Origin of the sequence: Rhizobium sp. T1470 (genome assembly GCF_042140505.1) — a bacterium.
GTDB lineage: Bacteria > Pseudomonadota > Alphaproteobacteria > Rhizobiales > Rhizobiaceae > Rhizobium > Rhizobium favelukesii.
The window spans coordinates 515,861-1,438,606 of the sequence record NZ_CP148092.1 but is presented as its reverse complement, the minus strand read 5'-3'; the positions used below and the strand labels follow the sequence as shown (position 1 = coordinate 1,438,606).

General features: G+C 59.0%; 811 protein-coding genes, 1 tRNA gene, 102 pseudogenes and 1 riboswitch (2 of these 915 only partly in view). Of the genes and pseudogenes, 439 read left to right on the top strand and 475 right to left on the bottom strand.

The features are described from left to right. The 3 genes from WGT02_RS28160 to irrA all read right to left on the bottom strand — a co-directional run. Positions 1–290: the start of a hypothetical protein gene (locus WGT02_RS28160; protein WP_208247728.1), read on the bottom strand. Its footprint begins 385 nt before the window's first position; 290 of the gene's 675 nt are visible here — the first part of the coding sequence; it begins with the start codon at positions 288–290; its stop codon lies off the left edge, out of view. 65 nt (positions 291–355) lie between these two features. Continuing rightward, positions 356–1,516, bottom strand: a complete 1,161-nt coding sequence (locus WGT02_RS28155; protein WP_208247726.1) for an arabinose transporter — start codon at positions 1,514–1,516, stop codon at positions 356–358. A 60-nt stretch (positions 1,517–1,576) separates the two neighbouring features. Next, positions 1,577–1,990, bottom strand: coding sequence for an iron response transcriptional regulator IrrA (gene irrA / locus WGT02_RS28150; protein ID WP_024318293.1), 414 nt, complete (start codon positions 1,988–1,990; stop codon positions 1,577–1,579). Positions 1,991–2,353: 363 nt separating this feature from the next. On the opposite strand from irrA, the gene WGT02_RS28145 reads away from it, so the two are divergent. Next, positions 2,354–3,676: an MFS transporter gene (locus WGT02_RS28145; RefSeq protein WP_024318294.1), complete on the top strand. Its 1,323-nt coding sequence runs from the start codon at positions 2,354–2,356 to the stop codon at positions 3,674–3,676. Between the two features lie 400 nt (positions 3,677–4,076). On the opposite strand, the gene ltrA is transcribed toward WGT02_RS28145, so the two are convergent. Then, a complete protein-coding gene (gene ltrA / locus WGT02_RS28140; RefSeq protein WP_341353377.1) occupies positions 4,077–5,426 on the bottom strand; it encodes a group II intron reverse transcriptase/maturase in 1,350 nt (449 codons plus the stop codon). 532 nt (positions 5,427–5,958) lie between these two features. Here ltrA and WGT02_RS28135 point away from each other — a divergent pair. After that, entirely contained in the window at positions 5,959–7,047 is a 1,089-nt protein-coding gene (locus WGT02_RS28135) for an alpha/beta hydrolase (RefSeq protein WP_208247724.1), read from the top strand. Positions 7,048–7,197: 150 nt separating this feature from the next. Continuing rightward, positions 7,198–7,428: a hypothetical protein gene (locus WGT02_RS28130; protein ID WP_208247722.1), complete on the top strand. Its 231-nt coding sequence runs from the start codon at positions 7,198–7,200 to the stop codon at positions 7,426–7,428. A 208-nt stretch (positions 7,429–7,636) separates the two neighbouring features. Here WGT02_RS28130 and WGT02_RS28125 read toward each other — a convergent pair whose 3' ends face one another. After that, entirely contained in the window at positions 7,637–8,755 is a 1,119-nt protein-coding gene (locus WGT02_RS28125) for a Gfo/Idh/MocA family protein (RefSeq protein ID WP_024318297.1), read from the bottom strand. Between WGT02_RS28125 and WGT02_RS28120 the strand changes: the two genes are divergently transcribed. Further along, complete coding sequence (locus WGT02_RS28120) at positions 8,754–9,731, top strand: LysR family transcriptional regulator (protein ID WP_225040073.1); 978 nt, start codon at positions 8,754–8,756, stop codon at positions 9,729–9,731. The two genes, WGT02_RS28125 and WGT02_RS28120, sit on opposite strands and share 2 nt — an antisense overlap. 528 nt (positions 9,732–10,259) lie before the next feature. On the opposite strand, the gene istB (WGT02_RS28115) is transcribed toward WGT02_RS28120, so the two are convergent. The 3 genes and pseudogenes from istB (WGT02_RS28115) to WGT02_RS28105 form a co-directional block, all read right to left on the bottom strand. Then, entirely contained in the window at positions 10,260–10,997 is a 738-nt protein-coding gene (gene istB, locus WGT02_RS28115; protein ID WP_208247721.1) for an IS21-like element helper ATPase IstB, read from the bottom strand. Positions 10,998–11,008: 11 nt separating this feature from the next. Continuing rightward, positions 11,009–12,539: pseudogene (gene istA / locus WGT02_RS28110) on the bottom strand (IS21 family transposase). A 293-nt stretch (positions 12,540–12,832) separates the two neighbouring features. Next, positions 12,833–13,009, bottom strand: coding sequence for a hypothetical protein (locus tag WGT02_RS28105; RefSeq protein ID WP_176703636.1), 177 nt, complete (start codon positions 13,007–13,009; stop codon positions 12,833–12,835). An 833-nt stretch (positions 13,010–13,842) separates the two neighbouring features. Between WGT02_RS28105 and WGT02_RS28100 the strand changes: the two genes are divergently transcribed. The 5 genes from WGT02_RS28100 (at position 13,843) to WGT02_RS28080 (ending at position 16,537) form a co-directional block, all read left to right on the top strand. After that, positions 13,843–14,903 (top strand): IS630 family transposase gene (locus tag WGT02_RS28100; RefSeq protein ID WP_112334090.1). Its coding sequence is split into 2 segments (ribosomal slippage): positions 13,843–14,335 and positions 14,335–14,903, totalling 1,062 coding nucleotides; the frame shifts between segments, so codons are not numbered across the junction. Between the two features lie 550 nt (positions 14,904–15,453). Continuing rightward, the gene (locus WGT02_RS28095; protein ID WP_225040075.1) at positions 15,454–15,816 is read left to right on the top strand and encodes a hypothetical protein; all 363 of its coding nucleotides are present in this window, start codon (positions 15,454–15,456) and stop codon (positions 15,814–15,816) included. After that, positions 15,806–16,027, top strand: a complete 222-nt coding sequence (locus WGT02_RS28090; protein WP_208247718.1) for a hypothetical protein — start codon at positions 15,806–15,808, stop codon at positions 16,025–16,027. Before WGT02_RS28095 ends, WGT02_RS28090 begins: the two co-directional genes overlap by 11 nt. Beyond that, positions 16,011–16,328, top strand: a complete 318-nt coding sequence (locus WGT02_RS28085) for a hypothetical protein (RefSeq protein ID WP_208247716.1) — start codon at positions 16,011–16,013, stop codon at positions 16,326–16,328. The genes WGT02_RS28090 and WGT02_RS28085 overlap by 17 nt, the downstream gene beginning before the upstream one ends. Then, positions 16,325–16,537 carry a hypothetical protein gene (locus WGT02_RS28080; protein ID WP_024317649.1) on the top strand — a complete coding sequence of 71 codons (213 nt, stop codon included), beginning with the start codon at positions 16,325–16,327 and terminating at the stop codon, positions 16,535–16,537. Before WGT02_RS28085 ends, WGT02_RS28080 begins: the two co-directional genes overlap by 4 nt. Positions 16,538–16,540: 3 nt before the next feature. Here the strand turns inward: WGT02_RS28080 and WGT02_RS28075 are convergent, their stop codons facing one another. Together WGT02_RS28075 and WGT02_RS28070 are read right to left on the bottom strand one after the other, a co-directional pair. Beyond that, the gene (locus WGT02_RS28075; protein ID WP_208247714.1) at positions 16,541–17,653 is read right to left on the bottom strand and encodes a hypothetical protein; all 1,113 of its coding nucleotides are present in this window, start codon (positions 17,651–17,653) and stop codon (positions 16,541–16,543) included. A 143-nt stretch (positions 17,654–17,796) separates the two neighbouring features. Beyond that, entirely contained in the window at positions 17,797–18,561 is a 765-nt protein-coding gene (locus tag WGT02_RS28070) for a metallophosphoesterase (RefSeq protein ID WP_024317646.1), read from the bottom strand. Positions 18,562–18,878: 317 nt separating this feature from the next. Between WGT02_RS28070 and WGT02_RS28065 the strand changes: the two are divergent. Continuing rightward, a pseudogene (locus WGT02_RS28065) lies at positions 18,879–19,064 on the top strand (transposase domain-containing protein); the annotation flags it as partial. A gap of 401 nt (positions 19,065–19,465) precedes the next feature. On the opposite strand, the gene WGT02_RS28060 reads toward WGT02_RS28065, so the two are convergent. Next, complete coding sequence (locus tag WGT02_RS28060; RefSeq protein ID WP_225040077.1) at positions 19,466–19,984, bottom strand: c-type cytochrome; 519 nt, start codon at positions 19,982–19,984, stop codon at positions 19,466–19,468. Between the two features lie 118 nt (positions 19,985–20,102). Here WGT02_RS28060 and WGT02_RS28055 point away from each other — a divergent pair, with 118 nt between their 5' ends. From WGT02_RS28055 to WGT02_RS28045, 3 genes are all read left to right on the top strand, one after another. Next, positions 20,103–20,270, top strand: a complete 168-nt coding sequence (locus tag WGT02_RS28055; protein WP_208247712.1) for a hypothetical protein — start codon at positions 20,103–20,105, stop codon at positions 20,268–20,270. Between the two features lie 191 nt (positions 20,271–20,461). Continuing rightward, positions 20,462–20,974, top strand: a complete 513-nt coding sequence (locus tag WGT02_RS28050) for a hypothetical protein (RefSeq protein WP_024317642.1) — start codon at positions 20,462–20,464, stop codon at positions 20,972–20,974. A gap of 187 nt (positions 20,975–21,161) precedes the next feature. Further along, positions 21,162–21,581, top strand: coding sequence for a GNAT family N-acetyltransferase (locus WGT02_RS28045; protein WP_024317641.1), 420 nt, complete (start codon positions 21,162–21,164; stop codon positions 21,579–21,581). Between the two features lie 24 nt (positions 21,582–21,605). Here the strand turns inward: WGT02_RS28045 and WGT02_RS28040 are convergent. Further along, a pseudogene (locus WGT02_RS28040) lies at positions 21,606–21,807 on the bottom strand (transposase domain-containing protein); the annotation flags it as partial. Between WGT02_RS28040 and WGT02_RS28035 the strand changes: the two are divergent. The 5 genes and pseudogenes from WGT02_RS28035 to WGT02_RS28015 all read left to right on the top strand — a co-directional run. Continuing rightward, positions 21,799–22,036: pseudogene (locus tag WGT02_RS28035) on the top strand (transposase); the annotation flags it as partial. The pseudogenes WGT02_RS28040 and WGT02_RS28035 sit on opposite strands and share 9 nt — an antisense overlap. Positions 22,037–22,056: 20 nt before the next feature. Continuing rightward, the gene (locus WGT02_RS28030) at positions 22,057–22,425 is read left to right on the top strand and encodes a DUF2442 domain-containing protein (RefSeq protein ID WP_024317639.1); all 369 of its coding nucleotides are present in this window, start codon (positions 22,057–22,059) and stop codon (positions 22,423–22,425) included. A gap of 68 nt (positions 22,426–22,493) precedes the next feature. Next, positions 22,494–22,912 (top strand): annotated as a pseudogene (locus WGT02_RS28025) (Ku protein); the annotation flags it as partial. Between the two features lie 161 nt (positions 22,913–23,073). Then, positions 23,074–23,307, top strand: a complete 234-nt coding sequence (locus WGT02_RS28020) for a hypothetical protein (RefSeq protein WP_024317637.1) — start codon at positions 23,074–23,076, stop codon at positions 23,305–23,307. Between the two features lie 123 nt (positions 23,308–23,430). Continuing rightward, positions 23,431–23,965 (top strand): annotated as a pseudogene (locus WGT02_RS28015) (HAD hydrolase-like protein). Between the two features lie 63 nt (positions 23,966–24,028). Here WGT02_RS28015 and WGT02_RS28010 read toward each other — a convergent pair. From WGT02_RS28010 to WGT02_RS28000, 3 genes are all read right to left on the bottom strand, one after another. Beyond that, positions 24,029–24,433: a GNAT family N-acetyltransferase gene (locus tag WGT02_RS28010; protein WP_208247710.1), complete on the bottom strand. Its 405-nt coding sequence runs from the start codon at positions 24,431–24,433 to the stop codon at positions 24,029–24,031. Positions 24,434–24,986: 553 nt separating this feature from the next. After that, the gene (locus tag WGT02_RS28005; RefSeq protein ID WP_024317634.1) at positions 24,987–25,382 is read right to left on the bottom strand and encodes a DUF1236 domain-containing protein; all 396 of its coding nucleotides are present in this window, start codon (positions 25,380–25,382) and stop codon (positions 24,987–24,989) included. 129 nt (positions 25,383–25,511) lie between these two features. Beyond that, positions 25,512–25,784: a BON domain-containing protein gene (locus tag WGT02_RS28000; protein ID WP_208247709.1), complete on the bottom strand. Its 273-nt coding sequence runs from the start codon at positions 25,782–25,784 to the stop codon at positions 25,512–25,514. Between the two features lie 288 nt (positions 25,785–26,072). On the opposite strand from WGT02_RS28000, the gene WGT02_RS27995 reads away from it, so the two are divergent. Together WGT02_RS27995 and WGT02_RS27990 are read left to right on the top strand one after the other, a co-directional pair. After that, a complete protein-coding gene (locus WGT02_RS27995) occupies positions 26,073–26,354 on the top strand; it encodes a DUF982 domain-containing protein (protein ID WP_024317632.1) in 282 nt (93 codons plus the stop codon). A gap of 362 nt (positions 26,355–26,716) precedes the next feature. Next, on the top strand, positions 26,717–26,983 hold the full coding sequence (locus WGT02_RS27990; protein ID WP_024317631.1) for a hypothetical protein: 267 nt from the start codon (positions 26,717–26,719) through the stop codon (positions 26,981–26,983). Between the two features lie 418 nt (positions 26,984–27,401). Here WGT02_RS27990 and WGT02_RS27985 read toward each other — a convergent pair. From WGT02_RS27985 to WGT02_RS27960, 6 genes and pseudogenes are all read right to left on the bottom strand, one after another. After that, a pseudogene (locus WGT02_RS27985) lies at positions 27,402–28,429 on the bottom strand (tetratricopeptide repeat protein); the annotation flags it as partial. Between the two features lie 507 nt (positions 28,430–28,936). Then, positions 28,937–28,999, bottom strand: a pseudogene (locus WGT02_RS27980) (hypothetical protein); the annotation flags it as partial. Positions 29,000–29,869: 870 nt separating this feature from the next. Further along, the gene (locus WGT02_RS27975) at positions 29,870–30,286 is read right to left on the bottom strand and encodes a nuclear transport factor 2 family protein (RefSeq protein ID WP_208247707.1); all 417 of its coding nucleotides are present in this window, start codon (positions 30,284–30,286) and stop codon (positions 29,870–29,872) included. A gap of 88 nt (positions 30,287–30,374) precedes the next feature. Continuing rightward, positions 30,375–30,995, bottom strand: a complete 621-nt coding sequence (locus WGT02_RS27970; RefSeq protein ID WP_208247704.1) for an NADPH-dependent F420 reductase — start codon at positions 30,993–30,995, stop codon at positions 30,375–30,377. 106 nt (positions 30,996–31,101) lie between these two features. Beyond that, the gene (locus WGT02_RS27965; protein WP_024317625.1) at positions 31,102–32,043 is read right to left on the bottom strand and encodes an SDR family oxidoreductase; all 942 of its coding nucleotides are present in this window, start codon (positions 32,041–32,043) and stop codon (positions 31,102–31,104) included. Between the two features lie 50 nt (positions 32,044–32,093). After that, positions 32,094–32,729, bottom strand: a complete 636-nt coding sequence (locus WGT02_RS27960) for an NADPH-dependent F420 reductase (protein ID WP_208247702.1) — start codon at positions 32,727–32,729, stop codon at positions 32,094–32,096. Positions 32,730–32,870: 141 nt separating this feature from the next. Between WGT02_RS27960 and WGT02_RS27955 the strand changes: the two genes are divergently transcribed. Beyond that, complete coding sequence (locus WGT02_RS27955) at positions 32,871–33,449, top strand: TetR/AcrR family transcriptional regulator (protein ID WP_208247700.1); 579 nt, start codon at positions 32,871–32,873, stop codon at positions 33,447–33,449. 425 nt (positions 33,450–33,874) lie between these two features. Here the strand turns inward: WGT02_RS27955 and WGT02_RS27950 are convergent, their stop codons facing one another. Beyond that, positions 33,875–34,354, bottom strand: a complete 480-nt coding sequence (locus tag WGT02_RS27950; protein WP_208247698.1) for a BA14K family protein — start codon at positions 34,352–34,354, stop codon at positions 33,875–33,877. A gap of 516 nt (positions 34,355–34,870) precedes the next feature. Here WGT02_RS27950 and WGT02_RS27945 point away from each other — a divergent pair. Then, positions 34,871–35,113 carry a hypothetical protein gene (locus tag WGT02_RS27945; RefSeq protein WP_024317622.1) on the top strand — a complete coding sequence of 81 codons (243 nt, stop codon included), beginning with the start codon at positions 34,871–34,873 and terminating at the stop codon, positions 35,111–35,113. Between the two features lie 181 nt (positions 35,114–35,294). On the opposite strand, the gene WGT02_RS27940 is transcribed toward WGT02_RS27945, so the two are convergent. From WGT02_RS27940 to WGT02_RS27910, 7 genes are all read right to left on the bottom strand, one after another. Then, complete coding sequence (locus tag WGT02_RS27940; protein WP_024317621.1) at positions 35,295–36,188, bottom strand: sugar phosphate isomerase/epimerase; 894 nt, start codon at positions 36,186–36,188, stop codon at positions 35,295–35,297. A 101-nt stretch (positions 36,189–36,289) separates the two neighbouring features. Continuing rightward, positions 36,290–36,937: a nucleoside/nucleotide kinase family protein gene (locus WGT02_RS27935; RefSeq protein WP_208247696.1), complete on the bottom strand. Its 648-nt coding sequence runs from the start codon at positions 36,935–36,937 to the stop codon at positions 36,290–36,292. Positions 36,938–36,997: 60 nt separating this feature from the next. Next, a complete protein-coding gene (locus tag WGT02_RS27930; RefSeq protein WP_208247958.1) occupies positions 36,998–37,846 on the bottom strand; it encodes a sugar phosphate isomerase/epimerase in 849 nt (282 codons plus the stop codon). 2 nt (positions 37,847–37,848) lie between these two features. Then, entirely contained in the window at positions 37,849–38,844 is a 996-nt protein-coding gene (locus tag WGT02_RS27925; protein ID WP_208247694.1) for an ABC transporter permease, read from the bottom strand. Continuing rightward, a complete protein-coding gene (locus WGT02_RS27920) occupies positions 38,841–39,857 on the bottom strand; it encodes an ABC transporter permease (protein ID WP_024317617.1) in 1,017 nt (338 codons plus the stop codon). Before WGT02_RS27920 ends, WGT02_RS27925 begins: the two co-directional genes overlap by 4 nt. After that, positions 39,850–41,340 (bottom strand): sugar ABC transporter ATP-binding protein, encoded by a 1,491-nt coding sequence (locus tag WGT02_RS27915; protein WP_208247691.1) that lies wholly within the window; start codon positions 41,338–41,340, stop codon positions 39,850–39,852. The genes WGT02_RS27920 and WGT02_RS27915 overlap by 8 nt, the downstream gene beginning before the upstream one ends. Before the next feature lie 103 nt (positions 41,341–41,443). Further along, positions 41,444–42,418 carry an autoinducer 2 ABC transporter substrate-binding protein gene (locus tag WGT02_RS27910; protein WP_024317615.1) on the bottom strand — a complete coding sequence of 325 codons (975 nt, stop codon included), beginning with the start codon at positions 42,416–42,418 and terminating at the stop codon, positions 41,444–41,446. 245 nt (positions 42,419–42,663) lie between these two features. Between WGT02_RS27910 and WGT02_RS27905 the strand changes: the two genes are divergently transcribed. Both WGT02_RS27905 and WGT02_RS27900 read left to right on the top strand, forming a co-directional pair. Next, positions 42,664–43,731, top strand: a complete 1,068-nt coding sequence (locus WGT02_RS27905) for a LacI family DNA-binding transcriptional regulator (protein WP_208247689.1) — start codon at positions 42,664–42,666, stop codon at positions 43,729–43,731. Between the two features lie 983 nt (positions 43,732–44,714). Further along, on the top strand, positions 44,715–45,869 hold the full coding sequence (locus WGT02_RS27900) for an MFS transporter (RefSeq protein ID WP_208247687.1): 1,155 nt from the start codon (positions 44,715–44,717) through the stop codon (positions 45,867–45,869). Between the two features lie 399 nt (positions 45,870–46,268). Here WGT02_RS27900 and WGT02_RS27895 read toward each other — a convergent pair. Then, positions 46,269–46,506: pseudogene (locus tag WGT02_RS27895) on the bottom strand (DUF3175 domain-containing protein). A 110-nt stretch (positions 46,507–46,616) separates the two neighbouring features. On the opposite strand from WGT02_RS27895, the gene WGT02_RS27890 reads away from it, so the two are divergent. From WGT02_RS27890 to WGT02_RS27880, 3 genes are read left to right on the top strand one after another with little or no spacing between them, the layout of a single operon-like run. Continuing rightward, positions 46,617–47,075, top strand: a complete 459-nt coding sequence (locus WGT02_RS27890; RefSeq protein WP_208245161.1) for a transposase — start codon at positions 46,617–46,619, stop codon at positions 47,073–47,075. Continuing rightward, positions 47,056–47,409 carry an IS66 family insertion sequence element accessory protein TnpB gene (tnpB, locus tag WGT02_RS27885; protein ID WP_208245162.1) on the top strand — a complete coding sequence of 118 codons (354 nt, stop codon included), beginning with the start codon at positions 47,056–47,058 and terminating at the stop codon, positions 47,407–47,409. Before WGT02_RS27890 ends, tnpB (WGT02_RS27885) begins: the two co-directional genes overlap by 20 nt. 54 nt (positions 47,410–47,463) lie before the next feature. After that, the gene (locus tag WGT02_RS27880; protein WP_208245164.1) at positions 47,464–49,035 is read left to right on the top strand and encodes an IS66 family transposase; all 1,572 of its coding nucleotides are present in this window, start codon (positions 47,464–47,466) and stop codon (positions 49,033–49,035) included. Between the two features lie 192 nt (positions 49,036–49,227). On the opposite strand, the gene WGT02_RS27875 is transcribed toward WGT02_RS27880, so the two are convergent. Together WGT02_RS27875 and WGT02_RS27870 are read right to left on the bottom strand one after the other, a co-directional pair. Continuing rightward, entirely contained in the window at positions 49,228–49,959 is a 732-nt protein-coding gene (locus WGT02_RS27875; protein WP_208247685.1) for an MgtC/SapB family protein, read from the bottom strand. A gap of 585 nt (positions 49,960–50,544) precedes the next feature. Further along, the gene (locus tag WGT02_RS27870) at positions 50,545–51,183 is read right to left on the bottom strand and encodes a UdgX family uracil-DNA binding protein (RefSeq protein WP_208247683.1); all 639 of its coding nucleotides are present in this window, start codon (positions 51,181–51,183) and stop codon (positions 50,545–50,547) included. Between the two features lie 248 nt (positions 51,184–51,431). Here WGT02_RS27870 and WGT02_RS27865 point away from each other — a divergent pair, with 248 nt between their 5' ends. Next, positions 51,432–51,686 carry a BON domain-containing protein gene (locus tag WGT02_RS27865; protein WP_208247681.1) on the top strand — a complete coding sequence of 85 codons (255 nt, stop codon included), beginning with the start codon at positions 51,432–51,434 and terminating at the stop codon, positions 51,684–51,686. Positions 51,687–52,172: 486 nt separating this feature from the next. Here WGT02_RS27865 and WGT02_RS27860 read toward each other — a convergent pair. Continuing rightward, a pseudogene (locus WGT02_RS27860) lies at positions 52,173–52,489 on the bottom strand (ATP-dependent DNA ligase); the annotation flags it as partial. Positions 52,490–53,081: 592 nt separating this feature from the next. Between WGT02_RS27860 and WGT02_RS27855 the strand changes: the two are divergent. Then, positions 53,082–53,342, top strand: a complete 261-nt coding sequence (locus WGT02_RS27855) for a hypothetical protein (protein WP_208247679.1) — start codon at positions 53,082–53,084, stop codon at positions 53,340–53,342. A gap of 364 nt (positions 53,343–53,706) precedes the next feature. Here the strand turns inward: WGT02_RS27855 and WGT02_RS27850 are convergent. Next, positions 53,707–54,039 (bottom strand): annotated as a pseudogene (locus tag WGT02_RS27850) (DUF1515 family protein). 422 nt (positions 54,040–54,461) lie between these two features. On the opposite strand from WGT02_RS27850, the gene WGT02_RS27845 reads away from it, so the two are divergent. Next, positions 54,462–54,692: a hypothetical protein gene (locus WGT02_RS27845; RefSeq protein WP_208247677.1), complete on the top strand. Its 231-nt coding sequence runs from the start codon at positions 54,462–54,464 to the stop codon at positions 54,690–54,692. A gap of 184 nt (positions 54,693–54,876) precedes the next feature. Next, on the top strand, positions 54,877–55,743 hold the full coding sequence (locus WGT02_RS27840; RefSeq protein WP_208247675.1) for a Hint domain-containing protein: 867 nt from the start codon (positions 54,877–54,879) through the stop codon (positions 55,741–55,743). A gap of 72 nt (positions 55,744–55,815) precedes the next feature. Here the strand turns inward: WGT02_RS27840 and WGT02_RS27835 are convergent, their stop codons facing one another. The 5 genes from WGT02_RS27835 to WGT02_RS27815 all read right to left on the bottom strand — a co-directional run bounded on the left by WGT02_RS27835 (position 55,816) and on the right by WGT02_RS27815 (position 59,886). Next, positions 55,816–56,007 (bottom strand): hypothetical protein, encoded by a 192-nt coding sequence (locus WGT02_RS27835; RefSeq protein ID WP_024318515.1) that lies wholly within the window; start codon positions 56,005–56,007, stop codon positions 55,816–55,818. A gap of 680 nt (positions 56,008–56,687) precedes the next feature. Continuing rightward, a complete protein-coding gene (locus tag WGT02_RS27830; protein WP_225040190.1) occupies positions 56,688–57,980 on the bottom strand; it encodes a GGDEF domain-containing protein in 1,293 nt (430 codons plus the stop codon). Positions 57,981–58,055: 75 nt separating this feature from the next. Next, complete coding sequence (locus WGT02_RS27825) at positions 58,056–58,808, bottom strand: transporter substrate-binding domain-containing protein (protein WP_024318517.1); 753 nt, start codon at positions 58,806–58,808, stop codon at positions 58,056–58,058. 354 nt (positions 58,809–59,162) lie between these two features. Then, on the bottom strand, positions 59,163–59,486 hold the full coding sequence (locus WGT02_RS27820) for a DUF6665 family protein (RefSeq protein ID WP_024318518.1): 324 nt from the start codon (positions 59,484–59,486) through the stop codon (positions 59,163–59,165). 88 nt (positions 59,487–59,574) lie between these two features. Beyond that, positions 59,575–59,886, bottom strand: a complete 312-nt coding sequence (locus WGT02_RS27815; protein WP_339151229.1) for an MliC family protein — start codon at positions 59,884–59,886, stop codon at positions 59,575–59,577. Between the two features lie 176 nt (positions 59,887–60,062). Here WGT02_RS27815 and WGT02_RS27810 point away from each other — a divergent pair. The 3 genes and pseudogenes from WGT02_RS27810 to WGT02_RS27800 all read left to right on the top strand — a co-directional run. Beyond that, positions 60,063–60,373, top strand: a pseudogene (locus WGT02_RS27810) (helix-turn-helix domain-containing protein); the annotation flags it as partial. A 486-nt stretch (positions 60,374–60,859) separates the two neighbouring features. After that, positions 60,860–61,081 (top strand): iron chelate uptake ABC transporter family permease subunit, encoded by a 222-nt coding sequence (locus tag WGT02_RS27805; RefSeq protein WP_318246571.1) that lies wholly within the window; start codon positions 60,860–60,862, stop codon positions 61,079–61,081. Between the two features lie 71 nt (positions 61,082–61,152). Next, entirely contained in the window at positions 61,153–61,641 is a 489-nt protein-coding gene (locus tag WGT02_RS27800) for an iron chelate uptake ABC transporter family permease subunit (RefSeq protein ID WP_309475137.1), read from the top strand. 131 nt (positions 61,642–61,772) lie between these two features. Here the strand turns inward: WGT02_RS27800 and WGT02_RS27795 are convergent, their stop codons facing one another. From WGT02_RS27795 to WGT02_RS27785, 3 genes are all read right to left on the bottom strand, one after another. After that, on the bottom strand, positions 61,773–62,057 hold the full coding sequence (locus WGT02_RS27795) for a DUF1236 domain-containing protein (RefSeq protein WP_024318523.1): 285 nt from the start codon (positions 62,055–62,057) through the stop codon (positions 61,773–61,775). A gap of 85 nt (positions 62,058–62,142) precedes the next feature. After that, positions 62,143–63,453, bottom strand: coding sequence for a hemolysin family protein (locus WGT02_RS27790; RefSeq protein ID WP_024318524.1), 1,311 nt, complete (start codon positions 63,451–63,453; stop codon positions 62,143–62,145). A 436-nt stretch (positions 63,454–63,889) separates the two neighbouring features. Then, positions 63,890–64,477: a DedA family protein gene (locus WGT02_RS27785; protein ID WP_208247671.1), complete on the bottom strand. Its 588-nt coding sequence runs from the start codon at positions 64,475–64,477 to the stop codon at positions 63,890–63,892. A 216-nt stretch (positions 64,478–64,693) separates the two neighbouring features. Between WGT02_RS27785 and WGT02_RS27780 the strand changes: the two genes are divergently transcribed. From WGT02_RS27780 to WGT02_RS27740, 9 genes and pseudogenes are all read left to right on the top strand, one after another. Beyond that, positions 64,694–67,768, top strand: coding sequence for an AAA family ATPase (locus WGT02_RS27780; RefSeq protein ID WP_208247669.1), 3,075 nt, complete (start codon positions 64,694–64,696; stop codon positions 67,766–67,768). After that, positions 67,752–68,966, top strand: coding sequence for a YcaO-like family protein (locus WGT02_RS27775; protein ID WP_208247667.1), 1,215 nt, complete (start codon positions 67,752–67,754; stop codon positions 68,964–68,966). Before WGT02_RS27780 ends, WGT02_RS27775 begins: the two co-directional genes overlap by 17 nt. Positions 68,967–68,975: 9 nt before the next feature. Next, positions 68,976–69,431 (top strand): annotated as a pseudogene (locus WGT02_RS27770) (TfuA-like protein); the annotation flags it as partial. A gap of 228 nt (positions 69,432–69,659) precedes the next feature. Then, a complete protein-coding gene (gene istA / locus WGT02_RS27765; RefSeq protein ID WP_208245170.1) occupies positions 69,660–71,132 on the top strand; it encodes an IS21 family transposase in 1,473 nt (490 codons plus the stop codon). Next, positions 71,129–72,025: an IS21-like element helper ATPase IstB gene (gene istB / locus WGT02_RS27760; RefSeq protein WP_208245168.1), complete on the top strand. Its 897-nt coding sequence runs from the start codon at positions 71,129–71,131 to the stop codon at positions 72,023–72,025. Before istA (WGT02_RS27765) ends, istB (WGT02_RS27760) begins: the two co-directional genes overlap by 4 nt. A 175-nt stretch (positions 72,026–72,200) precedes the next feature. Continuing rightward, the gene (locus WGT02_RS27755; RefSeq protein WP_225040081.1) at positions 72,201–72,380 is read left to right on the top strand and encodes a hypothetical protein; all 180 of its coding nucleotides are present in this window, start codon (positions 72,201–72,203) and stop codon (positions 72,378–72,380) included. 40 nt (positions 72,381–72,420) lie between these two features. Further along, positions 72,421–73,611, top strand: coding sequence for a hypothetical protein (locus tag WGT02_RS27750; RefSeq protein WP_208247666.1), 1,191 nt, complete (start codon positions 72,421–72,423; stop codon positions 73,609–73,611). A gap of 12 nt (positions 73,612–73,623) precedes the next feature. After that, complete coding sequence (locus WGT02_RS27745; protein WP_024318530.1) at positions 73,624–74,280, top strand: hypothetical protein; 657 nt, start codon at positions 73,624–73,626, stop codon at positions 74,278–74,280. A 122-nt stretch (positions 74,281–74,402) separates the two neighbouring features. Beyond that, on the top strand, positions 74,403–75,191 hold the full coding sequence (locus WGT02_RS27740) for a pyrroline-5-carboxylate reductase (RefSeq protein ID WP_208247664.1): 789 nt from the start codon (positions 74,403–74,405) through the stop codon (positions 75,189–75,191). Here the strand turns inward: WGT02_RS27740 and WGT02_RS27735 are convergent. Next, positions 75,188–75,736 carry a cupin domain-containing protein gene (locus WGT02_RS27735; protein ID WP_208247662.1) on the bottom strand — a complete coding sequence of 183 codons (549 nt, stop codon included), beginning with the start codon at positions 75,734–75,736 and terminating at the stop codon, positions 75,188–75,190. The two genes, WGT02_RS27740 and WGT02_RS27735, sit on opposite strands and share 4 nt — an antisense overlap. Positions 75,737–75,877: 141 nt before the next feature. Here WGT02_RS27735 and WGT02_RS27730 point away from each other — a divergent pair, with 141 nt between their 5' ends. From WGT02_RS27730 to WGT02_RS27715, 4 genes are all read left to right on the top strand, one after another. Beyond that, a complete protein-coding gene (locus WGT02_RS27730) occupies positions 75,878–77,212 on the top strand; it encodes an aspartate aminotransferase family protein (RefSeq protein WP_208247661.1) in 1,335 nt (444 codons plus the stop codon). 329 nt (positions 77,213–77,541) lie between these two features. Next, positions 77,542–78,114, top strand: a complete 573-nt coding sequence (locus WGT02_RS27725) for a dimethylsulfonioproprionate lyase family protein (RefSeq protein WP_225040083.1) — start codon at positions 77,542–77,544, stop codon at positions 78,112–78,114. A gap of 121 nt (positions 78,115–78,235) precedes the next feature. Then, a complete protein-coding gene (locus WGT02_RS27720; RefSeq protein ID WP_208247659.1) occupies positions 78,236–80,038 on the top strand; it encodes a PAS domain S-box protein in 1,803 nt (600 codons plus the stop codon). Positions 80,039–80,440: 402 nt separating this feature from the next. After that, complete coding sequence (locus WGT02_RS27715; protein WP_208247657.1) at positions 80,441–82,012, top strand: carboxylesterase/lipase family protein; 1,572 nt, start codon at positions 80,441–80,443, stop codon at positions 82,010–82,012. Positions 82,013–82,270: 258 nt separating this feature from the next. Here the strand turns inward: WGT02_RS27715 and WGT02_RS27710 are convergent, their stop codons facing one another. The 3 genes from WGT02_RS27710 to WGT02_RS27700 form a co-directional block, all read right to left on the bottom strand. Further along, a complete protein-coding gene (locus WGT02_RS27710) occupies positions 82,271–83,950 on the bottom strand; it encodes a glycoside hydrolase family 3 protein (protein WP_208247655.1) in 1,680 nt (559 codons plus the stop codon). A 280-nt stretch (positions 83,951–84,230) separates the two neighbouring features. Further along, positions 84,231–85,046, bottom strand: a complete 816-nt coding sequence (locus WGT02_RS27705) for a PHB depolymerase family esterase (RefSeq protein ID WP_339151230.1) — start codon at positions 85,044–85,046, stop codon at positions 84,231–84,233. 49 nt (positions 85,047–85,095) lie between these two features. Beyond that, positions 85,096–85,269, bottom strand: a complete 174-nt coding sequence (locus tag WGT02_RS27700) for a hypothetical protein (RefSeq protein WP_225040088.1) — start codon at positions 85,267–85,269, stop codon at positions 85,096–85,098. A gap of 256 nt (positions 85,270–85,525) precedes the next feature. Between WGT02_RS27700 and WGT02_RS27695 the strand changes: the two genes are divergently transcribed. After that, on the top strand, positions 85,526–86,140 hold the full coding sequence (locus WGT02_RS27695; RefSeq protein ID WP_208247651.1) for a hypothetical protein: 615 nt from the start codon (positions 85,526–85,528) through the stop codon (positions 86,138–86,140). 236 nt (positions 86,141–86,376) lie between these two features. Here WGT02_RS27695 and WGT02_RS27690 read toward each other — a convergent pair whose 3' ends face one another. The 4 genes and pseudogenes from WGT02_RS27690 to WGT02_RS27675 form a co-directional block, all read right to left on the bottom strand. Further along, positions 86,377–89,826 (bottom strand): YhaN family protein, encoded by a 3,450-nt coding sequence (locus WGT02_RS27690; protein ID WP_208247648.1) that lies wholly within the window; start codon positions 89,824–89,826, stop codon positions 86,377–86,379. Beyond that, positions 89,827–91,068 (bottom strand): DNA repair exonuclease, encoded by a 1,242-nt coding sequence (locus WGT02_RS27685; protein WP_040680980.1) that lies wholly within the window; start codon positions 91,066–91,068, stop codon positions 89,827–89,829. 596 nt (positions 91,069–91,664) lie between these two features. Beyond that, positions 91,665–91,799, bottom strand: a complete 135-nt coding sequence (locus WGT02_RS27680; protein WP_225040090.1) for a type II toxin-antitoxin system RelE/ParE family toxin — start codon at positions 91,797–91,799, stop codon at positions 91,665–91,667. 188 nt (positions 91,800–91,987) lie between these two features. After that, positions 91,988–92,273, bottom strand: a pseudogene (locus WGT02_RS27675) (acylphosphatase). 575 nt (positions 92,274–92,848) lie between these two features. Here WGT02_RS27675 and WGT02_RS27670 point away from each other — a divergent pair. Further along, on the top strand, positions 92,849–93,520 hold the full coding sequence (locus tag WGT02_RS27670; protein ID WP_024317593.1) for a spermidine synthase: 672 nt from the start codon (positions 92,849–92,851) through the stop codon (positions 93,518–93,520). A gap of 1 nt (position 93,521) precedes the next feature. Here the strand turns inward: WGT02_RS27670 and WGT02_RS27665 are convergent, their stop codons facing one another. Genes WGT02_RS27665 through WGT02_RS27655 form a run of 3 tightly spaced genes read right to left on the bottom strand, consistent with a single transcriptional unit; the run spans position 93,522 to position 96,601 of the window. Continuing rightward, entirely contained in the window at positions 93,522–94,316 is a 795-nt protein-coding gene (locus WGT02_RS27665) for an HpcH/HpaI aldolase/citrate lyase family protein (RefSeq protein WP_208247646.1), read from the bottom strand. Positions 94,317–94,335: 19 nt separating this feature from the next. Continuing rightward, on the bottom strand, positions 94,336–95,199 hold the full coding sequence (locus WGT02_RS27660; protein WP_024317591.1) for a sugar phosphate isomerase/epimerase: 864 nt from the start codon (positions 95,197–95,199) through the stop codon (positions 94,336–94,338). 31 nt (positions 95,200–95,230) lie between these two features. Beyond that, complete coding sequence (locus tag WGT02_RS27655) at positions 95,231–96,601, bottom strand: amidase (RefSeq protein ID WP_208247644.1); 1,371 nt, start codon at positions 96,599–96,601, stop codon at positions 95,231–95,233. A 227-nt stretch (positions 96,602–96,828) separates the two neighbouring features. On the opposite strand from WGT02_RS27655, the gene WGT02_RS27650 reads away from it, so the two are divergent. Beyond that, on the top strand, positions 96,829–97,137 hold the full coding sequence (locus tag WGT02_RS27650) for a hypothetical protein (protein WP_029710325.1): 309 nt from the start codon (positions 96,829–96,831) through the stop codon (positions 97,135–97,137). A 70-nt stretch (positions 97,138–97,207) separates the two neighbouring features. Then, positions 97,208–97,645: a DUF1810 domain-containing protein gene (locus WGT02_RS27645; protein WP_208247642.1), complete on the top strand. Its 438-nt coding sequence runs from the start codon at positions 97,208–97,210 to the stop codon at positions 97,643–97,645. Here the strand turns inward: WGT02_RS27645 and WGT02_RS27640 are convergent. Beyond that, complete coding sequence (locus tag WGT02_RS27640; protein ID WP_024317587.1) at positions 97,642–97,830, bottom strand: hypothetical protein; 189 nt, start codon at positions 97,828–97,830, stop codon at positions 97,642–97,644. The genes WGT02_RS27645 and WGT02_RS27640 overlap by 4 nt on opposite strands. A 68-nt stretch (positions 97,831–97,898) precedes the next feature. Next, the gene (locus WGT02_RS27635; RefSeq protein ID WP_208247640.1) at positions 97,899–98,522 is read right to left on the bottom strand and encodes a TetR/AcrR family transcriptional regulator; all 624 of its coding nucleotides are present in this window, start codon (positions 98,520–98,522) and stop codon (positions 97,899–97,901) included. A gap of 127 nt (positions 98,523–98,649) precedes the next feature. Here WGT02_RS27635 and WGT02_RS27630 point away from each other — a divergent pair, with 127 nt between their 5' ends. Beyond that, positions 98,650–98,859: a hypothetical protein gene (locus tag WGT02_RS27630; protein WP_208247639.1), complete on the top strand. Its 210-nt coding sequence runs from the start codon at positions 98,650–98,652 to the stop codon at positions 98,857–98,859. 62 nt (positions 98,860–98,921) lie between these two features. Here WGT02_RS27630 and WGT02_RS27625 read toward each other — a convergent pair whose 3' ends face one another. After that, positions 98,922–99,815 carry a sigma-70 family RNA polymerase sigma factor gene (locus WGT02_RS27625; RefSeq protein WP_208247637.1) on the bottom strand — a complete coding sequence of 298 codons (894 nt, stop codon included), beginning with the start codon at positions 99,813–99,815 and terminating at the stop codon, positions 98,922–98,924. A gap of 110 nt (positions 99,816–99,925) precedes the next feature. Between WGT02_RS27625 and WGT02_RS27620 the strand changes: the two genes are divergently transcribed. After that, positions 99,926–100,384: a carboxymuconolactone decarboxylase family protein gene (locus WGT02_RS27620; protein WP_024317583.1), complete on the top strand. Its 459-nt coding sequence runs from the start codon at positions 99,926–99,928 to the stop codon at positions 100,382–100,384. A gap of 64 nt (positions 100,385–100,448) precedes the next feature. Here WGT02_RS27620 and rhaI read toward each other — a convergent pair whose 3' ends face one another. Together rhaI and WGT02_RS27610 are read right to left on the bottom strand one after the other, a co-directional pair. Next, a complete protein-coding gene (rhaI, locus tag WGT02_RS27615) occupies positions 100,449–101,741 on the bottom strand; it encodes an L-rhamnose catabolism isomerase (protein WP_024317582.1) in 1,293 nt (430 codons plus the stop codon). Positions 101,742–101,803: 62 nt separating this feature from the next. Next, positions 101,804–103,900, bottom strand: a complete 2,097-nt coding sequence (locus WGT02_RS27610) for a bifunctional rhamnulose-1-phosphate aldolase/short-chain dehydrogenase (protein ID WP_208247635.1) — start codon at positions 103,898–103,900, stop codon at positions 101,804–101,806. A 200-nt stretch (positions 103,901–104,100) separates the two neighbouring features. Here WGT02_RS27610 and WGT02_RS27605 point away from each other — a divergent pair, with 200 nt between their 5' ends. From WGT02_RS27605 to WGT02_RS27565, 9 genes and pseudogenes are all read left to right on the top strand, one after another. Beyond that, positions 104,101–104,913, top strand: a complete 813-nt coding sequence (locus WGT02_RS27605) for a DeoR/GlpR family DNA-binding transcription regulator (RefSeq protein ID WP_208247633.1) — start codon at positions 104,101–104,103, stop codon at positions 104,911–104,913. 52 nt (positions 104,914–104,965) lie between these two features. After that, positions 104,966–105,961, top strand: coding sequence for a rhamnose ABC transporter substrate-binding protein (rhaS, locus tag WGT02_RS27600; RefSeq protein ID WP_024317579.1), 996 nt, complete (start codon positions 104,966–104,968; stop codon positions 105,959–105,961). Positions 105,962–106,037: 76 nt separating this feature from the next. Next, positions 106,038–107,573, top strand: a complete 1,536-nt coding sequence (locus WGT02_RS27595) for a sugar ABC transporter ATP-binding protein (protein WP_208247631.1) — start codon at positions 106,038–106,040, stop codon at positions 107,571–107,573. A 10-nt stretch (positions 107,574–107,583) separates the two neighbouring features. Then, positions 107,584–108,585 carry an ABC transporter permease gene (locus tag WGT02_RS27590; protein WP_208247629.1) on the top strand — a complete coding sequence of 334 codons (1,002 nt, stop codon included), beginning with the start codon at positions 107,584–107,586 and terminating at the stop codon, positions 108,583–108,585. Continuing rightward, positions 108,582–109,595: an ABC transporter permease gene (locus WGT02_RS27585; protein WP_024317576.1), complete on the top strand. Its 1,014-nt coding sequence runs from the start codon at positions 108,582–108,584 to the stop codon at positions 109,593–109,595. Before WGT02_RS27590 ends, WGT02_RS27585 begins: the two co-directional genes overlap by 4 nt. Positions 109,596–109,606: 11 nt before the next feature. Beyond that, on the top strand, positions 109,607–109,927 hold the full coding sequence (gene rhaM, locus WGT02_RS27580; protein ID WP_024317575.1) for an L-rhamnose mutarotase: 321 nt from the start codon (positions 109,607–109,609) through the stop codon (positions 109,925–109,927). Beyond that, positions 109,924–111,300, top strand: a complete 1,377-nt coding sequence (locus WGT02_RS27575) for an FGGY-family carbohydrate kinase (protein WP_024317574.1) — start codon at positions 109,924–109,926, stop codon at positions 111,298–111,300. The genes rhaM and WGT02_RS27575 overlap by 4 nt, the downstream gene beginning before the upstream one ends. An 80-nt stretch (positions 111,301–111,380) precedes the next feature. After that, positions 111,381–112,143, top strand: a pseudogene (locus WGT02_RS27570) (fumarylacetoacetate hydrolase family protein). Between the two features lie 659 nt (positions 112,144–112,802). Beyond that, positions 112,803–113,096: a hypothetical protein gene (locus tag WGT02_RS27565; RefSeq protein ID WP_208247627.1), complete on the top strand. Its 294-nt coding sequence runs from the start codon at positions 112,803–112,805 to the stop codon at positions 113,094–113,096. Here the strand turns inward: WGT02_RS27565 and WGT02_RS27560 are convergent. Then, entirely contained in the window at positions 113,093–113,893 is an 801-nt protein-coding gene (locus WGT02_RS27560) for a hypothetical protein (RefSeq protein ID WP_208247625.1), read from the bottom strand. The genes WGT02_RS27565 and WGT02_RS27560 overlap by 4 nt on opposite strands. A gap of 296 nt (positions 113,894–114,189) precedes the next feature. On the opposite strand from WGT02_RS27560, the pseudogene WGT02_RS27555 reads away from it, so the two are divergent. Together WGT02_RS27555 and WGT02_RS27550 are read left to right on the top strand one after the other, a co-directional pair. Next, a pseudogene (locus WGT02_RS27555) lies at positions 114,190–115,155 on the top strand (IS630 family transposase). 50 nt (positions 115,156–115,205) lie between these two features. Beyond that, positions 115,206–115,388: a hypothetical protein gene (locus WGT02_RS27550; protein WP_024318548.1), complete on the top strand. Its 183-nt coding sequence runs from the start codon at positions 115,206–115,208 to the stop codon at positions 115,386–115,388. Between the two features lie 348 nt (positions 115,389–115,736). On the opposite strand, the gene WGT02_RS27545 is transcribed toward WGT02_RS27550, so the two are convergent. The 10 genes from WGT02_RS27545 to WGT02_RS27500 all read right to left on the bottom strand — a co-directional run bounded on the left by WGT02_RS27545 (position 115,737) and on the right by WGT02_RS27500 (position 123,761). Beyond that, on the bottom strand, positions 115,737–116,768 hold the full coding sequence (locus WGT02_RS27545; RefSeq protein WP_208247623.1) for an L-idonate 5-dehydrogenase: 1,032 nt from the start codon (positions 116,766–116,768) through the stop codon (positions 115,737–115,739). Between the two features lie 9 nt (positions 116,769–116,777). Next, the gene (locus WGT02_RS27540) at positions 116,778–117,725 is read right to left on the bottom strand and encodes a 2-hydroxyacid dehydrogenase (protein ID WP_208247957.1); all 948 of its coding nucleotides are present in this window, start codon (positions 117,723–117,725) and stop codon (positions 116,778–116,780) included. 11 nt (positions 117,726–117,736) lie between these two features. Then, positions 117,737–118,234 carry a gluconokinase gene (locus tag WGT02_RS27535; RefSeq protein ID WP_263623084.1) on the bottom strand — a complete coding sequence of 166 codons (498 nt, stop codon included), beginning with the start codon at positions 118,232–118,234 and terminating at the stop codon, positions 117,737–117,739. A gap of 31 nt (positions 118,235–118,265) precedes the next feature. Then, entirely contained in the window at positions 118,266–119,033 is a 768-nt protein-coding gene (locus WGT02_RS27530) for an SDR family oxidoreductase (protein ID WP_208247619.1), read from the bottom strand. Positions 119,034–119,091: 58 nt separating this feature from the next. Further along, positions 119,092–119,766 (bottom strand): 4-carboxy-4-hydroxy-2-oxoadipate aldolase/oxaloacetate decarboxylase, encoded by a 675-nt coding sequence (locus WGT02_RS27525; protein ID WP_208247617.1) that lies wholly within the window; start codon positions 119,764–119,766, stop codon positions 119,092–119,094. A gap of 139 nt (positions 119,767–119,905) precedes the next feature. Then, complete coding sequence (locus WGT02_RS27520; RefSeq protein WP_024318554.1) at positions 119,906–120,742, bottom strand: ABC transporter substrate-binding protein; 837 nt, start codon at positions 120,740–120,742, stop codon at positions 119,906–119,908. Between the two features lie 32 nt (positions 120,743–120,774). Next, positions 120,775–121,539 (bottom strand): amino acid ABC transporter ATP-binding protein, encoded by a 765-nt coding sequence (locus WGT02_RS27515; protein ID WP_047517698.1) that lies wholly within the window; start codon positions 121,537–121,539, stop codon positions 120,775–120,777. After that, positions 121,536–122,294 (bottom strand): amino acid ABC transporter permease, encoded by a 759-nt coding sequence (locus tag WGT02_RS27510; protein ID WP_040680978.1) that lies wholly within the window; start codon positions 122,292–122,294, stop codon positions 121,536–121,538. Before WGT02_RS27510 ends, WGT02_RS27515 begins: the two co-directional genes overlap by 4 nt. Continuing rightward, on the bottom strand, positions 122,291–122,998 hold the full coding sequence (locus WGT02_RS27505) for an amino acid ABC transporter permease (protein WP_024318555.1): 708 nt from the start codon (positions 122,996–122,998) through the stop codon (positions 122,291–122,293). The genes WGT02_RS27510 and WGT02_RS27505 overlap by 4 nt, the downstream gene beginning before the upstream one ends. Further along, positions 122,991–123,761: an SDR family oxidoreductase gene (locus WGT02_RS27500; protein ID WP_024318556.1), complete on the bottom strand. Its 771-nt coding sequence runs from the start codon at positions 123,759–123,761 to the stop codon at positions 122,991–122,993. The genes WGT02_RS27505 and WGT02_RS27500 overlap by 8 nt, the downstream gene beginning before the upstream one ends. 315 nt (positions 123,762–124,076) lie before the next feature. Here WGT02_RS27500 and WGT02_RS27495 point away from each other — a divergent pair, with 315 nt between their 5' ends. After that, complete coding sequence (locus WGT02_RS27495; protein WP_208247615.1) at positions 124,077–125,000, top strand: LysR substrate-binding domain-containing protein; 924 nt, start codon at positions 124,077–124,079, stop codon at positions 124,998–125,000. A gap of 59 nt (positions 125,001–125,059) precedes the next feature. Here the strand turns inward: WGT02_RS27495 and WGT02_RS27490 are convergent, their stop codons facing one another. The 7 genes from WGT02_RS27490 to WGT02_RS27460 all read right to left on the bottom strand — a co-directional run bounded on the left by WGT02_RS27490 (position 125,060) and on the right by WGT02_RS27460 (position 131,310). Further along, positions 125,060–126,262 carry a pyridoxal phosphate-dependent aminotransferase gene (locus WGT02_RS27490; RefSeq protein WP_208247613.1) on the bottom strand — a complete coding sequence of 401 codons (1,203 nt, stop codon included), beginning with the start codon at positions 126,260–126,262 and terminating at the stop codon, positions 125,060–125,062. Between the two features lie 285 nt (positions 126,263–126,547). Further along, positions 126,548–127,315: a LamB/YcsF family protein gene (locus tag WGT02_RS27485; RefSeq protein WP_208247611.1), complete on the bottom strand. Its 768-nt coding sequence runs from the start codon at positions 127,313–127,315 to the stop codon at positions 126,548–126,550. Between the two features lie 26 nt (positions 127,316–127,341). Continuing rightward, positions 127,342–128,340 (bottom strand): biotin-dependent carboxyltransferase family protein, encoded by a 999-nt coding sequence (locus tag WGT02_RS27480; protein WP_208247609.1) that lies wholly within the window; start codon positions 128,338–128,340, stop codon positions 127,342–127,344. Continuing rightward, a complete protein-coding gene (gene pxpB / locus WGT02_RS27475) occupies positions 128,337–129,041 on the bottom strand; it encodes a 5-oxoprolinase subunit PxpB (RefSeq protein ID WP_208247607.1) in 705 nt (234 codons plus the stop codon). The genes WGT02_RS27480 and pxpB overlap by 4 nt, the downstream gene beginning before the upstream one ends. A gap of 1 nt (position 129,042) precedes the next feature. After that, complete coding sequence (locus WGT02_RS27470; RefSeq protein WP_208247599.1) at positions 129,043–129,489, bottom strand: hypothetical protein; 447 nt, start codon at positions 129,487–129,489, stop codon at positions 129,043–129,045. After that, positions 129,486–130,871, bottom strand: a complete 1,386-nt coding sequence (gene accC / locus WGT02_RS27465; protein ID WP_024318563.1) for an acetyl-CoA carboxylase biotin carboxylase subunit — start codon at positions 130,869–130,871, stop codon at positions 129,486–129,488. Before accC ends, WGT02_RS27470 begins: the two co-directional genes overlap by 4 nt. A gap of 1 nt (position 130,872) precedes the next feature. After that, positions 130,873–131,310: a biotin/lipoyl-containing protein gene (locus WGT02_RS27460; protein ID WP_208247597.1), complete on the bottom strand. Its 438-nt coding sequence runs from the start codon at positions 131,308–131,310 to the stop codon at positions 130,873–130,875. A gap of 338 nt (positions 131,311–131,648) precedes the next feature. Between WGT02_RS27460 and WGT02_RS27455 the strand changes: the two genes are divergently transcribed. The 5 genes from WGT02_RS27455 (at position 131,649) to WGT02_RS27435 (ending at position 136,816) form a co-directional block, all read left to right on the top strand. Continuing rightward, positions 131,649–133,175 carry an ABC transporter substrate-binding protein gene (locus WGT02_RS27455; RefSeq protein ID WP_208247595.1) on the top strand — a complete coding sequence of 509 codons (1,527 nt, stop codon included), beginning with the start codon at positions 131,649–131,651 and terminating at the stop codon, positions 133,173–133,175. 79 nt (positions 133,176–133,254) lie between these two features. After that, complete coding sequence (locus WGT02_RS27450) at positions 133,255–134,196, top strand: ABC transporter permease (RefSeq protein ID WP_208247593.1); 942 nt, start codon at positions 133,255–133,257, stop codon at positions 134,194–134,196. Next, positions 134,196–135,074: an ABC transporter permease gene (locus WGT02_RS27445; protein WP_024317179.1), complete on the top strand. Its 879-nt coding sequence runs from the start codon at positions 134,196–134,198 to the stop codon at positions 135,072–135,074. The genes WGT02_RS27450 and WGT02_RS27445 overlap by 1 nt, the downstream gene beginning before the upstream one ends. 1 nt (position 135,075) lies before the next feature. Next, a complete protein-coding gene (locus WGT02_RS27440) occupies positions 135,076–136,284 on the top strand; it encodes an amidohydrolase/deacetylase family metallohydrolase (RefSeq protein WP_024317180.1) in 1,209 nt (402 codons plus the stop codon). 19 nt (positions 136,285–136,303) lie between these two features. Then, complete coding sequence (locus tag WGT02_RS27435; protein ID WP_029710285.1) at positions 136,304–136,816, top strand: RidA family protein; 513 nt, start codon at positions 136,304–136,306, stop codon at positions 136,814–136,816. Positions 136,817–136,827: 11 nt separating this feature from the next. Here the strand turns inward: WGT02_RS27435 and WGT02_RS27430 are convergent, their stop codons facing one another. Further along, entirely contained in the window at positions 136,828–137,661 is an 834-nt protein-coding gene (locus tag WGT02_RS27430) for an IclR family transcriptional regulator (protein WP_024317182.1), read from the bottom strand. 96 nt (positions 137,662–137,757) lie between these two features. Here WGT02_RS27430 and WGT02_RS27425 point away from each other — a divergent pair, with 96 nt between their 5' ends. From WGT02_RS27425 to WGT02_RS27400, 6 genes are all read left to right on the top strand, one after another. After that, positions 137,758–138,954: an aminotransferase class V-fold PLP-dependent enzyme gene (locus tag WGT02_RS27425; RefSeq protein ID WP_024317183.1), complete on the top strand. Its 1,197-nt coding sequence runs from the start codon at positions 137,758–137,760 to the stop codon at positions 138,952–138,954. A 40-nt stretch (positions 138,955–138,994) separates the two neighbouring features. Then, entirely contained in the window at positions 138,995–140,827 is a 1,833-nt protein-coding gene (locus WGT02_RS27420; RefSeq protein WP_029710286.1) for an ABC transporter ATP-binding protein, read from the top strand. 266 nt (positions 140,828–141,093) lie between these two features. Further along, entirely contained in the window at positions 141,094–141,600 is a 507-nt protein-coding gene (locus tag WGT02_RS27415) for a hypothetical protein (protein ID WP_208247591.1), read from the top strand. Between the two features lie 99 nt (positions 141,601–141,699). Next, entirely contained in the window at positions 141,700–142,614 is a 915-nt protein-coding gene (locus WGT02_RS27410; RefSeq protein ID WP_024317185.1) for a DnaJ C-terminal domain-containing protein, read from the top strand. Positions 142,615–142,616: 2 nt separating this feature from the next. Then, the gene (locus tag WGT02_RS27405) at positions 142,617–142,949 is read left to right on the top strand and encodes a chaperone modulator CbpM (protein ID WP_024317186.1); all 333 of its coding nucleotides are present in this window, start codon (positions 142,617–142,619) and stop codon (positions 142,947–142,949) included. 76 nt (positions 142,950–143,025) lie between these two features. Beyond that, entirely contained in the window at positions 143,026–143,499 is a 474-nt protein-coding gene (locus WGT02_RS27400; protein WP_208247589.1) for a cupin domain-containing protein, read from the top strand. A 9-nt stretch (positions 143,500–143,508) separates the two neighbouring features. Here WGT02_RS27400 and WGT02_RS27395 read toward each other — a convergent pair whose 3' ends face one another. Beyond that, the gene (locus tag WGT02_RS27395; RefSeq protein WP_024317188.1) at positions 143,509–144,714 is read right to left on the bottom strand and encodes an ROK family transcriptional regulator; all 1,206 of its coding nucleotides are present in this window, start codon (positions 144,712–144,714) and stop codon (positions 143,509–143,511) included. Positions 144,715–144,934: 220 nt separating this feature from the next. Between WGT02_RS27395 and WGT02_RS27390 the strand changes: the two genes are divergently transcribed. The 6 genes from WGT02_RS27390 to WGT02_RS27365 all read left to right on the top strand — a co-directional run bounded on the left by WGT02_RS27390 (position 144,935) and on the right by WGT02_RS27365 (position 150,991). Next, positions 144,935–146,173, top strand: coding sequence for an extracellular solute-binding protein (locus tag WGT02_RS27390; RefSeq protein ID WP_024317189.1), 1,239 nt, complete (start codon positions 144,935–144,937; stop codon positions 146,171–146,173). A 73-nt stretch (positions 146,174–146,246) separates the two neighbouring features. Further along, a complete protein-coding gene (locus WGT02_RS27385) occupies positions 146,247–147,131 on the top strand; it encodes a carbohydrate ABC transporter permease (protein ID WP_024317190.1) in 885 nt (294 codons plus the stop codon). Beyond that, entirely contained in the window at positions 147,131–147,976 is an 846-nt protein-coding gene (locus WGT02_RS27380) for a carbohydrate ABC transporter permease (RefSeq protein ID WP_208247587.1), read from the top strand. The genes WGT02_RS27385 and WGT02_RS27380 overlap by 1 nt, the downstream gene beginning before the upstream one ends. 8 nt (positions 147,977–147,984) lie before the next feature. Next, a complete protein-coding gene (locus WGT02_RS27375) occupies positions 147,985–148,995 on the top strand; it encodes an SIS domain-containing protein (protein ID WP_375679397.1) in 1,011 nt (336 codons plus the stop codon). Further along, positions 148,995–149,924 carry a PfkB family carbohydrate kinase gene (locus tag WGT02_RS27370; protein WP_024317193.1) on the top strand — a complete coding sequence of 310 codons (930 nt, stop codon included), beginning with the start codon at positions 148,995–148,997 and terminating at the stop codon, positions 149,922–149,924. Before WGT02_RS27375 ends, WGT02_RS27370 begins: the two co-directional genes overlap by 1 nt. Further along, positions 149,921–150,991 carry an ABC transporter ATP-binding protein gene (locus tag WGT02_RS27365; RefSeq protein ID WP_208247583.1) on the top strand — a complete coding sequence of 357 codons (1,071 nt, stop codon included), beginning with the start codon at positions 149,921–149,923 and terminating at the stop codon, positions 150,989–150,991. Before WGT02_RS27370 ends, WGT02_RS27365 begins: the two co-directional genes overlap by 4 nt. 7 nt (positions 150,992–150,998) lie before the next feature. On the opposite strand, the gene solA is transcribed toward WGT02_RS27365, so the two are convergent. The 6 genes and pseudogenes from solA to WGT02_RS27335 form a co-directional block, all read right to left on the bottom strand. Next, complete coding sequence (gene solA, locus WGT02_RS27360) at positions 150,999–152,159, bottom strand: N-methyl-L-tryptophan oxidase (protein WP_208247581.1); 1,161 nt, start codon at positions 152,157–152,159, stop codon at positions 150,999–151,001. Between the two features lie 10 nt (positions 152,160–152,169). After that, a complete protein-coding gene (gene hutH, locus WGT02_RS27355; protein ID WP_208247579.1) occupies positions 152,170–153,663 on the bottom strand; it encodes a histidine ammonia-lyase in 1,494 nt (497 codons plus the stop codon). Continuing rightward, positions 153,660–154,437 (bottom strand): annotated as a pseudogene (locus WGT02_RS27350) (ABC transporter ATP-binding protein). The gene hutH and the pseudogene WGT02_RS27350 overlap by 4 nt, the downstream one beginning before the upstream one ends. 28 nt (positions 154,438–154,465) lie before the next feature. Further along, positions 154,466–155,170: an ABC transporter permease gene (locus tag WGT02_RS27345; protein WP_024317198.1), complete on the bottom strand. Its 705-nt coding sequence runs from the start codon at positions 155,168–155,170 to the stop codon at positions 154,466–154,468. 9 nt (positions 155,171–155,179) lie between these two features. Beyond that, positions 155,180–155,905 (bottom strand): ABC transporter permease, encoded by a 726-nt coding sequence (locus tag WGT02_RS27340; RefSeq protein ID WP_024317199.1) that lies wholly within the window; start codon positions 155,903–155,905, stop codon positions 155,180–155,182. A 100-nt stretch (positions 155,906–156,005) separates the two neighbouring features. Further along, complete coding sequence (locus WGT02_RS27335; protein ID WP_024317200.1) at positions 156,006–156,848, bottom strand: transporter substrate-binding domain-containing protein; 843 nt, start codon at positions 156,846–156,848, stop codon at positions 156,006–156,008. Between the two features lie 191 nt (positions 156,849–157,039). Between WGT02_RS27335 and hutC the strand changes: the two genes are divergently transcribed. Then, on the top strand, positions 157,040–157,786 hold the full coding sequence (gene hutC, locus WGT02_RS27330; RefSeq protein WP_024317201.1) for a histidine utilization repressor: 747 nt from the start codon (positions 157,040–157,042) through the stop codon (positions 157,784–157,786). Positions 157,787–158,603: 817 nt separating this feature from the next. Here the strand turns inward: hutC and nadC are convergent. From nadC to WGT02_RS27290, 8 genes and pseudogenes are all read right to left on the bottom strand, one after another. Continuing rightward, positions 158,604–159,455 carry a carboxylating nicotinate-nucleotide diphosphorylase gene (gene nadC / locus WGT02_RS27325; protein ID WP_208247577.1) on the bottom strand — a complete coding sequence of 284 codons (852 nt, stop codon included), beginning with the start codon at positions 159,453–159,455 and terminating at the stop codon, positions 158,604–158,606. A 1-nt stretch (position 159,456) separates the two neighbouring features. Next, complete coding sequence (locus WGT02_RS27320) at positions 159,457–160,995, bottom strand: L-aspartate oxidase (protein WP_024317203.1); 1,539 nt, start codon at positions 160,993–160,995, stop codon at positions 159,457–159,459. Further along, positions 160,992–161,963 (bottom strand): quinolinate synthase NadA, encoded by a 972-nt coding sequence (gene nadA / locus WGT02_RS27315; RefSeq protein ID WP_024317204.1) that lies wholly within the window; start codon positions 161,961–161,963, stop codon positions 160,992–160,994. The genes WGT02_RS27320 and nadA overlap by 4 nt, the downstream gene beginning before the upstream one ends. A 69-nt stretch (positions 161,964–162,032) precedes the next feature. Further along, positions 162,033–162,935: a hypothetical protein gene (locus WGT02_RS27310; RefSeq protein WP_208247575.1), complete on the bottom strand. Its 903-nt coding sequence runs from the start codon at positions 162,933–162,935 to the stop codon at positions 162,033–162,035. Between the two features lie 216 nt (positions 162,936–163,151). Further along, a pseudogene (locus WGT02_RS27305) lies at positions 163,152–163,429 on the bottom strand (ABC transporter ATP-binding protein/permease); the annotation flags it as partial. 278 nt (positions 163,430–163,707) lie between these two features. Further along, positions 163,708–164,862 carry a sulfite oxidase gene (locus WGT02_RS27300; protein WP_208247571.1) on the bottom strand — a complete coding sequence of 385 codons (1,155 nt, stop codon included), beginning with the start codon at positions 164,860–164,862 and terminating at the stop codon, positions 163,708–163,710. A 229-nt stretch (positions 164,863–165,091) separates the two neighbouring features. Continuing rightward, positions 165,092–165,561: pseudogene (locus WGT02_RS27295) on the bottom strand (ABC transporter ATP-binding protein/permease); the annotation flags it as partial. A 155-nt stretch (positions 165,562–165,716) separates the two neighbouring features. Further along, positions 165,717–166,039, bottom strand: a pseudogene (locus WGT02_RS27290) (biotin/lipoyl-binding protein); the annotation flags it as partial. A 256-nt stretch (positions 166,040–166,295) separates the two neighbouring features. On the opposite strand from WGT02_RS27290, the gene WGT02_RS27285 reads away from it, so the two are divergent. Next, complete coding sequence (locus WGT02_RS27285) at positions 166,296–166,685, top strand: helix-turn-helix domain-containing protein (protein WP_024317211.1); 390 nt, start codon at positions 166,296–166,298, stop codon at positions 166,683–166,685. Positions 166,686–166,715: 30 nt separating this feature from the next. On the opposite strand, the gene WGT02_RS27280 is transcribed toward WGT02_RS27285, so the two are convergent. From WGT02_RS27280 to WGT02_RS27260, 5 genes are all read right to left on the bottom strand, one after another. Then, the gene (locus WGT02_RS27280) at positions 166,716–166,985 is read right to left on the bottom strand and encodes a hypothetical protein (protein WP_024317212.1); all 270 of its coding nucleotides are present in this window, start codon (positions 166,983–166,985) and stop codon (positions 166,716–166,718) included. A 77-nt stretch (positions 166,986–167,062) separates the two neighbouring features. Then, on the bottom strand, positions 167,063–167,797 hold the full coding sequence (locus tag WGT02_RS27275) for a TfuA-like protein (RefSeq protein ID WP_208247569.1): 735 nt from the start codon (positions 167,795–167,797) through the stop codon (positions 167,063–167,065). Further along, positions 167,794–169,053, bottom strand: a complete 1,260-nt coding sequence (locus WGT02_RS27270; RefSeq protein ID WP_024317213.1) for a YcaO-like family protein — start codon at positions 169,051–169,053, stop codon at positions 167,794–167,796. The genes WGT02_RS27275 and WGT02_RS27270 overlap by 4 nt, the downstream gene beginning before the upstream one ends. Positions 169,054–169,065: 12 nt before the next feature. Continuing rightward, positions 169,066–169,197: a hypothetical protein gene (locus WGT02_RS27265; protein WP_258579725.1), complete on the bottom strand. Its 132-nt coding sequence runs from the start codon at positions 169,195–169,197 to the stop codon at positions 169,066–169,068. 125 nt (positions 169,198–169,322) lie between these two features. Next, positions 169,323–171,269 carry a BTAD domain-containing putative transcriptional regulator gene (locus WGT02_RS27260; protein WP_208247567.1) on the bottom strand — a complete coding sequence of 649 codons (1,947 nt, stop codon included), beginning with the start codon at positions 171,267–171,269 and terminating at the stop codon, positions 169,323–169,325. Between the two features lie 46 nt (positions 171,270–171,315). On the opposite strand from WGT02_RS27260, the gene WGT02_RS27255 reads away from it, so the two are divergent. Beyond that, a complete protein-coding gene (locus WGT02_RS27255; protein ID WP_157997407.1) occupies positions 171,316–171,471 on the top strand; it encodes a hypothetical protein in 156 nt (51 codons plus the stop codon). 38 nt (positions 171,472–171,509) lie between these two features. On the opposite strand, the gene WGT02_RS27250 is transcribed toward WGT02_RS27255, so the two are convergent. Continuing rightward, the gene (locus tag WGT02_RS27250; RefSeq protein ID WP_024317215.1) at positions 171,510–172,550 is read right to left on the bottom strand and encodes a glutamine synthetase beta-grasp domain-containing protein; all 1,041 of its coding nucleotides are present in this window, start codon (positions 172,548–172,550) and stop codon (positions 171,510–171,512) included. Between the two features lie 484 nt (positions 172,551–173,034). Here WGT02_RS27250 and WGT02_RS27245 point away from each other — a divergent pair, with 484 nt between their 5' ends. Beyond that, positions 173,035–173,235, top strand: a complete 201-nt coding sequence (locus WGT02_RS27245) for a DUF2735 domain-containing protein (protein ID WP_024317216.1) — start codon at positions 173,035–173,037, stop codon at positions 173,233–173,235. Between the two features lie 209 nt (positions 173,236–173,444). Beyond that, on the top strand, positions 173,445–174,656 hold the full coding sequence (locus WGT02_RS27240; protein ID WP_024317217.1) for a TIGR03862 family flavoprotein: 1,212 nt from the start codon (positions 173,445–173,447) through the stop codon (positions 174,654–174,656). A 270-nt stretch (positions 174,657–174,926) separates the two neighbouring features. Here the strand turns inward: WGT02_RS27240 and panB are convergent, their stop codons facing one another. Further along, positions 174,927–175,748: a 3-methyl-2-oxobutanoate hydroxymethyltransferase gene (gene panB / locus WGT02_RS27235; RefSeq protein ID WP_024317218.1), complete on the bottom strand. Its 822-nt coding sequence runs from the start codon at positions 175,746–175,748 to the stop codon at positions 174,927–174,929. Beyond that, the gene (panC, locus tag WGT02_RS27230) at positions 175,748–176,623 is read right to left on the bottom strand and encodes a pantoate--beta-alanine ligase (RefSeq protein ID WP_024317219.1); all 876 of its coding nucleotides are present in this window, start codon (positions 176,621–176,623) and stop codon (positions 175,748–175,750) included. Before panC ends, panB begins: the two co-directional genes overlap by 1 nt. A gap of 507 nt (positions 176,624–177,130) precedes the next feature. Here panC and WGT02_RS27225 point away from each other — a divergent pair. Then, positions 177,131–177,796: a J domain-containing protein gene (locus WGT02_RS27225; RefSeq protein ID WP_024317381.1), complete on the top strand. Its 666-nt coding sequence runs from the start codon at positions 177,131–177,133 to the stop codon at positions 177,794–177,796. Between the two features lie 20 nt (positions 177,797–177,816). On the opposite strand, the gene WGT02_RS27220 is transcribed toward WGT02_RS27225, so the two are convergent. From WGT02_RS27220 to WGT02_RS27210, 3 genes are all read right to left on the bottom strand, one after another. Beyond that, positions 177,817–178,812 (bottom strand): Tim44 domain-containing protein, encoded by a 996-nt coding sequence (locus tag WGT02_RS27220; protein ID WP_024317382.1) that lies wholly within the window; start codon positions 178,810–178,812, stop codon positions 177,817–177,819. Between the two features lie 88 nt (positions 178,813–178,900). Next, positions 178,901–179,359, bottom strand: coding sequence for a YbaK/EbsC family protein (locus tag WGT02_RS27215; RefSeq protein WP_024317383.1), 459 nt, complete (start codon positions 179,357–179,359; stop codon positions 178,901–178,903). 52 nt (positions 179,360–179,411) lie between these two features. Then, positions 179,412–180,185 (bottom strand): DeoR/GlpR family DNA-binding transcription regulator, encoded by a 774-nt coding sequence (locus WGT02_RS27210; RefSeq protein ID WP_208247955.1) that lies wholly within the window; start codon positions 180,183–180,185, stop codon positions 179,412–179,414. 497 nt (positions 180,186–180,682) lie between these two features. Here WGT02_RS27210 and WGT02_RS27205 point away from each other — a divergent pair, with 497 nt between their 5' ends. From WGT02_RS27205 to WGT02_RS27185, 5 genes are read left to right on the top strand one after another with little or no spacing between them, the layout of a single operon-like run. Beyond that, complete coding sequence (locus tag WGT02_RS27205) at positions 180,683–181,462, top strand: glycosyltransferase family 25 protein (protein ID WP_051166725.1); 780 nt, start codon at positions 180,683–180,685, stop codon at positions 181,460–181,462. Then, a complete protein-coding gene (locus WGT02_RS27200; RefSeq protein ID WP_208247565.1) occupies positions 181,459–182,829 on the top strand; it encodes an O-antigen ligase in 1,371 nt (456 codons plus the stop codon). Before WGT02_RS27205 ends, WGT02_RS27200 begins: the two co-directional genes overlap by 4 nt. A gap of 5 nt (positions 182,830–182,834) precedes the next feature. After that, positions 182,835–184,760, top strand: a complete 1,926-nt coding sequence (locus WGT02_RS27195; RefSeq protein WP_208247564.1) for a nucleoside-diphosphate sugar epimerase/dehydratase — start codon at positions 182,835–182,837, stop codon at positions 184,758–184,760. A 46-nt stretch (positions 184,761–184,806) separates the two neighbouring features. Next, positions 184,807–185,718: an NAD-dependent epimerase/dehydratase family protein gene (locus WGT02_RS27190; protein ID WP_208247562.1), complete on the top strand. Its 912-nt coding sequence runs from the start codon at positions 184,807–184,809 to the stop codon at positions 185,716–185,718. Positions 185,719–185,763: 45 nt separating this feature from the next. Next, a complete protein-coding gene (locus WGT02_RS27185; protein WP_024317390.1) occupies positions 185,764–186,342 on the top strand; it encodes a sugar transferase in 579 nt (192 codons plus the stop codon). Positions 186,343–186,933: 591 nt separating this feature from the next. Here WGT02_RS27185 and WGT02_RS27180 read toward each other — a convergent pair. Continuing rightward, positions 186,934–187,986: an adenylate/guanylate cyclase domain-containing protein gene (locus WGT02_RS27180; protein WP_208247954.1), complete on the bottom strand. Its 1,053-nt coding sequence runs from the start codon at positions 187,984–187,986 to the stop codon at positions 186,934–186,936. A gap of 96 nt (positions 187,987–188,082) precedes the next feature. On the opposite strand from WGT02_RS27180, the gene WGT02_RS27175 reads away from it, so the two are divergent. The 5 genes from WGT02_RS27175 to WGT02_RS27155 are packed head-to-tail and all read left to right on the top strand — an operon-like array spanning position 188,083 to position 193,122. Continuing rightward, entirely contained in the window at positions 188,083–188,910 is an 828-nt protein-coding gene (locus tag WGT02_RS27175; protein ID WP_208247559.1) for a metallophosphoesterase, read from the top strand. After that, positions 188,907–190,079: an ABC transporter ATP-binding protein gene (locus WGT02_RS27170; RefSeq protein ID WP_029710304.1), complete on the top strand. Its 1,173-nt coding sequence runs from the start codon at positions 188,907–188,909 to the stop codon at positions 190,077–190,079. Before WGT02_RS27175 ends, WGT02_RS27170 begins: the two co-directional genes overlap by 4 nt. Next, positions 190,069–190,998: a carbohydrate ABC transporter permease gene (locus WGT02_RS27165; protein WP_024317397.1), complete on the top strand. Its 930-nt coding sequence runs from the start codon at positions 190,069–190,071 to the stop codon at positions 190,996–190,998. Before WGT02_RS27170 ends, WGT02_RS27165 begins: the two co-directional genes overlap by 11 nt. Then, the gene (locus WGT02_RS27160) at positions 190,995–191,831 is read left to right on the top strand and encodes a carbohydrate ABC transporter permease (protein WP_024317398.1); all 837 of its coding nucleotides are present in this window, start codon (positions 190,995–190,997) and stop codon (positions 191,829–191,831) included. Before WGT02_RS27165 ends, WGT02_RS27160 begins: the two co-directional genes overlap by 4 nt. Positions 191,832–191,856: 25 nt before the next feature. Beyond that, the gene (locus WGT02_RS27155) at positions 191,857–193,122 is read left to right on the top strand and encodes an ABC transporter substrate-binding protein (RefSeq protein WP_208247557.1); all 1,266 of its coding nucleotides are present in this window, start codon (positions 191,857–191,859) and stop codon (positions 193,120–193,122) included. 57 nt (positions 193,123–193,179) lie between these two features. On the opposite strand, the pseudogene WGT02_RS27150 reads toward WGT02_RS27155, so the two are convergent. Continuing rightward, positions 193,180–194,158, bottom strand: a pseudogene (locus WGT02_RS27150) (substrate-binding domain-containing protein). 216 nt (positions 194,159–194,374) lie between these two features. On the opposite strand from WGT02_RS27150, the gene WGT02_RS27145 reads away from it, so the two are divergent. Continuing rightward, positions 194,375–195,505 (top strand): calcium:proton antiporter, encoded by a 1,131-nt coding sequence (locus WGT02_RS27145; RefSeq protein WP_208247554.1) that lies wholly within the window; start codon positions 194,375–194,377, stop codon positions 195,503–195,505. Positions 195,506–195,684: 179 nt separating this feature from the next. Here the strand turns inward: WGT02_RS27145 and WGT02_RS27140 are convergent, their stop codons facing one another. The 4 genes from WGT02_RS27140 to WGT02_RS27125 form a co-directional block, all read right to left on the bottom strand. Continuing rightward, positions 195,685–196,044, bottom strand: coding sequence for an SPW repeat protein (locus WGT02_RS27140; protein WP_024317400.1), 360 nt, complete (start codon positions 196,042–196,044; stop codon positions 195,685–195,687). 349 nt (positions 196,045–196,393) lie between these two features. Further along, positions 196,394–198,187, bottom strand: a complete 1,794-nt coding sequence (locus WGT02_RS27135) for an alpha/beta hydrolase (RefSeq protein WP_208247552.1) — start codon at positions 198,185–198,187, stop codon at positions 196,394–196,396. A 148-nt stretch (positions 198,188–198,335) separates the two neighbouring features. After that, positions 198,336–199,754, bottom strand: coding sequence for a lipopolysaccharide biosynthesis protein (locus WGT02_RS27130; RefSeq protein WP_208247551.1), 1,419 nt, complete (start codon positions 199,752–199,754; stop codon positions 198,336–198,338). Then, positions 199,751–200,833: an endo-1,4-beta-xylanase gene (locus WGT02_RS27125; protein ID WP_208247549.1), complete on the bottom strand. Its 1,083-nt coding sequence runs from the start codon at positions 200,831–200,833 to the stop codon at positions 199,751–199,753. Before WGT02_RS27125 ends, WGT02_RS27130 begins: the two co-directional genes overlap by 4 nt. Before the next feature lie 200 nt (positions 200,834–201,033). Here WGT02_RS27125 and WGT02_RS27120 point away from each other — a divergent pair, with 200 nt between their 5' ends. The 3 genes from WGT02_RS27120 to WGT02_RS27110 all read left to right on the top strand — a co-directional run bounded on the left by WGT02_RS27120 (position 201,034) and on the right by WGT02_RS27110 (position 204,964). Then, positions 201,034–202,515 carry a GumC family protein gene (locus tag WGT02_RS27120; RefSeq protein WP_208247547.1) on the top strand — a complete coding sequence of 494 codons (1,482 nt, stop codon included), beginning with the start codon at positions 201,034–201,036 and terminating at the stop codon, positions 202,513–202,515. Beyond that, complete coding sequence (locus tag WGT02_RS27115) at positions 202,508–203,872, top strand: O-antigen ligase (RefSeq protein WP_208247545.1); 1,365 nt, start codon at positions 202,508–202,510, stop codon at positions 203,870–203,872. The genes WGT02_RS27120 and WGT02_RS27115 overlap by 8 nt, the downstream gene beginning before the upstream one ends. A gap of 123 nt (positions 203,873–203,995) precedes the next feature. Further along, entirely contained in the window at positions 203,996–204,964 is a 969-nt protein-coding gene (locus WGT02_RS27110) for a glycosyltransferase family 2 protein (protein WP_208247952.1), read from the top strand. Here the strand turns inward: WGT02_RS27110 and WGT02_RS27105 are convergent. Then, positions 204,939–205,799 carry a DUF6492 family protein gene (locus WGT02_RS27105; protein ID WP_024317407.1) on the bottom strand — a complete coding sequence of 287 codons (861 nt, stop codon included), beginning with the start codon at positions 205,797–205,799 and terminating at the stop codon, positions 204,939–204,941. The genes WGT02_RS27110 and WGT02_RS27105 overlap by 26 nt on opposite strands. Positions 205,800–205,816: 17 nt before the next feature. Beyond that, on the bottom strand, positions 205,817–206,596 hold the full coding sequence (locus WGT02_RS27100; RefSeq protein WP_024317408.1) for a WecB/TagA/CpsF family glycosyltransferase: 780 nt from the start codon (positions 206,594–206,596) through the stop codon (positions 205,817–205,819). Between the two features lie 265 nt (positions 206,597–206,861). Between WGT02_RS27100 and WGT02_RS27095 the strand changes: the two genes are divergently transcribed. Both WGT02_RS27095 and WGT02_RS27090 read left to right on the top strand, forming a co-directional pair. Next, a complete protein-coding gene (locus tag WGT02_RS27095; RefSeq protein WP_024317409.1) occupies positions 206,862–207,992 on the top strand; it encodes a glycosyltransferase in 1,131 nt (376 codons plus the stop codon). A 57-nt stretch (positions 207,993–208,049) separates the two neighbouring features. Next, on the top strand, positions 208,050–208,262 hold the full coding sequence (locus WGT02_RS27090; RefSeq protein WP_024317410.1) for a hypothetical protein: 213 nt from the start codon (positions 208,050–208,052) through the stop codon (positions 208,260–208,262). Positions 208,263–208,401: 139 nt separating this feature from the next. Here WGT02_RS27090 and kduD read toward each other — a convergent pair whose 3' ends face one another. Genes kduD through kduI form a run of 3 tightly spaced genes read right to left on the bottom strand, consistent with a single transcriptional unit; the run spans position 208,402 to position 210,352 of the window. After that, positions 208,402–209,154 carry a 2-dehydro-3-deoxy-D-gluconate 5-dehydrogenase KduD gene (kduD, locus tag WGT02_RS27085; protein ID WP_024317411.1) on the bottom strand — a complete coding sequence of 251 codons (753 nt, stop codon included), beginning with the start codon at positions 209,152–209,154 and terminating at the stop codon, positions 208,402–208,404. Positions 209,155–209,161: 7 nt separating this feature from the next. Next, a complete protein-coding gene (locus WGT02_RS27080) occupies positions 209,162–209,500 on the bottom strand; it encodes a cupin domain-containing protein (RefSeq protein WP_024317412.1) in 339 nt (112 codons plus the stop codon). 9 nt (positions 209,501–209,509) lie between these two features. Beyond that, entirely contained in the window at positions 209,510–210,352 is an 843-nt protein-coding gene (gene kduI, locus WGT02_RS27075) for a 5-dehydro-4-deoxy-D-glucuronate isomerase (protein WP_024317413.1), read from the bottom strand. A gap of 246 nt (positions 210,353–210,598) precedes the next feature. Between kduI and WGT02_RS27070 the strand changes: the two genes are divergently transcribed. After that, positions 210,599–211,366, top strand: a complete 768-nt coding sequence (locus WGT02_RS27070; RefSeq protein ID WP_024317414.1) for a FadR/GntR family transcriptional regulator — start codon at positions 210,599–210,601, stop codon at positions 211,364–211,366. 67 nt (positions 211,367–211,433) lie between these two features. Here WGT02_RS27070 and WGT02_RS27065 read toward each other — a convergent pair whose 3' ends face one another. The 3 genes from WGT02_RS27065 to WGT02_RS27055 are packed head-to-tail and all read right to left on the bottom strand — an operon-like array spanning position 211,434 to position 215,984. Continuing rightward, the gene (locus WGT02_RS27065) at positions 211,434–212,870 is read right to left on the bottom strand and encodes a family 16 glycosylhydrolase (RefSeq protein ID WP_208247543.1); all 1,437 of its coding nucleotides are present in this window, start codon (positions 212,868–212,870) and stop codon (positions 211,434–211,436) included. Positions 212,871–212,928: 58 nt separating this feature from the next. Then, positions 212,929–214,236 carry an HlyD family type I secretion periplasmic adaptor subunit gene (locus tag WGT02_RS27060; protein ID WP_024317416.1) on the bottom strand — a complete coding sequence of 436 codons (1,308 nt, stop codon included), beginning with the start codon at positions 214,234–214,236 and terminating at the stop codon, positions 212,929–212,931. Beyond that, positions 214,233–215,984 (bottom strand): type I secretion system permease/ATPase, encoded by a 1,752-nt coding sequence (locus WGT02_RS27055; RefSeq protein WP_024317417.1) that lies wholly within the window; start codon positions 215,982–215,984, stop codon positions 214,233–214,235. The genes WGT02_RS27060 and WGT02_RS27055 overlap by 4 nt, the downstream gene beginning before the upstream one ends. Positions 215,985–216,669: 685 nt before the next feature. Between WGT02_RS27055 and WGT02_RS27050 the strand changes: the two genes are divergently transcribed. Continuing rightward, positions 216,670–217,251: a L,D-transpeptidase gene (locus tag WGT02_RS27050; protein ID WP_208247541.1), complete on the top strand. Its 582-nt coding sequence runs from the start codon at positions 216,670–216,672 to the stop codon at positions 217,249–217,251. A gap of 175 nt (positions 217,252–217,426) precedes the next feature. Here the strand turns inward: WGT02_RS27050 and WGT02_RS27045 are convergent, their stop codons facing one another. The 8 genes from WGT02_RS27045 to WGT02_RS27010 all read right to left on the bottom strand — a co-directional run bounded on the left by WGT02_RS27045 (position 217,427) and on the right by WGT02_RS27010 (position 224,226). Further along, positions 217,427–218,278: a glycerophosphodiester phosphodiesterase family protein gene (locus WGT02_RS27045; RefSeq protein WP_040680971.1), complete on the bottom strand. Its 852-nt coding sequence runs from the start codon at positions 218,276–218,278 to the stop codon at positions 217,427–217,429. Next, positions 218,271–218,807, bottom strand: a complete 537-nt coding sequence (locus tag WGT02_RS27040) for a TOBE domain-containing protein (RefSeq protein ID WP_024318581.1) — start codon at positions 218,805–218,807, stop codon at positions 218,271–218,273. The genes WGT02_RS27045 and WGT02_RS27040 overlap by 8 nt, the downstream gene beginning before the upstream one ends. After that, positions 218,794–219,135 carry a helix-turn-helix transcriptional regulator gene (locus WGT02_RS27035; protein ID WP_208247539.1) on the bottom strand — a complete coding sequence of 114 codons (342 nt, stop codon included), beginning with the start codon at positions 219,133–219,135 and terminating at the stop codon, positions 218,794–218,796. The genes WGT02_RS27040 and WGT02_RS27035 overlap by 14 nt, the downstream gene beginning before the upstream one ends. A gap of 338 nt (positions 219,136–219,473) precedes the next feature. After that, positions 219,474–219,977 (bottom strand): GNAT family N-acetyltransferase, encoded by a 504-nt coding sequence (locus WGT02_RS27030; RefSeq protein ID WP_024318579.1) that lies wholly within the window; start codon positions 219,975–219,977, stop codon positions 219,474–219,476. Positions 219,978–219,997: 20 nt separating this feature from the next. Next, positions 219,998–220,876, bottom strand: coding sequence for a carbohydrate ABC transporter permease (locus WGT02_RS27025; protein WP_024318578.1), 879 nt, complete (start codon positions 220,874–220,876; stop codon positions 219,998–220,000). 2 nt (positions 220,877–220,878) lie between these two features. Further along, positions 220,879–221,769, bottom strand: a complete 891-nt coding sequence (locus tag WGT02_RS27020) for a carbohydrate ABC transporter permease (protein WP_024318577.1) — start codon at positions 221,767–221,769, stop codon at positions 220,879–220,881. Continuing rightward, complete coding sequence (locus WGT02_RS27015) at positions 221,766–222,875, bottom strand: ABC transporter ATP-binding protein (RefSeq protein WP_208247537.1); 1,110 nt, start codon at positions 222,873–222,875, stop codon at positions 221,766–221,768. Before WGT02_RS27015 ends, WGT02_RS27020 begins: the two co-directional genes overlap by 4 nt. 94 nt (positions 222,876–222,969) lie before the next feature. Further along, entirely contained in the window at positions 222,970–224,226 is a 1,257-nt protein-coding gene (locus WGT02_RS27010; protein ID WP_208247535.1) for an ABC transporter substrate-binding protein, read from the bottom strand. A 159-nt stretch (positions 224,227–224,385) separates the two neighbouring features. Between WGT02_RS27010 and WGT02_RS27005 the strand changes: the two genes are divergently transcribed. After that, a complete protein-coding gene (locus tag WGT02_RS27005) occupies positions 224,386–225,180 on the top strand; it encodes a GntR family transcriptional regulator (RefSeq protein WP_225040094.1) in 795 nt (264 codons plus the stop codon). Positions 225,181–225,804: 624 nt separating this feature from the next. Further along, positions 225,805–226,296, top strand: coding sequence for an HD domain-containing protein (locus tag WGT02_RS27000; protein ID WP_208247532.1), 492 nt, complete (start codon positions 225,805–225,807; stop codon positions 226,294–226,296). 354 nt (positions 226,297–226,650) lie between these two features. Here the strand turns inward: WGT02_RS27000 and WGT02_RS26995 are convergent. Further along, positions 226,651–227,817 (bottom strand): annotated as a pseudogene (locus tag WGT02_RS26995) (MFS transporter); the annotation flags it as partial. A gap of 216 nt (positions 227,818–228,033) precedes the next feature. Between WGT02_RS26995 and istA (WGT02_RS26990) the strand changes: the two are divergent. Then, positions 228,034–229,506, top strand: a complete 1,473-nt coding sequence (istA, locus tag WGT02_RS26990; protein ID WP_208245170.1) for an IS21 family transposase — start codon at positions 228,034–228,036, stop codon at positions 229,504–229,506. After that, on the top strand, positions 229,503–230,399 hold the full coding sequence (gene istB / locus WGT02_RS26985; protein WP_208245168.1) for an IS21-like element helper ATPase IstB: 897 nt from the start codon (positions 229,503–229,505) through the stop codon (positions 230,397–230,399). Before istA (WGT02_RS26990) ends, istB (WGT02_RS26985) begins: the two co-directional genes overlap by 4 nt. Positions 230,400–230,450: 51 nt before the next feature. Here istB (WGT02_RS26985) and WGT02_RS26980 read toward each other — a convergent pair. Both WGT02_RS26980 and WGT02_RS26975 read right to left on the bottom strand, forming a co-directional pair. Next, positions 230,451–230,597, bottom strand: a pseudogene (locus tag WGT02_RS26980) (MFS transporter); the annotation flags it as partial. 347 nt (positions 230,598–230,944) lie between these two features. Continuing rightward, the gene (locus WGT02_RS26975) at positions 230,945–231,580 is read right to left on the bottom strand and encodes a GntR family transcriptional regulator (RefSeq protein WP_024318571.1); all 636 of its coding nucleotides are present in this window, start codon (positions 231,578–231,580) and stop codon (positions 230,945–230,947) included. 175 nt (positions 231,581–231,755) lie between these two features. Between WGT02_RS26975 and WGT02_RS26970 the strand changes: the two genes are divergently transcribed. The 6 genes and pseudogenes from WGT02_RS26970 (at position 231,756) to WGT02_RS26945 (ending at position 236,634) form a co-directional block, all read left to right on the top strand. Next, on the top strand, positions 231,756–233,180 hold the full coding sequence (locus WGT02_RS26970; RefSeq protein ID WP_208247528.1) for a M20 family metallopeptidase: 1,425 nt from the start codon (positions 231,756–231,758) through the stop codon (positions 233,178–233,180). Beyond that, a pseudogene (locus WGT02_RS26965) lies at positions 233,177–233,895 on the top strand (ABC transporter permease). The gene WGT02_RS26970 and the pseudogene WGT02_RS26965 overlap by 4 nt, the downstream one beginning before the upstream one ends. Next, entirely contained in the window at positions 233,895–234,635 is a 741-nt protein-coding gene (locus WGT02_RS26960; RefSeq protein ID WP_208247526.1) for an ABC transporter permease, read from the top strand. Before WGT02_RS26965 ends, WGT02_RS26960 begins: the two are co-directional and overlap by 1 nt. Next, positions 234,632–235,414, top strand: coding sequence for an ABC transporter ATP-binding protein (locus WGT02_RS26955; RefSeq protein WP_208247524.1), 783 nt, complete (start codon positions 234,632–234,634; stop codon positions 235,412–235,414). Before WGT02_RS26960 ends, WGT02_RS26955 begins: the two co-directional genes overlap by 4 nt. Before the next feature lie 32 nt (positions 235,415–235,446). Next, a complete protein-coding gene (locus WGT02_RS26950; protein WP_208247522.1) occupies positions 235,447–236,301 on the top strand; it encodes a transporter substrate-binding domain-containing protein in 855 nt (284 codons plus the stop codon). Between the two features lie 168 nt (positions 236,302–236,469). Beyond that, a complete protein-coding gene (locus WGT02_RS26945; RefSeq protein ID WP_157997406.1) occupies positions 236,470–236,634 on the top strand; it encodes a hypothetical protein in 165 nt (54 codons plus the stop codon). 136 nt (positions 236,635–236,770) lie between these two features. On the opposite strand, the pseudogene WGT02_RS26940 reads toward WGT02_RS26945, so the two are convergent. The 4 genes and pseudogenes from WGT02_RS26940 to WGT02_RS26925 all read right to left on the bottom strand — a co-directional run. Continuing rightward, positions 236,771–237,418 (bottom strand): annotated as a pseudogene (locus WGT02_RS26940) (IS256 family transposase); the annotation flags it as partial. A gap of 349 nt (positions 237,419–237,767) precedes the next feature. Next, on the bottom strand, positions 237,768–240,062 hold the full coding sequence (locus tag WGT02_RS26935) for a xanthine dehydrogenase family protein molybdopterin-binding subunit (protein ID WP_024316791.1): 2,295 nt from the start codon (positions 240,060–240,062) through the stop codon (positions 237,768–237,770). Beyond that, positions 240,059–241,041, bottom strand: a pseudogene (locus WGT02_RS26930) (FAD binding domain-containing protein). Before WGT02_RS26930 ends, WGT02_RS26935 begins: the two are co-directional and overlap by 4 nt. Continuing rightward, on the bottom strand, positions 241,041–241,514 hold the full coding sequence (locus tag WGT02_RS26925) for a (2Fe-2S)-binding protein (RefSeq protein WP_208247520.1): 474 nt from the start codon (positions 241,512–241,514) through the stop codon (positions 241,041–241,043). The pseudogene WGT02_RS26930 and the gene WGT02_RS26925 overlap by 1 nt, the downstream one beginning before the upstream one ends. Before the next feature lie 239 nt (positions 241,515–241,753). On the opposite strand from WGT02_RS26925, the gene WGT02_RS26920 reads away from it, so the two are divergent. Next, positions 241,754–242,347 carry a TetR/AcrR family transcriptional regulator gene (locus tag WGT02_RS26920; RefSeq protein ID WP_024316788.1) on the top strand — a complete coding sequence of 198 codons (594 nt, stop codon included), beginning with the start codon at positions 241,754–241,756 and terminating at the stop codon, positions 242,345–242,347. 94 nt (positions 242,348–242,441) lie between these two features. On the opposite strand, the gene minE is transcribed toward WGT02_RS26920, so the two are convergent. From minE to WGT02_RS26900, 4 genes are all read right to left on the bottom strand, one after another. Continuing rightward, positions 242,442–242,702 (bottom strand): cell division topological specificity factor MinE, encoded by a 261-nt coding sequence (gene minE, locus WGT02_RS26915; RefSeq protein ID WP_024316787.1) that lies wholly within the window; start codon positions 242,700–242,702, stop codon positions 242,442–242,444. Continuing rightward, positions 242,699–243,517, bottom strand: coding sequence for a septum site-determining protein MinD (minD, locus tag WGT02_RS26910; protein WP_024316786.1), 819 nt, complete (start codon positions 243,515–243,517; stop codon positions 242,699–242,701). The genes minE and minD overlap by 4 nt, the downstream gene beginning before the upstream one ends. A gap of 32 nt (positions 243,518–243,549) precedes the next feature. Beyond that, positions 243,550–244,272, bottom strand: a complete 723-nt coding sequence (gene minC, locus WGT02_RS26905) for a septum site-determining protein MinC (protein ID WP_024316785.1) — start codon at positions 244,270–244,272, stop codon at positions 243,550–243,552. A 385-nt stretch (positions 244,273–244,657) separates the two neighbouring features. Next, on the bottom strand, positions 244,658–244,795 hold the full coding sequence (locus tag WGT02_RS26900; protein WP_082321366.1) for a DUF1127 domain-containing protein: 138 nt from the start codon (positions 244,793–244,795) through the stop codon (positions 244,658–244,660). A 373-nt stretch (positions 244,796–245,168) separates the two neighbouring features. Here WGT02_RS26900 and WGT02_RS26895 point away from each other — a divergent pair, with 373 nt between their 5' ends. Continuing rightward, complete coding sequence (locus WGT02_RS26895) at positions 245,169–247,250, top strand: transketolase C-terminal domain-containing protein (protein ID WP_208247518.1); 2,082 nt, start codon at positions 245,169–245,171, stop codon at positions 247,248–247,250. Between the two features lie 3 nt (positions 247,251–247,253). Beyond that, on the top strand, positions 247,254–248,480 hold the full coding sequence (locus WGT02_RS26890) for a dihydrolipoamide acetyltransferase family protein (RefSeq protein ID WP_208247516.1): 1,227 nt from the start codon (positions 247,254–247,256) through the stop codon (positions 248,478–248,480). 285 nt (positions 248,481–248,765) lie between these two features. On the opposite strand, the gene WGT02_RS26885 is transcribed toward WGT02_RS26890, so the two are convergent. Next, positions 248,766–248,978 (bottom strand): DUF1127 domain-containing protein, encoded by a 213-nt coding sequence (locus tag WGT02_RS26885; RefSeq protein ID WP_024316782.1) that lies wholly within the window; start codon positions 248,976–248,978, stop codon positions 248,766–248,768. Positions 248,979–249,099: 121 nt separating this feature from the next. On the opposite strand from WGT02_RS26885, the gene WGT02_RS26880 reads away from it, so the two are divergent. From WGT02_RS26880 to WGT02_RS26825, 12 genes are all read left to right on the top strand, one after another. Then, positions 249,100–249,999: a LysR family transcriptional regulator gene (locus WGT02_RS26880; RefSeq protein WP_208247514.1), complete on the top strand. Its 900-nt coding sequence runs from the start codon at positions 249,100–249,102 to the stop codon at positions 249,997–249,999. Between the two features lie 289 nt (positions 250,000–250,288). Then, positions 250,289–252,031 carry a bifunctional diguanylate cyclase/phosphodiesterase gene (locus tag WGT02_RS26875; RefSeq protein ID WP_024316780.1) on the top strand — a complete coding sequence of 581 codons (1,743 nt, stop codon included), beginning with the start codon at positions 250,289–250,291 and terminating at the stop codon, positions 252,029–252,031. After that, positions 252,028–252,543, top strand: a complete 516-nt coding sequence (locus WGT02_RS26870) for a ubiquinone biosynthesis methyltransferase UbiE (protein WP_210363165.1) — start codon at positions 252,028–252,030, stop codon at positions 252,541–252,543. Before WGT02_RS26875 ends, WGT02_RS26870 begins: the two co-directional genes overlap by 4 nt. Beyond that, on the top strand, positions 252,540–253,718 hold the full coding sequence (locus tag WGT02_RS26865; protein WP_208247512.1) for a class I SAM-dependent methyltransferase: 1,179 nt from the start codon (positions 252,540–252,542) through the stop codon (positions 253,716–253,718). Before WGT02_RS26870 ends, WGT02_RS26865 begins: the two co-directional genes overlap by 4 nt. After that, positions 253,715–256,072, top strand: a complete 2,358-nt coding sequence (locus WGT02_RS26860) for a SpoIIE family protein phosphatase (protein ID WP_208247510.1) — start codon at positions 253,715–253,717, stop codon at positions 256,070–256,072. The genes WGT02_RS26865 and WGT02_RS26860 overlap by 4 nt, the downstream gene beginning before the upstream one ends. A 4-nt stretch (positions 256,073–256,076) precedes the next feature. Next, complete coding sequence (locus tag WGT02_RS26855; RefSeq protein WP_024316776.1) at positions 256,077–256,631, top strand: ATP-binding protein; 555 nt, start codon at positions 256,077–256,079, stop codon at positions 256,629–256,631. Positions 256,632–256,649: 18 nt separating this feature from the next. Beyond that, the gene (locus tag WGT02_RS26850) at positions 256,650–256,988 is read left to right on the top strand and encodes a hypothetical protein (protein WP_024316775.1); all 339 of its coding nucleotides are present in this window, start codon (positions 256,650–256,652) and stop codon (positions 256,986–256,988) included. 46 nt (positions 256,989–257,034) lie between these two features. Beyond that, complete coding sequence (locus WGT02_RS26845) at positions 257,035–258,225, top strand: helix-turn-helix domain-containing protein (protein WP_024316774.1); 1,191 nt, start codon at positions 257,035–257,037, stop codon at positions 258,223–258,225. A 313-nt stretch (positions 258,226–258,538) separates the two neighbouring features. Beyond that, on the top strand, positions 258,539–258,760 hold the full coding sequence (locus WGT02_RS26840; protein WP_024316773.1) for a hypothetical protein: 222 nt from the start codon (positions 258,539–258,541) through the stop codon (positions 258,758–258,760). A gap of 354 nt (positions 258,761–259,114) precedes the next feature. Next, positions 259,115–259,492: a VOC family protein gene (locus WGT02_RS26835; RefSeq protein WP_024316772.1), complete on the top strand. Its 378-nt coding sequence runs from the start codon at positions 259,115–259,117 to the stop codon at positions 259,490–259,492. Between the two features lie 49 nt (positions 259,493–259,541). Further along, positions 259,542–261,089, top strand: coding sequence for a DHA2 family efflux MFS transporter permease subunit (locus WGT02_RS26830; protein ID WP_208247508.1), 1,548 nt, complete (start codon positions 259,542–259,544; stop codon positions 261,087–261,089). A 254-nt stretch (positions 261,090–261,343) separates the two neighbouring features. Continuing rightward, positions 261,344–262,366: an LLM class flavin-dependent oxidoreductase gene (locus tag WGT02_RS26825; protein WP_208247506.1), complete on the top strand. Its 1,023-nt coding sequence runs from the start codon at positions 261,344–261,346 to the stop codon at positions 262,364–262,366. Positions 262,367–262,456: 90 nt separating this feature from the next. Here the strand turns inward: WGT02_RS26825 and WGT02_RS26820 are convergent, their stop codons facing one another. The 4 genes from WGT02_RS26820 to WGT02_RS26805 all read right to left on the bottom strand — a co-directional run bounded on the left by WGT02_RS26820 (position 262,457) and on the right by WGT02_RS26805 (position 264,795). Beyond that, on the bottom strand, positions 262,457–263,044 hold the full coding sequence (locus WGT02_RS26820; protein ID WP_024316769.1) for a YigZ family protein: 588 nt from the start codon (positions 263,042–263,044) through the stop codon (positions 262,457–262,459). A 116-nt stretch (positions 263,045–263,160) separates the two neighbouring features. Continuing rightward, entirely contained in the window at positions 263,161–263,478 is a 318-nt protein-coding gene (locus WGT02_RS26815) for a cupredoxin domain-containing protein (protein WP_208247504.1), read from the bottom strand. Between the two features lie 11 nt (positions 263,479–263,489). Continuing rightward, positions 263,490–264,014 carry a DUF4142 domain-containing protein gene (locus WGT02_RS26810; RefSeq protein WP_024316767.1) on the bottom strand — a complete coding sequence of 175 codons (525 nt, stop codon included), beginning with the start codon at positions 264,012–264,014 and terminating at the stop codon, positions 263,490–263,492. 88 nt (positions 264,015–264,102) lie between these two features. Next, positions 264,103–264,795: an RNA polymerase sigma factor gene (locus WGT02_RS26805; RefSeq protein WP_208247502.1), complete on the bottom strand. Its 693-nt coding sequence runs from the start codon at positions 264,793–264,795 to the stop codon at positions 264,103–264,105. Between the two features lie 251 nt (positions 264,796–265,046). Here WGT02_RS26805 and gabD point away from each other — a divergent pair, with 251 nt between their 5' ends. The 4 genes from gabD to WGT02_RS26785 all read left to right on the top strand — a co-directional run bounded on the left by gabD (position 265,047) and on the right by WGT02_RS26785 (position 271,749). After that, entirely contained in the window at positions 265,047–266,501 is a 1,455-nt protein-coding gene (gene gabD, locus WGT02_RS26800) for an NADP-dependent succinate-semialdehyde dehydrogenase (RefSeq protein WP_208247501.1), read from the top strand. A 403-nt stretch (positions 266,502–266,904) separates the two neighbouring features. Next, on the top strand, positions 266,905–268,854 hold the full coding sequence (locus WGT02_RS26795) for a PrkA family serine protein kinase (RefSeq protein WP_024316764.1): 1,950 nt from the start codon (positions 266,905–266,907) through the stop codon (positions 268,852–268,854). Between the two features lie 25 nt (positions 268,855–268,879). Then, entirely contained in the window at positions 268,880–270,196 is a 1,317-nt protein-coding gene (locus tag WGT02_RS26790) for a YeaH/YhbH family protein (RefSeq protein WP_024316763.1), read from the top strand. An 11-nt stretch (positions 270,197–270,207) separates the two neighbouring features. Beyond that, complete coding sequence (locus WGT02_RS26785) at positions 270,208–271,749, top strand: SpoVR family protein (RefSeq protein ID WP_024316762.1); 1,542 nt, start codon at positions 270,208–270,210, stop codon at positions 271,747–271,749. Between the two features lie 66 nt (positions 271,750–271,815). Here the strand turns inward: WGT02_RS26785 and WGT02_RS26780 are convergent, their stop codons facing one another. Beyond that, positions 271,816–273,093, bottom strand: a complete 1,278-nt coding sequence (locus tag WGT02_RS26780; RefSeq protein WP_024316761.1) for a DUF3422 family protein — start codon at positions 273,091–273,093, stop codon at positions 271,816–271,818. Between the two features lie 654 nt (positions 273,094–273,747). On the opposite strand from WGT02_RS26780, the gene WGT02_RS26775 reads away from it, so the two are divergent. Both WGT02_RS26775 and WGT02_RS26770 read left to right on the top strand, forming a co-directional pair. Beyond that, the gene (locus tag WGT02_RS26775) at positions 273,748–274,095 is read left to right on the top strand and encodes a hypothetical protein (protein ID WP_024316760.1); all 348 of its coding nucleotides are present in this window, start codon (positions 273,748–273,750) and stop codon (positions 274,093–274,095) included. 644 nt (positions 274,096–274,739) lie between these two features. Next, positions 274,740–275,540: an adenylate/guanylate cyclase domain-containing protein gene (locus tag WGT02_RS26770; protein WP_225040198.1), complete on the top strand. Its 801-nt coding sequence runs from the start codon at positions 274,740–274,742 to the stop codon at positions 275,538–275,540. Between the two features lie 290 nt (positions 275,541–275,830). Here WGT02_RS26770 and WGT02_RS26765 read toward each other — a convergent pair. Further along, positions 275,831–276,278: pseudogene (locus WGT02_RS26765) on the bottom strand (cupin domain-containing protein). A 64-nt stretch (positions 276,279–276,342) separates the two neighbouring features. On the opposite strand from WGT02_RS26765, the pseudogene WGT02_RS26760 reads away from it, so the two are divergent. Together WGT02_RS26760 and WGT02_RS26755 are read left to right on the top strand one after the other, a co-directional pair. Next, positions 276,343–277,293: pseudogene (locus WGT02_RS26760) on the top strand (IS630 family transposase). 494 nt (positions 277,294–277,787) lie between these two features. Then, positions 277,788–278,420 (top strand): hypothetical protein, encoded by a 633-nt coding sequence (locus WGT02_RS26755; RefSeq protein WP_024316758.1) that lies wholly within the window; start codon positions 277,788–277,790, stop codon positions 278,418–278,420. Between the two features lie 83 nt (positions 278,421–278,503). Here the strand turns inward: WGT02_RS26755 and WGT02_RS26750 are convergent, their stop codons facing one another. Further along, positions 278,504–278,941 carry a hypothetical protein gene (locus WGT02_RS26750; RefSeq protein ID WP_208247499.1) on the bottom strand — a complete coding sequence of 146 codons (438 nt, stop codon included), beginning with the start codon at positions 278,939–278,941 and terminating at the stop codon, positions 278,504–278,506. A 434-nt stretch (positions 278,942–279,375) separates the two neighbouring features. On the opposite strand from WGT02_RS26750, the pseudogene WGT02_RS26745 reads away from it, so the two are divergent. The 3 genes and pseudogenes from WGT02_RS26745 (at position 279,376) to WGT02_RS26735 (ending at position 281,727) form a co-directional block, all read left to right on the top strand. Next, positions 279,376–280,155, top strand: a pseudogene (locus WGT02_RS26745) (ABC transporter ATP-binding protein). 770 nt (positions 280,156–280,925) lie between these two features. Then, positions 280,926–281,105: a hypothetical protein gene (locus tag WGT02_RS26740; RefSeq protein WP_024316756.1), complete on the top strand. Its 180-nt coding sequence runs from the start codon at positions 280,926–280,928 to the stop codon at positions 281,103–281,105. 343 nt (positions 281,106–281,448) lie between these two features. After that, complete coding sequence (locus WGT02_RS26735) at positions 281,449–281,727, top strand: HU family DNA-binding protein (protein WP_024316755.1); 279 nt, start codon at positions 281,449–281,451, stop codon at positions 281,725–281,727. Between the two features lie 220 nt (positions 281,728–281,947). Here WGT02_RS26735 and WGT02_RS26730 read toward each other — a convergent pair whose 3' ends face one another. The 3 genes from WGT02_RS26730 to WGT02_RS26720 all read right to left on the bottom strand — a co-directional run bounded on the left by WGT02_RS26730 (position 281,948) and on the right by WGT02_RS26720 (position 290,406). Continuing rightward, on the bottom strand, positions 281,948–282,139 hold the full coding sequence (locus WGT02_RS26730) for a hypothetical protein (protein WP_082321390.1): 192 nt from the start codon (positions 282,137–282,139) through the stop codon (positions 281,948–281,950). Positions 282,140–282,491: 352 nt separating this feature from the next. Then, positions 282,492–284,168 carry a response regulator gene (locus WGT02_RS26725; RefSeq protein ID WP_208247497.1) on the bottom strand — a complete coding sequence of 559 codons (1,677 nt, stop codon included), beginning with the start codon at positions 284,166–284,168 and terminating at the stop codon, positions 282,492–282,494. 10 nt (positions 284,169–284,178) lie between these two features. Continuing rightward, positions 284,179–290,406: a HAMP domain-containing protein gene (locus WGT02_RS26720; protein ID WP_339151233.1), complete on the bottom strand. Its 6,228-nt coding sequence runs from the start codon at positions 290,404–290,406 to the stop codon at positions 284,179–284,181. Positions 290,407–291,812: 1,406 nt separating this feature from the next. Between WGT02_RS26720 and WGT02_RS26715 the strand changes: the two genes are divergently transcribed. From WGT02_RS26715 to WGT02_RS26680, 8 genes and pseudogenes are all read left to right on the top strand, one after another. Continuing rightward, positions 291,813–292,511 carry an N-formylglutamate amidohydrolase gene (locus WGT02_RS26715; RefSeq protein WP_024316752.1) on the top strand — a complete coding sequence of 233 codons (699 nt, stop codon included), beginning with the start codon at positions 291,813–291,815 and terminating at the stop codon, positions 292,509–292,511. After that, positions 292,508–294,394: a flavohemoglobin expression-modulating QEGLA motif protein gene (locus WGT02_RS26710; RefSeq protein WP_024316751.1), complete on the top strand. Its 1,887-nt coding sequence runs from the start codon at positions 292,508–292,510 to the stop codon at positions 294,392–294,394. The genes WGT02_RS26715 and WGT02_RS26710 overlap by 4 nt, the downstream gene beginning before the upstream one ends. Next, entirely contained in the window at positions 294,395–295,438 is a 1,044-nt protein-coding gene (locus tag WGT02_RS26705) for a glutathione synthase (RefSeq protein ID WP_024316750.1), read from the top strand. It begins immediately after the preceding gene. Positions 295,439–296,015: 577 nt separating this feature from the next. Then, a complete protein-coding gene (locus tag WGT02_RS26700) occupies positions 296,016–296,999 on the top strand; it encodes a L,D-transpeptidase (protein WP_024316749.1) in 984 nt (327 codons plus the stop codon). 44 nt (positions 297,000–297,043) lie between these two features. After that, positions 297,044–297,196 (top strand): type II toxin-antitoxin system Phd/YefM family antitoxin, encoded by a 153-nt coding sequence (locus tag WGT02_RS26695; protein ID WP_225040101.1) that lies wholly within the window; start codon positions 297,044–297,046, stop codon positions 297,194–297,196. Positions 297,197–297,707: 511 nt separating this feature from the next. Continuing rightward, positions 297,708–297,988: pseudogene (locus WGT02_RS26690) on the top strand (transposase); the annotation flags it as partial. Between the two features lie 468 nt (positions 297,989–298,456). After that, positions 298,457–298,768, top strand: a complete 312-nt coding sequence (locus WGT02_RS26685; protein WP_024316747.1) for a helix-turn-helix transcriptional regulator — start codon at positions 298,457–298,459, stop codon at positions 298,766–298,768. A gap of 95 nt (positions 298,769–298,863) precedes the next feature. Next, positions 298,864–299,268, top strand: a complete 405-nt coding sequence (locus WGT02_RS26680) for a PAS domain-containing protein (RefSeq protein WP_024316746.1) — start codon at positions 298,864–298,866, stop codon at positions 299,266–299,268. A 555-nt stretch (positions 299,269–299,823) separates the two neighbouring features. Here the strand turns inward: WGT02_RS26680 and WGT02_RS26675 are convergent. After that, positions 299,824–300,699, bottom strand: coding sequence for a Hint domain-containing protein (locus WGT02_RS26675; protein ID WP_037070053.1), 876 nt, complete (start codon positions 300,697–300,699; stop codon positions 299,824–299,826). 187 nt (positions 300,700–300,886) lie between these two features. Between WGT02_RS26675 and WGT02_RS26670 the strand changes: the two genes are divergently transcribed. From WGT02_RS26670 to WGT02_RS26625, 10 genes are all read left to right on the top strand, one after another. Next, complete coding sequence (locus WGT02_RS26670; protein ID WP_263623096.1) at positions 300,887–301,021, top strand: hypothetical protein; 135 nt, start codon at positions 300,887–300,889, stop codon at positions 301,019–301,021. A 213-nt stretch (positions 301,022–301,234) separates the two neighbouring features. After that, a complete protein-coding gene (locus WGT02_RS26665; protein ID WP_225040103.1) occupies positions 301,235–301,492 on the top strand; it encodes a hypothetical protein in 258 nt (85 codons plus the stop codon). 261 nt (positions 301,493–301,753) lie between these two features. Continuing rightward, positions 301,754–301,948, top strand: a complete 195-nt coding sequence (locus WGT02_RS26660; RefSeq protein WP_024317535.1) for a periplasmic nitrate reductase, NapE protein — start codon at positions 301,754–301,756, stop codon at positions 301,946–301,948. Between the two features lie 7 nt (positions 301,949–301,955). Further along, entirely contained in the window at positions 301,956–302,459 is a 504-nt protein-coding gene (locus WGT02_RS26655; RefSeq protein ID WP_208247495.1) for a ferredoxin-type protein NapF, read from the top strand. Continuing rightward, positions 302,452–302,736 carry a chaperone NapD gene (locus WGT02_RS26650; protein WP_024317534.1) on the top strand — a complete coding sequence of 95 codons (285 nt, stop codon included), beginning with the start codon at positions 302,452–302,454 and terminating at the stop codon, positions 302,734–302,736. The genes WGT02_RS26655 and WGT02_RS26650 overlap by 8 nt, the downstream gene beginning before the upstream one ends. Next, the gene (gene napA, locus WGT02_RS26645; protein WP_040680965.1) at positions 302,711–305,218 is read left to right on the top strand and encodes a periplasmic nitrate reductase subunit alpha; all 2,508 of its coding nucleotides are present in this window, start codon (positions 302,711–302,713) and stop codon (positions 305,216–305,218) included. The genes WGT02_RS26650 and napA overlap by 26 nt, the downstream gene beginning before the upstream one ends. Continuing rightward, complete coding sequence (locus WGT02_RS26640; RefSeq protein ID WP_037071157.1) at positions 305,185–305,688, top strand: nitrate reductase cytochrome c-type subunit; 504 nt, start codon at positions 305,185–305,187, stop codon at positions 305,686–305,688. Before napA ends, WGT02_RS26640 begins: the two co-directional genes overlap by 34 nt. An 8-nt stretch (positions 305,689–305,696) precedes the next feature. Continuing rightward, positions 305,697–306,404, top strand: coding sequence for a NapC/NirT family cytochrome c (locus tag WGT02_RS26635; protein ID WP_024317531.1), 708 nt, complete (start codon positions 305,697–305,699; stop codon positions 306,402–306,404). 432 nt (positions 306,405–306,836) lie between these two features. Next, positions 306,837–307,523: a GntR family transcriptional regulator gene (locus tag WGT02_RS26630; RefSeq protein ID WP_024317529.1), complete on the top strand. Its 687-nt coding sequence runs from the start codon at positions 306,837–306,839 to the stop codon at positions 307,521–307,523. Positions 307,524–307,569: 46 nt separating this feature from the next. Beyond that, complete coding sequence (locus tag WGT02_RS26625; protein ID WP_208247493.1) at positions 307,570–308,244, top strand: GntR family transcriptional regulator; 675 nt, start codon at positions 307,570–307,572, stop codon at positions 308,242–308,244. Positions 308,245–308,255: 11 nt separating this feature from the next. Here the strand turns inward: WGT02_RS26625 and WGT02_RS26620 are convergent, their stop codons facing one another. Continuing rightward, positions 308,256–310,148 (bottom strand): bifunctional sugar phosphate isomerase/epimerase/4-hydroxyphenylpyruvate dioxygenase family protein, encoded by a 1,893-nt coding sequence (locus tag WGT02_RS26620; RefSeq protein ID WP_208247491.1) that lies wholly within the window; start codon positions 310,146–310,148, stop codon positions 308,256–308,258. Positions 310,149–310,394: 246 nt separating this feature from the next. Here WGT02_RS26620 and WGT02_RS26615 point away from each other — a divergent pair, with 246 nt between their 5' ends. From WGT02_RS26615 to WGT02_RS26580, 8 genes are all read left to right on the top strand, one after another. Then, entirely contained in the window at positions 310,395–311,225 is an 831-nt protein-coding gene (locus WGT02_RS26615) for a transporter substrate-binding domain-containing protein (protein WP_208247490.1), read from the top strand. Positions 311,226–311,334: 109 nt separating this feature from the next. Next, positions 311,335–311,778: a type II 3-dehydroquinate dehydratase gene (locus tag WGT02_RS26610; protein WP_208247487.1), complete on the top strand. Its 444-nt coding sequence runs from the start codon at positions 311,335–311,337 to the stop codon at positions 311,776–311,778. Between the two features lie 31 nt (positions 311,779–311,809). Continuing rightward, complete coding sequence (locus WGT02_RS26605) at positions 311,810–312,478, top strand: amino acid ABC transporter permease (RefSeq protein WP_024317524.1); 669 nt, start codon at positions 311,810–311,812, stop codon at positions 312,476–312,478. Between the two features lie 10 nt (positions 312,479–312,488). Beyond that, positions 312,489–313,130 carry an amino acid ABC transporter permease gene (locus tag WGT02_RS26600; RefSeq protein ID WP_208247486.1) on the top strand — a complete coding sequence of 214 codons (642 nt, stop codon included), beginning with the start codon at positions 312,489–312,491 and terminating at the stop codon, positions 313,128–313,130. Between the two features lie 43 nt (positions 313,131–313,173). Next, positions 313,174–313,935, top strand: coding sequence for an amino acid ABC transporter ATP-binding protein (locus tag WGT02_RS26595; protein WP_210363164.1), 762 nt, complete (start codon positions 313,174–313,176; stop codon positions 313,933–313,935). Between the two features lie 17 nt (positions 313,936–313,952). Continuing rightward, positions 313,953–315,029: a Gfo/Idh/MocA family protein gene (locus tag WGT02_RS26590; protein ID WP_208247484.1), complete on the top strand. Its 1,077-nt coding sequence runs from the start codon at positions 313,953–313,955 to the stop codon at positions 315,027–315,029. Position 315,030: 1 nt separating this feature from the next. Beyond that, on the top strand, positions 315,031–315,861 hold the full coding sequence (locus WGT02_RS26585; RefSeq protein ID WP_024317520.1) for a shikimate dehydrogenase: 831 nt from the start codon (positions 315,031–315,033) through the stop codon (positions 315,859–315,861). A 546-nt stretch (positions 315,862–316,407) separates the two neighbouring features. Further along, positions 316,408–317,076 (top strand): VOC family protein, encoded by a 669-nt coding sequence (locus tag WGT02_RS26580; RefSeq protein ID WP_208247482.1) that lies wholly within the window; start codon positions 316,408–316,410, stop codon positions 317,074–317,076. Between the two features lie 330 nt (positions 317,077–317,406). Here WGT02_RS26580 and WGT02_RS26575 read toward each other — a convergent pair whose 3' ends face one another. Further along, a complete protein-coding gene (locus WGT02_RS26575; protein ID WP_208247480.1) occupies positions 317,407–317,676 on the bottom strand; it encodes a hypothetical protein in 270 nt (89 codons plus the stop codon). Further along, complete coding sequence (locus tag WGT02_RS26570; protein ID WP_331000924.1) at positions 317,673–317,909, bottom strand: PIN domain-containing protein; 237 nt, start codon at positions 317,907–317,909, stop codon at positions 317,673–317,675. Before WGT02_RS26570 ends, WGT02_RS26575 begins: the two co-directional genes overlap by 4 nt. 380 nt (positions 317,910–318,289) lie before the next feature. Here WGT02_RS26570 and WGT02_RS26565 point away from each other — a divergent pair, with 380 nt between their 5' ends. Together WGT02_RS26565 and WGT02_RS26560 are read left to right on the top strand one after the other, a co-directional pair. Further along, positions 318,290–318,670 (top strand): cupin domain-containing protein, encoded by a 381-nt coding sequence (locus WGT02_RS26565; RefSeq protein WP_374046210.1) that lies wholly within the window; start codon positions 318,290–318,292, stop codon positions 318,668–318,670. Between the two features lie 492 nt (positions 318,671–319,162). Further along, entirely contained in the window at positions 319,163–319,402 is a 240-nt protein-coding gene (locus WGT02_RS26560) for a hypothetical protein (protein ID WP_225040105.1), read from the top strand. Positions 319,403–319,489: 87 nt separating this feature from the next. Here the strand turns inward: WGT02_RS26560 and WGT02_RS26555 are convergent, their stop codons facing one another. Further along, positions 319,490–319,774 (bottom strand): LexA family transcriptional regulator, encoded by a 285-nt coding sequence (locus WGT02_RS26555; protein ID WP_225039569.1) that lies wholly within the window; start codon positions 319,772–319,774, stop codon positions 319,490–319,492. Positions 319,775–319,802: 28 nt separating this feature from the next. On the opposite strand from WGT02_RS26555, the gene WGT02_RS26550 reads away from it, so the two are divergent. Further along, complete coding sequence (locus WGT02_RS26550) at positions 319,803–320,918, top strand: IS630 family transposase (RefSeq protein ID WP_208245192.1); 1,116 nt, start codon at positions 319,803–319,805, stop codon at positions 320,916–320,918. A gap of 1,152 nt (positions 320,919–322,070) precedes the next feature. Here the strand turns inward: WGT02_RS26550 and doeB are convergent. The 10 genes from doeB to WGT02_RS26500 form a co-directional block, all read right to left on the bottom strand. Then, a complete protein-coding gene (gene doeB / locus WGT02_RS26545; protein WP_208247478.1) occupies positions 322,071–323,069 on the bottom strand; it encodes a N(2)-acetyl-L-2,4-diaminobutanoate deacetylase DoeB in 999 nt (332 codons plus the stop codon). Between the two features lie 6 nt (positions 323,070–323,075). Then, the gene (gene doeA, locus WGT02_RS26540; protein WP_208247476.1) at positions 323,076–324,257 is read right to left on the bottom strand and encodes an ectoine hydrolase DoeA; all 1,182 of its coding nucleotides are present in this window, start codon (positions 324,255–324,257) and stop codon (positions 323,076–323,078) included. A gap of 34 nt (positions 324,258–324,291) precedes the next feature. Then, positions 324,292–325,284 carry an ectoine utilization protein EutC gene (gene eutC / locus WGT02_RS26535; RefSeq protein ID WP_208247475.1) on the bottom strand — a complete coding sequence of 331 codons (993 nt, stop codon included), beginning with the start codon at positions 325,282–325,284 and terminating at the stop codon, positions 324,292–324,294. Then, on the bottom strand, positions 325,281–326,282 hold the full coding sequence (gene eutB, locus WGT02_RS26530) for a hydroxyectoine utilization dehydratase EutB (RefSeq protein WP_208247473.1): 1,002 nt from the start codon (positions 326,280–326,282) through the stop codon (positions 325,281–325,283). The genes eutC and eutB overlap by 4 nt, the downstream gene beginning before the upstream one ends. 4 nt (positions 326,283–326,286) lie before the next feature. Beyond that, positions 326,287–327,066, bottom strand: a complete 780-nt coding sequence (gene eutA / locus WGT02_RS26525; RefSeq protein WP_024317511.1) for an ectoine utilization protein EutA — start codon at positions 327,064–327,066, stop codon at positions 326,287–326,289. Then, positions 327,066–327,725: an ectoine/hydroxyectoine ABC transporter permease subunit EhuD gene (ehuD, locus tag WGT02_RS26520; RefSeq protein ID WP_024317510.1), complete on the bottom strand. Its 660-nt coding sequence runs from the start codon at positions 327,723–327,725 to the stop codon at positions 327,066–327,068. The genes eutA and ehuD overlap by 1 nt, the downstream gene beginning before the upstream one ends. Before the next feature lie 3 nt (positions 327,726–327,728). After that, positions 327,729–328,388, bottom strand: a complete 660-nt coding sequence (gene ehuC / locus WGT02_RS26515; RefSeq protein ID WP_208247471.1) for an ectoine/hydroxyectoine ABC transporter permease subunit EhuC — start codon at positions 328,386–328,388, stop codon at positions 327,729–327,731. Positions 328,389–328,459: 71 nt separating this feature from the next. Beyond that, a complete protein-coding gene (gene ehuB / locus WGT02_RS26510; protein ID WP_024317508.1) occupies positions 328,460–329,299 on the bottom strand; it encodes an ectoine/hydroxyectoine ABC transporter substrate-binding protein EhuB in 840 nt (279 codons plus the stop codon). A 52-nt stretch (positions 329,300–329,351) separates the two neighbouring features. Next, positions 329,352–330,137, bottom strand: coding sequence for an ectoine/hydroxyectoine ABC transporter ATP-binding protein EhuA (gene ehuA / locus WGT02_RS26505; protein WP_208247468.1), 786 nt, complete (start codon positions 330,135–330,137; stop codon positions 329,352–329,354). A gap of 123 nt (positions 330,138–330,260) precedes the next feature. Beyond that, the gene (locus tag WGT02_RS26500) at positions 330,261–331,646 is read right to left on the bottom strand and encodes a PLP-dependent aminotransferase family protein (RefSeq protein ID WP_024317506.1); all 1,386 of its coding nucleotides are present in this window, start codon (positions 331,644–331,646) and stop codon (positions 330,261–330,263) included. Between the two features lie 100 nt (positions 331,647–331,746). On the opposite strand from WGT02_RS26500, the gene WGT02_RS26495 reads away from it, so the two are divergent. The 4 genes from WGT02_RS26495 to WGT02_RS26480 all read left to right on the top strand — a co-directional run bounded on the left by WGT02_RS26495 (position 331,747) and on the right by WGT02_RS26480 (position 336,373). Beyond that, positions 331,747–332,244: an Lrp/AsnC family transcriptional regulator gene (locus WGT02_RS26495; RefSeq protein ID WP_024317505.1), complete on the top strand. Its 498-nt coding sequence runs from the start codon at positions 331,747–331,749 to the stop codon at positions 332,242–332,244. A 119-nt stretch (positions 332,245–332,363) separates the two neighbouring features. Beyond that, entirely contained in the window at positions 332,364–333,860 is a 1,497-nt protein-coding gene (locus WGT02_RS26490) for an NAD-dependent succinate-semialdehyde dehydrogenase (RefSeq protein ID WP_024317504.1), read from the top strand. Between the two features lie 36 nt (positions 333,861–333,896). Next, positions 333,897–335,276 carry an aspartate aminotransferase family protein gene (locus WGT02_RS26485; protein ID WP_208247466.1) on the top strand — a complete coding sequence of 460 codons (1,380 nt, stop codon included), beginning with the start codon at positions 333,897–333,899 and terminating at the stop codon, positions 335,274–335,276. A gap of 11 nt (positions 335,277–335,287) precedes the next feature. After that, positions 335,288–336,373, top strand: a complete 1,086-nt coding sequence (locus WGT02_RS26480; RefSeq protein WP_024317503.1) for an alcohol dehydrogenase family protein — start codon at positions 335,288–335,290, stop codon at positions 336,371–336,373. Positions 336,374–336,739: 366 nt separating this feature from the next. Here the strand turns inward: WGT02_RS26480 and WGT02_RS26475 are convergent, their stop codons facing one another. After that, a complete protein-coding gene (locus WGT02_RS26475) occupies positions 336,740–337,627 on the bottom strand; it encodes a LysR substrate-binding domain-containing protein (RefSeq protein WP_208247464.1) in 888 nt (295 codons plus the stop codon). 101 nt (positions 337,628–337,728) lie between these two features. Here WGT02_RS26475 and WGT02_RS26470 point away from each other — a divergent pair, with 101 nt between their 5' ends. The 4 genes and pseudogenes from WGT02_RS26470 to WGT02_RS26455 form a co-directional block, all read left to right on the top strand. Beyond that, positions 337,729–338,982, top strand: coding sequence for an SRPBCC family protein (locus tag WGT02_RS26470; RefSeq protein ID WP_024317501.1), 1,254 nt, complete (start codon positions 337,729–337,731; stop codon positions 338,980–338,982). Then, positions 338,972–340,054 (top strand): FAD-binding oxidoreductase, encoded by a 1,083-nt coding sequence (locus WGT02_RS26465; protein ID WP_208247462.1) that lies wholly within the window; start codon positions 338,972–338,974, stop codon positions 340,052–340,054. Before WGT02_RS26470 ends, WGT02_RS26465 begins: the two co-directional genes overlap by 11 nt. 45 nt (positions 340,055–340,099) lie before the next feature. Continuing rightward, positions 340,100–341,380 carry a Xaa-Pro peptidase family protein gene (locus WGT02_RS26460; protein WP_208247460.1) on the top strand — a complete coding sequence of 427 codons (1,281 nt, stop codon included), beginning with the start codon at positions 340,100–340,102 and terminating at the stop codon, positions 341,378–341,380. 7 nt (positions 341,381–341,387) lie between these two features. Next, a pseudogene (locus WGT02_RS26455) lies at positions 341,388–341,664 on the top strand (dihydrodipicolinate synthase family protein); the annotation flags it as partial. A gap of 316 nt (positions 341,665–341,980) precedes the next feature. Here the strand turns inward: WGT02_RS26455 and WGT02_RS26450 are convergent. From WGT02_RS26450 to WGT02_RS26435, 4 genes are read right to left on the bottom strand one after another with little or no spacing between them, the layout of a single operon-like run. Beyond that, positions 341,981–342,922 (bottom strand): electron transfer flavoprotein subunit alpha/FixB family protein, encoded by a 942-nt coding sequence (locus WGT02_RS26450; RefSeq protein ID WP_208247456.1) that lies wholly within the window; start codon positions 342,920–342,922, stop codon positions 341,981–341,983. A 24-nt stretch (positions 342,923–342,946) separates the two neighbouring features. Further along, entirely contained in the window at positions 342,947–343,708 is a 762-nt protein-coding gene (locus tag WGT02_RS26445) for an electron transfer flavoprotein subunit beta/FixA family protein (RefSeq protein ID WP_208247453.1), read from the bottom strand. 42 nt (positions 343,709–343,750) lie between these two features. After that, entirely contained in the window at positions 343,751–344,341 is a 591-nt protein-coding gene (locus WGT02_RS26440; protein WP_208247451.1) for a dimethylsulfoniopropionate lyase, read from the bottom strand. A gap of 54 nt (positions 344,342–344,395) precedes the next feature. After that, the gene (locus WGT02_RS26435; RefSeq protein ID WP_024315972.1) at positions 344,396–346,432 is read right to left on the bottom strand and encodes an NADH:flavin oxidoreductase; all 2,037 of its coding nucleotides are present in this window, start codon (positions 346,430–346,432) and stop codon (positions 344,396–344,398) included. A gap of 146 nt (positions 346,433–346,578) precedes the next feature. On the opposite strand from WGT02_RS26435, the gene WGT02_RS26430 reads away from it, so the two are divergent. From WGT02_RS26430 to WGT02_RS26395, 8 genes and pseudogenes are all read left to right on the top strand, one after another. Then, positions 346,579–347,208: a TetR/AcrR family transcriptional regulator gene (locus WGT02_RS26430; RefSeq protein ID WP_024315971.1), complete on the top strand. Its 630-nt coding sequence runs from the start codon at positions 346,579–346,581 to the stop codon at positions 347,206–347,208. A gap of 11 nt (positions 347,209–347,219) precedes the next feature. Then, on the top strand, positions 347,220–348,014 hold the full coding sequence (locus tag WGT02_RS26425; RefSeq protein ID WP_024315970.1) for a pyrroline-5-carboxylate reductase: 795 nt from the start codon (positions 347,220–347,222) through the stop codon (positions 348,012–348,014). Positions 348,015–348,085: 71 nt separating this feature from the next. After that, positions 348,086–349,087 (top strand): ABC transporter substrate-binding protein, encoded by a 1,002-nt coding sequence (locus tag WGT02_RS26420; RefSeq protein ID WP_024315969.1) that lies wholly within the window; start codon positions 348,086–348,088, stop codon positions 349,085–349,087. A gap of 95 nt (positions 349,088–349,182) precedes the next feature. After that, positions 349,183–350,070, top strand: a complete 888-nt coding sequence (locus WGT02_RS26415) for a proline/glycine betaine ABC transporter permease (protein WP_024315968.1) — start codon at positions 349,183–349,185, stop codon at positions 350,068–350,070. Next, entirely contained in the window at positions 350,063–351,142 is a 1,080-nt protein-coding gene (locus WGT02_RS26410) for a glycine betaine/L-proline ABC transporter ATP-binding protein (RefSeq protein WP_208247449.1), read from the top strand. The genes WGT02_RS26415 and WGT02_RS26410 overlap by 8 nt, the downstream gene beginning before the upstream one ends. A gap of 22 nt (positions 351,143–351,164) precedes the next feature. Further along, positions 351,165–351,302: pseudogene (locus WGT02_RS26405) on the top strand (DUF3422 domain-containing protein); the annotation flags it as partial. Between the two features lie 36 nt (positions 351,303–351,338). After that, positions 351,339–353,324 carry an FAD-dependent oxidoreductase gene (locus WGT02_RS26400; RefSeq protein ID WP_208247448.1) on the top strand — a complete coding sequence of 662 codons (1,986 nt, stop codon included), beginning with the start codon at positions 351,339–351,341 and terminating at the stop codon, positions 353,322–353,324. A gap of 11 nt (positions 353,325–353,335) precedes the next feature. Beyond that, positions 353,336–354,328, top strand: coding sequence for an Ldh family oxidoreductase (locus WGT02_RS26395; RefSeq protein ID WP_225040108.1), 993 nt, complete (start codon positions 353,336–353,338; stop codon positions 354,326–354,328). Positions 354,329–354,654: 326 nt separating this feature from the next. On the opposite strand, the pseudogene WGT02_RS26390 reads toward WGT02_RS26395, so the two are convergent. After that, positions 354,655–355,089 (bottom strand): annotated as a pseudogene (locus tag WGT02_RS26390) (TOBE domain-containing protein); the annotation flags it as partial. Between the two features lie 320 nt (positions 355,090–355,409). Between WGT02_RS26390 and WGT02_RS26385 the strand changes: the two are divergent. Then, the gene (locus tag WGT02_RS26385; RefSeq protein WP_024315936.1) at positions 355,410–355,784 is read left to right on the top strand and encodes a response regulator; all 375 of its coding nucleotides are present in this window, start codon (positions 355,410–355,412) and stop codon (positions 355,782–355,784) included. Positions 355,785–355,837: 53 nt separating this feature from the next. On the opposite strand, the gene WGT02_RS26380 is transcribed toward WGT02_RS26385, so the two are convergent. The 4 genes and pseudogenes from WGT02_RS26380 to WGT02_RS26365 all read right to left on the bottom strand — a co-directional run bounded on the left by WGT02_RS26380 (position 355,838) and on the right by WGT02_RS26365 (position 359,070). Beyond that, a complete protein-coding gene (locus WGT02_RS26380) occupies positions 355,838–356,314 on the bottom strand; it encodes an adenylate/guanylate cyclase domain-containing protein (protein WP_082321389.1) in 477 nt (158 codons plus the stop codon). A 213-nt stretch (positions 356,315–356,527) separates the two neighbouring features. Then, positions 356,528–356,653: pseudogene (locus WGT02_RS26375) on the bottom strand (glyoxalase); the annotation flags it as partial. A 15-nt stretch (positions 356,654–356,668) separates the two neighbouring features. After that, positions 356,669–357,265, bottom strand: coding sequence for a peroxiredoxin (locus tag WGT02_RS26370; RefSeq protein WP_024315934.1), 597 nt, complete (start codon positions 357,263–357,265; stop codon positions 356,669–356,671). Between the two features lie 44 nt (positions 357,266–357,309). Continuing rightward, entirely contained in the window at positions 357,310–359,070 is a 1,761-nt protein-coding gene (locus WGT02_RS26365; RefSeq protein WP_208247446.1) for an MOSC and FAD-binding oxidoreductase domain-containing protein, read from the bottom strand. A 603-nt stretch (positions 359,071–359,673) separates the two neighbouring features. On the opposite strand from WGT02_RS26365, the gene WGT02_RS26360 reads away from it, so the two are divergent. The 4 genes from WGT02_RS26360 (at position 359,674) to WGT02_RS26345 (ending at position 364,251) form a co-directional block, all read left to right on the top strand. After that, positions 359,674–360,852, top strand: coding sequence for an HlyD family secretion protein (locus WGT02_RS26360; RefSeq protein ID WP_029710150.1), 1,179 nt, complete (start codon positions 359,674–359,676; stop codon positions 360,850–360,852). Further along, a complete protein-coding gene (locus WGT02_RS26355; protein WP_208247444.1) occupies positions 360,845–362,398 on the top strand; it encodes an MFS transporter in 1,554 nt (517 codons plus the stop codon). The genes WGT02_RS26360 and WGT02_RS26355 overlap by 8 nt, the downstream gene beginning before the upstream one ends. Before the next feature lie 157 nt (positions 362,399–362,555). Then, positions 362,556–363,500, top strand: coding sequence for an aldo/keto reductase (locus tag WGT02_RS26350; RefSeq protein ID WP_029710149.1), 945 nt, complete (start codon positions 362,556–362,558; stop codon positions 363,498–363,500). Positions 363,501–363,636: 136 nt separating this feature from the next. Beyond that, positions 363,637–364,251 carry a TetR/AcrR family transcriptional regulator gene (locus WGT02_RS26345; protein ID WP_024315929.1) on the top strand — a complete coding sequence of 205 codons (615 nt, stop codon included), beginning with the start codon at positions 363,637–363,639 and terminating at the stop codon, positions 364,249–364,251. Positions 364,252–364,453: 202 nt separating this feature from the next. On the opposite strand, the gene WGT02_RS26340 is transcribed toward WGT02_RS26345, so the two are convergent. Next, a complete protein-coding gene (locus tag WGT02_RS26340; RefSeq protein WP_339151238.1) occupies positions 364,454–364,615 on the bottom strand; it encodes a hypothetical protein in 162 nt (53 codons plus the stop codon). On the opposite strand from WGT02_RS26340, the pseudogene WGT02_RS26335 reads away from it, so the two are divergent. From WGT02_RS26335 to WGT02_RS26315, 5 genes and pseudogenes are all read left to right on the top strand, one after another. Further along, a pseudogene (locus WGT02_RS26335) lies at positions 364,544–366,233 on the top strand (acetolactate synthase 3 large subunit). The gene WGT02_RS26340 and the pseudogene WGT02_RS26335 overlap by 72 nt on opposite strands. A gap of 26 nt (positions 366,234–366,259) precedes the next feature. Beyond that, on the top strand, positions 366,260–366,856 hold the full coding sequence (mug, locus tag WGT02_RS26330; RefSeq protein WP_024315928.1) for a G/U mismatch-specific DNA glycosylase: 597 nt from the start codon (positions 366,260–366,262) through the stop codon (positions 366,854–366,856). A gap of 93 nt (positions 366,857–366,949) precedes the next feature. After that, positions 366,950–367,501: a GlxA family transcriptional regulator gene (locus tag WGT02_RS26325; RefSeq protein ID WP_208247442.1), complete on the top strand. Its 552-nt coding sequence runs from the start codon at positions 366,950–366,952 to the stop codon at positions 367,499–367,501. Beyond that, on the top strand, positions 367,441–367,923 hold the full coding sequence (locus tag WGT02_RS26320) for a GlxA family transcriptional regulator (RefSeq protein WP_208247440.1): 483 nt from the start codon (positions 367,441–367,443) through the stop codon (positions 367,921–367,923). The genes WGT02_RS26325 and WGT02_RS26320 overlap by 61 nt, the downstream gene beginning before the upstream one ends. Before the next feature lie 59 nt (positions 367,924–367,982). Beyond that, on the top strand, positions 367,983–368,981 hold the full coding sequence (locus WGT02_RS26315) for an MDR family oxidoreductase (protein ID WP_208247438.1): 999 nt from the start codon (positions 367,983–367,985) through the stop codon (positions 368,979–368,981). 38 nt (positions 368,982–369,019) lie between these two features. On the opposite strand, the pseudogene WGT02_RS26310 reads toward WGT02_RS26315, so the two are convergent. The 17 genes and pseudogenes from WGT02_RS26310 to WGT02_RS26230 all read right to left on the bottom strand — a co-directional run. Beyond that, positions 369,020–369,241 (bottom strand): annotated as a pseudogene (locus tag WGT02_RS26310) (ArsR/SmtB family transcription factor); the annotation flags it as partial. Positions 369,242–369,243: 2 nt separating this feature from the next. After that, positions 369,244–372,023: pseudogene (locus WGT02_RS26305) on the bottom strand (2-oxoglutarate dehydrogenase E1 component); the annotation flags it as partial. Between the two features lie 908 nt (positions 372,024–372,931). Continuing rightward, a complete protein-coding gene (locus tag WGT02_RS26300; protein ID WP_208247437.1) occupies positions 372,932–373,162 on the bottom strand; it encodes a hypothetical protein in 231 nt (76 codons plus the stop codon). 68 nt (positions 373,163–373,230) lie between these two features. Then, complete coding sequence (locus WGT02_RS26295) at positions 373,231–374,307, bottom strand: alginate lyase family protein (protein ID WP_024315923.1); 1,077 nt, start codon at positions 374,305–374,307, stop codon at positions 373,231–373,233. Beyond that, on the bottom strand, positions 374,308–377,043 hold the full coding sequence (locus WGT02_RS26290) for a tetratricopeptide repeat protein (protein ID WP_339151207.1): 2,736 nt from the start codon (positions 377,041–377,043) through the stop codon (positions 374,308–374,310). A 6-nt stretch (positions 377,044–377,049) separates the two neighbouring features. Next, positions 377,050–377,685, bottom strand: a complete 636-nt coding sequence (locus WGT02_RS26285; protein WP_208247433.1) for an alginate O-acetyltransferase AlgF — start codon at positions 377,683–377,685, stop codon at positions 377,050–377,052. A gap of 5 nt (positions 377,686–377,690) precedes the next feature. Continuing rightward, positions 377,691–379,034, bottom strand: a complete 1,344-nt coding sequence (locus WGT02_RS26280; RefSeq protein WP_208247432.1) for an alginate biosynthesis protein — start codon at positions 379,032–379,034, stop codon at positions 377,691–377,693. Next, positions 379,031–379,792, bottom strand: a complete 762-nt coding sequence (locus WGT02_RS26275; protein ID WP_208247430.1) for a hypothetical protein — start codon at positions 379,790–379,792, stop codon at positions 379,031–379,033. Before WGT02_RS26275 ends, WGT02_RS26280 begins: the two co-directional genes overlap by 4 nt. A 4-nt stretch (positions 379,793–379,796) precedes the next feature. Next, positions 379,797–380,894, bottom strand: coding sequence for a hypothetical protein (locus WGT02_RS26270; RefSeq protein ID WP_208247428.1), 1,098 nt, complete (start codon positions 380,892–380,894; stop codon positions 379,797–379,799). Positions 380,895–380,901: 7 nt separating this feature from the next. Continuing rightward, on the bottom strand, positions 380,902–382,332 hold the full coding sequence (locus WGT02_RS26265) for an MBOAT family protein (protein ID WP_208247426.1): 1,431 nt from the start codon (positions 382,330–382,332) through the stop codon (positions 380,902–380,904). 4 nt (positions 382,333–382,336) lie between these two features. Beyond that, entirely contained in the window at positions 382,337–383,860 is a 1,524-nt protein-coding gene (locus WGT02_RS26260) for a right-handed parallel beta-helix repeat-containing protein (RefSeq protein ID WP_208247424.1), read from the bottom strand. Further along, on the bottom strand, positions 383,853–385,295 hold the full coding sequence (locus WGT02_RS26255; RefSeq protein ID WP_024315915.1) for a sugar phosphate nucleotidyltransferase: 1,443 nt from the start codon (positions 385,293–385,295) through the stop codon (positions 383,853–383,855). The genes WGT02_RS26260 and WGT02_RS26255 overlap by 8 nt, the downstream gene beginning before the upstream one ends. Further along, complete coding sequence (locus tag WGT02_RS26250) at positions 385,292–386,395, bottom strand: hypothetical protein (protein WP_208247422.1); 1,104 nt, start codon at positions 386,393–386,395, stop codon at positions 385,292–385,294. The genes WGT02_RS26255 and WGT02_RS26250 overlap by 4 nt, the downstream gene beginning before the upstream one ends. Before the next feature lie 16 nt (positions 386,396–386,411). Beyond that, positions 386,412–387,878: a glycosyltransferase gene (locus WGT02_RS26245; protein ID WP_225040110.1), complete on the bottom strand. Its 1,467-nt coding sequence runs from the start codon at positions 387,876–387,878 to the stop codon at positions 386,412–386,414. Positions 387,879–387,887: 9 nt separating this feature from the next. Further along, entirely contained in the window at positions 387,888–388,985 is a 1,098-nt protein-coding gene (locus WGT02_RS26240; protein ID WP_341353405.1) for a nucleotide sugar dehydrogenase, read from the bottom strand. A 52-nt stretch (positions 388,986–389,037) separates the two neighbouring features. Then, complete coding sequence (locus tag WGT02_RS26235) at positions 389,038–389,208, bottom strand: hypothetical protein (RefSeq protein ID WP_263623101.1); 171 nt, start codon at positions 389,206–389,208, stop codon at positions 389,038–389,040. A 246-nt stretch (positions 389,209–389,454) separates the two neighbouring features. Continuing rightward, entirely contained in the window at positions 389,455–390,153 is a 699-nt protein-coding gene (locus tag WGT02_RS26230) for a response regulator transcription factor (RefSeq protein ID WP_112334155.1), read from the bottom strand. 879 nt (positions 390,154–391,032) lie between these two features. Here WGT02_RS26230 and xth point away from each other — a divergent pair. Further along, a complete protein-coding gene (gene xth / locus WGT02_RS26225) occupies positions 391,033–391,824 on the top strand; it encodes an exodeoxyribonuclease III (RefSeq protein WP_024315910.1) in 792 nt (263 codons plus the stop codon). A gap of 127 nt (positions 391,825–391,951) precedes the next feature. On the opposite strand, the gene WGT02_RS26220 is transcribed toward xth, so the two are convergent. Both WGT02_RS26220 and WGT02_RS26215 read right to left on the bottom strand, forming a co-directional pair. Then, complete coding sequence (locus tag WGT02_RS26220) at positions 391,952–392,833, bottom strand: hypothetical protein (protein WP_024315909.1); 882 nt, start codon at positions 392,831–392,833, stop codon at positions 391,952–391,954. A gap of 28 nt (positions 392,834–392,861) precedes the next feature. Then, positions 392,862–393,922, bottom strand: a protein-coding gene (locus WGT02_RS26215; protein WP_112334090.1) for an IS630 family transposase whose coding sequence is annotated in 2 segments (ribosomal slippage) — positions 392,862–393,430 and positions 393,430–393,922 — 1,062 coding nt in all. Because the reading frame shifts where the segments join, the coding sequence is not laid out codon by codon here. Positions 393,923–394,393: 471 nt separating this feature from the next. Here WGT02_RS26215 and WGT02_RS26210 point away from each other — a divergent pair. After that, on the top strand, positions 394,394–395,227 hold the full coding sequence (locus tag WGT02_RS26210; protein WP_029710140.1) for a class I SAM-dependent methyltransferase: 834 nt from the start codon (positions 394,394–394,396) through the stop codon (positions 395,225–395,227). A gap of 190 nt (positions 395,228–395,417) precedes the next feature. Here WGT02_RS26210 and WGT02_RS26205 read toward each other — a convergent pair whose 3' ends face one another. Next, complete coding sequence (locus tag WGT02_RS26205) at positions 395,418–396,059, bottom strand: DUF1062 domain-containing protein (RefSeq protein ID WP_024315907.1); 642 nt, start codon at positions 396,057–396,059, stop codon at positions 395,418–395,420. Between the two features lie 617 nt (positions 396,060–396,676). Here WGT02_RS26205 and hflK (WGT02_RS26200) point away from each other — a divergent pair. Genes hflK (WGT02_RS26200) through WGT02_RS26185 form a run of 4 tightly spaced genes read left to right on the top strand, consistent with a single transcriptional unit; the run spans position 396,677 to position 402,691 of the window. Continuing rightward, entirely contained in the window at positions 396,677–398,713 is a 2,037-nt protein-coding gene (gene hflK / locus WGT02_RS26200) for a protease modulator HflK (RefSeq protein ID WP_208247420.1), read from the top strand. After that, the gene (gene hflC, locus WGT02_RS26195) at positions 398,710–399,705 is read left to right on the top strand and encodes a protease modulator HflC (RefSeq protein ID WP_208247418.1); all 996 of its coding nucleotides are present in this window, start codon (positions 398,710–398,712) and stop codon (positions 399,703–399,705) included. Before hflK (WGT02_RS26200) ends, hflC begins: the two co-directional genes overlap by 4 nt. Positions 399,706–399,707: 2 nt before the next feature. Next, complete coding sequence (gene hflK, locus WGT02_RS26190) at positions 399,708–400,748, top strand: protease modulator HflK (RefSeq protein WP_208247416.1); 1,041 nt, start codon at positions 399,708–399,710, stop codon at positions 400,746–400,748. Then, a complete protein-coding gene (locus WGT02_RS26185; RefSeq protein WP_208247414.1) occupies positions 400,745–402,691 on the top strand; it encodes a heavy metal translocating P-type ATPase in 1,947 nt (648 codons plus the stop codon). Before hflK (WGT02_RS26190) ends, WGT02_RS26185 begins: the two co-directional genes overlap by 4 nt. A 320-nt stretch (positions 402,692–403,011) precedes the next feature. Here WGT02_RS26185 and WGT02_RS26180 read toward each other — a convergent pair whose 3' ends face one another. The 5 genes from WGT02_RS26180 to WGT02_RS26160 are packed head-to-tail and all read right to left on the bottom strand — an operon-like array spanning position 403,012 to position 408,971. Continuing rightward, on the bottom strand, positions 403,012–404,526 hold the full coding sequence (locus WGT02_RS26180; RefSeq protein ID WP_208247412.1) for an ABC transporter substrate-binding protein: 1,515 nt from the start codon (positions 404,524–404,526) through the stop codon (positions 403,012–403,014). A gap of 19 nt (positions 404,527–404,545) precedes the next feature. Further along, positions 404,546–406,246, bottom strand: coding sequence for an ABC transporter ATP-binding protein (locus tag WGT02_RS26175; protein WP_208247410.1), 1,701 nt, complete (start codon positions 406,244–406,246; stop codon positions 404,546–404,548). Next, the gene (locus WGT02_RS26170; protein ID WP_024318334.1) at positions 406,243–407,094 is read right to left on the bottom strand and encodes an ABC transporter permease; all 852 of its coding nucleotides are present in this window, start codon (positions 407,092–407,094) and stop codon (positions 406,243–406,245) included. The genes WGT02_RS26175 and WGT02_RS26170 overlap by 4 nt, the downstream gene beginning before the upstream one ends. Next, the gene (locus WGT02_RS26165; protein WP_024318333.1) at positions 407,091–408,029 is read right to left on the bottom strand and encodes an ABC transporter permease; all 939 of its coding nucleotides are present in this window, start codon (positions 408,027–408,029) and stop codon (positions 407,091–407,093) included. Before WGT02_RS26165 ends, WGT02_RS26170 begins: the two co-directional genes overlap by 4 nt. A 51-nt stretch (positions 408,030–408,080) precedes the next feature. After that, complete coding sequence (locus WGT02_RS26160) at positions 408,081–408,971, bottom strand: proline iminopeptidase-family hydrolase (RefSeq protein WP_024318332.1); 891 nt, start codon at positions 408,969–408,971, stop codon at positions 408,081–408,083. A 122-nt stretch (positions 408,972–409,093) separates the two neighbouring features. Here WGT02_RS26160 and WGT02_RS26155 point away from each other — a divergent pair. Continuing rightward, a pseudogene (locus tag WGT02_RS26155) lies at positions 409,094–409,492 on the top strand (autoinducer binding domain-containing protein); the annotation flags it as partial. On the opposite strand, the gene WGT02_RS26150 reads toward WGT02_RS26155, so the two are convergent. Beyond that, positions 409,475–410,308: an IS5 family transposase gene (locus WGT02_RS26150; protein ID WP_037070297.1), complete on the bottom strand. Its 834-nt coding sequence runs from the start codon at positions 410,306–410,308 to the stop codon at positions 409,475–409,477. The pseudogene WGT02_RS26155 and the gene WGT02_RS26150 sit on opposite strands and share 18 nt — an antisense overlap. A gap of 78 nt (positions 410,309–410,386) precedes the next feature. On the opposite strand from WGT02_RS26150, the pseudogene WGT02_RS26145 reads away from it, so the two are divergent. Continuing rightward, positions 410,387–410,812 (top strand): annotated as a pseudogene (locus WGT02_RS26145) (LuxR C-terminal-related transcriptional regulator); the annotation flags it as partial. Positions 410,813–410,865: 53 nt separating this feature from the next. Further along, on the top strand, positions 410,866–411,780 hold the full coding sequence (locus WGT02_RS26140) for a proline iminopeptidase-family hydrolase (RefSeq protein WP_208247408.1): 915 nt from the start codon (positions 410,866–410,868) through the stop codon (positions 411,778–411,780). A 213-nt stretch (positions 411,781–411,993) separates the two neighbouring features. Here WGT02_RS26140 and WGT02_RS26135 read toward each other — a convergent pair whose 3' ends face one another. After that, on the bottom strand, positions 411,994–413,538 hold the full coding sequence (locus WGT02_RS26135; protein ID WP_208247406.1) for a Fic family protein: 1,545 nt from the start codon (positions 413,536–413,538) through the stop codon (positions 411,994–411,996). Positions 413,539–414,538: 1,000 nt separating this feature from the next. On the opposite strand from WGT02_RS26135, the gene WGT02_RS26130 reads away from it, so the two are divergent. Then, positions 414,539–414,988, top strand: coding sequence for a hypothetical protein (locus tag WGT02_RS26130; RefSeq protein WP_208247404.1), 450 nt, complete (start codon positions 414,539–414,541; stop codon positions 414,986–414,988). A gap of 143 nt (positions 414,989–415,131) precedes the next feature. Here WGT02_RS26130 and WGT02_RS26125 read toward each other — a convergent pair whose 3' ends face one another. The 5 genes from WGT02_RS26125 to WGT02_RS26105 all read right to left on the bottom strand — a co-directional run bounded on the left by WGT02_RS26125 (position 415,132) and on the right by WGT02_RS26105 (position 422,151). Continuing rightward, positions 415,132–416,430: a cytochrome c gene (locus WGT02_RS26125; protein WP_024318327.1), complete on the bottom strand. Its 1,299-nt coding sequence runs from the start codon at positions 416,428–416,430 to the stop codon at positions 415,132–415,134. After that, positions 416,427–418,568: a molybdopterin cofactor-binding domain-containing protein gene (locus tag WGT02_RS26120; protein ID WP_375679396.1), complete on the bottom strand. Its 2,142-nt coding sequence runs from the start codon at positions 418,566–418,568 to the stop codon at positions 416,427–416,429. The genes WGT02_RS26125 and WGT02_RS26120 overlap by 4 nt, the downstream gene beginning before the upstream one ends. Positions 418,569–418,657: 89 nt before the next feature. Then, positions 418,658–419,101, bottom strand: coding sequence for a (2Fe-2S)-binding protein (locus WGT02_RS26115; RefSeq protein WP_208247400.1), 444 nt, complete (start codon positions 419,099–419,101; stop codon positions 418,658–418,660). 395 nt (positions 419,102–419,496) lie between these two features. After that, positions 419,497–421,068: a Na+/H+ antiporter gene (locus WGT02_RS26110; protein ID WP_208247398.1), complete on the bottom strand. Its 1,572-nt coding sequence runs from the start codon at positions 421,066–421,068 to the stop codon at positions 419,497–419,499. Between the two features lie 222 nt (positions 421,069–421,290). Then, a complete protein-coding gene (locus WGT02_RS26105) occupies positions 421,291–422,151 on the bottom strand; it encodes an alpha/beta fold hydrolase (RefSeq protein WP_208247396.1) in 861 nt (286 codons plus the stop codon). A gap of 469 nt (positions 422,152–422,620) precedes the next feature. Here WGT02_RS26105 and WGT02_RS26100 point away from each other — a divergent pair, with 469 nt between their 5' ends. From WGT02_RS26100 to WGT02_RS26075, 6 genes are all read left to right on the top strand, one after another. Beyond that, positions 422,621–423,247: a hydrolase gene (locus WGT02_RS26100; protein WP_024315179.1), complete on the top strand. Its 627-nt coding sequence runs from the start codon at positions 422,621–422,623 to the stop codon at positions 423,245–423,247. A gap of 10 nt (positions 423,248–423,257) precedes the next feature. After that, complete coding sequence (locus tag WGT02_RS26095) at positions 423,258–423,731, top strand: MaoC family dehydratase (protein ID WP_024315178.1); 474 nt, start codon at positions 423,258–423,260, stop codon at positions 423,729–423,731. 1 nt (position 423,732) lies between these two features. Beyond that, positions 423,733–425,241 (top strand): MFS transporter, encoded by a 1,509-nt coding sequence (locus WGT02_RS26090; RefSeq protein ID WP_208247394.1) that lies wholly within the window; start codon positions 423,733–423,735, stop codon positions 425,239–425,241. Positions 425,242–425,255: 14 nt separating this feature from the next. Beyond that, positions 425,256–425,675, top strand: a complete 420-nt coding sequence (locus tag WGT02_RS26085) for a hypothetical protein (protein ID WP_024315176.1) — start codon at positions 425,256–425,258, stop codon at positions 425,673–425,675. A 419-nt stretch (positions 425,676–426,094) separates the two neighbouring features. Beyond that, the gene (locus WGT02_RS26080) at positions 426,095–430,168 is read left to right on the top strand and encodes an ATP-binding protein (protein WP_208247392.1); all 4,074 of its coding nucleotides are present in this window, start codon (positions 426,095–426,097) and stop codon (positions 430,166–430,168) included. Between the two features lie 534 nt (positions 430,169–430,702). Further along, positions 430,703–431,149 (top strand): response regulator, encoded by a 447-nt coding sequence (locus tag WGT02_RS26075; protein ID WP_208247390.1) that lies wholly within the window; start codon positions 430,703–430,705, stop codon positions 431,147–431,149. Here the strand turns inward: WGT02_RS26075 and WGT02_RS26070 are convergent. Further along, positions 431,128–432,243, bottom strand: a complete 1,116-nt coding sequence (locus WGT02_RS26070) for an IS630 family transposase (RefSeq protein WP_208245192.1) — start codon at positions 432,241–432,243, stop codon at positions 431,128–431,130. The genes WGT02_RS26075 and WGT02_RS26070 overlap by 22 nt on opposite strands. A gap of 28 nt (positions 432,244–432,271) precedes the next feature. Between WGT02_RS26070 and WGT02_RS26065 the strand changes: the two genes are divergently transcribed. After that, on the top strand, positions 432,272–432,556 hold the full coding sequence (locus tag WGT02_RS26065; protein WP_225039569.1) for a LexA family transcriptional regulator: 285 nt from the start codon (positions 432,272–432,274) through the stop codon (positions 432,554–432,556). Positions 432,557–432,590: 34 nt separating this feature from the next. Further along, positions 432,591–432,821: pseudogene (locus tag WGT02_RS26060) on the top strand (response regulator transcription factor); the annotation flags it as partial. On the opposite strand, the gene WGT02_RS26055 reads toward WGT02_RS26060, so the two are convergent. From WGT02_RS26055 to WGT02_RS26030, 6 genes are all read right to left on the bottom strand, one after another. After that, entirely contained in the window at positions 432,812–433,210 is a 399-nt protein-coding gene (locus tag WGT02_RS26055; RefSeq protein ID WP_024315173.1) for a response regulator transcription factor, read from the bottom strand. The pseudogene WGT02_RS26060 and the gene WGT02_RS26055 overlap by 10 nt on opposite strands. A 74-nt stretch (positions 433,211–433,284) precedes the next feature. Beyond that, a complete protein-coding gene (locus WGT02_RS26050) occupies positions 433,285–433,527 on the bottom strand; it encodes a DUF2188 domain-containing protein (RefSeq protein ID WP_024315172.1) in 243 nt (80 codons plus the stop codon). A gap of 34 nt (positions 433,528–433,561) precedes the next feature. Beyond that, on the bottom strand, positions 433,562–435,826 hold the full coding sequence (locus WGT02_RS26045) for a CDC48 family AAA ATPase (protein WP_208247386.1): 2,265 nt from the start codon (positions 435,824–435,826) through the stop codon (positions 433,562–433,564). 889 nt (positions 435,827–436,715) lie between these two features. Further along, entirely contained in the window at positions 436,716–437,921 is a 1,206-nt protein-coding gene (locus WGT02_RS26040; RefSeq protein ID WP_208247385.1) for an MFS transporter, read from the bottom strand. A 207-nt stretch (positions 437,922–438,128) separates the two neighbouring features. Continuing rightward, positions 438,129–439,340, bottom strand: coding sequence for an MFS transporter (locus tag WGT02_RS26035; protein ID WP_024315170.1), 1,212 nt, complete (start codon positions 439,338–439,340; stop codon positions 438,129–438,131). Further along, positions 439,337–440,197 (bottom strand): MBL fold metallo-hydrolase, encoded by an 861-nt coding sequence (locus WGT02_RS26030; protein WP_024315169.1) that lies wholly within the window; start codon positions 440,195–440,197, stop codon positions 439,337–439,339. The genes WGT02_RS26035 and WGT02_RS26030 overlap by 4 nt, the downstream gene beginning before the upstream one ends. A 183-nt stretch (positions 440,198–440,380) precedes the next feature. On the opposite strand from WGT02_RS26030, the gene WGT02_RS26025 reads away from it, so the two are divergent. Continuing rightward, a complete protein-coding gene (locus WGT02_RS26025) occupies positions 440,381–441,877 on the top strand; it encodes a mechanosensitive ion channel domain-containing protein (RefSeq protein ID WP_208247382.1) in 1,497 nt (498 codons plus the stop codon). Between the two features lie 11 nt (positions 441,878–441,888). Here the strand turns inward: WGT02_RS26025 and WGT02_RS26020 are convergent, their stop codons facing one another. Further along, positions 441,889–442,740 carry a LysR family transcriptional regulator gene (locus WGT02_RS26020; protein WP_208247380.1) on the bottom strand — a complete coding sequence of 284 codons (852 nt, stop codon included), beginning with the start codon at positions 442,738–442,740 and terminating at the stop codon, positions 441,889–441,891. Between the two features lie 13 nt (positions 442,741–442,753). Beyond that, positions 442,754–443,332, bottom strand: coding sequence for an AraC family transcriptional regulator (locus tag WGT02_RS26015; RefSeq protein WP_024315166.1), 579 nt, complete (start codon positions 443,330–443,332; stop codon positions 442,754–442,756). Positions 443,333–443,545: 213 nt separating this feature from the next. Here WGT02_RS26015 and WGT02_RS26010 point away from each other — a divergent pair, with 213 nt between their 5' ends. The 3 genes from WGT02_RS26010 to WGT02_RS26000 all read left to right on the top strand — a co-directional run bounded on the left by WGT02_RS26010 (position 443,546) and on the right by WGT02_RS26000 (position 444,969). Further along, the gene (locus WGT02_RS26010; protein ID WP_208247378.1) at positions 443,546–444,169 is read left to right on the top strand and encodes a response regulator transcription factor; all 624 of its coding nucleotides are present in this window, start codon (positions 443,546–443,548) and stop codon (positions 444,167–444,169) included. A gap of 109 nt (positions 444,170–444,278) precedes the next feature. Next, entirely contained in the window at positions 444,279–444,653 is a 375-nt protein-coding gene (locus tag WGT02_RS26005) for a response regulator transcription factor (protein WP_210363162.1), read from the top strand. Between the two features lie 10 nt (positions 444,654–444,663). Next, positions 444,664–444,969 (top strand): UBP-type zinc finger domain-containing protein, encoded by a 306-nt coding sequence (locus tag WGT02_RS26000; RefSeq protein ID WP_208247376.1) that lies wholly within the window; start codon positions 444,664–444,666, stop codon positions 444,967–444,969. 110 nt (positions 444,970–445,079) lie between these two features. Here the strand turns inward: WGT02_RS26000 and WGT02_RS25995 are convergent, their stop codons facing one another. Beyond that, entirely contained in the window at positions 445,080–445,913 is an 834-nt protein-coding gene (locus WGT02_RS25995; protein ID WP_208246385.1) for an IS5 family transposase, read from the bottom strand. A gap of 99 nt (positions 445,914–446,012) precedes the next feature. On the opposite strand from WGT02_RS25995, the gene poxB reads away from it, so the two are divergent. Then, on the top strand, positions 446,013–447,749 hold the full coding sequence (gene poxB, locus WGT02_RS25990) for a ubiquinone-dependent pyruvate dehydrogenase (RefSeq protein WP_024315162.1): 1,737 nt from the start codon (positions 446,013–446,015) through the stop codon (positions 447,747–447,749). 125 nt (positions 447,750–447,874) lie between these two features. Next, the gene (locus WGT02_RS25985) at positions 447,875–448,762 is read left to right on the top strand and encodes an AraC family transcriptional regulator (RefSeq protein ID WP_024315161.1); all 888 of its coding nucleotides are present in this window, start codon (positions 447,875–447,877) and stop codon (positions 448,760–448,762) included. A gap of 8 nt (positions 448,763–448,770) precedes the next feature. On the opposite strand, the gene WGT02_RS25980 is transcribed toward WGT02_RS25985, so the two are convergent. The 15 genes and pseudogenes from WGT02_RS25980 to WGT02_RS25910 form a co-directional block, all read right to left on the bottom strand. Continuing rightward, complete coding sequence (locus WGT02_RS25980) at positions 448,771–450,426, bottom strand: cyclic nucleotide-binding domain-containing thioredoxin-disulfide reductase (RefSeq protein ID WP_208247374.1); 1,656 nt, start codon at positions 450,424–450,426, stop codon at positions 448,771–448,773. A gap of 84 nt (positions 450,427–450,510) precedes the next feature. Beyond that, positions 450,511–451,029, bottom strand: coding sequence for a Dps family protein (locus tag WGT02_RS25975; RefSeq protein ID WP_024315159.1), 519 nt, complete (start codon positions 451,027–451,029; stop codon positions 450,511–450,513). A gap of 29 nt (positions 451,030–451,058) precedes the next feature. After that, positions 451,059–451,364, bottom strand: coding sequence for a hypothetical protein (locus WGT02_RS25970; protein WP_225040113.1), 306 nt, complete (start codon positions 451,362–451,364; stop codon positions 451,059–451,061). Beyond that, positions 451,361–452,461 (bottom strand): MBL fold metallo-hydrolase, encoded by a 1,101-nt coding sequence (locus WGT02_RS25965; protein ID WP_208247372.1) that lies wholly within the window; start codon positions 452,459–452,461, stop codon positions 451,361–451,363. Before WGT02_RS25965 ends, WGT02_RS25970 begins: the two co-directional genes overlap by 4 nt. Before the next feature lie 31 nt (positions 452,462–452,492). Beyond that, entirely contained in the window at positions 452,493–453,173 is a 681-nt protein-coding gene (locus WGT02_RS25960; RefSeq protein ID WP_208247370.1) for a YoaK family protein, read from the bottom strand. Between the two features lie 102 nt (positions 453,174–453,275). Next, a complete protein-coding gene (locus WGT02_RS25955) occupies positions 453,276–454,118 on the bottom strand; it encodes an alpha/beta fold hydrolase (RefSeq protein WP_208247368.1) in 843 nt (280 codons plus the stop codon). A 45-nt stretch (positions 454,119–454,163) separates the two neighbouring features. Then, positions 454,164–455,501, bottom strand: coding sequence for an IS4 family transposase (locus tag WGT02_RS25950; protein WP_197901934.1), 1,338 nt, complete (start codon positions 455,499–455,501; stop codon positions 454,164–454,166). A gap of 292 nt (positions 455,502–455,793) precedes the next feature. Beyond that, positions 455,794–457,194: an alginate export family protein gene (locus tag WGT02_RS25945; RefSeq protein WP_208247367.1), complete on the bottom strand. Its 1,401-nt coding sequence runs from the start codon at positions 457,192–457,194 to the stop codon at positions 455,794–455,796. 67 nt (positions 457,195–457,261) lie between these two features. Further along, entirely contained in the window at positions 457,262–458,167 is a 906-nt protein-coding gene (locus WGT02_RS25940) for a VOC family protein (protein ID WP_208247365.1), read from the bottom strand. A 4-nt stretch (positions 458,168–458,171) separates the two neighbouring features. After that, positions 458,172–458,585 carry a DoxX family protein gene (locus tag WGT02_RS25935; RefSeq protein ID WP_245272545.1) on the bottom strand — a complete coding sequence of 138 codons (414 nt, stop codon included), beginning with the start codon at positions 458,583–458,585 and terminating at the stop codon, positions 458,172–458,174. Positions 458,586–458,634: 49 nt separating this feature from the next. Continuing rightward, positions 458,635–460,512: an amidohydrolase gene (locus WGT02_RS25930; RefSeq protein ID WP_208247363.1), complete on the bottom strand. Its 1,878-nt coding sequence runs from the start codon at positions 460,510–460,512 to the stop codon at positions 458,635–458,637. A 90-nt stretch (positions 460,513–460,602) separates the two neighbouring features. Next, complete coding sequence (locus WGT02_RS25925) at positions 460,603–460,890, bottom strand: XapX domain-containing protein (protein WP_024315150.1); 288 nt, start codon at positions 460,888–460,890, stop codon at positions 460,603–460,605. Between the two features lie 126 nt (positions 460,891–461,016). Beyond that, a pseudogene (locus WGT02_RS25920) lies at positions 461,017–461,259 on the bottom strand (hypothetical protein); the annotation flags it as partial. A 313-nt stretch (positions 461,260–461,572) separates the two neighbouring features. Then, the gene (locus WGT02_RS25915; RefSeq protein WP_024315148.1) at positions 461,573–462,445 is read right to left on the bottom strand and encodes an AraC family transcriptional regulator; all 873 of its coding nucleotides are present in this window, start codon (positions 462,443–462,445) and stop codon (positions 461,573–461,575) included. Positions 462,446–462,532: 87 nt separating this feature from the next. Further along, positions 462,533–463,489 (bottom strand): helix-turn-helix domain-containing protein, encoded by a 957-nt coding sequence (locus tag WGT02_RS25910; protein WP_208247361.1) that lies wholly within the window; start codon positions 463,487–463,489, stop codon positions 462,533–462,535. Between the two features lie 265 nt (positions 463,490–463,754). On the opposite strand from WGT02_RS25910, the gene WGT02_RS25905 reads away from it, so the two are divergent. Then, positions 463,755–465,413, top strand: a complete 1,659-nt coding sequence (locus tag WGT02_RS25905; RefSeq protein ID WP_024315146.1) for an ATP-binding protein — start codon at positions 463,755–463,757, stop codon at positions 465,411–465,413. 186 nt (positions 465,414–465,599) lie between these two features. On the opposite strand, the gene WGT02_RS25900 is transcribed toward WGT02_RS25905, so the two are convergent. Next, the gene (locus tag WGT02_RS25900; RefSeq protein ID WP_208247359.1) at positions 465,600–466,475 is read right to left on the bottom strand and encodes an SDR family NAD(P)-dependent oxidoreductase; all 876 of its coding nucleotides are present in this window, start codon (positions 466,473–466,475) and stop codon (positions 465,600–465,602) included. 85 nt (positions 466,476–466,560) lie between these two features. Between WGT02_RS25900 and WGT02_RS25895 the strand changes: the two genes are divergently transcribed. Next, positions 466,561–467,046 (top strand): MarR family winged helix-turn-helix transcriptional regulator, encoded by a 486-nt coding sequence (locus WGT02_RS25895; RefSeq protein ID WP_157997402.1) that lies wholly within the window; start codon positions 466,561–466,563, stop codon positions 467,044–467,046. Between the two features lie 149 nt (positions 467,047–467,195). Here WGT02_RS25895 and WGT02_RS25890 read toward each other — a convergent pair whose 3' ends face one another. Next, positions 467,196–468,227, bottom strand: a complete 1,032-nt coding sequence (locus tag WGT02_RS25890) for an LLM class flavin-dependent oxidoreductase (RefSeq protein WP_024315143.1) — start codon at positions 468,225–468,227, stop codon at positions 467,196–467,198. A 360-nt stretch (positions 468,228–468,587) separates the two neighbouring features. Between WGT02_RS25890 and WGT02_RS25885 the strand changes: the two genes are divergently transcribed. The 3 genes and pseudogenes from WGT02_RS25885 to WGT02_RS25875 all read left to right on the top strand — a co-directional run. Next, a complete protein-coding gene (locus tag WGT02_RS25885) occupies positions 468,588–468,875 on the top strand; it encodes a hypothetical protein (protein ID WP_024315142.1) in 288 nt (95 codons plus the stop codon). Further along, positions 468,875–469,312 (top strand): DoxX family protein, encoded by a 438-nt coding sequence (locus WGT02_RS25880; protein ID WP_024315141.1) that lies wholly within the window; start codon positions 468,875–468,877, stop codon positions 469,310–469,312. The genes WGT02_RS25885 and WGT02_RS25880 overlap by 1 nt, the downstream gene beginning before the upstream one ends. 530 nt (positions 469,313–469,842) lie before the next feature. Next, positions 469,843–470,069: pseudogene (locus WGT02_RS25875) on the top strand (integrase core domain-containing protein); the annotation flags it as partial. A 223-nt stretch (positions 470,070–470,292) separates the two neighbouring features. Here the strand turns inward: WGT02_RS25875 and WGT02_RS25870 are convergent. Next, a complete protein-coding gene (locus tag WGT02_RS25870) occupies positions 470,293–470,568 on the bottom strand; it encodes a XapX domain-containing protein (RefSeq protein ID WP_208247357.1) in 276 nt (91 codons plus the stop codon). Positions 470,569–470,637: 69 nt separating this feature from the next. Then, positions 470,638–471,321 carry a hydrolase gene (locus tag WGT02_RS25865; RefSeq protein ID WP_024315139.1) on the bottom strand — a complete coding sequence of 228 codons (684 nt, stop codon included), beginning with the start codon at positions 471,319–471,321 and terminating at the stop codon, positions 470,638–470,640. Positions 471,322–472,021: 700 nt separating this feature from the next. Between WGT02_RS25865 and WGT02_RS25860 the strand changes: the two genes are divergently transcribed. Then, a complete protein-coding gene (locus WGT02_RS25860; protein WP_208247355.1) occupies positions 472,022–472,249 on the top strand; it encodes a hypothetical protein in 228 nt (75 codons plus the stop codon). Between the two features lie 69 nt (positions 472,250–472,318). On the opposite strand, the gene WGT02_RS25855 is transcribed toward WGT02_RS25860, so the two are convergent. The 8 genes and pseudogenes from WGT02_RS25855 to WGT02_RS25820 form a co-directional block, all read right to left on the bottom strand. After that, positions 472,319–472,843, bottom strand: coding sequence for a GNAT family N-acetyltransferase (locus tag WGT02_RS25855; protein ID WP_024315137.1), 525 nt, complete (start codon positions 472,841–472,843; stop codon positions 472,319–472,321). Positions 472,844–472,846: 3 nt separating this feature from the next. Next, entirely contained in the window at positions 472,847–473,146 is a 300-nt protein-coding gene (locus tag WGT02_RS25850; RefSeq protein WP_024315136.1) for a DUF1778 domain-containing protein, read from the bottom strand. A gap of 518 nt (positions 473,147–473,664) precedes the next feature. Continuing rightward, a complete protein-coding gene (locus WGT02_RS25845) occupies positions 473,665–474,600 on the bottom strand; it encodes a pirin family protein (RefSeq protein WP_024315134.1) in 936 nt (311 codons plus the stop codon). Between the two features lie 164 nt (positions 474,601–474,764). After that, the gene (locus tag WGT02_RS25840; RefSeq protein ID WP_029710045.1) at positions 474,765–475,640 is read right to left on the bottom strand and encodes a LysR family transcriptional regulator; all 876 of its coding nucleotides are present in this window, start codon (positions 475,638–475,640) and stop codon (positions 474,765–474,767) included. 40 nt (positions 475,641–475,680) lie between these two features. Continuing rightward, on the bottom strand, positions 475,681–476,712 hold the full coding sequence (locus WGT02_RS25835) for an LLM class flavin-dependent oxidoreductase (RefSeq protein ID WP_208247353.1): 1,032 nt from the start codon (positions 476,710–476,712) through the stop codon (positions 475,681–475,683). 123 nt (positions 476,713–476,835) lie between these two features. Continuing rightward, positions 476,836–477,330, bottom strand: a complete 495-nt coding sequence (locus WGT02_RS25830; protein WP_225040115.1) for a nuclear transport factor 2 family protein — start codon at positions 477,328–477,330, stop codon at positions 476,836–476,838. A gap of 21 nt (positions 477,331–477,351) precedes the next feature. Beyond that, positions 477,352–477,446 (bottom strand): annotated as a pseudogene (locus WGT02_RS25825) (hypothetical protein); the annotation flags it as partial. Positions 477,447–477,795: 349 nt separating this feature from the next. Continuing rightward, positions 477,796–478,449, bottom strand: a complete 654-nt coding sequence (locus WGT02_RS25820) for a hydrolase (RefSeq protein WP_024315131.1) — start codon at positions 478,447–478,449, stop codon at positions 477,796–477,798. Between the two features lie 150 nt (positions 478,450–478,599). On the opposite strand from WGT02_RS25820, the gene WGT02_RS25815 reads away from it, so the two are divergent. Beyond that, positions 478,600–479,496, top strand: a complete 897-nt coding sequence (locus WGT02_RS25815) for a LysR family transcriptional regulator (protein WP_024315130.1) — start codon at positions 478,600–478,602, stop codon at positions 479,494–479,496. A gap of 86 nt (positions 479,497–479,582) precedes the next feature. Here the strand turns inward: WGT02_RS25815 and WGT02_RS25810 are convergent, their stop codons facing one another. From WGT02_RS25810 to WGT02_RS25800, 3 genes are all read right to left on the bottom strand, one after another. Next, entirely contained in the window at positions 479,583–480,539 is a 957-nt protein-coding gene (locus tag WGT02_RS25810) for a zinc-binding dehydrogenase (RefSeq protein WP_040680954.1), read from the bottom strand. Between the two features lie 318 nt (positions 480,540–480,857). Beyond that, positions 480,858–482,621: a monovalent cation:proton antiporter-2 (CPA2) family protein gene (locus WGT02_RS25805; RefSeq protein WP_208247350.1), complete on the bottom strand. Its 1,764-nt coding sequence runs from the start codon at positions 482,619–482,621 to the stop codon at positions 480,858–480,860. A 329-nt stretch (positions 482,622–482,950) separates the two neighbouring features. Then, on the bottom strand, positions 482,951–483,691 hold the full coding sequence (locus tag WGT02_RS25800; RefSeq protein ID WP_024315127.1) for an SDR family NAD(P)-dependent oxidoreductase: 741 nt from the start codon (positions 483,689–483,691) through the stop codon (positions 482,951–482,953). Positions 483,692–483,862: 171 nt separating this feature from the next. Between WGT02_RS25800 and WGT02_RS25795 the strand changes: the two genes are divergently transcribed. The 5 genes and pseudogenes from WGT02_RS25795 to WGT02_RS25775 form a co-directional block, all read left to right on the top strand. Beyond that, positions 483,863–484,756: an AraC family transcriptional regulator gene (locus WGT02_RS25795; RefSeq protein ID WP_225040117.1), complete on the top strand. Its 894-nt coding sequence runs from the start codon at positions 483,863–483,865 to the stop codon at positions 484,754–484,756. A gap of 605 nt (positions 484,757–485,361) precedes the next feature. Then, complete coding sequence (locus WGT02_RS25790; protein WP_208247347.1) at positions 485,362–486,198, top strand: alpha/beta fold hydrolase; 837 nt, start codon at positions 485,362–485,364, stop codon at positions 486,196–486,198. Positions 486,199–486,330: 132 nt separating this feature from the next. After that, positions 486,331–486,681 (top strand): ethanolamine utilization protein, encoded by a 351-nt coding sequence (locus WGT02_RS25785; protein WP_024315124.1) that lies wholly within the window; start codon positions 486,331–486,333, stop codon positions 486,679–486,681. Between the two features lie 33 nt (positions 486,682–486,714). Continuing rightward, positions 486,715–487,708 (top strand): annotated as a pseudogene (locus WGT02_RS25780) (alpha/beta hydrolase). A gap of 285 nt (positions 487,709–487,993) precedes the next feature. Beyond that, positions 487,994–488,263, top strand: a pseudogene (locus tag WGT02_RS25775) (class I tRNA ligase family protein); the annotation flags it as partial. A gap of 76 nt (positions 488,264–488,339) precedes the next feature. Here the strand turns inward: WGT02_RS25775 and WGT02_RS25770 are convergent. The 3 genes from WGT02_RS25770 to WGT02_RS25760 are packed head-to-tail and all read right to left on the bottom strand — an operon-like array spanning position 488,340 to position 490,737. After that, positions 488,340–489,929: an IS66 family transposase gene (locus WGT02_RS25770; protein WP_037069545.1), complete on the bottom strand. Its 1,590-nt coding sequence runs from the start codon at positions 489,927–489,929 to the stop codon at positions 488,340–488,342. Between the two features lie 54 nt (positions 489,930–489,983). Continuing rightward, the gene (gene tnpB / locus WGT02_RS25765; RefSeq protein ID WP_037069548.1) at positions 489,984–490,337 is read right to left on the bottom strand and encodes an IS66 family insertion sequence element accessory protein TnpB; all 354 of its coding nucleotides are present in this window, start codon (positions 490,335–490,337) and stop codon (positions 489,984–489,986) included. Continuing rightward, positions 490,318–490,737, bottom strand: coding sequence for a transposase (locus WGT02_RS25760; RefSeq protein WP_037069550.1), 420 nt, complete (start codon positions 490,735–490,737; stop codon positions 490,318–490,320). The genes tnpB (WGT02_RS25765) and WGT02_RS25760 overlap by 20 nt, the downstream gene beginning before the upstream one ends. A gap of 83 nt (positions 490,738–490,820) precedes the next feature. On the opposite strand from WGT02_RS25760, the pseudogene WGT02_RS25755 reads away from it, so the two are divergent. Beyond that, a pseudogene (locus WGT02_RS25755) lies at positions 490,821–492,125 on the top strand (methionine--tRNA ligase); the annotation flags it as partial. Positions 492,126–492,239: 114 nt separating this feature from the next. Here the strand turns inward: WGT02_RS25755 and WGT02_RS25750 are convergent. Further along, a complete protein-coding gene (locus WGT02_RS25750; RefSeq protein ID WP_208247345.1) occupies positions 492,240–493,073 on the bottom strand; it encodes an enoyl-CoA hydratase/isomerase family protein in 834 nt (277 codons plus the stop codon). A 126-nt stretch (positions 493,074–493,199) separates the two neighbouring features. Between WGT02_RS25750 and WGT02_RS25745 the strand changes: the two genes are divergently transcribed. Further along, the gene (locus tag WGT02_RS25745; RefSeq protein ID WP_024315121.1) at positions 493,200–493,586 is read left to right on the top strand and encodes a helix-turn-helix domain-containing protein; all 387 of its coding nucleotides are present in this window, start codon (positions 493,200–493,202) and stop codon (positions 493,584–493,586) included. A 536-nt stretch (positions 493,587–494,122) separates the two neighbouring features. Here the strand turns inward: WGT02_RS25745 and WGT02_RS25740 are convergent. Further along, positions 494,123–494,698: a TetR/AcrR family transcriptional regulator gene (locus tag WGT02_RS25740; RefSeq protein ID WP_208247343.1), complete on the bottom strand. Its 576-nt coding sequence runs from the start codon at positions 494,696–494,698 to the stop codon at positions 494,123–494,125. A 103-nt stretch (positions 494,699–494,801) separates the two neighbouring features. On the opposite strand from WGT02_RS25740, the gene WGT02_RS25735 reads away from it, so the two are divergent. Both WGT02_RS25735 and WGT02_RS25730 read left to right on the top strand, forming a co-directional pair. Then, positions 494,802–495,488, top strand: a complete 687-nt coding sequence (locus tag WGT02_RS25735; protein ID WP_208247340.1) for a glutathione S-transferase family protein — start codon at positions 494,802–494,804, stop codon at positions 495,486–495,488. Positions 495,489–495,581: 93 nt separating this feature from the next. Further along, positions 495,582–496,553, top strand: coding sequence for an alpha/beta fold hydrolase (locus WGT02_RS25730; RefSeq protein ID WP_208247338.1), 972 nt, complete (start codon positions 495,582–495,584; stop codon positions 496,551–496,553). Positions 496,554–496,764: 211 nt separating this feature from the next. On the opposite strand, the gene WGT02_RS25725 is transcribed toward WGT02_RS25730, so the two are convergent. Next, a complete protein-coding gene (locus WGT02_RS25725; RefSeq protein WP_024315117.1) occupies positions 496,765–497,169 on the bottom strand; it encodes a hypothetical protein in 405 nt (134 codons plus the stop codon). A gap of 199 nt (positions 497,170–497,368) precedes the next feature. Between WGT02_RS25725 and WGT02_RS25720 the strand changes: the two genes are divergently transcribed. The 3 genes and pseudogenes from WGT02_RS25720 to WGT02_RS25710 form a co-directional block, all read left to right on the top strand. After that, positions 497,369–497,794 carry a MarR family winged helix-turn-helix transcriptional regulator gene (locus WGT02_RS25720; RefSeq protein ID WP_024315116.1) on the top strand — a complete coding sequence of 142 codons (426 nt, stop codon included), beginning with the start codon at positions 497,369–497,371 and terminating at the stop codon, positions 497,792–497,794. 68 nt (positions 497,795–497,862) lie between these two features. After that, positions 497,863–498,756, top strand: coding sequence for an NmrA family NAD(P)-binding protein (locus WGT02_RS25715; protein WP_208247336.1), 894 nt, complete (start codon positions 497,863–497,865; stop codon positions 498,754–498,756). Between the two features lie 207 nt (positions 498,757–498,963). Continuing rightward, a pseudogene (locus WGT02_RS25710) lies at positions 498,964–499,227 on the top strand (SDR family NAD(P)-dependent oxidoreductase); the annotation flags it as partial. A 271-nt stretch (positions 499,228–499,498) separates the two neighbouring features. On the opposite strand, the gene WGT02_RS25705 reads toward WGT02_RS25710, so the two are convergent. The 5 genes and pseudogenes from WGT02_RS25705 to WGT02_RS25685 form a co-directional block, all read right to left on the bottom strand. Beyond that, complete coding sequence (locus WGT02_RS25705) at positions 499,499–500,524, bottom strand: ABC transporter permease (protein WP_024315113.1); 1,026 nt, start codon at positions 500,522–500,524, stop codon at positions 499,499–499,501. 42 nt (positions 500,525–500,566) lie between these two features. Further along, the gene (locus WGT02_RS25700) at positions 500,567–502,108 is read right to left on the bottom strand and encodes a sugar ABC transporter ATP-binding protein (RefSeq protein ID WP_024315112.1); all 1,542 of its coding nucleotides are present in this window, start codon (positions 502,106–502,108) and stop codon (positions 500,567–500,569) included. Between the two features lie 76 nt (positions 502,109–502,184). Next, complete coding sequence (locus tag WGT02_RS25695) at positions 502,185–503,150, bottom strand: sugar-binding protein (protein WP_024315111.1); 966 nt, start codon at positions 503,148–503,150, stop codon at positions 502,185–502,187. Positions 503,151–503,347: 197 nt separating this feature from the next. Further along, a pseudogene (locus WGT02_RS25690) lies at positions 503,348–504,111 on the bottom strand (IS5 family transposase). Between the two features lie 229 nt (positions 504,112–504,340). Beyond that, entirely contained in the window at positions 504,341–505,555 is a 1,215-nt protein-coding gene (locus WGT02_RS25685) for an IS701 family transposase (protein WP_208244986.1), read from the bottom strand. Between the two features lie 71 nt (positions 505,556–505,626). On the opposite strand from WGT02_RS25685, the pseudogene WGT02_RS25680 reads away from it, so the two are divergent. Further along, positions 505,627–505,857 (top strand): annotated as a pseudogene (locus WGT02_RS25680) (integrase core domain-containing protein); the annotation flags it as partial. 36 nt (positions 505,858–505,893) lie between these two features. Here the strand turns inward: WGT02_RS25680 and WGT02_RS25675 are convergent. The 6 genes and pseudogenes from WGT02_RS25675 to WGT02_RS25650 all read right to left on the bottom strand — a co-directional run. Beyond that, a pseudogene (locus tag WGT02_RS25675) lies at positions 505,894–506,199 on the bottom strand (transposase); the annotation flags it as partial. 264 nt (positions 506,200–506,463) lie between these two features. Continuing rightward, positions 506,464–506,736 carry a hypothetical protein gene (locus WGT02_RS25670; RefSeq protein ID WP_208247332.1) on the bottom strand — a complete coding sequence of 91 codons (273 nt, stop codon included), beginning with the start codon at positions 506,734–506,736 and terminating at the stop codon, positions 506,464–506,466. A gap of 103 nt (positions 506,737–506,839) precedes the next feature. Next, positions 506,840–507,181: a hypothetical protein gene (locus WGT02_RS25665; protein WP_225040121.1), complete on the bottom strand. Its 342-nt coding sequence runs from the start codon at positions 507,179–507,181 to the stop codon at positions 506,840–506,842. 758 nt (positions 507,182–507,939) lie between these two features. After that, positions 507,940–508,752: a transglutaminase family protein gene (locus WGT02_RS25660; RefSeq protein WP_024315107.1), complete on the bottom strand. Its 813-nt coding sequence runs from the start codon at positions 508,750–508,752 to the stop codon at positions 507,940–507,942. A gap of 96 nt (positions 508,753–508,848) precedes the next feature. Next, positions 508,849–509,721, bottom strand: coding sequence for a transglutaminase family protein (locus tag WGT02_RS25655; RefSeq protein WP_208247330.1), 873 nt, complete (start codon positions 509,719–509,721; stop codon positions 508,849–508,851). Positions 509,722–509,729: 8 nt separating this feature from the next. Beyond that, entirely contained in the window at positions 509,730–510,041 is a 312-nt protein-coding gene (locus tag WGT02_RS25650; protein ID WP_024315105.1) for a hypothetical protein, read from the bottom strand. A gap of 1,158 nt (positions 510,042–511,199) precedes the next feature. On the opposite strand from WGT02_RS25650, the gene WGT02_RS25645 reads away from it, so the two are divergent. Continuing rightward, positions 511,200–511,475 (top strand): hypothetical protein, encoded by a 276-nt coding sequence (locus tag WGT02_RS25645; RefSeq protein ID WP_208247328.1) that lies wholly within the window; start codon positions 511,200–511,202, stop codon positions 511,473–511,475. 582 nt (positions 511,476–512,057) lie between these two features. Next, positions 512,058–513,362, top strand: a complete 1,305-nt coding sequence (locus tag WGT02_RS25640; RefSeq protein ID WP_208247326.1) for a mechanosensitive ion channel family protein — start codon at positions 512,058–512,060, stop codon at positions 513,360–513,362. A gap of 343 nt (positions 513,363–513,705) precedes the next feature. Here WGT02_RS25640 and WGT02_RS25635 read toward each other — a convergent pair whose 3' ends face one another. The 4 genes from WGT02_RS25635 to WGT02_RS25620 form a co-directional block, all read right to left on the bottom strand. Next, the gene (locus WGT02_RS25635) at positions 513,706–514,539 is read right to left on the bottom strand and encodes an FkbM family methyltransferase (RefSeq protein ID WP_208247324.1); all 834 of its coding nucleotides are present in this window, start codon (positions 514,537–514,539) and stop codon (positions 513,706–513,708) included. 521 nt (positions 514,540–515,060) lie between these two features. After that, positions 515,061–515,963, bottom strand: a complete 903-nt coding sequence (locus tag WGT02_RS25630) for a hypothetical protein (protein ID WP_024315101.1) — start codon at positions 515,961–515,963, stop codon at positions 515,061–515,063. Between the two features lie 471 nt (positions 515,964–516,434). Further along, the gene (locus WGT02_RS25625) at positions 516,435–517,523 is read right to left on the bottom strand and encodes a glycosyltransferase family 4 protein (protein WP_208247322.1); all 1,089 of its coding nucleotides are present in this window, start codon (positions 517,521–517,523) and stop codon (positions 516,435–516,437) included. A 73-nt stretch (positions 517,524–517,596) separates the two neighbouring features. After that, complete coding sequence (locus tag WGT02_RS25620) at positions 517,597–518,940, bottom strand: NAD(P)-binding protein (protein WP_024315099.1); 1,344 nt, start codon at positions 518,938–518,940, stop codon at positions 517,597–517,599. Between the two features lie 294 nt (positions 518,941–519,234). On the opposite strand from WGT02_RS25620, the gene WGT02_RS25615 reads away from it, so the two are divergent. Both WGT02_RS25615 and WGT02_RS25610 read left to right on the top strand, forming a co-directional pair. Next, positions 519,235–521,202 carry a hydrolase gene (locus WGT02_RS25615; protein ID WP_024315098.1) on the top strand — a complete coding sequence of 656 codons (1,968 nt, stop codon included), beginning with the start codon at positions 519,235–519,237 and terminating at the stop codon, positions 521,200–521,202. A 133-nt stretch (positions 521,203–521,335) separates the two neighbouring features. Next, positions 521,336–522,775, top strand: a complete 1,440-nt coding sequence (locus WGT02_RS25610; protein WP_208247320.1) for an oligosaccharide flippase family protein — start codon at positions 521,336–521,338, stop codon at positions 522,773–522,775. Positions 522,776–522,787: 12 nt separating this feature from the next. On the opposite strand, the gene WGT02_RS25605 is transcribed toward WGT02_RS25610, so the two are convergent. From WGT02_RS25605 to WGT02_RS25590, 4 genes are all read right to left on the bottom strand, one after another. Continuing rightward, complete coding sequence (locus WGT02_RS25605; protein WP_051166661.1) at positions 522,788–523,822, bottom strand: glycosyltransferase family 2 protein; 1,035 nt, start codon at positions 523,820–523,822, stop codon at positions 522,788–522,790. Next, the gene (locus tag WGT02_RS25600; protein WP_040680953.1) at positions 523,819–525,483 is read right to left on the bottom strand and encodes a Wzz/FepE/Etk N-terminal domain-containing protein; all 1,665 of its coding nucleotides are present in this window, start codon (positions 525,481–525,483) and stop codon (positions 523,819–523,821) included. Before WGT02_RS25600 ends, WGT02_RS25605 begins: the two co-directional genes overlap by 4 nt. 5 nt (positions 525,484–525,488) lie before the next feature. Continuing rightward, complete coding sequence (locus WGT02_RS25595; RefSeq protein ID WP_208247318.1) at positions 525,489–527,507, bottom strand: glycosyltransferase; 2,019 nt, start codon at positions 527,505–527,507, stop codon at positions 525,489–525,491. Between the two features lie 191 nt (positions 527,508–527,698). Further along, a complete protein-coding gene (locus tag WGT02_RS25590) occupies positions 527,699–528,412 on the bottom strand; it encodes a sugar transferase (RefSeq protein WP_208247316.1) in 714 nt (237 codons plus the stop codon). 326 nt (positions 528,413–528,738) lie between these two features. Here WGT02_RS25590 and WGT02_RS25585 point away from each other — a divergent pair, with 326 nt between their 5' ends. The 3 genes from WGT02_RS25585 (at position 528,739) to WGT02_RS25575 (ending at position 531,597) form a co-directional block, all read left to right on the top strand. Continuing rightward, entirely contained in the window at positions 528,739–529,809 is a 1,071-nt protein-coding gene (locus WGT02_RS25585; RefSeq protein WP_037070674.1) for a glycosyltransferase, read from the top strand. A 153-nt stretch (positions 529,810–529,962) separates the two neighbouring features. Next, positions 529,963–531,225, top strand: coding sequence for a polysaccharide biosynthesis/export family protein (locus WGT02_RS25580; protein WP_225040123.1), 1,263 nt, complete (start codon positions 529,963–529,965; stop codon positions 531,223–531,225). 84 nt (positions 531,226–531,309) lie between these two features. Continuing rightward, the gene (locus WGT02_RS25575; RefSeq protein ID WP_024315090.1) at positions 531,310–531,597 is read left to right on the top strand and encodes a hypothetical protein; all 288 of its coding nucleotides are present in this window, start codon (positions 531,310–531,312) and stop codon (positions 531,595–531,597) included. On the opposite strand, the gene WGT02_RS25570 is transcribed toward WGT02_RS25575, so the two are convergent. Together WGT02_RS25570 and WGT02_RS25565 are read right to left on the bottom strand one after the other, a co-directional pair. After that, positions 531,594–532,607: an NAD(P)-dependent oxidoreductase gene (locus WGT02_RS25570; protein WP_024315089.1), complete on the bottom strand. Its 1,014-nt coding sequence runs from the start codon at positions 532,605–532,607 to the stop codon at positions 531,594–531,596. The genes WGT02_RS25575 and WGT02_RS25570 overlap by 4 nt on opposite strands. Continuing rightward, on the bottom strand, positions 532,597–534,138 hold the full coding sequence (locus WGT02_RS25565; protein WP_231052093.1) for a GMC oxidoreductase: 1,542 nt from the start codon (positions 534,136–534,138) through the stop codon (positions 532,597–532,599). Before WGT02_RS25565 ends, WGT02_RS25570 begins: the two co-directional genes overlap by 11 nt. A 287-nt stretch (positions 534,139–534,425) precedes the next feature. Here WGT02_RS25565 and WGT02_RS25560 point away from each other — a divergent pair, with 287 nt between their 5' ends. The 3 genes from WGT02_RS25560 (at position 534,426) to WGT02_RS25550 (ending at position 537,902) form a co-directional block, all read left to right on the top strand. Beyond that, entirely contained in the window at positions 534,426–535,571 is a 1,146-nt protein-coding gene (locus WGT02_RS25560; RefSeq protein WP_208247312.1) for a glycosyltransferase, read from the top strand. Positions 535,572–535,670: 99 nt separating this feature from the next. Beyond that, positions 535,671–536,534 (top strand): family 16 glycosylhydrolase, encoded by an 864-nt coding sequence (locus tag WGT02_RS25555; protein WP_225040210.1) that lies wholly within the window; start codon positions 535,671–535,673, stop codon positions 536,532–536,534. Positions 536,535–536,585: 51 nt separating this feature from the next. Further along, positions 536,586–537,902, top strand: a complete 1,317-nt coding sequence (locus tag WGT02_RS25550; RefSeq protein WP_208247311.1) for a UDP-glucose/GDP-mannose dehydrogenase family protein — start codon at positions 536,586–536,588, stop codon at positions 537,900–537,902. Positions 537,903–537,980: 78 nt separating this feature from the next. On the opposite strand, the gene WGT02_RS25545 is transcribed toward WGT02_RS25550, so the two are convergent. After that, positions 537,981–539,486: a hypothetical protein gene (locus tag WGT02_RS25545; protein WP_024315084.1), complete on the bottom strand. Its 1,506-nt coding sequence runs from the start codon at positions 539,484–539,486 to the stop codon at positions 537,981–537,983. Between the two features lie 402 nt (positions 539,487–539,888). Here WGT02_RS25545 and WGT02_RS25540 point away from each other — a divergent pair, with 402 nt between their 5' ends. Together WGT02_RS25540 and WGT02_RS25535 are read left to right on the top strand one after the other, a co-directional pair. Next, a complete protein-coding gene (locus WGT02_RS25540) occupies positions 539,889–540,182 on the top strand; it encodes an exopolysaccharide production repressor protein (RefSeq protein ID WP_225040125.1) in 294 nt (97 codons plus the stop codon). Between the two features lie 504 nt (positions 540,183–540,686). Then, entirely contained in the window at positions 540,687–542,114 is a 1,428-nt protein-coding gene (locus WGT02_RS25535) for a mannose-1-phosphate guanylyltransferase/mannose-6-phosphate isomerase (protein ID WP_208247309.1), read from the top strand. A 313-nt stretch (positions 542,115–542,427) separates the two neighbouring features. Here WGT02_RS25535 and WGT02_RS25530 read toward each other — a convergent pair whose 3' ends face one another. Both WGT02_RS25530 and WGT02_RS25525 read right to left on the bottom strand, forming a co-directional pair. Further along, positions 542,428–544,413 (bottom strand): CHASE2 domain-containing protein, encoded by a 1,986-nt coding sequence (locus WGT02_RS25530; RefSeq protein ID WP_024318895.1) that lies wholly within the window; start codon positions 544,411–544,413, stop codon positions 542,428–542,430. Beyond that, positions 544,413–548,183 carry a FecR domain-containing protein gene (locus WGT02_RS25525; protein ID WP_024318894.1) on the bottom strand — a complete coding sequence of 1,257 codons (3,771 nt, stop codon included), beginning with the start codon at positions 548,181–548,183 and terminating at the stop codon, positions 544,413–544,415. Before WGT02_RS25525 ends, WGT02_RS25530 begins: the two co-directional genes overlap by 1 nt. A 112-nt stretch (positions 548,184–548,295) precedes the next feature. Between WGT02_RS25525 and WGT02_RS25520 the strand changes: the two genes are divergently transcribed. From WGT02_RS25520 to istB (WGT02_RS25510), 3 genes are all read left to right on the top strand, one after another. Further along, complete coding sequence (locus WGT02_RS25520) at positions 548,296–548,835, top strand: Pycsar system effector family protein (RefSeq protein ID WP_024318893.1); 540 nt, start codon at positions 548,296–548,298, stop codon at positions 548,833–548,835. A 690-nt stretch (positions 548,836–549,525) separates the two neighbouring features. After that, a complete protein-coding gene (gene istA, locus WGT02_RS25515) occupies positions 549,526–550,998 on the top strand; it encodes an IS21 family transposase (protein ID WP_208245170.1) in 1,473 nt (490 codons plus the stop codon). Next, positions 550,995–551,891, top strand: a complete 897-nt coding sequence (istB, locus tag WGT02_RS25510) for an IS21-like element helper ATPase IstB (protein ID WP_208245168.1) — start codon at positions 550,995–550,997, stop codon at positions 551,889–551,891. Before istA (WGT02_RS25515) ends, istB (WGT02_RS25510) begins: the two co-directional genes overlap by 4 nt. A gap of 106 nt (positions 551,892–551,997) precedes the next feature. On the opposite strand, the pseudogene WGT02_RS25505 reads toward istB (WGT02_RS25510), so the two are convergent. Beyond that, positions 551,998–552,934, bottom strand: a pseudogene (locus tag WGT02_RS25505) (HEPN domain-containing protein). 232 nt (positions 552,935–553,166) lie between these two features. On the opposite strand from WGT02_RS25505, the gene WGT02_RS25500 reads away from it, so the two are divergent. Together WGT02_RS25500 and WGT02_RS25495 are read left to right on the top strand one after the other, a co-directional pair. Beyond that, positions 553,167–553,316, top strand: a complete 150-nt coding sequence (locus tag WGT02_RS25500; RefSeq protein ID WP_024318892.1) for a hypothetical protein — start codon at positions 553,167–553,169, stop codon at positions 553,314–553,316. A 187-nt stretch (positions 553,317–553,503) separates the two neighbouring features. Continuing rightward, positions 553,504–554,564 (top strand): IS630 family transposase gene (locus WGT02_RS25495; RefSeq protein ID WP_208247307.1). Its coding sequence is split into 2 segments (ribosomal slippage): positions 553,504–553,996 and positions 553,996–554,564, totalling 1,062 coding nucleotides; the frame shifts between segments, so codons are not numbered across the junction. A gap of 266 nt (positions 554,565–554,830) precedes the next feature. Here WGT02_RS25495 and WGT02_RS25490 read toward each other — a convergent pair. Continuing rightward, a pseudogene (locus tag WGT02_RS25490) lies at positions 554,831–555,140 on the bottom strand (YecA family protein); the annotation flags it as partial. Between the two features lie 82 nt (positions 555,141–555,222). Between WGT02_RS25490 and WGT02_RS25485 the strand changes: the two are divergent. Then, positions 555,223–556,295, top strand: a protein-coding gene (locus WGT02_RS25485; protein ID WP_208246028.1) for an IS630 family transposase whose coding sequence is annotated in 2 segments (ribosomal slippage) — positions 555,223–555,709 and positions 555,709–556,295 — 1,074 coding nt in all. Because the reading frame shifts where the segments join, the coding sequence is not laid out codon by codon here. A 15-nt stretch (positions 556,296–556,310) separates the two neighbouring features. On the opposite strand, the pseudogene WGT02_RS25480 reads toward WGT02_RS25485, so the two are convergent. From WGT02_RS25480 to WGT02_RS25470, 3 genes and pseudogenes are all read right to left on the bottom strand, one after another. Continuing rightward, positions 556,311–556,574: pseudogene (locus tag WGT02_RS25480) on the bottom strand (UPF0149 family protein); the annotation flags it as partial. After that, positions 556,571–556,738, bottom strand: coding sequence for a hypothetical protein (locus WGT02_RS25475; RefSeq protein WP_176703657.1), 168 nt, complete (start codon positions 556,736–556,738; stop codon positions 556,571–556,573). The gene WGT02_RS25475 and the pseudogene WGT02_RS25480, both read right to left, overlap by 4 nt. Continuing rightward, on the bottom strand, positions 556,735–557,010 hold the full coding sequence (locus WGT02_RS25470) for a hypothetical protein (RefSeq protein ID WP_318246573.1): 276 nt from the start codon (positions 557,008–557,010) through the stop codon (positions 556,735–556,737). The genes WGT02_RS25475 and WGT02_RS25470 overlap by 4 nt, the downstream gene beginning before the upstream one ends. Positions 557,011–557,282: 272 nt before the next feature. Here WGT02_RS25470 and WGT02_RS25465 point away from each other — a divergent pair. After that, a pseudogene (locus WGT02_RS25465) lies at positions 557,283–557,447 on the top strand (transposase domain-containing protein); the annotation flags it as partial. Beyond that, the gene (locus tag WGT02_RS25460; RefSeq protein WP_024318993.1) at positions 557,447–558,031 is read left to right on the top strand and encodes a plasmid pRiA4b ORF-3 family protein; all 585 of its coding nucleotides are present in this window, start codon (positions 557,447–557,449) and stop codon (positions 558,029–558,031) included. The pseudogene WGT02_RS25465 and the gene WGT02_RS25460, both read left to right, overlap by 1 nt. A 231-nt stretch (positions 558,032–558,262) precedes the next feature. On the opposite strand, the gene WGT02_RS25455 is transcribed toward WGT02_RS25460, so the two are convergent. From WGT02_RS25455 to WGT02_RS25445, 3 genes are read right to left on the bottom strand one after another with little or no spacing between them, the layout of a single operon-like run. Next, positions 558,263–558,991 (bottom strand): ABC transporter ATP-binding protein, encoded by a 729-nt coding sequence (locus tag WGT02_RS25455; protein ID WP_208247305.1) that lies wholly within the window; start codon positions 558,989–558,991, stop codon positions 558,263–558,265. Position 558,992: 1 nt separating this feature from the next. Continuing rightward, positions 558,993–559,817 (bottom strand): ABC transporter permease, encoded by an 825-nt coding sequence (locus WGT02_RS25450; protein WP_037071579.1) that lies wholly within the window; start codon positions 559,815–559,817, stop codon positions 558,993–558,995. Beyond that, the gene (locus WGT02_RS25445; RefSeq protein WP_208247303.1) at positions 559,817–561,067 is read right to left on the bottom strand and encodes a glycosyltransferase; all 1,251 of its coding nucleotides are present in this window, start codon (positions 561,065–561,067) and stop codon (positions 559,817–559,819) included. Before WGT02_RS25445 ends, WGT02_RS25450 begins: the two co-directional genes overlap by 1 nt. A 322-nt stretch (positions 561,068–561,389) precedes the next feature. On the opposite strand from WGT02_RS25445, the gene WGT02_RS25440 reads away from it, so the two are divergent. Next, entirely contained in the window at positions 561,390–561,881 is a 492-nt protein-coding gene (locus WGT02_RS25440) for an ISAs1 family transposase (protein WP_024318989.1), read from the top strand. A gap of 3 nt (positions 561,882–561,884) precedes the next feature. Here the strand turns inward: WGT02_RS25440 and WGT02_RS25435 are convergent. Continuing rightward, positions 561,885–562,649, bottom strand: a pseudogene (locus tag WGT02_RS25435) (transposase); the annotation flags it as partial. A gap of 214 nt (positions 562,650–562,863) precedes the next feature. Here WGT02_RS25435 and WGT02_RS25430 point away from each other — a divergent pair. Next, positions 562,864–564,030 carry an FkbM family methyltransferase gene (locus WGT02_RS25430; RefSeq protein WP_024318986.1) on the top strand — a complete coding sequence of 389 codons (1,167 nt, stop codon included), beginning with the start codon at positions 562,864–562,866 and terminating at the stop codon, positions 564,028–564,030. Between the two features lie 190 nt (positions 564,031–564,220). Here WGT02_RS25430 and WGT02_RS25425 read toward each other — a convergent pair. The 5 genes and pseudogenes from WGT02_RS25425 to WGT02_RS25405 all read right to left on the bottom strand — a co-directional run. Further along, positions 564,221–564,623 (bottom strand): annotated as a pseudogene (locus WGT02_RS25425) (transposase); the annotation flags it as partial. Between the two features lie 55 nt (positions 564,624–564,678). Then, positions 564,679–564,998, bottom strand: a pseudogene (tnpB, locus tag WGT02_RS25420) (IS66 family insertion sequence element accessory protein TnpB); the annotation flags it as partial. Between the two features lie 255 nt (positions 564,999–565,253). Further along, positions 565,254–566,314, bottom strand: a protein-coding gene (locus WGT02_RS25415; RefSeq protein ID WP_208245220.1) for an IS630 family transposase whose coding sequence is annotated in 2 segments (ribosomal slippage) — positions 565,254–565,822 and positions 565,822–566,314 — 1,062 coding nt in all. Because the reading frame shifts where the segments join, the coding sequence is not laid out codon by codon here. 62 nt (positions 566,315–566,376) lie between these two features. Further along, on the bottom strand, positions 566,377–566,541 hold the full coding sequence (locus tag WGT02_RS25410) for a transposase (RefSeq protein ID WP_208247300.1): 165 nt from the start codon (positions 566,539–566,541) through the stop codon (positions 566,377–566,379). Positions 566,542–566,715: 174 nt separating this feature from the next. Then, a complete protein-coding gene (locus WGT02_RS25405) occupies positions 566,716–567,828 on the bottom strand; it encodes a glycosyltransferase family 4 protein (RefSeq protein WP_024319231.1) in 1,113 nt (370 codons plus the stop codon). A 249-nt stretch (positions 567,829–568,077) separates the two neighbouring features. Here WGT02_RS25405 and WGT02_RS25400 point away from each other — a divergent pair, with 249 nt between their 5' ends. Then, a complete protein-coding gene (locus tag WGT02_RS25400) occupies positions 568,078–568,446 on the top strand; it encodes a phosphomannose isomerase type II C-terminal cupin domain (protein WP_082321348.1) in 369 nt (122 codons plus the stop codon). A 625-nt stretch (positions 568,447–569,071) separates the two neighbouring features. Here WGT02_RS25400 and WGT02_RS25395 read toward each other — a convergent pair. Next, positions 569,072–569,835, bottom strand: a pseudogene (locus WGT02_RS25395) (IS5 family transposase). Positions 569,836–570,356: 521 nt separating this feature from the next. On the opposite strand from WGT02_RS25395, the gene WGT02_RS25390 reads away from it, so the two are divergent. The 5 genes from WGT02_RS25390 to WGT02_RS25370 all read left to right on the top strand — a co-directional run bounded on the left by WGT02_RS25390 (position 570,357) and on the right by WGT02_RS25370 (position 574,219). Then, positions 570,357–571,130: a thioredoxin family protein gene (locus WGT02_RS25390; RefSeq protein ID WP_024318995.1), complete on the top strand. Its 774-nt coding sequence runs from the start codon at positions 570,357–570,359 to the stop codon at positions 571,128–571,130. Between the two features lie 387 nt (positions 571,131–571,517). Next, entirely contained in the window at positions 571,518–571,667 is a 150-nt protein-coding gene (locus WGT02_RS25385) for a hypothetical protein (protein WP_208247297.1), read from the top strand. Positions 571,668–572,045: 378 nt separating this feature from the next. Then, positions 572,046–572,213 (top strand): Thivi_2564 family membrane protein, encoded by a 168-nt coding sequence (locus tag WGT02_RS25380; protein ID WP_112334153.1) that lies wholly within the window; start codon positions 572,046–572,048, stop codon positions 572,211–572,213. Positions 572,214–572,566: 353 nt separating this feature from the next. After that, on the top strand, positions 572,567–572,812 hold the full coding sequence (locus tag WGT02_RS25375; protein WP_024318997.1) for a hypothetical protein: 246 nt from the start codon (positions 572,567–572,569) through the stop codon (positions 572,810–572,812). 471 nt (positions 572,813–573,283) lie between these two features. Next, positions 573,284–574,219 (top strand): HEPN domain-containing protein, encoded by a 936-nt coding sequence (locus WGT02_RS25370; RefSeq protein ID WP_024318999.1) that lies wholly within the window; start codon positions 573,284–573,286, stop codon positions 574,217–574,219. 503 nt (positions 574,220–574,722) lie between these two features. Here the strand turns inward: WGT02_RS25370 and WGT02_RS25365 are convergent. Then, a pseudogene (locus WGT02_RS25365) lies at positions 574,723–574,827 on the bottom strand (integrase core domain-containing protein); the annotation flags it as partial. Positions 574,828–575,411: 584 nt separating this feature from the next. Continuing rightward, complete coding sequence (locus tag WGT02_RS25360) at positions 575,412–577,340, bottom strand: adenylate/guanylate cyclase domain-containing protein (protein WP_024319000.1); 1,929 nt, start codon at positions 577,338–577,340, stop codon at positions 575,412–575,414. A gap of 228 nt (positions 577,341–577,568) precedes the next feature. Here WGT02_RS25360 and WGT02_RS25355 point away from each other — a divergent pair. The 3 genes and pseudogenes from WGT02_RS25355 (at position 577,569) to WGT02_RS25345 (ending at position 580,310) form a co-directional block, all read left to right on the top strand. Then, positions 577,569–578,473: pseudogene (locus WGT02_RS25355) on the top strand (tyrosine-type recombinase/integrase). Positions 578,474–578,476: 3 nt separating this feature from the next. Next, a pseudogene (locus WGT02_RS25350) lies at positions 578,477–579,052 on the top strand (transposase zinc-binding domain-containing protein); the annotation flags it as partial. 43 nt (positions 579,053–579,095) lie between these two features. Then, on the top strand, positions 579,096–580,310 hold the full coding sequence (locus WGT02_RS25345) for an IS701 family transposase (protein ID WP_208244986.1): 1,215 nt from the start codon (positions 579,096–579,098) through the stop codon (positions 580,308–580,310). Positions 580,311–580,476: 166 nt separating this feature from the next. Here WGT02_RS25345 and WGT02_RS25340 read toward each other — a convergent pair. Beyond that, positions 580,477–581,240, bottom strand: a pseudogene (locus tag WGT02_RS25340) (IS5 family transposase). A 120-nt stretch (positions 581,241–581,360) separates the two neighbouring features. On the opposite strand from WGT02_RS25340, the gene WGT02_RS25335 reads away from it, so the two are divergent. The 5 genes and pseudogenes from WGT02_RS25335 (at position 581,361) to istB (WGT02_RS25315) (ending at position 587,788) form a co-directional block, all read left to right on the top strand. Then, positions 581,361–582,575, top strand: coding sequence for an IS701 family transposase (locus WGT02_RS25335; protein ID WP_208244986.1), 1,215 nt, complete (start codon positions 581,361–581,363; stop codon positions 582,573–582,575). Positions 582,576–582,854: 279 nt separating this feature from the next. Further along, on the top strand, positions 582,855–584,351 hold the full coding sequence (locus WGT02_RS25330) for a DDE-type integrase/transposase/recombinase (RefSeq protein WP_208245018.1): 1,497 nt from the start codon (positions 582,855–582,857) through the stop codon (positions 584,349–584,351). Between the two features lie 105 nt (positions 584,352–584,456). Next, positions 584,457–584,962: pseudogene (locus WGT02_RS25325) on the top strand (transposase); the annotation flags it as partial. Between the two features lie 521 nt (positions 584,963–585,483). Continuing rightward, positions 585,484–587,004 carry an IS21 family transposase gene (istA, locus tag WGT02_RS25320; RefSeq protein WP_208180357.1) on the top strand — a complete coding sequence of 507 codons (1,521 nt, stop codon included), beginning with the start codon at positions 585,484–585,486 and terminating at the stop codon, positions 587,002–587,004. Further along, positions 586,994–587,788 carry an IS21-like element helper ATPase IstB gene (gene istB, locus WGT02_RS25315; RefSeq protein WP_208245060.1) on the top strand — a complete coding sequence of 265 codons (795 nt, stop codon included), beginning with the start codon at positions 586,994–586,996 and terminating at the stop codon, positions 587,786–587,788. The genes istA (WGT02_RS25320) and istB (WGT02_RS25315) overlap by 11 nt, the downstream gene beginning before the upstream one ends. 69 nt (positions 587,789–587,857) lie before the next feature. Here the strand turns inward: istB (WGT02_RS25315) and WGT02_RS25310 are convergent. Continuing rightward, positions 587,858–588,313: pseudogene (locus tag WGT02_RS25310) on the bottom strand (helix-turn-helix domain-containing protein); the annotation flags it as partial. Positions 588,314–588,341: 28 nt separating this feature from the next. Between WGT02_RS25310 and WGT02_RS25305 the strand changes: the two are divergent. From WGT02_RS25305 to WGT02_RS25295, 3 genes are all read left to right on the top strand, one after another. Further along, a complete protein-coding gene (locus tag WGT02_RS25305) occupies positions 588,342–588,626 on the top strand; it encodes a LexA family transcriptional regulator (RefSeq protein WP_225039569.1) in 285 nt (94 codons plus the stop codon). 105 nt (positions 588,627–588,731) lie between these two features. Beyond that, a complete protein-coding gene (locus WGT02_RS25300; RefSeq protein ID WP_225040130.1) occupies positions 588,732–588,914 on the top strand; it encodes a hypothetical protein in 183 nt (60 codons plus the stop codon). Positions 588,915–588,941: 27 nt separating this feature from the next. Beyond that, positions 588,942–589,157: a DapH/DapD/GlmU-related protein gene (locus tag WGT02_RS25295; RefSeq protein WP_225040132.1), complete on the top strand. Its 216-nt coding sequence runs from the start codon at positions 588,942–588,944 to the stop codon at positions 589,155–589,157. Here WGT02_RS25295 and WGT02_RS25290 read toward each other — a convergent pair. The 3 genes from WGT02_RS25290 to WGT02_RS25280 form a co-directional block, all read right to left on the bottom strand. Continuing rightward, positions 589,064–589,852, bottom strand: a complete 789-nt coding sequence (locus WGT02_RS25290) for a membrane-anchored protein (protein ID WP_208247295.1) — start codon at positions 589,850–589,852, stop codon at positions 589,064–589,066. The two genes, WGT02_RS25295 and WGT02_RS25290, sit on opposite strands and share 94 nt — an antisense overlap. Before the next feature lie 684 nt (positions 589,853–590,536). Beyond that, positions 590,537–590,785, bottom strand: coding sequence for a hypothetical protein (locus tag WGT02_RS25285; protein ID WP_024316302.1), 249 nt, complete (start codon positions 590,783–590,785; stop codon positions 590,537–590,539). Between the two features lie 68 nt (positions 590,786–590,853). Then, positions 590,854–591,267: a hypothetical protein gene (locus WGT02_RS25280; protein WP_208247293.1), complete on the bottom strand. Its 414-nt coding sequence runs from the start codon at positions 591,265–591,267 to the stop codon at positions 590,854–590,856. On the opposite strand from WGT02_RS25280, the gene WGT02_RS25275 reads away from it, so the two are divergent. The 6 genes from WGT02_RS25275 to WGT02_RS25250 all read left to right on the top strand — a co-directional run bounded on the left by WGT02_RS25275 (position 591,266) and on the right by WGT02_RS25250 (position 595,192). After that, positions 591,266–591,505 carry a hypothetical protein gene (locus WGT02_RS25275; protein WP_208247292.1) on the top strand — a complete coding sequence of 80 codons (240 nt, stop codon included), beginning with the start codon at positions 591,266–591,268 and terminating at the stop codon, positions 591,503–591,505. The two genes, WGT02_RS25280 and WGT02_RS25275, sit on opposite strands and share 2 nt — an antisense overlap. 177 nt (positions 591,506–591,682) lie before the next feature. Continuing rightward, positions 591,683–591,910, top strand: a complete 228-nt coding sequence (locus tag WGT02_RS25270) for a hypothetical protein (RefSeq protein WP_208247289.1) — start codon at positions 591,683–591,685, stop codon at positions 591,908–591,910. 502 nt (positions 591,911–592,412) lie between these two features. After that, positions 592,413–593,516, top strand: a complete 1,104-nt coding sequence (locus tag WGT02_RS25265; protein ID WP_208247287.1) for a flavodoxin family protein — start codon at positions 592,413–592,415, stop codon at positions 593,514–593,516. A gap of 9 nt (positions 593,517–593,525) precedes the next feature. Further along, a complete protein-coding gene (locus tag WGT02_RS25260; RefSeq protein ID WP_318246574.1) occupies positions 593,526–594,536 on the top strand; it encodes a cation:proton antiporter in 1,011 nt (336 codons plus the stop codon). Then, positions 594,524–594,814 carry a hypothetical protein gene (locus tag WGT02_RS25255; protein WP_318246575.1) on the top strand — a complete coding sequence of 97 codons (291 nt, stop codon included), beginning with the start codon at positions 594,524–594,526 and terminating at the stop codon, positions 594,812–594,814. Before WGT02_RS25260 ends, WGT02_RS25255 begins: the two co-directional genes overlap by 13 nt. A 132-nt stretch (positions 594,815–594,946) precedes the next feature. Then, complete coding sequence (locus WGT02_RS25250) at positions 594,947–595,192, top strand: hypothetical protein (protein WP_208247285.1); 246 nt, start codon at positions 594,947–594,949, stop codon at positions 595,190–595,192. A 36-nt stretch (positions 595,193–595,228) separates the two neighbouring features. Here WGT02_RS25250 and WGT02_RS25245 read toward each other — a convergent pair whose 3' ends face one another. From WGT02_RS25245 to WGT02_RS25235, 3 genes are all read right to left on the bottom strand, one after another. Next, on the bottom strand, positions 595,229–596,101 hold the full coding sequence (locus WGT02_RS25245) for an alpha/beta fold hydrolase (protein WP_208247283.1): 873 nt from the start codon (positions 596,099–596,101) through the stop codon (positions 595,229–595,231). 9 nt (positions 596,102–596,110) lie between these two features. Beyond that, on the bottom strand, positions 596,111–598,750 hold the full coding sequence (gene ligD, locus WGT02_RS25240; RefSeq protein WP_208247282.1) for a DNA ligase D: 2,640 nt from the start codon (positions 598,748–598,750) through the stop codon (positions 596,111–596,113). Between the two features lie 77 nt (positions 598,751–598,827). Beyond that, positions 598,828–599,913, bottom strand: coding sequence for a YihY/virulence factor BrkB family protein (locus tag WGT02_RS25235; RefSeq protein ID WP_208247280.1), 1,086 nt, complete (start codon positions 599,911–599,913; stop codon positions 598,828–598,830). Positions 599,914–600,546: 633 nt separating this feature from the next. On the opposite strand from WGT02_RS25235, the gene WGT02_RS25230 reads away from it, so the two are divergent. Beyond that, the gene (locus WGT02_RS25230; RefSeq protein WP_024316312.1) at positions 600,547–600,777 is read left to right on the top strand and encodes a hypothetical protein; all 231 of its coding nucleotides are present in this window, start codon (positions 600,547–600,549) and stop codon (positions 600,775–600,777) included. Between the two features lie 105 nt (positions 600,778–600,882). Here WGT02_RS25230 and WGT02_RS25225 read toward each other — a convergent pair whose 3' ends face one another. After that, positions 600,883–602,118 carry a DUF763 domain-containing protein gene (locus tag WGT02_RS25225; protein WP_208247278.1) on the bottom strand — a complete coding sequence of 412 codons (1,236 nt, stop codon included), beginning with the start codon at positions 602,116–602,118 and terminating at the stop codon, positions 600,883–600,885. 501 nt (positions 602,119–602,619) lie between these two features. Here WGT02_RS25225 and WGT02_RS25220 point away from each other — a divergent pair. Beyond that, entirely contained in the window at positions 602,620–604,305 is a 1,686-nt protein-coding gene (locus tag WGT02_RS25220) for an arylsulfatase (RefSeq protein ID WP_208247276.1), read from the top strand. Positions 604,306–604,564: 259 nt separating this feature from the next. Continuing rightward, positions 604,565–605,056 carry a ferritin-like domain-containing protein gene (locus tag WGT02_RS25215; protein WP_208247274.1) on the top strand — a complete coding sequence of 164 codons (492 nt, stop codon included), beginning with the start codon at positions 604,565–604,567 and terminating at the stop codon, positions 605,054–605,056. A 200-nt stretch (positions 605,057–605,256) separates the two neighbouring features. Here WGT02_RS25215 and WGT02_RS25210 read toward each other — a convergent pair whose 3' ends face one another. The 4 genes from WGT02_RS25210 to WGT02_RS25195 all read right to left on the bottom strand — a co-directional run bounded on the left by WGT02_RS25210 (position 605,257) and on the right by WGT02_RS25195 (position 608,247). Beyond that, complete coding sequence (locus tag WGT02_RS25210; protein WP_024316316.1) at positions 605,257–605,418, bottom strand: DUF1328 domain-containing protein; 162 nt, start codon at positions 605,416–605,418, stop codon at positions 605,257–605,259. Between the two features lie 170 nt (positions 605,419–605,588). Then, positions 605,589–606,875, bottom strand: a complete 1,287-nt coding sequence (locus tag WGT02_RS25205; protein WP_208247272.1) for a type II toxin-antitoxin system HipA family toxin — start codon at positions 606,873–606,875, stop codon at positions 605,589–605,591. Beyond that, positions 606,875–607,225 (bottom strand): helix-turn-helix transcriptional regulator, encoded by a 351-nt coding sequence (locus tag WGT02_RS25200; protein ID WP_208247270.1) that lies wholly within the window; start codon positions 607,223–607,225, stop codon positions 606,875–606,877. The genes WGT02_RS25205 and WGT02_RS25200 overlap by 1 nt, the downstream gene beginning before the upstream one ends. A gap of 341 nt (positions 607,226–607,566) precedes the next feature. Then, complete coding sequence (locus WGT02_RS25195) at positions 607,567–608,247, bottom strand: hypothetical protein (protein WP_339151209.1); 681 nt, start codon at positions 608,245–608,247, stop codon at positions 607,567–607,569. Between the two features lie 129 nt (positions 608,248–608,376). Here WGT02_RS25195 and WGT02_RS25190 point away from each other — a divergent pair, with 129 nt between their 5' ends. From WGT02_RS25190 to WGT02_RS25160, 7 genes and pseudogenes are all read left to right on the top strand, one after another. Then, on the top strand, positions 608,377–608,535 hold the full coding sequence (locus WGT02_RS25190; protein WP_167546231.1) for a hypothetical protein: 159 nt from the start codon (positions 608,377–608,379) through the stop codon (positions 608,533–608,535). A gap of 211 nt (positions 608,536–608,746) precedes the next feature. Then, positions 608,747–610,506 (top strand): annotated as a pseudogene (locus tag WGT02_RS25185) (glycogen debranching protein). 83 nt (positions 610,507–610,589) lie between these two features. Next, positions 610,590–611,104, top strand: a pseudogene (locus WGT02_RS25180) (metallophosphoesterase); the annotation flags it as partial. A 440-nt stretch (positions 611,105–611,544) separates the two neighbouring features. Then, on the top strand, positions 611,545–611,676 hold the full coding sequence (locus WGT02_RS25175; RefSeq protein ID WP_258579344.1) for a hypothetical protein: 132 nt from the start codon (positions 611,545–611,547) through the stop codon (positions 611,674–611,676). After that, positions 611,673–611,810 (top strand): BON domain-containing protein, encoded by a 138-nt coding sequence (locus tag WGT02_RS25170; RefSeq protein ID WP_082321346.1) that lies wholly within the window; start codon positions 611,673–611,675, stop codon positions 611,808–611,810. Before WGT02_RS25175 ends, WGT02_RS25170 begins: the two co-directional genes overlap by 4 nt. Before the next feature lie 37 nt (positions 611,811–611,847). Beyond that, a complete protein-coding gene (locus WGT02_RS25165; RefSeq protein ID WP_208247268.1) occupies positions 611,848–612,312 on the top strand; it encodes a YbhB/YbcL family Raf kinase inhibitor-like protein in 465 nt (154 codons plus the stop codon). A 307-nt stretch (positions 612,313–612,619) separates the two neighbouring features. Further along, on the top strand, positions 612,620–612,883 hold the full coding sequence (locus WGT02_RS25160; RefSeq protein ID WP_339151210.1) for a hypothetical protein: 264 nt from the start codon (positions 612,620–612,622) through the stop codon (positions 612,881–612,883). A 37-nt stretch (positions 612,884–612,920) separates the two neighbouring features. Here WGT02_RS25160 and WGT02_RS25155 read toward each other — a convergent pair whose 3' ends face one another. Beyond that, positions 612,921–613,127 (bottom strand): KTSC domain-containing protein, encoded by a 207-nt coding sequence (locus tag WGT02_RS25155; protein WP_082321345.1) that lies wholly within the window; start codon positions 613,125–613,127, stop codon positions 612,921–612,923. Positions 613,128–613,800: 673 nt separating this feature from the next. Here WGT02_RS25155 and WGT02_RS25150 point away from each other — a divergent pair. Both WGT02_RS25150 and WGT02_RS25145 read left to right on the top strand, forming a co-directional pair. Then, positions 613,801–615,780, top strand: coding sequence for a protein-L-isoaspartate(D-aspartate) O-methyltransferase (locus WGT02_RS25150; protein WP_208247263.1), 1,980 nt, complete (start codon positions 613,801–613,803; stop codon positions 615,778–615,780). A gap of 413 nt (positions 615,781–616,193) precedes the next feature. After that, positions 616,194–617,720: a phospholipase D-like domain-containing protein gene (locus WGT02_RS25145; RefSeq protein WP_208247261.1), complete on the top strand. Its 1,527-nt coding sequence runs from the start codon at positions 616,194–616,196 to the stop codon at positions 617,718–617,720. On the opposite strand, the gene WGT02_RS25140 is transcribed toward WGT02_RS25145, so the two are convergent. Beyond that, positions 617,670–618,641, bottom strand: a complete 972-nt coding sequence (locus WGT02_RS25140) for a lysylphosphatidylglycerol synthase domain-containing protein (RefSeq protein WP_208247259.1) — start codon at positions 618,639–618,641, stop codon at positions 617,670–617,672. The two genes, WGT02_RS25145 and WGT02_RS25140, sit on opposite strands and share 51 nt — an antisense overlap. Positions 618,642–618,710: 69 nt before the next feature. On the opposite strand from WGT02_RS25140, the gene WGT02_RS25135 reads away from it, so the two are divergent. Further along, a complete protein-coding gene (locus WGT02_RS25135) occupies positions 618,711–619,520 on the top strand; it encodes an endonuclease/exonuclease/phosphatase family protein (protein WP_208247257.1) in 810 nt (269 codons plus the stop codon). A 555-nt stretch (positions 619,521–620,075) separates the two neighbouring features. Here the strand turns inward: WGT02_RS25135 and WGT02_RS25130 are convergent. From WGT02_RS25130 to WGT02_RS25120, 3 genes are all read right to left on the bottom strand, one after another. Continuing rightward, entirely contained in the window at positions 620,076–620,438 is a 363-nt protein-coding gene (locus tag WGT02_RS25130) for a hypothetical protein (RefSeq protein WP_208247255.1), read from the bottom strand. A 161-nt stretch (positions 620,439–620,599) separates the two neighbouring features. Beyond that, a complete protein-coding gene (locus WGT02_RS25125) occupies positions 620,600–621,022 on the bottom strand; it encodes a DUF4174 domain-containing protein (RefSeq protein WP_208247253.1) in 423 nt (140 codons plus the stop codon). 130 nt (positions 621,023–621,152) lie between these two features. Continuing rightward, positions 621,153–621,338, bottom strand: coding sequence for a DUF3008 family protein (locus WGT02_RS25120; protein WP_024316330.1), 186 nt, complete (start codon positions 621,336–621,338; stop codon positions 621,153–621,155). Positions 621,339–621,808: 470 nt separating this feature from the next. On the opposite strand from WGT02_RS25120, the pseudogene WGT02_RS25115 reads away from it, so the two are divergent. The 4 genes and pseudogenes from WGT02_RS25115 (at position 621,809) to treY (ending at position 626,329) form a co-directional block, all read left to right on the top strand. Beyond that, a pseudogene (locus WGT02_RS25115) lies at positions 621,809–622,617 on the top strand (mechanosensitive ion channel family protein). Between the two features lie 398 nt (positions 622,618–623,015). Continuing rightward, positions 623,016–623,273 (top strand): YMGG-like glycine zipper-containing protein, encoded by a 258-nt coding sequence (locus WGT02_RS25110; RefSeq protein ID WP_024316332.1) that lies wholly within the window; start codon positions 623,016–623,018, stop codon positions 623,271–623,273. Positions 623,274–623,291: 18 nt separating this feature from the next. Further along, complete coding sequence (locus WGT02_RS25105; RefSeq protein ID WP_225040134.1) at positions 623,292–623,621, top strand: helix-turn-helix transcriptional regulator; 330 nt, start codon at positions 623,292–623,294, stop codon at positions 623,619–623,621. A gap of 206 nt (positions 623,622–623,827) precedes the next feature. After that, complete coding sequence (gene treY, locus WGT02_RS25100; RefSeq protein ID WP_208247928.1) at positions 623,828–626,329, top strand: malto-oligosyltrehalose synthase; 2,502 nt, start codon at positions 623,828–623,830, stop codon at positions 626,327–626,329. 15 nt (positions 626,330–626,344) lie between these two features. Here treY and treZ read toward each other — a convergent pair whose 3' ends face one another. From treZ to WGT02_RS25010, 18 genes and pseudogenes are all read right to left on the bottom strand, one after another. Further along, positions 626,345–628,147 (bottom strand): malto-oligosyltrehalose trehalohydrolase, encoded by a 1,803-nt coding sequence (gene treZ, locus WGT02_RS25095; RefSeq protein WP_208247251.1) that lies wholly within the window; start codon positions 628,145–628,147, stop codon positions 626,345–626,347. A 300-nt stretch (positions 628,148–628,447) separates the two neighbouring features. Then, on the bottom strand, positions 628,448–629,155 hold the full coding sequence (locus tag WGT02_RS25090) for a YafY family protein (protein ID WP_208247249.1): 708 nt from the start codon (positions 629,153–629,155) through the stop codon (positions 628,448–628,450). Between the two features lie 61 nt (positions 629,156–629,216). After that, positions 629,217–629,768 (bottom strand): annotated as a pseudogene (locus WGT02_RS25085) (zinc-binding dehydrogenase); the annotation flags it as partial. Next, entirely contained in the window at positions 629,720–629,941 is a 222-nt protein-coding gene (locus tag WGT02_RS25080) for a hypothetical protein (protein WP_245272556.1), read from the bottom strand. The gene WGT02_RS25080 and the pseudogene WGT02_RS25085, both read right to left, overlap by 49 nt. A gap of 94 nt (positions 629,942–630,035) precedes the next feature. After that, positions 630,036–630,419, bottom strand: coding sequence for a nuclear transport factor 2 family protein (locus WGT02_RS25075; RefSeq protein ID WP_029710189.1), 384 nt, complete (start codon positions 630,417–630,419; stop codon positions 630,036–630,038). Positions 630,420–630,895: 476 nt separating this feature from the next. Then, the gene (locus WGT02_RS25070; protein ID WP_208247247.1) at positions 630,896–631,036 is read right to left on the bottom strand and encodes a hypothetical protein; all 141 of its coding nucleotides are present in this window, start codon (positions 631,034–631,036) and stop codon (positions 630,896–630,898) included. Positions 631,037–631,270: 234 nt separating this feature from the next. Then, positions 631,271–632,227, bottom strand: a complete 957-nt coding sequence (locus WGT02_RS25065; protein WP_024316339.1) for an SDR family oxidoreductase — start codon at positions 632,225–632,227, stop codon at positions 631,271–631,273. Positions 632,228–632,597: 370 nt separating this feature from the next. Beyond that, the gene (locus WGT02_RS25060; RefSeq protein WP_024316340.1) at positions 632,598–633,206 is read right to left on the bottom strand and encodes a cysteine hydrolase family protein; all 609 of its coding nucleotides are present in this window, start codon (positions 633,204–633,206) and stop codon (positions 632,598–632,600) included. Continuing rightward, entirely contained in the window at positions 633,206–634,285 is a 1,080-nt protein-coding gene (locus tag WGT02_RS25055) for a DNA topoisomerase IB (protein ID WP_208247246.1), read from the bottom strand. Before WGT02_RS25055 ends, WGT02_RS25060 begins: the two co-directional genes overlap by 1 nt. Positions 634,286–634,478: 193 nt before the next feature. Beyond that, positions 634,479–634,604: a hypothetical protein gene (locus WGT02_RS25050; protein ID WP_258579343.1), complete on the bottom strand. Its 126-nt coding sequence runs from the start codon at positions 634,602–634,604 to the stop codon at positions 634,479–634,481. A gap of 212 nt (positions 634,605–634,816) precedes the next feature. Then, on the bottom strand, positions 634,817–635,158 hold the full coding sequence (locus tag WGT02_RS25045; RefSeq protein WP_024316342.1) for a DUF2147 domain-containing protein: 342 nt from the start codon (positions 635,156–635,158) through the stop codon (positions 634,817–634,819). A 12-nt stretch (positions 635,159–635,170) separates the two neighbouring features. Continuing rightward, a complete protein-coding gene (locus WGT02_RS25040) occupies positions 635,171–635,650 on the bottom strand; it encodes a hypothetical protein (protein ID WP_225040138.1) in 480 nt (159 codons plus the stop codon). Further along, a complete protein-coding gene (locus tag WGT02_RS25035) occupies positions 635,617–636,306 on the bottom strand; it encodes an MFS transporter (RefSeq protein WP_225040140.1) in 690 nt (229 codons plus the stop codon). Before WGT02_RS25035 ends, WGT02_RS25040 begins: the two co-directional genes overlap by 34 nt. A 249-nt stretch (positions 636,307–636,555) precedes the next feature. Beyond that, positions 636,556–637,281: a universal stress protein gene (locus WGT02_RS25030; RefSeq protein ID WP_225040142.1), complete on the bottom strand. Its 726-nt coding sequence runs from the start codon at positions 637,279–637,281 to the stop codon at positions 636,556–636,558. 213 nt (positions 637,282–637,494) lie between these two features. Next, positions 637,495–637,817 (bottom strand): annotated as a pseudogene (locus WGT02_RS25025) (hypothetical protein). A 62-nt stretch (positions 637,818–637,879) separates the two neighbouring features. Continuing rightward, positions 637,880–638,884: a murein L,D-transpeptidase family protein gene (locus WGT02_RS25020; protein WP_225040144.1), complete on the bottom strand. Its 1,005-nt coding sequence runs from the start codon at positions 638,882–638,884 to the stop codon at positions 637,880–637,882. A gap of 108 nt (positions 638,885–638,992) precedes the next feature. Then, a complete protein-coding gene (locus tag WGT02_RS25015) occupies positions 638,993–639,334 on the bottom strand; it encodes a hypothetical protein (RefSeq protein ID WP_208247240.1) in 342 nt (113 codons plus the stop codon). Between the two features lie 103 nt (positions 639,335–639,437). Then, positions 639,438–639,611: a hypothetical protein gene (locus WGT02_RS25010; RefSeq protein WP_208247238.1), complete on the bottom strand. Its 174-nt coding sequence runs from the start codon at positions 639,609–639,611 to the stop codon at positions 639,438–639,440. 178 nt (positions 639,612–639,789) lie between these two features. On the opposite strand from WGT02_RS25010, the gene WGT02_RS25005 reads away from it, so the two are divergent. Next, entirely contained in the window at positions 639,790–640,521 is a 732-nt protein-coding gene (locus WGT02_RS25005) for a Crp/Fnr family transcriptional regulator (protein WP_051166699.1), read from the top strand. A 354-nt stretch (positions 640,522–640,875) separates the two neighbouring features. On the opposite strand, the gene WGT02_RS25000 is transcribed toward WGT02_RS25005, so the two are convergent. Together WGT02_RS25000 and WGT02_RS24995 are read right to left on the bottom strand one after the other, a co-directional pair. Beyond that, entirely contained in the window at positions 640,876–641,535 is a 660-nt protein-coding gene (locus WGT02_RS25000; RefSeq protein ID WP_225040146.1) for an alpha/beta fold hydrolase, read from the bottom strand. Between the two features lie 218 nt (positions 641,536–641,753). Further along, positions 641,754–642,425, bottom strand: coding sequence for an alpha/beta hydrolase (locus WGT02_RS24995; protein WP_339151211.1), 672 nt, complete (start codon positions 642,423–642,425; stop codon positions 641,754–641,756). 1,223 nt (positions 642,426–643,648) lie between these two features. Between WGT02_RS24995 and WGT02_RS24990 the strand changes: the two genes are divergently transcribed. Further along, positions 643,649–644,308, top strand: a complete 660-nt coding sequence (locus WGT02_RS24990) for a glutathione S-transferase family protein (RefSeq protein ID WP_208247235.1) — start codon at positions 643,649–643,651, stop codon at positions 644,306–644,308. Positions 644,309–644,553: 245 nt separating this feature from the next. Here the strand turns inward: WGT02_RS24990 and WGT02_RS24985 are convergent, their stop codons facing one another. After that, positions 644,554–645,174 (bottom strand): isoprenylcysteine carboxylmethyltransferase family protein, encoded by a 621-nt coding sequence (locus WGT02_RS24985; RefSeq protein ID WP_024316349.1) that lies wholly within the window; start codon positions 645,172–645,174, stop codon positions 644,554–644,556. Positions 645,175–645,627: 453 nt separating this feature from the next. On the opposite strand from WGT02_RS24985, the gene WGT02_RS24980 reads away from it, so the two are divergent. Then, positions 645,628–645,966, top strand: a complete 339-nt coding sequence (locus WGT02_RS24980; protein WP_208247233.1) for a hypothetical protein — start codon at positions 645,628–645,630, stop codon at positions 645,964–645,966. Positions 645,967–646,299: 333 nt separating this feature from the next. Further along, entirely contained in the window at positions 646,300–647,043 is a 744-nt protein-coding gene (locus tag WGT02_RS24975) for an outer membrane protein (protein ID WP_024316352.1), read from the top strand. A 302-nt stretch (positions 647,044–647,345) separates the two neighbouring features. Here the strand turns inward: WGT02_RS24975 and WGT02_RS24970 are convergent, their stop codons facing one another. Both WGT02_RS24970 and WGT02_RS24965 read right to left on the bottom strand, forming a co-directional pair. After that, positions 647,346–647,591, bottom strand: a complete 246-nt coding sequence (locus tag WGT02_RS24970) for a hypothetical protein (protein ID WP_339151212.1) — start codon at positions 647,589–647,591, stop codon at positions 647,346–647,348. A 1,052-nt stretch (positions 647,592–648,643) separates the two neighbouring features. Further along, the gene (locus WGT02_RS24965) at positions 648,644–649,393 is read right to left on the bottom strand and encodes an SDR family oxidoreductase (RefSeq protein WP_208247231.1); all 750 of its coding nucleotides are present in this window, start codon (positions 649,391–649,393) and stop codon (positions 648,644–648,646) included. Positions 649,394–649,491: 98 nt separating this feature from the next. On the opposite strand from WGT02_RS24965, the gene WGT02_RS24960 reads away from it, so the two are divergent. Then, a complete protein-coding gene (locus WGT02_RS24960) occupies positions 649,492–650,397 on the top strand; it encodes an AraC family transcriptional regulator (RefSeq protein ID WP_208247229.1) in 906 nt (301 codons plus the stop codon). Between the two features lie 112 nt (positions 650,398–650,509). On the opposite strand, the gene WGT02_RS24955 is transcribed toward WGT02_RS24960, so the two are convergent. Further along, positions 650,510–651,103: a TetR/AcrR family transcriptional regulator gene (locus WGT02_RS24955; protein WP_024317895.1), complete on the bottom strand. Its 594-nt coding sequence runs from the start codon at positions 651,101–651,103 to the stop codon at positions 650,510–650,512. A 152-nt stretch (positions 651,104–651,255) separates the two neighbouring features. On the opposite strand from WGT02_RS24955, the gene WGT02_RS24950 reads away from it, so the two are divergent. Continuing rightward, complete coding sequence (locus WGT02_RS24950) at positions 651,256–651,654, top strand: RidA family protein (protein ID WP_208247227.1); 399 nt, start codon at positions 651,256–651,258, stop codon at positions 651,652–651,654. A 403-nt stretch (positions 651,655–652,057) separates the two neighbouring features. Further along, positions 652,058–652,498: pseudogene (locus WGT02_RS24945) on the top strand (DUF433 domain-containing protein); the annotation flags it as partial. 441 nt (positions 652,499–652,939) lie between these two features. Here the strand turns inward: WGT02_RS24945 and WGT02_RS24940 are convergent. Further along, positions 652,940–653,191, bottom strand: a complete 252-nt coding sequence (locus WGT02_RS24940) for a hypothetical protein (protein ID WP_208247225.1) — start codon at positions 653,189–653,191, stop codon at positions 652,940–652,942. Between the two features lie 782 nt (positions 653,192–653,973). Between WGT02_RS24940 and WGT02_RS24935 the strand changes: the two genes are divergently transcribed. After that, positions 653,974–654,150, top strand: a complete 177-nt coding sequence (locus WGT02_RS24935; RefSeq protein WP_341353397.1) for a hypothetical protein — start codon at positions 653,974–653,976, stop codon at positions 654,148–654,150. 131 nt (positions 654,151–654,281) lie between these two features. Then, positions 654,282–654,506 carry a hypothetical protein gene (locus WGT02_RS24930; RefSeq protein WP_024317892.1) on the top strand — a complete coding sequence of 75 codons (225 nt, stop codon included), beginning with the start codon at positions 654,282–654,284 and terminating at the stop codon, positions 654,504–654,506. 66 nt (positions 654,507–654,572) lie between these two features. On the opposite strand, the gene WGT02_RS24925 is transcribed toward WGT02_RS24930, so the two are convergent. Then, the gene (locus tag WGT02_RS24925) at positions 654,573–654,821 is read right to left on the bottom strand and encodes a hypothetical protein (RefSeq protein WP_208247923.1); all 249 of its coding nucleotides are present in this window, start codon (positions 654,819–654,821) and stop codon (positions 654,573–654,575) included. 716 nt (positions 654,822–655,537) lie between these two features. Further along, a complete protein-coding gene (locus WGT02_RS24920) occupies positions 655,538–655,930 on the bottom strand; it encodes a hypothetical protein (protein WP_375679572.1) in 393 nt (130 codons plus the stop codon). A gap of 81 nt (positions 655,931–656,011) precedes the next feature. On the opposite strand from WGT02_RS24920, the gene WGT02_RS24915 reads away from it, so the two are divergent. Next, positions 656,012–656,775, top strand: a protein-coding gene (locus WGT02_RS24915; RefSeq protein ID WP_112334169.1) for an IS5 family transposase whose coding sequence is annotated in 2 segments (ribosomal slippage) — positions 656,012–656,327 and positions 656,327–656,775 — 765 coding nt in all. Because the reading frame shifts where the segments join, the coding sequence is not laid out codon by codon here. On the opposite strand, the gene WGT02_RS24910 is transcribed toward WGT02_RS24915, so the two are convergent. From WGT02_RS24910 to WGT02_RS24880, 7 genes and pseudogenes are all read right to left on the bottom strand, one after another. Beyond that, positions 656,735–657,292 carry a TetR/AcrR family transcriptional regulator gene (locus WGT02_RS24910; RefSeq protein ID WP_225040148.1) on the bottom strand — a complete coding sequence of 186 codons (558 nt, stop codon included), beginning with the start codon at positions 657,290–657,292 and terminating at the stop codon, positions 656,735–656,737. The genes WGT02_RS24915 and WGT02_RS24910 overlap by 41 nt on opposite strands. A gap of 63 nt (positions 657,293–657,355) precedes the next feature. Further along, positions 657,356–658,644: pseudogene (locus WGT02_RS24905) on the bottom strand (alpha/beta hydrolase). Between the two features lies 1 nt (position 658,645). Next, the gene (locus WGT02_RS24900) at positions 658,646–661,699 is read right to left on the bottom strand and encodes an efflux RND transporter permease subunit (protein WP_208247221.1); all 3,054 of its coding nucleotides are present in this window, start codon (positions 661,697–661,699) and stop codon (positions 658,646–658,648) included. Beyond that, positions 661,696–662,793 (bottom strand): efflux RND transporter periplasmic adaptor subunit, encoded by a 1,098-nt coding sequence (locus tag WGT02_RS24895; protein WP_208247218.1) that lies wholly within the window; start codon positions 662,791–662,793, stop codon positions 661,696–661,698. Before WGT02_RS24895 ends, WGT02_RS24900 begins: the two co-directional genes overlap by 4 nt. 1 nt (position 662,794) lies before the next feature. Beyond that, positions 662,795–663,859, bottom strand: coding sequence for an efflux RND transporter periplasmic adaptor subunit (locus WGT02_RS24890; RefSeq protein ID WP_208247216.1), 1,065 nt, complete (start codon positions 663,857–663,859; stop codon positions 662,795–662,797). 658 nt (positions 663,860–664,517) lie between these two features. Then, positions 664,518–664,742, bottom strand: coding sequence for a hypothetical protein (locus WGT02_RS24885; protein WP_208247214.1), 225 nt, complete (start codon positions 664,740–664,742; stop codon positions 664,518–664,520). 523 nt (positions 664,743–665,265) lie between these two features. Next, positions 665,266–665,661: a response regulator transcription factor gene (locus WGT02_RS24880; protein ID WP_024317884.1), complete on the bottom strand. Its 396-nt coding sequence runs from the start codon at positions 665,659–665,661 to the stop codon at positions 665,266–665,268. A 387-nt stretch (positions 665,662–666,048) separates the two neighbouring features. Here WGT02_RS24880 and WGT02_RS24875 point away from each other — a divergent pair, with 387 nt between their 5' ends. Both WGT02_RS24875 and WGT02_RS24870 read left to right on the top strand, forming a co-directional pair. Next, entirely contained in the window at positions 666,049–666,687 is a 639-nt protein-coding gene (locus WGT02_RS24875; RefSeq protein WP_208247213.1) for a response regulator transcription factor, read from the top strand. Between the two features lie 566 nt (positions 666,688–667,253). Then, positions 667,254–672,713 carry a trifunctional serine/threonine-protein kinase/ATP-binding protein/sensor histidine kinase gene (locus WGT02_RS24870; protein ID WP_208247211.1) on the top strand — a complete coding sequence of 1,820 codons (5,460 nt, stop codon included), beginning with the start codon at positions 667,254–667,256 and terminating at the stop codon, positions 672,711–672,713. Here WGT02_RS24870 and WGT02_RS24865 read toward each other — a convergent pair. Continuing rightward, positions 672,708–673,823, bottom strand: a complete 1,116-nt coding sequence (locus WGT02_RS24865) for an IS630 family transposase (protein WP_208245192.1) — start codon at positions 673,821–673,823, stop codon at positions 672,708–672,710. The genes WGT02_RS24870 and WGT02_RS24865 overlap by 6 nt on opposite strands. A 28-nt stretch (positions 673,824–673,851) precedes the next feature. Here WGT02_RS24865 and WGT02_RS24860 point away from each other — a divergent pair, with 28 nt between their 5' ends. Then, positions 673,852–674,136, top strand: coding sequence for a LexA family transcriptional regulator (locus tag WGT02_RS24860; protein WP_225039569.1), 285 nt, complete (start codon positions 673,852–673,854; stop codon positions 674,134–674,136). A 51-nt stretch (positions 674,137–674,187) separates the two neighbouring features. Here the strand turns inward: WGT02_RS24860 and WGT02_RS24855 are convergent, their stop codons facing one another. After that, on the bottom strand, positions 674,188–675,303 hold the full coding sequence (locus tag WGT02_RS24855; RefSeq protein WP_208245192.1) for an IS630 family transposase: 1,116 nt from the start codon (positions 675,301–675,303) through the stop codon (positions 674,188–674,190). 28 nt (positions 675,304–675,331) lie between these two features. Here WGT02_RS24855 and WGT02_RS24850 point away from each other — a divergent pair, with 28 nt between their 5' ends. The 6 genes and pseudogenes from WGT02_RS24850 to WGT02_RS24825 all read left to right on the top strand — a co-directional run. After that, entirely contained in the window at positions 675,332–675,616 is a 285-nt protein-coding gene (locus WGT02_RS24850; protein WP_225039569.1) for a LexA family transcriptional regulator, read from the top strand. Positions 675,617–675,714: 98 nt separating this feature from the next. After that, entirely contained in the window at positions 675,715–676,860 is a 1,146-nt protein-coding gene (gene rnd / locus WGT02_RS24845) for a ribonuclease D (RefSeq protein ID WP_208247209.1), read from the top strand. 147 nt (positions 676,861–677,007) lie between these two features. After that, positions 677,008–678,075 (top strand): adenylate/guanylate cyclase domain-containing protein, encoded by a 1,068-nt coding sequence (locus tag WGT02_RS24840; protein WP_024316625.1) that lies wholly within the window; start codon positions 677,008–677,010, stop codon positions 678,073–678,075. Positions 678,076–678,120: 45 nt separating this feature from the next. After that, a complete protein-coding gene (locus WGT02_RS24835; protein ID WP_208247207.1) occupies positions 678,121–679,434 on the top strand; it encodes an esterase-like activity of phytase family protein in 1,314 nt (437 codons plus the stop codon). A 292-nt stretch (positions 679,435–679,726) separates the two neighbouring features. Next, positions 679,727–680,164: a VOC family protein gene (locus WGT02_RS24830; protein ID WP_024316627.1), complete on the top strand. Its 438-nt coding sequence runs from the start codon at positions 679,727–679,729 to the stop codon at positions 680,162–680,164. Between the two features lie 391 nt (positions 680,165–680,555). After that, positions 680,556–680,781: pseudogene (locus WGT02_RS24825) on the top strand (IS5/IS1182 family transposase); the annotation flags it as partial. A gap of 5 nt (positions 680,782–680,786) precedes the next feature. Here the strand turns inward: WGT02_RS24825 and WGT02_RS24820 are convergent. The 5 genes from WGT02_RS24820 to WGT02_RS24800 all read right to left on the bottom strand — a co-directional run bounded on the left by WGT02_RS24820 (position 680,787) and on the right by WGT02_RS24800 (position 687,481). Then, entirely contained in the window at positions 680,787–681,770 is a 984-nt protein-coding gene (locus tag WGT02_RS24820) for a DMT family transporter (protein WP_024316628.1), read from the bottom strand. A 74-nt stretch (positions 681,771–681,844) separates the two neighbouring features. Continuing rightward, complete coding sequence (gene ppx / locus WGT02_RS24815; protein WP_024318594.1) at positions 681,845–683,368, bottom strand: exopolyphosphatase; 1,524 nt, start codon at positions 683,366–683,368, stop codon at positions 681,845–681,847. Positions 683,369–683,380: 12 nt separating this feature from the next. Further along, entirely contained in the window at positions 683,381–685,585 is a 2,205-nt protein-coding gene (locus WGT02_RS24810) for an RNA degradosome polyphosphate kinase (protein WP_024318595.1), read from the bottom strand. A 64-nt stretch (positions 685,586–685,649) separates the two neighbouring features. Next, positions 685,650–686,363 (bottom strand): DnaA regulatory inactivator HdaA, encoded by a 714-nt coding sequence (gene hdaA / locus WGT02_RS24805; protein ID WP_024318596.1) that lies wholly within the window; start codon positions 686,361–686,363, stop codon positions 685,650–685,652. Further along, on the bottom strand, positions 686,360–687,481 hold the full coding sequence (locus WGT02_RS24800) for an AI-2E family transporter (RefSeq protein ID WP_208247204.1): 1,122 nt from the start codon (positions 687,479–687,481) through the stop codon (positions 686,360–686,362). Before WGT02_RS24800 ends, hdaA begins: the two co-directional genes overlap by 4 nt. A 245-nt stretch (positions 687,482–687,726) precedes the next feature. Between WGT02_RS24800 and purM the strand changes: the two genes are divergently transcribed. Next, positions 687,727–688,800, top strand: coding sequence for a phosphoribosylformylglycinamidine cyclo-ligase (gene purM / locus WGT02_RS24795; protein ID WP_208247202.1), 1,074 nt, complete (start codon positions 687,727–687,729; stop codon positions 688,798–688,800). Continuing rightward, positions 688,797–689,471 (top strand): phosphoribosylglycinamide formyltransferase, encoded by a 675-nt coding sequence (gene purN / locus WGT02_RS24790; RefSeq protein WP_208247200.1) that lies wholly within the window; start codon positions 688,797–688,799, stop codon positions 689,469–689,471. The genes purM and purN overlap by 4 nt, the downstream gene beginning before the upstream one ends. Positions 689,472–689,474: 3 nt before the next feature. On the opposite strand, the gene WGT02_RS24785 is transcribed toward purN, so the two are convergent. Continuing rightward, complete coding sequence (locus WGT02_RS24785) at positions 689,475–690,638, bottom strand: alpha-D-ribose 1-methylphosphonate 5-triphosphate diphosphatase (protein WP_208247198.1); 1,164 nt, start codon at positions 690,636–690,638, stop codon at positions 689,475–689,477. A gap of 380 nt (positions 690,639–691,018) precedes the next feature. On the opposite strand from WGT02_RS24785, the gene WGT02_RS24780 reads away from it, so the two are divergent. Beyond that, positions 691,019–691,420, top strand: coding sequence for a type II toxin-antitoxin system VapC family toxin (locus WGT02_RS24780; RefSeq protein ID WP_024318601.1), 402 nt, complete (start codon positions 691,019–691,021; stop codon positions 691,418–691,420). Here WGT02_RS24780 and WGT02_RS24775 read toward each other — a convergent pair. Both WGT02_RS24775 and WGT02_RS24770 read right to left on the bottom strand, forming a co-directional pair. Beyond that, positions 691,417–692,010, bottom strand: a complete 594-nt coding sequence (locus WGT02_RS24775; RefSeq protein WP_024318602.1) for an NUDIX domain-containing protein — start codon at positions 692,008–692,010, stop codon at positions 691,417–691,419. The two genes, WGT02_RS24780 and WGT02_RS24775, sit on opposite strands and share 4 nt — an antisense overlap. Then, the gene (locus WGT02_RS24770; RefSeq protein ID WP_208247195.1) at positions 692,007–694,145 is read right to left on the bottom strand and encodes a molybdopterin-dependent oxidoreductase; all 2,139 of its coding nucleotides are present in this window, start codon (positions 694,143–694,145) and stop codon (positions 692,007–692,009) included. The genes WGT02_RS24775 and WGT02_RS24770 overlap by 4 nt, the downstream gene beginning before the upstream one ends. A gap of 83 nt (positions 694,146–694,228) precedes the next feature. On the opposite strand from WGT02_RS24770, the gene WGT02_RS24765 reads away from it, so the two are divergent. Both WGT02_RS24765 and WGT02_RS24760 read left to right on the top strand, forming a co-directional pair. Continuing rightward, the gene (locus tag WGT02_RS24765) at positions 694,229–695,098 is read left to right on the top strand and encodes a 23S rRNA (adenine(2030)-N(6))-methyltransferase RlmJ (protein WP_024318604.1); all 870 of its coding nucleotides are present in this window, start codon (positions 694,229–694,231) and stop codon (positions 695,096–695,098) included. Between the two features lie 58 nt (positions 695,099–695,156). Further along, positions 695,157–695,753, top strand: a complete 597-nt coding sequence (locus WGT02_RS24760) for a glutathione S-transferase (RefSeq protein ID WP_024318605.1) — start codon at positions 695,157–695,159, stop codon at positions 695,751–695,753. Here the strand turns inward: WGT02_RS24760 and WGT02_RS24755 are convergent. Next, a complete protein-coding gene (locus WGT02_RS24755; protein WP_208247194.1) occupies positions 695,744–696,649 on the bottom strand; it encodes a LysR family transcriptional regulator in 906 nt (301 codons plus the stop codon). The two genes, WGT02_RS24760 and WGT02_RS24755, sit on opposite strands and share 10 nt — an antisense overlap. A 113-nt stretch (positions 696,650–696,762) precedes the next feature. Here WGT02_RS24755 and WGT02_RS24750 point away from each other — a divergent pair. Then, a pseudogene (locus tag WGT02_RS24750) lies at positions 696,763–697,227 on the top strand (SDR family NAD(P)-dependent oxidoreductase); the annotation flags it as partial. Between the two features lie 103 nt (positions 697,228–697,330). Here the strand turns inward: WGT02_RS24750 and WGT02_RS24745 are convergent. From WGT02_RS24745 to WGT02_RS24730, 4 genes are all read right to left on the bottom strand, one after another. Continuing rightward, positions 697,331–698,467, bottom strand: a complete 1,137-nt coding sequence (locus WGT02_RS24745; protein ID WP_208247188.1) for an ABC transporter ATP-binding protein — start codon at positions 698,465–698,467, stop codon at positions 697,331–697,333. Positions 698,468–698,492: 25 nt separating this feature from the next. Then, positions 698,493–699,344: a carbohydrate ABC transporter permease gene (locus WGT02_RS24740; protein ID WP_208247186.1), complete on the bottom strand. Its 852-nt coding sequence runs from the start codon at positions 699,342–699,344 to the stop codon at positions 698,493–698,495. Then, positions 699,344–700,228, bottom strand: a complete 885-nt coding sequence (locus tag WGT02_RS24735) for a carbohydrate ABC transporter permease (RefSeq protein ID WP_208247184.1) — start codon at positions 700,226–700,228, stop codon at positions 699,344–699,346. The genes WGT02_RS24740 and WGT02_RS24735 overlap by 1 nt, the downstream gene beginning before the upstream one ends. A 137-nt stretch (positions 700,229–700,365) precedes the next feature. After that, the gene (locus tag WGT02_RS24730) at positions 700,366–701,646 is read right to left on the bottom strand and encodes an ABC transporter substrate-binding protein (RefSeq protein WP_208247182.1); all 1,281 of its coding nucleotides are present in this window, start codon (positions 701,644–701,646) and stop codon (positions 700,366–700,368) included. A 209-nt stretch (positions 701,647–701,855) separates the two neighbouring features. Between WGT02_RS24730 and WGT02_RS24725 the strand changes: the two genes are divergently transcribed. Then, positions 701,856–703,010 carry an ROK family protein gene (locus WGT02_RS24725; protein WP_208247180.1) on the top strand — a complete coding sequence of 385 codons (1,155 nt, stop codon included), beginning with the start codon at positions 701,856–701,858 and terminating at the stop codon, positions 703,008–703,010. A gap of 219 nt (positions 703,011–703,229) precedes the next feature. Here the strand turns inward: WGT02_RS24725 and WGT02_RS24720 are convergent, their stop codons facing one another. From WGT02_RS24720 to WGT02_RS24695, 6 genes are all read right to left on the bottom strand, one after another. After that, on the bottom strand, positions 703,230–703,997 hold the full coding sequence (locus WGT02_RS24720; protein WP_339151213.1) for an ABC transporter ATP-binding protein: 768 nt from the start codon (positions 703,995–703,997) through the stop codon (positions 703,230–703,232). 1 nt (position 703,998) lies between these two features. Beyond that, the gene (locus tag WGT02_RS24715) at positions 703,999–704,847 is read right to left on the bottom strand and encodes an ABC transporter ATP-binding protein (RefSeq protein WP_208247178.1); all 849 of its coding nucleotides are present in this window, start codon (positions 704,845–704,847) and stop codon (positions 703,999–704,001) included. Continuing rightward, positions 704,840–705,691: an ABC transporter permease gene (locus WGT02_RS24710; protein ID WP_339151235.1), complete on the bottom strand. Its 852-nt coding sequence runs from the start codon at positions 705,689–705,691 to the stop codon at positions 704,840–704,842. The genes WGT02_RS24715 and WGT02_RS24710 overlap by 8 nt, the downstream gene beginning before the upstream one ends. 64 nt (positions 705,692–705,755) lie before the next feature. Continuing rightward, on the bottom strand, positions 705,756–706,817 hold the full coding sequence (locus WGT02_RS24705; RefSeq protein WP_375679560.1) for an ABC transporter permease: 1,062 nt from the start codon (positions 706,815–706,817) through the stop codon (positions 705,756–705,758). 23 nt (positions 706,818–706,840) lie between these two features. Beyond that, positions 706,841–707,782, bottom strand: a complete 942-nt coding sequence (locus WGT02_RS24700) for an ABC transporter substrate-binding protein (protein ID WP_263623108.1) — start codon at positions 707,780–707,782, stop codon at positions 706,841–706,843. Next, a complete protein-coding gene (locus tag WGT02_RS24695) occupies positions 707,779–708,441 on the bottom strand; it encodes an ABC transporter substrate-binding protein (protein ID WP_263623109.1) in 663 nt (220 codons plus the stop codon). Before WGT02_RS24695 ends, WGT02_RS24700 begins: the two co-directional genes overlap by 4 nt. Before the next feature lie 122 nt (positions 708,442–708,563). Here WGT02_RS24695 and WGT02_RS24690 point away from each other — a divergent pair, with 122 nt between their 5' ends. Genes WGT02_RS24690 through WGT02_RS24680 form a run of 3 tightly spaced genes read left to right on the top strand, consistent with a single transcriptional unit; the run spans position 708,564 to position 711,348 of the window. Then, positions 708,564–709,274, top strand: coding sequence for a GntR family transcriptional regulator (locus WGT02_RS24690; RefSeq protein ID WP_210363239.1), 711 nt, complete (start codon positions 708,564–708,566; stop codon positions 709,272–709,274). Positions 709,275–709,287: 13 nt separating this feature from the next. After that, positions 709,288–710,196 (top strand): dihydrodipicolinate synthase family protein, encoded by a 909-nt coding sequence (locus WGT02_RS24685; RefSeq protein ID WP_208247916.1) that lies wholly within the window; start codon positions 709,288–709,290, stop codon positions 710,194–710,196. Between the two features lie 12 nt (positions 710,197–710,208). Then, on the top strand, positions 710,209–711,348 hold the full coding sequence (locus WGT02_RS24680; protein WP_208247174.1) for a mandelate racemase/muconate lactonizing enzyme family protein: 1,140 nt from the start codon (positions 710,209–710,211) through the stop codon (positions 711,346–711,348). Between the two features lie 244 nt (positions 711,349–711,592). Here the strand turns inward: WGT02_RS24680 and WGT02_RS24675 are convergent, their stop codons facing one another. From WGT02_RS24675 to WGT02_RS24655, 5 genes are all read right to left on the bottom strand, one after another. Beyond that, on the bottom strand, positions 711,593–712,501 hold the full coding sequence (locus WGT02_RS24675; RefSeq protein ID WP_208247172.1) for a homocysteine S-methyltransferase family protein: 909 nt from the start codon (positions 712,499–712,501) through the stop codon (positions 711,593–711,595). Between the two features lie 124 nt (positions 712,502–712,625). Further along, positions 712,626–713,315, bottom strand: coding sequence for an ABC transporter permease (locus tag WGT02_RS24670; RefSeq protein ID WP_024317342.1), 690 nt, complete (start codon positions 713,313–713,315; stop codon positions 712,626–712,628). Between the two features lie 10 nt (positions 713,316–713,325). Beyond that, the gene (locus tag WGT02_RS24665) at positions 713,326–714,051 is read right to left on the bottom strand and encodes an ABC transporter permease (RefSeq protein ID WP_024317341.1); all 726 of its coding nucleotides are present in this window, start codon (positions 714,049–714,051) and stop codon (positions 713,326–713,328) included. A 12-nt stretch (positions 714,052–714,063) separates the two neighbouring features. Further along, complete coding sequence (locus WGT02_RS24660; protein ID WP_040680921.1) at positions 714,064–714,837, bottom strand: transporter substrate-binding domain-containing protein; 774 nt, start codon at positions 714,835–714,837, stop codon at positions 714,064–714,066. Positions 714,838–714,887: 50 nt separating this feature from the next. Then, positions 714,888–715,667 (bottom strand): ABC transporter ATP-binding protein, encoded by a 780-nt coding sequence (locus WGT02_RS24655; protein WP_208247170.1) that lies wholly within the window; start codon positions 715,665–715,667, stop codon positions 714,888–714,890. Between the two features lie 164 nt (positions 715,668–715,831). On the opposite strand from WGT02_RS24655, the gene WGT02_RS24650 reads away from it, so the two are divergent. Continuing rightward, on the top strand, positions 715,832–716,323 hold the full coding sequence (locus tag WGT02_RS24650; protein ID WP_024318778.1) for an Lrp/AsnC family transcriptional regulator: 492 nt from the start codon (positions 715,832–715,834) through the stop codon (positions 716,321–716,323). A gap of 206 nt (positions 716,324–716,529) precedes the next feature. Here WGT02_RS24650 and WGT02_RS24645 read toward each other — a convergent pair whose 3' ends face one another. Together WGT02_RS24645 and WGT02_RS24640 are read right to left on the bottom strand one after the other, a co-directional pair. Further along, positions 716,530–717,645 carry an ABC transporter ATP-binding protein gene (locus WGT02_RS24645; protein ID WP_208247168.1) on the bottom strand — a complete coding sequence of 372 codons (1,116 nt, stop codon included), beginning with the start codon at positions 717,643–717,645 and terminating at the stop codon, positions 716,530–716,532. Between the two features lie 228 nt (positions 717,646–717,873). Continuing rightward, a complete protein-coding gene (locus WGT02_RS24640) occupies positions 717,874–719,076 on the bottom strand; it encodes an ROK family transcriptional regulator (RefSeq protein ID WP_208247166.1) in 1,203 nt (400 codons plus the stop codon). Positions 719,077–719,230: 154 nt separating this feature from the next. On the opposite strand from WGT02_RS24640, the gene WGT02_RS24635 reads away from it, so the two are divergent. Then, a complete protein-coding gene (locus WGT02_RS24635) occupies positions 719,231–720,235 on the top strand; it encodes an ROK family protein (RefSeq protein WP_024318775.1) in 1,005 nt (334 codons plus the stop codon). After that, complete coding sequence (locus tag WGT02_RS24630) at positions 720,232–721,974, top strand: amylo-alpha-1,6-glucosidase (RefSeq protein ID WP_024318774.1); 1,743 nt, start codon at positions 720,232–720,234, stop codon at positions 721,972–721,974. The genes WGT02_RS24635 and WGT02_RS24630 overlap by 4 nt, the downstream gene beginning before the upstream one ends. A gap of 114 nt (positions 721,975–722,088) precedes the next feature. On the opposite strand, the gene WGT02_RS24625 is transcribed toward WGT02_RS24630, so the two are convergent. The 3 genes from WGT02_RS24625 to WGT02_RS24615 all read right to left on the bottom strand — a co-directional run bounded on the left by WGT02_RS24625 (position 722,089) and on the right by WGT02_RS24615 (position 725,095). Then, on the bottom strand, positions 722,089–722,907 hold the full coding sequence (locus WGT02_RS24625) for a carbohydrate ABC transporter permease (protein WP_024318773.1): 819 nt from the start codon (positions 722,905–722,907) through the stop codon (positions 722,089–722,091). Further along, positions 722,904–723,752 carry a carbohydrate ABC transporter permease gene (locus WGT02_RS24620; RefSeq protein ID WP_225040152.1) on the bottom strand — a complete coding sequence of 283 codons (849 nt, stop codon included), beginning with the start codon at positions 723,750–723,752 and terminating at the stop codon, positions 722,904–722,906. Before WGT02_RS24620 ends, WGT02_RS24625 begins: the two co-directional genes overlap by 4 nt. A 101-nt stretch (positions 723,753–723,853) precedes the next feature. Further along, positions 723,854–725,095 carry an ABC transporter substrate-binding protein gene (locus WGT02_RS24615; protein ID WP_208247162.1) on the bottom strand — a complete coding sequence of 414 codons (1,242 nt, stop codon included), beginning with the start codon at positions 725,093–725,095 and terminating at the stop codon, positions 723,854–723,856. Between the two features lie 217 nt (positions 725,096–725,312). Between WGT02_RS24615 and WGT02_RS24610 the strand changes: the two genes are divergently transcribed. Then, positions 725,313–726,614 carry a glycoside hydrolase family 28 protein gene (locus tag WGT02_RS24610; RefSeq protein ID WP_208247160.1) on the top strand — a complete coding sequence of 434 codons (1,302 nt, stop codon included), beginning with the start codon at positions 725,313–725,315 and terminating at the stop codon, positions 726,612–726,614. 347 nt (positions 726,615–726,961) lie between these two features. Here the strand turns inward: WGT02_RS24610 and WGT02_RS24605 are convergent, their stop codons facing one another. The 9 genes and pseudogenes from WGT02_RS24605 to WGT02_RS24565 all read right to left on the bottom strand — a co-directional run bounded on the left by WGT02_RS24605 (position 726,962) and on the right by WGT02_RS24565 (position 732,593). After that, positions 726,962–727,576, bottom strand: coding sequence for a hypothetical protein (locus tag WGT02_RS24605; RefSeq protein ID WP_024315471.1), 615 nt, complete (start codon positions 727,574–727,576; stop codon positions 726,962–726,964). Positions 727,577–727,835: 259 nt separating this feature from the next. Beyond that, positions 727,836–728,306, bottom strand: coding sequence for a transposase (locus tag WGT02_RS24600; RefSeq protein WP_024315472.1), 471 nt, complete (start codon positions 728,304–728,306; stop codon positions 727,836–727,838). A 186-nt stretch (positions 728,307–728,492) separates the two neighbouring features. Continuing rightward, positions 728,493–729,101 carry a hypothetical protein gene (locus tag WGT02_RS24595; RefSeq protein ID WP_024315473.1) on the bottom strand — a complete coding sequence of 203 codons (609 nt, stop codon included), beginning with the start codon at positions 729,099–729,101 and terminating at the stop codon, positions 728,493–728,495. 165 nt (positions 729,102–729,266) lie between these two features. Next, positions 729,267–729,713: a hypothetical protein gene (locus WGT02_RS24590; RefSeq protein WP_024315474.1), complete on the bottom strand. Its 447-nt coding sequence runs from the start codon at positions 729,711–729,713 to the stop codon at positions 729,267–729,269. A 569-nt stretch (positions 729,714–730,282) separates the two neighbouring features. Beyond that, a complete protein-coding gene (locus WGT02_RS24585) occupies positions 730,283–730,699 on the bottom strand; it encodes a hypothetical protein (RefSeq protein ID WP_024315475.1) in 417 nt (138 codons plus the stop codon). Continuing rightward, positions 730,696–730,962 (bottom strand): type II toxin-antitoxin system prevent-host-death family antitoxin, encoded by a 267-nt coding sequence (locus WGT02_RS24580; protein ID WP_024315476.1) that lies wholly within the window; start codon positions 730,960–730,962, stop codon positions 730,696–730,698. Before WGT02_RS24580 ends, WGT02_RS24585 begins: the two co-directional genes overlap by 4 nt. A gap of 130 nt (positions 730,963–731,092) precedes the next feature. Then, positions 731,093–731,252, bottom strand: a pseudogene (locus WGT02_RS24575) (DUF736 family protein); the annotation flags it as partial. Positions 731,253–731,546: 294 nt separating this feature from the next. After that, a pseudogene (locus WGT02_RS24570) lies at positions 731,547–731,739 on the bottom strand (histidinol phosphatase); the annotation flags it as partial. Then, positions 731,736–732,593, bottom strand: a complete 858-nt coding sequence (locus WGT02_RS24565) for a GNAT family N-acetyltransferase (protein ID WP_208247915.1) — start codon at positions 732,591–732,593, stop codon at positions 731,736–731,738. The gene WGT02_RS24565 and the pseudogene WGT02_RS24570, both read right to left, overlap by 4 nt. A gap of 269 nt (positions 732,594–732,862) precedes the next feature. Here WGT02_RS24565 and WGT02_RS24560 point away from each other — a divergent pair, with 269 nt between their 5' ends. The 11 genes and pseudogenes from WGT02_RS24560 to WGT02_RS24510 all read left to right on the top strand — a co-directional run bounded on the left by WGT02_RS24560 (position 732,863) and on the right by WGT02_RS24510 (position 746,279). Further along, a complete protein-coding gene (locus WGT02_RS24560; RefSeq protein ID WP_024315479.1) occupies positions 732,863–734,191 on the top strand; it encodes an FAD-binding oxidoreductase in 1,329 nt (442 codons plus the stop codon). Between the two features lie 11 nt (positions 734,192–734,202). Continuing rightward, positions 734,203–735,326 (top strand): annotated as a pseudogene (gene argE / locus WGT02_RS24555) (acetylornithine deacetylase). A gap of 21 nt (positions 735,327–735,347) precedes the next feature. Continuing rightward, positions 735,348–736,271, top strand: a complete 924-nt coding sequence (locus WGT02_RS24550; RefSeq protein ID WP_024315481.1) for a glyoxylate/hydroxypyruvate reductase A — start codon at positions 735,348–735,350, stop codon at positions 736,269–736,271. Positions 736,272–736,299: 28 nt separating this feature from the next. Further along, positions 736,300–736,653, top strand: a complete 354-nt coding sequence (locus WGT02_RS24545; RefSeq protein WP_024315482.1) for a cupin domain-containing protein — start codon at positions 736,300–736,302, stop codon at positions 736,651–736,653. 5 nt (positions 736,654–736,658) lie between these two features. Next, positions 736,659–737,129 (top strand): GNAT family N-acetyltransferase, encoded by a 471-nt coding sequence (locus tag WGT02_RS24540; RefSeq protein ID WP_024315483.1) that lies wholly within the window; start codon positions 736,659–736,661, stop codon positions 737,127–737,129. 87 nt (positions 737,130–737,216) lie between these two features. Then, positions 737,217–739,259, top strand: a complete 2,043-nt coding sequence (locus tag WGT02_RS24535; protein WP_208247158.1) for a hydantoinase/oxoprolinase family protein — start codon at positions 737,217–737,219, stop codon at positions 739,257–739,259. 2 nt (positions 739,260–739,261) lie between these two features. Continuing rightward, positions 739,262–741,232 (top strand): hydantoinase B/oxoprolinase family protein, encoded by a 1,971-nt coding sequence (locus WGT02_RS24530; RefSeq protein WP_208247156.1) that lies wholly within the window; start codon positions 739,262–739,264, stop codon positions 741,230–741,232. 27 nt (positions 741,233–741,259) lie between these two features. Continuing rightward, positions 741,260–742,150 (top strand): LysR family transcriptional regulator, encoded by an 891-nt coding sequence (locus WGT02_RS24525; protein ID WP_040680918.1) that lies wholly within the window; start codon positions 741,260–741,262, stop codon positions 742,148–742,150. A gap of 169 nt (positions 742,151–742,319) precedes the next feature. Next, on the top strand, positions 742,320–743,747 hold the full coding sequence (locus WGT02_RS24520) for an aldehyde dehydrogenase (RefSeq protein WP_208247154.1): 1,428 nt from the start codon (positions 742,320–742,322) through the stop codon (positions 743,745–743,747). Positions 743,748–743,760: 13 nt separating this feature from the next. Then, a complete protein-coding gene (locus tag WGT02_RS24515; protein WP_024315487.1) occupies positions 743,761–744,804 on the top strand; it encodes a tartrate dehydrogenase in 1,044 nt (347 codons plus the stop codon). Between the two features lie 17 nt (positions 744,805–744,821). Continuing rightward, complete coding sequence (locus WGT02_RS24510) at positions 744,822–746,279, top strand: NAD-dependent succinate-semialdehyde dehydrogenase (RefSeq protein WP_024315488.1); 1,458 nt, start codon at positions 744,822–744,824, stop codon at positions 746,277–746,279. A gap of 178 nt (positions 746,280–746,457) precedes the next feature. Here WGT02_RS24510 and WGT02_RS24505 read toward each other — a convergent pair whose 3' ends face one another. From WGT02_RS24505 to WGT02_RS24490, 4 genes are all read right to left on the bottom strand, one after another. Beyond that, positions 746,458–746,865, bottom strand: coding sequence for a type II toxin-antitoxin system VapC family toxin (locus tag WGT02_RS24505; RefSeq protein WP_024315489.1), 408 nt, complete (start codon positions 746,863–746,865; stop codon positions 746,458–746,460). Continuing rightward, a complete protein-coding gene (locus WGT02_RS24500) occupies positions 746,865–747,119 on the bottom strand; it encodes a type II toxin-antitoxin system Phd/YefM family antitoxin (protein WP_024315490.1) in 255 nt (84 codons plus the stop codon). The genes WGT02_RS24505 and WGT02_RS24500 overlap by 1 nt, the downstream gene beginning before the upstream one ends. A 223-nt stretch (positions 747,120–747,342) precedes the next feature. After that, positions 747,343–748,617, bottom strand: a complete 1,275-nt coding sequence (locus tag WGT02_RS24495) for an FAD-binding oxidoreductase (RefSeq protein WP_024315491.1) — start codon at positions 748,615–748,617, stop codon at positions 747,343–747,345. A 13-nt stretch (positions 748,618–748,630) separates the two neighbouring features. Further along, positions 748,631–749,299 (bottom strand): haloacid dehalogenase type II, encoded by a 669-nt coding sequence (locus tag WGT02_RS24490; protein ID WP_208247152.1) that lies wholly within the window; start codon positions 749,297–749,299, stop codon positions 748,631–748,633. A 312-nt stretch (positions 749,300–749,611) separates the two neighbouring features. Here WGT02_RS24490 and WGT02_RS24485 point away from each other — a divergent pair, with 312 nt between their 5' ends. The 7 genes and pseudogenes from WGT02_RS24485 to WGT02_RS24455 all read left to right on the top strand — a co-directional run bounded on the left by WGT02_RS24485 (position 749,612) and on the right by WGT02_RS24455 (position 758,053). Next, positions 749,612–750,448, top strand: coding sequence for a GNAT family N-acetyltransferase (locus tag WGT02_RS24485; RefSeq protein WP_024315493.1), 837 nt, complete (start codon positions 749,612–749,614; stop codon positions 750,446–750,448). Between the two features lie 13 nt (positions 750,449–750,461). Then, entirely contained in the window at positions 750,462–751,841 is a 1,380-nt protein-coding gene (locus tag WGT02_RS24480) for an aspartate aminotransferase family protein (protein ID WP_208247150.1), read from the top strand. Positions 751,842–752,078: 237 nt separating this feature from the next. After that, on the top strand, positions 752,079–752,801 hold the full coding sequence (locus tag WGT02_RS24475; RefSeq protein WP_208247149.1) for an HAD-IA family hydrolase: 723 nt from the start codon (positions 752,079–752,081) through the stop codon (positions 752,799–752,801). A 78-nt stretch (positions 752,802–752,879) separates the two neighbouring features. Further along, positions 752,880–754,489: pseudogene (locus WGT02_RS24470) on the top strand (ABC transporter substrate-binding protein). Positions 754,490–754,584: 95 nt separating this feature from the next. Next, positions 754,585–755,535: an ABC transporter permease gene (locus WGT02_RS24465; RefSeq protein WP_024315497.1), complete on the top strand. Its 951-nt coding sequence runs from the start codon at positions 754,585–754,587 to the stop codon at positions 755,533–755,535. Further along, positions 755,532–756,398, top strand: a complete 867-nt coding sequence (locus WGT02_RS24460) for an ABC transporter permease (protein WP_208247146.1) — start codon at positions 755,532–755,534, stop codon at positions 756,396–756,398. The genes WGT02_RS24465 and WGT02_RS24460 overlap by 4 nt, the downstream gene beginning before the upstream one ends. Further along, on the top strand, positions 756,398–758,053 hold the full coding sequence (locus WGT02_RS24455; RefSeq protein ID WP_024315499.1) for an ABC transporter ATP-binding protein: 1,656 nt from the start codon (positions 756,398–756,400) through the stop codon (positions 758,051–758,053). The genes WGT02_RS24460 and WGT02_RS24455 overlap by 1 nt, the downstream gene beginning before the upstream one ends. A gap of 34 nt (positions 758,054–758,087) precedes the next feature. On the opposite strand, the gene WGT02_RS24450 is transcribed toward WGT02_RS24455, so the two are convergent. After that, positions 758,088–758,564 (bottom strand): Lrp/AsnC family transcriptional regulator, encoded by a 477-nt coding sequence (locus WGT02_RS24450; RefSeq protein ID WP_024315500.1) that lies wholly within the window; start codon positions 758,562–758,564, stop codon positions 758,088–758,090. A gap of 236 nt (positions 758,565–758,800) precedes the next feature. On the opposite strand from WGT02_RS24450, the gene WGT02_RS24445 reads away from it, so the two are divergent. Beyond that, on the top strand, positions 758,801–760,126 hold the full coding sequence (locus WGT02_RS24445; RefSeq protein ID WP_208247144.1) for an FAD-binding oxidoreductase: 1,326 nt from the start codon (positions 758,801–758,803) through the stop codon (positions 760,124–760,126). Between the two features lie 156 nt (positions 760,127–760,282). Next, positions 760,283–761,710 (top strand): aldehyde dehydrogenase family protein, encoded by a 1,428-nt coding sequence (locus tag WGT02_RS24440; protein ID WP_024315502.1) that lies wholly within the window; start codon positions 760,283–760,285, stop codon positions 761,708–761,710. Positions 761,711–761,997: 287 nt separating this feature from the next. Here the strand turns inward: WGT02_RS24440 and WGT02_RS24435 are convergent, their stop codons facing one another. From WGT02_RS24435 to WGT02_RS24420, 4 genes are all read right to left on the bottom strand, one after another. Continuing rightward, positions 761,998–762,435: a PIN domain-containing protein gene (locus WGT02_RS24435; protein WP_024315503.1), complete on the bottom strand. Its 438-nt coding sequence runs from the start codon at positions 762,433–762,435 to the stop codon at positions 761,998–762,000. Continuing rightward, on the bottom strand, positions 762,432–762,734 hold the full coding sequence (locus tag WGT02_RS24430; protein ID WP_024315504.1) for a hypothetical protein: 303 nt from the start codon (positions 762,732–762,734) through the stop codon (positions 762,432–762,434). Before WGT02_RS24430 ends, WGT02_RS24435 begins: the two co-directional genes overlap by 4 nt. A gap of 313 nt (positions 762,735–763,047) precedes the next feature. Continuing rightward, a complete protein-coding gene (locus WGT02_RS24425) occupies positions 763,048–766,194 on the bottom strand; it encodes an efflux RND transporter permease subunit (protein WP_024315505.1) in 3,147 nt (1,048 codons plus the stop codon). A gap of 9 nt (positions 766,195–766,203) precedes the next feature. Further along, positions 766,204–767,436 (bottom strand): efflux RND transporter periplasmic adaptor subunit, encoded by a 1,233-nt coding sequence (locus WGT02_RS24420; RefSeq protein WP_024315506.1) that lies wholly within the window; start codon positions 767,434–767,436, stop codon positions 766,204–766,206. Positions 767,437–767,860: 424 nt separating this feature from the next. Here WGT02_RS24420 and nuoH point away from each other — a divergent pair, with 424 nt between their 5' ends. The 3 genes from nuoH to WGT02_RS24405 are packed head-to-tail and all read left to right on the top strand — an operon-like array spanning position 767,861 to position 769,930. Further along, complete coding sequence (gene nuoH, locus WGT02_RS24415; RefSeq protein WP_024315507.1) at positions 767,861–768,847, top strand: NADH-quinone oxidoreductase subunit NuoH; 987 nt, start codon at positions 767,861–767,863, stop codon at positions 768,845–768,847. 30 nt (positions 768,848–768,877) lie between these two features. After that, on the top strand, positions 768,878–769,444 hold the full coding sequence (locus WGT02_RS24410; RefSeq protein ID WP_024315508.1) for an NADH-quinone oxidoreductase subunit I: 567 nt from the start codon (positions 768,878–768,880) through the stop codon (positions 769,442–769,444). A gap of 45 nt (positions 769,445–769,489) precedes the next feature. Further along, positions 769,490–769,930 carry a CBS domain-containing protein gene (locus WGT02_RS24405; protein WP_024315509.1) on the top strand — a complete coding sequence of 147 codons (441 nt, stop codon included), beginning with the start codon at positions 769,490–769,492 and terminating at the stop codon, positions 769,928–769,930. On the opposite strand, the gene nuoG is transcribed toward WGT02_RS24405, so the two are convergent. The 16 genes from nuoG to WGT02_RS24325 form a co-directional block, all read right to left on the bottom strand. Next, positions 769,924–772,560 carry an NADH-quinone oxidoreductase subunit NuoG gene (gene nuoG / locus WGT02_RS24400; RefSeq protein WP_208247142.1) on the bottom strand — a complete coding sequence of 879 codons (2,637 nt, stop codon included), beginning with the start codon at positions 772,558–772,560 and terminating at the stop codon, positions 769,924–769,926. The genes WGT02_RS24405 and nuoG overlap by 7 nt on opposite strands. A 30-nt stretch (positions 772,561–772,590) precedes the next feature. Further along, entirely contained in the window at positions 772,591–773,856 is a 1,266-nt protein-coding gene (gene nuoF / locus WGT02_RS24395) for an NADH-quinone oxidoreductase subunit NuoF (RefSeq protein ID WP_208247140.1), read from the bottom strand. 4 nt (positions 773,857–773,860) lie between these two features. After that, positions 773,861–774,376: an NADH-quinone oxidoreductase subunit NuoE gene (gene nuoE / locus WGT02_RS24390; RefSeq protein WP_208247137.1), complete on the bottom strand. Its 516-nt coding sequence runs from the start codon at positions 774,374–774,376 to the stop codon at positions 773,861–773,863. Between the two features lie 17 nt (positions 774,377–774,393). After that, positions 774,394–775,608, bottom strand: coding sequence for an NADH dehydrogenase (quinone) subunit D (gene nuoD, locus WGT02_RS24385; protein WP_024315513.1), 1,215 nt, complete (start codon positions 775,606–775,608; stop codon positions 774,394–774,396). 1 nt (position 775,609) lies between these two features. Next, positions 775,610–776,173, bottom strand: a complete 564-nt coding sequence (locus WGT02_RS24380) for an NADH-quinone oxidoreductase subunit C (RefSeq protein ID WP_024315514.1) — start codon at positions 776,171–776,173, stop codon at positions 775,610–775,612. Beyond that, positions 776,170–776,673 carry an NADH-quinone oxidoreductase subunit B family protein gene (locus tag WGT02_RS24375; RefSeq protein ID WP_024315515.1) on the bottom strand — a complete coding sequence of 168 codons (504 nt, stop codon included), beginning with the start codon at positions 776,671–776,673 and terminating at the stop codon, positions 776,170–776,172. Before WGT02_RS24375 ends, WGT02_RS24380 begins: the two co-directional genes overlap by 4 nt. Further along, on the bottom strand, positions 776,661–777,026 hold the full coding sequence (locus WGT02_RS24370; RefSeq protein ID WP_024315516.1) for an NADH-quinone oxidoreductase subunit A: 366 nt from the start codon (positions 777,024–777,026) through the stop codon (positions 776,661–776,663). The genes WGT02_RS24375 and WGT02_RS24370 overlap by 13 nt, the downstream gene beginning before the upstream one ends. Positions 777,027–777,186: 160 nt before the next feature. Next, positions 777,187–778,626, bottom strand: a complete 1,440-nt coding sequence (locus tag WGT02_RS24365; RefSeq protein WP_024315517.1) for an NADH-quinone oxidoreductase subunit N — start codon at positions 778,624–778,626, stop codon at positions 777,187–777,189. Then, positions 778,623–780,098: an NADH-quinone oxidoreductase subunit M gene (locus tag WGT02_RS24360; RefSeq protein ID WP_024315518.1), complete on the bottom strand. Its 1,476-nt coding sequence runs from the start codon at positions 780,096–780,098 to the stop codon at positions 778,623–778,625. The genes WGT02_RS24365 and WGT02_RS24360 overlap by 4 nt, the downstream gene beginning before the upstream one ends. 9 nt (positions 780,099–780,107) lie before the next feature. Continuing rightward, entirely contained in the window at positions 780,108–781,868 is a 1,761-nt protein-coding gene (locus WGT02_RS24355) for a Na(+)/H(+) antiporter subunit D (protein ID WP_208247135.1), read from the bottom strand. Next, positions 781,861–782,118: a hypothetical protein gene (locus WGT02_RS24350; RefSeq protein WP_208247133.1), complete on the bottom strand. Its 258-nt coding sequence runs from the start codon at positions 782,116–782,118 to the stop codon at positions 781,861–781,863. Before WGT02_RS24350 ends, WGT02_RS24355 begins: the two co-directional genes overlap by 8 nt. After that, complete coding sequence (locus tag WGT02_RS24345; protein ID WP_208247130.1) at positions 782,115–783,578, bottom strand: monovalent cation/H+ antiporter subunit D family protein; 1,464 nt, start codon at positions 783,576–783,578, stop codon at positions 782,115–782,117. The genes WGT02_RS24350 and WGT02_RS24345 overlap by 4 nt, the downstream gene beginning before the upstream one ends. 4 nt (positions 783,579–783,582) lie before the next feature. Next, positions 783,583–783,885, bottom strand: a complete 303-nt coding sequence (nuoK, locus tag WGT02_RS24340; protein WP_024315522.1) for an NADH-quinone oxidoreductase subunit NuoK — start codon at positions 783,883–783,885, stop codon at positions 783,583–783,585. Further along, on the bottom strand, positions 783,885–784,385 hold the full coding sequence (locus WGT02_RS24335; protein ID WP_208247129.1) for an NADH-quinone oxidoreductase subunit J: 501 nt from the start codon (positions 784,383–784,385) through the stop codon (positions 783,885–783,887). The genes nuoK and WGT02_RS24335 overlap by 1 nt, the downstream gene beginning before the upstream one ends. Positions 784,386–784,708: 323 nt before the next feature. Next, positions 784,709–785,953, bottom strand: coding sequence for an alginate export family protein (locus tag WGT02_RS24330; protein ID WP_225039963.1), 1,245 nt, complete (start codon positions 785,951–785,953; stop codon positions 784,709–784,711). A gap of 350 nt (positions 785,954–786,303) precedes the next feature. Then, on the bottom strand, positions 786,304–788,109 hold the full coding sequence (locus WGT02_RS24325) for an amidohydrolase (RefSeq protein ID WP_208247127.1): 1,806 nt from the start codon (positions 788,107–788,109) through the stop codon (positions 786,304–786,306). A 253-nt stretch (positions 788,110–788,362) separates the two neighbouring features. Between WGT02_RS24325 and WGT02_RS24320 the strand changes: the two are divergent. Further along, a pseudogene (locus WGT02_RS24320) lies at positions 788,363–789,233 on the top strand (LysR family transcriptional regulator). Here the strand turns inward: WGT02_RS24320 and WGT02_RS24315 are convergent. Beyond that, positions 789,234–789,404: pseudogene (locus WGT02_RS24315) on the bottom strand (transposase); the annotation flags it as partial. 248 nt (positions 789,405–789,652) lie between these two features. Here WGT02_RS24315 and WGT02_RS24310 point away from each other — a divergent pair. From WGT02_RS24310 to WGT02_RS24275, 8 genes and pseudogenes are all read left to right on the top strand, one after another. Next, positions 789,653–790,003 carry an MbcA/ParS/Xre antitoxin family protein gene (locus WGT02_RS24310; RefSeq protein ID WP_024315526.1) on the top strand — a complete coding sequence of 117 codons (351 nt, stop codon included), beginning with the start codon at positions 789,653–789,655 and terminating at the stop codon, positions 790,001–790,003. Positions 790,004–790,012: 9 nt separating this feature from the next. Further along, the gene (locus WGT02_RS24305) at positions 790,013–790,516 is read left to right on the top strand and encodes an RES family NAD+ phosphorylase (protein WP_024315527.1); all 504 of its coding nucleotides are present in this window, start codon (positions 790,013–790,015) and stop codon (positions 790,514–790,516) included. A gap of 275 nt (positions 790,517–790,791) precedes the next feature. Beyond that, a complete protein-coding gene (locus tag WGT02_RS24300; RefSeq protein WP_024315528.1) occupies positions 790,792–791,232 on the top strand; it encodes a hypothetical protein in 441 nt (146 codons plus the stop codon). Positions 791,233–791,289: 57 nt separating this feature from the next. Beyond that, positions 791,290–791,403, top strand: a pseudogene (locus WGT02_RS24295) (sarcosine oxidase subunit gamma); the annotation flags it as partial. A gap of 243 nt (positions 791,404–791,646) precedes the next feature. Further along, positions 791,647–791,856 carry a cold-shock protein gene (locus WGT02_RS24290; protein ID WP_024315529.1) on the top strand — a complete coding sequence of 70 codons (210 nt, stop codon included), beginning with the start codon at positions 791,647–791,649 and terminating at the stop codon, positions 791,854–791,856. A gap of 160 nt (positions 791,857–792,016) precedes the next feature. Beyond that, a complete protein-coding gene (locus WGT02_RS24285) occupies positions 792,017–792,397 on the top strand; it encodes a DUF6481 family protein (RefSeq protein WP_208247125.1) in 381 nt (126 codons plus the stop codon). A gap of 85 nt (positions 792,398–792,482) precedes the next feature. After that, positions 792,483–793,523, top strand: a complete 1,041-nt coding sequence (locus tag WGT02_RS24280; protein ID WP_208247123.1) for a fatty acid desaturase — start codon at positions 792,483–792,485, stop codon at positions 793,521–793,523. 87 nt (positions 793,524–793,610) lie between these two features. After that, positions 793,611–793,892: a hypothetical protein gene (locus tag WGT02_RS24275; RefSeq protein ID WP_029710094.1), complete on the top strand. Its 282-nt coding sequence runs from the start codon at positions 793,611–793,613 to the stop codon at positions 793,890–793,892. A 443-nt stretch (positions 793,893–794,335) separates the two neighbouring features. Here WGT02_RS24275 and WGT02_RS24270 read toward each other — a convergent pair whose 3' ends face one another. Further along, on the bottom strand, positions 794,336–794,941 hold the full coding sequence (locus WGT02_RS24270) for a general stress protein (RefSeq protein ID WP_024315533.1): 606 nt from the start codon (positions 794,939–794,941) through the stop codon (positions 794,336–794,338). Between the two features lie 27 nt (positions 794,942–794,968). Beyond that, positions 794,969–795,250, bottom strand: coding sequence for a PepSY domain-containing protein (locus WGT02_RS24265; protein WP_225040157.1), 282 nt, complete (start codon positions 795,248–795,250; stop codon positions 794,969–794,971). 909 nt (positions 795,251–796,159) lie between these two features. Between WGT02_RS24265 and WGT02_RS24260 the strand changes: the two genes are divergently transcribed. The 5 genes and pseudogenes from WGT02_RS24260 to WGT02_RS24240 form a co-directional block, all read left to right on the top strand. Continuing rightward, complete coding sequence (locus WGT02_RS24260) at positions 796,160–796,750, top strand: SOS response-associated peptidase (RefSeq protein ID WP_208247119.1); 591 nt, start codon at positions 796,160–796,162, stop codon at positions 796,748–796,750. 343 nt (positions 796,751–797,093) lie between these two features. Beyond that, entirely contained in the window at positions 797,094–797,552 is a 459-nt protein-coding gene (locus tag WGT02_RS24255; protein ID WP_208245161.1) for a transposase, read from the top strand. Continuing rightward, the gene (gene tnpB, locus WGT02_RS24250) at positions 797,533–797,886 is read left to right on the top strand and encodes an IS66 family insertion sequence element accessory protein TnpB (RefSeq protein WP_208245162.1); all 354 of its coding nucleotides are present in this window, start codon (positions 797,533–797,535) and stop codon (positions 797,884–797,886) included. Before WGT02_RS24255 ends, tnpB (WGT02_RS24250) begins: the two co-directional genes overlap by 20 nt. 54 nt (positions 797,887–797,940) lie before the next feature. After that, positions 797,941–799,512 (top strand): IS66 family transposase, encoded by a 1,572-nt coding sequence (locus WGT02_RS24245; protein ID WP_208245164.1) that lies wholly within the window; start codon positions 797,941–797,943, stop codon positions 799,510–799,512. 431 nt (positions 799,513–799,943) lie between these two features. Continuing rightward, positions 799,944–800,060 (top strand): annotated as a pseudogene (locus WGT02_RS24240) (UDP-galactopyranose mutase); the annotation flags it as partial. A 136-nt stretch (positions 800,061–800,196) separates the two neighbouring features. Here the strand turns inward: WGT02_RS24240 and WGT02_RS24235 are convergent. From WGT02_RS24235 to WGT02_RS24205, 7 genes and pseudogenes are all read right to left on the bottom strand, one after another. Beyond that, the gene (locus WGT02_RS24235; protein WP_375679599.1) at positions 800,197–800,547 is read right to left on the bottom strand and encodes a hypothetical protein; all 351 of its coding nucleotides are present in this window, start codon (positions 800,545–800,547) and stop codon (positions 800,197–800,199) included. Positions 800,548–800,593: 46 nt separating this feature from the next. Continuing rightward, a pseudogene (locus WGT02_RS24230) lies at positions 800,594–800,770 on the bottom strand (hypothetical protein); the annotation flags it as partial. Positions 800,771–800,857: 87 nt separating this feature from the next. Continuing rightward, the gene (locus tag WGT02_RS24225; RefSeq protein ID WP_225039964.1) at positions 800,858–801,850 is read right to left on the bottom strand and encodes a methyl-accepting chemotaxis protein; all 993 of its coding nucleotides are present in this window, start codon (positions 801,848–801,850) and stop codon (positions 800,858–800,860) included. A 138-nt stretch (positions 801,851–801,988) separates the two neighbouring features. Then, positions 801,989–802,789 carry an MCP four helix bundle domain-containing protein gene (locus WGT02_RS24220; RefSeq protein ID WP_225039966.1) on the bottom strand — a complete coding sequence of 267 codons (801 nt, stop codon included), beginning with the start codon at positions 802,787–802,789 and terminating at the stop codon, positions 801,989–801,991. Between the two features lie 790 nt (positions 802,790–803,579). Then, positions 803,580–804,476, bottom strand: coding sequence for an IS21-like element helper ATPase IstB (gene istB, locus WGT02_RS24215; RefSeq protein WP_208245168.1), 897 nt, complete (start codon positions 804,474–804,476; stop codon positions 803,580–803,582). Further along, entirely contained in the window at positions 804,473–805,945 is a 1,473-nt protein-coding gene (gene istA, locus WGT02_RS24210; protein WP_208245170.1) for an IS21 family transposase, read from the bottom strand. The genes istB (WGT02_RS24215) and istA (WGT02_RS24210) overlap by 4 nt, the downstream gene beginning before the upstream one ends. Before the next feature lie 869 nt (positions 805,946–806,814). After that, positions 806,815–807,252: a CBS domain-containing protein gene (locus tag WGT02_RS24205; RefSeq protein WP_208247115.1), complete on the bottom strand. Its 438-nt coding sequence runs from the start codon at positions 807,250–807,252 to the stop codon at positions 806,815–806,817. Between the two features lie 738 nt (positions 807,253–807,990). Between WGT02_RS24205 and WGT02_RS24200 the strand changes: the two genes are divergently transcribed. After that, a complete protein-coding gene (locus tag WGT02_RS24200) occupies positions 807,991–808,152 on the top strand; it encodes a hypothetical protein (RefSeq protein WP_157997394.1) in 162 nt (53 codons plus the stop codon). Positions 808,153–808,304: 152 nt separating this feature from the next. Here the strand turns inward: WGT02_RS24200 and WGT02_RS24195 are convergent. The 8 genes and pseudogenes from WGT02_RS24195 to fdnG form a co-directional block, all read right to left on the bottom strand. After that, positions 808,305–808,400 (bottom strand) — tRNA-Sec (locus tag WGT02_RS24195). A 129-nt stretch (positions 808,401–808,529) separates the two neighbouring features. Beyond that, positions 808,530–810,359: pseudogene (gene selB / locus WGT02_RS24190) on the bottom strand (selenocysteine-specific translation elongation factor); the annotation flags it as partial. 2 nt (positions 810,360–810,361) lie between these two features. After that, positions 810,362–811,120, bottom strand: a complete 759-nt coding sequence (locus tag WGT02_RS24185; RefSeq protein WP_063828723.1) for a tetratricopeptide repeat protein — start codon at positions 811,118–811,120, stop codon at positions 810,362–810,364. Between the two features lie 62 nt (positions 811,121–811,182). Beyond that, on the bottom strand, positions 811,183–812,589 hold the full coding sequence (gene selA / locus WGT02_RS24180) for an L-seryl-tRNA(Sec) selenium transferase (RefSeq protein WP_024315542.1): 1,407 nt from the start codon (positions 812,587–812,589) through the stop codon (positions 811,183–811,185). Between the two features lie 10 nt (positions 812,590–812,599). Then, entirely contained in the window at positions 812,600–813,517 is a 918-nt protein-coding gene (gene fdhE, locus WGT02_RS24175) for a formate dehydrogenase accessory protein FdhE (protein WP_024315543.1), read from the bottom strand. A gap of 52 nt (positions 813,518–813,569) precedes the next feature. Continuing rightward, positions 813,570–814,277: a formate dehydrogenase subunit gamma gene (locus WGT02_RS24170; RefSeq protein WP_024315544.1), complete on the bottom strand. Its 708-nt coding sequence runs from the start codon at positions 814,275–814,277 to the stop codon at positions 813,570–813,572. Then, positions 814,274–815,215: a formate dehydrogenase subunit beta gene (gene fdxH, locus WGT02_RS24165; RefSeq protein ID WP_208247113.1), complete on the bottom strand. Its 942-nt coding sequence runs from the start codon at positions 815,213–815,215 to the stop codon at positions 814,274–814,276. The genes WGT02_RS24170 and fdxH overlap by 4 nt, the downstream gene beginning before the upstream one ends. A 12-nt stretch (positions 815,216–815,227) precedes the next feature. After that, positions 815,228–818,314 (bottom strand): formate dehydrogenase-N subunit alpha, encoded by a 3,087-nt coding sequence (gene fdnG, locus WGT02_RS24160; RefSeq protein ID WP_208247111.1) that lies wholly within the window; start codon positions 818,312–818,314, stop codon positions 815,228–815,230. 507 nt (positions 818,315–818,821) lie between these two features. Between fdnG and WGT02_RS24155 the strand changes: the two genes are divergently transcribed. After that, complete coding sequence (locus WGT02_RS24155; RefSeq protein WP_208247911.1) at positions 818,822–819,919, top strand: transglutaminase-like domain-containing protein; 1,098 nt, start codon at positions 818,822–818,824, stop codon at positions 819,917–819,919. Between the two features lie 47 nt (positions 819,920–819,966). Then, complete coding sequence (selD, locus tag WGT02_RS24150; RefSeq protein ID WP_208247109.1) at positions 819,967–821,028, top strand: selenide, water dikinase SelD; 1,062 nt, start codon at positions 819,967–819,969, stop codon at positions 821,026–821,028. A gap of 348 nt (positions 821,029–821,376) precedes the next feature. Here selD and WGT02_RS24145 read toward each other — a convergent pair whose 3' ends face one another. From WGT02_RS24145 to WGT02_RS24095, 11 genes and pseudogenes are all read right to left on the bottom strand, one after another. Further along, positions 821,377–821,664 (bottom strand): hypothetical protein, encoded by a 288-nt coding sequence (locus WGT02_RS24145; RefSeq protein ID WP_208247107.1) that lies wholly within the window; start codon positions 821,662–821,664, stop codon positions 821,377–821,379. A 2,205-nt stretch (positions 821,665–823,869) separates the two neighbouring features. Further along, on the bottom strand, positions 823,870–824,181 hold the full coding sequence (locus tag WGT02_RS24140) for a potassium channel family protein (RefSeq protein WP_024318710.1): 312 nt from the start codon (positions 824,179–824,181) through the stop codon (positions 823,870–823,872). A 397-nt stretch (positions 824,182–824,578) separates the two neighbouring features. After that, positions 824,579–825,008, bottom strand: a pseudogene (locus WGT02_RS24135) (DUF2092 domain-containing protein); the annotation flags it as partial. Positions 825,009–825,830: 822 nt separating this feature from the next. Next, positions 825,831–827,165, bottom strand: a complete 1,335-nt coding sequence (locus tag WGT02_RS24130) for an ISNCY family transposase (protein ID WP_208246032.1) — start codon at positions 827,163–827,165, stop codon at positions 825,831–825,833. Between the two features lie 142 nt (positions 827,166–827,307). Next, positions 827,308–827,586, bottom strand: a complete 279-nt coding sequence (locus WGT02_RS24125) for a DUF982 domain-containing protein (protein ID WP_024318711.1) — start codon at positions 827,584–827,586, stop codon at positions 827,308–827,310. Positions 827,587–828,091: 505 nt separating this feature from the next. After that, positions 828,092–829,057, bottom strand: a pseudogene (locus tag WGT02_RS24120) (IS630 family transposase). Between the two features lie 80 nt (positions 829,058–829,137). Further along, positions 829,138–829,863, bottom strand: a complete 726-nt coding sequence (locus tag WGT02_RS24115; protein WP_024318712.1) for an amino acid ABC transporter ATP-binding protein — start codon at positions 829,861–829,863, stop codon at positions 829,138–829,140. Then, positions 829,841–830,500 (bottom strand): amino acid ABC transporter permease, encoded by a 660-nt coding sequence (locus WGT02_RS24110; RefSeq protein WP_024318713.1) that lies wholly within the window; start codon positions 830,498–830,500, stop codon positions 829,841–829,843. Before WGT02_RS24110 ends, WGT02_RS24115 begins: the two co-directional genes overlap by 23 nt. Further along, positions 830,497–831,168, bottom strand: a complete 672-nt coding sequence (locus tag WGT02_RS24105; RefSeq protein WP_208247105.1) for an amino acid ABC transporter permease — start codon at positions 831,166–831,168, stop codon at positions 830,497–830,499. Before WGT02_RS24105 ends, WGT02_RS24110 begins: the two co-directional genes overlap by 4 nt. 72 nt (positions 831,169–831,240) lie before the next feature. Next, a complete protein-coding gene (locus WGT02_RS24100; protein WP_024318715.1) occupies positions 831,241–832,026 on the bottom strand; it encodes a transporter substrate-binding domain-containing protein in 786 nt (261 codons plus the stop codon). A gap of 5 nt (positions 832,027–832,031) precedes the next feature. Then, positions 832,032–832,784, bottom strand: coding sequence for a GntR family transcriptional regulator (locus WGT02_RS24095; RefSeq protein WP_024318716.1), 753 nt, complete (start codon positions 832,782–832,784; stop codon positions 832,032–832,034). 230 nt (positions 832,785–833,014) lie between these two features. On the opposite strand from WGT02_RS24095, the pseudogene WGT02_RS24090 reads away from it, so the two are divergent. After that, positions 833,015–833,368 (top strand): annotated as a pseudogene (locus tag WGT02_RS24090) (tyrosine-type recombinase/integrase); the annotation flags it as partial. Between the two features lie 16 nt (positions 833,369–833,384). On the opposite strand, the gene WGT02_RS24085 reads toward WGT02_RS24090, so the two are convergent. Together WGT02_RS24085 and WGT02_RS24080 are read right to left on the bottom strand one after the other, a co-directional pair. Then, positions 833,385–833,798, bottom strand: coding sequence for a type II toxin-antitoxin system VapC family toxin (locus WGT02_RS24085; RefSeq protein WP_024318717.1), 414 nt, complete (start codon positions 833,796–833,798; stop codon positions 833,385–833,387). After that, a complete protein-coding gene (locus WGT02_RS24080; RefSeq protein ID WP_024318718.1) occupies positions 833,795–834,043 on the bottom strand; it encodes a type II toxin-antitoxin system VapB family antitoxin in 249 nt (82 codons plus the stop codon). The genes WGT02_RS24085 and WGT02_RS24080 overlap by 4 nt, the downstream gene beginning before the upstream one ends. 540 nt (positions 834,044–834,583) lie before the next feature. On the opposite strand from WGT02_RS24080, the gene WGT02_RS24075 reads away from it, so the two are divergent. Then, positions 834,584–834,835: a hypothetical protein gene (locus WGT02_RS24075; RefSeq protein ID WP_024318719.1), complete on the top strand. Its 252-nt coding sequence runs from the start codon at positions 834,584–834,586 to the stop codon at positions 834,833–834,835. Between the two features lie 316 nt (positions 834,836–835,151). Here WGT02_RS24075 and WGT02_RS24070 read toward each other — a convergent pair whose 3' ends face one another. The 3 genes from WGT02_RS24070 to WGT02_RS24060 all read right to left on the bottom strand — a co-directional run bounded on the left by WGT02_RS24070 (position 835,152) and on the right by WGT02_RS24060 (position 836,256). Beyond that, positions 835,152–835,508, bottom strand: coding sequence for a type II toxin-antitoxin system RelE/ParE family toxin (locus WGT02_RS24070; protein ID WP_208247103.1), 357 nt, complete (start codon positions 835,506–835,508; stop codon positions 835,152–835,154). Between the two features lies 1 nt (position 835,509). Further along, entirely contained in the window at positions 835,510–835,761 is a 252-nt protein-coding gene (locus tag WGT02_RS24065) for a transcriptional regulator (protein ID WP_024318721.1), read from the bottom strand. Positions 835,762–836,115: 354 nt separating this feature from the next. Continuing rightward, positions 836,116–836,256 (bottom strand): hypothetical protein, encoded by a 141-nt coding sequence (locus tag WGT02_RS24060; RefSeq protein WP_112334140.1) that lies wholly within the window; start codon positions 836,254–836,256, stop codon positions 836,116–836,118. Positions 836,257–836,532: 276 nt separating this feature from the next. Here WGT02_RS24060 and WGT02_RS24055 point away from each other — a divergent pair, with 276 nt between their 5' ends. Both WGT02_RS24055 and WGT02_RS24050 read left to right on the top strand, forming a co-directional pair. After that, complete coding sequence (locus tag WGT02_RS24055; protein ID WP_208246032.1) at positions 836,533–837,867, top strand: ISNCY family transposase; 1,335 nt, start codon at positions 836,533–836,535, stop codon at positions 837,865–837,867. Positions 837,868–838,204: 337 nt separating this feature from the next. Continuing rightward, positions 838,205–839,539 (top strand): ISNCY family transposase, encoded by a 1,335-nt coding sequence (locus WGT02_RS24050; protein WP_208246032.1) that lies wholly within the window; start codon positions 838,205–838,207, stop codon positions 839,537–839,539. A gap of 413 nt (positions 839,540–839,952) precedes the next feature. On the opposite strand, the gene WGT02_RS24045 is transcribed toward WGT02_RS24050, so the two are convergent. From WGT02_RS24045 to WGT02_RS24030, 4 genes are read right to left on the bottom strand one after another with little or no spacing between them, the layout of a single operon-like run. Next, a complete protein-coding gene (locus WGT02_RS24045; protein ID WP_208247101.1) occupies positions 839,953–841,476 on the bottom strand; it encodes an adenylate/guanylate cyclase domain-containing protein in 1,524 nt (507 codons plus the stop codon). Between the two features lie 35 nt (positions 841,477–841,511). Continuing rightward, complete coding sequence (locus WGT02_RS24040; protein WP_024319028.1) at positions 841,512–841,877, bottom strand: response regulator; 366 nt, start codon at positions 841,875–841,877, stop codon at positions 841,512–841,514. A 14-nt stretch (positions 841,878–841,891) separates the two neighbouring features. Beyond that, positions 841,892–844,606 (bottom strand): response regulator, encoded by a 2,715-nt coding sequence (locus tag WGT02_RS24035; protein ID WP_024319027.1) that lies wholly within the window; start codon positions 844,604–844,606, stop codon positions 841,892–841,894. After that, the gene (locus tag WGT02_RS24030; protein WP_024319026.1) at positions 844,603–845,349 is read right to left on the bottom strand and encodes a DUF3365 domain-containing protein; all 747 of its coding nucleotides are present in this window, start codon (positions 845,347–845,349) and stop codon (positions 844,603–844,605) included. Before WGT02_RS24030 ends, WGT02_RS24035 begins: the two co-directional genes overlap by 4 nt. A 161-nt stretch (positions 845,350–845,510) precedes the next feature. On the opposite strand from WGT02_RS24030, the pseudogene WGT02_RS24025 reads away from it, so the two are divergent. Further along, positions 845,511–845,631: pseudogene (locus tag WGT02_RS24025) on the top strand (IS6 family transposase); the annotation flags it as partial. 186 nt (positions 845,632–845,817) lie between these two features. On the opposite strand, the gene WGT02_RS24020 reads toward WGT02_RS24025, so the two are convergent. Next, positions 845,818–846,741 (bottom strand): ArdC family protein, encoded by a 924-nt coding sequence (locus WGT02_RS24020; RefSeq protein ID WP_208247099.1) that lies wholly within the window; start codon positions 846,739–846,741, stop codon positions 845,818–845,820. A 295-nt stretch (positions 846,742–847,036) separates the two neighbouring features. Between WGT02_RS24020 and WGT02_RS24015 the strand changes: the two are divergent. Further along, positions 847,037–847,497 (top strand): annotated as a pseudogene (locus WGT02_RS24015) (mobile mystery protein A). Beyond that, a pseudogene (locus tag WGT02_RS24010) lies at positions 847,494–847,690 on the top strand (cell filamentation protein Fic); the annotation flags it as partial. The pseudogenes WGT02_RS24015 and WGT02_RS24010, both read left to right, overlap by 4 nt. Before the next feature lie 714 nt (positions 847,691–848,404). Here the strand turns inward: WGT02_RS24010 and WGT02_RS24005 are convergent. Beyond that, positions 848,405–849,304: a LysR family transcriptional regulator gene (locus tag WGT02_RS24005; protein WP_024318481.1), complete on the bottom strand. Its 900-nt coding sequence runs from the start codon at positions 849,302–849,304 to the stop codon at positions 848,405–848,407. Positions 849,305–849,424: 120 nt separating this feature from the next. On the opposite strand from WGT02_RS24005, the gene WGT02_RS24000 reads away from it, so the two are divergent. The 7 genes and pseudogenes from WGT02_RS24000 to WGT02_RS23970 all read left to right on the top strand — a co-directional run. Continuing rightward, the gene (locus tag WGT02_RS24000) at positions 849,425–850,357 is read left to right on the top strand and encodes a VOC family protein (protein ID WP_208247097.1); all 933 of its coding nucleotides are present in this window, start codon (positions 849,425–849,427) and stop codon (positions 850,355–850,357) included. Between the two features lie 95 nt (positions 850,358–850,452). Then, positions 850,453–851,142, top strand: a complete 690-nt coding sequence (locus WGT02_RS23995) for a hydrolase (RefSeq protein WP_208247095.1) — start codon at positions 850,453–850,455, stop codon at positions 851,140–851,142. Between the two features lie 67 nt (positions 851,143–851,209). Beyond that, positions 851,210–851,500, top strand: coding sequence for a XapX domain-containing protein (locus tag WGT02_RS23990; protein WP_208247092.1), 291 nt, complete (start codon positions 851,210–851,212; stop codon positions 851,498–851,500). Then, positions 851,500–853,482: an amidohydrolase gene (locus tag WGT02_RS23985; protein WP_208247090.1), complete on the top strand. Its 1,983-nt coding sequence runs from the start codon at positions 851,500–851,502 to the stop codon at positions 853,480–853,482. The genes WGT02_RS23990 and WGT02_RS23985 overlap by 1 nt, the downstream gene beginning before the upstream one ends. 10 nt (positions 853,483–853,492) lie before the next feature. Next, positions 853,493–853,924, top strand: coding sequence for a DoxX family protein (locus tag WGT02_RS23980; RefSeq protein WP_024318486.1), 432 nt, complete (start codon positions 853,493–853,495; stop codon positions 853,922–853,924). Then, complete coding sequence (locus WGT02_RS23975; RefSeq protein ID WP_208247089.1) at positions 853,921–855,522, top strand: MFS transporter; 1,602 nt, start codon at positions 853,921–853,923, stop codon at positions 855,520–855,522. The genes WGT02_RS23980 and WGT02_RS23975 overlap by 4 nt, the downstream gene beginning before the upstream one ends. Positions 855,523–855,545: 23 nt before the next feature. Beyond that, positions 855,546–855,751, top strand: a pseudogene (locus WGT02_RS23970) (aldolase); the annotation flags it as partial. A 27-nt stretch (positions 855,752–855,778) separates the two neighbouring features. On the opposite strand, the gene WGT02_RS23965 reads toward WGT02_RS23970, so the two are convergent. The 8 genes from WGT02_RS23965 to WGT02_RS23930 form a co-directional block, all read right to left on the bottom strand. Continuing rightward, on the bottom strand, positions 855,779–856,678 hold the full coding sequence (locus WGT02_RS23965; RefSeq protein WP_024318489.1) for a carbohydrate ABC transporter permease: 900 nt from the start codon (positions 856,676–856,678) through the stop codon (positions 855,779–855,781). A 16-nt stretch (positions 856,679–856,694) separates the two neighbouring features. Then, positions 856,695–857,627, bottom strand: a complete 933-nt coding sequence (locus tag WGT02_RS23960; protein WP_208247087.1) for a carbohydrate ABC transporter permease — start codon at positions 857,625–857,627, stop codon at positions 856,695–856,697. A gap of 93 nt (positions 857,628–857,720) precedes the next feature. Continuing rightward, positions 857,721–859,037 (bottom strand): ABC transporter substrate-binding protein, encoded by a 1,317-nt coding sequence (locus tag WGT02_RS23955; protein ID WP_024318491.1) that lies wholly within the window; start codon positions 859,035–859,037, stop codon positions 857,721–857,723. 159 nt (positions 859,038–859,196) lie between these two features. Continuing rightward, positions 859,197–860,264 (bottom strand): ABC transporter ATP-binding protein, encoded by a 1,068-nt coding sequence (locus tag WGT02_RS23950; protein ID WP_024318492.1) that lies wholly within the window; start codon positions 860,262–860,264, stop codon positions 859,197–859,199. 99 nt (positions 860,265–860,363) lie between these two features. Beyond that, complete coding sequence (locus WGT02_RS23945) at positions 860,364–861,140, bottom strand: SDR family oxidoreductase (RefSeq protein ID WP_208247085.1); 777 nt, start codon at positions 861,138–861,140, stop codon at positions 860,364–860,366. Between the two features lies 1 nt (position 861,141). Then, positions 861,142–862,125: a D-erythronate dehydrogenase gene (gene denD, locus WGT02_RS23940; protein WP_208247083.1), complete on the bottom strand. Its 984-nt coding sequence runs from the start codon at positions 862,123–862,125 to the stop codon at positions 861,142–861,144. A gap of 40 nt (positions 862,126–862,165) precedes the next feature. Next, positions 862,166–862,942: a FadR/GntR family transcriptional regulator gene (locus WGT02_RS23935; protein ID WP_024318495.1), complete on the bottom strand. Its 777-nt coding sequence runs from the start codon at positions 862,940–862,942 to the stop codon at positions 862,166–862,168. 1,099 nt (positions 862,943–864,041) lie between these two features. Next, the gene (locus tag WGT02_RS23930; protein WP_208245192.1) at positions 864,042–865,157 is read right to left on the bottom strand and encodes an IS630 family transposase; all 1,116 of its coding nucleotides are present in this window, start codon (positions 865,155–865,157) and stop codon (positions 864,042–864,044) included. A 28-nt stretch (positions 865,158–865,185) separates the two neighbouring features. Here WGT02_RS23930 and WGT02_RS23925 point away from each other — a divergent pair, with 28 nt between their 5' ends. Beyond that, positions 865,186–865,470: a LexA family transcriptional regulator gene (locus WGT02_RS23925; RefSeq protein WP_225039569.1), complete on the top strand. Its 285-nt coding sequence runs from the start codon at positions 865,186–865,188 to the stop codon at positions 865,468–865,470. Positions 865,471–865,877: 407 nt separating this feature from the next. On the opposite strand, the gene WGT02_RS23920 is transcribed toward WGT02_RS23925, so the two are convergent. Then, complete coding sequence (locus WGT02_RS23920; RefSeq protein ID WP_003552150.1) at positions 865,878–866,024, bottom strand: DUF1127 domain-containing protein; 147 nt, start codon at positions 866,022–866,024, stop codon at positions 865,878–865,880. A 504-nt stretch (positions 866,025–866,528) separates the two neighbouring features. Between WGT02_RS23920 and WGT02_RS23915 the strand changes: the two are divergent. The 13 genes and pseudogenes from WGT02_RS23915 to WGT02_RS23855 all read left to right on the top strand — a co-directional run. Continuing rightward, positions 866,529–866,939, top strand: a pseudogene (locus WGT02_RS23915) (GSU2403 family nucleotidyltransferase fold protein); the annotation flags it as partial. Between the two features lie 14 nt (positions 866,940–866,953). Then, the gene (locus WGT02_RS23910; protein WP_112334139.1) at positions 866,954–867,316 is read left to right on the top strand and encodes a helix-turn-helix transcriptional regulator; all 363 of its coding nucleotides are present in this window, start codon (positions 866,954–866,956) and stop codon (positions 867,314–867,316) included. 246 nt (positions 867,317–867,562) lie between these two features. Beyond that, complete coding sequence (locus WGT02_RS23905; RefSeq protein ID WP_024316055.1) at positions 867,563–868,708, top strand: Xaa-Pro peptidase family protein; 1,146 nt, start codon at positions 867,563–867,565, stop codon at positions 868,706–868,708. A gap of 159 nt (positions 868,709–868,867) precedes the next feature. After that, on the top strand, positions 868,868–869,380 hold the full coding sequence (locus WGT02_RS23900; RefSeq protein ID WP_208247081.1) for a GrpB family protein: 513 nt from the start codon (positions 868,868–868,870) through the stop codon (positions 869,378–869,380). Positions 869,381–870,162: 782 nt separating this feature from the next. Then, positions 870,163–870,271: riboswitch (guanidine-I (ykkC/yxkD leader) on the top strand. A 76-nt stretch (positions 870,272–870,347) separates the two neighbouring features. Beyond that, complete coding sequence (locus WGT02_RS23895; protein ID WP_208247079.1) at positions 870,348–871,421, top strand: putative urea ABC transporter substrate-binding protein; 1,074 nt, start codon at positions 870,348–870,350, stop codon at positions 871,419–871,421. Between the two features lie 63 nt (positions 871,422–871,484). Further along, positions 871,485–872,303: an ABC transporter permease gene (locus tag WGT02_RS23890; RefSeq protein ID WP_208247077.1), complete on the top strand. Its 819-nt coding sequence runs from the start codon at positions 871,485–871,487 to the stop codon at positions 872,301–872,303. Beyond that, complete coding sequence (locus tag WGT02_RS23885) at positions 872,300–873,127, top strand: ABC transporter ATP-binding protein (protein WP_208247075.1); 828 nt, start codon at positions 872,300–872,302, stop codon at positions 873,125–873,127. The genes WGT02_RS23890 and WGT02_RS23885 overlap by 4 nt, the downstream gene beginning before the upstream one ends. Beyond that, on the top strand, positions 873,124–873,942 hold the full coding sequence (locus WGT02_RS23880; RefSeq protein WP_024316050.1) for an urea amidolyase associated protein UAAP1: 819 nt from the start codon (positions 873,124–873,126) through the stop codon (positions 873,940–873,942). The genes WGT02_RS23885 and WGT02_RS23880 overlap by 4 nt, the downstream gene beginning before the upstream one ends. Positions 873,943–873,955: 13 nt before the next feature. Beyond that, positions 873,956–874,606, top strand: a complete 651-nt coding sequence (locus tag WGT02_RS23875; protein ID WP_024316049.1) for an urea amidolyase associated protein UAAP2 — start codon at positions 873,956–873,958, stop codon at positions 874,604–874,606. A gap of 1 nt (position 874,607) precedes the next feature. Then, on the top strand, positions 874,608–878,147 hold the full coding sequence (gene uca / locus WGT02_RS23870) for an urea carboxylase (RefSeq protein ID WP_208247073.1): 3,540 nt from the start codon (positions 874,608–874,610) through the stop codon (positions 878,145–878,147). Then, positions 878,147–879,964, top strand: a complete 1,818-nt coding sequence (gene atzF / locus WGT02_RS23865) for an allophanate hydrolase (protein WP_208247071.1) — start codon at positions 878,147–878,149, stop codon at positions 879,962–879,964. The genes uca and atzF overlap by 1 nt, the downstream gene beginning before the upstream one ends. Positions 879,965–880,430: 466 nt before the next feature. Then, complete coding sequence (locus WGT02_RS23860; protein ID WP_024316046.1) at positions 880,431–881,963, top strand: FAD-dependent oxidoreductase; 1,533 nt, start codon at positions 880,431–880,433, stop codon at positions 881,961–881,963. Between the two features lie 367 nt (positions 881,964–882,330). After that, positions 882,331–882,573 (top strand): hypothetical protein, encoded by a 243-nt coding sequence (locus WGT02_RS23855; protein WP_162392088.1) that lies wholly within the window; start codon positions 882,331–882,333, stop codon positions 882,571–882,573. Positions 882,574–882,783: 210 nt separating this feature from the next. Here the strand turns inward: WGT02_RS23855 and WGT02_RS23850 are convergent, their stop codons facing one another. Then, positions 882,784–882,954 (bottom strand): hypothetical protein, encoded by a 171-nt coding sequence (locus WGT02_RS23850; RefSeq protein ID WP_176703589.1) that lies wholly within the window; start codon positions 882,952–882,954, stop codon positions 882,784–882,786. A gap of 34 nt (positions 882,955–882,988) precedes the next feature. Next, on the bottom strand, positions 882,989–884,317 hold the full coding sequence (locus WGT02_RS23845) for a PLP-dependent aminotransferase family protein (RefSeq protein WP_024316044.1): 1,329 nt from the start codon (positions 884,315–884,317) through the stop codon (positions 882,989–882,991). A gap of 100 nt (positions 884,318–884,417) precedes the next feature. Between WGT02_RS23845 and WGT02_RS23840 the strand changes: the two genes are divergently transcribed. From WGT02_RS23840 to WGT02_RS23815, 6 genes and pseudogenes are all read left to right on the top strand, one after another. After that, the gene (locus tag WGT02_RS23840; RefSeq protein WP_208247069.1) at positions 884,418–885,389 is read left to right on the top strand and encodes a nitrate ABC transporter substrate-binding protein; all 972 of its coding nucleotides are present in this window, start codon (positions 884,418–884,420) and stop codon (positions 885,387–885,389) included. A gap of 46 nt (positions 885,390–885,435) precedes the next feature. Further along, a complete protein-coding gene (locus WGT02_RS23835) occupies positions 885,436–886,326 on the top strand; it encodes an ABC transporter substrate-binding protein (RefSeq protein ID WP_208247067.1) in 891 nt (296 codons plus the stop codon). Next, complete coding sequence (locus WGT02_RS23830; RefSeq protein ID WP_024316042.1) at positions 886,323–887,264, top strand: amino acid ABC transporter permease; 942 nt, start codon at positions 886,323–886,325, stop codon at positions 887,262–887,264. Before WGT02_RS23835 ends, WGT02_RS23830 begins: the two co-directional genes overlap by 4 nt. Continuing rightward, the gene (locus WGT02_RS23825) at positions 887,261–888,040 is read left to right on the top strand and encodes an amino acid ABC transporter ATP-binding protein (RefSeq protein WP_024316041.1); all 780 of its coding nucleotides are present in this window, start codon (positions 887,261–887,263) and stop codon (positions 888,038–888,040) included. The genes WGT02_RS23830 and WGT02_RS23825 overlap by 4 nt, the downstream gene beginning before the upstream one ends. Positions 888,041–888,126: 86 nt before the next feature. Beyond that, on the top strand, positions 888,127–889,308 hold the full coding sequence (locus tag WGT02_RS23820; RefSeq protein WP_208247065.1) for a M20 aminoacylase family protein: 1,182 nt from the start codon (positions 888,127–888,129) through the stop codon (positions 889,306–889,308). A gap of 130 nt (positions 889,309–889,438) precedes the next feature. Then, positions 889,439–889,599, top strand: a pseudogene (locus WGT02_RS23815) (hypothetical protein); the annotation flags it as partial. On the opposite strand, the gene WGT02_RS23810 reads toward WGT02_RS23815, so the two are convergent. Next, complete coding sequence (locus WGT02_RS23810) at positions 889,595–889,801, bottom strand: type II toxin-antitoxin system ParD family antitoxin (protein ID WP_208247063.1); 207 nt, start codon at positions 889,799–889,801, stop codon at positions 889,595–889,597. The pseudogene WGT02_RS23815 and the gene WGT02_RS23810 overlap by 5 nt on opposite strands. Before the next feature lie 309 nt (positions 889,802–890,110). Between WGT02_RS23810 and WGT02_RS23805 the strand changes: the two are divergent. From WGT02_RS23805 to WGT02_RS23780, 6 genes and pseudogenes are all read left to right on the top strand, one after another. Next, positions 890,111–890,919 (top strand): annotated as a pseudogene (locus tag WGT02_RS23805) (MmgE/PrpD family protein); the annotation flags it as partial. Between the two features lie 72 nt (positions 890,920–890,991). Then, positions 890,992–891,570, top strand: a pseudogene (locus WGT02_RS23800) (nitrilotriacetate monooxygenase); the annotation flags it as partial. A gap of 629 nt (positions 891,571–892,199) precedes the next feature. Next, entirely contained in the window at positions 892,200–892,454 is a 255-nt protein-coding gene (locus tag WGT02_RS23795; protein ID WP_024316035.1) for an AbrB/MazE/SpoVT family DNA-binding domain-containing protein, read from the top strand. Continuing rightward, a pseudogene (locus tag WGT02_RS23790) lies at positions 892,448–892,769 on the top strand (type II toxin-antitoxin system PemK/MazF family toxin). Before WGT02_RS23795 ends, WGT02_RS23790 begins: the two are co-directional and overlap by 7 nt. Before the next feature lie 71 nt (positions 892,770–892,840). Then, positions 892,841–893,037 (top strand): annotated as a pseudogene (locus tag WGT02_RS23785) (IS6 family transposase); the annotation flags it as partial. A 57-nt stretch (positions 893,038–893,094) separates the two neighbouring features. Next, positions 893,095–893,269, top strand: a pseudogene (locus WGT02_RS23780) (chemotaxis protein CheD); the annotation flags it as partial. A gap of 663 nt (positions 893,270–893,932) precedes the next feature. On the opposite strand, the gene WGT02_RS23775 reads toward WGT02_RS23780, so the two are convergent. From WGT02_RS23775 to WGT02_RS23760, 4 genes are all read right to left on the bottom strand, one after another. Continuing rightward, entirely contained in the window at positions 893,933–894,208 is a 276-nt protein-coding gene (locus WGT02_RS23775) for a hypothetical protein (RefSeq protein WP_024316032.1), read from the bottom strand. Positions 894,209–894,288: 80 nt separating this feature from the next. Continuing rightward, positions 894,289–894,666, bottom strand: coding sequence for a DUF6481 family protein (locus tag WGT02_RS23770; protein ID WP_208247061.1), 378 nt, complete (start codon positions 894,664–894,666; stop codon positions 894,289–894,291). Positions 894,667–894,700: 34 nt separating this feature from the next. Then, positions 894,701–894,925, bottom strand: a complete 225-nt coding sequence (locus tag WGT02_RS23765) for a hypothetical protein (RefSeq protein WP_208247058.1) — start codon at positions 894,923–894,925, stop codon at positions 894,701–894,703. A 126-nt stretch (positions 894,926–895,051) separates the two neighbouring features. Next, entirely contained in the window at positions 895,052–895,261 is a 210-nt protein-coding gene (locus tag WGT02_RS23760; protein ID WP_003567907.1) for a cold-shock protein, read from the bottom strand. Positions 895,262–895,765: 504 nt separating this feature from the next. Here WGT02_RS23760 and WGT02_RS23755 point away from each other — a divergent pair. The 3 genes and pseudogenes from WGT02_RS23755 to rsgA form a co-directional block, all read left to right on the top strand. Further along, a pseudogene (locus WGT02_RS23755) lies at positions 895,766–896,034 on the top strand (IS110 family transposase); the annotation flags it as partial. A gap of 424 nt (positions 896,035–896,458) precedes the next feature. Then, the gene (locus tag WGT02_RS23750; RefSeq protein WP_208247056.1) at positions 896,459–896,635 is read left to right on the top strand and encodes a hypothetical protein; all 177 of its coding nucleotides are present in this window, start codon (positions 896,459–896,461) and stop codon (positions 896,633–896,635) included. 67 nt (positions 896,636–896,702) lie between these two features. Next, positions 896,703–897,665 (top strand): annotated as a pseudogene (rsgA, locus tag WGT02_RS23745) (ribosome small subunit-dependent GTPase A); the annotation flags it as partial. A gap of 91 nt (positions 897,666–897,756) precedes the next feature. Here rsgA and WGT02_RS23740 read toward each other — a convergent pair. Next, positions 897,757–898,005, bottom strand: a complete 249-nt coding sequence (locus tag WGT02_RS23740) for a hypothetical protein (protein WP_024316027.1) — start codon at positions 898,003–898,005, stop codon at positions 897,757–897,759. A gap of 408 nt (positions 898,006–898,413) precedes the next feature. On the opposite strand from WGT02_RS23740, the gene WGT02_RS23735 reads away from it, so the two are divergent. From WGT02_RS23735 to WGT02_RS23725, 3 genes are all read left to right on the top strand, one after another. After that, the gene (locus WGT02_RS23735) at positions 898,414–898,722 is read left to right on the top strand and encodes a DUF1778 domain-containing protein (RefSeq protein WP_024316026.1); all 309 of its coding nucleotides are present in this window, start codon (positions 898,414–898,416) and stop codon (positions 898,720–898,722) included. Continuing rightward, positions 898,722–899,267: a GNAT family N-acetyltransferase gene (locus WGT02_RS23730; protein WP_024316025.1), complete on the top strand. Its 546-nt coding sequence runs from the start codon at positions 898,722–898,724 to the stop codon at positions 899,265–899,267. Before WGT02_RS23735 ends, WGT02_RS23730 begins: the two co-directional genes overlap by 1 nt. A gap of 232 nt (positions 899,268–899,499) precedes the next feature. Beyond that, positions 899,500–900,123: a plasmid pRiA4b ORF-3 family protein gene (locus WGT02_RS23725; RefSeq protein ID WP_024316024.1), complete on the top strand. Its 624-nt coding sequence runs from the start codon at positions 899,500–899,502 to the stop codon at positions 900,121–900,123. A gap of 132 nt (positions 900,124–900,255) precedes the next feature. On the opposite strand, the gene vapC is transcribed toward WGT02_RS23725, so the two are convergent. Next, entirely contained in the window at positions 900,256–900,666 is a 411-nt protein-coding gene (vapC, locus tag WGT02_RS23720; RefSeq protein WP_208247054.1) for a tRNA(fMet)-specific endonuclease VapC, read from the bottom strand. After that, complete coding sequence (gene vapB / locus WGT02_RS23715; protein WP_024316022.1) at positions 900,666–900,896, bottom strand: type II toxin-antitoxin system VapB family antitoxin; 231 nt, start codon at positions 900,894–900,896, stop codon at positions 900,666–900,668. The genes vapC and vapB overlap by 1 nt, the downstream gene beginning before the upstream one ends. A gap of 411 nt (positions 900,897–901,307) precedes the next feature. Between vapB and istA (WGT02_RS23710) the strand changes: the two genes are divergently transcribed. The 3 genes from istA (WGT02_RS23710) (at position 901,308) to WGT02_RS23700 (ending at position 904,376) form a co-directional block, all read left to right on the top strand. Beyond that, positions 901,308–902,780, top strand: coding sequence for an IS21 family transposase (gene istA, locus WGT02_RS23710; RefSeq protein WP_208245170.1), 1,473 nt, complete (start codon positions 901,308–901,310; stop codon positions 902,778–902,780). Further along, positions 902,777–903,673 (top strand): IS21-like element helper ATPase IstB, encoded by an 897-nt coding sequence (gene istB, locus WGT02_RS23705; RefSeq protein WP_208245168.1) that lies wholly within the window; start codon positions 902,777–902,779, stop codon positions 903,671–903,673. The genes istA (WGT02_RS23710) and istB (WGT02_RS23705) overlap by 4 nt, the downstream gene beginning before the upstream one ends. Positions 903,674–904,250: 577 nt before the next feature. After that, the gene (locus tag WGT02_RS23700; protein ID WP_082321328.1) at positions 904,251–904,376 is read left to right on the top strand and encodes an SDR family oxidoreductase; all 126 of its coding nucleotides are present in this window, start codon (positions 904,251–904,253) and stop codon (positions 904,374–904,376) included. Positions 904,377–904,634: 258 nt separating this feature from the next. Here the strand turns inward: WGT02_RS23700 and WGT02_RS23695 are convergent, their stop codons facing one another. Together WGT02_RS23695 and WGT02_RS23690 are read right to left on the bottom strand one after the other, a co-directional pair. Next, complete coding sequence (locus tag WGT02_RS23695; protein WP_208247052.1) at positions 904,635–906,752, bottom strand: carboxy terminal-processing peptidase; 2,118 nt, start codon at positions 906,750–906,752, stop codon at positions 904,635–904,637. Positions 906,753–907,280: 528 nt separating this feature from the next. Then, a complete protein-coding gene (locus tag WGT02_RS23690; RefSeq protein ID WP_208247050.1) occupies positions 907,281–907,610 on the bottom strand; it encodes a hypothetical protein in 330 nt (109 codons plus the stop codon). A gap of 312 nt (positions 907,611–907,922) precedes the next feature. Between WGT02_RS23690 and WGT02_RS23685 the strand changes: the two genes are divergently transcribed. After that, entirely contained in the window at positions 907,923–909,716 is a 1,794-nt protein-coding gene (locus WGT02_RS23685; protein ID WP_208247048.1) for an adenylate/guanylate cyclase domain-containing protein, read from the top strand. Between the two features lie 442 nt (positions 909,717–910,158). Here the strand turns inward: WGT02_RS23685 and WGT02_RS23680 are convergent, their stop codons facing one another. Further along, positions 910,159–910,485: a hypothetical protein gene (locus WGT02_RS23680; RefSeq protein ID WP_024316018.1), complete on the bottom strand. Its 327-nt coding sequence runs from the start codon at positions 910,483–910,485 to the stop codon at positions 910,159–910,161. 66 nt (positions 910,486–910,551) lie between these two features. Between WGT02_RS23680 and WGT02_RS23675 the strand changes: the two are divergent. The 3 genes and pseudogenes from WGT02_RS23675 to eco form a co-directional block, all read left to right on the top strand. Continuing rightward, positions 910,552–910,670 (top strand): annotated as a pseudogene (locus WGT02_RS23675) (aldo/keto reductase); the annotation flags it as partial. Between the two features lie 200 nt (positions 910,671–910,870). Then, positions 910,871–911,662: an SDR family NAD(P)-dependent oxidoreductase gene (locus WGT02_RS23670; RefSeq protein ID WP_208247045.1), complete on the top strand. Its 792-nt coding sequence runs from the start codon at positions 910,871–910,873 to the stop codon at positions 911,660–911,662. 244 nt (positions 911,663–911,906) lie between these two features. Then, the gene (gene eco, locus WGT02_RS23665; RefSeq protein WP_208247043.1) at positions 911,907–912,407 is read left to right on the top strand and encodes a serine protease inhibitor ecotin; all 501 of its coding nucleotides are present in this window, start codon (positions 911,907–911,909) and stop codon (positions 912,405–912,407) included. A 444-nt stretch (positions 912,408–912,851) separates the two neighbouring features. Here the strand turns inward: eco and WGT02_RS23660 are convergent, their stop codons facing one another. Beyond that, positions 912,852–914,741 carry an adenylate/guanylate cyclase domain-containing protein gene (locus WGT02_RS23660; RefSeq protein ID WP_208247041.1) on the bottom strand — a complete coding sequence of 630 codons (1,890 nt, stop codon included), beginning with the start codon at positions 914,739–914,741 and terminating at the stop codon, positions 912,852–912,854. Between the two features lie 350 nt (positions 914,742–915,091). On the opposite strand from WGT02_RS23660, the gene WGT02_RS23655 reads away from it, so the two are divergent. Continuing rightward, a complete protein-coding gene (locus tag WGT02_RS23655) occupies positions 915,092–915,682 on the top strand; it encodes an IS30 family transposase (RefSeq protein ID WP_208247039.1) in 591 nt (196 codons plus the stop codon). On the opposite strand, the gene WGT02_RS23650 is transcribed toward WGT02_RS23655, so the two are convergent. Further along, complete coding sequence (locus tag WGT02_RS23650; RefSeq protein WP_208247037.1) at positions 915,675–915,938, bottom strand: hypothetical protein; 264 nt, start codon at positions 915,936–915,938, stop codon at positions 915,675–915,677. The two genes, WGT02_RS23655 and WGT02_RS23650, sit on opposite strands and share 8 nt — an antisense overlap. 342 nt (positions 915,939–916,280) lie before the next feature. Between WGT02_RS23650 and WGT02_RS23645 the strand changes: the two genes are divergently transcribed. Then, positions 916,281–916,586 carry a hypothetical protein gene (locus tag WGT02_RS23645; protein ID WP_024316012.1) on the top strand — a complete coding sequence of 102 codons (306 nt, stop codon included), beginning with the start codon at positions 916,281–916,283 and terminating at the stop codon, positions 916,584–916,586. A gap of 129 nt (positions 916,587–916,715) precedes the next feature. Beyond that, positions 916,716–916,844 carry a hypothetical protein gene (locus WGT02_RS23640; RefSeq protein ID WP_258579700.1) on the top strand — a complete coding sequence of 43 codons (129 nt, stop codon included), beginning with the start codon at positions 916,716–916,718 and terminating at the stop codon, positions 916,842–916,844. Between the two features lie 12 nt (positions 916,845–916,856). Here WGT02_RS23640 and WGT02_RS23635 read toward each other — a convergent pair. Next, positions 916,857–917,201: pseudogene (locus WGT02_RS23635) on the bottom strand (DUF4143 domain-containing protein); the annotation flags it as partial. A 123-nt stretch (positions 917,202–917,324) separates the two neighbouring features. Between WGT02_RS23635 and WGT02_RS23630 the strand changes: the two are divergent. From WGT02_RS23630 to WGT02_RS23620, 3 genes are read left to right on the top strand one after another with little or no spacing between them, the layout of a single operon-like run. After that, positions 917,325–917,651 (top strand): hypothetical protein, encoded by a 327-nt coding sequence (locus WGT02_RS23630; protein ID WP_225039972.1) that lies wholly within the window; start codon positions 917,325–917,327, stop codon positions 917,649–917,651. Continuing rightward, on the top strand, positions 917,641–917,886 hold the full coding sequence (locus WGT02_RS23625; RefSeq protein ID WP_225039974.1) for a hypothetical protein: 246 nt from the start codon (positions 917,641–917,643) through the stop codon (positions 917,884–917,886). Before WGT02_RS23630 ends, WGT02_RS23625 begins: the two co-directional genes overlap by 11 nt. A gap of 20 nt (positions 917,887–917,906) precedes the next feature. Then, positions 917,907–918,374 (top strand): nucleotidyl transferase AbiEii/AbiGii toxin family protein, encoded by a 468-nt coding sequence (locus WGT02_RS23620; protein WP_318246576.1) that lies wholly within the window; start codon positions 917,907–917,909, stop codon positions 918,372–918,374. Here WGT02_RS23620 and WGT02_RS23615 read toward each other — a convergent pair. Continuing rightward, a pseudogene (locus WGT02_RS23615) lies at positions 918,265–918,569 on the bottom strand (tripartite tricarboxylate transporter substrate-binding protein); the annotation flags it as partial. The gene WGT02_RS23620 and the pseudogene WGT02_RS23615 sit on opposite strands and share 110 nt — an antisense overlap. Positions 918,570–918,794: 225 nt before the next feature. Here WGT02_RS23615 and WGT02_RS23610 point away from each other — a divergent pair. The 4 genes from WGT02_RS23610 to WGT02_RS23595 form a co-directional block, all read left to right on the top strand. Next, a complete protein-coding gene (locus WGT02_RS23610; protein WP_024316007.1) occupies positions 918,795–920,093 on the top strand; it encodes an ABC transporter substrate-binding protein in 1,299 nt (432 codons plus the stop codon). 112 nt (positions 920,094–920,205) lie between these two features. After that, positions 920,206–921,132 (top strand): carbohydrate ABC transporter permease, encoded by a 927-nt coding sequence (locus tag WGT02_RS23605; RefSeq protein ID WP_024316006.1) that lies wholly within the window; start codon positions 920,206–920,208, stop codon positions 921,130–921,132. Next, positions 921,125–921,988, top strand: coding sequence for a carbohydrate ABC transporter permease (locus WGT02_RS23600; protein WP_208247035.1), 864 nt, complete (start codon positions 921,125–921,127; stop codon positions 921,986–921,988). The genes WGT02_RS23605 and WGT02_RS23600 overlap by 8 nt, the downstream gene beginning before the upstream one ends. Before the next feature lie 35 nt (positions 921,989–922,023). Beyond that, positions 922,024–922,746, top strand: the 5' portion of a protein-coding gene (locus WGT02_RS23595) for an ABC transporter ATP-binding protein (RefSeq protein ID WP_024316004.1). The gene runs 378 nt beyond the window's last position; 723 of the gene's 1,101 nt are visible here — the first part of the coding sequence; its start codon is at positions 922,024–922,026; its stop codon lies off the right edge, out of view.

The following is a 922,746-nucleotide window of genomic DNA, read 5'->3' as shown; positions in this document are numbered from 1 at the left end:
AGTCGCTCGCTCACCGTCTGAAGTGCTGCGTGCGCCAACATGTGCGTGGCGCGTGTGAACTCGTTCAAGTCGTTGGCCGCGGCAACTTGCTGACTTTGTTGCTGATCAGCTGCCACGGCAAAGCCGGCCACAATCGCAGCTATTGCGCCAACAGCCTGGACCCAGCCTGACAACTCCGCTTTGTAGTACCATTCGAGCGCACGACCCAAAAGCACTGCAATGACCATAATGCCGATGAAGGCCCCCACGGCAAAGGAATAGGTTTTGAAACAACTTGGTTTAGAAGACATTTGTCCCTCGTTGTAGAGCAGTGTCACAAGGTTAAACGTCACCAGGCTTGCCCGAAGCCGATGAGCTAGGCTCGTCGAATAATTGACACGGCGACGAGAGTTGAGAGAGAAACCAGACCCGCCGACGCCACGAATATTGCCGGCAGCCCAGCAGCATCGCCAACCAGACCTAGTGCTGGGCCGCTGACTGCAAGCGCGACGTCGAGGCACGCCGAGTATAGCCCCATTGCCATTCCGCGGCTTTCAGGCGGAGCGGCTCGTACGACCGCTATGCCGAACCCCGGGAAGACCAGCGAATAGCCGAAGCCGACCAACGCAGCCCCCGCTAGCGCGATCGTCGAATAACTCGCCAAGCCCATGGTCAGCAAGCCAACTGCTTCCACGATCGCGAAAACCAGCGCTGTTATGGGTCCGCCGAGCCGATCGGGGACGTGACCAAGCAGAATCCGACTTGCGACCAACGCCGTGGCGAAACAGGTCACGGCCAGCCATCCGTCGGCCCACTGGCGATGAAGGAACAAGAGGCTGGAAAATGCCAAGATACTTCCGTAGCCGAGGCTAGCGAAGGCGGAACCAAGCCCGGGGAGCCAAACCGCCTTGATGACGCTGAGCCTCGATGCGGAGGCCGTCGACCGACCTGGTACGGGTGCAAGGGGTGCCACCAGCAATGCCATTACCAGCGGCAGTAGGATCGTCGCAGCGGCGATCGCCGCAAATCCCTCTAGGGCAAATAGGGCGCTGCCGACGGGCGCTCCCGCGGCCAAGGCTCCGAACATCGCAGTACCGATCCAAGCTATTACTTTCCCGGAGTGCTGAGGACCCACTGTGGCCAGTCCCCACGCCACCGATCCTGTGATGATCAGGCTTTCGCCTGCTCCGAGGACCCCTCGCCCCGCTACAAGGATCGACGCGGACAACGTGGGATTTCCAACCGCCAGCAACGATACAAAGTAGAACGCGCCCGCGATCGCGGCCAGAGCAAGCCCGACGGTCACCGCCTTCTTGGGGCCTTTGCGGTCGGCAAAATCACCAGCCCACAGCCTGGTTATCAGGGAGGAAAAGAACTGGCTGCCGGTAATCAGACCAATGACGAATGTGCCAAATCCGAGGTCTCTGCTCACGTGAATTGGCAGGACAGGCATCCCCATGCCTGCGATTAGAAATCCGACAAAAACAACCGCCATCTTGGGAGCAAGCGTGACGAAGACATTTACGCGAACTCTCAAGGTTCGGCTCCAAACAATCTAGGTGGTTGGTGAGTGAAAGAACCTCCTCGAGGCCAGCGATTAGCCGCCGATGGCGCGAAGCCTTATGACGACATCGACGTTCGCGATTTCGAAGCCGTCTGGAGGCACGGGGATATTGCAGAGGGATATGTTGTCGCTGTCGATGTCGTGGATCTCACCTTTGCCTTCGACGTAGAAGTGGTGATGGTCAGCGGCGTTGGTATCGAACCAGGTGCGTGTACCCTCCACCGCAAGAACCCGGATCAATCCAGCATCAGTGAAATCGTTCAGCGCATTGTAGACTGTGGCTACCGACAGGGTGACGCCACCCGCAACAGCCTCTGCGTGAAGGTCTTCCACAGTCACATGGCGATGTCCGTTCGCGAAAAGAAGCCTATACAGCGCGATCCGCTGTTCAGTCGGCCGCAAACCCGCGTCTCGCAGGTCTTTGGCTATCGATGATCTGCGTTCCATTATTATCTTCCAGAATCCACTCGGGAATCTTTCTAACAGAAATTCCGACCGCGAAACCTGGAACGAGGTGCCTCGACGACGCCCGGTATAACATAAAGCTATAGGTGAAGCCGCGTTTGCTCAGGTTCAGCACCCGCGCCTCATTGCTGCCGCACGTGCCACCCGAAGCGTTGAGTATATCGTCGCCACCATCAATGGGGCCAATATTCACTTATAGGCTGAGATTATATCCTCGATCGCCGCGGGGTTTGCCCAACTACCTAGGTTTCGTATGAAGACATGGATTCTCGTGCCAGCCATCCAGGCTGCACGGGATCGGTTGCAGTGGAGGCTGCACCCGTCTGGGCAAATTGGAGGAGATCAATGAGCCAGAATGAATCCAAGCGGCGGCTTGGTGCCGGTGCGATCGGCAATTTCGGGGAAATCTACGATTTCGCGGTATTCGGATTTTCCGTCCCCATTCTATCGCAGCACTTCTTCCCGAAAAGCGACCCTACTGCAGCCTTGTTGAGCACTTTCGCAGTGTATGCAGTCGCGTTTTTTGCTCGCCCAGTTGGCGGTCTGGTGTTCGGTTACCTAGCTGACCGCATCGGTCGCGTGAAGGTGCTCGCCATCACAATTTGGCTCATGGCGGCGGGCACCGCGGTAATCGGCTTGTTGCCGACATACGCTTCGGTCGGCGTCTTAGCGCCGGCACTCCTGGTCCTTTGCCGACTAGCTCAGGGGTTCGCACTCGGTGGAGAGACGACGGGGAGCACTAGCTACATCCTGGAGTCGGCTCCTGACAACCGCCGTGGATGGTGGGTCGGCATCGTTTGGTTCTTCGCGCATATCCCGAATGCCCTCGTCGCCTTGATGCTGGCCGGTCTTCAGTTCGTGGCGGGCGAGGATATGTATGGTGATTGGCTTTGGCGTATTCCCTTTATCATGGGCGGTCTGATCGGTGTGATCGGCTTCTGGTTGCGCCGTAGCCTGGACGATCCAGAGGAATACAAGGCAGCCCGCCGCGAGAAGAAGGACACGAACACCTTCCGCTCGATGGCCCGTACCGGCGGATACAAGCCGATTCTCTACGTCTTGATGGTTCAACCCGTACAAACCGTGGGGTCCTACCTTCTCCTCGGGTTCATGTATTCATTCCTGGTCAAGGAAGCTCACTTACACCCGACTGATGCCCTGATGACAAATGCGGCAGCGATCTTGGTGCTTTCGGCCATGATTCCAGCTTCAGGCCGCCTGAGCGATCGGATCGGACGCAAGAAGGTTTTCACGCTTGGAGCCCTATGGATTCTCATGGCCGCCTACCCCGCGGTCATGCTGGCTTCGACGGGCAATCTCGCAAACGCGTTCATCGGTCAGTTGCTGCTGGCTATCGGTATTGGGATCTACAACGGTGCAGCCTTTCCAGCGGCAGCCGAGTTTTTCCCGACCTCCTACCGTGCGACTGGCCATGCGATCGCCTACCAGCTGGCTGTCGCCATCTTCGGCGGCACCACGCCATTGATCGCCACCTGGTTGGTCAGCAGCACTGGCTCGGCGCTCGCACCCGGTCTTTACGTGACCGCAATCGCACTCGTCGGGTTGGTGCTAGTGCAGTTCGTTCCTGAAACTAAGGGCATTCGCCTCCGCACTGCTGCTGCATCAGAAGACGAGGCGTCGGGTCTCGTGCCGGCGGCCTCGCGATGACGGTCTAAAGGCGTCCCAGCGGACGCCGCGGCAATTCTCTTGCGGGCGACGATACTGTCGCCCGCAAGACCTTTCACTAACTGGGTGGAAGGTTTGGGTCCATGAAGTGCCGTTCTGAAGTGGCGGAACTGACCGGCTCCGATCGAGATTCGATACCTAGCAATGCGACCGACCCATTGCTCGCCTCGGGACGACTCCCTTGCGATCAGTCGCCGCGCGATCAGTTCGCACTTCTCATCTTCGATTGATGAAAATCTCTCATTATAACAAGCGAAACTCCGGGTCTAATCCGAGCAACCGACGTCCATTACATCTCACTGGGTCACCGGAGGCAGTCACCCGCCCCCGGTTCCCACAGAACGTAGCGTGCGGATTTCCCGCACTACGCTCTTCGGCAGCTTCACAGCACCGCGAGTGCTTGCAGCTTCCCGTAAGGAAGCCGCAGCTTGGGTCGCAGCAGCGGGTTCCGTTCTTTGATCTGGTTGAAAGTGTCCCATGTGAGGCGGCCACCATCTCGGCTGCGGCTGCGTAACATTCGGCACCAGTACCGTTCCGTGGCCCGATACACCTTGAGCAGCGACCGAAGGTTTCCGGCGATGCCATAATAGGCGTAGTGGCCACGAAGAGCAGCGTTGATTTCGCTGACCTGGTCCCTGATGACGTAATGTCGAACTTGCCGCATCAGCTCCTGCAGAGACGAGAGACTACGTCGAAGCCGAGACTTCTCCGTGCGCATCCCGACCTTGAAGTTACCCTTTTGGTTCCGCGAGCAGTACAGCGTCATGCCCAGAAAGTAGATCGTCTCCGGGCGATTTCTGCCGCGTTTGCTCGCATCTCTCTGAGCAAACCGACCAAACTCGACCAACTTGGTCTTGCTCGGCTCAAGAGTGAGGCCAAACTTCCCCAAACGATGACGGAGAGCGTCCTCGACGCGGAGCGCATCCGATTGATGTTGGAAACAGATCACGAAGTCGTCGATATAACGCACCAGCCGGGCTTCGCCCTTGAGCTGGACCTTCACCACGCGCTCGAACCAGAGGTCGAGCACATAATGGAGATAAACGTTGCTCAGCAAAACGCTGATCGACCCTCCTTGAGGAGTTCCTTCATCACTCGGGTGGACAGCCCCGTCCTCAAGGACGCCTGCTTTCAGCCAGCGCCTGATCAAGCTGATCACGCGCGGATCCCCGACTCGATGCTCGACAAACCGGAGCAGCCACTCATGCGACAGACTCCCAAAATAGTCCTTCAAGTCCGCCTCCAGCACCCAGCTCGTCCGGCCGCCGCAGATTGCCTCGTTGAGGGTCGACAGGGCATGATGAGCGCTAAGATGCGGCCTGCCGCCGAACGAGCAGGGCAAGAAGTCCTGCTCGTAGATCGCCGACAGCACCGCAGCTGTGCTGCGCTGAAGCGCCCGGTCCGAAACAGTTGGCACCCCGAGCGGGCGCTTCTCCGTCTTGCCGGGCTTGGGGATGTAAACGCGCCGCACTGCCGGCGCGCGATATCCCTGGCGGTGAATGGATTGGAGCATCGGCTCTATCCATTCTCCAAAGCTCTCCTTCGCCGCCTTCACCGTCTGACCATCCACCCCGGCGGCCGAGCGCTGCGGAATCCTCAACAGATTCCTCTGCACCCGTTCGCGCGTGATGTGATGGGCAAGCGACGTAAAGCGGAGTTTCGGCTCACACCGAGCTTTCGCTGCTATATGTTCAAGTCCCGTTTCCATGGTCAGCTGATCTTCCCTTTGCATGAAAGGCCGTGTCTCCCGTTGAATGGAGCCCATGTTGCCCAAAAACATTTCAACTACCGCTGACCGCTTCCCCATGTGGCCGGCTCTCCCGACCTCGGAGTACTATCAGTCAGTCTGACTTCCACCCGGTCATCAGCCCCTTCTCGCCTCATCGGCTTGGCAGGTCCTACAAGCTTGCGCTTGAACCGGTTGGATCTCCCTTGTTCACGTCAAATCCTTCGATTGCATGCTGGCGGTACGAACCCCGGGAGCACCTTGGACCACTCGCAAAGACGCGGCCTGCGATTCCGCCTTCCCCTTTGAGAGACAGGGTCGGCTACTCCGATCACGTTCGATTTCGGGGCTATCTATCCGTTCACGTATGTTCCGGCCTACAATCTCCTTGTCTACGCTTCGCAGCGGCCGTTACCGGACACCACGCAAGACTCAGTACACGGCTGCTCGCTAGGCTTTGCCGTGGCCGTCATCTCAGACGGCTGAATTCAACGCGCTTGCAAGGCGCAACTCCCGTTAAACCAAACTGGAGATCGAGATGAGCACCCCAAACGAAACCGTCAATCACGAAGAGCTAGACGAAGGTCGCCGCACCCTGCTGAAGCTGGCCGGTGTTGGAGTCGCAGCGCTCGGCGTCGCATCGGTTGCTGGTGCACCGGTGTTCGCCCAAGGTGAAGCTGAATGGGACAAGGTCTTCCCAAAGAGCGAAAAGGTTGACCACGAGAAGGTTAGCTTCAAGAACCGCTACGGCATCACCTTGTCGGCTGATCTCTATCTCCCCAATAACCGTCCCGACAGCCAACTTGCCGCAATCGTTGTAAGCGGCCCCTTCGGAGCCGTGAAGGAACAGTCTTCAGGCCTGTACGCACAGACTATGGCTGAGCGCGGTTTCGTGACGCTTGCTTTCGACCCCTCTTACACCGGAGAAAGCAGCGGTGAGCCGCGGAACGTTGCCTCTCCTGACATCAACACCGAAGACTTCAGCGCCGCCGTGGACTTCATCGGTCTTCGCCCGGAAGTCGATCGCGAGCGTATCGGCGTGATCGGCGTCTGCGGTTGGGGCGGAATGGCATTGAATGCCGTAGCCATCGACAAGCGCGTCAAGGCCGTGGTGGCCAGCACCATGTACAATATGACCCGCGTGATGTCCAAGGGCTACAACGACAGCGTGACGCTTGAACAGCGCACCAAGGCGCTGGAGCAGCTTAGCCTGCAGCGTTGGGCGGATGCCGAGAAAGGCGCACCTGCTTATCAGCCACCATACAACGTGCTGAAAGGTGGCGAAGCCCAGTTCTTGATCGACTACCATGATTACTACAGCACACCGCGCGGATATCATAAGCGCGCTGTGAACTCGGGCAACGCTTGGACGCAGACCACGCCACTGTCTTTCATGAACATGCCGATCCTGACCTATATCGCGGAGATTTCCCCGCGCCCAGTCCTGTTCATTCATGGTGAGAAGGCCCACTCTCGCTACTTCAGCGAAACTGCCTTTGCCGCTGCCGCCGAGCCCAAGGAACTGATGATCATCCCGGGAGCCAACCACACCGACCTCTACGATAAGGTCGACGTGATCCCGTTTGACAAGCTGCAGTCGTTCTTCGACCAGCATCTCAGCGTCTAACAGTGGGCGAATACGATCAACCTACCGGGTGGGTGTCCACTCTCATCCGGTAGGTGCTGATTGGCCGCGCCGCTTACAGGGGCCGGCTCAGTGACCGTCTGAAAGACATGAGTAAGTCTTGTTCAGATCGGCAACTATGGGACCATCGAGATGACGATAGTCCGCCGGCCCGGTATCTTCGCCGGAGAACGGCTGGTGCCACGAGCGATCCTTGCCAACATGGGCGTGACCATACGGGAAATCGCCGAACTGATCGCCGGTTATGTCGATCACCCAATCGCCCTGCTCAAGCCACACATGGGTATCATCGCCACGCTTGCCCGACATCCGTTGGAACGTCCCGTGGTCCCTCTCCCGGAGAAATCTGGCGAGCAGCAATGACGCGTCGTCGCAGGCACCTCGAGGGAAGTGTTGAAAGCTTACCATGAGCCTAGAACGGTCGGACCGAGCGATCATATCTCGAAAGAGCGCGCAATCAGCATAAAGATCATTCATTCGCAACCTCCATCCCCGGCTGTCGCAATGTATCCCTCAAGAACGGCCACATGCACGTCAGCTGTAGACGGCCGTCCGACAAAGCCTTCTTCGTTCAAGTTAGCACGACGCGATGTCCGCCTTCGGCTGCTCTCTCGATCGCGTCAATAACCCGATGCACTGCGACCGCATCCTCAAAGCTTGGCGCAGTATGAGTGCCTTCGCGCAAATCCTGGGCCATCTTGGCATAGAGGCGTGCGACATTCCCAGGCTCGGCATCCTCCGGCCAACCAGTCCGGTATGATGAGGGAATATCAATCGCATGGAATGCTGTGTCCCCGCCGCGCGCACCCATCAGTGAAAGATGCACCATTTGCACGTGGCCGGACGAGCCAGAGACCCGTATGTCGCCCTCGGTCCCGTGGATTTCCCAAAACAATCCATCGCCGTCCCGCGCCGCGCCGCCGCGGTAATGGATGGAAATGGGTGCGCCGCTGGACAAAACCCCGCTCACCAGCACCTGGTCAGGTGCCAATACAGGGAGCTTTTCACCGGTATCGTTTGCTGTCGCCGTGGGTCTACGTGTCGCTGTTATAGCAGAGACTTCCACGACCTCGCCTAATACATCCCTTAGCGCGGCCAGCGTATGCCCCACTGGGATTGTCAGCATAGTTGCACCATTGGCGCGGTCCAGCAAATATCCGTAGGTCTTCGCGTCAGGAATGGTGCCGCCGCCCAGTGCAGTCCCGCCTCGCGCGACCAAGGTCGTCGACAGCACCTCGCCGACAAAGCCGTCGAGGATCAGATGTCTCAGATACTCGATCTCTGGCGCGAAACGCGCTTGGGTTCCCACCACGCCCAGGACCCCTCTTGCCTTGACAAGCGCAGCCATTTCGCGGGCTTCCGCCAATCCATTGCCGAGCGGCCATTCGCAATAGACATGTTTGCCAGCTTCGATCGCGGCCTTCACGATTTCGAAGTGCGGGGGTACCTTCACCGCGACAGTGACAATGTCGACCTCGGGCGATGTGATCAACTCGGCAACGCCAGCGAAGGCTTTCGACACGCCCATCTCGGCTGCAGCTGCTTGGGCACTGGCCTTGCTGGTATTGGCGATCCCTACGATCTCGAATGAGTCGGCGAGAGTGCGCAATGCGGGAATATGGGCGCGCGCAGCCCAGCTCCTTCCAGGTTGCACGCCAACGATGCCGATCTTGAAGGGTTGTCCGGTCATGATGTTCACTTTCCATGCGATGAAACTTGACGTCCCGGAAAGTACATGGGCGCGTTCCATGCGAAAATTCGGTATGTGTGCCAGCCATCTTGGAGATTTTGCACCGATGATTGACTGGGAAGACGTTCGCCATTTCCTCGCCGTTGCTCAAAGCGGCACGCTGTCTGGCGCTGCCCGCAGCCTCAAGGTGGATCACGCGACTGTAAGCAGACGACTTGCTGCGTTAGAGGCTGAACTTGACGCGAAACTGGTAGATCGCCTGCCGCGCTCCTGTCGTCTCACCAGCTTGGGCAGGCAGGTGTTCGAGCGGGCCATCGAGATGGAGGCTTCAGCCTATGGCATCGTTCGCCTTGCGAAGGCAGATCACGCTCCGCTTGTCGGCCGGATCACGCTGAGCGCGCCGCCAGTGCTCGTAACCCATCTTCTAACCGAACGGTTGACACGGTTCAGGGAGAGCTATCCCGAGATCCGGCTGTCGCTCTCCGCGCAAGCGCAACGGGTTTCACTGAGCCGTCGGGAGGCTGATGTCGCTGTACGGTTCGTGAGGCCGGATGAAACCAGTAGCGTGACACGGAAGATCGGCACAATGGCCTTTGGCCTCTATGCGCACCGTTCCTATGCCCATCTGGCCGCACCCCAACGCTGGGAGTTCATAGGGTGGGACCAAACTTTTGCCGATACGCCGGCCCAATCGTGGCTGCTCGGAATTGCTGGCCGACGCCCAGTCGTTTGCGAACTGACTTACTCAAGCGAACACCTGATCGCGGTGCGGGCCGGAGTGGGCGTAGCAGGTTTGCCTTGTTTTATGGGTGAACGCGATCGTGATCTCGTTCGGATTGACGAGCGTGCACCATACTTCGCACGCGACATATGGCTCGTGGTTCACAGCGACTTGCATAAAACTCCTGCGGTCCGGGCAGTTATGGACTTCGTGGTGGACGTCGTCTCCGAATGTCCGAGCCTGGCTATCCAATAGGATTCCATTACGAGCGAACAAAGAGGCCGGTAAATGAACTGCAAGCGACAACGATCGGTCGTATGATGGCCGTGTCGGTACTAACCCTGTCCCATGATCGATGGGAGCCAGGGATGTCTCAAAAGCCCACTTCTCCTGGAAGGCCCAACCGCGGCGCAGTCCTTGACTATGGCGATGTCGGAGCGCTGACGGACTTCCATTGGATCAATCCCTAAGCGCAGAGCATCAGGAACGACATGAAGAGCTGCGACGCAACACAAACGCAGCTCCTCATTGTTACGTGTCTCTGGGCCCCAAGGTCCAAGAAACCCCTATCTCAAGCCGGAGCGCGCACCGAAGGAAGACGCAGTCGAACTTGGGGACTGGGTGGCGCGCACGATGCTTGGAAATTCGGTTGGGAGTGCCGATTCCGATGAAGCCGCCCCTTTGTTCCGAGATGATTGCGCCCCCGGATTCCGGGATGATCTCGCCCCCTTGAGGCTGGGGTCCTGCTGGCTGTGATTGTTGTCAGTTCATTCGTGTAACGAGTCAAGATTTCCGGCGCTGATTTCGCCGCAAGCTTTCGCCGGATAGGTCGATGCGGTGGGCGTTGTGAACGAGGCGATCGAGGATGGCATCGGCGTAGGTTGGGTTGCCGATGATCTCGTGCCAGGCTGATACCGGAAGCTGGCTGGTGATAATCGTCGAGCGGCGTCCGTAGCGATCTTCGAGGATCTCCAGGAGGTCGTGGCGTGCCTGCTCATTGAGCGGTTCCAGACCCCAGTCATCAAGGATCAAGAGCTGGACGTGGCCGAGGGTTCGCTGCAGCCTTGCATAGCGGCCGTCGCCGTGGGCAAGAGCGAGATTGGCAAACAAGCGTGGCACGCGTTGATAAAGAACTGAGCGATCGTCGCGGCAGGCCTTGTGCCCGAGTGCACAGGCTAACCAGCTTTTGCCAACGCCAGATGGCCCGCAAATCGCGAGGTTGTCGTGGGCATCAATCCAGTCGCCGCCGATCAGCTTCATGAACAGCGCACGATCGAGACCGCGGTCGCTGCGGTAATCGACATCCTCAGGCACAGCATGATGGCGAAGCTTGGCAAACCGCAGCCGGGCGGCAAGCTTGCGATCGTGGCGCGAACTCCATTCTCGCTCCAGCAGTAGCCCGAGCCATTCGGCATGGTAGAGTTGTTCGCTCTCACCGTTGGTCAGCAGTTCGTTGAACGCCTTGGCCATGCCAGTCAGGCCCATGGCATTCAATTTATCAAGGGTAGGATGTGCAAGCATATGTCGTCTCCTCAGTGGTAATAGCGGGGACCGCGGATGTTGGAGTGGTTGATCGGCTCGGGTGATGATGCGCCTGATGACGCCGACGGTCGGTCAAGGTGATTGTCGAGAATGGAACGCACCGAGCCATAGGTTCGAGCGCCGATTTCCAATGCCCGGCCGCAGGCTGCATTGACCCTCTCGCGCTCAAACGCTTTGACGAGGCGGATAATGCCCAGACAGGCTCTGTAGCCCTGTTCGGGATGCGGTCGATCGGCAAGAATACGCTCGCAGAGCAATGCAACGTCTGAGCCGATCGCGGAGGCTTCGCGGCGGATGCGTTCGATCGTCCAGTCGGCAAAGCGGCGATGCGATGACGGCATGTGCTCGGGCGTTGTCGTGTGCTTGCCATTGCCACTCGAACGCCTGTGGGCGGCAATCCGCTCACCTTTGTGGAAGATCTCGATGGTATTGGCGGTGATGCGGGCCTCGACCTGCTCACGCGCAAAGCGGTAGGGCACCGAGTAATAGTGCTTGTCGATATCGACATGATAATCGAGACCGGCCCTGCGTATCTTCCATTCCGCAAAGACGTATCGTTCCACAGTCAGCGGACGCAGGGCGGGATAATCCAGCTCTTCGAACAATTGCCGTCGCGTGCGCCCGACGCGACGCAGGACGCGCCTGTCGTTGAGATCAGCGAGCAATTCAGCAATCGCCGCATTCACGTCGGCAAGGCTGTAAAAGACGCGGTGGCGTAGTCGACCCAGCAGCCAGCGCTCGACAATGCGAACCGCGGCTTCGACCTTCGCCTTGTCCCGAGGCCGGCGCGGTCGTGCCGGAAGAACAGCGCTTCCGTAATGAGCCGCCATCCCGGCATAGGTGCGATTGACCTGCGGATCAAAATGGCAGGCCTTGATGACGGCGACCTTGGCGTTGTCGGGAACCAGCAACGCCGGTGCGCCACCGAACGCCTCAAGCGCAAGCAGGTGACATTCCGATCCAGTCGGGCAACGTTTCGCTCCAGCGAGCATGTGCAAATGAAAGGCTCGATGCGCCGAGCACTGCGACGAACAGGTGGGCTTGCCGCGTCTTTCCCGACAATCTGTCGACGACCACCGTGACCGTGTCGCCGGCATAATCGACGAACAGCTTTTCGCCGGCCGCATGGTTTTGGCGCATTGTCACCGGCAGCTTCAGCGCCCAGCCGCGATACAAATCACAGTAACGGCTGTAGCGATATCCCTCGGGATGAAGGCCGATATACTCGTCCCAGAGGATCTGCAGCGTCACATGCTTGCGCTTCAGTTCCCGGTGAACAAGAGCCCAATCCGGCTCAGCGCTGCGGCGATGACCGGTCTTCGTGCCGGCAGCCTTGTAGAGAGCCGCTTCCAACATCGCATCGCTGACGTCCTCGCCCAACGGCCAGGAAAGCCCAGCAATGTCCACACGGCGCAGCGTCTCACGCACCGTCGACGGCGCCGCACCAACGCGCACCGCAATCGACTTGTGGCCAAGGCCTTCCTCAAATCTGTATCTCAGTATCTCGCGGACACGCCGCATCTTCGGTCTCTCCGCTGGCATCGCGTTCCTTCCTCTCAGGCAACTGAAAGGACGAACGTCTCACCAGCAGAACACCCCGACAAACACCCCAATCAGAGGGCGGCATCATCTCGGAACAAGGGGGCGGTTAATTCTCGGAATTGGGGGGCGGCATTATTTCGGAATGCGGGGGCGGATTGCCTCGGAATCTGCAGTTGGGAGGCCGAAAACGCTAGTCGAGAGGGCAGCTTATCGAAGTTCATTCGGGAGCTAATGCAATCTCCCACTAGGTCGCTTGGAGCCTAAGTCTCGCCTTAGTGAATGACGGTCGCGACTTGGTCGTCCGGAGGGATCGGCGCTTTATGGGTTTCCGTCACCGACCAGGCCGTGACGGCAACAGCAACAGCCATGTACATGAAAGCTCCCTTGAACGGACGGGCCGTCAAGACGCAGTCCCTTGTCGCTTCCAACGAGTTCAGCTTCTTTGTCATGTTGTTCCTTCGTGTCTGAAGGGGGTGATATAGGCGATTAGCGTCCGCTAAAGAACGACGGGAATCGAGTACCTGCTCTGCGGCACACGAATACCCGCCGATCATCACTCTAGCGCTCCGGACTTGGAACCCAACCTCGTGTCAGGCCTTTGCTCATGCATTTCTGTGCGGTGTCGAGCTGATCTCTAAGGTGCTTGCAGTCGTCGATCAGCGTGGCAATGGCTGCCCTCATGTCACCCGAGTGCCAAGCAATCGCTTGTTCAACGGCATCGTACTGAAGGTCTAGCCTTTTCTCGGCGGCTGTCATCGCTTTTTCCCTCGCGGTTTCTGGCTTAGACAGGATCATTCGCAGTCGTCATGGTTCACGCCCAACATTGACGACCCGTTCCGGAATCAAGGGAACCGGCGAATGGTGGCAGAGCCCAGTGATTCCTTCAACCCGAACACTTGAGACTCTGGTTGGGAGTCGAAATCGTCCGATGACCGGTCTGTCGATAGGCGCGCGCAGAAGTTCTGCTGCGGACGACTGCAGCCTGGCTCTGAAAAGCCAACGACTATACACCGTTGAATGGACTCCTTTTCTCAGGATCGCACTCCAGATCATCGGCGGATGCGAACGGGCCGCATCCTATAGGAATAAGGCACATGCGCACTAGACGTGCCGCCTTTGCAATAGCTGTTAAGTACGTAATGCGTCTGCCAAGAACCGTTTGCCGGGTTTCTTTTGTGCGGCTCACTATCGGGGCCTAATACCAGCGAGCGCAGAGTGCGACTCACTTGGGATTCCCGAATCGGTGAAAATCTGAATCCATGGGGCAAACGGGAGGTTTGCAATGGGTTCGGCGATTGCATTGCGCGATGATTTTGATGGTCCTGCTCTGCGGCAGTTCGCGAAAGGGACCAAGGATGCCGCTCAAGCGCGGCGGCTTCTGGCGTTGGCGGAAATTTATGACGGCGGCTCGCGTACAGATGCGGCCCGGATCGGGGGCGTGACCTTGCAGATTGTTCGCGACTGGGTCGTTCGTTTCAATGAGCACGGGTCGGCCGGGCTCCTCAACGGCAAGGCTCCCGGCAATCGGCCCAAGCTGAATGATGATCAGCGCCAGGCCTTGGCCAAGATTGTAGAGCGTGGTCCGATCCCGGCTATCCACGGTGTCGTTCGGTGGCGGCGCAAGGATCTGGTCCAATGGATCTTCCAGGAATTCCGGATCTCGATGGACGAGACCACGGTTGGTCGCGAATTGAAGGCTCTCGGCTTTGCCAAGCTGTCTGCCCGGCCGCGCCACTACGCCCAGAATGAACCCGAAGTGGACGCTTTTAAAAAGAGTTCCCTGCCGCATTGGCAGCCATCAGAAGCAGCCTCCCGAAGAATACCGAGATCGAACTCTGGTGGGCCGACGAGGCGCGCATAGGTCAGAAAAACAAGATCACCCGCCGATGGGCTCGCCGTGGCACCCGACCTTCAGCGCCGCTGGATCAACGGACGATGTGGGCGTACATCTTCGGTGCCATCTGCCCCAAGAAAGGTAAGGGCGCGGGCCTCGTATTGCCCTATTGCGATACCGACGCCATGAATCAACATCTGCTGGAAATCAGCCAGGCAGTCGATGACGGCGCTCACGCGGTCCTCATCCTCGATCAAGCCGGATGGCACGTCACGCCGAAGCTCAGCGTCCCTGACAACATCACATTGCTGTTCTTGCCGCCGCGTTCGCCTGAATTGAACCCTGTCGAAAACGTCTGGCAGTTTATGAGGGACAACTGGCTGTCGAACCGCATCTTCACAGACTACGAGGACATCGTCGCTCACTGCTGTGCCGCCTGGAACAAACTCGTCGCGCAACCCTGGAAGATAATGTCCATTGGACTGCGCGAGTGGGCGCATCGGTTTTGATCAATGCATGTTGGTATAACGCGGTCGGACGCAGGCTCAGGAATGGTCGAAATTTACTCCCAGTACATCCACGATGACGGTCTTCGCTACGTCGTGTTACCGAAGGGAGACGAAGTCGAAGGCTGGGGGATTCCGGCGCGGAAAAAATAAAATCCCCAAGACGTTGGATCACGCCGAGGTCATCTAAGCAGGCCACGGCGAGGCGATAGGCATTTACAGATCCGTCACCCAGCGACTAACTGACTACCGGATGTGGCTCCGTGTGCGGCCCGAGGGGATTTCGAATATCAAGATCGAAACAAGCGACGGCACAATCGAGCATAAGAACATTTTCACGCTCTATGAGTCTGGTGATCTAGTGTCGCGGGCACATGCTCAAGAGTAATCACCAAGCGCAAGGACAAATCGCCTCCGGAGGAACTCCGAGCGATCGTCCTCGTTGAGCTGGCCCTCGCATGAGTTTTCCTTGTCTCGTCATATCCGAATGTTGACTCGGCCACAAAAGAGAACATAATAGGAACATCCAAAACTTTTGAGGAGGACGACGGCCATGCCACACATGCCGATCGAACAACTGCGTGGGGAAGACATCACGGGCACTTACTGGACACCACCCACAGAAGCTACGATGGCCGAAATCCATCCGCTCCTGATGGCAACCATGATCATGATGCCCAACTACCAGGGCTGGAGCCTCTATTCGGCCAACGTCTACGACATGGCTTCCGGGGGCCCGCTCGGCTATTTCGACATTGCGGTCGACCCCGCCACAAAAAGAGCCTGTGGCTACTTCAATGCCGTCGGTTCCAGCATCGTGATGCGCAAACCGGTCTGGTTCCAATGCGCCGGAGACGCGAGCGACGTCGTGCAGGCCTTCTATGACGTCGTTCGAGAAGCGGGCCATGTCGATTAAGCCCGCAAAGCAAATGGATGTCGCCTTTGAGGTTGAAGCCGCCCTCGCCTTCCACGACGAAGATGCCAAGGCGACCATCGCGACACTGCTCGGTGACATCAAGCATTTGCGCATGCAACTGGCATTGGCCAAGGCAGCAATGAGCCACGGAATGACGCGGGGATGGACGCCCACGTTTGATCGGGAGGTTGAACGTGCTGGACAGGACTAGCCGGACAGCAAAGCCGAATTTCGAGACCGCCTTTCGTAAATGGTGGCAGGCTCAGGGACCGAACTTCGAGAACAGGGTCAACATCAGCCTCGCAAAGAAGCTCTTCCGAGCGGGCTATGCTTCGGGGCGCAGAGCGGACACCGACCGATACATCTTCGCCGTCGGTCGTTTCCGCATAACGGTTTGGGCAGATGGTCTGCTGGAAGCGAAACGGAAAGCGACAGCCGAGGCTGATCTTAGAGCCGCCAAACGCGGGTGGAAAAGACCCAAGACGGGTTGGGTCCTCAAGGAGGTATTATGAACGACATCGATCGGCCGACACTGCAGCGTGCTCCCACACTCGTCGGCCGGAAATGCCATTGCGGGGACTGGGCTGGCTTCGGTTTTGTCAAGGGAGAACGCGACGACTGGTGGTGTTGGAAGCACTATCCATACAAGACGTCGGCTCGCTTGGGGGCTGCCCTGGAAGCCGCCGCGCTCGCACAATCCTTCGCTGCAAAAGTCGCATAACCGCTAAGAATACGAAACGTTTCGCACGCCCATCAGCGCACAAGCGTCCGTAAACAGCTTCGCGTTTTCGCCAGGAGCAGCTTCGACTTCGAAACCGCCATCCCACGTCAGTCCCGCGCGTGCGAGAACCCGTTGAATATCCAGGTCAGGCGCTGGCGGTTCGTCCTCCGGCAGAAGAAATCGCTGGACACGAAGTCCATCGATATAGGCTTCGTGGCAATAACGGCCGAGTTCCTCTCGCGCCTCCAGAAGCCGAAGCATCGCCTTAGGGCTGCCTTGGACTTCGCTAACCTGGAGGATACTCTGAAGGTTCTCGTCGATCTGGTCGACCAACTGGAAATACCAGGCCTTGAGATCGGATAGGCGCGAAAGCTTGATTTGGTCACCGCAGTTCTCGAGCACATATCTCCAGTCCGTGCACTCGATGGCCTGTTGGATCTCCGCTACTGGCAAGCCTTCACTGAGATGGCGATTTGCGGCTTCCGCAAAAGCTTCGTCGTCATCACGACGCGCTTGAACGCGGAAAGCGGCGACCCGAGACAGGCAAAGGACTGGTGCATCGACGCCTCCCTCGGAGATTACAGCCATCTGCTTTCTTGCTTTGTGTTCCGCTTGGGCGGCGCGAAGACGAGCTTCGTGCTCCTCGGACCAGACTTCATGGACTGTATCACCACCGTTCCATTGGAAACCCTGCTCCCTGAGGCAGTCGTCGATAGCTGTTTCGAGTGGCGGAGACAGTTCGCCAGCGCGCAAATGCCGATTGATCCTAATGCCGGCCAACTGGGTATTTTCCGCGATGCGGGCGACGGCAGTGCGCACCCTTACCTGCTCAAACTCCGCAGCGCGGCTAGGATCGTCCATGTCCTGCACACGTAGGCGTGCGGCTGCAGTTTTGAGGCCGCTGAGCGCCTGCGTCCACTCGGTCAAAAGCTCGTCTACGTTGGCGATCGACACGCCGCGCCCGGAATTAGTCAGCACAAACCTCCACACGAAATCGGCAGTTGCCGCCCTCAGCTCGGCCACCGGGCATCCGTCGGCGATAAGCAACTGAATTCCCTTGATGTCCTGTCGGTCCAGCAGCTCTTTCAGCAGCTTGACCCGATCTTCGTTTGCCATTTTATCTCCACTTCTGACTAAAAGTGTTCCGGCAATCCGAGAGACCGTCAATACGAAAAACGGGGACTCGCGCTTCATCCCGATGAGGTGTGTCGATTAAGCCCCGGTCTCAAGAGAGCTTAGGGTGACAGGCCCGCGAGGCATCAGACTTCTACAACGAGGCCGGGTTCAAATTGGGTTTGCTCTCTTGGATACCCTCTTGGGTTCGAGACAATTCTTGTGCTCCCGACATAGTAATCATTGCGATGATGGACGTGGCCATGCACCCAAAGAGCGGGTCGGGTCTCCAGGATAAGTTCTTCCAAATCCGAAGCGTAGCACGCCGACAACGGATCATGTCGAAACTCGGCGGCTACCGATCGGGGCGACGGCGCGTGATGGGTGACGAAGACGGCACTTCGGGCCGGCCGCTCGCGAAGTTCCGAGGCTATGAACTCTCTCGTCTCGACATGCTTTTTGTAAGAGTCGATGGGTCTGAATTTGGCGTACGGATTCTTTGAAAGCCTGATCTTGTTGTAGTCGTTCATGTCGTGCGCGGTGTATGACATCGCGACCTGGGGATTGTAGCCGAATAGTCGAAAATCCGACCACAGCGTGCCTCCTATAAACGACACTCCATCGATCTCAGCGACGGCGTTTTCGAGGAAGTGAACGCCCGAGTGGCCTTCAGCCATTTCAGCCTCCTTCAAGCTCTCTCGGAGTGCATCGCCATAGAATTCGTGATTACCCGCCGCGAAAACTACCGGGAGTTTTCCGGCGAGCTGCTTTGTTAGCCACCGTAAGCTGGGCACAATGCCCTTCGTCAGAACGTCACCGGCACAGACCACAACGTCTGCATCAGCTGGAGGTTCGAAATCGAACGGTTCGCCGAATTCTAAATGAAGGTCGGATATTACCCAGATTTTCATGGACGAGACCACCGGATGGGATGGAGGAATGGAGGTGAAAATGACCTGCCGCTATCAACACGGCGTCGGTAGACTTTTTGAATTGCGGGGGTGAGCAGGGTACGACCGATGAGGCACGTGACCTACCCTCCGTCCGCCCAAGCACCAATCATCGATCGCTGCGCCAGGAACGGCAGCTTGGATTTTGTCGACATTCTCGAGGTCGTCTGCGAGGCGTCGAAGCATGGTCACAAGGGTCGCACGGGGCGTGCCAAAGTACTTACTAGCCTCTGATTCGTCGCGTATCACAATCGGTGTCCACTTTTGATGCCCTAATCGACACTGCTGACGGAGCCAAGGCCAGTGCTGTGATTTACAGTCTGATGCTGACATGCCGCGCCTGTGGCGTCGACCCTCTGATCTGGCTGCGCCACGTACTCACCGAGTTGCCACAGCGCGAAGAGAATGCCGACATCGGCGACCTGCTCCCGTTCAACTTCTCCAAGACCTCCACGACCGAATAGAGCCGGATACCGCGACCGATGCTATCCGCCGTTCGGTGTGGAACAGGCGTCAATACGCATCGAAAATCGCGCTTACTCGCGTCCAGCCAAATAATCTCCGGGCGACCGATTGATTGGATTCGTCCAACCAAACCGTCGCCCTTTGAGATCCGAGGTCCTTCCGAGGACGGCAGCTCTTTCGACGTGCATCGCCGCCGTCCCTGCCATCCAGGCTGGCGCAGGCCGAGCATCTGCTTGTCGGCGCCGTATCGCGTTAGTTTCGCCGGAGAAGCCCGCAATCATCTATATGTTCGAGGATGCGATGGGCATTCAGCGCAAGGTCGAGATCACGCTCGCTGCCCATGGCCAGTATCTCGATGTTCGTGGGCAAAGAGGTGCCAATCGCCGTAACGCAGTGATCGCTATTTCGGCGGCCCTATTCGGTGCATCGCAGACCCCGAACTGATCGTCAGAGGCCGGCAAGATAGTGAGCCATGGCAGCGATGTCGTCGGCCGAAAAATTGCGCACCAAGGCCGTCATGCGGGGCATGTTCGTCGAGCGCTTGGAAGCGGGTAATGCTCGCTGCGTCGGCCGGCTCGCGGTAGGCGGGCCAGGGCAGTGCGGAGAAGTAAGCCGCAAGCGCCTTCATGTCGTCGCCGGAAAGATTCTTCGCGATCGGGCCCATGAGGTCGCTGGTGCGCGCTCCATTGCGATATTCCTGCAAAACTATCAGCAAATTGGACTCGTGCTGGCCGGCGATGATCGGCACCTTCTTAACAATCGGCAGACCATTCGCACCGTGACACATCTGGCAAAGCTTGACCTTGTGGGAGATCGCCGGCGGCGGTGGCGCAGCATTGTTCTGCGCTCCAGCCGGCAGCGGACCGAGGGCCACGAGAGCGGCGATGACGAACGGAGCGAGCGCGTTGCTGCAGGGCATTCGAGGCCTCCAGATCGGGGCTTAAGCTGAAGTGTGAAGCTGATCGTATGATCCTATCAGGAGATGCAACCATTGGCGAGCAAACGCCCGTCGCCTCCATCCGACTATGGCTGGGGCGTTGGGGGTTCTCGTTTCGAAGGACGGCGACTTCCTGCATCTGGACTGGTGCCTGATCGACGAAGTCTGGGAACACGACCCTGAGCTTGAGGCTCCCCTGGCGACCAGCAACTTGTTCGGCACCGTCCGGGAGAAGAAGATAGATGGGTACTATTTCGTCAATGGCTAGGCAAAAGCCGTCGGTATCCATCTGAATTTCAGTTCGAACATTGCGTCGGCCGACCGGCTTTTCAGAGCAAGTGATGCGATCACAAGCGCCATCCGCCCCGCTGGTCTGCGTCACCTGTCAATCGACCTTGACAAGCCCGTCCATGTCGAGACGCTATCGGGCTCGCAACGTCGTAGAAAAACGAGGATAGGATGAGGTTCAGCAGACCGGCAGTCGCAGGCGTGGTTGGCGTGGCAGCGTGTGTGTTTGGCGCGTGCCTTGCGGCATCGCCTGCGCTCACACAGGAAGTCGAGCCGCCCGCTCCATGGGTTAAGCTCACCGGTTCGCATGCCGGAGCGGTCGGAACATGCTCAATGGTTGATGCGACCGACATCGAGGCTTGTTACATGGTCCGGTGCGATGCCAAGAACGGTCTCATCTTCGAGATCGGCGATGCCACTGTTGGCGAGATGGGCCTGCGATCGGCGCGCTTCGAGATTGGGAGGTACAAAGAGACGATCCGCCTCGACGGAAACAGTCCCGATCGGCGAACGATTGTTCTTTCAAAGCATCCGAAGCTGCTAGCCGCCCTTACATCTGGCGCTGATTTCGCCACTATGTACGCCGTCGAGGCCGATGTGGTGGAATACAGCACCGGCTTTGAACTTACGGGGGCGCGAGACCAGATATCTCACCTGGCAAGTGGCTGCCCAACCAAGCCGTGACGACGGGCAAGGGTCCTGACCGACCATGACGCCCGATGTTAGCGCTGTTTGCCTCGCACCTTAACCATGCGCGTATTGCCGTTTCGAATAATACCGCTGTGACAGAGATGGCAAAAATGCGCCAATTGCAGTCATTGCGCCCCGATGGACCGCCCCTATAATCGTTCCACTGCGAGAGGCTGCTGATTTGAAGCTGGTACGGGTATCGAGCCAATCTGAATGGGAGGCGTATCATCAGATTCGACGGCATGTGCTGTTCGATCTGCGCGGATTGTCTGGATACGACGATCACCATCCTGACGACAGAGAGCCGGAGCATCTTCCGCTGATTTTTGTCGATGGCAATGAGTGCGTCGGTGCCGTCCGTCTTGATCTCACTGGGAACGGGAATGGGGTGGTTCGCGCGGTTGCAATCGTTGCGGAGCGCCAGCGGCAAGGTATCGGCCGAGCCATGATGAACGGCGTCGAGAGACTAGCCATGGCTCACGAGGCAGTGAGACTAGAAGCCCACGCAGCGCCCGACGCAGTGGGTTTCTATTACAAAATTGGCTGGGAAATTGTCGATGCACACCGGCCTAATCCTCTTATGGCAAAGCTTTTGAAATGACCGCTTATGGGCCGGCAGCGGACTTCAGCCGTGTGTTCGCTCCGGGTACTTCCACGGCATTAGCTCGTCGATCCAGCTCTGCTTATGGCCATTGACGAGGCGGGTGAGCGTGGCGGACAGGTACGCAAACGGATCGACGGCATTGAGCTTGCAGGTTTCTATCAGCGAGGCAATGGTCGCCCAACTCGGCCCCGGCGTCGTGACCGGCGAAGAGAGCGCTCCGCCTGGCGTCGCCTTTACCTATGCCCCCAGTCGAAGCGGCCAGCATGCCGAGCGGATATTACAAGGGTTCACGGGTGTCCTTCAGGTGGACGGCCATACCGGATATAATCGGCTGATCACACCGGATCGTGTCTGTCCCGACGTCCGACTAGCCTATTGTTGGGCGCATGCTCGGCGCAAGCTAACGGTTCGGCACCGATTGCCTAGAAGGCATGAAGCGGATCGGCGAACTGACGCAGCCAACATGAGCGGAATGAAGTCGCAGATGGGGCCATACGCCACGTCAGCCCGCTACGACGCTGATCATGATGCCATCGTTGTGGTGCTTAACAACGGTTCTTTCCTCGGTTTTCCCGTCGAGAAACTGCAAGGGTTGCAAGGTGCTAACGCTTCGCAATTGAACAACGTCGTTGTCGAGGCCAAGGGCCTTGGGCTTCACTGGCCGGATATCGATGCCGATCTCTGTGTTCCAGCTCTGATGGACGGAATATTGGGCTCCAGAAAGTGGATGGCGGCGCAATTGGGGTCTGCTGGTGGGAAGGCAAAGTCCGGCGCGAAGGCCACTTCATCGAGACTCAATGGCTTAAAGGGCGGTCGTCCCAAGAAGAATGCAGCCGCGTAGTCGCTCCTCAAGGCCACCTTTTCAGGCGGCCCAGCAGGTAGGCAATTTTTCGCTGGTGGCAGTTTACCATGGCGTCAGGACACCGTGCCCAGTGGAAGGGCGTTCTGAAAGTTGGAGAGGCCAGCCGCGGGAGTGGCCCTCTGCACGGCTGCCTCTACCTCTGAACGCATCACCTTCAACACTGTCAACAAAGCGACGGGCAACCGGGGAATCGCATTTTCGTCGACAGAGAGACCGAAGACCCGGTTCCGAAAGAAGAGCAGACAGAGAGGGGTTCGAGATCGACGTCGGTCGTTACATCATGATTGATCCGGAAGAGATCGCGGCTGCGATTCCCCAAAACAACAAGACGCTCGAGATTGAGGCCCGCCCTGAGATAGACGACGTCTATTTTGACACGCCTTACTACTTGACCCCGAGCGGATCGGACGCGTTCACACTTCTCCGGGACGGAATGAAGAAAGCGAAGGTCGGCGCCATTCGGCGGCCATCCTGCCCCTGGCAAATGAGAAAGAACGTCTTCCCATCCGTGACATCGCCGTGAACGCCGCTGACGGGATACTCAATGTCGCTAGATCGATACCGAACACATTAGGCGAGTCTAAGGTTCAACGTCTGCAAACACACTACGAATCGATTGGACTGAGCATGAGAGCCTCGGAGTACAAGGCTGCGGTTGCCGTCACAGGTTTGAGTACCGCAGATATTGAAAAGCTATTCGAAATCGATCAGGCAACGCATCAGGCGTTGGCCTCCGGCGATCTGGAGGTTCCCCCAGCCGTTGCGCTCGGCCTGTTGCTCATGTTGGTGACGAATACCAACGTCAAAAGCGCTCGCATTCTCGTGGCAGCCAATCCTCCATACAGGCCGAAAGCTGCCTAGCCGCGCCCTGAACGGAGAAGAAGTCTTCGGCTCCCCTAGCATCATGTCGCGATCGTCCTGTAGGAAATCAGCTCGCGGCCGCTAGGCTACGCCGTATTCATTGGCCCGGAGAGGACCTATACTGTGACCGCCCTCACCGCCCTTAGCGGTTCGACCATCGCATTCGACCTTGACGGAACCCTAGTTGAGTCAGCCCCTGACCTGATCCGGGCAGTGAATGTAATCCTCGTCGCAGAGGGCTTCCAACCCTTGGCCTACAATCAGGGTCGGCCCTTCATCAGCCGTGGTGCCCGTTGGTTGCTACAATGGGGCCTTGAGATTGCCGGCGAGCAAGACCCAGCCGCCCGCGCCGCTCACAGCGGCCAAGCCGAACGCCGCTCACCTAATCGAAGCTGTGAAGGCAATAGGCGGCGATCTGGCCCACACTATTATGGTTGGTGATGCGGACACCGACGCCGAGGCGCGTGCCGCTGGTACACCGCTAATCCTGGTTTTCTTCGGCTACACCGAAATTCCGGCTGTCGAACTCGCGCCCGACATCTTGCTGCGTCATTTCGATGACTTGGTGGACGCATGCGCCACCCTTCTCAATGGAAGCATAGCCGCCATTGGGGTGGGTGAGCGAGTTGCAATTAGCCATCCTCACCTCACAAGATAGCGCCTCTCAGTCGTTTCTTGATGAATTTGGAAGCCATGTCGCAGGTAGAAATCCAGCGCGGGATTAGTGGTCAGGACGCTCAAGCGAAGCGGAACTGCAAGAGTCGCAGCATCCGCTATGACACCCCACAGGACTCGAACCAATTCCTCGCCGCTGAGATTTCGGCTCGATAAACAGTTCGTCGAGCCATAGGTGATCACTATGCTTCTCAACGGTGACGCATCCGACATCATGACCGCCATCGATGATGATCTGGCAGCAGTCAATGGAATCCCGCACGCTCAAACCCGATGGCCACGAGCCCCAGAGCGCAACAGCGTATTCACGCATACAAGCCTCTTCGAGCCATACGAGAAAAGGCTTGTCAGCTTCGGTGGCCGGGCGTTTTGAAATCATCGACGTGACCTGCGGGTTCGCAAAAAATTCGATTTTAGCGAGGGGCACAATGGTCCCCTGATGGAAAAACATCGTCCATCGTCGGCACCCATTGCAACCTTCAAGAAGCTCGTCGCCCGTCGACCCAAGCGGTCATTGGACGTCCACCAGCGCTATGATGGCGGTCATTGGTCATTGCCTCAACTCCGCTCGTTAAGGGTTGCGACGTCAAGTCTAGATGGCGATCCAACCCAAGCTGTCGCACAAATCGGCTTCTCGAACTGAGAGAAGAGCGACCCATCAGTGATATGGCGGCAAACTGTTTCCGGATCGGCAACGTCAAAGGCGGTATCGACCTGCTCAGCCCGAATGACGGGGAATTCATAGGTCGCAAACCGATAATTTCGGCGGTTGTCTGCTGCATGGCCGAGACGGCGTCCGCGACGTGTAGGCCCTCCGTGTCACCGAACGATGACTTATGCACCCCGACCGAACCCGGCTCGGCGAGACGACTTGCGCCTCCCAGGAATGCGAGCGAGCATGCCGAAGCGCACTCAGCTTGCCTGACCTGGACCGTGGACAAGTCGAGGGATCGTACGCTTGTTGCCCTCATTGTTGGAAAGGGGCGGCTGGAGCCGCCCGTCCGTCACTGGACGACCTGGATGACCTTCCGGGAGGAAGGTTCGACGATCACACGCTGTTCGTTGACAATTGCGTACGCATACTTCGGTTCATAGGGAACTGGCGTCACGACCACGGTCGTCGGTAGCGGCTGTCCGACGACAATCTTTTCCTTCACCACGACGCGTTCGCTCGGAGTTGGAACCTGCTGAACATAGGTCACCACCTTTGGCGGCGGCGGCTCAAGGAGGCTGCCTGCAACGCCGCCGACGATGCCTCCGACAGCAGCACCAGCAGGGCCACCGACGATAGCACCGGTTGCCGCACCACCTGCTGCACCTGTTACGGTCGACGACTGCGCAAAGGCAGAGGTTGATGCCAGCAGGATACTTGCCGCGATTCCTATTGATTTGATATTCATTGGTTTTCCTCCATTTTGGCGCGGTTTGTCCGCTGCAGACAAACCGTCTGATGGAGCGACTGTTCCCAAGGCAGGACTTTAGTCCGCGGGCCGCAGGACCTTAGTCCTATCCCCCGCAACCAAGGTAGACTATTGGGTCGGAAAACGGCTCAACATCCGGTCCTGGACGTTCTCGAAGCCGACGATCATCGCGGCAATAGAGATCGCCTTGTCACGGTCAGCGGCGTTCGTGATATAGCCCTCGAGTAGGACGACTGGGCCAAGCATATGGATCGTAATGGCATTGCTATCGATGTCTGGGTCAGCTGAGACCGCGGATTGGATCGTCGCGATGGTCGATGCAGAACTGTGGCCTTGCGAACAGCACTGTTCGTGGCTGAAGTTGTCAGAACCGAACTTCATAGTTTCACTCCTCCCGTTCCGCCCTCCTCGGAACATCGTGGTTTCCATACTTCTAATATGAATAGCGCCCCAGAAGCTGCCAGTCAGACTTAGGTCCGACTTCCCCCCGTTGTCATCTGGCTTAAATCGACCTCCTCCTTATTCGAAAAGGACACAGGGAAGGCTTAGTCGTTGCGAGACCGCCGCCTAGACCTCCGTGATGAAGCCACCAATTTCCGACCCGCGTCGGGCGGCCGAGCGACGTTGCTGTCAGGAACGGTTCTTGCACGGTTAATGAATTACTTAGCCATGCAAAGGGTCGGTGTAATGAAACGGCACAGAAGCGAAGAGTTCGCTCCTCTGATGCTTGTTATGAGCGGACAGAAAGAGAACAGGCTCGTCAAATCGCTCCGCGATATGGCAGAGGCGCTGATCCTCGCCTGGCCCTCTGATGACGGTGAGGAATACATGATCGCCGTAAAGACTTGCCTGGATGCTCTTTACGGTGACGTTTCGGTCAAGGATGCGCGTGCTGCCCTCGTTCGAGCCGCGGAAGAGGCAGGCATACTCGTGATCGGTGTCATTCACTGAGAACTAAGCTCGCAGCAGTCGGTTCGTCCTTGATCCTGGCATGGACCCCCAGCTGCCAGTTGGGTCCGGCCTCGCGATCTTAGGCGCTGGATATAGCCCTCAAGCAACACCACACGACCCAGCATCGAGATATCGAGATCAGGCTCGGCGGACATCGCTGCGTCTAGTCTTCGTCCGCGGAAGAGTCTGTGCCGAAATGCATAGCGATCATCCTTTTACTTACCTTCGTGAAGAAATCTGCGAACGTTAAGAAAATTCTGGTTTGGGACTTAGGTCTGGGCAGCCCGCGACGAGGCGGTTCTTGCGGAACAATCGATTTTCGAAGGGGTTTCCTCGGAGAAACCCAGACCGCGGTGGGATTGATGGTTGAGGACAGGAGCATCTTCCGAAAGCGCAATTGGCTCGCTACCGTGCGAGGCATCGTTGCGCATAGCGTCAGCGGGCCCGAAGTTGAGACTGCTCCATGCAAGTTGCTGCTTGGCAACGCGATCCTGCACGTCGCGAGGCTCGATGCCTCCGTTTGTAGCACCGCAAGTGCGACAATAGAGTTGGAAGGTATAACGCTTGACTGCGACGAGTGTCGGCGGCTTGCCTTGAAATACGGCGACCGGCTTGAGGTTCGCGAGTAAGTCAGTAGAATCCTGGGCCTTTTGCGATCTTAGACACAATATACGGACCGAGGCCGAGCCCGTCGGATTTTTGGTCCCGCTGCTTGAACGAGATAGACATGGGCGAGTACCATGATCGATCAGGAAGAGGGTTCCGCCGTCATCCCGGATTCGGACAAACTGCTGCGGTGAGCTGAAGGCCCCATTCCTTGGCAGCCCCGTAACCTGACAGTTCCTCAAGACGATGTTCGCCGGTCTTTCTGGGAGGGGGCGGCTCGATGACCGGCTCTGGTCTGGCTTTAAGCTGTCGCGATGCAATCATCGCCGGCGACTTTCCGGCAAGATAGCAAAGACCATAAAATGCTGCATACCTCCGAAAAGCGCCTCCGCGGCCGACAGCGGACCTTGCTTATCCTTAATCAAAGTCTCTGAACTGCAGTCAGTGTTCGGGCAATCCTGCTTGCCGCAAGCCCTTGGCCGTCTGATCTGCCCATTGCGGTACCCCTTGAAACACGGGCCGCGACAGATAGCGCTCGATCGTAAAGCCTGGCTCGGCTGCCAATAGCTTCTTCGCGGCCCATTGAGCCGTCTTCAGGTCGCCACTCATTGCCGACCAGGCAGTCATCATTCGATAGGGCCAGGTCACCTCTGGATGTTTGTTGATTACCTCACGGGCGATGGCAACGGCCTCGGAAAGGGAGCCTGCCATGGCCAATGAAAGGGCGAATCCCATCCTCATGTTGAATGCAAGCGGGTCCGCCGGACTGAGCGTCAGCGCTCGCTCGAACCGCTCTGTAGCGCGATCAGTCTCACCTTTGTAGCTTGCAACCCAGCCAAACCTCGCCCATGCCCAGGCATTGTTTGGATCGAGCGCCAGCGCTCTTTCAAGGTAGGCCGCCGCACGCTCCTGATCGCCGCAGTGGCTCAACGCTCCACCGGCGGCGGTCAAGGCAGTCGGATCATCGTCGATGGAGCCCGCCGCAGCCTCGATGGCCCTCAATGCGCGTTCCAGGTCCCGCTGCGGTTCTTCGGTCCAGATGTAGCCGACGTTCTGGGCGTGGCACCATGCCAGAAATGCATGGGCTCGGCCGTAAGCAGAGTCGATTGCGATGGCATCCTGAAGTAGTGGTATTGCCCGCTTGATAGCATCCTTGTTGTGACCCCAGAGGTATGGGTAGGCGCGCATGACGAGGTCATAGGCCCGCAGACTGCTTGGCGGCTTACGCTTCGACAGCTCGATTTCCGCGCTGCGGATGGCTGGATGTATTGCGCCCGCGACCTGCGCTGCGATCCTGTCCGGAACTCGAAGATGTCCTGGGTCGCGCCCTCATAACGCTCGGACCAAAGCTGGGTCCGCATCTCGGCGTCGACCAGTTGCACAGAAATACGCAGCCGATCCCCTCCCCGGCGAACAGTGCCTTCGACCACGTAAGTGACTCCAAGTTCCCTCCCAACGTCACGCACGTCACGCACGTCTACATGCCGGCTCTGAAATCTGCCGAGGTTCTTGACGGCGTGCCACGGAATCGGCTCAGTGCTGAAACTCGGCAACCCAATGCCGTCGCCCGATACCGCAAGAGCAAGTTCCCTTGAGAAGAGCTTGAGCAACCCTGCTACACAGATCAATCCGAAAAATGCGCCGCCGAGCCACGAAACAACAATTCCCGGAAAGCGGCCTGCGCCTTCCGACATCCATATGTTCCCAACTATCAAAGCCGCAAAAACGAAGCTGCCGAGCACGGCTCTAAGCAATTTGCCTTCGTCCCACCGGTACGACGTCGATGGAACCAGCTTGGCCGCATCCGATCGCAGCTCTAGGGACTGTGGGTCAACTTGCCCGGATGCGTCTTTAGGGAATTCCGAACGCGTGGCCGATAATGACGTACCAGGAGTCACCTGCTCGTCGTCGCCATTTAGCTCCTGAATCTCCGAAGCTACTCGCCAGTTTGCAAAGCCTTCGTGCCACACCTTAGTTTCGCGCGCAAGTTGGCCTGCTTCGACTAAAATTCTGATTTCAAGAGCCGAAACCGGCCCCATTTGCTGGCCCCGATATTTGTAGTACCAGGCCGTCATGCGCGATGCCATTCAAAGAAGGAGAACATTTACGAAATCAAGTGGGAGTGCTGATAGGTAGGAGCTTTCGTCGCTACGGAATACAACCCAGATTGTCAATACTGTTTTCGATACACGCTAACGCAAGATTGTGCTTCCTCCTGTGTATAGGTAGCTTTTAAATCGCGTCGCAAAAGGGATCTTTGATGGACCAGTAGTCCTTCAAAAGATTGATCGAACGCTGCTGTGGGCGCGTCGATCTTCAGCGGCCCACAGTTGGTCCAACCGTGACCATTCGCTGCCATCAGTGTGGGATGGCACTTCGAGCGTCGCTTCGAGTTCAGGCAGGAACTCATCGTCCACCGATTTGCCTCCTTTGGGATGCGGTCGAAGTGTGGTGGCGGCCCGCCAGTGGAATCTTCGCAGCTAGTGAAAATTCCTGCTATACAACTTCAGTGAATCGATATGCAGGTCGGGAACTTATGCCGAGCCGGAGACTAGCCGAGCCCGTTTCCTAACGCCCGAGATTTCCGGTAATCCATGATCGAAAGCTCGGCATAGTCTCCAGCCTCCGCTGTTACGTCTTAGCGAGACGTTTTCGACACAACCCGCCAATAGGAGACATTGGCGATACGCAGCGTTGACCGATTTGGGCCGACTTCAGCCCAGCGGCTTTCGGACATTGAAAGGGGAAAAGCTGTCCTTCGTCGACGAGGAAAGCAAAGGGAACTCTGGCCACTTTGTCGTTCATCCTATCAACTCGACGTCCCGGAACCTGTCATTCGGGTCGGGCCCCAACGTCCACGTTCCATTGTCGCGCCGATGTGAGCGCTTTTTGTAGGCCGTGTCGATGGGTCAATACTTGACACGGGCGTCCAACTCGGATGCCCGTGCCAGCGCCTGTGTATCGACGTACTCCCGAATGTGCGTCAGTTTGCCGTTCCGGACAGTAATTGCAAAGACCCAGTTGTCCTCCCACGGTTTGTTCGTGGCTTTGACCTTCCCGGTGGCGACGCCGATGACCATAACCCTGTCTCCCTGCGCCACGAATTCTGGAGGCTTCGTAAACGAAGTTTCCATCGCCTCCGAAGCCTTCTGAAGCAAATCTTCCAGTCCGGGGTGCCCGCGGTGCATTCCAGCCAGCGGCCAGTTTTCGCCCGGAATGATCCACTCGATATCTTCCGCAGATAAAGCCAGCAGACGCTCCTTGTCACCGCGGCCCATCGCCGCGAAAAAGTCCCTCACCGTCTGGATATTCTTTTCGATGCTCATCGAAATCTCTCCATCGTTCTTTGATCACCGCGTGTCCGAGTTACCGAACACGCTGTGAATACGTCAGTGGGAACGTGGTCTCGGCGGCTCAACCAATGTCCACGTTCAGGGCAAAGTCCCAGGTGCCAGCCCCGTTTTTGGCCAGACCAATCATCATCAGGCCGAGCGACTCGAGCGTTTGGGCCATATGCAGACCGCCGATGTCGAGCGGACGCAGGTCGAGGCTTTCGAGAAAGGTCGAGACGCGTGTCTTGGCGTCCGCATCGTCGGCCGCGATGAATGCATCGAGACGTCCGCCTTTCGCAAGGACATGTCCGAAGATGGTGTTGAAGGCCTTCACGATATGGGCGTTGGCGGGGAGGCTCTTCGCTGTCTCCTGCGCGCCGGAACTGCCGTTGGGGGTGACGAGCCCCGAGAGATCGGGAGCGACGGGGTTGGTGATGTCGATGATCACCTTGCTGTCGAGCGCGTTCCCGTAGTCGGCCACGGCGGCTGCCGCATGCTCATAAGGCACGGCGAGGATGACGATCTCCCCGGTAGGGACGGAGCCGTATGTCCCTGTCGTGGCTCCGTGTGCGAGTTGGTCGGCCAGCGCGCGCGCCTTGGCAGGGTCGCGGCTCGCCACCTCGACGGTGTGTCCAGCTTTGGCGATACGGCCGCCTATCGCCGCGGCCATCTTTCCAGAGCCGATGATGCTGATAGCGCTCATGTGCAGTCTCCTATTGAGTCGTGGGTTGCTGTTGGCCTCGAAGCGGGACAGCCCGGACGATTGCCTCACGTGCGCCGAACCCATCGGCTCGGCGCACGTGAAAGTCTTAGCTGGCCGGAAAGTATTGGCCGTTGTCGATGTCCTCGAGGAGGCCCGCCTGCGTAGGCTGCCAACCGAGGGTCTGCCGGGTGATGTGGCTGGTCGCCGGAAGGTCAAGCGTGACCAGGTTCGCGAGGAACCCGAAGTATCCCGGCAACATCAGGACATCCGCGGGTATGCTCACGGCTGGCAGGCCGAGACGGCTGCCGATGGCCTCAGCAATCTTACGGAACGCAATACCTTCGTCGGCGATCCCGTGCCAGGATTTGCCCGCAGGTCCCTTCTCCAGTGCCAGGCGAAACAGGGAGGCAAGATCGCGGCTGTGAATGGCTGGCCACACGTTCGTCCCGTCTCCGGGATAACCGATGACGCCCTTCTCCTTCGCGAGCCCGCTCAGCAGCGGGAAAAAGCCGGCACCGTCGGTCGTGCTGTGCACGATGGTAGGAATCCGCACGACCGAAGAGCGTACGCCTCGCTTTGCAAGGTCGATGACCGTGGTTTCCACGATGTTGCGAACCCGGAGAGTGCCCTTGTACGCATCGCCACCAGGGAGGGCGGGGTCTTCCTCGGTTGCCGGACGGCCCAGTTTCTCCCAACCGGGCGAGCCGATGCTCCCGGATACGACCAGCGGCTTTCCGGTGCCCGCCAGCCCATCACCGTAGGCGAGCATGATCTGGACTTCTGCGGCGGCCACGGCGTCGATTCCACCGGAGGGCAGCAGGTCCTGTCGGTGCGCGACGTGGATGACACCGTCGGCCTCAGCCGCCGCCGCCCGAAGACCGTCGAGGTCCTCGAGGTCACCGCGACGCACCTTCGCGCCGAGTTCTAAGACTTCCGCCGCGGACTTGTCCGACCGGGCCAGCGCCGTGACCTCGTGTCCTGCAGCGATGAGATCACCTATGATGTACGGACCGATATGGCCGGTTCCACCAGTTACGAAAACGTGCATGTCATTGTTCCTTGTGATTGATGTGATGTGGCAGGGGGTTTACGTGCTGTTCAGCCGGGAAGGCTGACGCCGATTGCAAAGTTGGCGTGTTTGATGGAGTGAGCGATAAGGCCGAGCGACAGCAGGCAGGCGTGCTCTAGCGTTCGCGCCATCGCCAATGGCCCGGTATCCATCGGGCGCAGTCCGAGGCCCTCGACGAACGCCGAGACCCGAGCTTTCGCCTGCTCGTCGTCTCCGGCGATGAATAGGTCCAAGGGTCGGCCCTCGAGCGAACCGGCGGCCAGGACGTGGGAGAAGTGGGTGTTGAACGCCTTGACGACATGGGCATCGGCGGGGGCAGCCTTGGCGATCTCCTGCGCGCCGAAGCTGTCTTGCGGGGTCACGAAGCTCTTGAGGTCGGAGGCGACGGGGTTGGTGATGTCGATGATGAGCTTGCCTGCCAACCCCGCGCCGTAAAGCTTCACGACTTCGAGAACGACCGCGTAGGGGGCCGCCAGGATAACGATGTCCCCGGCGGGCGCGGCACCGAACGAGCCGGTCGTCGCGCTACCTCCGATCCGGCCCGCCAACGCCTGCCCCTTGACGGGATCGCGGCTCATCACCTCAACGGTGTGTCCGGCCTTGGCGGCTAGCCCGCCGATCGCTGCGGCCATGTCTCCCGATCCGATGATGCTTATTGTGCTCATGTTCATGTTCCTTGCAGGTTTGCCCGGCGGTTCTGTTGCCTTGCTCCCAGACACACTTTATATATGGATCACCGATCCGAATTATAATGTGGATCAGTGGTCCACATATATGGGTCACTGATCCCTTTAACAAGGTGTCACATGCGAGCCGACGCAAAAAAGAATTATGACCACATCCTCGAGGTCGCGCGTGGCGTCGTTACGGAGCATGGTTCCGATGCGTCCATGCGCGATATCGCCCGCCGGGCCGAGGTCGGGCTGGCCACACTGCTTCGCCATTTCCCGACGCGAGAGGCGTTGTTCGAGGCGCTGCTGTGCACGAACCTGGACGCACTGACGCAGAAGGCAGCCGAACTCGAAACGTCGAATTCGCCCGGTGAAGCGCTTGAGTCTTGGGTTCGCGGATGGGTCGGATTCGCTCAGACTTATCAGGGCGTTGTCGCTATGATGGCTGCAGCTCACACGAACCCGGCTTCCGCCCTTTATGCTTCTTGTGCGGCAATACACTCAGCGAGTGCTCGACTACTCCTTCGTGCTCAGGCCGACGGTAAGGCGCGCGCAGACATGAACGGGGACGACCTGTTCGCCCTAATGACGGCTCTCGGCTGGGCGGTCGACCAACCCTCTTTCGCGTCACGAGCGGATCATCTCGTTCACCTTATTACGAGCTCCATTTTGACAACTACGTCGAACAGCGATGCCAAGACCGTGACAGGTTGAAATATATTGGCAGGCGAAATTGGGACGGACCGCTACTGCTCGCTGGGAATCGAAAACCTTTCCGTAACCTTTGTCCCAGGCGAGCTCGTTGCCAACCTACTGCCGACCCCCATGGGGTAACGGCCGCGTTCAGGCTCATGACCAATGTCTTTGAGCGACGGCAATGAGGGCGCGAAGGCTCCGTTCAGACAATGTGTCTACGTCTCCCGCCTGCACGAACTGCTCCCGTGGACGTGGAAAAGGCTGCGTGAGGCCGAAAAGAACCAGGATCAGTACATCGCCTGAGCGACAGCCTCACCATACATCAGCAAGTGCGCCTGCGCGCGAGCCAATTCCGCGGCCTTCCGCGTATGGATACAGCTTTGCTCATTTATAAGAATATGCAGACTCTCGACCGCATCTTACGGGATTGATGCGCGAACCAATCAATAGGGGCCAACGCATTGGCGGCGGGGTCCATAATAAGGCTGGTAGGTATTGTCGAACGCTCTGTATGTCCGATAGCGCGCATAGCACCAGCTCACATGGCTGCCCCCTTCATAGGCGACCGAAGGTGCATACTGGCGATAGGGCCGGTAGTAGCCGTAAGGCCGGCCGTAGCCGTAGGGAGAGTCATAATACCCGTCATCGTACGGACCGTAGTACGGCTGTGCCAACGCGCCACCAATGATCGTACCGAGAGCTAAACCACCCAGGGCCAACCCCCAATCCGATCCGTGATGACGGTGGTAACCACCGTAGTGGCGGTCATTCCAGCGTCCGCCCCCTCCGTGACGCCATTGCACCGGTTCTACCCGCTTCTGCACTTCGATCCCGGGTGGGTTCACTGCCGGAAACGCCTGAGCTGGCGTGCTGGCCGGAGCACTTATGAACAAGCCCAACGCGACAACGACTAGCCATTTCATGACTGTTCTCCTCGTCTCCAATGGAGGAAGTATTATCCTCTCCGGCTGAACTAAAGGTGAACGTAGTGTGACGAAAGTCGGACCGCGGAGCCACGTTAAATGGGCTCATTCGGCTGGAACCGGAATCCGGAATCCGGCTCAGTGGATCGACCGTCACGGTAGACGGCGGCGGCACCATAGCCAGCTGAGTTGCGCCGTGCGCACCCAAACCGTTAGCTTATGTGGCACCCTCCCGACGGAAGTTGCTGCACAATGGCTTGGGCGAGCCGCAGGTCGATGCGGCTGGCAGACCGAATCTCGCGCTTACAGCTTCAGCCATGCAGGCCGGGTTTCGGCCCACCTCCGATGATGTTCGGCCTGGTCTGCGTGGTCCCGCGTTTCTGGGCCACGATCTGAAGCGGCGGGACATGAGGCTCATGACGGTACTTTTTTGTATTAAGCCATTGAATGTAGTGGAGGATATCTGTCGTGGGGCCCCGGATTTGTGCTGACGGTACTTTTCAGGGCGGCAGCAGGATGCTGACGGACGCCGCCCGCATCAGCCATATCGACGATAATGTCGAAATCGCCCTTTTCTTTAAGGTCGGCTCGTTTGACGAATCCTGGTCGGTCGATGTTTGTATTACAAACGGAGCTAAAAACGATGCCAGATCGAGAACTTTCAGACCCGATCACGATGCGTGTGCCCTTGGACATCTTGACCGAGAAATCGCAGGGATTTGCAACCGCAACGGAAGCTGGGTTTTGTGCGAGCCTTGAAAACCTATCTGGCGCCCGAGGGCAGAGAGATCATCGATAGCGAGAAAGCCCGACGGGATGTGACCTCGGGCTTCGACATGATGTTGATGAGGTGATCGATGACGTCGACACCATCGTCAACGGAGCCGCTACGTGAAGGTCACACTGTCGCGGGGGTCGAGCTTTGTATTCCGCGTCGCCCTTATGGCAGTCGGCTGCGCTCGGCCTGACGTTGCGCCTCCTGAGCAGACTTCAATTGAGCGCGCGTATACATGAGAGCGTGGGATGCCAGGTCATAACCATCCTCCCACAGATTACGCCAAATTCCGAGGATACCTTCCAACGGCTGACCGACGACGCGTGACGAGAAGCTCTCGAAGGTGATCGGTCCGGTATAGCCGGATGCGACGATGGCGCGGAAAACGCCTGCCAGATCGATCGTGCCGGAGCCCATGTAACCGCGGTGTGAATCACCCGTGTGGAAGTAACCGAGGTAGCTACCGGTATCTTTGATAGCGGAAGGAACGTCAGATTCCTCGATGTTCATATGATAAACATCGAGATGGACCTTCACATTGTCAGCACCGATCCGCTTGCAGAGTTCGACGCCCTGCGACGCTGTATTCAACAGGTTGGATTCGTAGCGGTTGACGACCTCGAGGCCGAGAACGATGTTGCTCTTGGCGGCCGTCTCCGCCACCTGAGCGAGAATGTCCACGGACATCGTGACGCCAGCAGCAGTCGTCGGAATGCTGTTCTTCTGGAAAGCCGAATGGAGAATGCCGCAGACATGCGTCGCGCCAAGGTCGCGGGCGACAGACAGTGCCTGTTCAAGCTTGGCCTTGCCACGCTTTGCCTTCTCGATATCACCGCTCGAAATGTCCGTGTCAGCGTCTAGACCCAGAGAAAAATTGATCCCGATCCCGTGCTTCTCAAGTACGCGACGGGTGTAGTCGACATCGATGGAGCTTGGATCGAGAGCGGGAGCCTCGATGAAGTCATAGCCCACCTCGGCGGTCTTTGCGATTGCATGTTCACATTCGTCGTGGCTCCAGCCCTTCTCCCAGACCAAAGCGTGTACACCTAGCTTGTTCATGTCGTGCTCCTAACGTTGTCAATGCATTTGAATCCCACCGCGGATGGCTTCTTTGGTCGGAATGACGGTGGCGGACCGCAATCGGCCCGCCGGGCGGATGATTAATTGTTGTCGACGCGGAGGTCGGGCTCGGCGCTGCCCGATATGATGGCAAGGCCGTTCCTCAGATCGTTCTCCTCAACCTTTCGGTTGATTTCCTTGGGATCGAGCCCGTAGCCCCGCCAGCGATCCTGCAGCCTCTGTCGCAACTGGTCTTCGCCGACGTCAACAAACACCGTGAAGTCGAAAATCTCTTTCAGCTTGTCCCATGGTGACTGTCGGGCAAGCAGATCGTTTCCTTCGCAGACGATGATCTCCGTTGACTGCGGAACCAGACTTCCACCAGCTCGAGCAATTTCGATCGAACGATCAAAGACCGGGACGGCAATGACGTCGTCGTCATTGGTTTTCAGGCGCTTGAGCATGTGGCGTAGGCCGTGGGCGTCGAACGTATCGATGGCGCCCTTGAATGCCAGACGTCCCATCTGCTCCAGCACAACGTCGTCGTAGTGGTAGCCATCCATAGGAAAAAGGGCTGCCCTGAGATGATGCTCACCGTTGATCAACTGGACAGCTCTTTCGGCGAGGGTCGATTTCCCAGACCCCGGGGCGCCCGCAATGGCAATCAGAACTCTGCGACCACACATGGCTGCAAAGCGCTGAACTGCGATCTTGGCGATCTCGCTCGAGTTTTCTTCAATGTTGCTCAAGGAGCTCCTCCCAATGATATGCGGCGGCCATAGCCGTTGACCCCGCCGCGCCGTTCGACGTCAGGCCAACGCGTATTGCGCGGCCTTGCCACGCAAGAATGAGAGACCATTGCCCATGACTTCCTCTTCATCGCGGGCAACCGGACGCCACGTCGATATGTCGCCGGCCATCTCTGGCGGCATGCTGACAAAGCTCTCCAGGGTCAAAGCTCCCTTGAAGCCGATTGCGGACAAGGCGGCAAAGATTGAGTCCCAAGGGACATTTCCCGCGCCGGGTGTTCCTCGGTCGCTTTCGGACAAGTGCATGTATTTCAGATGATCTCGGGCGGCGAGGATGCCGTTGGCCGACCCCTTCTCCTCGATGTTCATATGGAACGTATCCAAATGAACGAACACGTTTTCCATTCCGATACGCTCGACCAGCGCCACCGCTTGCTCGGCGGAATTGATCAGATGGCTCTCGTAGCGGTTGACGGCTTCGACGCCGAGTTGAATGCCTCGGGATTTTGCCTGCCTGGCAGCCACTTCAAGAGCCCGAGCGACGTTGTCGTATTCGGCTTGCGTTGGAGGAGCGCCGGTTCGCTCGTTGGTTCCGCCATAGATGACGCCCGTGAGAACCTCGCCACCCATGTCCGCGGCTTTGTCGATCGCCACCTTGAGGTGTTCGATTGCCGCGTTGGGACGCACCGACGCCCAAGCGGCCTCAGGCAGCACCAGGGAGCAGGCCGCCCGAAGCCCATGCTTCTCCAAGAGATCGCGGGTATGCTTCGCATCGACCGCTGGCGCGTCGAGCAAGGGAATCTCAATAAAGTCCACCTTGTATTTGCTTGCGCAGGCAATGGCCCGCTCCGGGCTAGCGCGGTCCCAGCTCATCGTCCACATACTTGCGTGAATCCCGAAACCTTGCACCTTCATCCCTTCTTTCTGCGTGAAGCGAGGTAAGCTGAAACGATGGTTCTCGCCGCCATGACGACGATCATCAGCACGCCCCAAAGCGCCGTTGCGAGGTGTTGATTTGCGCCCATCAAGTTGAGACCGGAGGACAGAAGCTGAAGCACGATGAGTGCGACGAAGACCGGCAGAACTCGCCCGAAGCCACCAAAGGGATCGATGCCGCCTAGGAATGCTGCGAGTACGGTAATTAGGAGGTAAGATTCTCCGTGTCCGACGCGCACCGAATTGAAGCGTGCGAGCATGATCACGCCGGCGACTGCGCACATCAGGCCAGACAACGTATAGACGAGGACCAGAATGCGGCGGGTATTCATGCCGGAGTACTGGGCTGCTTCGATATTGGAGCCGATCATCAGGAGGCCAAAGCCAAGCTTGAAGCGTGTCAGCAGGAGCTGCCACAGACCGACGCAGATGACGAAGATCAGCAGCGGGATCGGGAAACCGAATAGCTGTCCGTGTCCGATCGGCGCGATGAAGCTCGGAAAGCCGGATACGTCGCCGCCACGTGTGAGAAATTCACCAAGGCCACGCAGGAAGATCATCATGGACAACGTCACGAGGATCGGATGGGCGCGCGTGTAGGCGATCGCAGCACCCGTCATCAGCCCCGCGGCGCCTCCGGTGGCAAGAGCCGCCAGGACACCGAGCAGAAAGGCTGACGGGGACGCGTCGACACCACCGTAGATTTGCATCACCCAGGCTGCCGCCAGGCCGGACAGGTTTGCTGTGAAGGTAACAGAGAGATTGATGCCACCGGTCAGAAGCGGAAGCAGCATCGCGAGAGTGAGCAATCCCAGCTCCGGAAGCTGGAAGGCAACCGAGCCGAACGTCGCTGAAGAGATGAAGTTGTTTGCTGCGAGACCGAAGATGACCATCACGGCCAGGAAGGCGATGGCCGGACCCGTCATGTCGGCGCCAAAGGTGGCGTTGAACTTTTGAGCAATGGCTTTCATGAGTGTGTGCTCCCTCTTCTGGCGTTGCCCTTCGCGAGGAACGGCAGAAGCTTGTCGATGCGCGCGGAAGAGAGCGTGATGGCGACGAGAATGATCGCGCCGACGATCATCTTGAATGCGAAGGGCGAGACGCCCATGAGGTTCAACCCGTTCTGGGTGATCGAAACCATCAGGACGCCGAGGACGCATCCGATAACGGAACCCTTGCCCCCACCGAGGCGCGCGCCACCGAGAACCGTTGCTGCCAGAACGTCCAATTCGCGTCCGTAAAGAGCATTCGGGACGACTTCTTCGGCATAGTGTGCCTGCATCAATCCGGCGATACCGGCCATAAGCCCCATCCAGCCGAACGAGATGTAATGCATGGCTCCAATGTTGATGCCGAAGCGGCGTGCTCCCTCCGGGTTGTCGCCAAACGCGTAGAGCTGGCGGCCGATTGTCGTGCGGGAAATCATGAACCAGGTCGCGAGGCAGCAAAGGATCATGACGACGACCGGCAGAGTAAGCTCGATCCAGGAGCCGTCGGCCATCTCACGTTCAAAGAACACCACGCGTGTCGTGAGCCATTCGGGCAGGTCGTAGATGGAGACGCCCTTGGTGAAGAACATCAGGAGCCCGAAGAAGATGTTGAAAGTCGAGATCGTCGCGACAATCGAAATAATGTGCAGGCGGTAGACCAGAGCCGCGTTGATCAGGCCCAAACCGATCCCGACGGCTCCCGCAATGATGAAGCCTTCTGCCCAGTCGCCGCCACCCAACGCGCCAAGCGCGAGAGCGGTGACGTATTGCGCGACCGAGGCTGCGACGGCAAAGGAGATATCGATCCCGCCTGAAATCAGGACGACGAGAAGCCCTACGGCAAAGATGATGTTGACGGCCGAGACGTTCAGCACATCAAACGCGTTCGAGATCGTAAGAAACCGATCAGTCCCAAAAGACAGTCCGATGCAAAGCACGATCATGACCGCCAGAAGCGTGAATTCCGTTGTATGTCCAAGGATCAGCCTACGCATAGACGGCAGACTCCAGTTCGGTGAGCGACAAGCGTCGCGGGTCGTAGGTCGCGTGGATTTTGCCTTCCACCATGTGAATGATGCGGTCGGCGTTGAAGTAGACCTCCGGCGGTTCGTCGGAGATCAGGATGATCGCCATACCCTGGGCCGCAAGCTTGCGTACGATCTCGAAGATGCCGGCTCGCGCACCGACATCGACGCCAACGGTCGGAGCATCGAGGATGAGGATCTTGGGGCCAATGGCCAGCCATTTGGCGATCGCAACGCGCTGCTGGTTGCCGCCAGAAAGGGTCCGAATGGCGTCGACCGATCTGCCAATCTTGACGCCGAGCGTGGAAATCCAGTGATGAACGACATTTGCCTTCTTCCTGGGCGAGATCATCCCGCCGGACAGCAGCCTGTCGAGCGAAGCCATGACCAGGTTGTCAGCGATGGACTGAGGTAGGTTGAGACCGAGAGAGAGGCGATCTTCCGACAGATAAGCGACACCTGCACGAATGGCATCTCGGTTGGAACCGAACCTAACGCGCTCCCCTTCGATCGTGATCTCGCCCGCTTGCGGACGGTGCATACCGAAGAGTGTCAGCGCTAACTCTGTGCGCCCGGCTCCAAGTAGTCCGGTGATCCCCAATGTCTCGCCGCGACGCAGATCGAATGAGATGTCCCGGAACTCTTTGGCCCGGGTGAGGCCCCGCACCGATAGCACGACACGTTCGTGATCATGGTCGGTGGCGACGATAGCGTTGTCAAAGTTGCGGCCAGTCATCAGTTCAGTCACACGTGACTGTGTCATGCCTTCCACCGGAAACACGCCGACCAGCGCGCCATCTCGAAGCACAGTTATCCGGTCGGAGATCTGCAGCACTTCCGCAAGGCGATGTGAGACGAACACGACAGCGACACCGGATGCTGACAGGTTGCGGACGATATCGATGAGGTAGTCGGTCTCGGATTGCGTCAGCGACGCAGTCGGTTCATCCATGAAGACAAGACGGGCTTCACCGACCAGCGCACGTGCAATGGCGACGATCTGACGTTGCGCGATCGGCAACTCCTTCAACGGCCGGTGAAGATCGATACTGACGCCGAGGCGGGCCAGCGCCTTTTCGGCCGCGTCGTCAATCGCGCGCTTGTCGACGAGGCCGTACTTGCCATTGACCGCGTATTGAAAGCCGATGTTTTCGGCGACTGTCATCTCTGAGAAGAGCGCGAGGTCCTGCCAGATGACCTGAATGCCCAGTGATTGCGCGAGGGTGGGCGTCATCGCCGCGATGGGCTGACCGTCGAAGAAGAACTCCGCGCCATCCTGCGGCTTATAGACGCCAGTGATGACCTTGATCAGCGTGCTCTTGCCGCAGCCGTTTTCTCCTGCAAGGCAATGCACCTCGCCAGGATTGACTTCGAACGACACCCCTTTCAGGGCCCGCACGCCGCCAAACGTAACTTTGATATTCTTGAGTGAAAGGAGCGGTCCGGCGCTCATAGCGTATCTCCCTGATCAGCCGCCTGAGTTGGCGGACGGCGCAGGCTGCTAAGTCTCTACGGGGCCGCGTAGAGCGAACTCCGCGCGACCCCGGGCTTGGGGGTCAGAGGCCCATGCCGACAAGCTTGTCGATGCTTTCCTTGTTGATCGCTAGGAGCTGGTCGACGATGATCGTGTTGCCCTCAGGATTGATCTTACCGAGGCCCTCGATTTCATCGCCAGCCTTGACGCTCTCGCCCTTGGAGATTCGATCTGCGAGGGTTACAAAGACCTCACCCGCCTGCTTGGGATTCCACATGAACCCACCGGTGATCGCGCCCGACTTGATGAGTTTCGCGCCCTGCCCTGGCGAGAATGGCCCGATCACGAAGACCTTTCCGTCCTTGCGACGCTCTTCCACCGCACGGCCCGCACCAATCGGACCCTGCGAGCCGAATGCCAGGAAGCCCGTTAGGTCTGCATTGGCTGCCATGAGGTCGAGTGCAGTTGAGCGACTCTTGTCGACGTCTTCGGCAACGCCATAGCGATCGCCGACCAGCTTCATATCAGGATAGTTCGCCTTGATGTAGGCGATAGCTGCGTCTGCCCAGGCATTATGCAGCGGGACAGTGAGAGAGCCGACAAACACTGCATACGCGCCTTTGCCGCCCATCTTCTCGGCGAGAAGCTTAGCATGTGCTTCACCGAAACCCTTGGCAGAGGCAAGCTCGAAGTCCCAATCAGCACCGACCTGCTTAGGCGATTCATGAGTGATGACCTTGATGCCGGCTTCCTGGGCCTTCTTGAGGACTGGCTCCAGGACCTTGGCGTCGTTCGGAACGACACCGATGTAATCGACCTTCTGTGCGATCAGGTCTTCGATAGCACGAACCTGGAGAGCCGGATCGGCGCTGGTCGGACCGACCATGAAGCCTTCCACGCCGAGCTTAGTGCTCTGCTCCTTAATGCCAGCTTCCATGGCGTTGAACCACGGGATACCGCCAATCTTCACGACCACGCCGATCTTAGGCCCTGCGAAGGCAACGGATGCAAGAAGCGTCAGCGAGAGGCCGAGCGTGACTGCGAGCATTCTCTTCATGGATTTCTCTCCTCCAAACACAGCCGGCAAGAGAGAATCGCCACGCGAGCCCCATGCTCGTGTGCTGAGCGTTTTTTGGCTCCGATTTTCGGAACCCCTCCCTTACCGCTTCCTCTAAGCGACCACCTTTGCACAATCCTTCTTGCTTTCGTGCACAATCGATGGTGCAATAACCATAACACCAAAAGGACTTTCGTCAAGAGCCCCAGTATCCTAGACAGGGCGACCGTTGAGGAGATTTGCGGATGTCGGAAATAGAGCAGAAGAAAGCAACGATTTATGATCTGTCGGTGGTGTCCGGCGCGTCCGCCTCAACGGTTAGCGCGGTCTTGAACGGCACCTGGCGCAAGCGGCGGATTTCAGAGGAAACAGCCGAGAAAATCATGTCGTTGGCAAAAACGCATCGCTACACGGCAAATCTGCAGGCACGTGCGTTGAGAAGCTCGCGCTCTGGACTAACGGGTCTGCTCTTGCCGGTCTACGACAACCGATTCTTTTCTTCGATGGCTCAGACTTTCGAGGCGCAAGCACGAAAGCGCGGGCTCGTCCCAATGGTCGTGTCAGGACGACGCGATCCGGAGGAGGAACGGCGAACGGTCGAGTCGTTGATCGCCTACTCCATTGACTCACTCTTCGTCGCAGGCGCGACCGATCCCGACGGCGTGCACCAGGTCTGCGTGCGAGCAGGTTTGCCACACGTGAACATCGACCTGCCCGGCAAGTACGCGCCTTCCGTCATCGCGGATAACCGACAAGGCGCAGAAGCGCTGACGTCTGCGATCATACGCCACGCAGAACGTATAGGGCCGCTTGGCCCCGAGGATGTCTACCTGTTTGGCGGCCGCGACGATCACGCAAGCCGCGAGCGCATTGCGGGCTTTCATGCGGTCAAGCAATCAATCTTTGGTGTGGCGGCCACCACTGGCGATGTTGAAATCACCGGCTATTCGCCTGGAATGACCGAGCTTGCTTTCGAGCGTTTCTTCGACCGCCACAGCAGGCTGCCGCGCTGCTTCTTCATCAATTCGTCCATCAATTTTGAGGGTCTGTTGCGCTTCATGGCGCGTCACGATGGTGAGACGTTTGGAGATATTGTCGTGGGGTGTTTCGACTACGATCCTTTCGGATCGTTTCTGCCGTTTCCCGTGTACATGATCAGGCCGAACATTTCGGAGATGCTCGAGCGGGGCTTCGAACTGCTGGAAGACGAGAACGCCAAGCCCCAGATCGTGATGATCGAGCCGCAGTTGGTGCCACCACGCACCGCGCTGGAAGGGCCATTGGACGCTTTGAAAGATGGCCCTGCAGGTTAGATGCTGCGGGGACACCGGGACCACGAACCCGTTGGCGTACTGGCAGTGCCCGCAATGGTTCCGCTAGCCTATAGCCCAGGATATGCGATCTCAACATGGCGACACGCCCGAAAATCTTGCGGGAGACGTCCGATATCGAAGCCGTAGGCTGGCCTCTGCCTTACCGGGAATGCGCCATGAATCGGGCGATCAACGCCAGTGTTTCGCCCGGACAACTAAAGCAAACCTGCGTAATCAACCCGAGCCCCGCCCAGCGTTTCATGTTGACCGCCATATCATGTATGAAAGTTCTTCATACGGGTCGCCCGCAGATTCCCTCGTTCAGGGAACTGCACCTCTCCAACGGGCTACCCATCACTGGCTGCCCCCACTGCGCCGGGCGGCGGCGCCCGAATCAACACGACCATCCACAATCGCAGTAAATCCGTGATCAGGCTGCACTATCAAGTCCACGGCAAGGAATGGCAGAAATCTCGCACGATCGCGAACGCTTCCCCAATATCCGGCCGCCGACTTCCAGCTTCATCGTATCCCATTCCTTTTCCGAGCGCTCTTTACCCTTCGGATTATCGAACGAGTCACGTTTCGGCTCAATGTCGCGAGTTTCGGCGCGTTCGCTCGACACCCAGTTCGCCGGAGAATCTGGTCGCTGAAACAGGTACGCGCCAACGTGTTACCTGTTGTCAGGCGGCGCAGACTCGCGTATATCGTGTACAGCTGGTGCAACCCGCGGATGGCCTCCCAGCTCCGCGCAGCAGCTGTTCCCTCTGGAGGTGAAAACCTTCATACCTATGGGCCTCGGCTTCCGACGGCCCATTTTTCTAGCCTGCTCGAAGGCACCCTGCGGTGTAACCGCCCAGCGGCGAAGCTCGAACGACCGGTGCCAACATCTTCGAGCTTTGTCTCCAGCGCATTGCCGACCCTCGGGTTATTGTTCTAGAGACCTGCCATCTAACTAAACCGACGCGTCCCCGGAGTCCGAAATGCACATCGAACCGCAACAGCGAATATACGTCTGCTTTTTTCTCTTCGCGGTTTCCATGGGAGCCATGCTTTCGCGCCTTCCCGATTTGCAGGACGCTCTTCTGGTTAACAAATCCGAACTTGGCCTGACTCTGATCGGAGCAGCAATCGGCGCATTGATCTCTCTTACTTTGTCATCGCCGCTCGTGGCACGTCTCGGAGCACGCACCACTGCTTTCATCACTGTACTCGGAACGTCCGCACTGCTGGCGCTCGTCCCCTGGATGAACGCAGCACCCTTGGTGTTTGGCCTTCTGATATGCGAAGGGCTGCTGGCGGGGGCGCTGGAGATCAATCTCAATGTTGAAATCGACCGCATCGAGGCCCAACTTGGCAGGGGTGTGATGAACCGGGCCCATGGGTTCTGGAGCCTAGGTTTCTTCGTGACCGCGCTCGTCTCTTCGGCCGTTCGCCAAGCCGGTGTATCTATGCAGGTACACCTCGCGCTCACGTTCACCCTTGTCCTGATCATCGGAACCATTGCAATCGCGGGCATGAAGAACGCACCAGCCCGGGTCACTCGTGAACCCATAGAGGCAGGGCATATTGCGTTGCCCACACTCGGTTTACTACCGCTCTGCGTGATCGGTATCGCCGCGTTCCTCGTCGAAGGCGCGGGCATTGATTGGTCTGCCATCTACATGCGTGACGTCTTCCACGCAGAGCCGTTCGTCGGCGGGTTGGGGCTAACAATGTTCACATTCTTTATGGCGTTGACCCGACTATTCGCCGATCCTTTCGTTGACCGCTTTGGATCGCGCACGGTGGCTCTTGTCCTTCTCGTTCTTTCAGCGGCGGGGCTATTTTCGGTTTGGATGGCGCCACATCCTCTTGTCGCACTCTTCGGATTTGCGCTCATGGGGGGCGGATGCAGTGCGGTCTACCCCCTTGCGGTCTCTGCAGCAGCCCAGCGCACCGACAGGGCGGCGCACGTGAACGTGGCGGCGCTTGGACAGATGTCGTTCGTTGTGTTTTTCCTCGCTCCACCCATGCTTGGTGTCGTCGCAGAGCACGTCGGTATTCGCGTATCGTATTTGATATGCATCCCTGTCATCGTCACGGCGCTCTTTTGTTGCAACGCTCTTGCTCCACGCCTCAGGTTTTTTGCGGCTTGAAGGGTGTTCTTGGCCACACATACGGAAGCCGATAAAAAGATGTTCACTGTTGACCAACTTCCCATCTATCGGCGTGCGGCGGACCTAACGAGCATCCGCCTGGCTTTCATCACCCCAATGTATGACAACCCAGCTAGGCACCCCGCGGCCAGCTAGATTCACCGTTGTAAGAGCCCCGACCGCCTCGCTAAACGACTGACCGGGTGACAAGTCGAGCGCTGTGAGGCGTCACGCCGCCATCTTCCGTTGTAGCGACACTCTGGAACGGCCCCAGGAGTTGAGCATGGCGGCGGACTTCGCGCTGCTTCCCGAGAGAGGAAAGATCTACCTGGCCTAAGGATGATTTTTCCCAGCGGTCTATCGTCGCGCGTTCAACGCCATCCCATTGCGGTGCGTTTCTCACCCCCTGGGCTTCCGCCCGACAATCTTTGCGAAGTTCGTCCTTGGCTCTATCCAGCTTCGCTCGTTGCACCTTGGAGAGTTGCTGTCCTGCGCGGTTGATATAGAAGCTCAGCATGGACATGGCCGATTGGAAGGGACTTGCTTTTCGACGCCGGCTTCGTTCGGCCGACTGTTTCAACGAGTTGGCGATCTTCTTGGCACTCGGCTGCTTGAACACACCCTCCTCAAGATCCATCGCGTCGCTTTTATCAGTCACCTCTTGCGTAAGCGCTCATTTCCATGCGCCTTTTCGCGTTGAGTTCTCTGCCGCATGAAGTGTCCACTTGAAATAGGTGGACACCAAATATGAATGACGAAGAGCAGAAGCTGCGTGTGCGGTTGGTGGGGCGTGATGGTCGGCGGCGCTATGATCCAGGATCAAAGGCGCGGCTTGTTACGGCTTGCCTCCAGCCTGGTGTTTCTATATCAGGCCTTGCGCTTGGCCATGGGGTCAATGCCAACCTTCTACGCAAGTGGGTCAAGGAGGCCAGGGAGGCTGGCTTGTCGGCGGTATCTGCAAGCTCGCCGTTTATCCCGGTCGTCGCAGCAGACGGCAGCCTGCCTGTCGGGATGCGCTCGCTGGATATACCGGTCGCGTATGGTGAAGAACAACCGGCATCACTGGAGAAGACGGCCCATCTGTCAGGTTTTTCCAAAATCAGCGCGTTGCTGCCGAACGGCGTGAAGCTTTCGCTGGAATGCGGTGATGTGGATGCGTTGACGGCGATCATCGGAGCTCTGGGTCATGTTCAGACTGGGCGCTGATATCAAGGTTTACCTGCACCGCGAGCCGATCGACTTCCGGGCCGGTATCAACAGCCTTGCGGTCCTGGTGCAGGAGGTGATGGAGCTCGATCCGTTTGCGCCTGCGGTCTTTGCCTTTTGCAATCGCCGCCGTGACCGGATGAAGCTCCTGTTCTTCGATCGGTCCGGTTTTGTGATGGTGCTGAAGCGATTGTCGGAAGACCGGTTCCGATGGCCACGTCGGGAGATGATGGTGGTAACGCTGACGACCGAGCAATTACACTGGATTCTCGACGGCATTGATATCGACGCGATGGTCCGCCATCCGGTTCGGCAATACCAGATCGCCGGCTGACAGTTCTCGACGTCTGCGGTTGACGGGGCGAAACGGTTCAGATTCAAGAATCTGATGATCCGACCCGGCGAACCCACTGTTGAGGAGTTGATGGCGCGCATTGCGGCGCTGCAGGCGGAGAACCGTCAGCTCACGGAACGCGTGGTCAAGCTCGAGGAAGAACTGGTGTTGGCGCGGCTTCATCGTTTTGCGCCGAAAAGCGAAAAGCACGTGGACCGCCTCTTCGATGAAGCCGAGCAGGTTGCCGATGAAGACGACGCCGGCGGAGACAATGGGGAGGTCGTCGACCTGCCGGACACGGGCTTTGCGGCGATCGAGAAGCCAGAGGGCAAGAAACGTGGCCGCAAGCCCCTGCCGGAACATCTGCCGCGCGAGCGCGTCGAATATGACCTTGCCGACGACCAGAAGGCCTGTCCTTGCTGCCGTCACCAGATGCATCGCATGGGCGAGGCCGTCACCGAGCAGCTCCACATCGAGGTGAAGGCCAAGGTCCTGCAGAATGTGCGGCTCAAGTATGCCTGCCGCCATTGCGATCGCACCGGGATCAACACGCCTGTTGTCCTTGCGCCAATGCCCGCGCAGCCCTTGCCGGGCAGCATCGCCACGGCCTCGACGCTGGCATTTGCTCTTGTTCACAAATATGTCGATGGCACGCCGCTCTACCGCCTGGCCCAGGCCTTCGAGCGCGCCGGCGTTCCCGTCAGCCGCGGTGCTCTGGGCCATTGGGTGATCGGCTCGAGCGAGAGGCATCTCTCCCGCATCTATGACGCGCTGAAATCGCGGCTCAGGTCTCAAGCCATCATCCATGGCGACGAGACGACGGTCCAGGTGCTGAAGGAAAAGGACAGGGAGGCCACCAGCACATCATTCATGTGGGCGTATCGGAGTGGAGAGGACAGCGACGAGCCGATCGTGCTGCTCGATTATCAACCCGGCCGCGGCCAGATTTATCCGCAGGCCTTCCTCGGCGATTACCACGGCATCCTGATGAGCGATGGCTATTCCGCCTGGCGCACGCTGGCAGGGGCCACCCATCTGGGATGCATGGCGCATTCCAGGCGTCGCTTCGTCGATGCCCTCAAGGCAAGAAAGAAAGGCGGCGGTCCGCCGGAGCAGGCGCTGAAATTCTTCGAGCAGATCTACCGGATTGAAAGCCAGGCGCGCAACGCAAAGCCTGACAAGGGCGAAACGCAAGCCGATTGCATTCGCCGTTTCCGCCAGCAACACAGTGTCCCCATCCTGAATGCTCTCAAGGTATGGCTCAACGACATCGCCCCGAAGGTCTTGCCCGACAGCAAGATCGGCGATGCCGTGTCCTATACCCTAAATCAGTGGGACTACCTGACGCGCTACACAGAAGACGCCAGGATGCCGATCGACAACAACCTACTCGAGCGCGATATCAGAATTTTTGCCACTGGCAGAAAATCCTGGCTGTTCAGCGACACCGTGGACGGAGCGAGGGCCAGTGCCGTCGTCTACAGCCTAATGCTGACCTGCCGAGCTTGCGGCATCGAACCCTTGGCCTACTTGCGCCACGTGCTTACCGAACTGCCGCAGCGCGCAACAGATTCCGACATCACTGATTTGCTGCCCTTCAACTTCGCCAAAACTACCGCTGCCTGATCCGATAGGGCCGTCACAAAGCGACCCACGTCAAATGGGCCACGTCAACGCGCATGGAAATGAGCGCTTACCCTCTTGCGACCATTTCCTCTTCTTTTCCTTTGGCATTTCGACTGCTCCAATGCGGGCGGCTCACCGATGCTAACCGTGGAAACGTGCGAAGGTTCCATCTCAAGATCCGCGGGCTGGATGTCACACGGGATGTTCGTTAAGCGCAAAATGCTCCACCTTGAAATGCCGCTGAAGTTCACGATGAACGACTTCAGTGTTGGCGGCGGATGTCGTGGTTTTCCATCTGATGTCGAACACCAGCAACTGCTGGGCGTCGTGACGAGTGCGGCTTGAGACGAACCGAACCTCGCAATTATAGGCGCCGAGCACCTGTCTCAGTTCCGCAGCGCCAAGAGTTCCATCGCCAAGGATTTCAACCGTGGCCCGCTGCCGCCTTGCAAGCCACTGATCCAGGACCTGCATCGGGGAAAGAAAGAAAAAGGCGACTGCGGTACCGACAACACCGATGCCCAGTTGTCCGCCGCCAAAGCAAAGGCCGATTGTGGTCATGGCCCAGATGGTTGCAGCGGTTGTGACGCCAGTGACGAAGTTTCCTCGATGCAGAACCGCGCCACCGCCGATGAAACCCACGCCGGTTAGCACGCCAAGCGCAAAGCGCAGAACGTCCATACGTGCAAAGCCGGAATGTTCGTCATTTCCCTCCACCACCAGCAACGCGTTCGCCTGCAGCATGGCAAGGCAAGCCGCCAGGCCGACGAGGACAGTCGTTCTGAAGCCAGCGGCATGCCCGCCCTTTTCCCTGTTGATGCCGATGAGGGAAGCCGCGACAATGGTCAGCAGCACGCGCAGGAGAATGTCCGGCCAGGTGAGTTCCTCGGACATTCTGTTCAGCACAAGAACCCATGGATCCATTGTCATGCCTCCGGAAATGCTGCCTCAATGCAGGCGATGATCACCGGCCGGGCACCAGCGTCGATGGTAAATCACTCATCGCCAAGAGCGCTGTCATGCAAGCGGCCATTTGATTGGGTCCGTTTCCAGCCAGATAAGCCCGCCATCGTCGGAATGTTCCGTCCACCGCGCTTTGAGGCCGAGGAGACTGCGTGGCTCCGAGGGCTCAATCCTGTAGCGGGAACGAAAATGAACTGAGTTGCATTGTTTCGGTGGAAGGAGACACCATGTCCTTCGATCCGAATAGCGACTGGCATCACGATGAGGAACTAAGGAAGCGGAAGAATGAGCAACATCCACCATTGTTTTGGTGGTCGTGGCTTGCGATTGCCGCTGTCGGAATCTTCATCTTGATCCTGACCGTCTCGTTTCGCTGAAATCGTGCCACACCTCAGTTTGCCTGCAGCCGGTCCCACGGTCTCCGCCTTGTTGGCCCGTCCCGTCTCAACGCTGCTCCCGCAGACCGGACGCGGTCCGTTTCGAGAGCTTAACGGCCGACTGATAAGCTGACCTTGTTCCTTCGGCTTGACCGCGTGCTGGAGCGGACTATGCATGCTCAAGAAGCGTGGCGACAGCTTTCAGGTCATCGACGAAGCGCGCTCTGCTTTGCCGACCGGCCGGCTGGTCGAGCATTCGCAGTAGCGCCGAGGGATGTATCGTGACAAACACAGACAATCCGGCCGGCGAACGAAGGACGGAGCCTCGGTCGCGAGTGACCTTTGCTTGTGGCCCGAGCAAGGAATAGACCGCCGTCGCACCGAGCGCCACGACGAGTTTCGGCCGTATGAGGCGCAATTCTGCTGCCAGCCACCACGCGCAGATCTGAACCTCTCCCCTGGTCGGTTTGGCGTGGATGCGTCGTTTGCCGCGAGGTTCGAACTTGAAGTGCTTTACGGCATTGGTGACGTAGCAGGCATCGCGTTCGATACCCGCTTCCTCGAGACAGCGATCCAGCAGCTTTCCCGCGGGGCCAACGAACGGTTGCCCGGCAAGATCCTCCTTGTCTCCCGGCTGCTCGCCAACGAAGACAACTTTGGCACTGGTCGGACCTTCCCCAAACACCAACTGCGTTGCGTGTTTGTAGAGGTTGCATCGCCTGCAGGTCGTTGCTTCCCGATGAATCTCGCCCAGATTCGTACCCGATGCACCTGGTTGCGCCAATGTCGGGCCGAGCAGTTCTGCCATGCCTGTTCTCCTCCGTTGACACTCAAGGTCCGCGGATAGTGCCGAAATCGCGACCACCGCAGACCAGTGTGATCGCTGTGTGGCGCAGGCAAGGTTAAAACAATGGGCCGGCCGCTTCGTTCCAGGATTTCTGGGGCGTTGCCTCAATGTGCGCTGGTCTCGGTGACGTATCGCGTGGGCCGCAGGAGGTTTGATGAACGGCAGATGAACGAAACGGGCGCGGACGCGTTCCCTCACCAGGAGATGGAATGATGTTCATGCCCCAGTTTAATGGATCCGCCCTGATTGGAGAACGTGCCCCTTTCGCTTCTCTTGCTGACGAGATTTGGTCAGCAATTGCCTATTGCGGGGTTGCAGAAGATGTGGAGCTATCGGTCGTCGAGTCCGCCGGTGCCTTCTTTTTGGAGGGACAGGCTCCGAGCCAGGCAGTGGCGGATCAGTTCCTTCAGGTTGCCCGCCGCTGCGCGGGCTCGAATGTCTTTTCCTGGATGTCCGTGCGCTGATCGCGTTGCGCTCGATGGTGGTCTGAGAGCAGAGTAGCCCATAGGTGGAGTGTGCCGTGAGCGCAAAGATTAGTCTCGTAACCGGTGGGGGCGACCGCGATCGTTCTCGCCAGATGACGGATCGACGTCGCCACGATTGACCTCGATCGAACGCATGCGCGGAAACCGTCGCCGCGATCACCGACCGTGGTCGCGAAGCCGGACGCTCCCCTACTAAGAAACGGAGTCATGGACGGCCTCTTCGGGCCGCGGAGCGTCCTTCCAACCCGGTGGGTCATCATAGACCGAGTCCCTTTTTGAGGGCGGCGGCCTGCATCGTCTCGATCGGTGCGTGCGCCGCCAAAGACGAAAGCTCTGCCCGCAACCGGAACCATGTTCGCAATTATCCGTCAGGCTCTGTTCAAGGAAACAAGGGGGCGGTTTAATTCTCGCAACTGCGGGGCGGCATCATTTCGGAATGCGGGGGCGAATTGCCTCGGAATCTGCATAAGAGCTATCCTTGTATTTGGCGATGATGCCTTCCAAGTCGTGCTCGCAGGCAGCGGCGAAGATTCGCGGCCGTCGCCTTCAATCTCTTCGGAGAGGCGGATAGCACCCTGTTCATCCTTCAGAAGCGATTTGAGGAATAGAAGATCGAAAGCGAACATGATCAAGGCGCCGGAGTTGAGTTTTGCGCCCCCTCCCACCGAGCGATTGCTGAAGTCGGCCGAAGTCCGGACGGCGCCCTGCTCGTCGAGTACGACGGCCTCGCCGTCAAGGATAACGGAAGCCACTCCAAGGCGTTTGGCGTCAGCCTCGATCGCGGCCGCCAGGGACCTCTGCTCGATAAGGAGCGGGAACAAATTCCAGCGTCGAGCGTTGACCCCCGCTTTGAGAAATGAAACCCCTCAAGGCCAACTCTCGACTGTGGCCCTCGCAACCGCGACAGCGGGGGTACTTTTTTAAAGACGGCTCGAACTGACGGTGGCAGGATGGACGGACCAACCGCTCGAGAAACGGTTGCAATAACGCGGTACCAAGAAACTCGAACCGCCGTGATGGCGCTCCTCCCCAGGGTAAACGCCGTCCTCAATCTATACGACATCGGACAGCCATTGATCGCCCAGGGATTCACCGAAACCGAGATCCTAGATGTACTGATCAATCTGACACACCAGAGGTTCATCGAACTTCTTCCCGGCAATCAGTTGAGAGTTCTCAGAAGCCCGACGTGCGCGCGCTCAGAAGCGCGGAAGGATGATCAACTCGCGGGCCGACCATTTGGGCCTCGGAACTAATCCTGGATAGTGGCGTTTAACCGAGGATGTCGATACCCTCCGACATCACCTCAACTGGCAACTGCCCGAGGCTCTGCGTCCCCCCGGTCGCAGGGCCTCATCCGTGACGGCTTTGAACATGGAAGACCTACGTTTCGACAGCTTTCGCTATGGATTGGCGGCCCTTCTGATGCGCTGCCCACGTCTTCGTCCCTATGCCCATAGCGCCCACCGGTGGACCGTAGAAATCGAGGAATATGGCGACGCAGTCAGGCTCCGCGACAAGTTGCGTGCTGGGGGCGGCAATAAGATGCTCCTGGAGGAATACGAGCAAATCTGCATAGAGCTTGAGGAGGAGATGCAGTCCTATTTTGGCGCTTCCGCCCTCGACCTGCCGTGACGAATTCTCTCCCCATCCTACTGCCATGAGCGAATGATGACTCTTGTGCCAACGATACCCTTCCTTGGCATTCTTGGGACGACTTCAGGTAAACCTCCTCAAAGCTAGCCTGAAGTTTCAAGGGTGTCCTGCCGCAAGGCAGGATGGGCTGAGGGGCCAGGTTCATGACAGCGATCCCCAGCGCGTACGCCCAGCTGCTGAACCTTCCCCTCGCTTTTTCGCTAGGACCTTGGTCCGACTAGCGATTCCGGCAGATCGGCGTAATCTATGGTTGTTCTGTCTCTGGCGAGTGGGACAAGAAGGGAAGCCCTTGCCCCATCCCCAACCCGCAAGGGCTTCCCTCCAGTTCACGCTCGCCCACGCCTTACAGGCCTGCCGAGATCGTGCCTAAGTTTGTTCCTCTCCTACCCACGATGCGACAGATGACGTCGGCAAAAGTGACACCCAGCGCCATGCTCCCGATGCCAATAACCCCGATCGCCCCTGCCCATCAGCTTCCAACGCTTCAGGTCATCGGTGACTGGACGCATTTCCGAGATGTCTTCCTGAACGGCAGCTACATTTCCTTCCACCTTTCCGACGCGATCAACGAGTTGATCCATGCGCTGATGCATCGTTGCCCGGCTTGCGTCCGACTTCACTTCTGACGCGCGGAGGCGTCACGGAGGTTGCGCACTTCTGCCGGAACTTCACCCATTTGCTGGTGCGGATGGCAGTTGGCTTCAGGACCAGCACCAGCGTCGGGCGCGCTAAATGCTCGACGCGATCGTCGAAGCCGTTCATGCCGCCATTGGTCTTCGTAGTGATCGTCGCCCTGATCGGCGAAGCGATTGAGGTTGTGGCTGCCCCAATACCAGAGCGGCACCAGCCCTTCCCATGGGTCGTTATCGGCTAGATCCGGATTGGCGACGAAGTCGGCCGGGTTGAAGCCCTTTGCCTCGGACCAGTCGTAGAACGCCTGATCGTTGGCTTTGCCGGTGAGCTGCACGCCGGTGCGACCCATATATTTCCGTCGCCATCGAGCGCCGGCGTGTTGCCGAGATCCGCGCGCGTGTCGTAGCAGGCCCGCGCCGGCGTCGGTCCCCAGATCTCGCGATCGTATCGGAAGTCGCCGCTTTCATGCATAAGCTGCGCCAGGTACTGCACCACGCGGTGCACGCGGTCCATGCCGAAGTCCTCGCGATAGCGATCGAGCGACACCAGGACGGATTTCATGTTGGCTTCATTGACAGACTGGAGAGCGGTCGCGCGGATGTGCTGAGCCGTAACGAGTACGTTCATTTGTTTTCTCCACAGATTGTGATGATTGCCGTTTTTGTTAAGCATCAAAAGACGAGCGGCGCCGGTTAGGGCGGTTCCAGCAGATAAACAAATAGACCTAAAGTATAATACCTAAGTCCATCTGGCATAACCCCGAAGACAGTCTAAAATTAACCGCATCATGTCTCGGTGAATACAGCTGTAAGTCTTGTGTTCGGGATCTCATCCCGCGCGGTTATTCGGGATCCCGATTCCTTTTAAAAGGAGTGTCAGGATGTCTCACTTGAATGATCCCAATCTGCCTCGCAATACCGCGCGCCGGCGTTTTCTGGGGGTGGCCGCCGCTGCCGGTGCTCGTTTCGCGAGCGTGGCGGCCATTGCCATGGCGGCTTCGTCAGCGAGCGCGGCGGGCTTGCATTTGGGATGGCGTAACGGCGGCGGCCCCGGCAACTCCGGCGGCAACGGCAACTCCGGCGGAGGCGGGAGCAGCGGTGCGCAGTGCTTCCTGCGTGGTACGTCGATCCTCACGGATTGCGGTGAAAAGTATGTTGAGGATCTTCGGATTGGCGATCGCGTCGCTCTTCCGGGCGGAGACACCCGCGCGATCAAATGGGTTGGTCGCCAAGTGTTCAAGAAGGGCGGCGCGCATTGGTATGACGGCGTAGTGCCGATCCGAGTGGCGCGCCATGCGCTTGACAGTCGCACGCCACATTCGGATCTCTACCTGTCGCCTGGCCATGCACTATTCCTGAACGGCGTTTTGATCCGTGTGAAGGATCTCGTGAATGGCACGTCGATCGCGCCAATCGCACCCACTGACGACATGACGATCGAGTATTACGCCGTCCTGCTCGCGACCCACGAAGTGATCCTTGCGCAGGGCGCTGCGGCGGAGACCTTCAATCCCTCGGACAGCAATCGCGAAAATTTCTCAAACTTCGCGGAATACGAACGGCTATATGCCGGTGAGGCGCGCGTGGAAATGACCTCCTATGCGACAGTCCTTGGCGAGGAAGGCGGCTGGCAGCACCTAAAAGCTCTTCTTCTCCTCGGCGCTTCTCCTTTGGTGCCGATGTTCGATCCATTCGAGGACGCTTGCGACAAGATCGATGCCCGAGCCAAGGAGTTGTTTTTGCGTTAACTCGGAAACACCCTGCGGCCAGGATTACGCACGGCGCCGCCTCGAACCCCTGGGTTCTGTGTGTCGTTCTGTCTACGGCCAGGCCGCCGCTGCAGCGGCGGCCGCGGCCTCTTCGACCGTCCCCGTCGCCTCAATCGCAGCCTTGGTGCCGAGACGAACGGCCTCGATCGCTCCGCCGATGATCTGCCATCGAAGGAAGGCCTCGTTGACGATGGTGGCGACCTCCGCGAGCGTTGGCGCCGTGATACCCACCTCAGCAGACAAGAGCCGAAAGTCCGACGGCTCAGGTGTGCTTCCGGCATCAACGCGGCGATATAGCGCTTCGCCTCGTCAGACTTTACTGGTAGGTCATCGCCTGCCCAGCGCCGCCAGTGATGTACTTCAGGCGCTCTGTTTCGGCTGCCTTGTCAATTTCGGCCTTCAGATTGGCTTACGTGGTCGCGAGATCCAGTGCCGGTGATCTGAAAGCAATGACTTCCGGGATCGGCTTCTGGCAACTCCTCTTCAGCGTCTCGGGCTGCCAGACGGCATACAGCCCTTAATGGAGCCAGTTTCATCCCTCTCAATATAAGGCAATAGAGAATCCTCCCGCGCGGGTACACAAAAGCCGCCTCTCAGAGGCGGCTTGCGAAGAGCACGATCGGGGTTATCGGCAAGGTCGAGACGACGATTAGGCCGATCAAAGCCGGAATGATCGGTTGTGATTTTATGAACCGGACAGATGCGGCATCACACTATTGCGTCAGAGCCCGCCAGCATCTGGGCGGGCTCATTTTTTCCTCAAATTCTGAGGCCAAGTTACCGGGCTGGCATCGGCTTCGGCCTCTGAAAGCGTGGCTGCTGCTGCGATGGTCTGCTCCGGGGTAACGCCACCAGACAATGCTGCCTGAGATGTGGCAGATGATGGCGTCGCCGCGACAAGAGGCTTTGTCACTACGCAACGATTACAGAATTCGCTGAACGCGCCCTTCCCTGCTCCCCTTCGATAGCGACGAATCGACCTCGGCGCGATTGCGCCCGGATCGTTTGGCGTCGTACAACGCGCGATCAGCTTTCTCGAGGAGATTGCCGGGATCCTCCGAAGCCGAGGTGGTGAAGGAGACCCCGATGCTGCCAGTAAAGCGCAAATAGGTCCCATCCACGCTTTGGGTTTCAAGCTGCTCTATTTTCCTGCAGACGAACCGAGCATATTCAAGCGCGTGATCGGACGAAGGAGCATCGTACACGACCACGAATTCCTCACCTCCGAACCTGGCAGCCAAGGCATTCGAAAGATCCGGTATGTTTTCAAGGAGGCTAGCGAGCGATTTGAGACAGCGATCGCCGGTCGGATGTCCGAAGCGATCGTTGACCGATTTAAAGTGATCGATGTCAATGAGCAGAACGGCTGTGCCCGACTCCGGCGACGACCTCTGAATCGCCGCGGCCAGAAACTTCTCGAAAGTTCTGCGATTGGCCAGACCCGTCAGAGGGTCTTTCTCGGCGAGCGCCTGCAGAACGACATTCGTGCGGCGCAGTTCACTAGCCGCATTCCCATAAGAGATGATTGCGTCTCCAATCAACGCCAGCTCTTTTAACAGCGGCCTGTTCGTTTCGACAAGGAGAGGTTCGTCTTTCTCGATCCGTTTAAGGTTGCTGATTGCAGCAACGATTGGAACTGCAAAGTGCCGGCGGGCTAGTAAAAGCAAAAGAGGTACGGAGAGGGCGGGGATAATGAGAACAATGATCACGAGATTCCGCACTGCGACCGCGCTCTTTTGAATGCCTCCGGCGATTTCGTCCGCCACGAGAGCGGAGTTGCCACTGACCTCCTTGCCCATCATTTCAATGATGCGCATCGCCTCCTCATAGGCGACTAGATCCACTGTCGATTTGCCGGATCCTGGAGTACTCTGATCACGATCTACTTCGTCCCGGTTTTTCTGGTGCGCAGCTGCGATCGTCTTGGCGAGGCTGGCCACCTTGCGAGAGCCACCAGTCAGGGTGGCTGACCCATCAAAACCGAAGCCCTGAGCGAGAGCCTGGATTTGCAGCTGAAGCTGTCGTTCCAAACGGCGGTCGTTGGCGAGGAAAATCGCTCGAACGAGGGATGACATCCTTTCGATCTTAACCGCGTTGCGGGTCTGCGACAAAATCAGCGGGATCTGTCGCTCGCGCGTTACAATCGCCTCATTTTCGATACGAGTCAGTAAGAGCCCCGCGCCTGCCGCAGCAATCGCCGAGTAAATGACTACCACAAACAAGAGAATGCGCCCCACAGATCGGAGAGGCATGTCGCGAGACCTCGATAATCGGGTATCCAATTGGCCGCCCTAATAGATGCTGAAGGGAAAATAGTGATCGTTGATCTTGTCGTAGGTCCCATCAAGTTTGATTTGCTTGAGCGCATCGTTTACGCGAGCGATAAGCGGACTGTTTCCCTTTCTCGCGGTGATATGCGCTGAGCTTTGAAGAAATTCGCTGGAAATGGGATCTCCGACGTAGCCATACGCAGAACCTGTGGGCGTCTCCATGAAGCTCAAAAGTTCAATAGCATCGCCGATCAACAAATCGGCCTTCTTTTCTTCGAGCAGTTTTTGAGCTGACGGCTGATCCTTGGCCAAGACAGGAACGCTTTGTTTGTATGCTTGCTTTGCGTAGTCAGCCTGGATTGTTCCCTCGGCAGCGGCGATGCGCGCGCCAACCAAAGCTCCTGGAGAACTGTCGGTGAACTTTTCTGCGTCCCCGATCAAAACCGAATGCGAGCGATAGTATGGCGCTGAGAATTCGACGCGGGCGGCACGCTCCTTCGTGTATGCCATGCTCGCCACGATCAAATCATAGTCGTCGGATTCCAGTCCCTCGATTATCTTGGACCATTCGACGGTCTGGAGCGTGCAGTCAGCGTTAAGCTGCTTGCAGAGCGCCTTTGCGATATCGACATCGAAACCCTTAAGGGTACCGTTCTCATCGACAAAATTGAAAGGGGGATAGGCCCCTTCGGTAGCGATCCGGAGGTGCTCGGTAGAATGGGCGACAGAGGCGCCGAGTAGAAGACCTAAGGCGAGGACCACATTTCGCATCATCACGTTTCTCCTTCAGCGCAACTATGATGCGAAATGACTAAGGAAATCCTGAAATGACCGCTCGGAGTCGAGGAAATTTGCGACCTCCCATCGCGGTTTCAGCAAATTCAATGATCTACAGCACCTCCAGCGGCGCTTGCGCCAGGTGGCTGTCGCGGGCGGACCACAAGGAACCGGGCGGGACGATTTAAAAGTGTTCCGGATGACGGGCTGCTCCTGCGCGAAGACCATGGGATAGTAGCGGCCATTTCTTCGCCCTGGATGAGCGTCGCCTGTAATGGGCTCCTCCCCACTTCGAGACTTTCGACAAGCGGCCGCTATGTCTATCGTCTTGCTTACACGATCGTTTCGCCGTCACTTGCGTGTCGCGCCGAGCCTTGCCAGAACCTCACCTGGAATCTGATACCGCTTGATGACATCCTTATCATTGTGGAGCCCGCAGATCTCGCGCTGGATAAACAATGCCCAGACGGCGTCGGAGGCCTCATCGAGGAGGGTTTGCCGGTCAGTCTTGTGATTGTTTTCCGGCGACCACGATGCAAGCCTGGCCAACGCGGCTTCCATCTTGCGACCCTGGCGACCCAGGGCGTCCGCCCGCGCGGAGGCAAGCTCGTATTCCAAGGGATTTAACCCGGCGCTCGACTGCCCTGAGAGTGATCGTGGCGGCCTGAGACTCACGATTGCCTCCTTTCCTGGATTTTCGTTCAAATGACGTTGCTTGGTAAATTTGCGTTGTGAACGGACTTCCCAGCCCTACCCAACACGCTCAATTGGTATGACATGTTTCGCTCTTCCCGCCGACGGTCAGGGTGGCTTCATTGCCCTGGATCCAGAACTCCATATCGTTGTTGGCATAGCGGCCACCATCGGCTGAGGCGAGCTGCGGCAGTCTGATCTCGCCCGATGCGCCCCAAAAAGGCGAGCACGACACTGCCGGGCGAAGCGTCATGCGATGAAAGGCTGCATGAAGACGCGTGCCGGTTGCGCACTCGTATTGCGCCTCCGTAGAGAGTGCCTTGGCCGCCGAGATCGCGAGAGCAGCAAGCGCGAACATCATGGTCGTCTTCGCAGTCATCATGCCTCCCTCGCCCGACTCTCAATCAGCACCCTGCGTCCAGGTTACGGGTCGCTGCCACGGTCGGCACGCCAGTCTAACGCCGCAACGCTCGTCAAGAAAGGTATTCGCGTCGTCGGCGTTCGGCCCCGAGCGGGCCGTCGTGGCGCGGGGACGCATCAGGACTTGATAGCCAAGCGCAGTTGCGCCGCGCCAGCGAGTTCATGCAGGAGCACTGCGGGCGCAATATCCGTCTCCAGGAACTGGCCGAACTGACGGGGCTGTCCCAGTCGCATTTCAGCCACTCGGTCAAGGCCTCCACCGGCGTAACGCCACATGTTGGCAAATGAACGCCAGGCTTGAGCTTGCCAAACAGCTGCTGCGCGATAGCGATCAAGGCCTCACTGCCATCGCAGTGGAAACAGGCTTTCCGACCAGGCACTTCACGCGCGTCTTCCGCAAATATGTCGGAACGACACCGGCGCGCTGGAAACGGTCGAAGTGCGAGTGATGCATTTCACAAAGATTTGCCCACAAATTTTGGAATTGCCCAAAATCGTTCAATCGCCGCAGATCAGACCAAGCCCGACCATTAAATTTGACTTAATCGCTCACCTTATTCGAGTTGGCGCCTGGCAGGCGACCGGCGGGCCTATGAGCAGGGGTGGTGCCTGACGCAACTGTTGTCCCCGGCTTTTCCGACCTTGCGCCGACAGGAGCAGCCACCGCGCTCATTGGCGGCCCGCTCCTTTTGTTCCTGCTGCCACGCGTCCATGGCCCCTCGGCTATCACCGCAAAATCGCCTGGAGCTCTGCGACGCGTATCGCGACCATCGCTGGCACTCCTGCTTTTCTGCGCTCTCTTCTTGGCTATGCTCGCGGCCGTTCTTCCTGTCGGCCCGACCGATGGCGGCTGGTAAATTGCCGTTGGATCGCTGCGTTCAGATCTTCTGCCGTTCAGGCTGCCGCGAACTGTCATTGCAGCCGGAGCTGCTGCGATGCTGGGTGCTGCCGGCTTCATCATCCAACGGGTGACCGGCAATCCGCTGGCAAGCCCTGAAGTGCTCGGTGTCTCCTCTGGCGCCGGGACGACTGACAGTGACGGTATTCATTTTCGCCTTCCCTTCGCCGCCGATCATGATCGCCGGTATGGCCCTCGGAGCACTCGCCTCATTTCTGGCCATGATCGTCATTGCCCGGCGAGCCGGGATGTCGCCTGAGGCGCTCTTGCTTGCAGGCGTCGCCATCAGCTTCCTTGCAATCATAGGCATGGTGCTCGCGCAGGCCGACATTGCGCAGTTACATCCTGCTGACCTGGCTATCCGGTTCGACAAACCGCGCCGGCGCTTTGGAGGCCTGGACCGCGATCACTTCGCATTCTATTCTGACAGCGCCGCTCTTCCTGATGACGCACTGGTTGACCATCTTGCCACTTGGCGCCGGGGCGGCACGCAGTGTCGGAATGAGCGTTACCCCAACGCGTCCGCTGCTTGCCGTACTCGCGTCGCTCATGACGGCGATCTCTTCTTTCCTCATTGGGCCACTTAGCCTTACGGGATTGATCGCGCCCCAATTGTCCAGGCTGATCGGTTTTCACCGTAGCCGCGATCATTTGCTCGCAACCATGCTGATCGGCGCCTGCCTGCTTGTCCTAGCCGACGGGCTATCACGGATCATCATTTATCCGTATCAGGTTCCGGTCGGACTGTTCGCCGCCCTGATTGGAGGGCCATATCTTCTGTGGATTCTAAGCCGAAAGGAAACACGCGCCTCTGCATAGTGCCGGTGGCCAGAGGCGCGCATGCGATTTGCCCGTGCACACGGTCACATCGACCCTCCTCAGGTTCCGTAGCGTCAGGTCGATGTGTCCAAATGCAAGCACAACCTCAGCTGTCAAAGCAAACCGATTGATTAATTGATCACTTCGATTACGCGGTGCGTATGCGGATCGACGATTACGCGCTTCTTGTTCACCACCGTGTAACCGTATGCATCATTGCTGGGGATCGTGTGGATTTCGACTGAGGACGGCAGCTCACTTCCCACGACGATATCGCCATCGTAAACAACGGATGGGACCTGCTGTTCAGTTATATAGGTTCTCACCTCGCCAGGCACGGTCACAACCGTGGTCTGGGCCATAGCCGTACCGGTTAGCATAAGCGCTGCCGTTGCAGCTGTTACGAGAGCTTTCATAGCTACCTCCATATGTCTGAAAGGGTGAACTCCCTTTCCACGTGAAGGTTCCCCGGCAAACAGGACGGGCAGCTGCCCTCCAACCTCACTGCAGTGTTCGGCTTCCCCCCTCGTCAGGAGACACGTCAGCCGTCAAAAGAAGCTTGTCGATTCTGCGCCCATCAAGATCGACGACCTCGAATCGCCAACCGTTCATCGCAAAACTCTCGCCAACCTCCGGCAGGTGCTTCATTTCCTCCAGCACGAGACCCGCCACCGTCTGGTAGTCCCTGTCGTCATCAACCTGGAACCCCATGAAATCCGCAAACTCGTCGATCGGCGTCCAGCCGGACACAAGATAGCTGCCGTCGTGGCGGCGTACGATCGCCTTCTCTCCAATCGAGTCTTCCTGGACCGCGCCCATGATCGCCTCCAGGATGTCGCCGGAGGTGATCACGCCTTCGAAGTGGCCGTATTCGTCATAGACCAGCACCATGTGGCAGGGTGAACGACGAATGGCCTGAATGACGTCTAGGGCACCCGACAAGTCTGATACGATCGGTACCTCGCGGGCAAGGGTGGCAATGTCGACATGACCGGACGACGCAAGCGCATCGTAGAAGTCCTTGGTCAAGAGCACGCCGATGATCTCGTCGGAGCTGTTCTTGCGCACCGGCAACCGTGCCTGCGCGCTCCGACGGAGCTGGTCCCGGATCTCTGCAAAGCCATCCTCCACATCGATCACCTCTACATCGCGGCGCGGCGTCATCAAGGCTCTGGCACTTCGATCTGCCAGGCGCATGACACCAGAGATCATCGCCGACTCTTCCGTCTCGATCACGCCTGCGCTGTGCGCTTCGGCGAGCACAGTCTTGATTTCTTCATCGGTGACGACGTCACCGGACTTGCCCGACTGCCCGAGAAGTCGAAGGATGGTGCGACCGGACGTGTCAAGCAGCCAGACGAGCGGCGCGGCCAGGCGGGACAAAAACACCATCGCCGGGGCGACCCTGCTGGCAACGGCTTCCGGTGCGCGAAGAGCGATCTGCTTCGGCACCAGCTCGCCGACAATCAACGACAAGTATGTGATCGCAACGACGACCGAGCCGACCCCGAGCGCATCGGCGGCTGTCTGTGACAAGCCGTGTGTGCCTAGCCAGCCGGCCAGTCGCGCACCAAGCGTCGCGCCCGAGAATGCGCCGGACAAGACGCCAACGAGGGTAATGCCGATCTGAACGGTGGATAGAAAACGTCCGGGGTCCTCACCTAGCCGGATGGCCATAGCGGCCCCGCGGCTTCCCTGATCGGCGAGTACTTTGAGACGAGCCGGCCGCGAGGATACGACCGCGAGCTCGGACATGGCGAGAACGCCGTTCAAGATCGTGAGAATGGCAACGATTGAAATTTCGAGAAGCAAAAATGAGGACCTTATTATTTCAAACTATCCGAAACATAGGCATTCTCCCACAGAACGCCAGCTACCAGCTAGTCGCAATAGATGTTTCTTTGGGTTCTCAAGATTGCCATTACCGGTGTTTGGTTCGCCCGCCTGCGAACACATTCGAGGTTTGAGCTCGCTCCGCCCTTCACCTCGATCTCGGCTGCGGCCCAGTGCTGATAAGGGCGGCGGAAGGTCGGAACGTGTTCCTTGACCGCCGGTAGCGCCTTATACGGTTTGTGAGGTTGAGATCGGTACCGGAAAGCGGCCAAGGAAATAGAAAATCGATTTGCAAATCGATTCAATCGAATCCGAGCAAGCCGATCCGATCGATTCACGACCCTCGGCCACTCACCTGAAAAGTGACGCAGGTTCGCCTGTGTCCGCGATAGTTGCGTTGGCGTTGCCCATGCCATCATGCTGCTCGCCTGCCCAGGCGAGCGGTCCGTCTCGCCATTTCTCGCCTGAAAGCATAGGCACTGACCGGAACAAGGATGGCGACAAAGGCCAGCGCGGTCAGCAAATGCAGGTGAAGCTGCAGCCGCCCTAGCAATGCTTCAACCGCACATCCGGCAACGAAACCAATCGCGGTTATCAAGAAGCCCCAAATCAGCGCGGCAAACGCATTGAGTATGACAAACCTGCGCGCCGAGACACTGGAGATGCCGATCGCAACGGGGCTGATCGTTCGGATGCCGTAGATGAAGCGAAAGGCCAGAATGAAGCCCGTCGGATGCGCTTCGAGCAGTCGCGTCACCCGCGCAATCGGTTCCGATCCAAGCTGTTTCTGAACATAGGACCACTTCGTGGCATATCGACCCGATAGAAAAAAGAACTGGTCCGCAGCAAACGATCCGAGACATGCAGCCAGCGCGACCTGCCAGTATGGAATGAGCTGCCGATGGGCGAAGATCCCACCCAAAAATGCTGCCGTTTCGCCTTCAACAGCAGCGCCAAGAAAAACGGCCAGGAGGCCGTATTCACCGATCAGCTTTTCGAGCAATGGCTAGCCTCCGCGCGGGCGACGAGCACGCAACCTGCCTTGAATTGGGGTCTCGCAGCAACGCCTGCAAGAGAGGAGATCTGCCCTAGCGTGCGACACCGTAGCTCCCCTACCAAAGGCATGGGGCGTCAATACAACGATACCCTCGCAACGCGTTAAGAATGTGTTAGCCTTACGGGCATGGCAGCTTGGGGCTAGCGGCCTGGGGGAAGCGCGATGCAGGACGACGATCCGAATGGCGCCACGAAACCACCGGTTAAGAGCGGCCGGAGGAAAGCCCAAGTTGCAACCAGTGCGGTCGAGCGCCGGATCGTTACCGCACTTTGCTACGATCTGGTCGATTCAACCGAACTCTTCCACCGCATGGACCTGGAAGATTACCGCGAGCTGATATCGGCGTTTCAGGCAGCCGCGAACAAATCGATCGTAGAGCATTCAGGCGTGCTTCGGGTGGAGGCCGGTGACGGAGGCCTCGCCTTATTTCCGATCGATCTTGGAGCGCGGGATGCCGCTTCCCTCGCTATTCGTGCCGGCTTGCAAATCATCGAAACCTGCAGGCACGTTGGCCAGGCCGCCGGTCGTGCCGATCTGCAGGTGCGCGTCGGCATTGCCACGTCTGTTGCGCTTATTCAGGGACTTAAAGAACAAAGCTGGAGCCATGAGCCCGTTGTCGGCGTGGCGCTTGCTCTGGCCACGCGGCTTGAGACGGTCGCTGCTCCCAACACCGTCTTCGTGTCAGACGAAACCTGCAGGCTGGCGGGGCGCTCGCACGCGTTTTCGTTCGAGGGCATCTGGAATCTGAAGGGATTCGAGGGGCCTGAAAGAGCATGGCGCGCGCTTGGCCACAAAAATGAAGTGGACAGATTCTATGCGTTCGGAAGGCTCGGCAGCCCCTTTGTGGGTCGCGCAACCGAGCTGGACGCACTTTCGAAAGCGTGGAAAAGCGTCGTGGCCGGGAATGGGCAGACGGTCGTCGTCGAGGGAGAGGCTGGGATCGGAAAATCGCGTCTCCTGCATGAGTTCCGCAGACAAACGCGCGCGGAGCGATCGAAATCCTTCTTCTTCCAATGCGTGCCTGGTGGCTTCCATTCGACGCTCCACCCCTTGGTCAACAGCCTCACCGGCATGCCCGAAACGGGTGGAAAGTCGAAATTGAGGGCAGCCACAGTCGCTGCCCGCTTCCGGCGCCACGGCATACGGGAAGACGACATCATCGAGATCTTTGCCCATCTCCTCGGTGCCGAAGGGCGTAGTGAAAATCTCGCAGGCAGCAATCCCAAACTCATACGGGACAGAGCACGACAAGCAATTCCACGGGCCCTGCAGGCTTTATGCGAGAGTGGGCCGGTCCTTATGGTCGTCGAGGACATTCACTGGATTGACCCGACCTCGCGGGAGCTTCTGATGGAGGCGGCCCGCGTCATCTCGCGGCTTCGGCTTCTTCTCATCGCGACCACACGTCCGGAGCCGACGACGGAATGGCCTGAAGACGCCAATCCATCTCGATTGTCTCTGCAACCGCTCGATCCGGACGAAACGAGGCGGGCGATCGAGCGCAACTGGCCGCAGCACCGACAAGCCGAGTTTTCAGAGCTGGTTGAGGTAACGGAGCGAATATGTGGGGGCGTGCCGCTCTTTATCGAGCAGATATGCCAGTGGGTATCCGACACCAAGATCGCCGACAATGTCACGATGCCGGAGACGGCATCGACAACCCATATTTCGGCATTTGAAGAGATTCTCGAAGCGCGGCTCGGTCAACTTGGCCCGATCAGGGATGTAGCACGCGCCGGCGCCGTTGCCGGCTCCCGCTTCACCTTGCCGCTTCTTCAGAGGCTACTCCCGGACTATGGCAAGAAGGCGCTGGCGAACGCGGCGGATACGCTGTGCGATACGGGTTTCGTAACACATGTGCGAGCTGGCGGAACCACTACCTATGGTTTTCGCCACGCATTGATCCAGGAGACAATCTACAAGCTGTTGCTGCGACGGCAGAGCCAAGCCCTTCATCGGCGCCTCTTCGACGCTGTCAGCGAAGACGCCGCAATTGCACCGTGGATCGATGTCGGTTCCCGTGCCGAGCATGCGGAGCGTGCCGGTCTCAAGGAAACGGCCGCGCAACTGTTCATCAGGGCCGGCCAGGAGGCTGCGCGTCGCTCCGCTTTGGTCGAAGCCCGCCACCATCTCGAACATGCCCTCTCAATCTGCGACGGTCTGGAGGTCGTCGACCGGGTTGATCGACTTCGTCTGACAGCTGTAACCGCGCTGGGACCAGTGCTCACCGGGGCGGTCGGCCTGAATTTCCCGCCGGCGCGAAAGCTCTACGAAGACGGAGTGGAGATCGCCAATCGCCTGCCGCTGGAAGAGAAGTCGCGATGGTTTCCGATCTACTGGGGTTGGTGGCTGACGGGAGCCGATTTTCTGACGATGCATGAGCGCGCGATGGAAGTGCAGGTCATGTTGGCAGGGATACAGGACCCCGAAATACGCTTGCAGATGAAGCATTGCATCTGGGCTATCGACTTCAACCTTGGACGTCACCGAGAAACGCAGAATGCAATCCGGGAAGGGCTGGCTCTCTACGACACACCAAGGGCGACAGAAGCACGGACGATTTACGGTGGTCACGATGCACGTGTCTGTGGACTGGGCCAACTGGCTCTCTCGCTGTGGCTGACAGGCCAAACGCATGAATCGGACCATGCACTTCAGGATATGATCCGGTTCGTAAACGAGATTTCCCACCTGCCGAGCAAGGCACACTCTCTCGACACGGAAGCTGTCTCTGCCTTCTATCGCAATGATTACAAACGCTTGAGAAGCGTTGCGGAAGAGATGTCTGAATTTGCGAGACAACACGAAATGCAGTCTTTGGCTGGACTTTCGCTTCTTTTCGGCGGCTGGGCCGAGGCCCATCTTGGAAACCTTAAAGGGGGCTATGAAAGGTTCTGCAAGGGGTTTGATCTTCTAGCGGAACTCGGCGCGGTGATCGACCTGCCGATCTATCTATCGATGCAGGCCGCAATGCTGGGCCTTCTCGGCAAGGTCGATCGCGCCATCGAGGTCGCCAGCCAGGCGATCCTCAAAGCACGAGAAACGGGTCACGCCTATTGGCTGGCCGAGCTGTACCGGGTTCGCGCCATGCTGCGTGCCCGCACCGGCGCGATGCGAAATCTTGTCGTCGAGGATCTGCGGGTTGCCGCGGAGACTGCCCAGACGCAAGGAGCGGTCGCACTCCAGCAGAAAATCAACCAGTCGATCGAGGACCTTGGCCTTGTCGTCGAGCGGTGAGCCCACTTACGCCACGTCAGACAACGAACTCCTCGGCGCGTTTGCGGAAGAGGTCACCGTCCACCTCTGTTCACCGCTTGCCCAGGAGGCGCAGGACGATCCCGGCATATACCTGCGCGAGCTCCTGCCAATTTGTAGGCACGCGGGCATAACACGCATCGCCGACCTCACCGGCCTCGATCGATTGGCGCTTCCGGCGGTTCAAACGATCCGCCCAAGCGCCCTTTCAGAAGTGACCTCCCTTGGCCGAGGTCGTTCCATCCCACATGCCGCGATCGGAGCGATCATGGAGGCGCTTGAGCGCTACTACGCCGAGCTGCTTCCGGCCAAGAGCGCTGTTCTTGCAAGTGCGGATGAGCTCGCCATCCCAGAGGGACTGTTCGACACTAAGCTTATCAACAGCACAAACGCTGCTTGGCGGCGAACACCAACGCTTTGGATTGCAGCCTATGACCTTCACTCCGGATCGACGCAGATGGTTCCTCTCGAACTCGTGCATACACGCTACACCGATCCGCCACCGGACTTCGATGGGCTGTTCCTTCGTACCACCACCGGCCTCGCGTGCCATTCAACATCGCATCAAGCGGCAGCGCACGCGCTCTTCGAGTGCATAGAGCGCGATGCGATTGCCAGAGCGTTCGACACACACGGCTTCTTCGACAGACACCGACTTGCTCCCGGGAGCCTTGGCCCGGCTGTCAATCGCCGGATCGAACGTCTCGCAGAACGCGCTATATCGGCCGGGTTCTGGCTTGCCCCCTCCCCGACCGGAATTGCCGTCGTCTGGTGCCAGACGATCGAAATCGGCGCCAGGCATCCCATTCTTGCACTGCCGACAGAAGGTTATTGCGCCGGGCAAAACCTTCACCAGGCGGCGGAAAATGCCTTGCTTGAGGCGTTGGCGACGCGAGCAGGAGCCATATCAGGCGCCCGTGACGACCAGACGGCGGGGCACTATCACAAGCGTGTTGACCGCGTTATTGCAAAGGCGCGCCAACTCATTCTCAATCCGGCGTCTTTCTCGCCAGTCGCGGAAATCCGACCGGTTTCCACGCTCCAGGAGATGCTTGATTGCGTCATCGATGCCGCGCTTGGTCCTGTTCTTGCAGTTCCGCTGGGTTCGAATTGCGACGGTCCCGTTCGCTGCGCCAGGATCTTGATGCCTCGCGGCCGCCCATTTTCGATCGTGCGCTAGGAGACCAGGATGAGTGCCAGCGATCAAGCAGGTCCGATATTGGTTTTTCTAGGCCCGACGCTGCGACTGCCGGAAGCCCAAGCTGCGCTCGACGCAATCTACCTTCAGCCGGTCGCACAGGGCGACATACTGCTTGCCGCTCATGCATTTCGCCCCAAAGCGATGGTCATCATCGATGGACATTTCGAAGATCGTCCGTCTGTCCGGCATAAGGAAATCCTGTGGGCGCTGGCGCAGGGGATCGTGGTGATCGGAGCCGCAAGCATGGGAGCGCTTCGGGCAGCGGAACTGGGTCCATACGGTATGATCGGCGTGGGGCTGGTCTTTAGGTATTACAGGCGCTGGATACTGGCCCCGGACGATGCCGTCGCCGTCCAATCGGGACCGGCCGAACTTGGCTTCCCGCCCGTGACAGACGCCTTGATCGATCTTCAAAGGACGTTTTCCAATCTGAAGCGGCTCGGCCTGCGCGGCGACAAACAAGGTGAGACTCAGCGTCAATCAGGATGAGACTCGGCGGCGGGGGTGTGACGAAGGGAGGGCGTAGCCCGACTGGAGTTACACCCCCGCCGCGGCGCAATTTTTCGGCGTCTCATGATCGCGGTTGGCCCGGTAGCGTCGGTGATTTTCTGAGAATGGAGAATCACCTTTGTGCCGGGTCGCCATGTAACCGATCATCAGACGAGGCTTTTTATGAAGTACCGACAAAACAACCCCATTGAGGTCGCTGCCGCCAAGGCGTCGATCAGCCGGGCGACGGCTTACCGCATCGAGAAGGATGCGCGTCTTCCATCGCAGACCAAGCCGCCGCGCGACCGGCGTCGCCCCGATCCCCTTGAGCACATCTTCGACGCCGAGGTTGTTCCGCTCCTCAAGGCCGCGCCCGGCATCCGAGCGGTCGCCGTTTACAACGAGATGCTGCGGCGTCATCCAGAGCTGTCAGAAGGTGTTCGCCGTACGATTGAGCGTCGTATCCGATCATGGCGGGCTGTTCACGGTCAGGAGCAGGAAGTGATCTTCCGTCAGATGCACGAACCCGGTCGGTTAGGACTGTCGGATTTTACCGACATGGGCAGCCTCGGCGTGACGATCGCCGGCCAATCGCTCGATCATCTGCTTTATCACTTCCGGCTGGTCTGGTCGGGCTTCGAGCATGCCCATGTCATCCTGGGTGGAGAGAGCTTCGTCGCTCTGGCCGAGGGGCTGCAGAACGCCCTGTGGTCGGTTGGCGGTTCGCCGCTCTATCATCGCAGCGACAGCTTATCGGCCGCCTTCCGCAACCTCGATGCCGACGCCAAGGTCGATCTGACGCATCGCTACGACGAACTGTGCGCCCATTATCGCATGACGCCGACGCGCAACAACAAGGGCGTCGCGCACGAGAACGGCTCGATCGAAAGTTCCCACGGCCATCTCAAGAATGCGATCCGCGATGCTCTGCTGATGCGCGGAACCAGGGACTTTGGCGACCTCGGATCCTATCGCGCCTTCATCGATGAGATCGTCAGCCGCCGCAATGCCGCACATGGCAAGCGCATCGATGCCGAGCGCACGCATCTGCAAGCTCTTCCCGATCGTCGCACCACCGACTTCGAAGAGGTCATCGTCACCGTATCGAGCACCGGCGGCTTCGCCTTGCGCAAGGTCTTCTACACCGTGCCTTCCCGTCTGATTGGCCACCGGCTGCGGGTGCGTCTGTTCGACGATCGCCTCGACGTCTTCATCGGCGGCACGCATCTGCTGACATTACCCCGAGGCCGCGCCCATGCGAGTGGCAAGCACGATCAAGTCGTCAACTATCATCACGTCATTCATTCCCTGCGCAAAAAGCCGATGGCGCTTTTGGGGCTCGTCTATCGCGACAAGCTCTTCCCCAGGCCGGAATATCGCAGGACTTTCGACGCGCTCATCGAGCAACTGCCCGAGCGGCAGGCTTGCAAGATCACCGTGGAACTGCTTGCCTTGGCTCACGATCGCAGTTGCGAGCGTGAACTGGCCGAGGAGCTTGCCAAAACGCTCGACGCCCACAAACTGCCTGATCTGGCGGCTTTGAGAGCGGTCTTCAGCCCGGACCCGGATCAGTTGCCGATCGTTCATGTGCAACTCGCGTCGCTCAATGGTTATGAAGCCCTGATCGGCACGGCCTATGCGGGAGAGGTCGCATGAAGAGCAACATCCACACAGTCGATGAAGCCCGCCTCGGCATCATGCTCAACGAACTGAGGCTGCCGACGATCAAGACGTTCTGGCACCAATTTGCCGAGCAGGCCGATCGGGAAGGATGGCCTGCTGCCCGTTTCCTCTCGGCCATCGCCGAGCATGAATTGGCCGAACGCGCCCATCGCAGGATCGAAAGACACCTCGCCGAGGCCCACCTGCCACCCGGAAAGACGCTCGACAGCTTCGCCTTCGACGCTGTTCCCATGGTCTCCAAGGCCCAGGTCATGGCGATTGCAGCCGGCGATAGCTGGCTCGCCAAAGGCGCCAATATCCTGATGTTCGGTCCGCCCGGCGGCGGAAAGAGCCATCTCGCCGCAGCCGTCGGCCTCGCGCTAATCGAGAACGGCTGGCGCGTGCTCTTCACCCGCACGACCGATCTCGTCCAGAAGCTTCAGGTCGCGCGGAGGGAGCTTCAGCTCGAAGCCGCCATCGCAAAGCTCGACAAGTTCGATCTTCTCATCCTCGACGACCTGGCCTACGTCACCAAGGACCAGGCCGAAACGAGCGTGCTCTTCGAACTCATCTCCGCAAGATATGAGCGGCGTTCCATCATGATCACCGCCAATCAGCCCTTCGGAGAATGGAACCGCGTCTTTCCAGACCCGGCCATGACGCTTGCCGCGGTGGACCGACTTGTCCATCACGCAACAATCTTCGAGATGAATGTCGAAAGCTACCGGCGGCGTTCGGCCATGGAAGCCAAACGCCAGCGCGGCAGACCCGCCTCATTCGCGACAATCAAAAGCTCTTCCCAGCTTGTCGCGGAGCGGCAATCAGAACACGATGAAACTCTTGCCAGCGACAATCAACATGATAACTTCGCTCCAACCGCGACATAAGAATCTCATCCAGATTGTCGCTCGCGTCTCATCCTGATCGTCGCGCTATATCGGCCACATAAGCGCGGCTCAACGCGATAGTCTATCCACAACCGCGCGGCGAATGAATTTTCGAGACCGATCCTTTGATAGGATACTTCGCGCGGAAGGTTGGCGGCGCGAAGAAATCAGTAGATTGAGTCAGCAGCTTATTCGACAGAAGGGCCTTGACGCATCGCTGGCACTGAAACTTGCGCCCCGACTGGCGGCGGAATTTGGCGGTCGCCGCCCGATCAACACCTGGGTTGCAACGAATACTTTCATTCGCGATCTCGAAGCAGCCAATATTGACATACAATTAATTAATACATACTAATAAAACGTAAAGTTGTTTCGACCTATAGGGCGAGGCCAACATGGATTTGCACCCGGATGTTGCGCTGGCCCCTGCGGAGGCCGGCACAGGGACACGGTTCTGGATTTTTCCTCAGCCGCCCTTCATCCCGGGTTATGAGCAACCAGATCGCGTCTGGCTTTCAATTCTTCCCGATCAGATCAATGAAGGACCGAGCGATGCCCTGATGTATGTGGCTGATCCGCTCTACAGCAAGCAGCCCTACGGCATGTCGCGCCTGCCGCCCTTTGAGGGGATCCGCCGTCCGCCGGTCCAGGCAGGGCCCGACCGTCATTTCGACGGCCTCGACCCGCGATCGCGACCTTATCTCGGCGTGCACGCCTATGCCTGCATCCATCGTGTGCTCGACATCTGGCAGAGCTATATTGGCCACCCGATCCGCTGGTTCTTCGATGGCACGATTCCCAAACTGGAGATCGTTCCCTTCGTCGAATGGGACAATGCCCAGGCAGGCTATGGCTTTCTGGAGCTTGGTTGCTCGCATGCCGGCGGCTCACCAAGACCTTACGCTCTGAATTTCGACGCGATCGCCCACGAACTCGGCCATCTCATCATCTTCTCGGAGATGGGCGTTCCCCTTGGCGCGTCGCGCGAAAGCGACTTCTTTCCCTTCTCGGAAGGCTTTTCCGACTGCGTGTCGCTGATCTCTTTCCTCCATTTCGATTCCGCCATCGACCGCCTGTTGCGGCGGACAAGGGGAAATCTGCTGCTCTACAACGAACTCAACCGCTTCGCCGAAACCAGCCCCGAGACGCAGATACGCCTGGCGACCAACTTCAGGCGCATGTCGGAAGTCACGCGCGAGCCGCACGATCGGGCGCTACCCTTTGTAGGGGCAGTCTTCGATAGTATCATTGACCTTTATCATCGCAACCTTGTTGAACACGGTTGCGCTGACCGCCGCCTTCTCGACGTCGACCTGCGGGAACTAACGCTGGATGAATTCGACCGGTTTCGAGAACTCACCACACAATCATTCCTCGCCCGGCCGCTGTTCTTCAAACTGGCGCTGATGACTGCGCGCGACGAGATCGGGCGGGCACTCGCTGGATCGTTGAAGAAACTCGATTCAACCAACCTGACCTTCCATCGGGCCACACGAGTAATTCTCGATTCGGCCGAGGAGGAGACCGCCGCTCGGCTGGAAGAAAATTTTACGTGGCGTGGATTTATCGATCCAAGAGGATCTTAAAAGGAGAGGACAATGAGCGACTGCTGCGGAAATCCAGGCGTGGGCATCGGGCTAGTGTTGGGGGCCCCAGACTACGAGACCTACAATCCGGGCGAGGTGCGGCTGTATGGCCGCCCAGCACTAGGGAAGATTGTCGTGTCTATACCCGACGAAGCTCTAGTCCCAATGATCCAGAAGGAGCTTGAAGAGTCCAACCTGAGGGATCTTGATAACGGTGTCGAAGCGGTTAAGAAACTTCTGGGCAAATATGAAGAGTTGAAAAGTGGATACAAGAACGAGTTGATAGCGCTTTCAGCACCTGGCGGATCTGAACTCTACGTTGATGTCAACATCCTATCCCCCGGGGATAAGGCTTACATCAAAACTATCGGCGTGATTTATGGATATGCTTACGAGGGGCATTGTTATAAATTGCCGAAACCGCAGATCATGTATTTGCCAGCAGAGCCGAAAACAATCGTAGGTGGCGTTTGCGGCTGTGACTGCGGCTACACTCCGGAACTTGGTTACGCCGTTTGGCAGATCGATATGCGGAGGCGGATCATTGCCTTGGACATCCGTTCGGACGACGTCAAGACGCTCATACTGGATGAAAACATGCCCGGGAACCGTTCGCCACAGGCCTATTCGCAATCCATGTCGCTGGCACCTATGCGCTCTCGGGAGTAGCCGCTGCCTATACTGCAGCGACGGTAAGATCGCCTTGCAACCCGCATCACGGAGCGCTATCCACTATGCGAAGAACGAGCGCGGCCTAGGTCGCGCTTGACTGCTTAGCGAGGAGAAACGGGGTGCCCGTAGATAAGATCGGCTTCATCGGAACCGGCGCCATTGCCGATGCAATGGTCAGAGGCTTGCTAGCCAAACCTGCGTTCGTCCCGCAAGTGACGATCTCGCCTCGCAACGCAGAGATCGCGCAGCGCCTGGCGATCGACTTTGCCGAGGTCTCAATCGCCACCAACAATCAGGCTGTCGTCGATGCCAGCGACATGGTTGTCCTGGCGGTGCGCCCACAGATTGCGCAGGACGTCCTGAATGGACTGACGTTCCGAAAGGGGCAATCCGTTATCAGCGTCATTGCGGCAACGAGCCGCAAGACGCTTTTGGAGTGGATCGGCGCAGATGTTCACCTCGTGCAGGCCATTCCGCTGCCTTTCGTCGCGGATCACGAAGGGGTGACAGCGGTCTTCCCGCCGGACCCTGACGTCGCGGCGCTCTTTTCCGTTCTCGGCATGGCAGTCGAATGCGAGACCAAAGAGGAATACGACCTTTTGGCCGCAGCCAGCGCGCTGATGTCCACCGTCCTCGGGATCATGGACGTCTCGGCGGCGTGGCTGGAACAGCGCGGCCTCGCCAAAGGCAAGGGGCGCGCCTATATCGCGCCGCTATTTGCCAGCCTTTCACAGACGGCGCTGCGCTCCAGTACCATTCCGCTCGAAGAGCTCAGCGGCGAGTTCGCAACAAACGGCGGCCTGAACGAACAGGTGCAGTCCGACTTTGAGAAAAACGGAGGGCATGATGCCCTAATCCTGGCGCTTGATCGCGTTCTGGCGAGGATACAGGGCGACCCCAGCGCCTAGAACGTCGGGGGCGTACAGGCACTGATGACCTCGCATGCGACCGGTCCGACGCATCGGAACCGATGCGGTCTCCGGCTTTCGAAATAATAAGCGTCGCCCGGCCCAAGGATCCGGCGCTCGTCGTCGACCGTCACTTCAAGTCGCCCGGAGAGGACAATCCCGCCCTCTTCTCCCTCATGAACGAGGGGAACCTTGCCGGTGTCGGAGCCCGGCTGATAACACTCCTTCAGGATCTGCAGGCTGCGCCCGAACAGACTTTCGCCAATCTGCCGATAGGAGATTGCCCCCTTCCCGATCTCGACGAGCTCCTCGGCCGCATAGAACGCCTTTCGCGGTCGTTCCGGTTCGAAGGCGAAGAATTCCGCCAGGCCGATCGGAATGCCATCAAGGATGCGCTTCAACGCGCCGACGGAAGGATTGGAGGAATTCGATTCAATCAACGAGATCGTCGAATTCGTGACGCCGGCGCGCTTGGCGAGCTCGCGCTGCGAGAGACTATGCGTCATCCTTAAATGGCGGAGACGATTGCCGATATCGACGGACATAGGACGTGTTTCACCTGTTGCGAATATCGAACATATTCAGCTCACGCACAGAAATTTCAAGTGCTTATGCAGACGCAGAAAAGGACTTGTCCCTCGCTGTAAATCACTGAACATTCTTCAAAACTCAACGGAGAATAAGTGATGGACCAGATGAGCACGTCGAACCGGCCTTCCCTCGATAATTTCTGGATGCCGTTTACGGCCAACCGACAATTCAAGGCCGCTCCCCGGCTGCTCGCCTCAGCCGAAGGCATGTATTACACCGATATCGACGGCAACAAGGTGCTGGACGGCACGGCTGGCCTGTGGTGCGTTAATGCCGGCCACGGCCGCAAACGCGTCGCAGACGCTGTCGCACGCCAGTTGCAAACGATGGACTTTGCTCCAACGTTTCAGATGGGCCATCCTGTCGCATTCGACTTTGCCGAAAAGCTGTCAAAGATTTCGCCCGGCGGGCCGTCCGCGAAACTCGATCGTGTATTCTTCACCGGCTCGGGCTCGGAATCGGTCGATACGGCGTTGAAGATCGCGATCGCCTATCAGCGCGCGATCGGCCAGGGCACGCGCACCCGCATAATCGGTCGCGAGAAGGGCTATCATGGCGTCGGCTTCGGCGGCATCTCAGTCGGCGGGCTCGTCAACAACCGTCGTGTGTTCCCGCAGATTCCGGCCGACCACATGCGCCACACCCTCGATATCGAGAGAAACGCCTTCTCCAAGGGGCTTCCGCACCATGGTGTCGAGCTTGCGGACGATCTGGAACGTCTGGTTGCGCTGCACGGTGTGGAGACAATTGCCGCCGTCATTGTCGAGCCGATGTCGGGCTCGGCAGGCGTCATTCTGCCGCCGAAGGGATATCTCGAGAGCCTACGCGCCATTGCGGATAAATATGGCATTCTGCTGATCTTCGACGAAGTCATTACCGGTTTTGGCCGTCTGGGAACGCCCTTCGCCACCGACTATTTCGGCGTCGTACCAGACCTGGTCACTACCGCGAAGGGTCTGACGAACGGTGCCATTCCGATGGGCGCGGTCTTTGCTAGCCAAAAGGTGTATGACGCATTGATGGTCGGCCCTGAAAACCAGATCGAGTTCTTCCACGGTTACACCTATTCCGGCCACCCAGTTGCCAGTGCGGCAGGTATTGCTACTCTGGAAATCTACGAGGAGGAAGGTCTGCTCACGCGCGCCGCCTCCATCGCCGACACCTGGCAGGACGCCCTTCACTCCCTGAAGGGACTGCCCCATGTCACCGACATCCGCAACCTCGGTCTCGTCGGCGCTGTTGAGCTTGCGCCCCGGGATGGTGCGCCTGGGACCCGTGCCTATGACGTCTTCGTAGACTGCTTCCAGAAGGGCCTTTTGATCCGTGTCACGGGCGACATCGTCGCGCTCTCGCCGCCACTGATTATTGAGACAGACGAAATCGAGAAGATTGTTTCCATCTTGCGGGACGCCTTGAAACGCGTCTTGTAAGCTCAGTGTGGGCTTGTCGTCCGTTTGGCGGCCAACCGCCAAACGGAGGCAACGTCCAACCAACGGCCTCAAGGTTGGCGACGACAACCGGATTACGAATGCTCGCGCAGGCATGGCCCTCCAGGGTGCCAGCTATTCTCGGAAAAACGCGCTTCGAACAGTTTGCTTTTTGATCGCACCGGGATAAGGATCGCCCAGTGTGACCAAGGAGCTTTTCCGTATCGATGTCGAAACCGCGGTTGAGAAGGGAAGCAGATCTCCTGCTGCATCGTGGGACCAGGACTGCTAGCGGCGAATATTCCGTCAGCCGCGCTCGCAGACCTGTCGCCGTGCAACGCCTGATCGGTGCGTTGGGAAACATCATGCTGTCCGATGCGGCTCCCTTCATGGAGAAATTCGTCGCGGGTAAGGTGTTCCACCTGCTGCAGGAGCCGGGCGCCGTCGCGACGAAGCCGGCCACTCCTGTGCCCTTGGCTCCGCAGTTGCAGTTTGCGCTCCGCAATCTGACCTCCAAGGGCGAGCCCTTCGCCGAAGCTGCCGCGGCCATCAACGATGTCGCCAAGAGCCTGGAATGGGTTGCCAGCAAGACCGGCCCTTTTGCGAGCATCAACATTGAGCACACCCACGCACATGCGGTCGTGGCCGGCATATCGGGCGTCGAAGAACGAGCCGATGTGGCTCTTGGTTTGACCGTCATGGCGCCGTACAGCCGCTTCCCAGACCATATTCAGTATCGCTCTCGTGTTTTTCTGGCGCTTTCAGACTGCGAATTCTCCTGTAACGACAAGGGATGGCAGCGTGGTTCCATTGGCTCGATTTTCTTCAACGAAGCGGGACACACCGTCGCGATGCGGTGCACGGCGCGACCCCTTCTGGCCGCCTGGTGCCACGTCGAGCGGTAACGGATCGCCCCTCGCTAATTTCCCTCTTGACGTTTGCGCGCCAAACCTTTGAGTTACAAAGGGCATCCAGAGAGGACAAAACCCCCTGCGCAGCAGCGATACATATCCTGGATCAGGCGAGATGCCCGGTCGCATTTATGGCCACGACTGGGAGGCGAGCGGCCTCGGCCCGCCGTCCTCGTGGCCGCTCTGCTTGAAATCGGCCGTCGACATCATGCTGCCATCCAAAGCCCAGATCGTCATGTTCTGGGGCCAGGACTTCATCGCTCTTTATAACGACGCCTATGCGCCGACAATCGGCAGCAAACATCCTCAGGCCCTCGGCCGCCCGGCCCGCGAGCATTGGAGCGAATTGTGGAGCGATCTGGAACCGCTCCTGCGGCGCGTCCTTGACCACGGCGAGACAGTGGTCGCCAAGGACCGCCCGTTCTATATCGAGCGCCACGGCTATCCCGAGACTGTCCACTTCGACCTTTCCTATTCACCGGTCCGGGACGAGGAGGGCAAGGTCGGCGGCGTCTTTTGCATCGTCAGCGAGACCACCGAACGCGTTAAATTCGAAACTGCACTACGAGAGAGCGAGGAACGGTTTCGGGCAATTTTCTCGCAGACGGCGGCCGGCATCGGTCAGTCGGATCTCGCCGGGCGTTTCCTCCTGGTCAACAGCCGCTTCTGCGAAATCGTCGGCTACACGGAAGCCGAGCTTTTGAAGATGCGGGTGCAGGACATCACGTTTCCCAAGGATCTGGACGATTATGTCCGATCCTACAGGACAATGCTGGAAACCGGCCAGAGCTTTGACATCGAGAAGCGCTACGTGCGCAAGGACGGTAGCCTCGTTTGGGTGGCGAATTCCCTCTCACCTCTTCGCGACAAGAACGGAGCGATACGGCAATCAGTCGCCGTTGTCGTTGATATCACGGAACGCAAGCGCGCTCAGGAAGTGGAGCGTCGCCTTGCCGCGATCATTGCCTCGTCCGACGACGCCATTCTCGGCACCGACCTGAACATGAGGATCACGAGCTGGAACGTCGGAGCCGAGAAGCTCTATGGCTATTCGGCCGACGAAGCGATCGGCCACTCGGTCGTGCTTCTGGTTCCCGATGACAGGATTGAAGAAGAACCTGCAATCATCAGGCAGGTCAGCGCCGGTCTGAAGGTCGATCCTTATGAGACCAAGCGCCGCCGCAAGGATGGCGGGCTTGTCGACGTTCTACTCAGCGTTTCACCTATTTTTGACGCTTATGGCAGGATTGTCGGGGCTTCAAAAATAGCGCACGACATCAGCGCGCGAAAGGAAGCCGAGCGGCTCCAGACGGTTCTCGTTGGCGAACTGAACCATCGTGTGAAGAACGTGCTCGCGACCGTGATGGCCATCGCACGGCAGACGCTTGGGCGAGAGGAAGCAAACCGAGCCGGAGTGGACGCTTTCGAGGCAAGGCTCGCCTCGATGTCGAAGGCCCATGATCTCCTGACGCACGGCAACTGGGAGCAGGCAGAGCTCGAAGCAGTCGTCAAGCAGTCACTGTCTCCCTATCAAAAGGACAGCTTCTCGATTTCGGGCCCGAGCATCCATCTGGCGCCGCGGGCCGTCTTGTCGATTTCGCTGGCGCTGCACGAACTGGCAACGAATGCCGCCAAGTATGGAGCCCTGTCCGTACCAGAAGGCCGCGTTTCCATTGAATGGGCGCTTGAAGGCGACAAGCCTGCCAAGCTGAGACTGCGTTGGCAGGAAACGGGCGGGCCGAGCGTTACTCAGCCTGCGCGCAAGGGCTTCGGTTCACGCCTGATCGAAAGCCTGCTGGCGGCCGAGTTGAAGGGTAACGTAAAGATCACCTACGACCAGGCCGGCGTGATCTGCGAGGTCGACGCAGCTGTCGGCGGTGGATGGGATCATGATCATTCAGTCGAGTCACCGCAGTAACACCGAGTGCCGCGTTCTACTTCACGAGCATGCGTGGCCTTGTCCAACTGATACCTTTGTTGAAAACTGGTCGAGCGTATAGGCGGCGGACGCGCAATTTCCGACGGCGCTCGAAGTGCTGTCGTGCTTCCATTTTTGTGTTCCCTGCTTGCGCCGGCATTGAATGCGTTAGTGGTCGAAATGTTTCATGCAAATACGCGCTTCGACCCGTTGCGGTCGGCTTGGCGGATCAAGCGCAAAACGAACACGTCGTCCACCGCGCAACGATCACCAAGCGTAGCTGTGGGTCGAAATGCGCCGTCAACATCGGACATTGGTCGACGTCGGACGAACCCTTTTCGTTGCCGCTGTAGGGGAGTATTTTAGTCCCGGACTGTCTGAACCTAGCGGTTGGAGGGGGCCGTGTTTGTGGACCGCAGTCGCAAGTTTCTGCTCTTTTTGGCGGCCGCAACCTGGATGACTTTTGCATCACGATTACCTGCGGCAGACGACACCGTTCGAATCGACAGCGGAATGCTGAGGGGCGAGAGGTCAGGCACGGTCATCAGCTTCAAAGGCATACCTTACGCGGCACCACCTCTTGGCGATCTGAGATGGCGCAACCCCAGACCCGTGAACCAATGGAGCGGTGTCAAGGATGCGCGAAACTTCGGTCCATCGTGCATGCAGACCGACGACTTGCCGAAGTCCGAGGACTGTTTAACTCTCAATGTCTGGACACCGGCCAAGCATTTCAAGACACCCCTGCCGGTGATGGTTTGGATTTACGGCGGCGCTCTTGTCCATGGGAACACCCCTCAATATCCCGGTGGCCAGCTAGCCGCCCAGAGAGTTGTGTTCGTCAGTATGAACTACCGAATGGGACGGCTTGGTTACTTTGCCCATCCTGCGCTCATAGAGGAGTCCCCTGACGAACCCGTCGGCAACTATGGTTACATGGACCAGCTTGCAGCCCTGAAATGGGTTCAGCAAAACATCAAAGCCTTCGGCGGCGATCCGAACAAGGTGACCATCTTCGGAGAGTCAGCAGGCGGCGGCTCGGTGATGGCACACATGATATCGCCTTTGTCACGGGGGCTCTTCCGGGGAGTTATTCTACAATCACCGGGCATCCCTACCGCGCGAGCGCGCAGCACGCCTTTGTCATCGTTGGAAGAAGCAGAGAAAACCGCGTTAGATTATGCGGCTTCTCTTGGAATTGAAGGTAGCGGTGCCGACGCTCTCGCGGCGCTTCGGGCAGTGCCTGCCGAAACGCTAACCGAGGGTGCATCGGCACCAGAGGTGCTGGCGGGAATGTCGACAGGCAGGCCCGTCATCGGCATCTCAGGCTCGATCATTGACGGACGTTTTTTGCTCGAAACGCCGGAAGCGGCTTTCGCGGCAGGCCGCCAAGCTCCAGTTCCAGTCATTATCGGAACGAACAATCGTGATCGAGGTATCGGTCAGGCAGCGACGAAAGACGATCTCTTCCAGCTATTCGGGAAGTATGCAGCCCAGGCCCGCACCCTCTACGATCCCACCGGCCAAGAGCCACTTGATGAGCTCAAGCAGCAGGTCTTCGCCGACAAAACGCTTGTCGAACCATCTCGCCACCTAGCTGACGAGATGCTCCGCGCAGGTCAGCCGACGTGGTGGTATCGTTTCTCGTATGTTGCCGAGGCACTTCGCAACGATCCGAAATGGAAAGGCACTCCATCTGTCTTCGAAATTCTGTATACGCTCGACATTCCAGCGGCACTGGTGAAAGACAAGGTTTCCCCCGCCGACTGGGCCATGGCCGCTTTGGCGAGCGCTTACTGGGTCGAATTTGCAACGAAGGGTGACCCAAATGGGGGCTCGCGGCCAAAATGGCCTCAACACGACCCAGCCAGCGACAAGGTCATCGACTTCAGCAATGACGGCGCGACGGTAGGAGCCGATCCGCTGAAACCCAGGCTCGACCTCTGGCAAAGGTATTGGGAGGAACAGAAATGACGGAGCGATGCGCCTGTCGCTTGGTTGTGTTGTCCCGCCCGGAACGACAAGCCTTGAATTCGCCCCTCATAAACCGATCGTCAGACGGAAGCAAAATCCACCCCAACTCCACCTGAACATCGCGTTTGGGGTTGATCCTAAGGATGCTGCGAGGACTGCCCGCCGTCCGGATCCACGACTGCCTATCCTGTCGGCCAGATAACCGATCGTCTATCCACAACTCCTTTCGCCGATCACGTCGTTACGCGACAGAAAGCGTCAATAGCGTGCATCCTCGAGGCCACAGAACGGATCTACCGGGTTCGTGCCGAGGAAAGGCTTGCGACCGAGCATGCAATCAACAACGGCTTCCTGTACGCTGTCCATGGTTGAGTACGCGTTGATATAGGCCGGTACGCGTGGTGCATCGTAAAGGTGATAGGGATGCCCAAACGAGATCATCACTGAGGCAACATTCGTCCAGGGCCGGTACATGGCCTTGAAGAGCCCCCCACCGCCCATCCGGTGCCAGTCAACGAATATCCGGCCCCGCACAAGCAGCGACTCGTCGCCTAGCGCGTAAATCACGAGGTCGAAATTCTCCGGGGTCGGCACGATGTCCGGCCGGTCAATCGTGACTTCGAAACCTTCCTCCGCCAATAGGTCCGGCAGCACGAATTTCAGAGGCTGCGGGATGAGCGGATGAATGATGCCTCCATCGACGAGCAGGATGCGCTTCGTCTTCGCGGGGTCGAGCGGAAAGATGCTGTTGACATCCTTCACAAGAGTAGGAGAGCGGCCGATGTATTCCTTGGACGCGGCGACGCTATTTGGATGCGCAAGCAGATTGCGCGCTTCCGCCGCATCGGGGAGCACATCTGACGGCTGAAAAAGCCTGAGGTGCGCCTTGAGCGCCAGCACACGAAGAACCGCTTCCTCAAGTCGCTCCGGGGCAATTCGCCCGTCTTCGACGGCAGCCTTGACCGCAGCCATATCCTCCTCAGGCGCATTGCTGAAGAGGATCATGTCGCAGCCGTTCGCAATGATATCAGGCATGGTATCGAGGTGGTGGCCCCATGCCGATAGCCCGCCCATCGGTGTCGCGTCAGAGACGATGATGCCATTGAAACCGAGTTCGTCTCGGAGAAGGTCAACGTTCAACAACCGGGAGACCGAGGCCGGTCGGAAGGCTTCGAGCCCGGCATCTGGCATCTTCGACCGGATATAGGCAGGAAGCGAAATATGCGCACTCATGACTGCCAGCACACCTTCGCTGATCAGCTTTTTGTAGAGCCGACCGAAGGTTTCCTTCCACTCCTCCAGGGAAAGCGGATTGGTCGTCGTCACGAGGTGTTGATCGCGGTCGTCGTATCCCTCGCCCGGCCAGTGCTTGGCGGTGGCGGCAACTCCATTCCGCTGGAGACCGCGAACATGGGCGACCGCGTGCCGTTCGATCCTATCGACATCGGAGCCATATGAGCGCGTACCGACGATTGGCGATCGGAAGGCGGCATTTATGTCGATCACCGGCGTGAACGACCAACGAACACCCATCGCACGGCCCTCGCGTGCCAGGATCTCCGAACTTTTTTCGGTTGCCTCGATGTCGTCAACGGCTGCAAGGCCAAGTTGCCCCAGCACCGGAGTGCCGAAAGCGAAGGAATGACGGCTGCCTTCGAGGTCGGCGCTGATAATGGGTGGCACTTTGCTCTTAGCGACAAGGTTCGAAATGACGCGCCGCTCGAAGTCGAGGTCAGGCGTGAAAAATCGCGTGATACCCCCCGGTCTCAATGCGCCAACGCGCTTGAACTCCTCCTCATCCGCCCCGATCATGATCAAGGTGAAGAGTTGGCCAACCTTGTCGTCGAGATTGAGCGAGGCATAGACGTCGCGGACCCAGGCGATCGCAGCGTCATCGAGGTTGAACGGCGCTTTGCGAAGTTGCTCGTAGATCGTCATAAGTCCCTCCCTGATCAACGCTCTGCTTGCATATTTAGATGTGCATATACGCGCTACCCATCACAGGCTAGCGACGTTCAACTCCGTACCCAGGAAGAAGACCACCGCCGCTATCCGCCATCCCCTCGCCCAGACGTTATCGCAGATCCGACTAGGAACCAAATACCGCAGCGCATGTTTCGAGACCGTATCTCTTTCCAATTGCGAGCACCGCGACGTCTTCCGATATCGCCTCCGCCACGTCGGCAAAACGCCCGATCCGGCAATTACGCCCGGGTTTCTATAGCTTTAGTCCCCACGAACGCATGAGCTCCAGCGGACCGGAAAGTTCGGACTGCAACACGTAAGCATCAGCCGCCCTCTCCTTTTGACTCGAGAACCGCTGTGGCAGCCCATGGCCAAGGCCACGGACCGAATAGAACGACAGTTGCAGTCGATCTCTGCTCTTCCATTTCTTGAGCGTGCCCCAGGACATCTGCCTTGTTCGCCCGGCGGGTTCCTCCAGACCCGTTACCTCTAGCCATTGCGAGATCGAGGCCATCGCGTTGACCGGGTTGACGACGCCGTCGGCAGTTCCGTGCCATATCGAAATCGACGGCCAACCTGTTGCAGCAGGCGAGACACCGCGCACCAGATCGCCCCATTCACGAGGCTCTCGCCGTGAGACGCCGGACCTCATGCTGCGGATAGCCGCCATTGTGTCCCTTGCCGCGCCGAACGGCATCCCGGCAAAGATGGCAGCGCCAGCAAAAAGATCCGGATAGGTGGCGACAAGCGCCGAAGTCATCGCGCCGCCGGCAGAAAGGCCCGCAATATAGATCCGGGATCGACCAATTCGATGCCGAGCACATGCGTGTTCGATCATCTGGCGAATGGACATGAGTTCGCCCCGATCTCGCGCGATCGCGCTGGGCCGAAACCAGTTGAAGCACCGCTGCGAATTGTTGGCTTCTCTTTGTTCCGGATACAGGAGAACAAAACCACGCTGCGTCGCAAGTTTGGAAAAGCCGCTTCCGGTGTCGAAGCTTTCCGGCGTCTGTCTGCATCCATGCAGCACGACGACCAACGGCGGCTGCGCGGGCAATTTGCTGGGCACGAAGACCTTCATAGTCAGCCGTCCAGGGTTGCTACCGAAGCCAGTCACTTCACTGAGTGCAGGCTTCGTATCGGCCGGCCTTTTTGTTTGCCTGGATGCTGTGCGGGCTGGTGTGCGGAGCGCCTTTGCAACCAGCTTGCGATACGTCTTCTGCGATTTCAGCAGTCTTGAGAATGATCTCTGCAATTTGAATGTCATCGGCAACGTCCTTGATCGACGTCATCGATGCTCTCCCGCGGCAAGGACGCCGCCACCGATAGACAGGTTACGTTATTGGATCGGCGGCAAACGCGGAAGGCTAAAACGAACAACCCTCCCATGCGCGCAGCCAAGTCGTCCGCCGCGCTCAGGTGGGCCCTTGGGTCATGCCTATGCTCCTAAATCGATCATCAGGGCCATGGCGGAGGAACAGTTTTCGTTCGATGAGGTTTTCAACGCAGATGACGTGTCGCCGATCCCTAGTTCGCGGAGGAAAAAACATGACCAGCATTCACAATGAAGCATCAGGCAGTTTCGCCAGCAAAACTCTCGGCACCTTAAGCGCGTTCTTCGATGACCGCAGCAAGGCCGAGAGTGCGATCAGAAGATTGGAGGACATCGGCTTGTCGAACGAGCGCATTCGTTTCATGCCCGGATACGAAGCTGAAGGCGATATCGCCCGATCCGATCATAGCGGCTTTTGGGCCGGCCTCGCCGACTGGTATTTCCCGGACGAAGATCGCGCCGCTTATGCCGAAGGACTGCGCCGAGGTGGCTTCCTCGTCGCGGTTCAGGTCGACGATCAGTGCTATGAAAGCGCCCACGACATCCTTGATGACGAAGGCAGCATCGACATGGACGAGCGTGCAGACCTGTGGCGTCGTGAAGGCTGGGATGGCGGCAGAGGAGACCCTACCCTCTCGGAAGACGCCCTCGCCCCTGCTCCCGACACCGATCGCGAAACAACCGAGCTTGCCGAGAGTGCCGCTCGCAACCGCCGCGACCTGGAGAGGTCAACCCCTCGCGTTCGCTCCTACCGTAATCCATCGCTGATTGACGACGTCGACAGACCTGCCCCGTCCGGGGACGAGGTTGCACCTTCGCCATCGCACTGACGAAGAATCGTTCACCCGCTTCCGTCGTCTTCCCTCTGGCGCCCCGCGGTTTTGCGGGGCACAGAACAATGCGAACGTGTTCCAGCGCGCGGTGCCTCAGTGCAGATGTCTAGCCCTGGAACGCTGCGTAGCGACTAAGAAGAAGCTACCTGATCTGGCGCTGTCGAGCATGAGCGCCTGCCACGGCGTTTTCTATGTGGCGCTTATTCAAGTTGTAGGACGCCACGACGCTGCCCTCACATGGCGATGAGATCAAGACCCTCGCCCAATTCCCGCCGCGCAATTTCGACTACGCTGCGCTGGTGCGTGAACAATATCGTCTGAAATGTTTTGGAGGTAGACGCCAACGCCTTCAGTCCAGCCGCGGTGCGGTCATCGTCGAAGGTCTGGAAAATATCGTCAGCGATCAGCGGGATTGGCTCGTTCTTCAGGCAATAATCCTCAAGAAAAGCCAGGCGAAGCGCGAGATAGAGCTGATCACCGGTACCCTCGCTCAATCCACCTTTCACCGGCACCCTCTCTCCCGTCGGACGCTCCGCCATGAGATGAAGCACATCGTTTTCGCCATACTCCTGAACCAGCCGGCTGAATGCTCCACCGGTGAGCATCGAAAATGCGAGGCTTGCTCTGTTCATGACAGGATCGGTTTGCGTTTCACGAAAGGCCTCTATCGAACTTCCCAACACGCGTGCCGCGAGCTTCAGCACGACCCATTGGCGAGCAAGTTCCTTCGCCTCTTCTTCGGCCGAAAGGCGCTCGAACACGGCGTGCTCAGCGGTCTTTCCCGTTTCCAGCTCACGGCGCTGCCGCAGGTTTTCGGCCAGCCGCGCGGAGAGCTCACCGTACTCCTCGAAGTGGTTGGCATCGGCCTTCTGCAGACGTTCGATTTCCAATCCTGCTTTTGCGCGGTCGAAATCTGTCAACGACGCTCGAACAGCGTCTTCAGATTGCCCCTCCGCGTTTTCGGCGAAGCGCCTGCGGCTTGAAGAAAGCCTCTCTAGAGCTTCATTGCGTCGCTTTAGACGCCGGCGCGACTCGATGGGATTTTCAGCGTCAGGCAACCCTGAGGAAATGTCTTGAAGGTTTTCCTTCGCGTCTTGCAGGGCGGCGAAACACCGTTCGTAACGTGCGTTCGCCTGCGTGAGCTGTTCTTCTGTCGCACGTCGATGTCTATAGGAAGCCTCCGCGTCCTGCGCGCGCTCCTGCAATATGTCGGCGGCCGCATCGGCAGAAAGGCCTGAGAGGTCCGCAGCGGCACTCCTTACGAGCTTAGCCGCGGTTGCCTCGAATGCAGCGATGTCTCGCTTCATCCCGTCGACCCGCCGTTGGCGGTTGTTCCGCTGCGCAACGATTTCGGGAACCTCGCGCCAGACTTCCAAAGCGGCTTCAATCATTTCAATCGTCGCGTTAAACGGCACCTTTAACAAGGCGGCTGCGTCAGAGAGTGTGCTTTGCCATTGCTCGATCGAAAGCCTAGCTCTCCGCTTTTGCTCATCCAGGTCATTGATCTTGTCCATCGCCGCGGAGCGTCTGATCTCTGAAGTGCGCCCTTGCTGCCAAAGCTCCGCCAGCCTGCTGAGGTGCCGATCCAGCGCACGGCCCAAGGCAACGGCGGGGAGATTTCCTGCCCCTTCGAAACCAGCCTCATCGCTAATAGATACCAGCGCGGGCAAAATCCGCTGCTCCGCCAGTCGAAGCTTCGTGACGTCGTCTTGCAACTCCAGCACCGCATGGCGTTGCCTTTCCAGCTCCGCGAGGGAGCGACGCCACTCAATCATCTGCCCAGTCGTTGAGGGTGAGACGGGCACGCCGAGAAATAGCTGCGCGAGTTCGGATTGGGTTTGACGATGTGCCTCTTGTGCGACGGCTTCCGCCTGAACCGCATCATCCATGAGATGATCCTTCTCGGCCAGCTGTGCCTTAAGCTGACTGTGGCGAGCAACGCGCTCTGCTCCTGCAAACGCTAGATCGGCGAGCCTGTCGCTCTCGTTCATTGCAGCTTGCAATGCAAAGCCTGCGGCCGCAGTTGGAGCGTCCCGGTATTTGTCCCAGAGATTTTGCCTTGAACTTCGCGAATTGAGGATGTCGCTCCTCGTAACCAAGTACTCCGCTCGCTCCAGCCCGTCTATTTCGCGAATGATGTTTTGCCGCTCGTCCTGGACCGAATTCAAACGTGACATGGCATCGCGGATGCCTGTCGCAGCTTGATCCTCCAGCTTCCGCAATTCCGACAATGCATTCAGGTCAGGCAATGGGGCGGCTAATACCGCGTCGAGGTCGTCGACGCTGGGAACGAGCCGCGCCGTCGCCTCCGAAAGGTCCGCCGTCGTGCGGGCGAGCTTCACGGTCAGCAAATCGATCTTGTCGATCTCCGCAAAGGTGGGCTGAATTGCCACCAGGCGTTCAGTGAAGAATTTCGGGTCGATCGAGGAGCCGGGGCGTTGGTTTCTCTCCAACTCATTCAGATATTGGGTTTCTTCACTGAGCTGTTTGTCCAAGGCGGTGAGCGATCGGCTCAGTTCTCGACCTTCCATCGTGAGCGCTCTCAGTAGCGCGAGATTTGCGTCTGTGGGCTGCTGGTCAGCCAACGACTTATCGTTTGTGTCGATACCCAACCGCTTGCCCAACTGGCCAAGTCTAGCTTCGAATTCTTGAGCCTCAGCGATGACACGCGGCAAATCTTCCCTCGCCTTGAGGTAGATACCCTTATCCGCGTAAAGTTGCCGGATATGCGCGGCAGCTTCACGGATCTCGTCATTCACCGTGCTTGCCGCGAGCGTATCCACCAACCGTGACACTTGCTCCTGTAGAGACGAAACGGTTTGCTCAGCCTCCTGATGAGATGCGAGAGCAGCGTCCAGCTTCGGTTCCACGCTGGCTGGCACATGCTCCAGATCAGAAAAGCCTTCCAAGGCATTGACGTCGAGATCAATTTCTCGCAGCAGCGGCTCGAGCGAACGTCGCAGTGTCAGTGCGTGCAGATTCAGTTTGACTTGTGTCCGTCGAGCATGAATTTCGGCGAGCTCCCGTTCCAGGTGGGTCGCCTCTTCTATCAGCTTTTTCCAGTCGCCCGCGCGAAGCTCATGCAACTTCTCAAGTCTGCGAGCATCATCATGCCTGTCCAACGCCTGGTAGAACAGTCGTTCCTTGGACCGTCGCTGAGCGAAGATATTTTCGGCTTCAGCATCGAGAGACACTCTCAGACTGCTCAATCCGGTCAGCCCGGAAGCAGCCGAGAACAGTAAACTTCCGATCTCTCCGTCATGCTCGAGCATTTCCACACCACCGGCTCGGAGGCGATCCGAGTCCAAGCCGAATGCTCTTTCGAACACGGTTCTGTCCACGGCGCCCAGAAATGGCTGCAGTGCATCCTCGGAGAGCGAGCGCTCGTCATCGGAGTTGTCGAGAAGCGTGTTCTTTCGACCGCGTCGGCGACGGAAGGCGAGCTCGCTCCCGTTGCGAGACGAGAGCGAAGCCCCAACACGAAGGGTCGTCGCGTCATGAAGATGGTCGTCCCTCGCAACATGCGGGAAGCCGAAGAGCAAATCCGACATCGAGCGGAGCGCAGAGGACTTTCCCGCCTCGTTCGGTCCATAAATCAGATGCAGCCTCGCGTTTTGCCGAAAAGGAAGGACCTTGTTGGTCAGGGATCCATATCGGATGATGTCGAGCGTATCGAATCGCATTCACAGACCCATCTCAGTGCGGGCGAAAAGCAATTGCTTCGCCTCCTCGAGCAGTGCCTCGGCACTCACTTCCAACGGCGATTCATCTGCAGCGGCTCCCCCCGGCAGCTTTATTGCGATCGAGGATATCAGGGCTTGCGCCTCGAGCAGGAGTTCCTTCCGGTCGTCTGCAAGACTGACGAGCTGCCTGAGATCCAGTCCAGCATGTGCATCGCCGCTCGGTTTTTCTTGCAACCCTGTCGAAAGCCGGACTTCTAGTTTCTCAAGCCAGATATTTTCGTGCGCACGATGAAGCGAGGCCTGGATCTCGTCCCGCCACTGATGCCGATTGACGACGAAATTGCTCTGTAGCTCAGAATGACCACTCAATCGGACGCGAACTGCAAGCGGCCTTCCCTCGCCTTCGTCCGCGCAGGTTCTACCGGCTCGCTCCACCATCTGCAGGATATCAATCATGCTGTGGTGCGGTTCGAGCATTGCCTTCACTTCACAGAAGCGCGCACCATCCACGATGATCCGCTCGTACTCCACGTGACTATCTCCGACAGTCACGAGCACGGCGCCTTTCGCACCGACCTCTCGAACGCTGCGCCCCTGAAGATTTCCGGGAAAGATGACCGGCGGATCGGCAGAAACTTCCTCGAACTGATGAACGTGCCCGAGCGCCCAGTAATCGTAACCACGTGACCGGAGATCGTCGACAGAACAGGGAGCATAAGGGGCATGCGGCTCTCGTCCCGAAAGAGAGGTGTGGAGAACGCCTATATTGAACCACCCTTGTTCCCGCCGCGGGTATCCGATCGCGAGGTTCTCGGTCGCTGATCGCTCGACGAAGCCTTGTCCATGCAACGCGACCTTGAGGCTATCGATCCGGAATGTCCCTGGACGATTTGTCGGAAACTCAAAAACGTTGTCGGGAAGTGTGATCGTTTTCGTGACGACGCTTACCGCATCATGGTTTCCGCGCAGAAGATAAACGGGAATTCCCGCTCGTTGGAGCCGTGCCATTTCTCGGTTGAAGAACAAGCCTATTTTGTTGTCCTTCCAGTCGCCGTCGTAAATGTCGCCGGCGATGACGATGAAGTCGACGGCCAGGTCAATCGCCCTGCTGACGAGCGTAGAGAGAGCGTTCCTAGTCGCTTCAATGAACTGGGCAGCGACATCGGTATCCTTCGACGCCAACCCCAGCATGGGGCTCCCGAGGTGTAGATCGGCAGCATGGATAAAACGAAATGAGGACATGGCCACACTCTTCAGTTTTTAGAGACCTTCCTGAGTCTCCAGCAACAGAGTGTAGCAACGAATGTGCGGCCCGCGTCACGCGTCCACCCGTTCTCCACTGCCAATTGTTCGTGGACCGGTCGGCAAGGTAGGGCGCGCCGTTCGGTGGCAGATGGAAGGAAACGGCAAAGACCGCGGTCACATGGCGGGCATTTATGTTAAACAAGTCGACTTTATTTCTATCGCAGAACTTCCAGTCCCTTACGCTCAACGAGATCAAGAATCTTGATGGCGGTGCTGCTTGGTTTTTTATTACCTTGCTCCCATGCGGCAACAGTAACTTTCTTAACATTGAGAAAGCTGGCAAACACAGCCTGGCTAGCCTTTGTTTGAGGCTCCAATCCTCTTAATTTCCTCGGGAGAATAGTCACGTAAAAGAGGAAGGCAAAGTGCGTCGAACTCCCTCATCGTCACGTCGTCGACGAAGCCTGCCTCATGCAGGCTGGCCGCAGACTTATGTACGTTCTTCAGAATCCGGCTCATGACACGTAATCTCCAATATCGTCGTCTTTTTAATCATCTCAGAGAGCTCTTTGTCGTCGGCGAGCACGTAAACATCACACAGCTATTCGAAGGGCTTCCTTCTCCTTCTTTGTGATGTTGTCGGCCTCATTTTTCGCGAATCCGTGAACAAAAATAAGCCGATGGCCAACGGTAGTTCGAAAACTTCCCTGTTTACCAAAGATTTGCAATCTCAACGGCTCTTGGACGTGCAATTATGAAGCGTATGGGTCGACATTTCATCCACAATTCTCAATCCGTGCGTCCGTCGACCCGACGGGTTTTTCCGCCTGTCCTGCGCGCTGACCGCTTTCTTCGTTCATCACCGTGCACGTGGTGCCATCTGCAGGCACACCCTCTTCGCCTTCAGTTGGCGTAGCTACGCTGTGATCTGGAACCCGGAGGGTATCGCCTCAGGAGATGCCACTTCCACTTCGACAGCAACGACCGACGAGCCGGGCGGGTCCGTTCCAGAATTCCTTCAACATCGCCGATACGGCCGTCTCCGGGCCGGCAATGAGCGCTTTCACGGATCCATCACCTTCGTTGCGGACCCAGCCCACCAGACCGAGCTGTTCAGCCCGGGCGCGTGTCCAGACGCGAAAACTGACGCCCTGGACCCGACCGGATATCCGCACCAACGCTGCCTTCCGATCCTTCCCCATGCTCGCCTCCATTCGCGTGCCTTGTAGGCAATCTGGAACAGTGGGAGAGAATTCAAGCACGGTCTGTCCCGCAGCATACGACAATCGTTGGGCGTCACCCAGATATCGCGCGATTTCAACGCCATATCCCCCTCGAGCCGCTGGCGCAAATCAAACGGCGCGCTATACTCACAATTGCATCAACGTGAAGGATCTCGATCATGCGCAGGCTTATCGCAGTGACTTCAGTCCTCGTCCTCAGTTTCGCTGGTTCGGCCTTTGCGCAAGCGAATATGGGCATGGACAGCAGCGGCCGCTTCGACGGATCGCCGCCGCTCGGGACTTCCCGCGAAGACGAGGCACCGAGCGGTGGATTCGCGATACCGTTCGACACGTTCCAGACCGGCAGTACGACGGGGTCCGGTAATATACAATGGACGCAATGCCCGCCACAGCGCCGTGGGGTCCAAGGCAACAGCCAAGCTTGCCTTGAAAGGAACTGAAGCAAACCTTGCAGCCGCCGCGAGCCTGCTTCCAGGTTCGCGGGTCTGCCATTTCTGTGCTAGGGGAACCGCGCAACGCGAGGCACGACAGACATGCTCCCCTGGATTCAACTTGATTCCGCCCCCATTCCCGGAGAAAGCGGCGAATTGCGCCTCAAGCGGCGAGGCAGCGAATTCTCGATCATGCTGGGCTCGAACGAGCTGATGAACAACCGCCTGAGCGGCTCCGAGGAGGCGCTCGCGACGCTTTCCCATGAAAAGATCAAGGGGCGCGCGCGTCCGAATGTCCTGATCGGCGGTCTCGGAATGGGTTTCACGTTGCGTGCTGCCCTTTCCGTTTTGCCACAAGAATCATCGATCATCGTTGCCGAACTCGTACCGGCGGTGGTGCAATGGGCGCGTGGCCCGATGTCAGAAGTATTTCAGGGTTGCCTCGACGATCCACGCGTTGCCATTCACCAGGGCGACGTTGGCGAACTGGTGCGGCAAAGCAAGACGCAATTCGACGCCATCTTGCTTGACGTCGACAATGGGCCTGATGGCCTGACGCGACGCTCCAACGATCGTCTTTACGATTTTGCAGGCCTGCGGGCTGCACGCGATGCCCTGCGCCCCGGCGGCGTTCTCGCCGTCTGGTCATCAGGGCCGGATGCCGGTTTCACCCGGCGGCTTGGTGACTGCGGCTTGGACGTCGAGACGGTCAACACGCGCGCCAACGGCAAGCGCGGTGGCGCGCGTCACGTCATATGGCTCGCCGTCAAATAGTTCAGCTTGCCTGAACTCGACGCGCGGCTGCAATCGCGGTTGCGGCTCCAGAACGGAGCTGCTGCGTGTCGGCTCCGGCGATGACGAAATCGAAACCCATTTTCAACAGCTCGCCGGCCCGCTCGCCATTGCTGCCAAAGACGCAGGCGAATTTTCCGTGAGCCCGGCAACGGGCAATCAGATGCTTGAGAACGCCGTCGACCTGCGCCGTATCGGGTGCTACTTTCGCTCCATCTGACAGCGCTATCGACAAGTCGGACGGGCCGACGAAAATGCCGTCGATGCCGTCTACGCGCATGATTTCATCTGCGGCATCAAGGGCCGCGCGAGTCTCGATCATGGCAATCGCCACGGTCTGCTCGTTCGCGGTCGCAAGATATTCGGTGGCCGAAAGCCCCGTATGGTTCATCGCCAGGGTCGGCCCCCAGCTGCGCTCGCCGAGCGGTAGATACTTGGTGGCCTTCGCGAAGGCCTTCGCCTCCGACACCGAGTTGATCATCGGCGCAATGATGCCTGAGGCGCCCGCATCGAGAAGACGCGAGGCGGATGCGAAATCGCCGAGCGGAATGCGGGCGAGCACAGGCTTGCCGGCAAGCCTCCCCTGGCCAATTCCAACGGCAGCCGATCCGATATCCCAAACGCCATGCTGCATATCCAACACGACGGCATCAAACGCCTCCTGCGCCAGATGATTGACGAAGAGCGGATCGGGAATGCCGATCCAGGCGGATATCAATCCGCCTTCACCGCTTCTGATCCGCTTTGCGAAGCCGTCGATCGTCGTTGCGCCAGTCATCCCATGCTCCTTTCGCGGTTTAGCCAACCGCGCGCTGCTTTTGCTGATGAAATTCCTCGATGAAAGCCTTTTGAAGCAGGATGCCATCCCACTCATCGGTAAAAAATGGTGAATCGTAAATCAGCGTATAGGGTCCGCGGTAACCTGCCGCCCGACACGCTTCCAGAGATTTGCCATAATCTGCCCTGTCGAGCCCTGATCCATTGAAGTCAGCCTTGGCGTGGCAAAGTTCCGCGCGTCGCATGATATCGCAAAGCCCGTCATATTTTTCCGGCGCAGCCCAGTTGCCAAGATCGCCATTCAGACCGACGTCTCCCTGCAATGTATCGAGAAGCCAGTTCGTCTCCCTTGGAGAAGGCAAAAGAGCAAACCAGTTTTCGGTGACGACGCGAACGCCGCTATCTTTAACCTGCTTTGCAAGCCAGCCCAGATGCTGTGCCGCACGTTCGAGGTTTTCTGCCGTCGGCGCCTGCTTGCCTGCGATTACCCGCATGTGCTTGGCGCCAAGCGCCGCCGCAATCTCGATCCAGCCGGCGATCCATTGAATATCGCGCTCAGCCGTTTCTGGATGGCTTGGATCACCATCTTCGACGAGCAGCGTCTGGAGCAGGACGCCGGCGTCCTGAAGCGCGGCGCGCATTTCCGCCAGATGGGTGCGCTCCAGGCTCGAGAGGTGGAACGAGCAAAGTTCGAGCCGCCCAACTCCGCGCTCGGCGAGCTGCCCCGGGATGTCGAGGAGCGAGCAGCGCCCCGGCCCATAAGGTTCCTTACGCGTGGCACTTTTCTCCGGATCGGGGCTATGGGGGTAAACGGCACCAAGCAGCCGGTGCAGCGACCATGTCGAAACTGCAAATCGTCCGTTCTCCAAATTGCCTTCACTCATGTTCTCCTCCCGGGGAGCAATGCCCATTGGCTCAAATGAATTCGCCGCGGATAATCTCCTCTGCCGACAGCGCCGCGCTGAGGAGCGCTTCATCACGCTTGCCCACCGCGGAGAGCAGGAAGCCGACCGGCATATCGGCATCTCCCGTTCCACAGGGGATCGATACGCCGCACCAATCGAGGAAATTGCCGAGCATCGTATTGCGCAGCGTCATGCCGTTGGTTGAAAAAAACAGATCGTCGTTCGTTTCCAGCGGCGCGATGGCCGGCGCCACGTGCGCAACTGTCGGAAAGGCAACGAAGCTCTCGCACACGAGCCGCTCGACATCTGCTATCAACCTTTGTCGCGCGTCGAGAAGCGCAAGATAGTTCGCAAGCGTTGTCTTCTCACCAAGCCTTATGCGCATGGCGACGCGATGATCCATGTCGGCGGCTTGCGGCCCAGCCAACCGTTCGCGGTGAAGCGCGAAAGCCTCTGCGGTCACCAGGGCACCATATTTTGCCATCAGCCCCAGGATTTCATCGAAAGCAGGAATTGCGATCCGGCTGATCGATGCACCCTCTGCCGCAAGCCAATCGATGGCCGTCTCGAAGGCTGCAACGACACCGGCTTCGGCGCCATCGAACACCACGTTGTCGGGGATTATGATATCCAGCCCTTTGACAGGGCGGCTCACAATTGATGGAGACGCCGGGCCGCGCATTCCCGCGTCAATCCAGACGGCGTCCTGGACTGTCCTGCACAGCGGTCCGAGCGAATCCAGACTTTTTGCCAATGGGAAAACGCCCGCCATCGGGTAGCGGCCCCGTGTCGCCTTGTATCCGACGATGCCGTTGAAGGCAGCAGGGATGCGCACCGATCCCCCCGTGTCTGTTCCCATCGCCACCGGCACCAGGCCGGCTGCCACCGCGACGCCGGCGCCAGATGACGAACCGCCTGGGACGCGTGCCAGATCGCCACTGCGGGGATTTTGCGGCGTGCCGTAGTGCGGGTTGATGCCAAGGCCCGAGAAGGCGAACTCGCTCATGTTGGTGCAGCCGATCGAGACCATGCCGATCTGCTGCAGCGATGCCACGATCGGAGCGTCTGCGTGCGCAGCTGGACCGGTTGCGAGAACGGTCGATCCGGCCGTCGTTGTCCGACCCTTGAGGTCAAAGAGGTCCTTCCAGGCGATCGGAATGCCATCCAGCATTCCACGCGAGCGGCCCTCCTTCAGTCGTTTCGATGAGGCCCTTGCCTCTTCGAGTGCCCGATCCTTGAGGATTGCCGTGAAAACCGTGCGATCCGGATATGCATCGATGCCATCGAGCACGGCTTCCGTCACTTCGATCGGATCAACAGCTGCCGTTTGAATGAGCCCGGAAAGCTGCGCGACGGACATCGCGCCAAATGATTTCGTCATGGGGGTATCCGCAATCTGACTGACTGACCGAACTAATCCGAATTTCGTCGACGCGCCAAGTCCTTAAAGTCAAATCAAACCGATTGGTTCGATTTTATGAACACTGCGTTTGTGGATCCGCTCTTCAACCGGCGCCCTCGAAACCACACATCCCGCTTGCGTGCAAGTTTTTGCCGGCGAGAGGACGAGCGTATGCCGGTACGCGCACCAGTGTAGGAGTTAACAAAATGACAAACGGCGAGAGTTGGAACACGGCGCGCGGCGACGTGGTGCACCACCACGCAACAGATGACGAGTTGAACGGCATGGGTGAACACGAATACGCCGAACATGTAAATGCACACAGACCTTCAATATCAGAACGGGTCATTGTTCTTGCAGCGTTTGTGCTTCTGGGCATCGCCGGGCTGACGGTCCACTTTGGTGCCCCTATGGCCTCGGGCCTCGACACGGCAACAGTCGGATCAATCTCCGAATCGTTACCATCGGTCGATTATTGCCGCGAGCACAGCCCTTACCCGGACAGATCCTGCTGAGGGTCTCTCCACTCCGGACATGGACAACCTTCCCCCCGCGATATAGTTATGCGCACGGGGAGGATCGGCGATGCCCGGTGAGATCGACTACAATCTGAACCGCTTCATGGACGCACAAAATGGCGTCTATGAGCGGGCGCTTTCGGAGTTGAAGGCTGGCCGCAAACGGTCCCATTGGATGTGGTTCATCTTCCCCCAGATCGCGGGCCTCGGATCATCATTCATGGCAGAGAAATACGCCATCCGCTCGGCCGAGGAAGCCTCTGCCTATCTTGCCGACCCTATTCTCGGGAGCCGGCTGTTTCGCTGCGTCGATGCCGTACTTGGCATCGAAGGCAGGTCCGTGCACGAGATTTTCGGCTCTCCCGATGATCTAAAGCTACGGTCGTCCATGACCCTTTTTGCCGCGGTCAGCGAGCATGGATCGCCTTTTCACAAGGTAATCGATCTGTTCTATCGGGGGGAGTTCGATGAACGCACCATCCAACTCTTGGATGCGAGCAACTAGCCTGCACTCGCATGTTCCAGCGACTCGATCTCAGCTGATATTTCGTTAATCCGCTCTCGCAACTCTTGATCGGTGCCGTCATCGATCTCGTCATCGCCGAAGCAACTGCGCGCCTCATAGAGCTCAAGCTTCGCCTCGAGTTCGGCGCGCCTTGTATAGAGACGGTGAAGGTAACTGTAGTTCATGCCTTTGCTTCCCACCTCGTCCGAAACGAGTGCAAAGGCATATGGTTCCCGCTGATCGCCCGGGGCCGCTACGCAAAAGCGGTCATGGCAGCGTTGCAGGCCTTGGAGAAGTGACTGCAACATGTATCGTTGCCCATGGCTTGCCGCGTGACACGAGCGCCCTCGAGAAGGAGCGTCAGCGTGTCGGCCAGCAGGTTCGGTTCGCGCGCACCGGCTGCAAGACAGAGCGCCTCCAACCTGTCGCGTTGCTCGGCTTTGTGCCGTTCGATCACGTCATAGGCCGGATGCCCGTCGCCTTTAAGCTCGATGGCGGCGTTGGCGAGGTCACAGCCGACATGCTCGCCGCAAAGGCTCTGCGTTCGCGCTTCGACCCATGCCCGCAGCTGTGCCTTCGGATCGCTGGGATGAGCACTCTCGAGATCGCGCCAGATCGCCTCGGCCTTTTCTGAAGCGCGGCGCAACGTCTCGCAGACCAGCTCGTCCTTGGAGCCGAAATGGCGATAGAGCGTCATCTTGTTGGTCAGCGCCGCATCTACGATCGCATCCACGCCGATGCCGCGAATGCCGTGCTCGCGAAAGAGCTCGGCGGCGGTCGAGACGATGCGCTCCCGTGGCGGGATCTTCTCGTCAGTGTTTGCGGGAGACAGCACGTTCAATGATTCTGATTTTTTTGCGGACAACGTCCTTGACATCCATGTGACCGATCGGTAACAAATGCATTGTTACTTACCGGTAACACCACTCTTCGCGGAAGTCAACGTCGATCGGCGACGCGGCCGGAGTGGAACACGGGCTACCGCCCACGAAAGGAGGCAAACCATGAGCAAGACCAGAGAAGACCTGACCATTACCGAAGCCCTTCGCGACCCCCTGATCGCCATGGTGCTCCGCGCTGACGGCGTGAAAATTGACGATTTCAAGCGTCTCCTTGAGACGGCCGCCAAGAAGCGTGAGCAGCGCGCCTCTCCGGTGAGCAAGTTTATGAACGTGATCTCCGGCAACCCGGCTACCATGTGCAGCTTTTGCTGAAACCTTGGGCCCTTCCCTGCCCCCGTGAGAGCCGTCGCTGAGCCAAGCGACGGCTTTTCATTTCAGAGGCCGGGCTCCGTTGGTTCCAGCAGCTCATATTGCAGGTGGTCAAGATAGTCGCGATCGGCAACGGCATCGATCGCTGAGATTCTGTCTCCGTCGAAGGTTAGAAGCAGAACAACACGCAGGTCTCCTGCGACGGACACCACGAGCCCGAACTCCCCATCGATGAGCGCAGGCTTGGCAGCTTGGGCGCGACCCTTGAAGGTCTCTGCGACCGCTGATGCGCCGTGAAGCTCGCGAACGGAAGGATTATACCGCATTGCCATGGCGTCGGGGGTGAAGACCACCTGCGGATCGAGAACCGCAAGCAGCGCGTTGAGATCGCCGAGCCGCGAAGCCGCGAGGAACGCGTTGACGATCGTCCTCTTGTGTGCGGCATCCGCTTCCGGCACATCGGTCGCTCCCTGCACGCGGCGGCGAGCGCGGCTTGCAAGCTGGCGCGTTGCGGCCGATGAGCGATTGATGATGGGTGCGATATCGTCGAAGGGCAGATCGAACATGTCGTGCAGCACAAAGGCGACGCGCTCAGCCGGAGCCAATGTCTCGAGGACAATTAGCAGTGCCACGCCGACGGCGTCGGCAAAGGCCACCTCCCCCTCCGGATCAACAGCCTTTGACGGGTCTGCAAGCCGTTCATGCACGGGAAGGTCAAACGGTTCTTCCCGCCTCGTCTTTCTCGAGCGCAGCATGTCCAGGCAGATCCGCGCCACGACGGTCGTCAGCCAACCACCCATATTGTCGATTGAGTCCGCGTCGGAGCGGCCGAGCCGCAGCCAGGCCTCCTGAACGGCATCGTCTGCCTCCGTGCGGGAGCCAAGCATGCGATAAGCGACCGTGGCGAGATGCGCCCTGTTCGCTTCGAATTCTCCCGCCAGCCAATTTTTCTCATCCATTGTCACATTCCTCCAGTCTGTTCCGTCAAAGGCATGACGAACGAAACCTGGCCGGTGTGACACGACACCGCCGGCGGCGTCATTTCGACAACACATCAAGGAGACATATGATGCAAGCGAGAATGGGAAACCCAGCTGTCGTCATTCCCGAAGCGATGCAGGCACTGCACGCCCTCGGCACATTGCCGGCCAAATCAGGTCTTTCGCCAATCCTTTTAGAACTCGTCAATCTGCGCGCCAGCCAAATCAATGGCTGCAGCGTCTGCATCGACGGGCATCCACGCATCGCCAAGAAAGCAGGCGAGAGCGATGAGCGTCTGTTTGCCGTCAGCGCCTGGCGCGACACACCGTATTTCACGCCTGCCGAGCGGGCAGCCCTTGCGCTGACCGAGGCGGTCACGCGTGTCAGCGATCGTACCGACCCCGTACCGGACGACATCTGGGACGAGGCCACGCGGCATTTCGACGGCAAGAGCCTGGCAGCCCTCGTCATCGCCATCGCCAACATCAACGTCTGGAACAGGCTGAACATCGCCACCCGCCAGATTGCCGGCGAATGGAAGCCGTAAGACACGATTGGGCCGCTATCCCTTGGACAGCGGCCCGACAGAACAGCCTTGGGAGGCTTAAGGATCAGATAATGCCACCGCCGCCGGCGGCCGATACCGGGCGTTCGGCGGCGACCTTCCTGCGGTAGCCGCTGACACGATAGGTCGCGACGGGATCGATCGCGCCACCGGCACGGCGGCGGGCTTCGGCAAGGATCGGCTCAACGTCGGCACGGTAGGCGCGCTTCAGCGTCTCTGTCGCCATCAGCGCGTCATTCTCGTCCTGGTAGCCGGCAAGCGCCTTGCGGTCGACGAGGAGAGCCTGTGCGTAGGCACGACGGATCTCATTGGCGCTGTTGATCAGGCTCTCGATCGGGTCGGTGACGTTGTGCGACTGGTCGATCATGTGCGCCGGATTAAAATCGTTGACGCCGCGCTGCTCTGCATCGACAAGCTCGTTGAAGACGAGGAACAGGCGGTAGGGTTCGATCGCACCAGCGTCGAGATCGTCGTCACCATATTTGGAATCGTTGAAATGGAAGCCGCCGAGCTTTCCGAACTGAACGAGACGGGCGACGATCATCTCGATATTGGTATTGGGTGCATGATGGCCGAGGTCGACTAGGCACTGCGCCTTTGGTCCAAGCGTCTGGGCGATCAAGTAGTTGGTGCCCCAGTCCTGGACGACCGTGGAGTAGAAGGCGGGCTCGTACATCTTGTGCTCGGAAAACAGTTTCCAGTCATCCGGCAGCGCCTTGTAGATGTCGCCCATCGAGGCGAGATAGCGTTCGAACGCCTTGGTGAAGTTGCTCTGGCCGGGGAAATTCGAGCCATCGCCGACCCAGACTGTCAGCGCCTTGGAGCCGATCGCCTTGCCGATCTCGATGCATTCGAGATTGTGTTCGACGGCCTGCGCGCGCGTTGCCGCATCGGTATGGCTGAGCGAGCCATACTTGTAGGAATGCTTCTGGCCGGGTGCATCCGAGAAGGTATTGGAGTTCATCGCGTCGAAGCCGAGGCCGAGCGCATCGCCCTTCGCCCTGAGCTCCTTGGCGTCGGCCTTGTCCCAAGGAATGTGCAGCGACACGTTCGGTGTCGCACGCGTCAACTCGTTGATGACGGAGCAGTCGTCGAGCTTGTCGAAAATGCCGCGCGGTTCACCGGTGCCGGGAAAGCGGGCAAAGCGGGTGCCGCCCGTTCCAACACCCCACGAGGGTATGGCGACGAAGAATTCCGAGACCTTCCCCGTGATCGTCTCGATGTCGATGCCGCGGCGGGCCAGATGGGCGCCGAGCGCCTCATAGTCTGATTTCAGCGCGTCAGCGCGCTTGTCGTTTTCCTGCGCAATGACATCCTGCGCGATCTTGGACTCGGCCATGAATTCCTCCCGAGAATGTGGATGGGGTACGGCGGGCAAGGCGCCCGCCGCCTTAACTCAACTTAGCGCGGGAAGCTCTGCGCGTTACCGGCATCGACGTTGATGATGTTGCCGGTGGACTTGGCCGAAAGATCGGACGCCAGGAAGTAGATCGCCTCTGCAATATCTTCCGGGAAGACGTTGAGCTTCAGCATCGAGCGCTTGCGGTAGTGCTCCTCCAGCTCGTTGATTTCGATCTTCGACGACGCTGCACGTTGTTCGCGCCACTCACCGCTCCAGATCTTCGAACCGCGCAAAACGGCATCTGGGTTGACGGTGTTGACGCGAATGCCTGCTTCTGCGCCCTCGAGCGCCAGGCAACGGGCCAGATGGATTTCCGCAGCCTTTGCCGTGCAATAGGCTGCCGCGTTCGGCGAAGAGGCGAGACCGTTCTTGGAGGCGACGAACACGACGTTGCCGCCGAGGTCCTGCTTGCGGAACAGACGGAAGGCTTCACGCGATACCAGGAAATATCCGGTGGCCAGAATGTCGATGTTCTTGTTCCACATCGAAAGCTCGGTGCTTTCGATCGGCGCGGACGACGCGATACCCGCGTTGGAAACGAGGATGTCCACACCGCCGAACTCGACACAGGCTCCGGCGAAGGACGCGATCACCGCGTCTTCCTTGGTGACGTCAAGCTTGACGCCGCGAACGGCATCGGTGCCGAACTGCTTGGCAAAATCGGCCTGCGTGCCGTCGAGAGCCGCCTGGTCGATATCAGCCAGAACCACGCAGGCGCCCTCGCCGATCAAACGGGCCGCTGTTGCGCGGCCGATGCCGCCGGCGCCACCGGTGACGAAGGCAACGCGACCAGCAAGGCTCTTCGGCTTCGGCATGCGCTGCAGCTTGGCCTCCTCGAGCAACCAGTACTCGATATCGAAGGCTTCCTGTTCAGGCAGACCCTGATATTCGGAAACGGTCGACGCGCCGCGCATCACATTGATGGCATTGACGTAGAACTCGCTTGCGATGCGCGCCGTGGCCTTATCGCGTGCAAACGAAAGCATGCCAACGCCCGGGACAAGGAAGACGACCGGATTGGCATCGCGCATGGCCGGCGAGTTGTCGTGCTTGCAGTCGTTGTAGTAACGCGCGTAATCAGCGCGGTAGTCCTCAAGTGCCTTGTCGAGCGATGCAATGACAGCATCGACATCCGGCTTTGCCGGATCGAAATTGACGATCAGCGGGCGGATCTTGGTGCGCAGGAAGTGGTCCGGGCAACTCGTGCCAAGCGCACCGAGCGGACGCAGGTTCTTGGAGTTGACGAATTCTAGCACGGCATCCTGATCGTCGAAATGACCGAGCTTGCGCTCCCCCTTGCCGATACGCCCGCGGATCGCAGGCATCAGGCGTGCGGCGATGGCGCGACGCTCTTCCAACGGCAGGCTCTGCGTGGCGACGCCGCCGAAGATTGTCTTGCCTTCGGTCTGTTCTGCAAACCAGGTAATTGCCTTGTTGATAACAGCAAGCGTCAGCTCATAGCAGGTCTTGGCATCGTCTGCCCAGGTGAAGAGACCGTGGCTTTCGAGGACGACGCCCTTGGCATTCGGGTTTGCCTTGACGAAGGCTTCAAGGTCGAGGCCGAGCTGGAAGCCTGGGCGGCGCCACGGCAGCCAGCCAATTGTGTCACCGAAGATCTGCCTGGTCAGTTCCTTGGAATTCCTGGAGGCGGCGATCGCGATGATCGCATCCGGATGCATGTGGTCGACATGGGTGAAAGGCACGAACCCATGCAGTGGGGTGTCGATCGAGGCGGCACGGCTGTTAAGATTGTAGGTGCAGTGCGGCAGGAAGCCGACCATGCGGTCTTCGTCTTCGACGCCCTTGTAGATACCCTTCAGGGAGTCGAGCTTGTCCTGGTAGAGCGTCGCAAAGCCGTCGAGCTTGATGGTCCCGACGTCGCCGCCCGAACCCTTTACCCACAGGATCTTGACCTTCTCGCCGGTCAGCGGATCGGTTTCCATGACCTTGGCAGAGGTATTGCCGCCACCGTAGTTGGTAATGCGCTTGTCGGCGCCGAGCAGATTCGAGCGATACAGCAGCTTGCCGGGCTCATCGAGGCCAGCAGCGTAAGCATCGTCCCAACGGTTATCAAGAAGCCGGACGGTTGCCGCCATGTCATCCTCCCATAAAGAAATTTCTTGAAGACGCGAAACAAAAACGCGCCTCTTGCGCTGACGGTATCGCTCATCAAAATACGCGTTGTCAATCAAAAACGATCAAATACGCTTATTGTGCAGTGCAATATGCAAATTCTTGATCGTTTTTGATTGACACATTCTCACAACTGCGAAATAAGCAAGCTAGGAGGAGCCCCATGCACGAACGCGAACGCCATCGCATCATATTGAGCGCCGTTCAGGAAAAGTCGGTCGTCACTGTTCAGGATATATCCGAATTGACCGAGGCTTCCGAGGCGACGATCCGGCGTGACATCGCGGCCCTTCATGTGCAGGGGAAGATCCGGCGTGTGCGTGGCGGTGCAGAGGCGGTTCACCCGCCGCAGCTCAGTAATCTCGCCGGACGGCCCTTCCGGGTTTCGGAATCTGTCAATATCGATAAAAAGCGCTCAATCGCGCGTGCAGCCGTCGATCTGTGCGATCCAGGCGATGCCATCATCATCAATGGTGGGACGACCACCTTCCAAATGGTGCATTTCATGGCCGCCCATCGCATGCAGGTCATGACCAACTCGTTTGCCATCGCCGAGCATCTGGTCAAGCACTCGAAGAATACCGTAACAGTCCCTGGCGGCGTGATTTATCGCGAGCAGAGCCTGATCCTGTCGCCCTTCGACAATGACGCGATCCGCAATTTCTACGCCCGCCGCTTCTTCATCGGCGCCCAGGGCGTCGGTCCGCTCGGCATCATGGAAGCCGACGCGCAAATCATTCAAAGCGAACAGAAGCTGATGCACCAGGCCGACGAGTTGGTCGTCATGGTCGATTCCAGCAAGTTTCACCGCCGGTCGAGCCTCATTCTGTGCCGGCTCGACCGTGTTTCGACGATCATCACCGACGACGGCATTCCAGAGGGTGCGGTGAAAATGATCGAAGATGCGGGCATCAAGCTCGTCATTGCGAGCGTCGCAGTCTCGCAATCGAAGGAGGGTTCCTCGTCCGTCGCGTGAGTGGCGCCGGCAGGATGTTAGTCAAGTCTTATCAACGTGGGAGGATGAAAGCATGAAACTCGCAAAGACACTCGCAATCGGCGTGGCGTTTGCCGTGGCCATGATGGCCGGCGCCGCAAGCGCCAAGGACGTCAAGATTGGTCTCGTGGTAAAGTCGCTCGGAAACGGCTTCTTCGAAGCTGCCAACAAGGGCGCGCAGGAAGCAGCTAAGGAACTCGGCGGCGTGGAAGTGATCTACACCGGTCCGACCTCGACGACGGCCGAAGGCCAGATCGAAGTCATCAACTCGCTGATCGCTCAAGGTGTTGACGCCATCGCCATCTCCGCCAACGATCCGGATGCTGTTATCCCGGCGCTGAAGAAGGCCAAGCAACGCGGCATCAAGGTCATCTCCTGGGATTCCGGCGTCAACAAGGACGGCCGCATCCTGCAGCTGAACCCGTCGTCCAACGAACTGATCGGCAAGATGTGCCTGACGCTCGCCAAGGACCACCTCGAAGGCGGCAAGGGCGACTTTGCAATCCTATCGGCCACGACGACCTCGACCAACCAGAACATCTGGATCGACCAGATGAAAAAGCAGCTTAAGGACTTCCCGGGCCTCAACCTCGTCACCACAGTTTACGGCGACGACCTTTCGGACAAGTCCTATCGTGAGGCGGAAGGCCTTTTGAAGTCGAACCCGAACGTCAAGGTCATCGTTGCTCCGACGACGGTCGGTGTTCTGGCCGCTTCCAAGGTTGTCGAAGATAAGGGCCTCGTCGGTAAGGTCTACGTGACGGGCCTCGGCCTGCCCTCGGAGATGGCCGGTGCGATCAAGTCGGGTGCGACGAAGGAATTCGCCATCTGGAACCCGATCGACCTCGGCTACTCCGCAACGCAGATCGCCTATCACCTCGTCAAGGGTGACGCGACTGGCAAGCCGGGCACCGAAATCGAGGCCGGCCGCATGGGTAAGATCAAGATCGGCGACAACGGCGAAGCTGCTATGGCAGATCCCTTCGTCTACAATGCATCGAACATCGACCAGTTCTCGAAGGTCTTCTGAGCCTGATCTCGCTCCAGAAACAGAACCCGGCGGCTCAGGCCGCCGGGACCTCCCAATTCGACACCGGTAACCGCTGATGAACACTGCCCTTCAACAACCCGTCGCAGGCTCCAAGACCGACGACGCGCCCGCCATTCTGGAAATGCGTGGCATTTCGCAGATCTTCCCCGGCGTGAAGGCGCTCGATAACGTCAGCATCGCGCTCTATCCCGGCAAAGTGACCGCCCTGATCGGCGAAAATGGTGCCGGCAAATCGACGCTCGTCAAGATCCTGACCGGTATTTATCGACCGAACGAAGGCGAGATCATCGTCGACGGCAAGCTGACAACCTTCGCCAATGCGCAGGCTGCCATCGACGTCGGTGTCACCGCCATCCATCAGGAAACCGTGCTCTTCGATGAACTGACGGTTGGCGAAAACATTTTCCTCGGCCATGCGCCGCGCACGAGATTTCGCACGATCGACTGGAAATTGATGAACAGTCGCTCGAAGGAATTGCTGCATTCGCTTGAAAGCAATATCGATCCGACGATCCGCCTCAAGGATCTCTCCATTGCTCAGCGCCATCTCGTCGCCATCGCCCGCGCGCTCTCCATCGAAGCGCGCATCGTCATCATGGACGAGCCGACCGCCGCACTTTCGCGCAAGGAAATCGACGATCTCTTTCGTATCGTCGAGGGCCTGAAGGCACAGGGCAAGGCGATCCTTTTCATCAGCCACAAGTTCGACGAGCTTTACGAGATCGCTGACAACTTCGTGGTTTTCCGCGACGGTCGTGCGGTTGGCCACGGCCAACTCAAGGAGACGCCACAAGACGACATCGTCCGCCTCATGGTCGGCCGCGATGTGGAAAATGCATTCCCGAAGATCGACGTGGCCATCGGCGGCCCGGTGTTTCAGGTCGAGAAATACTGTCACCGGACCGAGTTTCGCGACATCTCGTTCACCCTCCGCAAGGGTGAGATCCTCGGTGTTTACGGACTGATCGGCGCCGGTCGCTCCGAGCTTTGCCAGTCACTCTTCGGCATCACCAAGCCTGCATCCGGCAAGCTGAGGCTGGAAGGTCAAGAGCTTGCAATCCATTCGCCGCTCGACGCCATCGGCGCCGGCATCGTCTACGTGCCCGAAGAGCGCGGCCGCCACGGCTTGGCTCTGCCGATGCCGATCTACCAGAACATGACCCTGCCCTCGCTCGCACGCACATCGCGCAAGGGCTTCCTGAAGGCGGCCAATGAATTTGCCCTGGCGCGCAAATATGCCGAGCGCCTCGATCTGCGCGCCGCGGCACTCTCCGTTGCCGTCGGGACGTTATCGGGCGGCAACCAGCAGAAAGTCGTTATCGGCAAATGGCTGGCAACGAAGCCCAAGGTGATCATTCTCGATGAACCGACCAAGGGCATCGACATCGGCTCTAAGGCCGCCGTGCACGGCTTCATCAGCGAACTCGCAGCCGAGGGTCTATCGATCATCATGATCTCGTCGGAGCTGCCCGAGGTCATCGGAATGTCCGACCGGGTCCTCGTGATGAAAGAAGGCCTGATGGCCGGCCTTTTCGAACGCAAGGATCTGACGCCGGAAACGCTGGTTCGCGCCGCGACCGGTAATGCTTGAGGTAATCGGAATGTCCAGACTCCTGAAAAAACGCGAAACCCTGCTCTTCGTCATTATCGCGGTCATGGTCGCGATCTTCTCGACACGAGCTCAGGATTTCGCGACACCCGGCAACCTGGCTGCGATCTTCAACGACACGTCGATCCTGATCATCCTCGCACTCGCCCAGATGACCGTTATTCTGACCAAGTCGATCGACCTGTCCGTTGCTGCAAACCTTGCCTTTACCGGCATGGCGATTGCAATGATGAATGCCGCCTATCCGGACTTGCCTCTTGTCGTGCTCATCCTTGCGGCAATCCTGATCGGCGCCTTTCTCGGCGCGATCAACGGATTTCTCGTCTGGGCGCTGGAGATCCCACCGATCGTTGTCACGCTCGGAACACTGACCATCTATCGCGGCATGGCCTTCGTGCTGTCGGGTGGTGAGTGGGTGAACGCCCATCAGATGACGCCGATCTTCCTCAATGTTCCGCGCACTGTCATCCTCGGCATGCCGGTCCTCAGTTGGGCTGCGATCATCATCGTCGCGCTGATCTACATGCTCTTGAAGCATACCCAGTTCGGTCGCTCGGCCTACGCTGCGGGGGGCAATCCGACGGCCGCCGTCTATGCCGGCATCGATGTCGGCTGGACGAAGTTCCTCGCCTTCGTGCTGTCAGGTGCACTTGCCGGTCTTGCAAGCTACCTATGGGTCTCGCGCTACGCGGTTGCCTATGTTGATATCGCCAGCGGCTTTGAGCTGGATAGCGTGGCTGCCTGCGTCATCGGCGGCATCTCGATTGCCGGCGGCGTCGGCTCCGTCATCGGGACGATACTTGGCGCCCTCTTTTTGGGCGTCATCAAGAATGCTTTGCCCGTCATCGGTATTTCGCCTTTCACGCAGATGGCGATCTCGGGCACCGTCATCATTCTCGCCGTCGTCTTCAACGCAAGGCACGAGCGCAATCGCGGCCGCATCATCCTGCGCGACAAGGCCGCAGCAGACAGCCCGGCAGAGGTGGCAGCATGAGCACACTCGTTTCCACCCCGAGCGAAAAGCGCGTCATCCCCGATCGCCTCGGCACGCCGTTCAAGCGCATCATGTCGAGCTGGGAAGTCCTGCTCTTCGGCGTCGCCGTCCTGATCTTCATCTTCAATTCGCTGGCCTCGCCCTATTTCCTGGATGCCTGGAACCTGTCGGACGCGACCTTCAACTTTACCGAAAAAGCAATGATCGCCTTTGCCATGGCGCTGCTCGTCATTGCTGGCGAGATCGACCTTTCGGTTGCCGCCATTATCGCCCTTGCCTCGACAGCTATGGGAGCGGCAGCGCAAGTCGGTGTGGGGGCGCCCGGCCTCGTCCTGATCGGCATCGGCGTCGGCCTGCTGTGCGGCATGTTCAACGGGTTTCTCGTCTCCGTCATGAAGCTGCCGTCGATCGTCGTCACCATCGGCACGATGAGCCTGTTCCGCGGCATCTCCTACATCGTCCTCGGCGACCAGGCCTACGGCGGCTATCCGGAGGATTTTGCCTTCTTCGGTCAGGGCTATGTCTTCTGGGTCTTTTCTTTCGAATTCATGCTCTTCATCGTGCTGGCGATCGCATTTGCGATCCTGCTGCATGCCACGAATTTCGGCCGGCAGGTCTATACGATCGGCAACAACGACTTCGCCGCCCGCTTCTCGGGGATTCCCGTCGAGCGCGTGAAATTCATTCTCTTCGTCCTGACCGGCGTCATGAGTGGTGTCGCCGCGGTTTGCCTGACCTCGCGCCTCGGCTCCACCCGCCCATCGATCGCGCAGGGATGGGAGCTCGAAGTCGTCACCATGGTCGTCCTCGGCGGCGTCTCGATCCTCGGCGGCTCCGGCAAGATCGGCGGCGTCGTCATCGCCGCCTTCGTCATGGGCCTCGTCACCTTCGGCCTCGGACTTCTCAACGTGCCCGGTATCGTCATGTCGATCTTCATCGGCCTGCTTCTGATTGTCACGATCGCAATCCCGATTATCGCGCGCCGCATCAAAGCCCTGAGCTCGAAATGAATGGGTTCCAAATGACGCTCGAAAAACACGCCTTCAAGATGACGCTCAACCCAGGCATGGAAGCCGAGTACAGGAAGCGGCATGACGAAATCTGGCCGGAACTGGTCGAACTGCTGCACCAATCCGGCGCCAGCGACTACTCGATCCATCTCGACCGGGACACGAACACGCTGTTTGGCGTTCTGACACGGCCCGCCGATCATACGATGGCAAGGCTGCCCGATCATCCTGTCATGAAGAAGTGGTGGGCGCATATGGCAGACATCATGGCAACCAACCCGGACAATTCTCCTGTCCAGAGTGACCTCGTCACTGTCTTCCATATGCCATGACGCCGAACTACAGCCGCATCGCCGTTCTCGATATCGGCAAGACCAATGCCAAAGTGGTGGTCCTGGACAGCGCGACCGGCGTGGAGGTCGCAGTTGCGAGGACCCCGAACACGGTCCTGAAGGACGGTCTCTATCCGCACTACGATATCGACAATCTCTGGTCCTTCACATTGGACGCCCTTCGCTCCTTTGCCAAGGAGCCTGGTTTCGACGCCATCTCGATCACCACCCATGGGGCGTCGGCTGCGCTTCTCGATAGGGCCGGCAATTTGGTCATGCCGGTGCTCGACTACGAGCACGAATATCCCGCCCACATTCGCGACGCCTATGCGCGACTGCGCCCCCCCTTCGAGGAAACCTTTTCGCCGCACCAGAACATGGGCCTGAATATCGGCGCGCAGTTGCATTACCAGAAGACCGCCTTCCTCGATGACTTTGCCAAGGTTGCAACGATCCTCACCTACCCGCAATACTGGACGGCGCGACTGACCGGTATCGTTTCGAACGAGGTAACCTCGCTCGGCTGTCACACCGACCTCTGGAACCCGCGTGACGGCCGATATTCCTCGCTTGTCGACACGCTTGGCGTGCGCGATCTCATGGCGCCGCTCCGCTCCGCCTTCGATCCGCTCGGGCCGCTTCTGCCGGACATCGCCGAAGCGATCGGTTTCACCCGTGAGATCCCTGTCTATTGTGGCATTCACGATTCCAACGCGTCGCTTCTGCCACATCTGATTAATCGCACAGCACCGTTTGCCGTTGTCTCGACAGGCACGTGGGTGATCAATTTCGGGGTCGGTGGAGACCTCGATCATCTCGATCCCAAGCGCGACACACTTGCCAATGTCGATGCCTATGGCCGTGCCGTTCCCTCCTCCCGCTTCATGGGCGGACGCGAATTTGAATCAATCTCAGGCGAGATCGGACAGGTTGACAAGGAAGAGATTGCCACAGCAGTCGAGCAGGTCATCGTGAAAGGCCTGATGCTGCTTCCAAACGTTGTGCCCGGCTCCGGACCGTTCCCCGGAAAAAGCGCCCGTTGGGTTAACGCGCAGGGCGCGACAGGCGAAGAGCGTTACGCGGCGCTGTGCCTCTATCTCGCATTGATGAACCAGGCCTGCCTCGATCTGATCGGTGCGCAAGGCCCGGTAATCGTCGAAGGACCTTTTGCACTCAACGATTCCTACCTAACGCTGTTGGCGGCGCTCACCAGCCGTGAGGTCATCGCCGTCCCCGGATCGACCGGCACGAGCCAGGGCGCCGCGCTGCTGAGCGGCATCAAGCCGCCTGCCGGCAGCGAGCGTCACATCGCTCCGAGCGCCATTCAAGGGCTCGACGCCTATCGCCAGGCTTGGCATGCAGCAATGGCATAGCAGTCTTTTCATCGGGGCCCCTCGCTCCATCTTAGCGTTAGCGATAGGCTCGCGACTCAAAGCAATATGGAGGAGACCTCATGGCAGCTTCAGCCGCCGCACCCTTTGATCCACGTGCGCTAGCAGCAAAACTACATGGCCTGCGCCGTTCACAAAGCCAGGCGCCGACGGCGGAATTTGCCCTGCCTGCCGATCTCAGGCACGCAATGGACGCGCAGAATTTTCTCGCCGCCGATGAGGCTATTGCAAGCAACGCCTGGAAGGTGACCGTCTCGCCCGATGGGCAGGCGGTGACAGCGCCCCTGCATCCCTATGTGCAAGCGGACTCTGGAGCACGGATTCCTTGGCAGCGGGGCACCAAGTTCGAGGCGGAAATCGCCGTGCGCCTCGGTCGGGACCTGCCGATACGCCGCGAAGGCAGCTATGGCCGCGCCGACATCGTCGATGCGATCGAAGCGGTTCACCTCGGTGCGGAACTTCTAGCCAGTGCCATCGAGGAGAGCGGCAAGATCTCGTTCCTCCTGTTCCTGGCTGATCGGCTTGGAAACAGCGGATATGTGCTCGGTCCCCGTATGGAAAAGCCGGCCGTCGATACGGCAAGCGGCACGCCGCTCAAGGTTCAACGGCCAGCCGATCTACGACGCGCCCGCTCAGCATCCGAAGGGAGACGTGCTGACGTGGCTTTTGGACTACGCCAACGATGGTATGCGACCGAACACGTCGCTCAAGGCCGGCGCACTCGTCACAACGGGCACGCTCTGTGGCGCGATCGAACTCGTCACCCCTGGAGACATTGAAATCGTCCTTGGCGGATCTGCCTGTCTGCGCCTGGCACTCGTCTGATACTGCAGATACAGGGAGCCACCGGAATCCTAACGCCGTGGGAGCGGCCTAGATTAACTACCGTGTCGCTTCCGCAAAGATCACAATTTCCTCGCTCATCCGCCATTGGACAACGTCAGGATCGAGATCGAGAAGACATGCAAAGTCCCCCGCTTTCATGTTTTTACTTTAGATAAACGTCGACGAACCGGACATTAACGATTGATTAATCTTTAGTAACCTTCATGAATTCGGTTCGAGTGCCAATTGACTGGAGGGATTAAGCCCAAACCTAGAATTCCAAGCCCGGAAGCGAGAACAGCCGCCGGTTCCATATTCGGGCAAGCGTAAGGTCATAAAGCGGGTTCTGGCCTGCGGGCCTGCGAGAGCGGCAAGACAATGCCGAGGTCTACCGGGCTGGGCGAAGACGAGGGAACGTGAAGCCGTCACTGAAGGGAAATATCTGTCGGTCTTTCGGCTTACATGTCCGCGCCAACAAAGCGGACGCAGAAAGCGAGTAAGGGCGGCTGCTCAGAGCCGAACACCGCAAGCCGGAAAATCGCCGTCCGCGTAAGGTGATGAGATCATGTCGGACCTCGCAAATGGGACACCAGGACGTTTTCTGGACAGGAAGTTCAAGCGCTCATGTCCTTCGACCTGTGGCCGCCCACGGCGATGCGATGACAGAGAGCTACGATAAGGTCCAAGAGCGCGGCGTTGATAATACCTGGACGACATCAGTCCAAGGCGTCGAGCATCTGATCATGGTTTCGCATCCCGCCATTTACAGCACCATTCGCCTCGAATTCGGGCCACATCGAGCGACGTTTACGGCTGACGGCTCGACATACCAGGTGAAGGGCAAGTCGGCCGCCATGGCGCTGATGGCCGTTCATACGGCGATGAACCGGCTACGGTACGGCTCGCCAGAGGAAAAGGCCGACCTCGGACAATGGGTGACGAAGCTGAGCTAAGGCTGCCTGTAGGCATCCAGCTCGGAATGTAGGGTCGCGGCACTTGCCTCGACGGAGACGATGTCGTCAGCGATCAATCGGTAAAGGGGGGTATGGTCACCAGGCGTGGGGGCTTCCAAGTGCTGAGCAATGTATTTGATGGCGGCAATGGTTTCAGTGAACCGATTGTATAGGACGGGCTCGTGGTGAGCAAGCCTGTTGCGCGACTGGTAGACGATCTCAAGATTATCGGCCACGTCGGCACGTTTTATACGCTTGTTCGGGAACGCCTTCTTGAGGCCCGGCCGCCAAAGCGTGTGCTCGTAGTCCGGCCCGCACAGACGCTTCCAGATGTAGAAGGTCAGCTCTGCGATGATTTTCCCATCGGTGACCTGGATATGCGCCCTCCGCCTTTTGGAACGCTGCGTATGCGACAGGTTGGCGGGCTTGCCATTGGGAAACGCCATGGCGTCGAGCGCGTGTTTGTCCGCCTGCGAGAGCTTGGAGTATTCGGCTTTACGGGCGCTATCGAGGGCCGTTGCGATCTTGTTTTTCTCGCTGTCCTTCCACTGGAAGGGGGCGGGAGGGTTCAGGAGCCAGCCAGCCTGGCCGAAGAACTGCCCGAGATTGTCGCAGATGGAATTACGCAGCGCTATCTCGATAACTGCCGTGATGTTCATCAGATCGACACCAAGCCGTAGCGTCTGATGGAATTCGATTGCGGAGCGGGTGTTACCGGTGAGCTGGTGAAGGTTACTCAGACGCTCGGGGGATAGAAGCTTGGTGATCTCTGCGAGATCGGTGTCCTCAATCGGCAATTGACGCTCCCGTCATTTTTACATATACTCCGCCTCGAAAAGTCGAGAAACGATTGGCAGTTTGCCCTCGGGCATTACGAATCCTCGACTTCCCAGAAATGGAAAAAGGCGCTCTTCGGGGCGTCTTTTTTCGTTTCTGGCTACAGTCTACGGGGAAGATTCTGGGGAACACAAGCCCCGGTCGTAAGAAACCGGGATCACAGCATCAAGGCCTAGAGCATCGCACTTGAATTGAGAATCGAGTGGGGTTTTCACGAGGGTATTGGTGTGATTCACTGCGGTTGGAGGTGAATCACATGGGTAAATCTCATTCTGTTGATCTTCGTCAGCGTGTTGTTTCCATGGTCGCTAGCGGCCAATCACGGCGAGCCGCTGCCCGTCATTTCGCAATCAGCGACAGCAGTGCGATCAAGCTGCTGCAACGCCGGGAGCGGACTGGGCTGATAACCCCCGCGCGTCAAGGAAGGCCGCCAGGTGCAGGGAAACTGTCGGCGTTTCGCGATTTCCTGGTCGCACAGGTCGAAGGCAAACCGGATATCACCATGCCAGAGCTTGCCCGTCGCCTTGAGGATGAACATGGATTGGTTATTCCACCATCGTCCCTGTCGCGGTTTTTGATAACGCAGGGATACACATATAAAAAAACAGATAATGGCGTCGGAACGCGCTCGCGCTGATATCCGAAAGGATCGTGATGTCTGGATTTCGAAACGCCAACCCCGGATGCGATTTGAACCGCATCGACTTGTTTTCTTGGACGAAACCTCGGTGAACACAAAGATGGTGAGACTGCGTTGGCGCTCCCCGCGCGGCGAGCGTCTCATCACGGATGCGCCCTTTGGCCACTGGGGGACACAGACATTCATTGCAGGCTTGCGCTGTTTCGGTGTTTCGGTCTTACTGCGCCCTGGATTATTGACAGGCCGATGAACCGGGAAATCTTCGACACCTACATCGAGACCCAGCTTGCGCCGACACTCGAACCAGGCAATGTCGTCATCCTGGATAATCTTCGCGTTCACAAGAGCGATAAAGCCAAAGCCTGCCTCAAGGAAGTTGGTGCGTGGCTCCTGTTTCTGCCGTCTTATTCGCCAGATTTGAACCCGATCGAAATGGCCTTCGCCAAAATTAAGGCCCATCTCCGAGCCGCCGCCGCTCGCACGTTTGACGCACTCTCAAATGCGCTCGGATCCATCTGCAACCTCTTCAACAGCCAAGAATGTCGAAACTATTTTACAGCCGCAGGCTATGGGTTCGATTAAAGGTACGGCGCTCTAGTTGCCTGGATTCAGGCGTCGCCCTTGCTGAATGGATGCGGAAGGGTTTTCACGAACTTTTCAGCTTCATCGAAAGCGTTCGGGTGTTCGCTGATCTGCTCGACCTCTTCGATGCCAATCTTGAAGACCTGATCCCGGAGCCGGACATAAAGCTCACCGCCGCTGCTTGGCCAACGGACGAGTCGTTGTCGAGGTACCCGCCTTCGATCAAGGCGTAAGCAATTGTCTTGCGGAGTTCGTTGTAGCTGGTCATTGAAGGCTCCCTAGCGTCAAAGTAGCGTGGCAGCTGGCCCACAATCCAGCGATTTCCTTGCTTGTTACCGCATCCCAGACACCTAAGCCGGGGTTGCAGGGAATTAAGCATGGCATTGCCCCATTTCCGTCGCAGCTCGTATCGGTCGATCCACCCTTCCCTGTCGCAAGAAGGGCAGCTCCCTCCAAGGGTCACGAATTGCTGTAGGTCGTCGATAAGCGTAGACAAGCCGCCGCCGGACTCGACGTTTTAAGCGGCGGGCTTCCGATGTCGGTTTCGCCAGGTTCCTCGGGGACGTCTGGCGGTTTGCGGCCTAGAACGCCAGCTGGATCTTCATCGACCTGCTGCGATCTCCGGCGGCTTCAAATGCGGCGACAGCCTCTTTCAAGGGGTAAATACCGCTCAAGAGAGGAGAGAGATCAACCCGTCGTCGGTTGATCAAGTCGACGGCGACGCCGAATTCCTCATGGAAGCGGAAGGTGCCCTTCATCTCGATCTCCTTGGCAACAACCATGTTCTGCGGGATCGAGACATCGCCGCCGAGCCCGAGCTGAACCAATATCGAGCGAGGCTTGAGGACCTCAAGGCCGGAGCGGACTGCACTGGCGTTGCCGGACGCCTCGAAGTGGATATCGAAATAGCCCTTGTTGGCAGCGTAGCTTGCGAGCTCTTCCGGCGCGGTTGCGACGTTGATGGTGCGATCGGCCCCCACCTCGCCGGCTTTGCGAAGCACGGCGTCCATGACGTCGGTGGCGACGATTTCGCGCGCTCCGTTAGCGCGTGCGGCGATGATGGCGAGAGCCCCAATCGGGCCGCAGCCGGTAACCACTACACGCTTGCCGGCGAGCGAACCGGCGCGAACAACCGCGTGCAGAGTGACCGCCAACGGCTCGGCAAAGGCCGCTTCGTTGATCGAGACGTCATCGCCAACCTTGTGGCACTGCCACGCCTCGGCCACGAGCCGCTGGCGGAAGGCGCCCTGGATGTGCGGCATCGGCATCGCGCTGCCGTAGAAGCGCATGTTGAGGCAGTGATTTTGCTGTCCATGCAGGCAGTAGTCACAGGCATTGCACGGGCGGCTGGGGGAGACGGCGACGCGATCGCCGATCGCCAGATCCGACACCCCCTCGCCCACAGTCTTGACAGTCCCGGCGACCTCGTGACCGAGGATCATCGGCTCGCGCACACGCACCGTGCCGAAACCACCATGATGATAGTAGTGCAGGTCGGACCCGCAGATGCCTCCGGCCTCGATGGCAACCTCGACCTGCCCCCGACCGACAGCCTCCGGCTCTCGATCTTCGATGCGCAGATCCTTGGCGGCATGGATTACGACGGCTTTCATTCGGTCACCTCAAACGACGGGGGTCAAAAGCGGCGCATTGGAAAAGTGCGCGGCGAGATTGTCACGGACGAGCTGTCCCATGGCCTTGCGGGTTTCGACCGTGCCGGACGCATGGTGCGGCTGAAGTAGGACATTGTCGAGGGCAAGGAACCGCGGGTTGAGCTTCGGCTCCTCCTCGAAGACGTCAAGGGCGGCCGATCCGAGCACGCCCGTTTCAAGCGCGTCGAGCAGGGCGTCTTCGTCGATGTTGGACGCCCGGGAGATGTTGATCAACATTCCCTCCGCACCGAGGGCTTTGATGACGTCGCGCGAGACGATGTGCCGCGTCGCAGCTGAGGCGGAAAGCGTGACGAACAGGAAGTCAGAGCGCTCGGCAAGCGCTGCCGGGTCGGCGATATAGGTCATGCCGTCGGCATAGGACTTTTCGGTTACGTCACTATAGGCAATATCCATGTCGAAGCCACGAAGGCGCCTTACGACCTCGAAGCCGATACGACCAAGTCCGAGAACGCCGGCCTTGCGGCCCCAGACACGCCGGCGCAGGGGATAGAGGCCTTTGGCTGCCCAGCTTCCATCCTTGACCCAGCGCTCCGCCCCAATCATCCCGCGTGATTGTGTCAGCATCATCGCGATACCGAGATCGGCCACGTCGTTGGTCAAGACGTCGGGTGTGTTCGTGACCCTGATGCCCTTCTCGCGGCAGGCTGCCAGATCGACAGCATCGTAGCCGACGCCGTAGACGGAGACGACCTCGAGCTTCGGAAGGTTGCCGATCAAGGATGCCGAAGCACCGAGTTCACCGCGCGTCGCCACGGCGCGGATATTATCGCCATGTTTCCGAAAAAATGCAACTGTATCAGATGCTTCGTAGAATTTATGAACGTGATAGGTCTTTTCCAGCTCCACCATGTCCCATTCCGGGTACGGTCCGACCAGGAGAATTTCGGGTTTCAATATTCTGTCCTCCATTACCTCGATTGCATGCGTTGGCGGGTCGCCATGAACGCGAGTTTTGTCATTGCCAGGGAGACGATCCGCTCCAGCGGTTTGTCGATCTCGATCGTCACGACATCCACTGCCCTGGTCGGCAGCTCCAGGGTGGCAAGCTGACTGTCCAAGAGGGAGGGCGGCATGTAGTGACCCTTGCGGCTGTTCATCCGGGACGCCAATGTCGTTCTCGTCCCCTGCAGGAACACGAAGGTGATCGACTTGCCAGCCCTATCTCTGAAAAGGTCGCGGTAGGATTTCTTCAAGGCCGAGCACGAGATCACCGTGTCATCTGCGGCTGCAAGCTCGGCTGCCAGCGTCTCCAGCCACGGCCAACGGTCGGCATCCGTCAAGGCGACGCCCGCGGTCATTTTTTCGAAATTGGCCGGCGGGTGCCGGCTATCGCCCTCGAACCTGTGGCCGAGATAGGAGGCGAGCAATTTGCCGACCGAGGTCTTGCCGCAACCCGATACGCCCATGACAACCACCGGCCCAATATGACGAGATGGACTAGAGGCAGGTGGTGATGCCGCCGTCGACATAGAGCGTGTGTCCGTTGACAAAGGATGATCCCTTTCCGGAGAGGAAAACCGCTGCACCGATCAACTCGTCGACGTCGCCCCAGCGGGCGGCCGGGGTGCGCTTCTCAAGCCAGGAGGAGAATTCCGCGTTATCGACGAGGGCCTGATTGAGCGGTGTCTTGAAGTAACCCGGTGCAATCGCGTTAATCTGGATGCCGTACTTCGCCCAATCGGCGCACATGCCGCGGGTCAGGTTCTTTACCGCGCCCTTGGTGGCCGTGTAGGGCGCGATACCCGGGCGGGCGAGCTCGCTCTGCACCGAGGCGATGTTGATGATTTTCCCCGCGCCGCGCTTGATCATGTGGCGGGCGACGGCCTGGCCGACATAAAAAACGCTGGAGACGTTGGTCTTCAGAAGCTGCTCCCAGCGCTCGGCTGGGAAGTCCTCCAGCGGTGTGCGGAACTGCATGCCGGCATTGTTGATAAGAATATCGATTGGACCAATGGCGGCCTCGATTTCGTCGACGCCGCGTTTGACCGCAGAAGCGTCGGTAACGTCAAATACGCCCACAGCAACATCGTAACCAGTATCTCGCAGCGCTCTTGCGGTCGCCTCCAGTTTCGCCCTATCGCGCCCATTCAGCACGACGGATGCGCCATGCTGGGCAAGCCCGCTTGCGAGCGCCAAACCAATACCTTGCGACGAGCCAGTCACCAATGCTCGCCTGCCGCTAAGATCGAAAAGCGGAAAACTCATTATGCTACTCTCCTCAGTCATATGCAGCCGTTGCCCGAACGAGCTGACGGCCGAACGCTCAATCCTCGACGAGGAGGCCCTTTGCCCTGAGTACACCTTCCAGGTTACTGACTTCGACAACCGTCTTCCCGGATTTGTAGGCGGCAATGTAGCCCGCCTCCGCGTCTTCGCGCGCCTGCGCCAACTTGGCAACTTCGCGTGCTTCAGACTTTCTGACAACGACCAGCCCATCGGCGTCGCCAACAATGATATCACCGGGATAGATGATCTCGTCGCCAACCATGACAGGATCGTTCGTGGCGCCGAGAGTCTCCTTTACAGTGCCCTTGATACAGACGCTGAGAGAAAACACCGGAAAGCAAAGCTCACGAAGCTGCAGAGAGTCGCGCACGCCAGTGTCCGTGACGAGGCCACCAATTCCCTTGGCCAGGCATGCATTTGCCAATACGTCTCCGAACGAGCCTGCTTCTTCATACTCGCCCGCCGACACCACAATGATGTCGCCCGGCTGAGCGTAGTTGATCGCCACCTGCAGCATGATGTTGTCGCGCGGTGCGCACTTGACTGTGAAAGCCGGACCGCACAGCTTCATACGGTAGTCTATGGGCTTCAACCGCGATGACAGCGCCCCTCTGCGCCCCTGAGCTTCGTGCAAAGTTGCGGGTGAAAACCTTGAGATCGCAGCAATCTCTTCTTTCGTTGGTCGATCGATCTTTTGTTTGAGCTTGATCATTGGGTTCCTCCTTGGGCGTGTGCGCCTTGCAAGCTTGTCATATCAGGGGCTTCAGCCATCAAAGGCCATAAATGAGGGGCATGCTGATGCGGCCCGTTCATTAGCGAGCCGCATCGCGCATCTTCCTGGGACATGGAATCTAGGGGATTGGCTCGAACTTCAGTTCACCGATCGGCACGACCTTGTCCTTCCGAGTCATCTTGTACTCGGTGTTCGGGCCGAGCCACTTGTCCCAGATCTGATTGATCTCGCCGGAGGTGTCGAGCTTGACGAGGATCTCGTTAATCTTTGTTGTCAGGGCCGGCTCGCCCTTCTTCATACCAACCCCAATCGGTTGATAGAGCATCGGCTCATCGATCATGCGCATTTCTGCGCCTTTCGTCTTTGACTCATTGACGATCTTTGTGGTCGTCATCGTGTTCGCAACAAGTCCGCGCGCCTTGCCCTGCTGGACGGCAAGATAGGCCGACCCCGTGTCCTGGAACGTCAATGCATCGGACTTGTTCTTACGGATCGCAAGTTCTGACGTCGACCCCTTCGTCGATGCAAGACGCTTGCCCTCGAAGTCGGCCTTCTTCTGACCGGGATCGTTTGCCTTGACGATCAGCATTTCCTTGGCGAGGTAGTAGGGATCACTGAACTGGATCTGTTCTGCACGGCTGAGGGTATAGGCAAGGTTTGCGACGGCGATATCGACGTGACCGAGCTTGACTTCCGGGACTCGTGCTTCGACCGAGACTGGCTTGATCTCTGCATTCACGCCGAGTTCCCGCGCGATTGCACGGCACAGATCGACGTCAAATCCAACCATTTCTCGGGTCTTTGGGTCCGGCGAAGCGAATGGGGGCACGTCGGCGAAAGTTCCGCAACGCAGGATCTTGGCCGTCGTGATGTCAGCGAGTTCGTCGGCGTTCGCGTGTCCGGCGAATGCCCCCGTGGTAACAGCCGCCATTACCGCAATTGACCTCATTTTCATTTTTGTATTCTCCTCTGGTGGTTGAGCTGGAATTAGTGCCGCAAGTCGCTCAGGAAGCGCTTTGCCCGACCGGTCTGCGGGTTTGAGAAAAAGTCTTCCGGTGGCGCGGTTTCGATGATTTGGCCGTCATCGATGAACCAGACGCGATCGGCGACGTCGCGGGCAAAACCCATTTCGTGCGTCACGCACATCATGGTCATGCCGTCAGAGGCAAGGCTCTTCATGACGGCGAGCACCTCCCCGACCATCTCCGGGTCGAGCGCGCTCGTCGGCTCATCGAAAAGCATGACCGGCGGCTCCATGGCCAGCGCCCTGGCGATAGCGACGCGCTGCTGTTGACCACCCGACAATTGGCCGGGGAACATCTGTGCCTTGTCGGCAAGCCCCACACGCTCAAGCAGTTGGGTTGCTTTGCGATAGGCTTCTTCCCGAGCGACCCCCTTCACCCGGATTGGCGACATCGCGATATTGTCGATCGCAGACAGATGCGGGAACAGGTTGAAGCTTTGGAACACGAAGCCAATGCGGCTGCGAAGCCGGTTGAGTTCCCTCGCCGCCATCTGGCGGTGGATATTGTTGCCCTCGCACGTGATCGAGCCGCTTTGAATCTCCTCGAGCCGGTTCACCGTGCGAATAAGCGTCGACTTGCCCGACCCCGACGGACCGCAGATGACGACCACCTCTCCTCGGCCGACCTCAGCATTGATCCCCTTGAGGACTTCGTACGTGCCATAGTTCTTCCGGACCTCCGAGAGTTGGATCATGGACGAGTTTCTGGATTGCGCAGGAGTGTTCATGACGGCTGATCCGTAAGTGCTTCGAGTTTGGGAACGTTGGCGCCGATCGGTATGTTGGCCCCGGCGCGTTTGCGCGTGATGTGACGCTCGGTCATTGTGGCGACCAGCGTGAGCGACCAGCAGATGGCGTAGTAAACGGCGGCGAGGATGAAGAAGACCTGGAACGGCTGCGTCAGAAGTTGATTGTTGATCTGGCTTGCCGCGAAGGTCAGATCGGGAACATTGATCACGTATCCGAGCGTCGTATCCTTGATCGTCGAAACAAAGACAGAGATGATGCTCGGGATAACGTTATAGAGAGCTTGCGGTAGAATGACGTAACGCATGGCGCTGAGGTTGCTATGGCCAAGTGCCCGAGCAGCTTCCATCTGGCCCTGCCCGAGCGCGACGATACCGCCTCTGACGACTTCGCTCAGAAATGCGCCCTGATACACGACCAGCGTGACGAGCATTGTCATGAAGGCGGGAACACTTGCCCCCGTCAAAAGGGGAACGAGGAAGTAGCCCCACAGGATGAGCATCAGGAGCGGCACGCCGCGCGTGAAATAGACCAACGCGGTAACGGGAAAGCTCAGGATCGGCAACTTCGACAGTCGAGCGAGAGCCAGAAGAATACTGACTGGAAAAGCGAGTGCGATCGCAGACACCGATAGCAGGATCGTCGCCGCCAGTCCGCCGAGCGGACCGTTCGGATACTGGCCGATGAGAAGCAGAAGCCAGTAGTCTTGGACAATCTTGATGATGTCGCCGATCATACGCGTGCCCTCCTTACCGGACTTGCCCTCGACGTCAGGTAGGCACCAAAGCCCATGATGATCAGCGAGAATGAGAGATACAGGACGGAAGCGAGAAGGTAGCTTTCAAACGTGCGGAAGGTCAGATTCTCGATTTCTTTAACCGCGTAGGTCAGCTCGGCAACGCCGATCGCTATCGCCAAACTGCTGTTCTTGAACAGAGACACGCTGTGGTTGATAAGCGAGGGAAGTGCGTTTCGGACGCCCTGAGGCACCATGACAAACCGCATCGCGGAAATGTATCCATGGCCCAAAGCACGGGCGGCTTCCATTTGCCCCGGATTGACGGCACGCAGGCCAGAGCGAAGATCCTCGCTAAAATAGGCTGCCTGACAAAGCCCAAGTCCGATAACCCCAAAGATCGCCTCCGCATTGTGGTCGGTCAGCCAATACATGACTGCTTCCGGCATCAGCGTGAAAATGCCGAAGTACCAGAGCATCAGCTGAACGAGGGTCGGAACGTTGCGGTGATAGGATACGTAGGCGGTGACGACGGCATTCCCGATCGGCCCGGGTGAGTAGCGCAAGGCAAGAAGGATAAGCGCCAGCGTCATTGCCAGAAGCCATGATCCGATGGCAACGATGAACGTCATTTGAACGCCGTGGATCAACATCCATCGGTATTCGGGATTACCCAAGATTGCGGAGAGATCGAAGTTAGCCACGGCCTTCAGTCCCCGAATACGGAGTTTTTGGTTTTGCCGTCTGCAGCCCGCCCATCACCTGGAGAGTAGGCGTTATCTCCATGTGTCCGATGTTGACGGCAACAGGCGCTGCGATGACGAAGGCGATCGCATCTGCAATGTCCTTGGCCTCAGGCAGTTCAAATCCGTCGAGGAACCGTTCGCGGATCTCAGGCGTATCACCGTGGACATGGGCAAAGATATCAGTGGCGACGCGGCCGGGGCAGATTTCAGTTACCCGAACGCGCTTGCCAAACGCGTCGATGCGAAGTTGGTTAGACAACATGCTCACGCCGGCCTTGGTGGCATGGTATGAGGAATTGCCGCCGAAATTGTAAGCGCCAGCGATCGAGGAAATATTGATGACATGCCCGCGGTCCCTGGCGACCATACCGGGCACAACCAGCCGGCAAAGATGCAAAACAGCGCGAAGGTTGACGTCGACGAGGAGGTCGATGTCGCCTTCGTCAGCCTCAAGGAACTTCTTCGGCTTGTCGACGCCAGCATTGTTCACGAGGACGTCAAATTGAACGCGTGTTGTGAGAGCCGAAAGCGCCACGCGGTCCGTAACATCGATTTTGTGAGCGATGCAGCCGGTGCGATCAGCGAGTTCTTTCAGCGCATCTTCCCTACGTGCAATCGCGTGAACTTCTAGTCCTTCGGCGCAGAGACGTTCGACAGTCGCAGCACCAATGCCAGAGGACGCGCCGGTAACAAGTGCAGTTTCGTAATCGGAAAATGACATCGAAAGCTCCTTTTGAATGGAAGGTATCGAACCTTTTCAGCGGGCGATAATGCTGAATATCTTTGGAGGGATAAGCCTGTCTTATGAAGGTCAAGGCTTTTTTGCCGTCTGCCAAGATTATTGTTTTGACTTCAATAGCTTATATGAAACTGCCAATTCGCGTTTCGAGGAGCGGCTGCGCCAATTCAAACATCGAGGCCGGTCATTCGGGCCCGCGGCGAACGTTTTCAGGGCGCGTTTGCAGCGCTCAAAACTCTTTCAAATTCGGTGCCTTCCCCCTATGGTCGCGAGCAAGAATGGGAACAGCTGCTATAAATGGATACTCGCCGTCTCAAGTCGTTCATCACCATTGTTGATATGGGAAGCATCACGCGCGCGGCAGACATACTGCATATCGCGCAACCGGCACTTAGCCAGCAGTTAGCGGCTCTCGAAGATCACTTTCAGGAAAAGCTGCTGACACGAAGCCAACAGGGTGTAATCCTGACCGACGCCGGTCGCGCGCTCTATCGCCATGCCCAGATCATCCTGCGCCAGATGGACCAGGCATATGCAGATGTGCGTGCCGGTGGAGCGATCTTGTCCGGTCGCGTATCGGTCGGTCTGGCTCCATTCAGCAGCGCAGCAACCCTTTCGCTCCAACTGCTGGAGGAAGCGAAGCTGCGATATCCGCAGGTTCTGCTGCATGTCACCGAGAGCGTGAGCCAGCCGTACAGCCAGATGATCATGAATGGTCGCTTGGAGATGGCTCTGATCCACGGCGCTGGCCCAATCAAAGGCGTGAAATTCCAGCCTCTGTTAACTGAGGAGTTCGTTTTCGTTGCCAACGAATCCCTTGGCATTTCGCGCGAGGAACCGCCAGTTGCGGTCGCAAATCTGGAAACAATTCCTTTTGTCGTCCCGCCTGCATACAACTTTGTTCGACGCGCGATCGACGTGGCGTTTGGCAGGAGCAGGACAAACCTGAACGTTGTTGCAGAAGTCGAGGCCGTCAGAACCCTGGGACGTGCAGTTGACGCTGGGCTTGGCGCAACGATCGTGCCAAAGGCGATCGCAAATCGCATTGTGGCCGAGGCGACGCAACCGATGGTAGTTCGGCGCATTTCCAGCCCGAAGATTGAAGAAACGCTTTCGCTCTGCCTCTCCGACACAACGCCGCTGTCGGAACCGGCGCTGGCGATCACTCAGTTGCTCGTTGAGCTCACCGAAACCCTCAAGACAGTCGAGCTTCCCTCCTAAGGGAATTCGGGCAACATTGCTGCCGCCCAAATCCTTCTCTTTGACCTGCTTTGACGCATTTACGTCATCGACGAGCAGAATTCGGCGATGCGGGTGCAACCTTCATCAAGTGCCTCCAAGCTTGTTGCATAAGACAGCCTGAAGAACGGGCTCATGCCGTAGGCCGCCCCTTGTACGGTCGCAACGTGGTGCTCCTCAATAAGCGCCATCACAAAGTCGGTATCGTTGTTGATCAGCCGGCCGCCCTTGGTTGTTTTTCCAATAAGGCCAGCGATGTTCGGGAAAATGTAGAACGCACCCTCGGGCTTGTGTGCCAGCACACCGGGTATTTCTGTCAAGCGGCCCAGCACAAAGTCGCGCCGCTTCTTATAGATGGATGCACGCTCCTTCAGGATATCCTGGGGGCCATCCAAGACGGCAACCCCTGCAGCCTGGGTGATCGTCGAGACGCCTGCCGTGTTTTGCGTGTTGACATTGCTGATGGCCTTCATCAGATCACGTGGCCCACCGCAATATCCCAGACGCCAGCCGGTCATTGCGTACGCCTTTGATGCGCCGTTGACTGTCAAGACGCGGTCGTACAGGCGAGGCTCTACCTCGGCGATCGTGCAGAACTCAAAGTCATCATAGATGAGATGCTCGTACATATCGTCTGTCATGATCCAGACGTGCGGATAGCGCAGCATTACGTCTGCGATGGCCTTCATTTCTTCGCGAGAACACGCAGCTCCCGTTGGGTTGTTGGGGAAGTTGAGCAGCAGCCACTTGGTGCGGGGCGTAATTGCAGCTTCGAGGTCTTCGGGACTTATCTTGAAGCCGATGTTCTGTGGGCAGTTGACCGGTACGGGCACTGCGCCGGCAAATTTTGCGATGTCGGCGTAACTTATCCAGGATGGTGAAGGAATGACGATCTCGTCACCCGGATTGCAGGTGGCGAGGATTGCATTGAAGATCACCTGTTTTCCACCGTTGCCGACAAGGATCTGGTCCAAATCATAGTGCAGATTGTTCTCGCGTTTGAACTTTCGCTGGATGGCGGCCTTAAGTGCCGGCGTCCCATCGACCGGTGGATATTTCGTATCACCTGCCAATGCAGCTGCATGCGCCGCCCTAATAGCGTGCGCCGGCGTTGGAAAGTCGGGTTCGCCGGACGAAAGACCGATGACCTTGGTTCCCTTTGTAGCGAGATCACGAGCACGTTGTGTCATCGCGACCGACGCAGACACTGTCACGTTCTGGAGGCGATCGGCTATGGCTGGCATTTCTTCAATCCTTTGTCGTTACCAAAATTTCGAGACCACTGCGCAAAAAACGGGGAGGCGGCGCGTAAATTGCCGTTTGCCGTGCGGCCCCCAACTGTGTGCAAGGTAGGGGTAAAGCTGGGGCAGTTTCCAATACTGGATTGGTTTGACACCATAACGGAAACCAATGGAGGCGGTGTGCGAAGCGGCAAGGGAGCGCCTATCCAGAAATGCCTGGCTGCGGACGCGTTTTTCAGGCTTCAAGTCCTCGGCGAAACCTGAGCGAGCCTGCCTGTGAACAAGAGATTAGCCGAGGACCTCGTTTGCAGGAGCAATCCTCCCGCCCGCACTTTCAACTTCACTTCTGACGATCTTGGCCAATTCCAACGATCCCGGTGTATCGCTATGCACCAAAATCGACCTTGCCCGAACAGGCAAGCGAACGCCCTCGATCGTCGTTACGGTGCCTGTTTCCATAAACTGGCGGACCCGAGCGCGCACGCTCGCTTCATCCTTGATGACCGAGTTTGCGACGGCACGACTGACAAGCTGACCGGCCAGGTCATAGGCGCGGTCGGCAAGGAAGAGTGTCAGGGTGCGCAGTCCGTTCGATTGTGCTGCCCGCTCGAGCTCGGTGTCGGGCATCGCGAAGACAATGAGGTCGGCGTCAACGCTCCTGATGGCTCGCATGATGCTCGTCGCCAGCTCAGGATCGCGATTGATCATGCTCCCCATGGCTGCGTGGAAACTGATGTGGCTCAGTTTTACCCCCTCGCCGCGCGCGACAGACGCCAAAGCGCCCAACTGGTAGAGCACCTGCTGCTTCATGTCGTCCGCGTCGGTCGGGATTTCGCGGCGACCAAAACCAACCCGGTCAGCCAATCCCGGATGCGCACCGACACCCACACCGCGTGCCTTTGCGAGGCGAACCATCCGTGCCATTGTTTTCGGATCGCCGGCATGGAATCCGCAGGCGACGTTTGCGGAAGAAACCACATCCATTAGCGCTTCGTCATCGCAAAGCCGATATGGTCCGAAACCCTCACCCATGTCAGAGTTCAAATCGATCTTCATCTTGAAGTCCTCGCTGCAATTGATGTCTATCGCCGTGTGATGTTGATCAGCGCCGCGGCAACCACGGGAGCGATTTTCGTGACTTGGTTGAGGTAGGCCTCAAGCGCGTGCTCGGCCGCCAGCGCCTCTTCAACAGTCGATCGCACGAACCGTATGCGGCTTCCAATTCTCGCTTGTGCGAGGCGCCAGAGGTCGACTTCGATGACGCCGGCTATCTTGGGGTAGCCGCCAGCAGTGTTTGCGTCACTCATCTGCACGATGGGTTCACCTCGCGGAGGTACCTGGACCACGCCTGGAACGACCCCATGAGATCTCATCTCGATTGGACGGTCGGGCTTTAACGGCTCGCCAGACAGGCGATATCCGGTGCGATCGCTTTGAGACGTGATCTTCCAGGCCTGGATCCAGAATCGTTCGCAGTCTTGACCGAACAGATCGTGTTCACCGGCCGGGATGGCACGCAACAAGAGTTGTCCATCCTCGTCGACGGGGAAAAATTCCGCCAAGGCTTTCGCAGGGGGCACCACCCCAAAGCCTCCAAGCGGGATTTGAGGAACCTCGGTGTGAACGACGGCGATATTATCTCCGTTCTGCAGGAAACGACCTGCAAATCCTCCGAAGGCGCCCCGTAACGAGGTGCTCCGGGAGCCCATTACGACGGGGACGTCTATGCCGCCAGCGACAGACACGTAGGCACGTGCGTTGCGCAACGGCATCGAAAGTTCCAATGTCTGGCCGCCGTTGGCTTGCTGCACCCACCATGGTGGCAAGTCGATGCCGTCCAAGGTTGCACGGCAGTCGGCACCAGTGATCGCAAAAACCGTCGGCCGATCGAAAGAGATCTTGAATGGAAACGTCTGGATTTCAATGGACGCAGCATCCTCGGCATTGCCGACGAGCAGGTTCCCAATCCTGGTTGCCACCGAGTCCATGGCGCCACTTGCCGTTACGCCAATGTTGCGAAAACCAAAACGGCCAAGATCCTGAACGGTGTTCAACGGGCCTGTTGTGAGAACGTTGATCACAGCTCGATCCTTTCCGGAACAAAGCGAACACGATCGCCGGGCGCCATGATTGCCGGAGATTCCGCCATCGGGTCGAAGACGGTAATGTCGGCAAAACCGATCGAATTCCAGCCGTTCGGGCCGGTGAGAACAGCAACCCCGGTCTGCATCCCGCCAATCGTGACCATCCCTTTGAGCATCTTCAGCGAAGGCACGGATTTGCGGGGCATGCAGATGCGCGGATCAAGGCCATGCAGGTATCCGAACCCCGGGGCACTTCCCACGGAAAAGACGGTGTAGATCGGCAGCGCGTGGAGCGTGACGATCTCCTTGGCGGAAAGCCCGCAATAGCCGCAAAGCGCAGGAAGATCGATTGCGTGTTCGCCGCCGTAGATGGTCGGAATCTCAATGGTCTTGCCCACCAGGTCGAGTTCACCGGCGCAGTCCCATTGATCCGTGAGGCGTTGAACAACGAGCGCTGGATCGGACGGAGTGTTCTTGAGCACGACCAGGAGATTGGTCATGCCGGGTATGAGCTCGGCATAATCCTCGCTGTTAGCCAGGGCTTTGCTGAGAGCCCATATCCTGCGTTGCGCGGCGAGATCGAAATCGCCTGGCGCTTCGATCAAATAGCTGCGTGTGCCAATACATGAGATCTTGGGCGGGCGCTGGCTGGGCGACCGGGTCGCAGGCGCCGACAACTGTACGGTTTTGACACTCAAACTATGCCCCCCTGTGGGAAATCAAAACGTCGCCGTAACCAACGAGGCTGCCGCCATTTTGGTCAAGCTTCGCGACCTCTGCACGTCCCTCGGCCCGGACGGCAACGAGAACGGGACCAACCCGAACGAAGCCGACAAGCTGACCAGCCTCGACACTATCGCCGCTGCTGATCTCGTTGGCCGTGTGGTCTGGGTGGGCGGGAAGAAAGACACCAGCGATCGGCGCGCGCGCGATCACTGTCTGCGAAAGAAGCGCTGGCGTGGCCGGCCCGGCTGCTTGCTCTTGGTGTTTTCGGATGCCGCCTGACGAAGTAATCCGCACCGAGCCATCGAGTGTGGTGATTTCGATCGTCTCGACACCGTTTATCGCCAGGCATTCCGAGATGCTTTCCAGCGTCTCCAGTTCGCTGAAGATAGGAATTCTGCACTGTTTAACGCGCGACTTCACGAGGCTGCCCTCCGTTCGGCAAGCCATTTTTCCAAATGGTGAATGTCAGTTCCGCCCCTGCAAAATGAAGGGTCCTCAAAGATCGCACGGTGCAAGGCGATGTTCGTGGCAATGCCCTCAACCCGCATCTCCGACAACGCAACGCGCATGCGGGTGATCGCCTGGTCTCTTGTCGGCGCATGCACAATGAGTTTCGCGATCATGGAATCGTATTGTGGTGGCACCTTGTATCCGGGCCCGACATGCGTATCGACGCGAACACCTGGTCCGCCCGGTAAGGAAATCGCCGAAATGAGCCCCGGCGAGGCCGCGAATGTGAATGGATCTTCGGCATTGATGCGGCATTCGAGTGAGTGGCCAAAACAGCCAACATCGGCCTGGGACAGCTCCAATTGGTATCCCTGTGCCACGCGCAATTGCTCACGCACGATATCTATGCCTGATGTCATCTCGGTGACGGGATGCTCGACCTGAAGGCGCGTATTCATTTCGATGAAATAGAATTCATTGTCTTCATAGAGGAACTCGAAGGTTCCAACGCCGCGATAGCCAATCTGCTTGCAGGCGGCAACGCACCGATCTCCAATTCTTGCAACCACATCAGCCGGTATTGACGGGGCCGGAGCCTCTTCGATCACTTTCTGATGGCGACGCTGCATCGAGCAGTCGCGAGCGCCAAGCCAAATTCCCTGGCCATAATTGTCGCAGAGGACCTGGATTTCCACGTGTCTGGGATGCTGCAGGAACTTTTCGATATAAAGCTCTGGCTTGCCGAAGGCGCGCCGTGCTTCCTCGCGTGTCACGATGACCGCGCCGGCAAGCTCATGGGCCGAGGAAACGACGCGCATCCCACGCCCGCCACCGCCGCCGGCCGCTTTGACAATAACCGGATAACCAATTGTTTCAGCAACGTTCGCGACCTCGGCTAGGTCTTCGCTAAGGGCGGTGTCTGGACCGGGTACACAGGGGACGCCCGCGGCCATCATGGCCTGCTTGGCGGCGATCTTGTCGCCCATCATTCGAATTTCGCTCGCTCGCGGCCCGATAAAGGTTAGTCCCAACGCTTCCACGGCGTCTGCAAACGCCGCGTTTTCCGACAGGAAGCCATAGCCCGGATGAATTGCGCCGGCGCCCGTCGTGACTGCCGCTGCCAGCACTGCATCCCGATTGAGGTAGCTCTGAGCAGCAGGGCTCGGGCCAATGCAGACGAATTCGTCGGCGGTTTCACGGTACGGTGCGTCACGATCGGCTTCTGAACACACCATGATTGATCGAAGACCAAGCTGGCGACATGCGCGTTGGATGCGCAGCGCGATCTCCCCACGGTTGGCGATCAACACGGAGTCAAAAAACGGAGCTTTGAGACTAGCAACTGCGCTCATATTACCTGATCTCGAATAGTGCCTGGCCGACATCGACATCGTCCCCATCGGCGACGACGATCTTGGTGATCTCACCGGCATGTGTTGCCGGGATGGTATTGAAAACCTTCATTGCCTCGATGATGCAGAGGCCCTGTCCCTTTTCGACGAGCGTGCCGACCTCGACAAGAGGCGAGGACAACGGGTCGGGGCCACGGTGAAAGACACCAGCCGACGGAGCTCGAACGACATGACCGGTGCCGTCTGCGGGCTGATCTGCAGGGACTGACCCGATGGTTTGTTCGGGAGCCTTTGCTGCGGGCGCGGCATCAGCGAACTCGACACGGCGCGCAACGCTCTTAGTGATCCGAACGGTTGCGCCGCCTTCCGTGACGTTGAGTTCGGAAACGGACGATCGCCCGACAAATTCAATCAGTTTTTTGATCTTTTCCAGATTCATATCCTGACACCGACATCGCTCGCTAGCCCGTGCAGGAAGTCATCCTCCGACGACGGGTCTTCATTCTCGATCGAGAACTACCATGCGATTTGCGGTGATGGGGGCAGACAAAGTTTATATGGACGCCATCTCAGGCGGCCGCTGCTTCAGCCATCGCGGCGACCAACGCAACGTCAGCCAATTCATCAGCGACGTCATGAGGCTTGGATACCGAGGAGCCGATTTGGGGCAGCGGCATTTTTTCGTGCGGTGCCCTGCCATTGACACCGGCGGCGCTCCATGTATTCTTTTATAAAAGCGCATATAACATAATTGTGGAACAAAACCGGGAGAAAAGCATGAGAATGAAACTCGCATTCCTTGTCGCCACCGCGTTGGTCGCAACACCATCCTATCTGCTGGCACAAGAAAAGGGCGGCGTGATCAATGTCGCAACGATCGGCGAGCCACCGACGCTCGATCCGATGACGTCGACGGCCGACCTCGTCGGCATCGTCACGCAGCATATCTTCGAAACGCTCTACACGTTCGACAAGAGGTGGGCGGTGACGCCGCTTTTGGCTGAAAGCCTTCCCGACGTTAGCGCCGACGGCAAGACCTATACGATCAAGCTTCGCACCGGTATCAAGTTCCACGACGGCAGCGACATGACCTCGGAGGATGTCGTTGCGTCCCTCAACAGGTGGGTCAAGCTTGCCTCGCGCGGCAAGCAAGCGGGCGCCTTCATCTTGTCGATCGCGGCTGGCGATCCGGCGACGGTCGTCATCAAGCTGAAGCAGCCCTACGCGCCGCTGGCCTCGCTGCTTGCCTTTAACAACTCCGCCGCGATCATCATTCCGGCCGAAAAGCAGGCCGATACGATGACCGACTTCATCGGCACCGGCCCCTATATGCTGAAGGAACGCAAGGCAGACCAATATATCCAGCTCGTCCGCTTCAATGACTACAAGCCGCGCTCCGGCGACAGCGATGGCTACGGCGGCGCCCGCCATCAATATCTCGACGAGATCCGCTTCGTGCCCGTGCCAGACGCAAACACCCGCGTCGAGGCGGCGGTTTCCGGCCAGTACGACTACGTCGACTCGCTGCCGGTTGAATCCTATGACAAGCTCAAGTCGTCAACGGCGACGCAGCCGCTCGTCCTGAAACCGTTCGGCTATCCGGTCTTCGTCTTCAATACGGCCGCGGGTCTCACCAAGAACGTCGCGATCCGCAAGGCGATCCGTCAGGCGCTCAGCATGGAAGACATGATGGCCGCCGCCTTCGGTGGCACGGATTTCTACGCACCTGACGGCAACATCTACCCGCGCAACTTCGCCTGGAGCACGAATGCAGGCGTGGCTGGCAACTACAATATTGCGGATCCGGAAGGGGCGGCCACGACTGCCAAAGAGGCCGGCTACAACGGTGAGCCAATCCGCATCCTGACGAGCCGCCAGTACGAATTCCATTATAAGATGGCCCAGGTCGCGGCCGAATACCTCAAGCTTGCCGGCTTCACGGTCGACCTGCAGGTGGTCGACTGGGCAACGCTGACGCAGCGCCGCACCGACAAGGCGCTCTGGGACATCTACATCAGCCACAGTCCGTTCCTGCCAGAACCAGCACTGATCGGCTCCTTGTCTCCCAGTTCGCCGGGATGGTGGGACACGCCCGAGCGCAAGAGCGTCGTCGATGCCTTCACCACCGAGGTTGATCCAAAGAAGCGCATCGAACTCTGGGCCAATGTCCAGCAGGCCATGTATGACGAAGTGCCGTTCATGAAGATCGGCGATTTCAACGCCGTTTCGGCCATCTCGACGAAACTTAAGGGCGTTGATCCCGCCCCCTGGCCATATTTCTGGAACGCGTCGATCAAGAAGTGAGTGCGAGCACTGCGGCTGCCGGTTTGAGGCCGGCATCCGTCCATGATTTCGCCCTGTGTGGATACAGGAGCTGCTTTCCATGATACGCTACATCCTCCAGCGCCTTCTCGGCATGATCGTGGTGATGTTCCTCGTCGTTACGATTGTCTTCGTGATCGTTCGCGTGACGCCGGGCGATCCCGCCGCCGTCATGCTCGGTCCCGATGCGACGGCACAGGACGTTGCTGAACTGCGCGCCCGCCTCGGCCTCGACCAGTCGATCGTCGTCCAGTACTTCTTTTATATTGGACAACTGCTGAGAGGCGATCTCGGCCAGTCGATCTTCCTTAATATGCCGGTGACGTCAGCGCTTCTCGAGCGCGCGGAGCCTACCGTCTTCCTGACAATCTTCTCGCTGCTGATTGCCAGCGTCATCGCACTGCCGATCGGCATTTATGCTGCCTATAGGCGCGGGTCGTTCATCGATCAGATGTCGACGACAATCGCCATGCTGGCGGCCAGCATCCCAAGCTTTTGGCTCGGCCTCATTCTCATGCAATTCTTCGCCGTACGGCTGAACATATTTCCCGTCTCGGGCTATGGCGGGCCTGGCGCTTCCTTCTTTGAGCGCATGCAACACCTGACATTGCCTGCCTTTGCGCTCGGCCTCGTTTCCTCGGCACTGATCCTACGCTTTACCCGTGCCTCGATGCTTGACGTGCTCGGCGACGACTACATTCGCACGGCACGCGCCAAAGGGCTTGTCGAGCGCCGGGTCGTCCTCAAGCATGCCCTGAAAAACGCGCTGATCCCTATCCTGACGGTCATCGGCCTGACCGCTGCCGTGCTGATCTCCGGCGCCGTCGTAACGGAAACCGTGTTTGGCCTCCCAGGCGTCGGCAATCTCGTCGTCTCTGCCGTACTGCGACGCGACTATCCCGTCATCCAAGGCGCATTGCTCGTCATTGCCGGCCTCTATGTCCTCATCAATTTCGCGATCGACATGCTCTATCTGCTGGTCGATCCAAGGGTGCGCTACTGATGGCCGATATCGTAACCACCACCGATAAACCCGCCGCCAGCGAGCGCAGCAAATTTCTTCGCCGCCTGCTGAAACGCAAGACAGTCGCCGCCGGCGTGATCGTGTTGGTCATCTTTGTGCTGTTGGCAGCCCTCGCGCCCTGGATCGCGCCGTATTCGCCATCGAAGCTATCGATCGTCAACCGGCTCAAGCCGCCGAGTGAACTGTTCTGGTTCGGCACCGACGAATTCGGCCGTGATGTGTTCTCACGCACCATCTATGCCGGGCGGCTCTCACTGCTGGTGGGCGCTGCCGTCGTCGTGCTCTCCGCATTGATTGGCGTGACGCTCGGCTTGCTTGCCGGCTTCTTTCAGAAGCTCGACACGCCGATTGCCCGGCTGATCGACGCGATGATGGCCTTTCCTGACATTCTCCTGGCGATCGCGCTGGTCGCAGCGCTTGGACCGTCGCTCACAACGGTCATCGTTGCGCTCTCAATTGTCTACTCGCCTCGGCTGGCGCGCATCGTTCGCGCCTCGACGCTGGTGATCCGCGAATTGCCCTACGTCGAGGCGGCGCAGGCACTCGGCATTTCCACCTTCCACATCATGACGCGGCACGTGCTGCGCAATCTGTTGTCGCCGATCCTTGTGCAGGGCACCTTCCTGTTTGCCAGCGCCATGCTTGCCGAAGCCGGACTTTCCTTCCTCGGCCTCGGCGTCAGCCCCGAAATCCCGACCTGGGGAACCATGATCGCAGCCGGACGCCAATATATCGGCCAGGCCGACTGGATGACCTATTTCCCGGGCTTTGCCATCATCTTCTCCGTGCTGTCGCTGCAAATGGTCGGCGACGGTCTCAGGGACATGCTCGATCCAAGACTTCGAAAGGACCTCTAGAATGACCGGTGAAAAAGCGGGCAAACCGCTCCTCCTCACCAATGTGAAGCCGACGGCGTTTGGCGCTGCAGAGCCATTTGGCGCGATCGACATCCTCGTCGGCGCCGACGGCAAGATTGCCGCAATCGGTCCTTCCCTGGCCAGCCCTGGCGACGCCGAGCGCATCGACGCAAGGGGCGCCTGGATCTCGCCGGGCTGGGTCGACCTTCACGTGCATATCTGGCACGGCGGCACGGATATCTCCATCCGTCCGTCGGAATGCGGCGCCGAGCGGGGCGTCACGACGCTGGTTGATGCGGGCTCCGCCGGGGAAGCCAACTTCCATGGCTTCCGCGAATACATCATCGAGCCGTCGAGAGAGCGCATCAAAGCCTTCCTGAACCTCGGCTCGATCGGCCTCGTCGCCTGCAACCGCGTCGCCGAACTGCGCGACATTCGCGACATCGATCTCGATCGTATCCTCGAATGCTATGCACAAAACAGCCAACACATTGTTGGCCTTAAGGTGCGTGCGAGCCATGTCATCACCGGCTCCTGGGGCGTCACTCCGGTAAAGCTCGGCAAGAAGATCGCCAAGATCCTGAAAGTGCCGATGATGGTGCATGTCGGCGAACCGCCGGCACTCTATGATGAGGTGCTCGAGATCCTCGGCCCGGGCGATGTCGTCACCCATTGTTTCAACGGCAAGGCCGGTTCGAGCATCATCGAAGACCAGGACCTCTTCAATCTTGCCGAGCGTTGCGCCTCCGAGGGCATCCGTCTTGATATCGGCCACGGCGGCGCGTCCTTCTCCTTCAAGGTAGCCGAGGCAGCCATTGCGCGCGGTCTTCTGCCGTTCTCCATTTCGACCGATCTTCACGGCCATTCGATGAACTTCCCGGTCTGGGACCTGGCGACGACGATGTCGAAGCTGCTATCGGTCGGCATGCCGTTCGACAAGGTCGTGGAGGCCGTCACGCATGCGCCGGCCTCCGTCATCAAGCTGTCGATGGAGAAGCGCCTGACGGTTGGCGAACGGGCAGATTTCACCATCTTCGACCTCGTCGATGCCGATCTCGAGGCCACCGATTCCAACGGCGACGTCTCTCGCCTGCACAAGCTCTTCGAACCGCGCTATGCGGTTATCGGATCGGAGGCGATCACGGCCAGCCGTTACATACCGCGCGCCCGCAAGCTCGTCCGTCACAGCCACGGGTATTCGTGGCGGTGACCGGCATGACTAAAACAGCATGATAGGAGCAGACGTGAATACGTCCCCAGCAAAGGCCGCGGCAGCGGTGCAAACACCCTATGAGCGTCTGTCCGCGCTCGGCATTACATTGCCACCGGCGCCGGCGCCCATCGCCAATTTTCTTACCCATGTGCGCGAGGGCAACGTTCTTTATCTATCCGGCCAAGGCCCGCGCGAAGCTGACGGCCATCTCCATTCCGGCAAGGTCGGCAGCGATGTCAGCATCGAAGAGGCCTATCAGCATGCGCGGCTCACTGGCATCAACCTGCTTGCGGTCATGCATGACGCCGTTGGCGACCTCGCCCGCGTGAAGCGCGTGGTCAAGCTGCTCGGCATGGTCAATGCCGTCCCGCACTTCGAAAATCATCCGAGCGTCATCAACGGATGCTCCGACCTCTTTATCGAGGTTTTCGGCGAGGCCGGGCAACATGCCCGCTCCGCCGTCGGCCTCGGTTCCCTGCCCGGCAACATCACCGTCGAGATCGAGGCGATCGTCTCGCTCAACGATTGAGGAGGGCCAGGTCAGTGGTTGCGCCATCCCATCAGCGTCTCGATCCGCTGCGCCGACATCCGCACATGTTCGGTGTAGTGGTGCTCGTCGGAAAGCACCTTTTGTTCCGGCAGCACGATCGAAATGGTGGCAACGCACTGGCCGTCGCGGTCGCAAACCGGCGACGCGATGCAGGCAACCGCGTAGTCCGACTCGGCGACCTGGATCGACAACCTCTGCGCGAACGCTTTCCCAGCCGCGTCGGAAAGGGTGCGCGCGTCGATCAAAGCGCGTCCGGTCGGCGACGTTCGGGCGCAACGCTTGAACAGCTCAATGCGCTCGCTCTCGGTCAGATGGCCGACGAGGAGCCTGCCGGATGCGGTCCAGTTCAACGGCACGCGGGTGCCAACGCGCGAAGCGACCTGGAAATGGCTTGGCCCGTCCGCCATGGCAAGCACCAGCATGTAGTCGCCGTCGCGCCCGCAAACCTGCACTGTTTCCCCGACCTGCCGGCAGAGATCGTGCATCTCATGGGTGGCGACGCTCATGAAATCCAGCGACCGGGCATAAGCGAGACCGTAGTGGTAAAGACGAGATCCCAGCCAGATGGACCCATCCGAATTGCGGGCAAGCATGTTCTTTTCGACCAGATCGTCGATGATGACATAGATGGTGGAAAGCGGTGCCCGGACGGCCTTAGCGATTGCGTACGCACCCGCAGGCAAGCCGGTTTCGTAAAGATAATCAATTACCTGCAAGGCACGATCAATGCCGCTGACGCGAGAGCGGCGCGCGCCCTTGGCCTCGGCGCCGCTAACCGACACGGCCTCTTTGAGGGGTGTTGCGGATGAAGTCTTTGTGTCCAATTCAACGCTCCTCGTCTGAGTTCGAGAAGCTATTACATTACTATGGCATAGCTGTCGATGGCAATTCGCAGCCGGCCGTCACTTTGGAGAGATAGAATGTCCGATGATATCCGCACCAAGATCGGCCTGCGCCCGGTCATCAACGTGTCCGGCACGATGACGAGCCTCGGCGCCTCCATCGTTGTTCCCGAAGCGATCCAGGCGATGGAAGCGATCCTGCCGCAATTCGTCGAGATCAACGACCTGCAGCGCAAGGCAAGCAACGTGATAGCGCGGCTGACCGGTGGTGAAGCCGGCTTTGTCACGGCATCCTGCTCCGCCGGCATCAGCCTTGCTGTCGCCGGTGCCATCACCGGCAACAACCTGCTTGCCATCGAGAAGCTGCCGGATACGACCCCAGAGAAGAACGAAGTCATTGTGCAAATGGGGCATGTGGTCAGCTATGGCGCGCCGGTGGATCAGGCGGTCCGGCTTGCCGGCGGCAAAGTCATGCTGATCGGACAGGCAACGTCGACGCATCGTTTCCACATGGAAAACGCCATTGGCGACAAGACGGCAGCCGCCGTCTATGTCGTGTCCCATCACGTGGTCGACTATGGCCTGCTGCATCTTACCGAATTCGTCGAAATCGCCCATGCCAAGGGCGTTCCGGTCATCGTCGACGCGGCCTCCGAATACGATCTCAGGCTGTTCTTGGCGCAAGGAGCCGATGTCGCGCTTTATTCGGGCCACAAGTTCCTTGGCGGTCCGACCTCGGGCATCGTTGCGGGCAAGAAAGAGCTGGTGCGAAGCGCCTTCCTGCAGAACATGGGGATCGGGCGCGGCATGAAGGTCGGCAAGGAAAGCGTCTATGGCACCATGGCGGCGCTGGAAGCCTGGGAAAAGCGAGACCATGCGGGGATGCGCGAGCGCGAGACCGGCTATCTTCATCTGTGGAAGGAAACGCTGGGCGAGCGCCCGGGCATTACGGCGCTGATCGAGCCGGACCCGACCAACAACCCGCTCGAGCGCATGCGGGTGATTGTCTCGCCGCAAGAAGCGCATATCACCGCCTGGGATCTCGCCGCAGCGCTCAGCCGCGGCAATCCGCCGGTTATCGTGCGTGACCACGAGGTGGAGCATCACTATTTCTACCTCGATCCGTGCAACCTCCATCCGGGTCAGGAAAAGATCGTCGCGGCCCGCCTGACAGAAGAGCTCGACAAGGCGCGCGCCTCCAACGAAATCATCGCCACACCGATCGAAAACCGCAGCAGGCACCGCTTTGACAGCATGCTGCGCTGGCCGGACTAAGCGTCACCAGGCGGGAAACGACAAAAGGAAGGAGACGACCATGAGCGCCGCAAAGACAAACACAGCCCGGTCCGCCGATCCGGTTTTGTCCGTCCAGAACCTCACCACCTCGTTTCTGGTGGATGGCAAGTGGAAGCCCGTCGTACGCGACGTTTCCTTCTCTGTGGGGCCGGGAGAGACTGTCGCGATCGTCGGCGAGAGCGGCTCGGGAAAAAGTGTCACCTCGCTCTCCATCATGCGTCTCTTGCAGCCCGATACGAGCCGTATCGAAGGCAAGATCATGCTGGGTGGTCGCGACCTGTTGTCGCTAGCCGAAGCTGAGATGCGCAAGGTGCGCGGAAACGATGTCTCGATGATCTTTCAGGAACCGATGACGAGCCTCAATCCGCTCTTCACCATCGGCGACCAGATCTCAGAGGCCTTGCTTTGCCACACGGCAATGTCGAAGGCCGAGGCCAAGGCCGAGACGATCCGGCTGATGGAAAAGGTCCGTATCCCTTCGGCTGCGTCTCGCTTCGACGAGTATCCGCATCGCTTTTCCGGCGGCATGCGCCAGCGTGCGATGATTGCAATGGCGCTTGCCTCCAAGCCGAAGCTGCTGATCGCCGACGAACCGACGACGGCACTCGACGTGACGATCCAGGGTCAGATCCTCGACCTCATCAAGATGCTGCAGGACGAAGAAGGGACGTCGGTTCTTTTCATTACCCATGACATGGGCGTCGTTGCCGAAATCGCTGACCGCACGGTCGTCATGTATCGCGGTGAACAGGTGGAGACCGGCGCTACAGCCGACATCTTCCACCGCGGAAAGCACCCCTATACCCGCGCTTTGCTCTCTGCCGTACCGGTGCTTGGGTCGATGCAGGGATGCCAGCGGCCATTGCGCTTTCCTGTTGTCAACATCGCGACGGGTGAAGCAGACACGCAGGTCGAGGTGCCCGACACCGTTGCCAAGGATAAGCCTATCCTTGAGGTGAAGGGACTGACCAAGCGGTTTGACATCCATTCGGGGCTGTTTGGACGGTTAAGCGGCCGTGTGCATGCCGTCGAGAACGTCTCCTTCGACCTCTTTGCTGGCGAGACGCTGTCGTTGGTTGGCGAGTCCGGCTGCGGCAAATCAACGACCGGCCGCGCCATCATGCGGCTGATCGAACCGAGTTCGGGAGCCGTCATCGTTGAAGGCCGCGACATGCTCGCGCTCGACAAGCGGGAGATGCGCAACATGCGCAAGTCCATGCAGATGATTTTCCAAGACCCGTTTGCATCGCTCAATCCGCGCATGACGGTCGGCCGGGCGATTGCAGAGCCATATCTCGAGCACAGGATGGGCACAGCCAAAGATGCAAACGACGTGGTAGCCGACATGCTGGTGAAGGTGGGCTTGACGCCCGACATGGCGAGCCGCTATCCGCATGAATTTTCCGGCGGCCAGCGACAGCGCATCTGTATCGCCCGGGCGCTGGCGCTTCAACCCAAGGTCATCGTCGCCGATGAGAGTGTCTCGGCGCTCGACGTCTCGATCAAGGCGCAGGTCATCAACCTGATGCTCGACCTGCAGCAAAGCCTCGATCTGGCCTTCCTGTTCATCTCCCATGATATGGCTGTCGTCGAGCGCGTCAGCCACCGGGTGGCGGTGATGTATCTTGGCGAGATCGTCGAGATCGGACCTCGTGTGGCCGTCTTCGGCAATCCCCAGCACGAATATACCAGAAAGCTGATGGCCGCCGTTCCGGTGCCAGATCCAGATCGACGTCGCCAGAAGCGCATGGCCGCGACAGAGGAGTTGAAAAGTCCGATCCGGCCAGTAGACTACGAGGCCGGACGGCGCGAGTATCGAACTGTTTCACCTGGACATCTTGTGATAGCCTAGCAGTAGGGCGTTGATCAGTATTTTTTTCTCCTGACATGAGGTACCCGCCGGGCGGGCGACCTGACGGCAAGCACCCAAGACTATCCGGCAAACTCAGCCAAAGCCCTTTAGACATTTCGGTTTGGCTGTTGCGTGAAAATCTTCCTGGCAGAATTGGCTGAAATCGCCTGGCCTTGCGCATCTTGCTCGCATGTTGGTTAGCGTCTGCATTGAGGGGAACTTTTGTGCATTCTGAGGCATTCCTGATCATCTTCAAGGAGGACGTCATGAAGTCCTGGCGATACACTGCTGTCACGGCGCTGTTTTGGATGGTGGCGGGAGGCGCATATGCCGATGAGGCGCCTTTCCTTCAATCGTTGGCCGGCGATTGGACGGGCGGCGGCATGATGAAGCGCTCCACATCCTCGTCCCCCATCAACCTCAGCTGCAACTTCAAGACCGAGGCGAGTGGCGAGGCTCTTTCGATGAAGGGGATTTGCCGCGGAATGATCGTCGTCACGCGAGCAGTTTCCGCCAACATCAAGGTCAATGGCGCGCAATATGCCGGCAGTTACATCGGCCCCTCAGGGGGCGTTTCCGGCCTGCGCGGAAAGCGCCGCGGCGATGCCATTGATCTCGCCGTGCGCTGGTCGAAGGTGATCAACGGAGATCGCAGCGCGCGCATGACAATCCAGCGCCTGGATGCCGATGCGATCCGTATCCGAACGGTCGATATGGATCCGGCGTCCGGCCAGCAAGTCGTGACAAGCGATCTCAACCTGCGTCGCAACTGACCTTGTTTGCAGACAGACAACCTCTCGTCGCAGCAAGTCGGGCAACCTATATAGAGCCCCAAAAGCCGGCGATTTCCGCCGACTGAACCGGAGACATGTATGAGCCGCGACCCGTACGAGCTTCTCGGCGTGAAAAAGGACGCCACGCAGAAAGACATTCAAAGCGCGTTTCGTAAGCTCGCCAAGAAACTTCACCCCGACCTTAACCCCGGCGACAAGAAGGCAGAGGACCGTTTCAAGGAGATTTCGGCTGCTTATGAGCTGCTGAGCGACGAAGAAAAGCGCGGGCGCTTCGATCGCGGCGAGATCGACATGACGGGCGCCGAGCAGGCGCAACGCCACTATTATCGGGACTATGCCTCGACGGCGGGCGCCGACAATCCTTACCACAACAGCGCCGGTTTTGCCGATTTCGGCGACAGCGACGACATCTTCTCAAGTTTCTTTTCGCGACGGGCCCGCAAAGGCGAATTCCGGGCACAAGGTCAGGACCGGCATTACGCGATGGAGGTCGATTTCCTCGATGCCGTCAACGGCACGAAGACACAGATCCGCTTGCCCGATGGACCGGCGCTCGATTTGCAGATACCGCCGGGAACGCGTGACGGCCAGACGCTCAGACTTCGAGGCAAGGGCGAGCCCGGTGTCGGTGGCGGCCCGTCGGGAGATGCGCTCGTCGAAATTCGCGTGCGCCCGCACCGCTTCTACATCCGTGATGGTGACGATATTCGCTTCGATCTGCCCATTACGCTGGGTGAGGCGGTGCTCGGCGGCAAGGTACGCGCGCCGACGCCATCGGGTCCTGTCAATCTCACGCTGCCGCCGCACTCGAATACAGGAAAGCTCCTGCGGTTGAAAGGCAAGGGTATTCCGAAGAAAGGCGGAGGCGCTGGAGACATTTATATCTCGTTAAAGATCGTGCTGCCCGACGCGCCGGACCAACACCTCACCGAGTTCATGACCGGCTGGACGGCAGGCAACACGCAGGATCCGAGAAAGGGCATGGGAGAATAGCCATGGATGATCTTGAATTCCGCCGTTTTCTGAAGATCGACGTGAGGGTGCTTGAGGTCTGGGTCGAGCAGGGATGGCTGCTGCCGCAGACACGTGACGGCACCCGCGATTTTCGCGACACGGATGTCGCGCGGGCGCAGCTCATCCTCGACCTGACCCGAGACATGGGCGTCAACGACGCCGGCGTCGACCTCATCATGGACCTCGTCGATCAGATTCACGGATTGCGCGCAACGCTTCGCGAATTGCTTGCCGCCATCGAGGAGCAGGACGAGGAGGTCAAGCGCAGGCTGCGTGGCAAGCTGGACGATCGCGTCGGCGTTCGAGCCCTTTGACCAATCGCCTGTTGACTTGTGCTCGCCGCGCCTGGCGATATCATCTCAAAAGACGGACGACCCTCGGGAGGCGCAAATGACCAAGGATCACCATCACGATCCGATCGACTGGCGCGAGCATGGCGTAAAGGTCATTCCGGGCAATTCACTTGACCCGAATACGGCGCAGACGCCCGGAATGGACCGGGCAACGGCGATCAACCATGCACGCGCGGGGGCCGAGAAGATATGGGCCGGCACCGTCATCATCCACGCCAACGCCAAGACCGGCGCCCATCATCACGGCGATCTCGAAAGTATCATCTACGTCGTGAAGGGAAAAGCGCGCATGCGCTGGGGCGATCATCTCGAATTTACCGCGGAGGCGGGTCCCGGTGATTTCATCTACGTGCCGCCTTACGTCCCCCATCAGGAGATCAATGCCAGCCGTGACGAAACTCTCGAATGCGTCGTCGTCCGGTCCGGCCAGGAGCCAGTCGTCGTCAATCTCGATATCGAGCCGGTCGAAAAGCCGGAGGGCGTGCTGTGGATCGATCCGATCCACCGGTAGCAGAAGACCTCACAGCGAATCCTTGAGAATGGCTGCGAAGCTCGGATCGAAGGCGCGGCTGATCGGATCGGCGGCCGCACCAAGTGCGACGGCCCACGGATCGGTCATGCCAAGCTGGAAGCGAGGAATGACCCGGTTGCGGCGATCGGCGATGGATGGGGGGAGAGGATGCATGGCCTCGACCAGACGTCGCGCCAGGGCCTCAGGCGCACCACCGCAGAGTATGACGGTCTGCGGATCGAAGATCGATTCGATCAGATGCACGCTCCAGCGCAGATCCATCACCGCTTCCTCGATCCAGCTGTTGATTCTCGCATCGTTCTTCAGCGTGAGTTCGTTCACCATCGCATAGACGCCGGGATCTGCCGGATCGATTGCCAGATGCTGGTAGAGTGAGGCGAGTGAGGCGCGATGTTCAAGCGGTGTCGGACTGCCGCTGGCCGAAAGGAGCGCCATGCCGATTTCGCCGGCATTGCCATGCGCACCGCTATAGAGTTCCCCGCCGAGGATCAGGCCTGCACCGATGCCGTAGCCGAGATAGAGGCAGACGGCGTGATCGAGCCCGTGGGCAGCGCCGACCATGCGCTCAGCCGTCGCGCACGCGGCCGCATCGTTTTGCAGCCGAACGCCAAGGCCTGTGCCTGTCGCAAGCGTTTCCAGCAGCGGAAATTTTTGCCAGGCCGCCATCATCCAGGGATCGTCACCGGTCGCCTCGACGCCGAAGGGGCCGGGCATTGCCGCGCCCAGACCAACGAGCCGGACCTCCGATTGGGCAACCAGGCCCGCAAGCTCACGGCGAACCTTCTCAATGAGCTCGAGAATGACGGCTGCCCCACGCGACGGCCCACCCGGCGGCAGGTTCGCCTCGGCCCGGGTCAGCACATTGCCGACAAGATCGACGGCGATGGCACGGCTCACGTGACGATCGATCTGCAGCCCGATCGCAAACGCCCCCTCCGGCACCAGGCGAAAAGGTGTCGATGGCTGGCCCCTGCCCTTGCGGATAGCCTGCTGCGCTGTGACCAGCCCGTCCTGCTCAAGCTCGTCGATGATGTTCGATACGGTCTGCTTCGTGAGCTTCGTGGCGCGCGCCAGATCCGCTCGTGAAAGCGGCCCATTCATCCTCAAGGCGTCCATCATCACCCGCCTGTTGTGGGCGCTGGTGCCTTCGTGATTGGTGCCGCTCTTTGCCCGTATTGGGCGGGTGTCGTTCATCCGGAATTCCCTCTTGACAGCAATAGAATATTGAAGAACAAATAAGTCAAGACAATTGACTTAATAAGGAACCCAAGAGTTCCAGGGAACGCAGAGAGCCCAAAACGGCTCCGACGACGCTCCGAATCTGACAGCCGGCAAGCCGGTGTCATTTCGACAGCTGACGGCGGCGACAGCCGCCCTCAGGAATTGGGTGAATGTCAAGAAACTGGAGGCTGGAATGTTGAAATCCTTAAACAAGACGCTGCTTGGCGCAGCACTGATCGGCGCATTGTTTGCACCGCACGCCTTTGCTGAAACGACGATCAACGCGCTGTTCATGGCGCAGGCGGCCTATAGCGAGGCCGACGTCCGTGCCATGACGGATGCTTTTTCAAAGGCGAACCCCGACGTCAAGGTCAATCTGGAATTCGTGCCCTACGAGGGCCTACATGATAAGACCGTGCTCGCCCAGGGGTCCGGCGGCGGCTATGACGTCGTCCTCTTCGACGTCATCTGGCCGGCCGAATACGCAACCAACAATGTGCTGGTCGACGTCTCCTCGCGCATCACCGATGACATGAAGAAGGGCATTCTGCCCGGCGCATGGACGACGGTTCAGTACGACAGCAAATACTATGGCATGCCGTGGATCCTCGATACCAAGTACCTGTTCTACAACAAGGAAATCCTGGAGAAGGCCGGCATCAAGACCCCGCCGAAGACCTGGGACGAGCTGACCGAACAGGCAAAGATCATCAAGGACAAGGGCCTGCTGGCGACGCCGATTGCCTGGAGCTGGTCGCAGGCCGAAGCCGCCATCTGCGATTACACGACACTCGTCAGCGCCTATAAGGGCGACTTCCTGAAGGATGGCAAGCCGGACTTCCAGAATGGCGGCGGTCTCGACGCGCTGAACTATATGGTGTCCAGCTACAAATCCGGCCTGACGAACCCGAATTCCAAGGAGTTTTTGGAAGAGGATGTTCGTAAGGTCTTTCAAAACGGCGATGCCGCCTTCGCGCTGAACTGGACCTACATGTACAACATGGCGAACGACCCGAAGGACAGCAAGGTCGCTGGCAAGGTCGGCGTTGTTCCGGCGCCTGGCGTTGCGGGCAAGAGCGAAGCGTCGGCGGTCAACGGCTCGATGGGCCTTGGCATAACCACTGCCAGCAAGCATCCGGATGAGGCTTGGAAGTACATCGACTTCATGACCTCCCAGGCGACCCAGAACCAATACGCCAAGCTCAGCCTGCCGATCTGGGCCTCCTCTTATGAGGATCCGGCGGTGACGAAGGGCCAGGAAGAAATGATCGCAGCGGCCAAGATCGGACTCGCCGCCATGTATCCACGCCCGACCACGCCGAAGTATCAGGAACTCTCGACCGCCCTGCAGCAGGCGATCCAGGAATCCCTGCTTGGCCAGTCCTCGCCGGAAGACGCCCTGAAGTCGGCAGCCGACAACAGCGGTCTCTAAGCGATATAACCGCCCAGGCGGCCCGCGCCGCCTGGCTCCACTGTAACAATCCGATGAATTGAGAGGGCGCCCCATGTCCGGCACCTGGATGACGACCCGCGCGTGGCTTTTGATGTTGCCGCTGCTTGTCGTGATGATCGCCGTCATCGGATGGCCGCTGGTCGACACCATCGGCCTGTCGTTCACCGACGCCAAGCTTGTCGGCACCGCCGGCAACTTCGTCGGTATCGACAATTACGTGAAGATGATCTCCGGATCGAATTTTCAGCGAAGCTTGATCACGACCACTTGGTTCGCGGTCATTTCGGTCGCCGCCGAAATGGTGATCGGCGTGCTTGCAGCGCTTCTCCTCAACCAGGAATTCCGGGGCCGCGCGCTGTTGCGTGCCCTGATGATCCTTCCCTGGGCACTGCCAACGGTCGTCAACGCCACGCTCTGGCGGCTGATTTACAATCCGGAGTACGGCGCGCTCAACGCAGCACTAACGCAAATCGGCCTGATCGACGCCTATCGCTCGTGGCTCGGCGAACCGGGCACGGCACTTGCCGCCCTGATCGTCGCAGACTGCTGGAAGAATTTTCCGTTGGTGGCCTTGATTGCTCTTGCTGCCTTGCAGGCAGTCCCGCGTGACATCACCGCCGCCTCATTGGTCGACGGCGCCGGCCCCTTCGCCCGCTTTCGCTTCGTGATCCTGCCCTATCTCGCCGGTCCGTTGATGGTGGCGCTGGTGCTGCGCACCATCGAAGCCTTCAAGGTGTTCGACATCATCTGGGTGATGACCCGTGGCGGCCCGGCCAACAGCACAAGAACATTGTCGATCCTCGTCTATCAGGAGGCTTTCTCATTCCAGCGTGCGGGTTCCGGCGCCTCGCTGGCGCTGATCGTCACGTTGCTGGTGACGCTGCTTGCCGTGGCCTATGGCGCGCTGGTGCGCAAGACCGCGGGGAGTGCCGCCTGATGGAACGCAAGAGCCCGATCTTTTCAGCCTTCATCTATGTCTGCGCCCTGTTGCTTGCCGCCATCATCCTGGCGCCGATACTGTGGCTGTTCATCATGAGCATCTCGCCGGCCGCCGATCTTGCCGCAAAGCCGCTGCCGTGGTGGCCGCAGTCGGCTGATTTTTCGCGTTACGGCGTTCTGCTGTCGACCATCGAAAACAGCGCGGGTGCCGCCTTCACCTCGTCGCTCAGAAACAGCATCGAGGTTGCCGGAATGGCGACGATCGCCGCAATCGCGCTTGCCATTCCAGCGGGTTGGGCTGTGTCGCGCACCCCTTCGGTCGGCTGGTCGCTGTCGATGGTGGTTTCGACCTACATGCTGCCGCCGGTCGCGCTTTCCGTGCCGCTCTACATGGGCCTGTCCTATCTCGGCGTGCTGAACAACGTCTTCGGTCTTGCACTGGTTTATCTGACGATCCTCGCGCCCTTCACCACATGGCTCATGAAATCAGGCTTCGATTCCATACCGAAAGAGATTGAAGCGGCCGCGATGATCGATGGCGCAGGCCTGTTCCAGACCTGGAAGATCATCACTTTGCCGCTCGCCATGCCGGTCGTTGCGACCTCGGCGCTGTTTGCCTTCCTGCTGGGGTGGGACGAATTCTTCTACGCGCTGCTCTTCACCTCCGATCAGCGCGCCAAGACACTCACGGTTGCCATTGCCGATCTGGCCGGGGGCCGTGTCTCCGACTACGGATTGATCGCAACCGCCGGTGTGCTCGCCGCCCTGCCGCCGGTGCTCATCGGTCTCGTCATGCAACGCGCCCTAATTTCCGGGCTGACCAGCGGCGGCGTGAAGGGATGACAAGCACCATGGAAACGACACAACCAACCGGCCTGATTGCAATCGATCGCGAGATGGCGCGTCAGCATGCGGATGCGCTGGCGTCCTATGCCGGCGCAAAGCTAACTGCTCAGACCATCGCCGCCTCGCTGAAAAAGAACGGCAACCTCCTTCTCCTCGGCATGGGCGGATCTCACGCCGTCGGTCGCGCCGTTGAGCCGCTCTATCGCGCGCTGGGCATCGACGCCATCGCTCTCCCCCTTTCCGAACAGCTGGGGCAACCGCTATTGCTCGACGGCAGAACGGTCATCGTTACCTCTCAATCCGGCGAAAGCGCCGAAGTCGTGCGCTTTTTCACCGAGACCGGAGGCGGCGCTGACACGTTCGGCCTAACGCTGGAGGCAGGATCATTTCTCGCGCGCACGGCAACTTCCCTCGTTGGCGCCGGAGGCTCAGAGTTGGCGTTTGCTGCGACCCGCAGCCTGACCGTCTCCTTTGCCCTGCATCTGGCGGTGTTGGTGGCCCTTGGCGAAAATCCGGCCGCCGCGCTTGCCGCGCTGACCTCCCCCGAGGGGCCTAACATCGATGCCGCCCTTGCAGCCTTGGATGGCGTGGCGAGCGTCGTCACGTCGGGACGGCGCCTGCAGGGCCTTGCCGAAGCGCTGGCACTTGGCCTGACGGAACTCTCCCGTCTCCCCTGCTTTTCGCTCGAGGGCGGACAGTTGCGGCATGGACCCATGGAAATGCTCGGCCCGGCGATCGGCGTCATCCTTTTCCGAGGCAACGACCGCACTGCGAGCTTGGTCACCGCCATGGCGGTATCGGCGGTCGAAACCAGTGCTCCGGTCATCATCTTCGATGCATCTGGCAAAGAGCCTGTTGCTGGCGCCGTGACCATCGGCTTCAGGCCGGCTTCGGGTCTTGGCTCGATCTTCGCGATGCTGCCGGTGGCACAGCGGTTGATGATTGCCTTTGCCGATGCGCGTGTTGAGAACGCCGGAACGCCGGTACGCTCGACAAAGATCACCCGGAGCGAATGATGCGTCCTCTTGCTGTCATTGGAAACGTCAATATCGACCTTATTCTCGGTCCCGCAGCCCCCTGGCCGAAGGCCGGCACCGAAATCATCGTCGATCATGACGAGTTGCGCGTAGGCGGAGCGGCCGGCAACAGCGCGCTCGCCTGGAATGGTCTCGGCGTCGAGTTTGAGATCGCGGCCAATGTCGGCAACGATCAATTCGGCCGCTGGCTGAGCGAGGCCTTCGCAAAGCGCTCCGAAAAATGGCCGGTGCGCGCCGAGCAAACGACGCTCTCTGTCGGCATCACGCATCCTGATGGCGAGCGCACCTTCTTTACCACGCGTGGCCATCTACCTCGATTAAGCCTGGCCGATGTCCTTGCCGTTCTCGACGGCGCCAAGCTTTCAGGCGGCTATGCGTTGCTCTGCGGTTCGTTCCTGACGGACGATCTCACACGCCAATACGATGCTTTCTTCGACTGGGCCGATCAGCACAAGATCGCGATCGCGCTCGATACGGGCTGGCCGCTCGACGGCTGGACGAGGGACAATTGCGATGCCACGCGGCGCTGGCTGTCGCGCTGCGCAATTGCGCTTCTGAATGAAGTGGAGTCCACCACCCTTGCTGGCCTCGACGATCCGGTCGAAGCGGCGGCCGAGATCCGATCACATATGCCAGACGGCGCGATCGTCGTCGTCAAGCGCGGACCGGATGGGGCGCTGGCGATCGGCAGCGACGGGCAAAGCATCTCGGCTGCCGCCCCCGCGGTCAAGGTCGTCGACACGATCGGCGCCGGTGACGTCTTCAACGCGGGCTTTCTTGCGGCGTTGGCGCAAGAAAAATCTCTCGCTGACTGCTTGGCGGCGGGAACCGAGGTCGCCTCACGGGCCATTTCCACCCTTCCCCGCAACTACGGCGGAAAATCAATGTCTGAGGAAACCGCTCCATGAGTGCGCTTGAAATCGTCAATATCCGCAAGACATACGGCGACGTCGAAACCTTGAAGGGCATCGACATTGCGCTCGAAAGCGGCGAATTTCTCGTGCTGCTCGGCTCCTCGGGCTGTGGCAAGTCGACCCTGCTCAATATCATCGCAGGTTTGGCCGAAGCCACCAGCGGCGACGTGCGCATCGGCGCGCGCTCGGTGCTTGGCGTGCATCCGAAGGATCGCGATATCGCCATGGTCTTCCAGTCCTATGCTCTCTATCCGAACCTGACTGTCCACCGCAATATCGGCTTCGGCCTGGAAATGCGCAAGGTTCCAGCCGTCGAGCGTGACCAGGCCGTGCGCGATGCAGCCAAGCTGCTGCAGATCGAAAGCCTGCTCGAACGCAAGCCAAGCCAGCTGTCCGGCGGCCAACGCCAGCGCGTTGCGATCGGCCGGGCGCTGGTGCGCAAGCCGGAGGTGTTCCTGTTCGATGAACCACTGTCCAATCTCGATGCAAAATTGCGCATGGAGATGCGCACTGAACTCAAGCGCCTGCATCAGATGCTCAAGACCACGGTCGTCTACGTAACGCACGACCAGATCGAGGCTATGACGCTTGCTACCCGCATCGCGGTCATGCGCGACGGGCGGATCGAACAGCTTGGCACCCCATCAGAGATTTACGACCGGCCCGCAACCCTCTACGTCGCCACTTTCGTCGGTGCACCGCCAATGAACCTTCTGATGGTTACAGCTCGCGGCAGCGAACTTCAGATCGACGGCAGCGAGACCATGCTGCCCCTGCCGGAGGGATTTGAAACCCGGCCCAAGGATGGCCAGAAGCTGATTGCGGGCATTCGACCGGAGGCACTTCGACTTGGCTCGTCCGGTTTCACGATTCCGGTGACGTGCGAGGTTGCCGAATTGACTGGCCCCGAGCTTGTCGTCACCGCTTTCGTCGGCACGCAGCGCATGACGGCCTGCCTGCCGTCGCGCACGGCATTGGTAGATGGCCAGCAGCTGACGCTTTGCTTTGACAGGGAGGCAATCCACCTCTTCGACGCAGAAACCGGATCGCGCTGCAACTAGCGGATCGTCACGCCGGTTTGCGGGCCGCGACAAATCGGTTCATGGCCTCGAAGGAGAACGCGGCAATCGGCAAGCTGGTTTGCCCCTCAAGCGCCAGGTCGGCAAGAATTTCGCCGACGACGCTCGCGAACTTGAAGCCATGCCCGGAACAGGGCGATGCGACGACCACGTTCGGATGGCCGGGAGCAAGGTCGAGCAGGAAATCCTCGCTCGGCAGCATTGTATAGCGGCACGTCACGGCATTGACCCGCAGCCCTGCGGCGGCCGGCACGCGCTTGGAAATAAAGCCATCGAGCAAGGCCGTGTCGGCATCGTTGACCGCAGGGTTGGGTTGGGTGGGATCGATCGGCTCACGGAAATGCGCATGCCGGCCCACTTTGACACCATCGGCACCGATCGCCGGAAAGCCGAAATACGAGCCCTCTGCGCCCTCATCGCGGAGGAAGCAGGGCATGCGTTGCCGTTCGGTGGCAAACCCGTCGCGCGGCTGATACCAGGCAACGACCTGGCGGATTGGCACGGCATGCTGTCTCAATTGCGGAACGAGCTCAGCGATTAAGGAACCGGTGGCAACCACGACCTTCCTGGCGCGGTAGTGGCCGTCAGCCGAGCGGATCGTCACACCACCATCGCCCGGCTCGATCGCAATCACCCGTTCGCCGAAATGAAGGACTGCTCCGTCCTGAGCCGCAAGTTTGAGATAGCCCATGACAGCCGCTTCGGGCCTCAGATAGCCGCCCTGAGGATCGAGGACGGCGATGTCTTCGTCATCCAGTTGGAAGGCAGGGAACCGACGCGCCATGTCCGCCCTGTCGAGGACCTCGTGCGCCAACCCGTGCATCTTGCAGGACGCGCGCGTTCCCGCAACAATCTTGCTGCTTTCGGCGCCAATCTGGAGGACGCCGGTAATGGTCAAAATGTCTGTACGAAGCCGGGCCTCCAGACCGCGCCAGTTGCGATAGGCGCGTCGTAGCAGCGGCACATAGGATGGATCTTCGAAATAGCCGAGCCGGATCAGGCGGCTGTCCCCATGCGAGGAGCTGAGCGCGTGGGCGGGGAAATAAGCGTCGACGCCAATCGTTCTGGCGCCGCGCGCTGCGAGAAAGGAAAGTGCCGCACTTCCCATGGCCCCGAGGCCGATAACGGCAACGTCGAATTCAGCTGTCATTTCTCTTTCCTCAGCGCACGGCCGGCGGCGCTTCGTTCCGGATCAGGATGCGGACCGCTTCCATGTCGCCGGCAAGCGGACGATCGTCGCCATAATGCGGTACGACCTGGCGTACGCCATGGTGGATCGCATCCGTCCCCTTGGCGCGCTCCGCCGTTGACGCAAGGAAGTCATGCGCCTGGGCAGCCGCCATTAACTCGATTGCGACAATATATTCCGCGTTGTCGATCACCGACAGAAGCTTGTTTGCCGCAGCCGTCGGGTGCGCAAGAAAATCCTCCTGGAGACCGGAGGTCAGGCCGCCGTCGGTGGAAGCGGGTGCAGCCAGCCTGCGGTTCTCGTTACTGAGCGCAGCCGCGGTATATTGCGCGATCATGAAGCCCGAATTGCTTCCGGCATCGCTCGCCAGGAACGGCGGCAGGCCGCTGACCAGCGGATTGACGAGCCGGTCCATGCGACGCTCGCTCATGGCAGATATCTGCGCGATGGCGATCGCCAGGCTGTCCGATGCCTGCGCAAGCGCGGGCGCCACGGCATGGGCCTCTGATGAGACAATCGGATTTTCGGGCGTTCCTGAGACGGCCGGATTATCCGTAACGGAGGCAAGTTCGCGATCGACAACGTCAGACGCGTTGTCAAAGACGTCGCGAGCCGCACCATGGGCATGCGGGATCGAGCGCAGGCTGAGTGCATCCTGCGTGCGTTTTCCGAGCGCTGCTGCGACCAGAGCGCTGCCATCAAGGCGTCGTCTCAACGACGCCCCAACATGCGCGATGCCGCGCGACGGACGAAGCGCCAGGACGGCTTCGTCGAAGGCCGCCACCTGGCACCCTGATGCCTCCAGCGTCAAAGCCGCGACAGCATCCGCCCAGTCGAGCAGACGGCTCGCGCGCGCCAATGCGACGCTGGCTAGACCGGTTGCACAGGCCGTACCGTTGACGAGGCTCAATCCCTCCTTCGCACCGAGCACGAGCGGTGCAAGACCGATGGCGCTCAGCGCCTCGCGGCCGTTCATGCGCTTGCCCGCCACCTGGGCGCTTCCCTCGCCGATGAGGACGAGCGCGGAATGGGCATTGTGCGTGAGATAGCCGGCTGAGCCTTTTGACGGGATATCCGGCACGCAGTCGTGCTCCAAAAATGTCGTCAAATGGCGCACGATATCGGCCCGCACACCGGAATGGCCGTGGGCAAAATTGGCGATTTGCGCCGCGATGATCGCGCGGACCTCGCGCGCCGCCAACAGCTCCCCAACGCCGCAGGCGTGGCTGAGGATGATGTTGCGTGACAGCCGGCTTAGCGAGTGGCGATCAACCACCGTATCGGACAGCGCCCCAACGCCGGTATTGATGCCATAGGCGCGCACGCCCATCTCGACGATGCGTTCGACGATATGGCTGGCATTGTCGACCCGGGCCCAGGCAGCAGGAGAAAGCGCAAGCGTCTCGCCTGCTGCGACGCGTGCCACGTCGCGCCAGCCGATCCGTGTGTCGATGGTGACCGTCATTGCCCGCTTCCGAAATGTCCGATGAATTGGCGGAAAGCGGGCGACGCGCCGCCGCCGCCGAACATCTCGTCCGGCGTACCGCTGCTTTCGACCAGGCCTTCCTTCATGAAGACAACGCGGTTGGAGACATTGCGAGCAAAGCTCATCTCATGCGTAACGACCAGCATGGTCATCCCCTCCTCGGCAAGGGCGCGCATGACACGCAGCACTTCACCGACGAGTTCCGGGTCGAGCGCCGAGGTCGGTTCGTCGAAGAGCATGACTTTCGGTCTCATCGCCAACGCCCGGGCGATCGCGGCGCGCTGCTGCTGACCACCCGACAGATGCGCAGGATAGGCATGGCGCTTGTCGGCGATGCCGACCTTTTCGAGCAGCGCCTCGGCCTCGGCGATGCATTCAGCGCGGGGGCGCTTCAAGACGTGGACCGGCCCCTCGATGATGTTCTGGAGGATCGTCATGTGCGACCAGAGATTGAACGATTGGAAGACCATGCCCAATTCCGAGCGAATGTGGTCGACCTGTTTCTGGCTGGCAGGCCGGCTTGTGCCGCCCTTGTGTATCATGCGGATCTGCTCGCCATCCACCCAGATCTCGCCGTCGGTTGCCGTCTCCAGCAGATTGATACAGCGCAGGAAAGTGGACTTGCCGGAGCCGGAGGCCCCAAGCAGCGAGATGACGGCCATCCTGGGCATCGAGAGAGATGCCACGCAGGACCTCGTGCGTGCCGAAGCTCTTGCGGATGTTGCGGACGGAAAGTCGGGTAACGCCTGGCATGAAAGCTCCAATCGTGTCCGTTCAGCCCTCAGGCTTTCAGCGCCGGCGGAATCGCGCGGCGGTGTCGCGAGAGGGAATATTCCAGCAGGGACATCGCCTGCAGAATGATGAAGTTGAGAACGAGGTAGATGATGGCCGCACAGAGGAATATCTCCATCGTGCGGTAGGTCTGCGAGATCAGCCGCTGCGCCACGCCCGTCACTTCCCATACGGTCACCAGGCTCGCGAGCGCCGTCGATTTCATCATCAGGACGATCTCGGTGGAATATGCCGGCAGCGCGTGGCGGAAGGCGATCGGCGCCAGGATGCGACGCACGAGAAGCGCACCGGACATGCCGATCGAACGCGCCGCCTCGATCTCACGTGGAGAGACGGCGCGAATGCCGCCGCGAAAAATCTCGGCCGAATAGCCCGCCGTGCAGAGCGCCAGGGAAAGAACGGCGCAAACGAACGGTTCGCGCAAGAACGTCCAGAGGAACGAGTAGCGGATGAAGCCGAACTGACCGAGCCCGTAAAAAACAAGGAACATCTGGATCAGAAGCGGCGAGCCGCGAAAGATGAAGATATATCCCTTGGCGATGGCTGCGAGTAGCGGATTGCCGCCGACGCGCATCCAGACAATCAGGAGTGCCAGAATACCGCCGGAGACGATCGAGAGGGAAAACAGCGCCAAGGTCATCGGGACGGCCTTGAGCAGCGTGGTCATCGTCTGGGTGAGAAAAGCAAAATCCATCGGACTACCTCACGCCTTGCCCATGGCCGCTGTCGGCATGCTACGATTGGCCCGCCTCTCGGCGCCGTTGAAGATGCGGTCGGAAAGGCTCGTCAGGATCAGATAAAGAGCGCCGCCAACGATAAAGAACAGGAAATACTGTCGCGTGGAACCGGCCGCGACCTGGCTGGTGCGCATCAGCTCCGCCAGGCCCGTCACCGAGATCAGCGCCGAATCCTTGAGGCTGAGCTGCCAGACGTTGCCGAGACCGGGGATTGCGAAACGCAGCACCTGCGGGATGATAATTCGGCGAAACCGCAGCCCACGATGCATGCCGATGGCCGATGCCGCCTCCAGTTCGCCCTTGGAAATGGCAAGGTATGCGCCGCGGAAAACCTCCGCCTGATAGGCGCCGGAAATGATGCCGACGGCCAGTGCACCGGCGAGGAAGGAGGGCAGCCCGAGGAAGCCCTCGTAGCCCAACGCCTTGCCGATCGAGGTGACCGCGGAGGACCCCCCGAAATAGATGAGATAGATGATGAGCAATTCCGGCACGCCGCGAAAGACGGTCGTGTAGACGTTGCCAAGTGCAACGAGGGACGTCTTGCCAGAGAGCTTTGCAGCAGAGATTATCGCACCAAGCACAGCGCCGATCGCCAGTGCGCTTGCCGTCACGCAGAGCGTCATCAGTGCGGCCAGCAGAAGCAGTGCGCCCCATCCGGTCGAGCCGAATCCAATCAGTTCCAGTGTTGCCATATCACATTCCCCGCGCCCGCCGCTGTTTCGGCGGTGTCAGAATAGGATGCGGCCCCCGGCATTGAAGCCGGAGACCGGGATTTCCGGCCTTTGCCGGAAATCAGTTCTGCGGGCTGACGTCGACCTTGAACCACTTCATCGACAGGTTCTTTACGGTGCCGTCGGCGAGGGCCGACTTGATCGCCTCGTTGAACTTGTCGCGAAGATCCGTGTCTGCCTGGCGGACGCCGAGGCCTTCACCCTCGCCCCAGATCGGGCCGACAATTTCAGGGCCGGTAAAGGCCAGGCTGTCGTTTGCGGACTGGAAGGCATTGGCAAAATAGACGGCATCGTCAAAGCCGAGGTCGATGCGACCGTTCTGCAGATCGAGATCGCGGTCGGCGCCGGTCTTGTATTCACGAATCTCGGCAATGTCACCGAAATTGTCGTAGACGAACTTCGCATAAACGGTCGCTGCCTGAATGCCGATCGTCTTACCCTTGAAGGCTTCCTTCAGCGCATCGACTTCCTTAACGCCGGTCTGACCAGGCGTCATCTTGATCGTCGCGCCGGTGCCGGCTGCGTTGGCAAGCGGGCTGTCCTTGGCGGTTGCAAAAGCTGCAGGCGTGGCAGCGTAGGGAATGGTAAAGCCGATGACCTTCTTGCGGTCCTCGGTGATCGACAGTGCATCCATGATGACGTCGAACTTGCCGGCATTGAGCGCCGGGATCATGCCGTCCCAGTCAGAAGCGACGAGCTTGCATTCGATCTTGGCGCGTTCGCACAGAACCTTGGCAAGCTCGGGCTCGAAGCCGCCGAGCGTGCCGTCGGCATTGGTCATGTTCCATGGCGCATAAGCACCCTCAAGCGTAATCGTGGCAGTCTTCCAGTCCTTGGCGGCAACGGGCGCAGCAAAGGCCGAAAGCGCAAAAGCGCTGGAAAGAAGAAGCGCGCTGAATTTCATCGGTTGGATCTCCTCTGAAGTGACAATTGATTTGCAGTCCGATACCGGTCTTCGCCGGCTTGCTCGATGCCGACCTTTTACTCGGCCGATCTTTCGAGAGGTTGTATAGGGTACCATATGTGATATTTTGTGTTATGCAAGAGGAAAGTCGATTTATCGAGCGGATTCCGCCGTTGCAAAAGGAATGAGCAATGAAGCGCCCAAGCGAGATGAAGCGGGACAACGATACCGCACCGCTCTATGCCGGTGTCAAGCAGATGATTCTCGACCGCATCCATAGCGGCGAGTGGCCCCCCAAGCATCGCGTGCCTTCCGAAAACGAACTGGTGAGCGAACTCGGCGTCAGCAAGATGACCGCCAATCGAGCGCTGCGTGAACTTGCAACCGAGGGCGAACTGGTCCGCATCCAGGGTGTCGGTTCCTTTGTCGCGGAACGCAAGGGTTATTCGGCCCTGTTCGAGGTGCGCAACATCGCCGAAGAGATTGCCGAACGCGGCCACGGCCATGAGGCCCGCGTCGTGGTTCTCGCCCAGGAAACGGCGTCTCCCGAAACGGCTGACGCGCTCGAACTGGATATCGGTGCGCCTGTGTTTCACTCCTTGATCGTGCACAGCGAAAATGGTGTGCCGGTGCAGATCGAGGACCGTTTCGTCAATCCGGCGGCAGCCCCCGACTATCTCGCGCAGGATTTCGCCTCGCTGACACCGAACGCCTATCTGACGGCTGCCGCCCCGCTCAGTGGCTCGGAACATATCGTCGAGGCAGCAATGCCGCAGTCCTGGGAGTGCAAACTGCTGACAATCCTCAAAAGCGAGCCCTGCCTGGCGATACGCCGCCGCACCTGGTCGGGCCGGCGCGTGGTCTCCACGGCCCGCCTCATCTACCCCGGCCACCGCTATCGACTCGAGGCGCGCACCGGCAAGTTGTTCGAGCAATAGTCATTCAGTTGTATATGGAACATCCGGCTAGCACTCTTGCACATGTCATTGCAATCCGCGGATAGCCAATCGCAATGGCCTTGCGCAACTCCAGCAGAGGCTCATAGTCCGCGTCCGAGACGGTGGAAATGGCCGTTTTGCTGCAGAGCAGCCCCTCGCTAAGCGTTGTTCGCGATTTTAGGTCGAATGAAGGAACCTCGAAAATGCGTTGGCATGTTGGCGGAGTTCCTTACGGCAAGTGACCTCCGACCCTTAAATTTTCGGCTGTTTTCGTCAGCGAAATTTCTTATACGGCTTAAAGAAGTAACTGTTTTCGTCACCCCAGCAAACTCAGGGACACGAACAGCGTGCCTTGCTACTGACGGCGAGGCCCACACTTTTTGCGCGACGATCGGGGTTGATATCTTGAAGTCGCGAACGCGCGCACCTTGCGGATCGCCTTTGGGCCGCGAGGCCCCGGTCGGCTGTGGCATCTGCTGCACAACTTCAAAACCAGGGCGTCTGAACCCAGATTTTCTCACCTTTTTGCCAAGGAAATTGCTGGTGCAGTTTCAGCGAAGTACCTTTTTTTTCGCGACCCAGCAAATTTCAGGGCATCCCGGAGAAGGCCAGCAAACAACCTCAAAAAATCACCATCCCCTGGAACGTCCGGGGAACCGACCCGCTGTCGACGGCAGGCTGATATAGCGCCATAGAACAGCGGTCACCTCCATCCAACGATGGCGGATCGACGTAGATCTACGGCTGGCAAGCCGCATCTATCGGCTCTTGGCTGACGCATCGCAAACATAGTCCTGCGAGGTGCCAACAGTATCAGTCAGCCCTGTACATCGAGCCCGATATCTAATGTCGGGGCACTGTGCGTGCACCACCCAACTGACACGAGATCGACACCCGAGACGGCGATTGCAGCCACCGTCGCCGGCGTTACCCGGCCCGAGGCCTCGGTGATTGCGCGGCCATTGACGATCGCGACCGCCTCGCGCAGCTGCGCCGGTGTCATATTATCGAGCAAGACTGCGTCGACATTCTCCTGCAGCGCTTCGACTAGCTGCTCGAGCGTATCCACTTCGACCTCGATCTTGACCATGTGTCCGACGCCGGCGCGGGCGCGACGGATCGCCTCGGCCACGCCGCCGGCGATCGCGACATGATTGTCCTTGATCAGGACGGCATCATGGAGCGCAAACCGATGGTTCATGCCGCCGCCGGCGCGAACCGCATATTTTTCCAAAGCGCGCAGTCCGGGAGTCGTCTTGCGCGTGCAGGCAATCGATGCCTTCGTACCCCTGACGGCCTCGACCAGACTTGCCGTCACGGTCGCGATGCCGGAGAGGTGGCCAAGAAAATTGAGCGCGGTGCGCTCGCCGGTCAGCAAGCCGCGCGATGGCCCGTTGATCGTGGCAATGGTGTCGCCGGGCTTGACTTGGGAACCATCCTCCAAATGGCGGGTCATCGTGATCGTCGGCTCGACGAGATGGAAGGCGAGCTCGGCGGCATCGAGGCCGGCAATGACACCTGGCTGCCGCGCCACCATGACCAGCGACGAACGATGATCTGCCGGGACAACCGCGGCAGTGGTGATGTCGCCGGCAAGGCCGAGATCTTCGACGAGGGCGGCGCGAACCAGCGGTTCGATGACAAGCCGCGGCAAAGGGGCAAGGGACATATCAGGCACTCCGGGCAAAAGAATGAGCGTTGGCACGCGCGACATTAAGCACATCGACGAGTGTCATGAAGCGGCGTTCGGCGACAGGCAGCTTCAATGGCAAATCGGTGCGTGCATGCGCGCCGCGGCTTTCCTTGCGCAGCATTGCAAAGACGGCAATCGTCAACGCAACAATCGCCGGATCGGCAGCGGGGCCACTGTTTTCGGCGACTGGCAACAGGGCGGCGATCGCTCCCTGGAGAGCACCGGCATTGCGCAGCACGCCGAGGTGGCGCGATACGAGCACACGCACGGCCGAAGCATCCGGCGCCGGCACAGGTGACACCCCTCGGACCGACCGAACGGGACCCGCCGAGGTCGCGCTGATGCCACCGGCAGCCCGCAGGCCGAGGGCAGCTGCCTCAAGCAACGAGTTGCTGGCCAGCCGATTGGCGCCATGCAACCCGGTTGAGGCCGCCTCGCCGACCACCCACAGGCCTGGAACCGAGCTGCGTCCCGTCAAATCGGTCGCAACTCCACCCATGTGATAGTGAACGGCAGGGCGCACCGGTATGACATCGCTTGTCGGGTCGATGCCAGCCTCACGGCATAGCGCGTGGATCGTTGGAAAGCGGGAGGCGAAGCGACCGCGGAGCGCACACCGAGCGTCCAAGAAGACTCGCCTTCCTTGCGAAAGCTCTGCGCTGATGGCGCGCGCAACGACATCGCGCGGCGCGAGTTCCTCTCCATCGATGCCGGACATAAAGCGCTCGCCTCTGTCATTGACGAGGATGGCGCCCTCGCCCCGCACCGCCTCACTGACAAGCGCCAGCGGCCGGCGGGCAGAATCGAGGCCGGTCGGATGAAACTGCACGAACTCCATGTCGGCAAGGCTCGCGCCTGCCCTTGCCGCCAGCGCAAGTCCCTGGCCGAAATTGCACATCGGATTGGTCGTCGCGTCATAGAGCCCGCCGATGCCGCCCGTCGCCAACACCACCCTGTTGGTCACGAGGGTGGCGATTTGTGCTCCACGAGAGACGGTCAGACCGCTGATAGAACCGTCATGGGTCAGGAGCGAGCGCACCTCGGTTGCATCGAGCACGGTGATCGAGGGCGTCTTGTCGACCGCGGTAAGGAGAGCGGCGATGATCGCGGCGCCGGAGCCGTCTCCTGATGCATGCACGATGCGTCGGCGCGAATGGGCAGCCTCCAGACCAAGCACGAGGCGCCCGGCGCCATCTCTGTCGAACGAAACGCCGGCACTCTCCAGGGCGGCGATGACGGCGGGGGCATCGGCGATGATCTCAGATGCGGCTTGCGCATCGCACAGGCCGTCGCCGGCAGCAAGCGTATCGGAAAGGTGCAGATGAGCGCTGTCATCGTCGCCAAGACATGCGGCAATCCCGCCTTGCGCCCAAGCACTCGAGGTCTGCGCACCAATGGCGCCGCGGGTGATCAGCGCGACCGGCTGCGGCGCCAGCGTCAGCGCCGTCATCAGACCGGCCAGACCGCTTCCAACGACGACAACCTGCCCGCCCAACGCGTCAAGACGCTCGGTCATATCGCAAGCATCCGTTCGACGGCACGCCGGGCAGCAACGGCAACGTCGGGGTCGACCGTGACCTCGTGGCGATTTTCCTCCAGGGCCGCGCGGATGTTGGCGAGCGTGATCCGCTTCATATGCGGGCAAAGGTTGCAGGGACGAATGAACTCGACATCGGGGTAATGCACCGCGACATTGTCGCTCATCGAGCACTCGGTGAGGAGCACGACCCGGGCTGGGCGCTTCTGCCCGACGAAATCCGACATCACCGCAGTCGATCCGGCAAAGTCTGCCTCGGCCACGACATCCGGCGGACATTCGGGGTGTGCCAGCACCGTCACGCCTGGATAGTTCTCGCGCAGCTGCCTGACGTCATCGGCTGTGAACAGTTCATGGACCTCGCAATGACCATGCCAGGCAAGCACTTCGACCTTCGTTTCGCGCGCGACGTTGCGGGCGAGATATTCGTCCGGAATCATCAGAACACGCGGCACGCCGAGCGACTCGACGACCTGTTTGGCGTTTCCTGATGTGCAGCAAATGTCCGATGCCGCCTTCACGGCCGCCGAGGTATTCACATAGGTGATAACAGGCACGCCGGGGTGGGCTTGGCGTAGCAGCGCCACGTCCTGCGGCGTGATCGAATCCGCCAGTGAGCAACCCGCCCCTAGGTCCGGTATGAGCACTGTCTTTTCCGGATTGAGGAGTTTGGCCGTCTCGGCCATGAAATGCACGCCAGCGAGAACAATGACGTCGGCATCCACATCGATCGCTTTGCGGGCGAGTGCCAGGCTGTCGCCAACGATATCGGCCACCCCGTGGAAGATTTCCGGCGTCTGGTAGTTGTGTGCCAGGATGACGGCATTGCGCCGGCGCTTCAGCTCGAGGATCGCCTCAACGTCATCGGCGAACGACATCCACTCGGCTTCGGGAATGACGCGGCGAACGCGCTCGTAGAGCGAGGACACGGAAACGGGGTGATTCATGGTCGACTCCTCGTTATGCTCTATCTGAGCATATCATCGACCCATCAATATTCTCACAATGAGCATATGTCAATTACGAGAGAGCGGCAATTTCGATCCGGCAAGCGCGCGTTCTTCGAGGACGACATGCCGGTAACGAAACAGCTTTGCGGGCCGCCCGCCGGTTTCGCTCGTCGTCTCGCCCGTCTCCTCGACCAATTCCTGCTGTTCGATCAACCGGCGGAAATTCTGCTTGTGCAGCGTCAGTCCGGCCAGCGCTTCGACGCTGCGCTGCAATTGCAGCAGGGTGAAGCTCTCCGGCATCAGCTCAAAGACAACTGGACGGTATTTGATCTTCGCACGCAATCTTGCAATGCCCGTCGCAAGGATGCGCCGATGGTCGGCGAACATCGCCCGGCCCGGATTGGTTTCGACCGGGCAACCGGCCTCTGTCACGATGCCCGCTTCGTAGAGCAGTTCATAGCGTTGTAACACCAGATCCTCATTCCACGCAGCCTCACGGAGCCCGAAAGCGAAATTCGCCCGGCGCAACCGCTCATTCTGGCGGACGGGATCGCGCTCGGCCCACGCGACAAGACGCGTGACGATCCCATCGAGGATCGCCGGGCGCCCAGCGCGCCAGTCTTCCCAGGGGAAATAGCGGTACCAACCATGCCAGCCGGGTCGGCCGCCGCCCGGCGTCGCCTGCTCACGCACCAGACCGAGATAGCTGATCGAAATCGTCCGGCCGCCCAGGATCTCGTTGTTTCGGTCGCGGTCGGCAAAGGTGTAGAGTTGCTCCAGATAGCCGACGGGATGGCCTGTCTGCTCCTGAACCCATTCGCGTAGACCGCTCTGCAAGGTGCGATGGCCCATTTCGAACGGACCGGACGGAAGCGCGTCACCCGATCGGATCGTCATGACACGCGGTTCGCCGCCCGTCACCGCCACGAGTACGGCTATCAATTCGGCATGGGCAAACCCGATCGTCACGGCGGCTACGAATCCATCTCTATCGACTGCTCAATCTCTGGCACAGCAAGCCGCCGCGTGAAAGCACTCCGGAGTTGACCACGGCAGATTGCTGACACTAGCGCAGGAACTGCCGGAAGCGTTTCAGCGCAAAATAGAAGAAGATAGCGCCGAGCGCGAAGAGCGATGCAAGCAGCGGCCATACGACACTCAGGCCTCCCCCGCGGAACAGCGCCGCCTGACGGCCGGGATCAGCGTGATCAGCGCCGTCCCGAAGATGGCAGCAATCTGGCTGTGCATGAAGGCCGAGATGAGAAGCCCCATGCTGTTGGTGCCGGTGACATCGATCAGCGCGGCGAGCGTGAATGTCAGGAAGCTCCCGGTGAAGGCACTCGGAAAATGAAAACAGCGAAAGCTGCCAGCATGAAGAAATTGAGCATCGCAAGCGCGATGTAGGGTAGCGGCTTGCCGAATAGGAATTCGATACGCGTGACGGGCGTCGCGTAGAAATTGATGAATGGCTTATCCCGTTCGCGCAGGTATCAACACATGTAGCGTTGCGCAGGCCGTATCTCGCCTGCTCCGACATAGGGCGGGATGAGCGAGAGGGCATCATCGAGATCGACGAGTCCAAAGTGCCCTTCCGGCGCAAGGCCGAACCGCAGTTCCGGCGGACTTATGAGACTCCGCGTTCGGGCACTCGAGCTAAGGTACATGGCTCTATCGCGCCAGCGCAAAAGACTGTGACGCGCCTCCCCATGAACCCAACCCGACGTATCTCGCAGCAACGTGCTCACGAGATGCGGATGTGGCGTGTCACCTGGCCATTGCTTTCCCAGTATGTGTGCTTTTTGGCGATCAAGGGATCGTCCATTGCCGGTTGTATCTGCCCAGTAGTACTGATCGCGCGTGAGGTCACAGTATGTTCTCCAGGAGAGGGATTTGCCCAATCCAAGGACCAAATTTTCCAAGCGTGTTCGGCTTCCTCACTGTGATCGATGATCGCTGGTTTCCATGGCGTTTGATCGATTTGTACTTCGACCCGGTCAATCGGCGCCCCCCAGGCCGCGCCGATAATGCGGTAACCTGAGCCTGTCCGGGTGACTTTGGCGGGTGCGGACTTTATCAGGGCTCGGCCGACGGAAGTCTCAGCCCAGACTGTCTCCCCGTTGTGCTCTTCCTCTCGGATGGTGACATAGTCGCGAGCCATCAGCAGGCTCATAAAACGGGTGTCGCGAACCTCGATTTCCTTCAGCCACTTGACGTTGGCGATGCCGTACCAGCCCGGAGCAATCAGCCGCAGCGGGAAACCGTTGGGCGTCGGCAGGCTCGCGCCGTTCATTTCATAGCACAGTAGATTGTCGGGGTTCATCGCGTCGCCGAGCGACATGCTGCGAGCGAAGTTCTGTTGCATCTTGATGTCGCGTATTTCGACGTCGCCTTTGTCGGTACCGAAGAAGACAACCTCGATGCCACTATCAAGGACCCCGGCTTCCTGCAGAATCGGCGCAAGCGGCGTGCCTGCCCAGCGGGCATTGCCGATGCCGCCGGTGAAGAATGGGAAACCGTGGTTGCCCGAGCATTCCACTGTGAAAACGACCTCCTGTCGCGGTCGCGCCTTGATGTCAGCGAGCGTCAGTTTTAACGGCTTCTTGACCAGGCCGCCGATATCGAGGGACCACGATTTCTCGTCAATCGTCGGTCGATTGAAATGCGCGATGCTGAAGAACTTGTCATTTGGAGTTATGAAGGTATCCAAATCTTCCCAGACGAGCTGCGTCTGGATAACGGCCGGATTTGGATTTTCCGTCGGCTGATCGAGCCACGGAACAACCTTCTCGCCCGTCTGCGTCGGAAAAGCGTTGACCCCCGAAGCGTACAGACCCGCGATTGCGGCGAGAACCGCACTTCCTTGAACGATAAATTCTCTGCGTTGAAGATCAGGCATGTTCTTCCCTCCCGGATGCCATCCGGAACGGGCTGCAATGCGCCTTAGGCCGGAGCCTAAAGAACGGATATGCGCACGATGTTTACCCCACCCGGAAATGCCCCGAACGAAGTCAAGCGTCAGCTTCGCATATCAAACATGCAGCGCCGGACGACTTCTACTTTACCTCGCATCCCTAATATGCGCGATTGCGAAAATAGTCCATAGTTGTGGACAGAGTGTTATGACGGCGGTACCGGATCTCGAGCTGGAAATTGCCGGTATCGGTTGTCCCATAGAGCTGACGTGCCTTGCGTCCCAGCCAGTCGGCATGCATTGCCTGGACATACCCCCCGATGGTCTCGGTGCGTCTCGGCATCGCTCCGTCGATCCATGCACAGACCTCGACGCCCTGCCCGGAATTTCGATCACAAGGCTGAGTTCGCCCGATCGCATGCGTCGGTCCAAGTCGTCGTAGTCGACAATCGGCGGCTTCTCGTCAAAGTACCGGGATCCGGAAAGCTGGACTTAGTCTTGGCAGATCGTGGTGTCATCGCGGTCAAGCACGGCGAACGAGAGGTTCTCAACCTCCATATTGATGTGGTAGCCGATGACGAACATCAAGATGACGCTGCCGACAATGGCAAGCGTGGCGCAGATGGGATCGCGCTGTAGCTCGAGCGCCTCTTGCCTCGTATAGGCAAACATCCGGCGCGTGTCGAAAAGCCGGCGAAAGCCGTATCCCCGGGCCGCCGCCAACCGACGAACCGAGGCTGCAGGCACGGCAAAGCTTGCGGGTGCCTCGTCCTTCGTACCTATCGCATCTTCGAGAAAGGCTACGAACGCTTCCTCCAGCGCAACGGCAGCGGGGCATGCTCAGCTTCGTGCTCTTTGACGAGGCTGTTTGCGGTATCGACGCCAATGACAGCCCGGTGCAACTGCGCGGCCGCATGGCGGAGGCGCGCTTCAAGCTGCTCGGTATCCGTTCGGGCGAGCACCTGCCCCGCCTCAACGAAATCGCCCTCGTTGACGAGAATGTCTGGAATGCGGCCGGCAGTCTTTGTCGAGATATCGATCTGGTGGCCTCAATGCGCCCATTGCCGCCGGCAATGCCATCAGGGAGACGGTTATCGGAGAATTTCAGCCAAGCGTAATACCCTCGACCGCGACAATGGAGAGTAACGCAAGCAAAAGCCAGCTCTTCGTCGACATCAGAACCGCTCAACTTGAAGCGAATGGCCGACCACGATCTATGGTTGCTTTCAACCATAACAGCGATTTGACGATGCAAACAATCGCCATTCAGACGGATGGTCGAATCTTCAATACGTTGAGCCCAGGCGCTCTGTAGGCGATAAAAAACGAATCAACACAATTGATCCGATCAATTATCTCCGTTAGGTTGATTGCTGGCATAATAGTCGCGCAACAACCGGCGTTGGAAGGAGAGAGCCATGAAAGATGGACCCCATGCAGTTGATATTCACGTCGGGAAGACGATCCGCATAAAGCGTCTGATGCGTAAAGTATCGCAGACCGAACTTGGCGATAGGGTTGGCGTCACCTTCCAGCAGATTCAAAAATACGAAAAAGGTGCCAACCGCGTCTCGGCGAGCATGCTGGTCGAAATCGCCGGTGCTCTCGATGTGGACGTCCGAACTTTCTTCGAGGACGTCAGCACGGCGAATGACAATCCGACGCCCAGCGACGAATTCGTTGTTTCGCGCGATGGCGTTCTGCTCAACGCCGCCTTCCTGTCGATCAAGAACGAGGCGGTTCGCAAGAAGATCGTAAAGCTCGTGCAGGCAATTGCCGGCATGGAGCAACTGGACGACGCCGAGTAACAGCACGGTCCGAACGCCCCGGCATGATCGTCAGTGGCAATCGAGAAGCACCAGGTTCTCGCTGGCATCTTTCATCGCGACCTGCGTCTTGGTGCCGATCAGCTTTTCGAGATTGACATCGAGTTCCCGCTCGGGGTCGATGCCGTCCCAATCAATGACGACCTGAAGAAGAGCCATATTGGTCAAGTGCGTCAGATTATGCAGCTTGAGCTTTTGGGCTTCATCCTTTGCGGCCGAGAGCAACCGGAAGATTCTGGCGTACTCGCTACCCGTTCCCTCGTCCCTCGTTAGAATGTTCATTGCCACCGCCTTCTTTGCTGATGAGCCTTCTGGGCTTCAACGAGATCCCATCATTCAGGTCCAGCGTTACTCGGGCGTTACAGGCGTGACAGCCTCGTGACTTCCGCCCGCAAATGCTCAAAGTGAGACGTCGCGGCGAAGCCCCAGTCACGCTCCTGAGCGGCAAACTCCACGTCCTGCAGATATTGCAACACGAGTTCGGCATCCTGACGCTTGCGCTCGATCTTTCGCGATCGAACGATCCGCAGGATCTCCTTGGCCCGGCCGTCCTCGGAAAAAGCGCAGCCTTCGATGACCTTGGGATAGGTGCGCTCTGAAAAGTGGAGGAAGCGGCCGGCAAGTAACAGCATCTTGTGTTCGGCAAGCGAGACCGCACCCGTCCGGTACAGGTCATCGATCGTCGGCTGAAAATCCACCCAGGGGATCGAGAGCGGCAGCCAGCCGAGCTCTTCGGGTGCATGCACGAGCGCCACGGCTTCATCGTCGATCAGGCGACCTTGCGCATAGTCCTCGTAGATCGAGCCAAGGCCGACCATGCCGAACGCCGCGCATTCGGCCGCGCGAAGCGCACCCATGCTGGCGCCGCCGACGACAACGACATTGTGCTGCAATGCGTAGAGGATTTCCTTATGCCATACCGAAGGCACTTCCCCGAAGTAGCCATCAACAATCCCGATCGCGTGCGCACCGTCCTGTACGGCTTGCAATATGTCACCGCGTGCAGCCGGCCCGCGAAAATGGATCGACGGGTTTTTCGCGCCAAGCGTGCGAATGTCGGCGCCGAAGCTCGGCCCTGCGAAGATAACCTTCATTGCATTGCTCCCTGCATGGCGTTGACGGCGCGCAACCCGAGTTGGATGTATTCGCCGCTGACATCCACCTCGAGACCGGGCACGATCATGCGGACGACCGAGACCGGCAGGCGCGGATGGGGAAGCGGTACGGCCACCACCTGATCGATACCTCTCGACGTTAGGCGATCGAGAATTTGCGAGATGTTTTCCTGAATGGTGCGCGGCGAAGGTTCGAACGAGAATGTGGGAGCGGCTGGCGTTTCATCGCAGAGATTGATGAGCTCCTGCATCGGACCGCCGTCGTCGAGCCTCTGGTAAAGACGCGGCGAAAAGTCGTCACGACTGCCGGCAATTGCTGTCAAGCGGCTCTGCGCTGCCTCGGTGATTGCGCGCAGCGCTGCGCGAACAGGATCAGGATGGCATCCACATCCGCCACAAACATGGGTCCAACGCGCATCCACACGGTCCCCGAGATTGCCCGGAATGATAACGGCCAGAAAGCTCGGAACGCCAATATCGGTCGTCATGTCGAGGAGCAGCAGACGCATTCCGGCACGCTCGATGCGATCGACAATGATATCGAGCACGGGGTCGCCGAATGCAGTCGGATCAATGCGCGCGCCGCGCAGTTGCTCGTATGGGCGCAACTGCGTCAGCGCAAAGGCGTCGCGTTCGACCAATTCGCAAAGGCCGTGAAGCACGGCTTCTGCCGGCCGGTTTCCCGATGCGAGGCCATCGCTCGACTGCTCGAAACCGGATGGCCGAACGCCCCGATGGTCGAGGCCGACGAGCGGCCAGGGTACGAAGACTGGACGGTTGGAGATGATGTCCAGGCCCTCGCCCCAGGCAATAGGCTCGGAACCGATCTCGGAAGGAACGCAACGCGCCACCGAATCGAGGTCGATCATCGGCGCATCCTCAGCCCTCATTCCGGCCAGAGTGGCAATCACAAGGTCGCTCGGCTGGTTTTCCGCAACGCGTGTCTCAACGGCCTCCATCGCCGCCGAGGTCATTGCCGCCTCTTCGTCGATGCCCTTACCCTGGAAGACGGAAAGCGTGTAGCTGTTGGGTCGCGTGGCAAAGGCTACGGGGATCTCAAGAAGGTCAAGTGCGGTGAGCAGCCCCACCCGGGTAATGCCAAGTTCCTTGAAATGCGGCTTGATGGCCGCGAATGTCTGTCCAGGCGCCAGCGAGCGGTCGTGGTAGCTGTTGATACCGGCCGATGAGAGACTGAGATCTTGCGCCAGGCGCTCGAGTGCGGTCTGAACAGACATTCGCATGAACCCTCAACGGAACTTCAGGGCGTGAACGATGTTTGCCGTGGCGTTCGTGTCGAGTTGCACGGCCTCCTGCTTCAGGACGGCCTGAGCGGCGGCCGAAAGGCGGACTGCAACTGGCTTGATGTGAACCGTCGTCATTGTGTCATCTCCTTGCTGGAAGCAGCATTGAGCTGCGGACAGCTGAAGATGCCTCGGCGGGCGTTATTTCGGCGTGACCGAGATTCGCGCTAAGAAGGAGGTGAAAACGCTGAAGTTGTGACGCTTCAGGACAATCCGGCCATGCGAAGGCCGTCAATCAGCTGACGGGTGTCGTCCGGATTGCGATCGGGCACGAATTGCCAGACATCGTCGGTGCGGAAATCCGGGAAATTCTCGAGGACGATGGCGGCATAGCGCGACGCGGTTCTAAGATCGCCGTTCTTTGCATGAGCCGCGGCCAACAAACGCGAGGTTGCGGGACGATCCTTGACGCGATCCAGGACCTCGATCGCCTTGGCGTAATTTTCCTGGACGAAATGAATGCCACCGAGATTCCAATAGTAGTAATCCGGCGGCAGCGGATTGAGCTTGAGTGCCGCCAAACTCAACTCCAGTGCCCGTTCACTCTGTCCGTCATGCAGCAGCGCATCCGCATGATCGGCGAGGATGTCGGCGTCATTCGGGTTGAGCATCTGTGCTTCGGCAAAGAAATCGAGGCTGTCGCTGAAGCGGCGACGGTAAAGGGCCACGAAGCCCAACTCGCGCATCGCCCGACCGCTGTTCGGGTCGCTGTCGCGCGCAAGCCAGGCCGAGTGATCGGCGTCCTCCAGCAATTGCGTGTCCTTCATTCCGCGCACCAGCCATTCCATGCCCAGCACACGTGCCATTCCCGCGTGCGCGGAGGAGAATTTGTCGTGGCGTGCAAGCGCTGATTTGAACCATTTGCGCGCCTGGCGCAGATGCTGAAGATCAGTCTTCGAAACGAGACGCTTTCCTTCAAGGTATAGCCGATAGGCCGACGGGTTGACGTCGTGCGTCATATCCAGCAGCTCGCGGCGCTCGATCGTATCGGCGAGTGTCATCACGATACGCCGCGCAAGCTGACCGAAGGACTGATTGACCTTCTGCATGGCGAGAGGAAGGTCGATCGCCCACAGCACCTCGGCGGTCGAGGTCTTGGTCAATCGGCAGGTCGAATAAATGTCTTCCTCGCGACCATGGATCGTGACGTATACAGTATAGTCAAACCGCAGTTCAGGTGGCGTTGGTGCCGCAATGGCGCCTGCAAGAGTGCGATTGACGATTTCCAGACTCGTATGGGCAGCAATGACCTTGAAGCCGCGCTGCTGGCTCAGGCCGATCGTCACCTCTTCCAGCAAGGCTCGTCCCACGCGCTGCAGCACCGGATCCGACAAGATCGTATCCGGCGGCAGAATGAGGACGCGGGGCTGCCCGACCGGGTCGTTGGACGCGTTGCCTGATACGGCAATGGGGGAATTAGCCAGCATGGCGGGTGCAATGATGCCGAGTTCGTGAGCGAGTGCCTGCGTCACCGCATCGGGTTCCGCACCGTAGTCGCTCTTCAGCTCACTGCGGCAGCGCAAATACGCCTGGCGCGCTGCCCCAAGATCTCCGGCCTCGACGTGCCTTTTCATCAGCGCCCTGCAAGCGACCTCGTTTGCAGGATCGGCCTCAATGAGCAACCCTGCGAGGAAGAGGATATCGCCAGACGTGCGCTTCTCCGGCGTTTCGAGCAGCGCAACGATATGTGCTTCGCGGCGCTCAGCGACGCGCTGTCGTTCCACGCCGACGCGCTCTTCGGCTTCAATCGTCGGCGCTTTGAACCCCTCGACAAGATCCCCGCGAAGCAAATCCCATGCAGGACGTGGCAACGGCGCAGCGGTATTGCTCAAGGCGAGGACGTCAGCCTCCCACCCCTCGTCGTTGAACGCGACATGGGTCTTGGTCGCCTTGATGAGGCGCGGCATGCCCTCCGGAACGCTGCGATCGATACGAGCCAGCAGCTGGCGCAAGCTCCCGGCCCGCTGTTTGGATTGGTCCGATTGCCAAAGGATGGCGCGCAGGATTTCGCGGTCCATGGAATATTGGGGCGCGGTCACCAGGAAGGCGAGCAGCGCATAGGCTTTCTCCGGCAACGCAATCTCACGCTCCCCTGCGAAAAGCGCGGGCGTTCCGAGTAGGCGCAGGATATGGCTCTGTTTCCCTGTCACGGGCAACTCGCGATTGGAGGATCCGCAACGAGTATAGGACCAAACAATGACAACGCAAAAGGATTATGCTTGTCCGGTTGAAGTTTTCAACCACTGGCTGATTTTGGTGGATGACTCGGCGAACGCATGCCAACGCGAAGGCTGTTTCGGCCGAAATATCAGCGTCAATCAGACCGACAATATCAAAAAATGGCGCCGATAGTCGCTCGGCGCCATCACATGCAACGCAGAATTGGTAACCTAGGCAGCGGCCGAAGCAAAACCGGCGGTCGGAACTTCCGAGATCGTCTTTAGCACCTGCGAAGCGATCTGGTAGGGGCAACCTTGGGAATTCGGGCGACGATCTTCCAGGTAACCGCGATAGTCGTTCTTGATAAAGGAGTGCGGAACGCGGATCGAGGCACCACGATCGGCAACACCGTAGGAGAACTTGTTCCACGGAGCCGTTTCATGCTTGCCGGTCAGGCGCTTGTCGTTGTCCGGGCCGTAAACGCTGATGTGGTCCATCAGGTTCTTGTCGAACTGCGCCATCAGAGCTTCGAAATAAGCCTTGCCGCCGACTTCGCGCATGAACTTGGTCGAGAAGTTGCAATGCATGCCCGAACCGTTCCAGTCGGTATCGCCGAGCGGCTTGCAGTGATACTCGATGTCGATGCCGTACTTTTCCGTGAGGCGCTGCAGCAGGTAGCGAGCCATCCAGATCTGGTCGGCAGCGCGCTTGGAGCCTTTGCCGAAAATCTGGAACTCCCATTGGCCCTTGGCCACTTCGGCGTTGATGCCTTCATGATTGATGCCGGCTGCGAGGCACAGGTCGAGGTGCTCTTCAACGATCTCGCGGGCGATCGAGCCGACGTTCGAGTAGCCGACGCCGGTGTAGTACGGGCCCTGCGGAGCCGGGTAGCCGCTTTCGGGGAAGCCGAGCGGACGACCGTTCTCGTAAAAGAAGTATTCCTGCTCGAAGCCGAACCAGGCGTCCTCGTCGTCGAGGATGGTGGCGCGGCTGTTGGACGAATGCGGGGTGATGCCATCCGGCATCATGACTTCGCACATCACGAGAACACCGTTCGTGCGCGCCGGATCCGGATAAATCGCGACGGGCTTCAGCACGCAGTCGGAGCTGCGGCCTTCTGCCTGCATCGTCGATGAACCATCGAAGCCCCAGAGCGGGAGCTGCTCGAGCGTTGGAAAAGCATCGAATTCCTTGATCTGCGTCTTGCCGCGGAGATTTGGTACCGGGGTGTACCCATCGAGCCAGATGTACTCGAGCTTATACTTTGTCATTTGCGATTCTCTCAAACATAAATCGTGAGCAAATCCTCAAGCGAACCCGACCGTTGAGGCGACCGGACCGCGAAGGGATGCCAAATCATATGCACGTTGCGTGCCAGTTTATCACGGGTAATTTGGGATCGTCCGATCGAGCCTGAGGGCGGGTCTGGCCGGCGTCAATTGCGGAGCGCGGAACTGACTGTAGACTCAATCAGTTAGTCACCGGAGGAATTTGTCGCGCGCGAGTCTTCCCACGCGCCAGCGAGAGCCGACCAAGGCTCGCAACATTTTTTCGCAAGTCCACTCAACTGATTCTTATTTGTGCAGATGATGATATTTTATGCTCCGTGAGATTCTGATTCAAACGACAGCAGAATTGCGTGCCCATAATTGCGACAAATATTGCATTTTTTTCAATCAGATCGCGCAATTCCTGTGCAAAGCTGCTATAGTCATGGCAACGTCCTTTGGCGTGGGATGAACAAGGAGGCATGGTATGGCCATTGGTGTGCATCACGAGACGGCAAAGATTTACGCCTTTCCGAAGCGCTTCGCTGCGACAGAGCGTCGCCCGGCGGTTGATATTGAACGGGATATCATCCCGTCCGTCTACGATAGTTGCTGGTATCACGACGAGGCGATCAAAGAAGCCGCAGATCCTGCACAGCCGAAGTTCACGCCTCGCATCGTGGATTGATCTTCCCTCTGATCGTGCCGTCGCCATGGTGACGGCAGATAAATTCCAGGCTCGACGCCTTGTCTTCCTTGAGAGTGGGCGCCGGGAACAATCTGCACATAGCACCTGAGAACCCGAGCGCGGGAGGTCGATCCCCGCGACGATACTCTTGCACATGGCGCTTTGGCGGGCCATGAGAGACCTTCGATATCGATCCTGGGCGATTTTTGATGGTCAAGAAGCAAATCGCGATCCTCGGCGGCGGCCCGGCAGGCCTGACTGCCGCCGAAAGCCTGTCATCGCTCGGGCACACGGTCACCGTCTATGAAGCCATGCCGACGGTTGCACGGAAATTTCTCCTTGCCGGCAAGTCCGGGCTGAACATTACCCATTCCGAGGATTACGACGGCTTCGCATCACGCTTCGGCGCGTCGAACGCCCGCCTTCGCGACGCACTGGATGGCTTCGAGCCGTCCGCGGTTAGGGCCTGGGCGGCAGGACTCGGTGCCGAAACGTTCGTGGGATCTTCGGGGCGGGTGTTTCCGACGGCGATGAAAGCGTCACCGCTTCTTCGCGCCTGGCTGCGAAGACTTGAGGCACAGGGCGTTCGGATCCTGACCCGGCATCGCTGGCTGGGATTTTCGGACGAGGGCTACGTGATCGCAACGCCCGAGGGTGCAAATGTGATCCAGCCGGACGCAGCCCTGCTGGCGCTTGGCGGGAAGAGCTGGCCGCGGCTCGGCTCCGATGCCGGCTGGCTGCCTTGGCTCCGAGCGAAAGGCATCGCAGTCGATGACTTTCAGCCCGCCAATTGCGGCTTCGATGTCGATTGGAGCGACTATCTGCGGCAGCAGTTTTCCGGTGAGCCGGTCAAATCGGTCGCGGCGACCTCGACGGCGGGCACCATTCCAGGAGAATTCGTCGTCACCCGGCATGGCATCGAAGGCAGCCTCGTCTACGCTCACGCTGCCGCGTTGAGAAAGAGCTTGGCGGCCGGGCAAACCACAACCCTTGACGTCGACTTGACGCCTGGACGCGCACAGGATCGCATCGCCCGTGCGCTTGGAAGGCAAGATCCGAAAGCTAGTTTGTCAAACCGGCTTCGAAAGGCTGCCGGGATCGACGGTGTGAAGGCGGCTCTTCTACGCGAGCTCGCAGGTGCCGTAAACCTTGGCGATCCTCGTCAACTGGCCGGTCTGATCAAGTCGCTGCCGATCCCCGTTCAACGACCCCGCCCGATCGACGAGGCGATTTCCTCGGCAGGCGGCGTCAAATGGGATGAAATTGATCGGAACTACATGCTGAAGGCGCTGCCCGGCCTCTTCGTCGCCGGTGAGATGATCGATTGGGAAGCCCCCACCGGTGGCTATCTGTTGACGGCATGCTTCGCCAGCGGGCGGGCCGCCGCCCTTGGGATCGGGGCCTGGCTCAGCAGGGGCTAAATTGTCCGACATTGGCTGCGGGCCAAGGGCCGCGTTCTCGCTTACATGACCTCCGGCAGGCGCTGAGACACCCTGAAGATAGTGGGCCATCGCCGGGCACTGCCCTTGCCATCGATGACATGGCAAGACTGGAGATTGAAGGCCGGCGTCTGCTTCTGAAGCGTCGCGGCTTGCCAGTGACATCGACGTGGTCATGATCAACGGCCATAGCTTCCCCGCCCACAAGGGCGGACCGTGCTCGTCGCTACAATCCGACCTGAGGCGAGAGCCCTACCGCTTCGGTTGAAACGTATGCTCCTTGGCTGGAAATTTCCCAGTTCGGACCTCCTCGGCGTAGGCCTCAGCGGCTTGAGAGACGAGCGGGCCAAGATTAGCAAAGCGTTTGACGAAACGCGGCATGAAATCGTTGAAAAGACCGAGCATGTCGTCCGATACCAGCACCTGCCCGTCGCAGGCAGGCGACGCGCCAATGCCGATGGTTGGCACGCCAAGCGAAGCAGTGATGTCGCGGGCAACGGGTTCGACAGTTCCCTCGACAACAACCGCGAAGGCACCGGCCTCGGCGACCGCCAGAGCGTCGCGCCGAATCTTTGCCGCCTCCTCATCTGAGTGTCCGAGCGAGCGAAAGCCACCGGCCGTGTTGACAAGCTGCGGCATAAGCCCAACGTGAGCGAAAACTGGAACCCCTCTTGCAGTCAGGAAGGCGATCGTCGCCGCCATTTCCTCCCCGCCCTCCAGCTTGACGCCATCACAGCCGGTCTCCTGCATCAGCCGCACGGCGCTGCGAAACGCCTGTTCCTTTGATTCCTGATAACTGCCGAAAGGGAGATCAACGATGACGCAGGCATGCGACGCGCCGCGCATGACGGCACGGCCGTGGGCAACCATCATGTCGAGGGTCACGCCAACTGTCGTTTCCATGCCGTAAAGCACCATGCCGAGCGAATCGCCGACAAGGAGAAGGTCGCAGTGGGGATCGAGCAGGCGGGCGATCGGCGTCGTGTAGGCCGTCAGGCAGACGACGCGGTCCTTGCCCTTCATCGCGCGGATCGAGGCCGTCGTTAGCCGCTTCTGCTTGCTATGGGTGCTCACTATGCCGCCCTCGAATTCTTGATCGATTTGGTCCCGATGACCCTGTTGTCGAGAAGCCGCGTGGTGCCGATGCGCACAAAAAGTGCAACAAGCGCAGACCCCGATTGCAGCGAGGACAAGCTCTCAAGGGTTTCAGGATGGCGTACGGCGACCACTTCGGGTGTGGCAAGCGGCTCTGCCGCGATGAACTGCCTCAAGGCGGCCTCCAATTCCTCGGGGCTATCGCAGCCCTTCGCATAAAGCCGCTCGGCTTCTGCCAGGGCATTTGGAACGACAACGGCCGCGGCCCGTTCGCGCGCGCTGAGGTAGACATTGCGTGACGAGCAAGCAAGCCCGTCGGCTTCGCGCACAGTCGGCACGGCAACGATGCCAACCGGCTGAGCGAGATCCTCGGTCATCCGCTTGATCAGCGCCACCTGCTGATAGTCCTTCTCGCCAAAATAGGCGCGATCGGGCTGCACGAGGTTGAAAAGTTTCGTGACGACGGTCGCCACACCCGCGAAATGTCCTGGCCGGACCTCCCCTTCCAGCTGGTTTCCGAGCGTTGGGACATCGACGAGCGTCAGCATCGGTCGTGGATACATTTCGCCGGCGTCAGGTGCAAACAGGACATCGACGCCGGCAGCCTCGAGCATTGCGCTGTCACGGGCCAGATCGCGCGGATATTGGGTCAGGTCTTCGTTGGCGCCGAACTGCAGCGGGTTAACGAAGATCGATACAACGCTCACTTCGTTTTCGGCGCGCGCGCAAGCGACCAACTCCATGTGACCGACATGCAGGAATCCCATGGTCGGCACAAAGCCGATCGTCTTGCCGTTACGCCGATAGGTGTCAAGCTGATCACGCAATTCTGCGATCGTGCGGATCGTGCGCATAAAAACCTCCTCCGAATTCCCCGAAGCCTGAGCGCAGGCCGGACAAATGGTGGCGGATAGAACGCGATTTGACGAAAAGCGTCAACGCAACTGCGTCATTATAACGATTAAGCAGCTGGCTGGGCATGTGTTATTCTTCCTATTTCGGCACTGGCCCCTCAGCTAGCCGTCGAGCTGGCGCACTCCATCACTCTTTCATGCGAATCGGCGACATTGCTGATGATCTGCAACGGCGCATCGGATGCCCGATCCGTTGTGGCGGCGTGACCTCCCGGACGAGGCATTGCGGCGATGGTCGCGCTAATCTGATGCAATTGCGGGCAGTTCAAGCTTTTTGACATCTCGGACCTTCCTATCAAAATGCCTGGCTCAGTCCGCCCTTCGTTCGTGCGACTTTGTTTATTCTTTTTGTCCAAACTCCGCCCCAGTGATGGTAGAAGAAAGCCTCGATGGACGGAATGCCCTTCACGGGTGTCACGGCAATGTCCGAACAGCGACGGAGGGATGGTGACCAATCCTTATGAGATTCTCGGCGTCCGGCGAGATGCAACCGACGACCAGGTGAAGGCCGCGTATCGGCGTCGCGCGAAGACGACGCATCCAGACTCCGGCGGTGACCCGGATGCGTTCAGCCGTGTCCAGAAGGCCTACGAGCTTCTGTTGGATCCAGTCCGCAGAAAGGTGTTTGATGACACGGGCTATGATGTCGAGCTCGCCGATCCGATTGACTTGCAGGCCCTTATGGTGATCGAAAAGCTCGTCAATCAGCTCACCTTGGATGAGCGCGAGCCAGGTACGTTTGATCCGCTGGCCCGCATGCGCTCCGACCTTTCGGAGGAAATGCGCAAGGCGCGTTTCAGCAAGCGCGAACTCGAGCGTCACGCCTCACGCATCGAGCATCACCTGGAGCGGCTGGAAAAGCGGCCGGCGACCGATATCCTCGGCTCCATGTTGCGTGCCCGTATCAAGGCAATTTCGGCGGCGATCGGCGAAACCGAGGCGAAGATCAAAGCCAACGAGCGCGCATGCGAAATGCTCTACGATTATACCTATGAAGTCGACGTTCACGAAGGCGAAGAAGGCCTCGCCGTCGAGGATCAGTCAGCGCCGGCCCTGCGCAACAAGCGGGACGATCGCCCGCTTTGGGTCGTCCCCGCGGCTCAAGAGGGTTGAAAGGCATTCGCCGCGTGGGGTTACGCGGCGCGCTGGTCGGTGCCTTGGATCGCGGCAAGCTTCCACTCGTCTGCGCCCCTGCGCACGAATGTCCAGACTTCCGTCGTTTCCGTCGGCCGACTGTTATCGCCGCTGACGAGTTTGCCGTTCGCCCGCTCGACGAGAGCGTCGATTGAGGAATAGCGCATGGCGAGGGTTGCGTAGTCCGCCCCATCTTCCCGCCAGGCTTCGGCAATATCGCCCTGCAGCAGCTTGACGTTCGACACGTCGTTGCGGACGCCGTTCGTCGCATTCTCCCCGAGTTCCTCGGCAAGATAGGACATGGCTTCGGGCGTCGTCAGGCGACGCAATGTGCCATAGTCTTCGGCCCCGTAGGCGGTCTGCACCGCGGTCAGCAGTTCCTCGAAGCGGTCGAGATCGCGCTTGCCCAGGCCGACCTCGTCGTTCGGCTTTGTGTTTGCCTGCTGCTGCCCAAAACCTGCCGCCGACCCGATCGAGGGAATCTGAAACGACGCGTTGCGGCTCGGGGCCATGTTGCTGGCTCCCCCGTGGCTTTGACCGCCATAAGCCGGTTGACGTCGATTGGCAAAGAAGCGCATGGCAAAGGAAATCGCAATCGCAATCAGGGCGATCTGCAACAGCATGCCGAGGAATCCGAAGCCGCCGCCAAAACCGTGGCCGAGCAACATCCCAAGCAGTCCGCCGGCAATCAGGCCGCCGATCATCGACCTTCCAAAACCATTGAACAGGCCGGGCCTTTGCGTACCGAGAGGCTGCTGACCAGCGTACGGCGCGTTGGTTTGCGAGCGAGGCGTCATCGAACGCTCAATAGGGGCGGCCGGCGAAGGCGCGGTGCTCGTGACGGGCGGCGCCTGGAAAGTCCGCGTGCCACGGCTGCCGAACCCGGAGCTGCCCGCACGGCGCGCATCGGCCTCGCCGATCGAGGCAAATACGCTAGCGCCTGTCAAAACGGCAATTGCCGCAATCTTGGCAAAACGCGAAACGGCACGAGGCATCCAATCTCTCCTGTCATGACAACCAGTGCATGTCAGGAGCTTATATAGGGACTGCTTTGCCGGTTTGAAGCTTGAGGCGCGCCGATCTTTATTGGCACACGTCGACCCAGGTCGCCCCTGTCAGTTCCGCCAGGCGCGCGGTCGATATGCGCACGGCCGAGTTGGCGGAACCGGCAGCCGGCACCACTTCATCAAATCGCCGCAGCGAAACATCACAGTAGATCGGCAAAATCCTTGGCAATCCGAAGGGGCAGACACCACCAACAGGATGGCTTGTAACCTCCACAACCTCCTCGGGCCCAAGCATCCGGCCCTTGCCTCCGAAGGTCTCCTTGAACTTCCTGTTGTCGAGCCGCGCCAGACCGCCGGCAACGACCAACATGGTTTCCTCACCGACACGCAGGCAGATCGTCTTGGCGATCTGGGCGGGATCGACGCCATGCGCCTGCGCAGCCAATGCCACCGTCGAGGAACTTTTTACGGTTTCGACAATCTCGATATCGGGAGCATGGGCGCTGAAAAACGCGCGAACGGTTTCTAGACTCATGGCCAAAGGCTAGCGCAGGGTTCCGATCAAATGAACCCCAAATTATCAGTGACTATGCAGGCGCTGACCCCGTCTCGATCAACTTCACGCTGTTTTCCTGACAGAGACGACGGATCGAAGGCGTAATGCATCGATCGGTGATGAAGGTGTGCACTTGAGGAAGCTGCGCGATGCGCACCGGGGCAGTCCGCTCGAATTTTGTCGAATCGGCCACAAGGATGACATGCCGCGCGTTGGCGATAATTGCTTGCGCCACCTTCACTTCGCGAAAGTCATAGTCAAGCAGCGCGCCGTCCTCGTCGATAGCGGACGCGCCGATCACGGCATAGTCCACCTTGAACTGCCTGATGAAATCAACGGCCGCCTCGCCCACAATGCCGCCATCCGAACCACGCACCACACCGCCGGCTATGACAACCTCGATGGTCGGAAGCAGCCGCAGTCTATTGGCAACGTTGATATTGTTGGTAATCACCATCAGCTCGTGATGGTTCATCAGCGCCTCACCGACAGCCTCCGTCGTCGTGCCAATATTGATGAAAAGCGAGGCATTGTTCGGAATAAGGCCAGCCGCCGCGACGCCGATCGCCTGCTTTTCGGTCGCGGCGATCTGTCGTCTGGCCTCATACTTTACATTCTCGGTGCCGCTTGGAAACGTCGCGCCGCCATGAACGCGCGTGAGAATCTGTGCATCGCAAAGGTCGTTCAGATCCTTGCGGATCGTTTGCGGGGTGACAGAGAAATGGGTCGCGAGTTCCTCGACGAAAACGCGGCCGTTCGACTTGGCCATGCCAACTATTTCGGTTTGGCGTTCGCTCAGGAACATGGGTTCGGCCTCTTTCATTTACGTTTCGTTTCCAAACATGAGAATGCTTAACAGAGGCGCCAGCGGGCGCAAGAGCGATTGGCAGCACAGACAGCGACAGACTTTCGATCTCGTCTGCACTGCAGCTTCCGTCGTGATGCGCGGCCACCACCCGGCCCGTGCAAGCAAAATCTGGGGAGCCAAACCGCGAAATTGCTTGGAATTTGCCCATGCGATCCACATCGGGGTTGCAAAGATGCGCGAGTACGACGATAGGAGACATTGCGCTGCATTGCGCTTGAGCTTGCCACAGCAGGAGTTCCAAACCCTGGCGCCCTTGCTGTGCTTCACGCAATTGTCGCCGTTACAATTGTGGACACACACGCAGAAGCTGTTGTAGATAGGAATGGGCAGAAATATTATCTATTCAAGCCGTCGAAAGCGGCCCTCTACTTGCGGGTCCTATCATCTCCTGGGCGCGCAAGGGCCAAAAGAGTGCCACAAATGACGCGGATCAGATGCTCAAATTGAACACAGCAACAGGAAAGAAGCGTTTGCAACGTCTGATCGGCGCGTACGTGATCAATCTGGACAGCTCGGCAAAGCGATGGTCAGAAGTATCGTCGCAGGCGACATTGGCTGGCATGCAGATCGACCGAATCCCCGGTGTCGATGGGAGCGCGATCCCCGCAGCGCAAAGATCCGGGTTCAACGAAAAAGAGTTCTTGCGCCGGAATGGCCGGCAGATGCTGCCTGGCGAATATGGCTGCTACCGTGCTCACATGAGGGCGCTGGAAGCTTTTCTCTCAAGCAACTTTGAAAACGCCATCATTATGGAAGACGACGTGGAATTGCGTCAGGATTTCACGCTGAGGGCAGCCGCGATCTTAAAAGCAGTGCCTTCCGCAGAGGTGGTAAAGTTGCTCAATCACAGGTCCAAGTGGTGCCGAACGGTGGCCATCTCGGAGTATGGCGATTCCATTGGGCGCTGTCTGCACGGTCCGCAAGGGTCCGCAGCTTGCTATCTGGTCACGCGCGAAGGCGCCCGCAAGCTGCTTGAAAGCGCCAACAATATCGAATTTCCTTACGACATGACCCTTGAGCGCGGATGGAAGACGGGCGTTAACATCTTTACCGTCCGGCAAAATATCGTCGAACTATCCGAACGCTCAGCTGTGAGCCAAATTGCCAACAGGGCCCAATACCGCGCCGTGAAGTTGCGAGGCGTTCGTAAAATCGGAACGCACTTTCTTCGCTTAGTCGAGTATGCCCGCCGAATACGGTATGCACTATCATGACAATGCCTACATCTAACAGTCAGGTGAAGTCGGCAGCCCTTCACGTCGTCATCGCCATCTTATGGCTGGGTATGATGTCAGTGACGTTGATCGAAAGCGATTTCTATCGATACGCCGCCATCCTGCTCATGGGCTTGTCCCTTATGCTTCGCAAGGTCCCTCTGCGGGCGTCGTTGACCGACTGGTTGGCGATCTTATGTGTCGCCTGGGGTGCCTTGGCTTTGTCGCGATTTCTCTTCGGATTGATCGTCGACGGTGAAAGAGGCGCATCCGAATGGCTCTACGCTTTTGCGATCTTTTTTCCTGCGATGGGCCTGGCGCTGCATACGAGCTGGAATCTGATCAAGCCGATTTTGCTGGCTTTCTTCTGCAGTGCGCTTGTCCTGTTCATCGTCTCGACGCCGTTTTCGGCGATCGTGGCAGGCGAGCGGATTTCCCCTGCCTTCCATCATAATTCGATTCATGCAGCCGTCGGATGCGGCTTTATCTTCATCGGCGCCTTTTACTGGGCATTGCACCAGTGGGAGATTGGGGCCGCAGCGCGCACCAAGGCCGTTGTCTCAGCGATCGCCGTGACCGTGATCGGCCTGGCGATTTTCAATATTTATGGCGCCAAGTCGAAGGGCGTCTGGTTGGCACTACTGCCAGCGCTTGGCCTGATGACTGCCGCGACGCTTTTCTACCTCAGGCGAAAGACTGTGCTCGTCGCCGCCATCAGCGGCCTTTTGCTTTTATCGTGGGGCGTCTACGAGGTTCGTGACAACGTGGCACACTTCGGGGCTGCCACGTTCAATTCAGTTGTGATGATCGTCGAACGGCTGGATAGCGGCGTTTCGTTGGAACGCGTCATGCAGGACGCAATCGCCTCGTCGGAGACGCCACAGTCACTCGATGAGCGGTTGCAGCTGTGGGCCAACGCAATCGATGTCATATCCGCGGCACCGGCCTTCGGCAGCGGCAATTCGTGGCTCACCATCTGGCAAACAACGCCTTATCGCGGTGTGACTTACACGCTGATGCACAATGGCTATCTTGAGATCCTGGTCCGATATGGCTTTACCGGTCTCGCCATATTGGCGCTGATCGTTATCTCGGCCATCTATCGTGTTTATCGGGCTTCGGCGGCCGGCGTGATCAGCAAGAGCGCTTTTGCTTGCTACCTGACGTTCGCGGTCTACTTTGCCTTCACGATCCTCAGCAATTCGAATAACCGGCTTGCCCTTGGCGAATCCTACGCCCTGCTATTTGCGGCCACCTGCTTTGCCTGTTCGATAAGGCTGCGTGCCGGCTCGATTGCCCAACGCGGTACCGTCGCTCTACCTACCGGCGAACCGTCCGACGCAATCCCAGCTCACCTGCAGGGATAGGGCCGATGCGGGCGGTTTCCGACAGATATGTTCAAAGCATTCTTGATCTGCCGAGACCGACCAAACGGGCGTTGGCGGTGCTGGTTGATTCGTGCCTTTGCATTCTGACGATCTGGCTGGCCTTCTGCTTTCGCTTGAATGACTGGGTGACGCTTTCGGGTATGCAGCTCGTAACAATTCCAGTCTCCCTTGTGATTGCCCTGCCGATCTTCATCACAATGGGTCTTTACCGGGCGATCTTCCGCTTTCTCGGCTGGTCAGCGTTCATCACGGTGATCAAAGCCATAACGATTTACGGCCTTGCGTTCATGGCCGTTTTTACTGCCATCAGCTTTCCGGGAATTCCCCGCACGATCGGCATTATGCAGCCGTTGTTGTTGCTGCTGGCGATCGGCCTAAACCGCTTTATGGCAAGATATTTCCTCAGTGAGGCCTACAAGCGGATACTGCGGCAGAACACGCAGACGAACATGCTCATCTATGGTGCTGGATCCGGCGGCAGGCAGGTCGCCGGCGCGCTGAGCGGCAGTGCCGATTTCAAGGTCGTCGGCTATCTCGACGATGACAAAAGCTTGCATGGAAGCCTCATTGGCGGCGTTGCGGTTTACGATCCGGAAAAAATCGTTGAATTGAGCACGCGGCTGAACGTCCGCACGATCCTCTTGGCGCTTCCTAAAATTGATCGGCCGCGTCGGAACGAAATTCTGGAGCAACTCAGGGGCGCGCGCGTTGCAGTTCGCACTGTCCCCGACCTGAACGCCCTTGCCGGCGGCCAGGCGGAGTTCACCGATCTGCAGGAACTGGATATTGAGGATCTGCTGGGTCGCACACCGGTTCAGCCGGATCAAGCGCTCTTGGAACGCAACATCCGTGGACGGGTCGTGCTCGTGACAGGCGCGGCCGGATCAATCGGCAGCGAGCTCTGCCGCGGACTGGCTCGGCTGAAGCCGGCTGCATTGCTGATCCTCGACCAAAATGAATATGGGCTCTATGCCTTGGAGAATGAACTTACCGGCAACAACCCGGACGCCGGGCTCCAGATTGTGCCGCTGCTTGCAAACGTTTGCGACGAGCTTCGAATCCAGAAGATTATGGAGACCTGGCGACCAAACACCGTCTATCATGCGGCAGCCTACAAGCATGTACCGCTGGTCGAAAAGAACCCGGTCGAAGGGGTCAAAACGAACATCTTTGGCACTGTTGCGGTCGCGCGAGCAGCGATCGATACCGGCGCAGAAAGGTTCATACTGATCAGTACGGACAAGGCCGTCAGGCCAACCAACGTCATGGGTGCCACCAAACGGCTCGCGGAAATGGCGCTTCAAGGATTGGCGGCCGAAGGTGCCTCGACCGTTCTCACGATGGTGCGGTTTGGCAACGTATTGGGATCTTCCGGTTCGGTCGTTCCCTTGTTTCGCCAGCAAATTCGCCAGGGCGGCCCTATCACGTTAACGCATCCCGAAATCACACGCTTCTTTATGACGGTGCCGGAGGCGACCGAGCTCGTCATTCAGGCCGGGTCCATGGCCAAAGGAGGCGATGTCTTCGTCCTCGACATGGGCGAGCCGGTCAAAATTATCGATCTTGCCCGACGCATGGTGGAGCTATCCGGTTTGACCATCGAAGACGAACGAAATCCGTCGGGAGATATCAGTATTGTTACTACCGGCCTGCGGCCGGGAGAAAAGCTCTACGAAGAACTGCTGATCGGCGACAATCCCGAGCCCACTGAACATCCCAAAATCATGCGTGCGCGGGAGCGGTTTATCGAGTGGGAGATACTGACGCCGAAACTTCGGCAATTGAGCTCGGCCGCCGACGAGGGAGATGTCGAGGGGCTGCGCCGCATTCTGAGCGAGCTTGTGAGAGACTATCGCCCATTCGACGGCGTGGTTGACCTCGTCTCCATTCGGCAGGGAGCGACCCAGTGACGGCGTGTGTCACGGCGTCCGTGCTGCCGTCTGTTGGGAGCTGAGTATGATACTCGTTACCGGCGCGACAGGTTTTGTCGGTCAGGATCTTCAGCACGCACTTCGCATCCGCGACTTTGCATTCAGGGCGGCCGGCCGCTCCGCTCAAGCGGGATGTTTTGCCGTTGGCAATATCGACGGTGGGACGGATTGGAAAGCTGCTTTGGTTGGCATTGAAGCCGTCATTCATCTTGCGGCGGCAAATCAAAATGTCATCGATGGATCAAACTCAGGACCTGCAGTTTTCCGAACGGTGAACACCGAAGGGACAATCAACCTTGCTCGGCAGGCGGCCGCCTATGGGGTCAAGCGGTTCATATTTATCAGCACGATTAAGGTGAACGGCGAACGATCGGTCAGGGGGCGTCCATTCACGCCGCATGAACTTCCTCATCCGACGACTGAGTATGCCGTGTCAAAATTTGAAGCAGAACGAGCTCTGATCGCATTGTCCAAGACAACTGGCATGGAGATCGTCATCATTCGCCCGCCGCTGGTCTACGGGCGCGGCGCTTCGGGCAGCTTCCGCGCTCTCACGCAGCTCGTTCGGAGCGGAATTCCGCTGCCCCTGGCTTCGATCGACAATCGAAGGTCCATGGTCTACGTCGAAAATCTTACCGATCTCATCGTGACGGCAGTATTTCATCCCGCCGCGCCTGGCCAGATACTGCTGGCAGGCGATGACGAGGCCGTCTCGACGCCCGAGCTGCTGCGGCGGCTGGCAGCTGCCATGGGGCGCCCGGCGCGATTGATTCCCTGTCCTTGCGCCGTTCTGCGTATTCTTGGCCGGGCAATGGGCAAAGGAGAGCTCGTAAGCCGCCTTACCGATTGGCTGGAAGTGGACATATCGCATACGCGCAGGCTATTGGACTGGAATCCGCCTTTTGATATGCGAAACGGCTTGAAGCGCTCACTTTGAGAGCTTTTGGCGTCAACATTTGATTACAGGAACTTGAATCTTTCGATGCTGAACGGCTTTAACCGATCTTTGAAGCGACTGTTTGATATCTGCGCTGCGTGTCTCGGACTTCTCGTTCTCGCGCCGGTCCTGGTTATCCTCATGGTCCTCGTGCGTCGATCATCCCCTGGCGGCGCGCTGTTTCTTCAGGAGCGGGTCGGCCGGGCCGAAGTACCGTTTGTTTGCATCAAATTTCGCACGATGGCGGCAGGTTCTCCCAGTGTCGGCTCTCATGATGCAGCTTTATCCTGGATCACACCGCTCGGCCGAAAACTGCGGGCATACAAACTCGACGAACTCCCTCAGCTCATCAACGTTTTGCGCGGAGAGATGAGCTTCGTTGGCCCTCGCCCGTGTCTGCCCACGCAGCAAGACGTCATCGCTGCGCGACGCAAGCGCAACGTATTTTCCGTGAGGCCTGGCATAACGGGACTGGCTCAGCTTCAAGGAATTGACATGTCGACGCCCGAGGCGCTCGCTGAAGCCGACGCCCGCTACATTCAAAAAGCAGGTTTTTGGCAGGACATTGTCCTCGTGATCAGCACTTTGGCCGGGCGGGGAACAGGAGATGCGGCCGCGAAGTAGGAGCTGGCTGGGCAACCTGAAAACGTCAGACGGACCGAGCAGCACGGCCGGGGCGTGCGTCGCTATACACGCCTTGGTTCATCTGCGTTAGAATGACCGGCAATCGTCGGGGAGGATTTGCATGACCACAGACGAAGCATATCGCGCCGTCCCCAAAATTACCCGCGGCTCCTGTCATTGCGGGGCCGTTCACTGGGAGTTTCGCGGCACCATTCCAGATGCCACGATCTGTAACTGCACGGTTTGCTGACGCTACGGCGTGCTGTGGGCCTATGACTATGATGGCCAAGGAATTCACGTCGAAGACGAAACCGACGCACTCGCCGCTTATATTTGCGGCTCGCAGAGCCTTTCCTTCAACTTCTGTCGTCGCTGCGGCAACCTCGTCAGTTGGCGCGCGTTGAGGCCAAGTCGCAACGGAGAGACAAGAATCGCCGTCAACCTCCGTCTGGCCGAACCAGCTGAGGTGGCTGACGTTCGGCTGCAGCGGTTTGATGGTCTCCACAGTTTCGAGGATCTGCCGCCGGACGCGCGCACGGTCGCAGATGTTTGGTTCTAGGCAAGTAGCTACAGCCCATCGTCGCGGCAGTCTCAGTCGCCGGGCAGCGTGAAGACCTCGCAGGGTTCAGCAATCCCGCGCAACCCGTGGCGGCCCACAGGAACCAGCGTGGCAGTTGTCTTTTCGGCGACCGCGCCGGAAAGCAACACGGTCAACCCCAGAGGCTTGCATAGCCCTTCAAGCCGGCTGACCAAATTGACGGCCGGCCCGATCGCAGTGAAATCCAATCGGTCGGCGGCGCCGATATTGCCCCAGAGGATCTCCCCGAAATGGAGTGCCACACCGAAGGGGAGTGGCGGCAACCCCTGGTCTTGGCGCACGGTATCGAGATGGGCCATGCCGGCGCGGGCAGAGGCAACCGCGCGTAATGCCGCCTCGCATGCCTCGCCGGGCGTAGTCGTGACGGGGAAGATTGCCAGTACCCCATCGCCCATGAACTTCAACACCTCACCGCCGAAAGCGTGGACCGCACCGGCGATGCGATCAAACCAGGCGTCGAGCGTGGCGATCATCACCGCAGGTTCCGTCGCCTCGGAGAGCGCCGTGAAGTCGCGCAGATCCGCGCACAACAAAGCCGCCCGTATCGTTTCGCCGGTGCCGCGAGACAGAGCACCGGCCCGCACCCTGGCGGCGCTTCGTCGACCAAGATAGGCCTCGAGCAGCGCGGCCAACCCTGCCCTTGCCGCCAGCGCCACCAGGGATGGTAGCGCAAATCGTGCCGCCTCGTGCAGTTTGCCGGCCTCGGCCGCAGTAAACGCCCGCGTTCCAGCCCACCCCAGAACTGGGCTATCGGCTGCCGAGCCCACCGTATCCTCCTGGACTGGTCCAAGGCCAGCCAACCATTCATGCCCGGCCTGATTGTGTGAAACATCGGTGAAGCTTAAAGCCTCGATCACAGCTCCGGTTTCGGCCCGCCACAACCACGTGCGGCGGGCGATGATGGGGTGCGGTGCCGCCAGTGTCAGGGCGCCGCCTGCCAGCGGCAACCCGTCTGTCAGCAGCCTGCGGCCCAATTCGGCCAGGAACCACTCGGGATGCGGCGATGCGCCGGCTTCGTCGACCAGCCATGCAAGGGAGGGGGGCAGATGATGTTACGGGCCTGACACAGGCCAGTATTAAAGAGGCTGCAAGCAAGCGTGCCTCATGGTCCGGCACGCTCCCGAACCGGAGAGCGGCCCCCTGTGAAAATCATCCAGATCACCGACACCCATTTCAGCCCCGAGAAGGCGCATTTCAATGGCAACTGGGCGCCTCTTCTGAATTGGATCGAGGCTACGGATGCTGACCTCGTCGTCCATACCGGCGACCTCACGGTCGACGGCGCCGACAAGGAAAGCGACATCACCTTCTGCATGGATCTTATGCGGCAGACGTCGATCCCGATGCTCATCGTGCCGGGCAATCACGACGTCGGCCACCTGCCAGGCTCGGATCAGCCGGTGAATCAAGAGCGCCTCCAGCGGTGGCGCGCGCTTGCCGGCGACGACCGCTGGATCGAAGACGCGAATGGCTGGCGCCTCGTCGGCCTCAACTCGCTGCTTCTCGGCCACGAGGACGATGAGGAGGAAGCGCAGTTTGAGTGGTTGCAGACCGTGTTCAAGGAACGCAACGGTCGCCGTCTGGCGCTGTTTGCTCACAAGCCGCTTTTCGTCGACGAGCCGCATGAAGGCGATACGGGCTACTGGTCCGTCCGGCCAAGCCAGCGCAGGCGGCTCTACGATCTGATTGCTGCCCACGACGTACCGCTCTTTGCCAGTGGTCACCTCCACTGGGCCTGGCAGGGACGCTTCGAAACCACATCGCTTGTCTGGGGTCCGTCGGCTGCCTTCATCATCGACAAGATGGAGCGTGCAATGCCGGGCGAACGTCTCGTCGGTGCTGTCATCCATACACTTCGCGAGGATGTCACAAGCGAGATCGTCACCGTGCCGGGCACGACAGCGCATGTGCTCGATGAAGTGGTGCACGAGGTCTATCCGAAAGCCGTCAAGACGGAGATGGCTGAATGAGCGCCCTATCCATTCGCGGCATCCATAAATCCTTTGGCAGCAGCCCGATCCTGAAGGGCGTCAGCCTCGATGCGGAGCCGGGCGAATTCATCGCGCTGATCGGTCCATCCGGCTGCGGCAAAAGCACGTTGCTGCGCATCCTGGCTGGCCTCGAGACCGCCGATGGCGGCGAGATTAAAGTTGCGAACAGGGACATCAGCACCCTCAAGGCGGCCGAGCGCAACATCGCGATGGTTTTCCAATCCTATGCACTTTATCCGCACCTGACCGCCGCCCAGAATATCGCCGTGCCGCTCGTCATGCGCCGGCTGACGCGCACCCAGCGCCTGCCCTTCATCGGGTCACTGATACCCGGCCAGCGCAAGGCGATCGCCGACATCAAGCGCGATGTGCGCAGCATGGCGGCTTCTTTGAAGATCGATCACCTTCTCGACCGCAAGCCGGGCCAGATGTCGGGCGGACAGCGCCAGCGCGTCGCTCTCGGCCGTGCCATGGTGCGCCAGCCGGCGGTCTTTTTGATGGACGAGCCGCTTTCCAACCTCGACGCCAACCTGCGTGTGCATGCCCGTGGCGAGATCGTCGACCTGCATCGCCGCGCCGGAGTACCGACCCTTTACGTCACCCACGACCAAGCCGAAGCACTTTCCATGGCAGACCGGGTCGCCGTGATGATCGGCGGCGCACTCCTCCAGCTTTCGCCACCGCGGGTCATCTATGACGATCCGCTGCATATTGAAGTCGCAACGTTCATCGGCCAGCCGCGCATCAATCTTCTGCCTTCGCAGATCGAGACGGATTCGACGGTGGCTCTCGGTAACGTGCGCTGTGCGCTCTCCAACCGCACTCTTTCGGCCGGCGCGGCAGTGACGCTCGGCATTCGACCGGAATTTGTCCGCATTGCGCGCGGCGGTGATAGCGGCCTGCCGGCCCGCGTCGAGCGCGTCGAATTCCTCGGCTCCGAGATCATCGTCCATAGCCGTCTGGATGCGATCGGCGAAACCATGATCGCCAAGGTCTCGCCCGCTGAAGGCACCGGCCTTGCCGCCGGCATGCCGATCCGCCTGCATGTTGCCTGCGAGCATATTCTCGTGTTCGGCCCCGACGGGGCACGCCAACCTGCAATGGCGCAGACGACCAGCGTTGCGCGGGAGGCTGCGCATGGCCGATAGTGCCGCAGCCTCGGGCGTCATCGCACATGCCCCGTCCAGGACCGCCGAGCGCCATGAAGCCCGGACGGCTTGGCTGCTGTCCCTGCCGGCGATCGTGCTCGTCTTCCTTTTCATCCTTGTGCCGGTTGCAGCAGTGATCGCGCTCGGCTTTTCCGATTTCGAGCTCGGTTATGCGGGCTTCAAGTTCGTCGGCGTCGAAAATTACGCAGAGCTCTTGACCGATCGCACCTTCAAGCGCTCGCTCTGGAATACGACGGTCTATACGGCGATCGTCACTCCGGTCTCGATTTTCATGGCGCTTGGCCTTGCCATGCTGATCGAAGCCGAGGGGTTCGGCCGCGCCTTCTTCAGGACAGCCTATTTCCTGCCCGTCGCCTCGTTGCTCGTCGCCATGGCGACGGTCTGGCAATATCTCTTTCATCCGACCATCGGCCCGGTCAACGCGATGCTGTCGCAAATCGGCATCCAGGGCCCGAACTGGCTCGGCGCATCGAGCACCGTACTCTATGGCCTGTCGATCATCGGCATCTGGCAGTCGGTGGGCTTCAACCTGGTGCTCTTCCTGGCAGGCCTCACCGCCATCCCCCGCGAACTCTATGCTGCAGCGGCAGTCGATGGCGCCCGCTCAGGCTGGGATCGCTTCCGTCTCGTCACCTGGCCCATGCTCGGGCCGACGACACTTTTCGTGACGACGATCAGCATCATCAACTCGGTCAAGGTCTTCGAAACGGTCAAGACGCTGACCGAGGGCGGCCCCAACAAGGCCTCCGAAGTGCTTCTTTTTACGATCTACCAGGAAGGCTTTGTCTATCTGCGCGTCGGCTATGCCTCGGCCATGACCGTCGTCTTCCTCGCCATTCTGGTCGTCCTGATGTTCCTGCAGTACCGTATCCAGGACCGGCAGGTGCACTACACATGAGCGCGAACACCTTCCCCCTCGCCCGGATCGTTCGGCTGTCAATCCTGAGCCTTGGCGCGCTCGTTTTCCTCGCGCCCTATATTTTCATGGTCTCGACGGCCGGCAAGGCACAGAGCGACATCTTCACGTCCTCGTTGTCGCTCGTCCCGCAGCAATGGTTTTATGTTCAGAACTTCACAAAGGCCTTGTCGCGCGTCTCGATGGGCAACCTGCTTTTCAACGGCGTGATTGTCTGCCTGCTGATCCTTGCCATCCAGGTGATAATCGCGGTCCCCTGTGCCTATGCCATGGCGAAGCTCAAATTCCGGGCGGCCCGCGCGATGATGGTGCTGGTCATGCTCGGCCTGCTGGTCCCCATCCATGCAACCGCGCTGCCGCTCTATGTCGCCTTCGATAAGGTGGGTGGCCTGAACAGCTATTTTGCGTTGGTTGCGCCCTTCACCATCTCGGTCTTTGGCATTTTCCTGTTCCTGCAGTTCTTCCGCTCCATCCCGGACGATCTGATCCATGCAGCCCGCCTCGACGGCATGATGGAGGTTGGCATCATCGCGCGCGTCATCGTACCGAACGCGTGGCCGGCGATCACCGCCTTTGCGATCTTCTCGGTCGTGGCGCATTGGAACGACCTCTACTGGCCGCTGATCGTCATCTCGAACCCGGCCTATGCCACACCGCCGCTCGGGCTTCTCTATTTCCGCGCCGCGGAGGCCGGAGACGACTACGGCGCGCTGATGGCAGCCGCTCTCATCATCACCTTCCCCCTCGTCGCCGCCTTCCTGCTGGCACAGAAACGCTTCGTCGAGGGCATCACCATGACCGGTCTCAAGGGCTGACCGGTCTGAACCCAGGAGCCACCCGATGAAGCATTTCACCCAGATACTCGCCGCTGCCGCGGTCGCCATGACGGTGTCGCTTCCGGCCCATGCCGAGACGACACTGACCGTGCATTATCCGATGCCGGGTTTCTTCAAGGACGTGATGGACACGATCTCGAAGAAGTTCATGGAGGAAAACCCTGACATCAAGATCCAGTTTGCAAACCCGTCGGCGACCTACGAGGAAGGTATCCAGACGATCATGCGCCAAGTCGGCACGCCCGAGATGCCGGACCTGACCTTCATCGGTCTCAACCGCCTGCGCATGGCCAATGAACGCGACATCCCGGTCGACATGGGCCCGCTGATCGCCAAGGACAACAGCATGGCGGAACAGGGCTTCTCGAACAACATCCTGAAGCTCGCGCAGGTGAACGGCAAGCAGGTCGGCCTCGCCTTCGCGACCTCGAACCCGATCATGTATTACAATGCCGACCTGGTGAGGGCCGCAGGCGGCAACCCGGACAATCCGCCGACGAGCTGGGACGAGGTCATCGAACTCGGCGCCAAGATCAAGGCGCTTGGCAACGGCGTCGATTCCATCGACTTCCGCTGGCAGGGCGACGACTGGATGTTCTCCGCGCTGCTGTTCGGCGCCGGCGGAAAGATGCTGAGCGAAGACGAAAGCAGCGTTGGCTTCAACGGTCCGGAAGGCCAGAAGGCGATGACCATTATCAACCGCATGGTCAAGGAAGCCGGCATGCCTGTCTTCACCAAGGCCGCCGGCGAGCAGGCCTTCGTTGCCGGCAAGGTTGGCTTTGCCTTCCAGACGACCGGCGCGTTGCGCAACACAATCAAGAATGTCGGCGGCAAGTTTGACCTGCGCACGGCCGAAATCCCGCTGATCGATCCGGTGAATGGCAAGTTGCCGACCGGCGGCAACGCGGTCGTCATCCTGACCCATGACGCCGCCAAGCAGGACGCCGCCTGGAAATTCGCCAAGTTTGCCGCTGGCCCCTATGGCGCCTCAGTCGTCGTGCCCGGCACCGGCTATGTGCCGAACAACGAGCTGGCCGCGAAATCCCCGGAATATCTCGGTGACTTCTACAAACAGAACCCGCTCTTCCAGGCCGGCCTGAAGCAAATGCCGCGCATGATCGCGTGGTACGCATTCCCGGGCGCAAATGGTGTTCGCGTCACGCAGACGATCGTCGACAACACCTCGCGTGTCGTCGACCAGTCCGCAACGCCGCAGGAAGCGCTGGACGACGCTGCTGATGAAGTAAAGCGTCTGCTGCCACGCAGCTGATCGCCAAGCTGAATGAGGACGACGACCACCGCTCCCGTGTAGCGGTGGTTTTGCTTTTCAGATCGCGCGAACTGTTCCGCCACGCCGCAGGCAATAGGCGATATCGAAATGCCCGGGCAGGTGCCGCGTTCTCGGCCATATCCAGGAGCAACGAGGCGGCCGTTGCCCCCATGCTGGCGTCCGGCATTTCCATCGTCGTCAGCGGCGGATCCATCATCTGGCCGATTGCGATGCCGTCGAAGCCGACCACCGAGACATCGCGCGGCACGCAAAGTCCCTCGCGCCGCAAGGCTCCGATCACCCCGAAAGCCAAAAGATCGTTGGAGGCAATGATGGCGGTTGGCGAAAACCTGGCCAAGACGGCGCTCAAATCGAGCTGGTCATAGCCGCCAACGAAGGCAATCTGTACCGGATCCACCGCTGCGACACCGTCCTCCAGCATCGCCTGCCGGTAACCCTCATGTCGCAGCCGCGCCCGATCGGAAGCGATAAAGGTGCCGGAGACAAACAGGATTGCTTTGTGGCCAAGTGCGGTCAGCATTTTCGTCGCTTCGTATCCCGCCCCGAAGTTGTCGACGGTGACGGCGGCCGGAAACATCTCTGTCGGAAGGTTGCCGAGGAGGACGGTCGGCGGCATGGATGACGGTAAGTTTCTGGTGCTCAACGGATCGCACAAAGTCAGGATCAGTCCCGTCGGCCGGTCGTTCAACAACGCCTGTATGGCATCCGCTTCCCGCGCGGGCTCATAGTGTGATTGCGCAATCAGAACCCCGTGACCTCCAACCAGCATCCTGTTCTCGATACCGGATAGGGACGAGGAGAAGACGGGATTGGTGATGCTCGGGATCAGAACGCCGATTACGGGACGTCTGCCAACCTTGCCGCCTGCAGCTGTCGATCGGTAGCCGAGCTCGGCGGCAGCGCGCCGAACGCGCCGGCTCATCGCGTCGCTAACGGAACCATTGAGCCTAAGGGCTCGGCTCGCCGTCGCAAGCGAACAACCAGCTCTTTGCGCCACTTGCTGCAACGTCGTCATGTGCGCTTCCCCAATTATCGAACCGACCAATAGTCGGGCCTATTTCGACTTTTGAGATGAAGGATTTATGTCAGCGGGAAACGGTTGCGCACCATCAGCGGCAATCAAGGCGACCGGTGGCCGCATCAACCCAGTGAGGTCCGGCTTGAGTGATGGGAGTGGACGGACGGGCCGGGGTGTGGCGTATTCTTCGAAACGACTAGGAGGACCTGCAGAATGAACCCGGAAGTGGCCGTGCCGCAACGTCCCAGGTTGGCGCTGATACGCCGGGAATGGCTGCTTGTGGTCAGCATTGCGACGAGCGTCGTGTTCCTCCTTTTCGGTGAGGTTCTCTTCGGGTTGCTTGCCAATCCGATATGGCTGGCAGTTATTTTCGTTTGGCTGTTTTCAGTCGTGCTTGGTTCTGCACTATCAGTCGTGCGCCACGCCGATCATCTTGCGGAGCAACTGGGCGAGCCGTATGGGACGCTTATCCTCACGCTTGCCATTACGTCGATCGAGGTGATGGCCATTACTGCGGTCATGCGGCACGGCGAAAGCAACCCGACGCTGGTGCGTGACACGCTTTTTGCCGTCGTGATGATCATCCTCAATGGCATGGTTGGCCTGTCCTTGCTGATGGGAGGCTGGCGGCGGCACGAGCAGCACCACAATCTGCAGGGCGCCAACGCCTATCTCGGCGTTATCGTGCCTCTGGCAACCCTCAGCATGATTATGCCGAATTTTACGCATCCGACAAATGGACCGCCCTATTCCCCCGTCCAACAAACGGTTCTCGCCTTCATTTCCGTTGGGCTCTACGGCGTGTTCCTGACGCTGCAGACCGGTCGCCATAGAGGCTTCTTCATCGATGATGCCGGTGAGGCGGCGGGTGGGCATGGCAGAGCCACAGAAGGACCTCTATGGCCGCCCGTTATTCTGTTGGTTGCCTACATGGCTCTCGTCGTTTTCCTGGTCGAACAGCTGGCTGCGCCAATCGATTTTTTTATCGAGACACTTCGCGCTCCCGCAGCGCTGGGCGGCGTCGTCATGGCTGTCCTCGTCGCGACACCGGAGGCAATCAGCGCCGTGCGAGCCTCGGTCGCCAATCATCTGCAGCGGTCGGTCAACATCTTCCTGGGATCGGTTCTTTCGACGATCGGACTGACCGTACCTGCAATGCTGGTCATCAGTCACCTCACTGGCCATCCAGTCGTGCTCGGCCTAGAGCGCACCGATGCCGTGATGCTCATCCTGACGCTCGCTCTCAGCATCATCACATTTGCGAGCGGTCGCACGCACCTGATGCAAGGCGCCGTACACCTCGTTCTCTTCGTCGCCTACTTCCTGCTGATATTCGAAGTTTGAGGGGCCTTGCCTGCTCATGATTCGTCCTGCTCATGATCTGTCGGCGCCACAGCACGATCGGTATTGGGTATTGCTCTTCGCGAATCAATGCCGATCGCGAATCGAACTTCACCATCATTTGAGCGGTGGACACGTTCAGTTCACAGGGTCCACCGCTGCGGCGACCGGATCAGGCCTGGCTAAGCGTGGGCGTGCGGATGATGAACATCCCAGACTGCCCACAGCGACACGGCGGCAACGAGCACACCAAGCACGATAACCGTCCACATCGCGCTCGCATTGGCCGCAAAGCCGAGCACCCAGGGCGACACAATCAACCAGAGGCCGAGCACGAGATTTGCCCATTCCTCCCATTCGGAAAACGCCGACAGCGCCGCTGTGGCTAGCGCAGCAAGCATGACGGCAACGATCCAGGCATTCCAGCTCGGCATCGCCTCGGCCGCGAAACCGACAACCCACGGCGAGACGAACAAGCAAACCGCCAGAACCAGATTGGCCCAGTCCTGCCTTTTCCTTCCTTCCATCAAGGTGATTGCCATGATGACCTCCCAATTTGAAGCTTATCAGGCGTCGCGTGAACTTCACGCTTAAGTATACAAATTGGTAAACCATAAGACTTAATTCAAGATATGACCAAACAATGCCTAAACCCTTGCGCCTACAATGGCGCTCGCGAAGCCCATTCCGTCAGGCCAACCCAAGCGACTTCCCGCATAGATTGCAGTTTGTCGATCTGCACCTATCAACGTGGGTTATCGTTCGAGCGGCAGAAATACAGCCGAGGTTCTGCGATTCCGATCGCCATGAAAGCCCGAGATCACCTCAGCGGGGCCGCGCATGTTGAGCAGTGTGACGTTTGTAACGACAACCGGAGCCTACCGATCCGCGTCAGCCGTGAGCCGCACGTTGCTCATGACAACGGTTGACAAGTGAAAGAGCTTGCAGCTTTGTCAGCTCAATCATCCTTTCACGCGCCGGCAGCGGCGTGAGATTATGGTCGGCATCCGGAAACAGATGCAGTTGCACATTGGGGTAGGCAGACAGTTTTTCACCCGCATCGCCAAAGTTGACCCGGAACATCTCCTGCCCCTCGTCACCTTCCGTATAGATGATCGAAAGCGGGGTGCCACGGTTGGCCAGGGCCTGAAAATCGCGATGAACGTGGCCCGTGAGCTGCGTGATCGGCATGGCTGGCGCAAAGACGGGAGACAGCCCGCCGGCCATCCGATCGACGAGGCGCATGGAGATATTCTTGGTTACCGCGGTCAGATCAAGGTCGCCGGCCCAAAGGCGGCGAACCGTCTCGATATCCAGGGCATTCCTCATATAGGCCTTGAGCGTCTTCGGGAGCCCCTTGAAGCGCCAACGGAACGCGACCGGATTGACGATCATGCACGCGTCCCAGCGCGGATCGGCAAGGGCGCTTCTGAAGGCGACGTAGGCACCGCCGCAGCGTCCGATCAGCAGCGTGCGTTCGCTTATGCCAAGACTGTCAACATAGTCGCGGGCCATGCCGGCATCGGCAATCTGGGCCTCGTCATAGAGAACCTGTTTGCGACGGGCTGCGACCGGCGGGCTGTCCCCGACGCCGGCGCTGTCAAAGCGCAAGGACGAAACGCCGACGCTCGCCAGCTCGCGTGCAAGCGCGACCGAGGAGCGGGCCCAACCTGCCGCATGATCATAGGCCGTCGTCAGAATAACGGCGGTCACGCCGATCGAATGACCGGTTGGCTCGCACAAAACCCCGTAGAGCCGGTCGTTTGGACCGAAGCGAACGCCCGTCTCGCGAATTGCGCCGGCACTGACCGATGCAATCGGCGAAGGCTTCTTGGCCGGTAGCGTACTCCGGCCCTGATATTGTGGCAGCGATTGCAGCCACCCGATCAGTTCATCGATGAGCGCGTCAGGGATTTCCTGGTTCAGCGGGTTGGATACAAGCGCATCATATCCGGCAAAGGGTGTCGCGCGCAGCTGGCAGCCTGCGGCTTGGAGACGGTCGCGAAACGTCGTGTCGGCTTCCAAGCCTGGGCGCTCGGCCATGAAGGCATGTGGCTTGATGGTAATTTCGAGGCCGTTGAGGTCGACTGCCTTGAGGTCTTCTGCCACAGCGCGCGGCATGCGCAATCCAGCAATCGACCCGGGCGCGCTATCGCGCAGCTCCTGCTTTATGCCGAGACCATCATCAATGAGCCGCGAAAACAACGAAAGTTCGCGCAGATAGGCACGCCCTTTGAGCACCGGCGCCAAAAGGGCAATCGCCGCAACTGATGGCTCAAAATGCGCCTGCATGAGGGCGAGACTGGCGCCGATGCCCTGGCCGATGAACACGAGGTTTCGGGCGCCCGAAAGCATCTTGAGTTCTTCGGCGGCCTTGCCGATCACCTCGGACCACACCGACAAGCCGCGTTCGGCCGACGTCTCGTCGAGCGAATTCACAGTTCCGGGATAATCAAAGCGCAGGCTCGCGACGCCGACTTCTGCGAACCGTTCCGCCAAGATACGGTAGAACCGGCGCGTGCACATCTCCTCGATCCCCCAGGGGTTGAGGAGAAGCACTGCGAGATCGCTCTTGGGGGCGTTATTATCGGCTGGCGTAAACAAGCCAGCATGCGACCCGAAGACCGTCGGCTGCGAGGCAGAACGCCCCTTTCCTTCGTCGGAGTTCATGCCAGTCTGATTCACCACGGCCTCCCTTGCCTAGCCTTCCGATTGCGTGCCCGCCGAAGGTATCTCCCGCTGATATACTTGAGGCGTTAAGAATTCGCGGAAGCTCAGTGGCGTTATCTTACCTTTTGGTCCGTGCTCGATTACAAGACCCCAGTGTCCCCGATCAGGCTGGCCGCAGTCGCCTCGTCAGCGCGATGCGCACGCCGGCGAGGTTCAGCGCAAATGCGGCTGCCGCATAAGCGACGACGCCCGTGACGATTGGCACAGTCAAGTCGAAGACAGCATTGCCGGTCGGATGCCTGACGACGATGAAGGTCGGTGCCGCCATCGTAGCGGTTGCAAGACTGACCTTGACGATCGGGCGCAGGTCGAGTGGCAAGCGATGGGCGCGGTAGGACAGGAAGTACCCGGCGATCACGCCACCTATCTCGGCGATCAGCAGCGCCCATGCCGCGCCGACAAGCTGAAAACGCGGGACGAGGACGAACATGCCGATGATGTTGATTGCCAGAATGATCATGCCTTGCACGCCCATAAGGCTCGGCTTCTTCGCCAGCTGAAAGCTGACATGGACGAACTGGTAGGAGATCGAGCGAAACAGCCAGGCAAAGACCAGGATCGGGATGAGGATGGCAGCCGCATCGCGAAACTCGGCCCCAAGGATCAGGCTTGCAAAACCAGGCGCCACCAGAGCCAGTCCAACGACCATCGGCATCAGCACGGTCAGCAGCACCTCTGACGTTTGCATCAGATGCCGGTTTGTGGCCTTGTGGCCATCCTGCGCCAGCAAACGGATTGCCAGCGGAATCGTTGCCGAGCCAATTGCGACACCGGGAAACAGGATGATCTGCCGGACGAGATCGGCAGCAGCACCATAGACGCCTGCGGCCGTCTCGCCGATATAGGTTACGATGATCATTCGGTCGAGAACCGTGTGCAGCACGAAGACGAAGGACGAAGCGGTCATCGGTAGGCCAAAGCGCAACATATCTTTAAGCAGCCCGGTATCGAACGGATGGCGCGGCTGGCGCCAGACATCTCGCGCATAGATCAAGAGGGTCACGAGATAGGAGCAGGCCACGCTGACGAGCAGGCCCTGCCCGCCCATGCCGAACACCGTAACCAGGCCGGCGGAGAAGATGAGCGTCAGCACAGCACGCAGGATGACCGACCACATGTAGGCGCCGGTCTGCTGGCGTGAGCGGAATACCTCCTGCACGAACTCGAACAGCCCGACCATGAAGGCAACGAATACAGCAGGCACGACATAGGTCGACGAGCCCTCGGCGATCAGCCAGGTTGCGAGAATGACGAGCGGGCTGAGCAGCATCAGTCCCGCATAGGCGCAAAGCGCGGTGGTGCGGACATCCTTCGATCCACCTTCGGAATCGAAACGCAGCACCGAGAATTTTATCCATCCGAACAGCAGGGTCGATATGACGCCGGCGACACCGGTGCCGACGACATAGATGCCGTATTCGTGCGGGCTCAGTATGCGGGTGAAGAGCACGACCGAGACGAACCCGAACAAAGCCGAGACGGCGTTGGCAATCATGTATGTCGAGATCTGGCGAAACATCATTCGGCAGCACGCGTGAATTCGTCGATCACCTTCATCAGCGCCTTTGGGCGGCACCCGGCATCGAGCGGCAGCGGACGGTTGGGCTTACCGTCGTCGCGCTTGAACCACGTCGGCACCCATGTATAGCGATCGGTGATGCCCCAGGTCAGAATTGCACTTGGCCGCGCCACGTCAGAGATCGCTTTGAGGAAATCACCCGCCCGTGCCGCGACGATCTGGTCCCGGTCATATTCCCGGGCGGGCAGCTTGTTGTCGATCACGTCGAGTTCGGTCACGAGAACCTCGAGCTGCATTTCCTTCACCGCCTCGACGAATTTCGACAGGCCTTCCTTGTCGATTTCCATGTCGCCCGGAAGATGTCCCTGAATGCCAACGGCATGGAGCGGCACGTCGCGATCCTTCAGATCGCGCAGCAGGTCGAGTAACGCCTGGCGCCGGTCGCGGCACTGCTGTGTCGGGTTCTCAATATTGTAGTCATTGATCACGAGCTGAGCGGAGGGGTCGACATCAGCAGCAGTGCGCAGGGCAAGCTCGATGTAGCGCTTGCCCAGCCGCTCCTGCCAGATCGAGTTACGGATCGTCGCCCCACTCTCGGGATGCTCGGCGATCGCCTCGTTGACCACGTCCCAGCTTGGAATCCGCCCCTGGTAGCGTCCGACGACGGTGGTGATGTGATGGACGAGCTCGCGTTCGGCTTGCGCCGGGCTCGCAATGGTCTGAGTCCAATCCGGCATGGCTCCGTACCAGGCGAGCGTGTGGCCGCGCATCTGCATGCCGTTCCGATCGGCAAAATCGATCAGCCGGTCAGGTTGATCGAACACGAACTGGTCCTCACTCGGACGCAGGTCGAACCATTTCAATCCACCCTCGCCGACCACGAGTTGGCAGTGGTCGACGATGGCTGCCTTGTAGTCGAATTCCGTATCGAGACGATCTGTACGCACTGCCGTGCCATAAGGGATCACGCCTCTTACAGGCGCTGCCTTGGCAGTCGGGTCACTCCAGACAAAAGGATCGAGCGCACCGGAGGATGCCAGTCCGGCACCCAATGCGCCGAAAACGAAGTCCCGCCTGCGCATAAACTGAAATCCCTAGTGTGTATTAATGAACCAGAATTCGACCGCGCACGCGGGCAAGGCTTTCAACGTCTGCTCTTTAGTGGAGACTTGCTTCGCGCGCACGCGACAATTGAAATCGCTCTTAATGGATACTTAAGGAAAATCAGGTCTCTTAACCATAGGTTCGCGCTTTGGCGCCGTGTCAATAAGATCTCGCCGCCATGTATGAAGCCGCTCCCCGACATCAGACTCCGGTCATCAGTACGCGTGGCTGGGCAACGAATCGGGAGCAGCTCGATGTTGCCGTTCCAGGGCGGCCGGTACTGAAGGTTGCCGAGCCCCCTGCCGCAGAAAGCCGCTCTTTCGTCTTTCAGGAGCTGCTTCAGTTTGACCTTGCACGCATCTTTAACTGGTTGCGCTCCGGTCTTGTGTGGATCATTGCGTTTGCCATCTTAGGTGCTGTGGCCGGCTATGCCGTCGTATTCGTCGTAAAGCCGCGCTTTACGGCCGGAATCGACCTTCTCGTCGATCCGTCAAACCTGCGGGTCGTCGCTGACGACATCTTCTCCGAAAGCATGCAGCGAGACACGCAACTGCTGGATGTCGAGAGCAAATTGCGGGTCCTGACGTCAGGTAACGTGTTAAGCCGCGTGATCGACGACCTGAAGCTCACCGTGGATCCCGAGTTCGTTTCACCGACATCGAAGGATCCGGCCAGCGACGCGCTGCGCGCGCTTGCAAAACGCGTCACCGCCCGCCGGGACGAGCGCTCGTTCATCGTCAACGTCGCCGTATGGACGCAAAGCCCGGCTAAATCCGTTACCATCACCAACGCCGTTGCAACCGCCTTCCAGGAGGAACTCGCCAAGGCGGAATCGGAAGGAGCCGGCCGGGCAGCAAGCTCGCTGTTTGCGCGCCTCGGCGATCTAAAGGTCGAGGTCGCCAAGGCAGAAGCTGCCGTCGAGGCGTTCAAGCGCGAACAGGGGTTGCAATCAAGTTCCGGGGAGCTCGTGAGCACCCTGATGTCAAACCAGACGAACACACAGCTGATCGACGCCAAGGCGCGCCTCATCCAGGCGCAGTCGCGTTATAATGAACTTGTATCCACCAACCCGAAGAACCGTCTCAACGCCTCTGCGCTGCAGTCGGAAACGATGACGATGCTGCGCACGCAGTATTCGACCCTTAGACAACGCGTGACGTCTCAATCGGCCGTGCTGGGACCGCGTCATCCGATGATCCTGGGACTCGGGCCCCAGCTCAGAGCGCTGGAAGGCCAGATCGACGCCGAGACGGCACGCATCGTGCAAGCCGCAAAGGCCGAACTCGACCAAGCCAGATCGGCGCTTGACGCGCTGAACTCGGAAGCCGACCAGATGAAATCCTCAGTCTTCCAGGATACCGCAGCGCAGATCCACCTGCGCGAACTGGAGCGCGAGGCGCGCGCCAAGGCGACGGTCTACGAAGCCTTCATGGCCAGGGCAGGAGAAGCCGCTGAGCGCCAGCAGATCGACACGACCAATGTGCGGATTGTTTCAGCGGCAGTCGTCCCGACAGCGCGCAGCTTCCCGCCACGCGGCTACGTGCTTTCCGGTGCTGGCGGCGTTGTCGGCCTTTGCCTCGGCCTTGCCGTCGCGGTCTTGTTGGGACTCTGGCGAGACTATCGCCGGCTGAGCGCAGCTTTCGGCAACACCTATGGCTGACATTGGCAGGACTGCCCGGGTCAGAAACGGCGGCGCCTTCGCAGCCTTTCTCTTCCTGGCTATCTTCAGCTACTTCTGGGTCGGATTGAACCCGTTTCCTGATCCGAACGCCGCCAGCCTTTCCACACCCTATGGCGGCAGCTCGAACGTCCTCAATCAGTTGATCGTGATCGCCATGTCGGGTGTGGTGCTGGCCACAATATTGCAGAACCCGGCGCGTCACCTGCTGCTGCGCCCCTATGGCCTCCTGATTTGTCTGCTCGCGTGGCTGCTCTTCACCGGTCTCTTTGCGGGCGATCCGAGCGCGGCCTTCCGGCGCATCGTTTTTGCGATCCTGGTCTGCCTTTGCGCAAATGCGACGCTGCTCATTCCAACAAATGGCGCGCAGTTCGCAAAACTCATGTGTATTGGCCTGACGTTTGCGATCGGCCTTTCCTATTTTGGCGTCATTGTCCTACCGCACCTTGCCGTCCATCAGGTGACAGATGCGCTGGAGCAGTCGCTTGCGGGTGACTGGCGCGGTCACTTCGGCCATAAGAACATTGCCGCCGCGGCAATGGTTTATGCCGTTTTCTTCGGCCTCTACATCGCAAAGGCTGGGCACGCCCGGCTCGGGTCCCTGATTGCGCTGTCAGCGGGCTTCTTCGTGCTTCATGCTGGCGGCAAGACCTCGACGGCGATGCTCCCGGCAATCCTTCTGCTCGCCTGGATTTTTGAACGCTGGACCAGGCTCGGCATGGTGATGCTGGCCGGCGGCCTCGTCAGTTTGAACCTGATCTTGCTTTCGGCGGCGGTATCGCCTTCCTTCAGCAGTTTGCTTGCATCGGCCGGCATCGATCCAACCTTCACCGACCGCGGCTCCATCTGGCGCCTTGCACTTTCGGCAATCGCGGAGCGACCGATCATCGGCTATGGTTTCCAGTCGTTCTGGCAGACCGATGCCCTGTTCAACAGCGGCCAGGCGATGACCACCTGGGCGGTAACTGCCGCCAATTCACACAACGGCTATGTCGAGCCGCTGATCAATGGCGGCATCCCAGCGCTGGCAATGACGGTCACCTGGCTGGTGATCCTGCCCATTGGCTACGCCCGCCGTGCACTTGCCGGCAGCAACGACATAACATTGACGCGCCTGTTCTTGCGGATCTGGCTGTTCTCGCTGTTTCTGGCCTGCCTCGAAAGTCCCTTCTTCGGCAACAGCGGACCGATCTGGTTCACGATGCTGCTTGCTGTTTTCGGTTTGAGATTGCAAGCCAATGCCGGTCTTGTCGTCAGCGCACCTGCAGCGCCGGTGCTGAAGGTGGATCTTTGCTCCGCGCCGCCGGCCAAGGCGGCGGTTTCGGGAAAAGCCCGTTAACCTCATCCTTAGCCCCCGATTGTAGAATGCCGGCCAGCCAACTACAGCTTCGCCGCCGACAGTGGACAAAGTCGCCCAATGCGGCAAGGCCAACAATCTTTGGCACCGATCGAGGTTTGGATGATGCAGGAAAATAAGGGGGCCGTTGAGGCAGTCGTTTGCATCCCGACGTTCCGTCGGCCGGCATGGCTTGCGCGCACCCTTTCATCGCTCGTCGATCAAGTGACCGATTTTTCTTTCGCCATCGTCGTTGTTGACAACGACGCGGCCAATCCGGCCGGCGCGCGCTATGCCCGCGATTGTCTCGCCAGGGCCAACCTGCCATTCTTGATCCTCACCGAAGAGCGGCAAGGCAATTGCCACGCCATCAACCGAGCATTCGGCGAGGCGATGACGGCCTTTCCCGAGGCCGAGTTTCTGCTGATGATCGATGACGATGAAATGGCGCTGCCTGGCTGGCTTGCAGCAATCGTCGGCACAGCCCGACGCGAGAGCGCCGACATCGTCGGCGGACCAGTCGTCCGCGAGTTCGAAGTGCCAGTATCCGACGCTGTCACCCAGCATCTTCTTTTCGGTTCGATAGAGGGTTCGACACGCGCAATCGATCAGATCCACGGCTCCGGCAACTGCCTGATACGGCGGCGCGTATTTGCCGGCCTTGCCTCGCCACTTTTCGATGTCCGCTTCAACTTTCTGGGCGGCGGCGACATGGAATTCTTCACCAGATGCCGCAAAGCCGGTTTCAAGAGCTGGTGGTGCGCCGAAGCCCAGATCCGCGAATTTGTACCGCAGGAGCGCGTTTCGGCCCGCTTTCTGATGAAGCGCTCGCTGCGCACCGGAAGCATCAACTATGTCATCGACCGGATCCACAGCACCTCGGCGATGCGTGTCGTTGCGAAGAACGCCTTAAGCCTTGGTGCAGGCTGCCTGCGATCGATAGCCCTGTTTCTGCGGACCGGGCGGTTGCTGCCGGCAAGTCACCCGCTGCTGGTATCGCTCGGTCGTACCTTGGCAAGCCTCGGGTTCCTGCCGACCCCTACCGGGCCAACAACTAAACTAGGCTGCGTCAGCCAAGGGCGACCTCGCGGATGACCTCGATTGGCGTGCACGTATGCGACTGAATCGCGATTGTCGTCTGATCTGGCCTCAATCCATCGACGAATGCCGCCAGTCCTGCCCTGTCGAGAGCAGGCCCCTGCCAGTAGGTCAGGCACGGGCTTTGCAAAACACGTTCGTGCCGCTCGGCGAGTTCGGCGTCATTGGCAACAAAGATACCATAGATCAGGTACTCGGAAAAATGCCTGATGCGGGCAAGAGCCTGCCACCACCCAAGGCCGCTTGCTGCTTCGATCCGCTTCACCATCGCCACCACCGTCCGCCGCTCCCAAAGGACCATCTGGCTGATGAAATCATCACCCGGCAGCGCCGGGGCGCTCAGGCCAAGCAGCCGATGCGCATTTTGCCACCAGCGGACATGGCTCGGCCGTGAGCGATTGACGTCCCCCGGCGCTGAATAGTGAGCAAGCTTCGGCGTCGACGCGGTCGCGCTCAGGTCCAGCGGACGGCAGAAGCAATTGTCGGAATCGATGCACATCACCCGCTCGCTCGGCTGCGCCAGCGTCATCGCGATCTTGCGCATCTGCTGCAGGTGCCAGCCATAGATCGGCAGGCGAAGCTGCGGCGCCCACCAGTAACGTCGCCCACGCCATTTCGGCAGTGACCAGAGTGGTGGAAGCAGGCTGGACGAGACAATGACGCGGCGTCTTTTTCCTTCGAAACCGGCGAAAACGTCGGCGTCTTCGTCGCCGATCACGAGGTAGTGCACGTCGTAGCCGGTGACGTATCGATCGATCGAGTCGCAGAGAAGGCGGCAACTGTCGAGGTCACCACGATAGCTCGGTGTGATGAGCGAGATTGAGGAGCCCATATGATCGTCGTTCCCGATCAACGACCTGCAGCGAGAGCCCGCAGTGAATGCCGGAGCATCGCATAGATCGCAACCGGATTGGTTGTCAGATAGCGCTTGGCCAGCCGACGCGGCTCGAGGATCATGCGATACAGCCACTCAAGGCCCATCCTCTGCATCCATTGGGGCGCGCGGCTCTTGCTTCCGGCCAGGAAGTCGAACAGGCCGCCGGAGGTCTTGATCAAACCGACATTGTGCAGTCTGTTGATGTTACGAACGACGAATTGCTGCTCCAGCGGCACGCCGAACCCGATCCAGAGAATATCCGGAGCGGCCGCATTGATTGCCTCGACGACCGCCTCTTCCTCGGCACGGTCGAAGTAGCCGTTGCGCCGCCCGGCGAAACCAAGCCCAGGGTAGGCGTTGGAGATATTCTCGACCGCTCGGGCATTCACCTCTTCGCTGGCACCGAGGAAATAGAAGCTGACACCGGCCTTCGCGGCGCGCTCGGCGACGGCATGCACGAGATCGGTGGTGGCAACACGCTCCGGCAAGGGTTCGGTGGAAGAAAGCCTGGAAAACAGCACCACCGACATGCCGTCGGCATGGATCTGGTCGGCCTGACGTGTCATCGAGCGAAAATTGGCATCGTGCTCGCACAGCGCGATGACATGACCGTTTGCGGAGGTGGAGTAGAAAGGACGCCCGCCGGCGCCCCTTCGCTCGAGCGCCAAGCGAATAAAGGCGTCCGCAGACTCCTCCATGCCGGCCCGCACGATCGGCAGGCTTCCAAGCCGGTTCGTGGGCCATTCATTCATCGAATAGCTGAGACGCGCTGACGCACTACTATGCCTTGCCATTCACGCACCTTCGAAACAGGCATCAGTTTAAGCCCGATCATTAGCTGTTTCGGCGGAAGGTCGCTGTAAAACCTCGCGCTATAGTTAATCCCGCTCCGCACGTGATGGTCGCAGGCGCCCTCCATGAAGACACGCCAGGCATCGAACCTAAAATTGTAAGCCGACCTTTACGAAAAGACGGTATCACCGCGATGTGGCGGCCCGCCCATTCAGAAGGTTCGATATGCTGAAACGTCGCTATCTCGCACTCGTCTCCGACGCCTCCCAGACCTGCGGTGTCGAGGAATTTGCACGGCAGACGGTGTTACGCCTTGCTGAGCGGGCTGATCAGCATGTGCTTGACGACGAAATACGCCGGCTCACGTCATCGCTTGCTGATGTGGACGCCGTCATCGTCAACTTTCCCGTTGTGGCCTGGAAGAAGAAGCTCACGCAGCCGATCGCGGCGGCACTTACGACCCGGCTGCATCGCAAACAGCTTGTCGTGGTACTGCACGAGTGGGACGCTCTGGACTGGAAGCGCCGCCTGGTGTTGGCTCCGGTGGTGATGCTCGCAACACAGATCTTGTTTTCAGCGCCTGAGGTGGCTGCCGAGTTTGCCAGAAGTCCACTGTCTGCCCTGTCAACCAGCCGGCGCGGGGTCATTCCCATCCCGCCGAATCTTGCTCTGCCGACTGTGCTGCATGACGGCTTGGTTGCCCGCACACTCGAGGAGCAGCGCAAGGCAGGGCGGCTCATCCTTGGGCAGTTCGGCTCGATCTATCCCAAGAAGCAATCGACGGCGGTTCTGGAGATTGCCGCGCGCCTGCTGGCACTCGGTCACGACGTCGGCGTCGTGTTCGTCGGATCGTTCATCCGCGGCACCGATAACGTGGAGCGCGATTTTTATGCGCTCGCAGACAAGCTTGGCATTTCGGGTCGGGTCACTGTAACCGGCTATGTTGCCAATGCAGAGGAACTCTTCGGCATCTTCAAGCACGTTGACGTGTTTTGCTATCTCTTCTCCGAGGGGCTGACAGCGCGTCGGGCAAGCGTGCTTGCGGCAAGCTTTTCGGGAAAGCCCCTCGTCGTCAACGCGCCGCGACAGCCTGACGCCGTCGCCCATCATGGGCTGTTTCGCAAGCTGATAGACGGCGGCGCGATACGTCTGGTCGACACACAAGCCGACGCAAATGCTATGGCCGCTGCCGCGTTGGAAGCGAGCCAAAGCCCTGTCGTATCGATTGACGCGAAAGCGGAAGTCGACGCCTTGTGGAATGCCGTCATCGACGCACTTGATGGCGAGAAGGTCATGCATTTGTGCGGTCCCGGCGCCGCGACGGACGCCGGGAATGGGAACAATGGCGCGCGATGATCGTTCTTTTCATCAGCGGCAGATGGGTTGCCGCCCGATGAAAGGACGTGATTAGAGATGGAAATGACGGAGGGCCGCCGGCTTGCGGAGGAATATCTGCGGCTCGGCGGGAAGAGACGCGTCAAGATCGACGATAACCAGCAGACGGTTCGCGCATGGGAGGCGGATCCGCCTGCCGCCGAGCAGTTCTGGCATGATCGCGTAGAGGGTTTGGAAGCACGCCGCCGGAAGGAAGTTGAGTTCTTCCTGCCGTCGATCAACTCCCCGTAACCGGGGAGAAGATGTGAAAGACGCCCTCATTTGCTGGCCCGGATGCTGGGCCCGGACAATCGAGCCTGGCCTGGGTTAAACGTGTTGCGCGATGTCAGCGATGGCCACAATCCAAGTAGATCCGCTTCCATCTGCGCGCTCAGCGCGCAAGCCATCCGCCATCCACCGGCAGCACCGTCCCGTGGACATAGTCCGAGGCCTTTGACGCCAGAAACACGGCGGCACCTCCAAGATCTGCCGGATCTCCCCAGCGCCGTGCGGGAATGCGGGCAAGGATGCCGGCGCTGCGCTCAAGATCCTCGCGAAGTGCCACGGTATTGTTCGTGACGACATAGCCAGGGGCGATGGCGTTGACGTTGATGCCTTTGCCCGCCCACTCACAAGCCAGCAGGCGCGTCAATCCGGCTAGCCCGCTTTTTGCCGCCGTATAGGATGGAATGCGAATTCCGCCTTGGAACGACAGCAACGAGGCAATGTTGATGATCTTGCCGTTCCCTCTTTCCAGCATGTGCCGGGCAGCAGCCTGCGACAGGAAGAAGACGGTCTTCAGATTGACGTCCATGACTGCATCCCAGTCGGCTTCCGTGAAATCGATAGCGTCGGCACGCCGGATGATCCCGGCATTGTTGACGAGAATATCGAGCCTGCCGAATGTCGCCACTGTTTCGTCGACAATGGCCTTGACCGGTTCGATCGAACCAAGGTCTGCCTTGATCGCGTGAAACCGTGCACCAAGGGTTTGGACAGTCGCCTGCGTCTCGTCCATGGACGAGCGACCGACAGCGACAATCGAGGCGCCGGCACCTGCCAGCGCCACGGCAATGGCCTGACCGATGCCGGTGTTCGCGCCGGTGACGACGGCGACCTGCTCGGAAAGATCGAACATGGTCATAGGCACCTCATTTGAGGAATTCGGCGCGATGTGGCGTGAACGTATCGATCAGCCGACCCTTGGCAAGAGCCCTGACCCCGTGGACCAGGTCGGAAGGAACGATGAAGCTTCCTCCCTGGTGAAGCGTTTCGGTCCTGCCGTCGATCGTCACCTCGAAGCTGCCTTCCGCAACATAGCTTGCCTGGATGTGCGGATGAGAATGCAGAGCGCCGACGGCGTCCTTTTCGAAGACGACCTCGACCATCATCATTTCAGGCAGATAGGCCATGATGCGACGAGTGACGCCCGGCTCCGGGTTCTTCCACTCGGCACCGTTGCCCGATACGAAAAGATCACTCGCTGTCATACAGCCTCCTCACTTCAGATCTTCGATGGCGACGAGATCGACGTCGGTATAGTCGACATTATCGCCGGCCATTGCCCAGATGAATGTATAGTTCGATGTACCAACACCGGAATGGATCGACCAACCCGGTGACAGAATGGCCTCCTCATTCGCCACGATGAGGTGGCGCGTCTCGTCGGGCTCTCCCATCAGATGCACGACGCGGGCCCTGTCCGGCAGATCGAAATAGAGATAGGCCTCCATCCGCCGGTCGTGAACATGGCAGGGCATGGTGTTCCAGACGGAGCCCGCCGCAAGCGTCGTCATACCGACGACGAGCTGACAGGTCTTTGCGCCTTCGGGGTGAATGAATTGAAAGATCGAACGCTCGTTGCTCGTCGCCTGCGCACCGACATCGAGACGCTTGGCATCGGCGATGCCAATATGCCTGGTCGGGTGGCGCATATGGGCTGGCGCGCTCAGCAGATAGTATTTCGCCGGCTGTTCCGCGCAGGCAGACTCGAACGTGACCGAGGTGCCGAGCCCGGCATACACCATGTCGCGCGTCCCGACCAAGAAGCGCTCGCCATCGACCACGACGGCGCCGGCACCGCCAATGTTGACCGCGATCAGCTCGCGGCGCGCCAGAAGCGCGTCTGTTCCTGCCGGTTTGATCGTTTCCAATGCGAGCGCTTGCGAAGTCGGCATGGCACCGCCGACAATCATGCGGTCGTAGTTGGTGTAGTGAAGCTGGATGCGCCCAGCCACAAATAGCGGCGGCAGCAAGAAATTCTCGCGAAGTTCGCCAGTTCCAAAGCCGGCTGCGGTCTTCGGATCAATCGCGAAACGATTGGTGTCGTCGGTGTGACTCATGATGCCTCCCAGAGCCTTCAGCTGAAGTCATCATACATATTGATCACACTTCGGCAACACATCGTTCTCCATTCATCGGCCAACACATCATCCACATTCACCGACTGCAAAAAAATATTCAACATTTCCAATTCGATAGATCAAGACCCCTGTTGTCATCATATTTGTATGATGATTTCGAGAATTGTTGCCTTTTTGCGCCGTTGGCGATATGGTTAAGCACCCTTCACGGAGACGACGATACTCTTGAACTCCATCCCTCCTCAGGTCGATCTCACTGCATCCCGACGGCAGAAGCTCTCCGAACGGATTGCCGCTTCCCTTCGCCAGGACTTCCTTTCAGGCCAGGTCTCCCTTGGCCAGAAGTTGCCGACAGAGACCCAGCTCGCCGGGACCTTCGATGTCAGCAGGACCGTCATTCGCGAGGCAGTCGCAGCCCTGGTGGCCGATGGATTGCTGGAAACCAGGCAGGGGGCAGGTATTTTCGTGATCGGCCATCAGACGTCCGGTCCGATCAAAATTCAGGACAGATCAAGCAACATATCGCACGCATTGAACGTGCTCGAAGTTCGCATCGCGCTTGAAACTGAAAGTGCAGCACTGGCCGCAACCCGCAGAAATGCGTCACAGGAAGCGCAAATCCAGGAGCGCTTTTTCGAATTCGATCGCCTCCTGCAGCTTGGCGAACCGACCGGCCAGGCTGACTTTGCTTTCCACCGATCCGTTGCCGAGGCGACCAACAACCCTTTCTATGTCGAGGTTCTCGATGCACTCGGCGCGCGCACCATCCCGTGCGACGTAACGTCACCCTATGCAGCGGAAGACGTGCTCTCTTTCAGCTATCAGGCCGGACTACAGCGAGAACATCTTGCAATCCTCAATGCAATTTCTGCAGGCGACGCTGCTGGCGCGCGCGATGCCATGCGCGCTCATCTGTCGGCAAGCCAGGAACGATATCGCGAACGCCTGCGGGATCGGCGAACGCGATACCAAAGCGATATCGAAGCGACCTAACGGATAAAGACGCTCGAATGGCTCGGATTGACTGATGTCATCGTCCTCCTGGCCGGGCTCCGTTCCATTAAATGTGCCAATCGCTGCTCGCGCTGGCTGTGGTGGCGGCGTCCACCGGAGCGTCGCCAAGGGCATATGCCCTGATATAGTCGATATGCATTTCCGAACCATTCGCCAAGCCGTTCAACGGCGTTCCGGCGGAGCCGCCGACGGCAAGGTTGACCAGCATATACATGGGGTCGTGCATGTCCGCGGGCGTATCAGTTTGTGCCACTGCGACGTCATCGAAGTACCATGTGACATGATCTTCGTCCCACAGGACGCCATAATTGTGGAATCCGTCGGTGCTCGGCACCTTGACGGGAAAGGACGTCATCGTATGCGCTCCGTTATGGTCGCTGTGTACCGTGACATTGACCGTGTTGGGGTCCTGCCCGCGCATCTCAACAACATCGAGTTCAGGCGGCCAGGACCCGTCCTCCGGAAGCAGCCAGAACGCCGGCCAGACGCCCTGCTCTGAAGGCATATCGGCGCGGATTTCGAAATAGCCATAGGTCTGGGCAAAGGAGGAATGGGTGTTCAGAAGTCCTGATGTGTAGTCGTAGCCGTCGATCTGCGCCTGGATTGCCTGCGAGGCAGGTTCGGCCGAGATCGTCAGCACGCCATTGTTCACCGAGAACGGATTTGCCGCTGCCGTCGGCGCGTAGGACGGATTGATGTACCACTGCAGCTCGCCGTTTCCGGTCAATGAGCTACCGCGTTCCGGAGCCCACCAGAACTTCGCATCCCATGTGCCCTGATCTCCGCTTCGCAGAGACAGGCTGTTGAACTCGTCATCGAAGGTCAACGCCAGATGTGAGCGGTCGAGCGTCAACTGGAATTGGCTGGCCTGCAGATCGGAGGCATCGGTATTGGCAAAAACGAGGCTCTCGCCACCGCCGAGATCGAGCCGCAGATTGGCGCCCTCCTGCGTGGTATGAGCTAGAACCTGTTGGAAGGACGAAAGCCCATAGCTGTTCAGCCGCACGGTATCGTCGCTGCTGAAATCAACGATCAGATCGCTGCCGTTGCCCCGGGAGAAGATGAATGTATCGGCCCCACCTCCGCCGATCAGCACGTCGTTGCCCGCGGCGCCATCGAGCGTCTGGCTGCCCGAGGCTCCGGAGATGATGTTGTCCTGCGCATTGCCGAAAGCATAGCGCCCGTTGCCGGTGACGGTCAGGTTCTCGAAATTCTCAGGCAGCGTGTAGCTCATCCAGGTGTTGATCGTGTCGATCCCTGCTCCAGGCGCCTCCGCCGCGCGATTTATGCTGGAATAGAGATAATAGATGTCATCGCCAGTGCCGCCGTGCATGGTCACATTGACGGAACTGTCACCCCATATTGAATCGTTGCCGGAGGTTCCGTTCAGCACTGGGCCGGAACCGGTCGCGGAAAACCATGCAGTCGAGGCGACACTGTAGTACAGCGGTTGGCCGACGGCGTTTTGTATCGACTTTGCCATTATCAACTCCTTCGGGTTTTGATAGGTCTCAAGGGTCTTGCTCCTCCCATGGCTGCAACTATTCCTCCCGAAATGCACGGGCCAGCTGGTCCGTGAACGGCTTTGCGAGATAACCGAGTGCTGTGCGCTCGCCGGTCTCGATAAAGGCTTCGACGGGCATTCCAGCAACCGGTGCCAACGCGCCAAGCCTCTGCCATTCGGTTTCAGGCACTGCGACCCGAAGCGTGTAATAGGATTGACCGGAATGTGTGTCCGTCGTCAGGTCAGCGGAGATGGACGCAACGCGTCCCCTCAGTTCCGGCGTCGTCCTGTAACTGAACGCGGAGAACCGCAGGCTGACATCCTTGCCAACAGCGACCTGGTCGACATCCTGAGGCGACAGCTTCAGTTCGGGCGTGAGCACATCGTGATCAGGCACGATCTGCATGATGGCCTCGCCGGGCGAAATCACGGCCCCCGCTGCATGGACGGCGAGCTGGTGAACGATACCGTCTTGCGGCGCTCTGAGGTCGACGTGTCGCAGCTCATCTTCTATCGCAATGCGGCGCTCGGCATATTCGCCGCTATCGCCCTCGGCCTGTCTGAGCTGCTCGGATACCTCACTTTTATGATCGTCCCCCACCTGGATAATCTGCAGCTCTGTTTCGGCGATCTTGCCCTTGCTTTCGGCTGTCGAGGCAACGAGGCTGCCGAGCTCTCCCGTCAAATCGGCCGCATCACGCTGCAAGGCGTAGACCCGTGTTGCCGGAATGGCTCCCTGTCGAAGCAGCGGCTCAAGGCTTGCGAGTTCCTTGTCGATGATGCCGATCGCTCGGCGTTTGCCGTCCTGCTGGGCCGCCAGACCTTCGGCCTGCTGTTCGAGCTGGCGTACGCGCTCGCGCAGTTGCGCCGTGCGTCCGCGAAGCGATGCGCGGCGGTCATCGAACAATCGCTGCTCGGCGCTCACGAGGGCGGCAGCCTGAGCGGCATCGTTGCCGCTGACGACCGCCGGAAAAGCGATGGTATCATGGCCGTCGCGCTCTGCTGCAAGCCTGGCGGATCGCGCCGCAAGCTCTCTTAGCCGTCGCGATATGATCGCAAGGTTCGCCTTCGTCTGCGTGTCATCGAGATGGACGAGGATCTGGCCAGCCGTGACGCGATCACCGTTGCGGACGAAGACCTGCCCCACGGTACCGCCCTTCTGGTGCTGCACCGGCTTGACATAGCTGTCGACGACAAGTGTTCCCTGCGCGATGACTGCGCCGTTTATGCGGATCGCCGAGGCAAGCCCGCCAAGCACGCCGACAAGGAGGATGCCGGTTGCCAGAGCGAGCAAGGTGAGGCGGCGGATTGCCCGTTCTGTCGATGTCACGGCTGCTCTGATCATGACGACATCTCCCCGCCGGCACGCAGCAGTCGGACGAAGGAGCCGGTGGCAGCGGCTGGCTTTGGCCCGGTCCTTAAAACATCGCCCTTGGCACCGAACGCCTTGGCGCGGCCACCTTCGAGTACCAGCACCTTGTCGACGCCAGACAGCACACTTGACCGGTGGGCAATGACGAGCACCACCCCCTGGCGCGATCGAACACCATCGATCGCCTGCGCCAGCGCCAATTCGCCCTCGACGTCGAGATTGGAATTCGGCTCATCCAGCACGACGAGGAACGGATCGGCGTAGAGTGCCCTTGCCAACCCGATGCGCTGCCGCTGGCCTGCGGACAGGGCCCTGCCCTGCTCGCCGATCCGTGTATCGAACCCTTCAGCGAAGCCGACGATCATGTCGTAGACACCCGCGGCTTTAGCGGCAGCGATGATCAGCGCCGAAGAGGCCTCGGGGTCGAAGCGGGCGATGTTTTCGGCAATCGTCCCGTCGAACAACGAGACGTCCTGCGGCAGGTAACCGATATGGCGGCCGCGCGCCTCCGGCGCCCATTGGGACAGCGACGCACCGTCCAGCCTGATATCTCCGCCAAAGGCTGGCCATAGCCCCACGATAGCGCGCGCCAGCGAAGACTTGCCCGAGGCGCTTGGGCCGACGACACCAACTGCCTCGCCCGCTCTCATCTCGAAAGACAGTCCGCGAATGATCGGCATTTTCGAGCCTGGCGCCCCGAGATGCAGGTTTTCCACCGTCAGTGATTGTCGCGGCGCCGGCAGCGCGACGTCGTGGCGCGTGTCTTCCGTGAGCCGGACGTCCCGGTCGAGCCGCGACCAGGCCTGTCGCGCTGCTGCAAATCCTCGCCAGTGTGCGATGGCAAGCTCGATCGGTGCGAGAGCGCGGCTGACGAGAATGGAGCTGGCAATCATGATGCCGCCGGTGGCTTCCTGGCGAATGACCAATATCGCACCAACCGCCAGCACCGCGGACTGCAGCAGCATGCGCGCGGACCGCGATAGCGTCGACAGCGAGTTGACGAGAGTGGCCGTGCGCAAGTGACTGTCGAGGTGGCGCTGGTTGATCTCAGCCCATCGCGCCGAAAGCATTGCCGCAAAGCCCATTGCGACGACGACTTCCGAATTGCGCCTCGCTGTTTCGGCAAATGCCATCCGTTCTTGAAGGATCGCGACCGTCTGTCTTGTCGGTTCGCGCGACCTGAGCTCGGCAAGCAACGCCAGCCCCGTCAATATCAGGGCGCCAGCTGTGGCCGTTAAGCCAATCCAGCTGTGAAAAAGGAAACACAGCGCAAGATAGAACGGCATCCAGGGCAGATCGAACAATGCCGACGGACCCGGGCCGGACAGGAAGCCACGCACTGTGTCAATATCACGGATTGTCTGCAGCCCATCTCCCGGCGAGGGCTTGCGCGATGCCGACAAGGCGACGGAAAGAAAAGCACGCCCTGAGAAACGCTCGTCAACAGCCCGTCCGACCCGACCGAGCAGCAGCGACCGCGTTAGATCAAGCAGCCACTGGAAGGCGAAGAGAGCAACAACGATGACGGCCAAACCGAAAAGCGTCGGCAGGCTGCGGCTCGGAATGACACGGTCATAGACCTGAAGCATGAAGAACGAACCAGTGAGCGCAAGCACGTTGACGAGGCAACTGGTCACGCCAAGACCCAGAGCGGCGACGCGCAATGACGAAAAAAGGCCAAGCAGAGGTCGCGGCTGTGGAAGGGATTTGACTTCAGACAACTGGGCTCCTTGTGGTCTTAGCGCAGGCGCACCGTTGCCGAAGCGCCGGTGGCCCGAGACATCGAGATAGTTTGCCTAGACTGAGCCAAAAGGGATTGGATGACGACTGCAAAGGGTGGCATCTGTTCCATTGAGCACTAACACACCAAACCAAGCGTTAAGCGCGAAGTCGTAGTCCAGTTACGTCGTCAAACGACTGTCTTCATTCGAGCGCGACAGCGCGATTGCCGGCCAATCTACTAATACGGATGAGCGCATTTCAGGAATTATAAAAAATGCTGGTTGCATTTGCGCTTGGATTTGCGTTTCAGTCTGCGACCTCAAAGGCAGCGCAAGTCTCGTCGAGCGCGGTCCCGTTCATTTGATCTGCGCCGTGCAGCTGATCGGCAAGGAAGAGGCGCTAGCACCGAATGATTGGACAAGTTCCCAGCATTGGATCAAGTATCGCGCTGTATCCCGAAATCTTTGACCAGCAAACGCGCCGCAGGCGTATGGCTAAGAACTTTGCTCAACGCCCGGAGCCGACAATTGGCATCGCTTTGTGAGGTTAGCGAACATCACGCCCTCCAAATGACCGAAACGCGGAAAAGCACTTGAGTATGGCTCCACCGTCAGAACCACGGGTGCCACAATGCCGCCATAGATTTCGAGGCTATCTTTCTTGCAAAACAAGCGGATAGCGGAAATGAAATTCCTGGCTCTATTTGCTACAGCGCTTTTGCTTATCGTCTTTCAGGCGCAGGCTCAGATTTACGGACCGTATGACGACTACGGCGACTACGACTATTATGACCCGTATGGACCATATGGACCGCCGCCGATTTACGACGAGCCAATGCCAGAACGCCAACCACGGATGAGGAGTGGAAGGGGGACAATTGTCATCGCCACGCGGGAGCACACGCTCGTTTATACGACGCCCTGGGGTCAGCAGCTGGCCTATCCGATTGCTGTCGGGCGCGCCGGGAAACGATGGTACGGCACCACACACGTCACGTCGAAGCGCAAGCATCCTGAGTGGCGACCAACGGCTGGCATGCGCCATAAGAATCCCAAGCTGCCGGCCGTCGTGAAGCCGGGCCCGTCCAACCCACTTGGTACGCGGGCCATTTATCTTGCCGACGGCCTATTGCGCATCCATGGCACCAATGATCCCTCTTCTATTGGCACCAATGCATCGAGCGGTTGCTTTCGCATGTACCGAGAGGATGTCGAGGAACTCTACGACATGGTCGGACCGGGAACGCGTGTGATCATCCGGCGGTGACTCGAGGGCAAGGACACCCCTGATCCCTCAAGGTCCAGGACAGCCGCTTTTGGAGCTCGATTGGCAAAGCAAAACCCAGCAAAGCGATCCCGCCGTTGCACGCAACGCGCCAACCTCAATCCGGCGTTTTGTCATCAAAGCTTCATCGTTCTCCACCCTCGCTCCTCGAAGGTTTTCAGGCCTGATCGTCCATCAGAAGCCGTTCCAAACCGACCGGGTCATCCGTCGTGATCTGGTCAGCTTTCAGCTCCAATAGGCGTTTGACACCCGGTAAGGCAGACGGCACGGCCGAGTTGATGGTATAGGCGTCGACGACCCGTCCGGCCTCGTGAAACGCGCCAATCAGGTCATAGCCTGCCTGATCGGCACAGAGCACCAAACGGCGATCGAGATAGATCATCTGCGCGCGTGGCACTGCGCGCAACGTACCGGCAACAAAGCCCGCGAAATCGCGGGTTTCCATCAGCCGCTCCATGGCGCCATCGTGGCACGGGTCGTAGCCGATTGCCATCTCGGGCACAGCCTGCGAGAGCCGCTCGACGGCAGCCGAGTCGCCGCCTGAAAGAATAACCGAACCCACAACAGGGGAAATGGCAGCCGCGAATGCGGCGATGTCTTCGTCGGAAATGGCATCTGCGTTTTCTTTCAGGTCAAGCTGCAGGCCAGCTCTGGGATGTCGGCTGATTTGACCGAGCAGTTGCGCAAGATCCTCAAGCATCATCACCTTGTGCCCACTCGGCGCCCCGAAAGGGTCGCGAAGATAAAGACCTCGCAAATAGGCCTCGGATGCCTCGCGAACCGGACCGGAACCGGTTGTCGCGGCATCAAGCATCTCATCATGCAGTACAGCGAAGCCGTCACCGGCAAAGCGCACGAGATCGATCTCCACGCTGGCGCCGAGTTCCATGCCATCGACGATACGTTCGCCCGTGAAGGAAATGTCGCCGGCAAAGCGGTGTCCTCGGTGCCACTTCAGCCAGGTGCGATGCCCGGCGCTTTCAATCGCAATTCCGCGGTCCTCAAGCATGCCCAAACACCCGATTGTTCTGTCGTGCCGCTATCGCACCGGACTCGTGAATGAGCCGGTTGTCCCAGAACGCCCTGAAGGCAGAGGCTACCGGCTCCACTGACGCGCCCTTCGCCAAGGCGCTGTTGCTTGATGTCATTGCTTTCACCCTCGTTGCGTCGGCAAGATCAACCTCGACGATCGTATGGGTACCAAAATCGATGCTGCGATGAACGATGCCGCCACCCATCCCCTTCGCCGCGACAAGCGACAGCGCTTCCGGTCGAACGGCAAGCACCACGTCCCCGTCTGCGACCGGAACGGAAAGCGCAAAGGCTGCATGCCGGCTGACACCACCCCTCACAGTCGTTCGAATGAAGTTCATCGAGCCGATGAAGCCGGCGACGAATTCGATCTCTGGCTCGCCGTAGATGCGATCGCGCGGCGCGATCTGTTCGGTGCAGCCATCGCGCATCACGACGATCCGGTCGTCGAGCGCCAGCGCTTCATCGACGTAGCACTCTGACGGATGGCGTTTAGAAATTGTCATTCAGCGCACTGTCTTGCCTTGCCCGTTTTGGCGATCGTGCGCTCTCAAGGGACTTTCCTTCTTGGTCGGTTTCGGGATCGCCCACGTGAAAGAGCTGATCTACCAAGCCGAATACCCAAAGCATGGCGGCATAGACGGCGATGCTCGTGGATGCCTTCCCTTTTTCAGCAGCAGACACCACATGTCTGTCGGCGCCAATTTTGTCGGCCACCTCCTGCAACGTCATATTCCTCCGAATACGCGCGGTTCTTAGATTTGCGCCGAGCGTCGTCAACGATTGCTCAACGGCATAAGGCGGAGCCATGGTCACCGTGCTTCTACGGGTCATGGTGCATTAATCCTCCCTTATCCGACCTAATGGTAATTAAAAGCACCATAGCACTTCCTCAAACACTGTCATGGTAGTTTAAAGCGCCTCTATCTCGTTTAATGGTGACGTTATCTACCATCGCGCTTCTGAAAATCTTTGACCATATCAGGTGCCAACTCCGCAGCCGAAAATGAACGCCCTCTGGGAAGATCGTTGATTTGCACGGAGAACGTCCTTGACTAGATGCTCTCTCCTTTGAGTGACGTTGCAGCAAACATCACTTTGGCACACTGCGATGCCGTCGGGAGGTGGCGTCCACTCCATTGGTTCTCAATGCAAATCAACAGTCAGCAGGCCTAGACGTGCGATTCCGAGATTTCGTCTGGCTCGGCCTCGGCCAACATGCCGCGATAGATTCCGGGAATGGATCCCTCGATTGGCACGGCACCGACGCTCCGGCGGTAGAAATCCATGGGTCCAGCACCCCCGATGACGCCATAAGCGTAGCCCTGCGCATACATGTCGAGGAGCGTCGTCAGGAGTAACGCATGGCCCGCACCTTGGCCGCGGGCTGCGCTATCGACGCCAGTTGGCCCGAAGAAGCCCTTTGCCGTCGCCTCGTGGCAGGCAAAACCGATCAGCGTGCCATTCTGGATGGCGACGAAGCATGTCGGCGGCTGCCGCATGACGGCAGCCGTGGCCTCGGACGACCATCCGACACCGAAGCGCGGGGTAATCCAGTCGGTCAAGGCCTTCAGCTCCGGCGGCAGAACGCGACGGATGGTGATGCCTTGGCGTTCCATTCTCGCATCAAGGGCGGCGTCCGGCTTGAGATCGTAGAGCTTGACGAGCATATCCATGATTTCGTTCCTTTCGATCTTCAGCCCTTGACGGCACCGGCGGTCAGCCCGGCGACGATGCGCCGCTGGAAAACGAGCACGACTGCGATCAGCGGCAGTGTCACGGTGACGGACGCTGCCATGATCTGTCCAAAAGGATATTCATAACGGTTGGTGCCCGCGATTAAGCCGATCGCCACCGGCACCGTGCGGTTTTCGTCCGTCAAGGTAAACGTGAGGGCAAAGAGGAATTCATTCCAGGCGAGGATAAAGGCGAGGATGCCGGTACTTGCGAGCGACGGTCCCATCAGTGGAAGCAATATCTTCAGAAGAATGCGCAGATGCGAGCAGCCGTCGACTATCGCTGCCTCCTCCAGTTCGCGTGGAAACTCGCGGATAAAGGTGGTGAGGATCCAGGTCGTAAACGGCACGGTCGACAGCAAATATGTCAGCACGAGCGCGCTTGGCCGGTTGAAGAGCCCGAGCCAGTTGATGAGCTCGAACATCCCCGAAAGCACGACCACCTGGGGAAAGATCGAGATCATCAAGATGACCATCAGCACCGCCCGGCGCTGCGGGAAGTCGATCCGCCCGAGCGCGTAGGCCGCGCTGACGCCAATCACCAGAGACAGGAAGGTCGTCGCAACCGCCACATAGGCGGAATTCAGCAGCGAACTCATAAAGACCGGATTGTCGATCAACTGCCGATAATAGGTGAAATCGAGTGCCGGCAGGAGAACGGACCGGTAAAGCGCTGCCCCCTGCTTCGTCGATGAAACGAAGGCCCAGTAATAGGGAAACAGCGTGTAGATGAGGACAAGGAACAGCGCGAATATCTGCAAACCGCGCAGTACGCGGCGCCGCAGCCTGTAATAGGCGCTGGATTTGCGGACCGGGAGGGGAAGCGCCAGATCGGTCATTGTCAATGCCCCGCCGCCTTATCGAGCCGCAATGCACCGATGATGATGATCGCCACCAGAGCCACCAGCAGGAAGACCCAAGTCGAGGCAGACGAGCCGACTCCGAGTTCCTGGAAGCTGATCAGCCGGTCGCGGGCATAGATGGATACTGTCATGACCTTTTCGTTGCTGCCGGCAAGCACATAGGAAAGGTCGAACATGCGTAACGCATCGAGTGTGCGAAACAGGACCGCAACACCGATCGCAGGCCTCAGCATCGGAAGGGTGATGGACCAGAATCGCTTCCAGGCTGGAATGCCATCAACTTCGGCGGCCTCGAAGATCTCCTGGGAAATCATCTGCAGACCCGCGAGGATCAGCAGCACCATGAACGGGGTCGTCATCCAAACGTCGATAAAGATCACCACCCCCATAATAAGCGAACTGCTCGCCGTCCAGGCCACACCATGATCTATGAAGCCAAGTGCCACCAGGATCTTGTTGATGACGCCGAACTGGTCATTCAGCATCCATTCCCAGATTCTGGTAGCAACGACCACAGGGATGGCCCAGGGCACCAGGATCGCGGCGCGGGCAAGTCCACGGCCGGGGATGGCCTCGTTGATCAGGAGCGCGATCGCAAGGCCCAGCACCGTCTCGATCGCAACCGAAACAACGGTGAAGATCAGTGTATTCCTGACGGCGAGCCACCAGCTGTGGTCGTTGAAGACCTCGATGAAATTGTCGAGGCCGACCATTGAATAGACGCTGGGATCGTCGAGATAAGCGTCGGTAAAGGCAAAGAAGAATGTCCGTCCAAGCGGCCAAACGGCAACCACCAGCATGGCGATGATGACTGGCAAAAGGAAGAGCCAGGCGGCACGGTGATCGCGGCGGGCGAGGCGCGCGCTCATCGTATCGCTCTCCTAAACCCTGGCGGTTCCGCCATCTGGCCAAGTCGCCTACCGTCGGCGGCAAAGAGAAATACCGCCTGATCATCGAAGGAAAGCGCGACCGGCTGGCCGATTGTCTCCGCAGCCGGAGCTGCCGCGAGGCGGATGACCCAGAGCGCCTCACCGGCGATCCGGCAATAGGCGAAGTGTTCGTGACCGAGGTCCTCGACGCGTTCGAGCACGCAGTCGAGACGGCCCTTTCCGGTTGGCACGATGCGCACGGCCTCCGGCCGGACGCCGATCTCGGCAATCGGTTCTCCATCGCCAGCCTTCGGCGACAGCGACAGGCCGCCTTGACCGATGACGCTTGCGCTATTGTCGCCTGTCTGCGTCGCGATCGGGAGAAAGTTCATGCGAGGGCTGCCGATAAAGCCGGCGACGAAACGATTGTCGGGCCGATGATAGAGCTCCGAGGGCGTGCCGATCTGCTCGATCCGGCCATGATTGAGGACGACGATCCGGTCGGCAAGCGTCATCGCCTCGGCTTGGTCGTGCGTGACATAGATCATCGTCGTCTGGAGATCGCCATGCAGCTTGGCGATCTCCATCCGCATTTCCATTCTGAGGTCCGCATCCAGATTGGAAAGCGGCTCGTCGAAGAGAAAGATATCGGGCTGCCGGACCAGCGCCCGGCCGATGGCGACGCGTTGGCGCTGGCCTCCCGACAACTCCCGCGGTCGCCGATCAAGAAGATGGTCGACCTTCAGCATGCGGGCGACCGATTGCACCTTCTGCGCAATTGCGTCGCGGCGGATGCCCATCGTTTCCAGCGCAAAGCCGATATTCCGGGCGACGCTCATATGTGGGTAGAGCGCATAGGATTGAAAGACAAAGGCAACGCCACGCTTCGAGGCTGGGACGTCGGTTACGTCGTCGCCGCCAATCCTGACCGTTCCAGAGGATGCGGAGATCAGCCCCGCCACGATGCGAAGGAGCGTTGACTTCCCGCATCCGGATGGGCCGACGAAGACGATGAACTCGCCATCGTCGATCTTCAGATCCACATTATGAATGACACTCTGTGTTCCGAAACTCTTCGAAACAGACTCCATCGAAACCGATGCCATTTTTCACCTTGGCTTGCGCATAGGGGCACGGCCGGCGCAGCGCCGGCAGCGAAAAACGAGGGAGCTTTGAGGTCGCAGCCCCCTCGCCTTGCCATCAGCGGCTCTCTTTGAGCTTTTCCAGGCGCTTTGACAGCGACGCAAAGCCCTCCTTCGGGTCGCCGCTGCCCGATAGCATGTCGTGGGTGGAGCGATAGAAGGCTTGTGAGACGCGGTTGTAACTGGTTCCGGTGTAGCCTGACGGACGTACGGCGCTATCGGCAAAAGCCTGCTGGTTGTCCTTCAGGAAGGGGATCTTTTCCAATACGTCCGGGTCACTGTAGAGCGACTGGATGGAGGGGTTGAGGGTAGCCTCGACGGCGCGCATCTTCTGCATGTCCGTACCGGTGATGAAGTTCACGAAGTCGGCTGCGACTTGCGGCTTGGCGCTGTATTTCGAGACGCCGTAATACATCGGCCCGAGGCAGCCGCTGGACTTCTGCCCCTCCTTGCCGACCGGAAGCGGCATGACACCGACCTTGTCGATGACCGAGCTGCCTTCCTTGTGGGAGGTGCCCCAGACATAGGGCCAGTTGCGGTGAAATACGGCATCGCCGGATTCGAAGACGGCGCGTGATGCCTCTTCGTCATAGTTCAACACGCCTTCCGGGCTGATCGAACCGATCCATCCCTTCGCCTTTTCGATGGCTTCGGCGGCCTGCGGGTTGTCGATCGTCACCTTGCCGTCATCGGCGATAATGGTCCCACCGCCATTCGATGCGATCAGCTCGATTGCATCGCAGGTCAGGCCTTCATAGCTCTTCGCCTGCCAGGCATAGCCCCACATCTTGTCATTGCCGGCAGCCCGCTCCTTTTCCTGAACTTCCTTTGCCGTGGCGGCAAGCTCGTCCCAGGTCTTCGGCGGCTGCTTGCCGTATTTCTCCAGAAGGTCCTTGCGATAGAACATCAGGCCGACGTCCATATAAGCGGGCATGGCGACGAGATTGCCGTCGAGCTTTGCGGCATTCAACGTCGAGGCGAAATGCTTGTCCTGGTCGGCCTGCGGGACCATCGATTTCAGATCCAGGAGGTTCGCCTTGAACATCCCGAGCCAGATTACGTCGAGGAACAGAACGTCGATGTCCTTCGACTTTGCCGCCAGCAGTTGCTGATAGATCGGGATCGCATCGTCCAGCAGAGCCGGCATCTTGTTGATCTTCGCTTCATTGCCGGTCTTCGCCTTCCAGGCGTCGGCGACCTTGGTGCAAAGTTCGAATTCAGTGGGTGCGCAGAAGACGGAGATGGTTTCCGCATGTGCCGCACCAGCCCACAGGCCGGCATAGACTGCAGCCGCAGCGAGGCATTTCTTCAACATGAGCTGTTCCTTGTCTTTATCACACTTGCATTGTGGGGAACTCTGTGGCTCCTGAACCCAATAGGACTGGTTATGACCAGTCATGTCAACTGGACTCTGCTTCGATTGCAAGCAAAGATGCAAAGTCGGATAAATCAGTGTCGAGGCGGAGAGCGTAGCGTGACGACGCGTCAGCGGGAAAGAGCGACGGAAAGGCATGCGGCAATTGATCGGGCCGACCCTCGCCCGCTCCACCAGCAGGTCTATGAAGATCTGCTGGCATCGATCCGCGATGGGAAAGTGCCGTTACGCGGCAAGCTGCCGTCAGAGCGCGAACTCGTTTCGCTTTACGATGTCAGTCGCATCACCGTGCGGCATGCCGTTCGCGAGCTGATACGCCAGGGCATTGTTCGCAGCCAGCCGGGCAAGGGCTTGTATGTGGCGGAAAATGGCAAAGGATTTGAACTCGAGGTTCTGCGAAGCTTTACGAGTACGGCGCTAGCAAGTGGCCGTGTGCCAGGACATCGCCTTCTCAGGCTGGAAGTGGTGAAAGCATCCCTCGAGATCAGTCGGCCGCTGTTTCTTGCGCCAGCATCAAATGTGATCGTGCTGTCTCGTCTGCGCTTGTTGGACGGCGTGCCGGTCGTCCTGCAGACCGACTGGGTACCGGCTTCCCGCGCGCCGGGCTTGACAGACCTGGACTGGTCGGTCGCAAACCGTTCGCTTTATGCCGAATTGCGAGAAATCTACGGGATCCAGCCTCGGCGTGGACAAACGACGTTGAGCGCGCGTTTGGCGAGTGAAAGTGAAGCTGAGATGCTGGAGCTTCCTCGGCCGGCCGCCGTACTCACTGTCGACCAGATCGCCTTCGACGAGCGCGACCGGCCAATCAACATGACGGCACTTGTCCATCATCCCGACCGTTACCCACTGACGCTGCTGCAGTCGGCGACGGGCGACTTCCGCGAATATTAACAGGGGCTATCGATGCGTGTCCGGCGCTGACTATGACGCGGCCGCAGCAAGGAACGACGCAGAAAACCGGGGCCAGTGGCTGCAAAGTCAAGCGAGCCTCTCGATTTCCAAAGCAAGCTGCCGCGAGATGGCAGGTTATGTCAGGGAGGAGGACCGCCCGGCAAGACTGGAGAAGTCGGCACACTCTTGAAGGAGCGGGGCCGGACGGTTGTCTTTGAAACTTGAAGCCGGCCTCTTTGTTCCGTCTATCTAAAAAGAGTTTAAAAACGGCCCGTTCGATGTCGAAAACGCCGCTCAAACGCAGGTCGACGAACTATTTTCTCGGAATACCGCGCGCAGGAACGTTGCCGGGTCGGCGCACACTCCTGTTTAAGAAAACGTGGGAATTCATTGTTTTTGCTGATGAGCGCTTTCAGCTAGTGCAGCGACACATAGTGGCATTTGCGATGGCTTCAAGCTCGGTGATCCTCACCAGAAGAGCCGCAGCTTAGACGCGGCGGGCGAGACCGTCGGAAGGGTGAGGAAGAGACAGACTATCGCCCCAGGATTGCAGATAATCCTTAAAAAAATCGATTGGAACTTCAAGCGTTTCCTCTCGTTTCCTGTTCGCGGAGGTGAAGCGCCATGCCCGTCGGTTCACGCGAATGGATCAACGAACACGATCATCGTGCGGCGTCCGATCTCCTCAAGGCCGTCAAGATCGCCTTCAAGGCCCACTCTGGACAAACCGACAAGGCAGGTGAGCCGTATTTTTCCCATTGCAAGCGCGTTGCCGACGCTGTCGAAGGAGATGACGAACGCATTGTCAGCTTCCTGCATGATGTTGTGGAAAAAGGAGACGGTTGGCCCCTCGAGCGACTGGCACAGGCTGGCTTCAGCACAGAAATTGTTCAAGCCGTCGATGCGCTGACACGACGCCCCGAAGAGACAGATCAAGAATTTGTCACGCGCGCTGCCGAAAACAGGCTTGCGCGTTCCATCAAGGTTGCCGACCTCAGAGACAATCTCGCGCAGGCCCAAAAGGTGGGTGCCGACACTTCCAAGTATGAGGAAGGTCTTCAAATCATCGAGATCATGGAGGCGGATCCGAACGTCGCCGGAACAGGTCGTTCCTGAACGAGTTCCTTCGTCATAACATGGAGGAATTCCCCATGATCGAACAAACCAACCCCGCACCCCGGTGCAACCCAGAGCAGAAGCAAGCCGATCAGCGCGACCGTTCGCCAGATCCTTTTCGAGCCCTTTCCGGTCTCGATTGCGATTGGCACGGTATCAATGTGACGCACGGATCCGCAGGAGACTGAAAAGGTAAAGGCTGGATCCCTCTCGCAAAGGCGCTGGCGGTCACTGGCGTTTCCACTCGTTTATGCCGTCCGCAGTCGGTCGTGCGGATCGGCGAGCGTTTATCCGGGCCATCGCTCTCTCGAACCGTTGATCCAAGAAAGCTTGATCGTCCCGAACCTCCATTCATCAGACTCTGGCTTTGAGGTCGTGAGACGTCGCCTGGCGGCCCAAAGTTCGCCCTATGATCAGGACGAGAAGCGCAGCTGCGGCCAGGCAGACAGCGAGGAAAAACATCGGCGCGATTGTGCTACCCGTTGCGTCTTTGATCCAGGGCACGACGTTCTGCGCTACGAACCCTCCGAGATTCCCCACCGAGTTGATAGCAGCCAATCCCGCTGCTGCTCCCGCCCCGCGAAGGAAGCGCGACGGCAGGCTCCAAAACACTGGCTGCCCAGCAAAGATTCCGGCTGCCGCCAAACATAGAAGCAGAAATTGCACGACATGGTTCGGGATAACTGCGGACAGCAAAAGGCACACGGCGCCCACAAGTGCCGGGATGACAATATAGGGCGTCTTCGATGCTGCACGGTCAGCTGCGGATGGCACGACATAAAGAGCAATGGCGACCAGAACCCAAGGAATGATATTTAGGAGGCCATTTGTCGTGTTGCTGACGCCAAAGCCCTTTACAATGGTTGGGAGCCAGTAGCTCAGACCATAGGCTGCGAGGGGAAACCCGACGTAGCAGAGCGACATCAACAACACATGCGGATTGATCAGCGCCTTGAATCCGTCGCCAGCAGACGCCTCCATGCCGGAATTCTCTCGTGCGAGACGATCTTTCAGCCAAGCCTGTTCCTCAGCCGTGAGGAACTTCGCGTCCGCGGGTCTGTCGGCCAAGTAAAATAGAGTGACAACGCCTGCGATGACCGCCGGTATTCCCGTTGCGATGAAGACCCATTGCCATCCCGCAATCCCGTACAGTCCGTCCAGATCCAGCAGCACCCCTCCCAAAGGAGCGCCAACTGCATTGGCGATCGCACTGAAGATCATAAACAATCCGACCATTGTGCCGCGATAGGCAGAGGGGTACCAAAGCGTCAGAAGATAAAGCACGCCGGGAAAGAAGCCGGCCTCACAGGCGCCCAGCAAGAAGCGAAGAATGTAGAACATCGTAGCGTTCTGCGTATAGGCGAGCGCGATCGTGACCGCGCCCCAGGAAATGAGAATGCGGGCAAACCACTTGCTGGCGCCAAATTTGTCGAGAAGCAGATTGCTCGGGACCTCAAATATGAAATATCCGACGAAGAATAGAGAAGCCCCCAGCCCATAGGCGTATTCGTGCGCGGCGACAAACAAGGTGAGACTCAGCGTCAATCAGGATGAGACTCGGCGGCGGGGGTGTGACGAAGGGAGGGCGTAGCCCGACTGGAGTTACACCCCCGCCGCGGCGCAATTTTTCGGCGTCTCATGATCGCGGTTGGCCCGGTAGCGTCGGTGATTTTCTGAGAATGGAGAATCACCTTTGTGCCGGGTCGCCATGTAACCGATCATCAGACGAGGCTTTTTATGAAGTACCGACAAAACAACCCCATTGAGGTCGCTGCCGCCAAGGCGTCGATCAGCCGGGCGACGGCTTACCGCATCGAGAAGGATGCGCGTCTTCCATCGCAGACCAAGCCGCCGCGCGACCGGCGTCGCCCCGATCCCCTTGAGCACATCTTCGACGCCGAGGTTGTTCCGCTCCTCAAGGCCGCGCCCGGCATCCGAGCGGTCGCCGTTTACAACGAGATGCTGCGGCGTCATCCAGAGCTGTCAGAAGGTGTTCGCCGTACGATTGAGCGTCGTATCCGATCATGGCGGGCTGTTCACGGTCAGGAGCAGGAAGTGATCTTCCGTCAGATGCACGAACCCGGTCGGTTAGGACTGTCGGATTTTACCGACATGGGCAGCCTCGGCGTGACGATCGCCGGCCAATCGCTCGATCATCTGCTTTATCACTTCCGGCTGGTCTGGTCGGGCTTCGAGCATGCCCATGTCATCCTGGGTGGAGAGAGCTTCGTCGCTCTGGCCGAGGGGCTGCAGAACGCCCTGTGGTCGGTTGGCGGTTCGCCGCTCTATCATCGCAGCGACAGCTTATCGGCCGCCTTCCGCAACCTCGATGCCGACGCCAAGGTCGATCTGACGCATCGCTACGACGAACTGTGCGCCCATTATCGCATGACGCCGACGCGCAACAACAAGGGCGTCGCGCACGAGAACGGCTCGATCGAAAGTTCCCACGGCCATCTCAAGAATGCGATCCGCGATGCTCTGCTGATGCGCGGAACCAGGGACTTTGGCGACCTCGGATCCTATCGCGCCTTCATCGATGAGATCGTCAGCCGCCGCAATGCCGCACATGGCAAGCGCATCGATGCCGAGCGCACGCATCTGCAAGCTCTTCCCGATCGTCGCACCACCGACTTCGAAGAGGTCATCGTCACCGTATCGAGCACCGGCGGCTTCGCCTTGCGCAAGGTCTTCTACACCGTGCCTTCCCGTCTGATTGGCCACCGGCTGCGGGTGCGTCTGTTCGACGATCGCCTCGACGTCTTCATCGGCGGCACGCATCTGCTGACATTACCCCGAGGCCGCGCCCACGCGAGTGGCAAGCACGATCAAGTCGTCAACTATCATCACGTCATTCATTCCCTGCGCAAAAAGCCGATGGCGCTTTTGGGGCTCGTCTATCGCGACAAGCTCTTCCCCAGGCCGGAATATCGCAGGACTTTCGACGCGCTCATCGAGCAACTGCCCGAGCGGCAGGCTTGCAAGATCACCGTGGAACTGCTTGCCTTGGCTCACGATCGCAGTTGCGAGCGTGAACTGGCCGAGGAGCTTGCCAAAACGCTCGACGCCCACAAACTGCCTGATCTGGCGGCTTTGAGAGCGGTCTTCAGCCCGGACCCGGATCAGTTGCCGATCGTTCATGTGCAACTCGCGTCGCTCAATGGTTATGAAGCCCTGATCGGCACGGCCTATGCGGGAGAGGTCGCATGAAGAGCAACATCCACACAGTCGATGAAGCCCGCCTCGGCATCATGCTCAACGAACTGAGGCTGCCGACGATCAAGACGTTCTGGCACCAATTTGCCGAGCAGGCCGATCGGGAAGGATGGCCTGCTGCCCGTTTCCTCTCGGCCATCGCCGAGCATGAATTGGCCGAACGCGCCCATCGCAGGATCGAAAGACACCTCGCCGAGGCCCACCTGCCACCCGGAAAGACGCTCGACAGCTTCGCCTTCGACGCTGTTCCCATGGTCTCCAAGGCCCAGGTCATGGCGATTGCAGCCGGCGATAGCTGGCTCGCCAAAGGCGCCAATATCCTGATGTTCGGTCCGCCCGGCGGCGGAAAGAGCCATCTCGCCGCAGCCGTCGGCCTCGCGCTAATCGAGAACGGCTGGCGCGTGCTCTTCACCCGCACGACCGATCTCGTCCAGAAGCTTCAGGTCGCGCGGAGGGAGCTTCAGCTCGAAGCCGCCATCGCAAAGCTCGACAAGTTCGATCTTCTCATCCTCGACGACCTGGCCTACGTCACCAAGGACCAGGCCGAAACGAGCGTGCTCTTCGAACTCATCTCCGCAAGATATGAGCGGCGTTCCATCATGATCACCGCCAATCAGCCCTTCGGAGAATGGAACCGCGTCTTTCCAGACCCGGCCATGACGCTTGCCGCGGTGGACCGACTTGTCCATCACGCAACAATCTTCGAGATGAATGTCGAAAGCTACCGGCGGCGTTCGGCCATGGAAGCCAAACGCCAGCGCGGCAGACCCGCCTCATTCGCGACAATCAAAAGCTCTTCCCAGCTTGTCGCGGAGCGGCAATCAGAACACGATGAAACTCTTGCCAGCGACAATCAACATGATAACTTCGCTCCAACCGCGACATAAGAATCTCATCCAGATTGTCGCTCGCGTCTCATCCTGATCGTCGCGCTATACGTATTCGGTCATTCCAAGCGCCCCGACCATATCAAGCTTGGCGAAGCTCACATTCTGGCGGTCGATGTAGGCGATCAAATATAAAACGCCGAGAAACGGCATGAGCCGCCAGGTGATTTTCGAAATAAGTTGTTTCTCCACAATCACGCAGTTTTCTCCCTTTCCAAAGAGCGACATAGCCAAGATAGAGCGCTGGCGCGTATATCAACCAAAAAGCGTGGGGAGTTGGCGCGACAATCCGATACGCAGGCGCTCCTATACCAAAGGACGGCGTTGCGTGACGGCGCGGCTTCGGAGGCGAAGCCGGCATTCCAGAGCTGATTGGGATGATCGTTTGTCTTGGATGACCGGCCGCGACCCGATCGGATCACGGTTTGAGCCAGCTGTTTTGCGACGTATCTGGTTCTCCGGCGCCATGTTTGACACGGGGGGTGCCGTTCTCGCCTGTTTGCTACCAGCGCTTCCTTGGGTTCGCCACGAATCTGCACGCGATGCTAGTTCTGTAGGATGTGCCGTCGTGTGAGCTCCGCAAACAGCGCTCCGTCCCTGTTTTCGATCGCATCGATCATCATGTGATGCTCCCGCCCGGATTGCTCAACGCGTGCGCGCGTTCGCCATTGCGAGACCGGGGCCGAAGAGGTCCGCTGGCGGATCTCCGTTACGAGGTCGACCAGCTCAAAATTGCCGCTCAGCATCAGCAGCTGACGATGGAAGGCAAGATTTGCCTCATAGAGTTCCAACATCGTTCCGTTCAGCGTCGCCTCATCGAAATGTTCCGCAAGTTTGCGAAGGGCACGGACATCATCTGCGGATGCATTTTGAACGATCCTTCCGGCAACCGCGGTTTCGAGAATAACGCGGATCTCGCTAACTTCTCTCGCCCGGCGTCCGTCTGGCTCATAGACATGATAACCACGGTTTGGCACATGCTCGACCAGCCGCTTTTGAGCGAGGCGGTCGAGTGCGCGACGCACGTCTGGGCGGGTACAGTTGTAACGTCGCTCCAGATCAACCTGCTTCAACCACGTTCCCGGCATCAACGCCCCCGCCAGAATGTCCTGGAGAATAAGGTCTGTCACGTCACGAACGGCTGAAGGCTCTACTCTCGAATCCAAGATGGCATCTGCCATTCAAAATCCCCTGTTCTTTCCTGACCGATAGCACGGCAAATCGAATTTCTGTAGGCGCCGAGACACCTAAGACCTGACGAAAATTATTCGAGCATACGGATTGCCCAAAGCGTTTTTGTACCATAAATTGGCGCCAATTTTGGATACTATTCGAAGCAAAGCAGTTTTGAAAGCCATGAAAAACACCGACACCGTATGGGACATTGTAGAAGCCAAGAGAGACGGTTTCTTTGCCTTGAGCGACCGCATCTGGGACATGCCAGAGACGAATTACGAGGAACACCACTCTGCCGAAGAGCACGCCCGTCAGTTGGACATTGAGGGATTTCGCGTCGAACGAGGGATAGCGGGATTGCCAACAGCGGTCATGGGTGAAGCCGGCGAAGGCGGGCCGGTCATCGCAATCCTAGGAGAATTCGATGCCCTGCCCGGCATGAGCCAGGAAGCCGGGGTTGCAGAACAGCGTGAGGTCAAGGCGAACGGCAACGGCCACGGATGCGGGCATAACATGCTGGGTGCAGGCTCAATGCTTGCCGCGGCGGCGGTCAAGGCGTTTCTCGCTGCCAATGGCCTAAAGGGCCGCGTGCGTTACTATGGCTGCCCGGCGGAGGAAGGTGGTTCGTCTAAGGGTTTCATGGTCCGCGCGGGCGTTTTCGATGACGTCGACATTGCCATTTCCTGGCATCCGGCCGCTTTCGCTGGTGTGAATAACCCGGTTTCGCTGGCATGCAATGAGATCAACTTCCATTTCACCGGACGATCTTCGCACGCGTCGGCAACGCCACATCTTGGCCGCAGCGCGCTCGACGCCGTTGAACTTATGAATGTTGGCGTGAACTACATGCGCGAGCACATGCCTTCGACCGCTCGCATCCACTACGCCGTAACCGATACGGGCGGTTCGGCTCCAAACGTCGTCCAAGCACGTGCAACGGTTCGTTATCTGATCCGCGCACGAAATCTTCCGGAACTGCTTTCCTTGGTCGAACGGGTGAAAAAAGTGGCGCAAGGCGCTGCTTTAATGACCGAGACGTCGGTTCGCAGTGAAGTGATCAGCGGCGACGCCAATCTCGTTGGCAATGCCCCTCTTGAGGAACTGATGTTCGCCAAGCTGCAGCGGCTTGGACCGCCGGTCTTCAATGATGAGGATCGCGCAACAGCGCGCAAATTTCAGCAGACGATGAGCTCGGAGGATATCTCATCTTCCTATGCCCGCTTCGGTTTGAAGCCGAAGAAGGACCAGCCACTGTGCGATGAAATCTTTCCGCTCTATGCCGGCGACAGTACTATCGTGGGCTCTACGGATGTCGGAAGCGTCAGCTGGGTTGTGCCGACCGTGCAAATGCGCGGTGCGACCTACGCGATTGGAACGCCTGGCCACTCCTGGCAGTTGGTTGCTCAAGGCAAACTTCCGGCGGCCCACAAGGGCATGGCACACGCAGCCAAGGTCATGGCCAGCACAGCGATCGAGCTTATCGGCAATCCGGAGCTCATCGACGCTGCCAAGGCGGATCTGAGGGCCCGACTCGATGGCACGCCCTTCGTCAACCCGATCCCGAACGACGTTCAGCCGCCGCTGCCAGAAAGGCAATCTCAATGAACCAGCCCAGCATTCTAGAGCTGGTCAGCTTCGGTTCCGAGGGTTGGGGCAAGGCTTTGCTTGCCGGCGCGTGGATGACAATTCTGATCGCGTTGGCAGGCTACTCCATTGGAGCCGCAATTGGCGCATTCGAAGCTGGGGCAAAGATCTCGGGGGGGCGCGGCGCTCGGTTCGTTGCCGACGCATATACGACTGTGCTTCGCGGCATTCCTGACTTGTTGGTAATTTTCCTTTTCTATTTCGGCGGGAGCGCCGTCGTTACCGCCGCTGGCCGCCTGCTCGGTGCGGACGGTTTGTCGGCCTTCCCGGTTTTCTGGCCGGGTCGCTCGCCGTTGGTGTTACCTCCGGCGCGCAATTCACAGAGGTTTTTCGTGGCGCGTTCAAGGCTGTCCATCCAGGTGAGATCGAGGCGGCGATTGCCTGTGGCATGGGGCGGTCTCTTCGATTTCGTCGCATCATCGTGCCACTGACGCTTCGGCACGCTTTGCCGGGACTTGGCAATATCTGGCAGGTGGTCCTGAAAGAATCGGCCCTTGTTTCCATTACAGGCGTTGCCGAGCTGTTGCGCCAGACGCAGATCGCCGCAGGTTCGACCGGATTGCCGTTTGACTTCTATCTCATCGCTGGCGGCATTTACCTCGTGATTTCAACTGGTTCTGGGATCTTTCTCCGGCGCGCTGAAAAGCACCTCACGCGGGGCGTTAGGAGAGCGTGATGGACTTCGTATTTCTGTCTGAAACGTTCGTCAGCCTCATCTCGGCAATCCCGCTGACGCTGAAGCTCGCTGCCACCTCGATTGCACTTGGCGCAATCCTGGCGCTCGCAATTGCCCTTTGCCGCCTATCCGGCATCCTCGCGCTTGAGTGGTTGGCACGCAGCTATGTCTTCGTCTTTCGCGGAACGCCACTGCTGGTCCAGATTTTTTTGATCTATTACGGCCTCGGGCAATTTCCGGCGGTGCGACACAGCATCCTTTGGCCATTTCTGCGCGACCCTTATTGGTGTGCCGTTTTAGCGCTGACGATCAACACCGCCGCATACGCCAGCGAAATCATACGCGGCGGCTTGCTTTCGGTGCCTTTTGGTCAGGTCGAAGCAGCTCGCGCTTGCGGGATGCCACGGCTCATGCAGTTCCGTCGCATCGTCTTGCCACTTGCAATCCGTCAGGCGTTGCCAGGTTACAGCAACGAGATGATTTCGATGGTCAAGGCTACATCCCTGGCCTCGATCATCACTCTCATGGAAGTGACAGGCGTCGCCGGACGGATCATTTCGGAGACCTACCGTGCGATCGAAGTCTTTATCGTCGCAGGCGCGATTTACCTGACGATCAACTTGGTGCTGACGCGCCTGGTTCATCTTGTCGAACACTGGTTGAGCCCGCGCTTGCGCCAGCCGATTGCTCACAGTCCCGCGGCTAAAGTCGCTCCCGCACTTGAAGGAGACGCCCAATGACCGTGGCGACCACTTCCCTTTCGCCGCTCGCGCTAAGGGTCAAGAACCTACACAAGAGCTTCGGCCCCCTGGAAGTCCTTAAAGGCATCTCGCTTGATGCGCATGAGGGTGACGTCGTGTCCATCCTCGGCTCATCCGGATCGGGAAAATCCACCTTCTTGCGTTGCATCAACCTCTTGGAGGCACCCGATTCCGGCGAGGTCACGGTTGCAGGCGAAACCATTCGCATGCAGGCGAATGGTCACAAGGGTAGCCGTCCCACTGACCGCAAACAGGTCGATCGCATTCGCTCTCAGCTTGGCATGGTGTTTCAAAGCTTCAATCTTTGGTCTCACAAGACCGTACTTGAGAACGTCATCGAGGCTCCCCTTCACGTCCTCGGCCGTGCCAGGAGTGAATGTGTCGAAGAGGCCGAAGCACTGCTTGCCAAGGTTGGCATCGCCGAAAAGCGCAACTTCTATCCCGCTCACCTGTCTGGCGGCCAGCAGCAGCGCACGGCAATTGCTCGTGCCTTGGCAATGCGCCCAAAGGTGATGCTCTTCGACGAGCCGACATCAGCGCTCGATCCAGAGCTCGTCGGCGAAGTCTTGCGCGTCATGCGATCACTGGCCGAAGAGGGGCGCACCATGCTCGTCGTCACGCACGAACTGGGATTTGCCCGTGACGTCTCTAATCGCGTCGTTTTCCTACACCAGGGACGCGTCGAGGAAGACGGCAAGCCGCACGACGTTTTCAGCAATTCTCAGTCGGAACGCTTCCGGCAGTTCATCAGCAAATAATTCAACCTCACGAGGAAAAAGGGGAGCATTAAATGACATTTCAATCTCGGGTCCTGACGGCCGTTTCCACCGCGGTTTTGCTTGCCGCAGGGACTGCGCACGCTGCGGACAAGACGTGGACGACGGTCACCATCGCCACAGAGGGGGCATTCAAGCCCTACAACTTCACCAAGCCGGACGGTACCCTCGATGGTTACGAGATCGAGCTGTCCAAATATCTTTGCAATCAGATGAAGGTCGAATGCAATGTCGTCGTCCAGAACTTCGACGGCATGATTCCGGCTCTCAACGCTGGCAAATTCGATGCCATCATCTCCGGCATGTCGGCAACTGCGAAGCGCGAACAGGTCATCGCCTTCAGCGACTCATATGGTTCTACCGGCCAGGCCTTTGCGACATCGAAATCGAGCGATCTCGCCAGTCTTCCGGAAAAGGGAGAGGTCTTCTCGCTCGCCGGTGACGAGGCAGGCGCCATTGCCGAGATCGACAAGATCAAACCGATCCTTCAGGGCAAGATCATCGGCGTGCAGACCGCATCGACGGCTGCTGCTTTCGTCGACAAGTACCTCAAAGGAGTTGTCGAGGTTCGCGAATACAAGACCACCGAGGAACACGATCTCGACCTGAAGGCCGGTCGCGTGGATCTCGTTATGGCCTCGATGGCATATCTGACGACCGCATCCCAGAAACCGGGCAACGACGATATGACGACCGCGGGTCCGCGCTTCCAGGGCGGCTTTCTCGGTCGCGGCAGTTCTGTCGGCTTGCGAAAGGATGACACGCAGCTGAAGGCGATGTTCAACGACGCGATCGCTGCTGCAAAGGCCGACGGTACCATTAAGACACTGTCCGAGAAGTGGTTCGGATTCGACGTCACGCCGAAGTGAAAGCTGCGTAAGGACCAGAACGTATGTGGCGATACGGGCGCGCAAGGGTGCCCGTACTCGTTTTGATGTCGGGCCGACGAATAAAAAATGCCTTCTCGACTTCGCGCCGGAGCTTTGGCGGCCGGCCGAGCGTTGTCAAACCAAAGATTGATATAGCGGATGACTGGCATGGAAGGAGCCATCGCGAGCGCGCTGGCCGCGTCGCGTCGCGAACAGTCTGAACGGGATCGGCATCGTGCGCTCGGCATGGGCCTGAAATTCCTACGGTCGAAGAGCAGCCAACTGGCGCAAAATCCAAGACGCTTGATCGATGCGGCGCGGGCACTCATCTAGGGGTCGAGACGCCTCCCCTGGCATGACGAAGATGCCAAATCGACGATAGCGACACTCTCGCCGATATCGGCCACCTCCGATCCCAGCTCTCGCTCATCGAGGTTATGTGCGTCAAGTTCAGCAAATTGAGCGGTCGTGCGGCTTGGCGCATAGCGAGCTTTTTGTGCTCCCGTAGATCGTCCATGTTGATGTAACGGTTGGCCTCCATCCAATTTTCGTGGGTTTCAACAGCGAGCGCTCTGACGAGGCGTAAGCAGCTCTGTGCATTTGGAAAGATCCGCACCACGTAGGTCCTGCGTCTGATTTCCTCGTTAAGGCGTTCGAGCATGTTGGTCGATTTCAGATGTTTGTGATGCTGGCGTGGCAATCGCAAGAAGGTCAGTGTCTGTTCGATTGTCTCCTCGACCCAACTGGTCAAGCGCGGATAGCGTGCCGACCACTTGGCGAGCCAGGCAGAGAGATCGGCCTTGGCTTCGTCGAGGTCGCGCCGGTCGTAGAGCCATCGCAGTTCCTGCAGGCAGTCGTCGCCATGCTTTCGTGGCAGGTGATCAAGGGCGTTGCGCAGAAAGTGTACGTAGCAGCGTTGCCAGGCGGCCTCTGGCAGCGCCTCCGCGATCGCCGCCACGAGGCCGGCATGATCGTCTGAGACCACCAGTTCCACACCCCGTAGACCGCGGCCTTTCAGCTTGATGAGAAAGTCCTTCCACGCCGAACGGCTCTCGCGGGATGCCATTTCGACAGCCAGAATCTGCCGCCGTCCGTCCCAATCGATGCCAACGGCAACCCTTCAGCACTCTACCCATCTGCCTCCACGAGTGAGCAAATGCTCGCAAAGGGGCTTGCGCTGGCGCGGCCTTGGGATTTTCGGTGCGGTATCTGGCCTGAAGCAGGCGTCTTGAGCCTGAAGTGCCGATTGCTTGCCTATGCTGCGACGATATCAGCGAGTACGTCCGCCCGTTCCGGGAGTTGCGGTCCGATCTTGCACGGCTGTGCTGATGTCACGTCTTCGGTCTGCGGATGGGCGCTATCAAGAATCTGTTCCCGCGCGCTGCAAATCATGGCGCGCGGGAACTCTCTATTGCCTACGAACGGTCGATCACCTTGGCATGAGCCAAACCGATGAACCACTCACGTCACAGCAGCTTGTCGAGGGTTATCGGTAGGTGACGAACCCGCTTGCCGGTTGCGTGGAAGACGGCGTTGGCGATTGCCGGCGCGACACCGACGATGCCGACCTCGCCCACACCCTTACCCCCAAGCACCGAGGCATTGAGGTCAGGAATGCCAACAGAGATCACCTGGATCGGCGGGATGTCGGCATTGGTCGCAACGAGATAGTCGCCGAGATTGTTGTTGATGACGCGCCCGTTGCGCTGGTCGACCAAGCCTTCTTCGAGCAGCGCCTGACTGATCCCCATGATGATTCCGCCGCGCCACTGGCTCTCTGCGAGCTTTGGATTGTAAATCCTGCCGCAATCGAATGCAGAGACCATGCGGGAGACGCGGATTGTGCCGAAATCCTCGTCCACCTTCACCTCCACGAAATGCGCGCACCAGCTGTGCATGGAAAATTCACCCGCCGTCGGCCCCTGGATGCTTCCCATCGTCGTCCAGGCCTTCGTGTGGCCATCCGGGCCCTGCTCTCCTTCCGGAAGGGTGTTTCGTCTTGTTTCGATGACGTCGCGGCCCAAAGCCGTCATGAGGTCCGCAATGGAGATAGACAGACCTCCGTCACGGGGTACTGAAATCCGGCCGTCTGCGACCGTCAGTGTGTTGGCACCGGTATCGCGAAACGGTGAGGCGCCGTCGTTAAGGGCGAGTTCGATCAGTTCGTCGCGGGCAGCCGATGCGGTCTTGTGGACGGCTCCGGTGATGGCGCCGGCGAGCATGGAGCCGCCGGCGACCGTGGCACCAGGAAGCGATGAATCGCCAAGCCGCACGTTGATGCTTTCAACCGGAACGCCAAGGACCTCGGCCGCGGTCTGGGCGAGGATCGTGTAGGTGCCCTGCCCCATATCGATCGCGCCGCTGACGACGTCCACCGAACCATCGGCAAGGATGCGGATCAAGGCCTCGCTCGATGCACGCAGAACCGGGAACGTGCCGCATGCGACACCCCATCCGATGAGTTGTCTGCCATCACGCATCGAGCGCGGCGCAAAGCTGCGGCGTGACCATCCAAACGCGTCGCCGCCTTCGCAGAGTGCCTCGCGCAGCCGGCGGGTCGACCACGGCTTTCCGGATTGCGGATCACGCTCGGCATAGTTGCGAAGCCTGAGCTCGACGGGATCGATGCTAACCGCATAGGCAAGTTCATCCATGGCGCTTTCGAGACCGAAAGCACTTGGGTTCTTGCCCGGCGCGCGCAATGCTCCGGGCATGACGGTATTTACCGGCACAAGACGGTGTTTCGCGCTGAAATTCTCCACAGCATACATCAATGGCGTCGCAGCGTTTGTCTGCTCGGGAAAATCCGCATAGGTGGCCGTCTCGCTGGCCCCTCGATGGACGATCGAGTGCAGTACACCGTCGGCATTGGCTCCGAGGGCGATTGTCTGCCTGGTCTCGGCTCGGCCGCCATAGGCGGTAAAGGTCTGCGGGCGCGTCACCGCGAGCTTGACTGGTCGCCCGAGCTTGCGGGCTGCTGCCGTTGCAATGGCGCCATAGGCATAGGCTGTCGCCTTGGACCCGAAGCCTCCACCGATAAAGGGCGAGATAATACGCACGTTGTCATATGGCAGTCCGTACCATTCGGCATAGGTGCGGGCCATCCCGTGCGTCCATTGGCTTGGCTCCCAGATGGTCAGCTTATCGCCGTGCCATTGGGCGATCAGTCCATGCGGTTCGATCGTCACATGATATTCACGCGGCGTTCGGTATTCTGCCTCAATGCGCACCGGTGAAGCGGCGAGCGCTGCCTGCGCGTCACCCCAGGTCACCGCAAGCGCATCGAGCGTCTTTCCGTCTCCAGCCTTCGGATCGTCGAAGTCAATGATTGCCGACGCTTCCTCGTAGACGATGTCGACCAGCCGGGCAGCTTCGGTCGCCTGCTCCAGCGTTTCACCAATCACGGCAGCGACTGCCTGACCATTGAAGCTGACAGTGCTCGAGAGGGGATAGAAGGGTTGGTTGTCCGGCCGGTTTCCGTACCAGTCAGAGGCCATCTTCAGGCCGAGATCGTCGTCAGGTGCCAGCACCAGCAGCGTGCCTGGCGCCGCTTGTGCCCTTTTAGCGTCAACCTTGATAACGCGACCGGCAGCAATCTGGCTCTGCACGAGAACAGCATAGGCCAACCGTGCAACCGGTTGTTCCAAAGCATATGTCGCTCCACCAGTGATCTTCAGTCTTCCATCGAAGCGCGAGAGACGGCCGCCGATCGTACCATCGGAGGCGTTGCCGCGTTTGCTGCGGGGTTCCATGACGTTCATGCCAGACCTCCCATCGTCAGAATGGCGCGCGCAACGACACGCGGCGCGAGTTCGATCTTGTACTGATTGCCGCCATAAGCGACGGCACCTTCCATTGCCAGTCGGCTTGCCTTTTCAACTGTGCCGGCATCGATGGCCTTCCCAATCAGAGCTTTTTCGACGGACCGTGCGCGCCAGGGTTTGGTGGCAACGCCACCCAAAGCAACACGGATGTCGCGGATCGTCTTGCCATCCGCCTCCAGTTCCAGCCCGACGGCAGCGCTTGCGGCTGCAAATTCATAGGATTGGCGGTCGCGGACCTTGAGGTAGGTCGAATTTCTGGCAAGCGGCGACGCCCGAACGAGGACGGCCACGACCATCTCGCCGCGCTCAAGGATTGTTTCACGTTCGGGCGTGTCGCCGGGGAGCACGAAGAATTCTTCGGCAGTGATCTTGCGGTCACCAAGGTCGATCGTCGCCTCCAGGGCAACCAGCGCAACGGCGAGATCACCCGGATAGGAGGCAATGAGGCATGGCTGGTTCCAAGCACCGCGTGATTGCGGGTCACACCAGCGATCGCAGAGCAACCAGAGCCGGGATCGCGCTTGTTGCAAGCGGAAAACGTCGCCGGATCGCGGAAGTAGGGACAGCGCGTCCGCTGCAGAAGGTTGCCGCCGATCGTCGCCATATTGCGCAGCTGAGGAGATGCCGCCAGTAATAGCGACTGTGAAATGACGGGATAGTCCGCACGAATTCCCGGGCTGCCGGCCACATCCTCCATCTTCGCAAGCGCGCCGATGGTAACGCCATCAGAATTAGCCGAAATCTGCGCCAAGCCCGGGACATAACTGATGTCGATGACTGAACTGGGTTGGGCAACACCGCATTTGGCAAGATCGAGAAGCGTCGTGCCGCCGGCAAGCAGCATCGCGCCGGATTGCATAGCGCGCTGGCGGGCATCGTCGAGGGAGCCAGCTCGGACATAGCTAAAGTCTCTCATCACGCCATCTCCGCCGCTTCGCGCACTGCCGCCACGATATGATTGTATGCGCCGCACCGACAGAGATTGCCGGCCATGTATTCCCGGATCTCTTCGTCCGAGCCCGCCCGCCCTTCGCTGATGCAGGCGACAGCCGACATGATCTGGCCTGGCGTGCAATAGCCACACTGGAAGGCGTCATGCTCCAGGAAGGCCGCCTGCACCGGATGCAAATCGCCATTCTCGGCCGCAAGCCCTTCGATCGTGGTGATGTTGCGCCCTTCGACCTGGGCGGCAAGCGTCAGACAAGCAAGCACACGCTTGCCGTCGACATGGACGGTGCATGCACCGCATTGCCCTTGGTCGCACCCCTTCTTGGTGCCGGTGAGACCAAGTTGCTCACGCAATGCGTCAAGCAACATCACCCGCTGCTCGACATCGAGCTCGTGCCGCCGTGTGTTGATGTCGAGGGAAAGATGAACGGTTCGTGTCATGATAAGCTCCTGCTATCGTCACGAGATTGGACGTCGGAAATCCAAAAAAAGATGGTCGTCCGAGGTCGGTGCGCTAGGTAAAGTCATCGGAAGCAAGCCTGGGCAGGTTTTGGCATGACATCCCGCCCCCTTCTGGATTAAGAAGTCGAAGGCACCTGCCTGCACTAAGCGGAGGAGCCTCCGTTTAGTCTAGTGACTTGCTGTCCATCGTCAAGTCCGGAATCTGCTTGGAGCTTATTTTGGCCTCGGCCCCGCCGAAGACGGACCCGTCCACACCGCCGCCATTGCGCGCCGACGCCCGCCGCAATCGCGAGAAACTTGTCGAGGTTGCAGCAGCCGCCTTCGCGCAAGCCGGCGTCGAAACATCGCTGGAAGACATCGCCCGCAGGGCCGGCGTCGGCATCGGCACGCTTTACCGGCATTTTCCAACGCGCGAGCATCTCGTCGAGGTGGTCTATCGCCGGGAACTCGAAAGCCTTGCCGCAGCCGCGAAGGAACTGGCGGCAAGCCATGCGCCTGATGTTGCGCTGGAAGAATGGATGCGCCGCTTTGTAGGTTACATCGCCGCCAAGCGGGGAATGGCAACCAGCCTGAAAATCCTGATGGACTCCAACGCCTCGCTGTTTGCCGAAGGCAGCGGCATCCTGCGAGGAGCCGCCGAAAAGCTGCTAAGAGCAGCAGCCGAGCAAGGATTCATTCGAAGCGACATCGACACGACGGACCTTCTGCATGCCCTTACGAGCATCTATTCGCTACCGGCGTCTGCGGAATGGCGGGACCGCTCGAACCGGCTTATCGGCCTGCTGATGGACGGGCTGCGGACGCAGAAATAGCCGCCCCACCTTCCATGGGGCGACGCAAACGGAACGACGTCCGAGACGGGTTCAAGACGAAAAAAGAAGCGGCGCTCTTGGCGCCGCCTTGGATTCATGCCGCCCGAACACTCGCGCCCAGCGGGATTTCCACGTCGATCTCGAGGATCGACATATGCTCGTCGCGATCCATCGTCACGCGAACCCTCTCGCTATCGACCTGCACGTGCTTGGCGATGACGGCGAGGATTTCTTCGCGCAGCAACGATACGAGATCGGATCCTGCCGAAACGCGCTCATGCGCCAATAGTACCTGCAGGCGCTCTCGGGCCGCCGGCGCGGTCCGTTGTTTGCTAAAGATGCTGAAAATGCTCATGCAGCGGCCCTCCGTCCGAAGATCTTGCCGAAGATGCCCCGCTTCTCTCCCGGAACGACGACAGGCAGTTCTTCGCCGGCCAGTCTGCGCGCAGCATCGAAATAGGCCATCGCCGGTGCGCTGCGGCTATCGGCCAGGGTCACGGGGCTACCGATATTGGACGCGCGCAGCACATCCGTGCTTTCGGGAATAATGCCGAGGAGCGGAATGGAGAGGATCTCCAGCACGTCATCGACTTTGAGCATGTCGCCGCGTTCAGCGCGGCTGGCGTCATAACGCGTCAAGAGCAGATGCTTTTCCATCCGCTCGCCGCGCTCGGCCTTGACCGTTTTCGCATCCAGCAGGCCGATGATGCGATCGGAGTCGCGGACGGACGAGACCTCGGGGTTGGTGACGACCACTGCCACATCGGCGTGGCGCATGGCGAGTGTGGCACCGCGCTCGATCCCGGCGGGACTATCGCAGATGATCCAGTCGAAGTGACGCCTAAGGTCGTTTATGACGCGCTCAACACCCTCGGCCGTGAGGTTGTCCTTGTCCCGCGTTTGCGAGGCCGGCAGCAGGAAGAGCGTCTCCAACCGCTTGTCGCGGATCAGCGCCTGAGAAAGCTTGGCGTCGCCCTGGATGACGTTGACAAGGTCATAGACGACCCTTCGCTCCGCCCCCATGACGAGATCGAGATTGCGCAGGCCGACATCGAAGTCGACCACGACCACTTTCTCGTTCCTCTGCGCTAAGGCGGCTCCGAGGGCTGCGGTGGATGTGGTCTTGCCCACTCCGCCCTTGCCCGAAGTGACGACGATGACTTTCCCCATCTTTCTCTCCTGTGTGATAGCCAGCTTCGGGCCTAGATAAGTTTCTCTGCCTTGATCGAATCGCCATCCAGCCAGAGCTGAACGGACTGTCCGCGAAGGTTGGGCGCTATGTCTTCCGCCATCTTGTAGATGCCGTCGATGGCGACCAGCTCCGCCTCAAGCTTGCGGCAGAAGATGCGTGCCGACGTATTCCCGACAGAGCCCGCCATCGCCCGCCCCCTCAGTGTTCCGTAGACATGCACCGAGCCGCCGGCGATAATTTCCGAACCGGATGCGACGGAGCCGATGACCGTCACGTCGCCTTCCGGAAAAATCAGTGACTGGCCTGAACGAATCGGCTCGCGAATGACAATCGACTGCAATGGCGGCCGGGTCTCGACAACCGCGGGCTTGGTACGAACATCGATGATCGGTTCCTGCTGGGGAACCTCGAAATCGGAGACCGGGCGCCCGCCCTTGAGCGCCGGCGGCATGCCGGGACCGAGAAGCGACGGACGGCAGCCCTCAATGCCCATGATGCTGACGTTGCGCTGCGCAAGCTCAGCGACCAAGCCCTTCAGCTGTGCCCGGTCAATCTCCAGGTCGCCGACGTCGAGCACGACCGGTCGCCCCAGGAAGAAGCCGGCGGAGCGCGCGGCAAGATCATCTAGTCTTACGAGCCAGTCATCGAAGGGAAGATCTGGCGAAAGCATGACCGCCAGGAAGGAGCGGCCTTTAATGCGGATCGAGCGAGCGTCTGTTAGCACTTTGGTCATCTAGGTTAAGAAATCGTTGAACATTTCTATGTCTGATTTGGTTAATAAATAGTTAATTTCCGGGCCCGGATCATTAACAAGCATCAGCGCGCGCACTCAAGAAATTCGTGATGCGCCGTCGCCACACCATACCGGACAGCCACGTTCCAAGGTCTGTTTTTAAGACACTATCGGGTGTCGAGCTTCCGCAGCGAAGACGCAAGCTGACCCAGCCGAAAAGGGCAAGCCCACCGCTTTGTCCCGAGGGCTTGCGGCTGAAAAGCCCCGTTGCCGAAGGCAAGATCGAAGAGGGTCGGCGGGCCGCTCGGCCCGCGTCCATACAGGCATCAAAAAGCAACAAAGGCCCGCATGAGCGAGCCTTGATGTCTTGATCTTGTCGAAAGTCTTAGCGACCGTATACCAGGCGCTTAATATCGCCGCGCGCAACGCCGATGTCCTTCAGTGCCGCGTCGTCGAGTCGGGAAAGATCTCTGTATGCTTTACGGAGCTGAAGGAACTCTCCGAACCTGTTGCCGATTTTCATGTCATATCTCCTTGTGCGTTGCACAATTATATAGCCGATTGCTTCCTCAATGAGCACTTCGAAAACCGCATATGAGGCATCTGGAATTTGCAACGTCGATATGAAGGCTGAGAGGATAACCGCAGCCGCTGCCCCACTCGCTGCCAAAAAGCTCACCGGACGCACCGATATCCGATCGGCGATTCGGTCAGTGCGGCTCTTGCTGTCGCAACCCAAGGGAGCCATAGCCAGGGTTCCGAATTGATACTGCGTAGCTTTGGGAACTGGCGAAATGAATGTTTCACATCTCGGCGTTTTTCTCTGAAATCTGAAACGCATTTTCCCAAGGGCTGCACTAGTCTCTTCACAGACCATAGGTTTGGGAGGATCGAAGATGGCGCAGGCAACCGCGGTTTTATTGCGTGGCAGGAACGCACCCGACGAGGGAGTGGACTGGCAACGCGTTACCTATCTCCTGCATCTGTCGCGCATCCTTGACGAGATGGAGGAAACCCGGCTCGTTCCCGAGAAGAAAGTCCTTTATCAATTCTCCGCCCGCGGCCATGACATGGCGCAGATCATGCTTGGTCTGCACCTGACGAACCGCCACGACGCTACCTGCGGCTACTATCGGTCGCGCCCGCTGCTTTTGTCGCTCGGCGTCGACCCGGCCGATGCGCTCGGCTCGGCGATGGGCCGCGCCGGCGGCTATTCCGATGGCCGCGATATCGGCGTGGTCTTCAACTATCCAAACCACAACGGCGCTTCGGCTCTGCCGATGTGCGGCGGTGTCGGAGCCCAGTACACGCCGACGGCTGGCTGGGCCCAAGCGCTCCAATATTACGCGACGGTGTTGGGGGAGCATGACTATCGCGATGCGATCGCCGTCGTGCTGGGTGGCGACGGTTCGGTCGCATCGAACGGCTTCTGGTCTGCGCTGACGATCGCCACGACGCAGACGCTGCCTATGTTGTTTTACGTCGAGGATAACGGCTTCGGAATCTCGGTCCCTTCCAACGTGCAGACGCCCGGCGGAAACATCGCCGCCAATCTCGCGAGCTGGCAGGGCCTGACGATCTTTGAAGGCGATGGGTGCGATCCCGCCACGGCCGCGCGATTGACGCAACAGGCAGTCGGTTTCATTCGCGAGCGTAAAATGCCTGCCCTTTTGCGGCTCACTGTCCCGCGATTGGAGGGGCACAGCTTCCAAGACACCCAGTCATATAAGAGCGAAGCGCTCGTCAAGGCGGAATGGGCTCGCGATCCGCTACCACGGCTTCGAGACTACCTGGTACCGTCGGTGATGAGCGCGGACGAGTGGGAAGCCTGCCGGCTTGAGGCGGCTGACATTGCAGAACGAGCGCGCGCCGAGGCTGAAAACCGTGTTGTTGCCGCTCCCGAAACGGTCACCCGTCATGTGTTCTTCGACGGAGACATGCAGGCGATGGGTGGTCAGCATAGTGACGGCTACCATGCCCCCGATTGCAGCGACGAGGCGTCACCGGACGGCCAGCGTATCAATATGGTCACGGCGATCAGGCGTACACTTGACCACGAACTGACCATCAACAAGCGTGTGGTGCTGTTTGGCGAGGACATCGGCCCGAAGGGCGGCGTTCACGCTGTCACGCTGGGACTACAGGACAAGTTCGGCAAACAACGGGTGTTTGATACCTCGCTCTCGGAGGAAGGCATCGTCGGGCGCGCCGTCGGCATGGCGCTTGCCGGGCTTGTTCCGGTTCCCGAAATTCAGTTCCGCAAATATGCCGAGCCGGCGGCGGAACAGATCAACGATTGCGGCACGATCCGCTGGCGCACCAACAACCGATTCGCAGCGCCCGTCGTGCTGCGCATGCCCGGCGGTTTCTTCAAGTGCGGCGACCCATGGCACAGCCAGACGAACGAGGTCGCCTTCGTCCACCAGCCGGGTTGGAAGGTCGCCGTTCCCTCGAACGCCGAAGACGCCGTCGGGCTATTACGGACCGCCCTGCGCGGCAACGATCCTGTCATCTTCTTCGAGCATCGCGCCATGCTCGATCATCCGTGGGCACGCCGCCCTTACCCAGGTGACAACTACGCCCTGCCCTTTGGCAAGGCACGCTTTACGCGCAAGGGCAATGCCATCTCGATCGTGACCTGGGGCGCCATGGTTCCCCGCTGCGAGGAGGCGGCGGAAGGCATCTCTGCCGATGTGATCGATCTTCGCACGCTGATGCCCTGGGACCACGCGAGCGTTGTTTTGTCGGTCCGTCGCACCCGACGGTGTCTTATCGTCCATGAGGATCTTGGAACAGGCGGCTTCGGTGCCGAGATTGCCGCAGTCGTTGCCGACGAGGCCTTCATGGATCTCGACGCACCGGTGTCGCGTTTGACGATGCCCGATATCCCAAGCCCGCACAATCCGGCCTTGCTCGACTGGGCGGTGCCGTCGGTTGACCGCATCAGGCAGAAAATCACGGCCCTCGTGGAGTACTAGAACATGGTCGATTTTTCCGAAGTTCTCGTGCCCGTCGAACAGGAGGGAACGAAGGCAGTCGTACGCAACTGGCTAAAGCAACCAGGCGAGATCGTCGCCCTCGACGATCCCCTCGTCGAGCTCGAAACGGACAAGGTCACACAGGAGATTTCTGCCCCCGCGGCAGGAATCCTCGACGAGATCGTCATGGCGTCAGGCATGGATGCAGCGCCCGGCGCGGTTCTCTGCCGCATTCGTCTGAGGCCAAGCACCGCCGGAGATGAGCATGCGCCCGATACTCCACCCTTGCCACCTGGCGAGACTGGCAATGAGAGCGGCGACCGCTTCTCGCCGGCAGTTCGCAGTGCTGGAGAGCAATACGGCATCGATCCGGCTGAGGTCGTCGGCACTGGCAGGGATGGACGCGTTACGCGTATGGATATGGATGCGGCATTCGCGCGGAACCAGAAGATAGAGCGCGATGAGACGCCATCGTCCGGGCGCATCCCGACCAGCCCCGATCCGGGCATGCTCAACCGCGATCAGATCACTCACCGCTCGCACATGGTTGCTCATACTCCCATGCGGCTTTCCATCGCGCGGCACATGCTGGAATCGGCTACGACCGCCCCACATGTCACGGCAATCTTCGAGGCCGATTTCACCGCGATCATCAAGCATCGCGAGAAGAGCAAGGCGGTATTTGGCGCCGACGGCATCAATCTTTCCTATACGGCCTACCTCATCGCTGCCTGCGTTGCGGCGACGCGGGCTGTGCCGGAGATCAACAGCCGCTGGCATGACGATCATTTGGAGATCTTCGACGATATCAACATCGGCGTCGGCATGGCACTTGGCGACAAAGGCCTGGTCGTTCCGGTCGTTTGGCACGTGCAGGACCTCTCGCTGTTGGCGATTGCCGCCAAACTTCAGGACCTGACCAATCGTGGGCGGGCTGGCGGCCTCACCAACGCCGATATGCGCGGCGGCACCTTCACGATCTCAAACCACGGGGTGTCAGGCTCCCTGGTCGCGGCACCCGTCATCATCAATCAGCCGCAATCGGCAATCCTTGGCGTCGGAAAAATGGAAAAGCGCGTTGTCGTACGAGAGGTCGATGGCGTCGATACGATCCAGATTCGACCGATGGCCTATGTCTCGTTGACGATTGATCATCGCGCACTCGACGCTCATCAGACAAACGCCTGGCTGACGCGTTTTGTCGAGACCCTGGAAGGCTGGCAAGCATAGCGCCGGCGGCATCGTGGCCTATGGGCGCTAGGTCGGCGCGCCGCACACCTTCCAGTTTACCTCCTGCAGAAAGCTCGCGGTCCATCGGCTTGTGCACTGGCGCTGCCAGCGACTGCATTGTCCCCTCCCGGCTCCTGCAGACTTGACGAGACGTACCTGTCGTAACGCATGCTATTGCGATTTGATACAGGTCGTCCATCAGCACGTTTTCATGTACGTGTTGCAGGATCGTTGCGAGGCAAGCGCAGCTCGTCACCAACCAACGTTAAAACAGCTTTCCTGTTGCTATTGGCTCCAGAACCACGACTTGCCAATCTCGGCAGAGGCCTCCTGCGGCGTGATCCCGATGTCCTTGAGCTGGTCTGCCGTCAGTTGCGCGAGAGCCTGACGGCCGCGGCGCTTCTCCAGGCGACAACCCAAAAACTCAACTGCGCGACTGATGAAGCCTCGCGGCGAAGCGACATTGCTTTTCCAATCCAGTTCCAGGTCAGTTGACATGTCATACTCCGCATCGTCCGCCGATCCGCGCCATGTGATTAGCGCAACACCAACAGATAAGACTCGCCAACACCTAGAAGGAAGGTTATGGTTCAAATACAAACCATAAGGATTTCTTATATTGCTTAATATCGACCAGCTCGCTTCTTTTGTGAGCGTGATCGATCTGGGAAGCTTCACGGCGGCGGCCGACAAGATTGGCCTCACTCAGCCGGCCGTCAGCCTGCAGGTCAAGTTGCTCGAACAGCGGCTGGGGGTTCGGCTGATCGAGCGCGTCGGGCGACGCGCGCAACCATCGCCGGCCGGCGCGGATCTCCTCGTTCACGCAAGGCGCATCCTTGAAGACTGTGCGGCAGCAACTGATGCAATGACGCCATATCAGCAGGGCTCGGTCGGCCGGGTCAGGATCGGCAGCGGCGGAACGGCCTCGATCCACCTGCTTCCGCGCGCAATCGCGGCCGCCAAGAAGCAAATGCCGGGGCTTGAGATCATGGTCCGGATCGGCAACACCGATGAGGTTTTACGCGACCTCGAAGCCAATGCGCTCGAGCTCGCCGTCGTTACCCTCCCCGCCTCGGGCAGGTCGCTGGAAATCGAGCCTTTCTATGAGGACGAGTTGCTTGCAGTGGCGCCCAAGGGCAGTGAAATGCCGGAAGGCGGACCCGACGCCGACTTTCTCAAAGACAAGGTTCTCATGCTCTACGAGGGTGGCAACACACGCACTGTCACGGATGGCTGGTTCGCAAAGGCCGGCGTCCGGATACAGCCGACGATGGAGTTCGGCAGTGTTGAAGCAATCAAGGAGCTGGTCGCCGCAGGATTGGGCTGGTCGCTACTGCCTGCGCTCGCGCTGAAACAGGACCGCGCAGGGTTCCTCACGACCTCGCCTGTCAGGCCGCGCTTGGCCCGCCAGCTCGGCATCGTGTTGCGTCGGGACAAGCACCTCACCAAAGGACTGCGGGAGGTTATCAAGTGTCTGCGGGGATTTGGCGAACTGCAGCCGGCCTCTTTCCGGCGATAACCAAATCGCGGGTCTCCGACCAATTTCGCATCGCTTTTGCCAACGTGTATGAATGTGTCAACAGCAAGCGCGGATTGCGGTCATTAGTCCGTTAGGATGACTGCAAGGCGGGCCGTTTTGCATAGAGCGCGCATCCACAGTCTCAGGAGTGTGTGCAATACTGCCCTAGGGTAGCGTTTTTGATTGACTGCAACACTCCATGCGCTAGCTCTTATACAAACAGCTGATTCAATATTGGCAGGATACATCGAAGAACTTAGGCGCGGCGCAATGAGGAGATCCAACCCATATGCCAGAAGGTCGTGCGAGTTGGCCCAAGCTGGTTCCACAGGGATCCGAATTCCTCCGCCGCGCCGACGCGGCTTTCTCGCTCTGGGATCTCGACCTCGTCCTTGTCGACTGGTCTGAGAAATTTAAGCGGCGCGGGGGTTTCAACGAGCAAGCGGCGACAAAATTGTGGGACGTTTACCCTGCGCTGGCAAATCCTCCGGCCGCTGACATTGTCCGGCTCGTCGTCAACACTGGCAGGCCGCAATCCATCCGGCTGGGCATATCGACCGATGACCGCTACGATCTGCTGCTGCTGCCTGCCAGGGAGGGTCTGGCGGTCGTCGAGATCAGCGGCGCCGATCTCAATGAAACCACACGTGCGCAGGAGCAGGAACGAGCCCTGCTTCTGCACCAAGCAACCCATGACGTGCTGACCGGACTGCCCAATCGCCGGCAGTTCAGCGACGAATTGGGGCGGCTGCTTCCCACCGGTGACAAGAGCGGTCTTGCACTGATGCAGATCGATCTCGACGACTTCAAGCCAGTGAACGACACGCTTGGGCACGGCGCTGGAGACATTGTTTTAAAGCTCGCCGCCAACCGGATCCGAAGCGTGCTTGGCACGGACGAGACGGCCTTTCGTCTCGCCGGTGACGAATTTGCTGTGATCCAGATTGCGCAAGAGCAACCAAGCGAGGCTGAGCGACTGGCCGAGGCGCTGGTTGGCGAATTCAAGAAGCCATTTGTGGTGGATGGCATTGCTGTCTTCGTGGGAGCCAGTGTCGGCATTGCGATTGCGCCACGCGACGGCGACGAGGGCGAGCAATTGATGAAAGCTGCCGATGTCGCCCTTTATGCGGCCAAAAAGGAAGGACGCCGCCGCGCACGAACCTTCGATCAAAGTATGTTGCTGGTGCTAGAGCAACGGGAAGTGCTGCGACGCAGCCTGAGGGTGGCGCTTCAGCACGGTGAATTTTTCCTCGAGTACCAGCCGATCGTTGACCACGCGCGCGCCGTCATTGGCTTTGAAGCCTTGTTGCGCTGGCGTCATCCGAGGCTCGGCGTGGTTCCGCCGATCGCCTTTATCCCGATGGCGGAAGCCGATGGCCTGATGAGCGAGATTGGCCAGTGGGTGCTTGAGGAAGCCTGTCGAGCAGCGTTGGACTGGCCGGCGCATTATACCGTCGCCGTCAATCTGTCCCCCGCAGAGTTCCTGACTGCAGGCTTCACGGACCGCGTATCGCAAACGCTCGATCTGGTCGGCTTTCCCGCCGAGCGCTTGGAGCTTGAGATCACCGAAACGGTCCTTCTGGAGCGCACGATCAACAACCTCGATACGCTAAACACCCTCAGCGTACTTGGCATCCAGATCTCCCTTGATGATTTCGGAACCGATTATTCATCCTTGAGCTACCTGAAGAACTTTCCGTTCGACAACATCAAGATCGACAAATACTTCATCGACGACCTCCTCGACGACGAGAAGAGCCAGACAATCGTGCGCGCTGTCATTGCACTGTCGCACGGGCTCGGCATGCGCGTCACGGCGGAGGGCGTCGAGACTGCCGAACAAGCCGCGTGGCTGGAGGCTGAGGGATGCGATCGATTGCAAGGCCACTTCCTGAGCCCGCCCATGCATGTTGACCATATTGGACAGTTCGTCGGCCACCGAAAAGGTCGTCGGACCAACGGCGCTGCGCCGGGTCACAGGGGCGGCCCTGGAGGCGTGCAAACGGCAGTTGGACAGGGAGGTTCCGGTTGAAAAGGCAGGAAGCGATAACAAACACAGCTTTCGAGCAGCTGCTCAAACTGGAAATCGAAATGGCAACCTTCACGGCCGACTGGCTGCATTGCGACCAGCTGTCGAATTATATCGCCCGCATGGTCAGCCACAATCGCCGTGATCCGCTGCGCCACTCCAACCTGCTCTCTTCGGCTCTCAACGAACTGCTTGAGATGTCGTTTCGCTCCGACGCGCAAGAGGGCGAGCTGGTATGCGATCTCTATCGTCATGAGCAGACAGAGCGAATCGAGTTGAGCTTTCCCTGCCCGTCACAACAGCGACGCTTTTACTTTGAGCTCGTTGACGGTCTGAACGACGGTGAAAAGCTGGCAAACTACGTGAGGGTCATCGCCGACGAAACTGCTCCCATCGCGCAAGCGGTGCTATTGGGATTGGCGGTCAACTATGACGCGGACATAGAACTACGCGCTTCGGCTGCCGACGCCCTCACCTTCGTTGTCGACCTGCCGCTCGAGAGGCTCCTCAATTGACCGCGAATAGTTCTTCACACGTCTTCACGACGCAATTCGACGCCAGCAATCAGGAGTTTGTCGCCACCGGTGTTTTCCGACCGCGTTCGATCGCCGACATTGCCGATGAGCTCTTGCTGCTGCGAGACAAGATTGAAACGGTCCAAGGGGTTTTCTACGTCAACCTGAAACGCGTCACCCACATGAACAGCACGGCGTTCCGCGCCCTGGCGCGCGTCCTCGTCGACGCCTCCCGCTCGAGGCCGGAGCTCAAGATCGTCGTTGTCGCATCGAGTGTTGTCGCATGGGCGACGCAAATGTTTCGGCACCTGAGCGAACTCTCGCCCAATATCTCGATGGAGATCTACGATTCTGCCTTCTATCCCGGCCAGACATTTGTCGAGAACCAGAGCTTCATCCCGATTCTGCGGACTCAAACGAAAATGACCTGGCGTCACGAACGGGAAATCCTGCCGCGGCACGGCCTTCGCAACGGCATGGTGATCGCCGACATTTGCTGCGGCATCGGTGATTTCGTGATGCTTGTGAGGAAGGAATTCAATCCGGCCAGAATCGTCGCCCTCGACCACTCCGCGGCAAGCCTCGACTATGCGCGCTCCGTTGCGGAGGAGTTTTGCGTTCGCGATATCGAATACACGTATGGTGATGCATCCCAAACGCTGTTCGAAAGCGATCAGTTCGATTTCGTGACGTGCCGGCACTCCTTGCAGATCTTCGACCGCCCGGAGCTTCTCCTCAGAGAACTCTACCGGATCTGCAAGCCGGGCGGCAGGGTCTACATCACCAACGAAAAGAACTCCCATTGCCTGGGCGAGCCGCGCGCCGACAGCATCCAATGGACCTACAACGAGGTAGCCAAGCTCTTTCGCCATTTCGATATGGACGTCGAAATGGGGCCAAAGGGTTCCCGCCTGCTGCTGGATACCGGCTTCGAGGATGTGAGGATCGAAAGTTTCATGGTCACCAACCTCGACGGCGATCCGCAGGAGTTCGCCGATGTCATTGAAGCATGGGAGGATGTGTACGCAGGCGAGATGTCTGTCAAACGAGGAGATTCTCCGGAGTTCATTGAACGGTTCAGGCAGGGGTTCAGGGATCACATCTTCGCTGCGCTTCATCCGCGAGGCTATTCCGGCTGGCCAATCTGGGCGGCGTCGGGGCAAAAACCGCTATGACCGTTTCTCCACTAAAGCCAGGCCTCGGATTGCGCTCGTTTCGGACGAAATTCATGATTGTTGTCGGTGGCGCCGTGCTATTTGATCTTCTGGTCAGCGGCGGCCTGGCGCTTTGGAACGTGCAGCGGCTATCACGTGACGCAACCACCCAGGTTGGCCAAGGTCTTGAAAAGGCGAGCCAGGACTATATCCGCTCCTCCAGCGATTCCACGGCCGCGCAGGTTGGCCTGCTTTTGGACCAGGTGCATTCAGACGTCAAAGCGTTAGCCGGCGTGCTCCAGGGCCAGATCGATCGACCAATCAGGAACGACGCGGTCGGCGCGGCCATGGCAAGGGCTGACCCCGGCGCAGTGACGGTGAGTTTCAACATGAGCGGCAATTGGGCGCAAAACCTTCCAGGTTCGCCGTCCGTCGTCAGCGTCTGGGGCTACCTGCTCGACAAGGATCATCATCCGCTGCCGCAAGTGCAGACCGATATCGAAACCAGCACCGTCCTTGATCTCGTTGCGCCAAACCTTCTGCGCACAGGCGCCTCCAAACTCCAGATGTACTACATCGGCCCGAAGGAGCGGCCGATCTTCAGAACAGCCCCTTATACCGATCAGGCGCAGACATTCGACCGGCTCTATCCCGGCCATAATGACGCGAACTTCTGGGATTTCTTCTTTCCGGGCATTTATGAGTCATGGCAGCAATGGGCGCGAGAGCCCGCGTCACGCCCCGTTGCCGAAAACATCACGCAGACCGCTCCTTATACCGACGCCATTACGGGAAAGCTGATCGTCAGCTTCTTCCACCCTCTTTGGACGGCCGATCGACGCGGCGTGGCGGGAACTGCCGGCGCCGATATTACCCTCGATCAGCTTGCTGAAATTGTCGAACACGTGAAAGTCGCAGAAAGCGGTTTCGGCTTTCTGGCGATGTCGAACGGCAACGTCGTTGCGATCAACGCGGCCGGAGAGAAGGTCATCGGCCTGCGCGCGGCGAGCGACGCGACCAGCAAGGGGGTAACGGGACTTGATCGCTCGCTGCGCAACAGCGCGCAGAACGCCGTTGCAGCCCTTCCACTCGATACGGACGGCGTCGTCCAGCACATCGCGCTTAAGGAGAATGGCGAGGACGTGCCCTATCTGGTCGTCACCAAACAGCTCCGCCCCTCCAATTTGTGGGTCAACGGTCCGATTCAGCGCGAAGTCATGTCGCTCGGCATTGTCGTCCCCGAGCGAGAGATTTACGCCTCCCTGATCGCCGCCAGGCAGCAGATAGCGCAGGCAACCAACCGCATCCTCATCTATCAGATCCTCGCGGTGCTCGTTTCGCTGCTCATCGTCACGGCCGCGGTATTTGCGGCGTCGAAACGCATTACCAGCGGGATCAGAGCTCTGGCGGGGGCGGCCAAGCGCATCGAGGCGAAGGACTATTCCGTTCGGGTCGACATCCGCAGCAAGGACGAAGTCGCCCAGGCCGGACTCGCCTTCAATCGCATGGCCGAGCAGATCAGCTTCCACACCGAAAACCTTGAAAAACTGGTCGCGGAGCGGACGCAGGAGATCGAGGAGGCGAAGGAAGAAATCTCGGCCTTGAACACGCAACTGAAGAGCGAGAATCTGCGTCTCGGCGCCGAACTCGATGTGGCCCGACACATCCAGATGATGGTGTTGCCACGCGCAGCCGAGCTCCGCGCGGTCGAGCATCTGGAGATTGCCGCTTATATGCGTCCCGCCGACGAGGTTGGCGGCGACTACTATGACGTCCTGCAGAATGGCAGAAGCCTGAAGATAGGCATCGGCGATGTTACCGGCCATGGCCTGGAGAGCGGCGTGCTGATGCTGATGGTGCAATCGGTCGCCCGCGCCTTGCTGGAGGCGGGGGAGACGGACCCTTCGAAATTCCTTGTACACCTGAACCGGGCGATCTTCAAGAACATCGAGCGCACGAGGACCGACAAGCACCTGACCTTGTCGTTCCTTGATTACGATGGCGATCGCCTGACCATTTCAGGGCAGCATGAAGACCTCATCGTCATTCGCCAGACAGGGGAGGTCGAGCGGATCGATACCGGTGATCTTGGACTGCCGGTGGGGCTTGAATCCGACATTTCGCCCTTTGTTGATACTCGCGAAATATCCTTCCAGAAGGGCGACCTGATCGTGCTGCATACGGACGGCGTCACGGAAGCTGAAAATCCGCGCGGCGAACTGTTCGGTATCGATCGGCTTTGCCAGAGCGCGCGGCGCCTGTACGGCCAAACGGCCGAAGAGGTAAAGGACGGCATTATCGAGGGCCTGATGGCCTATATCGGAACGCAGAAAATACATGATGACATCACATTAGTTGTGATGCGGCATAGGTGATGACATGACGGTCGTGCTCTTTGGGCAAGAACACCTCGCCTTCTCTGACACCGCTCACGCAGTCAGACTTCTATTGCTTGATGGTCCGCTTGATCTTGCCTGGAAGCACTCTGGAATGACGTCTGATTTCATCGCCGAGATGATGGCGCCGAGATTTCGTCCATCGAGGCGGCTCTACAATCAACTCAAGCAGGATATCGGCTATCTCGCAAACGAACTGATCGAGAATGCCATAAAGTTTCGCGCGCGCGGAGAAGTCGTGGTGGAGGCGCTGGCGCAGACGGATTGTGTTCGGCTCCGGGTTTCCAATTTTATCGACAGCGAAACGGCTGCCCGATTCCAGCGGCTGCTGGTGAATGTGACGAGCGGCGATCCCGGCGACCTGCTCATCCGACAGATCGAGGCAAGTGCCACGGCCACGACCGGAGCCACTTCCGGACTGGGTTTGTTGACCCTGATGAGCGACTACGAGGTGCAGTTTGCCTGGCTCTTCGAGGAGGACAGCGTTCACGAACGAACAAGAATTGAAACCTATGCCGCGATGGCAATTCCGGCATGAAACGGCAAGAGGTGCGCCATGGAAATTAGAGAAGAAGCCTACCGTGTCTGGTCCGAAGGCAGCACCGTCTTTTTCGACGGGACAATGCGGCTGGCAGGTCCTGATGCCTACGCGCCTATCCATGCGCTCGCCATGAAGGCGCTCGAAGGTGGGGGCGGCAAAACGACGTTGGACTTGACGGGCCTGGAGTTTCTCAATTCCTCCGGCATAAACCTGCTCGCCAAGCTGACGATCGAAGCGCGCAACCGTCCGGACATTCATTTGACCGTGCTGGGGTCATCACAGATTTCGTGGCAGATGAAATCGCTGCCCAACCTGAAAAAGCTGCATCCCGGCGTGGATCTGAGAATGACCTGACGGTGTAGGAACTGATGTGGAACGAAGCGCGCTTGCCTGATGGATGATGGAGACCGAATTGCAAGACGACGAACGATCTCGCCCCTTTCCAGCCCAACCCGATGACGGGGCACGCGACGATAGCAAGGCTGCGCAGAGCGAACGCCGCCGCTTTCCTCGCGAGACGAAATCGACGGCGGAGCAACCGGCACCTTCGCCAGCATTGCAACCGTTGCGGTTTTCCACGCGCGACCTCGATCCGGCACAGCAATTTGCCGCCTGGCAGTCTTACGTCGCGCCGCTTGTCGACGTCCGGCGCCCGGATAATTCTCCCCCAGATGCGGGTTTTGGAGCCGATCACGCAGCCTGGAATCTCGGCGGCATGCTCATTATTCAACAAAGCACCCCCGCCCATAGCTATATGCGTTCGGAAGCGAAGGTCAGGTCAAGCCCCATCGATCACTGGCATATCTCGGTCCTGCGCAACGGCCGAACATGGACGGAGGTCGGCGGGCACGTCTCCGAGGGCGAGCCTGGGAAAGTCGAATTGCGGAGTTTGGGACATCCCTTTCGCGGTCGATCGACGGACGCCCAGACGCTATCCCTTTATCTTCCCCGCGAGCTGCTTCATCCCGCCTCAACCGAGATCAGAAACAACATCGCCCTTTCCGGAACGCGTGCCAAACTGCTAATCGACTATCTGGACGGCGTCGAGGCACAGCTGGCGCAGCTGGCAGAAGCGGATCTTGCGCACGTGGTCCAGACCATCCGCGACATGATCCTGACCAGTGTTTCATCGTCACCAGCATATTTCTCGTCCGCAGAGCCACACAACAGCTTGCCCCTTAAGGATCGCGTCTACCGCTTCGTCCAGCACAATTTGATGTCGCCCGACCTGACAACCGACCGTTTGTGCCGGGAATTGGGCGTCTCCCGCACCCGCCTCTACCAGGCTTTCGAGCCGGACGGCGGCGTGCATCACTACATTCAGCGCCGCCGACTTCTGGCTGCACACGCCGCATTGAGCGATACGGCCAACCGGCAACAAATCGTTGATATCGCCTTTGCGGCCGGTTTTTCCTCTGCCGCACATTTCAGCCGTGCCTTCAGCAAGGAATTCGGCTACAGCCCGCGCGAGGCGAGAAACGTGGCCGTGCCGTCTTATCTCGGGCACCCGGTCGAGCCGGCGTCCGAGGCAGAGAGCGCTCAATCCTTCGACAAGTGGCTGAGAACGCTCGGGCACACCCGCCGCGCCTGATCGCTGCCAATCCTGTCGCGATAAAGCGTTGGTCGCCAGGACGCCGAAGGGCGACAATCCCCTCCCCGTCTGTCGACTCTGATCGGCCGCGTCACGCCCGGCATCCGTGTGCCAAAATCAATCACGCGCGAAAGCGGCTGGACACTACCAGAGGCCGCAGAAATGGACGCTGCTGCAAGTTTCTGGATGCGCAGCTAACGACAGGTGCCCCGTAAGCCCTTAATAAAGAAGCATAATCGCAATGCAGTCAATCAGACGGAACGCATGGCAAATGCGCTTCCTTCATAAATAAAGCAACTTTCAGGGGCATATCATGGAACCGACCAATCCTACGATCCAGATCAGCAATCCTCGATATCCTGCGAATGATCCATACCGCGTTGTCGAGCGCGAGGAAGTCCTTGCTCAGGCCTTTCGAGCTTTCGTCCAGCGAGCCGTTGCTGCGGGTTGGAAGGAATCGGAGGTCGCTCTGACTTTGGCCGACATCGCTGACGACTATGTAATGGCTCTCGCTCGAAGGGTTAAGGCAAACTAGTACCGAGTACCGTCCGCGCGTCGCAGCTGGGGCGAACGCGGACATGCCAGCATCCCTTCAACCGGCCCGGGGCCCACCGCTTCCAGATAACGCGAAGCGGTGGGCCTCGGTCGTTGAGCGGGCGTAAACCGCGACGGCTTGTCGAACTCCTCCCGCTTTGCGCCGGAGAAGGCAGCGATGTTTTCAGGCCAGTTAGCGATCCGGACCCGAGGCCATCTCGGCTGCCGCGGCCAACATGGTCGGCGCCAGAATCGACAATCGAGAGCTGTCATTTGCTTTACAGATACGACGCTGTACAGTCCTGAGGAGCTGATTGGCCGCCGCTCCAAGCTGCCGCCTTTAGAAGGAGGAATGATGTTTCATCATGTTTCTATCGGCGTGTCCGATCTTAACCGTGCGCGCCAGTTCTACGACGCTGCACTTGAACCTTTGGGCTATATGAGGCTTTCCACGAGTGACAAGTGGCTGGGCTACGGCGCGGAACAACCACAGCTTTGGATAAAACTCGCCGAACGCCCGGTCGTGGCCGATATGGAGTCGGGACTGCACTTCTGTTTTGTTGCCGACAGCGAGGAAAGTGTCAGGGGCTTTCATGCAAAAGCTACCGTCAGTGGCGGGACGGATAACGGCGAACCGGGAATACGTCCCGAGTACGGATCCTTCTATTACGCAGCGTTCGTCATCGATCCGGATGGCTACCGTCTGGAAGCCTTTTTCCATCGCCCTGAATGACGGCCCATGGCGCGGGCCGCTTGAATGACACTGATCGCAAGGTAACCGCATGTCGCCACACCTTGAGCCCGCCCGTCCTCACGCACCTTCAGCAGTGATTTGGGTAGGCTTCATTGCGATGTGCGTCGGCATGTTCATGGCGATCCTGGACGTCCAGGTCGTCGCGACATCTCTTCCGACCATCCAGCAAGCCATCAACATCGACCCCGACCAGATGAGCTGGATCCAGACCGTCTACCTCATCGCGGAGGTGGTCGCCATACCATTGACCGGCTTGCTGACGCGCGTCTTGACGATGCGGTGGCTCTTCGTCGCTTCAATAGGCTTGTTTGTTGTTGCTTCGGCTGGTTGTGCGGCGAGCAGTGACTTCAGCGAACTGATTGCTTGGCGCGTCGTCCAGGGCTTCTCCGGCGGGACGCTGATCCCGGCAGTGTTTTCAGCTGTCTTCATCCTCTTTCCAAATGAGCGGCAGGCGATCGCAACGACAATTGCGGGCGTGCTGGCTGTCTTGGCACCGACGGTTGGGCCGATCATCGGCGGCTGGCTGACGGCGACTTATTCCTGGCACTGGCTGTTCCTCATCAATATTGCTCCTGGTATCGTCTCGGCGCTCGTGGCGTGGCGGTTTCTGCCGCTGCAAAAAGGCGATACTTCCGAACTCCGGCATCTCAATGGTGCTTCGCTCGTCATGATGGCGCTGGCGTTGACGAGCCTCGAATTGGGACTGAAGGAGGCGCCCACAAGCGGCTGGATCTCGCCATATGTTCTCAGCCTGCTGGCAGTCAGCCTCGTATCGGGAGCCGCATTCGCAAGCCGGTCGCTGGGCAGAATGCGCCCGATTGTCGAACTGCGTCATTTTCGCGATCGAAATTTCCTCGTCGGTTCAGCCCTCAGTTTCGTGCTCGGGATCGGCCTCTTCGGCTCCGTCTATCTCATGCCGGTTTTCCTTGCCTTCATCAGAGGACACAATGCACTGGAAATCGGGACCACGATGCTGGTCACAGGTATCACGCAGTTGATCACCGCACCGATCGCAGTTGCGCTGGAGAAGCGAACGGATCCGCGCCTGCTCTCGGCATTGGGGTTTGCGCTATTTGCGATCGGCCTGGCGATGAGCGCATTCCAGGATCCCCGGTCCGACTACGACGCCATGTTCTGGCCCCAGGTCGTGCGCGGTGCAGCGATCATGTTTTGCCTTCTCCCGCCCACGCGCTTGGCGCTCGGAACCCTGCCAGCGGCGCAGGTCCCTGATGCAAGCGGGCTCTTCAACCTGATGCGCAACCTTGGCGGAGCAATCGGCATCGCATTGATCGATACGATCATCTATACGAGGTCGGAGCCCCTCGCGCAGACATTATGGGATCGGTTGCGTGCCGGCGACACAGCTGCCGCAGCGTTCGTCGGGGCGCCAGCCGGCACGATTGCGGGCAGTGCAGGCGGCGGCTTCAGCCCCGACACAATCGCAGCGCTAGATCCGCTGGTGCAAACGGCAGCAAGCGTCCAAGCGATCAACGAGGCGTGGCTCATCGTTGCCATCCTGACAGGCTGCGCACTGCTCTTCTTGCCATTCGCAAGACCGGTCGCTCCACCGCAATAAGAGCGGCAAGGCCTTTTCCGGGCCGCATTCCTCACTGGTTCGGCGGTTCTCGGGCCATGGGGACGACGTCTTCGGGGCTTCGGCTGCCTGACGTCTCGATTTTCTGCGACCTTGATGAGGAAGGTGTTCATCCGATACGCCGGCGGCAAAGTGTGAACAGAGCGTTCAATCGCCTTTTCATCGCAGATGCCGCTTCCCATGTTATGCCCATCACAATCCCACGGCAGATCCCTGATATCCAACGGGCAAAAATCATGAAGAAAATCGGCTTTCTCTCCTTCGGCCACTGGACGCCCTCTCCCCAATCGCAAACCCGCTCGGCGGGCGACGCGCTGCTCCAATCCATCGACCTTGCCGTTGCAGCGGAAGAGCTTGGTGCCGACGGCGCTTATTTCCGCGTCCACCATTTTGCTCGCCAGCTTGCCTCCCCGTTTCCGTTACTGGCGGCAGTCGGCGCCAAGACGAAGACCATAGAAATCGGCACCGCGGTCATCGACATGCGCTACGAGAACCCTCTCTATATGGCTGAGGACGCCGGAGCCGCCGATCTCATCACGGGTGGTCGCCTGCAACTTGGCATCAGCCGCGGGTCCCCCGAACAGGTCATCGATGGCTGGCGCTATTTCGGCTACCAGCCACAGGAAGGCACAAGCGATGCCGATATGGGCCGTGGCCATGCCGAAGTGTTCCTGGAAGCACTGAACGGCGAAGGCTTTGCAAAACCCAACCCGCGTCCGATGTTTCCGAACCCGCCTGGCCTGCTGCGCCTTGAACCTTATTCGGACGGATTGCGCGAGCGCATCTGGTGGGGTGCTGGGTCCAACACAACCGCCATCTGGGCGGCCACGCTCGGCATGAACCTGCAGAGTTCGACGTTGAAGGATGACGAAACGGGCGAACCCTTTCACGTCCAGCAGGCCGCACAAATCCGCGCTTATAGAAATGCCTGGAAGGAAGCCGGTCACAGCCGTACACCGCGCGTGTCGGTCAGCCGCAGCATTTTCGCGCTCGTCGACGATCGCGACCGCGCCTATTTCGGTCGCGGCGGCAAGGAGCAGGATTCAATCGGCTATATCGATGAGAACACCAAGGCCATCTTTGGTCGGTCCTACGCAGCCGAACCGGACGCGCTGGTCAAACAGCTCGCCGAGGACGAAGCCATCGCCGAAGCCGATACCCTGCTGCTCACCGTCCCCAATCAGCTTGGCGTCGAATACAACGCCCATGTAATCGAGGCGATCTTAAAGCATGTGGCGCCGCCCCTTGGCTGGCGCTAACTGAGGAGTTAAACCATCACATCAACATCGGCATCGTAAATGGGCCCATGACTGTCACAAATCGCCCAAAGGCGGAGGCTCTCGCGAGCGCTATTGCTTCAGTACCAGCACGCTTCGTCCGCTTGTGGTGTCGGCAATCAGCCGGGCGATCTCCTCAGATCTTGCTTGCGGAAAGCTTGCCGTGATCTCGGCACCGGCGCCAGAGAATGTCTCGCTGAGGATGTGCATCCCCTCGAAGGCGGCCAGCCTTGCCTTGAGGATCGCAAGGTCGCAAAAGGCCGCGCGGATCGTTCCTTCCAACGTTGGAACAAGCTCGATGAGCTCGCCAGCCCGCAAGCAGGCGGCGGCCGTTCCACCATAGGCGCGGATTAAACCGCCGGTACCGAGAAGAACGCCACCAAACCAGCGTGTGACGATAACGATGACCTTATCGAGCGACTGGCCGTCAATCGCCTGCAATATCGGCTTTCCTGCGGTTCCGCCCGGCTCGCCGTCGTCGCTGAACCGGTAGGTCTGACCGATGCGCCAGGCCCAACAATTATGGTTGGCGTCGCCATGACAGTGCGCGGCAAGCGCCTCCTTGGCTTCGAGCTCACTGGCGATCGGCATGCCGATCGCCAGAAACCGGCTTCTTTTCACGACTTGCTCGAGGGATATCGGACGTGACAGCGAATACATGACAGCGGTATAGGCCAGCGCGGCAGCCGAGCGAAGATGTCCGACAAAGATTTCATCCGGCAACGGACGGATATGGGGATGGAGATGTCTGCCAGGCACAGCGATGCCGATCCGCACTATTGGGCCGGTATCGAAATCCAGCCTCTCATGTTCGGATGGAACCGACAATAATAGTCGACCGGCGTGGTTGCCTTCAGCACCAGACGTCCCGATTTGCCTGGAGGAATGACCACCTCCCAGTCCCCCTTCACGGTCGCCGTATGGGCAAGGATGTCCTTGTTGATCCATTCGATCGTATCGCCCGGCCTTGCGCTAATCTCGGCGGGCGAAAACATCATCTTTTCGATTGTTACCGTGACGGTTTCCGCCCGCACCGGAACGACACCAATGGTCAACGCAGATACCGCAACGATCCACAGATGCCGTCCCAGCATGTCGATATCTCCTATTTGAGCTCGGCAGCGACGTGTTCGGCGTGCTGCTGGTGGCCTTGGAAGATTTTCAGACCGGTTTCGAGCAGTTCCTTGAGTTCGGCATTGCTCGCCGACGGGATCAACAGCGTCTCGAGAGCGCCGTTGACCTGCTTGTGGTAGGCCACCTCGTTGGCGACATAGGCCTTGTCGAAGCTCGCGCCGTTGAGCGCGGTCAGTTTGGCTCGCTCGTCGGTCGCAGCTTTCGTCAGCGTCTTGCTCGTGTCATTGTCCTGTGGCGTAACCTTGAGCTTCTTGACCAATGCGAGAGCCTGCGTATTCACCGCCTCATGGTCTCGCACCATGTCCTGAGCGAAGGCGACAACCGCCTTGTTTTTGGATTTCGAGATCGCAAGTTTTGCTGCCTCTACGTCGATGACGCCGGCCGTATAGGCGATATGAGCGATCTGCGCGTCCGTCGGCTTGTCTGCGGCCCATGCCGACGGCACAATTCCAAGCAGGCAAATCGCGGTCAGGGTGGCAATCTGTCGAGTATGCATAGGAACCTCCTTCGCCCGAACCGGCAAGGCTGGGCGTTATTTTCTGGAACGCAGATTGGATGCCAGTCCGACCGTTAGGTTCCCGCGGTTAATCGGGAAAACCGAGACGGCTCATCACCGCGCTCGTCAGGCGCTCGCAACGGCGGCCGGCAAAGGGAAATGCGGAAAGGAGCACGGGACCGATCTGCTGGTCGAGGCGCTCGCGCACCAGACGCCTGGCGCGATGCAATCGGGTCTTGACGGTTTGCGCCCGTATGCCAAGTAGCGCCGCCGTCTCCTCGACACTCAACCCCTCGATGACCCTGGCGACAAAGACCGTTCGGTAGATATCGGGCAGAGCATCTGTTGCCTGCTCGACCAGTTGCAAGATTTGCCGTTGCGCCATGGTCCGCTCCGGATCGCCGGTGTTGTCGACAGGGAATTGGACGATCGTCGCTCCACCGAGCTGGTTGGTGGCATTCGCCACGCCCGCGCTCCGCCGCTTTTTGCGCAGACGCCCGAGGGCTTCGTTGATCACGATGCGCGATAGCCAGGTCGCAAGCGACGCGTCTCCGCGGAAGCGATTAAGATGGGCAAATCCCAGCACATAAGGTTCCTGAACAACGTCCTCCGCTTCGCTGTCGTTGCGAATGATGCTTCTTGCGAGGCGATAGAGCCTCTGATTGTGGGCCTTCATGATTGCGCGAAACGCATGGCGATCGCGGGCGACCGCGCGCCGTGCCAGCTCGACATCGGCGAGCGTATCGAGTGCTTCGGCCCGATCGGTTCGAATGTGCGACATCTTCATCTCCTTAGCATGACTTTAGATGGAGCTGGATGGCAAAGGTTCCCGAAACTCATGCGCCCGCGCCGGGAGCGGCAAGACGCGTTGCGGTGACACATGGCAGCCTGATCGATCTGGCGCGTTGCCCGCGCCCGTTTTTAGGTGAACGCGTTTGACACAGCGCAAAAGGATGCCGACATTGCGTCAATGGCTTTACCGACGCGGCCGCGAGAATGGACCCGACACGGTTTCTGGATGGGATGGACACTATGAATCTCAAGGACCAAACACTCTTTCGTCAGGCAGCCCTGATTGGCGACAGATGGATCGAGGCTGATCCGTCGAACGCGATCGAAGTCAACAATCCGGCGAACAGCGAAATCATCGGCCGCGTGCCGAAGCTTGGCGCGGCGGAAACAAAGGCCGCGATCGAGGCGGCACGCGTCGCGCAAAAGGGGTGGGCGGCCCGCACCGCCAAGGAACGCTCCGGCATTCTGCGCAATTGGTTCGAGCTGATGATTGCAAACAAGGAAGACCTCGGTCGCATCCTGACGCTCGAGCAGGGCAAGCCGCTTTCCGAGGCGATCGGCGAGATCGTCTATGGCGCGAGCTTTATCGAATGGTTCGCCGAGGAGGCTCGCCGCGTCTATGGCGACCTGGTCCCTGGCCACCAGCCCGACAAGCGCATCATGGTGATGAAGCAGCCAATCGGTGTGGTGGCCGCAATCACCCCCTGGAACTTCCCGAACGCCATGATCACCCGCAAGGCGGGGCCCGCCTTTGCTGCCGGTTGCGCCATGGTGCTGAAGCCGGCCAGCCAGACACCCTTCTCGGCCATTGCAATTGCAGTGCTCGCCGAGCGGGCGGGGCTTCCGGCCGGGTTGTTTTCTGTCATCACCGGCTCGGCACGTGAAATCGGCGCCGAGATGACCGCCAATCCGACTGTCCGCAAGTTGACCTTCACCGGTTCGACCGAGGTCGGCGCCGAGCTCTACAAGCAGAGCGCTGCGACGATCAAGAAGCTCGGGCTGGAACTCGGCGGCAATGCGCCCTTCATCGTTTTCGACGACGCTGATCTCGATGCCGCCGTCGAGGGGGCGTTGATCGCCAAGTTCCGCAACAACGGCCAGACCTGCGTGTGCGCCAACCGCCTCTATGTGCAGGATGGCGTCTACGACGCCTTTGCCGAGAAGCTTGCAGTGGCGGTCGGCAAGTTGAAGACTGGCAATGGCTTCGACGAGGGGGTCATTCTCGGGCCACTGATCGATCAGCCAGCACTGGAAAAGGTCGAGGAGCACGTTGCCGATGCGCTCGCCAAGGGCGCGAGCGTCGTGCGGGGCGGACAGCGCCATGCGCTCGGCGGCACCTTCTACGAGGCGACGGTGCTCGCCAATGTCACGAAAGAGATGGTCGTTGCACGTGAGGAGACCTTCGGACCGGTGGCGCCGCTCTTTCGCTTCAAGGACGAGGCCGACGTCATTGCGCAGGCAAACGATACCGAGTTCGGCCTGGCCTCCTACTTCTATGCCAAGGACCTCGCCCGCGTTTTCCGGGTGGCCGAGGCGCTGGAATACGGCATGGTTGGCGTCAACACCGGATTGATCTCGACGCCAGAGGCACCGTTCGGCGGCGTCAAGCTCTCCGGCCTGGGCCGTGAGGGTTCAAAATACGGGATCGAAGAATTTATCGAGATCAAATACGTGTGCCTTGGCGGTATCGGTTGAATGCCTGGCACTGGCGCGAGGCCGCAATCCTTACGCTCTTTTGCTATGGACGGCAGGGGGTTTGAGGCTGCCGCCTACCGCAACGTGCCAACCTAAAGTGCGATTTTATTCGCCGACATAGCATTATGTCGACCGAAATGAGGATGTCCATAGCGACAGCGTGATTACCTTAGCCATGGTTATTGCACGTCTTTCGTGCCATATTAGCCATCAGCACTGTTCAACATTTGAGTCGCGATCTGGCGCGAAAATGGAGACGATGAGATGCTACATGGCCTTCCCGAGCCAATTTCGAATTCCCTTAAGTCTTTGAAGGAACGAATACTAGTTTGTGCCGTTTTTTCAGTGAGCGCGCCGACAGGGCGGCAATCCCGTCTTAACCAACCGGCCGCGGGAGAACATCATGCAAAAGGGTGAAAGCGACGTCTTTGATCTTTTCTCGGAGATTTACACAAGCGCCGCGCAAGAAGAACTGAGCCTACAAGAATACCTTCTAGCCTGCCGCGATGACAAAAGCCTTTATGCGACCGCGCAGGAGCGAATGGTCGAGGCGATCGGCGAGCCGACGCTGATTGATACGAGCGCCGATGAGCGGTTGGGCCGGATTTTTGCCAACCGCACAGTCAAGATCTATCCGTCTTTCGCTGATTTCTACGGCATGGAGGATACGATCGAGCGGATTGTCGGCTACTTCAGATACGCCGCGCAAGGGCTCGAGGAACGCAAGCAAATCCTCTATCTCCTTGGGCCTGTCGGGGGCGGCAAATCGTCGCTTGCCGAGCGCCTCAAAAGGCTCATGGAGCTGCGCCCGATCTACACCCTGGCTGTCAATGGCAAAATCAGCCCCGTCTTCGAATCTCCTCTCGGCCTCTTCCATCCGGAACGGATGGCAGGTCTCTTGGAAGACAAGTACGGGATTGCGCAGCGCCGCCTCACGGGTCTGATCTCGCCTTGGGCAACGAAACGGCTCGACGAGATTGGCGGCGATATCTCGAAGTTCAGCGTCGTCAAGCTGACGCCCTCACGACTGCGGCAGATTGCGATCGCCAAGACTGAGCCTGGCGACGAGAACAACCAGGATGTGTCTGCGCTCGTCGGCAAGGTGGACATCCGTCAGCTCGAACATTTCAGTCAGGCCGATCCGGATGCCTATTCCTACAGCGGCGGACTAAACAGGACGACGCAAGGGCTTCTCGAGTTCGTCGAAATGTTCAAGGCGCCGATCAAGGTATTGCACCCGCTGCTGACCGCCACGCAGGAAGGCAGCTATAATGGCACCGAGAACTTTGGCGCCTTCCCGTTCCAGGGGATCGTCGTCGCTCACTCCAACGAGTCCGAGTGGTTGCAATTCAAGAACAACAAGAACAACGAGGCATTCCTCGACCGTATCCTCGTCGTCAAGGTGCCGTATTGCCTGCGGGTCACCGAGGAGCGGCAGATCTACGAGAAGCTGCTTCGAGAGAGCGAACTGGCAAAGAGCCCATGTGCTCCTGAAGTGCTCGAAAATCTCAGCCGCTTCACGGTTGCAACACGCCTCCACGCACATGAGAACTCACCGCTCTACACGAAGATGCGCGTGTATGACGGCGAGAACCTGAAGGACACCGATCCCAAAGCCAAGTCCGTTCAGGAGTATCGCGATGCGGCCGGCGTTGATGAAGGCATGACCGGTATTAGCACGCGCTTCGCCTTCAAGGTTCTTTCAGAAACCTTCAACTACGACACCAAGGAGGTGGCCGCCGACCCAGTGCACTTGATGTACATCATGGAACAGGCAATCCGACGCGAACAGTTTTCCAAGGAAACCGAGGCGCGCTACCTCGATTTCATCAAATCCGAGCTTGCTGCGCGTTACGCAGAATTCATCGGCCATGAAATCCAGAAGGCCTACCTTGAATCCTATAGCGAGTATGGGCAAAACCTGTTCGATCGCTACATCGCATACGCTGATGCATGGCTGGAAGATCAGGATTTCAAGGACTACGATACCGGCCAAATCCTCAACCGCGATATTCTCGACAGCGAGTTGTCGCAGATCGAGAAGCCTGCTGGCATTGCCAATCCCAAGGACTTCCGCAACGAGGTTGTGAAGTTTACGCTTCGCGCCCGTGCCAAGAACCATGGGCGCAATCCCTCCTGGACGAGCTATGAAAAGCTTCGCGAAGTGATCGAGAAGCGCATGTTCGGCCAGGTCGAAGATCTCCTGCCGGTCATCAGCTTCGGCTCCAAGAAGGACAGCTCGACGGAAAAGCAGCACGCCGAATTTGTCCAGCGCATGACGCAGCGCGGCTACACGGTTCGCCAGGTTCGGCGGCTCGTCGATTGGTACATGAGGGTCAACAAGGCCGGTTGACGATGCCGAACCGAGGGATTGGCAGATGCCGAATTTCATCGACCGCCGGCTCAACCCGAAGGATAAGAGCCTCGGCAACCGGCAACGTTTCCTGAAGCGTGCCCGCGACGAACTCAAGCGGGCAATCAAGGAACAGGTCAAGTCCGATAAGATTGCCGACGTGGATGCTGCCCATGGCGTCCCGATGCCGAAGCGTGGTGCAGGAGAGCCGACCTTTCAGCCTGCCTCCGGCAGCGGTGAGCGCGAGTATATTCTTCCGGGCAACAAGGAATACATGGCCGGTGACAAGCTGTCGCGACCGCAAGGCGGCGGCGGAGGAGGAGGCCGCGGCGCCGGCCGCGGCGAGAGTGAGGATGATTTTCAGTTCATTCTATCCCGGGACGAGGTTCTCGACCTTTTCTTCGAGGACCTTGAGCTGCCTGATATGGTCAAGCTGAACCTGAAGGAAACAGTGACCTACAAGCCGCACCGCGTCGGCTTCAGCACGGCCGGCACGCCCACCAACATCAATGTCGGGCGAACCATGCGCAACAGCTACGGCCGCCGCATCGCCTTGCAGCGGCCGAGCGAAGCGGCGGTGAAAACGCTTGGCGACGAGATCGCCGCCCTGGAGGCCAAGCAGGATCTGTCGGCGTCGGACCGGCGTCGCCTGCAGGCGATGCGCGAGGAACTGGCGCAGTTGGAGCGCAGGCGTCGACGCATTTCCTATGTCGATCCGGTCGACATTCGCTTCAACCGCTTCGAGCGCCAGCCGCTCCCCAATGCCAGCGCCGTGATGTTTTGCTTAATGGACGTATCGGCATCGATGGGCGAGCGTGAAAAGGATCTTGCCAAACGCTTCTTCGTGCTGCTCCACCTGTTTTTGACCCGCCGCTACGAGCGGATCGATATCGTCTTCATCCGCCACACCGACGAAGCGCGTGAGGTCGACGAGGAGACGTTCTTCTACAGCAAGCAGAGTGGTGGCACGGTCGTTTCCACGGCCCTTGAGGAAATGCTTCGTGTGATCGAGGAGCGGTATCCGGCTCATTTGTGGAACATTTACGCCGCTCAGGCATCCGACGGCGACAACATCAGCGGCGACTCTGAACGTTGTGCGGCACTGCTGCGCGATCACCTGATGCGTCTTTGCCAATACTATGCTTATGTGGAGATCATCGACGAGCGCGAAACGGAGATCTTTGGAACGACCGACAACGGCACGTCGCTGTGGCGCGCCTATCGCACAGTCGATGGGGAGGTGCCGAACTTTCAGATGACGCGGATCTCCAGACCGGCAGATATCTATCCAGTTTTCCGCAAGCTCTTTACCCGACAGCCTGCCATGCGCACGCGCAAGTAAGGGATGACCGAATGGCGAGACGCTCGAGTTCAGGCCTGCTATTTGACGGCTCCGACTGGAATTTCGCGACCCTTTCGCGCGCCTACGATGCCATCGAGACCATTGCACTCGACGAGTTGGGTTTGGACGTCTATCCCAACCAGCTGGAGATCATTTCCTCGGAGCAGATGTTGGATGCCTATTCCTCAGTTGGCATGCCGCTGATGTACCAGCACTGGTCTTTTGGCAAGCGCTTCATCTTCGAGGATCACCTGTACCGTAAGGGACAGCGCGGTCTCGCCTATGAACTCGTCATCAATTCCAATCCCTGCATCACCTATCTCATGGAAGAAAACACCATGGCGATGCAGACGCTCGTGACCGCGCATGCGGCGTTCGGCCACAATCATTTTTTCAAGAACAACTATCTGTTCCGCCAATGGACCGACGCCGGTGCCATTTTGAGCTACATGGACTTCGCCAAGAAATACATTGCCAAGTGCGAGGAACGGCATGGAGTGAGCGCCGTTGAGGCGATCCTCGATTCCGCCCACGCCTTGATGGACCAAGGTGTCTTTCGCTATCGTCGCCCGCCGCGCCTTTCCTCCGAAAAAGTCAGGGAGCGCGCCCGCGAGCGACTGGAATACGAAGAGCAAACCTACAGCGATTTGTGGCGCACGCTACCCCTGGCAGCCGAAAATCGCAATCCGGAGGATGCCGAACGCGACGCATCGGAACGCAAGAAGGTTCTCAACCTTCCAGAGGAGAACCTGCTCTACTTTCTCGAAAAGCACAGCCTCATCCTCGACCCCTGGCAACGGGAACTTCTTCGGATCGTGCGCGTCATTGCGCAGTATTTCTATCCGCAGCGCCAAACCAAGGTGATGAACGAGGGCTGTGCGACCTTCGTGCATTACACGATCATCAACCGGCTGTTCGATCAAGGCAGGATTAGCGAGGGGGCGATGCTGGAATTGCTGAAAAGCCATTCCAATGTGGTGTTTCAGCCGGCTTTCGATGACCCCCGCTTTCCCGGCATAAACCCCTATGCCTTGGGGTTCGCGATGATGCAGGATATCGAGCGCATCTGCATGAAACCGACGGCGGAGGATCGCGACTGGTTTCCCTCGTTTGCCGGCAATGGCGATTGGCGCGGAACCTTGCTTGACGCCTGGGCGAACCACCGGGACGAATCCTTCATGCTGCAATATCTAAGCCCGGCAATGATCCGCAAGTTCCGATTGTTTCTGCTCTCGGATCGCGCCACCGACAGCTATTGTGAAGTGGCCTCAATCCACAACGAACGTGGCTATTCCACGATCCGCTCAGCCCTTGCCCGCAGCTACGATGTCGGTGCCCGACAGCCTGATATCCAAGTGATCGACGTCGACCTACTTGGCGACCGACAGCTTCGTCTGCAACATAATGTGAAGAACGGCATCCTTCTGGAAGAAAGTACCCGTGATGAGACGCTCGGCCACGTTCGCCACCTCTGGGGCTACGACGTCAGCCTGAGTGGCGTCGATGCTGCAACCGGCAGCGTTCTCTACGAGTGCTCGACAGATGAGATCTGACGCGCGACGTTGGTCGTGGCCGGCGCAGGTACCTGATCGGATTGCCGCTTTGCACGGCTCAAAACGTCAATGCTTGTCCTCTTCGGCATGTCGTCGCCGGATGCTGCGCACGACGAGCCACATGCCAGCAACGACGATCGGAACCGAAAGGCCGGTCAACGTCTCGGGAGAGACCTCGAAGCCGACATTGTGGGCACCTTTTGCCACATAGCCGAAGAGCCCGACGACATAATAGGAGATTGCCGCCACCGACAGGCCCTCGACCGTCTGCTGCAGACGTAGCTGCAACTGGGCCCGACGATCCATCGAATTCAGCACCGTGGTATTGATACGCTCGAGTTCAACGTCGATCCAGCTTCGCAACAGGGCTGTGGCCCGGGCCAGCTTGCGCGAAAGGTTTGCCTGACGCTCCTCGACCGACTGGCAGGTTCGCATGGCCGGAGCCAGTCGCCGCTCCAGGAAAGAGCCAAGCGTCTCGCTTCCGGGCATCGCAGTTTCTGCAAGCGCGCGAATGCGTTCCTGAACGATGTCATAATAGGCGCGGCTGGCTCCGAACCGATAGAGGCTGAGCGCCGCGTTCGCCTCGAGTTCGGCCGCCAGACGTGTTATCTCCGACAGCATCTGATCCGCCTCCTCGCGAGCGTGAAGCTTCATTCGCTGCGTAATTGCGGTCAGGCCGGACTCGATCTGGCGGATTTCAGGCGAGAGCGATTGAGCAAGCGGCAGGCCCATCATTGCAAGCGTGCGATATGTCTCGATGTCGAGAAGACGCTGGACCAACGCACCCCGCGCGCTGTCCGACATACCGCGATCGATGACCAGAAATTTCGTCAACCCGTCGCCGTCCTGACGGAAATCGGTAAGGATCGTCGCCTGGCCGTTTCTCAGTTCGCTTCGGCACAGGCTGGTCGGATCGAAGACGAATATCTCCTGCGCGGTCTCGGGCGTGTCAGGCCGGATTTCCAGGCGAATCCCTGATATGAAGGGACCTGGCGGCGAAAAGCTGTCACCGAAGGGGTGAACGGCGATCGGCACACCAAACCTGTCTGGAGCCGGGCAATCCCAAAAGTAGGTTGAAAACTCGGTGTGACGTTCCCAGCGCAGCGTACCCTGGCCCCAGCTTATCGCATGATGACTGGTTTCGCGGGCGGGCGGAGCAACGCCGCTGGAACGGGAAAGATCGGCAAGCATCTCGTGGTCGTTGTCACCCGCGCTTTCCGTCAAAAAGGCCAGCTGGAATATGACACGTGGCGCCTGAACGAGAGCATAGGGTCGCGCATGAATTTCCCCCAAGGCACGTAGTCGAAGATCCGCAGGCGGAAAGCCAAAGCTTCCTTGCGTCATGCGTGCATTCCTTTCGGTGGCGGGTTTTCCGGTTATCGATCCCGATGCTGTGAGAGGGCTGGGTTTGGCAGGAAACTGAACATGCTGGATTGGTCGCTTCCTTTCGGCGGCAACCCATTCTAACACCCCTTGCCAACCCGCAAGGAGATTTCGGATATCCATGATGATGTCCCCACATCGGCCCCTCAGCCGACTGCATGCAAGCATCTCGTCATATGCCTGTCCAGCGCGATCCGTTCGCGCGACTGTTTGCCACAGGTCAGCCGAACCATGGCGCAAGCAACGCCTGCTTGGTGAGATGTAGCAAACGAGGATCGCCCGGAAGTCGTTGACGTTCGTGCCGTCGGTCCAGGCTTGAAGATATCCGAAAGAGTGCATTGAAGGCCGTCCAGGCATCGTTTCGATGCAGGGGTTCTGCGCCACCCAGTCGCGCGATGGTCTGCCCATCTGCTTGGATCACTGTCTTGCAGAGCCCGCCGAACCGGATTCAGTTTCGTCGTCGAATTTCGTATCGTGCGTGCCAGCGACAGCGTTGATTGGCGGAAAGTGTTGATTGCTCATGTTGATTAGGATTCGCTTAGAGTGGTACCCTGAGGCGATTCCAGGGGCGAATGCTCAATCAGATTTCAAAGATACAGCGTGCGACGGATTGCCATGAATGAAGACTACCCCAGCAGCACTACCTCTTGTGATGCAAGCGACCGGCATGCTCTTCAAGACGATCGGATGTTCGACGACAATATTCTTACCGGGCGCGGACGAACAGATGGGCAAACTTCTGGGCCAACGGCATTTACCGATTTTTCTTTTATCAAAAATGCGCTGAAGACGCTGTCTCGCGAGATCAGCATGGTGCGAGACAGGAAAGCGGAGTTGGAAATCGCGGCACTCCTAATTGCTCTGGTAAAGCAAGGCGTTCATGACGAAGAGCAACTCATAATCCTTGCGCGTGAGAGGTGGCTAGAAGCCGCGCAACGCGCTTCGGGTGAGACAGCGCGCTGACAAGGCGTCGGCGAAGATCGGAGGGGTTACGAAAGCACCGTGGAAACCGCCCTGGCGATCACTGCCCTTGCTGAGCAAAATCTAACGGCGCCGCCTCACCATCTCGTTGACATCGCCCCTCACAGGCGCTTTGAAGCTTAAAAAAACGCCCGCGGAGTCGGATCTGGGGCTCGCCTTCTCGACGCAAAACTATCGTCGAGCGGTTTATGGCAAGACGGCCGCGGTCTTGAACACTGTCCTCGATCTCAGGGTTCGCAAGGAATTCCCAAATGTGCGAGATGCAGAAACTGGTTGACTGGATCATCGGCAAAGGCTTGTCCTCCGACAGTATCGACGAGATCTTGGAGGGCGTCGCGCAAGCTCTGCTCCGACTGGGATACCCCCTAATCCGAGCCTCAATCGCCATGCCATCTATCGACCCCCTGCAGCGAGGTTTCTCGGTCACATGGTCGCGATCATCAAGCATTTCGGTGGAGATTCAAGGCCATGGCGACGCAGGGGAGGAAATGTTTCGGCGATCGCCGATTTCACACCTCCTGTCGAATAATCTTCTATACGGGCGATGGAAGCTACCTTCGCAAGCAAGCTCCCAACCCATTCCGCTACTGCAAGAACTCGCTCACGATGGAGCAACCGACTATGTGATGAAGCTCATCGCCTTTCCTGAAGGAACTGCCCTCGGTGGTGTCGGATTCTCCTTGGCAGGTGACGGCCCGACCGGCTTCTCGGAGGGACAAATCGCCGATCTGGACAGGTTTTTGCCCGCCCTTGCGCTTGCCTGCTACCGGATTGCAGCACTGCGCGTCGCCACGGATATGCTCGCTGTGTATACCGGCAGCCGTACGAGTGGCCGGATACTCAACGGACAGACGCAGCGTGGCGACGGAACGGCTATCTACGCCGCTATCCTGCTCGCCGACCTCAAGGATTTCACTTCGCTCAACGAACGATATGCGCCCGATCGTATCGTGACATGGTTAAACGAGCATTTCGAGGTCATAGGACAGCCGGTGGAGCAAGCCGGAGGAGAGATTCTGAAGTTCATGGGCGACAGCCTTCTCGCCATTTTTCCGGCGCAGATTGATAATCCGGCCGATGGATGCGAACGAGCACTTTCGGCAGCCAGGATGGCGATGGACGCCAACGACACGCTCAACTGGAAACGCGTCGACGCTGGGGAGCCAGCGATCCCGATCGATATCGTCCTCCATGTCGGCGAAGTGTTTTACGGAAATGTCGGTTGCACTCGACGCTTGGACTTCACAGCGATCGGGAAGGCCGTCAACGAAGCAGCTCGCATGGAGAAGCTGTGCGACAACGTCGGTCGTAATCTACTGGCATCCGCGATGTTTGTATCGCGCGTTCAGGCTGATTTCGAAAAGGTCGGCAGCTTTGCGTTGAAAGGCGTTGCGAAGCCTGCCGAAGTCTATGGATTGCAAAGGTGAACTCCGCCTCGCTTCGCGACCACGCGCTTGCAGGTTTGCTCCTGATCGAGCCCGATACGTGTATCACTCCTGAAGTGACATCTCAGGTCATTTCGAGGCTCGACTTTGCTCCCCTCCGTATGCAAGGGCAACTTCGTAAAAACGAACAGTGCGTCTTGATGGTCCGGATCTGTCACGAGGACGCCAGATTTAGGTCCTTTGTCCAAGCACGCCCGCGTGGTGGGCGAGCCCACAGCCCGCGAAATCGCAAACACCGGAATAAGTGATACGAGCTGCTGGTGCCTCGATGATCAGCGAAAGGCTCCGCCAGCCAATCCGAGAACTACAGTCATATCGTTGATTATGCCAAAACGCGCCTCGATCGCTGCAATTTTCTCAGGTGTGTCGGCATAGGTGGCTTCAATGTCGATAAACAACTGCTCGCACCCACCTGGTGTGACGGTACCAAACATCTGGCCGGGTTGGTTACTGACATTCCGCCAAGTGTGTCGAACATATGGTGGCAGCACGACGACTGTTCCTGGAGGTGCGTCGAATTCCTCGTCACCCCCATTGGAACCGATAGAAGCCACGGATTACCCGAAACGCCTCGGTCTCTCTGGTATGCGTGTGAGGAGCTGGACCATGCCCCGGTGGAGTGAAGGTCTCCCACATCCCGAAAGCGCCTCCAGGGTCGGCGGCGGTCGCATGGATGACGATCTTCGCACCAAAAGGCGTTTTAGAGCATCGCACTTGAATTGAGAATCGAGTGGGGTTTTCACGAGGGTATTGGTGTGATTCACTGCGGTTGGAGGTGAATCACATGGGTAGATCTCATTCTGTTGATCTTCGTCAGCGTGTTGTTTCCATGGTCGCTAGCGGCCAATCACGGCGAGCCGCTGCCCGTCATTTCGCAATCAGCGACAGCAGTGCGATCAAGCTGCTGCAACGCCGGGAGCGGACTGGGCTGATAACCCCCGCGCGTCAAGGAAGGCCACCAGGTGCAGGGAAACTGTCGGCGTTTCGCGATTTCCTGGTCGCACAGGTCGAAGGCAAACCGGATATCACCATGCCAGAGCTTGCCCGTCGCCTTGAGGATGAACATGGATTGGTTATTCCACCATCGTCCGGTTTTTGATAACGCAGGGATACACATATAAAAAAACAGATAATGGCGTCGGAACGCGCTCGCGCTGATATCCGAAAGGATCGTGATGTCTGGATTTCGAAACGCCAACCCCGGATGCGATTTGAACCGCATCGACTTGTTTTCTTGGACGAAACCTCGGTGAACACAAAGATGGTGAGACTGCGTGGGCGCTCCCCGCGCGGCGAGCGTCTCATCACGGATGCGCCCTTTGGCCACTGGGGGACACAGACATTCATTGCAGGCTTGCGCTGTTTCGGTCTTACTGCGCCCTGGATTATTGACAGGCCGATGAACCGGGAAATCTTCGACACCTACATCGAGACCCAGCTTGCGCCGACACTCGAACCAGGCAATGTCGTCATCCTGGATAATCTTCGCGTTCACAAGAGCGATAAAGCCAAAGCCTGCCTCAAGGAAGTTGGTGCGTGGCTCCTGTTTCTGCCGTCTTATTCGCCAGATTTGAACCCGATCGAAATGGCCTTCGCCAAAATTAAGGCCCATCTCCGAGCCGCCGCCGCTCGCACGTTTGACGCACTCTCAAATGCGCTCGGATCCATCTGCAACCTCTTCAACAGCCAAGAATGTCGAAACTATTTTACAGCCGCAGGCTATGGGTTCGATTAAAGGTACGGCGCTCTAGCGATGCGTTCCCTGCCAGGCAAAGAGACGACTGCCTTTTGAAATGTCGACATGGGCCCCTCCTCGTCGGTTGCATCATAAATAACATATCGCTGCCTGGTCGTTAAACACTGCATGAGGCGTATCGCCGCGTAGCTGACCAGACCCGAAGATCATCGCCGTGGAAACCTCGTGCTCTCCCCGCTGCAACCGCTGCCAGGATCCCAGGGGTCCGCCTTATGATCAATTTCACGACCGAGCGCTGGCAGCGGCATCGGTAAGATGCCCGAAGCGCTGCTCCCCAGGCTCACGATAATTGGTCCGCCGCAACACAATCGTGATGGAACAATTCCCGATCGAATGGAATTGAAACACTTTGTGCGACTGCGCTGAAACGAAAGGCTGTGGAAAGTCAACTTGCGACACCATGCCTTATGCGCAGATCGGGTTTCGGATGCCCGCCGCTGTGGTATTGCCCGATCTTACTCGGGAGAGATTCGATGGCCATAATCGATATTCTGACGTCCGTGGCTTTCGCTGCAACCGTGACCGCGTCCATTTCACCGTCTGAGACCAACGCCCCGGTCTTCCGCCCGCTCGGCGTTGCGCAGGATGCCTTGCCGTCAGTGCTCGGGTGCAAACCGATCCATGGCGACCAGCCGGATGCGACAGGCCAATACTCGTGCAACAATCTACCTGGCGGAAATGACCTCTTTGACCAATATGTGCTCGCCTATGTCCGCGGGATGGGAATCTGCAACGTCGTGGCAATCTCCCACTACATCGACGACGATCAGCGCGGCACCACGACACGACAGGTCTACAAGGAAGCGACATCTCTGCTCGCTTCCCAGTTCGGGCCGGCGGACGAGAAGGTCGACCATGTCGCCACGTCCAAGTTCGGAAAGGACGGAATGTTCAGGCAGGCGGTCATTGCACAAGAGCGGCAGGTGTTCGAGCAATGGGACAGCCTGAGTACAAAGTTCCAGAATGCCCAGTCGGCCAGCGTCACCATTTCCGGAAGTGAGGACTGGGGACTGGCGGTCTACAGCATTTTCCGCTTTGCCCACAACGATGTGTGCCTGAGCAATCTCGAGCACCAAACCGGATTGTCTGGCGAAGACGGCGAATGATCGCCGCTAGCTGATGATCGCAGGCAAGAGGCCGCCGTTCGCCCGAGCGGCGGCTGGAAGACGGGAGCGGCAATCAGCTCCAGTCAAGATGTGAACAGTGCCCGCAGGCGAGCGAATAAACCTGGTCGATCCATACCAAGAATACCGCGTACATAGTGGGCAGCTGTCGCGGCGCTGACCGTCGCGCCGAAATGGCAGTAGCAAAGAACGTTATGCAGTTCGCCATCGGTGAGACCGAAGAACCTCTTGCCCTGGCCATAGGTATCATCCTCTAGCCCGGCGGCTCGCAGGATCGGATCCTCGAAGGCGACCGAGATCGGCGAGTTATCGCTACGCAGGAGCGATAGGACTGACGTCGGCTGATGTTCGGTCTGGTAGAGGGTTGCCAGTCGTCGATGCGGACTCATCTCGAGGAGCTCCACCCAGCGCTCGAGACGCTCGCTTCGCGACATGACGCGGTGCGGATATGCCTGGTCGATATCCGCAATATTTTGCAGTTGCTCCAATGTCTGATGTTTCATGGTGGGCTCCATTCGGCTGAAATCTGCGCAGCCCCATTTACGCGTACGCCCTGCATAAATGAGCTAGGGGACGACGAAGCCCAATCAAGATCACGGTGAAAGGATTTATGCGGGCGAAAAGCAAGTTGAACGACAGCCTGCACTCGCATCGCCCTCACCAGCTTGGCGCAAAATGCGGGCTGCTTGCTGCCCCGGCTCAACTCGCAGCTCTCATGACTGCGTCAGCTCAACAAAACCAGACCGCCGTCAGCCTTGCGCAGTCTTGATTTTCAAACGCCGTTTGCCAAACGCGAAGGAGTGCCAAGCCTCTCTCGGAGATCGTCGAAGACGGCAATCGGTCCAAGGCAGCAAGTTCCGAAATATTTTTGCGCTCGGAGAGCAAAGTTTCGCAGGAGCGTACAAAACCGCAATTGCCATCCCTAAAGAGACGGCGCATGTCGACACCCTTTCTGACAATGTCACAGATTGCCTTTCAAGCCGAAGGCAGGAGCACCCTTTCGGGAATCGACCTGACATTGAACAGCGGACGCGTCTGTGGCCTGGTTGGGTAGAACGGCAGCGGCAAGAGTACGCTTCTGAAGATCATGGCCCGACAGATCGCCCCGACCTCGGGCGCCGTCGATCTGAAAGGTGAGGCTCTTGCGCGCTGGGGCGGCAGAGCCTTTGCCCGGCAGGTCGCCTACATGCCGCAATTTACACCTGCAACCGATAGTATGACGGTGCGCGAACTGGTGGCGCTCGGCCGCTTTCCCTGGCATGGCGCGCTTGGCCGGTTCACCAGCGCCGATCAAAAACTGGTCGACGAAGCCATAGAGCGCACCGACCTCCTGCGTTTTGCAGACAGCTCGCTCGCCAATATGTCCGGTGGCGAGCGGCAGCGCACATGGATTGCAATGATGCTAGCCCAGAACGCGCAGTGCCTGCTTCTCGATGAACCAACCTCGGCGCTCGACCTCTTGCACCAGGACGGCGTCCTGACACTGCTGCGCGAACTCAGCCATGAGCGGCGGCTGACGATCGTCGTCGTCCTGCACGATATCAATCTGGCCGCCCGCTACTGCGATGAGATCGTCGCTTTGAAGAATGGCCGTATCTCTGCACACGGCAGGCCGACCGAAATCGTAAGGTCCGACGTGCTGAAATCGGTCTTCGATTTGGAGATGGGCGTCTTTCCGCATCCAGTCAGCAGCGACCCCATCAGCTACATCCTTTAGGGAGAGGTGTCATCATGACCGGGTGACGAGGCCCGCAACCCTTGACAAATGGTCTGTAGGAGAGATTACCGGGGGATGCAGTCTTGACCGAACGGATATCATGAGGCTGCGCAGCCAGGAGGGCATTGAGTCGCTAAAGGACATCACGTTTGCCATCCTTGAGATGAGCTGCAACATCAGTATCATCAAGAAAATTAGCGCACTCATCTGCTTCATCCCCAGCCGGTCAAGGGAGCCAGACGAGTTCAAAACGACGCACGGGCGCATCCGACCGTAGGTAATTCGCCTTACCTCCAGCCGGATGCCTGTTGATCCGGGACGGGCTGGGGATCGGTTCCAAGATCAACCCCCGAAAACTGACGAAAGTATGGGCGTGTGGCTATCGCCGCTTTTGTCGATGTTTCGTCCTTTGTTCCTACTACTTAACGTCGAGTCGTCAAAAGATCATATGATCTCTCAACCAAGGGATGAAAATACCCCTCTCGCTGCGCTCGTTTATGGTCCTCTTGCCGCGGCTCCTGGTGGCCGAGCATCGGTGGTCGGGACTTCGCATCAGTGCGAGCCCGAAACGACGTCCCCGCGCCCGCACGGCCGCGAGTTTACTTTCTGCCGGAACGGTTCTGCACTTGCCTGGGAAGAGGAGCGAAAATCCGGGCTTCTTTTGTCGCCAACGCAACGGGATGAAGAAAGCGGCAAAGCGTGCCCCTCCGGGAACATTTGGACGTCGCACAAGTTCACCCGACATCATTCCGGAATTGAGGAGGACGGTCATGAAACCGTCGACATCTGAAGGCGGACGCCAGTCCGCCAGCGCACTCAGAAAGGAAACGCGTAAGGAGGAGCGGAAGGTCGAGGCGAAGAAGGGCTCCCAGCTTTCCAAGGGAGCCGAGAGGGTGGAAGAGCGTTCGCGCTCCAGCGACGGCAAAAGTGCGGGCCAAAAGCAACGTTAAGCGCTGCGTGCACGCCGTTGCCGGCAGCACTTTAACGAGGTGTTGCGATGCCAGAGAAGCGACGACCGGAGGAAGCGAGCTCTACATGCTCTTGCTTGAGCCGACCGTTTGGAGAGACCACGGTCGTGTGTGCGGGCGGACTGCGAAGGCCAGAGCCGATTAGGATCACCGAGACAAGCGCAAGCTGCCGCGCATTTCCAGCACCACAAAAAGACTGCAAACGGCTATCGACCGACGCGAAATTGTGGAAATTCCCACCCAGTGGAGCAGTATAACGCTGCAACAAGGTGACAGAAGCCTGCTGTGGTGCGTAGGGTTCCCACGTTAAGAAGGGGAACTTACTATGACCACCACCAACGAAATTGCGGATAAGATTGCCGGTGAACACAGCCTGACCAAGGCGCAGGGCAAGGCCATTGTCGAGGCCGTTTTTGCAGCGATCACCGGTGCGGCAACTTCCGGTGCCGAAACCTCTATTCCGGGCTTCGGCAAGTTCAAAGTCAAGGACACACCGGAGCGTGAAGCCCGCAACCCGGCAACCGGCGCGACCATAAAGATTGCTCCTGCGAAAAAGGTGACCTTCACGCCCGCCAAAGCGCTGAAGGATGCGCTGAACAAGTAGTCCACCGTAGCGCTGCCAGAATGAGTTAGGAGCGCGACGAAGGACGTAACGACGCGGCTGCCTGCCGAATGTCTCACCAACGAGGATGTCACACTTTCTTCATTAGGCACGCCTAATTCTATGGCTGGAGTCTCCGGCTCCGGTCCCCTGTCGGGATCTTCTAGTTGGCCCGCTTCGGCGGGCCTTTTTTCCGATCGTGACGGCCAATCGAGTGTGTTGGTCAGGCCGCCCCGGCCAGGTCGCCGATGGGCAGAAGTGCCGGATCACGAGGTGGATCATTTTCATTGGGATTTTTTGTATCGGAAGGATCCTCGGCCGGCCTCAGAGGCGGCTTGTCCTTGATTCGATCAGGAACGCCTGGCGCGGACGTCGGGTTTTCTTCGGGAGTGGGAACTGTCGTAGGCGTTGGAATTCTCCTTTGCCCTTCGAAACGATACCCATGTGGGGTGGTTCCAGCAATCGACGGCTGGCTTAGAAAATTGACCCCGCTGGCCTTGCTGGCATCGTTTGTGCTCAGAGATCAGGACAGGGATGGCAAAAACAACGGTCACCATCTTGCAGAAACGCAGCCACAAGCTCAATCCCCTATGAAAAAGCCCGCTTCTGCGGCCCCGTCCGTGTACTATCAGGCCTTCCGCCTCAGCGGCACACACGGCGGATTTCGTTCCACCGGCGCCAATTGGCAAATCAATCGTCGTCCAGGTCGGCCCGCCCGTGTCGCCCCGCTCGTCACGCAAGCCTTCCACACTTTGGAAGTGGAGTACTCATGCCGCCGACGGTCTCAGACCGATTGCTCGATGAATCGCCTGCCGGAGTTGCTCCTGGGTAAATGGTTTCGTCAGCCGCACCAACTCGGCAAGGCCCTGTTCATCGGGAAGCTCTGCATATCCCGATGCAAGCACGACCGGAAGTTGCGGGAATGAAGAAAAAATCATGCGGGCAAGCTCTGCACCGGTCATGCCCGGCATCGAATGATCGGTTATGACGATATCAAAGTGCTGGCCTTGCGCGAGCAATTCCAACGCCTGGGAGGCGGACGTTACATCGACCGCGACGTGGCCGAGATCTTCGATCATCGCCACCGTACCCATGCTCACCAACGGGTCGTCATCGACGACGAGCACGGAAAGATCGCCACCCGCCCGGAGGTCGGCGTCGGCTGCGACTTCCAGGTCGGCCTGTGCCGTTGTGTCCGCGCGGTCGGCAACCGGCAACCAGAGAGATACCGACGTGCCAGTCCCCTGTTTGCTTGTCAATGCGAAGGCACCCCCCGATTGGGCCGTCAGTCCCTGCACCATCGACAGTCCCAATCCGGTCCCTTTGCCAGGGCCTTTGGTCGTGAAGAACGGTTCGGTGGCACGCGCCGCTGTGGTTTCATCCATTCCCGCGCCGTCATCGGACACGCATATGCGTACATACCGTCCAGGACCAATGGACGTTGGCAAACCGACCTGATCGGCGTCGACGACCAGAGTGATTGTGCCTGCACCATCCATTGCATCGCGTGCGTTCATAAACAGATTGAGCAAGGCAAGCTCGAGCTGATTGCTGTCCACGAGGAGATTGGGAATGTCTTGTGCGAGATCGAGCTTCACGTCGACGCCCGGCCCGACTGCCTTCTTCAGAAGATCCTCGATGCTATCGAACAACCGCAGAAAATCGACGGTGGTCGGCTTCAGCTCCTGCCGTCGCGCGAATGCCAGCAGTCGCTGCGTCAAGGCGGCGCCGCGCTCGGCTGCCTGAATTGCATTGTTTACCAGTCGCTGTTCGCGAGCGTCTTCTGGCAGCCACTTCTTCAACAGGCCGAGGCTTCCGAGGATCGCCATCAGAAGATTGTTGAAGTCGTGCGCCACCCCCCCGGTAAGCTGCCCAATGGTATCCAGTTTCTGGGCTTCGAACAATTGCGCGAGCGCCTCCTCGCGCTCACGTGTTCTTTGCTCGATACGGTGCTCGAGCTCCTCATTCAACTGACGCAGTTGTGTGGAGGAAGCCTCCAGTTCGGCTGTGCGTTGACGCACTCTGTTCTCGAGGTCTGCATTCAGCCGTTCAAGCTCTCTTGTTTTGCGATAGAGCTCCGTAAAGACGCGAACCTTTGCCCGCAAAACTTCCGGGACGATGGGAACCGACACATAGTCGACTGCGCCGGCTGCGTATCCACGTAGCCAGTCAGGCTCAGCCATCATGACGGCCGATACGAAGATAATGGCAGTACTCTGGTAACGTGGGTGCTCCCGGATCAGGCTGACGAGTTCAAAGCCGTCCTGCTCGGGCATGCAGACATCGACGAGAATTACGGCAATGTCGGTGCGCAGCAGGTGTTCTAACGCCTCCCGCGCGGACTGCGCCTTTATGAGATTTTCGCTGAGGTCTTGGAGGATGACCTCGTAGCTCATAAGCTTCGACGGCTGGTCGTCCACGAGGAGAATGTTGACTGTATCCACGACGATCTCCCTAGCGATGCAGCCACATGCGCAGTGCCGAAAGCAGTTGCTCGGTATTGACTGGTTTTGCCAGGTAGTCGGAAGCGCCCGCTTCGAGGCACTTTTCACGGTCCCCCTTCATTGCCTTGGCTGTCAGTGCCAGAATCGGCAGGCGCCGGAAGCGCGGCTGGGAGCGAATGACTTCCATCGTCTCATAGCCATCCATGCCAGGCATCATGATGTCCATCAGGACAATCGCGACGGCGGGCGCGTTGTTCAACACATCGATCGCCTCGCTGCCCGTTGTGGCGGTCAGGACCTTCATGCCACGCCGCTCGAGCACACTGCTGAGCGCGAAGATGTTGCGCGCATCATCATCGACGAGCAGTACCGTTTCGCCGACAAGATCCTCGTCCGAGCTGTGGAGGGCCTCGAGCATCACTTGCTTTGCTTCGGGCAGGTCGGCGACGACGCGATGGAGAAAAATCGCGGTCTCGTCCAGCAGTCGCTCGGGCGATTCAACACCTTTGACGACGACACTGCGGGCCATACCGTGCAGGCGGCTGTCTTCCTCCGGAGAAAGCTCGCGGCCGGTAAAGACAACGACCGGCACCTCGCGGATGGCGATGTCATCCCCCATTTTCTCCAGGACTTGGAAGCCCGTCATATCAGGCAATGTGAGATCTAGGACAACGCAGTCGGCCGGGTCGCGTCGAAGCGCGGCCAAAGCTTCGGCGCCAGATGCCACGCATTCTATATCGATATCATCATGGCCAAGCAGCGCCGCCACACTCGCGCGCTCCGCCTCGTTATCCTCCACGAGAAGCAGTCGCTTGCGGCGAGGCTTGGCATAGTCCTTGAGGCGTGACAAAGCGCCATCCAGGCCTTCGGGTGTCGTCGGCTTGCTGAGGCATGCAAATGCTCCCCGCGTCAATCCGTGTTGCCGATCCTCGTCGAGACTGATGATCTGAACAGGAATATGGCGCGTTGCGACGTTCTGCTTGAGTTGGCTGAGCACGCTCCAGCCAAGCATGTCGGGCAGGAAAATGTCGAGCGAGATCGCCGTCGGCTTGTAGTCCTTGGCCAGTGTCAGTGCTTCACTGCCGCGCAACGCGACGATGACCTTGAAACCATTGTCATGCGCCAAATCCATCAGGATCCGCGCGTAATGAGTGTCGTCTTCCACGATGAGAAGCACCGTGTCGTCGGCTGTTATTTCCTCGCGGTCGTCCTCCATTCGCTCCAGCGGCCTGTCGGCGCGCCGGCTTGCGGCAATCTCGGCGAGTTGTACCACATTCGTCCGATCAGGCGCGATCCGAGCGGCAGCGCTGCCGGCACCGGCATAGGTGAGCGGAAGAAGAAGAGTGAACGTGCTGCCTGCGCCCGGAGAACTGCGAAGCTGGATCTCGCCCCCAAGCAGGTTTGCGAGCTCGCGGCTGATGGCGAGCCCCAGCCCCGTGCCGCCATACTTGCGACTGGTCGATGCATCCGCCTGCTGGAATGCTTCGAAAATGATGCGCTGCTTTTCCGCGGGAATGCCGATGCCTGTATCGATGACCTCGAAAGCAATGACGCAAGGCGCCGACTGCAGCGAAGGATGATCCACCGACGCGCCGTTCGTTACCGTCGATACACGCAGGGTCACCCCGCCCTCGGCGGTGAACTTGAAAGCGTTCGACAAGAGGTTCTTCAAGATCTGCTGCAGGCGCTTGGAATCCGTCATGATGCTGTTCGTGACATCCGCGGCGATTTCCACGGAAAATGCGAGGCCACGATCCTCCGCCTCGTGTCTGAACGGTCGCGCCATCACCTCAAACAGATTGCTGAGCGAGATTTCCTCCGCGTCGACAGAAACGGTACCGGATTCGATCTTTGACAGATCAAGTATATCGCTGATCAGGTTCAAGAGGTCCGTGCCTGCTCCGTGGATGGTCTTTGCGAACTCCACCTGCTTTGCCGAAAGATTGCCTTCGGGGTTTTCGCCGAGCTGCTGGCCGAGAATGAGGATCGAATTGAGCGGCGTGCGCAATTCGTGCGACATATTGGCGAGAAATTCCGACTTGTACTTCGATGTCAGGGCGAGTTCCGTCGCCTTCTCTTCCAGAGCACGGCGGGCCTGCTCGATTTCCTGGTTCTTGGCCTCGACCTCGAAGTTTCGCTCCTCGAGCTGTTGGGCCTTCTGTCCCAACTGCTCGTTGGTCTGCTGCAATTCACGCTGCTGCGTTTGAAGTTCGGTTGCAAGCTGCTGGGACTGCTTGAGCAGGCCCTCCGTTTGCATGGTCGCCTCGATGGAGTTGAGGACGATCCCGATCGACATGGTCAATTGGTCGAGAAACGACAGCTGCAGTTCGGTGAATTGGCCGGCCGAAGCAAGCTCGATCACCGCCTTCACCTGACCTTCGAAGTGAACCGGAAGGACGACTGCGCTGCGTGGCAGAGTAGAGAAAACGCCCGAACTGATCGGCACCACGTTGCCCGGTAGATCGGTGATCACGATCGCCTTCGCGTCGCTGGCGCACTGTCCGACAAGCCCCTGACCAAACTCGAGGCGCACCGGATGAGACGTCTCCGTTCCCTGGGCATAAACCGACAGAAGCGACAGGAGCGGGCGGTCGGCGTCCGACTCGACCTGATAGATGACGCCCTGCTGTGCGCCAACCAGCGGCGCCAGCTCCGAGAGCAGCATCTTTCCAACCAGCGTCAGGTCGCGCTGCCCCTGTAGCATGTTGGTGAACCGCGCAAGGTTGGTCTTCAGCCAATCCTGCTCGGTGTTGCGCTCCGTCGTCAAACGCAGGTTGTCAATCATGGTGTTGATGTTGTCTTTGAGCTCGGCAACCTCGCCACGCGCCTCAACCTGGATCGAGCGCGTGAGATCGCCCTTGGTGACAGCCGTTGCCACCTCCGCGATCGCGCGCACCTGTGTTGTCAGGTTGGCGGCAAGCAGGTTTACGTTGCCCGTCAGATCCTTCCAGGTGCCTGCCGTGCCAGGGACGTTGGCCTGACCACCGAGCCGGCCCTCGACACCCACCTCACGGGCAACGCTCGTGACCTGGTCGGCGAAGGTTGCCAATGTATTCGTCATGTTGTTGATGGTCTCGGCAAGGGCTGCGACCTCGCCCTTCGAGGCGACCGTCAGATTCTGCTTGAGGTCGCCGTTTGCAACGGCCGTGACCACCTTGACGATACCACGCACTTGTTCTGTGAGGTTGGCAGCCATGACGTTGACGGTGTCAGTCAGGTCCTTCCAGGTGCCCGCCACGCCGGGAACCTGTGCCTGTCCGCCAAGTTTACCCTCCGTTCCCACCTCACGCGCGACACGTGTCACCTCGCCCGCAAAGGCGTTCAGTTGGTCCACCATCGTATTGATGGTGTTCTTTAGCTCCAGGATCTCGCCCTTGACGTCGACGGTGATCTTGCGCGACAGGTCACCGCGAGCAACCGCCGTTGTCACTTCGGCGATATTGCGCACCTGGGTGGTGAGATTGGCGGCAAGAAGGTTGACGTTATCGGTCAAATCCTTCCAGGTTCCCGCGACACCCGGGACAACCGCCTGACCGCCGAGGCGACCGTCCGTGCCGACCTCACGGGCGACACGCGTCACCTCGCCGGCAAAGGATCGCAGTTGATCCACCATTGTGTTCAGCGTGTCCTTCAGGAGAAGAATCTCGCCACGCACGTCCACGGTGATCTTGCGTGACAAATCACCATTGGCGATCGCAGTCGCCACCTCGGCGATGTTGCGGACCTGCGCCGTCAGGTTGCCGGCCATGGAGTTGACACTGTCGGTCAGGTCCTTCCAGGTGCCCGCCACGCCGGGAACCTGTGCCTGTCCGCCAAGCTTGCCCTCCGTACCGACCTCGCGTGCGACACGTGTCACCTCGCCCGCAAAGGCGTTCAACTGATCGACCATCGTGTTGATCGTATTCTTGAGCTCCAGAATCTCGCCCTTGACGTCGACAGTGATCTTGCGCGACAGGTCACCGCGGGCCACCGCTGTCGTCACTTCGGCGATATTGCGCACCTGTCCGGTAAGATTCGAAGCCATGGAGTTGACATTTTCGGTCAGATCCTTCCAGGTCCCGGCAACGCCCGGCACCTGTGCCTGCCCCCCGAGCTTGCCTTCCGTGCCCACTTCACGGGCAACGCGGGTTACTTCCGAGGCGAACCGGTTCAATTGATCGACCATCGTGTTGAGGGTTTCCTTGAGCTCAAGGATTTCGCCGGACACCGATACCGTGATCTTCTTCGACAGATCGCCGTTGGCAATCGCGGTCGAGACTTCGGCGATGTTTCGCACCTGAGCGGTCAGATTACCTGCCATCGAGTTGACGCTGTCGGTCAGGTCCTTCCATGTGCCCGCCACGCCAAGGACGTTTGCTTGCCCGCCCAGTCTGCCTTCGGTTCCAACCTCACGGGCCACACGCGTCACTTCGCCGGCAAATCCGTTCAGCTGATCGACCATGGTATTGATTGTTTCCTTGAGCCTCAGGATTTCACCGGAAACGGGTACGGTAATTTTCTTAGAAAGGTCGCCCTGAGCGACGGCTGTGGCGACCTCCGCGATATTGCGAACCTGGCCCGTGAGGTTGGATGCCATGGAGTTAACCGAGTCTGTCAGGTCCTTCCATGTCCCGGCAACGCCGCGCACGTTGGCCTGCCCGCCCAATCGGCCTTCGGTTCCAACTTCTCTTGCAACGCGCGTCACCTCCGAGGCGAAGGCATTCAGCTGATCGACCATCGTGTTGATGGTTTCCTTCAGCTCCAGGATTTCGCCTTTCACGTCGACGGTGATTTTCTTGGACAGGTCGCCATTGGCAATCGCGGTGGAGACCTCGGCGATGTTGCGAACCTGAGCCGTGAGATTTCCAGCCATTGAGTTGACGTTCTCGGTCAGGTCCTTCCATGTACCGGCCACACCGCGGACGTTGGCCTGCCCGCCAAGGCGGCCCTCGGTGCCGACCTCTCTTGCCACGCGCGTCACTTCCGAGGCGAAGGCGTTGAGCTGGTCGACCATCGTATTGATAGTTTCTTTCAGCTCAAGAATTTCGCCCGAAACGGTCACTGTGATTTTTTTCGAAAGGTCGCCGTTGGCGATCGCGGTCGAAACGTCGGCAATATTTCTGACCTGCGCGGTCAAGTTGGAGGCCATCGAATTGACGTTATCGGTCAGGTCCTTCCAAGTGCCGGCAACGCCTGGCACCTGGGCCTGTCCGCCAAGTCGTCCTTCGGTCCCAACCTCACGCGCCACACGTGTCACTTCACCCGCGAAGCCGTTTAGCTGGTCCACCATGGTATTGATGGTTTCCTTCAATTCAAGGATTTCGCCCGAGACGTCGACGGTGATCTTGCGCGACAGGTCGCCGCGCGCAACGGCCGTGGTCACCTGGGCGATGTTGCGGACCTGAGCGGTGAGATTGCCACACATCGCATTGACCGAGTCCGTCAGATCCTTCCAGGTCCCGGCAACACCTGGCACCAGCGCCTGACCGCCAAGCTTACCTTCGGTCCCGACCTCACGGGCGACGCGCGTGACTTCGGATGCGAAGGATCGCAGCTGATCGACCATGGTGTTGATTGCCTCTTTCAGTTGAAGAATCTCGCCGCGCACATCAACGGTGATCTTTTTGGACAGGTCTCCGTTGGCGACCGCGATCGTCACGTCAGCGATGTTTCGCACCTGTGCCGTGAGGTTGGACGCCATAGAATTGACGCTTTCGGTCAGATCCTTCCAGACGCCAGTCACCTCGGGCACCTGCGCCTGTCCACCAAGCTTGCCGTCAGTGCCAACTTCTCTGGCAACGCGGGTCACTTCCGAGGTAAAGAGGTTCAGTTGCTTGATCATGGTGTTGACGATGTCGGCCGAACGCAGAAACTCGCCTTTGAGAGGCCGTCCTTCGACATCGAGCGGCACCGTCTGCAGCAGGTCTCCCTTTGCCACAGCCGTGATCGTGCGCGTAACGGCGGTTGTTGGCCAAAGCAGATCGTCGATCAACTGGTTGATCGAGCCTTCCATTTCAGACCAGGAGCCATCCGAAAGGCCTAGACGCACCCGCGTGCTCGTCCGTCCGTCACGTCCGACCACCTCGCCCACATGGTCAAGCTGTTGGGCCATGCGTTGGTTGGAAGCGATAATGTCGTTCAAGGCATCGGCGATCTTGCCGGTCATGTTGGTCAGATCCGTGCGCATCCGGACCGAGAAGTCCCCCCGTCGCACCGCCACTAAGACGTCGAGAAGCGCGCTGGCTTCTTCCGCCGACATCCCCCTTGCCTCCCGCCTGGTGGCTGCTTCCGTCCTGCTTATGGCGCTGGAACTGCTCACGATATCCCTCCCTTAAATCAGCGCTAAACTAGAGCGCTGGCAGGCAATATCTATAGGTTGCCGATCAACCTGCCCCTCGCGAATTCGGCGTAGCGGGTCATACGCTTTCCATGGTAAGCCATCGGACGAACGGAAGAACCGCACTACTTCGGGCGGGGTGACCGCCGGCCAGCGGCGCTCACGGCTTTCTTGATCCTGTCGGTCTGTTGGTCAACGATCGATGACAGATGAGGAAACGGATTTGGTCTCGCAAGTGTACTTCGCAGATCCGACCCATCTCGGCCGCATTCGTTGGGCACGCTCTTTTGATCCGGAAGGTCGGGGCCTCTTGCCCTCGATTTGATATCGCCTCAGCGCTGCCTGGAACTCCTCCCGAGGCCTAGCCGAGCGACTATCCTCGAGCGCAACCGCGGCTCGGAGGCGCACATCCATGGCGATGAAGATGAAATCCGGCTCGACGCCGCGACATGCAGCGAACGATCCGACATGATTGGGCTCCCGAGGCGGTTTGAATTGGAGGGTAGGCTTCTTAGCCATCCAGCCACGCACTGGTCACGCCGATCTAGAATGAAAGGCTCCCGAAAGCAAACAGCCCGACACCTATCCAAAACAGCGAGCACACCTCCGCCGCAACCAGGTAGCCTATTGCGCGATCACTCATCATTCCCCTCCTCCGCCGAACTGCTCGCAAGCGCTCAATCGGCTAAGACCCATGTCGCCAGGCGATATCGCGTTCACGCAGCGATTCGATGTACCGATTTCGGAGAGTGGGAATCTCCGCGAGCCCACTCCTCCAGCCAACTCCTCAGACGCAAAACTAAAAGCGTATTTCCCGGCCCGCCACCAACTACCGCGCGAGTTTGCCATTACAATGCCCGATTTTAATTAAGGCGTTGCTAAATTACAGCAGTCAGCCATCCGGCCTGAAGATGGCGTTTTGATGGAATGCTTCATGATCGACCTATGTCTTGATGGAGTGGAGTGCCGATCTAGTTTCTCATGGAGGGACGCGCATGTCCTCGCGACACGGAGATCACCATGTGCGGAGAAACCTGTAATGACCATCGGCGGATTGTCGCTCAAGCGACTACGCCGATTGCGGTCGCCTCCCCACCAGGGGGAAGAAACGTCAGGCATGCGAGGAGCGTCTTCGTGACTTGCAGGCCGAGCAGCAGTCCCGGCAACTCTAGGTAAAGGCTAAGTCCAGAAAGGCGCGATCACTGACGAACGACACCGAGGCTCCAAACGGCAAGGGCTCTGATTTCGGTCCGCTGTGGAGTGCCAAGAGAAGCCAATCTCCTATTATTGGAACGGCGATCCATGATGGTCGCCATGTTCGACCAGGCTTGCGTTCGCTTTCCGCTTTGAGCGAAGCTGAGCGTCTGCGCGAGGAAGACCCGTTCACAGCGTTTCTTATCGGTGACCTGCCAAACCAGATTGTGTTTCACCGTTCTCGATTTGAGATCGATCTCAATCGAAGGCGCGACGAAGCCGTCTACCTCCGCGCTGAGCAGGCGTGGGGGCTAAAGCTCTGGAAGGACGATCTTCCGCAATCGGAACACGTCCAGTCTCTCATGATCCATGACGACTACTACGCAATGCTTCGCTGCTTCCTAGAAGGTATCGAGCGAAGTCACGGGGAATTTGTCCTCCTCGACGTTCATAGCTATAACCATCGTCGCGCAGATCCGGACACGCTGACCGATCCCGATCTGGCACCAGACGTCAACATCGGTACTTTCTCCATGGATCGAGGCCGATGGGCACACGTCGTTGATCCGTTAATGGACCACTTCCGATCCTTCAAGGCTGGCAGCAGGCCGTTGGATGTGCGTGAGAATATCGCCTTCCAAGGCAAGGGAGAGCAAACACGGTTCGTTCACGAGCACTTTCCAAAAACAGGCTGTGCGATCGCCATCGAATTCAAGAAGATCTTCATGGATGAGTGGACGGGGCAACCGCACAAGGCTGTGCTGCGTGAATTGCGTGAGGCCATATCCGCAGCCGTCCCACTTCTGGAGCGAAGTCTGAGGCGCCATCCATGACGCGGCAGACCTCAGTGGTGCAAGACACTTGGCTGCGCGATGTCGAACAATGCCTGCGCGACGACAAGCCGATCCGAAAGGGGCTACCTGAAGGTGGCCGCCTTCATATTGATCGACAACTTCCCTTCCTTTTTGTGCACATCGATACGGGAAAATCGGAAGATGTGGCAAGAGCCATGGTCCAGGCCAACGCTTCCTATCTCCTCGCTACCGATCCCCAGCAGGTGGTGCCAATCGTCGAAGCCGTCACCGCTGTCGCCGTCGAGCGATTTGGTTGCTTCCTGATTATTCGAAGCGGAGAGCTTGAGCGTGACAGATTCCTGACCGACGACGCACCCTATCTGCCGCCATTTGAGGTTTCGGTTTGGTCATCTGAGCACGCGGCAGCGGCAGGCGCAGCCTTGTCGAAGGCGATCATGGAAAGTGAAGCCAGGTTCCGCACGCCGCGCGTGCAGGAGCGCAGTGCGCCGCCCTCCACGATCGACGGTCAACTTGCCGCATTATCCGGTTGCGAAGTCGTTTCTGTAGAGTTTGCGCCAATTTATAGAACCCCGGAGTCAAGAGAGATTTACCCGGAGCTGCGCGATCAGCTGATATCGACGCTGTTTGACGCCGGACTGCGGTCGTGCGGTGCCTTCATGGCGGCGACAAAGCTCGTTAAGACGATTTCCTACCGATCCTTGGGCAGACGTGCCTTCATCGATGCTGTCGGCCGCGTTGACCGAGGAGTCGATGAGATTGCATCGGCATTTGATGTTCTCCTCGCCGTCACACCGATCAATGCACAGCAGGCGTTTCAGGAGTTCAAGTCGAACGGGTTAAAAGGCGTGCCCACCTTCCTGTACCGCCCTTTGACGATCCAGATCGAGAATGCCAAGCAACGACTTTTCTCGGTCTCGTTTGACCACATGGAAGACCCGGTGCTGTACGATCTCTATCGAGAGAAGCAGCGCGAGGTTGACTTGCAGCTTTCGCTGATCGCTGCGCGCCAGAACACAAGTTTCATGGAGTTCGGCAGGGCCCTCTACGGCTCCGTCGAGCCATCACTTCTTGGCGAGGCCAAGACCATCCTTGAGAAGCTTGTCGGTGAGGGCCCGGTGGGACATGATCGTTCGGATTCAAACGCCCCTCATGCCGATGTCCACTATGTCAAGCGACGTGCTGAGGCGATGGTCGCAACCTATCGACGCGCTTGGCCAGACTTCAAGGCGGACATCGAGCTTCGGGACGATCTTCCCTCTGGCCTGATGGTGGCCGATCATCGTCTGCTGATATCGAAGGCAACGGCAATGGACCAGCGCCGCGTGGAGCCGCTTCTTGCGCATGAAATCGGCGTTCATCTTCTCACCTACTTCAACGGCTCATCGCAAGGGTTGCGGCTTTTTCGTTCCGGGCTGTCAGGCTATGAAGGAATGCAGGAAGGTCTGGCAGTTTTCGCCGAATACCTGTCGGGCGGATTGACCGCTGAACGGCTCAAACTGATCGCGGCGAGGGTTGTCGCCTGTGCCAACATGCTCTCGGGCGCAAGTTTTTCTGAAACGTTCCATCGGCTCGTCATGGATTACGAGTTTACGCATTCCGGGGCATTCAACCTTGCTCTTAGGGTCTACCGCGGTGGAGGCCTGGCCAAGGATGCGATCTACCTGAGAGGCCTGCTGCAACTGCTCGATCACCTCAAGCGCGGCGGCGCACTTGAGCCATTCTGGATGGGGAAGATCGCATCTTTTCACTTCACCATCATGGAAGAGCTTGCATCGCGCGGCTTGCTCAAGCCGCCTTCCGTCCACCCGCTGTTTCTGGAAACCGCCGAGGGCCGGGAACGGCTCGACAGAGCGAGACAGGGAATGCGCCCCATCGACCTGGTTCAACCAAAGGAAATCTAGATGCGAATCGCGTTTTTCGTGAACGCCATCGAAAGCGAGACCTCCTATTACACAACGACATCCCTCGCGATTGCGGCCATCGCTCGTGGCCATGAGGTTTGCTACGCGACCCCGGGCGATTTTGTGCTAAGGCCAGACGACAGCCTCGCCGTCCGCGTCACCACTCCGGGCGCAGGCAAGCCGAAGAGTGCCGATACGTTCATTGCAGACCTGAATGAGAAGGCTAATCTCAAAACGATCGATATAAGAGAGATCGACGTGCTCTTCCTGCGCAACGACCCTTCCCTGGATGCCGACGAACGCCCCTGGGCAGCCCATGTCGGAGCGATGTTCGGCCGGCTTGCAGTCGAACGCGGCGTGCTGACCGTCAATGATCCAGACGCCTTGGCGAAGGCGCAGAACAAGCTGTATTTTCAGGATTTCCCAAAGGTCATTCGACCGTCCACCCTCATTTCCAAGAGCCTGGACGAGATCAGAGCCTTCATCGACAGCCAAAAACGAGGTGTCATTCTCAAACCCCTGCAGGGATCGGGTGGAAGACACGTATTCAAGATCAAATCCAGTAAGGAATCCAACCTCAATCAGATCTTTGAAGCGGTCAGCGATGAAGGATACCTCATCGCTCAGGGATATCTACCGGACGCGGTCGAAGGTGACGTTCGGCTGTTTGTCATGAACGGACGGCCATTGGAGAAGGATGGCTGCTATGCGGCATTTCGCAGGGTTCCGGCGAAAGGCGACATTCGCTCGAATATCAGTGCTGCGGGAACGGCCGCAACAGTGAAGGTCACGCCCAAAATTCTTGAGGTCGCCGAGATCGTCAGGCCGAAGCTCGTGGCTGACGGCATGTTTCTGGTGGGTCTTGATATTGTTGGCGACAGGATTTTGGAGATCAACGTCTTCACGCCGGGAGGGCTTCAGAACCTCGAGAAACTCAACGGTGTGGACTTCTCATCCTCGGTCATCGAGTCGCTCGAAAGCAAGGTCAAGATTCGCCAGATTTACGGTTCCCAATTGCCGAATGCCGTTCTGGCGACATTGTGATCGCAAGGTCGTGTGCCTCGCCTTCTCGCAAGGTTGGGAGCAGCCCCAATCAAATGGTGCCCTCAATAGGCCGGCCCTGGCTCTCCACCCGCCGGGGCCGACCTATCAGCAAATTGACGCCGGACCCCAGTCCTATCGTCAGCGCTGACAGCATTGGAACGCTCGAGGAGGCTGCAGCAGCCTATTGAGTGGATCGTGAAGTCGGTGCGTTGATCAGCACTGCGGTCGGTCCCGGGTACCTCGTGATCAACAAAGTCGTCAGCTCTTCCTGAGTGTTATGCCCTTGATTGAAAAGACTAATTGCCGCACTGCAAAGCATTTCAGATGCTCTCTCATTAGGGGTGGCCCGGTAGTGTTTGTACCAGGTTTGGACGGAGCGTGAGAGCATCGCCATATCAGTGTCTCGGATACGTCTAACAAGCATCGCTTACCTCGCCAATTTATCAGACAAGCCGCATCGTAACTTCGCTATATTAGACGTCAATGAATAACATGTGTACGATAGCGTACGGTCGATACGCTGCGTTTGGAATTCCTGGTCTTCATCGGTGGAACAAGTTCGGCCGCCGCAGATTTGATGCTCATGAAAAACATGATCGTTCTCGCAGCCTCTCTTAGCCTATGCCTGCTCGGCACCGTGAGCGCCCAGGAACTTGGTGCGGAGGCCATCAATAGTGCCGCGATCGATGCCATTGCGCCGGACCGACCAGCCAATGCCTCGCCTCGACCAGATCCCGCCATCGTTCGTCTGCAGGTCCTTCTGGATCGCGCAGGGTCATCTCCCGGGGTAATAGACGGGCAATATGGTGAGAACGTCAGCAAGGCGATTTCTGGGCTGGAAGCCATGCGGGGGATCCCGACAGATGGAAAGCTGAACTCTGAAGTCATCCGCTTCCTTACTGACGACAGACCAGTCATACAGCCCTATGTGATCTCCCGGGACGACGCGAGAGCGCTCGTCGACCACATTCCAAAAGACTACGCCAAGCAGGCCAAGATGAGGTACCTCGGCTACACAAGCGTTGCGGAGAGGCTATCGGAGCGGTTCCACATGGATATCGACCTTTTGAAGGGACTGAATCCTGGCTCGGCATTTGCCGTCGGAGCAACAGTCCTCGTGGCGATGCCAGGCGACCCGAAACAAGGTGCGGTTAAACGGATCGAAGTGCGAAGACGCATTGGGCAAGTTCTTGCGTTCGATGACGCTGGTTTGCTGATTTCTGTTTATCCCGCCACGATCGGCAGCGAAGAAACGCCGTCACCTTCGGGGACTCACAAGGTCAAAGGTGTCGCACGCATGCCCCCCTACATCTACAACCCGAAGGTCAATTTTCAACAGGGCAAGAACAAAAAGGTTCTCAAACTACCAGGCGGTCCCAATGGGCCCGTCGGAACCGTTTGGATCGATCTGACGGAGCCGACTTACGGGATTCACGGCACACCGGAACCGTCCCTCATCGACAAGACCGGATCACATGGATGCGTTCGCCTCACCAACTGGGACGTTGAGGAATTGGCAGCGATGGTGAGGCCAGGGGTGATCGTCGCGTTCGTCAACTAAACTGCCTCGGTTAGAGATCGCTGCGCGATATTAAGACCGTGACCATGGCGGCAGATCGCCAGCCGGTCGCCATTACTCAGCATCGCAGGGCCCGCTATGTCCTCATGACCTACGACGATTTCGAGGCCATGAAACAAAAAGGCGATCAGCGCCGGGCCTATGGTCCCAAGGAAGTCCCCCTGAACTGGCAGCGTTGATCGGTCCGGAACTGGATCGGTTGATACAGGAAGGAAGCGAGACCGATGGCTGATACTTCGGCCAATGGTTCGATCATCCGCTACCCTCATCTCTCGACATGGCAGCGCGACAAGGGAGAAACCGAGGGACGGAAGGCACACCCGGTTTGCATGGTTCTGGCAATCCCGAAAGGCAACCGGACAAACCTTATCCTACGGGCTGTCTCAGGCACCCCGCCCCGCTCCGATCAACCGCATTGGAGATTCCACAACTCGAATGCCGCCGCGCTGGAATCCGTGAGTGGAAAGATGCATGGATTACCGTCTCTGAATTCAATCACGACGTAGCCGAACAGTCCTTTTACTTTGATCCGAATGCAGAGGTGTTAGGATCGTTCAGCAAGGGATTTCTCGCAAAGATCGCAGCAGCCTTCGAGCCTTTCCTGGCTCAGCCAAGCGCGAGAGTCAGCCGAACCGATTGAGGGTAGGTCCGTGCGCGTTCCCCTCGCGCTCTCCTTCCCGCCTCCACTTCGCCCGCCGTTCAATTACATTCGACCGTGGCACCGAGTTCACTGACTGGCCCTACCTTCAGGCCAGCATCCGAACCCAGACACGGTTGTGATCCAAGTCGCCTTGGCAAAAGGGCACGTCGAAAACACCAATAGGCGGGCCAGGGAATGGCTTTCAAGAGAGGATCCGCTGTCGATCACCGACCGCGACTTGAAGGAGATTTCCGATCAGTTCAACGCAACGCCGCGCAAATGCCTCGGCTATCGAACGCCCGCCGAAATTCTCCGCCAGAAGCTTAATGAGGACGAGCTGCGTGAGGGCCCCGAAAGAATGCTGCCCGTTGGCGTCGGGCATTTGGACGCCGGTTACGCCGAGCGCTTACGCGCAAGACAGGCGTAAGATTGATCGCGTTGGCACCGCCTCGTCGGGCCACCTTGCATGTGCGTCGGCAAGAGCCCGCAGTGGCGATCGGAGCGAAATCGTCGCAGACGCGAAATCGTGGAACTTCTGCGACGGCTTTCATCGTAGGAATGGCCCAATAGACGACTTTGAAACTGTGGAGACGAGGTCACGAACCTATCGATTTGCAGAAAGCGTCACATGACGGCTGCGAGCTCAATCTTGACCGTTTCGCACGTCTGCGCATCTGAGTTACGCGGGGGCGCGTATTCACCGAAAGTCGATCAATCAATTTCGATCAATGCGCGATATCAATTTCACCATCTTACGTGTAAGTAAGCGCCAATTTTCAAAGTTAGGTGAATTCTTGAAATGCCCAATGATAAAAACTTCGATGATGAGGCAAGGCTGCTTGCGCTTCTGGCAAACGAAAAGAGGCTCCTAATTGCCGGGCTGCTCCTGGATAATGAGCTAAACGTCGGCGAGTTAGCGAAAAGAGTTGGCCTTTCCCAGTCGGCCCTTTCCCAACATCTGGCAAGGATGCGTGAAGGCAAAGTTGTAACAACGCGGCGTGACGCGCAGACGATCTACTATTCGACGACCCACTACGGTGTCCGAAAAATCCTTGCGACCCTTGGTGAAATCTATGATCAATCGACCGCCACGCTGAGGAATGCTAGCTAAACTTCTGGAGAGTGGCCGATTACTCTGAAGTGCCAACTTGCGGAAGAATGTGGGCTGCGCCATCTTCTCTGCAAAGCGGTCTTTGAGGAACGGCTATGATACCCGGAGGCGATCAACTGTTTTCCACACAGATATCAGGCGAGCCGATGCCTGATGCTGGATTGTTTACATGGGACCTCAAGAGCAATCTTGTCTATGCGGACAGCGCGCTTGCCTCCTTGTTTGGTCTGGAACCTGACGAAACGGAACATGGTCTGCCACTACAGACCTACATGGCGCGCATCCATCCTCAGGATGCGCCGACCTTGGCCAAGCAAATCAACGACGCGATCGTTGCCCAGCATCCCACGGTGCAGAACTATCGCGTCCTTAATCAGGACGGCACTTATATCCCCGTATGTGCGTTCGGCCGGTGTTTTCGCGATCGCGACGACGTTCCCGTTCACTATGCCGGTATTGTCGTGCCCGCCGAGACGTTGCCAGACAATAGGTCCCACTAGCGTAGCGCAACGGGTCTTGCACCTATCGACCTGCAGGTTGTCGCGGCCTGCCCTCCGATGCCGCCCGTGTGTCGGTCGGGATCATATTGAAGCGCTCGATCACCCTTCACGAGGCGCGTGCTCCATGTCTCATTAGGCGCCGTGAAGAATGCCTCTGCTCGTCTTGCTATCCGGCCCGAAGTGCAGCCCACGGCAATGGCGCGGCCGCGACCCTTTGCGGCCGCGACCCTTTGAGGTGAGGCAGCGTCTGCTCGCCGAGCAAGTGTGCTCACCGACGGCTCATGACGCCTCGCGCAAGGTCGAGGATTAGTCGACCGACGGCTCGAACACGAGGTCTCACGTGATGAAAGAAAAGCAGCATCGGGAGGTTGAAGCTACGCCGCCAGAGGTCGAACGACAGACATTGCCTCCACCGGGTGACCATGACCCGATGGCTGGAGGTATCGTCCCTTCGTCTTCAGCCCGATCTCCAGCCGGCATCGCGGAACCTCACGTTCCGCATGCCGGTCTTTTTTTGAACGGTTGAGTTCGAAGACGACGACAGCCCGTCGCGTGTCAGACCGACAGCTCCTTGGCACGCGCGTTGATCTTTTCGCAGGCATCCTCGAATGGGTGGCGCGTCGGCACCCAATGCGAAGCGCCAAGCAGGAGAAGCGCCTTCAAATGCGTCCAGCCGCCTTCCTCGCCGACAACCGGCGCATAAGACGTCATCGGACCGCGCTCCTCACCGGCATAAAGGCGTTCGTACTCCGCGAAATTGGAGAAGTTTTCGTGACTGTTGTCCGAGGGATGGAAAGTCTCGGCCGCAGCGCCTTCAGCAAGGATGACTTCATGCGTATCGAGCAGGACGGCATAGTACTCGATCGACCTGTCGTTGGCAGGAACGACTGGCGCGATCGTCGTGCCGTTCACGAGGTCCTTGACGCGGATCAGAACACCGTTCAGGAGCAGCGCATGGCCAGGCGACAGGTAGAGATCGGAATGTGGCGTATGCTCATCCAGCGCATGGCGCGAGACTCGGACCGGCACGACGCCGTCATGCCAGCGCGCGCCACTCCTCTTGAAGACTTGGCGACCGACCCACTTGATCCGCCGTATATCCCCATCCGGAAGCGCAACGCGATCGCCGATCCGAAGATCCTCGACACGTTTTTCACCGCAATCCGTGAGGATCGATGTCCCACGCAAGAAGCAATGCGCACCACCGCCGCCACCAGAGTTGCCATTCCCGCTGCCACCAGAATTGCCATGCCCGCGTCCACCAGAACCACCGCGCCCCCAACGCCTGCCCATCGCGTGCGCAGGGGAAGAGGAAACTGCCATGGCGATGGCCGCAACGCTTGCGAAACGAGCACCGGCGGCGGCGGCCACACCCAGAAAATGCCTGCGCGCGGTATTGCCTGGCAGCTTTGGATCTTCCGTCGACAACATGCTGGCTTCCTTTGAAAAGAGTAATACTGCTCCATGGTACAATAAGTTGCATTGCATTGAACTTCGCAGAATAGCGCTAATGCCTACTCAAAAGGTGGTATGCAAAGTCAGTGGCGCATACGTCGCGATCGATCGCGAGAGATACCTCGCGGGTGAGAACGGGAGGAGCATAACGATATGAGAGGCAGTGGGCGTGGTCGATAACAATCATCCAAGCAAGAACGGGCCGGTCGTCAATGGCGTCTTAATCATGGCGATGGCTTTGGCCGCAGTGGTCGCCATCGGTGGCTTCATCGCTGTGTTCAAGGCGACCTTCGTTTAGCATCCCAATCTTTTCTGCGGGCTGCGCGCCGCCAGCATCATCGCATGAATGCTGATCGTTACGTTTCGAAACATCAAGAACGACAAACAATCCATAAGTGGGGCTCCTCCCAGGTGAGTGAACCGTCATGAGCCTGCACGGAAATGATCGCCTGTCGGCGCTGATACCCCAACGCCTGAACCCTAATCGGATCTTTTGTCGACGATCACACGCTTGACGGTCAGTAGTGCAGCCCTATTAATTTTTATAGAACTTGAGGGCAGACAAAACATGATCCGGAGTTTGATTGCGGCGACCAAGGCACCGTTGCAGGACGATGACGTAGCGCTGTGCGAGCGCGTATTTCATAGGCTGACTGGGCAGCGGCCCATGTCCAATGGGGAGCGAGAGCAGCTGGCGTCCACCATCCTGCACTTTTATCAAGACGGCGTGCGGGACGAGCAAAGTCTTACCCGCCTGCTGATGGATTAGACTGAGCAATCGTTTCTACTGCCTTTGCTCGCGAACACTATCGCCCCGCTCGCGTCATGGATGGAAGTCTCGCTAAAGATGCCCGAGATTTTCTAGCTCACTGCGGTATGGTCATAGAGGCGGACTGACTGGCCGCCATTCCCTTTGCGGCACCTGAAATAGCGACTGAATTCAAAATCGCGCGGTCTGGTTGCGCAGAATGCAAGCCACGCTACCCATGACAACCGACCTATGTTATTCTCGGTTGCGAGGAGGCCGCGGATGCGTGAACTTGCGCAGAAAGTGCCAAGCAACGATGTCCCGCGTTCCCGGCGGCGGCTCGAGCTGCTTCTTTTTCTCATATTGGCATTCGGAATTTGGCCGCTGGTGGCGATAGGCGTCGTCGGAGGATACGGGTTCCTGGTTTGGATGTTCCAAGTCGTCTACGGCCCTCCAGGGCCGCCAGCAGCGCACTGAGACGCCCATGGCTCCGCAACAAATCTCAAGACGTCAGTTCTTTTCAGGCAATCGAGCGGCAGTTCATGTCAGGGTCTGCCCGCCTGGAACGTCTGTTGAAAAGCTCATCGAGGCGTGCTCCGGATGCGGGCTGTGCGAAGAGCGATGTCCCACCGGCATAATCCATCTCGCCGACGGACTGCCGTTCGTCGATTTCACTCTGGGCGAGTGCACCTTCTGTGATGAGTGCAGGCAGGCATGCCCGGAACCGGTATTTTCGTCATCACACATCGAGCAATTTCCTCACGGCGCCGTCATTAGCCCTGAGTGTCTGGCGAAGCGGAATATCGCCTGCCAGTCATGCGCGGAAGCGTGTCCAATACACGCCATCCGCTTCCGCCCGCGCATTGGTGGCCCGTTCGCCCCTGAACTCGACTTCGATATCTGCAGCGGTTGCGGCGGATGCATAGGCATCTGTCCGGTCGGCGCGATCGCAATCGAGCCCCGGAGCATGGAAGAGACCGATGTCTGAAAACAGAACACGCTATCACGTATCGAGTGCGGTTATTGCGACCCTGCCATTCGGTACTGAGGCTGTCCTTTCGGCACTCGCCGCTATGGAGAATGTCGAAGTTCATGGTCATGCCGACGGCAAGATCGTCGTCGTGATCGAGGGAACGAGTACGGGCATGCTCGGCGAGTGCCTGTCGCGCATATCGCTCCTGGAGGGCGTGATCGCTGCGAACATGGTTTTCGAGCATGTCGAGACAGAGGAGATGGGCGATGACAGGAACACTGACGCGACGTGACATCCTGAAGGCGCACGCCGCCGGAATTGCCGCCGCGACGGCGGGTATAGCACTTCCCGCTGCCGCCCAGCCGGTGCCGGGCGGCGTCGAGGCGCTTCAGATCAAGTGGTCGAAGGCACCATGCCGCTTCTGCGGGACCGGATGCGGCGTCATGGTCGGCGTCAAGGAAGGGCAGGTCGTTGCCACGCACGGCGACATGCAGGCCGAGGTCAATCGCGGCCTGAATTGCATCAAGGGTTATTTCCTCTCGAAGATCATGTACGGCGAGGATCGGCTGACGAAGCCGCTCTTGCGCAAGCGCAACGGTGTTTACGCCAAGGATGGCGAGTTCGAACCGGTGACCTGGGACGAGGCCTTCGACGTGATGGCCGAACAGTGCAAGAAAGTGCTGAAGGACAAGGGTCCGACGGCCATCGGCATGTTCGGCTCGGGACAATGGACGATCTTCGAAGGCTATGCGGCAACCAAGCTCATGCGGGCTGGCTTCCGTTCCAACAATCTGGATCCCAACGCCCGGCACTGCATGGCATCGGCGGCCTACGCATTTATGCGCACCTTCGGCATGGACGAGCCTATGGGCGTCTATGACGATTTCGAGCATGCCGACGCCTTCGTGCTGTGGGGCTCGAACATGGCCGAGATGCACCCGATCCTGTGGACGCGCGTTGCCGACCGCAGGCTCGGGCATCCACATGTTCGCGTCGCGGTACTTTCCACGTTCACCCACCGCAGCATGGACCTTGCGGACATTCCGATCATCTTCAAGCCGGGAACGGATCTGGCGATCCTCAACTATATCGCCAACCACATCATCCAGACCGGCCGGGTGAATCAGGACTTCGTAGAGCGGCACACGCGGTTCGCCATCGGCGTCACCGATATCGGCTACGGCCGGCGGCCGGACGATCCGATGGAAATCAACGCTGCCAATTCGGCCGATCCAACGAAGATGGAACCTTCGGATTTCGAGACCTTCAAGGCGTTCGTCTCCGAATATACGCTTGAAAAGGCGGCCGAATTGTCCGGCGTCGATCCCGGGTTCCTCAAGCAACTGGCGGAGCTCTACGCCGATCCCGACCGCAAGGTGATGTCGCTCTGGACGATGGGCTTCAACCAGCATGTGCGCGGCGTCTGGGCCAATCAGATGGTCTACAACATTCACCTTCTGACCGGAAAGATATCGGAGCCCGGCAACAGTCCGTTCTCGCTGACAGGGCAGCCCTCCGCCTGCGGGACGGCACGCGAGGTTGGCACTTTTGCCCATCGGCTTCCGGCCGACATGGTGGTGACCAATCCCGAGCATCGCGAGCGTGCAGAGGAAATCTGGCGCATCCCGAATGGCATCATCCCCGACAAGCCGGGGTATCACGCCGTCCAGCAGGACCGCATGCTGAAGGACGGCAAGCTGAATTTCTACTGGGTGCAGGTCAACAACAACATCCAGGCTGCTCCCAATACAAGCAACGAGACCTGGCAGGGCTATCGCAACCCGGACAACTTCATCGTCGTTTCCGATGCCTATCCGACGGTTACGGCGATGAGTGCCGACCTGATCTTGCCGGCCGCCATGTGGGTGGAGAAGGAGGGCGGCTACGGCAACGCCGAACGTCGCACCCAGCTCTGGCGCCAGCTCGTCCAGGCGCCAGGTGAGGCCAGGTCGGACCTGTGGCAGATCGCCGAGTTTTCGAAGCGCTTCACGACCGACGAGGTCTGGCCTGCCGATATTCTCGATGCCAATCCCGAATATCGCGGCAAGACATTGTTTGAGGTGATCTTCCGCAATGGCCAGGTCGACCGCTTTCTGCTCAGCGAGGTCAATCCGGACTACGACAACAACGAGGCCAAGGCCTTCGGCTTCTATATCCAGAAGGGCCTGTTCGAGGAATACGCCACGTTCGGGCGCGGCCACGGTCACGATCTCGCACCCTTCGACACCTACCACGAGGTTCGCGGGCTGCGTTGGCCGGTCGTCAACGGCAAGGAGACGCTGTGGCGCTATCGCGAGGGCTTCGATCCCTTCGTGAAGCCGGGGGAAGGCGTGAACTTCTACGGCCAGCCGGACGGCAAGGCGGTCATCCTCGCAGTACCCTACGAGCCTCCGGCCGAGTCCCCGGACGAGGAGTACGACTTCTGGCTGGTGACGGGCCGCGTGCTGGAGCATTGGCATTCTGGGTCGATGACGATGCGGGTGCCCGAGCTCTTCAAGGCATTCCCCGGCGCGCGTGTCTTCATGAATGCCGAGGACGCGCGCAAGCGCCGCATCAATCAGGGCGCTGAGGTCCGCATCGTCTCGCGGCGCGGCGAGATCCGTTCGCGCGTCGAAACCCGTGGTCGCAACCGTATGCCGCCCGGCGTCATTTTCGTCCCCTGGTTCGATGCCAGCCAGCTGATCAACAAGGTTACTCTGGACGCCACCGATCCCATCTCCAAACAGACGGATTACAAAAAATGCGCGGTCAAGATTGTTCCCGTCTTCGTTTGAGGCGGCCCGAATGGATGGCGGTCGCGGCAGGTCTTTTGCTGTTTGTCGCGACGACCGCAATTGCCCAGGTGATAGTCTCAACGGCGCCCCAGCTGGTTGGACGGACACCCTCGATGGCGACCGGCCCCGCAGGCCCGCTGCCGAAATGGATCGTCGACGACCAGCGCCGGATGCGGGCCTATCCCGACCAGCCGCCGGTGATCCCCCATTCGATCGAAGGCTACGAGCTGTCGGTGAATGCCAACCGGTGCATGTCCTGCCATAAGCGCGAGTTCATCCAGGACTCCGGCGCCCCGATGATCAGCGTGACGCACTACATGACGCGCGACGGCCAGATGATCGCCGACGTTTCGCCGCGGCGCTACTTCTGCACCGCCTGCCACGTGCCGCAGGCGGACGTCCGGCCGCTGGTGAACAACACCTTCCGAGACATGAGCGAGTTGGGATTCAAGCCGGCCGGGAGCGAGTGATGACGACGATGGCCTGGATCAAGAACGCGATTTCGTGGGCCTGGTCGATCCTCATAACACCGGCGGCGACAATCGGGCTAGGCGTCCTGACACTCGGAGGCTTCATTGGCGGCGTTATGTTCTGGGGCGCATTCAACACGGCACTTGAGCTCACCAATACCGAAAAGTTCTGCACGTCCTGCCACGAGATGCATGACAATGTATACCAGGAGCTTTCGCGCACCATCCATTTCTCGAACCGCTCGGGAGTGCGCGCCACCTGTCCCGACTGCCATGTGCCGCACCAATGGACCGACAAGATCGCTCGCAAGATGCAGGCTTCCAAAGAAGTCTGGGGAAAAATGTTCGGCACGATAAACACCCGGCCTAAATTCCTGGAGAAGCGACTGGAACTTGCCCAGCACGAATGGGCCAGGATGAAGGCCAACGATAGTCTGGAGTGTCGCAACTGCCACTCCTCGGTGGCGATGGACTTGCAAAAGCAGACGCAGCGCGCAGCGGAAATCCACACCCGATATCTTCTGTCGGGTCAGGCTACTTGCATCGATTGTCACAAGGGGATTGCCCACGAGCTGCCGAATATGGAAGGCATCGATCCTGGCTGGAAGGTGCCCAAAGAGCTCGAGGGCAAGAAGATGGTGAAGGCGACGCCGATCGACGACCTTCGGGACGCCATAGCCAAGGCGCACGCAGCGTCGATTGATGTACTGGAATAACCCTTCGGGCTTTGCGCGAACCTTGCTGCACGGGGTTTGTGATTGACATGGAAGGCAGGCATGGCGCGGAGACGAGGAAGGGGCGTGAGGGTTCCTTATTAGAGCGGTGCTCCGTCATCCTCTCGATCGAACGTCGACGAATTGATTGCGACGATGATCATCGCATCGGAAAATCGTCGCGACCTACCATCCTGCAGCGCGTGGTTCCCTTTTGAGATCACAACACCAGGAAGGCACAGGCGCCGCAGCGACAGATCATCAAGCAAACCCGTCATCCTTTCCCGCCGCGCACGCTTGAGAACGGACTTGTTCTGATGACCACGGCCGAGCAACCTCACTTCTCATGATTGAGCCGACCATCTGCGCTGCTTATTGAATTTGACCTAGCTGTCCGTTTATATATGACGAAAAGAAAAATCTCGGAGAGAGCTGATGCGGCAGGAAATTGCGGATGAAACTGTCGCTGAAAGCGGTTACCGGCAAATACGATCAGACATCATATTCGGTCGGCTTGCGCCGGGTCAGAAGCTCAAGCTGGAGAATTTGAAGGGTACCTACGCGACGAGCGTCAGCACGCTCAGGGAGATTTTGAACCGTCTGACGTCCGAAGGGCTCGTCGTGGCCGAAGGCCAAAGGGGGTTTGAAGTCGCGCGCGTGTCTGTTGCGGACCTCAAAGAGATCGCCGCTTTGCGCCTGCTTCTCGAAGAGCACGCGCTTGAGCAGTCGTTCGAACAAGGCGATGTCGAATGGGAAGCAAGGCTTGTGTCGGCCCACTACAAGCTGGCGCGCATGGAAGAGGTGATGGCTTCGGGCGACACCAGCAAGGCGGAAGACTGGAAACGCTATGACTGGGAGTTTCACCAGGCCCTGATTTCCGCCTGCGGATCGCGGCTGCTTATGGAGACACACTCGGCCGTGTTCGACAAATATCTGCGATATCAGATGGTTGCGCTGTCCTATCGTGGCGGTGTTGCCGAACAGGAACACCGGCAGCTTCTGGAGGTCGCCTTGCTGCGCGACAGCAAGACGGCAAAGAAAATTCTTCAGCGTCACATACAAGGAGGCGTCGAACATGCGCTTGGAAAAGGGCTGCTATTGGCCTCTCCGGTAAAACCATGACGGCATTCATTACGCGCATTGACGCTTGCGCAAAGCAGAGGATCTTATGCTAAAAATTGCTGGTGAACCCTCCGAGACCGTCAGCGATGTGGTCTTCCGGCAGATCCGTCGGGACATTATTTCTGGAGCCTTGGCACCTGGTGCGAAGATCAAACTCGAGCAAGCCAAGGAACGCTATTCGATCAGCGTGTCGTCGCTGCGCGAAATATTAAGCCGTCTGACCACGGAGAACCTGGTGTTGGCCGAAGGGCAGCGTGGCTTCGAAGTGAGCGTCGCGTCGCGCAAGGAACTCGAGGAACTCGCCGATCTTCGCACCGTCCTTGAAACCCATGCGATCGGCCTGTCCTTTGCGGCCGGAAATCTCGAATGGGAAGGACGCATCGTGGCGGCTCATCATAAACTGGCGGCTGCGGAGAAAAAGCTGCTCGCCGGCGATGCCTCGCGGACCGTCGATTGGGTGCGCTACGACTGGGAGTTTCACCAGGCGATCGTATCGGCTTGTGATTCCGCGACGCTGATGGCCACACTCTCATCGGTGTTCGAACGATTTCTGCGCTACCACATGCTGGCCCGGAGTTTCCGCGGCAAGGCGGTCGTTGATGACCACAGGCTTCTCTTCGAGCTCGCCTTGAAGCGCGATATCGAGGGCGCTCGGGCTGTGATCCGACGGCATGTCCAAAGCGGCGTGGAACACGTGCTGAAAAGCGGGCGTATCACCTGACCCGTGTCTGATCAACCGGCGTCCTTCGGAATACCCTCCGGCCTCATCAGCTTCTTCAGCGCGGCAATGCGGAAAATGGCGTTTGCGGCTCCATAGCCGCGATAGCCGCGGCGCTCGACAATCTCGAAGAAGAACCCCTCGCCATATGTGCCGCTGTAGAGTTGCAGATATTCACCATGCTCGTCACGGTCATAGAGGATGTTTTCCGCTTTCAGCCGTTCGGTCAGATCAGGTTGCAAGCCGAAGCGGGCTTCGACATCGTCGTAGTAGTTTGGCGAGATATGGAGCGGCTTGAATCCTGTCTTTCGAAGCTGACGCGCGGTGGCGAATATGTCATCGGTCGAAAATGCCAGATGCTGGATCCCCGAACCGAACTGTTCGGCGATGAAGTGGCCGGCGAGCGTGCGGCGATTTTCGGCGCCATTCATGGTGATGCGCAGCGTACCGGGCTCATTCTCGATGACCTGGCTGCGCACGACCCCCCTCGGATCGATGATATCCACCATCGGTGTCTTTCCGGTCTTGAAGATCGATGTGTAGAAGAGCAGCCAGGTCAGCATTTCCTCATAGGCCACCGTCTGCGCGATGTGATCGATGTGCAGCAGCCCGGCATCCGCAGCATCGCTCCTTGTTGTAGAAACGGCCTCGAAGTCGATCTCCGAAAACCGGCCGAGCGGGCTTTTGTCATCGATGAGATAGATCAGGCCGCCACCCACAGCGCGAATGGCGGGGAATTCCAGCTCATCATCGGCAACGGGCTGGCGAAAAGGTTCGGCATCGAGCGCCAGCGCACGGGCGTAGGCTTCGCCAGCATCATCGACGACGAGGGCCAGCGCGTAGGCAGATGTACCGTGGACTGCGTAGGCCGCACCTGCAAAGCCTGCGGTATCGACGTTGACGAGAATGCGGATATTGCCCTGTTCAAACAGGGTGACCTTTTTCGAGCGATGAACGGCTGCCTTGCGGAAGCCGAGAGTGTGGAGCAGAGCGATCAGTTCGCCGGCTTCGTCCTCGTCCGTTGCAAACTCGACGAAGCCGACGCCTTTGACGGTAGCGCGCTCGGGCATGGGAACACCGATCGGCGTCTTCACACTGCGGCGAACCTGATCGGCCAGATAGATCAGCGACCGGTGGCCGTCGGCCGCAATTGCCCGCGTAGAGCCGCCGCGGAACTGGTCATTGAAGATTTCGAGCGAAAAATAGCCGTCATAGCCCGTCGACGCCACAGCCTCGGCAAAAGCGGTGACCGGTAGATCGCCCTCGCCCGGCATGTTGCGAAAATGGCGGCTCCAATAGAGCAGATCCATGTCGATCATCGGCGCATCGGCCAATTGCACGATGAAGATCTTCTCCTTTGGGATCGAGCGGATCGAGTTGATGTCGATCTTTCGCGACAGCGAATGGAAGCTATCGAGGATCAGCCCGACATTTGGATGATCGGCGCGGCGTACGATCTCCCAGGCATCGCGGTGATCGTTGACATAACGACCCCAGGCAAGTGCTTCATAACCGACCTTGAGGCCGCGTTTGGCAGCTCGCTCGCCAAGCTCATGAAAGTCGGCGGCGGCGCGATCGATGCCGCCAAGAGCGGCCTGCGAGACGTTCGAGCAGACAAGAACCATTCCGGTCCCGAGTTCCTGCATGACGTCGAACTTGCGTTCGGCCCGGTCGAATGTGCGGCTTCGAAGCGCATCCGGCATGCCCTCGAAATCTCGGAAGGGCTGGAAGAGCGTTATTTCCAGTCCGAGATCTCTCGCCATCTTGCCGACATCGGCAGGGCTTCCGTCAAAGGCCAGGAAGTCGTTCTCGAAAATCTCGACGCCATCGAAGCCTGCTTGTGCAATGGCTTCGAGTTTCTCCGGCAGTTCACCGCTCAGCGTTACCGTTGCAATCGAGGTCTTCATGTTTCAAGGACCCTTTCCACCAGCGTCACGAGGGCCGGCCACGGCGATGTACCTGATAGCGCCAACTCCTCCTCATGGCATTATGGCAAATGTCTTGAATATTGCAATTCAATTGGTCAAACACAAAGTCTCATATGATTCTTAAAAACTATGTTGATTTATCGCGGCTCCTCTGGCAAATATTTCCCATGCAGTCGGGAGAGGAAGACTGTTGGTCCAAGCGACCGCCAAACGGAGGAGGAATCAATGTTCAAGTCGATGCTGACACGGCGCCATGCCATGGTGGCTGCCGCCACGCTCGTAGCTGCCATCGGGCTTACCAAGCCGGCGGCCGCCATCACACCCGAAGAGATCAAGGCCAGAGGCAAGCTGATCGTCGGCATCCAGGGCGATAACCCGCCATGGGGCTTCGTCACCAGCGGCGGCAAGCAGGACGGCCTCGATGCCGATATCGCCACGCTCTACGCCAAGGAATTGGGCGTATCCGTCGAATTCGTGCCGCTTGAAGTCAACAACCGCATTCCCGCACTGACCACGGGGCGCGTCGACGTTCTCTTCGCGACGATGGCCATGCTGCCGGATCGCGCCAAGGCTGTTCAGTTCAGCAAGCCTTACGTTGCCAACGCCATTGTCCTGATTGCTCCAAAGTCGATGTCGATCAAGGCCAACGACGATATGGCAAATCTCACGATCGGCGTCGCGAAAGGTGCAGCACAGGATACGCAGGTCACCAAGAATGCGCCACAGAGCGCAACGATCCGCCGCTTCGACGGCGATGCCCCAAGCGTCCAGGCGCTGGTGTCCGGACAGGTCCAGGCTCTGGGCGGCAACATCTTCTACATGGACCGGGTCGAAAAGGCGCGTCCGGGCGAATTCGAAAACAAGCTCGAATTCCAGAAGCTCTACAATGGCGCCTGCACGCGTCTTGGCGAGAAGGAAATCAACGCCTCTATCAATTCCTTCATCGACAAGATCAAGGACAATGGCGAGCTCAAGAAGATCTACGCCAAGTGGATGAAGGTGCCGGTTCCGGAGTTCCCCGCGAGCCTGAACGGCATTCCGTTCAGCGCCAACTAAGCCACGGGCTGCTTAAAGCAAAGGCAAAACGGCGGGCATTGTGGTGCCCGCCAACGATACCGCTTTGCTTGGCGGCCAAGAGCCCTTGCGCGTTTTGTGGAGCGCGATCATGAACAAGACTATATTTGTGCTGAACGGACCGAACCTCAACCTTCTTGGCCAGCGGGAGCCGGCAATCTACGGCACCACGACGCTTGCCGACATCAAGGAAAAATGCCTCGCCAAGGCGAAGGGCCTCGGGTTCGACATCGACTTTCGCCAGACCAATTTCGAGGGGGAACTGGTGGAAAGCGTGCATCAGGCGCGCAGCCACGCATGCGGTATCATCATCAATCCCGCTGGCTACACCTTCACGTCGATCGCACTGCTTGATGCGCTGAAAACATTCGATCCCCCGAAAATCGAACTGCATATATCCAATGTGCATGCACGCGAGAGCATCTACCACAATTCGCTGATCTCGCGGGTTGCGACCGCAATCATGATCGGCTTCGGCGCGCCCGGTTATGAACTGGCGATCGAAGCCATGGCAGACATGGTCGGACCAAGCTGATGATCGAAACCGGTGGATCAGAGAGGCGGTCATGAACTATCAATTGGATTTCACCCCGGTCATCGACGGGCTGCCAAGCCTGCTTTTCGGCTGTCTCGGCACCTTCCTGCTGGCGATCTGCGGCATGGCACTTGCAATCGTCATCGGCATAGGCGGTGTCGCCCTCAGGGACTCGCCTTTCAAACCGCTGCGCTGGCTCGTGATCGGCTTTGTCGAGCTCATTCGCAACACGCCGTTCCTGGTTCAGATCTTCTTTCTGTACTTTGCACTGCCGTTGGCCGGCATTCGACTTGACCCGACACCGACGGCAATCATCGCCCTTGGGATCAACGGCGGCGCCTACGCCATCGAGATCATTCGAGGCGGCGTCCAGTCGATCTCGAGAGGTCAGATGGAGGCGGGCCTTGCTCTTGGGCTGCACAAGGCGCAGGTCTTCCGGCTCATCATCCTCAAGCCGGCTCTCAGGGCGATCTATCCGTCGCTAACCAGCCAGTTCGTGCTTTTGACGCTGTCGACCAGCATCGCTTCGGCGATCTCGGCCTACGAACTGACGTCGGTGTCGCAGCGCATCGAATCCGAAAGCTTTCGAAGCTTCGAGGTCTACTTCACGGTGACGATCTTCTACCTTGTCATATCCTGGCTGATGATGCGCCTCTTTGCGCTGTTTTCGGCACGTTATTTCACCTATCCGATCAAGTAGGGTCCAAGCGATGGGCAGCGAAGAATTCATTTTCCTCCTGATCGGGTTGAAATGGACCGTGCTTCTCTCGGTCGTTGGCTTCATCTGCGGAGGGATTGCCGGGCTTGGCGTGGCGCTGGCGCGCAGCTCCGAGATCCCGATCCTGGAACGCATCACGGCCGGCTATATTGCGGTCTTCCAGGGCACTCCTTTGCTGATGCAGCTCTTCGTCGTCTACTATGGGCTGGCTCTCATCGGCCTGAGGCTCGATGCGTGGGTGGCTGTCGCCGTCGGGTTGACGCTGCATGCCAGCGCCTATCTGGGAGAGATCTGGCGAGGCTCGATCGATGCCGTGCCGCGCGGTCAAACGGAGGCGGCGCGAGCACTCAGTCTCAAATATGTCTCGCGCATGACCGATGTCATCCTGCCGCAGGCGCTGCGCATCTCACTGCCGGCAACGATCGGCTTCCTCGTGCAACTCATCAAGGGCACCTCGCTTGCCTCGATCGTTGGCTTCACGGAGCTTACGCGGGCCGGCAACATCATATCCAACCAGATCTTCCAGCCACTCACGGTCTTCGGCATCGTGGGCGCGCTGTATTTCCTGATGTGCTGTCCGCTGACGATCATCGGGGCGCGTCTCGAACGGCGGTTTGCGGCGTCCGCTCGCTGATGATGCGCGAGCGAATTCACAAGAGATCGATGGAATTGAGACCATGACCAATGCTTCCGCACCGACCGCTGAGACCGTGATCACCATGACCCAGGTGGAGAAATGGTACGGTGCCTTTCAGGCCCTGCACGATATCAACATGTCGGTGCGCAAGGGCGAGCGGATCGTTCTATGTGGACCTTCAGGCAGCGGTAAATCCACGCTCATCCGCTGTATTAACCATCTCGAAACTTACCAGAAGGGGGAGATCCGCGTTGGTGGCGTTCTGCTTGGAAACGAGGCAAAATCGATCGACGCGATCCGTCGCGACGTCGGTATGGTGTTCCAGCAGTTCAATCTCTTTCCGCATCTGACCGTACTGCAGAACTGCATGCTGGCACCGATGCGGGCACTTGGCGTTGGAAGGGTGCAGGCCGAGGAGCGCGCGCGCTCATTGCTTGGTAGGGTCAAGATCCTTGAACAGGCAGACAAATATCCGGTGCAGCTTTCCGGCGGCCAGCAGCAGCGTGTCGCGATTGCGCGGGCGCTTTGCATGCGGCCGAAGATCATGCTCTTCGATGAGCCGACCTCCGCGCTCGATCCCGAGATGGTCAAGGAAGTGCTTGATACGATGATCAGTCTTGCCGAAGAGGGCATGACGATGATCTGCGTCACCCACGAGATGGGCTTTGCCCGCCAGGTGGCCGATCGGATCGTCTTCATGGCGAGCGGCGCGATCGTCGAAGAGGCGCCCCCGGCCGAATTCTTCACCAACCCGCGCCACGAGCGCACACGCAAATTTCTGGGCGAAATCCTGCGCAACTAGAGCTTTGGGGAATTCCAATGTCAGCACAATCGCAGACAACCCCCTTGAAGATCGCGGTGATGGGCGCGGGCCTCATAGGCAGGCGCCACATCGAAGGCGTTCTGGCCGAGCCGCGCGCCACACTTTCTGCCGTCGTCGACCCGTCAGATGCAGGGCGCGAGTTTGCGAAAAGCACGGGCGCCCGATGGTTCCCGACCCTTCCCGAGGCTGCCGCAAGCGAGCGCCCGGACGGGGTGATTGTTGCCACCCCGAACCAGCTTCATGTCGCTAACGCCCTTGAGGCCATCGCGGCTGGAATTCCGGTCTTGGTCGAGAAGCCGATCGCAGACAACGCCGACGCTGGCGCCGCCCTCGTCGATGCCGGCGTCCTGGCGAACGTTCCCATTCTGGTCGGTCACCATCGCCGCTATAATCCCATCATACAGGAGACAAAGCGCGTCCTAGACAGCGGTCGGCTGGGCAAGCTTTTGACTGTCCAGGGGACATTCTGGGTTGCCAAGCCCGACGACTACTTCGATGTCGGCTGGCGCCGGCAGGCAGGCGCCGGACCGACCTTCATCAACCTGATCCACGACATCGATCTCTTCCGCTATCTTTTCGGCGAGGTGGACGCGGTCCATGCGATGGAATCAAATTCGACCCGCAAGCACCCTGTCGAGGACACCACCGTTATCCTCCTGCGGTTCGCAAGCGGCATGCTTGGAACCTTGAACGCATCCGAAGCGGTCGCCTCCCCCTGGAGCTGGGAGATGACGGCGGGAGAGAACCCGGCGTTTCCGCGGCTGGATCAGTTCTGCTATCAGATCGGTGGGACAGGCGGTTCACTGGCCATCCCACAACTTGCGCTTTGGACAAATGCATCGAAGCCCAACTGGCTGGAAGCGCTTACCTCAGAACGCGTACCGTTCACACCGACCGACCCACAGACTGCACAACTTCACCATTTCTGCGATGTGATCCGTCGCCAAGCTGAGCCTCTTGTCAGTGGCACGGAAGGTCTTGCCACGTTGCGCGTCGTCGATGCGATCAAGGCGTCGGCGCGTTCAGGCAAGACGATCCATCTGGGTAAAATCGATAGGCGACAAGGTCATTGATATGATTACGGGCACCACGAGGCTTATCGCTCACCTCGGCTATCCGACGGAGTCATTCAAAGCTCCGCTGATCTACAATCCGTATTTCGAACAAAGTGGCATCGATGCCGTCGTCGTGCCGATGGGTTGCAAGCCCGAGGACTATCCTTCGTTCCTCAAGCTCGTCTTCAGGCTTTCGAATATTCATGGCGCCCTCGTCACCATGCCGCACAAGGTGACGACAATGGGACTGCTCGACGATGTATCGACGAACGCCAAGGTCGCTGGCTCATGCAACGCTGTCAGGCTCGGGCCGGCCGGCAGGCTGATTGGCGATATGTTCGATGGTGAAGGCTTTGTCCGCGGCCTGTTGCGCAAAGGCAAAAGGGTGGAGGGAGCCCACGTGCTGATCGTCGGCGCAGGCGGTGTCGGCTCCGCGATCGCCGCTTCAATGGCAGGTGCCGGCGCGCGCCGGATTGTGCTCCACGATGACAACGCGGCCACGTCGGCAGGGCTCAGCGACCGGCTGAAGACATACTATCCAACGACCGAGGTCAGCATCGGCTCAACGGATCCTGCTGGGTTCGACATCGTCGTCAACGCCACTCCCCTCGGGATGCGTAAGAACGATCCACTGCCCCTCGACGTTTCGCGTCTCTCACCTTCCACCTTTGTAGGCGAGGTCGTCATGAAGGAAGAAATCACGCCGTTTCTGGCGGCAGCGCGCGCGCGCGGATGCGCGTTCCAGGTCGGCACGGACATGTTGTTCGAGCAAATACCGGCCTATTTGGAGTTCTTCGGCTTCCCCACCGCAAGCGCAGATTACCTGCGATCGATTGCTCGGCTGCAATGATCGCTTACGCGTTGCAATCAGGTTAAACCCGCACGGGCGATCTCAAACAATATCCGCTCCTGCACTTGACGTCCTCGAACTGCAGCCCCTGTCGTCCAAATTGCCGGTGCGTTCCTCCTTTGCGCGGCTATCGCGCCTTCGGTAAGCGAAAATACCAACCCCTGATCCGATGATCTGTGGGCACGGCGACCCGAGATCTGTGATAACATCGCTCCGCTACACGATGTGTGGCGGCGCGCCACCGGAAAGCGTCCCGCTTGCGAGCGGCAGGTACGACCATCCGTGCGCCATTCGTGCAAGTAGCAGTCGCGTCACATGTCAATACCCGAAGTTTCCCCGTATTGCGTGCGGTCTTTGCGTTGAACATGTTGTTTTCTTTGTCGTTTAGGTTTGCTTGAGGTGATCCACGGCATCGAGCACATGGCTGCTTTTGACCATGGGGAGCGAAGTTTATTGTGTCAACGGCGGGGCAGATGCGTCCCCTGCCCTCCACGACCTCATCCAAGTCCAAGTCCAAGTCCAAGTCCAAGTCCAAGGAGAATTGTGATGACCCCTGCAATCAAGACCAACAACGAGCGGCCCCTCGAGATGAAGCTCGAAGTCATCGTCATCCCGGTGTCGGACGTCGATCGTGCCAAACACTTTTATGGCAACCTGGGTTGGAGGCTCGATGCGGACTTCGCTGGCAGTGACGACTACCGCGTCATCCAGCTCACGCCCCCAGGCTCCGGCGCCTCGGTCATCTTCGGCAGGCACGTGACGGCGGCCGCCCCCGGCTCGGCACAAGGGCTATACCTTATTGTTTCGGACATCGAGGCTGCACGTAGCGATCTGCTCGCTCGCGGTGTGGAGGTCAGCGAGGCGTTCCACCACGCCGGCGACACCTATGCGGGACCTGATGAACCCTATCTGTTTGGCAGGCGAAGGGTTCGCGGACCGGATCCCGAACGCACCAGCTACCGCACCTATGCCTCGTTCAGCGATCCGGATGGCAACGGTTGGCTGCTCCAGGAGGTGACAGCGCGCCTGCCTGGACGCGTGGCCGCAGACGACACGACATTCACCTCCTTGACCGAGCTTGCGAGCGCACTTCGCCGTGCCGAGGCGGCTCACGGAGACCACGAGCAACGGCTCGGCGCGCGCGACGCGGACTGGCCGAGTTGGTATGCCGAGTACACGGTAAACGAGCAGGCCGGCAAGCCGCTGCCAAGTTAAGCATCCGTGGCGCCGGCGTGGCTGCGCAGTGATCTGCGCATGTGCAGCCACAAGCCGGTTCAAATTTCACCGCCATCAACAGCGCACACGATTGGCAAGACCGTACTAAAACCGATGGACGGCTGGGAGGCCGGTCCCAAAGCAATATCGAACTCCTCCAGTGACTGCGTCACTGAGACGGGACGTTTGCACCACAGGGGCGAAAATCTGTTGGCAGCATCGAAAATCGTTTATTCCAGAAGGGCGGAATCGAAAAATAATTCGCACCTATCTACGAAACAAAGGCAGGTCGTGAAAAGAAAGGCGGCTGAATCAGCCGCCTTGGATAGATTAAGGACGGAAGCTCGACGCTCCCTGTGCCTCGACCAGTTCGTCACCGGGATCAGGTTCGACATCAGGTGCACGATCAAGGATGGCAAGTGCCGCATCGACATTTCCGCGTGCCGCCCGCTTACTCAGGCTCATGAAGGCACGTCGATGACCAATGCCGTCAGCGATAAACGCGGAAAGCAACTGGTTCAGCGATACGTTGTCGTCCGCCGCTGCCCGCTTGGCTTCTTCCATGACATGATCTGCTAGTCTGAGAGGATAGGTACTCATGTTGGCTGTCTCCTTCTCGTTAGTTCTGCCACAAAATCTCCGGCTCTCATGACAGACATGCCGAACACTCTTACGGCTGGGTGTTGGAAGTGCCTGTCACTACTTACGATAAATGTCGCACCCGCCGCCAAAGCGCACTCAATGTAGATGTCATCCTTTGGATCGTCCAAGAACGGCCTGAACCGAAACCATGGGGAAACGAGATGAGCTTGGCTGAAAACGGCATCCAGCACAGTGTCAATCTCGTCCCCGCTCAGCCACGGTTCATCACCAAAGTATACCGGGTCGCTTCAGGACATCCTCGTATTCCAAGGCCACGGCTGGCGACACGGCAAAGGGAACATCGCCAACAAGCAGTTCCCTCAATAGCTGGTGCGACCCGCACCACCGGGCCAAGCTTCTTTAGACGAGCGTCGCACTCGGTTCAGGTCGTTGCGGCCGGCAGAGCCAGCACGATTGGGGCCGTCATTGCGGCGGACACAATGCGTTACAATAAGCTATCCCGGCGGACACATCTGGCATTCAACCATGCGGAAAGATGCGATTGCGGCCTTGAAGGGCCCGGCATCAACCCCCTCAATGAAAGGACGACAAGATGAAGACCCCCAGGATCATGACGCTCGCCATGTTGTTGCTGGCAAACACAATGGCATTCTCGTCCGCACGGGCAGAACAGCCGCTGCAGCGCACTGACCTTTTGAAGAACGACATCGATGTGGCCGGCCACGAGGCTGTCCAGGTGCGCGTCGATTTCGCGCCAGGCGTTCTTGCACCCAAGCACTCTCATCCCGGCGAAGAACTCGCCTATGTTCTCAAGGGAACACTTGAATACCAGCTCGAAGGCAGGCCGCCTGTAACCCTTACGGCTGGCCAATCCCTGTTTATTCCGTCGGGCCTCGCCCACTCGGCGAAAAACGTTGGCGGTGGCAAGGCGTCTGAACTTGCGACCTACATCGTCAAGAAAGGCGCGCCGCTTGTCGTGCCTGCAAAGTGAGGCGTTGCGATGCCTAAATCATCAAGGACGGGGCTGCGGCATCGATGGCATCCGGCCCGTCGCGGCGCGCGTTTCTTCGGGGTCGAGCTTCGATCGCGATCGCTGGAGCTTTTCTTCACGCGATCGCGACCGCTGCCACTGCTTGGACCTTGCCCTGCCCAGGGCTTGGGTAGGCAAGAACCAGCGCCGACCCCACGGCAAATTGGCGTTCGGTGGAAGCCTATTGGCAGATGGATGGATTACGCAAGTCCTCGTCACGCGCGCACGATGCGTGCCCGCGATCGTCCGGTCGGGCCACCACGATCCGACGGGGCCGTTTTAAGACGAAGCTAAACTAGGGCTTGCCTTCCCCACAATTAGGGTACATCGTCCGAGCTTCAGTAGTTTAGTTCAGGGCGCTACTGGTTGAGGGCCACTATACCCTCGCCCCAATTGAAGGAGGACGCGATGTCTTCCCACCCCCTATCAATCGTTACATCAGCGGACCTTGCAATGCTGCAAATCGTCTTGGACAGCGCCGGGTACGATGCTGCTAGCAGTCTCGCCGATCCCAAACGTTACAACGTCGCAGCAAAACTTCTCATCAGACGCTTCCAAGAAGGGGCGACTTCCTCTCGCGCGCTGTCGCAGGAATTGGATCTGCATTTTGGCACTTCGTTATCAAAAGAACCTTCAGTAAGCTTCTCGCGTAACCGCGCGTCCATCCAAGGTCTGCGTGTGTCGTCCTCATAGACCAGCCTTGGCTCGACAAATGAAAAGCCCCGTCGATGTCGCGGGGCGTTTGCTAGTACCGCGCCACAGAGATTATGACGGGTTGGGTTATCGTAGAATGGGCAAGTCTTCTGGTGGGATGAGAAGTTGGATGCTGCGTGCTGCGCCTGGCACGCGGGATATAAATCCTGCCTTCTCGAGGGTCAGCACCATCTGGTGAACAGACGGAGCCGTAACGGCGAAGTGGCGACGCATGTCGGCTTCGGCCGGAGGCTGTTTGAAGATGCGGCTGTAGGCGTAGATGAAGGCCAGGTACTGGCCTTGGACTTGCGTAAGGCCATGTCTTGCCGTTGCGGCTTGCGGGTCAAGTGAGGGACTCATTTTCGGATTCATCTGCGTCTCCGCGCTGAAGGAGGTGTCGATGAATATAAAGTTTCACGTAGAGCTTAGCCAATCGGAACGTGATCAACTGGCCGTTTTGTTGAGCGGGGGACGCCATGCGTCGCGCAAGATCAAGCGCGCCCAGATCCTGGTGGCGGCGGACGAAGGCTTCAGCGACGAGGTGATCGCGGCAACCTTGAACGTCAGCGGATCGACGATTTACCGGACCAAGCGCCGGTTTGTGGAAGCCAATCTGGAAGGCGCGCTCAGTGAAGAACCGCGCCCGGGTGTTGAGCGCAAGCTATCGAGCAAGGAGGAGGCGCTGTTGGTGGCGACCGCCTGCTCAAAGCCGCCGCCCGGGCGAGCCCGCTGGACCCTGGAGCTTCTGGCCGATGAGATGGTCCGACTCACCGATCATGACGAGTTGTCCTCGGAGACCGTACGTCGCCGGCTGGCTGAGAATCATCTCAAACCTTGGCGCAAAGACATGTGGTGCATCCCAAAGCTCGATGGGGAATACGTCGCGCGCATGGAGGATGTTCTCGACCTCTACGCAGAGACGCCTGATCCACAAAGGCCCGTGGTCTGCTTCGACGAGAGCCCGACCCAACTCATCGGCGAAGTGCGCGAGCCCATTGCGGCCAAGCCTGGCCAGCTTGAACGCTACGACTGCGAGTATCGCCGAAACGGCACGGTCAATCTGTTTGTCTTCATGGACGCCCACCAGCCCTGGCGCAGGGTGAAGGTCACCGATCGGCGAACCAACCAAGACTTCGCCCAGTGCATGCGCGAACTGGTCGACGTCGATTATCCCGACGCCCCGATCATCCGCGTGGTGATGGACAACCTCTCCACCCATTCCGCCGGGGCGCTTTACGACGCATTTCCAGCCCCGGAGGCTCGAAGGGTGCTGAAGCGACTGGAGTTCCACCACACGCCCAAGCACGCCAGTTGGCTCAACATGGTCGAGATCGAGATCGGTGTCCTGCGCAGCCAATGCCTCGACCGTCGTATCGACAATAAAGACACCATAATCGCCGAAGTCGCAGCCTGGGAGCAGCAACGCAACGCTAATGGCGCAAAGATCCAATGGATGTTCACAACCGAAAAAGCCCGCCAAAAGCTCCGCAAAGCTTACCCCGTCAAAGAGTCATAATCTCTGTGGCGCGGCACTAGTTCAATTCACGGGCCCTCTCATGAAAACTGTCCCCACACCAAGTTACCAAGTTGATGACACGCGCCGGCAGGAGGAATGCTCTCGTGCTTTTGATGATGTCGCGCGGTCCATAATGATAAGCGCCGTAGCCGCAGGGTGGCGCGAGGGTGAGGCAGCTCTAGCACTGGCGGACGCCGCCGAGCGGTACGTTATCTATATTGCGACACCTGTTCGTGCGGTCCCGGCAGCTGCAAACACCAACACCAGGTAGGTTACATCGCCAGACATCGAGTTCGTTTGGAGCGGTGTATGAGCGACGTGCTCATGGTGCAGCCGATCACCTCATCGACAGACACCCTGCACCTCACGCAACCCGACGCTGCAATGCCCGGGATCTCCACCGCTTGACGCGATCGATCAAAGGTTGCAATCTCGACGTATCAACCTGGTGGAAATGTAATGACATCGCGACTTACCTACGTGCTGATTGTGCTGGCCGTGGCTAGCGTGCTTTTATGGTGGGCCATGAATTTGTGATCGAAGCGCCCCGTCGCCACCTTCGTTTATCCCGCTCGAGATGTCCTTATCGAGAGCAAATAACGATCATCGAACAGCCCGCCGCAGGGCGCGGGGCGCGCTGATCCGCTCAAACGCGCCGGCGCTTTCGCCAGTGACCAGATAGACCGGACTTTCGTTGTCGCCCGCCGCTTCTGGCGGCGGGTTGCTTTTGCGACCGAAAGCTACTTTCGACCGCCGCTTGGGCGGGACTTGCCGCCGCTACCCCCTGCGGTCTTGGCATCGGGAGCTTGCCCAAAGTTGGTTCCCCCTAGGTGCCCCCCGCCGCTCGTATTTGCGACCTGGCGTTCGGTCCTGCGCTGAATCTGAGCAGCATCGGTTTTGCTCATTCTAGGTTCCTTTTCGTTGCACGAGTGATCGCTGCCGGACGTGGTCCGGCAGATGAGATCGATTTTGAGAGAAAAGGTCTGCTGACGCCAATGGGCGAAGCGAAGCTCGACTGGCAAACTCGACGGGGCAACCTGATCCGCCATTGTGTTCAAAGCAAGTTCCAAGGTCGGTCGACCAGCCGACAAAAAGGCCCGGGGCGAAAGCGCACCGACCTTCCTCACTCAACGAGGGCTTATCTTGCACATTTCATTGCGCGATGACCGCAGCACAATCCCCCGTCTTGATCAGACCAGGGAAATGACGCGCCGTGAGGATACCATCCATCTTCGAGCGGAGCTCGACTGGCGTCTCTCCGGTACGCCCAACCGGATAGATGCGCGCAATGACGTCGCCTTTCTTAACAGCATCGCCGAGATCGACGGCAAATTCTGCAAGGCCCGCGCTTTCGCTGAAAATGAAACAGTCGCCGTCCGGCATATCGAGCCATTGCGTCGGTTGCCGCTCAATTTTCCCGGTTGCGACGCCTGCATGCCTCAGCACATTCATGACACCGCGCTTGGCGATCGCGGCGCTGCGGGCGGTCGCCGTGCCGCCGCCGCCGAGCTCGGTGGTGATGAAGATCTTTCCCATTTCCTCGGCCGCCGTGTCGTACATGCCGACCGCATCGATCTCCAGCATCCTCATGGAATAGGGCGCGCCGAAGGCCTCGACAAATTCGAAGCCTTTCTTCTCCTGCTCCTTGTCGGGCAGGATATGGGCGGCGCAGAAAGGCAGGAAATTGAGCGTCTTGCCGCCTGAATGGAAGTCGAGAACAATGTCAGCCAATGGCAGAAGCGTGCGCTGGAAGTAATCGGCGATCTTCTGCGTGACCGTGCCGTCAGGCCTGCCTGGAAAGCTGCGGTTCATATTGCCCTTGTCGATCGGCGACGTTCTCGTCTCGGCCGCAAAGGCTGGGTAGTTCATCGCCGGGACGATGATGACGCGGCCCTTGACGTCTTCTGCCTTGAGGGTGCGGGCGAGATCGAAGAGCGCGATCGGTCCCTCATATTCATCGCCGTGATTGCCTCCGCTCAGCAACACAGTCGGCCCGGTGCCGTTCTTAATCACCGTGACCGGAATCATCACCGACCCCCATGCTGAATCGTCACGACTGTAGGGCAGCCGAAGGAAGCCGTGTTGAGAGCCAACGGCATCGAAATCGACCGTCGCGCTGACCGGCGACGGACGCAAATCCTTGTCACTCATCGCCGCTCAATCCTTGACCATCAGTTTGCGCGGTACGTTGGCAAGGCATTCGACACCGGTTTCGGTGATCAGGATGCTTTCTGTCGTCTCGAAGCCCATGTCCTGAAGCCAGAGGCCCGTCATAAAGTGGAAGGTCATGCCCGGCTTCAGTTCCGTCTTGTCGCCGGGACGCAGGCTCATTGTGCGCTCGCCCCAATCCGGCGGATAGGACAGACCGATCGGATAGCCAGTGCGGTTGTCCTTGACGATCCCGTATTTCTTCAGAACCGCGAAAAAAGCATTGGCGATATCCTCGCAGGTATTGCCGGGTTTCGCGACGGCCAGCCCCGCCTCCATACCCTCAAGCGTTGCCTTTTCCGCATCGATAAAGGCCTGCGTCGGCTTGCCGAGGAAAACCGTGCGCGACAGCGGCAGGTGATAGCGGTTGTAGCAACCGGCGATCTCGAAAAAGGTGCCCTCGCCCCTTTTCATCGGCCGGTCATCCCAGGTCAGGTGCGGAGCCGATGCCTCGACGCCTGATGGCAGGAGTGGCACGATCGCCGGATAGTCACCGCCGATGCCATCCACGCCGCGTGTGCCGGCATCATAGATTTCAGCAACGAGATCGCATTTGCGCATGCCGACCTCGATCTTGTCGAAAATGCGCGCATGCATTGCTTCGACGATGCGGGCGGCATTGCGCATGTACTTGATTTCGGTCGGGCTCTTGAGTGCGCGCTGCCAATTGACGAGCGCCGTGGCATCGACGAAGCGGGCGTTGGGCAGATGCTTTTGCAGCGAGGCGAAGGCCGCTGCAGAGAACCAGTAATTGTCCATCTCGACGCCAATTGCGAGCTTGGAGAAGCCGCGATCCGTGAGAATGGCCGAGAGATAGTCCATCGGATGCCGCTCGGTCGACTGCACGTAGTGATCCGGATAGCCGATGATGTTTTCGTGCTTCAGATAGGCTGTCAGCTTCGCACCGTTGGCATCCTGCCCGCGGCCAAACCAGATGGGCTCGCCTGAAGGCGGGACGATGACCGCCTGATGCACATAGAACGACCAGCCGTCATAGCCCGTCAGCCAGGCCATGTTCGAAGGATCACTGACGATCAGGAGCTCGACACCCCTGGCCTCCATTGCCTTGCGGGTCTTTTCCAGGCGTTGGCTGTATTCTTCGCGCGAAAATTTGAGGTTGGGTTCACTCATGGGTTTTGCCTCCTTGTCCCGGTGTTGCACCGGATCAGCTTTCGAATGTCGTCCCGACCCGGGCCGCGGTTGCCCGCGAGAAAGCGAGCGTGGCTATGGCCGTGTCCTGGATACCTGTGCCGGTGAGGTCGGCGATGGTGATTAAGGCATCACCGGTGCGGCCCTTGGCGCGACCGGCGACGATCTGCCCGAGTTCCGAAAATTCCGTATTGGCGCTCACCGCCCCGGCTGCGATCGCATGGTGCAATTCGCCGAGACGGCGGGTCTGCATCAGGCTGTCGGCAACGTAGAGATCGGCCCTGGCGATCGCAGCCGGATCGATCTCGTTCTTGTGTTCGGCATCCGAGCCCATCGCTGTTAGATGCTGACCAGGCTCAAGCCATTCGGATCGGATGATCGGCTCTTGCGCTGGGGTCGTTGTCACGATCACATCCGCACCGCCGACTGCTCGCTGTGGATCGGCAACCGCGCTGACATCCATCGCAAGCTTTGAGGACAGTTCAGCGGCGGCAGCAATCGCCTTCGCATGATCGCGCGCCCAGATGCGCGCCTGCGTGATCGGCCGGACGAGTTTCAGCGCCTCCAGTTGCAGCTTTGCCTGCATGCCTGCGCCGAAGATCGCTGCAACCTTCGAGCCTTTGCGGGAGAGATGACGCGCCGCCACGGCTCCGGCTGCTGCCGTGCGCACATCTGTCAGATAGCCGTTGTCGAGCAGCAGCGCCCGGACGAGCCCCGTCCGGCTGGACAGGAGCACCATCATTCCGTTGGTGCTCGGCAGACCGATCTTCGGATTGTCGAAGAAGCCTGGGCTGATCTTGATCGCAAAGCCATCGAGGCCGGGAACATAGGCGGTCTTCACGTCCACCTCGCCCCGATGTTCCGGAATATCGAGCCTGAGGATCGGCGGCATGGAAACCGCCTTGGTGGCGAGTGCCCTGAAGGCGTCTTCGACGCAGCCGACGGCTTCGAGATCGAGGCTGATGACCTTTCTAAGGTCACGTTCCGTGAGGATGACCATGACGTTCATGCAAGATCCTTCCCGGCCAAAGCCGTTGCGCCATTGACGACCCGGCGATGAACCTCCATGTCGACGTTTCTGCCGGAAAGGATTGCAACGACGGGTCCGCACGAGGCGACCTTGCCGGCAAGAAGAGCGGCAATCCCGACGGCGCCGGCGCCTTCGATGACCTCGCGTTCGACCGAGTAGGCGTGGCGCATGCCGGCGGCGATTTCGCCCTCTGAAAGCAGCACGACATCGTCGACGAGATCGCGGCACATTGCGAACGTGAAGCAGTTCTCAAGACCGATTCCTCCCCCGAGAGAATCGGCGAAGCTTTCCTCTTCGATGACCGCAACGGGCGTCCCGGCGTCGAGGCTTGCCTTCATTGCAGCGCCCCGCTCCATCGTCATGCCAATAACGCGGATCGCCGGATTGATCGCCTTCAGCGCAACAGCAACACCCGATGCCAGCCCGCCGCCCGATAGCGGCACGAGAACCGTCGCAACTTCGGGGCAATCCGCAAAGATTTCGAGCCCGAGCGAGCCCTGCCCGGCAATCACTCGCGCATCGTCAAAGGGAGGAACGGCAACCAGACCCTCCTCGCGAATGAGCCGATCGACCTCGCGCTGGGCGTCATCCTGCGAGTTGCCCACAATATGTACCCTAGCGCCGAGGCGGCGGATTTCCTCAACCTTGTTTTTCGGCACCAGCCTTGACATGCAGATGGTGGCAGCAGCGCCTTCGGCTCTGGCCGCATAGGCAAGAGCCCGTCCATGATTGCCGGTGGAGGCCGCAACAAACCCCCGCCCCTTTTCCTTTGCGGTCAGGGACAGGACCGCATTGGTCGCACCGCGCAGCTTGAAGCTGCCGGTCGTCTGGCGATGCTCAAGCTTCAGATGGACGGGCTGGCCGGCTTGCTCGCTCAATGCGTCAGATCGTGTGAGCGGCGTGTGTCGAACACGCGAAGCGACGCGCTGCGAGGCGATCATGATATCCCGAAAGCTGACGGCAGACGTGCTTGGCATAACATCACCGTCCCGGATAAGGCAGGGTCATCAGTCGGGCGATGTCTGGCCGGGCCTCTTCGTCGCCGCATAGCCTGAGACAGGCCCAGGCCGTCGCCAGATTGCTGCTGACCACCGGCTTGCCGATCTTCTTCTCGATTGCGCCGGCCACATTTGCCGCACGCAAGGCCGTGCAGGAGATAAAAAGCGCGTCCGATGCGGGCGCCATTGCTTCGACCGCCAGCGCTTCGATCTCCTTAGGCGCGATGCGGGCCATTTCCCTGTCGTCGGTGAAACCAAGGCAGGTGAAGCGATCGATCTCGAAGCCGAGACGCGTGAAGTATTCGGCCATCGGACGCCCGGTTTCGGCAACATAGGGCGTCAGGATCGAGATCCGGCGCGCGCCGAATGCCTTGAGTGCCGCAACGGACGCAGCCGTCGGCGTTACGACCGGAACGCCGGGCTTTGCCGTGGCAATCGCTTTTTCGATCTCGCCGTCACCGATCACCACAGAGGCAGACGTGCAGGAATACATGATAGCGTCGAGCCGCTCGTCCGGGAGGATAAGCCCCGCCCCTGCCGTCAGCGACGGTTGCATCTTCAGAAGGTTTTCCGGCGTGGTCGGATTGGCATAGTGGATGCGGCTTGCGTAAACGCCGATGCGCTCGCTCGCGACCATCCGCTGGAAGTCGGCTTCCGTCGTGTGGTCGGTTGCCAGAATGATGAGACCGATCCGCTTTTCAATCGGCCGATCATCAAGACGCGGACGGCGGTTGGCCAAAGTGATATCGACGGTTTTGATCATCAGTCATCCATCCGGGAATAGCGTTCCTCAAGCCAGCGCGACCCAATCACAGAGATCAGGCTGATCACCAGGAAGAAGACGCCAACGAGCGTCATCGGCTCGATATAGCGGTAGTTGCTGTTGGCGATGCTCTTTGCCTGGTTCATCAGTTCAAGGACGGTGATGGCCGACAGCAGCGGCGTTTCCTTGAACATCGCGATGAAATAGTTGGCGAGCGCCGGGATCATCGGCGGGATTGCCTGCGGCAGGATCACGTGGATCCAGGCCTGGCGTTCAGTCAGGTTTGTTGCCTTGGCTGCCTCCCACTGGCCACGCGGCACATTCTCGATACCGGCGCGATAGACCTCGGCTGTATAGGTGGCATAGTGCAGGCCAATGCCAATCACCCCGGCGACCAGTGGCGCAAGACGGATGCCGATGTCGGGAAGAACGTAGAAGATGAAGTAGAGCTGCACGAGCAGCGGCGTGCCGCGAATGAATTCCGAGAAGAAGCCGACGCCGCGCGACAGCGCCGTCACGGAAGAACGCCGAGCAAGCGCGATCGCAAGGCCAAGGATCCCCGCAACGATCGCACCGAGCAAGGTTGCGAGAAGGGTGATCTTGAACCCTTCGATGAGCGTCGGCATGATCTGCCAGACGAAATCCCAATCCCATTCCATGCGCTAGACCCTCATCCCGTCGAGACCGCGGGTCATGCGGTGTTCAAGCCAGCGCATAGCGGTGGAGATGGCCCAGGCCATCAGGAAGTAGAGCACCAAGATGGTGGCAAAGGGGATCAACGTATTGCCGGTCTGGGCCCGCACGACCTGTGCCTGAAAGGTCATGTCGGTCAGCGAAATCAGCGAAACGACCGCCGTTCCCTTGAGCAGTTCAATGGCATTGTTACAGAAGGTCGGCAGCATCAGTGGCAGAGCTTGAGGCAGGATGATGTAACGCATGCGCTCATAGCGCGACAGGTTAAGCGCGATGCAGGCCTCAGTCTGCTCGCGTCCGATCGCTCTGACAGCGCCTCGGACGACCTCGGCACCATAAGCGCCGACATTCAGCCCCAGCGCCAAAACGCCCGCCTGGAGAGGCGTCAGGGTCAGTCCTGCAAAGGGAAGTACGAAATAGACCCAGAAGAGCTGGACGAAGATCGAGGTACCGCGGAAGAATTCGATGTAGGCCGTGGCAAGCGCGCGCACGGCGAAGAAACGCGACAAGCGCGCGAGCCCGGCAATGAAGGCCATGACGAGCGCCAGGGCCGATCCCATCAGCGTCAGCTTCATGGTGACCAGTGCGCCTTCCAGGATCAATGTGAGGTAGCCGGTCCATCCCGACATCGGGCCGCATCCCTTTCAGAATTGAAGAGCCGGCTCCGTGCATTTCCTCACAGAGCCGGTGGTCCGCCGGTTTACTTTGCTGCGCAGAGCTTTTCGCGGCTCGTCGACATGGCGGCCGCTGCCGAGAAGCCGTAGGGTTCGATGATCTTTGCGAACTCGCCGGATTCCTTCATTTTCTTGAGCTCGACGTCATAGGCGTCGCGCAGTGCCACATCCTGCTTGCGGAAGGCAGCACCATCGCAATAGACCGGCGCTCCAACGACCGGTGCGATGGTTTCGAGGTTCGCATCGTTGGCCTTGGCCATGAGATCATGGATCGACAACACGGGCAGTGAGTAAGCATCGATGCGGCCATCTTGAAGCATCTTGATGCCGCTCTGGCCGTCCGGAACGACGATGACGCGATCGCGCGGAACGCCGGCTTCGAGCGCGAGCTTTTCCTCCGTGCCGCCGCCCGGAGCGCCGATCTTGGCATCCTGATTATCGGCGATGTCCTTGTAGCTCTTCAGCTTCAGCGGGTTGCCCTTCTTCACCGCAAAGGCTTCAGCGTCGCACAGCATCGGCTCGGAATAGGCGACCGCAGCACAGCGCTCAGGCTTCATGAAGAGACCGGCGGTAATGACGTCATGGCGGCCTGCCTGCAGGCCCGGGATCATCGCGCCGTATTCGGAGATCGAGGCGACGACATCCTTGACGCCGAGGCGCTGGAAGATAACGCGCGCCACATCGGGAGCCGCGCCCGAAACCTTGCCGTCGGCGCCAACGGCCGTAAAGGGTGGCTCGTTGGCGATCGCGATGCGGGCAAAACCTTGCTCCTTGAGCTCCTCAAGGTCAGCCGAATGTGCCGGTACCGTTGCCATGCCAAGCACTGCGGAAAATGCAGCTGCGCTCAGAAGAATTGTCTTTTTCATGTTCCCTGCTCCTGGTTGTTCTTGGATTGTCGGTTTTTCATTTGCATTGCGGTCAGATGCGATGGCCGGCCGCGATGATCTTGCGCAGGAAAGTCTGCGTGCGCTCCTGCGTCGGATTGCGAAAAATGTCGTTGGGCTTGCCCTCCTCGACGATCTTGCCGCGGTCGAAAAACAAGACGCGGTCGGCAAAGTCGTGAGCAAAGCCCATCTCGTGGGTGACGAGCAGCATGGTCATGTCGGTCTCGGAGGCGAGCCGCTTCATGACGCTCAGCACTTCCTCGACCAGTTCAGGGTCGAGAGCCGAGGTCACCTCGTCGAACAGCATTATCTTCGGCGACAATGCCAGTGCCCGCGCAATCGCGACGCGCTGTTTCTGCCCGCCCGAAAGCTGGGCGGGAGCGCTTTTGGCCTTATCGGCGAGGCCGACCATGTCAAGAAGTTCCATTGCACGTTTTTCGGCGTCCACACGCTTGATGCCCTTGGTCAGCATCGGCGCGAGCGTGACGTTGTCGAGCACGCACTTGTGGGGGAAAAGATTGAAGTGCTGGAACACCATGCCGATTTTTTCGCGCATCCTGCGCAGATGGCGCTCGTCGGCCGCCACCAGCGCGTTACCGCGCGGCATGTGATAAAGCTGCTCGCCATCGACCTCGATATGACCGCCGCTGATGGCCTCCAGCGTCATCAAAATGCGCAGGATCGTGGTTTTCCCCGATCCGGAGGGGCCGATCAGTGCCAGCTTTTCACCCGGCATGACATTCATCGACAGGCCGTCGAGCACGGTCAGCGGACCATATCTCTTGACGATGCTGTCGATGCGGATGATGGGCGTCGGCATTCATGTCTCTCCCTGTTGAGACAAGCAATGCGCTAACGATGAAGATGGTTCCAAATCATGTCAATTCGCAAAATAATATCATGACAATTATTCTGGACCTGCTCAATCCGAGGGGCAGGACTGTCAAATCGCAAGCAAGAGTGCTTCGGGGTCACCCTGCGCCAGAGACGCGACGATCCCAAGGCCCGTGCGCAATTCGCTCTCGGTTGTCGAGCCGAGCGAGATCCGCACGGCCGGTGTCCATCCCTGGTCGGCGGTGCGGAAGGAACTACCCGGCGCGATCGCCACGCCACGCAAGCGCGCCTGCGAGACAAAGGAATCTTCGACGTGGCCGCCTGGCAGCGGCAGCCAGACATGCAGGCTCTGCGGGTGGGCGCGATAGGAAAGTCCGGCCAGCGCCTCTGCAGCAATCGCATGCCGGCTTTTCAGCGCCTGGCGTTGCCAGTTAACGAGTTCCAATGCTGTTCCGTCACTCACCCAGCGCGTGGCGATCTCGGCCATTGCCGGCGTGGCCATCCAGTTCGATACCAGATGGCGGTTGGCAACGGCAGCAACGTAGCGGTCAGGGGCCGCGAGGTAGCCGATGCGAAGGCCCGGCACCGTGATCTTGGTGAAGCTCGTGACGTAGAGTGTTCGCTCGGGCGCAAAGGCTGCGATCGGTGGGGCGCGATCCTCGACCATCGGCCCCAAGATGTCGTTCTCGATGATGGCAATGTCATGCCGCGCCGCGACGTCCGCCAATTGCCGGCGCCGCGCCTCGCTCATCAGCGCTGCCATCGGGTTGATAACCGAGGGCTGGAGGAATACCGCGCGGACCGGTCCCTTCCGGCATGCTTCATCCAACGCTGCAGGGATCATCCCTTCCTCGTCGATTGCAAGCCCCTCCAGATGCAGACCGAGATAGGTCGAAAGGGGGACGAGCGTATGGTGGCTGATTGCCTCGGTCGCGATGGTGGAGCCTGGTGGGGCAACGCTCATCAGCGCGACCGTCATGCCGGATGTGGCGCCGTTCGTCACGCTGATGTTGAGCGGCGAGACATCAAGCCCGCAGCGCGCCAGCCATTCCACGGCGACCTTTCGGTGGCGCGGGAAGACCATATTCGGACGGAATGACAGAGCCGAGCTCGACGGCAGGTTTTCCGATAGCCAGCCGAAGGCCTGCCGCATCTTTTCGAGATGGATCTGTTCGCAAACAGGTTTCAGGATCGAAAGATCGATCACCTCGCCAAGCCGCTCCGGCAGATAGGGAGGTTCGGGCTCGCGCGGACGCGTCTGCACGAAGCTGCCCCGGCCGATCTCGCCTGAAATCAGCCCACGCCTTATCAGCTCGTCATAGGCGCGGCTGACAGTCTGGACAGAAAGCTTCAGGTCGTCGGCGAGTTTGCGATGCGGTGGAAGCCTGGTGCCGTCCGAAAGCTTGCCGTCGGTGATCGCGCTGGCAATCTGCTCGGCAAGCGAGAGATAGGCCGGACGTCGAAGCTGCAACGGATCGGGGCGCCAATTTGTCATGATTTCAACACTGGTGAAAATCAGTTCAATTGACAATGGCAAAACACGCTTCCATTGTCTTTTCCTCGCTTTTGAAATGATTTGCAGCCCCGGGGAAGCCATGAAGCTAGACGCCATCGATTTGCGAATTCTCGATGCAATTCAGCGCGATGGACGCATCACCAAGCTAGCGCTGGCCGAAAAGGCCGGCCTTTCGCCGACCCCTTGCTGGATGCGGTTGCGAAAGCTCGAAAAAGCCGGCATCGTGACCGGTTATCACGCACGCATTGCGCTTCGCCGGATTGCGCCGGTGGCAAGCGTCATGGTCGAAATTACCCTCGCCAATCACCGCCAGAGCGATTTCGAACGCTTCGAGCGGGTGATCTCGGGCATTCCCGAGGTCATCGGCTGCTGGGGTGTGGGGGGTGGTGTCGACTACTTCTTGAAAATTGTGGCGCCCGATATCGACGCTTATCAGCGGCTGATTGATGGGCTTTTGGACCGCGAACTCGGTATTGCGCGCTATTTCACCTATATCGTCACCAAGACCGTCAAGGACGAACTGGTGCTCCCGGTCGTAGCCCTCGTGCAGGCCGGCGAAACGCAATCTGATTCATAGACAGATCGCGCGGTTGAAAAAGCAGCCTTAGACAATCTCTCTGTTTCGGCCACCCTTAAAGGACAAAATCTCGTCTCCTCTCGTGACAGACTTCCCCGTCGGCAACGAGGAGACAGGTTATGACTGCGGTTTTTGCCCGCCCCGATTTTCACCCTGCGGTTTCGCGCCTCAAGGACAGGCATCTGCTTCGCGACCTCGCCTATGTCGATGGCCGCTGGTCGGCTGGCGCCGGCAATAAGAGTTTCGAGGTCACGGATCCTGCAAGCGGCGCGACAATCGCCTGGGTTGCAAGCCTTGGCGCCGACGAGACCGCGGTTGCCATCGATGCAGCCGCCCGGGCGATGCCCGCATGGCGTGCCTTGCTGCCGCAGGAGCGGGCCCGGATCCTGAGAAAATGGTATGAGCTGATACTTGCGGCCAAGGATGATCTTTCGCTCATCATGACGCTTGAACAGGGAAAGCCGGTGTCTGAATCTCGGGGCGAGATCGACTACGCGGCATCTTTCATCGAGTGGTACGCCGAAGAGGGCAAGCGGCTGAACGCCGAAAACGTGACGAGCCATTTACCGGGCGCGGAGATGATCGTGCGCCGCGAAGCGCTCGGTGTCGTAGGCATTGTCACCCCTTGGAATTTCCCTTGCGCAATGATCACCCGAAAGGCGGCGGCGGCACTTGCTGCCGGCTGCACCGTCGTTGCCCATCCCTCCTCGGAAACGCCGCTATCGGCACTTGCCCTTGCCGAACTCGGCGAGCGCGCCGGTCTTCCTGCCGGCGTCTTTAACGTCATCACAGGCGATGCTGCCTCCATCGTCGGGCGCATGTGCGAGGACGAACGTGTGCGCGCAATCAGCTTCACCGGCTCGACCGGCGTTGGCCGGCTGATCGCGGCGCAATGCGCTGCGACGATGAAGAGGCTCGTCATGGAACTTGGCGGCCATGCCCCGCTGATCATTTTCGAGGATGCCGACATCGACCACGCCGCAAGAATCGCGATCGACGCCAAGTTTGCGACATCAGGCCAGGATTGCCTCGCTGCCAACCGCATCTTCGTCCACCGTTCGATCGCAACGCGTTTCGAGGAAGCCTTTGCCGCGCGCATCAAGGCGCTGAAGGTCGCAGACGGGCTCTCGCCGGGTGCTGCGATCGGCCCGCTCATGCATGAGCGGGCCGTCATGAAGGTCGAAGAACAGGTCGACGACGCCGTAAAGCGCGGCGCAAAGCTTGTCACCGGCGGCAGACGCCACAAGGCAGGCAAGCTGTTCTTCGAGCCGACGCTTTTGACGAACGTCCCTGCCGATGCGTTGATCATGCGCGAGGAGACCTTCGGCCCGGTGGCCGCCATCACGCTCTTTGATACGGAAGAAGACGTCGTCGCCAGGGCCAATGATACCCAATACGGTCTGGTCGCCTACGTCGTCACCGGCAATGGTGCAAGGCAGATGCGGCTTGGCCGCGCGCTCGAATACGGCATGGTTGCCATCAACCGGGTGAAGATCACAGGCGGACCGATCCCCTTCGGAGGCTGGAAACAGTCCGGCCTGGGCCGCGAGGGATCGCGCCATGGCATCGAGGCTTTCACCGAACTCAAATATCTCTGCATCGACACCGCCGCCTGAGGCCGGCTCCCAATCAATAGATCAAGGACGACTGCCATGTTGGAAAGAAGCAACGAACTCAACGCCTGGGACCGGGACCATTTCTTCCACCCATCGACGCATATGGGCATGCATGCGCGCGGCGAGACGCCGACGCGCGTCATCGGCTCGGGCGAAGGCGCCTACATCACCGATATCGACGGCCGTACCAGCCTTGACGCCTTTGCCGGGCTCTATTGTGTGAACGTCGGCTACGGCCGCCAGAAAATTGCCGACGCGATCGCCAACCAGGCAACGAACCTTGCCTATTACCATGCCTATGTCGGTCACGGCACCGAAGCCTCGATCAGGCTGTCGAAGATGATCATCGACCGCGCTCCGAAAGGCATGAGCCGCGTCTATTTCGGTCTTTCCGGCTCTGACGCGAATGAAACCAACATCAAGCTGATCTGGTACTACAACAACATTCTTGGCCGGCCAGAGAAGAAGAAAATCATTTCGCGCTGGCGCGGCTACCACGGGTCCGGCGTGATGACGGGGTCGCTGACCGGGCTCGAGCTCTTTCATAATGCCTTCGACCTGCCGCGTGCACCGATCCTTCACACCGAGGCACCCTACTATTTCCGCCGCCCTGATCGCTTAATGAACGAAGAGCAGTTCTCGCAATATTGCGCTGACAAGCTTGAAGAGATGATCCTTGCCGAAGGACCCGATACTGTGGCCGCCTTCATTGGTGAGCCGATCCTCGGAACCGGTGGTATCGTGCCGCCGCCGAAGGGTTACTGGCAGAAGATCCAGGCCGTTCTCGACAAATACGACATCCTCCTCGTCGCCGACGAAGTGGTGACCGGTTTCGGCCGCCTCGGCACCATGTTCGGCTCGGACCACTACGGCATGGAGCCCGGCCTCATTACCATCGCCAAGGGCTTGACGTCGGCCTATGCGCCGCTTTCGGGCACGATTGTCTCCGACAAGGTCTGGCAGGTGCTGGTCCAGGGCTCGGATCAGATGGGTGCCATTGGCCACGGATGGACCTACTCGGCGCATCCGATCTGCGCTGCGGCAGGCATTGCCAATCTCGAGCTTATCGACGAGCTCGACCTCGTAAACAACGCAGGCGACACGGGAGCCTATTTCCGCGGTGAGCTCGCCAAGGCTCTCGGCTCCCACAAGCATGTCGGTGACGTGCGCGGCGACGGGCTGATGGCGGCGGTTGAATTCGTGGAAGACAAGGACGATCGCAAGTTCTTCGATACCTCCCGCAAGATCGGCCCGCAGATCGCGGCTGCCCTTCTCGAGCGGGGCGTGATCGGTCGCGCCATGCCCCAGGGAGATATCCTCGGCTTTGCACCGCCGCTTTGCCTGACCCGCGAGGAAGCGGACATCGTCGTTAAGGCAGCAGCGGGCGCAATCGATGCCGTTTTCAAATCAGTTTGAGGAAATATCCGATGACCATCGTTCCGAAGACCATGGCGGCCGTCCAGCTGACAGGGCACGGTGACCTCGACAAGCTGGTCTACCGCGCCGACGTCGCCGTCCCTCACCCGGCTGCCGGTGAAGTATTGATCAAGGTGTCGGCCTGCGGCATGAACAATACCGATGTATGGGTGCGCCAGGGTGCCTATGGTAGCGAAGATGACCCCGCTGCCGTTTCTACTTGGCGGCGGCAGAAAAACACGCTCACCTTTCCACGCATTCAGGGCACGGACGCGGTCGGCCACATTGTCGCGGTCGGTGACGGCGTGGAAGAGGCGCGCCTTGGCGAGCGGGTGATGGTCGATTTTTCAATCTACAATCGCGACGACGACAGTCTGGCCGACATCGACTATATGGGCCATGGCCGCGATGGCGGTTATGCGGAGTTCATGACGCTGCCGGCCGAAAATGCCCATGTCATTGCAACGGACCTCAGTGATATCGAGCTTGCTACGTTTTGCTGCGCCTATCTGACCGGCGAACGCATGCTGGAACGGGCGCGTCTGGCAGCAGGAGAACGCGTCTTCGTCACCGGCGCATCGGGTGGTGTCGGTTCGGCGATCATCCAGCTTGCCCGCGCCCGTGGTGCGATCCCGATCGCGCTGACGGCGCCCGGCAAGGAGCAAGCCTTGATCGACATCGGTGCAGAGGCGGTCGTTATCCGTGGCGGAGACCTGGTTGCTGATGTTCACAAAGCCTGCCTTGGTCAGCCGATCGACGTCGTCGCCGACCTGGTCGGAGGATCGATCTTCAATGACCTCCTTAAGATACTAAAGCCTGAAGGCCGGTACACGACGGCCGGCGCGATCGCAGGGCCGGTCGTCCAGATCGACCTTCGTACGATGTACCTGAAGCAACTGGAGCTGCATGGGTCGAGCCAGGGCAGCCGCGCCGATTTCCGGCGGCTTGTGAGCTATATCGAAGCCAAGAAAATCCGGCCGTTGGTCGCGGGCGTCTACCCGCTCTCAGAGTTCCACCGCGCTCAGCGCGACTTCATGGCGAAGAACTTCGTCGGAAAGCTGGTCGTGCGACCGGACCCCCGCAGGACCGTTTCCTAGGCGGCGGCCATCATACGGGGTCTGCCGACAGCGGATGCCGTCTGATCGCCGAGAAACAATCGGGGGCATCGCTTGTCTCGGTTCGTCCTCGCCGGGGCACGCGCTCGGGCGATTGATCGCAATGACCTGAAAGGTCGCTCCGTTCGATCCGTCGGCCGAGCGCATCATCGGGAACATCACCCGCGAATATCGACGCAGCCCCGGATCAGGCATTTTCCCTCTCGAGGCAGGCCATGATGGCAATGGATTCGCACACGACGAATTCGCCGTTTGTCAGCGTTGTCACCTTCCCGCCGGATTGAGGACAACATAGTCCGGCGTCTTGCTCTGACCCTTGGCCGGATCAAGGCGTATAGCCTCCCGACTTCAACGATGAAGGGCAGCGGTCAGCCATTTAACAGCATGGTCCGCAGCGATGGTTCGACGCATCCTGAGAGGAAGAAGCACGTTGTAATGATCATCTGCAGCAAGCTCTGATTCACCGAGCTCTACAAGCGTCCCATCATCGAGAAACGTTTGGATAAGAAGCCGCCAGCCCAAGGCCACGCCCTGGCCTGCCCGAGCGGCTGCGATCGTTTCCGTGTAGTGGTTGAAACGCAGCGAGGGCTTGACGCTCAACGAACGTCCGGTCTTCTCGACCCAGCTCGCCCAAGACAGCCAGGAACGATCCTGTGCATCGGTTTCGATAAACTCATCCAACGCCGAGAGTTCCGGCGAGCGCCGGGCGCGCATGTACTCTGGCGAGCAAACAGGAACGACGGCGTCGTTCTGTGAAGCGATGACCGTTCCGTCGCTGAAAGGCGGCGTCCCATAGCGGATCGCTATATCGATGTCTCCCGCGTTCAAATCGATGCGAGTGTCCTGCGAGACGACACGAATCTGTATTCCAGCGTTTTCCCGTCGGAAGTGCGCTAGACGTGGAAGAAGCCAGAAGGATGAAAACGCGACCGTTGCGCCAATTGTGACGACGTCCTTCTGCGACGAGCGGATGGACTGGATCGTATCAGCGATGTTCGCAAAACTCTGCGCGAGGGACGTCCCCAAGCAAAGGCAGGCTGCAGTTGGTTCGATCGCGCGGTGTTTGCGCACGAACATCGGCTGCTCGAGCTCCGCCTCCAGACCCGCAATCTGACGACTGACCGCGGCCTGGGTGACGCCTAGCTCGGCCGCGGCCAAAGTGAAACTCTTCCGACGGATGACGGCTTCCAGCGTCATGAGTGCCGTCAGTGATGGAATTCGCCTTCGGTAATCCATTCGCGCTCCATTACTTAAAGTCATGCGAATTGGAAAATTAATGCCGTTGAAGCGGCCTCCATGCAAGGGCAAACTAGCGTTGTCCAGCATAAGAGGTCATCATGCTAAACAGGCTCCCTTCCTCCATCTCAGCTCTCCTTGAAGCTCGTGCCCATGGTCACTCCCTGCCGGCGGGCCTCTATACTCGAGACGACGTCTTCGACGCCGACATCGATGTATTCTTCCACAAGCACTGGATCTGCGTGGGCCTGGACTGCGATGTTCCCGAACCTGGTGATGCGACCGTGATCGACATCGGCAAAACAAGCCTGATTGTGCTGCGTGACGACGACGGCGAGATCCGCGTACTTCACAACGTCTGTCGCCATCGCGGCTCCCGTCTGCTCGATCCCGGAAAGACCATCGTGTCAAAGCTGGTCTGCCCATACCACACCTGGACATACGAGCTGACCGGCGAACTCAGCTACGCGCCGCACATGGGCAAGGACTTGGACAAGAACTGCCACAGCCTGAAGCCCGTAAACTTCAAGTCCATCGGCGGCCTGATCTATGTCTGCCTCTGCGACGATCCGCCGACGGATATCGCAAACCTCGAGCAGACCATGATCGAGCGTCTTGCCCCCTACGACATCCGAAATGCGAAGATCGCCCATCACACAGACGTCATCGAGGACGGCAACTGGAAGCTCACGATGGAGAACAATCGCGAGTGCTACCACTGCTCCGCCAACCATCCTGAGCTTTGTGTGTCGTTCGTCGATCTCGACTTCGGCTTTGACCCGGAGACCCTCGGCCCCGAGGATCGCGAGCAGGCAGAGGAGCATTTCCGGCTCTACGACGAGAAGACGAAGGCTTGGGAGGCCGACGGCTTCCCATCCGCTGCTGTGGAACAGATGGCCGACTGCGCGACCAACTTTCGGACCCAGCGCCTGATCATCGCCGGTGCGGGCGAATCCCAGACCCATGACGCCACGGCTGCGTCGTCCAAGCTACTCGGCAGTATGACCCGTAAAGATCTCGGCGATACCCACCTTTGGGGTCACAATAGCTGGAACCACTTCATGGGTGACCATGCGGTTGTTGCGACCGTCATCCCGCTTTCTGCCGGTAAGACCCTCGTCAGGACGAAGTGGCTTGTCCACAAAGACGCCGTCGAGGGCAAGGATTACGACCTCGACAAGCTAACCGATGTTTGGATCGCAACGACAGACCAGGACGCAGACCTTGTCGCGCGTTCGCATGCCGGCGCACTCGATCCGGCTTATCAGCCTGGTCCCTACTCGCCGTTCTCGGAAACAAACCTGGACAAATTTGCGAATTGGTACATCGATCGGATGCGCGCTCATGGGTATTGATTTCGCACATGGCGGTATGGTCGCCCAACAGGCCTGGGACCGCGAGCACGACGAAAACCTGGTCTGCATTGACGTCCATCAGGAAACGCACGACGTGAGAAGCTTCACGTTCGCGTCGCCAGAAGGCAAGCGCTTCGACTTCGACGCTGGCCAGTACTTTCTGTTCGACTTTCCGGCAGGGGACGGCAGCGAGGCGCGATGCTATAGCATCTCGTCGTCGCCTCATCGCTCAAACGCCTTCACCGTCACGGTTAAGCGGGTTCCCGGTGGCAAGGTCTCGAACTGGCTTCACGACAACATGACCAACGGCACGACCGTGAAGGCTCAGGGTCCTCTTGGTCACTTCGTTCGGCCGAGACGCGCAGGCACCAAGCTGCTGCTGCTTTCGGGTGGCTCTGGCATAACGCCCGTGATGTCGATCGTCCGTGGACTGGCGGATAGCTGCGAACCGGCCGACGTGGTCTTCATGCATGCTTCGAGGACGCCGCTCGACCTGATTTTCCGCACCGAGTTGTCCTGTCTGGCTACGCGGATGAAAGGGCTGCGTCTCCATTTCCTTCCTGAAAGCGTAAATGGCGAGTTGGCCTGGCCCGGACTGACGGGGCGCATCACGCCGGAGTTTATGAAACTGGCCGTGCCGGACATCGCGGACCGAGTGGTGATGTGCTGCGGACCGGCTCCCTTCATGGCAGCCGCACGTTCCATCTCGGCGGACCTCGGCGTGTCCCCAGTCAACTACATCGAAGAGAGCTTCGACGCCGCCGTCATCGAGGAACCCGGGCTCCTGGTGGAGGAAGTCGCCGCAAACAAGGTGTTTCAGGTCGAGTTCACCAAACAAAGCCGCAAGATTGACGTATCGAGCGAGCAGACCGTGCTGTCCGCGGCGAAGAAGTCGGGCGCGCGGCTTCCGTCGTCCTGTTCGAATGGCGTCTGTGGGACCTGCAAATCGAAGCTCGTTTCAGGCTCGGTTGAGATGAACCATAACGGTGGCATAAGGCAGCGCGAGATCGACGCCGGCATGTTCCTCCCCTGTTGCTCCAAGCCGCTCAGCGATCTGGTTGTCGATCGCTGAGCGACGCACCCCGTAGGCATTTCGATATCTCAAGGAACCACGCGTATGCTACGTGGCGACGACAACTCTTCGCAGCCCGGCAACTCGACCGTCTTTAAGGACGAGCGCAAGCAGGCATACCTCAACCCGGAAGGTGCCGACCGTCCCCTTATCAGTCCGATCCCCGCAGTCACGCTCGACACGGCCAGGAAATACCGCCTCGGCCGCTTGCGGGCGAAGATGAAGGATTGGGACTGTTCCGCCTTGCTCCTGTACGACCCGGTCAACATCCGCTATGCGCTCGACTCGTCGAACATGAGCATCTGGACGATGCATAACCCGTCCCGATATGCGCTGATCCTTGCAGATGGCCCCGCGATCATGTTCGAATTCGAAGGAGCCGAACATGCCAACACCGGCCTTCCTGGGATTGACGAAGTCAGGACCGCCAGATCCTTCCTTTTCTTCACGGCCGGAAACCTGGCCGAGCACAGGATGCGGGACTGGGCGGACGAGCTTGCCAGCATCATCCAGTCGCACGGCGGCAACGCTAAGGTCGCAGTGGACCGTCTGGAGCCCGCGCCCGCGGCCGAGCTGAGAAAGCGTGGATTCGCGCTGCTTGATGGTCAGGCGCTGGCGGAGCGGGCACGGTCGATCAAAAGCCCGGAAGAGATCGAGCTTATGCGTTGGACTATCCGGGTGTGCGAAGCCGGAATGGCACGCATGTACGAGGTTTCGGAACCGGGCCGCACCGAGCGCGAGATCTGGGCGGAGCTTCATTTCGAGAATTCGCGCAGCGGTGGCGAGTGGCTTGAGACCAAGCTGCTAACCGCCGGCCCGCGGACCAATCCCTGGTATCAGGAGTGCTCCGACTACGTCATCAAGCGCGGCGATATGATCGCCTTCGACACCGACATGATCGGGCCTTTTGGATACTGCGCCGACCTATCTCGGTCCTGGACGTGCGGCCACGTGGCGATGAACGACAAACAGAAGGAGTTGTACTCGGCAGCCAGATCGCAGATCGAGCACAATCTTTCCATCATCCAACCCGGTTTGTCTTTTGTCGAGTTCAACGAGAAAAGCTGGCAGATCCCTGAAAAATACATCCCTTACCGCTACAGCTTGGCTGTGCACGGGACGGGCATGGCCGACGAGTGGCCGGGAATCCTGCTCCATCCCGACTTTGACGACGGCTTCACCGGCGTCATCGAGGAGAACATGGTTCTGAACGTCGAAAGCCTCATCGCAGAGGATGGTTCCGAAAGCATCAAGCTCGAGACCCAGGTTCTCGTCACCGCGAATGGAGCCGAACGCCTCGACACCTTCCCTTGGGAAGAACCCTGAGCGCCATTGGGATGACGCCAATTTCGCGCCTCGGACGTGCGTGGAAGTCGTGAACGCGGCGGCAAAAAGGCGATTTTGTGGACGTGCGCAAGCTTTGGAGCCATCTTGAGGCGTCGATGAACCTCATCTGGGAAGGGGACTACGTTCAGTCGGTATACGCGGCGTGCGAGCTGAGCGGATACGGCGTCGGCTCGCCGAGAAAACCATTGCGCGCCCTTCCCGCCGAGCGCCTTGCGGCGATCCGAAAATGCCTCGAAACGCTCACGGAGCGGGAAGCGATCTGACTTTGACCTCGGCTGCAGGACAGGTCTTCGTGGCATCCAGGCTTCCCAGTCGCGCGTCGGCAGCCATACGTTTTGCTCCGCAGCGCTGCCTCCGTTCAAGTCTCTGCGAGACGTCGGATACGACAGAATTCGCTAGCAACGGAACCGACGGGGAGAGCAACGCCTTCCCCATCTCTGCCAGGAAGGAATCCAGCGCATGCGGTCGCGCCCTGCCCGTTCGTCCATCTTTGACAAGGACGGACCGGGCGTCGTCTGCGCTTAGCCAAGCTGAACCAGGTGTCGGGTCTGCGCCATTTTCTCGCCTCTCGAAAAGCCGCTAGATCGCCTTGACCAGTTCCGGCAGGGCCTCGAACAGATCGGCGACGAGACCGTAGTCGGCAACCTGGAAGATCGGGGCCTCTTCGTCCTTGTTGATGGCGACGATGACCTTCGAATCCTTCATGCCGGCGAGGTGCTGGATGGCGCCCGAGATGCCGCAGGCGATGTAGAGATCAGGCGCCACGACCTTGCCGGTCTGGCCGACCTGCCAGTCGTTCGGGGCATAACCGGCATCGACGGCAGCGCGCGAGGCGCCGACGGCGGCACCGAGCTTGTCGGCGACCGGCAGGATGACCTCCCTGAACTTTTCGGCAGAGCCGAGCGCCCGGCCACCGGAGATGATGATCTTCGCCGAGGTCAGTTCCGGACGGTCGGAGGCCGACAGCGCGTCCTTGACAAAGGTCGACAGACCCGGGTTGGCGGCGGCCGCAATGGTTTCGACCGGGGCGGAACCGCCTTCGGCCGCTGCAGCAAACGAGGCGGTGCGCACGGTGATGACGCGCCTGGCGTCGGTCGCCTGTACCGTCTGGATGGCATTGCCGGCATAGATCGGCCGCTTGAAGGTATCGGCCGAGACCACCTCGATGATCTCGGAGACCTGGGCGACGTCGAGGAGGGCGGCCACGCGCGGCATGACGTTCTTGCCGGTCGAGGTGGCGGCGGCGATGATCGTGTCGTAGCTGCCGGAAAGCTGGACGATCAGCGCCGCCAGCGGCTCGGCCAGATTGTTGGCAAGGCTTGCATCCTCGGCAACCAGCACCTTGGCAACGCCGGAGAGCTTGGCTGCCTGCTCGGCTGCTGCCTTGGCGCCGGCGCCGGCGACCAGCACGTGCACGTCGCTTGCCTGTTCCTTGGCAATCTTCGATGCCGCCGTCAGCGTCTTGGCGGTCTGGTCGGAAAGGTGGTTGCCGTCGTGATCAGCCAGAAGAAGAATGGCCATGGATATATCTTCCTTTCTCGAACCCTAGAGGACGCCCGCTTCGACTTTAAGCTTCTCGACCAGCTCGGCGACCGACTTGACCTTGACGCCGGCCTTGCGGCCGGACGGCTCCTCGGTCTTCAACACCTTGAGGCGCGGTTCGGTGGAGACGCCGAAATCGGCAGGAGCCTTCTTGTCGAGCGGCTTCTTCTTCGCCTTCATGATGTTCGGCAGCGAGGCGTAGCGCGGCTCGTTGAGACGCAGATCCGTGGTGACGACGGCCGGCAGCTTGATCTCGATCGTCTGCAGGCCGCCATCGACTTCGCGGGTCACCTGAGCCTTGCCCCCAGGACCAGGGACTTCGATCTCGATCTTCGAGGCAAACGTCGCCTGCGCCGTGCCGAGCAGGGCCGCCAGCATCTGGCCGGTCTGGTTCGAGTCGTCATCGATTGCCTGCTTGCCTGTGATGATGAGGCCCGGCTGCTCGGCATCGACGACGCCCTTGAGGATCTTGGCAACCGCAAGCGGCTCTAGCGTCTCGTCGGTCTCGACGAGGATGGCGCGGTCAGCACCCATGGCAAGCGCGGTGCGCAGCGTTTCCTCGGCCTTGGCAGGACCGATCGACACGACGATCACTTCGTCGGCCTTGCCGGCTTCCCTCAGCCGCAGCGCCTCCTCGACCGAGATCTCGTCGAACGGGTTCATCGACATCTTCACGTTCGTAAGCTCGACGCCTGTGCCATCCGGCTTCACGCGGATCTTCACGTTGTAGTCAACCACCCGCTTCACGGGGACGAGAATTTTCATGGGGACCCCTTTTTGTATTTCCTGTTGCCTCGTTAGCTGGTCCTAAGCGCATAACGCCCAGAACGCGAAGAGTGGCGTGTTTAAGGACCGCATGGCGTGTTTGATGTTCGGGAGATTGTAGAAGGTTCCTCCCTTTCCCGGTGCAAACCAGGCACTATCCCCCTGTCGAAACTCGCTGTCGGATAGAACGAGGTATGTTTCTTCCGGAGCGTGATTGTGGTCAGGATAGCGCACGCCCGGCGCCATGAGAGTGACGCCCAGCCACACGTCGTCCCGGTCCTCCAGCCCGCCGGGGCCGACGATCACTGCGTTGGCGTGGCCATCGACGAAGTTCTCACTCGCAGTGTCGTCGTATTTGCTACGGCGCCTCCATTTAAGGCGCGGCTCCAAGGCCTCGAAGCGTCCAAGCATATGCTGCAGCAGAGGGTCGTCGACCTTAAGAGCCAATGCCTCGGGTAGCCATTCGCAGACAGGAAGCCGGCTGCCGGTCCCGTGCTTCTCGACGCCCTTGTGCTCCAATAGACCGAAGATCTCGAGGATCGAGCGGCGACCGTTGAGGTCCTCGACCTGCCTGTCGAAGACCGCGAAGGCCGCATCGATGAAAAGCTGAAGATCCGCGCTTCTTTCAATCATGTTGTCGTTCTGCCTAAGGGGGACGGCAGCCGGGAGGGACACCGGCCGATCAGATCAAAGATCCTTCGCGATTCTGAGCCCATCGTAGATCGCAGCATGGGTGTTGCGGGCTGCGACCGCGTCGCCGATCCGGAAGAGCTGGAACTGTCCGTCCGGATTGCGGACGACCGACTGCGGCTTGCCGGAGAGGAGCTGGTCGTACGACGCCTCGCCAAGATTTTTAGAGAGAGGCTTGAGTTCAAAGTATAACTCGTCCAGCGGAATCGTGCCATGATTGACCACGATCTGGTCGACGACACGCTGCTTGGCAACGCCGCCGTAGTCGCTACCCACCTTGGCGACGATCTGGTTGCCGGTCTTTTCCGCCGATTCCAGCCGGAACGTGACAGTGAATGTCACGTCGAGCTTCTGCAGCGAACGCATGTAGGGTACCAGGTTCATCGCCATGACTTCAGGAGCGAACGATCGGTCGGGCGTCATGATCTCGACCCTGGCGCCCGCCTTGGCCAAGAATTCCGCCGCCTGAAGACCTGCGTGGTCGCCGGCGTCGTCGAAGACGAGGACGTTCGATCCCGGCTTAACATCGCCGGAGATGATGTCCCACGAGGAAACGACCAGTTCGTTACCTATCGACAGCACGTCCGTGTGCGGGAGACCGCCTGTCGCGATGATGACCACGTCGGGGTTTTCCGCAGTGATCGTGTCGCCCTCGGCCCAGGTGTTGAATTGGAAGGTGACGCCGAGCTTTTCGCACTGGCTCATACGCCAATCGATGATGCTTATCATCTCCCTGCGACGCTCGCTTTGCGCGGTCAGCCTGATCTGTCCGCCCGGATTGTTCGCGGCTTCGAAGACGACGACCTCGTGGCCGCGCTCGGCCGCCACGCGTGCAGCTTCAAGACCGGCCGGGCCCGCACCGACGATCACGACCTTCTTGCGGACCTCCGCCTTCTGGACAATGTGAGGCATCGTCTCCTCGCGGCCAGTCGCCGCATTATGAATGCAGAACGCCATGCCGCCTTGGTAGATGCGATCCAGACAGTAGTTCGCTCCAACGCACGGGCGGATGTCGTCTTCGCGCTTCTCGATAATCTTACGGACGATGTGCGGGTCCGTCATGTGGGCTCGCGTCATCCCCACCATGTCCACCTTCCCCGCCGCGATCGCATGACGGGCGGTGGCTACATCTTGAATCTTCGCCGCGTGGAACGTCGGAAAGTTCGTCGCCGCACGAATCTCTCCAGCGAAATCGAGATGTGGCGAGTTGGCCATGCCCTGGATGGGAATAACGTCTGTGAGACCCGCATCGGTATCGATATGGCCGCGGATGACGTTGAGGTAGTCGATCAGACCGCTGTCACGCAGGCGCTTCGAGATCTCGATGCCTTCCGCCTTTCCCGTGCCGCCGGGAAGACATTCATCAGCGGTATAGCGAACGCCCAGAATGAATTCGTCGCCGACCCTGTCGCGTATCGCCTTGAAGACGTCGAGACAGAAGCGCATGCGGTTCTCGATCGATCCGCCGTATGGACCGTCGAGTTCATTGGTGAGCGGAGACGTGAACTGATCGATCAGATGGCCGTAAGCCTCAAGTTCGACGCCGTCCATGCCCCCGACCTTCATGCGTTCGGCCGCATCAGCGAAGTCTTTTATGATGCGTTCGATATCCCAGTCTTCGATCTTCTTCGGAAACGCCCTGTGCGAGGCCTCGCGATGGTGGGACGGAGCGACGACCGGCAGCCAGTCGCCCTTGTCCCAGCGGGTACGCCGGCCGAGATGGGTGAGCTGGATCATGATGGCGGCGCCCTGCTCGTGCACGGCATCGGTCATTTCCCTGACCCACGGAACGATCTCGTCCTTGTAGGCGAGCAGGTTGTTGAAGACTGGTGGGCTGTCTCGAGAAACTGCGGCCGATCCTGCAGTCATCGTCAACGCCACGCCGCCTTTCGCCCTTTCGACCGTGTATGCGCGATATCGCTCCTTGGGCATGCCATCCTCCGGATAGGCCGGCTCGTGCGAGGTGACGATGATGCGATTGCGCAGTTTGAGATGCTTGAGCTGATAAGGCTGGAGAAGAGGATCGTTCGACATGTGCCCGGGCTCCGGATTAGGTATGCAGCGGGACGCTAAACATTAATGTACACATGTGTCAACTGAAGAAAACACCGAGGTCATCTATGTTGACACAAATGTACATTTTTGTTGTGCAAGCTTTTGCGATTTGCTACGAGACATCCATGGATCAGAGTGTGAACGACAGCGGTTGGCGCGGATCACAAGACGGGTGGCTGGAAGCGGCCTACGACTCTTTGTTGGAGTCTGGCGTCGATTCCGTGAAGATTCTGCCCCTTGCCAAGAAGCTCAACCTCTCCAGAACGAGCTTCTATTGGTTCTTCAAGGACCGGGAGGAACTGTTGAGCGCGCTCGTCTCACGTTGGCGGGACAAGAACACGGGCGGCATCGTCAAGCAGTCGGAAGCTTATGCGGAGAGCTTGGCGGAAGCGATGCTCAACGTCTTCGACTGCTGGCTGGACCAGACGCTTTTCGACAGCAAGTTCGAGTTCGCGGTCCGAAGCTGGGCCCTTCAGTCCGAAGAAATTCAGGCGGAGGTTCACAACGCCGACCGGACGAGAATGGAAGCAATCGCGACCATGCTCAGACGCTTCGGCCTTCCCGCAAATTCCGCGGACGTGCGGGCGCGTACAACATATTTGGTTCAGATCGGATACATCTCGATGCAGTCTAACGAATCCATCGCAGTTCGCATGAAACGGATTCCCGAATACATCGCCATCTACACAGGCGAAATACCCGCGCGACGAGAACTGGATCGCTTCTACGCGAGACACGGATACAAGCCGGACTAGGAAGGATCGAAATGAGCGGTTCACTGCGCATTGGTGTGATTGGTGGGGCCGGCTGGCTCGGCGGAGCCATTGCCGGCGCAGTCCTCGACGCCGGCGTCGTCAAGGCATCTGATCTCGCCCTATCCTACCGCCGCGAGAAGCCTGGAATCCTTCCGGATGCGTTCTGGACCGCCGACAACCAGGAACTGGCGGACCGATCCGACGTCATCATTCTCTCAGTGCGGCCACAGGACTGGCGCTCTTTGAAGGTCGATGCATGTGGGAAGCTCGTCATATCGGTGATGGCCGGCATCAGGCTCTCCTCCCTTTGTAACAACCACCAGACTGAAAGAGCGGTCCGTACGCTTCCCAACGCGGCCGCAGAGGTCGGACTTTCCTACACGCCCTGGGTGGCGAGCCCCAATGTTCGCGAAGACGATCGCACGATCGTGCGGGCCATCTTCGAGGCATGCGGGGTCCAGGACGAAGTCGCCAGCGAATCTCAAATAGACTACCTGACGGGCCTCAGTGGCTCCGGACCGGCTTTCCCCGCTCTACTGGCCTTAGCGATGATCGAGCATGCCAAGGGCCAGGGGCTTTCCGCCGAAGTCGCCCATAGGGCCGTCGTGACCGTTCTTAAGGGTGCGGGCCGTCTCATGGAACGACGGGAAGAGTGTCCCAGCGACGTTGTCCGAACGTTTGTCGACTATCGCGGGACGACCGCGGCAGCGATCGAGGAGATGCGCGCATCAGGCTTCAACGACGCAGTCTCAAGGGGACTGTCGGCTGCATTTCAGAAATCGGTGAGTATGGGAGACGCTTCCTAACGGCCGTGGGGCGGGTTTTCGCGGCAGCCCGCCCGCCCAAGTAAATGCCGCAAGAAAAAAAGGGAACGAGAATGAAAAAACTATTGGCATCAACGTGCATGATGTTCGGGCTGCTCGCAGTGGCCTCTCATGCGAACGCCGCCGACTGCGGCTCCCTGACGATCGCCAGCATGAACTGGCAGAGCGCCGAGGTTCTTTCCAATCTCGACAAGATCATCCTCAACGAAGGATATGGCTGCCAGGCTGAGATCACCGTCGGCGATACCGTTCCGACGATCACCTCGATGGCCGAGAAGGGTGAACCGGACATAGCTCCGGAAGCCTGGATCGATCTTCTTCCGGATGTCGTGAAGAAGGGCACTGACGAAGGCCGCATCGTCAAGGTCGGGTCGCCTCTCCCCGATGGCGGGGTCCAGGGTTGGTGGATCCCGAAATATCTTGCGGACGCACATCCAGACCTGAAGACAATCCCCGATATGCTCAAGCACCCGGAATTGTTCCCTGATGCGGAAGATTCGTCCAAGGGCGCAATTTACAACGGCCCGCAAGGCTGGGGCGGCACGGTTGTCACCTCACAGCTTTACAAAGCCTTCGATGCAGAAAAAGCCGGCTTCAAGCTTGTTGATACGGGCTCGGCCGCCGGCCTCGACGGCTCAATTGCAAAGGCCTACGAGCGCAAGGAAGGCTGGGTTGGATACTATTGGGCACCGACCGCTTTGCTTGGAAAGTATGAGATGGTGAAACTCGGGGCCGGCGTTCCGGCCGACGCTGCCGAGTGGAAACGCTGCAACACGGTCGCTGATTGCGCAGATCCGAAGCCGAACGCCTGGCCGACCGACACGATCGTGACACTCGTCGCAAAGCCCTTCTCCGAAAAAGCTGGTCCTGACGTCATGGCTTACCTCGGGAAGCGCGCCTGGAGCAACGACACCGTCAACAAACTGATGGCCTGGATGAGCGACAATCAGGCGAGCGGGGAAGACGGCGCGAAGCACTTCCTGAAGGAAAACAAGGACATCTGGACCAAGTGGGTGTCCGAGGACGCGGCGAAGAAGATCGAAGCTTCGCTCTAGTTCCGTGCTGAGGCGGTGTGTGCCGTGCGCGCCGCCTCTTCGAGCTCAGAAAATTGAAAAGACGTGTGACGGCTCTTTCTGAGAAAGGGAACCGAATGGAATGGTTTTACAAATTCCCGCATATGAATGACGACAGCCTGCGTGATCTCAAGAAGGCGATCGACGACGGCTTTCGGGCGTTCACGCGTGCCTACGGCGATGCGATCGAAGGCCTCTTCTCCCCTCTGCAGCACTTCCTGCTCGCCGTCGACCGGTTCATGACGCAGACGCCGTGGCCGATCATAACGGCGCTGATCCTCGTGATCGCGTGGCTCGCGAGCCGCAGTCTCAAGATCATGCTGGGCTGTCTGGTGACGCTCCTCCTGATCGGCTATTTCGATATGTGGGAAGACACGATGCGGACGGTCGCGATGATCTTCGTGTGCACTGTTCTGTCCATCGCGATCGGCCTTCCGATCGGCATCCTGATGGCCCGCTCCGACCGGTTCCAGCGGATCGTGAATCCCATTCTCGACGTCATGCAGACGATGCCGAGCTTCGTCTATCTCATTCCGGTCGTCATGTTGCTGGGGATCGGCCGCGTGCCGGGACTGATTGCCGTCGTCATCTATGCAATCCCGCCGATGATCCGCCTGACCGACCTCGGCATCCGACTCGTGGACAAGGACGTTCTCGAGGCCGCCGACGCCTTTGGGGTCTCCAACTCCCAACGGCTTTTCAAGGTCCAGTTGCCGCTGGCGCTCCCGACCATCATGGCCGGCATCAACCAGACGATCATGATGGCCCTGGCTATGGTGGTCATAGCGTCGATGATCGGTGTGCAGGGTCTCGGCCAGCCGGTTCTCAAGGCGATCGCCAACCAGTACTTCACACTCGGCATCTTCAACGGCCTTGCCATCGTGGGCATCGCAATCATCTTCGACAGGGTCAGCCAGGCGTATGGCAAGCGGCTCCAGAAACACCGGGAGATCGTCCATGGCTGATCATCGTTTCGGCGGCATCAAAATCCGAAATCTGTACAAGATCTTTGGACCGGAAGCTTCCAAGCACATCCATGCGGTGAAGCAGGGCATGACAAAGTCAGAGCTCAACCAGGTGCATGGACACGTGCTGGGTTTACGTGACATCAACATCGAGATTCCATCGGGCCGCATTCAGGTCATTATGGGTCTATCCGGCTCGGGAAAATCGACGCTCATCCGTCACATCAATCGTCTGATTGATCCGACAGCTGGCGAGGTTCTGGTCGATGGCGTCGACGTCGTGACGATGAACGAGACCGAGCTCAGACACTTCCGCCGTCATCAGACGGCGATGGTGTTCCAGAAGTTCGCACTGATGCCTCATCGCAACGTCCTCGACAACACCGTCTTCGGTCTCGAAGTGCAAGGGATCGACCGCGCCAAGGCAGTCGATGTCGCAATGAGATGGTTGGAACGCGTCGGCCTCAAGGGGTTCGAGCAGAAGTATCCGAACCAGCTCTCTGGTGGCATGCAGCAGCGCGTCGGCCTGGCCCGCGCACTGTCCAACGACGCCCCTGTGCTGTTAATGGACGAAGCCTACTCCGCGCTCGATCCCTTGATCAGAACGGACATGCAGACGGTCCTCCTCGATATCCAGAAGGAGATCAAGAAGACGATCGTCTTCATCACCCACGATCTCGACGAGGCCCTTCGACTGGGTGACCAGATCGCCATCCTCCGGGATGGAAAGGTCATCCAGCAAGGAACGAGCCAGGATATCGTCCTGCGACCAGCCGACGAATACGTCGCGAGCTTCGTCAAGGAGGTCAACAGGGGGCGTGTTGTGCAGGTCGAAGCGATCATGCAACCCTGGCCCACCGGCGCTTCGCCAGGCCGGACCACGGTGGCGGCGGGATCGACGGTCGAAGAGGCTGTTCGCAAGCTTGCGTCGGCCCCGGAAGGCGATGTCACCGTCATATCGGCCTCCGGCCAGCCGGTCGGCGTCGTCACGTTGCGCCAGCTCGCCACCGCAATGGTGAATTCCCATGGCGAAGCCGAAGGGAGCTCCGACCCCCTCGTCGCGTCGCTCTAAACTCTAGGGAAAGTGGCCGCAGATGCCGCTCCGATCCGAACATCGTCTGCGCAGGGAACTTCACAACGGGCTCCAAGCGCGGCCATCCCTTTACTTCGACGGCGATACCGACGTCTGGCACGTGGCGGTAGTCGGCGAGAACGGTCCACCGCCGATCCCGACATTGATTACACCGCACGCATCTCGAGGATAGATGATGTCTAAGCTGTTTCCACGTCTGAATTCACCCGTCGGACTTCGAGGACGCACGCTGCGAAACCGTATCGTGTTCGGGGCGCATACGGCCAACATGGCCCGTGACGGGATGCCGACAGAACAGCACGTCGCCTACTATGCAGAGCGAGCAATCGGCGGTGCCGCGATGATCGTCGTCGAGCCGATGCCCGTCCACCCGGCCGCGGTGCTAACTCGGGGCAACTTCCGCCCCGGCGACGACGCGGTCGTTCCGCACTTCAAGTGCGTGACCGCGGCGATCAAGAACAACGGCGCCGTCGCCATCCAGCAGCTCTACCATGTCGGAGCTCATGGAGACTCCGACAACTCCTACCATGCCCACTGGTCACCGTCGGGTCTTCCGAGCTACCATGACAGCGACGGATCGCATCCGATGAGCAAGGCCGAGATATGGGAGACCATAAGGGGATTCGTCGATGCGGCGAGGCGCTGTCGCGACGCCGGTTTCGATGGCGTCGAGGTCTGGGCGGCCTACCTGGGTCTCGTCGAGCAGTTCTGGACGCCCTGGTCGAACCGGAGAGAGGACGAATGGGGCGGCTCAATTGAGAACCGTACGCGGTTCTCGCGCGCGATCATGGAAGGGATCAGAGCTGAATGCGGCCCCGAATTCATCATCGGGCTGGCCATCAGCGACGAACCCGATCATAGCGTCACCCTATCCCGTGATGACCTAGCCGAGATCGTCGCGCTGCACGACGAGCTTGGTCTGGTGGACTACGTCACATGCGGCTCGGGAGGGTATCTCGACTTCCATAAGCTCATGCCGACCTTCGTCTATCCGGAAAAGCTGGGCGCCGACCTGGCCGCCACGATCAAGAGGTCGGTCAGGCACGCCCTGGTCATCGCGGAGAGCCACATCAGGACGCCGGAGAATGGCGAGACCGTCCTTGGCGAAGGAGCGTGCGACCTCGTCTCCATCGTTCGCGGCCAGATCGCCGATCCCCATCTTGCGCGAAAGGCTGGAGACGATCATCCGGAGGACATCCGTGGCTGCATATCCTGCAATCAGATGTGCTGGGGACGTCGCTCGCGCGACTATTGGATAAGCTGTCTCATCAATCCATCGGCAGGCCGTGAGCATCTCTGGGGCGGCGACCGTTTCACGCCCTCCAACGATCCAAAGCGCGTTCTGGTCGTCGGCGCCGGCCCGGCCGGCCTCGAGGCGGCACGAGCCTCGGCAGAGCGAGGTCACCATGTGATCCTGGCGGAGGCCTCCAGTCGGCTGGGCGGCAACTTCCTGCTCGCCGGCATGCAGCCGCGCCGCGCACAAATCCTTGATCTGATCGAATGGTACGACCGACAGCTCACCAAGCTCCAGGTCGATGTACGATTGAACACTTATGTCGACGCCGCCGACATCGAGGATCTGGGCGTCGACGTCGTGATCATGGCGACGGGCTCCTATTCGCCTGAGACCGGATTTCAGAAGGCCCTGCCCGCGGTCGAAGCACTGCCGGGTATTGAGAAAGGAAATGTCTTCACAATCGAAGCGGTCATGGCGAGACAGGCAAGACCGGGAAAGCGGGTCTTGCTTTTGGACGAAGGTGGAGGATGGCGCGGCGGCGGCACGGCATGGAAACTCGCCGAAGATGGTCACACCGTCACCATCCTGTCGCCGGATCCGTTGATTGGGAAGGAGTTGCTGCGGACCACCGCAGATGTTCCTCTTCGAAAGGCGCTGAGGAAGCTCGGCGTGACTTGGCACCTCGAAGTCAGCGTGACGGAATGGCACGGCAACGGTGTCACGTTGCTCGATCACAATACAGGAGAGACCCAGTTCGTCGAAGGCGACTGCCTTGTCCTGGCGACCACCAACCTTCCCGCGAACTGGCTCGCTGAAGAGGTTCGCCCCACTGGCCGGCAGATGATCGAGATCGGTGATTGCGCGGCACCACGGCAGGCTCCGTATGCATTCTACGAAGGCAGGAAGGCGGCTCTCGCGCTATGATGCAGGACACCATGACAACGCTTTCGGCAGATGAAGCCGCAAAGCTCGCGACCGGCGCCTGCATTGCATGCGGGGCCAGCCCTGCCATGGCGGCTTCGCTCGTCACCGCCATTCTTTCGGCGGCCCGTTTCGGGCACAAAGATCTCGGATTTCCTCACTTGATGGATTACCTGGAGGCGTTAAAGGCTGGCCGCATCAATGGAAACGCGCGACCCAGCATACGGCCGGTCCTCCCCGCGTTCGTTCACGCCGATGCAGACGGCGGCATTGCCCAGCTACCGTTCGACCTGGCCTACGACGACTTCCGCAAGAGGGTATGCACTTTCGGCGTGGCCTTGTACTCCCAGAAAAACAGCTACACTGCCGGCGAGCTCGGCTACTACGTCAGGCGACTTGCGCTCGATGGGATCGTGTCAATCGCCGTCGCCAACGGCCCCGCCCTCATGACGACCGCGGGGTCAGGAACGAGAGTCTACTGCACGAACCCGATCGCGTTTGGCGTGCCGACGGGCGCCGGGCAGGCCCCTGTTGTCATCGATCAGGCATCCAGTGCCACCGCGTTTGTCAGGGTGAAACGAGCCGCCGATCTGCATCAGGAGATTCCGGAAGGGTGGGCAGTCGATCGATCCGGCCAGCCGACGACTGATGCGCGCGAGGCAATCGAGGGTGCGCTTCTCCCCTTCGGCGGCTACAAGGGCGCCAACATCGCGCTGATCGTCGAACTTCTGGCCGCCGGCCTTTCTGGTTCCTCCTGGTCGATGGACGGTGCGGACTTCCTCACCGGAGACCGCTCGCCAGACACTGGGATGACGATCATCGCGATTGCGCCCACCGCCGCTGACAAAGGTTTTTCACAACGCGTCCGAACACATGTCGAGCGCCTGACGGACGTCGGCGTCCACGTTCCAACGCAGAGCGTAGAAACAGACTGCGAGACATCGGATCTGGAAGTTTCCGAGGGTCACTTGAGGGTTCTCCGAGAGATAGTGTTCGACGCATGCTAAATTAGTCGCGCGCCCTCTTTCCCTTCGCGGGGCTTCGCTCGAAGGACCATCCGGTGAGTAGCTCGTGGACGTTCTTCGCGTCAATTTTGAACGCGCAGGTCACACTCAATCGAAGTGCAAACCACGTCACAAGCAAACTGGGGCACTCTGGTGATGTTGATGAGCCCGGTGGTGCTGACGGCAAGCGGCGAGCCGCCCGTCAGACCGTCACTTTTGACTTGAATTTTTCTTGGGCAAGCTTGCCCCCTCGCACGGATCCGCGATCATCGCGGCGTGTCGATGCACCGAGCGACTATGACCGCGTCTCAAGCCCGCTCGTCGCCATGTCAGGAAAACCTGTGCTCCTTGCCGTTCGAAGGTGACGCAAACAGCGTTTCTCCGATCGAAATCGGGCGATCGCCATCCGTGCGAACGACCAGCGATGGCAGGTCAGGGACGTCAAGATAGACAACGGTGTCTGCACCGAGCCTTTCGATGTGCCGCACGACACCACGCCACTTTCCCTCCATCGTAGAAAGCGAAATGTGCTCAGGGCGCACGCCATAGGTCCGGCATCCTTCCCGTGCGGCAACCTCCCCCTCGAAAACATTCATTTTGGGTGAGCCGATAAAGCCCGCAACGAACGGGGTGGCCGGATGGTTGTAGAGTGTCATCGGCGTTCCGATCTGCTCGATCCTCCCACCGTCGAGAACGACGATCTTGTCGGCCATGGTCATCGCCTCGACCTGGTCATGGGTGACGTAAATCATCGTCGCGCCGAGCTATACGCGGTTTGCATGGTCGCCGAACAGACGGGCGCGCCGCTGCCGATGTAGAGTATCCATATCCTCGCGGTGCAAACTGCCGTCGGCGAAACCGTCTACGACAGCGTGCAATTCAAGACACCCTTCAAAAACAACACCTTCGCATAATATACCTGAGGTTGTCGCTCGTTTATACTGCCGGCGAGGAGATGACCCACGCGGCGAGACCGAGCACCGATCCGTTTGGATGACTCCTCGTGCGACGATAGCGGGCCGCCAGAGTCTTTCGTTATTGCGAAGGATTGCGTTTTGGAAATCTGAACACCTCGGAGGCATCCATGGCAGACGGACGCCCGTTGATATCGGTTGTCGATGACGACGAATCGGTACGCGAGTCGCTTCCAGACCTTTTGAAGTCATTTGGCTACGACGTGGATGCGTTCGCGTCCGCGGAGATGTTTCTTCGTTCTACGCGGCTGCGGGATACCCGATGCCTCGTTCTCGACATCGCGATGCCGGGCATGACCGGCCCCGAGCTCCAGCACGAATTGGCGGCGAGCGGCAAGTCCATTCCCATCGTGTTTATCACGGGGGTCGAAGACGAAGCGGCACGCGTCCGACTTATGCAGCAAGGCGCGGTTGACTGCTTGTTCAAGCCCTTCAGCGACGATGCGCTGCACCAGGCCGTGAAGTTGGCGCTCGGTCTAGGCTGACCTCGTTAGCGACGTTCGGCATATGACGCCGTACCCCTGAAGCAAGCTATTTCTCAACGGGCAGCGCAGGGCAGCGTGCCTGTTCGCGCTGTAGGCTTGTCGCTCATTTTGGCAACCCTGCCTTGGTCGACATGCTCATGGACCGTATGGCTGATGAGGACGCTTCCCGGTTCGGCCATGGCCTCCAGTCGTGCCGCAATATTGACGCAGTCCCCGAACACGTCCTCATAGTCAGTCAGGATGTCACCGAGATTGATGCCAGCGCGAAAAGCCGGTCGTAAATCATCGGCGACACCTTCGTTCCGATCCGCTATCGCCTGCTGGAAATCGACGGCGCAACGAACCGCTTCGATGGCGCTGGCGAATTCCGCCAGGAGCCCGTCGCCTGCTGTCTTGACTATGCGTCCTTTGTGTATTCCCACCGCTGGCCGAACGACGTCCCGCAAGACCAGTTGCAACCGCGCGTGAGTTCCCTCCTCGTCCCGCTCCATCAAGCGACTGTAACCTGCGACATCAGCCGCAAGTATCACTGCCAGCTTCCTCTCGGGTCCGGCAGAAACCAAGATTTGGTCGTCATCGTCCGGCATTCGGTAAGGTTACGCCGCACGAAATGTGCCTTCAAGCAAGAATGTCCGCTGCCGCTAGGGGCCAACAGAAGGGACTACCGGCGTCCCGGCTTAGTGGTGGATCAGGTCGGAACACGTGCGCGCTTCGGTATCCGACACAAGATGCCGGCGCTAGGTCGATCCAGGTCTGGCCACCGTGACGTTATTCCCGAACGTCACGGAGAACTCGGGTCCCGGCGGCGTGAACTGGATCACACGATAGTCGTCGCCCTGGAAGTCGATGTCCAATCTCCAGCCCAGCCTGCCGCTGCGCCCATATCAGATCTCCTCTCCGAGCGTTTCTGAGAAGGTTTTGCCGTATGGGAAGAAGAGCTCCTTGTGTCCCTGTTGCCACGCAGACCGCAGCTCTGGCTGCGTAATGTCCCAGTCCGGCATGCATTTCTTGCAGACGGCACGCAGATCCTGCCGGAGATCTTCCACAGTTGGCCGACCGAAGAACCAGTACCCGTTGTAGATCTTGTAGACTACGAGTCGCGGTTCCAGGACGATGACATGGGGGATCATGGGATTGTGTACCGGATCGGTATACTCCGCGATGTCCAGGTCCTTCTGTACCGTGCGCCTCGGATCGGACAGAAATGGCCAATGCGCCCCAACACCGCTGCGAAACTCGTGCGTCTCAGCGATGGTGTCGGTGCTGATCGTGACCAATCTGCAATACGCCACTTCCATTTCCCGATGGAGTTGCAGCAGACCTTCGGCCTGGCGACGGTCCTTTGGACAGAAACTGCCGCGGCTAAGGACCAGCACCATTGGCTGCCATCCCTGAAGGTCGGAGAGCTTTCGACGTTTGCCGGCATGATCGCTCAGCTCGTAATCTGGAAAGACGGCCCCTGGTACGATGTCCGATCTCATTTGAAGTCCTCCGTTTCTTGCGCTCTGATGGCCGTCGCAGGCCGCTACAAATCGATCACGATGTCACCTGTGGGCTGCGAGCAGCAGAGCAGCACGTTGCCATCTGCTGCGGCATCGATTGGGCTTGGCTCATAGGAGACTGATCCGGAAACAATTCCGGTTTCACAGGTGTGACAGACGCCGGTCCGACACGACCACCGCGCCGGCACGTCACATGCCTCCGCCAGTTCAAGCAGGCTGTGGTACTTCAAGTTCCATCGGACATTGAGGCCGCTGCGGGCAAACGAAACCAACACCCCCGAGCCCGCCGTGCCCTCCGGTGCATGCGGCGGTCGGCGCGGCGAAGCTGCAATGCCCGGCGTGATGGACGAACCCGCACCGAACATTTCGGTATGGATGCGGCTCGGCTCGACCCCCAGCCTCACAAGGCCGGCGGTGAGACCGCTCATGAATTTTGACGGTCCGCAGAGATAGAAGTCGCCGTCGCGTGGAAAGTCCAGCTTCTCCAGCGTTGCCACATCCAAACGGCAGTGGGCGTCGAAATCGATACCTGGCCGATCGGATGCATCGGGTGAGCTGTAACATATCTGGCTTCGAGCATTCGGCAGCGATCTAAGAAGCCCTCGCACCTCTTCTGCGAACGGATGTTCCCGACTGTTACGGGCTCCGTAAAGCCACCAGGTTTTTCTCTTCGACTGTTCGTCCGCCAAGGCATGAAGCATGGAGAGTACCGGCGTCACTCCGATCCCGGCGCTTAGCATGACAACGGGCGTTTCACCCGGCAATAATGTGAAGCTGCCGCGCGGGGCACTTGCCTGCACGATGTCGCCAACGTTCAGTTCTTCGCTGACGTAACTGCTGACCGCGCCATGAAGCTCGCGCTTGATGCTTACTCGGTAGTGTCTGGCCTTGGGCTCACCCGATAGCGAATAGCTGCGCAGAAGACGTGCGGCAGACGGCGGCTTCAGCTCCAGCACGACAAACTGCCCCGGCAAGAAATCGGCAAGCGGCTTTCCATCCGTCGGTTCGAGTTCAAGAGACATGACGCGATCGCTCTCGGGCGCCTTGCGCAACACGCGAAACGGACGAAAGCCATGCCACGCCGGACCGGGGCGGGACAGCCCGGTCAATCCGGCATTTCCCGTCGACGGCCCATCCTCACCCGATTGCAATAACAGCGCTTCGAATGAGCTGCGCCAGCCTGCGCTCAACGCCGGGATCGCGAGTGCACGCTTCAGTCGATCACGGGGATGGCCTGGCTTGTAAAGCAGGGCATTGATTTCGGACACGGTCATGCCCTCCTTCCCGGACGCCGTCTGTATGACGTCATCGCCCGCCTGGACCGCTCCTTCCTCCAACACGCGGAGATAGAAGCCTGGTCTTCCGTGTGCGACCAGCAGCGCCGCCATCTCAGGGACGCCCATCCTTATCCCCAGCCGGTAGCAGGTGACGCGGGGTTGGGTCACCTCGAAGAGGGCGCCGCCGATGCGATAACGGTCTCCGATGCAGACCTCCGCGTCCGGCAAGCCGTCCACGGTAAAATTTTCCCCGAACTGCCCACAAACGAAGTCGCTCCGGCCGAGGTGGCTTTCCCAATACCGGTAGGAATCAATCTGGTAGACGAACACCGCGCGGTGCTCGTCGCCATGTCCAGCGAGGTCCGCCTGCCCGTCGCCGTCTATGTTCAGTCGACGAACCATGCGGGGACCATCCACCGGACTTTTCCAAATGGCGGTGTTCACGGTCCTGCCCTGCCATTCGACGTCGCGCGGCAGGCCAACATTGACCGAAAGTAGACGAACCATCACACGCTCTCCGAAGCTCTTCGCGACGCCTCAATGGATATGGAGACGTCGTTGCGAAAGGATAGTCACGATCCTTGGGTCGACGGGCCAGCTTTCAACAGCCATTCCGCCTCCATCCAGACCGCGTTCTTGGAATACAGAACAACTGAAGCCGCTTTCGATCCATTATACGATGGTGTCGCCGATACTTTCGGTGGGGTGCCTTCGCCCCTCCGATGCTGATTTCATCTGCTTGCCAACTCCCAGGTCGCGGGATGCTGAGGACCTGGACAACTCCGTTTTTTTACAAACACCTCTTGATAGAACGATACGTATCGTTTATATGAGCTGCAACAACCTTGATGGACCGGTTGAGACGGTTTTGTGGGATTTCCACTCCCGCCACTTTGAGGCCACCGGGTGATCGGTGAGCTGATCCTCCTGGCGGAAAGATGCGGAGGCGGGTCGGACGGCTTCGCTCTGTCCAAATCACGAAGCAACGAACTGGCGAGCCGCATCTGCTGCGTAATCCTGAAAGCCTGCGCAGCCCGCCATGTGAGCGAAGCAGCCCGTGGACGATTTGTTGAACAGCGGACCTCGGGTCCTATGAAACGGATGAAGAAAATGGCCTGGTTGCGAAACAAGAACCAAGTAAACGAACAATCTGGAACCAACGTTACGGCTTTGGTGCCGGGCGCCAAGGAAAACGTGGCCGCGCCTGCTCCCTCCCCCGCGGTTTTGCCAAATAGGGCGTCAGCGGCGTCATTCATAGCGCCGGTGTCTGCAATTGCCGTCGCGCTTGCAGCGGTGGTTGGAGCCGGGGCGAACTGGAATTCGTGGGTCGCCAGCCGAACGGTCCAGTCGACGGACGATGCCGCGGTGTATGCGGACGTTTCCTCCATCAGTGCCCGCGTAAGCGGTACCATCGACCTGGTCTCGGTTCACGATTACGCCCACGTCAAGGCAGGTGACCTGCTGTTCTCGATCGATCGCAAGCCATACGAAGTTGCGCTTCGAGCCGCAAAAGCGAAGATCGAGGCTGCTCGGGCTCAACTGGAGGACAACGACAGCCAGCGCACGTTCCAACTTACCCAGATCGATGTGGCGGCCGCTCAGCAGCTGGCTTCCGCCGCCGACGAGATCCAGGCAAGCAAGGAGTTGGAGCGCCAGACCAGACTTGGTCTCGACGGTAGAGCGAGCTCGATCCAAACCCTTGAAAAGGCCACGGCGGCTCACGAGCGGGCACTGGCCAATTCAAAGATGACGGAAGCGACGGTCGTTGCTCAGCGCGTGAAACTCGACGTGCTCTCCAAGCAGCGGGATGTCCTGAAGGCAAATGTCGACACGGCCGCCGCAGACGTAGCCGCGCGCGAACTTGAGCTGAGTTACGCAAATGTACGCGCGCCAGTCGACGGCGTCGTTGCCAAACGGAACGTACAGCTTGGGAACTACGTCAGCGCAGGCACGAGCCTGATCTCGATCGTCCCGCTTCCTCGGGTGTACATCCTGGCGAACTACAAGGAAAACCAGTTGGCCTCGGTTCGCGAAGGACAACCGGTCGACATTTCCGTCGATCTGCTGCCTGGAGAGAGCCTTCATGGGACGGTTGCCAATATCTCGCCCGCGAGCGGGTCGACGTTCGCGCTGCTGCCACCTGACAATGCGAGCGGAAACTTCACCAAGGTCGCTCAACGTTTGACGGTGCGCATCGAACTCGAACCCAACCAACCGAACTTTGATCGTTTGCGCCCTGGCATGTCGGTCATAACCCATATCACCACAAAGGCCGAGCATCATGCCTAAGATGGTTCATCCGAGCGACCGTCCCCGTCAGGGGTTCGTCGCAGTCGCCGTAGTCATGGCCTCCATATTGACCGCCTTTGACGTCCGCACCGCTAGCATTGGGCTGGCGGATCTGCGCGGAGCCTTCGGCTTGAGCTTCGACGAGGGCGCGTGGTTGAGCACCTTCGCCACGGCGCCACAGATTCTTGCTGCTCCATGCGTCGGTTGGTTGATCGCCGTCTTTGGCGTGAAGAGAGTGATGATCGGGCCGACTATCCTCTATTCGGCGATATCCATCCTCATTCCATTCTTTAGCAACTTCGAATCCTTGGTTGCGCTGCACGCGGTCAGAGCGGTGTTGCTGGGTCTATTCGTCGGAGCAACGCTTATGACGGCCTTTCGCAACCTCGACCGGAAATACTGGATCTTCGCGCTTGCCTTCTACGTCTTGAGAATCCCGTTCGCGCAGAATCTCGGTCTGTACACCGCCGGGAGCTACACCCAGACGATAGGGTGGCAATGGCTGTACTGGCAGGGCGCCATCGTTGCGCCGGTAATCGGCGTTCTCTTCTGGTGCGGCGGCAAACCGACGGGGGTCGATCGGGAGCTGCTCAAGCGCGCCGATTGGGGCGGAATGGCCATCTTTGGCGTGGCTTTGACGACGCTTTATTTCGCGCTGGATCAGGGCAATCGTCTGGATTGGTTTCGCTCCGGCCTCGTCGTGTCGCTCCTTGGCGCGACAGGGTTTCTCGTATGCGTCTTTTTGTGGCACGAGTTTCGCGTCGAAGAGCCCTGGGCGCACATTTCGATACTGTTCTCGAGAAACATCGCGTTGGGTTTCGCCGCCATTGGCTGCTTCATGACCGCAAGTCTCGGAAGCTCCCTGCTGGAGCCGAACTTCCTGATTTCGGTGGCACGCCTGCGTCCGGAGCAGATCGGCGACTTCGGTGCCCCTTACGCGATCCTCCTGCTCGTAGGCGCGACCGTCACTGCCGTCGCCCTTGTCCGGACGGTCAAGCAGCGGGCCACGTTGACGATAGGTTTCAGCTGTTTTGCTCTGTCGGCGTGGCTTGGCACGCAGTTGACCAGCGTGTGGTCGCTGCCGGAGTTCAGGCTGATCGTGATCTTGCAAACCTTCGGCGAGGAAATCGTGTTCCTGGCAGCCGTCGCAACATTGTTCAGCAATGTAAACCCGGCTCGTGCGATATCGCTGACCGCCTACGTACAGGTCATGCGGCTGATATGCTCGGAAACCGTCGCGACCACGATGGCGACGTGGATACGTCAGCGCGAACAACTGCATTCATACCTCATCGGCCTGCATGTCACCGGCGCGACGCCGGGATGGAATTCGATCCTGGGCCAACTGGGCTCGGGTTCGACGGCTGGCGGGTCGCAGGCGGACACGCTGAAGCGGGGCATCGGCGTGCTGGCGGGCATCGTGCAAAGGGAAGCGAACGTACAGGCTTACATCGATGGTTTCTGGATCACGTTCGTAGCGGCGATTGCCGGGTTGATTGTCGTCTCGCTCATGGCCCCCTCTCCGGCGCATCCGCTGACGACGTGACACCAAGGTACAATAGGCCGGGACAGCATCCTGTTTTAAAAAGGAAGGATACTATGACGTCAACGCAGTTGGTTTGGCTTGTGCGCGCCAAGGAACGGTCGCGCCCGTGCATCTTTTTGCTCTAAATCGAAGGAGTTCGCTCATGGAAGCTCCCGACATGCTTCGCTATAAAAGGATTCCACTTGCAGACGGCGCCGGGGCGATCCCAGCCGTTGGATTTGGCACGCTTATCCCCGATGCAAGTGTGACCAAGCAGGCGGTGAAGGCAGCCCTTGCAGTCGGATTCCGACATCTGGATTGCGCGGAACGATATCGCAACGAGGAAGCGGTCGGAGATGCGATGCGCGAAGCGTTTGCTGCGGGAACGGTTCGCCGGGAAGACGTCTTTGTTACAACGAAGTTGTGGAACACCAATCATCGTCCGGAACGGGTGCAACCCGCTTTTCAGGCAAGTTGCCAACGCCTGCAGGTCGATTACGTCGACTGCTATCTCATCCATACGCCCTTCGCGTTTCTACCCGGCGACGAGCAGGATCCGAGAGATGACCGCGGTCAGGTCATCTACGATTCCGAGGTCAAATTGATAGAGACGTGGCGCGCACTCGAGCAGCTTGTCGATAGCGGCCAGTGCAGGTCGATCGGCCTGTCGGACGTTACGCTGGAAAAGCTGAAGGAGATCGTCGCGGTTGCGCGAATCAAGCCTGCGGTGGTGCAAGTGGAGGCGCATCCTTACCTGCCTGAGTGGGAGCTGCTCGATTTTTGTCGAGAGCACGGGATTGTCCTGCTCGCATTTGCAGCCCTCGGACATGGAATGGAGCCGAACTTGCTGGACGATCCGGTCATTACTGGCATCGCCGATCGCGTCAACAAGACACCGGCGCAGGTGGCATTGGCTTGGGCCGCACAGCGCGGCACCGCTTTCCTGACCACTTCGGTTAGACCCAGCCGGATTGAGGAAAATTTCGACATTTCCCCCTTGCCTGACGACGCGATGCAGCAGATTCGAGACCACATCGGGACGAACATACGGTTTAACAGTGTGGTCGAAACCGGGGTGCCGGGCTTCATTCCACGGGCCGGTTCAGGGCAAGGCAGTCGGTGAGATCGAGGCCCTCTCTCCAGGGCGATGATCCGACGCCATCCTTTGCCGCCCGCGACGATCGCCTGGGCTTAAACAATGGGGACACCTGCCTCATTCGTTGTTGATCGGCGGCATCGACTTGAGCTAGGCCTGATCCATGACCACGAAGCTAAAGCCCGCCCACTTAAGAAAACGCACTTCGATTGGATCGCGTCGCAATCCGGAGGCAGAGGCCGCTGTCCTTGCTGCCGCGAGGGAACTGATTTCGGAAAAGGGCTACGCCGGATTTTCTGTCGATGAAGTCGCCCGTCGAGCCGGGGCTGGAAAGACGACCATCTACAGATGGTATCCGACCAAAGCCGATCTGTTCATCGCGATCTATACCACCGAACGATCGACGTTTGTGCCGGTCCCGGACACAGGCAACCTGGTCGAGGAGCTGGTGCAATATACGACGAGCTTATGGCGGTTTTGGGCGTCCCACCCAGCCGGTGCCGCCCTGCGAGGACTGATTGCCGAGGCGCAGGGTACGGCAGATGCATTAAGCGCATTGCGGGACAGATTTCTTCCCGACCGCACGGCCGATGTAAGACGAATGTTGACGCATGCTGTGGCCCGCGGCGAATTGCGCCCCGAGGAGGTCGACGACAAGGTCGCGCTCTGGGTGGGATTTAGCTGGTTCAAACTGCTGATCGGCGAACTCCATCAGGAAGACACCATTCACTCTGTGATGATGCAGATCGCGGGCATCTCGAGCCATCCTCAGCCGTAACGCTGGTCCGCGATTGACCGCAAGGCCTCCCCAGTGTCACGGCGACCGGCATGGTCAGCACGACTGGCTGCAAACGACGTGTAGTTGTCCGTTTTTGCCGTCACATTGAGATTCCGGACAAATCCCACTCGCCTATAGTGGGTCATACTGAAGCGGAAGGCTTCTGCACTGGCGATTGGAATGAGGCATGACATCTAATCTTTCAACTTCGACAACTTTGTCCGCGCACGACGAGGAAATGACAGGCGCAGAGATGGTGGTGCGGGCATTGGTCGATCAGGGCGTCGAAGTCCTGTTCGGTTATCCAGGTGGCGCCGTTCTGCCTATCTATGATGCCCTGCTCGGCGAGCCTCGGCTGCGCCATATTCTCGTTCGCCACGAGCAAGGCGCTGCTCACGCGGCTGAAGGCTATGCGCGTTCGAGCGGAAAGCCCGGCGTCGTTCTCGTCACAAGCGGGCCAGGCGCGATCAATACGGTCGTGGGGATCGTCGACGCGCTGATGGATTCAATCCCACTGATCGTCATCACCGGCCAGGTGCCAACGCACCTGATCGGCACGGATGCGTTCCAGGAGGCCGATACGATCGGTATCACGAGGTCGTGCACCAAGCACAGTTACCTCGTCAGGAACATCGAGGACCTTCCCCGTGTCATGCATGGGCATTGCGACGACCGGCAGGCCGGGGCCGGTCGTCATCGACATCCCAAAAGATGTTCAAGTCGCGCGGGGTCGATACATCGGTCCTCGGGATTCCAAGCCCTTGCACGTTTACGAACCACAGACAAAGGGCAATCCGGCAAGCGTGGCGGAGGCAGTGCGACTGCTGTCCGAAGCGCGACGGCCCATTTTCTATACAGGTGGCGGCATCATCAACTCGGGTCCAAGGGCGAGCCGACGGCTGAGGGAATTTGCGGCGCTGGTCGGGGCGCCTGTCACGTCGACGCTGATGGGCCTCGGAGCTTTCCCTGCCTCGGATCCTTCATGGTTGGGGATGCCTGGCATGCATGGTGCATACGAAGCCAATCATGCGATGCACGACTGCGATGTCATGCTCTGCATCGGTGCCCGGTTCGACGATCGCGTTACCGGCCGTCTTGACGCCTTTTCGCCGGGTTCGAGGAAGATCCACGTCGATATCGATCCGTCTTCGATTGGAAAGACGGTCCCGGTGGATGTCGGCATTATCGGAGATGCCTCCTCGGTCCTGGAAGACCTGATCGCGGCATGGCCCCGCGATGGCCAAGAGAAAAGAAACGAAAAGCTTGCGCCCTGGTGGCTTCAGATCAATAACTGGCGGGCACGCAGAGCCTTCAGGTACCGCAACTCGTCCACCGTCATCAAGCCGCAATACGCCCTGGAGCGCTTGCGAGCCCTGACGCGTGAACGAGACGTCTATGTGACGACGGAGGTGGGCCAGCACCAGATGTGGGCGGCGCAGTTCTTCCATCTGAACGAGCCGAACCGCTGGATGACATCTGGAGGATTGGGAACGATGGGCTACGGGCTGCCGGCAGCCATTGGCGTTCAACTCGCACATCCAGATAGTCTCGTCATAGACATAGCCGGCGAGGCGTCGATACTGATGAACATGCAGGAGATGTCGACAGCGGCGCAGTACAAGCTGCCTGTGAAGATCTTCATCCTCAACAACGAATACATGGGGATGATCCGTCAGTGGCAGGAACTGCTGCACGACGAGCGGTACAGCCACTCGTATTCCGAAAGCCTGCCGGACTTCGTCAAGCTGGCGGAGGCGTATGGAGCTGTCGGCATCCGTGCCGAGACGCCCGACGAGCTGGACGGCAAGATCATTGAGATGTTGGATACGCCTCGGGCGGTCATTTTTGACTGCCGCGTCGAGAAGACTGAAAACTGCTTGCCAATGATCCCGTCGGGGAAGCCTCACAATGAGATGATCCTGTCTGACGAGGTGGTGGATATGGGCTCGGTGATCACGGCCGAGGGCCGTGCTTTGGTTTGATTGACCTCGAAAGGCGTGAGAAAGCCATGTCGGCGGATACCGATCGCAATGGAGATCAATTGACGCAGGCTACCGGGCTGTCGGACGTGCTCGCGCCCGGCCTTTCAGTTGTTTTCTGCGGACTGAATCCGGCTCTCTCGGCGGTTCTCGACGGACACAATTTTTCGGCGCCGAGCAATCGCTTCTGGCGGGTATTGCACCTCGCCGGATTTACGTCGCGGTTGCTACGGGCGGAGGAAGAGCGCGTGTTGTTGCAGCATGGGTGCGGCATCACAGCCGCAGTGTCGCGCGCAACCAAAAGCGCGAACGAACTGACGTTGAACGACTACCTGAAGGCCGCGCCCGCATTGGAAGTCAGAATGCGAAAGTTTGCACCAGCCAATCTGGCATTTCTCGGGAAGGCAGCGTTCGCAGCGATCAGTGCTCGACGGGATTGCGACTGGGGTAAGCAAAGCGAGGTGTTTGCGGGGGCAAATACCTGGGTGCTGCCGAATCCGAGTGGTCTCAACAGAGCGTTCAGCTTAGATCGTTTGACCGAGCACTACCTTGACCTAAGATCTAGCTTCCATTCGGCAGGATCCGGAAGCGTGAATGGGCGCACAGACGCCCCGATTGATGCATGAGCCGCCTTCGCCGACAATGAACCGAGCCGGACAGCGATCGAAATATGGCCCGGCACATATGTCCGGGGCACTCGAAACAGCCAGGGGCGCACCATGCGTATCGCCATTCTTGCCATTCCAGGGGTTCAAATGCTCGACGTGGCTGGCCCGATGGATGTGTTTTCCGAGGCCACCACGCTGCTGAAGGGGCGGTCCGGATACACCATCAAGATCGTGGCGTTGTCCATGGAACCGGTGACAGCCCTCAACGGCACTCGATTTTTGCCGGACATGTCGATCGAGGAGACCCTTGAGGGCTTCGATACGCTCGTGATCGCGGGAAGCCCCGGCGTCCGCAAATATGAGGACCATCGCGAGTTGGTCGAGTGGATCATCCGGGAGTCGCGTCACGTCCGAAGGCTGGCCTCGATATGCACCGGCGCCTTTCTCTTGGGGAAGGCCGGGCTCTTGAATGGCCGGCGGGCGACGACGCATTGGAATTCGACGTCCCGGCTCGCAGAAATGTTTCCCAAGGTTAGACTGGACCGAATACCGTATTCGTCAAAGACGGGCCCATCTACACAAGCGCTGGCGTCACTGCGAGCATGGATCTTGCGCTTGCCCTTGTCGAGGAAGACTTCGGTCGCAGCATTGCTCTGCGGGTAGCAAAGGAACTCATTCTTTTTCTGCAGCGACCCGGCGGCCAATCTCAGTTCAGCGTACATCTTGAAGCGCAGGTCGCAGAAATCGGCCCGATTCGCGATATCACTCAGTGGATCGTCGATAACATTGCCAATGATCTGTCGGTCGAAACGCTGGCGGCGCGCCTCGCGATGAGCAGTCGCAATTTCGCGCGGACATTCAAGCGTGAGACGCACATGACGCCTGGAGACTACGTCGAGGCAGCCAGGGTCGAAGCCGCGCGAAGAATGCTTGAAGAGAGCGATACACCTTTGAAAAGAGTGGCAAGCATGTGCGGGTTTGCAGATCAAAGTGGCCTGCGCCGGGCATTCATGCGGCGGATCAACGTTACGCCGATTGAATATCGCCAGCGCTTTCGTCCGGCCGAGACGGTCGCCGCAGCTTGACGACGCCGTGACGATGCCAGTTCCTCTGTCACTGAAAGTTATCGGAGCAGGAGGTTATTATGGACAGAAGCTTCACGGCGATGGTGATCGATACCGTGGACGGTAAACCAAAAGGTCTCTTCAAGGACCTCTCCATTGGTGATCTGCCCGACTACGACGTCCTCGTTGAAATCGCCTACTCGACGCTCAACTACAAAGACGGCTTGGCGATCACCGGCAAAGGTCGGATAGCTCGACGAATGCCCATGATTGGCGGCATTGACCTTGCTGGGACGGTCCTGGAAAGCAGATCCCCGAAATGGCAGCCGGGTGACAAGGTCATCTTGAACGGCTGGGGGCTTTCTGAAACCGAATGGGGAGCCTACGCCCGGTATCAGCGCGTCAAGGCGGAGTGGCTGATCCCCCTGCCCGAGGCTTTTTCAATGCAGGAGGCCATGGCGATTGGGACGGCCGGCTATACGTCGGCCCTTTGCGTCGATGCACTCGAGAAATGGGGTTCGATAAAGCCCGGAGAGGGTGAAGTGCTGGTCACGGGAGCGGCCGGCGGGGTCGGCTCCGTGGCGATCGCGCTGCTTTGCGCGCAAGGCTACAATGTCACTGCGTCGACTGGTCGTCCGCAGACCCACGAGTATCTCGCCATGCTCGGCGCGACAGGGTTTATTGACAGAGCAACGCTTCAGGAAAAGGGCCCGCCTCTTCAAAAGGAACGTTGGACGGGCGGCATCGACAGCGTCGGTTCGGACACCTTGGTCAATGCGCTTGCTCAGACGGTTCGTGGCGGCGCGATCGTCGCTTGTGGACTTGCTGGGGGTGCAGATCTCAATGGCACAGTAATGCCCCATATACTTCGGAGCGTGACGCTGATCGGCATGGATTCCGTTGTGGCTCCGCTCGAGCAGCGCCTAGCGGCATGGAAACGCCTGGCACGCGATCTCGATAAAGAGAAGCTCAACAAGATGACAACGGTCGAACCAATGTCAAAGCTTCCGCAACTCGCCGAGGACATTATTGCGGGGAAAATTCGCGGTCGCGTCGTCATTGACGTCGCTCAAGTCTAGCCTGCGCCCCGCCTGCCGCCGGCACGGGACGCACAGCTTTATAGATCACGCATTAGCCCTTTTAAGAAAACCGCGATCGATTCTTCGTTGCGCTTGTAGAAGATCCATTAGCCAATGCGCCTGGTGGTCACGAGTCCTGCTCGGCTCAGTGTCGCGAGATGACCGGACACGGTCGACTGCGCCAAACCACAACGCTGGAACTGGTTGGCGCAGACGCCCATCCCCACCGGATGCTCCTGAATTCCGAAGTGTTTCTCCGGCACCAGGCGCCCATGTTCTTAGGCTCCTCCTGGCACCACACGATGCTCGCGGTGGGAAACCGCGCGAGCTCCGCTGCCAGCGCTCTAGCCGGGAAGGGGTAGAGTTGTTCGACACGCAACAGATAGACGTCGTTGATCGCGCGCTTGGATCGCTCCTCCTCAAGGTCGTAGTAGACCTTGCCCGAGCACAGCAGCACCTTGCGGATCTTGGCGTCCTTGACCAGCTTCGTCGAGCTCTCGCCGCCCATCTCGCTGTCATCACGCAGTATCCGAACCGCGCGCCAACGTCCAATTCCGATAGATCCGATTTGCACCGCTTGTGCCGCAGGAGGCTCTTCGGGGTCATGAGGATCAGCGGCTTGCGGAAATCGCGCGTCAATTGCCTTCTCAGAACGTGGAAATAGTTGGCTGGCGTCGAACAGTTGGCTACCTGCCAATTGCCTTCGGCCGAACTCTGCAGGTAGCGTTCCAGGCGAGCCGAAGAGTGTTCCGGCCCCTGACCATCATATCCATGAGGAAGAAGGCAGACGAGACCCGACATCCGGAGCCACTTGCGTTCGGCAGACGACAGGAACTGGTCGAACACCACCTGGGCCCCGTTTGCGAAGTCGCCAAACTGAGCCTCCCAGACAACCAAGGCTCTCGGCTCGGCAAGCGAGTAGCCATACTCGAAAGCGAGAACCGCCTCCTCCGACAGCATCGAGTTGAACGTCTCGCAGGGCGCCTGTCCAGGGCGGATGCTGCTCAGCGGCATGTAACGTGTGCCGGTCTCCTGATCGATGATCACTGAATGGCGCTGCGAGAACGTCCCGCGTTCGCTATCCTGGCCCGACAGTCGGACAGGATAGCCGTCGTCGGCCAGTGATCCGAGCGCGAGCGCTTCTGCCGTCGCCCAATCCATACCCTTGCCCGCCTCGATAGTCTTCCGCCGCGCCTCGATGAAGCGACCGACTGTCGGATGCACGTTGAATCCTTCGGGAAGGGTCGTGATCTTTTCCCCGATGGTTCTCAGCCTGGTCGTGTCGACGCCCGTCGGACTGTCGGGTTCCTCATCGCTCTCCGATTTGCCCGACCCGAGCCCGGCCCATTTTCCATCCAGCCAGTCGCCCTTCTTGGGCTTGTAGGATTTCGATGCTTCCAGCTCGGCGTCGAGATACTCAGACCACCTTGCGCTAGCGTCCTCGATTTCGCTCTTCCCGACGAGGCCTTCTAAGATGAGACGCTCCGCATAGATTTCCAGCGTGGATTTATGTGAGCGGATCTCCTTGTACATCGCCGGCTGAGTGAACGATGGCTCGTCGCCCTCGTTGTGACCGAAGAGCCTGAAACAAATCAGATCGATGACGACCGGTTTGTGGAATGTCTGGCGATATTCGATCGCGAGCCTTGCAACACGAGCCACCGCCTCAGGATCGTCGCCGTTCACATGGAAGATCGGCGCTTCGACCGTCTTCGCCACGTCAGACGGATATGGCGACGACCTGGAGTAGCTCGGATCCGTCGTGAAGCCGACCTGGTTGTTGATGATCAAATGAACCGAGCCGCCGGTTCGATACCCCTTCAGACCCGACAGGCCAAGGCTCTCGGCCACGACCCCCTGCCCGGCGAAGGCCGCGTCCCCGTGGATGAGGAGAGGCAAAACTGTCGCTCGCTCGACCGAATCGTTGCGCTGCTCCTGCTTCGCGCGAACCTTGCCTAGAACCACCGGATCGATGATCTCGAGATGGGAGGGGTTTGCAACCAAGGACAGGTGAACCGTCTTGCCGCCGAATTCCCGGTCCGATGACGTGCCGAGATGATACTTCACATCGCCGGATCCCTCGACCTCGTCGGGGAAGAACGAACCACCTTTGAACTCGCTGAAGAGTGCGCGGTGAGGCTTGCGGATCACTTGACTAAGGACGTTTAAGCGTCCGCGATGTGCCATTCCGAAGACGACCTCGGCCACGCCGAGCGCGGCACCGCGTTCGAGGATTTCTTCCAGCGCAACGATTGTCGTTTCCGCACCGTCGATGCCGAAGCGGGTCGTGCCTACGAACTTCTTATTGAGGTAGCGCTCGTACCCCGTGACCTCGACGAGCTTCTTCAGAATTGCGCGCTTGCGGTCCGGCGTCAGCTCCGGAGTTGTGTTCCTTGCTTCAACGCGCTCTTGAATCCATCCTCTTTGAACCGGATCGGAAATGTGCATGTACTCATAGCCGATGGTACCGCAGTAGGCGCTGCGCAAAGCCGCCACTATCTCTCTGATCGTAGCGCTCTCGACCCCGAGGGCGCCGTCGATGAACACCGCACGATTAAGAACATCGTCACCGAACCCGTATGACGTAGGGTTCAGTTCCTCATCATTCTCCGGGGCCTTTAGGCCCAACGGGTCGAGGTTGGCGTGGAGATGACCACGCATCCGGTAAGCGCGGATCATCGTCAAAGCGCGGGCGGTATCGCGGTTCGCGGTGAGCATTTCGCTTTCGGACACGGCACCAGTTCCGGCCTTTCCTCGACGGTAAGCATCCTTGTCCGCCCGCGCCCAATCCCCGTCCAGGGCGGAAACCAGGTCGCCATTCAATGGAATGGGCCAATTTGCCAATTTCCAGGAGGCGCCCTCCACGGTGCGTCTTACGGCTGTTGCATCATCATCCAACGAGCTGAAAAAATCCCGCCACTCTGCACCGACCGAGCTGGGATCCTCCAGATAGCGGGCTTGCAAACTCTCGATGTAGGATGCGTTGACGCTATCGAGAAACGATGTCTGCGAGAAGATTTCATTGGCTGGTTGCCGATCGATCGCATGGTTCATCTCAGCATTCCTTGTCTTCCAATCATTCCAGGCACAAACGGCAGTGAATGAATGGCGGCTCTCTACAGTGTTGAAACAGGCAGCGCGGGACCACCACGCGGTCTCGATCGGCGATCTGCAAGCCAGACTGGCTTAAAGAGCCCATCTGCGCATCGCAGAGAGGAGTATAACGGTGGCGCGGTTGTCCGACATTGGAATGAAAGGGCAAAACCGGACAAACTTGGCTCATATACCGCCGAGGTCGGTGTTCGTGGCGTCAAGCCGCGAAGATCGCCGTTGCAAACAGCGCGCCTCATGCGACAAGGAGGAGGATCGCTGAAATCTGAGCGAATGCCAATTGTACGAAGGTGTCGAACGATCTGGTCCGGCGAGGCCCTGATCAGTTGGAACCCGAATCTCGCGGAAGCCGTCCTTCTCCAATAGCATAACCTACCATGATCCCAGCCGACCCTAAGGAGCCGCATCCAAGGGCACATTGAAGGAGTATCACGGCGGCGGCGTCGCGTTTGGCAGCCGGAAGGCTACGCGCTGCCAGTCGGTTCTGAGGGTCGCGACGCATTCTTTTGGAGCCTACCGCTCGCGGAAATCCGCGAGAGCCAGCGCGCAATCCTAGGCGCAGCCTAATTTAGTTGCCGCTTCTTCCGGAAAAGCACCCAAACCGCAGATGACTTGCGATCCGATCTCGGCGAGGACGCCAGGTCGTTAATCGCCTGCTCGCAGTTCGGGCAGTTTAGTTTTCGGCAACGGATGACCGGCTTTCGATTTGTCGGAACACGCGCTTGCGTCAGTCGGTATCGCTGCTCGCGTTCGCGAGAGTGCATCCGGGCTTGGCTCGCTTGAGACAACAAGTCATGTCGGCATGCATGTTCCGCCTGTCCCACCCTCGGCATCCTCACCTAAAAAATGCATCCACGGGATGCAAGCTGCATCTTTCGGCGAATAATAATGTTCATGCTCTTGCCGGAGTTCTTTGCTTTCGTCAGCAGTTTAGCGCAAGTTTTCGGGCTAAGCTTGCCGTCCGGATTTTTCGGAGTTGTTTGCTCGGAGATTGTCGGGCGTGCTGCCATGCCTTGGGCGGCGACATATGCCGGCACGAAAAAAAGGGGGGCAAGGCTGATCACCAGCACATATCTAACCTTAAGCATTTGTGGGCTTTCTTATTCCTCGAGTGACGTGTGGTTGAGGACGAACTATCTCAATCCCCAGAGTATTGCTCGGTCAGATTGCCCCCAAGATTCGAGTTCGATAGTGGCCTGTACTTCTTAGCAAGGCGCAGTGCCCTCTCATCTTTTTCATATGTCAGATAAGGCTCCAGCCATGCGAGCTGAAAGGGCTCCAACGTCTCGCTGCCCATGGAAAAGGACTGCTCAGTTCCGGCCTTAGCCGCTGCGAGTTCCGGTTTTTCGACCGCCGAAAGCGTGAAATCCACGATCTTGGCAAGCTTTCCATCACACACGGCAAAGCTATCGGCTGAATGGCCTTTCAGGAGTACTGCATTGACGACCAGGGGCGCCACCGCGTGCAATTGATAGTGCAAGGCTTTGTCTCCTCTCTTCATTTCGAAGGGAAGCGCTCCAGCCTCGTCGGCCGAACAGACGACCATCTCCGTTGACTTCGCACCCCAGGCAACCTGCTCATCGTCATTTGTCGCCAGACCGATTTGCGCGACCGCAAGTCCGGCCCAGGCGCGAAGATTGTTCTGCGACGCCATCGGTGGCGCGTCATTGTCGAAGAAGGATTCCAGCTTGCGGCCAAGGGACGCCAACCACGCCTCGATTTCCACTTTCTGCTTGCTCGGCGGTGGCGTTAGGGCCTTCGCTTCATTGTAGGCAATTGCGATCCCGGCCAGGCGCGGGGAAATGGCGAGCTTCGCATTCATCGTGCCGAGATCGGACAAGGCGCCGGCATTTGCCCATGTAGCCAGTGCGGTATAGAGACACCGGCGTTTCTCGATGTCGGAGGGCTTGGTGGCAGACGATCCGTGAGAGAGTGCGGCTACTGACCTGACAAAGAGATCTATGGGTCGTAGGGCCTTGTTGACAGCTGCGTTGCTTTCCTGGTCAAGCTCTGAGCGGGACGCGTCACCCTTTTCATAACGGCTGCCAAGCTCAAGGCTTGTAACCGGCGTGGGCACTCTCGGGCACTTCTGTTCGGCCTGTGCAGGATGGTCGCAAACGGCGAGCAGCCCCAGTGCCAACGGCGAAACAAGAGCACCCTGACGAAGCTTGCCAAGCCCCTTAATCCATACCGGGCGGGAAACATACCTTCTCATCTAGTTCACCTTCATTGCCATGACAGCCAGCATTTCGTTTGCTTGCTTGTTGCCGAGACGCGCTGCCTTTTCCAGCCAGGCCTTCGCCTGAGGCAACGACGGCTGCGTGCCGATTCCGTAGGCGTAGTTCTGCGCCAGCAGCACCATTGACTCCGCATCGCCTTTGTCCGCCGCCTTCTGAAACAGATCCGTGGCGTTTGTGGCGGCCTCCGCACCGGCATTGGTCGCAAGCTTCAGCTTTGCGAATTCGCGCATCCCGATAGGGTCGCCCGTATCTGCCGATCGTTTGTAGATCGACGCAAGATCAACGCGTGCCAAAACAAGTTGGTAGATGCTCTTGTGCGATCGCGCCAAGCCGGTCAGGCGGCTAGCAACCCGTTCGGCCGGAGCATGTTCGATAACATCGACCATCAGTTCGGTTGCTTTCTCAGGCGAGAACTGTTGGTTCTGTTTGTCGGTGTAGGTTTTCAAGAGGTGCTGCTCGGCCTTCGCGTCGCCGCCGCGGGCCGCGATTTCGAACAGGCGCATGGCGCTGTTGCGTGCCTCTGCCGATGCAACTGCAGCATAGACTTCAGCCAACAATCGTGCTCTCCACGGTTTTCCCTCCGAAAAAGCCTCGCCAACATCCATCCAGGCGCGCGATCTCATTGGCTGACCGAGATCCGAATAGGCATGTGCCATTGAAAGTGCCGAATCGAACGAGCAGTCCATGACGCTTTGAGCGCGCAGCAGGTAACCCTGTTTCAAATTGACATCGCTCACCTGCCGGGCCGCGAAAATCAGCGCGTCAGCATCCCCGCGATCGGAGATGGCCGGCAGGTATTGCTTGTAGACGTCAAGGGGCACAGCAAACTTTTCGGCAAGCAGTTGCATGGCCCTTCCGTTGCCGTTTGCAGCTTCCAAACGCAGGTTCTTTTCGGCTGAGGCCGCAAGGGTCGGGTCATCCCTGAACGAGGACAGGATCAACTCGCCAGCCCCGACCCGCGCAGCCGGGCTGCCCCGATCGGCAGCAGCCAGAAGTCGGTCGAGCGCGGCACGTTTCTTGCTGGCATCATCGCCCACCGCCTGCAGCATCAAGGCGGCAAACGCCGCCTCGGCGTCCGGGCTCGTCGACAAGCGCTCGTCCCACTCTTTGATAGCGTGAGCGTCCGTTCCAATTGCCTTGAGATACCAGAGGTAGGCAGCAATCAACTTTGGCTGGCCATTCAGTGCACCCGATTGAAGCAGGGCTGCTGCAGACGTGTTCGCTTGATGAGCAAGCTCCTCGATGTCTTCGACTGACCATGCGCCGCCCTGCGTTCCCTTGGCGGCGTTCGCCCAATAAGCCGCCTGCTCGAGGCGAGGTCCGTCGGGCGCGTGACACAAGTAGGCATCGCGCAGATCATTCATGGTGTCGGTCCGGCCGAAGTTGTCAAGGAGCGCCAATAGAAGGTTGATCCCCTCGTCGAAATTCCCCTCGCCAGTGCTGCCCATGCGAATGGCGGCCAGACTGTGCATGGACGTCATGTCACGACGCTCGGCTCCTTTGGCGAAGAGCTGGCTTACCCGGTCGCGAGATTTCCAATAGCCATCCGTCTCGATTGCAAGGTTTGCGAGCCTGGCGAAAACCCAACCGGGCGCATCGTTTAGTGACGCGAGTTCGTTCAACGCTTGAACATACTTCTCCCGGGCGTCCGGCGCGTCGGAGTAAAGGTTTGCGAGCCTGATCAGGCTGCTGCGATGACCTGATGCCACAGCCTGACGATAATAATACTCGGATTTCTCAAGATCTTTCGGAATGATCGCCCCGATCTCGTAAACGTGGCCGAGCTCGGACTGAGCGGCAACCACACCATGGTCGGCCGCGAACTTGAGGTAGCGCATCAGGACTGCGTTGTCCTTGCGGATATCGGAGCTTTCCATGTGATAGCGAGCGACCTTCCAGGCGGCATTGCCGTCTCCGAGGTCGGCTGCAAAGCGCAACCACGCCTCCGAGATCGTGCGGTTCTGTTGAACCACTTCCCCCTTTTCATACTCTCTGGCAATGCGCGCGACGCGGTCGCAAATTCCACTGTCAAGTTTTCCGACCATCGCGCCGAAGGCCATTGTTATGGCGAGCGATGGGTCAACCGTCCAACCCTCGATGCTCTGTCCGTCGAGGTTTCGTTTGGCAAGCTGCAGGAGCGCATTTGGATTTCCGCCATAGGCGGCGTTGACGAGGTAGGAGAGCGCCTTTGTCGTGTCTTTCTGATCGGTAACGCCGTTCAGGATCAGCTCGGCGGCTAGGTCCAGATCCTTCGGCGTACTGGTTTCCGCGTGTGCGACGAAAGCCTCGATCGCTCCGGTGTCCTTCAGCTCATCGATCTTTCCCGCCCGAAGGTAGAGTGTGATCCTCTCCGCCTCCAAATCCTGTGGTTTCATGTCGGTGTTCAGGCCGGGCAGCAGTTCGATCATGCGTACGATGACAGGAAAATAGAGATCCGGATCGATGTCGCGAAGTCGTTGCGCCTCGCGCTGAACCAGCCACGGTGCCATCTTCGGAAGCGACTTGCGATCCCAGGAAAGCCATCGATCAATGACCTCTCCATCCGGCGCCCGTTGAATACATATCGGCTTGACCTCAACCTTGGGCGGCAGGAATTCGATGGCGACTGGACCTGCCCGCACCTGGCCGGCGGTCGCTGCGAGCCATAGGCACGCCGCAACGGTCCCGACAAGCGAAGAAGGAATGCGTCGAAAGGCATGAAACGACATCATTGTCCCCTATTGGCTCAAGTGGTTTTCAGCGGCGACGACGTGGTAGTCGCCCTTGCTGCCTGAGAGAACGATGGAAAACCCCGCCCGTCTCTTCAGGTTGATCTTTTCGGTTTCGGCGATCGTCTTGCCGTCCTGCTGGATAACGAAGCCGAGACTGAGCGGCGCTCTTAGAGATACGCTCTGAGAGGTTCCGGAGGCGACCGCCTTGAGTGCAGTTGCATTCGCAGCAGGCACGACCAGATCGACTGTTTGCAGGTCAGTGAGATTGTAAAGATAGACCTGAGCCTTCGACGGGTCATCCTTGACGCCATCGACGTAAAGTTTCCCTTGTCCATCTGACAGCTTGGCATAGGTGTAGTATTTGCCTGGGTCGGCGGTCACCTTCGTGCTCTCTGAGCCGATGGACATGTCGACGTCACCAGGTTTGACGGTGACATAGGGTGACACCCCTTCGGTGAAATTTGCGACCTGAGCACCAGCGATGACGGCCGACGAGGCATTAATGTCGACAATGCGGATGAACGATCCGTTCGGGTCAACGGGCTTGCCGTAAAGCCCGGCGTCTTGCGCCAATCCAATTACGGGCGTGGCCAAAGCCAGCATCGCGACGCAAAGAGCTGCACATGTGCGAGATATGATCATTTCCATCACCTTGCTTTAGGACTGCAGACACTGACCGCCGCGGCATCCGCAGAAAGGCGGTCAAATTCGAGATTGATGCGCTGCGGGGCCTCACGGGCAAAGTAGCGAACCGGAAAATAGAAGCGGCCGGTCGAGATCATTCGGTCCGCGCGCAGAATATTGCTCTCGAACTGGTGGCCGTCGCTCAGCTCAAAACGCAGCGTCGCTCGCCGACTATGCGCATCGCCTGAAAACGCATAAATCACCGCCGAGTCCGAGACTTCGCCCTCACCGATGGCAACGCTGATCACATTGGCGCTGGGATGTGAAATTTTCTCACTATCGATCGTCCGGCAGCTTTGACGCGCCGCGGCCGAAAGCTCGATCAAAGGCGCATCGCCGAATTTGCCGAGATTGTTGTAGATCGGGTTCTCCCAAATCAGAAATCGGGGCCGGTTCGTCTGGAAGGCTTCCGATGTGAGATAGGATGTGATCGACCCGAACTGGTTGCCCCCTGAAATCGAATAGTTCGTCACAGGGGTTGAGAGGGCCTGCGAGAGAAAGCCCGCGAAATTTGAGGCAGGAAGATCAGAATAGCTCGTGCCGACCAGGGCGACGGTACCGCCCGAAGCGTCGTTGCCAAAGATGTCGGCTGTGGTGTTTTCGCCACCCGTCTCAAAGGTTTCGTACCCCTGTGTCTGCGGCAGGGGCAATGCATCCTTGCAGCCGGACTGCAGCAATCGACGCATCGTGGAAATGATCGACAAGCGCGTGGTCGGCTTTGTCTGAAAACTCGCCTTTTTGAGGTCGTCCGAACCTGGAAGAGCCCGGATCGCTGCAGCGATTTCCTCTGCGGACACGCGCGCACCCGACGATGTCCAGTGAAAATCAGCCTGGAAGAATGGCGGCTCATCACCGGCGTCTTTTCTTAGCCTTTCCAGCAGATCAACCGTAGCGATGCCATGATCGCGCAATCGCTTGATGACATCGTCATAGGCTCTTTTTGCAACGCCGTAGTCAAAACCGTAGTCACTTATTGCAGTTTCGGGCAGATATTGCGGCAGGACGAGGCTTTTGGTCGGTATCGGAACAAAGACAAGCGTCGTTCCCCCCGCCTCAAGCGCCTCTGCGAGCAATGCCACTTCGTCGGCGGTGTGCTCCGACAGTTGCTGCTCCATGCGCAGGTCCGCAATGACGCGATAGAAAAATCCCTTCTCTCCCTCGACAACGGCAAGTTGTCTGTTGGTCTCAAGGCCTGCGCATTCGAAAGCAGAGGACGCGGCGTGGCCGGTCCCTGCCGACGCCAGCGCAATGGCGACTGCCGCCAAGATCCGGGAACACAAGGTCGATCGACTAATCCAGTGTATCATTGCGAAACCTCGAGAAGGTTCGTTGGTTCTTTCTCCAACCGGCGCAAAACGGCGGCGGCGATCGCGCTCGTGCTTGGTTCAGCACTGTCTTTTGCGATCGTCAGGAAGTGCCTCGCCTCTTCCTTTTCCTGATCGCCCGCCAGGCCCTGGGAGATCATGGAGATCGCCAAATTGAGCGCAGTCTTCGAGTCACCCCCGGCGGCCGCCTGCCGCTCAAGGCGCAAGACCTCGTCGGGCTTGGCTCCGAAAGGCCGGCCACTCTTGTAAAATTTGACGAGTTGTGCGGCTGCCACGGGATTTCCACGGGACGCATGGTCGCGAAGCGTCTTTTCAGCCTGCGCAAGGCGGGGCTCACTGACTGTCTCTGAGGTTGTGCTGAGCAGTCGGGAAAGCGGAGCAACTGCTCCTGCGCGGCCGGTGCTAGATGCAATGGTGTAATAATGGATCGCGTCGGCCGTCAGCTTCGGATTTGCTGCAAGGCGTTTGGCGACGTAGATCGCCGCTACACCGTCGCCCCGGTCGGCGAGCATCTGCAGCTCTTTGTAGGAAACACGCTGGCGGGCAATCATCCGCCGACGGATTGCCTGCAAGGCGGGGTCCTTCAGTTGATCTGTTTTTGTAACGCCCTGATTGAAGCCTTGCCGATAGCGCTGATCCGCTGCCTTTGATTTCGGGTCGGCGCCCGCAGCCGCAAACGCAACACCGCATCCGTTATTGACGCCAATGCTCAGAGCGACCAGCAGTATAAGGAAGCGCATGTGTCTACTCCTCAACAACGGGTGGAGGTGCATCCCAAAGAGCTGGCTCGGTCAAATAGCGAACCGGAAACTCCCAAAGCACTGTCGGTTGTCCTTGAATCTGCTGGCTGGTCTCCAGAAATTTATGCATGGGAACGACCGGCCCGCGGCCGATCTCGGCGACATTCAAGACGTTGGCGCCAAGCGCAGCTTCGAGATAAGCGGAAAAGGACCAGGTATCGTTGGCACTGTAGCTGGTGCCGACCAGAACGACGGGAAATGTTTCGTCCTGTCCCAGGATATCGATGATTGACCCTGCATCGTCCGGTGACGCAGTTTGCGGGGCGACGACTTCGTTCTTCAATCCGATCGACGGCGCCAATCTTGCACCGGTCACGAATTTGACGAGGTCGCCTTCAAGCGCCCGGTTTGGCTCGTCCTTGAGGACAAAATGCGTCTGTCCCACAATTCGCGAGGAAGCCGCGATCGCACCGGCGACGGCCTTGGCTCCCGCAGGCGTCCAATGCGTGTCAGTCTTGAGAAAGACGTTATCCTGCGGTTTTGCACGCTGTAGTGCTTCCCTTGCATCAACGACGTCGATCTGTGCCGCAGACAGTGCATCGATGAAATCGGTGTATCGACGCTCTGCGATCGAGGCATATCGCTGATCCGTCAGATATTCACGGTAAACGTCGCTCTTGGCAGGCAGCGGTACGACAATCAGTCGCTGACCTCGGGACCGTAGAGCTTCGGCGACCTTCGAAATCTCGCGAACGCCGCTCGAAATGCCGCTGTCAGCGTTCGCGGCGCCGCGAAATTCCTCCTCGGAAAACAACCATCCGTTTTTTCCAACGACCACTCCACGACGCCCTTCGCCGAAAAGGACGTAGCGAGCAGCGCCGACGAATTCGACCGCAAACTCGCGGTGTGGCAACTCGGTCTTGTAGACGGCCTCGAGCGTCGTTCCGATCAGCCCGTGGCTCAGTTGGCCGACGTTTGCGGGGAGCTGCGAAATAGCGCCGAGCAATTGGGGGCGAATGTCGACATTGGCAAAGACCCCATAGCCGAACAACATCACCGGAAGCAGCAGTCTGGCAGTTGTTTGTTTAGCGTTGATCTGCATTGGCGCCTCAAAACTGAAAATAGAGAAACGGCGAGTGGTTGGCCTCGGCAAGCTTCAGGATCGTTACTGTTGCAAGCAAGGTCAGCATCAACGGCACTGTGATCGATTGACGAAGCGTCGCGGTTCCATCGGTACCTGGCACGGCAACCCCTGTCCGATCGAAGGTCTGAAGATAAGGCTCGCTTGCAACGACTGCGCATCCGATGGCCAGAGTGAGCAGCCCTTCGTGAGTGATGTCGAGGAGCAATTCCGGTCGCGCCCAAAACCCATTCAGCCCAAGCATACCGGCATAAAGCTCCAATGCGACACCGACGCTCTCGGCCCGGAAGAGGACCCATCCCAACAAGACGATCAGCAGGGTGAGTGGCAGCGCTATCCATTTCGAGGTTGCTATCTTATTCCAGCCTGTGGCGCGTTCGAGCGCCAGCCAGCCACCATGCCATCCGCCCCAGAGAACGAAGGTCCAGTTGGCGCCATGCCAAAGCCCACCGAGTAGCATGACCAGGATCAGGTTGAGATAGGTTCGAAGAGGACCGAGGCGGCTTCCGCCGAGCGGAATGTAGAGATAGTCTCTCAGCCAGTTTGACAGACTGATGTGCCATCTGCGCCAGAATTCGGTGATGCTCCGGCTGAGATAGGGCATGTCGAAGTTCGGTGCGAAGCGGAACCCGATCATCAGTCCGAGGCCTATCGCCATGTCGCTATAGCCGGAAAAATCGAAGTAAAGTTGCATCATGTAGGCGATGGCGCCAAGCCACGCCTCAATCAGGGTCGGGTGACCGCTCGAAAAGATGCTGTCGGCGATCGGCGCAATCGGATCAGCAATCAGTACTTTCTTTGCAAGGCCAATGACGAACAGAGCCGAACCGTCGCTAAACTTCTGGATGGTGTGATCGCGATGTTTGAATTGGTCGGCGAGATCCTTGAAACGCAGGATTGGGCCAGCAATGAGCTGCGGAAACAGAGCCTTGTATGCGGCAAGATCGATGAAGTTGCGCGTGGCGGGCGTTTCCCGGCGATAGACGTCGACAAGATAGCTGATCGACTGGAAGACGTAGAAGGAAATACCGATGGGAAGGATCAGGCGCCAGTGAATACCGAGCCCGTCCGCATCCGTCCCAACGAGAGCGGCGAAACTATCGATGAAAAAGTTCAGATATTTGAATACTCCGAGCACCGTCAGGCAGCCGGCGATACCAACGGCGAGCAGGATTTTCCCTGCGGGCCGGCCTAGATTGCGCTCGACTGCGATCGCAAAGACATAGACCCACACGGTTGTTGCAAACAGGAGTGCGAGGAAATCCATCCGCCACCACCCGTAAAAAATATAGGACGCAATCAGAATGGTAAGGGAGCGCGCCGCAATCGGGGTCGCGTAGTAGGCCAGCAGGAATGTCGGAAGAAAGAGAAAAAGGAAGACCTCGGAGGAAAAAACCATGATTTCAGGGTCCCTTCTTGGCGATGCAAGCGGAAAAATCGACTGCGGAAAACTGGGAGAAGTCATCCGGAGCGGTTGGCACGGTTGCCTTGATCTTGAATTCACCAGGCTGGTCTGATGCAGCAAACTCCAGCAATCCACCGAGGTTCGTTGCGAAGTCTCCGTCGGCGACGCGCGGCAGCTGTCGACTGAAGTCGTTTGCCAGAAGGCTGACTTCCCCAATTGCCGAGCCACTCAATCCGAAGCGATTGCTCACAAAGTTGTTGTGCGAAACGCGAAGCGATGAATGCTCGAACTGACCTGAAATCGCCAGGCCGGCGGAAGCATTTCCGAGGAGATCATTTTTCTCCACGTTGCCGTTGAGGACGGAACGCATCGCAATGCCACGGGAAAGATTTGCAAGCACGACATTGCGTTCGATCGCAACGCAGGCGGCACCATCCACGCTAATTCCGGTCAGCCTCGATCTGCCGACGAGATTGTCGGAAATCCTCACCTCGGTCGATCCGCCGTCAACCAAAATTCCGTTACCTGGACTGCCAATGATGATGTTGTGGGAAATGTCGAGATGGCTTGAACCATCGGTCACCTTGATGGCGTGCGCCCCGGATCGTTGCGACACGATGTTGTCGGCGATACGCACGTTGCGTGCCGCCTTGACCAGCACCGCTGTCTGAGGACCATCGACAAAGCGATTTCCGACGATGTCGAGCCCGCTTACGCCGGCAAGCGCGACACCAGCACCATCCTTGAAGATGTTATCCTTGAGTATGGAGCCCGTTACAGATGACGAAAACTGTTGATGTGTGAAGGCCACACCGCTTCCTTCCAGGAACCCGGGAAAGCCCAGTCCGGTGATTTCACTTCGGCTTACCAGTGTGGCTCCGCCGAAGGTTGTCAGCAGGAACGGCCGAAATCCGCTGTTCTTGGCGCCTGTCACACCAAGGTATGCGCCATCGATCTCCAAAACCCCGGTATTGACAACAAATGCGCCTTGGCTGCCGTCGACCGCCAACCTTTCGCCAGGGCCGATTTTCAATGCGCCGCCAGTCCAGATGAAGATGGGGCGATGGGCGACGTACCCCTCTGGACCCTTCTCGAGATAGTCATCAAAGCCCTTCGTTTGCAGGACCTGTCTGACGTCTTCGAGGCTGAATGAGCCGCTTTCGATGACGATTGCGGCAGCCTGAGGGGCCGGCTGGGCCTTTAAACTGGCTTCCACGAAACCCTGGCTTGCCGGCAAGCCGATCCGGCGCAGGAGAATATCGACCGGCGAACGACTAAGGCGTTTCTGGGTATCTGGGAAATTAAGTTGGCCGGCCTGACCTCCAGCCCGCGACGGTTCAATACCAGCCAGTTCATGGGCACGCCTGAATATCTCGCCCGACGATACATCCAAGCGCTGGGTATCTTGCTCGAGACGGTCCAGCCCTGGCCAGTACAGGCTCTTCTGACCCGCCGCCGTCGCCCAGGGTGAGCCCGCGAGGCAGGCGACAAGTGTCGCGATCGCCGCAAAACGACTAGGCATAATCAGCAGCCCTCACGTCGTAGGGGATGGTTGCAAAAGGCTGGCTCGGCAAGCCAAGGACGCTGGCGTTGCCACAGCTGATTTCAATGACCTCGGAAACGGTATCGGAGGTATTGACCAAGACCGCCTGTCTGCCCGTCGCAACCATGGCGGACAGGCCGGGGGTCAGCTCAGACTGCGTTTGGTCGCCGATAAGCCGCACCCCCCCGCGGATAACGGCCAGGATCCGAGACACGCCTTCCTCACCAACAAGCGTGACGGTCTTTCCGCCATCGACACTCAAGAGGTCCATGGCGAAACCCGGGCCGGCCTGCATCGACTTTATGGTGCCCCATTCGGTAACCTGGCTACGGTGGTTTTCCGCTTCGCGACGCTTGAGCGTTACGAGGTGCTCGACAATTCTCTTCACGTCCTGGGCGCTTGACTTGTTGGTGACGAGGAGTGCGTCGTCGGTATCGACGACCACCACATCGTTCATGCCGACAACTGCGACCAGGCGCTCTCCGCCTCGCACCAACGAGCCGCGCGTATCGAACAGGACGACGTCGCCGGAGGTTACGTTGCCGCTTTCATTTTTCATTCCGATCGAATGGACAGAGGTCCAGCCACCGACGTCGTCCCATTCGATTGCAGCGGGCGCCAAGGCAATGTCCTTGCAGCGTTCAAAGACCGCCTTTTCTGTCGGCTGGCTGTCTGCTGCGATAAAATGCCGTTCGTCGAGCAGTAGGCCAGCCTCGGTTTCAAGCGGTGAGGCGGACTGGAGAGCAGCACTGACGGCAGCAAATGTCGACGGATCGTGACGCCGGTATTCCTCAATCAGCTTGCTCGCCCGAAACATGCTGATGCCTGATGCCCAGTACGCAAAACCGGTGTCGATGAGCGACTGAGCAATTGCTGTACTGGGCTTCTCAATGAAACTTTCGACGCGGTGCAGGCCGGGATAGAGATCGAATTGACCGCCATCCATGACGTAGCCATATCCCTTTTCGGCATAGCTCGGTTGGATGCCGAAGGTAACAATAAGCCCGTCCAATACTGCACGGTGCATTTGCGCAATGAGGCGATTGAGCTCGCCCTTGATGACATGGTCAGATGGCAGGACGACCAGCACCGCGTCAGGTTTGGCGCCAGCAAGATAGAGCGATGCAGCCAGCACCGCCGGGCCCGTGTTCCTCGCCACCGGCTCCGTGATAATGTGCGCTTTGCTCTGGATTTCACGGAGTTGACGCGCAACCGTCTGCACATGGCGGGATCCCACGCAGACGATCGGATCAGAAAACATATCGGCGCGATGGCGTTGAACCGTACTCTGAAAGAACGTCAAGGAGCCTTCGCCGTTGACCGGCTGGAACTGCTTTGGCTGGTGGGCGCGCGAAAGTGGCCAGAGACGAGTACCGGACCCGCCGCATAGGATCAGTGGATGAATGTCGCTCATTTCGTACCCCGGAAATAGGACAGGCTATTTGTCATGGCTCTCACCCATCCGGGCGAACCGTCCAATCGCACCACAACAGGCGTTCCAGGTGGCACGTCTGGCAGGGATTCAATGGGAACAAGCGTTACCGGCAGCAGATCACCTGAGGGGGCGCCGGCGCGATCGACAAGAACGTTGGCATCGACCTTCCTGCCATCGCGAGTCTCGATCTGCGCCGTTGCGCCCCCCGCCAATCGCCGCAACTCGGGCCCGGTCAGGCTCGATTGCACAACAAGTGGAGCCCCATGCTTGTTCACATTGAGGATCGGTTGACCCACGAGGACGGTCGCTCCTCGCTCGATGCCGGTCGTTTGAACCTCGCAGTCGCAAGGCATGCTGACCGTTACGGCAACACCCGTGGATGCCAGGATGGAATAGGCCGGTTTTCCACTGGGAGCACTGGAATTGATGAAGTCGACCTGGCCACTCGCCGTAGCCTTCATCGTTAGACCCTGACGCTGGACGAGGGCCGGCGCATTTACTTCCGTCACATAAAGGCGGTTGTTCAAGGCAGTGGCCGTCAACAATATGAGGGCAATCGAGGCCAGGCCAACGCTGAGCGTTCCAACTATTCTAGCCAACGCGGCGCTGCGTGGCGGCCGGACTGCGGCGGAAGTGGGTGCCTTTTCTTTCTGCCAGGCGCTCGTCGCGCCAATCAACCCATCGAAGGTCACGTGGTCGCCCGCTAGCCAGCAGTTCAGGAGATAGCGTATCTGCGGCATATGCTGGCCGGTCGGGTCCCGGAAGCGCAAGGCAATTGCTCCCGTTTCACTGTCGCTTGATGCAACGACGACGTCGATTGGCAATGACAGCGAAAATCCGTTGAAATTGAACCGAAAAAGAGCAAGTTTGCTGGCGCCCGCCCAATTTGCCGCAGCAATTCCGGCAATTCGCGCTCCCACCATTGAAAGAGTAACCCCTTCATAGGCGCGTCCATCGATCGCGACTGAGAACGGTATGCGCAGGCTCGGATGTTCATTCGCGTCGGCAAAATCGGGCGCCTCACCTGTATCCTTGTCCACTGAAAGCACTTCCTTTTCGCGATGGTCGATTGTCGTCATCAGAGATCCTTCCAGGTCACATTCTTGCGGTGGAAATCATAAAGGCTGCGAACAAGAGCCAAGCGCTTGCCAGCATGTGAACGTAGGTCGACGACAGGTTTCGCAGACGCTCCGACAGGGAGGCGGAGCGCCTCGCACGTCGTGCCGTGGACTGCCGGGTCCATTTTTGCCGATCGAGACGAAACAGAACGAAGGTTTTGACGAGGGCGCCGCTGATCTGGCTGAAATATAAAAGAAACGGGTATGTGATCGGAAAAGCCGGCCGGAAGGTCGTCAACAGGCAGCAGTAGATGTACCTGGTGAACATAACCCATGCCAGGTAGAGGGGCAGGACGAGTGGGCTGATCAGCACGGCCGACATCACCACGGTTGCGGGGCCGAACAGTGTTGTCCACATCGATATTCGCTGATCGAGCACCGACCACCAGGTGAACCACCCGATGCGATGGGGGCCAAGCGCCAACGCCCTGCCGTTCGTTCGAAGCATGTTGCCGAACCACCGCAGCATCAAAGCGACGGCGGAATCGACGAACCCGGGCTTCGGTTGGCTTTCCATCGAGACGGAACGGACGTCCGGGAGATAGGCCATTTCATAGCCACGCTTAAGCAGCCAGAACCACGTCGACTTGTCGTCTCCAGTCAGGAATTTCACAGTCCCGAGCCGCCAATGCGCCAGCCAGTCATGCTGCACGTTGTCAATGAAGTCTGGGTCGCAGGCGAGCGATGCACGAAAGATCGAGAGCCGTCCCGTTAGCGTCAGCACACGACCGGAAAGTCCCATGGACGACATCATCATATGTCTCTGGGTAAAGCGAAGATTGAACCAGTCGCGAAACAGACGAGATTCTTCGATTTCGCAATCCTCATCCGTTGTCACGGCACCTATTTTAGGATCGACAAAAAATGGAGCGCACGTCTCGACAAGATCTTCCGGAGGGCAGCTGTCACCGTCGATGAGGACGACGATGTCGTCGGGCATCGGGCATTGCCTGGCAATGATGCGCAAGGATGTCGCCAGCGCATCACGCTTGCCAGTTGCCGGTATTCGATCAATGATCAGCCGAACATGAGCGGTCCGGGCCTTCATCAGCGAATAGATTCGTCGAATGAGCCTTTCATCAGCAGTATCGACGATTGAGGCAACAACCGTTGCACCTCCTCTTGACGCGGCAGCAGCATTGAACAGGGAGCGATAGACCCGAGCCGTGACAGCGGTGTCGACCTTGTAGGTCGTCACCAGGAAGAAGGAATGAGCCGGGCGCTGCCGTTCCAGATATCTGCTGGTCACGGCAGCGCGCCGGCGCGGATGCACGATGTGAATGAATATCGTTGCGCGGACAAAGTTGATCGCGCCCCAGCCATATCGCCACATCCCCAGTGTTCCCATCGTCAACACTAGGCTGGCGTTTTCGGCGAGCCGATGAGCGGGAACCGCAACGGCTACGCTTAAGAAGACAAGGATGTAAAGGATATGGCTCAGCACGTTCAGCTCCTACCAGCAGATGCCTGCGTACAGGCCGCCGGAGCGCATCTTCGGATTGATGCGCGTAAGGTCGACAAGACTCTTGGTCGATGCCGCCTCTGTCAGAGGCTCAACTGCTTCCTCGTAGCGGTTGCCGACGAGCAGGATGTCAGCGCCTTCGATTAATTCATCAATCTCGTCGACAAGGCGCTCCTTGAGATCAGGAACAATTCCGTTCCCGCGTCCCGAGCCGCCCATGTTATGTGAGTATGCAACGCTGACACTCGGGTCGTAGACCCTAAGGTCAAAGCCCTTGGAAATGAGCCGCGAGGCGAGCTCAGCGAGTGGGCTTTCGCGCAAATCGTCGGTGCCGGCCTTAAAGCTGATCCCCACCATGCCAATCGACTTTCCGGGCGCATTCTCGACCATCGTCTCTGCGCGCTCGATCTGTCCAGCATTCGCGGTCAGAACCGAGTCGAGGAGCGGTGTGGAGACTTCCCGTTCGCCCGCCAGATGCCGCAGGGCGCGAACGTCCTTGGGCAGGCATGAACCACCGAAGGCAAACCCGGGTCGCATGAAATAGGGCGACATGTTTACCTTGTCGTCAGAACACAACACCTTCAGGACCAATTGGCCGTCGATCCCGCAGGCCTTGGCGATGTTCCCGATCTCATTGGCGAAGGTCACCTTGACAGCTCGCCAGGAATTGCTCGTGTACTTAATCATCTCCGCTGTCGCCAGCGGCACGACATTGCAGGCGCACGGCAGACCGGCGTTAATGTCGCGCAACAGCTGTTCCGTAACGGGATCAATGGTACCGAACACGATAAGGCCCGGATTGTAATTGTCGTCGATTGCTGTGCCTTCCCGGAGGAATTCGGGATAGTACCCGACACCGAACCCGTCGCCGGCGGTCAGTCCCGACACCTGCTCGAGGATAGGAATGCATTCGCTTTCCATGGTGCCGGGAACGATGGTCGAGCGCACCACAACGGAGTGAAACGTCGACTTTTGCCGTATCGCCGCTGCAACATCCTTGCAGGCCTGCTTAACGTAGTTCAAACCGACAGCGCCATCTGACGCGCTGGGCGTGCCGACGCAAATGAAGGTCAGGTCTGTTTCGGCAATGGCGGAACTGACGTCCGTAGTGGCGCTCAGGCGTCCACGTGCGACATTGCGCTCAAGCAGCGGCCGTCAGCCCTGTTTCGACAATCGGTGCTTCGCCGGCATTGAGCTTGGCCACCTTGGCCGGGTCGACGTCCACAGCCACGACCGTGTGACCATCTTCCGCCAGGCAGGCCGCAGAAACCACGCCGACGTATCCGATACCAAGTATACTAATTCTTGCCATGACATGTTCCCCACGATTGCATTTGCTCGAAGTAGGCTTGACGTCACGACAGCGCGGTTCTCTGGCGCACCGCTATTTCCGTCAGGCACGTGGGAATATTACGAAGGTTAATAAAGAATAAACGTCAGGTAATTAAGAACAAATGTAGGGAAAATGGGAAGGAGGCCGGCAAAATATATTAACACAAATAGCCGGCTAAAGTAGCCAGCTCAATTTATAGCTATATTGTGTGAAGAATACTCAGTTCTAAATCTGATATATGTTAAACCATCCCCTTAGGGCGCCGTATTTAACGATGGACGCGCGAGTGGAGAGGCTGAGCTTATCGGAGCCGCGGGATTTATACGTTTCAACCGTTTTTGTGCTGAGACGCATTTCGGCGGCAATCTCCTTCGTGCTGAACCCATAGGCGATTAGTTTTAGCACGAGTTCTTCGCGCGCGCTCAGGCTGCCTTCGGGCAAACGCGATGGCGTGAGCGTGGCGCCATTAAGAAGCGAGTAGAAGCTGCGAATATGCAGGTCTGGTAGGCATCTAAACACCGACGGGCTGATGTGGTGTTGTCCCGCTGCAACGCGCGAGATCGCGGTATAGATATCTTTGCCATCGTCACTGGTAAAAATCACGCTTGATACACCGTCGACATAGACGTCCTGGATCAGATTCACGCTGGAGTGACTGACAGCGTAGATCAGGTTGAATGGATACTCCGCCTCCGTACTGGCAACACGCCGCAGGGCATTACCAATCCCGATGTCAGCGGAAGTGGCAATTTCGCATATGACGACGGCGGGCAATGTTCGGGCGACGAATTCGTGCAAAGACTCACTGGCGCGTTTCGCGTCAACGAAACACATGCCATGATCAACACACACGCCTGAACGAATTTTTTCGGATAGTTCACCGGATGTGCAAACTACCGAAACACGAATCCTTTTCGTTCCCATGAAAGTTCCTCAATTAAGACGAAACCTCCTCCCGGGCATTACTAATAGAAACTTACTGCATCTCCAGTACATCATGATGTACTGCCTCCATTGACATGCAGAAAGCTAGAGAATGTACCGATAGTTTTAAAAATTACTTAATATGTCAAGAACCATTTTCAATATTTGCGGCTTGTCGTTGTATATTCTTCAATGCGCAGATATCTAACTGATCGTCTATTTGGAATTCCTATGGAGGAATTGGGGCTAGATGGGTGATTACGGAAGCCGAATTGCGCGAAGATCCAGCTAATCCTCACCACTTTCGTGAGAAAGAACTGAATTCACAGCAGGGAAGAGGCACTCAAGCTCGCCGCGGGCTTCAGACGAGTGCAAACTATTCAGGACGACAGCCGCGGGGCTGCACTCGCGCTGGAGTTGAAGCGCTCGCAGCGCGCCGTCCAGCGACCATGGTCAACTGCCGATTGATGAGACCCATGGGGCCAGCCCAGTCCTAGCTCTGACAACTGGTTGATGCAGCGAGGCCTCCCCGACGTCGGTAGTGATATTGGTGCCCGAAACAACGGATAAACTGTCCGGCGTCACGACTTGAAGCGATCGACTGCGGTGAGCCATTTGATCGGCTATAGCGCGACGATCAGGATGAGACGCCGTATTGCCTCGCCTGTGAATGTTCCTGATGCACTTGATCATTGCCTCACAAGATTGCTCCTTTCTGCTGTGGGCATTCAAGTCTCTTTGTCGAGCATCTCAACAATTCGATCGAAATGATCTGGCTGGTTCATGTTGGTTTCTTGGGCGATTTTTCCGGCCTGTCGTCGTGGTCAAGGAGAGAAAGGTGCCCTACCTGTCGCCTAGCCTCAGGCCCTCGGAGATTGAGTGAAAATAGCCACTTATAACGTCAACGGTATCAACGGCCGCCTAACAGTACTGCTGCGGTGGCTGAAGGAAGACCGCCCCGACATTGTCTGCCTTCAGGAACTCAAGACCGTCGACGAGAGATTTCCGCGCAAAGAACTTCGACGCGTTGGATATGAGGCTGTATGGCACGGCCAGAAGAGCTGGAACGGCGTTGCCATCCTGGCAAAGGGCACGCTGCCACTCTTGACGCGGCGCGGCCTCCCCGGCGATCCTGACGACACGCACAGTCGTTATATCGAGGCTGTTGTGGACGGCCTGTTGATCGGCTGCCTCTATCTTCCGAACGGCAATCCTGCTCCAGGCCCAAAGTTCGACTACAAGCTTCGATGGTTTCAACGCCTGCAGGCCTATGCGGCCGAACTGCTTGAGCTCGAAGTGCCTGCTCTGCTGATCGGCGATTATAATGTCATGCCGACTGATCTCGATGTTTACGCTCCGGAGCGTTGGCGAGACGATGCCCTGTTTCGCCCCGAGGTCCGGGCAGCCTATGCCGAGCTCGTCGGGCAAGGGTGGGTGGATGCGGTACGGCACTTATACCCTGAGGAGCGAATATATACGTTCTGGAAGTATTGGCGGAATTCATTCGAGCGCGACGCGGGTCTGAGGATCGACCATGTTCTGCTCAGTCCTGCTGTCGCTCCGTGCCTGCGCTCAGCAAGTGTCAGGCGGCGACCTCGTGGGTGGGAGCACACCAGCGACCATGCTCCGTTGATGGTCGAACTCGACCTGCCGAAGGCAGCCGGCCAATGAGGGACAGCGAGGCTGCGCTTGAAAGGATCATCGGCTACGGGCACACGCGCCACAAAGACACGACCGAAAAAGGGGAAGACGCCCGGGACTCACTCCTTGATGGGAAGGAAGCGCGTAAAATCCCGGCTCAGATTGAAGCGCCAAGCGCCACTCTTCGCTCCCGAGACCTCGCCCTGCGACGCGCCTCCCGCAATTCTTCGATCGTTGGTTGCCACCAACCACGACCATTCTCATATTCACCCGGCTCCTTTTTCGCGGGCCAGGTATGTATCAGCTCTTCAAGAGAGGCAGAGCGCCACAGTGCCCACACGTGTTCATCGCTCAGATCGGGATAGAGATCGGCCACGGTGGCGGCTTCTACCAGTTCGCCCGTCACCTCGCTGACCACGATAAGGCCGTAACTCCTCGTGGCCACCGGCCTGTTGAGCGGCGGCAAGTCGCTTGCCGGCACCGGAATGCGGTGACGTCTCCGCTCCGATGCGCGCTGCCGCGACCTTTTATCGTCGTCCGTTCCTTTACGAGCTTCGGCACGCTTGCGACGTTCTTCGGGCTCGTTGCGCTTGGCGGCTTCCTCTATGAGCTTCCAGCGGCGCACGAGGTCGTCATAAGAGGCAAAGGGTATATGCCAGACCCTGAGGTCGACATCCCAGCGCGCAAAAGCGACCTGTCGGAGCTCATCGACAATGGTTCGCGAATACGGCGTGCGAACACGAAAGCCGTCCTCTACCACATCCAGATACGGACTGAGGATCGGCTCGAACTCAAAGGCGTCGCGGCCCCTCTCATCGGCGAAGGCATCAGCGCGAGATGCTTCGCGAGCGAGCCACCGGTCTATTCTGCGGCGCGCGGTCGTTCCAGGCACAAACCAGGCTTTGCGTTCGTCGCTCCATCGAGCGCGCGGAAAGGTTTCCCGAAACCGCTGGACAGACATACGGTCGAACGGAAAGGCGACGGATTCACCCGGCCTGCCTCTATCGTCTTCGTGGCGCAACTCGGCTTCGTCACCCATGACGTCCTCTCATACCAACATGCATTGATCAAAACCGATGCGCCCACTCGCGCAGTCCAATGGACATTATCTTCCAGGGTTGCGCGACGAGTTTGTTCCAGGCGGCACAGCAGTGAGCGACGATGTCCTCGTAGTCTGTGAAGATGCGGTTCGACAGCCAGTTGTCCCTCATAAACTGCCAGACGTTTTCGACAGGGTTCAATTCAGGCGAACGCGGCGGCAAGAACAGCAATGTGATGTTGTCAGGGACGCTGAGCTTCGGCGTGACGTGCCATCCGGCTTGATCGAGGATGAGGACCGCGTGAGCGCCGTCATCGACTGCCTGGCTGATTTCCAGCAGATGTTGATTCATGGCGTCGGTATCGCAATAGGGCAATACGAGGCCCGCGCCCTTACCTTTCTTGGGGCAGATGGCACCGAAGATGTACGCCCACATCGTCCGTTGATCCAGCGGCGCTGAAGGTCGGGTGCCACGGCGAGCCCATCGGCGGGTGATCTTGTTTTTCTGACCTATGCGCGCCTCGTCGGCCCACCAGAGTTCGATCTCGGTATTCTTCGGGAGGCTGCTTCTGATGGCTGCCAATGCGGCAGGGAACTCTTTTTAAAAGCGTCCACTTCGGGTTCATTCTGGGCGTAGTGGCGCGGCCGGGCAGACAGCTTGGCAAAGCCGAGAGCCTTCAATTCGCGACCAACCGTGGTCTCGTCCATCGAGATCCGGAATTCCTGGAAGATCCATTGGACCAGATCCTTGCGCCGCCACCGAACGACACCGTGGATAGCCGGGATCGGACCACGCTCTACAATCTTGGCCAAGGCCTGGCGCTGATCATCATTCAGCTTGGGCCGATTGCCGGGAGCCTTGCCGTTGAGGAGCCCGGCCGACCCGTGCTCATTGAAACGAACGACCCAGTCGCGAACAATCTGCAAGGTCACGCCCCCGATCCGGGCCGCATCTGTACGCGAGCCGCCGTCATAAATTTCCGCCAACGCCAGAAGCCGCCGCGCTTGAGCGGCATCCTTGGTCCCTTTCGCGAACTGCCGCAGAGCAGGACCATCAAAATCATCGCGCAATGCAATCGCCGAACCCATTGCAAACCTCCCGTTTGCCCCATGGATTCAGATTTTCACCGATTCGGGAATCCCAAGTGAGTCGCACTCTGCGCTCGCTGGTATCAGGCATCGTAATAAGAACTCAGATGAAGTGACCGGGTTTCAACAATAATTTTGAAAATGCTGGCCGCGATTATACTTGTACCCGCGATGGTCTGCGCCCGAAAATTGGCGGTCGCGCTCCGACGGGGCCGGGCTTCATCACCGTCACCCGTCCTTATTTTAGTGTTTGCTCACACTAAGAAAGAAGCTCATCATCCCGCACGACTAAGCTGGGGATGACCGCGAGCGCTTTCTTTATTCGGAGACGAACCTTCCGGCTCGCCAACAAAGCGTTTGCGCGGGCGACTGGGAGTGACTGGAGACGCTCACGCGGTCCTGCCCGGGGATTGGCGGCGATGCCGATTTGAGTGGATACAGTTCGGCTGATTTCGTGAGGAGGAGCAGATTATGCAGAACATATCCGCTGCCAATGAATTGGCGTCCGGGCTGGAGGCCGTAAAGGCGCGACAGCAAGCAACTTGGGCATCCGGCGATTATGCAGTCATAGGCACCAGCCTTCAGATTGTGGGGGAATCCTTGCTTGAAGCAATGGACATCCGTTCGGGACAGAAAGTGCTCGATGTGGCGGCTGGAAATGGCAACGCCACGCTCGCGGCAGCGCGGCGATGGTGCGAAGTCACGTCTACCGATTATGTCCCGGCGCTCCTGGAGCGTGGGCGGGCCCGAGCTCAAGCTGATGGTCTGAACGTCAAGTTTCAACCCGCAGACGCCGAAGCGTTGCCGTTCGCAAACAACGAGTTTGACGCTGTCGTGTCGACCTTTGGCGTGATGTTCACTCCGAACCAAGATCTTGCCGCCGCCGAGATGCTTCGGGTGTGCAAGCCAGGCGGCAAGATCGGAATGGCCAATTGGACGCCCGGTGGCTTTGTCGGACAATTATTCAAGATCATTGGAAAGCATATTCCGCCTGCCGCGGGCGTCAAGCCAGCTTCGCTATGGGGAACGGAGGCTCGGCTCGCCGAGCTGTTTTCCTCCGGAGGCACAATCGCTGTAACGCCAGAAGTGTTCAACTTCCGCTACCGGTCGCCTTCGCACTGGATCGACGTTTTCCGCTCCTGGTATGGCCCGGTCCACAAGGCTTTCGCCGCATTGGCCGAACCGCAACAGCAGGAACTCGAAAGCGATTTGCGGGAACTGATCGCGCGTTTCAACAGAGCCGAGGACGATACGATGGTCGTTCCAAGCGAATATCTTGAGGTCGTGGTCACGGTCTTGAAATGATCGAAGCCGCTTGACCATCCAAAAGCCTCGTCGAACTCGCACACATGGTCGTTTCTCTAGAACGTGCAGAGTGCGAAGGAGCGCTTGCCTTCGCTGTCGCAGGCAGTGCGAATAAACGCCTTCAGATCACCTGACGCCGTCGCGATGTCCTTGCGTATAAAGGCCCAAACTCGGTCCCTTGCGTCCTTTGTTATCGATCCGCGATCTCGTCAATCGCCGGCGGTTTCCAAAACAGATCCCTATCCTCCAGATTGGATAGGTCTATCGCTATTCGAAGACCGTCTTTGATGCGCCGCCGCAGTATATCAGTGCGATCTGAATTCGCTTGAAGGAGTCCGGATTCATAGAGCGTGCGCAACCGAGAACGTGAAATTTGTAGCTCGGAGGCGAGCAAGCGATCCAGGCGCATGCTCGCCGAAAACGGAACCGAAAGCTCCATTTCTAAACGTATCCAGCCGGAATCTGCTCGCAGCAACTCCTTGCGGATTTCGAAGCTCGCAAACTCGTCGATCCGTTGAGACTTCTTCTTGAGAGCTTCCAGGTTGAATGTCTCGGCTCGAATCCAGTGCGGGTCGTTGGATTGCAGGGCTTCGAGAATAGCGGGTTCGATGTCGCGAACATTCTTGCGCTCGAAAATCGAACGGTTCCATGTCTTGTCGCAGGTCGTGCATTTGTAGATGAGCCATGCATCAAGCTTGCGACCATTGGCGTTGAGTCTGATCTTGTCGCTGCTTTGGAAGGCTCTCAGACCTCCGCATCCACCGCACATGATCCAAGGCTGCGGCGCGATTTTCGGCACAATGGTCCAGCGGACCTGAAGAGTGTTGCACATATCGTCTTGGTCTTCCGTTCGGAAGTCCACCAAGATGAGTGCATGATAAAGCCCCTAGGGCACGGTATGGCGTTGTTCGGGCGGGAAGAGCTGAGACAGCGGAGCTGCACATGGCACATGTAAACGATGCCAAACCGGTCTCATGCAGCCACCCGATGAACACAGCAATACGACGACAGGCTTGCGCTGCCGCACGTACGGGTGAATCTGGATTGAGACCGGTGCTTACTTGGGCAAAGTCGACCTCTGGATGCCAATGCTCTTCAACCAAAGTGATAACGAAACCGCTTCGGCAATTGAAGTCTCTCAATGAAATATCAATCGAGTTGAAACCGCGCTGCGGCATTTCTGCAACTTTGCGGCGTTGGTACGTCTATAGCGCACGTCGTTCGGAGCGCGGATCTTATCCGAGTGAAATCCCGATGTCGTCCATCTGATCCGGCGAGCCGTGGCAATACGCCGACCTTGATCAACTAACGTCAGACCTTGCGGGCAGAAGGATGATACGTAATAACGTATCCCTGGATTTCGAGCCAAACGCTTCGAACATAACAATTGAAGTCTCTTATGGGGTCCGCTGCCAATTGATCGCAGCGCTAGCGAGGCAGATACAAAGCATGGCAACGCCTAAAACGAATTGCGACGAAACGCAGCGCCCCTCTGACTTCAAAGACCGCGCAGACTTCCAACTTGCGGCGGCTCACGCGCATGATCTTGCAAGTCAGGGCTTCAGCATGTCGATTTTCGCAGCTCTGCTGTTGTTCGGCGCTCTGATTGCCAACACATTCAGTCTGAACGCAATCTGGATCGCTTTCTTCTGCAATAACGCGGCTGCGCTTGTCCTGTTCGGTGCTGGACTACGATCCGCCTACGACGTGGTCCAATGGCGTCAACAGAAAGCCGGGCTGCCCAGCCGCCCGCTCGCTAGGCCGATGCGGTGGTTCGTCGCTTTCGTGAGTTCGCCGTGGTCGTTCCCGAACACGGAGGAGCCTGATCGCTTTGAGCGCTGGACCGGGAGTGCATTGTCCGTAGGCCAGGCGCTCTTCTTGCGCATCGGCGCCCGCCCGCTCTGGGTGTTCGGCCTTTCGCTGTTGGCATGCCTCATCGTGTCTTCCGACTGGACTTTGACGACGGACGACATAACGATCGGAACGCCGGCCTTCCTCATCGTCGCGGCCTGTCTGGCATTCGCCTTCTTTCTGCTGGTGACGGAGAGGAGGCTCGCCGCCATCGATGCCGAGGAATGGCCGGAGGCAAGCACAATTTCACAATTGGCACGCGTGCCGATTTTCGTGCTCGTCATGTCTTGCTTCTGCCTCTTCCTGAGCGCCCGCGGATCGGGATTGTCCGTCAAGCTCCTGGCGGCGCTGGGCGGCTTTATTGCTCTTGTCGGGCTCGAGTTTCTACTCCGCGCGATCGTCTCGATGTTCCGCCCGCAAAACAACAACCGCGAGCCGTCGTTGATCACCAACAGTCTTGTCGCGAACCTCCTTCAATGGCCGCCTCAGCCCTGGATTGGCATCCAGACGGAATTACGCACCAGGCACGGTATCGATCTTCGCCAGATTTGGGCCTTTTCATTCATTCGCAAGGCCGCTCCCGCAATCGTTCTCGGAACGATCGTTCTGGGCTGGTTGTTGAGCGGCGTCCGCGAGATCCCCATGACTGGCCGGGGCGTCTATGAAAGGTTCGGCAAGGCCGAGGCAATCCTGCATTCCGGTCTTCACATCGGCCTTCCCTGGCCGTTTGGCCGCGTCGTTCTCCTCGACAATGGCAGCGTGCACGAACTGGCCACCTCCGTCAGCACGGCGGATGGCAACGAGCCGCCGACGAATGCCGAGGGACCAGCGCCAGAAAGTGCCAACCGGCTGTGGGATGCCTCGCACATCAGCGAGAAATCGCAAGTCATCGCCAGCGGCACTGGTGGCAAGCAAAGTTTTCAGATCGTCAACATGGACGTGCGCTTCGTCTACCGCATTGGTCTTTCGGATCGGGCCGCGATGAAGGCGGCCTATCGGGTTGCCGATCTGCCAGGATTGATCGAGAGCACCGCAAACCGCGTCCTCGTGCATGACTTTGCCAAAAGGACGCTCAACGACGTCTTAAGCGAAGGCCGGTTGTCGCTGGCGAATGATATTGCCTCGGCGGTCCAGAAAAATATGGATGAGCTGAACAGTGGCATCGAAATCCTGGCGGTCATCATCGAGGCCATCCATCCTCCCGCCGGCGCGGCGAACGCCTTTCACGGGGTCCAGGCGGCGCAGATCGGCGCGGAAACGCTGGTGGCCCGGGAGCGGGGAACGGCAGCCGAACAGACGAATGAGGCTCAATTGAATGCCAGCCTCCGACAGGACAGCGCCACAGCGGCTGCAAGAGAAAACATAGCGGCTTCGCAAGTCGCAAAGCTGCGCTTTCAAGCCGATCAGTCGGCCTACCGTTTGGCGGGGCAAGCATTCTTGACAGAGGAATACTTCAATCAGCTGACAATGGGGCTATCGCGCGCGAAGGCTCTCGTCCTCGATCACCGCATCGGCGCAAGCATCGCTCCGACCTTCGATCTTCGAAACATGATCTTGCCGGTCGATCCAGACACAAACCAAGACACACGTGCAAAGCCCAGCACCCCCTACCAAAGTGAAGAAACCAGCCCATGACCGACGCACATGCTCATCCGGACTCAGACCATCACGATCACCATTCTCACGATCGCGACGAGACCATGCCGTTCCGATGGTCTCGTCTGGTCGTCGCAATCGTGATCGTATCGATCATCCTGGTGGCCGCCTGCCTCGTGCAGGTCCAATCGGGGGCCGCGACCATCATCACCAGATTCGGCAATCCGATGCGTGTTCTGACCGATCCTGGCCTGGCGTTCCGGCTTCCCATTCCCTTGGAGAACACCATCAATGTCGATCTACGCGCCAGATCGACATCGAGCGGCCTTCAGGATGTCGGAACAAAGGATGGATTGCGCATCATCGCGCAGGCCTATGCGATCTGGCAGGTGCCGCAGGACCCGGATGCAATCAAGCGCTTCGTTCGCTCGGTCCAGAATCAACCTGATTTGGCAGCAGCGCAAATCCGCACGTTCCTTGGATCGTCGCTCGAAACTGCCGCCAGCAATTTCGACTTGTCGTCGCTGATCAATCCCGATCCCGACAAGCTCCGGATCAATGCGCTGGAAGCGCAACTCAAAGCCCAGATCACACAGCAATTGCTCGACACTTACGGCTTGCAGGTTGTCGATATCGGCATCGAGCACCTGACCTTGCCCGCAGTGACGTTGAATGCCACGGTCGACCGCATGCGGGCCGAGCGCGAGACGATCGCCACCGAGCGCGCGGCGGTCGGCAAACGCAAGGCAGCCGAGATCCGCTCCGCAGCCGAACGCGACGCGAGAGTTCTGCAGGCGGACGCGACCGTGAAAGCCGCCGACATAGAGGCCAGATCCCGTGTCGAAGCGGCACAGATCTACGGGGCTGCCTACAAAAGTGCCCCGGAGCTTTATGAACTGCTCCGCTCCCTCGATACGCTCGGGACGATCGTCAATTCCAACACACGCCTTGTCCTGCGCACGGATGCTGCACCTTTTCGGGCTTTGGTCGATGGACCGCCCAAGGTCTCGTCAACAGGCGAGGCGCATTAGAGATGCGAACGACCAGGGATCGGAATTCGATGGCGCAGTACCAAGCTGTTCATCTGGTATCTTTGCTGTTATCCGCAGTCATGGTGCTCGCGGCCGGCGGCTGGGCGACATCCAATATCAGGGAGATCGCGCCACAAAACCGGGCTGTAGTCCTGCGCCTGGGCGCTTTGAACCGAGTGCAGGAATCCGGTTTGTTGTGGGCCCTGCCCGCGCCTTTCGAAAAGGTTTTGCTTCTTCCGGCGTCCGCCACCGTCTTGGAACACCCGATCAATGGATTGTTGCGCTCGCCCGCGGCTCAGATCGGCGATGCTGATGTCTCGACGCAGAGCGACGCCCTGGCGGGGTCAGGATATCTGCTGACGGCTGATGCCAGTGTCGTTCAGCTCGACGTCCGGGTCTTCTACAGGGTGACCGACCCGTTCGCCTACGCTCTACAGCAGGAGCACGTCCTTCCAGCGTTGGACCGCCTTGCCACCCGCAGTGCCGTTGTGATCTGCGCCTCAAGAGACCTCGACAGCATTCTAGTCGCGCGCCCGGAGCTGGTCGCCTCCGACAACGGCGTCGCCGAGCGGCGCGAACGTTTGCGGGCCGACCTGGTAAACAGCATCAACAGCAGTCTGAGCGCCCTGAAATCGAGGGGCATGGGCCTCGGGATCGAGATCGACCGAGCCGACGTGCAATCCGCACTTCCGGCAACCGCCGTCAGCGCGTTCGATCAGGTACTGACCGCAAGCCAGCATGCAGAGCAGGCGATTGCGTCAGCACAAAACGATGCGGAGAAAGACAGGCAGGCCGCCGATCAGGAGGCCGACCGGATCGTGCAGGTGGCGCAGGCCCAATCCAGCGAACGGCTGGCAAAGGCGCGCACCGATACGGCCACCGCCATCGGCTTTGCAAGCGCTCAAGGGTCCGATAGCGATCCCGGTCTTCTCTGGCGCCTCTATCGAGATCGCGTTGCAAAGATCCTGTCACAGGCAGGCTCGGTGGTCACGGTCGACCCCGGGGACGACGCGCGCCTCATTCTGCAGGGAGCCGACAAATGAGTGTCGCGACGGATCATTCGCATGGCTCCCATGGCCACTCGCACCACCATCATGGCCATGTGCTGAGCGCCGGCCTGCTGACGGCCAATGAAAAACAGGCAGCAGCCGTTCAACTTACCGCCGCCATGATCGCTTTGAGCCTGCTCGCTCTCGGGGTCGCATGGCGCTGGCTTGCACCGAACGAAGAGAGCGTCAGCCAGCTTCTGCTCGCGGCCGCCTCGCTCATCGTCGCGGTTCCAGTCATCCGGTCCGGTTGGCACAGCCTGCGCCATCCGAGCCTTCACGGCATCACCGATCAGTTGATCGCTTTGGCGATGCTGGCCGCCTGGGCGACAGGCGACCTTTTGACCGCCGCCCTTCTCCCGATCATCATGATTTTCGGACATGTGCTGGAGGAGCGCAGCGTCATCGGATCAAAAGAGGCGATGGATGCGCTAGCCCGCCTGACCCGCAACCATGCGCGATTGATCACCTCGGACGGTGGGATGCGAGAGGTCGATAACATCGTCCTGGAGCCGGGCGATCTGGTGGAGGTTAGAGCGGGAGACCGCATCCCTGCCGACGGTCGTGTCCGGAAAGGACAGGCAAGCCTCGACACCGCTCCGATCACCGGCGAATCCGTGCCTCTCGAGGTCTCTACCGGAATGGAGGTCTTCGGCGGTGCGATCAATCTGGACGGCCGCCTAGAGATCGAGGTGACCCGAACGGGCGAGCATTCCACCCTTGGGAAGGTCATTGCCCTGATGCAGCGCGCGGAAAACTCAAAGCCACCGATCACCCGGCTGCTGGAGCGTTACGCGCAACAATATCTGGGTTTCGTCTTGACGGTGGCGGCCATCGCCTGGTTCCTTACCTACAATGACCAGATCATGCTGGCGATCCTGGTGGCGGCCTGCCCGTGTGCCCTGGTCTTGTCTGCGCCGGCAACGGCGATTGCCGGTATCGCTGTCGCGGCGCGGCACGGCATCCTCATCCGCAGCTCGGCATTTCTCGAAGAACTGGCGGACCTAACCTCCCTGGTCATCGACAAGACCGGTACCCTCACCTTCGGCCGGCTTCGGCTGCAAGAGATCCGACTGACCGGGAATGTGGATCGAGACGCCGTTCTGGCTTTGGCCGCATCCTTGGGCGCTGCCAGCAGCCATCCGGTTAGCCGAGCCATGGCTTCGCTCATCAGCCATGACGCATATTATCCGTTAACGAATGTCAGGGAGATGCAAGGCCTGGGTGTGGTTGCCGTCGGAAGCGCTGGCGAAGTCGCTCTTGGACGCCCCGAACTGTTTGAACACATCTGCGTCGGTGCTCCCTCTGTTCCTTTACACGACGGTCCGCTCGCCGGGATATCCATCGACGGAGACTTTGTCGCCTGGTTCCTCTTGTCGGACACCATCAAGCCGGAAGCCGCGGACGCAATGACGGAGTTGCGGGCGCTCGGGCTCAACCGTCAGCTTCTGCTGACCGGCGACCGTCAGTCGGTCGCGCAGGCCTTGGCGCGCGAGGTTGGCATTGATGACGTCGTGGCTCAGGCCCTGCCTGCCGACAAGCTGAAACGTGTCTTGAGCGAGACGAAAAACGGCTTCAAACCTCTTGTCGTCGGCGACGGGATCAACGACTCGCTCGCCCTCAAGGCCGGTGCCGTCGGGATCGCGATGGGCGCCGGCGGAGCGGATATCGCGCTGGCCTCTTCGGACATCATCCTGATTGGCAGCGATTTGCGACGGCTCGGCACTTGCATCCGCCTCAGCAGACTATGCCGACAGACTTTGAAAACCAACGTCATCATCGGCCTTGGCTGGACCATCGCGATCGTCGCATTGGCGGGATTTGGCTTTCTTGGAACGGCGGGAGCCGTCGTCGCGGCGATCCTGCACAATTTCAGCACCATGCTGGTGCTCGCCAATGCCGGCCGGATGATGAGATATGACGAACCACTGACGGCATGAGGCAAAGATCTGCTTATATCATCAGCTCACCGCTTCAATTGAAATCGGGAAGTTAAGGCCATATCCGCCCCAGGTTCCGGGGCGGAATTTGAACTGCGACCCCAACGAAAGCTGTTGAGCTGAAAAGCGCTCAAAGAGGTTGCCAAAGGCTCAACTATGGCCACGCTCTCAAATCGGAGAAGTCACAGCAGGTGTGAGCACCGGTAGCCCTCGGTTTTCATATCCCGGTCCCCTGGCCCAAACTCTCCCATATGGAAAACATCTGCCTGCCCCCGCTGTCATGGCCCAGCCAGACGCCGAGGCGCCTGGCTGCTGCTTCATCAGTTTTTCACGGTGTCTTCGAGGAAGAAACGGCCGAGCGGGTTCTGGTAGAAGTTCTCGATGTTCTTGCGCGAGACGTTGATGTAGGGGCTGTAATAGAGGTCGATCCAGTGGACGTCGTCCTTGGCCGCCTTCTGGATTTCGACATACATGGCCTCGCGCTTCTTCGGATCGAGTTCCAGGCGGGCTGCGGCCACCAGATCCTTCACCTTGTCGCTCTTGTAGCGGGTCATGTAGTTCATGTTGGTGTCGTGACCGAGCACGAAGGTCGTCTTCTGGTCCGGGTCGAGAATGTCGTTCGTCCAGTACATGACCGAAATGTCGTAGTCGCCGGCAACCAGCATGTCCCAGCTCTGGCTCGGGTCTACCTTCTGCAGGTTGACGGTGACACCGGCCTTGGAAAGCTGCTGCTGCAGAAGAACGGCGATCTGCTCGTCGACTTCGTTGCCGGCATTCACCACGTAGTTCAACGCCAGGTCGGACGCGCCGGCCTCGGCCAGCATCGCCTTGGCCTTTTCCGGATCGTAGGGATACTGATAGTTGTCGTCGTAGTGATAGAGCGACCCCTTCGGGATATAGGAGTTGGCCACGGTTCCGATGCCAAAGGTGACTGTATCGACGATCGCCTTCTTGTCGATCGCCATGTCGAGTGCCTGACGCACCTCCTTCTTGGCGAGCGCGCCGTGCTCGTGGTTGATCAGCAGATGGTCCTCACGTGTCGACGTGTCGATCAGTACGTTGAGATTGGCATCCTTCTTCAGTTCCTCGACCCGCGAGAAGGGCACGAAAATCGCCGTGTCGAGCTGCCCGGCCTGCACGTTCAGCATACGGGTATTGTCGTCAGGCACCGAGATCCATTCGACACCGTCGAGCTTCACGCGGTCCGCCTGCCAAAAGTTCGGGTTCTTTTCGAGAATGACGCGGTCGCCGCGCCGCCATTCCTTGACGGTGAATGCGCCCGACGACGCGGTCGGCAATTCAGCAAAGGCGTCCTCACCAGCCGCGACGGCCTTCTTCGACAGTACCGAAACGTTTGGAAGCGCCAGCGTTGACAGGAAAGGCGCGGACGGCGTCTTCAGCTTGACAGTGAGCGTCTTCAGATCGGTCGCCTCTGCGGTCTCGACGACCTTGTAGCTGTCGCTCCAAAGCGAAGCCTTGTTGTCGCGGATACGCAGAAGGCTGAAGGCTGCATCCTCGGCCGTGATCGGCGAACCGTCGGAGAATTTCGCGTCGCGGATCTTGAATGTGTAGGTCAGTCCATCGCCGGAGACGGTCCAGCTCTCGGCCAGACCCGGCTCCAGCTTGGTGCCGGTCTTGTCGACGCGGATGAGCACGTCGAAGACGTTGGAGAACACCCAGTTGTCGACGTTCTGGGCTGACTTGATCGGGTCGAACGTGGTCGAGTCCTCGCGACGGCCGATGCTCAACACGCCGGCAGCTTCGGCGAAGCTGGCGCTGAGACTGAGGGCAGCGGCAAAGGCCGCGAGCCCGATGGATTTCCACTTCCTGTTCATGATGTCGTTCCCTTCGTTTTTATGGAATGCGCTTGATGGATAGGATGTTGTCAGAGGCAGTTTGAATTTCGCCAAGCAGCGGCCTGTCCGGGTTGATGTCGGGGATCGCCGCCACCAGTCGAGCGGTGTAAGCGTGTTTCGGACGCGCGAAGACCTCTTCCGACGGACCGTCCTCGACCACCTCGCCGCGATACATGACGATCGTGCGCGCACAGAGATTGCGCACGATGGCCAGGTCATGCGCGATGAACAGCAGCGTCAGGTTCATGCTTGCTGCCAGCTCGCGGAACAGGTCGATAATCTGCGCCTGAATCGTGACGTCGAGCGCGGCCACGCATTCGTCGGCGATGATCAGCTTCGGATCGACGGCAAGTGCGCGGGCGATCCCGGCGCGCTGGCACTGGCCGCCGCTCATCGAGCGTGGCTTCCGTTTGGCGAACTCGCGCTCGAGCCCGACGAGATCCAGCAATTCTCCGATCCGTGCGGGGATGTCCGCCTTCGGGACCTCTCCACGTACCGCCAGCACCTCGCCGATGGTCTGGCCGATGGTCATCCGTGGGTTCAAGGCGCTGAACGGATCCTGGAAGACCATGGCCGCCTCGCGCCTGAGCTTCGCCAGGCTCGCGCTTTTCTGCAGGGCAAGATCGGCACCCTCGAAACTGATGTGCCCGGAGGAGATCGGCGTCAAACCCAGTATCGCGCGAGAGAGCGTGCTCTTGCCGCTGCCCGATTCCCCGACAATGCCGACCGTCTCGCCCGGCATGATCTGCAGGCTGATGCCGGAGACGGCACTGACGGTCTTTGCCGTACTTCCCCTGAAAAGGCTGCCGCCGACCGGAAAGCGCACATGCAGGTCGTCGATCTCCAGTATCGGCTTCACCGCCGGCGTCGTCGGCAGAGCGGCGCGTCTTGCCACAGGAGCGCCATCCGGCATCGACGGGTGGCTGTGAATGAGCTTGATCGTGTAGGGGTCCTGCGGGTGCGACAGGATCTGCCGCTTCGGGCCCTGCTCCAGAAGCCTGCCGTTGCGCATGACCGCGATCCGGTCGCAGGTTTGCGCTACGATGCCGAGATCGTGGGTGATGAGGATGATCGACAGGCCGCGCGTGTCGCGAAGTTCGATCAGCAACTGCAGGATCTGCGCCTGGATGGTCACGTCGAGCGCGGTCGTCGGCTCGTCTGCGATCAGGATTTTCGGATTGCAGGACAGCGCCACGCCGATCATGGCGCGCTGGCGCATGCCGCCGGAGAACTCGTGCGGATAACTGTCATACTGACGAGGCGGGTCTGGAAAACCGACCTGCGACAGGATCTCGATCGCGGCCGCACGGGCTGCCCTCCCGTCGAGGCCCTGATGATAACGGATGCCCTCGGCAATCTGATCGCCGATCCTCATCACCGGATCGAGATGGCTCGTCGGGTTCTGGAAGATCATGCCGATCTCGCTGCCGCGGATGTCGAGCATCTCGGCATCGCTGACGGCGGTCAGATCGCGCCCTTCGAGAAGGATTGAGCCGTCTTCGATCCTTAATCGGGAGGATGGAAGCAAACGGATTAGCGAGCAGCAGAACAGGCTCTTGCCGGAACCGCTTTCGCCGACCAGCCCGAGTATCTCACCCTTTGCCAGATCGAGCGATACGGCATCGAGCAGAGTGCGCGTTTCACCGTCGAGATGCGCCTTGACCGTGAGGCCGCGAACCGAAAGGACGGAGGCGCTCATTCATGCACTCCGAGCAACTCACCGAACGCATCACCGAAAATGCTGAAGCCGAAGGCAAGAAAGACGATGGAAAGGCCGGGAAACAACGTGATCCACCAGGCTGTGGTGATGAAGCTCTGGCCTTCCGCGACCATGACGCCCCATTCGGCAACCGGCGGCTGGACGCCGAGCCCAAGATAGCTGACAGCGGCGCCGCTGAGCAGGACGAGCACGGCATCGGACATCGAAAATACGATCGATCCGGCAATGGCGTTCGGCAGCAGATGGCGGAACATGATCCGCATGCGGCCGAAGCCGAGGCTGACCGCTGCCACGGCGTAATCGCTGTTTTTTAGGACAAGGATCTGCGCTCGGATCAACCGTGCGTATGAGACCCAGCCGACGAGAGCCATGGCGATGTAGAAGCTGCCGAGGCCCGGCCCGAGGATGGTGATGATCGACAGCATCAGCACCAGAAAGGGAAAGGCCATGATGATGTCGACGATCCGCATGAAGATCGCATCGACGATGCCGCCGAAGAAGCCCGCGACCGTGCCGACGACCGTGCCGATCAGGAACGGAAAGGCGACACCGATCACCGCGATCTGCAGGTCGATCCGTGCACCCCAGATGATGCGTGAGAGGATATCGCGACCGAAGTTGTCGGTACCGAGTGGATGCAGGAGAGACGGCAATTGCAGGCGCGCATTGCCGTCTTGAAGGATCGGATCGTACGGCGCGATCAGCGGCGCCGCGATTGCCACGAGAATGAAGAACAGCAAGATCGATGCACCGACGGTGAGCATGGTGCGCCTGCCCAGGAGCGTTCGCCAGCCCGCAGCGGAGGGTGAGACGGCCATCGTGCTCATAGCTTCACCCGCGGATCGGCCGCGACGGTGGCAATGTCGGCGAGGAAATTGACGAGCACCGTTGCACAGGCAAAGACCATGGCGACGCCCTGCACCACCATGTAGTCGCGCGAGAAGATGGCGCGAACCAGCAACTGCCCCATGCCCGGCAGCGCAAAGACGCTCTCGATGACGACGGTTCCGCCGATCAGCCAGCCGGTGTTGACGGCGAGCAGGTTGATGGTCGGCACCAACGAGTTCGGCACTACGTGACGCCAGAAGACGATGCGCTCAGGCATGCCGCGAGCGCGCGCTGCCGTCGCCACATCCGATTTCAGGGCCTCGATCATTGCCGTCCTGAGGCTGCGTGTCAGCACGGTCGACAGCGACAGCGCGATGGTGAGGCTCGGAAGAATGAGATGAGAGAGCTTGTCGGCGATCGTCGATCCGTAACCGGACACCGGCAGCAGGTCGAGCTTGACGCTGAACAGGATGATCAGCATTAGGCCAAGCCAGAAGGGCGGGAATCCGATGCCGAACGTCGAAATGATGCGCACGGCATGATCTGGCGCTCGCCCCGCGTTGCGCGCCGCGATTGCCGCAAGCGGCACGGCGATCACGACGGACAGCACGATGCTCGAAATGACGAGTGCGATCGTCGGCTCGATACGCGTCGCGATGAGCTTGAGCACATCGATCTTGTAGAGGATCGACTTTCCCATCTCGCCATTGGCGAGGTTTCTGAGGAAATAAAGATACTGCAGCCAGATCGGCTCATCGAGGCCATATTGGGCGCGGATATTGGCGATGGCCGTCGGCGTGGCGCGTGTGCCGAGCAGCACGCGCGCCGGATCGCCGGGAATCAGCCTCACCAGCACGAAGGTGATGATGCTGATGCCGGCGATGACCGGCAGGAACTGGAGAGGCCTTCGGAAAACGAACCTATAGCGATGCATGGCGATGCCGGTGCCTCCGTCGACTGATGCTGTCATCTGCAAGCTTATGCATCAGTTCGACCTGTTGCGTGCCAGGAAATCGAGAAGTGCCGGATAGTAGTCCGCCGGGTTTTCGTAGAAGGGCATGTGGCTTGCGTTGGCGAACACCTTCAGTTCGGCGTTCGGGATGGCGAGTTTCATCTTCAGCGCGCAGGCCGGCGTCAATTCGTCGTGCTCACCGCAGGTGATCAATGTCGGGACCGTCATGGACGGCAGATCCCGAACGCGGCTCCAGTCCTTCAGGTTGCCGGTATAGAGGAATTCGTTCGGGCCCTGCATGGTGCCGTAGGGGCCCATGTTCCAGTCGCCGAGCGATCGGCGAACAGGTGCGGGCCATTCCATCAGGCGGCACACGTGGCGATAATTGAGAATGGTGACGGCGGCGAGATATTCAGGGTGGTCGTACGTGCCCCGGGCTTCGTGCTTCTGCATCATCGCCACCGTTTCGGGCCCGAGTGCTGCGCGCAACCGCTCTAGTTCCAGGATCAGATGCGGCATGTCCGCAACGGTATCCTCAAGGATCAGCGTCTGCAGGTTGCCAGGATAGGTGAGCGAATAATCGATCGCCAGCCACCCACCCCAGGAGTGACCGAGCATGTGCACCTTGCCGAGCCCAAGCGCCTTGCGCACGGTCTCGGTCTCCTCGACATAGCGGCTGATCGTCCAGAGCGATGGTTCGGTCGGGCGATCCGACGCGCCGGTCCCGAGTTGATCAAAGGCGACGACGCGGTAGCGTTGATCGATCAGACAGGAATGCGCCTCGCGCAGATAGTCGCAGGGCAGTCCAGGCCCGCCATTGAGGCAGAAAACCGTCTCCGCTCCATCCCCGAAACTGTAGGCCACCACCTTGTGGCCATCGACTTCGATCTCAAGTCGAACATCGGGCTCGATCTCACGCCACATTGACCACTCCGACGAAGAAAATGCTTGCTTAATATTTGGGCACCGCTAATTTTTACCTCAAATGATGTCGGGCGCCAGCTATAAGAAGTGATAGGATCGGCTCGAGGCCTGTGGAGCCAGCGATGATTGACGAAATCGGCACGATCAGACGACAGTTCACCGATCATGAAATGCTGGACGGTCGGATCGACCAGGTCTTCGAAGCGATGAAGGCTATCGGTTTCGAGGCGCTGATCTACGATTATACGCCGGTGCCCTACGATCTCGACGGCGAAATCATGATTCCATCGCTGCTGAAACTACGCAACATTTCCGACGACATGCATGATTACTGGTTCAATCATGGTTATTTTCGCATCGATCCGGTCCAGCAGGTGGCGCTGCGCACGTCCACCCCCTTCTTCTGGAATTACGATGCGGAGGCAGACACACTGATCCGCCGTTTCATGACCGAGGACACAGCCCCGGTCGCGCGCTATCTAAGAGTCGGACTCGAAAAGAGTTCAATGGTAACAATACCTTGCGAGACGTCTAGTGATGAGGCGGATATGGGCGATCATGATCCATGCCTCGGCTGAAGCGATGGATTTTTCGACGTCCTTCGCCAATCTCCGGCACCTTCCAAGCCATGCAAATGTTCGCTCGACGACCCAACGGCGTGGTAGCACTTCGAAGCCTTTGGTCTTGTCGCTGCGCTTGATGATTTCGACCGTGAAGCGACCGACCTTCTTCAGCTTCCGTTTCAATTTGTCGCCCGCATAGCCACCGTCGGCGAAAACATGCAGCAACCATGGCCATCTGTGACAAATGGATTTCAGTAAATCGGGAGCGCCATCGCGGTCCTGGATATCGGCGCTGTGAACCATGAGGCCAACCAGCAGGCCGAGTGTGTCGACGACGATATGGCGCTTGCGGCCCTTGATCTTTTTGCCGGCGTCGTAACCTCGAATGCCGCCGCTTTCGGTGGTTTTGACGCTTTGGCTGTCGATCACGCCTGCCGTAGGACTGGCCTCTTTGCCTTCCAGTTCGCGCGCCGCCATCACTAGATGGTGGTTGATGCGGGCCCAAAGCCCAATACCCCGCCACGCATAGAAGTATCGCTGAACCGTCGAGCACGGCGGAAAGTCCTTTGGCAGCATCCGCCATTGGCAGCCGGTCGAGGCGATATACAAAAGCGCATTCATGACCTCACGCAGCACCGTTGTTCGCGGTCGCCCAAGTCGACGGGGCGCAGGTAGGAGCGGCTCGACAATTCGCCATTCTCTATCCGTCATATCGCTTGCATAGCGTGCTGCTCGCCGGGCATATTGCCGACGGGTGGTTTCGGTCCAGGCCATCGTGAACTCCATCGAATCTTCGCAAATCCGAAGGAATCACAACCTGTTGAAATCACCCACTTCTTTTTGAGGCAGCCTCTAAGTGAAAGGGATATGTCGACCGGCGTTACCGTGCCGGTGCATATGCCGCGCGGCGACTATGCAACCGTCACCGGTGTGCGGTTCGGCGGCGACCGGGAATTCGAAAGGCACGCGCTGCGCTACATCGCCGACTTCAACCTCCTCGCGCACGTTTTCCATGAGGCCGCCTATTCGCTCTTCGATACGAAGACGTTCAGCACCGGCAAAGCAAGGCTGACGGAGCGCGAGCGCGAATGCCTGCGCTATTCCGCCGAGGGCCTTTCGGCCAAGGAAATCTCCCGCGTCATCGACCGCTCCGTTCCCACCGTCGTCATGCACCTCAACGCTGCGGCCAAGAAACTCGGCGCCAGGAACCGCACCCAGGCGGTCGTGCGCGCCACTCATTACCGGCTGCTCGAGGACCGCCCATCCTATAACTTGTGATAGCTGCCACGCCTCTTTCAGCCGCGTTATGCTTTTCCATCGATCGCCACGACATGGAGAAGCACGTGAACGCAATTGCGTCGAAGGAAGCCTTCCTGCCCTTTCGCGAATACCGAACCTGGTATCGCGTCACCGGGTCGCTCGACAGCTGCAAGTTGCCGCTCGTTGTCGCCCATGGCGGTCCCGGCTGCACGCACGACTACGTCGACAGCTTCAAGGGCATCACCGAGATCGACGGACGGCCGGTCATTCACTACGACCAGCTCGGCAATGGCAATTCCACCCGAATGCCGGAAAAAGGGCCGGACTTCTGGACCCCTGGTCTTTTCCTCGAAGAATTGGACGCGCTCCTGAACCACCTGGGCATTCAGGATCGCTATGCCTTCCTCGGCCAGTCCTGGGGCGGCATGCTCGGCGCCGAGCACGCCGTGCGACGGCCGAAGGGGCTGAAGGCGCTCGTCATCGCCAATTCGCCGGCCAACATGCACACCTGGGTTGCGGAAGCAAACCGTCTGCGCAAGGGGCTGCCGCAGGATGTGCAGGACACGCTCTTGAAGCATGAGAAGGCCGGTACGATCACCGATCCTGAATATATCACCGCATCGCGGGTCTTCTACGACCGCCATGTCTGCCGCGTTTCGCCATGGCCTCCCGAAGTCGCGCGCACCTTCGCCATCATGGACGAGGACAATACCGTCTACCGCAACATGAACGGGCCGACCGAATTCCACGTCATTGGCACGATGAAGGACTGGACGATCGAAGACCGTCTGCATCTCATAGAAGCCCCTACCCTCCTGATTTCAGGCAAATACGACGAGGCCACACCGCTCGTTGTGAGGCCCTATGTCGACAAGATCAGGGGATGCGAGTGGGTGCTATTCGAAAACTCGAGTCACATGCCGCATGTCGAAGAAAAGGCGCTCTGCTTGGGAAAGGTGTCCAGCTTCCTTTCGCGCTTCGATTGAAGCGCCGAAGATTTTGCCGCCCCACGCAAAAAGCGCGTCGTGTGCGTTTTCGGCTGTTTTGATTGCGGGCAGGATTTAATTATTACTTGCGCTCGCCGCAAGTAATAATGGTTGCAGGCTTGAGACGCGAAAACTCCCTTGTTTATCAACGCATTTCAGAGCGCATCTCACCATTTAGCAGCGATACAGCCGCTCTTGGAGGTTCGGAGGGCGTCAATCGTGCCGCTGTTCCGCGTAGAGCGCCTCGATCCTTGCAATCTCGTCTTCTGTCAGCGCGGCGAATTCCTTCTCCCGCGCCCGCTTCGAGAGCGTCCCGCCATTCTGATGCAGGAAGCGGAAAAGAAGATCGAGCAGACGATCCGGCATGTCGATCATAAGCGACAGGCCCGCCCTGAACCCGTCATAGGTTCTCAGGAACCTGGCCTCCTCCGGCAGATCTACATCGATCGTACGCGCCACGCATCGGAAGAGAAACTCCGCATGCGGCGTCGCATCAAAATAGCGGTAGAAATCCGCGGTGTCGTTCAACACCTCGACATTTCCCCGGTCGGTCGGCCTCCAGCGGACATGGGCCAGCAAACGCCGCGAGTAGCTTTCTAGTACGCGGCGATACTCATCGATGCGGTCGAGGATGACGGCTGAGACAGGAAAGACCAGCCCGCGCGGATTGAAACCACGCTCGGCAAGCACATGATGGATGAGATAGCGGTGCAGGCGGCCGTTTCCGTCCTCGAAAGGATGGATATAGACGAATCCGAAAGCGAGCGCGGCAGCGGCAAGGACCGGATCGAGATGCCGGGCCGCCGGCCGCTGATCGAAGGCGGCCAACCCGTCGATCAGGTCCGGCAGATCCTCATGCCGGGCGCTGATATGGTCGGGGATCGGAGCACCGCTCACGCGGTCATGCTCACCGACGAACCCGCCTTCCTGACGCAGGCCGAGGTGAACGAAGCGGGCATCCCCAATGACGATGCGCTGCAATCGTTCCAGTTCCATGCGGTCCACTGGGAGGCGCCCCGCCTCGCCAATAACCTGGCCCCAACGCTGGATACGGTCCTGGGGCGGGTCTTCGCCCTCGATCTGGAAACTGGATCGCGAGTCCTTGAGCAGGAGGAAGGCGGCGGTGCGGGCCAGAAGGTCTGCCGGAGCCTCGGCGATCACGCGTCGGGCTTCCTCGCCCAGATTCCGGGCGACGAAGTCGTCCAGCTCCGACGTGCGGAAAATCATCGGACACCAGGCAGGTGTTCCGGGCAGATTGTTTTTCACACGATGGCGTGAAGAGGTCTCACCCTCCGATGCCCATTGCTGTTCAGGATCGACGACAAGGGCATAGGTGCCGCGGGTGGCGTTGGGCAGATCGAGCGGCTGACCGAGCAGCCATTCGTAGAGGAACCAGAGCCGTCGCGCATAGGCCCCGGTCGGGGCCGCGCGAACGATCTCGACAACGGCTTCTGGACCCGTCGCGCGAAAGAGCATTTTCAGGACAGCGAGATCCAGCCCCTCGTAGCGCAACGCAAAGGTCAGGTGGCCGGTCAGACTGGCTTCGGGCTCATGGCGGGGCGTATAGAGTTTCCAGCCCTCCGCCTGATAGACCTTATGTCGGGGGCCAATCGCAGCGAGGGTGATGGGGATCGGCACGGCCAGATCGAAGGCGTCAATCAGAGCGGCATAACCGACGGGGACAGCCGTTTTCGGCAGCCAGCGGCCGTGAAGAACGCTAACTGGCCCTGAAAACGGCTTCTTCTGTCCCTGTTCCATGATTTTCGATGCTCGCGCCTGAGACCCATTAGGAAGAGCATCGCCTGAAAGACAATTACACGCAATGAATTTTGATGACTATGGCGCATGTGCGTGATTTTTGATTCTCCCCGCTTGATAGGTCTGCAACCATGGGTTTCCTCCCTATGCAGGTATTGCTGGCGGCTAGGAATTCCTGACAGTTGGATCGGCGTGTTTCCGTTTTACAGAAAGACGTGTTTGCGGGGGAAAGCCCTGGCCGGCGATGCGATCGCCCGCACACCCCCCATCTGCAGGGAGACCCCGCAGCGGGCCCTGAGAGGGAGGTGGCTTTACAAGATCGGACAGGCGAAGTGACTGCGAGTCTACCCCCAGTCGTCCCATCCCATTGAGTTGCTCCGCCAAGCGGTCCTTGAGGGGACACGCGGTATCGCCCATTCGGTGATACATCATAAAACGAACATCTGGTAACAGCGGCATGACAGGGATGAAGTGGCCGTCGATCGTAGTGCCTTAGCGCACCGGAGCGCAGTATTCGGCTACTGTAGCGTGGATTTGGTTGCGGGGGCCTGAACCTACAGAGACTTGTACATTGCAATATGAATGGTAGCGCCAAACCGGGAATCGTTTCCCTTTTTGGCGTAAGCTGAATTTGCTTAGCCTTCAACGGAAGGACTGACATCGGGCCGGGAGCGGACTGGCGGCTTCCCGAAAGCGTGGCCAGGAAAGCAGACATGCGTTTGCGTTCGAAACAGACGGTAGATTGTCCGGGCAGTTATTTGCGATGGTATTCCGGGACAGATCGGGCGGGCGGCGGATCTCCCGGACCGATAGATGCTCTCGAAAATCAGCGTCGGGTTACACTCGGTAAGGCCACGTTGATCACTCCAGAGCCCTCTCCTAAATCCCGCGGAGGACGTTTCAGACATGGGTCAAATCTTGATGGAAATATCGCGATCCGCCGGGTCAGCTCCTACTAGAAATCAACAAAAAGGCTGCAGAAAGGATGTGTGACGCTACGATGTCATTGCTCAGCGCGAGCGAACGTGAACTGCTGCAAGCATTGATCGATGCCAACGTGGAATTCGTCATCGTGGGAGGCACGGCAGTCAATGCACACGGATATCGGCGGGCGCGAGAGGACATCGACATTCTCATCCGTCAAACGCGCACTAACCTCGCACGTTTGATCGATGTGCAACTAAACTGGATCCGTTTCAACGATACGAAGATTGCTGCACTCGAAGAGGCAGGTGCCAAAACTCAGGACGGCCGACGGCGTCTCGATATCTTGACGGATTTTCACGGGATGGATCTGAACCAGATCTTTGAGACAAGAAAAATTATCGAGGTCGATGGGCTTCGACTACCGTTCATGTCGAAAGCACTGATCGTTGCGTCTAAAAGGAGCGCGATTGCGAGTGGAGAGCATACCGAGAACGACCTCGCCGATCTCAAAGCGCTCTCTTAGGCAAGGCGATCTATGGAACCCACGTGTCCCAAACAAGTCAGCAGCCTCACCAGAAAACGGTTGCGATCTCGTCAGTCAAATCATTCGAGCGCCTTTTTGAAGGCCCGCCGTTCTAGGATCGAGCTGACGACTAAGGTGGTTCTTTATCGCGCTTTTGCTACGTCGCTCGGCGTCACTTTCCCGTTCCGGCCTGCGAAGTGATTGATCACGTAGTTTGCCACCGCAGCTATCTCAGCATCGGAATAGGCTGCGGCAAAGTTTGGCATCGTCGTTGTGGGGTTGTGGGTTGAATCGGAACTACCCTGCAGAATGAGCCGGATCAGATTTGAGCCTGCGGGATCATTCACGCTATGCGATCCGGCCAGCGAAGCCCATGGCGCGTTTTGCCCAGAGCCATCAAAGCCGTGGCAGCTTGCACAAGCGCCCTCAAAGATCCGCAATCCGAGCCCGTCCTGCTTGTTCAGTCCAGGAGACCAAGCCTGAGCTGACTGAATAGCTGGCACCAGATTGTTCACCGTCACCTTGGGATAGCTGCTGGGCAGAGAACGCACCGTGCGAAGGTATGAAACGATTGCCTCGATATCCGATTTTGGAAGCCTGCTCAGGCTAAGGTCGATGGCTTGGCGCATCGACCCGGAAGCGGGACCATGCCTATGAACATATCCTTTTGAAAGATATGCGACGAGATCTTGGTCGCTCCAGCCACCGATTCCATTTTCGCGATCCGATGTGATGTTCCACGCTTTCCAACCATCGACGTCGCCGCCGGAAAGTGCTCGCGCTTGCTCCTTTTCGAACATGAGACCGCGTGGTGTGTGACACTCGCCACAATGTGCGAGCGCCTCCACCAGATATGCACCCTTGTTCCACCGATCGTCCTTATTGGCGTCGCGCTCAAACGGATGCCAAGGGACGAATAGCAGCTTCCAACCCCTCATGAGCCATCGCTGATTGAATGGGAAGGAAAGCTGCGCAGGCAGCGACGGATTTCGCTGCGGCTGCAAGGTCCCGAGATATGCTTTTACTGCCAAAATGTCGTCGGTCGACATCAACGCATACGAGGTGTAGGGAAATGCGGGATATAGATCCTCTCCATGTTTCCCCACGCCCGAGCGCATGGCGCGAACGAATTCCGCGTCGCTCCAGCTACCTAGACCCGCTTGCATGTCGGGCGTTAGGTTCGGCGAAAAAATGGTCCCAAATGGCAGTTTGAAGGCAAGGCCACCGGCAAACGGCTTGCCTCCGGGCGCGGTATGACACGCCTCGCAGTCTGATGCGGTGACAAGATATTTTCCGCGCGCAATGAGGTCCTCACCTTGAGGCTGAGAGGCGGTCGCTAAGACCGTGGGCAATCGGTGGGGCCAGAAGAAAAAACAGATAGCGGTCAGAACCCCTATTCCGGCAACCACGGCAGTAACAGCGAGAACACGGCGCAGCATCATTGTGACACCTGGTCGGTTTGCCCGGCGACGTGGCTTGTCACGAGGAGCGAACGGTCTATGGGCAATGATCTAAGTCTGACCCCTGTTGCCGCAAAGATCGCGTTCGTCAGCGCAGCCGGTGCGGAAACAGTTCCGACCTCACCCAGTCCTCCCGGGTTTTCTGTGCTCGGCATCACAAAGACCTCGAACGGCGGAACCTCGTTCATACGGATCTGCCTGTAATCGTGGAAGTTGCTTTGCTGAACCCGGCCATTTGCAAAGGTGATGCCGTTGTAGAGGGCCGCTGACAAACCGAACAGTGTTCCGCCTTGAATTTGCGCGACGATACTGTCCGGATTGATGGGCACCCCACAATCAACAGCGGCTGTTGCTCGCCGCAGAAGGACTACGCCTTGCTCACTGACTTCGACCTCCACCACCAAGGCGGCAAAGCTTCCGAAACTTTGATGCAGAGAAACGCCACGTCCCATTCGCGAAGGGAGCGGCTTTCCCCATTCAGATGCATCCGAGGCTTTTTCCAAGACTGCTGCAGCTCGGGGGTTTTGTGATAGCATCGCCTGGCGATAGGCAATCGGATCTTTTCCGGCCAAAGCGGACAGTTCATCGATAAAGCTTTCGACAACGAAAACATTGTGACCCTCGCCAACGCCGCGCCACCAGTTCAAAGCGACGGGGCTGTCCTGGCGAACCCATTCCCATCTGGCATGTGGAATGGAGTATGGCATATTGTCGGAGCCGACGAGCGCATCAGGATCAAGTTTTTCCGCTGGCCAAAGCTGTCGGTCGTAGTAGGGGCGCACAGTGGAACTGGTCACCCGATGAATGAAAGCCAAAGGCGCGCCGTCCTCAGCCAAGGCTGCAGAGACCCGATCATAATATGCAGGTCTGAACCGATCGTGCATGATATCCTGCTCGCGGGTCCAAATTATCTTGAGAGGGTAGCTCACAAGCTTGCCTAGGCGCGCGGCGTGCTGAATGGTGTCGACGGCAAGGCGTCGACCGAAACCGCCGCCGATCAAGTGGGGATGAACCGATACCTTCTCCAGCGGAAGGCCGACGATCTCCGAAACGACCTGGCGTGCAATCTCCGGAACCTGCGTACTGACCCATACATCACAGGCGTCCGGTCGAACGTGGATGGTGGTATTGATTGGCTCTAGCGCGGCGTGCGCCAGGTATGGCAGCTGATAGACGGTATCAATCCGCTTATGCGCTTTTAAGGCGGCATCGGGATCGCCAATCGCCTTTCCGATGATAGGCGTGGCTGTTGCGTTTTTCAGGCCGTCAATCAGCTCGGCCGATGAAAGCGATGCATTTGAGCCCTCGTTCCACTCCACCGCAAGAAGGTCCAGGCCCTTCTTGGCTGCCCAATAGTTGGTGCCGATAACTGCGACTGCGTCATCGATCTGAATCACGTCAATGACGCCCCACGAGGCCAAAGCCGCCGCTGAGTCGACTGTTTTCACGGTCCCACCTATCGTGGGACAGATGGACACGGCTGCAAACCGCATTCCCTCCACGGCCGCATCGATACCGAATTTGGCTGCACCGGTGGCCTTCTCGGGCGTATCGACCCGTTTGAGCGGCTTGCCGATGACCTTGAATTCGCGCGGTGGCTTTAAAGGAATATCCTGTGGAATATTCTGTTGACGCGCACCATCGACGAGCGATGCGAACACGGCTTGTCGGCCGCTGGGTTGGTGGGAAACAATAGCTCGGCTCGCTACACACTCCGCCGGGTTTACTCCCCAGGATTGGGCGGCAGCATTGATCAGCATCATGCGCGCAGCCGCGCCTGCCTTCCTTAAGGGCGTGTAGAATGCTCGAACGGACGTTGACCCGCCGGTGACCTGCCCTTTTAGAATAGCCTGATTGTATGCCAGCGGATCCGCTGGCGCGAGCGCCACCTCGATCTGATCCAGCCCGACCTCGAGCTCTTCGGCAAGCAACATAGCCTCGGTCGTTGCGATGCCCTGCCCCATTTCAGCGCTCGGAACGACCAAAATGATCCGTCCGTCGCGGGCGATCCTTATGAATCCGTCCGGAACAAAACCGTCGAAGCCGGCTGCCGCGGCGTCGAGCGCACCGCTTGCAGCAATTTTGTCTTCCGCGACCACAGCCTTTGCGGGATTGGACAACGAGAAGCCTATCAACAGAGAGCCACCGAAGAGAAAGTGCCTGCGCGTAAAGGTCGGAAGATCGTTCTCTCCCATGAGTGTTACGCCTTTCATCTCGCCTCCTTGATAGCCTGGCGGATGCGGGGATAGGTGCAGCACCTGCAGATGTTTCCCGACATGGCGGCATCGATCGCAGCATCATCTGGATGTGGGTTTTTGGCGAGCAGCGCGGATGCGGCCATTATTTGCCCGCACTGGCAGTACCCGCACTGGATCACCTCAAGGGACAGCCAAGCGTTTTGGATGCGTTTGCCTTCGACTGTCGCCCCGATGGCCTCGATGGTGGTTACGTCGCCGTTCAACTCGCCAATCGGCACCATGCACGAGCGCGTTGGTTTACCGTCGATCTGTACAGTGCACGCCCCACACTGGCCGATTCCGCATCCGAACTTGGTTCCAGTTAGCCCCAAGAGATCTCGCAGGGCCCAAAGGAGGGGCATGTCAGGAGGACCGTCGAGATCAACAGAAGTCCCGTTAATGATGGCTGAAATCAAAGCTACACCTCATTCGAAACTTGTACGCGCCTTCGACCTCTTGCGAACACACGAACCCAGACGCGGGCAAAGCTGACCGGGCTGCCTTTCCAATAGGAATCTTGGCTTGAAGAATTACCAAAGCTTGCAGCGGAAAGAACTAATCCATCCGCATGACGGGAATATACCGTCGTATAGGGCCTACATTCGCGACCATCCAATACCTCGTCGAGCGCACAGGACTCCTCAACGCCGCGGCTAAATCCGGATCGTCATCAGTCATTGCAGCTAGTGGCTTAGGCGGCACTGCAGTCGCGGCTCTGCACCGTTTCGGGACGCCCACGAAACAGTGATATTTTCGGTACTCCAAATCAGCCGCCGAAATGGCCGTGAAGATCACTACTCCGCATGGCTGGTTACTTTCGATTTTCCGCGGCGATTTCTTGGAGGTCCAGTTCGTGTTCGAGGTCGCGCATAACGCGATCACGTATCTCGCCGGATCTATACATCCGGATGACTTCCGCCCGGCCGGCCCTGATCGCTGCGAGAACCGCATCGAAGTGATCGGCTTTGATCAATTCATGCGTCCCCCGGTCCTCGAGGTACTGTGCGGCCGCCCGTGCACGATGCTCATACTGCTCCACCAAGCGAGGATGCTGTTCGCTTCCATCAGGCCTTCGAGAGAGGATTTGAACCGCACGATACTGTGCTTCGGCTACCTGCTTCCAAGCAGACGCATCATGTTCTTGGATGAGAATGTCATCCTGAGGATTGGCTATTTTTAGCAACCGAATGAGTGGAGCAAGCGTTATACCCTGCACTAACACCGTGAATATAATGACCGCAAAGGCGGCGACCAATACAATATCGCGACCAGGAAACCCGACCGGAAGTGACAGCGCCGCTGCCAGGGTAACGACACCTCGCATACCTGCCCAACCCATGACGATCGTAGCCGCCAAAGATTGTTTCGCTTTCGGCATCCTGCCGTTCCGCCTCACGACGGCGACAAACAGGTTGGAACCTCCCAGATAGACAAAGCGGGCGAATACAACAGTCAGCACAACTCCTGCGATGGGAATGATGTATTCGGGCAACCCGCTAATACGTTCGGAGACCCCTCGCAACGATAAGCCGATTAGGATGAATAGAAGCGATTCCATCAAGAACACGAGTGTTTTCCAAAAAGCCTGGCTTTGCACACGTGTTGATGCCGCGAACGCCTCGTGTTGATGCCAGCCAAGCAGCAACCCGGTCGTCACGGTGGCCAAAACACCTGAAACGCCCGCCGACTCGGCACTGATATAGGATACCGCAGCCAAAAGCAGAGTTGCCGTAATGATCAGTTCACTGTCTCGGAGCTTGCGAATGACGAGAAGCCCTAGCCAACCTCCCGCGAGGCCGACGAGCACACCGCCCAATGCTAGCCATGCAAATGACGCCACCGCCTGGGAAGCGCTGAAGCTTCCCGTTAAGGCCGCTGCCACCGCAAATCGCAAAAAGACCAGGCCGCTTGCGTCATTGAAGAGACTCTCTCCGTCAAGAACAGCGGTAATCGGATTAGGCAGATTGAGTCGTTCCAAGATCGCGCCAGCGGCTACCGCATCGGGTGGTGAAACAATCGCACCGAGCGCAAATCCGACGGCCAAAGGGAATTGCGGTAGAAGAAGATGAAATACGAAGCCGACACCTAGTGTCGTGAATGCAACCGCGCCCAATGCCAGAGACGCAATCGCCCAAAAATGTCTCCGGATCTCGCGCCAAACAGTGAAATAGGCACTGCTCATCAGCAAAGGCGGCAAAAAGACCACCATCACAAAATCTGGATCGATATCAATTTCGGGCACGCCAGGGACCAACGCAAGGGCCATCCCGCCGGCGATGAGGGCGACAGCTGGCGGTAACCGTAGTAGCTTCGCCAAAAGCTCCAGAACTAGAATGGCGGTTATCAGGATCACGAGGAACTCATATTTTGATTCAAGCGACAAACTGAGTTCCTCCGTTATTTATATTTATGTTGCGGCCGACGATGCTGCAGTCGACAGGCAATCTGGTCTTGCTCGCCGTCTTGTTGGCGCGAGCTAGGTTTCACAGCCTTGCACTTGATTGGCCCAGCACCTGCGGATTGACAATGTGAAGCGGCCTCTCTCCATTGAGAACGCGAGCCGACAGGCCGACGCAAACGGCGGCGATGTGGAACGACACCATTGTTAGCCGCGCCATGGCGCGAGGAAGTCGAACAGCAGTCGATTGACGGTTTCAGGTTGCTCTTCCTGGGGCAGATGCCCACATTCCTGAATGGCATGCACTTCCAGGTCCTCTGCCATCTCGGCCCAAACCTTGGGCATATCAAACAACTTTCCAACGGTGTGGAAATCAGCGCCCCAGAGAGACATGACCGGGCAGGAGATCTTGATGTCGGCATCTTCAAGATCCTGAGCAACATCTTCCGGGTTGGCGCGATAGTCTGCCATGGCACCTCGAAGTGCGCCGGGCGGTTGGTATGCTCGCACATAGGTGTCGAATGCTTCTCCAGAGATCGTGGCTGGGTCATAACACCAATCGGAGAAGAAGTGCCGCAGCCAGATATGTTCTCTCCCTGCTATCAACGCTTCGGGCAAATCAGGAACGAGATGGAAAAGGAAGAACCAGTAAGCCTTTGCGATCCGGGCATCAATGTCGCGAGCGACCACTCTTGTCGGGACATTATCCATGACCACCAAACGGTCTATTAGATCGGGGTAGTCTTTTGAGAACCTGGTTGCCACGCGAGCGCCGCGGTCATGTCCCACTAGGGCGATTTTCGGGATATTAAGCGCCTGCATGAGTTCGCGTAAATCACGAGCCATATTGCGCTTGTCGTAGCCGGTCGCCGGTTTGTCGGTTTCTCCGTAGCCGCGCAGATCAGGAGCGATGACCCGATAGTGTTGTGCGAGGACCGGCATTTGAAAGCGCCAGCTATAATTCGTTTCAGGAAAGCCATGCAGCAGGAAAACCGGCGGACCTTCACCTGCCTCAACAATGTGTTGTCGGATGCCATTGGCGTAAATCGCGTAGCTCTTCGACTTCATGTGAACTCTCCATCTGCCGGGACTGGTGCATTCCGTACCGCCGTTGCGCAAAACGTCGATCGCTTCCAGCTTCGGCGGAGCCAGCACTGAGCAGTGGGGCTCAGACGTACTCCACTCATTTATCTCGAGCTTGTACAAACGATTGGGGCTTGAACGAATCCATGTCGGATTTCCGTCCACGGTGATAATGCCCACTGCGCCTCCGGCCGAACCGACCGCCGAGAGACCAGGTTAACAACCAGGTTTTTGTGAGCGATGTGAGGGCAATTCGACAAGTTCGAATGCAATCGACAAGATGAAGCGGGAGCTCCGATCTTATTTTCCGGCTTGAAAACAGCACCACCGGCGACGGCTTTTCATGGTCGAACCCGGCAAGGCTGATGATCGCAAAAGAGTAAGGGCAGCACGGACCGTGCTGATCTCGACCCTGCACTCGGTATCATTCTCAACAATCTCATGGAGTTCCGTCATGGCCAATATTCCCCTTCTCACTCCCGCTGATTGCGCGCTGGTCCTGGTCGACGAACAGGCGGGCCTCGCTTTTGCCGCCGGGTCGGCGGACCGGCAGTTGCTGCGCAGCAACGCCGTGGCCCTGGCGCGAACCGCAACCGCCTTTTCGGTTCCCGTCGTCGTCAGCACGTCTGCATCCAAGGTCTACAGCGGGCCGCTCATGCCGCCGCTACGGACCGTATTGACCGACGTAACCCCAATCGAGCGACGCAATATGAATCTCTGGGAAGACGATGCGGCCAAGGCGGCAATCGTCGCCACTGGCCGCAAGACGCTTGTCTTCGCAGGGCTGCTGACGGAGGCCTGTGTCAGCTTCCCCGTGCTGTCGGCACTCGCCGACAGCTACAAGGTTTACGTCGTCGCAGACGCATGCGGCGGCCTGACGCCTGCCAGCCACGACGCAGCACTTCGGCGATTGGAGCAGGCAGGCGCGATCATGACCTCATGGCTGCAGTTTCTGCTCGAGATGCAGCGCGACTGGACAAGGCACGACACATACGAGGCTGCGCGAAGCATCGTCGTCGACCACGGCGGCGGCTACGGCATTGGTCTCGACTATGCCCGTGATATGATCAAACCCGCCTGAGGAGACCACGATGAGCTTCGACTTCAATCCGACGGCATGGCAGATCGTTCCGGCTCGTGGTTTCGACCAGTTGAAGGTCGGCGAGATCTTCAGGGCGCCCAGCCGCACCTTGACCGATGCGCATGCCTCGGCTTTCCAGACGGTATCGTGCGACAATCATCCCATCCATTATGATACTGGCTACGCGCAGCGTTACGGCCATCCGGCACCAGTCGTTCATGGCTTGCAGGTGCTGGCCTTCACTGCGCCGGGCGCCACGCTGCTGCCCCATAATTTCGGTGCCATCTTCATCGCCTTCACTGAGCTTACGGCGAAGTTCCTGGTCGAGGTCCACGCCGGGGATACCCTCTATTCCGCGCTTGAGATCATCGAATTGACGCCGCTGGACGGCAAGGGCGAAGTCACCACAGATGTCACCGTCCATAACCAAAAGGGTGAACTCGTGCTGTCTGGCCGCCATAAATATCTGTTGCGAACCGCGTGAAATGGCGGACGATCGTACGAGCCAGGCTGCGAATATTGGCAGCATGCCGTCCGACAAGGCGTCGGGGGCAACGCGGTTCGTCGGCATTTTTCTGTCGGTGGCGCCCGCAATGTTCCTCGGATCGCTCGATCAAACAATCGTTGCAACGGCGCTGCCGGTGATCGCGGCGCAGTTCAGCAGCTTTGCCGACATTGCCTGGATCGTCACTGCCTATCTGCTGGCTGCGACCATCGCAGCGCCGATCTATGGACGGTCGGGCGATGCGATTGGGCGTAAGACGACGCTGATCGGTGCACTAGCGCTGTTTGTCGCAGGCTCGGTCGCATGCGCTTTGGCGCCGAGCTTCTCAACTCTGATTATTGCGCGCGCCGTGCAAGGACTTGGCGGTGGCGGATTGATGACGCTTGCTCAAGCGGTGATCGGCGCGGCAGTCAGCCCCCGAGAACGCGGTCGTTTTCAGGGCTGGTTCGGAGCTTTGTTTGCGCTGGCCAGCACGATCGGACCGGTACTAGGCGGACTTCTTTCCGAGCATGCGGGCTGGCGATGGATCTTCTGGATCAATCTGCCTCTGGGCGTTGTTGCCGCCATCGCCGCTTGGCGGGTGGAGGCCGATAGCGGCGAAGGCGAATTCTCGCCTGACCTCATCGGCACCACGTTGTTCGCAGCCGCTACGGTCTCGCTGCTGCTCGCGCTGAGCCTTGGATCGTCACTCGGCTGGGGGTCGGCGACGATTCTCCTCTTACTGGCATGCGGCGTGATCGGCTTGGGGCTTGTCCTGCCTGTGGAGAGACATATAGCGAAGCCTTTGTTGTCGCCGGATCTCATCGCACAGCCGGTGGTCTGGCGCGCTGCGGTCTGCGTGCTGCTGTTTGCAGCAGCACTTTTTGCCAGCTTGGTACAGGTTCCGCTGCTGCTGCAGCTTTCCTACGGAATAGGGCCGTCATTGTCGGGGCTGCTGCTGATCCCTCTGACGCTCGCACAAGTCGCGGTGTCGACCTGGGCTGGGACGCGCGTATCGGTCACCGGCCTGCCGCGCGGGCCGCTCATATGGGGGCTGGCCGTTGCGACGATTGGATTTGCGGCACTCCCCGCGGCGTTGACACTCGGGCCGATCGCCATCGCCGCAGCGTCTATCCTGTTCGGGCTCGGGCTCGGTACAACGATGCCCGCCGCACAGACGCTCGCGCAATGGGCTGGCGGAAGGAGCAGTCTGGGAGCTACGACGGCAACACTGTCCTTTTCGCGATCGGTCGGCGGCGTGATGGGGACGGCTGTTACAACGGCAATCCTATTGGCAGCAATCGAGCATTATGCTCCCGGATCGTCGTCGGGTGTTCAAGCCTTGATCGATGGCAGCGGATCGACCGGCGAGCCGCCACTGCCTGCGGAGGTTGTAATCGCAGCCTTTCGTTGGGTGTTCGGCTGCATCGCGCTGCTGACCTCTGCCGCCACGCTGCTGGCGTTCACGATACCCGTCGTGAATCTTTCCGATCGTGAACCGCAACTTTAACCAAGGAGCATTTGATGACAGACCTGCCTCCGCCGCCCCCTATCACCACTCAGGAAATTCGTATCGTCGACGCCCAGGGGAACCCACGCATTTTGCTGTCGGCGAAAGATGGCGTTCCTGTCATTCTCCTGATGCAAGAAAATGGCGACAACGGAGCCCGCGTCATGCTCGACACCGCCGGCCGTCCGGCGGTGTCGCTGGATAACCCGATATCCGGCGGACCGAGTGCTACGATGGAGATCGACGACAAGGGCGCACATGTAAAATTTGACCGCCCCGGTGGTGCGTCCTCGTATCTATTCCTCAACAATGCTGGAGGCTCAGGCATGGTGTTGATCGACCCGGAAGGTCGGCGGCGGCTCGAAGCGACCGTCGCCTCAGACGGCACCAGCACGATCAAGCAGCTTGGCGCAGATGGCAAGCCGTTGCCGTAGAGGAACAGCACACGTCATAAGCCGGCGGTGGATCCAGATCTCAAGCCCAATATCGTCAAATGGCAACGGCTTTTTTAAAGCCGCATGTTGTGCCGCTTCATGCCGCGCCCATCCGCACGCCGATTTGTGGGCAAAGTGTCTCCCGGCGATCCCGCGTGCTTCCGGGACGCCACGAATTTGATGCGCTCTGTCGGCGAAAAGACAAAAATGGCACTTCAGGGTCGCAATGATGATCCGCTTGAAGGAAAGTCTCGCATTTTGGCGCAAACTCTCGTCTTCAAACCAGGGGTTATTGGCGATGGGCTGCCGCGGGTGCTATGCGTTTCATGCCGCAATGCACAAAAGCGCGCACTTTCGATCGGAGTTCTTGGAGTTCCACACCTCCGGAGCTGGTCGGGTACGCACGAAGAAAGATTCGCATGGACATGCCTCGCATTATCGCCCGAGACCTGGAGTTGGCACTGCTTGAGCAGGCATATGCCCGGGTGTCGCGGACAGGATATTGCGAGATCGTCCTGATATCGGGCGCTGCCGGCGTGGGAAAAACCGCACTCGCACGCCAGTTCTTGTCGGAAAAACCTTCGGTTGCAATGGGAAAGGCCGGCCAGGCTCAGTCCCGCGTACCCTACTTCGCACTGCTCGAGGCGCTTCGGTCGATTTCGGCCAGCCCTCGCCGCGGCCTCCTTCATCCTGAGCTGCATTTAGCGGCGGAGATGCAAGTTGCGCCAAAAGAGCTGGAGACGATGGTATCGCTACCCTCGGCACAAGTTCAGGAAAACCTGCATTGCCGCCTGATCGAGGAATTCCAGCGCCATACCCGACCAGGCCAGCCACTCGTCATCTTTCTCGATGATCTGCAATGGCTCGACCGGGGTTCTCTCGACTTCGTTCAGATGTTTGCGACCAGCGCGCAGCAAGACATGCTGCTTGTCGGCACCTATTGCGACAGCCAAGTCGACGGTTCCCTCCACCGTCTTATAGAGCATCTACATAACGGCGCCTTAGCTGTTACCAAGATCGATCTTCTCGGACTGAGGCAGGAAGCCATCCGCGAGCTTCTGAAAAACACCTATCCCGAGGGGATGGCGTCCCACTTCGCGTTCGACATTCATGCCGAGACGGCCGGCAACCCCTTTCACGTCAGCCTTTTGGTCAACCATCAGGAGAAAAATGGCCGGCCGGACACCAGCGCAACACTGAACCAAGCCTTGCCTGCCCTCGATGACGATGCGCGTGACATGCATTCCCTCATCAGGGCCCGGATCGAGGATCTTCCCGCCACGGTGCGGCAAAGCCTACACCTCGCCGCCTGCATCGGTACGACGGCGAATGCGGCCCTCCTGGCAAAATGCCTCGCCGTTGGCGAGGAGGAACTGGCCGACACCCTCCGGCCTGCCGTCACGGCCGATCTCATCCGCCTGGATAAAGAGGCGTGGAGCTTCGCCCATGACACCTTGCAAGCCGAGACTTATGAATTCGTCTACGGCGGCTCCGCTGCGGATGATCATGCGTGCATCGCCAAGTCGATGGTGGATCTGGGTTACGCTGCAACGCACGAGCGCCTCCTGTCCGTGGCCGACCAGATTTGCAAAGCTGTCGACAGCGACCTTGCCGTGCGCGAGCGGTTCCCTTTCGCGGCCGTTCTTGCGAACGCGGCACGACTTGCCAGGCGTGTCGGCGCCCACGACAGTGCTTTTGCCTATCTGGACGCGGCGACCTGCCTGTATCGCGACGATGTGACATCGGACGCACAGATCTGGGAGTTGCGCGCCCTCAGATGCGAATGCCTTCTAGAAGACTTCGGCTCCAAGCTGGCGGAAAGTGATTTGGAATGCCTTGTCGCTGCAGCCACTACCGACCTTCAGCGAGCCCGAGGTCTGAGGATGCAGGCGGTCCTGATGACACTGCGCGGCCGGTTTGACGAGGCCGTTGAAATTGCCCTTTCTGGTCTACGCGAACTCGGCATCGAATTGCCGCGCAGTCCCAGCGAAGCGGAACTCGATCGAGCTTACGAAACTGTAAGCCGGCAGATCGATGAACTCGGCCCAGAAAGGCTGATCGACCTGCCTCTTCTGGACTCACCCGGCATCGAAGCGTCGATGGAGCTCCTCTCGACGCTGCAGTCATCCTTCTTCTCGAATGATGGGCTAATGTTCCTACATCTTTCAAAGATGGTCGAGCTCACTCTGCAGCACGGCGTAACAGGCTCTTCGTGCTACGCCCTGGCATGGTTCGGCGTCTCGATCGCAAGCCGCCACAACGCAAAGAAGCGCGGTGTGGAGCTTGCGCGCGCGGCCCTGGCGATCGTCGACAGGCATGGCTTTATTTCGTTCAAAACCGCAACCCTGGTCGCGCTCGATCAGGTGAGCGTCTGGACAATGCCACTTAGTTATGCGCTCGACCGTGCCCGCGAGGCGTTCAATTTCGGGCGAATGAGCGGCGACCTCAGCATGGCGTGCTATGCCTGCAACCACGTCGTATCCGACCTCCTTGCGATGGGCGAGAATCTGAGCCTGGTCGAGGACGAGATCGGTCGCGGTCTTGTCATCGCTCGTCGAACGAAGTTTCACGATGTGGAACAGATCCTGAAAACACAATTGGCCTATGCGCGGTCACTAACCACTAACGGCTATATGGCTGACAGCATCGCAAACTTCCACGAAGATACAGCGTCGACGGCCATGTCCCCGCTGATCTTCTGGAAGTATCTGTTCGAAGGCGTGTCGGCCTTCTTCCATCGGGATCTCGAGAACGCAGCAAGATCGCTGAAAGCAGCCAGCAGTTGGATCTGGGCAAGCCCTGCTCACATCCATCTGTCTGATCTCCATCTTTACTCCGCGCTGACAGCGACGGGCGCCGGCATTGACGCCAAAAAGGTCGCACAGTGCCATCGGGCCGCGATTGCCGGCTTTGCCGACGACAATCCATTTACGTTCAACAATAAGCTCCTCCTGATTGATGCTGAGATCGCCCGCGTCGAAGGGCGGGATACGGAAGCGTTGAACCTTTTCGAGCGGTCGGCTCAGGCGGCAAGCGCGGCGGGCTTCCTCCACGAACAAGGGCTTGCCCACGAGCTTGCGGCCCGTCACGCCCGTTCCAATGGTCTCGCTTTCGTATCACAGGCGCATGTCGAGGCCGCGCTCAAAGTCTATGGCAGTTGGGGAGCCACAGCCAAGGTCAAACGCCTCTCTCAAGACTTCGCCGTCGAAACCGGAAGAGCCGGACAGACGGCTGCGCCCGGAGCCGTAGCCTATCCGATTTCACCTGGCTTTGCCGAGGAGCCGGGGCTCAGGAAGCTCATTAAGCGGATCACGGGCGACGTCATGCAACGCACCGGTGCCAGATACGGCTTGTTCCTGTCGCCCGGCGCCCAGGGTTTCACAGTCGAGGCCAGGGCAGATGTGATCGACGGTGCGGTGCGGGTTGAGATTGATAGCACACCGCTCGACGCCGGCCAGGCTCCGCTGTCGGTCCTCGACCTCGCATTTCGCACCGGAAAGACCGTGCATTACGGTGACGCAATGAGCGAGGCGGGCACCGATCATCGGCACAGCCTTTCGATTCATCCGGCACGGTCGCTGCTCTGTTTGCCTCTGATGACCCAGGGCGTGATCGTGGCGCTCGTCTACCTGGAAAACAACGTCTCTGCGAATGTATTTTCGACAGGAGCTGCCTCGACGCTGGAGCTGTTTTCCGACTATGCGGCAACGTCGCTGCAGACATCCCGGCTCTTTGCAGATCTGATGGCGCGCAGTACCCGCCGGTTCCAGACGGAAGCTGCCCTGCACGCCGCTCGCGCGGAACTCATCAAGACCTCCCACCTACATGTGCTCGGAGGGCTTGGTGCATCAATCGCACACGAGATCAATCAACCGCTTTCCATCATCGTTTCAAACGCCGGCGCTGGCATTCGCTGGATGAAAGCGAACCCGCCCGAACTGCAGGAAGTGGAGACAAACCTCACAGAGATCGAGAAGGCGGGACTGAGGGCCGGTGATATCATCAAAGCGGTGCGTTCGCTGGCCAAGGAGACTTCGGCAAATCTCGAATTGATCGAGTTGGACGGGATCGTTGCCGATGTTCTGGCTATGGTCGCTTCCGATATCGAAGAATCGGCGGTAGTGGTCGAGCGGATGCTGAATGCCGGTGCGACGGTCCTCGCCGACAGCGTTCAACTGCAGCAGGTCGTACTCAATCTGATTACCAACGCTTTGGAAGCCATGTGCCATCTCGACGGCAACCGCACACTCAGGATAACCACCTTCGTGCGTGATGCCTTCGTGGTCGCGACGGTAGAAGACAGCGGCGCTGGCATTTCGCCCAAGGATCGCGACAGGATATTCAGCCCCTTCTTCACCACAAAAGCGGCCGGGCTAGGAATGGGTCTTGCGATATGCCGCTCGATTGCCCAGGTGCATGGCGGCACGCTCGATGTCGCGAGCACGACCGCGGCCGGAACCATCATGGTCTTGAGTTTGCCGCTCGCCGCATAGGCCATGTTGACAAATGGTCGTGGCGCTTCGGCTTCGTGACCATGATCGGCTTGAAGGAAAGGCTCGCGTTTTGGCTGATACTCTCGTCTCGAAACGCAGGGTTATGGCCGTGCGTCGCTGGGGGTGCTAAGCGTCTCATGCTGCAACGCACAAGAGCACATATTTTCGATCGGAGTAGGCCGCATGCAATTCTTGCAGGTGATCGTCAATCTCGCTTTGAGTTCCGCCCGGACATGGCGCAAGGCCACGCCTGGAACCGCAGCTTGCCATTCGCAGCCGCCGCGAACAGGAGCCTTTTGTGAGCGTCTAAATGGAAGAAAGCGGTCCAGGCGTCGATCCCGAGATGCGCGACAAACTATTCGAGAGCTTTTAAACAAGCAACAAAACAGGCACCGGGCTCGGCTTTGCAATCTGCCGGTCCATCATCGAGGCACATGACAGCACGATCGAACTGCATCCTCTCCACATTTGGGCGCTCGCTTCGGCTCCCGCCTGCCTCTTTGTCCTGCTAGTGCGAAAGAATAGGATCAAGCAATGTCAAACACGACTGAAGGCCCGCTCATCTATATCATCGACGATGACGAGGAGTTACGGCTTTCGCTCGACAGCGTCTTCCGATCGGTCGGCCTAAAGACACGGTCTTTCGGGTCCGCAAAGGATTTTCTGGAGGCTAAGAGGCCGGATGTCTTGAGCTGTCTTGTCGTCGACGTCCGCCTGCCCGGCATCAGCGGTCTCGATTTTCAGGATCAGCTGGCGAAAAGCGGTGCTTTCGTTCCAATCGTCCTCATGACCGGTCACGGCGACATTCCGATGACCGTGCGGGCAATGAAGGCGGGTGCCGTGGATTTCCTGGCGAAACCGTTCCGCGATCAGGATATGCTCGACGCAGTGTCAGCGGCGCTACAGCTAGACCGAGAGCGACGGGCGGGCGACAGCGAACTAGTGCCGCGCCACAGAGATTATGACTCTTTGACGGGGTAAGCTTTGCGGAGCTTTTGGCGGGCTTTTTCGGTTGTGAACATCCATTGGATCTTTGCGCCATTAGCGTTGCGTTGCTGCTCCCAGGCTGCGACTTCGGCGATTATGGTGTCTTTATTGTCGATACGACGGTCGAGGCATTGGCTGCGCAGGACACCGATCTCGATCTCGACCATGTTGAGCCAACTGGCGTGCTTGGGCGTGTGGTGGAACTCCAGTCGCTTCAGCACCCTTCGAGCCTCCGGGGCTGGAAATGCGTCGTAAAGCGCCCCGGCGGAATGGGTGGAGAGGTTGTCCATCACCACGCGGATGATCGGGGCGTCGGGATAATCGACGTCGACCAGTTCGCGCATGCACTGGGCGAAGTCTTGGTTGGTTCGCCGATCGGTGACCTTCACCCTGCGCCAGGGCTGGTGGGCGTCCATGAAGACAAACAGATTGACCGTGCCGTTTCGGCGATACTCGCAGTCGTAGCGTTCAAGCTGGCCAGGCTTGGCCGCAATGGGCTCGCGCACTTCGCCGATGAGTTGGGTCGGGCTCTCGTCGAAGCAGACCACGGGCCTTTGTGGATCAGGCGTCTCTGCGTAGAGGTCGAGAACATCCTCCATGCGCGCGACGTATTCCCCATCGAGCTTTGGGATGCACCACATGTCTTTGCGCCAAGGTTTGAGATGATTCTCAGCCAGCCGGCGACGTACGGTCTCCGAGGACAACTCGTCATGATCGGTGAGTCGGACCATCTCATCGGCCAGAAGCTCCAGGGTCCAGCGGGCTCGCCCGGGCGGCGGCTTTGAGCAGGCGGTCGCCACCAACAGCGCCTCCTCCTTGCTCGATAGCTTGCGCTCAACACCCGGGCGCGGTTCTTCACTGAGCGCGCCTTCCAGATTGGCTTCCACAAACCGGCGCTTGGTCCGGTAAATCGTCGATCCGCTGACGTTCAAGGTTGCCGCGATCACCTCGTCGCTGAAGCCTTCGTCCGCCGCCACCAGGATCTGGGCGCGCTTGATCTTGCGCGACGCATGGCGTCCCCCGCTCAACAAAACGGCCAGTTGATCACGTTCCGATTGGCTAAGCTCTACGTGAAACTTTATATTCATCGACACCTCCTTCAGCGCGGAGACGCAGATGAATCCGAAAATGAGTCCCTCACTTGACCCGCAAGCCGCAACGGCAAGACATGGCCTTACGCAAGTCCAAGGCCAGTACCTGGCCTTCATCTACGCCTACAGCCGCATCTTCAAACAGCCTCCGGCCGAAGCCGACATGCGTCGCCACTTCGCCGTTACGGCTCCGTCTGTTCACCAGATGGTGCTGACCCTCGAGAAGGCAGGATTTATATCCCGCGTGCCAGGCGCAGCACGCAGCATCCAACTTCTCATCCCACCAGAAGACTTGCCCATTCTACGATAACCCAACCCGTCATAATCTCTGTGGCGCGGTACTAGCTGCGCTTCGCAACCGTTATGCCGAGCTTAGCCTTCGCGAGAAGCAGGTGATGGCGCTAGTGACAACCGGCCTCATGAACAAGCAGGTGGCGGGAAAGCTGTCGCTCAGCGAAGTCACCGTCAAGATTCACCGTGGTTCGGCAATGCGCAAAATGGAGGCCCGTACCCTTGCCGATCTGGTCAAAATGGCAGAACTCCTAAAGCTCCACGATACGCTCATTCAAAGCTGAAGGTCGTTCCGACCTGTTGAGTGCATGGCAAGTGCCCCGTCGAGATTGGCAGCGAGGACGTCGAGCGAGAAAGGCTTGGCGATGAAGGAGATCGCTCCACAGCCATAGGCTCTCTCCTCAAGGTGCGGATCGGTGCGGCCGGTCATCAGGATCACCGGCAATCCAGGCGCCACTTCGCGCAGCCTAAGGGTAAGAGCAAGACCACTCATCATCGGCATATGGATGTCGCTAAGCACGCAAGAGAACGTGTCGAGATCGGAGTGGTCGAGCAACTGGCTCGCCAAGCTGAAGCATTCCGCGCAATAGCCCAGCGACCGGACGAGACTGCTCAGGGCAGCAAGAATGTCTGCGTCGTCATCGACAATTCCGATCAATGGCCTCGACGGCATCGCGGTCTCCTTTGCACCGTACCGATGCCTCCAAGACTGGTTTCAGCTGTGGCCCGGCACATGCACTAACGGACTTACCGCCCATCGATTACGTCGGCTTCCGGGCGATCTCCGCCGGCGACATGTTCGGTGTGCCACGTGCCGTCTTCGGACTGGAAGGTGATTTCGGCGTCCCGGCCTTCGATCTGCTGCCTCCTAGCCGCGGCATGGGCTGCAGCCCGGGCGGCCTCGTGGGTTGGATAAGGCTCCGACCAGACATCATTCAGACGATAGGCCCAACCGCCATCATGGCGATCGATGTGATATGTAAGACGCATGGGAACTCCTGCTGAATTGTTGTCAGTGAATAGCCTAGCCAAGGGGGACGAAGCCGATCTGCTTGCGCTGCGGGCTTTCCTGCCTCAACGTACGCAGCATCTCCACATATTCCCGTTCGACTTCTGGAGTGACCGAAGCACGGACCTCCTGGAGGGCTTTGGCGAAATGCGAAGCGGCAACTTTGCTCACATCGAGAGATTCGCGCAACGCAATCAGACCGGCGCGCCGGCAGAGGTCTTCCAGATCGGCACCGGTGAAGCGTTGCGTCCGTTCGGCCAGATCGTCAAGATCGACATCTCCAGCGAGCGGCATCTTCTTGGTGTGGATGCCAAGAATCTTGCGTCGTCCGCCACCGTCCGGCACAGGCACATAGACGAGTTCGTCGAAACGACCGGGACGCAGAAGAGCCGGATCGAGCAGGTTCGGCCGGTTTGTCGCCGCCATTACCACCACGCCCCGCATGTCTTCCAGCCCGTCCATTTCGGCCAGCAGCGTGTTGACCACGCGTTCCGTCACCGCCGGTTCTCCAAACCCGCCGCCGCGGGCCGGCGCCAGCGAGTCGATCTCATCGATGAAGATCACCGTTGGCGCCACTTGCCGGGCGCGTTCAAACAGGCGTGATACCTGCTGCTCGGATTCGCCATACCACTTCGAGAGCAGGTCCGATGATTTGGTCGCAACGAAATTGGCCTCGGCCTCGCGGGCAACAGCCTTGGCAAGCAAGGTCTTGCCGGTGCCCGGCGGGCCGAAGAGGAGGAACCCTTTGGCCGGACGGATACCAATGCGTTTGAAGGATTGCGGCGACCGCAACGGCAGTTCCACGCCCTCGCGAAGTCGCATCTGCGCCTCGTCGAGGCCGCCAATGTCGCTCCACCGCACGTCCGGTGCCTGAATCATGATCTCGCGCAGTGCGGAGGGCTGGATGCGTTTCATCGCACTTAGGAAGTCGTCCTGGCAAACGCTCAGCTTTTCGATCACTTCAGGAGGAATGCCTTCACGCAGATTGATGTCCGGCAGAACCCGGCGCAGCGAGTCCATGGCTGCCTCGCGAGCAAGCGCGCCAAGATCGGCACCTACGAAGCCGTAGGTCGTGCGCGCAATCTCGTCGAGATCGATATCGTCAGAGAGCGGCATGCCGCGGGTGTGAATGGCAAGCACCTCGCGCCGCCCTTTCTGATCCGGAACGCCGATGACGATCTCGCGGTCGAAACGGCCCGGACGGCGTAGTGCCTCGTCGATGGCGTCGCGGCGGTTGGTAGCGCCGATGACGACAATGTTCTGGCGCGGCTCCAGCCCATCCATCAGCGTCAACAGTTGCGCGACGATGCGACGCTCGACCTCACCGGTCACCTGCTCGCGTTTGGGCGCAATGGAATCGATCTCGTCGATAAAAATGATCGAGGGCGCATTCTGTGCCGCCTCATGGAAGACCTGTCGCAACCGCTCTTCCGACTCTCCATAGCGGCTGCCCATGATTTCGGGACCAGCAATGTGAAAGAAGTGCGCTTCTGTCTCATTGGCGACGGCGCGGGCAAGCAGCGTCTTGCCGGTGCCCGGCGGTCCATGCAGCAGCACGCCCTTCGGTGGATCGATACCTAGCCGCTGGAAGAGTTCCGGATGGCGTAGCGGCAATTCCACCATCTCGCGCACCTGATCAACGGAATTGCCGAGCCCACCGATATCATCGTAGGTTACATCAGCACGCCGCGCCTCCTTCGGCTCTTCGAATTGCGGTCGCAGCTCGACGACTGTTTCCTCGGTCATCTGCACAATGCCGCGGGGCTGTGTCGAGACAACGACGAGACGGATTTCCTGCAGGCCGTAGGCCGGCAGATCGAGCATATTGCGCACCATGTCGCCGGCGTCTCGGCCATTAACACGCTGCTGGGCAGAGGTCGAAACGACATCGCCCGATGTCATGGGCCGATGCTGGAAGGACCTCTTCAAGGCATCCCCAGAGCCTTGCAAGCGCAGGTTTTTCTGCGCCGGCGCCAGGACGACCTTGGTCGCCGGGCGAACGTCCGCTTTGCGTACCTCAACATAATCACCGCTCGACGCACCAGCGTTGACACGCTGCAGGCCATCTAGGCGGATGATGTTAAGGCCCTCGTCCTCACCGTAGGCGCGCATTGCCAGCGCCGCCGTATGGCGTTTCCCAGTGATCTCGAGGATCTGGCCCTCCTGGACGCCCAGTTGGTGCAACGCCGCAGGGCCGAGTCGTGCGAAGCCGAGGCCGGATTCTTGCGGCCGGATATTAGCCACCTGGAGCTTAAGTTGGCCGTCTTCGGACACTGCCATGATGTTTGCCTTTTCGAATGCTTGGGATGAAGGCGAGGCTTCGCACTGCGAGTTCTGCGGGATCATTCGAGCAAAGAAGCCGCGAATGCGACTGCCGGTCTTTTCCACGACAATGCGGACTGCGACCTCGAGCCATGTCGACCTCTCCTTTGTCGAAGCTATGCCGACCGATATCGAAAGACCTGTCTCCGGGTATTGTCGATTTCTCCGTTCCGTGGACATTCCTTCTGTCGAAAAAAGGTACAGAAACCTCAGGCAACCTGCTCTCATACCCATGTATGGGATTTCCCGACCCTAGTATGATTTTTGAAATGCGCTCTGGTTGATAGGGTCTTTACATCGCCTCAGACAGAGGCGTGTAGCGATCCTCCTCTCGCTACCTCCAGGCTTCGCATCCCCTCCGAAGCCTGCGGATCGACGATCCGCCAGACCGCCCGGCGGCCGCCCCGGGCGGTCTTTCTTTATCCATTGCGAGGAAAAGTACGAGACGAAAAGACGACTACGGGACACCCCTGCCAGAGACGATGCGGGCCCAGTTCAGAGGCTGGCAGTGAGCCTGCAACCCTGGGCGACGAAGTCTCTTCGGCCCCTCAGCCGATCCATCGCGAAGACATCAACCGCTTCCGTCAGATCGCTCTCGTGAGAAGGTTTTGATCAGGAATCGGCGAAAATATACCATCGCGTTTGACGTCGGCACGCTCACGGACAGTCACTTGGATCCACGAAGGATGTTGGCAGCCTATGGGCATTTTAATGTTGGAGAGATTCTTTTCGACAACCAGCGCCGCCACGCAACTCCTTGAGTGCTTGTGAACTTTCACATCGGCACCTTCGTACCGGAGAAGGAGGCGGCGAAGAGGCTTGTCAGCAGGCCTCGACTGTCTGATTGTCAATGTGCCCCGCCGGCGGCCGGGCGGGCGCGATCATCGATGATTCGCACGCCAAGCGCAATGACGGCAAGCGTGACCCCGAGCAGGCTGACACCCAGCCATTCGGCATAGCCCCATGCAGCAGTTGCCAATGCGGCACCGGCGGCACCCCCGAGAAACATCGACGTCATGAAGATGGTGTTCAGGCGGCTGCGCGCTTCCTGATCAAGTGCGTAGACGATATGCTGATTCGAAACGAGTGCGCTCTGGATGCCAAAATCCAGCACGATTACGCCGATAACGAGGGCGGCAATAGAGGCCCACAGCCCGAAAATGATCCAGGCAGCGAGCGTCAGCAAGGCACCGAGCCATACCACGAAATGCGGGCCGCGCCGGTCGGCGATTCGGCCGGCAAGCGGGGCGGCGAAGACGCCGACAGCACCGACGATACCAAAAAGGCCGGCGACATCAGCTCCGAGATTGAAGCGTGGCGTCTGCAGATAGAGCGCAAGGATCGTCCAGAAGGCCGTGAATGAGCCAAACAAGGCCGCTTGCATCAGTGCGGCCGAGCGCAGCGCCCTTTCGCGCTTCCAAAGATGGGCGAGCGAGCCGATCGCCATGCCGTACTGCATACGCGAGGTCGGCCGGTGTGCGGGAAGCGTGAAATACATAAGGACTGCCGCGCCGAGCGCGAGGGGGACGCCAATCCAAAACATGTCGCGCCAGCCTGCGTGTTCGCCTACGAAACCCGACAAGGTTCTGCTGAAGAGAATACCGGACAGGACGCCCGCCATAACAGTGCCGATCGTCGCGCCGCGTTCTTCCGGCGCGGCAAGCGTTGCCGCCAGCGGGACGATCTGCTGGGCGACAGTAGCGCTGGCGCCGACGGCAAGTGATGCTGCGCACAGCGCCCAGGCACCGGGTGCAGCGGCGGCCACGGTAAGCGCTGCGGCCAGGATGACGAACTGCGCGATGATCAGGCGGCGACGGTGGACGATATCGCCGAGTGGCAGCAGAAAGAACAGTCCAAGCGCGTAGCCGAGTTGCGTCGCCGTGGGAATGAAGCCGGTGATCGGCTGATGCGCGAATTCGGCTTCGATGATGCCGAGCATCGGCTGATTGTAGTAGATGTTGGCAACGGCAATGCCGCTCGCCGCCGCCATGGCATACAGAGCCGGCTTGCCCAATCGGACGGAACCGGCTGATGGTTGAAGATTCGTTGTCATGGTCGTTGCCTTTCTAGGAGCTTTTAGCCCGAGGACAAGCCAGACCACGGCAACCCCTGAGACGTCATTTGTCGTTTCAAGAGCTTCAATCAGTTGCTTGGCTTGATGAGAATGTTCCGGTTATGACGGGCCGACGGCGACAGGTCTTGTCTCCGGCGGTTGATTTTGGATCGATCTGCGATTGCCGCACCTGCGGCCGGGTCTTTCTTATCGATGTGCCCGCGCCTGTCTGGCGGACGCCTCCCTGCGGCGCACCGTATCGAGAAGCAGTGTGACGACCGCAAGTGTCGCAACGGTCACGACGCCGACCTCAACCGCCGCGGCGAGACCGCTGGAGGTGGCGATCTTGCCAAGAGACAGCGCTACGACGGCCTGGCCAAGATACGCAATCAGGAAGAGCGCCGACAGTGTCGCGCCACGGTGGGTGACGGGAGCATGTGCGGTGATCAAGGATAGGCCACCGAGCAACAGCAGGCTGTAGGCCATACCAGACCCGGCCTGCGCAATCGTGTAGAGCAGGAGCGAATGAAGCACGGCTGCAGCCGCGAGCAACGCCGATGAGACGATAGCGATCACAATGCCCATCTGCAGCACACGGCTTGTCTGCATACGCCGCGCCGGCACGGTGACGAGCGCTGAAAAGACTGCGAATAGCGCTATCGTGCCGCCATTCACCAGCGCATTGACGGAGGCAATCACATCCCGCGCTACCTGCGCGCCAAGTGACAGCGTCATGGCTCCAAGCACGTAGGAAGCCGTTACGGCTGCCGTAGCCGTCACGAACGTCGAAAAGAACCCGTTCGGGATGGCGGGCACCCGTGGATGCCATTTCCCCGCCGCCCGCGACGAGGTGTAGTTTGGCAGCCTCGACGTGACGGCAAGCAAGACAAGCAGCACGAAGGTGAGCACAATGAAGTTCAGCCGGGTCGGCAAGGGTGCGTATTGGATAAGCGCGCCTCCGACAAGAGCGGCGGCCGTCATGCCGATGGCCTGGGCGGCGGCCGTTACACTGCCTGCCTGAGCGGCACGACGGGGCGCACTGAATTCGACGACAGCGGCGGCCGAAGGCCCTGCCGCTAGACCAACGCCGATCCCCATAAAGGCGCGTCCGACATAAATCCAACCAATGCCAGGCGCGACCGAGAAGATAAAGGAGCCAAGGGCAGAGGCCACAAGTCCCAGCATCATTGTTTCGCGCCGGCCAATATAATCCGAGAGATTGCCGAAGACGACCAGCACCACGACCACGAAGACCGGGTAGATCGCGAAGATCGCGGTCGTCTCGAAGGGCGTCAGATGCCATTGAGAAGCATAGAGGGGGTAAGTCAGCGCGGGAGCCGCGCTGGTCCAGATCGTGTGGGCAACAACGGCGGCTGCCGTTGCCAGACTTGCGTTCCGACCAAGGGTGCGTCGCGTCATGACGCGGACCTCACGGCACCATGGAACTGGTAAGTTTCGCCGTTCTTCGTCGCGCGGCCGACGCCCGGATAGGTCCAATGATAGCCGAGCAGTTTTGCGTTGTCGGCGACGGCGCGATCAAGCAGTACCCGGCGGGTTTCGCGTGCTCTGCCGGGATCCATGTCGAAGCCGAAGCTCCAGTCTGGATGCTCAAAGGAGACGATATCGCTTGCCGTCGCATCCACGGTGATGATGAGCGGTACATCGCCGTTCAGCACGAGAGATATGTGACCAGGCGTATGACCCGGGGTGGCGAGCACCTTTAGACCGGGTACGATCTCGTCACCGTCTTCGACTAGCTTTACTCGATCTGCAATGGCAGAAAGTTCTCGGCGGGCGCCGGCCACGAAGGGCTGCAGCACTTCAGGCAGAGCATCGGCTGCTTCCCCCATCCAGAATTCCCATTCTGTGCGCCCGACATAATATCTGGCGTTGGCAAAGCGGAGCGTCCCGTCGTCGCGGGTAATGCCCCACATATGATCCGGGTGAGCGTGCGAGATGATGACTGTCGTAACGTCATGTGCCTTCACGCCTATCGCGTCGAGGTTTGCTTCAAGTCTGCCCTCGCTTGGCTGGAAGCGGTTGCCAGCTCCGACGTCGACGATGATCATCTCGTTGCCAGTGACGATAAGGGGGATGTTGGATTGCGCTGCAGCCGTATTGTCGGCACCCTCCAGCCGAACCACAATCTCTGCCCTCTCGTCGGGATTGCCTTCCGGCGCGAAGATTTCGCCACCGAGCGTGATCGGGCCGTCGGACAGAACGGTGATGTCGAACTGGCCGTGGCGAAAGCTGTGAAAATCCAATGGCTGTGTCATCGCTTGAACTCCTGTTGTCTGATGCGACAGATGTCGTCGACGACAGCGCCATTTAAAACTGACGATTTTGGAATAAGGCCGTTCATTTTTGTAAGGCGCAAAACGCTAAAAACAGGCGAAGCCTGCAAGCCTGAAACCCGAAAATTCGGTACCCGGACCTGTTGCCACCAGCGAGATGGTCCTATGCAGTTCATTTTTGATCCCATTCTTCACATCATCGCCCTCATTGCCGGTCTGATTCTGGTGCAGCTTGCCCTATCGAGCCACGGTGTCCTCAGATTTGTCGGCAACTTGATTTTCTTTCTGCTGCTCAGCGCATTGCTGCTGATGAACGGTGTCGAGCCCTATTCCACCACACAGCCGTCGTCCGATCTTTGGCACAGGCTCTTCTTTGGGTTAGCTAAGGCGATCTGGTGGCTCGGCGGTGCGATGATGCTGGTAAGCTCGGTGCGCCTGTTCCTGATCTTCGAGCACCGGCCGCGGGAAGCAAGACTGGCACAGGACCTGCTTGCCGGGATCATTTATGTCGGTGCAGCCCTGTCGGTGGTCGCCTATGTATTCAGCGTCCCCGTCGGCACGCTCATCGCGACCTCCGGCGTCTTTGCCGTTATTCTCGGTCTTGCCTTGCAGAGCACCTTGTCCGATGTCTTTTCCGGCATCGCCCTCAATCTTGGGCGACCCTATTCGGTCGGCGACTGGATCATCCTTCCGGACGGTGTGCAGGGCCGCGTGATGGAGACCAACTGGCGTGCGACGCATCTTCTCAACGCCACCAACGACCTCGTGGTCATTCCCAACAGCATGCTTGCCAAGACCCAGCTCGTCAATTTCAACGGTCCCGACGAGACCCATGGCGTCACCATAGCCATCAAGTTGCTGCCCATCCGTCCGCCGGCTGCGATTGAGCAGCTTCTGGGGACCGTTCTCCTGTCGAGTAACCGCATCCTGCGCAACCCCGCTCCGCTTGTCGCGATCAAGGGCCTCGACAGCCACGGGATAGACGTTGAGCTCTCCTTCCGGGTGCACGACGCCGGCCAGGCTGCCGCCGCGACGAATGAGATCTACGATCTCATTTATCGTCACACGCAGGCCGCAGATGTTCCTCTTTCAGCCGCCGATCTGACGCTGATGCGACCGGTTTGGCAAACGTCCGCATCTCAGCCTGATCCCGCAAAGGCGCCCTGGCGTCTCCTGAAGGCGATGACGCTCTTCTCGACGCTGACGGAGGAGGAATTCGAAATTCTCGCCTCGTCGCTCGTCCGCCGGACATATGGAAAGGGAACCGAGATCATCACGCAGGGTATCAAGGCACCATGTCTTAACCTGATTCACAACGGCGTCGTCGTCGTTGAAAGGCATGAGGCTGGCATGACGACCGAGCTCAACCGCCTATCCCCTGGCGATTTCTTCGGCGAGCGTGGCGTTCTGATTGGAGCGGAAGAGCCTGGAACAATCCGCGCGCTGACCTTCGTGGTAGCCTACGAGGTGTCCGCCGCTCCCTTGGCAGAAATCATGCGTAACCGTCCGGCGCTAGCCGAAGAGCTTGGCATGACTCTGGCACATCGCCTGGAAGACGAACGGCATCTTGCGGGTCTTGATGGACCCCAGACGGAACATCCCGAGAGCCTCGCCAGGCGGATTCGACATTTGTTTCAGCTGCAGCATCATCCGGTGATCTGATTGGGCGGCGCTCAACGCGCTAGTATCGATACAACCATGTCGACAAAGGCGCGCAGACGTCCGAGCCGCCGCAGATCGCGGTGATACCCCATCCAGATCTCGCGTTCGGGAGGATCGTCCGGCAGTTCCAATCGGCGCAGACCCGCGAGCCGGTCGCCAACGGGGCGCGGGAGGACCGCAAGACCCAATCCCTCTTCGCACAGATGCGCCTGCACATGGCGGCTGTTGCTTCGCAACCTGACGGACGCATTGGGAAAACGGTCGACCAACCAGGCTGTATCGGGGAAACTGCCAAGCGACGCGTCCATGGTGATGAGCTGGAAGCCTGAACCATCACCGATGACCGGATCGACCCTGTCGCGCCGCATATAGACGCCGTAGCGCATTGTGACGAGGCGGCGCTGGACGATGTCCGGCTCGGCGAAAGGAACAATGCGGAAGACGAGGTCTGCTTCGCGATGGGATAGGCTGAACAATCTGGTGCCCGTCAAAAGCTCGACGAGGACGTCGGGATAGGCGGCGCGGTAAGCAGCAACGACCGGCGGCAGCACATAGCCGCCAAACCAGTCCGCCGATGAGATGCGCAGCAAGCCTTCGAGCTTGCCTTCCTTCCCCGCGAGCCGTCGCTCCATTGTAAGGGCACTCTCCTCCATCTGCTCAGCGAGCGACAGGACGGCGGCACCCTCGTCGGTCAGCACAAAACCGTCGGCGCTGCGCTGGAACAGGGTCTGGCCGGTTGCTTCCTCGAGCGACCTCAACCTGCGTCCAATCGTTGGGTGGCTTAGCCGCAAGGAACGGGCCGCCCCTCCCAGGGTGGAGGCGCGCGCAACGGCCAGAAAGATTTTGATGTCACTCCATTCCATGTCACGCCTGTCGTCAGGCAGAGAGCTGGAAAGGATTTGGTCGGGTGCGGTAGCGCCGCCAGGCACTGGGCGTGGTTCCCGTCATGCGGCGGAAGATGCGTGACAGATGCGCCTGGTCGGAAAGGCCGCAATCAAGTGCGATTTCGCAAAGCGGCGCATGGCTGTGCAGCATGAGGTACTTGGCATGCTCGACACGACGCGAAATGATATGATTGTGAGGCGAGCTGCCGTAACTTACCTTGAAGGCGGCGGAAAAATAGCTTGTGCTTAGCCTGACCAGTTGGGCGAGCTCGTCGAGCGAGATCGTCCGCGAAATATTCTCTTCGATATAGGCATCGATGCGGTTGACTTGCCAGGGGGCCAAGCCGCCCATCATGATCCGGTCACTTATCGGCACCGCGTCGGTCAAAACGAATGGGCCCAAAAGCGTCGAGGCCCTCTTGACGAGATCGATTGCCACGGCCTCATCCTTTTCGACGCAGGTAATGGCCCCCAGAAGCAGCCTTGATATTTCATTCGACATTTCATGGTTGACGTCGTTGATTTCAATCCGGGCCGTGGGACGTTCAAGAACGGCTGCGTTGCCGGGCATCTTGGATCTCCTTTGAAACATTTGAAGCGCTTTTGGCTCGTTCCATATTGAGATCAGGTCCATGTTCCGCGGAATCGTACTGTCATCGCATTTGCGCACACATCAGTTTTAACGCAGCATACCTATGTATGATTGTGAAGCTGAGCGTCCGTGGTTAGATAGATCTTTCAAGATCGCCCACGCCCTGAAATTACACGCAATCAAAAGCGCTTCATGTCGGAAAGCCCACTCGTCCTGGTCCTTGATGATGAACAGAGTGTGCGGCAGTCGCTTGATAGCCTGCTGCGCTCTGTGGGCTATGCGGCAAAGACATTCGCCGTTGCTCAGGACCTTTACGACGACTCTTCCCTGCCGGATGCGAACTGCCTTATCCTTGACGTGCGCCTGCCATTTATGAGCGGTCTCGATTTCCAACTGAAGCTGAATGAGAAAGACATCAACATTCCGATTGTCTTCGTCACCGGGCATGGTGACATCCCGATGACGGTGCGCGCCATGAAGGCCGGAGCGGCTGATTTTCTTGCCAAACCCTTCCGCAACCAGGATCTGCTCGACGCGGTGGCGGCGGCCATCGAGAAGAAGCGGCAGATGCATCGCCAGGATAAATTCGACAGCGAATTGCGGTTGCGCTTCAACAGCCTGACGGCGCGCGAGCAAGAGATCATGACCATGGCAACCGCCGGCCTGATGAACAAGCAGATTGCTGGCGAATTGAGCGTCAGCGAAATCACGGTGAAAATCCACCGCGGCAAGATCAGCCGAAAGATGGTCGCGAAAACTTTCGCCGATCTGGTGCGCATGGCGGCCGCCTTGGGCCTCTCGACGCAGGAAAAATAGGAGCAAATTGGCCGATAAACTCCTGTATAATTTCACTGGCGATTTGAAAAATGCATACTGAAGGCAATTCTCGAACAACCAGGTCCCGCAGAGATTGGCTTTGTCTCCCGTGAAATTTCCAGAGATTGTTTCTGTTATCGATGACGAAGGGACTGTTCGTCGCGCGACCAGTAGTCTGTTGCGGTCGCTTGGTTTTGAGGTACGTACCTTCGCATCCGCCGAGGAGTTTCTTCAGATCGGGGACGCTACGCGCTGCCTATGCATCATCTCCGATGTTCATATGCCCGGAATGAGCGGGATTGATCTTTACGAACGGCTGCGATCGCAGAATGTCGAAACGCCTGTTATCTTTATTACATCCTTTGCAGAAAAAGCAGTCAGGGCACGGGTGGGCGAAGACGTCTGCATCCTGCAAAAGCCATTCCGGGCCGACGCTCTCGTCAGTTGCATCGCAAGCGCGAAAGCATCGCGGTCACAAGAATAGGAAGCCGCTTATGGTTCGCCATTGCACACATTCGAGGCTGGTACGATCTGTCGCACCCCGCACTCCTGGCTGCCAAGAATGCCTCGAACAGGGTTTGACATGGGTGCATCTGAGACTTTGCCGCGAATGCGGCCATGTCGGCTGCTGCGACCAGTCCATCAGAAAACATGCAAGCAGTCATTTCCATGCCAGCGGCCATCCCATCATGGAGGACTACGGCCCACCTGAGGGTTGGGGATGGTGTTACATCGACGAGAAAATCATCGACCTGCCCGACCAGACGCCACAGACCGGTCACATCCCGCGCTACGTCTGAATCAGCCCGATCCTCAAAGACCAAGAGGTCGGTCCAAGACGCGATCTTCTCGCCACGATATCTTCATTTACAGCATATCTGTCTCGCTTAGAGTCGGACTCGAAAAGAGTTCAATGGTAACAATACCTTGCGAGACGTCTAGTGATGAGGCGGATATGGGCGATCATGATCCATGCCTCGGCTGAAGCGATGGATTTTTCGACGTCCTTCGCCAATCTCCGGCACCTTCCAAGCCATGCAAATGTTCGCTCGACGACCCAACGGCGTGGTAGCACTTCGAAGCCTTTGGTCTTGTCGCTGCGCTTGATGATTTCGACCGTGAAGCGACCGACCTTCTTCAGCTTCCGTTTCAATTTGTCGCCCGCATAGCCACCGTCGGCGAAAACATGCAGCAACCATGGCCATCTGTGACAAATGGATTTCAGTAAATCGGGAGCGCCATCGCGGTCCTGGATATCGGCGCTGTGAACCATGAGGCCAACCAGCAGGCCGAGTGTGTCGACGACGATATGGCGCTTGCGGCCCTTGATCTTTTTGCCGGCGTCGTAACCTCGAATGCCGCCGCTTTCGGTGGTTTTGACGCTTTGGCTGTCGATCACGCCTGCCGTAGGACTGGCCTCTTTGCCTTCCAGTTCGCGCGCCGCCTTCACTAGATGGTGGTTGATGCGGGCCCAAAGCCCAATACCCCGCCACGCATAGAAGTATCGCTGAACCGTCGAGCACGGCGGAAAGTCCTTTGGCAGCATCCGCCATTGGCAGCCGGTCGAGGCGATATACAAAAGCGCATTCATGACCTCACGCAGCACCGTTGTTCGCGGTCGCCCAAGTCGACGGGGCGCAGGTAGGAGCGGCTCGACAATTCGCCATTCTCTATCCGTCATATCGCTTGCATAGCGTGCTGCTCGCCGGGCATATTGCCGACGGGTGGTTTCGGTCCAGGCCATCGTGAACTCCATCGAATCTTCGCAAATCCGAAGGAATCACAACCTGTTGAAATCACCCACTTCTTTTTGAGGCAGCCTCTTAGATTACGGAGAACCACCATGTCGGATACGATTGCAGACCAGTTTGCCGCCACGCTTGCTGCAGCAGGTGTCCGTCGCATCTATGGCGTCGTGGGTGATAGCTTGAACGGCATTACAGATGCTATCCGCCGCCAAGGCGTCATCGAGTGGATCCACGTGCGCCATGAGGAAGCCGGTGCATTCGCAGCCAGCGCCGAGGCTCACCTGACTGGAACTCTTGCCGTCTGCGCCGGAAGCTGCGGGCCCGGCAACCTCCATCTCATCAACGGTCTTTTCGATGCTCATCGCTCCAAGGTGCCCGTTCTGGCGATCGCGGCCCACATTCCGTCCCAGGAGATTGGTTCGGGCTATTTTCAAGAGACCCATCCACAAGATCTCTTTCGAGAATGCAGCACCTATTGCGAACTCATCTCCAGCGCCGACCAAATGCCGCGTACCCTGGAAATCGCCATTCGCCACGCAGTGGGCGATCGGGGTGTTTCGGTCGTCGTCATTCCGGGGGATGTGGCGCTGCTAAAGGCTGTTTCACCCACCCGGCCAAAGCCGCAGGGGCTGCTGCCACGCCAAGCCATTGTCACGCCCGCACCAGACGACCTTAAAACCCTGGCTGCACTTCTTAACGCCGGCAGCAAAATCACGATGTTGTGCGGTTCGGGCTGTGCCGGCGCCCATGACGAAATACTGGCGCTTGCCGAGCGGCTTAAGGCACCGATCGTGCACGCGTTGAAGGGCAAGGAGCATGTGGAATACGACAATCCTTACGACGTCGGCATGACGGGTCTGATCGGTTTCGCCTCAGGCTATTACGCCATGACCGACTGCGACACGCTTCTGATGCTCGGGACCGATTTTCCCTACCGACAGTTCTATCCTCGCGGCAAGGATGTAAAGATTGCCCAGATCGATATCCGTCCCGGCCATCTCGGACGCCGCGCGCCGGTGGATGTTGCATTGGTGGGCGACGTCCGCTCCACCGCAATCGCCCTCCTCCCCCTTCTCAAAGGGGGCAACGACGGCAAGCATTTGGACAAGGCGCTCGATCATTACCGCCGCACCCGCCGGGATCTTGACGACGCGGCCGTCGGCAAGCCGGGCGGTAAGGTCATCCACCCTCAGCAGATCGCCAAGGCGCTGAGTGACCTTGCCTCCGATGACGCGATCTTCACCTGCGACGTTGGCCTGCCGACGGTGTGGGCGGCGCGCTATCTCACGATGAACGGCAAGCGACGGCTCGTTGGTTCTTTTTGGCATGGCTCGATGGCCAATGCCATGGCGCAGGCTATCGGAGCCCAGTCGACATTTCCGCAAAGACAGGTCATTTCGATGTCCGGCGATGGCGGATTTGCGATGCTGATGGGGGATTTTCTGAGCCTTGCTCAGTTGAAGCTGCCCGCAAAAATCGTTGTGTTCAACAATTCAACGCTGGGATTTGTCGAAGTCGAGCAGAAATCAACCGGCTTTCTGCCGACCGGCACAGGGCTAGAGAATCCTAATTTTGCCGCCATGGCGGAAGCGATCGGCATCAAAGGCATTCGGGTGGAGGATCCAGGCGACGTCGAGGCGGCCGTCCGCGAAGCGCTTGCCCATGACGGCCCGGTCCTCATCGATGCTGTGGTGGCACGCACCGAACTGCCGATACCGCCATCCATCAACGCCGAAATGGCAAAAGGCTTCACACTTTACATGGTGAAGGCGGTGTTCAATGGTCGAGGCAACGAGATACTCGATCTTGCCCGGGAGAACCTGTGGCACTGAGACATCCAATAGATCCCGATAAGTTCGGTCCGTCTTTGACATCGTTCCTCTAATGTGGGCAATTGGACCCATATCATCAACGGCTAAAGGTAGCGGTGACGGCTTTGGAACAACGGGACCTCGGCATGAAATCTCCGGCCAAGACCGACGCTTTCGGATGTCAGTTGGGCAAACTCGACGACGACAGACAAATTGCGGGCCGCAATATAAACTTCTATCGCAAGGCGTCCGATGCAATCTCCCTTGGCCAAGTCTCGACATCGGCCAGCGATCGCGGATACCTGATCGGACTGTCGCTGATGGGCGGCCACAAACGGCGCATTTTTAGCGAGCATCACGCGACGTTTTACGATTTTGAGGAAAATTCGATCTACCTTCGGAATTTTGCCGAGGATTACAAAGCCGACCTCAAGGGATCATTCAGTTTTATTCTGATGGAAATTTCGTCGGCTGATCTGGAGCGGATCGCCCATGGTGCCGACGTCAGCGGCATTCCTGATCTAACAGACGCTATCGCAAAGCCTGATCCGGTCCTGGGCGGGCTTGCGCGCGCGATGTTTTCTATCCAGGAAAGAGCGGTTCTGACAAGCCCCCTGCTGGTCGACCAACTTTCAGCGGCGATTGGAATCCATCTTCTGCAGACCTACGGAAACCGTCCTACGCCCCTTAGCGGCCGGCGCCTACTGCTGTCGGCTTCGCAAGAAGCCAAGGCCAAGGACTATCTTGCCACCGCTCTTCCCGGCGAGGCATCTATCGATCATGCGGCAGACGCGTGTGGGCTGTCGCGCGTCGCCTTCATCCGCGCCTTCCACCTGACGACGGGGCAGAGCCCGCATGACTGGCTGATGAACCACCGGATCTCCAAGGCGCGGACGATGCTGCTGGTGTCAAAAATGGCACTCAGCGATATCGCAACAGCTTGCGGGTTTGCCGACATCGCGGAATTCACTCGAATTTTCGTGAAGGCAACAGGAATTGCACCCGGTGCCTTTCGCCGTGCCCGGCTTTCCTGAGCTGTTTTTCATCCTTGCAAGGCGGAAAGGTACTGATGAATGGCGGAAATGACGACCGACCCCTCTCCGACAGCCGATGCAACGCGTTTCACAGATCCGGCCCGGACGTCACCAACGGCGAAGACACCTGGCTGGCTGGCAGCGTAAGGGCTGATGTCAGCGCCGTCCGCAACAGTATAGCCGGTCTGTACGAAACCGCTGCGGTCGAGAGCCACGCAGCCGTTCAGCCATTCCGTATTGGGTGATGCTCCGATCATCACGAAAAGGCTCGTCGCAGGACTTTTCTCCGACTTTCCCGTGCTGCGGTCGATCCAGCTCACAGCTTCCAGCGACGTCTCGCCGTGCAGTGCGGTCACTTCGCTTTGCTGATGAAGGGAAATGCGAGGAGAACGCTCGATCCGTTGCACGAGGTAGTCCGACATCGTTGACGAGATGCCGCCACGCATCAGTATGTGTACCTGTCGCGCCGTTCGCGACAGGAAAATGGCGGCCTGACCGGCAGAGTTACCGCCCCCGACGATAACGATGTCGCGCGCAACACAGAACTGTGCCTCCATGGCTGTCGCTGCATAATGGATCCCGTGGCCTTCAAAGCGATGATAGTCGGGCACATCGAGCTTGCGATAACGGGCGCCGGTCGCAATGACGATGGAGCGGGCGTTCAACCTCCTTTCGTCGCTAAGCCCGACCTCGTAGGGGCCGACGTTGCAATCGAGCGAGACGGCGGAACGCGACACACAAAGGCGCGCGCCAAATTTCTGCGCCTGGATATGAGCGCGACCAGCCAGCGCCAATCCGGAAATGCCGGTTGGAAAGCCGAGATAGTTTTCGATTTTCGACGATGTGCCCGCCTGTCCGCCCGGCGCCATGGCTTCCAGGACGATGGTCTTCAGCCCTTCGGAAGCGGCGTAGACGGCCGCGGCCAGACCCGCGGGTCCCGCCCCCAGCACCGCGACATCGTATACTCTGCCCTCCTCGGGCGGTTCGAAGATACCGAGTTCTTCGGCCAATGCTTCGTTTGACAGCTGGGACAGGACCGTGCGGTCCGGCTTCACCAACACCGGCATATCGGTTTGCGTGACGCCAAGAGAGGATAGTGTTGCACCACAATCGGGTTCGAGCTCGGGGTCGAATACGGCCACGGGGTAGAGATTTCGCAGCATGAAACGCTGCATGCGGAGCAGTTCGCCATCGTCACGATGACCAATGAGCAACCCGCCGCCCTTGCAGTGACGCACAAAGCCGGCACGGCGCAGGATATAGACGCGAATAATGGTCTCGCCGATCTCGGGCTCGCCAGTCATGAATGATCGGAAACGATCATGGCCAATACGGATGAAACGGGACCCCGCCATCGCAAGACCTGAAAAGAGAATGCTGCGGTCGTTGAACAGATTCTGCTCGCCGCTGAACTGACCGCGGCCATAGCTGAAGAGATAGTCTTCACCCTTGATCGGGTGGCCGGCAAAGATCTTCATCTCGCCAGCGAGCATCAGGAAAAAGTCGATCGCGCGATCGCCACGCCGAAAGAGATACCGATCCTCTTCGACCGCTTCCTCGTCGCCGTAAGACTTGATCCGATCGATCATCTCCTCCAACAGCGCGGGAAACGTCTGTGCGGGACGCAGCCAGGGATCCGTCGGATCGGGAACTAGGTCGTGCATGGCATCTGTCCTTCATCGCTCCGGCAAGTAAGACCCGCAACGATACGAGCGCCCTGGCCGGCACCGTTGCGGCATCGCGTCCTGTCAGGAATTGGTCCCGCGCAGAATTTCGAAGAGGAACCAGACGCGACGTTCGCCTTCATCGATCCAATTTTCGAGAAGGCTGGCGGTTGCGACATCGGAATGCTCGTCGCAGGTATCGTGCAGCGAGCGCATGCTGGCCACCAGCGCGCCGTTGTCATCGCGCAGCTCGGCCAGCATCTCGTGCGGATGCACGAATTCGGCGTCGTTGTCCTTGATGCGCTGGAGACGAGAGATCTCGCCGATCGAGCGCAACGTCTCACCGCCCAGCTTGCGGACCCGTTCGGCGAGCGGGTCGGTGATTTCGAACAGCTGGTCGCCATGCTCATCAAGCAGAAGATGGTAATCGCGAAAATTGGCACCAGACATATGCCAATGGAAATTCTTAGTCTTGAGATAGAGGGCGAATACATCCGCAAGCAGCGCCGTAGCGCCGGCCGAAATATCCTTGACTGCCTCCTGCGACAGCCCGGTCGGGGTCTTCAGCGAGGCACTACGGCGGGATTTCACACTGTGCTCCATGGAATTTGTCCTTGTTGGATGAAAGTTGATCAGGCCGTCCGCCCCGAGGCGAGCGGATCGCTGGCACGGAAGGTTTCCACAAGGGCCTCGTCCAGGTCCGCGTCCGCTTCGGTTTCAGCGATCGGCGGAAGTTCTGCGCTTAGATCAACGCGTTCGGGAAGGGATTCAATCCCGTCGCGCACGATGCGATCGATCTCAAAGACTTTCCCATTCATGTCTCGAATTTCCTTCTGAGGTTTCGCGGTCATGATACGCCCAGCCTGGATTGCTTCTTGTACGTCCCGTTCCTGTTTGGACGGTCTCCGCGCCAATGCCAGTATCTGTGGGTCAATCACTTGGTCTTGACGGGACCAGCCTCGTAATTTGCAGGAATCCATTCAAACCGGCCGTCATGGGCACCGACATGCCCGAGCCCCGGGAAAGAAATGTGCGCCGCCCCGATCCAATAGCCGTTGCGGGCCGCATCTGAAAAGATCGCCACACGCTCGCTCTCGGCTTCCTTTGCGTCGCTGTCATAGGCGACAGTGACGTGTGGATCCGGGAACTGCACCGGCGCGACATGAACGACGTCACCCCATAAAAGCAGCTTCTCGCCATTACTTTCCACGGCAAAGAAGCTGTGACCGGGCGTGTGGCCGGGGCCGGGCAAGGGTGTGATACCGGGAACGAGCGCCGCGCCATAGTCGAACGGCTTGAACTTGCCGGCGTCGATATAAGGCTTAAGCGAGGCCTTATCCCGCTCGAACATCGATTTCAGCAACGCGGGTGCCGCGACCTCGTTCGCATCGCTCAGCCAGTAGTCCGCATCCGTCTTGCTGACGCGCACCACGGCATTCGGAAAGGCCATCTTGCCGTTCGGCGCGATACCACCGACATGGTCGGCATGGAGATGGGTGAGGTAGATTTCGTCAACCTGCTCGGGCTGGTAGCCTGCAGCCTTGAGATTGTCGATCAGATGGCCACAGCACTCCCCGTAGAGCGTGCCAGCCCCGCTGTCGATCAGGATGAGCTTTGAACCGGCATTGACGAGGAAGGCATTGATGGAGCCCTCGACGGGCGCGACAAGCTTGCGCTCGGCAAGCAATGCATCCGCCTCACCCGGTGACGCCTCGTCGAGTGGAACGACCTTGCCATCCGCGGACAGTTCGGATTTCGTCAGCACCGTGTGCACCGGAAACGGATGAGTGCCGTCAGACAGCGCCGTGATTTCAAACTGCCCAAGAGCGATCCGGTAAAAGGCAGGCGGCTGTGTGCCGGCTTTGGGGGCCGCGGCATTCGCCGGTTCAGCTGCGAGTTCAAACGCAAATGCAAGCAGGATAGAGACCGCCAGGGCCAACACCAAGGAGATCAGCACGTCGAACAGATCTACTGATCTCCGGTTCTTCCGCGCGGCGGTGCGAGCGGTGCTCGATGAATTGATGTCGATACCCATCTTATAGACCTCGATGTTTGAAGTTGAAGTCTCAATCGCCCTCGGGCGTCGCTACGTTCGCCACAAAGGCAAGGGCTGCAAAGATGACGGGCACGGCGAAACACCATATCGGCGACAGGATGTAGGCTGCCGCGGCAAGCGCGCAGCCGAGCGCGAACGCAAGGACACTCAGGCTCATCCGCTTCAAACGGGCGATGGCGGCAGACTTGTCTTCGCCGCCCGTTCCGGCCACGAGGTCCGCCAAGTCGAGCATGATCTGCGTGGTGGTACCCGTCATCAGTGTTGAAGGCGGCGATTTTGCAAGATGAACCCGGTGGAGCCCGTTCTGGATCGCCATGGCGGCTACGAGGACCATACCGATTGCAAGCGTCGTGCCACTATTGGCATTGTCGAACGGTCCATAGACGAGGGCGAGGGCGAAGGCCGCAATGAGCAGGATGAACTTGCCGACCAATAGCGGCCGCAAGACCGGCAACCCTTTTTGCTGCAACAAAAGCCCGATGCTCCGCGACAAGAAGACAACCACGCAGAACATCGGCAGCGCGAGCAGTTTAGCGAGCCCACCGCCCGTCCCCATGGCAACAGATGCACCAAGCGTCACGAAGTTTCCCGTCACATGGGCGGTGAACAAGCCCCCGAGCGCCAGGAAGCCGACGGTGTCGACATAGCCGCCATTGAGGCTAAGAAGAAGGGAAAGTGGGATGATTCTCATAACATAGGCCCCCCATGGATTGTCCCGGGATGCCCCAGGGCATCCCGACCGAAAAGCCTGCCGTTTTTCCTCGATCGAAGCGGCAGGCCGTCATTCGAACCATCAGGCCTTTACGAAGGCGAGCAAGTCCGGATTGATCACATCGGCATGTGTGGTCAGCATGCCGTGCGGGTAGCCCTTGTAGACTTTCAGGGTGCCGTTCTTCAGCAGCTTGACCGACAACTCGGCAGAGGTGGCAATCGGCACAACCTGGTCATCGTCTCCATGCAGGACGAGTGTTGGCACCGTAATCTTCTTCAGATCTTCGGTCTGGTCGGTCTCCGAAAACGCCTTGATGCCATCGTAATGAGCCTTCGCGCTACCCATCATGCCCTGCCGCCACCAATTCTGGATAACACCCGAATAGACTTTAGCATCCGGACGGTTGAAGCCATAGAATGGGCCCGAGGGGAAATCGATGAACAATTGCGCTCGGTTATCAGCAACCGCTTTGCGGATCCCGTCGAAGACTTCCATTGGCAGGCCGCCGGGGTTAGCGTCAGTTTTCAGCATCAGCGGCGGGACGGCGCTGACGAGAACGGCCTTGGCCACTCGGCCTTGCGGCTGGCCGAAATTGGCGACATAGCGGGCGACTTCGCCGCCTCCGGTCGAATGGCCGATGTGAACGGCGTTCTTGAGGTTCAGATGCTCGAATACTGCCGCCGCGTCGGCTGCATAGTGGTCCATGTCATGACCGCCACTCACCTGCGCCGACCGGCCGTGACCGCGACGGTCATGGGCGATGACGCGATAGCCGTGCCCAAGGAAGAACAGCATCTGGGCATCCCAGTCGTCGGAGGACAACGGCCAGCCGTGATGGAAAACGATAGGCTGAGCGTCTTTCGGACCCCAGTCCTTGTAGTAGATCCGCACGCCGTCTTTTGTCTCGACGAAATTATCAGTCATGTCCGACATTCCTGTTGAATGGCCCGCTATTGGGGCTAATGCAGTTCACTTAGGTTTGCTTACGGCTCTTATCGGGTATCTGGCAGGCAGTTTTTTGACGACACGGGGGCATGATCGCCCCCGTTTTTCTGTCAGCAGCAAGTCTGCCAATCTGTTTCTCAATCTGGTGAGGTGGGCGGGGATTTTGCCGGGTGCTTCGATCGCCATCCATCCCCATTCGTGACGCAGGTAATGCAGGGCTGTGATAAAGCTTAGTCGGGTTGGCTCGACTTGGGCTTCGGTCGCGACCTCTGCCATTTCGAGCCGCACCAGATTGTAGGCCAGCAACGCGCCCCAGACCTCCTGATAGACAGTCTCCGGCGTGCCGCTTCGCAGGGTCAGTTCGCTACCGAGAAGCTCCTGCTTGAGTTCGCGATAACTTGTCTCGATGCGCCATCGCTCTTCATACTGATGGACGATTTCGCTTGCCGGATAAGTTTGTCTGTCCATCAGCGATGTCAACAATATGCGCTTTTTGCCATGGCTGGTGGTCGTCTCGATGGCCCTGACCTCCCAGAAGGCCGGCAAGTCCGGTTCTGCCTGCCGCGCCTGGGGCGAGACCTTCATGCGCACCCGATAATCGGTGGGGTGCGGATCCAGTCGTTCCCATGTGCTGTTGGCTTTGGCCGGAATCAGCCAGTGACGCTCATGTCCCTTCGTCTGCAATTGCAAGAGAAGGCTGGCACTGAAGAAGCCCTTGTCGAAGACCGTCAGCGAATGGTCCGGAACCCGGTCGAGCAGGCTTTTGGCATAGAGCATCTCGTTTGTGCCATAGGCTCCGAACACCGCATCACGCACCAGATGCGTCGCCAGCGCCGTCAGCGTCAGCAGCCGCAATTGCGGATAGCTTGCGACAACGCCAGACGCGTAGGCCTGCGCTCCAAAATGCGCCCGGTTCTCCGGGCTGTCGGACGTCCGCAGCGTGCTGCCGTCCACGGCATAACGACAAAGACCCCGCCAGGCACGCCCGGATTGGTGGCGTTCATCCCAGCATGATGCACTCATTGCAAACAACTGCGCCAACGGTGCCTGACCCAAGCGCTGCCGTGCCTGTGTCAACGCGCTCTTGGCAATATCCGCGTTGACCTCATCGGGCAAAACCAGATCAAGATGGGCCACCACCTCCGGGATCGACTGATGACGATAAAGGGCCAACGCAATCACCAGCCAGACGACCTGCTCGGCTGGCAGCTTGCGCTTGCGGATGCTCGCCTTGCCTGTCGTGGCGAGAGCCTGAGCGATCCAGTCCGGGTCGATCGCCTGCGAAAGAGCCGATAATTCGGCCGAATGTCCAAGGGTGCGTGACATCACAAACAAAAACAGGATGGGAAAACGAATCCCCATCCTGAACCATCAAACTTGCCCGCAGCTCACTAAGTGAACTGCATTACCGCTATTGGGGCGGCTTTGTTTTTCGAAAGAGCAAGCGACGGCATGACCATGGCCGCCGGGACGAGAGCCCCGGCGAGGAGCACATGACGGCGGGCTAGAGAATTCTAAATCATTTGGCATGGATGGCCCTTCTTCGAGAACGGCCGATCGTTGCATCAGCCAATTCTGAACACCTGTCTAACGCGCGCCCGCAAAAACCTTCTTGTCGATTTGAGAGATGTTTGGATATTCCAAGGGTTGATCATCACCAGGAGAATTTCAGCTCCGCACCGAGATAGTTGCCGTCATGGCCGCCGGCACGGCGGATGGCGTTGCCAGCCTCAAAATGCACTGCCTCGATCGCGCCCGAAAGATTCGGCGTAAAGGCATAATCGGCACGCAGCTGTGCGTAGGCGCCCGTCCACCGCCCGCCCTTGCCCGCTGTGCCGGACACCGGTTGGTTCGGCTGCACATAGATTGCATCGGCCGCCGTCTGGCGCCACTGCAGGCCGATGGCGGTGGTGATCGTCAGTTGGTCGGTCGGCTTCACCGTGATGGAAGGCTTCAGGTGAATGAGATTGGCGTAACCGGTATAACCCGCAAGCGAGAAGTAATAGCCATTCGGAAACAGCGGGTTGAACGTTCCGAGCGTCCCATCGCCGGGATGGCTGTCTCCGGACGCCGCGTCAAACTGCAGGCCGATCCGCGGCGACCAACCAAGATCCTCGAATGTGTAACCGCCACGCGCGCCCACAGCCCAAGCCCGAATGTCCTTGTTGCCGACCGTTCCGAGCTGACCCATGCCCTCGAGATCCCAGTCGAAACCGGCCGCATTACCGGCAAAACGCGTGTCGAAGATTTGGCGATCCTCTTCGCCCGACCCATCGAGATAGTGGGCGGCGTCGCGATGATAGACCGACCAATAGGCCGAGAGTTCGTTTGTGCCGAACACCTGTCTTTCGATACGAAGCGTGCTGAACCGGAAGGCCCCGTTGGATGTGTCATCGAAGGCCTGTTCGTCCGAATACTGGACTGGCTGACTAACAAAGCCAAGGAACCGCCAAGGCCCGGTTTCCCAATCCGCCCAGATGGCATCGAAGGACTGACGCACATTCGGGCCGTCACGCGAAGAGACAAAGCGCTGCAGGTCGAAGGCAAAGTCCTGCCGCCCGATCCGGGCCTTGAAGGTGCCGGCATCGAAATCGTGGGAATACCCGATAAACGCCAGCCGCAGATCCACCTTGTCGGCATCGGCCGGGCCGATATCCTGTTTACCAAAGGCGCGGTCGTCTTCGAACTGGGTAAATATTTGCCAGTCGTCGTAGAGGTGAAGATCGATATGGAACTGGGCGCGCTCGATGACATAGCTATCGCCTTCTGCACCCCCGATGCCGAAGCTCGGCGTGTGGTTGGACTCGAACCGTTCCCGCACAGTTGCGCCAAAGGAAATATAGCTTCCAGGATCAATAGCCGACAAGGGCACGTGTTTGAGAGCGTCGAGCGGCTGCGTGCGCAAGGCAGGATCGGCGAGCACCGACCAGTCTTCCTGCCAGCGATTGGATTTAATCGCCGGGCGCTTGGCGTTGCCGTCGGCCTCGTCGGCTGCCGCGCCAGACGCGGCAAGGACGGTCGCGGCAAGCAGCGACAGGAAAGGATGCGCTTGCATGGCAGTCTCCGGAGAATGTGAGGAAAGACGATGCCGCCTGAACGGCGGCATCGGGTCTGTGGCAAAATCAATGTGCAAGAGGAGCGTGGATCTCAGCGACGTAACCGCCAGGGAATTCCACCATCGCCCCTTGCCGGTCATCCGCACGATAGGGCTCTACGATCAACCGGGCGCCATTGGCCTTGGCCTTGTCCAGCGTGGCGGCGAGGTCGGAAACCTCGTAACCCGTCGTTTCGTGACCGTAGGGATACGGAAGATGTCCATCGGTGACCAGGACGATCATACGGCCATAGATCGAGGAGATACGGATGCGGCGGTAGCTGTCGTCCGGACGGCCGATCTCGATGCCCGGCGCTTTGCGGTCGTCTGAGATGACCTTGCCTTTGGAGAAGCTGAGGAATGCCTTTACAAAGGCGGACACGGCATCCGGTGATACGTAGACGCGGTTTTCTGGCACGGTCGCGAACGGTTTGTAATCCGGCTGCTTGTTGTGCCAGTAGAGCTGCATGTTGACGCCGCCCGGCCATTGGATCACGGCGTCGCGGCCGATCGGATCCGGGAACCTGTCCACAAGCACGATCGCGCCGGCGGCCCGAGCGGCGGACAATGCCTTGTCCATGTCGCGCACCAGATAGCCTGTCCGCTCTGATCCGAAAGGATAGGGGATCGGTGTTGTGAAACCGAACAGCGAGACGGTGCCGAACGGCGTCTGCAGTAGCTGGGATGTCGTAGTACTAGGTGTCGGTGTCACCGTCACGGTGACCTGCTTGGTGCTCTCGCCGCCAAAGGTGCCGAGGAAGCTCTTCGTGAACTCGTCGGCCGCCCTTGGATCGACGTAGACATGCGTTGTGTCGTATTGGGGGGCGACGCCGAGTTGTGACGTGTTTTCTCGTGCCAGCGCCAGCTCGCCTGCCGCCGGCAGTATGGAAAGAGTGGCGACCAGACTTAGAGTTGTAAAAAGGCTCGATCTCATGTCCTCAGACTTTCGTTTTGACAGGATGACGGGAAGCAATATCGACCAGCGCTACGAAAATGAACGCGCCAGCGAGGCCGAGATGTTCGAAGAAGCCATTCATCGCCATGGAGCGCTCCATCCCCGGTGGCAATACCCAGAAGCGAAGAGCAAGTAGTGTGGCCATGATGGTAAAGCCGGACAGTGCGAATGCAGCCGCCCAACGATAAATGCCGGAAAGCACGAGCGCCGACATGGTGAGCTCGAAGATAATGACGATGATGGCGAAGACCGGCGCCGGCGAAAGCCCGAAATGGTTCATTTCGGCAATGGCGCTGGGGAAATCCACGATCTTGACCAGCGGTCCCTGAATATAGGCCGAGCACAGCGCGGCGAGCGCAAGGAAGCGCAAGGGAGCCGAGGTTATAATACGGAGCATTCCCGGTTGAGCTGCGGTTTGTCGCGAGACGGTTGTCATATTCGCCCCCTCACACGGCCCAGCAGGCACAGCCGAGCGCACCGAAGAAGCCCTTGAGGTCTGAAATCGGCAGCTTGGCGGTCCAGGCGCCGGCATGATCGTGACCATGGACGTTGCAGTCGTTGGCGCAACCGCACATCGAGATTGCTGTTCTGCGAAGCGACCTCTTACCCGCACCTTCGGGCTCGCCCCAAGCCGCGTAACCGCCGAAGGTGCGCACCGGGGACCAATCCGGCATAGCCGGCGGCAGAGGGCTTTCATCAAACTTGGCGAAATCCCCTGCCCCATATACGATCTTGCCGCCGACCATGGTAAGATCGGATGTGAGGAAGGAAATCTCGTCTTCGGCACAGGCGAAGAAATCCTTGTCCGGCACGATGAGATCGGCGAATTGACCCTTTTCGATGCGACCTTTCTTGCCTTCCTCGTTGGAGAACCAGGTCACGTTTTCCGTCCACATCCGCAAAGCGGTCTCGCGGTCCAGGCAATTGGCACGAGGGTACAGGCTCATGCCGCCGACGGTCTTGCCGGTAATCATCCAGGCGAGAGAGACCCAGGGATTGTAGGAGGCGACGCGGGTAGCGTCGGTGCCGGCAGAGACCTTGACGCCCTTTTCCAGCATCTTGGCGACCGGCGGCGTGGCTTCCGCGGCCCCCAGACCATAGCGCTCGACGAAATATTCCCCCTGATAGGCCATGCGATGCTGGACTGCGATGCCGCCGCCAAGAGCCGCAATGCGATCGATCGAGCGGTCGGAGATCGTCTCGGCGTGGTCGAAGAACCAGTTCAGGCCTTCGAGCGGAATATCCTGGTTGACCTTTTCGAACACATCGAGGGCGCGCGAGATGGTTTCGTCATAGGTGGCATGCAGCCGCCACGGCCAGCGGTTCTCGGCAAGAATACGAACCACCTCTTCCATTTCTCCTTCCATTTCCGGTGGCATATCCGGACGCGGCTGGCGGAAATCCTCGAAATCGGCAGCGGAAAAGACCAGCATTTCGCCGGCGCCATTATGGCGGAAGTAGTCATTGCCCTGCTTGTATTTGACCGAGCTCGTCCAGTTGAGAAAGTCTTCCTTCTCGCCTTTCGGCTTCTGGGTGAAAAGGTTGTAGGCAAGCCGCACCGTCATCTGGTTCTCGTCGGCCAGCTTCTGGATGACGGCATAATCATCCGGATAGTTCTGGAAACCACCGCCGGCGTCGATCACGCCCGTGACACCGAGACGGTTGAGTTCGCGCATGAAATGGCGAGTCGAGTTGATCTGATACTCGAGAGGCAGCTTCGGTCCCTTGGCAAGCGTGGAGTAGAGGATGCCCGCATTGGGTTTGGCGAGCAGCAGTCCCGTGGGATTGCCGGCGCTATCGCGAATGATCTCGCCGCCTGGTGGGTTCGGCGTGTCCTTGGTATAGCCGACAGCGCGCACGGCGGCGCCATTGAGCAGAGCCCTGTCGTAGAGGTGCAGTAGGAAGACCGGAGTGTCTGGAGCGACCGCATTGATTTCTTCGATTGTCGGCAGGCGCCTCTCGGCGAACTGGTGCTCAGTGAAACCGCCGACGACGCGGACCCATTGGGGCGCCGGCGTAATGGCGACCTGCCGCTTCAGCATATCCATGGCGTCGGCAAGAGAACGAACGCCGTCCCAGCGCAGCTCCATATTGAAGTTCAGCCCACCACGGATCACGTGGGTATGGTTGTCGATCAGTCCCGGCAACACGCGCTTGCCCTTGAGGTCGACGATCTTGGTCTTGGGGTCTGCCAATGCCATGATTTCCGAGTCATGGCCGACGGCGAGGAATTTGCCGTCCTTGATCGCGACGGCGCTGGCGGTCGGATTGGCACGGTCGAGAGTCGTGAAGAGACCATGATGGAGGATTAGGTCTGCAGTCATAGATGGTTCTCCGGTTTGGGCCGAGGCCGAGACGGTGATGAAGCAGCGAAAGTGGTTGGATGCCGGCCGAGATGGTGCCAGGCGGCGGCGTCAGCCTGCGATTTCACTCTTTGCAGGCGTGGCTGCCGCTTTCGTGGCGCCATTGTCGCCTTTAGGAAGGTGGCCGAACACATGCGGCTTGACCTGATTCAGCCAGGAAACCGCTGCTGGCTCGTTGTTCCATAGGGTCTTTGCCAGCGGCAGGATCTGTTCGCCCAGCAGTATGCCGAGCAGGCCGACCAATGCCACGACGGGCGGTGCCGGGGACCGGACATTCAGGAGGCTATAGACGATGCCCACCAAAAGGCCGGCACCAAGAGAAAACAGGTAGACCTTCACGGGTACACCCTCCAATAGGTTAGGGCCGTCCCGTTCAGGGCCGGCGGATGATCAGGTTTTTTGGGCTCAATGCGCTTTAGAGGCGCCGACCGTGGTCTTGGCGTAGATGATGCCGAGACCGTAGGAACCGCCGTAGTTCTTGGCGATGCCGGTGGTCATAGATGTCGGCGCGTGCCCGGTCGCGCTGCAGTTCCAGACCCCGAAACCCTTGGCCCCATGTGCGACAAGCGCTGCATTGTTGTGCAGGTTCACCGCATCAATGCTCTTCGTCGCAAATGACATCTGCGACTGGAAATCGATCATGATCAGTGTGTGATCCATCGGGGTGACGAGCTTGGAGCTCGGCGTCGGAGTTGCTGTGATGGTCATATTTGCCCTCTCGGCTCAGACACCGGAATTGCGTTGACGAGGCAAATATGAAGGAGAAGCGGGCGGCCATCTTGTTAACAAGTCTGGCCATTTGGATATTCCGATTGTGCTGCGAACGCAGCAGATCAGCATAGTTAAGTGGTGCGATCACACCGCAGACACGGCGCGCCATCGCCTTGACAGCATTCGAAACGAACGAAAGAGACGAGAAAACACCGAGCGATCGGCCAAAAGGATGCAGAACAGCATTTCGGCAAGTATTAGACTGGCGCGTCTTTCAGGAAATTCCCGGATGAGCATAAAGCTCTGTCATTCAACGGCTATGCTTTCGCCAGTGTCCGGGTGGCTCTCCCACGACTTCTGAGAATATCCGAGTCATATGACTTTGATCCGCAAATCCGCAGGCGGTTGCGATCTCGGCAATCGGCATGTCTGATGCCAGAAAATCCTTGGCACGGGCGACGCGATATTCGATCAACCAGCGGTAGGGAGGTTTACCGAAGGTTTCCTTGAAGGCTTTAATGAAATAGCTCCGTGAGAGATTGCAGGCCTCCGCAACCTCATCGATCGAGACTTGGCTGTTGACATGGGCAGAGAGGAACTCCGTCGCTCGCTTCTCCTGCCATGGCGCGAGCGTCCCCTTTCGGTGCGACGGAAAATGTAGCCCACCATAGTTCTGGGCGAGATGCGTCATCATGGCGAGTACGATCTGCTCAAGGAACAGTTGGCTTGCTGTTTTCGGATTGTGGAATGCCGGCAGCAACGCCTGGGCTAGACCTAGGATCACATCGTCCCTGGTGCCTGGCTGGCAGCGGATGTGGGTAAATTCGGGTCGTCCGACCTCGAATGCGAATTGGCGGATATAAGAGAACGGAATTTGGAATCGCACGTTGTCGAATGGTGAGAGATGGTGGCAGCGCCATTCGTCACGCAGATCCGTGATTGCAAGCGTACCTCGCTTGTGGCCCCCGTCATGGACCAAATTTTCGCCGCGCCACAAGCGATGATGCGAGAAATCGACCAGTTGGGTGATGACGTTGAAGGCGTCGATGCGTTTGTTCACGGCGCGCGGCGGTAGGTCATGACCGTCATAGTTAAGCCGCGTGATGGTCACCGCCGATCCCTGCAGGACGGACTGGCAGGCCGCCAGCGCGCCACCAGCCGAATATTCAGGGTTAATATCCACGACATCCCCATCTCGTATGATCGATCACGCAACTATAAAAGTCCCGCGGTAAATTGCACCGATTTTTTTCGCAGAAGCCTGCAACGACTAATGGATCCATCCGCTTCGCCAAGCGGTCGGTGTGAGGCCCGTATGTCGCACAAATGTCTTCGTAAAATGGCTTTGATCGCAGAAGCCGCATTGGCCTGCAATCGCCTTCAGCGCGTAAGAACGATTTGCCAGCATTTCCTTAGCCCGCTCGACACGGATTTTCAACAGCCATTGATGTGGAGTGAACCCGGTCGTTTTCTTGAAGCGTTGCGAGAAATGATTGGCTGAAAGACCTGTAGCCGCCGCTATGGCCGTGATGGAAAGATGGGAACCGAGATTGTTACGCATGAAGGTCTTTGCCGCATCCTCCTGCCAGGTGGCAAGAGGAAGCCCCGCGGCCGTAAAATGGGTTTCCTCCAAATCCACTTCGTGACTATGATAGTCGTGCAGCAGATGCGCGCAAACCGCCACGGCCATATGTTGGAGCAATGCGGAGGACGCGAGCTGCCCGTTGCCGAAGAGAGGAACGAACGCAATACCAAGATTGCTGATGACCGGGTCGGGCTCGCCTCTCTGGCAGTGCAGGCTTCGAAACGACGACGCGGTGGAGAGTTGCGACACTTCCTCGAAAAGGGGCCGAGGCAAGGTGAAGGCCAATGAGCAAAGACTCGAATGGAGTGCGATCGAAGCGCCATATCGCATGTTGATAAGGCAGATCGTTCCTGGTGCAAAGCGACGGACCGGTGATCGAGAACCGTCGCGCCCAATGTCGGCGTGAGCGGTATTCTCCAGATAAAGCATCAGGAAATAAGAATCCGAGGGCGGCATTGCGATCTCGACCACTTCGCCATTGGCGACGGCACGATCGATTCTGGTTACGGAAAAAAGGGCCGACCTCACCGGCACTGTTTTCAAGCATGGCGCGTTCGGAATGCCGAAATAAGGTCCAACGCCATCCAGGGACTGAGAAATCCGGGTCACATATTTTCTCCTCGCCGGGACTTGCAGCGCCAACGCTTGCGGCTGACATAGTCTACGAACGCAGACATGATAAATTGACAGGTTTATCTGCTGTCCTAAGCCATAGCCTGTACAAGGTTTTTTCCATTGTACAATCCTCCTTCCTGCAGTCCATCGGCCCGGGCAAATAGAATACAGCCGCAATCGTGCAAAATAGGAGACCATTCTTCAAGAACGGCTTGCAAGGGCGCGCCATTATGGCGAGCGTTCGTCGTCGCATGGACGTTCTAGGCGCGTGCGCCCATAATGGAATTAGGGGTTGAATATCGAACCGGCATATCAATCTCAGAACGTCGGTAGTGACTTCACGTCCGTAAGGATGCTGCAGCGCTGCCGTCTCGCCGGCGCGGCAGCGATTGGTCTGATCATCTTCCTGGTCGATGCCTTCACAACGCTCGGAAGCGCCGTTGCTGTTCTCTATGTCCTGGTGATTGTGCTTGCCAGCGAACTCGGTGATAGCGCCGCGATCAAGCGCTCATCGGCGATCTGTGCTGGCCTAACCGTCGCCGCCTTCCTTTATGTTCACGGTTTCAACGCCGAAACCCAAGCGTGGCTCCGACTTTTGTTCAGCCTTGCAGCGAACGGCGTCACCACCCTGCTCCTGCTTCGGCGTGGTATCGACATCGCCAGGCGACGGGCGTCTGAAGCGGCGCTGAAGGCGAGCGAGCACCGTTACCGCACCATATTCGAGACGCTGGCGGTTGCGATCTGGGAGCATGATTTTCGCGAGGTGAAGGAGGAGCTCGAAGGACTGCGCGATCGGGGCGTTCAAGACGTCCGCCGCTACATTGCCGATCATCCGGACTTTGTTATCAACGCCCGCCGGAAAGTGCGCATAACCGATGTGAATCAGACGGCGTTGACATTGATGGGGGTCCCAACGAAAGAAGAGTTCTTTACGCATCTCGACAGCTTCCTGCCGGAAAATGATGAGAGCTTCGCGCAATGTTTGGTCGCGATCGACGAGGGGCATCCGACCTTTCAGGCGGAGACGAAAGTGCGAACTCGTCAAGGTCGCCTGATCCCCGTCATCGTCGCCCTTAGCTTTCCGCCGAATGGTGAGGGTCTCGATCGGATTCAAGGCAGCATCGTCGATATCACCGAACGCCTCGAATTTCAGGAAGCGCTGGAACATTCGCGCCGCGAGCTCGAACATGCCTCGCGCGTTGCAATGATCGGCGAAATATCAGCCTCGATCGCCCACGAGGTCAACCAGCCGCTGTCGGCCACTATAAGCTTCATTCAGGCCGCCCAGCGCTGGCTCGACCGGAAAACGCCGGACCTGGTAGAAGCCAAGCTCGCGCTGCAGGACGCGCTGTCGGCGACCGAGCATTCGGCAAATGTCGTCAAGCGTGTGCACATGCTACTCGGCAAGGCCAAGTCTGAAACCGGCGAAGTGGCGATCGAGGCGACGATCTTAGACGCCTTGCGCCTGAAACAGCCGGAACTTGGTACCCATGGTACGCGCGTCATCTTTAATCCGGCAGCTGAAGCGATGATTACGCGGGGCGATCGCATCCTGTTGCAACAGTCCTTCCTCAACATCATCAGCAATGCCATGCAGGCGATGGACGCTACACCAGCCGGACATCGCATATTGACGATAGAAACCGAGTCCCGCGATTCCGAAGTCACCTTCAGATTCATCGACAGCGGACCGGGCCTTGGCGATCAGGTCGGTGATAGCCTGTTCAAGGCCTTCACCACGACCAAGCCGAGCGGCATGGGTCTTGGCCTTGCCATATGCCGGTCGATCGTCACCGCCCATGGCGGGTCGATCTCCATTCGCAACCGGCTTGACTGCAACGGCGCGGTCGTCGAGATCTCGCTGCCGCGTTGCCTCCTGGACACTCTGGATGCGCCGAAAGACACCCCTCTAAGTGAAGCTGGGCAAGCCCGCCAGGCGCAAAAGGCTTGAGAGCCGACTGGCGAGAAGGCCAGCACGACAAACGACGTCATCAGCCGTCGAATGCACCCGCAGTTCTCACCAGCTTTCGAGACGGCCTGGGGCAAGCAGCACAAAGCTGCCCTCCCCGGTGGCAACTGCCGCCAGCTTACACAAGGTGCGGGCCGTTCCAACAGGCAAGATATCCGGCTAATTTTATCAAAATGAGACGTCGAATGCTTCGACAGCCCTTGCGGTAGAGTCCCATAATCTTCGTCGCGCATCGACATCGCCACCCGGTGCTTTTAGGATCAGGGGCGCGGCATTTTTCACCGAGAAGTACCCGCCAGTAACTTCGGCAAATATTGGCGCCATGGCGAGCGCAATGATGATCCCTGCACCACGGTTCGGATCGCCGACACGCAGGAAATTGAGGAACCGTTCAAGCGGCGCTGCAAAAGAAAGTTCCCGGCCAAGCCCCGTAACGTTGAAACCAGGATCGAGACAATTGGCCGTCACCCCGGTAGATGCAAGCCGGCGCGCCAGTTCCATGGAAAACATGACGTCCATCAATTTAGTGCGTCCGTAAATAGCGGAAGACCCCAGCCGGGTGAATGGGGTGATGTCGTGGAGGTCCGCGTCAGGCGTGAGACCCTTGGAGCGCCGGGAGGCCTCCGACGCAACCGTTACAATCCGGGATGGGGCAGAGGCCACAAGACGATCACTCAATTTTGCCGTTAGGAGCCAAGGAGCAATATAGTTCACCGAAACCATTTCGGGAAAGCCGTCCGACGTGACACGCTGCTTAAAGGCGTGAATCCCTGCATTGTTGATCAGGACATCGATACGCTCATACTTTGCGCCAATAGCTCTAGCAGCCTCCGCGACCGTGCTCAGCCGTGTGAAGTCGGCATAGAAAAAGTCGATCCGAGCATCGGGTATCGTTTGAAGAATATCAAGGCGCATCGCTTCGGCCTTGGCTTGGTTCCGTGCGATCAGGATCAGATGGTTGCCCATTCCCGCAAGCTTGATGGCGGCGATGCGGCCGATGCCGTTTGTGGCTCCGGTCATCACGACCGTCTTGGGATAGGACATGGTTGTTTCCTGGCTGGATAGTGGACTAATATCAACCAACTCATAGATCGATAGTTGACATTAGTCCATTACAATGGGGACGAAGATGACGAAAGACAGCAAGGTCGTTCCGATCGAAAAGCGACAAGACAAAATGATGCGCCGCGAAATCGTTGTGCGCGCATTGGGCGCCGAATTGAGTGCCCTGATAACCGCTTCTCGCGCCGTCACGACCGAAGCAGCAAATAGTCTCCAACCAGGAGTGTCCGGGTCGGCGTTCCAGATCCTGCAATGGCTACATTCGTTCGGCCCGACGAAAGCAAGTGGGATTGCCGACGCATTGTCCATGGATAGAAGCGTCGTCAGTCGACTTGCAAAGGAACTCCGGAAGCATGAGTTGATTGAGTCTGACCCTGAGAAGGAAGATGCAAGGAGCGTCGTATACAGAATTGCCGCGTCGGCTCGCGACAGGATCGCTGATGCGATTGCCCGCAAGGGCAGTCACTTTGAGATGCGTGTCAACCAGTGGCCGGAGGCAGACATCGTGCAACTCACGCGGTTGCTGCACAGGTTGAATGAGCGAATCCTATGATTTGAACTATGTCTGGCAGCAAACGCGCCGTGGGATCGGGGGAGGATGTCCGGCATGCCGGCTTTAAGGGGATCGCCTCCCGACCCATGTCTCGTCTTCCCAATATGGAACACGATATGCGGGAGCCCAGCCTCACGCCGCAAAGACGCTCATGCGAGCAGGTTCCTTACCTGCGGGATTACCTTGTTCGCGTAGAGCTCGATGCTGCTTAGCAAGTTTTCATGCATCATCGGACCGGCCGAATACTTCATTTGGAACCTGGATAATCCTAGGCCTTTCACGGTTTCAGCGATCTTGCGTGCAACTGTACCTGGAGAGCCCGCATAAAGTGAGCCGTGCTCGATTTCGCGCTCGAAATCCACCTCTGTTACTGGCGGCCACCCGCGTTCCTGGCCTAGACGATCTCGGATTTTCTTGAAATGCGGAAATAGTTCCCGGCGGGCCTTCTCATCAGTTTCTGCGACATAGCCAGGAGAATGCACGCCAACCTCGCGCGCCACTCGCCCGCTTTCGGCAACCAGCTTCTGGTAAAGATCGACATAGGGACGAAATCGCTGAGGATCGCCGCCAATGATGGCCAACATCAGGTGCATGTCGTAGCGCACCGCCCGCGTCACTGATTCAGGGGTTCCGCCAACGCCAATCCACGTCTTCAGAGAGCCTTTTTCGATGGGAGGGAAAATTTCCTGGCCTTTTAGCGGTGGACGCCAGTTGCCTTGCCAATCAACGATCCGGTTGCTGGTGATAGCTGAATACAAATCGAGCTTTTGCTCGAACAACTCTTCGTATTGACCCAGGTCGAATCCGAAGAGAGGAAAGGATTCGATAAAAGAGCCGCGGCCTAAAATGACCTCCGCCCTTCCCTGCGAGATCGCATCGAGTGTAGAAAAGCGCTCGAAGATGCGTATTGGATCGTCGGAACTGAGCACGGTCACGGCCGAACCCAGGCGGATGCGACGGGTCCGCGCGGCAATCGCCGCGAGCGCCACTTCGGGCGCAGAAATAGCAAAATCAGTACGGTGGTGCTCGCCAATGCCGAAAAAGTCTATGCCAAGTCTATCGGCAAGTTCGGCTTCTGCGATGACGTTGCGAATGACCTGTGCCTGAGGAAGAAATTTTCCGTCAGGTGCCAAAGTGACATCTCCGAATGTATCAAGTCCAAACTCAACGTCTTTGCTCATTTGCCCTGCTCATTTGTGGCCGTGCGGGTTTGCGCGCTATTTCGAATGGCGTGATGGGCACCCGTAAAAATCCCTGAAGGTCAGCCATTTGCTCGTCTCATGTTCCGGTACTGCGTATCGAAAAGGATGCGGATCTTATTGTCGATTTGAGCGCGACTTGGATAAATCCTGCGCCGCGTTGTGAGCCCTACTGGCCTAGTCGCGGTTCCCGCTGCGGAACTCCATCCGGAGTCTTCCGCACTGTTTGCATGGGCGACGCTCCAACGATGGAATGTGCAAAGTCGCATTCAAATCGACAAGACGCGGTGCGGCTTCTAAAGCAGACTTATCTGTACAAAGGGCCCCACGAGGAACGAATAAATGTTGATTAAAACAACGCCGACACGCGGCTCGGAATTGATCACCCCGAAAGATCAGACACTTGTTCCAACCGCCTTCGGGTCCCAGGTGTCATTCCCAACCAAATCGATCGTCCCTATCAATCTGCGCAACCAACCAGCCCTAATATCGAATGCGGCTGTGGGCTTTGGCGTTCACTCAACCACCATGGCACCGGCGAAAAAGAACTTTTCAGGATCGATATTCAGCCAAATCACCGATCTCAAGGGCTTGGACGGCGCGCTCGAACGCGTGTGCTGGGCTGTGTGATGATGAGCGATCACCGGAAAGACGATACGCCGACCCTCGTTGCGCGTACGCTCAATAATCCTGTCACGCTGCTGATTGCGCGTATCTGTGTCGTTGCTCCTTTTCTAGGCGCCGGACTTGTCAAGCTTCTCGACTGGCAAACTGGCGAGGCCGAGATGCTGCATGTGGGGCTGCATCCCGCATGGCTTTTCAACCTCGCAGCCCTCACCACCGAGCTCGGCGGTTCGATCCTGATCATCCTCAACTGGAAAACCTGGCTCGGCGCCGGTGCCCTTGGTGTGTTTACGGTGTTGACGACCTTTCTTGCCCATCGGTTCTGGATGTTCCCCGAGCCGGCGCGCTCCATGCAGTTCAATAGCTTCCTGGAACACGCGACCATCAGTGCCGCGTTCATCTTCGTCGTTGTCGCCGGATTGCAGCGCCGGAAGGGCGACTGATCGTGAAACGTCGACGTCGCCCCTTCGATGCGCCGCTGGCGCCATATCGATCGGAATGTGCCTTCTTGTCATCGGCACATTCTGGCTTCGGGAATCGGCTCCGTACAGCAAAAGGCGGCTAAGGGTGGACAACGGCGCGTATTGATACTTCCGGTTCACCGCGTGTGGGGTATTGGGCATCCAATAGGATATCGAAAAGATAGTCGCCAACGGGTACCAGGTGCCTGCCGATTGGAATACAGCAGTCCGGCAAGATCGCCTTGCTGAACGTTCTGGCCCTCTAAAGGCCGGAAGAGATCGTTCTCGATGGCAATGGACGACGCCCGTATGATCGCGAAACTTCATCAGCGGCGTCTAGGTCGTCTGCAAAGCATAATCGAAGCGCAGTGGCAGTCAGCGCACCTCGGTAACGCTGCAACACGCTTCAAACCTCTCTTGCCGCAACGGCTGGTCCAATCAGCGACAAACATGGCGTCAGGATTGGGTCGAAAGTGCCGGTATCCGGTTCGCCGCCGTTGCAGCATAGAGCCAGCTACGACAATGCGCTCGCCGAAACGATCAACGGTCTCTACAAAGCCGAGGTCATCCACCGGCGTGGACCATGGCGGAGCTTCGAAGCGGTGACGTTCCCCACCCTGAAATGGGTCGACTGGTTCAATCATCGAAGGCTTCTTGTGAGCCCATCGGAAACATGCCGCCGGCAGAAGCTGAAGAGCAACACTGCGCCATCCTGGACGAACCAGCCATGGCGGCATAACTCAAACCAAACCGCCTTATCTATTCGGCGCGGTCATGCTGCGAGAAACTCCAACCCATGCCTCGGCGTTGAAGCCTGATTGGCAAAAGTATAGGCGGCCCGCAACCGGACCGCCCATGCGCTAATATCCTTGACGGACCTTGCTTCGTCAGGAGTTGCAATCAGACCACTATGCAAAATGGCGTCTGCTGCGATGCGGTAATGTGCTCCTGCATGAAAACCCTCAGACCTTCTCCGAGGAGATTGCCGATGCGTCGGAGGGTTTCCTACCGGCGGGTAGATGGCCGAACATGTGCGGCTTGACCTGTTGGAGCCAAGACACCGCAGTCGGCTCCCTACGCCAAAAGGTCTTGATAACGGGCAACACCTGCTCGCCGACCAGAATGCCGAGCAGACCGACCAGAGCGATGACAGGAGGTGCCGGAGAGGGGACGTCCAACAATCCATACATGACCCCGACGAGAAGTCCGACGGCCAGCGATACGATATAAAGTTTCACCTTATTGCTCCTTGGATTGTGGACGCCGCTCCCAAGCTAGAAAACCACCTTTGGGTGGTTAACCGCTGCTCAGCCAGCTACCACAGGTTCGAGAACTGGCCCATGAGCCACGCGTTCGGGCGCCTTGTGAACCATGGTATACGCGTAGTCGACGCCCATCCCGTAAGCACCTGAATGCTCTTTCACGATGTTCATCACCGCATCGTAGGTTTCCCTGTGGGCCCAATCTCGCTGCCATTCCAACATGACTTGCTGCCAGGTCACAGGGACGACGCCTGCCTGTATCATTCGCAGCATCGAATAGTTGTGCGCGGCAACCGACGTTCCCCCGGAGGCATCTTCGACCATATAGATCTCGTAGCCGCCCTCCCGCATGGCGGCGAGTGAGAAGGAATTGTTACAGACCTCCGTCCAGAGCCCGGAAACAATGACTTTCTTCCGACCCGTTTTAGCCAAGGCGTCCCGCACCTTCTGGTCGTCCCACGAGTTCATCGAGGTCCGTTCCAGGATCGGCGCCTCCGGATAGACGGCAAGAAGCTCCGGAAACGGCGGGCCGGAAAAGCTTTTGGATTCAACCGTCGTTATGATCGTAGGAACGTTGAAAACCTTCGCGGCTTTTGCCAAAGCGACGACGTTATTTTTGAGCACCTGTCGATCGATCGATTGAACTCCAAACGCCATCTGAGGTTGCTGATCAATAATGATCAACTGGCTGTTTTGTGGGCTAAGCTGTTCTAGCTTTACATTGTCCAAGATTGCCTCCATTTGGCTGTTGGAACGGTTAAGACAAAGCGTTTCCGCTTGGTATGATCCATACGGCGACGTGGTACGTGCGTTCACGTACTTCGATCCGCTCGTATAGGCGGTCATCGCCACGATTCTTGCTTTGCCAAAGCAAAGCCTGAACCGGCGAATGGCATAAAGATCCCTTGCTCCCGCGCAGCAAAGCGTCGAACAAGTGCTGGTCAGAGGCTTGAAGCTGGCGTTGGAACAGCTGGAACCGTCACGAAGTGTGGTCCTCACGGCAAACGTCAGAACCTGGTCGACCGTGAGAATATGACCGTCAATGAGCTTCGCTTCTTGTCGGCATTAGCGGCGATTTGGATTTTTCAATTTTTTCCCGCAGGTCCGCTTCGTTCACTCAGGCTCGCGGTCAGCGAGACCTGTTTGCTAAGACGTGCTGATTGGACGGTCTGGCGCTGAGAATGGGATTTGCTGGCGGAGGCGGTGGGGCGATTGCCGGTTTCGATAAGCTTGAACTTATCACGCGCCTATCAAAGCCGGGCCTTACAATGGATTCCCTGTTACGAGACAGGGTGCGCGGCGATCGAGCTACCTCAAGCTCGTCATGCACGATCGGCCTTCCCGGGCGTTTAGTTGAAGGCGCGTCTTTTGTGACGTGGTGACCAACCATGCGCGAGGTGGGGACGGACCAGAGTTCCGCATGCGACCTATGCATATCGAAGGCAGCCACCTTTTCGCCGACTGCCCGTTCGCGGACATTTGCACCGATCGAGATAATGGTCCCGACAGCGGCATCCAGAACCTGCATATTCATGGCGCACTCAACCCGTCACGGAAACCCGATCCGCAACTCTGCAGCGGCCATGCCGTGGCCAGCACCGTCGAACCACAAAACCTGCCACCGACACTGCAGCCATCAGCGAAGGAGCGACCGTAAAGTTTTCCATCATCAAATGCGTTCTTTTTGGGTTTTTTGCCGAGTTGCCTGAATTGCGAAGACTTCAGGTTATGTGCCTCGCTCTTGCTGCCGCGCTTCCGCCAGCGATGCGGCGATTGCAGCGATCGAGCGAAACAGCACGAGCGGGTCGTCCTTCGAGGGCGTGAAACCTCGGCGCTGCCAGAACTGAGCCGCTTCGTGATCGACGGCGTTGACCATTAATGCCCGTCCGCCAATGAGAACTGCGGCCTGAACGCAGCGCTCAAGGGCATGTTTCACCAGACCTGTGCCGATGCCGCGCCCGGCCCATTCCGTATCCGTGGCAAGCTGGCCGAGAAGAAGACAGGGAACCGGATCGGGCGGTTGCTCTGTGCGGATCGAGCGCGGCAGGATCGAAGGAATGACGGCCGTCGGCGCCAGGCCGTAATACCCGACGACTCGCCCGGCCTCGCGGACAACGAGAATCGCCGTGAAACCCTTTTCCTGATTGGAAAGAGCGCGCGTCTTCAGCCAATGATCGAGCGTAGGCTTGCCGCAGGAGAACTCGGAAACATCATGTCCAGCGGTAAGAGGTTCGGGAACCGATAAAGCCACGGCTCACCGCTTCGCGACGTAGCCTGGTTCCCACGCCGCGGGCCGCTTGGCCAGTTTCACCATCTCGGGAACCGGAGCAGCCGGGCGGGACAGGACGTCCATGAAATCGGCGAAGCCTTCGGGGCTCATGCGGATCAGTCGCTGTTCCATGACGATTTCTTCGGCCGCGCGCACGGCTGCATCGCGCACGAAATCGGTGCGCGACCGGCCGCGCAGCGTGGCGGCTCGATCGATCATCGCGACGTCCGCTTCGGGCAGACGCATCGAGATCGGGTATTCCTTGCGTTCGACGGTGGTGGCCATGACTATCTCCTTGAGGGCAACATAATGACTTGTAGCGCCAAATGCAATACGCTGATGTCGGCCTTGTTCGAGGCCGCCCTGCCTTGATGGAAAAGGCGAAGGGACAGCCACCGAGGAGTTCACATGCGCCAGGAGCCGATTTCGCGGAGATTTCCGTTCTGGTCGCTTCCCGTCTGGCCAAACCAAGTCGAGATCGGTCCAGTCGTTGCAAAGGTGGTAGGCGAACACGAGGCGCTCGAACTCGCTGCCGCTCAAATCTTCGAAATGAATCGGCCGGACCGTCCGCGCTGTCGTCACCTACAACCTCCCGGCTCCCAGGGCTATGGAGCGGGGTGATGGGTAACCTATTGGATCACCGAGGATTTTGGGTCCGATATTGGTTGCGGGGGCAGGATTTAATCTTAACTTGCGGTCTCCGAGCACCCCGAACCCGTTACTTGAGCTTCTGATTGCCGAGAACCGCATCGGCCTTTTTCGCAGCGCTGCGTAAACATGGCATCCTAATTCTGCACTCCCCATCACTCTGGAAGCGGAATGTGCTCATCCCGGTCGTCGACCGGAAGATCGAAGCGCCCCTCGCCCCAGTTCTGTGCCCGCCATTCAGCCTTGGCTTCCTCGATACGCTCCCTAGATGAGGCGACGAAGTTCCACCAGATGTAGCGTGGGCCGGAAAGTGTCGCCCCGCCTAAGATCATCAGCCGCGCGCCTTTTTCCCCGGCTGCGACCGTGATCCTGTCGCCAGGACGAAACACCATCATCTGGGGTGCTTCGAACTCCCGGCCGGCGATCGAGATCGAGCCTTCGACAATGTAGATGCCCCGGTCCTCGTGATCGTCCGGCATCGGCAGGCGAGCGCCTGCTTCAAGCCTAACATCGGCATAGAATGTCTCGGAAAACATGGTCGCGGGAGCGAACTTGCCATAGGCGTTCCCGAGAATGAGCCTCACCGACACACCATGGTCCTCGATCATCGGCAGCGTCTCCTTGCCGTGGTGTTCGAACATCGGCGTCATGTCTTCGTGGCTTTCCGGCAGAGCCAGCCAGGTCTGGATCCCGAACAAGCCGTTCGGCCCCGTCCGCGCCGCTGCGGATGTCCGCTCGGAATGAGAAACACCTCGCCCTGCGACCATCCAGTTCAACTCACCGGGACGGATGATCTGGTCAGCCCCGGTGCTGTCACGGTGGTGAAAGTCACCGCGATACAGATAGGTGACCGTGCCAAGACCGATATGGGGGTGCGGCCGAACATCGATGCCCTGGCCGGTCAACAGCTCGGCCGGGCCAGCTTGGTCGAAGAAAATGAACGGTCCGACCATCTGCCGATTCGGCGCCGGCAGGGCGCGCCGAACCTCGAAGCCGCCAAGGTCACGGGCCCGAGGAACGATTAGGGTCTCGATCGCGTCGATGCCGACCTCGTCAGGACAGCCTGGTTCGATTGCAGGGTTCCAACTCATGCGCATTCACCTCCTCCGTTTGGCGCTCTCGTGCCTGCGTAGAGCGCAGCGGTCGTTGTATGGCCCAAGTGACTAACGGGAGAGCGCCCTCACGACTAGTTGCGCGGCGCGATGAGCTGTGTCGCAAAAAGCGGAACGCGCAGTCGATTGTCAACACGCAGACCCTACAAATACGGATTTCTTTCGAATGCTTCGATCAGGAACTCCGAGAGGATGCGCACTTTTCGCGCCGGGTGCGGGCTGGGTGGCCGCACGACGTAGACCCCACCGACCGGTAGCGGATACCGGGTCATGACTGGAACGAGCGCGCCGGACGCTAGATATTCATGGGTAACACAATCGGGAAGCCACGCTATACCAAGCCCTGCTGCGGCCGCACTGGCGAGCGCCGCGCCGTTGTCGGAACTGAAGCGACCCTGCGGCTGCACGATGACAATCTTCTCACCATCCACGAACCGCCACGTTTCGGCGCCCACGAGGGCTTGGTGAGCGACGATTTCGTCCGGCGTTTCAGGCGAACCATGCGTTCTGATATAGTCCGGGCTCGCTACCAGCTTGCCGTAAATCTGACCGACGCGTCTTGCAATCAGGTTCGAGTCGCGTAGGGCGCCGACCCGGATCGCGCAATCGTAGCCGTCCGCGATCAGATCTACGAAGCGATCGCTATAGTCGGCATGGATCTGAAGCTGCGGGTGGTGTCGTGCCATCTCTGCAAGTACGGGCGCAAAATGTAGCGGGCCTGATGTGAGAGGGACGGCCACCCTCAAGCGCCCGCGAAGGTCACCGTCGGGCAATATCGTTTCCCGTGCGATGTCGATATCTGCACAGACCCTTGCTGCATAGTCCCGAAACGTAACGCCTGCTTCCGTCAGGCCGGCGCCACGGGTCGTTCGTGCAACAAGCTGGATGCCGAGCGCTTCCTCAAGCCGTATGAGGCGCCGACTGACCATTGACTTGGAGATTCCCAGTCGACGTGCCGCGGGAGAAACGCCCCCGGCATCGGCAACTTCGACAAATGTCCGCAGATCCTCGATGTCCATTTGGCGTTCCCCGCTTTGCGATACAGCTTGGCCTCCATGCCTATCGCACGGCCCTCACGATTGGCGCGACTTCAGTGCCGAGAAGTTCGATCGATGTCTTCATCGCTGCCGTGTCGAGAGAGGCTGTGCTCATCTGGAAGGTGATGCGCGAAACGCCGCCAAGCGTCTCACTGGCCTGCAGCATCTTGGCTGCGACCGTCTTCGGGTCACCGACAAGGAATGCGCCCTGCGGACCTGCCATAGCTTCGAACTGCTGGCGCGTCGGCGGTGACCAGCCGCGTTCGCGGCCGATTTTCGCGGTCAGATGCGCCCAGCCGGGAAAGAAGGCATCCCTCGCTGCGGCGCTGGTCTCGCCCACGAATCCCATCGCGTGGACGCCGACCTTAAGCGTCTCGGGGCTGTGTCCCGCGCGCTTGCCCGCTTCGCGATAGAGATCGACAAGCGGACGGAAGCGCTCGAAGCTCCCGCCGATGATGGCGATCATCAGCGGAAGGCCAAGCGAACCGGCACGAGCGAAGGATTGCGGCGTGCCGCCGACGCCGATCCATAATGGTAGCTGTGGTTGATGGGGACGCGGAAAAACACCTTGCCCTTTGAGGGCCGGACGGAAGCGACCTTCCCATGTGATATTCGTCGTTTCGCCAAGCGCGAGAAACAGGTCAAGCTTTTCAGCAAACAGGTCGTCATAGTCGCGTGTGTCCAGACCGAACAGCGGGTAGGCCTCGACGAAGGAACCCCGGCCGACAACGACTTCCGCACGGCCTTTGGAAATCAGATCGAGAGTTGCGAACTCCTGAAAAACCCGCACCGGGTCGGCTGCGCTCAGAACGGTCACCGCGCTCGTCAATCTGATCCGGCTGGTCCGGGCCGCTGCCGCGGCCAGAATGACAGTCGGGGCGGAATCGAGAAACTCGCCGCGATGATGCTCGCCTATGCCGAAGACATCGAGCCCGATGCGGTCCGCGACGACGACCTCCTCGATGAGTTCGGCCATACGCTCGGTCGCCGAAGGAAGCTTGCCTGTGGTCGGATCCGCGAGGATGGCTGCAAAACTGTCGATACCGATTTCCATGTAGGGTTCTCACAAATGTTTTAGTTGATGCCGACGACTGATGCCCGAAGCTCGCGGTAGCGAGAGTAGTTGGAGCTGAAGTCATGGCCACCGACACGATCGGGCTTGATTATTTGGTCGTACCTACGTGCCCATGGAAGGTGCCGTTTCAGCGCGGATTACCCCTTCTCTCGGATCGAACATCGAGATGCCGCCGAAGGCTGTCGTTGCCGGAACCTCGCCCTGCAGCACATCCCAGTGCTTGGCGAGCCTGCCGCCTTCGACCCTGAAGAGATCGATCACGACCTGAGGCTTCTCCGCCCAGCCGCGGATGCGGCCGTGAATGGCGACGAAATCACCTTCTGCGACGATCAGACCAGGCTCGTAGTAGACATCCTTGGGCAGATTGGCGACGAGCGCCTGCAGTGCATCCCGACCTTGTGGAATGTTGGGATTGTGCTGGACATAATCCGAAACGTACAGCCGCTCCACCACCGACGCGTCACGGCGCTGAAACAGCGACGTCATCGCCTCGAGCACAAGCGCCTTGTTTCGAAAGGGGCGCTGATCCGAGATCTGGTCAGCAGCCCGCGTCATGGCGATCGTTCCGCTCATGCGCAGGAACTGGCCGTCAGCCAAGGTGGCATGCGAGTGGATAACGCCGCGATCGTAGTCCTGAACGTTCGTGACCGCGCCCCATCCTTTTCCTGCCAGCTGACAGCAAAGATGCCGTTGCCAAGGGGTACGACTTGAATGTCGACGGTCTCGGTCCGAGCGAACGGCCCTTCCTTGATCTCGACCTCAGCTGCGTGACTGAGAGTAGCGTCTGGCTGACTTTAAAGTTCGGATAGGTGACATCCATCTCCTGTCCGATGGGAAAGCGCTCCACCGACATCTTCATGGTCCTTTCTATGAGGCGATAGATAGCCAGGCTGAGCCGGCTGCAGTCGCGGGTAATGGCTGGAGGAAATGGTCGTTGATCATGCCGGCTGCCCTGCATTCGGACATGGGCAGCCGTCTTGTGGGAGCGGGGATGACGCAGTTCGAGAAGCAGTCAGCGTGTTGGCGCTGGATCGATCAAGACTTTCGTTCCCCCCGCCCAGATCATCCCGCGCTGCTCGGCACAGGCGTGTTGAGCAACTGCTGCTCCCACAAATAAGCGATGCCGCTACCACCGGCATGCTGCACGACCACGTCCGTCATCTTTACGGCAGTGTCCATCCGCGCCCAATCGCGCTGCCATTCAGACGCAACCGCCAGCCACGTCATCATGTTGGCGCCGGCCGCGATCATGCGGTGGATGGCGACCTCATGCGCTTCGACCGATGTGCCGCCCGATGCGTCTGTTACGACCGTTACATCCCAGCCTTCGCCAAGGGCCTGGATCGTCGGCATGGCGACGCAAACTTCAGTCCAGAGGCCGGCAATGATCAGCTGTTTGCGGCCGGTCGCCTTAACCGCATCCACTGTCGTCTTATCTTCCCACGTGTTAATGAACGTCCGGTCGATTATCTCCTGGCCTGGGAACACATCTGCGATTTGGGGGAACAGGTTACCACCCCGCTCGGCGATCACGGTCGTCAGGATCGTGGGGACGCCGAACGCCTTGGCTGCCTTAGCCAAACCCACAGTGTTGTTGATCACCATCATCGGCTCGTGGCTGTTCAGGTTCGCAAGCTGGTAAGGCTGGTGGTCGATCAGAACGAGTACGGAGTCTTCGGGGCGGAGAAGTGAGTCAAGGCCGTTACGAAAGGTCATGTTTTCATCCTATGTTGGCGGTATTGAAGCGCGTTTGCTCAAAAGACATGCGCCCTCCGAGGCGCTGCCTGGGACAAAACTTGTCATTCCCGTTTGTGATGCGGTAGTCCTTGACTGTGCTAAGCTGTGTCGCAGAATGAGGAACGCTGAGTGGATATCGAAGATCTCCGGACATTCGTCGAAGTTGCTGATGCGGGAGGCGTCACTTCGGCCGCGCTGCGGCTTGGCATCTCCAAGTCGATGGTCAGCCGACGGCTTGTGCGGCTTGAAGCGGAGCTTGGTGTCCAGCTTCTAGCCCGATCCACACGCGGGGCTTCTCTGACAGAGGCAGGCGCAACCTTCCGGGACTACGCAGCAAGGGTTTCCGCCGAGATAGATGTGGCGAGGGAGACCATCCTGCCCACTGGTGAGCTTCGCGGTCGCTTGCGTGTAGCAGCGCCGCTTTCCTTTGGGCCGACGCATTTCGCGCAAGTACTTGCACAAATGGCGCGTCGCCATCCTCATCTCCAGATCCAGACCTGTTACAGCGATCGCTTCGTGGACCTCATCGCAGAAGGATATGATTGTGCGATCAGGGTCGGCACTCTTCAGGACTCTAACCTGATCGCAAGACGCGTCGGTCCCCTCTACGGGAATTTCGTCGCAAGCCCGGACTACATCAAAGCCCATGGCTCTCCGGAGACACCGGACGAGCTTGTTGCCCATCAGGCTCTCATGCAGGGAACGGAAACCTGGCAAGTGATGGATGGAGACAAGGTGATAACCGTTCGCCCACAGGGACGCTTCAAGGCCGACAACGGGGCCGCTCTCGCTGCCGCCGCAGCAGCCGGATTGGGCATCGCCGCGCTGCCTGACGACCTTATCAAAGATTATCTGGACTCAGGCGAGTTGGTTCCGGTCATGAAACGCCATCCACCGCCGCCGGCGGGAATATATGTCGTCAGACCGCCCGGGCAGCATCCTACAAGAAAAGTCCGAGTGCTGACCGAAATGCTGATCGAGTGCTTTGACCATGGCCCGGCATTGCCGAAGACAGCTTACCCGTAGTATCGCAGCACTCTTCCCAACGACGTCCGCGATGCCTCGCCGAGCGATCAGCAACTGCATCTTGAGATCACCAGATCATTCGGAAATCAGGGCACCATCACAACGCGCCCCAACGGCTTGGCTGTCTCCGCATATTCATGTGCCTTTGATGCTTCATGCAACGGAAACACGCGATCGATCACGACCTCCATGCGCCCTTCGGCCACGGCCTCGAGAAGTTGGCTGACGGTCCTGTATACGGCCGGCCTCTCGAAAAGCGGCCCCATGAACACGCCGTGAAGCGTTTGATTGTTCTGCATCGGGAGCCAAAGATCGACATCAAGGCCGCCACCGCCTGCGTTTCCGACGAACACAAGGCGCCCCTCGGGAACGAGTGCGGACAGCGAGGCCTGCAAGGTCGAGCCAACCGGATCGATGACGAGATCCGCCCCCTTGCCACCAGTCAGCCGAAGTACCTCCTCAACGACGTCTTTTTCCAGGCGATCGATGACATGTGATGCGCCGAGCTCAGTCAGGCGCGCCTGTCGTTCGCCGCCACCGGCCGCGGCGATAACGGTCGCCCCCGCGTCACGCGCCAGTTGGATGGCCGCCAGACCGACACCGCCGGCGGCAGCCTGGATCAGGACTGTTTCTTTTTCGCCCAGGCCGCCTTTGGTGATCAGGCAGTGATAGGCCGTTCCGAAGGAAATCGGCAGCGAAGCGGCCTGCGCCATTTCCAGGCCAACTGGAACCAACCATGTGCGCGAGGCGGGGACGGACCAGAGTTCCGCATGCGACCCATGCATATCGAAGGCGGCCACCTTTTCGCCGACTGCCCGGTCGCGGACATTTGCACCGATCGAGATAATGGTCCCGGCAGCGGCATAGCCAACGATCGAGGGAGATTGCTGCGGGGTCGATCGGCGGTTGATCAGGTCCCCGCCCTCAATCGAAATGGCCTCGACGGAAATCAGGACATCATCTGGCCCACAGACGGGATCGGGCACATCGGCATATTTCAAGACCGTTGGAGGGCCAGGGTTGTTATAGACTGCGGCTTTCATGTGTTTTTCCTTTGCGAAGAGTGAAGCGTGCCCCGCTTGATACGGAAATCACTCGGTCCCGCTTCGATCAGGATATCGGCGCCGCTCTCCTCTATGAACGCGGATCCCGACAGCCCGTCCCACGCGTGCCCAGTTGTTCTTCTTCAAGACCATCCGTGTTTGTCAGGCCTGACCGCGATCCACAGACCGCGACCAACCGGACATCCGCTTCGTAAACTTGGCGATAGCGCATCCGCCGGGACAGAAGCAGGCTCGGCTCTTTTGCCTTTCGGCACCTCAAGCACCTGCACGCCGATGCGACGGAGTACCTGCCGCTGTCTATTTCGACACGGCAACTCCGCTTAGCGGCTCAGGAACGGGCCGGACGTGCAGGCGGTCCTGGCCGGACATGGCGTTACCCTGCACCTGCTCGGACAGTCGCTCGTTGTCCCGTTGACGGACGTCTTCGGCGGCTTCCTCCACGTCAAGCTCGGCATAGCCCAATGCTCGCAGGCCCTCCGCTCCCATCATGTAGGCGGATTCGACCGTCTCGCGGATCTGATAGTCCACGCCGGCGCGGATCAGGTCCACCGCATGGCCGCGGTCATAGCTGCGCACGAGAATCTTTGCCTGCGGGAATTCGTGCTGCGCCAGTTCCACCATCTGCATTGCGGCCTTCGGGTCGTCGATGCAGATCATCAGTGCCTCGGCGGAACCAGAACCGGAATGGCGCAGAGTATCGAGCCGTTTGCCGTCGCCGAAAAAGACCTTGAACCCGAACCGTCCAGCTTCACGGATCCGGTCGGGGCTCATATCAATCACGGAGAGCCTGACTCCCTTGGAAAGCAGCAGTTGCGAAGCGATCTGCCCGAAGCGGCCGAAACCGATGATGAGCACCCTTCCATTGAGATCCCGGGCCGCCTCAACGCCCTCCATAGATGCCTCGCTTCGTAGAAGCCAGTCTGCCGCAATCATGAGAAGAGGCGCCAGAGCCATGGAGAAGATCACGACGGTGGTGAACAGTACGTTCTCGCGCGCATCAATCACGCCACCTGCGGATGCGGCGGCGTAGAGCACAAAGGCGAATTCGCCGCCTTGCAAGAACATAGAGGTGCGGTGCAATGCCTGATGACTGGAACTGCCAAATGAACGTGCTACCGTATAGACCACGGCACCCTTTGCAATGGTGAATGCGACCAGCATGGACAACAGGAGCCACCATTCCGCGGCAACGACGGAAAGGTCGAGCGACATGCCGACGGCCATGAAGAACAGGCCCATCAGCAGGCCACGAAACGGTTCGATGTCGCTTTCGATCTGGTGCCTATAACTGGAACTCGACAGCATCACTCCGGCAAGGAATGCGCCCATTGCCATGGAAAGGCCAGCGCCGGCCATCAGCAATGCTGCTCCAAGCACCACCAGCAGCGCGCCCGCCGTCATCACTTCGCGCGTTCGCGCACGCGCCAGCAGGGCGAAGAACGGGTTCAGGCCCCATCTTGATACCCCCAAAAGAACCAGCAACGCGCCAAGCGCCAGCAAAACGTCCATCCATTCAGACTGTCCCTGGGACAGAGGCGACAGAAAGGCGACCACCGCCAGAAGCGGCACGATCATCAGGTCCTCGAAGAGGAGGATGGAGACCGATTTCTGGCCCTCGGCACTCGAAATCTCGCCGCGGTCCTGCAGGACCGACATGATGACCGCCGTCGAGGAAAGGACGAAACCTGCCCCGGCGATGAAAGCCACCGGGCCGGAAAGGCCAAAGACCAGCATGCCCGTCAGCGTCAGGGCTGCGGTTGCCGCCGCGACCTGCACGAGGCCCAGTCCGAATATCTGGCCACGCATGGCCCACAGCTTGTATGGGCGCAACTCCAGTCCGATGACAAACAGGAACATCACCACCCCGAGTTCCGAGAAATGCAGAATGGACAGGGCATCGGTGAACAATCCGATCACCGACGGACCGACGAGCACGCCGGCAGCGAAATAGCCCAGAACCGAACCGAGGCCGAGCCGCCGAAACAAGGGCACCGCGACAACGGCCGCCCCCATCAGGACGATCGCAGGCCCGATTGTCTGCCCCAAGCTCGCTTCAGCCATGCATTCGCCCTTCCGATCTCACATACTTGAGAAACCGGGCGCCGGCCAAAGGTAGACCACGCCCCGCCATTCAGTTTCTCCACCGCGTTTGGTATCGTTGCTGTTTTAGGCTGAATAGTCTCCACATTCGCAAAACCATGTCGCAAAAAGTGGAACGCAAAATCCCTGGCTTCAGCGTTACAACTCTGCAAATAGTCGCGAGTACAGCGATAAGAGTTGAGATGACCTACTTTACCACCAAGGACGGCACCCGGCTTTTCTACAGGGATTGGAACACCAGCCAGCCTTCGCCCGACCTTCATCGAGCGACCACCAACTGCATTGCGCTTTCATGAAAGCGCGCCGCCGTCCACAGTGAGGATCGTCCCGGTGATCTGCCGGGCGGCAGGCGTCGCGAGAAAGGCGACCGCGGCTGCGACATCTTCTGGCTGATTGAAACGACCGAGGGGGGTCAGGCTACGCTGGTAATCCGCAGATTCGCCCGTCTCAGGATTCGAGTCGGTGTTTGTCGATCCCGGTTGAACGAGATTGACCGTTATGTCCCGAGCACCCAATTCGCGCGCAAGACCGCGATTGAATGCTTGAAGCGCACCTTTGGTCATATAGTAGACCGTGCCGGGTGCGCCGACGATACGATCCGCACCCGCTGAACCGATGGTTATGATGCGACCGCCTTCCTTGAGGTGGGGAATGGCCGCCTTCGACGTGAGCACCGGCCCGCGCACGTTGACCGCAAGCAGCGCGTCGAGATCCTCGACCGTGAAATCGGCAATATTGTTATATCGTGCGATCGCGGCATTGTTGACGAGGATGTCGAGACCGCCCAGTGCGCGGACGGCTTCGTCCACGGATCGCTGTATTGCGGCTGGATCGGCGCTGTCAGCCTGGATCGCGACGGCCTTGCGCCCCTTGCCTTCGATCGCCTGAACAAGTTGCGCCGCGCTGTCGGCTGATCGCTCATACGTTATCGCTACATTCGCCCCCTTCTCGGAAAGCGCGCGTGCAATCGCTGCGCCGATGCCGCGCGACCCACCCGTCACCAGAGCATTCTTCCCAGCCAGTTCCTGCATAATCCGAACCCTTTCAATGTCGTGTCGCCCTGATGCGCGGTTTCGAGGCCCATTCCTCTCGGTACCGAAGATCACGGCAGTTTTCCTTCGTTGAGCCTGAAGATAGGCAGACATGACGGAGGCCACATTCCCGATTCTCTCAGAGACTTGCCTGATCCTTCCAAATCACTCATGCTTGAGGTGATGGCAGATCCTGTAAAACCAACCACTCAGCTGCTGAACGACGTTACTCCCTTTGTTGCGCGACATCGGGGAACTGTTGGCCTCCCGACTTCCGTTCCACGCCTGACGCTATGGACAAGCACACGCGCCACGTCACCCACACCGGCCGTGTTCGAACCCATGTTCTACGCCGTTTTACGGGGCACCAAGGTTTTGACCATGGGCGCCAATCGCTTCGAACTGCTGGCGGGTGCCTGCGCCGCATCGTCCTTCGGCCTGCCCTATATCCACCAACTGACCGGCGCGACGCCCGAGCTCCCTTACGTCGGTATCAGCCTTCATCTTGATATCGGCATGCTCACGCGCGTCATGCTCGATATGCCCAAACAGGAGGATCGCTGGACGTGCGCGGTCGCGGCAGGCGATCTGAATGGCAAGGTCGGCGACGCGTTCGCTCGTCTCGTGGGGCTCTTGGCCACGCCCGATGACGTCGGCGTGCTCGCACCGCACTACGAGTTCGAGCTTTACTATCGTCTGCTACAGAGCTCTATGGGCGATACGCTCCGTCAGATCGGCCAGCGAAACGATCGGTTTCAACAGCTCAAGACTGCGGCTGACTGGCTCGCCGCCAACCACAGCGAACCCGTTGTTATCCCCGACCTGGCGGCCTCTTCCGGCATGAGCGTCACCTCTTTTCACAGGCACTTCAAGGCTGTCACAGGATTTAGCCCGCTGGCCTTCCAACGTCATATACGCCTGCTGGAAGCTCGAAAGCTTCTTGCCGCTGGGAGCTCAAATGTATCGCGCGTGGCATATGAGGTCGGCTACACAAGCCCGTCGCAATTCAGTCGAGAGTATAAAAGCATGTTTGGCACTGCGCCCGTGGCTGACCTGCAACGCTGAATCCTGCCGCGCCCGCCTAGGATAAGTGCAAAGCTCTGCAAGATAGACTGGTTGAAGAACATTATCAGGGTCCCGAGTTAGCCGGAGCCGTGAACTCTTGGTGCATCAGCTCGATCCGTGCCCAGACAAACGAACAACGATGTCGGCGATCCGACTGCATGATCTGCCGGTTCGGAGGCGCGAGGGGCCAAATTCCTTTCGGCGTTCCTCGTTCAGCGACACAGCTTCGCGCGACGGTGCACTACCGCGTCTCCGTTCGAAATGACATCAAGGCTCAGGCAGCATTTGGGAGCATATCTGCCGGCAAACCTACAAACTCGAAAGCCAGCCAAGGACACACTCAACCTTTTAGCCGCACATCCACTTGCTGCGCCATCGCCGAGACCGTCATGGAATGCTGGACAGAGCTCCTTCGTGAGCAACAGCCACATATTGATTAAACCACGGAACGTCTCCATGCCTCCAATCTCAACCCCAGGCCTGCCGCTCAGCGTCGCGATGCTCTGATCTCGGCCGCGGCACTTGCAGCGTGCTTAACATTACTGCCGGGCACCGCGCGTGCCGCGGAACCTGTCACAATCAACACCCCAGAAGGAGAACTCACCATGGGCTTTGTCACGACCGACGATAATGTTCAGATTTTCTACAAGGATTGGGGTCCCAAGGACGCCCAGCCCATTGTATTTCACCATGGCTGGCCGCTCAGTTCCGACGACTGGGATGCGCAGATGCTTTTCTTCCTGTCGAAGGGTTATCGCGTCGTCGCACATGATCGGCGCGGGCATGGACGATCGGAACAGGTTGCCGAAGGGCACGACATCGACCATTACGCAGCCGACGCCTTTGCCGTAGCCAAAGCCTTGGACCTGAAGAACGCAGTTCACATCGGCCATTCGACCGGTGGCGGCGAAGTGGCGCGGTACGTCGCGCGACATGGCGAGCCTGCGGGCCGGGTGGCCAAAGCCGTTCTCGTCGCCGCAATTCCACCGCTGATGCTGAAGACCGACGACAACCCCGAAGGCAGACCGATGGAGGTCTTCGACGGTTTTCGGTCGGTACTGGCCAGCAACCGTGCACAGTTCTTCCGCGACGTTCCGTCAGGCCCGTTCTACGGCTTCAACCGCGAGGGCGCGACGGTCTATGAAGGCGTAATCCAGAACTGGTGGCGGCAGGGCATGATGGGCAGCGCCAAGGCGCACTATGATGGCATCAAGGCCTTTTCGGAAACCGACCAGACAGAGGACTTGAAGGCAATCACTGTGCCGACGCTGGTGCTGCACGGCGAGGACGACCAGGTCGTTCCGATCGCCGCCTCGGCTTTGAAGGCGGTCAAGCTTCTGCGGAACGGCTCGCTGAAGACCTATCCCGGTTATTCTCACGGCATGCTGACCGTCAATGCCGATGTGCTGAATGCGGATCTCTTGAAGTTCATTACCAACTGAGAGCCTGTGGGACGGAGCGCCCGGCTCTGTCCCACAGTTCAGTCGAGCCATCGCCTTTCCCCGTCCCGCAGTTGGGGTCCGGAGGAGCATGCCGCATTCAGTTCCCCAAGCCAATCTCAAAGGAGTCGGTCCATGACCATTCACAAGTTCACCATTGCCGACGCAGCATTCCAGCGCTCGCCAGGGCAGGACGGTGACATCTTCACCGGCAACCTCCTCGATCAGCGCCACGGCGGGCCGGTCACCATCGGATTCGGGCGCTATGGGCCAGACCAGATACTGGAGGAGACTATGACCGTGCACGACACAATGGTGATCCTTGAAGGAAAGATCACCGTCTTCGACGCTCACAAATCGGTGACGGCTGGTCGCGGAGAAATCATCGCCATGCAGAAAGGCGACAGGGTGACTATCCGCTCCCACGAGGCAGGGGCCGTGACCGCTTATGTGACCTATCCTCATTGGCAGCAGCCGGAAGCTTGATCGGCAACGTGTTGCGTTTGGAAATCTATTTCGATTTTCTCTCCATCGAAGGCTGCCGCCACGCCGCGCACGGAGGATCATAAATCGCCGAGCATCAGTCCCGAAGCACAGGCTATGCTGCGCGCTGCTGTACGAGATGACGGCACACCGCTCAATGCGCTTTACCCGATACCGGCACCGGAGGATCAGGAGGCGTGGCGCCGGCTGCAGATCGCAGCCGACGCACATTACGCCGACGCTCTCAGGGGCACCACGGATGAGACGAAGGTCGCAATAGAAACCCTACGCCTGGCACGGCAACCGTTCACGTCGCGACGCCGGACAGTCTTCGGTTCAGAGATTGCGTCTTTATCGATCTGCATGGCGGCGCGCTGGTTTTCGGCGGTGGCAACGCCTGTCAATGGAGCGCCCGGCTGCAGGCAGACCTGCTTGGCATGATCTGCTATGGTATCGACTATCGGATGCCTCCGAATCATCCCTATCCGGCAGCGCTTGACGACTGCATGGCGGTCTACCTACACGTGGTCGATCGGTATGGGGCCGACCGCGTCGTGCTTGGCGGGCGTTCGGCCGGCGGCAATCTTGCCATGTCCACTATCCTGCGGGCACGCAACGAAAACCTGCCGTTTCCGGCAGGTGCCGTATTGCTGTCCCCGGAGTTGGACCTGACGGAATCGGGCGACAGCTTTCAAACCAACCGGACCGTCGATGCCGTGCTGCCCAACTCCCTGATGTCGAACAATCTGCTTTATGCGGATGGGGCAGACCTGTCGCATCCATACCTATCCCCGCTTTTTGGAGAAATGTCGGCCGGGTTTCCTCCAATATTCCTGCAAAGCGGGACGCGCGACCTGTTCCTCACCAATGCGGTGCGACTTCATCGCAAGCTGCGGCGCGTAGGATCTCCGGTCGAGATGTGTTCGAGGCGATGCCGCATGGAGGATTCTCTGGGGCTCCGGAGGATATGGAGCTCGCGGCGGAAGTCATCCGTTTTGTCATGGAGTGTCTGCCGGCATCCGTTCGCTGACGATCGACACCTTGCGTCGGGGGCTGGAATCGGTGGCCTGTTGCGGAACGGACCAACCAGCAACATGATTGCGGGATCGCCTCTCAAGTGCGGCCTTGCTCCCGTAGTTGCCAGATGATAGCAGTGACAACATGAACAGAAGTTTCGCCAACTCCACAATGATGATGCTGCGCTCCTAGCGTGGCGGATTTTGTGCGCTTCTGATGCACCTTAGACCGCCCTTGAGGCGGTTTTTCATTGGTCGATCCGCCTTGAGGGACATTCAACCTTCACAAGGATATGCCAATGAATGACACGACGACTTACATCACCACCTCGATTCCGTACGTCAACGCCGCACCGCATGTGGGTTTTGCGCTCGAACTCGTGCAGGCCGATGCCTATGCTCGCCATTCCCGACTTCTCGGCAAAGACGTTAGGTTCCAGTGCGGTACGGATGATAACAGCCTGAAAAACGTTCGCGCTGCGGAAGCCGCGAGACGCCCGGTTGCCGACTTCGTCGGCGAAAATGCAGACCGCTTCGAAGAGCTTGGCAAGCGCCTTCACATCTCAAACGTAAGCGCGATTTTCGATGCGTATTGACGCCTGTTCCACACCGAACGGCGGATAGCATCGGTCGCGGTATCCGGCTCTATTCGGTCGTGGAGGTCTTGGAGAAGTTGAACGGGAGCAGGTCGCCGATGTCGGCATTCTCTTCGCGCTGTGGCAACTCGGTGAGTACGTGGCGCAGCCAGATCAGAGGGTCGACGCCACAGGCGCGGCATGTCAGCATCAGACTGTAAATCACAGCACTGGCCTTGGCTCCGTCAGCAGTGTCGCTGAACAGCCACGATTTTCTTCCGGTCGCAAAAACCCTGATGTCGCGTTCCAGGATGTTGTTATCGATCGGCATCCTGCCGTCGCTGGTGTAGCGCGTCAGATAATCCCATTGGTTCAGGGTGTAGGACACAGCATCGCCGAGCTTGGTATCCGGCACGACCTTCGGCGCGATGTTATCGAGCCACGTCTTGAGGGCGTTCAGGACAGGCAAACTGTGCTGTTGCCGGAAGCGGCGAATGCAGGCGGCCTGCGTTTCACCGGCGTCGGGCTTTATCTCTCGCGCCTGCCTCTCGATCCGGTAGAGCTGCTCGAAGAACCTGAGCGCTTGCTCCGGCGGGCCGCCGCCATTCTTTCTTGCCTTGAGGGCTTCGACGAAGCGCCGCCTGGAGTGAGCCATGCATCCGACATGGGTTGCGCCATGCAATGTGCGCCAGGCTGTGTAGCCATCGCTCACCAATATGCCGCGGTAGTCACCAAGGAAGGTCTGCGGGTGGATCTGGCCGCGCCCGGGCTGATAATCGAGCAGTACGATTGGCTGGTCACTGTCCTCGCCGCTGCGATAGGCCCACATGTACGATGTGCTGGTGGCCTCCTTGTCCTTTTCCTTGAGGACTTGAACCGTCGTCTCATCGCCATGAATGAGAGGCTGCGATCGCAACCGCAGTTTCAGCGCATCATAGATGCGGTGCAGATGCTTCTCGCTTGAGCCGATGACCCAGTGAGCGAGAGCGCCGCGGCTGATCGGAACACCAGCACGCTCGAATGTCTGAGCCACGCGGTAAAGCGGTGTGCCGTCGACGTATTTGTGGACGAGCGCGAAGGCTAACGTCGAGGCGGTAGCGATGCTGCCCGGCAGGGGCTGCGTCGGCATCGGTGCGATCACGACGGGTGTGTTGATCCCGGTGCGGTCGCAATGGCGGCAAGCGTACTTGAACCGCACATTCTGTAGGACCTTTGCCTTGACCTCGATATGGAGCTGCTCGGTAACAGCCTCGCCCATGCGATGCATCTGACCCTGGCAGCAGGGACAAGACTTCTGATCGTCGGGGAGGTCATATTCGACGCGCTCGCGTGGCAGGTCTTCTGGCAGAGGTCTGCGTCCACGCTTCTTTCCCGTTTGACCTTCTACCGCTGGCAGGCCGGTGTCCGGAAGCTCGACAACATCGCCTGCTTCGCTGCCATCCTCGACCGCAGCCTCTTCGGCCTCGTTGAAGAGACGATCAATGTGCTTTTCACTGCGGGGGGCAAAGCGATGGAGTTTTGCCAGTGCAAGCTCTTCTTCCAGCTTGACGACCCGCTGCGAGAGCGCTTCCTTCTCGGCTTTGAGCGCAGCGATTTCGGCAGCATTGGCTGCCAATTGCGCCATCAGTTCTGCAATGCTCGGTTCGCCGGTGCGAGTCATCAGATTCTTGAATCTGAACCGCCCAGCCGCGTCAACTGCTCAATTCGACATCCGTCAGCCGGCAATCTGATATTGCCGCACCGGATGGCGCACCATTGCGTCGATATCGATGCCATCGAGGATCCAGTGAAGCTGTTCTGTCGTCAGCATGACCACCGGCACCTCGCAACGGGGCCATCTGAACCTGTCCTCGGTCAACCGCTTCAGGACCATCACAAAACCGGAACGATCAAAAAACAGCAGCTTCATTCGGTCACGCCGGCGATTGCAGAAGGCAAAAACCGCAGGCGCAAACGGATCCAGCGCCATCGTCTCCTGGACCAGGACCGCCAGGCTGTTGATGCCCGCGCGGAAGTCGATCGGTTCGCGATGCAGGTAAACCTTGAGATCACCGCCCAGTCTGAACATGACCCAGCGCTCCTATGATTGCTTCCAGCACTTCCACACCGGCGCACTCGACGGTCAGGCTGACCCCGTTCGGCAGGAGTGCGCTCACCTTGGATGCGGGAAGGCACTGGCTCAATGGCTTGGTCTTCTTCAGATCGCCAGCAGAACCCGAGTGCATATCCGGAGCAATCTGAACCGGAACGAACGCCGAGGCCAAAGGCAATTGACGCTCCGCTCTGGACTTCTTCATCCACTTCCGGACGAGATTCGCATTGACGCCGTGCTCCAGCGCCAGCCGCGAGACCGAAACGCCGGGTTCTAAGCACGCCGCGACAAGCTGATCTCTCGACGCAGGGTCATATCGACGGCGGCCGTCGCGACCAACAAGCCGTACCTGCAGTTTAGGAGCATCTTCATCCATGATTTGGTGTCCACCTATTTTTTGGTGGACGCTTCATGCCTCACAGCACTCCGCTACAGAAGGCGCACAGAAATTAGCGCTTACTCTCAAACGATACGTTCGTTCGCACATCCATGGATTCAAGACATACCGCCTGCGTCCATTCCCTGTGGAACGCATGCGCCGAGAATGGCGATGTCTATAGAAAGGCCTATGAGGGCTTCTATTGCGTGGGCTGCGAGCAGTTCTACGACCTAGCGGATCTCGATGACGGCCGATGCCCGGAGCACGGTCTCCCGCTCGAAATCGTGAAGGAGGAAAACTGGTTCTTTCGCCTGTCTCGTTACGGCGGCCGTATCCTTCATCTGATCGAGACCGACGAATTGAACGTCGTTCCGGTGAGCCGGCGAAACGAGATACTCGCCTTGCTCCGGCGGGGACTCGAGGACATCAGTGTGTCGCGCAGTGCGGAAAGAGCACGCGGCTGGGGTGTTCCCGTGCCCGGCAGCAACGAAGTTATCTATGTCTGGTTTGATGCCCTGGCGAACTACCTGACAGGGCTTGGTTACGGCTCCGACGAGGCGCTGTTCCGCCAATATTGGGCACGGCAAGGCGAGCGTACCCACTTCGTCGGAAAGGGAATTTCCAAGTTCCACGCAATTTACTGGCCGGCAATACTTCTGTCCGCTGGTGTACCACTGCCGTCATCGATCTTCGTTCACGGCTACCTGACGGTCGACGGGCGAAAGATCGGGAAATCGGCCGGCAACGGCATTAGTCCCGATAGCCTCGTAGAAAACTATCGAACTCCGGACGCACTACGCTATTACCTGCTACGCCATATCCGTTCGGCTGATGATGGGGATTTCTCCGCACAAAGGTTGGAGGCGGCATGGTCGGGAGAACTCGGCGGGCAGCTTGGGAATCTCGTCAATCGGGTTCTCGGATTACTGGCGTCGTCCTTCTCCGGCGTGACGCCAGCGGTTCCCGACACCGCGCTTGTCCGCGAAGCAGCCGATCTTGCCGGGAAAGTCCAAAATGCCTTCGACAACTACGAACTTCATCTCGGTCTGGCAGAAATCTTTTCCTATCTAGGGTCCGCGAACAGGGAGTTTACGCGAAAAGCACCTTGGTCTGATGCCAAGGCTTTGATCAGCGGGCTCGAGGAAACGGAGCGACAAATAGTCTCGGATCGCCTCGGGGCAGCTCTGGCAGAGCAGGTCTATGGGCTTGCGATCGTCGCTCGTTGTTTGCTCCCGTTTTTGCCGGAGGCCGCTTCCAGGATACATGCAAAGCTCGGAATCTCGCTCCCCGCACATTATAGTACCCCTCTTGTCGTCAGCGGAGCGAGGACGATTTCAGGAGAGATTCTCTTCCCGCGCCAAACAGTGGTGCAAGCCAGGTCGTGATGCAGCAGCCTTAGCACTTCCGAGGCGCACATGCGCCTTGCAAGGGCCATCCGAAACCGCTGTGGCGAAATATTTCGCCATAGCGGTTTTGCGGTCTTGCGTCAGTCAAGAACCTCAAGCCTCCAACGCACGGAGCAAGCTTTCCAGATTTCGCTCACCGTCCTTGGTCTGTGCGCCAGCCTTGAGCCCGCCCCGAATGAGCTTCTCGGCTGCAGGACGTTCGAAGAGCCCTGCCCAAGCGTCATGCTCGCGGCGAAAGCCTTCCCGCAGGTCTACGGGAGGCAGCGCCTTCCTGGCCGCGGCGATGACGCCTTCGGGCAAGGCGGCGATATTGCGCGCCAATCGGTTGACGAAGCCATCGAGTTCGGAGGCCGGAAGCGCCCGGTTGATCCATCCGTAACGCTCCGCCGTCGTCGCGTCCATGAGGTCAGCGCCGAGGATCACTTCAAGAGTCCGGCCGCGCGTCATCCGACTGGACAGGTATTGGGTGGCGCCACCGCCGGGCGTAATCCCCATCAGGGCCTCGCATTGAGCAAGCCCTGCCCGCCCTTCGGCGGCAAACACCATGTCGGCGGCTGCGACAAACTCCGCTCCGCCGCCGCGTGCCAGCCCGGCGAGTTTGACGATTGTCACCTGCGGCTGTTCCCGAAGAAGTTCGCCGAACGCCTGGAACGGATTGAGGTCTTCCGAAGCCTCGCGGGCAATCTCGTCGAAGGCATGCGGATCATCGATCAATGTCATATCGACATGGGCAATGAAGAACTCCGGATCGGCGCTCTGAAAAACCAGCACGCGGGTGTCCGGTTCATTACGAACGGAAAGGAGAAATCGGCGGATCTCGCTCATCAAGGGGACGTCGAGAACGTTTACCGGCGGATTGTCGATCGTGATCGTCGTAACGCCGTCTGCCCGGGAAATCCGAAGCCGGCTGAAATCAGTGTCTGTCATACGTAAAATCTCTATTCTCGGGAAACTCTGGCGCTGGTGTTTCGCGCCATTGACCTTAATGGTATTCATTGGATACCTGACGTCAATTACGCACCTGAAGCATCCCAGGGATGCCGGAGGATACCGATGAATGAGTCGACAAGTGAAAACGACCCGATCTATCGTGCCGACTGTCCGAGCCGGGTGATCCTCGACCAGATCGCCGACAAGTGGTCGATGATGGTGCTGGCGGTACTCAGCGAACCCCGGCGTTTCAACGCCATCAAGCGTCGCCTCGATGGCGTCACCCAACGCGTGCTGACACAGACGCTGCGCAAGCTGGAGCGCAACGGCATGGTAACACGTAGGGTTCTGGATGGACGCGTGCTCGGCGTCGAGTATGCGCTGACGCCACTCGGCCGATCGCTGCAAGGGCCGTTCTCGATCCTGTTCGACTGGACTGTCGAGAACATCGACGTGATTCAGGACTGCCAGCGCAGCTATGACGCGCGCGAAGATCGCGCCGCGACCTGAACGGCGATTTGCGGAGATACCAATATTGCACGCCAGCGCGCGAGTTGGATGACCTGCCCTCGTGCGAGATTCTCGGCTTATTTAGACGCCTGGCAACCTTCAGACCACCGCATTGCCCCCGCGGAATTTGGAAATTGCATTTTGTGCCGGGGATTTAGCGACTAATCGCAGTGTTCTTGCGTACAGGATCGTAGCTTTGAGTAGCGTGGCGTGCTGTCGAGTGGTTGCGGGGGCTCGCAACACCCTTTCTTGCGATTAGTTGAACAGACAATTCCCACGCTCGCCGCGTAGCAGACCTCAAAGGACAATCTTGCTGTGGGAATGATGCCTCGCGGACCGTCGCGAGCGGAAGGGCGAGTTCGGGACGTCGGTGGCCCATATCTCGGGTAGAACGCTTTAGTCGGAAGATGAAGCCTCGTTCTCTTTGAGGTCGGTGTCATTCATCGGTGGGTAGCACGATCTGACCAAACTCCCGCGACGATCGGCCTCGCTCAACCAACCCGGCCGGCCCAATCCCATCAGACACTATCAGCCGATCATGGTATAAGACCCGCCCTCCGATAGGCTCGGATCGTCCGGTCATAGATGGCGATGTCCCGGCAACCACGCGCGACGAGTTGAGCCCCTTCGATCGCAGCAAAGATGGCCATCGCGTGTTCGCGCAGGTCCTGCTCGCTTTGCGAAGGCTTTGCCCATGAGAGCACCCTGGCAAGCCAGTCAACGTTCATCTCGGCGAATTTATCGACCTCGGTCCGGACCTCCGCAGGAAGGTCGTCAAGTTCCGCGCTCATGATGCCGCACAGGCACATGCGGTTGTCGTTGGCCAGGGCAGAGCGAAAGATCTCAGCGTATCTGTCCATGCACCAAGCCGCGTCCACAGACGTCGCTAGTAGCTCCGCCAGAAAAGCCGCGCCTTCCTCGGTATAGCGACGCGCCAATGCAGCGCCCAGGTCACCCTTAGTCGGGAAGTGGTAGTGCACGCTGGCACTTTTGATCCCGACCTCTTTCGCGAGTTCGCGAAAGCTGAGCGCATTGTAGCCATGCGACTGCACCGTCGCTCTTGCAGCCGCCATGACCGCCTCGCGCATATCCGTCTTGGTTTTTGCCATCATCGCTCCGCACCTATCACTCGATAGATAGTTGTTGACGCCGGAAAAGGGAAGAGCTAAATAGCGCCGGCAATCTATCTATCGATAGACAGACACGGAGTCTCCCATGAAAATCTTCGATCGCCCCGGCTTTCCCAATCCGGCCCGCATCCGCATCGTGCTTGCCGAGAAGGGCCTTGAACCGCAGGTCGAGTTTGTCTCGGTCGACCTCATCGCCGCCGAACATAAGCAACCCGCCTTCCTCGAAAAGAACCCCTCCGGCGTGCTGCCGGCTCTCCAGCTCGACGATGGCACCTACATCAGTGAGGCCACCGCCATCACTGAATATCTCGACAATCTTGACGGCGATCCGCGGCTCACCGGCAAGACGCCGAAGCAAAAGGCCGTCATCCACATGATGCAGAAGCGGGCCGAGACCGAGCTGCTCGATGCAGTCGGCAATTACTTCCACCACGCAACGCCGGGTCTGGGCGCCGAGTTGCAGGTGTTCAAGAGCCCTGAATGGGCTGGCCGCCAGGAATGGGGCAACCGCCAGCGTGATAAGGCGCTCGCCGGCATGAAGTATTTCGACGCGGTGTTGCAGGACAGTTCATTCGTCGCCGGCGATGCATTCTCGATGGCCGACATCACTGTGTTTGCCGGGCTGATGTTCGCGGATGCAGCCGGCATTGCCATCCCTGAAGACCATTCCGCGCTTCATTCCTGGCGCGCAAAGGTCTCTGATCTGCCGAGCGTCAAAAACCGGAGCGGCCAGATGTTCGTCACTGAGGATCTGCGCAGGCTCGGCTTCTAATCCACGCGAAAGCGGTTCGAACACCGCCGGACGCGTCAATCAACATTCGCCACTTACGCTGTCCAGGCGGCATATTCTTCATGGAGTTTACTCATGTCTACGATTACGACACCCGACAACGCTTTCCGGCGCAACCTGTTGAAAGGGGCCGCCATCGCCGGCATCGGACTGGCGGCGGCCGGTGCCGCCGCAACCCCGGTGGCAGCAAAATCACCCGCGTCAGCCCGTGCCGGCAAGCCGACGGGCGATCATCTCGTCACGAAAGACGGTACCAGCCTTTACTACAAGGACTGGGGCACCGGGCCGGCCGTGGTGTTCAGCCATGGCTATCCGCTTTCATCCGACGCGTGGGAGGACCAGATGTTCTTCCTGCTAGAGAACGGCTATCGCGTTATCGCCCACGATCGTCGGGGCTTTGGGCGCTCGAGCCAGCCATCCAGCGGCTACGACTACGACACCTTCGCCGACGACCTTAACCAGTTGGTCGAGGCGCTCGATCTGCGCGAGGCGACCTTCGTCGGCCACTCGATGGGCGGTGGCGAGGTCGCACGCTATGTCGCGCGTCACGGCCAGAGGCGCGTCGCCAAGGTCGCCTTCGTCTCCTCGGTAACGCCCTTCCTGCTCAAGACCGCGACCAACCCGAACGGTGCGCCGAAGGAGCAGTTCGATACGTTCCGCGCAGCCGTGCAGGCAAACCGGTCGCAATGGAATCTCGACGTCACAATGCCGTACTACAGCTTCAATCGTCCGGGGGCACACGTCTCGGAAGGCCTGCGGGAGAGCTACTGGCGGCAGGGGCAGGCCACCGGCTTTCTTGCCGCCTACCATGCGCTTGGCGCCTTCTCGGAAACGGATTTCCGCGATGACCTGAAGAAGATCACCGTGCCGGCGCTGGTGGTCCACGGCAGTGACGATCAGATCGTACCGCTAGAGATCTCCGCGAAGTTGACCGCCGGGCTCGTTCCTCACGCCAAGCTCATCGTTTACGAAGGCGGCTCGCATGGATTGCTGCATGTGGACAAGGACCGCTTGAACGCCGACCTGCTGGCGTTCCTTCGCGGTTGACGCTCCATCGTCCAAAAGGCCGGGGGCCGGACGTAGCCTGGCTCCCGGCGACTTTGAGCGCCCTCGCACCGTTCTCCAACGAGACGGCGCGACGATCGGTTCAGAGCCGATCGGGTAGAATAAGACCTGACACGAGACATCCGGTCGCCGTCGCGGGGGCATTCCCCGGGGCGACGGGAGTCTTACTGTGAACGAATCCGATCCTGGCAAATCAGGATGTCGCGATCTCGTTGACCGACGCGTCGTAAAAGAGATCGTCACCAAACTCCTGCCCGACGATGCCCCCCAGTCCTGCCGACAGTGACACCGCGGCGTCCAAAGGCGCAAACGTCATCGTCACGCGCCGCACCAGCCCGGCCTCGTCGCGCTCGATGACGCCCACCGCTTCCAGATCGAGGCCGGTGCGAAGTGTTGCCTGATATTGCACGAAATGGCGCTGACCGATCGCACCATAGAAAGTGGGCGTCTGCGAGGCATAGAGCGTGCCGACGACTTCGACCAGGCGCTTGACGTTGTCCCGACCCGAAACCGGACGGCGCATAACCGTCCCTCTTAGTTCGGCGTCATCGGCAAGATCATCCAGGAATGGGTGCTTTTCTCCGTTGCTGCTCGACATGTCGTTTCTCCGGATGGCGTGATTCCTGGGGTGGCCGCGTGAGCGCGATCCAAACTCAACTCCGACATTGCGGAACATAGTGTGTAATTGCACTCCAAGCAATGAACCTTGGAACCGGATTGTGCCGAGTCTGGCACGTGTCGGTCGATCGCCGAGGTTCGGACTTGACACTGTGCAATTGCACATTTAGATATACCCCATGCCGACACCCACTGGTCCCCATCTCTGTTACGCCCTCGCTGCCCGCCAGAACGCGCGGCATCTGAGCCGTCTTTATGACAATCATCTGGCACCTGCCGGTCTGTCGGTTTCGCAGTTCTCGATTCTGTCGCTGCTGGAAGACTACGTGTCTCTGAAGATTACCAGTCTGGCCCAGATGCTGAGTATGGAGCGCACGACGCTTGTCCGCGCGCTGAAGCCGCTGCAGGCGGCCGGATGGGTTGTGGCCGGTAGAGCCGATAGCGGCCGCTCCTTCGATGTCACGCTTTCCCCCTCCGGCGTCGCAAAGGTGGCGGAGGCCGTTCCCCTTTGGGAAAACGCCCAGGCCGCATTTGAGCGGGAGGTCGGACAAGACCGCGCCGTGCGCATGCGCGATGAAATCCTGGAGCTGAACCTCGGGGGATAGCTCCCTTTTTTTACCCAAAAGTGTGTAATTACACATCTTATGATGCAGCCATAAACAAGGAGATGAAAATGACCGACAAGTTCCTCGTTACCGGCGCGACCGGTGAGACCGGCCGCTACACAGTCCAACGCCTGCTCGAAAAAGGCCATGCCGTCCGCGCGATGGTTCATAAGGAGGACGAGCGCGCCGACGCGCTTCGCGGCGAAGGGGCCGAGGTCGTGGTTGGCAACCTTTTCGAGCATGATGACGCGATCCGCGCCGCAGCTGGCACCACCGCCGCCTATTTCTGCTATCCCGTCCGTCCAGGCATCATCCAGACGACGGCATATTTCGCCGATGCGGCCAAGCGTGCCGGGCTGAAGGCCGTTATCAACATGTCGCAGATCTCGGCGCGCGAAGACTCCAAGAGCCATGCAGCGCGCGATCACTGGATCGCCGAGCAGATCTTCGACTGGTCGGGTGTTCCCACCATCCACCTGCGACCGACCTTCTTCTCGCAATGGCTGCTCTACTCGTTTGCACGCAAGACGATCGTCGAGCAGAGTATCATCGACCTGCCCTATGGCGCTGGTCGCCATGCCCCGATCGCGGCCGAGGACCAGGCCCGCCTGATCGCCGCGCTGCTGGCCGAGCCGGCCGCCCATATCGGCAAGACCTACAGGCTCCATGGGCCGACCGAACTCGACCAGCCGGGCATCGCTGCGGCCATCAGCGAGGTGCTCGGCCGCAAGATCGGCTATCAGCCGCTGACCATCCCCGCCTATCGCGAGCGACTCGAAAAGTTCGGCTTGCCCGAGTTTCTGATCCAGCATTTTTGCGCGATTGCCGTCGACTATCAGAATGGAATCTTCTCAGGCGCCGACAAGATCATCGCCGAAGTAACGGGCGTGCCGCCGATGACCGTTCAGGACTTCGTCACGTCGCACCGGGCCGCCTTCAATAGTCTCGAAGCGGCGGCGTGAAGCCGCTCTGGTTCAATCGCCGTTGAGCCTTCCCGGCGTGAATCTTCGCCTGAGGCGAGGAAGCCGAAGCGCTTCTCGTCCGACTACCATCTGATCGCCCGTCCAACGGTGCATCTGCATCACCGAGCCGAAGGCACCGGCTCCATCCAACAAGCCAGTGGCGGCGCGATGAAAGCGCTGTCCAAGCAACCTTCCAGGAAAAGCAAGTTGAACATCGACCTTTCCGGTAAAGTCGCCCTCGTTACAGGATCGACCGAAGGAATCGGATTTGCCATTGCCCGCGGGCTCCACCAGGCCGGTGCAGAAATGATTATCAACGGCCGCACCCAGCAAAAGGTCGATGCGGCGGTGACGCACCTCAGCAGCCGTGTCCGTAGTCATGCGCTCGACCTCGCTGGCGCCGAGGGATGTGACGCCATGATCCGAGCCGAACCCGAGCCCGACATCGTCGTCAGTAACCTCGGCATCTTTCCTGACTGAGCGACTAATGATCGCGGCTGGAGAAAACGGGGGAGCACCAGATCGTAGAGGAGAGTAGTTGCGGGGGGGCGCACGACGGAACGGGAAGCCCACCGCCCGTCGAATACACATGTCGACGCAAAAACCTGGTTTGGGTTCAATAAAATGGGTGACGCCAGTCACTCCGGGTCAATACTCGGTGCAAGAAGATCAGAACGAGTTGGAATTGGCATGAGATCGGCAAGCAGAGCGGCAGCCTTATACGCTGGTCTCATCCACCGGCCTAGTCCTGATTGGCAACCACCGGCAATGTGCCTTCGTCCGGAACGCGCGCTTCGGTCTGCCGGGCGGCAGAGACGAGGCGGCGCTGTGCACGGATCGCGTTCCATTGTTGGTCGATCAGGACGCCAATAAGGATCACGCCACCCATCACGGCGAAATTCAGCGATGAGGGGATGCCGAGCAGATTCACGAGGTTCTGCAACTCCTGGAGCAGGACCGTTCCGAGCACGACGCCAACGATCGATCCCTCGCCACCGCGGAGCGAAAAGCCGCCGAGTACGGCAGCGGCAATCGCATAGAGTTCATAGAACTGGCCATGGCTGGCCGGCGAGATCGAGCGTGTGTACATGGCGAAATAGATCGCCGAAAGCGCCGTAAGCAGTCCGCAGATGACATAGGCCGACATCACCATCCGGCCGGTGCGGATACCGGAATAGCGGGCGGCCTCCTCGTTCTTGCCGATCGCGTAAAGATAACGCCCAAAGACAGAGCGATGCAGCACCACCCACATGACCACGGAAATGACGACGAGCGCAATGAAGGTGTTGGGAACGCCGTAGAACCGTCCGGCGGTCAGAAATTCAAGGTCTGGGAAATTTTGGCCGAACGCAAAACCCGCCGTTCCGTCGGCCGTATAGAAGCGCGCCGCCCCGCGATAGATAAGGAGGCCGCAGAGAGTGACGACGAAGGGTTGCAGGTTCAGCCGGGTGATCAGCCAGCCGTGAATGGCACCTATGGCCGCGCCGAGCACTAGAATGAGTGGTAGCGCCAGCAGCCATGACATATCCTGGACCGCGACGAAATCGACAAACAGTACGCCAAGAAGCGCTACGAGCGAGCCCACGGAAAGTTCGATACCGCCTGTAATGATGACGTAGGCCTGGCCGATCGACAGGATGCCGAACAGGCCGATCAGGTTGGCGGTATTCGCCAGGTTGATTGGCAGCAGGAAGCGCGGATTGATGATGGCGACGACGATGCCGACGACGACGATCAAAAGCAGCAGTCCAAGATCTTTTTTGATCATTCGAGATCCATTCCCCGATACCTAATTATATCGCCGCAGCGGCTATTTTACGCCTTTGCCGACAGCAAGCAAAAGGACGCTTTCCTGACTGAATTCGTCCTCATCGAGAATGCCGGCGATCTGGCCCTCATGCATGACGGCAATGCGGTCAGAAACGCCGATCACTTCTTCCATGTCGCTGGAGATCATCAGGATCGCGACACCGGCATCGGCAAGCGCCCGCATCAGGCCGTAGATCTCGTTCTTCGCGCCGATATCGATGCCGCGTGTCGGCTCGTCGAAGATCATCACCTTCGGGCTCATCGACAACCATTTGGCAAGCACCACTTTCTGCTGGTTGCCGCCAGACAGAGTGCCGGTTCGAGTCGAAACGGAGGGCGTCTTGATGCCGAGGCGAACGCGCTGCTTTTCGGCCGCCGCCGTCTCCCGCTCGGCGGAAAGCATGAAGCGGCTGGCGAGCATGGGGAGATCTGCAAGGGTTATGTTCTGGGCGATCGGGAAATCAAGAAGAATGCCGTTGCGCTTGCGATCCTCCGGCACCAGGAAAATGCCGCGAGCAACGGCGTCCCGCGCGGAACGCAGCACAATTTCCTGTCGGTCCTGCAGAACGGCTCCGCCGTAACTCCGGTCGATGCCGAAGAGTACCCTTGCGAGTTCGGTGCGGCCCGACCCGACGAGGCCCGCAAGCCCCATGATTTCTCCATACCTGATTTCAAGATCGACGGGGCGGCCAGGATAGGCCGCGGTGCGCACGCCGCTTGCCTTCAGCGCAACCGAGCCGGGCAAGCGCTGTGGCTTTGCAGTACGGGCCGCAAGCACCCGGCCGATCATCAGCTTGACCATTTGGTCGTGGCCGATGTCCTTCTTGGCGAGCGTACCCACAAGCGCGCCGTCGCGGAGTACCACGACCCGGTCGGCCACGCGCTCAACCTCGTGGAGACGATGCGAGATGAAAATAACACTGATGCCATCCGCTTTCAGCAATTTGATGATGCTGAGCAGCCGCTCGGTTTCCGCCAGCGGAAGGCTGGATGTGGGTTCGTCGAAGATTACGAGCCTCGCGTTGATAGACAGCGCCTTGGCGATTTCCACCATCTGCTGCTCAGCAAGCGAAAGCGACGCCATGGGTGTGTCGGCGGAAAAATGCGCGCCCACGCGCTTCAAGAGTGGCTTCACCATGTCCCTTAGTCGATCGCGATCGACGAGCTTAAAAGGTCCCGCCTTCAGCGGTTCGCGCCCTAGGAAGATATTGGCGGCAACGTCGAGATTCTCAAAGAGGTTGAGTTCCTGATGCACGAAGGCGATGCCGGACGAGATGCTCGATTCCACAGTGAGGAAACGAAGCTCTGCCCCGTCGAGCAGGATCTTGCCTCGGTCGGGTGCGATCACGCCGCCGAGAATCTTCATCAGCGTCGATTTTCCAGCCCCGTTCTCGCCGACAAGGCCGATGACCTCGCCTGGCACGATGTCCATTGAGAGGCCCTCGAGTGCAACGACGCCGGGATAGGTCTTGCCAACTCCGGAAAGCGAAAGGAACGGCGTTGAGGGCGCGTCCGATGACGGAATGTCGGAGCTATGATTCATCGCCTGTCCATGACTGCTAATACTGTTGGCGTGATCCTTTCACGGCAGCGGCGAGTGCCGCCGCCGCGAAGGCGGGTTATTTTCCAGTCATGGCCTTCAGGTTGGCGGCATACTTGTCAACGTCATCCTTGCCGATGATCACCGTGGGGATAATGATCAAGCCGTTGGCGGGAACGCCGGACTTGTCCCCCTTGAGGTAGGCGGCCATCAGTTTCATGCCCTGATAGGCCCATTCGAACGGCTGCTGTACGACGGTTGCGGCGATCGTGCCTTCCTTGACGCCGCCGAGCGTGATCGGGTCATCATCAAAACCGACGACGGTGATCTGGCCGAGTTTGCCTGCGTCGCGCAGCGCCTCATAGATGCGCGGGGTGTTGTAGGAGTAGAAGCCGACCATGCAGGTCAGGTCGGGGCTGGCTACCAGCGCGTCCTCGACGTTCTTCTTGGCACGGGTCTGGTCGATGTCGTCACCGCGAACATCGACAAGCTCGATCTTGGTGCCCTTGAGCCCCTCCTTCATGCCTTCGATGCGTTCGCGGGCGTTATCGGCGCCCAGCAGACCGACGAAGCCCATGCACTTGCCGCCATCCGGCATCGCCTTCTTGGCGATTTCGGCGGCCTGCTTGCCGGCGTCGACGTTCGAAGAACCGATATAGGCGACGCGGTTGGTCTTCGGCGCGTCGCTGTCGGTGGTGAAGAGAGCCGTCTGCGAGCCGATCTTGTTGAGGCCGTCCGTCTGGGTCTTGGGATCGACGGCGGAAACCATGATCCCCTTGACGCCGGCGCTGACGAGATCTTCCATGAGACGCTGCTGAATGGCGACAGCCGCCTGCTCAGGATACTTCAGCTCCATGGTGTAGTCCGGCATTTCGCCCTGCGCCTTTTTCACCCCCGCCTCGGCGGCTTTCCAGAAGTCGGACGCCCCGTTGACGACGAATGCGAGCGTCGGCTTGTCGGCAGCATGGGATGTAGCTATCGGTGCCACACTCAGCATCAATCCGGCGAAGAGCAAGGCTGCATTTTTGCGTTTCAGCTGTTTCATAATACACCTCCCGAGGGCCGCAGTTGCGAGGGCCCGTTCGCGACTTACGGCCGGCCGGATGCGCGCCCCCTCCAAGGGCCCGTCGCGAAGTGACGTGTGGCATAGGTGCCGATCGCTCCCCGACGGTATACCAGAATCTTAATTAGTAAATAGTAATATGAATGTGGGCCGATACATGTTGATGCTAGGGCGTCGACTCATAAACTCTGACACCAGATGCGCGCCGCGACAAGTTTGACAGCGGCGAGATAGTTTTCCGGGCGCTTGTCGTAGCGTGTGGCGATACCTCTGAACTGTTTGATCTTGTTGAAAAACCGCTCCACGAGGTTTCGCTGCCGATAAACCCAGCGCGAGAATGAGAAGGAGCCCGTCCGATTTGCTTTGGGCGGGATGTTGGCCCAGGCTTTGCGCGCGGCCGCCTTAGCCCGGATGGCGTTACTGTCATAGCCCTTGTCGGCAAGCAGGATGTCGCCTTCGCCGAGGCTGTCAGTCAGCGCATCGGCTTCAGTGCAATCAGCAATCTGCCCGCCGGTCAGACGGAGCGTGACGGGCCGACCTTCAGCATCGACGAGCGCGTGGATTTTGCTCGTGAGCCCGCCGCGGGAACGTCCCATGCCACCATCGTCTTGATCCCCTTTTTTCCCGTGGCCGCGTGCTGGTGAACGCGAACACAGGTCGAGTCGATCATGACGATGTCGCCATCGTAAGCTTCTGAAACCGCTTCAAGAAGCCGATCCCAGACACCAGCCTTCCGCCAGCGGACGAAGCGGTTGTAGCAGGTGGTTGGCGGCCCATACCGCTCAGGAACTTCCGCCCAAGGAGAGCCTGTTCGGAAGCGCCAAAGGATGCTATTCAACACCCGTCGGTCGTCGACACGGGGAACGCCGCGCGGCTTGTTGGGAAGAAGTGGCGAAATAATCGACCATTCCTGGTCCGTGAGTTCGTAGCGGCGGCGTGTCATCATGGCTCCTCATTCGGAAGCCTTGAATCACGAGGCACGCAAAACGCCAAGAACATTAATGGGTTTACGCCCTAGCATTACAGTTGTATTTTAGTTTTGAGGTGAGCTCGTCGAGCGGCCGCCTGATGGGCGCGCCTCCAGCACGACCATGCGATGACGTAGGCGGGGCTTATGCGACGCTGAGCGAGTCTTATGGCGATGCGCCGGACTTCCTGGATAGACCAGCGGATCAAGTCCTGATGGTCGGCATCCGCGGTCTTTTTTGGGGCGTCGCGTCATTGGCGCGGTACCGGATCACCGCCATCATGGCGAAGGCAAGCATGACGAGGGAGACGTGGCGATGCCAGCCATGCCATGACCGGGTTTCATTGTGATCGAGTCCGAGCTCGTTCTTGGCGGTCTCGAAGCTGTCTTCGATCGCCCAGCGATGGCCTTCAACGGAAACGAGCGTCTGGATGTCCGTCCCGGCCAGGCACCATGTGGTGAAGAATGCGAGATCACCGTCGCTGATATTGCGCCGGATCAGGAGGCCACGGGTCCAAAGCCCAGATGTCGTCTCGTTGTATTCGTCGGCATCGAGGTCGGCGAGTTCGCAATAGGCCCAGTCATGAAGCCGCGCGCCTTTGGTGCCCTCACCGGCGGAAAGACGTTGCCATGCACTTGGATCGAGATCACGGGCGATCTCCTGCGCTGTGCCGGCGACCGGAGGCTTACCCGACCAGGAGCCGAAATGGTGGTCCGATTTAACCCCAAGAACGTAGCCTTTGCAGGCTCGACGCAGGGTCCCTTCAACGTCCCCGACGCCATAGACCGCATCTGCGGCCACCCATGAAAACGGCACATCGGCTGCCAGCGCACGCCGTATCATCTCGACAGCCAGGCCTGGCTTGGTAGCGAAGGCTGTAGCCTGAGGAACATGAGCTGCTGCCAGCCTTGCCGGATCGCCGGTCCAGCTTTTGGGCAAGTACAGGGCCCGATCGATAAAGGCATGACCGCGAACGGACACATAGGCGGCGAACACACCGATCTGGCAGTTCGTTATCTTGCCAGCCGAACCTGTATATTGACGTGCAACACCGCACGATGTCTTGCCCTGCTTGAGGAAGCCCGTCTCGTCGATGACCAGGACCGCATCATCCGTGGCGAGGTTTTCTACGACATACTCTCGCACGATGTCGCGAAGTGCGTCCGCGTCCCAGCGCCCGCGCCCCAGAATGGCTTGTTGCCGCCACGGGCCGGGATCACCGGCCGCCTCAGCACGCATCCAACCTGTCTTACGCCGCTCGTCACCCAGCAAGCCGTCCAGGAAAAGGTTCGCAGAGGCTGCAACTCGCTCCTGCGTAAACAGTCTGCGCATGCGAGCCTTCACGTCGCGCAACGATGATGCCCAAAGCTCAAGCGTAGTCTCGATTGATGCACCTGTCATCCATGACCTCCGAATCATGGAGACCCATAGATTCAGACCACAGATAGATATGCAACTGTAATGCTAGGTCAAATCCGCCCAAGGCGGCACAAATGCTAGACGAGTTCTTGAATGAAACGCTGTTCTCGTCACTGACCACACTCGATCAGCCCAAACTGGCGCAGCGGTTACAACGATCATCGACCGCATTCCGGCTCGGCTGGCTGACACCTGCTGAGTTCGCTCCGACGATCAATCCGCGACATGATGCGGTGCTGCGTGGCCGAAATGGCTCCGCACCGCAACCCGCCGCTACCGTCCCAAATGCAGCAACCAGAAATGGCCATCCGAAGGCCATTCACTCGGCTAATAGTGGTCTAGTCGCCCGTTTTCGTGGTTCGAATCATATCAAGCGGCCTCGGCGAGCTTGTATGACCAGGAATGACGGGATGGCGATTGACGTCTTCGATACCGGCCATAATGCGTTCCCCATGTTTTGAGGTCACCCGGATGTGACGCGGGACGGAGCGGGCGAACTTGGAGAAAAAGCCCTCGATCAGGTTGAGCCAGGAGCCGTGTTTGGGCGTGAAGGTAAATTCGAAGCGGCCTGCCGGTCGTTTATCGAGCCAGGCTCTGGTTTCTTTCGAGATGTGTGCGGAATGATTGTCGAGGATCAACTTGATGGCGGTGCCGACCGCTTGGTTTCCTCCGCTCCCGGCGAAGCCCATTCCTCCGGAATCCAGAAGACAATCGAGCCGGCTTTGAGGGCGGCGGGGCTGATGAAATGAGTCGTTGAACGCCGATACTGGGCGTCGGCAGCAACTTTGGCGCTATCTAAGCCAGCCCATCGCAATTGGGGTCAACCATAGCGCTCGTCTCCAAATGGGCCTTGGCTATGCCGCCCTCCGCGCGGCAGCCTCAGGGTCCAAGTTGAACGCCATGGTGAATCATCGCCGATCGGCGTCCTTGAGGGCAACTTTCCTGTTATGAACATCCCGCGCCAATTCAAGCTCCTTCATCGTTGGGAGCTCTTCGGTCGGCAGCTTCCCCTCCGCCGCGACATCCTCTGGTATGTCGCCGTGTCCGCTGCGCAACGTTGCACGAGCGTCTGAAGCTTGAACAATCAATTCCTCAGCTGATGGGCTCGCTATCGGACGGTTTTCATTAGCACTACGATTCCTGCCGAAAGAGGCCGGTTTGGTGATTTTATCCTTGAGCATCGGTCATCCGTCGATCCTGTTTGACTGATCGCGACCGGACCGTTTTGCGCTCGTGGCATGACGCCTTCCATTCAAGCTCCGCGATCCTTCCAAGGCTATGAAATTAGCCAGCGCTTCCAAGCGCAATCTGGCATGCCTGCGCAAGGTCTGCATTTGGCTCGCTGCTGCCAAGCGGCGTTGCCCAGCCTGCCTTCTTGATAACGTCGCTACGCCCGTATGTGCCGGCTGCTTTGAGTGCGGCCATGATCTCTGCCGAAGCCGGATCCGTTTTCGCCCGCTCGAGGCAATAGGGCGTCAGCGCAGCCGCGATGGCCGAGGTTCGCTCGATCCCGGCGGCTTTTTGAGCACTGCCATTGGTCACCCACCCGCCCCATGTGAAGCCGACGATCGCAAGTGCGACCGCGCCGCATAACGCTCCCCATAGGCCGGGGCGAAGCCAGGTCATGTCTCGCATGTCCATATCCAATCTGAGTGAAAACACGCAATATTGCGCAACATCACAATAACACACTAAAGTAATTTAGGTTTAAATTTTATTTATTATTTTGTTTTATTCGCAGATCTTCCAATTAATTTCTACCCATAGCGACAAATTGTAAGTTTATATCTTTTGTTTTTCCAGTTTCGTACTTGTCAGGTTAATTTGAACGCAATGTGGTCCAATCGTCATTTTGGCCATAAGGCTGCTTGGGGCATCTAAAACCCTTGATCGCCACCTTCCGAATTCCGATTGGCAATGCCCGATACCACCGGCCGGATGAAGGCTTGTATCCGCAGCGGTTCACAGCCTTCACTTGGAGTCTGTCGCCATGTCAGCGCACATCATGAGCACCATCGTACATTTCTCGGTCCCGTTCGCATTGCCCGACATCGATGAAACGCATCCTGCAGGGACGACAAGATCGTGCAGGATGACAACCGTCGCATCGGCGTGTCGCACAGGCCGATGCGCGTGGTCCTGAATACCTGCTTCGATAAAGTGCGCGAAATAGCTCGCGGTAGGCTTTCAAGCCGGTTGCCTCTCACGGCACCGTCGTCTCTTTGCTTTCCATAGAGTCTCGACTTCTGCTTGACGCGAATTTTCAGAGGGCTGCCTTCGGGTCCGTTCCGTATCGAACTGCCCAATCGAATCATTCGCCTCGCGGCGAATCCGGTGGCCAACTCGTCGGAAGCGTGATGTGCGTCTCCGACGTGTACAGCAGATCAGCCTTGCTGCACTTCCTCGGTGATCACCTCGAAACGGGAAAGCTTTGCCGGCCCGAACGCCGTCGACAGGGCCACATCCGTCGCGTCGCGGCCGGTCGCCATAAGGATACGCCCGATGCGCGGCGTATTATGCCGCGCGTCCACCGTATGCCAGTGACCGCCGAGATAGACCTGAAACCAAGCGCTGAAGTCCATCGGATTGGGATCGGCCGGCACGCCGATATCTCCGAGATAGCCTGTACAATATCGCGCCGGGATGTTCATGCAACGGCACAGCGTAATGGCAAGATGCGCAAAATCCCGGCAGACACCAGTCCTGTCGGTGAACCCGCCATATGCCGTTCGGAGCGGATCGGCTTTCAGGTAATTGAAATTGATGTGATTGTGGACGAAGTCGCAGATAGCCTGCACGCGCCGCCATCCGAGTGGCGTCGACGAGAAACGTCCCCAGGCAAAATCAGCGAGCCTGTCAGTATCGCAATAGCGGCTACCGAGCAGGAAGACCAGCACCTCGTTCGGCAAGTCGTTGATCGCATGCTGAAAGGCGCCTTCCGGGACGATATCCGGCTGCCCACTATCATAAATCTCGAACTCTGTGGAAATCGTCGTCAGCCCCGGCGGAGCGACAATGCGGCTGCAGGCATTGCCGAACACATCGGTATAGTACCAAGCCTCGATTTGCCTGTCGAAGGTCAGTATCTGATCGCTGAGAAGATCGACACGACGGGAGGGATGAATGTTCAACGCCATCAGCATCGGGGTCGGCTGTGTACACTCGTAGCCTATATGGAATCCGGCATGTATTTTCATCCTATATTCCTTATTGGAGAGATCGGTCATGCACGGAACGCAATTGCCAAACGTAGACGGCACTGTGGAGTTCCGCGAGTTTGCCCCCGTTGCAGTTCATTGGGTCGTAACGTTGACCTGCACCGTCATGCCATCGAAGTCGGAAACGCTGCCATCATAGCTGCCGCTCAACGGAACCGCCTGGCGGGGGTCACGTGCGACGGCCACGCGAATAAGATCGCGATTGCCGACGATGCCGTTCGTCGGATCGAACTCGGTCCAGCCTGCGCCGGGAAGATAGACCTGGCACCAGGCATGTGTGGAGCCTCCTCCAAGCGTGGTGCTGCCATCGCGGTCGGCGACGTAGATGTAGCCGGTAACGAAGCGCGCGGCGAGTCCCAGCGAGCGGACCGCCTCCATCATCAGCAATGCAAAGTCGCGACAGGATCCTGAACGCAGCGAGAGGGTCTGAACCGGCGTCTGTGTTCCGTGTTCAAGGCGGCGGCGATAGGAAAAGCTCTCGCTGATGGCATAACAGAGTGTCATCAGCAGATGGCCGGTTTCCGTCGGCTGGCCGTAACGGACAAACTGGCGGGCCCAACGTCCGATCTCGTCGTCAGAATCGCGGTAGTGACGCTGAATTGCCGGCGCGAGATCGGGAACCTCGTCCGCATCGTAGGAAAACGGGTAGGTCAAGGCGGCACTATCAATCTGGAAATCGAGTGCGAGTTGAGGCGTATGATCGAGCGTGATCTGGGTTTCGAAACGCAGCTCGCGGGCCGAAGATGCAATATCGACGAGCGCGACACAGTTGCCGAAAGCATCATGAATCCATCGCACACGATGCGGCTCCGGGTCGATCGCCAGGGATGTGTCGATAAGCCGTTGATCAAAGCTGTCGCGGGGCCGAAACATCACCCGGTGCTCGCCAAAAGCAACTTCGCGGAAATAGCGATAGGAGGTGACGTGACGAACGGAGAAGATGCTCATGGTCGCGCCTACCCGCAAACGGGACGTTCTCCCCAGATGTCGCGAGCCGCCTCCGCGCTCTCGGCCAGAAGGGACGGATTCATGACCGCCGCGTATCTGCCTGCGTGCTTCACAAGCGCCTCCTCATAGGCTTCGAGAAAGCGCTCTATGTCGAATCGGGTTTCGCTGGCGATATACACAGGCCAATACAGAATATCCCGGTCATCAACAGACGTCAGTTCGGCAAGTCTGTGCGCTTCTATTTCGAACGTTCCGTCGCGCATTTCGGAGTGCATTCCGAAATCGTCGACGATCCAGTGATCGTTTTCCATGGCGTCCATGACCCTTCAGTATCCAGGGCGAGACGGCGGCCTGGATCAGGTTGGCAACCGGCCCGGATAGCAATTGGAAAACGCAGCATCGGGATCAGAGATCCGTCCGATGTCATAAACAATGTTCCTGCACACGACATCCGCGATCACAAGCGGCCACTTGCCTAGATGAGAACAGGTCGCATCAAAAAGTTACATGCCTTCGTAGCGCCCGCTCCACCTCGGCTCGCAGGCCGTTATCTTCAATCGTTGCGAGAGAGTAGCGGCAGCGTCCTTCGAACCGTCGCTTCCAACAGCTTCCCGAAGCCGGCACTGTGCACTCATACGCTAGCGCAGTCAAAACGAATGCGCGTCGGGCGGCCTAAGCGTTCAGAGGCATATGAGACAACTCGTATTAATAACCTGCTTGGCGCCATCCGAAGGCGCTTCGTCTCGACTTCGGCAGCAAGATTCAGGGCGCTGCTGATCAGGGTCCACACACTCTTGCCGCTACCGAAAGGACGACATCATGTCCTGCGACATCCATCGTCAAACATAGTCGGAAATTCTGGGCAAGCTCTATCCGGCGGGCATGATAAGTCGGTCGTTATTCACGGCGTGGCGCACGGATACCGTTCCTGACGCATGGAGACAGAATATGCAATAAATTACGTCACCTAGTTTCCATGTTGGTGGTCCGCGCCGCGACGCAGAGTGTTGTTGTGTAATGATAAGATCGCCCGGACGATTGTGATCTCAGCAACAAATGCAGGATGGCGCGAGGGGGAGGCAGCGCTGGCGCTGGCGGATGCGGCCGAGCGCTATGTACTTTATCTGGCTTCCCCTGTTCGGCTGTTCCTTTTACCCGCAAATTCAAACGCGGCCACGGGCGCAGGCTGAGTAACTCTCTATGCCAGAAGCCTCCTGGGAAGCGTGACACAACCTTCCTTGATACGCCGAGGTCGGCGGTCCTGAATCTCTGAAGCAGACACGCCCTCACCCGAGTGCAATGGTCGTTACATTGGTCAGTTCGGCCAATGGTGGTGGACCCTGCGGGTATTTCGCGCGCCTCATATTGTATTGCTCTTGGATCAACGCCACTTGTTAATACGGGTCTGCACCCGACGGACATAGGCATTTCTTCTGGATCCGATCGGACATCTCCCTGCTCAAGCTGGAGACAATACGATGGATCATCTGCGCAAAATTACCGAGATGAATGTAGACGAGCGCCTTGCAGTTCTTCAACAACTCTCGTCGCAGCTGAGAACTAGGTCGAAAGAATCCGTCGCGGCCGACGACGGTATCATGCGACAGAGATTGGACGAAATCGGGCGCATCGTGCAGGCCCATTGCCGTCATGTTGCTGGCAATAACGCGGTCGATTCCGCTCAGATCGTCCATCGAGCCATATCTGCCCTCGCTGCTTGTCAATTCAGCAGCCAGCAAAGCTCGCGAAAATAGGCAAACCCAGCGTAGCGGCATATATCGGACCGTCGAAAAGGAGGCAAGATTCCTTACCGTCAAAAGAAATCCGGCCAAGCAAAGGACAGCGTTTATCCAAAGGGTGCTAAATGAGGCTGGGTACACCGGACAGCTCACAGCCACGAACAGTCAACAGTCCGATGTGGCGGCGCGACTGTTGATGAAATTGTTCAGGGAAGGTGTCACAGATCGTGGTGCCTTGGCCGGCAAACTTCGAAAGCACTTCGGATATGTGCCGGTCGACACACTGCTTTACAAACCAGTCAATAAGAATCGCCGAGCTATTCAGGGTACCGTTCCAGCCGCTACGCGTTCATTTTCCTGACCAACCACAGCGGCATAAGCCGGTGGTTTCCTCGTTGGCGTCGGCGGACCAATGGAGGATGACACGGCTCATCAGTCGCGACGGTAGCGGCGCATCCTTCTTTTCCGCGGCATCTGAAGGCTTTAGGGATTGCCCAACAATGCCTGCTAGAGCCGCAGCGGCGCAGATGCTACGATTCAGATCGGAAAATCAGCGGTGCCCAGGAATCTGAAAGCACTGGTATAAGGGGAGTAGTGGTGGGTTTCGAAGAGGTCTTCAGAGAAGCTGAGGTTTGGGTCCGGACGGTTCTTCTAAATGCATGGACACTCTACCAGTGCGGGTTGATGGTTCTGGGCTTCCTGCTTTCGACATTCGCTGCAAAACGCGTAGAGCCAATCTTCGAAGCACGAGCGCGCAAGATCAGGGGAAACCCGGACCTGCTACGCGTTATTGTCGCCTTCCTTAGACGCTTGCGTTGGCTCTTCCTGATCGTATGGTTGTGGCTCGTGGAAGGCGTGCTATCGCGCTATGCGTGGCCCTCCCATCGATGGCTTATCACAACGGCGCTGGCACTCACGGCTGCATGGTTCGTCGTAGCGGTGCTGACGAGGATCATTCGCAATCAGACGCTCGCACGCGTCGTTGCGATTGGAAGCTGGTGCTACATCGCCCTTTACACGGTTGGGCTCGATGGCCCGGTCATTGCGGGTCTCGACAGCGCTGCGGTGAAAATCGGTGCCGTAAGATTCTCACTGCTCTTGATCATGGAAGCGATCGTTCTGGCGGTTGCCCTGATTTGGCTCGCCGTACTGGTTGGAAACGTTTCTTCTCATTGGGTTCAGCGGTCCACCGACCTTTCGCCCTCGTTCAAGGTACTCATCAGCAAGCTCATCAAGATCGGTTTGATCATATTGGCAGGGGCGATCACACTATCGACCACGGGAATCGACCTTACCGCCCTGACGGTGTTCTCGGGTGCGGTGGGCGTCGGTGTCGGGTTCGGTTTACAAAAGGTCGTGTCCAATTTCATCTCCGGTGTCATCATCCTGCTCGACAAGTCCATCAAGCCAGGCGACACGATCTCACTCGGCGAAACGTTCGGCTCGATCAGGGATCTGCGCTCCCGTTTCGTCTCGGTGATTACCAGAGACGGCAAAGAATATCTTATACCGAATGAGGACTTTATCTCGCAGCAAGTGGTGAACTGGTCGTTCTCCAGCGACTACGTCCGTATCGAAGTCGATTTTGGAACGTCCTACGACAGCGACCCGCATGATGTCGTGCGCATCGCAATAGAAACGGCAAAGAGCATTCCTCGCATCGCCAACACCTATTCCGCGCCGGTGTGCTGGATGACGGCCTTCGGATCCTCTTCGCTCGATTTCAAGCTGAGGTTCTGGATTTCTGATCCGAGCAACGGGCTGACCAACATTCGCGGCGAGGTACTCATGGCGTTGTGGGACGCCTTCAAGCAAGCGGGGATTTCGGTTCCCTTCCCGCATCGCGAGATCATCATGAAGACGCCTGTCGAAATTGCTCGGCGCCCCTCCGAGCCAGAATAGAGCACACCAGATCGACGACGTCCTTTGTTGCAGGCAGCAGTGCCAAGCGGCGGCCTTTTTCGGCAAGAGTCACACGCTTGCAAGTCGATGTTTTTCAACCGCCCCGTTCTGGTATCCGTCCGAAAATCAGAGGGCTACGCGGGTCGCCCAAAGATAGGCTGCAACAATGGCTGGCGAGATCTCCTCCGCTTGCCATACCTCGCGCCGAGAATGACGGGAGCAAGGACCCCTTGCCCTGCCGGGCGGTGCGCCGAGCTTCCTGCGGCCAATACCACAAGCCTCGAGGCGCCGGCGTGCAAACATAACCGGTCCCAATCAACGCGCTGTTCAGATCAAAACGCCGTCACGACGCCGGGGCGACGACTTGCTTTTTCCGTCCGTCGCGCAGCCTGGCAGATGCGTACCAGCCATCCCACTGCGAGAATTGTTCGAAGACGCGGCGATATCCTTTGCTCTCCAACAATTTCTGTATCGCGGCTTCGGTCCTAGGATTGTTCTCTACCGATATCAGGTCGAACCTGCGGTCAAAGCTGAAGGCGGACAAAATATCGAGTTCGCTGCCTTCCGTATCGATCGACAGATAATCCACCACAGGTGGCGCATGGTGAGTTTCCAGCAAATCGTCCAGCGAAATTGTCTCTACCTGTATTTGCCTTCCCGTTCTGCGCACCTCGGAGAAATGATCCCCTTGAGAAAAATCGGCAATTGAACTCAGTTCCGGGTCGACGTCGTCGGTGGCTATAAAGGTGACCGTGTTATGGGATTGAGATGAGACGCACCGATGGTCGATAGAGACATTTCTATTTGCGGCCAACTCCGGATGCCAAATAGGGTTGGGTTCAGCGAGGATACCGGACCAGCCGAATTGCTTCTCAAGCAACCAAGTATTGCTATTTTTCAGACCATTCGTCGAGCCGAACTCGACGAAAAAGCCATCTCGTTTCTCGGATAACTCGTAGCAAACCCACAGGTCCTGTAAAATCTGTGCTCTCGACCAATCCCGCCGTGACAGGCAATAGCTGATAAAGCTGACGTCATCATCCAATATGATGTCAGCGACCTCTGGCCTGTTGAGGCGAATTGCATTGAATACTGCTTTCTGCAAATTCTTGTTCTGGTGCAATCTGTTGAAGATCATCGCCATACTCGAAAGTGCAAACTTTCTTGCGTCCAGCATATTGCCTATCCGTTTTACGCGTTGAGCGACATTATCGTCGCGTAGTCTTTTCACATCAATGACCGTCCGCGGGTGGTCGCAGGGGACAGAAAGGCACCTGCTGTCAGCCACGAAAGCAACCCTTGCGGATGACCCTTCCCGTTCCGGTTTGTCCAGCGGCTGTATTGGAGCAGTATGCATGCTGCCGACCCGTCAGCCCGTGCCCGCTGAGTGTTGGCCCAAACAGGCCCGAGCGAGCCGTTCGAAGTGAGCGCGAACGTCAGCTTCCGTTGCAATCCCGTACGACACACGCTTTGCCTCGATGAGGACGCTTCTCGCGCTTGACGGCTCCACGGATGTCGACCTCGCCGAGCTCAAAATGCTTGCGGCGACGCCGATCATGTCATCGATGTTCATGCCTGCCTGATATTCAATCGCGTTCATTAGCTTCCCTCTTCTGGTCGAGCATGATGACGCCCGCAAAAATCCGACAGCTGTCCGCGACCGGACGTGAAGGGCGAGACGACGGCGCACGGTCACCGTCAACTGTTCTGCGCGGGATGGTAGTGACGCCAGGTCCTGCCGATGCTGGGTATCAACTGCGCCATGACCGCTTTGATGCCGAGCGCCTGTCCGGACAACCGCATGCGGTAATTTTCGGTCATATGAACCATCACATTCTCCGGATAGATATCTCGAAAGAATGAAAGGCCTCCAGTCTCTTCGAGCTTCTGGTGGAAGAAACTGCCGGCCGGCGGTGCCATGTTCTTCCAGTATCCCATCTTGGAAAGGATGTTGTTGAACAGATGGATGGTCGCGGCGCCGCGGCACTTTTCCCTGCATTCGTCGGCAAATTCCCTGAGGAAGATCTTAAACAGGTCATAATGTTCAATGGGGTAGAAGACCGAGTGGCTGGTTGTCTCGATTTTCTCGTGAAGTTCGTTGACAACCTGCGTCAGCAGAATCGGCCCGGTCTGGCCCCAAACGAGGTTCCTGCCAGCAACAGCCATGGATTGTTCAATGAGCTTGTCCAAGGTGTGCTGTGATCTAATGTAGAGGACGGCGTTGTTCAGGCCGCCTTGCTCTTCTCGCACGACGATGTCATCGGGCAGTTCGTCCGGAAGCCTTTTGATCATAAGGACGTCGAGGTCGGTCCACACCAGACCGCAGTCCCTGATCATTTTGTAGCGAAACAGGTTGGAAAACGGCGTCAGATGCGGTTTGCCGTTCAACAGGAAGCGTTTCGTCAATTCTTCTGGAAAAAGGTCCGCCGCGTTGCGCAGCTCCACTCCATCGGGGGCATTTTCGATCGGTTTATATGAAAAGAGTACAAGGCGGTAGCCATGCCTGATAAACGAATGAGCGCACGCCTGCTCAAGCGCATCAAGGCGCCCTCCGTACCAGAACGTTCCGAATGTCCTTGGGTCAGATGGCTTCTCCAGCATATGGGTTCCTTCCGATCGAGCGAGATATCAAACCGGTGTTTCAAACAGAAAGCGAAGTCGTAACGCGAAGGGCGCCGCAACGTTCGTTCAAGACGGCCAATGCGCATTGCAGGAGCCGCACCCTAGGCACATTGTCGCCGGAATGGTCCGGGCGCGAACCACTCCGTATCGGGGATGTGGTATTTCGCAGCTGCGTCAAATTTGTCTGACACGGGGGTCGCAACTGTCGCAATTGCGATCTTAGTGTTGGCGATAACCTTGCGATTTTCCTCCATATCCACGGTCGTTTCGTTATTTCGCGGCGAATAGAAGTAATGGAGTCCACAGAAGGCATTATGTTTCTAATTTCGGAACGATCTCACAAAACTAACTACATTGCAGTGCAGCATATCGACTAATTATCGACCAATCTACTGATATATTGTGAAAAATATTTATCGCACCGCACGCCATGCCGGCGGCAAGTGGAATCTACTTCCCTTCAGCAGCCGCCATCTTCACCCGCCTTGGAACCGCCGCCGCTAAGTATACCTGCATCGTCTCGCGGGCTACACGGTCGATCGTCAGGTTCTCAATGCGCAGTTGGCTCTTGACCTTCCATATTGCGATCTGTTCAGGCACCCGCAACAGGTCAGAGATTGCATTTGCAAGCGATGACGGATCGTGCGGCGGCACAAGAATTCCCGCCTTGCCGTGCTCCAGCAGTTGCGGGATGCCATCCACTTCCGTGCCTATTATCGCGCAACCTGCCTCGCGTGCCTCCGACAGGACAAGGGGCGCTGGGTCGGCATGCGAGGGCAGGACGAAAATGTCGGCCGCCAGCATATACGGATAGGGGTCCCTCGCGGACCCAACAAAGGTGACAGCGGCTGCGCAGGCGAGAGACGAAACCATTTCCTCGTAGGATTTTCGAAATGGACCGTCGCCGACAACATAGAGACGCGCTGCTGGAAAGCTCTCGTGGACAATATCGAACGCATGAAACAAATCCGGCAGGCCCTTGCGAGGGTGGAGCCCACCGACAAAAAGAATGCTTGGCGACTGCAGCGCCGCCGGCTCCTCCATTCGCGCTTCCAGCCGGCTCGAACCAATTGTGCCGTTGAGGACAACGTGCAACTTCGAAGCGGAAACACCCCTCCTTTGCATTGCTGCCCCGACAGCGTCGCTCACGGCAATCACACGTGTTCCCAATCCCATTAACGTCGCGCTCTTTTCGAATTCGTTATGAACGGTTGTGATGAGAGGTATCCCCGCGATCTTGCAGATCGGGAATGCCAGGACAGCGCTGGTCATCATATGCGCATGGACAACCTCGGCTTTAAATTCGCGAATGTGACCGCGCAGGCAAAAAAAGGCTTTGGCCAGGCTCGGGATACTTCTCTTATGATCGACGCGCACGGTCAAAACGCCCTTGCTGTGCAAGAGTGGGTCAAAGTCCCCTCCTCCGCTTGCGATGCAAACGTCATGCCCGAGCGCGGCCTGAGCACAGGCCAGATCGACTGCGGCATGAACATGCCCGTTCTGGCGCTGGGTATGATTGAGGATATGCAGGATCCGCATCGTTCGTCATGTCCTTCGCGCTCCGGCAAGCCGAGCTCGCCTCTTCTTGCATTTTAGGTGTCGACAGTCCCTGTCAATTGCCGCGGTTGCCGCCACTCACCCCGATTGCGGCCTCCACCTCCATCGTCGACACCCTGGCGGTCGGCTGGTAGTTGAACCCGCCCTGGCGCCCGATGGACTCGATCCCGAACATACGGAGCTTGGCAATCGCGTTCGCGGCGTTCTGGGCGGCCCCTTTGCTGTAGATCGGATATGCATTCTCAAGCACTTGACTACCCTCGAGCTTGAGGTCGCCGGCAAACATGCCGTTGCCACATGCGTGTTGCCGAAAATCGGCCTCGGCCTCGTCAATCGTCCCGACGTGACCGGCAATCACCTCGACGGCAAAATACTCCCGCCCGTTCACCCGGCCGTAGAAATCCGAATAGACCGTCAGTCGCTTCCATGCCCCGGCGTGCGAAAAGTTGTAGATGATCGACTGGGTGAATCCACGCTCGCCCGAGAAGCTAAAGTAGAGGGAAATGAGGGTGATGGTCTTGAGCACTGGCAGCGACGCCATCCCGCAAAGCCTTTCGGCAATGGCAATCGGCACGGTAGAGACAATGCGCTGAGCGGACACTGCGCCGCCCGCCAGTGAGAGCTCAAAACCGCTCGGCACCTTTTCTATGCCACGCATTCCCGCCGCCAGCCGGAAGACGACGCCATCACGCTCGAGACGACGGGCGGCCGGCTCGTAAAGGGTGGCAAACCCTTCTTTTGGCCGGGCCATCTGCCGATTTTTCGGGCCCGCTGCACGCCTCCTTTTGAAGGCGCGCCTCGTCAAATTGATGACTGATGCATATTCGCTTATCCATAGCATCCGCTTCCTGGCCAGATCGAGATCGATGTCTTCGGCGGCAAGGCCATAGAAGCGTTTCATATAGGTCTCCAGGCCGGATCGGTGAAGCAGGTGGCCGCCGATCCAGTAACGCGCAAAATCTCGCGCGTTGCTCATGCGCCGCAAGAAGACCCGGGCGAAGAGTACCGACGCAAAGATCCTAACCAGCCCTGCCGGACCCGCTGCCAGAATGTCGTCACGGATGGAGATGGGATAGGTGGTTATCTTGCCCTGGGGATTGAGACGCCCCCAGCTGGGATCAATCGGCACGTAATGAGGCAGGAGTTCGGGGAAATGCCGAAGTAACGGTGAGTCGTCTTGGAAAATGAGGCTTCCAACGTCGAAAGTATATCCCTCTGGGGATGTCCAATCCATGTGGTTGCCGCCCGGAGTGCCATAGTCATCGACGACGACCACCCGCTCGCCCCCGCTTGCAAGAATGGACGCTGCAACGAGCCCGGAGATCCCCGCGCCGAGAACGATCACATCGAAATGCTGGACTGCGGACAGCTGCGTCGCCTGATGGCTCGCGTCATCCATCGATTTCGCTCCATATGCCCTCTTTGCTGCAATGCGACATTAATATCTATTTTCGCGCGAGTCGATGACGCAAAGCAACAAATCTGTAATTTATTCTAACTTTCGAATATTTTCAGGACGATAGTTATACTTTTCAAGAACAATGATCTTTTCGTCTTGCTATAAATCAATCGATGTTGTTACATACCTTCGGCCCCTCACTCGCGGGTGCAGCATTTTGTCCTTACGAGCACCACGCTGTATGTGCCTGCGCTTGCAGACGGGACCAGATTGATCGATGGCAAAGGGTATGCAGTGTTACGGCAAAACCTCGATCTTCTTTGCAGCCCGTTGAACGGGATTGGCCTGATTTCCACCGACGTGTTCGACACGTTGCTGCTGCGTCAACCGAAATCACAGCGTTCGCGTGTGATGGAGGGAGAGCGACGCTTCGCACGCCTGTTGAAGCAACGAGGATACCATGCCAGCGCCGAGGAACTGTTTCGGGTGAGGTTGCTCGCCGAGAAGTTTGCATATCGGGCGTTGAACGTCGGAGGCGGTGCGGGAGAAGTTCGCCTGTCGGACATTATCGCGCGGCAGCTGGCAATCCTCGGCCTGCCGCCAGAGCTGTTGCACGCACGCATCGGCCTTGAGATAGACATCGAGAAGGGGTCGCTTTCGGCCAACGGCCCGCTGGCGATGGCGTTGCGACAACAGCGCCAGGCGGGCATTAGAGTCATCGCCGTCTCTGACACCGGCCTTCCCGCCGACCAGCTCTGCGAATTGATCGCCCACTTTCATGGCCCTGGTCTCATCGATAAGGTCTATTCGAGCGCTGAGGTTGGAGCGAGCAAGCGCTCCGGGCGACTGTTTTCTGCCGTCCTTGCCGCCGAGAACATTTCCCCCTCGGGAATGCTGCACATCGGGGACGACCATATTGCCGATCACGCGGTGCCTCAAACGATGGGTATCCATACCGTTCATATGCCCAAGGGCCTTATCCGGCGCTACGCCGCGCGCGCCGATGGCGCGCGTAGCGAGGCAATCAGAGGCTTTCGCCGTCACCTTGCGCTTTCTGGTCCGGCATTTCGTGCCGTGAGTGACAGGAATTCATTCGGTCGTGAGGTTTTTGGACCGATCGTCGCGCAATTTTGCCTCCATATCTGGCTTTACGCAACGCAGGCCCAGGCGCAGGGGGACTGCGCGCTGGCCTTCTGCGCCCGAGGGGGCATTGGCATTCGCCAAGCATTTGAAGCACTCCTTGCAAGGTTGCAGCTTCCTCTCGACATCCGGCGCGAAAACATCCTCGTTTCGAGACTGGTTGCGGCACGCACAGCGCTGGAGACGCGCAACTGCGCCGTTCTCGACGAGCTTGGCCGGGAATTTGCAAAAAGCAGCTTTGCGCAGGTGGCGCATGCATTGGGCGGCGCCACATACGAATTGCCGCCCAGTTGGGACGCGACGTTTGCACCGGCGCACTTCTTCGAGATGTTGAATAGCCCTTCCGGCCTGCCGGTGCTTGAGGACGTTGCGCGACAAAACCAGCTCTTCAAACGTCATCTCGACATCAGCTGCGGCCCCGCGACACGTATCATCCTTTGCGACACCGGACTCTATGGCAGTACCCAGCGGCTGCTGGCCGCGGGGCTTCCAGAGCGGCATTTCGAAACCGTTCAGTTTGCCCGCTGCAATTACAAGGGGTTAAGCGAGGACCATTTTCCTGATGTGACCGGACTGGTGGTTGAGGCGAACCTCTATAATCCGCTTAAGATCGAGACGGTTGTCCTGCGCTACTGGCACATCATAGAGAGCCTCTTCGAGCCGGCGATCCCTTCGGTGCGCCACCTGACGGAGCGCGAAGATGGCACAGTATCTGGCAACGCCGGTGCGATCGCTCACGATGTCATCGATGCCGCGGCAGGCAACCCGCTGCTTTCAGGTGTTTTGGATTATATCGACCATGTCGAGAGCGGCGCTGAGGTGATGCGGCAAGCCGACGTCGCGTGGCTGCGGCTGAAGCGCGCAATCACCAACCCCAGTTCCTTTGACATGGTGGCTCTCGGTGTTGGACCGCGCTCGATCGATTTCGGCCGAGGCGAAAGCGTTCACGTGTTGGCGCAGACGGATCGGACAGGCCTTGCGAAGCGGCTGAAATCGACGAAGTCGCAGCTTTGGCGGGAAGGCGCCATTGCGCGCGACTTTCCTCGCATGAAGTCGGCCCTGCTTGCTGCGCTGGAACTGGCGCATATCCTACGAGGAGTGTCGGCACATCTTTATCGATGAGCACCGTTGAGGAGCGGTTCTGGCTCATCGTACCCCGCTTTCAAGGCAAGACAGACGTCATAAGGGAGGTTAGTCGGGCTTTGACGCGGAGCTGCCTTCTCGCCGCATCAGGGCCGAGGTGTTGGAGTGTGTAATGCTGGCATTTAAGGCTATACAAGGAGCCGGGTGGCTTGTCTTCTCGCGCTTTGTTGGGCGCATCATCGACTTCTTCACGCTGCTCGTTCTCGCGAGAATACTCTCACCGGCGGATTTCGGCCTGGCGGCGCTTGCAACCTCTCTCGTCGTCATCGTCAATACGGTGCTGGAAATTCCGGTAACACAGGCGCTTGTACGGCTGCCCGCTATCGACAAGAGCCATCTGGATACTGCGTTTACCGTCGGACTGATCAGAAGCGCTCTCATTGCTGTCATCGTTCTCGCAGCCGCCTGGCCGTTTGCATTCTTTAATCACGAGGCGATGCTCCTGCCACTCGTTGCCGTTCTTGCGCTTGGTCCGATCTCCAGAGGGCTTGTGAGCCCCGCAATGGTTCAATTCGCGCGCGAACTCGGCTTCCGGCAGACGTTCATCCTGGAGTTTTCCGGCAAGCTAATCGCGAGCATCATCGCCACGCTCATTGTCCTTTCGGGCGGTGCTTATTGGGCGATCGTTGCCAATTTCGTGATCGCTTCGGCCGCGTCCAGCATCGTCTCCTACGTGCTCGCCCCCTATCGACCTGCCCTGTCTTTATCCCGGTTGACGGACTTTGCCGGCTTTATCGGCTGGTTCAGCTCCGCGCAGCTGATCTCGGCACTCAACTGGCAATTTGATCGGTTTTTGATCGGATCGCTTGCAGACCGCTCAACGCTCGGACGCTACGCCGTTGCCAGCGACGTATCCGTTATTCCAACGCAAAGCATCATAGGGCCGGCCTTGCAGCCAGTGATGGCAGCCTTTTCGCAGATCAGTCATGACCGCGTACGAACCAAGTTCGCCTTTCTCAAGGCTGCTCGGTTTGCCATGCTGATCTCTGTACCGGTCTGCATCGGCATGTCCTTGACTGCCGACCTCGCGACCGTGCTTTTGCTCGGGCAAAAATGGAGCGAGGCGGCTCCAATCCTGAGCCTGCTTGCCCTTTCGGTTGTGCCGATACCCTATTTCCAGACGCTCTATTCCGTAAGTCTCGCGCTCGACCGACCAGTCATCACTTTCCGCCTCAACGCGGTCGACCTTGGCATCAGGCTGATGCTGCTTCCGCTCGGATTTTACCTCGACTCGATAATGGGTGTGAGCGTTGCCAGGATCGTACTGTCGTCGTTGATGTTCGCGTTCTATCTGGGCGAGACGCGAAGCCTTCTTGCCCTTGGCATCGGGGAGCAATTGGGCAACCTTTGGAAAGTCGCATTTGCATCAGCCGTGATGGCGATCTCGGTGCTGTTTCTTCGCGAGGGCCTCGCCGCACAGCAGTTACATCCCGTGGTAGAACTGGCGTTCGTGGCGACGATGGGCGCGGCTGCCTACACCGGAACATTGCTCCTTCTCGGCATCAGATTGATTGCCGGACGCGGGCACCTTGAGCTCGTCGACAGGAGCTGAGATCGCGCAACCTCAAAGCAGCGAGCGTATGAGGCCGGTCATCGAACGCTGGTTGGTATTCAGCCGGTACGAAAGCCCCTGCTGGGCGCGCCGAACGGGCAGGATCGCCGTCAGAACCAAGAAGGCGACAAGCGCGGCCCTGGTTTTGATGGATCCGTCGTTTTCCCAGACACGGAGGAGCAGGCGAACCAGGTTTCCGATCGGAACGGATCGGCCCTCTGCGACAGCCAAATAGAACGATCGCTCGAGATAGAAATGCGTGTCTTCGGCCCGGGCAAGATTTTCCGCCTGCGCCATAGGCTCCAGAATTCGTCGCAGGTGATCCATTCGGGCCATAAAACGCGTCAGCTCGCGCCGCAGCAATTTCGCGTCAAGGGGGCGGCCGAGGCCCGAATCGTTTCGGTCGTGAACCCTGTAACGGCCGAGTGCTTCCGACAGGCTGACAACGTCGCCAAGGAAAGGCACGACAAAGAGAATGACGCCATCAACGGCGTTGTCATAGTCGGCCTCGTTAAGGAAACGGCAGGCGTCGCGGCGAAAGACATTTCCCGATGTTGGCGGGGAAGCGTAGGTCCCTGTTTTCAAAACGCGTGAAGCGAGTACGTGGCGGTCGCGAAAGGCGGCCAATTTGGGAACCGGCTGTCCAATGACTGCGCCATTGCGATCGATGCGCACCAGGGGAAATTGCAGCTTTGCGACCCGATCGTCGAGTTTTTCAAGGATGATGGCCAGAGAACCAGGCTGCAACTCGTCGTCGGCGTCAAGAAAAAGGACAAACGGTGCCCGCGTCTTGCTCAGACCATAAAGACAGGCCGCCCGTTGACCACTGTTTTCGATCCTGTATGCGCGCACATCGTGTTTTTGAATCACACTCCAGGAGGTGTCGGTCGATCCGTCGTCGACAACGATCAATTCACAGTCGTTACACCTCTGATCAAGGACGCTCCTGATTGCGAGCGACACGTATTCTGCGTAGTTCCAGCAGGTGATGATCACGGCAAGCCGCGGCACCGCCACGGCTACGTCCGTAATGAAAGGCTCGGTCATGAACGCGCCTTGTTGATGACTGTCCCCACCACGTTGGCGCCTGCCCGGCGCAGGAGCCGAATGCAGTCTCCTATTTCATCGATCGTCGTCTCGCCGGCCAACGCCAAGACAATCACGGCGTCAGCAAAGCTTGCCAGAGCCAGAGCATCCATTGAACCCTCAAGGGGTGGTAGATCGAGGACCACGTCGCCCCTTTGGCGCGCAGCATCGATGATTTGCTGAACTCTCGCATCACGGAAATCGGCAAAAAGGTTTGCGTTGGTGTCCTTCGAGTGGATCGGCAGCACCGAAACCCCACCGACTTGATCGAAGGAAAGCTGACTGAACAAGATATTGGCGAATGCCGCACCGGCCAGCGATGTCGTTGGCGGGACTGAACCGTCCAGTGCGACTGGAACGTCGCGCGTTGCCGCCGCCTGGAAGAGCGTGACGCTCCGGCCACTGCGGCTCATCAACTGGGCAAGAGCGGTGGAAAGTGTGCTTACACCGGTTCCCGGCGTCCAAGACACAACCGCGACCGCAATGCTTCGATCGTTGCGAAGGCTTGTACAGGCAATCTCGATCGAGGTGCGAAGGTCGTGAATCGCTGCAACAAAGCGTTGTTGCCGCGGGGTGTCGACGCGCCATGGTATCGCATTGGCGCCTGGAACATCCGGCACCGAACCGAGGCAAAGTGTGCCTGTATCACGCGAGAGATCTTTGGCATCGCGCACCCTCCGGTCAAGCGCGAGATTGACCGCGATGAGACCCAGGCCGCCGAACAGTCCCAGTACGCCGCCAAGCGCTAGAATCAGGGATTTGCGCGGACCTGAAGGGCTTAACGGTGGAAGGGCTGCACCAATCACTCGGGCGTCCGCGTCTGGTATGGGGATCGCTGGCAGGGCTCCTGCGTGCATACCCTCCCGAGCTGCGTCGACCTGCAAGGCAAGGGCATCCAGACGCCCCTGCAGTGCATCCGTCCCCGCCCGCGCCGTTTGCTCCTTGAAGGACACGGCCTGAAACAAGTAGCCTGACACCACGCCATTGGCGACACGCGCCGGCAGAGTCGGGTCTGCGGCAGAGTAACCGATTTCAATGACGAAGGATTGGCCAACGCGCCGCACATCGAGGCGTTGTGCGAAATTTATGAAGGCGGCGCGTTCGGCATCGTTTGCAAGATCTGCGGCTTCGCCCGACCCTCGCGACACCTTGCCCGTCTCCAGTCCATCGGCGGGGCGAAATAGCGTCCGAACAAACGACATAATCGGGTCGAATGGGCCGGGCGGGCGCGGTCCAAGTTCCGGCGTGTCCTTCAAGTTGAGGCTTTCGAACACCGCTGAAAGCAGCCGCTCTGATTTGATGGTTTGCAACTCGCTGTCCGCACGCGTGATATCCAAGCTCTGCTGCGCCCCCCACTCCTGGCCGGAAGCTGCCGATTGGCGCGGCTCAAGCAGGAAGGTTGCCGTGGCATTGTATGTCGGCGGCAGCGAGCGCGCATAAAGACCGGCCAACAACAAGCCGGCAAGCGTACAGGCCAGCAGGGGTATCTTGTAGCGATAGCCAAGGGCAATGAGGGCGCGAAGCAGGGCGATTGGGCCATCTTCGGGACCCTCGGGTTGAACCTCGTTGAGCCGCAAGAGCCGAGCTGTAGGATCCAGGGGCCGCGGGTTGTTAAACATCATTGGGCCTAATGCCTCCGTCCGCGCAGTCTGATTGATTTTCTTGGTAAGATAGCGGCCGCCCGTTCCGGCTCCAGTCGCCCCCGCAATATGTCTGCGATCGCCAAAAGGTTGCCCTTGACGCGTCCCTTCCGGTCGATGAAGGGCTCCGGCCAGACGGCTCGGCCGAAGTTGCTTGCCGTGTTGCGCAAAATATGGTCGGCGACATTGACAAGGGTCATCGTGCCCTTGCGCATCATGTAGAGTGGATTGACAACCTGCGAGTAGCCAAGCCGCTCGCCGCTGACCCTGCCATTCTTGGCGCCCATATGCGCACCGTATGCAAGCGACCACTTGATGAGACGGCCGCCGCCCTTTGCAACGGTCGCCGAAAAATCGCGATCTTCAAGCCAGCCGTAGAGAACAAGCCGCTCATCGAAACGTATCTCTTTGATGGCTGAAACGCGGAATGCCATATTGCAGCCGTAAGGACTGTAAGGCTCCGTCCACCGAGGTGTCTGCCGTCCGGCCGCCGCGACGAGACGGACCGCCTCGTCAAAACCAATCCCTGGTCCCTTGATGCCATCGGCAACGACGTGGCCCGTGAACCCGACCACCTGGCTCTCATCGCGGAAAACCCGCGCCGCCGAAGCCAACCAGTTTGCGTCGGCGACGAAATCATCGTCGAAGAACGCCACGATCTCAATGTCTGGTTCAAGGCTGGCCAGGCCGGTATTGCGCTGGGCAGCAAGCCCTGCCGGGCCGGTCACCACCGTGACGCCGCAAAGCGAGCCAAGATCCCCGGCGTCAGCGAGCTCGACGCATGACACAATGACAGCCGCCGGTTTCAGGCTTTGCGTCGCCACGAAATGACGCACCGTGGCCGAGACGATATCAGGTCGGCCGCGCGTGGCAAATATGACGGCGACCTTCGGTGTCGATGGCCGCGCCGGCGCGTAGGTTGGCAGATCTGCGCCGGGCGATTTCAAAAGGTCCAGATATCCGCTTGCGGTTTGCCTCCAGGAAAATCTTTTCACCTCTTGGCGCCCGCGCCCCACGAGATCGTCGCGAAGGTCTTTCGATTGTGCAATCGCGTGAATCTGATGAACCCACTCGTCGGGCTCAAACGGCGTGGCCAGGAGTGCGGCATCGCCGCAGACCTCCGGCATGCTTGCGCAATTGGATGATACGACGGGGCATCCTCGCGCCATCGCCTCAACGATTGGAAGGCCAAACCCCTCCGTCAGCGAGGGAAACGCCAGACAGATGGCATGGTCGAGGAAATAGGCAAGATCATCGTCCGATACCCTGCCGGCAAAGTATACATTGGGTCGGTCTTGCAGGGCTTCCGGCGCGAAGATGCCATCGCCACCGCCGGCAATGATGATATCGATGCCGAGCTCATCCAGCCGCGGGGCGACATTGATCAGCAAGGCAAGATTTTTGTGGCGGGCCCGAGATCCAAGAGCGAGGACGAAAGGGCGTTGCGCGTTGCGAGAGACGACCAGGGCCGGTGCCGCAGTCGAAAGAGCCGGGTTCCACCGCAGCGCATGCTCATGGCCGTTGGGCAAGATGGCAATATCTTTGAGCGAAACCGGCAAATGGCGGGCGATCTGACGCGCCGCCGCCTGCGATACGGTTGCGATGCGAGCTGAGCGGCGGGCCAGAATCGGCTGAAGATTATGATAGACGGCCCGAAATGTGGGGCTGTAGCTGCCTGGCGTCGCGAAAATATTAGCATCATGGATACAGACAATTTGGTCGCGTATGATGGCCGGGGCTGTATTGCACAGGTTCAGCAGCCGTCGCCCCCTGGCATAATAAGGCAGCTCAAACTGCTCCCAAGCGTGCCCCGTCCCGCGGCCTGCCCTGACAACGGCCAACCGTGAAAATTCCGGATCCTTCGCGCTCCTCGGCGCCAGGACGCTCGTTTCGATGGATGCGGCAGACTCGTCGAGAGCATAAAGGACGTTGCGAGCATAGCGCTGCACGCCGGTCATTGTCTGTGCAAGGAAGCGGCCGTTGGTCACTGTCGCGGCATCGCTCATCGCAACACACCGGGCCAAGGAAGACGTTGATGAGGGTATCGCACCAGCAACTCCAACGTTAGAACCTGCATCTGGGCAAGGGGCTGCCCAGGAAGCACGGAGAAACAATACACCACCGCGCTCGGGCTATCGAAGCACGTTGAAAGAAATTGAAAGTAACAAGGGCGCGGACGCCGCCGCGCCTTGAGGCCTCAGTAGCTGCCGCGCGAGCGCAAAACGGCCGGGATGGTCTTCATCATGATCGCCAGATCTCCGCCGATCGTCTTTTCCCGGACGTAGCGGACATCAAGTTGCACCCGTTCACGGTAACTGGTGTCGCTGCGACCGCTGACCTGCCACAGGCCTGTCAGACCCGGGCGAACCCTGATGTAGTCGGCAAAGTGGACGCCATAGAGCTCAGCTTCGCTTGCGACGATCGGGCGTGGACCAACGAGGCTCATCCGCCCCTGAACCACATTCAGCAGCTGTGGTATTTCGTCGATGCTACTCTTGCGAAGCAAGGCACCGAAGGGCGTGATGCGCGGATCGTTCCTGAGCTTGCGAGCGGTGTTCCACTCTTCCTTAAAATGCGGATTGCTCGCGAGATGGTGCGCCAGCACCTCATCCGCGTTCCTGACCATTGTCCGGAACTTCAGGCAAGGAAACATCACACCATTCTTGCCGATCCGCCGATGCGCGATGAAAATCGGCCGACCCTGCAATACAAGCAAGATGGCGATGACCATCACGATCATTGGCGATAACACAAGCAGTCCAATAGCGGCAAAGCTGGCATCGATGGCGTACTTGCATACGGCGGAAGCACCGTTCTTCACCGCATCAGTCTTCCGCGAGCCCGCCCCGCGATTATGCTGGCGCGTCTTGCTGAACCTGTCGAAACCTCGACCGAGATCAATGTCACGCATGTGCGTACTCCCCATTAAAGAATAGGTCTCGGGCATGCAGAAATGCCGAACCGGCATGCATAAGGACGTTAACAACTATTAAACGAATTGACAATAAATTTATTGCATTGCACTATATAACGGTGCGAGGCGGCCAAACGACAGCATTTCGGACAAAAATACTGTCTAGTTCCACAATACGACCCATTTAAGATTACATAGAAACACTTAGGACGAACTGCCTCCGCTTTTGCGCCCTGCAGTAATACCGCCTGCAGCAATACCGATTGTGTCAAGTCGTGGAGCGTGGCGTGCGAGTTGCAATCATACATTACTGGCTGGTGGGAATGCGTGGCGGCGAGAAGGTTCTCGAAGCGCTATGCGACATCTTCCCGGATGCCGACATATATACGCATGTGTGTGATCTCTCGGCGATTTCGGACAAGCTGAAGGCCCATAAGATCCAGACCACCTTTATTGGCGCACTGCCTTACGCCAGAAAAATGTACAAGAAGTATTTGCCGCTGATGCCAATGGCACTCGAGCAGATCGATCTTGGCGCCTACGATCTTGTGATCAGCAGCGAGTCTGGACCGGCAAAAGGCATCATCCCGACCTCCCCGGCGCTCCACGTCTGCTACTGCCATTCGCCGATGCGCTACATCTGGAACATGTACAACCGATATTATGACAGTTCCGGCCTCATGACACGCCTGATGATGCCGCCTCTGGCGCACTATCTCAGGACCTGGGATGTCGCAACGGCCAATCGCGTCGATGATTTTGTCGCGAACTCGGCAACTGTTGCCCAGCGCATCAGGCGCTATTATCGCCGTGATGCTTCGGTCATCCATCCACCAGTCGATACGGCTGCCTTTGCTCCGGTTTCGCGCTCCGAGGTCGGCGACTATTACCTGATGGTCGGCGAACTCGTCAGCTACAAGAGACCGGATTTGACAGTGGAGGCCTTCAACCGCCTGAAAGCCAAGCTCGTCGTCATCGGCGGTGGCGAAATGCTCGAGCGGCTTCGGCGGATCGCAGGTCCAACCGTGACGATCTTAGGTTCGCAGCCGTTCGACGTTCTCAAGCATCACTATGCGCGTTGCAAAGCACTGGTATTTCCCGGTGAGGAGGATTTCGGGATTGTCCCGGTCGAAGCGATGGCCAGCGGCCGACCGGTTATTGCATTTGGGCGTGGAGGCGCGACCGAAACCGTCGTTGCCAACAAAACAGGCGTCTTCTTCGCAAATCAGACGGTGGAAGAACTGATTGATGCGGTGGAGCGGATCGAGCGATTGGATCTCAATCCCGCAGATGCCGTGTCGCGCGCTGCAGACTTTCGCCGCGATGTCTTCATCAGCCGCTTCCGCACCTTCGTCGAGCGGGCCACCGGCACCGAGCTTGCGCTTCCCGCCTAACGGCTGAAACGCACGAGGAATTTAATGACTGCGTCACGGAGTAGAAGCATGCGACACCGATGCCCGAGATGGTTTGACGAATGTCTGTGGGTGTTCAGACCATTTGTTCGCTGGGCGGCAGCGGCATGCCTGATCTTTTGCACGAACACGGCAATGGCGGTAATGGCTGACGACTACATCCTCGGCCCTCAGGACATATTGAAGATACGCGTTTTCGAATGGCGACCAAGCACTGGAACAGCGTTCGAATGGGTGCCGCTCACAGGCGATTTTTCTATCTCGGCGGCTGGAAATCTGTCGCTTCCGATCATCGGCAACGTTCCGGCGGCGGGCAAGACACTGGAACAGGTTTCCGCGATGATCGGCGAGAGGCTCCAAAATCAAGTTGGGCTACAGAAGCGTCCCAACGCCGCGGTGGAAATCGCGTCTTATCGGCCGTTTTTTGTCACAGGCATGGTCGCCACTCCCGGGAAGTACAACTTCAGCCCGGGATTGACTGTCGAGCAGGCGCTCAGCATGGCCGGCGGCATCGGACCGGTCGATGCGAACGTGATAGGATTACAACGCCAAGCCTTGGCTGGACGCGGCGATCTGCGGGCGCTGCAGGCAGAGCGCCTTGAACTCATTGCGCGCCAGGCGCGCGTCGACGCAATTCTCGCGAATGCCACAGACGTCACCTTTCCTTCGGAACTGACCTCTGAGCTAGGGCAGCCCAGAATTGCCAAGATGATGAAAGACGAGCAGGCGCTCTTCGAGATGCGCGCCCGTTCGATGGAGACCGAGATCGATGCGCTCAATCGGGCGAAATTGCTTGCGGTCAACCAGATCGATGCTTTGAAAGCGAAGTCCGCCTCGCTCGCAAAGCAGATTGAGCTCGCCAACAAGGATGTTGGATCCGTCAACAAGCTGGTACAGCAAGGGCTGACCGTATCGGCTCGCCAACTGGGGGCCAATCAGAACCTCGCCGAACTCGAAAGCCGCAACCTCGACGTCTCGCTCGCCATTTTGAAGACACAACAGGACATGACCAAGGTCGATCAGGATATCGGCGATGTACGCAACCGCTATCGGATCGATGCGCTCACCGAAGCCGCCCAATTGCGTGATCGTTTTGCTTCCAATGCCGAAAAAATCGCGACCGAGCGCGATCTTTTGAGAAACCTGGAGGTGCGAGCCCCTTCCGCGATGGCTGCTCTGGAGGAAGACAAGGAAAGCTATGGCTTTATAACGACGATCAACCGCGTCATCGACGGCAGCGTGGAAAATCTTATTGTCAGCGACAACGACCCTGTGTCACCCGGCGACGTCATACGCGTCGAACGGCGAGAGCAAACGTCCCCCGCCGCGAGCGTTGGCAGCAACGAAGAGGCTGCCCCGGGAGCTGGTCGTCGTCGCGTCGCGCGTGCCGGCGAATAAGGCGGCCTCAATTCAGACTTGCGTCCGCCGCGCATATATCCGATGATAGGTGCCGGGGTATGGGATGGAGGTCGGAGCAACCATATGGCGTGGGCGCTTCTTGTTTCTTTTGTGATCGGTGCGATCTGCGCCCTGCGCATGCCAATTCTCGTTTTCACCCTTGTCGTTGTTGCCGTGATGATTGCCTGTGTCATCGCCAGCTATTCCACGGGGAGCACTTTTCTGCACTCGATTGGATGGGGATTGATCTTTGCCGCTGTCCTTGAGGCTGGCTATCTCTTTACTCACGGTGTCCTTTATTTCCTCTATGCCCGGCGCGCGAACAATGAGCGTACGTCGCGCAAAGTTCAATCCAAGTATTCTGCCGATTAAGCAGGCTCTTCACCCAGTCCCTGCTGCGGGCGATGGTGCGCTTCTAGGCGCAGCTGCCCCAGCGCAAGCTCTTCGGCTTTTGCCATTCCAAACCGAAACCGATAGCCCGCGGCCTTGAGCCTTTCGTTCGAGAACCGCATTCGCCAGAGCGGGCTTCTCAATGGAAGCGTTCGAAACCTCAGGAAGTCGTGCAGCCAATCCGCAATCCAGGGAAAGGCGACTGTGCGAAAGCGTTGATCGCCGGTGACTGCGAAGGCTTTGCGCATGAAGTCAACGTGGCGGGGTGCCGGATAGTCGTCTTCCGCCAGATTGTAAACGCTGACGCTGCCGGGTTGTGACTGCCCTGCAATGCCGCGACACACGAACCAGATCAACGCATCGGAGACGTCGCCGACATAGATGTGATGGGCATGGCGGTGAGCAGCAAGCATGCGTTTTACCGGGTTCCAGTCACGCACACTGATCATCTGGGAAATATCGACCACGACGGCTGGACGAAGGATCACATAACGAACCTTTTTAGCCACGTCGCGCAGTGCCAATTCGCCGGCAAGCTTGGTGCGTCCATACTCGCGCACATAGTCAAGTGCCCAATACTCGGATCGTACGTCTCGATCAGGCGTCAGAACTTCGGATTCCTCGTCTACGTTGACTGAGCGGCCACTACCGTAGACCGACACCGAACTCGCGTAGCAGAATACGGCAACATTCGCCCGCTCCGCAGCAGCGGCCAGGGCTCGTGTCGCCTGAACGTTGACCTGCTTCATTCGGTCCTTCTTGCCGAGTTCAGCTGCAAGGTGAATGATGGCGTCGCAGCCAGCGACGAGGTCGTCGTAGTTAGGATTTCCGAGAAAGTCGACCTTTCGCCAGTCCACCCCTTTGCCCTCGTCAATGGCTCGTGGGCGCGACGTGGTCGCCCGGACACGATAGCCGCGCTCGAGCAAATCGGCCGCCACAATCCGCCCTATGCGGCCCGTGGCACCGGTCACGAGAACTGTATTAGCCGGCATTGGCGGTCACCTTAGCTGGCACCGATCTTGTCATCCTCGCCTTCAAATGATCAGCCAGTCGAACGGCCATCGCGACAATCATTTGCGTCGGATTGCAATGACCTGCTGTCGGGAAGACAGAACTGCCGGAAACGAAAAGTCCTCTTACGCCATGAACCTCACAATTGGCGTCGACGACACCTTTGCCGGGATCGGACGACATACGCGTCGTACCCGTCGGGTGGGCGACATCGACAAAGCTTGGAGGGATTTCGGCCCTGTCACGCACCCACTCAGCCAGCGTTGGTTCCGGTAACCCTAACCTGGCCAATTCGGCTGCCACGAGTTCGGCCATCCGATGCAGCGTACGGGCCTCATCGGGATGGCTGCGCCAGTCAACCTTTGGCAGCCTCATGCCAAGGCGATCGCGCCGATCAGACAGCGTGACGCGACTGTCTGCATCCGGGACCTGCTCGCACATGCACTCCAGCGTCAGGTTCTCCAACTTGCGCGGAACACCATTTCGAGCCCCGAAGTAGTCCCTTGCTCCACGAATGATCAGCCCGCTATTGACGATCAGGCTGATGGCGTCGCGCGGCAATCGCGGTGAGCGGCCGGCAAAGCGTCTCAAAGCGTCCCAGGGATCATCTGGCGCGATGTCCTCGCCAAGCCATGCGGCGCAGTTAAGCAGCGCTTCCCGTCTCTGGATGTCGGGGCTGAGCCTCAGGCCGGCACGGAAGAAACGACCCTTGACATTGTAACGACCAAAACGGCGCTGCACGGCTTCGGAGCCGGCCAGCTTGAAAAATGCCGTTGATCCGCGCAAATGATCCATAAGATAGCGCCCGACCTGGTCGCGATCATTGCCGAGAGCGGCACGAGCGCCTTTCTTCGAATTCAGGAGGATGCGGGCATTCTCGATACCACCGGCACAAAGCGCAATCGCTGCGGCGGCCAGCATGTGCTTGCGCCCGTCAAGCGTCGAAAATTCGAGGCCGCGCACAGCCGACGCCGCTTCGTTCGCCACGATGCGCTGCACGGTCGCACCCGTCACGAGGGTAATGCTTGCGCCGAGACGTGCCGGTAGATGACGCCCAAAGCGCATATATTCGAATGGATAAGATTCAGCATCGTCCCGGCTGAACTGCCAGAAAAACGGCAGTAGAAATTGTGGGTCGACGTCCGTTCCAGGTGGCTTTTTGTTTGCAATATCCCAGAACCGCTGATCGCTGAAACCGCTTCCGACGGCGAGGCCAAGGTGGTCGGCACTTCGATCGAGATAGGGGATGATTTCCGGCATTCCGATCGGCCAACCCGAGAAAGGCACCCACGCGCGCTCCTCGAAATCAATCGCATCGAAGCCGGCGCATCGCCCGCCCCACGTGTGCGAACTTCCACCGAGGATGCGGTTGCGAACCGACCACTGGTCTTTTGCGCGCGGCCGCCCGACATTCTCAATGTCATCAAGGGCGTCAATGTCGGACTGACGTTCCAGTCCGCCGCTTTCCAGAAGAACGACCTTCAGGCCCGAATTGGAAAGCTCCTGTGCCATTGTGCTTCCTGCCGGACCAGACCCGACAATGCACAAATCACATTTAAGAAAGGGAAGTACAGTTTCCCCGCCCGCCGACTGCAAATCAATAATAGCCATTGTACTGCGCACCTTTATTGTTGCATTTTGCACTGCAATGAATAAGTATTCCGGCAAGCCAACAATATTTCTTCGTTCCGACAGTCAAATGACAGCGGCTCGATCAAGGGCGTTTCCTAAGCATTTTCTGACATAACTTTCCTGTACCATAACTACGCAAATCGATCGGTTCAAGAGGACGTAGAAAGATGGAAGTAGCAGCTGACGCGTTGAGACAGAGTGAAGCTGTTCTGCCCGACGCCCGCCGCAAGATTCTCTACATCCAGCCTGGCACGCATTCCTTTGCGGGAATTGAGCGCGTCGTGGATACGATCTGCAGCAATCTCACTGAAAGATATGGCAACGATTTCGAGGTCGACGTGCTCTATACGACGAGCCACAAGAACCGACCGGCGACGCGCATGTACAATGTCATCGATCGACGTCCGCGCAGTCGACTGGAGCTGATGCAAACATTTAGGGACGTCATCAGGAGCAAGGATTACAGCCTTGTCGTGGTGCCACAGATCGAGCCTGCCGTGATTGCGATGGCCTCATGTATCGGCCTGAGGCGTAATTTTGCCGTTCACCTGCATGGCAATCCGCGACGCGAACGCAGCCACATGAAAGCGCGCGTCCTGTTCTTTCTCATGAAGGCTTTTTTTCTGCGGCGCGCCTCTTGCGTATTCGGGACGTCGCCGCGACAGCTCGAATCTTTCAAGTCAATGTTTTCCGGCCCTACTCCGCTTTATTGGGTTCCAAATCCGGTTCGCAAATTCGAAGGCATCGACAATGACGTCGCTCGCGGGGAAGGTGGTCATGTGACCTTTGTGAATGTCGGTCGGTTTTCTCACCAAAAGGGCCAGGACATCCTGCTCCATGCCTTTGCCGAACTTTATAAGGTTCGCAAGAACGTCAGGCTCAAAATAGTCGGACATGGCGCAAACGAACCAGAATTGCGGCAAGCGATCCGACGGCTTGGTCTTAACGAGGTCGTGACCATTGAGCACCATCCGGACAACCCTCAACCAGCCCTGACGACAAGCGACATATATGTGTCCACGTCACGCTGGGAAGGCTGGTCACTTGTGATTTGCGAGGCATTGCGTTTCGGCCTACCCGTCATTGCCACAGATTGCGACTTCGGGCCCAGCGATATTCTGACCGATGAGCGCCTTGGACGCTTGGTGGCAGCCGATGGTGGCAAGGCGCTTGTCGACGCGATGGTCTATTATTGTGATCATCTCGATGCAGAAAGGGCAAGCGCACGCTTCCGGCAAGCGTTTATCGACCGCTTCAGTATCGAAAACGTCGTGGACATCCACGCCAATGCGCTGCGCGCGGCAGCACGCTAGTGCGCAATGAACTCCCAAGCGATGAGGTTTCAGATGCAGGAATCGAGCTTGTCCCGACGACACTTCGTCAAGGCGTCCACTGTTCTCTTTGGCATCAGCATGGGCCTGCAGTATCGATCCGCGCGCGCGATGACGACGGATCCGACGGATGGCAAAAAGCTCGTCTTCGACGATAATTTCAACACGATCGACTGGTCGATCTGGAACGCAGGCCCGAAGGCAACAACCCATGACCCCGGCTTTTACGGCCGTTCGGCATTTTCGCGCAAAGACGGCGAGGAAGGTTTTAACCCATACGCAATCGTCGACGATCCACAGGCGACGGACGGCAAGGCGCTGCAAATATCGGCCAAATACATCGGCAGGAGCATGTCGGTTCCTAATTACTACGGCAACCTGCTCAGCGAATTCCAATGGATATCGGGCAACCTCCAGACCGGCCGCAGGGACGGCGTCGTCAATAAGGGATGGCGCACGGGCTACTTCGAGGCAAGGATGCTGTTTCCCAGGCATCCGCTGACATGGCCGGCTTTCTGGCTCATGAACGGCCACAGTATTCTGGCGCCAAAGACCAGCATCGAACTGGATGTTGTGGAGCACAAGGGGTGGGAACCCACTGTCTACGGCGCCTATTTGCACGAGTGGGGTGACCCCGGACAGCATCATGAGGGTACAGGCGTGACGACAGACGTCGATATGACGCAAGGCTATTGCCGGTATGGGATACTTGTCGACGAAACAAAGTGCGTGCCGTATTTCGAGAGAAAGCCGGTCATCGACACGCGCACGGGTTTGCCCGCCAATTGGCCGATTCACCGTTCAGCTGAGCTCGACGTCGACGGCGACGTATTCTGGCCGCTTCTGACGCTGGCTCTTCGCAGCGACGTTCCCTACCCGCAAGACTTAAAGCCAGATCAATTGCTCACCGAGATGCGGGTTGATTACTTCCAGGCCTATCAATAACGGCCGGCACACCGCTCAATTGCACCGATCGCTGTTTCAGGGAATAGATCCATGCGTATTGTGATGATTGGCTCGGGCTATGTCGGCCTTGTCTCCGGTGCCTGCCTCGCCGATTTCGGCCACCATGTCACCTGTGTCGACAAGTCCGCCGCAAAGATCGACGCCCTCGAAGCCGGAAAAGTTCCGATCTTCGAACCCGGTCTTGATACCATCATCGAGCATAACCGCAGCGCCGGTCGCTTGGATTTTTCCAAGGAGCTGGCGGCATCGGTTGCGAATGCGCAGGTCGTCTTCATCGCCGTCGGCACGCCGTCGCGGCGCGGCGATGGCCATGCCGACCTGAGTTACGTCTATGCGGCCGCCCGCGAGATCGCGGCGGCGGTCTCCGGATTTACCGTCGTCGTCACCAAGTCAACGGTTCCCGTCGGCACCGGCGATGAGATCGAGCGCATCTTCCGCGAGGAATTCCCCGAGAAGGATATTTCCGTCGTCTCCAATCCGGAATTCCTGCGCGAGGGCGCCGCAATTACCGACTTCAAGCGCCCGGATCGCATCGTCCTTGGCACCGACGAGCCGCGCGCCGTGGAAATCATGCGCGAGGTCTATCGCCCCCTCTACCTCAACGAGGCACCACTCTACTTCTGCGAACGCCGCACCTCCGAGCTGATCAAGTACGCGGCCAACGCCTTCTTGGCGATGAAGATCACCTTCATCAACGAGATCGCCGACCTTTGCGAGCAGATCGGCGCCGACGTGCAGAAAGTGGCCAAGGGCATCGGCATGGACAAGCGCATCGGCGACAAGTTCCTGCATGCCGGCCCCGGCTACGGCGGCTCGTGCTTCCCCAAGGATACGCTGGCGCTGGTCAAGACTGCGCAGGATTATGACAGCCCGGTTCGCCTCATCGAGACGACGGTCGCGATCAACGACAACCGCAAGCGTGCCATGGGCCGCAAGGTCATCGCCGCCTGCGACGGCACTGTTCGCGGCAAGAAGATTGCGATCCTCGGCCTGACCTTCAAGCCGAACACCGACGACATGCGCGACGCGCCATCGATCACCATCATCCAGGCGCTGCTGGACGGTGGCGCCAATGTCCACGCCTTTGATCCGGAAGGCATGGAGATGGCAAAAGAGGTTGTGGCCCCGATCACCTACGGCAACGACCCCTACGAGATCGCCGAAGGTGCGGAGGCCATGGTCATCGTCACTGAATGGGACGAATTCCGGGCGCTCGATCTCAAGCGGATGAAGTCGCTGGTGAAAACCCCGACGATCGTCGACCTGCGCAATATCTATCCCGTCGCCGAAGTGACCAAGCATGGCTTTGCCTATTTCGCTATCGGAAAGAAGAACGAGAAGCAGTAGCGATGCGCCGAAGGCTCCCGGAGCGCGACCTATCCGAAAATTTCATCCGCGATCTGTCAGGCGCCAAGCATGTCAGTGTCACGTTCGATCGGGCGCGGCGGCCAAGGCGTGGTTGCTTGAGCTGCCTGATCCTGGACTGACTGTCGGTGGCCGCGGCCCAAAAGCGTTTTCGAGATCAGCCGGCTTGCCGGATCCCCCTCGAAGAGACAGGAGGGGTGCGGGCAAACGCGCCTGCGCGGGATTGCAACTTGCCAGGCCGGCGAGAATGAAAAAGTGCAAGCCAAGATCAACCGTGGGGCCGGCCACGCATGCTCCAACGAGAAGACACAGGCACCCATTGCGCGAGGCCAGCCGCACATCGGACTCAAACGTTCGCGCGGGGCCAGGCAACCGCACCAGGGCCGATAACGTGAACAACAGGAAAAACAGCGCGCCCGGCACGCCAACATTGGACAATACCGCAATTGGGAAGCTCGAGGTTCGCGCCGTGCCCAGTCCGACCCCAAGTCCGGACGAATCCCAAAAATTCTGCAATCCGTAGGTGTTCCAAGATCCTCTCTCTGCCGCCGAATTCGACGTCGCCTTGTTCAGCACCAGCACGTCAACGTAATCGCGAATGTCCTGATAGAGGTCCTGATGAAGGATCACGAAGAGTGCAATCACGACCACGATCGCAGGAGCTGCCAGCACGAAGGCGGTGGCGTGACGGCTTCCGTACGAGACACCGCACCGGAAGAGTGCTGTCCAGTAAAGGATCACCAGGCAGACCGGTGTTGCGACAAGCCCGGTGGAGGACGTCGACAAAACGATCAGAACGAGTGACGCAAAGGCAAGCGGGCCTGTCCAGGTGTTCTTTCTCGCACAAAGCCACAGTGTCCCGGTAAAACCGAGTGCGCCCAGAGTCGTCCCCGCGAAAGCCGATGCCTCGGGGAACGAGCCAACGATGCGCTTCATGCCGTTGACGCTGTCATTTTCATGGAATGTGTACTGCGCATTGCGCATGAATTGGAGCAGTTCCTCGGTCCCGGTCGCGTTCGTTGCCAGGTCAAGCAAAGCAAACAGCACGTTGAAGGCGGCATAGGCGATAAGCCCAGTGACGAGTGCATTGAAGCCCGCTCGCGTTGACCCGACCGTGGCAATTAACAAGAAACAGATAAGGTCCGCGATCAGATAGATCGTCTGCGTGAAATTGCTGGATACGGGTCCGAGCGGAACGGCGCCGCGCGTCGACGGGTACTCTGATATGCCAAGCGGAATGATCAAGCTTTGTCCGGCAAGCAGTCTTGGCAAAAAATAGGCAGTCACTGCTCCGTAAACGACAAGGCACGCCAGCCAAAAGCCCGCTTTGCCGAAGCCGAGCATTTTCACCGCGATCTCGGAGCGTGCCTGATTGGCAAGAGTTGCCACGGCAAGAAACAGCAGAAACAGGTGCGCAGGTGGAATACTTGCCGAGCCGGCGATAACCGCCGCGGCCGATCCGAATATGGTCAATACCACGAATATCGTGGCGATTGACGCGTATCCGAGTGCGAGGCCGAAAAGGCCTAACGCCAGCGTGAATAGTCCTATCGGCTCAACGCTCATCCTCTCTCACCGGATGTTGACGACGTTGCTATGTTGCAATGCACACTATGCGCGTTGCTCGAATTTGAAAAGGTATAAATTGTGTTGCTACAATTTATAGACGCAAAAAATCGAAGGCAAGCCAAAATTGGATAAATCATTCCTTGGCACGATCAATATTCAATCACCACCAAGCAACAATGATCAGAATCTTTCCGCGTTGACATCTTATTGATTTCGCATTTATATTTATAACTACGTCATCTTGCAAGTATACAACATCGATATTCGTTGTCGGATCGCACTGCTTTATTGTTCTGACGGAAAGAGATGTGGTGACGAACGACGACCACCGCTGTGCTAGGAACGACCACGGGTCTTCAAACAGCAAAAATGATGCTCTGCACCATGGAGGACTTCGCGATGCCAAGCTCTGCGCCCCACGTCCCAAAGAACCTGACTAGAGGAATCGAACAAGGCTTTAAAAGCGATACGACCAAGCTGGCTCGCTTCACGGCGATGATGCGTGCGCCAGGCGTCTATGTCAGAATGCTTCTCGTCGTGGCCGCGTTCTGCCTGTTCTGCTACCTTCACTACGACAGTGTCACCACGACACTTTACTACGGCCTCATTTGCCTCGTCCTGATGCAGGTAGGCTACGTCGGCGGCGTGTTATATCTCATTTGGCATGAAAGCGCCCACCGTCGCGGGAAATAGGGCCTGGTTGGGCAAAACGCTCGATAAGCGTGGATCCCATCGGAAAGAAACATATCCGGTCCAGGAAAAGATGCGTCGAGACGCTTACCGGCCATGAAATTTAGAGAAAGGGGACTTCACGGTCTGTCTGGCTCAAGGCGCGAGCTTCGGGACTCTATGCCACGGCCTGGTCGCTGCCTGCTTGACCATGGAGTGGCATGCCTCGGCGAGGCCATCGTGATTGTCAAGGACGCCGGGGATTCGAGCCCTGAAATTGCGGCAGACTATGCGATGCGCTGGCGGTCCCCGGCTTCCACGTTCGCGACACTTTTTCAACGCCGGCACTCGCCCTATACGGCATGCAGGTGGCGGAATGCCTATTGCAACGGGCTCATATACTTGAGGCAATCGCAAAGGCATAAATTTCTACCGACCGGACGGTGAGATCGGCAAGCCCGATGAGACGGCGATCGCCGCGGCCAGCGAGGTCTGCGGTAAATCAAAAGATACTCAAGGACACTCCAAATGACGAAGAAGATCGTTCCCGTGATTATGGCTGGCGGTAAGGGCACGCGCCTCTGGCCGCTGTCGCGTGCTGCAGCACCGAAGCAATTCATACAGTTTATCGGCGACAAGACACTTTTCCAGGAGACGCTGCAGCGCGTGTCCGATCCGGCGCTGTACGAGGTTCCTGTCGTTCTCACCAACGAAGAGTTCCGCTTTCTCGTCGCCGAGCAGGCACGCGAACTGGACATTGGCCTCGCCGCCATTCTGCTCGAACCGGTCGCCCGCAACACCGCTGCCGCCGTTGCAGCGGCTGCGACGCTGGTGAGCAAACGCTTTGACCAAGACACAATCATGCATGTGCTTGGCTCCGACTATGAGATCGTCGCCGACGACACCTATTTTGACTGCGTCCGCATCGCAGCTGCGACAGCCGCCGAAGGCAAGCTCGTGACGTTCGGCATCCAGCCGACCGAGCCGGCAACCGGCTACGGCTATATCGAAGGCGGAGAAGCGCTGACGACCGGTGCAAGGGTGGTGGCACGCTTCATCGAAAAACCGCCGCTCGCCAAGGCGGAAGAGATGCTCGCCGCAGGCAGCTTCTATTGGAACTCCGGTATGTTCATGTTCTCGGTTTCGTGTCTGCTCGATGAATTGCGCACCCACGCTCCCGAAACGATAAAGGCGGCCGGAGAGGCCGTCGCAAACGCCAAGACAGATCTTGATTTTACGCGCCTCGATCGGTCAGCGTTTTCCGCCGCGCCGAACATCTCGATCGACTACGCCATCATGGAAAAGACGAGCAACGCCGCCGTCGTCCCCTCGCCCTTCAAGTGGTCCGATCTCGGCAGCTGGGATTCCGTCTGGAAGAGCGGCAGCCGCGACGAGCATGGCAATGTGGCGGCCGCCAATACGACCGTCGTCAATACCAAGAACTCGCTCATCATGACACATGGCGTGCATCTCGCCGTCCAGGGCATGGACGACATCGCCGTCATCGCCAGCGAGGACGCCGTCTATGTCGGCCGGTTGCAGGACAGCCAGGACGTTGGAAGCATCGTGAAAATGCTCGCTGCCGCCCCATCGACATCGCAGCTGACCGAGACGCACCCGACCTCCTACCGGCCGTGGGGTGGCTACACGTCCGTGCTGAACGGCGACCGCTTCCAGGTCAAGCGCATCTTCGTCACGCCGGGCAAGAAGCTGTCGCTGCAGAAGCACCATCACCGCTCCGAGCATTGGATCGTCGTCAAGGGCACGGCCGAGGTGACGATCGGCGAAAACGTGCAGATGCTCAGGGAAAACGAATCCGTCTACATTCCGCTCGGAGAAATCCATCGCTTGGCCAACCCCGGCAAGATCATGCTTGAACTGATCGAAGTCCAGACCGGATCCTATCTCGGCGAAGACGATATCATCCGCATCGTCGACGAGTTCGGGCGCAGCTGATCGGGGCGTGCGAGTAGCCAGAAAATCGCTGCCGTCTGCCGTGGCACATCAGGAAAACAAGGGGTTTATTGATACGATGGATAACCAAGAAGTATGCGGCCCGCTCTCCTTGCCCACGACAATCTTTCAGTATGCGATTGCTCGCCTCGAGCGAGAGTGGCGCTTTTTCGATAAAGACCGAAAGAGAGGTCAATCGCAATCAGCGATCAAAATCAACACGCACCTCCACAGTCTGGCCATATCGAGGAGGCTGAGGATAGGCCGCGTTGACCACTAAAACGCCGCGGAGCATGCATTCTATGAAATCTTGCCATTACTCGTCCAACGGGCGAACCAACTCGCTCCGTATGATCGAGTAATATAGACGCAGAGAAGGAATTGCCGTCCCTAGCCTATCAAACGACGTATCGAGTGGCGTCAGCGTCTTGTTGTACTTCGCCACAAGAAGAGCTTTGTGAAGTTCCAGGTCGTCCGGATGAACAGCTTCGATTATCGTGAAAATCGGCGAAGGAACGGTTCGTCCCTTGACGATGATCCGGTCGAGCTCGACGACAGTGTACATGCCGGCGACACGGCGCGCGGTCTCCTCACCGAGCAGGAGGGCCACACCGTAATTCTTGGACGCACCTTCCAGGCGGGACGCCAGATTGACAGAGTCGCCGAGGCAGGAGTAATCGAACCGCCGATTCGAGCCCATGTTGCCGACCACGCAATCGCCGGTATTGATGCCGACGCCCATCTTCAGCACGTGCAACGGTGCACCGCTCACTTTCGCTTCTGCTTCGAGCTGCTTGTTGAGCGTTGCTATGGCGGCCTGCATCGCCAGTGATGCCTTGACCGCGTGAAGCGCATGCTCGGGATCATCGAGCGGCGCATTCCAGAAGGCCATGATGCAGTCGCCCATGTATTTGTCGATCGTACCGCCGTGGTCCATGACGACGTCTGACAGCGGCGTCAGCAGCCGGTTGATCAGGCCGGTCAGCTTTTCCGGATCGTCCTTCATGGTTTCGGCAATCGTCGTGAAGCCACGTACGTCGGAAAACAGCACCGACAGCGTTCGCCGCTCGCCGCCGAGCTTCAGCTGCGACGGATCGTCCGACAGTCTCTTCACGAGGTCCGGGGAGATGTACTGCGAGAAAGCCCGCGTAATTCGCTGCTTGTTCCGGCGTTCCTCGGCGTAATCGAGACCCGCCTGACCGAAGGCCACGGAGACATAGGCGACGGTCGGCCCAAGCGGCGACACGAAGATGTGGCCAAGCCGCACGCCGGCATAGCAAAGGGCGGTAAACGCGCAGATCGCGACGAACGTTGCGACGAGCGTCAGCCAGCCGGTCGACTTCCAGACCGTTGCGGCGGCAAGCAGGGCGGCGACGAGGATGAAGCCGGCAAACGGCAGGGTGCCGGTCTGGGCGATCGCCAATTGTCGGCGGAGATTGTCGTAGATGGTTGCCTGGATCTCGACGCCGGCGGTGAGCTGGCCGGTGTGCATCGTATAGGGCGTGGCAAAGGCGTCGGCGCCCCCCTTGTCGATCTCCGGAGCGTTCTGCAGGCTGAGGCCGACCAGCACCACACGATCCTTGAAAATCCCTTCGGGCAGGAAGTTTCTTGGATCGAGCGCCTGATAATATGAAACGGTCGGATAGCTGCGCGCCGGTCCGAAGGACTGGATCATTGCGTTTTGCGGGATCGTCGTCGTCTCGTCGCCGGCAGCCCTTAGCAGGGTGACGGCAAAGCCGTCGTCGTAAAACGGGAGGGCGCGGAAGACGGCATCGCCACCAAGCTCGATCGAGGCAATGCCCGTTAGCGCTCCGGCAGCCGTCAGTTGCGGCAGCGGCGTCGCCCGCACGAGCTGATCGGCTTGCGACGTCTCAATCAGCGTTTCGTCACCTGCAAGCACGATGTCCGGGCCAACTGTCTCGGTAATCGCCGCGTCATTTTCGGGCGTCGAAGGCTCGGCCATGATGATATCGAGGCCGATTGCCTTTGCGCCGGCTGCACGCAATTGCCGGATCAACTTAGCATGCAGGACACGCGGCCACGGCCACTGCGCATTGATGGCCGCGAGAGACGGCTCGTCGATTGCCACGATCACCGGCCCGCCCTCCGGCGGCCGCGGATCGTCGACCGTCGACAAATAGTCGAACGACTTGAGTTCCACCAGCGGCCAGGCCGGCAGGCGCGAAAGCAGAGAGATCCCGATCAGCGTGACAAGCACGAGCACCAGCAGCCGGAGACTGCGGCTGCTGAACGGCCAACCAGGAGCATGTGACGACGAACCAAGGGGCGAGGCTGCGTTCATCAGAACCGGACTTTGAACGTGCCCTTTACGGCACGACCCCAGCCGGGAACACCCGGCGATATCTCGAAGTCCTCGTCAAGTAAGTTGAAGGCTGCCAATTCAAGAGCAAAGCGCTTGTCGAACGGCTCCCAAATCATGTTGGCATCAAGGGTCCAAAAGTCATCAAGCTCTGTCCCGATGTCGTCGCCGTCTCGTTTGCCGATATAATTGGCCGCGATCGTCGCTTTCACCTTCGCTTCATTGACCCAGGTTAGCGCCACTTGGCCTGAATTGCGCGGGATGAATGGAAGGGCACCGCCGAAGTTAGCGCTTGTTTCATCCTTGTTTTCCGACTCCATGCGAGCGTAGGTCGCTGAAAGACCGAATCCATTCCCCAGCGCAACATTTGCCGTGATGCTTGCCCGGTCAATGCTCCCTCGTTCCAGAGGCAGGCTGTCAATCGCCGGCAGCGCCGTCAGCGGCAACCCGATCGTCATGTCATGCAATTCCTGGTGCTGGTAGCCCATGGACGTGAAGAACTGATCGGTCCATTGGGAATCCCATTGCAAAGCGACGGTATCGACATAGCCATCAATTCCGACCGCAATCTGATTGGGCTGCAGCCCGACAATGCCGATCGGGGCAAGTGTCGGCACGCCTGTTTCGACGCTCTGGCGCATGAATGCAGCGCGTAACCACTGGTCCTCGACCGGTGCCCAAGCCACGCCCAATCGCGGCTCCAACCGACTGACGTCAATACCATCTCCATCCAGCAGCGTGGCATGGAGAGCATATTCCGCCTTCAGGTCTGGCGTAATCTCGTGCAGCAGGTCTACGTACGCACGCGCCAGATTTGTTCTATTGGACGCTTCGTTCGGGCCGTCCGTGATATCGGGGATAAAACCCGGGACCAGCTCATAAAGCTCATTGAAGGTGCTGCTATGGGTGTCAATCCATCCTCCTTCGATACCGTATCGCCAGGTCAAGCCGTTGTCAGTGCCAAGGCTATGGCTGACGGCTGCGACATAGCTCTTGGAGGACAGGCTTTGCCGGGTTTGCCCAAACGGCAGCAAGTCCGGCGTCGTCACCCCGAATATGGGTGATTGATCGAAATCAAAGTCGTTTGCGCTCTCCGACTTCACCTCTGAATAAAGAAGCGCGGCGTTCACGATATTTCGGTAGCCGAAGGTGTGACTCCAGCCGACACCGCTGTTGAGATTATCCAGACTGTTATGCTGACTGCGATAGAAGGGCAGTTCCGCTGGTGCCAACGGCACCCCGAAAAGAGGAATGAAGAGCTCTGCGTTGAGCCGGATCGAAGCCGATGGATCGAGCGTCAACGAATTCAGGTCGAAGTCGCTGCGGCCCTGATTGACGAACGCGACCACGCGATCCTCTGGGGTGGGAGTGGCCGTTATATAGCCGTTGGCGCTCAGCAGTTTGGTCTCGGTGGAAAAACTGCCGAAGTCTGCATAGCTTCCTTCAGCCGGTATTTCCTCCCACTCGAAATTGCCGAAGAAGCTGATGGGTATTGTCTGGTTGGTAAAGCCTTGGATTTCGGCTTCACCAACGCGCCCAGTGTGACCCCCGACGCTATTTATGCCGCCGCCAACAGAGCCTTCGATGAACGGCGTGCGCAGCAATGTGGCCGATCTCGACCGGCCTGACAACATGTGCGGGTCGAGCAACAGTCCTTGAAACAGGGAAGAAAAGCTCGTTGCGTTGCTCGTGTTTTCGATCACGCTATCCCCGAAGGTGATCGCATTCTTGAACGGGTTGATACTGCCCTTGAGCGCCTGATCCGCAAAGCCGCTGCCTTCGAACGGATCAAAAACCGCATCGCCATAATACCGCCCCCAGGCATCCAGCCCCTGCAGACGAAAGGCGTTGTTGAGCGTGGAGCCGGCATCCTGGTTTGCTCCAAGCGCGCTGAAATCTCCCCCGCGGGCGCGGGCGCGCCTCAGAAATTCTTGGGCGTTTGCGATCGCTCCATCAGCGTCGTAGTCGTCAATGGCAACCGCGGTTCGAAACGCTGAGATGACGGGATCATTCTTATCCAGTCGATCGGCATTTTCGACAGCCTGATTCGAAGGATCCCGCTCGCCTCTTTCGTAGTGGCCTGCCGCGAGCATTAGCTGCGCTTGCGAGTAGCCCGGATTGGCCGTCGACGCCGCAAGAAGGTCGTCGATCGCCTTTTCTCGTTCACCTGATTGCAGATAGTAGCGTCCGCGCGCAAGAAGTGCCACGTCGAAGGCTGGATCAGCGGCCAATGCCAGGTCGACCTCGCGCTTCGCTTCCTTCATACGCGACTGATCGAGATAAAGGACAGCGAGATTGGCGTGGCTGATCGGGTCGTCCGGATCGAGTTCAATCGCCTTCTTCAAGGCAGCTTCCGCTTCGCGGCTGGCGCCCCGGGCAGCCTGAAGCAGACCGAGATCGTTCCATGCCATCGAGGAGCCCGGCGCCAATTTGATTGCGTCGTTCAGGTCTTCCAGCGCTGCCTCAAGATTCCCCTCGAAGTCGGATCGAAAACGAGCACGGGCCTGAAGTCCATCGGGATCGTTCGGGTCTATGGAAAGCGACCGCTCAACTGATTCCTTCATTTGGACGCGGTCGTTGATCAGCAGCGCGAGTTGGGCACGCAAGGCCGGCAGGCTAGAATTTGCTGGAAAGCGCGCTTCCGCCTCCCTCATCGTTTTGATGGCAGCGGGAATATCTTCGAGGAAGCCCGCGGTATAGGCCTTCATCACCGCAGCGTAGGGACCGGTGACGTTGGAAGGTGGCTTCTCTACATGGTTGGGGTCACGCAACGATCGCGAATAGTAGCCTCCGTAGGCAGCGATGCTTCGACGCTGCGGATCGAGCGCCGGCTCAGCGCGCGAAAATAGTTCGGCCGCTTCGTCGTAGCGTTTCTCTGCGCCCGCGATCAGGGCTTCGATCAAATCGGCACGGGCGCGTTGGCTGGCTGAAAGTTTGAGCGCCCGAGCCTTGGCCAACGACTGAAGCGCCTGCTGACGCCCATCGAACGACATTTGTACTTCGGCAAGTGTCAGCCAGTCCTCTGACGTTCTTGCTTCCGGCGCCTTGGCCTCGATGCGGCTGCGTTCGGATCGCATTTTTTGCATCGGCAGGGGCGAAGCTGGCATGAACGTAAAGCCGCTGCGCAGTGTCAGATAAAACAGCATCTGCTCGCGATCGTCAGGGGTAACGATGACCAGCTTGCGCGGTGCCTGCCCAATCGTCGCGACCGCCGCTTCGCCTTGTGCGACCTCGACACTGCCGTGCTCGTTCTTGAGCTCGACCCGCCCCTCGAGCACGATGAGCGAGGTCTGATCGCCCTTGACCGTCAGCGTCCAGTCGGTGCCGCGGATGGCGGCGGCTGCAGCCGGGGTTTCGACCGTCAGGCCCTGCCCGCCGCGCTGGGCACGGCCCCACATGGTGCCGGACTGCAGGTTCAGGATCGTATCGCCCGTAGCCCCCATCTGCCTGACCTGCAACGCCGAATTGCGGCCGAGGCGGACCTGAGTGTGATCGGCAAAGAGGATCGCGAGTTGGCCGTTGGCATTGGTGCGCAACACGTCGCCGCCGAGCAGGTCCTGGTGCAGTGACACGTTCTGCCAGTTGCTGAGGTCGACGAAGCGAACTTCCTCGCCGATCTTTTGGTCGATGACGGAGCCGGCGGCGCGCGCCGTTCGCTGGATAGGCTCCGCCGCTGCTGGCTGCGTCAGACATGACGCAACCAGCGCGATCGCTGTGCCCCCGCACGCGTATCTTGCAAATATACCCCTCATGTCGCAAGGATTTGTCTGCCTATAGTTGAAAAGTCAAGCGAGGACAAGGAAGTTCGCTTGCTTTGTGCGACAAGTGTAATATCAGAGAAACACTTTGACGCGGGGGCGAGACGTGAGCGATTTTGAGAATGCCTCAGATTTTCTGAGCAGTTCACCTTCAACCGAGGACGTTGGTTCCGAATATTTCGACCATATCAAGAAGATAAACGATGTATTTTACGACCAAATCAAGATTTCCGACCAGAAGGCTGCCTATATCTTTACTTTCATGCTCGCCTTTCTGGTAACCTCAAGCGAGGGGCGCGAGGTCTTTACCTGGAGCCGGTACGCGCAGGGAACGCCGCAGGGCATCCTCTTCTCCGGCGCGCTGGCGGCGGCTTCGATCTTCTCCGTTCTCACCGCAATTCTGGTGGTTCTACCTCGTCACGTTCACTCCACGACCTCACTGTTTTGGGGAGCCTGGCCGAATCATCGCGAGTATTTTCGCGAAGCGGCAATGCGAAGTGATGCGGGCTATCTCTTTGAGCAGTACATGAAGAACGCCGATATCCTATCCACCATTGCGCGGGGTAAATATCGGTTTGTTGCATATTCCTTTCGGGGCCTCATGGTGACCGTGATCGCCTATGTCCTCTTATTGGTGAGCACATAGCTCTCCCAGCTCAACCAATGAGAACCCCTCGTCCACTTGCAGTACGAGAGCCGCGATCGTGCTGGAAAGGTCGGTTGCGAGAGCCCAGTTAGCGCCCCGGAAGCCTTGACTCCAGAGCTTGTCCAGGCAACGCTTGCGCTCCTCGAACATCTTCGAGACGCTGGTTTCAATTCTTAGTCGCATGGATCAGCACCCTTTTTTTCGGCTGGTGCCAACCCAGCTATGACAGTTTTTCAAGTCGCGAAAGGGAGAATTTGACGACAATTTTCAAGGGTGGTTTTACCCCTTGTTCAGGGCGATTTGCGGCGCGTTAAACCAAAGCTGACGCGACCGGTGCCCCCTCTCGTGCCCCTCGGCCTTCCGTACTCTCTACGACCCTGCACGCGGCTGTTCGAATTTCTCAACAATTTCAATACGGTTCCATCCTGATCGCCGCCTATCTCAAGGTCCATACCAGGGGAAATGCGCGGCGACAAACAAGGTGAGACTCAGCGTCAATCAGGATGAGACTCGGCGGCGGGGGTGTGACGAAGGGAGGGCGTAGCCCGACTGGAGTTACACCCCCGCCGCGGCGCAATTTTTCGGCGTCTCATGATCGCGGTTGGCCCGGTAGCGTCGGTGATTTTCTGAGAATGGAGAATCACCTTTGTGCCGGGTCGCCATGTAACCGATCATCAGACGAGGCTTTTTATGAAGTACCGACAAAACAACCCCATTGAGGTCGCTGCCGCCAAGGCGTCGATCAGCCGGGCGACGGCTTACCGCATCGAGAAGGATGCGCGTCTTCCATCGCAGACCAAGCCGCCGCGCGACCGGCGTCGCCCCGATCCCCTTGAGCACATCTTCGACGCCGAGGTTGTTCCGCTCCTCAAGGCCGCGCCCGGCATCCGAGCGGTCGCCGTTTACAACGAGATGCTGCGGCGTCATCCAGAGCTGTCAGAAGGTGTTCGCCGTACGATTGAGCGTCGTATCCGATCATGGCGGGCTGTTCACGGTCAGGAGCAGGAAGTGATCTTCCGTCAGATGCACGAACCCGGTCGGTTAGGACTGTCGGATTTTACCGACATGGGCAGCCTCGGCGTGACGATCGCCGGCCAATCGCTCGATCATCTGCTTTATCACTTCCGGCTGGTCTGGTCGGGCTTCGAGCATGCCCATGTCATCCTGGGTGGAGAGAGCTTCGTCGCTCTGGCCGAGGGGCTGCAGAACGCCCTGTGGTCGGTTGGCGGTTCGCCGCTCTATCATCGCAGCGACAGCTTATCGGCCGCCTTCCGCAACCTCGATGCCGACGCCAAGGTCGATCTGACGCATCGCTACGACGAACTGTGCGCCCATTATCGCATGACGCCGACGCGCAACAACAAGGGCGTCGCGCACGAGAACGGCTCGATCGAAAGTTCCCACGGCCATCTCAAGAATGCGATCCGCGATGCTCTGCTGATGCGCGGAACCAGGGACTTTGGCGACCTCGGATCCTATCGCGCCTTCATCGATGAGATCGTCAGCCGCCGCAATGCCGCACATGGCAAGCGCATCGATGCCGAGCGCACGCATCTGCAAGCTCTTCCCGATCGTCGCACCACCGACTTCGAAGAGGTCATCGTCACCGTATCGAGCACCGGCGGCTTCGCCTTGCGCAAGGTCTTCTACACCGTGCCTTCCCGTCTGATTGGCCACCGGCTGCGGGTGCGTCTGTTCGACGATCGCCTCGACGTCTTCATCGGCGGCACGCATCTGCTGACATTACCCCGAGGCCGCGCCCACGCGAGTGGCAAGCACGATCAAGTCGTCAACTATCATCACGTCATTCATTCCCTGCGCAAAAAGCCGATGGCGCTTTTGGGGCTCGTCTATCGCGACAAGCTCTTCCCCAGGCCGGAATATCGCAGGACTTTCGACGCGCTCATCGAGCAACTGCCCGAGCGGCAGGCTTGCAAGATCACCGTGGAACTGCTTGCCTTGGCTCACGATCGCAGTTGCGAGCGTGAACTGGCCGAGGAGCTTGCCAAAACGCTCGACGCCCACAAACTGCCTGATCTGGCGGCTTTGAGAGCGGTCTTCAGCCCGGACCCGGATCAGTTGCCGATCGTTCATGTGCAACTCGCGTCGCTCAATGGTTATGAAGCCCTGATCGGCACGGCCTATGCGGGAGAGGTCGCATGAAGAGCAACATCCACACAGTCGATGAAGCCCGCCTCGGCATCATGCTCAACGAACTGAGGCTGCCGACGATCAAGACGTTCTGGCACCAATTTGCCGAGCAGGCCGATCGGGAAGGATGGCCTGCTGCCCGTTTCCTCTCGGCCATCGCCGAGCATGAATTGGCCGAACGCGCCCATCGCAGGATCGAAAGACACCTCGCCGAGGCCCACCTGCCACCCGGAAAGACGCTCGACAGCTTCGCCTTCGACGCTGTTCCCATGGTCTCCAAGGCCCAGGTCATGGCGATTGCAGCCGGCGATAGCTGGCTCGCCAAAGGCGCCAATATCCTGATGTTCGGTCCGCCCGGCGGCGGAAAGAGCCATCTCGCCGCAGCCGTCGGCCTCGCGCTAATCGAGAACGGCTGGCGCGTGCTCTTCACCCGCACGACCGATCTCGTCCAGAAGCTTCAGGTCGCGCGGAGGGAGCTTCAGCTCGAAGCCGCCATCGCAAAGCTCGACAAGTTCGATCTTCTCATCCTCGACGACCTGGCCTACGTCACCAAGGACCAGGCCGAAACGAGCGTGCTCTTCGAACTCATCTCCGCAAGATATGAGCGGCGTTCCATCATGATCACCGCCAATCAGCCCTTCGGAGAATGGAACCGCGTCTTTCCAGACCCGGCCATGACGCTTGCCGCGGTGGACCGACTTGTCCATCACGCAACAATCTTCGAGATGAATGTCGAAAGCTACCGGCGGCGTTCGGCCATGGAAGCCAAACGCCAGCGCGGCAGACCCGCCTCATTCGCGACAATCAAAAGCTCTTCCCAGCTTGTCGCGGAGCGGCAATCAGAACACGATGAAACTCTTGCCAGCGACAATCAACATGATAACTTCGCTCCAACCGCGACATAAGAATCTCATCCAGATTGTCGCTCGCGTCTCATCCTGATCGTCGCGCTATAGGGAAATGAATGAGCAATCTGAACGGCATTTACCTCGCGACCGGCGCTTTGGGCGTCTAAATGGAAAGCCGTTCCCGGCAGACCGCCTCGACAACAGCTTGGAGCGCCTTCACGCGCTCAACCAACCATGCGAGCTCCTCGTCGGCAATTTTGTATTTCGACGAATATCGGGCCTCCACATAGGCGCGAGACAGCAACTCGAAGCAGCGACGTGAGAACCGGCTGCCTCGCGGCCAAGCGGCGATTAGTCGGTTGTCTGCTCCCTCGGCCTGAGAGCGCAACACTTTTATTCGATGCGATTTGGAGCTGTAGAGGGTCAGTGTAAGTAGAGCGCAGTGGTAAGCACATTCGGTGGCTTGATGCAGCATGAACACCCCGTGGCGCCAGATGTTTCTTTCGAGCATCAGTTCGGCGCCAGTGAGTGCCTCTTGAGACAGCTGATACCACTGTTCGAAGTAAATCTTCGCTTCGTGCTACTCCGCTTCTGCCGTCAGCGGCTTCGGCTCCGCCAGCGGATGACCAGGCTGCTCGTAGAGGACGATGCCGTCTCTGGCGATGTCGACGAAGAAGGGCCGACCACGGGCGAGTTGATCGTTGACGTCCTGGAGTGTGTGGATGATCGGGACGACCGGCGTTTCGATGCGATGGCCGATCTGCTCTTTCAACAGCTGCTCTTCGAGAGCCTTGCCAGAGGTCATGCTCGTCGGCAAAGGACTTCTTGTTGACGACGATCAACAGGTCGTAATCAGAGCGGTAGCCGCTGAGGCGATCCTCAACCCAGACACCCCGGCTATAGGACCCATACAGTATGACCTTCAGGATCCGGCCGGCGCTTCTCTTCTCCGACAGCTTGCTTGCCTGAAACGCCTCGACCTCGGCAAACAGGATCTCCATGATGCGCGCCAACTCGCGCCGCTTCCTGTCCGGCAGGTGCTCAATGTGATCGGTCCGGGTCAAAGCAGCGTCGGAGCCTTCGGTGTGAATCGCATCCATCGTAGCGGTTCCATCGTGATTGCACACCCCAAACCTTTTACGCGAAATTTATTATCATCACAATTACAAGATGGATAATTCTGGCGGATACCTATGCGTGATCACCGACGTGGCGCTTGTCGGTGAGTCGGTTTCGCAACGTTCACTTTGACTTTTGCTTGTCCTGTCTCTGCGACGCCGTTGCCATCCTGATCGCCCAGCCTATTTCAGAGAATCCAGCCAGGGGAAATGAATGAACAATCGGAACGGCTTTTACTTCGTGATCGGCGCTTTGGTCGTGTTGGTCGTCGTCATGGGCATCTACATTCTCCGCGAAGAGAGCAAACCCAAAGGCGTCGATATCTCGATCGGCGAAAAGGGCATTTCCGTCGAAGAGAAGTAGCCTAAGCCACCTTTCTCTGCACGATGAAACGACGTTCGCTTTGTTCGGATCGATGGCGATAGCGTCAAATTCGGCGTGGCGGCGACGAGATGGCAATGACTTATACCAGCGTGAGCGATCTCTGACTCTTTTTGAGGTTTCCAAATCAGTTGAGTTCTGAATCAATACCGCAAACGGAGGTTTGCGGATGACATCAGGAATTCCACTGCGCGATGACTTCGACGGCTTCGCTCTTCGGGCGTTGGCCAAAGGCACGAAGGATGCGGCACAGGCTCGGCGGCTTCTTGCCCTTGCCGAAATCTATGATGGCCATTCCCGCAGCGATGCGGCCAGGATCGGAGGCGTGACCCTGCAAATTGTCCGCGACTGGGTTATTCGCTTCAATGCGCGTGGCCCGTCGGGGCTCATCAATGGCAAAGCACCCGGCAATCAAGGAAAGCTTTCCGACGTGCATCGCCAGGCTTTGGCAAAGATCGTCGAAAGTGGCCCGATACCGGCGGTGCATGGCGTTGTGCGCTGGCGGCGCAAGGATCTTGCTCAATGGCTGTTCCAAGAATATCGGATATCCGTCGATGAAACGACCATTGGCCGCGAATTGAAGGCGCTCGGCTTTGCAAAGCTGTCTGCCCGCCCGCGCCATTACGCCCAGAACGAAGGCGACCTGGAGAGTTTTAAAAAAAGTTCCCCGCCACACTGGCAGCCATCAAAGGCAGGCTCCCGAAGAACGTCGAGATTGAGCTCTGGTGGGCCGACGAAGCTCGGATAGGCCAAAAGAACAAGATCCCCCGGCGATGGGCACGCAGGGGAACAAGGCCTTCGGCACCACACGATCAACGCACGATGTGGACCTATATCTTCGGCGCTATCTGCCCCAAGAAGGGCAAAGGTGCGGGTCTCGTTCTTCCCTACTGCGACACCAGCGCCATGAACCAGCATTTGATCGAAATCAGCCAGGCCGTCGATGACGGCGCTCATGCCGTGCTGATCGTTGATCAGGCGGGGTGGCATGTCACGCCGAAGCTCGATGTGCCCGACAACATCACACTGCTCTTCCTGCCGCCACGCTCGCCCGAATTAAATCCCGTCGAGAACGTGTGGCAATTTCTGCGTGACAACTGGTTGTCCAACCGGATCTTCAAAGATTACGAGGACATCGTCGCCCATTGCTGCGACGCATGGAACAAGCTGGTCGCTCAGCCGTGGAAGATCATGTCGATTGGAATGCGTGACTGGGCGCACCGGTTTTGATTAGCGCTCGTTGGTATTACGGCACGATGAGCCCGACCGACAAGACGCATGTTTGCCGGTTTGTAATCCGGATCATCGTGCCGCTCACGGGGACCCATGTGGCCGGGTACCTCTGTTTTGTTCCCTCTCCGCTAGGAAAGTGCCAGACGTTATGATGTCACCTGGAGACGGGAGTAGAGCATTAGCGACTGTTTCGGCCCCCTTTCCGTGAGCGCGACGAACAGCCCACGGCTTTCGGCGTTGACGGAATCGCAACAGCACTTCAGTCAGAACTTTTGCTTTGCCCGTTTTGGCATGAAGTAGGTTCGGATATTGACGAGCGCTTCGGCGACGGCAGCAGCATCCTTGTGGGTAGCTGGTCCTTTTGTCTCGCTGAGTTTGCGGATTGGCGCAATGATATCGCCAGTGACGGCATGACCGCGAATGACGGGCCCGCCACAGCTTCGGCGCGAATCCGGTTCCCATCAGAAAGCAGACGTCCCAGTCCATGGCATCAAAGGTCTGATCATCGATCCTGGTGAACCGGGGCCGGTGGTCTTTCGGTGTTTCGGAAAGGCTCGCCGAGATGCGGTTATACCAACGTGAGCGGTTTCTGACTCGTTTTGCGGTTTCCAAATCAGTTGAATTCTGAATCTCTGTCGCAAACGGAGGTTTGCGGATGACATTGGGAATTCCACTGCGCGATGACTTCGACGGTTTTGCCCTGCGGGCATTGGCCAAGAGCACGAAGGATGCGGCACAGGCTCGGCGGCTTCTTGCCCTTGCCGAAATCTATGATGGTCATTCACGCAGCGACGCGGCCAGGATCGGAGGCGTGACCCTGCAGATTGTCCGCGATTGGGTTATGCGCTTCAATGCCCGCGGTCCGTCAGGGCTCATCAACGGCAAAGCGCCTGGCAATCAAGGAAAGCTTTCCGCTGTGCATCGCCAGGCTTTGGCGAAGATTGTCGAAAGCGGGCCGATACCAGCAGTGCATGGCGTCGTTCGCTGGCGGCGCAAGGATCTGGTTCAATGGCTTTTCCAGGAATACCGGATCTCTGTGGACGAGACGACCATTGGCCGCGAATTGAAGGCGCTCGGCTTTGCAAAGCTGTCTGCTCGTCCGCGCCATTACGCCCAGAACGAGGGTGACCTGGAGAGTTTTAAAAAAACTTCCCCGCCACACTGGCAACCATCAAAAGCAGGCTCCCCAAGAACATCGAGATCGAGCTCTGGTGGGCCGACGAAGCTCGGATAGGGCAGAAGAACAAGATCACCCGACGATGGGCACGCAAGGGCACAAGGCCTTCGGCACCACTCGATCAACGCACGATGTGGACTTATATCTTCGGCGCCATCTGCCCCAAGAAGGGCAAAGCTGCGGGCCTTGTTCTTCCCTACTGCGACACCGATGCCATGAACCATGCCATGAACCAGCATCTGCTCGAAATCAGCCAGGCGGTCGATGAAGGTGCTCATGCCGTGCTGATCGTTGATCAGGCTGGATGGCACGTCACGCCGAAACTCAAAGTACCCGACACCGTCACCCTGCTGTTCCTGCCGCCGCGGTCGCCCGAATTGAACCCTGTCGAGAACCTGTGGCAATTTATGAGGGAGAACTGGTTGTCCAACCGGATATTCAAAGACTACGACGACATCGTTTCCCATTGCTGTGACGCATGGAACAAGCTGGTCGCGCAGCCGTGGAAGATCATGTCAATTGGAATGCGTGATTGGGCGCACCGGTTTTGATTAGCGCTCGTTGGTATTATATTCTGCAACGATCGAATGCACGGCCCGATGTTCGGTTGTTTTCATCGGCAGGTTCAGGGCATCCGGGCTGGTCAGTTCCGGGATCCATTGGCGTGGGTCGATAAACCTCGGTCCGATGATGAGAGCAGTGAGATAGCCATCGAGACCGCTCATTGACCAGATTGGCGATGCCGGACGACGTGCCCTCAAAAAGGCTTCGAACGCCTCGTCGTCAAGCTTCGGTCGTGCAGTCGTCGTCCCCTGGCTCTTCTGTGTCATGCCGCATGCCGCCCTTGATCTGTCATCGCCTCTCGTTCAGCCTTCCAGACCCAGGGGAAGAGCGTCTCCATCCGGTTGGCGGCTACGTTGCCCGAGATGATGCGCTCGAGCACAACCGGCTTGGAAGCAATCAGGATCCGCAAATCCGATCTAAGCGCAATCAAGCCGAACCCCGTATCGCGCTGAACACCGTCCGCAACGTATGCTCATCAACACCGCCGTCGATAACGACACAGGCGCGGTTAATCTCAACGCGAACGGTCAACATCTTTCCGAGAGATGGTTGAGGCTGTTCGTCGCCAACCTTCACGACCGGCACGAAACGCATCTCCTGCTCATCCGATGCGCTTTCGCGGGCGCAGCGACGCCAATAGTGCAACAGGCCTTGACTGACGCCGTATTGACGCGCAACGGCAGAGATATTGGCGCCGGGCACAAAACTCGCCGCTGTGATCTTCGCCTTGTCCTCCGGGCTCCATCGACGGCGGCGATCCTCGCCGATGATGACTTCGACACGACGTGACGTCGATCGAGCCCGCTCTGCATTACCTTGCGCATAGTGCTGATGACTGTCATCAGCACTATGCGCACAACTTGCTCGTCGCGCTCGATTGGCACCAGATCCATCATTCCCACCTCTCAATCTCGAAAGATCGGGATTATGCGCGAACTGAAATTCAATGAAATGTGGGGCGCTCGCAACGCTTACTGTACAGCTTGATCGTCACCGCGAAAATGAACCGTATTGATCCGCAGGCCTGGCTTGCCGACGTCCTTGCCCGGATCGCCGATCATCCGGCAAACCGAATCGATGAACTGCTTCCTTGGAATTGGACAAATACCGTGACGACACCCTTACCGCAGGCGGCCTGATGGCTGCCTCTCTCGTCCGTTTGAAAGTCACCCTCGATGACGTTGAACCTCTGGTGATGCGGCGCGTCGTCGTACCGTTCCGCATTCGGTTTAACCGGCTTCATGAGGTTCTTCAGGCGGCTTTCGGGTGGACCAGCAGCCATCTCGACGAATTCCGCATCCGTGACGTCGGCTTCGGCCTTCCCGACGGTGGTTTTGACGAACCCATCGACGCTCGCAAAGCGACACTTCTTTCTGCCATCGAAGATATCGGCGCGAGATCGTTCAAGTACCTCTATGACTTCGGCGATGGCTGGACGCACACCGTCAAGATCGAAAAGACCTTTCCGGTTATCGCTGGCCTCGATGATCCTATCTTGCTGGATGTTGTCGGGCGGTGTCCTCCAGAGGACGTCGGCGGCCCTTGGGGATATGAGGAGTTCCGCGAAGCGCTTGCCGACAAAACTCACGAGCGCCACGATGAGCTTCTCGAATGGTGGGGCAGCGCGGACTACGATCCGACCACAGTCGATGTCGTCAACCTTCGCAAAAACGTGGATGCGCTAGCCGCCAAATGGAAACGCAAAGCACGCAAGAAAGCCTGAACCTGCGGTCCTCGGCGAATGCTTACGACTTGTTAACTTCCTGTATCGAAACTACGATCCGTAGCTTCACCTCTTTGCTGAAACGGCGACGCCGACCAGTGTCGACGATCTCAAGACGGTGATCACGCTGACTGTCAGTATAGATGTCCATACAAACAGTCAGCCACGTCTCCGGACATCTCTCAAGACGGCCTTCCGCGTATGCGTACGGCACCACCGCCGATAAACCTGTTAAGCTGGACTACTAATACTAAGCGCCGAGGCTTCGTCAGATATGATTTTCCCGTTTTGCAAAGTCAGCGTCCGATCGGTCATTCTCTGCAACAGTTCGGCATTGTGAGAGGCAAAAAGAAATCCTTCATTCTTTTCGATATATTTCTCTAGTCTGTTGTTTGCTTTTACCTGGAATGCGTGATCAGCAACACCAATCCACTCGTCCAACAGCAGAATGTCCGCTGGCTCCACAGTGCTCATCGCAAATTGCAACCGGCTTTGCATGCCAGGTGAATACGTTCCAATAGGCATATCAAAGAATGCGCCCAGTTCTGAAAATTCCGCGACGTCTGCGATATATTCATCTACCGAGATGCTTTTAATCCCGAGCAAAGAGTATCTCATCCGCACATTCTGTCTTCCAGTTAAAGCAGGAACAGTCCCTGCTCCAATTGTTAGCAATGTTCTTATAGAGCCTCGAACCTCTATAGACCCTCCAACGGACGGAAGCATTCCTCCGATCAATTTTAAGAGGGTGGTTTTTCCATTGCCGTTTCCACCGACGATTCCCACGCGCTCGCCACGCCGGACTTCAAGTGATATCTTATCCAGCGCGCGTAAAACCAATGAGCCGTTTAGCTTTTGGATTATCCTGGGGTCCGCCCCCAGAGCGCCTCCCTTCACGCCGCGTAGGGGGATTTCGACAGATGCGTCTCTAATACGAACGACAATATCGGCCTCAGTCATATTAGGCCATCCACCGATATACGACAAGATCACGGTTGGCACCAAAAAGCGCTTTGGACAGCGCGAGTCCACAAACAATAAGGACGAAACATACGCAATAGGACGCGACGGGAAAGGAGCTGTCAACAATGGGCGCGCGAGCAACTTCAACTAGGTGATATACGGGATTGAAAACCACTACCCACTTATGCGCCTGCAAGCGATCTGGCGCCCACAGAATGGGCGTCACTAAGTACACAGCGAACAATATTTGCGGCAGAAAGCCCCGCAATAGTCGGACGCGGTCAAACACATATGCTAGTGGTAGCGACCAACAAATCATCACTAAAGTAAGTAGACACAAGCCTACAGAAAAAGCCAAGTAATTAGTCTGCAAGACCATGACGGGATTGATAAAGGCAATAATAATGAATGAGGCAACAATTTTCAGTAGCAGGGCAATCACAAAGTCATATGTTGAAACTAGATTGCTTATGTAACCCGATATATTCGGAAACGATAAGTAACGTGCAGCTTTTTCGTTAGCATAAGAAATGTCCGAAACAAAAATAGAGATGCCTTGCCAAATTGAAAAGGAAATCGCAAAAAAAGGTATAAACGACTTCAGAGGCTCGTGGAAAACAAGCCCCATGACCGTTCCTAATAGGAGGACATGAATTAGCACCGAGATAAATGGGGCGACAAGCCCGAGGCCTGAATTGCGCTTATTCTCAGCGATATCCGCAAGGTGAAGTTGCCAGGCCAATTCGCGTTGAGAATACAACATCCGAATGTCTGTCAAAAAATCTCGTTCGACCCACCGCCAATTGCTGCTTTTGATGGCCACTATTTCACCTGCAACAGTCGATTCGCAGCAGCAAAATAAGCTGCCGCCCTCTGCTCTACGTTGAATTTATTCAAATAGATTGCCCGGGCGGCTACGCGGGATGGATCATCGCCTTCGCGGTTGTTAAGTTTCTCAGCTAATTCAATGTAATTGCCGACTTCGAAAAACGATATTGCACCAGGCTGATAGCGGTCGAGCTCACCAAAACATTTGGTATGCGAGCAGTACAGAGGCCTGCCCATGTCGAGCGCCAGAGCGGCTGGCCCCGACGAAGTCTGACCGACTTCCGCATATGGCAAAACGACAGAATCGCACGCCAGCATAACGTTGTTGAACTCATCGTTATCTAAAGCTCCACAAAAATGAACTCTATTTTTTAACGTGGGCTGCTGCTCTATTTCCTTGATCAACTTGGTTATATACGGCTGCTCTACTTTTCCTCTCTCAATACCCTCCGGATGCAGGCCACCAACAACCAACAAATGGTGATCGTCCGGCAACGACTTTAATGCCTTTATTGCGACCTCGATGCCCTTGTAAGGTGACAGGAAACCGAAGCAACCCAACAAAACTCCAGAACTTATATTTAGCCGTGAGGCTACTTGTTGCTTGGCTAAATCATGATCCATGCCATGGCGGACCGCCTTGCTAACGAACGCGAGGGGTCGATGTGTAATCGTATCAGACGCAATGCCTAGGAATCCAAAGTTTTTGGCCTCACGCGCTGTCTGTACGATATGGTGGAATTTTTTCGGATTTCGGCGGACTGTAGCGAATAGACGATTAAACACATAGTCACCACGCCAGTCTCTCAGATAATTAATTAAACCGCTGCGGCTAAGGCGGAATCGTCGCGCTTCCAAAGATGGAACCGTGTGGTAGGTTATTATAACCTTTTTGCTGCGCCGTATGATCGCATGAACGTTCCGCCAAATTCGCCGTGGTGTGAATCCGAAGAGACCGGGCTCAAGTTGTATGTTTACAATGTCAGCCCGCCCCACTTTTAACAAAAGTTGTTCGAATTCGGCGGCGGCAGCTTTTCTAGCGTATGGCGACTGGGATCTAAGAAGATCAACCGGAAGCGCTGCGATTTCGATATCGAAGTCGGTTTGCTCACGAAGCGGGAGCTCTAGAAATTCGACGTATTGCGCTATCCCGCAAGCTCGGTGATAGCTTGAAACGACCAAAAGCTTCGGCAATCTAGTCGCCGACGGGATCTGCGAATTGACTTTCGTTTGCTCCACAGCCATTTCCTTCTTTGCCTAGTCTCCGTAAAAAATGGGACAGCGCCACACCCCGCAGATATCCCAAACTGTAGTTGTTTTAGGTAAGTCAAAACTCCTAGAACTGGGGGCTCTTAGACAACCGCATCCGGTAAGTCAATAACATCCCACTGGGTTGGCAGGGCAATCGGGTGAATCCCCGGCGTGACATGTGTCTGATGGTCTGAATCGATGGCTGCCATCTGATTCTGGCTTCGGAGAGACGATGTGGCAGGGGACGTGACCGAGGAAATGGCCGACTTATCGGTCTACGAGGGCGTGGTTTTTCTGGAGCATTTTAAGGGGTTGGATGCAAAGCGGCAAGGTCCGTTATCCTCTGGACGAGATTCTTCTTCTCTGTCTGGCGGCTGTGATCTCGGGCGCCAAGACGATCTCTGCGATCGCGCGGTTTGGCGAGATGAAGCTGGCGTTTCTTCGCCGGTTCAAGCCGTTCAAGGATGGCACGCCGGCGCGCGACCATCTCGGCGACATCCTCGCCAGCCTGGACCCGGAGGTGTTCCAGTGGTGCTTCGCCGCCTGGGTCTCGGCGCTGATCGGCGCGCCCGTCGAGGCGATCGCCATTGATGGCAAGACGCAGCGCCGGTCCGGCTCGAAGGCGAAGGGACAGGCCGCCGCTCACAACGTGACGGCGTTTGCGGCGCGTCAGCGCCTCGTGTTGGCTCAAGTCAAGGTCGATGCGAAGTCGAACCAGATCACCGCCATTCCTGCGTTGATCGGGATGATCGACATGTCGGGTGCTGTTGTCACCATCGACGCGATGGGTTGCCAACGGGTTGGTTGAACCGATGGCTTCGTCGTCAGGGAAAATACCGACAATCTCTGTCCTCCGTTTGATTTCTCCATTCAAGCGCTCAATTGGATTCTGCGCAGCTTGATCCAATGCTGTTTGGGAAAGGTCATGTAAGCGAGCACGTCCTCTTCAGCATTGTCCATGAGATGGGCGAGTTTCGGCACGTTTGGTCTGATCTGATCGGCGACGTTACGCCACTGTAGACTGGGGGCTTCCAGGATGTCCTGTGCGGATACCGTAGCAATGAATGCCGAGACGACACGCCTGCCGGGCATTGCGCATGAAGTGAACCCCGCCCGGCATCTCTGCCAAGCCGTGCAGAGGAGCTTGGAAACAGCCGCTTTGATGCCCTCGTGAGCGTCGGAGACGGCGAGGTTGACCTCTCGCAGACCGTGCCGGGTAAGCTTGCGCAGGAACCCCGTCCAGATCGGGTCGGCCTCAGACGCGCCCCCATGACTTTCACCAGATCATCGACCGAGCGGGTCGAGACACCTTGGACGTAGGCCTCCTGGATGACGGCGGTCAGGGCCTTCTCTGCCATGCAGCGCGGCTCGAGGAAGCTTGGAAGGTAACTGCCGGTGCGAAGTTTGGGAATCCGAGCTCAACAGGGCCAGCCCGCGTCTCCCAGTCGCGATCGTGATAGCCGTTGCGTTGAGCAAGTCGAGAGTCATTCTTCTCGACATAGGCCGCACCGGTCTTTGCCCCGACCTTCAGCGCCATCAACTTCTCAGCGGCAAAGCCAATCATCTCGCGCAGCAAATCTGCATCAGAACTCGTAAGTCCATCATGTCATTGATCCAGGCTGCGCTCGATCAACCCCACCCTACCGGAAAATGCCGATGACGACCGCTGTCCTGCTACATCACCTCCGGGGACGTCATCGCCGCAACGTGATTTTGGCCTTGGAAAAAAGTCATCACAGTCGTAAACATTCGCTAGTTGGCCGGGATCCGGGGCACCCAGGGAGAAAGTCGTGTTCAAGAAATCAGAGCAAGGAAATACCGCTTATTTCACCGAATTACGTGCTGAGTTAGAAAACCTTAGTCCAGATACAGTAAATAAGATCATGGTTCATGTCGACTATCTCGCGCGGAAAGCAAATTTAGTTCCACACGCAATTTTGGAAGGTCGCCATTTTAATGTTGATCGCCAGGTCGAACAGGACGCTATTCGTAACATCGATGCAATACTGAGACCGACGAACGTAATCGACAACAGTGGTAACCCTCATATGGCTACCTATATTGGCGATGGTCTGTGCCTTGTGCGAACGAAGTGGGACGGGCATGTCGTGGTACCCACGTTCAACGTGGATGTAACAATCGGAATTTTGCGCGATGGTATACACGAAGCTTGGACCACAAGAGTTGTCCAAGAGCTTCTACGCGAAGGGCAAACCTATATAAATGTGGGGGCTAATTTTGGTTACTACACTTGCCTAGGCGCTAGAATTGTTGGCTCTACGGGAAAGGTCATATCTATCGAAGCAAACCCTCATGTCTTCTGCGTCCTGATGAAGACAATCATGTACGGTGGTATTGTAGATCGCGTCGATGCTTACAATAGAGCTGCTTACCTCGTCTCTAATGAGACGCTGGACTTTACCTTCGACTATCAATTCATCGGGGGCGGGCACCTTAGTGGTCCGGCCGAAACGGCAGATCAATCCGACAACCCAATGTGGTCACCAGAAAGCCTGCCGAAACTTCTTGATGAGAACGGAAAATGGGTTTCGAGCCGAGGCCTCATGAATTCCTTTCACGTGCAAACGTTACGTCTGGATGACGTGACTAAGGATCTAGTGGCGGACCTCATACATTGTGACGTTGAGCAGGCCGAGCCATATGTTTTACTTGGCGCAGTCGATTTGATCAGACGGTCGCCTACCTGCAAAATAATTTTTGAGTGGTCAGGCTACGCCTACACAAGCGGAAATCACCGATACCAGTCTGCGGTCAATGACATGCTGAGTTTTTTCAACGAACATGGCTACCGCATACGTCAAATCCGACCTGTCGTTGGCGAAAATGGAGAAATTAGTGTTTCTGAATATCTAACGGCGGAGGAGTTTCTTAGCGGTAAGCACGGCGACTACATTGCTTTGAAGCCCAACAACGACCCTTGGAGCCGCACAATGTAGGTATTGCAGGGCTACCCGTGCCCACAGGCAGCCCATCAAAGTTTGTGCGGGAAAAAACGGTCGAAGTCATCGCGCAATGGAATTCCCAATGTCATCCGCAAACGTAAGACCCTATGTCCTTCGGGCCGGGGTGGCTTGCCCTACACTGCCTATGCGAGGGTTGCTCGGATAGGTCGAGCCGATCCTCCTGGCAGGAGGACAAGCCGTGAAGCACAACGCGCTCGCGCGGCAGATGCTCCGGAAACGGTTTGCGCGATGGACGCTTGCGCTCAAAGGTTTGACTGTCGATGATCGTGCCGCCATCTCCGCGGCCAGTTGGTCCTGGCTGGCGTCGGCCTCCAGCTCTTCGAGCTGCAATTCCATCTGTTCGAGAAGGCGGGCCTTTCGCTCCGAGCGGTTGCCATGGATGTCGCGCTTGAGCTTCTCGATCTCTAATTTAGTCTCAGCCGGGCAATCAGCGCATCGGAACGGGAGTTTACAGCTTGCGCACGAGCAGCAACAGCCTCGGCTTCACGACGGGCGGCGCGCTCGGCGAGGATCATCGCGTGAGCGCTGGCAAGGTCGTCGGGAAGCTGATCGTCCGCTTCGGTCATGGCAAGATGGAATCATATTCGGCCTTGCCTTTCCAGCCATTTCCGCTACCCAGCCTGGACGCCAGGTTCTTTGCGGCATCGCCAGTCAATCCCTTCAAGCAGATAGCCGAGCTGTGCAGGAGTTATGACCACCGTGCCGTCAGCCGCTGACGGCCATATGAAGCGGCCGCGCGTGAACAGACAGGCACCTTGGCCGTCGTGCCAGATTACCTTGATCAGCCCGCCCCGACGCCCACGGAAGCAGAATAGGTGGCCGCCATGCGGATCCCCCTTCAGCGTCTCCTGCACCATCAACGACAAGCCGGGGAAGCCTTTCCGCATGTCTGTGTGTCCCGTCGCCAGCCAGACCTTCACGCCGCTCGGAACCGGGATCATCGCCGCTCGACCACGTCGAGGATCCGAGCGAGCGCTTCAGTATCGACATCGCTCTCCACACGAATGCGCCGGCCGCGGCCAAGCTCGATCGTCACAATGCTTATCTTCTTGCGGTCGAGGGTGGCAGTGTTGTCTCCACCGGATCAGGCGCAGGCAAGGCCGTGACTTCTACGGGAATGAGCTGCCGCGCTGGCGGCGGTGCGACCTGGCAAAGTTCTTTGCGCCACCGGAACAACTGATACCAACGAGCGCTAATCAAAACCGGTGCGCCCAGTCACGCATTCCAATCGACATGATCTTCCACGGCTGAGCGACCAGCTTGTTCCATGCGTCGCAGCAATGGGCGACGATGTCCTCGTAATCTTTGAAGATCCGGTTGGACAACCAGTTGTCACGCAGAAATTGCCACACGTTCTCGACGGGATTTAATTCGGGCGAGCGTGGCGGCAGGAAGAGCAGTGTGATGTTGTCGGGCACATCGAGCTTCGGCGTGACATGCCACCCCGCCTGATCAACGATCAGCACGGCATGAGCGCCGTCATCGACGGCCTGGCTGATTTCGATCAAATGCTGGTTCATGGCGCTGGTGTCGCAGTAGGGAAGAACGAGACCCGCACCTTTGCCCTTCTTGGGGCAGATAGCGCCGAAGATATAGGTCCACATCGTGCGTTGATCGTGTGGTGCCGAAGGCCTTGTTCCCCTGCGTGCCCATCGCCGGGTGATCTTGTTCTTTTGGCCTATCCGAGCTTCGTCGGCCCACCAGAGCTCAATCTCGACGTTCTTCGGGAGCCTGCCTTTGATGGCTGCCAGTGTGGCGGGGAACTTTTTTTAAAACTCTCCAGGTCGCCTTCGTTCTGGGCGTAATGGCGCGGGCGGGCAGACAGCTTTGCAAAGCCGAGCGCCTTCAATTCGCGGCCAATGGTCGTTTCATCGACGGATATCCGATATTCTTGGAACAGCCATTGAGCAAGATCCTTGCGCCGCCAGCGCACAACGCCATGCACCGCCGGTATCGGGCCACTTTCGACGATCTTTGCCAAAGCCTGGCGATGCACGTCGGAAAGCTTTCCTTGATTGCCGGGTGCTTTGCCATTGATGAGCCCCGACGGGCCACGCGCATTGAAGCGAATAACCCAGTCGCGGACAATTTGCAGGGTCACGCCTCCGATCCTGGCCGCATCGCTGCGGGAATGGCCATCATAGATTTCGGCAAGGGCAAGAAGCCGCCGAGCCTGTGCCGCATCCTTCGTGCCTTTGGCCAACGCCCGAAGAGCGAAGCCGTCGAAGTCATCGCGCAGTGGAATTCCTGATGTCATCCGCAAACCTCCGTTTGCGGTATTGATTCAGAACTCAACTGATTTGGAAACCTCAAAAAGAGTCAGAGATCGCTCACGCTGGTATGACTCGCGTGGATGCCCGCCGACCGGGCAATCTCAGATACGCTGGCATTCGGCTCGAGGCAGGCCGCAACCAGCCGCTCCTTCTCCGCGCGAGACCAGCGACGACGGCGCTCCACAGAGGTGATCACTTCGATTTGCTGCATTGTCAGAGGACTATTCCTAGTGCTTGCACCAGGACATCCAACGTTCCGCCTCACATCACAAGACGGCCCTCACCGTGGGGTTACCCGCAAACCTCCGTTTGCGACATAGATTCAGAATTCAACTGATTTGGAAACCGCGAAACGAGTCAGAGACCGCTCACGTTGGTATAACATCTATCGCCCCACTATATCGCGATAGACAGAAGCATAGTCGGCCGTCATCTGGACTGCTGTAAATTTCTCCAAATAAGCCGCCCTGGCCTTCTCTCCGTAGCCAAGCGCCTCTTTCCGGCGCCTAGAGAGGCGGATCATTGCCCCAGCTAACGCATCTGGGTCATTTGGCTTCACAACCACACCTGTTTCACCGTGAACGTTAACAAAGCTAGTCCCAGTTCCTATTTCACAGGAGATCATTGGTTTCCCAAACATCGCCGCTTCGACAAGCGATAGGCCAAAGGCTTCAGACCGCAAATGAGATGGAAAAACGAGGCCGGTACTTAGCTCGAGAAGTGCGGCTTTGTCTGCATCCGGCAACGCTCCAAGAAAATGGACATTTTCAAGGCTGTGCTCCTTTGCATAGGCCTTCAACGACGCTTCCATTGGCCCCTGCCCAATTAGCAGGATATCATGGTCTGTCTGCTTTGCAGCCTCCAAGAGTATGTGCACACCCTTGTAGTAGCGAAGGACACCAACAAAAAGGAAAAATGGCTTCGGAAACCTCTGGCGCCAGCGTGCCTTCACATCGTCAGAAGCGCGCGGGTAATCCCCTTCGTCCAGCCCCAGCGGGATGACCGTGGTTTTGCTCCTATAGCGCTGCAGCACGTCGCTGGTCGCCAGGTAGTTCGGTGACGTGGCCACAATCCTGTCAACACTTGTTAGAAAGCGATGCATGAGCGGCCTATAGAGCTGCAAGAGGATCCGCTGCTTGACGATATCGGAGTGGTAAGTAACGACAGTCGGTTTTCTCAGGCGCGAAGTGAGATGGACAACATCCATTACCGGCCAGGGAAAGTGGTAATGCACTATGTCGGCCCTGTCGCTTAGTTCGCGGAACCGTCCAAAGACCTCCCAGGAAAAGCCCGTCGAGGCAAATTCAAAATCGAGCTTGGCTTTGTGAGCGATATGACCATCAAACTCCCGGGTGTTCTGCTCAGGCATGCTACTCAGCGAGAGCACGTCGGATTGGATCCCGTATTTGGCGGTTCCCTTGGCAATTGCGTGGATTGTCCGCTCAACTCCGCCAAAAGTATCGGGCCAATAAGTCTTGAAGAAATGTAGAACCCGCATCTCACTCCAACGCCGGATCATATAGGTCCCCGGCCTTCGCTCTGTTTAAATCATTCCGCCGGCATGGCAGTCATCGGATACGCCCTGCCTTCGTAGCCTCAACCGACACAGAACGGATGGCGTGACCCTGAAGGCTCATATAAACAAAGGCATGGAAAATAGCAGCCCCTTATTGCGAACGGTGTAAAAGGCCTTAAAGAAGCAAATGAAGCAGTTAGGTGCCGGCGATATACGCTTGGGGAGCAATGCATGCGGTTGGGTAGCCTCTACAAAATTGGCGACAATGATCAGCGTCCTTGGGGCACTTGGCATGTCTTAGATATTGGCGAGCGCCATGTCGTTAAGCGCATCGTAGTCAATCCTGGTGAGCGGCTTTCCCTCCAATACCACAATCACCGATCTGAGCGTTGGACGGCAGTTTCTGGTCAAGGCGTTGCCGAAGTCGATGGAACGCATCACAGCTTTGAGCTCGGACATACGGTCGATATCCCACTCAAGGCAACACATCGCGTCTCGTGTACGGGGAATCAGCCGCTCGTCTTTATTGAGATCCAGTATGGTGAGCTACTAGATGAGAACGATATCATTCGCCTTAGCGATGACTATAGCCGGGCTTAACGACCCTCGTTCTCGAAGCAGTCGGGCCCCAAGCGGCTTAACAAGGCCAGGCACCATTGGTGAGGCATCGCTTCGACGTAAAAAGTCTGGTATCGAGGGGTAGCAGACACCCACGGTTCATTTGAAGATTAAACGCGCGGATCATTTTTCTGTCGTTACAGCCCTTCCGGTCAAATTTCAAACATGTGTTTTGCTAGCTTTTTAGCAATAGGAGACTCGAGTCTCTGATCATCCTTCCGTCGCATGGTTTTGGTAATGGAGTTCTTGGAGATCGTATTGCCGATCGGTGTGCGCTGCGCGTTCATCGCTCGAAGCGGGGAACTAACAAGTCAGATGGGTGGGGCGAAACCGCTTCACAAAATTCATATCTCTATGCCCCACCAATGGCCCGCACCTGCTTCCTTTTAGTTGAGATCACGCAGTATTATCCTCATAAGTTGCTATGTCGGCGCGAATGATGCGCCAGCGGCTGTTTACCACAGCTTCCTCATGTCTTTGGCACCTCCGATGGAAGCCGCAGAGATTCACAGGGTATCTTGCCTCCCTCGACCATAGTGCGGATTTCGGATTAACGGGACACTGATTCCGCCAAATCGCGGACATTTGATTTCGCTAGGGCGTCGACTCATAAACTCTGACACCAGATCCGCGCCGCGACAAGTTTGACAGCGGCGAGATAGTTTTCCGGGCGCTTGTCGTAGCGTGTGGCGATACCTCTGAACTGTTTGATCTTGTTGAAAAACCGCTCCACGAGGTTTCGCTGCCGATAAACCCAGCGCGAGAATGAGAAGGAGCCCGTCCGATTTGCTTTGGGCGGGATGTTGGCCCAGGCTTTGCGCGCGGCCGCCTTAGCCCGGATGGCGTTACTGTCATAGCCCTTGTCGGCAAGCAGGATGTCGCCTTCGCCGAGGCTGTCAGTCAGCGCATCGGCTTCAGTGCAATCAGCAATCTGCCCGCCGGTCAGACGGAGCGTGACGGGCCGACCTTCAGCATCGACGAGCGCGTGGATTTTGCTCGTGAGCCCGCCGCGGGAACGTCCCATGCCACCATCGTCTTGATCCCCTTTTTTCCCGTGGCCGCGTGCTGGTGAACGCGAACACAGGTCGAGTCGATCATGACGATGTCGCCATCGTAAGCTTCTGAAACCGCTTCAAGAAGCCGATCCCAGACACCAGCCTTCCGCCAGCGGACGAAGCGGTTGTAGCAGGTGGTTGGCGGCCCATACCGCTCAGGAACTTCCGCCCAAGGAGAGCCTGTTCGGAAGCGCCAAAGGATGCTATTCAACACCCGTCGGTCGTCGACACGGGGAACGCCGCGCGGCTTGTTGGGAAGAAGTGGCGAAATAATCGACCATTCCTGGTCCGTGAGTTCGTAGCGGCGGCGTGTCATCATGGCTCCTCATTCGGAAGCCTTGAATCACGAGGCACGCAAAACGCCAAGAACATTAATGGGTTTACGCCCTAGTTCCCGGACAGTTTGTCGGGATCGAGCTTCATCCACCTGGTTGGTAAGGCCGTTGATGAAACCGAGTGGCGGCCCAGGACCCATGCGCTACCGACCTCCAGGTGGCAGTTACCAACCAAACCCGGATTTTTCGGCGCAGTACCCGCTCGTGAAGTTCTTCCGACTTGGTTTGTTTTGATCCTCAACCGGCTGAATGGACCACAAGGGCTCGGCGCGGCAGGTGGCGAAGGGTAATTCTTCAAATTGCCGAGCGCGAGGGCGTCCACCCGTGCAACCGCAGGCGTGGGCGACGGGGTCAAGAGCGGCATGATACCCGCCACACTTGTTACTCCCACCATTCGCTTTTCGGTGCCAAACTCCCTCGCGGTTAATCGGAAGCGATGCGCAATGAAGAGCGACGCTTCAACCCGGAGGCGCAAGAATTCCACTCAGGAGGTTTTAAAGCCATGACTATATCAGTCGAGAACACGGACAAGCGCGGCCAACCCATCATGCACACGCCGCCGGTCGTATCGCCGCAGGCTTGGGAAACAGCTCGCGAACAGTTGCTCGTCAAGGAAAAGGCCCAGACGCGCGCCCGCGATGCCTTGGCTGCAGAGCGGCGGCGAATGCCATGGATGACCGTGGAGAAGCCATATGTGTTCGAGGGCACCGCTGGCAAGGCCAGTCTGGTCGACCTCTTCGAGGGTCGACGTCAACTGATCGTCTACCGAGCTTTTTTCGAGCCCGGCGTCTTTGGTTGGCCCGACCATGCCTGCCGGGGATGTTCCATGGTAGCTGATCAGGTCGCCCACGTCGCTCACCTGAACGCCCGCGACACCACTCTCGTCTTCGTCTCGCGTGCGCCCCAGGCGGACATCGCGCAGTTGAAGGCGCGGATGGGGTGGGAAATGCCTTGGTTCACGCTCACGGACACCTTCGATGCGGACTTCGGAGTGGACGAGTGGCACGGCACGAACGTTTTCTATCACGATCGCAACCGCGTGTTCCGGACGTATTTCATCAATAACCGCGGCGACGAGCAGATGGGCAACACCTGGAACTACCTCGACATCACGCCGCTGGGCCGACAGGAGGTGTGGGAAGACTCTCCCGAAGGCTACCCCCAGACGCCAACCTACAAGTGGTGGAACTGGCACGACAGCTACGTCGCAGATGCAGCCCCCGACAAGAAATGGGTTGAGGTGTCGGACGCCGGAGAGGCAGCGTTCCGGAACTAGCACTGAGCGCAAAGTCCTGATCCAGTGGTTGGGCTTGCCGGCGTGATCGTTGCCGAAAATGTCTTGGAAAGGCACGCTGGGACTTTAATCGGGAAGCTTACAACCAGCTTGCGCTTCGGCGAGTTGGGCGCGCATTGGCGTGCCAGCGTGCCTTTCCATTCGCCCGGCCGTCCTTGCTGTTTCGCCTTGGGATTCTCTTGAGTCCCAGGGCAGGAGACGAAGCCACGATCCGAGGTCCTGTGCGTTGACGTGCGCGCTGGCTGGTTGCCTTTCTTGGAGCACGCGCAGGATTCAGAACTTTGATTTTTGCCCTGTCCTGTCAATGCGACACTGTTGCCATCCTTATCGCCCCGCCTATTTCAGGGAGTCTATAACCTGGGGAAATGAATGAACAATCGGAACGGCCTTTACTTCGTGATCGGCGCTTTGGTCGTGTTAGTCCTCGGCATGGGCATCTACATTCTCCGCGAGGAGAGCAAACCCAAAGGCGTCGATATCTCGATCGGCGAGAAGGGCATTTCGGTCGAGGAGAAGTAGGCTAATCAGCCACCTTTCTCTCCACGATGAAACGACGTTTGTGTGCCGTCACATTGTTCGGATCGGTGGCGACGGCGTCAAACTCAGCGTCGCTAGCGAGGGCGATGTCACCGATTTACGGCACGATAGCGAGACCAACGAGATGTAAATTTACCGGTTTGTGATCGCGATTATCGTGCGTCGACGTAGCGCTGGCCTTTGATCATCGCGACCATTATCAGTCGGGTCTGTTCTGTTCCGTCGCGGTCTAGATACCCGGACGGCTTCAAGACGGGAGTAGAGCATTCGCGACCGTTTCAATCCTCCCCCTTTCCTTTAGCCGCCTGTCCCATAGTTAACTTCCTGTATCGAAAATGCTTTCCGCCATAGGAGTGGAATATGGGTGCATCCATATTGATCGGAATTCTGATCACGTTTCTCGTAATCGTCCTTGTTCTTTACCTCGTGCAGCGACTTCCTATCGACGGCCGGATGCGCCAGATTGTTCAGATCATCGTCATCATCATCGGCATCGTGTCGCTGCTGAAATATCTTGCAGTATGGTAGACCAGAGTAGCCGGACTGCGGTCGGGCTGCGGTGCTGCCAATAAACGAGCGCTGTGCACGTATCGTCGTGCCTACCTCCGTGCCGAGACAGACCTGAAACTCGCTAAGGACAATCGAGCGTCAGCAACAGAGTAACCGTCATCCCCGACGCGTTCGAGCGATCGGCATCGGTGAAATTCACTGCACAACCTTAAGTTCAATTCAATTGCGAGGGACACACTCTCCGAATAGATAGGTCCCACTAGACTCTTGTTCGATTCACAGATCGGACGGCAAATGGCATTATATAAGTGGTATCTAAAGGAGTGTCGCACACGGAGTGAGAGGTCAGTGCGTAGTAGGACATAATCCCCATGGAAAGCCGCAGATACAACCTACATAAGAACCTCAATATCTACTGGACCATCTTCGACGGGACGACTGGACAGAAGGCGGTGGTTAATGGGTTCGTCAGGGACATGCTCACCGCCGAGGAAGGCGATGAATTGGTCGGCATGCTAAACCGGATCGATGAAGAAAGACCGCCGTCGTTCTACGCTTCGCTGACGGTCGACATCCGATCTCCGAACACTCCCTTCAATCCCCTGGGTGGAGCATGACCTCGCCACTGGAAGAGCTGATGTGCGGCTGGCTCTCTGGGTGATTCCAGCTCGTTCCCTCTCTAGCCATCCATCATGATTTATGTGCGAGTGCGAAAAGCCGCGCTCTGGCTCGCCACCTAGCCTCCAACCGCCACGCATCCGTAGGGCCAGCTTCTCCTTGGGCATAAGAAGCCGAATAGGTCGAGGCAGGTGGTCTGGAAGCGATGGACGAGGTAAGCCGATCGCCCCAGGCAAGCGTTGCCAAACAGCGAACCAACCGAGTTTCGATTGGAGAAATTTTGTCACTCAACGATTATACCTACCCAGGCTGCCTTCATGATCTGCACCAGATCGTTGAGGTGGTCAGCGAGAAGCCGTTCGGCCTTTCGAATTTCGATTTGAGCGGGGTTTCAATCCATCTTTTGATTGTATCGTCAATGTATCTCGCGTAAAAGGTTTAGAGTGTGCAATCACGATGGAACCGCTACGATGGATGCGATTCACACTGAAGGCTTCGACGCTGTTTTGACCCTGACCGACCACATTGAGCACCTGCCGGACAGAAAGCGGCGCGAGTTGGCGAGGATCATCGAAATCCTGTTTGCTGAGGTCGGTGCGTTTCAGGCAAGCAAGCTGTCTGCAAAGCGAAATTCCGGCAAGATCTTGAAGGTGATACTGTACGGTTCGTATGGCCGCGGTGACTGGGTCGAGGATCGCCTCAGCGGCTACCGCTCCGACTACGACCTGTTGATCGTCGTCAACAAGAAGTCCTTTGCCGATGAGCATGAACTCTGGGAAGGCATCGAAGAGCAGCTGTTGAAAGAGCAGATCGGCCATCGCATCGAAACACCGGTCGTCCCGATCGTCCACACGCTCCACGACGTCAACGATCAGCTCGCCCGCGGTCGGCCCTTCTTCGTCGACATCGCCAGAGACGGCATCGTCCTCTACGAACAGCCTGGCCATCCCCTGGCAGAGCCGAAGCCACTGACGGCGGAAAATGAAAGAGAGGAAGCGGAGCAGCATTTTGAACGCTGGCTGCCTAATGCATCCTATTGCATCACTCAGGCGGAGAACGCAATTTCAGACGGCATGGTCAACCATGCGGCATTTGACCTTCACCAAGCGACGGAACGATTTTACCACTGCGTCCTGCTCACGCTAACCCTCTACAGCCCCAAATCACATCGAATAAAGGTGTTGCGTTCTCAGGCCGAGGGGATCGACAGCCGACTAATCGCTGCTTGGCCGCGCGACAACCGGTTCTCTCGTCGGTGCTTCGAGCTACTCTCGCGGGCCTATGTGGAGGCGCGATACTCTCCCGAGTACACGATCACCGGTGAAGAGCTCGCGTGGCTGTTCGAACAGGTCAAGGCCCTACAGGCTCTTGTAGAAGCAATTTGCCGGGAACGGCTTTCCATGTAAGCGTTTTGTGCGCGGGTCACCGTGAAGCATATGCACACTCGAAACGAGGCACACCTGCAAGGGTGCCACGCGAAGAGAAGAACTGACCGTTGCGCGCCTTCCCAATTCAACGTCGTTCTCACAGGTGAGGATTGCGTGAACAGCCAGCCAGCGCGCGTCGTCGGAAAGCGGCGGCGCCACGTAATCGAAAAAACGCACCAACATGTCTTACTTTATATCTTTCTAATTTAGCACTTGCTAGCCATCTCCCAGCAACTATGTGGGAGGAGATAAGTATGCAGCGAGTTGAACCGAATTGTGCCGGCACCGGATCCCTGACCCGTGTGTGGTCGGTCAAGGATTTCTCAAAACGGCACCGACTTGACGAGGGAGAAGAGGCTCGACTTTTACAGCTATTTGGAGCATTCGCTTCCGCCAGCGAATTGCTGTACAACGCAACACGAGAGCCGCGATGGCGGTAGGATCGGGACAGTCCCCGCATCGATAGAGAGTCTCGAACGTCCGCTGCGGGCATCGTCGAGATCGGAGAACAGTCTCTCGTTGAGCGGCTCGTCGCGGAGCCGGCCGTTAAAGGACTCAACATCGCCGTTCTGCATCTGATTTCCGGGCGATGTATTCGAGCGACGAGATGGCCAGAAATGGTGCAAATCGTCCGCCCATTCTGCGATGACGCCAGACCCGGCAAAGCTATGCCAGGACCCGCGCCACAACCGGCTTCGACGCTGCGCAAGATGAGAGCTCGGCGTGTTCGTCAGTTGCATCCGCGCCAAAACATCCAACGCGCTAATTCTTATGCTCATTCGAAAAACGCTTCGGAACAAAAGAGAGAACTTTCAGCCGCAGTGTCTGAATTGCGACCTTGGCGCGACCTCCGTTCCGACACTGAAATCCTTCGTGAAAACGCGCTGACAAGGTTGCGAGTTGAGAACCCGAGCGACCAGGTTCGCACTGCTCCAGCTTTGGTCAACGAGACGCCGGCTGAGCCACAAAACATCCACAGGCTGCAGTCGTCCGTATAGGGGAGAAAGCGGATACGGATATATGTCGGTCAACTCCAGGTCGGCGTGGATCGCCCAAAGCCGGGGCGCCTCGCGCAGCGTTGCAACCATTTGTGTCATCGCGCCAAACCCTCAGCGACAGCACTCGCCGGGGCGGGGCGATCAGCGGCTCGCGCGCGTTGCATAGGGCTGTTCTATGGCTGCCCGAGAGGCTTCGCCGTCCCCGCCTCGCATTCCGGCAGTCGCACAGGTTTGGCGAGTTTCGCCAGCACCTCGGGCTTGGCGCACGCCGGGAAGCCAGCTAGCGGCATTGTCTCTATGAACCGACTGCGCTCCATTGTGCTCAGGCCGGGTTCATTGATCATGCTCTCGACAGTCAGGTCTGGGTGATTCTTGAGAGCTTCTGTAACCGAAGCATTCGCCTCATCGGTTCGACCGAGTGCCGCGAGGGAACTGCTACGGACCACCCAAGTCCACTTTTGGTAGTTGTTAGGCGTCATGCGCTCCAGCATCTTCACCGCGTCCTCATACCGGCCCGCCATAAAATAAGCAGGTGCGAAGAAGTTGGACGCCCACATCGGATAGTTCGGGTCCAGCCTCATTACCTGGTCGACCATTTGAGCGCCGCGTTCGGGTTCACCGAAGCGTGCGGCAAAGCCGGTATAAAAAGTCAGGATTTCGGACGAACCCGGAGCTAGACGAAGGGCCGTGTCCAGCTCAGACTTGGCGCGGCCCATGTCGCCCTTATTAGCAAGGCTCATACCAAACACCGCATGTGCTTCAGCGTCGCTCGGATCAAGCCGCACCGCGCGTTCGGCCACATCGGCGGCCGCCTTGCGGTTGCTCTCGGGATTAACGCCAAACACACCCATTAGATCATGAGCATGGTAAAGTTCTACCCAGGCCCGTGCCAGCCCCGGGTCCAGTTCGACGGCGCGGTTGAGAAACGTGATGGCCTCCTCGTCATCGGCTTTGGTGAGCTTTTCAATCTTCTCGGACCCGAGAAGATAGTAATCATAGGCATTCAGGTTTTCAGGCCGTTTACGTTTGGCTGCAGCCCGCCCGGCCTCTTGAATCAGTCCCACTCCGCCGCCGAGGCGGTTGGCGACCTGCTCTGCGATTTCGGTCTGAACGGCGAACACGTCCTCACCGGGCCGGTCCCAATTCTCCGACCAAAGATGGTGGCCGGTTTTTGCATCGATCAACTGTGCTGTGATCCGTACCCGGCCACTCTGCCGCTGTATCGAGCCTTCCAGTACAAAGCCGACATGGAGCGCACTTGCGACCTGGCGGGCATCCACCGGCTTGCCTTTGTAAACTTCCGTCGAATTCCGCGCCACCACCTCGAATTCGGGAAACCGCGCGAGATCGGTGATGATGTCCTCAGTCAGGCCATCGGCCAGACGCCCGCTAGCCTCGTCGCCGCCATAATTGTTGAAGGGCAGCACCGCCACCGACGGCTTGGCGCTCAAAAGTTCGGGCTGCAAGAACCACCAGACCCCGCCGCCCGCCAGAGCCAGCGCCACGATCGCCGCCGCAGCCGTCTTGGTCCAGCGCGGCATCATTGCGACAAGCGGGCGACGCGCCCGTTTGCCATCGAGTCTCAGCCGGTACATCCGCACTGGGCGACTGATGTTCTTGACCTGCTGCTCGCCGGCGAAATCGAGCGGCCAGTCGAGTTTGCCCTGGAGATGATCGTAGGCCGTGCCCGACACCATCACGCCGCCCGGCTCGGCCAACTGCTCCAGCCGCGCGGCGACATTCACGCCATCACCGTAGACATCGCCATCCACCAACGCCACATCGCCCAGATTGATCCCGACGCGGAATACGATGCGCTCAGGCTCCGGTAGGCCGGCGCTGCGGGCCGCCACGGCATTCTGAAACTCCGCGGCGCAGGCAACCGCATCAACCACGCTGTTGAAGGCGACGAGCGCGCCGTCGCCCATCAGCTTGATAACGGTGCCATGGCGCTCAGAGATGGCGGGATTGATCAGGTCGGCGCGGATGGCCTTCAGTCGCTTGATGGTGCCGGCCTCATCGGCCTCCATCGCCTTCGAGTAGCCTACCATATCCGCCGCCAGGATCGCCAGCAGCTTCCGGTCGAGCGCGGGGATACTCATCATTGTGACCCTGCATGAACACATGAACATGCAATATGCCGGGAGTCTACACCCATCGAAGCGCCGCAGCTAGCACACCGCCAAAACGGCATGTCTGCTTTTGGCACCATGCACGAACCCGCTTCGCGGGAGGGCGTGCGCGGTGAGGTTGGTGTGATTATCTGAAGTTCTGGGCAGGCTGTTGGTGTTGCCTGACCATTGAGTTCCCTTCAACGAGAGGAACGTTCAATGGCCAGCTTCTCCAATGATGCCCCGACCACCCCGCTTCGCCAGCGCATGCAGGAAGACATGGTGATGCGAGGGTTGGGATCCCAACTCAGCAGGACTACATCCGTCATGTCCGGCGCTTCGCCACGTTTCTTGGGCGTACCCCTGACACCGCAATGGTCGAGGACATACGACATTTCCAGTTGTATCAGCATGAGAACGGTGTGGGTCCGGCCACGATCAACGGCACGGTTTCGGCGCTACGCTTTCTGTTTGCGGTGACGCTAAAGCGGCGGGATCTGGCGCGAGCGCTGGTGATAACCCGCAATCCACGCAAGCTACCCGATGTGCTGAGCATGGAGGAAGCTGCGCGGTTGCTCGAGGCGGCGCCAGGCATCAAATACAAAGCGGCGCTCGGCGTGGCCTATGGCGCGGGCTTGCGCGTCTCCGAGGTCGCGCATCTCAAGGTCGATGACATCGACTCGACGCGCATGCTGATCCGCGTTGAACAAGGCAAGGGACGCAAGGATCGCAATGCCCTGCTTTCTCCGCAACTCCTTGAACTGCTGCGACTGTGGTGGCGCGAAGGAAAGCGGCGCGGCGTGATGCTGCCTCATGGCTGGCTGTTTCCGGGGCGCAGTCGCACCGACCCGATCTCGTCGCGGCAACTGCATCGCGCGGTTCAGGAAGCTGCGGAGGTCGCCGGCATCCACAAGCGCGTCAGCCCGCATACCCTACGGCACAGCTTTGCCACCCACCTTCTGGAGGATGGCACCGATATCCGCGTCATCCAGGTTCTGCTCGGACATAGCAAGCTGGAGACGACCGCGCTCTATGCGAAGGTCTCCACCCGGACTATTCACGCGGTCGCAGGGCCCCTCGACCGGCTGATGGCGCTGATGGAAGGCAAAACGCCCGACGGCTGAGCCATGCGCACCTCGATTGAGGTCGCCGATATCTTCCGTGTTGCCGGGCCGACCTATCGGAAAGCCCATGGGGGACACCTCAGCTTGGCCCAGTTCAAGGTGATGTCGGCGGTCGAGCACTGCCGCACCGCTGCATTGGGCGGCCATGTCGAGGCCTGCGAGGATTGCGGAGAGTGGCGCATTGCCTACAATTCCTGCCGGAACCGGCATTGCCCGAAGTGCCAGGGCGCCGCCGCACGCACATGGCTCGCCGAGCGCGAGGCTGATCTCTTGCCGGTCGGATACTTCCATGTCGTCTTCACGCTGCCTGCCGAGATCGCCGCGATCGCCTTCTACAACAAGGCGCTCGTCTACGACCTTCTGTTCAAGGCCGCATCGGAAACGATGCTGACAATCGCCGCCGATCCGAAGCATCTCGGCGCGCGCATCGGCATGACCGCCGTGCTGCACACATGGGGATCGGCCATGACCCATCATCCCCATGTTCACATGATCGTGCCAAGCGGCGGCATCTCCCTTGATGGGTCACACTGGATATCGTCACGTCCTGCATTCCTCTTGCCGGTGCGTGTGCTAGCATTACAGTTGCATATCTATCTGTGGTCTGAATCTATGGGTCTCCATGATTCGGAGGTCATGGATGACAGGTGCATCAATCGAGACTACGCTTGAGCTTTGGGCATCATCGTTGCGCGACGTGAAGGCTCGCATGCGCAGACTGTTTACGCAGGAGCGAGTTGCAGCCTCTGCGAACCTTTTCCTGGACGGCTTGCTGGGTGACGAGCGGCGTAAGACAGGTTGGATGCGTGCTGAGGCGGCCGGTGATCCAGGCCCGTGGCGGCAACAAGCCATTCTGGGGCGCGGGCGCTGGGACGCGGACGCACTTCGCGACATCGTGCGAGAGTATGTCGTAGAAAACCTCGCCACGGATGATGCGGTCCTGGTCATCGACGAGACGGGCTTCCTCAAGCAGGGCAAGACATCGTGCGGTGTTGCACGTCAATATACAGGTTCGGCTGGCAAGATAACGAACTGCCAGATCGGTGTGTTCGCCGCCTATGTGTCCGTTCGCGGTCATGCCTTTATCGATCGGGCCCTGTACTTGCCCAAAAGCTGGACCGGCGATCCGGCAAGGCTGGCAGCAGCTCATGTTCCTCAGGCTACAGCCTTCGCTACCAAGCCAGGCCTGGCTGTCGAGATGATACGGCGTGCGCTGGCAGCCGATGTGCCGTTTTCATGGGTGGCCGCAGATGCGGTCTATGGCGTCGGGGACGTTGAAGGGACCCTGCGTCGAGCCTGCAAAGGCTACGTTCTTGGGGTTAAATCGGACCACCATTTCGGCTCCTGGTCGGGTAAGCCTCCGGTCGCCGGCACAGCGCAGGAGATCGCCCGTGATCTCGATCCAAGTGCATGGCAACGTCTTTCCGCCGGTGAGGGCACCAAAGGCGCGCGGCTTCATGACTGGGCCTATTGCGAACTCGCCGACCTCGATGCCGACGAATACAACGAGACGACATCTGGGCTTTGGACCCGTGGCCTCCTGATCCGGCGCAATATCAGCGACGGTGATCTCGCATTCTTCACCACATGGTGCCTGGCCGGGACGGACATCCAGACGCTCGTTTCCGTTGAAGGCCATCGCTGGGCGATCGAAGACAGCTTCGAGACCGCCAAGAACGAGCTCGGACTCGATCACAATGAAACCCGGTCATGGCATGGCTGGCATCGCCACGTCTCCCTCGTCATGCTTGCCTTCGCCATGATGGCGGTGATCCGGTACCGCGCCAATGACGCGACGCCCCAAAAAAGACCGCGGATGCCGACCATCAGGACTTGATCCGCTGGTCTATCCAGGAAGTCCGGCGATCGCCATAAGACTCGCTCAGCGTCGCATAAGCCCCGCCTACGTCATCGCATGGTCATGCTGGAGGCGCGCCCATCAGGCGGCCGCTCGACGAGCTCACCTCAAAACTAAAATACAACTGTAATGCTAGGGCGTCGACTCATAAACTCTGACACCAGATGCGCGCCGCGACAAGTTTGACAGCGGCGAGATAGTTTTCCGGGCGCTTGTCGTAGCGTGTGGCGATACCTCGGAACTGTTTGATCTTGTTGAAAAACCGCTCCACGAGGTTTCGCTGCCGATAAACCCAGCGCGAGAATGAGAAGGAGCCCGTCCGATTTGCTTTGGGCGGGATGTTGGCCCAGGCTTTGCGCGCGGCCGCCTTAGCCCGGATGGCGTTACTGTCATAGCCCTTGTCGGCAAGCAGGATGTCGCCTTCGCCGAGGCTGTCAGTCAGCGCATCGGCTTCAGTGCAATCAGCAATCTGCCCGCCGGTCAGACGGAGCGTGACGGGCCGACCTTCAGCATCGACGAGCGCGTGGATTTTGCTCGTGAGCCCGCCGCGGGAACGTCCCATGCCACCATCGTCTTGATCCCCTTTTTTCCCGTGGCCGCGTGCTGGTGAACGCGAACACAGGTCGAGTCGATCATGACGATGTCGCCATCGTAAGCTTCTGAAACCGCTTCAAGAAGCCGATCCCAGACACCAGCCTTCCGCCAGCGGACGAAGCGGTTGTAGCAGGTGGTTGGCGGCCCATACCGCTCAGGAACTTCCGCCCAAGGAGAGCCTGTTCGGAAGCGCCAAAGGATGCCATTCAACACCCGTCGGTCGTCGACACGGGGAACGCCGCGCGGCTTGTTGGGAAGAAGTGGCGAAATAATCGACCATTCCTGGTCCGTGAGTTCGTAGCGGCGGCGTGTCATCATGGCTCCTCATTCGGAAGCCTTGAATCACGAGGCACGCAAAACGCCAAGAACATTAATGGGTTTACGCCCTAACATTACAGTTGCATATCTATCTGTGGTCTGAATCTATGGGTCTCCATGATTCGGAGGTCATGGATGACAGGTGCATCAATCGAGACTACGCTTGAGCTTTGGGCATCATCGTTGCGCGACGTGAAGGCTCGCATGCGCAGACTGTTTACGCAGGAGCGAGTTGCAGCCTCTGCGAACCTTTTCCTGGACGGCTTGCTGGGTGACGAGCGGCGTAAGACAGGTTGGATGCGTGCTGAGGCGGCCGGTGATCCCGGCCCGTGGCGGCAACAAGCCATTCTGGGGCGCGGGCGCTGGGACGCGGACGCACTTCGCGACATCGTGCGAGAGTATGTCGTAGAAAACCTCGCCACGGATGATGCGGTCCTGGTCATCGACGAGACGGGCTTCCTCAAGCAGGGCAAGACATCGTGCGGTGTTGCACGTCAATATACAGGTTCGGCTGGCAAGATAACGAACTGCCAGATCGGTGTGTTCGCCGCCTATGTGTCCGTTCGCGGTCATGCCTTTATCGATCGGGCCCTGTACTTGCCCAAAAGCTGGACCGGCGATCCGGCAAGGCTGGCAGCAGCTCATGTTCCTCAGGCTACAGCCTTCGCTACCAAGCCAGGCCTGGCTGTCGAGATGATACGGCGTGCGCTGGCAGCCGATGTGCCGTTTTCATGGGTGGCCGCAGATGCGGTCTATGGCGTCGGGGACGTTGAAGGGACCCTGCGTCGAGCCTGCAAAGGCTACGTTCTTGGGGTTAAATCGGACCACCATTTCGGCTCCTGGTCGGGTAAGCCTCCGGTCGCCGGCACAGCGCAGGAGATCGCCCGTGATCTCGATCCAAGTGCATGGCAACGTCTTTCCGCCGGTGAGGGCACCAAAGGCGCGCGGCTTCATGACTGGGCCTATTGCGAACTCGCCGACCTCGATGCCGACGAATACAACGAGACGACATCTGGGCTTTGGACCCGTGGCCTCCTGATCCGGCGCAATATCAGCGACGGTGATCTCGCATTCTTCACCACATGGTGCCTGGCCGGGACGGACATCCAGACGCTCGTTTCCGTTGAAGGCCATCGCTGGGCGATCGAAGACAGCTTCGAGACCGCCAAGAACGAGCTCGGACTCGATCACAATGAAACCCGGTCATGGCATGGCTGGCATCGCCACGTCTCCCTCGTCATGCTTGCCTTCGCCATGATGGCGGTGATCCGGTACCGCGCCAATGACGCGACGCCCCAAAAAAGACCGCGGATGCCGACCATCAGGACTTGATCCGCTGGTCTATCCAGGAAGTCCGGCGCATCGCCATAAGACTCGCTCAGCGTCGCATAAGCCCCGCCTACGTCATCGCATGGTCATGCTGGAGGCGCGCCCATCAGGCGGCCGCTCGACGAGCTCACCTCAAAACTAAAATACAACTGTAATGCTAGGCAAGCTATAGCGCGACGATCAGGATGAGAGGCCGCATTGCCTCGCCAAAAATGCTCCTTGATTATTGGCCGTTGCCTCATCTGATTTGCTCCCAGCATTTGTGGGTGCGGAGCAAATCAGATGAGGCACATCAGCGTGACGACCAAGAAAGAATTGATTGCAGCTTTAGCAAAGCGCTACCTCCAAGGCAGCCGAGAGGAAAAATCGCGCATTCTCGATCAGTTCGTTGCGATCAGCGGCATGCACCGGAAACATGCGATGCGGTTACTCCGCGGCACACATAATCAAGTCGCGTCTCGACCACGTCCTCGGATCTATGACGAAGCCGCCCGCCAAGCGCTTATCGTGTTGTGGGAGTCGTCCGACCGTGTTTGTGGAAAGCGGCTAAAGGCGCTGCTCCCGACGCTGGTCATCTCCATGGAGCGGCACGGACACCTCAACCTGGATGACCGGGTTCGGGCTCTGTTATTGCAGATGAGCGCCGCGACGATTGATCGCGCTCTGAAAGACATTCGCGAAACAGCGGGCGGCCGGCGACGCCGGCATTCGGTGGCTTCGTCTGCGTTAAGGCGTAGCGTCCCCGTCCGGACATTCTCTGACTGGGATGATCCCGCGCCTGGGTTTGTTGAAGCAGATCTTGTCTCCCACTCCGGCCCCGTTGCGCGGGGCAGCTTCGTCCAAACGCTAGTCCTCACCGATATTGCCAGTGGCTGGACGGAATGTGCGCCTCTGCTTGTGCGTGAGCAGAAGCTTCTGACGGAAGTGTTGAGTGAGTTGCGGCGTCTGATGCCGTTTCCGCTGCTCGGCTTCGATACGGACAATGACAGCGTGTTCATCAACGAAACGATCAGGGATTACTGCCTTGATTCCAATATCGAGTTCACGCGTTGCCGTCCCTACCGCAAGAATGATCAGGCTTTCGTCGAGCAGAAGAATGGGTCGATCGTTCGCCGCATTGTTGGTTATCATCGCTATGAGGGGGTCGAGGCCGCTGCGACCCTGGCCGATCTATACCGATCGGTGCGCTTGTTCATAAACTTCTTTCAGCCATCCTTTAAGCTGCGGGAGAAGCGTCGCGATGGCGCGGTGGTCAAAAAGATCTATCATCCTCCTGCGACACCCTATCAGAGGCTCTTGGCAGATCCGAGAACACCGACCGAAGTCCGAAATCGGCTATCGCACATCGGCGATCAGTTGGATCCTGTGAAACTATTGCGCGATATTCGAACAGCGCAGCAGCGTCTTGTCGAGGTTGCCAGCAATGCCTCGCTGTCAACAGCCACGCCGGATATCGAAACGTTCTTGCAGAACCTGCGCCACGCCTGGACGGAAGGCGAAGTCCGTCCGACGGCCAAAGCGAAACCAAAACTGCGCCGAGAGCGACGTAGACCAGACCCGCTCATCCGCGTGACCGACGATCTCCGCTCTTGGTTTGAGGAGGAACCTTGGCGGACAGGCCGCGAGTTGCTCGAGCGGCTTCAAGAGCGTTATCCGAATGAGTACCCCGACGGACTCCTGCGAACAGTGCAACGGCGCGTCAAAGAGTGGCGTCGAAATAAAGCCCATGCCATGATCTTCGGCGCAAATTCCGAAACAGCTCAACTCTCCGCGACTTGAACGCTCGCAGCAGAAAGGAGCAATCTTGTGAGGCAATGATCAAGTGCATCAGGAACATTCACAGGCGAGGCAATACGAGTCTCACCTTGTTTGTCGCCGCGCAGCAAGCTCTTCCGGCGCTTGTTCCTCACGAGACTGCTCCAACTCCACGATGCCGGGCGGCTCGCCTTCTTCGGTTCGGCTGCGCATCTCACTGACCGTCGGGCATTCGTACGGTACCTGTCGCCGGTGCGAAAGAAGCGTTGGGTCGTTTATGCCAAGCCGCCCTTCGCGGGACCTGAGGCGGTTCTTGCCTATCTGTCACGATATACGCACCGGGTGGCCATCTCGAACAGTCGTCTGATCTCGTTCGACGAGACCGGTGTCACCTTCCGCTACAAGGACTACCGCCGCGACGGCCGCGACCGGCAGCAAATCATGACGCTCGCGCCCGCGAACTCCTGAACGCTGTCCCGCCGCCCGCTGACGACGCAACCGATGAGCCGAACGATATCCGCCCGCCATGCCCATGCTGCGGCGGACGTATGATCGTCGTCAAGGTGTTCGAACGCTGGCGGCAACCGCGCGGACCGCCAGATAAGGCAACAACGAACCGGGAGAGTGCGTCATGACCCGGCATGGCAGATCCATTCATATGGTCCACTCAAAACAGAGCCGGCCAACGGGAGGGCCTGCGCCAGTCCGAACGGCGCTGGCTTCCAACCGGCCAAACGCTCTCCCAATCACCACGAAACTCTCGGCCGTCACACCCGAAAACACCAATCTTCACCCGCTGGGACCGACAAGCGACGCTGCGAGCAGCGGCCCGCCGGAAGATCCGATACACAAAACCCCATAGCTCACGGAATGCCGACCGCGGGTTCCTGCATGAGAGGCTTTCGTACGCCTGACGGCACCCGAAACCCTTCACCATCGCGGAATTGCATCGCAAGGCGCTTAATAGTCAATCACGGTCCGAGACCGGACCTTTCAGTCCTTCGCGGCAGGAAACACTCAACTGCAGACTCTCGAACCTGATCTGTTGGTTTCCACGCAGAACTGAGCCGGTTAGGCGCATAATTTCCATTGAGAATTGAGCCATGTGAACCTTCCCCCCAACGCGGTGAGCGACGGGGGCCACGGAGTGATCCACATGGGACTTTTAAACATCATCCGTCGGATGGCGCTGCGCGAGAAGCAGTCGATCCGCGAGATCAGCCGGCGCACTGGGCTGTCACGCAACACGATCGCGAAGTATTTGAGCGCTGGTACGATCGAGCCGACGTTCACGGTACCGGAACGTCCGAGCAAGCTCGATCCTTTTGCCGACAAACTTGCTGGCTGGCTGAAGACCGAGGCCGGGAGGTCGCGCAAGCAGCGCCGAACGCTGAAGCAGCTTCATGCGGATCTGGTGGTTCTCGGCTTTACCGGCTCCTATGGTCGGGTCGCCGCGTTCGCCCGCGACTGGCGGGCTGAGCAGCTGACAGCGGGCCGCGGCATATTCGTTCCGCTGTCTTTCCGCCCAGGCGAGGCATTCCAGTTCGATTGGAGTGAGGACTATGCCGTGATCGGCGGCGAGCGCACGAAGCTTCAGGTCGCACATATCAAGTTGTCGCACAGTCGGGCCTTTCTGGTCAGGGCCTACCTGCTGCAAACGCACGAGATGCTCTTCGACGCCCACTGGCACGGCTTCCGTGTGTTCGGCGGCGTACCTGGTCGCGGCATCTACGATAACATGAAGACGGCGGTCGATCGTGTCGGTCGCGGCAAAGAGCGGCAGGTCAACATCCGTTTCCTCGCGATGACGAACCACTACGTCTTTGCGCCAGAGTTCTGCAATCCCTCTGCCGGCTGGGAGAAGGGGCAGGTCGAGAAGAACGTCCAGGATGCTCGCCCACGACTGTGGCAACAGATGCCTGACTTCCCGGATTTGGCGGTATTGAATGCTTGGCTGGAACAGCATTGCCAGGACCTGTGGCGGGAGACGGCGCATGGCACCTTGCCCGGCACAATCGCAGATGTTTGGGCTGATGAGCGGGCAGCATTAATGGCACTGCCACCCGCATTTGACGGCTTCGTTGAGCAGAGCAAGCGCGTCTCACCGACATGCCTGATCACCTTCGAGCGCAATCGTTACAGTGTGCCAGCATCGTTTGCGAACCGGCCTGTCAGCCTGCGCATTTATCCCGAGAGACTGGTCGTTGCGGCCGAGGGCAATATCCTATGCGAGCATGAGCGGGTCATTGAGCGGAGCCACGATAAGCCGCCACGAACGATTTACGACTGGCGACATTACCTTGCCGTCATCCAGCGCAAACCCGGTGCCTTGCGCAATGGTGCGCCCTTCCTGGAATTGCCGCTGGCCTTCAGACAGTTGCAAGATCAGATGCTTCGCCGCCCCGGCGGTGATCGTGAGATGGCCGACATCCTCGCTCTGGTGCTTCATCACGACGAACAGGTCGTCGTCAGGGCCGTGGAACTGGCTCTGGATCAAGGCGTGGCGACCAAAACGCATGTGTTGAACCTGCTGCATCGGCTGATTGATGGCAAGACGACCGACGGTCCCGACATCGATACGCCACAGGCACTGACCCTGCTGCGCGAACCCAAGGCCAATGTAGAACGCTACGATGGCTTGCGGGTCCGGATCGTAGGAGGTCGTCATGCGTCATGACCCCGCAAGTGCTGCCGTCGTCATCATGCTGCGTAGCCTGAAGATGTATGGCATGGCCCAGGCCGTCACGGACCTGATCGAGCAAGGTGCTCCCGCCTTCGATGCGGCCGTGCCAATCTTGTCCCAGTTGCTGAAAGCCGAGATGGCCGAGCGTGAGGTCCGCTCGATTGCCTATCACATGAAGGCTGCTCGCTTCCCAGCCTACAAAGACATCTCCGGATACGACTTCGCCGCCAGCGAGATCAACGAGGCCACCGTGCGCCAACTGCACCGATGCGAGTTCATGGATGGGGCGCAGAACGTTGTCCTTATCGGTGGCCCTGGCACTGGAAAAACGCATGTCGCGACCGCTCTTGGAATCCAAGCCATCGAGCATCATCGCCGAAAGGTCCGCTTCTTCTCGACCATCGAACTGGTCAATGCTCTCGAGCAGGAGAAGGCTAAAGGCAAGGCGGGCCAGATCGCGGAGACCTTGGTCCGCCTCGATCTGCTCATCCTGGACGAGTTGGGATACCTGCCGTTCAGCGCCTCAGGCGGAGCACTACTCTTCCACCTGTTAAGCAAGCTCTACGAGCGGACCAGCGTCGTGATTACCACCAACCTCAGCTTCAGCGAGTGGGCAACCGTCTTCGGCGACGCCAAGATGACGACCGCTCTGCTCGATCGTTTGACCCACCGTTGCCATATCCTGGAAACCGGTAACGACAGCTTCCGCTTCAAAGCCAGCTCGGCTGCCGCAGCACAGAAGAAAGGAGAAAAAGCCAATCCCTTGACCAAATCCTGATCAGAAAACCATACTTAGAGGTGGCTCACTTCTTGGTGGAAAAACCGGCTCAGTTCCGCGTGGAAACCAACACCACATGTCTTTGCGCCAAGGTTTGAGATGATTCTCAGCCAGCCGGCGACGTACGGTCTCCGAGGACAACTCGTCATGATCGGTGAGTCGGACCATCTCATCGGCCAGAAGCTCCAGGGTCCAGCGGGCTCGCCCGGGCGGCGGCTTTGAGCAGGCGGTCGCCACCAACAGCGCCTCCTCCTTGCTCGATAGCTTGCGCTCAACACCCGGGCGCGGTTCTTCACTGAGCGCGCCTTCCAGATTGGCTTCCACAAACCGGCGCTTGGTCCGGTAAATCGTCGATCCGCTGACGTTCAAGGTTGCCGCGATCACCTCGTCGCTGAAGCCTTCGTCCGCCGCCACCAGGATCTGGGCGCGCTTGATCTTGCGCGACGCATGGCGTCCCCCGCTCAACAAAACGGCCAGTTGATCACGTTCCGATTGGCTAAGCTCTACGTGAAACTTTATAGTCATCGACACCTCCTTCAGCGCGGAGACGCAGATGAATCCGAAAATGAGTCCCTCACTTGACCCGCAAGCCGCAACGGCAAGACATGGCCTTACGCAAGTCCAAGGCCAGTACCTGGCCTTCATCTACGCCTACAGCCGCATCTTCAAACAGCCTCCGGCCGAAGCCGACATGCGTCGCCACTTCGCCGTTACGGCTCCGTCTGTTCACCAGATGGTGCTGACCCTCGAGAAGGCAGGATTTATATCCCGCGTGCCAGGCGCAGCACGCAGCATCCAACTTCTCATCCCACCAGAAGACTTGCCCATTCTACGATAACCCAACCCGTCATAATCTCTGTGGCGCGGTACTAGACCCAAAATGCTATATTGGCCGCGTTTCAGGTGGCGGAAAGGAACGATAGCAATCGGCGATCGCGTATCGATGCGCTACGGCGTCGTGATTGACGCCCTGAGCGGACGCGTCGAGATCGGAAACAATGTTTCGCTTAACGGCTTTGCGGTAATGCTCGGCCACGGAGGCATCCGCATCGGCAATGACGGATCGCAGCGCAAACCGCAATTGTCTCCTTCGAGCATCGTTTCGATGATCCAGCCGCACCCATAAGACCAGCCGTTACGCAAAGCACAGGTCGTGATCGAGGACGACGTTTGGATCGGGGCCGGCGCGAAAATTTTGGCGGGGGCTCATATTAGCCGTGGCTGCGTAATTGGAGCCAATAGCGTGATCAAGGGAACGACGGTTCCAGGTGGCATCTACGTCGGCGCACCGGCTCGACTGGTCAGAGCTGCGTGGCCGTTGAATCCCAACGAACCCTTGACAGGCCAAAGCGCCAGGTTCGTGGACTGAGCGACGTGCGGGTCCGCCGTAAAGACCGGCAATCTCTGCTCGCTGAATATCTGTAACGCTTGCAGATCGGTTTCCCTGTGCATGCGAGAAAGATTCAGCGAATTGTATTTGTGACCTTTCGAGAGTGGATCGATCCCGGTGAGGATGACATTTGCCGCTCCGCTGTTGATTGCCAGAGCTGCCCCGACGATGCCATTCGACCACTTGCCCTCTCCTTCCAACTCCAGATTCAACCTTCCTGTCATCCGATGCATCAGGGCCATGCGCTCATGACGGCTGATCAGCATCAAGTCGTCGTAACGGTAGTCGAATGCGTCAAGCCCTCTCAGGAGCCGGTCGAGCTCGTGTCGCCAATTGAGGACGCAAAGTAGACCGGTTTTCGCATGCTGGAGCACTCTGCGAACCTCGACGGCGGCCGGATTGGGTCCTTCAATTTGATTGAACTGCATCAATGTCACGTCGGGCGGCTGCGTCAACCAAGCCTCAGCAGCCACCTGCGAGGCGTTTATCGTCAATACGCGAAATGAATCGTCCCAGCCGTGAACCTTCGTGGAAAAGGGCGCGGAACCCACGACAACGACGTTTCTTCCGAGAAGAAGCCGCTTTAAATCGGGAACTCTGGGCGCTGCCAGCCGATACCTTAACCAGCGGTTTAAATAGCGCTTACCGCGTACCAACTCTTCCAAGTATGACATGTTCCCCCACCCAAAGCTTGTGGATTACACTCGTACTCTTCATTCAGTTCGGCTATGCATGCAAACACATACGGGCCACGCGTTCGAGCTAATTATTAGATGACCATGTAAGTCATCGCCATAATTGCAAGAAGTAATCCGGGTCGCAACACACCGCTCTCCTAGTGCACGAGCCGATCCGAATAACCCTTTGATATTGCCGGTTGCACGCCCTGCCCCCAGTTGCGCTGCCGACAACAGCACCATTCGCACAGACTATATCTCGTCACGGGGATTTCGTATCGATAGCCGACGCTGCAACCGGGCACTTGCGCCGATGTCATCTTCGATCGCAACGATGGCAACGGTCTTTCCGTATCGCGCCGAAAAATAATCGCGCTCTCTTTCTGCCTGAGCCAGGCTTCTGGCAATCATACAGATTTCAGACTCACGAACTACCGCATATTGCATAGTCGATGTCCTCCGCTTCGACGGCTCGACACCTAGAATGGCCCACTTTGTTTGAAAAATCAACTTTACGGCGAGAGGGAGGCCATCGGAACAGTGCGGTGCCCAACCACGAGTGATGACAGGTTCGAGCCTTAGAAATAACAACAACCGCCTCCCCGATTAAGCAGACAGCGGCCTTGCAACGGAAGCAGTCCCCTCCAGTGATGCCGGCTTCGTCTCCATGCGTCGCGGCCCCTACTGCAGGGTCGCGTGAACCGTGTACCCATGAGCCATCTCCGGACGTAGCTCGAACATCCGGCGGAGCAGCCGCGCTGCATCGTCCATGATGAAGACGAGGTCTGTAAGGCGCTCGAGCTCCGTATGAATTCGATATGCCTCGACGTCGTCGAGACGTCCAGTTGCGATCAACCTTTTCGCCTTTTCAATCAAACGTTCCGTCCGGGCCACGATGTCCAGGCTGTTGCGTATAATGACGTCGAGCATACGTCTCCCCTCGCTTGCGAAACACAAGCGTGTCGGAGAATCGATCAACTCGCAATCCCCTAATCCAGCTAAAGACGGTCGCGGATACGGTCGTACAGATCGCGCATTTCGTCGAGCGCCCGGTCGTAACGCGAGCGAGGCGTGGATGAGCGCAGTCCAGCGATCGCAAAGGCGAACGCCCCGGCGACGGCCGCGACCGCCAGGAGTGATGAAACAGGATAAAGCTTAACCGTTGCTTCGGTCTGCCGTGCGGCCTGCATTGCGCCACCCTTTACCGATCGCGCGGCGGCGGAAATCTCGCGCCGCAACGACTCCATCTGCCTGCGCAGGGCGCGGATTTCTTCGCGAGGATCATAGTCCGGCTGCGGTGGGATGCCGACCGAGGCAGTGCTCGTGTCGACGATCGCCTTCGGGACCGGCTCGCCGATCTTGGCACCTTCGGTAACCGCCGGCGCGGTTGCGATTCGTTTGCGAGGCGGCATGTCGGTCTCCGTGATATTATTACCTGTTTCTACATTAATTGGAGCAGCCGGTGCGGCCTTCAAGCGCAATCGCCTTGAGCTTGAAGGCGAATTGCTACTGCACGCGCTTCAATGGCGGGCGTTCACGCGCATGGAGCACGAAGGTTTCGATCAGCACCGTGGCGACGTCGATGGAAGCGAAACCAGCGACGTCAGGAGCATTTCACTGCTCCCGCAAAACCGTCTCCAGATTGTCTGAGACATAATCAGGGCGGCTGCGGCTCTCAGGGTCCTCGACCTGTCGAAATCCTTCCCGCGTTTCGCGAGGCGTCCCTCCGCTACGGAATTTTTCGATGGAACCTTGCCTACAAGCATCCGGAACAATGACGCCGCTCGGCTCGTTTTCCTCCTGTATCGCTCAAAAATCGAGGCGACCATGTGGGTCATCATGATCGGCGCCGTTCTGGTGATCGGCGGGTTTCTTTACCTCTTCCGGCAAGCACTCAGCAGGCGACTGAGTGAACCTCACCAATTGGCGCAAGGTAGCCAAACGCTCGAACCGCAGCATCAGGGACTGCGCTTTCTCGGGCTATCAAAGAACTGGCCGGGCCTAGTGATCATCGCTCTCGGCGCACTGCTATTGGCTTTCGGTGGATATTTGTGATGGATCGCCGCGCTTTGCCCGCCTCCATCGACTATCCACGGTTCGTGCGCATGGCGCGCAAGCGCGCCTGTGCGCTGGTCATCGGGCGATCAAAAGCACTTGCGAGGAAGGCGTGGCTGAGAGCGGTCGCGTTGGCGTTCGGCACGTGGACGGGGTGGCTCCTCAGTGGAAAGCAGAGGCTTTCAATGCGGCGCCTTGGCCACCAAAATGGTTCATCAGAATGGTCTAAAAAGAGCTTGCACGAGCAAGCAGCGATCGTTACTCTTTGCCTGTTACCGAGTGGTAGCGCTCTATTGGACCTCAATCGCCCCGCCAACCAGCGGGGTATTTTTTTGGCCAGCTGACCTTCTCCCCTCGGCCATGTCACCGGGCAGGACATACAGGCCGGCCTGGTGGGCGCCGTTGCAAGCGTCAACCATGCATCATCGTCTTTTGTTGGTTCAACATCCGGAACGCTGAACAGGCCGATACGTTATTCGGTTGATCCGATGATGGAGTCCCCATGTCAGCCGCCCACGCTTTGCAGAAGGCCGATCTCGAACCGCGCAAGGGCAGCCCGAGCCCGCGCATTGACGAAAACGAGTTCAAGCGCCGGTTCCTCAATCAGTTCCAGGATCCGGCATACGAGCCGCTTGAAGCGGAGCTTTCCAAAGTCGCCGCCGCCGCGTGGGATGCCTACGATCACTCCCGCAAGAGCCCAAAGACGCGCAAGGCAGGCTTTGAATTCGCCGACCCCGAGTATGAACTCGCCATCGACTGGCTGGCTGCGCGTGACGCGATAGGCGTTGCGCAACAACGCCATGACGATCCGGATGGACCGGCCCGCTTCCTTCTCATCAATGGCTCCTCGCGCAGCGAACATACTTGCCCCGGTGAGGTCTCCAAGAGCTATCGGATGGTGGAGCTGGCAAGAAATGCTCTCAGCCGCGACCCTCAGGTTGAAGTCGAGCTGCTCGATTTAAGCCGCGTCGCGTCCGAGTACGGTCGTCAGATCCACCCCTGCAAGGCCTGTTTTTCGACGTCCGCCGCGCTCTGTCATTGGCCCTGTTCCTGTTACCCCAACTACTCGCTCGGGCAGATCCATGACTGGATGAACGACATCTATCCGATGTGGGTCGCCGCGCACGGCATCATGATCGTAACGCCGGTCAACTGGTGCCAGACATCGTCGCCACTAAAGCTGATGATCGATCGCCTCGTATGCGCCGATGGCGGCAATCCGGATCCGACCAGCACCCACGGCAAGGATGCGAAAGAGGCCAAGGAACTTGAGATGCAGGGCTGGGACTATCCCCGTCACCTGAAAGACCGGCTGTTTTCCGTCGTGGTTCACGGCGATACGGAAGGTGCCGAAAACGTTCGGCGAAGCGTTTCCGATTGGCTGAAATCCATGGATCTGGTTCCTGCAGGTGCGCTGGCCGAGGTCGATCGTTACATCGGCTACTGGGAGGCATATGCAACCAATCACCTGTCGTACGAACAGGACCAGGCGATAAAGGAGGAAGTCCGCAACGCGGCGCAGACGCTCTATGACGCCGTCGTGGCAAGGCGACAAGGCAAGCAGGTGACGGCAGGCCGCGATTTCAAACAACCGCGTCAGAAATAGGCGCAGGCAATGAATTCCTATATCGCGACGCTCTTCATCCTTGGCGTGATCATACTCCTGACGGCCTGGCTTCCGCTTGCGCTACGCCGACTGCCACTGTCCCTACCCATCTGTTGTATCGCAATCGGTGTCGTTCTTTCGTGGTCGCCGTTTACACCCCTTCCACAATCGAACCCGCTTGAAAACATCGTGCTGGCCGAGCGCCTGACCGAATTCGTCGTCATCGTTGCCTTGATGGGCGCGGGATTGAAAATCGACAGACCGCCTGGTTGGCGAAGCTGGGCGATCACGTGGCGGCTACTTGGCGTAGCCATGCCACTTTCCATTGCTTTGATCGCGTTGCTTGGTTGGAGCGTGCTCGGTTTTGGCGTGGCCTCCGCGCTGCTTCTTGGGGCAGCACTTGCTCCAACCGATCCGGTCCTGGCCGCAGATGTTCAGGTCGGGCCGCCCCAGACAGGCGAGGAAGATGACATCAGATTCGCTTTGACCTCCGAGGCAGGTTTGAACGATGGCCTGAGCTTTCCGTTCGTCATGGCCGCTATCGCGATCGCCTCACAGGCGGGACCGGGTACCGGTTGGCTTTCCCACTGGCTCGCCGTGGATGTTTTCTGGAGATTGACGGCAGGTGTCGCCATGGGGTGGCTTTCCGGGCAGATCCTCGGCTATCTGACCTTCAAGGTGCCGAAGGCCGGGCGGATCGCCAGGACAGGTGACGGATTGGCAGCGCTCGGCTTCACATGTCTTTCGTATGGTGCAACCGAACTCATTCATGGATATGGCTTCGTCGCCGTTTTCGTGACGGCGCTCACACTTCGCAACGTCGAAAGACACAGCAGCTACCATGGCGACCTTCACGATTTCGGTGAACAGATCGAACGCCTGCTGATGATGCTGTTGCTGGTCTGCTTCGGCTCTACGCTTGCTGAAGGATCGCTGCTGTCGCTGGTCGACTGGCGTGTCGCAATCGTCGCTGGCTTGACGCTGATCGTGGTTCGTCCGCTCGCGGGATGGTCAGCCTGATCGGCAGCGGGCACCGATCGGCGGAGAAGCTGATCGTTTCGATCTTCGGAATCCGCGGCCTCGGTTCGATCTACTATCTCGCCTATGCCTCCGGGAAGGCTCCGTTCGAGCGCCTTGACGTGATCTGGGCCACGGTCTTTCTGATCATTCTGATTTCCGTCGTGGTGCACGGCGTTGCCGTGACACCTGTCATGCGGTGGATCGACAGTGAAAGAGGTGTCGACGCCATGCGCCCGATCAAGGCACGAGAGGGAGGCGGCGAACGCGTTTCGCGTTGACGAGAGCAACTGGCAACACTGTCCAGCGTTTTGCTGACAGTCGGGAGGCCGGATAAAGTCGCTCGCGCCTTGCGGAAACCTTGGGTCGGATTGCGCGTTTCCACGGCAACAGAAACGAACGGAGGAACGCTCATGAAACTGCTTCACGACTGGCTTGACGACAAACTCGAGGAACTTGGTCAAGCCGGCTACGAAAATGACACGTCAATGTTCGAAAAGCATGCCGATTTGCTTCGGGCGCAGGCTGCGGCGGACGGGTACGACGTCAGCGAACTGAACGAACTTTGCGGCGGCGATATCGCAGCGTTTCTGCGAGACCGCCAAGCCGCCATGAACGAGGCTGATATGGCCGACAAACTCGCTGACGATGACGCCTAGCGAGGTGATGACGATTTATAATGCGGAGCGACGACGTCATCGAGGCGCGGCAATCTCCATGAAGTTTTTGATTGCCGCTGCCAATGCAGCCGGATTTTCTTCCGCGACATGATGACCGCTGTCGATCCCAAAGCCGGTCACGTCGTCGGCCCAGCAGCGCCAGAGACTGACCGGATCGCCATAGATTTCCCCAAGGTCGTCTCTCAGCGACCACAAGCAGAGCATCGCAGCGCGGATCCGGCGACCGGCTTTGCGGTCTTCGCGATCGTGAATATGATCGATCCGCAACCCGGCGCGATAGTCTTCGATCATCCCATGAACCACCGCCGGATCATGGATGCAGTCAAGAAGATCGTCATAGGCTTCCGCGCCCATCAGATCCGGGTTCAGTTTGTCATACCATGCTGTCGGATTGGCCATGATCGCGCGCTCCGGCTTCTCCGGCTGCGCGAAGAAGAACCAATGATACCATGCCTTTGCAAACTTCCAGTCGGCCCGTTCCAGATGTTCCAGAACCGGCAGACCATCGATGGTAACCAAACTGCGCACGGTGGCCGGATGATCCATCGCCATGCGAAAGGCCGTGAGGCTTCCCCTGTCGTGTCCAACCACGTGGAAGCTATCATGACCAAGAACCCGCATCATTTCGACAAGGGCATGCGCCTTCGACCGCTTTGAAGAATGTCGGCTATCGGGGCTGTCGGGAGGGATGAATGATTGGCCGAAGCCAGGCAGGTCGGGGCAGACCACGGTAAAGTCGGGCGACAGGCGCTCAGCCACCTTGTTCCAGGTCATGTGTGTCCTTGGATGGCCATGGAGGAGCAGGATTGGCGGCCCTGCCCCTCCTCGGCGAAGGCGAAGAGTACCCCTGCTGATCTTGATCGCTTCCAAAACGAACCCGTCGAACATCAGCCGGCCTCACGCCAAATTCCGGGTTTTGCCGAGCCGCTTTATGGCTTGCTCCAGCGGCCGCTCGCAATCGCAGTAATCCTCCCATGCTGATGTCTTCGTCAGCAGCCGCGGTGCCGTTCGAACGGTGAAGCGTCTGGGATCGAGATCGGCCTTCACCTGTGCCCAGGTGAGCGGCATCGATACCGTGGCGCCGGCCCTGGCTCGTGGCGACAAGGGAGCAACCGCGGTGGACATGCGATCGTTGCGCAGGTAGTCGAGGAAAATTCGACCATTCCTCAGGCTCTTCGTCATTTTCACCAGATAGAGATCCGGATTGTCGCGCGCCATTTGCCGGCATACGTCATATGCAAAGGTCTTTGCTTGCGGCCATGAGAGAGCCTTTCGCTTGTTTGCGGCAAGCGGTGTGACGACATGCAGCCCCTTGCCTCCGGTGGTCTTGCAGAAGCTCACCAGGCCCAGTTCCTCGAGCCTGTCCTTCATTTCCCGGGCGGCGGCAACGACAGTCGAGAACGCGACGTCAGGTCCCGGATCGAGGTCGAAGACCAATCGTCCCGGGACTTCCGGCTTACCCGGTTGGCAATTCCACGGGTGGAGTTCGACAGCGGCAATCTGGGCGACGGCCGCCAATCCCTCCGGGCGATCAATCTGGAGATAGGGCTTCCTGTCGCCGAATACCTCGACCAGCTCCAGGAGGTTCGACGTGCCCTGCATGGCGTGCCGCTGAAAGAACTGCTCGCCGTTTATGCCATCTGGCGCACGGATGATGGAGCATGGTCGACCGGCAATATGCCTGATGAGCCACGCACCGACCGCCTCGTAGTAGCGAGCCAGCTCTTCCTTGGTCACGGTGCCATCGTCGTTGGCATCGGGCCAGAGCGGCTTGTCGGGACTGGAAATCAGCACGCCCATCACCTCGACCTTGGCGTTTTTCCCGCGACCCTGTCTGGCGGCGGGCCCAGGCTCTGGTGTGACCGTACCAGCGGCCGGGGCTGGCAGATCGACTTCGACTTCGCTCGCAGGCTTGTCTTTGCGCAGAGCCTTGAAGGCTGCCTGACGCACGAGGCCGTCTGCCGTCCATCCGGCGAATTCAATCTCGGCAACAAGCTCGGGCTTGACCCATACGACATCGCGATCTGGCCTCGGCGATCCGGTGCCGGTAAAGCTCGACCGGGCCGTCTCCAGCGCCTCGAGCTCCGGCAATAGCCCTTCGAGCTTCTTTGCTGCAAGGCCGGTTCCCACGCGACCGACATAGATTAGATGGTCTTTGCGATAAACACCGACCAGTAGCGATCTGAACCTGCCGTTGATCCTTGCATAGCCGCCGATAACGACCTCATGCCCGGCACGACATTTCGATTTGGCCCACGTATGGGCGCGCCCTGATTGATACGGTGCGTCGGCCCGTTTCGAGACGATGCCTTCGAGTGACAGCTTGCAGGCAGACTTCAATACAGCGTCGCCTCCGGTCTCGAAATGCTCCACAAAACGGATCCGCGGATTGCTCGGAGCGTTATTCAAGAGGGTGGCGAGACGATTCTTTCTGTCGCTCAGTGGCCGCGCGCGAAGGTCTTCGTTGCGGTCGAAAAGCAGATCGAATGCGAAGAAAACAAGATCTCCGGTCTTGCGTTCGGAAAGCGCGGCTTGAAGTGCGGCGAAATCTGGCGCGCCCTGTTCATCCAGCGCACAGATCTCGCCGTCTAAAATGGCATCTGGAAGAGCCGAGGCGCCATCCGCTATTTCGGTGAACTTTGCTGTCCAATCTAATCCTTTCCTCGTCTTCAGCGTGACCTCGTTATCAAACACCCGCATCTGCACCCTGTAGCCGTCGAATTTGATTTCATGGACCCAATCGGCTCCAGACGGCGGGCGCTGCACCGTCTCGCAGAGCTGCGGCGCAATAAAGTCCGGCAGTTCGGCAGGCGCATCCTCTGTTGGCCGCTTGGCGTTTTGCCTCTTGGATCTGCGAGGCTCTGCAGGCGCGCCGCCATCGCTTCCCCACACGGCGTCGGCGCGCACTTTTCCTCCTTTGACGATGAATGCGGCCGGTTGTCGACCTTTGCCCGAGGCAATCGCTTCCATGGTTCTGCCCGATGCCACCGAAGTCTGGTTCTCCTCCACAATGTCGGAGCCACGGTCTTCCAGAGCAAACGCGTCATGATGTTTGATCAGCAGCCAGTTCGAACGGTTGCCCCGATCTCGATCGTTGCGCATGCGCACGAGAACGAAGCTTCCTTGCAGGCGTTGGCCATCGAGCCTGAACTTCAACTCGCCCTTTTCCAGCGCCCGCTCCGGCCCTTTAGGCCCTTCCGGTTCCCAGTAGCCGCGGTCCCACACCATGACCGTGCCGCCACCATACTGGCCCTTGGGGATCGTGCCTTCGAAGTCGCCGTAGTCGAGCGGATGATCCTCGACCTCAACCGCAAGGCGCTTGTCACGCGGATCAAGCGACGGCCCTTTGGTGACCGCCCAGGATTTGAAGACGCCGCGAACTTCGAGCCTGAGATCGTAGTGCAGGCGGGAGGCGGCGTGCTTTTGAATGACAAAGCGTCGGCGGCTGGCCTTTTCAATCGGCGTGTCGCCACTCGGCTCCGAAGTCTTTTGGAAGTCTCTTTTGGCTCGATACTTCGATAACGTGTCGGTGGCCATGGCTGCTCTCGAAGGTGACCTCGTTTGAGTGAAATGCCGCTTCGCGATGGTGGTTCCATGGGCTTCTTCGCCGTTGGCTACTTCAGGCGGTCCGCCGTCTCGCCGAGCGAGTCCGCGACATACGCACCGCGCGATCCCATCGGCAGCTCGGGCCCGGTGGTGGTGTCTTTCGCGGTCTGGTGTTCCAACTCTGCATTCAGTTCGCCGCCGACGATCAGGATCACGATCGAAAGCCACGTCCAGATGAGGAATGCGATAAGCGTGCCTAGGGTCCCGTAAGTGGCGCTGTAGTCGGCGAAGTGGTTCATGTAGAACGAGAAACCGAGCGACATGGCAAACCATGTCAGCGTCACGAGCACCGCACCCCAGGTCATCCAGCGGAATTTTGCCGGCTCCCGGCTTGGGCCGAAGCGGTAGACGGCGGTCACGGTTGCGCCGACGATCAACAGAAGCACTGGCCACCTTAGCAACAAGGCCATATGTTCCTTGAACTGATCGAGCCACAGGTAGGAAAGCACCGCCGGCATCACAGCGACCAGCCCGATCATGATCGCCGCGCATGGCATTGCACAGAGCGTAAAGCACAAGGCGATTGCATTCAGTTTGACCAAGCTGCGCTTCTCCTTCTCTTCGTAGGCGACATTCATCGCATCAAACACGGCCAGTGTGCCGCTGTGAGTGCTCCACAGGGCAATGCTCAATGCGACGATGAAGGTCACGCTGAGCGTGCTGTTGCGACTTTCGACCAGGTTCTTGATCTGATCGGAGATGATGTCAAAGGCGCCCGGCGGGAGCAGGCCGGCAAGTTCACGAAGATGATCAGACATTGTGACAGGATCGGCCATCAGACCATAAAGTGCGACCAATGCCGCAAGCGCCGGGAAGAGGGCCAGCAACAGATAGAATGTCACCCCTCCAGCGATCAGCGTCACGCGGTCGTCGGACACCTCCTTGACCACGCGAAAGAAGACGTCACGCAATCCTTTGATCGGTATGGCTTCTGGAACCGCGGCATGTCTCCCGCGCCCAGGCTCCAAAGGATCGATCGTTCGAACCCCAGCCGGATTGAGATGCGACCTGCCGAGAAGGATTGCGCCGCTCACGGCCGCGATCAATAAGACCGTAGCGGTTGACACCCTCTGGGACGGTGGCCGTCTTGGCATCGGGCAATTCCCGTTTCTCGCCAAGATTAACGCAGCTGTTCCCGAAAGGATGCGTTTGATCATCCATACAATTGCTGTCCCCCGAGGCGCTTGCCCGGTGTCGGCGTCGATATTGTCTTTCCTACCGGTCGAGACGCGGCGGACGGGGGCGCCGGGCCGATGGAGCGCCGGTGATATTTGCCACCCCTGAGATCGCTTGAAGAATCGTGAAGCGACAGCGTCGGGCGCACGAAATTGCTTTCCTCTCCCTTGCGCGGTTCACTGTTTCTTGACCGATTGTCGGCATAAGGGATGTGCGATTATTGGGCCGCACTGACGGGTGTTTGATGGTTCCCTACATGCTATTTAGAATCTGGTCCGCAGTTGCCGTGTTGACGGCTCTTGTTGCCATCAACCCTTTTGGCAGAGACGTCGCCGATCCGATCACGACTGGCACCATTGGGGTTGAGCAGCGATAGCGGTCGCTCGAGGCATCGAAAGCGCGTGTCTGCCGTTACCCCGCGCGCAAAAAGTTGTCCGCGCGCGGCTCAAAACCCGGTGCGATGCTCATTTACCGTCTTGCTTAAAATACTGACCACCGATCCTTTCATCATCCAGCGATCGCGATATATTTGTCGTTGGGGGGATCGAAACTTGGACAGATACACCATTCAACAGCAGGAAGACGGCAACTGGGCGGTCCTGGATCAGCAGAAGGGCGCGCTGATTGTTGACCCGATGATGACACAGACCACAACTCGTCTGAGCGCTCAGGCTCTCGCCGATCTCAAGAACGGCCTTCAGCCGCGCCGACAAGAGAAGATCCGGACACGGCTTGGCGCGATTGCGGACATCGTGAGAAGACTTCGCGCCCGCAGTGCCTAGCATTCCGGCCTGCCGCTCAGCCTGTGCCGCTTATCTTGTCACCCATGAGCGTGAACGTCCGTGCAGGCTTTGCCGATGGCGGCGATAACCCCAACCTCGGGCGCCCTAACGTCTCTCCCAGCCAAAGACACTGCGTCCGCCGAAATGCTCCGAATCGCGAAACTCGCCGGCAATGATCTCCTTAAGGTCGGGTCCGGTGACGTACTGCTCCATCTGTCGTGACTGGATATCCAGGCGTTTTAAAGCAGCCAGTTCCTCCTCGCGTCCGAGCTTGCCTTTGGAGATCGCCGATTTCATCACGCGGATGGTTTCGTCATATACCTTCAACGGCACGGGAAACGGATGACGATCCTTGCCGCCGTGGGCAAGCGAAAACCTGGCTGGATCGGAGAAGCGGCAGGGCGCACCGTGTACCACCTCCGCCACCATGGCCAGCGCCTTTACCGTGCGTGCCCCAACGCCCGGCACGAGCAGCAGATCCTGATAGTCTTTCGGGCCGCAATCGGCAGCAGCGGCCAGACTTCCATGCAGGCGCTTCATGACGATGTCGCCAGCGCGCACGTCGTGATGAGCCGGCATGACAAGATGCGGCAAGACCAGCTGATCGGCCACGACGGCTTCCCGCTCGGCGCTTTGGGCGAGTGCGCTTGCCTCCCGCGCGATGCCGTCGGGTCCGAGTGTTGCGAGGATGTCAAGTTGACCAAGCCGCGATCGATCTGCCCGCCGATCAGCGAGATTGATGATATTGCCCTGCCCACGCCCCTCGATCGCACGGTGGGGTGAATCGAGGAAATTCTCCAGGCCCTCCGACAGCCAATGATACCGCCTGGCCTGGCGCCTTTCATCATTCATCCCCTGCTGCACGACGACCCATTTGCCGTCATCGGCAACGATGAACCCATGCAGGTAAAGATCAAATCCGTCCTGAACGGCAGCGCTGTCCACCTTGGCGACCAAACGGCTGACGCCGGCAAGGCGAGCACCATCGATCCCGACGCGATATCCGATATCGACCAGCTCTTCCGGCGTCTTGCGGGACTGGGCGCCTCGACCACCGCAAACATGCAGTCCCAATTCGCCCGACAGCGGTTTCAGGCCGCGCTTGAGAGCCCCGATCACGCTGGTGGTGATACCAGAGGAGTGCCAGTCCATTCCCATGACCGAACCGAAGGACTGGAACCAGAATGGCTGCGACAGGCGGCGGAGAAACTCGTCGCGGCCGTAGTGATGGACGATTGCCTCGGCGATGAGCGCGCCGAGCCTGGTCATTCGATCGCTGAGCCAAGGAGGAACCCGTCCGCCATGAAGCGGTAAGTCAGCACTGCCTGATCGTTTGGACATCTATTCGGTTACTCGTCTCGGTTCAGCTCGTTGCCTTGCGGCAGAGATCGGATTGCCAGGCCAGTTGTTTTTTCCGGGTCCGCACTTCCAGCATGTCGATCCGATGGGCGCTATCGCCAGCATATTGCGGATTTTCCCGAAGGCGCGCAAGCAGGCGGCCCTACACGTTCGACTGCAGGAACATCCAATTTTCGGAGCAACCCACGCGTGTTCGTATGCCCTTTAGGGCAATATTAGAATTGCTACACATGTGGTAGCATCCAACGCTCGGGAGGGATTTAAACCTAATCTTTGCTTGGGGGCGCAACGGAACGGCCGTAAGGCTCCCGCAATTTGCATATTTGCCAAATCTTCATGTCAGGAGCCGCTCGTTCCTGTGGAACGTAACAATTATTCGAATGTACGCAAGCATCATTGCGTCATGCAGCCACCTCATATCCGCAGTCATAGGGAGGGGCACCTTTATGCCCTGAATGCTGTTCAAGAACGGAGGCAAGCATCATGAGTAGCATGAGAAACCTTTGCTTTGGTCTGTTGGCTTCGGCGCTGACGAGCGCACTGGCTGCGCCAGCAGTTGCACAGCAACAGCAGCCAAAACCCAACATCCTTGTCATCATGGGTGACGATGTCGGCTGGTTCAATATCGGGGCCTATCACCGGGGCATCATGTCGGGGAAGACGCCCAATCTCGACAAGCTGGCAGCCGACGGCATGATGTTTACCGACTATTACGCGGAGGCGAGTTGCACCGCCGGCCGGGCGAGTTTCATCACCGGCGAAATTCCGTTGCGCACCGGCCTGACGACCGTCGGTCAGGCGGGCGCAGACGTCGGCATGCCTGACAAGGCGGCAACGATTGCTGCCGCTCTCAAAACCGAGGGATACGCGACGGGGCAATTCGGCAAGAACCATCTCGGCGATTTGAACAAGTTTCTGCCGACACTGCATGGCTTCGACGAGTTCTTTGGCTACCTTTATCACCTCGATGCGATGTCAGACCCCTACTGGTATTCGTTTCCGAACGACCAATCGTACCGTGACAAAGTCGGGCCGCGCAACCTGGTCCACAGCTTTGCATCAGACACGGACGACACCAGCGAGCAACCGCGTTGGGGCAAGGTCGGCAAGCAGCGGATCGTAGACGAAGGTCCCTTAGCACCGTACCCCGACATGTCCAACGTGCCGAACATGCACGATATTGCCCCCAAGGCCAAATACGACATGGGTACGTTCGACGAAGTGCTGGTCAAGGCTTCGTGCGATTTCATGGACAAGGCCAAGACCGACGGCAAACCGTTTTTCGTCTGGCACAACACGACGCGCATGCACGTCTGGACTTTTCTGTCGCCCAAATACCAAGCCCTCATGAACAGCGAGAGCAACTACGGGCTCGAAGAAGCTGGAATGGCGCAGCTCGATGACAGCGTCGGTGCGATCCTGAAATGCGTGGAGGACGCGGGAGAGACCGACAACACCATCGTCGTTTTCACCACCGACAATGGGGCGGAGGTGTTCACCTGGCCCGATGGCGGCATGACCCCGTTCAAGGGCACCAAGGGTACCGTGATGGAGGGTGGCTTCCGCGCACCGGCCATCATCCGCTGGCCGGGCAAGGTCAAGCCGGGTACGGTCGAGAACGGCATATTTTCGGCTCTGGATTGGTTCCCCACACTGGTGGCGGCTGCTGGCAATCCTAACATCACCGATGAACTTCTGAAGGGCACGAAGTTGGGTGATCAGACCTACAAGAACCATCTTGACGGCTACAACCAGTTGGACCTGTTGCAGGGCAATTCGCCATCCGCACGTCATGAATTCTTCTACTTCGGCGGCCCTTCTCTGGGGGCAGTTCGCATCGATGACTTCAAGTATCAGTTCTTCCAGCAGCCACAGGGCTGGCCCGGCGCAAAGGTCACGACGGACATGCCCACCATGGTCAATATCCGCCAGGACCCCTTCGAGCGGACACCGTCGATTGGCTCGCAAAACCTCAACGACCTTGGTGGAGGCTACATGAATGACTTCTATGCCCGCGAGTTCTGGCGCTTCGTCAGTGTTCAGCAGGAAGTCGGCAAACTTGCGCTCACGGCAATAGACTATCCGCCGATGCAGGACCCGGCCTCGTTCAACCTCGAGGCCGTAAAGCGGCAGATCGATGCAGCCATTAAGAACAAGCCGGGCAATTAGTCGAGCGCGCTCAAGATGACGGGTGGTCCGACGGCTGCCCGTCTTTTTTTGAAATGTCCGTCAAATCACGCGCGGCATTTTTGGGTCCGCTAGGGCCAAAAGTGATCCGTCTATTCGTTCGTTATCAATGTAGCTCATCGTCAGCCACGTCTGCCCTCAGTAGCTGATCCATGAGAGACGAGACGCTTCATGCCTTGTTCTGGAACATATCGTCTCGGGGAGAGTTCTCGCACGGCATAAACCGCCAAAGGAGGATGACATGGCAACCCAAAAGACGCTGGACGATCTTTTCCTCGATACGCTCAAAGATATCTACTACGCCGAGAAGCAAATTCTTCGAGCTCTTCCAAAGATGGCGCGCGCCGCGCAATCAGAGGAAGGAAAAGCCGGCTTCCAGAAGCATCGCGATGAGACACAAGGCCAGGTCGAGCGTCTGGAGCAGGTGTTCGACATGCTTGGCAAACCCGCCCGTGGCAAGACTTGCGAGGCTATTCAGGGCATTATCGCGGAAGGCGAGGATATTATGGAAGAGTTCAAAGGCTCTCCGGCGCTCGACGCGGGCCTCATCTCTTCCGCACAGGCCGTCGAGCACTATGAAATCGCCCGCTATGGCACGCTGATTGCCTGGGCCACTCAGCTCGGGCTCAAGAATGCGATCCCGCTCCTCAAGCAAAGCCTCGCCGAAGAGGAGGCGACCGACAAGAAGCTGACGCAGCTTGCCGTTACCGTCGCCAATGCGAAGGCGGCGTAGCGTTCACAACAGACAAGCGGCTGCCGCCAGCCCGGCGGCCGCCGCTCCCTCAACCGTTGGACGCCTTCATCCGATACAATCGACCGTGGCGAGGACCGATGCGCCGAAGACGCGCCACGGCCGCGACGCGTCTTCGGATACTCCATCACCTGACCGGCTCGCTTCTGCAGCAAATACGATCGTCAACGCACGTCCAAGCGTCACCGTCGAGCTACACGCATGACAAGCGAAACAACAAAGAGGACGAGGAACACGAAAAACAGCACCTGGGCGATCGAAGCGGATGCTCCCGCTATTCCGCCAAATCCCAGAACGCCGGCAATCAGAGCTATCACCAGGAACACCAACGCATAGTAAAGCATTTTCACCTCCATCATTGCGTGGAACGACAACGATGGACCGGCTAATTGGTTCCAGATGCATCCTGCCGCGTCCGGTCGACATTGCGACAGAGACCAAGTTCGGCGATGGGTTGTATGTCTATTGTCCCCGGGGCCGAACACATGGCGCAACGCGACGGCCAGCTCTCGCATCAACCTCTGACCTCGCCGACAAGCTTCAGCGTATCGAGGCGATCGATGATCTGCTTTGCTCGCTCCTCCCCGAGCAGGTCGGGCACCGCTGACGGCCATAATTCAAGTGCGCGTTTTACGACCGTCGTCACCTCGCGGGTGATCCATTTGGAGTCGAGCCGGAGAAAACTTGCGACGCGTTCGAAACGATGGAGGTCCACGTTTTCGAAGTTTTGTGTTTTGACAAACCTGAGAGCCATTTTGTCTGCCGGCATGTAGAAGATTGTCGGCACGATATCGTAGGCCGGCGAGAGCCGGACCTCGCCTGGCTGCGGAAAGCAAAAAGACCAGTTTTTCAGATGATTGTCGCCGTTTCCAAGCAGGACATCGGCAACGACACGGCGAACAGCCTCCATGATGTCGTCGCGATGATCGGAGCTGAAGCGCCGAACCATATTTATGACGGTTTCTGTGGTTGCCAGCGTGTACTTCCGATCACCGATTGCGCCGAGGATCTGTCCCGCATCCTCGATGTGAATACGGCCGCGGCCATCCTCAGTGCGATCAAAGCGATCGACGACGAGTACATTCTTACCATGCGCCAGGAGTTCAGCCGGAACGCCTTGAATTGCTTCGCGAGGAACGAGACGGCAGTTGGCTGTCCTGACCCCGATCATTCCAGCCAGTTGCATAGCCGCATGTTCGGCTTCGGGGAGGCCAGGGAACCTGTCGCTCCCCACTTTTATGATGCAACGACCGGTATCGCCGCGACCGGGAACCGTCAGCCGCTCGCCCTGTGGGTTGGCCGTGAACTTCAGCTGAACGCCGGCGAGCGAGAATTTTATGGTCCCGTCTGGCAACGGTGCCTTAAAGCCGTGGACATTCTGGAGCGTGAGTGGGCCCGCAGAGGGCGGCACGCCGGTTTCCGGAACAATCAGGACGGCACCTGGCAGATCAGCGCCCAGTCGGGTCAGGACATCGAACTCGTCGTGGTCACCCGGCCCCATCTCACTCAGGACCAGTTCTCGCAAAGCGCCTTCAGGCAACAATCCGGAAAACCACGGGGGCAAGGTGCCACGCAGTCCGATTTTATCTGCTCTGCTTGCGAGCCGATCGCGCGTGCGTTCATCATCATCAGGGTCGTGCCAACCGAGGCTTAGAACCGGCCGTTTTGCGTCACGCAAATAGGTCTCGGCTACGACGAACGCGACGCCGCCGTCGGCATCGCGCGTCAAGGTCCCTGCCCTGATCGTACCGAGCGCGTGATCGAGAACATAGACACCGAGTATTGCTGGAACCTTCGCCATCACCTCTCCTCTTCATCGTCTTCACCAAGATCAACGAAAAGCTCATCGAATGCCGTTGTGACCTGTCGGGAGCGCCGGCTCTCCAAGGTCTGTTCGTCGATTAGCTGGCGCACTTCGTTCACGCGCGACCTTGGCACCAGCACCGGCACGAGGTCGAGGGCATCGCAAATTTCCGCAAAAAGGGTTAAGCGATCGCGTCCCAAGCGATTGTTTATTAGGTCACGTTCGAGCTCGGATATACGGGCTCGGTCGCGCCCGGTTCGCGTTCCGAGGTCAGGCTGAGTGATGCCGCGTCGCTTGCGAACTGAACGAAGTTGCGTGCCCAGAGTTGTGAAAATCGTGTCTATCATGCTGAATTCCGCTCATATGAATAAATCCGTGCGGAATATCGCACTTCCAGGCATTATAGATGTCCATGCGGAATTCAGCAATAGCGTAGTGGAATGTGCGGAATTCCGCTTTCCGATGACATGAACGGTGCAGGATTGCGTCGAGAAGGCACGCTTATGCTGTCTTTCATCCGGTCGAGACGGTGCGTCGCCCGATTGAGACGAATTGGGTTTGGGAGGATTGGAAATTGCGGCTCGGTTTTCGGCTGCTTTGTGCCGGTGCGGCGCTATTTGATGGTGTCGCGTTTGACCTCGCGGGCAGCCGGATATGACCTCGAATAAACGGACGCGCTACGCGCCATTTACGAGCCGAATTGCAACGATCGCTCTGATCTGAACCGTGGCTCCCCATCGCTTGGCTGTGGAGGCTCGGCGGCCTGCAGATATGTGTTTGCTGGCGCGGTCAGGACGAACCAAAGGCTGGCGCCGATGAGAAACAAGCTGCCCGCAGGGTCATCGGATCGGCTAAGAATTGGCAGGCAGGCGGAGATCAGAAGGATCATCAAGCGGAGGGCCCACTCGGTTTCGCGTTTTCTCAATGCCAGTGTGGCAAGCGCAAGATAGGCGCGTGCGTTGTAAAGTTGGCCGCGGCGATTGGACATGAGTTTAAACGCTGAAGGCAGGGACAGCATGACCAAAGTGGCAGCACCAAGCACCAACCCGGTGCCAGAAAGAAATCGGACGCTCAGTGCCAGCAGCACAAACAGCACGGAAAGATTCCAGCTAGGACCAAGTCTCTCCGGGGATTGACCGGTGCGGACATGCCAAGCGCGTAGCGCGCTCGACGCTCCGTCAAGCAACGGTCGATCAACGTAGCGATTGATGAATTCCATGCGGCGCCCCCGTGGTTCAGGAAAGAAGCCAACAGCAGTAAATTTCGGCACGAGCGTGGCAGACCCGGAAAGAGATGAAATCGGCAGTCTCTGCACAGGTGGATTTTTCCAGCCTTGTCCCTCACTTCCGCTGCGCGCACCCTGGGTCACGGCATGCGCTACGGGCCTGAAACGCTCTGTCGTGTGGCTGTGTCCATTCCTTTGCTTTGAGGGCATCGTTCAAGCATGGAACCTTAGCGCTGCTTGTCGGTTTTTTCATCAAAGACTGAGGATCGAACGATGACAACACTCATTTTGGCTGCGCTGTTATTGGTCGTCGCCATCAACGGCAAGAGGTTGCTTTATATTTGCGTCGGTTATCTCGACTACTGGCTGGAAGCGCGACGCAACCTGGATGTTTTAAGGAGCGCTACAAGGCGCCGCCGAGATGGCCCTTAAGCGACGGACAGTGCATTGTCGCAACGGATTGACGCCGGCACGGGGAACCGTTGGCGTTCGTGTGAAACAAATTCTCTCGCTTCCGATCACCGCGTGACTGAATTCTGTCGCTCGGGTCCTCCGCCGTGCCCGAACGCTCAGGAGGAATAGCCTCTCGGAACAAACACAGAAGAATTGTGTTCCTGTCGCGCCGATTAAATGCGGGGCTCTCATGGCACACGAACCTGTACACGACGTTGATCCCGGTGACTTCACGATGCTTGGCGCAACGCCGACTGAAGGCGGCGTTAACTTTGCGTTGTTTTCCGCCCATGCCGAGCGGGTGGAGCTTTGCCTCTTCGACGCAGACGGGCGCAAAGAAACGCGAATCTTGCTTCCCGAATACACCCATGAGATCTGGCATGGCCATATTCCAGGTTTGAAGCCGGGCGTGCTTTATGGCTACCGGGTCCACGGGCCCTACGAACCCGAAAACGGCCATCGCTTTAATCCCAACAAGCTGCTGCTCGATCCCTACGCGCGGGAGATCGTCGGCGAGGTGAATTGGGGCCAGACGACCTTCGCTTACGATCTGGAGAGCGAAGAGAAGGACCTGTCCTTCAACGACACAGACAGCGCTCCTGACATGCCGAAGTGTCGGGTCGTGGATGCGGCCGACTTCAGTGAAAAGGACACCAGACCGGGAACGCCCTGGTCACGCACCATTTTCTACGAGGCCCATGTCAACGGGATGACCAGGCTTCATCCGGCCATTCCGGAGGAACTGCGTGGAACATTCGAGGGTCTCGCGGAACGGGAGATCGTGCAGTATGTGAAGAGCCTTGGCGTGAGCTCGATCGAACTGTTGCCTGTCCACTATTTTCCAGACGACCCTCACCTCCTCGACAAGGGCCTGAGAAATTACTGGGGCTACAACACTATTGGTTTCTTCGCACCCGCGTCGAGATACTATGGTCCGCGCGGGCTTGCGGGATTTCGCGATATGGTCCGCTCCTTTCACGACGCCGGCATCGAAGTCATCCTCGACGTCGTCTACAATCACACTGCCGAGGGCAACGAACTTGGCCCGACCCTCTCCTTCAAGGGCATCGACAACTTCTCCTATTATCGGACTATGCCCGGCGAGCCGCGCTACTACATCAATGACACTGGCACCGGCAATACCGTGAATACGTCGCATCCGCGCGTTTTGCTCTTGGCTCCGGCGATATTTACGACTTTCGCGGGCGCAGGCCGTGGGCGAGCGTCAACTTCGTGACCGCCCATGATGGCTTTACGTTGAATGACCTGGTTTCATATAACGACAAACACAACGAGGCGAACGGCGAGGACAATCAGGACGGCCATGACCACAATCGGAGCTTCAATTACGGCGCCGAGGGACCAACCGACGACGCTGGCATAAATCTGGTCCGTGAGCGCCAGAAACGGAACTTTCTTGCCACGCTCCTTTTCTCCCATGGCGTGCCCATGCTGCTGGCTGGAGACGAGTTCGGCCGCAGCCAGATGGGCAACAACAACGGCTACTGCCAGGATAGCGAGGTCAGCTGGTTTCACTGGCAAGGCCTCCCAGACAGTGCAACCGAACTTCGGGAATTCACCGGCAGGCTGATCGCACTTCGCCAAAGCCAACCACTCCTGCGTCGAGAAAGCTGGCGCAATGGCATCGCCATTACCTGGCTGAACCCCACCGGCGGGGAGCAGACCGACGAGCACTGGGATGACGAGGGAAGCACGACACTCGGACTGCGGCTGTCGTGTGACGAACTGGTTGATGAGGAGGGATGGAATGACGTGCTATTTCTGTTCAACCCACACGATGGCCAGGTGATCTTCCATCTGCCGCATGCTGGAACCGGCTGGGTTCTTGAACTGACGACGGCCGATCCGGGCGTTGTGGCTGCCGACCTATTCCGAGCAGAAGACTATCCATTGGAGCCCCGCAGTCTCGCCCTGCTAAGGCCGAAGTGAGCGCTGCCCGCCGCAGTGAGTGATGCACCTCCGTTTCGCTTGCTTCGAGTAGAGCCTTTCTCGCCTTGCTGGTTTACAAGGCGATGTTGGCCGAGATTTCCCCGGCCGCCGACGTCCTGGTCATGGCAGGCGATCTGACGGATCTCGGCAAGCCGAAGGAAGCCGAACTGCTGGCGGCAAAATTGCGAAGCTGCACGATCCCCATCATCGCCGTTCTCGGAAATTGCGACCGCGAAAGCGGCATGGTCGACGAGGTATCGGCAGTGCTCATCGACGCATGCGTCAAACTCCTGAATGGCCAGCCCGTGGAGATCGACGGCGCGGCTTTCGTCGGGGTCAAGGGCTTTGCCGGCGGCCTTGGCCGCCATATGCTCGGATCATCCGGGGAAGCTGCCATCAAGGCCATGGTTGCGGAAAGCGTCGAGGAATCCATGCGGCTCAAAACGCCATGCGTCGCGTCAGATCAGACCGCGCGATGGTGGTTCTGCATTATGCCCCGATTGTCGGGACCGTGGAGGGCGAACCCCAGGAAATCTATCCCTTTCTGGGCTCGTCCAGGCTGGCCGAAACCATTGACCGCTTCCATGTCGCGGCCGTCAGGACCGCAGCCTCTGCAAAGCAATGCGTACTGTACCGTGAAATGTTCGTTGACGGCAGCTTCGAGGAATTCCCTTTGGGAAAGCGCCCGCGTCTGTCGGCGAAGGCCAGACAATTTCGAAGCCTTTCATCGTCGCCTCATGATTGAAACCGATAGACGCCAGTGACAAGGTGCTCGAAGTCGCAGCCGGCCGCCGCGCTTGGCGCGATTTGAGCGGATGGACATTGAAGGGCGGTAATCGACCAGACTTTCCCCTTCGGCCTCGCGCTGAGCGAACGCTCACTGCCGACTTCCCGAAGGCGCTTGCAATTGCGTCCTGTTGCCGCCTGCGGTTTGCCAGGGGAGGATAGTCGCTCGGAGCCGATTTTCCCATCTGCGGTCGGGAACTTTTGCAACAAACAGAAGTTGGATGACCTCAAGGAGCGGAGGAGGAAAGCGTCGTGAACTCATCCAAGCATCTCAAGTCCGACACGCCGAGCGACATTGATCTGGCCGACGATCCCGGGACAAGCGCTCTCGCGGCATCACATCGCCGCCTGAAGACGAAGAACTGCAAGGCGACAACACATTGAACGGTTTTGTTTCAAGCCGCCAGGACAAGCGAAGGGCAGAAGACATTGCCGATGATGCGTTCGGCGTTTCGCATGTCCAGAACAATCTGCGGGTCAAAAGCGGGGATGAAACCGTCGGCAACCCGAACATCTGAACTTGAGGAGCTTTGGCTCCTGCACCGGGAGATCGCAATGCCTTTCATATTGACGAGCGCCGCCTTCGCGGATGGTTGCGCCATCCCTGAAAAGTACAGCCGCCTTGGCGAAAACATCGCGCCGCCGCTGTCCTGGAGCGGCGCACCTGACAACACACGAAGCTTCGCATTGGTGGTCGAAGACCCGGATGCGCCGAACGGGACCTTCAGACACTGGGGCGTGTTTAACATTCCGCCCGAGCGCAACGAGTTGGCGGAAAGTTCCGATACCGCACCTGGAGGTACCGCCCGCTTTTGCAACAACGATTTTGGTAACGCGCGATATGACGGTCCGCAGCCGCCAAAGGGTCACGGGACCCACCGCTATCAGTTCAAGCTTGCTGCGCTCGACGTCCTCAATCTTTCGATCCCGGCCCAAGCTGGCGCGAAAGCGATGTGGGAGGAGGCTGGCAAGCATGCGATTGCCCAAGCGTCATTGACCGGGACCTTCGAGCAATCTTGAATGCCAGGATCGGATGAGAACGCGGGACGGGTTGCAGTTGATTGGACCACATGAGCAAGAGGAGACAGGGCATTGTCTGAAATACCCTCGCTTTCACGAGGCGGCCAGGCCCAAGAGAGTGACGTCGTGATAGAGTTCTATCATTCAGGCGATCAGGTCCCGTGGTATCCGCAAGGCGCCAGGAAACGCAGCCGTCAGCGGCTTTCCAGAGGCGACCTGAAGGATAATCGTTTTATCCCGGTCGAGCTGGCAGATGTGCCCTGCGACGATGTTGCTGCGAGTTGCGTTAACGGCCATTCAGCATCCGATGGAGTACGATATGAAAGTCACATGGGACGATATCGAACGCGCGACGATCGAGGGCGTCTTCATCGTACACGGCAGGTCCATTGGCGTCAGCGGAACTGCAATTGACGTGTGGAAGCGACATCCTGAAGCAGTCTTCAACACAAGTGTACCCACTGATCGGAACACCGACACCATCGACCTTGTCCTTTCTGATTTCGAGTTACCAGGAGAGGAACAAGACAAAGTCGCACAGCCCTACCTTCGCTCTGCCTCGGATGAGTGAGCAAGGAGGGGCTGCTGCTTTGGAGAAGGCGGGCACGTCACTCGTCTTTAGAAATCCGGTATGTGAAACGATTCCTGATTTGGGTGTTGAAAAAGCGCCCTTTCGAGAAGGCAGACCGAAACGCCGCATATGTTTCGGGAGGAACGTCCCGATAGTCGTAGCGGTTCTCGTTCGTGACCAGCCAGATCGAGAGCGTGCGGGTGGCTGGGTCATAATTAGCATTCCGTATCAAATGAGAAGGCATTGCTAACTCTTCGGTTTTCTTGGTGATCACGCACTTCAGTGGTCGAGCACAATGGATACCGCCTCGCAATCGGACTTGAAGTGGTTGATACTTGTCTCCTCGACGCCCTTTTTGGCCTGGCTTCCGTCATCCTGCTGCGCCTTGGACCTCCGCGATTGAATTCTTCGTGAGGTTACCGCGGGCCTTTCCAAGAACCGCTCCAATGGGCCATCCCAATAGCGTAGCGATCAACATTCGATGGATGTCGGCAACCGGTCTTCGGTAGCGAAACTCCCGGTACTCGATAACGGCTCGGAAGCGTATGAGTTCCGCCGCCGCTCTGGTGGGATAGACGGGCCGATATCCAAGTGCAGTTACACATTCTGTCAGCGAGGCGAGAGAGCGCCGTCTGCCGCCGGAAGGCGAATCTGAGAAGGTTGAACTGAAATAGAATTCCTATTGCGGTGTTTTGCTGGCACGTAGAGAAATGTTATTATCGGCTTAACAAAACCCGTTCGTCCTCCCGCTCAAGAACAAGCATGCGCGCGGCAGCGTCGCGCTGAGGGTGTCGGCCAAAACCGCGGCCCACCGGTCCATCCTGACCCAATCTCGCACCGGATGGAACTTGGATATCCAGTGACGTGTTTGAACCACATGTCCGTGAATCAGCACGATCATCTAGGAGGAGCAGACCATGAATTTGGCGCGCAGCCGTGACCGGATGGTGGAGCAGCATGTTGTTCGCCGCGGCATCCATGATCGCAATGTTGCAAGGGCGATGCGCACCGTGCCGCGTGAAGCGTTCGTCGACCCAGGTTTCGAAGAGTTCGCTTACGAAGACACGCCTCTTGCGATCGGGCATGGTCAGACGATCTCGCAGCCCTTCATAGTGGCGCTGATGATCGAGAAGGCGGGTCTCGACGCCGGCGACAAGGTCCTGGAGGTCGGAACCGGCTCTGGGTATGCGGCTGCCGTTGTCAGCCGCATTGCCAGCGAGGTCTACACCATCGAGCGCCACGAATCCTTAGCGTTGCAAGCCAGAGAGCGGTTCGGCAAGCTAGGCTATGGCAACATCGACGTGCGTATCGGCGACGGCAGCAAGGGTTGGATCGAGGCCGCGCCCTTCGATGCAATTATCGTGTCGGCAGGCACGCCGACCATACCCTCGGCCCTCAAGGAACAGTTGGACCTTGGCGGACGGCTCCTCATCCCGGTGGGCGATGACAAGCAGCGGCTGAAGCGGTTCACCCGAATCGGTGCGGACGAATTTGAGGAGGAAGACCTCGGGGGTGTCTTGTTTGTTCCGCTGATCGGAGATGACGCCTGGAGCATCGTCCATCCGATGTACACTGAGGCGACCCGCTCGTGGCCGCCTGAGAAGACGCCGCAAGAACTAATCGCCAACGCGGCAGAGGAGTTCGCGTCGATCGAGCATCAAAGCTTCACGGACCTCTTTGATCGGTTCGGAGATCGCCGGATTGTGATGCTCGGTGAATCGACGCATGGCACGTCGGAATTCTACCGCGCCCGTGCCGCTGTCAGCCGCCATCTGATCGCGCATCATGGCTTCAACATGGTGGCGGTCGAAGCGGATTGGCCCGACGCTGCCGCCATCAATCGTTTGCTTGGTGGGAGAGAGGCCGTAGGCGATCCAGCGTTTCAACGTTTTCCGACGTGGATGTGGCGAAATAAGGAGTTTTCCGAGTTCGTCCGTTGGATGGTGTCCGAAAACGAACGTCAGAAGCGCTCGAGCGAGACCCCCATCCGTTTTTACGGTCTCGATCTCTACAACATGTCAGCGTCGATCCGAGCTGTCCTCGAATACCTTGATCGCGTCGATCCGGAAGCGGCGTTGGTGGCCCGCGAACGGTATGGCTGTCTTAGCCCGTGGCAGAACAACCCGGCGACATATGGAAGAGCGGTTCTGAGCAATGCTCACAGATCGTGTGAGAAAGCCGTATTGAAGCAGTGCAAGGATCTCCTCGCGCAGTCGCTGGAGAACGCCGTTGGCGGCGGGGACGAATTCCTGGACGCGGCTCAGTCGGCGAGACTGCTGGCTGCGGCGGAACGATACTATCGCATCATGTATTACGGCGGTTCGGATGCCTGGAACCTACGCGATACTTACATGGCCGAGACGGTTCAGCATCTTATCGATTTCCACGGATCCGACGCTAAGATTGTCGTCTGGGCCCATAATTCCCATATTGGCGACGCCCGTTTCACTGAATTGGCATCGGCTCGCGACGAGATCAATCTTGGACAGCTCCGTCGGCAGCGCTTCGACGGAATGACCAGCCTGATTGGATTTGGTACGGATTCCGGCGAGGTCCTCGCAGCCACTGATTGGGACGGGCCAGCGCAGATTGCGACGATCAATCCGTCCCTGGTCGGTAGCTATGAGCGGCTATGTCATGAAAGTAAAAAAGCGCGTTTCCTACTCGACTTCGATCGCAACAAGGAGCTCCACGCGGGCCTGATCGACGACCGACTTCAGCGATTTATTGGTGTCATCTATCGTCCTGGATCAGAACGCCTAAGCCATTACATGCTAACATCGATGCCCCGGCAGTATGACGCCTTCGTCTGGTTTGACTATACGCGCGCAGTCAGCCGTCAGGATAATGAGATGGTTCGTGGCCGGGACGATGATACCTTTCCCTTCGGTCTTTGATCCAAAACTACGCGATCAGAAGGCCGTTGAACGCTAACGCAGGGGGAACCACAGCCGAGGGGCGCGTCGACTTCTGTTTGAATCGCATGCGGGAACACGACCGGATTTCGAAGATCGTCGTTCCGGTGCCCCCGATCCAAGCGTCCCCGCGTTTTTGCGGTGAGGCTTGAGTATAGAATCCTATGGTACCGGACAGAGCTCCACTGCGAACTTGCTTGGGCAGGACAGTTTTGATCGCCGCATGCACAAGGCCGCGTGAGTGCTGGCCGGCCGCAGGTGAGTGATAGATCGAGACCCGTGAAAGGCGAACTCCGGGAAATCGATCCGTTAATGTGCGTCATTTGCCCTTGGAACAGGCGCGGCACTTCGCGCGTTAGGCGAGACATCCAAAGGCACAGGGAAAGCAAGGCAAGATGCTCGATTATCAATCCACGGGCGACGCCTCCCAAGCGGCTGATACGATGCAGGTCGTCACCTCCGCCATTCGACGTTTGCCGAGGGGAACATCTTCACATCCGATCATTCAACCTGGGCGCAATGCCTGGCGCGCCGGCGTCGCTGACAAGGCGGCGTTTCTTGTCGACGGCGCGGCCTATTTTTCCGCGCTTGATCAGGCGCTGAGACAGGCGCGGCACGAGATCTGGATCGTCGGCTGGGATTTCAATCCCGATATCCGACTGAAGCCGCATCTGGGCTCGCAAACGCTCGGCGAACTGCTCTTGTCTATGGTGGAGGAAAACCCGCAGCTGCAGGTCAGGATTTTGGTTTGGGGCATGGGCCCGATTTATTCCGGCAGGTCGTTGCGGCTGTTTCGCCCGAGTGCAGTTTCCATCCACCCGCGGATTTCGATGCGTTTCGACTTCCGTCATCCGCTTCGCGGGTGTCACCATCAAAAGCTCGTCTCGATAGACGGCAATCTTGCCTTCCTGGGCGGGATCGACCTTACGGCCAGGCGATGGGACGAGCCGGACCACGAAACTGCAAATCCCCTGAGGTGTTCGCCGGACGGCACGCCTTACGAACCCGTCCACGATATCCAGTGCGCTGTCTCCGGTGAGGTGGCCCTCATGATCGGGGACGTTGCGCGCAGGCGCTGGAAAAAGGCCACCGGCGAAATAGTTGCACCAATGGCGCACCCGCGCGCCTGCTGGCCTGCCTTGGTTCCAGACATGGTGGCGACGCCTGCTGCGATCGCCTTGACGGAACCGGGGCTGATCGGCAAGCGTGGCCGCTACGAGGCCTTCCGGCTTACGCGCGACGCCATCGCTGCGGCCGGCAAGCACATCTATATCGAAACGCAATACCTTGCATCCTTCGGTGTCGCCAGGGCGATTGCGAAGCGATTGAAGGATCCCGACGGACCTGAGATCGCCGTGGTGGTGACAAAGAGCTCGCACGGCTTCATCGAGAAGCTTGCGATGGGAAACAATCGCGATAGGCTGATCCGACGCTTGAAGCGCGTCGACCGCTATGATCGGCTGAGGGTGATGTACGCCGTTATTCAAAACGCAGATGGCGGCGAGCAGGATCTTGTCGTTCATTCGAAACTTATCATCGTCGACGACCGCTTCGTACGCATTGGATCGTCCAATCTCAACAACCGATCGGAAGGCCTGGACACTGAATGCGATCTCGCCCTCGAGGCTGATTGTGACGAACATCAACGCGCGATCAGCTGCCTGCGTCACCGGCTGATCGCCGAACATTTGGGCACCAGTCCAGCCCTCGTGGCCGAGACCGAGGTGTCACGACAATCAATGCTTGCTATGATCGCGGCGCTCAACAGAGGCGCGCGCGGCTTAAGACAGTTCGAGATCAACATCCATCGCGGCGATACACCCCCGTTTTTGGGAACCGCGCTTGTCGATCCCCGGCATCCATATTGGCCATTACAAAAGCTGCGTCTGCGTTTGGGACGGCTTTTGAGCGCGCTCCTTTGAGCGAGCGGCGCTGCGCTTGCGGAGGACCAATTCGCTTGCCGCAAAGACCGTCAGGCCGATCAAGAGCGGCAGCAAGAAGTAGATTACCCGGAACGCGACGAGCGCCCCGATAGAGGCTGCACCCGGCAGGACATGACTGACCGTGGCTTCCAGCACACCAAGGCCACCGGGCACATGGGTGACGAGGACGGCGATGTTGGCAAGCACGTAGGCCGTCGCCGTTTGAACGAAGCTTGAACCCACGCTAGCCGTCAGCACCTGATGCAGACAGGCGGCGACACAGATGAAATTCAGCGTGCCGATGATGATCTGTCCAATCGCAAGCTTGAGATCCGGCATCTCGAAGCGCCACTTCCACACATGCAGCGGAGCACGCAAAGTGCCGGCAAGGACAACGTAAAACACCGGAAACGCCAGACAAAGAAGGCCGAGCCAAAAGAGAGTGTCAGCGCCGACACGCAGCAATTTACTTGCATTCCTGGGATTGCTCAGAAGCGCGATGCCGGCCAGGGTCGACAGCCCCATCCCGACCGTCACACCGCAAAACAGAATAACCTTGGCGACCTCCTCCGCGTTCAATCCCCAGCGCGCATAGTAGCGATAGCGCACGGCACCGCTGCTTAACGCCGCAACACCGAGGTTATGCCCGATCGAAAGACTGGTAAACGACGCTAGCGCTGCTTTCGGGTAGCTTAGCGGTTTGCCGGCGTAGCGCAAAGCCATCCAGTCAAAGCCGCTGAGGCACAGGTAGGAAAGAGCGCAAAAGCCAACAGCTAAAACAAATCGGGACGCCGAGATTGCCCCGAGCGAGAGCATGATCTCACCAAGCGAATACCGGCTGAAGACTTTGTAGAGCAAGTAGGCGGCGAGCAGCAGGCCTAGAATGAGGGCTGTGTTGATGAAAACTCGCCTGACCGACATGAAGGTTCTGCTTGGTGTTGATCCCTTTGCTAGTGGGAACGAAATAAGCCCAGGCGGGTTCCCCGCTGCATGAGCACAATCGCATCTGCCCTCTCGCCATCTGACCGGCGCGAGCTCAAGGTTCTCACCTACAATGTTCATAGCTGCGTCGGCACGGATCGGCGGATTGATCCGCATCGGATCGCGGCGGTCATCGCACGATCAGAGGCCGACATCATCGCGCTTCAGGAGCTCGATGTTGGACGAAAGCGGACAGGCGGGGTCGATCAGGCGGAAATGATCGCGACACTGCTGAAGATGGACGCCCATTTTCACCCGGCGCTGCATGTCGAGGAGGAACGCTACGGCGATGCGATCGTCACCGCGCTTCCGATGCGCCTGATGAGGGCTGCTCCCCTGCCGTCGATCGGCGAGACACGCGGTGCAATCTGGGTTGAGGTCGACGTCCACGGATGGACCCTTAATGTGCTCAACACACACCTTGGCCTCAGAAACCGGGACCGCAACCGGCAAGTGGCCGAGCTGCTTAGCGACGACTGGATCGGAAACGCCCAATTCCAGGCCCTCCCGGCGATCGTCTGTGGGGACTTGAACGCCATTCCATCCTCGCCAGCTTACAAAGGCTTGACGAGATATTTTCGCGACGCCCAGCTGTTGGCAGGGACGAAGCCACGACCGACATTTCCATCGCGATATCCGCTGCTGCGCATCGATCATGTTTTTGTGTCAAAGGAACTGCATGTCGCTTCCGTGGCGATCGCGGCTGACCCACTGACGCGCCGAGCGTCGGACCATTTGCCGCTTCTGGTGAGGCTGGATTTGGGACGGCAGGTCTCGGACAACGGGTTGACCGGGAACGTGTCACGCTTTGAGCGCTAGCGTCCGGGTCACGACGCTGCGGCGATCGGCCGTCCTCGCCAACATTGACTGCCCCCGCGAGATCCTCAAAAACCGCCCCGATGCTCTCCAGGGCTTTCATACCACATCGTTTCATTTCTCAGACTGGAACTTTTGCCGGGGATCGGCAGTTGGCCATTGAATACAATGCTGCGGAGGATGCTTGATGCACTTCATGCGCAACATCGCAGCCGGTCTGGTTCTCCTTGTTACGACGAATGCTTTTGGTCAAAGCACGACAAAGCCGTTTCCAGAAGGATGTCAGGCTCCGTCGCAACAGGAATTGCAGAGAGGTTCACCTTCTCGCCGCGGTGGTGATGCAGATTTGTCCCGTTGCAATGGCGTGCTCATACCGCCAGCATCGGGCGACGAGGGTCTGGAGCAGCCGGCTCCTTCCACCGGTACCCTGCGCGTCATCCCTCCGAGCAAAGCTCCGGGTCAGCAGCACAATCTGCCTGAACCGCAGTAGGGTTGTGAACGGAACACCGAACAGGCGGTCAGAAGACAAATTGAGGCCAGACCTCGTTGGGCAACGTCTTATTGCCATCCCTGCGCGCGCCACTGCTCGGCGCGTTCATCGATATCAATGCTTCCCTTGTCAGCCAGGATCTTCAGGACCGCGTCATGTCGGGCTTGGTCCTTGACCTGCACGCTGACAAGAAACCCTCCGCGCCTAAGCGCTTCGGCATAGACGTTTCGTTGCTCCTGCGTGAAGAAGAATTTTTCGACTGCGTCCAGAAAGCCTCCATGATCCTTGGGAAGCGAATCGGTGCCATGTCCACGGGTGATGGTTACGGCATCGTTTGCAATTCCCGAGGCAATCACTTCTTCGGCGGCGTGCTCCGCATCCCGCTCGTCATCGAAAATTGCGCTAATTGTTTGTCCTGTCGGATCGACCATCGAGGTGCTCCTCTTGCGTTAAGATCCTAACTGACGAGGCGATGATCTGTTCCCCTTCTGCTGGCCCGCATGGCCGTACTTATGCGGAGGCGACAACGATTTTTCGCTGTCCCTTGGTAGATCAAGAGCCCGCGTCAGTCGCGCTTGCAGCGCACCAGCCCTCACGCGTGTGCGACCGGGTCGTTGCGAGGTAATCTGTCGATCACCTCCATGACATGCTGAACGCTGACTGGTCGCCTCGAGCGAAACTTTATGGCACCGTCAGGGCTGACGAGTATAGCTTCGAATTCCTCAGGCGAAGGACCGTCAAGATCGGCGCGGATCTGGTCCGCGCTAATATCAGCAAGGGCTTCGAAACTGGAGAAAACGCCGCCGCCGGCGACACGCAAAAGCGCAATGTGCCGCGATGCCAGCGCTTCATGCTGGTTGGCAAGATATTCCTCCTGCAATTCGGGGAGGTCATCAGCCGAGCCCTCGAATAGAACAAGGACGTGGCACTTGTTGCGAAACGAGACAAGACTTGGGCATGGATCGTAGAGTGCCGGGGAAGCCCCTATGATCTCTTTGATAAACGACTTGAGCATGGCTCTGCTCCTGCTTCCATCCCGTCCCGTGTGGAAAGACGGAAGCTTTCGCTGCTACCGGCCCGCGCGCGGAATGTCGGGCACTGAGAGTGATCTCGATCGGCGAAGGCCAGCGCAGCACGGTTGCGTGTTAATGCGAGACGCGCTCGGGCTTTCCGCGCCGTTTTGTCGAAGCGAACTCCTCGAGTTGCTTCTCGCTCATGGAGTCCACCATTTCTTTGGATGCCCCTTTGAGCCTGCTCTTCGGTGTTTGACCACGCTTTGCCGCAAGGGCGGCACCAGCGGCCTTCTGCTGCGCTTTGGATTTTGCGGGCATTTTTCTTCTCCTTTTTGTTATGCAAGGTAACTGTCCACGGCCGACAAAGTTCCTGCCTCAGGTGCGAGTGCATCGTGAATACAGACAGCGTCCGGTCGTGTTTCCTCGGATCGCTGAAGGGTCGAGGCGCTCTGATCAATTTCGAGGCATTTTTACCTGTTACTGCTCCAGGTTATGCATCAAACGCGCGGTTCGCGACCAAACAAGAACGCCCGTGGCAACCGCAAAGGCCCTGGACGACCCCACCGCAAAGCAGCGCGAAGAGCATCGAGTTGGCCCGAGCGCTCCGTCTGTCGGTCAGAGCCTCGTGCGACGGCGTTCAGAGCTATCCTGGGAACCATCTGGAAACGACAACCGTTTCACTCACGCGACGCCACCGCACGAGCCACAGCGCAGCCGGCGGCCGCGCTTGATCCACCTCTCGGCAGTTATGCCACTTGCAACGCTATTCGACGGTCAAGGGTAATCTCATGGAAAATCAGTCCGCCAATGCGGTACTTGCCACGCAAACCGCCTTTGATCAGGCCACTGCCCTTGCGGTAACATACGGCTTCTCGATCTAGGCGCGATTGTGCTTCTCGTCGGCGGTTGGATCCTCTCGGGCGTGATCAGCCGTTCGGCCTTTCGCGTGATCTCGAGGATCCATGGAATCGATGAGACGCTGGCGCGCTTCTTCCAGAACCTTTTCCACTATGGACTGCTCATATTGGTCTTCGTGACGGTGCTTGGGCAGTTTGGCGTTCAGACCGCCTCGATCATCGCTGCTCTGGGTGCTGCGGGTCTCGCCCTTGGCCTTGCACTGCAAGGTACGCTGCAAAACATCGCGGCAGGTATCATGCTTCTCGTCTTGCGGCCCTTCCGCGTTGGAGAATATATCGAGACGGCAAGTGTTAAAGGGTTCATCCGCGAGATAGGCCTCTTCGCCACCGAGATGAAGACGACCGACGGGTTATATCTCATGGCGCCCAATTCAACACTTTGGAACACCCCGATCGTCAATCACAGCCGCGAGGCAAATCGGCGCCAGGAACTGTCGGTTGCCATCGGCAATGAAGCGGACCTTGGGGCGGCAAAGCAGGCGGTTCTGGGGATCGTTTCATCAGACGAGAGAGTGAGGGCAGAGCCTGCCCCGCGGGTTTTCGCTGACGATCTGACAGCCGACCAGACCGTCCTGAAGGTCGAGTACTGGGTAAAGACGCGCGAATGGACCGAGACACGCCACGATGTCATCGATCGACTGAAGTCGGGCCTCGTCGACGAAGGCATTGCGATCAAGTAGCCGATCAATTGGAAAACATAACTGCCCGCGCGTCGGAGTTTCATCATGCGGTACCGACGAGGACACGGCATGTGGCCGGCTCGCACCTGACTGCGGCCGTGCGCGCTTGGTCTTTCAAGAGCCGATGAGGCGTTGATTTTGCCTCGATCCGGACGAGGCATTCGGTGCCTTCGCAACCAATTTGCGTACCGCCCGATCAAGTGCCGGCCAAGTCGGCGCCGGACGAGAGCCGGAGATCAATTCCGACGAGAGCCATCAGCCACCCGGTTGGCCTCGGCAAGCGACCCCCTCGTTCCCTCTATGGTTCGGTCTGTGGCGCGATGCGTTGCTTTCTCACCCCCGCCCCTATCTCTATCTTTTGGGGCTGATGATATGCGACGTCAGGAAAGGAACATAGGATGAGGCAGATTGTAATTTCGCTTCTTGCTGCAGCCGCCGTTGTTGGATGCACTCCCACAGAACAGGGTGCTGGAATCGGCGCTGCGACCGGCGCTGTTGTTGGAGGCGTCGCGACCGGCAATGTGCGAGGGGCTGCAATTGGTGCTGCCGTCGGAGGCGCCGCAGGTGCCGTTATCGGCAACGTCGCCGGTCAGCCTGGCCAGTGCTATTACCGCGACGCGTATGGCCGCAGATATGTCGCTGCCTGCCCGCGTTGATCCATTGAGGATGGTCTGATGGTGTCAAGCGAGCAGCTTAAAGCGGCAAGGGCCTTGCTGCGATGGAATCGAAGCCAGCTGGCCGAAGCGTCTGGCCTGTCTGTATCAGTCATCGACCGGCTGGAGAGCCAGCCGGGGGAACTGGTTAGCCCTTCCCCGGAAACCGAAGCGCTCGTTCGGGTCCTCGGGATAGCTGGTGTCATGTTCTTCGATGAGGGACCGGTCGACGGCGGACCCGGTGTCCGATTGCTCATCAAGCCCTCCGCGGCCATCGACATCAACGAGGACGAAACCGTCCAATATAAGGAGTATCTTGAAAATGACGCTCCTCCGGGCGCTGGCGGTTGAGAGACCGCTAAGCGCGGCTTGTCGCGTCGTGTCCCTGGAAGCGTCGATCGCGGATTTCTAAGCCCCGGTGCTGGCTGCGGCCGTCATGATCTTCGGAACAAAGAAAGTGCATGGCTGTTTCGCCTGAGCCGCTTTGCGACATGCTGACCAGGAGAGGAACGGCGCGCTTCAAAGGACTGCGCCTTTTCGGGTTGCGGGAGGGCTTCATGCAGGTGCCAACATCGACATATCGGCTGCAATTTCGGAACGGAATGACGTTCACAAATGCCTGTTCGATCATCCCCTATCTCAAGAGGATCGGCGTCAGTCACCTATACGCGTCCCCTCTCTTCATGGCGACGGAAGGATCGACCCACGGTTACGACATTGTGGACCAAAACAGAATTGATCCGGCGATCGGAGGAGCCGGCGGTTTTGAACGGCTGGTAGCCGCACTCAAAGCAGCCGAAATGCAGCTTATCCTCGACATTGTGCCCAATCACATGGCTGCCTCGCTTGAAAACCCTTGGTGGCGCAGCCTGCTCGAGCTCGGCCCCGATAGTCCCTACGCAACCTATTTCGATGTCGATTGGACGAGACCAATCACTCTTCCCGTTCTCGACGATCCATTTTCGCAAGCCCTGGCGTCTGGCACTATCGGACTTTCTGGCCCATCCGCAACTGGGACGTCCAGCCTTACGCATGGCATGCTCCCCTATCCGCTTCGGCCGGAGAGCGCTGCGCGGGTCATGGCTCTCGTAAGCTCGGGTCGTGCCTCCCTTGACGAACTTGCCGCCGATCACGCATTCATGGACGCTCTACACCGGGAGCAGCACTGGCACTTCATCCCGTGGAGGGACGCTCGACAGCGCATTAGCTACAGGCGGTTCTTTGAAGTCGCCGGCCTGGTCGGGCTTCGCGTCGAAGATCAAGACGTTTTCAACGAGACGCATCGGCTGATCATTGAACTTGTCCACTCAGGGAAGGTCCAGGGCCTTCGCGTTGATCACGTGGACGGCCTTTCCGATCCGGCGGACTATCTTGCAAAACTTCGGAAGGCTGTCGGTCGGAGCGCATATATAATCGTCGAGAAGATCCTTGCGCAAAACGAGACGATGCCAACGGCTTGGCCCGTGTCCGGCACAACCGGATATGAAGTCATTGCAAGCTTCGCAGACCTGTTCGTGGAGCGAGAGGGCCTTGAGCTGCTCGACAAGGCTTATCGAGCAGTGGCGCCGACACGCGTGGACTTTGACCTTGGCAGAAAAGAGGCAAAGCGCGCCATGGTGGAGTGCAACTTTGCCGGTGAGCGCGCCAGGCTGACCGATCTTGCTATGGCCGTGGGGCCCCAATTGCAGCGCGCCACCGCCGACGAGGCGATCGCCGGCATCCTGGTGGCGTTTCCAGTCTACCGAACCTACGGCGCGACAGGCCCGCTCGAGGGCCCCGACCGGGTCATGTTTGAAAGCGTGCTCGCCGATGCCGCTAGGAACGCCGAAGAACCTGACGCTGTTTGGGTGATCGGTCGCGCGATCCTCGACCCCGATGACAACGCCAATGCTCTCGAACTTCGCAGGCGTTTGCAGCAGCTGAGCGGCCCGGTGATGGCAAAGGCGATGGAGGACACCCTGTTTTATCGCTACAATCGCTTGCTTGGGCTGAATGAAGTCGGCGGTGACCCGGACACGGTCGGCAGTGAGCCGGACGAATTTCATAGGGCGATGCGCCAACGTGCGATGCTGCAGCGGGGGCTGTCGGCAACCTCGACACATGACACCAAGCGTGGCGAAGATGCACGCGCGCGCCTCTATGCCCTGACCGAACACGCTGCGGACTGGGTAGCCGGTTTCAATCGATGGCAACAGCTCAATCGGGCTTTCATTGTCGATACTGCGGACGGACCATGGCCCGAACCCAATACACAATGGATGCTCTACCAGGCTCTGGCGGGCATCTGGCCGCAGGATATCGAAGACATCAATGGCGTGTTGAGCGACCGTTTCAAGGACTACGCGCAAAAAGCCATCCGGGAGGCCAAGACATACACAGACTGGGACGAACCAAATGAGCGCTATGAGACCGCGGTCCTCGACTTTGTAGGCGGGCTGTTGTGCAAGGAGAACCAAGCCTTTCGAACTGACTTCGATCACGCGATAAGGCGCGTCATTGCTGCCGGACACATGAACAGCCTGGCCCAGACATTGCTCAAGCTAACCATCCCCGGCGTGCCTGACATCTACCAGGGATCGGAGGGACCGGAACTCAGCCTCGTCGATCCCGACAATCGCCGGCCTGTCGACTTCCACCGCTTGGAGGTGATGTTATCGTCGAAAGCCGCGGACGGTGGAGATGTCTGGCAGAAAAAGCAGACATTGATCGCAACAGGCCTGACGCTTCGTCAGGCGCGGCCCGAACTCTATGATCGCGGCGACTACCTGCCCCTTAACGTACGAGGGCAAAGGCACCGGCATATCGTCGCGTTCGCCCGTCATGACAAGCGGCAGTTTTCCATAACGATCGTTCCCCGACTGATTTCGCGGCACATCGATGCGATCACATTGCGCACGAAACCTGGCTATTGGGGTGATACCCTGATTGAGCTGCCCGCCCAGCTCAACGCGGCGCGCCGAGATATCCTGGCCGACAGCGCGGTTGACAGAGGGCCTGCAATCGACATCGAGACTGCATTTCGAACACAGCCCTTCGCCCTCTTGATATCGGCGGACTGAAGATTGCGGCAACCGTCATTGCGCGACTTGACGTTCCGGCGCCAATGGCTCGTCTTCGAGTGTCCAGCACACGTACCACGGTGGAAGGAGGTCGCCAGCCTGTTGTGTTCTCCAGATGAGTGAACCAGACTGTGGCAAATCCGTCGCGACGGGCGCGTGCGATAGATTGGCAATGAGGTGCAGCTTTCTCCCCTCCCGGAGATCCCAATGAACGTCGATCAATTGCCTTGAAGGGCCGATGTGTCCGCCCGAGCGCATCGTGTCCAACAGCGGGACGATGTGAACCCGGCGCACCGTGATGAGATGGCGATAGAGTTCGAGAAACTCTCTATGTCCCAGCTGCTCGCGCCTGTTCCAATCGAGCTTGGCAGATAGGAATGTCGTTTCATCCGTCGGATCAGGAAGCGTGTCGGCGCCTTCCTCGTCAAAGCCAGGCAGTCGGTGCAACTCCTCGCGCCGCCCCTTGCGCACGGTCGCATTCAGCTCATCGTTGAAATCGCAGAAATAGGGAAAATCGGCCTCGCTTTTCCATTCTTCTCCCATGAAAATCATCGGCACCTGAGGGCAAAGAAGGTAGACGCTGGCGATCGCTTCGAGAGCCGGCTGCGGCGTGATTTTATGAAGGCGGTCGCCATGGGCGCGGTTACCGACCTGGTCATGGTTCTGAATGAAAGCGACGAAGGCGGTGGGCGGCAGATGGTCGCTCGGCTGGCCACGGGCGGCCCCTTTGTAAGGCATCGTTTCGCCCTGGTAGATGAAGCCTTCCGCGATCGCCCGTGCGACGACAGACGGGGACGTTGAATAATCGGCGTAATATCCGAACGCCTCACCGCTCGCAGCGCGATGGAGCGCGTGATGAATGTCGTCGTTCCACTGGGCAGTGTAGAGAAGCGGCTTGCCATCCTCATCGCGTTCGAGCAGTGAAGCGGCATTGTCTTCATTTTCGACGATCAGATGGCAATGGCGCCCTCGCGTTGCCCGCCTGATCGTGCGGGCCATGTGGGCAAGCAAATGCTCGCCACTCTCATCCTTGATCGCATGCACAGCATCAAACCGGAGCCCATCGGCTCGGAATTCCTCCAACCAGTAAAGGGCATTCTCGACGACGAACTTGCGGACCAGGTCGGAATGCTCACCGTCGTAGTTGATGGCTGGCCCCCATGGCGTCTTGTGGTGGCGGTTAGACAGGGGGACATAAGATGGCAGATAGTTTCCCTCCGGTCCGAAGTGGTTGTAGACGACGTCGAGAAAAACGGAGATCCGCCGCTGATGGGCAGCATCGATAAAGGCCTTTAGATCCTCCGGGCGCCCGTAGCTGCTGTCAAGCGCGTAGGGAAGCACGCCGTCATAGCCCCAACCGCGGCGTCCGGGAAAGTCGTTGACTGGCATGAGTTGGATCGCCGTGACGCCAAGTCGTTCGAGATGGTCAAGCCGCTGCGTCGCAGCCGCCAGCGTGCCGGCTTGCGTGAAGGTTCCGATATGCATTTCATAGAGGATCGTTTCGCTCCATGGACGGCCGCGCCAGGCCCCGTCCACCCAGCTGTAGCGGCTCCCGTCGACGACTTCACTCGGCCCGTGCACGTCATCAGGCTGATAGCGAGAGGCGGGATCGGGGATTTCCTGTCCATCAGCAAGGACGAATCGATAAAGCGAGCCATGCCTCGCATCCCCGGATAGGAACGTGAACCAGCCGCCAGGCTCAGCCAACATCTCGCAGGGTGGACGATCGCAGATAATGATCCCGACAGCCGGCTGCAGGGGAGCCCAGAGGCGGAAGCGCACACCTTCATCCATGATCTGCGGGCCGAAGCTGAACATTGCGGACGCTCCAAAGGTTTCGGGTTTGGTCAAAACCGTCGTTTGTCCAACAAGTTCCCTGCTGCTGTCTTTCGCTGCACCGAGACAGCGTCTCGGCTATCGAAGGCCCACAGGGCACGCCGGACGGTTTGTGGTCTCTCGCACGCCGCGTTTCAGCATGGACTGACACCGCAAAATCGCGCAACGGGTCGCAATGCCACCGCTGGCTTTGGTCCGTAATTGCATTCACCAATAGACCGGCTATCCAGCGCTGGCGGCGCACAAACAGAAGCACTGCGAAGCATCAGCATCGCATAGAAATTAGAGAGTTTTGTGTGTCATCGCATCGCGTGCCTCTTGCACCTGCGCGCGCCATTGCTTGACCAATTCCCGCCTCTTGCCGGGATAGCGATCGGCCAGGAGTGCTGCTTCAAGGATACGATCGGCGCGAAACATCCGGAAATCCTGCCGCAATTCGCACCATCCGGCGATGATCCGCCTGGAATCGAAGAAGGCGACCGCAATCGGCCATATGATGCGATCACTGTCGGCGTCTTTAGCGTCTCTGTACACGATCCGGAGCTTCATCTGCTGCTGCATTGCCTGACGGAGGACCTTGAGGTCGATTGCCGGCGCCTGCAGTGAAGGGAAACCGATATGGAAATCGTTATCGATCAGCCTATGGCGGAGTTCCGACGGGAGCACTGCCTCGATCTTGGAAAGCGCGTCCTGTGCCGCCGAACCTAGATCCGCATCCGTGTGGCGAGTGACCCATTGCACCCCAAGCGTGATCGCCTTGATCTCCGCTTCCGAGAACATGAGCGGTGGCAGCATGAAACCCGGCTTCAACACGTAGCCGAAGCCGGTTTCGCCTTCGATCTCCGCGCCCATCGACTGTAGAAGCGAGATATCCCGGTAGATCGTCCGCAAGGAAACGCCCGTTTCCTGCGCGAGATGGTTTCCAGAGACCGCTTGCCGATGGCGGCGGAGAATCTGGAGAATTTCGAACAATCTCTGGCTTTGCAGCATGGCCATATCCTAGCACAGGTTCTGCCCGATCTGCCGTGGATGGGCTTGGGCGTGTCCGGCTTTAATTCATACGGACCAGAACCTTCCCGTTGCTCTTGTGACCACGTCCAGAATCGTCAGCATCCGGATCGCGTCGCTCAGCGGCACGATCTCGGAGATCGGAAGCCGAAGCTTGTCTTCGCCGGCAGCACGAGCAAGCCCGTCCAGGATGTCGGCCCTCGGAGTGCAGATGATGGGCTCGAGTCTGCGGCTGAAGATTGCGCGAACGAATTTGCCCGGCGTCGGATTGATGTCGAGGAACACGCCACCCGCGCGCAGGAGGCCAAGGCCGGTCTTAACCTTCATCGTGCCGGCCGTGTCGTAGACGACATCGACGCGATCGCCCATCTTCGACAGATCGGTCGTCCGATAGTCGAAAAGAGGATGGACGCCGCGATCGCGGGCACCTGGCACAGAGCTGCGCTGCAGCTCCCGAAACCGTCGCCCCGAGCATCTGCGCGAGTTGAACAGTCGCCTCACCGACAGCGCCAGCGCAGCCGTTGATGCATACATGTTTGCCCGCCCTTAGCTTTGCCTTGTCGATGAGGCCGTTCCAAGCTGTGACGCCCGGCGTTGTCGGCCGATCGCGGCCGACGGGATGAGCAGGAGCTTGTCGGCTCCGGCAAAAGGACGGGCGAGCGTTTCAGGTCGGTCATAATCTGCCTCGCGGACTTGCACTCGTTTGGTGGCCATATCGGACGCTTTGTCCGGATCGCGCACGGCTGCTACGATCTCGTCTGCCGCCACGCCGCAACGCGGCAGTGCTTCAACCACGAGCCGCCCATGGCAGCCCGTTGCTGCAGTGATGGTGATTATTTGACGAAACTCGTGGCAGCTGCGGTCAGTGCGGCTTGACCGTCGCCATGTACTCCGCGAAGGGCGCGGAGTCGTAGATCACGTCGGTGGAGGCGATCTTCCCGCCATTGACCGTGATGAGCTCGACAGTCACCGCGCGCGGAACCGGATGGGTATCGGCCTCATAGATGATGACGGCCTGATCATCATCACCGTAGACCGCGAGAATGTTCACGCTTTTGATCATGCGCGCAAAGCCCTCGTGGAAGCCGCGAAACGCCTGCGCGCCGGTCAGTTTGCCCATTGGAGACGTGCAGACGACATCCTGGGCCGACACTTTGAGAATAGTCTCAAGGTCCCTGCTGGCGATCGCTTCGATATAGGTGCAAGCGATTGCTGTGGCCTGCCCGGTGTATTCAACCATGGTCATGTCCTTTCGTTGGTGATGTCTGGCTGGAACAGTCTTACCAAGGACTAGTGACACCACATGTCAGCATTAAACGTTGCATGGTAGCGGCCGAAATATCACTCTAGCAAAACATGTAATAGTGGCCCGAGTGGTCGAGCATGTAGATCGGTAGTCGCTGATTGCGTCGCCCAGCAAGCGATATCGCTCCTCGACTACGAGGCGCAACAGATTCGACAGTCATGAAAGTCCTTCCGGCATGGATCGCGGTGCGATGCGTTTCGCGCTATTTGGGCTTCCCATCGCCAAGTGCAGGCGATCCGGTGAGTTGGTTCAATTGATCCCCCACATTTGGCCGCTCCGGCGCCTTTGCCTGCAACCGAGCCTGGCGGAGGCGCTCAGTCTTCTGCTGTCGCTTTCGACGCTCCTCTTCCACCGCCTCCCTGGCGACGCGCTCAGTTTCCTCGAAAGCCGCCCGGCGTTGCTCGCCGGTTGTCTTGCTATGTTTCCTTCCCATCGACTTTGCCGACCTCACGTTGCTGTGCCTTGTCAATCTCATCGAGAAACAGCCTGAATTTGCGGGTCAGGGGTCGGTCTTCGTCGAGTAGATCGATCGACATGACGGTCAACCGCTCGTTCACAAGACGGTTTCCACTATCTCCGCGAGAGCGGTCCGAGTTCTTCGATCAATAACGCACAGCGATTCAAACGGTTCACGGCGGGCGCGCGTTGTACGATTGTGAACAATACGACCCGGTTCCGCATGCGCCGCTCGGCGTCGAACCAAGTTGGAAAACTCGAAATCCTGCAGGGGGCTGCGAGCGGGACACAAACGCTACCGTGCCTGGAGAGTTCCAGGCGCGTTCGAATGGCCGTCAATATCCGCCGACGATTGGCAGGATTTCGCCGGTGATGTAGCTCGACATTTGCGGCGACGCGAGGAAAACGTATGCTGGGGCGATTTCCTCAGGCTGTGCGGCTCGCTTCATCGGCGTCTGAGATCCGAACGTTTCCACATCTTCCGCTTCTTTGTCCGAAGGGTTGAGCGGCGTCCAGACAGGCCCTGGTGCGACGGCGTTCACGCGGATGCCCTTAGGCACGAGCTGACTGGCAAGCGCTCGCGTAAAGGCGTGTATACCACCTTTTGTCATTGAGTAGTCGAGCAGCTGCTTCGATCCCTCGAGACCCGTGACCGATCCCGTGTTGATGATCGCTGAGCCGTTCTTGAGATGCGGGATTGCCGCTTTCGCCATGTAGAAATAGCCATACAGGTTCGTCTTCAGGGTTTCGTCGAAATGTTCATCGCTGAGGTCTTCGATGTTGTGCGTATGAACCTGGAAGGCAGCGTTGTTGACGAGGATATCGAGATGTCCGAGTTGCATGACGGTCTTCTCTACGGCTGTCCGGCAAAAGCTAGCATTCTTGACGTCACCGCGAATGACGAAGCACTTCCGGCCTTCCTTCTCGACCGCCGCTTTGGTTTCTTCGGCATCTTTGGCTTCCTCGAGGTGGACGATGACGATGTCAGCGCCTTCGCGGGCGAACAGAACTGCCACCGATCGTCCGATGCCGGAATCGCCGCCGGTGATCAGCGCGACTTTGTCCTTCAGCTTTTCCGATCCCTTATAGAAGGGCGCGTCGTACATCGGAGCCAGTGGAAGATCGGCTTCCGAGCCTGGTTTGGCTTGATGGATCTTCGGAAATGGCGGCTCCGGATAGCGCCGGGCTCCGGCTTGCATGGCGCCGGACGGTTTTGATTTTCCCTTCTTGTCGGCCTGTTCAACTTCCTTCTGGATCTCTCGCTGTTTCTGGGCAGTGTGTTTCGGTGACATGTAATCCTCCTTGGTTTGAGAAGGTAGAACTCTGATCGGCCCGAAAAGTTTGCAGTGGTTTGCGCCTATCGAGGCGCACGGCAGGGCATCAAATGTGGTCTCGTCCAATCGGCTTGGATAGATCACCGATGGTCCTGTATTTCGAGTTTGGATGTCGCGGGTCGCAATGCAGAAGACCTTCGCTGCGTGTCGGGGCCTGAAAGTAAGCCACAAAAATTCCGGTACGCGTCAAGCGTCGCCCAGCGATAACGAGACATCCAACAGTGAGGAACCCGGGGCGGCTCTCACGAGCAGCACGAAAAGGCCGGTCAGCAAAGCCAACGAACAGCAATCAAAATGCTCGCCGCCGAAGCGGGCTTTTCTCGTACCATCAACGACGCCGGGAACGGTATTCCGATTGACCTGCTTCGCTCAGCCACTTCTCCGTTTCCATGATCTGGACCTGCACCGAAAAGCGATCTCCGAGCAGTTCCAAGGAGGCGTCATGCGTCTGGTCGGCACTGCTGCAGACGGCATCTTTCAGCAGGATGACACGATAGCCGAAATCGACGGCTCCGAGCGCGGCGGCGAGAACGCAAACATCGGTCTCTCCTCCGGAGATGACAACAGAACCGACGTTGTCGCCCGAAAGCGCCGCCTTAAGGCGCCCGTCGATCCATGGTGAATACGTGCGCTTGTCGAAGACACGGGCGGGTGGAACCAGCTTTCGCAAAGAAGGCACGATATCTACGAGTTCCGGGGGCAGATATTCGCTCGTCATTACCTTCCATTTCTCGTAATAGGTCTTCCACATCCCCGGCATCGCATCTGCCGACGCAGGCGGGATGAACCTCGTAAAGATCGTCCGTTCGGGAAAGCGAGATGACAGCTCGATGATCTGAGGTGACACTTCTGCCATCCAAGGTACATGCCACGGGGTGTTCTCCGCGAACATCCGTTGCATGTCGACGCAGAGGTGGATCCAATTTCCCACGCGCATCAGGCGCCCCCGACAGGACGGGATTTGAGCCAGCGCAATGTCCTGATCTCCTCGTCGTCCATCCAGCGCAACAGACGCTCGCTCGTGGTTTTCCTCATTTTGAGAATATCGCCGAGACGACCGGCCCGATAGTCATCGAAAACCGCCGGATGAATGTAGGATGTTCTGCAGACGGATCTCGTGTTAACAAGCTTGGCCGCGACAGTATCGATCACTTCGTTGAGCTGGCGCGCGATGGCACGTTCTGACGTTGCAACGTCGAGCAGAGCGAGCGCCGATGCTGCCATACAGGTGGCACCCCATGTCCGAAATTGGCATGAGCTGAAATCGTCACCTGCAACGTCGCGAATGTAGGCGTTCACGTCTTGTGAGGAAATCTGCCGACAACCGCCGTCGTCGCAAATATATTTGAAGAGCTTCTGGCCTGGCAGTTCCTGAAGCTTACGCACGACGTTGGCGATACGACGGTCGGAATGCACGAGATTCCACTCTTTTCCGGATTTGCCCCTGAACCGAAACCTTACGCTGGGGCCGTCGATCTTGACGTGGCGATTGCGGAGCGTCGTCAGGCCGTAGGAACCGTTGGTATCCGCATAGTTGGCGTTGCCGATGCGGATGTACAAGTTGTCTAGCATCCAAACGATGGTGGCCAGCGCTTTGTCCATTGTCAGCCCCCGCGCTCGCAGATCGATATCGACGCGCTCGCGAATATCGGGTAGCCGCGAGCCGAAGTCGGCGAGACGCTCAAACTTGGCGCGTCCGCGTTCGGCATGCCAGTCGGTATGATAGCGGTATTGTTTGCGATCACGCGCATCGATACCCACCGCCTGCAGATGCGACAGAGGATTGGTAGAGATAACCACGTCGCGATAGGCTGGCGGGATTGCAAGCGCGTTTAGGCGTGCGACTTCGTTCTTGTCGGTGATCCGACGTCCATCCGGCATGTAGTAGAGGAAGCCCCGCTTGCCCTGCTTGCGGGTGATGCCGCGCTCCAGAGACGGCATGTACACCAAGCCGGTGCAGAGTTTCACTTCCTCTCCCGCTGCGTCGATGAGGTGTTTGTCGAGGACCTGGTTCATGCGCGCAAAACACGGAAAACGCTTTAAGGTTCCACGCCGACAAGTGCTTCGCCCCTCCGTGCGCCGGTCGAGCCAGTTCAGCGGTTTTCACAAGCTTCATATCTTCCGATCACTTCGCACCGTGCGGCGAGGATCTCGGACAACGGCGCGGTCGAGCCGTAGGCGCTGGCGCTCGCCGGCGACAGTGCAGTCTTCACTTTGCTAAAGTGAAGGGATGGGGTTGCGGCTCATCGGAGGCCTTGACGCGCGGCAGAATGTAGGCGGCAGCGACGGCCAGCAGGATGACCGCAACTGATGTAGCGATCAGAGCTAACCTCATAAAGCGTCCTCCTTTCATGGACTATACTACTCTCGTGCGACAGTCCAAGCTCCGCCGAATCGGTTTTCGCGTCGCTTTGCTCAACCTAATGCCTAGTGTTCGTGAACGCCGCCGGTGTACAAGCCGCGTGGGATGACCCGATACGGGATGGCGCAGACTCCGCCGTCGGGATCTCGCGCGGGTCACGAGCGGGACAGCCGCGCCTGGCCATCTCAGTTCAGGCGGATCCAAGTCTGTGTCTTGCACAATACTCTCGTTGCGCAGCCCCGAAGTTTGAGGCTATTTCCCGACAAGACGAGCCTGCCGCTATAGATTGTCTTTGTCCTCGGATCTGTGAGCCGGCCGGTATATGTATCGCCCGTACCTGAGAAAAAACCGATCTGCTGTCCCGCATATCGCCCGCTCTTCGCCACGATGCAATAATTCGGTCCGCAATGGTGAATCGCCGACGTCTCGCCGTTTTCCGTTTTCCAGGTTCCCACCACTGTATCGGCACCACTTGCGGCGCTGGCTATTGATATGAAGACTGTTGCAAAAACAGACCTGATCGTCATGTGGAAACTCCACTATGGCTCCATCGTCGCGCCATTACGAAGACCGGCAGGGACACGAGCTGCACAACTGCGGCAAATACAACGAGGGCGACACCCAACCAACCATCCTACACCGTATCCAATGTAGAAAAGCCCGAATGCAAAGTTGCGTCTTCCTTCAGGCAGAACACTGGCAATGAGTACTTTAAGCAACGTATCCTGCGTCGCATACCCGACTCCCCACAGCACCATGCCGCCAAGCGCCACGAAAAAATTTCCCAGGAAGACGAAGGGTGCAAACATAGAAGAGAGAAACACTGCGACAAGGACCACGGGCAGTCCGATCTGACCGTATAGCCTGCCGGCAATCAGGCTTGTTACCACACCACACACTGTTGAGAATGCGAGGAACACGGGGATCCAATGCTGCGTGACGATCCCAGTGCTCGACAGGTGATATGAGATGAGTTCAAAACTCATCAAGCCGGCGGCGAAGAAGGAACCGGCAAGCATGTAGAGCAGTAGGACGACGTGAACCCCGTCGTCGGCGCCGTTTGGCCTTCCTCGAGACGGGACGGGAGTGGGAAACTCACCCGCGCAACGGTCAGAGCGGCAAGCGCCATCACAGCAGAAATCGCCAGCAGCGCATATGCGGTCTGGTAGTTCCCCTTCAGGAAAAGCACGAGCGCAATGGAGAGGGGGCCGATGGTGGCGCCGATTTCATCGAGCGCCGTGTTCACTCCGTATACCCATCCTTTGCCATGCTTGGCTGTCGTGTAGGAAAGCGTTGCTTCGACTGTCGGCTTTCGCGTCGCCCGTCCGACGCGCTCAGCAATGACAAGTGCAGCCGCACTCTGCCAGTTTCCCGCCAGCGCCATTGCCGGGACGGCGAGCAGGTTGATGGCGTAGCCGATGAAGGTGACAAGCCAATACCTGCCGGTCTTGTCCGCAACATAGCCCGCGACGGACCGCAGGCTGTAACCGAGGAACTCCCCCACGCCCGCGACGATGCTGATGATGGCGGCGCTGGCACCGAGTGTGCCCATGAACGTACCGTTGATGCTTGCCCCACCCTCGTAGGTCGTGTCGCTGAAAAGATTGACGGCGCCCATGATCAGCACGAACCTGAATGCGGGGGAGTCGGAGAGAGCGAGGGTTGGTTTGGCCATGGTGCCGCTACCTCAACAGTTTCGCGTAACAAGAGAGCGAAGCGACCTTCGAGTTCTAACCGGAAGAAGATTGGCCAAGTTGAACATCATTCCACGTTTAACGTGACCGCCAACTCCGAGTTGCCTGAAATAGTGGTGCTATGCAGGCATTTTGCCGAATCCCATCCTCGACGAACTAGCATCGATGGCTGTGCTGCGTATCGGCGTCACACTTGCTCGAAGGCCTCATCGAGCAAGTGTCCGGCCGATTTAGTGCGACATCAGGACCGGCATTGAAATGTTATTCAGCAGATCACGCGTCGCACCGCCGAACATATCTTCGAAAAGCGGCGAGTGGCCATAGGCGCCGCAGACGATAAGATCTGCGTTCTCACGGTCGAGGCCGGCAAATAACGCGCTGGTGAAATCGTTGTCCCCCGTGTTCCGCCATCCTGCCAGGGCTACCCCAACTCCATGCTGTTCGAGATGACCCTTTATCTCCTGGACGTCAGCATTTTTGTCGCTGTAGTTGCTCGCAAACACGAACAGAAAGACTTTGCGCGCGGCCTTGAGAATCGGCATTGCGTCGTGAACGGCCCTGGTTGACTCGCGGCTGAAATTCCAGGCGATGACCACCTGCTCGCCGATGGCGTCTTCTCCTGTCCAGCCCGTTGGAAGGACCAACATGGGAACCCCGGCTGTCATCAAAATTTCTTTGGGGATTGCTGAATTGGACAGATGGCGGTGGTCCGGATGCGGCTGTGTCGTTTCCAGAAGGTCCGCGCAATGGGAAAAAAGCTGCTCTGCGCTATGAGCCTCCGGCCGTGCCGCGTGATATTGGAAGCCAAGGCCAGCCTTCTGAACCGCGGCCTTGAATTCATCTTCAATCGCGAGCGCCTGATCGCGGCTCTCCCCCTTCAGTGCTTCTTTCGTGCTGACGTCGACGCCGATCAGCCTGGCTTGGTGCTTGGCGGCGATATTGATGGCGGTGCGCACACGGGCCGAGGAATCTGCTCCCGCGTCCAAATAGACAACGATATCTCTGTAGGCCATAACTTCCTCCATTCGCGGACGCAGGAGGGCCGAGCGTTTCACCTGCTCGCTTCTCTGTCGTAGGAGTCATCCAGCAGAATCGCAGTAAAGGCGAACCTCATCACCTTGAGCAGTTAATGTCCCTTGACGCTGCAGGTTCCGGACGACTGCAAAGAATTAAGTTGTAGCGATCCCTTTCTCGAAAGACACGGCATTGGGAAACAGACAGGGGTGATAGGCGCCGTCCGGCGACTCCCTGGTCTGTGCCGCTGGAATCTGGAAAACGTGTCTGCGCGTCGCCAGCTTATGGTCGCCCGGCAGAAGCGTCACTTCGTATACTTCCTCGCGGGGGCGGACGGTCTTCGACGAATCCGCTGGCAATCACCGCTGTCACCGTCTCCGTTGCAACAGAACGGCTCGCAGGTGAAGCCAGACGGCGCTTTATGGGCGTGGACGGCAGTGGCAAACGCCGTCACGATCACGACAAGCGTCATTTGCATGGCATCCTCGCTTTCATGTGCGTCGTGGAACGCGGCAGCGTCCACGATCCGGACAGGATTCGTCACTGCCTTCCGTCGAACGGGTCGGCCAGCGCCGCCACCGGGCGACTGATCGGATACTTGATGACGGAGACCTTCTCCGCGAGCTTGACGTCGCCGTTTTCCTTGAGAAGCGCACGGAAGCTCGGATGCATGCCGCCATCCTGGTAGGCGAGCGGCGTGAAGCTTTTGGCGGCAAGTTCCTGGTATTTCCGATCGTCGGCGGATGCCTTCGCGACGACTGCGGGGTCGGATTGATCGATGCGTTCCGGACATGCTGCGAGCGGATCGCCAGCGTCGCCGTCCTTGAATTCTGCGTCGAAGACGTACTTCCTGCCACAGGCGGCAACCTTGGGCTCGTGTCGCCGAACTTCGAAGATGTCGTAGCCTTGCTTGAGGGTCTTCCAGAAGGCGAAATTCGGGTCGTCGCGATGTGCCGCCAGGTTCTGCGGCGTCATGCGAAACGGATAGACCTGGACCTGGAACACCTGCTGTCCGCCTTTCAAGGCCTTCTCGACCACGGCGTAGATCTCACCGACGCCCTGATCGGTCAGCGCAAAGCAGCCTGACGACGAGCAGGCGCCATGTACCATCAGGGCCTCGCCGGAATAGCCAAGCGCGGCCTCCAGACGGTTCGGATAGCCGAGGTTGAAGGAGAGATAGAACTGCGATTTCGGATTGAGGCCTCCCATGGAGACACGGTAGAATCCCTCGGGCGCCTGTCGGTCGCCGGTCTTCGTCTTGGGGCCGAGCTTGCCGGACCAGCGACACATCGGATAGACCTTGAGCAAAGCGTACTTGCCGCTGCCGTTGACCTTCCAGACCTCCAATTCGCTTTCCATCTTGAAGATGCGGACGAGAACCGGACTTTCCGGCTTCATGCCTTTGGCCCGAATGCTGGCCAGCAGCTTCGGCGGTATGTCGTGCGACGCCTCGCCGAGACCGTCGAGCGACTGTACGCAGCCGCTCAGGACCACGGCGACGGCGGCAAGCGCCACCCCGCGAAGGTGCCGCCGGCCTGGGCCCATTTGATTCAAAATATTCAACAACGAAGATAAGCCACTGACGCGGCTTGCAAACATCGACACGCGCAAGATCATGCCCTTCCCTTTGGTCTGAAATTCGAGCGAACGGGATCAGTCGGAAGCGATGGGGGGACGCTGCTCGACAGGTTCGAGAGCGCCGGCAAACGCAACGGAAGCGATACCGGGAAACGCAACGGCATCGGGCTGCGAATAAAGGACTTCGGGAGCTTCTGCGACGATGCCGTCCTGCTGGCAGTGCGATCCCGAAACAGATCGGCCGTCACCGCGATGGTGTCCGTCGGAGGTCGAAGTGACACTGACGACAACCGGGTCGGCGTGGGCACGATCGACAGATGCGGCGATGCAGGGTGCGGCAAGCGAACCCAGCAGCATCATGGTCGCGACAAGGAGGTTGATCAGTAGGCGCATCGACTCGTTCTTGCGCAGGAGCATTCCTGCTTCAGTGGCGTCATAATGGTGACGTTCGCCTTTCCGGTCAACGAGAAGGCCCTAGTCTCCAATCTCAAGCTCTCTTGACCTTCCATGGCGGCAAGCCTCAACCGTCCGGATCGCGCAGCACGCTCGCAAATGGCACTTCGCGCACGAGATTGCCGGCGTCATCGAGGATGGCCATGGTGTGCCGGAGTATATCCCGCCCTTTCCGCGCCACGGCGGCGATCACGCGTCTGCCGTCGATGATCGCTTCCTGGGTCGCTGCATCCACGCCCACCCGCGTCCCTCGGGGTCGTCGATGACCTCGCCTCCAGCGCTCCCATATCGAAAGAAGAAGCGCATCCCGAAAACCCCTAGCATTGGACGAACCTCCGGACCGGTTGGCTGTTTCCTGGGACGCGAAACCTTCCGGTTAAAGAAGCGTTACCTTTTGTCTGCTCTTGCGAGAACTCGAGATGTCAATGATGCATGATGGGTTTCAAAACCGTGTCCTGCGCTCTCTTCCGGAACGCGAGTTAAACGTGCTCTCTCCGAACCTGATTTCTTGGAAGTGGAGTGACGGGGACGTCATATTCCGTGCAGGGCAAACAACCGACGTCGTGTTTCTACCGGACAACGGCATTCTCGCTCTTTTTGCTCGCGCGGGCGTCAAGAGCCTCGCGGTCGGCGCCGTCGGCAAGGAGGGCATGCTCGACGCGGCCGCGGTCGTGCTGGACACAAGACCGCGTTTCGACGTCGTCGCACTGACGCCGGGAAGCGGCCACCAGATCGAAATGGAACCGTTCCGGGAGCTTGCCGAGAGCAGCCAGGCTCTTCAGAAATCCCTGCTTGCAATCGCTGCCACGATGCAGGACGTGATTGCGTCTACTGCAGTCGCCAACGGTCATGGTTCCATCGAGCAGAGACTGGCTCGCTGGATCCTGATGTGCCAAGACCGCGTTGGCGACGTCTTTAGGATTTCCCACCGGGTTCTGGCGGAGGCCTTGGGCAGCCGGCGACCTGGAGTGACCGTGGCGCTTCACGCGCTGGAAGGAGATGGTCTAATCCGGTCCCGTCGGTTGGAGATCGAAGTTCGCGATCGGCGCGGACTCGAGATGGCGGCGGGCGCATTCTACGACGGCGCCGAGGCCGCGAGTGCGCATCCTAGGCAGGCTGGCGGCCAGGTAAGTTCGCACGGCCTATCATAAAGGGAAGCAAGCTGAAGAAGCCCGCTATTCCGCGACTGCCACCGGCTTCGCTTGTGGCATTTGAGACTAACCCTTGGGTCGTGTCATGGCCCAAGGGTGACCTTCAACAATCGATTTCGCTGCCGAACAGCGCTGCCTACTTCTCGTGTCGACTGAAATATGCCCTTGCGGGTGCGGCCACACCGGAATGGGCGTCACGTGCAAAATGGTACAGCTCGTTGTTGAACCTAATGGGGTTTTCCAGAAAAGGTGCGTGGCCCGTCGCGGAATACCACGATGCTGTGGCGCCAGGACATAATGCCAAAAGGCGCCGCCCCATCGCCGGCAGGACTACAGTGTCCTCTTGGCCCTGGGTCATAGGACCGGCACTGCAAGTGTGGTCAGTACCTCGTCGGAATCGATCTCGCGGGCCAGCAGAGCAGCCCGGATCTTCGCTGGCACGGCCATATTCCAGCAAATTGCCATCTCGAATACCTCGGAAGGCAGTTGCGAATATGTGCACCCGCGCACGAAATTGCGGATTGCTTCGATGTTGCTAGGCAAGTCGTCGCTCGTGGCACCAATGACATGATCGAGGAAACCCGAGCCGATCATGGTGCCGAACGCCGCCTTATTCAGCGTGATCGCCCCGCCCACGAAGTTGATGGCCGCAACATGAGCGATTCCATAGGCGCGGAGATAGTCGCAGATGATGAAGCCGGCATAGGACCAGCCCACAAGGACCGGACTCCTGAGATCAAGTTGATCTATGACAGCGGCGATATCGTCTGCCCAAAGCTGCGGTTCAGTATAATGTTCCGCTTCAAGGGGGGCGTCCGACATGCCGTGACCGCGCAGGTCCAGAGCTACGAGGCGAAAATCGTCCGCAAGCGTGCTTTCATACTGGTTTTTCCAGCACAGATGGTTCTGCGACCACCCGTGGATGAAGAAGATCGACGGCGCATCTTCGTTTCCCCACTCGCGAACGTGCAGTCGCAATCCTCCACCGCCGGTTACATGGTGGTGAACCTTCATCGTCATGCCTCCCTGTGAGCGTCGAATACAGTAGGAAGCATGCTATTACGCGCGCGTGAGAAAGAGCGTGGGAGGAACCGTTGAAAATGCGGGGCTAATCGTTGAAAGAGCGCCGCAGCCGAGGTGCGATAGCGCTTCAACGAGAGGCGCGGACATCTTGCTCAGGAGATAGCGGCTCGGAGGCAATCAGGTGCACGTCGAGGCGCAACAACCTGCGGCTACGTTGTTTCGGCGACGAACCGCCTTACTTCACGAACAAACTGGTCAAAGGCGGGTTCGTTGCTAAGGAGAACGTGGTTGGCGCTATCGAGATCGACAAATCGAGCCCCATGGATGCCGGTTGCAAACTCCCTTCCGCACTGAAAGGGAACGGCAGCGTCTTTTCTTGCGTGCAAGACCAGTGTCGGAACCGTCACCTGCGACAGGACGTCCGAAACGTCGATTTCCCCGAATGCGTCGTGCAGGCGACCGGCGTTGCCAGGCGACACCGAAATGCGCTGCAGTTCGTCAAACCAATCCATCTGCACCTGGTCGGCCCCTGGAATGAACATTGCTGTGAACAGATGCCGAAAAACCGGATTGTTCTGGCCCCATCCTTCCCGGATCAGTGCGGTCATTGCCTCATGGGTGGCTACCTCATGGCTGTCGCTTCGCTTCCGCCAGCCTTTTACAAATCCTCCGTAAAGAATAAGCCCTGAGACCCGTTCAGGATGTCGGACGGCATAGGCAACAGAGACGGCGCAGCTTTGCGATACACCCAGAAGTGTGAACCGGTCGAGTCCCGCCGCATCGACGACGCTCTCCAAGTCTGCAATCATCGCCGTAAACGAGATATCCTCGGCACCCCAGTCCGAAAGACCGGTGCCACGTTCGTCATAGCGTATGAGCATCGTTTTTTCCGAAAGGGCGTCGATCCAATGCCTCCACACCGGACTTTCCCAATCATACTGGAGATGCGACATCCAATGTGCGGCTCGCACGATCGGTGATCCGTGTCCACACACCGCGTAAGCAATCGTTACCCGGTCGGCGGTCTTGCAGAAGCGAATTTCCTGCGATCTCTTGCTGGACGTCAACGGTGGCGTTGGGAATTCCGATTCAAAAATCCGGGAGACGAGACCCGATCCTGGCCGGGAAAGCCGATGTGACTGCTTCGGAGCGGCGCCAGAAAACGGGATCGGCTCGGTCCCGGAGATTGAAGGCTCCGACCACTGCTCGGGCACATCGACGTCGGCAATCTCTTCGGTAAGTCTGTTGAGCACCAGGCAATGAACGTGCACTTGCTCGGGACTGTCTCGAAGGCGGCGGATGAGGGCGCGCAGAATTGCCATGTGCAGCCGAAGCGCTATATCTCGGTGATATAGCCGCCACGCTTCAAAGCTTGGGCAGTGCGGCAGGCAGAGGCCTTCGAGAAATTCACCGCGAAATGTCGTCGCAAGCGACTCCAATGCCTCCGTATCCAAGACGTGGAGATCAGCGGGTCGAAGGGAGGCCATGCCTCTGAAGTCCAAATCAACCGCCTGGGGCGTGAGGAAAACGGAATGGTGGTCCGCATGCAGACACTCATGACCTACGGTATTCACGATTGGCCTGAGTTTGTGGAGGCTCCACCTTAATGAAGCCCGAGGGTCGTCTGGAATTTCCCAGAACATCTTGCAAAGATGATCGCGACGCTGGGGTCTTCCGATGACGGCCAAATAGCCAAGAAGAGCGCGCGTCTTCTTCGACTGCGGCAGTGGCAGAAGCTGTCCATTCTGCCTGACGTTGAGTTCGCCCAATACCTGAATTGTTAGGTGGCCGACCATGGTACACCGGCTTGACGATAGTGTTCAGACGACAGCTTAGAACAATGCAGCTCAAGACGAAATCGGCTCTGGTTGCGGTTAGGCAATTAGCGGCAGGACCGCCATATGGGACGGACAAGATTCCGGCTCGGCAACCTGGCGCTTGTGAAGGCCCTCGGTCTACTTTCAGGGCGCAAGCTCGCAAAAGCAGACAATGAAACAGGGCAGCCCCTACGCACGGCCTTGCGGAATTGGCCACCGTGCTATCACGACCTTTGATCAAGAAGCGGGCAGCCGAAGAAAATCGCCCAAGCAAGGAAACGGATGCGATGACAATCACGATCACAGCATTTGAGCGATCGCCCGATGGCGGCAAGGGACTGGCGCGCGATACGCGCGTTCGCTGGGCGCTCGAAGAAGTGGGGCAGCCTTATCAGGTTCGTCTTGTTTCCTTCGCAGAGATGAAGGCGCCTGACCATCTGGCCATCCATCCCTTCGGCCAGATCCCCACCTATGAGGAAGGTTCTCTCTCGCTGTTCGAGACCGGCTCGATCGTCTTTCATCTTGCTGAGCAGCACGCGGGCCTGCTGCCGAAGGATCGCGATGCCAGAGCGCGCGCGATCACGTGGATGTTTGCCGCACTTAACACCGTCGAGCCGCCGGTCCTCGAATTAACGACGGCAATGATATTCGAAGGTGACAGGTCTTGGAGCAAGGAGCGCTTGCCATTGGTAAAGGACCGTGTTCGCGCTCGGCTGGACAAACTCTCGGCTCACTTAGGCGTCGCAGACTGGCTCGATGATGCGTTCAGCGCGGGCGATCTATTGATGGTATCAGTGCTGCTGCGACTAAGAATGTCAGGCATTTTGGACGAATATCAAAACTTGGCTGCCTATGTCGCTCGGGGGGAAGCTCGGCCCGCTTATATCCGGGCTTTCGCCGCGCAATTTGCGATCAACGCCGCATCAACCAGCTGCATTGGCTCGTAAAGCTGAGCCGATAGCAGGTTTGAAGTCAGCATGTGGCCGGGCATTTGACCAATGCTCGGCGCTTCCAGCTTGACCGCTTTTGACGTCAACGTCGGCAAGATAAAAACGGCGACGATTGGATCGTTTACCGACAGGCGGCATTCATATTGCGCCGAGTTCTGATTCGGGCTGGACATGAGCCGATATGACCTGACCGACTTCGAGGCGCGTGATCCGTCCGTTGCTACCCAAATCGCGACTGTACCTCACGGAATATAGAAAACCGCTCGGAGGTATCTCTCGTTGTGCAGGTACTCCAGCAGCTCACATAGCGGGATCAGTGCTACCAAGAAGAGTGCGTCACGGAACGCGGTATACAAAGCGGAAGTGCGGAATGTGACTTCTGCGTCGATCTTCATCAATAGCGGATTCGGCACGAAGAATGGAGTTCGTGCTGCATAGTCATCATAGGCAGAGCCGAATTTTGAGCTCAGATATTCGCTTTCGCGCCGCGCTGTGTATGCGAACAATAAAAAGAAAATTGGCACAAAAATGGCTGTGATCAATGCGGAACCGATCATCAATCCCACGCCCAGGATCGCCAGCATTGACGACACGTAAAGCGGATTCCTGGTTATCGAATACGGACCGGTGGTTATCAGGTGTCGGTTCTTACGATGGCCGATATACAGGGTTGACCACAGGCGGCCCAATACACCCGCGATGACGAGAACCACGCCAATGTTCTCAAACAGTTCATGCAACGCTGTTCCTGCATAAAGCGGACGAGAAAGGGATACGAGTACAAAAAAGGCCGTCGCTGTGAGCCAAAGCCCGCCGATGCGTCTTTTCTGAGAGAATGGTTTTTTTGTACTCGGCGCATCCATTAGAACGTCCCCTCTACCTTACGTCCCAGGTTGCCGTTTGCCGTTTGCCGTTTGCCGTTTGCCGTTTGCCGTTTGCCGTTGAAGTGATCACCGATCGACCAACCATCAGCAAACTACAAGGGTCGCGATTTCACGAAGCCCATTCGACTTGCGTTGAAGGCCAAAACGTAGGGCAATCCGCGATTGCAGCCGGCACATGCTTGCAACAAAGAGTCAATTTGAAATGACCGAAAGTCAATACGAACCGAAATACAAATGTGGAGAGACGTCAATCGGCCGAATTAGGTACGAAGCCGCAGGCTCGATGAGGGAGACATGGCAATGGAGCGGTCACGGGCCGAAGGTGAAAGAGCGGTTGCTACCGCAGCAAGGATTCGAGCCTACCGCTCGGGAAGCCTCGCGCATGGCCGAGGACTATTATGATCGGCTGACGGCCCACAACAGGCTGCACACATGAGACATTTGCTTGACGCAACGGAGCAATCCGTCGCCACGGAAAATTGGTATGCGGCTCTGATGCTCGCTTTAACGCTTCCGGACATTTGCTCGAAGGCAGACGGGAACGGGGAGAAGCGCTATGTCACCTGGGCAAGACAATCGGTTGAACCCGGCTTTACTTTTGACATTCTCGTACATGGGAATCAGGAGGCAAAAGAGGCGAGACTAGAGCTCTTGAGCCTCCTTCGGCTGTCGGACCGCACAGAAGAACAGATACCGCGGATGTCTGAGCTCAGCACCGTCATGGAAGAAACGAAGGGTGATCCCTTCGTCGTCACGATTTCTAACCGCTGAAGATTTGTACGCACTGCGGTGCGCCTGCTGTCACGCCGGGGGCCATGATATCCCAGAACAAATCGCTAAGAATGTCCTGTCGAGGGTCCCTACTGCGGCGGACGAATTAGTTGCTGATCGGAAGTAGGTCAGCATGCAGTAATCTCCAGGTTGCCGGTTCAGTGTCCGGCGCGCTTGTTGGTGGTCGCGAAGATGGCTGAGGTTGTGACAACTATGCAACGCGGTTTCTAATATAAGCCACATCGAATGTCTTTGTGGTCGAATTCGCGTGTTCGGCGAGCGTCAGAGTCCTAAGTTCGTTCGGCTGGCTCTCTTTCCACGAGGAAACCGTATATGCGTCGCACTCATCTTCTACTGGTCGCTCTTCTGTCCACCGTGTCCTTCACCGCAGCGCAGGCCGCCGATCTGGTTGCCCCAACCGAACAGCCGATCAACCCGGTAGTTCTGCCGTCGACGTCGGGGTTTTATATCGGCTCCACGAGTTCGGTGAACTTCCTCGACGACACCGGCTTCGACGTGTTCGGCGTCCGAGTGTCGACCGACTACGATGCTGGTTTCTACACCTCGCTTCGCGCCGGCTATGATTTCGGCGCGGCCGGCTGGGTGTCTCCACGGCTCGAACTCGAACTCGGTTATGGGACCGCGTCGGTCGACGAACATAGCGTTGCAGGTATCGGCAGCATCGCGTCCATCGACTCTTTTGGTGACGCGCGACAATTCCAAGGCTACGTCAACGGCTACATTGATGTCCCGTTGACAAGCGCCATCAAGCCATTTGTCGGCGGCGGCGTCGGCTTCATGAATCTGGAACTCCGCAAGCAGGGTGTCGCGGGTGTAGCCACGTTGATGGACGACAGCGACACGGCATTTGCCTATCATCTCGACGCCGGTGTCGGCATCGACATCCAGGGGCTGGGACTATTCACCAACACGTCACTGTTCCAGAACACCACCTTCGAAGTCGGCTATCGCTACACGGCGGCTGACGATTTCGACTTCACTGCTCGCGATGGCACCTCATCAAGCACGGATTTCACCAGTAACTCCGTTACGTTAGGCTTCCGCAAAAAGTTCTGACAGCTTTCCCAGCCTCCGCATGCAAACGCGGAGGCTCTCCCAAGGCGATCCCTCAGCGGGGAGGTGGTGAGAGCGTAGGTCGATAAAAGGGTATACCGAATAATTTGTCGGGCTAGACTAGTTTTAGCGTTTTCGTGGTTCGAATCATATCAAGCGGCGTCGGCGAGCTTGTATGACCAGGAATGACGGGATGGCGTTGACGTCTTCGATAGCGGCCATAATGCGTTCCTTGAGCTCATGTTTTGAGGTCACCCGGATGTGACGCGGGACGGAGCGGGCGAACTTGGAGAAAAAGCCCTCGATCAGGTTGAGCCAGGAGCCGTGTTTGGGCGTGAAGGTAAATTCGAAGCGGCCTGCCGGTCGTTTATCGAGCAGGCTCTGGTTTCTTTCGAGATGTGTGCGGAATGATTGTCGAGGATCAACTTGATGGCGGTGCCGGCCGGATAGGCGGCATCGAGCAGCCTGAGGAATTCGATGAACTCGCGGCTGCGGTGGTGGTGCTTGACGAGCGCGTGGACCTTGCCTGTCAGCAGGTCAATTCTAGCCAACAGGCTGAGCGTGCCATGCCGTCTATACTCAAAATCGCGCGCAAAGGTCGAATGGACGCCTGCACGAGCGGCAAATCCGGCGCCGTCGTCGAGGTTCTTCCGCCGGCCCTCATTTTACGGACGGCGCAAGACAAGGCTCTATGCGAGCCGGCATCGGATCAACGGGGAGTTTCGGCTAGGAAGGGTCACGCGGTTTTCATGCACGGGAACGGAGGGGCGCATCGGCTTCGCTGAGGAGAGGTTTTGGAGTCTTCCGAGGAGCTTTTATCATCCCCTCATTCCATCAGGCATTTCTTCCAGAGTCCACATTGCACTCGCGATCCTCGCCTCGGCCTACAACTGCGCCTCGACATGCGATCCAAGAAATTCCCAGCGAAGTCCAAAGGTCGCGGGCAAGATCATACACCTGTAAAACAGCACACTCATCTATCCGGCGCCGTCTGCCTTTCATGGGCTAAACTCGACAGCCCTTGGCTCTCAACTCTCGGCCGTTCATGAGGTCGACCAAGTCTTTGGCCTCATCAGCGGTCAAACAGTCCAAGGGAACGCCTTCGACAATTTCAGGACAACCGGTGAAGGTATCTATGACGGACCATTTCCCGTCGTAGACCAGACTTTCCTCAACCTGATACCTCAGGTGGGTTCTCTCGCAAGGCATCATCACGTCGCCTCCCCACGTCCGAGCTGGAGACCCCAAGCGCCGTCCGACGGCACACTTGGAGGTCTCCTGCCGGGGAAGCTTCCGGCGGGTCTTGGCTTGCAACGCAGCCCGCGTGGTCGGAAGTCTCCCTTTGGTCCCCTCGCCTTAAAGATTACGCTCTCCATAGAGGATGGCTAGTCGGACCAAAGTCCGAGGTGCTAATTTAGCTGCCTCAAACACAGCAACGTTGTCTTGCACCTGACGCAATCCCTTGCCGGAAGCTTCGCGCCGTTCGTCCAAGCGCGATCTCAGCAGTCAATCTCGGCTGCACCCAAACGAGGTTCGTGCGCTGCCCCCCATACTGGACGTGTGGAGAAATGGTCCTGGACTGTGCGTCGGCAACAGACAGGATCTAACCCGCCAATGCCACTGCATCAGCGCCCGCGGGAATGCGCAGCGGGCTGAACGGCTCGGTCGCGGCGCGCCATACGGCTTCGGCGACGTCCAAGGGCCGCGTGGCGGCGGATGATCGCTGCAGCTCCCATCCTGCAAAAACGCTCTGCACGAGGCCAGAATATGCCTCGGGGAAGCCGCCCCGGCTATGGACACTCGACCGCGCAGTCTCGCTGAAGCGAGTCTCAGGAGCCCGTCCCGGTATCACGAGGTGCGCGCGTATATCGAAGGCGGCGAGTTCCAGTGCGAGCACTTCGGTGAAGGCGTTCACGGCCGCCTTGCTGGCGGTGTAAACGGAGAGCAACGGAAGCGGCTTCAAGGTCACGCTCGATGTCACGTTCACGATGATGCCGCCCTTGCGCTGCCGGAACTGGGGCAGTACCGCTTGCGTCATCGCCATCGTGCCGAGTGTGTTCGTCTCGAAGATGTGGCGCAGGGTATCCATTGAGGTGCCTTCGAGGGCATTCAGCCAGCCGATCCCCGCATTGTTGACCAGCATGTCGATTGGGCCGGCATCTTCGATGGCGCGGCGAATGCTTTCGGGTTCGGTAACGTCGAGAGCCAGTATCCTCAGGTTCTCGGAGGAAGGCAGGATGTCCTCGCGCGGCGTGCGCATGGTCGCGATAACCTTCCAACCGCGATCGAGAAAGCATCTGGCGATTTCCAGGCCGAATCCGGACGAGCAACCGGTGATGAGAACAGTTTTCATGGAGTGTCCTTTCTGTTTTTTGTCTCCCCGGAAACTAGACCGCGCCCGCCGTACTTTCTATAATTGAAAGTCCAGTTATCGTTTTCAAGAGTCCGGAAATGACCGATCCTCTCGCAGAAGTAGTGACACTGCTGCAGCCGAGCGCGCCGCTGTCGAAGCTCGTCAGCGGCGCGGGTGCCTGGCGCGTCCATCGTTTGGAATCGGGTCAGCCGTTCTACTGCGTGGTACTGGAAGGGTCTTCTCGTCTCACTATCGAGGGACAGGAGCCGATCGAGCTTCGCGAGAGCGATTTTGTCCTCATCCCGGCGGCCTATGGTTTCACCATGTCGAGCCTTGAACCGGAGACATCGGGCGGCATCGATCCATTCGGCGTTAGGCAAATGGCCGGTGAAGTAAGGCATGGCAATCCCGACGGGCCGCCCAATGCCCGGTTATTGGTCGGCCATTTCGCATTCGGCTCGCCGGATGCGCCCTTACTGGTATCGCTGCTTCCGCAGTTCATTCATGTTCACGGCGAGGCGAGGTTCGCCACCATCGTTCAACTGGTCGGCGACGAAGCGCGTGCATTACGGCCCGCGCGGGATATGATCCTCGCACATTTGATGGAGGTCCTGGTCGTCGAGGCTCTCCGCTCGACGGCTGGCACCAAGGCCCCGCCCAGTCTCTTGCGCGGGCTGGCAGACACGCGGCTAGCTGCTGCAATTCGCCTTATGCACGAAAATCCCACGAGAGACTGGACCGTCGAGCAACTGGCGAAAGGGGCCGCGCTTTCTCGCTCGGCCTTTTTCGAGCGATTTCGCCGCGCCATGGGCGTCGCCCCCATGGAGTACCTGCTCTCGTGGCGGATGGCGCTGGCCAAGAACCTCCTACGGCGAAACGAAGGTGGCATGAAGGAAATCGCCGATCGCGTCGGCTATGGTTCGGCCAGTGCCTTCAGCGTCGCGTTCACGCGCTTTGTCGGAGTGGCGCCGACGCGCTATCTGCAAGAGGTCGCACCTAGGTAAAGTCGACTTGCTTATGGAATGACGGCTTTGCACCCAAGCGGAAGCTGCTGAAGCCCCTGTGGTCGCGGTCCCAACGTCGCGACCTGACAGCTCGATTTCAGCTAGCGGCGGGTTACAATGGCTTCGAAAGCAGCCCCGTTGCCAGGGAACGGAAAGCCTCCACGGCCTTCGGCAGCACATCCTGCGCGTTTTCGCTTGCGGCGACCCAGAGAGCGGCATTGAGCGCCGCACCGCTGAGAAGGCGGGCAACGACCTCCGCGTCAAGCGGCTTGAGGATGTCCTGTGCAATCAGCCGCTCCACCGCTCTCTTGGTGACTTGCAGGCAACTGTTCTGGCTAGGCCATTTCGAAGGATCACCCAACACCGCAGGTCCATCAAGCAGAACAATGCGTTGGACTTCGGGGTCAAGCGCCATCTCAATATAGGCGGCGCCCTCGGCCAACAGCCCTAGCCAGTCGCTGCCGGTACGGGCGCCGATCTCCTGCGCGCGCGACGCCATTTCCGAGTCGATTTGCTCGACAACCGCCGCAAGCAGCCCCTGCTTGTCTCCGAAGTTGTGGTAAAGCGCACCGCGTGTCAGACCGGCTTCGGCGGTCAACTCGTCCATGGACGCCGCAGAATATCCCTTTTCGGCGAAGGCTTTTCTTGCCGCCGCGATCAACTTGCCTCGGTTTTCTTCCTTTGTTTCGCTGCGTCGTTTCGCCATTTCATCTCCTAGTTCACATACGCGGCGTATATTAACTTGACATACGGCTCGTATGTGAATATTTAACATACATACCGTATACTAAATGCAGCGCAGGCTTGTGAAGCATCGCCCCGCGCTCATCGGTTCCAGATTCTAAGAAGGAAATCAGAATGACCCAGCGCGAAGCAATCTTTCCTGCAGACAGGCACGCACTTTATGAGGAGCATGGCTATTCTGCAGCGATCCGATCCGGTGATCTTCTGTTCGTGTCCGGGCAGGTCGGCAGCCGTGCCGACGGAACGCCAGAACCCGATTTCGAGCGCCAGGTTCGGCTGGCATTCGAAAACCTCAAGTCGACGCTGAGCGCAGCCGGCTGCACGATGGACGATATCGTGGACGTGACCACCTTCCACACTGATCCTGAAAACCAGTTCGAAACCATTATGGCTGTCAAGCAACAGATTTTCAGCAAGCCGCCCTACCCCAATTGGACTGCACTCGGGGTAAATTGGCTCGCCGGCTTCGACTTCGAGATAAAGGTCGTCGCCCGTATTCCAGCAAATACCTGATGCCGCCAGACGTCCGGCGTCGGGGGAAACGGCCATCTCCTGTCACACGAGCATTCCCATAACCGTGCGCTTGCGGCGGAATTTGCGAGGCCCCCGATGACCCGTTGTTCGCCCTCGCCATGCATTCCCTCAAGCACGACGCCGCTCTTTGTGAGCTTGAGCACCTCCTCCACCCGAGGAGGCAAGCGCCGCAAAAGGCCCCCTTTCTTTTTGCTGGGTACTCAGATTATTAGTTCCAAACTTTTTTTGGTTGGCTAATATGCCGCCCATGGCAGCCGAACGGTGCGACTTAACAGGGCGCAGCGGGGACCGAGCATCCTGTATGGGACGAAATCTCGAATGCCAGAGGGAGGGAAGCCTAGGGCTCTCTGGAGGCAACACCTAAGCTTCCCTTCCGCCGCCATCAATCCTATCTGCCGAACGCCCCAAGCGCCTGTTCGATACCATCGATCAGAACCCAGAAGCAGATACGGTCAGTGCGGACGACGACCCGATCGTGGATGTTGCGCGCGCCGTTAACAATTGGCCGCGCGCGGAAGCGCTTCGAGAACCTGAACAGAGATGATCCAGAGCGTCGAGGCAATCATGGGCGGCGAGCCAGTTTACGGGCGTTCCCGTGAGGGTGATTGGGGCGATCAAGGCGCAGGGTGCAAGTACCGACACGGCGCAGGGTGCAAGTACCGAGGAAATTGTCGGGGGCTCCGTCGCTTACCGCGCGAATGGTGGAACTTGCCGAAATCTGGGCTGCGGCTCACCCGGGGGCGGCCGCAAGCTGTCGGAGTTGGGCCTGACCGTGAAATCCACGAAGCGTTTGCGTCTTCGAAGCGAAGCCCCTTCCGAAACTATCCAAAAGGATAGTGCGAATATTCTCACGAACGATTCACTTTCTGGTGCGGCAGTGGTTTTCTATAAGCGCCTAAAAAAGGAGTTTCCCATGGAAACCCAGACATACAGCGTTCACAAGAACCTCAAAGAGGAAGCCACCGGGCGGGAAGCCGTGGTCAACGGATCTGTCTTGGACATGCTCACTGCCGAAGAGGCCGAGGAATTGGCCGGCGCGTTGAACCGAGATGAAGAGCAAGCGTTTCTATTGGTCGCCTGAAGTGACGAAACGGGCGCGCCACAATCGGCCCAGAAGGGTGGCAGCCTCCCTGGGCTTTCCCCTGCCGTTTAACCGACTGGCATGACGTTCTTTCGCAGTTTTTCGTCGACCTTACCGAGGGGCCGCATAACAGCGAGGACATTTGAGTTTTTGACCTCAAATGTTCCCCGCACGGTTGATCCGTCAGTCGGCTTTTTCGAAAGTCAGGCGATAGACGCCTCCGATCTCGAACTCGTCGATTGCTGCCCGGTTGGTAATGGTCATGGAAAGCTCGCCTTGCGGCGTCCACTTCGACCAGTCGCCATTGCCCTCGGGCAGACCATGTAGATAGTCGCCGAAAGCGCCGTTCATCTTCACTTCGACGTTGACGTCGGCTGGGGAGTTGGTTGCGCGATGGTTGATTTCGTTCACATAGAACATTGCCTGTACGCTCATGCGTCTTCTCCTTTGTTGGTCCGGATGCCGCCGGGCTCGGATACCAGAAGACCCGCCTCGGAGAACCTGTGGTGGTCAGAAAGCCAGATTTTGCTTGCTATTCAGCGACTAATGACTGCTAGCTCTCCTTTCACTAGGAGAGCTAGCAAATGGCCAAAGGTCAGGTACGCGGCAACAAGGAAGCCAGGAAACCTAAGAAGGACAAGGCCGCTACAAAAAGCGCCTCACCCACATTGGGTTCTCAGGTCAAGGACACCGTTAAGAAGTGAACCCGGGCAGGCGACGGTCAAACGCCTGCCCCAGGGAGCGCCCACCATATCCCTTGTCCCGGCGGCAGGGATGACTGGCAGCTGGGCAGAGCGGCCACCCAGTCTTACCGCAGCCATGCTATTTGCAACGATGCCAGACCGAACGTTACCGCTACCAAGGCGAGATAGACGGCCCATGCAGCAGCGTTGCGGACAGGACGAGGTAGGCGAGCCAGACGATTTTGCAGGCGATATGCAGCGCCTGATCCTGGGCGAAATTTGTCCTTCCGCGCACCTTCGCCTCGTCGATGAACGTATGAGCCAGCCATTCTGCTAACCCGAGCCATATGTTCGCTGTGACCACAGCCACGCCGCGATAAGGTGATAAATGCGCAACGGGCCGGATTGTTTCGCATCTGATCCCTGTCCCGGGGCTGATAGGACCGGCAGACGGCAAGAACTATCGCCGCACAGTCTTTGAGAGCAGTATCTCCTCGGTGCAGTGCCCCGATCGCCAAGCCGACAGCGGAGGAAATGATGAACGACGACGAGATAGAACGGCTCGCCAAATCTCTATGGGAGCGCGAGAACCACTCTAAACCGTGGGTGACGCCGACCTCTCCCCGCGTGCTCAGCCAGGACGTCGATACCAGCGCCACGGAAGAGGAGCGCAAGCTCTACCGAGATCGGATCCGGCACGGCGATCGCTAAGCGGGGTTAAAGTTCTGCCAAGAGTTTTCTCTGGTAGCTGCTGAACCCACAGGACCGCCGTACCTCTTGAACCCTTCCAAACCTCCTGCGTTTTAAAGCGCGAAGAGCGTTTTTCGTCCCGGAGGAATGACATGAGGCTTGTGCAATTGACCTTGATTGGGCAGGCGGCGATGCCTGTCTTCATAAACCCGGATCAGGTGGTGTCGTTGGTGGCGCTTCCGGACCGAACGCAGATCGTCACGACGGCAACCAGCGCCCACGGAGCGTCGATTGTCTACGATGTGACGGAGCTGGCTGCGGAAGTCATACGACGGCTGACGACAAATGCCGCTGTCGCCCCACCAGGGCGAGCCTGAGGCAAAAAAAGCCCGCCGACCCGCTAAGGCGGCGGGTTAGAAGCCTATCGAATTGCGATTGAGAACCTAGCGAGAACGGTCCGGTTCGGTCTCGTCAAAATTGACATCCCAATCCTTTTCTGGCCCCTCAGTTCCGGGCGGAGTGCGGTTGCCGGTTACATCTTCGGACCCGGTGATCACAGTAGGCTTCGCACTCGCGACTCCACTGCTTTCCCCGTCGGCGCGCGATTTCGCAAACTGGCCCTTCGCGTCCTCGTTAGTCTTGAGGGCGTCAGACGGCCGGCGTAGTTCCGGATCCTGGTTGTTTTCGCCCACAGCGTCTCGATCGACATCCGGATCATCTTTTGCAGGAAGGTAACCGCGTGGCCGGTTCTTCTTGGGGCCTTCCCAGCGTGGCGACTGATCAGTTGTGCCAGGTGCGCCGGCTTTTGGTGAGTTCATACCCATCGTTTGATCTCCTTTTCTGGAGGTCAAAGCTTTGTGGCGTTGAAAAGTTCCTCTGGTCTTGTTCGGGAAAGCGAAGCTTCCGATTGTTGCCCTACGGACCCGAAGGCGAGGCTCTCACAAGGTCTTTGCGCCACCCTTAACCGACCACGGCTATCTTCGGCGGCCGTCGCCTACCACGAATGTCGCAGCCGCAATGCCGCCGCGCTTGCTCGAATTGGTGCCGGGGCTACCCTCCCGGCTTGACCGCCGGCGCTGGTTGCTTGCGGATACAGCGCTTCTGATGTCGGGGGCGCAGCCGTTTCCCCTGGTATTCTATGCCACGTTAGACCGGTTTCGTGGGCGTCTCTTCGCTCTCGGTGGCCCTTCGATTGGCGAGCAACGAATCCAAAGCCCTATGTTCCGGGCCGAACGGCCGCTGGTTCAAAAATGAGGTCACCGCAGTTGTCGTTTCATGACCGCCCGACGATGGGTTGCCCCGGTGAACAACAACTTCTTTGTTGGATACATTGTCGATGCCTAGAAACCACCGATCACCATTTGTGCTGGACGCAAATTCTCTTAGATTTTCCAAGTTAATACTCCTTCTAAAGATAGAAATAGAGCGTGGAACTGGAATTACGATGAAATACTTCGCTTCGGCTGCATGGATTTGCCGCTCCTCGACATGCCGGGTTTCGATTACTCTTCGCGAAGCGAGAGCAGGTCGATGTGCGGCTTACTAGCTCAGACCGCTGAACGATCCATGCACCAACGCCACGCCCATTCAGAACACACTTGGCACGGTGTTTCGGGCGGTGGTGTCCGAGGTGGTCGTCAGGGCGCTTCTGCCGTTTCCCGAGCTTCGGCTCATCGAACTTCACCCGCTCGTAGGGGATCGACTTCAGAAGGTGAGTGATGCAGTTGATGCGCGCCGACTTCTTGTCGTTCGAGTTCACGATCCACCAGGGCGCGTGTAGCGAGTCGGTCGCGCGGATCATCTCGTCATAGGGCGTAAACCCATTAATGTTCTTGGCGTTTTGCGTGCCTCGTGATTCAAGGCTTCCGAATGAGGAGCCATGATGACACGCCGCCGCTACGAACTCACGGACCAGGAATGGTCGATTATTTCGCCACTTCTTCCCAACAAGCCGCGCGGCGTTCCCCGTGTCGACGACCGACGGGTGTTGAATGGCATCCTTTGGCGCTTCCGAACAGGCTCTCCTTGGGCGGAAGTTCCTGAGCGGTATGGGCCGCCAACCACCTGCTACAACCGCTTCGTCCGCTGGCGGAAGGCTGGTGTCTGGGATCGGCTTCTTGAAGCGGTTTCAGAAGCTTACGATGGCGACATCGTCATGATCGACTCGACCTGTGTTCGCGTTCACCAGCACGCGGCCACGGGAAAAAAGGGGATCAAGACGATGGTGGCATGGGACGTTCCCGCGGCGGGCTCACGAGCAAAATCCACGCGCTCGTCGATGCTGAAGGTCGGCCCGTCACGCTCCGCCTGACCGGCGGGCAGATTGCTGATTGCACTGAAGCCGATGCGCTGACTGACAGCCTCGGCGAAGGCGACATCCTGCTTGCCGACAAGGGCTATGACAGTAACGCCATCCGGGCTAAGGCGGCCGCGCGCAAAGCCTGGGCCAACATCCCGCCCAAAGCAAATCGGACGGGCTCCTTCTCATTCTCGCGCTGGGTTTATCGGCAGCGAAACCTCGTGGAGCGGTTTTTCAACAAGATCAAACAGTTCAGAGGTATCGCCACACGCTACGACAAGCGCCCGGAAAACTATCTCGCCGCTGTCAAACTTGTCGCGGCGCGGATCTGGTGTCAGAGTTTATGAGTCGACGCCCTAGGCCTTGGTGTAATCCCACCAGCGATGATAGCTCTCGAGATCCATCGCCCTCCCGACGGGAGATGCGGTGTGCCTCCAGACGGCAGGGGCGGTGGACCGCCGGGCGGCGGTGCAAACTGACCGAAGGCAGCGTTCCGACGTCCAACTCTGCAGCGAGAACAACGAGGTTGAACATTTGGCGGTCGCCGTGACATGCCTTCAGCATCGAGTGGTGTTGCCCGAGCACGTGTTCTTGGAGGCGGTCCGCGGCATTGAGGCTATCGGTAGATACGGCGGGGAAGCGCACATCGGTTTGGAAGAAATTTTCCGCGACGGCATTCCATATCGTAGCTTTGGAGGGGAAGATTTTGTAGACGCTGGCTGGGGACTTCCCAAGAAGCCGGGCGATGTCGGCGACGTTTGTCTTCGACGGCCCGTACAGCCGGCACGCTTCCGTGCCGGCTTCGATGATCCGGGATGCGTATTCAGCTCGCGGCGGGTGTCTTACAATCGTTCCAACTTCCATTTGCCAATCTATCGAGTCCTAGCTGGACGGGGTTTCAGACTTCGGGCTACGCCGCTTGAAGGTTCAGTACGAAATCTGCCCATCCTTGATCGTTCCGCCGTCGGAGGAGAGCTCCTCCTTCAGGATTTCTCGTGCTTCAGGGCTGATGACCGCGACTGGCGCCGCCACGGCAAGACGCGCAGCCGAGCCGGCGAAATTGGCCGCAGTCACCCCGATCTGATCGGCAACGCTTGTCTTTCCGCCCTCCAGGCTCTGCCCGGCCAGCCGCCGCCCGAGCAGGCGCACGATCTCGGGACTGTCGGCGAAGGCATTGTGGCCGAGCGGATCGTTCGTCGCGATGGCGCTGGTGTCGATGACGGAAACGCCGAGTTCGTCGAGAAGAGGCGCATAGGGTCTGAGATCGGACCCGCCGACGCGGCTGACGCCACCAGATAGCCAGCTCGACATCTCCAGCGCCTTGTCGCGCGTCGACGTCAAGATCACAAAGTGCGGCCGCTTCGGCCCCATCTCGGTGAACTGACGGCGAAACACGTCGATGTCGATGTCCGGCGATGCGAGAACGACGTTCTTGACCTTCGCCGGGATTGATTTCTCGCGCATGGCGACGCCGCGAGGGCCTCGGCCGCGAGCCAGCCGCCCATGGAGTGAGCGAGGATCGTCACATCGGAGACGTCGGGACTTTTGACCGCCTGGAGGATCAGATCCTCCAAAGCCCTGCGCGAATAGTTTGCGCTCTCCTTGTCGTAGAGGTAGTCGAAGACACGGCCCCTTGATGGCCAAGTGAAGAGGATCGGTGCGGCGTCGGTTCCCGAGTCATGGACGATCTGCGCGAAGCGGAAGACAGCATCGGCGTAGGTGTTGTTGAAGCCATGCACGAAAATGATGACCTGATGCTTCGTGTTTCGATTCTTCCGGTACCAGTCGAAAGCCTGGCCCTCGGATTGCACCTTGGCAACCTGCGTGACCGCAAACTCCTTTTGCGGGTTGGGCGGCATGCGGGACGGCCACTGCACCTCTCCGATCTTGCGGTTCCGGTCGGGCGGGACGGACACATCGACGCTATTGAGGGAAATCGCCGTCCCGCGGTCGCCGGAAAAGAGTTTGCCGGGATCCTCCGTAGGCTTACGTGTCGTGGCGACGAGCATGGTGACCCGGCTCGTGCCGGTCGGGGCCACGGCGAGAGGCTGAAGGACGTTCTGCGCCCGATTGGCGCAACCCGATGTAATGAGAGACAGGGCCACGAGGACTGAGACGGTTCTGCACGCGCAATGAATGGCGGCGATCGTCGCAGTGAGGCTGTATCCGGTGAGACCCTGGGCAATGCGCCCAGGGATCGAGAGCGATGTCGTCATCTCAGTTCTGCTCGACTTCGCGAGGGATCCGGAACCAGGCGACGTAGAGCGCCGGCAGGAAGAGAAGTGTGAGCGCCGTTCCCACGACGATCCCACCCATCATCGCGTAGGCCATGGGACCCCAGAAAATCTCATGCGAGATCGGGATCAGGGCGAGCGTTGCGGCCGCGGCAGTGAGCATGATCGGCCGCATTCGATGTTCGGTCGCCTCTACCACCGCCTTCCATGCCGACATTCCCTCTGCACGCAGCTCCTCGATCTGGACGATCAGGATCACGGAGTTGCGGATGAGGATTCCGACCAGCGCGAGGACGCCTAGGAGTGCGACGAACCCCAATGGCGAGTTGCTGACAAGCAGCGCCACGACGACGCCGATGAGGGCCAGCGGCGCCACGGAGAAGACCAGTAACAGCCTGTGGAAGCTCTGCAGCTGGATCATCAGCAGCGTCGCCATGATGACGAACATCGCCGGCGCCACCTTGGCGATCGGACCCTGCGACTTGGCGCTCTCCTCGACCGCGCCGCCGACCTTGACGGAATACCCCGCCGGAAGCGTCTTTTCGAAGGCCGAAACCTTGTCGGAGAGCGCCTTTACGACGGTCGCCGGCTGCGTCGCATCGCCGATCCCGGCCTTGATCGTGATGGTCGGAACCCTGTCGCGCCGCCAGATCGTCGGCTGTTCGAGCTCATAATGGAAGGTCGCGACCGATGACAGCGGGACGGATTGACCACTGCTGCTCTGCAGTTGCAGGTCAAGCAGCGTGTCGATCGAGCCGCGCTCCTTTTCCGCGGCACGGCCGATGACATCGACCAGATAGATGTCATCCCGGACCTGCGTTACGGCATTTCCTTGGACGACGGTGTTGAGCGCCATTGCGATGTCCTGGGACGAGACGCCGAGCTGTCTGGCCTTGTCCTGCAGCACGTCTATCTTCATGACGCGGGCCGGCTCGTTCCAATTGAAGGCAAGGTTCGTAAGGGAGGGATGGGTGCCGACGATCGAGCCCAGCTTCTGTGCCAGGTCGCGCACCGTCTGCAGATTTTCACCGGACACACGGTACTGGATCGGCTTGCCAACCGGAGGGCCGATGTCCAGTAGCTTCACGTAGGCGTCCGTTCCCGGAAACGTCTTCTGAAGGTAGGCTTCCATCTGCTGCTTCAGCTTGTCCCGGACATCGAGCCCCTTGGTGACGATGATCGTCTGGCCGATGGACACGTCGGCCGGCTGCACGTCGAAGGAAAGAACGAAGCGCGGCGCACCCCTGCCAACGTATGTCGACCAATGTTCGACGCCAGGGTTGCCGGCCAGCATCTCATGCTCGAACTGGGCCATCTGGCGGCTCGTTTCGGCGATCGAGCTGTTCTGCGGCAGGTTCCAGTCGACGATCAGCTCGGGACGGTCGGAGCTCGGGAAGAACTGCTGTTGCACCATCGACAGGCCGACGATCGATCCAGCGAAGAGAAGGACCGTTGCGACGATCGTCATCCAGCGCCAGCGCAGGCAGAACTGCAGAAGGCTGGAAAAAACCTTGGCAAAGCGACCCTTGTGCTCGGCGTGCTTCTTCATCGTCTTCGGTAGAATGGTCACGCCGATCAGCGGCGTGAACACGACGGCGACCACCCACGAAACGACGAGGGAAACCGCAATGACGACGAAAAGGGTGAAGGTGAATTCGCCCGCGCTGCTCTTGTTGAAAGCGACGGGGATGAAGCCTGCGACAGTGACCAGCGTGCCGGTCAGCATCGGGAAGGCCGTCGAAGTATAGACGTAGGTGGCGGCTTTCGTGAGACTGTCACCTGCTTCCAGCCGCGCGACCATCATCTCGACGGCGATCATGGCGTCGTCGACGAGGAGGCCAAGCGCGATGATCAGCGCTCCGAGCGAGATGCGCTGCAGCGAGATGCCCGTGTAGAGCATCACCAGGAAGGTGATGGCGAGCACCAACGGGATCGCGATCGCCACCACCAGGCCGGCTCTCATCCCGAGACTGATGAAGCTGATCGCGAGTACGATCGCGACCGCCTCGAACAGGGCCTTTGTGAAGCCCCCAACCGCCTCCTCGACCACCTTCGGCTGGTCGGAGACCTTTTCGACGGAGACGCCGACCGGAAGCTCCTGGATGATGTTACCCATCGTCTTTTCGAGCGTTTCTCCGAAGGCGAGCAGATTGCCGCCTGTCTTCATGCCGATGGCGAGCCCAATGGCTGGCTTTCCGTTGAAGCGAAAGAGCGACGTTGGCGGATCGACGTAGCCGCGGGTGATGGTGGCGACGTCCGTCAGCGGGAAGAAGCGGTCGTTGACCCGAAGATTGATCCCACGCAAGGTGTCTTCGGAGATGAAGCGCCCGCCGACCCGCAAAGCGACGCGTTCCGGCCCGGTTTCCACAAAGCCGGACTGCGTGACGGCGTTCTGCGCCTGCAGCGTGGCAATAATGTCGGCGCGGTCGATGCCGAGGGCGGCGATCTTGCGGGTGGAGAATTCGAGGTAGATCACCTCATCCTGCGCACCGACGATGTCGACCTTGCCGACGTCGGGGATCTTGAGGATCTGCGTTCGGGCGTTCTCCGCGAAATCACGCAGTTCCCTCTGGCTAAGTCCGCTGTCGCCCGTAAAGGCAAAGATATTGCCATAGACGTCGCCGAACTGGTCGTCGAAGAAGGGACCAACCACGCCTTGGGGAAATTCGTGCTTGATGTCGTCGACCAGGTTGCGGACCCGCGACCAGGTGGGCTTCACGTCCCGCGCGTTCGTATCCGGCAGCAGGTCGACGAAGACGGTCGTCTGACCGGCGGTCGTGATGCTGCGCGTGTGTTCGAGGTTGTCGAGTTCCTGCAGCTTCTTTTCGATGCGGTCGGTAACCTGCTGTGTCACCTCCTCGGCAGAAGCGCCGGGCCACTGGGCCTGGATCACCATCGTCTTGATGGTGAAGGATGGATCCTCCTCGCGGCCGAGCCCGAGGTAGGCAAAGGCGCCTGCCGCCGCGAACATTATCATGAAATACCAGACGAGAGAGCGATGCTCGAGCGCCCAGTCAGAAAGGTTGAATTTATTCACGGGCGTGGCTCCTGTCCGAGTTTCACCTTCTGTCCATCGACGAGTTCATCGACACCGGCGATGACGATCTCTTCCCCTTCCCGCAGGCCCGATAGAACCAGGACGGAACGGGCGTCGGACGCCGGGCTATCGAGCTCAACCGCCCTCAGGGCGACTTGGGCTGTGGAGCGATCCACCACCCATACCTGGCTGGCGCCGCCTTCATAGCGGACGGCGGAGAGCGGCAGCGCGATCGCCTGCTTCCTTACTTCGACAAGCGGCGTCGCGGTGACCACGGCGCCGAGGCGGAAGATGTCGGGCGCCTGATCGATTGCGATCTTCAGCCGATAGGTGCGGGTGTTGGGATCGGCCTGAGGCGCGATCTCGCGGACGACGCCAATGGCTTGAATCCTGCTGTCGAGTTGAAGGGCGACATTAAAGCGGTCGTCCAGGCGAATGTTACTGAACTGCGCCTCGGGAACATCGACGACCACGTCGCGCTGTTCGAGGCGTGCCATTTTCAGGACAGGCTGGCCGGCCGAGACGGTCTGGCCCATTTCCGCGGACGTGGCGGTCACGACGCCATCGAACTCGGCCCTCAGCTCGGAGTAGCCTAGCTGCTCATGCGCCTTGGCAAGGCTCGCCGTCGCTTTCGCAGCATTGGCGGTGGCCGACTTGAGCTGCTGTTCGGCAAGATCGTGATCGGCAATGCTTGCCGCATTGCTCTGGACGAGCCTTCGCTTGCGCGTTTCGGTCGTCGCGGCGTTCTCCAACTGCGCCTGGGCGTTGCGCAGATCGGCTTCGGCGCTCTTGACCGCGAACTGCAAAGTGAGAGGATCAAGCTGCGCAAGGACGTCCCCCTTGTGGACGAGGTCGCCGACGTCGATCTTGCGAGACACCATCCGCCCAAGAGCCCGGAACGCCAGGTCGGTCTCGATGCGGGCTCGCACGACGCCGGGCAAGCTTGGCATTTTGTCCTGTTCGGCCGCGGCTATGACGACTTTGACAGGACGGGGAGCCGCCTGCTCTCCCGCGGCGGAGTTTTGATCACAGCCGACAAGCAGGGAGATCGATAGAAGAAATGGAAGAGAGGCATAAATACGGTTCAGGGTCATCTCACTTGCCTTCCCAGGCGACTGCCTGACCTTCCCTAAGGAACTTTCCACCTTCGGTGACGATCAGGTCATGCGGGGCCACGCCGCCGGTGACGACGAAATCGCCCTGGCGGTATCGGTCGACCGATATCTTGCGGAGCGAAACCGAATGGTTTTGGGTATTGACCAGCCACACGGCGGGTTCACCTTCGGCTGATGCGATCGCGGTGTAGGGCAGCACAATTCCGTCGCGCGGCGAGGCCCGCAGCTTGCCCACCACGGGCGTCCCGAGCGGCCATTGCGCGGCTTCCTGGAGCCCCACCTTGATCCGGATCGTGCCACCCTTCCCGTCTATGACGGGCGAGACCTCGCGTATGTTGGCATGGACGTCGCGGGAGGGGTCCGACACCGGTGCAACCTCGACGTCCTTCAACGGCCGGCCATCCAGGAAGAACGCCTCGAAGACATCGAACACCGCATCTCTCGGACCGTCGTGGGCGAGCGTGAAGGCAGACTGCGCCGCTGAAACCACCTGCCCTGCCTCAATGCCGCGCGACGTGATGATGCCGTCCGCGGCGGCCTTCAGCTCGGTGTAGGACAGCGCGTCCTCGGCCGTCGCGAGCGCGGCCTCCGCGGCCTCGAGGGAAGCCTGCGCGCTCAGCAGCTCCTTCTGCGCATCGTCAAAGATCGCCCGAGGAACCGCCTGCGACTGCAGGAGCGACCTCGACCGCTCAAACGCCAGCGTCTTCTGTGCAACGATGGCCTGCGCCGACTCCAGCGCGGCGCGGGCGACACTCACGTCCGCCTGTTGTTCCGTGTCGTTGAGCCTTGCAAGCACGTCGCCGGCGTGGACGTGCGATCCGACGTCGACCTTTCTCTCGAGAACTCGACCGCTGACGCGGAACGAGAGCTCCGTTTGGACACGCGCTCTCACCTCGCCGGTGATCTCGGCTCCCGGTTGGTAGCGGGTCTCCGACGCCGCAACGACGCGGACCTGCTGCGGCGGCGGGGCCACCGCGGCTTTCTCGTCGCAGCCAGCCAGAACTGCGCACGCGAGACCAATTCCCAGCAATCGAAAGGACTGCATGTTTTGCTCCGATAGGGTTTCCGATCATCTGAAGCCGGCGTCTTGCACGGCGGCTCACAAACTATGATCTGCGGGTCGTCGCCCGATGTTGTCAACGCCCACTTAGAGAGTGTTGTGGGCAATGTCAACATTGAGAGATGAAAATATGTTGACACACGCGAGATGCGGCGTTGGGGACGCGCGTCCATTACGGTGCGATGTGAGGTCCCGCGCTCGAGATCGTTAGTTGCACTGGTGAAGCAATGCATGGCGAAGGAGGCGTCGCCGGGACTGGTGCGCGAGATGCTGGCCGCCGTCCTCGACCGAGCGATCTCGTTGGCGCGAAAGCACCGCTCGGGTCATCGTCGTCGAACAAGGAAAGACGCCGAGATCGATCGGTACGAACCGCTCTATCAACCGCCTCGAGAACTAGAGGGCGAGGACGATTTCCATTCGCTATGCTTTCCCAACGAGCCCGCCTTGCCGTACACGCGGTCTGGGGAAGGCAATCCCCGTCGGCAATCTCGCCTTCCAGGCCCGACGCCAGTGCGTTGGAAGTAGAGATCAGTATCGCGCGGCATGGCGCACGGTTGGAATCAAGGGCGGCTGAAGGCTTTCGGCGAAGGGGATACGTATCCAACTCAAAATTCGGATAGCCGAATTCGTCCAAAATTTTAGCCTAAGCCGCGGTCAGCACATCATCGACCTGGACATACGACAACTTGATCTTCGCGGCCTTCTCCCTCAGCGCTGCGAGCTCTTCAGCAACCAGTTCCAGGGCGATCTTCTGGACGGCTGCCTTCAACCGATCCTCGACTTCGAACCTGTCCAGCAGGAAACAAGCTACTGCGTCTGCGAACATTTCCTCTATGGCAGGATCATCGTGCTCCAGTGGGTCAGTCATATTGTACTTCCTTTGGGTGCGGTATCCCTCTTCACTTCGCACCTTCAAGGGTAGTTCCCAGCGTTATCTCAGTCTATTGGACTGAGGGAAGAGTTTCTGAATTCTAGGTATCCTCATCTCCTCCTTTGGTTTAGTACCAGATTGTCGAAGTCTACCGAACTCAAACTCCTGGCGGCCCGCATGTGGTTCCGCCCATCGACAGAGCCCCTTGGCTGCGCCGGCTTACGCCCCAAAAGGCAGGCTACGTTAACGCCGGTGGGGTGGTCCGTTGAGGGGGTCTTGCGGCTGCGACGGAGGCGACGGACAGACCATCAAGCGTCTGATTACAACACGAGGGGGCGTCCAAGACCTCCGCGTCCGCAAACGCGATGCGCTTGTACGAGATCGTTCTAGTACGGCGTGAGACAATGCCAATCTGCGGTGAACAATCGAGGCGTATAGTCAGCGGATCGCCGCCGCTCAAAAAAAACCTCCACTTCACCCCATCTCAGAACGGGGCGAGGCCTCCGGAGGTCGTACCACCCTATGATCCGCTTTTGCCCTGGCCGCCGAGACTCAGCGCAGAAAGGATGCAATCAAGCAAAACCTGTTCGCCAAATGGTTTTGTAAGGAAGCCGACAATGTCCCCGCCCAATGCAGTCGGGCGCACGTTCTTTTCCGGAAAAGCGGTGATGAAAACAGTCGGAATGCTCTCGCCCGACGCTACCAGCCTGCGGTGCAGATCAAGCCCACTCATTCCGGGCATGTTGATGTCCGTTACGAGGCATCCCGTGCGGCGAATGTGAGGGGATTTTAAGAAATCATCCGCGGACGAAAAGGTCTCGGCGTCAAAACCCATCGACCTCATGAGCCCCTTGATAGCCGCCCGCATCGGCTCGTCGTCGTCGACGATCGCAATCAGAGGTTTCTTGGTTGGCACTGTCGCCTCCCGACTTCGTCGATTGGCGTCGCGCCAAATCGGCGTTATTGGCGCGATTGCTGGATCGACTTATTATCAGGCGGCGACAAAGGCATTGCAAGTTATACGATCGTATACACTATCTAAACTTGCTGCGACGAACCGGGGATCTAAACGCGCCGTTCGCCGGCTGGCAGGCTCATGGACAGCAAACGCCCTTGGCGGCCGGCCCGCATCCAGCCTTGTGGCCGGGGTAATTATCGCGCATCGTGGCGTGCGAAAGGAAACCCCCTTTCGGCATTAGTGTTCTCATCGCTTGGCTGGCGCAGCCAGCCGGTCTCGCGGGCTGCCACTGTAGGGGTAGATGGTGTACTATCCCAACGTCGATTTACATTAGGGGTTCTGACGTTGACCGAGGCGCACGCGACCATCATTGTCATCGATGATGACCCCGAAGTCCGGGAAGCGCTTGGCAGTCTGCTGCGTTCCGTCGGCTTTGCCGTCAATCTCCTCGCTTCGGTGGGCGACTTCCTCAGGTCCGGGCGACCCGATGGACCGACCTGTCTCGTGCTCGATGTCCGGCTTCCGGGACAAAGCGGTCTTGATCTTCAGCTCGAGCTGTCGCGAGAAAATATTCAGTTGCCGATTGTCTTCATCACCGGGCACGGCGACATTCCAATGTCTGTCAAGGCGATGAAAGGGGGCGCCGTCGAGTTCCTGACGAAACCGTTCCGAGACCAGGACTTGCTCGACGCCGTTCACATCGGCTTGGCGCGCGACCGCGAATGGCTTGAAAACGAAAAGGCGATGGCGACGGTGCGGGCTCGTTTCGCTAGCCTGACCCCACGGGAGCGCGAGGTGATGGCTTTGGTGGTGACAGGACGGCTCAACAAGCAGATTGCCAGCGCGCTAGGTGTGAGCGAGATCACCGTGAAGGTTCACCGCAGCCAAGTTATGCAGAAGATGGGGACCAGATCCTTGCCCGAACTCGCGCGTATGGCCGACAAGCTGATGCTCGCGCCCGGAAAGGCGCAAACCGGCTCATAAGGTCTTGACTAATCCCCTTCTCATTGCGAACCGATCCGGCGCCAGAGCCAATCGCCCCGAGACCCTTCTCTCAGAAGCTACCTCCTTTCCTTCTCCTCCTCGAGACGTTTGTATGTCGATCCGTCAACGGGACGCTGGCTGCAGAAGTTCGTCGCTGGGGTGTCGGTCCCTGTATTCGAAAGTATGGCAAGAAGAAACCACTGTATAATTTCCCGCCGCTGCTTCCACCGCTACTCTATCCTCGTTGCCTCGAGACAGGCAGGTAGCGAATTCCTCCTTGCTACCAACAAGCTTCGGCACCCCTCCCACCGAAGCTCTGCGGGTCCGAGACCCCTCGACCGCCCAGCCGCCGCTGGGCGGTCGTCGTCAGCGGAGGCGGAGATCATTCGACGGGCGGGTGATGGCCGCTCGGTTGCTGTGAGGAACAGGCCAGATGTGGTAAGAAGGAAGAGCCGTCGTCACGGTCTGGAATATGTGCTCGCTTTGGCCAAATTGATTGGCGGATCTAGGAAACGAAGTGGCGGTGATGACCTAGTCGGTAGGTAACACTTGGTGGAGATGAGGGTTTGGAGGTTCTTTGGGAGGACGGTGATCGCGTGTTCCACCGGCAACGGCGCCGAGGTGCCGACGGCAAGTGGAACCCGGTACTGGTCGTGCTTTCGGCCCTTGAGTATCCGACACCTTCAAGCCTCGGTCGCCTCGACCATGAATACGGATTGAAGGATGAGCTCGATAGCGCGTGGGCGGTGCGACCGCTTGAGTTGGTGCGCGACGGAAGCCGGACTATGCTGGTGCTTGAAGATCCGGGCAGCGAGCCGCTCGCCCGTCGGCTCGGAACGGCAATGGAAACGGGACTTTTCTTGCGCCTTGCGATCGGCATCGCCGCTGCGCTCGGCAGCGTCCACCAGCGCGGCCTGGTCCACAAGGACATCAAACCCGCCAACATCCTGGTGAAGGACAAGGGCGCCGAGGTGCGGCTGACCGGCTTCGGCATCGCCTCACGTCTCTCCCGCGAGCGGCAGGCGCTCGAGCCGCCCGAAGTGGTCGCGGGAACGCTTGCCTACATGGCCCCTGAGCAGACCGGGCGCATGAACCGCTCGATCGACTCCCGCAGCGACCTTTATGCGCTCGGCGTGACACTTTACGAAATGCTGACCGGCAGCCTGCCCTTTGCCGCTTCCGACCCGATGGAATGGGTGCATTGCCACATTGCACGACAGCCGATGCCGCCCAGTCAGCGGGCGGCGGATGTATCGCAGACAGTCTCGGCCATCGTCATGAAGCTGCTGGCCAAGACGGCCGAGGAACGATACCAGACGGCGGGCGGCGTCGAGCACGATCTGAGACGCTGCCTCCGTCAATGGGAAAGGGAATCACGGATTGAGGCATTCCCGCTCGGCGAGCGCGATATCGCAGACCGGCTGCTGATCCCCGAAAAGCTATATGGGCGGGAGCACGAGGTCGAGACCTTGCTCGCAGCCTTCGACCGCGTGGTGTTGGGCGGGGCCCCGGAGTTGGTTTTGGTCTCAGGCTATTCCGGCATCGGAAAGTCGGCGGTGGTCAACGAACTCCGCAAGGTACTGGTGCCCCCGCGCGGGCTGTTCGCGTCCGGCAAATTCGACCAGTACAAACAGGACATCCCCTATGCGACCTTGGCACAGGCCTTTCAGGGCCTGTTCAAGGGACTCCTGGCGAAGAGCGAGGCGGACTTGGCACCGTGGCGCGCGGCGCTGAGCGCGACGCTGGGACCGAACGCAAAGCTGATGGTCGATCTCGTCCCCGAATTGAAGCTCGTCATCGGCGACCAGCCGCCGGTCCCGGAACTTCCGCTACTGGACGCGCAACGACGGTTCCAACTGGTATTCCGGCGGTTCATCAGTGTCTTTGCCCGGCCCGAACATCCACTGGTGCTGTTCCTCGACGATCTCCAATGGCTCGATGCTGCGACGCTCGATCTGCTTGAAGATCTGCTGACCCGGTCGGATCTGCAGCAGCTCATGCTGATCGGCGCCTATCGCGACAATGAAGTCCCGGCCGCCCATCCGCTGATGCGGACGCTTGACGTGATCAAGACCGCGGGCGGCAAGGTCGCGGAGATCACGCTTGCGCCGCTCACGAAGGACTGTCTCCAGCAGTTGGTTGCGGATGCGTTCCAATGTCAGCTCGATCGAGCAGCCCCGCTCGCACGAATGATGCACGACAAGACCGGCGGCAATCCGTTCTTCGTCCGTCAGTTCCTGTTTTCGCTCGCCGACGAGGGAATGCTCGCGTTCGACCATGACGCGGCATGCTGGTCCTGGAATCTCGAGCGCATTCACGCCAAGGGATACACCGACAACGTCGTGCACCTCATGGTCGGCAAGCTTGCGCGCCAGCCGCCCGATACGCGGGAGGCGTTGCAGCAGTTCGCCTGTCTTGGAAACATCGCAGATACCAGGGTGCTTTCACTCGTGCTCGGGATTCCGGAGAAGCAGGTCGCCGGGGCCTTATGGCCTGCCGTCGATCACGAACTGCTCGAGCGTCTGCCAGGCGCGTACCGCTTCGTCCACGATCGCGTTCAAGAAGCCGCCTATTCGCTAATTCAGGAGGACCGACGCGGCGAGTTGCACCTTCGCATAGGGAGGCTGCTTGCGGCGAACACTACGCGGGAGCGGATTGACGATCATGTCTTCGAGATTGTCAGCCAGCTCAATCGCGGAGCCGCACTGATCACCTCGGCTGAGGAGCGCGAGCAACTGGCAGAGTTCAATCTGCTGGCCGGCAAGCGCGCCAAGGCCTCGACGGGTTACGCTTCCGCTCTGAACTATTTCGTTGCTGGCACCATGATGCTTTCGGGAGACCGCTGGGAGCGACAGCACCAACTGGCGTTCGCGCTTGAGCTGAACCGGGCCGAATGCGAGTTCCTCCTTGGCGCGCTGCCGGATGCGGAGGGTCGGTTAGCCCAGCTTTCCAGTCGTGCTGTCTGTTCCGACGACCAGGCTGCTGTCGCCTGCCTGCGCATCGATCTCTATGCTGCGCTCGGGCAGACCAGCCGCTCCGCAGACGTCGGTCTCGACTACCTGAGGCAGTATCTCGGCGTCGACTGGTCGCCGCATCCGGACGACGCGGAGGTGCATCGAGAATACGACCGGATCTGGTCGCAGCTTGGGAGTCGCGCGATCGACACGCTCATCGAACTCCCACTGATGAGCGACCCGGCGTCCTCCGCGACATTGGATATTCTCACGCGGCTCGTCGGGGCGGTATGGCATACGGATGCGAATTTGGCATGCATGGCAATATGCCTGGCCGTGAACCTGAGCCTGGAGCGAGGCAACAGCGACGGCTCATGCTACCATTATGTATCGCTCGGCTATATTGCCGGGCCGCGGTTCGGGGACTACGAGGCCGGGTTCCGCTTCGGTCAGCTAGGCTGCCAGATGGTGGAAACACACGACCTGAAGCGTTTTCAGGCGAGGACTTACAAAGATTTCGGGGCTCACGTCCTGCCGTGGAGAAGACATGTCCGGACCGGTCGGGACATCTTGCGGCGAGCGCTTGAAATTGCCAACCAGAGCGGCGACCTCACCTTTGCAGGATACAGCTATGTCAGTTTGAATTCGAACATGCTGGCAGCGGGAGATCCACTTTTGGAAGTGCAACGCCAGGCGGAGACTGGGCTCGCATTTGCGCAGAAGGTGCGGTTCCAGTTCGTCGTAGATCTCGCCAGCGCGCAGCTATGGCTCGTCCGGACATTGCGCGGGTTGACCCGGAAATTTGGGTCCTTTGACGACGACGGATTTGACGAACTTGAGACCGAACGCCGGTTTCTCGAAAATCCGAATCTTGCGGAAACCTGCTACTTCGTCAGAAAACTCCAGGCCCGATACTTCGCGGGCGACTATGAGGCGGCCGTCGATGCGTCGTTGAGGGCCCAGCGGCTGCCCTGGACATCGGTGGCGCATTTCGAAGAAACGCCGGAGCATCATTTCTACGGCGCCCTGGCTCGCGCCGCGTGCTGCGGCTATGAGGGGGAGGACCAGCGGGCGCGGCATAAGGAGGCCCTGGTTTTCCACCACCGACAGCTTCAGATCTACGCGGAGAATTGCCCGGAGAACTTCGAGAACCGCGCCGCACTTGTCGGCGCGGAGATAGCACGTCTCGAAGGCCGCGAAATCGACGCCGTGCGCCTATACGAACAAGCGATCCGCTCAGCGCGCGCCAACGGTTTCCTTCATCAGGAAGCCCTCGCATATGAACTCGCCGCCCGGTTTTATGCGCAGGGAGGCTTCGACGACTTCGCTCGTCTCTATCTCCGCAACGCGCGAGGCTGCTATCTACGCTGGGGTGCCGACGGCAAGGTGAGGCAACTCGACCAGCTCTATCCTGACCTCAGAGGGGAAGAACGCCCGCCCGCTCCAACAAGCACCATGGGCGCGCCGGTCGAGCAACTCGATCTGGCGACCGTAATCAAAATCTCGCAGGCCGTGTCGGGCGAGATTGTCCTTCAAAAGCTGATCGACACGGTCTTGCGCACCGCCGTTGAGCAGGCGGGCGCCGAGCGCGGCCTTTTGATCCTGCCGCGTGGCGGCGAGTCACGGATCGCGGCGGCCGCCACGACTTGCGGTGAAAAGGTCGCAGTGCAGATGCTCGACGAGATCGTCACGGAGTTCACGCTGCCACAATCACTCCTTCGTTACGTGTTGCGCACGAACGAAACCGTGGTCCTCGACGACGCAGCGGTTCAGAATCCATTTGCTGCGGACCCATATGTTTGTCAGCACCATGCTCGTTCAATTGTCTGTGCGCCGTTGCTCAATCAGGGCCAACTGACCGGGGTACTCTACCTTGAAAACACCCTCGCCCCTCGAGTCTTCGCGCCAGCCCGGATCGCGGTGCTGAAGCTGCTCGCCTCGCAGGCAGCAATCTCACTGGAGAATACCCGGTTGTACCGCGATCTCGCCGAACGCGAAGCCAAGATCAGTCGCCTCGTCAAGGCCAACATCATCGGCATCGTCATCTGGGATATCGAAGGTCGTATTCTTGAAGCCAATGACGCGTTCCTCCGCATGGTGGGATACGACAGAGAGGAGCTTGCCTCGGGTCGGCTATCCTGGACGGACCTGACGCCGGACGAATGGCGCGACCGCGACGCACGTACCGTCGCGGAGCTGAAGATGATGGGGGCGGTCCAACCGTTCGAGAAGGAGTACTTTCGGAAAGATGGCACCCGTCTGCCCGTGCTGATCGGCGGTGCATTGCTAGAAGAAAGCAGCAACGAAGGTGTCTCTTTCGTCCTCGATCTGACGGAGCGGCGACAGGCCGAAGAGGGATTACGGAAGAGCGAGGAAGCCCTGCGCCAGGCGCAGGGGCAACTGGCCCACGCAAATCGCGTCGCCACAATGGGCCAGCTCACAGCCTCCATCGCCCATGAAGTCAACCAGCCGCTCGCCGCATCGCTCACCAACGCTCAGGCGGCGTTGCGCTGGCTCGGCACCCATCCGCCCAATCTGGAGGAGGTGACGCAGGCGCTGGACCGGATCGTCGAGAACGCCAAGCGCGCCAGCGATGTCATCGGCCGGATCCGTGCCTTGATCAAGAAGGAGCCGCCCCGCAAGGAGCGGTTCGACCTCAATGAAGCCATTCGTCACGTGATCGCCCTGACCGGCAGTGAAGTCCTCCGACAAGGCGTCGCGCTGCAGACAGAATTCGCGACGGGCCTGCCCTTGGTCAAAGGGGATCGCGTCCAGCTACAACAGGTGATCCTAAACCTGATCATGAACGCAATCGAGGCGATGAGCGGCATCAATGAGGAAGAGCGCGAACTTTTGATCAGCACCGAGGCAGAGGCCTCAGGAACCGTTGTCGTCGGGGTGCGCGACAAGGGTCCAGGTCTTGACCCGCAGACAGCGGATCGTCTTTTCGAGGCTTTCTACACAACCAAATCCAGCGGCATGGGTATGGGCCTGGCGATTTGCCGCTCGATCATCGAGGCTCACGGGGGCCGGATGTGGGCCACCGCTAGTGCCGCGCCACAGAGATTATGACTCTTTGACGGGGTAAGCTTTGCGGAGCTTTTGGCGGGCTTTTTCGGTTGTGAACATCCATTGGATCTTTGCGCCATTAGCGTTGCGTTGCTGCTCCCAGGCTGCGACTTCGGCGATTATGGTGTCTTTATTGTCGATACGACGGTCGAGGCATTGGCTGCGCAGGACACCGATCTCGATCTCGACCATGTTGAGCCAACTGGCGTGCTTGGGCGTGTGGTGGAACTCCAGTCGCTTCAGCACCCTTCGAGCCTCCGGGGCTGGAAATGCGTCGTAAAGCGCCCCGGCGGAATGGGTGGAGAGGTTGTCCATCACCACGCGGATGATCGGGGCGTCGGGATAATCGACGTCGACCAGTTCGCGCATGCACTGGGCGAAGTCTTGGTTGGTTCGCCGATCGGTGACCTTCACCCTGCGCCAGGGCTGGTGGGCGTCCATGAAGACAAACAGATTGACCGTGCCGTTTCGGCGATACTCGCAGTCGTAGCGTTCAAGCTGGCCAGGCTTGGCCGCAATGGGCTCGCGCACTTCGCCGATGAGTTGGGTCGGGCTCTCGTCGAAGCAGACCACGGGCCTTTGTGGATCAGGCGTCTCTGCGTAGAGGTCGAGAACATCCTCCATGCGCGCGACGTATTCCCCATCGAGCTTTGGGATGCACCACATGTCTTTGCGCCAAGGTTTGAGATGATTCTCAGCCAGCCGGCGACGTACGGTCTCCGAGGACAACTCGTCATGATCGGTGAGTCGGACCATCTCATCGGCCAGAAGCTCCAGGGTCCAGCGGGCTCGCCCGGGCGGCGGCTTTGAGCAGGCGGTCGCCACCAACAGCGCCTCCTCCTTGCTCGATAGCTTGCGCTCAACACCCGGGCGCGGTTCTTCACTGAGCGCGCCTTCCAGATTGGCTTCCACAAACCGGCGCTTGGTCCGGTAAATCGTCGATCCGCTGACGTTCAAGGTTGCCGCGATCACCTCGTCGCTGAAGCCTTCGTCCGCCGCCACCAGGATCTGGGCGCGCTTGATCTTGCGCGACGCATGGCGTCCCCCGCTCAACAAAACGGCCAGTTGATCACGTTCCGATTGGCTAAGCTCTACGTGAAACTTTATATTCATCGACACCTCCTTCAGCGCGGAGACGCAGATGAATCCGAAAATGAGTCCCTCACTTGACCCGCAAGCCGCAACGGCAAGACATGGCCTTACGCAAGTCCAAGGCCAGTACCTGGCCTTCATCTACGCCTACAGCCGCATCTTCAAACAGCCTCCGGCCGAAGCCGACATGCGTCGCCACTTCGCCGTTACGGCTCCGTCTGTTCACCAGATGGTGCTGACCCTCGAGAAGGCAGGATTTATATCCCGCGTGCCAGGCGCAGCACGCAGCATCCAACTTCTCATCCCACCAGAAGACTTGCCCATTCTACGATAACCCAACCCGTCATAATCTCTGTGGCGCGGTACTAGTGCCGCGCCACAGAGATTATGACTCTTTGACGGGGTAAGCTTTGCGGAGCTTTTGGCGGGCTTTTTCGGTTGTGAACATCCATTGGATCTTTGCGCCATTAGCGTTGCGTTGCTGCTCCCAGGCTGCGACTTCGGCGATTATGGTGTCTTTATTGTCGATACGACGGTCGAGGCATTGGCTGCGCAGGACACCGATCTCGATCTCGACCATGTTGAGCCAACTGGCGTGCTTGGGCGTGTGGTGGAACTCCAGTCGCTTCAGCACCCTTCGAGCCTCCGGGGCTGGAAATGCGTCGTAAAGCGCCCCGGCGGAATGGGTGGAGAGGTTGTCCATCACCACGCGGATGATCGGGGCGTCGGGATAATCGACGTCGACCAGTTCGCGCATGCACTGGGCGAAGTCTTGGTTGGTTCGCCGATCGGTGACCTTCACCCTGCGCCAGGGCTGGTGGGCGTCCATGAAGACAAACAGATTGACCGTGCCGTTTCGGCGATACTCGCAGTCGTAGCGTTCAAGCTGGCCAGGCTTGGCCGCAATGGGCTCGCGCACTTCGCCGATGAGTTGGGTCGGGCTCTCGTCGAAGCAGACCACGGGCCTTTGTGGATCAGGCGTCTCTGCGTAGAGGTCGAGAACATCCTCCATGCGCGCGACGTATTCCCCATCGAGCTTTGGGATGCACCACATGTCTTTGCGCCAAGGTTTGAGATGATTCTCAGCCAGCCGGCGACGTACGGTCTCCGAGGACAACTCGTCATGATCGGTGAGTCGGACCATCTCATCGGCCAGAAGCTCCAGGGTCCAGCGGGCTCGCCCGGGCGGCGGCTTTGAGCAGGCGGTCGCCACCAACAGCGCCTCCTCCTTGCTCGATAGCTTGCGCTCAACACCCGGGCGCGGTTCTTCACTGAGCGCGCCTTCCAGATTGGCTTCCACAAACCGGCGCTTGGTCCGGTAAATCGTCGATCCGCTGACGTTCAAGGTTGCCGCGATCACCTCGTCGCTGAAGCCTTCGTCCGCCGCCACCAGGATCTGGGCGCGCTTGATCTTGCGCGACGCATGGCGTCCCCCGCTCAACAAAACGGCCAGTTGATCACGTTCCGATTGGCTAAGCTCTACGTGAAACTTTATATTCATCGACACCTCCTTCAGCGCGGAGACGCAGATGAATCCGAAAATGAGTCCCTCACTTGACCCGCAAGCCGCAACGGCAAGACATGGCCTTACGCAAGTCCAAGGCCAGTACCTGGCCTTCATCTACGCCTACAGCCGCATCTTCAAACAGCCTCCGGCCGAAGCCGACATGCGTCGCCACTTCGCCGTTACGGCTCCGTCTGTTCACCAGATGGTGCTGACCCTCGAGAAGGCAGGATTTATATCCCGCGTGCCAGGCGCAGCACGCAGCATCCAACTTCTCATCCCACCAGAAGACTTGCCCATTCTACGATAACCCAACCCGTCATAATCTCTGTGGCGCGGTACTAGTTGACATATCCGGCCGAAAGGAGAAGGAAGGTTCAACTATGTCTATCCTGCGAATGAATTGAGATGATCGAAACAACCGCCGATTTGGAGGCGGCCTGCAAAGAGCTGGCCAAGTCAGAATTCATTACCATCGACACCGAGTTTCTCCGAGAGACCACGTTCTGGCCGGAACTCTGCTTAATCCAGATGGCAAGCCCGACGACGGAAGTGCTGGTCGATCCGTTGGCGAAGGGTCTCGACCTCACGCCGTTCTTCGAGTTGATGGCCAATCCTGCCGTGCTGAAGGTCTTCCATGCCGCGCGCCAGGATATCGAGATCATCTACAACCGCGGCGGTCTCATCCCGCATCCGATCTTCGACACGCAGGTTGCTGCGATGGTTTGCGGTTTCGGAGACTCCGTCTCCTATGACCAGCTCGTCAGCCGCACCAAGGGCGTTCAGATCGACAAATCCTCGCGCTTCACCGACTGGAGCCGCCGGCCGCTTTCGGAAAAGCAGTTGGACTACGCTCTTGCCGACGTGACGCATCTGCGCGACGTCTACCTCTATCTCAAAGCCGAGCTGGAACGGGAAGGTCGCTCGTCCTGGCTTCGGGAGGAGATGGATATCCTCGAGGCCCGCGAGACCTACGACATGCATCCGGACGATGCCTGGCAGCGGCTGAAAATGCGCCTGCGCAAGCCGCAGGAGCTTGCCATCCTGAAGTATGTCGCTGCCTGGCGCGAGCGCGAGGCCCGCTCGCGCAACGTCCCTCGGTCGCGGGTGCTGAAGGACGACGCGATCTACGAAATCGCCCAGCAGCAGCCGAAGGACGCTGAGGCGCTCGGTCGCCTGCGCACGATCCCGAAGGGTTGGGAGCGATCCGCCACCGGTGGCGCGGTCGTCGAAGCCGTCAATGCAGCGCTTGCATTGCCGAAGGCCGAGATGCCGCATGCACCACGACAGACGCAGCCGCCCGAAGGCGCAGCAGCCGCCGCCGAACTGCTGAAGGTCCTGTTGAAGCTGATCTCGGAAAAACACGGCGTCGCACCGAAGGTGATCGCCAACAGCGAGGATCTCGACAAGATCGCGGCGGAAGGCGAGAACGCCGAGGTCGCGGCGCTCCATGGCTGGCGGCGGGAGCTTTTCGGCGAGCCGGCGCTGCAGCTCATCCAGGGCCAGGTCGCTCTTCGCTTCGTCGGCAAGAGGGTGGAGGCGGTGGCGCTCTAGGCGCCATCAAGCGGACTTTTTTGCGCTCATAGTCATTTCCAGATCGATTCGATCAAGGAAACCAACCGAGCGTGCCTTTCGGAAACACCCGACGTTTCCTATATGCCCTAGGTATCCGCGACGACGCGGCACCGCGAAAAGGACTACATGAGGGAAATATCTCCAGTCCAGAACTGGCTGTTGATTGCGCTTGTCATAGCCGCGAGTGGCGTTCTCTATGACATGCGGTTCTATGGAGGGCATCCCGTCGTCGGAGCAACCTTTGCGCTGTTCATCGGCATGCCGATCATTGCCTTCGAACGAAAGGTGATCCTGCGCGGCCTTTACCGGCGCATGCAGGCATTGCCGACGGTGACGTTCTTTCTCGCCGAGATCTTCGTCTACGAAATTCTGATGAGCGTCGGATTTGCGATTGCTGGCCTCGCCATGTGGTGGCTCGGCGCTATTCATCCTGCATCATGGGTGGAGGCTGTCGTTCTGCCTTTCGATGCCTTCCTCTATGCACTCGCCGTGTGCGCGCTCATTATCTTCGTGCTGCGCATCCGCGAATTGCTGGGCCGCGACATCTTCATGAGCATGCTGTTCAGCCGATACCGGAAGCCAATCAGCGAGGAACGCGTCTTCCTGTTCATCGACCTCGTGGATTCGACGGCCTTTGCCGAGAAGCATGGTGACCTTCGGGCACAGCAGATGCTGAGCTCGCTGTTTGCTGCCTTCGCCGAGCCGGTGCGGAAATACAAAGGCACTATCGATGACTATGTCGGAGACGCCGCGATCATCAGCTGGCCGTTGGAGCGCGGGATCAAATTCGCGCGATGCGTGAACTGCATCTTCGATATCATCAGCGAGATAGAGGCGGACGCCGAGAGCTGGTTGAAGACATATGGCCAGGTCCCCCGCCTGCGCGCCGCTTTGCACGGAGGCACCGTGATCACGGCCGAAATCGGCGTCGACCATCACAAGATCACCTATTTCGGTGACACGGTGAACACTGCGTCCCGGCTAGAATCGCTCTGCAAGACGTTGAACCGATCGGTTCTCATCTCATCCGACCTCGCGCAGCGGATCAAGATGCCGGAGGCGGTATCGGCGGAGGATCTTGGAAGCCACGCCGTCAAAGGCCGCGGCCAAACCCTCGGCGTCATCGCGCTCGCCAAGGCAGACAACCGCAAAGCGTCACCAAAGCTTCACGCAAGCGTCAACGCGCCGACATGAAAGCCTTGCTAATCGAGACCCGCATTCCAATCCTTGGGGGTTTCGATGAAAAATACTCTTCTTGCTTCCGTTTCATTTGTTCTTTTGATCGCCTGCCCGGCTGCAGCCGACCAGCAGGAATTTCCAGCCAAGCTCGCAGGCCAAGCCATTCTGCCGGCCAACACGCTCGTCGCGGCTCCGGACGATACGCCGGAATTCCTCAAGCATTCCGGCAAATTCACCACCGCTGAGCGCAAGCGCACCGAGGCGCTCGGCAGCGTTCCCGGCAAGGACGGGGTTCGCGTCACCGATCTGAAGCTTCCCTTCGACGGTCAGCCGATCCAGGGCTTCTCCGGCATCAAGACCATGCCTGACGGCACGTTCTGGACGCTCTCCGACAACGGCTTCGGCTCGAAGGCGAACTCCAGCGACGCGATGCTCTTCCTGCACCAGGTGAAGTTCGATTGGCAAACCGGCAAGGTTGAGGTCGTCAAGAACCTCTTCCTTTCCGACCCCGACAAGAAGGCACCTTTCCCGATCGTACTTGAAGGCGCCGAGAAGCGCTATCTCACTGGCGCGGATTTCGACATCGAAGCCGTGCAGCCTGTCGCAGACGGTTTCTGGATCGGCGAAGAATTCGGACCCTACCTCCTTAAGTTCGATACTGAAGGCCGCCTGACCGACGTCATCTCGACCACGGTCGACGGCAAGCCGGTCATGTCCCCCGATAATCCGGTTCTTTCCGTCCAGGCAAACCCGACCGCTAAGGCGCCGGTCTTCAACCTGAAGCGCTCGGGTGGCTTCGAAGGTGTTGCCATGTCGAAGGATCGCAGCAAGCTCTACGGCCTTCTCGAAGGCGCAATCTACCAGGACGACGGCAAGATGGAATCGGTTGACGGCCATACCGCCATCCGCGTCATCGAGTTTGACACCGCATCCAAGAACTGGACGGGCCGCACCTGGTTCTATCCGTTCGAGGAAAAGGGTGTTTCGATCGGCGACTTCAACATGCTCGACGACATCACCGCACTCGTCATCGAACGCGACAACGGCGCCGGCACGAAGGACAAGGCCTGCGCCGATCCCAAGCAGCCGAAGCCGGATTGCTTCGAGGCCCCGGCCGAACTCAAGCGCATCTACAAGATCGAGTTCAACGACGCCAACGTCGGCAAATCAGTTCGCAAGATCGGCTACATCGACCTGCTGAACATCCAGGATCCTGACAACAAGAAGAAGGCCGGCAGCAAGGATGGCAACTACGACATGCCGTTCGTAACAATCGAGAATGTCGACCGCGTCGATGCCACGCACATCGTCGTCGGCAACGACAACAACGAATTCAGCTTACTTGAGGTCAGCGAACTCCTGAACGCGAAGTAAGTCTGCACTTTTCAAAAGGAAGGCCCCGTTCGCACGAGCGGGGCTTTTTGCTGGATAAGCAAATGTCAGGAGCCGTTTCGTGGAGTGCGGTTCGACTGCCATCGGCCTCGATCACCCTCGCCCCTAGAGACCGTTTGAAAACGGGGTGGCGGTTTGAGGCGGTCCATATTCAAGCTTCTGATGTAAAAAAACAGCGAATTGGGATGGCTGTCGGTGTTGGGGCACCTCAACCGTCCTTTGTTAGACGAGGCGAACACCTTGTAGATTGACCGACACATTGGAGATTGGAAACATGGCGCTCAAACGGATGGACAACGTAGGAATCGTCGTCGAAGACCTCGGAGGGACGATTGATTTCTTTCGCGAACTCGGCCTCGAGCTCGAAGGGCGGGCCACGATCGAAGGAGAATGGGCCGGACGTGTCACTGGACTTTGCGATCAGCGTGTCGAGATTGCCATGATGCGCACACCGGACGGCCACAGCCGGCTCGAGCTCTCCCGCTTCCTCACGCCGCCTGTCGTCGCAGATCACCGGAACGCCCCGGTCAACGCCCTAGGCTACCTCCGCGCCATGTTCGCCGTGGACGACATCGACGAGACGCTTGAAAGGCTCCGCGCGCGCGGCGCGCAGCTCGTAGGCGAAGTAGTCCAGTATAAAGACGCGTATCGGCTCTGCTACATCCGTGGGCCTGAAGGGCTTCTCATCGGACTAGCCCAAGAACTCAACTGAACGCAATACGAAGACGAACGGCAAAGAGTGACCACCGTCAGCGAGCGCGTCCGAACCCGACCCGCCGCTCCGTCCACGGTCGGCCGCGTTCTCGTGAGGCACGATTAGGTCGTCAAGCCTGTCGCCCGTGAAAGCTGCTGTCAGCAGCCCAAGAGACCGTTAGAACACGGGGCGGCGGTTTGAGGCGGTCCATGATTCAAGCTTCTGATGTGACAGCAGCGGATCGGGCCCGGATGGCCGCCATCGAGAAGAAGACCCGCCGTTACCCCACGGATCTGACAGACGAGGAATAGCAAGTTGAACGGCGTCTGCCAAAGCCCCGGAAGACCGGCTGTCGCCGGGGCGTTGATTTGCGCGAGGTGTCGAATGGCATCCGATATCTGGCACGGGCAAGCTCCTGGACAAGGCCGCCTATCTTGATTTCGTCATCGAAGTCGTCCGACGCATCGAAGGCAGCCTGGGTTTAATGGTTGCCGCGACGCCCGGTCGTCGGCCGACCTTCGGCTGGATGACACGATGGCGGCGCCTTGTCCGCAACCACGAGGCCCGAATCGACGTGTCAGGAGCCATGATCACTCGCCATGGGCGGTCTTCCGCTGCGACGTATCAGCCACTGACGTTCTCAAACGGACTCTTCGGCCGTTGCCGCCTCCGCCTTGGCCTTGGGCTTCAGCAGGATGATGAGAAGCAGGCCGGCGACGATGAGCGCGGCACCTTCGAGGTGATAGGGTTGCAACTGCTCGCCGAGGATCAGATAGGCGAGCACAGCTATGAAGATCGTCTGGATGTAGAGGAGCACGCCCGCCCGCGCCGCGCCCAGAGCCTCGATGCTCCGATTGAAGAGGTAATACATAACCGCTCCGCCGGGGATCGCGACGTAGGCGAGCGCGACGAGCCCGCTGCTGTTGAGCGTCGAGCGTTCGTCAGAGAGAAGCTCAAAGAGATAGAAGGGCAGCGCCGTCAGCACCGCCGCGCCGAGAAGCAGCACCAGGAGTGCAAGACGATTCACATCGAATTTCGCCCGGCGGAGCAGGACGGTATAGACGCTGAAACAAAATGCGCCGGCGACGATCCACAGTTCGCCGGGATTGAAGTCGAGACGCATCAGCGCGGCCGGGCTGCCCTTGAGGATGATGACCACGATCCCGAGAAAGGCCAAGATCGATCCGATTACCTGCCAGCCTCCCATCGACTCAGCCAGAATCAAACGGGCAAGGATCATGGTGATGATCGGGATCAGGGCGATGATAATGCCGGCGGTGGTGGCGTCGGCATGCTCGAGGCCGACAAAGATCATGCCCTGGCAGATCGCGAGTCCCATGCCGCCGATGGCAAGCAGTTCGAGGGGGCGAGCCCGCACCAGGGCGACCATATCGCCGAAATGCCGACGCACGATCGGCATCAGGATCGCCCAGGCGATCAGCACTCGCCAGAAGCAGAGCGCCCAGGGCGGCATCTCGGAAGAGACCCATTTCGCGGCGATATAGACGCCGGCTGACAGCAGCCAGCAGACAACCCCCACGGAATAGGCGGCGGCAAGCGAATTGCCCGCCGCCTGTTCCGTCCCGACTGTGTCGCGATGGACCGCCAAGACATGTATCGCCATGGCTCAGTTATGCCACAGTTCCCGTGAGCTGCACAGATGACGGCGGCAGCACTGGGCTTGTTAGGAACCGAACGCTATTCGAAGCGGAAGGCCAAGCGCTTGTTGGTCAGCTTGGAAAGCTGTTGCAAGCGGCCTTCGAGGCGCTCGCCGGCAAAGTCGTGATATTCCGCCGGAACCACGAACTCCAAGTCAAGATCGGGTTTGGACGATTTCTGGAAGGTGAGATTGCGCACGACGCCGGGCATGGATGCCGAAAAGAGATAGACGACACGCAGCATGCCGCCGAGCAGCTTGGCGCGCTCGATAAATCGCGGCGTGGCGATGGTGGCGAGAGGACCCGTCGCACCGTCGTCATACGGCCCTTCGAACCTGTAGTAGTTCGTCAGCGCAATGAAGGCGCGGCCGGGGTGGCTGATGCCGACAAAGGACGAGTGAGCAATGATGTTCAGCGCCTGCAGGCCACGGTAATCGGGATGCGCGCGCCAGCTGATGTCGGCAAGCAGGCACGCCGCCTGGCGATAGCGCGCCTCCTCCTCCGTCTCGGCGATGCCGAAATAGGGCATCATGCGGCCTGTCCAGTCCGCCAGCTCTCTGGCGTGTTCCGGCGAACGCGCGCGCAAAATGGCGAGTTCGCCAGCCGCGGCCAGCAGCGGATCGCTGCGGCGCTCGCTCTCGGAAAGCAATGAATAGAGGTAGCCTTCGCGCACGCCCTGCCCCGAGAACGAGATAACAGAGGGCTTCATCGCGCTCAGGACTTCCTTCATGGCAACCGCACCGAACGGAAGCAGCGCGCGGCGATGCTTGGAGACCGCCATCCACGCAGGATCCTTCGAGTCCTTGGCAATCTCCACCTGATCGAGGAATTGAATCATCGCCTCGAGCGAAACCTCGTAGCCCTGCATCATGTGCAGCGGATACTGCGTCATCTCCATATGCAGTTTGGCAATATTTCGCCAAGTGCCCCCGACCGCATAGAAGGTGCGCCCATTTCCCTTCGCCAGCAGTTTGGAACTTGTTCTCACATGCTTGCGAGCAAAGGTTCGGGCCTTCTCCAGCGAGCCGCCTGCATATTCCGACAGGCGAAGGCCACCGAGCGGCAAGGTGACCCCCTTGCCGATTTCCTTGCCCTTGATGTCAATGAGTTCGAGTGAACCGCCGCCCAGGTCTCCAGCAATACCGTCCGGCTCATAGAAGCCGCTGACAATGCCGAGGGCGGAGAACTTCGCCTCTTCTTCACCGGAAAGAACGCGGACCTTACGCTGAAGGATTGTTTCCGCTTTGTGGATAAAATCCGGTCCGTTCGATGCTTCGCGGGCAGCCGCAGTCGCCAGCACGAACATGGTGGCAGCGCGCGCCTGATCGGATAATGCCTTGAACCGATGCAAGGCAGCCAGTGCCCGCCCGACGCTCGCCTCATCCATCTTGCCGGTCAGTGCGATTCCTCGGCCGAGACCACAGAGCACCTTTTCGTTGAAAAGGATCGTCGGCGAGCGGGACATGCCTTCATAGATGACCACACGGATCGAGTTCGACCCGATATCGACCACGGAGACCGGGGCTATCCCTGGAAGGCGCCCCTGGGCTTCTGATTCAACCATGCAGGTCCAATATTACTTGTTGTTTCGGCCGGAAAGCAGGCCGGCGATCAGCTTGGGCGCACTGGATTTCAAGGCTTCGCCACGGCCGGACAGGCTGGGGTTGGTCATGAAATACTGCTGCGCGTTGAACGGCTCTTCGCCCTTGCGCACTTCCATGCGCCTGGACGTACCGTCGGGCAATATCTCGTAGCTTTGCTGATTGTCAATGATATTGCCGAGCATAATCTGTGAGAGAACCTGCTCGTGAACCGTCGGATTGGTCAGTGGGACGAGCGTTTCGACACGGCGATCGAGGTTGCGCGGCATCATGTCCGCCGAGCCGATATAAACCAGCGCCTTGTCGGATGGCAGCCCGTGACCATTGCCGAAGCAGAAGATGCGGCTGTGCTCCAGGAAGCGTCCGACGATCGACTTCACCCGGATATTTTCCGACAGGCCGGGCACTTGTGGGCGCAGGCAGCAGATGCCTCGAATGACAAGATCAATCTCGACGCCGGCGCGGCTTGCCGTGTAAAGCGCGTCGATGATCTCGGGGTCGACGAGCGAATTCATCTTCATCCAGATCGCCGCCGGCGCGCCGTTCTTGGCGTGCTTGATTTCTTCCTCGATGTGGCGAACGATGCGCGAACGCAGCGTGTACGGAGAAACCGCCAGTTTCATGCTCTCTTCCGGCTCGCCGTAGCCAGTGATGAAGTTGAAGATATTTGCCATGTCGTGCGCGATCACCGGATTGCAGGTGAAGAACGACAGGTCGGTATAGATCTTCGCGGTGACCGGATGATAGTTACCGGTGCCGAGATGGCAGTAGCTGCGAAGCTTACCCTCTTCGCGGCGGACGACCAGCGACATCTTGGCGTGTGTTTTCAACTCGATGAAGCCGAAGACGACCTGTACGCCAGCGCGCTCCAGGTCGCGCGCCCAGCGGATATTGGCCTCTTCGTCAAAGCGGGCTTTCAGCTCCACCAAGGCCGTAACGGACTTGCCGGATTCGGCCGCGTCGATCAGCGCACGGACGATCGGGCTGTCGTTCGACGTGCGGTAGAGGGTCTGTTTTATCGCCAGGACGTCAGGATCACGTGCAGCCTGGAGCAGAAACTGGACCACCACGTCGAACGATTCGTAGGGATGGTGAACCACCATGTCCTTTTCGCGGATGGCAGCGAAGCAGTCGCCGGCGTGCTCTCGGACACGTTCGGGAAATCGCGCATTGTAGGACGGAAATCGAAGATCCTCACGCGGCGCCTTGGTGATTTCGGATAGCGTGTTCAACGCCAGCAGGCCTGGCAGGACCGCGACTCGATTTTCCGGAACGCTGAGGGCCTGAACGACGAACTGGCGCAACGACGCCGGCATCTCGGAATCGGTCTCGATGCGAATCACCGATCCGCGGCGGCGGCGCTTCAGCGCGGTTTCGAAAAAGCGCACGAGGTCTTCGGCTTCTTCCTCGACTTCGATATCGCTGTCGCGGATGATCCGGAACGTACCTGAGCCCTGCACCTCGTAGCCGGGATAGAGGCGGTGAATGAAGACGTTGGTAACATCCTCAAGGGTGATGTAGCGGATCGTGTTGCGATCGTCCGGCAGGCGCACGAAGCGGTCGAGCGCCGGCGGCAGGCGCAGCAGCGCCGTCATCGGATCGCGGCCGTTCTTGCTGACGAGCTGCAGACCGATCGAGAAGCCGAGGTTCGGAATGAAGGGGAACGGGTGCGCCGGGTCGATCGACAGCGGCGTCAACACCGGGAAGATCGCTTGTTCGAATTCCGTCGCCAGCCACGCGCGATCGGGCTCGCTCAGTGCCCCGGGACGGACGATCAGGATATCTTCCTTGGCGAGATACTGCTGGAGAACGGCAAGCGATGCCTGCTGCTCCATCTGCAGATTGTCGATCTCCTGGAGGATGGCGTCGAGTTGCTCGGCAGGCGTCTTGCCGTCGGGCGTGCGCACAACGATGTTCTGGCGCACCTGCCCCTCAAGCCCGGCAACGCGCACCATGAAGAATTCGTCGAGGTTTGCCGCAGAGATCGACAGGAAACGGACTCGCTCAAGCAGCGGATGCTCGGTGTTCAGCGTTTCCTCGAGAACACGGCGATTGAACTGCAACCATGAGAACTCGCGGTTGATGAAGCGCTCGGGGCTGGCGAGCAGTTCTTCCAGCGATGGCACAGTCTCCTTGGTTTCCGGAGTAGGTTCGTGATGCTCCGCGACTGCGCTATCCATGGTCTGATTGTCCCGTTTCATTCGCCAAGCGAATTATATCAGTTTCACGACGGATCTGTGACAGTCAATCTGACGGTTCAGAATTACCCAATTCATTCAATACTTCAGCGGCAAGAGTTCGGGTAAGCTTCGTGCCCCGAGAGAGGGCAAGCCGGTCCAGCCTGTCAACGATCGTCTGGGCCGCATTCAGCGACCGTTCCATCCGATTAACGATATAGAGCACCAGTTTGTCATCAATATAAATCTGGCGGTCTGCAAACAGCTTCACAATGACCTTTGACAGCAGTTCCTCGTCCGGCTCGCCGATCTCGACGACCGTCGCCGCCTTCAGGCGCGAGCGCAGATCCGGCAGTTCTACCGGCCAGGACATCGGCCATAGGCGGCTTGTCATCAGAAGACTGTGACCGTTTTCCCGCACGCTGTTGATCACATGGAAAAGTTCGTTGTCGTCGAAGCCACGCCGGTCGACATCCTCGAACAGCACCGGACCATTGGCGGCATCGACCGCCGCGTTGGCGCCCGCCTTCGGATAGATTGCGACGGCGCCGCTATGATCTTTCCAGATGTTCGCCAGATGCGATTTTCCGGAGCCGACAGGCCCGGCGAGGATGACGACGCGCGAAGGCCAATGCGGCCAGGCATCGACGATCGACACGGCCGCTGCGAGCCGTGCGGAGATCAACAGGTCGTCACGCCCCGTTGCAGCATCGTGCGAAAATGCCAAGGGAAGCTGTTCGACGGCATTGCGCCTTGGACCAGCGTTTTTCACATCAGTCATTTGGGGTCAGCTTTTGTCTTGCCGACCTGGCCATTCTTCGACCCGCCGGCATAGAGATCGCTCTCAAGGTAGCGTGAAAGCGCAAAACGGACAAGCACGCCGACCGCGGCAGCCGCCGGCACGGCAACCAGCAGACCAACAAAGCCGAACAACGCGCCGAAGGCAAAGAGCGCAAACATCAACCAAACAGGATGCAGCCCGACGCTGTGTCCCACCAGCTTCGGCTGCAGGATGTTGCCCTCCATGAACTGACCGCTGAAGAAGACGGCGAGCACCGCGCCGACCCAGATGTAGTCGGGCCAGAACTGGACGATGGCAACGCCGACGGCAAGAACGAGACCCACCAGCGAGCCCACATAGGGAATGAAGCTTATCATGCCCGCGAACAGACCGATCAGCAGACCGAAGTTCAAGCCGACCAGCGACAGGCCAACGGCATACCAGATGCCCAAGATGAGGCAGAGCGAACCCTGCCCCCGGATGAAGCCGGCAATGGCCTGATCGATTTCGCGCATGATCTGGTGGACATTGGCCACGTAGTCGCGCGGAATGTACTGATCGACCTTGGCGATCATGCGGTCCCAATCAAGCAGCATGTAGAACGCCACAACGGGCGTGACGATCATCAGCGAGATCACGTTGACGACGGCAAGGCCGGAGCTCCAGACCTGACCGAAAAGCCCTGTCAGTAGCCCGAATCCTTGTGAGAGGATTTCAGAGAAATTGCTCTTGATCGTGCCAAGTTGGTTCCTCAGCCAGTCCGGCATGAGGGAATTCTGCGACTTTGTAACGAATGTCTGCAACTGATCGATGTAGCCCGGCAGGCGACCGGCAAAATCGCTGAACTGGCTCGCCAAAACCGGTATCAGGATCATCAAGGCCAGGACGATGACGACGATGAAGGCGATCAAGATGACGATCGTTGCCATCAAGCGGCTAAGACCGAGGCGCTCCAATCTGTCAGCAATGGGATCGAGGAAATAGGCCAGCGCCATCCCCGCGAGGAATGGCAGCAGGATCGAGCTGAAGACAAAAAGGAAGGTGATAAAGAAGGCGAGCACGGCCAGCCAGAAGATGACTTGGCGCTTCAGACCTGCCCCGCTAATCTGCTGTGGCATCACATTCCCCGCTGATCTGCCGTCTCGATTTTTAGCATCATCTCGATGCAACCTTCGAGCACATAGGATGTGGGTGAGAGAATGGTCAACCCCACCGCTAAGAATCCAGATGACCTGCGTCAAAAGAGCGGGAAATTGGGGCTTTCTCCATGCAATCCCTTGCATAAACGCCCCTGTCATGCAATTGCGACCCGCATATTGAGGCGGTGACATTTCCCGCCCGAAGACAGCCATCGGAGAGCAGCATGAGCCAGTCTGGAAAAAACGGCCTGACCTATAGCGACGCAGGCGTCGACATCGATGCCGGAAACCTTCTGGTGGAGAAGATCAAGCCCGCCGTGCGCTCGACGCGCCGCCCGGGCGCAGACGGCGAGATCGGCGGCTTCGGCGGCCTGTTCGACCTCAAGGCAGCAGGGTTCACGGATCCGGTTCTCGTTGCCGCCAATGACGGCGTCGGCACCAAGCTGAAGATCGCGATCGACGCCGATTATCACGACACCGTCGGCATCGACCTCGTCGCCATGTGCGTCAACGATCTGGTCGTCCAGGGCGCCGAGCCGCTGTTCTTCCTTGATTATTTTGCCACGGGCAAGCTTGACCCCGACCAGGGCGTGGCGATCGTCGAAGGCATTGCTGCTGGCTGCCGCGACGCAGGCTGCGCGCTGATCGGCGGCGAGACGGCTGAAATGCCGGGCATGTATTCTTCCGGCGACTACGATCTTGCAGGCTTTGCCGTCGGCGCAGCCGAGCGCGGCCAACTGCTGCCCTCCGGCGACATTGCCGAAGGCGACGTGATCCTCGGCCTCGCTTCCTCGGGCGTTCACTCCAACGGTTTTTCGCTTGTGCGCAAGATCGTCGGGATATCGGGCCTCGCCTTCGATGCGCCGGCTCCGTTCGCAGACGACAAGAGCCTCGGCGAAGCGCTGCTGACGCCGACGCGCATCTATGTTAAGCCACTCCTGAAGGCGATCCGCGAAACGAAAGCCATCAAGGCACTGGCGCACATCACAGGCGGCGGCTTCCCGGAGAATATCCCGCGTGTCCTGCCGAAGCACCTCGCAGCCGAGATCGATCTGGCGGCCGTCAAGGTTCCGCCGGTCTTCTCCTGGCTCGCCAAGACAGGCGGCGTCGAGGCCAACGAAATGCTGCGCACCTTCAACTGCGGGATCGGCATGATCGCGGTCGTTTCGGCTGAGAACGTCGCAACCGTTGTCGCCGCCCTCGAAGCCGAAGGCGAGACGGTCGTGAAGCTGGGCCGCATGATCACCCGTGCCGAGGGTGCGGCCGGCACGCTCTACCAGGGTACGCTCGCCATATGACGACGCCGCGCAAACGCGCCGTCGTCTTCATCTCCGGCGGCGGTTCCAACATGATGGCGCTCGTCGCCGCTGCCAAGGCTGTCGACTATCCGGCAGAAATCGTCGGCGTCATCTCCGACAAGGCCGATGCCGGCGGGCTTGCCAAGGCGGCGGCCGAGGGCATCCCGTCATTCGCCTTCGTGCGCAAGGACTACGCCAGCAAGGAAGCGCACGAGGAGGCGATCTTTGCCGCGCTCGATCGGCTGTCTCCCGACATCCTCTGCCTTGCCGGATACATGCGGCTGCTGAGCGGCGTATTCATCCAGCGTTACGAGGGCCGGATGATCAACATCCACCCGTCGCTGCTTCCGCTCTTCCCCGGCCTGCATACCCATCAGCGGGCAATCGATGCCGGTATGCGGATCGCCGGCTGCACCGTGCACTTCGTCACCGAAGGCATGGATGAGGGACCGGTTATCGGCCAGGCCGCCGTGCCGATCCTTTCAGGCGACAGTGCCGAAAGCCTGGCAGCGCGCGTGCTCACCGTCGAGCACCAGCTCTACCCGCAAGCGCTGCGGCTCTTGGCCGAGAGCAAGGTGAAGATGGAAGGCGGCAAGGCCGTCAGCACCGACGCTGCCACAGCGCCGGCGGAACGCAGCAGCGTTATCTCGCTCATTGGCGAGGGTGCCTGAGCCTCAGGCAGCAAGCGCCCGCGGTTGGTGCAGCGTGCCATCGCTGTAGACGAAACGGCCCCTGCGGAATGTGGCGCGGATGCGGTGCACGTCACCAGCCTCGACAACCACGAGATCCGCCTGCTGCCCGACGGTAATCTCGCCACGATCCAGAAGACCGGCCGAACGTGCCGCATTGCGCGTCGCCATGGCGACGGCATAGGGCAGGCTCGTGCGATCGGCGATCTTGAAGATGCCAGGCACGAAGGCGGCGGGATGGTAATCGGCGGCGATAACCGTCAGCAAGCCGGCGGCTGCGGCGTCCAGTGCGCTGAGATTGCCGGACATCGATTGTCCGCGCAGGGCATTCGGTGCACCCATCAGCGTCCATAGACCACGACGACGCGCCTCTTCAGCCGCAGGAAGCGTCACCGGAAATTCGCTGATCGTGACGCCGAGATCGTGCATCTGCGCGACCTTCTCGGCGCTGTCGTCATCGTGGGAGGCGAGCGACAGCTTGTGTCTCAAGGCAAGATCGACGACTTGCTTCAGCTTGATCTCGATGTCCGGATTGCTGCGCATCTCGATGCGCTTCGTGACCATCTCGGCGGCCATCTCCTCGGAAATGGCGCGGCGTTCGGCAATGCTCAAGATGTAGCTTTCGATGTTGTTGTACTGCCCCTGCCCCGGCGTGTGGTCGGTCAGCGAAACCATGTCTACATGACTGGAATCGAGCAACTTCTCCAGCGCCGGCGCGGCGCCGAGATTGGTGATCTCGTAGCGCGCATGAACACGGTGATCGATCAGCAGGTTGTCCTTGAGCCGATTGATGCCCTCGATGACGGCCGAGGTGGTCTCGAGCGAGCGGACATGCCCATAAACGCTCTCTGTCGCGAAGGAGACCGCCGCAAAGGCCGTCGTGACGCCTGCCGCAGCAAGCTTCTTGTCCAGTTCATGAATGCTGAAATCGATCGGCATCGGCGCATTCGGGCGCGGCGCAATTTCGCGCTCCACCATGTCGCCGTGAAGATCGACAAAGCCCGGCATCAACAGACGTCCGCCGCCATCGATAGCGGCGTTGGCGACCAGCTCCGGCCGAACTTCGGCAATCACACCGTCCTCGACGCGCACCGAGCCGTGGCTGACGATCTCGTCTGGAAGGACAAGAGTAAAGTTGCTGAGCCACATGGGTCTTCTCCGGGAGGGTGACTATGACAGGCGGAGCGCATAGCGCTGATTCATGACATCGGTGTGAACGCAAAGACAAGTTGGTCATGTGGTTGACCAACTTCACACCTAGAACCAACCTGCGAAGTCTAAGGGATCAGAAAATGCCAATCAAAGTTAAAGTTGCAGAGGCGAAAACGCGCCTGTCGGAACTCCTAACCCAAGTCGAGGCGGCCAGGAGATTGAGATTTCGCGCGGCAGCGTTCCTGTGGCCGGCCGAGCAAGATCGATGACCGCAATGAGCGCGCCCAGGCCATCCGCCTCCTTCGTATCGAGCGCGCCGAGCGCGCCAAGGCGAGCGCGGCGGAAATTCAGCGATGGCGCCTCGAAGGGCGGCGCTGATGCCGTTTGTCGTCGACGCGTCCATCGCTGCTGCATGGCTGCTACCGGACGAGGAAAATGTCGAGGCGGAAGCGGCGCTGTCTCTCCTGGAGATCGATGACGCCGTTGTGCCGGATCTCTTTTGGCATGAAATGCGCAATATTCTGTTGGTAGCAGAGCGCAAACGCCGGATCGGCAGCGAGGATATTCTGGCCTGTCTTGTGCGCCTGGAAAGCTTGCCCCTGCGAACAATGTTCGACGATGATCACCAAACAATCATTAGGCTCGCGAGAAAACATCAATTGTCAGGCTATGATGCCGCCTATCTTGCTCATGCTTTGAAACAGGCTGTACCCGCAACAATCGACGCGAAGCCAAAGCTAGATGCCGACGCGGAACATTTGCGGCCGATTTCGCTTTAGCTCAACAACTCGCGGTTTAACATCGCCCACTGCAGCAGTATGATCGTCTTTGCGTCGGCGATCTCGCCCTGCTCGACCATCGCTATCGCCTTGCCGAGCGGCACTTGCAGAACTTCGATATCCTCATGCTCCGCGGCAAGCCCACCGCCGTTCGATACGCGATCGGTCGTATCGATCGATGCGGCGAAAAAATGCAGCAGTTCCATGCTCGAGCCCGGCGAGCTGTAAGCCTTGAAGAGAAAGCGCACGTCGCGGACGCGGAAGCCGGTCTCTTCCATGGCTTCCCGGCGAATCGCGGTCTCTGGCTCGTCGCCGTCGAGCAGCCCCGCCGGCGTCTCGATGATCCACGCCGGCTCATCGTGAAGGTAGACCGGCAGCCGGAACTGCCGGACCAGGACGACCGTGCCCCGCTTGGGATCGTAGAGCAGGATCGTCGCTGCCGGCGTGCGATGGTAGACCTCGCGCTTCAGCCTATGGGTCTCGCCGTCGGAATCCGTGTAGTCGATCTGGTAGCCGCTGAGGCGTGTCCAACCGTTCGAGAGCGTCTTTTCGTCGACGATCTCGACTTTTGCCTTTTCGAACTTCGTCATGCGGCATCCCTGCGAAGCCAGACCTTGTTGTCGTGAATCGCCGCACCGCCATATGGCGCGACAGGATCGGCTCCGGTCAGCACGTTGACGCCTTCGCCGTCGACATGCGCCTTATTCGGCCAGAGGCCTTCGGCGATCAGTACGCCCGGCTTAACCTCGTCGGTGATGCGCACGTGGATGCGCAGGTCGCCGCGGCTGTTACCGATCCGCACCAGGTCGCCATGCTCGATGGCGCCCGCGGCAGCGTCAGCCGGATTCATCATCAGCTCCGGTCGTCCTTCCTTCTGGCGCGAAGTCTTTGTCTCGGAGAAGCTCGAATTCAGGAAGTTGCGCGCCGGCGACGTCGCCAGGCGGAACGGATGCTCGACATCCGCCACTTCGATGACGTCCACCTGATCCGGGAACGGCGGCAGTTGCTCGTGCGGGCCGAGCGCACCAACGGCAGCCGGCGGCTTGTTCGGTGCGGGACCGTTGACCCAGTCGGGCCGGAAATGGAATTTACCATCCGGATGTGCGAAGCCGTTGAGGAAGTGCGCGTCCTCGAAAGCTGGCTGGCGATCGAACCATTTGTGCTCGAGGAAATGATCGTAGCCTGGCAGGTTGCTGGCTTCGAGAACCCGATCGACCATGTCGCGTGCGGTGAAGCCAAAGCCGGGGCGGTCGTCGACGCCGAGACGCTTTGCCAACTCCTCGATCACGAACAGGTTCGTTCGCACGCTCGGCGGCGGCTCGACCAACTTGGGACCGAGGAGGATGTGGTTCTGGCCGCCGGCGCGATAGATGTCGTCATGCTCGACGAACATCGTCGCCGGGATGACGATATCGGCCATCTCGGCCGTTTCCGTCATGAACTGCTCGTGCACCGCGACGAAGAGATCGTCGCGGGCAAAGCCGCGCTTCACCAGCCGCTGCTCGGGGGCGATGTTCACAGGGTTGGTGTTCTGGATCAGCATGGCTGTTACGGGTCCGCGCTGGCGCAGCGCCACCGCATCGCCGGTCAGTGCACGGCCGATCTGCGACTGGTCGATCATGCGGATATCGGCATCCATCATCGACTTGCCAGTCAATTCCGCATTGTTCATGCGGAAGATATCGCTGTTCGAATGGAAGGCCCCGCCGCCCTCATATTGCCAGGAGCCCAGGACGGTGGCGATGGAGGCGGCTGCGTGCATGGCGACCGCGCCGTTGCGCTGGCGGGTAAAGCCATAGCCAAGACGGAAATAGGTCTTCTTCGTCGTGCCTAAAAGCCGTGCGAAGGCCTCGATCTCATCGACGGACAGACCAGTGATGGCGGCAGCCCATTCCGGCGTCTTGGTTTTCAGATGCGTTTCCAGGCCGCCTGGATCGTCGGCATATTTGGCCATGTAGTGGCGATCTGCGTAGCCGTCGCGGAAGGCGACATGCATTGCCGCACAGGCAAGTGCCGCGTCCGTGCCCGGCTTGACGATCAGCGCCATGTCGGCCTGCTTCATCGTCGGATTGTCGTAGATATCGATGGCAACGATCTTGGCGCCGCGCTCCTTGCGGGACTTGATGGCGTGGGTCATCACGTTGACCTGCGTGGACACTGCGTTTGTGCCCCAGATCACGACGCAATCGGTGCGGCCCATCTCGCGGGGATCAGGTCCGCGCAGTGTCCCCGTCGCCATGGTGAAGCCGGTCCAGGCCGGATTGGTGCAGATCGACGAGAAGAAACCCGAGTAGCGCTTGGCGTGACGCAGGCGATCGATCGAGTCGCGCTGCACCCAGCCCATCGTGCCGGCGTAGTAATAGGGCCAGATCGCCTCGCTGCCGTCCCTGGCTTCGGCTTTGACGAACGCTTCGGCGATTTCGTCCAGCGCATCGTCCCAGGAGATCTGCTGCCACTGCCCTGCCCCCTTGGCGCCCGTTCGGCGCAGTGGGTGCATCAGCCGGTCGGGATGATAGAGACGCTCGGCATAGCGTGCAACCTTCGCGCAGATGACGCCTGAGGTGTAGCTATGGTCGTTTGCGCCGCGCACACGACCGATGCGACCGTCCTGGTTGATTTCCACCTCCAGCGCGCAGGTGGAGGGACAGTCGTGCGGACAGGCGGTGTGACCGAGCCTGACGTTCGACTTGGCGGATTTGGCGTGAATGGGGGTCGCAATATTCATAGGTTTTCTATATTCGAACCGGCAACCGGCCAAAAGCCACAAATGACGCCGATCAGGCGAATTCATCACGGGCATCAGCGAAAATGAACTACCGCCACATCTACCACGCGGGCAATTTTGCCGATGTGCTCAAACACGCCGTTCTGGCGCGGCTGATCCGCTACCTTCAGAAAAAGGACGCGGCCTTCCGCGTGCTCGATACCCATGCGGGTATCGGGCTTTACGATTTGTCGTCCGAGGAGGCCCAAAAGACCGGCGAATGGCGCGATGGCATCGGCAAGCTCCTGGAGGCGGGCCTCGCTCCGCAGGTCGCGGAACTGCTGGAGCCTTACCTTTCCGCCGTCCGCGAGTTGAACCCGGAGGACGGCATCCGCTTCTATCCTGGCTCTCCGAAGCTTTCGCGCATGCTGTTTCGCCCGCAGGACAGGCTTTCCGCCATGGAGCTGCATCCCGAGGATTTCGCGCGGCTGCATCGGCTCTTCGAGGGCGATCATCATGCACGCATCACCGAGCTTGACGGCTGGCTGTCGCTCGGCGCGCATCTGCCGCCGAAGGAAAAGCGCGGCATCGTTCTCGTCGATCCGCCTTTCGAGGAGGACGGCGAATACGAACGGCTGGTGGATGGTTTGGCGAAGGCCTACCGCCGTTTCCCCGGCGGCACCTATTGCCTTTGGTATCCGCTGAAGAAGGGCGCGCCGATCAAGGAATTCCATGAGGCACTACAGGCCCTCGATATTTCGAAGATGCTCTGCGCCGAACTCAGCGTGCGCAGCGATCGCGGCATCACAGGGCTGACCGGCTCCGGACTGATCGTCGTCAATCCGCCGTTTACACTGAAGGACGAACTGCACGTGTTGCTTCCTGTGCTCAAGGACCACCTCGCACAGGACCGATACGCCTCGCATCGCGCGTTCTGGCTACGCGGCGAAAGCAAGGCGGCAAAGGATGGTTGACCGACTCTTGCCGGCGCGAAATAGTCGCGCCGAAACATCACCATATGGAAAAGCGACCATGAAGATCCTTTGCGCACCGACGTCTCCCTATTCCAGCAAGGTACGTATGGCCGCGCGCTACCTGGAACTCGATGCCATTGAAATCCGGGTGGATACCAACGCCGGTCCGGCACTCCTGGTCGATAACAATCCGCTCGGCAAAATCCCGACGCTGCTGACCGACGACGGGCTGTCGATCTTCGACAGCGTCGCCATCATGCACTATTTCGACCGGCTGAAAGGCAAGAAGCTCTACCCCTCCAAGAACGGCAAACGGACGGAGGCGGAAATCCTCGAGGCGCTATGCGATGGCATTTGCGATTGCCTGCTGGCAATCGTCTACGAGCGACGCTTCCGTGACGAAGAAAAGGTGCACCAACCCTGGATCGACCGCCAGTGGAAGAAGGCAGTCAGTGGCCTGAACCATCTCAGCGTGCACCTGCCGAACATCGGCAGGCGGCTGCACGGCGGCCACTTCGCGCTCGCAGCGACGCTCGGTTACCTCGATCTGCGTTTCGAGGGACAGTGGGAAACCGACCATTCAGAACTCATCGGCTGGCGCCGCGAATTCGAAAAGAAATTCGCCGCCTACAACGAATTGAAGCCTCAAACCTGAGCCGGGGCTCTGTCGACCTTCACGAAATCCACGAAGGCGCGCAGCGCCGTCGGCAACTGCCGGCGGCTCGGATAATAGAGGAAAAAGCCCGGATAGAAGGGGCACCAGTCTTCCAACACGGGTATCAGCCTGCCATCGGCCACCGCCCTTTGGACCTGCTCCTCAAAAAGATATCCGAGACCGCAACCGTGCAGCACGGCATCTAGGATGATGTCCTGATCGCCCAACGTCAGAGAGCCTGCAACCTCGATCTCCAGTTCGATCCCGCCGCGTTCGAACTCCCATCGATAGAACGCGCCTGCGGCAAAGCGGTAGCGTATGCATTCGTGATCGCGCAGGTCATGCGGCGTCACCGGCTTGCCCCTGTTCTCGAAATAGCTTGGCGCAGCAACCACCGCGAAACGATGGCGCGGACCGATCGGCACGGCGATCATATCGGCGGCTACGCTTTCACCAAACCTTACACCGGCGTCGAAGCCCGATGACACCATGTCGACGAGCGCGTCGTCGATGACGATCTCGACCTCGACGGAGGGATAGGCCTTCAGGAAGCGGGAAACGATGGGCAACAGAACAAGCCTGGTGGAAGCTCGCGCCGCATTGATGCGCAGCTTGCCATACGGTTGGCCGCGAAAGCTGTTGAGGTCTTCAAGTGCCGCGTCGATGTCGAGGAATGCCGGGCGGATGCGGTCGAACAGCCGCTCGCCGGCCTCGGTCAAGGCCACCCCGCGGGTCGTCCGGTGGACCAGGCGAACCTCCAGCCGCTCTTCGATCGCCCTTAATGCATGGCTGAGGGCGGAGGCTGTGACACCCAGTTCGACGGATGCCTTCCGGAAGCTTCGGTGATTTGCGATCGCGAGGAAGATCGCCAGATCGGTGGAGCGCACACGCTTCATTGATGAATTTTTCTCAGTAAGTCGTTAAACACAGCGTAGATTCTCTCAACTATGCCAATACGCTACCTTCACTGCGCAGGCAAATCGCAGCGCAACGGACAAAGGAGATCGTCATGCGTGTTTGGTTCATCACAGGGGCATCGCGTGGTTTCGGCGCCCTCATCGCCCAAGAGGCCCTCGATGCAGGCGACGCCGTCGTCGCGACGGCGCGCAACCCGAGGGGCCTTGAGGAGAAGTTCGGCAATCATCGCAATCTGCTCGCCGTATCATTGGATGTGACCGATGAAGCCTCTGCGCACAAGGCAGCGGAAGCGGCCTTCAAGCGCTTCGGCCGGATCGACGTGCTGCTCAACAATGCCGGATTCGGCCTGCTTGGTGCCGTGGAAGAAGCGACCACGGAAGAGATCGGGAAGCTCTACGCCACGAACGTGTTTGGCCTCTTGAAGGTTACCCGCGCGGTGCTGCCGCACATGCGTCGCCAGCGCTCCGGGCACGTGCTCAACATCTCGTCCATCGGCGGCTACGAGTCCCATGCTGGTTGGGGGATCTATTGCTCGACCAAGTTCGCAGTCGAGGGCTCCGGATAGTGTGGAACGCCCAGGAGAAAGTCATCGAGATTGAGAGTGCGCCAAACCGAAAGCGGCGCAGGAGGGGTACGCTTCATGACTGTTTCATCCTTGCTTAGATTGTCGCGACGGCCTTGGGAGGGGTGATGGTTTTGCCGCCGGGCCCAAAAAGGTAGGCATCGGCTGGATCGAAGCCGACCGACACCAAGCGATCGTTTTGAAAGGGTCTGACGTCCGCGATCTGAACGGTGAAAACGGTCGTGCCGCTGTCCGATCCTGTCGTGACCAGTGGTCCGGCGTCGACGTAAACGATCGTTTCTCGTCCCAGATACTCGGTCAGACGCACGTTGCCAGGAAAGCGGATTTCGGCGAAGTCGTCGTCGAGCCGAAGCCGTTCGGGCCGAACACCGACCGTAACCGTATCGCCTACCGAAACCTTGTCGGTGAGACGGTCAAAAGCAAGCTCCAGTCCGCCGGCACCTGTAATCCGCGCACCCGATCCACTGGTTTCAGCCACCCGTCCCGCGACGAAGTTCATGCGGGGCGCTCCAAGGAAGCCAGCGACGAAGACGTTGTCGGGGTTGTTGTAGAGACTGAGCGGAGCGCCGACTTGTTCGATTGTGCCCTGATTGAGCACAACGATCCGGCTCGCCATTGTCATCGCTTCGACCTGGTCATGGGTGACGTAGATCATCGTTGATGCGAGCCGGGAGTGGAGCGTCGACAGCTCGACCCGCATTTGGGTGCGCAAGGCGGCGTCGAGATTGGAAAGAGGCTCGTCGAACAGGAATACGTCGGGCGAGCGTGTGATGGCACGGCCGATGGCAACACGCTGCCGCTGCCCGCCGGACAACTGCTTCGGCTTCTTCTCAAGTTGCTCTTCAAGTCGAAGAATTGTGGCGGCGCGGGCAACCGCGGCATCGATTTCGGTCTTCGGTCGCTTGGCCATTCTGAGGCCGAACCCCATGTTTTCGGCAACGCTCATGTGCGGGTAAAGCGCGTAGGACTGGAACACCATGGCAATGCCTCTGTCGCCAGGCTCCAGTCTGGTCACATCCCGTCCCCTGATCAGCAGCTTTCCCGAACTGGTCGTCTCAAGGCCGGCGATCGTCTTCAGCAAGGTCGACTTGCCGCATCCCGACGGCCCGACCATGACAACGAACTCACCTTCCTCGATGACCAGGTTGACGTCCCTAAGGGCATGGTAGCCCCCATAATGTTTCTCGATGTTGATAAGTTCGACACTGACCATCTTATGTATTCCTTGAGTTTTCGCCTCAGCCCTTGACCGCACCGACGGTCAGGCCAGCGATGAAGTGCCGCTGCATGAGGAAGAACATGACGACTGGAGGAATTGCGACCATGATCGTTGCCGCCGCTACCAGATTCCACGCCGACACCCACTCCCCTCGCAGATTGCTAAGGCCGGCTGTCACGGGCTTTACCGCATCGCTCTGCGTCAGCACGATTGCCCAGAAGTAATCGTTCCAGACAAAGGTGAATGTCAGGATCGCGAGTGCTGCCAACGCCGGTCGGATCAACGGGAGAACAACGTGCCAAAGTGTCTGCCATGGCGACGCGCCTTCTGCGCGGGCGGCTTGGAAAAGCTCGTCTGGAAGCGCGGCGATGAAGTTGCGCATGAAGAGTGTCGCGAAGCCCGTTTGAAAGGCCACGTGGAAAACAATGAGCGCGTAGTAGGTATCATAGAGTCCGATGGAGACCATCAAATCCCTGACCGGGATCATCATGATCTGGGCTGGAAGGAAGTTTCCCCCGACAAATAGCGCAAACATCAGATCCGCCCCGCGAAAGCGGTAGCGAGACAGCACGAAGCCTGTCAGCGTGGAGAGAACGAGTACGCCGCCCACCGACGGCAATGTCACGATCAGGCTGTTGAGGAAGTATCGCGCCATCGCGGTCTGCGTGAACACAGCCGTGTAGTTCTCAATGAAATTGAAGCTCCTTGGCCAACCCCAATAGTTGCCCGCCATCACTTCCTCGAATGATCGCAGCGACGTCGCCATGACTGCCAGCAGCGGGACGAGCCAGAGAGCGAGGATCAAAGCGACCATCGCACCATACGCGAACCGCCGAACCGGCACGTCTTCCGGTATGGACCTTGGGTACATCACAGTCCCTCCCTTTCCGGCCTGAGAAGCGTGCGTAAGTACCAGGTGATAAAGGCTGCCATGATCACGAAAAGTACCGTCGCGATCGCCGCGCCATAGCCGAAACGGTAGGAAAAGATTGACTGCTCGTACATCTGATATGCAAGGACGGTCGAGGAGCCGAACGGCCCTCCCGACGTCATCACCGCGACCATGTCGAATGACCGAAGCGCGCCGATCACCGTCACCGCCAAGGCGATGAAACTGACTTCGCGCAATTGGGGAAGAACGACATGAAACAGCATCGGCCAGCCCCGCGCACCGTCGACGCGCCCAGCCCCTATCAGGTCTTCGCTCAGATTGTTGAGGCCCGCCAGAAACAGGACGAGGCAGAAGGCCACCTGTGGCCACAAGGCCGCGACCACGACCGCGAAAGTCACGAAATGCTCGTCGGAAAGCAACGCGGGTGCGCTCGCCCCAAAGTATCCGAAGATAAGCGAGAGAAGTCCGAAGCTCGGGTCATAGACCCAAGTAAAGACAACGCCGACCGTAACAGATGCGAGCACCAGCGGCACAAAGAACAGGGATTTCATGATCCGCATGCCGCGGATAGGCTGGTTCAGGAGCAGCGCGAGCGCCAATCCGAGCGGTGGCGCCAGCATGAACATTGCGAGCCAGATGAGATTGTTCTTGAGCGATATGTAAAACTGCGGGTCATTCAGCAGCTGAACATAGTTGGCCAGACCGACCCATTGTTTTACGCCAACGCCGTCCCATTCAAACAACGACACCCAGATCGTCTCGATGGAAGCGACAATGATCACCACCCCAAACAACAGGGCACCCGGTGCGATGAACAATGTCGGCGTTATCCAATGTCGATGGCGTCGCCAGAGAGTGGACATTCAGGACTACTCCAGGAAAAGTTGATGGGTCCAAGCCCCAGACGCTGGGTTGGCTCGCAGAAGGCAGGGCTGCCGCTAATCTGCAGCCCTGCCTTCTGCGGTACAGCTCCGGGGAGAAACAGGCGACCGCGATGGGGTTAGGTCTTGAAGATGCGCTTTCGCGTACCTTCGAGCCGTTCCAGAATCTGGTCGCGCCGATCGGGCTTCGCCATGAACTCCTGGAACCCCTTAAGACCTTCCTGTGCCATATCCGGGTCGGTATCCCGGTCGTAGTACTGCGCGGAGCCCTCGACGGTCTTGAGAGACTCGACGGCCGCGTTCACGAGCGGGTCTTTACTCGGAGGGCAGTCGCTGCGAGGCGGCACGGCGCTTTCCGTCTCCAGGAAGGCTGAAAGGTTGTCGGGCTTGTAGAAATAAGCAAGGAAGTCACGCGCGCTTTCCTTGTTCTTGGCATTCTTCGGGACGTGGATCGAATTCAGCGCAAAGTCCTCGTAACGCGCCACGCCTTCCACAACCTGCGGAAACGGTGTGAATGCGATTTGATCCTGCTGACCCTCGGGGAAGCCGTACTTGATGAAGCCTGCAAGGTCCATCATCGCCGCTTTCTTCTGCGCCAAGGCTGCAGAAGCCTGTTCCCAGCCAGACGAGGTGCTGTTGGCACTGAACATCCCCGCGTTGATGAGTTCTGCCCATTTATCGAAGACAGGCAGGATCGCAGGATCGGTATAGGACATCGTGCCATCCATCAGTGCCATGTGCTTTTCCAGGCCGTTGATGCGCAGGTTCATATGGTCGAACCAGCCGGCCGCGGGCCACATCGCCTTGGTCCCCATGCTCACAGGTACCATTCCTGCGGACTTGGCTTGTTCGCCCAGCCCAAGCAGGTCGTTGATCGTTTTCGGGGGTGACCACCCCTTCTCAGCAAAGACGTCCTTGCGATAGAAGAGCCCCCACAGCAGCCCGCCGAGGGGCAAGCCATACTGCTTTCCGTCGACAGTCACGGCATTCAATGTCGGGCCCAGCACTGCCTTGTAGTTCTCGCGTTCAAAGAGATCGGAGATATCGTCGAAGAGCCCCCGCTTGACGAAGGCCTTCATGCGGTTACCCGAAAACCAGAAGCAAATGTCCGGCGCACCGACCACAAGATAGCTTCGGATCGCAGTCTTGTGAGCCTCGTGATCCATGTTGTTGATGGTCACCTTGACGCCACTTACCTTCTCGTACTCGCTGGCAATGCGCTGCAGGACCTCGCGCTGCGAAGCGTTGCCGATATTGGAGATGATCGTCATTTCCTTGCTCTGGGCAAGAGCGGGAGCGCTCAGTGATATTCCGGCGAGTGCCGTCCCGGCTCCGATTAGGAAATGGCGTCGGGACGCGGGCGCCCCTTTAAGCAGAGTGGTTATATCTTTCGGTGTCATTCAAAATCCTCCCAGGACAAAGCTTCGCCGGGCCAGAACGGACCAGCGGTCGGACTTCTTGAACGTGAATTTGCTTGAGAACATGCGGGCCAGAAAAATCTCGCGCCGCGGTCTCCTCCTCATTGCCAACGCCGAAAAGCTAACCTACCTTCTGAGTTAGGACAAGAGTTAATTTACGAAATAAACTAACTCAGTCGAGGAGGTAGAGTTTGAAAGGCAATGCGAGCACGTCACGCGCCTTAAACAGGCGGTTGATCTTGAACTTGCTGCGAAACCGGGGTCCGGTATCTCGGGCCGAGCTGGCAGTGATCACTGGTCTCAGTCCGGCGGCCGTAACATTTGTCGTCACCGAATTGATCGAAGACCGGCTCCTTGTAGAGCGGGAGGCCGTCACAAGCTCAAACGGTCGCCGTCCGATCCCCGTAGACATCAACTACGAGGCTCACCTCGCCCTGGGCTTCAAGCTCAATCGAAACAGCATCGACTGTGTGCTGACTGATCTCGCCACCATCCCACTCGCCACCATGGAAACAGCCGTCGCGAACACCTCCCCCGAGGGCATGATTGAGGCGATCAAGGATGCGATCCCGCGCCTGTTGGCGCAAGCAGGTCGCAAAGAGCAGGATATAATGGGTATAGGCGTGTCGATTCCTGGCGAAGTCGACCCAAAGAAAGGGGTGTGTCTGCAAAGTCCGCGCTTTGGTTGGTATGATCTTCCCTTCGCCGAACTCCTGGCCGAACGTGTGCATGCGCCGGTCTGGATAGACGATGACGTCAACGCTTTCGCTATCGCCCAAAAGCTGTTCGGGGCGGGCCGCAACCACCGGAATTTCGCCGCCCTGGCCATCGGCGCTGGGATTGGCTGTTCACTCGTCCTGAACGGGGAAATATACCACGGCAGCAACGGCGCGGCAGGCAAATTGGGCCATATTACAACGATACCGCAAGGTGAACTGTGCGAATGCGGACGCCGCGGGTGTCTCATGGCCCATGCTGCGGAACCATACATGATCGCGGAATGGGGGCGCAAACGGGGTGAACCGGCGACCCGGACCGATTTCGTGGCCGCCGCCGAGGCGGGCGAGGACACTGTCGTTGCAATTCTACAGGAAGCAGGATCACGTATCGGCAGACACTTGGCCGATTTGGTGAATCTATTCGATCCCGAGATTATCGTCGTGGGAGGCGAGGCCGTTCAATTCGGTGAAGCGCTGTTGGGGCCTCTCAAGCGATCGATGAACGAATTCCTGTTCTTCTCACGACCCGAGCTTCAACCGGATTGGGTTGCGAGCTCCTGGGCAAGAGGAGCTGCAGCGTTGGCTACGCAAAGCATCTTCGACTTCGAGCGATCGCCGAGTGGCTGATGACCGGCTCGAACCAGATCCAGTCATGATTTCGCCAGAGCAGACCAACAGCCATCATAGAGGCTTGTCAGATGTGCCATGGAAGCCGCTTAGGCTCTGATCGGCGAACGCCTTTCTTGTGCATCCCACGAGATCGACAATGGAAAGGAAGGTCCGAAAGCCGTCGCAGAAATGCGTCGCTCACGAATTCGAACAGCGCTGCAAGCAAGATGGTTGGACTTAATTCCTTGCACGGGTGGGCACGTATCCGCGACTGCCGTCAAGCAATGTTCTTGTATAGGCGTGCGCGACCTGCCCTTTGAGAAGCTGCTCACGGGTTGCGATCTCGACGAAGACGCCGTCTTGCATGACCGCAACACGGTTGCACAGATGCGCTATGACGGCCATGTCGTGACTGACGAGAATATAGGTCAGCTTCTCTCTTTCACGCAGGTCTTTCAGCAGATTGAGGATCTCTGCCTGGATCGACACGTCGAGAGCCGACGTCGGTTCATCGAGAAGCAGAATGCGGGGCCTCAAGATCAATGCACGCGCGATCGCCACCCGCTGGCGCTGGCCGCCCGACAGCTGGTGCGGGAATCGATGGCGAAAGGACGCCGGCAACCCAACGTCGCGTAGGACTGCCTCTACCCTTTCTTGGCGCTGGCCAAGACCGTGAATCTCCAACGGCTCGAGCAGAGTGCGGCCGATCGTGTGGCGTGGATGGAGTGAGCCGAACGGGTCCTGGAACACCATCTGTTGCTTTGCCAGCTGCTGAGGCGAGCGCTTTCGGGAAATAGCCTCTCCATCGATACCGATAGTGCCGCTCCAGTTTTTGAGCCTGCCGGCAAGCGCTCCAAGAACAGTCGACTTGCCACAGCCGCTTTCCCCCACAAGGCCGAATGTCTCGCCTGGATCGACAGCAAAGGAAACGTCCTTGACGACGTGCTTGCGCGCATCACCGCTGTCGAACGAAACGGCGAGATTGCTAACGGATATCATCGTCATCTCATGCCTCCGCCCAGCTCGCTTCGCGTCGCAGGACCTGAAGCCTGTCCTTCGGGTGATCGAGGCTTGGCAGGGCTTCCAGAAGACCCCGGGTATAGGGGTGCGTTGCATGGTCGAGGCGGCAGGCTTCAAGCGTTTCCACGATGCGTCCCGCATACATAATGATCACACGATCACAGAAGCTCTTTACCAGATTAAGATCGTGCGAGATGAAGATCAGGCCGATGTCGCGTTCGGCGATCAGGTCATCGAGGATAGACAGCACCTGCTGGCGAACGGTCACGTCAAGAGCGGATGTCGGTTCATCGGCAATGATCAGAGATGGCGACGAAATCAGCATCATCGAGATCATGATGCGCTGGCCCATTCCGCCCGAAACCTCGTGCGGATAGAGATTGAAGACGCGCTCAGGGTCGCGAATATGGACACGCTCCAGCATGGCGAGCGTGCGTTGACGTGCTTGTCGCCGCCCGATGCGCTCGTGCAGAATGACTGTTTCGGCAATCTGTTCGCCAACCGTCATCACCGGATTGAGCGAATATTTCGGGTCCTGAAGGATCATCGAAATGCGTCGGCCGCGGATCGCGCGCATGTCGGCCTCGCTGGCGCCAAGCAGGTCCACCTCCTCGAAACGCATCTCCTCGGCCACCACGCGCGCGTTTGCCGGCTGAAGGCGCATGATGGCGCGCCCGGTGGTACTCTTGCCGGAACCGGATTCACCGATGATGCCGACCTTTTCCCGTCCGACGTCGAACGAGATATCCTTCACCGCCGTCACGGCGCCCGACAAGGTCGGAAACTGGACCGACATATTCTTGACCGAGAGGATCGGCTGAAAAAGGTCAGGCATTTCGGGGATCCATGATGTCGCGCAGTCCGTCGCCAAGCAGGTTGAAGGCGAGACTGACAAGGAGAATTGCAACGCCTGGAACCGTTGTCAGCCACCAGGCATCGAGGAGATATTGCCGACCGGATGCCGCCATGGCGCCCCATTCCGGCATCGGCGGTTGCGCGCCAAGCCCAAGGAATCCCAATCCCGCCGCCGTCAGGATGACGCTCGACATGTTGAGCGTCAAACGGATGATGATGGACGGCGCACAAAGCGGCACGATATGGCGAAAGAGGATACGGCCCATGCCTGCACCCTGCAATTCGGCAGCGACGACGAAATCGGCTGAGCGAAACGTTAGCGTCTCGGCGCGCGCCAACCGTGCGATTGGCGGCCACACCGTCAGGGCTATGGCAATGACGGCGTTCTCGATGCCGGGCCCAAGGGCGGCGGAGAAGGCCAGCGCGAGCACGAGACTTGGAAAGGATAGGAAAATATCGGTGATGCGCATGAGAACGACATCGACCCAGCCGCCGAGGTAGCCGGCTGTTGCACCAATCGCAAAGCCGATCGGAGCGACGATGACGGTGACAAGGATGCTGATATAAAGCGTCGTGCGTGCGCCATAGACCAACCTCGAATAGACATCGCGGCCAAACTCGTCTGTCCCAAACCAATGGAGCGCCGACGGCGGCCTCAGGGCCATGGTGAGATCCTGCAGAATTGGATCGTGATTTGCCAGCAGCGGCGCAAGGACTGCAATTGCGATCAATGCGGCGACGACCACAAATCCGGCGAAGGCAAGTGGATTGGCGATAAGGCTAAGCCACAGCACATAGGCCTTGTGCAGACGAGCTTGACGCATCGAGGAAAAATCCTCGTTGATCAGCCAATTGTGGAGATCGTTAAAATAGCGTGTCGCCATGATGTCACCGGGTTCTCGGATCGAGGAAGCGATAGGTCAGGTCCGACAGCAGATTGATGGCAATCGAGATGATGCCGATCAGAAGCACGCTGCCGAGGACGGCATTCATGTCCGCAAAGAACAACGCAGAGGTCAGGTACTGACCAAGTCCTGGCCAGGCAAAGACGGTCTCGATGAGAACCGTGCCGTCGAGCAGACCGCAGTAGGCAAGGGCGACGATCGTCAAAAGCTGGACCCGGATGTTGCGGAATGCATGACGCCAGACGATGGCGCGTTGCCCGAGGCCCTTGGCTTTCGCGGTCAGCACGTACTCCTGCCGCAACTGCTCGAGCATGAAACTGCGGCTCATGCGACTGAGATAAGCCATCGCGGCGTAGCCGAGGATGAGTGCAGGCGCAGCCACATGCAAAAGCGCGTCGCGGAAAACCTCCCATTCGCCGGCAAGCATCGCGTCGACCAGGATCGAGTTCGTCGGCCCTTCCACCAGACCCTCATTGTAGACATCCAGACGACCACTTCCCGGGATGAGGCCGAATTTCGCGTAGAAGACGAGGATGACGATCGTTCCCAACCAAAAGATCGGCGTCGAATGCCCGAGAAGTCCAACAATGCGCGCAACGTGGTCGACCCAGGTGCCCTTCCTGACAGCAGAGATGATGCCGAGAGGAATGCCGAGGCTTGCACCGATGATGGTTGCCAGGGTCGCAAGCTCCAGCGTCGCCGGAAACACGCGGGCAAGGTCGCTGGCGACCGGATTCTTCGTCACATGCGACTGGCCGAAGTCGAGATGAGCGACGTTTCCAAGATAGGTCGCGAACTGCACGTAGACTGGCTGGTCAAGGCCCATCTGCTTGTAGACGCGCTCATAGGTCTCGTGATCGGCCTGATCGCCGATCACAGCAATGACCGGATCGGCGGGCACCATGCGCCCGACTACGAAGGTGATCACCAGGAGCCCTAAAAGCGTGGTCAGGATGACGCCAAAGGACGTCGCCACCTTTTGCAATGCCGCAAGCGCTGCCGTACCGCGGCTCGGCCCGGTGCCGGTTCTCTGTACGATCGTCACGTCATTCTCCTCGAGCCGTCAGGCTATTGACCCTTTGAGACCGTGTCCCAACGTGTCAGCCAGGTTGAATGGCCAACGTAGCCCTTGATGTCCTTGCGCACTGCCTTTGCGTCGGTGCGCTGGAACGAAGTGATGAGAGCCGGAGAAGCCTTGAGATAGGCCTGGTTGACCTTCGCATAGAGATCATCGCGCTTCTCCTGGTCCGTCTCGTGCGCTGCCTCCGTCACCATATCCTGGATATCCTTCGGAACGTCCCAGGCGGTACGCCAGGCGATCAGGCCGCTCAGCTTTGCATCGTCTGCATTGTTGGGATTGGTCGCATAGGAGGCCAGAACGGCATGCGGATCGGGGAGACGTTCGCCGGTACGGGCAGAAAAGATTTCGAACTCACGGTTACGAAACTTGCCAATATGGTCGCCCCCTTGCAGGTCAAGTTTGATGCCCGCTTTGGCGGCATTGGCCTGAAGGGATTGGGCCACTTCATATTCCGGCGTCACCGGTGTCGCGTAGTAGACTTTCGAAAATCCATCCGGATAGCCGGCCTCGGCAAGCAGTTGCTTTGCCTTATCGATATCGAGTTTGTAGGGAGCGGCATCGCTGGCACCCGGCAGGCCAGCGGGGACAATCGTCTCTTGCTTGATGCCGTAGTACTTCATGACCGTGTTTGCCAGCCCATCATAGTCAATGAGGTAGCGGAAGGCTTCGCGAACCTTCGGGTTGGCGAGAATCTCGTCCTTCTGGTTAAGCGCCAGATAGTAGAACCCGAATCCCGGCGTCTTCTGGATGTCGGCCTTCCCACCTGACTGAACGGCAGCGAGATCAGTCGACGAGAGGCGTGTTGCAATATCGACGTCACCCGCTTCTAGCTGCAGGCGCTGGCCAGACGATTCCGGAATGTGGCGCAATATGACGCGACGCATCTTGGGAGTGCGGGCCCAATAGTCCTTGAAAGCGTCAGCAATCAACAGATCATTGACACGCCACGTCCGCAACGAATAGGGCCCGGAACCGGCATCAGCGGTTTGCAGGAATTCCCGACCCATATCGCCATTTTTTCCTTCTCGGCGAGGAGCTTGCTGTCGAGGATGGAGGTGGAAAAACTCGCCAACGAATAGAAGATCAGGTTCGGATTCCAAACTTCCGGCGTTTCCAAGACGACGGTGGTGTCATCGCTTGCCTTGATCAGGCTGTCGACATTCTTGTCAGTAAAGCCCCACTGGCGCAGGTCGACGGAAGGCGCAAGCCCGAGCTTGACCAGTCGACGCAACGACCACTCGACATCCTTGGCGGTCAGAGGATTTCCTGAATGAAAGCTCACGCCGGAGCGGATCTTGAAGGTGAAGGTCTTGCCATCGGGCGAAACGGTCCAGCTTTCGGCCAGGCCAGGCATCGGCTTGGTGATGTCGTCTGCGGGCAGAGCAATGAGACGCTCGTAGAGATTGGCTACGATCTCGGCCGCCTCGAGTTGGTTGAGTTCATTCGGGTCCAATCCACGCATGGACGACATGTTCATCGCAACGACAAGCTGGTCCTTGGGCGTTGCCGCCTGTGCCGAGATCGACATCGAAAGCGTTGCGGCGATAAAGGCCGAGGTCATTAGGAAGCTGCGTCTTTGAATGCCCATTCGTTCCTCCCTGGAGCACTGCAATCGCGTCAAGCGCGCATTTTTCATATCGACATCAATCTGAAATCTGGTATATCAGATCTCACAAAACGATTTTCTCGTCAACGGGGGATTTTCAGGTGTTGCAGAAAGATGCGCTTCCGGCACTGCGTGGGGAACGGATCGAGAAGCTCGACCCCCGCTTCTTAACGACCCTGCGCGATCACGTGCATCGCACGTTGCGCGCAGCCATTCTTTCTGGACGCTTCGGTGCCAACGAGCGCGTCAACGAACGCCAGCTCGCAGACCAGCTGGGCGTCAGCACCACGCCGATCAAAGAGGCTCTGCGCCAGCTCGAAACCGAAGGTCTTGTCGAAGCTCTTCCCCGGCGCGGCGTGCTCATCCGGTTCAACTCGGGCTGGGCAGAGGAGATGATCCTTGCCCGCGCAGCTCTGGAGTCGATGATTGCGCATCTGGCGGCGAAGAGGATTTCCAAGACTGAGGCTGACACACTTGAAGTGATCGTCGTGCAGATGAAAACGGCGACCGCAGCGGGATCGCCAGACGAGTTGATTGCGCTCAACGAGACGTTTCACGACCAGATCCATGTGTCGTCGAGGTGTGCGTATCTCGCGCGGATGATCGAACGGCAGCAGTTCTATGACGCAAGCATCCGACGCGTCATTCACTCCGATCCGCAAGAGCGCGACAAGGCCCTGTCAGAACATGCCGCGATCGCTGCGGCCATCATTTGCGGCAACAGCGACAAGGCCGAGCGTGTGATGCGCGACCACGTGGTGCGCTCCGGTGAGACTTACCTCAAAATCGTATTCGAGAAGAACGAGGACATTTGACGTGACCGAGGCAATGAAGAAAATCCGCAAGGCTCTGACGGGTATTTCAGGCGTTCCCGTGACGCCCTATCAGAAGGATGGCAGCATCGACAGCACCAAACTGTCGGCCCTCATCAGCCGCCTTGCGGGCGCCGGCGTTCACAATCTGATGGCCGCTGGCAATACCGGAGAATTCTTTACGCTGACGCTGGAAGAGATCCGTCATGTTCACGCAACGACGATCACGGCAGCCGACGGGAAATCCCTTGTCAGCGCCGCCGTCGGTCGCTCGCTTAGCGATGCCAAGGCGCTGGCACGCCAGGCGATTGCCGATGGCGCAGACGCCATCATGGGCCATCACCCGATGGACCCATTTGCAGGTCCAAGCTACCAGGCCAAGTATTTCCTGGAGCTTGCGGAAGCCTCGAGCGTTCCCGTCATTGCCTATGTTCGAAGCGATACGTTCTCGATGGCCGACTTCCGAAAGCTTGCCCTCCATCCCAACATTGCCGGCATCAAGTTCGCCTCCGGCAACCTGATGCTTCTCGCCGAGGTGATCCGCGCGACGAAGGATGCATCTGCGATCTGGGTTTGCGGTCTTGCAGAGGGATGGGCGCCTGCTTTTTATGCCATGGGCGCGCGGGGCTTTACTTCGGGCCTCGTCAATGTCTTCCCTGAGCGATCGCACGCAATCCATCAAGCGCTGGAAAGGGGGGACTATGCTGGCGCGCGTGCGCTCATCGATGACATTGCCGGATTCGAGGCCATGCGCACGAAGTATCTGAACGGCGCCAATGTAACCGTGGTGAAGGAGGCGCTCGGTATGCTCGGTAACGACGTCGGACCAGTGCGCATTCCAGGCGTTGAAGCGCTGACGGAAGCAGAACGCGCCGAACTCAAGACGATTGTTGCGCGCGTCAGCGAGCTTGGCCGCGCAGCCTGAGGGTACAACGACATGCACATCACTGCCCTGAAGACCTACATGCAAAGGGTGGACGATCGCCCGCGCCTGCTGGTCAAGATCGAAACGAGCGAAGGCATTTCGGGTTGGGGAGAAGCCTACAACCATGGACCTGACTGGTCCCTGCCTCCCCTACTCGACTATCTCTTTCACCAGATCGAGGGACAAGACCCGCGGCGCGTTGAGTTCCTGGTGCTCAAGCTCAACCAGCAATGCCGTTTTCCGCCAGGTGCCTTGGGTTTGGCCGCAATTTCGGCGATCGATCATGCATTGTGGGATATTGCAGGAAAGGCGGCCGGTCTTCCGGTGTACATGCTGCTCGGCGGAAATGTGCGCGACCGCGTTCGTGTCTATTGCGGCGTCTATACCGCACCCGACCCGCAAGCCGCACGCGACCAAACATTCAAGCTGAACGAGACCTATGGCTATACGGCCTTCAAGCTCAGCCCCTACCGGCGCGATCTGCATGCCGGCCGATGGGGCGAGCTGGTCAAAGAAACGGGTGACTGGTTCGGCAAGATCCGGGACCTCACGCCGTCGCATTTCGAATTCGCATTCGATGCCCATGCAAAGATCTATGAGCCCTACCAGGCCGCCCAGCTCGCTGCCGCGATCGCGCCCTATGATCCGCTTTTTTACGAGGAGCCGATCCGCCCGGAACACATTCCCGCCTGGGCTGAGCTAAAATCGAAGATGACGGTGCCGCTTGCAACGGGTGAATCACTTTACTCGCGCTTTGAATTTCTGTCGCTGTTGAGCGCGCGCGGCGCCGACATTATCCAGCCTGACATCTGCGTGGTCGGCGGCGTCACCGAAATGCGCCGCATCGCCGCCATTGCGGAGGCACACTATGTGACGATCGCACCGCACAATCCGATGGGGCCGCTGGCCACAGCGGTCAATATTCATTTCTGTGCAGCGCAGCCGAACTTCAAGATTCTGGAGTTCAAGCCGCATGAATATGCCCCTTGGGCGACCGATCCATATATGCCCGTCGACGGGCATATGGAGCTGAGACCGGACCGACCAGGCTGGGGCATCGAAATTGACGAAAAGGCGCTCATCAAGGAAGACTACGTCCATTGGGAACGCAAGATCACCCGCAAGCCGGACGGCGCGACTGCCTACCCATAAGGGCAGCGCTGCGCCATCGGCCACGCACGCCAGTGTCATACACCGCAGTCGCGCGTGTGTTCTCGTCGTCCGCTCTCCAACCTGCCCAAACGGCGTCTTAGCACGATCGGGCGGTGCGCATCTGCGAGATCGAAATTCAACGCCTTCGGGCAGCCAGGCGCTGCGGGATCATGTCAATTGGCCCACCCTCGTGATAGCTTGACCTTGACAGCGAGTGACGAAGGCACCTGCGCCACACATGGGCTCAGCCCAGTAAGGTTTTCTTGAGCCGATGGATATGGCCAGCGCCGATGCCGCAGCAGCCACCGATTATCGTCGCACCTGCTTCGGCCCATGAACAGGCAAAGCGCGAATAAGTATCATCGGTCAGGTCGTTGCGGGTATCGTGCAGGCCTTCATTGGCGGCTGCTGCGCCTTGCTCCCCTTCAAAGGCATTGGCGTAGACGCCGATTTCGATGTGAGCGTTCATTTTCCGAAACACACGCGCTGTCGTCTCCACCGCCGCCTTCATGACCTCAGGCTTGCTGCAATTAAATAACAGGGCCTCGGCGCTGGACGAAACCGCCCAGAATGCCGCGTCCTCGACCGTTTCGTCAGAGCGAAGCCTCGGTTCGTCGCTCCTGATGTTTGCCTCGTCATCTGCCAATGTGAACGAAATCCACAGTGGCTTGTCGGTGGTTGCCACGGCCTTGCCGACAGCCTCTCCCTCCGCGATCAGGCTCAACGTCTCGCCGAGCCATATATCGACGAAAGGACTGAGGTTTTCGACAAGCACCTTGAGATAGTCCTGAGCGCGCGAAGGCTGGAAGTTCTGTGGTTCGTAGGAGCCGAAGATCGGAGGCAGCGAACCGGCGACCAGCACCTTCCGATCGGTGACGGCATCGGCGGCTTCGCGCGCCAGGCGACCAGCGAGGCGTATCAACGCCGCACCCTCCTTGTGGAACCGCTCCTTGCCGATATGAAAGGGCACAAGCGCATAGCTGTTGGTGGTAATGACCTGCGATCCGGCTGCGATGAATTCCTGGTGTACCTTGCGTACGATGTTGGGCGCCTCGATCAGCGCCAATGCCGACCATTCCGGCTGTTTCAGTTCGGCGCCAAGTCGCAGGAGCTCGCGGCTCATGCCGCCATCGAGAATTCGCGTTGTGCTCATGAGGAGGTCTCCATTCAGGCGGTCGCCGTCGGCAGCGGCGAGCTTTTCATAACAAAGTGGGTGAGGTGTGCGCAGTTCGCGTCGGCGCGCACAAGGGATCAGGGCCAGTGCCTTTTCGTGTGACCTAACGTCGAACCGGCACCTGCCCTTCGACAGCTCGAAAGACGCGGGAGATCAATGCGGTCAGAGCGAGATAGAAGAGGGTGACGACGAGCAACGGTTCGTAGACGAGCAGCGTGTCCTGTCGAACCTTGTTTGCCACGGCGTAGAGATCCATCACCGTAATCGTAAAGGCAAGCGGCGTCGCCTTGAGCTGCATGACGATCTCTCCTGCTATGGTTGGCAGGGCGATCCGGATAGCGCGTGGCAGCCAGATGCGGCGGGTGAGTGTGAAGGGCGACAGGCCAAAGGCTCGGCCGGCTTCGAGCTCGCCTTTGGGAACGGCAAGCAGTGCACCGCGCAACACCTCCGCCTCATAGGCGGCATAGTTCAGCGTAAAACTTACGGCTGCGAAGAAGAAGCCCTCGCGCAAGATTGGCCAGAAAAGGCTTTGGCGGATGCCGGGGACCAGGGGCAATAGCGAGCCGATCCCGTAGTAGAGGAGCCATAGCTGTATCAGCAACGGTGTGCCGCGCAAAAAGGTGCAGTAGCTGCGGGCGAAGAGCCGCATAAATCTGCCGCCGCTGACCTGTGCGAAGGCGAGACCTATGGCGATGATGAACCCGAACACCACGGAGATCGCCAGCAACGAAACAGTCTGCCAGGCGCCCGTCAAAAGCAGCGGAAAGTAGGAAGAGATCCAGGTGAAACTCATAGCGCTTTCTTCAGGCAAGGCTTGGTTGTCCCTGCCGTACACGCCCCTCGACCAGTTTAAGGGCAAGATTGGAAACGAGCGTGATGGCGAGGTAAAGAAGGGCTGAGGCAAGGAAAAAGACGAAGTAATGTTTGGTGCTTGCCCCGGCAAGACGGGTGGCGAGCGCCAGCTCCTGATAACCGACGACAGCGACCAGCGCACTGTCCTTTGTGATTGACATCCACAAATTGGCAAGACCTGGCAGGGCATTTGGCAAAAGCGCCGGCAGCAAGACGCGGCGAAACCTCAACACCGGTCCCATGCCGAAGGCCTTGGCAGCCTCGATCTGGCCAGCTGGAATGGCGAGGATCGCACCGCGCAGCACCTCTGTCATGTACGCACCCTGCACGAAGCCCAGCACAGCGACGGCTGCGATGAAGCCGTTCACAGTGATTGGCGGCAGGTTCAACGCAGCGAGCAGCCGGTTAAGGCCATCCGTGCCCGCGTAATAGAGCCCGACGATCAGGATCAGCTCGGGAACAGCGCGCATCACCGTGGTATAGAGATCGAGCAGCAGGCGGAACATGCGATTGCCCGAAAGCTTTCCGATGGCGCCGCCCGTGCCGAGCAACAGGCCGACGGCGAAGGCACAGGCTGAGATGGCGACCGTGGAGGCGGCACCTGCCAGGAGAACTCCACCCCATCCCGGAGGATAGGGCGATAAAAGGTCCAGAACACTATGTTGCGTGGTCGCCATCGTTCAGATTGCTTACTTTGCGCCGTAGATGTCGAAATCGAAGTATTTCTTGGTGATGGCGTCATATTTGCCGCTAACACGGACGGCGGCGATGGCCGCATTCAACTTGGCTTTCAGCTGCGTGTCTTCCTTACGCAAACCACCCGCAACTCCAGCTCCGAGAACCTCCTTGTCGTCGGCGACGTCCCCCGTCCTGGCGCAGCAATCCTTGCCCCCGTCACTTTTGAGGAAAGCGTCAAGCGCCAGAAAATCACCAAAGACATAGTCGATGCGGCCGGACGCGAGGTCCTGAAAAGCCTCGTCGAGTGTTTGGTAGGTCTTTTCCTGCGCAACCTTGGCAAAATACTTCTTGTAGTATTCCGATTGGATCGTCGACACCTGAATGCCAATCGTCTTTCCCTGCACGTCATCGGCGGTTGCGCCCGGCTTCTGGTCTTTGGGACCGATCAGGCTGCTCGGGGTGTTGTAGTACTTGTCGGTGAAGTCGATCACCTTCGAGCGTTCCGCCGTGTTCGACATCGATGACCAGATCACGTCGAACTTCTTGCTCTCAAGAGCCGGAATGAGACCATCCCATGAAATGTCGACGATCGAGCATTTCTCCTTCATTGCTTCGCAGACAGCGTCCATAAGGTCGATTTCCCATCCCTGCCAATGGCCCGAGGCATCCTTGGCAAAGAAAGGCGGATAGGATTCATTCATGACGCCGAAGCGGACTTCTGCCTGCGCCGTGATGGCGGAAAGCGCAAGTGCTGCGCCGGCAAGAAGCGTGGGGAGCAGTTTCATTCGCAGGATTCTCCTGGTTTGTGTTATCGACGACAAGCTCGGTTCGCGCATTAGGGGGCGCGCAAGCCGGTGAACTCCCGACAGCGGGCGCTAACGGGCGCTCCAAATATTTGCTCGGGCGGGCCTTCCTCCTCGATCCGTCCCTGATGCAGAAAGAGGACACGGTTCGATACATCCCGCGCGAAGCGCATTTCATGCGTGACAATCAGCATGGTTCGGCCTTCTTCTGCGAGATCGCGGATGACTTTAAGGACTTCGCCAACGAGCTCCGGATCAAGTGCCGATGTCGGCTCGTCGAACAGCATGACAGCGGGATCTACGCATAGCGCCCTGGCAATCGCCGCGCGCTGCTGCTGACCGCCGGAGAGGAAAGCGGGGTAGGTGTCGCGCTTTTCAAAGAGGCCAACCTTGTGAAGCAAGGCTTCAGCCTTTTCGACGGCCTCGCGGCGCGAAATGCCCATGACGTGCACCGGCGCCTCGATGACATTTTCCAGGACCGTGCGATGGGCCCACAGATTGAAACTCTGAAAGACCATCCCCAATCCGGTCCGCAGCCGTTCGATCTGCCGCCAGCTGCGTGGCTGCAGCCGGCCGCCGCGGCCCATCTTCATCGCGATCTCCTCACCGTTCACGGCAATACGGCCACGGTCTGGCGTTTCGAGAAAATTGATACATCTGAGAAACGTGCTCTTGCCGGAGCCTGACGAGCCGATGATCGAAATCACATCCGACTTATGGGCCCGCGCCGAGACACCCTTGAGAACCTGTTGCGAGCCAAAGCTTTTATGAAGATCATCGACACGAAGAGAAAGAAAGGGTTGATCTGACATGCGGGGTTCCGGCTGCATTGAGTTTGCGGAGGATAATGATAGAATTGCGCGGCTTTTTCGCGAATTTTTCACCTATTTTGCACAATTTGTGCAAAATAATCTTTCTCGCGCGTCAACTGCGGCAGAATACATGATGTCCTGCAGCGACAATTGGACTGGAAGCAATGGAACAATTGGATCGTTTCGACCGTGACATTCTTGATATCGTTCAGCGCGACTGTCAGCTTAAGGCCGAAACCATTGCCGAACAGGTCGGATTGTCTGTCTCGGCCGTGCAGAGGCGATTGAAGCGCCTGCGCGAAGATGGAATCATCAGGGCGGAGGTCGCCGTGGTCGATCGGAAGGCGACGGGAACATCGATGGTGTTTATCGTCGGGATGGAGATCGAGCGGGACAATTACGATGCGCTGGCGAAGTTCCGTCTTTGGGCAGAAAAGCAGGATCACATTCAGCAGGTCTACTATGTGACTGGAGCGGTGGATTTGATCGCGATCATCACGGCCCGGGACGTCGAACACTACGACGACGTCGCCGCCTTGATCATGAAGGAAAATCCCCAGATCCGCCGCATGCACACCAATGTCGTGTTGAGGGATGTTAAACTCGGATTGTTCGTGCCGCTGAACGCTGGCGATCATTCCGACGGGAAGGCATGAGAGAAGGGCAATTCGCAATCGCTCTTCGACAAATGGCCATCACGCATCAAGCCATGAGACAGCGCCCCACGAAGCGCTGCGGGTTGGTTGATTTTGATGTTCCGACCTGACGTCCTGTTGATTTGAGCCCCACAACAGTGAAAGACCACGATCGCCGAGCGCCGTGCGGCTCCATGCACATGGTCGTGCGGGTTCGCGGCGGATCATCAACCGGCAAAAGTTGCCCTGTTCAGATTGACGCTGCTTTCTGAATCAAAGAGATGAACCCGTTGCGGCTGTACAGCCAGCGAAAGGGACGACTTATCTTCTACAGCGACGTGGTCCGACAAATGGGCGATCGTCGCAGTCTCACTTCCTTCGAGCTTGCCGTAGACATAGGTGTCGGTTCCGATACTCTCGGCGTAGTCGACGTTGAAACGGACCGCAAGCCCGTTTGCCCCGCCATCCTTGGCAAGTTCAAAATGGCTCGGCCGCACGCCGAGGATAACGGCTTGTCCAGGCACCGCATTTGCAGCTTCGACGGGCAGATTTACGACCTCGAAGCCCGGCACTTCCACCGCGACGCCACCCGGTCCCGAGCAAAGCAGCGTGCCCTCGAAGAAGTTCATCTGCGGCGAACCGATGAAGCCCGCAACGAACTTGTTGGCCGGCGCGGCGAATAGTTCCAGTGGGGTGCCGATCTGTTCGACGCGACCGGCATTCAGGACGACGATGCGATCCGCCATTGTCATGGCTTCAATCTGGTCGTGCGTCACATAGACCATCGTCGCGCCCAGCCGCTTGTGCAGGCGGCTGATCTCGCCCCGCGTCTGCACGCGAAGCGCAGCATCCAGATTGGACAACGGTTCATCGAACAAGAACAGTTTGGGATTCCTGACGATCGCGCGGCCGATAGCCACCCGTTGCCGTTGACCACCCGAGAGCTGCTTAGGGCGTCGATCGAGGAGAGGCTCGATCGCCAGCATCCTTGCCGCTTCCATCACCCGCTGATCGATCTCTGCGCGGTTCATCTTGAGGTTCTCAAGGCCGAAGGAAAGGTTCTTTGCAACCGTCATGTGCGGGTACAAGGCGTAGGATTGAAACACCATCGCAATCCCGCGATCGCCTGGGGGCGCCGTCGTGACATCGTCGTTGTCAATGATGATCTGACCGGAGCTGGCGCTTTCAAGGCCGGCGATAAGTCGAAGCAATGTCGACTTGCCGCAACCGGAAGGGCCAACGAGCACAACGAACTCACCCTCTCCTACATCGAGATCGATACCATGAAGGATTGCATGATGGCCGAAGCTCTTCTTGATGTCGTTCAATTGGAGACCAGCCATGAAACTCTTCCTTCAATGCAACCATCTGCAGGCAGGCGCAGGCACGCCGATTGATCGGATGCCTCCTTCAAATTTGACCGCAGTTTGCGTGGAACCAATTAGTTCGTCAAGATGACGAACGTAATTTTCTCCAAAAGCTGGTCAGTGCGTTCTCTAAAAGCACAGGGATAGTCTCGTGCAAAATATGCCCGGTTGGCTGGCACTCTAGGCCAAAGAATGGCCTGAGGATTAAAGCGGTGGCGGCGGTAGGCGCCGCAGCTCCGGCAGGGCCTGAGGGGAGAAAAGCAGATTGTGAACGTGGTTCAGACCGATGGCAAGCGCCCCCAGGAGTGTCGCACGGCCGCCAAGAACACTGGCTTTGACATCGATGGTGCGACGACTGGCTTTTGCAATGCCTTGCCGAACACGCTCGACGATCAGTGGATGGCGGCCAATGCTACCACCCAGAACGACGGCCTTGGGATCCACGATTGCATTGACGGACACAACAAGGAGTGCGGCGATGTCGGACGCTTTGCCGATGACGTCCACCGCAAGCGGATCGCTCTTGTCGGCAAGTGCCAGAATGTCACGTACGGAGGTCTCCTTGGCACCGCCGGAACGAGCATACAGGTCGCTGATCCCGCGAGCCGCGATCGCGCATTCCAGGGCGCCGCGTTCAAGGCTTTCCTCAGCATAGGGATCTGCGCCAAACGGCATATAGGAGATTTCGCCGGCCGCTCCGCTTGCGCCGCGCATCAGCTTGCCATCCTGCAGCACGCCCAGTCCGATACCTGTCCCCAGTGATATGAAAGCGACGGTATCGATCGCGGTTGCGCATCCCTGCCAGGATTCGCCTATCACCGCTGCATTGACATCGTTTTCAAGCACGACGGGACAGCCAAGTCTTTCGCTGAGCGTCGTGGCGATATCGATGCCGCCGATATCGGCCAGGTTCGGCGCCATGGAGAGCGCACCCGTGGCTGGATCGACGACACCGGGTGTCGCTATCGCCGTCACGAGCACAAGCTCGCGGGCGATACCCATATCCGCAAGCAGTTTCGACAGCATTGCCTCGGCCTGATCGATCAGGTGATAGCCGCCACGGCGGTCGGTCGGAAAGTCGATTTCACGAACAACATTTCCGACAATATTGCCAAGAACGATGCGCGTTGTCGTCGCGCCCATGTCGACACCGACGGCGTAGCCGGCATCGCCATTGACCTCATAGGTAATGGCGGTGCGGCCGATGCGGCCGCTGGTGACCCCTTTTTCTCGAACCCAGCCACCCTCCTCCAGCGTCCGGATGACCTCCGACATCGTCTGCTTGGAAAGGCCGGTGATCTTGGAAAGTTCCGCGCGCGACGTGGGGCCGGCGTGAAGCAGAACATCCATGACAGCGCGAACGGAGATCTGCCGCAATACGGGAGGCGCGTTTTCGGTTAATGCCATATTCGAGCTATCTCGCCAGATCCGTTTTTCATCGTCGCACTGTGCTTGCTTTTTCCATGAACGCCCGCCGATTTCAAACTGCTTGTTGACAGTTCAGGGGCGCAGCCATAATAAATTCGTCAACCTGCCGAACAAATATCGCGAAGGACTAGGTTTGTCAAATATTTCAACCATTGCGTACGGCTTGCGACAGGCAGATCGCAGCCATCGGGCAGACGAGGCGAGTGCGGTTCAAGGTGTCGTTGCCGGCGTGGACCTGGGGGGCACGAAGGTCCTTGCGGGTCTTGCCGATCTTCAGGGACGGATTCTGGCAACGGTCGAAGAGCCGACCAAACACGGTGCCGATGCCCCAGTCCTCACGCAGATTCCGCGCATGGTTTTGTCCCTGCTGCAGCGCCATCGCGATCAGGGCCCTTTGCGCAAGACTGTTGTCGGCATACCGAGCGCAGTCTCGCCGTCGACGGGGCTTGCTTCGCTTTCGCCGCACCTGGCAATTCCCGCCGATCGCCCCCTCGCCGCACTACTCGCGCGGAACCTGCCCTGCCCTGTCGTGGTGGAGAACGACGTCAATCTTGCGGCTTTTGCGGAGGCCACTCTTGGCAAGGGGCGCAACTGCGGCTCCCTCGCATTCATCGCTTTCGGAACCGGTGTCGGCATGGGGCTTGTCGTTGGTGGCGCGCTTTTCCGCGGTTATCACGGGCGGGCGGGTGAACTTGGCTTGTTGCCGCTAGGCGCTGATCCGCACCAATCTGCACCGCAGGCCCGCGCCGGTCTGTTTGAGGACCAGGTCGATTCGCCTGCGGTGCGCGGTTTGTATGGCGATGGGACCGTACCAGTCAGTGAGATTTTCGCCCGCGCTGCGGTGGGAGATGCGGACGCTGCCGCTGTCATCGAGACGCTCGCAAAATCGGCTTCGCTTGGCATAGCCTCCGTGCAGGCTCTCTTTGATCCCGCCATGATCGTCCTGGGCGGGGGCATCGGCTCACGTCCGGACTTCGTCGAGGCGGTGACACGGCATATGTCTGCGTTGCTGCCGTTTGCCGCGCAGATAGAGGCCACCGGAATCGGACCGGAAGCCGGTATGCTCGGGGCTCTCATGCTCGGCCTGAGCAACCATGCAAGTCTCGAGAACAGTCAACAACAGGAGGTCGCTCGATGACAGCACCGCAAGCGAAACCCCAAGTTCTGACACCCCTCGCCGACGGGCAACTTCGTACCGTGGAGCCAGTCCTCGTGCCCTTCATGGCTCCGCGCCTGCAAGGCGATTGCAGACCTGAAGGTAAGATCGAGCTTTCCCTGTGGGGCTCCGGCAGGCTCGCAAATCTCACCTTTACCGGCTGGAACGCACCCTTCACCTATGCTCCGAACCGCGTGGAAACGGACGGCGGAGGCCTCTATGTGGCGCAATCGGCCCCTGCGCTCTTCTTGAAAGGTGCAACGCTGCGCACACTGATCCCCGCCCGGCGCTGCGCCTGGTGGGGCAGCCTGGCAAAGCGAGAACGGGTCGAACGGCTCGCCGATCGCAGGATTGCCCGCACCGGGTGGGGCGTCGTGATCGCCGAACAAAGACCTGACGGGATTTTCGTGACCGCCGGCGCGACACTTAATGAAGCTCAGAGGGCTTTTGATCTGGACCAGGCAACGCTGATCGCCGAGGCGAATGCCTATGTGACCCGTTGCGATGCGATGCCAGAGGCTGGGCCGCTGATGCGCAGTATGATCTCGCAGAGCCTGCATGCGGCCCTTTCCAGCATCCGGCAGGATGAGCAGGGCAACTTTGCCGGCCTTGCGGCAGGTCAGGCCTATAGCGCGCCAGCACGAACCTACTATCGTGATGGCTATTGGACGCTTCAGGCGCTGCTTGAGCGTGAACCAGAAGTGGTGCGGGCTCAGATTGATCTTCTCGCGCGTGGTATCCAGCCGAACGGAGAGGCGCCGAGCGGTGTCATTCTGACAGGGCCGGCCCAAGCGGAGGAATGGGAAAAGGTGCGGCAGTCGCATCCGCGGATTAAAGAGGAGCACCTGCGATCGGGCGACTGGTGGAGCGATCACTTCGATAGCCCGCTGTTTTTTATCCTGACGATCGGCGACTATATCCGCGCAACCGGCGACAGTTCTCCGCTGTCTCTTCACTGGAACAAGGTGGTAGCAATCTTCAACCGCTATTGCGGGTTCGACGAGACTGGAAACGGCTTGCCAGTAAAGCCGCGCCACGACCGGGACTGGGCCGACAACGTCTACCGCCATGGATACGTTGCCTATGATCTCGGCCTGTGGATTGGAGCGCTCGACGTCATCGCGCAGCATGGCGGCTTGGTTGACCCGTCGCTCGCCTCTGAGGCGACCGCCGTGGCGAAAAAAGCGCGCGCTTGCCTGGACGAGGCGCTGTTGCAACCGAGCGGCACCTACGCAGACTATGGAACGAAGACGGATTTCGTCGAAGACCACCTGACGCTGGATAGCCTTACGCTCCTTCGTTTCAATGCGGTATCGCCGGAGAGGGCGAAAGCCGTGCTCACCCGGATGCAGGAGAGGCTGGAAAGCCGCAACAACAGCGAGCAGCCCTATGGCGATTGGGGCGTGCTTTGCGCCTTCCCACCGTTCAAGCGCCCAAAGGACACGCGCGAAAAATCCTATTTCGCCTACCGCTACCATAATGGTTCGGACTGGCCGTATCTCTCAGGCCTTTACGCGGAGCAACGCCTCGCCTATGGGCTGGGCGAGGCGGACTACCCGCTGTTGCGCTGGTGGAAGACCTGCCTCGAGAACGGCTGGATGGGAGCGGTTGAATACTTCTCGCCACCTTGGGGACGCGGTTCGCTGCTACAGGGTTGGAGCAGCATGCCGGCCGTCGCCGCTCTTGCCTATAAGGACAAGCTGCCGGTGACGATGCGCTGAGTTTTCCCCAACTGGCCGCCATCAGGCGGCCTCTTTTTTTGCCATCTGCACATTCATCGACGCAAAAAGCCGCCCCGTGGGGCGGCTTCTTGAGTTCAACTCAAGGCCACTGCCCTATTCCTTCGTCGCACCCGCCATCAAACCGCTCATCAGCATGCGTTGCAGGGCGGTGAACATGACAAGGACGGGCAACACAGACAGCACCGACATGGACAATAGCCGTGGCCAGTTGATGCCAAAACGCCCGACCGTATTTGCAAGCGCAACCTGGACGGTCCATTTGTCCTGATCGCTGATGATCAGGAATGGCCAGAGATAATCATTCCAGCGCCAAACGAGATTGAAGGCGAGCAGCGTGCCGATCGCAGGTATGGCAAGCGGCACGATGATCCGCCAGAGAATGCGCCACTCCGGCGTCCCGTCGAGGCGCGCTGCCTCGAGAAGGCTGTCGGGAATGTTGGTGATGTACTGGCGCATCAAGAAGACCCCGGTGGGCGTCGCAGCCGGCGCGATGATGATACCTGCGAGTGTATCAAGAAGATTGAGATCGCGCAGGACCAGAAAGACGGGGATCATGACGATCTGCAGCGGCACCATCAGCGACGACATGATGAGCAGGAAGAAGAGCGTATCGCCCTTGAACCTGAATTTCGCCAGTGCATAACCGGCCATGACGCTGATGGTGACGGAAAGGAGCGCCGAGAGCACGGACACGATGGCCGAGTTACGGAAGAAAATCAGGAACTTCGCGCGCGATACGGTATCAATGAAGTTCTGCAGCGTCGGCTGCGCCGGGAAAATGGTCGGCGGCCACTGGAAAATCTCCTGTTGCGACTTCAGCGACGAGAGGAAGAGCCAGACCGGCGGCATCAGAAAGACAAACAGGGTGAGCGCAACGAAGGCCAGTCGCCAGAAAGAGTAGATCCGCGTCATTTTTCACCCCGCGATACACGCAGCTGGAAGACGGTCAGAAAAAGGAGGATGATGAACAGAACCATCGATTGGGCGGCGGCGACGCCTGCCTGCATCGGCTTTTGAAAGGCCGTGTCATAAATCGTCTGAATGAGATAGACCGTCGCCTTGCCGGGGCCGCCTCCCGTCAGCGATACGACCAGCTCGTAGACTTTGAAGGCCTCAATCGAAGACAATACCAAAACGACTGCCAGCGTTGGCTTGAGAAGCGGAAGCGTAATGTGCGTGAACTGGCGCCACTTGCTGGTGCCGTCGATTGACGCTGCCTCGTAATAGTCGCTGGAAATTGCGGTTAGGCCGGCGATAAAGATCATCATGTTGAAGCCGGCTTGCGCCCACACCCAGGCTATGACCATCGCCACTTGTGCCATCGTGTCCTGCTCCAGCCATGGGATCGGGGCGATGCCGACCAGTGAGAGCAGGTAGTTGACCAGGCCGTTGTTGAGACCGAAGAGCCACCGCCAGGCAACGCCGATGATCAGCAGACTGATCATGGAAGGAAAGAAGACGACCGTACGCACGAGGGCAAACAGCTTGGTCTGCGGTGCCAGAAGAAGTGCCAGCGAAAGCGACACAACGATGTTCAGCGGAACGGCGATAACGACGAAGAGGACGGTCTTAAGCAGCGAATTCTGGAAATCGCCGTTGCTGAGGAGCCCGATGAAGTTTTCAAGTCCCACATATTGCGGCAGGGTATTCGGCACCTGTGGAACGACCACCACGCCGCGCTTGAAAAACGCCATGAGCAGGCCTTGGACCAACGGATAGAGCGTAAAAGTGATGAGGAGCACCATCGTCGGCAGCATGAGCAAATATGGCCAACCAAGGCTCGCCACACCGACTCGACGGCCTTTCGGCACTGGGTGGGGACCCAGTGCCGAACTGCCTTCTTCTATCATGACCGCAGTCACTTGCTGGCCTCAAGTGAGGCGTCGGCCGCCTTCTTGATCTGTGAAATGGCCTCTGCGGAGGAGATCTGTCCGGCGACGGCCTGAGTGACGGCCGTCTTTACGGTGCCCCAGACGGCTTGCATCTGCGGCCAGGCCTGGTCGGTCGCCGCATAAGCCGGGCTGGCGTTCAGCTCGTTCTGCATCGCCTTGATCGCTTCGGTCGCTGCCGGATTATCATACTTGACAGCCGGCGTTTTCAGATTTGCTGGGATCGTGCCGAAGGTCTTGGCGTACTGCGCCTGGATTTCCGGTGAGGTGATCCACTTTAAGAATTCGACAGCTTCCGGAAGATGCTGACTGGTATTGAAGGCGACGATATAGTCCCCGCCATAGATCGACGACGCCACGGTGCCGCGCGGTGTCGGTCCGGCCTGCCACGCAAAATGCGCATTGTCCGCCAATCCGGCGATCTGCCAGCTTCCCGACATATAGGCTACGGCCTGGCCGGCGGTGAAAAGTTCCTTCGGGTTGTCCGAGCTTGCACCCGACCAGAGGCCGGGCGGCATGGCAGCCTTCGTGATGTCAACGAACTTGTCGAGCGCGGTCGTCCACGCTGCCTCGTCCATGACGACCTTCACAGGTTCTTTCTCGGTATAGATGTGGTTGCCGTATTGATACTCGTGGACGATCCAGCGGCTTGCAGAAACGTCCCAGACCAGTGGATAGCGGGTGCCGGATTTTTCGGCGACTTCCTTGATCTTCGGAACAAATTCATCCCAGGTCCAGCCGGTCGCCTGATCTGGGATCGCAACGCCGGCCTTCTTGAAGGCGTCGACGTTCAAAAAGACGCCCGTCGAGGTTACTCGCAGCGGTGCGGCGATGACCTTGTCGCCGAGTTTGGCACCATCGCCCCAGCCCTTGACAAAGTCATTGATCCATTCGGGCCCGATCTCTTTGTTGAGATCGACGAGGAAGGGACGAATGACCGGCTCCATCGAAGACGTGAGTGACAAATCCGGCATGATGCCGGAGGCCGCGTACTGCTGGAATTTTTGGATCATCCCATCATAAGGGGTGATCTCAAGGTCGAAGGTCGTGTCTGGGTGCAGTTTCGTGTACTGATCGAGCAGGGCACGCGTGTTCGCCTCTTCCTGATCGTTGTCGACGTACCAGACGATCTTTAGCTCGGATGCTGCTGCGAGCGAAATCGTCATCGCCATGGCAGTTGCTGCCATCATCAATGTCTTGAGCGGTTTCATAGGGATCCCCTTTTTGGCTCCTCATTTTTAGAACTCCTGCCAACAATCGGCCTACCGTTTCGCTCCCTTCAAGCCGATTGTTTGTTCGTAACCATGACGAATTAAATACGAGTTTTCGATAGTGTCAACATAAACACGTCGACTGACGGCACTTAGTTCGTCCTGTTGACGAATAAACTGGTGCGCCTTAAATGTTGGCAAAGCGCAAGGAGACGCAATGGACATTTCCGTCGAAGCAAATGGCACTGATCTGCAGCAATTCATCGACAGGCTGGCTGCTGCCGGCGGCGGAACTCTTGTGCTTAAGGCGGGACGGCACCGCATGGGACCGATCCGGCTTGCGAGCGGCGTAACCCTGTCGATTTCAGAGGGAGCGATACTCGAATTCGTGCCTGACTATGAGCTTTATAGCGCAAATTCGGTGAGCGTGATCGCGGAAGGGTCCAACCGTGCTTATATCGTGGCGCATGGCGCGCGTGATATTGCGATCGTCGGTAAGGGAAAGATCGTTGCCTCAGGCCACGCTTTCAATACCGGCTTCGATGAAACGGTCGGCACCTTCACACCGAGCGAGAAGCGTCCGAGAGTGCTTGTGTTCGAGGATTGCAACAATGTCAGGCTCGAGGGCTTTACCATCGAGGACTCTCCGATGTGGACGGTTCACCTCGTCCGCTGCCACGACGTGACCCTCAAGAATACGAAAGTCTTCAACGATCGCCAACTTCCAAACACGGACGGGATTGTCATCGACAGTTGCAGCCACGTTGCCGTGAACCATGTCGTCATCCGCACCGCCGACGACGGAATCTGCCTGAAGACGAGCCGAAGTGAAATGGGCATCGGGCGCTGCGAGAAGATAGACGTCGCAGATTGCATCGTTGAGAGTAAGAGTTGCGCATTGAAAATAGGTACAGAGAGTTTCGGCGATATCCGCGATGTTCGTTTTACGCGTTCCAAAATCCAGGAATCAAACCGCGGCCTCGGCATTTTCTCCCGTGATGGCGGAGTGATCGAAAATGTTGTCTTTTCGGATATAGAGCTCGACTGCCACGAGACGCCCGACGGCTTCTGGGGCTCAGGTGAGCCGTTGACGATCACCCAACTCGACCGTCGCCCGGAATTGCCAGCGGGAATCGTGCGAAACGTCCAGGTGGAGAACATCACCGGCCGCTGCCATGGCGCGATTAACCTCTTTGCGGAAAAAGCCGGAGGCATCCATGGCGTCACGCTTCGAAACGTGCATCTGAAAATGGACGAAGGTCCGTTGGGAACGGCCAGACAATACGATCTTCGCCCGACCAACGCCGATCTCACACCGCCGGGCGATGTGGTGGGGCGCGGCAACGCGTGGCTGCGTGGCACCGACGGAAAGATAGTCGGGCTTTTCGACTATCCCGGCGGGATGCCGACGCTCTTTGCACACAAGGTCACAATGCTGGTGCTAGACGATATCGACATTCAACGTCCTGCATCGTTGCCGACCGGGTGGAGTAAGCTGACGTCTGTCTTGGAGGATTGATGGCGGCGAACCCTTCGATGCCTTATCTCGGCACCTCATCCCCGTGATATTTGAGCCTCGCAGGACGAAATGAAGATCATCCAAGCGAGATCGGCCGCGCCGAGGCCAGGCCAGCGACATTGCGATGGTTCGCCAGGGCGAGAGCCTTGGTCAGGTTAACCGGCACATTGCTCAGCTGTGGTTGCCGAATATCGACATGGTCATGAAGCCTAAGGCCCCAGTCTCTTCGCCGATACTCGCAACACGTGGTTCTCGGCTCCAGGCAGCGGAAATCGCAAACCAGCCTTGGAGTCCGAGCGCATGGTCAAACGTCGACCCTGACTTGCGCTTGCTGTTACTGATGCGCTTTAAGCGACGCCAAATCGTTCAAGCATCTTCTTGAGTTGCAGGTTCTGCCGATGAAGATGCTCTGCCCATAACCGCTTGAGCCGTCTGTTCTCAGCATCAAGGGCAATCACCTCATCAAGGGAGATCGAACTCAAAATGGCTTCGGATTTCTCACGTAAATCCGTCGTCTTGCCCGTCCTTAGACGGCCAGTCTCACGAGCCGGCTTGCGTTTTCGGGATTTTCCATCGGCGTTCTTCGATGCTGGTTGTGGCTCCGATGTATCCCCGCTTGCGGGCATCTGTGCAACAACGGCCTTGTTCGCATCTTCGGCCTTCTGTGGCAGTGTCCCTTCAACGTCGATCCTTGCAGCTGAAGGCATGCCTTCCGGCGTGCCGTCAGCGCCCCTGCCACGTCCAGAAACCGAATTTGTCTGGAGCTGGGTAGGCCCGCCGCCTTCCGCGTCGACCTGCGTGTGCGGCGCCTCGGTCGACGAAAACAGATGCGGTGCCTTGTCTTCCACCTCGCGGGCCAACGCTTTAAGGTCCGTTCCACCCCAAATTGATGCCGCCTGCGCCTTCTGCAGTCGTCGTCCTCCCTTGATTTCTACCACGAACTGGCGCTGTCTTGTTTTCATATTGTCTGGTGTCCCGAGCATATCGCAAGACCGGCGCCGACTGGCGCCCCTTAAGGCCTGCCTTCTGCTGAATACAGAACCAAGCAGGATCGTTCAAGAAGGGTGGGGCTACGCGCAAAAGCCCTTACGGCATGAAGGGCTCGCAGGGGCCGTCATTGTGAGACCCTGCCAAGCCGAAATCTAGAGGTTGAAGGCCCATCATTTTCAGGCCTGGGCGCTCCAGCAACCACAAAGAGCGCGGGAGCGATCCGAACCAACTTCAGTCTAATCCGAGACGCTTGCGCAGTTCGGCGTTTTCCGTCCGCAACTTTGCAGCCAGAGCTTTGCGAAGCTCAAGGTTCTCCTGTTCGAGTTGAACGAGATCCTCGAACGCAGCGACAGCGGCAACTGACTTCTGCTCGGGTTGCTGGACAGGCTTAGCGGCTCTTTTCCAAAGATAGTACGTCTGCTCCGAAATACCGGCCTTTTTGATAGCGTCCTTGAGCGTACCGCTGCCCCCGGAGGCTTGCATCTCGATAAGCTTCAGCTTCTCGATTTTTTCCTTGTCGGTGTGCTTCCTTGGCTTGGCTGCTGGCGCCTTTGGAGCCGTGGCTTGGGTGGCTTCGTGAGGCGATTGCGCAGCTGTTTTCTGGCCGCGTGGCGATCGTTCTTTTTTGGGCGCTGGTATTTTCACCTCGCCATCGGTGTCCGCCATTATTGCAATAGGTCCGGTTTCACTCTCGTCAGCCATCAACAACTCCCTCGTTAAGACGTTTCTTTTCATCCCAGTGAACCAAAGAGTCAATGAAGCCACACCAAAGTTCGCCAGGGAAACCTTCAAGCCAATATGTGTTTGGTGTCGAGAAGCTCATCCAACAGCAACTGCACCTTGTGCCAATCGAAAAAGCGCGGTGACGATTTGTCGGTGTAGGCAGGCTCACGAAAGATCAAACCGCTCAAGCATCTTCTTAAGCTGAAGGTTCTGCAAATAGAGCTTTTGAGCCAAGAGCCTTTTCATCTGCTTGATTTCGTCGTCGAGGCCCGCCACTTCATCGAAGAAGCGAGGCTCCTTGAAAGTCAAGGATTGAGCGCCTTGATCCTCGTTTATGTCAACAGCGCTGTGCATGGCCGCCCGGACGCGGCCCCGCTTCGGGCGTTCTGGACGCTTGTTTCGCGGTATTCGTGGAGACTGTGTGCGTGTCTTGCTCCCCTGCACGAACGCATGCGCTTCAACACCTGAATGATCGGCCTGATCACTGTTCGATGTGCGACGTTCCTCAACACTGGCTGATGGCAGGACAGCTCGTGCGACATCGAGATCGCCCTCAGGTTCATTTGAAGCCGTCGCCATTTGATCAGCTGGGACGTCCCCCTCGTGCTCAGCTTTGTCCAACGCTTCCCTTGAATTCGAAGGCAGCGCCGAGGGGTGTTCGACTTCGCTGTCGAAAGGCTCGGAGACCGGATCATCCCCAATCGAGCTCTCTTGTGCTTCTGGCTGCGGTCGCCGCGACCTGAAGCCAACAAGATATTTCCATGGTGATTTCATCGTGTTTCAACCTTGCAAACTGCACCGCAATGCTGCTGCAGCTTCCAATACAACCTCATGCGTCGTTCCCCCGCCGGCTCACGACGTGAACTCGGTGAATTTTCCTGCCGAAAATGCAGTGACCGAGGTCGTTCTCACGACCCGGCCACCTGCCCCACTCGGTGGTTAATCGAGTCCGAGCCGCTTACGCAGCTCGGAATTCTCCTTACGCAACTTTTCCGCCAGCGTTCTTCGAAGCCTCTGGTTCTCCTCTTCGAGTTGAACAAGATCTGCCATCTCATCGATTGCCAGAACAGACGACTTTGCCGTTTGTTCAATATGCTTCGCAGTCTTCTTCCTTCCGGCACTCTTGATGGTGGAGTTGAGCGTGCTCGCGCCTTCAGTGACTTTCGTCGCGATCGACTTGAGCTTGCCTGCTCTATCTTGTTCGCCACGCTTCCCGGGTTTTGCCGTCGGGGTCTTCGCACTCGTCGCCTTTGAAGCTTGAACCGGTGCGACAGCCGTCTTTTGACGCCGTGGTGCACGCGGCTTCTTGGGCGACGCGGGTGTTTTTACGGGGGCATCGTTCTCAACAACGTCAGCAATCAAGTCTGGATTATTCTCGTCAGCCATCAGCTATCTCCCTCTGTAGTCAAGCCCACCTTTCGACCTAGTGAAAGGCGGAGTCAAGACAAGTGCAACGGATCGCTGACTGCTCTCCTGCAAAGGCCGGCATCCCCGGGTCTCCGCTCGGCCTGCCGAGTGGGTGGGATCCGGAGGGGAAGAAAGTTTCGGGTGGCCGTTGCGGGAGGACGATCAAGGCTCGAGCCGGTCTCCAGTCAGACATGCGTCATCGAGCTCGCAGAGGGCCTGGCCTACGACTGAGACGGTGGCGGCCCTCGCCGGCAGACTTCAGCCCCAACACGGTCCAGGGGCGACCCACTCTCCCGACCGCCATCATCACCGCGCCACGCCGCGACGCAACCGGCGAAAGCGCTCACGCATGTGCCCTTAACGCCTGCTGTCGATGATTTGCCACCGGACAAATCCGAGCAGCCCTCGGGCCGGGGCTCGGCGTCATCATGCCGGCGATCCACCGTCAACCGGCTTCGAGCGGCGCCGCCACTCCTCCACGCGGTGCCTCGCCGAGAGTGAGATCCCCGCCCCAACCCAGCACTCCGGCGGGTGAAATCTTGCAGGCACTATTTGGACCGGCTGATCTCGGCAAGCGACTTGCGGCGCGCGATGAACTCGCGGAGAAGGGGAAGGAAGAAGGCCTTGCTGAACCGCCCGATGGGTGGTTCAGGCTCAAGGTAAAAGGAGCGGCCGACGACATCGCTGTTGAATTCATCGAGGACGATCCAGAGCCGCAAATCTGCATCGCGACCGGCCCGCCGTTTCTCGATCGCGGGAATTTCCGCTGCGAAACGAGCCTTCTCTGGCTGTTTCGTTGTGATCGGGAAAAACAGAACCAGATCACCGTCAGGTCTTGAAAGTCTCACGCCAACGGCAACTGGGCGATCCTTGCGGCCCTCGGTCTCACCCTTGCCGGCCTCCCTCGCCCAGAGATAGGGATAGCGGATCACCGTCGCGGTCTGGATGGCGTCGTAGCCGCTCACCGGCTAACCTCGTCAGTCTCGGCATAGGTATCGACTGCGGCCTCGAGTTCGTCCAGCAATTCGCGCGGCATGGTTTCGAGCGTGCCCACCGACCGCGCGTCGGATTGCCGCATCAACCGCTCATAGTCATCGATGTTGAGAAGTACGAGGCGCGGCTTGTTGCGCTGTGTGATCGTCACCGGATGCCGCAAGGCTTCCGCGATAATATCGCCGGATTTTCGAGATAGATCGCTCGTTGAATATGAGCCACTGGGACGGGGCATACTTATCTCCATGGTGTCTGCGCGAACTCGACTATAGCGCTTGCGCAGGCGAAAATACAGCATTTACAGCATTTCTGTAATACTGTTATTGCGGCCGATTGGCCCCCGGTGACAGGGTTTTGGCCGGATCTCAATCCCGGTTCGGTCGGGACCAGATCAACTGGAGGCGTCCTCGACTTCGGCGAGCGTGGCGTAGATCGGAGCAGGACGCTCGGGTCATCGAGCTTGACCGAGAGATAGTCGCGGCGCTGCTCGGAGGTCTTCTGCCGGGCGGCGGCGAGCTCGACGTTATGCGGAGTGGGGCGATTTAGGCATCTGTCTTTCTGAACTATCGCTCCGGTATACTGCGCATAATTCCGGGCTGAAAATGAGCAGGCATGTCCTGCGTCGGTTATGCGTGAGCGTTCTTTCCCGCGAGGAATGTGGCAAAGCCGCAGGGGAAGCCGCAGGGGAAGAAGGTCGGAGAAGCCGTTGCAGGCCAAGGGCGAACCGGCGCAAGACCAGCCAAAAGAGAGGCCGTGGGGGCTTCACCAGCCCTGTCGAACGAGAGTGAGGCTGGCGATCGGCATTATCCGTTGTGTGTTCGGCACAAGCGGCGCCATCCGTCCCGTGCGGCCGAGGCGGACAACATCGCGCACGGTGCGGCGCGTATCCGTCGTCGACTGCTGCTCGACGAAGGCGACGCGGCGGGTGAGCGCCGCACGCGACAGCCTTGACCCGCCGCAGCCGACAGATCGACCTGAGCAGGCTGGATTTGCCCAGATTGGATTGGTTCAACCGAGTGTCTGGCTGGCAAGCGCATAAGTTCTTGGTTGGCGTGGCGCGTCGCCTTCACCTACGTTCAGCCAACGCCGTCCCAGCGACATGGATGTCACGGTGTCGTAAACGGAGAGACCGCAGCGCGACAGAAAATCGGAAAACCTGCCGTCTTTCTCGCGTGTGTCGAGCCGCAGGAAGGAGGCTATATGTCGGACCGCATGCGGATGAATCACGGCGATTGCATCTTCGTCGTTGGTGGCGACGACGGGCCCGATTACGTGGCCACGCCCAAACCGCCGACAAAGCGAAAAGGCTTCCATCTTGTCGCCGCGCATCAGCCCGATGCCCTTAGAGCATGTCAGCAGTCGGACCAGCAATGTCCTGCGATCTGCACCGAAGGCGGCCTTGTCCAATTCGACGATGGTATCCAGATCCCCGGGCTCCAACGGCCGGCGCACGCTGCCGGCGGGGGCATCGAGTTCCGGTGGAGCAACCGCTTCACCATTGCATTGGTAGACAGTCGCCTCTCGGGCGAAGTTCAAGGAAAGGTACAGGCGCCGCGCGGCTCGCGTAGCGTTAAGTCCAAGGTCGCGTCCTGCAACCCGATCCAAGACATGGCCCATCAGCCATTGCCCGGCACCGTTGGATTGCAGGCGCGGAGAGGTAATCACCATACCGATCGTGGCAAAATGCTCATCATAGGGAAACCACATCGCAGAGCCCATTATGCGGCCGATTTCGTCCATCGCAACGATGCCCTCGCCGACTTCCCGCAGGAACTGCCAGTCTTCGGCGCGGTGCGGCCATCCGACAGAGATCGATAGTGCATGCAGCTGATCGAGATCTGTGGTGCTGAGATCGGCAATGCGCATGTCGAAACTATCGACAACTCTCGATTCTCTTGGGACCACGTGCGTTTCTCCCGAACACCGATCTTCACGCCGAACGCGATATCTCGCATCGGCAGGTCGACTTAAAGGTATGCCAGGACCACCGATAGAAATTGCTTGTGAGGCTACTGCAAACACAACAATCGACCAAATCTACCGCGATTTCGGCATGTAACGCCTGGGCCGATGTCTAGGATCATCGAAACAGGCTCGAGCCGGCGACACCGCCGTGAAAAGTTAAGAGATCAGAGATGTCGCCTCCGGTTAGCCCCGTTTCCAGTTCCTCCAGAATTCCATCCCGTGCCGATGTCGTTGTCATTGGTGGCGGCATGGCCGGCGTGACAGCCGGCTATGAACTGGCGCGCCGAGGAACGTCTGTCGCCATCATCGAGAAAGGCCTGGTTTCGGGCGAGCAATCGAGCCGCAATTGGGGATGGTGTCGCCAGCAGAACCGCGATCCGCGCGAACTGCCGCTCGCCCAGCTCGCGATGCGTATCTGGGCGGGACTGAATGCTGAACTCGGCGAAGAAACCGGCTTTCGCCGCACGGGTCTCGTTTACGCTTCTGGCAACCCGGCAGATATCGCAAGTTGGGAGAAATGGGGCCAGATCGCTCGTGCTTTCGACGTCGATACGCGTCTGCTAACGAGTGCTCAGACGGCTGCCCTCTTGCCTGGAAACGGCCGCAACTGGCTCGGCGGCGTGCATTCCCCCACCGACGGCCGCGCCGAGCCGCAGCTTGCGGTTCCCGCTCTTGCCCGCGCCGCCCAGCGCCTCGGCGCCATCATCGTCCAGAACTGCGCCGTACGCGCATTCGAGACCGCAGCCGGCAGCGTATCCGGCGTGGTGACGGAACAAGGCCTGATCCGCTGCGCAGCCGTCCTCGTCGCTGGAGGCGCCTGGAGCGGCATGTTGCTGCGCCACCAGGGCGTCCGCTTTCTGCAGGCCTCGGTGAAGTCCACGTGTTTCTACACCGAACCGGCTGCTGCGGTGACCGAAGGCGGCATTTCGATGCAAAATGTCGCCCTGCGCCGTCGCCTGGACGGCGGCTACACGGTGGGCCTGAGTGGCCAGGGGCAATTGCAGATCACTCCCTGGGGTCTGATGCAGGCGAAAGCCTTCTGGCCGACCTTCCAGGTGCGCCGCAAGGGGCTGACCTTTGCCATCGGGCGTCAATTTTTCGAAGGACCGGAGGCGCTTTCCCGCTGGCAGGCCGATGGTGTCTCGCCCTTTGAGCGCGTTCGTACGCTCGACCCGGCACCCGACAGGCGCCTGATCGACACGGGCTTGAAGCGATTGCAGGAAATCTATCCGCAGCTCGCCGGCCTGAAGGTCGCGCACGCCTGGGGTGGCATGGTCGATTCGACCCCGGATGCGATCCCGGTTATCGCCCCGGTCAGGGCGCAGCCCGGCCTTTTCATCGCCTCCGGCTTCAGCGGTCACGGCTTCGGCATCGGCCCTGCGGCCGGGCGCCTTGCAGCCGACCTTATTCGAGGCGACACGCCGTGCGTCGATCCGACACCCTATCGCTATGAACGCATGATCGACGGCACCGATCTCGGCAAGCCGGGTATGCTGTGAGGACCACAACAATGCAGGCAATGGAAATCCTTGAAACGCTTGTTGGCTTCCCCTCCGTCGTCGGTACGCCCAATGCCGGGATCGTTGCCTGGATTGGCGATTATCTGCAAAGCCACGGCATCGACGTCACCATCCTTCCCGGCCCGGAGGGTGATCGGTCGAACCTCTTCGCCACCATCGGCCCGAGGGAGATGCCGGGCTATATCCTTTCGGGCCATATGGACGTGGTCCCGGCTGCCGAGAATGGCTGGACGAGCGACCCCTTCCGGCTGCGCGCTGAAGCGGGCCGCCTATACGGACGCGGCGCGACAGACATGAAGGGTTTTCTTGCCGCTTGTCTTGCTGCCGCCCCTAGCCTTGCGCAGGCACCGCTTAGGCGACCGATCCACTACGCTTTTTCCTATGACGAAGAGGCGGGCTGCAAAGGGGTACCGCACATGATCGCGCGCCTGCCGGAGCTCTGTAAAACTCCGCTCGGCGCCGTCATCGGCGAGCCGAGCGGCATGCGCGCAATCCGCGCGCACAAGGGGAAGGCAGCCTCCCGGCTGACGGTCAAGGGTCGTTCCGGTCATTCCTCACGTCCCGACCAGGGGTTGAATGCCATTCATGCCGTCGCTGGCGTGCTCGCCCAAGCGTGGCGCAGGCCGAGCGGCTGGCCCGGGGTCCCTTCGAGCCCGTGTTCGAGCCGCCCTACTCCTCTCTCCAGGTTGGCACACTGAAGGGTGGACAGGCGGTCAACATCATTCCGGATTGGTGCGAGGCCGAGTTCGAGGCACGCGCAATTTCCGGCGTTGATCCCGGCGTGCTGCTTGCACCCATCCGAGCCGCCGCCGAGGCGCTGTTGGAACAGGGCTTCAAGGTCGAATGGCAGGAACTGAGTGCTTATCCGGCGCTTTCGCTTGCCGCCGATGCGCCCCTTGCAACGCTATTTGAGGAACTGACCGGGCGCGAGCCGCTCGCCGCCGTCAGCTATGGTACAGAAGCCGGGCTTTTCCAGCAGGCGGGCATCGATGCGATCATCTGTGGGCCCGGCGACATCGGACGCGCCCACAGGCCGGACGAATTCATCTGCGCAGACGAACTCTTCGCCTGCCAGGCGGTCATCGAGGCGCTCGGCGCGCGCTGCACCGCCTGACGATCAAGAAGGAGTTCCGCCATGGCCTTCCTCTTCAATTCCGATACCAAGCGCGGCGCAATTTTCGCCGAAGCGTTCGCGCGCGAACTGCCCGACATTCCCTTTTCGCTCGACCCGGCGACAGTCGATCCGGAAGTTGTGCGGTACCTGATTACCTGGACGGTGCCGGAAAATCTCGCGCGATATCGCAATCTCGAGATCCTCTTTTCCATCGGCGCCGGCGTCGACCAGTTTCGTATCGATGCCGTTCCGGCGCATGTGAAGGTAGTACGGATGGTCGAGGACGGCATCGTCCGGATGATGCAGGAATATGTGACACTCGCCGTGCTCTCGCTTCACCGTGATCTGCCGACCTATCTGAACCAGCAGCGACTGCGGTCCTGGCAGGCAATCGCACCGGTTCAGGCGTCAGAACGGCGCATCGGCGTGCTTGGCCTCGGCATGCTCGGCACGCAGGTGCTCGAACGACTGAAGCCTTTCGGTTTCCCGTTGTCGGGATGGAGCCGCAGCCCGCGCCAGATCGGCGGCGTCAGGTGCCTGAGCGGCCGGGACGGACTGGACACGCTACTGCGCGCAACCGACATTCTCGTCTGTCTCTTGCCGCTGACAGATGAGACACGCGGCCTCCTCAGCGCAAAACTCTTTGCGCAACTCCCGGCCGGTGCCGCGCTCGTCCATGTCGGCCGCGGCCCGCAGCTTGACCATCAAGCCCTCCTTGAGGCGCTTGACAGCGGCCATCTCAGCGGTGCGGTGATCGATGTCACCGATCCGGAGCCACTGCCGGCGGACCATCCCTTCTGGATCCATTCGAAAATCCTGCTGACGCCGCATATCGCGAGCGTCACCCAACCTGAAAGCGCCGCTGCGGCGGTGATCGAAAACATCAAGCGCTTCCGCGCTGGCCTCGACCCGGTCGGGCTGGTCGATCGCCACCGCGGCTACTAAGTTGTCAACCCACCGGATAAGGAAACCCATGTCCCTCTTGAAGACGATCGATACTGATCCATCCTTCGCGCCGCGTCAGTCCGTCGCCCACCCGGACCGCCTGATTTCCGGCGATCCGTCCTTCAAGACCTGGGCGCAGGACGTCGCCCGCGAAGAGATGATCCACACGGGCGTGTGGGAAGCGACCCCGGGCGAGACGCGCTCGATCAAAGGCGAGACTTTCGAATTCTGCCATATTCTTTCGGGCGTCGTCGAACTCAGCCCGGAAGGCGGCGCGCCGGTCGTCTACAAGGCCGGCGACAGCTTCGTCATGAAGCCGGGCTTTGTCGGGGTCTGGAAGACGATCGAGACCGTGCGCAAGATCTATGTGACGGTGATGTGACGCCGATGCCGCGCGACCCGATCGTCTTCGAGGCCTACCGGAACGGCTACCTGCTCAGCACCGATCGCACTCGCCTCGATCCGGCAACGGTCCACCGCTTCCTGGCAGGCGATTCCTACTGGGCGCGCGGCATGACGCTCGAGCAGCTCAAGCGGGCCTTGGACCATTCACTCCCCATCGGCATCTACGCCGAAGACGGCACGCTCGCCGGCTTCGGCCGTTTGGTCACCGACTATGCCATCTTCGCCTATCTGCGCGATGTCTTCACGCTGCCGGCCCATCGCGGCCGGGGGCTTGCATCCTGGCTTGCCGACGAGATCCGCAATCATCCGGAACTCGTCGACGTCACCAGTTGGATGCTCGCGACGAGGGACGCGCACGCCGTCTACGAGAAGGCCGGCTATCGACGGGCTCCGCATCCCGAATACTATATGACCGTTCCAAAGCCCGACGAGGCGCAGGCCCGCGAGCCATAACCGCGGGTTATGGATCGCTTTCATGTCTTTCGTGGTTTCGACTGCTGCTTGCGCGCATCCTCTCATTGACCACACAGGAGACGCGCCATGACCTATCGCATTGGCGTCGACGTCGGCGGGTCCTTTACGGACTTTGCCGTGTTCGACACAGGCACCGGAAACCTCGCTACACTGAAGGTCTTCTCGCGGCCGGATGCGCCTGGCGAGGAGATTGTCTCTGCTCTCGACATGCTCTCCGAGCGCTATGGAATAGAGCCGAGCGAGGTCTCCTATTTCACGCATGGAACAACCGTCGGCGTAAATACCGTCATTGAGCGCAACGGCGACGACATTGCTCTTTTCACCACGAAGAATTTCGAAGACGTGCTGCAGGTCGCGCGTCTCAAGATCCCCGAGATCCACAATCTCTATTCCGTGCGTCCGCAACCGCTGATCAGCCGCGACCGGGTGTTCGGTATCGACGAGCGTATCCTGGCGAGCGGCGAGGTTCTAAAGACGCCCGATGAGACGGACGTGGCCTGTGCCGTCCAGGCGGCGATCGACGCCGGCTGCAAGGGGATCGTCCTCGCCTTTCTGCATTCCTACCGCAATGGCGCCAACGAGCATGCCGTCAAGTCGATGATCGAGCGGCTCGCACCGGGGCTGCCGGTCATATGCTCGGCTGCCACCTGGCCGATCATCCGCGAATATGAACGCACCATCACGGCCGTGATCAGCGGCTACGTCCAGCCACGTGTCGCCAATTATCTCGACCGCTTCGAAAAGGTACTGCGCGAGCGCGGCGTCACCTGCCCACTGCTGATCACCAAGACCAACGGCGGCGTCATGGGCATCGATCAGGCTCGCTCACACTGCGTCCAGATGATCCTGTCCGGCACCGCCTCGGGCGTCATCGGTGCCGGCTATCTGGCCAAGGCGAGCGGCTTCGAGCGTATCATGAGCCTCGACATCGGCGGCACCAGCGCCGACGTCGCCGTCATCATCGATGGCGAGGCGCAGTACGGCACGGGCGAACTGATCGGTGATTTCCAGATCCATGTCCCGTCAGTGTCGGTAAGTTCGGTCGGCCAGGGCGGCGGTTCGGTTGCCTGGATTGATCGGCTTGGGCTTCTCCATGTCGGGCCCCAGAGCGCAGGCTCAACTCCTGGTCCCGCCTGCTATGGCCGCGGCGGCACAAAGCCGACGATCACTGACGCGATGGCGGCCGCCAATCTCATCGGCCATATGCCGCTCGGCTATGGTGCCGTGAATGTCGATCACGCCGCATCGCGAGCGGCCCTTGCCCCGCTCGCCGAAGAGCTCGACACCAGCGTCGAGGAACTTGCCGGCAATATTGTCGATATCTCGGTGTCCGGCATGTATGCGGAGGTGAGCGCGCTCGTCTCGCGCTTTGCCATCGACCCGCGCGAGTTCCACCTTTTCGCCTTCGGTGGTGCCGGCGCGATGCTCGCCTGCTTTCTCGCCAGGGAGCTCGACATGCGGGGCGTCGTGGTGCCGCCGACCCCTGGTGTCGTGTCCGCCTATGGCGGGCTCATCGCCGATCTCAAGAACGACTTCGTCCGCACGGTCTATTGCGAGGTGACGGTCGGGGCGCTGGCCGACCTTTGCGCAACCCTCGGCTCACTTGAAGTAGAGGCGCGCGCCTGGCTCGAGACGCAGGGCTACAGCGGCCGCGGAAGCATTCGTCTCTCCGCGGACATGCGTTACCTCGGTCAATCCTTCGAGATCGAAACGCCGATCCAGCCTGCCTGGCTTTGCCACGGCGATGCCGCTGCGATACGAGCCGCCTTCCACCAGGAGCACGATCGCCTCTACGGCCACCGCGACGACAACGCCGACGTCCAGATGGTCAGCCTGCGTCTCGTCATTGCCGGCGCCACGCCGAAGCCGCCGCTCAATCCCATTGCTGCCGGGAAAGCTCCAGCCGCGCCGCGCCTTCACGTCGACGGCTGGTTTTCGGGCCGCAGTTGGGTGACCGGCGTCTATCACCGCGCCGACCTGGCCGCAGGCCATCGCTTCCACGGCCCGGCGATCGTCGCCCAGGACGACACGACCACCATCGTACCGCCGGCCTTCGAGGTCCTCGTCGACCGCTTCGGCAATCTTGTTATCACCAGGACGGAGCTCTGATCATGGCCATCGACCGCCGCAACCTGAAGGTGCTCGCAAACTTCTGCTCGGCAGCCGCCGACGCGATGGCCTTCACGCTGATGCGCACCGCCCATTCCGCCTTCGTCAAGGAGACGGAGGATTTCTCCTGCCAGATCGTCACGCGCGAGGGGCTCGCCTTCGCCAATCCCCGCCAGTTCGGCGCCCCCTGGTACAGCGGCATCGACTATGCCTCGCTGATCGAGGCCTTTAACGACTATGAGGAGGGCGACATCTGCATCACGAACGATCCCTATTCAGGCTTCGTCGCCACCCATTCGCCCGACATCCACATCTGGAAGCCGGTTTTCTTCGAGGGGGAGATTGCCTGCTTCGTCGTCGGCCACATCCACAACACCGATGTCGGCGGCGCTGTACCGGCCTCGCTCTCCCGGTCCTTGAGCGAGATCGAGCAGGAGGGCCTGCGCCTCCCGCCGACGAAGCTTGTTTCGAAGGGTGAGATGAACCGCTTCGTCCTCGACGTGATCCGCGTCAATGTCCGTTTACCGGAACAGAACCTCGGCGATCTTCATGCGCAAATCGCTTCTGTCAATGTCGGCGAGCGCAAGATCCGGGAGATCATAAGTCGCTTCGGCTACCGGACCTTCCTTGAGGGTGTCGCGCAGATTCTCGACTATGCCGAGGCGCAAACGCGCAGTATCCTGGCGCGCGTGCCAGACGGCGATTATTTCTTCGCCGACTATGCTGACGAGGATTCCGTCGGCGGCAAGCCCTGCAGGATTGCGCTCACCCTCAAGATCCGCGGCGACGAGGTCGTACTCGACTATACCGGCTCGGACCCGCAACTCGGCTCCTCACTCAACATGCCGACCGGCGGACGGGACCGCCATCCGCTGGTGATGGTCGGCCTGACCTATGTGCTTTACACGCTGGACAAAAGCCTGCTCCTCAACGCCGGCACATTGAGGCCTGCCCGTGCGATCCTGCCCGAGGGCTCGGTCGTCAACTGCAGCCGGCCAGCAGCCGTCGGCATGCGCTCGCTCACCTGCGCCATGACCCAGATCGTCACCGTTGGCGCCTTCGTCCAGGCGCTGCCCGACCTGATGCCCGCTGCCTCCCCGGGCGGCAACGCCATCATGAACATCAAGACGACAAGTCGGGCCGGACGCCCGGTCATGGCCTCGATCGGGCCGGTCGGCGGAGGCGGCGGAGGCACGCCTGCCGGTGACGGCAGCGACGGCGCAGGTGGTGCCACGGGTTTTCTGCGCAATACGCCGATCGAGATCAGCGAGGCAGAGGTGCCGATCCGCTTCCTGCGGTACGGCCTGGAGCGCGATACGGGCGCGCCTGGTCGGCACCGCGGCGGTCTGTCGGCCGTCATGGAGTTTGAGATCTCGGCGCCGGAAACCATCATCACCGCCCGCAACCGCAATCGCTCGATCATGCCGGCCTGGGGCGTGAACGGTGCACATGCCGGCAGCATTTCCCGGTTCCTTCGCAATCCGGGCCGGTCCGACGAGGTCTCGCTCGGCAATACTGATGTCGTCCACTGCGGTCCCGGCGACGTGATCCGCGTCGTTGGCCCCGGCGCCGGTGGCTATGGCGACCCCCTGTCGCGGCCGGCGGGCGAGGTCTTGAAGGACGTACGATGCGGCGCCGTCAGCGTTGCAAGCGCTAAGCGGGACTACGCAGTCGTCATTCGCGTCGGCAGTGTCGACGAGGAAGCGACCGCAGCCATCCGTTCAGGCCACCGGCCTGCAGTGGCGGAAGTCATCACCCATGGCGTTGAACGGCGGGCCTTCGAAGCGATCTGGAACCTGGAGCGCTACGATCTCCTGACCGCCTTCCTCGCCTCTCAGCCAGTCGGCTGGCGGTATTTCCTCAAGCATCGGATATTCGAGGCGGTCGAGAAGGTCGCGGGCGATCGCCCCCCTGTTGCGGAGGAGATGCGGATGCTGTTTGAGACGATGCGAATCCGCTACGCTCTCAGCTGAGAACGAAACTGCTGGAGGCGCCGTCTCATGAACATCCGCCAGCTCGAAGTCTTCCGGGCAATCATGCGCGACGGCACCATCACCGCCGCCGCCAATTCGCTCGGCGTTTCGCAGCCGGCAGTCAGCAAGCTGCTCGCCTATCTTGAAGATCAGCTTGGCTATCCCCTGTTCGAAAGGATCGGCGGCCGGCTCGCACCGACGACAGAGGCGCATATTCTTTATGGCGACGCCGATCGCGTCTTTCGGCAAATGGAGGCACTTTCATCCCTTGCCCGCGACGTTGGCGCCAGCAAGATCGGGCTCATCCGCATCGCTGCCAGCCTGCCGCTTGCCTATTCGGTCCTACCGGTGGCACTCACCGCCTTCCGCAACCACCATCCCGAGGTGAAAATCCATCTTCATACGCTGCCGAAGCGTGAGATTGCCGAGGCGTTATTGCTCGGTGACGTTGACGTGGGTGTCACGCTGTCACCGATCCTAGCACCGACAGTACGGGTGGAAACCCTCTATTCCGCCAAGATCGTGGCGATCCTGCCCGCGAGTGATCCGCTGACCACGGAAGCAACGCTCACGCCGGCCGCCCTTGCTGGGCGGTCCATCATCTCCTACGGCTCCCACGCGGAGTTCGGCGCAGCTCTCGACGACGTCTTCGCAGCGGCTGGACAAGTGCGCGAGGTCTCGATCCAGATCGCTTCCTCGGTTGGCGCCCTGCCTCTGGTCCGTCAGGGGCTTGGCATTGCGCTGGTCGACGGACTTGCGCTATGGAGCCCAGTTGAGGGGATTGTCTCCCGGCCTTTCCGTCCAGCGATCCCGACACCAGTCTCGCTGACGATCAATGAGGCCCGGCCGCAATCACGCTTCGTTCCACCGTTCTGCGAATGCCTCAGGCAAGCCTTCGCCGACACCCCGCAAATGTAGCCTCTGCACGACCGCCAAAGAATTGACTGTGGCGTCGCCGAAAACGTAATTTTCCGCCGTCCCGGCATCGCCCGTCGATGCATGCTGCTTCTGTGGCCGCGCTAACCTCGCCTTTAGGCCCACCCAGAGGACGCGCAATGACACTGAGTTTGATCCGGACAAACTTCCCTTGCCTGTCGGACATTTCATCGGCGACCGGCTGGTACCGGCTGACGGGGTCATCGACATGCATCGCCCATCCGATGCCAAGGCCTATAGTGGTTGCCCGGTCGCTGACGAGAACATGGTTGATCGCGCCGTCCAGACCGCCAAACAGGCCTTGAAGGTGAGCAACTGGGGCGGCGTACGCCCACGCGAGCGCACCGTCGCGCTGCAGCGCTGGGCGGACCTTATCGAGAGCGAGGCCGAAACGCTTGCGAAACTCGAAGCGCTTTCCTCAACACGCCCCGTCGGCCAGCTTGTCACCGGCGATATCGCCGTCACCGCAGAGCAGATCCGTTTCTTCGCCGAATTCGCCGATAAGGAGGGAAGCGATCTCGTTCCGACGGACGACAGCAATCTCGGCATGATCATCACGGAACCTTACGGTGTGGTCGGCGCCATCACGCCCTGGAATTTTCCTATTTCCATGGCTGGCTGGAAGCTTGGTCCCGCACTCGCCGCCGGCAATGCAGTGGTTCTAAAGCCGTCCGAACTGACACCGTTTTCAACCATCCATCTCGCCGAACTGGCAATCCGGGCCGGCCTACCGGCGGGTCTCATCAACATTGTTCTTGGCGACGGCCAGGTTACGGGCAATGCCATGACCGGCCATCCGGAGATCGCCAAGATCAGCTTTACCGGCTCGACCGCAGCCGGTTCTGCGATCATGGCCAATATCGCCCGCACAGGCGTCAAGCCGATGACGCTGGAACTCGGCGGAAAGAGCCCGCAACTGGTTTTTGCAGACGCCGATCTCGACAAGGCTGCCTCAGTCATTTCCCAAGGCATACTTTCCAATGCCGGCCAGGCCTGCGTCGCCGGCTCCCGGCTGATCGTCGAGGAATCCATTGCGGCCCCTCTGGCCGAAGCGATCGTCGCACGCATGAAGATGGTGAAGGCAGCGCCGACCTGGGACGAGACGACACAATATTCGCCGATCATCTCGAAGCGCCAGTTGAGCCGTATCCACGGCATTGTCGAGTCGGCTGTTTCGGCCGGCGGCGAATGTCTGTTCGGCGGCGCACCGATGGATGCGCCGGGCTATTTTTATCAGCCGACATTGATCGCCGTTCGCGAGCCCTCGCCTGCGGTCACGCAGGAGATCTTCGGGCCTGTCCTTACGCTGCAGACCTTTGTAGACGAGGAGGAGGCGCTCGCGCTCGCCGACCATCCGACCTACGGGCTTGCCGCCGGGCTCTTCACCCGCGACCTATCGCGCGCGATCCGGCTCACCCGTCGTCTGCAGGCAGGTACCGTCTGGGTCAACCGCTACAACCGTTCGCGCGACCATATCTTACCAACCGGAGGCTACAAGCAGTCGGGCATCGGGAAAGATCTCGGCCGCGAGGCTTACAACGCCAACCGCAAGAGCAAGAGCGTCTTGATCAGCCTTTGAGGACGATATCGCCATGACACATCACAGGATCGCACTTATTCCAGGCGACGGTATCGGGCGCGATGTCACAGCCGCCGCCTGGTCGGTTCTAGAGAAGGCAGCCGCGATCGGCAAATTTAGGCTGGAAGGCACGGAATTCCCGTGGTCATGCGCCTTCTACAAGCAGACCGGCGCCATGATGCCCGCTGATGGCATCCAGATACTGCGCGGCTTCGACGCTATCCTTCTTGGCGCCATTGGCTGGCCGGCAGAAGTGCCCGATTCCGTATCTCTGCACGGCCTGCTGCTACCAATCCGCAAGGCCTTCGTGCAATACGCCAATATCCGTCCGCACCGGCTTCTGCCTGGCGTCCAAGGTCCCTTGAAGGCGGAGGCTTTCGACATCGTCTGCATCCGGGAAAATACTGAGGGCGAATACTCCGGCGCCGGCGGCCGTGTTCATCAGGGGACCGCCGACGAGGTCGCGGTGGAAACCTCGATCTTCACGCGCACCGGCGTCGAACGGGTGCTGCGTTTCGGATTCGAGCAGGCGCGCTTGCGTCGCGGCAAGCTCGCCTCGGTGACCAAATCGAACGCCCAGAAATATTCCATGGTGTTCTGGGACGAAATCACCAGGGAGCTCGCCGCCCAATACCCGGACGTCGAGGTCACGATGTATCACATCGATGCCATGGCCGCCCGGATGGTCATGGCACCGGAAAGCCTCGACGTTGTGGTTGCCTCGAACCTCTTTGGCGACATCCTGACTGATCTGGGCGCGGCCATCCAGGGCGGTCTAGGATTTGCTGCTTCCGCCAACATCAATCCCGATCGAAGTGGTCCCTCCATGTTCGAGCCGGTGCACGGATCGGCGCCCGATATCGCCCATCTCGGCATTGCCAACCCGATCGCCACCATCTGGTCCGGCGCAATGATGCTTGATCATCTCAGCGAAACGGACGCGGCACGAAGGATCATGGAGGCGCTGAAAAGGACGACTGCCAGTGGCATAGGCACCGTCCCGGGCAAAGACAGAACGGAAACCATCACTGCGGCGGTTCTTGCCGCGCTCGACTGATCGTTTGGAGAATGAGCATGAAGACGTTGAACGACACGGAACTGTTCCGGCAAACGGGCCTGATAGGCGGGACGTGGACCGGCGCTGCCTCTGGCGGGGTCGTGGAGGTGATCGACCCGGCGACCCAGACGATCCTCGGTACCGTTCCAGATATGGGGGCTGCCGAAACGCGCGCCGCGATCGAGGCTGCCGATGCAGCCTTCACACCGTGGAAGAAGAAGACCCATGCCGAACGCGCCGGCCTCCTCGAACGCTGGTATGCGTTAATGATCGAAAACCTTGAGGATCTGGCGCTCCTCCTTACGCTGGAACAGGGCAAACCGCTCGACGAAGCGCGCGGTGAGATCCGCTATGGCGCCGCCTTCGTCAAGTGGTTTGCGGAGGAAGCGAGACGCATCGGCGGCCATACCATTCCCTCTCCAACCCCCGACCGCCGTATCGTCGTGCTTAAAGAAGCAGTCGGCGTCTGCGCCATCGTCACGCCCTGGAATTTCCCGAACGCGATGATCACCCGCAAGGTCGCGCCTGCCTTGGCGGCCGGATGCACCGTTGTGATCAAGCCGTCGGAGTTCACGCCGTTTTCCGCGCTGGCACTCGGTGTGCTTGCGGAGCGGGCGGGCATCCCGGCCGGGGTCGTCAACATCGTCACTGGCATGCCCACGGCCATTGGCAACGAGATCATGGCCAATGTGACGGTGCGCAAGATTTCGTTTACGGGCTCGACACGCGTCGGCTCGCTGCTGATGCGCGGTGCAGCCGATAGCATCAAACGGCTTTCACTCGAACTCGGTGGCAACGCCCCGTTCATTGTCTTCGATGATGCCGATCTCGATCTCGCGGTGGAAGGCGCGATCGCCTCCAAGTTCCGCAACGGAGGTCAGACTTGCGTTTGCGCCAACCGCATCCTGGTCCAGGCTAGCGTATACGACGCCTTCGCCGAAAAGCTCAGCGCCCGAGTGAGGGCGATGAAGGTCGGGCCGGGAACCGAGCCAGGTGTGGCAATTGGCCCGATGATCAACGAGGCGGCGATCACCAAGATCAACTGCCATATCGACGATGCGCTTGCGAAAGGCGCTAAGATCGCGGCCAGCGGCAGATCGCTACCGGAGGGCCGGCAATACACCGCCCCCATCGTTCTGACCGGCGCCACAACAGAGATGCTGCTTGCGAAAGAAGAGACCTTTGGCCCTGTCGCGCCGCTGTTTCGCTTCGAAACCGAGGACGAAGCGATCAGGATTGCCAATGCCACGCCCTTCGGTCTGGCCGCCTATTTCTACACCGAGAGCCTCAAGCGCTCCTGGCATGTCGGCGAAGCGCTCGAGTTCGGCATGGTCGGGCTGAACACCGGGGCAATTTCGACCGAGGTTGCCCCCTTCGGCGGCGTGAAACAATCCGGTCTTGGTCGTGAAGGCGCCCAATGCGGCATCGAGGAATATCTCGAAATGAAGAGCTTCCATATCGGCGGACTTGGCTGACCGAGGCCATCGAGTTTGACGGCATCCTCGATGGCGTTGAGCTCGTGACCCTCTTACATCTTCACGAGGATTATTTTGATGAGATTGTCAGCGAGCGGATGTCAAGCGCCTTCCGATCCTATGACAACCGTGCAACGAAACGGAAATTTGCAAGGCAGGGTGTTCCAACATCCCCCACTCACGCGTCTGGATCCCACGGGTTGGCAATGATGGCACCAGTGTCCTCGAAGTCCGCGACATTCCGCGTGACAACGATGAGATCGTGAACGATTGCCGTCGCCGCGATCAAACCGTCGATATCGCCACGTGGACGGATTGCGGCGATGCGACCCCATTCGACTGCAATTTGGTCTGATATGGGTAGAATGCGCTCACCATGGTCGTGACGCAATTTGCGTAGCCACTCTGCGAGATGGGCAGCCGACTTCGGGTCGTTCTTCTGCTTAAGGGCGATGCCTCGCATGATTTCGCCCAGCGTGAGCACGCTCAGATGGACCGTTAGAGGATCGACCGATCGCAGCCACGATTTGGCCTGAGGCGTGCCGCGGCGCGCCTCTGAGATGACGTCGGTATCGAGAAGATACATCAGAAGGCGACTTCTCGGCTTGGTGTCCTAGAGCGATCGCTCACCACCTCTGAGAGGGCGTCATCCCAAGCAGGTCCCGACAGCAGATCGTCAACCAGGGTCGGCCGGCCGGCGCGCAAGGCGTCGTATTCGCGGGCCGACAGCACGACGGCCGCGCGTTGGCCGCGTACGGTTACCACTTGTGGCCCCTCGTCCCGAGCTTTCTGAACGACTTTTGAAAATTGGTTCTTAGCGTCCTGTAACTGCCATTCCATGATTCTCATCCAAGCTAGCCTGTCTAGCTATATAGCGCGTCCAGCTGTTGGGATCAATCTCGCTATCGCCGGGCCAGCCCAAGCTCTTCATCCTGCCGATCCCGAACGGTCCAGTATTTTGGTCGGTCGCGGGCGGAGGTCCGGCATTGCGCAAGCAACCGAGGTTTGCGCGAAGGGTTGTCGGCAGACTTTGGGCGCCCGGTTCCGGATGGATGATTGGCCGTTATTGAAACCGGTCGAGCGTCTTGTAGTACAATCCGACCAGCGGCAGGAACCAGGGCTTGCCGAAATGGCCAGGAACGGCCGGCCAGTCGAGGCCCTTGACCGGGTTACGGTCAGCCTTGCCGAGAATGGCGTCGGCCATGATCATGCCGAGATGGGTGGACAGCTGCGCCCCATGGCCGGAATAGCCCATGGCGTACCAGACGCCATCGACATAGCCGGCGCGCGGATAGCGGTCCTTGGTCATATCGACGAGCCCACCCCAGCAATAGTCGATCTCTACCCCTGAAAGCTGTGGGAAGATTTCAAGCAGGCTATTGCGGAGAATGTCGCCACTCTTTGCATCCGAGCGCTGATCGGACGTTGCCGAAAACCGGGCGCGGCCTCCGAATATAAGCCGGTTGTCTGGCGACAGCCGAAAGTAGTTGCCGATGTTCATCGAGGTGACACAGGTGCGGTTGCCCGGCATCGTCACCGCAATTTCTGCATCCGTCAGTGGACGCGTTGCAATGAGAAAGCTGCCGACGGAAACAATCCGACGTCGGAAATAGCCGAACACTGGCGGCGTATAGGCGCCTGTCGCGACCAGCACGTGGTCTGCGGTAACGGTGCCCCGTACAGTCGCGAGGCTATGGCGACCGTTGCCACTTTGGTGCGCGGTCACTGCCGCCTTCTCGAAGATGGTGGCGCCATGGCGCGCGGCAGCACTGGCAAGGCCGACGACATAGCGTCCCATATGCATCATGGCGCTCTTTTTCGACAGCATGGCACCATGGAAGGGCGAGCCGACCTCGCTTTCAAGATCATTTGCACTAAGAAGCGCCGTCTCCGGGTCCACCTCTTTGTGAACTGCCTCGAAATTGCGGGCGATCGCATCGAAATGCTGCGGCTTGGACGCGAGCTTCAGCTTTCCCGCGCGACGGAAATTGCAGTCGATCCCCTCCTTTACGACGATTGCCTCGATGGTATCGATCGAAGCGTCGAGCGCTTTGTAGAGCGCGATGGCTCGCTCCTTGCCGAGTTCGGCCTTGGCGGCAATGAAGCTGTGGGCAAGGCCGTTGTTGAGATGGCCGCCATTGCGTCCCGAAGCACCCCAGCCGACCCGCTCTGCCTCCAGCACGACAACCTTTGCGCCGGCCTTTGCCAGCTGGCGCGCCGCGGCAAGGCCAGTGAAGCCGCCACCGACAATGGCGACGTCGTAGTGTCCTTCGACAGGACCTTGCATACCGCCTTCAAAAGCGGGGGCCGTATCGTGCCAGTAGGATTGGAACTTCATCGCCATGCCTTTCTCAGAGCCCGACGACGCCCGGAAGACCCGAGATATCGGCGATTTCGACATAGCCGTAATAGGGGTTCGCCGGTTCGTGGCCACGATTGACCCAGACCTTGTTCTTGATGCCGAGGTCATGCGCCGACATCAGATCGTAACGGAATGAAGACGAGCAATGGAGAATGTCTTCGGGGCCGCAGCCCAGCATATCAAGCATGTATTCGAAGCCCTTGAAGCGCGGTTTGTAGGACTGCGCCTGCTCCGCTGTGTAGACTGCGTGAAACGGCGCCCCGAGCTTTTCGACATTCGACATGATTTGCGCGTTCATCGCGTTGGAGAGGATGACCAGCGGGATTTCCTCACCAATCTTGGCAAGGCCTGCCGGAACGTCCGGATGCGGCCCCCAGGTCGGGACGCGCTCGTAGACCGCCCTCGCAGCTTCATCATGGAACTTTATGCCGTTGCGCTTGCAGGTCCGCTCAAGCGAGTTGTGAACCACCTCATTATAAGGTTTCCAATCGCCCAGTACCTCGTCGAGGCGATAGGCGGCAAAGTTCTTGATGAACTCGGCAATGCGCGGCTCGTCGAACTGATCACCGTAAAGATCGCGCGCCGCCTCCGCCATCTGGAAGTTGGTGAGTGTGCCATAGCAGTCGAAGGTGATGTATTTCGGCCGGAAGTGAGTCATGACCTGTCCTTGAGCTGTAGCGGTTTCATCTGTGGCCATCATAGGCCGAGGTTCACCCGCCCGCTCGACTGAAATCCGAACGATCAAAGCAGATTGTTTCGTATCTAAAGCCGGCTTTGGCAGAAGGTTGTGCGTCCTGGGGCGTTTCACTTCTCTTCCAGGACAGCGTTTCTCGCGCACGCGTTCGTTGTCAGCATAAGATGCGGCGGCATGCGCCTGCAAAGCCATAAGATACCGTCCGGGCCGCGTCCTTCAGACAATCTTCCGGCCGATACTGCCTCACACTTGTGACCAGAAATGAAGGACATTCCAATGCAAACACGTCAGATCGATCTTGCGACGTTCGGTCCCGAACACCTGGGAGCTGCCATCGACCTGTCTCGGCAGGCGGGCTGGCCGCACCGGTCGGAAGACTGGCAGATGGCGCTGGCGCTCAGCGAAGGGGTCGTGGCGGTCGAGGCCGGACGGGTCGTCGGCACCGTGCTCATGACGCCATACAAGACCGAGTGTGCAACAATCAACATGGTTATTGTCGACGAGACGATGCGCGGTCGCGGTCTAGGTCGCAGGCTCATGGATGCCGCATTTCAGATGGCGGCAGACCGACCGCTGCGGCTCGTGGCGACGGCCGAAGGCCTTCCCCTCTACAAGAAGCTTGGCTTTTGCGAGATCGGCACGGTCTTACAGCACCAGGGGGTGGTCGGCGAAATCGCCGCGCCAACGCAAACCGAGGACGCAACCGTCGGCGATCTTCATGCACTCACCGAACTCGACCGGGTTGCTTTCGGCGCCGATCGCGAAGGGCTGATGGCCTATCTCGCCAAGGTCGGTGAGTTCGCCGTCACCCGCCGTGACGGCCGCATTTCAGGGTTTGCAGCCCTGCGCTCCTTCGGTCGAGGAGACGTAATCGGCCCCGTCGTCGCCGCCGATCTCACTGATGCCAAAGCACTCGTCAGACACTTCATTGCCAAGCGTCCCAGCCGATTCCTCAGGATCGACACCACCGACGACAGCAACCTTTCGCCCTGGCTCGCCGAACAAGGCCTCGCGCACGTTGGCGGCGGCATTGCCATGGCCAAGCCGCAGATCCACCGCGCCGCAGATCGTGTTGCGGCCACCTTTGCCCTCGCCAATCAGGCGCTCGGCTGATCCGGAGACCTTCATGTTTAGCAATTCCCTGATCGAACTCGACCGCGCGCATTTGATCCATCCGGTCGCTTCCTATCGCGGTCACGAAAATCTGGGCGTGCGGGTCCTGACATCGGCTTTTGGTGCAACAGTCACCGATGCGAACGGCAAACAACTGATCGATGGCTTTGCCGGCCTTTGGTGCGTCAATGCTGGCTATGGTCATGACAGCATCGTCGAGGCGGCGGCAAAGCAAATGCGGGAGCTTCCTTATGCAACCGCCTATTTCGGCCTCGGCTCGGAGCCGGCAATCAGGTTGGCCTCGGAACTCGCCGATCGCGCGCCAGGAGACCTCAACCACGTCTATTTCACGCTCGGCGGTTCGGATGCGGTCGACAGCACGATCCGCTTCATCCGCTACTATTGGAATGCGCGCAGACGACCCGGGAAAGACCAGTTCATCTCCATCGAACAAGGCTATCACGGTTCCTCGACGGTTGGAGCCGGTCTTACTGCTCTACCCGCCTTTCACGCTGGTTTCGGCTTGCCATTCGACTGGCAGCACAAGATTCCGTCCCACTATGCCTACCGCAACCCGGTCGGCACCGACCCCGAAGCCATCATCGCTGCTTCCATTGCCGCGTTGAAGCAGAAGATCGAAGAACTGGGCGGCGCCGAGCGCGTTGCGGCATTCTATGCGGAACCGATCCAGGGATCGGGCGGCGTGCTCGTGCCGCCCAAGGGCTGGATGAAGGCAATGCGTGCCGTTTGCCGCGAGCTCGATATCCTCTTTGTCGCCGACGAGGTCATCACCGGCTTCGGGCGCACAGGTCCGCTATTTGCCTGTTCTGAGGATGACATCGTGCCGGACCTCCTGACGGTCGCCAAGGGCCTCACATCCGGCTACGTGCCGATGGGTGCCCTGTTCATGTCGGAACACGTCTACCAGACGATTGCCGATGGCGCCGGCGCCTCCGCCGTCGGACATGGCTATACCTATTCGGCCCATCCCGTCAGCGCCGCCGTCGGTCTGGAGGTTCTACGACTCTACGAAGACGGACTGCTGGAAAACGGCCGCAGAGCCGGAGCGCGGCTGATGGCCGGGCTCGAGAGCCTGAAGGACCATCCGCTCGTCGGCGACGTCCGCGGCCGCGGCATGTTGGCTGCCATCGAGCTCGTCGTCGACAAGGAACGCAAGACTCCCCTTCCAGCCGCTGCAGAACCGGCGCGCCGCATCTTCGACCGCGCCTGGAACAATGGTCTCGTCATCCGCGCCTTCGCCAATGGCGTGCTCGGCTACGCCCCACCGCTCTGTTGCACGGAGGCGGAAATCGACGCGATCGTGGAGCGTACACGCAGGACGCTCGACGAGACGCTCGCCGACAGCGATATCCGGCGGGCCCTTGTGGCCTGAGAAACCCGAGCCGCAATATGTCGCGGAACCGTCATCTTCGGTATTTTGTGCCGCGCCACAGCCTGTTTTCGGAGACTCTGGTTTGGGACAGCTGCCAAACTCAGTTCAAGAAAAAGGGCCGGATCCCAGAAATCCCGGCCTTTCACCAAGAGCTGGAAAATCACCTCGCCAGGGAACAGAATATTCTTCTTCACGAAGCCGGCGTTCCCTCAGGAGGCCGAGAACTGGGAAATTGCGATGGGCAAGAGCCTTCATGACTTCACGTATCTGACCTTCGATGTCGTCGGCACGCTGATCGACTTCGAGGGTGGTCTTACGGAGTGCCTCGCCAACATCGCCGCAGACGCGGGCGTCGTGATCGACGCCGAGGACGCCGAGGAGGCTTTAAGCCTTTACCGCGCGGCGCGCTATTCCAGGGATGCCGACCTCTTCCCGGATGATCTCATTCGCGTCTATCTGGCGATCGCGCCAAACCTCGGCCTGCCGGTTGAGCGAAAGTGTGGTGAGCGGCTGCGCGATTCCGCAAAACGCTGGAAGGCCTTTGACGACAGCGCCGAAGCGCTGGCCCAACTTGCCAAAGATTACCGCCTGGTGGCGATGACCAATGCACGTCGCTGGGCCTTCGATTACTTCGCGAAGGAACTGGGAAGCCCGTTTTACGCCGCCTTCACCGCCGACGAAACCGGCACAGAAAAGCCGGACCCCGTCTTCTTCGAGAAGGTTTTCGACTTCGTCGCCGCCGAAGGAAGTTCAAAGGACGAGATCCTGCATGTCGCCCAAAGCCAGTACCACGACATTGGGATTTCGCGGGAGCTGGGGATGAGCAATTGTTGGATTGAGCGCCGCCACGGACAGAAAGGCTATGGCGGCACGATCGAGCCGGCCAAATTCACCGAGCCCGACTATCACTTCACATCCTTGAAGGGCCTCGCCAATGCAGTGGCCGCCGCGCGGGGCTGAATGAGAATCTCAAAGAACCTGGCCTGAACTTTGCGGAAAGACGAAGACGCGCCAACCAACCACGAAAAGGGGAATGCTATGAACGACAAGATTACCAACTGGACCACATCCGACGACACAAGGGTCGAAAACGCCATTCGCCGTGGCGCGACGCGTCGAGAATTACTCCACATGATGCTGGCCGGCGGTGTGGCGATGTCGGCGGGGGGCCTCATCCTCTCTCGCGCCTCGCAGGCGCTCGCCGCCACACCCGTTTCCGGCGGCGCGCTGAAGGCGGCGGGATGGTCGTCTTCGACGGCCAATACGCTCGACCCGGCCAAGGCATCGCTCTCGACTGACTATGTCCGTTGCTGCTCCTTTTACAATCGCCTCACCTTCCTCGACCAGAACGGCGTCCCGCAAATGGAGCTTGCCGAAACAATCGAGTCCAAGGATGCAAAAACCTGGACCGTCAAGCTTAAGAAGGGCGTTACTTTCCACGATGGTAAGCCGCTGACGGCCGACGACGTCGTCTTTTCGCTGAAGCGCCATCTCGACCGGCCGTCGGTTCGAAGGTCGCCAAGATCGCCGCCCAAATGACGGGCTTCAAGGCAGTCGACAAACAGACCGTCGAGATCACGCTCGCAAATCCGAACGCCGACCTACCGACCATTCTGTCGATGCACCACTTCATGGTCGTCGCCGACGGTACGACGGACTTCTCGAAGGCGAACGGTACGGGCGCCTTCGTCAAGGAGGTCTTCGAACCCGGCGTGCGGTCGGTCGGGATCAAGAACAAGAACTACTGGAAATCCGGCCCGAACGTCGATTCGTTCGAATACTTCGCCATCAGCGACGACAATGCCCGCGTCAACGCACTGCTTTCGGGCGACATTCATCTTGCCGCCTCGATCAATCCCCGCTCGATGCGTTTGGTCGAGACACAGGCAGACGCTTTCGTCCTGTCGAAGACGACGTCTGGCAACTACACCAATCTCAACATGCGACTCGACATGGAGCCCGGCAGCAAGCGAGACTTCATCGAAGGTATGAAGTATCTCGTCAACCGCGAGCAGATCGTCAAGTCGGCGCTTCGGGGCTTGGGTGAGGTCGGCAACGACCAGCCGGTTTCCCCCGCGAATTTCTATCGCAATGCAGATCTGAAGGCGCGCGCATTCGATCCCGAAAAGGCCAAGTTCCATTTCGAAAAGGCCGGCGTTCTTGGTCAGTCGGTCCCGGTGATCGCCTCCGACGCGGCGACGTCGTCAATCGACATGGCGATGATCATCCAGGCCGCCGGTGCCGAAATCGGCATGAAGCTTGACGTCCAGCGCGTTCCATCCGACGGTTATTGGGACAATTATTGGCTGAAGGCACCCGTCCATTTCGGCAATATCAACCCGCGCCCGACACCGGACATCCTGTTCTCGCTGCTCTACGCTTCAGAAGCGCCGTGGAATGAGAGCCAATACAAGTCGGAGAAGTTCGACAAGATGCTGATCGAAGCGCGCGGCTCGCTCGACCAGAACAAACGAAAGGCCATCTACAACGAAATGCAAGTCATGGTCGCCGAAGAAGCTGGCACGATCATTCCGGCCTATATTTCGAACGTCGATGCCACGACTGCCAAACTCAAGGGCCTCGAAGCGAACCCGCTTGGTGGCCAGATGGGCTATGCCTTTGCGGAATACGTCTGGCTGGAAGCCTGACGACGCAACCGGCCACGGGGCTGCAGCCGCACTGCTGTAGCCCCGGGCTTTTTTCCGATGCGGAAAACGATGTCGAACGTTGAAAGGGAACGCGCGTGAACAACCCCGTCCTATCCCTTGTCCTGGGGAGACTGCTCATCGCCGTGGTCACATTGTTGATCGTCTCCTTCGCCGTCTTCTTCGCGACGACACTGCTGCCGGGAGACACGGCAACGATCCTTCTCGGCCAGGCCGCCACACCCGAGGCCGTTGCAGGTCTGCGCAACGCAATGCACCTCGACGAGCCGGCGCTCTTCCGTTTCCTGCGCTGGATTGTCGGCTTGTTGCATGGCGATCTCGGGACCTCCTATGCCAATGAGATGCCGGTTGCCAAGCTTATTGCCGGACGTTTCATCAACACCATGAAGCTTGCCGGCGTGACCGCCTTGTTCTCGGTCCCGATCGCCCTTTCGCTCGGAATCACGGCTGCCATGCTTCGCGGCTCGCTCTATGACCGGATTGTCACCATCTTGACAATCGGGGTGATCTCCGTCCCGGAATTCATGGTCGCGACCTCCGCCGTGCTGATCTTCGCCGTCTATCTAAAGTGGCTGCCGGCGCTGTCCTTCGCCAACGAGATCCATAGCTTGAGCGATATGCTACGTGTCTATGCAATGCCGGTGATCACGCTCACATTCGTCGTTTCGGCGCAGATGATCCGGATGACGCGCGCCGCAGTCATCGAGACGCTCAATACGCCTTACGTCGAGATGGCGCTACTCAAGGGCGCCTCCCGGCCGCGCATCGTCTTCCGTCACGCCTTGCCCAATGCGCTCGGGCCGATCGTCAATGCCGTTGCGCTCTCGCTCTCATATCTACTGGGCGGCGTCATCATCGTTGAGACGATCTTCAACTATCCAGGGATTGCCAAGCTCATGGTCGATGCTGTTGCCACCCGCGACCTGCCGCTGATCCAAAGCTGCGCGATGATCTTCTGCCTCGGCTACCTGATCCTGATCACGGCTGCCGACATCATCGCCATTCTTTCCAATCCGAGGCTCCGATGACAATGACGCCTTCAAGCACTTCGACACCCCTGCGGAAATCCGGAATCCGGTTTGGCTATCGCTTCAACATCGTGGGCATGATCGGCCTTGCGATCATCCTGTCCTGGGCGCTCGTTGCAATCTTTGCACCGCTTATAATCCCCTACCCGGTCGGTGAGATCGTTGATGTCGATTATTTCGGTCCGATGAGCCGTGATCTTTGGCTGGGCTCGGACTATCTCGGCCGCGACATGGTCTCGCGAATCCTGATGGGCGCACGCTATACCGTCGGTATCTCGCTCGCAGCCGTGACGATTGCCTGTTTCAGTGGCGTGGTTCTTGGCATGATCGCCGCCGTCACCGGAGGCTGGATTGATACGATCTTGAGCCGTGTCCTCGACGCGCTGAATTCGATCCCAAGCAAGCTGTTCGGCCTTGTGGTCGTCGCGGCCGTCGGCTCCTCGATCCCGGTGCTGATCTTGACGCTGTCGGTCATCTACATTCCCGGATCCTATCGCTTCGCTCGCGCACTTGCCGTCAACATTAACGCGATGGACTTCATCACTGTCGCGCGCATCCGCGGGGAGAACACCCTCTATCTCACTCGATCCGAGATCCTACCCAACATCGTTGGGCCGGTGCTCGCAGATCTGGGGCTTCGCTTCGTTTTCATCGTTCTCCTGCTCTCCGGGCTCTCGTTCCTCGGCCTCGGTGTTCAGCCGCCTTATGCCGACTGGGGTGCACTTGTGCGCGAGAACATCGGCGGTCTGCCTTTTGGAGCACCGGCCGTTATGTTCCCCTCGCTTGCGATCGCCAGCCTCACGATCAGCGTGAACCTCCTGATCGATAACCTGCCGCACAAGATCCGCGATCGGAGCGAGTGATGACCAACCTTGTAGAAATCTGTGACCTGAAGGTCGAAGCAACCACCGATTCCGGGCGCCACGTCGAAATCATCAAGGGCGTTAGCCTGGCCGTCGCGAAGGGCGAGATAGTCGCCCTGATTGGGGAAAGCGGTTCGGGAAAGACGACGATCGCATTGACGTTGATGGGTCACGCCCGCCCAGGCTGCCGCATTTCCGGCGGCATTGTATCGGTCGCCGGCAAGAACATGGTCGCACTTTCGGAAAAGCAGCGTGCCAAGGTACGCGGCACCGAGGTCGCTTACGTACCGCAATCGGCGGCCGCCGCCTTCAACCCGGCAACCACCATCATGGACCAGGTCATCGAGGTCACCCGCATCCATGGGCTGATGTCGCCCGACGAGGCCCGCACGCGCGCCGTCGAGCTCTTCCGGGCGCTGTCCCTGCCCGAACCCGATACGATCGGCAGCCGTTATCCGCATCAAGTCTCCGGCGGACAGTTGCAGCGGCTTGCGGCTGCCATGGCCCTGATCGGCGACCCCAAGCTCGTCATCTTCGACGAACCGACCACCGCACTCGACGTTACCACGCAGATCGAGGTTCTGCGCGCCTTCAAGGCAGTCATGAAGAAGGGCGGGATCGCAGGCGTCTATGTCTCGCATGATCTTGCTGTCGTCGCCCAGATTGCCGATCGCATCGTCGTTTTGAAAGGTGGCGAGGCGAAGGAGACCGGCACCACCGAAGAGATCCTCAACGAAGCAAAGCATCCCTACACGCGCGAACTGCTCGCCGCCTTCGAGCCAAAGTCGCGCGGGCCTGTCGCCGCCGCACCGACTTCGCCTGCTCCGCTTCTGAAGATCGAAGACCTGGTCGCCGGTTATGGTCAGCGCCAGACCGACGGGCTGCCGCTCGTGCGGGCTGTGGAGCATGTGAGCCTCAAGGTGGAGAAAGGTCGCAACCTTGGCATCATCGGGGAATCCGGTTGCGGAAAGTCGACGCTCGCCCGCGCCATAGCCGGCATCTTGCCGGCCGCCGTCGGCAAGATCGTCTTCGACGGCAAGGAACTCTCTCGCAGCGCACGCGAGCGCTCACGCGACCAGCTGCGCCAGATGCAAATCGTCTTTCAATATGCTGACACCGCGCTCAATCCGGCAAAGTCGGTCGAGGATATCCTGGACCGGCCCCTTGTCTTCTACCACCGCATGGACAGAAAGGCGCGCAGCGCCCGCATCGACGAGTTGCTCGATATGGTGCGCCTACCGCGCAATCTGCGCCACCGGCGCCCGGGTGAGCTTTCCGGCGGCCAGAAGCAGCGCGTGAACTTTGCCCGCGCATTGGCCGCTGACCCGAAGTTGATCCTCTGTGACGAGATCACCTCGGCACTCGATACGGTTGTCGCCGCCGCCGTCATCGACCTCCTCAAGGACTTGCAACGCGACCTCGGACTCTCCTACATTTTTATCAGTCACGACTTGTCCGTGGTCGAGGCGATCTGCGACGAGATCGTTGTGATGTATGGCGGCAGAAAGGTCGAGGAAATCATGCCGGCCAAGGTCAAGACGCCGCAGCACCCCTATTCGCAATTGCTGTTCTCGTCGGTGCCGAAGCTCGACCCCACCTGGCTTGACGGTCTTCAACAGGATGCCGAGTTGGTTCGGGCCTATTGCCGGCGCTGAAGCGCCTGCGCGTCATGTTCAAAACGACACAGCCTTACATCGGAAACAGGCTGGTCAGTGGCATGTGGGCTTTTACGATCGGCGACTTTAGAACGACGAAGCTGAAATATTTGTCGATGCCGACATCCATGTCAGTCAGGCGTTCCATGATGGTTTGGTATTCGCCAATACCGGCAGTCACGAATTTCAGCAGATAGTCGTACCCGCCAGATACGAGGTGGCACTCGATCACATTGTCAACCTTCTCGATCGCGGCGAGAAACCGGGCAAAGTCTATCTGCCGGTGGTTTTTCAGTGTGATCTCCGTGAATACAGTGAGCGTCTGGCCCAGTTTGCCGACATTGATCTGCGCAGAATAGCCTCCGATATAACCCTCCGACTGCAGCTTTTTCACCCGCATCAGGCAGGGGCTCGGCGACAGAGCAACAAGCTCCGCAAGTTCGACGTTGGTGATGCGTCCGTTCTTTTGTAGTTCGTAGAGAATCTTGATGTCGATCCTGTCGAGCTTCATGCGGCACCTCTTCGAATTCTCTGTCTTGGCCAATCGCACAGCAGATTATGCTGCGAAACACATTGCGCCGAACCTAGCACAAAGGTCGGATGTGTCGATGTCATTTTGCCTCTTGCGCCGAAGCACAAAGGCCCGAGCAGCTCCGGGAAGACAGAATTTTCTGCTGCCATCGGCGACAGTCCGGCAACGCTGCAGCGGAGAAACCGCTAGACTGCGTGCGAAACGGAGACCATGCCATGCCTGCACCGCTGAAATTTGTCGCGACCACTCCGCAGTTGCCCGCTCAAGCGGACGCGGTGATCATCGGTGGCGGCATCGTCGGCGTCTTTGCAGCCTATTATTTGGCGAGGCGCGGATTGACGGTAGCGCTCGTTGAAAAAGGTCGGATCGGCGCAGAACAATCGAGCCGCAACTGGGGCTGGTGTCGCCAGCAAAACCGCGACGCTCGCGAACTTCCGATGGCAACAAAGAGCCTCGATCTATGGGAGAGCTTCGCCGCCGAAACGGGAGAGGATACGGGCTTTTGCCGCTGCGGGCTTTTCTATTTGAGCAACAGTGACGAAGAACTGGCCGGCTGGGCGCGGTGGCGCGACTTTGCCCGCACCGCCGGCGTCACCACCCATATGCTCGACAGTGTCGAAGCGACGGAGCGCGGCCGCGCGACCGGCAAGCCTTGGAAGGGTGGAGTCTTTTCGCCGACCGACGGCACCGCCGATCCGGGGTCCGCGGCGCCCGCCGTCGCGGCCGCGGCCCTCAAGCTCGGAGGAACAGTCCACCAATCCTGCGCCGCCCGCGGTATCGAGACGGAGGGCGGCCGCGTCTGCGGCGTTGTCACCGAACACGGCACCATTCGCACCAAAATCGCGGTGCTTGCCGGCGGTGCCTGGGCGTCCTCCTTCTGCCACCAGCTTGGCATCCGCTTTCCGCAGGCCTCTATCCGCTCTTCGATCCTTTCGGTCTCGCCCGGCGCCACTGGCCTGCCCGATGCGCTACACACGACGGCCGTTTCTGTCACCCGTCGCAGCGACGGCGGCTACACCCTGGCAATCAGCGGCGGCGGGCGCGTCGATCTGACGCCGCAACAGCTGCGCTTCGCGCCCCAGTTCCTGCCCATGTTCGTCCGGCGCTGGCGCAGCCTGGCACCGGGTGGATTGCAGGGAATTCGCTCAGGGCATGAGACACTGGCACGCTGGCGGCTGGACGCACCCACGCCGATGGAGCGCATGCGCATCCTCGATCCGGCCATCGATAAGCAGACCATTCGCACCACCCATTTGCGCGCACTGGAACTATTGCCGGCTTTGAAGAACACCAAGATCGCTGCCACCTGGGCAGGCTATGTCGACAGTACCCCCGATGGAGTGCCGGGGATCGGCGAAATAGCGACCGTTCCCGGCTTCGTGTTAGCCGCCGGCTTCAGCGGTCACGGCTTCGGCATCGGTCCCGGCGCAGGTCACCTGATTGCCGATATCGTCACCGGCGATGAGCCGATCGTCGACCCTCGGCCCTACCATCCAGACCGCTTCTTAACATCTGCCTGGGGGAAAGTGGCTGATTTCTGAGCGGCGGCGCATGGAAATCGGGGCCTGAGTTGAAGAACGAAACCATTCCGTACGACCGCGCTCAATGTCAAACCAGCTCCCCCAGATCATGAATGCCGAGGGACGCATTCCGTTTCCGCCAGCAAAGCCAATTTCCACACATCCACGGAGAACCCCATGAAGAACGCACACAGGTTCTACATAGACGGTGAATGGGTCGAGCCCGAGACACTAAAGAAGCACGACGTCATTGATCCATCGACCGAGCAGGTGATCGGGACGATTGCGATCGGTAGCGCAGCGGATGCAGAAAAAGCGATCAAAGCTGCGCGCAATGCCTTTGCCGGCTTTTCTAGGACGACGAAGGATGATCGGCTGGCGTTGCTGAAGCGGGTTCTTACAATCGTGAAGCGTCGCAAAGATGAGATCGGCGACATGATCTCGCGCGAGATGGGAGCGCCGCTCATCATGGCCCGGGCAGAACAGGCCGGCCTCGGCGCGGCCCATTTCGAGGAGACCATCCGCGCCTTCAAGACATTCGACTTTGAATACATGCAGGGCTCAACCCGAATCGTCCATGAACCGATTGGGGTCGTCGCAATGATCACACCCTGGAACTGGCCAATCAACCAGATCGTCTGCAAGGTCGCGCCCGCACTTGCGACCGGTTGTACAATGGTGCTCAAGCCGTCTGAGATCGCTCCCTTCAACGCTGTCATTTTGGCCGAGATCATGCATGAGGCTGGCGTGCCAAAGGGGGTCTTCAACTTGGTTCAGGGTGACGGCCCGACGGTCGGCGCGGTGTTGGCCAGCCATCCGGACGTCGACATGGTGTCCTTCACTGGCTCAACGCGCGCCGGTATTGCCGTTGCGCTGGCAGCAGCGCCCACCGTCAAACGGGTACATCAGGAACTCGGCGGCAAGTCACCGAATATCATACTGCGAAGCGCCGATCTTGCCGGCGCAGTCAGGGCCGGCGTTCGCCGCTGCTTTGCCAATTCTGGTCAGTCGTGCAACGCGCCGACGCGGATGCTCGTACCTGTAGAGCGTATGGACGAAGCAAGCGCTGTCGCGGCGCGAGAAGCAGCAGCGCTCGTCGTGGGTCCTCCATCCGATCCTCGTACCGACATCGGACCGGTCGCAAGCGCTACCCAGTTCGAAAAAATCCAGGCGCTGATCGAGAAGGGTATCGCGGAAGGAGCGGAGCTAGCTGCCGGCGGTCCCGGTCGGCCATCGCATCTCAGTTCGGGTTACTATGTGCGCCCGACCGTGTTTTCGCGGGTGACCAATTCGATGACGATCGCGCGCGAGGAGATCTTCGGTCCGGTGCTCTCCATCATCGGCTACGAAACCGAGGACGATGCGATGGCGATTGCTAATGACACGCCATATGGCCTCGCGTCCTTCATCCATGGCGCTCAGTCGGAAGCGCGGACGCTGGCACGCAGATTGCGCACCGGCAGTGTTCGCCTCAACGGCCCGGCATGGGATGGTGCCGCCCCCTTCGGCGGTTACAAGCGGTCGGGCAACGGCCGTGAATACGGCAAGTTCGGGCTACATGAGTTCACTGAGATCAAGGGCATCGTTGGATATGCAGGCGACTGAACGATTTGATCCCTGCCACCGCACTACGCGGTTCGGCTACCACCCCCGGTCAGGTATCAACAGCCAAATATTCGCAATGATTGATTGCACAGCCGATGAGATTGCGCTCAGCCGGAACTCGTCCGAGGATCTTTCGACCGCGATTTTCGGGATACCGCTCGCCGAAGGCGATCAAGTGCTGATTTCGCCGTGGGATTACCCCAGTGTCCGACGGAATGGTCGGAAGATTCGGGGACACAGGAGTCCGCTCAAAAGATTGGTCAATTTCCCCCGATCTCTCGTCGCGATCATGGTCCCACTCGGTTCCGCAAGGGATTGATGAACTGGGTGCCGGCAAAATCCTTTTCGTTGTCCGTAACCACCACACAATCATTCGCGCCTGCAATTGCGGCCACGATCATATCGAGCCCGCTACGAGGCCGGCCAGCTGACTTGCCATCGGCCATCAGGCGAGCCCAAATCAGTGCGGCCTTGTCGTCGAAGGGCAGGACGCGTCCCGCGAACAAACCTTGCGGCCCTTCGGGACCAGAGAACCACGCATCGAGAGCGTCGCGCTTCTTCCCACGTGGCTTTTCAAGGATGCCACGCCTAATCTCCGCAACCGTTAGGGAGGCTATGTACAGATTTTCGTCGCGTTGCTCTGCCCACCATGCCAGCAGCGATTCCGACGGCTTTTGCTTTACGACGTTGCTGATGACGTTGGTATCGAGGAGATAGCGTGTCACAGATCGACCCTGCGCCCCTCTTCGCGCGGGCGCGAAACATCGAGTTCAGCTCCAACAAGGGGCGATCGACGCAATGCGGCCAGGATCCCTCCTGTTTTAGGCGGTGCGCCCTCAACAAGCGTTTTCACGGTTTGTCTCGCCTGCTCTGCATCCGGCCCTTCCTCCGCTAGGTGCCGTGCCAACGCACGTATCAGTTCACGGTCCGATTCAAGTGCCATGACTTCCAATCGCTTGAAACCTCGTTGCGTGAGACGCCCTCGGTAGTTTTCGATCGCTCTTTTCTGCGCGGTATTACCCATCAATGATCTCCGATTTATATCAGGATATATACCCGAAACATTGACGAAAGACAAGATTTCAACAGGGTCGTTGCCAGCGAAAAGAGTTTCGCCGGTGCACTTTGTCTCAACCTCGATTTCTTCAAAAATCGGGGTGTCTCGATGAGGAAGCCGCACTTAGAAGTCGGTCGGGCCGACCTGAAAGAGCTAATGTCGCGGGCTGTCGAGTTCATCGCTGCTCTCCGACGCTGATATGAAGCGAGGTCGCGCATTCCATCGTCTGCAAACGAGATAGAGCATCCGGTTGCCGATACCGCGCTGAGCGCCGGCCAATTTAGGCCTTGATCTCGACGGTTTCGGGTTCCGGGCGCTTGGCTACGTCGGGAACATTGCCCTTGAAGACGCGCCTGACACTGACAAATAACAGCGGGATAAAAAATATCCCGATGACCGTTGCCGAGATCATACCGCCCATCACACCGATACCGATTGAGTTCTGGCTGCCGGATCCGGCGCCATTGGCAATCGCAAGTGGCAAAACCCCGAGAATAAAGGCCAACGAGGTCATGAGGATCGGCCGCAGACGCTGCCGGGAGGCCTCAAGCGTGGCCGCGAAGAGATCCTTGCCGGTTTTTTGCTGGTCGATCGCAAATTCGACAATCAGGATCGCGTTCTTGGCTGCGAGGCCAATTGTCGTCAGCAATCCCACCTTGAAGTAGACGTCATTGGTCTGGCCGAACAAAATAGCGGCAAGCAAGGCCCCAAAGACACCGATAGGGACCGACAGCATGACGGCGACGGGGATCGACCAGCTCTCATACAAGGCCGCCAGCGCCAGAAACACCACGAGAATGGAGATAGCGTACAACTGGGTCGCCTGGTTTCCTGAGAGGCGCTCCTGCGCCGACAGGCCGGTCCATTCATGGCGGAAGCCTTCCGGTAACTGAGCGACCAGATCATCGATCTCGTTCATGGCATCGCCGGATGAAACACCTGTGGCCGCAGCCCCCTGGATTTCGACCGCAGACGAACCGTTGTAGCGTTCGAGGCGCGGCGACCCAAACTTCCAGTGTCCGCTGGCGAAGGCTGAGAACGGCACCATCTCGTCGCCGGAGTTCTTGACGTACCAACGATCGAAGTCCTCAGGCTGCATTCGAAACTCCTTGTCAGCCTGTACATAGACCTTCTTGACGCGCCCGCGATCGATGAAATCATTGACGTAGTTGCCGCCCCAGGCTGTCGAGACCGTCGTATCGATATCTGAGAGATCGAGGTTAAGTGCACTCGCCTTTTCCTGATCGATGTCGACGGAATATTGCGGCGAATCTTCCTGCCCGTTTGGTCGCGTACCGCTCAATTTGCTGTTCTTGCCAGCTGCGGCGAGCAGTTGGTTTCTGACGTCGATCAACGGCTGATGACCAGTTGCATTCATGTCCTTGAGGTAAAAGTCGAAGCCAGCATTGTTGCCGAAGCCGGGTATGGCCGGAGGCGCCAAAGCGAACACGTTGCCGTCTCTGATCTTGGAAAAAGCCGCCATCGCGCGCCCTGCGACGGCTTGCGCCTTCGATTGGGGAGTACTGCGCTGGGAAAAATCCTTCAGCTTCACGAAGGCGATGCCGACGTTTTGGCCTTGGCCACCAAAGCCAAATCCAACGACTGCCATGACACCGGTGACGTAGTCCTTTTCATCGTTGAGATAGTGGTCGGTAACCTGCTGCAACACCTTTTGCGTGCGATCCGCCGTGGCGCCGACCGGCAACTGAACGCTGCTGATGAGGATTCCTTGATCCTCCTCGGGCAGGAACGAACTCGGCAATCGTGTGAAGAGGTAACCGACGCAAGCAGCGATCAGGAGAAAGATGCAAAGGAACAAAGCGCTGCGCCGCAGCATGCCACCAACGCCGCGCTGATATGCTGTTGTACCGCGCTCGAAGTTGCGGTTGAAAAACCCGAACACGCCGCGCTGTTTGGCGCCGTGCCTGGGTTTTTTCAGGACGGTCGCGCATAGCGCCGGGGTCAGGATCAGTGCGACGATCACGGAAAGCAGCATCGCCGACACGATGGTCACCGAGAACTGGCGGTAGATGATGCCGACGGAGCCCGAAAAAAATGCCATCGGAATAAACACGGCAGACAGGACAGTGGCGATGCCGATCAATGCGCCAGTGATCTCGTCCATGGACTTTATGGTCGCCTCCCTTGGCGAGAGATCCTCCTCCTCCATGACGCGCTCGACGTTTTCGACGACGACGATGGCGTCGTCAACGAGAAGCCCGATCGCAAGCACCATGCCGAACATCGTCAGCGTGTTGATCGAATAGCCGAAGTAGGCAAGGACCCCGAATGTGCCAAGAAGCACGACCGGTACGGCAAGTGTCGGAATGATCGTCGCGCGCAGATTTTGCAAAAAGACGAACATCACGAGGAAGACCAGCACGATGGCTTCGATGAGGGTCTTGACGACGTCTTCGATCGACAGCTTTACGAACGGCGTCGTGTCGTATGGGTAAACAACCTCGACGTTGGGCGGCAAGGTCCCCCGCAGGCTGTCGACCGTCGCCTGAACGGCCTCAGCCGTGTCAATCGCATTTGCGCCGGAGGCCAGGTTGATAGCAAGACCGGCTGAGGGTTTGCCGTTGTAGGTACTGAAGCTGGAGTAGCTATCCGCGCCTATTTCCACGGTCGCGACATCATTGAGACGAACGAGCGAGCCGTTGCTGTCGCTTTTGAGAATGATGTTCTGGAACTGCTCAGGCGTCTGGAGGCGGCTCTTGGCAGTAACCGTGGCGTTGAGTTGCTGGCCCTTGCGCTGCGGCAGTGCACCGATCTGACCGGCGGCAACCTGCGTGTTTTGCGCTTCGATAGCAGCGGTGACGTTGCTGACCATCAGCGAGTACTTCGCGAGCTTGTCAGGATCCACCCAGATGCGCATGGCATATCCCGAGCCGAAAAGCTGCGTGTCGCCAACGCCTGCAACCCGCTTCAGCGTGTCGTTCAGCGAGCTGTTGACATAGTCGGCGAGATCAGTTGACGTCAGCTTCCCGTCGGTTGAGACAAAACCAATGACCATTAGGAAGTTGGATGTGGATTTGGTGACCGTCAGCCCAGTGTTTTGAACGCTTTGTGGCAGTTGTGCCTGGACAAGCTGCAGCTTGTTTTGCACCTGCATCTGGGCCACGTCGGGATTTGCCGCACTGGTGAAGGTGAGCGATATCGACGCCTGACCAGTCGACTGGGATGTCGATGCCATATAGTCGAGATTGTCGATGCCGGTCATACCCTGCTCGATGACCTTCGTTACCGAGTTTTCGACCGTTTGTGCGTCGGCGCCCGGATAGTTTCCGGATATCCTGACCGTTGTTGGCGCAATCTGCGGATACTGAGAGATGGAAAGTGTTGTGATCGACAAAATGCCCGCGAGCATGATGACGATTGCGATGACCCAGGCAAACACCGGCCTGGCAATGAAAAACCGGGACACGTGATCACCTCACTTGGGAACAGGAGTGTTGGCCGCTTGCTTCACAGGAGCAGCGCTTGTGTCGGCTGCCTGATTGATCTGACCGGTCGCATCATCGATCACCACATCATCGACCTTGACATCTTGCCCGTCTCGCACACGCTGCAGACCTTCGACGATGACACGGTCGCCGTCAGTTATACCCTCTGCAACGAGCCAGCTATTGCCGACGCTTCTTTGTACTGAAAGCGTCCGCCTCTGCACCTTTCCATCTGAAGACACAAACAATGCGAGTGGCTGGCCCTTCGCATCACGTGTGACAGCTCGCTGAGGCACGAGAAAGCTGTTGGGCGCTATCCCCTCTTCGATTGTTGCCCGGACATACATGCCGGGCAGAAGAAGTCGGTCGGGATTTGGGAAGGTGGCGCGCGCAGTCACGGTGCCCAGTGTCTGCGAAACAGCGGCTGTAGAGAATTCAAAGGTTCCAGGCAGGGGGTATTTCGATCCATCTTCAAGCCTAAGGTTGACCGAGACGTTGTTGCCGACGATCTTTATCCGCCCCTCGGATATCGCTCGGCGGACCGCCAATAGGTTTGCACTGGATTGGGTGGCATCGACGTTGATCGGGTCAAGCTGATTTATCGTCGCGAGCGCCGTCGTCTGCTCAGCCGTCACCAACGCGCCCACTGTCACTGATGATGCGTCGATGCGGCCCGAGATCGGCGCGCGAATCCTTGTATAGTCGAGATTGATGCGGGCCGTCTCGAGCGCGGCTTTGGCCGAGGCGACATCGGCCTGCGCTTGCGCCAGTGTTGATAGCGCATCGTCGAGATCCTGCTTGCTGACGACTGACTGGGAGGTCAGACCCTGATATCGGTCTACCTTGGCCTGGGCACTGGGAACAGCACCCTCGGCTCTCTGCAGCCCCGCGACCGCACTGTCGAAGGCTGCCTGATAGGCGCTGGGATCGATCTCGTAGAGAACGTCTCCAGCGTTGACCTCGCTGCCTTCCCTGAAATTGCGGGCCCGGATAATGCCTCCGACCTGCGGGCGGACTTCGGCAATGAGCGACGCTGCGGTCCGGCCCGGGACCTCTGCCGTTATCGTCACAGATTGTGGATGCAGCGTGACCGCACTGACTTCCGGCTTTGCGTCGGCGCCCGCCTTTCGTTGAGTACCCTGCTCGTTACAGGCAACGAGCGCCAAGCCAACAGCGACGATCTGGGTGAATAGAATAAGGCGCGTTCTATCTAACAAAAGCATCGGTGGCTCCTGAATGTGCCGCTGCTGCTGGCCAACGCACACGCTAAAGTTCTGGTGTAGTCGCGGGATGTTTCAAGAGGCAGATGTGTAACGACCCTCGCGATCCGTGTCTCCAGCGACATTCGATCTGAAAATCGATCCGTGCCTTGCCGTTCGCCGTGCCGGGCGGCCGCCCGGCCAAGTCATGCACGGGCGGTCCCCTTAAAGGTTGTCCGATCGCGCGCCGAGGCGCTCGATCGCTGGGGCTGCCTGATCAAGCGCGGCGGTGCGACCGAAAGCATCGCTGCGACCACATAAGTGTGGTCGCATTGTATGGCGTGCGCCATCGTTGTATCCTGTAGCCTGACAAATGCGCAAACTACGCAGTGCATAGCCGGATCCAGTCCGGTCGGTGTTTCAAACCGTGAACAAATAGCCGCGGACCATGGAACTCATCGTCATCATCGGATTGATCGTCGTCAAGGTCGCGTTGCTGATTGCAATGCTGCTGCTGCTGCCCTTGCCTCTAACCTGGCTGGAACGCAAGATCGCCGGACACATGCAGCAACGGATGGGGCCGATGCGCGTTGGGTGGCACGGGCTGCTGCAACCGATGGCGGACGGAATCAAGCTTTTAACCAAAGAGGACCACATCCCGGCCGAGGCTGATCGCTTGCTGTTCAAGGTGGCTCCCATCCTGGCGCTCGCTCCGCCCTTTGTCGTATTCGTCGCGATCCCCTTCGGCGAAACTGTCTCGGTCCTCGGCGCCGAAGTCACGCTCTACGTTTCCAACATGAATGTGGCGCTCCTTTTCGTCTTCGCGGTGATCGGGATCGAGGTGTATGGCGTTATCTTCGGCGGCTGGGCCGCTAACAGCAAATACGCTGTCCTGGGCAGCCTGAGGACCTGCGCCCAGATGATAAGCTACGAGATCCCCATGGGGTTTGCGGTGATCGGCGTGGTCATGTTGGCGCAATCCATGAGCCTGCTCGAAATCGTGCGAGCGCAAGCCGATGTCTGGAACATCGTCTACCAACCGATCGGATTCTTCGTGTTTTTCGTCGCCGGACTGGCCGAGGCACAGCGCATTCCTTTCGACCTGGCGGAAGCGGAAGGCGATCTCGGCGCCGGGTTCCACACCGAATACAGTGGTATCCGGTTTGCGTTCTTCATGATCAGCGAATATGCCATCGTCTTGCTGGTGTCGGTCCTCGTGGTGATCCTGTTCTTCGGCGGCTGGAACGGCGTGCTGATCCCTTTGCCACCCCTCCTGTGGTTTCTGCTCAAGGTGGCGTTCTTCGTCTACTTGTTCATATGGTTCCGCTTCACGTTCCCTCGCTACCGCTACGACCAGCTGATGGCGATCGGATGGAAAGTCTTGCTTCCTTTGTCGATGGCGAACATAATCATAACTGGTCTTATTTTCTTTTAGGGGCCGCAACGGCTCCGTAGTGGGGCGCCGATGTCGCGCGCACGAAACAGCATTGGGACATGGATCGGCTGGACGTTCTTCGCCGATCTGGCGAGCGGCTTGGCGCTGACCTTCAGCTACATGTTCTCCAGATCCGTGACCATGCAATATCCGGACAAGGAAAAATGGTTGCCCTACTCGCGTTACCGCGGGCATCACTTTCTGACGCGCGACGAAGAGGGCGAGATCAAATGCGTGGCCTGCGAACTCTGCGCGCGGATTTGTCCCTGTGACTGCATCGAAGTCGTCCCCTACGAGGACGAGAAGGGCAACCGTCATCCGGCAAAATTCGAGATCGACACGGCACGGTGTCTGTTCTGCGGCCTTTGCGAGGATGCCTGCCCGGCGGACGCGATCGCGCTTGGCCAGCAGTACGAATTCTCGAGTTTTTCCTCGCGTGACCTCGTGGTCGGACGTGACGATCTACTTAGCAAGCCGGGCAAGGCCGCGACCGGCGGCGGCGTGATTGCCGCGCGCCTGAACACCAAGAAGGACGTGCTCGTCGAGACGAAAGAAACGCAGGGCTACAACTGGTGGCGGAATATCCGGCGAACGTAAACGCGCACCAGCTGTCAAACCGCAGCGCGCAGACAGGAGGCTCAGATGTTTGTCGGCGAAATCATGAAGAACAAGGGTGTCGGTGTCATCGCGGTCAGTCGCAATCAGACGATGGTGGAAGTCTTGAGGCTGTTTCGCGACAACAATATCGGCTTCGTCGTCGTCAGCCAACCGAACGGCAAATACCTGGGTACATTATCGGAGCGGGACTGCTGCAATGCCGTGGCGGAATACGGCGCCGAGGCGGCGACGATGCGGGTCGTGGACATCATGAACCGCAATGTAGCGACCTGTTCGACACGGGATTTGCTGCCCGTCGCGATGGAGATCATGACGCAGCGGCGTACGCGTCATGTGCTGGTCATGGATGGGGACGACGTTGTCGGCGTGGTCAGCATCGGTGATGTGGTCAAACATAGGCTCGACGAAGCGCAGCTCACCGAGCAGGAGTTGCAGGATTATATCTGCGGGGCCAGATATCACTGACCAGACCCGTCAGGTTCGGGCGAGCGACCGGCGGTGTCTTCAGCGAGGGTCTCGGCTCCCGCCCAGGCTCCGGCGACAGTAGTGATCTCGACTGCCGCGCGCGCCTTTTGAACGTCCACCGGACATGGATACTCGCCCCGCCGCATCAGCCCATTGAGACGCAGGGCTCTGTAGTTTTCGGGAACGAACACGAGCCCCCGAGGAAAGCGCCTGTCGACCTTGAGCTTCGCCGTCAGTTCGCGCTGGGCGGATCGCACGACCACCTGATCGCCATCCGAGAGGCCAAGTTGTGCGGCGTCCCACGCACCCATCTCGACATAGGGGTCATCGGCGACCGTGTTGAGGATTTCCGAGCGCTCGGAAAGATATCCATTGTGGAACAGGCAGTTGCCAGTGACCAGCATCAGCCGGTCGGTTGCAATGGGCAGAGGCGGCGGGGCGAAAAAGGCGCCAACCGGCGGCGCAACAGCCGCCTTGGTGAATGCTCCGTCGGCGCCAAGCCCATCCTGGGTCAGGCCCACGTAAGCGGGAACCAGCCGGGCGATCTCGTCGAAAATCTCGGATTGAACCGATGGCAGCAGCGCGTGGCTTTGAAGTGCTGCGACAAAGTCGAAGATCTCCAGATTACCTCTTGCCTCGGCGACCGGCTCACGGAACTTGCAGACCCTCTGGGCCCGGCCTTCGTTGTTGGTAAAAGTGCCCGATTCCTCGCCATACGTCGCGGCCGGCAGCACCACGTCAGCCAGTCCTGCCGTATCCGTGAGGAACGCGTCCTGCACGATCAGGAGATCTGCGGCTGCAAGTGCGCGCTTAACGAACGCCCGGTCGGGATACGACATCAGGGGGTCGCTTCCGGCTATATAGAGCGCGCCCATCTGCCCCTGGTCGCAGAGTTCCAGCATGGCGTCGAAATCCGCGCCTGTCTCAGATGGGATCTCGGCGCGCCAGGCCCGCTCGAGAGTGGCGCGCGCCGCGCCATCGGCGAGCGCGGCAAGCCCCGGCAAGGCCGCCGGCAGAACCCCCATATCCCAGGCGCCCATCTGGTTGGCACGATCGAAGAGGAACTGCATCTTCGGGTCCTTGTCGAGCAGGCTGAGAACCTGCAAAAGGTTGTTAAGCTGCTGCAGGGCCGCGCGCGCGTGTGGTGAGCGAAGGACTTCGACGCTGACAAGCACGGTGACGCGCGCGCCCCCCAGAAGCGCCGTGACCAGAGGGTCCTGTTTCTCACCATGGGTGGCGGCGGGTTGCCAACCGGTTGTCGCGACGATGTCGGCAAGAACGTCTTCCGGCAGGTCCTCACCGGCCGCAGCCACGAGCGCGGCCACCACCGCGGCAAGGCTCGCGGCCTCACCGCCCGGCAAAACGCGAACGACTGCCCGTGCATCGGCCTCCAGGCGCGACGGCCGCGCCGAGAGCATGAGCAATCCGGTCTGGCGCCGGCGTGCACCATCGCGCAGGAGGTACTCGGTGACCGGGTTCTCCTCGGTCACGTTGCCGCCGACCACGAGCACGCAGGCATCGCCGATCACCTCTTGAAGCGGGGCGCGGGTGTAGAAGCCCGCCAGCAGCGGACCCAACGTCTCGACGGGCGTTGACCAGCGCGACGAGCAGTCAATATTGTTTGTCCGGAACACCGTGCGCATCAGCTTCTGGAACTGATAAAGCACCTCGTTGGGAAGACGCGGCGAGGCAAGCCCGCCCGCGGCCTTTTTCTCGACGCCCGACAGACGCTGACGCAGGTAGTTGCCCGCTTCGTCCCAAGAAACCGCAACGAGGGCGCCATCTCGGCGGACCATCGGCCGCTTGATCCGGCCCGGACTCGCGACGAAATCGAGTCCGAAGCGCCCCCGCACGCAGAGCGTTTCGCGGTTGAGCCCCTCGTCCCACTTCGAGCGGACCCGCATGAACTCGCCCTTGCGGGTGCCGACCGTCAGCTGGCAGCCGGTGCCGCAATGTTGGCAGACCGTGTCGGTCTCGTCGAGATCCCAGGGCCGCGCCTTGTAGCGATAAGGGAAGCTCATCAGCGCGCCGACTGGACAGACCTCGACGCAATTGCCGCATTGGTCGCAACTCGCAAGACTGCCCTCGAAGCCGGTCACGGCGGTGTCCATGCCTTTTTCGACCGTGCCCAAGGCGACCGCGCCGACCACCTCCTCGCACATCCGCACGCAGCGCTGGCACTGGATACAGCGGTTGACGTTCATGATGATGACCGGGCTGAGGCGGATGTCCTGGGAGTGGAACACACGTTTGGCATCACGAAACCCGCTTTCGCGCGGCCCATAAGCCATCACCTGGTTCTGCAGCTCGCACTCGCCGCCTTTATCGCATATCGGGCAGTCGAGCGGGTGGTTGGCGAGCAGCATGTCGAGCATGGACGAGCGCGTTTCCTCGATCAAAGGCGTATCTGTCCGCACCACCATGCCGTCCGTGACCACCGTGGCACAGGAGGGCTGCAAGCGCCGCTGCCCTTCGATCTCCACCAGACACATGCGGCACGAGGCGAGCGGCGGCAGCCGCTTCATGTAACAGAACGTCGGGATGTCGATGCCCAAACGCTCGGCGGCCTGCAGCACCGTAGAGCCAGCTTCCACTTCCAGCGTTTGTTCATCGATCGTGATGCTAACCATGGCCTCCTCGCGATCTTCTTCTCGCGCACCTCAATGAAACGGGCACCTGCGCTCTTCGATATGGGCGACGAATTCATCCTCGAAATGCTTCAGTGCTGCGCGCAGCCCCATAGCCGCGCCGTCGCCAAGAGCGCAGAACGTATTGCCGAAAATGCCCTTGCAGAGCGCCTGCAGCTGTTCCAGATCGCCAGGCGCCCCCTGCCCGGACTCGACCCGGCGCAGCACTTTCACGACCCAGTTCAGCCCTTCGCGGCAAGGCGTGCATTTGCCGCAGGACTCGTGGTGGAAGAACTCGATGATCCGGGTGGCGACCTTGACCATGCAGGTCTGGTCGTCGATCACGATGACCCCGGCCGAACCGAGCATTGAGCCGACGGCGGCAAGCGAATCAAAGTCCATCCCAACGTCCAGCCCGGACGCCGCGATGACCGGCGCCGAGACACCGCCGGGGATCACGGCCTTGATCTTGCGCCCCGGCAGCGGCCCGCCGCCATGGTCTTCGACCAGTTCGCGCAGCGGTATACCCATCGGCAGCTCGTAAAGGCCGGGTTTGCGCACCTGCCCGCTGAGGCAGTAGAGTTTCGGACCAGGGCTCTTGTTCGGGCCGATGCCGCGAAACCAGTCCGCGCCCCGCATCACAATATGCGGCACGCAAGCGAGCGTCTCGACGTTGTTAATGACCGTCGGGCTGGCGTAGAGCCCTTCGACCGCCGGGAACGGCGGCTTCAGGCGCGGCTGCGCCCGTTTGCCTTCGAGCGATTCGAGCATTGCGGTCTCCTCGCCGCAGATATAGGCACCGGCACCGCAGTGAATGTGTACGGCGAAATTGAAATCCGAGCCCAGAACGCGCGTTCCGAGAAAACCGCTTTCGTGAGCCTCGGCGATTGCCTGCTTGAGGCGACGAATCGCCGTCACATATTCTCCGCGGATATAAACATAGGCGGTTTCGGCCCCAATCGCGTAGGCGCTGACCGCCAGCCCTTCGATGAGCTGGTGCGGGTCGCGCTCCATGATGATCCGGTCCTTGAAGGTGCCCGGCTCGCCCTCATCGGCGTTGCAGCACAGATATTTCGGCCTGTCGGCCCGCTTCGGCACGAAACTCCATTTCATGCCGGTTGGAAATCCCGCACCGCCGCGACCGCGCAAGTTGGACCGTTTGATCAGATCGACGACCTCATCTGGTGTGTACTCGCGCAGCACCTTTTGCAGCGCCTGATAGCCGCCGCCGGCCTCGTACGTTGACAGCAAATGGCCATCCGGCATGTCTACATTTTTGAGAAGAACCGGCTCGAACATGGCGCTATTTCCCTGGCGGTCGCGTCGCGGCGTCGTCGACAACGCTCTTGACCCGGCCCACCGTCGCCCGGAGATCGTCCAGCAGCGCGTCGATCCGCGCCACATCAAGGTCGCCGTGGTAATCATCGCCGACCTGCAGCACCGGAGCCATCTCGCAGGCACCGAGGCACTCGACGGTCGAAAGCGTAAACAGCCCGTCCGGGGTGGTATCGCCCTTCTTGATCCCAAGCGCCGTTTCCAGATGCTCCAGCAGATCCTCACATCCGCACAGCATGCAGGAAACATTGTCACAGAGTTGCAGGTGGAATAGGCCCACCGGCTCGGTATGGAAGAGTGTGTAGAAGGTCGCCAGCTCGTAAACCCAGATGCGCTCAACGCCGAGAATGTCGGCGACCTCTTCCAGCACCGGGCCGGGCAGATGGCCGTGCTCCTCCTGGGCAATCAGGAGCGCGGGCATGATCGCCGAGCGCTGGTCCGGATAGCGCGCCGCCGCCTCTTCGATCTTTTGGCGCATAGTCATCGCATCCAATTCCCTTGTTACTTATCCACCTCCGCCATCACGGGGTCGAGGCTGCCGAGCACGGCGATCATGTCCGCCAGGTAGCGCGCGTTGGTGACCCCGAATAGGCCCTGAAGGTTGACGAAAGACGGTGCTCGCACCTTCATGCGGAACGGTTTCGGCGATCCGTCGCTAATGATGTAGAACCCCAGTTCACCCTTGGGCGCCTCGATCGCCGAGTAGACCTCGCCCTTGGGTACCTTGAAGCCGTAGGCCGACAGGTCGAAATGCTGGATCAAAGCTTCCATCGAGCAATGCACACGCTCCTTGTCCACCGGGAACGCGATCGTCGGCATGTCGATCTGGAATGGTCCCTCCGGCATCTGGTCGATGCATTGCTCGATAATCGCGATGCTTTCACGCATCTCGTCGACACGGCACCGCCAGCGTGCGTAGCAATCGCCCTCTTTGCGCGTGATGACATTGAAATCGAGCCGGTCGTAAATTTCGTAAGGTTCGTCGCGGCGGATATCCCAGTCGACCCCGGAGGCACGCAGGTTCGGGCCGCTGAGACCCAGATCGACAGCGTCTTCGCCGGAGATCACGCCGATCCCCTTCGTGCGGTGGAGGAACACCCTATTATCTTCGAGCAATCGCTCATAGTCGCGGATCCGGTTCGGGAAGATGTCGCAGAACTCCCTGATCTTGGGAAGGAAACCGTCAGGCAGATCCTCGCGTACGCCACCGACCCTGCAGAAGGACGTGTGCATTCTTGCACCGCTAATCATTTCGAGCAGGTCCATGATCATTTCGCGCTCGCGCATGACGTAAAGCAGCGCGGTCATTGCACCCAGATCCATCGGCAGCGCGCCGGTGATCAGGAGATGACCGGAGATCCGCGCCAGCTCAGCCATCATCACGCGTATGTACTGCGCCCGCACCGGTGCTTCTATGCCGAGGAGCTTCTCCACCGCCAGCGCAAACGCCAGGTTGTTCGACGGCGGGCAGAGATAATCGAGCCGATCGGTGAGCGGGAATATCTGGGTGTAGGTGAAACTCTCCGCGAGCTTTTCGGTGCCCCGGTGGAGGTAGCCGATATGCGGGTCCACGCGCTCGACGTACTCGCCGTCCAGTTCGAGGACGAGGCGAAGAACCCCATGAGTGCTGGGGTGCTGCGGGCCGAGGTTGAGAAGCACTTCCCTGGTCGTGAGCGCTTCCCCGTCCGGCCTGCTGAGCTCTGTGACTTCGGTCATCTCAATTTTCCGGCGTAGAACGGCCTCCTTGCGGAATGTCCCTGGTGGCGAGGTCGGGCTGTGTTGGCGGCGGACCTTCGGCCCCGAAGGGGTTCAGCTTGTCCTTGTAGCCCCTTAGGGGGAAATCCTTGCGCTGGGGAAAGCCCTCGAAGCCTTCCCACATGTAGATCCGGCGCAGATCGGGATGCCCCTCGAACCTGATGCCATACATGTCCCAGGCCTCGCGCTCATGCCAGTTGGCGGTGCGCCAGACCCCCGTCACCGAAGGGACATGCGGCGGATCACCAAGCCGGCACTTGATGCGAACCCGCCACTTGTTGGGTAGTGAATAGAGGTGATACACCGCCTCGAACCGCGGCGTGTCGGGATAATGATCAACCCCGCAGATGTCTGAAAGGAAGTTGAACTGCAGCGCCTCATGCTCTTTCAGGAACCGGCAGAACGCGACGATCTTCTCAGGTGGCACTGCAAAGACGTCAATGCCGTGCGCCGCGCCGAGATCCTCGATTGTTCCCTCGAAATGCTGCGTGATCAGAGCGCGATTGAGAGGCAACTCCACGCTCATGAGGCTGCAACCCGATCCAGAGGCGTCCCGGCCAGCGCGCGAGACCTCTTGATCTTCTCCTGAAGCAGCAGGAAGCCGTGCATCAGCGCCTCGGGCCGTGGCGGACAGCCGGGCACATGCACGTCGACCGGCACGAAGGTCTCTGACCCCTGCACCACGGCATAGGTGTTGTAGACCCCGCCCGAGATCGCACAGGTGCCCATTGCGATCACCCAGCGCGGCTCCGGCATCTGATCATAGAGCCGGCGCACGACGGGCGCGAACTTCCGGGTCACGGTGCCGGCGATAATCATCACATCGGACTGGCGCGGCGAAGGCCGGAACACCACGCCGAACCGGTCGAGATCGTAGCGCGCGCATCCCGCCGCGATCATCTCGATGGCGCAACAGGCAATGCCAAAGGTCTCGGGCCACAGCGCCGACGCCCGGCTCCAGCTGATGATACTGTCGGCCGTGGTAAACAGCACGCTGTCGCGGATCGCATTGTTTACGCCTCCCATTCCAGTGCTCCCTTCAGCCAGGCGTAGGCGAAACCCACAATTAGCAGCAACATGAAGACGAACATCTCGACGTAACCCACCAGACCGATGTCTTTCAGGACAACAGCCCAGGGAAAGAGAAACATGGTCTCGACATCAAAGACCACCAACAGGATCGCGAGCAGAAAGAACTGCACCCTGAAACGGCCCCCGGCGGCCTCGCCAGCCGGGTCCATGCCGCATTCATAGGGCATGTTCTTTTCGGGATAGGGATTGGACGGACGCAAAAGCGAGGAGACAAACAGCGTTGCCCCCGTCACCAGAACAATTCCGGCGATCATGAAAAGAACCGGCAGGAATTCCATTGCAGCCATAGTCATATCGCATTGCCCCGGTCACCCACCGAGAGCTTGTTCAGGCCGCCGCCGACCCCATTCGGAACCGGTAGTGCGGTCGCCCCGGGAAGCGACTTTGGCAATCCTTTCTTGCATTGTCAGTGTATTCCGTCGGGTGGATCATTGCAAATTCAATAGATCAGCCCCCAAACACCGCATGCTGAGCAAACCTCAAGAACCACGCCGGAAACAGGCCGATGCCGATCGTGCCGGCGGCGGTAAAGGCGAGCGTGGCGCGGACCAAGGGCGTCAGCGCGGGGTCGAACGCCCTGTTTGGCTCGCGCATGTAGATCACCATGGCGATGCGGATGTAGAAATAGGCGGCGACGACGCTCAGAAGCACTGCGATCACCGCCAGCATGACGAAACCTCGCTCGACGAGCGCCACAAGCACGTAGAACTTGGCGAAGAAACCGGCCGTCGGCGGAATACCGGCCAGCGAGAACAGGTAGAGCAGCATCAAAAGCGCCAGCCCGGGATGCGACTTTGCGAGACCCGCGTAGTCTTCGATGACCTCGCCCGAGAAATCGCCATTGCGCATCATGATGATGGTGCCGAAAATGCCGAGATTCATGAAAGAGTAGATCAGCAGGTAAAGCATCACGCTGGCGATCCCGTCCGCACCGCCGGCAACCACGCCAAAAAGGGCGAACCCGGCATGGGAAATGCTGGAATAAGCCAGGAGGCGCTTGAAATTATCCTGAACCAGCGCCACGAAACTGCCGAGCGCCATGGTCGCGACCGCAATCACCGCAACGATGATCCAGACATCCGAGGCTGCGACCAGCGGGTTGAGGAATACCCGCAAGATCACAGCGAAGCCCGCCGCCTTGGGACCGACAGACATGAAGGCAGTGATGGTCGTCGGCGCGCCTTCATAGGCGTCCGGCAGCCACATGTGGAACGGCACGGCGCCGACCTTGAAGACCAGCCCCGCGACGATGAAGACCACCGCCAGCAACAATGCGGGATCGAGCCGATCACCGGTCACCGCAGCAGCCATCCCGTCCAGTTGCGTCGTGCCGGTGAGCCCGTAGACCAGCGAAACGCCGTAAAGGAAAATCCCGGTCGAGACCGAGCCAAGGATCACGTATTTCAGCGCCGCTTCGTTCGACCGTTGCTCTTGGCGCAAGAAGCCGGTCAGCACATAGGTGCAGAGCACCGTCAGTTCGAGGCCCACATAGATCGACAGGAGGTCGGTCGCCGAGGCCATGATCATCATTCCCGAAAGCGCAAACAGCAGCAGGACATAATATTCGCTGTTCCCAATCCCTTCGATGTCGGCGTATTTTTGCGAAAGCAGGAGTGTCAGAACTGTAGCCAGATAAAAAACGAGCTTGAAGAAGACCGAGAAGCGGTCGACGACGAACATGCCGGCGTAGGCTGGCCGCACCTCGCCCGACAGCATGATTGTCCAAACGGCGGCAATCAGCACGACGGCGACGGACGCAAAGACAAGGAATTGTTCCTGCCCCTTGCGTACAAGCTGTCCCAGGATCAGAAGCATGCAGGCCCCCGTGACCACGACGATCTCGGGCAGGCTCGCGAGGATCGACTGGAGGAGCGCGGCGGCGGTCATTGGCCGCTCCCGTTGCCGTGCACCTGCACCATGAGATGCTTCACCGAGGCGTCGATGATGCCAAGAAAGGGTTTCGGATAGAAACCGACCCAAAGCACGAAGAGTGCCAGCGGCAGGATCGCAACCATCTCGCGGGCGTTGACGTCACGTATCTTGAAACGGGCGTTGACGCTGGCCGGACCGAGGGCAACCTTCCCATACATGCCAAGCAGATAGGCCGCGCCCAGTAGAGCACCCAAGACGGCTGCCGCGCCGACCGTCAGGTTGGCCGCAAACCCGCCCGAAAGCACGAGCAACTCTCCCACGAACGAGTTCGTTCCCGGCAGTGCCATCGATGACAGGGTGAACAGCGCAAGAAACGCGGTATAGACCGGCGCCGCCTTCATCAACCCGCCATAATCCGCCATGCTGCGCGTATGTGTCCGTTCGTAGATCAGACCGACCAACAGGAACAAGGCCCCCGTCGTTACGCCGTGATTGAACATTTGCAGGATGCCGCCCTCGAGCCCGCGCAGGTTCAACGCGAAAATCCCCAGCGTCACGAAGCCCATGTGGCTGATGCTGGAATAGGCCACCAGCTTCTTCAGGTCGTCCTGCGCCAGCGCAAGCAACCCACCATAGACGATCGCAAGCGCCGAAAGCGCCAGCATCAGCGTCGAATAATACACCGACGCCTCCGGCAGCATTGGCAAGGAAAACCGCAAGAATCCGTAGGCACCCATCTTCAGGAGCACTCCGGCGAGGATGATGCTGCCCGCTGTCGGCGCCTGCACATGGGCGTCCGGCAGCCAGGTGTGGACCGGGACCATCGGCACCTTGACCGCGAAGGCGACCAGGAAGGAAAAGAACAGCCACGACTGGATCCGGAACGGCAAATCCTGCGCTGTCAGGGCGAGGATGTCGAAGGTCTCGCCGCCGTTGAAATAGAGCACGATGACGCCGATCAGGAACAGGACGCTGCCCGCAAGCGTGTAGAGGAAGAACTTAAATGCCGCATAAACCCGGCCCTCGCCACCCCAGACGCCGATGATCAGGTACATCGGGATCAGCATCGCCTCCCAAAAGACGTAGAACAAGAACAGGTCGAGCGCACAGAACACCCCCAGCATCAGCGCCTGCATGACCAGCAGACTGACCATGAACTCTTTCACCTTGCGGTCGATTGCGACCCACGAGGCGAGCACGCAGATCGAGCCCAACAGCGCGGTCAGGAACACGAAGAGCGCGCTGATCCCGTCAACGCCAAGCGCATACGTGATCCCGAGCGCGGGCACCCACGGGTGCGTCTCTCTGAACTGCATCACGTGGGTCGTGGTGTCAAAGCTCGTCAGCATGGCGATGCACAGAGCAAGGTCGAGGAGGGTGGCGCAAAGCGCTGTCCACCGAACGGCATTGTCGCTGCGCAGAAACATCAGAACGGCTGCCCCGACGGCGGGGGTAAACACGATGAGGCTGAGGAGCGGCAACCCCATGGACATCCCCTACCGCCACGCCACGGCGAAGACGACGGTGGCGGCGATCAAACCGACGATCATCGCCAGCGCGTAATGGGTCACGACGCCGGTCTGGAGCCGCCGCAGCGCCCCGCCGCCGCGCAGGATCGAGCGGGCGAGGCCATTCACGATGGCGTCCACGCCGGCGAGATCGACCCGCAGTCCTGCCTGTGCCGCGCCATGCAGGAAGGGCAGCGCGGCGCTCTCGGACACATTGCTCACGGCCTTCTCGTAGCGTGCCAGCGGCTTTTCGGCGATCCACATGAAGCAACGCGCACCCTTGCGGTAGAACCAATCGGTATCGATGCTGATCGTGTTCTCGGGGTCGAGGGCCCTGAGGAACAGCACGAAGCCCAGTGCGGTAAACATCAGCAACCCGAGGCTCTCGGTGACATGGACGCCGGTGTAGGGTTCGAAATCGACTGGATAAGGCAAAAGCGCGTAGAGCGGCTGGGGGAAAACCCCGATGGCGATGCACAGCACCGCTGCCATCGCCATGGCAACCAGCATGTTGCGGGGTGGCTCGCGCGCCTCCAGTTTCCGGTCCGTGCCGAAAAACATGTAATAGGGGAGTTTCAGCCCCGTGTGCAGGAACGTCCCCGACGACGCCATCGTCAGCGCCAGCACCACCAGCGCGCGATGATCCTGTCCGGCAGCGGCTATCACCATCGACTTGGTGACGAAGCCCGAGAAGAATGGAAATGCCGAAATCGCAAAAGCGCCGACCATATAGAGCGCCACTGTCAGCGGCATGGCCTTGTAGAGCCCACCAAGCTCGGTGAGCTTGCGCCGGCCGGTCGCATGAATCACCGCCCCAGCGCCCATGAACAGGAGCGCCTTGTAGAGGATATGGGCGAAGGCATGGCCCGCGGCCCCGTTTACTGCCATCTCGGTCCCGATACCGACACCCGCCACCATATATCCCACCTGACTGACGATGTGATAGGCCAGGAGCCGCCGGCAGTCGTTCTCCAGCACCGCGTAGATCACGCCATAGAGCGCCATCGCGGTACCGAACCAGACCAGAAGCTCGGTGCCCGGAAACGCTCGCGCCAGCACATAGACGGCGGTCTTGGTGGTGAAGGCGCTCATGAACACCGCCCCCGTGACGGTCGCCTCGGGATAGGCGTCGGTCAGCCAGGCGTTGAGCGGCGGCACCGCGGCGTTGAGCATGAACCCGGCAAGGATCAGGTAAGCACCGACACCCATTTGCCCCACGATCGGGCCGAACAGCAGCGAGCCTGTCGTAAGCCCGTGGACAATGATGCCGCCAAGCAGGACGACGCCGCCGGTGATATGGACCATGAGATACCGGAACCCGGCGTTGATCGCTTGCCGGCCGCCCTGGACGAAGATGAGGTAGGCAGAGGCAAACGCCATGCCTTCCCAGAACAGGTAGAGCGTCAGGTAGTCGCCGGCGAACACGACGCCAAGCGCGCTGCCGACATAGACGAACGCAGCGACATGCTGGCCGGGGCGAGGCAGGTGCAGCGCGTAGACCGTTCCAATCAGCGCCATGATGGTGAAGACGGTGGCGAAGACGATGCTCAGCTTGTCGACCTTCGCGATCAGGATCTCCTGCCCGATGAACGACGCCGCACCGTAGTTGCCCGGCTGCATCGCCACGACGGCGAGGATCGCCAGCGCTGGAATGAGCAGCAGATAGAGCTTGCGGATCGATCCGCTCAGGAAAGGGATCGGCACAGCGCCGAGAATGAAGAGCATGGCGGGATGGACGAAGTCAGTCATAATAGTCCTCGCGTCGCATGAGCCCACCCTGATGGCCGAGGAACTTGGAAACGAAGATCAGTAGAATGCAGGATAAGAAGCCGTAGACGGCCGACCAGCCCGGCAGTTGGTCCCACAGGTATTCGGCGTGTTCGTCGCGCGGGACCAGAAAGTCGGCGATGACGATCACAACGAGCGCCAGATAGAACAGGCGGCGGCGCTGACTGGCATATACTTCGTCGCCAAAGAAATCGACCACGCGCTTTATCATCTGACAACTCCTTGTGCCAGGGCGAGGAAATAGTCTGGGAAGATGCCCATGGACACCGACAGGATGGCGGTCGCGATCAGCGGGATTGTTATCATCGGAATTTCACGGACCGTCACCGGGCTCTCCTTAACCTCCGTCCCGAAAAAGGCGACATAGCTGACCGGCAGAAAATAGGCGGCGTTCAGGACCGAGCTCGCCAGGAGCACGACCAGGAACGCGATTTGCCCCCCGTCCACCGAGCCCCAGGCCAGATACCATTTGCTGACGAAGCCCGCGGTTGGCGGCACCCCGATCATGCTCAGCGAGGCGACAAAAAATGCTCCCATCGTCCACGGCAGCCGGCGGCCGATACCGGCCATGTCGCTGATGTTGCGCTTGCCAGACGCGCAGAAGATCGATCCGGCGCAGAAAAACAGCGTGATCTTGGAGAATGCATGCGCCGCGATGTGGATGATCCCACCGACCATCGCGACTGGAGACAGTAAAACCGCGCCGAGCACGATGTAGGAGAGCTGGCTGACTGTCGAATAGGCGAGTCTCGCCTTTAAGTCGTCCCGCGTCAGCGCGTAGACCGAGGCCATGAGGATCGTGAACGAGACCAGATAGGCCGTGGCAATGCCGAGCCCCAGCCCGTCCACCAGCCTCGTGCCGAAAATGTCGAACACCACCCGCAGCACGCAGAACACGCCCATCTTGACCACGGCCACCGCATGCAAGAGCGCGCTGACCGGCGTCGGCGCCACCATCGCGGCAGGCAACCAAGCGTGCATCGGCATCACCGCGGCCTTGGCGAAGCCGAAGAGATAGCAGAAATAGACGACAGTCAGCAGCGCCGCCGAGGCATTGACCCCGGCCAGCAGCCCACCGGCGACAAAGTCGAGCGACCCCGCAATGTGGTAGGTCAGCGCCAACGCGGCGAGAAGCGCGCTTTTCGAGGCGCCCATCAAATAGACAAGGTACCTGCGGCTGCCCGTCCATGCCTCATCGTCCTCGTGATGGTAAACGAGCGGATAGGTAACGAGGCTGAGCATCTCGTAGAAGATCACCAGCGTGAACAGATTGGCGGCGAAAGCGCCGCCGGCGGCGGCCGCAAGACTGCTGGCGAAGCAGGCGAAGAACCGGGTCTGCGCGTGCTCGTTCAAATGCCGCATGTAGCCGATGGAATAGACCGCCGCCACGATCCACAGCAGCGACGAGACGGTGGCAAACACCATGCCAAGCGCATCGACCCGGAAAGCGAAGTCGATCCCCGGCAGGATCTCGAACAGGCGCAAATCGATGGTCCCGCCCGCCAGCACCGTGGGTGCCATCGAGGCGACAATTGCGAACATGACGATCGCCGCCATCGGCGAGACGACATCGCGGAGTTTCTCGCGGTTGTTCAAAAGGAGAATCGCAAGAGCCGCCAGACCTGGGACGGCAACGGCAAGCAGCGGCCGGATCGATATCACCGGGTCCAAACCGCTATCCTTTCATCATCGTCACATCGTCGACCTTGAGGGTGGATTTGTTCCTCACAAAGGCGACCAAGATGCCAAGGGCGACGGCAACCTCCGCCGCGGTGATTGCGATGACGAAGATCGCGAAGATCTGTCCACGGAAGTCGTCATACTGACGCCCAAAAGCGATGAAGTTGATGTTGACCGAGTTGAGCAGCAGCTCCAGCGACATCAGCACGACCAAAATATTGCGTCTGAGCAGTACGCCCGCCGCTCCGATCACGAACAGGATCACTCCGAGCACGATGTACCACGAGAGCGGAACCATCACCCCTGCTCCTTTCGCGCCAGCACGATGGCGCCGACCAAGGCCGCCAGCAAGATGATGGAGGCGGCTTCAAACGGCAGCAGGTAGTCAACGAATAGCGTCGTACTGAGTTGCCTGATCCCATCGCCGCCGCGCATGGCGGCGGGCTCGGCTACCGAAAAGCGCTCGCTCCGGACCACCAGCACGAGCATCTCAACCCCAAGCAGGACGAGCAACACCAGAGCCGGCAGATTGCCGCCCGGCAAGAACCGCTGCAACACCGCTTCGCGCACATCGATCATCATGATCACGAACAGGAACAGGACCATGATCGCGCCGACATAGACGAAGATCTGGATGACGGCGAGCAACGGCGCTTCGAGCAAGATGAAGATTGCAGAAATCTGCAAGAAACAAGCCATCAACGCCAATGCGCTGTGAACCGGGTTGCGCGCCACGACCACAGTCAGGGCCGCAATCACGGACACCGTCGCGAACAGAAGAAAGAACCCCTGACCCATCGGCGGACCCTCCCACGCAAGCTGTCACCCAGCGCGAGACGGCCGGATTTGAGATAGTTGCGCACTACAGGTGCATTTATAAATTGTGCCCTAGTCTCGGATTTTTCACAAGAATATTGTCATTGGTGGAGCAGGACCGGGGTGAAGCAGGACCGGGCCAATCCGAATGTGGCGAAAGCCGCTCGCGAGCGCGTGATGGCAGGCGAAACCCCATGTTTCGGTCTTTGACGATTCCGCGGAAAACAATCCGTGAGGTGTTGGCCGCCCGGGTTTACCGTGTCGGTTTGCCTCATTGACCAGGCGGCCGGCGCCGGCACCAGGCGCTACCTCTGCGGGTAGGAAATGATCGACAGGTAGCCGCGCGGCAGCATCACGAGCTCTTCCGGCCCCGTGCGGGGTATCGGCATCAAAAGACAGGCTATCGCCCGCAAGCATGGGAGGCCCCGCGATATGGCGATGCTCGGCAAGATCGAGATCTGCGGCAAGGATGCGGCGCAATTTCTCAACCGTGTTTGTTGTGGGCCGATCCTGGGCGACCAGCTTACATTCTGGAAGGTATAGCCAGTTCTCGCTCCCAGCGCCCAGGCCAAGATATCGGCCGAACCGACCTTCCCGACCTGGCCCATCGCTTCCACATCCCAGTCGAAACCGGCATGTTTGCCGGCCGAGCGGATATCGAGGATGTGCCTGCCCTCCTCACCCGACGCGGTGAGGAAATCGGCGGCCTTGCGTTGGTAGAGCGTGTAATAGGCGCAGGCCTCGATCGTCGGCGAAAGCTGCCGCTCGATACGTGCGCCGCTGAACAGCACATCGCTGCTTGAGCGATCATCAAAAGGATCATCATCCCGATACCCGACGGGCTGGCTGACAAGACCGTAGAAGCGCCATGCATCCGTCTCCCAACCGGCCCAGACCGCATCGAACGACTGGCGGACATTCGGCCCATCGCGCAACGACATGAAGCGCTCCAGGTCGAACGCGAAGTCTTGCCGACCGACCCTTGCACTGAACGTTCCGGCGTCAGTCTCGTGCGTATAGCCGATGAATGCGAGCCGAAGGTCAAATCGGTTTGCGTCGTTAGGGCCGACCACCGTCTTGTTAAAGGCTCGCACATCCTCGAACTGTGTAAACAGTTGCCAGTTTTCATTCAGGTGAACGTCGACGTGGAACTGCGCGCGCTGTAACCAATAGGAATCTCTGGGGTTCGCCGGCACGGTTCCGAACGCCGGCGCATCACTGACTTCGAAGATTTCGCGTAGATTGAGCCCTAACGAAATATAGCTGTCGGGATTGGAGGGAAACAACGGAATGTATTTGAGACTATCCAGCGGCTCATTCCGCAGTTTCGGATCCGCGAGAAGCGACCAGTCCTCCTGCGACCGGTCGGCTTTTATCGAGGGCCTCTCCTGCTCCAAGAGAAAATCATCCGCCGCCAGGGCTGACCGGCAGTTCCATTGAGCAAAGGCAAGGGCGGCAAGCGAAAGCAGGAGTGACCGCGCCTTGGATACGGACCGAAGACTGAGCGCTATTGAAAGACGCGAGGTGACACATCTCTGTCGGTCAATCATCTGCTCGCCTTTTCAGCCTTCGGCCCATAGCCACATCCTGTGTTAACTTTTCATGGGTGATCGCCGCCGTCCGCCACTGGCACGGCCAAGCACGAGGGCGTTTGAGACGAGATGATGAGGCTGGAACCAACGTGGCTCTTCGAGATGCCTCGTCCGAGGTCTCGTCAACCCTACTTTTAATCAGTGCGCGCTCGTGATCGTCGGCACTCGGGTGTTGAGCAGCTGCTGCTCCCACACATAGGCGATGGTGCTTCCGCCGCAGCAGGATACGGCCAGGCGGCGAAACCGGAGTCCAACGGGCTTCTGCAATGGGACTGTTGGGGAAAGCGGGGAGAACCTTTCAGCTGGGTTCATTTTTCCCCATGATAGCTGCCGAAGTATTTTACGGGTGACCAAGCCGGAAGGATCTCGGGCAGTTTTGGCGATAGAGCGCTATAGTCCTGCGCACCAAACACTACCTCTCCGTCCATGATAGTGAGCACAGAAGAGATGGATTTGATCTGATCTTCCGACACGGTGAAGTAATCCCTGTCGAGCACAACAAAGTCCGCCAGGTATCCAGGGGCGATTACGCCCATTTCGGATTCTGTATTCATGAACCACGCTGCACCATTGGTAAACAGTTTCAGCGCCTCGGTGCGGGATAGGCGATTGTCCTCGGCAAGAATTTCGGATCCGGACACAGACTTGCCAGATACCATCCAACTTATACCGACCCAAGGGTTGAACGTGGCTGCACGGAAGGCGTCGGTGGTCATGGCCAGCGGCATGCCGCTATCCACGAGCTTGCGCAGACGCGGGGTCTCCAGAGCCTTCTCGCGACCATGGGTTTTGATGAAACCATCGCCGTGCAGCGCCATTTTGGCGTCCAGGGCAATTCCGCCGCCCAGCTTTTTCACCCGATCGATGTTCTCCGGATTGATGGTCTCAGCGTGCTCGAGACTCCATTTCAGGCCATCGAGCGGGATCGTTTCGTTCACCTTCTCCAGAGCGTCGAGAAAGGGGGAGATGTTCTCGTTGTAGCTGACGTGCATGCGAAACGGGATACGCCGCTGGACCAGCTTCATCACATCCTGCTCGACGAAGCGCCGCATCTTCTCGGGCTCGATGATGACCGCCGGACGGTCGAAGTTCTCATGATCGTGCACTTCCCCGCTCAGAACCTCCCCGGCCCCTCGATATTCATGGCCATGTGCCAGGGTGGGGTGCAGGTTTTGTCCTGGACTTATCGCCGCCGTTTTCGTGATCGCCTCGAGTTCCAGATCCACCATGTTTACCGGCCCGCCGTCGCCCAGTTGCAAGTCCACAAAGGGCATGCGCACATTGAGGCGGTTGTCTCGTGCAAGCACGTCTACCCTCGTCTGGGCCTCCGGGTATGGCCACCTGCCGCCGTTATCGATGATCGAGGTCACGCCGAACCGGTTCAAACCGTGAATGCTATAGATCAACGAACTCACTTCTTCGTCGAACGTGGGCTGCGGCACCATGCTCTCGAGGGCGAGAAACAACCAAGTATAGCCGTGGACCACACCGGTCGGATTGCCGCGGCTGTCCTTTTCGAATTCGGTGTCCGGCAACTTTGGGAACCGATCGGTGCCCACGCCAAGTGCCTCCATCGCCTGCTTGTTCAAGAATGCGCGGTTGTAGGCATATTGCACGATCATGGGGCGATCGGGCACGGCCTTGTGCAGTTCGCCCAGCGTGGGAAAGCGGTTCTCCTCAAACTGGTAGGGGGACCAGCCTCCAATTACCTTGACCCATTGGCCCTCCGGCGTGCGTGCGGCCTGCTCACTCAGCATGGCCAATGCGCGACGCAGCGTCGGCACACCATCCCATCGAACATTGTAGTTATAGGCCAAGTCGTTGAGGACATGTATATGGGCATCGATGATGCCGGGGATGAGTCTGCGGCTGCGCGCATCAATCACCCTGGTCTCCGAATTTGTCAGACTGAGAATGTCCGCATCTAAGCCTACGGAATAAATGCGGCCTTCCTTGATGGCTAAAGCCGAAGCTTCGGGCTGCCCACGGTTGCCGGTGAAGATCTTTGCGTTGAAAACGATCAGATCAGCACCGGGCTGTTCCTGCGTCGTTTGTGCCTGAACCGCAGAGAAAGAAAAAGTTGTCACAAACGCAATGAATATTTTTCTGATCATTTTACCCTCGTTCGATTGATTTTTACGAATTGCGGTCATGCGCAAGGCGGCGCCTTACGGACGCGTGCGATGGACGACGAAGTGAGTTGAAGCCGTTAGAAAGATTATGGAATAAATCCTATATTGGCGGTTCGTGAGGCACGTTGCGAGGATGCCCTGATGGGAGAGTCAGCCGCGGCGAAGTTGTCATTGTCTTCTTTGCCTTGGTAGTCCTCGGTCGTGTGAAGCCGTGTTGCAAAATAAGGAACGTTTGGTGGAACTTGAGGATCTAAGAATATTTGTCGAAGTTGCTGATGCCGGCGGAGTATCGTCTGCAGCGCTGCGACTGGGCATCTCCAAGTCGATGGTCAGCCGGCGGATCACCAGGCTTGAGGCGGAACTCGGCGCACAGCTATTTGCAAGGACGACCACGTGGTATCGCGCTCACGGAAGCAGGTTGTACATTCAGAGATTACGCAGCACGGGTTTCTGCTGACTTGGATGTGGTGCGCGAAACGATCCTGCCCGCCGGTGAGCTTCGAGGCCGCATGCGCGTAGCCGCGCCACTGTCATTTGGCCCGACCTATTTTGCTCCCGTCCTCTCCCAGATGGCTAGCCGACACCCGCAACTACAAATCCTTTCTTCCTATACTGATCGCTTCGTAGATCTCGTGGGAGAGGGTTTTGATTGCGCAATTCGGCTGGGGCATCTGTCGGACTCGAACCTCGTCGCACGACGCATCGGACCGATCTTTGGCAAGCTGGTTGCGAGTCCTGCCTACATCGAGGCTCACGGTGCCCCAGAAGCACCGGACGAGATTGTGAATCACCAAGTCGTTATGCGGGACGCCGAGACGTGGCAATTCATGGATGGCGACGAGATTGTCACGGTGCGTCCCCAGGGACGCTTCATAGCTGATAACGCAATGTCCCTCGTAGCCGCCGCTCTGGATGGAGTCGGGGTCGCCTATCTGCCAGAACCGCTGGTCGCGGAGCATATTTGTTCGGGTGCACTGGTGCCAATCATGACGCGTCATCCGATTCCGCCAGCCGGCATCTTCGTCGTGAGGCCGCCCGGCCAGTATCCCTCTCGAAAAGTGCGAACCCTCACTGAGATGCTTATCGAACGATTTGGAACTCGTTAATCACAGCCAGAAGATGACGGAAGCTGCGATACAGGTTGCCGAGAAGAAGGTGTGGGCACATCGGCCATAACGGGTTGCCATGCGCCTCCAATCCTTGAGTTTGGCGAACAGGTTCTCGACCTTGTGTCTGCGACGATAGAGAGCTTTGTCGTAGACGGATGGTTTCTTCCGGCTTTTTGAGGACGGGATGGAGGGCTCGATTCCCCGCTGACCAAGCAGGGCTCGAAGCTCTGCAAAGGACGAGGGGGACGGGATTACCGGCAGGCCGCGGTTGAGCGCAAGCGCCGTTGTCTGGCCGATCTGTAACCAGCTCTTTCCCCTTCCTCCTTCCGCATTGGCCTCTTATCGGATTGAACACCGCTGTTTCTGACGCTATATATCGTCAGTGAGATTGGCATTCTGGAACGAAGGCAAGAGAAATGGGACTCGCTCAATATGCGGATAACGGGCTGTTTGCGCCGCGCAAAATCGCGGACGTTTTCCGCACGACCAGCGAAGAAATCGCCCGCACCGCCGGACTCGGCAAGGACGCGATCCAGCGCAAGGACCGTATCCGCTCCGGCAAGACCCAGCGTCGCCTGCGCGAGATGATCGAGGTCGTCAACAAGGTCGAGCCGCGCTTCGGCTCGGGACTGATGGCCTATGCGTGGTATCGCTCCGAGCCCCTGCCCGGTTTCTCGGGCCAGACCGCCATGCAACTGGTGCGCGATGGCCGTGCGGATGAGGTGCTCGACTATATTGACGCGGTCGACGCCGGCATCCACGCGTAGCCCCAGCTGATGCGATATGAAGGTAAGCTCTATCGGGCACTGAACCCGATATATGCTCGCCAGCCACTCTCGGGCCGGGGAGCCGAACTCTATGGCGGAAGGTTCAACCCAAAGGGAATGCCGGCGCTCTACACGTCGCTATCAGTGATGACTGCGTTGCGCGAGGCCAATCAGGTCGGCAACCTGCAGCCGACAACGCTCGTCTCCTATGACGCTGCTTTCGAGAGCGTCTACGACAGTCGCGACGAAGATGCGCTTCAGGCCAAAGGAATGGATGCCGCCGCGATTTCAGACCCGACATGGCGCGATCAGATGAAGGCAAGCGGCGAGGCCAGAACGCGAGACTTCGCCAGGCGGCTGGCCGCCGGCGGCTATCATGGTCTGCTCGTTAGAAGCTTCGCCCCGGGCGCGACGCGGGAGGATCTGAACCTCGTTCTTTGGGAATGGACTGAGCGCGCGCCAGCACGACTGATCGTGATTGACGACGAGAACCGCCTGGGTCAAGGGGAATAGCCTGCTCGGCGATATCATCTTGTCGTGGGCTTAATGGTTGGAAAGATAAGTGGTCGGCTGACCACGCCGACCGTCAGCTGTGGAACCATCGTTTTCCACCGTCGTTGGCAGCGGCCGCTTTGCCAGGGAATTATGTCCCTCCTCGTCTTTCTCGCAGTCGGATTCAGTCCGCGTGCTTGGAACTAATGACGGGCCAGACTGTTGAGCTATCACGTTGATCCGACGGTGACGTGGCCGGCCGGCTGGGTAAGTGGCGATTTTGAGGAGTTCTCATCATGAAGATTTCGTCCAGATTTCGTTCAGTCGCGGCTGCGGTTATCGCTGCAGCAGGAATCAGCGTTGCCGGCTCCGCGCATGCCGACAGCGGTACGATCAGCTTCTCAGTCTACAAGGCTGCCTTCTTTGTGGGTGGTTCTGGAGGCGAGGGCACGCTGACCTTCCATGGTCGCCGCTATCCCATCTCTGTCGGCGGCATCTCGGGCGGCCTCGCTTTCGGGGCTTCTAAGACCTATTTCCAAGGTACCGTTCGACACATTCGCCGCGCCCGAGATGTGACGGGGGTCTACGGGGCGGCGGGCGGTGGCGGCGCGGTCGGCAAAGGGGCACAGGTGATCGTCATGACCAATGACAAGGGCGCCCAACTCGAACTCTCAGGCAAGCAGGTAGGCTTGCAAGTCAACGCCGATCTCAGCGGCATTGCCATCACGGTGAAGTAAGGGCCGCCCTTGGTCTCCTCATCGGTGTGTCGAGGTCAAGCGCTGTCGCGCCAACGCTTGATCGGCCACATCACGCGGGTCGATGAAGACGCCTTCGAAATCATCGTACTGCGCGGCTTCGCCGAAAACCTGTGGGACGACCTTGCCCGCATGTACGCCGAATACGTGTGACGCGGGAGCGAACCTATTACAGTCATCATCGACGGCAAGCAGCTAGCCGCCGCGACCACGACAGCTGGAGGAAGGTTGACGCCCCTGGCTCCCCCATGTATTAGAGCGCATCGATACTTTGTTTTGCCGATATTTGTTGTTGCTGCGCTTGCCGCTTCGTAACGAACTTCCCCTCTCAAAAGTCGAAAACTAGCCGCTGTGCGTCGCCCAGCGGTGATCAACGTTGCTATGAAAGGGTTTGTGATGACCGCTGGCACAGTTAAATGGTTCAATGCCACGAAGGGCTTTGGCTTCATTCAGCCCGACGACGGCAGTGCGGATGTGTTCGTTCACATTTCTGCTGTTGAGCGGGCCGGATTGGACTCGATCGTCGAAGGACAGAAGCTCGGCTACGAGGTCGAGCGCGACCAGAAGTCGGGCAGGATGTCCGCCGGCCAGCTCCAGGCCGCATGAGCTTAGGGGCGTGTCATGACCGCGGATGTACCGGCATGGCGGGCCACGAGTTGAGAAGGTCAGGCGCATGCCTGGCCTTTTTTTCGTCGTAAGGCCCGTTGAACCGCGACGAATGCCCTTTTCTGTTCCCGACCTTTGAAAATCAAACTAGGAAGACACGTTGAGACACAAAAGCGACAATGGCTTTGCCGAACGGCGGAATTCTGCGGCGGAAGCCAAAAAGCAGCTTCTGACGAAGTTTGCGTCTGCCCCGAAATCGACAGATCCCGCGATGCGGGAACGACTTGCTGCACGCGAAGCGATCGCTGCCGCCAGACAAGTGCGTCGCGCCGACCGCGAAGCATCAAAGAAGGCGGAACGCGAGCGTGTTTTGATGGAAGCGGCGGCACTGGCGGCTGCTGCAAAAGCCAACGAACGGGCCGAGGCAGAAGCCCGGCAAGCCGTTATCAACGATCAAATGTCTCGGGATGTCGTCGATGAGGCGGCCCGCAAGGCGGAACGTGACCGTCGATACGCGGCACGTAAGGCCCGTAGAGCCTGACATTTTTCAAGGCAGGCCGAAGCCGGCAAATTACGCGAAGCTGCGGCGGCGCTGCGGCCGGAGGCCAGAAAGACGGATCGAGTTCATGGAAAGCAGTGTCTACATGCCTGCCGAGTCTACTGAGGATAATGTTCGAGCGTGGCTGAAGGTTCTTTCCAGATACCGCCAGCCTCGCATCGGGCGGAGCGGTTTTGAGCTTCTGGTTACGGTCGTCCCGTTCGCCGCCTTTTGGGCTTGCGCGTCCATTTCGCTCTTCCAAGGATTCTGGCTCGGACTGATATCGGTCGTTCCGGCGTCCGCGTTTCTATTACGGCTTTTCATGATTCAACACGATTGCGGGCACGGCTCGTTCTTCGCCCGCAGGCGTCTCGACGACTGGACAGGGCGCGCCATTGGTGTTTTGACGCTGACCCCCTATGACTACTGGCGGCGGGCGCATGCCGCCCATCACGCATCAGCAGGAAATCTCGACGAGCGGGGCACAGGCGACATCACCACGCTGACGGTCGCCGAGTATCGATCTCTCCCGCGCCTAAAGCGGCTCGGCTATCGCCTTTACCGGCATCCGCTGGTGATGTTCGGCATCGGCCCCGCCTGGCTCTTCCTTTTCAAGCAGCGCTTGCCCTTCGGGATGATGGCCGATGGTCCGTTGCCGTGGATCTCCACAATGGCGACCAATCTCGCGATCACCGCCCTGGCGCTCGCCATGATATGGGCTGTCGGACCTGTTCCCTTTCTCGCGATCCACCTCCCGATCGTGACGTTGGCGGGAGCGGCGGGTGTGTGGCTCTTTTACGTTCAGCACCAGTTCGAGGAAACTCACTGGTCGAAAGGCAAGGCGTGGCGATTTGCCGAAGCCGCACTCCACGGCGCGTCCCACTACGATCTGCCGCCGGCGCTCCGATGGATCACCGGCAATATCGGCATCCACCACGTTCATCACCTGTCGAGCAGAATCCCCTACTACCGGCTTCCTGAAGTATTGCGCGACCACCCTCAACTGGCAGACATCGGCCGCATAACACTATGGGAGAGCCTGCAATGTGTCAGGCTCGTGCTGTGGGATGAAACGAGGGGGAAGCTGATATCCTTCCGCGAAGCATCCGAAGCAACATCGAACCCTTAATTCAGGAAATCTGAGCAGACCGCCCGTGTAAATCGCGGCGCGTCAACCGCATTCACACTTTTCAAGGACCGAACATTGAAGACGATCATGCTTACGCCGGCGCAAATCAGGGGTCTGAAACTCGCCAAAGATGGAGATCTGTTTCCAACGGATGCCAAGAAATGGACCCATCTGAACGCCACCGTCACCTATGCGAAGACAGACAGATTTAAGGAACGGCCGCAAAAGGTCAAATTTTTGACCACGTCAACTTTGCAAGAGTTGAAAGAATTCGGCTTTCTGCAATGCCTTAATCCGGTCTCCGCAGCGCAAGAAACCGCTCACGGGATAACGATGGCGGGCAAAATCTGGCTTCTGAAGAACATCTAACCGCACGCCGCGATGGGCTTGCCAAATGACCGCCGTTTACAGACGCGATAGGAGTTCGATTTCGATCCCGACCAACCGCCCGCGCTGCGCCCGCCGCTCAAAAAGGGTTGCTCCAATCGGATGGTGGGCAGCTCCAAGAACGACCGCGGTTGCAACGAGCAGCACCGCAATGATTTTTGTGCAGCAGGTGCTGGGTGCCGCCGGTTATACAGAGCGGTCAGGGCAAGGGTCTGGTCCCGGACCATGCGCCCCGGTGGAAACAAGGCAAACGATGTATTTTGAATGCTGATGGAACTGGATTGCGACGGTGATGACTAAGCCGCCAGGCGCCCTACGCCATCGCTTTGCCAGGCACCATGGACGCAGCCGGCTCGTGGTTGGAACTGACCTCAGGGCAGCTGAGAATGTCCGCCAGACGCAAGAACCTGGCGGACCATAAACTTCTAAAGGCGGGAACGATACCGTGCACGTTCTGCGGCGATCTGTTGCGCAGTATAGGGATCGGCCGCCTCATCGAAGCGGGTCCACCCCTCTTCCGCATACAGCGCGCGGCGGTTGGCGATGTCGACGGCCCGCGAACTATCAAGGATTGCTTTGGCCTCCGCTGCACGGCCATCATCGACGCGCGCGGTCACCACGGAGCCACCTCGGCGAATACCCTCAGCGTAGAAGTGCGCATCCTCTTCGGGGACGCCCGAGCTGACCATTGCGCCCACTAGTCCGCCAACCGCGCCACCGGCGACCGCGCCACCCGCAGCTCCCGCAACCGTTGCAGCTAACCAACCCGCTGCGACAACGGGTCCCACGCCCGGGATCGCGAGCATTCCAAGCCCGGCTAGCAAACCGCCAGCGGCACCAGCTAAAGCGCCGAGGCCTGCCCCGCTACCTGCACCTTCGGCGGCATAGCTTCCCTGCCCTTCGACGTCGACGCCGTCCGATTTATTACTCACGATGCTGATGTCGTCGGATGGAATGCCTGCGTCCTCGAGCGCTTTCACAGCGGAGCGGGCGTCGTCGTAGCTGTCATAAAGTCCAGTGACCGTTTTCATTATCGTTTTCCTCGATCGTGTTGCTGGTTACTTGGCCATCGTCACGTTACCCTGAAAGTCCAGGGAGACGCCGGTCTGCTTGCCGTCCTTGCTGGCGGTGGCGCGCCAGACACCTTGGTCATCGAGCTTCAGACCCGTAACGTCCTTGTAGCCCGCCTCCTCGATCCGAGACTTTGCCTGGGCTTCCGTGAAGCTGTTCTTGCCAGCGACAGGAGCGCCCGGATTTGGCCCGGTGGCGATTGCAGGCGTGGTCTGCGATGTCGACGGCGTCTCGCTCTGGGCGAAGGATGCGCCTGCAGCCAGAAGCATGCCGATGGTTAGAATTACCAACTTCTTCATGGGGTTGCCTCTCGTGTTATTGGTCTTGTTGTCGCGGTTCGAGAACCCTGAGAACCCCTATTTGTTCCAATAATTTAAACCAGAAAGCGGATTAGCACCTCGCCGGCGGGACGTTCACCGATCGAAAAGACATCCGGGGACCTTTTATTCAGAATGGCTCCCGGGACGGCAGCGTCTCATCCCCGTTGGTCGGCCTCCCAAATACGGTCATCAAAAGCGCGAGTGCGCCGACTCCGGTCGAGTGCGGGGCATAGGCTCGTATCCGTCACGATGCTAGCCCGATCGGATATGGAACCGCGGGCGTTTCCGATGGTTCGTTAGCAATCGTCAAAAGGAGCTGGCATGAAAGAGGCCGCGGCCGCTGAGAGAACGGATCACCGAGATGCAGGTAGTGATCCGAGCGCAGCGGCCGCACGAGCGCCGCCGATCATGAAAGAGCGCGCCTGCATTGGCAGCCGGCATTCCTACGCTAGCGCCAGCTTTCTTCACGGCGGACACCGAACGCTTAGAGCCGCGTCTCGAAATAACGGCGATCGGCCGGGCCGCAATGACGGCGTGCCGCTCGTCGAGCGGGGCGTCGAACCATCAGCAAGGCAGTCGCGGGCAATCGCCTAACTGCCGTCGTATGACGACTGATAGAAAGCTGTTAATCTCGGGAGATGCCTGCAAGAACTTCAGATGGTTCTGCAGCGCGTTCGGGATGGAGCCGCCATTCACGCACGGCAAGCCACACTGATCAAACGGATTGGCGAGTGCTAGGCTTGCGACCCACCAAACCGAACAGTTGCTGGTTCTCCTGGAGGGGTGCAATCCGAGCATGAGTTGCAACTCAATCGGTTTGGTTTCGGGGTCACATGTTTACAGCAAAATGGAGGACCAATGTGCAATGATTATAGGCTGATGGTCGATGTCGCCTCGATCGTCGAGGACTTCGCGGAGCTTAAGATCAAGATCCGTTTCGGCGAAGGCACACCGAACCTCGAAGCCCGCGAGGACATCAAGATCACCGATATCGGCCCCATCGTCAGAACGATCGACGGCGTGCGCGACGAGGCCGAACTCGTGCAGCGGCGATGGAGTTGGCCGGGTCAAAACAAGCGGCCGGTATATAATTTCCGGTCAGAAGGCCGGGAGTTCAACTCCCATCGTTGCCTGATTGTCGCCGACGGCTTTTACGAATTCACGGAACCCGAGGATCCGAAGAAAAAGCGCAAGGACAAATGGCTGTTCACCAAAAAAAATGAACCGATTTTCTGCATAGCCGCCATCTGGCGAGAGACGCCGGAGGTGGGCCAAGCCTTCACAATGCTGACGATGGAGCCCGGTCCGGATATTGCCCCATACCACGATCGGCAGATCGTTATCCTCGAGCGCAGCGCCTGGGCCGACTGGCTCGATCCGACGATCTCCGCAACGTCTCTGATCAAGCCGCTTTCAGCAGGCACTCTGGCAGTGGAGCAGGTCGGCTGAGAGATATGTCCGACTCGGAAGTGAGCAAGCGACTGCCGCGCGATAGCGGGTGGAGCTCGCATTGCTGAGAACGTCCATCCCCTTTTTGAGGGCGACAGCTCTCGTCGGTGCGCGGATGCTCGCTATTGCTGAAAGGTTCGCCGACCTCCCCTCAGCGTTTTGTGTCTCCTTGAGCGACGATTTAACGTGTGTCAGCTTCGCCCCATGGGGCGATCAAGCGCGGGTCGTTCTCCGCGGTATCGACATTCGCGTTTTCCAATGGTAAGCGCTCATTTCCATGCGCCTTTTCGCGTTGAGTTCTCTGCCGCATGAAGTGTCCACTTGAAATAGGTGGACACCAAATATGAATGACGAAGAGCAGAAGCTGCGTGTGCGGTTGGTGGGGCGTGATGGTCGGCGGCGCTATGATCCAGGATCAAAGGCGCGGCTTGTTACGGCTTGCCTCCAGCCTGGTGTTTCTATATCAGGCCTTGCGCTTGGCCATGGGGTCAATGCCAACCTTCTACGCAAGTGGGTCAAGGAGGCCAGGGAGGCTGGCTTGTCGGCGGTATCTGCAAGCTCGCCGTTTATCCCGGTCGTCGCAGCAGACGGCAGCCTGCCTGTCGGGATGCGCTCGCTGGATATACCGGTCGCGTATGGTGAAGAACAACCGGCATCACTGGAGAAGACGGCCCATCTGTCAGGTTTTTCCAAAATCAGCGCGTTGCTGCCGAACGGCGTGAAGCTTTCGCTGGAATGCGGTGATGTGGATGCGTTGACGGCGATCATCGGAGCTCTGGGTCATGTTCAGACTGGGCGCTGATATCAAGGTTTACCTGCACCGCGAGCCGATCGACTTCCGGGCCGGTATCAACAGCCTTGCGGTCCTGGTGCAGGAGGTGATGGAGCTCGATCCGTTTGCGCCTGCGGTCTTTGCCTTTTGCAATCGCCGCCGTGACCGGATGAAGCTCCTGTTCTTCGATCGGTCCGGTTTTGTGATGGTGCTGAAGCGATTGTCGGAAGACCGGTTCCGATGGCCACGTCGGGAGATGATGGTGGTAACGCTGACGACCGAGCAATTACACTGGATTCTCGACGGCATTGATATCGACGCGATGGTCCGCCATCCGGTTCGGCAATACCAGATCGCCGGCTGACAGTTCTCGACGTCTGCGGTTGACGGGGCGAAACGGTTCAGATTCAAGAATCTGATGATCCGACCCGGCGAACCCACTGTTGAGGAGTTGATGGCGCGCATTGCGGCGCTGCAGGCGGAGAACCGTCAGCTCACGGAACGCGTGGTCAAGCTCGAGGAAGAACTGGTGTTGGCGCGGCTTCATCGTTTTGCGCCGAAAAGCGAAAAGCACGTGGACCGCCTCTTCGATGAAGCCGAGCAGGTTGCCGATGAAGACGACGCCGGCGGAGACAATGGGGAGGTCGTCGACCTGCCGGACACGGGCTTTGCGGCGATCGAGAAGCCAGAGGGCAAGAAACGTGGCCGCAAGCCCCTGCCGGAACATCTGCCGCGCGAGCGCGTCGAATATGACCTTGCCGACGACCAGAAGGCCTGTCCTTGCTGCCGTCACCAGATGCATCGCATGGGCGAGGCCGTCACCGAGCAGCTCCACATCGAGGTGAAGGCCAAGGTCCTGCAGAATGTGCGGCTCAAGTATGCCTGCCGCCATTGCGATCGCACCGGGATCAACACGCCTGTTGTCCTTGCGCCAATGCCCGCGCAGCCCTTGCCGGGCAGCATCGCCACGGCCTCGACGCTGGCATTTGCTCTTGTTCACAAATATGTCGATGGCACGCCGCTCTACCGCCTGGCCCAGGCCTTCGAGCGCGCCGGCGTTCCCGTCAGCCGCGGTGCTCTGGGCCATTGGGTGATCGGTTCGAGCGAGAGGCATCTCTCCCGCATCTATGACGCGCTGAAATCGCGGCTCAGGTCTCAAGCCATCATCCATGGCGACGAGACGACGGTCCAGGTGCTGAAGGAAAAGGACAGGGAGGCCACCAGCACATCATTCATGTGGGCGTATCGGAGTGGAGAGGACAGCGACGAGCCGATCGTGCTGCTCGATTATCAACCCGGCCGCGGCCAGATTTATCCGCAGGCCTTCCTCGGCGATTACCACGGCATCCTGATGAGCGATGGCTATTCCGCCTGGCGCACGCTGGCAGGGGCCACCCATCTGGGATGCATGGCGCATTCCAGGCGTCGCTTCGTCGATGCCCTCAAGGCAAGAAAGAAAGGCGGCGGTCCGCCGGAGCAGGCGCTGAAATTCTTCGAGCAGATCTACCGGATTGAAAGCCAGGCGCGCAACGCAAAGCCTGACAAGGGCGAAACGCAAGCCGATTGCATTCGCCGTTTCCGCCAGCAACACAGTGTCCCCATCCTGAATGCTCTCAAGGTATGGCTCAACGACATCGCCCCGAAGGTCTTGCCCGACAGCAAGATCGGCGATGCCGTGTCCTATACCCTAAATCAGTGGGACTACCTGACGCGCTACACAGAAGACGCCAGGATGCCGATCGACAACAACCTACTCGAGCGCGATATCAGAATTTTTGCCACTGGCAGAAAATCCTGGCTGTTCAGCGACACCGTGGACGGAGCGAGGGCCAGTGCCGTCGTCTACAGCCTAATGCTGACCTGCCGAGCTTGCGGCATCGAACCCTTGGCCTACTTGCGCCACGTGCTTACCGAACTGCCGCAGCGCGCAACAGATTCCGACATCACTGATTTGCTGCCCTTCAACTTCGCCAAAACTACCGCTGCCTGATCCGATAGGGCCGTCACAAAGCGACCCACGTCAAATGGGCCACGTCAACGCGCATGGAAATGAGCGCTTACCGCCAATGTGCGTCGCGTCACGTCACGAAAGACCAGATGAGGCGGTCACCATCCGGACGTGCATAGAGGTAAGCCCACTTGCTCCGAAAACGAAAAAGCCTGCCGCGGGAGGAGGTGCGGCAGGCTTTCGAATAAAGACCCGAACAGCAGCTGGGAGGAGGAGTGCTGCCGTTCCCGCAGACGATCTTGGGAGGAGGATAAGAGCGTCTGCAAATCGAAGCGACACGGGAGGAGATGCATCGATTCGATCGATTTATATATAAACCCGTTTTGCCTAATGCATAGGCTTTTATTTGCAGGGCAGGCGTTCGCTATGCGAAAAGCGGAGGGCTCATTTCAAGGTTGGCATTCAGTTGCGACATGGTGAGCCAGATTCTTGAGCATCCCAACATCAATGTGAGCCTCAACACGCAATTTCTCCGGGCGCAGAAAGAGCACATTACACATGTGTTTTATTCCGGCCCGCTCGACGGCTATCTGGATCACGAGTTCGGTCCGCTGGGTTGTCGAACGCTTGACTTCGACCAAGAAAGTTTTGAAATTCTTCTCGCCGGCAAACCTGACAAGATTTGGAAGATAGGCCGATATCCAAGCCGATCATTCGGTCGACGTCCTACTTCGGCCGTACAGGCACGTGTACAGACCAGTTTTCCATCGCAACATTCGCAATCGCGGCAGTGCATATCACCATCACGCTGCGTCGCGAGAGGCCGAAACTCTTCGGCGTCCACTGTGCCTTGAGGGGGACAGCGCAGCGCGGGACGAATGTCTTCAGGTTGGGCTCCAATACGTCCCATTGCTGAAGCCCCTTGGCGTTCTCCTTCGAGATGAAGCGCCTGGCCTCTTGACGGATTTCAAAGAGGCCGTGCTTGTCTGACGTAGAGCGATCATTCTCGATGCTCCACGATGCCATGGTCGCTGCGGACGCGAACAAGGCGGTGATAAGGAGCAAGGAAGGAAGCAATGGTGCGCCATTGTCAGCCAAGTCCGTCTCCTTCCGCGAAAAAAGTCGCCTTCTGATGCATGTAAGGGTTATGGATTATAGGATCACGTCCTCGCGGCGCCTCGTGCTCGGAATCGACGTCGATACTCGGCGGCTCGTCGTGTCCCTGCCACACGAAACGCTCCAAGAGAAGATCGTTTGTGATCCCGAGGGTATAACAGACGGCCGTGTTCGCAGCCGAGCCCACCACAATGGCAATGACGAAAATCCGAACGAAAAAGTGCCGCAACATTGACGGTCGCGGCACTTTGTAGCGGGTTGCTCGGTTATTTTAGAATTCGCGCCAATCTTCAGCAGCCGCACCGCCAGCAAAAGCTGTCGCGACCTTGCGTGCCATTGCCGCTGGAGCGTTTCTCTGTGGCGCTTTCGGTGCGTAGGCAGATTGCGCCGTCCCGGCAGAGCCTTGAAAGCGGAATTTTGACAGCTGGCTTGTCAGCGAACCTGCTTCGTCAGCCAGCTTATGGCTGGCTGCGGATGTCTCTTCGACCATCGCCGCGTTCTTCTGCGTGGATTGATCGAGCGAATTCACCGCGGCATTGATTTCTTTCAGCGCCGTGGACTGTTCCTTCGCAGCCTCGACGATTGAGCTCACGTGACGGTTGATTTCCTGCACTTCGCCGACGATCTCCGTCAGCGCCGTACCGGTCTCGCCGACCAGGGTCACGCCGGCACGCACTTGAACGCCGGAATTGCTGATCAGTTGCTTGATTTCCTTGGCGGCATTGGCGGAGCGTTGAGCCAGTTCGCGAACTTCCTGGGCGACGACTGCAAAGCCTTTGCCCGCCTCTCCGGCACGTGCAGCCTCAACGCCGGCGTTCAGTGCCAGCAGGTTGGTCTGGAATGCAATGTCATCGATGACGCTGATGATATTGTTGATCTCGTTCGAGGAACCTTCGATCTGGCTCATCGCGGCGACCGCACGCTTCACGACTTCGCCGGAACGCTCGGCATTCGTGCGTGTTCGTGCAACAAGGTTGCCGGCCTCTTCCGCGCGACGGGTCGCACCATTGACCGTCGTCGAAATCTCATCGAGCGCTGCGGCGGTCTGTTCAATCGATGCCGCCTGCTGTTCGGTGCGCTTTGCCAGATCATTGGAAGCTTCGCTGATCTCGCGGGCACCGGCATCGATCGACAAAGCGTTGTCACTGATCGTCTTCAACGCAGATTGAAGCTTCTCTACGGAGTTGTTGAAGTTGAGGCGCAGCATATCGAGAGATACGGCAAACGGATTGTCGAGACGGATATCAAGATTGCCGGCGGCCATTTCCTCAAGCGCCTGGCCGAGCTGGCGAACGGCATCGTTCGTCTGCGCCGATAGCGCCTCGCGTTCCGTCGCGGTTGCTTCAAGCCGCGCGTTCTCATCAGCGGTCCGGCGAGCGTCGGCAGCGGCGCGCGCCTCGGCCTACGAGGTCACGGCTTGGCGCACGGCGCCAACGGCCTTCGCCAAATCGCCGACCTCGTCGCTGCGGGCCTCGATATCGCTGGTGCTTTCGTTGTTGCCCTCTGCCATCCGCCGCAGGGCGATCTGCAGCTTGGCCATCGGCACGGTGATCGAGCGGGTCGCGAGGAACGCGGCGGCAATAGCCATAAGCACAGCGCCTCCCAACGAGCCCAGCGCCAGCGTCTGGAAGCCTGCGACGACGACGCTGACGCCACTGCCGACAGACTTGTTCAAGTTTTCCTGATAGTCGATGAACTTGTTGATGGCCTTGAGCCAGTTGACGAAGAGAGGCGTTGCCTGCTCGATCAGCATCTGCTTGGCTTGCACCGGGTCGTTTGACATCTGGCGCGCGATGATATCTGCGACAACTGGATTGGTTTTGGACTGGACGTCGGCGATTTCCGCAATGATCGCCTTCTCGGGTTCGCTCGCAGCGCCTGGGACAGAAATCATCGCATTCATCTTCTGCTCGTTTTCGGCATACGTCGCAGCAAGCTTTGCAATCAGATCGATCGCGGTCTGACGCGCGGCTGGCTCATCGCGCAAAACGACATCGCGAATGGCAATGGCCCGATCATGAACGCTACCCCGGAAATTGATGGCGAAGCGTTGCTTGACGCTATTGACCTCGTTGATCTGCACGAGATCGTGGTCGACAAAGTTCATCTTTGAAATGGAAAAGACGGTCAAGCCAATCATCAGCAGCAGCAGGAAACCAAAAGCTGTATAAAGGCGGGGGCCGATGCCAAATCGAAACGTCATTCGCAATCCTCCAAGCGCAAATAATCGCGCAAGCAACCAATTGCGCGATGCTGCAACAATGAGCGTTATCCGGGGACACCGGCCGAGCGCCGTTGAGCTCATGTCTCGCCTTGTCAGAAGAGAGCACTCGTGAATAAACAGATAATGAAAGATGGTTAATAATTATAATATGAATAAAATAATTTATACTCTGGCCAAGTAATGCCCGGCTCGAGTATTGCAGGTTGCAATTCAAAATCACTTGGTTTCTTGATTCGGCTTTTTTTGCGGATTGAATGACTCTGTTTGCAACTGGTACCAGTGCTTGCGGCAATGCCGCGACGGTCTGTGTCTTACCCCGGCGATCGCCTATGCAGATGCCTTGACCGCCAAGTTTCGGGGCGAGATAAATCAAAATGGCCACCAAGGATCGTCGAACTCCTAAGAGCAGCTTTGCGAAAAGATCCCCCCTTCGGGATGGGAGTAGCAGCAAGCGACGAGATTACCCGGCCAACCGGCGCAGTTGAACGTGTGGTGGCATGCGGCCCTGACCGGTCATACCCCATGCTTATCCCTGCAGGGATTGACGCAGTTGCGCTGGTTGAATAATCCCCGCTCGCTATCCGCAGGCCCGGCTCTCGACCCGGTCGTCGCCTTTCCGCCGCGTCCGCATGGTGCCAGATAACCGCCATCGTCGCCGCGATCTTTCTGGGTTACGCGCTACATATCCAGCGTCTCATCGGTGGCGACATGACCATAGCTATAGCGCGACGATCAGGATGAGACGCGAGCGACAATCTGGATGAGATTCTTATGTCGCGGTTGGAGCGAAGTTATCATGTTGATTGTCGCTGGCAAGAGTTTCATCGTGTTCTGATTGCCGCTCCGCGACAAGCTGGGAAGAGCTTTTGATTGTCGCGAATGAGGCGGGTCTGCCGCGCTGGCGTTTGGCTTCCATGGCCGAACGCCGCCGGTAGCTTTCGACATTCATCTCGAAGATTGTTGCGTGATGGACAAGTCGGTCCACCGCGGCAAGCGTCATGGCCGGGTCTGGAAAGACGCGGTTCCATTCTCCGAAGGGCTGATTGGCGGTGATCATGATGGAACGCCGCTCATATCTTGCGGAGATGAGTTCGAAGAGCACGCTCGTTTCGGCCTGGTCCTTGGTGACGTAGGCCAGGTCGTCGAGGATGAGAAGATCGAACTTGTCGAGCTTTGCGATGGCGGCTTCGAGCTGAAGCTCCCTCCGCGCGACCTGAAGCTTCTGGACGAGATCGGTCGTGCGGGTGAAGAGCACGCGCCAGCCGTTCTCGATTAGCGCGAGGCCGACGGCTGCGGCGAGATGGCTCTTTCCGCCGCCGGGCGGACCGAACATCAGGATATTGGCGCCTTTGGCGAGCCAGCTATCGCCGGCTGCAATCGCCATGACCTGGGCCTTGGAGACCATGGGAACAGCGTCGAAGGCGAAGCTGTCGAGCGTCTTTCCGGGTGGCAGGTGGGCCTCGGCGAGGTGTCTTTCGATCCTGCGATGGGCGCGTTCGGCCAATTCATGCTCGGCGATGGCCGAGAGGAAACGGGCAGCAGGCCATCCTTCCCGATCGGCCTGCTCGGCAAATTGGTGCCAGAACGTCTTGATCGTCGGCAGCCTCAGTTCGTTGAGCATGATGCCGAGGCGGGCTTCATCGACTGTGTGGATGTTGCTCTTCATGCGACCTCTCCCGCATAGGCCGTGCCGATCAGGGCTTCATAACCATTGAGCGACGCGAGTTGCACATGAACGATCGGCAACTGATCCGGGTCCGGGCTGAAGACCGCTCTCAAAGCCGCCAGATCAGGCAGTTTGTGGGCGTCGAGCGTTTTGGCAAGCTCCTCGGCCAGTTCACGCTCGCAACTGCGATCGTGAGCCAAGGCAAGCAGTTCCACGGTGATCTTGCAAGCCTGCCGCTCGGGCAGTTGCTCGATGAGCGCGTCGAAAGTCCTGCGATATTCCGGCCTGGGGAAGAGCTTGTCGCGATAGACGAGCCCCAAAAGCGCCATCGGCTTTTTGCGCAGGGAATGAATGACGTGATGATAGTTGACGACTTGATCGTGCTTGCCACTCGCATGGGCGCGGCCTCGGGGTAATGTCAGCAGATGCGTGCCGCCGATGAAGACGTCGAGGCGATCGTCGAACAGACGCACCCGCAGCCGGTGGCCAATCAGACGGGAAGGCACGGTGTAGAAGACCTTGCGCAAGGCGAAGCCGCCGGTGCTCGATACGGTGACGATGACCTCTTCGAAGTCGGTGGTGCGACGATCGGGAAGAGCTTGCAGATGCGTGCGCTCGGCATCGATGCGCTTGCCATGTGCGGCATTGCGGCGGCTGACGATCTCATCGATGAAGGCGCGATAGGATCCGAGGTCGCCAAAGTCCCTGGTTCCGCGCATCAGCAGAGCATCGCGGATCGCATTCTTGAGATGGCCGTGGGAACTTTCGATCGAGCCGTTCTCGTGCGCGACGCCCTTGTTGTTGCGCGTCGGCGTCATGCGATAATGGGCGCACAGTTCGTCGTAGCGATGCGTCAGATCGACCTTGGCGTCGGCATCGAGGTTGCGGAAGGCGGCCGATAAGCTGTCGCTGCGATGATAGAGCGGCGAACCGCCAACCGACCACAGGGCGTTCTGCAGCCCCTCGGCCAGAGCGACGAAGCTCTCTCCACCCAGGATGACATGGGCATGCTCGAAGCCCGACCAGACCAGCCGGAAGTGATAAAGCAGATGATCGAGCGATTGGCCGGCGATCGTCACGCCGAGGCTGCCCATGTCGGTAAAATCCGACAGTCCTAACCGACCGGGTTCGTGCATCTGACGGAAGATCACTTCCTGCTCCTGACCGTGAACAGCCCGCCATGATCGGATACGACGCTCAATCGTACGGCGAACACCTTCTGACAGCTCTGGATGACGCCGCAGCATCTCGTTGTAAACGGCGACCGCTCGGATGCCGGGCGCGGCCTTGAGGAGCGGAACAACCTCGGCGTCGAAGATGTGCTCAAGGGGATCGGGGCGACGCCGGTCGCGCGGCGGCTTGGTCTGCGATGGAAGACGCGCATCCTTCTCGATGCGGTAAGCCGTCGCCCGGCTGATCGACGCCTTGGCGGCAGCGACCTCAATGGGGTTGTTTTGTCGGTACTTCATAAAAAGCCTCGTCTGATGATCGGTTACATGGCGACCCGGCACAAAGGTGATTCTCCATTCTCAGAAAATCACCGACGCTACCGGGCCAACCGCGATCATGAGACGCCGAAAAATTGCGCCGCGGCGGGGGTGTAACTCCAGTCGGGCTACGCCCTCCCTTCGTCACACCCCCGCCGCCGAGTCTCATCCTGATTGACGCTGAGTCTCACCTTGTTTGTCGCCGCGCACATAGCAGGGTTTTTCCTCGCCCCGACAAAGGGCGGTGTCGAAATAGAAAGCAGGCGAGTTTCATCAGAGCAAGAGACCCGAACAGCGAAGCGAAGACATGGCGATTTGGCGACTTGCGAGACTGTTTCTGGCGAATATCAGAAGACGCTGAGGCTCAACGCAGTGAGATGATCGTCGTCGGAATCGGGCGAAGATTGGGAGCACATCGTATGCGAATCCTGTTGATATTGATTATCGGACTAATGGTCGGATCCATATTGGCGATACCGCTGATAAAGCCGTTCATACAGGAAGGCGGCAAAGGAAGCGAGGAGCCGCCTGCGGTAATTCAGCAGCCGGATCCTCTAAAATAGCGCAGGACAGTCGCCACTGCGAAAGGCAGAGTTGGCTCGGTTTGTCTGAACCGTTTCGAGCGTTTCGCTAAAGCTTGTCGCGTCTTGAGCGTGATGGCGAGGACACGTTTCAATCGCACCAGCCGTTGATGTGCCCGGCCGCCCTTCGCGCGCACAGCCTTCCTTGCGCAGCAATAGTGGTATTCGTAGATGTCGCGCCCGGTGCCGTTGATGCAACGGCGCGAGGCGCTTGAGGTGACAGGTGGCAGCTGACTGGTGTTGGCCTTTGCAGATGGCTGCCGCCAACCGTCAATGCGCTGTCTGCGAATGTTCGCCGCCGCGTTGTGAGATGCCGCTCAGTGCCTTACCCGTTTCGGTGGCCTCGCCCTTGGTGGCGAGGTCGCCAAGCGAGATGATGCCGACGAGGCGCTTGTCTCGGTTCAGTACTGGCAAGCGCCGTATCTGAAGATCACCCATGTTGTGAAGCACGTCTTCAACATCTTCATCATCGAAGCAGTATCTAACCTTGATACTCATCACATCGCGAACCTTTGCCTCGGGGCCTTTGCCCTCCGCCACGCCACGAATTGCGATGTCGCGATCGGTGATCATGCCGACCAGCCTGTCATTCTCACTCACCGGGAGAACGCCGGCATCAAGACGTCCCATGATCAGGGCGACATCCCGTAATGTCTGCTCCGGATCGGCGATCTGAACGTCTGTGGTCATGCAGTGGCTGACTTTCATGATAACCTCCCTCACGTTGCCCGCGCCAAAACTGCGGGTGAATAGTGTCAACGTACACCGGTCGTAAATGTTCCTGCGGTGGGGCGGCAAATGGCGGTCGTGCTTCGCCTGAGCGTTTATACTTTGACCTCCAGCCGCGCGTCATGCCGCGGCTCATCGCTCCCTCGGCCAAAGCCAAGAGACGCAGATGACGGATGTCCTCGAACAGTGTGGCAATGGTCGCATTCACGTCGTCGTCGTGCCAAGCCGAGCGCTGCCTTTACTTCGAAATGAACGATGAAACCGCCATCTCAGGAGCCTGATCGAAAGGGAAGCCCTCGGCGGGATATTGCTGCACGTGGCTGTCGCATGGGGCGAAAGCTTCCCTTCTTGTCCTGGTCCCCAGCGGTCAGAACAAGGACAGATTACGCTAATCTGCACGGCTCACCAGACGGACCAAAGTCCCTGGCATCAAGAAAATCGACCGTCGTCCGCGATCTCGGCTCTCGTGGGTATTCTACGCAGAGACGTCGCTCGATGAACTGCTGACCAAGTTCGATCGCGCGCATCCACACTACACAGACACAACGCACGAAGACATCATCGCGCACTGGAAAGCCGTTGACGATGTGATGAATGACGCAGAGCTCAGACTGCTCAAGGGCTGAAAGCGATGTGGGACGTCGAGCACCAATTTCCGTTCCTGCGACGCGGACGAGGAAGCCTATAGGGCTGCGTACCGAGGCCAGCAGTAACCTCGTGGAACTGATCGAGGCAATTCAGGTTCATACAGTGGAAGGCTTCAAAGTGAAGGCGCTGGCTAGCTTCTGGTGTCATTCAGGAGGCAAAATCGACTTTGACGCGGCGGCAACAGACCTGCAATTGGCCGCCGATGTCATCAACGATTTGCCGGCAGTCTGAAACGAAAGGCGCTGTCGCGCTTCGCGAACGATGCGGCCGTGTCATCCCACCAAAAGCTATCTCAGGGGCAAAATGGAGTGGGGAGAAAAGTGCGGACGCCTACTTATGCTCTTTAAAATATGAAATGATATCAATTATATAAGGCGGATACTTGGCGGAAGAGAGTGGGAGTCGAACCCACGAAAGACCGTCTCTCGGCCCCTCCCGGATTTGAAGTCCGGACGCCCCACCGGGGACGTATCTCCTCCAGAAACGACACCGTCGCCGGCGATACTATTCGACATATTGCCGAACAGGTCCAGACGGTTTTGGTCGACGCGGCGGAGATCGCCGCGACGCAGCGTAACGCGATGGCGATCGAAGAAATCGAGGATCTGGATCGCGACCTTGCGGCCATTTTCGACACGGTCGCGAAACTGCATTGCGGTGAACCAGCCCCCCTCGGCGCCAGAACTGATCTCGGCAATGATTGCAACCATCTCCGCAACTGCCTCGCGCAGGAAGAAATGATCCTGTGCTACTTCATGCGCCTTGCCCATGCGGCCGCCGAGTTTCAGCAGCCGACGTGTCTGTTGCTCGGGGACCGCCAGCAATGCGGCAATATCGCGAACCCTCGGAGGACGGAACCGCGCTGCCCCGCCGAGCAGCGGCTCAATCCTGTCCCACAGCCGCTCGTCGGCCAATGTCATCGTCACTTGATGTCCCGAAAGCCGGACCCAAGCGCCATCCAGCACGATCTCTCCCGCGCGGACGAGGTTCTGCAGGGCTGCGCGAAATGCCGGGATGGGCAAGCGCACCTCGAGCCCAGCCCGCAACAGCTCGATGCCCATTCCCGGCAGATCCTGGTTCTCCACATGGAACCTCTCAAGCCGGCTCCAAAGGTTGCTATGGAATTTCTCCCAGCGATCAGGCGACATAGCGAGCGCCGTGTCATCGATGGACAACCGCACCGTTCCCAGCGATGCGGCCACGGCGCTGGCATCTGCTGTGGCAATTGCCCTGTCGCGGGCGAAAGCGGCAATGTCGACATAAAACGGATGCACCGCGAGCAACGCCTCGAACGCGCGCTCAGGTGCAACCAACGTCTGCGCCTGAAGTTGAGCCATCCGTTCCGGCGTCCGGCGCTTGCGTGCCGGTGCGCGTAAATCCAGGAACCGGCCTCCGCCGATGGTGCGCCGTGCGGAGGTATCGCGGATGATGTAACGGTCACCGACCGCGGCTGCGATCGGACTGTCCAGCACGAGCTGCACAAAGGTATCTGTTCCTGGGATGGCTGCTTCCTCGGCAAGCACGACGATACGGGCACCGACATCTGCCGATGCGTGATGAAGCCGGACGGGGAACCAATGACCGATGGGTTTTGCCTCTGAAGAGAGCACACGCAGTGTCGCGTCGATGCGGCCCGTCGGAGCATGCAGGCTTTGCTCGCACACCATATCACCGCGATTGATGGCCGTTTTCGTGATCCCCTGGCCAACGAGGTTTAGGGCGCAACGATCGCCCGCGCGGCCGTTTTCGCTTGGCCGGTTCTGCGTATGGATCGAGCGCACCCTTGCGACAAGGCCGGAAGGGCTTACGGCGACATGATCCTCGACCGATACCGTGCCTGACAGGACTGTTCCGGTTACGACTGTGCCCGTCCCCTGAATTGTGAAGGAACGATCGACGGCCAGACGAAAGCGCCCCGACGCCTGATGCGGCGTGAACCTGCGTGCGGCATTGACGATCTCATCGCGCAGAGCTCCGATACCCCGGCCTGAAACCGTCGAGACGGCGATGACTGGGGTATTGCCGAGCGTTAAGGGGGCTTGCTCGTTTCGCACGGCGACTTCGACCTCGACGAGACGGTCTTCCGGCACAAGATCGGCTTTGGTCAAAGCAACAATGCCATGCTCGATGCCGAGAAGATTGACAATGGCGAGATGTTCGCGCGTCTGCGGCATGATGCCGTCATCGGCCGCGACCACCAGCAGGACGAAGTCGATGCCGCTTGCACCGGCAAGCATCGTGTGAACGAATTTCTCGTGGCCCGGTACATCGACAAAGCCAAGTATCTGCGCGCCATTCACGGGCATATAGGCAAAGCCCAGATCGATCGAGATGCCGCGAGCCTTTTCCTCTTTCAGCCGATCCGTGTCGATGCCGGTCAGCGCCCGGACGAGGGATGTCTTGCCATGATCGATATGTCCTGCAGTGCCGACGATCATTACTACTCCCCCTCTCGGTTATCTGCGGGAGGATCGGCGATTTCCGACAACGGCAGAGCTGCGCGGCGTTCGGCCAGCGCCAGTTCATCCGTATTGAGCGACGCGCGAACGGCATCGAAGAACGCTGCTGAGAGCGCGCTGCCGCCAGCGCGCGCCCGCAGCAACCATGCGAAGGCTTCGATCAAGTCGCGGGCAATGCCGTTTCCGAGATAACAGGCCGCGCCGAGCATGGCCTGTCCATCAGCGTCGCCAGCGGTAGCGCCAAGCCGCCACCAATAGACCGCCTCGACGGGATTGCGCGGCACGCCTAGGGCATTGTGATAAAGCATACCGAGCCGCGTCATCGAAGCGGCAGAGCCGTTTTTCGCAGCCGCAAGCGCCCATCGGCGAGCCTCTTCAAAATCAGGCTCGATAATATCGCCCTCGAGCAGCATCCAGCTCAGCATATCCTGGGCTTCGCTGTCATTCTGTTCAGCCGCCGCTCGATAGAGCGCCGCCGCCCGCCCATAGTCCGGTTGGATGCCCTCTCCCCTGAATAATAAAGAGGCTAGGTTGCGCTGGCCAAGCCGGTCGCCCGCCTCCGCCGACAATGTCAACCAGTGACAAGCAAGATCAGCATCCTGGACGACGCCCAGTCCTTCCACGAAGCATGCGCCGATATTGTTTTGCGCCCGTGCGTTTCCCGCTCTTGCGAGAGGCTCCCAGATGGTGAGGGCCGCTTTGTAATCACCGCGCCGCGCAGCGGCGAGCGCCGCGTTCATCTGCGCCTCGAAGCGGACTGCATTCCCGGCTGGCTTTCGCAGGAAGCGGCTAAAAAGGTTCATCAGACCCTCCCCTGACCGGCGGGGAGGCTCATCAAATTAGCCGCAAAACTCTCCTCATCTTCGAGACAGCGCAGATCCAGCACCAGCGATCCGCGTTCGATTCGACCAATGACCGGGATCGGCAGCCGTCTGAACGAAGACGTCAGTTCTGCGAGCGCGCTGCCGCTGCCTTCGATCGGCGTCAGCGCAAGCCCCGCGCTGGGCACGCAGGACAGCGGCAGGGCGCCGGAGCCGATCTGGCTTTCGCAAGCAACGACAGATACGTGGACAGCGGCCTTCAGCAGGCCCTTGACGACAGGTGCCAGCCGTTCCGCCTGCGTCTTGATTTCAAGCTGAGAACGTGTGAGCAGTCGCATGACGGGGAGGCGCTCGCCCAGGCGCTCCGGATCGCGATAAAGTTTCAGTGTCGCTTCGAGAGCGGCCAACCTTATCTTATCGACCCGCAGCGCGCGTTTCATCGGGTTCTTGTTGATCGTCTCGATGAGTGTCCGGCGCCCGACGATGAAGCCGGCCTGTGGCCCGCCGAGAAGCTTGTCGCCTGAAAAGGTGACGACATCGGCACCCTCGCAGATCGCCTCGCGAACGGTGGGTTCGTATGCGAGCCCAAAACGGACCAGATCGACCAGGGTACCGGAACCGAGATCGTTGATCAGCGGCACGCCCTTGTCGTGGGCGATCCCCGAAAGTTCGCGCGCTCCGACCTCTTTGGTAAAACCCTCTATTCGATAGTTCGACGTGTGGACCTTCAGTATCAAGCCCGTATCGGGGCCGATGGCATCCCTGTAGTCCCTGGCATGGGTGCGGTTCGTGGTGCCGACCTCGACAAGACGGACACCCGCGCGCTCCATGATGTCCGGCATGCGGAAGGCCCCGCCGATTTCGATCAGTTCGCCCCGCGAGACGATGGCTTCCCTGTCGGCCGCCAGGCTGTTCAGCACCAGAAGGACGGCCGCAGCATTATTGTTGACGACGGTTGCATCTTCGGCGCCCGTCAATTCGCAGATCAGCGCGCGCAGATGATCATCCCGTTCGCCGCGCTTGCCGTTGTTAAGATCGAATTCGAGCGCGACAGCCTCGCGCATAGCCGCTGCCGCGGCATCGACTGCTGCTTCCGCGAGGATGGCCCTGCCCAGATTGGTATGGAGGACCGTCCCGGTCAGGTTGAAGACGGAGCGAAGCATCGGGCGGTCGTTGGCGTCGAGCCTCGAAAACGCCGCCGCCGCAATTTCCTCGCGCGATGGGACGTCCTTTCCCTGGCGTACCTTCTCCCTCGTTTCACAAAGGATAGCTCGAATGGCCTGCGTGACCGCGATTCGCCCGAAACATTCGATCGCGGCGCCAGCAGGAGCCGTTTTCAGGATTTGGTCGACCGATGAAATCTCCCGCAGGTTAGCACTGGCGTCCATCTCTCCCACCTCAAAAGCCGGCCAGAAGCGGCGCAAATCCACCCCGGCGATACGGGCCTTCGCGCATCAGAAGGTCCAGATTGAGACTTGCCACATCGTCGGCGACCGGATCGGCCGCCGGCTCTGTGTTCTGATAGATTATCTTCGACCAGCCCTGGCATTCATCACAGGTTTCGGCTTTGACGGCCCCGCCCTGCCCTTCTATCTCCTGATAGCCGATCCCTTTGGTGGAGCCGCAAAGTGTGCATTTGACCCGGACATAGTGCCACAATGTTCCGCAAAGCGAACATGAGCAGTACCTTGCGCCATGCGAGCCCGGCCAGCCGACGACCATGGACGACACCGGCCCGCTGCCACATGCAGGACACAGGCCATCGGCCACAGGCACCAGCATTGCCGCGTCGAGAACTGACGCGAGCCGAGCAAAATGCACCTGAAGTGCAGCCCAGACGAACACATGCTCGGCAATCGCATCCGCCGGCAACGCGCCGGAGAATACGGCTCGCGCCATGGACATGCGTTGTCCGGCATCGGTCCTGGTGACGCGGCCAAGCGCCTCGGCGGCAGCAGCCGGTTTTTCGATGGTATCGACAGCCGCAAAGAGGCCGTCGAATATCGCGCTGATCGTTCCGTCGACTTCTATCGTGTCGCGGTCGAGCGGCGGCATTTCAAACTCCCGCACACGCTTGATCGACTCGGGATCCGGATGTTCCGGAAGGGGCAGATCCGCTTGGATATGGTGTTGGGCCTCAAAGAGCTGCGCGAGGAAAACCAGGTATGGCGCCAGGATGCTGACTTCAGCCAACTGACGTAGACGTTTCGACCTGGCCAAAAAGAGTAAAGCGGGATCTGGAAGACGCGCAAACGGTGGCGATGATACGTCTCCAATTGCCGTTGGATCCGGCACAACCGCGCTTTTGCCTTTCATGACACTCCCTCACGAACCGCACGGGCCACGTGATGCAGACCGTAACGCCCGGTCATTCGGCGGGCGTACCCCCCGATTTTTTCCCTGTTGACCTGGTGACCAGTTCACGCAGCCATTTGCGATGATGCCGCCACGCCCACCCACCTGTCACAGAGCCGCGCGTCATTGCCCGTATCGTACCGCGTACCCACAAGGCTGAATAGACATGAATGATCCACACATTGATGATGACGACGGCTGCGATTGAATGCGACAAGACCGCCCATCGCTTCAGCTCGATCGTGGTATAGCCGGCAAAGTATTGGTCCCAGATTGTGGTGCCCGTTGTTATCAGGACGATGATCAAGATCGACATTGACCAGAACACGACCTTTTGACCGGCATTGTATTTACCGACCTCCGGCGCGCGCTCCTCATGGCCGGCCAGAACATCGCGGCCGTGCGCGAGCCAGTTGCTGTCTTCCCGCCTCCAAAGGTTGGCTTTCCAGAAACGCAGGAAAAGGCCGAGAAAACTGAAGAAGAGAACAACGCCAATCCATGGATGAATGATGCGCGTCAAGGGACCGCCGCCGAAGAGCGCGGTCAGGAAGAACAGGCTCGGATGGAACAGCGCCATGCCGGAGAGCGCCAAGAGCACGAGGCTTGCCGCCGTGATCCAGTGGTTGATCCTTGCTCCTGCGGTATAGCGATCGACCGTGACGGGCTTACCGGGGTGGACGCTGTCGCCTTTTGCCATATCGTCGTTTGTGTTCGAGCTCATGAGGAACCGTCTCCCGTCAGTCTCTCCGCCGCCTCTTCGTCCTCCTCGGAAACCTGGTTTGGTCCGTTGACCAGATAATGAACGAGGCCGGTGACGGCTGCCACACCCATGACAGCGAGCCCGGCATATTTCGTGACCCCCTTCCAGGCCTCGACGACCGGGCTTATCCTCGGATTATTCGGCAGATCGGCATAAATTTCCGGCTGGTCGGCGTGGTGCAGCACGTACATGACATGTGTGCCGCCGACGCCGGGCGGATCATAAAGGCCGGCATTGGCATAGCCGCGGGACTTGAGATCGGTGATCCGCCCTTCTGCGTGCTGCTTCATTTCCTCCTTCGTGCCGAAGACAATGGCCTGCGTCGGACAGGCCTTGGCGCAGGCGGGACCTTGGCCGACGGCGATGCGGTCGGAGCAGAGCGTGCATTTGTAGGCGGTGTGATCGACCTGGGAGATACGCGGAATATTGAACGGGCATCCTCTGATGCAGTAGCCGCAACCAATGCAGTTTTCGTGGACGAAATCGACGATGCCGTTCGAATATTGCACGATTGCGCCTGGCGCCGGGCAGGCCTTGAGGCAGCCTGGATCTTCGCAATGCATACAGCCGTCTTTGCGGATCAGCCATTCCAGATTGTTAGTCTCGGGATTTTCCCATTCGGTGAAGCGCATGAGCGTGAACATGTCAGGTGTCAGGTCATGCGGATTATCGTAGACGCCAGTGTTGACGCCGATCTCCGGGTGCGTGTCGTTCCACACAATGCAGGCCGACTGGCAGGCCTTGCAGCCGATGCATTTGGAGACATCGATCAGCTTCGCCACCTCGGTCTGGCGCTCTGCCGGCGGCGTCACGCTTGAGGCCGAACGGCGGATGAGATCCCGCTCGCCGAATCTAGGGCTCTCAGGCGCAACAGTGGGATTTGGAACAGGACGGAACATGGCTGCCGTCTCCTATGCCACCGGCCCGGCGATGGGCTCTATGTTGACCAGGAACGCCTTGTATTCAGGCGTCTCTATGTTTGCGTCGCCGACGAAAGGTGTCAGCGAATTTGGACCGAAACCTTTTTTCGCGGCGCCGGTAAAGCCCCAATGCAATGGGATGCCCACGACATGGACGGGCTTGCCGTCGCATATCAAGGGCTTGATCCGCTTGGTCACGACCGCCTTGGCCTTGACGGAGCCGCGCTTGGACCAGACGCGCACCCAGCCGCCTTTGGCGATGCCTTTTTCCACCGCGAGCTCCTCCGATATCTCGACGAAGAATTCCGGCTGCAGCACGGCATTCACCCACACATGCTTCGTCCAGTAGTGGAAATGCTCGGTGAGGCGATAAGACGTCGCCGCATACGGAAACTCCTTGGAGGCTGGCTCGGCAAATTGCTTGAAATCGTCCTCAAACACCCGCGCCGCGGGATTGCCGCGCACTGCCGGGGCAACAAGATTGGCAACGGGCGATTCGAATGGCTCGTAGTGAGCTGGGAACGGCCCGTCGCGCATCATCGTCCTGGTGAAAAGGCGAGAGACGCCTTCCGGGTTCATGATGAACGGCCCGACATCGGCAGGCTTGGCCGTCGGCGCGATGTCCGGCACATCATAACCCGACCACTTTGCACCATCCCATTCGATCAGCTTGCGGCTCGGATCCCATGCCTTGCCGGACAGGTCTGCCGATGCTCGGTTATAGAGAATACGGCGGTTGACAGGCCAGGAGAACGCCCATTTCAGATAGGCGCCGGTCTCGTCCGGGTCCGACGTGTCGCGCCGGGCCATGTTGTTTCCGTTCTCGTTGAAGCAGCCGGAATAGATCCAGCATGCTGAGGACGTCGAGCCGTCGTCGCGCAGTGCGGCAAAGCTCGGCACCAACTTGCCTGCCTCGGCCACAACCTTGGCAGGATCTGCCGTGTCGTACACGGTGGCAAGCGCCCGCCCGTTGATCTCCTTGGCGAGTTCCTCCGCGGCCGGTTCGCCCGGATCGGCGTATGCCCAATCGAGATTGATGATCGGATCGGGGAATTTCCCACCTTCCTTGCGGTAGAGCTCCTTCAGGCGCACGTGGATCTGCGCCATGATCCAGTTGTCGGTCTTGGCTTCGCCAGGAGGCGTGCCCCCCGGCCAGTGCCACTGCAGCCAACGGCTGGAATTCGTCAGCGAACCCTCATCTTCGGCAAAGCAGGTCGAAGGCAATTGGATGACCTCCGTGTGGATCTGCGAAGAATCGACATCGTTGAACTCGCCGTGATTCTCCCAGAATCGTGCAGTTTCGGTGTCCAGCGGATCCATTGTGACGAGAAATTTGAGCTTCGACAGGGACGCGGTCGCCTTCGCCCGGTTTGGAATAGCGAGAAGCGGATTGAACCCTTGGCAAATATAGCCCGTCATCTTGCCCTGGTTCATGAGTTCGAAAGCACGCAGGACGTCATAGCCGGGCACGTCGAGCTTCGGCAGCCAGTCGTAGGCGAACGTGTTTTCCGGCGTCGCCGCCGAACCCCACATCGCCTTCAGGAAGCTCACGAAGAATTTCCTGTAGTTCTGCCAGTAGCTCATCTGGTTCGGACGGAGCGGCTTGAAGCCGCGCGTCGACATGTAGGTGTCGAAATCCACTTCCTTCTCGTTCGGCAGCGTCATATAGCCGGGCAACAGGTTCGACATCAATCCGACGTCCGTGAGGCCCTGGATGTTGGAGTGGCCGCGCAGCGCATTCATACCGCCGCCGCGCATCCCGATATTGCCGAGGATCAGTTGCAGCATCGCCATGGCGCGGATGTTCTGCGAGCCCTTGGAATGCTGCGTCCAGCCGAGCGCGTACATCGAGGTCATCACCTTGGTGGGTGACGAGCATTCCGCAACCATTTCGGCTACCTTCAGGAACTTGTCCTTCGGCGTGCCGCAGATGCGCTCCACCATCTCCGGCGTATAGGCGGAAACATGTTCCTTTAGGAGGTTCCATACGCAGCGCGGATTATTCAGCGTGTCGTCAACCACGGCATAGCCGTCGTCACCGATCACATAATCCCAGCTGGACATATCATAGCCGCGCTTTGCCTCGTCATACCCGGTGAAGAGCCCGTCCTTGTAGGCGAAGCCGTCCTTGACGATGTAAGCCGCGTTTGTGAAGGCCTTGACATAGCCCCACTGCACCTTGTCGTTGCCGATGCAGTGGTTAATGACGCCGAGGAGGAAAGCGATATCCGTTCCCTGCCGGATCGGCGCATAAAGATCGGCGACCGAGGCCGAACGGGTAAACCGCGGATCGACGACGATCAGCCTTGCGCCGCGATTGGCTTTCGCCTCCGTAACCCACTTGAACCCGCAAGGGTGTGCTTCGGCGGCGTTACCGCCCATGATGACAACAAGATCGGTGTTCTTGATGTCGGTCCAGGAGTTGGTCATTGCGCCACGGCCGAATGTTGGAGCCAAACTGGCTACCGTAGGGCCGTGTCAGACACGCGCCTGATTGTCGAAGACCAGCATTCCGGCGCTGCGCACAACCTTATAGGTCTCCCACGCCGTCTCATTCGTTGTCGCAGACGCGGCGAGGAAGCCGGTCGTCGTCCACCGGTTCACGGGAAGGCCGGCAGCGTTCCGTTCGACGAAATTGGCGTCGCGGTCGTCCTTCATCAGTCGCGCGATGCGGTTCAGCGCATCATCCCAGGAAATGCGCTCGAACTTGTCCGACCCGGGCTTGCGCATCATCGGATACTTCAGACGCGTCTCGGCCTTGACGAAATGCAAAAGCGCTGCGCCCTTCGGACAGAGCGTACCGCGATTTGTGGGATGGTCGGTATCGCCCTCGATATGGATGATCTCTGCCTGCTCGCCTTTTTTCAGATCACCCTTCGAATACATGATGATGCCGCATGCGACAGAGCAGTATGGACAGGTGTTCCGGGTTTCGGTGGTATTTACGAGCTTGAAAGCGCGGATCGCTTCGGCATGGGCTGCTTCGACGTCTGCAAAGCCAAAAGCTCCGAGCGCCGTACTTGCAACACCTGCGCCGGCCACCGCGAGAAACTGGCGCCGCGACAGTTCCATGTTCATGGCAGATACCTCCCCTGAAACCGGCCTTGCCGACGCGGCAACCCGGCGAATTGGAGACATTCTCTACAGTTCGAGATATAACTCGTTGTTGAAAAATAGGTCAGCACATTTTATTGTCAAATCAATAAGAAGCCCAAAATTATGATGTCATCGTCGTGCCATGCGGCAAAGCTGTGCGAGAGCCGTGGCTGACTGTTTCTGAACCCTCCTATGATCGCCCTAAAATTGACGTTCAGCCGTAAAGGGACGATGATAAGCAGATGGGATTGCTTGCCGCTCCCGAGTCTCGGGGCATTGCGCATTGGGTTGTTGCCGCACGCCGGAAATGGCGGAGCCGTTCGGATTGTGCTCGACCTCTTTCCTGCAACATTGGAATTCTCCTACGACACAAGACTGTGAACCGCTGCACGCACGAGCGGTCTCGGACGTTCGACGCCTGCATCTTAAGAGCGCCCGCAGGTGCTGATGGCTGCCGGCACCGGCAACTCAAATCGGGAGGGAATGATGATCAGTCGTCGTGAACTTCTGAAAGCGGCAGCCGCGCTGTCGGCAATGGCCGGGTTGCCGAAAATAGCCTTTGCAAATATGGCTTTTGCGCCGAGACCTTCCACGTGGCGAACGTTCGAGATTACGACTCGTGTCGAGCTTTTGCGCGCCGACAGTGCCGCGCGCGCATGGATTCCGCTGCCCGTTCTTCGGGCCGGCGATTGGAACAGGCCGGGCGACATTACCTGGACGACCAATGCGGCCAGCGCCAGGATCGTGCGGGACGACGCCGGCAAGGATCAGATGTTGCTGGTCGAATGGAAAGGCGGCGAGCCCGCTCCTGTCGTCGAGATGGTCAGCCGCGTTGCAACGCGCGAGCGCGCCGTCGATCTGTCGAAGCCTGAAAAGGCCGAGCCGCTAAGTCCTGCCGAACGCACGCGATATCTGGCCGGATCGAGACTCGTCCCGATAGACGGCATCATCAAGGAGACCTCGGACAGGATTGTCGGCACCGCGACCGGCGAGATGGACAAGGCAAAGCTGATTTATGATTGGGTGGTTGCGAATACTTACCGCAAGGCGGCAACGCGCGGCTGCGGTTCAGGCGATATCGTTTCAATGCTGAAGAGCGGCGATCTTGGCGGCAAATGCGCCGACATCAATCCGCTTTATGTCGGGCTCGCCCGCGCCGCGGGTCTGCCTGCGCGAGACGTTTATGGCTTGCGGGTCGCCCCGTCGAAGTTCGGCTATCAGAGCCTCGGAACGAAGACCGAAATCGTCACCAAAACACAGCATTGCCGCGCCGAGGTTTATCTCTCAGAATTCGGCTGGGTACCGGTCGATCCCGCCGATGTCCGCAAGGTCATGCTCGAGGAAACGGAAGGCGGGCTCGGAACTGCCGATCCCCGGGTTGTTGCGGCTCGCCAAACGCTGTTCGGTGCCTGGGAAGACAATTGGATTGCCTACAATGATCGCCGCGATGTGGCATTGCCCGGTTCAACCGGACCGGAAATCGCCTTCCTGATGTATCCGCAGGCCGAGATCATGTCGGCAAGGCTCGATTGCCTTGATCCGGATGCGTTCAAATACGCGATCCGGTCCCGCGAAATTACTGCCTGACCGACAGCGGCGGCAGCGTCCAATTGCAACCTTTATGGGAGGCCATCATGGATAGTCCGACTGCAACATCGCCCATCCGCCTGACAGCACTCGCTCATGGAGGCGGCTGCGGCTGCAAGCTTGCGCCATCGGTTCTGCAGCAACTGCTTGCGGGTCAGCCTGTTGCCGCTCCCTTTGCCCGGCTGCTCGTCGGGACGGAGACAGGCGATGATGCCGCTGTCTGGCAGCTTGACGATGAAACCTGCCTGATCGCGACCACCGATTTTTTCATGCCGATGGTCGATGATCCTTTCGACTTCGGCCGCATCGCCGCGACCAACGCCATCTCCGACGTTTATGCCATGGGCGGCAGGCCACTGATGGCGCTTGCCATTCTCGGCATGCCGATCGACAAAATGCCAACCGAAACAGTGGGGGAGATATTGAAGGGCGGCAGTGCCATCTGCGCAGAGGCCGGCATTCCCGTCGCCGGCGGCCATTCGATCGATTCGCCGGAACCTATCTACGGCCTGGCGGTCGTCGGCACATGCCCGATTTCCAGCTTGCGCCGCAACAGCGGCGCAAGACCGGGCGATGCACTGATCCTGACGAAAGCACTCGGCGTGGGTATCTATTCGGCAGCATTCAAGAAAGGTGCGCTGCCACCGGACGCCTATGGCGAACTCATCGCGTCGATGACGCTCCTAAATAGCGTCGGAGCAGACCTTGCTCTAGATACCGGCGTCCATGCCATGACGGATGTCACCGGTTTCGGCATTCTTGGTCACGCCCTTGAGATGGCTCGAGGATCGAACAAGCGGATATCGCTCAGTGTCAGGGACATGGCTTTTCTTGCGCACGCCGCCGGGCTCGCAGAGCAGGGTTTCGTGACTGGCGCATCGCACCGGAACTGGGCAAGTTACAGTGAGAACGTCTCCCTGCCTGAAGACCTCCCAATATGGCGACGCCATATACTCACCGACCCCCAGACGTCCGGGGGGCTTCTCGTTTCATGCAGCAAGGATCGGGTAAGGGAATTGCTCGGGAAAATCGTTGCAGCAGGCTATCCCGCCGCGCGCATCATCGGCGCGGTGGAGGATGGCGAGCCCGAACTGCGCGTCGCTGCCTGAGCGAGTTCGGGCTTCGGCTTTGTCTCGCGTTCGATCGCCATGCGCTGCGGATGCGTTCTTCTTGGCGCGCCGAATATGGCGGGCTTCTCATGATCGTTGCGCACTCCTCGGATCACCGACGTCCCGCCATAGCGGCTATGTGGTCGTGTTCGCCATCGCGCAGCGAACGGCCGCCTTCTCGCGGATTTCGTTGAAGAAAGCGGCGTCTCCTCCAGCGCTTGGGACGCTTTGTTAACGTTGTATAATTTCAATGCGGCTTATCACGAAAGGCGCGGTGGCGAGGGAGCTGATCATCATGGGCCAGCTTTGCAAGGGTGGACAGAAATGTCCGCCTTTGCTCTTCATACATCAGCCTTTTTTAGCAGCAGCTATGATGGTCGGAGTGCCTTGGCGCAGCGCCTTGGCTCTCAACCGAACGGGCTCTTGTACTGCGCCACGTGCATCTGGATGGTAATAGCCTCGTTCAGCGCCTCGGCTGTTTTTTTCACCGGCAATCACCCGATTTACCGCCGCCAGGGCGGGCTGTCCGCACTCGCTGTCGAATGCGACACGATGTTTCTCGCACCAGGTCCTGACCACGGTCGTAACCGTGTCGATGTCCTTGTCGTCGAGAGATAGGAGGTTCAAGAGCGACATCTTTGTGTCCTCCCTAACGGGGAGATTTGATCTCCCCAGCGTCCCCTCCGTTGGGGCATTTGATGTTACGCTCATCAGGTGATACCGCAACAATCAAAAGCAGCCGAATTCAAGTTCGGGAGCTGTGTTTGCGCTCGCCGATGTGCACCAGTACCGGCTGACGGAGAAACCCCTGGCCTATGAATGCGGAAGAGACGATGATTTCGCAGCTGTCAGCTTTTGGCCTCTATGTTGCTTACTCTGCCGCCGCGCCATCTGGTCTGCATGTGCCTTTAGGAAGGCCGGAAGGCCGTGGCGCGTGTGACATGGCCACGACAGGCGGGAATGTTCCGCCAGCCCGTCGAACCGATCGACAAGGCGCAGCACATCCGCCGTGAGTGTGTCGGCGACGGAGAGGGTCCAGGCGAGCCATTCTCGTCCTGCCAAGACCGGCTCTATGTGTTGAAGCCGGACCCTGAGGAACGCGTCGAAACGGTCCCATGCCGGCGTATCCTTGCAAGAGAAGGGGGCGAGGATCTCATAATGGGGCTGATGCGAGGTAAAGACCCATACAGTAAATGTCGCAGCCTCGCGTGACTTAGCATCCGAGCAGCAAGCGGCGCAGGCATCACACTTGCAATCGTCGCCGCTGCCTTGCTCATTAGGCCATGAGACGGCAAGGGGATAGTCCGGTTCGATGCAAAGGTCGGACCTTTGCCTCGCTGCGCGGCAATCACTGACCGCGGCATATCCTGCGGACGTAATCCGATAGAACCTGATCTTCAGCTAGGCGCTGTTGAAACTGTCCCTCGTCCACTTGGCCGGATCGATAGGCCTCGAGGAAGCATCGTTGTTCAAGCGTCAAACGGGGCAGATGGGATGCCGCCGGCGTGGGGGGTGGTGCTGCGCCCGCGCGGGGCAAATGGGACGCCGCCGGTGGTGCTGTGCCCAATGCTTCTGAGGCGCCTTTTATCGATTTTTTGGAGTCTGATCCTGGGGACGACATGGCATTTCTCCTTCCCGTAGATCAACTGCTGTTAAGTCTCCGGGTTCCGCCGCCCGCGGCGCGACGTCGTGCATTTCAGCGAGAAGCGGCGTGCGATGCGGACTGCATCTAGGTCCAGCATGTCAAAGGCTCCGCTGATCGCGCCTTGCCGATAGAGCCACGATCGGTCTTGCTGGCTCCATCCACAAGGCAACGCTCGTCAGAGATTTGCACAATCAGATCCCATGGGAGTGAACAGCAGCCGGCGCTCTGGCAAAGTGAGGCTGCAATATCACTTCATAGGAGACGCTGTCATGGAAGCTGCAACTTCCCGACTGCATACGCCGGCCGCTATCCGCACTGATCTTTGCGCAATTTTCATATCGTTGGAGCTCTTATGATTGAGCAAATCGAAGTTACATCGATCCGCCACGGACGCATGGTCCTCCAAGCACCCGATATCGATCTGGAGGAAGACTTGGAAGATGAGAACGACCAAGATCACGAGAGCGATGGACCAAAGCCGAGGTGACGCTGACCGTCGACCTTTCACCGCGGTTCCCTAGCGAGAAGGTCTGCGAGAACCGATTTCCAAATCTGCTCGAGCTTGGCGTCCTCTTTTCCAATCTCGGTCTCGAGGATGAATGCCTGGGCGATTTCCGCGGTCGTGATGGGGCTGCCCGCCGCTCGTAGCGTACGAAGGACGCATCCGCTCCTTGGGATCGAGCGATCCTACTTGCTCACGAGCGAGGACTCTGGTGGCAGTTGCGACCTAATTACGGAGATTTGGGCAGTGCCTATTCGAGTTCAATCTTGGCGTCGCGCACGATAGGGTGTCCACTTGGCGATCTCCGCCTGTACATGTGCGCCGAGCTGCGGCGGCGTAGAACCCACACTGCGCGTAAGGCTTGGCATCTGCTCCTCGGGGCATTGAGCGTCAATTGGAGCCTGCGCTGGTCCGCACCGGATCCGGCCCTTGCCGATGCGGCGCCTTGAACGAGGATGAGCTCGAAGTGTTCGTCGCGCGCATCTCGCTCGATCCCGACGACCTTGTGGCGGTCATCACCACAACTCGCTCTTGACATAGCCTCTCCCCGAAAGGCTTGTTCGAGGGGGTGGCTCGTCAAACAACAAATGTGCCAATCCTCTGCATTAGAGATTCACAGCTGACACGGGCGACGAAGTGGCAGATCCAGGCCAACCACTGGCAGGAAGAAAGACTTGGCGCGCCTTGAATTTTCTTATTTCGCAGTGTTCCGATCAGCCGCGTTCAGGGCCTTGACGGTGACCGCTGCAATGAGACCAGTCAACACAATCCCCGCAAAACCGATTACCAATGCGAGCACCCGAGCCGAGAAATGTTTGGGCGTAAAATCGCCATAGCCGATGGTGAGCCCTGTTACGAAGGTGAAGTAGAGAGCTTCGCCGAGCCCCCAATCCTCTATGCGCCAAATTGCAGCCCCACATCCAACCATTATCGTAATGATCCCGGACATGATTGGCCAGACCACACGAAGCTGCTCGACGAGGGCGATGAAGAACAGGCGCCTCATTTGCTTCGCGCCCTGCCCTTTGTCTGTTTCTGCTGTCACGACCTTCGACCTTTCTACGGTTAGTGTCACAGGAGCCGAGGCCGTAGGGCGTTGAACAGCCCGTCCCCCTCCTTTTTTGCCTGGAGCGCTTTCGACCGCCAGTACGGCGGACACATAGCCGCTTGCGACGCAAGTCGATCGCTTCCCGAGCGGCATGGATCATTGTCGCCCATATCCGCCTCGTCACCAGATGTGGCGGATATGGTTTTTCACAATGCCTTTTCGAGTGCAACGCCGCGACGGGCGCCGCGCCGGCTACGCTGACCGGCGTCAGGCAGCGTCCGACTCTTGCCTCCGCGGTCGAGACAAAACTATGAACACCGGGGATCGCAAGGCCCTCCCCCGCCTCGAGCCCGGCAACGTCAGTGCCTGTCTTCCAATCCCTGATCTGGATGGTGTACCGTGGTGCCCGGTCAACCTGCTTGTCGGTGACCACATATCGACAGGGATAAGGGTGCTCGCCTCGGGCGATCCAAATCTGCCAGTCGACGTCCTTGTTGCGAAACGCGAGATGATCGCATTCGGTACCGCCGTTCACACCGCTGCGGAGATCCTTCACATCGATCACGTCGGCCATCAATTCATCGTAGACATTGGGAAGAAGCAGGTCTGCGCCAGGAGCCGGCTTGTGACGCTTTTCCTTCAATTCATCGATCAGATATTCGACAGTACCAGGCACCTCCATCTCAGTGTAGCGATTGAGGTTCTTACCCAGCAGGGTTGAGCGTCGTTCCGTCGAAAACCATTTCGACATCGGCAAACCCACCGGTCCGCTCGACGCGGAGCTGCCGAACGACTTGGAAAAGAAGGCCGTTTTCGATGCGGTCGGGTAGAGTCTGCGCTTAGACCAATAGCGCCAGGAATACCCTCTATTAATGACGTTGAAGAATTGTGACTCGACTTGTCCCTCACACCAGTAGTTCAATTTCAGGACCGGGTGTGAGGTTGGGTCGATGAGATACGAATGGGATGATGACGCCCGCGGGCGTCGGGCTTATGTGATCAAGGTAGTCTCCGTATTGCTGGCATCAGCCCTTACGGCAGGGGTTCCGACGTGGATTGTCGCCAGAGCCATGGGGTTTTGACAAACGGTAATTCCGCATTTGAAGCCGGAGTCTGCGGCCGGGTGTAGCTCGTCGCTGCGGTTGGAAAGCAGCGCCGTCCAGGTTCAGCCTGCCAAAGGCTCCGCTGCTTGCGCTTGCCAATGGAGCGATGATCGGTTTCGCTCACTCCATCCGCACAACAACTCCCGAGATTTCGCAGTGCCTATTCGAGTTCAATCTTGGCGTCGCGCGCGACGCAGACTGCGAGTATTTCATGATGAGCCTGATCCGAGGCAAATACCGTCGCCCATCCAGTGAACGTCGCAGCCTTGCATAGCCGGGCATCCAGGAGAGGTGTGCGATCCAGCGCTAGCTAGTGCCCGTCCATAAACGGCTGTTTTTCTGCGGTTTTGAAAGGTTGTTTGCCGGCTGACATCGTTTCTTGGGACGCGTGATGGCACAAGACCGCGCAGGTTATGGCCCGAAGAGCGATCTGGCGGCAATGGGGTCATGGGGTATCGGCCGACGCTCGCCGGGCTTGCTCTGAACGCTACCGGATCAGGAGCGTCAGGTCGGCCTGAGGCGGGCGAAGAGGGCGAGATTGTAAGCGACCACCGAGGACCAGACATAAGCCTTAAAGTGGTCGAGGCCGCGCCAGGTGCAGCGCCCCAAGCCATAAGCGCGTTTCAGACAAGAGATGCCGGCCTCGATGCCGGCGCGGAAGTTGCGCAGCCTGCGATAGACCCAGCGGCTTGTGACCATGTCTTCGATGCGGAGGCCGGACTTCTTGTGGAAGGCCATGTCGCGGACGCCGCAGGCTTTGGCTCCGCGCAGATTGGCGCGGCTGGCATAGCCGCCGTCGGCTGCCGACTGACGCGGCGCCTGGCCATAAAAGGCGATGTGGCGTTCCAGCATCGGCAGCAAGCGCTCGCTGTCGGCCGGGTTGCCGGTTTCGACGACGAGGTCGAGGACCAGTCCGCTTCTGCCGGTCGTCAGATTGAGTTTGTGGCCGTAGTCGACGTCGCGGCTGCCCTTGACGATGATGTCGGCATGCGGCTCGAACAGGCTCACCAGCTTCTCGCCGGCCGGGACCGGCTGCCCGGCCAGGACCCGCCGTTCGGTCTGGGCGAGGATCCGTGCGATCAGTGGCCGGTAGTGGCGGAGCTGGGCCTGCCACAGTTCGCCGGCCGGGCCCGCCGTCTGGGGCAACTGTTCGCTCGCCTGCTGCAGATAACTCAAGGTCGTGCGCGTGATCTTGAGCAGTGCGCGGTAGTGCTTCACCCGTTTGGGACGGCCGCGGGTATATTCGATCGCCCGAGCCCGCTTCTTTGCCGCGCGGCGATGGTCGTGCCATGGAATGGCGCTACCCAGTGCCTCGGCCTGCTGCAACAGTCGCACCATCACCCGCACGGCGTCCCATAACAGGCTGCTGTCGCTCGGCTCATGGATCAGTGCCGCGGTGACGGTGCTGTCCACACGCACGACCTTGCCATTTTCCAGCTTCTCCCGCTTGGCGCTCGCCAGCAGCACCCGGTTGATCTCTTCAAAGGTTTGCGCCCGGATCGCGCTGATCGTCTTGTGCAAGACCGACTTCTTCGGGTTCCATCCCCACGGCAGCCGGGCAAAGGCCCGGAACGAGGCGGAGTCTTCGAGATGGAAGGCCAGTTCCTGATAACTCAGCTGGCGATGCTGCTTGAGCAGCGCGCAGCGCAGCACAGCCTCGGCCGGCAGCCCCTCGCGACCGGTCTCCTTGAGACCATGCCGGCGCAGGTCCCGCGTCACCAGCCCGAGCAGATCGCGATGCTCATCCAGCCATTGCGACATCGCCTTCAATTCACGGCCGATCTCGTGCCCGGCAAAAAGATCGAATATACTGGATTGGACGGTGCGTTCTTGGCGCATTGTCGGCTCCGGCGGTTACGGGTTTGTCTTTAGAATCAGTCGCTTGATCTAAAGTATACCTGAAACCGCCGGGCTTTGCCCGCGGCAATATCGCGATTCATACAATAATTTCAGCGGTTTACCGTTTGTGGATGGGCACTAGCTAAGCCTTGGCCTGTCCACCCTGAGATGACGCGGGCATGAAGTCGAAGGCAATATCCGCGTCAGACAGAGCGGCAATGAAGGCTTCCTGAGCCGCCGCGTTTTCGTTTCTGTCGGCTATCGACCGGCCACAGACATAAATGGCGGTTTGGTAGCTGTGGTTCAGCGTGCAAGGCCAGCGCATCAGCAAGAAGTCTATGGCCGCTCGGCTGTCGCCAATCGTATACGCCACGCCACTTTCATTACCGGCAACGATGATAGGGATATCCCAGAGTTCCATGGCGCTTTTACCAGCGAAAAATTTTCACGCAAAAGTTATATCTTTATTATATACAACTTTCCGCTCAGTGCAAAGCTGTTGCTTCATCAGCACAACGACTGCGGGATAAGTCGAAACAATCGTTAGGGTCGGCCTGAAAACCGCGGATGAGGACGGTCGTGCGTGGAGGCCCTGTTGTCGCCATCGACCTGGTGTCGGCAGGGCATTCGTCGCTCTTCGAGAACGCGGCGCGTGTCAGTCTGATCTCGATGTGACCGACGTGCGCGGTGACCTCGACTCCGCGCTGACTGGATGCAGGATGTCGGCATCGTTAGAATGGATTGTATCAAAATGACAATCGTCCACCCCGCCGCAATGCAAGAGAACGGAGAGCCTCGGCCATGGGTCTGAAGATCGTTGCGCGAATTGCGGCTCTGCGCCTGCTTTGCGCTTGAAGAGACCGCAGACGGAATGAGCGCCAAGATCACGTTTTGACATGGCGCCTGCTGCTTAGAGCGCCGTACCTTTAATCGAACCCATAGCCTGCGGCTGTAAAATAGTTTCGACATTCTTGGCTGTTGAAGAGGTTGCAGATGGATCCGAGCGCATTTGAGAGTGCGTCAAACGTGCGAGCGGCGGCGGCTCGGAGATGGGCCTTAATTTTGGCGAAGGCCATTTCGATCGGGTTCAAATCTGGCGAATAAGACGGCAGAAACAGGAGCCACGCACCAACTTCCTTGAGGCAGGCTTTGGCTTTATCGCTCTTGTGAACGCGAAGATTATCCAGGATGACGACATTGCCTGGTTCGAGTGTCGGCGCAAGCTGGGTCTCGATGTAGGTGTCGAAGATTTCCCGGTTCATCGGCCTGTCAATAATCCAGGGCGCAGTAAGACCGAAACACCGAAACAGCGCAAGCCTGCAATGAATGTCTGTGTCCCCCAGTGGCCAAAGGGCGCATCCGTGATGAGACGCTCGCCGCGCGGGGAGCGCCAACGCAGTCTCACCATCTTTGTGTTCACCGAGGTTTCGTCCAAGAAAACAAGTCGATGCGGTTCAAATCGCATCCGGGGTTGGCGTTTCGAAATCCAGACATCACGATCCTTTCGGATATCAGCGCGAGCGCGTTCCGACGCCATTATCTGTTTTTTTATATGTGTATCCCTGCGTTATCAAAAACCGCGACAGGGACGATGGTGGAATAACCAATCCATGTTCATCCTCAAGGCGACGGGCAAGCTCTGGCATGGTGATATCCGGTTTGCCTTCGACCTGTGCGACCAGGAAATCGCGAAACGCCGACAGTTTCCCTGCACCTGGCGGCCTTCCTTGACGCGCGGGGGTTATCAGCCCAGTCCGCTCCCGGCGTTGCAGCAGCTTGATCGCACTGCTGTCGCTGATTGCGAAATGACGGGCAGCGGCTCGCCGTGATTGGCCGCTAGCGACCATGGAAACAACACGCTGACGAAGATCAACAGAATGAGATTTACCCATGTGATTCACCTCCAACCGCAGTGAATCACACCAATACCCTCGTGAAAACCCCACTCGATTCTCAATTCAAGTGCGATGCTCTAGTGAACGCCGAGAAACTGCTGGAGCTCCGGTGTCTTCGGATTGGCGAACACCTCCTGCGGCGGTCCGATCTCGTGAACGCGGCCCTGGTGCATGAAGACGACCCTTGAGCAGACGTCGCGGGCGAACTTCATCTCATGCGTCACCATCAACAGCGTCATGCCGTCCGCGGCAAGCTCGCGGACGACCGCCAGCACCTCGGACACCAGTTCCGGATCGAGCGCCGAGGTGATCTCGTCGCAGAGGAGCGCGATCGGCTGCATAGCGAGCGCCCGAGCGATCGCCACCCGCTGCTGCTGGCCGCCCGAAAGCTCGTCCGGATAGGCGTCGAACTTGTGCCCCAGCCCGACGCGATCGAGCATCCTACGGGCCATCGACTCGGCCTCCGCCTTCGGTGTCTTTTTCACGACGGCCTGGGAGAGAATGACGTTGCCGCCGACCGTCAGATGCGGAAAGAGGTTGAACTGCTGGAAGATCATCCCGACCTTCAGCCGCAACGCCTTCAGGTGCGTTTCGTCGTCGAGCAGTTGCGCACCGGCGACCGATATCGAGCCCTGCGTGATCGTTTCGAGCCCGTTGATACAGCGAAGCAACGTCGACTTGCCCGAGCCGCTCTTACCGATGATGGCGATGACCTCGCCCGGCTCGACATCGAGATTGATACCTTTCAGAACCTCGTTGGTGCCGAAGTTTTTGCGAACCTCAGTGATTTCGATGAGCGACATTGAGCTTCCTTTCAAGCACTTGGCTGCTTTTGGACAGGGGCCAGCAGAGCGCGAAATAGATAAGGGCGACGAGCCCGTAGACAGTGAATGGCTGGAAGGTGGCGTTGGTGACGACGGTTCCGGCCTTGGAGAGTTCAACGAAACCGATGATCGAGGTGAGTGCCGTGCCCTTGACGACCTGTACCGAGAAACCGACCGTCGGCGGCACCGCGATCTTCAGAGCCTGCGGAAGAATGACGTAGCGCATTTGCTGCAGCCGCCCCATGCCGAGGCTGGCGGATGCCTCCCACTGCCCCCGGTTGATGGATTCGACGCAACCGCGCCAGATTTCGGCGAGGAACGAAGCTGTCCACAGGATAAGCGCAACTCCGGCCGCCAGCCAGGCCGGCACGTCGATGCCAATCAGTCCAAGGCCGAAGAAAGCGATGAAAAGCTGCATCAGGAGTGGCGTTCCCTGGAACAGCTCGATGTAATATTTAGCAAAAACCCTGGCCGCCTTGCGCATGCTGATGCGCAGGAAGAGAAGAAGCAGGCCGACCGCTCCTCCGCCGGCAAAGGAGACAAGTGAGAGCAGGATGGTCCAGCGCGTCGCGAGCAGCAGATTGCGCAGGATATCCCATGTGGAAAACTCGATCATCGCGCTGCCCTCCTTGGAAAGATGAGACCGCCGAGGACGGCGAGTACCTGGCGAAGCAGGATCGCGAGGCAGAGATATATGACGGTCGAGACAATATAGGTTTCAAAGGCGCGGAAGGTCCGCGATTGGATGAAGTTCGCGGCAAAGGTCAGGTCTTCAGCAGCGATCTGCGATACCACCGACGAACCGAGCATCACGATCACCACCTGCGACGACAGGGCCGGCCAAATGCGCTGCAGCGAGGGCACGAGCACGACGTGCCGGAAGGTCTCGAAGCGGGTCATGGCAAGGCTGGCGCCCGCTTCGAACTGGCCCTTTGGGGTTGCCTCCATGCCGGCGCGGATAATCTCGCAGCTATAGGCTCCGAGATTGACGACCATCGCGATGTTTGCCGCGGTCAGTTCGTCAAGCCGCAGGCCGAGAGAGGGCAGGCCGAAGAAAATGAAGAAAAGCTGGATCAGGAACGGCGTGTTGCGGATCAGTTCAACATAAGTTGCCACGATCGGCTTCAGCCAGGCGGGACCGAGCGCCCGCACCCACGCGCAGAAAATACCGAGCGAAATGCCGAGTGCCGCGCCGACGGCGATCAATTCGAGTGTTATCAGAACGCCCTTAACGATCTGCGGATAATATTGGGCAAGCCAGCCGAATTCGAAAATATAGTTCAAGTTGTTCCCCTCTTGGCGCTCAGCAGCGGCTCCGCCATCCCGCAGGCAGTGGGATGGCGGCCATGGATACGATCAGAGGTCGGCCGGAAGATCGGCGCCGAGCCATTTCCGGGAGATGCCGTTGAGCGCACCGTCTGTTTTGGCAGCGGCAAGGATGGCGTTGACCTTCTCAAGCAGCGCCGACTCGTTCTTGTTGAGGCCGATGTAGCAGGGAGAGTTCTTGATCAGAAACTTCAGCTCCGGGCGCTTTGGCGGGTTTCTGGCGAGGATGGCGGCTGCAACAACGTTGCCTGTTGCAACCACATCCACCTGCCCGGAGAGGAACGCGGAAATCGTGCCGTTGTTATCCTCGTAGCGTTTGATGACGGCGTCGGCAGGGGCAATCTTTGTCAGTTCCAGATCCTCCACGGCACCGCGCGTGACGCCGATAGTCTTTGCGGAAAGTTCCTCGGCCTTCGTGACAGAAACGTCTGCGGGGGCGAAGACGCCGTTGAAGAACGGGGCATAGGCGGCGGTGAAATCGATCACCGCTTCGCGCTCGGCGTTCTTGCCGAGGCTTGAGATTACCAAATCGACCTTATTGGTCTGGAGATAAGGAATGCGGTTTGCGCTGGTGACGGGAACGAGCTCTGTCTTCACCCCGAGCTTCCCCGCGATCAGGTTTGCCACGTCGATATCGTACCCCTGCGGAGCCATGTCCGTCCCCACGCTGCCGAACGGCGGAAAGTCCTGCGGGACGGCGACGCGGATCGTGCCGCGGGTGGTGATGTTGGCGAGCGAGTCGGCATGTGCGGCGACCCCGAAGCCGGCGGTGACCGCGAGCGTCGCAATTGCAAAAAATACGCGTCTTGTGAGCATGTCTTTTATATCTCCTTTGGGGCTACGGGTTGTTTCGCGCCGGATAAACGGGACGTCGAAGGCGCATTCTTGGGTGGGAGGGAGAGGGAAATACGCAGTTCGGACAGCGGATCGGGGCGCGCCGTCAGATCCAGGCCCGTCTCCACTTCGTCCAGATGCTCGATCGACAATTCTGCCGCTTTGACGAGATCGCCTTCGACCATGGCTTCGAAGATGCGGCAATGCCCCTGATGGGACTGGGCTGCATGGAACTCCGATTGGTAGAGCATCGAAATGAGAATGGTCCGGGCGGTAAGATCGCGCAGCACTTCGATGAGCACGGCATTGCCGCACAACTCCGCGATCCTGATGTGAAAATCGCCCATGAGACAAGTTAGGCGCTGACGGTCGCCAGCGGCCATCGCGGCCTTTTCCTCGTCCAGATGCGCAAGGAGAAGCTGCCGCCCGTCTTCGGTCAGGGGCCGCATGCTCCGCAGCAATCCGGACTCGATGACCCGCCGCGCCTCGTAGACCGTCATCGCTTCTTCAGCCGAAGGCTCTACGACGAACCATCCTCGTCGCGGACTCACATGAACGATGCCGCGGGTTTCGAGGCGCATCATCGCCTCGCGCACCCGCGTACGAGATACTCCGAAAAGCCCGGCGAGTTGATTTTCGCTGAGCCGAGTGCCCGGATGGATTCGCGCGGAAAGAATGCCTGAAACGATGGCTTCTTCGATGTTTGTCTGCCGGGTCTTTTCAGTATGTAAGTCTTGCATACAAGAGAGAAAGCAAGGGCCGTACCAAATTCTAACGCGACCTCAGAATCAACACGTCACGGCGGATCTGCCTCGCGCTCTGTCGATATTCTAGGCATCGCCCCTGTGCATCTGCCCAAAAAGGACCAAGGCGGCCCATCACCAGCAAATCAGTTAAGATGGCCGCATTGGAAACGATGCAGTCATTTTTAGTATGGGACACATGGTAGGGGTTGAACAGGATGAGACACTGGATCAACTTCGCCAAGATCGCCCATGGCCCTCTTTTCCGCCGCGTCTCGGGACAGGGAAAATCGGTCGGTTCGGAGCGTTTGAACGACAAGGAAGCGGCGCGACTGGTCAAACGCGCCGCGATTCGAGGTGATCTGGCTGAAGTCGAGCGAGCACTCAAGTTTTCAGGCCACTCATTGCGCGCAGGCATTACCCGCTCCGCCGAGGTCGATGAGCGGTCCGTGCAGAAGCAACTCAGCCACACGAGCGCGGAAATGACCCGCCGCTATCAGCGCCGGCGCGATCGCTTTCGCGTCAACTTACCAAGGCATCCGCGCTTTGAAAGCCCCTCTTCTGCTTCATCCAAAGGCTAAAAGCATCACAAAGGCATTAGAAGTCCCACGGAGATATGAGATCGAGCCCTGTGGTCTCGAAATCCGTGAGATTGCGGGTTGCTAAGCGGCCACCGTTTACCCGGGCAATCGCGGCAATCATTCCATCGGGTGCCGACATTCCGCGTCCCTTACGAGCGGCATCGCCCATAATCTCCCCGTAAGCGCGTGCGGCTTCTTCGGTCAATCCGAATATGCGATCAGCAAAACGTCGACGCCACTCTTGCAACCCTTGTTCCAGCCGATCGGCGCGCTGATCCGGCCTTATCTTCTGGATCCCGAAGGCGATCTCGGCGATCGTCACTGTTGGCAGTGCTAATTCCGCATCGAATCGAACCAGCCAAGCGATCACTGCCTCATTTGGTGCCTTCTTCAAGGTCTCAGAAACAACGTTGGTGTCGAGAAAGATCAAAGATCGACGCCCTGATGCCGATGGCGATTTTCACGGACTACAGCTTCCAGATCGATGTCTGTGCCGGTTTGCGCCCCAAGACGCGAATAGAAGCTCGAAGCAGGCTCGCGCCCTGCCTCCCGGATCTCATAGGATTCGAGCGCACGTTCGACCACCTCGGCAATCGAACGATTTTCGCGGCGAGCAAGCCTATGAGCCAAATCTCGCGCCTTGGAGCTTCGGACAGAGAGTTGTGGTGCGGCCATATCAAATCTCCTTTAGTGCACAATATAGAATGATTGCTCTCTGCCATCAAGATGGCAGTTGACGGCTTGCCATCTATGCATCATTGCGGACGGTCGGTTGCTGATGTCTGGTGAGTTTGAAAACGAGTGAATTCCCTACATTGCCTCGTTATCGGGCATGAAGTCGCCGGCCGGTGCGCTACGCCCGAGCCGGTCGAGGCGATGATCGTCTCCTGCAAGAAGGACAAGCCGCGGGCGCGCGGAAGATCCGCGAACTTTTGCTCAGGAGGCTTGCTGGCGATGTGCGCGTCCCGGCCAAAAGCACGGTGCATGCCATTCTCGACCGGCACAGGCTGGTCGCTCATGCCCGCCAGCGGCAGCGTTATCGGGCAGAGGGAACGGCCTTATCACAGGCCCTTTTGCCGAACGACTTGTGGTGCGCCGGCTTCAAGGGCGAGTTCAAGCTCGGTGACGGCCGCTACTGTTACCCATTGACGGTCACCGACCAAGTGTCACGCTACCTTCTCGCCTGCGAGGCCTTTGAACCGACAAAGGAGGTGGGTGTATTCGAGGCAGCCGGGTGCGAGCGTTCCGGACCCCTCGCAGCTCTATGCCTGGCGTCGTAAGGCGCTTTCGTCGGGAGCGGTTGCCCCGTTGAAGGAGGGACCAAGCAAACCAGAGAAGTCCACGCGCTTCGAAGCGGTGGACAGTTCGGTGGTGGAAATCGTGGTGGGCGATGTCGTCGTGGGCGCCGGCAGCGATATTGATCCCGATCATCTGGCGAGGATCCTTCGAGCGGTTCGCAAGGCTTGATCGCCTCCGGTATGGTGGTGTCGTGCCAGCCAGTTGACTTCCGCAAGGGAGCTGCGTCTTTGATGGCGCAGGGGCGGGATGGCGGGCTGGATCCGTTCAATGGCGCGAATGGCCATGCCGGCGCAATGATCTCCGCCCACGGGGAGTCGGCCCAGGAGAAGGTCGAGACCTGAAGAGCGCGCAAGACACCATCGTGCCGAGCAAGGCGGCCTGAATGGGTCCCCCGTGTCCTCGCGACTGGGCGTCGCATCTTCATAAGAGAAGTCTCTGCGTGTTCCGGGCTTGCACTCCTTTAGGAAGCGCCAACGCCTATGGCTTAGAAGGCTCGGCTTTCTCCGAGTAGTACCGCCAGGTCCTCAGCAAGGCGCACCGGCACATTCATCCGCTCGTGCAAAATGCTCATCACACTGAGATCGCCGTTATCGAGTTCTCGGAAGAACTCGTAGTGATGTTCGTAGCGGCTGAAATACGCCTCACGTTTGACATCAGCGGGAACCGCATGCCGTTGCGGTAGCTTCCGCCATATCGCCTTTTCCTCGCACAACCGCTGCAAATGAGTATGCAAGCCGGTGATGTAAGTCACCGCCTGCTTCTCACCCCATTTCTCAACGGTATCCCGCCAAATTTTGTCCTGCGCCGCGTCCGCGCGCGGGTAAAACCGATACGCAACCATATCAACGGCGCTGGTTGCGACGGATTACATCCTCGGCCGTGACGGTGACAAATTCACTGTCATCTGCGCGCATGGCAGGAGCCAGTTCCTTTTGCAGTGACTCCCATGCCTCATCCCGTGTCTGCAAGTCGCGGCGGATTAGCGCACGAATATACTCGCTGGCATTTTCGTAGAGGCCATCCTCACCAATCTGCTGCTGAATATGGGCCTGCAACTGGCCGCCGACCTTCACATGGATGCTTCCCGAAGCCATTTGGCATATCCTTTCGTTCTATCTGCATTTTGGGTAGCGTAGGATCTATCGTCAATATTCATCACCACGCTCCTATGGGAGCGCGGTGTGAACCCGCAAGCTGGCGGTCATGGTGATGGCCTCAAGCTCAATGCCTCAAGGCGCCACGTTTAACAAATTCGCAGGCCTGGTAGTGGGAGGCCGATAGCTCATGCCCTGTAATTTGGGATGATCGATCAAAAGCCTCTATCTGCGTTTCAATAGAGCCACCTCCTTTCGGCTCGATTGGGTTCGGAACATGCCCGTGCGATGTGTACTTCGTCAGCCTAATCGATTTGTCATCGTTCCACAGACCAACGGTTGCGACCAAACCGCTCATTTGCCCAGCCGCGCGGCTGCAATAGCATGCGGCATCAGGAATGTGGCGATTTCCGCGATGACAATGATCAGATCGCCAGGAGCGTGTGCAACGCCTTCAACGAAAGCGCGCCATTGCCGCTGCTTTTGCTCGTCCATGGGAAAGCGTCCGTCAGCTCGTTCAGCTGGCTTTTGAACGTATTAGGGTTGATCGCTGTGGTCCGTCGACATTGAAATGTCCTTCGTAGAAACCGACCAACCGCTCTGATGTTGCGGGCGTAGCGCGATTTTAGCTAGTGCCCGTCCATAAACGGTAAACTGCTGAAATTATTGTAGGAATCGCGATATCTCCGCGGGCAAAGCCCGGCGGTTTCAGGTATACTTTAGATCAAGCGACTGATTCTAAAGACAAACCCGTAACCGCCGGAGCCGACAATGCGCCAAGAACGCACCGTCCAATCCAGTATATTCGATCTTTTTGCCGGGCACGAGATCGGCCGTGAATTGAAGGCGATGTCGCAATGGCTGGATGAGCATCGCGATCTGCTCGGGCTGGTGACGCGGGACCTGCGCCGGCATGGTCTCAAGGAGACCGGTCGCGAGGGGCTGCCGGCCGAGGCTGTGCTGCGCTGCGCGCTGCTCAAGCAGCATCGCCAGCTGAGTTATCAGGAACTGGCCTTCCATCTCGAAGACTCCGCCTCGTTCCGGGCCTTTGCCCGGCTGCCGTGGGGATGGAACCCGAAGAAGTCGGTCTTGCACAAGACGATCAGCGCGATCCGGGCGCAAACCTTTGAAGAGATCAACCGGGTGCTGCTGGCGAGCGCCAAGCGGGAGAAGCTGGAAAATGGCAAGGTCGTGCGTGTGGACAGCACCGTCACCGCGGCACTGATCCATGAGCCGAGCGACAGCAGCCTGTTATGGGACGCCGTGCGGGTGATGGTGCGACTGTTGCAGCAGGCCGAGGCACTGGGTAGCGCCATTCCATGGCACGACCATCGCCGCGCGGCAAAGAAGCGGGCTCGGGCGATCGAATATACCCGCGGCCGTCCCAAACGGGTGAAGCACTACCGCGCACTGCTCAAGATCACGCGCACGACCTTGAGTTATCTGCAGCAGGCGAGCGAACAGTTGCCCCAGACGGCGGGCCCGGCCGGCGAACTGTGGCAGGCCCAGCTCCGCCACTACCGGCCACTGATCGCACGGATCCTCGCCCAGACCGAACGGCGGGTCCTGGCCGGGCAGCCGGTCCCGGCCGGCGAGAAGCTGGTGAGCCTGTTCGAGCCGCATGCCGACATCATCGTCAAGGGCAGCCGCGACGTCGACTACGGCCACAAACTCAATCTGACGACCGGCAGAAGCGGACTGGTCCTCGACCTCGTCGTCGAAACCGGCAACCCGGCCGACAGCGAGCGCTTGCTGCCGATGCTGGAACGCCACATCGCCTTTTATGGCCAGGCGCCGCGTCAGTCGGCAGCCGACGGCGGCTATGCCAGCCGCGCCAATCTGCGCGGAGCCAAAGCCTGCGGCGTCCGCGACATGGCCTTCCACAAGAAGTCCGGCCTCCGCATCGAAGACATGGTCACAAGCCGCTGGGTCTATCGCAGGCTGCGCAACTTCCGCGCCGGCATCGAGGCCGGCATCTCTTGTCTGAAACGCGCTTATGGCTTGGGGCGCTGCACCTGGCGCGGCCTCGACCACTTTAAGGCTTATGTCTGGTCCTCGGTGGTCGCTTACAATCTCGCCCTCTTCGCCCGCCTCAGGCCGACCTGACACCCCTCATCCGGCAGCGTTCAGAGCACACCCGGCGAGCGGTGGCCGATACCTCATGACCCCATTGCCACCAGATCGCGCTTCGCGCCATAACCTGCAGGGTTCTGTGCCATCACCCGTCCCAACAAACATCCTTCAGTGGACAAGCAACCTTGAAAACCCCAGAAAAACAGGCGTTTATGGACGGGCACTAGACTAGTGCCCATCCACAAACGGTAAACCGCTGAAATTATTGTATGAATCGCGATATTGCCGCGGGCAAAGCCCGGCGGTTTCAGGTATACTTTAGATCAAGCGACTGATTCTAAAGACAAACCCGTAACCGCCGGAGCCGACAATGCGCCAAGAACGCACCGTCCAATCCAGTATATTCGATCTTTTTGCCGGGCACGAGATCGGCCGTGAATTGAAGGCGATGTCGCAATGGCTGGATGAGCATCGCGATCTGCTCGGGCTGGTGACGCGGGACCTGCGCCGGCATGGTCTCAAGGAGACCGGTCGCGAGGGGCTGCCGGCCGAGGCTGTGCTGCGCTGCGCGCTGCTCAAGCAGCATCGCCAGCTGAGTTATCAGGAACTGGCCTTCCATCTCGAAGACTCCGCCTCGTTCCGGGCCTTTGCCCGGCTGCCGTGGGGATGGAACCCGAAGAAGTCGGTCTTGCACAAGACGATCAGCGCGATCCGGGCGCAAACCTTTGAAGAGATCAACCGGGTGCTGCTGGCGAGCGCCAAGCGGGAGAAGCTGGAAAATGGCAAGGTCGTGCGTGTGGACAGCACCGTCACCGCGGCACTGATCCATGAGCCGAGCGACAGCAGCCTGTTATGGGACGCCGTGCGGGTGATGGTGCGACTGTTGCAGCAGGCCGAGGCACTGGGTAGCGCCATTCCATGGCACGACCATCGCCGCGCGGCAAAGAAGCGGGCTCGGGCGATCGAATATACCCGCGGCCGTCCCAAACGGGTGAAGCACTACCGCGCACTGCTCAAGATCACGCGCACGACCTTGAGTTATCTGCAGCAGGCGAGCGAACAGTTGCCCCAGACGGCGGGCCCGGCCGGCGAACTGTGGCAGGCCCAGCTCCGCCACTACCGGCCACTGATCGCACGGATCCTCGCCCAGACCGAACGGCGGGTCCTGGCCGGGCAGCCGGTCCCGGCCGGCGAGAAGCTGGTGAGCCTGTTCGAGCCGCATGCCGACATCATCGTCAAGGGCAGCCGCGACGTCGACTACGGCCACAAACTCAATCTGACGACCGGCAGAAGCGGACTGGTCCTCGACCTCGTCGTCGAAACCGGCAACCCGGCCGACAGCGAGCGCTTGCTGCCGATGCTGGAACGCCACATCGCCTTTTATGGCCAGGCGCCGCGTCAGTCGGCAGCCGACGGCGGCTATGCCAGCCGCGCCAATCTGCGCGGAGCCAAAGCCTGCGGCGTCCGCGACATGGCCTTCCACAAGAAGTCCGGCCTCCGCATCGAAGACATGGTCACAAGCCGCTGGGTCTATCGCAGGCTGCGCAACTTCCGCGCCGGCATCGAGGCCGGCATCTCTTGTCTGAAACGCGCTTATGGCTTGGGGCGCTGCACCTGGCGCGGCCTCGACCACTTTAAGGCTTATGTCTGGTCCTCGGTGGTCGCTTACAATCTCGCCCTCTTCGCCCGCCTCAGGCCGACCTGACGCTCCTGATCCGGTAGCGTTCAGAGCAAGCCCGGCGAGCGTCGGCCGATACCCCATGACCCCATTGCCGCCAGATCGCTCTTCGGGCCATAACCTGCGCGGTCTTGTGCCATCACGCGTCCCAAGAAACGATGTCAGCCGGCAAACAACCTTTCAAAACCGCAGAAAAACAGCCGTTTATGGACGGGCACTAGCTAGCGAGGGTCTAGCTGAAGTCGCTCCACGAGTGCCAAGAGGAACGACAGAAATCGGACCTAAGAAGCTTTCACGCATTTCGTCCACAGCGTGGTGGGATGCGTCTCATCAACACGGCAGTTCGGCGTCTACACGGCTTGAAACAGCAACTACGAACCGTTCTGCACCAGCCGTCATCCTTTGCAACAGGGCCGCATGGAGCACGTCGACAGGAAGTGTTATTCCAAAAGGTAGGTTGTGCATCTCCCAATGCCGCGAATATTCATGATTTCCCGGCGGGCGGGCAAACGTCCCTCGCCAAGCGCATCGAACGTTGTTTGCGATATCTGAATTTGACCTGGTACGCCGCAAGACTCCATACGACTTGCAACATTGACCGTATGTCCCCAAACATCATAGCCAAAGCGTTTCCGACCGATTAGGCCAGCGATGACCGGCCCGCTATGGATGCCAATCCGCAAGCTGAGCGCTGATCCATCATCGACGCCTCCAGACATTTCGGCCAGCAGCGCCTTGGCGAACGCAACGCCCGCGACGGCGTGATCCACGCGAGAATCCGGTAGTCCCGACGCCGCCATATAGGCATCACCGATCGTCTTGATCTTTTCGATGCCATATTGATCAGCAAGTTCATCGAAACGACTAAACAGGTCTCCCAGTCTCCGGACCAGTGCTGCAGCCGGCGTTCGCGCTGCAAATTCCGTGAAGTTGACGATGTCGGCGAAAATAATAGTGACCATATCGATGCGATCGGCGATCACTTCCTCTCCATCGGCAAGCCGCTTCACCACCTGCTTCGGAAGAAGCGCATGCAGTAGGGCGTTTGCCCGTTCCTTCTCGAATTCTATCTGCGCCAGATATTGCTTTTCGCGCGTTCGCCAACGACGACGCTCGAGGCAGGCGGCAATGCGCGCTTTCAGCAAGACGGGATTGATCGGTTTGCGGAGATAGTCCTCGGCCCCCGCCTCAATGCAACGGGCAACGGCGTCGTCATCCTTCAGGCCGGAAATCATCACGACCGGGATCTCGCGAAAGTGTCCGTCCGATTTAAGCTGGCCGAGAAGCTCTATACCGTTCATGTCCGGCATCAAGACATCTGCCAATACGAGGTCGAATTCCTGCTGATCGAAGATACGAAGCGCCTCCTCGCCGGAGCTTGCCGCAACGACGGTGTGTCCATCGCGGCGGAGGCGTCTGGACAGGAGGTCGCGATTTGACGCCGTGTCATCGACGACGAGGATACGTCCTGCCCGTTCCGTGACGGCCGAAGAACGGGTCGCCATTGTCCTAGCCAGATCGGCGGCGATCGTTCCATCGAATTTAGGCTGAAATTCCTGATCCACATCGGGGGGCGATCCATCAAGTGTTTCGTCAATCTGCGCAAGCAAATTGCGGCTTTCACGGATGACCTTCGACACGTCCTCCAGCAGACGCGCCGGCAAGGTATCGGCGAAGTCCTCGATCAACATCTCGGAATAGCCGAGAATGGCATTCATGGGCGTTCTGAGATCATGCCGCAAAAGTCTATCGAGCGAGGGGGCATCCCCATTCTCCGGCATTTCGATGTCGAGCAGACGCTTGATCAATGTATTCAGCTCCCGCGCGGCGCTCAAGATCCTCTCAAGGTCCGGCAAGGCATCACTGGGTCCCGCGTCCCGCACCTCTTCCGTAATCAGTTCCTGATAGCCCAGAATGGCCTGGGCCGGATCGACGATGTTTTGGGCGATTCTGGCGATATACATGCGATGCCCGATGTCCCGAGATTGAGCCACGATCGTTACCCTCCGGTCAAACGGGCGATCTTGTCGAGCAGACCCGGTAGTTCGATCGGTTTGGTGTCGTAGTCGTCACAACCGGCCTCGATTGCCTTTTCACGATCGCCGGCCATAGCATGGGCGGTAAGTGCGATCACCGGTATGGCAGCGGTGATGGGATTTCTTTTGATCCGCTTCGTTGCTTCCCAGCCGTCGATGACAGGAAGGCTCATATCCATCAAAACCAAGTCCGGCTTCGTGGTCACGGCCGCCTCGACCCCGGCGAGCCCGTCCGTTGCGCTGACAACTTCGTAACCACGTTTCTCCAAGCGGCGGGAAAGCATATCGCGGTTCATCTCATTGTCCTCGACGAGGAGAATCTTGACCATCCGAACCTCTCCCCTCACGCCTCTTCCTTTTGCGGAAGATGCCGCTTTAAAGCTGCAATCAGATCGGTGCGGCCTTCGGTTCCTTTTCTGACGACTTCATTCGCGCGAACGCCCAACCAATCCATCTCTTCTCGCGTCAAATCTTTCGACGTGACGATAACGACTGGGATATCTGCCAAGTCGCGCCTGTCTTTGATCGCCTGAAGTAGCGTGAAACCGTCCATGTTCGGCATCATCAGGTCGAGAACCATAATCGTCGGCCGAGCGGCCTCGAGTTGATCAAGACCATGGCGACCGTCGGCTGCCTCCCGCACCCGCCAACCCTCGCGCACAAGCACCCTGCGGAAAAGATCGCGGGTTGCGGGGTCGTCGTCAACGATAAGCACATCATGACGTGCTTCGCCGGCGACTGCGTTTAGGGTATCGACGAGTTGCCGGGGGTCGATCGGCTTGATCAGATGGTCCACGGCACCGAAGGCCAGGCCCATCTCGCGATCGGCGACAACCGTTGCGAGGATGACGGGAATATCGCAGATCGCCTTGTCCGACTTGATTTCACGCAGGACGGACCAACCGTCTTGACCCGGCATGATCACGTCAAGGACGATTGCGTCCGGGTGCAATCGACGGATTTTTGCCAAGCCCTCTTCTCCACCCGTCGCCTCGATCACGCTAAAGCCTGCGCCGCGAACGGCGTCGGAGACGAAATTGCGAGCCCGCGCCTCATCATCAATCACGAGAACCGTTGGATGCGCGCTCGCACCTTCCAGGATATCGCTTTGCGGCGTATTTCCCTGGAGAATATCTGTTTTCGTGATCGCAGGGATTGTGAAGCGGAAGGTCGAGCCCTTTCCGAATTCGCTCTCGACGGCAATGGCACCACCCATCATCTTGACGAAATGTTGCGTGATGGTCAGGCCGAGGCCGGTCCCGCCGTAATTCCGCGTCGTCGACGAATCCACCTGTACGAATGCTTGGAAGAGCTTTTGCTGCTGCTCCTTCGTCATGCCGATTCCACTATCACTGACGGCAAATTCGAGCCATTCACCAACTCCGTCCTCGTAACGTCGCACCGCAAGCTTGATCTCGCCGTTCTCCGTAAATTTGGCGGCATTGGAGAGAAGATTAAACAGATTTTGCCGCAGCTTGGTCTTATCGGTCTCGATCTGGTCCTGCTCGACGGAGACACTCACCATCAGACGGTTGCCCTTCTTGGCGATCAGCGGCGCTACGGTATTTTGAACGTCGGCAAGAAGCTGTCTTAGACTGAGGCGCTCGACGTAGAGCTCCATCTTGCCCGCCTCGATCTTGGAGAGATCGAGAACGTCGTTGATGAGCGCCAGGAGATGGCGTCCCGAGCCCATAATCTTGTTGAGATCCGCAATGAACCCGGTCTGTCCGAGATCGCCGGCATCCTCGATGAGCATTTCGCTATAACCGATGATCGCATTCAAAGGAGTGCGCAGCTCGTGGCTCATGGAGGCGAGGAAACGGCTCTTTTCTTCGCTGGCGACCTCTGCGCCACGCCTTGCCTCCTCCAGCTCCGCCTGTCGGTTCTTCAAATCCGATATATCCGTGTAGACCGCCACGGTGGCGCCCTCCGGCGTCTTTCGCTTGGCGATGCGCAGCCATGTTCCATTGGCGAATTGCCGCTCGATCATGCCCTGCGGATCACGGTGACGCTGCATGGCCTCAGCGACCCAACTCTCTATCCCGCCGCTTCCGATATCGGTCGTGCCGCGTTCTGCCTGCGCACGTACAATATCTTCAAAGGCCCTTCCAGGCGTCATCAGGTCCGCAGTCTCCGGAAACAGTTGAAGATAGCGTTGGTTGACCAAAACCAGCCGGTCGCTCGCGTCAAAAAACGCGAACCCATCGGGAATGGTCTCGATTGCTGTCATCACCGTATTGCGCTGGCGCTCGGCAATCGCTTCTAGCTCTCGACGCTCAGCCTGGCTGTCACGCAGCAATCGCAACGTCTTTGAAACTTTTCCGAATTCATCGCTGCCTTCTGGCGGCAGTTCGACATCCTCCTGCCCCCTCGTCAACTGCGTCATCGCCCTGTCGATCCGGCCGAGTGGCACGAGGATGGAGCGCAGCACCAGCCAGGTCATCAGAATACAGGCCAGCGTCGTCACGCCGGCTGCGATCAGAGCTCGCATATAGGTGTTGCGCGCCGTCGCATCGGCAGCGTCGCGCGCCAGATCGGCTTCGTTCTCGAGACGTTGTTCGAGCGACATGAGAACGGAATCGATTTGATCGCTATAGCTTCTGGCGGCCGCCAGCCGGGAGTTGCCTATGACCCTGTTGTCATTGGTGTAGGCGTCAACGGCCTCCATCGCCTTTTCAAAGTAGGCGTTCGAACCCTGTAGGATCGTGTTCGCTTCATCGGGCGCGAAGACCTTGATGCGGGCCAGATCTTGTTCCAGCGCTTGGCGGGCTTCTTGCGCGCGCCGTTCCGAGAGGGTCAACAGGCTGACCGACAGATCCGTCAGCCAATAGCGGACCTCGCCAAAATGGCGATGCGCCTTGGCAGCATCGTCGAACATATGAAAGCGCCCATTCGCCTCCTCAACACGCCGCTGATTTTCACGCAGATCATGCGCCATGAAGGCGACGCTGAGGAGCAACGCGCCCAAAAGCGCGGCCGAAAGACAGATAAGGCGAAGCGGTATCTTTCGATCCGTCAGGCGGCCGATCCGCATTGGAATGGTGACGAAGGCGCTCATTTGAACAGCGTAATGCTGATCGCACCTGCCAAATCGCCTTCAGCTTTACCCTCCTTCGGGTAGCCCGTCACATCGACCTCGCCTTTGGGTCCGCCGTGACACGTCAGGCAGGATGCCGAGTAATATTCAGGGATCAGCATGCGAAAAGACTGGCGGCCGTTTACCCCCACCTCCTCGGTGAAGGATTTGCCTTTTGGCCAATCGGGAGACAGAAAATTGTTCTCTATGACGTGCTGCTCCCAATCATCCGGGCGCGCCTTGCGATTGCGGATCAGCTCCTCCGGCGCCGTCACCTTCATCTTCGCCTTATCGCCGACCTTTTCCTCGAAACGTTCATTGACCAATCGGGCGAAGGTCGAGGGAATGAACCCCTTGAAGCCCACACCCTTCATATCGATCATGCTTTGATGTTCGTCGACAACTTCCTTTATCGCGGCGACCTGCGCATCGAACAATTGCTTATCGAGAAGGCTGAAATTCTGATCCGATACGGCATCGCCCTTGCGCTGGGCAAAGATCTGCAGCGCTTCGTTGACGACACGTTGACCCGTGAGATCCTTTTTTCCTAGAGATTCGTCGTTGATGAGCTTTTGATGACCCGAGATGACAGTCCGGCCGGCGCGCAACAATGCAGAGAGCCGTTCACCTGTGGTCATGTCATCTTCGTCGGCAACAACAAAGCCCGCCAAAATACAAATCGCGGCCCATCCCAAAAAGACACCAGATATCGCGCCGAGCCGCATGTTGAGCCTCGTAGTATAGTACCCGCGCCGCGATAGTATCAGCTTGCGCTAATTTACAAAAGCATTAGTAACAGTCGGCGACGCCTAGGGCCCCTTTGGCCCTGTTGCAAAACGCGATTGTTGGGCCATCTGGCTCAGATGTATTCGCAGCAGGTTTTTCGATGAGCGATTTCAAGTGTCGGCATTTTCGCGGAGATGTGACCCTGGGCGGTTTTCTGGTACTGCAAATACGGTATCAGCTATCTTGAAACGATGCTGTGCGAACGCGGCGTCAATCTTGATCAGAGGATGATGTCGACGGTTCCTAACGAGGAACCTTAAAGGCGCAGAGACTGAAATGGCGCTCTCGGTCCTCGCATCCAGCGTCATGCGCGCCCTCAGAATCAAGGCATGCCACGCACAGCTCTGAAAACCAAAGAGAGGGCCCCGGTCAAACCAGGGCCCGAAGGCGTTTTCACACATGCGGCTTTACGCCGCCTCCCCGTCGTCTATCTGATCGGGCTGCAGGTAGTGCAGGTAGCTGACAGCGCGCTGCGCATGGCCGGCGGCGACAAAGATTGCCCGCTTGTCGCCGGAGAGAACCTTGAGCCAGGCGGCAAGGTAGCTTGCATGATCGGGCCGCGGGGCGAGTTCGGGAACGATGCCGAGATCGGCGCAGAGGAAGCAGCTGCCGAGTTCGGCGATCAGTTCCTCGCGGGCGCGCTCGCTTTGGTCCTTGGCATAGCGGCTGAGATCACGATCCAGTCGGTGTGGCGCCGCCGTCCAGTGGGTCAGTTCATGACTGAGGATCGCAACATAGGAGGCAGCGTCGCGGAAGGCTTCGAAGGCGGGCATCTGGATGTGATCGCGGACCGGGGCATAGTAGGCCGTCGATCCACCATGGCGGATCAGGGCGCCGGTGTTGGCAAAGAAGCGGTCGGCATGGCCGATACGCACCAGCGGATCCTGAACGGCTGCGAGCTGATGGAAGCGCGCGTCCAGTCCGGCAATCTGCTCGGCATTGAAGACCGTGTAGGCCTTGAGAAACGGGATATCGTGCTCGACCGCTTCGCCGGTGTCGCTGGTTTCGGTGCGGATGAAGGAACTGGCAAAGACGACCGTGGTGCCGGTCTCGCCCTTGCGCACCGCCGCCCCCAGTTGAAGGGCCTGGCAAAACGTCATCCAGGTTGGCGCCGTGAAGCCGCGGGCGATCGCTTCGGACCATAAAAGCAGAACGTTGATGCCGGAATAGGGTTGGCCGTTGTGGCGCAAGGGCCGGGTGATCCGGTCGGTCGCCTGGGCTGAGCTCCACGGCTGCATCCAAGGCCGCACGCCCTGTTCGAGCTCGGCGATGATCTTGTCGGTGATGCGGCTATAGAGATCGGCTCGTTGGTGGGTTTGTTGCCGGCTCATGTTGAAACCTCCGTTTCGAGGTCGCGACCATCGCGACCTGCTACGGCGGTCCGAATGCCGGGCTGCAAGGGCCGGCCCGCACCCGATAGGGCCGCAACGCAGGTGGAGGACGGCAACGCCGTTGCGGGGCGGCGCGGGGCCCGGCAGGACCTGAAGCCGGGGCAGGACGCAATGGTCGCTGGCAAGGCGGGGATTGTTCGACGGCTGGCGGGCACCACTAACCGCAGCGCTCAGCAGCGGAGCCGGTGACGGGTTAGCAGCGCCCTCGCCGCCTCGGCCTTGCCAGCGACCAGGGATGAAGAGCGACAGTCGAAAGAGGGGGCGCTTGCGCCTCGATGAAGGATTGCAGGGGCTCCAACCGATTGACCGGTTCAGAGCACCGCCAAAGGGATAGGTGCGGGCACTGCGCGACGCGCTCGCGATGACAGGCGCGCAGCTCGCCGCGCGCATCGCCGTGCGCCCCCAAACCGTCGAAGCCATCGAGAAGTCGGAAGCGGCAGGGACGATCCAGCTCAACACTCTGTGGCGCGCAGCGCAGGCGCTGGATTGTGCGCTCGTCTACGCGCTCGTCCCAAACAGTTCACTCGAGGATGTCATCGATGCCTGCGCACGGAAACTCGCAAAGCGCGGGCTTCGACCGTCACGTATACGATGCGCCTCGAAGCGCAGGGCACGGACGATGTGGATTTCGAATCCCATGTCCAGGCATACATTCGCGACAAACTCTCTGAGAGCGACCTCTGGAACGAGACATGACGGACCTATTTCAGGAGCCTGAGGGACGCAACACTCCTTGAGCGGCAAGAGCGAGATGGACTGCTTCAGACATGGATCTCGCACCGCCGTGGCCTTAACGAGGGGAAGAGGAAAACATTGTCGAGGACACCGCATGGGCGCGCGCCGCCGGCGTGTTTCGCTTGAGCGGATGCTCAGCGATGACTTCGAGCGGATGCATGTCCCGACCAATTTAAAGTGAAGATGCGTCCAATCTTAATTCATGGCCCGTCGATTTAAACCAAACGTTCGATTCTGAGGTGGTCGCCTCCATCACCGAGTCGCCTTTCCATTGACCTTACTGTCTCTAGGCCCAGTACAGTGGACAGAGAAACCACAAGTAGGAGCGACTGCAGCACTGCAGTCGCAATCAATTGCCCCACCGGAAACGCGAGAAAAATCGATACGTAGGTCCCGGCCTTCTCGGCATCTCCGGCCGCATCCTCATGCTCTGCCCTCTGTCTCGTCGCCAACATCATCAGCTTGTTACGCGACGGAAACCGAATAATTGAAGAAGGGGACACCGAGAACGAGGATGTCAGCGGCGAGGAATTCAGCCAGCGCCTTCCTGCTCTCGACGATATCATCTAGCGCGGTCTGGTCGTACTCCGAAACGTCCGCGCTTGGGCATGTGCCGAAAAGACGGACGCTGAAATGTGCGACAGCGGCTCCACCGCGAAATCCTTGTACTGAACTTCAATGCCTGCGATGCCCTTCTTGAGCCGCTCGACCGCAGCGAGACATCTCGCGGGTCAGCGAACCGACCGTTTGAATGTTTGTGTCGATGTGCAACAACCTCATTTCGTTCCCCTCCTTTGCGCCCAGGGTGCTGTGATATCGTCTTCGCAGACGTTGTAAGGGCAGCGGCACCTCCTCTATCGGCGATCGTTCATTCGATCGCTGATATAAACGCCGGGATTTGTTGTTCGAAGAACTTCGAGAACGAGGCGATACGCGGCGGCAGCGCCTGGTACGGGGGGTAGTACAGGGTCAGCCATAAGTCCGGCGGCGACCAGTCCCGCAGGACGTGAACGAGCCGTCCGGTACGCAGATACTCGGCCACATGGAACTTGGGCAGCATAGCAACCCCGACTCCGTCGGCAGCCATGCTCGCCAGTACCTCCCCACTATTGGCGCTGAATGCGCGGCCCGCAGAAATCGTAGCGCTGCCACTGCCGTCCGATAGCGTCCAGGTCTCCCGTTTGCTGTCGCCGCTGTAGGCCAGGCAATCGTCAGGAATGAGTTCATTGGCGTGCTTCATGTCGGAAAACCGGCTGCCCGGCGCGGCGACGAGAATACGGCGAACGATGCTGATCTTGCGCCAGATCGTGAACTTGTCTGAGGGGGCCGCGGAAATACGGATCGCCAGATCATAGTCGTCATCGATGATGTTCACGAGCCCATCCGCGAGCGAGATTTCGAAGCTGATCTTCGGGTAGCGTTCCTTGAATGCGGAGAGGATGGGTGGCAGGACCTGCTGACCGAACCAGGTCGGCGCGCTGATCCGCAGGCGGCCATGATCAGCCTTGTGGGTATTCATCACATCCTTGCGTGCGTTGTCGAGCACCTGCACCGCCGGCTGTATCTGAGCGGCGAAGATCGCGCCATCGGTCGTCAGCGACACCTGACGCGTGGTCCGCACAAAGAGTTGCACACCAAGATCTTCTTCCAAAGCAGCGATCGCCCGCGTGACGGCTGCTGGAGTCATATCGAGCTCGCGCGCGACCTGCGCGAAATTCCGCTTCTCGGCGGCCAGCAGAAAGGTTCGAAGCAGCTTGTAGTCGTTCATTTATTATTTCACCCAGAGCAATTCACTGACAATTATTATTGCAATTCCGGCCGCCGATCAACGGGCGTAAGTTTCCAATCACACCAGACAAACGAAAGCAGCCGCGGAAGGGCAAACGTCATGATCAAGGATATCAAAGGACTGCATCACATCACGTCGATGGCATCGGATGCCCGCCAGAACAACGCGTTTTTCACGGACACACTTGGCCTGCGCCGCGTGAAGAAGACCGTGAATTTCGACGACCCCAACGTCTACCACCTCTACTACGGTGATGAGGCCGGCACCCCCGGCTCCGTCATGACCTACTTCCCTTTCCCCGACGTGATGCGCGGCCGCCCCGGCGTCGGCGAAGTCAGCGAAACGCAGTTCGCAGTTCCCAAGGGCTCACTCTCCTACTGGCAGGATCGCCTGTCAGCAAAGGGAGCCAGCAACCTGCATGCCGACACTGCCTTCGGTGCTGACCGCCTCCTGTTCAAAGGGCCGGACGGCGAAGCGTTCGCCCTTGTCGAATCAGACGACGATGGCCGCAAAGCCTGGAACGGTGCCGGCATCGACGAAAGCGTCGGTATCCGCGGCTTTTCCGGTGCCAAGTTCCGCCTGCATGACACCGCCGCCACTTCCGAACTGCTAGGCTTCATGGGCTACCAGCGCGCCGAGACTGATGGGGATGTTACCCGCTTCATCATCCCAGGCGGCAACGGCGCTGATACCATAGACCTCGAGGTGCTTTCGAAAACGCCTTTCGCAAGGCAGGGCGCAGGTTCGGTGCATCACATCGCTTTCGCTGTCGACAACCGCGCAAAGCAGCTCGAAGTTCGCAAGGCCCTGATGGATACGGGATACCAGGTGACTCCGGTGATCGACCGCGATTACTTCTGGGCCATCTACTTCAGGACACCCGGCGGCGTACTGTTCGAAATCGCCACGAACGAACCCGGTTTCGACCGCGACGAAGACACGGCACACCTCGGCGAGGCTTTGAAACTGCCAACACGCTACGAGCCTTATCGTGACCAGATCGAGGCCGGGCTGACACCACTGGCGGCCTGACGTCGCTTTCCAACAATAGGGCGGCATAACGTTCAAGACGTGCCGCTTTGCCTGCCCCATTACCTTGCTTCAACCCAACCAAAGGAAGACACGAGATGTCCAGCAAGCTTCAGGTCCTCACCCCGCAGAACAGCCAGATCATCTTCATCGACCAGCAACCGCAGATGGCTTTCGGCGTTCAGTCGATCGACCGCCAGGTCTTGAAGAACAACGTCGTCGGCCTTGCCAAGGCGGCCAGGATCTTCAACGTCCCGACCACCATCACCACTGTCGAGACCGATCGCTTCTCGGGCAACACTTTCCCGGAACTGCTCGCCGTCGTCCCCGACAATGATATCCTCGAGCGCACATCGATGAATTCCTGGGACGACCAGAACGTCCGCGACGCGCTTGCCAAAAATGCTGTTGACGGCCGCAAGAAGGTCGTCGTCGCCGGCCTGTGGACCGAGGTTTGCAACACGACCTTCGCCCTCTCCTGCATGAACGACACCGACTACGAAATTTACATGGTTGCGGATGCTTCCGGTGGCACGTCCGCCGATGCGCACAAATATGCGATGGACCGCATGGTGCAGGCGGGTGTCGTTCCGGTCACCTGGCAGCAGGTCCTGCTCGAATGGCAGCGCGACTGGGCCCGCAAGGAAACCTATGACGCGGTCACGTCGCTGGTGAAGGAGCATTCCGGCGCCTACGGCATGGGCATCGACTATGCCGTCACCCACGTTCACGGCGGCGCCGAGCGGGTCAGCCATGGCAAGCGGATCGGCCCGAACCCCGCGAAGTAAAACCGTCATCGCTCCGGCAGGCCGCCATCTGCCGGAGTATGCTTCCCCCAAGCGAAGGTCATCCTCGATGAAAATCTATCTCCTGTCACTCGGTGCCGGCCTGCTGGTGGGCGTGATCTACAGCCTGCTCAATGTCCGTTCGCCCGCCCCGCCCGTTGTCGCTCTTATCGGTCTGCTTGGAATCCTTGTCGGCGAGCAGCTGGTGCCGCTGGCAAAAAGCATCTGGGCTCGCGAGCCTGCTGCCGTCTCCTGGCTTCATCAGGTAAAGCCTCACATGTTCGGACACCTCCCGAAAGGCGCGACAAACGTGGTGGAGGTGAGCCCGCCCCATGAAGATCCGACATCGGGGAAAAGCTGATGACCACGCGCCGCACATTCCTGGGCGCAGCATCGACCTTCGCCTTTTCAAATCTTTTTTCCCCGGCCAATGCCGGCGATCCCACCAAGACCGGAGCCGCTTCCATGCGCGCAGACATCGTTTTTCACAACGGATTAATCACGACGCTTGATCGCGCAAATCCAAACGCCACCGCGGTCGCCATCAAGGACGGCCTGTTCATGGATGTGGGAACCGACAGCGAAATAATGGCGCTCGCCGGACCGGATACAAAGATCATCGACCTGAAGGGCAAGCGGATGTTGCCGGGCCTCATCGACAACCACACCCACGTCGTGCGCGGTGGCCTCAACTTCAACATGGAGCTTCGCTGGGATGGCATTCGGTCACTCGCCGATGCGATGGACATGCTGAAGCGACAGGTGGCGATCACGCCGGCCTCGCAATGGGTCCGCGTGGTCGGCGGTTTCACCGAGCACCAGTTTGCCGAAAAACGCCTGCCGACGATCGACGAAATCAACGCTATTGCACCCGATACCCCTGTCTTCCTGCTCCACCTTTATGACCGCGCGCTGCTGAACGGCGCAGCCCTTCGCGCCGTCGGCTATACCAAGGACACTCCAAACCCTCCGGGCGGAGAGATCACCTGCGATTCCAACGGCAATCCGACAGGCCTTCTGCTCGCCAAGCCGAATGCGGGCATTCTCTATTCGACTTTGTCGAAGGGGCCTAAGCTTCCGTTTGAATACCAGGTCAATTCCACCCGCCACTTCATGCGCGAGCTCAACCGGCTGGGCATCACCGGCGTGATCGACGCTGGCGGCGGCTTTCAGAACTACCCGGACGACTATGCCGTAATCCAGAAATTGTCGGATGAGGATCAGCTCACTGTGCGCCTGGCCTACAATCTGTTCACGCAGAAGCCGAAGGAAGAAAAACAGGACTTCCTCAACTGGACGCAGTCGGTCAAATACAAGCAGGGAAACGATTACTTCCGGCACAACGGCGCTGGCGAAATGCTCGTCTTCTCGGCGGCAGACTTTGAGGATTTCCGTCAGCCAAGGCCCGAGATGGCGCCGGAGATGGAAGGCGAGCTCGAGGAGGTGGTTCGCGTGCTTGCCGAAAACCGCTGGCCCTGGCGGATGCACGCCACCTATGACGAGACCATCTCTCGTTCCCTCGATGTCTTCGAAAAGGTCAACAAGGACATCCCGCTCGAGGGTCTCAACTGGTTCTTCGACCATGCCGAGACTATCTCGGATCGTTCGATCGACCGGATCGCGGCGCTCGGCGGCGGCATCGCGACACAGCACCGAATGGCCTATCAGGGCGAATATTTTGTCGAGCGCTACGGTCATGGTGTCGCTGAAGCAACGCCCCCGATCAAGCGCATGCTTGAGAAGGGCGTCAACGTATCGGCAGGTACGGATGCGACACGCGTCGCTTCCTACAATCCATGGGTTTCTCTCGCCTGGATGGTGACCGGAAAGACCGTTGGCGGCATGCAGCTCTACCCGCGCGCCAACTGCCTCGACCGCGAGACGGCGCTGCGCATGTGGACGGAGAAGGTCACCTGGTTCTCCAATGAGGAAGGCAAGAAAGGTCGGATCGAGAAAGGCCAGTTCGCCGACCTCGTCGTGCCGGACAAGGACTTCTTCGCCTGCGCCGAAGACGAGATCTCGTTCCTGTCCTCGCAGTTGACCATGGTCGGCGGCAAGATCGTCTATGGTGCGGGCGACTTCTCAGCGCTCGACGACAACGACGTACCGCCCGCCATGCCGGACTGGTCTCCCGTTCGCACGTTCGGCGGCTATGCGGCATGGGGTGAACCGCAAGGCGCAGGCATGAACTCTCTGCGCCGGACCGCGATCTCGACCTGCAGCTGCACCAGCTCCTGCAACGTCCACGGCCACGACCACGCCGGAGCCTGGACATCGAACCTGCCGATCGCCGATCTCAAGGGCTTTTTCGGCGCGCTCGGTTGCGCATGCTGGGCCGTGTGAGGACAAGATCATGATTTCCGTAACCCAACGCCGTAACGGCCTCGCTTCGCTCGCCGCCTCCCCCGTGGTCGCTTTCGTGGCGCTCCTTGGCCTGTGCGCGGCCTATATCCAGGGACCGCTTGCCAAGCTTTTCGATTTCCAGAGTGCGATTGGTGAGATGGAGCATTTCGGTCTTCATCCGGCCGCCCTCTTCGCGGTCGCCGTCATCGTGTTCGAACTGGCAGCTTCGGCAATGATCCTGTCTGGCTTCCTTCGATGGCTTGGCGCACTGGCGCTCGCCGTCTTCACGCTTCTTGCGACGTTCGTCGCCGTCCGGTTCTGGGAGATGCCCTCCGGCATGGAACGGATGATGGCGACCAACGCCTTCTTTGAGCATCTTGGTCTTGTCGGCGCCTTCGTCATTGTCGCCATCACCGACCTCACTAAGGGAGCGGGCAAATGAGCGCCGCAGAATCTTCAGGCGGCAGTTTCGCGCCGCTACGCCAGCCTGTCTTCGCTGTCCTCTGGACGGCAACGGTCCTGGGCAACACCGGCAGCTTCATGCGCGATGTGGCCAGTTCCTGGCTGATGACCGATCTCTCGGCGGCACCCGCGACCGTCGCCATGGTTCAGGCAGCCGGCACCCTGCCGATCTTCCTTCTGGCGATCCCGGCGGGCGTGCTCTCGGACATCCTCGACCGACGCAAGTTCCTGATCGCTGTCCAGCTCCTGCTCGCCACCGTCAGCATATCGCTGATGGTACTGTCCTACATGGGTATGCTTTCGGTCAGCGCTTTGATCGGGTTGACCTTTCTGGGCGGTATCGGAGCCGCCCTGATGGGCCCGACATGGCAGGCGATCGTGCCTGAACTGGTAGCGCGCGAGGACGTGAAGAGCGCGGTTGCCCTGAACTCGCTTGGGATCAACATCGCACGCTCGATCGGCCCCGCTGCCGGTGGCCTGCTGCTCGCCGCGTTCGGAGCTGCCTTGACCTACGGCGCAGACGTTGCAAGTTACATCGTCGTCATCGCGGCGCTCGTCTGGTGGCCGCGTGCCAAAGACGCCGATGACGCATTGTCGGAGAACTTCTTCGGCGGGTTCCGTGCCGGACTGCGCTACACCCGAGCCAGCAAGCCGCTTCACGTCGTGCTTTTGCGGGCGGCGATTTTCTTCGCCTTTGCCAGCGCGGTCTGGGCGCTTCTTCCGCTGGTCGCCCGTCAGCTTCTGGGCGGGGATGCAGGCTTCTACGGACTTCTGCTCGGTTCGGTCGGTGCAGGCGCCATCGGTGGGGCTCTGGTGATGCCGCGTTTGCGTCAGCGCTTCGATTCCGACGGTCTTCTTCTGGGCTCGGCACTCGTGACGGCTCTCGTCATGGCCGCACTCTCGCTCGCTCCGCCGCAATGGCTGGCAGTCGTCGTCCTTCTTTTCCTTGGTGCTGCCTGGATTACCGCCCTTACCACCCTGAACGGGGCGGCGCAGGCTGTCCTGCCGAATTGGGTACGGGGCCGTGGCCTTGCCGTCTATCTGACCGTGTTCAACGGTGCGATGACGGCCGGCAGTCTCGGATGGGGTGCCGTCGGGGAAGCGGCCGGCGTGCCTGGCACGCTGTTAGTCGGTGCCGCCGGATTGCTCGTCGCAGGCTTCATCATGCACCGGATCAAGCTTCCGTCCGGCGAGGCCGATCTGGTATCGTCCAACCATTGGCCGGAGCCTCTCGTTGCCCAGCCGGTCGCAAACGACCGCGGCCCCGTGCTCATCCTGATCGACTACCGCGTCGAGAAACACAACCGCGCCAAATTCCTGCATGCTCTCGACGACATGTCCTCGGAGCGTCGACGGGACGGAGCTTATGGCTGGGGCGTGACGGAAGACTCTGCCGATCCTGAAAAAATCACGGAGTGGTTCATGGTCGAATCCTGGGCTGAACACCTTAGGCAGCACAAGCGCGTCTCGAATGCGGATGCCGACCTGCAGAGCAAGGTCCTGGCTTTCCACAGCGGCCCTCACAAGCCTGTCGTTCGACATCTGCTGTCGATCAACAAGCCTGGAATGGCGGTCTGAAGCTGGACATGACGGGATATCCATCCAATCACGGACCGGTCGTCGCCGGTGACAGCCTGGAGGCTGGGTTTTTCGAACCAAGGAGTTGGAGGAGACGGCGAAGCTCTATCTGCTGCTGCGCAACCTCAACCCCCGTTGTCTCAGCCCGGCGCAGGTAAATGATCTCATCAAGACCGTCGGCCTCGACCTTCCATCTCATCACGACCACGACCACGACCATCACGATTGAGTGCGGCGCTGCCCGCGCAACGGACGTTTATTCCTTCACCGCACCGGTCATGGATGACACGTAATAATCGACGAAGAAGGAATAGAGGATCACCACCGGCAGCGAGCCGAACAGCGCGCCCGCCATCAGTGCGCCCCATTCGAACACGTCGCCGCGGACCAGTTCCGTCAGAACGCCAACCGGCACGGTCTTGTTTTCCGAAGACTGGATGAAGGTCAGCGCATAGATGAACTCGTTCCAGGATAGCGTGAAGGCAAAGATGCCGGCTGATATCAGCCCGGGAACGGCAAGCGGCAGGATGATCTTGATCAGAATCTGCCAGCGCGTCGCGCCATCCACCAGCGCGCTCTCCTCGAGCTCGAACGGGATCGACCGGAAATAGCCCATCAGCAGCCAGGTGCAGAAGGGAATGAGGAACGTCGGATAGGTGAAGATCAGCGCCAGCCTGGAATCGTAGATGCCGAACTTGAAGACGATGAAGGCGAGCGGAATGAACAGGATTGACGGCGGCACGAGGTAGGCGAGAAAGATCATCAGCCCCACCGGCCGCGAGCCCGAGAACCGCACGCGCTCGATCGCGTAGGCCGCAAAGACCGATGCCGCCAGCGACAGGAACGTCGCGCAGGTGGCCACCAGCATCGTGTTCCACAGCCAGCCCGGATAGGAGGTCTCAAACAGCAGGTACTTGATATGATCGAGCGTCGGGCCGACCACCCAGAAGGGGCTGTAGTTCGTATAGTCGGTCAGCTGCGAATTTGGCTTTATCGCCGTGATCGCCATCCAGTAGAACGGAAAGAGCAGCACGAAGACGAACACCGCCATCGGCAGATAAACCATCACGATCCGGCGCGGCAGGCGATTGAGATAGCTCATGCCCTGTACATCGTCGGTCAGAACGGCGTTTTCGGATTTCGCGGTCGTGGTCATCGTCATTTTCCCCTCATCAATCCTGGCCGCCCTGCTGCCATTTGCGGCGTTGCAGGCCGAAGAAGCTGAACATGATGGCGGCAAGCAGGAAGGGGATCATCGCCACGGCGATCGCCGCCCCCTCGCCCAGTTGTCCGCCGGGAATGCCGCGCTGGAAGGAGAGCGTCGCCATCAGATGCGTCGCATTCACCGGCCCGCCCTTGGTGAGCACATAGATCAGCTGGAAGTCCGTGAACGTGAACAGCACCGAGAAGGTCATGACGACGGCGATGATTGGTGTCAGCATCGGCAACGTCACATAGCGAAAGCGCTGCCAGCTCGTCGCGCCGTCTAGCGACGCCGCCTCGTGCAGTGAGGCCGGAATGGTCTGGAGACCAGCCAGCAACGAAATGGCGACGAAGGGAATGCCGCGCCAGACATTGGCGGCGATCACCGAGGCGCGGGCATTTGTTGGATCGCCGAGGAAATTAATCGGGCTGTCGATCACGCCGAGCTGCATCAGCGACCAGGAGATGATCGAGAACTGTGCATCGTAGATCCACCAGAAGGCCAGCGCCGAAAGCACGGTCGGAACGACCCAGGGCAAAAGCACGATCGCCCGGAAGAAGGATTTGAACGGCAGGTTCTCGTTCAACAGCAGCGCCAGCCAGAGCCCGAAGACGAATTTCAGGATTGATGCGACGATCGTGTAGAGAAGCGTGTTGAAGACCGAGAGCCAGAAGACCGAGTCCTCGGAAAGGAAGATGTAATTTTCGAGCCCGATGAATACTCCGTCACGGCCGATGCGCGTATCGGTGAAGCCGAGCCAGACGCCGAGGCCGAGCGGATAGGTCAGGAAGCAGACAAGGAAGACGGCGGCCGGCAGCATGAAGAGGAAGCCGATCATATTCCTGTTCTGCATGAGCGAACCCATCGCCGAAGGCGGCTTCCTGGACGATACTGTGGGCATCGGTCATCTCCCGTATGACGAATTGGGGAATGGGGACCGGCGGGAGCAATTCCGCCGATACCCTATCTGGGCGGCCATGCGGCTGCCGCCGGTTCAGACCCGGTAATAGCGGTTTGCCCGGCGCTCAGCCTCGGCTATCGCCTCTTCCGGTGTCTTCTGCCCCGTGACGGCGGTCGCGAACATGTCGACCAGCACATAATCGGCCATCACACCGGCGGAGGCATAGCCGAGCGGCCCGGCATAGCCGTTGGGACGCAGCGTTTCGGAAGCGCGCGCATAGGGCGCGTGGATCGGGTCGGACGTCCAGACGGGATTGCTGGCGAAGGCCTTGAGCGGCTGGCAGCAATAGGCGCTGGAACCTGTGATCCAGGCATTCATCTGGTCGGCCTCCATCATGAACTTGATGTAGGCCTTGGCCGCCTCGGGATATTTCGTGTGGTTGAACAAAAGCAGCGAGCTCGTCTGATGCAGTTCGACGCTCTGGCCGACCGGACCGACGGGGAAGTTCGTGGTACGGATGTCGGCGGAGAGTTCCGCCATTGCCGGATCCTTCTTCGACGCATAGTAGAGCGAGACGCCGTTGGCCGTCAGCGATACCTGGCCTGCGAGGAAAGCGCGGTTGTTGTTGATGTCGAGCCAGCTCTCGGTGCCGGGAATGAAGGTCTCGTAGAGCGCCTTGGCGTAGTTGACCGCCTTCACCGTTTCGGGACTGTTGATAACGACCTTGCCGCCCTCGTCGACCATCTTGCCGCCATGGCTCCAGAGCAGCCAATGGGCATAATTGTTGCCGTCGCCGACGGCCTTGCCGTGCGGAAATCCGGCGGGCGTTCCCTTGGCCTTCATGGCCTTGCAGAGTTCGAGGAAGCCATCGGTATCCTTCGGGAAGTCGCTGAAGCCGGCCGCCTTCATATGACTGTCGCGGTAGCACACCGCGTTGCCGATGGCCGTCAGCGGCATGGCGATGAACTTGTCGCCGCGTGAAGCATAGCCCTTCACGCCATCGTACCATCCGCCATATTTGCCGCCGAGATAGTTGGCGAGCTCGGTCAGATCGACAAGTTTATCCGGGTATTGGTGGGCGTCGTCAAACCAGCACATCACCAGATCCGGCCCGGACCCGACATTCGCGGCGACCGCGGCCTTCGGGCGAATGTCCTCCCAGCTTTCCTTGTCGATGCGGACCGCAACCCCGGTCGTTTCCGTGAATTTCGCGGTATTGGCAAGCCATGCATCCTCGTCGCCCTTGACGAAGGGCGTCCAGCGCAACAGCCTCAGGCTTGCGCCTTCCTCCGGCTTGTAAGCCGGTTCCGCCCCTTGAGCGAAAGACGGACGGATGCCGAAAGGCGAAAGACCGGCCATGCCCGCGACCGCGGCGGATGCGGTAAGAAAATCACGTCTCTTGAAAGTCATCATGCTCCTCCTTCGTGGCACGGGACATGTCCGTACCGGCACCCGCCGTCCCGTTTGGCGAATGCGGCGGCAATGGCTTCCGGCACTGCCGGAAACGCCGGCCCCGAAACCGGATGCGTCAGGGCTCCTCTTCCCTCGCGCAGCGAAAACGGGGCGGTATCAGTCGATCAGCCGGGCTCCGGTTTCGGCATCGAACAGGTGAACGTGATTGGCATCGATCGACAGGTGGATTGCCTCTCCCGGCCGCACGTTCACGCGTTCGCGGAAAATACAGGTGACGTCGGTTCCGCCGAAGCGCACGATCATCTGCGTTTCGTAGCCGGTGGGCTCGATAACCGCGACACTGGCGGCAAACCCGTTCGGGTCGAGCGACATATATTCCGGCCGCAGGCCGTAAATGAGATCGCGCCCTCGTCCCGCCGAGGGCGGCCGCGCGACCGGCAGCGCCGTGCCATCGGTTGCGATGAAGCTGTTTGGATTTTGCGGATCGAGCCGGCCCTTGATCATGTTCATCGCCGGCGAGCCAATAAAACCGGCGACGAAAAGATTGGCGGGGCTGTCATAGAGATCAAGCGGGGAACCGATCTGCTCGACAATGCCGTCATGCATGACGACGATCTTGTCGGCCATGGTCATCGCCTCGATCTGGTCATGCGTGACGTAGACGGTCGTCGTTTTCAGCCGCTGGTGCAGTTCCTTGATCTCGGCGCGCATTGCTACGCGCAGTTTCGCATCGAGGTTGGACAGCGGTTCGTCGAAGAGAAACACCTGCGGATCACGCACGATCGCCCTGCCCATGGCCACGCGCTGGCGCTGGCCGCCGGAGAGCTGGCGCGGATAGCGGTCGAGCAGCTTGGAAAGTCCCAAAATTCCGGCCGCGGTACCGACGCGCTTCTCGATCTCGGCTTTCGGCGAGCCGTTCAGCATCAGGGAGAAAGCCATATTGTCGGCGACCGTCATATGCGGGTAGAGCGCATAGTTCTGGAACACCATGGCGATATCCCGATTTTTGGGCGGCAGGGCGTTGACCACCTTGTCGCCGATGAGGATCTCGCCTGCCGAAATGTTTTCAAGCCCGGCCAGCATTCGCAGAAGCGTCGATTTCCCGCAGCCCGAGGGGCCGACAAGGATGACGAATTCGCCATCCTCGATTTCGATGTTCACGCCCTTGATGACGGGAATGGCTCCGAATGATTTTCTGACATCGACGAAGTCAACGCCTGCCATATGCTTTCCTCCCTGTGAATTTCATTCTGCAATCGGCGGATTGTCCGGCGGCTTCCTCATGCCGTTCTCAGACACCGTCCGGTTCCCTCTCGACTGCCCTTACCCTCGCCCCACCAACGGCATCTTCGTCGCCATGACCGTCATCGTCAGCACATTCGCTTCGAGCGGCAGGCTTGCCATGTAGACAACGGCCTCGGCGATATGCGCGACCGGGATCGTCGGCTCACTGGCGGTCTCGCCATTGGCCTGCAACACCCCGGAATTCATCTTCGACGTCATGTCGGTTGCGGCATTGCCGATATCGATCTGGCCGCAGGCGATGTCATATTTGCGCCCGTCGAGTGCGGTCGACTTGGTCAGCCCGGTGATCGCATGTTTGGTTGCGGTGTAAGGCGCGGAGTTCGGCCGTGGCGTCTGGGCCGAAATCGAGCCGTTATTGATAATCCGCCCGCCGCGCGGCGCCTGCGCCTTCATCAGCCGGAACGCCTGCTGTGTGCAGAGAAAGGCACCCGTGAGGTTGGCGGCAAGAATACCGCTCCATTGCTCGAAGGTCACATCTTCCAGCGACACTGGCGGCACGGTGGAACCGGCATTGTTGACCAAGAGGTCGAGCCGGCCGAACTGCGTGCGGATCGCTTCGAAAAGGCGAGCGACCGCAGCCGGGTCGCCGATATCTGCGACGATCGCCTGCACGGCTCCTCCCGTTTGCGCTGCTATGTCGCCAGCGGCTTTATCGAGCACGTCGGCGCGCCGGCCGGTGATGACGACGGTATACCCCTCCGCGCTTAAGGCCTCGGTGATGCCGCGTCCCACGCCCGTGCCGCCGCCCGTCACCAATGCGATCTTGCCTTCGCCGGATTTCAAAGCGCGGACCATCTCAGATATCTCCTGCGAGTTCGTCTTCGATATGTATCCTGATGATCTCGTCGAAGTTGGTTTCGGCTTTGAAACCCAGTTCGCAAGCACGCCGCGCGTCGAAATCGGTCGCCCAGCCTGAAACAATCGAGCGGATAACCGGGTCGGGCTCACGGCGGATGAGCTTGACCGCCTTCTCACCGGCCACACGCCGGAGCGCCTCGATCTCTTCACCAACAAGGGCAGAAAGGCCAGGCATAGTCAGATTGCGTCTCGGGCCGATCGCGGACGTATCCATCCGCGCGGCATGAATGAAGAAATCGACCGCCGAACGCGGGCTTGCAAACCAGTGGCGCACGTTCTCGTCCACCGGCAATACCGCCTCCTGACCTGCCAGCGGCTCGCGGAGAATATTGGAAAAGAAGCCGGACGCCGCCTTGTTGGGTTTGCCGGGGCGGATGCAGATCGTCGGCAGGCGGATGCCGACGCCATCGAAAATGCCGCGCCTCGAATAGTCGGCGAGAAGCAGTTCGCAGATCGCCTTTTGCGTGCCGTAGCTCGTCAGTGGCGTGGTAAAGAACTCGTCGCCGATCTTTTCAGGGAAAGGCTTTCCGAAAACGGCGATCGACGAGGCGAAGATGACGCGCGGAACATAGGGCTCGCGCAAACCCTCATGGCGGATCGCCTCGAAGAGCGCCCGCGTTCCGTCAAGATTGACCTTGTAGCCCTTGTCGAAATCAGCCTCGGCCTCACCGGAAACGATCGCCGCGAGATGGAAGATCACGTCGGGGCGCAAAGCGACCAGTTTCCCGGCGGCCTCCTCGGTTGAAAGATCAAGCGCGAGTGCCTTCGCGACCGGCGACAGCCCTTGAGGCACTGGCGGCTCGATCACATCCACCAGCGTTAGCCTGGAAATATCGTAGCCAAGCGCGTCTTCCTCTGAGGCGAACTTCTCCACCAGCTTGCGGCCGACCATCCCGGCCGCTCCAATCACCATCACATGCATTTCCGGCGAACCTCCCCGTCTGCTGCCCGGCTCAGCCGCATCAGCCTGCCGTCCCGCTCTTGTTCTTTTCCCGTTTTTTCTGCGCACTGCCGCCAACCAGTTCCTTCGTCGTGTCGTAGATCCGGGTGAGATGCTGGCGAAATGCGGCGATCACCGTCTCCCGGTCGCGCCGCTCCAGTGCCTTCACGATCTCGGCGTGGTCGTCATAGCTGGCATCGATAGCGCCCGGCCGTGACATCGCGCTGCGCCGGTAGTCCATCATGTACGTGTAGAGATCGGTGACGAAATCGGAGAGCAGCGGGTTTCCGCAAGCCCGATAGATCCCGATGTGGAATTCGCGGTCGCAGATCAGGAAGCGCATGGCGTCATCGCCACAAAGCTTCTGCGCTTCGAGCAGGCTTTTGAGCTTGCCCAGCGTCTCTTCATCAATCCGATCGGCCGCATCGCCGACGACCTTCAGCTCGATATGCAGCCGGGCCGCATGAACATCGTCGAGATCATAGCTGTCGATGGCGTTGGGCGAAGCGATGGTAACGGTCAGATGGCTCAGATCGACATCGCAGACCCGCGTGCGGCTGCCCTGAGACACCTCGACGAAGCCGCGCGCGGCGAGCGTCTGGATGGCACCGCGCACAGTCTCGCGGCTGACATGAAGCACATTGGCGAGTTCCCGTTCACCCGGCAAGACGTCGCCGGGGCGCAGCATGTTGGTGGCGATTAGCACCATCAGCTTGTCGGCGATGAGGTCACGAGCCGTGCGCCGGTCGAGACTCTGCCCGACCTTTGGCATCTGCGTGAGTATCGGGCTGTCGTCCATCACCGTCTTCACCCCCAACTGACCCACTGGTTGGTCCAGCAGATCAGTTCTCATGGAGCCGCGAAAAATATGACCAGTCAAGACAGGTTCGTTGCTGCACCGCATCAAAAATCGGCCCTGGAACGGCGCCGCTGCCCGTCACCTTGCGCTTCGGTGGTCGACGGGAGCGGCAGCGATGACGATCGGGCGCGGCGTGGCAATGGCTGATTCAAAAATGACCGAGCATCGGCGGATCGCCCCTCGATGCGCTCAAGGCAGAATCGATGAAGTCATTGAGGCTGCTCCGCGGGATTTCGATCAGTCGTGAAGCTCGATCCGAAGATCGTCAACGCACTCGCCCTCCAGTTCCAGCCGCAATCTTATCTTCGCGCAATGCCCCTTGCTTATATGGCGAGTCCGCTGGGCATGGGCTTCGGAAACACGCGATTTCAAGTCCCGATCGCAAATTTCGACTCGTCTATATCGCTCGCGATCTTGCTACGGCGAGAGATCCATGTGCTCTGCCGAAATTACGCTCTCCTTTCGCTATTAGGGAAGTCGATCCTTGATGATCTTGCCAGAAGGACTAGCCAACCAGCGCAGCTTCAAACGCGTAGTCGAAAAGAGCACCGCGCTCCTCCGCCGAATGTCCCGACTCTCGGTACAACGGCTTAACGTTTCCAGATTGCTTCAATGGTCTCTCCGCTGAAGGTTCTTGCGACGGCCGAGCCGGCGACATGATGCAAAGCCATGAGGGTGTTTGATGACCGATCATATCATCACGTAAATGGATTATAGCGATCTGCTGCGCTGACAAGGCTTGAGCGGCCAGGCCCGTCGCTGGGCAAGCGCAATCCCTCGATTTATTGAACAGCGCTTGGCAGGGCAAACGGCCGCTTGCTTTTGACGGTTCCCGAAAATAGCGCTTTCCGATTGGCCTTGAGTGAAAGGTTTGGAAAGCCTCACGAGATAACGATCGGCTCCGGGTGGCAGATCGGCATAGCCGGGACCCAGAATAATCTGCAGATCCGAATGCGCCTTCCGAACACACAACCTCAGCCCGCGACGCGACGCAGGAACAGCGACAACTCGATCGCAACCTAGTGCCGCGCCACAGAGATTATGACTCTTTGACGGGGTAAGCTTTGCGGAGCTTTTGGCGGGCTTTTTCGGTTGTGAACATCCATTGGATCTTTGCGCCATTAGCGTTGCGTTGCTGCTCCCAGGCTGCGACTTCGGCGATTATGGTGTCTTTATTGTCGATACGACGGTCGAGGCATTGGCTGCGCAGGACACCGATCTCGATCTCGACCATGTTGAGCCAACTGGCGTGCTTGGGCGTGTGGTGGAACTCCAGTCGCTTCAGCACCCTTCGAGCCTCCGGGGCTGGAAATGCGTCGTAAAGCGCCCCGGCGGAATGGGTGGAGAGGTTGTCCATCACCACGCGGATGATCGGGGCGTCGGGATAATCGACGTCGACCAGTTCGCGCATGCACTGGGCGAAGTCTTGGTTGGTTCGCCGATCGGTGACCTTCACCCTGCGCCAGGGCTGGTGGGCGTCCATGAAGACAAACAGATTGACCGTGCCGTTTCGGCGATACTCGCAGTCGTAGCGTTCAAGCTGGCCAGGCTTGGCCGCAATGGGCTCGCGCACTTCGCCGATGAGTTGGGTCGGGCTCTCGTCGAAGCAGACCACGGGCCTTTGTGGATCAGGCGTCTCTGCGTAGAGGTCGAGAACATCCTCCATGCGCGCGACGTATTCCCCATCGAGCTTTGGGATGCACCACATGTCTTTGCGCCAAGGTTTGAGATGATTCTCAGCCAGCCGGCGACGTACGGTCTCCGAGGACAACTCGTCATGATCGGTGAGTCGGACCATCTCATCGGCCAGAAGCTCCAGGGTCCAGCGGGCTCGCCCGGGCGGCGGCTTTGAGCAGGCGGTCGCCACCAACAGCGCCTCCTCCTTGCTCGATAGCTTGCGCTCAACACCCGGGCGCGGTTCTTCACTGAGCGCGCCTTCCAGATTGGCTTCCACAAACCGGCGCTTGGTCCGGTAAATCGTCGATCCGCTGACGTTCAAGGTTGCCGCGATCACCTCGTCGCTGAAGCCTTCGTCCGCCGCCACCAGGATCTGGGCGCGCTTGATCTTGCGCGACGCATGGCGTCCCCCGCTCAACAAAACGGCCAGTTGATCACGTTCCGATTGGCTAAGCTCTACGTGAAACTTTATATTCATCGACACCTCCTTCAGCGCGGAGACGCAGATGAATCCGAAAATGAGTCCCTCACTTGACCCGCAAGCCGCAACGGCAAGACATGGCCTTACGCAAGTCCAAGGCCAGTACCTGGCCTTCATCTACGCCTACAGCCGCATCTTCAAACAGCCTCCGGCCGAAGCCGACATGCGTCGCCACTTCGCCGTTACGGCTCCGTCTGTTCACCAGATGGTGCTGACCCTCGAGAAGGCAGGATTTATATCCCGCGTGCCAGGCGCAGCACGCAGCATCCAACTTCTCATCCCACCAGAAGACTTGCCCATTCTACGATAACCCAACCCGTCATAATCTCTGTGGCGCGGTACTAGTGCGGGAACCAAGGCTCCGAAAACGAAAAAGCCTGCCGCGGGAGGAGGTGCGGCAGGCTTTTCGAAAAGAACCGAACAGCGACTGGGAGGAGGAGTGCCGCCGTTCCTACAGACGCCCTTGGGAGGAGGAGTGGGCCGTCTGAAACTCGAAGCTTTGCGGGAGGAGGTGCATCGCTTCGATGGCTGTCATCATACACCGACCATAAACCGTGCCAATGCCTTATGCTGCACTGCAGCTATGCAAAAAATACAAGTCGGAAAGGCTGACGAACAGAGCAAGGATCCAACCGATCTTAGACGCGGACGATCAACGCAAAAACGCCCGCGTCATCAGCGGGCGTCGAGCAGTCTTAAAGACCAAATGCTGTGCGGTTAGCGCGCGATCGATGCGCGGGCAACGCTGCGGATGTCGGCGCGGTCAATACCGAGGTCCTGCAGTTCGCGGCTGGACATGCGGCCAAGTTCGGTAACGGTCTGACGGAACTTGCGCCAGTTGTTGAAAGAGCGTGCTACGTTCATGATGATCCCCTTTCCTGAGGCTTGTCTGACGTCAGCAACCTTGCTTGGTTCCGGCGTCGTTTCGATGATTGGAATATAGATGTTTCAATCGGTTTAAACCAGCGACAATCCCTCACCCCACCTATGCGCACAACGCATAGGATCTTCCTTTTTCGCGGGGAAATGCCTGTTTTTAAGCCCGGAGCGATCAAAAGCTGGCGGGCGCGCAGTTGTTGGCATCTGCGCCCAGCATGGAAACGCGATCCGCGACGACCTGCGTGCCGGCCTCGCCGCGTTGCCCATCTGGATGCAGAAATTTTTACGAGGCTTGCTTGGACAAGCCGATAGGAGCGCTCAATCAATGACCACACTCGCCTACACCTCTACCAGTGCTGGAGCGGCAGGCGGAAAGTATTCCACGAGCGGCAATTCCCAACCGTCATATGACGCCAGCCTCCTATGACCGCCTCGTTGTACGGTGCAGTCCGTCAAGCAGATCTCCGCACGATGCTCGACTTCGACAACATGCCCACCCTCGGCGGGGCGTCGGCGGAAAACCTCCGGTTCCTCGATTACCTGATCTACGAGCCTGTGAGGACCGTCCTGCTGCACAGGGAAGGCGTGAGCGTAATTGTCCCGGCTCCCGAACGGTATGCCGTCCACGAGCTCATCGTGGCCTCCAGACGGCTCCCAGACGCGCTCGGGCGGGCAAAGCGGGAAAAGGACCTCCTGCAAGCCTCGCTGCTCACACAGGCGCTCGCAGAGACGCGGCAAAGCGGCCTCCTTGCCGATGCCTACAAAGAGGCATGGGATCGCGGGAAAGCGTGGCAGGAGGCCATTATCGCCGGACGGTCGGCCATGCCCGACCATGGCAAGGCGGCACTGGCGGCGGCCATGAGCGTTCCGGTAGAAGAACTCGGCAAGGTCAAGGCGTAGCACGCGTGTGAGACATGAATGACCGTGGAATCAGGAAAACGAAGGGTGGGGCAATCCATCCCCAGATCGAACGCGTCATGCGGAAGATCGGGGAGGACATCTCCGTTGCCCGTCGCATCAGGAGGATCGCGGCCGACGACTTTGCACGACGTATCGGAATCTCTCGGGCCACCTTGCACCGATTGGAGAACGGGGACCCCAGGTATCGCGTTCAACACTCTGGCGATGGCGCTGCGCGCGCTTGGCCGACTGGATGCCTTGGCGAACATCGCAGATGCGGCGAACGATCATGTTACGATGATGCAGATGAAAGACGCTGCCCCCAAGCGGATCACCAAGCCACGCCCCTTGCGGCCGCCCCCCGAAGAGTCCGGTGACACGAACAAGGCCGACAACGCAGCTCAGAAAGCCCCGAGCAAATGCGTTGGTTTCTGACCGAATTTCGCCTGATAGCCGCGTTCGAAGTCGGTTCTCGTCTGGCTACCGATAAGGACACCGGGGATGGTGTATTGGCCGATGAGGATGTTGCAACCCGGGATAAGCTTGTCGACAATTTGCCTACAATTGACCTATGCTTGGAATCGAGTGTCTCATTTCGGCATTGATTGCAGGTAGATAATAGCGTGTTACATTCGGTCTGGTCTCATCCCGTCGCAGCAATTAAGGAAGGCGAGCGTCACAGTCGCCTGTCGCGCCTTCGTGACCGCATGCAGGCGAATGGCGTTGCGGCTACCTTCCTTGGGCCAGGTGAGAGCCTGCGTTACTTCACCGGCCTCGTCTGGCATCTTAGCGAGAGGCTGCTCGGTGCAGTTGTGACGGACGAGAAACTCACCTACATCGTCCCCGGCTTCGAACGTAGTCGCGTTGAAGCACTGCCCCACCTGCCCGGCGACATCCTCAGTTGGGAAGAGGAAGAAAATAGCGTTGGGCTCGTTGCGCGATTGGTCGGCCCATCCGGCAAGCTTTCACTCGACGACGCACTCCCCTTGGCCTTCTATCACGCATTCGCCGAAGAGATGGGTGCAGCACGGCTTATCGACGGCGGGCCCATCCTGCGCACGCTACGGGCGGTCAAGTCGCCGGGCGAGATTGCCCTGATACAGTATGCGATGAACATTACTTTGGGCGTCCACCGTGAAGTCCGCGACACAATCACGCCCGGCATTGCCGCGTCGGAAGTCGCCCGCTTCATCGACCAAAAGCATCGCGATGCGGGTGCCGACAATGGCTCCAATTTCTGCATAGTGTCATTTGGATCGGCGACATCGCTGCCGCATGGCGCCGATGGTGAGCAGATCTTGGAGCCGGGAGACGTCATCCTCGTCGATACAGGCTGCCGCATTGACGGATATCACTCCGATCTGACGCGCACTTACATGCTTGACGGCGGCGATGGCGAATTCGAGCGTGCCTGGGCAATAGAGCGTGAGGGGCAGGAGGCTGTGTTCGAGGCAGCAAAGCTGGAGGCACCCTGCGAAAGCCTTGACGCTGCCGCTCGCAACGCATTTGCCCAGCATGGCCTTGGCCCGGATTATCGCCTGCCCGGCTTGCCGCACCGCGCCGGTCATGGCCTTGGCCTCGAAATCCATGAGGCTCCGTTCATCGTCCGCGGTAACAGAACACCACTTGCTCCCGGCATGTGCTTTTCGAACGAGCCAATGATCGTCTTTCCCGGTGCATTCGGCATTCGACTAGAGGATCACATCTATATGACCGAAGACGGTCCACATTGGTTCACGACGCCGGCAAAAGGTCCAACGGAGATCTGAGGTGGCACTTGCGGCCGTACGAACTCCTCCTCGCAGTGCCGACCTTTGCCGATAGGTCGGCGCGCCATCTTCCATTGGCGGCATTGCATCAACCAGTATCAAGGCGGCGGTGGTTAAGGACGCTCACAATCGCACTTTCGCCGGAAAAGGGAAGCGGATATGCCCGAATTGGTCGAACTGGTACCTTACGACGCCAGCTGGCCTGATCATTTCTTGAGGATCGCGGACGCTCTGAAGAGCCTGTTGGGGAGTGCTGTTATCGCTATCGAGCACATCGGCAGCACGGCAATCCCTGGCTTATCAGCCAAGCCCATGATCAACGTCGATGTTATCTTGCCAACGGTTGGCGATGTGCTTCAAGCGAACAGCCTAATGGTCATTGCAGGATATGAGCCTCGAGGCAACCGCTACGACAAGGATGTATTCGCGTTCATGAAGCGAGCCACCGTCCCGAAACAGCGCATCTATCTATGCCCTGAAGGAAGCGAGACGCACCGCCGTCGAATCGTGTTTCGAAATTACTTGATCGCGCATCCGGAAACGTCAGCCGCCTACGAAGCGCTGAAACTTAGTCTGGCCAAGGAGTTCGCCTATGACGGCGATGGTTACACGGCAGCGAAAGCCTCGTTTGTTAGCAATGTCGTGGACACTGCCCGCGCGGTTAAACAGTGAGCCCGCATCCCTTTGCTCGAGCTTTCAAGCAACCGAGAGTTACGCCATAGCTCCTTGTCCTTTCGTTCGCAAACAGCACTTCAAATCAGAGCAGGCAGGCATACCGATTCTATGAACGGGCCTCATTGTGCAACGAACCTCGCCTCCTGCCCCGACTTTTATGTCCTGATCTCGCCGTCCTTGAGCTCGGCGAGCGTCCTGGCCGGGACGATCTGGCAGTCGGTAGCATCGAATTGCAAGGGCATTGTTCGCGATCCTCACGCAGGCTTGATCATTTCGCGGGCATAGTCGAGGCCGATGCCATAGCCACCCGCCGTGGTCTACGACGATGCCGCAGGCGGCCTCTTATTCTTCGGACCAACGATATTGTGGAGTCCCTTAAAATGGTGACGGGCCAGTTAGTGGCACGAAGGCCGCGCTTCGAGTTTACGCTCTCCACTTTGGCCCCCGATAGTACCCTGCGGAGTTTAGTCAACGACCTTAAGAATCCCGAGGAATGTCGCCATCCCGGTGTCGGGGTCGCTTAAAGCGCATAGCCGCGTCCATTCCCCGATGTCACCTCCGCGAGGCGGAGAGCGGCCTTGCATCAATTCGGGATATATTGATCTGAACCCTTCAAACTGGACCGTTTTTGGTTAGAGTTTTCCGGTTACATCCTCGCCGATCAGTGCTCAAACATTGAGCAGATGCTATCAACTGTAGACAGTCCTAGATTCTTGCGCGAACAGAAATGATAGAAATCAATAGTTTATAATTTGGCACGCCTCTTGCTTCGAAATTGCTGAGTTGGTGGCTAGGGTTCCGGCGCTTCAAAAAGCGTGCTGGTCCGAGAGCTGCCGCTGGTGGGGAGAAATCCCACTGGATGCACGGCGGGACAAAAGCCCGGGAGACCTCGTAAGCCAAGGGATTGGCGGCGCGATGGTCTTTGCCGATCCCTTTTTGAAAAAAAGCAAAAGGGGAATTTCAAATGCAGACTTTTTCGAAGCTTCTTTCCATCACCGCCCTGTCAGCTTCCCTGATGCTTGGCTTTGGCACCTCCGCCGATGCCGCGCAGAAGACCGAGTTCAAGGTTGCCTGGTCGATCTATGTCGGATGGATGCCCTGGGGTTATGCGGCCGATCACGGCATCGTCAAGAAATGGGCCGATAAATACGGCATCAAGATCGAGGTCACGCAGTTCAACGACTACGTCGAATCGATGAACCAGTATACGGCCGGCGCCTTCGATGCTGTGACGCTCACCAATATGGACGGTCTCTCGATCCCGGCCGCCGGCGGCGTCGATACGACGGCCGTCATTGTCGGCGACTTCTCGAACGGCAATGATGCCGTCATTCTCAAGGACAAGAGCGCGCTTGCCGACATCAAGGGCCAGAACGTCAATCTCGTCGAATTTTCCGTCTCGCACTATCTGCTTGCCCGCGCGCTCGAGAGCAGCAAGATGACCGAGCGCGACGTGAAGGTGGTCAACACCTCCGATGCCGACATGGTCGCCGCCTATAAGACAGCTGACGTGACCGCAGTCGTTACCTGGAACCCGCTGGTCTCGACCATTCTCGAGGACCCCTCCGCCAAGAAGGTGTTCGATAGTTCGCAGGTGCCGGGCGAGATCATCGACCTGATGGCCGCCAATACGGGCGTGCTGAAGGACAATCCGAATTTCGGCAAGGCGCTTGCCGGTATCTGGTATGAGACCGCAGCCCTCCTGACTGCCGACAGCGCCGACGGCAAAGCCGCGCGCGAGGCGATGGGTTCGGCATCGGGCACCGATCTCAAGGGTTTCGAGTCCCAGCTTGCGGCCACCAAACTGTTTGCCAAGCCGGCCGATGCTGTCGCTTTTACCGCATCTGGGAGCCTGCCGAAGACGATGGATCTCGTCCGCAACTTCCTGTTCGAGAAGGGCTTGCTTGGCAATGGCGCGCCGTCCGCGGACGTGATCGGCATCGAAATGCCGGACGGCAAGATTCTCGGCGACAGTGGCAACGTCAAGCTGCGCTTCACCGAGACCCACATGAAAGCAGCCGCCGACGGTTCGCTCTGAGCGACGTTTAAGCAGCGGCGTGGCCTTGCCCGCGCCGCCATTCTTCATCTGCGGAGCTTCCCTATGCGTTGGATCAACACGAGGCCGAGCCGAGGTGCGCAGCTTGCCTTGATGCTGCTGCCCTTCTTGCTGCTGATCGTTAGCTACACTTTTGGCTCGGCGGCGCGGCTGGCGGAAAACGCCAATGACAAGCTGCTGCCCGGTCTTACAGGTTTTGCCGAGGCGATCGATCGCCTGGCCTTCGTCGCTGATCCGCGCACAGGCGAATACCTGCTCTGGTCCGATACGGGGGCGAGCCTGGTGCGCCTGTTTGCAGGCCTCGGCATTTCGACCGTCACTGCGCTCGTCATTGGCATGCTGATCGGCATGCTGCCTTATCTGCGAGCGCTGCTTTCGCCTTTCGTCGCCGTGATCTCCATGGTGCCGCCGCTGGCGCTGCTGCCGATCCTCTTCATCGCCATGGGGCTTGGGGAAGCCTCCAAGATCGCGCTCATCGTCATCGGCGTTGCGCCGACGATGATCCGCGACCTTGCGCTGAAGGCGCTGGAACTGCCGCGCGAACAGATCGTCAAGGCTGAATCGCTCGGCGGCTCTTCCTGGCAGATCGGCCTTCGCGTCGTTCTGCCGCAGATCCTTCCGCGACTGATCACCTGCCTCAGACTTCAGCTCGGTCCCGCCTGGCTATTCCTGATTGCAGCCGAGGCAATCTCGTCGGATTCCGGCCTCGGCTACCGTATCTTCCTCGTGCGCCGTTATCTCTCGATGGACATCATCTTTCCCTATGTCGTCTGGATCACGCTGCTCGCCGTGGTCATGAATTATATCCTCGATCGCATCCGGATCGCTCTCTTCCCTTGGTCGGAGTTGGAGAAGCAGGCATGAGCGAACTGGTGATCGAAAAGGTCTGGAAGGAATATGGCGACCAGATCGTGCTTGAGGATGTGTCGCTGACAGTTGCCTCGCGTGCCTTCGTCGCCCTCGTCGGTCCGTCCGGCTGTGGGAAGACGACGTTCCTGCGCATGCTGCTCGGCCAGGAGCGGCCGACCCGGGGCGCAATCCTGCTCGACGGCGAACCGCTGCCGCCCGAGCCCGGGCCGGACCGCGGCGTTGTCTTCCAGCGCTACTCGGTGTTTCCGCATCTGAGCGTACTCGGCAACGTACTGCTCGGTCGCGAATTCTCCGCTTCCCGCTATAAGGCTAAGCTTTTCGGTACTGCCCGTCGCCGCGCGGTCGACGAAGCCCGGCGGCTGATCGGCGAAGTCGGCCTTTCCGGCGCCGAGGACAAATATCCGGCGCAGCTTTCGGGCGGCATGCAGCAGCGCCTGGCGCTGGCGCAGGCCCTTATCATGAAGCCGAAGGTGTTGCTACTCGACGAGCCTTTCGGCGCGCTTGATCCGGGCATCCGCGCCGAAATCCACGCACTGATGAAGCGGCTCTGGCACGAAACGCAGATGACCGTCGTCATGGTGACGCACGACATGCGCGAGGCCTTCACGCTTGCGACGCGCGTCGTCGCCTTCGAGCGTCGCCGCGACCGTCCAGAGGAAAAGGAGCGCTACGGCGCAACCATCACCAAGGACATTTCCATCTGGCCGCCACGCCTTGCCGGCACGCCATCGATCTTCAGCCCCGACCGGGACGGCCCGGTCGCTTCCCTGGGGCATTGCCGGGACGACCTGGCTTCGTCAGGAGAAATCCAACCGTGACACATGTCAGACGTTCGCCGGAAGAAATAGCCGCCAACCGCGCGCGCTACGAGGAACATCAAAGGAAGGGGCTCGAATTCGCGCCGAAGGCCTTACCGGGAGCAAGCCGATTGCCTGCGCCCGAGATCGCGCCCGACAAGATCGTCCACCGCGAAGTGATCCCCGGGGGCTGGTACTGGTCGACCCGTGTCAAGAAGAACGAAGTGTTACGCGTCAGCCTCGATCACGGCTTCTCGACGATCTCCCTCGTCGCCTGGAGCGCTGCCGATACGAGCGAGCGGCTGAATCTGCCTGACACGGTGAAGGTGCAGTGGACGACTGCTCTCGGCAAGGGCCGGGTGATCTTCTCCGACATGGGCCGGGTGATGTTTTCGGTGACGGAAGACTCCTGCGGCGCCCATGATGGACTGATGGGCGGCTCGACCTCTGCGTCGAACGCGGCAAAATACGCAGACGGCACGCGCAATACCCGTGACAACTTGATCCTGCTTGCGACCAAGGCCGGGTTCGACAAGCGTGACATTCCGCCGGCGCTGGCGCTCTTTGCCCCCGTCCGCGTCGATCAGGACGGCGCCTTCCTGTGGAAGCCGGAACTTCTGCATGGAGGCGATTATGTCGAGCTGCGCGCCGAGATGGATATGATCGTCGGCTTTTCCAACTGCCCTCACCCGTTCGATCCGGACAAGGTTTACCGGCCGAATCCGGTGACCGTCACCCGCGTCGCAGCGGTCGAGCCTCCTGCCGACGACCTTTGCCGGACCGCGACTGCTGAAGCCGTACGCGGTTTTGAAAACAACACGCTGGCGGCATTGTGAGGGGAGCAAGACCATGACCGATTTCATCCAGACAGCACCCTTCCGCACGCTCGAGAACGCCGTGCAGGATCACTTCATTGCCGCCGAAGCACCGTTCTCGACGGTTATCCGCAAGGGCCAGATGTTGCGCATCGAGGACACATACGGCCAGCAGGCGATCGACACCCTCTTCTATAGCGCGGAAGACTATTGCGAGCGCTATTCCAACCAGGACACGATGCGCGAACAGGGCGCAGCCTATATCTCGACCGGCACCAAAATCATCTCCAATGAAGGCCGGGTGATGCTGACCATGGCCGCCGACAGTTGCGGTCGCCACGATACCTCAGCCGGCGCCTGCTCCTGCGAGAGTAATACAGTCCGCTTCGGCAATGGCACCAAATATCTCCATGCCTGCCGGGACAATTTCGTTCTCGAAGTATGCAGGCACGGCATGAGCAAGCGCGATGTCGTCCCCAACATCAATTTCTTCATGAACGTACCCATCGAGCCGAGCGGCGAGATGACGATCGTCGACGGGATTTCCGCACCGGGCGACTATGTGGAGCTGAAAGCGGAAATGGATGTCCTGCTCGTCATCTCCAATTGCCCGCAGATCAACAATCCTTGCAACGGTTTTGATCCGACACCGATCCGAGTGCTGGTCTGGGACAGCGAGGTCTGACATGTTCAAGAAGGTTCTGATCGCAAACCGGGGCGAAATCGCTGTCCGGATCATCAAGACGTTGCAGCGCATGGGTATTGCCTCCGTCGCCGTCTATTCGGAAGCCGACCGCTTTTCCAAGGCTGTACTGATGGCGGACGAGGCGGTACGGCTCGGTCCGGCACCGGCGTCCGAAAGCTACCTCGACGTCGACGCCGTCATCGCTGCCTGCAAGGCGACCGGTGCCGAAGCCGTGCATCCGGGCTACGGCTTCCTGTCGGAGAATATCGGCTTTGCCGAGCGGCTGGCGAAGGAAGGCATTGCCTTCATCGGCCCGACGCCCGGCAATATCGCCGCCTTCGGGCTGAAACATACTGCCCGCGAGCTGGCGCGCGAAAGCGGTGTGCCGCTACTTCGCGGCAGCACACTGTTGGAGACGAGCGACGACGCGCTCACGGCCGCGACCGACATCGGCTATCCGCTGATGCTGAAATCGACCGCCGGCGGCGGTGGCATCGGCATGCAGCTTTGCGACAACCCCGAAAGCCTGAAGGCAGCCTTCGAGAGCGTGCAGCGTACCGCGCGCGCAAGCTTCGGCGATGCCCGCGTCTATCTTGAACGCTTTGTCGCCAGGGCCCGCCATGTCGAAGTGCAGATTTTCGGCGACGGCAATGGCCGGGTGATCGCACTTGGCGAACGCGACTGCTCTTTGCAGCGCCGGAACCAGAAGGTGATCGAGGAGACGCCAGCGCCGGGGTTGTCCGACGCCGTTCGAACCCGCCTGCATGCAGCGGCCGTCGCCCTCGGCGCCTCCGCCCACTACCGGTCGGCGGGAACGGTCGAATTCATCTATGATCCGGCTGGCGAGGAATTTTATTTCCTTGAGGTCAACACCCGGCTGCAGGTCGAGCATCCGGTCACCGAAGCGGTCTTCGGCATCGATCTCGTCGAGTGGATGATCCGCCAGGCCGCGGGCGAAGACGTGCTCGCCGGCAAGGAGAATCTCGTTCCCAAGGGTGCTGCCATCGAGGCGCGCATCTATGCCGAAATGCCGCATGCCGGGTTCAGGCCAAGTGCTGGACTTCTGACCGAGGTTGTCTTTCCCGAAAACGTGCGTGTCGACGGTTGGATCGAGACGGGCACAGAGGTAAGCTCCTATTACGATCCCATGCTTGCCAAGGTGATCGTGAAGGCTAAGGATCGCCCCGCCGCAATCGAGGCACTCGGCAAGGCGCTCGAGGACAGCGCGATTTCCGGGATCGAGACCAATCTCGATTATCTGAAAGCGATCGCGGCTTCCGATCTGCTGGCGAGCGGCAATGTGGCAACGACGGCACTCAAGGATTTTGTCTTCGTGCCGGATGTCGTCGAAGTAATAGCGCCGGGCGCTCAATCGAGCCTGCAGGAACTGCCCGGACGGCTGGGTCTCTGGCATGTCGGGGTGCCGCCAAGCGGACCGATGGACGAACGATCCTTCCGCCATGCCAACCGGGTGCTCGGAAACGCCGACGAAACGGCGGCACTCGAGATTACCGTCTCCGGCCCTGTGCTCAAATTCTTCTCGGATGTCACGGTCGCACTGGCCGGCGCACAAATGCCGATGACACTCGACGGCACGCCGGTTCAGCACGGCATGGCAATCCTCGTAAAGGCGGGCCAAACGCTTGCGATCGGGGCGATCGCCGGTGCCGGGCAGCGCTCCTATCTCGCCGTCGCGGGCGGGTTCGCGGCCCCGGAAGTGCTCGGTTCGCGCGCAACCTTCGGCCTGGGCAAGTTCGGTGGTCATGCCACGGGAACGCTTCGCGCCGGACATGTGCTGCGGCTGGCGCGTGTTCCGCAGTCAGTATCAAAGCCGGCTAATGAGCCAGTCCGGCTCACGCGCGACTGGGAGGTCGGCGTGCTCTACGGTCCCCATGGCGCTCCCGATTTCTTTCTGGAGGAAGATATCGAAACGCTGTTTGCCACCGAATACGAGGTTCATTTCAACAGCGCCCGCACCGGCGTGCGCCTGATCGGCCCCGCGCCAAAATGGGCGCGCGCCGACGGCGGCGAAGCGGGACTTCATCCATCCAACCTGCACGATAATGCCTATGCGGTGGGCGCAATCGACTTCACCGGCGACATGCCGATCATTCTCGGCCCCGACGGCCCAAGCCTCGGCGGCTTCGTCTGCCCGGCGGTGATTGCTCGCGACGAGCAATGGAAGATGGGTCAGTTCAAACCGGGCGACAAGATCCGCTTCCGTGCTCTAAAACGCGCCGAGGACCCGATCGCCGGGCCGATGGTGAAGCGCATCGGCGACGATGCCGGTGCCGCGATCATCGGACGCAACGAGGTGGGACCGGTCCCCGTGGTCTATCGCCGCCAGGGCGACGACAATCTGCTGGTCGAGTACGGACCGATGCAGCTCGATATCGCGCTGCGCCTGCGCGTGCATCTGCTGATGCAGGCGATCACGGACGCGAAGCTTCCGGGGCTCGTCGATCTCACGCCCGGCATACGGTCGCTGCAGATCCACTATGATGGAACCGGTCTTACCCGCACGCGCCTCGTTGGCCTCTTGACCGAGATCGAGGCTTGCCTGCCGCCGGCGCAGGCGGTGAAGGTCCCGAGCCGGGTCGTGCATCTGCCGCTCTCCTGGAACGATCCCGACGCCGAACTTGCGATGCGCAAATACCAGGAGCTTGTCCGCCCCAATGCGCCATGGTGCCCGTCGAATATCGAGTTCATCCGCCGCATCAACGGCCTGGCCGACGAACAGGCGGTGCGCAACATCGTCTTCGACGCCAGCTATATCGTCCTCGGGCTCGGCGACGTCTATCTCGGCGCGCCGGTGGCCACACCGATGGACCCGCGCCATCGTCTGGTGACGACCAAATATAATCCGGCCCGAACCTGGACGCCGGAAAACGCCGTCGGCATCGGCGGCGCCTATATGTGTATCTACGGCATGGAAGGTCCGGGCGGCTATCAGCTTTTCGGCCGCACGATCCAGGTCTGGAACACCTGGCACCAGACGCCAGTCTTTTCCAAGGAAAAGCCCTGGCTGCTCGACTTCTTCGATCAGATCCGCTTCTTCCCCGTGAGCCATGAGGAACTGACCGAGGCGCGCGCCGCCTTCCCTCACGGCGGCTATCCGATCCGCATCGAGGAGACCGAATTCAGCTATGCGGCCTATGAAGCGGAGCTTGCCGTCAACGCGCAGGCCATCGGCGCCTTTAAGGCCAACCAGCAATTGGCCTTCGAGGCCGAACGCCAGCGCTGGAAGGATTTCGGCCTCGACAGTTTTGTCGTCGACGAGGCCGGCACCGGTCCTGGGCTTGGGGGCGATATTCCAGAAGGCTGCTTCGGCATCGAAAGCGCCGTGCCCGGCAACGTCTGGAAGATCCTCGTCGAAGAAGGCCAGCCGGTCGCCTCCGGCGAGACGCTTGCCATCATCGAATCCATGAAGATGGAAATCAATGTGACCGCCCATGCCGCCGGGCGCGTCCGCGATCTGCGCGCGGGCCCCGGCCGCAACGTGAAAGCCGGCGATGTCCTCGTCGTCTTGGAGGAAATCTGATGCTCCCTGCTATTCTCGATCTCGCTTCGCTCAAATCCACCTATGCATCGGGATTGTCACCTCTCGATCTCGTCGAGGAAGTGATCATCCGCCGCAATGCTTCCGACGATCCGGCGATCTTCATCATGCCGACGCCGGACGATATGCTGCGCGACGCCGCCAAGGCGCTGATGGCCCGCGCGCCCAATCCCAACAGTCTTCCGCTCTGGGGCATCCCTTTTGCGGTCAAGGACAATATCGATGTGGCCGGGCTTCCGACGACGGCCGCCTGCCCGGCCTTCGCCTATCATCCCGACATGGACGCAACGGTGGTGGCACGGCTCAAAGCCGCCGGCGCGCTGGTGATCGGCAAGACCAATCTCGACCAGTTCGCCACCGGCCTCAACGGCACGCGCTCGCCCCACGGCGCGCCGCGCTCGGTTTTCGACAAGGACTATGTGTCGGGCGGCTCGAGTTCGGGCTCGGCGGTTGCCGTCGCTTCGGGCCTGGCGAGCTTCGCGCTCGGCACCGACACGGCCGGTTCCGGCCGCGTGCCGGCGGCCTTCAACAATCTCGTTGGCATCAAGCCGACGCCTGGGCTGGTGCCGAACGTCGGCGTCGTGCCTGCCTGCCGCAGCGTCGACGTCGTCACCATTTTTGCCGCGACGGTTGGCGATGGCGTTGCGATCCGCAAGGTGATGGAAGGCTATGACGCCGCCGATCCGTTCTCGCGCAAAGCGGCTCCCGCCAGCCTGCCCGCCTCGGGCCTCCGGATCGGCGTGCTTGACGGGGCCGAGCGGGAATTCTTCGGCAACAGGCAGGTCGAAGCCCTCTATGACGCCGCAATCGAAAGAGCACGCGTGCTCGGCGCCACCATCGTTGCCTTCGACTATGCGCCGTTCCGGCAGGCGGCCGAACTGCTCTACAACGGCCCCTGGGTCGCCGAACGGCTGGCGGCCGTGAAGGATTTTCTCGCAACGAACGCCGGCGACTTCGATCCCACCGTGCACACCATCATCGAGGGCGCCAAAGCCTACGACGCCGTTGACGCCTTCGAGGGCCGATACAAGCTCGAAGCGCTACGCCAGAAGACCAGGGAAGAGTGGGGGAAGGCGGATATCCTGATGCTGCCGACCTCGCCGACCACCTACACGGTCGAAGAGATGAAGGCGGATCCAATCGTGAAAAACGGTCATTTCGGGCGATACACCAACTTCGTCAATCTGCTCGATTGCGCGGCAATCGCCGTTCCGGCCGGTTTTGACGCGCACGGCCACCTGCCGGCCGGTGTGACACTGATCGGCCCGGCGTTTACCGACGATGCCCTTGCCTCATTCGCCGACGCCATGCACCGGACGTTGAATGCGGGAATGGGCAAGGATCGTGTGGCCAAAATCCCCGAGGCAAGTCGTGTGCCGCAAGCCGATGACGGCTCGGTGCCGATCGTCGTCGTCGGGGCACATCTGAGCGGCATGCCGCTCAACCACGAACTCGCCTCTTCGGGCGGATACCGGCTGAAAACTTGCCGAACGGCGGGCGACTACCGTCTCTTCGCGCTGTCTGGAACCGTCCCCCCCAAACCAGGATTGGTGCGCGATCCAAGCTTTGCGGGCAAGGGTGTGGAGGTCGAGGTCTGGGCACTGTCACCCGAAGCCTTCGGTCGCTTCGTCCAGAAAATCCCTGCACCGCTTGGCATCGGCAAGATCTCACTGGATGACGGCACCGCGGTCTCGGGCTTCCTGTGCGAAGCCCATGCCATTGTTGATGCGCTGGATATCACCGACTTCGGCGGTTGGCGAAACTATCTCCGTGCCAAGGCCGAAACAACAGCTTCCTGAGACAAGAGCGGTAAAATGAAGGCATTTCTACTGACGACGTTCCATGTGATCCGCGATGGTGTCGTTGCCCGAAAGCTCGCTATCGGGCTGCCTCCTTTGGCCGCCTCCGACAGCCGTAAGGGGGACGAAAGATGCTGTCGCGGTAATTGGTGATCTTGATTGGACGGGTGGCGGTGCGATGGCACAAACATTGCGACCACCGACCATTTCGCCGAGCCTACACTTTTCGCGGCGTTGTCGCTGGATCGCGGCAGTGTAGGGACGGCTCCCTCAGCCCGAAATCGATGCCGTTCATTTGTACTGCGAGAGCGACCGCACCTGACTTCATCAGGAAAATTCCACTCAACTGCACACCAAATTCATTTGCCTAAGAGTTGGAATAGCGGAAAATTGAAGGGAAGCTTGCTTCTGGGCAGCCGAGTGTCGCAAGGGACGACACCGGCAGCCGCCTTTGAGGGAGAAGAATATGGCGGATAACCGTTCAGACCCGAGCGGGCCCGATCTTGCCCTCGGCATTGCGCTCACCGATCTTCCCGATGGCGGCAAGCTGGTCGGCCATCGCGACGGCGAGCCCGTGCTTCTGGTGCGTCGCGGCGCAGAGATATTCGCCGTCGCTGCCACCTGTTCGCACTATGGCGGGCCGCTGGTCGACGGTCTCGTGGCCGAGTACGGCGTCCGCTGCCCCTGGCATCACGCCTGCTTCGACTTGCGCACCGGAGAGGCCCTGGGTGCGCCTGCGCTATCACCGCTCGCTTGCTGGCCCGTCGAGCAGCGCGGCGAAAGGATTCTCGTTGGCGAGAAGCGAAAGAAACAGTCGCCCGCCCCGCGCCAAAACAATGCCGGGCTGCTCCCAGAAAGGATCGTCCTCGTCGGCGGTGGCGCGGCAGGCTTTGCCGCAGCCGAGAGATTGCGGCGTGTACAATATCAGGGCGCCATCGTCATGATTAGCGACGACGAGGCACTGCCCGTCGACCGCCCAAACCTTTCGAAGGACTATCTCGCGGGCAAGGCGCCCGAAGACTGGATCCCGCTGCGCAAGGAAGGCTTTTATGCCAGGAACGGCATCGACCTGCGCCTCGGAACCAAGGTTGCCGCCATCGATGTCCGTGCCAGCGAGGTCGTGCTCGCCGATGGAGCTCGGGTCGCCTTCGACAAATTGCTGCTCGCGACCGGCGCCGAACCGGTGCGCCTGACCATCCCCGGCGCCGGCCAGCCTCATGTCCACACGTTGCGCTCGCTTGCCGACAGCCGCAGGATTATCGCGCAGACCGGCGCGGCGCGGCACGCTGTCGTGCTCGGCGCCAGCTTCATCGGCCTCGAGGTTGCCGCCGCTCTTCGGACCCGCGGTGTTAAAGTGCATGTGGTGGCGCCCGACGAACGCCCGATGGGACGGGTTCTGGGCCCCCAGATGGGCGACTTCATCCGCGCCCTGCATGAGGAAAATGGCGTCGTCTTCCACCTCGGGGATACTGCGGCGAGCATCGACGCGAGCGAGGTCCGGCTGAGCAGCGGCGGCACCCTGGCCGCCGACATCGTCGTTGCTGGTATCGGCGTGCGGCCGCGGGTCGATCTCGCCAAAGCAGCCGGTCTCGCCACCGATCGGGGCGTCCTGGTCGATGCCTATCTCGAGACCAGCGTGCCAGGGATATATGCGGCCGGCGATATCGCGCGGTGGCCCGACCCTCACAGCGGCGAGAACATCAGGGTGGAGCACTGGGTGGTGGCGCAGCGGCAGGGGGCTGCCGCGGCCCTCAATATGCTCGGACGCCGGAAGAAGTTCACGGATGTGCCGTTCTTCTGGAGCCAGCATTACGACATTCCGATCAACTATGTCGGCCATGCCGAGGAATGGGACGCGATCGAGGTCGAGGGGGACGTTGCCGCGAGGGACTGCCTCCTGCGCTTCAAGCGCGGCGGACGCGTTCTGGCGGTTGCCACGATCTTCCGCGATACCGAAAGCCTCCAGGCAGAACTGGCGATGGAGCAGAACAAAGCCTAGAGTGATGGGATCATGCAGCATGACCTCTGATCAGGGGCCGGTCGGACGGCTGCTCCCCTGAATGTGCCACACGAGAATGCCGGCAAGCCCCATGAGGTTGATCAGGACGAGCGGTAGGAAATGATCTTCGCCGAACATAGCAGAGCTCACCAGCAGTGACTTTCAACGATCAGGAAAAGGGCCGGATGCCGCAGGCGGCAGCTGGCCCTTTCGCCTACTTCTTGATCGGGATGGTCAGGTCCATCAGATCGGAATCGACGACGAGACCGCCGGTAGCTTCGCCGGTTCGGTCTCGCTGGCATTCTCGCTGACGCCGTGGCGGTCTCCCGGTATTTCAGAGAAGCTTTCGCCCGATGGCGTTATGTTGATGCCCTGGCTGGTTTTTGTCGACCGTCCCGCTCTAGGTCTGGTCGCAGGCGAAGTTGTCGATGAAGTTGCTCCACTCGCTGCTCGTTCCGCTACCCTGCCAGTAGGAATGAAATACCTGCAACGGAGCGACAGGTTCGGCGTAGCTTGGCAAATTCGCGGATTTGTAGCCCTTCCTTTTGTCGCGATCCTTGCTCGCGACAATATGGCGATAAAAGGCAATTTCATCGACATTTCAGCATGACATGTCGACAAATCTGCGGAACGCGGACATGTCATTGGATCCTAAACGGCCCTATCGCTGGTGATGCAATTTTGGCCTCTCGGCGAATGTAGATCACCGCTGGGATTGGAAGTGTGCTGCGTCCAGGTTCAGCCTGTCAGGCTCGGCTGCTCGCGCTTGCCAATGGAGCCACGATCAGTCTCGCTGGCTCCATCCGCACGACAACGCTTGTCAGAGATTTGGCGATAAAAAGGCGTCGTCGCAGCTATAGCCGATGTTTTTCGTCAGATCGTGTCCCTCGAACTTCTCGGCGAAATAGCGCTCGCTGTAGGAGAGGTTGTGGCGGGACGATGAGATGATCTCTTCCGAGCGCAGATTCTGGATATCGATCTCGCTCTTCAAGGACAGTCGACTCCTTCGCAGGACGATCACGAAGCTAACCTGGTTTGGCCGCCAGGGCGATCGATTCCGCCACGTCGTTTACCCGATCAGACAACATGGCCGTCGCTACGCGAAGATGTGCGCTTGGAAGAATAGAAAATTTGGCGCCGGGATGAACCGCAATGCCTCGCGCCGCCAGGGTGACCATCCCAAAAGGTTCCGATGCGACCGGGACCCAGGCGCACAGGCCGCTGCCGTGCTGCGCTTCGATCCCACGCTCTACCAGGGCATCAACCAGATCGGCCCGACGCTGGAAGTAGATGTCGCGAGAGCGTTGCAGCGAGGTTTGCGTCGCGGGATCCCGCAGAAGCCACGCGGTGGCCGCCTGAAGGATGCGGCTTGTCCAGCCGGCGCTGAAGCTACGGTAAGACTGGATCTGTTCAACGATCGCACGCGAGCTCGACATGACGGCAAGTCTGAGATCCGGACCATGCGTCTTTGAATAGGAGAGAATGTGAATTGTCCGGTCGGCAAACCGGCCGCCGAGCGAGTGACGTGGAGCCGTGGAAATATCGGCTATGCCGTCATCCTCGACGATCAACGTGTCCGTGCCCTCGAGAATGTCTCCGAGACGTTGCAACCGCTCGCTGCTGAGGCTCTGACCGGTCACCGAGTGAAGCCTCGGCTGAAAAATGAAGGCGACAGGCCGCAGCTTCATTGCAGCTTCCAGCGACGAAGGCAGCGGTCCTTCCCGATCGCACTGGACCGGAATGATCCGCACGCCGCGGTCTTCCAGAATATCAAGAAGGCGCATGGCGGTCGGATCTTCGATTGCAACAGATGCACCGGGCATGACGAGCGCCTGGATGAGTGTGTAGACCGCGTTATACCCCCCGTTCGTCGCCAGGTATGCCTCAGGCTCGTATGGCCACGTCTTTCGGACAGCCTCTTCGAGTTCCGGAAGTATGCGGCTTCGCTCGTAGCTGTTGAGATTTTCCGCTGAGGCTCCATAGGCCATGGCTTCCGCAAGTTTCGGCAAAAGCCGAACATCCGGCACTGCCGATGTGAGGTCGAGGACATCGGCTCCATAACGGCCGGAACTGCCGAGCCGTTCAGGCTTCGCCACGAAACGGTCGCCGCTCACCCAAGTGCCATTCCGTCCCCTGCCGGTAATGATTTTCTGACGTCTTAGCTCGCTCCAGGCCTCGGAGATCGTCGCCGGACTGATCCCCAGCGCAAAGGCGAGATCGCGGATCGGCGGCAGCTTCGTTCCGACGGGAAGTGCCCCGGCCCGGATTAAGGCACTGGTTTCAATCGCAATTCCTCGAATTGTCCGATCGGTCAATGTTTGAGCAAACCAAGCCGCATCAACAGTATCGCTCATTTAATCGCCACTTTTAATGTTCAATAACATAATAACATTTGATCGGAGAAATTTGAACATTTAATTATTCAGAAAACAAGGTCTTTGCGAGTGACTGCCAATGCCCCTTAGTCTCCGACTTGCCCTCCGCGACTGGGATTACATGACGCCCCTGGTTCTCGGCGATGTCTCCTCTCCCAAGCTTGACATCAAGGTCGACCGGGTCGGCACATTGCTCACGCATCTCGGCAAGAGCGAAGACTACGATGTCGCCGAAATGTCCTTCAGCCGCTATACGCAGCTGTGCATTGACGGCGACGTGAGCATCGTCGGCATTCCGAACTTCATCATGCGCGGCTTCCGTCACCGCTGCATCATTACCCGCAAGGACGGCCCCATCACCGAACTCGGCCAGCTGGCCGGAAAGCGCATCGGCGTGACCGGATGGCGCGACTCCGGAAATACCTGGACCAGAGCGGCTCTGCGTCGCGAGGGCGTCGGCGTCGAGGATGCCATGTGGTATGCAGGCCGCCTGACAGAAGCGCATCCGATCGTCGATCGCCTCGACGGCTTCGGCCGGCCCGGCCGTATCGAAGCGGCTCCTGGCGAGCGTCCCATGGTCGATCTGCTCAAGGAAGGCTTCCTCGATGCGATCTTCACCCCTTTCATGCCAGACGGCTACTTCGGTGGAGGGCTGCCGTTCCGGCAAGTCGTTTCCGATTTCAGAGGCGCCGAACGTCGATATTTCGATGATGTGGGCTATGTTCCCGGCATGCATCTGATCGGCATCAAAGCGGGCATCGTCGCGCAGAACCCGTGGGTGATCGAGGAACTCAGCAAGCTGATCGATGAATCGCAGCGCCTATGGCTGAGCAAACGCCGCAAATATGCGGACACCTCGCCCTTCATGATGGACGAGCTGTTGAAGTCGGCGGCCGAGCTTCCAGTCGGCTGGGAGGCCAGCGGCTTTGCGGTCAATCGCAAGATGATCGCTGACTTCGCCAACGAGCTTCACGTCCAGGGCATCCTGCCGCAGCTGATCACCCCGGAAGACCTCTTCTCCTTCGATGTGGACGGTAGCCGCATCGGGTGAGCGCAACACGAAACGCATCAGTCGAACCAAACAGGGGAATGGAAAAATGTCGATCAGGAAAATAGCATGCCTTGCTCTGACGAGCGTGGTGATCTCGGGAACGGTCTTCGCTGAAGATGCGGCCCTGCCCAAGCTTTCCGTCAACGACGCGCTTCATGCGCAATTGCCCGAAGCGATCCGCACGTCCGGCAAGATGATCTCCGTCAACAACGGCTCATTTCCCCCTTATGAAATCGTCACAGGCACCGAGATGAGCGGCGCCAGCGCCGATCTGACCGACGCACTCGGCCAGGTTCTCGGCGTCAAGATCGAGCATGAGACTGTGGGTGGTCTGCCGGCGCTGCTGGCCGGCGTCAACTCCGGCCGTTACCAGTTTGCCTTCGGTCCCGTCGGCGATTTCAAGAGCCGAGAAGAATCCAACGACTTCGTCGACTGGGTGCAGGAATTTGTTGTCTTTTCGGTGCAAAAGGGCAATCCCAAGGGCATCACCTCGCTCGACACCGCCTGCGGCAACCGCCTCGCGGTCATGGCTGGAGGCTCGGCTGAAAAGGTCATCCAGGTGCAGGCCGAAAAGTGCAAGGCCGACGGCAAGGGCGCGATCGAGGTGCAGTCCTTCACCGACCAGCCGAGCTCGATCCTTGCCGTCCGCTCCAAGCGTTCGGATGCCTTCTTCTCCTCCCAGGCGCCGCTCACCTATTTCGTTTCGCAGGCTAACGGCCAGCTGGAACTGACCGGCGTCGGGCAGAAGAACGGCTTCGAGGATCTCTATCAGGGCGCCGTCGTGGCGAAGGGCTCTCGGCTTGGCCCGGTCCTGCGCGATGCGATCAAGGTGTTGATGGACAACGGCACCTATGCCGCGATCATGAAGAAGTGGGGCCTTGAGAACAACATGATCAAGGAGCCCGGCATCAACCTCGGTGGGACGCTTCCGAAATGAGCACACAAACGCAAATACTCGCATCGCCCTCCGGCGATGTGAGAAGCCGGGACGTGGCCCACGCCCACAAGCCCTTCCCCAAGGGTCGCGTCGCGGCTTGGGTCATCACGCTCGCGATCGCCGCCTACTGGGCCTTTTCGGTCGCGCATAACGAGAATTTCGGCTGGCCGGTCGTCGCTCAATATTTCTTCGACCCGACCGTCATCAGCGGCCTTTATGTCTCGCTCGGCCTGACGGTCGTCGCGATGATCATCGGCATCGCGCTCGGCCTCGTGCTGGCCATCGCGAGAATGTCTAGCGATCGGCTGGCGAGTTCGCTCGCCTCGCTGTTCATCTGGTTCTTCCGCGGAACGCCGCTCTTGGTGCAGCTGATCTTTTGGTACAATCTTTCCACTCTGTTTCCGACGCTGTCGGTCGGCATTCCCTTCGGCCCAACCTTCATGAGTTGGGATACAAACTCTGTGATCAGCCCGATGACGGCCGCGATCGCCGGTCTTGCGCTCAATGAGTCCGCCTACATGGCGGAAATCATCCGCGGTGGCCTGCTTTCGGTGGACAAGGGCCAGTTCGAGACGGCGGAGGCCTTCGGCATGACGCGCATCCGCGCGCTTCGCCGCATCATCATTCCGCAGGCCATGCGCTCGATCGTTCCGCCGACCGGGAACCAGCTGATCAGCATGATCAAGGCGACCTCGCTTGTCAGCGTCATCGCCATGGCCGATCTGCTCTATTCGGTTCAGTCGATCTACAACCGCACCTTCGAGATCGTGCCGATGCTGCTCGTCGCGGTCCTCTGGTACCTGCTCATCACGTCGGTCCTGAACGTCGGCCAGGCCTATATCGAGCGCTACTACAGCCGCGGCGATCGCCGCACGGGCGCCGCCAAGGCTGCAAAGGAAGCGGCTGTCATGGCACAGGCAACGGAGGCAGGCGCATGAACGAGATCTCCACCATCGAGCCTCTCGTCAAGGCACGCAATGTCCATAAGTCCTTCGCAGACCTGGAAGTGCTGAGGGGCATCGATCTCGACGTCGCGCCTGGTGAGGTCGTCGTCGTCCTTGGACCCTCCGGCTCCGGCAAGTCGACGTTCCTGCGCTGTATCAACCACCTCGAATCCATCAACCAGGGTTCGATCGAAGTGGATGGCGAACAGATCGGCTACCGCCTGCACAAGGACCGGCTGCTGCAGCTGTCGAACCAAGCGATCGCCCTGCAGCGCCGCAAGATCGGCATGGTCTTTCAGCAGTTCAACCTCTACCCGCATATGACAGCGCTGCAGAACATCATCGAGGCGCCGGTCGGTGTCCATGGCGAAAGCCGCAAGGCGGCGACCGAAAATGCGCTGAGGCTTTTGGAACGGGTTGGCCTTTCGATCAAGGCCGACAACTACCCGCGCCAGCTTTCCGGCGGCCAGCAACAGCGCGTGGCGATTGCCCGCGCGCTGGCCATCAAGCCGAAGCTGATGCTCTTCGACGAGCCGACCTCGGCACTCGACCCCGAGCTGGTCGGCGAGGTACTCGCCACCATGCGGGATCTTGCAAATCAGGGTTTGACGATGATCGTCGTCACCCACGAGATCGGATTTGCTCGGGAAGCGGCCGACCGCGTCGTCTTCATGGATGGCGGCAAGGTCGTGGAACAGGGCAAGCCGGAGGACGTAATCGGCAACCCGCAGCACCCTCGCACCAGAAGCTTCCTGTCGCGCTACATCTAGCGCGGCGGTCCCCCTGCCCTTGCCCCTGCGGGCTGGCTTTACCGTAAGCCGGCCGGCGATACCGCGCCCGTGAAACTGGAACTGCCATGCCCCTCGACAATGATTTTGCCCGCCTCTCCGATTTCGAACCGATGGAAGCAGAGTTGACGGCCATCCGCCGGCATCTCCACGCCCATCCCGAGCTCTCCTTCGAAGAGGCCGAGACCGCGCGTTTCGTTGCCGAAAAGCTCGAATCCTGGGGCTATGAGGTGACCCGCAACGTCGGCGGCCATGGCGTGGTTGCGCGTATGACGGTCGGCGCCGGAAAAAAGAGCATTGCCATCCGCGCAGACATGGACGCCCTGCCGATCACCGAGGAGACCGGCCGCCCCTATGCCAGCACGGTTACCGGCAAGATGCATGCGTGCGGACATGACGGCCACACGACGATACTTCTCGGTGCGGCCGAATATCTGGCCCGCACGCGCCGCTTCAATGGTACCGTCAGTCTCATTTTCCAACCGGCCGAAGAAGCGGGTGCGCTGAGTGGCGCGCCCGCGATGATCGCCGACGGGCTGTTCGAACGCTTTCCCTTCGACGTTATCTTCGGTCTGCACAATCATCCCGGCGCGCCCGAGGGCGCCTGGCTGATACGCTCGGGACCGCTGATGGCAGCTGCCGACAGCGCCGAGATCATCATCAAGGGCAAAGGTGGCCACGCCTCGCGCCCGCATCTCACCGTGGATCCGGTGGTCGTTGCGTGCAACCTCGTCGTCAGCCTGCAATCGGTCGTCTCCCGCAGCATCGATCCGACGCAGACCGCCGTCGTCACGGTCGGGGCGATCCATGCCGGCGAAGCCGCAAACGTCATCCCCGAAAGCGCAAAACTACTGCTCAGCATCCGATCATTCGACCCAAAGGTGCGCGAGACGTTAGAGGCCAGGATCCGCAGGCTCGCCGAAACGATTGCCGATGGTTACGGCGCAACCACGGAAATCGAATACGCCCACGGACACCCCGTGGTTGTCAATTCGGAAGCGGAAACCGAATTCGCCCGCACGGTCGCCGAGGAACTCGTCGGTCCAGAGAAGGTGGCCTTGTGCAACCTCATCCCCGGCAGTGAGGACTTCTCGCATTTCCTCGAGCACAAGCCCGGCAGCTTCCTGCGGCTCGGCAACGGTGTGGAATCCGCGATCCTGCACAGTGCGAAATACGACTTTGCCGACAAATCCCTGACGGTCGGTGCTGCGATGTGGGCACGCTTGACCGAACGCTATCTCGACGGCTGAGCCACCACAAAGCCTCAATAACGTAGTCGGCACGAGAAGCGGAACCGAGTGGCCCACGGCCGCGTGTTCCGCTTCTCGTGCTGTCTCGGCCGAGTCGCCAACCTCTCGGTCGACGGACGACAGGCTCCCTGATCGGGCCGCTTTTTTTGTTAAGACCGTAAAGGCTACGAGCAAAGACGCCGCATATGACCAGACGACTTTTACGAGACGTGGAATTTACAATCCGATCGTGGAGCCATCGTTGGACTTCTACCTCATGGTTCCCATAACGTTCGAGACGTTCTTGCTACGTTTCCGCGCGCGCGACTGCCGCGGCAAAGGGTTCGTCCGTCGACCGGCCGCCAGCACCACTTTTGAGACCGTCATCGTCGAAACGTTGCATGGCGGGAATCTTATCACTGCGCGCTTGGTCCCTCCCAATCAGGTCGCGCACATAGTCACCAGCATTGGAATATAGCCCGGTCATCGCTTGCGCCTCGACCCACTCTTTCATTGGGTCCGGTAAAGATGCTCATCGTACCCATTCGAGCTCCATATTGCGCGGAAGTTGGCTCAACTTGGCAAAGTTTGTCAAACTCGATCACTTTGGACACGGAGGTACGGCCCGGGCAGGTTTATTCACCACACATGACGCACCACGCACTCGATCGCGTAGATCGTGGTCGAGTAGCTATGCCATTCGGCTTCGCCCTCGCAGATCCGGGCGGGCGGATTTCCCGCACCCGGCTCTTCCCGAGAGTAACCCGCGTCATCTCCCTGGCCTGCGCCCAAGTTCGAGTAACACGTGGGACTGGCAGCGCGAAGCGTCGCGCTCGGCCTGGCGGCGACGCAATCGTCGGGTCTGCGGTTGCAGTTCGGTTATGACGCCAAACCCTATCATGCCGGCATGGCGGCGCGATCCGGGTTCCTCTCTGCTCGGCTGGCGGCGGCGGACTTTGGCGGCGCACCGGATTTCCTCGACAATCAGATCGGCTTCCACGCGGCTTATGCTTTTGGCCCGGAACGTCTCTCTGCCGTAACGCAAGACTGGGGCGTACCGTGGCAGATCGTTTCGCCCGGCCTGACGCTGAAGGCTTACCCCTGTTGCACAGCCGGCCATCCCGTCGCTTCACTCGGCATCGACTACACCGGGCCGGTCTTCGCGCGGATGAGATCGAAACGATCACATTCACCTATCCACCCGGCGCCGATGCCGCACTGGTGGTGAGCACGCCGAACAATGGCATCGAGGCCCGCTTCAGCCCGGAATACGTCTTTTCCGCTGCCCTGATCGATGGCGGGCTTCGGCTCGACCATTTTGACGAGCGGCCGGTGGAGCCGCGCTTGATGGCGACCGCCGAACGCGCCAGCCGTCGCCACGACGATAGCGCGCCGCGCATGTCGAGCGACCCAAAGACCCGTTTCGTGATCCTCGATATTGCGCTACGCGACGGCAGCGCGATCACGCGGCGCTTCGATGGTCTGCCCGGCGTTACGGATCCGACCGAGAAGTTTCGCGACGCAACCAACCGCAATCCTGCCTTTGCCGATATTCCTCTACTCATCCGCCGCATGAGCAGCGCCGACGATCTTCGCCAGCTTCTGGCGCTGTTGAACCAGAACGTGGTTTAAACCGAATTGACGAAAGATCCTTGCCATGAGCACTAAAAGACAAATCCACCTGGGCCTGTTCCTGCAGGGTGGGAGGCGCGGGCCTTTTATAAGAGCCTGAAGGAACGCGTCGTACGTGCTGGTCGGCGGGCTGACGACGTCGCGGTGATGCCAGGTTTCCTGCCGGTGATCGGGCGCACGGTCAAGGAAGCTGCGGACAAGCTGGCCGAACTCGACCAGTGGACGGAACTGAAGAGCGCCATGCCGCTGCTGGAAGAACGGATCGGTCATCCCCTTGCCGACTACGACCTAGATGGCCCGCTCCCGCACCTGCCGATTTCCGACCAGTTGCGTAGCCGCGCCGACCTTCTGACAGCGCTCGCGCGGCGCGAGAACCTGACCATCCGCCAGCTGGCATTGCGTGTTGCGGCCGGCCGCGGCCATCACATCATGCTCGGCACGCCGGTTGAGATTGCCGATCGAATGGAGCAATGGTTCGAGGGACGTGCCGCCGACGGTTTCAACGTCATGCCGCCGTTCTTCCCGGACGGCCTCGAAGACTTCACGCATTTGGTCGTACCGGTCCTGCAGGAACGCGGCCTATTCCGCACTGAATACAGCGACTCAACCTTGCGTGACCATCTTGGCCTGATACGTCCTGCACTATGCTAGATGTAGCCTTGGCATGGTCGGGTGCGGCGAACCGGCCGACCCATCATCGCTCGTGAATGCTTCAGCAACAAAACGCCCTCGTCGATGCGCCCGTTTTTCAAGCATGGACAGGGCCGGGAAGGCGATCTCAGCGCGATAGGGCCGATTGTCAGGCGTTTGGGATTGCCGTTGCTGAAATCTTTTGTTTCTCTCTGATTGCTCGGCCTGTCAGAAAGCGCGCGATAACGACAACTTTTGTTCTCTTCATCCAGACCACGCTCTATTTCGCTGGCTTGCTAAGCGTCCGGAACCCTGACCGGTTTCCGCGCACTTGCGTGACCATCCTTCCGCAACCGGGAGATATGCTCGCCTTGAAGGCGATCTGAACCGGCGGCGCCTTAACTCAGATAAGCTAAGTGCCTGATAAACCCAAATTCACGGCATAACGCCTGTTTATGCCATTTTGTTGTTGCGATCTCTGGTCCAAGTAGCTCGATGGCATTGGGCAAATCCACCTTATAACGTGGACGGCCCCTGATGTTGCTTCTTCAAAGCGCTATTTGCGTGAGATGAGCGCCCTCAGATTGTACTAACATTGTTGTAACGCTTCTGCCGATACTTATAGGTTGATCATCCTGAAGGAGTCGCTGATGTTGAGCGCAGTCAAGAAGTTCGGCAATTCTGCCGGCGTGATAATTCCCAAGCCTTTGCTTTCCGAGCTAGGCGCGCAAGCCGGCGACGATGTCGATCTGCGCGTCGAAAACGGCAGGATCGTGATCGAGCGCGTGGCACGACCTATGCGGAAAGGCTGGGCCGCGGACGCGCAGCGTCTTGCTGCTGAGCGCGACGATGGTCTGGTCTGGCCCGAGTTCGGCAATGACGAGGACGAGACGATCGCATGGTAAAGCGCGGTGATGTGTGGCTTGCCGCGCTTGATCCAACGGTTGGCATGTGAGATCCAGAAGACCAGGCCCTGCCTGATCGTTTTGCCCCCTGAGATCCATGATCATCTGCGTACCGTCATCGCCGCGCCGATGACATCAGGAAGCCGTCCGGCCGGTTTCAGAGTCTCTGTGTCGTTTCAGGGGGTGGCCGGCCTCATCCTGCTAAAGCAGACGCGCGCCCTTGAGAAGCGCCGCCTGGTGAAGCATCTCGGGCAGGTGCCTGATGCCGTTTTGAAGGATGCGCTAAGGGTTCTACGGGAGCTCTCTGAGGAATGAAGACAATGGGACCTACACGCCGGAATTGATCGACAATCGTCGATTTCAATCGACGCCCCCCGCGCGAGGGAATACCCAATCGACGACGAGAGCGAGGCAGGATGCGTTCAAGTCGGCACGACAATGCCAGCGCTTCGTCTCCATCCATGGCCCGATCGCCAACCTTTTCCATCTTCTTCGCAGCCCGAAGAGCACTACTGAACATCGCAAACTGCGAAACGCCGCCATGAACACGTGGCGCGAAATCACCCTGTCGACCGCAGCATAAACCGGCCCCATCGTGGCCATCCTGTGTCCGACCCAAGTTAAGGCGACGCTACCGCAAATACCCATCATTGGCGCAAGCATCGGTGGCGACCATGGTCGTAAACTTGAGTACTGGCCCGTGTCTGGCCGCGCCCGTCAATATGACCCGTGACGAGACTCGACGACCGGTTACTTTGGAGCAGCGTCCCTGTCCCGGCCTGAGACCGGCTGCAAACAGCACCGAGTTCTTTTAATCGGCCGGGGAGACGCGGCGGGCGGCTCCTTCCGGTTTCGACGCAGCAGGTGCTAACGTACAAGGCAGAGCGACTTGCTGGTAATAGTGAAAACTCCGGCGACGATCACCAGCATGGTCACCTACGTCCGCGGCCCGCACATTTTCGGGAGAAAAGCGGCGAGGCGCTTTGGCTGGCAATCAATGGCGCCCGATGACGTCCACGGCAGAGGTCAGCTTGGAGGCCGACATGCGCGCGCTCCGCGCTGTCGACACGCGAGGAGTAGAAAAATGCCCGGGATTCAGACACAGGTTTTCGCAAGCGCGAATGGCGGCATATGGCGCGGCGATCAGGATAAGACGAATCTCACCTTGATTGTCGCCGCGCAGGCGGCAGATGATTTCTCGAGCAGGATGAGGCTACCGGGGAACACATCGTCATGCACCGCGCCAACCCCGAACCTGGAGGAACGGAGCGAGGTGGGCAATTTTCTTAAGATCGCCGGCGATCACCCCCAGGACAGGCTCTTCGCGATGTTCTGCACCGCCGTCTGCCTATCGAAGACGCGTCAAAGAGCGACAATCCACCTGTTGATCTCACGCCGTTGAACCCGTTTCCGTGGTCCATCAGACGCGAGGGCGCTGAGAACTGAGTGAGGTTGTTCAGTCCCGCTCGACAGCAGGGTCAAGCTCGGTCGTAGGTGAATGACGTCAGCAGCGTGGTCACGAAATTGCTCGCCCTTTCCTTGACGAGCACTTCCGTCCATTCATCCGTGCCCCGGAGCCTCAGGTCCGTATAGATGCTATCGACGGCTGCTTCTTCGATGCGTTTGATATGCGCCTTGAAGGTAGCCTCGCCGCCGGCATGGTACATGTCACGGATGACCATGCGCAGGATTTCCTGGATCGCGATTTGCCAGGACGTGTTGATCGACTGGAGTTCGTTCGTATCCGGTGCCATGGAGGCTCCTAGGTGTAAGCGAACCTCAGCATGACGTTGTCACGCTGCGGAATCGGGGTGCCGACAACCGATGCCGGAGGCTAAGCTTGTCGCGCCTTGCGGTTGGCGTAGCGCCGGTCGCGCTCGGCCTTTCGCGCCGCCTCATCTTCGATCACGCGCGCTATACGGGCCTTTTCGGCGCCCTCGCGGGCTTCAGTTTCAGCCAGCGCTTCGGCCTCCGCGGCTGCTCGCTGCTCTGCCGCCTGGGTCTCAACGCGCACGCGCTCCCCGTGCTTCAGGGCTCGCGTTCCGCGTCGTTCCTCGCGAGCCGAGACAATAGCCGTGCGTTCTGCCTGCCTTGCCATTCTAGCAGGTTCCGCCCCGGTTTTTGCTGCACGGTAGGCGTTGAGCAGAGAAGTCTTGGCGTCTGCGGATGCGGCTCGTCGGTCAGAGAGCTGATTGTTTCTAGCGTTCTTCAAATCTTTATCCTGATAATCGGTGTTGGCGCAGTGATCAGCGCGTTTTGGCCCGTTTGGCGAGGAGGGCAGAAGTTGCTGAGGTTCGGTCGGCCAGTTCCTTCGCCAGACGAGCCTCTCGCAGCCTGGCCGTCTTGGCATCTCGGCGCTCGGCCTCAGATTCGAGCTCACCAACTGCGTTATTCTTCGCAAAGAACTGCATCTGGACGTTGCCGAATGCGATTTCAGCCTGTTGGCGGGATCTACTATATGTTTCAGTCATTGAAACTCCTGACGGCTTCGACCGGTGACCCGGAACGAAAAAAGCCAGGCAAGATGCCTGGCCTCGATTGAATATGCGCTTCCGGCAGTGCCAGTACATCCGTGGTCAAAGGGAAGCAGATATCAATTAAGCGGACTGCAGATTGCAGGCCGACATTTTGCCCGACTTCATGTCGCGCTCAAGGTCGTAGCCGATCTTCTGGCCTTCGACGATTTCGCGCATACCAGCGCGTTCGACAGCCGAGATATGCACGAAAGCGTCTGCGCCGCCGTTATCAGGCTGGATAAAGCCGAAGCCTTTGGTGGAATTGAACCATTTTACTGTGCCAGTGGTCATGATGAACCCTTTCAAAGCATAGAGTGAGGAACCGCGGAAGCGACGCTTTGCGGACGGTGGTAACGACTATTTTGAAAGGAAGTTCGTTTAGAGCGCGGTGCCAATCGCGCGGTAGACAAAGCTCGGCAAGCAAAAGATCGATAAACCATCAATAGCGACATGGGCGAGGAAGTCAACCGATAGTTTTGGCTGCGCAGGTTCGCCGTCTTCTACCGCGTGACCATCTCCATCGTCTGGGCTGCGTCTTGGAGCTTCGACCGTAGCCGGGAATGCGCCGGCTCGTGTCCGATGGTGCCAGACCATCTGCAAAGGTGTCGGCGGTGACGCCCACCGCAGCTCAAACGGCAGCCGACCCGCCCTCGCGAATACGTCCGCCAGTCGTCCCGGAGCAATCGCCGTGGCATGGATGCCGGCAGGCAGCGTAAGAAGCGTTGAGACAACCTGCGCGAGATCGAGCAAGACATTGAGAGGGCAGCGCTCCGAAAGAGCGTGTGAGTAATCGCTTGGCAAAGCGGCAACATCAATCGCGAGCCAGGTGTCTCGAGGGCGGGCAATCCGGACTGCGAGCGACAATGGTCGAACTCCCCTGGCTATGGTTGCGCGGCATCAACCGAAATCGACGTTAACGTAATGGTTCAAAGAGCGCGGCGCACGCAACGCCGGCCGTCAAAAGACCGATGATCGTGGCGCTGGCCCGCAAGCTGCTCGTCGCACTCTGGAAGTATGTGAACTCCGGCGTCGTGATCGAAGGCGCAATCATGAGAGTCGCCTGAGCCAACAACCGCTGAGAAACACAGTTTCTAAAGGGCCTGATCAGTCCTGACGGATCCAGGTGAACGGACCGGGAATCCTTTTGCCTTTAGCTGCCGATCTTGAGTTTGGTCCCGTTCTCCTGAACCCGTTCCCGTCGAAAGCAGGTTGGTGATGCAGCCGTAACAAGCGGCGACCGGATGTGAGATTGTACAGGCCCGGGACGGGCCGGTAAATGCTATGGGCTCAGACCGTGGATCCACTTACGAAGGAGCAATTCGATACCACGTGAATGAACCATTGACAAAAATCCTGATGTGAACGGGATCGAACCGGCGTTGGCTAATCGCATTTTGCGTAAGCAAGTGATAGATCACAGCCTGCTGAGTATGAGCTGTCGAGCATCATCTTCAGAGAGAAACCTCGGACCGGACTGGAGAGCTTTTGATGGGCTGGAAAACACCGAAGATCGAATACGTGAATGGTTATAAGATCGTTGAAGTTGATGGGCCTACCTTCAAAGTCTACGATGGTGACCGTCAGCGCGGGGATAATTTCCCCTGTCCCGGCGAGGCTGCTGCTTACGCCACCTCTTTGCCAAAGCGGGATCATTCACGCCGCTAGGCGAGAAGCCGCGAAAAATCATTGAGAAACCCGTTATGGCAACCTTACCGGATGCGGATCAAGATTTGACCAGGTCCAACCCGGCGAAGCGGACCTGATCCCCAGACGCGTCGCTTCAGTTCACCGGGCACGCATCGAGGCGATCGATGTTACCGGGCCGGTCGGACTGGAACTTCCAGCCAATACCAATACTGCTGACTTCGCGGTGGGCGACTGGGTTCTTGCGGATCCGCTGACCGACATGCTTATGAGCCGTCTCGACCGAAAAAGCGTCTTTCAACGACGCACGGAAGGGGGGCGTGGCCAGCAACTTGTTGCCGCCAACGTCGACACCCTGTTGATCGTGACCTCGTGCAACGCCGATTTTAATCTTGCTCGGCTGGAACGTTACCTGATCATGGCCAACCAGGCCGGAAGCAATCCCGTAATTGTGCTGACGAAGGCTGACACCGCCGAAGATGCTGGCCTGTTCCAGGGGCAAGCTGAGGCTTTGCAACGGGACCTGCCTGTCATTGCCTTGAATGGGCGTTCCGCGGACGCCGTGTCCCTGTTGAGGCCCTGGTGCGGCATCGGCCAGACGGTTGCGCTGGTGGGATCCTCCGGTGTCGGAAAATCGACGCTTGTGAACACAATGACCGGGCCTGAATCTGACACAAAGCAAAAAACAGGCACCATCCGCCAATACGACGCGCAAGGCCGACACACAACCACGGCGCGATCGCTGCATGCAATTTCAGGCGGCGGCTGGGTCATCGATACACCGGGAATAAGAACGCTTTACGTGAGTGATGTTGTCGACGGTATAGACACCCTCTTTGCTGAAATAATCGAACTGGCGCCGCTATGCCGCTTTCGCGATTGCACCCACGCCCATGAACCGGGCTGCGCCGTCCAGGCAGCTGTCGCAAGCGGTGCCCTGGTTGCCGATCGCGTGGAACGCTGGCGGAACCTGCTCGCAGAAAACCGCGACCGAACACCGGTCGTGAGTGGACCACGTGGCAACAAGATCGTTCGCAAGAAGAAATATTGAAAGTTTTGAGCGCTTGCGACGGTGCTCATCGGCGTTAGCCACGATCCGCCGCCTTGGTGAACTGGCTGGGCTGCGGTCACCGCGTCAGAACTCAATGATTGGGATTGCGGTCAAGAAGAAGACCCTGCAAGCGGCCGCTCCCGCTTGTGAGGGATATGTCTTTGAACAACCGCGATACGAGGCGCGGTCGCAATCCTTGCCTCTCATCGATGAGGAGGAATGACATCCTCTTTATCTCGATGGTGATCACGCCTGTATTGTCATGGCGACGATAATTCCGCGAATCGATCGCATGAAATCCGTTCTCCACCGCCCAGGCGGCTATCATATCCGCGTTCATCAAGGTCCTGCTTCAGGAGATGCGGACCTGCTTTCCTAGCGGTCCCGCTCGTGCAAATCGCTTTGCAGTCATACGATACCGTAACTGAAAAGCTCTAATCCAGCCAAATCCGTCGAAGATTACGGTTCCCGCTCAGGTGTTGCGAGAAAGACTCGCAGCAATCGGTACGGCATGGCCCCACCCGTCTGGTGCTCTTGATGGGGATCGAACCGTCGACCCACGCGTGTTAGCAAAAGGTTGATGTTTCAAATGCACCAAGGGCGGACCTCCATTCGCGCTGCAAGGTCTTCTCGCCGCACCTCATGGTTTCCACCGTGTACGTCGCACGGACGTACGCATACGATTAGGCTTGACGTGTACGTCGATGAGGCGTACAAAGCTGTCTAATTTCTAGTGCAGGAGGCGACTATGCTTGCTTTCAAAGACATCACTCTCGATATCGATGAGCCGAGCAACGCGCGGATGAATTTCCGTACGAAGCCTCGTATCAAGGATGCCATTCACCGGGCGGCTGCGCTTTCTGGCATGGACGATTCCGCCTTTACGATCAATGCAGCCTACAAGTCTGCAATCGAAACAATCGCGGCCCACGAAGCGACCGGTCTTAATGCTGTTGATCACACGGCATTTTTCAAGGCTCTCGACAATCCGCCTGCGCCGACGAACAGCCTGAAGGACGCTTTCAGGCGTCATCGCGAGACTGTCGTTTCCAAGTAATGGCAGAAGACGTAAAGCCAAAACTCCTCATCGAGCCGCTCGATCCTTCCAAACACGATCGGGCGGCTTTTTCGTGTGGCGTTAGACAAGTCGATAACTTTATCAAGAAGACGGCCAACAAGCTCACGAAGGCAGATAATCTTCGTGTTTGGGTGCTGACGGCGGAGGACGAGAAGTCGATCATCGGCTTCTACGCGATCAACGCTCATTCGATCAATTACGACGAACTACCGGAAAAATTCGCCCGCAATCGTCCGGAGCACGGCGCGATCCCTGCCGCGTACATCTCCATGATCGGTCACGACGAGCGATTTAGAGGCGGTGGATACGGCGGCATTCTTCTTGCCGATTGCCTCCAACGGATAGCCCGGATTGCGGAGCAGATCGGCACGGCCGTCGGCGTCCTGGATGTACCCGATTGCGGAGACCCCGGAAAAACGCAGCAGCGCAAGGAGCTCTACATCGGATACGGGTTTCAGCCCTTTCCCTCTATGCCGATGCGAATGTTCCTGCCTATTGCAACGATCAAGGATCTCGTCGGTTGAGGTCGCTTGCCATCCGAGCTTGAATCTCAGTCGCGGTATAGGACAGCTTGGGAGAACTGCCGGGTTGTCAGAGGTTGGCCATCAGCCACCGTATTCGGGTGCCCCCAAGTTCGTTTGATATTGCTGGACGAAGCTCTTGATGTGAGACGAACACACGACGCCGCAAAATATCCTGGCATGTTGCGCGAGCGACCGCCTTGACGATCTTCCACCAACCCAGTTCATTCGGACAATGTTCAAAGCCGCAAACGCTGTACAGATCAGAGTTTCCATCGATGAGATCAAGCCGGACGTCTGGCGCCGTCTGGTCCTGCCGGTCCAATGGAATCTGGAGCATCTGCATCTCGGAATTCAGGCCGCATTCAACTGGTGGAACTATCATCTCTATGAGTTCCGGATCGGTGGCCTGCGGTATGGGGACGTCGAGATCCTGACGGAGGATGCGACCGACGACGATCCTCGGGTCTTCGATCAGAGAGAGGTTCGCTTGCTGGACTTCGAGCAAGGTGCTGTCTTCAGCTACCACTATGATTTCGGGGATGGCTGGCGGCACACCGTCACGGTCGAGGAGTTCTTAACGCTCACTGCTTCGCCCAAACACGGGACCTGCGTCGCTGGCGAGAGAGCCCGACCGCCCGAGGATGTCGGCGGCGTGTCGGGTTATGAGCGGTTTCTGGAGATCATCGCCAACCAGGAAGATCCCGAATATGCCGAAACCATTCGGTGGTGCGGTGGCTACTTTGAGGGGGAATGGTTTGACCTTTCTACTGCAGACAAGGATCTTCACAATGCTCTGCGATCGAACGTCAAACGGCGATTGTATCAACCGAAGCCGAAAGCCGTTCCGAAGAAATGAGTTCGCTAGGATTTAAGGTGAACGCCTTGATGAGATGTGAACCTATGACCACGTTATTCAGGCCACTCGATAGCGACAATTTATGGAGCTGGCCATTGCTTGTCGCGTGCGCAACTGAGTGTGGCGGCCAATTCAAGGCGCCGAAACTGTCCAGTCTTCGACGCGTAGGCCAGGTACTCGATCGAACTCACGTCGGTTGCTTGTGACCAATATCAGCCCCCTCGAGCGGGCGTGACCGGCAATCAGGTGGTCGTATGGTCCGATCGGAGTTCCGCCGCGCGCGAGCTCGGCACGCAATTGGCCCGTATGGCTCGCTGCCATTTGATCGTAGGCAAGCACCTCAAGCCGTGCGGCAAAGCCCTCGACTACGGAGAGGTTTCGTTCTGGATTGGCCGACTTTTCCGCACCGTAGACCAGCTCCATCAAGGTGACTGAGCTGATGCACAGTTGACCATGGTGGCGGTTGAATGCTTCGCGGACCTGCGGCGGACGACTCTTCACGGTGAAAATGCAGATGTTCGTGTCGAGCATGTACTTTAGCACTAGAACGCCTCGCGCTCCTGCAAGGTCGGCTGATCACGTTCGTTCATGAAGTCGGACGTCGCACCTTCACCATCGAACCAGCTGTCCCAGACTTCACCCGCGGGTGCTATAATCCTCGTGCGCCCGACTGCAACGATATCAACCCGCTTTACATCCTCGGGAAGCGCGACGGCCTTCGGTAGTCGAACGGCTTGGCTACGATTGCTCTGAAACACGGCTCCTTGCTCCATCTTAGTCCCTCCAAGCTACGTGTGAATGACATTCTCCTATCGCGGCAGATGGGATATGTCAATGGGATATACATCGCACTCTGCCTGCGCGCCTCGTGGCGGGCTCAACCTGACAGAATGCCTGCTCTTGATGGGATACGAACCGCCGACTCTGGGGGACTTTCATTCCTTTGACTTGCTACATTGCGCGGCGACAAACAAGGTGAGACTCAGCGTCAATCAGGATGAGACTCGGCGGCGGGGGTGTGACGAAGGGAGGGCGTAGCCCGACTGGAGTTACACCCCCGCCGCGGCGCAATTTTTCGGCGTCTCATGATCGCGGTTGGCCCGGTAGCGTCGGTGATTTTCTGAGAATGGAGAATCACCTTTGTGCCGGGTCGCCATGTAACCGATCATCAGACGAGGCTTTTTATGAAGTACCGACAAAACAACCCCATTGAGGTCGCTGCCGCCAAGGCGTCGATCAGCCGGGCGACGGCTTACCGCATCGAGAAGGATGCGCGTCTTCCATCGCAGACCAAGCCGCCGCGCGACCGGCGTCGCCCCGATCCCCTTGAGCACATCTTCGACGCCGAGGTTGTTCCGCTCCTCAAGGCCGCGCCCGGCATCCGAGCGGTCGCCGTTTACAACGAGATGCTGCGGCGTCATCCAGAGCTGTCAGAAGGTGTTCGCCGTACGATTGAGCGTCGTATCCGATCATGGCGGGCTGTTCACGGTCAGGAGCAGGAAGTGATCTTCCGTCAGATGCACGAACCCGGTCGGTTAGGACTGTCGGATTTTACCGACATGGGCAGCCTCGGCGTGACGATCGCCGGCCAATCGCTCGATCATCTGCTTTATCACTTCCGGCTGGTCTGGTCGGGCTTCGAGCATGCCCATGTCATCCTGGGTGGAGAGAGCTTCGTCGCTCTGGCCGAGGGGCTGCAGAACGCCCTGTGGTCGGTTGGCGGTTCGCCGCTCTATCATCGCAGCGACAGCTTATCGGCCGCCTTCCGCAACCTCGATGCCGACGCCAAGGTCGATCTGACGCATCGCTACGACGAACTGTGCGCCCATTATCGCATGACGCCGACGCGCAACAACAAGGGCGTCGCGCACGAGAACGGCTCGATCGAAAGTTCCCACGGCCATCTCAAGAATGCGATCCGCGATGCTCTGCTGATGCGCGGAACCAGGGACTTTGGCGACCTCGGATCCTATCGCGCCTTCATCGATGAGATCGTCAGCCGCCGCAATGCCGCACATGGCAAGCGCATCGATGCCGAGCGCACGCATCTGCAAGCTCTTCCCGATCGTCGCACCACCGACTTCGAAGAGGTCATCGTCACCGTATCGAGCACCGGCGGCTTCGCCTTGCGCAAGGTCTTCTACACCGTGCCTTCCCGTCTGATTGGCCACCGGCTGCGGGTGCGTCTGTTCGACGATCGCCTCGACGTCTTCATCGGCGGCACGCATCTGCTGACATTACCCCGAGGCCGCGCCCATGCGAGTGGCAAGCACGATCAAGTCGTCAACTATCATCACGTCATTCATTCCCTGCGCAAAAAGCCGATGGCGCTTTTGGGGCTCGTCTATCGCGACAAGCTCTTCCCCAGGCCGGAATATCGCAGGACTTTCGACGCGCTCATCGAGCAACTGCCCGAGCGGCAGGCTTGCAAGATCACCGTGGAACTGCTTGCCTTGGCTCACGATCGCAGTTGCGAGCGTGAACTGGCCGAGGAGCTTGCCAAAACGCTCGACGCCCACAAACTGCCTGATCTGGCGGCTTTGAGAGCGGTCTTCAGCCCGGACCCGGATCAGTTGCCGATCGTTCATGTGCAACTCGCGTCGCTCAATGGTTATGAAGCCCTGATCGGCACGGCCTATGCGGGAGAGGTCGCATGAAGAGCAACATCCACACAGTCGATGAAGCCCGCCTCGGCATCATGCTCAACGAACTGAGGCTGCCGACGATCAAGACGTTCTGGCACCAATTTGCCGAGCAGGCCGATCGGGAAGGATGGCCTGCTGCCCGTTTCCTCTCGGCCATCGCCGAGCATGAATTGGCCGAACGCGCCCATCGCAGGATCGAAAGACACCTCGCCGAGGCCCACCTGCCACCCGGAAAGACGCTCGACAGCTTCGCCTTCGACGCTGTTCCCATGGTCTCCAAGGCCCAGGTCATGGCGATTGCAGCCGGCGATAGCTGGCTCGCCAAAGGCGCCAATATCCTGATGTTCGGTCCGCCCGGCGGCGGAAAGAGCCATCTCGCCGCAGCCGTCGGCCTCGCGCTAATCGAGAACGGCTGGCGCGTGCTCTTCACCCGCACGACCGATCTCGTCCAGAAGCTTCAGGTCGCGCGGAGGGAGCTTCAGCTCGAAGCCGCCATCGCAAAGCTCGACAAGTTCGATCTTCTCATCCTCGACGACCTGGCCTACGTCACCAAGGACCAGGCCGAAACGAGCGTGCTCTTCGAACTCATCTCCGCAAGATATGAGCGGCGTTCCATCATGATCACCGCCAATCAGCCCTTCGGAGAATGGAACCGCGTCTTTCCAGACCCGGCCATGACGCTTGCCGCGGTGGACCGACTTGTCCATCACGCAACAATCTTCGAGATGAATGTCGAAAGCTACCGGCGGCGTTCGGCCATGGAAGCCAAACGCCAGCGCGGCAGACCCGCCTCATTCGCGACAATCAAAAGCTCTTCCCAGCTTGTCGCGGAGCGGCAATCAGAACACGATGAAACTCTTGCCAGCGACAATCAACATGATAACTTCGCTCCAACCGCGACATAAGAATCTCATCCAGATTGTCGCTCGCGTCTCATCCTGATCGTCGCGCTATACTACATATTGCTGAACAAGCGCCTCCATACCCCGGATACGCTTTGAAAAACGGGCCAGACCGGGTCTAACGAATACGCGGGATCCGATGTCCCATATATTTGTCGCTCACAAGCTCGACACGTGTGCAGAGGTATCTGACCTGCCACTGCGACTAATCGGTCAGCCCGTCCGAAGGCGTCCTAGAACACCGAAACAAAACAAAACAAAATCGAATGCCACTCCTAATTTTCCGATCTTATGATTGCGGAAATGAAGGAGCCTCTCGATGTTAACCTCGTTGGCTTGTCGTCGCTGCGGCGAATTTGTATCTACCTGCCGGATACACAGACCATCAATTTGCTCGAAACCGCTTTAACCGCAGAGGGTCTTGCGGCCGCAACCGTCACTAGCCTTGCGCAGTTCGAGACGACGATAAGCCGTGGTCACTACACTGCAATCATCACGATATCCTCCTGCATTGACGGAATTCGGGAGTTTTCGGACCTAATGGCCGCGGACGTTGCCGGTGAGCTTCCGGACCGTGAACATGCATCCGATCCGTCGCATTGCAACCCTCGAAGAAGTGGCGGAAACCATCTGCTTCCTTGCCGGACCACATGCGGGCTACATCAACGGAGAGACCGTGAATATAGCCGCTGGTCTCGGAATCTGAGCGTCGAGGCCAAAGCGCCCGAAACACAATCCGGATCAGACCACCTGTGCAAGATCCTGAGCTTCAAAAGAAGCTCAGGATCTTTCTTTCGACGCCGACGGCCGCCTCGGGCTCCAAAGGAGTCATCCAGCTCTTGATGGGAATCGAACCGAAGACCTTTTGCCGGGTTCAGCGTTGGTTGAAATCTCGTTTTGAACGAACATCCCACCAGAAGGGCTCTTCAAGTCTGATGTAAGCCACAGCGCCGGTCGGGCATGACTATTTTCCGTCTGTGTTTCCCGATTGTTTTGTGGCTGCCTTTAGCACGCCTTCCTGCAAAACCGCCTCATCGGCAAGAATGGTGGCGGCCTCGTCCAGCAAGACGTCTTTTGCCTTCTTGCGGGCATTTTCAATGGCAATATCAGCACTCAGGCTGCGCTCGTTTGCCTGCAGGCCATCATCTCCACCAGGATCTTCGGCATCGCTTACTTGCGCTCGAGACTTGAGTCGATCTTCTCGAGCAGTCGCTTCTTTACGACGTTCGGCTTCATTGAGGGAGACAACCCCTTTCTGGCGCTGCGCCTTCAGGTCGGCAATGTCCTCTAAAATGCGTTGGAAGTCCGGATCTCTCTGCACCCGAGCATCATGGCGGCTTTGCAGAGTCGGCAGCAACGTCATCATATTACCGGTGGGCGCATAGTTCGCAGGCTCGACCTGCGTCCACGGCAGGGCATTGTCATAACTCATCTCACCAAAGCTCGTCGGATCCGCAAATCCCGGCAAGCTGATATCAGGCGTCACGCCGCGCAGCTGTGTCGTACCGCCATTGACGCGAAAAAACTGGGCAATCGTCACTTTCAGCTCACCGAATTCGGGTTTGCTGTTGCGAACCATCTGGTCAAGATTGACAACAGTTTGAACGGTACCCTTACCGAAACTGGGTTCGCCGACGATCACGCCTCGACCGTAATCTTGGATAGCCGCGGCAAAAATCTCCGAAGCCGACGCCGACCCGCGATTGATCAGGACACCCACCGGGCCTGTCCAGACAGGCGCGGGAAAATCAGCGCTTTTTACCGCGACCTTACCGTCGCTACCGCGTTGCTGAACGACCGGGCCATTGCCGATGAACAGACCGGTCAAATCAATCGCCTCGTTCAATGAACCGCCGCCATTGTTGCGCACGTCAATGAGAACGCTGTCGACCTTTTCTTGCTTCAGTTCGCCGAGAAGCTTGGCGACATCGCGGCTTGCGCTTCTGTAGTCCTTGTCTCCTTTGCGCCGGGCTTCAAAATCCTCATAAAATGCCGGCAGAGTAATCACCCCGATTTTGCGCGTGGCTTCGCCCACTTTCACGGACAGCACGGCCTTCCTGGCAGCCTGCTTTTCGAGGTTGATTTTATCGCGCACCAGGCTGACAACGCGATGGGTGCCGTCTGCTCCGGCATCTGCCGGCAGGATATCCAAGCGCACGACGGAGCCTTTTTTCCCTCGTATCATTTGCACGACTTCATCAAGGCGTGTGCCCATCACATCTTTTATCGCCCCATCCCTGCCTTGACCAACGCCGGTAACGCGATCTCCGACCGAGAGCTTGCCGGACAACTGCGCCGGCCCGCCAGGCACGAGCTCACGGACCGTCGTGTAGTCGTCGCGTTCCTGCAGTACCGCACCGATACCAACCAGCGAAAGCTTCATCGAGATATCGAAGTCGGCCGAAGCGGTCGCGCCGAAATAGTCCGTGTGCGGGTCGATAGACGCTGTATAGGCGTCCATGAACGACTGGAAAACGTCGTCGCTTTTATACTTGTAAGCGCGCTCGAGAGCGCTTGCATAACGTTTGTCGAGCGTTTCGCGAACAGCCGCGTCGGTTTTGCCGCCCAGTTTCAACCGCAGCCAGTCGCTTTTGGCGCGCTTGCGCCAAAGTTCATTGCTCTCGGATTCCGACTGCGGCCAAGGCGCTTTATCGCGCAGCGCGGAATAATCTTCCTGCGCACCGAAATCGAAGTCCTGCTTAAGCAAGTTGCGCGCGTAATTCATGCGGTCGACAACGCGCCGTTCATATACGTTGAAGATCTCAAACGGGATCCTCAAGTCCTCCCGTTCGATGGCATCGTCGATCTCGCTGCGGTGAGACATGAACCTGTCGATGTCCGCTTGCAGGAAGAGCACGCGGTCCGGATCGAGCGATTTGATGAACCGGTTCATGATCCTGGCCGACAAGGCGTCGTCAAGTGGAACGGGCCTGTAGCTAAAGCGCGCCAGAAAGTTTGCACTCAACTGAGCGGCTTGTGCCTGTTGCTTTAGCGGCGCCAAAACAGGTGGTGATGCGACTTCAGCATTTGCGGACTGTACGATTGCAAGAAGTGCACCAAGGAAAACGTATGGTATGCGCATTCAGCGTTGATCCAATTCTTAATGCCGAGCGTCGATGTGCGATCTAGGTGGAGCAATTATGGTTTTTTTGGCAACCAGGTGCATCATCCCCGCGAATTCCTACGGCCGAAAAATCCGTTCAAACGACAGACTGGAAGAATCCGCGCCGGCGAGATCTTCGTGATCATGAGCCTCTCGGGCTCGGGCAAAGGGCTGCTCAGAGTTCACTCCTTGCCCATTTTCGCATCGACGCTGAGGGGCCGCCCCTGAGGTCACAAAGTACAGGAAGACAAAGCAAAACACGGCCGCTGCGTAACCGCCATTTTCTGTCGAACCGTCTTGTCATCGAGGCGGAGTGACCGCCGAGCTTCGAGACGTTCGTGAGTTGACTTGCATGGCTGGCGAAAGCTCGCGACAACTGCGGCATCTGTTCAAGCTTGTCGACCTCGATGAGGTCTCGAACGTCTCGTTCGACGATCGCCCGTATCTCGTCCTTGCCCGCCCGACGCCGGCTGTCGCGGCGGGCAAGAACCTCTGGGTAACCTCCCGTTACGACAACGTCGCCCGCGCAAGCTGGTCGAGGGTCTGGGAAAAGCTGTTGCCGATCTGGCCGAGCCTGGCGTCGTCTTCGCCAAATCCAGTCTCGCGGGCGAAAGTTTGGGCACATTGCGCAGTTGAGATCGGACGCCCAGCCTCGCGCAGCGTGCGCAGGATGAAACCACGTCGGTCGAAATCCTTCGAAAGCTCAAAAATGGCATCGGGGTCGCCTCCGTCACGTTTGCGGCGACGACGGACGGCATGCGGCGCAGCCGCTGGGGAGTAGTTTGGATCGTAGGCCTTGATGACCACATCGAAAGCGGCGCCCCTATACCTGGGCAAGGAACTCACGTCATGAACAAACGCAGAATGTAGTTAAACCTGTGCGAACGGGATAAGCCATAAACTTAATGTCTTAGTATTCCGATCGCCACGCTGAATTGGTCTCCTGCCATCGCAAAATGTCATAACCCATCCGAGGCTCCGAAAATCGAAGCGCGAAGCGACAGCGGCCATTACCGGCTATGAAGCCGCTTTTCCCCGTGCAGCACCCAGCTTCCTTCGAAAGAAGGTGCTAACTTAAAGATAGGCGATTGCATTGGGGTGCGCTAGAATCGCTCCGGACCGCTGATCTGCCAGTCCGGTGGCAACTTAATGAAACAAAGACTCGCCGCAATCCTGGCGTCCGATATGGCAGGCTATAGTCGGCTGATGGAGGCCGACGAAGCAGGCACGATCGCCCGCCTCAAAACGCACCGAATCGAATTGATCGATCCCGCCATCGCAAAGAACGGGGGCCGGATCATCAAGACGACGGGCGACGGCATGCTGGTGGAATTCCAGAGCGTCACCGACGCGGTGAAATGCGCCGTAGAAATCCAGCAGCGCATGAGGCGGCGCAATTCGGATGTGCCTCAGGATCGGCGGATCGAATTCAGGATTGGCATCAATCTCGGCGATATCATTTTCGACGACGACGACATTTTTGGCGATGGCGTGAATATCGCCGCCCGGATCGAGCAACTGGCCGATGTGGGGGGCATCTGCGTCACGGCTGCGGTGGCGACACAGATTGCTGACCGCCTCGATGTCCCGATCGAGGACCTGGGCGAGAAGACGCTGAAGAACATCAGCCGTCCCGTGCATCTTTATCGGTTGGGGCTAGAGGGCTCCGTCCTGCCGGCCTCGCCGGAGGAAAAGGACGCGAAGCGAGCCGTCTCCAAGCCCTCGATCGCCGTACTGCCGTTCGACAACATGAGCGGCGATCCCGAGCAGGAGTTTTTTGCGGACGGCTTGACCGAGGACATCATCACCGAGCTGTCGCGCCGCCACGAACTCTTCGTCATCTCGCGCAATTCCAGTTTCGTCTACAAGAATCAGCCCGTGAACGCGCGCGAAGTGGCCGAGAAGCTTGGGGCCCAGTATCTGGTGGAAGGCAGCGTCCGGAAGATCGGCGACAGGGTGCGGGTGACGGTCCAGCTCATCGACGCGGCCAACGATGCCCATGTCTGGGCCGATAGATACGACCGAAGGCTGGACGACATTTTCGCCATTCAGGACGAGGTGACGGCAGCGATAGCGGCCACTCTGCCAGGGCGTCTCGAGGCCGCCCAACGAGACCACCTCGCCCGCACGAAGCCGGCGAACATGGCCGCCTACGAATGTGCTCTCACAGCCAAGGTGCTGCATCACCGGGCCACCGTCGCTGACAATAAGCAGGCCCAGGCCCTGATAGACAGGGCGCTCGCACTCGACCCCGGATATGCGCATGCCCATGCCTGGCGGGCCTGCATCCTCGGGCAGGCGTGGGTGCTCGGCTGGTGCGAGGACAAGGATGCTGTCTGGGCCGAGATCGTTGCCGAGCTGGAACGGGCGCTGGGGCTCGACGACAACGATGCCGACGTACATCGCATCCTCGCCGCCGTGAACGTGAACAACAACGAGCTGACGACGGCCCGCTATCACCAGGAGCGTGCCCTTTCGCTCAACCCCAATTACGACCTGGTGGTGGTCCAGCAGGGCGAGCTCTTGACGTGGCTTGGTCGGCCGGAAGAAGGGGTAGAGTGGATTCGCAAGGCGATGCGGCTCAATCCCCATCACCCGGAACGATTCTGGAGTCATCTCGGGAAGGCGTATTTCGCCGCGCGGCAATACGGTGAAGCAATCGAGGCATTCATGCACCTTTCGGTGATGGATCACGTCCAGCACGCCTTCGTCGCCGCCTGCTACGGTTGGCTCGGCGACGACGTTGCTGGTTCTGCGCATTTGAAGAAGGTCAGAGCGATCGCCCCCGACTTCGGCCTCGAGTCCTTCCTCGCCACCTTGCACTACGCTCGAGAATCCGACACGCAGCACATTCGCGACGGGCTTGTCAAAGCGGGCGCGGACGACGGCTTGCAAGCGAACGACACCGGGTGCAATAGAGCTCCCCCCGGATGTACCGAATAGGGCGCCTCGAAGTTTGGCTCGATTGGGTTCGCAACTGCCCGTGCAATGTGTACTTCGTCTCGGCAATGACCGTTATTGGCGATGGGCTCACGGGATGAATGCAACACACTATTCTTTTGTCAAAGAGGAGTGTGCATAAAGCGTCGGCGTCGCATGTATTTTTTCTGCTTCTCAGCGATCGGAGATCTGGGACCGATGGCAGGCTGGCAGTCTATGAAGTCGATCGGACGCCTTTTTGATCGGGGATCTTCATCGATCTTCTCCGTGATCTCCCCCGCTGGGGGCATCGCCGCACGCCGCTTGACGATATCGTTGACGGATTTTGGCTCATCAGCGGGTCAGGGTGAAATGCTTTAACGTCAGGTATTTTTTGGACGTCGGTCTGGGCTATCGCTTCAAATGGATCCATTTTGCGGTCGTATGGGGTCACGTGCAGGGCAACTCAGGCAAATACGGCAATACAGACGGCCATCCAGATTAGGGCCGTCCCCAGTGCCATCGCTCGCCTGGCGTCGACGACTTTGTCTGCATCCTCCTCCGCTACAGGTGTGGTCACAATCCAAGGCACGGAACCAAGTACTGCAAATCCGATGATAGCGACAACCATCACAAGATAATCGATTGTATGCCAGCGCCCTTGTTCATACACTCCCCAGTAACCCAGAAACGCCATTCCCACTGCAAACATGGTGGCGGACGCAGAGCAAAGCCCTGTAACGGACCCGGTAGGTGCGCGCGTGTTGCTTTTTCCAGGTGTTTGCAAGTTCATGACGCGATATCCATGACGGTTGGGTCTCTTCGCAAATATGTCAGGAATTGAGCGCGGCGTGAAGCGCTGGTGACTCTCTGGGGCGGCCGCGAAATTCCCCGCCTCGGTATGGGAGGCTGGGCGATCGGCGGCCCGTTTTATGCCGGCAACGTACCGCTTGGCTGAGCGAAGTCGATGACGATGAACGATCCGCTCTATCGAGGAGTTTGTGTCTCCTATCGGGCCCAAAGCCGCCATCCGTAGAGCGAGTACTAGAAGCGTGTGACTGTACCAGGTGTAGAGCCTGGAAGGCGTGTGAAGATCGCTGAACCTCTCGGCGGTCGAACGTTGCGAAACCGCAAAACTGACTATAGGTTTCGTCATCCAACCTCGACAGGAGCAGAAAATGCAAATTGATCTCACTGGTAAGAGGGCCTTGGTCACCGGATCAACGGAAGGCATCGGCTACGCAATTGCCCGCCAGCTTTCAAGGGCTGGAGCGGATGTCGTGGTCAACGGCCGGTCAGAGGACAAGACTGCAAAGGCCGCCGAACGGCTCAAGGGCGAAGGTGCAAGGAGCAGCGTCAAGTCTGCTGCCGCGGACCTCTCAACCGCGCAGGGGTGCGCAGCACTTGTCGCCAAAATTCCTCAGGTGGACATCCTGATCAACAACGCGGGCATCTTCCAGCCGATCGACTTTTTCGACGCCGGCGACGAGGTCTGGGATCGGCACTGGCAGGTCAACGTCATGTCCGCCGTTAGGCTCTCCCGTGCCTATCTCCCAGGCATGCAGAAGTTAAACTGGGGCCGCGTGATATTCCTGGCCTCCGAATCCGGTTTCAACATTCCGGTCGAGATGATCCACTACGGCGTCAGCAAGACTGCCGATATCGCGGTTGCCCGCGGTCTCGCCAAGCGCATGGCAGGCACGGGCGTCACCGTCAACTCAGTACTCCCTGGCCCCACGCTTTCCGAAGGCGTGGAAGCGATGCTTGCCGACGAGCAAGCCAAGACCGGGTTGCCGCTGGAGGAGATCGCTTCCGCCTTCGTCAAGCAGCATCGCGGCAGCTCGATCATTCAACGTGCCGCCAGTGTCGAGGAAGTCGCAAACTTGGTGACCTATCTTGCCTCGCCGTTCGCTTCCGCAACCACTGGCGCGTCCGTTCGCGTTGACGGTGGGGTTATCGACACTCTCTAGCCGCAGGCTCACTCATTGACATGGCGGCACAGACCCCACTACTCAGGCAGCAGCGGCAGTCCGGCCCAAACGAACATTGCTTTTCCATCTCAAGACGCTGAAATACAACCCGACGCTAACATGACCGTTCTGGATGATCTACGGGTACGCGATCTGGGCACGCAAGCTGGGCGGGCGTCAAGTCAAAGCGATAGCAGTATCGGCAACCCAACCTCGGCCACTATTGAGGACAAAAGGGTGAAAAATGGGAACTTCATTTTGGGCGGGTAAAGCTGCGGAATACTCGATTCGAGTCTTGGTTTTCCTTTCGCTCGCGGTCAGTGGGGTTGCTGCGGCGGAGTCCAAGGCGCGGGACGAGTTGAAGGCATTTCCCGAGGCACCCGCGGGCCAGCAACGACACGTTATCTTCCTGCCAAAGCGTACCGACGAAGATGCGCGGCGGGTTGGAGTGATAGTAGGTCGAACCGAGTTGGTGGACTGCAATCGGCATACCTTCAGTTCCCGCTTGGAGAAGCGTACGGTTGATGGCTGGGGATATGACTACGACGTCGTTACCGGGGTTGGCGTGGTCGCGAGTACGAGAATGGCTTGCCCGGATAACACCAAGAAAAAAACGCTCGTGCGTAGCTCAGACGAGCCGCTCTTGCGATACAACAGCAGGCTTCCCCTCGTGGTGTTTGCGCCTGTCGAGGTGGAAATCCGGTACCGGGTTTGGAAAGCCGGCCCAGAGAGACCGACGGACTAACGACACTTCGTTCGGTGGCAAGACGGGCGATCCAGGAACGCTAAAATTCACGGGAAATGGGTTTCTCACACGCTTGCGGTTCACGCGCTATTGGGGGTTTTTACGGTGCCTCAATCCACTGTGAGACCGACAGATCAGGGCGGTGACGAAAGTGGGCTACCCTCGCTCGACGAGTCCGTGTGGCATTGCCGAATTGGGGTCCGCTTGTGGGGCGCGAAGCGGCCACTACAGCTGCTCGCGAACGCGTTGCACAGGGCCGTTCTATCGCTGCCCGAGAGGCGTTGCCTTCTCTGCCTCGCATTCCGGCAGTCGCACAGGTTTGGCGAGCTTCGCCAGCGCCTCGGGCTTGGCGCACGACGGGAAGCCAGCTGGGCTTTCGCGGTCAGTGAAACGAAGGTCGCGTTTCGGACCCCTTCGAGACGTTTGTCATCCGTGGCCGCCATTTTACGGCGAAGCACACTCCGGCAGGCGCAGCGGCTTCTCGATCTTCGCGAGCTCTTCAGCCTTGGCGCAGTCCGGGAAGCCGGCGAGCCGCATGGTTTCGATCAACCGCTGGCGCTCCGCGTCATTGAATCCGGGCTGATTGACAAATCCCTCGACCGTCAAATTGGGAAACCGTTTGGTTGCGTTCGTTAATGAAGCCTTCGCCTCTTCGCTTCGACCAAGAGCGGCGAGCGCGCCGGAACGCATCACCCACTGCCCCCTTCCATAGCTTTCCGGCGTCACGCGGTCGAGCATTCGAATCGCATTCTCATACCGGCCCGCCATGAAGTAGGCGTAAGTGAAAATCCTGGCGCTCCACATCGGAAAATCGGGGTTGAGACTGACCGCCTTGTCGACCAGTTGCGCGCCGCGCTCAGGCTCGCCGAAGGTCGAGGCCCAACCGATGTAAAAAGTCAGAACTTCGAATTGGCCGGGAGCAAGGCGCAGCGCTGTGTCGAACTCTGCCTTGGCGTGCTCGAATTCGCCTCTGTCACCTAGAGTGATGGCATAAACAGCATGCGCCTCGGCATCACTTGGATCGAGCTGGACGGCGCGCTCGGCAGCCTCGGTAGAGAGAGCCCGGTTCTTTTCGGGTTCGACGCCGAGGTTGGACAAGAATCCATGGGAATGGCTAAGTTCGACCCAGGCGCGGGCAAGGCCGGGGTCCAGTTCGACCGCGCGGGTGAGCAGCCTAACAGCCTCCTCGACATCCGCCTGATTGACTTGCTCGAGTTTTTCGCTGCCGAGCAGATAAAGTTCGTAGGCATTGAGATTCTCGGGCGGCTTTCGGTGGGCGGTGATGCGGCCCGCCTCTTGGACCAAGCCTGCGCCGCCGCCGAGGCGGTTCGAAATCTGCTCGGAAATTTCGATCTGGATTGCGAACAAGTCCTCGTCCGGCCGGTCCCAGCGCTGCGACCAAAGATGTTTGCCCGTTTTGGCGTCGATGAGCTGCGCCGTAATTCTTACGCGGTCAGACTGACGCTGGATGGAACCCTCGACCACAAATCCTGCGCCAAGCGCCTTGCCCACTTCACTCGGCCTGGCTGGTTTGTCCCGGTATTGTTCTGTCGAGTTGCGGGCGATCACCTGGAATTCAGGGAAGCCCGCCAAATCGGTGATTATGTCCTCGGTGAGGCCGTCGGCGAGGCGTCCGGTCGCCTCGTCGCCGCCATAGTTGTCGAACGGCAGCACCGCTACCGACGGTTTGCCACTTACTGTCGCAGTCGGCCACAATTGCCAGACCGTCCCGGCCAAAACCAGAATAAGGACTGGCACGGCTGCTGCTGCCCAAACCCAGCGCGGAGGCAATGACCGCGCTGGTTGGCGTGGGGCTTGTCCCTCAAGGATGACGCGGAAGGCCTGCACCGGTTCGGCGATATTCTTCACCTTCTGCTCGCCCATCGGCTCGAAGCCGAAAGCCAGCTTCTTCTCAACCTCCCTGGCGACCTTTCCCGAAACACAGATGCCGCCCGGGTCGGCCAGCTGCTGAAGCCTGGCCGCGACATTGACGCCCTCGCCATACCGGTCCTCGCCCTCAACGATCACCTCGCCGAGATTGATCCCGATCCTGACCCGGATCCGCTGGTCCTCGGGAACGGCGGCATTCCGTTCCACCAGCCCGCGCTGCAGCGAGACTGCGCATTCCACGGCGTCCACCACGCTGCCAAATTCGGCGAGCATCCCGTCGCCCATAAGCTTGAAAATCTGGCCGCGATGGCGAGCAATCTCCGGCTCAAACAGTTCCTTGCGTCCCGCACGAAGGCGCTCGAATGTGCCAGCCTCGTCGCGTTCCATCAGCGCGGAATAGCCCACGACATCTGCAGCGAGGATCGCGGAAAGCTTGCGGTCCATTGGTTCGGCCTCACCCCCACCGGATTATAGGACTGATCGCACTTAAATGAAACGACAGACCTCAACAGCGCTTCTGAGGAACCCGCGTTTCATCCAACACTTCTACTGAACCGCAGGCAGCCTCCAGTGTGGAATGCCCATGTGAGTTCGGGTGCGCCTATCGCAAGTCGCTTGCTATGTTTCCCTGGTCCGCACAGTATCTGCCAAGCTACAGCGGAAATGGTCGCCAGAGCAGATTGCTGGCTGGCTCAAGCGTCCTTATCCAGCGGAGCCACTCAAACAGGTGTCGCACGAAACGATCTATCGCAGCCTGTACATTCAGGCCCGCGGGGTGCTGAAAAAGGAATTGCTTGAACACCTTAGGGCAGAAGAACAATCCGTCGTTCCCGGCACGCCAGCATCAAACGGAGTGGATTGGGCCAGATCAAGGATGCGATATCCATCAGCGAGAGACCTCCGTCTGTCGAAGATCGTGCCGTTCCCGTCATTGGGAAGGTGACCTTATCGGTGGATCCAGGAACAGCTACATAGCAACGCTGGTTGAGCGTCACTCGCGCTATATGATGCTGATCAAGGTCGCCAATAAGGATAGCGAAAGCGTGGTCTCTGCCTTGATCAGGCAGTCGCAGAAACTACCGGCCGAACTCTATCCATCACTGACCTGGGATCGGGGAAAGGAACTGGCCGACCACCAGCGACTGGCAATCGCCGCGGACGTTGAGATCTACTTCTGCGATCCTCGATCACTCTGGCAGCGCGGTTCGAATGAAAACACCAATCGGTTGCTGCGCCAATATCTCCCACGCGGCACCGACCTGTCCGTCCATAGCCAAGCCAAGCTCAGTGCTATCGCAAGGCAGCTCAACGAACGTCCAAGAAAGACCTTGCTTTATCAGACGCCCGCAGAGAGGTTTGCAGAGTGTGTTGCAGCGATCAGTTGAACCCACCGCCCTGCTTTGCGGAAGAAGCCCCGCCTTTTCCGGCGACCGGCCGACAGCAATGGTCATTCCCCTTGGCCATCCTGATCATCTGAGCGGTATCCGTAACGTAGTGGAACTTGACAACCTTGCCGGCAGCGATGAACTGCCAGATGTAACTATCAATGGGGAACGAATAGCTCTTGCCCCGCGCTGCCGCCTCGAAATCAATCCACGAGACCTTGTCACCGCCGTTGAAGAACGGATGCGGTTGTTCCACGCGATTGGCGCGTCCCCGTTAATCGGAGTGGCTCTGTCCGGGTTGTGGTGGATATGCCATTTGGCGCAGTGATCGACGGGGATGGATTTCAGGCCGAGGTTGAAGGCGGCTAGGTGCGTGGCGGACATGACGCCGGCCTGGTGGAGGATCGATGCAACCGGCCGAGCCAGGGCGCATGCTGCACCACCGGTGGTAGATTTTCCGCCTGCCGCCGCACGGCACGCCATTCCTCGAGCGACCGGTTTCCAGCGGAATACACAGGATGGGTTGTGCAAAGTTTGAGTTGACCGTTTTCGATGGCGAGGCGACACTTGCAACCGACAGCAAGGCAGGAGGAAAAAGATGGACGAGCCAGACCGCTGGCGCCACATGGCAAGCGCGCCGAAAGACGGCAGTCGCATCCTCGTCACGATCCGCCCGTCCGAGCAGGGGCAGGCAGAGGTTGACCTCGCCTATTGGTCGCATGGCGATCAGTTCGGTGCCGAAGGCTGGCGCGCCTCTGATTCCTCGCCCGGCCGCATCATCGAATACGCCGAGCCGGAATTGAAATGCTGGATGCCGATGCCCTCGGCCAATCTCAATCGCACCTCGATGCCCTCACCCTGGGAAGGCGACGCCGCCCAAGAGCTCGACGGGTCAGGAATCTAAGAACTCGCGCCGCCATGTGCGAAGAGATCCGCTGCGAATGGCAAAATCCAGTTGAGCTATCCGCAACCATCATTCGCGATGAAAATACAAGCGCAATTGAGCGAGTTGCATGCCGAGCTTGGAGTGGCAATGATCTACGTTACCCGCGATCACGTCGACGGAATGACCCGCCGTTCGCAGAGCCGGCTCAACCAGGATGGACACGACTGCGAGGCCGTTTCTGTCGAACGGTTTGACATAAGCGTGGGCGCCACCTGACGAGTTATGCTCTTACATCGACCAAAGAATGGACAGCGGGGCCGCGTGCAGTTTCTCTCCGAAGGGAGTGACACGATCATGATTGTGAAGCACCAGACCTCGAACAAAACGATCTCCGACTGCCTCTTGCAACTGCCTCAATCCCTTGAAATCCTCTGATTTGACCGTCGCTGACGCCTTAACGTCAATTCCGATGATCCGGCCGCGACGGTCTTCGATGACAAGATCAACCTCATCCTGGTCCTTGGTGCGATAATGCGAGAAGGAAAAACGCTCCGACCAAGAGGCGAGTTTCAAAAGCTCGGAAACAACGAAACTTTCCAGAAGTGCGCCAAACCTAGTTCTGTCACGTCTTAGCGTTTCAAGATCATCTTCCCCCTGACGGCGTTCGGGAAGGCCCCGGCCGAGGATAACGCCCTCGTCGAGGCTTTCCTAAAAGACGACCGCTATCTCGTCACTTCGCCCAATGCCTATCACAGTTTGGGTGTCGGAGCGACGCAGCTCTATATCAAGACGGTCGTTTACAACCATAAGCGCCACGGCAACTTCACGCTTGGCGGGCGAGAGTTCGAGTTCCGCAAGAAACCGGCGTTCCCCAAAACCCTGACCAAGGAGTTTTTGCTGGTCGACCTAGTCAATAATCTCGACCATCTGGCCGAGGACGACCGTGAACAGGTACTGGCCCGCGTGAAGGAGCGTGCGCTACAAGGCAACCGCAGCGTCCTCAACCGTGCCGCCAAGGAATACCGTATGGTGCGCACACGGAAGTTCTTCAACGGACTCGCAGCAGATACGCATGCCGGTTGATTTCCTGCATAACCAAAAGGATTTCGCGTCCCTGCTGCGCATCGTCGCCGAGGAGATTAAGGTGCAACCCGTGCTGGTCGAGAAGGACTATTGGATCATGCACTGCCTTTATGGCCCTGCAGCAGCTGGGCATGGCTTTCGAGCTGAAAGGGCACATCGCTCTCCAAAGGAACCGGATCATCAACCGACATCAGTTCCTGGGCTTACGATTTTGCGTCATCGCGCGTCGAGTTGATCGACAATCGCGCGCTGGCCGTGCCCTGCTACGAACCCGGCTATACCTTGGTGGAAAAGCTCCAGACCATTTCCACGAAATATCGCAAGCAGCAGGAAACCGGACAGTTCCCCGCCAATTTCCTCCGGCACTATTACGATGTCTACTGCCTGCTGTACCAACCGGACGTGCAAGCGTTCATCGGCACGGAAGCCTATCTCACCCATAAGGCCCGGCGCTTTCCGAAGCTCGACAATCCGGATATCGCCAATAATCCGGCGTTCGGCCTTTCCGACCCCGAGATATTCGCTTTCTACGAAAGCGCTTATGAACGGACCGCGACGATCGGTCCCGCTGGCTCCATCCGCACGACAACGCTCGTCAGAGATTTGGCAGTGCCTATTCGAGTTCAATCTTGGCGTCGCGCACGACAGGGGTCCATTTGGCGATCTGCGCCTTTACATGTGCGCCGAGCTGCTCGGGCGTCGAACCCACGACAACGGCACTGAATTCGGCCATGCGCTTGCTAACGCCTGGATCGGCGAGCGCCTTGTTGGCCGCCAGGTTCAGACGAGCAACGACGTCTGCCGGGGTGCCGGCGGGCGCAAACAGCGCGTTCCAGGTATAGGTTTCGTAGCCCGGAACGGTCTCGGCAACCGTTTGCACATCGGGGGGAAGGACGGCGCGCGCTCCGTGGTGGTGATAGTCTCCCAATTGTGGGGCGATCTTCGAGGAAAGCGCTTGCGCAACGCTTTTTTCGTACTAGCCTCTCAATATCAGCTCCTGCTCAGCCACCTGAACCGTCGAAAATTGCGGCAGATTCAGCTTGTGAACGGCATGGCTGATACGCCGCTGTGGAGAGGTGGCGAAGTGAGGACGTGCCCTGCGCGCGCAAACTGTCGCGATTCCGGGCCTTGGAGGAAAATAAAATGAGAATGACATTGTTTTCGCGGCGCGCGATTGCGCGCTGTGCGGTAGCGGCTGCCCTATTGTCGAGTGTTGCGGGTCTCGCAGTCCCCGCCTTTGCCGCCGGTCCTGTCGAATTGCGATACTTCTATCGCGCCCCGTGGCCTTCGTCGGAGATCTACGCAAACTGGCTCATCGACGAATGGAACAAAAAGAACGGTGACCGCATCCATGTGACCGGAGCGAGCGTCGACGGCGAGACTTACAAGACCAAGCAGACAATCGAGCTGGCCTCGAGCAATCCGCCGGATGTTTTCTATTCCTGGGAAGGCGGCCGCGCGCTGGAAGTCATCAAGAACGGTTTTGCTGCCGATCTGACGACCTATTATCAAAAATACGGCTGGGACAAGTTCCTGGTGCCGGCGTCCGTGTCATTGGCGACCTTCGGCGACAAGAAATACTTTGTTCCCACCGAAATCGGCGCATCCGTCGTCTGGTATCGCAAGGACCTCTACGAGAAACTCGGCCTGAAGGTTCCGACCACATGGGACGAACTGATGGCCAATGCGGAAGCAGGCAAGAAGGCGGGCCTGTGGCCGTTCCTGCTGGCGAACCAGAAAAAATGGCCGTCGCAGTTCATGTGGTCGGCCATTCTAGTCAACAAGTTCGGGCTCGACACCTATCAGGGCCTCGTGAACAACACGATCCCGTGGACCGATCCCCGTGCCGTCGAAACCACCAAGATCATGGCCGACCTGGCGAAGAACGACATGTTCGAGCCGTCTTTCAATTCGATCGACGTCGGTCCGGCCATGGTGCCGTGGTCGCAGGGCAAGGCGCTGCACTGGTATCAGGGTTCGTTCAACCTCGGACGCTTCCGCGGCGATCAGGCCAAATGCTGCGTCGTGCCGATGGACTTCTTCCCGATGCCCTCCATCGACGGCAAGAAACCCGTGATGTCCGTCTTTGCCGAGGACACCATCATGATCCATGCCAAGAGCCCGCATAAGGACGAGGCCGCCGAATTCGTCGACTGGATGATCTCGAAGCCGGCGATGACCGAAAAGCTTGCGATCGACAAGCCTTACCCCTCCTCGACGCAGGGCGATCTTTCGAGCCTTTCGGAGATGGAACAGCGCCTGGGCAAGGAAATGGCCAGCGCCGGCCAGTTCACCTTCATGCATGTGGACCATGCCACGCCGCCTGCAATCTCCGACAGGTTCCTCGACAGCCTGCAGGGCGTGCTTGCCGGTGCGATCACGCCTGAGGATGCCATGCAGCAGACAGAGGACGAAGCCGTACGCACCCGCGGCAAGCTCTGAAGACTAGTGGTCGCTTAGACGGCCGCGATGGCGCCCTTCCCAGCCATGACCGGCCGCGACCGTGGGTATTATGCCCACGGTCTTCCGATCCAGCAGAAACGGATACTCGTCCATGAGCACATCACACAGATCCGGTGAAAGTCCGGGATTTTTTGCCTTTGCGCGTGAGCACACATTCGTGACGATTTTCGGCATTGTCACGCCCCTTGCAGTCTTTGCCGTTTTCGTCGGCTATCCGATCCTGTTCACCATCTATCTCAGCCTGTTCGAATGGAACGGCATGACACCTGATAAAACCTTTGTCGGGTTGGAAAACTACCGGCACATGATCGGCGACAGCCATTTCCAGATTGCGCTGATCAACAATTTCAAATGGCTGGCCGTTACTCTCGCATTCCCCGTTCTCGCCGGCCTGCTGATCGCCTATGCGCTGCGCAACAGGATCCTGCCTGCGCCGGCCCTGGTGCGGACCATCATCTTCTTTCCTGTGACGATGTCGCTGATCTCCGTCGGCCTGATGTTTCTGCTGATCCTCAACCCGCTGTTCGGCGCTTTCGATACCGTTCTGCGTTCCGTCGGACTCGGCTTCCTGGTGACGGAATGGTTCGGAAACTACAAGGTCGCGATCTATACGCTGGCGATCGTGTCCGGCTGGGCTTTTACCGGTATGCCGATGATCTTCTATTATGCCGGTCTCGGCGATGTGCCGAAGGAGACATTCGATGCCGCCCGCATCGAAGGGGCAGGACACTGGCGGATGTTGACCAAGGTGGCTATTCCGCAATTGCGGCCCGTCACCGCCGTCGTCGTGATGCTGACGCTGTTTGAATCGCTGCGCGCCTTCGACCTAGTCGCCGTCATGACCAAGGGTGCGCCCTTCGGCTATACCAATGTCCTCGGTTACATCGTCTATCTCGAAAGCTTCTGGAACACGCGCTTCGGCTACGGCGCCGCCATCTCCGTGGCGATCCTCGCCGTCTCTGCGCTGATGGCCCTGATCATCCTGAAGAAGCTGATGAAGGGAGCCTTCGATGTCTGACACGCTCGTTCTGGTACATCGGCGCGATCTCTTCCGCTTCACGGCACGGTTTCTCGGCTATACCCTGCTTGCTGTCCTCCTTGCCGTCTGGTCCGGCCCGATCGTGCTGGTGCTGATTACCTCGATCAAGTCGAACCAGGACTTTCTCGCAGGTCCCTTTTCCATTCCGTCGCACCCTACCTTCCAGCCCTATATCGATGTCTGGAATTCGCTGGGTTTCAGCGGCCTGCTCGCCAACAGCTTCCTCTATGCGACCGCCGGTTCGGCGCTGGCGGTTCTCCTGGCGCTGGTTCCGGCCTTTGCCCTGTCGCGCATGGAGGTGCCCGGCAAGACGTTCATCTTCGGGCTGATCCTGACCGGTCTCATGCTGCCGCAGCAGACCGTGCTCATCCCGCTCTACGACACGCTGCGCACGCTGCATCTGCTCGACACCAAGATCGGCTTGATCATCGTTCATGGCGCCTATGGCATGCCGGCCCAGATTCTTATCCTGCGCGGTTTCATGACCAGCATCCCGCGGGAAATCGAGAAGGCGGCCTATGTCGAAGGGGCGACCGATTTCCAAGTGTTCTACAAGATCATCCTGCCGCTGTCCCTACCGGGCATCGTCGTGGGCTTCACGCTGAATTTCATCGCTATCTGGAAGGAGTTCGTCTTCGGCCTGGTGCTTTTGAATTCCGAGCAGAATTTTCCGGTCACGGTCGGCATGCTGAAGCTGAACAGCGATCGCTACATGGCCGTGTTCAACCTGCCGGCCGCCGGCCTCGTCATCTCCCAGCTTCCCATCATCGTCCTGTTCATCCTGACCTACCGCAAGATTGCCTCGGGCAATTTCGCCGGCGCCGTCAAGGGTTGAGCAACGTTATTCCAGCATAAGGAAATTGCATTCACATGGCTGAAGTTTCTCTCACCCACATCGAAAAAAGATACGGCGCCCATACTATCATTCCAAGCCTGGACCTGACCATTCCGGACGGCGAATTCACAGTGCTTGTCGGCCCGTCCGGTTGCGGCAAGTCCACCACGCTGCAGATGATCGCCGGCCTGGAATCCATTTCCGCCGGGCGGTTGATGATCGGCGGCGTCGATGTCACACATCTGCCGCCGAAGGACCGCAACATCTCGATGGTCTTCCAGTCCTATGCGCTGTTTCCGCATATGAATGTCCGCGACAATATCAGCTTCGGCCTGAAGACCCGCCGTGTGCCGACCGCAGAAGCCGATCAACTGGTGGCGGTCGTATCGAAAAGACTGAAGCTGGAGAGCTATCTCGACCGGTTCCCGCGGGAACTTTCCGGCGGACAGCGCCAGCGAGTGGCGCTCGGTCGTGCGCTGGTGCGCCGGCCCGGCGTCTTTTTGATGGATGAGCCCCTGTCCAATCTGGACGCAAAACTGCGTGTCGAAGCCCGAAGCTTTCTCAGCAAGATGCATCAGGAACTGGGGATCACCACCGTCTACGTCACGCATGATCAGTCGGAAGCCATGACGATGGGCTCCCGCATCGTGGTGATGAACGGCGGCACGATCCAGCAGGCAGCGGCGCCGATGGAGGTGTACCGCCGCCCGGCAAACCGCTTCGTCGCCGGCTTTATCGGCTCACCGTCGATGAATTTC

Bases quoted from the DNA above. Each gene is read 5' to 3' on its own strand.
- WGT02_RS27855 (WP_208247679.1), top strand. From the start codon at position 53,082: ATGGAAGACCTACGTTTCGACAGCTTTCGCTATGGATTGGCGGCCCTT.
- WGT02_RS28105 (WP_176703636.1), bottom strand. From the start codon at position 13,009: ATGACAAAGAAGCTGAACTCGTTGGAAGCGACAAGGGACTGCGTCTTG.
- WGT02_RS25745 (WP_024315121.1), top strand. From the start codon at position 493,200: ATGAATGAGTCGACAAGTGAAAACGACCCGATCTATCGTGCCGACTGT.
- WGT02_RS27750 (WP_208247666.1), top strand. From the start codon at position 72,421: ATGGATTTGCACCCGGATGTTGCGCTGGCCCCTGCGGAGGCCGGCACA.
- WGT02_RS26685 (WP_024316747.1), top strand. From the start codon at position 298,457: ATGCCCAATGATAAAAACTTCGATGATGAGGCAAGGCTGCTTGCGCTT.
- WGT02_RS25040 (WP_225040138.1), bottom strand. From the start codon at position 635,650: ATGCTTGCCGGTTCCTTCTTCGCCGCCGGCTTGATGAGTTTTGAACTC.
- WGT02_RS27165 (WP_024317397.1), top strand. From the start codon at position 190,069: ATGGCCGATAGTGCCGCAGCCTCGGGCGTCATCGCACATGCCCCGTCC.
- WGT02_RS26875 (WP_024316780.1), top strand. From the start codon at position 250,289: ATGCCAGAAGGTCGTGCGAGTTGGCCCAAGCTGGTTCCACAGGGATCC.
- WGT02_RS26125 (WP_024318327.1), bottom strand. From the start codon at position 416,430: ATGATGCTGCGCCGTGTTCTCGCTGTTACTGCCGTGGTTGCCGGAATA.
- WGT02_RS23610 (WP_024316007.1), top strand. From the start codon at position 918,795: ATGAGAATGACATTGTTTTCGCGGCGCGCGATTGCGCGCTGTGCGGTA.
- WGT02_RS26680 (WP_024316746.1), top strand. From the start codon at position 298,864: ATGATACCCGGAGGCGATCAACTGTTTTCCACACAGATATCAGGCGAG.
- WGT02_RS27105 (WP_024317407.1), bottom strand. From the start codon at position 205,799: ATGGGCTCCTCAATCTCGCTCATCACACCGAGCTATCGTGGTGACCTC.
- WGT02_RS27780 (WP_208247669.1), top strand. From the start codon at position 64,694: ATGCAGGACGACGATCCGAATGGCGCCACGAAACCACCGGTTAAGAGC.
- WGT02_RS27420 (WP_029710286.1), top strand. From the start codon at position 138,995: ATGAGCGCCGCAAAGACAAACACAGCCCGGTCCGCCGATCCGGTTTTG.
- WGT02_RS26090 (WP_208247394.1), top strand. From the start codon at position 423,733: ATGGCGGACGATCGTACGAGCCAGGCTGCGAATATTGGCAGCATGCCG.
- WGT02_RS25005 (WP_051166699.1), top strand. From the start codon at position 639,790: ATGTCAATGATGCATGATGGGTTTCAAAACCGTGTCCTGCGCTCTCTT.
- WGT02_RS24125 (WP_024318711.1), bottom strand. From the start codon at position 827,586: ATGGAACTCTGGGATATCCCTATCATCGTTGCCGGTAATGAAAGTGGC.
- WGT02_RS24130 (WP_208246032.1), bottom strand. From the start codon at position 827,165: ATGCGCCAAGAACGCACCGTCCAATCCAGTATATTCGATCTTTTTGCC.
- WGT02_RS27025 (WP_024318578.1), bottom strand. From the start codon at position 220,876: ATGACCGATCTGGCGCTTCCCCTCCCGGTCCGCAAATCCAGCGCCTAT.
- WGT02_RS27240 (WP_024317217.1), top strand. From the start codon at position 173,445: ATGGTCAAGAAGCAAATCGCGATCCTCGGCGGCGGCCCGGCAGGCCTG.
- WGT02_RS28135 (WP_208247724.1), top strand. From the start codon at position 5,959: ATGAGCACCCCAAACGAAACCGTCAATCACGAAGAGCTAGACGAAGGT.
- WGT02_RS25000 (WP_225040146.1), bottom strand. From the start codon at position 641,535: ATGAAGGTTCACCACCATGTAACCGGCGGTGGAGGATTGCGACTGCAC.
- WGT02_RS27390 (WP_024317189.1), top strand. From the start codon at position 144,935: ATGTTGAAATCCTTAAACAAGACGCTGCTTGGCGCAGCACTGATCGGC.
- WGT02_RS26020 (WP_208247380.1), bottom strand. From the start codon at position 442,740: ATGGAATGGAGTGACATCAAAATCTTTCTGGCCGTTGCGCGCGCCTCC.
- WGT02_RS27990 (WP_024317631.1), top strand. From the start codon at position 26,717: ATGGTTGAGGACAGGAGCATCTTCCGAAAGCGCAATTGGCTCGCTACC.
- WGT02_RS27610 (WP_208247635.1), bottom strand. From the start codon at position 103,900: ATGGCGGCAACCGTCCGGCTTCTTGATAACCGTTGGGACGATGCTTAC.
- WGT02_RS24445 (WP_208247144.1), top strand. From the start codon at position 758,801: ATGCCTGCACCGCTGAAATTTGTCGCGACCACTCCGCAGTTGCCCGCT.
- WGT02_RS27910 (WP_024317615.1), bottom strand. From the start codon at position 42,418: ATGAAGAGAATGCTCGCAGTCACGCTCGGCCTCTCGCTGACGCTTCTT.
- WGT02_RS24620 (WP_225040152.1), bottom strand. From the start codon at position 723,752: ATGCTGCCGACGATGGTGCTCCTCATCACTTTTACGCTCTATCCGTTG.
- WGT02_RS24670 (WP_024317342.1), bottom strand. From the start codon at position 713,315: ATGAGTTTCACCTGGATCTCTTCCTACTTTCCGCTGCTTTTGACGGGC.
- WGT02_RS27640 (WP_024317587.1), bottom strand. From the start codon at position 97,830: ATGAACTACAGTTACCTTCACCGTCTCTATACAAGGCGCGCCGAACTC.
- WGT02_RS23845 (WP_024316044.1), bottom strand. From the start codon at position 884,317: ATGAGCGATACTGTTGATGCGGCTTGGTTTGCTCAAACATTGACCGAT.
- WGT02_RS26260 (WP_208247424.1), bottom strand. From the start codon at position 383,860: ATGCCTAGTCGTTTTGCGGCGATCGCGACACTTGTCGCCTGCCTCGCG.
- WGT02_RS25410 (WP_208247300.1), bottom strand. From the start codon at position 566,541: ATGCAGCAAATCGAAGTGATCACCTCTGTGGAGCGCCGTCGTCGCTGG.
- WGT02_RS24680 (WP_208247174.1), top strand. From the start codon at position 710,209: ATGCACATCACTGCCCTGAAGACCTACATGCAAAGGGTGGACGATCGC.
- doeA (WP_208247476.1), bottom strand. From the start codon at position 324,257: ATGAGTGAACCCAACCTCAAATTTTCGCGCGAAGAATACAGCCAACGC.
- WGT02_RS24850 (WP_225039569.1), top strand. From the start codon at position 675,332: ATGAATCCGAAAATGAGTCCCTCACTTGACCCGCAAGCCGCAACGGCA.
- WGT02_RS28120 (WP_225040073.1), top strand. From the start codon at position 8,754: ATGATGTTCACTTTCCATGCGATGAAACTTGACGTCCCGGAAAGTACA.
- WGT02_RS27455 (WP_208247595.1), top strand. From the start codon at position 131,649: ATGAGAATGAAACTCGCATTCCTTGTCGCCACCGCGTTGGTCGCAACA.
- WGT02_RS26350 (WP_029710149.1), top strand. From the start codon at position 362,556: ATGCTTCGCTATAAAAGGATTCCACTTGCAGACGGCGCCGGGGCGATC.
- istB (WP_208245168.1), top strand. From the start codon at position 71,129: ATGAAGAGCAACATCCACACAGTCGATGAAGCCCGCCTCGGCATCATG.
- WGT02_RS25810 (WP_040680954.1), bottom strand. From the start codon at position 480,539: ATGAAAGCCGCAGTCTATAACAACCCTGGCCCTCCAACGGTCTTGAAA.
- selD (WP_208247109.1), top strand. From the start codon at position 819,967: ATGGATAGTCCGACTGCAACATCGCCCATCCGCCTGACAGCACTCGCT.
- WGT02_RS25270 (WP_208247289.1), top strand. From the start codon at position 591,683: ATGTGGGTCATCATGATCGGCGCCGTTCTGGTGATCGGCGGGTTTCTT.
- hflC (WP_208247418.1), top strand. From the start codon at position 398,710: ATGACCGACGCACATGCTCATCCGGACTCAGACCATCACGATCACCAT.
- WGT02_RS24735 (WP_208247184.1), bottom strand. From the start codon at position 700,228: ATGTCCACTCTCTGGCGACGCCATCGACATTGGATAACGCCGACATTG.
- WGT02_RS24910 (WP_225040148.1), bottom strand. From the start codon at position 657,292: ATGGAAGTTGGAACGATTGTAAGACACCCGCCGCGAGCTGAATACGCA.
- WGT02_RS25945 (WP_208247367.1), bottom strand. From the start codon at position 457,194: ATGCAAGCGCATCCTTTCCTGTCGCTGCTTGCCGCGACCGTCCTTGCC.
- WGT02_RS25385 (WP_208247297.1), top strand. From the start codon at position 571,518: ATGAACAATCGGAACGGCCTTTACTTCGTGATCGGCGCTTTGGTCGTG.
- WGT02_RS23730 (WP_024316025.1), top strand. From the start codon at position 898,722: ATGGCAGAAGACGTAAAGCCAAAACTCCTCATCGAGCCGCTCGATCCT.
- fdhE (WP_024315543.1), bottom strand. From the start codon at position 813,517: ATGAAAGGCAAAAGCGCGGTTGTGCCGGATCCAACGGCAATTGGAGAC.
- WGT02_RS26435 (WP_024315972.1), bottom strand. From the start codon at position 346,432: ATGTCGAACGATCCTCTTCTCCAGCCTTATCAGCTCAAGCATCTCAAA.
- WGT02_RS24050 (WP_208246032.1), top strand. From the start codon at position 838,205: ATGCGCCAAGAACGCACCGTCCAATCCAGTATATTCGATCTTTTTGCC.
- WGT02_RS27925 (WP_208247694.1), bottom strand. From the start codon at position 38,844: ATGAAAGCCATTGCTCAAAAGTTCAACGCCACCTTTGGCGCCGACATG.
- WGT02_RS25550 (WP_208247311.1), top strand. From the start codon at position 536,586: ATGCGTATTGTGATGATTGGCTCGGGCTATGTCGGCCTTGTCTCCGGT.
- WGT02_RS26095 (WP_024315178.1), top strand. From the start codon at position 423,258: ATGAGCTTCGACTTCAATCCGACGGCATGGCAGATCGTTCCGGCTCGT.
- purN (WP_208247200.1), top strand. From the start codon at position 688,797: ATGACGACGCCGCGCAAACGCGCCGTCGTCTTCATCTCCGGCGGCGGT.
- WGT02_RS25895 (WP_157997402.1), top strand. From the start codon at position 466,561: ATGACGAAAGACAGCAAGGTCGTTCCGATCGAAAAGCGACAAGACAAA.
- WGT02_RS25955 (WP_208247368.1), bottom strand. From the start codon at position 454,118: ATGACTGATAATTTCGTCGAGACAAAAGACGGCGTGCGGATCTACTAC.
- WGT02_RS24205 (WP_208247115.1), bottom strand. From the start codon at position 807,252: ATGAAAGTCAGCCACTGCATGACCACAGACGTTCAGATCGCCGATCCG.
- WGT02_RS27245 (WP_024317216.1), top strand. From the start codon at position 173,035: ATGGCCATTGGTGTGCATCACGAGACGGCAAAGATTTACGCCTTTCCG.
- WGT02_RS26320 (WP_208247440.1), top strand. From the start codon at position 367,441: ATGGATCTTGCGCTTGCCCTTGTCGAGGAAGACTTCGGTCGCAGCATT.
- WGT02_RS24590 (WP_024315474.1), bottom strand. From the start codon at position 729,713: ATGGCTGACGAGAATAATCCAGACTTGATTGCTGACGTTGTTGAGAAC.
- WGT02_RS24220 (WP_225039966.1), bottom strand. From the start codon at position 802,789: ATGACGTTTCGATTTGGCATCGGCCCCCGCCTTTATACAGCTTTTGGT.
- WGT02_RS25800 (WP_024315127.1), bottom strand. From the start codon at position 483,691: ATGCAGGAACTGGCTGGGAAGAATGCTCTGGTGACGGGTGGGTCGCGC.
- WGT02_RS27255 (WP_157997407.1), top strand. From the start codon at position 171,316: ATGACAACGCAAAAGGATTATGCTTGTCCGGTTGAAGTTTTCAACCAC.
- WGT02_RS27595 (WP_208247631.1), top strand. From the start codon at position 106,038: ATGAACACTGCCCTTCAACAACCCGTCGCAGGCTCCAAGACCGACGAC.
- WGT02_RS25225 (WP_208247278.1), bottom strand. From the start codon at position 602,118: ATGTCCAAACGATCAGGCAGTGCTGACTTACCGCTTCATGGCGGACGG.
- WGT02_RS25635 (WP_208247324.1), bottom strand. From the start codon at position 514,539: ATGCTGGACGCAAGAAAGTTTGCACTTTCGAGTATGGCGATGATCTTC.
- WGT02_RS24780 (WP_024318601.1), top strand. From the start codon at position 691,019: ATGCCGTTTGTCGTCGACGCGTCCATCGCTGCTGCATGGCTGCTACCG.
- WGT02_RS27585 (WP_024317576.1), top strand. From the start codon at position 108,582: ATGAGCACACTCGTTTCCACCCCGAGCGAAAAGCGCGTCATCCCCGAT.
- WGT02_RS26660 (WP_024317535.1), top strand. From the start codon at position 301,754: ATGCGTGAACTTGCGCAGAAAGTGCCAAGCAACGATGTCCCGCGTTCC.
- WGT02_RS25260 (WP_318246574.1), top strand. From the start codon at position 593,526: ATGAATTCCTATATCGCGACGCTCTTCATCCTTGGCGTGATCATACTC.
- WGT02_RS26255 (WP_024315915.1), bottom strand. From the start codon at position 385,295: ATGAGCGACATTCATCCACTGATCCTATGCGGCGGGTCCGGTACTCGT.
- WGT02_RS25670 (WP_208247332.1), bottom strand. From the start codon at position 506,736: ATGCTCAAGGATAAAATCACCAAACCGGCCTCTTTCGGCAGGAATCGT.
- WGT02_RS26700 (WP_024316749.1), top strand. From the start codon at position 296,016: ATGCTCATGAAAAACATGATCGTTCTCGCAGCCTCTCTTAGCCTATGC.
- denD (WP_208247083.1), bottom strand. From the start codon at position 862,125: ATGCATGTGATGGTGATTGGAGCGGCCGGGATGGTCGGCCGCAAGCTG.
- WGT02_RS27955 (WP_208247700.1), top strand. From the start codon at position 32,871: ATGCGAGCCGACGCAAAAAAGAATTATGACCACATCCTCGAGGTCGCG.
- WGT02_RS25265 (WP_208247287.1), top strand. From the start codon at position 592,413: ATGTCAGCCGCCCACGCTTTGCAGAAGGCCGATCTCGAACCGCGCAAG.
- WGT02_RS26740 (WP_024316756.1), top strand. From the start codon at position 280,926: ATGAAACCGTCGACATCTGAAGGCGGACGCCAGTCCGCCAGCGCACTC.
- WGT02_RS25220 (WP_208247276.1), top strand. From the start codon at position 602,620: ATGAGTAGCATGAGAAACCTTTGCTTTGGTCTGTTGGCTTCGGCGCTG.
- WGT02_RS23840 (WP_208247069.1), top strand. From the start codon at position 884,418: ATGCCCCTTAGTCTCCGACTTGCCCTCCGCGACTGGGATTACATGACG.
- WGT02_RS26080 (WP_208247392.1), top strand. From the start codon at position 426,095: ATGGACATGCCTCGCATTATCGCCCGAGACCTGGAGTTGGCACTGCTT.
- WGT02_RS25630 (WP_024315101.1), bottom strand. From the start codon at position 515,963: ATGCTGGAGAAGCCATCTGACCCAAGGACATTCGGAACGTTCTGGTAC.
- WGT02_RS25700 (WP_024315112.1), bottom strand. From the start codon at position 502,108: ATGAATCATAGCTCCGACATTCCGTCATCGGACGCGCCCTCAACGCCG.
- WGT02_RS24430 (WP_024315504.1), bottom strand. From the start codon at position 762,734: ATGGGTAATACCGCGCAGAAAAGAGCGATCGAAAACTACCGAGGGCGT.
- WGT02_RS28020 (WP_024317637.1), top strand. From the start codon at position 23,074: ATGAGAGCCTCGGAGTACAAGGCTGCGGTTGCCGTCACAGGTTTGAGT.
- fdxH (WP_208247113.1), bottom strand. From the start codon at position 815,215: ATGTTCCGTCCTGTTCCAAATCCCACTGTTGCGCCTGAGAGCCCTAGA.
- WGT02_RS24920 (WP_375679572.1), bottom strand. From the start codon at position 655,930: ATGATCCGCGCGACCGACTCGCTACACGCGCCCTGGTGGATCGTGAAC.
- WGT02_RS24265 (WP_225040157.1), bottom strand. From the start codon at position 795,250: ATGCTTCTGGCTGCAGGCGCATCCTTCGCCCAGAGCGAGACGCCGTCG.
- WGT02_RS24830 (WP_024316627.1), top strand. From the start codon at position 679,727: ATGGCGCTCAAACGGATGGACAACGTAGGAATCGTCGTCGAAGACCTC.
- WGT02_RS26035 (WP_024315170.1), bottom strand. From the start codon at position 439,340: ATGACGCGACGCACCCTTGGTCGGAACGCAAGTCTGGCAACGGCAGCC.
- WGT02_RS26400 (WP_208247448.1), top strand. From the start codon at position 351,339: ATGTCTAAGCTGTTTCCACGTCTGAATTCACCCGTCGGACTTCGAGGA.
- WGT02_RS27365 (WP_208247583.1), top strand. From the start codon at position 149,921: ATGAGTGCGCTTGAAATCGTCAATATCCGCAAGACATACGGCGACGTC.
- WGT02_RS27140 (WP_024317400.1), bottom strand. From the start codon at position 196,044: ATGGCAATCACCTTGATGGAAGGAAGGAAAAGGCAGGACTGGGCCAAT.
- WGT02_RS25290 (WP_208247295.1), bottom strand. From the start codon at position 589,852: ATGTCATACTTGGAAGAGTTGGTACGCGGTAAGCGCTATTTAAACCGC.
- WGT02_RS27500 (WP_024318556.1), bottom strand. From the start codon at position 123,761: ATGTCATTTTCCGATTACGAAACTGCACTTGTTACCGGCGCGTCCTCT.
- WGT02_RS24615 (WP_208247162.1), bottom strand. From the start codon at position 725,095: ATGAAACCGCTCAAGACATTGATGATGGCAGCAACTGCCATGGCGATG.
- WGT02_RS27010 (WP_208247535.1), bottom strand. From the start codon at position 224,226: ATGTTGAAGAAATGCCTCGCTGCGGCTGCAGTCTATGCCGGCCTGTGG.
- WGT02_RS24855 (WP_208245192.1), bottom strand. From the start codon at position 675,303: ATGAATATAAAGTTTCACGTAGAGCTTAGCCAATCGGAACGTGATCAA.
- WGT02_RS24020 (WP_208247099.1), bottom strand. From the start codon at position 846,741: ATGAGCCGGCAACAAACCCACCAACGAGCCGATCTCTATAGCCGCATC.
- WGT02_RS23680 (WP_024316018.1), bottom strand. From the start codon at position 910,485: ATGAACTTGCAAACACCTGGAAAAAGCAACACGCGCGCACCTACCGGG.
- WGT02_RS24115 (WP_024318712.1), bottom strand. From the start codon at position 829,863: ATGTCGCTCATCGAAATCACTGAGGTTCGCAAAAACTTCGGCACCAAC.
- WGT02_RS23605 (WP_024316006.1), top strand. From the start codon at position 920,206: ATGAGCACATCACACAGATCCGGTGAAAGTCCGGGATTTTTTGCCTTT.
- WGT02_RS26050 (WP_024315172.1), bottom strand. From the start codon at position 433,527: ATGCGTCTTACATATCACATCGATCGCCATGATGGCGGTTGGGCCTAT.
- solA (WP_208247581.1), bottom strand. From the start codon at position 152,159: ATGACAGCTGAATTCGACGTTGCCGTTATCGGCCTCGGGGCCATGGGA.
- WGT02_RS24070 (WP_208247103.1), bottom strand. From the start codon at position 835,508: ATGGTTGCGTATCGGTTTTACCCGCGCGCGGACGCGGCGCAGGACAAA.
- WGT02_RS27845 (WP_208247677.1), top strand. From the start codon at position 54,462: ATGCATAAGCTGCGCCAGGTACTGCACCACGCGGTGCACGCGGTCCAT.
- WGT02_RS24810 (WP_024318595.1), bottom strand. From the start codon at position 685,585: ATGGATAGCGCAGTCGCGGAGCATCACGAACCTACTCCGGAAACCAAG.
- WGT02_RS27940 (WP_024317621.1), bottom strand. From the start codon at position 36,188: ATGAACAAGCTAGGTGTACACGCTTTGGTCTGGGAGAAGGGCTGGAGC.
- WGT02_RS27210 (WP_208247955.1), bottom strand. From the start codon at position 180,185: ATGTTCCTGAGCGAACGCCAAACCGAAATAGTTGGCATGGCCAAGTCG.
- WGT02_RS26480 (WP_024317503.1), top strand. From the start codon at position 335,288: ATGACCATCGTTCCGAAGACCATGGCGGCCGTCCAGCTGACAGGGCAC.
- WGT02_RS25500 (WP_024318892.1), top strand. From the start codon at position 553,167: ATGAACAATCGGAACGGCTTTTACTTCGTGATCGGCGCTTTGGTCGTG.
- WGT02_RS25105 (WP_225040134.1), top strand. From the start codon at position 623,292: ATGGTGTCAAGCGAGCAGCTTAAAGCGGCAAGGGCCTTGCTGCGATGG.
- WGT02_RS28125 (WP_024318297.1), bottom strand. From the start codon at position 8,755: ATGACCGGACAACCCTTCAAGATCGGCATCGTTGGCGTGCAACCTGGA.
- WGT02_RS25650 (WP_024315105.1), bottom strand. From the start codon at position 510,041: ATGGACGCCATGGAAAACGATCACTGGATCGTCGACGATTTCGGAATG.
- WGT02_RS24960 (WP_208247229.1), top strand. From the start codon at position 649,492: ATGACCGATCCTCTCGCAGAAGTAGTGACACTGCTGCAGCCGAGCGCG.
- WGT02_RS26855 (WP_024316776.1), top strand. From the start codon at position 256,077: ATGACGGTCGTGCTCTTTGGGCAAGAACACCTCGCCTTCTCTGACACC.
- WGT02_RS26945 (WP_157997406.1), top strand. From the start codon at position 236,470: ATGGAAGGAGCCATCGCGAGCGCGCTGGCCGCGTCGCGTCGCGAACAG.
- WGT02_RS25045 (WP_024316342.1), bottom strand. From the start codon at position 635,158: ATGACGATCAGGTCTGTTTTTGCAACAGTCTTCATATCAATAGCCAGC.
- WGT02_RS26180 (WP_208247412.1), bottom strand. From the start codon at position 404,526: ATGAACAGGAAGTGGAAATCCATCGGGCTCGCGGCCTTTGCCGCTGCC.
- WGT02_RS23945 (WP_208247085.1), bottom strand. From the start codon at position 861,140: ATGGTCCGCGCTTTGAAATCCGGCGAAGGCAAGATCGCATTGGTGACG.
- WGT02_RS24950 (WP_208247227.1), top strand. From the start codon at position 651,256: ATGACCCAGCGCGAAGCAATCTTTCCTGCAGACAGGCACGCACTTTAT.
- WGT02_RS26290 (WP_339151207.1), bottom strand. From the start codon at position 377,043: ATGATGTCGTTTCATGCCTTTCGACGCATTCCTTCTTCGCTTGTCGGG.
- WGT02_RS25405 (WP_024319231.1), bottom strand. From the start codon at position 567,828: ATGCGGGTTCTACATTTCTTCAAGACTTATTGGCCCGATACTTTTGGC.
- WGT02_RS27870 (WP_208247683.1), bottom strand. From the start codon at position 51,183: ATGGCAGAACTGCTCGGCCCGACATTGGCGCAACCAGGTGCATCGGGT.
- atzF (WP_208247071.1), top strand. From the start codon at position 878,147: ATGCTCCCTGCTATTCTCGATCTCGCTTCGCTCAAATCCACCTATGCA.
- WGT02_RS25725 (WP_024315117.1), bottom strand. From the start codon at position 497,169: ATGTCGAGCAGCAACGGAGAAAAGCACCCATTCCTGGATGATCTTGCC.
- WGT02_RS24035 (WP_024319027.1), bottom strand. From the start codon at position 844,606: ATGAGCGCCTTCGTCACCATTCCAATGCGGATCGGCCGCCTGACGGAT.
- WGT02_RS27530 (WP_208247619.1), bottom strand. From the start codon at position 119,033: ATGAGTTTTCCGCTTTTCGATCTTAGCGGCAGGCGAGCATTGGTGACT.
- WGT02_RS24500 (WP_024315490.1), bottom strand. From the start codon at position 747,119: ATGGAATGGCAGTTACAGGACGCTAAGAACCAATTTTCAAAAGTCGTT.
- WGT02_RS24110 (WP_024318713.1), bottom strand. From the start codon at position 830,500: ATGATCGAGTTTTCCACATGGGATATCCTGCGCAATCTGCTGCTCGCG.
- WGT02_RS27965 (WP_024317625.1), bottom strand. From the start codon at position 32,043: ATGCACGTTTTCGTAACTGGTGGAACCGGCCATATCGGTCCGTACATC.
- WGT02_RS23750 (WP_208247056.1), top strand. From the start codon at position 896,459: ATGGGCTGGAAAACACCGAAGATCGAATACGTGAATGGTTATAAGATC.
- WGT02_RS26485 (WP_208247466.1), top strand. From the start codon at position 333,897: ATGTTGGAAAGAAGCAACGAACTCAACGCCTGGGACCGGGACCATTTC.
- WGT02_RS27665 (WP_208247646.1), bottom strand. From the start codon at position 94,316: ATGACTGGCGCAACGACGATCGACGGCTTCGCAAAGCGGATCAGAAGC.
- WGT02_RS25845 (WP_024315134.1), bottom strand. From the start codon at position 474,600: ATGAGTTGGAACCCTGCAATCGAACCAGGCTGTCCTGACGAGGTCGGC.
- WGT02_RS27550 (WP_024318548.1), top strand. From the start codon at position 115,206: ATGCGGAAGGGTTTTCACGAACTTTTCAGCTTCATCGAAAGCGTTCGG.
- WGT02_RS27875 (WP_208247685.1), bottom strand. From the start codon at position 49,959: ATGGATCCATGGGTTCTTGTGCTGAACAGAATGTCCGAGGAACTCACC.
- WGT02_RS26950 (WP_208247522.1), top strand. From the start codon at position 235,447: ATGACATTTCAATCTCGGGTCCTGACGGCCGTTTCCACCGCGGTTTTG.
- WGT02_RS23735 (WP_024316026.1), top strand. From the start codon at position 898,414: ATGCTTGCTTTCAAAGACATCACTCTCGATATCGATGAGCCGAGCAAC.
- WGT02_RS27620 (WP_024317583.1), top strand. From the start codon at position 99,926: ATGCAAGCGAGAATGGGAAACCCAGCTGTCGTCATTCCCGAAGCGATG.
- WGT02_RS25370 (WP_024318999.1), top strand. From the start codon at position 573,284: ATGGATGCGATTCACACTGAAGGCTTCGACGCTGTTTTGACCCTGACC.
- WGT02_RS27170 (WP_029710304.1), top strand. From the start codon at position 188,907: ATGAGCGCCCTATCCATTCGCGGCATCCATAAATCCTTTGGCAGCAGC.
- WGT02_RS26815 (WP_208247504.1), bottom strand. From the start codon at position 263,478: ATGCTGGGACGGCATCTGTGGATCGTTGCGGTATCTGCGTTGACCATT.
- WGT02_RS25590 (WP_208247316.1), bottom strand. From the start codon at position 528,412: ATGCGTGACATTGATCTCGGTCGAGGTTTCGACAGGTTCAGCAAGACG.
- rhaM (WP_024317575.1), top strand. From the start codon at position 109,607: ATGACGCTCGAAAAACACGCCTTCAAGATGACGCTCAACCCAGGCATG.
- WGT02_RS27405 (WP_024317186.1), top strand. From the start codon at position 142,617: ATGGATGATCTTGAATTCCGCCGTTTTCTGAAGATCGACGTGAGGGTG.
- WGT02_RS27395 (WP_024317188.1), bottom strand. From the start codon at position 144,714: ATGAACGACACCCGCCCAATACGGGCAAAGAGCGGCACCAATCACGAA.
- WGT02_RS27410 (WP_024317185.1), top strand. From the start codon at position 141,700: ATGAGCCGCGACCCGTACGAGCTTCTCGGCGTGAAAAAGGACGCCACG.
- WGT02_RS25390 (WP_024318995.1), top strand. From the start codon at position 570,357: ATGACTATATCAGTCGAGAACACGGACAAGCGCGGCCAACCCATCATG.
- WGT02_RS25960 (WP_208247370.1), bottom strand. From the start codon at position 453,173: ATGAGAATCATCCCACTTTCCCTTCTTCTTAGCCTCAATGGCGGCTAT.
- WGT02_RS26885 (WP_024316782.1), bottom strand. From the start codon at position 248,978: ATGTCAACTGACCTGGAACTGGATTGGAAAAGCAATGTCGCTTCGCCG.
- WGT02_RS24835 (WP_208247207.1), top strand. From the start codon at position 678,121: ATGAAAAATACTCTTCTTGCTTCCGTTTCATTTGTTCTTTTGATCGCC.
- WGT02_RS24535 (WP_208247158.1), top strand. From the start codon at position 737,217: ATGACCTATCGCATTGGCGTCGACGTCGGCGGGTCCTTTACGGACTTT.
- WGT02_RS27200 (WP_208247565.1), top strand. From the start codon at position 181,459: ATGACAATGCCTACATCTAACAGTCAGGTGAAGTCGGCAGCCCTTCAC.
- WGT02_RS24170 (WP_024315544.1), bottom strand. From the start codon at position 814,277: ATGAGCTCGAACACAAACGACGATATGGCAAAAGGCGACAGCGTCCAC.
- WGT02_RS25935 (WP_245272545.1), bottom strand. From the start codon at position 458,585: ATGCTCCGTATTATAACCTCGGCTCCCTTGCGCTTCCTTGCGCTCGCC.
- WGT02_RS28145 (WP_024318294.1), top strand. From the start codon at position 2,354: ATGAGCCAGAATGAATCCAAGCGGCGGCTTGGTGCCGGTGCGATCGGC.
- WGT02_RS25455 (WP_208247305.1), bottom strand. From the start codon at position 558,991: ATGACTGAGGCCGATATTGTCGTTCGTATTAGAGACGCATCTGTCGAA.
- WGT02_RS25445 (WP_208247303.1), bottom strand. From the start codon at position 561,067: ATGGCTGTGGAGCAAACGAAAGTCAATTCGCAGATCCCGTCGGCGACT.
- eco (WP_208247043.1), top strand. From the start codon at position 911,907: ATGGGAACTTCATTTTGGGCGGGTAAAGCTGCGGAATACTCGATTCGA.
- WGT02_RS27700 (WP_225040088.1), bottom strand. From the start codon at position 85,269: ATGACGTCGATCAAGGACGTTGCCGATGACATTCAAATTGCAGAGATC.
- WGT02_RS23885 (WP_208247075.1), top strand. From the start codon at position 872,300: ATGAGCGAACTGGTGATCGAAAAGGTCTGGAAGGAATATGGCGACCAG.
- WGT02_RS27975 (WP_208247707.1), bottom strand. From the start codon at position 30,286: ATGAGCATCGAAAAGAATATCCAGACGGTGAGGGACTTTTTCGCGGCG.
- nuoH (WP_024315507.1), top strand. From the start codon at position 767,861: ATGGAACTCATCGTCATCATCGGATTGATCGTCGTCAAGGTCGCGTTG.
- WGT02_RS25535 (WP_208247309.1), top strand. From the start codon at position 540,687: ATGACGAAGAAGATCGTTCCCGTGATTATGGCTGGCGGTAAGGGCACG.
- WGT02_RS23990 (WP_208247092.1), top strand. From the start codon at position 851,210: ATGAAAATCTATCTCCTGTCACTCGGTGCCGGCCTGCTGGTGGGCGTG.
- nuoD (WP_024315513.1), bottom strand. From the start codon at position 775,608: ATGACCGAAGTCACAGAGCTCAGCAGGCCGGACGGGGAAGCGCTCACG.
- WGT02_RS26160 (WP_024318332.1), bottom strand. From the start codon at position 408,971: ATGTGGCGTGAGATCGAGCCCGATGTTCGACTTGAGATCGAAGTCGAT.
- WGT02_RS24895 (WP_208247218.1), bottom strand. From the start codon at position 662,793: ATGACCCTGAACCGTATTTATGCCTCTCTTCCATTTCTTCTATCGATC.
- WGT02_RS24030 (WP_024319026.1), bottom strand. From the start codon at position 845,349: ATGCGGCTCGGCGCGATATCTGGTGTCTTTTTGGGATGGGCCGCGATT.
- WGT02_RS26805 (WP_208247502.1), bottom strand. From the start codon at position 264,795: ATGTCGCACATTCGAACCGATCGGGCCGAAGCACTCGATACGCTCGCC.
- WGT02_RS28070 (WP_024317646.1), bottom strand. From the start codon at position 18,561: ATGAAAATCTGGGTAATATCCGACCTTCATTTAGAATTCGGCGAACCG.
- WGT02_RS27265 (WP_258579725.1), bottom strand. From the start codon at position 169,197: ATGACGACGGTTCACATCAAGCCAGTTGCAGTCCGCCTTTCGGCCGCC.
- WGT02_RS26315 (WP_208247438.1), top strand. From the start codon at position 367,983: ATGGACAGAAGCTTCACGGCGATGGTGATCGATACCGTGGACGGTAAA.
- nuoK (WP_024315522.1), bottom strand. From the start codon at position 783,885: ATGGTTCCGCTCTCGTGGTACATCGTGCTCGGAGTGATCCTGTTCGTG.
- WGT02_RS25575 (WP_024315090.1), top strand. From the start codon at position 531,310: ATGGCGTGGGCGCTTCTTGTTTCTTTTGTGATCGGTGCGATCTGCGCC.
- WGT02_RS26030 (WP_024315169.1), bottom strand. From the start codon at position 440,197: ATGACACAGCCATTGGATTTTCACAGCTTTCGCCACGGCCAGTTCGAC.
- WGT02_RS26620 (WP_208247491.1), bottom strand. From the start codon at position 310,148: ATGAAGACCTCGATTGCAACGGTAACGCTGAGCGGTGAACTGCCGGAG.
- WGT02_RS25035 (WP_225040140.1), bottom strand. From the start codon at position 636,306: ATGGCCAAACCAACCCTCGCTCTCTCCGACTCCCCCGCATTCAGGTTC.
- WGT02_RS25140 (WP_208247259.1), bottom strand. From the start codon at position 618,641: ATGTCGGTCAGGCGAGTTTTCATCAACACAGCCCTCATTCTAGGCCTG.
- WGT02_RS24885 (WP_208247214.1), bottom strand. From the start codon at position 664,742: ATGACTGACCCACTGGAGCACGATGATCCTGCCATAGAGGAAATGTTC.
- WGT02_RS26010 (WP_208247378.1), top strand. From the start codon at position 443,546: ATGTCGGAAAGCCCACTCGTCCTGGTCCTTGATGATGAACAGAGTGTG.
- WGT02_RS24460 (WP_208247146.1), top strand. From the start codon at position 755,532: ATGACAATGACGCCTTCAAGCACTTCGACACCCCTGCGGAAATCCGGA.
- WGT02_RS23890 (WP_208247077.1), top strand. From the start codon at position 871,485: ATGCGTTGGATCAACACGAGGCCGAGCCGAGGTGCGCAGCTTGCCTTG.
- WGT02_RS25570 (WP_024315089.1), bottom strand. From the start codon at position 532,607: ATGCCGGCTAATACAGTTCTCGTGACCGGTGCCACGGGCCGCATAGGG.
- eutA (WP_024317511.1), bottom strand. From the start codon at position 327,066: ATGATCAAAACCGTCGATATCACTTTGGCCAACCGCCGTCCGCGTCTT.
- WGT02_RS25760 (WP_037069550.1), bottom strand. From the start codon at position 490,737: ATGGATGAAGATGCTCCTAAACTGCAGGTACGGCTTGTTGGTCGCGAC.
- istB (WP_208245060.1), top strand. From the start codon at position 586,994: ATGCGTCATGACCCCGCAAGTGCTGCCGTCGTCATCATGCTGCGTAGC.
- WGT02_RS27450 (WP_208247593.1), top strand. From the start codon at position 133,255: ATGATACGCTACATCCTCCAGCGCCTTCTCGGCATGATCGTGGTGATG.
- WGT02_RS28075 (WP_208247714.1), bottom strand. From the start codon at position 17,653: ATGGCAAACGAAGATCGGGTCAAGCTGCTGAAAGAGCTGCTGGACCGA.
- WGT02_RS25330 (WP_208245018.1), top strand. From the start codon at position 582,855: ATGAGGCACATCAGCGTGACGACCAAGAAAGAATTGATTGCAGCTTTA.
- WGT02_RS24765 (WP_024318604.1), top strand. From the start codon at position 694,229: ATGAACTACCGCCACATCTACCACGCGGGCAATTTTGCCGATGTGCTC.
- WGT02_RS26415 (WP_024315968.1), top strand. From the start codon at position 349,183: ATGGAATGGTTTTACAAATTCCCGCATATGAATGACGACAGCCTGCGT.
- WGT02_RS26830 (WP_208247508.1), top strand. From the start codon at position 259,542: ATGTCGCCACACCTTGAGCCCGCCCGTCCTCACGCACCTTCAGCAGTG.
- WGT02_RS23900 (WP_208247081.1), top strand. From the start codon at position 868,868: ATGCCCGAATTGGTCGAACTGGTACCTTACGACGCCAGCTGGCCTGAT.
- WGT02_RS27670 (WP_024317593.1), top strand. From the start codon at position 92,849: ATGCTCCCCTGGATTCAACTTGATTCCGCCCCCATTCCCGGAGAAAGC.
- WGT02_RS26055 (WP_024315173.1), bottom strand. From the start codon at position 433,210: ATGCCGTCGAGGCCATTGATCGGAATTGTCGATGACGACGCAGACATT.
- WGT02_RS25860 (WP_208247355.1), top strand. From the start codon at position 472,022: ATGCATATCGAAGGCAGCCACCTTTTCGCCGACTGCCCGTTCGCGGAC.
- WGT02_RS27900 (WP_208247687.1), top strand. From the start codon at position 44,715: ATGCACATCGAACCGCAACAGCGAATATACGTCTGCTTTTTTCTCTTC.
- WGT02_RS26475 (WP_208247464.1), bottom strand. From the start codon at position 337,627: ATGGATTACCGAAGGCGAATTCCATCACTGACGGCACTCATGACGCTG.
- WGT02_RS25660 (WP_024315107.1), bottom strand. From the start codon at position 508,752: ATGAAAATACATGCCGGATTCCATATAGGCTACGAGTGTACACAGCCG.
- WGT02_RS25740 (WP_208247343.1), bottom strand. From the start codon at position 494,698: ATGATGGCAAAAACCAAGACGGATATGCGCGAGGCGGTCATGGCGGCT.
- WGT02_RS26165 (WP_024318333.1), bottom strand. From the start codon at position 408,029: ATGCATCGCTATAGGTTCGTTTTCCGAAGGCCTCTCCAGTTCCTGCCG.
- WGT02_RS26630 (WP_024317529.1), top strand. From the start codon at position 306,837: ATGCGGCAGGAAATTGCGGATGAAACTGTCGCTGAAAGCGGTTACCGG.
- istB (WP_208245168.1), top strand. From the start codon at position 902,777: ATGAAGAGCAACATCCACACAGTCGATGAAGCCCGCCTCGGCATCATG.
- ehuD (WP_024317510.1), bottom strand. From the start codon at position 327,725: ATGGAATGGGATTGGGATTTCGTCTGGCAGATCATGCCGACGCTCATC.
- WGT02_RS26775 (WP_024316760.1), top strand. From the start codon at position 273,748: ATGAATGAAGACTACCCCAGCAGCACTACCTCTTGTGATGCAAGCGAC.
- WGT02_RS24260 (WP_208247119.1), top strand. From the start codon at position 796,160: ATGTGCAATGATTATAGGCTGATGGTCGATGTCGCCTCGATCGTCGAG.
- WGT02_RS24420 (WP_024315506.1), bottom strand. From the start codon at position 767,436: ATGCTTTTGTTAGATAGAACGCGCCTTATTCTATTCACCCAGATCGTC.
- WGT02_RS24300 (WP_024315528.1), top strand. From the start codon at position 790,792: ATGAAGATTTCGTCCAGATTTCGTTCAGTCGCGGCTGCGGTTATCGCT.
- WGT02_RS25380 (WP_112334153.1), top strand. From the start codon at position 572,046: ATGGGTGCATCCATATTGATCGGAATTCTGATCACGTTTCTCGTAATC.
- WGT02_RS27120 (WP_208247547.1), top strand. From the start codon at position 201,034: ATGTATGAAGCCGCTCCCCGACATCAGACTCCGGTCATCAGTACGCGT.
- WGT02_RS26935 (WP_024316791.1), bottom strand. From the start codon at position 240,062: ATGAACGTCATGGAACCCCGCAGCAAACGCGGCAACGCCTCCGATGGT.
- WGT02_RS24600 (WP_024315472.1), bottom strand. From the start codon at position 728,306: ATGGCTGACGAGAGTGAAACCGGACCTATTGCAATAATGGCGGACACC.
- minD (WP_024316786.1), bottom strand. From the start codon at position 243,517: ATGGGGAAAGTCATCGTCGTCACTTCGGGCAAGGGCGGAGTGGGCAAG.
- WGT02_RS25375 (WP_024318997.1), top strand. From the start codon at position 572,567: ATGGAAAGCCGCAGATACAACCTACATAAGAACCTCAATATCTACTGG.
- WGT02_RS25345 (WP_208244986.1), top strand. From the start codon at position 579,096: ATGATTCGGAGGTCATGGATGACAGGTGCATCAATCGAGACTACGCTT.
- WGT02_RS26465 (WP_208247462.1), top strand. From the start codon at position 338,972: ATGGGTATTGATTTCGCACATGGCGGTATGGTCGCCCAACAGGCCTGG.
- WGT02_RS26430 (WP_024315971.1), top strand. From the start codon at position 346,579: ATGGATCAGAGTGTGAACGACAGCGGTTGGCGCGGATCACAAGACGGG.
- WGT02_RS28080 (WP_024317649.1), top strand. From the start codon at position 16,325: ATGAACGACATCGATCGGCCGACACTGCAGCGTGCTCCCACACTCGTC.
- WGT02_RS23985 (WP_208247090.1), top strand. From the start codon at position 851,500: ATGACCACGCGCCGCACATTCCTGGGCGCAGCATCGACCTTCGCCTTT.
- rhaS (WP_024317579.1), top strand. From the start codon at position 104,966: ATGAAACTCGCAAAGACACTCGCAATCGGCGTGGCGTTTGCCGTGGCC.
- WGT02_RS27995 (WP_024317632.1), top strand. From the start codon at position 26,073: ATGCAAAGGGTCGGTGTAATGAAACGGCACAGAAGCGAAGAGTTCGCT.
- istB (WP_208247721.1), bottom strand. From the start codon at position 10,997: ATGCTTGCACATCCTACCCTTGATAAATTGAATGCCATGGGCCTGACT.
- WGT02_RS28000 (WP_208247709.1), bottom strand. From the start codon at position 25,784: ATGAAGTTCGGTTCTGACAACTTCAGCCACGAACAGTGCTGTTCGCAA.
- WGT02_RS24140 (WP_024318710.1), bottom strand. From the start codon at position 824,181: ATGAGGCGCCTGTTCTTCATCGCCCTCGTCGAGCAGCTTCGTGTGGTC.
- WGT02_RS23810 (WP_208247063.1), bottom strand. From the start codon at position 889,801: ATGAAAGAGTGGGTCGAGGCGCAAGCGATGACCGGGCTATATTCCAAT.
- WGT02_RS26015 (WP_024315166.1), bottom strand. From the start codon at position 443,332: ATGCCCGGCAACGCAGCCGTTCTTGAACGTCCCACGGCCCGGATTGAA.
- WGT02_RS26220 (WP_024315909.1), bottom strand. From the start codon at position 392,833: ATGGGTGACGAAGCCGAGTTGCGCCACGAAGACGATAGAGGCAGGCCG.
- WGT02_RS24860 (WP_225039569.1), top strand. From the start codon at position 673,852: ATGAATCCGAAAATGAGTCCCTCACTTGACCCGCAAGCCGCAACGGCA.
- WGT02_RS23700 (WP_082321328.1), top strand. From the start codon at position 904,251: ATGCATCCGATCCGTCGCATTGCAACCCTCGAAGAAGTGGCGGAAACC.
- WGT02_RS24650 (WP_024318778.1), top strand. From the start codon at position 715,832: ATGGAACAATTGGATCGTTTCGACCGTGACATTCTTGATATCGTTCAG.
- WGT02_RS26710 (WP_024316751.1), top strand. From the start codon at position 292,508: ATGACGCGGCAGACCTCAGTGGTGCAAGACACTTGGCTGCGCGATGTC.
- WGT02_RS27250 (WP_024317215.1), bottom strand. From the start codon at position 172,550: ATGACAAAGTATAAGCTCGAGTACATCTGGCTCGATGGGTACACCCCG.
- WGT02_RS23640 (WP_258579700.1), top strand. From the start codon at position 916,716: ATGATCTACGTTACCCGCGATCACGTCGACGGAATGACCCGCCGTTCG.
- WGT02_RS23765 (WP_208247058.1), bottom strand. From the start codon at position 894,925: ATGACTGAAACATATAGTAGATCCCGCCAACAGGCTGAAATCGCATTC.
- WGT02_RS24475 (WP_208247149.1), top strand. From the start codon at position 752,079: ATGGGCAAGAGCCTTCATGACTTCACGTATCTGACCTTCGATGTCGTC.
- WGT02_RS27050 (WP_208247541.1), top strand. From the start codon at position 216,670: ATGAAATTCCTGGCTCTATTTGCTACAGCGCTTTTGCTTATCGTCTTT.
- WGT02_RS23760 (WP_003567907.1), bottom strand. From the start codon at position 895,261: ATGACCACTGGCACAGTAAAATGGTTCAATTCCACCAAAGGCTTCGGC.
- WGT02_RS25885 (WP_024315142.1), top strand. From the start codon at position 468,588: ATGTTGATTAAAACAACGCCGACACGCGGCTCGGAATTGATCACCCCG.
- purM (WP_208247202.1), top strand. From the start codon at position 687,727: ATGAGCCAGTCTGGAAAAAACGGCCTGACCTATAGCGACGCAGGCGTC.
- WGT02_RS25120 (WP_024316330.1), bottom strand. From the start codon at position 621,338: ATGCCCGCAAAATCCAAAGCGCAGCAGAAGGCCGCTGGTGCCGCCCTT.
- WGT02_RS27890 (WP_208245161.1), top strand. From the start codon at position 46,617: ATGAATGACGAAGAGCAGAAGCTGCGTGTGCGGTTGGTGGGGCGTGAT.
- WGT02_RS25545 (WP_024315084.1), bottom strand. From the start codon at position 539,486: ATGAGCGTTGAGCCGATAGGACTATTCACGCTGGCGTTAGGCCTTTTC.
- WGT02_RS23910 (WP_112334139.1), top strand. From the start codon at position 866,954: ATGAATGACCGTGGAATCAGGAAAACGAAGGGTGGGGCAATCCATCCC.
- WGT02_RS25525 (WP_024318894.1), bottom strand. From the start codon at position 548,183: ATGAGGGGTATATTTGCAAGATACGCGTGCGGGGGCACAGCGATCGCG.
- WGT02_RS23825 (WP_024316041.1), top strand. From the start codon at position 887,261: ATGAACGAGATCTCCACCATCGAGCCTCTCGTCAAGGCACGCAATGTC.
- WGT02_RS26565 (WP_374046210.1), top strand. From the start codon at position 318,290: ATGACGCTCGCCATGTTGTTGCTGGCAAACACAATGGCATTCTCGTCC.
- WGT02_RS24510 (WP_024315488.1), top strand. From the start codon at position 744,822: ATGAAGACGTTGAACGACACGGAACTGTTCCGGCAAACGGGCCTGATA.
- WGT02_RS27145 (WP_208247554.1), top strand. From the start codon at position 194,375: ATGAACCCGGAAGTGGCCGTGCCGCAACGTCCCAGGTTGGCGCTGATA.
- WGT02_RS24325 (WP_208247127.1), bottom strand. From the start codon at position 788,109: ATGATCAGAAAAATATTCATTGCGTTTGTGACAACTTTTTCTTTCTCT.
- WGT02_RS25055 (WP_208247246.1), bottom strand. From the start codon at position 634,285: ATGAACCAGGTCCTCGACAAACACCTCATCGACGCAGCGGGAGAGGAA.
- WGT02_RS26470 (WP_024317501.1), top strand. From the start codon at position 337,729: ATGCTAAACAGGCTCCCTTCCTCCATCTCAGCTCTCCTTGAAGCTCGT.
- WGT02_RS23980 (WP_024318486.1), top strand. From the start codon at position 853,493: ATGATTTCCGTAACCCAACGCCGTAACGGCCTCGCTTCGCTCGCCGCC.
- WGT02_RS27535 (WP_263623084.1), bottom strand. From the start codon at position 118,234: ATGGGCGTATCGGGTTGCGGCAAGACCTCGGTCGGCAAATTGCTCGCC.
- ligD (WP_208247282.1), bottom strand. From the start codon at position 598,750: ATGGCCACCGACACGTTATCGAAGTATCGAGCCAAAAGAGACTTCCAA.
- WGT02_RS24355 (WP_208247135.1), bottom strand. From the start codon at position 781,868: ATGACTGACTTCGTCCATCCCGCCATGCTCTTCATTCTCGGCGCTGTG.
- WGT02_RS27385 (WP_024317190.1), top strand. From the start codon at position 146,247: ATGTCCGGCACCTGGATGACGACCCGCGCGTGGCTTTTGATGTTGCCG.
- WGT02_RS27335 (WP_024317200.1), bottom strand. From the start codon at position 156,848: ATGAAATTCAGCGCGCTTCTTCTTTCCAGCGCTTTTGCGCTTTCGGCC.
- WGT02_RS26130 (WP_208247404.1), top strand. From the start codon at position 414,539: ATGTCATTGCTCAGCGCGAGCGAACGTGAACTGCTGCAAGCATTGATC.
- WGT02_RS26135 (WP_208247406.1), bottom strand. From the start codon at position 413,538: ATGGAACAGGGACAGAAGAAGCCGTTTTCAGGGCCAGTTAGCGTTCTT.
- WGT02_RS27125 (WP_208247549.1), bottom strand. From the start codon at position 200,833: ATGCGCAGGCGGGACTTCGTTTTCGGCGCATTGGGTGCCGGACTGGCA.
- WGT02_RS27575 (WP_024317574.1), top strand. From the start codon at position 109,924: ATGACGCCGAACTACAGCCGCATCGCCGTTCTCGATATCGGCAAGACC.
- WGT02_RS24525 (WP_040680918.1), top strand. From the start codon at position 741,260: ATGAACATCCGCCAGCTCGAAGTCTTCCGGGCAATCATGCGCGACGGC.
- istA (WP_208245170.1), top strand. From the start codon at position 901,308: ATGAAGTACCGACAAAACAACCCCATTGAGGTCGCTGCCGCCAAGGCG.
- WGT02_RS27190 (WP_208247562.1), top strand. From the start codon at position 184,807: ATGATACTCGTTACCGGCGCGACAGGTTTTGTCGGTCAGGATCTTCAG.
- WGT02_RS27380 (WP_208247587.1), top strand. From the start codon at position 147,131: ATGGAACGCAAGAGCCCGATCTTTTCAGCCTTCATCTATGTCTGCGCC.
- WGT02_RS26560 (WP_225040105.1), top strand. From the start codon at position 319,163: ATGCTGCAAATCGTCTTGGACAGCGCCGGGTACGATGCTGCTAGCAGT.
- WGT02_RS25940 (WP_208247365.1), bottom strand. From the start codon at position 458,167: ATGAGATCGAGCCTTTTTACAACTCTAAGTCTGGTCGCCACTCTTTCC.
- WGT02_RS26370 (WP_024315934.1), bottom strand. From the start codon at position 357,265: ATGAGATCGGACATCGTACCAGGGGCCGTCTTTCCAGATTACGAGCTG.
- WGT02_RS25155 (WP_082321345.1), bottom strand. From the start codon at position 613,127: ATGCCTTCTCATTTGATACGGAATGCTAATTATGACCCAGCCACCCGC.
- WGT02_RS25020 (WP_225040144.1), bottom strand. From the start codon at position 638,884: ATGGGCCCAGGCCGGCGGCACCTTCGCGGGGTGGCGCTTGCCGCCGTC.
- WGT02_RS25975 (WP_024315159.1), bottom strand. From the start codon at position 451,029: ATGGAGCACAGTGTGAAATCCCGCCGTAGTGCCTCGCTGAAGACCCCG.
- nadA (WP_024317204.1), bottom strand. From the start codon at position 161,963: ATGAATCACCCCGTTTCCGTGTCCTCGCTCTACGAGCGCGTTCGCCGC.
- WGT02_RS25190 (WP_167546231.1), top strand. From the start codon at position 608,377: ATGACAACACTCATTTTGGCTGCGCTGTTATTGGTCGTCGCCATCAAC.
- WGT02_RS25160 (WP_339151210.1), top strand. From the start codon at position 612,620: ATGGAGTACGATATGAAAGTCACATGGGACGATATCGAACGCGCGACG.
- WGT02_RS26900 (WP_082321366.1), bottom strand. From the start codon at position 244,795: ATGAAAATCGGCAACAGGTTCGGAGAGTTCCTTCAGCTCCGTAAAGCA.
- WGT02_RS25585 (WP_037070674.1), top strand. From the start codon at position 528,739: ATGCGTGGCGGCGAGAAGGTTCTCGAAGCGCTATGCGACATCTTCCCG.
- WGT02_RS25705 (WP_024315113.1), bottom strand. From the start codon at position 500,524: ATGATCAAAAAAGATCTTGGACTGCTGCTTTTGATCGTCGTCGTCGGC.
- WGT02_RS26615 (WP_208247490.1), top strand. From the start codon at position 310,395: ATGTTCAAGTCGATGCTGACACGGCGCCATGCCATGGTGGCTGCCGCC.
- WGT02_RS25610 (WP_208247320.1), top strand. From the start codon at position 521,336: ATGCTGGCATTTAAGGCTATACAAGGAGCCGGGTGGCTTGTCTTCTCG.
- WGT02_RS27320 (WP_024317203.1), bottom strand. From the start codon at position 160,995: ATGACCGAGCGTCTTGACGCGTTGGGCGGGCAGGTTGTCGTCGTTGGA.
- WGT02_RS24685 (WP_208247916.1), top strand. From the start codon at position 709,288: ATGAAGAAAATCCGCAAGGCTCTGACGGGTATTTCAGGCGTTCCCGTG.
- WGT02_RS26175 (WP_208247410.1), bottom strand. From the start codon at position 406,246: ATGAGCGCCTCCGTCCTTTCGGTTCGCGGCCTCACGGTCAAGGCGCAT.
- WGT02_RS27435 (WP_029710285.1), top strand. From the start codon at position 136,304: ATGATAGGAGCAGACGTGAATACGTCCCCAGCAAAGGCCGCGGCAGCG.
- WGT02_RS27195 (WP_208247564.1), top strand. From the start codon at position 182,835: ATGCGGGCGGTTTCCGACAGATATGTTCAAAGCATTCTTGATCTGCCG.
- WGT02_RS24270 (WP_024315533.1), bottom strand. From the start codon at position 794,941: ATGAAAACGGTCACTGGACTTTATGACAGCTACGACGACGCCCGCTCC.
- WGT02_RS25130 (WP_208247255.1), bottom strand. From the start codon at position 620,438: ATGGTCGATCCGACAGGACAAACAATTAGCGCAATTTTCGATGACGAG.
- WGT02_RS24720 (WP_339151213.1), bottom strand. From the start codon at position 703,997: ATGACGATGATATCCGTTAGCAATCTCGCCGTTTCGTTCGACAGCGGT.
- mug (WP_024315928.1), top strand. From the start codon at position 366,260: ATGTCGGCGGATACCGATCGCAATGGAGATCAATTGACGCAGGCTACC.
- WGT02_RS25890 (WP_024315143.1), bottom strand. From the start codon at position 468,227: ATGAGCAAAGACGTTGAGTTTGGACTTGATACATTCGGAGATGTCACT.
- WGT02_RS25900 (WP_208247359.1), bottom strand. From the start codon at position 466,475: ATGTCCTATCCCAAGACGGTCGTGATGACCGGAGCCACAAACGGCATC.
- ltrA (WP_341353377.1), bottom strand. From the start codon at position 5,426: ATGCAAAGGGAAGATCAGCTGACCATGGAAACGGGACTTGAACATATA.
- WGT02_RS24935 (WP_341353397.1), top strand. From the start codon at position 653,974: ATGATGAACGACGACGAGATAGAACGGCTCGCCAAATCTCTATGGGAG.
- WGT02_RS24930 (WP_024317892.1), top strand. From the start codon at position 654,282: ATGAGGCTTGTGCAATTGACCTTGATTGGGCAGGCGGCGATGCCTGTC.
- WGT02_RS27710 (WP_208247655.1), bottom strand. From the start codon at position 83,950: ATGACGATCTACGAGCAACTTCGCAAAGCGCCGTTCAACCTCGATGAC.
- WGT02_RS24610 (WP_208247160.1), top strand. From the start codon at position 725,313: ATGGACATTTCCGTCGAAGCAAATGGCACTGATCTGCAGCAATTCATC.
- WGT02_RS27400 (WP_208247589.1), top strand. From the start codon at position 143,026: ATGACCAAGGATCACCATCACGATCCGATCGACTGGCGCGAGCATGGC.
- WGT02_RS23965 (WP_024318489.1), bottom strand. From the start codon at position 856,678: ATGACCACGACCGCGAAATCCGAAAACGCCGTTCTGACCGACGATGTA.
- WGT02_RS27440 (WP_024317180.1), top strand. From the start codon at position 135,076: ATGACCGGTGAAAAAGCGGGCAAACCGCTCCTCCTCACCAATGTGAAG.
- WGT02_RS26650 (WP_024317534.1), top strand. From the start codon at position 302,452: ATGTCTGAAAACAGAACACGCTATCACGTATCGAGTGCGGTTATTGCG.
- WGT02_RS27695 (WP_208247651.1), top strand. From the start codon at position 85,526: ATGACCAGCATTCACAATGAAGCATCAGGCAGTTTCGCCAGCAAAACT.
- WGT02_RS28095 (WP_225040075.1), top strand. From the start codon at position 15,454: ATGCCACACATGCCGATCGAACAACTGCGTGGGGAAGACATCACGGGC.
- WGT02_RS26600 (WP_208247486.1), top strand. From the start codon at position 312,489: ATGGGCAGCGAAGAATTCATTTTCCTCCTGATCGGGTTGAAATGGACC.
- WGT02_RS24955 (WP_024317895.1), bottom strand. From the start codon at position 651,103: ATGGCGAAACGACGCAGCGAAACAAAGGAAGAAAACCGAGGCAAGTTG.
- WGT02_RS27110 (WP_208247952.1), top strand. From the start codon at position 203,996: ATGCAGGAAAATAAGGGGGCCGTTGAGGCAGTCGTTTGCATCCCGACG.
- WGT02_RS26640 (WP_037071157.1), top strand. From the start codon at position 305,185: ATGCGCGGTCAAGATTGTTCCCGTCTTCGTTTGAGGCGGCCCGAATGG.
- WGT02_RS26460 (WP_208247460.1), top strand. From the start codon at position 340,100: ATGCTACGTGGCGACGACAACTCTTCGCAGCCCGGCAACTCGACCGTC.
- WGT02_RS24785 (WP_208247198.1), bottom strand. From the start codon at position 690,638: ATGTGGCTCAGCAACTTTACTCTTGTCCTTCCAGACGAGATCGTCAGC.
- WGT02_RS25750 (WP_208247345.1), bottom strand. From the start codon at position 493,073: ATGACAGACACTGATTTCAGCCGGCTTCGGATTTCCCGGGCAGACGGC.
- WGT02_RS26825 (WP_208247506.1), top strand. From the start codon at position 261,344: ATGAAGAAAATCGGCTTTCTCTCCTTCGGCCACTGGACGCCCTCTCCC.
- WGT02_RS25835 (WP_208247353.1), bottom strand. From the start codon at position 476,712: ATGGAAATCGGTATCGACAGTTTTGCAGCCATCCTCGCGGATCCGACC.
- tnpB (WP_037069548.1), bottom strand. From the start codon at position 490,337: ATGTTCAGACTGGGCGGTGATCTCAAGGTTTACCTGCATCGCGAACCG.
- WGT02_RS26695 (WP_225040101.1), top strand. From the start codon at position 297,044: ATGGCGGCAGATCGCCAGCCGGTCGCCATTACTCAGCATCGCAGGGCC.
- WGT02_RS27445 (WP_024317179.1), top strand. From the start codon at position 134,196: ATGGCCGATATCGTAACCACCACCGATAAACCCGCCGCCAGCGAGCGC.
- istB (WP_208245168.1), bottom strand. From the start codon at position 804,476: ATGAAGAGCAACATCCACACAGTCGATGAAGCCCGCCTCGGCATCATG.
- WGT02_RS24365 (WP_024315517.1), bottom strand. From the start codon at position 778,626: ATGACCGCCGCCGCGCTCCTCCAGTCGATCCTCGCGAGCCTGCCCGAG.
- tnpB (WP_208245162.1), top strand. From the start codon at position 797,533: ATGTTCAGACTGGGCGCTGATATCAAGGTTTACCTGCACCGCGAGCCG.
- WGT02_RS26045 (WP_208247386.1), bottom strand. From the start codon at position 435,826: ATGGCAGTGTCCGAAGACGGCCAACTTAAGCTCCAGGTGGCTAATATC.
- WGT02_RS24305 (WP_024315527.1), top strand. From the start codon at position 790,013: ATGCGATATGAAGGTAAGCTCTATCGGGCACTGAACCCGATATATGCT.
- WGT02_RS25060 (WP_024316340.1), bottom strand. From the start codon at position 633,206: ATGCGCGTGGGAAATTGGATCCACCTCTGCGTCGACATGCAACGGATG.
- WGT02_RS23955 (WP_024318491.1), bottom strand. From the start codon at position 859,037: ATGACTTTCAAGAGACGTGATTTTCTTACCGCATCCGCCGCGGTCGCG.
- WGT02_RS24660 (WP_040680921.1), bottom strand. From the start codon at position 714,837: ATGAAACTGCTCCCCACGCTTCTTGCCGGCGCAGCACTTGCGCTTTCC.
- WGT02_RS26025 (WP_208247382.1), top strand. From the start codon at position 440,381: ATGCAGTTCATTTTTGATCCCATTCTTCACATCATCGCCCTCATTGCC.
- WGT02_RS27280 (WP_024317212.1), bottom strand. From the start codon at position 166,985: ATGAACATTCTAACGAGGGACGAGGGAACGGGTAGCGAGTACGCCAGA.
- WGT02_RS27015 (WP_208247537.1), bottom strand. From the start codon at position 222,875: ATGGCATCGGTTTCGATGGAGTCTGTTTCGAAGAGTTTCGGAACACAG.
- WGT02_RS27545 (WP_208247623.1), bottom strand. From the start codon at position 116,768: ATGAAAGCCGTCGTAATCCATGCCGCCAAGGATCTGCGCATCGAAGAT.
- WGT02_RS26040 (WP_208247385.1), bottom strand. From the start codon at position 437,921: ATGACAACGAATCTTCAACCATCAGCCGGTTCCGTCCGATTGGGCAAG.
- WGT02_RS23625 (WP_225039974.1), top strand. From the start codon at position 917,641: ATGCCGGTTGATTTCCTGCATAACCAAAAGGATTTCGCGTCCCTGCTG.
- WGT02_RS24485 (WP_024315493.1), top strand. From the start codon at position 749,612: ATGCAAACACGTCAGATCGATCTTGCGACGTTCGGTCCCGAACACCTG.
- WGT02_RS25645 (WP_208247328.1), top strand. From the start codon at position 511,200: ATGGATCATCTGCGCAAAATTACCGAGATGAATGTAGACGAGCGCCTT.
- WGT02_RS28130 (WP_208247722.1), top strand. From the start codon at position 7,198: ATGACGATAGTCCGCCGGCCCGGTATCTTCGCCGGAGAACGGCTGGTG.
- WGT02_RS26365 (WP_208247446.1), bottom strand. From the start codon at position 359,070: ATGGTTCGTCTACTTTCGGTCAATGTTGGCCTGCCGCGCGACGTCGAA.
- WGT02_RS27815 (WP_339151229.1), bottom strand. From the start codon at position 59,886: ATGATGACTGCGAAGACGACCATGATGTTCGCGCTTGCTGCTCTCGCG.
- WGT02_RS27920 (WP_024317617.1), bottom strand. From the start codon at position 39,857: ATGCGTAGGCTGATCCTTGGACATACAACGGAATTCACGCTTCTGGCG.
- WGT02_RS24045 (WP_208247101.1), bottom strand. From the start codon at position 841,476: ATGTATATCGCCAGAATCGCCCAAAACATCGTCGATCCGGCCCAGGCC.
- istA (WP_208180357.1), top strand. From the start codon at position 585,484: ATGGGACTTTTAAACATCATCCGTCGGATGGCGCTGCGCGAGAAGCAG.
- WGT02_RS24455 (WP_024315499.1), top strand. From the start codon at position 756,398: ATGACCAACCTTGTAGAAATCTGTGACCTGAAGGTCGAAGCAACCACC.
- rhaI (WP_024317582.1), bottom strand. From the start codon at position 101,741: ATGGCCGAGTCCAAGATCGCGCAGGATGTCATTGCGCAGGAAAACGAC.
- WGT02_RS23820 (WP_208247065.1), top strand. From the start codon at position 888,127: ATGCCCCTCGACAATGATTTTGCCCGCCTCTCCGATTTCGAACCGATG.
- nuoF (WP_208247140.1), bottom strand. From the start codon at position 773,856: ATGTTCGAGCCGGTTCTTCTCAAAAATGTAGACATGCCGGATGGCCAT.
- WGT02_RS26575 (WP_208247480.1), bottom strand. From the start codon at position 317,676: ATGAGTACCTATCCTCTCAGACTAGCAGATCATGTCATGGAAGAAGCC.
- WGT02_RS26495 (WP_024317505.1), top strand. From the start codon at position 331,747: ATGAAGCTAGACGCCATCGATTTGCGAATTCTCGATGCAATTCAGCGC.
- WGT02_RS27945 (WP_024317622.1), top strand. From the start codon at position 34,871: ATGCTGACGGACGCCGCCCGCATCAGCCATATCGACGATAATGTCGAA.
- hdaA (WP_024318596.1), bottom strand. From the start codon at position 686,363: ATGACTGATGTGAAAAACGCTGGTCCAAGGCGCAATGCCGTCGAACAG.
- WGT02_RS24710 (WP_339151235.1), bottom strand. From the start codon at position 705,691: ATGCGTCAAGCTCGTCTGCACAAGGCCTATGTGCTGTGGCTTAGCCTT.
- WGT02_RS26925 (WP_208247520.1), bottom strand. From the start codon at position 241,514: ATGACACGAACCGTTCATCTTTCCCTCGACATCAACACACGGCGGCAC.
- WGT02_RS24715 (WP_208247178.1), bottom strand. From the start codon at position 704,847: ATGCCTGACCTTTTTCAGCCGATCCTCTCGGTCAAGAATATGTCGGTC.
- WGT02_RS27160 (WP_024317398.1), top strand. From the start codon at position 190,995: ATGAGCGCGAACACCTTCCCCCTCGCCCGGATCGTTCGGCTGTCAATC.
- WGT02_RS27960 (WP_208247702.1), bottom strand. From the start codon at position 32,729: ATGAGCACAATAAGCATCATCGGATCGGGAGACATGGCCGCAGCGATC.
- WGT02_RS26960 (WP_208247526.1), top strand. From the start codon at position 233,895: ATGGACTTCGTATTTCTGTCTGAAACGTTCGTCAGCCTCATCTCGGCA.
- WGT02_RS23695 (WP_208247052.1), bottom strand. From the start codon at position 906,752: ATGCGCATACCATACGTTTTCCTTGGTGCACTTCTTGCAATCGTACAG.
- WGT02_RS26385 (WP_024315936.1), top strand. From the start codon at position 355,410: ATGGCAGACGGACGCCCGTTGATATCGGTTGTCGATGACGACGAATCG.
- uca (WP_208247073.1), top strand. From the start codon at position 874,608: ATGTTCAAGAAGGTTCTGATCGCAAACCGGGGCGAAATCGCTGTCCGG.
- WGT02_RS27485 (WP_208247611.1), bottom strand. From the start codon at position 127,315: ATGAAGATCGATTTGAACTCTGACATGGGTGAGGGTTTCGGACCATAT.
- WGT02_RS24775 (WP_024318602.1), bottom strand. From the start codon at position 692,010: ATGACGAAGTTCGAAAAGGCAAAAGTCGAGATCGTCGACGAAAAGACG.
- WGT02_RS27270 (WP_024317213.1), bottom strand. From the start codon at position 169,053: ATGTCTGTTCAGACCGCACTCGAGCGCCTGGCGCAAGATCTCAGTCTC.
- WGT02_RS27490 (WP_208247613.1), bottom strand. From the start codon at position 126,262: ATGCCAGCCATAGCCGATCGCCTCCAGAACGTGACAGTGTCTGCGTCG.
- WGT02_RS27510 (WP_040680978.1), bottom strand. From the start codon at position 122,294: ATGATCGGCGACATCATCAAGATTGTCCAAGACTACTGGCTTCTGCTT.
- eutC (WP_208247475.1), bottom strand. From the start codon at position 325,284: ATGAACGTCATGGTCATCCTCACGGAACGTGACCTTAGAAAGGTCATC.
- WGT02_RS27720 (WP_208247659.1), top strand. From the start codon at position 78,236: ATGCCCGGTCGCATTTATGGCCACGACTGGGAGGCGAGCGGCCTCGGC.
- WGT02_RS27795 (WP_024318523.1), bottom strand. From the start codon at position 62,057: ATGAAAGCTCTCGTAACAGCTGCAACGGCAGCGCTTATGCTAACCGGT.
- WGT02_RS26395 (WP_225040108.1), top strand. From the start codon at position 353,336: ATGACAACGCTTTCGGCAGATGAAGCCGCAAAGCTCGCGACCGGCGCC.
- WGT02_RS26590 (WP_208247484.1), top strand. From the start codon at position 313,953: ATGTCAGCACAATCGCAGACAACCCCCTTGAAGATCGCGGTGATGGGC.
- kduI (WP_024317413.1), bottom strand. From the start codon at position 210,352: ATGAGTCACACCGACGACACCAATCGTTTCGCGATTGATCCGAAGACC.
- WGT02_RS25785 (WP_024315124.1), top strand. From the start codon at position 486,331: ATGACCATTCACAAGTTCACCATTGCCGACGCAGCATTCCAGCGCTCG.
- WGT02_RS24360 (WP_024315518.1), bottom strand. From the start codon at position 780,098: ATGGGGTTGCCGCTCCTCAGCCTCATCGTGTTTACCCCCGCCGTCGGG.
- WGT02_RS27035 (WP_208247539.1), bottom strand. From the start codon at position 219,135: ATGACCCGTAGAAGCACGGTGACCATGGCTCCGCCTTATGCCGTTGAG.
- WGT02_RS27080 (WP_024317412.1), bottom strand. From the start codon at position 209,500: ATGACAGCGAGTGATCTTTTCGTATCGGGCAACGGTGCCGAGTGGAAG.
- WGT02_RS27950 (WP_208247698.1), bottom strand. From the start codon at position 34,354: ATGAAATGGCTAGTCGTTGTCGCGTTGGGCTTGTTCATAAGTGCTCCG.
- WGT02_RS28010 (WP_208247710.1), bottom strand. From the start codon at position 24,433: ATGTTTTTCCATCAGGGGACCATTGTGCCCCTCGCTAAAATCGAATTT.
- WGT02_RS26230 (WP_112334155.1), bottom strand. From the start codon at position 390,153: ATGGGAACGAAAAGGATTCGTGTTTCGGTAGTTTGCACATCCGGTGAA.
- WGT02_RS25950 (WP_197901934.1), bottom strand. From the start codon at position 455,501: ATGGGGATTCGTTTTCCCATCCTGTTTTTGTTTGTGATGTCACGCACC.
- WGT02_RS27565 (WP_208247627.1), top strand. From the start codon at position 112,803: ATGACAGAGAGCTACGATAAGGTCCAAGAGCGCGGCGTTGATAATACC.
- WGT02_RS26170 (WP_024318334.1), bottom strand. From the start codon at position 407,094: ATGAGCACGATGGCCGTCTCACCCTCCGCTGCGGGCTGGCGAACGCTC.
- WGT02_RS26735 (WP_024316755.1), top strand. From the start codon at position 281,449: ATGACCACCACCAACGAAATTGCGGATAAGATTGCCGGTGAACACAGC.
- WGT02_RS24375 (WP_024315515.1), bottom strand. From the start codon at position 776,673: ATGGGAGGCGTAAACAATGCGATCCGCGACAGCGTGCTGTTTACCACG.
- ppx (WP_024318594.1), bottom strand. From the start codon at position 683,368: ATGGTTGAATCAGAAGCCCAGGGGCGCCTTCCAGGGATAGCCCCGGTC.
- WGT02_RS25135 (WP_208247257.1), top strand. From the start codon at position 618,711: ATGAGCACAATCGCATCTGCCCTCTCGCCATCTGACCGGCGCGAGCTC.
- ehuC (WP_208247471.1), bottom strand. From the start codon at position 328,388: ATGTCGGGATGGACCGGCTACCTCACATTGATCCTGGAAGGCGCACTG.
- WGT02_RS25460 (WP_024318993.1), top strand. From the start codon at position 557,447: ATGGCTGCCTCTCTCGTCCGTTTGAAAGTCACCCTCGATGACGTTGAA.
- WGT02_RS26235 (WP_263623101.1), bottom strand. From the start codon at position 389,208: ATGGCAAGAATTAGTATACTTGGTATCGGATACGTCGGCGTGGTTTCT.
- WGT02_RS26285 (WP_208247433.1), bottom strand. From the start codon at position 377,685: ATGATCATATCTCGCACATGTGCAGCTCTTTGCGTCGCGATGCTGGCT.
- WGT02_RS25200 (WP_208247270.1), bottom strand. From the start codon at position 607,225: ATGATAGACACGATTTTCACAACTCTGGGCACGCAACTTCGTTCAGTT.
- istB (WP_208245168.1), top strand. From the start codon at position 550,995: ATGAAGAGCAACATCCACACAGTCGATGAAGCCCGCCTCGGCATCATG.
- WGT02_RS27905 (WP_208247689.1), top strand. From the start codon at position 42,664: ATGTCGGAAATAGAGCAGAAGAAAGCAACGATTTATGATCTGTCGGTG.
- WGT02_RS27425 (WP_024317183.1), top strand. From the start codon at position 137,758: ATGTCCGATGATATCCGCACCAAGATCGGCCTGCGCCCGGTCATCAAC.
- WGT02_RS24055 (WP_208246032.1), top strand. From the start codon at position 836,533: ATGCGCCAAGAACGCACCGTCCAATCCAGTATATTCGATCTTTTTGCC.
- WGT02_RS24630 (WP_024318774.1), top strand. From the start codon at position 720,232: ATGACAGCACCGCAAGCGAAACCCCAAGTTCTGACACCCCTCGCCGAC.
- WGT02_RS26795 (WP_024316764.1), top strand. From the start codon at position 266,905: ATGCAAAAGGGTGAAAGCGACGTCTTTGATCTTTTCTCGGAGATTTAC.
- WGT02_RS25205 (WP_208247272.1), bottom strand. From the start codon at position 606,875: ATGGCGAAGGTTCCAGCAATACTCGGTGTCTATGTTCTCGATCACGCG.
- WGT02_RS23855 (WP_162392088.1), top strand. From the start codon at position 882,331: ATGCCCTGGCTGGTTTTTGTCGACCGTCCCGCTCTAGGTCTGGTCGCA.
- nuoG (WP_208247142.1), bottom strand. From the start codon at position 772,560: ATGGTTAGCATCACGATCGATGAACAAACGCTGGAAGTGGAAGCTGGC.
- WGT02_RS27060 (WP_024317416.1), bottom strand. From the start codon at position 214,236: ATGATCAGAGCAGCCGTGACATCGACAGAACGGGCAATCCGCCGCCTC.
- WGT02_RS23960 (WP_208247087.1), bottom strand. From the start codon at position 857,627: ATGCCCACAGTATCGTCCAGGAAGCCGCCTTCGGCGATGGGTTCGCTC.
- WGT02_RS25595 (WP_208247318.1), bottom strand. From the start codon at position 527,507: ATGAGCGATGCCGCGACAGTGACCAACGGCCGCTTCCTTGCACAGACA.
- WGT02_RS25285 (WP_024316302.1), bottom strand. From the start codon at position 590,785: ATGCTCGACGTCATTATACGCAACAGCCTGGACATCGTGGCCCGGACG.
- WGT02_RS24965 (WP_208247231.1), bottom strand. From the start codon at position 649,393: ATGAAAACTGTTCTCATCACCGGTTGCTCGTCCGGATTCGGCCTGGAA.
- WGT02_RS27020 (WP_024318577.1), bottom strand. From the start codon at position 221,769: ATGAGCGCGCGCCTCGCCCGCCGCGATCACCGTGCCGCCTGGCTCTTC.
- WGT02_RS25720 (WP_024315116.1), top strand. From the start codon at position 497,369: ATGCCGACACCCACTGGTCCCCATCTCTGTTACGCCCTCGCTGCCCGC.
- WGT02_RS24595 (WP_024315473.1), bottom strand. From the start codon at position 729,101: ATGAAATCACCATGGAAATATCTTGTTGGCTTCAGGTCGCGGCGACCG.
- WGT02_RS25110 (WP_024316332.1), top strand. From the start codon at position 623,016: ATGAGGCAGATTGTAATTTCGCTTCTTGCTGCAGCCGCCGTTGTTGGA.
- WGT02_RS23950 (WP_024318492.1), bottom strand. From the start codon at position 860,264: ATGGCAGGCGTTGACTTCGTCGATGTCAGAAAATCATTCGGAGCCATT.
- WGT02_RS23930 (WP_208245192.1), bottom strand. From the start codon at position 865,157: ATGAATATAAAGTTTCACGTAGAGCTTAGCCAATCGGAACGTGATCAA.
- WGT02_RS24275 (WP_029710094.1), top strand. From the start codon at position 793,611: ATGCTTACGCCGGCGCAAATCAGGGGTCTGAAACTCGCCAAAGATGGA.
- WGT02_RS24280 (WP_208247123.1), top strand. From the start codon at position 792,483: ATGGAAAGCAGTGTCTACATGCCTGCCGAGTCTACTGAGGATAATGTT.
- WGT02_RS23860 (WP_024316046.1), top strand. From the start codon at position 880,431: ATGGCGGATAACCGTTCAGACCCGAGCGGGCCCGATCTTGCCCTCGGC.
- WGT02_RS24665 (WP_024317341.1), bottom strand. From the start codon at position 714,051: ATGGCGACCACGCAACATAGTGTTCTGGACCTTTTATCGCCCTATCCT.
- WGT02_RS27915 (WP_208247691.1), bottom strand. From the start codon at position 41,340: ATGAGCGCCGGACCGCTCCTTTCACTCAAGAATATCAAAGTTACGTTT.
- WGT02_RS26185 (WP_208247414.1), top strand. From the start codon at position 400,745: ATGAGTGTCGCGACGGATCATTCGCATGGCTCCCATGGCCACTCGCAC.
- WGT02_RS27605 (WP_208247633.1), top strand. From the start codon at position 104,101: ATGCACGAACGCGAACGCCATCGCATCATATTGAGCGCCGTTCAGGAA.
- WGT02_RS27220 (WP_024317382.1), bottom strand. From the start codon at position 178,812: ATGCCTCGTGCCGTTTCGCGTTTTGCCAAGATTGCGGCAATTGCCGTT.
- WGT02_RS28090 (WP_208247718.1), top strand. From the start codon at position 15,806: ATGTCGATTAAGCCCGCAAAGCAAATGGATGTCGCCTTTGAGGTTGAA.
- WGT02_RS25565 (WP_231052093.1), bottom strand. From the start codon at position 534,138: ATGGCACAGGAGCTTTCCAATTCGGGCCTGAAGGTCGTTCTTCTGGAA.
- WGT02_RS23975 (WP_208247089.1), top strand. From the start codon at position 853,921: ATGAGCGCCGCAGAATCTTCAGGCGGCAGTTTCGCGCCGCTACGCCAG.
- napA (WP_040680965.1), top strand. From the start codon at position 302,711: ATGACAGGAACACTGACGCGACGTGACATCCTGAAGGCGCACGCCGCC.
- WGT02_RS26845 (WP_024316774.1), top strand. From the start codon at position 257,035: ATGGAGACCGAATTGCAAGACGACGAACGATCTCGCCCCTTTCCAGCC.
- WGT02_RS26500 (WP_024317506.1), bottom strand. From the start codon at position 331,646: ATGACAAATTGGCGCCCCGATCCGTTGCAGCTTCGACGTCCGGCCTAT.
- WGT02_RS25530 (WP_024318895.1), bottom strand. From the start codon at position 544,413: ATGAACGCAGCCTCGCCCCTTGGTTCGTCGTCACATGCTCCTGGTTGG.
- WGT02_RS24565 (WP_208247915.1), bottom strand. From the start codon at position 732,593: ATGCGCATTGCCGATCTCAGCACCACAGATCTCGATCAGCTGCATGCA.
- WGT02_RS26265 (WP_208247426.1), bottom strand. From the start codon at position 382,332: ATGGTTTTTTCCTCCGAGGTCTTCCTTTTTCTCTTTCTTCCGACATTC.
- hflK (WP_208247420.1), top strand. From the start codon at position 396,677: ATGGCAACGCCTAAAACGAATTGCGACGAAACGCAGCGCCCCTCTGAC.
- WGT02_RS25695 (WP_024315111.1), bottom strand. From the start codon at position 503,150: ATGAAACAGCTGAAACGCAAAAATGCAGCCTTGCTCTTCGCCGGATTG.
- WGT02_RS25980 (WP_208247374.1), bottom strand. From the start codon at position 450,426: ATGCACGACCTAGTTCCCGATCCGACGGATCCCTGGCTGCGTCCCGCA.
- WGT02_RS27735 (WP_208247662.1), bottom strand. From the start codon at position 75,736: ATGTCCGTCGATATCGGCAATCGTCTCCGCCATTTAAGGATGACGCAT.
- WGT02_RS26790 (WP_024316763.1), top strand. From the start codon at position 268,880: ATGCCGAATTTCATCGACCGCCGGCTCAACCCGAAGGATAAGAGCCTC.
- WGT02_RS26860 (WP_208247510.1), top strand. From the start codon at position 253,715: ATGACCGTTTCTCCACTAAAGCCAGGCCTCGGATTGCGCTCGTTTCGG.
- WGT02_RS24745 (WP_208247188.1), bottom strand. From the start codon at position 698,467: ATGGTCAGTGTCGAACTTATCAACATCGAGAAACATTATGGGGGCTAC.
- WGT02_RS23875 (WP_024316049.1), top strand. From the start codon at position 873,956: ATGACCGATTTCATCCAGACAGCACCCTTCCGCACGCTCGAGAACGCC.
- WGT02_RS24530 (WP_208247156.1), top strand. From the start codon at position 739,262: ATGGCCATCGACCGCCGCAACCTGAAGGTGCTCGCAAACTTCTGCTCG.
- WGT02_RS24580 (WP_024315476.1), bottom strand. From the start codon at position 730,962: ATGCCCCGTCCCAGTGGCTCATATTCAACGAGCGATCTATCTCGAAAA.
- istA (WP_208245170.1), top strand. From the start codon at position 228,034: ATGAAGTACCGACAAAACAACCCCATTGAGGTCGCTGCCGCCAAGGCG.
- WGT02_RS25245 (WP_208247283.1), bottom strand. From the start codon at position 596,101: ATGTTCGACGGGTTCGTTTTGGAAGCGATCAAGATCAGCAGGGGTACT.
- WGT02_RS24980 (WP_208247233.1), top strand. From the start codon at position 645,628: ATGAGACATTTGCTTGACGCAACGGAGCAATCCGTCGCCACGGAAAAT.
- WGT02_RS27515 (WP_047517698.1), bottom strand. From the start codon at position 121,539: ATGAACACTCCTGCGCAATCCAGAAACTCGTCCATGATCCAACTCTCG.
- WGT02_RS25840 (WP_029710045.1), bottom strand. From the start codon at position 475,640: ATGGACATCGAGGATCTGCGGACATTTGTCGAAGTTGCCGATGCCGGG.
- WGT02_RS24490 (WP_208247152.1), bottom strand. From the start codon at position 749,299: ATGACTCACTTCCGGCCGAAATACATCACCTTCGACTGCTATGGCACA.
- irrA (WP_024318293.1), bottom strand. From the start codon at position 1,990: ATGGAACGCAGATCATCGATAGCCAAAGACCTGCGAGACGCGGGTTTG.
- WGT02_RS27285 (WP_024317211.1), top strand. From the start codon at position 166,296: ATGAAAGATGGACCCCATGCAGTTGATATTCACGTCGGGAAGACGATC.
- kduD (WP_024317411.1), bottom strand. From the start codon at position 209,154: ATGACCATGTTCGATCTTTCCGAGCAGGTCGCCGTCGTCACCGGCGCG.
- WGT02_RS25730 (WP_208247338.1), top strand. From the start codon at position 495,582: ATGTCTACGATTACGACACCCGACAACGCTTTCCGGCGCAACCTGTTG.
- eutB (WP_208247473.1), bottom strand. From the start codon at position 326,282: ATGCCAAGCACGTCTGCCGTCAGCTTTCGGGATATCATGATCGCCTCG.
- WGT02_RS24975 (WP_024316352.1), top strand. From the start codon at position 646,300: ATGCGTCGCACTCATCTTCTACTGGTCGCTCTTCTGTCCACCGTGTCC.
- WGT02_RS24760 (WP_024318605.1), top strand. From the start codon at position 695,157: ATGAAGATCCTTTGCGCACCGACGTCTCCCTATTCCAGCAAGGTACGT.
- WGT02_RS27130 (WP_208247551.1), bottom strand. From the start codon at position 199,754: ATGATGTTTCGCCAGATCTCGACATACATGATTGCCAACGCCGTCTCG.
- WGT02_RS26720 (WP_339151233.1), bottom strand. From the start codon at position 290,406: ATGTCGGCGGAAGAAGCCAGCGCGCTTCTCGACGTCTTAGTGGCGGTG.
- WGT02_RS24005 (WP_024318481.1), bottom strand. From the start codon at position 849,304: ATGAACGACTACAAGCTGCTTCGAACCTTTCTGCTGGCCGCCGAGAAG.
- WGT02_RS26975 (WP_024318571.1), bottom strand. From the start codon at position 231,580: ATGGCAGATGCCATCTTGGATTCGAGAGTAGAGCCTTCAGCCGTTCGT.
- WGT02_RS25795 (WP_225040117.1), top strand. From the start codon at position 483,863: ATGCTTGAGGTGATGGCAGATCCTGTAAAACCAACCACTCAGCTGCTG.
- WGT02_RS23935 (WP_024318495.1), bottom strand. From the start codon at position 862,942: ATGGACGACAGCCCGATACTCACGCAGATGCCAAAGGTCGGGCAGAGT.
- istA (WP_208245170.1), bottom strand. From the start codon at position 805,945: ATGAAGTACCGACAAAACAACCCCATTGAGGTCGCTGCCGCCAAGGCG.
- WGT02_RS26490 (WP_024317504.1), top strand. From the start codon at position 332,364: ATGACTGCGGTTTTTGCCCGCCCCGATTTTCACCCTGCGGTTTCGCGC.
- WGT02_RS25770 (WP_037069545.1), bottom strand. From the start codon at position 489,929: ATGACTCGCACCGGCGAACCGAGCATTGCAGAACTGATGGCGCAATTG.
- WGT02_RS23835 (WP_208247067.1), top strand. From the start codon at position 885,436: ATGTCGATCAGGAAAATAGCATGCCTTGCTCTGACGAGCGTGGTGATC.
- WGT02_RS26075 (WP_208247390.1), top strand. From the start codon at position 430,703: ATGTCAAACACGACTGAAGGCCCGCTCATCTATATCATCGACGATGAC.
- nadC (WP_208247577.1), bottom strand. From the start codon at position 159,455: ATGTCCCTTGCCCCTTTGCCGCGGCTTGTCATCGAACCGCTGGTTCGC.
- WGT02_RS26585 (WP_024317520.1), top strand. From the start codon at position 315,031: ATGATTACGGGCACCACGAGGCTTATCGCTCACCTCGGCTATCCGACG.
- tnpB (WP_208245162.1), top strand. From the start codon at position 47,056: ATGTTCAGACTGGGCGCTGATATCAAGGTTTACCTGCACCGCGAGCCG.
- hutC (WP_024317201.1), top strand. From the start codon at position 157,040: ATGAAGCGCCCAAGCGAGATGAAGCGGGACAACGATACCGCACCGCTC.
- WGT02_RS25790 (WP_208247347.1), top strand. From the start codon at position 485,362: ATGGGCTTTGTCACGACCGACGATAATGTTCAGATTTTCTACAAGGAT.
- treY (WP_208247928.1), top strand. From the start codon at position 623,828: ATGCAGGTGCCAACATCGACATATCGGCTGCAATTTCGGAACGGAATG.
- WGT02_RS24410 (WP_024315508.1), top strand. From the start codon at position 768,878: ATGTCGCGCGCACGAAACAGCATTGGGACATGGATCGGCTGGACGTTC.
- nuoE (WP_208247137.1), bottom strand. From the start codon at position 774,376: ATGACTATGCGCCAAAAGATCGAAGAGGCGGCGGCGCGCTATCCGGAC.
- WGT02_RS27655 (WP_208247644.1), bottom strand. From the start codon at position 96,601: ATGACGAAATCATTTGGCGCGATGTCCGTCGCGCAGCTTTCCGGGCTC.
- WGT02_RS27375 (WP_375679397.1), top strand. From the start codon at position 147,985: ATGGAAACGACACAACCAACCGGCCTGATTGCAATCGATCGCGAGATG.
- istA (WP_208245170.1), top strand. From the start codon at position 549,526: ATGAAGTACCGACAAAACAACCCCATTGAGGTCGCTGCCGCCAAGGCG.
- WGT02_RS24820 (WP_024316628.1), bottom strand. From the start codon at position 681,770: ATGGCGATACATGTCTTGGCGGTCCATCGCGACACAGTCGGGACGGAA.
- WGT02_RS26205 (WP_024315907.1), bottom strand. From the start codon at position 396,059: ATGTGCAACACTCTTCAGGTCCGCTGGACCATTGTGCCGAAAATCGCG.
- treZ (WP_208247251.1), bottom strand. From the start codon at position 628,147: ATGTTCAGCTTCGGCCCGCAGATCATGGATGAAGGTGTGCGCTTCCGC.
- WGT02_RS26325 (WP_208247442.1), top strand. From the start codon at position 366,950: ATGCGTATCGCCATTCTTGCCATTCCAGGGGTTCAAATGCTCGACGTG.
- WGT02_RS27115 (WP_208247545.1), top strand. From the start codon at position 202,508: ATGGCTGACATTGGCAGGACTGCCCGGGTCAGAAACGGCGGCGCCTTC.
- WGT02_RS25685 (WP_208244986.1), bottom strand. From the start codon at position 505,555: ATGATTCGGAGGTCATGGATGACAGGTGCATCAATCGAGACTACGCTT.
- WGT02_RS24255 (WP_208245161.1), top strand. From the start codon at position 797,094: ATGAATGACGAAGAGCAGAAGCTGCGTGTGCGGTTGGTGGGGCGTGAT.
- WGT02_RS24225 (WP_225039964.1), bottom strand. From the start codon at position 801,850: ATGGCCGCCGGCAATCTTGATATCCGTCTCGACAATCCGTTTGCCGTA.
- istB (WP_208245168.1), top strand. From the start codon at position 229,503: ATGAAGAGCAACATCCACACAGTCGATGAAGCCCGCCTCGGCATCATG.
- WGT02_RS27030 (WP_024318579.1), bottom strand. From the start codon at position 219,977: ATGGATATGCTCGTCAAGCTCTACGATCTCAAGCCGGACGCCGCCCTT.
- WGT02_RS25995 (WP_208246385.1), bottom strand. From the start codon at position 445,913: ATGGCCTGGACCGAAACCACCCGTCGGCAATATGCCCGGCGAGCAGCA.
- WGT02_RS24335 (WP_208247129.1), bottom strand. From the start codon at position 784,385: ATGGGTCAGGGGTTCTTTCTTCTGTTCGCGACGGTGTCCGTGATTGCG.
- WGT02_RS27745 (WP_024318530.1), top strand. From the start codon at position 73,624: ATGAGCGACTGCTGCGGAAATCCAGGCGTGGGCATCGGGCTAGTGTTG.
- WGT02_RS25215 (WP_208247274.1), top strand. From the start codon at position 604,565: ATGGCAACCCAAAAGACGCTGGACGATCTTTTCCTCGATACGCTCAAA.
- WGT02_RS25165 (WP_208247268.1), top strand. From the start codon at position 611,848: ATGCCTTTCATATTGACGAGCGCCGCCTTCGCGGATGGTTGCGCCATC.
- WGT02_RS23925 (WP_225039569.1), top strand. From the start codon at position 865,186: ATGAATCCGAAAATGAGTCCCTCACTTGACCCGCAAGCCGCAACGGCA.
- WGT02_RS24310 (WP_024315526.1), top strand. From the start codon at position 789,653: ATGGGACTCGCTCAATATGCGGATAACGGGCTGTTTGCGCCGCGCAAA.
- WGT02_RS26360 (WP_029710150.1), top strand. From the start codon at position 359,674: ATGGCCTGGTTGCGAAACAAGAACCAAGTAAACGAACAATCTGGAACC.
- WGT02_RS27275 (WP_208247569.1), bottom strand. From the start codon at position 167,797: ATGAAGGTTATCTTCGCAGGGCCGAGCTTCGGCGCCGACATTCGCACG.
- WGT02_RS26440 (WP_208247451.1), bottom strand. From the start codon at position 344,341: ATGATTGAAAGAAGCGCGGATCTTCAGCTTTTCATCGATGCGGCCTTC.
- WGT02_RS25065 (WP_024316339.1), bottom strand. From the start codon at position 632,227: ATGTCACCGAAACACACTGCCCAGAAACAGCGAGAGATCCAGAAGGAA.
- WGT02_RS24940 (WP_208247225.1), bottom strand. From the start codon at position 653,191: ATGAGCGTACAGGCAATGTTCTATGTGAACGAAATCAACCATCGCGCA.
- WGT02_RS23775 (WP_024316032.1), bottom strand. From the start codon at position 894,208: ATGGCACCGGATACGAACGAACTCCAGTCGATCAACACGTCCTGGCAA.
- WGT02_RS25235 (WP_208247280.1), bottom strand. From the start codon at position 599,913: ATGCCAAGACGGCCACCGTCCCAGAGGGTGTCAACCGCTACGGTCTTA.
- WGT02_RS24540 (WP_024315483.1), top strand. From the start codon at position 736,659: ATGCCGCGCGACCCGATCGTCTTCGAGGCCTACCGGAACGGCTACCTG.
- WGT02_RS25075 (WP_029710189.1), bottom strand. From the start codon at position 630,419: ATGACCATGGTTGAATACACCGGGCAGGCCACAGCAATCGCTTGCACC.
- WGT02_RS24370 (WP_024315516.1), bottom strand. From the start codon at position 777,026: ATGGCTGCAATGGAATTCCTGCCGGTTCTTTTCATGATCGCCGGAATT.
- WGT02_RS24995 (WP_339151211.1), bottom strand. From the start codon at position 642,425: ATGCTCATACGCTATGACGAACGTGGCACCGGTCTTTCGGACTGGGGT.
- WGT02_RS27185 (WP_024317390.1), top strand. From the start codon at position 185,764: ATGCTGAACGGCTTTAACCGATCTTTGAAGCGACTGTTTGATATCTGC.
- WGT02_RS26635 (WP_024317531.1), top strand. From the start codon at position 305,697: ATGGCCTGGATCAAGAACGCGATTTCGTGGGCCTGGTCGATCCTCATA.
- WGT02_RS26810 (WP_024316767.1), bottom strand. From the start codon at position 264,014: ATGCATACTCGACAGATTGCCACCCTGACCGCGATTTGCCTGCTTGGA.
- WGT02_RS24640 (WP_208247166.1), bottom strand. From the start codon at position 719,076: ATGGCATTAACCGAAAACGCGCCTCCCGTATTGCGGCAGATCTCCGTT.
- WGT02_RS25090 (WP_208247249.1), bottom strand. From the start codon at position 629,155: ATGCTGCAAAGCCAGAGATTGTTCGAAATTCTCCAGATTCTCCGCCGC.
- WGT02_RS25625 (WP_208247322.1), bottom strand. From the start codon at position 517,523: ATGCGGATCCTGCATATCCTCAATCATACCCAGCGCCAGAACGGGCAT.
- WGT02_RS25050 (WP_258579343.1), bottom strand. From the start codon at position 634,604: ATGAGGTTAGCTCTGATCGCTACATCAGTTGCGGTCATCCTGCTGGCC.
- WGT02_RS27090 (WP_024317410.1), top strand. From the start codon at position 208,050: ATGGAAATGACGGAGGGCCGCCGGCTTGCGGAGGAATATCTGCGGCTC.
- WGT02_RS25305 (WP_225039569.1), top strand. From the start codon at position 588,342: ATGAATCCGAAAATGAGTCCCTCACTTGACCCGCAAGCCGCAACGGCA.
- WGT02_RS26410 (WP_208247449.1), top strand. From the start codon at position 350,063: ATGGCTGATCATCGTTTCGGCGGCATCAAAATCCGAAATCTGTACAAG.
- WGT02_RS26820 (WP_024316769.1), bottom strand. From the start codon at position 263,044: ATGTATTCGCTGTCACGTCCGATATCCCTCGAGCAAGTCGTGAAAAGA.
- WGT02_RS24480 (WP_208247150.1), top strand. From the start codon at position 750,462: ATGTTTAGCAATTCCCTGATCGAACTCGACCGCGCGCATTTGATCCAT.
- WGT02_RS26100 (WP_024315179.1), top strand. From the start codon at position 422,621: ATGGCCAATATTCCCCTTCTCACTCCCGCTGATTGCGCGCTGGTCCTG.
- WGT02_RS26345 (WP_024315929.1), top strand. From the start codon at position 363,637: ATGACCACGAAGCTAAAGCCCGCCCACTTAAGAAAACGCACTTCGATT.
- WGT02_RS24000 (WP_208247097.1), top strand. From the start codon at position 849,425: ATGATCAAGGATATCAAAGGACTGCATCACATCACGTCGATGGCATCG.
- WGT02_RS27155 (WP_208247557.1), top strand. From the start codon at position 191,857: ATGAAGCATTTCACCCAGATACTCGCCGCTGCCGCGGTCGCCATGACG.
- WGT02_RS26785 (WP_024316762.1), top strand. From the start codon at position 270,208: ATGGCGAGACGCTCGAGTTCAGGCCTGCTATTTGACGGCTCCGACTGG.
- WGT02_RS25600 (WP_040680953.1), bottom strand. From the start codon at position 525,483: ATGATGTTTAACAACCCGCGGCCCCTGGATCCTACAGCTCGGCTCTTG.
- WGT02_RS25620 (WP_024315099.1), bottom strand. From the start codon at position 518,940: ATGGATGACGCGAGCCATCAGGCGACGCAGCTGTCCGCAGTCCAGCAT.
- WGT02_RS26705 (WP_024316750.1), top strand. From the start codon at position 294,395: ATGCGAATCGCGTTTTTCGTGAACGCCATCGAAAGCGAGACCTCCTAT.
- WGT02_RS23920 (WP_003552150.1), bottom strand. From the start codon at position 866,024: ATGAACGTAGCACGCTCTTTCAACAACTGGCGCAAGTTCCGTCAGACC.
- WGT02_RS24755 (WP_208247194.1), bottom strand. From the start codon at position 696,649: ATGAAGCGTGTGCGCTCCACCGATCTGGCGATCTTCCTCGCGATCGCA.
- WGT02_RS24730 (WP_208247182.1), bottom strand. From the start codon at position 701,646: ATGACACCGAAAGATATAACCACTCTGCTTAAAGGGGCGCCCGCGTCC.
- WGT02_RS27345 (WP_024317198.1), bottom strand. From the start codon at position 155,170: ATGGATTTTGCTTTTCTCACCCAGACGATGACCACGCTGCTCAAGGCC.
- WGT02_RS26955 (WP_208247524.1), top strand. From the start codon at position 234,632: ATGACCGTGGCGACCACTTCCCTTTCGCCGCTCGCGCTAAGGGTCAAG.
- WGT02_RS23795 (WP_024316035.1), top strand. From the start codon at position 892,200: ATGTTGAGCGCAGTCAAGAAGTTCGGCAATTCTGCCGGCGTGATAATT.
- WGT02_RS27970 (WP_208247704.1), bottom strand. From the start codon at position 30,995: ATGAGCGCTATCAGCATCATCGGCTCTGGAAAGATGGCCGCGGCGATA.
- WGT02_RS28050 (WP_024317642.1), top strand. From the start codon at position 20,462: ATGAGGTTCAGCAGACCGGCAGTCGCAGGCGTGGTTGGCGTGGCAGCG.
- WGT02_RS27415 (WP_208247591.1), top strand. From the start codon at position 141,094: ATGAAGTCCTGGCGATACACTGCTGTCACGGCGCTGTTTTGGATGGTG.
- WGT02_RS27045 (WP_040680971.1), bottom strand. From the start codon at position 218,278: ATGCTTGAGGACCGCGGAATTGCGATTGAAAGCGCCGGGCATCGCACC.
- WGT02_RS26840 (WP_024316773.1), top strand. From the start codon at position 258,539: ATGGAACCGACCAATCCTACGATCCAGATCAGCAATCCTCGATATCCT.
- WGT02_RS24040 (WP_024319028.1), bottom strand. From the start codon at position 841,877: ATGGTCAAGATTCTCCTCGTCGAGGACAATGAGATGAACCGCGATATG.
- WGT02_RS25015 (WP_208247240.1), bottom strand. From the start codon at position 639,334: ATGCTCCTGCGCAAGAACGAGTCGATGCGCCTACTGATCAACCTCCTT.
- minE (WP_024316787.1), bottom strand. From the start codon at position 242,702: ATGAGCATTTTCAGCATCTTTAGCAAACAACGGACCGCGCCGGCGGCC.
- minC (WP_024316785.1), bottom strand. From the start codon at position 244,272: ATGACCAAAGTGCTAACAGACGCTCGCTCGATCCGCATTAAAGGCCGC.
- WGT02_RS24185 (WP_063828723.1), bottom strand. From the start codon at position 811,120: ATGAACGCGGCGCTCGCCGCTGCGCGGCGCGGTGATTACAAAGCGGCC.
- WGT02_RS27590 (WP_208247629.1), top strand. From the start codon at position 107,584: ATGTCCAGACTCCTGAAAAAACGCGAAACCCTGCTCTTCGTCATTATC.
- WGT02_RS27805 (WP_318246571.1), top strand. From the start codon at position 60,860: ATGCTGGGTGCTGCCGGCTTCATCATCCAACGGGTGACCGGCAATCCG.
- WGT02_RS27880 (WP_208245164.1), top strand. From the start codon at position 47,464: ATGATCCGACCCGGCGAACCCACTGTTGAGGAGTTGATGGCGCGCATT.
- WGT02_RS26655 (WP_208247495.1), top strand. From the start codon at position 301,956: ATGGCTCCGCAACAAATCTCAAGACGTCAGTTCTTTTCAGGCAATCGA.
- WGT02_RS25300 (WP_225040130.1), top strand. From the start codon at position 588,732: ATGCGCTACGGCGTCGTGATTGACGCCCTGAGCGGACGCGTCGAGATC.
- doeB (WP_208247478.1), bottom strand. From the start codon at position 323,069: ATGAGTGACAAGGATTTGCGTCCGTCGCCGGTCAGCGCGACGGTCGAT.
- WGT02_RS27460 (WP_208247597.1), bottom strand. From the start codon at position 131,310: ATGAATCTGGAAAAGATCAAAAAACTGATTGAATTTGTCGGGCGATCG.
- WGT02_RS26550 (WP_208245192.1), top strand. From the start codon at position 319,803: ATGAATATAAAGTTTCACGTAGAGCTTAGCCAATCGGAACGTGATCAA.
- WGT02_RS25440 (WP_024318989.1), top strand. From the start codon at position 561,390: ATGCAAAGCGGCAAGGTCCGTTATCCTCTGGACGAGATTCTTCTTCTC.
- ehuB (WP_024317508.1), bottom strand. From the start codon at position 329,299: ATGAAAAAGACAATTCTTCTGAGCGCAGCTGCATTTTCCGCAGTGCTT.
- WGT02_RS24655 (WP_208247170.1), bottom strand. From the start codon at position 715,667: ATGTCAGATCAACCCTTTCTTTCTCTTCGTGTCGATGATCTTCATAAA.
- WGT02_RS26610 (WP_208247487.1), top strand. From the start codon at position 311,335: ATGAACAAGACTATATTTGTGCTGAACGGACCGAACCTCAACCTTCTT.
- WGT02_RS24840 (WP_024316625.1), top strand. From the start codon at position 677,008: ATGAGGGAAATATCTCCAGTCCAGAACTGGCTGTTGATTGCGCTTGTC.
- WGT02_RS24405 (WP_024315509.1), top strand. From the start codon at position 769,490: ATGTTTGTCGGCGAAATCATGAAGAACAAGGGTGTCGGTGTCATCGCG.
- WGT02_RS26105 (WP_208247396.1), bottom strand. From the start codon at position 422,151: ATGAAGTCGAAGAGCTACGCGATTTACGCCAATGGCATCCGACAACAC.
- WGT02_RS24990 (WP_208247235.1), top strand. From the start codon at position 643,649: ATGACAATCACGATCACAGCATTTGAGCGATCGCCCGATGGCGGCAAG.
- poxB (WP_024315162.1), top strand. From the start codon at position 446,013: ATGTCGGATACGATTGCAGACCAGTTTGCCGCCACGCTTGCTGCAGCA.
- WGT02_RS28060 (WP_225040077.1), bottom strand. From the start codon at position 19,984: ATGCCCTGCAGCAACGCGCTCGCTCCGTTCGTCATCGCCGCTCTCGTG.
- WGT02_RS23740 (WP_024316027.1), bottom strand. From the start codon at position 898,005: ATGAACGCGGATATGATAGCCGCCTGGGCGGTGGAGAACGGATTTCAT.
- WGT02_RS24545 (WP_024315482.1), top strand. From the start codon at position 736,300: ATGTCCCTCTTGAAGACGATCGATACTGATCCATCCTTCGCGCCGCGT.
- WGT02_RS24450 (WP_024315500.1), bottom strand. From the start codon at position 758,564: ATGAAGCTCGACAGGATCGACATCAAGATTCTCTACGAACTACAAAAG.
- WGT02_RS24770 (WP_208247195.1), bottom strand. From the start codon at position 694,145: ATGAATATTGCGACCCCCATTCACGCCAAATCCGCCAAGTCGAACGTC.
- WGT02_RS26835 (WP_024316772.1), top strand. From the start codon at position 259,115: ATGTTTCATCATGTTTCTATCGGCGTGTCCGATCTTAACCGTGCGCGC.
- WGT02_RS27630 (WP_208247639.1), top strand. From the start codon at position 98,650: ATGAGCAAGACCAGAGAAGACCTGACCATTACCGAAGCCCTTCGCGAC.
- WGT02_RS25555 (WP_225040210.1), top strand. From the start codon at position 535,671: ATGGGCCTGCAGTATCGATCCGCGCGCGCGATGACGACGGATCCGACG.
- WGT02_RS25280 (WP_208247293.1), bottom strand. From the start codon at position 591,267: ATGCCGCCTCGCAAACGAATCGCAACCGCGCCGGCGGTTACCGAAGGT.
- WGT02_RS24865 (WP_208245192.1), bottom strand. From the start codon at position 673,823: ATGAATATAAAGTTTCACGTAGAGCTTAGCCAATCGGAACGTGATCAA.
- WGT02_RS25850 (WP_024315136.1), bottom strand. From the start codon at position 473,146: ATGGCCACCACCGTCGAACGCAAGGAATACCCGATCTCGATGCGTCTG.
- WGT02_RS25805 (WP_208247350.1), bottom strand. From the start codon at position 482,621: ATGGCTGAAGCGAGCTTGGGGCAGACAATCGGGCCTGCGATCGTCCTG.
- WGT02_RS26445 (WP_208247453.1), bottom strand. From the start codon at position 343,708: ATGAAAATTCTCGTCCCCGTGAAGCGGGTGGTTGACTACAACGTGAAG.
- WGT02_RS25715 (WP_208247336.1), top strand. From the start codon at position 497,863: ATGACCGACAAGTTCCTCGTTACCGGCGCGACCGGTGAGACCGGCCGC.
- WGT02_RS25580 (WP_225040123.1), top strand. From the start codon at position 529,963: ATGGCGGTAATGGCTGACGACTACATCCTCGGCCCTCAGGACATATTG.
- WGT02_RS26295 (WP_024315923.1), bottom strand. From the start codon at position 374,307: ATGAGAAGGTATGTTTCCCGCCCGGTATGGATTAAGGGGCTTGGCAAG.
- WGT02_RS26595 (WP_210363164.1), top strand. From the start codon at position 313,174: ATGACCAATGCTTCCGCACCGACCGCTGAGACCGTGATCACCATGACC.
- WGT02_RS25145 (WP_208247261.1), top strand. From the start codon at position 616,194: ATGCTCGATTATCAATCCACGGGCGACGCCTCCCAAGCGGCTGATACG.
- WGT02_RS24675 (WP_208247172.1), bottom strand. From the start codon at position 712,501: ATGAGCACAACGCGAATTCTCGATGGCGGCATGAGCCGCGAGCTCCTG.
- accC (WP_024318563.1), bottom strand. From the start codon at position 130,871: ATGAGCGCAGTTGCTAGTCTCAAAGCTCCGTTTTTTGACTCCGTGTTG.
- vapB (WP_024316022.1), bottom strand. From the start codon at position 900,896: ATGGAGCAAGGAGCCGTGTTTCAGAGCAATCGTAGCCAAGCCGTTCGA.
- gabD (WP_208247501.1), top strand. From the start codon at position 265,047: ATGAATCTCAAGGACCAAACACTCTTTCGTCAGGCAGCCCTGATTGGC.
- WGT02_RS27495 (WP_208247615.1), top strand. From the start codon at position 124,077: ATGGATACTCGCCGTCTCAAGTCGTTCATCACCATTGTTGATATGGGA.
- WGT02_RS27690 (WP_208247648.1), bottom strand. From the start codon at position 89,826: ATGCGATTCGATACGCTCGACATCATCCGATATGGATCCCTGACCAAC.
- WGT02_RS26425 (WP_024315970.1), top strand. From the start codon at position 347,220: ATGAGCGGTTCACTGCGCATTGGTGTGATTGGTGGGGCCGGCTGGCTC.
- WGT02_RS23645 (WP_024316012.1), top strand. From the start codon at position 916,281: ATGGACGAGCCAGACCGCTGGCGCCACATGGCAAGCGCGCCGAAAGAC.
- WGT02_RS26070 (WP_208245192.1), bottom strand. From the start codon at position 432,243: ATGAATATAAAGTTTCACGTAGAGCTTAGCCAATCGGAACGTGATCAA.
- WGT02_RS26140 (WP_208247408.1), top strand. From the start codon at position 410,866: ATGGAGAAGCACGTGAACGCAATTGCGTCGAAGGAAGCCTTCCTGCCC.
- WGT02_RS26970 (WP_208247528.1), top strand. From the start codon at position 231,756: ATGAAAAACACCGACACCGTATGGGACATTGTAGAAGCCAAGAGAGAC.
- WGT02_RS24380 (WP_024315514.1), bottom strand. From the start codon at position 776,173: ATGAGCGTGGAGTTGCCTCTCAATCGCGCTCTGATCACGCAGCATTTC.
- WGT02_RS24080 (WP_024318718.1), bottom strand. From the start codon at position 834,043: ATGGCCGCACCACAACTCTCTGTCCGAAGCTCCAAGGCGCGAGATTTG.
- WGT02_RS24505 (WP_024315489.1), bottom strand. From the start codon at position 746,865: ATGTATCTTCTCGATACCGACGTCATCTCAGAGGCGCGCCGCGGCACG.
- WGT02_RS23895 (WP_208247079.1), top strand. From the start codon at position 870,348: ATGCAGACTTTTTCGAAGCTTCTTTCCATCACCGCCCTGTCAGCTTCC.
- WGT02_RS26890 (WP_208247516.1), top strand. From the start codon at position 247,254: ATGGTCGATTTTTCCGAAGTTCTCGTGCCCGTCGAACAGGAGGGAACG.
- WGT02_RS26280 (WP_208247432.1), bottom strand. From the start codon at position 379,034: ATGATACACTGGATTAGTCGATCGACCTTGTGTTCCCGGATCTTGGCG.
- WGT02_RS26605 (WP_024317524.1), top strand. From the start codon at position 311,810: ATGAACTATCAATTGGATTTCACCCCGGTCATCGACGGGCTGCCAAGC.
- WGT02_RS25930 (WP_208247363.1), bottom strand. From the start codon at position 460,512: ATGACTGCAGACCTAATCCTCCATCATGGTCTCTTCACGACTCTCGAC.
- WGT02_RS24245 (WP_208245164.1), top strand. From the start codon at position 797,941: ATGATCCGACCCGGCGAACCCACTGTTGAGGAGTTGATGGCGCGCATT.
- WGT02_RS26755 (WP_024316758.1), top strand. From the start codon at position 277,788: ATGGCCATAATCGATATTCTGACGTCCGTGGCTTTCGCTGCAACCGTG.
- WGT02_RS25150 (WP_208247263.1), top strand. From the start codon at position 613,801: ATGAATTTGGCGCGCAGCCGTGACCGGATGGTGGAGCAGCATGTTGTT.
- WGT02_RS25985 (WP_024315161.1), top strand. From the start codon at position 447,875: ATGAAATCTCCGGCCAAGACCGACGCTTTCGGATGTCAGTTGGGCAAA.
- WGT02_RS23830 (WP_024316042.1), top strand. From the start codon at position 886,323: ATGAGCACACAAACGCAAATACTCGCATCGCCCTCCGGCGATGTGAGA.
- ehuA (WP_208247468.1), bottom strand. From the start codon at position 330,137: ATGCCGACGCCCATCATCCGCATCGACAGCATCGTCAAGAGATATGGT.
- WGT02_RS26420 (WP_024315969.1), top strand. From the start codon at position 348,086: ATGAAAAAACTATTGGCATCAACGTGCATGATGTTCGGGCTGCTCGCA.
- WGT02_RS24350 (WP_208247133.1), bottom strand. From the start codon at position 782,118: ATGATAAAGCGCGTGGTCGATTTCTTTGGCGACGAAGTATATGCCAGT.
- WGT02_RS26250 (WP_208247422.1), bottom strand. From the start codon at position 386,395: ATGACGACAATCGACCATCGCGAAAAGGAAGTGCTTTCAGTGGACAAG.
- WGT02_RS27100 (WP_024317408.1), bottom strand. From the start codon at position 206,596: ATGAATGAATGGCCCACGAACCGGCTTGGAAGCCTGCCGATCGTGCGG.
- WGT02_RS27205 (WP_051166725.1), top strand. From the start codon at position 180,683: ATGCTCAAATTGAACACAGCAACAGGAAAGAAGCGTTTGCAACGTCTG.
- WGT02_RS25250 (WP_208247285.1), top strand. From the start codon at position 594,947: ATGAAACTGCTTCACGACTGGCTTGACGACAAACTCGAGGAACTTGGT.
- WGT02_RS26780 (WP_024316761.1), bottom strand. From the start codon at position 273,093: ATGACGCAAGGAAGCTTTGGCTTTCCGCCTGCGGATCTTCGACTACGT.
- WGT02_RS23995 (WP_208247095.1), top strand. From the start codon at position 850,453: ATGTCCAGCAAGCTTCAGGTCCTCACCCCGCAGAACAGCCAGATCATC.
- WGT02_RS26675 (WP_037070053.1), bottom strand. From the start codon at position 300,699: ATGTTGTCGACGGAAGATCCAAAGCTGCCAGGCAATACCGCGCGCAGG.
- WGT02_RS25965 (WP_208247372.1), bottom strand. From the start codon at position 452,461: ATGGGTATCGACATCAATTCATCGAGCACCGCTCGCACCGCCGCGCGG.
- WGT02_RS25655 (WP_208247330.1), bottom strand. From the start codon at position 509,721: ATGAGCATCTTCTCCGTTCGTCACGTCACCTCCTATCGCTATTTCCGC.
- WGT02_RS27635 (WP_208247640.1), bottom strand. From the start codon at position 98,522: ATGTCAAGGACGTTGTCCGCAAAAAAATCAGAATCATTGAACGTGCTG.
- WGT02_RS26850 (WP_024316775.1), top strand. From the start codon at position 256,650: ATGGAAATTAGAGAAGAAGCCTACCGTGTCTGGTCCGAAGGCAGCACC.
- WGT02_RS27215 (WP_024317383.1), bottom strand. From the start codon at position 179,359: ATGAGTCTAGAAACCGTTCGCGCGTTTTTCAGCGCCCATGCTCCCGAT.
- WGT02_RS24625 (WP_024318773.1), bottom strand. From the start codon at position 722,907: ATGACGCGGATCTACTCTTTCTGGCGACTGGCCTTCGTTGCGCTCACC.
- WGT02_RS27645 (WP_208247642.1), top strand. From the start codon at position 97,208: ATGCCCGGTGAGATCGACTACAATCTGAACCGCTTCATGGACGCACAA.
- selA (WP_024315542.1), bottom strand. From the start codon at position 812,589: ATGGACGCCAGTGCTAACCTGCGGGAGATTTCATCGGTCGACCAAATC.
- WGT02_RS25540 (WP_225040125.1), top strand. From the start codon at position 539,889: ATGCCAAGCTCTGCGCCCCACGTCCCAAAGAACCTGACTAGAGGAATC.
- WGT02_RS27730 (WP_208247661.1), top strand. From the start codon at position 75,878: ATGGACCAGATGAGCACGTCGAACCGGCCTTCCCTCGATAATTTCTGG.
- WGT02_RS25360 (WP_024319000.1), bottom strand. From the start codon at position 577,340: ATGAGTATCCCCGCGCTCGACCGGAAGCTGCTGGCGATCCTGGCGGCG.
- WGT02_RS27650 (WP_029710325.1), top strand. From the start codon at position 96,829: ATGACAAACGGCGAGAGTTGGAACACGGCGCGCGGCGACGTGGTGCAC.
- WGT02_RS24890 (WP_208247216.1), bottom strand. From the start codon at position 663,859: ATGCAGTCCTTTCGATTGCTGGGAATTGGTCTCGCGTGCGCAGTTCTG.
- WGT02_RS26895 (WP_208247518.1), top strand. From the start codon at position 245,169: ATGGCGCAGGCAACCGCGGTTTTATTGCGTGGCAGGAACGCACCCGAC.
- WGT02_RS24060 (WP_112334140.1), bottom strand. From the start codon at position 836,256: ATGGACGAGCAAAAGCAGCGGCAATGGCGCGCTTTCGTTGAAGGCGTT.
- WGT02_RS23600 (WP_208247035.1), top strand. From the start codon at position 921,125: ATGTCTGACACGCTCGTTCTGGTACATCGGCGCGATCTCTTCCGCTTC.
- WGT02_RS28005 (WP_024317634.1), bottom strand. From the start codon at position 25,382: ATGAATATCAAATCAATAGGAATCGCGGCAAGTATCCTGCTGGCATCA.
- WGT02_RS24740 (WP_208247186.1), bottom strand. From the start codon at position 699,344: ATGTACCCAAGGTCCATACCGGAAGACGTGCCGGTTCGGCGGTTCGCG.
- WGT02_RS24515 (WP_024315487.1), top strand. From the start codon at position 743,761: ATGACACATCACAGGATCGCACTTATTCCAGGCGACGGTATCGGGCGC.
- panC (WP_024317219.1), bottom strand. From the start codon at position 176,623: ATGCGCACGATCCGCACGATCGCAGAATTGCGTGATCAGCTTGACACC.
- WGT02_RS26085 (WP_024315176.1), top strand. From the start codon at position 425,256: ATGACAGACCTGCCTCCGCCGCCCCCTATCACCACTCAGGAAATTCGT.
- WGT02_RS27825 (WP_024318517.1), bottom strand. From the start codon at position 58,808: ATGATGCGAAATGTGGTCCTCGCCTTAGGTCTTCTACTCGGCGCCTCT.
- WGT02_RS26555 (WP_225039569.1), bottom strand. From the start codon at position 319,774: ATGAATCCGAAAATGAGTCCCTCACTTGACCCGCAAGCCGCAACGGCA.
- WGT02_RS23725 (WP_024316024.1), top strand. From the start codon at position 899,500: ATGTTCAAAGCCGCAAACGCTGTACAGATCAGAGTTTCCATCGATGAG.
- WGT02_RS24290 (WP_024315529.1), top strand. From the start codon at position 791,647: ATGACCGCTGGCACAGTTAAATGGTTCAATGCCACGAAGGGCTTTGGC.
- WGT02_RS27840 (WP_208247675.1), top strand. From the start codon at position 54,877: ATGTCTCACTTGAATGATCCCAATCTGCCTCGCAATACCGCGCGCCGG.
- WGT02_RS28030 (WP_024317639.1), top strand. From the start codon at position 22,057: ATGAAGTCGCAGATGGGGCCATACGCCACGTCAGCCCGCTACGACGCT.
- WGT02_RS23670 (WP_208247045.1), top strand. From the start codon at position 910,871: ATGCAAATTGATCTCACTGGTAAGAGGGCCTTGGTCACCGGATCAACG.
- WGT02_RS27865 (WP_208247681.1), top strand. From the start codon at position 51,432: ATGATGTTCATGCCCCAGTTTAATGGATCCGCCCTGATTGGAGAACGT.
- WGT02_RS24800 (WP_208247204.1), bottom strand. From the start codon at position 687,481: ATGCCACAGCAGATTAGCGGGGCAGGTCTGAAGCGCCAAGTCATCTTC.
- rnd (WP_208247209.1), top strand. From the start codon at position 675,715: ATGATCGAAACAACCGCCGATTTGGAGGCGGCCTGCAAAGAGCTGGCC.
- WGT02_RS27095 (WP_024317409.1), top strand. From the start codon at position 206,862: ATGCTGAAACGTCGCTATCTCGCACTCGTCTCCGACGCCTCCCAGACC.
- WGT02_RS27370 (WP_024317193.1), top strand. From the start codon at position 148,995: ATGCGTCCTCTTGCTGTCATTGGAAACGTCAATATCGACCTTATTCTC.
- WGT02_RS25735 (WP_208247340.1), top strand. From the start codon at position 494,802: ATGAAAATCTTCGATCGCCCCGGCTTTCCCAATCCGGCCCGCATCCGC.
- WGT02_RS24065 (WP_024318721.1), bottom strand. From the start codon at position 835,761: ATGGCTTCGGGAAGCATCCATGTGAAGGTCGGCGGCCAGTTGCAGGCC.
- hutH (WP_208247579.1), bottom strand. From the start codon at position 153,663: ATGACGGTCACCATCGACACACGGATCGGCTGGCGCGACGTGGCACGC.
- WGT02_RS25820 (WP_024315131.1), bottom strand. From the start codon at position 478,449: ATGACCTTTCGTAACGGCCTTGACTCACTTCTCCGCCCCGAAGACTCC.
- WGT02_RS26355 (WP_208247444.1), top strand. From the start codon at position 360,845: ATGCCTAAGATGGTTCATCCGAGCGACCGTCCCCGTCAGGGGTTCGTC.
- WGT02_RS26625 (WP_208247493.1), top strand. From the start codon at position 307,570: ATGCTAAAAATTGCTGGTGAACCCTCCGAGACCGTCAGCGATGTGGTC.
- WGT02_RS24095 (WP_024318716.1), bottom strand. From the start codon at position 832,784: ATGCAAGACTTACATACTGAAAAGACCCGGCAGACAAACATCGAAGAA.
- WGT02_RS25255 (WP_318246575.1), top strand. From the start codon at position 594,524: ATGGTCAGCCTGATCGGCAGCGGGCACCGATCGGCGGAGAAGCTGATC.
- WGT02_RS27625 (WP_208247637.1), bottom strand. From the start codon at position 99,815: ATGGATGAGAAAAATTGGCTGGCGGGAGAATTCGAAGCGAACAGGGCG.
- WGT02_RS24695 (WP_263623109.1), bottom strand. From the start codon at position 708,441: ATGGGCATTCAAAGACGCAGCTTCCTAATGACCTCGGCCTTTATCGCC.
- WGT02_RS27000 (WP_208247532.1), top strand. From the start codon at position 225,805: ATGCCCGTCGGTTCACGCGAATGGATCAACGAACACGATCATCGTGCG.
- WGT02_RS26270 (WP_208247428.1), bottom strand. From the start codon at position 380,894: ATGCAGATCAACGCTAAACAAACAACTGCCAGACTGCTGCTTCCGGTG.
- WGT02_RS24440 (WP_024315502.1), top strand. From the start codon at position 760,283: ATGAAGAACGCACACAGGTTCTACATAGACGGTGAATGGGTCGAGCCC.
- WGT02_RS24645 (WP_208247168.1), bottom strand. From the start codon at position 717,645: ATGGCTGGTCTCCAATTGAACGACATCAAGAAGAGCTTCGGCCATCAT.
- WGT02_RS25560 (WP_208247312.1), top strand. From the start codon at position 534,426: ATGGAAGTAGCAGCTGACGCGTTGAGACAGAGTGAAGCTGTTCTGCCC.
- WGT02_RS27685 (WP_040680980.1), bottom strand. From the start codon at position 91,068: ATGTCCTCATTTCGTTTTATCCATGCTGCCGATCTACACCTCGGGAGC.
- WGT02_RS23660 (WP_208247041.1), bottom strand. From the start codon at position 914,741: ATGGACCGCAAGCTTTCCGCGATCCTCGCTGCAGATGTCGTGGGCTAT.
- WGT02_RS24985 (WP_024316349.1), bottom strand. From the start codon at position 645,174: ATGGATGCGCCGAGTACAAAAAAACCATTCTCTCAGAAAAGACGCATC.
- WGT02_RS27340 (WP_024317199.1), bottom strand. From the start codon at position 155,905: ATGGCAACACTGGAACTGATTGGATTCGGCTCGACCGGATGGGGCGCA.
- WGT02_RS25880 (WP_024315141.1), top strand. From the start codon at position 468,875: ATGATGAGCGATCACCGGAAAGACGATACGCCGACCCTCGTTGCGCGT.
- WGT02_RS25125 (WP_208247253.1), bottom strand. From the start codon at position 621,022: ATGCTCAAGTCGTTTATCAAAGAGATCATAGGGGCTTCCCCGGCACTC.
- WGT02_RS25665 (WP_225040121.1), bottom strand. From the start codon at position 507,181: ATGACCTGGCTTCGCCCCGGCCTATGGGGAGCGTTATGCGGCGCGGTC.
- WGT02_RS26770 (WP_225040198.1), top strand. From the start codon at position 274,740: ATGAAGCTCATCGCCTTTCCTGAAGGAACTGCCCTCGGTGGTGTCGGA.
- WGT02_RS26000 (WP_208247376.1), top strand. From the start codon at position 444,664: ATGGTTCGCCATTGCACACATTCGAGGCTGGTACGATCTGTCGCACCC.
- WGT02_RS25335 (WP_208244986.1), top strand. From the start codon at position 581,361: ATGATTCGGAGGTCATGGATGACAGGTGCATCAATCGAGACTACGCTT.
- WGT02_RS24605 (WP_024315471.1), bottom strand. From the start codon at position 727,576: ATGAAAACAAGACAGCGCCAGTTCGTGGTAGAAATCAAGGGAGGACGA.
- WGT02_RS24495 (WP_024315491.1), bottom strand. From the start codon at position 748,617: ATGAAGTTCCAATCCTACTGGCACGATACGGCCCCCGCTTTTGAAGGC.
- WGT02_RS24100 (WP_024318715.1), bottom strand. From the start codon at position 832,026: ATGCTCACAAGACGCGTATTTTTTGCAATTGCGACGCTCGCGGTCACC.
- WGT02_RS24560 (WP_024315479.1), top strand. From the start codon at position 732,863: ATGTCGCCTCCGGTTAGCCCCGTTTCCAGTTCCTCCAGAATTCCATCC.
- WGT02_RS23685 (WP_208247048.1), top strand. From the start codon at position 907,923: ATGAAACAAAGACTCGCCGCAATCCTGGCGTCCGATATGGCAGGCTAT.
- WGT02_RS27040 (WP_024318581.1), bottom strand. From the start codon at position 218,807: ATGACAATTTCTAAACGCCATCCGTCAGAGTGCTACGTCGATGAAGCG.
- WGT02_RS26065 (WP_225039569.1), top strand. From the start codon at position 432,272: ATGAATCCGAAAATGAGTCCCTCACTTGACCCGCAAGCCGCAACGGCA.
- WGT02_RS25605 (WP_051166661.1), bottom strand. From the start codon at position 523,822: ATGACCGAGCCTTTCATTACGGACGTAGCCGTGGCGGTGCCGCGGCTT.
- WGT02_RS26150 (WP_037070297.1), bottom strand. From the start codon at position 410,308: ATGGCCTGGACCGAAACCACCCGTCGGCAATATGCCCGGCGAGCAGCA.
- WGT02_RS27525 (WP_208247617.1), bottom strand. From the start codon at position 119,766: ATGATCAAGCTCAAACAAAAGATCGATCGACCAACGAAAGAAGAGATT.
- istA (WP_208245170.1), top strand. From the start codon at position 69,660: ATGAAGTACCGACAAAACAACCCCATTGAGGTCGCTGCCGCCAAGGCG.
- WGT02_RS26275 (WP_208247430.1), bottom strand. From the start codon at position 379,792: ATGCGCTTCCTTATACTGCTGGTCGCTCTGAGCATTGGCGTCAATAAC.
- WGT02_RS26340 (WP_339151238.1), bottom strand. From the start codon at position 364,615: ATGGCGCAGCCGAGGCTCGCCGAGCAGGGCATCATAGATAGGCAGAAC.
- WGT02_RS24145 (WP_208247107.1), bottom strand. From the start codon at position 821,664: ATGTCGCTCTTGAACCTCCTATCTCTCGACGACAAGGACATCGACACG.
- WGT02_RS26750 (WP_208247499.1), bottom strand. From the start codon at position 278,941: ATGAAACATCAGACATTGGAGCAACTGCAAAATATTGCGGATATCGAC.
- WGT02_RS27300 (WP_208247571.1), bottom strand. From the start codon at position 164,862: ATGCCTGATCTTCAACGCAGAGAATTTATCGTTCAAGGAAGTGCGGTT.
- WGT02_RS26210 (WP_029710140.1), top strand. From the start codon at position 394,394: ATGCAGAACATATCCGCTGCCAATGAATTGGCGTCCGGGCTGGAGGCC.
- WGT02_RS27520 (WP_024318554.1), bottom strand. From the start codon at position 120,742: ATGAAAATGAGGTCAATTGCGGTAATGGCGGCTGTTACCACGGGGGCA.
- WGT02_RS24330 (WP_225039963.1), bottom strand. From the start codon at position 785,953: ATGATTGACCGACAGAGATGTGTCACCTCGCGTCTTTCAATAGCGCTC.
- WGT02_RS25400 (WP_082321348.1), top strand. From the start codon at position 568,078: ATGCGGTTGGGTAGCCTCTACAAAATTGGCGACAATGATCAGCGTCCT.
- WGT02_RS24550 (WP_024315481.1), top strand. From the start codon at position 735,348: ATGGCCTTCCTCTTCAATTCCGATACCAAGCGCGGCGCAATTTTCGCC.
- WGT02_RS27065 (WP_208247543.1), bottom strand. From the start codon at position 212,870: ATGGCAAAGTCGATACAAAACGCCGTCGGCCAACCGCTGTACTACAGT.
- WGT02_RS26450 (WP_208247456.1), bottom strand. From the start codon at position 342,922: ATGGCCATTCTTCTTCTGGCTGATCACGACGGCAACCACCTTTCCGAC.
- hflK (WP_208247416.1), top strand. From the start codon at position 399,708: ATGCGAACGACCAGGGATCGGAATTCGATGGCGCAGTACCAAGCTGTT.
- WGT02_RS25275 (WP_208247292.1), top strand. From the start codon at position 591,266: ATGTCGGTCTCCGTGATATTATTACCTGTTTCTACATTAATTGGAGCA.
- WGT02_RS25210 (WP_024316316.1), bottom strand. From the start codon at position 605,418: ATGCTTTACTATGCGTTGGTGTTCCTGGTGATAGCTCTGATTGCCGGC.
- WGT02_RS26580 (WP_208247482.1), top strand. From the start codon at position 316,408: ATGACCCCTGCAATCAAGACCAACAACGAGCGGCCCCTCGAGATGAAG.
- WGT02_RS27660 (WP_024317591.1), bottom strand. From the start codon at position 95,199: ATGAGTGAAGGCAATTTGGAGAACGGACGATTTGCAGTTTCGACATGG.